Origin of the sequence: Bradyrhizobium barranii subsp. barranii, assembly GCF_017565645.3 — a bacterium.
GTDB lineage: Bacteria > Pseudomonadota > Alphaproteobacteria > Rhizobiales > Xanthobacteraceae > Bradyrhizobium > Bradyrhizobium barranii.
In genome coordinates, this window is record NZ_CP086136.1 from 8,869,549 (window position 1) to 9,792,294 (window position 922,746).

The following is a 922,746-nucleotide window of genomic DNA, read 5'->3' on the forward strand; positions in this document are numbered from 1 at the left end:
CGGCACCATGTAGTCCGGCAGTCGCGCACTTAAGTGCGCGCGCAAGGCGCCCGCAAGCCCGCCTCCACCGCCCTCATCCGAGCCGGCTTCGGGCGCGCAGACCACATAGGCGATCAGATGCTTGTCACCGGCGTCGTTCTCGCGCGCCAGCACCACCGCCTCGCGCACCCAGGCGTGCTCGCAGAGCCGCGCGACGATCTCACCCGGCTCGATGCGGTAGCCGCGAATCTTCACCTGATCGTCGTTACGGCCCAGGAACTCAAGATTGCCGTCCGGCAGATAACGGGCAAGGTCGCCGGTCCGGTACAGCCGATCGCCCTCGACAAAGGGACTGGCGATGAACCGCTCCGCGGTCAGCTCAGGGCGGTTCAGGTAGCCCCGTGCCACCCCCGCCCCGCCAATGTAAAGCTCGCCGACCGCACCGAACGGCACGGGCGCGCCATGGCCATCCAGCAGGTACACCCGCGTGTTGACGATTGGACGCCCGACGTGAGGCATCTGGGGCCAACATGACGGATCAGCTGCAAGGTGGTGCTCGGAAATGACGCTGATTTCCGTGGACCCATATTGATTGATCAATCTCGCGTTCGGATGTGCTTCGAAGAACGTCCTAAGCAGTGGAGTGGCCTGCAATCGCTCGCCGGCTGTATAAAGCTCTCTTAAAGAGGGCAGCTGCACGCGCTGCGCGCTCCAGACTTCCGCAAAATGATTCAATGCCACGAACGGGAGGAAAAGCCGCTCTATCGCCTCCCGCTCTATAAATTCCAGCAGGTCGGAGAAGTGCCTCCGGGTCTCTTCCCGCACGAGCACAAGCACTCCGCCGTCCTTCCAACAGATGAACAATTCCTGACAGGACACATCGAAGTTCAGGGTCGCGAATTGAAGTGTGCGCAGTTTTGACGTGCCAATCCCCGCAAGCGAATTCACAAGCGCGCCATGGGACATTTCCACGCCCTTGGGGATTCCGGTTGAGCCGGAGGTATAGATGACATAGGCGAGATGGCGCGATGAAAGGCCAAGCGCGCCCGGGTCCGGGTTCGAAGGCGGCCGCTCGCCCCAAGTCGGGGTCGCCGTCTCCAGATCGACCACCGTCACATCGGCCACGGCTTCGGCGCCCAATGCGGTTCGACCGGCGACATCGCAAAGCAGCAGTTTCGGTTCTGCATCGCCAACAATCTGCCGCAGCCGCGCCGACGGATAAGCCGGATCTAGCGGCAGATACGCGCCGCCCGCTTTCAGGATCGCCAAGAGACCAACTACCATCGCCAGGCTGCGTTCGAGGCAGATCGCCACCGGCTGGTCCGGCTTGACCCCGAGCTCGATCAAATGATGCGTCAGCCGGTTGGCCCGCGCATTGAGCTCGCCATAGCTCAGTCTCTCCTTCTCATAGACCACCGCCACCGCTTCCGGTGCCTTTTGCACCTGCGCCTCGAACAGCTCATGGATACATAGCTCAAACGGATAAGGCGCCGCCGTCCGATTCAAATCCTCAAGTAGATACGTGCGTTCGTCGGCGGCCAGAATGTCTATTCGGCCGACAGGCTGCCCAGCATCGGCCATCACGCCGCGTAACAAAGTTTGCAAATGCTGCGTCATGCGGTCGATCTGCTTCGGTGCTAATCGAGCGGCATCAAAATGCCAGCGGAAGCTCCCATCCAGAGCGCAAACCTCAAAGGTCAGCAAATCGCCGCACAAGGCATGCCCAGCTTTGTGGTTCGTCGTCAGAGCATCAGCGGCGTGACAGCTCTCTGTCGTGATTGCAATGCCAATCGGCCAAGGCTGGCGCGCCCGTAGCGCCACCACTCCTCGCAATGTCGGGCAGCGCGCTATAAGATCTCGGGCAAAGCTAGCGTGCGCCCTCAGCTGAGCGACTTCGGCCGCTACGGTTTTGCGTACTTCTTCAAAATCATGAGCAAGCTCAATGCGAACATCCATCGGCACGACGGAGGCCATCACGAGTTTGGAGCCGGTTTGCAATCGGTCCCATGCAGGCTTCCATCCCAGTTGAAACTCTTGTTGCCCCGTGATCCGAGCGAGATAGATCAGCCAAGCTGCTACCAAATATTCCGAGCGATCTTGTGGGGAAATAGCCAAACCGCTTGGGCTAAACCATGAACTCGACTGCCATCGGGACGGCGCCGCAGCCACGGACGATGACACGAAAGGAGGATGCAATCTGCTAAACTGCTCGAGCCGCCGTCGCCAAAACTCCTCCCCACGCGCCCGCAGTTCATCCGCGGCAGATATGCTCTGCACCTGATCATCGCTCAAGATCGGAAGGCGTCTTCCTTGATTCACGCAAATCGCTCACATCGGTTCGGATCTGTTTTCGGGCTTTGGCTGGCCTGCATTGATGTGACGAAACCCTTCGCCAAAGCGGATCACTCAATCTTCCGCCAACGTTCCGCACCACCAAATATGGTGGCGGCGGTATCGCAGCTGCTACTCAAGCGCGTCAGCGTTTCTGGTAAGCGTTCTCATCGAACGACTTCTCCTCTATGGCGCCCTTTAGACGATTACGCATGTATCGTGCCAAAGGTGAAATCGAGTGCAATCAATGCGATAGCCACAGCGGTGCTGTGTCAGCTGTCCAACAGCGTCGCCAGACATCGTACAACTGAGCGCGCTATCAATCGCACAAGACCCCGCCCGCCGGGTATTCCGGACAAGAAAAAAAGGGACCTGGAATGCCAAAGTAAATTTGTCAGCTCAACCTAACCGCATCGCGTGGGCATTTCGTAAAAAGTCCGCGCGTGCGGTACGAGCCAGTGCTGGATCGCTCGAGTAAATGTTTCTCGCAATTAGCGGCAGTTCATATTGGATTGGCGTTTCTTCGCATCGCTCAATATGTGGAGCCTGCCGGGTCGTCCAGCTTGTGGCGCTCGGTTCCGGTGAGGGGCGGGTTGAAGATGCTAACGAGGATCATGTCCTTGTCCGGTCCCCCGCGCAGGAGATGCTTGTCATGCTTGTCAAGCACATACATGTCGCCCCGGCGAATAGGAAAGACATTGCCGTCCATGTCCTCGACCTCGCCCTCTCCACCGATGCAGAAGCAGGCTTCGAGATGATTCCGGTATTGCAGAAGAGAAACGGTGTTAGCGCGCACGATGGTGTGGCAGATGCTAAAACCCATGCCGTCCTTATCCGTCAGAAGGCGGTGGCTCGTACCATTGCCCCAATCGACGAAGTGATCGGTTGCTTCAATGTCGTGCAGACTACGCACAATCATGGTGTTGCCCGATTCTGATTGATCCAAAAGCTGGAGGCCGTTGTTCTGCTCCGGAACGGCGCCTTCCCTGTCGCGCGGCCGACTGCGGTCTCCGTCGAAACAACCGACCGTCGGCCGCGGAGAACCTGGGCAGTAGTCCTACGGGATCGGCTACACGCAAAAGGCCTGCCATTTGCCCGACGGCGACTAGTAAAAATATCGGTACGAGGGTATTTCGCAGCCGATCGGCGCGTACCAACTTGATGTACCACGTCTCGGGCGGTACCGCCGCTTGCCTGTGTATTCACCAGAATGCTGCTGGAGATACTGCCGCCGACATAAACTGTCTCCACTCGCAGATTTGGCAAGTCGTTTCCTTCCTTGCTGTGCCTCTCGCCGCGAATACGGTTCCGCAGCGTTTCAGCCAGCAGAGCAAATCTCATGCCGTGGTCGCAGACCGATGAACGATGAAGTTGTGGCTGTCTCAGCTGGCTAGTGAGAACGATTTGGCTAGGCGTGTAGCCAATCTAACAAACTGCCGAGATATGGCCGAGTACAAACAAGTCCTGAGCGAGAACCGGTCGAACAGTGGTGCTTTTTAATCCGCTGGTGAAGAGGTCCCGGATTGAAGTCAGTGATGCTGCTCGAAAGTGTTTGGCGATCGGACTCGACAAAGCCCGCCGCGATCAGAACCCGCAAATTAGGTACAGCCCGCGGTACAGAGCGGTTTTTGAGGATGCGCAGCTGGGAGGGTCAGCCGTGGGGTCCCACCGCGCCTCGGATCAGGCCGCCCGGAACGCGCGCGTCGTTCGCGGCTCCGCGACTAGTTTGCCGGCATGTCCGCCCCTTCCGGCGGCTAAACGCGAGCGGGAAGGTCTCGGCTGAAAGGAACTCCAGCGCGGTCTGCTCTTCGGTGAGGCGTTTTTCGATGAACTGACGTTCGACATCCGACAGGTTCGACTTCAGCAGGCGACGATAGCGGTGGATGTTTTTGCGGTGAGCACGAATGCGGGCCAAATATTCATCGAGCATCCTGGACGCTCCTGAGGTCGTCGCAATCTCTACGAAGAGATATTCAGGCGAGCATGTCGTCGATCAACGCGCCACCCGCCATCGCATCTCGGAAGCCGTTCGGCGGGCAGATAAGGACAATGGCAGTTCGTGACAACACTCCTTCCGCTAGCGTAGCATTTCCATCGCCACGACCCGCAGCGTTCTTGGCTCACCATACGCCGTCTTTCTGCTCGGCTAGTCGCTCAAACAGAGCTGGGCGCTTGGAAGGCGCAAGGAATAGTCGGTCACGCTCCCGGCGCCGGACGCTTGTCGCTAACAAGCTCGCCCGTCAGTATTCTCTTCCGAGGAGCTGAACATCGTTTGCCGATGTGCTATACGCATCTTCGTTGAGAACAGCTTTGTTTGAGAGTTTCGATGTCTCTTTCGATTGGACTGATTGTCGACGGCTATGTGAAACTAAACAACCGCAGCGCGCTGGAAAACCTTCTGGCGCATCGGCGGGAGTTGCTGCAGCAGTTGAACTGCGTTACCGGCATTGATCCGAAGCCAGCGATCGCTCAGGTCAGTCAAGACATCACAGTGATCGAAAGGGCACTTGCGGCGCTCACACAGGAGTAAACAGCAACGGCGCACCGGCTCGCGTGAGTTGACGGCGCTCCGGCGCCGAACACTGACTTCGCCCCCGTTTCCGGACGAAGGTTATTGGAGCGTCGCCTCACCGGCATCGTGGCGCGCAAGGGTGCGTGCGCCAAGGCTTGGATGCGGTGTCTGCTGTGCGAGCTGCTCTCTCGTTTCAAGGATCGGCCGGGCACCGAGCAGCGCGCCAACCGATTCACATCAGATAACGCCGCGTCTTGGGTGACGTTAGGCCACCATCGATTTGCGACCACGATACACTCTGCGAGCTGGATCTTCAGCACTGTGACTTGGAAATTCACCTCAATGACAAGCCATGTCCTAGATCTATCGCCACATCGTTGGTGCTCTGGAAAGAGCTTCCTGACCGATCTGTTTAAGCAGATCGGGGCGCGTCTCACCTCTGGTGGCGGCCTCCAGGATTCTGGAGGCAACGTAGGCGCGGACGCCGGCGTCATACGGTGGGACGCTCACGCAAACCTCATCCAGGATCGTGCGCAGAAGCGTGATCGTGCCAACGTCCAGCATTGAGAGATCTCCCTCATACCATCGGGGAAGATAATGGGCATTTGCTGGACCGCAACTCAAGTACATCGGATCGCATGAGCCTCCGCGACTGCCGGTCGGCCGATTTCCAGCGCGGTGCAATGTCCAGCACCTCTGCGATCGCTGATCCATTGCGGCAGCTCGCTTGATCGGCCTGCGTTTGTCTTCTCGTCGGCCGTCTGGGCCTAGCAGACAAGCTTGCTAGAGCTCAGAGGCCAATGTGAGCTCCCTGCGATCATGCTCTGCGATGATGTACAGCATGCTCGGCCATCTATTGCGCGCCGGACTGACTGGGCGGCTGCCGCAGGCCAATGCTCGCACGGTGCTAGGGTCTGTACCTAAATAGCGCCACGTGATTCTCTTGCCTACGTGTTGATTCGGGGGCGAGAGAATGCGCGCTGGTTTGTTTTGGCTGAACGACAGGCAATGGGCGCGTATCGAACCGCATCTGCCGAGGGGACTGACGGGGCCGGATCGGGACGACGACCGACGCATCGTCAGCGGCATCATTCACATGCTGCAATCGGGTGCACGATGGCGTGATTGTCCACGTGAATACGGCCCTTACACGACGATCTACAATCGCTTCAATCGCTGGGCCAAGCGAGGACGATGGTGCGCAATCTTCGAAGCGCTGGCCAAGCCTGGCGAAGACGGCGTCGTACTGTCGCTCGACTCGACCTCGATTAAAGCTCACCGGTGTGCCTCCGGCGGAAAAGGGGGGAGCACAATCAAGCAATCGGCCGCTCGCGCGGAGGCCGCACGACAAAAATCCATGCGCTGAGCGATCCGCTCTGCCGGCCGGTCGTCCTGCATCTGACTCCAGGCCAGGATGCCGATATCGCTGCGGCTCCCGATGTCCTGGCGCTCGCGCCACCCATGAGCGTGCTCCTCGCCGACAAAGGGTATGATGGCGACAAGCTTCGCGGCGAAATCATTCGTCGTGGCGCCAAGCCCGTAATCCCCAATAAATCTAACCGTGTCGTCATCCATCGCTTCAACAAACGCGCCTACAAAGGACGAAATGTCATCGAACGCTGCTTTTGCAGGCTCAAGGACTTCCGGCGCATCGCCACGCGATATGACAAGCTCGCCCGTAATTTTTTGGCCGCTGTTCATCTCGCCGCTCTCGTCGCATATTGGCTCAATTGAGTCTGGACCCTAGCTCGTTGCCGAGCCTCATCAGGTTCAATTGCGGCCAGAGGATTTGCCGTTTATCGCGCCTGCTGCGCTTCGGCATACCTGCCCCGATGGAGTTGGTAGAAATAGCTTGCCACTGCTCCGATGTCGTTTCACAAGACGGCACCTATCGGCTCCAAACCCGAGCGCCTGGCATCCTACACTGTAGAGGGACATCGCGACCAATTCTTGCGGTGAAGCATATCTTTGCGTCAAAAACCAGCGCCCGCCCGACGTCTGGCGACGAAATCGGGCCAGGATCCGGCGCCCGCGCTTCACTGCCCCCTTGACTCGCCCCTGGCCGCTCTTAGGGAGCTTCGGCTTTTTGCAGCTTGACGAGGTCGTCTGCGCCATCGTGAAGTAATTTCATGGTCATGGGCGCGTGGTTGTTGATCCATAATCGCACGTATTGGCAGCACACGATTTTGAGCGAATCTCCTTTGGCGATGCCCGCTTGCAGGCCGATGATCTCGGCAGCGTGGAGCGGCCCCGCCTCGCTCCACCCCGTCAGCGGCAGAGCCAATCTCCAACCGACATCATGAGCTCGAGCGTGGGGGAGTTGTTCAGCACGCAAAGGGCAGTTCCGGATCGTCTTCGAGAGTTCTTCCAGGATGTTGAGGATTTCAGGGCCAGCCCATCCGGTTCGACTGCTCCTGAGCGCAATCACTTGCGGATCTCGCTACGATGGCGACCAGGACAGGACTACATTGTCGATCAACCGCGTGGAGCCGACGTACGCTGCGACACAGAGCACCGCCGGATAGCGCAGAGGGCTGTCAGCAATCCTTAGAGTCCCAGGGTCGACAAGCTCAAGGTACTGTAGTCGATCGACCCTTTCCAAATGCCTTCTTGCAAGCGCAATCAGCGTTGCGGCGTCGCGTTCCCCTGAGGCAAACTCATGCGCTGCGGCGAACAAACCACGGCTGATCGCCAAGCTCCGATCACGTTCTTCCGGGCAGAGATAACGGTTGCGACTGCTCATTGCCAGCCCATCTGGCTCCCGCACGGTTGGCACAGTGACAATCTCGATCGGAAGCTTCAGATCAACCGTCATGCGGCGTATTACCGCGCATTGCTGAAAATCCTTCTGTCCAAAGTACGCGACGTCCGGCTGCACCATGTTGAATAGCTTGCAGACGACGGTCGCTACACCACGAAAATGTCCAGGCCTGAAAGCTCCGCAGAGCGGCTTTGCGAGTTCGCCCGGCTCGACAAAGCTCTCAAATTGAGCCGGATAGATCTCCTCTGCACTTGGCGCGAAGATGATGGAGACCCCGGCACTGCCGCATAACGCTTCATCGCGCGCGAAGTCGCGGGGGTACCTGCTGAGATCCTCATTTGGGCCGAACTGAGTGGGGTTGACGAAGATGCTAACGACAGTGACGTCGCAGTGTTCCCGGCTGGCCGAGATCAAGGCCAGGTGGCCGTCGTGCAAGTATCCCATCGTCGGAACGAATCCGATGCGCTTTTCGGCATTGCGAACGTCTGCAAGGGCGCGACGCAGCTCAGCCACCTTCGTAATTACTTTCATTTCTTACCTTGAGGTTGAACTGGAGGGCACCCAGTTGGCGACGGCATGCCGAAGCTGATCAGGAAGCCGATAGCACTCCTCTGAGCCCGGGAACGCCCCTTTGCGGATATCGGCAGCCCAGCGCGACAGCGCCTCCTGGAACAACTGGAATCCATTTGTATAGGCACGAACGAATTTGGGGCGATGGCCTTCGGTTAGCCCCAAGACATCATGAAACACGAGCACTTGGCCCGAGCAATCGGGTCCTGCTCCGATCCCGATGGTGGGTATCGTGAGAGATTCGGTCGCTCGCGCCGCGAGCTCGGCAGGAATGCCCTCCAGGACAAGCGCGAAGCAACCGGCTTCCTGCAGACGGTGCGCGTCATCGAGCAACCGCAAGGCGGTATCTGTTGTCCTTCCCTGCACTTTGAATCCACCCATGACGTTGACGCTCTGCGGGGTCAGACCGAGATGTCCCATCACAGGAATGTCGCAATCGACCAAGGCGCGTACCATCTCGATGCGTTTGGCACCACCCTCGAGTTTCACAGCATCGGCGCCACGCTGTAAAAAACCTCCTGCATTGCGAATCGTATCCTCAGAACCGACATGAAAGCTGAGAAAGGGCATGTCGGCCACAAGCAAGGCATGAGGCCTCGTGCGCGCAACAGCCTCCAGGTGATGATTCATCATGGCCACGCTGACGGGCAGCGTGTTGTCGAATCCCAGGCAGACGTTTCCAACGCTATCGCCGACCAGGATGATATCGACAATGGGATCCGCGATGCGCGCCGCAACCGCATCGTAGGCGGTGGTCATCACGACACGCCGTCCTTTATCCTTCCACTGCTGCAGTGCCGGAATCGTGACACGCTCTAGAGGCTGCTCTGAACTGTGGCTCATATTGAATCCGCTCCGCACACACCGTCGGCGCTTCCTAGAGAACGCGGGAGAAACCTGTCAATGGCATGGAGGATGGAGATCCCAGTTGTCTAGAACTGGGGAACAGCGCAAAAACAGTCCAATGGTCGCGCAACCATGAGACAAGACCTTCCTCATCCATTTCACCACCCGATGGCTCGTCTTCACGTGCAGTTTCAGCGGCTATGCCAGCCGCGCCCTCAATCGAGGAGCGGCGCTCGCGACGAGTCACCATCTGCACGCGTTTCTGGGCTGATTGCAGTCTCTCCAAACGGTGACGGCGACCGGACCGAGCGCAGATGCGCGCAGTGGGGACTTCGTCTTTAGGGCACATCTCCGTGTCTGCCCGCTAGGGGGACTCGTGAGACTCCTGCTTCGGCGCCTGCGCACCGAGCAAAGCAAACGGATGGCAGGCCAGGAACGTCCAAAGGTGACAGGCCGCCGTAAGCGCAGCGAGAGTCGCGGTCGAGTAGATGTCGTCGCGAACGCGCTCAGACCGCGCCAGCCTGCTGGCCCTGTAGGCCGTGAAGTCGATTATTTTTGCCGATGTTTCTGTCACTTGATTTCCACGTGCTCTAGAGGGCCACTCGAATTCTCTGACCAGGGCCGTACCGGCACAACTCAGTCCATTCCTAAGCCGCTCGAAGCCAACGAAGCCATTTCTGATCGGCCTCCCGCCGCGCCTTGAAGCGGTTGACGCATCTCTTCGAGCAAAGAGCCGTTCGCCAGCAGTAATGGCGGATCAGCCCAAACTTTCCGCCGCATATCGCGCAGCAAGTGGCTGAATGGTCGAGGAAATTACGGAAGCCAATGTGCATTCTCGCCTCCTGTCAGACATTTACCTGGGAAGCCCCGCTGCCCTCTGACCACAGCACCACGCGCGCACCGAAGGTGCGGCCCGCCCGGCGGTCCGTCTTCCTGGTTGTTGCAGCCATCAAGAGCCTTGACTCTGATGTGCGGCTGCCTCGCGAAGCAGTACTTTCCGCAGATAGCCTCGCCGAGAATTTGGTCAAGATAATTGATTTCTCTATCGTGATTTACGCAATTCGCTCGACATTTCGGTCAAATGCTGCGCCTTGCATGACTAGCCCGCAGAATTACTGCGGCAGTTGGATCGGGAGCGCTTAAGTTGGGGGCTGCATCCTCGTTGCACTATCAAAAGCAGCAATACGGGCACTTTCCCTTCCAAGATCCTGTCACTGCAGACGATCGCACAGTCTCGTGCATCTCACATCAGCAAGTCAGCAGCGTCGCGGATGGCAGTATAGATTTCATCAAGATCGGCCGCCGTAACGCAGTAAGGAGCTATGGCGGAATCTGGGTGATGACGGTGTGAGGAAGGCGGCGTATCGAGGCGGGTGACGAGCCTGCCAGAACCTCTCGAGGAGAGCGATACGCCATGACCGAGACTACCAATGTTCTTGCTTTCCGTCAGCCGTCCGCGGTTGATGATCCACTGACCGATATCGTTCGTGCCGGCGCGCGGGACCTGCTTGCCAGGGCGATCGAGATCGAGGTTGGCGCGTTTCTGGCCAGCACGGCCAATCTGACGCTGCCCGACGGTCGAGCGCGCCTGGTCCGACATGGGCACGGTCCGGTGCGCGAGATTGCGACCGGCATCGGTCCGGTGGAGGTCGCTCGTCCCAAGGTCCGCGACCGCGGAGCGAGCGGGCCAGGCGACCGCCTCCGCTTCAGTTCGGCAATCCTGCCGCTATGGGCGCGGCGGACGAAGAGCCTGGATGCCTTGATCCCGGTCCTCTATTTGCGCGGCATCTCGACCGGCGACTTCCAGGAGGCGCTCTCGGCGCTGCTCGGCAAGGATGCGCCGAACCTGTCGCCTTCGGTGATCGCCGGCCTGAAGGCCGATTGGCAGGTCGAGTACGAACGCTGGCAGAGACGCGATCTGTCGGCGCGTCGCTATGTCTACATCTGGGCCGATGGCGTGTACCTGCAGGCCCGCATGGAAGATCACAGCGAATGCATGCTGGTGCTGATTGGCACCACGCCGGAAGGCAAGAAGGAGCTGATCGGCTTCCAGGTCGGCGTGCGCGAGAGCGCGCAGAGCTGGCGCGAACTCCTGATCGACCTGCGGCAACGCGGGTTACGGATTGCCCCGCAACTCGCCATCGGCGACGGCGCCCTCGGCTTCTGGAAGGCACTGGACGAGGCCTTTCCCGGCACGCGGCACCAACGATGCTGGTGCCATAAAGTGAGCAACGTACTCGACAAGGTCGCCAAATCCGTGCAGGGCCCCATGAAGAACGACCTGCGGAACATCTATCTGGCCCCACACCGGGCCGAAGCTGAAACCGCGATCGACGTCTTCGTCGAGAAATACCACGTCAAATACGGACGTGCGGTGGAGTGCCTGATCAAGGATCGCCATGCGCTGCTCGCCTTCTTCGACTTCCCTGCTGAGCACTGGATCCACCTACGCAGCTCGAACCCGATCGAGAGCGTCTTCGCCACGGTGCGCCACCGAACGGTGCGGACCAAGGGATCGCTGTCGCAACAAACTGCGAAGCTGATGGTGTTCAAGCTCATCGACGCCGCATCGAAGACCTGGCGGCGATTGAAGAGCACGAACCAGTTGCCGAAAGTCATCGCCGGTGTAAAGTTCATCGACGGAATCGAAGTCATTCCGAACACTGAAAGCCACGCCGCCTGATCAGGCCGCGTCACCCAAAATCAGCCATAGCTCCGCAGTAAGGCGGCATCACGTAGATCGTGTTACCGAGTGGGCGTAACAGCAGATCCCGCGCTTGGAAGAAAGCCAAAAGCCTCGGACCGATGTCCGCCAGATAGCCGGCATCGCGCGTGTTGAGTTCAACCGCTGTGACTGTTCCTGTGCGCCGCACGTTTGCGAACCGTGAATCGAGGCGGAACGGCGCGAGTGCCTGTTCTTGCATCCTCGCCAAGGATGCCAGCCGCCAGCGATACTCCTGATCCTGCCATAGGTCCAGATTAGCCTTGGCGGCGGCACAGGCCACTGGATTGGCCGTATATGAGCTCGAATGAAAAAACGTACGCGTGCGATCTTCAGAATAATGCGCATCGAAAATATCGGCACGACACAGTGTGACGGCGAGCGGCAGCGCCCCAGCCGTGAGGCCTTTCGAATAGCAAGCAATATCGGGCGTGACATCGGCCTGCTCACACGCAAACAAGGTACCCGTCCGGCCCCAGCCTGTCATGACCTCGTCCGCAATGAACAGGACGTCAAAGGCTTCGCAAATCCGCTTCATCTCTCTTAGCACCGAGGGCGAATACATCAGCATTCCACCGGCACCCAATATCAGGGGCTCCACGATAAAGGCTGCGGGATGTTCGTTTCGACACGCGTTTTCAAGCGCATCGAGAGCTCTTTGCTCACAATCTCTTGCCGGGAACGGAATCGAGGTCACCTCGAACATCAGCGCCCCGTAGGCCGCATTGAAGATGCCTCGGCTACCTACCGACATCGCCCCGATCGTGTCGCCATGGTACGAGTGCTGCATCACCACAATTTTGGTTCGCTCTCTTCCGGTATTGCGCCAGTAGCCGAGCGCCATTTTCAGCGCGACTTCGACGCTGGTGGACCCGCTATCGGAGAAGAACACATGTTCGAGCGCTGGGGAGGTGACCTTCAATAGTTCCGTCGCAACCTGCTCAGCCGGGTCGTGAGTGTATCCGGCGAAGATGACCTGGTTGAGCTTGCCTGCCTGTTCTCGGATCGCGTTCACGATGCATGGATGGCAATGGCCGTGGGTCACGACCCACCAGGAGGAGATTGCATCGATAAGGCGTCGGCCATCTTCGGTGTAGAGATAGGCCCCTTCTCCCCGGACCACCTTCGTCATGTCCCGCTGTAGAGCATGCTGCGTGAACGGATGCCAGATCGGCGACCTCTTAGCTGTCTTCATAGGTTCAGGAAATCGCTGCTAACAAAGGAGTCTTTGAAAGCGGCCTGCAGCCTATCGTTTGTGAGGGGAACAAGCCACGGGAGCCGTCCCAACCAACGCACTCTCCCGATCTCGCAAACCGCGCTTTCAGTTTCGGCGTTTCTTTCGCCAATGAACGCAATCCCAAGGATTCGAATCTGACGCTTCCGCAGAGCCTCTATGGAGAGCAGGGAGTGATTGATTGTGCCCAGTCCCGTCCTTGCGCAAAGCACGACGGGAAGCTGCCAGCGCTCGAAGATGTCGATGTAAAGCGTGCGCGCTGTCAGCGGCACCATGAGTCCGCCGGCGCCTTCGATCACGAGTCGCCGCTCGCCGCTGTCCGGCAGTCCAAGCGTCTCTGTATCTATGCGAACGCCGTCGATCTCCGCTGAGTGATGGGGCGACGCGGGCGTCCGAAGTCGATAGAGCTCCGGGACAATCCGATCGGACGAGAGGCCACCGAGGCGGCGGATGCACTCGGAGTCGATCTCTTGTTCGAGTCCAGCCTGGACCGGCTTCCAGTAATTCGCGCCGAGAAGCCCGGCGAGCCCTGCGGAGAATACCGTTTTGCCGACCCCGGTGTCCGTACCAGTCACGACGATCCGTTTATTCATCGAAACGAGCCCCTCGTCACCTCAACCAGCGCATCGAGCATCGCGCGCACGTCCGCTTCGCCAACATTGAGTGTCAACGAAATTCGCAAGCGGGCGGTGCCTGCAGGGACGGTTGGCGGCCGAATTCCGCGGATATCGAAGCCGCGCGCCTGCAGAGCAGAGGCAAGTCGCATTGCATGAGCATTGTCACCTACGATGTAGGGCACGATCTGAGAGGTCGATGGTGTGCGCAAACCAAGCGAGGTGATCTGCCGATGCGCGAACGCAACGAGTTTGGCCAGCCGTTGCTGCGGCTCCGGCTCTTTCTGCAGGGTGAGGAGTGCCTCTCGACGGCAACGGCCATCAATGGTGATGGGGCGGTGGCAAAAATAAACGGACGGCAGCGGTTGACCATGAAATCGCGCAAGATGCCGGAGGCCGTAACAAGTGCACCCGCCGCACCGAGCGCTTTGCCGCAGGTATGAACGACGATGAGATTTTCGCGCTTGTCATAAGGGGCCGTGAGCCCTCGTCCTTGATGCCCGTAAGCGCCTGTGGCATGTGCCTCGTCCACGATCAGAAACGCGTCTTGGCGATCGGCGATTGCCACTAGCTCTTCGAGTGGAGCGAAGTCGCCATCCATACTGTAGAGACTTTCGGCCACAATCCACACGCGGCCCGCTCCACCTTTGTTTCGCCAGGCGCGAATTGCGTCTTCGACTGACTGGGGATCATTGTGCGCGTGAATTCGACACTCTGCGCGACCGGCCCGCGCCCCCTCGTGAATACTGGCGTGCACGAGCGAATCGAGAACGAGCAGATCGCCGCGCTGCGGGAGCGTTGTCAGGAGGGCAAAATTTGCGATGTAGCCGCCTCCAAAGAAAAGCGCTGCCTCCGCGCCAAAGAACTGAGCCGCTTCTGTTTCGAGCCGTTCATGCTCCTCGCAATTGCCGCGCAGAAGCCGCGACCCGCCGGCTCCAACCGGAGTGCCCGCCTCGAGCGCGGCGACCATCGCCTTTTTGATGCGCGAGGCGTTCCCGAGCGCCAGATAGTCGTTCGATGCGAAATCGATCCCCACGCGCGGCTTGAGGCAGCGCAGCCGTTTATCTTCGTTCAAGGCATTCAACGCTGCGACGTAGGGACTAAGTCTAGCTGTCTGGATCGACCGCATTCATCACTCCGAGGATCGCATCAAATCACGCAAAAGATGCGTTGGCCGTTTAAGAAGGAAGGATGGCCCGTTAGGTTCAACTTGCCAGGATGCGATTATCTCGGTCCACACGCACAACGCGTGGCTTGAACTTCTTTGCTTCGGCCTCATCGAATGAGGCATATGCAACGATAATGATCTTGTCTCCGGGCATCACCAGTCGGGCAGCCGCACCGTTCAGGCTTATCGTACCAGACATCGGCGGCGCCTCGATCACGTAGGTGGCAAAGCGCGTCCCTGTTTCTACATTGTAGATTTCGACGCGCTCGTTGATCACCATTCCTGCTGCCTCCAGGAGCGTACGATCTATCGAGATCGAGCCTTCATAGTGCAGATCAGCTTCGGTCACTGAGGCGCGATGGATTTTGCCCTTCATCAAAGTTATCTGCATTTCTCACCTAGGCTGGTGTAGGGGCAACATATTGGGCGCGCTGCTTCCGTCAGGCGAGCCCGGACGTGATGCCGAGCCGGGCCAGCAGATCCGCGTCGCGATCAACTTTCGGGTTATTGGTGGTCAAGAGCACGTCGCCGACGAAGATTGAATTTGCGCGGCCAAGAAGCAAAGCGCCTGCAATTCATCGGTCATGTATTGCCGCCCGGCGGACAAGCGAACCACACTCCTCGGCATCATGACCCGCGCGGTCGCCAGCAGCCGGACCAGCGCGATCGGATCGGGAGGCTCCGCGATGTCTTCCACCGGTACGCCCTCAATCTTGTTCCACAGGTTGATCGGCACGCTTTCGGGATAGTTGGGAAGATTGGCGAGCAACACGAGCATACCTAGGCGGTCCTCGACGCGCTCGCCCATGCCGATAATCCCGCCGCAACAGATCTTGATGCCGGCATCGCGCACATGCGCCAGCGTATCGATGCGGTCCTGGAGGCTGCGGGTGGTGATGATCTTGCTGTAAAACTCGGGCGATGTGTCGACGTTGTGATTGTAGAAGTCAAGGCCGGCCTCGGCGAGGCGCGCGGCATGCTTCGGTGTCAGCGTGCCGAGCGTGACACACGTTTCCATGCCGAGACCTTTGACCGCGTTGACCATGTCGCAGACGGAATCAAGATCGCGATCTTTTGGCGTGCGCCAGGCCGCGGCCATGCAGAAGCGCGTAGCGCCGGCATCCTTCGCGCGCTGTGCGGTCGCAACCACATCGGCGCAACGCATCAGACGGGTCGCTTTCAGGCCGGTCGCGTAATGCGCGCTTTGCGAGCAGTAGCCGCAGTCCTCCGGACAGCCGCCGGTCTTGATGCTGAGCAGGCTCGCAGTTTCGACGTGGTTTGGATCGAAGTTCTTGCGATGAGCGCGCTGCGCCTGAAGCATCAGGTCGGCAAAAGGAAGGTCGTAGAGCGCCTTAGCCTCTTCGACGTTCCAATGATTACGAACCTGCGCCCCGTTGCTAGCTTTCTTTCGTTGGACTTGCACAGCAGCATCCATAACCCAATCTCGCTCAATTGTAGATAATCGCGTGAATTATCTATAGTCATCGCCCTCGAAGAGATGCTAATCGAGCTGCCTCGCAAATGCACCGATTATTGCGGTAGATAATCTATGATCACTGCTGACAACATGACGATGGTCGCGCGCATCGCGGGCTCAATCGCTGAGCGCATTATCAGCGGCGCCTTAGCGCCAGGCGCACCACTCCGTCAGGATCACGTTGCACGAGAATTCAATTCCAGCCACGTCCCCGTGCGCGAGGCCTTTCGGCACCTGCAGGCACAACATCTTGTTGTCGCTGTGCCGCGTCGCGGTGTTCGGGTTGCCCCGCTCGATACCCATTCAGTGAAGGAGATCGCCGAAATGCGCGCCGCGCTCGAGGTGGTGGCATTGCGCCATTCGGGGCCAAGACTGACAACAGCTCATTTGGCTCAAATCGAGCTCGCCCTAATCGAAGGAGACAATGCAAAGACGATCGAGGAGTTTGAGATGGCCAACCGCGCCTTTCACCAAGCCTTGGTCGCGCCGTGCGGAATGCCGCGTCTGCTCGCGAGCCTCGATGGATTGCAGCTTGCCAATTCTCGATTGGTGTTCGCGATGGCGCGATCGGTGGGCTGGCGACCGCGCTCCAATCAAGATCACCGCCTGATTCTGCAAGCCCTGCGAACGCGCAACGTCGATCACGCCTGTAACCTGCTCACGCGGCACATTCAAACCATTGAGCGACTTGCCCTTCCGGCGTCCTGAGCAAATCTGGCAAGCTCCATTGCAGATCGCCGACGGTTGCAAGCGACGATCATGCGGCAAGCGACTAGCCTCATTGCAACCGAATCTATTCCCAGATAGTTATGGCACCCGCTAGCGACATCTCCACGGACGGCCATGATTCGTCACATCGTTTTCTTCAGCGCCAAGGACGAGGCGCATATCCACCAGATCATCGAAGGTCTTTCGCTTCTCAGCACGATACCGCATGCGCGCCGGCTTGAGGTTGCCCGTAACCGCAAGACCGATCAGCTCGGCAACGATATCGACATCGTGGTCTATGGTGAGTTCGACAGCGAGACAGAGCTCGCAGCGTACAAAGCGCACGATCTCTACCAGGAATCGATTAAACGGGTCCGACCGCTCCGCGAGCTGCGGTTCGCGGCCGACTACGATGTATCAACAGATACCCCTTTCGCCTCCACGGCAGGATGATCCTGGTGCTGTCGCAGCAAAAAGTCCGCCGCCGGCGTAACTTGGCAATGGGCCTCATGTTTCGGCCCAGCACAGATAAGAGTCATTCTCATCGGTGGGGCAACAGATGGAACGGCACTTTCACGACGTCAGCCGCCTGTGACCGATAACCCGATGTACGTTCGCGAGTTGCAGTGGGTTGAACCTGTCACAGCGATGCGACGTCTTGGGCATCGATCGCATCTCACGTTTCTCGATAGCGCAGCAAGGCACGAGCTGCTTGGGCGCTACTCATATCTAACGTGCGACCCCTTCAGCACCTACAGGGTCGCGAACGGCCAAGCCAGTTGGAACGGACTGACTCTCGAGGCCGATCCATGGAAGGTCCTTCGCACGCTACTCGCGAAGTACCCGCAAGAGCATCGTCCCGATCTCCCGCCATTCCAGGGAGGAGCGGCAGGCTACCTTGCCTACGACATGAACAGGACATTGGAGCGATTGTCTGCCCCGCCAATTGCCGGTCTGGGTTTGCCCCAATCCATCCTGCATTTCTATGACGTGGTCATCAGCTTCGACCACCGGGATAACAAATGCTGGATCGTCTCGACCGGATGGCCGGAGCAGGATCGCGTGCGACGGAGCGAACGAGCGCTTCGTCGAGCCGACGAGTTTGCAGCATTGCTTGCCGGTCCAAAGGCGCCACAGAAGGGTTGTCCCAGCAAAGCGGGCGCGTGGCGCTCGAACTTCAGCCGCGACGGCTACATTGCGGCGGTACAACGCGTGATCGACTTGATTCTCGCGGGTGACGTGTTCGAGACGAATATTGCGCAGCGTTTCAGCACCCGCCTGTCGACCTCGTTTGATCCGCTCGCCTTCTATTGCCAGCTACGATCATTGAATCCGGCGCCTTTTGCGGCCCTGCTGCGATGGGGAAAGCTGACCATCGCATCAAGTTCGCCGGAACGATTCCTGAAACTTGAGGGGCGACAAGTCGAGACACGCCCCATCAAGGGCACGATAGCGCGTTCGCCTGATCCCAATGAAGACCACCGCCGTGCGGCTGCTCTCCTCGCTTCCGAAAAGGATCAGGCCGAGAACACGATGATTGTCGACCTTTTGCGTAACGATCTGTCACGCGTTTGCACTGCGCATTCGGTCGGGGTTCCGGCCCTATGCAATCTCGAGTCCTATGCCTCGGTGCACCATCTCGTGTCGATCGTTACGGGGAAACTTGCCGGAGACGAAGACGCCGTTAGCCTGCTCCGCGCTTGCTTTCCCGGCGGCTCCATTACGGGAGCGCCAAAGCCGCGGTCGATGGAAATTATTACAGAAATCGAGCGCATAGCGCGAGAGGTCTATTGTGGGGCGATCGGCTTCATCGGCTTCAACGGGCACATGGACACCAGTATTGCGATCCGCACTGTCACGATCGACGGCGACCTGGCTGTGTTTCATGCGGGCAGCGGTATAACGGCCCTGTCGAAGCCCGAGGCCGAATACGAGGAAACGCTCACCAAGGCAGAGCGAATCTTTGATGCATTTGGTTCTGAACCAGCTGGTGCATTTTGATTGTCATCGTCGATAATTACGATTCCTTCGTGTTCAATATTGCCCGCTATTTCCACAAGCTCAGTGAAGCAACGGAAGTGATCCGAAACGACGCTATCAGCATCAGCGAGCTCGTTGGTCTCAACCCGCGCGCGGTGGTCATATCGCCCGGCCCCTGCACCCCAACTGAGGCAGGAATATCGACAGCAGTGGTTCGCGAACTTTCAGGACGCGTACCAATTCTCGGCATCTGCCTTGGACATCAGTGTATTGCAAGCGTTTTCGGAGGACGGGTGGCGCGTGCGCGTCGGCCCATGCACGGTCGGCGCTCATACGTTGCGCATGACGGCCGAGGGTTATTCAAGGGACTGCCAACCCCGCTTGACGTCGGACGCTACCATTCTCTTATCGTCGCGCTTGATCAGTCATGTGCGCAGAACCTCGTAGTGACAGCGCGTTCGGAGGAAGGCGAGATCATGGCCCTCACGCACGGCTATTATCCCACCTATGGGGTCCAGTTCCATCCCGAGTCGATACTTACCTCACAGGGGCACGTCCTGCTTAAGAACTTCTTGCGACTCGCAGAGGATTTCCGAAACCGCGCGGAGCAATGAGAGGCTCGGCCTGCCAATCAAGATGGTGGACCGTCGGTTTTCGACGTGGTTGGAAGGCGAAGCCTCATATGGCAGGCATTTTGTGGTAATCCGCGCTGTTCCGTGCTTGGCTCTGCAGTCAGCGGCCCGCCTCCGACGGAAACCAGCCCCTGCGGTTTCGAGGGCCGGACGTCTCTCTTGGCCGGCTTGGATGTGGTGCGCGCGGGGGGCAAAGAAGCAGCAGGAGCAGGAGAAGCAACAGGCGCCGGATTCTGCAGCCCCTCGATTCTTTGGGTCAGGGTTGCGATCTGATCCGAGATCCGCCTTAGCTCGGCTTGCTGCGCATCGACGTTGCGATTGAGCTCGGCAATTTCATCGGCTGTCTTCTGCTGCCCTGATTGGATCCATAAAAGGACGTCCCTATGCTCAGGTGACAAGCAAAGCGCGCGAGGCACGACTTCGTGCGCCGGCGGCGCCTCGCAAACGTTTCGATATTCGTCAAAAATAGGCTCCTCCGGCGCCCGGTTCGCCGCGCTTGTTAGAATCTCTTGTATTTTCTCGGCAACATTTGTTCTTTCTGGAAAGGGAATCAAGTCCTTCACTCATTCACTAAACACATTACTTTGGTCCGCTATTTGACTACGCGTTCTTGTCATTTCGCGATAAACCTTCCTTCTCTTTTTGTATCTTTCAACAATATTGCTCTGCTCCGCCGTCTTTAGCCCTCACTGAAGTACGCGCGGTAGTGCTCGATGCGCGGCGAATTCGCATGGTCCTGAGCGCAGAAGGGACAGATCTCAGTCTCTTCGCCCTCGATGCGATGCATACCATCGCCCACCCAGCGTTCGTCTGCCTCGCCGATCGCAGCGAAATGTCGTTGCACTTGTGCAACGGCGAGAGCTTCCAGGTCCGGAAGATTTCGGCCCAAGAGAGTGTTGATTTCGACGACATCGAAATGTCGGCAGGCCCATCTCGTGAAAGTCGTGGTGACGTCGCAAAGCATCAGACGATTGCGCGGCAGAGAGCGCGCGCTGCCTCCGCAACCGCATCGGCAATATTTGGTGATTTCCTTGAGGGCACAGAAGTCGTCGACGCTCAGCCTGCCTCGCGCTGGTGCCGGAATGGCGCCCTCGCGAGCGCGGAGCTCACGATTAATGTTCCTCATGTCCCAAGCTGGCCTACATCCAGTCCTTCCGACGCACTACAAATCACAAAATTTACTTGCTGACCCAACCAGTCGCCTTGACCGGCAAAATGTAACAACGACTGGTGTTGCGCTGCTCTCCGTTCAGGAGCCGTGATGGCGGCCATCGGCTCGACACTCTTGCGATCGCAAGGCATCATCAGACCGGCGGAGTAATCGCGAAGCGGTTTGGCTCGGCCTCCGTCCCCGATCACGCTCGTAAAACCCTCAACATACGCCGAAAACCTCGACGCGACGTCCCCCATTTTACCCGACCCATCTCAGCCTCTCCGCACGCCGAAGAGATGAGTCTTCTCAAAAATAGGAATCTTCTCGGTAAAAGCCGCGACACTCTGATTAAGTAAGACTACGCAGTAGTGAGCAGGCAGTGGAAGCCGCGCAATGTCGAGGGGCGGCGCTCGGCCGAATGCCTCAGGCGCGCCGTGAACTTTGTCATCGACCGGGTCTTTGCCATTGGCAACTAGGCCCAAGAGCAGCTTGGCCTCCTTGCGAGCAAGCTCTGGTGTCCAAGGGCACCGTGAGGACCGATGGTGACGAAGCGGTGGCAACCGAACGCTGGGTACTTGAGAACGTATGTCGCTTTGTCGCGTTGACGTTTACGGCGGGAAACGGCACGCCTTGATCATCCGTATGGAGCGATACCGGATACGGTTGATGACGAAGTCTAAAGCCATGTCTAAAGCCTGGACGTATACGCGTCGTACGATGCTGTTGGGCAGTAGCTTCTTGGGTAGCGCGTTTTTCGGGGGCGTTACGCTGCCTACACCCAATCGGCCGCAGCGCAAGGTTGCCATGGTGTTGAAGGCGGTCGACTCTCCCTTCGTCGTTGGGTGCACACAAGTTACCTCCTTGCGTTATCGTAACGATGCGTATGACACGGATTATGTTCTGCCTGGAGCCGTGCTGGGGACGGCTCACGCTAGAGTTCGGCGTGCCGGATCCGAGTGGCATACGCTTCGAACCGGCGTTGATGCAACGAAGCCGATGCATAGCGCGGCCCTTGAACTAGCAGCCCGCGATGCCGGCGTCCTTCTCACGACCCGCCTCGCAGTCGACGAGGCTGGATTGACGTGGGAGATCATGCTGCGGAACGACGGCATGGCGAGCGTGGAGGTTGGCGACCTCTATTTTCCCATGCCGATGAACACCGAATTTCCGGCAGGGCAACCGGCATCGGTGGCTGTTTTGAAGCACAGCTTCGTCTCGGGGCATGGATCGCACATCTTCTGGATTCGCGGCAACAGCACCGGCCCCTTCCTCATGCTCTTACCGGAAGCGGACACGTCACTGGAATATTGGGATGTCCACAAGGATTCGGCCGAAGCCAGTGGGACGTGGTGCGCCTACATCTTGGGCGGAGCGGCCGCCGGCGAGGCAGTGGCGGCGGGGACTCGCTGGCGACAGCCGACGCATTCCCTGTCCCTGTCGCCGGCCGAGCAACGGCGTTACCGTCTCCGCTTCCAATGGGTTGCCAATTACGAGGCGGCGCGCAGGGCTATCGCGGACGCCGGTCTGGTGGACGTGGAAGTGATGCCGGGCATGACGGTTCCCAATGACCTGCATGTCGACATCGCGCTCGCGTCCTCCATTCCGGTGGAGCGAATCGAAGCGGAATTTACCGGCGACACGGTGGTGCAACGGTTGCCGGATCGGGCTGGCAGGCGCCTGTGGCGGGTTCGCTTTTCGCGATTGGGCGAGAACCGGCTGACCCTGCACCAGCCGGGTGCGCGCCAGACATTTCTTGAATTCTTCGCTACCGAGCCCGTCGAGACGATGATGAAGAAGCGCGCAACCTTCATCGTGAAGCGGCAGCATCGTGACCCGTCCAAATGGTACGACGGTTTGTTTGGCGAGTGGAATATGGAGACGCAGGTCCTGCTTGGCCCGGACAATTACGACCGGATCAAGGGTTGGCGCATCTACGAGGTGACGTGTGATGATCCCGGGCTGAGCAAGCCCGCTTACCTCGCGACCAAGAATGCCGAGCATCCTGATGTGGCGGAAGTGGCGGCGCTGGATCGGTATATAGACACGTTCGTCTGGGGCGGGCTGCAACGTACCACACAGGAGGCATACGCCTACGGCCTCTACGGCATACCCGATTGGAAGCAGAACAGGGAAAGCAGCGATCCCGGCCCGAAGGGTCGCCTGCATATCTGGCGGCCTTATGACTATCCGCACATCTTCGCGATGTATTTGGCCATGCACCGCATCGCGCGTGACCATCCCGCGATACCCACCCGCCAGAGCGCACGAGATTATTTGGTACGCGCCTACGGTACGGCGCTGGCCATGTTCACGGTGCCGATGCGCGTGGTGATGTGGTCTGCCTACCGCACCGGCTTCTACAACGAATGTGTGATCCCCGAACTGGTTTCGGCGCTCACGACGGCGGGCTTGACGCGCGAGGCGGCGACGTTGGAGGCGCACTGGGCGCGTAAGGTGCGCGCCTTCGTCGATCCGAAGGCGGACCTGTTCAAGTCTGAATATCCGTTCGATTCCACAGCCTTCGAATCAACGCAGGCACTGGCGCGCTCGGCCCTTGACGACCCTGTCGCCATGGGGGTTTCGAAGGCGGCGGCGCGTGCCTTCTCGGAGCGTCAGATCGCTGCAAATCTGTTCTGCCGTGGCTGGCTGGAACCTGCTTATTACTATCTGGGCAGCGATTATCGCCACACTGCGGGCGACGCCTATACGCTGACTTACATGGCGCAGATGGGTGGCTGGGCGCTGCTTGATCATGCGCTGAACGATGCAGACGACCCGCATCCGCTCCTTCGTCTCGGCTATGCCTCACAACTCAGCGCGTGGGCTTTGCTGAACAGCGGCCCTGCGTCGGCGGGTCATGGCTATTGGTATCCGGGCGAGGAGAATGACGGCGCGGCCGGTGGCGGCTTCGAGCCGGCGCCGAGCGGCACCACATGGCTCGGTCAGCCGCATCACCGTGGAACGTGGTATTACTCGTGCGAGATCGACCTGGGATTTTGTGGGGCGGTCCGCGCTGCTGCGACGATCGTTGCCGACGATCCCATCTTTGGGCAGGTTTGTCACGGTGGCATCATGGAGACGTTCGCTCACACCCTGCGTATCTGGCCACGTGATGGCGTGCGGCGACGGCTCAACGTGCGGCTCCAGTCTCTTCGATTGGACTTGGTGCTGCTCGACGCGCGATTCCGGGCGGATCGACCGATCATTCTGAATTTGGGGGCGGGGTGGATCAGCCTTACGCCTGAGCCCTTTGCCCCATCTGGATCGGGAGTGTCGTTCGAATTGCGGTACGATGACGGGAGAAAGCGCAAGGAAGTCATCGACATCACGGACAGCCAGCTCGTCGTCCGCTTGCCTGCGGCGCGCTTACCGCGGGTTCAGGTTCGCTAGACTCTAGTGTTGCCGATTATGGGGTGCGATCGGCACTTATGGCCTGCTGTTCCACGCGGCTTCCGAGCCGATGACGATCATCCCGGCAAATCCCGAGCATCTCGGCGCACGTATCCGCATCACCGCCGTGCTGCATACCTCGGGTTCAGCGCCCGTGGACGCTTTTCTCGCCGGAGGAGGCGCCGGATCTCCACGACCTGACCGGCGCTGCGTTAGCCCAACTATACGCGCTCTACGAGACGACGGCCGCGCAAGGCGATCTCCGCGTCAGCAAACAGGTCCGCGCGGTTCACCAGGAATCACAGAACTTAAACTGTAAGCGGAGCTTTTCTCCCATTTGATTGACTGGTTTCGCTTCGGCTTTCGCTCTGCGATCCTTGGCTTGTCAGAGAGCCGAGAGGAGACTGAAGGCGATGGAACAATCGGGGGAGGAAGCCGAAGCTGATGGCTTTGTGGGGAAGCTTACGCGCCGGACGCGTTCTGGAGGCCGGTTATGGTCTGCGGAGATCAAGGGGCGCGCTGTTTTCGAGAGCATGAAGCCCGACGCCCGGGTATGTGATGTCGCACGGCGTTATGGTGTGAAGGCCCAGCAGTTGACGACGTGGCGCAGATTGGCGCGTGCTGGCCGGCTCGCATTGGTCACGGACGACGCGGCGGATTTCGTGTCGATCGAGCTGAGCGATCCAGTGGCGTCAGGCAAGAGCGAGGGGCCCGTCGAGATTACGATTGGCAAGGTTTCGGTCCGCCTGGATGCGGACGTGTCGGCGGTGCGGATCGCGGAGATCGTGACTGCGATCGAGCGCGGCGCATGATCATTCCGGCGCAGGGACTGCGGATTGTGCTTGCTGTGCGTCCTGTTGACTTCCGGTGCGGGCACGACGCGCTGGCCGGTCTTGTGCAAAACACGCTTGGGCTCGATCCGCATTCGGGCCTGATCGTGGTTTTTCGTTCGAAGCGCGCCGACCGGCTGAAGATTTTGCTATGGGACGGCACGGGCCTCGTTTTGGTCTACAAGCGCCTTGGCCGCGATGGTCGTTTCGAGTGGCCGCAGATCAGCGACGGCGTCATGCATCTGACGCGCGTGCAGTTCGAAGCGCTGTTCGATCACCCATGTTGATGCCCCTCCTTGTTAGGCTGACAGATTCTTAGATCAAGTTGCGCGATGACGTGGTTTCGAAGGTCTCCGATGGCGTGAAGAACGGATGGTGTATTCGGGAAGAGATAGGCGCCGCTGGGCTGGCGATCAATTAGCAAACGCTTGGTTCGGATCTGAACATAGAGCCAGTTTACTGGAATCTCGAGCCTTCGGGCCAGTTCGGGCGGGCTGAGGTATGAGTCGTCATGCTCCCATCGGCTGCGCTGGGCAGTTACCTTGATGGCGGCGGCACGACGGAGCCGCCCAACGGTGATAGGCAGCACCTTATCGGCGCAACGGGGAGAGCGGTGACCTTCCCGAGTAAGGATTGTGGCGATCTTGTCGTCTGGGACGCCGTCGCGAGCGAGCGTCAGAAGGCGTTCCCGCATCTCTGTGCCTCGCGTCAATCTGGTGACGGAGTTGACGCTCATCTTCACTTCGAGCTCCGTCACGGCGCCTCCCCGCCAGACGATCCTAGCCAGGGCCAAGTCGCGCTCACCGCGGTCGAGAACGACCTTTTCGATGAGACATCGCAACAACGCCTTGCGATGCGCATCCGAGATAGTCTCGTCACCCCATATCTGCGGGAGGCGGCCGGTGAGGCTGATGACCTTGTCGTTGAGCTCCTTGCTTATGGCCACTTGTGTGATGGCTTTGGGCGGCGTCTGTCGGGCAAGCGCCTCTTCGGCGGCGCGCACGTCGTTTAGCGCCGCTTCCCATCGACGCTCGAGTTCCGAGGCGACCAACCGATTATCTGGATCAGCTCGGTTGAACTGCCGTTCGGCGAGCGCCGCCGTGTATCGCTTGCGCTCGAGCTCTCGTTCTGCACTGGAGCGTAGCGCATTGTTCGTCTGCTGCTGCACCCGGCGGGAGCGCGACAAGGCATCGAGTTCGGCCGGCGCTAGTGCGGTTAGGAATGCGTCGCCAACGGCTGCATCGATATGGGCGGCGCGGATGTGTTGGCAGGTTGGCTGACCTTCCTGGGTACGCAGGTGATTGCATACATATTCGCCGCCGCCCTTGTAGCGGACGTACATCTTATGGCCACATCGTGCGCACCAGGCAATGCCGTGGAGCAGGAGCTCGCCATTGCGAGGCGCGCCGCGGGTTTTGATGCGCATGTATTCGGCTCGGTTATCTCTGATGACGGATCGGATTTTTTCATAAATTGGCCAGTCGATATAGGCTGGATATCGATCTTTAACGACGATCCGCCACTCCTCCATCGGCCGCGGAGCCTTTTGTGGCAGGGCCCCCTCCCGCTTCGGCGGCCGGAAGCGGGTTCGTCCATAGACAAAGGCGCCCGCGTATGCGGGGTTCTTCAAGATCGCCGCGACGGCAGCCAGCGTCGCGCGCGTCCAGCACAAATCGCCATATCGATCACGACGCGGCAGTTCCAGGTCACGCTCGTTCAACGCTCGCATGACCTTGGCAACGCTGCGCAGCTGCAGGAATAACTGGAAGACGAGACCGAGCCGCCCTTGCACGGCCATGTCGGGATCCTTAACGACCACACCGCTCGGGTCCCGCATCAGCCCGATTGGCAGCATAACCGCAAGTTCGCCGCGTTCGGCTTTGGCCAGCAGGCCGGCGGTCAGCCGGCTGCGGATCGTATGTAGCTCAAGCTCGGAGATCGAACCCTTCAGCCCGAGAAGCAACCGTCCGTTGGGAGTGCCCGGATCATAGACACCATCGCGGTCGGCGATCAGGCAGCCACGTAGACCACAGATATCCAGGAGCGGATACCAGTCGGTACAATTACGCGCCAAGCGGGTCACGTCGATCGACAGGATGAGTCCCACTTCACTCAGGCCAACACGGCCAACGAGTTCCTTGAAGCCGTTACGCTGTGCTATAGACGCGCCGCTCAACCCGAGATCGGCATCAATCACGTCGATGTCCGCCTCACGCCATCCGAGTTCGCGGGCGCGCTGGCGAAGCGCGTATTGAAGGCGCAGGCTCTCCTGATTGCTTACGACCTGATGGGGCGTCGACTGCCGGATGTAGACTACGGCTTTGCGCGCCAAGTGGCTTGGTGTGACCAGCTCGGACTTCATGAGGGATCTCCGCCAAAATTGCGGCGACGTCTTCGACGATCTGGCGTCGGAGCGCGGGCGTCAGCGTCGACCAAAGATCGGCTGGATCCATGCTCATGTGCGTCGGGACAATCCGCTGTCGATAAAAGCTCGAGTAGAGCCTCCATACTCAGCTTAATCTGATTTGCCTCTTGCTCATAATATTCGATTGCGGTTGCTTGAATCAGAAGACTGCTTCCTGCGCGATACTCAACTTCATACGAAGCGGGAATGCCTCGGCCTCGCTGACCGATCTTCCTAATCACTCGATATGAGCGCCCCCACAAAGGATGGTGGGGGTCCCCAACCTCGACCACCTCCGGAAATGATTCGTCAGACTCACTATCAGGGACATTCCTCAATCCCCTCGTTTGAAGGGCTGAACTGGAAGCGAGTGGGCGAACGGATTGTCGCGACGCCAGCTGCGGCGAACTGACTCAGACCCGACAACCTGTTTCGCGCGGGGCTTTGGGATGATAGCTTGCGGATGTGCCGCCGTCCCCCATTGATCCCGCCCGTCTTGCAGCGCTGCCCGCCGATTTGCGCGCGCTCTTCCGCGCGCAGGAAGCGATGATTGAAGCCGAGCGTCGTCGCGCAGACGATGAATGCTCGGCGCGCCTTCATGTCGAGAGTGAACTGGCTGCGTCCAAAGAGAGCGTCGAACGCCTCGAACTGCTCGTGAAGGAGTACGAGCGCGCACGTTTCGGTAAACGCTCGGAGAAGTTCAATCCCGATCAGATGCAACTGGTTCTCGAGGACATCGAGATTGCCATCGCCGAAGTCCAGGAACGCCAGGACGATCGTGCGCGCCGCGCCGGCACGGCGCCGTCCAGCCGCCGGACCAGGCGCGCTGCCCGTGCCTTTCCCGCGCACCTGCCGCGCATCGAGCAGGTGATCGAACCCGAGAACCTCGAGTGTCCCTGCGGCTGCGGCCGGATGGTCCAGATCGGCGAGGATCGCTCCCGCCGTCTCGATGTCATGGCCGCCCAGTATCGTGTGATCGAGACGGTGCGACCGCGCTACGCCTGCGCAAAGGGCTGCACCGGTGTTGCTCAGGCGCCGGCGCCCGCCCATCTCGTGGAGGGTGGCATCCCCACCGAGGCGCTGCTGGCGCAGGTGGCGGTCGCCAAGTTCAGCGAGCACATGCCACTCTATCGTCAGTCGCAGGTTCTGGCTCGGCATGGCATCTTCATCGATCGCGCCGTTCTGGCAGACTGGATGGGAACGGTCGCCTTCCACCTCGCGCCGCTGGTCGAGCGCATGAGCGTCGTGATGAAGCAATCGGGCCGCTTGTTCATAGACGAGACCAGGGCGCCTGTGCTCGATCCGGGCCGGGGCCGAACGAAGACCGGCTATCTGTGGGCTGTCCTGCGCGACGATCGCGGCCACGGCGGCGCTGATCCACCAATCGTGGTCAGAGCTGGCCCCGGTTGTTTGGACAGCGCCCCGCTGGATTTAAGTGGATTCCTGCCGGGTTATGCTGAACGCGGGGCTTTACGGTTTTGTCGTTGCGTCGGGAGGGCGTAGCCCGACCAGAGCGACGACAAAACCGTCGGCGACGGTCATGCGGCCATCACCATAGCTTGCGTGCCGAAGTAAGCCTCGTCGGGCGTGCGCCCGTCAAGGCTCGAGTGAGGGCGTCCCTGATTGTAGAAGGCCAGATACTTGGCAATTGACGCTCGCGCCTCGGACACGCTGTCGTAGGCGCGGAGATATACTTCTTCGTATTTGACCGTGCGCCAGAGCCGCTCGACAAACACGTTGTCGCGCCAGGCGCCCTTGCCGTCCATGCTGATGGCGATCTTCGCGTCCAGCAGCACATCGGTGAACTCGAGGCTGGTGAACTGGCTGCCCTGATCCGTGTTGAAAATCTCGGGCCTGCCGTGCTTCGCCAACGCCTCCTGGACCGCTTCGACGCAGAAGGCCGCCTCCATTGTGATCGAGACGCGATGGGCCAGGACCCGTCGGCTGAACACATCGACGACCGCCGCGAGATAGACGAAGCCACGCCGCATCGGAATGTAGGTGATGTCCATTGCCCACGCATGGTCGGGCCGCTCGATCTTCAATCCGCGCAACAGGTACGGGTAGATCTTGTGACCCGGAGCCGGCTTGCTCGTGTTCGGGCGACGATAGACCGCCTCGATCCCCATGCGCTTCATCAGCGTCGCGATGTGGCGGCGACCGGCGTATACGCCCTCCCGCCGCAGCAACGATCGCAGCATACGCGCTCCCGCGAAGGGATAATCGAGATGCAGCTCATCGAGCCGACGCATCAAGGCAAGGTCCTCGGCCGAAACTGGCCGAGGTTCATAGTAGACCGTGCTGCGAGCCAGCTTCAGGACCTTCGCCTGGCGCACGATAGAAAGATCATGATCGCGGTCGATCATCGCTTTGCGCTCAGCAGGCCCGCCTTGGTGAGCGCGCCGGACAAAAAATCGTTTTCCAACGCCAGCTCGCCGATCTTGGCATGTAACGCCTTCAAATCGACCGGCGTCTCGGCCGATGTCTTGTCATGCCCAAACACGCCGGCGGCGCCTTCCAGGAGCTGGTTTTTCCAGATCGTGATCTGGTTCGGATGAACATCAAACGCGCCAGCTCCGCCAGTGTCTTGTCGCCTTTGACCGCAGCCAAAGCAACCTTCGCCTTGAATGCCGGAGAATGCGTCCGGCGGCTCTTCTTCGTCATCTTCGCTCCTGATTCGCAGCAAGAATCCTCGCCGCTGTCAGGCAGAAAATCCACTCAAGCTACTGTCCGAATTTGCGGGGCCAGCTCTGAGTACGTCGAGCCAGGTCCAATTAAGTTGCGCGCATTTATCTTGGAAGCGATTCCTGGGCTTTCAGCATCTCAGTTACTTAACGCCGCTTCGCCGCGGGACGTCTCACCGAGCGATCGTGGCGGCGGTGAGCGTGCGGCTTTACGGCGGTTCCAACGCGTGGGCGGCGAGCAGGATTTGCCGGCATCCCAGCGCTCGGTGCGCACAACTACCTCGCCGATGAGGCACTCTGGTTGGACGACAGTCGCACTTCGTACTTGTTCTGCTCTCTCCTCTGCAGGCCGGCTCGTTGATGCGAGCTCGCGTCCGACATGGTCTACGGGCGCGGTCGAGCACGCCAGCGGTTGACCAGAGCGGATCATCAAGTGATCACTCTTTGTCGCTTGCTAAGTATGAGCTCCGCTTCCTTTTCGGCTACGCCCATGGCTGCCTTCATGGCGATCAACCAGGAAAGGCGGAACGAAGCATGACCCGAACACGCGGCGGGGCTTCGTAGCTCAGGATGGCGCATGTTCGTGACAGAGTTGCCTCGCGATGCGAAGGTGCGGGCGTACGCCGAAGGTGTTCGCCGACGAGCGGGGGCCAAAAGGAAGCAAGTTTGCCAGACGGCACCATCGCCACAAGCATTCAGCATCTTAGGAGATGCTGAGGATCTGCTCAAGCCGCGCGACCTCCCCTCGCAACATCTCGATAGCCACGTCTCGGTTCTCCGAAATGTTCAAAGCAGTGTGGACCGGCTCTCCAGCGTGAGATGAGCCGGGCAATCCTCCCGCATTGGTACTTCGCATATCCCACCAGGTGCGGAATATACGGCGATAGAGTTCAGTTACCTCCCGTCCCCTGTCTAGAACTCCGGCTTTCTGGGCATGCAGCAGTTCCTGTTCATATCCGAGTTCCAGCAAAAGCTCGGCACCGACCAGATCGGTCACGGTTTGCATCTCCTCGAACGTTCATGTGGAAGATCCTTGGTAGGGCTACGAGCAAAACAATGTGTTCAATGCCGATTATGAATCACGACCGGACATAACCTTTGAGACCAACACTTTCTAACAAAGCCCATCAATGAGGATGCTGGAGGCCCACCGCCACATTGAAACGCCATCCAAAAAACCCCCTCAGCGCGGATCGGCAAAGCCAATTTGCTACAGAACCTTCTATGGCACTGAGGGCGGCCTGCGAGCCGCCCTACCGTGCAAGTACAAGCGCGGCCCAAGCTATCGCTGATGTCCGAGTCCGATTCCAAGATTCAAGGCCTTCTGGCGAAGCGCACCGACACTGCGTTTGGTCATCTTTGCTATTTTTATCACGGGGGTCCTGGCCTTCGAGTGGACTTTGAGCTCCTTGATATCTGCCTTCGTCCATTCGCGCCGCTTAACGCGTTTCTTGGTTGCTTTCTTCACGATGAATGCTCCTTCTTAGGGGAGCGGCTTGTAACATAGTTTTTTCGGCGCGACGACCGTAAAAAATTAGACAAATATTATACGGAATCGCGCCAGGTATAATCTTGGGCATGTCTTCCGAAGCGAGGTGTCTGCACTGTTGCAGCTGCGCAATTGTAAACTTCATACGCACGTCGCGTTCTGATAGCATTCCAATCGACGCCTTTATATGCGGAGCTAAACAACCAACACGCTCTCGAATAAGCGAGCCAAATCGCAATAGAGATGAACGGATCCCACTAAGGAGGTGCGGACAGAGAACGGAAGGATGTTGTGTTTCAGCCTCCGCGATATTGCTAAGAGAGAGGTGGCTGACGAGAATGATCACAAGGCCCGCTCAGCTTTGATCACGCGCTCTTTGTCAAGTTCGCTTCTTGACGTATTCAACTCGCGCAAAGAGCGCCGCCGCTTGATGGCCTCGACTGAAGTGGTAGGTTATTGGTGAAGTTCACGCGCGCCGACCTCACATCCAAAATGCTGATATGTCGAGCTCGTTCTCCGCGTGCAGCCCACTGCCAGTGATGCCCTCAATTCCAGTGCAAGATCATCATGCCAACTTTTCGGGATAAGAAATTTGCTGAAAATCCAGCACGACTGGCGTCCACCGCCGATCAGGACACCACAGGCGGTAGAACGCTTAAAGACGGGCAGAGACCCTCGTCGGCTACCTTCGCCAACCAACACATGGGTTCTTGGCCCTGTTCCCGCATCTGACCCGGATGCCTTCCGGGAAATCAGTTTAGCCGACCGTCTCGACGACACTGATGTGCACGAAGAGGCCAAATCCTTTGTCCCTCAGGTCAATATCTTCGGTCGCGTTTAACGACTCCACAACACTGATTACAACATTACAACGACACTGTTTCTAGATTGAACTTCGCGATCCAGTCGAACTACATCACCACCAGCAAGGGTTTAAGCGGCTGTCCTCCACGTCGAAATCGGTTTACGTGGGCTCAACCGCATGCCGTGGGACGCTTTCTGCCCGCGTTCGCTTCCAGCCGAGAAAACAAAGGGAGCGGCACCTCAGCTTTCGGCTCTTGCGCGAACTCTCGCTCAACCTGCGCCTGCATAGTACCCCGATCTAAGTTTTCGAGCGCCTCAAGCTATTCTCTTCCCTCCTCGGTGATAATCCAGCACCCGGCCTTCCGCTCGATCAGCTTTTGGCCGAAAACATCGAGTTGGGGCGCGCGGCTCGCAGTCCGCTTCATACGACCCGTCCACTCCGGGCCGCTGCTACAATAGATAGCCAAATGCTGCTTAACGACTTCGATACTCGCCAGACCGTGCGGCTGGCCGGCAAGTCTCTTCAGTATCGACAACTGAAAACTCGCGCACGCCATCGACTTAAGGAAGCCCATATTACATATTTTGAGGTAAGCTCCAGAGCTGCGAGCCGCTTTTCAAAAGAGAGCTTCCTCCTAAATCCGATTGCACGACACCCGCCTGCCGTCGCCGCGGTAAGCAACGCTTTCGACTGCATCCCGCCAAGAATCTTCCGAAGAACGGTTCAGCATTAGATAGCTGCGTTGACTAGGAGCGTGAGGTGGTCTTGACTGCCGACTTCGACCGACTTGAGATCAAACGACGTCGGTAGTAGCCACGCCGTTGTACATCCTGATGAATGACATCGCTCACCGAACGAACCGCCCGCTTCTTTCGTTTCCAATTCCCGCCCAATTCCGCGGGGATCGCAAAGCCTCTCGGCACGACCAAAAGATCGTTTCTTTGGTTCAAATAGATATCGAACATGTGGTGGCTCTTTTTTGCACAAGCGTAGATCGGCTGTCATCGAAGCAACAGTTGCCTTTAAGTCACTGGACGATCAAATGACATTCAAAAGCTCCCGTCCTGATACGGGAAGACGGTCACGTGCACAATGGTGCCGCCAGATGTGAGCGTGTGCACGTCCCGACTTACGGCGCACGGAGAGGGCACCCGACAATGTCCACTTCAAACGAGGCGGAGAGTCTATCTAGGTGGCCACTCCGAGCGGATCTTAAGATTGCCATAAAAGAATAGATCGAAAGAGAGTTCGCGATCGTGAGCCGCATAATTGGTGGCCGTACCCGCTACGACTTCCTTCAATTTCGACCACTCATCGTACGAATTCAAGGTCACGCTTACCTCCTAGCAGCGAGATCGTCTGTTCTCTACCCACTGGGATGATCCCGCTTTGGCCGGCTGGTCAGATGCGCTCTACACCATTGCCGGATAGGTGCTCTACACCACGAATTCAACCTATCTGCCCTGAGGTTCGCCACGGCGGATAACGTATTTGCCGTCCCTTCGGGATTCCATATACGGCTGCCGGCGGCGTAGCGCAAATTGTACAATTGGAACGTTTGCCACAGTAAGGCTACCGCACGGAGTGGCAGCGGGCGGAAGTAAGGCTGATCCGGAGCACCGCTGCCAAGGTTCGAAGTGGACGCCGGTCACTGTAAAAGGGCAAAGTCTCGTCCGATCGAAACGCGGACGCCGGACACAATGTCGTAGGCATGCTCGACGAACACGTCGTCGCGCCCGACGCCATAGCCGCCCATGCAGATGAATGCCATGACTGGCGAGGACGCCGGTGAATGTCACGGGCGTGAACTGAGAGCATTGGCCGGTGTTGAAGACCTTAAACTTCCGTGGGGGAAAGTGCGACGCCCTTGCTAACTCAGGAGAGCTCGTCCTCACGGAATGCTCGAAAGGCGATGTGGACGGATTGGCTCATGCAGGCGGTGTTCGAAGCTCCAAAACATCGGCGAAGATTGTCCAATCGCGGACTCGCCTTTGCCGGCAGAAATCGGTCTCCGCCTGCTGAGCTGCAGCACTCAGCGAGGCGGCATCGACCTTAAATGCTGCCTGGCACGCACGATGCTCGCCGCCGGCATCGTCGCAAACGATCTTCATAAACCGGACGCTAAATGAAGGCATGCCCCTCTCTTCGTGTGGTTTGCTTATCCACTATTCTGCCATTCGCGCGGGGAGTATTTGATTTGCCTCAAGGAGCATCCCAAGAGGTCTGTCCGATCCTCCGAAGATAGGCCGAAAGTCCGCCGTGAACTTTACGAGCTGTCCGCGATAGTCTTGTGAACGACTGCCGCAAGTGCAGGCTTATCGCGGGCTGATTTCTGCCATGCGCCGGCGGGCTACGCGCGCAAGCGATCGCTGGGCAATGACGCCGAGAACCCCGAACTTGCATCGGCGGTCCACCTGAAGACGCGATTGCAGAAGCCGATCATTACACTTGTCCTAGCCCGTCTTATTCGCGAGAGGGCGCCTGAGAGGCTGGCGAGCGCGGTGTAAAGCGCTGATGCGGCGTAGGATTCGGTTGCGAAGCCACCCCATCACCTTCAACCGCGAACGCCACGCCCGCCATGACCGATGATACGATTTCAGACCACTATCGAGAAGCAAGAATTCAACACAAATAAAACCTCTGCCTCGCGCTCGATCTCTTCATGCTTGATAGTCTCGTTTCGGAGGCTGATCACCTACCGCGTCTAATAGGCCGCTCGCGCCGGTTTCTTTGGACGCGGCACGACCGCGACTCCACGTTTCGGCACAGAAATGATCGGGAGTCACTCAATCTTTCTTCAACTTAACCCGTCTTATTCGTAAGAGTGCGCCTGAGGGGTAAAGCGCTGATGCGGCGTAGGATTCGGTTGCGAAGCCAACCCCATCACCTCCAACCGCGAACGCCACGCCCGCCATGACCGACGATACGATTCCGCCCTTCTCGTTTCCAGCCGTTCACGCCAAGAAAGTCACAGCTGCCTTCGATGGTGGGCGCCTAACCTCGAACGGGGGCGTGATGCTTCTGGCGATGGCCGAGCGGCGTCTCGGTTTGGCCAACAATCTGGCCCGGGTGTTCCCGGATCGGCGCGATCCGACGCGGGTCGTGCACAGCCTGGTCGATATGCTCCGCGCTCGCATGTTCGCGATCTGCTGCGGCTACGAGGACGCCGACGACCTCGATCATCTGAGGTCCGATCCGGCATTCAAACTGGCCTGCGGACGGCTGCCGGACACGGGCCGGGATTTGTGTTCCCAGCCGACGCTGTCGCGGCTGGAGAATGCTCCGCGCCTGCGCGACGTGATCCGGCTGACCTACATTTTGGTCGACGCATGGATGGATAGCTACCCCCACGAGCCGGCATCCGTCACGCTCGACATCGATGATACCTGCGACGTCGTCCACGGCCATCAGCAGCTCTCGCTGTTCAACGCTCATTATGACGAACGCTGCTTCCTGCCGATCCACGTCTACGACACGGAGAAGAGCCGGCCCGTGGCCGTCGTGCTGCGGCCCGGCAAGACGCCGGGCGGCGTCGAGGTGCGTGCCCATCTGCGCCGCCTGGTACGGCATATCCGGACGCGATGGCACAACACGCAAATTACGTTCCGTGGCGACGGGCACTATGCCCGGCCGGAGGCCATGGCGTGGTGCGAGACCAACGGCATCGACTACATCTTCGGTCTGTCCGGCACCAAGCCTCTCGCCAGAAAAGTCGACGAGGTCGCCGACGACATCCGCACGCGACGCGCCATCGAGAACCTGCCGGTTCTGCGTGGCTATACCGAGACGCGCCACAAGGCAAAGTCCTGGGATCGCGAACGGCGCACTGTCGCCCGTATTGAGGCGACGATGCTCGGCCTCGACATCCGCTTCGTCGTCACCAGCCTCGATGTCGGCTCGGCCGAGTGGATCTACGACAGCCTGTATTGCGCGCGCGGCCAAGCCGAGAATCTGATCAAGCTGCATAAGACGCAGCTCGCCTCCGATCGCACCAGCTGCCGTTCGGCGCTCGCCAACCAGGTCCGTCTCGTGCTCCATACGGCCGCTTATTGGCTGATGCTGACCGTGCGCGACGCCATTCCCAAAGCCCGGGAATTGGCCGCTGCCGAGTTCGCGACGCTGCGTCTTCGGCTCTTGAAAATCGCCGCCCGTGTCGTCGAGACCACGAGCCGCATTCGCCTTGCGTTTGCCGCGGCATGTCCCGAAGCCGACCTGATCTGCGGCTTGCCCGGCGCGCTGCTGCCGCTCGGTCCTTGACCGGCGGGGCGTCCGCCCCCGTTCGCCCAACCCATCCCTCAAGCGCGTTGCAAAGTACCGGTCGTCAGGCGGCGAAAAGCCGAAGGCAATCCTGTGCGCCTCGTCAGACAAGATGTGCGGCCGCATCAATCGGGCCCAAAAGCCGCACTCTCACGAATAGGACGGGCTAGCCCACGTTTCGATAAGCCCGGTCCAGGACTTCAGCGCCAGAGCTTAAGGTCAGGATCAGCGCCGGCAAGGCTACCGAATGAAAGGCGAAGCATCAATGACCATCGGCGTGCACGGAGCAATGGCGAAAATGTTGTCTTAGCCATGGGCGTGAGTTGCGCCTCAAATCAAGGCGCTGGTCTGTTGCAGAGAACGCGAGGCGCTCGCTGAAGCGCGAGTTCGGAGCATGTCGACAGGCGTCTGCGGCTGGTAGCGGTCACGAGCCACCGATCCCGGACGCGCACAACTTTTTGACAAGCATCAATGCTGCAGCGGCTGCCTCTGATAGAAGTGGTCTTCTAGCCCGTCCTATTCGTGAGAGTGCGGCTTTTTGGCCCGATTGATGCGGCCGCACATCTTGTCTGACGAGGCGCACAGGATTGCCTTCGGCTTTTCACCGCCTGACGACCCGTACTTTGCAACGCGCTTGAGGTATAGGTTGGGCGAACGGGGGGCGGACGCCCCGCCGGTCAAGGACCGAGCGGCAGCAACGCGCCTGGCAAGCCGCGGATCAGGTCGGCTTCGGGACATGCCGCGGCAAACGCAAGGCGAATGCGGCTCGTGGTCTCGACCACACGGGCAGCGATTTTCAAGAGACGAAGACGCAGCGTCGCGAACTCGGCAGCGGCCAATTCCCGGGCTTTGGGAATGGCGTCGCGCACGGTCAGCATCAGCCAATAAGCGGCCGTATGGAGCACGAGACGGACCTGGTTGGCGAGCGCCGAACGGCAGCTGGTGCGGTCGGAGGCGAGCTGTGTCTTATGCAGCTTGATCAGATTCTCTGCTTGGCCGCGCGCGCAATACAGGCTGTCGTAGATCCACTCGGCCGAGCCGACATCGAGGCTGGTGACGACGAAGCGGATGTCGAGGCCGAGCATCGTCGCCTCAATACGGGCGACAGTGCGCCGTTCGCGATCCCAGGACTTTGCCTTGTGGCGCGTCTCGGTATAGCCACGCAGAACCGGCAGGTTCTCGATGGCGCGTCGCGTGCGGATGTCGTCGGCGACCTCGTCGACTTTTCTGGCGAGAGGCTTGGTGCCGGACAGACCGAAGATGTAGTCGATGCCGTTGGTCTCGCACCACGCCATGGCCTCCGGCCGGGCATAGTGCCCGTCGCCACGGAACGTAATTTGCGTGTTGTGCCATCGCGTCCGGATATGCCGTACCAGGCGGCGCAGATGGGCACGCACCTCGACGCCGCCCGGCGTCTTGCCGGGCCGCAGCACGACGGCCACGGGCCGGCTCTTCTCCGTGTCGTAGACGTGGATCGGCAGGAAGCAGCGTTCGTCATAATGAGCGTTGAACAGCGAGAGCTGCTGATGGCCGTGGACGACGTCGCAGGTATCATCGATGTCGAGCGTGACGGATGCCGGCTCGCGCGGGTAGCTATCCATCCATGCGTCGACCAAAATGTAGGTCAGCCGGATCACGTCGCGCAGGCGCGGAGCATTCTCCAGCCGCGACAGCGTCGGCTGGGAACACAAATCCCGGCCCGTGTCCGGCAGCCGTCCGCAGGCCAGTTTGAATGCCGGATCGGACCTCAGATGATCGAGGTCGTCGGCGTCCTCGTAGCCGCAGCAGATCGCGAACATGCGAGCGCGGAGCATATCGACCAGGCTGTGCACGACCCGCGTCGGATCGCGCCGATCCGGGAACACCCGGGCCAGATTGTTGGCCAAACCGAGACGCCGCTCGGCCATCGCCAGAAGCATCACGCCCCCGTTCGAGGTTAGGCGCCCACCATCGAAGGCAGCTGTGACTTTCTTGGCGTGAACGGCTGGAAACGAGAAGGGCGGAATCGTATCGTCGGTCATGGCGGGCGTGGCGTTCGCGGTTGGAGGTGATGGGGTTGGCTTCGCAACCGAATCCTACGCCGCATCAGCGCTTTACCCCTCAGGCGCACTCTTACGAATAAGACGGGTTAAGTTGAAGAAAGATTGAGTGACTCCCGATCATTTCTGTGCCGAAACGTGGAGTCGCGGTCGTGCCGCGTCCAAAGAAACCGGCGCGAGCGGCCTATTAGACGCGGTAGGGTGATCAGCCTCCGAAACGAGACTATCAAGCATGAAGAGATCGAGCGCGAGGCAGAGGTTTTATTTGTGTTGAATTCTTGCTTCTCGATAGTGGTCTGAAATCGTATCATCGGTCATGGCGGGCGTGGCGTTCGCGGTTGAAGGTGATGGGGTGGCTTCGCAACCGAATCCTACGCCGCATCAGCGCTTTACACCACGCTCGCCAGCCTCTCAGGCGCCCTCTCGCGAATAAGACGGGCTAGTAAGGTCAGACGCACGGCAGACAGAAATGCTTGACGCCCATGATGCTTTCATGCCCGGGTACCCGCGGCCGTTCCTAGGACTGCTGCCAGACGCAGCCGCAGCCGCGCGGCGAGCCAATGACCGGCCACATGATAAATTGCGCCGACTTGCGATGGCATCTACTTTATCGGCCTGCGGGACGGCCCTGCTATGCGCTCAGAGCGAAGCTACGCCCATCTAAATGCGCGCGTGAGGAAGGCCACCCACACACAACCAACACGATGACGCCGGAGGACAAGGAGATGTGTCTCACCAACAAAGGACGTGACATGACAGACGGCCGGACCATTTACCCTGCCCGGGCCGGATTACTGGAGCTGCAGTCCAGTAAAACTGGTGCAGCACATCTACAAATATCAATGGCCGAGGCCTTGAGCTGATCCAAATCAATTCGACAAAAGCTCAGATGTCGTTTCCTGGCGCAGATCCAAATATTTCAGTTCGCGAGCGGATCATGTTCCGTCACAACAGCGCAAAGCCGATATCCCTCCGCCGCGGCTGACGCGATCGAGACGCGGGTCGTCCGAACGATATCGGCGTCGGCCTGTCCGCGCAGAACCCAAGCGATGTGCGCAGTGTTAACAAGGTATCTGAATTTGTCACCCCGCAGCTATGAACACCGGCCAGGATCTAATGATCTGACATGGGAGCAGCTTGGAAAGGCGCCGCCCTTCGATCAGGATCTGGAGATTGCCGTGATCGAGGGTAATTCAATTCACCGGGTGGTCTTTCCTTGCCGCCGGATCTTCGGCGGATGGATCAACGCGAATACCGGAGAGCAAATCGCGGTGCGGCCGACGCATTGGCGTATGTGGCCCGGATAGCGCCGTTATCCCAAATGGATTGGTGTGAGTTGGGGTACGGACTGCCTTCGCCGTCCTCTCTTCTGAAACTATCTCGTGGATCGAATGAGGGAGCCTGACGGCATCTCCGAGCGGACCGAATCCGCGCCGAGTGCCTTGCGGTGTCCGTCAAGCATTAGTTTTCTCATTGCTGTCGCGGCCGTTGCCAACGTGCCCATGAGCGACAAATCTCGGCGTAAATTTCCAAATCTCAACCTATACGGCCGCGTACCACGGCATGATTAGCTGCAATACACTTCTGCTTATATGGGTTGCAGATTTTCGGCGAATGTTGTCGCCGTGATCGAGCAGCCGGCAATTCTACCCCGGCCAACGAAACTAGCGCAACGCGTCACCGTCTTTTCTCCGAGACCGTACCTTCCCCGGTCCACGAAGTGGACCGGGCATCATGTCGGCGGCAATGGTAGCCTCGATATTGTGGAAAGCGCAAATCACCACAACCGAATTAGCTTTGTTGAGAACAGACCGGAGCTCGGGATCAACCGATTTGCGGATCGGATGCAGCGCGCAGTTCGCGCGCGGCAGCGACCATGTTGGTGAGCGCCGGCCGAACCTCCTCCCATTTGCGCGTTTTTAGGCCGCAGTCCGGATTGACCCAAAGCTGCGAATCCTGCAAACGCGTCCGAGCTAGCACCATCAGCTCCTTCATTTCGCCCGTCTCGGGGACGCGTGGAGAGTGAATGTCGTACACGCCCGGTCCGATTTGATTTGGATATTCGTACTTCCTGAACGCATCCAGTAGCTCCATTTTCGATCGCGACGTCTCGATTGAAATGACATCCGCATCCATTGCAGCGATCGCACCGATGATGTCGTTAAACTCTGAGTAGCACATATGTGTATGGATTTGCGTTTGATCGGTAACGCCCGATGAGCAGAGGCGGAAGCAATCTCCGGCCCAATCGAGATATGCCTTCCAGTCCGACCGGCACAATGGCAATCCTTCGCGGAGTGCAGCTTCGTCGATCTGTATTATGGCTGCACCGGCATTCTCGAGATCGCGGACTTCATCGCGCATCGCGAGCGCAAGCTGACGGCAGACCTCGCTTCTAGGAATATCATCGCGAACAAACGACCAGTTCAGGATCGTCACCGGTCCGGTCAACATCGCCTTCATCGGCTTACCAGTTAGTGATTGCGCGTAGCGCCACCATTCCACGGTGATCGGCTTCGGCCGCACTACATCGCCAAACAGGATCGGGGGCCTAACGCAGCGCGAACCATAGGACTGAACCCATCCGTTCCTTGTAAATGCGAAGCCGGCGAGTTGCTCGCTGAAGTACTGCACCATGTCATTACGCTCGAATTCGCCATGCACGAGGACGTCAAGACCGATGTCCTCCTGCCAACGTACGGCGCGGGCTATCTCCTCTTTGAGGAACCTGTCGTATTGCTCCTCGCTCATCGCACCTCGCGCATGCGCCGCGCGAGCATTTCGCACCGCTGCGGTCTGCGGAAACGATCCTATCGTCGTGGTAGGAAAAGCCGGCAGTCCAAAGCGTTCCCTTTGGATCTCGGAACGACGGGCAAACGGGGTGGCGCGCTGGCGCATCGTCTGATCGATCGCCCTCATTCGGACAGCGACGTTGGCATTATGGATCTTCGGCGAGGTCCGGCGGGCAGTCGCGGCGCATTCCGACTCGGCAAGAGCTAGCCCAACATTCTGGTCGCCTGCGAGTACCCGCGCCAGGATCGCAAGCTCACGCATCTTCTGAACCGAGAAAGCAAGCCAGCTCTTGACGTCGGACGCGAGCCCGGTCTCGAGTTCAACATCGACCGGCACGTGAAGCAGCGAGCAGGACGGAGCGAGCTGTACACGGTGCCTGCCAAGCTTCGCAATCGAGGGCTTCAGCCGCTGACGGAGCGACGGCAAGTTCGACCGCCACACATTGCGGCCGTCGATGACACCGAGCGACATGACGAGATCACTTCGGCCGTCAGCAATGATCTGATCCAATAGTTCTGGCGCTCGAACCAAATCGACGTGCAGACCGGAAATTGGCAGGCTCAAGGCAGTATCCAGATTGTCGCCTAGGGCGCCGAAATAGCTCGCAAGCATGATCTTGATAGCGGGTCCCTCCTTTGCGAACCGGTTATAGGCGTGCAGCAACGATTGTCGCGCCGCCTCATCCAGATCAAGGACCAGGCAGGGCTCATCAAACTGAACCCAACTTGCCCCTCGTTTGGCTAATTCATGCAGAAGGTCGATATAGACAGGTATCAGATCATCGAGGAGAGAGAGGGGCTGGAACGCGCTATCGGTACTCTTGCCGAGCTTTAAAAATGTGACCGGCCCGATCAGGACAGGGCGGGTCTGAAAGCCAAGAGCCCTGGCTTCCTCATACTCTTCGACGGGTTTGCGAGAGCACAGTCTGAACGCCTGTCCCCGGTAAAACTCGGGAACCATGTAGTGGTAGTTGGTATCGAACCACTTGGTCATTTCCTGCGCGGGCACGCCAGATCCCCGCGTACTCTGGTCGCAACTCGCATCCTGATCGCCGCATTGCGATCCGCGGGCCATGGCGAAGTACGTCTGGAGCGAAACGGATTCTCCGCTCGAGGCGTAGATCTCCGGGATGGCGCCAACCATGACACTTGTATCAAGCACCTGATCATACAGCGAGAAGTCGTTTGACGGAATGATCGTGACGCCGAGCGATTTTTGACGAGCCCAGTTCGCTGCGCGTAGGCCGGATGCGTCTTCGTACAACTGCTGTTCACTAATCTTTCCAGACCAGTAGCTTTCTAGAGCGAGCTTGAGCTCACGCCTTGGGCCGATGCGTGGCGTTCCGAGCGTAGCAACTGGAAGAGAGAGAGGAGACATCGCGTTAACCCCTGTTGGGGACAAAGGCCATGGCGGACGCAGGCAGGAGAAGTCGCGCGTGCGACGGCTGCTTGGCGTACCACCGAGACACCCCGCCCGTGGACCAATATATTGTCGGGGCCGGTCTCCTGGCTTGCTGGTCATCGCTGCTGTCCGGCCTTCCCGAAGCCGTGCAGGCTTCAGTGACATCGTTGGACAGCGGCTCGCCACTTACAGTTGCGGGGGCAGCGCCGGCATTTGCACCGGCTTCCCTCTTAGCTCCGGATCAATGGGAACCGGAGAACCTCGACGACTTGGATTATCGGCACGAGAACTCTTCCGTCAACCTCTCAGATTATGTGCAAGCTAATCTGCGACATCTGCTAGCCGAATGACCGTGCATCTCTGTGACTTACCACCATCCAGAAACATTCTCTAATCAGAGATGTCATAATCAGACATATCCTTCTCAGATACCGGAATAGCATCCGGAGCTGGAGCCGCACGCTAGATCGATGAAAGGGACAGAAGCAGCCTTCCGGCGGGAGTACCGACGTTTCTATCAGAATGCTTTCGATGCGGCCTTGCGATTTCCAGAGTTTCGCCCAGCACCTCGGCTAGCCAGCTATTCTCTCAACTAAAGGATCTGCAGCGAATAGGCCAAGGCACGTGGCGGAATTTAGCAACATACGAGGCGAGGGGTTGATTTGCGTGCCACCCAGACTTCAAAGCCGGGATCAAGCCGGCTTGGTGCCGCTGGCAATCATGCAGCTCGAACGCCGGCGGCACGATAGCGAACCACACAGCTCAATAGCGGCAAACGCACTTCCGTCCATCAGGCATCCGGCATCGAGGCGTTCAACTCTTCTGCTAAATATCCGGTGCGGGACAAGGATGCACAAGCTGCGGCGGATACACTGAATAGGAACACCGAAAACGTGCAAAGGTCAGAAAGTCGACAAGAGCGACACAAACTCTGTGAAAATTTCCGCCTATTGCCTGGCACGAAGAATGCAGACCCTCGGCATGCCCAGTCTCCTCCTGCTGGGCAGGTCCAGCTCAGCCAATTGACGCAGTCGCTGTCGGGGAAGTTAGCTGCGCATGACATACAGGGAGCGCCTGATCGCGCGGGACAGCCAGCGGGTGCCACGTCGCATCCCCGTAAACTTCTTGCGATGGCTCATAGCAGGTTCGAGGTTGCCTGCTTTACAAGATGTTTGGATGAAACGCGATAGGCCGAGGGTTATGAAGAGAATGTCTGGAAGACCCGCGCTATGGCTTTGCTTGGTCGGATTTTTAATCTGCCTCGCCTGGCCGGCTGCCATGAGCAACAATATTCGGGCCAGCGACAGCCCCCTTGTCGAACGATTGAAGTCAACTTGGCGAGCGCAAGATGGTGAGACGATAGAACAAATTATCTCCAATGTCTCGAAGGTGGCACAGTTCGTGCCTCAAATGTGGGGCGTTATTGAACTTGGCCAAAACGACTTTATTTTCGTTTCGTGGACCAGACACCGGGACAACAAATCGGACGAACAGTACGTTATCACCTGGAAGATCGCCCTCGACGGCACGTTTGAACTTGCGTCGACTTATGCGAAGCCGATGGAATTGGGCTGGCGCGCCCTGGCGCTCTCCCTGATCGCCAGTGAAGTCGCAGATGGCGAAAGGGACGCAAATCTTCGCTTTCTGCATGATCCGGCCAACTTCAACTTCGTGGCCACCCCGCAAGGCCGGCTCGGCGATCTTCTGCGGCAGGGCCGCTGTACTATCATTGAACCAGTTGGAGTGGACTACTTACCGAAGCGGAATGGCAAACCGGCCGAGACGGGTGACGTGTGGCGCGTTCTGCTCTTGGTGAATTGTAGTATCCAAGGACCACGTTATTTTGCACACAACGGGGTCATCACTTTCGAAAAGAGAGAAGGACAGGATTGGGAGCCACAATCCTCCTTTGCCAAGCGCATCGCGAAATTTGCCCCTGGCTCCTGGTTCCAACGCACCGAGCCAAATGAAGAGGAAGACTTAGGAGAGCGAAGGCCCGAGTAAACTGCCGCAGAGCAACATCGCGCCGCAGTTCCTCCATGGCCCAGTGCCTCGGACCGACTGCAAGACATACGCGCTCGGCACTTGCTTTGTTTTAGCTTCCGCAACGGTCCGGGTGCCTTTCTCGCAGCAGTCCGGCCCGTCGCAAGAAGGTCGGCCGCGCGATTGCGTTTGTTCCGCCTAGTGTCAGCGGCGCGCACGAGCTTGCGAGATGTGGTTTTCCCGCCTTCACTCCAGCCGGTGTGAGGACACCACTGTGCGTGAGTATAGCAACGTCGAAGGCACCAGGAACTGGGTGTGAGACGAAACCGGCGAGGAAGTTACCGGGAGACGTTCACCGGTAGCGACCCGGCATACCGCTGAGCGCTTGCGCATTTCCGAGCGCGCAGGCCGGGAAGCTCAGGGGCCGTACGCAAGAAAACGTCGAGGACCAGACTGGCTCGACCCTAGCTTAGCTGGCACCCATTCGTCTGCATGTCATCGATCCAGATTTCGAAGCATGGAAAACGCCTGTTTAACTCTGCTCCACCTGCCCAGGTCGACATCAACGATCAATCTTGCCGGGCGTAAGAAGGTTAAGTTATGCGCGGGCGTCTACCCTGAACTCCATTGCGTCTTCTTCTAAATCGGTCAGAGAAAGCCAGACCGATCTTTTTCACATCTTTTCGTGTGAAGTGCGAAATTTCATTGCAGAACCGTTGGCAGCGGCCATTTTGCCGATGGAAACCGTCGCCAACCAGAAAGGTTGATGCTCCACGCCTGACTCCAGCGCGAGCCAGCGCTTCATCGTCGGCCACTTTTTTTTGCAAAGACAACGTTCCGGGGTTCGGGTTTGTTCAGCATCGCCAGTTCGGCGCCGCCCGCGAGGATCTCCCCTCAGGTGGAGAGAGTAAAGCGCGGTCCTAGTGAGAGAGCCGCTGATGCTCGAAGAATAGCGCCGCACGCCCCAAAGAAATCACTTGATCCTTACGCAGCGTCAGGCCGTAGGTTCGCGTTCCGGCGAAGCCCTCATAAAGCGCGTCGGAAATGCCGGCGGAATAACGGACGTAACGCTGTCAAGCAGTCGAATGTATCGGCACCGTGTCGTGCGTGAAACGTGGATCAGGAGCGAAAGGTTGTTGTCGGGATGAAGAACCGCGGAATTATGTTCGCATTGCTCGCTCTCGTCACATCTCCGGTCTGCGCCGCGACGTTCAGCGGTGCTCCGCGCATCCTCGACGGCAATACGATCGAGATCGACAAAACCAACGTTCGGCTCTCAGGCATCGAAGCTCCTGAGACGGACCAGATTTGTCTCGACGCCAAGGGCCGGAAATGGGCCTGCGGCGTAGCTGCTCGCGACGAGCTTATCAAGCATTCAAATGGGCGAACCTGGGATTGTCATACCCAGAGAGTCGATGAGTACAGACGAGCCCTCGGTAACTGCTTCATCGAAGGCGAGAATGTGAACGTCTGGATGGTACGCTCGGGCTGGGCACTATCGGCTGCTCCATCTCACGCTGTCTATGAGTTGGCGGCAAGCACAGCCCATACGGGACTGTGGTCGGGAGCGTTCATCGCTCCCTGGGACTGGCCTCGCCGCAATAAGGGCACGATTATCGTCGGCGCGTGGTCGGTTCCGATCGACGCGCAGGAAGTACTGCTCGGATCCGTCCTGCTGTCGGAACCGCCGTCCCCCGAGTGCCTGATAAAAGGCACTGTCGAGCGCAGCGGCGAGCGGATCTATCACCTGCCAGGGCAAGCCAGCTACGAACTAATCGACATGACGAAGAAGCGTAGCGAACGCTGGTTTTGTAGCGAAGCGGAAGCCGAAGCCACCGGGTGGCGTAAGGCCGTGCGTTGAGGCGACACATGCATGCAGCCAATTCTCCAAATATGTACCATTTAACCAGGACCGCGCGTTCGCGCCGTTCGCTGTTGTTGTTTGCTGCGTCGACAGTTTTCCTGCGATTCGGCAATAAGATCGCCGATGCGAAGGAAGCAAAAAGCACGCCCAAGCCAGATAACCTGCTGTCGCCAGATGCTGCCCTGAAGCGGCTGCTGATGGGAAACGAACGTTATGTCCAGGGTGCATCACGAGCCGACGATCTTAGGCGCGAGCGTTCGGCTTTGGTCGAAGGCCAAAATCCATATGCGGCGGTTCTGAGCTGCGCCGACTCTCGCGTGGCGCCCGAATTTGTGTTCGACAGCGGGCTAGGTGATTTGTTTGTCTGCCGCGTCGCCGGCAACTTCGCTAATGATGATACACTCGCCAGTATGGAATATGCGGTCGCAGTACTGAACACGCCGCTAATCCTCGTACTAGGCCACGATCATTGCGGCGCGATAGACGCTACGATCAAGTCGCTCCATCAAGATAAGCCGCCGCCAGGGCACATTTCAGCCCTGGTGACCGCACTTGCTCCCGCCGTGAACGCATCTCTAGGGCAGGCCGGCGATACATCCGCCCGCGCAACCCGAAACAATGTGATCGACAATGTCAACAAACTCAGATCGACGGGCCCTATTCTGAAGGCTGCAGTCGAGCAGAACCGGCTGAAAGTCGTCGGGGCCCTGTATCGGATCGACAACGGTAAGGTCGATATTGTCAGCTGACACTAGCACATTCACACCCGAGGCAAATCATCTGCCGTGCGATACGGCCCTTCCGCTCCGCTGTTTGGTCCATCGTCTGCGACAAATGCCCCGGATACCATCCGCTCCACAATAAATGATCAACTCGGGAAGTGCTTCGGTATGCGTGGCGTCTTGATTCTGCTCATGTTCTACGTACTCATGCTAGCAACACGCGGCGAGCATCAAAAAACGCACCTAACGCGTCCGACAGCGTTCATGCCTCCATATTGAGTTGCAAACCCAATAGCGTGGTTCCGGCAGCAGATCGCGATAAAGCGCATTGCCTGGCTGTGAACTCCAGAGCCGGCGACGATCCTGAGATCTTCTGGCTCCGATCGAGCACGCCATGAATGGTGTTGCTTTATCACCAAGCTCAGCCAGGGCTGCAGATCACATAGAACAACCAGCAGGACTGGCCGCCCGGTCTGTAAACGAACATGCCACCCGCGCCAGTAGGCCAGCCGCATCCATCATTCGTTAGATAGTCTCGTTCGCCGCCAAGGGACCCGGCCCGCAATGATGATGCCGTTGAAAGCATGGTTGTTTTCACCACGATCTCGCATGCACTGCCTGATATTGCGCACAATCGCACGACCCGCCCACTTGCACAATTTACTATCCGTCCTCCATAACGAGGTCGATACGAGACGAAACTGGCAGCTTGCAGATTGCATAGTGTGTACGCGAAGCCCATCAGGTTGTTAGTTGCTGCGGACACAGTAAATTGTGCCAGATTTGTCAGCCCAGGCGAATACCAGAACAATGATTCAAGTGTTGCGCACCGTCTGCCAGCCAGAAATCATCTGGCAACCGATCGACTTGGCAAGCAAGCTCTTCAACCACGGCGTCGCTCAGTAGGAAACAGAAGACTAGCTTCAGAACGTGGATCCCTCATCAGTCGCAACGCTCGTAGTGCGGGCATGCTGCGCGAATTTGGCAAGCTCGGCCAAAATCGGAAGCATTGGAAAACCGCCGAAGATGGAGGCGCCGGCGGCTGCAAAAGGGGTCGACAGGTCAGAATTCTGCCCGAATTTCTTGCGTCCTGTAGGACAGAAGGTAGACAGCTCGTGTGCTGCAACGAGCCTCCTAAGCTCCCCGGGGCCTCTTCGAAGCGCCTTGTCTTTGCTTGCATGAGCCGGGTACTCTTGCAGTCACCTCGAACAGATTTGATCGCGTAATTCAGCGTCTTGAGCTCCGTGCGTTTGCTGAACACCAGCTGTCTGGAGGTCCGCTTCTAACCAGGCGCTCACCCGCAGTCGCACGAACGGCTATTGGGCTGTTGGTGGCATCGGGAGATCGGAGCGGGTGCTAATTTTGGCATTAACGTTGAATCTGGCCGGTCGGCGAACGAGGTCCGCTTCTGTCGTTTTGCTTGCGGTTTGTTGAGTCAATGACATTGGCGGAAAGTATACACGAAATTCACGAGCATGTGCTGGCACCGCGCGGCGGAATGATCTCGCGAGATTCGGACAAGGCCGGCAGACATGCTTAATGGCACGCCGATTGCTGGAACGATGAAAACTAAGTCGCAGGCTTGAGCGCTCTCCCGAGCATAACTCAGGAACTCCACACTTGGTTCGACCCGGCTTGTCCGACGTGTGAGCACACGTCCATGGAGAGGACATGACATCGCATGCCCCGATCAACCGCCGGAGACCCAGTCCGGCAACGACGGCCGATATCGCGCCGCCGCCTACCGGCTGTTTTGCCGGCCAGCCTCCATGCAACGGCAACAGCTCCATCTCAGTCTAGCTTCCCGGCCCGTAAATTGGGAAGCTACCGTGCGCAATCACATGCAAGCGATATCAACTGCGACAACTCTGAGAATGTCCTCCCGCCGGTATGGTATCACCCAGTTTCGCCCCGTGCGCAGTCCATGAATGACGCGCGACCATGATCGGCACAAGACGCGGAGGACGATTTATGAACGCTTCACCCGAAAAGCAATGTCCCGAATCCCACACCGCGGCTGCGACCTGGGATAATCTGTCGCCGCTACTTGTCGAGATCCGTGCGCGTCGCAACGAGTTTGGCCCCGCGCAGGAAATTCCAAAAGAGATCATCGACGGCTTCAGGCGCATCGGCATCTATCGGGCTATGGTCGCGAAGCGATTCGGCGGCGAGGAGCGAACACCAGCCGAATTTTGCCGCCAGATCGAGCGCATCTCCGAGGCCGACGGATCCGCCGGTTGGGTCGCCAGCTTCGGGGATGGAGCTCGCTACCTCGCTGCTCTTCCGGACGACACGCTTCGAAAAGTGTACGCCAATGGACCTGACGTCGTATTGGCGGGTGCGCTCTTCCCGCTCCAGCCCGCCAGGCGATGCGCCGACGGATTTGTCGTGAACGGCGTGTGGCCATTCGCTAGCGGCTCGCCCGGGGCGGATTTGATAGGAGTTGGTATAACACTGGAAGACGATCCGGCCGGAGACCTCCCGCGTGTAGCGGTGATTCCGGCAGAGAAGGTTACAATCCGGCCCAATTGGGACGTCATCGGACTGCGAGGCACCGGAAGCCACGACGTTGTCGTCAGCGACGTCATTGTGCCAGAGCAATGGACCTTGATCCGCGGCGGTCCGGTGACACTTGATGGGCCGATCTATCGTTATCCGTCCGTCGCTTTCGCTGCGCAAGCGCATGCGATGCGTCGGCATCGGGATTGCGCGAGCCGCAATAGACGAGGTGATCGCCATGGCCGGAAGCCGCGCCTCGATCACTGGAGCGCCCGTGATGGCTCAGCGCGGCTATGTCCAACTTGAAATCGCCAAAGCCGAATCCATGCTACGTTCCGCTCGTTCCTTCTTTTACGAGGCCACGGAAGAGCTGTGGAAGCAAGCGCTCACGGGCGAGGTAAATCTGAGCACCACGATGCAAGTGCGGCTCGCCGCGACGAACGCCGCGCGGCAGGGCGCTGAGGTCTGCAGGATCTCGAGCGGTCTTGCTGGAACTGAGGCGCTCTATACCAGCAGCAATCTAGCACGCGCCATGTGCGACAGCTTCGTGGTTGCCCAGCACGCAGCTTTAAACGAGGGAACGCTTCAGAGTGCTGGCCTCGCCCTGCTCGGAACTGCAATACAGCCCGGCTTTCCATGAAGTAAAGGGATCAGGCGCGGGCAACAGGCCACGCGAATGGATTACCGGACCGGCGTCATGATGTGGTCTGCTGCTGAGGACGTGGCGACCTTGTTTCAATGTGAACAAAGACACTACTGGGCTCTCCCTCCTTCAAAACGAAACCTCGTATCCTGGACCATTCGTTCGTCATCCAAACACGGCGATGTTTTTTGAGCCTCTACGCCCCTGCCCGATCATTGACGTGCCGAGCGGGATCTACCTGAATTTCTGCGCAACGGCTCGCGGTTCAACCGACGAACTTTCCAAATCACCGAGCGACGGGGCTCGACTCTCGCGGGCTGTGCCGCCTGGGCGCACGGTGCAGCACTGCACGGCGCAATATCCTGGCACTCAACCTTGCCGCTTATCGATGCGGCACGCCGACACTGGCAAGGGCAGTACGACATTGATGTGAAGCGTACCGTGCACCTCCATCGGAATGATGGATCAATCTGGCTCTTGGCCGCTGCTGGCGGATCGGCATCGACGGCGCGGAAGAGACGCTGCGGCCGCATGAGATCGCGCATCGCCTAACCCCCGTGGGTCGGTCAAAATCCCCCGGGTATGGTCACTTGAAACTCCCCCACCTGATGATCGCCGTCAGCGCCGCTGAACAGCAGTAGCCGGTCAGGCAGGACGTTTATGTTCGACCCCTTTAGCCAGCAAGGGGCCGGGGAGTTGAACGTCTTGAAGCGACATCTGCAAAGCACCGTACTTACATTACTTGATCGCAACACCAGCCAGCGCGAGATTCACCGGCTGACGGGTGTCGATCGCAAGACGATCCGGCGTTATCAGGCGCTGCGGGCCGGTGCGGAGGCAAATTCCCCCGGGGAAGTGACCACCGGCTCGGTGAGCGCGGACGGCCAAATTCCTCCACCCCGACCACCGGCTTTTGGGACATCGGAAGCGACGGTCACCAGCAGCCTGGCCCGTTCGGCTTGCGAAGCGCATCGGACGTGGATCGAAGAACAGGTCCGGCTGAAGCGGAACGCGCAGGCGATTTACCAGGACCTGGTTGATCAATTTGGCTTTCCGTCCAGCTACCAGAGTGTCAAGCGGTTTGTGCGCCGGTTGCGGCACGCTGATCCTGAGCAGTTTGATCGTCTTGAGTTCCTCCCCGGCGAGGAAGCTCAGGTCGACTATGGCGAGGGCGCGCCGACGGTTGATCCGAAGAGCGGGCGGTACCGTCGTCCCCGCCTGTTCGTGATGACGCTACGCTACTCGCGGCGCAGCTTCCGGCGGGTAGTCTGGAAGTCCAGCCAACAAGTCTGGGCGCAGCTCCACGAAGAGGCGTTCCGGTATTTTGGCGGGGTCCCCAGCTATGTCGTGCTCGACAACCTGAAGGAAGGCGTCCTCAAGCCGGATTTGTACGAGCCCCAGCTCAACCCGATTTACAGCGCGATGCTGGCTCATTACGCCGTGGTCGCCGATCCCGCGCGCGTGGCCGATCCAAATCGGAAAGGATGCGTCGAGAATGCGATTCAACATACCCAGGGCACTGCGCTGGCCGGACGGCGCTTCGAGACGCTGGAGGCGCAAAACGAGTTCTTGAGGCACTGGGAGGAGAACTGGGCTTCCAAACGCATCCACGGCAGCACGCGCCGTCAGGTCGAGGCGATGTTCCAGGAAGAGAAGCCGCACCTGCGGCCGCTGCCTGTCGCTCCCTTCCGCATCTTCACCGAAGTCGTCCGGACTGTCTGCGACGACACCACCGTACGCGTCGACAACAGCTATTACGCCGCGCGGCCCGCGCCGATCGGCAGCCAGGTCGTCGTGCGCATCTACACCACCACGATCGAGATCCGTGATCGCCACACCCGTGCGCTGCTGCGTGTTCATTCCCGGATGGCGCACCCCGGTTCTGTCGTCCTGCCGACCAGCGAACGGCCGTTCAACCCGTCGCGGCAAACCGCCGTGCTGCTGGCGAGCGCCGAGCGCATCGGACCGCAGACCAGGGCCTTGTGCCAGCAGGTGTTCGACACCGAAGGGCGCCCCGGACAGCGCGCGATGTGGGGCATTGTCGGGCTGGGCCGGAAGTATCCGGCGCGGCTGGTCGAGCAGGCCTGCGCGCACGCCATCGACAACCGCATCTACCGCTACAAGCACGTGCGTGCGACCGTCGAGCGGTTGTTCGAACAGGCGATCGAGCAGGTTGGAGTGACGCCACAGCCGGCATCGCCGCTCACCCAGGATCATCCGCTGATCCGTACCCCCGCGGAATACGGCGACCTCTTCAGCCGCGCTGTGCGGCGCGACGCCGACGACAATGGTCGGCAGGCCGAGGCTCACGACGATCACGCCACGGCAATCCGCGCTCGTGTCGCCTGCGCAACCCCGGCCAACTCCGGCGCCACGAGCGCTCCCGCTGCACCTTCTCACCTTAAACTGGAGACCTAGCCACATGATGACCATGCCGGAAATTGAGCGTTGCCTACGACAGCTGCGCCTGTCGGGTGTCCGCGACACGCTGCAGACGCGCGTGCTCCAGGCGCAGGGCGCCAACCAGCCCTTCCTCGAGACCTTCTCCCTTATCCTGCAGGATGAACTGGACCGTCGTCAGTCCCGTCTTATCGAGCGGCGATACCAGCAATCCGGGCTCGACGAAAAGCTGACGCTCGCCGAGTTCGACTGGTCCTTCAATCCCAAACTGCCACGTCAGACCTGCTTCCAGCTCCACACCCTGGCGTTCATTGCCGCTGGCGAGAACGCTCTGCTTGTTGGCAAACCTGGCACCGGGAAGTCGCACATCGCCAAGGCGATTGCCTATCAGGCGATCCTGCAAAGCCACAAGGTCCAGTATCTTGAGACCGACGACTTCTTCCACCGCTACGCCCTGAACTCTCCGGCACAACGCGAGGTCCGGCTGCGAACCATCATCGACTGCGATCTCCTCGTGCTGGACGATCTATTCCTCGCACGCGCCATCCCCGACGACGCCGGCACTTTGCTGCAGACCCTGATCCATCAGCGTTACAAACTGCGCCGCAGCGTCATCGTCACCTCCAATCGCGTCGTGCAGGATTGGGGGGCATACCTTGGGGACAACACTATGAGCACGACGATCCTCGATCGCCTTATGCATCATTGCCATCTGCTTGAGTTCGACGGACGCAGCTATCGGCTCAAAGAAGCCGCTGAAGCTCTTGCCCGGGAAACAAACTCAAACTAACAGTCCCTTGTCCTGCCTCGCGGGTGGAGGAATTTGACTGACCACACCCGGAGGAATTTGAAGTGACCCGCGGGGGCCTAACCGGCCATCTTCCGGCTGAAGAGACCCATGTCAGCCCTCCAATACAGCCAGCCCTCTGCCGTTGGGATGGAGTGACATTAGCAAGCTAGCCCGTCCTATTCGTGAGAGTGCGGCTTTTGGGCCCGATTGATGCGGCCGCACATCTTGTCTGACGAGGCGCACAGGATTGCCTTCGGCTTTTCGCCGCCTGACGACCGGTACTTTGCAACGCGCTTGAGGGATGGGTTGGGCGAACGGGGGCGGACGCCCCGCCGGTCAAGGACCGAGCGGCAGCAGCGCGCCGGGCAAGCCGCAGATCAGGTCGGCTTCGGGACATGCCGCGGCAAACGCAAGGCGAATGCGGCTCGTGGTCTCGACGACACGGGCGGCGATTTTCAAGAGCCGAAGACGCAGCGTCGCGAACTCGGCAGCGGCCAATTCCCGGGCTTTGGGAATGGCGTCGCGCACGGTCAGCATCAGCCAATAAGCGGCCGTATGGAGCACGAGACGGACCTGGTTGGCGAGCGCCGAACGGCAGCTGGTGCGATCGGAGGCGAGCTGCGTCTTATGCAGCTTGATCAGATTCTCGGCTTGGCCGCGCGCGCAATACAGGCTGTCGTAGATCCACTCGGCCGAGCCGACATCGAGGCTGGTGACGACGAAGCGGATGTCGAGGCCGAGCATCGTCGCCTCAATACGGGCGACAGTGCGCCGTTCGCGATCCCAGGACTTTGCCTTGTGGCGCGTCTCGGTATAGCCACGCAGAACCGGCAGGTTCTCGATGGCGCGTCGCGTGCGGATGTCGTCGGCGACCTCGTCGACTTTTCTGGCGAGAGGCTTGGTGCCGGACAGACCGAAGATGTAGTCGATGCCGTTGGTCTCGCACCACGCCATGGCCTCCGGCCGGGCATAGTGCCCGTCGCCACGGAACGTAATTTGCGTGTTGTGCCATCGCGTCCGGATATGCCGTACCAGGCGGCGCAGATGGGCACGCACCTCGACGCCGCCCGGCGTCTTGCCGGGCCGCAGCACGACGGCCACGGGCCGGCTCTTCTCCGTGTCGTAGACGTGGATCGGCAGGAAGCAGCGTTCGTCATAATGAGCGTTGAACAGCGAGAGCTGCTGATGGCCGTGGACGACGTCGCAGGTATCATCGATGTCGAGCGTGACGGATGCCGGCTCGCGCGGGTAGCTATCCATCCATGCGTCGACCAAAATGTAGGTCAGCCGGATCACGTCGCGCAGGCGCGGAGCATTCTCCAGCCGCGACAGCGTCGGCTGGGAACACAAATCCCGGCCCGTGTCCGGCAGCCGTCCGCAGGCCAGTTTGAATGCCGGATCGGACCTCAGATGATCGAGGTCGTCGGCGTCCTCGTAGCCGCAGCAGATCGCGAACATGCGAGCGCGGAGCATATCGACCAGGCTGTGCACGACCCGCGTCGGATCGCGCCGATCCGGGAACACCCGGGCCAGATTGTTGGCCAAACCGAGACGCCGCTCGGCCATCGCCAGAAGCATCACGCCCCCGTTCGAGGTTAGGCGCCCACCATCGAAGGCAGCTGTGACTTTCTTGGCGTGAACGGCTGGAAACGAGAAGGGCGGAATCGTATCGTCGGTCATGGCGGGCGTGGCGTTCGCGGTTGGAGGTGATGGGGTTGGCTTCGCAACCGAATCCTACGCCGCATCAGCGCTTTACCCCTCAGGCGCACTCTTACGAATAAGACGGGTTAAGTTGAAGAAAGATTGAGTGACTCCCGATCATTTCTGTGCCGAAACGTGGAGTCGCGGTCGTGCCGCGTCCAAAGAAACCGGCGCGAGCGGCCTATTAGACGCGGTAGGTGATCAGCCTCCGAAACGAGACTATCAAGCATGAAGAGATCGAGCGCGAGGCAGAGGTTTTATTTGTGTTGAATTCTTGCTTCTCGATAGTGGTCTGAAATCGTATCATCGGTCATGGCGGGCGTGGCGTTCGCGGTTGAAGGTGATGGGGTGGCTTCGCAACCGAATCCTACGCCGCATCAGCGCTTTACACCACGCTCGCCAGCCTCTCAGGCGCCCTCTCGCGAATAAGACGGGCTAGACCCGGTTTGGGGCGCGCCGACGAGGCCGCGCGATGGATTGGCGTGATCGGCAGTAGATCCTGGCGACTGCCGGTAGAGCGGAACCGACGAAGCGGCGTCATGAATGTGCGAACGCCTTGCTGCTACATCGGCTGTCCGATCGCCACGGCAGCGCCACGGCGCCACGGCCTTAGCTCCTCAGGATCGGATGGACCCGCTGACTGCCATGGCGCTGGCCGCACCCTACGGACCGGCTGGCGCTCACGCCGGCCCGAAACCGCACACCAATCGGGCTAACGATAGCCGCCCGCCTTGACGATCACCGTTGTGCGGGTGCGGCCATCACAGAGTCCGTTGATCAGGCGCGGCATGAATGAGACGCTAGATATGAGTAGCTGCTAGACACGCGTATTCCTGAGCAATACATCACCTTCCACTGCGCGCGGATAGTGAGCCGCCACTTCAAATGATGGCAATAAGCTAAGAATGGCTTGCAGGCTCAACTGCCCTTCGTAGAGCTCGCGATCACTATATTCGGTGTAGATAAAGCGCGTGTTGCTCAAGGTCCGCATACCGCCGGCGATAACGTCGGCTTCGGCTCCCTGAACGTCCATCCAGATGAAATCGACTCCGTCCAATTTGGCTTCGCTGCACCAGTCGTCAAGCCGCCGTGTTTCAACCGAGACAGGCCGATCAAACCGGACCCAATCATACTCGGTAAGATGATTCTTTGGGCGGCGTATTGAACCGGACAGGTCCCAATCTTTCGCATCCCCATCTGCATTACTCGGATGGAAGTCGATCGTCCCGTTTCGGTCACTGATGGCAATTTCTAGCAGCTTCACCTTATTGAGGGATGGACCGAGCTTCTTCTTGAAGCGCGCGATCGCTCGGGGGTCCGGCTCAAAGCAGTAAAGCTCGGGTTGCGGGCACAGCTCGAGGAACTTTTGCGTATCAGTCCCATCATTGCAGCCAATATCCAGGATGACCGGATTCGGCTTCTGCAGAAGTGAGACGATGTGCTGATGTACTTCTACGGACGACACAGATGCTCTTCCATGGTGCGCGGAGATCGGATGAATTTTGACTTGGAAGTCGATCACACGCCGGAAGCAGCTGCACAACGTATATCAAGGTATATTGCTCTTAAATCCGCCAATCCCTTCGATCCTCGACAGCTGTTTGGATGCCATCGACATCAAAAGGAGGGAGTCTATCGAGCACCTCGCGATGCAATTCTCGACCCTATCGCCGGAAAATGCGGCCTCAGTGAGTCAGATCGCCGTCTTGGCTTTTTGCCAGCCGAAAGAACGCCTTGGTTCAAGCGCCACCTGCCGGATATGATTTATGGCACGTGCCGAGCAGAGTGGCCCCTCGTGCATAGCAACAGCCCCTCATCTCGATGACAATTGCGCAAAAATGCGCGCTCTCGGCTCATGGCCGCCATCTCAGATAGTAGCTCCCGGCACTCTCTTCCTCGGAAACGCAGGCGAGGAACGCAACCGTGAAAGCACAGCGGTACGCGATGTCCGGCGCAATCAAGCTTTCGCGGCGCGTGCAAATTTCTTCAAGTGCTGCCGGCACGATGACCAGGGTGAATTCAATAGGGTTTGAGCGCCGCCGCTGGACACCGCTTGTGGACCGCACGCTTTGTCCGCCACAGCTGCTAGATGGTGCCGTCAGGCGATCACGTGCAATGCCGGCACCGCCGCCAACACGCGCAGTCTTTCGAACTGTCCAACGGCCCCCGGAGCAGCGTTGAAGTGTTCCCGGGATCAAAGCAGTATTCGAAGAAACGCAATGTCATTTTCACGACAGCGGGCGGGCTGGTGCACCTCTACGCGTTTGCTTCTGGACAACACACGCGCAGCCGCTGAATGCTTCAGCGGAACTGGAAGGGCAGATCGCTTAGCGCATTTCTGGCCTGACTCTTGCTACGGGCTGCTTGTCACATTGTGCTTAACTCCAACTTGTTCAGACGCTCAGGAGACCTCTATGAAATTCCGTCCGCTTCACGACCGCGTCGTGGTCAAGCGTATCGACGCAGAAGAGAAGACCGCCGGCGGCATCATCATCCCCGACACAGCCAAAGAAAAGCCATCGCAGGGCGAAGTCATTGCAGTTGGCCCGGGCGGCCACGATGATAGCGGCAAGCTAATTCCGATCGACATCGAAGTCGGTGATCGCGTGCTGTTTGGCAAGTGGTCCGGCACCGAGGTCAAGATCGATGGGCAAGACCTGTTGATTATGAAGGAGAGCGACGTGATGGGTGTTCTCACCGATGTCTTCTCCAAGAAGAAAGCCGCCTAATTCACAGCAAAGCTCACCCCTCCTGAGGAGAGCCCATCGGGCGCGCCAAAGGATGACTTAATAGGGACTGAAGGAATTTTCTATGTCAGCCAAAGAAGTGAAGTTCGGAGTAAACGCGCGGGACCGTATGCTGCGCGGTGTCGACATTCTCGCCAACGCCGTGCAGGTCACGCTCGGTCCGAAAGGCCGCAACGTCGTGCTCGACAAGTCGTTCGGCGCACCTCGAATTACCAAGGACGGCGTTGCCGTCGCCAAGGAGATCGAGCTCGACGACAAGTTCGAGAACATGGGTGCCCAGATGGTGCGTGAGGTCGCTTCGAAGGCTGCGGATGCTGCTGGCGACGGTACCACCACCGCGACCGTCCTGGCCGCTGCGATTGTGCGAGAAGGCGCCAAGTCGGTTGCCGCCGGCATGAACCCGATGGACCTCAAGCGCGGTATCGACCTTGCGGTCGAGGCTGTGGTTGCGGACCTTCAGAAGAACTCCAAGAAGGTCACCTCGAACGACGAGATCGCCCAGGTCGGCGCAATTTCGGCAAACGGCGACCAGGAGATCGGCAAGTTCCTCGCCGACGCGGTGAAGAAGGTCGGCAACGAGGGTGTCATCACCGTCGAGGAAGCCAAGTCGCTCGAGACCGAGCTTGACGTCGTCGAGGGCATGCAGTTCGACCGCGGCTACATCTCGCCCTACTTCGTCACCAACGCCGACAAGATGCGCGTTGAGATGGACGACGCCTACATCCTCATCAACGAGAAGAAGCTCTCCTCGCTGAACGAGCTGCTGCCGCTGCTCGAGGCCGTGGTGCAGACCGGCAAGCCGCTGGTCATCGTCGCCGAGGACGTCGAAGGCGAAGCGCTTGCGACCCTGGTCGTGAACCGTCTGCGCGGTGGTCTGAAGGTCGCGGCCGTCAAGGCTCCGGGCTTCGGCGATCGCCGCAAGGCCATGCTGCAGGACATCGCGATCCTGACCGGCGGCCAGGCGATCTCGGAAGATCTCGGCATCAAGCTCGAGAACGTCACGCTCAACATGCTCGGCCGCGCCAAGAAGGTGATGATCGACAAGGAGAACACCACGATCGTCAACGGCGCCGGCAAGAAGGCCGACATCGAGGCGCGCGTGGCCCAGATCAAGGCGCAGATCGAGAAGACCACCTCGGACTACGACCGTGAGAAGCTCCAGGAGCGTCTCGCCAAGCTCGCTGGCGGCGTCGCGGTGATCCGCGTCGGCGGCGCGACCGAGGTCGAGGTGAAGGAGCGCAAGGATCGCGTTGATGACGCGATGCATGCGACCCGCGCGGCGGTCGAGGAAGGCATCGTCCCGGGCGGCGGCGTCGCCCTGCTCCGTGCTTCCGAGCAGCTCAAGGGTCTGCGCACCGAGAACGACGACCAGAAGACCGGCGTCGAGATTGTGCGTAAGGCGCTGTCCTGGCCGGCCCGCCAGATCGCGATCAACGCCGGCGAGGACGGTTCGATCGTGGTCGGCAAGGTCCTCAACAACGAGCAGTACTCTTTTGGTTTCGACGCCCAGACAGGCGAGTACAGCAACCTCGTTTCCAAGGGTATCATTGACCCGGCCAAGGTCGTGCGCATCGCGGTCCAGAACGCCTCTTCGGTGGCCGGGCTGCTGATCACGACGGAAGCGATGGTTGCCGAGCTGCCGAAGAAGGCTACGGCTGGTCCAGCAATGCCTGCGGCCCCCGGCATGGGCGGTATGGACTTCTGATCGGCCTCCTTAAATTCTCGATGGCATGCAAAACCCTGGCGATAATGTCAGGTTTTTTTTGCAGCGAGCGGTCTGTAGCCTGCCAGTCGACGAAGAATACAGCCCATGGGCCTATCGGCCTATCCATGTGCGCGGCGGCAGGCCCCGGCTCAACTTGCTTGTGACCGTTCCTTGGCGGCGACAGGACCGCGTCCGGCACGACGCGCTGAGGGGATGGAATGTGTCTATGCTGACGATATTTTACGTTGGTCGTCCACTAGGCAGATGGCTGGGTGCTAGGCAGCAGGGCATGAACCCGCGCAGGCGCTTTCGCCGGATGCATGCCGTCGGGTTCGTCAGCTTTTGGACAGCTATTCGGTGTACAATGACTCTTGAAGTTAGCGGCGCGTGGTAGGGACAGCGCTCGCCCCGAGTATGCGTGGGGATTTCGGCGCCGAGTCACGCTCCTGCTAACTTCAACCAGTCGCGCATGCGCGGCAGAGACAGCGTCTGATCCATCCACCCGACCAGCGCCCCCGCTGCTTCCCGCGTAATCGGATCCACGCTACCGGGCGCCGGTCATCCGAATTAGCTAAATACCCCCCATGCGAGCGCTCCGCGCAGGAACTCCTCGTCCAAACTTCGCGATGTCACTCGCACTATTCGGCACTTTAATCCGTGAAAGAGTGCTCCAGCTCGGCGCACAATTCCATTGAGAAGCTTGGAACAACACAGCGCTGCAATATCACTGAGTCAGATCGCGGATGAGGTCCTCACCGAAGCCGTCAATCAAGTCCAGCGACGAGAGAAGGCGGATTGTCGCGGAGCTCGTGGCGAGCGATGACTGGCTTTGAGGCGCCGGTGCGACGGCAAGCCGATGCCCCCGGCAGCAGCTATTTGGTTGGTGAGCTCACTATAAAAGCGGCTGGCGGTGATTCCGAAGCAGATCGGCTCCAGCTAGTGCCGACTCTGTGGATGCTTGGTTGCCGACCGGCCCCCTGAGCGCGATTGGGCGTCGGGTAACGCAACCCTACGAGGAGGTTAGCCTAACGGGCCGCCGGTCCGGCCTGAGAGGAAGCGCAGGCGATTGCTCTGACACGCGATGGCGCGGGGCTCACAAACCTCAGTGACCGGCGAACCTATGTCGCTAAACATTCCCCTCTCTGCACTACTTCCAGAGAACTTCCATCGAGAGCATCGATTGAACATCCACAGAAACCGCGGCGGGTGAAACAAGGCGGGCGATGCGGCTGCCTCGTGTCTACCGATGAGGTTCCGCGCGCGGGAATAGGGCAAGGTCCGTTGCATTGGGATGCCCATACCTGATCCTTTGTGTGACGACCGCCGAAATATCACGTTTGTTCAGGGTGCTATAGCGCTCGGCAAGACTCTTAAACAACCCTCCGACCCGATCTGACGGAACAGTAAATTCGCCATAGTTAGGATCAGAGAGGATCGTCGTTCCATTCGACGTTGCCGTTGCAATCGTGTGGGTGCCGGCGCCAGGTTGGACGAATTTCAAGCTGACCAAATGGACGGATGGATCCTGCGCAAGCTCGTTTACGATCTTGTCGATGCACGAAGATGTACCAAACCTATATCGCGTCTCTTCAGCAGATGGTTCTAGGCCGGCGTCACGCAAGATTGTGCTTTTTGCCTGGAAATTGTGAGACCCTTCCGCCTTATCCTCTTTCAATTGAGTCTTAAGCTTTTCAGACTGTTCCTGCCGTCTTGCCGCCGAGCGGTGATTTTCCGTGCCCGGGAGCAGAACCCCCATTCGGGAGGAAGCGCTGCTTGGGAGATCAAGGAGCCACTCCGCGGCCAATCCAACACAGATTCCACTGACATTGGCTTGGGGCAATTCCGCCGTCCTGTAATCGAACAGAGGACGGACAGGGCTAGTGGCAACGGATAACTCGGAGCTGGAGGACAGAGAGGATGTGCTGAGGCCCGAGGTGTTTGAACTATCATCGATTGCATCTGAGGTATGCGGCTTGCTGAAGCAGAGCCCCATTCTATCGAACAATTCGCCGGGCGCCAGGCTCTCCAGCCGCGCGATTTCGGTGAGTGTTTGGGCACATTCGCTACCGTCTGCGGGCCAACTCGATTCCTCAGCTTGCTCAGTATGTGCGTATTCGCCATCGACTCGATTATACATGCTGGTTCACCGGCTTCTTCCGCGTGCGTCTCCTCAGAGGGCGCGCTGCTCACATCTTGCCTGCGACCGATATCGCGGCAAACTGACGAGGAGCTGGCCACCACACAAGCTTAGGGAAGCTATCGCCGTCATGGCAAATTGGCTGTGCGACAGTCCCTGCTTCCGGGCGCTGCTGCAGGTGTGAGGCAGTGGCCGACCAGCTAGTGACTCTTGCACAGTGAAAGAGGTCGCGCTCGTGTAATTTCAGCTTCAGTCAGGATGATGGCTGCGTTAGACGATGCCTTCACCAAACCAGGCTCGGTCGTGGGCTTGAGATCGATCTCACCCTCATCGTGCCGCGCCGCCCGGCGCCCAAAACTTCGCCTCCAAAGAGCGCGCAATTCGCGTCCCCAGTTCGCCCCGTGATCGGCTATCAGCGAGCGAGATGCTGTTGTTCGCTCTGAGGCTGCTCCTGTTTGACAGCGGCATTTCATCTCAGCCCGCCTTGCACGCCGCAACGGCCGAGCGAGCCTGACATACACCCGCTTGTGACATCTCATCGGGACGCCGAACCGGTGCTTGTGCACCCGCTCGGCCTCACCTTGTGCTCGGATATTGTAAACTCAGTCCGTCATGCTGTCGCGCTCATCCGCGCGAACAACGTTGCCGCATCTGAGGGACTCAATCCAACGACGCCTACGAAGCTCGGAGACGGCATCGGAATGTCTCGATAAATGGGTCTCCACAAATGAAGGCAATATCGGCTGTTATTCACATAACGCGAATGTGGCGGATGCAGTTGCATGACGCACTCTTCTTCATCCCAGAACATGTCTTTGACAAAGCACATCTCCTCCCAGTTTGGACAACGCCGCGGTGTCGAAACAGCGACATGCTCCCACCCAGGACGGACAAATGCACTTATCTTTAGTTCACACCCGCAAGGCCCCTGCACAAAGAAGAGACCGCAAGGGCCTGATCCCGGAGCAGTCGCGAACCGGCCATGCTGCACCCGGCCCGCCTCCAGCTTGTCTACCACCTGCGCTCGCACGCCCGCTCCTTTGCCTCTCGGATAGCCCTGAACTCTACGTAGATGACGTTGTCGCGCAACAAGTCAACCTCCGCGATTCTCGGCCCAGCTTTCCTGAACCACTCTACAACGCACCATCCGCAAAAGCGGTAGACGTCTATCATCACTCACGCTCCTCTAGTTATGCCTCTGGTGCTCGAATTGCGCTCGGTGCCGCCGGTTGCCTGAGGACGGGCGGTGGCACGATCTGTACGTTGAGTTAGGCGACCCGCCGATCGAATCTTCCCGCTACTTATGTAAGTCCGCCATTGAGCCTCTCCGCGGCGAAGCAGTCTTGATCGGTGCCAGGCATTCACTGCTCATCGCCGGCAGAGCGCACATCACGCTTGAGCATGCGAAGTCGGCGGCTCTTGAGGCCTCATCTCGTCTTCAATGAATTGTCCCTCATCATGCCATGCTCTCCTATTGGCGGCGGAATCCAGACTTCATGATGCTCGCAGTTGCCGCACCAGATAGCTCCGGGCGACATTGCTGCTTCTGCGGGAGTGTACTTGATCCCTTGCGGCCTTCTCGCAAAGGCTGAACAGTCCTAATGCGTCAATTATGTGAAAACCATTCAGTTTTATGGCGTCCAAATCGGCTCGTACATAGCCGCAGACGTCTGGAATGCACTTCTTAGCTGGCACATCCAGCGGACCGCTGCGACCTCGATCGTCAGCTAACGGTCAGGAACAATGATTAACCGATCTCATTGGCTGCCACTGCAAATATCGCTCGATTTATAGGCCTCACTAAGATGCGGCCCTTAACGCGTTCGCTACGTGACCTTGCCCCCATATGTGGAACGGCCCGCGAGGCAAGAGCTTTTTCAGTCGATTTCACACATTGGAACGGTGCGGTCATATGTCCGGCCTTTGCGCGCGGCACAATATGGCCGCTGGCCTCGATGAGATCCGCGGAACGAGGAGCTAAATCAAGTTTACGCGCTTGAGCGCATTGGGGGCAGTAGCTTCACTCGTTTCGGGATTTCGTCCCATGGGTTCATCGCCTGTTGTTGCACCTCGCCCTCTGCCGGCCTGCGCCGGTCAGATCGTTTTGGCGGTCACTGCGTCACCGCGGCAATCGCCAATGGGTCGGGACGCCGATAAATTTCGCCCTTGTTCAGGAGCGCCCAGATGATCCGCGCCGTCTTATTGGCCTGCGCGACGGCGGCAACCTTGAAGGGGCGTCTGGCGAGAAGCGCCTTCAGCCACGGCCGCGCCCGAACGTCGTTTCGGACAAGCCGCAAGACGGCCGTTGCCCCGACAACGAGGAGAGAGCGGAGTTCTGGATTTCCCATCTTCGATATTCGTCCCAACCGCTCTTTGCCTCCGCTTGAATGAGGCCGCGGCGTCAATCCCAGCCAGGCGGCAAAGTGGCGAGCCGACTTGAACCCGCCGGGATCCGGCACAAGCGCTTTGATGGTCGCCGCCGTAATGGCGCCGACGCCAGGGATCGTGGTCAACCGACGCATGTCCTCGTCGTGCTTGGCCTCCGCGACGATTGCGCGCTCGAGCCTCTCGATCTGGTCGGCTGAAGCTTCAATCTCGTCGGCAATAGCCATCAGTGCGGATTTCACGGATCGTGAGCATCGATTTCGCGCGATCGTGAGCACTGAATTCAGACGATCGTGAGCAGCCCGCTACGGCCGATGGGAGATAGAGTCAGTGTTCTGGTTGGCCGTCAAGGGTGATGGTTTTGGCGCTGCGTTTTCGCATGCTTTCTCCGGTGAGCTGGAGGCGGTGGGCGTTGTGGACGAGGCGATCGAGAATGGCGTCGGCGACCGTGGGGTCCCCAATGGCTCCATGCCAGGTGTCCACGGGGAGCTGACTTGTGACGATGGTGGATGCGCGGCCATGGCGGTCCTCGAGGATTTCGAGCAGATCGCGGCGTTCCGCGGCGGTGAGCACCGATAGTCCCCAATCATCCAAAATCAGAAGCTGAGCGCGGCCGAGGCTTTTGAGGAGCCGAGCGTAACGTCCGTCTCCGCGCGCGAGCGCGAGCGCCTCGAACAGCCTTGGAACGCGATGATAGAGGACTGATCGGTTGTCGCGGCAGGCCTTGTGGCCGAGCGCGCAGGCTAACCAACTTTTGCCCAGGCCGGTTGCCCCGGTGACGAGCAAATTCTCGTGGCGATCGATCCAGCGACCTTCGACGAGTTTGGCGAAAACGGCGCGGTCGATGCCCCGCGGGGTGCGCAGATCGACGTCCTCGACGCAAGCAGTCTGGCGCAGTGCGGCGATCTTGAGGCGCGTGGTGAGCCGCCTGGTGTCGCGTTCGGCGGCTTCGCGGTCGACCAACAGGCCGATGCGATCTTCGAACGGCAGGGCTTCGAGATCGGGCGATCGGCGCTGCTCCTCGAAGGCCTTGGCCATTCCGGTCAGGCCAAGCTCGATCAGCCGTTCGTGGGTTGGGTGGTTAAGCATGCCGGGTCTCTCCTTGCTTCAGTGGAAGTAGTCGCGTCCGCGGATGTTGCCGGGGCGCAGGGGCTGGTGCTCGAAAGATTCGTCGAAGAACGTGCGATCGAGGCCGTTCTGGAGGATCGATCTAATCGAGGCGACGGAGCGCGCCTTGATGAGGATGCCCTCCGGCAGGCTGCGTCGAGGCGTTCGGCGCCGTAGCTTTTGACGAGCGCCAGAATGCCAAGGCAGGTTCGAAAGCCTTGTTCTGGATGGGGCCGGGCGTCGATCACGGCCTGGAAAAACGCTGCTGTCGAAGGACCGATCCGCTCGCCGGCGGCGATCACCGCGGCGGGGGTCCATTTGCCGTAGCGGCGATGGGCGCTCGGCATGTGGTCGGCGATGGTGGTGTGTCCGCGTCGGTTGGGCGCGCGGGCATGGCTGGCGATCCGCTGGCCCTTGTGGAAGATCTCGACCGTCCGATCGTCGATACGGGCATCGACCAGCTCGCCAATCAGACGATACGGCGCGGAGTACCAATGGCCGTCGACCTCGACATGATAATCGGGAGCGAGGCGGCAGCGCTTCCAGCGTGCGAAGGCATAAGGCTGATCTGGCAGCGGGGTTAGCTTGGGTTTGTCGAGTTCGGCAAACAGTTCGGCGCGGCTTGAGCCGAAGCCACGCATTTGACGAGCATTGAGTTCGTCGACGAGTGTCTTGATGGCGGCGTTGAGCTCGGCCCGGGAAAAGAAGCGCTGATTGCGCAGCCGGGCCAGAATCCAGCGCTGGGCGATTTGCACCGCGACCTCGACCTTCGCCTTGTCTTTTGGGCGCCGCGGCCGTGCGGCGAGAATGGCCGTGCCGTAATGGCTCGCCATCTCGGCATAAGTGCGATTGAGGCCGGGATCGTAGCGGTCGGGGTTGCTGACGGCGGCTTTGAGGTTGTCGCAGACCACGAACGTCGGCGTTCCGCTCAAAAACGTGAACAAGTTGACGTGGGCCCGGATCCAGTCGGCCAAGCTCTCGCTGGGGCAGGCCTCGGCGTAGGTGTAGTTCGAAGCGCCCATCGCCGCGACGAACAGCTTCATCGGCTGCACTTCCCCGGTCAGGGGATCGACGATGTCGATGGTGTCGCCGGCGAAATCCACGAACACCTTCTCGCCGCCCAGATGAATCTGCCGCATCGAAGGTCGGACCCGCCCCTTCCAGGCCTCGTAGGTAGTGCAGAACCACGTGTACCCGAAACCGTCGGGATTAACGGCGCGATACTCCTCCCAGAGCAGGCGACGGGTTACGTTGCGCCGGCGGAGCTCTTTATCGATGTAGCTCCAGTCGGGCACCGGCCGCTGCGGGCTCTGAGACGCTGGTCGTGGGGCCGGGAAAAGCAAAAGCTCCAGGTCTTCATCGGTCATTCCCTCCGGAAGCGGCCAGCTCAACCCAGCAGAGCGGGCGCGGCTCAGGTAGCTGTGCACAACGCCGTTGCTGACGCCCACGCTCCGCGCGATGGCCCGCTCTGGCAGGCCTTGAAAATGTTTTAACCGAAGGACTTCCTTGATCCGGCGCATCGACAATCTCTGGGTAGGCATTGGACTTCCTCGTTAACCACGAGGTCATCCCTAAGCCGGTTGAGTTGTCGGCCGAAGCGCTGCAAGGCTCCGAAAGCCTTGCTCACGATCCCGCGAAATCGTTGCTCACGATCGTCTGAAATCTCTGCTCACGATCCCCTGAAATCCGCGCTCACGATCCCGCGAAACGCGCAGCCATCAGCGCGAAGCGCGCTGCTGCGGGCAGGCGTGCATCTGTCTCATCCCGTATGATTGCGACCAGCGCCTCAACCTTTGCCAGGCCGGCGGTGGCGATGATCCCCAATTCTGCCAGATGCGCGCGCAACGCGTTGACTGATTGCGTTCGCTGCCGCACTAGAAGAGCGCGGGGTCTTCAGCACCATCGCGGCAGCCTGTTGCTCAGCCGTCTTAATCGGCACGAAGCGCATGGTCTTTCGGGTCACCGCTTCGCTGATGGCCTCAGCGTCCGCCGCATCCGTCTTGCCACGCTTGACGAAGGGTTTGACATAAGCCGGCGGAATGAGCCGGACCTCATGACCGAGAGCTGCGATCTCGCGCGCCCAATAGTGGGCGCTACCGCATGCTTCCATCCCCACCAGGCATGCTGGCAGCTTCTCAAAGAAACGCAGAACTTCGCTGCGCCGTAGCTTCCGGTTGAACACGGGTGAGCCCTCGGCATCCGCCCCGTGAACCTGGAAAACGTGCTTGGCCAGATCCAGCCCGATGGTGATAACCTGTTTCACGGAACGGTCCCTCCTTTGTGGCGTTCGAACAACGACCACGTTCTAGCACTTTGATGCTGTTGGAGCGGGCCGTTCCACCACATCAAGTTTTATCCGGTCCTGAGTTCGCCCCGGCTGTTGGATTTGCTCGGTTGGGCGGTGGCAGCGGCGGGAGCTGGCGCGGAGCCATCGGCATAGCGCAGCGCCAGATCCCGTCGCGGGTTGCAGGTGAAGGCAAACTCCGATGGTGTTTTCCATCCGAGTTGCGAGTGAGGTCGCGTATCGTTGTAGTCGGCCCGCCAATGTCCGAGTTCGACGCGGGCCTGGGCCAGCGACGTTAACAGCGTCTCGTTCAACAATTCGTCTCGGAGACGGCCATTGATGGGGAAGACGGCCCCGCTCCCTCGGCGCCGGCGATATACTGGCGATGGACGAACCCGCTAACAGGAGCAATTCACCATGGAAATCGCGACAATTGGGTTGGATATTTCGAAGCACGTATTTCACATCCATGCAGTTGATGGCCAAGGCCAAGTGGCCGGTCGCCAACGCCTCCGGCGAGGCGAGATCGTGTCGTTCTTCTCCTCGCTCGCACCTTGCCTAGTCGGCATTGAGGCCTGTGCGACTGCTCACCACTGGGCGCGGGAGATTCGGCAGTTTGGACACGATGTGAGATTGATCCCGCCAGCCTATGTTAAACCCTACCTACGAAGAGGAGCCAAGAATGACGCCGCTGACGCGGCCGCGATCTGCGAAGCGGTCACCCGTCCCAATATGCGGTTCGTTCCAATCAAGAGCGTTGAGAACCAGGGCTTCTTGATGCTTCATCGTGCAAGAGGCTTGTTGGTCCGCCAACGAACCATGACAGCCTGCGCGATTCGGGCTCACTTTGCTGAGTTCGGAATCATTGTCGGGCAAGGCCGGCAACGGGTGGATGGTCTGGTGGACTTGTTGGATGACGAGGAACTGACGCTACCGGCCCACGCCCGCATCGCACTAGCCGTCCTTGTGAACCAACTGAAGGAATTGGACCGGCAGGTCGAGGCCATCGAGCGCGAGATAGCTCAGATCCAGCGAGTAAATCCGATGGCGAAGTTGCTGTCCACAATTCCGGGGATCGGTCCCATAACGGCCACGGCTCTCGCCGCGACCGTACCGGACGCAACAATGTTCCGCTCCGGGCGGGAGTTCGCGGCCTGGCTTGGCCTGACGCCTAAGCAGAATTCCACCGGCGGGAAGGATCGGCTCGGCCGGATTACGAAACAGGGCGATTCCTATCTCAGGCACTTGCTTGTCATCGGGGCACGTAACGTCGTTCGGTACCCAAAGGCTCGCTCCCGGGTTGGAGGCGGCTGGATCGAAGCCCTGCTTGAACGGCGTCGGCCGATGGTCGTCGCCATCGCCGTTGCCAACAAGTTGGCCCGGATCGTCTGGGCGATGATGACGACCGGGGAATTCTATCGGCCTAAGCTCGCGGCCTGACTTTCCGCGTATGTTGGCCACCTTATGGTGTGAGGGCAAATGACAGCATGATGGACACCGGCGGAGCTGGGGATCGAGCAAGCCCGAAGAGCTTTAAGCGCAACAAGCGCGACCCGTTGATGAGGCCTCGATCCGCGATCTCCATCAGGGCCAGCGGCCATGGCATCGGTCGCACTAACAGGCCGGATACATGAACGCACCGGACCGGAATCCAAAGTGCTGCTGAAATCCCTTGCATCCGCGGGGCCGTCTATACATGAAGCTTTCGATGAAGGCATTCTGCGTCGGCTTGCGGGGCGCGATGTAATGCCAGTCGACACGGCTCTGGTCGGCCCATGTCAGGATGGCGTTGCTGGTCAATTCGATGCCGTTGTCGCTGACCACCATTTTGGGCTTGCCGCGCTCAATCATCAGCCGGTCCAGCTCCCGCGCCACCCGGGAGCCCGACAGCGAGGTGTCGGCCACCAACGCCAGGCATTCGCGCGTGCAGTCGTCGACCACGGTGAGGATACGGAAGCGGCGACCATCGGTGAGCTGGTCCGAGACGAAGTCGAGCGACCAGCGGTCATTCGGCGCTATCGGCACCACCATCGGCGCCCTGGTCCCGAGCGCCCGCTTGCGGCCACCACGGCGACGGACCGCGAGCCTCTCTTCCCGGTAGAGCCGGAACAGTTTCTTGTGGTTGACCAGATAGCCCTCCCGCCTGAGCAGAACATGCAGGCGCCGATAGCCGAAGCGACGGCGCACCTCGGCAATCGCTCTCATGCGTTGGCGTAGGGCCGCGTCGTCCGCCCGGGTCGTCCGATATCTGATGGTCATGCGGCAACAGCCGATGGCTTTACACGCCCGCCGTTCGCTCATCCCGTGGGCGTCCACGATCGGCCAAAAGCCGCTTCAGCCGCGTGTTCTCATCCTCCAGCGTCCTCAGCCGCTTGGCCTCCGAGACCTCCATCCCGCCAAACTTGGCTTTCCATTTGTAGATGCTGGCATCGCTGACGCCGTGCTTCCGGCACAGATCGGCAACCGACACGCCAGCTTCGTGCTCCTTCAAAATCCCGATGATCTGCTTCTGTATTCGGTCTGCTTCTGTCAATCCCTTAAGAGCGCGTGCCGCGGGTACCTTGCTTCTGTTCGTGGTCGGCAAAGCCGCCACACGATGGGATTCGGTTGAATGGTCGGTTCAAGCTCTTCGGCGTAGTCAGCCGCCTGGAGGGCGGACGCCACGACAGATCATACGAACTCGACCATCCCCACGCCCCGCGACGGGCGTCTCTTGGGATGGCGATGGCGTCCTTACGCCACCGCCGTCCATCGGAATTCGGTTCCATCAACCCACATTCGGTGAAGGACGACCGCCATCTTTCTGGCCAGCGCGACCTTCGCACGCTTGCTTCCTTGCCGGTGGGCAACACGCACCGCCCAAGCCTTCATCGGAGACCATCGGGTTGATGGCCTGAGAACAACGTTGGCAGCTTCGAACAGGGCTGTGCGCGTCTCTCCATCTCCGACTTTTGTGATCCGTCCCACCCGATCAACCTCGCCAGATTGGTATCGCCGGGGCGTTAACCCGAGATAGGCCCCGACGGATTGGGAATGCAGGAATCGCCTAGGATCGTCCACAGTGGAGCGGAAGGTCAACGCAGAGACCGGGCCGATCCCCGGCATCGTCATCAAGAGCCGACAAGCCGGGTCACTGCGCACGACCTTCAGAACCAGACGATGCAGTCGGGCGTACTCCCGCATCAGCGCTTCGCGTCCGGCAAGCAGCGGATTCATGATCGCCTCCAGCAAGGCGTCATCGCCCACCAACTCACGAACTCGCGTCGCGAACAGAGTCCGCGAGACGACTCCGACTTTGAGACCGAGCGGACGCAGAAGTCCGCGGATGACCTGCTCTGCGGCAGCGATGGAGCGGATGATATGCTTGCGAGCCGCGGCCAGCGTCCGCGCCCTTTGGCTGCCGATGCTCTTGACGTGAACAGGCTTGAACCATCCCGTTCTCACCACCTGCGCGATCCCACGGGCGTCATTCCGATCGGTCTTCACCGGCATGGCCGAAAGTGCCGCCTTAACCTGGCGGGCTTCCAAACTGACGGCCGGCAGCCCCAGTTCGATTAGATTTGCGGTCAGCCATTCTGACGTCGGTCCTGCCTCAAGGCCCACCCGTTCAACTTGACCAGCCCATGGTTCGAGGTACTGCACAATCGATGGCGCGTCCGCCAAGGTGGTTCCCTCCCGGATAAGCTTTCCGGTCTCGTCCACCGCACATACCGCAACGGAATTCAGCGAAACATCGAGGCCGACGTAGATCATGACTTTTCTCCTTCGGATGGAGTAGGTCCGTGATCATCAGCCAAAACGTGCCGCGCGGCAAATAGGTCAGGCGATCGGGACCGAATACCCCATCTCTTCCGTAAAGCGGCTGCGCTTCATGCTCTGGTCCTCATATCGGCCAGAGCGAACTTCAATCTGGATTAAGTCCACGGGGCAAGGTCATACGGCATGACGCTCGCGAGGCGCTCACCTTTTGCTGTCGAGTAGGCCGAGGGAGTTTCACCCTCGGCCGCTCACAGATCCGGACGTGATACTCTCGCATCATCCGGCTCCTGTTATCCAACCGTAGCCCGTCCAAGCTTTTGCCAATGGACAAAGAGCTTTGGATTTTGCTTCGCCATCTCGTTGAGTTTCCGCAACGACCGTCCCCGATGGCCCTTCAGTTGCTTGTACTTGCACCGAAGCCACGCGCCGAGGCGCTCATCGAAGTACTCATAGAGCCTACGCAGTTCCGTCGGGTAGAATCGCCCGTAGTATTGATCCCAGCCCCGAAGGACGGGGCTGAGACTACGCGCGATGTCTTCAAGCGGAAGCGGCGAGTGCTGAGGCAAGCGCCATCCTCGAATGCGAGCCCTCATCTCCTTGAGAGAGTTCGGACTCACGCCCGGAAGGAAGCAGGTGAAGATCCTGCCCCACCGGCTCTTCGCCATACGGGGGCGGAAGCTAAAGCCCAGGAAGTCAAAATGGATCTGCGGGTAGGACCGCCGTCGATTGCTGTCAGCGCAGTAGACCACTTTAGTCTTCTCCGGATGCAGCAATAAATGGCAGTCAGCAAACCGTCGTTCCAGCGCCGATTTAAGTTCCTCCGCTTCCTGCCGCGTGCGGCAATGGCAGATGATGTCGTCGGCGTAGCGTTCGAACGGAATGTGGGGATAAGACCCCTTCATCCAAACATCGAACACGTAGTGCAGGAACAAGTTTGCCAGGATTGGACTGACCACACCCCCTTGGGTGTGCCTGTCGTCCTCGCCCGAACCGATCCATCGGGCATCTCGACCGGAGCCTTAACCCGTCCTATTCGTGAGAGTGCGGCTTTTGGGCCCGATTGATGCGGCCGCACATCTTGTCTGACGAGGCGCACAGGATTGCCTTCGGCTTTTCGCCGCCTGACGACCGGTACTTTGCAACGCGCTTGAGGGATGGGTTGGGCGAACGGGGGCGGACGCCCCGCCGGTCAAGGACCGAGCGGCAGCAGCGCGCCGGGCAAGCCGCAGATCAGGTCGGCTTCGGGACATGCCGCGGCAAACGCAAGGCGAATGCGGCTCGTGGTCTCGACGACACGGGCGGCGATTTTCAAGAGCCGAAGACGCAGCGTCGCGAACTCGGCAGCGGCCAATTCCCGGGCTTTGGGAATGGCGTCGCGCACGGTCAGCATCAGCCAATAAGCGGCCGTATGGAGCACGAGACGGACCTGGTTGGCGAGCGCCGAACGGCAGCTGGTGCGATCGGAGGCGAGCTGCGTCTTATGCAGCTTGATCAGATTCTCGGCTTGGCCGCGCGCGCAATACAGGCTGTCGTAGATCCACTCGGCCGAGCCGACATCGAGGCTGGTGACGACGAAGCGGATGTCGAGGCCGAGCATCGTCGCCTCAATACGGGCGACAGTGCGCCGTTCGCGATCCCAGGACTTTGCCTTGTGGCGCGTCTCGGTATAGCCACGCAGAACCGGCAGGTTCTCGATGGCGCGTCGCGTGCGGATGTCGTCGGCGACCTCGTCGACTTTTCTGGCGAGAGGCTTGGTGCCGGACAGACCGAAGATGTAGTCGATGCCGTTGGTCTCGCACCACGCCATTGCCTCCGGCCGGGCATAGTGCCCGTCGCCACGGAACGTAATTTGCGTGTTGTGCCATCGCGTCCGGATATGCCGTACCAGGCGGCGCAGATGGGCACGCACCTCGACGCCGCCCGGCGTCTTGCCGGGCCGCAGCACGACGGCCACGGGCCGGCTCTTCTCCGTGTCGTAGACGTGGATCGGCAGGAAGCAGCGTTCGTCATAATGAGCGTTGAACAGCGAGAGCTGCTGATGGCCGTGGACGACGTCGCAGGTATCATCGATGTCGAGCGTGACGGATGCCGGCTCGCGCGGGTAGCTATCCATCCATGCGTCGACCAAAATGTAGGTCAGCCGGATCACGTCGCGCAGGCGCGGCGCATTCTCCAGCCGCGACAGCGTCGGCTGGGAACACAAATCCCGGCCCGTGTCCGGCAGCCGTCCGCAGGCCAGTTTGAATGCCGGATCGGACCTCAGATGATCGAGGTCGTCGGCGTCCTCGTAGCCGCAGCAGATCGCGAACATGCGAGCGCGGAGCATATCGACCAGGCTGTGCACGACCCGCGTCGGATCGCGCCGATCCGGGAACACCCGGGCCAGATTGTTGGCCAAACCGAGACGCCGCTCGGCCATCGCCAGAAGCATCACGCCCCCATTCGAGGTTAGGCGTCCACCATCGAAGGCAGCTGTGACTTTCTTGGCGTGAATGGCTGGAAACGAGAAGGGCGGAATCGTATCGTCGGTCATGGCGGGCGTGGCGTTCGCGGTTGGAGGTGATGGGGTTGGCTTCGCAACCGAATCCTACGCCGCATCAGCGCTTTACCCCTCAGGCGCACTCTTACGAATAAGACGGGTTAAGTTGAAGAAAGATTGAGTGACTCCCGATCATTTCTGTGCCGAAACGTGGAGTCGCGGTCGTGCCGCGTCCAAAGAAACCGGCGCGAGCGGCCTATTAGACGCGGTAGGTGATCAGCCTCCGAAACGAGACTATCAAGCATGAAGAGATCGAGCGCGAGGCAGAGGTTTTATTTGTGTTGAATTCTTGCTTCTCGATAGTGGTCTGAAATCGTATCATCGGTCATGGCGGGCGTGGCGTTCGCGGTTGAAGGTGATGGGGTGGCTTCGCAACCGAATCCTACGCCGCATCAGCGCTTTACACCACGCTCGCCAGCCTCTCAGGCGCCCTCTCGCGAATAAGACGGGTTAAGCCACCGCTCAATGTAGAGCCGGATCCAGTCAGCTTTCGTGTGTCGATAGACCGCGCGCATCAAGAGTTCATGATCGATCGTGTCGAAAAAGCTCTTGATGTCGAGATCTACGACCCAGTCGTGCTGCCAGCACCGCTTACGCGCCTGCTCTATGGCCTGATGGGCCGATTTTCCGGGCCTGTAGCCGTAGGAGTCCGGATCAAATTCTCCATCCAACACCGGCTCCAGACACCGTTTGACCACCATCTGGGCGATACGGTCCGCGACCGTCGGTATGCCAAGAGGACGAATCCCACCGCCGGCCTTAGGAATCTCGACCCGCCGCACTGGTGGCGGGAAGTAACTTCCTGACACCAACCGATTCCACAGCCGGTAGAGGTGGTTCTCAAGATCGCCGGCAAAGTCTTCGAGACTCTGGCCATCGACGCCCGCCGCCTTTCCCTTCTTCACAAGCTTATAGGCTTCCCACACCATCCGCTTGGTGATGGGCAACGGTTTGCCGGAGTTCACCGTGCTCCTCCCGGTCTTCCCGGTTGGCGCAGTGACGCCGGCAGGATAACGCAACCCCTTTGCTCCACGGCCATTACAGCCGCTTCCTCACTATTACGGGTTGCTCCGCCCCTGACGCATTGCGTCAGGTTCCGACGTTCCGTGTTGAAGCCTGTGACGAGATCATGCCGCCTATGCACCGGCTGCCGCGTGGGCCGTAAACAGGCTCCGCCCACACTCCTCCGAGCGCTACTACCCCACGCCCGTCTTGACAGCATCTTGAACCCATTTCGATACGTCATCGGCGGTTCGCTTGCACTCATCTTCTTGTCACTTACCTGACGGTTTCATTCACCGCCTTTTTCCTCATCGCTCACCACCGCGCCTTTTGAACGCGGCAGCATGAGGTGGTTTGAAGCCTGCCCCTGAAGGCCGGCTCCGGGAGGCCAAACTCCCATCTTCAACACAGCATCACCGGCGTCGCCGCCGGTGTTCGTTGCACACGGTAATGCGGGTTTTGTTTCCGACAGGAATGTCGCGACTCCGACGTCGCGCAGCGGCTCCGTTTGACCAACCCATCAAATGAAAGGCGCTGCCGACAGTTCTACCTTCTGGCATGTAGCTTGCTGCGTGGGCCGAACGCGACCTTGCCGTTCCGAAGATACACGAGCAATCAATCGGCCGAGTGGTCGCGACGCAACGAACATCGTTTCTCCTACCGCCCTATGAAGAGAGGACTGCTAGCTTATGAGTGATAGGAGGCATGCAAAGCTTGGCATATTTCTGTTGGCCGGCGCTCAGCGCAATGAGACGTACATTCGCGCGCAACAAAGCCCCCAATGATCAAGCATTTCGGCGCCGATCGTCCCTCCTTGCAACCGCAGAGAAGGTGGAACTGGGAGCTCCTCGTCGCACTTCTCATAAATGCGGTGCTTTGGGCTGGAATCTACTTGGTCATCACAGCCTTCTTCTGACAGCCTCCCGTGCATGGCGACCGCGCGAGGCTTCTAGGGCCTATCGCATGCTGCAGCCGCCACGGCTGCGAATAACCTGATGCCGGCGCGCAATTCGCGCTGCGACCTGGATTTAGAGTGCGCTGTTCCGGCGACCGCAATAGGAATTCCGACGCATAACCCAGATGTCTGAAATGAAAGACACTGATATGCCGTTGCGGCCGCGGCTAAGTGCCAAAAATGACCAGTAGCAGCTCGACGTACCGCGCAGGTGGCATCCGGGCTTCCTCGTTAGGCGCAACGGATTGACTGCAAGTGAGAACTGGTACTCCGCATTACCGTTATGTGAAAGCTAGCTTTCGAGAAGCTGACGAAGCAAAGAGACCTGAAGGAACGTTGGGCAAGCGGCCGGCTCCGCCCTCACGTCCTATGGCATAGGACGGCCCGGCCGCCTCGCTCCTCGCTCCCGCAACGCTCGGAGCAGGCGGGATTGACTTGCTTGTTGAGCGATATCAGCCTCGCCCTTGGGTTGGGTATAGTTCAAAAGGCTGAAGCCTTGATTGGCCGTAGCAGCGCTTACAGCTCTTGCTCAGGCCACGTATCGTCCTCATTTTTGCGCATCCGCCACACGAGGGCGCGCTGCGCTAACTTGTCGTATTCGAATGCAATCTTAAGCAACCTGTCTTTTGCTTTCCCGTCAACGAGCGCTGCCGCCTTCTTTCGCGTTGCTTGCGCGCGGCCTCGCCAGTGATCGGGTTGGTAGAGTTTGCTTTTCGGATTCATGCCGAGAGCATGCAATTCGTAGATCAAACAATTGCGACACCTACGCTCCGTATCATCACGTAGGAGCGACGCTCGTGGCTCGGCTGCCGAAGCGGTCGATCCCTAGTCCACAGCCCCCGACAGCTTTAGACCATCGGTCTTATGAAGAGACTTTGAATCGCATGCATCGTTAGATTGTACGAGTTGGGACAAGTGGGGATCACCACTGAGAGCCAGGGGATTCCTGACATCACGACATTTGCGAATGCTTCAAATATGTACGCTAGCCCAGGACGACCAAATAGAGAGCCTAACACCATCGATAGCGGTACGACGACCCCACCTCGTTTAGGTGGACGGGATGAGCGAGACTCGCGCGTGGATTTGACAACGCGAGGGACGCTCGTTCCATGCATCAAGACAGACATCAAGACGGGCATGATGCCGCCTCCTATCAGCGGATCGAGGTGATCACAGGGGAGAGGCGACGGCGCAGTTGGAGCGATGCGGAGAAGGCGCGGATCGTGGCCGAGAGTGCCGATCCGGAGACGAGCATTTCCGAGGTGGCTCGACGCAACGGGGTGAACCGGGGACTGCTCAGTGTGTGGCGGCGCCAGGCGCGGCTCGCGTCGAGCGAAGCGCCGCAGTTCGTGCAAGTCAGGCTCGAGGCCGCCGTCGAGGCGCAGCCGAACGCGATCGATAAGGCGCATGTTCTGACGGATCCGGCCGAGCGGATCGAGGTGATGATCGCGGGCGCGACGGTGCGCGTGCCCGTCGGCGTCGACGCCGCGACGCTGGAGCGCGTGCTGGCGGCGGTGAGATCGACGCGATGATCTCTTTCGGTCCAATGGTCCGTGTGTTCGTCGCGACGCAGCCGATTGACTTTCGTAAAGGCGTTCATGGCCTTGTCGCGCTGGTAGCGGAGGGATTAGGCGGCAAGCCCTACAGCGGTGACGTTTATGTCTTCCGATCGAAGCGATCGGATCGTTTGAAGCTACTGGTTTTTGACGGCTCGGGAATGGTTCTAGCGACGAAGTGGCTGGAGAATGGGGGCTTTGCCTGGCCACCTGTTCGCGAGGGTACGATGCCGGTGACGGGGGCGCAACTGGCGATGCTGATTGAAGGTCTTGCGGAGTGGTCGCGTGTGGTCCCGAAGGTGACGAAGCGGCCGACGAAGGTTGCCTGAAGCGTCTTGTTTTGCTGGCGATTGCGAGTGCGTTCGTGTAGCTCTGCGATATGGCGCTTCGCCCCGAAGATCTCCCCTCTGACCCTGCGGCTCTTGCCGAGATGGTGCTGGCTTTCGAAGGCGAGAACGATGATCTGCGCGCAGAGATCGCCACGTTGAAGAGCCTGATCTTCGGCGCACGATCGGAGCGCGCGGCGATCGTCTGCGCCGAACAGATCGCGTTTGATCTGGAACGGACCGCCGGCTCACAGCTCCCGGCCAATGACGACAAACCGGACGCGCCGCGGCCGGAGCGGCGCAAAGCGAAGCGCAACATCGGCGCGCTGCCGGCGCATCTGCCTCGGGTCGAGCGGGTGATCGAGCCGGCGTCCACGCTGTGCCCGTGCTGCACGGGTCAGATGCATCGGATCGGCGAGGAGAGCAGCGAAGCGCTCGATCGGGTTCCCGCGTGGCTGCGTGTGCTCCGCACGATCCGTCCAAAATACGCCTGCCGCTCCTGTGAGGGCCCGATTGTCCAGGCCCCGGCACCGGCGCGGCTCGTCGAGGGCGGCATGGCAACGACGGCGCTGATCGCGCATATCGCCGCGGCCAAATATGCCTGGCAATCGACGCTCTATCGCCAGACGCAGATCCTGGCGGGTCAGGGTGTCGTCGTCGACCGTCAGACGCTGGCGCGCTGGATGGGGAGCGCGGCGTGGCTGGTCAGGGGCCTCTACGATCTGCAACTGAAGACTATGCACGGCTTCGAGCGGCTGTTCTGCGACGAGACGCCGATGCCAGTGCTCGATCCGGGACGCGGCCGCACGAGGATCTGCCAGTTCTGGGCGCACGCGACGGACGATCGGGCGTGGAAGGGGCCGGCGCCGCCGGCGGTCGCCTACGTGTTCGCAGGTGGTCGCGGCAAAAAGGAGATCGTGGCGCAGTTAGCCGGCTTCGAAGGCGTGCTGCAAGTCGACGGCTATGCCGCCTACGCCTCGCTGGCGGGCGATGCGATGATGTCGGGCCAGATCCAGCTGGCGTATTGTCTCGTTCACGCGCGCCGCAACTTCGTGAGGGTGCACAAGACGACGAACTCACCCTTCGCCGCGGAGGTCATCGAGCGCATTGCGGCCGTCTACGCGATCGAGGAGAGGATCCGCGGTCTCGATGCTGGGGAACGCCGCGCGACGCGACAGGCCGAGACGAAGCCGCTGATGGAGGCGTTGAGGGCCCGTCTGATCGCGGTGAAGGACGGGATCTCCCGCCGCTCGACGCTCATCAAGGCGATCGACTACATGCTCGAACGCTGGCAGGGCCTGACGACGTTCCTGGATGACGGGCGGCTCGAGCCGGACACCAACACGGTCGAACGATCGATCAGGCCAATTGCGATCGGAAAAAAGAACTCGTTGTTCAGTGGTGACGAAGGCGGGGGCGAGACCTGGGCGATACTCGCTTCGCTTCTTAACACAGCGAAATTGAATGGCCTCGACCCCGAGGCGTATCTCGTCGACGTTCTCGATCGCATGGTGAGCGGCGCCACGAAGACCAACCAGCTTCACGAACTTCTGGCCTGGAACTGGAAGGCCGCACGCGAAGCCGAAAAGCGGGCCGTGGCATGACGAAGCCGAAGCAAGGGCGGGGAACGCGAAAAGCACGCAAGACGACGATGGCGGACTATGCCATGTCGTTCGAACGGCTCGGGCAATGGATCAGCAAGCGCGCCAGGTCGCCGACGCTTCGGCATCCGCGGGCGACGTCGCTCTCCATGCTCGATGGCGCGGTGGCCGCGGTCGTCGCCGGGCCGGTCTCGATGGCGTCCGAGGAATGGGTGTGCCCGCTCCTCGGCGTAGATCCCGACGCCTTCAATCACGACACCGAGGAGTTCTCGGCAATCGCCGCCACGCTGATGCGCCACAACGCTATCAGCGAGACGCTGTCGACGAGACCGGAGAGCTTCGAGCCGCTGTTCGTGCGATCACCGGACGGCGAAGTCGACCCGCAGCCCTGGTGCATGGGCTTCTACGCCGTCATGAAGCTTCGGCTTCTCGTCTGGTCGCGGCTTCTCCCCCCGAATGGAACCGAACACCTTATGCTGCGGCCGATCTTGGTCCATTGCATCGACGACGCCGGTCGACCCTTGCTACCCCCGGCCCGGCGCACGCTGGGAACGCAGCCCATCATCCAAAACGCCTGGCGCAACATTCCAGCAACCGTCGAGGCCCTCCGGCAGTTCTGGATGCCTATACGCTTCAAGCGCGGTGCGTAGGCCGTCCGCACCAAGTCCGTGGCTCCGTGGGCCTCTCGTACCGTTTACGATAGGACGCCGGCGGCTGGTCAGAGGACTGCAGTCGCTTGATACCAGAACAATAGCGTCGTCTCGAGCCTGCTTGCCGGCGATATTAGGAGGGTCACAAGGCTTTTGGCTTCCGGCGCCGCCGTGGCGGGGGCCGCCGGTTAACCTTCGTGCGATGTGCTGCACGTGAGCTGGGACGACTTCTGGTAAGGAGCCGGGCGGACAAGTCGTAGCACCTTCACTTCGATCTGCTGCTCTGATTGCCGATGTCCCGCCCGGAGATCACGTATCGGCATTGCTGACTGAGGCGATCTTGCTTGGATCTGAGGCAGACAGTGATAGCAAAGCGATCTGGTATGTGACTACTACAAAGGCGTAACACGTCTTCCATACAGGCCTCTTTCTCCTCTGCGGTCGGCGCTTGATCAAGCGCGTTGGCTGGCGCGAGCATGACCGTTGTCATTGCCAGGCCAAGAGCGATGGCGCCGTAGCGAAGTCCGAGGTCCGAAGCCAACTTAGTTCGTTGTTTCTGAATCATAACATTCCTTCAATTCGGGTGGGGTGACGTTTTGTTCTTGCTGTGTGCGGAGCGCATCATCTGCCAACCGGAAAGCTGCGGATCTGCTTAGCTGGCTGTCGGCAAGCTCGTTATTCTACTTTGCGGTTCTCATTGTACGGAGCCCGTCATCCGCCGGGAATGGCATTCGATGAATCGGGGGTAGGCCTGCACCGGATGGTGTGTAAACGGTACGAGAGGCCCACGGAGCCACGGACTTGGTGCGGACGGCCTACGCACCGCGCTTGAAGCGTATAGGCATCCAGAACTGCCGGAGGGCCTCGACGGTTGCTGGAATGTTGCGCCAGGCGTTTTGGATGATGGGCTGCGTTCCCAGCGTGCGCCGGGCCGGGGGTAGCAAGGGTCGACCGGCGTCGTCGATGCAATGGACCAAGATCGGCCGCAGCATAAGGTGTTCGGTTCCATTCGGGGGGAGAAGCCGCGACCAGACGAGAAGCCGAAGCTTCATGACGGCGTAGAAGCCCATGCACCAGGGCTGCGGGTCGACTTCGCCGTCCGGTGATCGCACGAACAGCGGCTCGAAGCTCTCCGGTCTCGTCGACAGCGTCTCGCTGATAGCGTTGTGGCGCATCAGCGTGGCGGCGATTGCCGAGAACTCCTCGGTGTCGTGATTGAAGGCGTCGGGATCTACGCCGAGGAGCGGGCACACCCATTCCTCGGACGCCATCGAGACCGGCCCGGCGACGACCGCGGCCACCGCGCCATCGAGCATGGAGAGCGACGTCGCCCGCGGATGCCGAAGCGTCGGCGACCTGGCGCGCTTGCTGATCCATTGCCCGAGCCGTTCGAACGACATGGCATAGTCCGCCATCGTCGTCTTGCGTGCTTTTCGCGTTCCCCGCCCTTGCTTCGGCTTCGTCATGCCACGGCCCGCTTTTCGGCTTCGCGTGCGGCCTTCCAGTTCCAGGCCAGAAGTTCGTGAAGCTGGTTGGTCTTCGTGGCGCCGCTCACCATGCGATCGAGAACGTCGACGAGATACGCCTCGGGGTCGAGGCCATTCAATTTCGCTGTGTTAAGAAGCGAAGCGAGTATCGCCCAGGTCTCGCCCCCGCCTTCGTCACCACTGAACAACGAGTTCTTTTTTCCGATCGCAATTGGCCTGATCGATCGTTCGACCGTGTTGGTGTCCGGCTCGAGCCGCCCGTCATCCAGGAACGTCGTCAGGCCCTGCCAGCGTTCGAGCATGTAGTCGATCGCCTTGATGAGCGTCGAGCGGCGGGAGATCCCGTCCTTCACCGCGATCAGACGGGCCCTCAACGCCTCCATCAGCGGCTTCGTCTCGGCCTGTCGCGTCGCGCGGCGTTCCCCAGCATCGAGACCGCGGATCCTCTCCTCGATCGCGTAGACGGCCGCAATGCGCTCGATGACCTCCGCGGCGAAGGGTGAGTTCGTCGTCTTGTGCACCCTCACGAAGTTGCGGCGCGCGTGAACGAGACAATACGCCAGCTGGATCTGGCCCGACATCATCGCATCGCCCGCCAGCGAGGCGTAGGCGGCATAGCCGTCGACTTGCAGCACGCCTTCGAAGCCGGCTAACTGCGCCACGATCTCCTTTTTGCCGCGACCACCTGCGAACACGTAGGCGACCGCCGGCGGCGCCGGCCCCTTCCACGCCCGATCGTCCGTCGCGTGCGCCCAGAACTGGCAGATCCTCGTGCGGCCGCGTCCCGGATCGAGCACTGGCATCGGCGTCTCGTCGCAGAACAGCCGCTCGAAGCCGTGCATAGTCTTCAGTTGCAGATCGTAGAGGCCCCTGACCAGCCACGCCGCGCTCCCCATCCAGCGCGCCAGCGTCTGACGGTCGACGACGACACCCTGACCCGCCAGGATCTGCGTCTGGCGATAGAGCGTCGATTGCCAGGCATATTTGGCCGCGGCGATATGCGCGATCAGCGCCGTCGTTGCCATGCCGCCCTCGACGAGCCGCGCCGGTGCCGGGGCCTGGACAATCGGGCCCTCACAGGAGCGGCAGGCGTATTTTGGACGGATCGTGCGGAGCACACGCAGCCACGCGGGAACCCGATCGAGCGCTTCGCTGCTCTCCTCGCCGATCCGATGCATCTGACCCGTGCAGCACGGGCACAGCGTGGACGCCGGCTCGATCACCCGCTCGACCCGAGGCAGATGCGCCGGCAGCGCGCCGATGTTGCGCTTCGCTTTGCGCCGCTCCGGCCGCGGCGCGTCCGGTTTGTCGTCATTGGCCGGGAGCTGTGAGCCGGCGGTCCGTTCCAGATCAAACGCGATCTGTTCGGCGCAGACGATCGCCGCGCGCTCCGATCGTGCGCCGAAGATCAGGCTCTTCAACGTGGCGATCTCTGCGCGCAGATCATCGTTCTCGCCTTCGAAAGCCAGCACCATCTCGGCAAGAGCCGCAGGGTCAGAGGGGAGATCTTCGGGGCGAAGCGCCATATCGCAGAGCTACACGAACGCACTCGCAATCGCCAGCAAAACAAGACGCTTCAGGCAACCTTCGTCGGCCGCTTCGTCACCTTCGGGACCACACGCGACCACTCCGCAAGACCTTCAATCAGCATCGCCAGTTGCGCCCCCGTCACCGGCATCGTACCCTCGCGAACAGGTGGCCAGGCAAAGCCCCCATTCTCCAGCCACTTCGTCGCTAGAACCATTCCCGAGCCGTCAAAAACCAGTAGCTTCAAACGATCCGATCGCTTCGATCGGAAGACATAAACGTCACCGCTGTAGGGCTTGCCGCCTAATCCCTCCGCTACCAGCGCGACAAGGCCATGAACGCCTTTACGAAAGTCAATCGGCTGCGTCGCGACGAACACACGGACCATTGGACCGAAAGAGATCATCGCGTCGATCTCACCGCCGCCAGCACGCGCTCCAGCGTCGCGGCGTCGACGCCGACGGGCACGCGCACCGTCGCGCCCGCGATCATCACCTCGATCCGCTCGGCCGGATCCGTCAGAACATGCGCCTTATCGATCGCGTTCGGCTGCGCCTCGACGGCGGCCTCGAGCCTGACTTGCACGAACTGCGGCGCTTCGCTCGACGCGAGCCGCGCCTGGCGCCGCCACACACTGAGCAGTCCCCGGTTCACCCCGTTGCGTCGAGCCACCTCGGAAATGCTCGTCTCCGGATCGGCACTCTCGGCCACGATCCGCGCCTTCTCCGCATCGCTCCAACTGCGCCGTCGCCTCTCCCCTGTGATCACCTCGATCCGCTGATAGGAGGCGGCATCATGCCCGTCTTGATGTCTGTCTTGATGCATGGAACGAGCGTCCCTCGCGTTGTCAAATCCACGCGCGAGTCTCGCTCATCCCGTCCACCTAAACGAGGTGGGGTCGTCGTACCGCTATCGTCCTATCTAGCCCGTCCTATTCGTGAGAGTGCGGCTTTTTGGCCCGATTGATGCGGCCGCACATCTTGTCTGACGAGGCGCACAGGATTGCCTTCGGCTTTTCACCGCCTGACGACCCGTACTTTGCAACGCGCTTGAGGTATAGGTTGGGCGAACGGGGGGCGGACGCCCCGCCGGTCAAGGACCGAGCGGCAGCAACGCGCCTGGCAAGCCGCGGATCAGGTCGGCTTCGGGACATGCCGCGGCAAACGCAAGGCGAATGCGGCTCGTGGTCTCGACCACACGGGCAGCGATTTTCAAGAGACGAAGACGCAGCGTCGCGAACTCGGCAGCGGCCAATTCCCGGGCTTTGGGAATGGCGTCGCGCACGGTCAGCATCAGCCAATAAGCGGCCGTATGGAGCACGAGACGGACCTGGTTGGCGAGCGCCGAACGGCAGCTGGTGCGGTCGGAGGCGAGCTGTGTCTTATGCAGCTTGATCAGATTCTCGGCTTGGCCGCGCGCGCAATACAGGCTGTCGTAGATCCACTCGGCCGAGCCGACATCGAGGCTGGTGACGACGAAGCGGATGTCGAGGCCGAGCATCGTCGCCTCAATACGGGCGACAGTGCGCCGTTCGCGATCCCAGGACTTTGCCTTGTGGCGCGTCTCGGTATAGCCACGCAGAACCGGCAGGTTCTCGATGGCGCGTCGCGTGCGGATGTCGTCGGCGACCTCGTCGACTTTTCTGGCGAGAGGCTTGGTGCCGGACAGACCGAAGATGTAGTCGATGCCGTTGGTCTCGCACCACGCCATGGCCTCCGGCCGGGCATAGTGCCCGTCGCCACGGAACGTAATTTGCGTGTTGTGCCATCGCGTGCGGATATGCCGTACCAGGCGGCGCAGATGGGCACGCACCTCGACGCCGCCCGGCGTCTTGCCGGGCCGCAGCACGACGGCCACGGGCCGGCTCTTCTCCGTGTCGTAGACGTGGATCGGCAGAAAGCAGCGTTCATCATAATGAGCGTTGAACAGCGAGAGCTGCTGATGGCCGTGGACGACATCGCAGGTATCATCGATGTCGAGCGTGACGGATGCCGGCTCGCGCGGGTAGCTATCCATCCATGCGTCGACCAAAATGTAGGTCAGCCGGATCACGTCGCGCAGGCGCGGCGCATTCTCCAGGCGTGACAGCGTCGGTTGGGAACACAAATCCCGGCCCGTGTCCGGTAGGCGACCGCAGGCCAGCTTGAATGCGGGATCGGACCGCAGATGATCGAGGTCGTCGGCGTCCTCGTAGCCGCAGCAGATCGCGAACATGCGCGCGCGGAACATATCGACCAGGCTGTGCACGACCCGCGTCGGATCGCGCCGATCCGGGAACACCCGGGCCAGATTGTCGGCCAAACCGAGACGCCGCTCGGCCATCGCCAGAAGCATCACGCCCCCATTCGAGGTTAGGCGTCCACCATCGAAGGCAGCTGTGACTTTCTTGGCGTGAACGGCTGGAAACGAGAAGGGCGGAATCGTATCGTCGGTCATGGCGGGCGTGGCGTTCGCGGTTGGAGGTGATGGGGTTGGCTTCGCAACCGAATCCTACGCCGCATCAGCGCTTTACCCCTCAGGCGCACTCTTACGAATAAGACGGGTTAAGTTGAAGAAAGATTGAGTGACTCCCGATCATTTCTGTGCCGAAACGTGGAGTCGCGGTCGTGCCGCGTCCAAAGAAACCGGCGCGAGCGGCCTATTAGACGCGGTAGGTGATCAGCCTCCGAAACGAGACTATCAAGCATGAAGAGATCGAGCGCGAGGCAGAGGTTTTATTTGTGTTGAATTCTTGCTTCTCGATAGTGGTCTGAAATCGTATCATCGGTCATGGCGGGCGTGGCGTTCGCGGTTGAAGGTGATGGGGTGGCTTCGCAACCGAATCCTACGCCGCATCAGCGCTTTACACCACGCTCGCCAGCCTCTCAGGCGCCCTCTCGCGAATAAGACGGGCTAGGGCACCATCGAATGGAGAGGGCTTGACCCTCACGTAGCGTCAGGTTGTAGCGTCGCCACAGATGCTCACGTTTCATCTGTCGGCCGCCTGTTGGACAAGTGCGGCATAGCGAGTGCGAATAGACAGGCAGCTGCAACAAGGCACTCGGCTGCAAAGACGTCTGGCTGAACGGTCGGAGCTCAGATTGGACAAGGGACGTGCACAGTTCGATGGAACCGCTCAAGTCGATCATCGCGAAAGTTGCCACGGGCGCCATACTGACGCGCGAGGAGGCTGCGTCAGCGTTCGACAGCATGATGTCGGGTGACGCAACTCCCTCGCAGATCGGTGGCTTGTTGATTGGGATGAGAGTCCGCGGCGAAACAGTCGAAGAAGTCACCGGCGCCGCGTCCGCAATGCGGAATTTAATGCCCAAGGTGGAAATGCAATGCGACCCCATCGATATCACTGGTGCGAGCGACGGGGCGATGCGTCCGCTCAACGTATCGACGTGCGCTTCCTTCATCGTCGCCGGGGCCGGCGTTCCTGTCGCCAAGTATGTTAACCGCGCTGCGACTTTGCGTTCAAGCACCGCAGACGTGTTGGCGAGTCTAGGCGTAAAGGTCGATCTCAAGCCTGATGCGATCGCACGTTGTGTGCACGAAGCCGGCATTGGCTTCATGTTTGCGTCAGCCGGCTATCCTGCGATGCAGCGCATCAGCCAGATCCGAAGCGTGCTTGGAACCCACACAATGTTCAATCTGATCGAGGCTTTGTCTAATCCGGCCGGCGTCAAGCGGCAGATCCTTGGAGTTTTCGCTCGCAAATGGGTGCAGCCATTGGCGTACGTCTTGAAGAACCTGGGTGCCGATTCGGTATGGGTTGTTCATGGCTCGGACGGGCTCGATGAAATATCCCTCGCCGGGACAAGCTTTGTTGCTGCGGTCGAGGCCGGTACAGTCCGCACGTTCGAAGTGACGCCGGAAGAAGCCGGGCTCCCCCGCTACCGCGCCGATGCGCTGGAGAGCTGTGATTGCGAGTCTCATGCCATTGCGTTAGAGAAAGTGCTCGACGGCCTCCCAGGCCCTTTTCGTGATGCCGCACTTTTGAACGCGGCGGCGGCACTGGTGGTGGCCGGTCGTGCCTCGAACCTACAGCAAGGCGTGGCACTTGGCCAAGAATCACTTGATCACGGCGCTGCAGCCGCCCGGCTGACTCGCTTGATTGCGGTTTCAAACGCCTAAAGCTGAGCTGGCTGAGGCTCGACTAATGCGATCAAGAGTGCAGCTTACGTGCGCAAGAATATTGCAGCTGCAAATGCGCGCCACTTCTGCGGAATTTGAGTGAGCGCCGCTGACGAAACAACTCGCGCTGAGCAGGTGTCCGACAGCCACCCCTTTGCCGACTAGAGGCTGTTCTCGGCCCGGTTGCTGAGGTGAGGACCCGCGGCGCAACGTGCGTTACGCGCCAAAGGAGACAATGGATGATGCCCTGGCAGAGGATGGAAACACTGGGAACGATCGCAACAATAGAACACATCATCCGGAAGTTTCGGGAATTGATCGATACAGATAGCTCCATCCCGCCAGAGCTGCGGCGTGCGCTGCACGATACCCTGGATGAGCATCTTTTCGAGGCAAAACGACGTGTTCTGCTGAGAGCGCATTAGGTGCGCCGTTGCCGCCTACATGCCGAGAGACTGGCAGGCCAGCGTGGCGCTTTACGCAAACGCCAAAAACACTTGCCAAGCTTGGCTTCGATATCTCGCCTTCTCAGACTGACCGCCGATGGTGATTCCCGCATACGCCCCCTGAGCAACTCCAAATTTCGCCGGAAGCGAGCGGCGACGTGCGTTGGGTACGCCGCCGACGCGTTCGCTGGATCTCTCCTCAATGGCCCTCATTAACTGGGGCTCGCCCCCCTCACGGCGGCGCTACATGTTCGCGATAGCCCCTTGGGGGACTGCTTGGGCCAGCATTACCTTGGTCACGTTTTCATAGGCCGCAAAAAAGGGGCTTGAATCTGACGTAACGTTAAATCGTACGCTCTCGGGCGTGGCACCTATCGTGTGAGGGACTGCGAATGCCTCAGCTGGTCATATCCGCTGACCGATGGCCGGTCATGCTCCTCATTGTCTATAGTCCCTCGCTCGGGAGGGCTGTGCAGCGAGTTCCGATCGCGGCGCCAGAGCTCGCACGTAGCTCTAAATGGTTCGGCATTTCTGATCCTGACAATATGGCCGCCGGCGGCCACTTCGCCACGGGAGCCGATAAGGTCAGAATTGATCGACGTGGAAGTCTATCGGAAGCGCTTAGGTGGCGCCCGCTTCCTGAAGCTGCTCGTCTCGCGCAGCAACGCACAAAACTCAGTTCGCCGAACCCGCCACCTTCAAGCTCCTTTCCGCACCTGGCAAGGCGTTTCGACCGTGCAAGGTTTGGCAGATGGTGAGCCCGCGCGGGTTTCGACGAGTGGCCCGCGCGGGCGACTCCGCGTGACCAGCGCGGCATCGGAAGAAATTGTTTGGCAGGCTGGAGCAGCAAGTTGAAAGACCGCGATGGCCTTAAGAAGGTCCTGTTAGTTCATCATGTTGAAGGCCAGTGCCGTTGCATCATCGGTTTCAAAGATGGAGATATGAGAGCGGCCTATATGTGCGGCGAGCCTGTATATCAAAAACGCGGCAAGAAGACCTCTTCGTGGTGTGCCGATCATTACCGGAAGATGCACACCGCAGCTGAGCAGAGCGGAGTGATCGATCGATCGGCAGATTTCCCTCGAGCGATATCCATCGTTCGCACCCCATGACAGCCATTAAAAGCAGGCTTCCGCCAAGACCGTGTGAGCACAGCCTGTACAAGCGCCAGCCGAAGCATATGACCGGGGCCTCGTCAGGATTTGGGGGGCCGTTGCGGGTGGCGCAAACAGAATGCGCGGACCTGACACGCATGAATAGCAAGCTGAATTTTTCCACCCCGGCCGAGGGAAGCGCTACCTATACCTTTGACAAGACCGCGATTCATTTCGAACGGAAGCCGTCCAGCTATGTCATCCTCAATCGATACATTGAGCGGATCGCTCGCGCCTTGGAGAGCCAGTTTGGTGCCCTGAGAGGAGCCCGACTCGAGATCCCCAGCCTCGCCGGCGACAATGGACACTGCGAGGCCGATGGATCTATTCCGCTTCACCGCGGCAAAACAACTCTCGATTATTTCAAGCGAGAATATCTTTCCAGCAAGAATAGAGCGAGTGCTTACGGAACATCCAAATGTAGCCGAATGCTGGTCGGTCGAGCCGTTGCTCGATGGGAAGACGCACCCGCCGCTTATGTGACCAAGCGGCGGCGACTGCCGGATCGAGGCGCAAGCGCTGATCGCCCATGTTTGGTCAGAGCCCGTTTATCGGGCTCTGCGAGATCATTTCATACGCGGCCGAGCCATAAATTGAGATCGGCAGATTCGAGGCGGGCCGTTCTCTCCCGCTGCATCGCAGGTGACATCGAGATGGCGCAAATTCTCCCCTCTCCCAGAGCCTTGCCACGGCATGGCAACGACTTCGTGGTTGCCATGACGATCCCATCCTGATCACGACCAGATGTCCGGAGGTCGAGAATGCCGCGAATCCTGATTATGAATGCCGGTACGCCTCAGATGTCGGGCGCCCACCTAACAAAAGCTCAACTTTCGCTGGCCGCCAACTCGGCATTTCGTTCAGCGTGGTTTGCTCAGGAGGGCGACCTGATAGTCTCTCCGGTAGTGATCCCGGCCGATCTGTTATCCTTCATTGGCGGAACGCTCAATTTCCATTCATCGGCTCTTCGCCTGCTTGTACCTGCGAGCCGCCAATCGACAATCCTCGATGATTGTACGTTACTGTCCAAAACTGTTGTCGAGCGGCTCAAAAGACATATTCGCCAGAAATCAGACTGGCAATTGTATCCCTGCTACTCTACTGAAGGCGTCGCACGCTTGGCGGCCATTCTAGGCATACCGAAGACCGGTGACGACTTCGCTTTGCAGCGCGGGCCTGATCTGTTGAATCGCAAGAGCCACTTCCGTCAATTGGCAACAAGCGTTGCACTTCCGCTCCCCCATGGATCAGTCGCGACAGACCCAAATGGACTGTTCAAAGCCGTCACCTCCCTCAAATCCGAGACCGGCAGGGTCATTGTAAAGTTGGATAATGGAGCTGGTGGAGTTGGAAACGTCATCCTGACCAGCAATAAGAGCGATCCGCTACCTGGAGCCAGAGATACTCGGTGGGTTTCGTGGCCGTCGTTTGATCCCGAAGCATTGTGGTCTGAGATGACAACAGCCTCGTGTAAGACGCTGGTCGTGGAATCGTACCACTTGGCCCGATCTTTATTCTATCTCGAGTATACAATCCAGGATGATGCATCAATCGCTTTTGTCAATAGTGGAAGCATACGTCTGCGTAAAAGCGCAGACCGATCCGAAAGAGCTCTGATCTGGACGGGACTTGAGCTTCCAAGCGACTTGGAGGACGAGCAATTGTTAGCTGCCCAGGCCCATGCCTACCGTTTTGTGGCACTCGCGCGAGACCTGGGGTATCGCGGAATGATCAACATCGACGCCATTTTCGCACAAGACGGGCGGTTGCTGTTCAATGAAGCGAACGGCCGCTGGGGTGGCGGCTCGGTGTTACACAACATTGCCGTCCGGCTGCTAGGCGTCGACTATTTCGGCTGTAACGTTATTTTATCTGTGAGAAATGTGCGATCAGCATCCTTCCGGGCGGCGCATGATCGTCTCGTCAAGGATGGACTTATATTCGACCACACACGTAAGGAGGGCGTGATCCCGCTTGCTGCCGATGAAAAGGCTGGCACTGTGGAGTGCGTTGTGATTGCGCCGAACAGGCCCGCGGCCCACGATCAGCAACACCGACTATTGAAGTCGTAGCAAACATCGTCAGCCGCTCAATTCATCGCTTCGAAGCCTGGGATACACCATCGCGCACCGGGAACGAGCTATGGCGGAATCTGGGTGATGACGGTGTGAGGAAGGCGGCGTATCGAGGCGGGTGACGAGCCTGCCAGAACCTCTCGAGGAGAGCGATACGCCATGACCGAGACTACCAATGTTCTTGCTTTCCGTCAGCCGTCCGCGGTTGATGATCCACTGACCGATATCGTTCGAGCCGGCGCGCGGGACCTGCTTGCCAGGGCGATCGAGATCGAGGTTGGCGCGTTTCTGGCCAGCAAGGCCAATCTGACGCTGCCCGACGGTCGAGCGCGCCTGGTCCGACATGGGCACGGTCCGGTGCGCGAGATTGCGACCGGCATCGGTCCGGTGGAGGTCGCTCGTCCCAAGGTCCGCGACCGCGGAGCGAGCGGGCCAGGCGACCGCCTCCGCTTCAGTTCGGCAATCCTGCCGCTATGGGCGCGGCGGACGAAGAGCCTGGATGCCTTGATCCCGGTCCTCTATTTGCGCGGCATCTCGACCGGCGACTTCCAGGAGGCGCTCTCGGCGCTGCTCGGCAAGGATGCGCCGAACCTGTCGCCTTCGGTGATCGCCGGCCTGAAGGCCGATTGGCAGGTCGAGTACGAACGCTGGCAGAGACGCGATCTGTCGGCGCGTCGCTATGTCTACATCTGGGCCGATGGCGTGTACCTGCAGGCCCGCATGGAAGATCACAGCGAATGCATGCTGGTGCTGATTGGCACCACGCCGGAAGGCAAGAAGGAGCTGATCGGCTTCCAGGTCGGCGTGCGCGAGAGCGCGCAGAGCTGGCGCGAACTCCTGATCGACCTGCGGCAACGCGGGTTACGGATTGCCCCGCAACTCGCCATCGGCGACGGCGCCCTCGGCTTCTGGAAGGCACTGGACGAGGCCTTTCCCGGCACGCGGCACCAACGATGCTGGTGCCATAAAGTGAGCAACGTACTCGACAAGGTCGCCAAATCCGTGCAGGGCCCCATGAAGAACGACCTGCGGAACATCTATCTGGCCCCACACCGGGCCGAAGCTGAAACCGCGATCGACGTCTTCGTCGAGAAATACCACGTCAAATACGGACGTGCGGTGGAGTGCCTGATCAAGGATCGCCATGCGCTGCTCGCCTTCTTCGACTTCCCTGCTGAGCACTGGATCCACCTACGCAGCTCGAACCCGATCGAGAGCGTCTTCGCCACGGTGCGCCACCGAACGGTGCGGACCAAGGGATCGCTGTCGCAACAAACTGCGAAGCTGATGGTGTTCAAGCTCATCGACGCCGCATCGAAGACCTGGCGGCGATTGAAGAGCACGAACCAGTTGCCGAAAGTCATCGCCGGTGTAAAGTTCATCGACGGAATCGAAGTCATTCCGAACACTGAAAGCCACGCCGCCTGATCAGGCCGCGTCACCCAAAATCAGCCATAGCTCCCGGGAACGCGCGCCTCCCTTCCTTCACGTGGCGACGAAGGTGCCCCAATCACCGAGCAAGCTTTGGTCGGACGATGAATGGTGGCCCTATGAGAGTGCTCTTGTTCGGCCCGGACGAGACCAGCGGTGCGCCGAAGCTTGTACAGCGACGAGCGTCATGGCGTAAGGCTGCCAGCGCAGTTGCCGACCCCAAAAGCTAATCGCATTGCACGTCCTGCTTGGCCGATTTGCGACGCCTACGTTGAAACTCGACAATACGATGGGCGATTGCACTCGCTGGCTTGGGTTTATGCGAGTTTCACTATGAAATAAGCGGCCCCAAAAGACCGCACTTTGCCGGCACGTAAATTGCTGCATAGGAGCAGGAGTTGCCGCAAAGAACGCGGCCGCAGCAGCTATCTTCGGAGCCCCAATGAGGCTGATCCGATTGATCTTGTTCGACTTGGCTTTGATTCTGCTTGCATCTGGAGTTGCAAAAGCCATGAATGTGGCCGCTGGCGCAAGTTCCGCATTTGTCAGGCAGACTGCTCTGCGCGAGGTGGCACCGAGCTCCAAGCATGGTGGTCCCTACTACAGCCAAACGCCGCTCGTTCCCGGGCAGCCGCCGGACAACCCCGGTCGGGACCAGCTGGCTGACAATTCCGCGGGGATGCAACCCAGCTTTGGATGTGTGGTCCGTGAGTCCCGACGCCCGACTAGCTATATCTTCGATAGCACTGAGAGTTTCAATCTCCCGCCCCGTGTGATGCCGTCGATCTGCAATCCTATCGCCTCGCCTCTCAGCCTCCTACCTGCGGGCAGCGGAATGGTCATCATGGCCTTTGCGACCACTCTCCTCGTGATTGTGGTGATTGTGGTGGAAATATTCGGCCCATTGTAACGGCGTGAGGCCCCAACCGCTCCCCTTTCGGCGCCCGCGATACAGCTCGGCATGAGCGGATCCGTGGAGGAGGAACGATGGCAAATACCATGCTCGAGCCAGTAGCAAGGTGATCGTCGCGTCGAGGTGATCACTGGGATCGTCGCCGACGATGGACGGGCGAGGAAAAGGCCCGGATCGGGGCGCAGAGCTTGGAGTAACAATGACACGACCAAAGCGATCACTTCATCGCCACAGCCAAGCCCTAGATCCACAGGCTTGTGCTGGCCTGCCTGCTGGATCATCTCGCCAAGCGCGTCCACGAACTCACGCCCGGAATTGGTAACCTCAGAACGTCGCTCATGCCCCATGAGCGAGGTCGGCCATCCGCTCAAGACGCCCAACTAGGGGCCGTCACCGGACGCGTACGATCAATGTAAGCCATCGCTTGCGACCAGACTCGTGTCGGACCTCACGAAGGACCCGCAAGATGGGAAAGCCATCAATTCCCCGGATAGCTCGCTCAGCCCACGATTTGCAGAGACCCATACCAGGCGCGGCACGCTAGGGCCGAGCGTTAGAACCCTCGATGATCCGGCGGATCACGCCGCTGCGTTTTGAACAGAAGTATACGAGGGATCGGCGCTCCCCGCTTGATACCGGCTTTACCTCATGCCGGACCTTACAGGTTGTGACAAGCACAGCGCCAAATGGCGGCCGGAATACGTGTTGTTCGTACCCGGTTGGATATACCACGAATTCACCGCCGTCGAAGTCTCTCGCTAGCTGCACAATCACCGAGTACTCGAAATCCGGATCACTCGCCGCATCCAAATGAATGCCGATAAAGGACCCCGGCGGCATACGATGCATCTGGCATCGGCGAACCACGTAATCTGCGGATGCTCCGAAGATCTTTCTTAGCGCGAAGCTGCGATCTCTACTTTCGAGCAGCTCCATGATCTGACCCGAAGCAGTACCACTCACGTTGCTAGGCGCGTGGCCGGGCGGGTCTACCCTCACGCGCTGGACAAAGACGCTGTGCAAGTCGCCCGCATCTCCCTCCCGCACTTCTTCTTCCGGAATCTCAGCCTGCAGCTGATCGATCCTGGCTATGTCGTCTTGAGTGAATAACATTTGCGGGGCGATTACGACGGACCCCTTTACTAGCAGCTCAATCCGGTACTTTGTCAGGACTTCTTCTGAAAGAAGACAGGATTTATCTTTCATTGCGCGCGCCATTCGAGCTCACTCCTTTGATCTTCGAAGCATGACTCCGGGTCCTGCTGCATTGACAGGAATGCTTGCTCCCAATGCGCGCCATCGAACTCAGATATTCTTAAGTGCTCGATGGTCTTTCTATCCAGACATCGGATATTTACGCTGTACCCGGAGGGATTCGACCTCGGCCTATAGAATGGCTTTACGCCACAAAGCCGGCAAAACGTGTGCCGCGCAATATTCTTGTTGAACTGGTATGTCGTGAGGAACTCTTCGCCGCACTCGATGCGCAGCTTATCGCCAGGTACGAGCAAGTGGACAAATCCAGACATTTGACAAATTGAGCAATTGCATCGAACTGCAGAGAGCTCTCGAGGTGCATTGACGTAGAATTTGATAGCGCCGCAATGACAACGGCCATGATGTTGCATCTCGGAGTGATCATCTCCCGTACGCGCCGCCGTTCCGAGCAGATCGCGACACCACTGGACGCTGAGCCGATAGGCTCGGCCGAATTCATTCAAAAAGCGATCATTAAGGCCAGGCTGCACAAGTTCACCAATCAGCCGGCCTGTCATTTCTCCGTGGTACTTCTCCGCGGGATCTTCTCCGCCGACATGGCCGCGAAAATACTCAAGATCGTCCGGCCGCGCCTTGAAGGTTTTGACCAGAGTGGTCCACAGCGACTGGATCATGTCTGCAGCATGGAGCTCAAAGGCGACCATGTAGGCGCAACGAACCAGGGGGTCTTTCGATGACAATCCGGCATAGAGAGAATGCAGGTACTGCTTCGTCCTGTCGCTATAGTTGGGCCTTATCGCTCTGCCGAGTAGTCATGCAGCATCCTTTCTCAAGAGGTTGGAGTGAAAGTTTTCTGTCAAAAGAATATCGGGCAACGCCGCCTTGCCGCCCCGGAGAATCCCGCCATGGCCACCGGTCTCATCCCAGCAGATAAAATTCGCGACCACGCTGGTCAGTTCAATGTCCCTCCCAATGTCCCGATTTTGATGCATTGCATCGAATATGAGGTCCCTTTGCGACCCTGCCTGCAGGTACGGGAACGCCTGTGACATCGCTAGGTATTCAGGCAGCAGGCTGGCGACCTGGTCTCCGGACATCTGGGAGGCGAACGGATGCGGGCCGAACAAGGCTCGCACTCGCTCAGTCAAGTACTCGCAGGATAACTTCGGAGGCTGATCCGGTGCAAATCGAGACGCTTGAGATATCATTTGACTCCCTGCAGATGAGAAGCGAAACGGTCCTTGACGAAGCTACCTTCATGTCCGGGCCGACTATTGACCGCGCTGAGTTCATTGGCTTCAAAGGGCCTAATGTTGCGTTCACCTTTCACGCAAACTTTCGTCGTTCTCCTGGCCACGGCAGATTGCGGTCTTCTCTGTCCTGGTCATGCGCATCGAAGGGACTTCGTTCATTGAGGGAGCGGCGAGGATCCGGTTGGCTTCCAGTCCAGCAGCAATCCGATGCCGCAATGGCAGCCACGGCGAGCATGCGCGCGGAGAATCGTCTTGGATACTTCGCCGCGCATGCCATTCTGATGCTAATGCCGCATGCGCGAATGACACGCCTAGTCGCGCGGTGCAGCTTTGGCTTCCTGAGCAAATGAATGAAGCCCTCGCGGTTGCTGCTGCCGCCATTTCATCGAACCGCTGTCAACTTGGTACAGCATTGTAAAATCCAATTCGTGCCTACCGACCTCACAGGGCCTCAGGTCGTTCGTGGCATGCCGCTCGCCTGTTCTTCGCATTCGCGGTTACCCCCTCTTAATTTTTACTGGCTAACAGCAACCATCATGCCAACTCTTGAATTTGCTCCGTCAGATTCCGAAGAAGCTGGTATAACACTTGTGACCTATCCTCATAGCAAGTGCATAGCACTTGAGAGGCTGCGCACCGCCGTCAGGAACGAAACAGCGGCTGTTCACATACACACGGCTGCTGAATTGGCGGATTGCTTCAAAGGCGCCGCATAGGTTGGCTTTGCTCCTTAAAGCCAGCGACAGGGCTTTGGACGTGCAGACGGCAGCGCTAGCATGGTGACCCGGGTTGCTGACGTATTCCGTCTTTGCTCGCGACCGGTACGGAGGAAGCAATGGTCTTCCACGGTCGAACACGACAAAACGGAAGATCTGAAATATGCGCAGGCCTGTTTGGCCGTGCCCCGGCAATCCTGGGCGGCTCCGGACTCGATCGTAGCGATAACGTGCTCTACGGAACATGCGGCCTCAGCCGATGGCGAGATCGACGGTAAACGGTACGAGAGGCCCACGGAGCCACGGACTTGGTGCGGACGGCCTACGCACCGCGCTTGAAGCGTATAGGCATCCAGAACTGCCGGAGGGCCTCGACGGTTGCTGGAATGTTGCGCCAGGCGTTTTGGATGATGGGCTGCGTTCCCAGCGTGCGCCGGGCCGGGGGTAGCAAGGGTCGACCGGCGTCGTCGATGCAATGGACCAAGATCGGCCGCAGCATAAGGTGTTCGGTTCCATTCGGGGGGAGAAGCCGCGACCAGACGAGAAGCCGAAGCTTCATGACGGCGTAGAAGCCCATGCACCAGGGCTGCGGGTCGACTTCGCCGTCCGGTGATCGCACGAACAGCGGCTCGAAGCTCTCCGGTCTCGTCGACAGCGTCTCGCTGATAGCGTTGTGGCGCATCAGCGTGGCGGCGATTGCCGAGAACTCCTCGGTGTCGTGATTGAAGGCGTCGGGATCTACGCCGAGGAGCGGGCACACCCATTCCTCGGACGCCATCGAGACCGGCCCGGCGACGACCGCGGCCACCGCGCCATCGAGCATGGAGAGCGACGTCGCCCGCGGATGCCGAAGCGTCGGCGACCTGGCGCGCTTGCTGATCCATTGCCCGAGCCGTTCGAACGACATGGCATAGTCCGCCATCGTCGTCTTGCGTGCTTTTCGCGTTCCCCGCCCTTGCTTCGGCTTCGTCATGCCACGGCCCGCTTTTCGGCTTCGCGTGCGGCCTTCCAGTTCCAGGCCAGAAGTTCGTGAAGCTGGTTGGTCTTCGTGGCGCCGCTCACCATGCGATCGAGAACGTCGACGAGATACGCCTCGGGGTCGAGGCCATTCAATTTCGCTGTGTTAAGAAGCGAAGCGAGTATCGCCCAGGTCTCGCCCCCGCCTTCGTCACCACTGAACAACGAGTTCTTTTTTCCGATCGCAATTGGCCTGATCGATCGTTCGACCGTGTTGGTGTCCGGCTCGAGCCGCCCGTCATCCAGGAACGTCGTCAGGCCCTGCCAGCGTTCGAGCATGTAGTCGATCGCCTTGATGAGCGTCGAGCGGCGGGAGATCCCGTCCTTCACCGCGATCAGACGGGCCCTCAACGCCTCCATCAGCGGCTTCGTCTCGGCCTGTCGCGTCGCGCGGCGTTCCCCAGCATCGAGACCGCGGATCCTCTCCTCGATCGCGTAGACGGCCGCAATGCGCTCGATGACCTCCGCGGCGAAGGGTGAGTTCGTCGTCTTGTGCACCCTCACGAAGTTGCGGCGCGCGTGAACGAGACAATACGCCAGCTGGATCTGGCCCGACATCATCGCATCGCCCGCCAGCGAGGCGTAGGCGGCATAGCCGTCGACTTGCAGCACGCCTTCGAAGCCGGCTAACTGCGCCACGATCTCCTTTTTGCCGCGACCACCTGCGAACACGTAGGCGACCGCCGGCGGCGCCGGCCCCTTCCACGCCCGATCGTCCGTCGCGTGCGCCCAGAACTGGCAGATCCTCGTGCGGCCGCGTCCCGGATCGAGCACTGGCATCGGCGTCTCGTCGCAGAACAGCCGCTCGAAGCCGTGCATAGTCTTCAGTTGCAGATCGTAGAGGCCCCTGACCAGCCACGCCGCGCTCCCCATCCAGCGCGCCAGCGTCTGACGGTCGACGACGACACCCTGACCCGCCAGGATCTGCGTCTGGCGATAGAGCGTCGATTGCCAGGCATATTTGGCCGCGGCGATATGCGCGATCAGCGCCGTCGTTGCCATGCCGCCCTCGACGAGCCGCGCCGGTGCCGGGGCCTGGACAATCGGGCCCTCACAGGAGCGGCAGGCGTATTTTGGACGGATCGTGCGGAGCACACGCAGCCACGCGGGAACCCGATCGAGCGCTTCGCTGCTCTCCTCGCCGATCCGATGCATCTGACCCGTGCAGCACGGGCACAGCGTGGACGCCGGCTCGATCACCCGCTCGACCCGAGGCAGATGCGCCGGCAGCGCGCCGATGTTGCGCTTCGCTTTGCGCCGCTCCGGCCGCGGCGCGTCCGGTTTGTCGTCATTGGCCGGGAGCTGTGAGCCGGCGGTCCGTTCCAGATCAAACGCGATCTGTTCGGCGCAGACGATCGCCGCGCGCTCCGATCGTGCGCCGAAGATCAGGCTCTTCAACGTGGCGATCTCTGCGCGCAGATCATCGTTCTCGCCTTCGAAAGCCAGCACCATCTCGGCAAGAGCCGCAGGGTCAGAGGGGAGATCTTCGGGGCGAAGCGCCATATCGCAGAGCTACACGAACGCACTCGCAATCGCCAGCAAAACAAGACGCTTCAGGCAACCTTCGTCGGCCGCTTCGTCACCTTCGGGACCACACGCGACCACTCCGCAAGACCTTCAATCAGCATCGCCAGTTGCGCCCCCGTCACCGGCATCGTACCCTCGCGAACAGGTGGCCAGGCAAAGCCCCCATTCTCCAGCCACTTCGTCGCTAGAACCATTCCCGAGCCGTCAAAAACCAGTAGCTTCAAACGATCCGATCGCTTCGATCGGAAGACATAAACGTCACCGCTGTAGGGCTTGCCGCCTAATCCCTCCGCTACCAGCGCGACAAGGCCATGAACGCCTTTACGAAAGTCAATCGGCTGCGTCGCGACGAACACACGGACCATTGGACCGAAAGAGATCATCGCGTCGATCTCACCGCCGCCAGCACGCGCTCCAGCGTCGCGGCGTCGACGCCGACGGGCACGCGCACCGTCGCGCCCGCGATCATCACCTCGATCCGCTCGGCCGGATCCGTCAGAACATGCGCCTTATCGATCGCGTTCGGCTGCGCCTCGACGGCGGCCTCGAGCCTGACTTGCACGAACTGCGGCGCTTCGCTCGACGCGAGCCGCGCCTGGCGCCGCCACACACTGAGCAGTCCCCGGTTCACCCCGTTGCGTCGAGCCACCTCGGAAATGCTCGTCTCCGGATCGGCACTCTCGGCCACGATCCGCGCCTTCTCCGCATCGCTCCAACTGCGCCGTCGCCTCTCCCCTGTGATCACCTCGATCCGCTGATAGGAGGCGGCATCATGCCCGTCTTGATGTCTGTCTTGATGCATGGAACGAGCGTCCCTCGCGTTGTCAAATCCACGCGCGAGTCTCGCTCATCCCGTCCACCTAAACGAGGTGGGGTCGTCGTACCGCTATCGATCGACGGATGGCATAGCAAACTCTTATGGTAGCTTACCGCATTGCACAACGACATGTTGCGCTCTCATCGACTCGGGTGCGAGCGTTGATACATTTCTTGGAGCGCGTTGCTAACATTGCCCGGACAGTCCAGATCGGGCGTCACGAGCAAGTGTCGCCAGATCGGTTTCGAGCTTCGGTTGATTCAAGAAGATTGCGTCTATTAGCGCCTGCGCCGGCTGCTCGGCGGACTCAACCAGCGCCGCCCTCTCGGCCCGCGCAGGGGGAGCGAACACACGTTTGACGACAGTCGGCGAGCCCTTGAGCCCACATTTGGAGATGTCTTCGACACCTGCATCTTGCGCGCTCCATTTCACGATTTTGGCTCGCGCGGCACGCAAGGCATCCGCCATCGCGCCTCGCCGAATCTGATTCGTCGCCTCAAGCATGGTGATGAGGCAGGGCAACCTAGTGTGCAGAACCTGCACACCGCCTTCCGAGCGCCGCTCCGCTTCAATTGTTTCATTGGCGACGTCCACGGATCTGACCTTCGCAACGTAAGTTAGCTGCCCTACGCCCAGTCGCTTCGCGATGCCAGGACCAACCTGCGCTGTATCGCCGTCGATGGTCTGCTTTCCGGTGAAGATGAGGTTTGCCGGACCATATGCCTTGCCAATTTTCCGGATCGCTGTTGCAAGCGCATACGTAGTGGCCAGCGTATCCGAGCCCGCAAAGCAGCGATCAGTAAGTAGGACGGCGCGATCAGCACCATAAGTCAGCGCCTTTCGCAACGACTCCTCTGCCGATGGCGGCCCCATGGTAAGCACGGTAATTTCGCCACCGAACCGATCGCGCAGCCCCAGCGCGGCCTCGAGCGCGAATAGGTCATACGGGTTGATGATGGTCGGCACTCCCTGACGCATGATTGTATTGGTCACGGGGTGCACGCGGATCTGCGCCGAGTCCGGAACTTGCTTGATGCAGACAATATTATGCAAGGTGTTGCTCCTAAAGTTACGTCAGCTGGGAAGAGAACAGCAAGTGTTGTACCATCCCCGCCGCTTGGGACCGCTCGCTGTCACAAGGCTTAAGACCGGGTAGTGCGCCCTCTCTACCCCGCGCTTCCTGAAAGGGATGCCGGCACAAAGCAGGCTCGGACAGCGCTGTTTCGCAGCACCACGCTGGCAAGTGGCGGCGGGACTGCTTGCGGATTGACTGCCGCTAATCCCCTGCAGGCCCGGACCGGTCGAGGGTCATTAAGCATTGCGTTCGCCAATCCGGCTTGATTGAGATAAGGATGATAGCTCTTTGCATTTCGAGCAACCGGCGGTTCGCGATTGTGCGACTCGCAAGTGAGGCTCTCCGCCCCATCTGTCGCTGAATAGTTGAGCCCTTCTCGGGGTCGCGGCAAGCCGACGCCCCCGGCGGTCCATTCCCCTCAGATTGCTAGATTAACTACGCGGACCGTCTTCACTTATCGATTTGGCGGAATCAGTCCAGGCCGATGCGGGGCGCTCAGAACCGCTTTATCTCGATTCCGTATTTCCTCAGCGCGTAGCCGACTTGGCGCGGGGTTAGCCCGAGTAGGCGCGCTGCCTTGGCCTGCACCCAGCCAGACTTTTCCATAGCCGCAACGACCCGCTCGCGATCAGCCATTCTCGCACCACTAACGAGAACTGTGCCGGAAGGTGCCAATGAGCCCGGTTCGCAGACAGCCTGCGGCGGAGGGGCCGTTTCAGCCAGCGGGATGATGGACTTTGCAGGCACCGGTTGCATCGGTGCCGCCGGGTCTGTCTTGCCATACGATGTGCTTTTCCAAAGCGTCGTGGAAAGGCATTGGCCTTGGCTGCATGCAAAGTCACTTCTTACAATCGATGATCCGGCACTGAGTGTCGCGGTCCGCTCGATGCAGTTCTCGAGTTCGCGGACATTTCCCGGAAATTTACAGCTCATCAGTACATCGATCGCACTCGCCTCCAGAGTAAGAGAGCGGCCGTTCTCGCTGTTAAACTTTCTGAGGAACTCTCTTGCGAGCAGCGGAATATCACTGCGTCTTTCGCGAAGCGGCGGCAACAACAAGGGAACTACGCTAATACGATAGTAGAGGTCCGCGCGGAATTCGCTCCTTGCCACAGCCTCTTCAAGGTTCCTGTTGGTCGCAGCTATCACCCGAACATCGACTTTAATCGTGTGATTGCTGCCGACGCGCTCGAACTCCTGCTCTTGCAGAACTCGCAGCAACTTCGCCTGGAACGGAGGTGAGATCTCTCCGATCTCGTCAAGAAATAGCGTCCCTTTGTCAGCAAGCTCGAAGCGCCCCTTGCGGGCGCTGACAGCACCGGTAAAGGCACCTTTCTCATGGCCAAACAATTCCGATTCCAGGACCGTCTCGGGGAGCGCCGCGCAATTCAGCTTAACGAACGGCCGCTTAGCACGAACGGACGACTCGTGAATGGCCTTGGCTACCAGCTCCTTCCCGGTACCGGATTCGCCACGCAGCAGAACCGTGCTGTTTGATCTGGCTACAACGACAATCTTCTCAAGCAGTGCGCTCAGCGCCGGGCTGTCGCCAATGATCCCGTGTGCCTGAAGCTGCTTGCGCTCGCGAGCGGGCGGCCCACGATCAACTGCCTGTTTCTCTAGCCGGTCCTTGTCCACCAACGATTGTTCGCGATCGCCGGCGAACAAGCGATGTAACTTGATCGTTTGTCCTATCACGTTCGCGACCATGGCGAGCAGCCGCGCGTCGTACTCGAGAAGACTTGAACTGCCTTCCGGGATACGGTCGATCGTCAGCGTACCAACGACCGTCGAATCAACGCGAATCGGGACCCCGATGAACGCTACCGGTATACTATCAGAGGCGCCGAGAACCTCCCGGTCGGCAGCGCTGAAGGCCGTCTCGGCGGCTACATTCTCGACCATAAGAGACCTGCCTGTCGCTACGATCTCGTGGATTGCTTTCTGCGGCACGCACGTCCGGTAACGTTCGTCAGTGCCTTCGCTCCAGCCGGCGCCAACTGTAAGTTCTGGAACGCCGTCATCGTTGAACAGCGAGACGAGGCCGTGTCGCATCTGCACAAACGATTGCAGAAGACCGAGAACGTTGGCCAAGGTGACTTCGAGCCGGCCGGGAGCATTTAGTATTTTCGATATTTCGTAGATGCCGGCCAGCGCGCTCTCATGCGACGGCTCCCCCGGGGGGGCACGCTCCGGTTCCGGCTGCGAGGCAGGTCTTTCGCTCGAGGAGGGGATATGCAGCATAAGCCTGTCTCCGTTTCCTTGATCATCCTCCCTGGACCCATGTCCGGATTGGCGAGGTTCGTTTTGCATGTCACTCTCGATCTAGCGCCAAGTGTTGACGAGATGACATCGAACCGTGACACTTTTTCATGGCACGACAGTAAACTTGCCGTGTGCCTTCGATTCATTTTCTGTTGATTGTATGCGCGTGGTCAGCGGAGAACGTGAGTCCGTTGGGAAGCTCAAGTCAGCTTCGCCGCCGGGCCGGCCGCTTCACAGATGCTGGCCACCGTTGATCGGCACCTCGGCACCCGTAACATAGCTCGCCGCATCCGAGCATAGGAAGAAGATGACCTTGGCCACTTCGTCCGGAGTACCCACTCTGCGCAGCGGGATACTTGCCACGACGCGCGCTTCCGCGTCGGGCGACAGCATGTCGGTCCTGATTTCGCCGGGCGCGATCGCATTGACGCGAATGCCATGCGGCGCATAGTCGCGGGCCAATTCGCGTGTGAGGCTCGCAAGCGCAGCTTTCGAGGTCGCATAGGCGCTACCGGCGAATGGGTGCACCCGCAAGCCCGCGATTGAAGTCACATTCACGATCGATCCTGACGCGGCTCTTAGCTCATCAAACAAACCCTGCGCCAGCAGGATCGGAGCCACCAGATTAAGATGAAAGACCCTCATCCAGGTATCGGTTGAGGTGGTCAACGATGTCATCCGATCGCCTGTGGGCGTTTTCGGCGACACACCCGCATTATTCACCAGCGCGTGCAAGGGCGCACCGGCCAAGCGTTTCTTAACCTCGGTGATTGCGCGCGGCAGCATTCGATGATCGCCGAGGTCGACCTGGAAATGATCGTCATTCCCAGCCTCCCAGGGGCATCGCTCGCCGTCGAACGGTTGGCGTGCGCAAGAAATGATGCGCCAGCCTGCCTCCGAGAATAGCTTGGCAGTGGCATGGCCAATTCCGCGCGATGCCCCGGTGAGTAACATCACCTTCGGTTCTCCACGATCAACGCGCGCATTAACGGCGTCAACGAGGCGATCCAAATGTGCTTCGGGCAGCGGACCTCGGATCAGATTGTCATTTGGCAGATCGAGACCCACGGCCGCCTCCTCTACTTTTGCGCCCGCGCACGCGTAGCAGGATTTGCGCCACTGCGATGTACGTAAATGCGCTTCCGTTTTGCGTCCTAATGTCGCGCACGCGGAATGCTTGGCGCATTCAAGACAGCGGAGGTGAGCTTTCTGACAGCGATGGTGACTCTGCTACGTAAGTTCGCGAGCACTCGCCCGCTTCATGAAAGGGCTACCCAGCCCGCGTTCGCTTTCACGATCGCACAACCGTACGAGCCTGCGGCTGGCCGGCGCCTCTCGTCGAAGTCGAAAAATGCCCGGGGATAACGGCCACGGCCATTAGCCGCCCCAACATAAAACTGATGTACCAAGCTTGCACGTTAGATTCGTCGGCGGCCACTTTTGATCTATCGCGCCATGCTCTGAGCGGCACTGGATTTCGCGGCGCTAGTTCCAAGCATGAGCTGGCGAGCTGAAATGTTCATCCGTGATTGAGCGTTGTTTAGCTTCCGTCTGCGGCCCGCCCGAAGCGAAGACGAAGGCGTGCTCCTTCTGTAAAACGCAGCGGCACTTTAGGGCCGTTGTTGTCGAAGCCGCGCCTTAGCCGAACGCATTCGGCCGCGGCTTCGTTCTCTTCGCCCCTGGAACGATAGCGGTACGACGACCCCACCTCGTTTAGGTGGACGGGATGAGCGAGACTCGCGCGTGGATTTGACAACGCGAGGGACGCTCGTTCCATGCATCAAGACAGACATCAAGACGGGCATGATGCCGCCTCCTATCAGCGGATCGAGGTGATCACAGGGGAGAGGCGACGGCGCAGTTGGAGCGATGCGGAGAAGGCGCGGATCGTGGCCGAGAGTGCCGATCCGGAGACGAGCATTTCCGAGGTGGCTCGACGCAACGGGGTGAACCGGGGACTGCTCAGTGTGTGGCGGCGCCAGGCGCGGCTCGCGTCGAGCGAAGCGCCGCAGTTCGTGCAAGTCAGGCTCGAGGCCGCCGTCGAGGCGCAGCCGAACGCGATCGATAAGGCGCATGTTCTGACGGATCCGGCCGAGCGGATCGAGGTGATGATCGCGGGCGCGACGGTGCGCGTGCCCGTCGGCGTCGACGCCGCGACGCTGGAGCGCGTGCTGGCGGCGGTGAGATCGACGCGATGATCTCTTTCGGTCCAATGGTCCGTGTGTTCGTCGCGACGCAGCCGATTGACTTTCGTAAAGGCGTTCATGGCCTTGTCGCGCTGGTAGCGGAGGGATTAGGCGGCAAGCCCTACAGCGGTGACGTTTATGTCTTCCGATCGAAGCGATCGGATCGTTTGAAGCTACTGGTTTTTGACGGCTCGGGAATGGTTCTAGCGACGAAGTGGCTGGAGAATGGGGGCTTTGCCTGGCCACCTGTTCGCGAGGGTACGATGCCGGTGACGGGGGCGCAACTGGCGATGCTGATTGAAGGTCTTGCGGAGTGGTCGCGTGTGGTCCCGAAGGTGACGAAGCGGCCGACGAAGGTTGCCTGAAGCGTCTTGTTTTGCTGGCGATTGCGAGTGCGTTCGTGTAGCTCTGCGATATGGCGCTTCGCCCCGAAGATCTCCCCTCTGACCCTGCGGCTCTTGCCGAGATGGTGCTGGCTTTCGAAGGCGAGAACGATGATCTGCGCGCAGAGATCGCCACGTTGAAGAGCCTGATCTTCGGCGCACGATCGGAGCGCGCGGCGATCGTCTGCGCCGAACAGATCGCGTTTGATCTGGAACGGACCGCCGGCTCACAGCTCCCGGCCAATGACGACAAACCGGACGCGCCGCGGCCGGAGCGGCGCAAAGCGAAGCGCAACATCGGCGCGCTGCCGGCGCATCTGCCTCGGGTCGAGCGGGTGATCGAGCCGGCGTCCACGCTGTGCCCGTGCTGCACGGGTCAGATGCATCGGATCGGCGAGGAGAGCAGCGAAGCGCTCGATCGGGTTCCCGCGTGGCTGCGTGTGCTCCGCACGATCCGTCCAAAATACGCCTGCCGCTCCTGTGAGGGCCCGATTGTCCAGGCCCCGGCACCGGCGCGGCTCGTCGAGGGCGGCATGGCAACGACGGCGCTGATCGCGCATATCGCCGCGGCCAAATATGCCTGGCAATCGACGCTCTATCGCCAGACGCAGATCCTGGCGGGTCAGGGTGTCGTCGTCGACCGTCAGACGCTGGCGCGCTGGATGGGGAGCGCGGCGTGGCTGGTCAGGGGCCTCTACGATCTGCAACTGAAGACTATGCACGGCTTCGAGCGGCTGTTCTGCGACGAGACGCCGATGCCAGTGCTCGATCCGGGACGCGGCCGCACGAGGATCTGCCAGTTCTGGGCGCACGCGACGGACGATCGGGCGTGGAAGGGGCCGGCGCCGCCGGCGGTCGCCTACGTGTTCGCAGGTGGTCGCGGCAAAAAGGAGATCGTGGCGCAGTTAGCCGGCTTCGAAGGCGTGCTGCAAGTCGACGGCTATGCCGCCTACGCCTCGCTGGCGGGCGATGCGATGATGTCGGGCCAGATCCAGCTGGCGTATTGTCTCGTTCACGCGCGCCGCAACTTCGTGAGGGTGCACAAGACGACGAACTCACCCTTCGCCGCGGAGGTCATCGAGCGCATTGCGGCCGTCTACGCGATCGAGGAGAGGATCCGCGGTCTCGATGCTGGGGAACGCCGCGCGACGCGACAGGCCGAGACGAAGCCGCTGATGGAGGCGTTGAGGGCCCGTCTGATCGCGGTGAAGGACGGGATCTCCCGCCGCTCGACGCTCATCAAGGCGATCGACTACATGCTCGAACGCTGGCAGGGCCTGACGACGTTCCTGGATGACGGGCGGCTCGAGCCGGACACCAACACGGTCGAACGATCGATCAGGCCAATTGCGATCGGAAAAAAGAACTCGTTGTTCAGTGGTGACGAAGGCGGGGGCGAGACCTGGGCGATACTCGCTTCGCTTCTTAACACAGCGAAATTGAATGGCCTCGACCCCGAGGCGTATCTCGTCGACGTTCTCGATCGCATGGTGAGCGGCGCCACGAAGACCAACCAGCTTCACGAACTTCTGGCCTGGAACTGGAAGGCCGCACGCGAAGCCGAAAAGCGGGCCGTGGCATGACGAAGCCGAAGCAAGGGCGGGGAACGCGAAAAGCACGCAAGACGACGATGGCGGACTATGCCATGTCGTTCGAACGGCTCGGGCAATGGATCAGCAAGCGCGCCAGGTCGCCGACGCTTCGGCATCCGCGGGCGACGTCGCTCTCCATGCTCGATGGCGCGGTGGCCGCGGTCGTCGCCGGGCCGGTCTCGATGGCGTCCGAGGAATGGGTGTGCCCGCTCCTCGGCGTAGATCCCGACGCCTTCAATCACGACACCGAGGAGTTCTCGGCAATCGCCGCCACGCTGATGCGCCACAACGCTATCAGCGAGACGCTGTCGACGAGACCGGAGAGCTTCGAGCCGCTGTTCGTGCGATCACCGGACGGCGAAGTCGACCCGCAGCCCTGGTGCATGGGCTTCTACGCCGTCATGAAGCTTCGGCTTCTCGTCTGGTCGCGGCTTCTCCCCCCGAATGGAACCGAACACCTTATGCTGCGGCCGATCTTGGTCCATTGCATCGACGACGCCGGTCGACCCTTGCTACCCCCGGCCCGGCGCACGCTGGGAACGCAGCCCATCATCCAAAACGCCTGGCGCAACATTCCAGCAACCGTCGAGGCCCTCCGGCAGTTCTGGATGCCTATACGCTTCAAGCGCGGTGCGTAGGCCGTCCGCACCAAGTCCGTGGCTCCGTGGGCCTCTCGTACCGTTTACCCTGGAACGTTGCGGCAATGACAGCCCGCGGGCCAGAAAATCGTCGCCCGGAGAAGAACTTCCACGGCTATCGGACGTAAAGAGCGGCGGTGAGATCGATCACGCGGGTTTGCGACTTTCACGAAGCCATAAGCGCTTGCGAGTTGTCTTCAATCAGGATCAACCGGCCCGGATCGTTCAAATCGAATTCTATAACGCGTGGGGCGAAAAGACGCGCATAGCGCGTAAAAGCGCTCGTTGGCGGAAAACGGATCACCGTGTCGCAGCGGGCAAGGAGATACATCTCGGTGAGGGCAGAAAAGCCGCCTTCAGCTCCGAGGGCGGGATGGTGCAATGGGCCCGCTTGAGGCGCCTGGAACTGCTTTGGAATCGCGAAGACATCGGGAAATTTAACCGAAACCTGCTCGAGGACGAGCGCACTGTCCGTGCACAGGAACGCCCTCACAGGTTTTGCGTGGGATAAACTCCTGGCCTCATCAATGGCATTGTAGATCTGCCGCAAGGCGCGCTCCGTGTCCGCCCAGTAAGGGGCATGCCCCATAATATCTTCGCCATTGCCATGCCGGACATGAATGCCGATTACGCTGTACGGCTCAAAGTGCTCGCGGTAGATAGCATCAATCCGGGCCTGAATTTCAGGCCGCGGCTTAATACTCCGGAAGATTTCTCGTTCCGCTTCCTGATCGCAGCGCCACATCAGGCAGGCATCACACACAACCGTGTTAGCGTCACTATCTCTCTGACTTTGGAACAGTTGATCGAGTTGATCGCGTTCCCTGAAAATCTGCTCGTCCGGTCGATAGATGCAATCGAAAGATGGCTTGTTCCACCATGTTGGAAAGAATGGTCCTGGAAACGAACGCGTATTGATGTCGTCATCGCAAATTACTCGCACTCCGCCAATGTCTTCAACCGGTTCGAAGAAGACTGGAAAGGCATTGGTGAATGGTTCATCAAGATAACAAGATCCCCGCCAATCAATGGCTAGCGTCCGTCCTGTCTGCTTTGCAAATCGCCAGGCTGCCGCGAGTGACCACAGACAGTCGCCAAACCCCGTACGTCGCCGGGACACTACGAACCGATCATTGCTCGAACCGCTAACCATCTGCCTTGCCTTTTCGCGCGCTCCTGGTTGGACAAGAGACGTCAGTACAGACGTCTCGCGTATCTTCTCGCCCGGCGTCACGGCCTGAAATCGCGGTGCCGGCGAGCTGCATCGGCAGAACCTCATAGCAGGGCTATCCGTGACGGGCCGCGTTCTCTCAATACGATCGTCCTTTCTTCAACGGTGTTGCATCGACCTGCCCGAAGCCCGATGCCCGATGCCCCGCTCTGCATCGGATGGCCTGGTCCCCTCACATGCACGCATGGGCGTGGCCATGCGCATGAGTCATGGCTATGTTCCGCTTTGTACATTATCGTGACCGCAAGCCGCGTGCAGCGGATGCAGGCGAACGCCCCGAAGCTCCCATACGAGCCGCAATTCCTTCACAAGATCTTCACGCTTGGCCTGGTCCAGCAGGGCTGTGTCGAAAAGCGACCCGAGCGACGCCTCGCCCTCGATTCGCATCAAGATCTCGAAAAGCTCAGGTGAGATACGCATACTAGAGTGGGCGGAATGTCCCATGCGGATCTCGCAGACCGTTTCCTGCCGATCTGGCGCTATGTGGGAGCGAACACGATGAAGGGATGCGTACGGCGGCAATGACGCAGCCAGCGCACTCCAATCCTGCAGTGATGCTGGCCGCTTCCTGACGAGGAACGGCCCAACAACAAGTCCGTCCAGATCAGTCGTCAAAAACGTGGTGATCGCATCTGACACGGACTGCACGATCGGCTCGGCATTGTTGTTAAATGAGGTATTTAGAAGAATCGGAAGGCTCGTTCGCTGCTTGAACGCATTAATGACGTCCCAGTAGGCGGGGTTTGTCTTGCGCGATACGGTCTGCAGCCGAGCCGTCCCATCAACGTGCGTGATCGCACCGAGCACGTTACCCTTGGCTTCACGCACGCGAACTACGAAGTTCATGAAGGGGAGCTGCCGCGTGCCGTCGGGGAGCTCAAAGAACTCGCTCGCATCCTCCTCTAATGCAGATGGCGCAAAGGGGCGATAGCTCTCGCGCTTCTTGACCACCGCGTTGATGCGATCCTTGTTTTCCGCAGGCCGCGGGTCCGCTAGAATGCTGCGGTTACCAAGCGCACGTGGGCCGAACTCAGAGCGCCCCTGAACCCAGCCGATTACAGCGCCATTTGCCATCCAGTCCGCCGCACTGGATGCTATGTCATCACTTCGTTGAATGTCGAGGTGGCCTGACCATGCGTTGAGCTCAAGCTCTGTGGCTTGCTCGTTCCCAAGATCGGGCCCCCAATAAACGTCCGGCAGTCGCTCGCGCGGCGCTGGCCTGCCTAGCTCGCTTGATACCATTAATGCAGCGCCGAGTGCGCAACCGGCGTCGTGCGCCGCGGGTTGAACAAAGATGTCGTCAAATAGCCCGGAATAAAGCAGCTTACCGTTCAGCGTGCAATTATGGGCCACCCCGCCAGCTAGGCACAGGCGTGTCATGCCCGTCGCTTTACGATGGTGCCGCAGGGTGTGAAACACGATCCGCTCCAGCGCTTCCTGCAGCGACGCGCTGACATCTCGATGCTGTTGGGTGAATGGCATTCCCTTTCGCCGAACCTGGATGTTGCGCAAAAGGGCTGGTCCGATTCGATCCAGGTGAACGCGATAGCCACCGCTGTCCAACAACTCGTAGAACTGCGCGAAGAGCTCGCGATAGCGATCGGGATCACCATACGGTGCAAGCCCCATCACTTTGTATTCGTCGAACATCCCGCAGCCGAGATATCGGATCGTCTCGAGATAGAACAGCCCAAGAGAGTTGTGTTCCGGGAAACTTACAAGCTGCGCAATTACGGTCCCGGACCCTACCGCCATTAAGCCTGAGAGAAAATCGCCCCCGCCGTCGATCGCAAACACCAGACTTTGCTCGAACCCGGACATGGCAAACGCGCTCACGGCATGTACTTCGTGGTGATTCACGAAGGAACCCCGGACGGATCGATCTCGGCCCCGAATTCCCGTGCCAACAGCTGCCGCAGCAACAGTTTGGGGTCCAACGGAACGGGCTGAGAAACAGAAAGGCGCTCGAGCATGGCTTTGCAGTAAGCTTCAGTCGCGTAGAACGCGATACGGTCGATGTCGCCGAGCTCGACTCCTGCGGTAGAAAGGCAGTATCGGATCGAATTGCTGGGGAACTTGTTGGAGTGCTTGACGCGGTTGAGGCGCTCCTCTTCGACAGCAGCAATTACGCGGCCGTCCTGCACAAGTACCGCAGCGCCATCGTGAAGAAATGTATTCGGCAGCTCCGGAGAGCTTTCATAGATTCTGTCAAGGCCGCCACTCAGTCCTATGCTCAACATCCCGTTCTCCATGGAAGGCCATGCCGTCCCACCGATCTAATCTGTACAGTCACGCGCAGCCGGTGCGCGTGCCAGGCAGCACAACACGACTTTGCAAGGTCCGATCGGCCGAACAGGCGGCCGTAGAGCTGGCTCGATCGCGGCTTCTCAAGGCCGTTTCACAAGCTGCTGTGACAGACCAGGTCACTCGCGAGCTACCGCGGAACGCATCATGACACTGCATCGCTTTGACTTTCTCCGTTTCGCTGAACTCACGTCAACGCAGCAGGCGGCGCCGAAATAACGCGATCGACGCGAAAAAGGGCAAGACCGCGTAAACGCAGAGCGCGCCTACGTGTAGGGCGGCATTGTCGGCGCCGCGCTCAAGCATCACTGGGCGAATAAGGTCGACCGAATGTGCCAGCGGCAACAAGCCGGCAAAGTGCTGAAATGAGTCGGGCATTTGGCTCGTCGGAAAGACCGCGCCACACAAGAACACCATGGGCGTAAGGACGAGCGACTGGTAAAACACGAAGTAATCGTAAGTTGGCGCAAGAGATATGACGACCATTGCCAGGCTGGCGAAGACAAGGCCCGTAAGGGCGATTGTCGGTATCGCACAAAGAACCGACGTCCAGGATGCATAACCCAGGGTGGCAGCGACAATCCCGATTGCTGTCCCGGCTAGAACGGACTTACTGGCCGCCCACACCAACTCACCTAGAACGATATCGCCAAGCGTGAGCTGTGTGAACAAAATTCCCTCCCAGGTGCGCTTGACATCCATCCGAGCAAAGGCTGCGTACAGAGTTTCAAAGGTCGCGGATGTCATAGCGCTAATCGCGACCATACCCGCCGCCAAAAACGCAATGTACGAAGTCCCCTCAACCCGTCCCACAATGAGTCCGAGCCCAAAGCCAAGGCCAAACAGATTGGTTATGGGATCTGCGAGGTTGCCGAGAAGCGATGCAAGCGCGACTTTCCTCCATGCCAAGTAATTTCGACGCCATACCGCGGTCCAATTGTACGCATTAGCCGGCATGACCGACGCATAACCATCATCCATCGCTCATTTCTCCATCTCGCGCCCGGTCAACCGCAAAAACACGTCTTCGAGATTCGGGGGGCGCTGCAGAACGCGAAGGTCCGTTCGCCCGCGCAGGTGCACGCTGATTTCGTCCGGACATCGCGCGTAACAAAAAAGCGTCTCTCCACTCACTTCGATATGCCGCGCATACGGCCTGATCAGCTCCCGGAGTTGATCTAGATCACCGCCATAGATCTCGATCACGTTGCAGCCGATATGCTCGTCGATCAAGGCGTCTGGCTTGCCTTCGGCGATTTTGCATCCACTCTCAAGCACGCATAGCCGATCGCAAAGGCGTTCGGCCTCTTCCATGAAGTGAGTGGTCAAGAGGATCGTCTTGCCGCGCGCAAGAAGAGCCCGCAGGCGTTCCCAGATCAGGTGGCGAGCATGCGGATCGAGCCCCGTCGTCGGCTCGTCCATCACGAGTAGATGTGGATCATTGATCAGAGCGCGCGCCAGCGTCAGCCGCCGCTTCATACCACCGGACAAAAGGGAGACGCGCACGTCCGCCTTGCTTTCAAGCCGCGCAAACTCAAGCAACGAGGGCACAACCGCTTCGATCGTGCGAGCGCTCATGCCGAAATAGCGGCCAAACACAAGCAGGTTCTCCCGCACGGTGAACTCGGGCTCAAGGTTATCGAACTGCGGCACCACGCCTACGCGCACGCGCGCCGCACGAGCGCGGGAAGGCACAGGCTCATCGAGGACCGTAATCTTGCCTCGATCGGGGGAAATCATGCCGAGGAGCATGCGTGCAATCGTACTTTTGCCAGCTCCATTTGGCCCAAGCAGCCCGAAGCACTCTCCGCGCGCAACCGAGAACGACAGGTCATTGACGATAACCTTGTCCCCGAATGACTTTCTCACGCCGACAAGGTCGATCGCCATATTGGACATGTTCATCTTAGGCTGACAGAAGTCGTTCCGTAGGCGATGACTTCTTGATGACCGTTTTGCTCCAGAGCATGCCCTCGCACCACACATGCTCGACGCGCCCCCATTGGCATGCCGCCGCAGCATCGGGAAAGAATCCCCGTCCATGGAGGTTGGCGCTCGTGGTGCAGAGCAGCGGAATGCCGGTGAGTTGCTCAAATTCGATGAGAAGCGCAGCAATTTTGTGAGGAGAGTTGCGGGAAATTGTCTGCAGCCGCGCCGAGCCGTCGAGATGTACCACTGCCGGGATCTTGTCGCGCCAATTCGCCCGGGTTTGGTGATCGAATAGCATGTAAGGATCTGGCGTACCCGGGCTGAAGATCTCCGGCGCACGATCTTCCAGACAGATCGGCACCACCGGCCGGAAGTGTTCGCGCCGTTTGATGTCGTTGAGATGATCCTTCATCTCCGGGGACGTTGGGGCCGCAAGAATGCTTCTACCGCCCAACGCCCGCGGCCCGAGCCCGGCACACCCGGAAAGAAAGATGACGGGCTTGTTGTCAGCAAGAATCGTGGCAAGTTCAGGCAGACTGCACGGCGCCGCCTCCCAGTCCGGCGGAACCTCGCTCTCCTGCAGGGCGGGGCCACTGTAAACTGACCATTCCAACGGCTCGAAGCCATCTTGCGCTGCCATAGCGCCGCACGCCGCGCCGATTGCCGAGCCACTGTCATTTGGAAACGGCGGCACCCAGACATCATCGAATAATCCGGTCGCGCGAAGCGCGCTGTTCCATTTGATGTTGAGACCGCAACCTCCGGCGATGCATAGATTTCGCGCTCCCGGAAGCGACGAGTGCCGTAGCAGAACCATCGCGATCTCCTTAACGAGAAGACGTTCCAGAAACACATGAAACGACGCGAGGACGTCCTCCGCGCGCTTGGCCTTCAGGCGCAATGCGCTTGACTCGAAGAAGTCGTGAATAACTGCGAGAGACGCTTCCGCATTTTTGATGTTTTCGCGGTAGCGACGAGCCTGCTCCGTGTCAGCCGCTAAGCGCGTTTCATAAAGCTCCTGGAACACTTCCACGATGCTTTCGTCCACGGAACCAAGCTCGATGTAGGCCATCAGCTTGCCAGCAATGCCCAAATCCCAACTGGAGCGGTTCGGCTGCCGGTATGGGCCGAAGTGAAGGCCCGCGGCGGCATAGGCATGGCCAATCATCGGAAACAGCGATCCGATGAGCCGCGCGCCCTGGGGCTCGACATAGTAAAGGCGTGGAAAGATACAGCCGTCCCATACCAGACACAACGCGGGTTTCCCCGCGCTGGCGAAAGGACTGGTGCTATATGCTGAGGCGACATGGCCCGTGACATGCGGGTAGCTCTTATATGGAAACTCCTCGCCTCCGAGGAGGAGGCCATAGCCGTCGACGGAATCAAGGAGGCCCTCAGCATGACGCTCGACATATGGCGCGCCTTTTAGCGCGACCGGCACCGCTCCGCTTAGGAGCTGGAACTGCGATTCATTCTCCCCGTCCCAGCCATCAATCACGAACTGATCGATGTCGCGCGGATTCAGGCCATGCTCCGCCAAGGCGAAGACGACTGCATCGAGATTGTCGACGGACTGATAGCGAGGACCATTGCCGCGCTTCTCTTGCTCGACGCAAAAAAGACGCCGACCGTCCTCGACGACAGCAATTGCTCCGTCATGTGTCAACTTTATTCCGCAGATGCGCATACGTCCTCCTGGCCTAATGACCGGCGTTTGATTGTGCCGACGCGCCGCCCGGCTTCAGAAACCGGACGATCAAGCAGTCTTCGCTCGCCGACCCGGTGCAGCAGTGCCGGCGCTCGATCTCTGATAGGCTCTCATTGAAGAGAGCGATCACCGTCTCAGCACCGGCAGCATGCCCCCAGCGTTGACATATTTCATCACGCGCAGACCCGAAAATGAGAGTCTCATCTGGCGCAAGCATACTCACCAGGTTGCGGATAGCCTCATGCATCTCGACGACGTCCCTGAGGTAGTAAAGAACCTCAGCCACGACAATCAAATCGAATTGCTCAGTGGTCGAGAACCGCTGAATGTCGCAGGTCACCCAACTAATATGTGACCATTTCCCGGTCCGCAGTCGCGTTCGCTCGATTGCCTGCGGCATGACATCCACGACCGTAAGTCGCTCGCATAGCGGCGCCAGCATCTCCGTGAATGCACCGGCTGCACATCCTACTTCGAGCGCAGACGCCGCGTCTCCGTCGCGGCGCGACATCCGGAGCATTTGCGCGTATCGCTGCTGCTCGAACGCACTAGTGTCGAGGCGCCACGGGTCGTCGACAGCCAACTCTCGCTCTAATAACTGATGGTTTTCGTCCTGAGTCATCAGCCGACCACTTATTTGTAGACAGTCGAACGATCGCGACCGGAAACACTCTCCGTCGCCGCCAGGCTCGATGGAGGCTGCGATAACGCCGCCTTACGAATAGGAGCAGGCGCCCCCCTACACCAGCAGGACTTCGTCCGGCATTCGGGTGCAGGATGACAGGCTGTTTCCCCTCTTCCGTCGGCATATCGGTGACTTTCCGAGATAGCCAATCGCTATTGCTCAATGTACAAAGCGCATAGGCCTTCAAAGGCAGTAAGAGACAGATATTGATCGGCGTGTGGAGCGAGAAGCCGATAAACCGCAGCTCGCGGGCACGAAGCGCTGCCACACAGCACCGGACCGTAGTCATTGCAGCAATCGTCAATCCCGTCCACCAGGGTATAGAGCCATCGATCAGGAGCTGTGCGAGCGCAGCAAGTGATGAAATGGCGAGGAGCAATGGGCCGAGATTTTGCCCGATAACGTCTAGCGTCAAATAACCATCGAGCTCTGGCAGCAGGCGCCAAGCAAGAAACGTATCTCGAAAGGTACTTCGCGCCCAGCGGAGTTGCTGTCGTAGATATGGCCGAAGACTGTGCGGGACGACTGTGGCTGCTATGGCGTCCGGAACGTATTCGGTTCGAAACCCCGCCTTGAGCATGAGTATCGTTAGGTGGCGGTCCTCGCCGAAATCGCTCGGCTTCCCACGAAAGAATTGGGCTTCATATTGATCAAGAAGCAAGGCGAGCGCGGAACGCCGATACATGGCACATGGGCCGCAGCAACACATGACGGCACCGAAGCGCGCCTGTGCCGCGCGCTCTTCGTTGCACGCGAGCCAATATTCCATGTCGATCAGCCTGGTCAGCCAGGTCTGGTTGCGATTGCTCGCGATCAGCTGACCCATGGCCGCACCGATTCCCGGGTCATGCATCTTCAATACAAGCTTCGTGACGACGTCGGCAGCAAGTATCGTATCGGAATCGACGTTGAGAACCAGATCACCGGATGAGCTGCGTATCGCTGCGATCTGCGCCTTGCGCTTTCCCACATTGTTCGCCAACAAGATAAAACTGAATCTCGGATCGCTCGCATATATCCGGTGTACAGGCGCGACAACGTCGCGGTTTGCCGATCCGTCATCGACCACATATACCTGCATCTTTCCGGCGTAGTCTTGACTGGCAATCGACTCCAGACATTCGGCGAGTGTGTTCGGATTCTCGTTGAAGCACGGCACGATCACGTCCACAGCAGGAACGACCACCTCGGCTTGTCCAAGGTTGTCCAGCGATGAGTTGATCGCCGGCTGAGCATAAAGCGCTTGCACGCTCTTATAGATCGTCGATAGGAGCGCATAAGATGAAACGGCGGCAGCACTGGTCGTCGCGAGCAGGTCCATGGGGTGTCGTTTTTTCAGTGGAGTTGAGGGAGTGGACGGATTACAAACCCGCGCCGTTGTAGTGCTGGAATGAGATATGCCAGCGCCGTCCTGGTCTGATCGCGCAGCGTAGAGCCACTGGGCAATCCCTCCTCATCGGGAGGATATCCGTCGTGCAGGAGCACAATTGCACCCGGGCGTACGTTCGCCAGTACGGAATTCACAATTGCATCACCCCCGGGGCGGGACCAATCTCTAGGGTCGACCGACCAGTGCAGAGCCGTGAGACCAGCGCTCGCCGCCACTGCGAGCACATCTCGCGTCCATATGCCGTAAGGCGCTCGCATATGCCTGGGCGAGGCCAGCGGGCACGCCAGACGGATGGCTTCGCTCGCCGTCAGCACCTCGTCGTGTAGCTCCGTAGGTCCGCATCTGGATAGATCAGGATGGGTCATCGTATGGTTCGCAACCTCATGCCCTTCCGCAATCATTCGTCGGATGAGTTCAGGATGCTCCGTCGCGTACGTCCCGATGACGAAGAATGTCGCGGGGACCCGATGTTGCGCCAGGACATCGAGCACCTCTGGCGTACAAAATGGATTTGGCCCATCGTCAAAAGTCAAATGGACAGCTCGACTTCCGCCCGCGTCAGCGTAGTCGCAGCGGACAGTAGATAGGGTGGAACGCTCTGTCACAACTCAGGCCCGTTACGATCGATGACAGTCCCGGCCGGCCATTCGCTTATCGAGCGTCCGACCGGAAACACCACGACGATCACGTCTTCGATGCGCGTCGGCGATAAATTTGGATAGACATCCGGCAAGGTGGAGCGGACGCGAATGCCACGCATCAGGGTGGCGAGCCCCTGCCTTTCGACCAGTCGGGTCAAATGTTTTTCGAGGGCCGAGCGAACCGCGCCAAATCCGAATGGAACGCCGAGCTCCTGGAGTGCGGGATACATCACGCGCATTGCGTGGCCTATCCCGTGCCCCTCGAGATCGGGGCGCACCGCATACAACCCCAGTTCGGCCACAGGGAGATCGACTTCACCAACTTTGATGAAGCGGCGCAGTAGCCCGATGTGAGCCGCTACCCCGCGCGCGTCGTAACCAATTACGCGGAGCTCGGGTCTTGCTCCAGCCCAACTTCGGCTCCGCTCAAACGGCTGCGCATTGAACGCACCCGTCGGTCCGTAACTCTTGCGGAAGAACTCCGCGAGCTCGGCATGATCGGCGAGCTGCAGTTCACTTTCCCAACGAAGGCTCCACTGCACTTGAGCGCGCCCAGAAGATCCTTCCGCAGTCGGGGAGACGGCAATGTTCATGGCGAGCTTCCTTGCGCCGGTGGAATGAAGAGCGGGGATGGTCACGTCAATTCGCTATTCGCCGAACCGCCGATGAATGCTGAGATGCGCCGCCATGCTCTGTCGGAGCTCGGCACTGCTCGCCTACTCCGCGCCGCTGGCCTTTGCGCGACGGAGCGATCGCTTGATTGCACCCTCGTGCGGTTGATGCCGCGCTCACGATAAATCGGAAGCTGCCAACGAGGCGGTTGGGCTAGCCAGAACCTGTCTGCACCAGCGAGCTTTTGTGCCTGCAGTCGCATCGCCCTCCGGCACTTTGACGTCTGAGGGCCGGCCATCGGCGCGCAAGCCTCATCGATGGCGCATCGGAGCGGCATCAGATCACACTGGCTTTTATACATCTTCGACACGCCCCACATGCACTGGACAGGCGAGCCATTTGGAACGGCGCCTGGAATTCTTGGCATCCGCAACCTGCGTCTGCCTCTATTCTTCGACACTAGAATGAGGCTGAACGCGCCCTCAATTGTACGCGGGTAAACCTGAAATATGGAAACGGATGATATCCGCATACCAACGTTTATCGGGACGCACTTGGCGTTCGAACGGCCACGCTTAAGGAGAAACAACAACGCGCCCCCATGGTGCGCTCCCACGTCTGGGAGCTCTTCTCTTAGCTCACGTGAACGACCGGAAACCATCGTGGCGCGTCTAATTGCTTTTTCCAAACTTCAGTTTGCTATCCAACCTCCCCCAGTTTGGTAAAATCGATTGTTTCGATCGAACACATCCACACGATGGATAGACTCATCACATGCGGTTCAAGGGACTTGATCTAAATCTTCTCGTTGCGCTCGACGCCGTGATGACGGCGCGCAACCTCACAGCGGCGGCTCGCAAAATCAATCTGAGCCAGCCTGCTATGAGCGCTGCGATCGCACGGCTGCGCACCTATTTCCGCGATGAACTCTTTACTATGAGAGGTCGCGAACTCGTCCCGACACCTGGCGCGGAAGCGCTTGCAGGTCCGGTTCGCGAGGCCCTGCTGCACATCCAACTCTCAATCATATCGCGGGACGCGCTCGACCCTGCTCAATCGAGCCGACGCTTCAGGGTCATTCTCTCAGATTTCATGACGATCGTTTTTTTCCGCAGAATTGTGGACCGCATGGCGCAAGAAGCCCCCGCGGTGCGCTTCGAACTGCTGCCATTTTCTGATGAACCGGATGAGCTGCTGCGGCGGGGCGAGGTCGACTTTCTCATTCTGCCGGAACTTTTCATGTCGAGCGCGCACCCTAAGGCGACGCTGTTCGACGAGAGCCTCGTATGCGTCGGATGCCGCGCGAACAAGCAGCTATCCCGGCAGCTTACGTTCGAACAATACATCTCGATGGGGCACGTTACTGCCAAGTTCGGACGCGCACTGAGACCGAACCTCGAAGAATGGTTTTTGCTTGAGCACGGCCTGAGGAGACGAATTGAGGTCGTCGTGCAGGGCTTTAGCCTGATTCCGCCCCTGTTGCTAGACACGAGCCGTATCGGCACGATGCCCTTACGACTGGCCAGGCACTTCGAAAAGCGGATGCCGTTGCGGATCATCCAACCGCCCCTCCCCCTGCCCACATTCACAGAGGCCCTGCAGTGGCCCTCATTCCACAATACCGACCCCGCGAGCATCTGGATGCGTCGGATATTGCTCGAGGAAGCATCCAACATGGCATCTGGGGACCAGGAGCCTCCAACTCGCAGGCGCTGTTAGGCTTACCTTAAGCTGCGCTCTGAACATCCCCGGCACACTGTAGAACCTTCGACGTGCCCCGTTTTCTTTCGTCTCTCCAGGGTATGGAGGTGAGAAGGAGCCAGAGACGCGCAATGCGACGATCGGTCGCGAAGCCTTTTCCAGTTGTGCGCGTGGTGACCTCGAAGGTGCGGTTTGATGCGCTCACGACGCATTCAGGCTACGTCCGGCAACCATCGCAGAAGAATATGCCTCCCGTGCAAATGTTTGGCTCTATCACTAAAATGTCTTGAACCGCACATTGCGTCAGGTTGTAGGTTGCTCTCGTGACAAGCGCTGCACGACACAGCTGTCGACACCGCGCTTTGGCACGCTGACGAACACTGGGCTGATCTGCCATCAGCGGACTGAACGACCCTGCTGCGTGGCCGGCCGGAACCGGCAAGACCAATTAGCTTGGAGCTCCCGACGCTTTCCCGCCGCTGCCGATCGGCTTTCCGCTTGCTCTCCATTGTTGCGGTCATCTCGCAAGCTTCCTTTCCCGGGCGCAGGAATGAGCCGATGTCCATTGGGGCGGGCCAAGACGATTGCTCCAGGCGCTGGCGCCACCGCACGCTATTGCGCAGCAACGACGTTTGTGCCGGATAGGAAGAGATGCGTTTCAAAGGTCTGGATCTAAATCTTCTGGTCGCGCTGGATGCTCTAATAACTGAGCGCAACCTCTCGTCAGCCGCACGCAAGATCAATCTTAGTCAGCCGGCAATGAGCGCAGCCGTTGCCCGGCTGCGCAAGCATTTCCGTGATGAACTGTTTGGAATGAGGGGGCGCGAACTTGTCTTGAGCTCACGCGCGGAAGGGCTCGCGGCTCCTGTGCGCGAGGCTCTGATGCACATTGAACTCTCGATTATGGCCCGACATCCGTTCGACCCAGCTCGATTGAACCGCCGATTCAGGATCGTCCTTTCTGACTTCGTAACAGTTGTGCTCTTCCGAAATGTCGTAGCACGCGTCACGCGAGAAGCCCCCGCCGTCAGCTTCGAATTGGCTGCGCCGACCGATGAACACGAGCTGCTCCTCCGCCGCGGTGAAGTCGATTTTGTTATCCGGCCAGATTTTTTCATGTCCAGCACGCACCCCAGAGCGGCCCTATTCGAGGAGCGACTCGTCTGCGTAGGCTGCTGCACCAATAGGGAATTACAACCCCGGCTTACATTCGATCGATATATGTCGATGGGTCACGTTGCAGTTAAGCACGGAGGTGCGCCCCGGACGCCAGTTGAGCATTCCTTTTTGACTGATCTCGGGCCCACGCGGCGCATCGACATCCTCGTGCAGAGCTTCAGCATGATCCCGCCTCTCATAGTTGGGACGAACCGCATAGGCACGATGCCATTAGGGCTCGTGAGGCATTTCCAAAGAACGATGCCCCTTCGGATCGTTGAGCTTCCGCATCCATTCCCCGCCTTCACCGAGGCGGTCCAATGGCCCTCACTTCACAACAGCGACCCGGGAAGTCTGTGGATGAGGGACATTTTGTTGCAGGAGGCCACCCGCATGGCAACTACACAAGAGCTCCGTGTGACCAGCAGCCCGGAAGACGCGGAGCCCCCGGGACATTTCGTGCGATCCGTCTCACCGTTGCCGTAAGCACATTCGCGAAGTCTACGAACCTCACATTCCAACACTTGTCTCAACACACAATTCCTGCTCGCCTGGCTTGCTCTTATTGCCGGGGGAAAGGATCCTTGCGGCAGGCAAGAGGCGCTTTCGCTCTTCGCACCTCCGCCTCGGGGGCGAGAAACGGCAGACTGCCGACTTGATGCTTTTAGGGACGGGAACGGAACGGGGCCGGCGAGCGACGGAGCAATGCCTTCGCACTGAAGCTAGGCGTTTACGTTGCAACGGCCGCGGCAGGGCGCAGCTCTCTCAAGAAGGTAGGCCAGGCACGGAGCTCTTGCCGTCAACTCCCTGGGTCGGTAGTTGCTCCCGATGAACGGAGATGATCAGCTTATTCGGATTCCTACCACCGTTCCCACCGTTCATTGTGAGCATAGAGATCGTCGGACTTGCCGTGCCGTCGAAGCTAGCATCGCGAACGCGTGTGGCCTGAACGCATCACACAGCAGCACATCACATCCTCATCGCTTTGCGCCGCAGGTATGACTTCTTTTGGCCCTACCGCAGCCAAACGTCTTGACGACGTGCGCTGCGCTTGACTCAATTTCAAACAAGGAGCTGAACGTTGAAGCTTTGCAGCGGGGTGTTCGATCCAGAAGAGTTATCTGCCCTCGGACGGCTTTATGACGGCGCCGTCGACGCGCTACCTCCGTCGATGCGGAGTCCAGAAAACTGCGCAGCAATCGCCAAACTTATCCTGGAGCGTACGGCGGCTGGCGAGGCTGAACTGGCACGCCTGGCGAACTTGTTGATCACCCTTTCTCCTGAGGGTTGATCAGCCGCCATTCTAAGGATAGTCACCACTCGCGCGCATGAATTAAAGGCGATTCAACTGGAGCTTAGAAATCCGCTTGAATCATACGTGACGTCAGGTTGTAGGCTTTGAAATTGAACAACATGAACAGAGCTACACCAAGACGGCGTCGATGGCGCATTGGCGAACTTGCAGAGGCGACCGGAGTAACGGTGCGCACGCTGCACCATTATGAGCACACTGGACTGCTAGCAGCGACAGAGCGCACTGAGGGCGGTCACCGGATGTATGACCGCGAAAGCGGGCAACGGGTTCATCAGATTCGCGCGCTGCGTGAGCTTGGCTTCTCGCTCGTGGAGATCCGTAAAGCTATGGAGGGGACGACCTCACTCACGGACTTGCTGCGCAAACATCTAGAGCGCATAGAAGTCCAAGTCGCGCGCACAACTCTGTTGCGCGACCGTTTGCGCAACATGACCATCGACAGCGAGGCGCAGGTAAGTGTGGATGAGCTGCCTGCCACCCTGAACGCCATGTCGCGCGCCGAGACGCGGAGTCAGACGTCCCGGTGCACCTGCAATTTAGCTGCGGAGCGAGAGGACCGCTGGCGGCGAATCCGTGATGATCTTCGCGACTGCATGGATGGGGGCGAGCACCCTTGCGGAGAGCGCGCAAAGGCTGTCGCGGTTGCAGCACGCTTGCTGATCAGCGAAATCGCCGGCGACGATTCACGTGTTTCGATGATCCTGAAGGTACTTGCACGATTAAGCGCGCCCCGCAGTCTGGCTGGTTGGGATCCCTGTCTAATGCAATATCTCGATCTTGCCCTTGGCGGATTGGAGGATCAGCCTTACTGACGCATTCATGGCGGGTTCCACACGCCGGTTAGGGCAAGCTAAGAAACGCTAGGTGAACCGGCCGCTCTCCGACGCGGCTTGGAGTTTTACGGAATCAAACGGAAGGATTGTCACCGCCGGTCGATCCGCGTCCCTGACGCCTCCATCGCTCTTCCCAAAAGGGCTTGATCCGCACGTAACGTCAAGTTGTAGATCTTACCGTAGTTGGCGGCTCGCCCGGCCAACGCAGGTTTGCCCAGCAAGCAACGCCTGTCTACAGGCGTGGTTGACTACAACCAGTTGCGGTTCACTTCAGGTGAGCATTGGAAGCTCTACAATGGTAAATAAGCGGCATGCCTCTCTTGCGCCTGCGGCGCTTCTCTTCTGCGCTCTCGTCGCTCCGTCTGCGCGCGGCTCTGAAATAAAGATCGCCGTGGCTGGCCCAATGACCGGAAGCAGCGCTGCATTCGGCGCGCAAATGCGCGATGGTGCGGCTGCGGCGGTCGAGGTCCTGAACGCCTCAGGCCAGCTTCCCGATAATGCCAAAACTATATTGAGCGTCGCTGACGACGCCTGCGACCCGAGGCAAGCTGTCGCAGTCGCGAATAAGCTCACGACAGAGCGGATCCTGTTGGTGGTTGGCCATTTTTGTTCCTCTTCGTCGATCCCGGCCTCCGACATCTACGCGAAGCTGGCATCGTCCAGGTGTTACCAGGCTCGTCAACTCCTCAACTAACAGAGCACGGCCTTGAGACTGTCTTTCGGATCTGCGGCCCGACGACCAACAGGGAGCCGTTGCCGCCGAGTACATTCACACGAATTATCGCCTCGAGAAAATCGCGGTGCTGGACGACAAGAGGACTGCCGGCAGGGGGATTGTCGACGTGGTTGAAGCCCGGCTTCATCGATTGGGACGGCAGGTGAGCCGGCAAAGCTATGTTGCCGGTGAAAGGGGCTTCAGAGCCTTGCTCTCAAGAATGGAGAAGGACCGGCTGCGCGTCGCCTATATCGGCGGCTACCACACCGAAGTCGGATTGTTGGTACGCCAGGCAGCAGAAGCAAAAGCAGACCTCACGGTCATGGCGAACGATCCGCTGATGACCTCCGAATTCTGGGCCATTACCGGCAGCGCTGGGAATGGCACATTGTTTACCTTCATGCCCAACCCCGCTGGGAACGCCAATGCTGCCAGTGCGGTCGCCGGACTCAAAGCTTCCGGGCTGCCCGGTGAAGGCTACACACTATACGCTTGTGCCGCTGTGCAAGCCTGGGCAGAGGCGGTGAACCGGAGCGGCTCCTTCAATGCTGACCGGGTCGCCAGCGCGCTTCGTTCCCGACCGATCGACCGGTTCGACAAAAGGAGGGACAACTCGGCTTCTGGATTTTTGGTTTATCGCTGGCGCGACGGTCATGTCGAGCGTGTCAAGAAGTACTGATTTTCATGCAACGCAGCATTCCCCACGCGAAGTATCTCGAATGATGAGACGCCCTCAGAACGTTGTCGCAGCAATGCTCGCTAGCGCTTTTATATTCGCTGCTTTTGCAGCGTTTTTCGCGCTCGCTGCGGCGCTCGCAGAGCTACCGAGCGCCGCCCTGCCGAAGGTGCTACGCCCGATGATAGACAAATAGCAGCCCCCTTGTCTGATCCCGTCTGCAGCACTGGCCTCGGAGGCGGCCATTTACCGTTCTGCTAGGTTTGAAGGCATGCCCCTTATGCAGCCAGTGATCGAAGGTTGAGGACTAGTACCCACTTTTCTTGGAACGTGAGTCGTGATTCAAGGTCGGGATGATACCCGAAGCAAGAGAAGTCCACCTTTCGAGGAAAGATCGCAAGGTGCTTGAGGCGTGCTGTCGCTCACCGGTGACGTTGCAGCGCGATTTGAAGCGGGCGCGGATAGTTCTGTTGGCGGCGGATGGGCGCAGCACCCGGTCGATCGCCAAGGAAGTTGGGGTCCAGCCGCGGATTGTCAGCCTTTGGCGGCATCGCTATGCCGACCATGGCCTTGAAGGGCTGCAAGACAAGCCGCGGCCTGGCAAGCAGCCGATCTATACGAAGACGACCGACAAGCGGATTCTGAAGCTGCTGGATAAGCCGCCACCGCAAGGGTTTGCGCGCTGGACCGGCCCCCTGCTGGCCGAGGCGCTGGGCGATGTCGATGTCCAATATGTCTGGCGGTTCCTGCGCAGCCACAAGATTGACCTGGTGGCTCGCAAGTCCTGGTGCGAGAGCAACGACCCGAACTTTACGGCCAAAGCCGCCGATGTTGTCGGCCTCTATGTCGCGCCGCCGGCGAAGGCCATTGTGCTGTGCGTGGACGAGAAGCCCTCGATCCAGGCTTTGGAGCGAGCGCAGGGTTATCTGAAGTTGCCCAATGGCCGCGCCTTAACCGGCCAAAGCCACGATTACAAGCGGCATGGCACCACAACATTGTTTGCGGCGCTCGAAGTCGCCACCGGAAAGATCATCGCGACCCATTCAAAACGCCGGCGCCGCGTCGAGTTTCTCGATTTCATGAACAGCGTCACCGCGGCTTTTCCGAACCGCAAGCTTCACGTCATCCTCGACAACCTCAACACCCATAAAAAGAACGAGGACTGGCTCAAGGCCCACCCCAACGTGCAATTTCATTTCACGCCGACAAGTGCGTCATGGCTCAATCAGGTCGAAGTATGGTTTTCCATCTTGCAGGGGCAGTCGCTCAGCGGCACCTCCTTCACGAGCCTCAAGCAGCTTCAGGAACACATCGATGCCTACGTCAACGCATACAACGACAGAGCCGAGCCCTTCGTCTGGACCAAGAAAAAGGTCCGTCAACGCCGTTTCAAAGGCCGCCGTATCACTCAGCTCTGATTCCGGGTACTAGGAAAGCGAAGCTAACGATTCTTTATGGACAAGCACGGATTTTGTTGGAGGCGTTCGCCTTCTGTCAGATTCGTGCCCGACCAGCATTTACGCATTCTCTAGCCTGGATTATATCGCGCAATCTCAGATCCACGAATGGAAGAGACAGCGGGACGGCACGAAGCAATCAGGCCCACTACCTAGACTATAGCCGAGTATACGGGTAGCGAGAGCTGGTGGATAGCCGGCGCCGGGATGCATGTCTCTCTTGGCCGCGGGGGCACCAAGGTTTTGGCGTCCAAGTCAACGCTACTCGTTCCGCTACTTCGTGCGCTCTCAAGCATGGCGGGTCATCAGCGGCTCAGCCGCCTGCCCGGGCATTCCCTATGCTTCCTAGCCCGGATAGCAGGAGAACCAATCAACCGGCTCCGATGAAGGCGGTGAGATTGCTCGCCTGCGCTATCAACGAACTGGATGCATCCCATCAACACTTTCTATTTTACTAATTGAAGCCAAACACCGCATAAGTCGATCGCCGGCTTAGGAAGGCAGTGTTCACGAATGTCGCGTGATAATGGATCACTTGGTCGCAGAGCAAATCACGTGCTTCTTGGCTGCTTCGAGCAATGTTTGACGGCAAGACACGTGGGGGCACGAATGCAGTGCGGTGACCAGTCGCAGTTGGCGCGCAATCTACACGACGTTGCCTGCCCCTTTGGGCATGATACTTGATTGCTCTAAGAAGACAGCTATCACGCACACTCGGCGATGGTAAATGCCTCCGCAGCGTAGAACTCGGGCAGGTGAGTTGGCCTTCGCAGGGGTGCGGGCTGGACCTTTCGCTCTGACCAGGCGGGTCGCCTCAACAGTCCGGCGCTGTTGCCGCGGCTCCAAGCAGAGCAGTACAATCAGCTGTGTGGCCCCGAACAGAGTCACCGCTGTTGCCGAACGCACTGGGCGGCTCGAGAATCCATTCAAATCCCGCGCCATCGGCAACGCTTTTCGTTTTTCCCTAGACGCTCATTGCACTTTTGCAATCCTTTCGCGGCACATATGTGCCCCCTCTTCCAGGGGACCGGAAGCGCCTCCTGTGCAGCAGTCATTTGTCCAGCGAAGCGTCCGCCGTTTGGCGAACGGGAAACGATACCTCTACTCCGCCTGTCTTGCATTTCACCACTTTGGAGAAATACCGTGGAACTTGACCCTTCCAATTCACGCATACAAAACCTCGAGGATCGCGTCGACCTGCAACTCGACATCGTGGCTGGGCTCATGCGCGAAGAAGGCAACGAGCTGGAAGCGATCCGATTACTTAATGCCCTCATAGGCCAAATGATCACCGCGGAACTGGAGCTCGGCCAGCTTGGCGATACAAGAACCGGCCACGGACGAATGCGATTGTCGCAAGACCGTGGCGTTTACCACCCCGAGGACCTTCAGATTCTGGGACGCCTTTTTGATCAGACTGTGGCGGCATTACCGGCCGCGCTGCGGACTTCCGCCAATCGATTGACGATCGCCAAGCTCATTCTTTCACGTGCGGCAGCGGACTGAGATTTCATTTGCGCTTTTTGGAGATTGATGGCGTTGAGCGGACGTTTATGGCTGGGCTGACAGTTACACTTAGGCCGCACACACCAGGGATCGACATTTGCTGTTTATGGGCTCACCGTCCGTAAGCGCGCCGCTTCCGCTGGCCTTTCATATGGCAACAGTTCGCCACCACTTTCGAAATCAGGCTTGCTCTATCTCACGCCGCCGGCGACGCATTCGATCTAGCTGGGCCTTGCTGTCCCTCGACGCCTTTCACGAGCTGCAAGTATCCAAAGCTCGGAAGCGCGCCGCCGATCCCACGCTGCGCCGGCTTTCCTACGCAACTCCGTATTGAACCCACACCGACGGCGCCCGGCCCTTCTTTGCCAAACGACTAAGAATCCGCCGTGGGGAAAGTGCAATTGCCCTTGCATCTCGTTCCCTCTCTTAGGCGCCTGACCGGTAACAAACACCACGGCCGGAGCAGAAAGCCACGCGCAGGTGAATATCACACGGCAATAGGCGTCGAGACTTGTCGCAAAGCAGACAAGTCTCATCCGGAACAGGCTACATCACCCCAAATCCGACGTCACAAGCGCCATTGCGGTTTGAACGCTTCTTGAGAGTGGGAAAAGAGTAGGCGGCCTTTTTCATCATGCTGTGCGCGGCGGCGATCAGGGTGAGACTCCAGCGACAATCAAGGTGAGACTGCGCCGATGGGGGCGGACCGAAGGGAGGGCGTAGCCCGACCGGAGGACCGTCCCCATCGGCGTCGCGCGTTTGCGGACCCGTCTGGCGGCCGGGTGCGGCTGGTGCAAGCTGTTGATTCGTCTCGACAAGAGGGAATCGATGCCTTGCCTGGCTTCCACATCACCGACCACCAGATGAGGCTGTACATGACCTACCGACAGACACTGTCCCCCGAAGCCGCCGCGGCCAAGGCGGGGTTCTCGAAGGCAAGCGCGTATCGAATCGAGGGCGATTGTCGCCCGCCATCGCAGAAGAAGACGCCGAGGGGCCGGCGCCGGTCCGATCCGCTCGCGCAGTATTGGGAGGCCGAGATCGTTCCGATCCTGAAGGCTGCGCCCGGCATCCGCGTGATCGGCGTGCTGGACGAGTTGCGCCGACGGCATCATGACCTGAACCCGAACATCCGCCGCACGCTGGAGCGGCGCATCAACGCCTGGCGGGCGCTCAACGGCCCCGAACAGGACGTGATCTTCCGCCAGCAGCACGAGCCCGGCCGCCTGGGTCTGTCCGACTTCACCGACGTGAGCGCGCTCGGTATTACCATCGCGGGTGAGCCGCTCGATCACCGGCTCTATCACTTCCGGTTGGCGTTCTCCGGCTTCGAGCATGCCCATGTCGTGCTCGGCGGCGAAAGCTTCGTCGCCCTGGCAGAGGGCTTGCAGAACGCGCTGTGGGCGCTTGGCGGCGTGCCGCGGGAGCATCGCAGCGACAGCCTGTCGGCAGCGTTCCGCAATCTGGCCGCCGACGCACGGGAGGATCTGACGCAGCGCTACGCCGGGCTGATGGGCCACTATGGCATGGCGCCAACGCGCAACAATGCGGGCATCGCACATGAGAACGGCTCGATCGAGAGCGCGCACGGCCATCTCAAGCGGGCACTGGAAGATGCGCTGTTGCTGCGGGGGACGCGCGACTTCGCCAGTCTCGATGCGTACCGGGCTTTTGTCGACGAGATTGTCGGCCGGCGCAACGCCAACCTCGCCAAGCCGATCGCGCTCGAGAAGGAGGCATTGGCGCCGCTGCCAAAAGGCCGCACGACCGACTTCGAGGAGAAAGTGATCCCGGTGACGTCGTCAGGCGGCTTCATCCTGCGGCGCGTGTTCTACACCGTGCCTTCAAGATTGATCGGCCATCGCCTGCGTGTGCGCATCTTCGACGACCGGCTCGAATGCTTCCTTGGCGTCACACCGGTCGTAACGCTGCGGCGCGGTCGGCCTGTGTCCGAGAGCCACGGCGGTCATGTCGTGGATTACCGGCACGTCATCCATGCCCTGCGGCGCAAGCCGATGGCGCTCCTCAATCTCGTTTATCGCGACCAACTCTTCCCGCGTGCAGCTTACAAACGTCTGTTCGAGACCTTGCGGGAGCATGGTGATGACCGGCGCGCCTGCAAGGTGACGGTCGAGCTTCTGGCGCTGGCTCACGAGCGCGCCTGCGAAGCAGAACTCGCCGAGGCGATCGCGATGAATCTGGACGCCGGGCAGTTACCCGATCTTGCCGCGCTGCGCGACCGCTTCCGGCCCGAGGCGGCCTCGATCCCGCGTGTCGCCGTCAAGCTGGCGCCGCTCGACGTCTACGATGAACTCGCCTCCGTCAGCGTCATGTCGGGCCGCTCGAACCTGGGAGAGGCAGCATGACCGGTATCGCTACCTCCGTCGATGCTGCCCGTGTCGAGCTGCTTCTCAATGAGCTCCGCCTGCCGGGCGTCAAGGCGATCTGGCCGAAGCTCGCCGCACAGTCGGACAAGGAAGGGTGGCCTGCCGCCCGCTTCCTCGCCGCCCTTGCCGAGCACGAGGCCGCCGATCGCACCCGCCGTCGGATCGAGCGACACATGGTGGAAGCGCGTTTGCCCGCCGGCAAGACGCTCGCAACCTTCGACTTCGAAAGCGTGCCGATGCTATCAAAGGCACAAGCGATGGCGCTCGCCGCCGGCGACGCCTGGTTGAAGGCCGGCGCCAATTTGCTGTTGTTCGGTCCACCGGGCGGCGGCAAGACCCATCTCGGCGCGGCGATCGGCTTGGCTCTCGTCGAGAACGGTTGGCGCGTTCTCTTCGCGCGCACCACTGATCTGGTGCAACGGCTGCAGGTCGCGCGGCGCGAGTTGGCGCTGGAGTCCGCGATCACCAAACTCGATCGCTATGACCTCCTGATCCTCGACGACATCACATATGTAAGCAAGGATCAGGCGGAAACCAGTGTGTTGTTCGAGTTGATCGCCGCCCGCTACGAACGACGCTCGCTGCTGATCACGGCCAATCAGCCATTTGGCGAATGGGGGCGTATCTTCCCGGACCAAGCAATGACGTTGGCTGCCATCGATCGTTTGGTCCACCACGCCACGATCCTCGAGATGAACGTCGAAAGTTACCGTCGAAAAGTTGCCCTCGATCGCAAGCGCGGTCCAGGCCGGCCGCCTGTTCACACTACCCCAAACGAACTCGACAAGACTTTGATTGACGCTGGCAGCGCCGCTTGATTGTCGCGCAGCGTCAATCAACGCTTGCCAAGTCGACGGCCAGCGTCAATTATCTCCTGACTCGGCCGCCTCGTCTCATCTTGATTGACGCGCCGCTCTCATCCTGATTGTCGCGCTATAATGCTGGGCTTTAACCGCAACCCGTGGGGGCCGATCTTCCGAATGAAGGAAGAAAAGCCACAATTTGGTGACCGACCAAGAGGCCCACGACGGCAATGAAGGGCACGACAACTCGTACTCGCTTCACTCTTTTCAGAATTTCTTCGAATTGCGCGGGCATTACGGCGTTCGGTCATCGCAACTTCAACAAGCATCTATATCCTCTCCTGAAGTCCCGGGAGTAGCGTGGAAGAGGTTGAAGAGCAGATGTCTTTCGTGCTGAGACACGCAACACAATCCGGTTGCTTTTGAGAAGGTACTTCCTTGTATCAGGATGTCGAGGAGCGTTAGAGATGGATCAGATCTTTTCCGAGCAGGTGCAGGTGCCAGATGCCGTTGTGAGCGTCGCATTTGACAAGGCTTGGAGCTTTGTCGAGAAGGATCCGCTGCTGGCACATAATCTGACGGCCGTCCTTCATAGCCGATTGCGCACTTACCTCGAGTGCTCGATAAGAAACGGCGAACGGAATGCTTTGAATCTGGCCAACGAGGCGATACGCAACTTGCGGGCTGAACTGGCACCGTCGACCGGGCAATGACTCGCTTGTGCCTATTGCGGCGAGAGCATCCGGCGCCGTTAAGGCATTTAGGGCGCCTCATACGGTGGAAAATTCGGGCCAGTGCGTGGTCGAGCAGACTTTTCTCTAATCATGTGCGGCCCCGCTGAAACGAGAGCGCTCGAGAAAGCTGTTGCCTCTGCAGCTCCTCTGGCGGCCGAGACCAGGAAGCTGAACACCAGGCCCAGACGGCGGCGAGACGGGGCGGCCGCGCTGGTATTCGCTCGCGCCAGGAAACCGACCACGGTGACCTTGAGCTCGGCACGATCTTGCGCAACTTCAAGCAAGAGCACTGTCTAGCACGCAGTGGGCTTCCCGACCCATCAATCAAGGTCGAAGTTGACGGACCATCGAGCTAGACTTGTGGTCGTTCCAGAGCCAAAGCGATCGAGCCTGCAATCGATCGGCATCGCGTTGCTCGCGATTGCAAGCGATAGCACGTCCGTGTTGCCGGAAGAATGACCTTAAGCGCCTGAGGCGTGCCATCGATCCAGTACTGTAAGTGCGGCTGGGCGTTGCCGCAGCTTAGCGACGGAAGGAGCCGAACACCTTTTGGCTTTGCTCCGCGTCGCAGGTGATCATGAACGATCATTTTCAAAGAGGATGATCCGCGCGAGGCGACCACTGCCGAGCCACAGCGTCTCGGTAGAAGCAAAGCAGCGGAAACCGCGAGCTCCGCAATCTGACGCCGCGGGCGATTGGGCACGTTTCTTTCCAAGACATGTTGTGCGCCAGTTACAGCAATTCGCGTTCATGTTGTTAAACGGCACGGTGCCTGGGGCACCTAAAGGAAACAACACGCGAATGAAAAAGATTCTTATTCTGACTGCATGCATCGGCGCACTCTGTGCGGCCGCCCCCTCATTCGGCACGGATCTGGCCGGGCAGCCCGTCAAGGTCAAGGCGGCACCGCTGCCGGTCGCGGCCCCGATTATCGATTGGTCCGGCTACTATATGGGCGCAAACGGTGGCTGGGGAACGAGCCACAATTGCTGGGATTTCAATGGCATCACTTCCGAGGGCTGCCATAATTCGACTGGCGGTACCGTTGGCGGCCAGATCGGCTATCGTTGGCAAATCTTCAACATGGTGTACGGCCTCGAAGGCCAGGGCAACTGGGCCGACTTCCGCGGCTCCAATGTCAGCACCGCCTTCCCGACAGACACCGTTGGCACCACGACAGATGCATTCGGCCTACTCACGGGCCATATCGGATACGCGTTCAATGCTGTGCTCCTTTATGGCAAGGGCGGTGCTGCGGTGACCAGCAACACCTATTACGTCAACTCGGTGGCAACCGGCACCGAGCTTGGCAAAAACAATGATGTGCGTTGGGGTGGCGTGCTGGGCGCCGGTGCCGAAGTCAGCCTCACGCCGAACTGGTCAGCGGGCGTCGAGTATAACCACTTGTTCATGCAGCGCAGCAACATAAGCTTCCCAGCGGCCCTTGGCGCGGATCGCGCGCACCAGGACGTCGATCTCATCACGGCACGGCTCAACTACAAGTTTGGCTGGCCGTTCGCCAGATAAAGATCTCCACGCGTTTGGATGAATCGGGACCCCGGCCCGCGGTCGGGGTTCTTTCCTCAGCTGTTCCTCTCCCTAAACCCCTGTCCGACGTCCCGAGCAAGCGGTGCGGGCTCATCTGAGCAAAGAATCACCCGCTGGTGGAGAAAGCCATGCTCCGACCAGTGAGCATTAGATCGGCCGATTCCACATCTTACCGACCTTACGAAGCCCCAGAACCTCACCCAGCGCGAGATGCAGACTTGCCCAAAGGAGGGTTATATCTGCGAGTTCACCGAAAGCACCGTGCTCAACTTGCCAGAAGCTGGAAGCCAAAGATGTGACAGTTGGCGGTCGTTCCTCAATTGAATTCAAAGAACATCGAGGCGAATAGCTATCGCGACTGCTTGAATCCGGCTGGTCGCACCCAGCTTTCCCATCGTATTCTTGACATGAAAATTGACTGCATTCTCGCTGATTTCCAGGATCATCCCAATTTCCCATAACGATTTTCCTTCTCTGACGCCATTGGCCGCATTCGTTGCTCTGCCGGCGACTGCGCCAGGATGATCGCATCGTCAAACAACCGAATAGCGTCATCATCCTTGCTCCGAGGCGATCGACAAAGTGCTCGCTGATGGCGAGCTGGCGAACTCGGAGATCATCGCCTGTCGTCCGTGCGGATCGACTCCATGCGAACACAAGGATGCTCCATCTTACTCATGCCGGCAGTGATAGAAGGGCCGAGGGCCCCGGGACTGTGCTGGCGACAAGAACCGAGCGCACGCACGGCTAGATGCTTGGGTCGGTTTAGCTTGCATGGCGAGAAAACGCAGTCGCGTCCGAACGGTGCTTCGCTTTGTCTCTCGGGCGAGCACGAGGAGATCTTGGGCTCTGAACTACACGTAAGGTAGAGCACGCACCTTTCAGTGCGAGACTCGATCTGCGTCTTGTCAGTACCAATTCCCTGCTTTGAGATGAAGACAACAGAAGTGTCATCTTTTTTCCCAATCTTGCGAATCATCCATCGCTAACCTGTCGCTGATTCTCGGCGTGTGACAGCGTCGGTGACGCGATCGATGAGCTGCACGGAAGATCCGATGCAGACGCCATACTCCCCGCATCGTTGTCCGGCATTTCATCGGGCCCGTCCGGCAGGCCCGGTACAAACGAACCGAACGGACAGAAATGGGCCACGTCAAAAACGCAACAAGCGATAGGCGCAGTCGCGAAACCTGTTTGATGCGGAAGACACTTTGCATGCGCATTCCAGAAGGAGAGGCCCCCGAATCGGACTAGCAAGTGCCATACCAACTGTTGATTTCGCCAAAATCAATCGTCGCAAAAGGACTTCGAATGCGGACGGTTGGTTGCGAGGTAGGTGCCTCGAAGCATTCATGACATGGGGAGGGAAGGCGACAGTACCATTGCGAGCTGCGGCACGAGGTAAGCTACAGCAACAAATGCAGCTCACCTCGGCAGCTCACCTCGGCCGCCCCCTCGAGTGCCGTCCTCTCAGGGCCTCAAACGCCCCCTATTGGGGCCCAGTCAACTACCAACCTCGGCAATTGATGGGAGGGTCCACACATGGCACTCGCTAAGGAACTTGAACTGACTACACCTCCGGCCGCACGATTCCGGCGAACCGCTTAGATCCGCCCCGAGCGGAAATACAATTAGGCCGCACCAGATGCACGAATCATGATGGGCTTGCTAATAAAACGGGCGAAGATCGTCGCCAAGATATGTGAAGCATGACTTCCCTGCTCTTCGCGATCATCTCCCTGCTATATGCGAGCGTTGGCCAGGCTGGCGGGACTGCATTCCTCTCGCTAATGGCTTTTTTTGGTATGTCATCGACAGAGATGCGCCCCACGGCGCTTGGTCTCAACATTGTCGTCGCGGCTTATTCTACTTGGCTGTTCAACCGCAACAAGGTCGTTGACTGGACAATCCTGCGCCCTCTTCTCTTTTCGTCAATGCCAGCGTCGCTTGCCGGTGGCTTGATTGTGCTCGAGGAGCACATGTACAAAACACTAACCGGACTCGTTCTTCTTCTGGCGAGCGCAGTGATGATCATGCAGCGGGGACGAGCTGTCGATCGCGTCGGCGAAATTCCGCTCCGGGAAAGCGTGAGCATTGGCGCGGTCCTTGGCCTCGTTTCTGGCCTGACTGGGGTGGGCGGCGGTGTGTTCCTCGCCCCGACGCTCATCGCACTGAATTGGGCATCACCGAGGCAGACCGTCGCGCTATCACCCCCTTTTATCCTGGCCAATTCCACAGTCGGCTTCGTCGGAGCTCTTTTCACCGGGCAATTTCCCTCTCCGGATTTGGCTCTATACGCTATCTTCACGCTGGCGGGGGCGGTCGCTGGAGCAGTAATCGGCCTGAAATGGTTGAGCCAGACAGCCATCAGATTCATACTGGCGGCCGTTCTGCTCGTTGCCGGCATTCAATTGGTTCGTGCTTAAAGTGGAAACGCGCATCTTTCATGCGGGCGATCCCAGCGCGGTCAGATCGAAGTACAAGGTTTCTGCGAGCCGCGGCTCAAGCCTGGTCCGAGCGCCTTGCCCAACACTGAAAGCCGCCAACACGATCGCGAAAAGCCGTAGGGTCGAGCGAGGGTGAGGCGGATCCGAGCGCGCTCCGCATCGTCCTGAGGCGGACGGTCAGTACTAGATCGCATCCGATTCGCGCTTCCAATCGACCTGCAGGATCAACGTCGGGCAGGCCGGGCGAGCAAACGAGGCGTACGCCGATCTCGGCTATGGCCTGGCGCGACGCTTCAATCAAGCGTGCCGGACGAAGAGCACCTGATCGATGGCGATCCGGCAAGCTCTCACTACCCTGAGGACCGCGCCAGAGTGCGCATTCGACTTGGTTAGGAGCGATAGGGCGATGAACTCTCAATATAGTATTTCTGCAAGGCCGCGCAATCTCCTTTCTCGCGCGCGTGTGGGCTGCGTCCTCATGGAGAATATTACGAAGATGATGTCCACGCTCGATTGGTTTTCGAAACAGACACTTTATCGATCCAGTGTGAATGGACTGGAACGCCAGGATGCGAATCCCATTTTCTGTAATCATGAGGCACAACCTTACACCCCGGCTCCTGCATACATGGCCTCCAGCTCGCAGCGTAGGAATGTTTTGTGACGGGATGATCGACGCCTCACCAGGCGACTTATGTGGAACCGAATCTGGAGGTCCATCGCATTGATGCGACGCCAATGAAGACTCGCTGCATAGATATGCGATCTGGCCGATCAACAGCTGCAACGGCGTTATCAGAAACAAAACGCCTCAACCGATGAAGCAGAATAGAAAGTACAGCAAATCGTTCCGAGCTCGCGTTTGCCATCAGCACGACGTCCAACTCGTTGTGAGTTAGTGACATGTATTTGGATCTGAACGAGACGCCGGCGAACCAAGGCGTCCCGACGCACTTTGCCGGGGGCGTGAAGTGCGCCGAGGCCACCCCAACATCATCAGTACATCCGTGATGATGCTTGCGGCAATGAGACAAGCAGCGTGGCGGAATTGAGGCTCATTGATTTTATGCTGGAAACCAAAAAAGTTTTTCGTGAGCTGCTACAAAAGACTTGAATCGCACGCAGCGTCACGTGCTGCAATCGCACATCGCGCTCTGCTCTAGCAAGTCACTTATCTCCGTGACGCTCCGGCCTTGAACGGGAGGCATCCGTCGATTGCGGAGCAACCACGTCGGCCTTTCCTCGGAAGTCCAGCAACAAGCTCAGCTGCCCTGCTGAGGTTTTAAGATCCCTGTTTCCGTCGCAAAAAGGCAGCACGCCAGGGGGAATGCGGAAACGACGCTGCCCGATGAGCGATTGATACTGCGCACGGCTAGTCGCGGTACACCGCGCTAATTCGAGCGTCCTCGTAGAAATTCATATGCCACCATAAACGTCCGAATAATTGCGGACGAGCGGCGCTCACTTCCAGGCATGAACCCCAACGCTGCGTTTGGCCGTGACGTCGAGAGCAGGCCAGATCTCAGGAACCGTTAGACGTGTTTGACATAACGCAAAGACATAACAGTGGGCATCGGTCAGCTTTATGCCGCTCGACCATGAGAAAGTTAGGCTTTGCAGACGTCTCTCCTGAACAAGTATTGCGACGCTCGCCTGCCTTGGTACACCATATACCCGACCGTGCCGGATTTCTCCGCGACCGTCGGTGCCAAGACTTGTGAGACATGGTTGAGGCGGCTGCCGCCCGACGATCCCGTGTCGCTATACATCCACGTTCCGTTCTGTCGTGCTATCTGTTGGTATTGCGGCTTCCCTACAAGCCTCACTCGCAGCGAGCGACCGATCCGCAAGTACTTGGCGACGCTGCATGCCGAGATACGTTTGGTCGCAGAGCAAGCGCCTCGCGCGCTGCCGGTAAGCGACGTGCATCTCGGCGGCGGGACGCCGACTACTATTGCACCGGCCGATTTTCTCGCCTTGATGGCACTCCTGCGACGCTGCTTCGCGTTCAGCAAATCAGCTACCATCGCCATAGAAATCGACCCACGTGCGTTCACGGCCGAGATGGTTGAAACATTACAAGTGGCCGGCGTCAATCGCGCGAGCATCGGCGTGCAAAGCTTCGACGGGGTGGTTCAGAGGTCGGTCAACCGCGTCCAGAGCGAGGTGCAGACGGCGTCTGTCGTCGAAAGCCTTCGCCAGCATGGGATAAGCCGCATCAATTTCGACCTTCTCTTCGGACTGCCGCATCAGACGGTGCGATCTTGCGTGGACTCTACACGGACGGCTCTGGCCATGCGGCCAGACCGGCTTGCAGTTTTCGGCTATGCTCACGTCCCCTCCTATATGAAACGTCAGCGCCAGATCGATGAGACGGCGCTGCCGGATAATCTCGCCCGCGCCGAGCAAGCCGCGGCTATCGCAGATACGCTGGTCTCGGCTGGCTACCGCCAGATCGGGCTCGACCATTTCGCCCTGCCCAACGACGAGCTCGCGCTGGCGCAGAAAGCCGGTCAGCTTCGCCGCAACTCCCTGGGCTATTCGGCTGATACCTGCAAAACCGTGATCGGCTTAGGTCCGTCAGCCATCGGCCGTCTGCGTGAGGGTTACGTTCAGAACGAGAGCGCAACCGCTTCCTATCACCAACACATTCAGGCTGGTCGTCCGGCAACCTCAAAAGGCTACTGCCTCTCCCCCGAAGATCGCCTCCGCGCCGCAATTATCGAGCGTCTGATGTGCGATTTGCAGGCCGACGTACCAGCGATCTGTGCTGCTCACGGATTTGATCCAATTCCTCTTCTCAATTCGGCCGACCGGCTGGGAATGCTCGCCGAAGACGGGATAGTGGACATTGAAGAGGGATTCATTCGGGTCAAGCAGGAACACCGGTTTCTCGTTCGTGCTGTTGCTGCCGCATTCGACACCTATCTCGACCGTATCCCTATTAACTAAGCCGCGCATGTGAGCAGATCTCAAACATTTAAGCTCTTCGCGACGGAATGATCTGAAGAGGCACCTCCGGCAGACGGGCCAGATTTCGAGGATGCAGCGGCGGTGTCATGACAACGATCTTTCAGATATGGCCTCAAACCGGGAGGGCTGACTAAAGGGAAGCTGATTTGAAGGAGAAGCGCAGCGGATTCCGCCGTTCAGGGCCACGGCTCGATCATGCCGAAAGGGCTCTGCCCCACCTCCCCTTGACTGCTCTTGATGATGGTGACGGCCTCAGCGACGTGCCGCTGGAGACGCCGGCGCCCGCACCAGCTTCGGGAAATTTACGGCTGGAGGCAGCTTTGCGAAGCTACGGTCCACCTCCTCGAGCACAGTTGGACACTCGACGACGCCTGCAGCGTCCCAGACTCAAGGCTCGGCTGTCTTCGGTCCGGCGATCACTGGCGCGCCTCCGACGGAAACAGGTCCCTGTGGTTTGGACCGCCCGAAGCGTTTCCTGGCGGCGCTCGAAACAGCCCGGGCTGGCGACAAAGGAGGCTCGGAAGCAGCAGAAGGGACAGGTGTTGAACTCTGCAGCGCATCGATCCGCGAAGTCAGTATGGTGATCTGATCCAGGACCCCTTTGAGGACATCCCGCTGGGCATCGATCCGGCGGTTGAGTTCTGCGATCTCATCACCATTTTTCTGCTGTGCCCACTTTATCTCGGACAAGGATGCCCTGTCCTCCGGTGGCAGGCTCATCGTTGAAGCGACTTCGCTGCTTTCCGGCGTCTCGACAGGCTCTTCAAGGTTAGCCCAAAGCCAGGCGCTAGCAGCACACGAGCCGACGAGGATAAGCGGGAGCACCAAAACCGGGAGAATCCGTCTTGACGGCCCGTGCAAGAGCGGCCGCAAGTCTGAAGCGGCCGCTTGATCAATCAAGTCCATTGTCCCTCGCTCAAGATCTCGTTCCAGCAGGCTTATTTTGTCGACGCGATAGCTCGCGATGCTCCCGCGTTCCAGGAGCTGCCAGCGTCGACAATAATCAATCTTGGTGAGCTTCCCGATCGGCTGCGCCTACTCCTATGAAACGCTCCTTCTTGAGCAACGCGACAATTTGCGCGCGTGCTCAATGATAGCGCCACCAGCGAGCAATGGTTCTCGTCGTAGTCGGCGATGGCGCAGCATTCTCTCATCATTCAGAAGAACCTTGCAGATTTTTTACCGTGCCCCGGCACGAATGCAAACCGTCCACTGATTCCTGCAAGTGTTCGATGGAGCCCCGCCTCACGCATTGCCCAGACCAGCAACCTCGTCTGGGACGCGCCACGTAAGCGCCACGGCTGATCGGCCGAGCCGCAATGGCGCGATTGGACCGGCAAACATTGCACCTGATCAACTACCAGTTCCGGCAGGTTGTTCGAGATGACGGGCACGTGGCAAGCGTAACCAACGAACGCCGCGCACATCAAGGTTTTGGATGCAAGACAGTTTTTGCCGCGCCGACGGCAGAAAGCAACTGCTCGCCGATATCCGCCAAAGCTGCTCGATGGCTGATTCCTCCGGTCCCCTGGGCTATCACGTTGGATGTTGTGGTGTGGTTGCCGCGCGCGCAAATCCAAAAGCTCTTCGGCCTTCAAGCCCGCCGATCGTCTCGTGTTTCGCTGACAACGATACCAATGAAACGCTTCGTGAAGCCAAGCCTCTTGCACGGCTAGCCTTGCTTTCGGGTGGCTGCCGTTTGGTCCAGAAAGCCGCCTTCGATGCAGATGCGCACCACCGCCAGACTCGCCTGACGCACAGTGAGCAAGGTGGACATTCGCAACGCTTTGGCGGCCAGGACAGAACGCTCCGCGCGCTCGTGAGCATTTGCCGAGCCAGCGCTCTCCGCTGGCTCTGGGCGCACCGGCGTCACGCACAACCAAAGTCTCGGACCAGATCATCCTCGCGCCGCGAGCTGAGAGGTTCAGGAAGCCTGAGTGGCTCTGTTCGGATAGATCGAGTTCTGGCTCGTCCCCCTCCCCCACGGACGCGAAACGACAGCCGCGATGCCGCTTGCTCGTCATTGCGAGGAGCGCTGGCGACGAAGCGATCCAGACTGCCACTGCGGGGGGGTCTGGATTGCTTGGCTGCGCTTGCAATGACGATGTGGAAGCAGGCGCGTGCCACACGCCGCCGCGAGCTCACTTCGGGCCAATCAGGCCGCATATTCATGGCCGGCAGACATGGACCCGAACTACGCCATGCGTGATTGCCTTCTTGCGACGACCTCGCCCCGGACATACTCGGCTACGGCAGCACTTTCTTTCAATTTAAGACCAAGGGGAAAGCAATCTGGGCTTGCTATCGCACTTTCGCTAGCGGCTTGTCTGGTCGGCAATCCCGTACTGGCACAAACCGCGAGCGGACTTGATCCTAGTAACCACCCTGTGGATCAGGCCAGCAAAAGAGGAAAGACTTCCGACCGGGCCGCAAAGCTCCCGATCGACCTGATCTGTCAGGCAATCCGCCCTCCTGCCCCGGCGCGAGCAGCAGGTCCCGGAGTGCCTTTGGAGAAGCGCGGCAATGCGGACAGGGCTGCTCAGACGAGACCGCAAAAAACGATCGATCCCTTCCAAAGGTACGACAATCTGCGTGAAAAAGGGTTGTGGTTCCCCATCCCTGGTCCTGCAGATACGATTGATCAGGACAAGGGGGGCGTTAGATCTGCGCTGGCGGACGTCGGCATCGGCTATATCGGGTGGACACATAACTCCTTTGCAAGCAACCAGCTACCGCATGCAGCCAGAAGCACTATCGCAAACCAGCTCTATATGGGCCAGAATCCGACTTTCGCGTCGGCGAACTTCATGATCGTCACCTACGATCTGAGCCGGTTTGGCATTGCCGACGGACAGATTGTCGTAGGGGCCGAGCAGCAATACTGGACGTGGGATCGCCCAGGGCCAGATCGGGTGGGACTCAATACGCTCGCCTACTACCAGACTTTCTTCAATAGGACACTAGAACTCAAACTTGGCTACCTCAGAAACCAGAATGAATTCACCGGCACATTGTTCGGAGGAATCACAGGATCGAACATGTCTGCCTTGTTCCAGGCTGGGATGAGCACCAATGCCGCGCCCACGCCAGCGGCCAACTTGAAGTACAATTTTGACGCTCGCTTGTACAACAAGGTCTCCGTCCAGCGCTCAATCAGTCCAGATGGTGCCTATGCCCATATAACCGAGAATCCCACCGGCTTGAAATGGAGCACGGCCAATGCAGGCATCCTTCTTGTCGAAGAAGCCGGCTACAAGAGCAAGGCTGCTCCCGGCGTACCCGACACGTGGCTGCGGGCGGGCGTTGGTTTGAACAGGAGCCGCTACACGAATTTGGCGGATCCCAAGCAACAAAGGGAGAGCGGAAATAATTTTCACTACATCGCTGCGGACAGGCAGCTCTGGCAGAGTGACGCCCTTGGGTCGCCGTCTCGCGGCATCTACGGCGGCTTCTCCGTCATGGGAGCTCCACCTGAGCGCAACAGGATCAGCCGGTATTACGAGCTTCGTCTTTATGCAAAGGGACCTTTTGATAGCCGGCCCAGTGATCTGATTGCTCTCGTGGCGACCAACACGGCCTGGAGTAAGCTTGCAGTGGATGCTGCTCTGGCAAAAGGCCAGCTTGCGCACCGCGATAGCACAGCAGTCACGGGAACATACATCGCGCATCTCGCTCCGGGGATATATGCAAGCGTCGGACTGTCATACATTCATTACCCGACAATCATCACACACGCGCCCCAAACGGAACACGCGCTCAATCTGTTGATATCTACGTTGATATTCTTCTGATCATCGCAAGCGCCGTTCTGCTCCGACGTTATCGTGACGCATGGGACCGAACCCTACCACGGCAAGTCGGCTAAGCGTGACAGAAACGAGAGCGCGACCTTCGACCGAGCAACGAGCACCACTTTATCGGCATGGGGAAGGACCTGGACGATCGTAAGCTCGGGGGAAACCAGCGAGCGGAAGGCATGGAGCAAGGGCGAATCGCGGGCATCGATTGCGATTCTGATCTTATGACCTTATTCGCGCCCGTGAATTCCGCAACCTTCACCAAAGAACCCAATTGCATGAGACGAGGCGGTCTCGCGGGCGCCGGCATCACCGCGTTGATGAGCCGCGAGGCCGTTTGCTACGACAATGCCCCGATGGAGAGCTTCCTCCATACACTGGTTCGTCATCGCAACCATAACCGCGCCGACGCCCAGCGCATTATCTTTGCTTTCATCGAGGGCTTCTACGAGCCGAACCCGGCTCCATTCCGCAATCGATATATCGCCCGATCGAGATGGAGCTAAAAGCCGCTTAAACCCCTCCACTCTTTCGGGGAAGATCAGACTGCCCTAAATTTAGAGCCGAGTCATCTGGATCGACGGATACTGGCGACGGTATGGATTGATCATCGAGCAATCGCCAAAGCTCCCCTGGAGAGAATTGCTCTAGATCGAAACTAAGCCCTTCTGGACCGGCGGAGAACGACGGGGCAGGGTGTTTGCGCGTTTCGCGGGATCGTGAGCGCGGATTTCAGGGGATCGTGAGCAGAGATTTCAGACGATCGTGAGCAACGATTTCGCGGGATCGTGAGCAAGGCTTTCGGAGCCTTGCAGCGCTTCGGCCGACAACTCAACCGGCTTAGGGATGACCTCGTGGTTAACGAGGAAGTCCAATGCCTACCCAGAGATTGTCGATGCGCCGGATCAAGGAAGTCCTTCGGTTAAAACATTTTCAAGGCCTGCCAGAGCGGGCCATCGCGCGGAGCGTGGGCGTCAGCAACGGCGTTGTGCACAGCTACCTGAGCCGCGCCCGCTCTGCTGGGTTGAGCTGGCCGCTTCCGGAGGGAATGACCGATGAAGACCTGGAGCTTTTGCTTTTCCCGGCCCCACGACCAGCGTCTCAGAGCCCGCAGCGGCCGGTGCCCGACTGGAGCTACATCGATAAAGAGCTCCGCCGGCGCAACGTAACCCGTCGCCTGCTCTGGGAGGAGTATCGCGCCGTTAATCCCGACGGTTTCGGGTACACGTGGTTCTGCACTACCTACGAGGCCTGGAAGGGGCGGGTCCGACCTTCGATGCGGCAGATTCATCTGGGCGCCCCGTGGGTCGGTCAAAATCCCCCGGGTATGGTCACTTGAAACTCCCCCACCTGATGATCGCCGTCAGCGCCGCTGAACAGCAGTAGCCGGTCAGGCAGGACGTTTATGTTCGACCCCTTTAGCCAGCAAGGGGCCGGGGAGTTGAACGTCTTGAAGCGACATCTGCAAAGCACCGTACTTACATTACTTGATCGCAACACCAGCCAGCGCGAGATTCACCGGCTGACGGGTGTCGATCGCAAGACGATCCGGCGTTATCAGGCGCTGCGGGCCGGTGCGGAGGCAAATTCCCCCGGGGAAGTGACCACCGGCTCGGTGAGCGCGGACGGCCAAATTCCTCCACCCCGACCACCGGCTTTTGGGACATCGGAAGCGACGGTCACCAGCAGCCTGGCCCGTTCGGCTTGCGAAGCGCATCGGACGTGGATCGAAGAACAGGTCCGGCTGAAGCGGAACGCGCAGGCGATTTACCAGGACCTGGTTGATCAATTTGGCTTTCCGTCCAGCTACCAGAGTGTCAAGCGGTTTGTGCGCCGGTTGCGGCACGCTGATCCTGAGCAGTTTGATCGTCTTGAGTTCCTCCCCGGCGAGGAAGCTCAGGTCGACTATGGCGAGGGCGCGCCGACGGTTGATCCGAAGAGCGGGCGGTACCGTCGTCCCCGCCTGTTCGTGATGACGCTACGCTACTCGCGGCGCAGCTTCCGGCGGGTAGTCTGGAAGTCCAGCCAACAAGTCTGGGCGCAGCTCCACGAAGAGGCGTTCCGGTATTTTGGCGGGGTCCCCAGCTATGTCGTGCTCGACAACCTGAAGGAAGGCGTCCTCAAGCCGGATTTGTACGAGCCCCAGCTCAACCCGATTTACAGCGCGATGCTGGCTCATTACGCCGTGGTCGCCGATCCCGCGCGCGTGGCCGATCCAAATCGGAAAGGATGCGTCGAGAATGCGATTCAACATACCCAGGGCACTGCGCTGGCCGGACGGCGCTTCGAGACGCTGGAGGCGCAAAACGAGTTCTTGAGGCACTGGGAGGAGAACTGGGCTTCCAAACGCATCCACGGCAGCACGCGCCGTCAGGTCGAGGCGATGTTCCAGGAAGAGAAGCCGCACCTGCGGCCGCTGCCTGTCGCTCCCTTCCGCATCTTCACCGAAGTCGTCCGGACTGTCTGCGACGACACCACCGTACGCGTCGACAACAGCTATTACGCCGCGCGGCCCGCGCCGATCGGCAGCCAGGTCGTCGTGCGCATCTACACCACCACGATCGAGATCCGTGATCGCCACACCCGTGCGCTGCTGCGTGTTCATTCCCGGATGGCGCACCCCGGTTCTGTCGTCCTGCCGACCAGCGAACGGCCGTTCAACCCGTCGCGGCAAACCGCCGTGCTGCTGGCGAGCGCCGAGCGCATCGGACCGCAGACCAGGGCCTTGTGCCAGCAGGTGTTCGACACCGAAGGGCGCCCCGGACAGCGCGCGATGTGGGGCATTGTCGGGCTGGGCCGGAAGTATCCGGCGCGGCTGGTCGAGCAGGCCTGCGCGCACGCCATCGACAACCGCATCTACCGCTACAAGCACGTGCGTGCGACCGTCGAGCGGTTGTTCGAACAGGCGATCGAGCAGGTTGGAGTGACGCCACAGCCGGCATCGCCGCTCACCCAGGATCATCCGCTGATCCGTACCCCCGCGGAATACGGCGACCTCTTCAGCCGCGCTGTGCGGCGCGACGCCGACGACAATGGTCGGCAGGCCGAGGCTCACGACGATCACGCCACGGCAATCCGCGCTCGTGTCGCCTGCGCAACCCCGGCCAACTCCGGCGCCACGAGCGCTCCCGCTGCACCTTCTCACCTTAAACTGGAGACCTAGCCACATGATGACCATGCCGGAAATTGAGCGTTGCCTACGACAGCTGCGCCTGTCGGGTGTCCGCGACACGCTGCAGACGCGCGTGCTCCAGGCGCAGGGCGCCAACCAGCCCTTCCTCGAGACCTTCTCCCTTATCCTGCAGGATGAACTGGACCGTCGTCAGTCCCGTCTTATCGAGCGGCGATACCAGCAATCCGGGCTCGACGAAAAGCTGACGCTCGCCGAGTTCGACTGGTCCTTCAATCCCAAACTGCCACGTCAGACCTGCTTCCAGCTCCACACCCTGGCGTTCATTGCCGCTGGCGAGAACGCTCTGCTTGTTGGCAAACCTGGCACCGGGAAGTCGCACATCGCCAAGGCGATTGCCTATCAGGCGATCCTGCAAAGCCACAAGGTCCAGTATCTTGAGACCGACGACTTCTTCCACCGCTACGCCCTGAACTCTCCGGCACAACGCGAGGTCCGGCTGCGAACCATCATCGACTGCGATCTCCTCGTGCTGGACGATCTATTCCTCGCACGCGCCATCCCCGACGACGCCGGCACTTTGCTGCAGACCCTGATCCATCAGCGTTACAAACTGCGCCGCAGCGTCATCGTCACCTCCAATCGCGTCGTGCAGGATTGGGGGGCATACCTTGGGGACAACACTATGAGCACGACGATCCTCGATCGCCTTATGCATCATTGCCATCTGCTTGAGTTCGACGGACGCAGCTATCGGCTCAAAGAAGCCGCTGAAGCTCTTGCCCGGGAAACAAACTCAAACTAACAGTCCCTTGTCCTGCCTCGCGGGTGGAGGAATTTGACTGACCACACCCGGAGGAATTTGAAGTGACCCGCGGGGGGCGGCGAGAAGGTGTTCGTGGATTTCGCCGGCGACACCATCGACATCGTCGATCCGCTGACCGGGGAAGTGCAGCCGATGAAGCTGTTCGTCGCGGCGATGGGCGCTTCGAACTACACCTACGCCGAGGCCTGCCCCAGCGAGAGCTTGGCCGACTGGATCCGGGCCCACGTCAACTTGTTCACGTTTTTGAGCGGAACGCCGACGTTCGTGGTCTGCGACAACCTCAAAGCCGCCGTCAGCAACCCCGACCGCTACGATCCCGGCCTCAATCGCACTTATGCCGAGATGGCGAGCCATTACGGCACGGCCATTCTCGCCGCACGGCCGCGGCGCCCAAAAGACAAGGCGAAGGTCGAGGTCGCGGTGCAAATCGCCCAGCGCTGGATTCTGGCCCGGCTGCGCAATCAGCGCTTCTTTTCCCGGGCCGAGCTCAACGCCGCCATCAAGACACTCGTCGACGAACTCAATGCTCGTCAAATGCGTGGCTTCGGCTCAAGCCGCGCCGAACTGTTTGCCGAACTCGACAAACCCAAGCTAACCCCGCTGCCAGATCAGCCTTATGCCTTCGCACGCTGGAAGCGCTGCCGCCTCGCTCCCGATTATCATGTCGAGGTCGACGGCCATTGGTACTCCGCGCCGTATCGTCTGATTGGCGAGCTGGTCGATGCCCGTATCGACGATCGGACGGTCGAGATCTTCCACAAGGGCCAGCGGATCGCCAGCCATGCCCGCGCGCCCAACCGACGCGGACACACCACCATCGCCGACCACATGCCCAGCGCCCATCGCCGCTACGGCAAATGGACCCCCGCCGCGGTGATCGCCGCCGGCGAGCGGATCGGTCCTTCGACAGCAGCGTTTTTCCAGGCCGTGATCGACGCCCGGCCCCATCCAGAACAAGGCTTTCGAACCTGCCTTGGCATTCTGGCGCTCGTCAAAAGCTACGGCGCCGAACGCCTCGACGCAGCCTGCCGGAGGGGCATCCTCATCAAGGCGCGCTCCGTCGCCTCGATTAGATCGATCCTCCAGAACGGCCTCGATCGCACGTTCTTCGACGAATCTTTCGAGCACCAGCCCCTGCGCCACGGCAATATCCGCGGACGCGACTACTTCCACTGAAGCAAGGAGAGACCCGGCATGCTTAACCACCCAACCCACGAACGGCTGATCGAGCTTGGCCTGACCGGAATGGCCAAGGCCTTCGAGGAGCAGCGCCGATCGCCCGATCTCGAAGCCCTGCCGTTCGAAGATCGCATCGGCCTGTTGGTCGACCGCGAAGCCGCCGAACGCGACACCAGGCGGCTCACCACGCGCCTCAAGATCGCCGCACTGCGCCAGACTGCTTGCGTCGAGGACGTCGATCTGCGCACCCCGCGGGGCATCGACCGCGCCGTTTTCGCCAAACTCGTCGAAGGTCGCTGGATCGATCGCCACGAGAATTTGCTCGTCACCGGGGCAACCGGCCTGGGCAAAAGTTGGTTAGCCTGCGCGCTCGGCCACAAGGCCTGCCGCGACAACCGATCAGTCCTCTATCATCGCGTTCCAAGGCTGTTCGAGGCGCTCGCGCTCGCGCGCGGAGACGGACGTTACGCTCGGCTCCTCAAAAGCCTCGGCCGCGCTCAGCTTCTGATTTTGGATGATTGGGGACTATCGGTGCTCACCGCCGCGGAACGCCGCGATCTGCTCGAAATCCTCGAGGACCGCCATGGCCGCGCATCCACCATCGTCACAAGTCAGCTCCCCGTGGACACCTGGCATGGAGCCATTGGGGACCCCACGGTCGCCGACGCCATTCTCGATCGCCTCGTCCACAACGCCCACCGCCTCCAGCTCACCGGAGAAAGCATGCGAAAACGCAGCGCCAAAACCATCACCCTTGACGGCCAACCAGAACACTGACTCTATCTCCCATCGGCCGTAGCGGGCTGCTCACGATCGTCTGAATTCAGTGCTCACGATCGCGCGAAATCGATGCTCACGATCCGTGAAATCCGCATCTGGATCCACCCCACACCCCACGACTTGCGTGACGATGCGCGCTCTGCGCCAGCATCTGAATTTGCAGCCGCCTCGTCGTTCGCAGGACCGCCGGGGGCGGCTCCGGAGCTGCGGGATATAGGAGCGATCGTTGGCGCCGGCTGGCGCCACGGCTCCCAGGCGGCTTCAGTCGTGTTGATCGATGTATTGGGAAATATGCATCTGCTGCCAAACCAGTTGTAAGCGGAGCTTTTCTCCCATTTGATTGACTGGTTTCGCTTCGGCTTTCGCTCTGCGATCCTTGGCTTGTCAGAGAGCCGAGAGGAGACTGAAGGCGATGGAACAATCGGGGGAGGAAGCCGAAGCTGATGGCTTTGTAGGGAAGCTTACGCGCCGGACGCGTTCTGGAGGCCGGTTATGGTCTGCGGAGATCAAGGGGCGCGCTGTTTTCGAGAGCATGAAGCCCGACGCCCGGGTATGTGATGTCGCACGGCGTTACGGTGTGAAGGCCCAGCAGTTGACGACGTGGCGCAGATTGGCGCGTGCTGGCCGGCTCGCATTGGTCACGGACGACGCGGCGGATTTCGTGTCGATCGAGCTGAGCGATCCAGTGGCGTCAGGCAAGAGCGAGGGGCCCGTCGAGATTACGATTGGCAAGGTTTCGGTTCGCCTGGATGCGGACGTGTCGGCGGTGCGGATCGCGGAGATCGTGACTGCGATCGAGCGCGGCGCATGATCATTCCGGCGCAGGGACTGCGGATTGTGCTTGCTGTGCGTCCTGTTGACTTCCGGTGCGGGCACGACGCGCTGGCCGGTCTTGTGCAAAACACGCTTGGGCTCGATCCGCATTCGGGCCTGATCGTGGTTTTTCGTTCGAAGCGCGCCGACCGGCTGAAGATTTTGCTATGGGACGGCACGGGCCTCGTTTTGGTCTACAAGCGCCTTGGCCGCGATGGTCGTTTCGAGTGGCCGCAGATCAGCGACGGCGTCATGCATCTGACGCGCGTGCAGTTCGAAGCGCTGTTCGATCACCCATGTTGATGCCCCTCCTTGTTAGGCTGACAGATTCTTAGATCAAGTTGCGCGATGACGTGGTTTCGAAGGTCTCCGATGGCGTGAAGAACGGATGGTGTATTCGGGAAGAGATAGGCGCCGCTGGGCTGGCGATCAATTAGCAAACGCTTGGTTCGGATCTGAACATAGAGCCAGTTTACTGGAATCTCGAGCCTTCGGGCCAGTTCGGGCGGGCTGAGGTATGAGTCGTCATGCTCCCATCGGCTGCGCTGGGCAGTTACCTTGATGGCGGCGGCACGACGGAGCCGCCCAACGGTGATAGGCAGCACCTTATCGGCGCAACGGGGAGAGCGGTGACCTTCCCGAGTAAGGATTGTGGCGATCTTGTCGTCTGGGACGCCGTCGCGAGCGAGCGTCAGAAGGCGTTCCCGCATCTCTGTGCCTCGCGTCAATCTGGTGACGGAGTTGACGCTCATCTTCACTTCGAGCTCCGTCACGGCGCCTCCCCGCCAGACGATCCTAGCCAGGGCCAAGTCGCGCTCACCGCGGTCGAGAACGACCTTTTCGATGAGACATCGCAACAACGCCTTGCGATGCGCATCCGAGATAGTCTCGTCACCCCATATCTGCGGGAGGCGGCCGGTGAGGCTGATGACCTTGTCGTTGAGCTCCTTGCTTATGGCCACTTGTGTGATGGCTTTGGGCGGCGTCTGTCGGGCAAGCGCCTCTTCGGCGGCGCGCACGTCGTTTAGCGCCGCTTCCCATCGACGCTCGAGTTCCGAGGCGACCAACCGATTATCTGGATCAGCTCGGTTGAACTGCCGTTCGGCGAGCGCCGCCGTGTATCGCTTGCGCTCGAGCTCTCGTTCTGCACTGGAGCGTAGCGCATTGTTCGTCTGCTGCTGCACCCGGCGGGAGCGCGACAAGGCATCGAGTTCGGCCGGCGCTAGTGCGGTTAGGAATGCGTCGCCAACGGCTGCATCGATATGGGCGGCGCGGATGTGTTGGCAGGTTGGCTGACCTTCCTGGGTACGCAGGTGATTGCATACATATTCGCCGCCGCCCTTGTAGCGGACGTACATCTTATGGCCACATCGTGCGCACCAGGCAATGCCGTGGAGCAGGAGCTCGCCATTGCGAGGCGCGCCGCGGGTTTTGATGCGCATGTATTCGGCTCGGTTATCTCTGATGACGGATCGGATTTTTTCATAAATTGGCCAGTCGATATAGGCTGGATATCGATCTTTAACGACGATCCGCCACTCCTCCATCGGCCGCGGAGCCTTTTGTGGCAGGGCCCCCTCCCGCTTCGGCGGCCGGAAGCGGGTTCGTCCATAGACAAAGGCGCCCGCGTATGCGGGGTTCTTCAAGATCGCCGCGACGGCAGCCAGCGTCGCGCGCGTCCAGCACAAATCGCCATATCGATCACGACGCGGCAGTTCCAGGTCACGCTCGTTCAACGCTCGCATGACCTTGGCAACGCTGCGCAGCTGCAGGAATAACTGGAAGACGAGACCGAGCCGCCCTTGCACGGCCATGTCGGGATCCTTAACGACCACACCGCTCGGGTCCCGCATCAGCCCGATTGGCAGCATAACCGCAAGTTCGCCGCGTTCGGCTTTGGCCAGCAGGCCGGCGGTCAGCCGGCTGCGGATCGTATGTAGCTCAAGCTCGGAGATCGAACCCTTCAGCCCGAGAAGCAACCGTCCGTTGGGAGTGCCCGGATCATAGACACCATCGCGGTCGGCGATCAGGCAGCCACGTAGACCACAGATATCCAGGAGCGGATACCAGTCGGTACAATTACGCGCCAAGCGGGTCACGTCGATCGACAGGATGAGTCCCACTTCACTCAGGCCAACACGGCCAACGAGTTCCTTGAAGCCGTTACGCTGTGCTATAGACGCGCCGCTCAACCCGAGATCGGCATCAATCACGTCGATGGCCGCCTCACGCCATCCGAGTTCGCGGGCGCGCTGGCGAAGCGCGTATTGAAGGCGCAGGCTCTCCTGATTGCTTACGACCTGATGGGGCGTCGACTGCCGGATGTAGACTACGGCTTTGCGCGCCAAGTGGCTTGGTGTGACCAGCTCGGACTTCATGAGGGATCTCCGCCAAAATTGCGGCGACGTCTTCGACGATCTGGCGTCGGAGCGCGGGCGTCAGCGTCGACCAAAGATCGGCTGGATCCATGCTCATGTGCGTCGGGACAATCCGCTGTCGATAAAAGCTCGAGTAGAGCCTCCATACTCAGCTTAATCTGATTTGCCTCTTGCTCATAATATTCGATTGCGGTTGCTTGAATCAGAAGACTGCTTCCTGCGCGATACTCAACTTCATACGAAGCGGGAATGCCTCGGCCTCGCTGACCGATCTTCCTAATCACTCGATATGAGCGCCCCCACAAAGGATGGTGGGGGTCCCCAACCTCGACCACCTCCGGAAATGATTCGTCAGACTCACTATCAGGGACATTCCTCAATCCCCTCGTTTGAAGGGCTGAACTGGAAGCGAGTGGGCGAACGGATTGTCGCGACGCCAGCTGCGGCGAACTGACTCAGACCCGACAACCTGTTTCGCGCGGGGCTTTGGGATGATAGCTTGCGGATGTGCCGCCGTCCCCCATTGATCCCGCCCGTCTTGCAGCGCTGCCCGCCGATGTGCGCGCGCTCTTCCGCGCGCAGGAAGCGATGATTGAAGCCGAGCGTCGTCGCGCAGACGATGAATGCTCGGCGCGCCTTCATGTCGAGAGTGAACTGGCTGCGTCCAAAGAGAGCGTCGAACGCCTCGAACTGCTCGTGAAGGAGTACGAGCGCGCACGTTTCGGTAAACGCTCGGAGAAGTTCAATCCCGATCAGATGCAACTGGTTCTCGAGGACATCGAGATTGCCATCGCCGAAGTCCAGGAACGCCAGGACGATCGTGCGCGCCGCGCCGGCACGGCGCCGTCCAGCCGCCGGACCAGGCGCGCTGCCCGTGCCTTTCCCGCGCACCTGCCGCGCATCGAGCAGGTGATCGAACCCGAGAACCTCGAGTGTCCCTGCGGCTGCGGCCGGATGGTCCAGATCGGCGAGGATCGCTCCCGCCGTCTCGATGTCATGGCCGCCCAGTATCGTGTGATCGAGACGGTGCGACCGCGCTACGCCTGCGCAAAGGGCTGCACCGGTGTTGCTCAGGCGCCGGCGCCCGCCCATCTCGTGGAGGGTGGCATCCCCACCGAGGCGCTGCTGGCGCAGGTGGCGGTCGCCAAGTTCAGCGAGCACATGCCACTCTATCGTCAGTCGCAGGTTCTGGCTCGGCATGGCATCTTCATCGATCGCGCCGTTCTGGCAGACTGGATGGGAACGGTCGCCTTCCACCTCGCGCCGCTGGTCGAGCGCATGAGCGTCGTGATGAAGCAATCGGGCCGCTTGTTCATAGACGAGACCAGGGCGCCTGTGCTCGATCCGGGCCGGGGCCGAACGAAGACCGGCTATCTGTGGGCTGTCCTGCGCGACGATCGCGGCCACGGCGGCGCTGATCCACCAATCGTGGTCTACCACTACGCGCCAGGACGCGGTGGTGACCATGCTGAGCGCATCCTCGAGGGCTTCGACGGCATCCTTCAGGTCGACGGATACCAGGGCTATCATCGGCTCGCACGGCCCAAGCGCAAAGGCGGCGTGCCGCTGCGGCTGGCCGCATGTTGGTCCCACTCAAGGCGCAAGATCATCGCAGCGACTCCGAAAGCCGGCTCACCCATCGCCGAAGCCGTTCTCGCGCGCATCGCCGCACTCTATGCGATCGAGAAGGAGATCCGTGGCGCCGACGCCCCGGCTCGGCAAACGACCCGTAACGAGCGATCACGGCCGCTCGTCGCTGAACTCGAGAGGTTTCTGCGCGAGCAAGCCGCTCGCCTGTCGCCGGGCAGCGAGATGGGCAAGGCGATCGCCTATCTCCTGAACCATTGGGATGGCCTCACCTTGTTTCTCGACGATGGTTGCGTTGAGATGGACACCAATCCCGTCGAAAATCAAATCAGGCCGCTGACTCTGACGCGTAAAAATAGTTTATTTGCTGGTCACGACGAAGGTGGTCGTTCATGGGCGCGCATAGCTTCGCTCATCGCCACCTGCAAAATCAACAGCGTGGAGCCCTACGTCTGGATGAAAGCGACGCTCAAAGCGATCGCAACCGGTCACCCGCAGTCCCGGATCGACGAGCTCCTGCCCTGGTCGTTCGGCCGCACCTCGTAATTCTCCGTCGTTGCCGCCTCCATACCCCCCGCCAACGATTTGCAAACACGTTGATCAACAGACTGCAATCCCCACGCCAAACCTTTGCGAATGGGACGCGAACGTCGCTTACAACCAGTTCGGGCCAAGTCAGTTTGTGATCAATGGGGAGCGCTATTTTCGGCTACGTTTGGACCAGGAGGCCGCAGGGATGTTCGCCTGATCCATCATCCCCGCGTGAGCCAGCCGGATGAACCAGGCCCGTCTCAGTCGCTCTATCGTCCCCGGCCGATCGTGCCAGCCGTGCAATCCGGTGAGGGGCCCGTTGATCTTGGGTATCTGATCCGCGGGGATGGGAGCACCGAGATCGATTCCTTCCGCCCTACCTCGTCCGCGCCCTGGAAGGCCAAGGCATCCTGCCGCGGGCGGGCCAACCAACCTATTTCGAGATCCGCGGAGTGCCTTACAGGGGTGAATTGGTGGAGAGCGAAGGCCGCCAGCGCGTACGCATTTATCCTGAACGTGGCTGAAGAGGCAGCAGGGCCTGCAATCGAGCTTTCGGCGGGGCAGCTCGCGTAAGGCGTTCTATAGCGAGGCTGTTGGCAGGCGATGGATCCGTTGCAGGGGCACGGCCTGAACCGTCCAGCCTCCTCTTTGTAGAATCTGCCAAGCGATTCTACCAATTTGGTGCGTGCCCGGACATGCTTTCTGCATCCCTGATCCTTTCACATAGTCCGCCAATTCTTGTCTTGAAAACCGCAGCTACCACAGATCGAACGCATTCCTGATCGAGGGAGCACCGGCGCCGAGCGCAGGCGATAGCCAAGCGCCAAGAACTTGGCCACCAAACGAAAGTTTGCTGACAAAGGCTTTTCCTGATGGCCGCCCAAATTCCTCGGCGGGCGCGGTATTTCGCAACCTGCATAGCTTAAGGCCTCATGCCCAGTTCAGTTATTGCGCTATGCAAAGTCCCCTCGCGCTGCGTTGCAAACACCTGGTCCGCTCGGGAGCAGAGTGCAAGTGCCCACTGGACCTGGGAAGCCGATGAAAGCGAGCTTGGTGCGATAAAAATCGCTAAGGTCAGCTTCCTCCCAGCGCTTTTCCCAAATAATCTCGAAAAGGACCAATGAGGACAGAGTGTGCGGGCGGCCGCCGGCGCTCAGGCTCACCGCCCGCAGCAAGCCAGCGTTCGATAGTCCTCACGCTCATGGCGATCTGCGGCGCGATCCCGCGCGGCGACAGACCGGTGGCGCGCAAGTCGAGGATTTCGGCATGAAGTTGCGCGACGATTGAGAGCCGCGGGCGACGGCTCGTCAGATTCTCGAAAGTTTGTTCATAGTAGGACTAGCTCAATTGATTTCATGACGAGAGGCTAATGTGGAACCGCACAATTTTGACGTAACTGCCGGGCCGCGGTACAGGTCTCGCAAGAGCATCAACCCGACCGATCCGGGCAAGACGACTTTGAGCAGCAATTAAACGAGGTGCGCGAAGCCGATAACGCGATCCCTGACGGTGGGCCACGCGGTAGGCCCTCTACCAATGTGTCTAGCTACACCAGCAGTCCCCGGCCGAGCCGATGAGTGCACTTGCCAGGAGCAACCTCTTGCCAAGCGAGGTCCTCATCAACGATGAGCGTAACACAGCTGAGTTGAGAGCAGCGAAGAGGCCAAGGGCCCTAAAAAGTCCGCAAGGCGTTGCCATTGAGCAGCAGCTGAGCGAGTTCGCCAATTCAGGCGGTGGTGGAGCAATGTCAGCAGCCTCCGCGATGCAGCCGGCTCAATCAACTGGGATTGTGGTACGGGGGCATCAGTTGGACAAGCGGCCTGTTTATCCGAGGATGCTCCCGAAATCTTGAGGCTTGAGGAGGCTCTCATCAAAGGCGGGATGGTCGCCGGTGGGGCGAAGCAACATGCAGGCGCTCTTCTTAGCTTTAGCCGTTGGCTCTTCGCAAAACGCAGACCGAGCATTGTTGCTCGGCAGGACAATAAGTCGCTGAGCAATGGCGGTGACGTACGAGTTCGTCGGAAAGGGAAATCCCAAAATCCTCCTTGTAGCATTAGACCATCTCCGCACCTTTCGGTCGACGGGCGAAGTCATCGTACGCCAACGGAGCGGTCGCGCCCGCCCCCCGAACGTGGCCCCCATCCATCCCGAAAGCGCGGCACTGATGGAACCGACGCTCATCGGCGACGCCGCTGCACAGCACAGGGCCTCGTACGAAGCTAGCAGTCGGCGAGAGGAGCTTCGGGACGGGCAGGAGGATCAACCCGCCCCGTCGGCTTTCGTCCCAGGGCACGTCGCGATCAATCCCGAGCAGCTTCATCAGTGGGAGCTTTTGCAAGTGCTGGATCATCTTGGTCATCAACCCATTCCGTCACCAGCCTCCGTCCCTTCGGAGGAGCTTCAGCGACTGGAAAAGGACTTACAGGGCGAGTTGCACCGACACCCTGCCGCGTCGTTCTCCGCCGATCCAGAAGAGTTTAGTTTCGATCTAAAGCAATTCTCTCCAGGGGAGCTTCGGCGATTGCTTGATAATCAATCCATGCCGTCCCCCGTCTCCTCAGAGGAGCTTCAGCGACTAGAAAAGGACTTGCAGGATGACTTGCGCCAACACCTGCGGATTTCACGGATCGTGAGCATCGATTTCGCGCGATCGTGAGCACTGAATTCAGACGATCGTGAGCAGCCCGCTACGGCCGATGGGAGATAGAGTCAGTGTTCTGGTTGGCCGTCAAGGGTGATGGTTTTGGCGCTGCGTTTTCGCATGCTTTCTCCGGTGAGCTGGAGGCGGTGGGCGTTGTGGACGAGGCGATCGAGAATGGCGTCGGCGACCGTGGGGTCCCCAATGGCTCCATGCCAGGTGTCCACGGGGAGCTGACTTGTGACGATGGTGGATGCGCGGCCATGGCGGTCCTCGAGGATTTCGAGCAGATCGCGGCGTTCCGCGGCGGTGAGCACCGATAGTCCCCAATCATCCAAAATCAGAAGCTGAGCGCGGCCGAGGCTTTTGAGGAGCCGAGCGTAACGTCCGTCTCCGCGCGCGAGCGCGAGCGCCTCGAACAGCCTTGGAACGCGATGATAGAGGACTGATCGGTTGTCGCGGCAGGCCTTGTGGCCGAGCGCGCAGGCTAACCAACTTTTGCCCAGGCCGGTTGCCCCGGTGACGAGCAAATTCTCGTGGCGATCGATCCAGCGACCTTCGACGAGTTTGGCGAAAACGGCGCGGTCGATGCCCCGCGGGGTGCGCAGATCGACGTCCTCGACGCAAGCAGTCTGGCGCAGTGCGGCGATCTTGAGGCGCGTGGTGAGCCGCCTGGTGTCGCGTTCGGCGGCTTCGCGGTCGACCAACAGGCCGATGCGATCTTCGAACGGCAGGGCTTCGAGATCGGGCGATCGGCGCTGCTCCTCGAAGGCCTTGGCCATTCCGGTCAGGCCAAGCTCGATCAGCCGTTCGTGGGTTGGGTGGTTAAGCATGCCGGGTCTCTCCTTGCTTCAGTGGAAGTAGTCGCGTCCGCGGATATTGCCGTGGCGCAGGGGCTGGTGCTCGAAAGATTCGTCGAAGAACGTGCGATCGAGGCCGTTCTGGAGGATCGATCTAATCGAGGCGACGGAGCGCGCCTTGATGAGGATGCCCCTCCGGCAGGCTGCGTCGAGGCGTTCGGCGCCGTAGCTTTTGACGAGCGCCAGAATGCCAAGGCAGGTTCGAAAGCCTTGTTCTGGATGGGGCCGGGCGTCGATCACGGCCTGGAAAAACGCTGCTGTCGAAGGACCGATCCGCTCGCCGGCGGCGATCACCGCGGCGGGGGTCCATTTGCCGTAGCGGCGATGGGCGCTGGGCATGTGGTCGGCGATGGTGGTGTGTCCGCGTCGGTTGGGCGCGCGGGCATGGCTGGCGATCCGCTGGCCCTTGTGGAAGATCTCGACCGTCCGATCGTCGATACGGGCATCGACCAGCTCGCCAATCAGACGATACGGCGCGGAGTACCAATGGCCGTCGACCTCGACATGATAATCGGGAGCGAGGCGGCAGCGCTTCCAGCGTGCGAAGGCATAAGGCTGATCTGGCAGCGGGGTTAGCTTGGGTTTGTCGAGTTCGGCAAACAGTTCGGCGCGGCTTGAGCCGAAGCCACGCATTTGACGAGCATTGAGTTCGTCGACGAGTGTCTTGATGGCGGCGTTGAGCTCGGCCCGGGAAAAGAAGCGCTGATTGCGCAGCCGGGCCAGAATCCAGCGCTGGGCGATTTGCACCGCGACCTCGACCTTCGCCTTGTCTTTTGGGCGCCGCGGCCGTGCGGCGAGAATGGCCGTGCCGTAATGGCTCGCCATCTCGGCATAAGTGCGATTGAGGCCGGGATCGTAGCGGTCGGGGTTGCTGACGGCGGCTTTGAGGTTGTCGCAGACCACGAACGTCGGCGTTCCGCTCAAAAACGTGAACAAGTTGACGTGGGCCCGGATCCAGTCGGCCAAGCTCTCGCTGGGGCAGGCCTCGGCGTAGGTGTAGTTCGAAGCGCCCATCGCCGCGACGAACAGCTTCATCGGCTGCACTTCCCCGGTCAGCGGATCGACGATGTCGATGGTGTCGCCGGCGAAATCCACGAACACCTTCTCGCCGCCCAGATGAATCTGCCGCATCGAAGGTCGGACCCGCCCCTTCCAGGCCTCGTAGGTAGTGCAGAACCACGTGTACCCGAAACCGTCGGGATTAACGGCGCGATACTCCTCCCAGAGCAGGCGACGGGTTACGTTGCGCCGGCGGAGCTCTTTATCGATGTAGCTCCAGTCGGGCACCGGCCGCTGCGGGCTCTGAGACGCTGGTCGTGGGGCCGGGAAAAGCAAAAGCTCCAGGTCTTCATCGGTCATTCCCTCCGGAAGCGGCCAGCTCAACCCAGCAGAGCGGGCGCGGCTCAGGTAGCTGTGCACAACGCCGTTGCTGACGCCCACGCTCCGCGCGATGGCCCGCTCTGGCAGGCCTTGAAAATGTTTTAACCGAAGGACTTCCTTGATCCGGCGCATCGACAATCTCTGGGTAGGCATTGGACTTCCTCGTTAACCACGAGGTCATCCCTAAGCCGGTTGAGTTGTCGGCCGAAGCGCTGCAAGGCTCCGAAAGCCTTGCTCACGATCCCGCGAAATCGTTGCTCACGATCGTCTGAAATCTCTGCTCACGATCCCCTGAAATCCGCGCTCACGATCCCGCGAAACGCGCAATCCAGATCAACGAAGGAGTCGAGACCGCCGTAGATGTTTGACGATCGAGGCCTCACGCACGACGGCGATGCGGAGTCTTGCATCTGTTGCCCGAGCCAGGCCCAGGCTCCCTGGCTGGGGGTGGCCGGTGTAGCAGGAAGCTCGAGCGGCGGATGAGCTTGCGCGCCCCAGTGCGGCGCTGGCTCTGGTGAGGCGGGTCCTTGGATCTGCTCGCCAAGCCAGTTCCAGGCTCCGGCGCTCGGCGTCGCCGGGGTTGCGGGAAGCTGCTGCGACGAACCGGCCTGCCAATGGCTGGGCGCGCTGGCATCGATATGTTGGGCCCGTGGATCTGCTCGCCAAGCCAATCCCAGGCGCCCGCGCTCGGGCTAGCTGGCGTTGCGGGAGGACCCTGCAGTGCATGCGGCTGTCGAGCAGCTTCCCAAGAAGGCTGGCCCGGATCCTCAGGAGGCCTCAATCCAAGCGCCCTGTTCGCCTCCAGGATTTGCTCGTATCCGCCAAGTTTGACCAGATCAGCATTGATCTTCTTGTCGTTGGTTTCGCGCCTGTACTCCTCGAGATCCCGGACAAACGCGGGGGTGGAAAGTCGGCCGGCCATCGGTGGCCTATCATGGGTCCGCAGCCACTCACTCAGCTTAGACATGCGGCGAGCTTGCCTGTCGATCGTCTTCGGCTCGATCCTGTGTGTTGCCTTTTCCGCCGCCGCCCACATGTGGATGAGGGTTGCGTCCGCGCCGTGAGGAGCCAGTCGGCGGAGATCAGGCGCCAGGGCGTTTCCGGCACCGACCTCACGGAGCTTCTTCAAGGCCGCCTTGATGCGCGTGCCGCGGCGGCCTGCGTACCTGTCGACCTCCTCATCGAGCTCAGCTTCCAGCTGGTGGTTTTCCACCTCCGGATTGTCCTGCTGCGCGTTTTCCAATTCCCGGCTATTCGATCCGCAATTGAGGGCCTGCCGTGCTCGCTCAGGAGCACGCTCAAATGGCGCAAATCGGTTGCCGCATTCTTGATCGTGCCGTCGGTGAGGTTACCCGCCGCCTTGTTTCGGAAATCTTTAATGAGCTCCTCATCGGCCGCAGGGACCCCGCGCGTCCGGCCCGGCTGCCTCGCATAATCAATTCGTAAGTTCGTCGAAAAGACGTCAGATTGCCCAGCGTCGCGCGACGAATTTTCACTGCTGCTCCGGCCAAGCGCCTTGCCGATTCCCGACTTGAAGCGTGACCATAATCTGCGGCTTTTTCCGCTTTTGGCCGACGCGGCAGACTCTGCGTCCGGAAAGCTTTAGCGCGCGCTGCTGAACAGATCATCTCGCAAACTAGACTGCGGCACTTGCGTCGCAGCGGTAAGCTGAAAGCTGGGAATGTCTACGCTCCGGCGCGTGTCGCCTAGCGCACTCTCCCTAAAAGTGGAGTGCGGCGGCGCCCGCATCGAACCGCCGAAATCGTCCCGCCGGACTGCTCGACCACCTCCTGCGGGAGGCCGATCAGGTGAAGTTGACTTGCTTTGATCAGACGGATCGAGATGCAAATCCTCCATACGCTTCTCAAAGTCGCCTTGCTCGCTTGAGTCGCCCCGTCGCTGACCCGCCCGCCCCGGCAGCGTGGCGTACTCCCGCATCCAGGCTCCTGAATCGAAGAATGGGTCAACCGGATCCATCCTGCTCTCCTCATGTTTGTAGAGACCCTGCAGCAATCCGTACGGCCTGGATTACGGCGAGATTGCAGCTCTTCAGATTCTCGATTGTTGTAGCCGCAACCTTTCAAGAAGCTGACGAGATCAGGATATTGCTGCGCGCGAGACCGGCGTCGCATCGGCACCCGCCTGACGACGGACGGAGTTGCTCCAATTTTATCGCACCTCTTCGCCGGTTTCGTGTTCGAGCTGACGAAATTGGTCGACCGATCTAACCCGTCCTATTCGTGAGAGTGCGGCTTTTGGGCCCGATTGATGCGGCCGCACATCTTGTCTGACGAGGCGCACAGGATTGCCTTCGGCTTTTCGCCGCCTGACGACCGGTACTTTGCAACGCGCTTGAGGGATGGGTTGGGCGAACGGGGGCGGACGCCCCGCCGGTCAAGGACCGAGCGGCAGCAGCGCGCCGGGCAAGCCGCAGATCAGGTCGGCTTCGGGACATGCCGCGGCAAACGCAAGGCGAATGCGGCTCGTGGTCTCGACGACACGGGCGGCGATTTTCAAGAGCCGAAGACGCAGCGTCGCGAACTCGGCAGCGGCCAATTCCCGGGCTTTGGGAATGGCGTCGCGCACGGTCAGCATCAGCCAATAAGCGGCCGTATGGAGCACGAGACGGACCTGGTTGGCGAGCGCCGAACGGCAGCTGGTGCGATCGGAGGCGAGCTGCGTCTTATGCAGCTTGATCAGATTCTCGGCTTGGCCGCGCGCGCAATACAGGCTGTCGTAGATCCACTCGGCCGAGCCGACATCGAGGCTGGTGACGACGAAGCGGATGTCGAGGCCGAGCATCGTCGCCTCAATACGGGCGACAGTGCGCCGTTCGCGATCCCAGGACTTTGCCTTGTGGCGCGTCTCGGTATAGCCACGCAGAACCGGCAGGTTCTCGATGGCGCGTCGCGTGCGGATGTCGTCGGCGACCTCGTCGACTTTTCTGGCGAGAGGCTTGGTGCCGGACAGACCGAAGATGTAGTCGATGCCGTTGGTCTCGCACCACGCCATTGCCTCCGGCCGGGCATAGTGCCCGTCGCCACGGAACGTAATTTGCGTGTTGTGCCATCGCGTCCGGATATGCCGTACCAGGCGGCGCAGATGGGCACGCACCTCGACGCCGCCCGGCGTCTTGCCGGGCCGCAGCACGACGGCCACGGGCCGGCTCTTCTCCGTGTCGTAGACGTGGATCGGCAGGAAGCAGCGTTCGTCATAATGAGCGTTGAACAGCGAGAGCTGCTGATGGCCGTGGACGACGTCGCAGGTATCATCGATGTCGAGCGTGACGGATGCCGGCTCGCGCGGGTAGCTATCCATCCATGCGTCGACCAAAATGTAGGTCAGCCGGATCACGTCGCGCAGGCGCGGCGCATTCTCCAGCCGCGACAGCGTCGGCTGGGAACACAAATCCCGGCCCGTGTCCGGCAGCCGTCCGCAGGCCAGTTTGAATGCCGGATCGGACCTCAGATGATCGAGGTCGTCGGCGTCCTCGTAGCCGCAGCAGATCGCGAACATGCGAGCGCGGAGCATATCGACCAGGCTGTGCACGACCCGCGTCGGATCGCGCCGATCCGGGAACACCCGGGCCAGATTGTTGGCCAAACCGAGACGCCGCTCGGCCATCGCCAGAAGCATCACGCCCCCATTCGAGGTTAGGCGTCCACCATCGAAGGCAGCTGTGACTTTCTTGGCGTGAATGGCTGGAAACGAGAAGGGCGGAATCGTATCGTCGGTCATGGCGGGCGTGGCGTTCGCGGTTGGAGGTGATGGGGTTGGCTTCGCAACCGAATCCTACGCCGCATCAGCGCTTTACCCCTCAGGCGCACTCTTACGAATAAGACGGGTTAAGTTGAAGAAAGATTGAGTGACTCCCGATCATTTCTGTGCCGAAACGTGGAGTCGCGGTCGTGCCGCGTCCAAAGAAACCGGCGCGAGCGGCCTATTAGACGCGGTAGGTGATCAGCCTCCGAAACGAGACTATCAAGCATGAAGAGATCGAGCGCGAGGCAGAGGTTTTATTTGTGTTGAATTCTTGCTTCTCGATAGTGGTCTGAAATCGTATCATCGGTCATGGCGGGCGTGGCGTTCGCGGTTGAAGGTGATGGGGTGGCTTCGCAACCGAATCCTACGCCGCATCAGCGCTTTACACCACGCTCGCCAGCCTCTCAGGCGCCCTCTCGCGAATAAGACGGGCTAACAATGGATCGCCGGTCGATCGTGCGCCGAATTCAAGCATCACGGCGGGACTTACATAGCCGCTACCGTCTCCAATGGATCATACGTGACGTGCATCTTGTCGTCCTTGGCATCAATTTTGGTAGTGAGCTTGTCCTATTGCAGGCGTTCATTGATGACGCACAACGTCTTTTCCTTGACGCAGACCGGAGGCGTTCTCGCGCGTTGGCACTTTTGCTTTGACTGCGGTTCTGAGGGACCAAATTGTCCACGGGTCCGGAGCTGTTGCTCGAATGCCGTATGTGAGATCCACGTCGTACGAGAAACGGCGAATTGCGCCGTAAGCCTTCGAAAGGGACGTTCCGCTCGGAGACGAGATTCTCGCCCAGTGGCGACGAGCGCGTTCAGGCATCAAAACGACCCCAAACATTCTTTTTCGAGAAGATGTGCAGGGCGTCCTGAGTTCGCAGCAGTAACGGTGCCTGGCAAGCCAAGTTGGAAATGAAGATCCGGCAGACTTCGATTCGCTCACTTCAATCGGGCTCAGTCTTTGACTGAGGGACCGCAAGGCTTCTCTTGCAGTCTCGGGACCGCCCCGCTCGAGCGCGCACGACCTCACCTGCACGACGGCTTGGCCATCGTAAGCTGCCAACGCGGTGCATGCTTGAACTCCACAACTTGCTTGCCAAGATGGAGCTCGCGGAACGCCCCCGAAGTCAAATAAACCTGCCGAACAGTCTGCGGCCTCATCAACCGAGTTGGTTGGCTGAGGCAGCGCCTCCGTAACCGATGATTTCGCCGCGGCGCGCCTTGGTCTCCTCAACAACTTTTCGACCGACTGAGCTCTCGTTCCGAAGCAACTTTCGACGGGGCGCAGATAGGCGCCCTCGCCTCGCGCACGGGAATTTTCGTCGCTCACCGACCGAACGAATATAGCCGCGAAGCATCAGCCCACTTCGCTCTCCGGAGATCTGCGCAAGGCGCTGAACAGGCAAATCAGCCGTTCCCGAGCGATGACGACGTGCTGACGTGACGGTCCGTAGAGCTTGCCGACACTGATCCGCCAAAACGGACAAGATGTTCTGCGAGCTGAAGCGGGCGCATGTGGGTGGACGGCGAACAGATGAGATCGTCGCGCCGGCCCCCCTTTCCGTCGGTTTGGCTCCGGCGGCGGTTGGGTTGCTGTACAAGACTCTCCATCACAATCAGGCTCGCTCCCCTCATTCATCCGAGGATCGCCGTGGAACCCCTTCACCGTGAACATTGCTCTTTGTTCGAACCTGATGGTTCGTGGGCAGCCAATCTGTGACACCCGCGAAGAACACTCTCAGCGACCATCTCGCAGCTTCGCCATCTTTCAGTTGATGGGAATGAGGCTCGCGGCCTGATGGGTTAGCACCGATGCCGAAGGATCTATATTCGGCATAATAGCTCGTGCTCAACTTGTTGGTCTCGCCGGGAGCCCATTCGCGCCAGCCTTCCGCAATCACTCGTGCATCTATCTTTGTCGACAGGAAGACCACTGTGGCGTAGGAGCGCCAGGGGCGGCCAAGCGCGATATAGCGCGCAGCAGGGTCGGCACTTAGCCTGCAATGATCAAAAACATAGCCACTGTCCTCATCCGGCGTTGCCTTGCTCTGAGCGGTATAGATGACCGCTTGATTGGCGATGCCGTGCAATTCACATTGCCGGAACCAGGCCTTGGCGTTGCCAAATATGAAATCGACATGCCCTTCGATGAAGCAGTTCGAGAAGTATTGTCGTGACATTCTACCGTTTGGTCCCTTGCCGGCAAACAGCGTGTCCTGGGCGCCGAGCAGGCGGACGCGCGTAATGACGTCCCTATCTCCGGTAACGGACAGCGCTACCGCCTGCGAAGGTGGATTGGCCGGATTGAGGGCATAGTCGTTCTGAATGGTCAGATTCTCGAGCCGGAAGTCATCGCTAGGGGCATCCAGCGTCGCCGAACGGGCCGTTCCTCCTACATTGACCGCGCCGTCGCCATACACAATGACCGTATCCTCCGGCTTGTTGCCAGTCCCTGCGAGATGAACACCGGATTTCGTGATTTTAACCTTCTCGCGATAGATGCCCGGCGCGATCCGGACGTTTCCGCCTTCCGCCGGCAATGCGTCGATGGCTTGCTGCACGGAGTGATAGTCTGCATTTCCGGCATGCGACACCAACAGTGGATGAGCGTACGCCGCGGCGATGCAGAAACATCCCGCCAGAAGTGCAGCGGAGGAAACGAAAATTCGCATGTGATCTTACACTTCGTTTCTCAGCGGGATAGCCGTCGCGCATCGACACAAGATTTTCATCGCCAAATCAGAACCTGCGTCACCTTGACATTTCCGGCCCTGCAAAACTGTCGGCCAATAGCAACCAACTCGGGACATGAGCCCGACCTTCGTCAACACCAGTAATCTTGGCCCCAGATGCGGAACTCACCACCTGAGTTCGGCGCCGCGTGTAGTGCTTACCGATTGCCGTCGCGGAATGCCTTGGAACATACCTCCGATCCGCGCAGCGGCGGTTGTGTAGCTCGTCCGGGCAGCGGGGGCCATACGTCAGAGTGATTTGCGCTGACGTTCGCATGTTCAAGTTGCCAAGTCGCGGAATTGGCAAATCGAACATCTTCGAGTGTCACGTCCAGGGCATGCCGCTCGTCTATGCCGCGCATCAGCAGCACACCAGTGTCGCCATGCACATGACGGAGAATGATTTGCCGATAGACCGGAATCCTCGTGCCTTGAGCGCGCGGATCATATTTTGCATCGAAAGCCAGCGGCCACCGGTTGCCCCTCAGGCACACGTACTCATAAGTCACGTTCTCGACCAGACCGCCTCGACCAACATCGCTCTTGATGCGCAGGCCCGACGTCGTACCATCCAGTGTCAGATTACGCACCAATATGTCTCTGGCCCCGGAATTCACCTCGCTGCCGATCGACATGCCATGCCCCCAGCCGAAATAATTATCAATGATCGAGATATGGCTGCTTGAACCATTGTCGCCGGCCTTGATTGCGACGTTGTCGTCACCCGTACGGATCCAGCTGTGGGTGATGGTCACATCCTGACTGGCGCCAAGATCGATGCCATCGGTGTTGCGGGCATCCGCCGGCGAATCGATCGTGAGGGCCCAAAACGTGGCACCTTCAACCCGGTTCATCGCGACATGAAAATTGGCAGCGTTGCGCAAGGTGACACCAGAGAACGTGATATCCTGCGCATGATCGACCTGGATCAAGCGTGGGGCGTTCTGATTGCCGCCCTGGGCTTGGGCGCGGCGGGCTAGCTGCCACCAGGTTTCCGCGCCGCCGCCGATCAGCGCGCCGCCCTGACCATCGATGATGCCCTCTCCGTAGATACCGCCGCCGCGCGTTTTAGAAAAGCTGATGAATGGCCGGCAACCGTCGCCCTTTTCCGCAATGCGACCACATTGTCCGAGGCCCTTGTCGTAAGCGGCAGGTTCGGGGATGGCGATCAGTGTCGCACCGCGTCCGACCCATAAGGTCACGCCCGATTTCATCTCGAGTGGACCTGAGTGAAACTCGCCGCGCCCGAGATAAACTGCAGCGCCATCGGGGCAATGTTCAATGGCCTCCTGTAGGCTAACTGTATCGTTCTTGCCGGAAGGCACAGGGCGATCACAGACCGTATCAGGTGCAACAGGTTCGGCGATAGTCCGGCGGTCTTGCGCTTTTGCGGCGGGGCCGACAACCATGGAGGCGAGTATGGACAATAGGGCCCAGTTGCGAAAACGCTTTGTCATTGACCTGCTCGTGCTTTTGTCACGCGCATCATTGTCGCGTGCCTTTTCTGGTATTGAGCGCTGGCTTGATCGAGTCGCCGCGTGCGTCACTGGCGCGCACAAGATGACATTTATCCGACGCAGTAGACGCCTGGACTTGAGATCGCGCAGCAGCACCTTGCCTATGCGCGAAAAAGATGAAGCGTTTTGCGATAGTACGAAAATCCAACAACTTCGTAACGTCAGCCTGCTCACACTGATTGAGCTCCCAACCGGTCCCCGATTTCATTTGTGCAACTCCAATTGCGCGTGAGTCCACGCAGCCTCTCGTCCAGGATCGGTGGGCAGTGAGTATTCGGGAAAGCTTTCGAGAAGCTGACGAGGCTACGGGCGGCACCGGATCGCATTCGCACCGGATCCCCTCTTCCTGGTGTCTCACGAATTTTTAGATGACTGCCGTTACCCGCCCTGTTCCGGAGTGATCGCTTGCGGGACATAGTCAGTGAGTTCCGTCATCATCCATGCGATGCCGGAGGCATGGTCGGCTTCCGCGGTCAGCACCGCTCGGCACGTCGCCTGCCCAACGGCCATAGCGGACCGTCGTGGTCATTGAACGCGCCCGCTCGCGCCCCCTCCATGGACGCCTAATCGGAAATTTCAACGACTTAAAGACGGACAAGACGACCGAACTGGCTGGAAGTGGAGAGCTCTTGACACTCGATTCAGGACATCTACGTGAGCAGCCCCGAAACAGGAGGCTCTAGCCAAAGACGCGGCGATACGTCCCCTATCTGGTGCTGCTCTGCGCGCATCCCTGGCGGACGCACCGCGATCAGCCAAAAAGCCGAGCCTATCGGCAAGGCCGCACCTAATTGTCCAGTTCGCCCGCCGGGTTCGCAACACCATGCGTCTCGAGATCTTCGCCAGGTCCGTCCCAAAACCTGTCGCCGTTAACGTGCGCGGCGGCAGCTTTCAGCGGTCCCATCGAGGCGAAAACGCCACGGCAGCATCCGGGTTAACAGGAGTATCGAGGCTTCGCGATTTAGGCGGCCGTGCGTTGCGTATTGAATTGTTTGCCGCAGAGTTGCGCTGGCGTTCATCGATCGAGACCGCTCGACACTCAAGCCTCCGCTCCAGATCCGCCAATCCTGCCTTACATTCGGAGACAACCGATTGGGCGCGAAGCAGCTTGACCTTGAGCTCGTCCTGTTGCCTGAGTATGTTCTCAAGATCCCAATCGTTCTGCATTAGCTCATTGACCATCTGCAAGCCCCGATGCAAGGCCGACACCTAGCTTCAAGAGCGCAGGCTCTGCATGTCGCAGATGCCCCACCCCGAACCATGGGCTAATCCGATGCCAAACGATCGTCCTGAGGACGCCTTTACGCTGGCGTTCTTGCTGAGAACCACCATTCGTTGCGAGCCCCCAAGACAATCGGCTTCTGCCCGGCAAACCGGAGCGCGATCCCAAGATGGCAGAGTTCGCGAGGCAGGCGCCCGGTTTGGAAAGCGCATCGGGGGACCTCTGCCATCGATCAAGCGGGCATATTTCATCTCAATACTTCAACCGGATGCTGAACGAGCATCATAGTCACAGGTGGTTTCGTCCCATCTTCAAGCAACTGGCATGCCAATGCTGGTTGAGCGTTTTTATGAAGAAACGATGTCGGTTTGCCCGCAGCACGTAGTTGCGGGCGGTGCTGTTGTCGCGCTTGAAACAAATGACGTCCTGAGCGAGACAGCCAAAGCCGCAACCACGAGCGTCCGCGCGCATTTTCTAATGAAACTCTGGCAGGACTGGATCGAGTTCTTCCTGCTCGAGCGTCTTGGCTCCATCTTTCGCCAGGTACGCTGCCAGAGCTGCGATACCGGAGTCCGGTGGACATCGAGCGGGTGCGGATTTTTTGAACGGCACTTGTCCCAAACGCTCGGCAACTTCGACACTCATGAGGTGGGCACGGATCGGCCGGTCGACGGCGCGCTCGATGGTGTGGAAGATCCAGGTGCCGTCCGGATCGATGTCCGACCAATGAAAGATCGGCGTCTGTTCGGATACCAATCCTGCGATCGTCCGCAGCGCCTGCTGGGTGGCAAGCGAGGGGTACCCTCCGACATACATGGTCGTTCCTAATCGGCCGGGGTCCGCCTCGGCGATGTGCCGGTTGAAGCTTGCGAAATTTTCGATCGTTAGCACGTAGGCCGGCGGCTCCCGGAAGCGGACGCGATCTGCTTCCTTGGGAGTGATTCCGAGATACAGCGGAGAGATTCCGGAGAGGTCGGCTCCATCGAGGTCGATCTTGCCCGCGATCAGCAGCGGTGGCGCGAAGCGCTCAAGGCCGATTGCCCGGAGCGCCTCGCGTGGCCGCGCGCCGGGGGGAAACTCCAGGATGCCGCTCAGGAGCCGCACGACCGCGCCTTCGATCCGTTCGAGCGTTTTGCTGTGCCCCACCGTTCGTCTCGAGAAGGTCTTGTAGTCGACGCCAAGATGTTTGTTAGCCAGGATGGCCTGGGCGAGAACGAACGCGTCGCGCAGTGTCTCGACATCGGACGAAGCGAACCCGTGCCACGTTTTCCCCCGCCCCCATACCTCGGCGACTTGGGAAGCGCTGTTCTTCAGAGAGTCGTGCATCGCCGCCCCGGCGACAAGCCGCACAGCGGCATCCTCCGCGATGCGCGACGCGGGGGTACGGCGGAGATATCGGTATAGGATCTCCGCCGAGGCCAGCCGCACATGTGCCACTTGGTCGCGCATGGGGCCCCGCCCCCAACCAAGGGAGACCGCGCCGGCGCTTTCGGCTTCCCTGATCTGTTTCAGGAAGGCGTCCGCCGCGACTACTGATGGGAAAGCGGGGTAGTCCGGGTGGGCGATCGGGCTTGCGGCCCCCGCCTCGAAGCGGTTGAGCAGGTCGTTCAGCAGGCCGATCGCATCCGTGAAACGCCGAGCCATGGCTACTCGGCGGCCAGACGGGTGGCGAGCTCATCTTCGGACATCAGGTCCGGATCGATGGCCATCAGCTCGCGCTTGGCCTTCTCTTTCAGTTCCACCACAGTGGCCCTGGACTGCTCGCCGATGCGGTCCACCTCCACGATGGTGTCCATGTGCTCGAGCACGGCGACGCGCTTCTCGAACGGCGCCGCGATCACGAACTGCAGGCCGAGGTTTTTGTAAAAGCTCATCATCTGCCGCTGGTTCTTGCCGTCCATCTTGGAGAAGGCCTCATCGAACATGGCGAGCGCGAAACCGGCGGGCTTGCCGGCACGACGCTCCGCGCTGCCGTAGACGGCGGCCAGCGAAGCGCCGATGGCAACGTAGATAGGCACCTGTTGTTCGGCGCCAGACCCGGTGCCGCGCCGCTGCTCCCAGCGGGTCGAGCGGCCGGTGGCAACATCCTCCATGTGGATCTCGAAGGTGTAGAAGTTGCGGTAGTCCTCGAACTGGGTGAAATCCTTGTCGGGGTCCTCGAGCAGCGCCTCGAGTGCGACGATCGTATCCTTGTGCGGGAAGTCATCGGGCACGTCGCCCCGGAACAGCATATCGAGCGCCTCCGGAGAGGTTTTGGCGATCTCGATGATCTTCAGGATGGGCTGGAATTCCACCATCTGGGTGCGATGGAATGAATATCGCTCGTTATGGAACGGATGTGCGTAGAGGCTACGGTTCAACGATTGCAGCTCCCGCTCCATCTTTCCGATCCGGGCCGTGAGCGCGTTGATGAACTCGCCGCGCAGCAGGGTAGAGGCCTTTTCCGCCGCATCCCGCGCCTGCCTTTCGTACTGGCGCAGCTCATTGGATTCGATATCCGAGATCAGCTGCTCCATCCATGGCTTCACCTCCCGCAGCGGCTCGCTTTCCGCACCGACCTGCGAACTCATCCCGAACTGGTCGAAGTAATCGTAAAGAAGCTCGCGGACCCGTCGCTCGATCCGGGCGCGCTCGTTGTCGGACACATTCGCATCCTTCAAGGCCTTCTCGGCGATGGCCCGGTGTTTCTCAGCGAAGCCCTTTTGGGCTGCGGCATCGAGGCGGTCGCGGTAGACGGCCCTGCCTTTCGCGGTGGAGTAGAGTGGGAAGAACTTGCGGTATATCGACCGGGCGACCCTGAGGTTGAGTTCGGAGCCGGGCACGTTCTCGCCCTCTCCGAGCCTCCTCTCCGCCGACCTGACCTCGCCGTCATGCTCGCCGAACGCCTTCTGCTGTGTCTTTCTCTCCTCCAGCCTCTTCTCCTTCAGCTTTTGCTGCGCCCTCTTTTTGTCGCGAAGCCCGCCGTCCCCCGCGCCGTCGAGGGCATCGAGCCTGGCCTGAGCTTCAGCGACCTCAGTCTGCGCGGCCGCGAAGGCGGCCGCGCAAGCCCCCAGATCATTACGTCCCTCGCAGATGTTCTTCAGAGCGGCAAAAGCCTGCTCCGCGGCATGGGCCTCCTTCCCCTTGTCGATCAGGATCCGACCCAGCTCCTCGGCCTGATCCTGCAGGGATCGCAGGGCGTTCGCCTGGGCTGCCTTTCCGATCTTATACTGCGAGGATTCGATCCAGCGATGGCTCCGGACGAGTCCGTCGTCGTAGAGGCCGTCCTTCATAATCGCCCGGCCGGGCCTGTTGAACTGGTCGAGCGTGTCGGCGAGACGGACGTTGCCGTAGCGGCGCATGATGAAGGCCATCGCGTCCGGATCCTGGCTCCGGAAGATCGAGGGGAAAGTGCCGCGCTCCGGCTTGGCCCTGAACTGCTCGAGCTTGTTTAGGCTCACGAGCGATGCATGGCGAAACTCGCGGCGACCTTCCTTGAAGATTGACGTGGCGGCGCTGATATCCGCTCTGTCCACGAACACGGCTTCCCGGTCGCGACCGAGGAGCGCCTCGGCGGCTCCTACCCACTCGGGTTCGGCGACTTCGATGATGTCGCAGAGTACGCGCGGGACCATTCCACCCTGCCGCAGCCTGCGGCAGAGGAGTTCAGTGTCGTCGCCGAGATAGGCGCGCGCCCCTCCGGCGGCGTGCTGTCGGATCCGTTCGAGCACCTCGTCGCGCCTGCCGCGGAGGCCGGAAAGCTCCGCGATGATCCTTTGACGCGCTTCGTCGATCTTCGGCAGCCATTTGGCGCCGCTTGCCGCGAAGGACTTCTCGGCCGCGGTGACCTCGTCGGAGACGCCCCCGATGTCGGCCCCGGCGGTGGCGGTCAGAAGACGCTCAAGCGCAGGAACGAAGTCCTCGAAACCGTCCGCGCACATCGCGCGTAGCGGCTCCAGGCGACGGATGTTCTCCATGCGAGCCTTGAAGTCCGCCGAGGCGCGGTGCGCCGCCTGCCCGGCCACATCGGCGGTCTGCTGCAGGGACTTTCTGCCGGTCTTGGCATCGTGCTCGGCGATCGCGGCCGTGAGGCGTTCGATCTCCTTATCGATGGCCTTGACGTCGTCGTCGATGAATTCGAGTTCTTTTGCTGCGGCGTCCCGGCGCGCCATCTCGGTACGCCGCTTGGTCTTGAAGTCCAGGTTTGTCGCGCGCGCCGCGAGCCAAGTCGCGCGTTTTGCGACCCATTCCTCCCTGAACTTGGTCTCGAGCGCCTCTTCAAGCGCGGCGAGGACGCCCCGAAGCGCCCTTAGGGCTTCGAGCCTGAGGCGCATTTTCCGGATGGTCTCGCTGATGTTGCGGTATGTCTGGATCGACTCGCGCAGCTCCTTGGTGCCGATCGGACTGTCCTCGAGGATGTAGTTCCGCACGAACTGCGTCGCCGTCTGGTTGTGATCGAGCGTCATCGCGTTGACGATTGATTTCTGCAGGGCGCTGGCGTTCTGTTCGCCAAAGGACGAATGCGGCAGAAGATGGCGCATGTACTCGCGGACATAGTCGCTCGCCCGGTCGCGATGATTGACGAAGTTGCCTTCGCCGACCGCTGCGACGATCCGGGCGCGCACGTCCTCCCACTGCGCCGGGAATTGCGACTTTCCTCGCTGCTCGATGAAGTCCTTGGAGCTCAGAACGGTCCCGACGGCGACGAAGAGTGCCAGCACGGTCTCCCTGCTGTCGGACTTGCGCGCCTCGAGCGCCATGCCGATCGTGACCGGTGACCGGGCGCCTTCCGTGTCTTCGAAACCGAGCGCGATGTAGGTGCGCGCCTCGTCGCGCCGGCGCTGATCTTCGCCGAGCGTCCCAAGGCAGTAATCGACGACGCTGCGCTTCGAGCCGCTGCGCGATTTTCCGCTATCGCCGGCGACCGCGTTCAGGCGCAAGAACCGCCGGCTCCCGCCGGTGAGAACGACCTGTGCCATGTCGAGGATTGTGGATTTGCCGGACCGGTTCTCGCCCAGGACCCCGACGTGTCCCCTCACGTCGATGTCGGCGACGTCGAATAGGTGCCAGTTCACCATCGTCAGGTGGCGTAGCTCCATCATGCCTCGTCTCCTGCGGGCTGCGGAAACCGCGCCTCCTCGCTACGGACGTAGCGCTCGAGCCGTTGGAGGGCATCGCCGCCGTGTTGCGCCATCTCGCGGTAGCGATCGAACAGGTCGTTCAAAGTGGCCACTACGACGGCCCGGTCCTCGACTGCTCCGACGTTCACCTCCTGCTGCCAGTATGCCGCCAGCACCAGCATGACGATGGTTTCGTCGAGCTTCATCCGGGGCAGCGGCACGTCCTCGTCCATGGCGACGATGCCGGCCCACTGCGCCTCCGGATCGCGGTGGACGCGGTATCCGCAACTATCGAAGAAGCCGTCGACCACGTCGCGGAAGCGGCCGTCCATGATCGTGTTGTAGACTGTCCCGGTCCGGGGGTCTCCCGCGAACACGAACTGCCGCCGTAGCAGGAAGTGCTGCGCTTTGCGGAGGTCGGCTGCCTTTTCCGCGCCGAAGGAGCGCTCGACGTTTTCGAACTCACTGAGCATGAGCCGCCCTCGCCTTCCGGAGTGCGCCCGATCGCTTGACCAGGAAGTTGGCGCGCCGGAACCTCGCCTGTCAGCGCATATCGGCGGGCGCAATCGAAGGCGAGAAAGTCGTCCACGGTATCGATTTCCATGAAGCGGGCTTCCCTGGTCGCGAATGGCGGCACCTGGCCCTCGAGGAATCGTCTGACATCCTCGGGGCGGGGCGCGATGCGAGCGATGTACTCGAGGCGGAGCTTCTTGCGCAGTTCATACAACGGATCCGACGGCGGCTCGGCGAGCTCCCTTGCTTCGACGGGACGGCGCGGCTGCCTGGCCGGCGCCTGATGGTGCTCCGACCAGGGCGACCGCAGCGGCTCGATGCTCCATTCGATTGTCGCCTTGTGGTGCCTGCCGTCGCGCAGTAAGGCATCCAGGCGCCGCACCAGGTCGCCGGCCCGGCCGACGAGTCCCTGCCCGCCCCGCTCGGCGTACTTAATGGTGTTGCGGACCCGGGCTTCGAGCTGCCTGCGGAAGGCCTCGATCCTGTCGAACATCTCCCCGATCTGATCGAAGATGCTTTCGATAGCCAGCAGGTCGTCGGCCGCGGCCATTCGACCGTCCTCGATGTCGGCTGCCATGCTGGAAGCTATGTACTCCTCGGCGAGGACCTGCATGGTTTCCGGGCTGTAGGAGATCCTCCGCGCGAGATCGACGATGGCGTCGCGGAAGCGGTATGGATGGTTGACGGTGAGGATGGACTCGAAATCCTTCAGCAGGAGCTGTTCGATGAACTCCTCGAAAAAGGCTTCGAGCCGGGTAGCGACTGTTTTCGACTCCATGACGGTCCGTCGGACGCGCTTCAGGTCGGCCAGAATGGCCCGCAGACTCTTAGTGAACTGGTCGGCCTGATTGCGCGCCTCGCGGACGGCGAGCGCGGCTTCGCGCTGCTTGCGGTCGGTGATCTCAGGCCTCAGTTTTTCGACGGCCTCCAGGTTGAGGCGGATTTGCACGATCAAGCCGCCGAATCGCTGCGAGAGATCCTTGTTGAGGCTCGCGAGCCGTTGCAGCACGAGCAGCGGTCCCATAGCCATGTCCACAGTGACGCGAAGCCCGTATTCCTCCTCTTCAAGCCATCCCCAGACGAGCAGCCGGGCGTATAGTTGTCGGGCAAGACCGAGCGCCTTGTCGCCCTTCTCGGAAGCGAGCGCGACGTCGGCCTTCCGGATCCGGCGGCGTCTCGCGGAGATCATTTCCGGCAGGCTGCCGAAATCATCGCCCTCGTTCCAGAGGACGGGGTTGGCGCGCATGACGTCGTAGATGGCGTGGACCACCTGCTGCGGCGTCGGGAACGACGGCGCGCCTGAAAAGAAGCGTTCGTGCAGATCCAGCAGACACGCTGCGTACAGGTGCTTGTGATCGCGCGAAAAAGCTAAAAAGGCGTCGTCATGCAAATGGCGGAACAAGGTCAATGACGCGGCTCCTGGGCCCGACCTCATCCTGAGTTGGCGGCACTAAATGCACGGCCTGCCGGGCAAAATGTTAGTGAGAGTGGGTCTTGAAAACACAACCGGAAGATCAGTTCTTAGTATGTTCTAATATAGCTTGTCGAGACTCCAAAGGTCCGATCGGAGCTAGCGTCCGGTCTCAGATCGGGAACAATCCGGCCTCAAGTCATTGAATTTGTTGTTGTTACTATTGCGGCAAAATGGATACAAGGAGTTGCTTGGCACGATAGTGATACGAACGTTCGACATGTCGAGGAGGCTCTCTCGCCCACCGGCAGATTCGAGCCCAGCTCTACATCGATCATCAGCTTTAGCTTTTTAGTAATTTCAATAAGAGCGGCAGTGGGATCGCGGGGTTTCATACGCAATTGCGTATTATGCCTAGTATACGCGAAAGCGTATGATCTGTAGATATTCGCGGTCGCGTATATTGACAAATTATACGCGTTTGCGTATCATGCTTTTATGGATACGATTGCCCGCACCCCCCAGCAAATCGGCGCCGGGATCAGGCGCTACCGGCGGCAGAAGAAGCTCACCCAGGGGGACCTCGGTGAGAAGATGCATGCGCGTCAAGCGACGGTCTCGAAGCTGGAGGCCGGTGAACCTGCAACGCAGCTGCGCATCTTGATGGATGCGCTGGCCGCGCTCGACCTCGAGCTGGTCATCCGGCCGCGCACCAAATTGACGGCTGAAGCGATTGAGGATCTGTTCTGATGGCGCGTCGCCCTGCCCGTGCGCCGCTCAACGTCTACCTCAACGCACGGCTGGTCGGGCGGCTGCGGCGCGAGAGCAGTGGCGCAATCGATTTCCAGTATGACAAGCAGTGGCTCGCGTGGGAAAATGCCATCCCCGTTTCCGTGTCGCTGCCATTGCGGGAGGATCGTTATATCGGCGATCCCGTCGTCGCTGTTTTTGACAATCTTCTGCCCGATAATGACGACATCCGCCGACGCGTCGCCGAACGCGCGCATGCTGATGGCGCCGATGCTTACAGCCTGCTCTCCGCCATCGGCCGCGATTGCATCGGGGCGCTGCAATTCCTTCCCGACAGTGCCGCACCCGGGGGCGCCGGCGCCATTGATGGCCGCGCCGCTAGTGATCAGGAGATCGCCGCCATTCTCGGCAACCTTGCCAGCAATCCGCTCGGCATCGGCCCCGACCAGGACTTCCGCATTTCTCTCGCGGGCGCGCAGGAAAAGACAGCGCTGCTTTACTGGAAAGACAAGTGGCACGTGCCTCATGGCACGACCGCAACTACGCACATTATCAAGCCGCAGATCGGGAAGTTGCCGAACGGAATCGACCTGACCGGCAGCGTTGAAAACGAGCATCTGTGCCTTGAGCTGGTTGCGGCACTCGGCTTGCCTGTCGCCAAATCAAGCATCATCGATTTCGCCGGGCGCCGCGTGCTCGCAGTTGAGCGGTTCGATCGCATCTGGACGCGCGACGGCCGCCTGTTGCGGCTGCCGCAGGAAGACTGCTGCCAGGCGCTGTCCGTTCCACCCGCGCGAAAGTATGAATCCGATGGCGGACCCGGCATCCGCAAAATCTCGGATTTCCTCAAGGGCAGCGATACGCCTGAGGACGACCAGGCCATTTTCTTCAAGGCGCAGATCGTGTTCTGGCTGCTTGCCGCCACCGATGGCCACGCGAAGAATTTTAGCATTCATTTGGCGCCGGGCGGTCGTTTTCATCTTGCACCGCTTTACGACATCATTTCGACCCAACCGAGCTTGGACGCTGGACAGATCAGCCAAAACCAAATGAAGCTGGCCATGGCGATCGGCAGCAACCGGCATTACATCGTCCACACGGTTCTCGGCCGACATTTCGTGCAGACTGCGAAAAGCTGCGGTCTACCCGACAAAACAGTCAAGGTTGTCATCCAGCAGCTCGGCGATACAGCCGCAAAGGCCATAGATCAGGTGCTGAATGCGCTTCCAAAAGGATTTCCGGAGAAGATGGCCATATCGATTGCTGATGGCGCAAAGCGCCGTGTGAATTCGCTGGCTGTGCTCAAGAGTAGTGAATGATCGCCGGTTTGCGCAAGCGTACGATGACCTCCGTGAACGGTGGCAGGAAGACCGGATCTACCAAACCAAACCTGGAAGCTGCCTACCAGAGGAGCAGCAGCGCGATCAGCAACAGGGAGCGTTGCCCGAAAGCAGCCAACCAGCGGCTCAAGAAACGGGCCCGGTTCAAGAACGGCGATTGCCGCTCTCCTTCGACGGCGAGCGGCCCGCGCCGTCCGTATGCAAGCTCCAACAGCGACTGCGTTTCCAAACTAGGTGTTTAGTCCCGGCATTTGCTGGAGCGGATTAAGTTTGAATCGTTCTGGCTGGGAAGTCCAGCATTTGCAGATGTATTCGTAGGGCGTGAGGCCCTTCAGGGTCTTCAGCCGGCGAGCGAAGTTGTAGGCGCGGACGAAGTCGGCGAGGTGGCTGCGCAACTCGTCATGCGTGTCGTAGTGGAAGCGCTTGACTGTGGCCTCCTTGATGGTGCGGTTCATCCGCTCGACCTGGCCGTTGGTCCAGGGATGCTTAGGCTTGGTCAGGCAACGATCGATATCATTGCGGGCGCAGGCCACCTCGAAGGCATGAGCCCAAAATGGTTGCTTTCGTTCGATCATGGCTTTGATATCGGCCACAGTCCAACTCCCACCGCTTGGGTCGGTGAGTGGGTGCCGTTGTCCGTCAGAACGGTGTGGATCTTGTAAGGGACTGCCTTGATCAAGTTCCGCAAGAAGTCGGCTGTGACACTCGTGGCTTTTCGTGCAACTCGGTGAAGGCGCACTTCGAGGTTCGATCGATTGCGACGAAGAGATAAAGCCCTCCCATCGCGGTGCGAACCTCGGCGATGTCGATGTGGAAGTATCCGAGATAGCTTTTGAACTTGCGCCTTACGCCCTTGCCATCCTCCACGTCGGAAGCCGTGAGATGCCATGGCGCTGAAGACAGCGATAAAGCGATGAGCGTGTCAGATGCGGGATTGTCGCCTGGAGAGCATAAAGGCAGTCATAGTCATCCAGCGGCAGCAGCGCATGCTTGCAAAAGGCGACGATGATGGCCTCCTTCTCAAGCGACAAACTGGTGGATTTTGGCTCTCTCGGGCCGGTCGGAAGATCGGCCACCGAACCGCGCTTCTTCCATTTTGCGACGGTCTTCGGATTGATCCATAACGCTTGGACAGCGCCCCCAGGCTCTCTTGACTATTTTGTATTGTTCGACGGATTGCCTCCGTCGTTGTGGCGCAGCCGTGAAGAACCTGCTCCGTTTGGATACTGTCAACGAAAACCTCGTCCCGCGTAGCGGGCCGATTGTCAGTTCGGCAACAAAGTGTCACCAAGTGGACGATACGCAGGGTCAGAAAAACGAAAAATCAGCAATCTTCAATTCGGCACGCCTCTTGCCCTGTTAACGGCGTCGGCACCAATCGCTTGTGAGCCCGAGATGGATGATTTGGCGACTTTGAGCAAAGGCACGGAGACTGGCTGTGTCGCGAACTGACGTAGAGCGATTCGTCAACGATCTGGGGAACGACGGTGGTCTGCTTGAACGCGTAAAACCAATTGCTACCGGCCTTGCATCGATTGTCGCGATCGGAAAGAGCCTCGGCTACAGCTTCACACCTGATGAAGCTAAAAGTTGCATTCGAGCTCGACAGAAGTTGACGACTAAACCGCTCGCCGGTGGCACTTTTAATTCGAGTGATACGATCTCGACCGGCGCTGTTCAGGCCCTTGCAGAGGTGGCCACGAGCGGCGCGCAAGCCGCGGAAGCGGCCTCTGACCACGCCACAGCAGTTGAGCCCGTTGCAGTTGTTGTGGTTGTTATTGTAGCGGTCGTGGCCGAGGTCTGACATGCCTTCGCTCTGACCGCATCGGGTGGTTGCTCGAGGAGGCGATGAAGTGCGATGAAAACATGAAGTAAGCTTCGTCAATGACACACGCTGCCGCCGAGCACTACCGACAGATTTTTGACCGGCGTACCCCGGAGCAACTGCGCACGCTATCGCATCTCAAACGCTTCATGGAGCGGTTAGTCGGTGACGAGGAGTTCCGCAGGGCGCTTGCGGAGGCAATCGCCACCCCTCGAGCGGTAACAGAGCGGTACGGCATCAATGTGGATCCAATGGAGGTGCTGCCGCTCTGGCGCGGTGGCTACCAACAATACCGCTTCAAGCCGGAGTCTGCGCCGTGGCCGCTGGCTGTGATGTGGGATGAGTATCTCCGCGAGATGATGCGTCATCGCGACCTCTTGCGCGACGAAGGCGAGATGTCGACGATCAATCCTCGCTTTCATGCTTGGCGCGAGCGGCAAATCCGGCGCTGCAATGACCAATTGGGCGTGTCGGCGGCGTCGCTCACGCACCCCATAATCGCTTTCGAGCTAAGCGAAGGCTGCAGCGTCGGTTGTTGGTTCTGTGGCCTCTCGGCCGATCGCTTTACAGGCTATTACGACTATAGCAAAGAGCATGCAGCGCTTTGGCGGGGCGTGGTTGGTGTCGCGAGCGAAATGTTTGGTTCTGCAGTCCGCACGGGCTTCTGCTACTGGGCCACAGATCCTATGGACAACCCACACTACGATCGCTTTCTGTTCGACTACTATCAGATTACGGGCGCGTTACCGCAAACAACAACCGCAGCCCCACTCAAGGATCCGGCACTCACCAGGCACGTGCTCGGGCTCTTCAATCTATATCGCACGACGACGAATCGTTTCTCCGTGCTGAGCAGGGCCCATCTTAATCAGATTCACACGGCCTTTTCGCCTGAGGAGTTGCTAGGAGTCGAACTCATCCTGCAGGGCAAGGAGGCGCAGACAGCAAAGGCCATGGTCGGGCGCGCGCGCGAGCGGAAGGAGAAGCGCAGGGGCGCTAACAAGGACGGTGCAATCGCCTTTCTGGAACGCAATCACACGACGATCGCCTGCGTTTCCGGCTTCCTCGTAAATATGCGGCAGGGGCGTTTACGACTGGTGACGCCGGTGCCGGGTAGCGATCGCTGGCCTCTCGGGTACCCGCATTCTGGGTGAACGCTTCTTCAGCACGCCTGACGGTTTCCGGGGCGGGCTGCAGAGCATGATCGAAATGCTCGAGAGCCCAGCCCATGACCTGCCGATCCGCTTCCGCAGGGACCTGCAATATAAGGCAGGGAACCGGTGCTTTCATCTTCGCTCACGCAACATGGAACACCGCGTGCTCGACGACATCGCCCCGATTTCCGTTGGCCCTTTGATCGCGGACGGCAACTGCACAATGTCGGAGCTGGTTATTCGGGTCGCAGCTGACGGAACAACCCTCCTTGGGGTCGCCGACTTGCTCGATCAGTTGTACATGACCGGGCTGATCGAAGAAGACCTCGACGACTGCTTCATCTGGCAGACCGGTGACTGGACGACGAGGCGCATCGAAGGAGTCAAACACGCGTCCTCCCATACGGGTGCAGATTGTGCCGATTCGCATTGAGGCACTACTTAGCCTCAAGCGACAGCAGCATCCCACCATCCAGCAGTGCTGAGCGCGATGACATGCCGCTCCGCATCCACGGTCCCTGGCTTCGTGGCGTGCACAACCGGCGTGACAAAAGAAGACCAGCGGGGTTCCGCGCTTGCGGCTTCGAGCCAAGCCCTCATTTCGGGCATCAGCGGTGCACGACTGGCACGCACGCGGTTAAGTCGAGAATGGCTTGCCCCGCCCAGTGGTCAATCAAATGGTTCTGCCAGACGACGGTGCCGCTGGTTCCGGAGAGGTCGTGGCTTTTCGTGGCGCGCCACTGCAACTTGCACTGGCGGTGATCCCTGCTAGGACGACGACGCGCCTGAAACTTTGATAGGTCCATGTGAATGACGACGTCAGTCCGTTCATCAATGATGAAAAACAGCGAGTCGCACTCGAGGGTGGCGCCGCTAAATACCAGAGCGGAGCCGCGTGCAGGCAATTATTCCCCGTTCGGCTCCAGCACTCTCTGCTTGCTCATGCCGTCCAGTCGCCGGGCAACGAACGTGACGCGGAAATCGTGGCTCGAAGCGGGCTGCCCACTAGCCGAATTAGCGACTTCATGTTCACGGCTCCAGTCAGGAGTCGCGCAGAATTCACTTTGCCGTCCGGCGCATGAGACTATGGCATGGCGAACGCACCTGTGCGCACATCATGAATAACGTGGAATGATTATGAGTATCGCTGTGCCAATCGTCCTAGTCAACATGCCTGTGTCGGCAGTCGAAAGGCCGTCACTGGCGCTTGGTCTGCTGAAATCAGCGCTGACCCAGGCTGGACTGCAATCCACCATAGCATATGCCAACATCTGGTTTCTAGAATACATAGGCATCGCCGACTATGGACCTCTTGAGAATTGCCCGCCAGAGGAGGCACTGGTTGATTGGCTGTTCGCGGGCATTGCTTTTCCCGACTTCGAACCCGAACAAAACGCCTTCCTCGACCTCTATTTCGAGCGCAACCCGATACACGCAGGCAAAGGTATGGCCGAGCGTCGCGCGAATTTCCTTAGGCTGCGCTCGCTCATCGGCGGGTTTATCGACTGGACGGCTGACAAGATATTGGCGAAGCGGCCGGCTATGGTCGGGTGCAGCTCGACCTTCACCCAGCATGTCCCCTCGCTCGCGTTGCTGCGCCGGCTGAGCGAGCGCTCACTTGATCTTGTCACCCTCATGGGTGGAGCGAACTGCGAGTCGGTAATGGGGCGCAGCACTCACGCGCGTTTCCCATGGGTCGACTATGTCGTGTCGGGCGAGGCCGACGCACTGATCGGCCCGCTGTGTTGGGACATCCTAAATCGCGGCAGAGACATCCCGCCTGCTGACCTGCCATTTGGCGTTTTCGGCCCGACGCATCGCGAGGCCGGCTATCCCGCGGCGTCGACGCGCGACTTAGCACTACTTTGGCAGATTGTTGATTTTGCCGCGTTTTATAGGATTGAACGAAGCCGCTGCCGCGGCGTGAGAGGCAAGGTGGCGTAGATCGCCTCCTGGCTGAGAGGATGTGGGTGTTGGAGCCCATCCCCCCCTCAGACAGGAGTATCGAGATGGCCGATTTGAGCCCTCTTCGCCGCCGCATGATCGAAGACATGACCGTCCGCAACCTGTCGCCGGCGACGCAACGATCCTACATCAGCGCGGTTTCGAAGTTCAGCCGCTATTTTGGCCGATCGCCTGACCGGTTAGAGCTGGAAGACGTCCGCGCCTTCCAGGTGCATCTGGTCTCGACCGGCATCTCATGGCCGGCGCTGAACCAGATCGTCTGTGCGCTACGGTTTTTCTACGGCGTCACGCTCGGCGAGGCACTCATCCCGGAGCGCATTCCCTATGCGCGAGAACCGCGCAAGCTGCCGGTCGTTCTCAGCGCCGACGAAGTGGTTCAGTTCCTCGAGGCCGTGTCCAGCCTGAAGAGCCGCGCCGCGCTCACCACGGCCTATGCGGCCGGACTCAGGGCCTCCGAAGTCGCGGGACTGCGGATCGAAGACATCGACAGCGCCCGCGGCGTCATCCAGGTGCGCCACGGCAAGGGCGCGAAGGATCGCAACGTGATGCTGTCGCCCCAGCTGCTGGGCATCCTGCGCACCTACTGGCGGCTCGCCCGGCCGCGGCTTTATCTGTTCCCTGGTCGTGACGAAGATCATCCGATCGATCAGACCGTGTTGCACGCCGCCTGTCGGTCGGCGGTGAAGGCTGCGGGCCTGACCAAGCGCGTCACGCTCCACACGCTGCGCCACAGCTTCGCGACGCATCTTCTCGAGAACGGAACCGATATCCGGATCATCCAGGTCTTGCTCGGGCACAATAATTTGTCGTCGACAGCGCGCTACACGCAGGTCGCCACCGATACGATCCGGGCGACGCAGAGCCCGCTCGATCGCCTGTCGCTGGAGGTGACGCCACCTAGATGATCCGCGGCGGGATGCGGGTGATGATCCGCCCCGACAGCCGCGGCAACAGGCCCGCCATCGAGATTGCCGATATTCTGCGCCGGCATGGCGACGCCTATCGCCGTGTACATGCCGGTCATCTGGGGCGGGTCGAGCGGCGCGTGATGAGCGCGATCGTTGCGTGCCGGACCGAGGCGCTCGGCGGCCACATGGAGGCTTGCGACGACTGCGGCACGACACGCGTTGCCTATAATTCCTGCCTTATGGGCAAAGCCAGTAATGGGGAGCTGGCGGCAATTTGATCGCGCTCCTGCACCAATCACCGCCAACCCCGCTCTCCATTACGAGGTACGCCTGAGGAGTTCGATCAGCTGGTCGGTGGGCTGGAAGACGCCGCGCCGCAGGTGGGGCGGCACGATCGCCTCCATCGCATCGAGCTTCTCGGTTGGATCGCCGCGCGTGTAGACCTCGGTGGTCGTCAGCGTAGCGTGGCCCAGCCACAGCGACACCTTCCGGATGTCCCGGGTCGCTTGCAGAACGACCATCGCGCAGGTGTGCCTGAGCACGTGGGGCGAGACGCGTTTCTTGGCGAGACCGGGCTGCTTGCGAGCCGCAGTCGCGGCGTGCTGCCTGAGCAGATAGGCAAAGCCCCATCGGCTCAGCGGCTCACCACGGGCGTTGACGAACACCTCGGGTGTCGCGACCTGCCCGCGGATGGCCAGCCAGGCACGCAGTGCAGCAGCCGCCGGCTTCCACAACGGCAGCGTCCGCTCCCGGCGTCCCTTGCCGAGCACGCAGATGCTCATCGAAGGCAGGTCGATGTCATCGACCTTGAGGCCCGTCAGTTCGGAGACGCGCAGCCCTGCGCAGACGGCCACGTGCAGCATTGCGCGATCGCGGATGCCATCGCGTGTCGCCGGATCGGGAGCGTCGAGCACGGCTTTGAGCTCTTCGCGCAGAAGGTAGGGTACCAGGCGCGTGTCAGTTTTCTTGAACGGGATCGCCAGTACACGGCGGATCTGCTCGAGCGCCGCCGGCTGCCGGTACTCGAGGAAGCGGAAGAACGACTTGATCGCCGCCAGGCGAACGTTGCGCGTCACGGCCGCGTTTTTGCGCTCGTCCTCAAGATGCTCAAGGAAGGCGCTGACGAGCCCGGCATCGATCTGTTCGAGCGTCAGCGCCGAAGGTTTGACCTTGAGCCGGTCGGCGGCGAACACGAACAGCAGCTGGAAGCTCGAGGCATAGGAGTCCCTCGTGTGCTGGCTGGCGCCCCGCTGGCAAGCGAGTGTGTCGCGCAGGAACGTCTCGATGAGGGGAGCGATCGGCGTCATGCTGACCTCCCTTCGGAGATGAACGCTTCGCCGGCCATGGCGACATCGCGCAAGAGGTCGGGCGTGGCCTCGAGATACCAGTAGGTCGCATAGATGTTGACGTGACCCATGTAGGTCGCGAGTGCCGCCATGTGCGCCCCGCACCGGCCCCGGCCGGTAGGGCTGCCTTGCAGCGCGCGCACCGCAAACGTGTGCCGTAGATCGTGCAGGCGAGGACGGCGAGCCGACGTCGATCTGATGCCAACCTTGTCGACCAGCCTGTCGAAGGTCTCCTTGACGGCAATGTAGCGTAGCGGCCGACCGGGCTTGTCGATGAAGACCGGATCATCGTCTGAGCCGAGCCCGCGACGTGCCAGGTATCGCTGCAAGCCGGCAACCGCCGTGTCGTGCAGCGGCACCAGTCGGGTCTTGCGGAACTTGGTCTCGCGGATCAGCAGACCGTCGCGGGTCACGTCCGCGATCGTCAGCTTCAGGGCTTCGGAGATCCTGAGCCCGGTGGATGAGAGCAGCGCGATCAAGGTCGCTTGCGTGTGCGGGCGCAAGCCGCGCGTTGGCCGAAGCCGCAGCGCAGCTTCGACCAGCCGACTAATCTCGTCTGTCGTGTAGATGTGCGGCGTGCGACGCTTCTTGCGGGCGCCGAAGTGATTTGCCGGCGGCAGCTCGTGCCCGACTTCCTCCACCCGGACATGGCGTACGAAGCGACAGACGGCTCTGAGCCGTGCATCGCGTTGCGCGACGGATGGTCCGAGCGCGGCCCAGTCGATCGCTGTTTTTGTCTCGACGTACGTTTGTCCGCGCTCGGCCGCGAAGGCGGCAAAGCTCTTCAGCAGGTGCTCCGCGGTCGACATCGCGAAGCCCGTGGTGCGGCGGAGCGCGAGATAGGTCTCGATGGCGTCGAGCATCAGAGCGCCTCCGGCCAAGGCTGAGCAACCTGCTTCAGCAGCGCGACGTCGGCCTTTGCGTAATAGGCCGTCGTGTCGATGCCGCGATGCCGAAGGACGAGGCCGATCTTGTCGAGCGGCACGCCATGGCGCAGCATCTCGGTCGCCGCGGTGTGCCGCAGAGTGTGGGCCCCTTTGACCGGCGCCACAATGTCGGCCCGCTTCATGATACGCTTGACCACCGACGAGATGCCGTCGCCTCGTCGGAATGGCCGGCTCGGCGCGATCGTGCGCAGGAACAAGACATCGTTCCGGCCGGTAGACGGCCGGCATTCGAGGTAGGCGGCGATCGCATCCCCGACGTCTTGCGGTAGCGGCAGCCGGACCTCGTAGCGCGACTTGCCGCAGACCCGTAGCGATCCCGTTTGCCACTCAATATCCGCGAGACGCAGTTGCGCCACGTCACCGGCCCGCAGGCCGAGGCGCACCAACAAAAGTACGATCGCACGATCACGCCGGCGCCCACCGACGTCGCCGTCACAGACAGCGATCAGCCGGTCGACCTGCTCGGTCGACAGATACCGGGGCATGTCGGCAAGCTGCCAATGAGCGTAGGCTGGAACGGCGCCGTCGAGACCTGCCTGACAACGGCCTGCGACTGCGAGATACCGCAGGAAGGCCCGCAGGCTCGTTGTCATCTTCTCGATCGTGCCACTCCCGCTATTGCTCGCCCGCTCCAGGAAGTAACTGCGGACATCGTTCGGCCTCCAGCCGTCCGGGTCAGATCGAAGATGCATCATCAGGCCCGCGGCGTCGCGGGCGTAGAGCCTGATGGTGGCATCGGATGCGCCGCGATGCTTGCGCAGCCACGTTTTGAAGTCGGCGACCAGCTGCGGCTCGGCGGGTGCTGCCGCCACCGCGGACCGGCAAAGGCCGAGCTCGACGAGGTGCCGACGAAAGAGCCTGGCACCGTAGATGGTGTGGTGGTTGCGCCGGCCGCCTTTGGCGCGTGGACACCGGCAAGTGCGCAGGTGCTCGCCGAACGCGGCGAGATCAACGTCCGTCAGGCCCGCGCCTTGCTCGGCCATAACATGACCGATGTGAGCCGCCGCTCGCAAATAGCGTACCGCTGTCTCGGGGCCATAGCCCTGCCGCTCCAGCGCCGCTGCAAACCCGTCAAGGTAAGGCCCGCTCGGCCCACTGCGCAGATGCCCCAGCATCTTCGCTGCCGAGAAGTACGTCTCCAACATGTCCGTCTCCGTATGTGACCGGCCATCAGTGGCCGACCCAACGGGGCCGCACGAGCGACTTGTAATGGAGAGCTCGAGAGCGGCAATCCACAAGAAAATACGGTGATCGCGATTGGCAGCTCCCCATTACTGGCTTTGCCCATACGGCAGGTAATGGGTGATGCCCATTACCTGCCGCAACCGGCACTGTCCGAAGTGTCAGGGGAGAGCCCGAGCCGCGTGGCTCGCCGCGCGTCAAGCTGACCTGCTTCCGGTTCCCTATTTCCACGTCGTCTTTACACTTCCCGCTCCGATCGCCGCGATCGCCTTTCAGAACAAGGCCATCGTTTATGCGATCCTGTTCAATGCCGCCGCCGAGGCAATGTCGACGCTCGCCGCCAATCCACGCCGGCTCGGCGCCGGGATCGGCGTCGTCGCCGTCCTCCACACCTGGGGGCAGGCGCTGACGCACCATCCCCACGTCCACTGCGTCGTGCCGGGCGGCGGCCTCTCGCCCGATAGCGCGCACTGGATCGCCAGCCGACCAAACTTCTTCCTGGCCGTCAAACCGCTCGCCCGGCTGTTCAGACGCCTGTTCCTCGAACGTCTGACCGCCGCCTTCGACGCCGGCACCCTGAACTTCTTCGGCGATCTCGCATCCCTGGCCGAGCCTGCTGCCTTCGCAGCTCACCTCGTCGCTATGCGGCGCATTAGCTGGGTCGTCTACGCCAAACGGCCGTTCGGCGGCCCCGCGCAGGTGCTGGCCTATCTCGGCCGCTATACCCATCGCGTTGCAATCGCCAACAGCCGGCTCGTAGCCCTCGACGAGGATCACGTCGCCTTTACCTGGAAGGACTACCGCCAGAACGGCGCGACAAAGATCATGAAGCTCGAGGCCGACGAGTTCATCCGCCGCTTCCTTCTTCACACGCTGCCCGATGGCTTCCATCGCATCCGCCACTTCGGCTTCATGGCCAACGGCCATCGCGCTGCCAAACTCGCCCTTTGCCGCAAACTTCTCGATCGTGAGCGGACACCGCCAAACGATGGCAAGCCGTCGCCTGTGGATTCGGACGCTCTGACGTGGGCCAAGGTTCCCGCCTGTCCTGATTGTGGTGGCGTCATGCGCATCATCGAGCGCTTTCGACACAGCTTCAGTCGTTCCGGCGCTCCAACCCAATCGTTCCGGTGCGACACATCGTGAGCCAATTCATGCCGTGCACGAAGATCGTCATTCGTCATTATGATCCCATCGTCTCGATCATCGCAGACGCTGCCGAATCCGTGCGGCCAAACAGCGCGCCGGAAACTATTCGATGCAGCGGGCCATCGATCGCTACAGCCGGTAAAATGCTCTCTGTCTCAAGTTGCCGCCATTGCGCAACCAAAACGTCGCCGCGTCAGCTCCGCAGTCTGCCGATAGCAACCCGCGATCTCAAACTATCCCCATAGCCGCACCACCGTGCATATTCTCCCGCGCCTTCGTTCAATCCGGCTTCAATGAGGTCGCGTTATAAGCGCTTGCCGCGCCCTCGCGTGAGCGCGACCTCACAGAACCCTCCAGATTCCCGAATCAATTTTTCAATGATTCATGGGTGGTCGGCTCTTGGAGGGCTGACCATGCCGGGATGGGAAGACGAACTCGAACGCTGGCTGATGCCGTTCTTGGACCGGCTGGGTCATAAGACCCGGCAGCGGATGTGTCCTCTGTATGTTGCGGGATTGATCGGTCCTGGCGATCGCAAGAGCGTTCAGCCGATGGCGGAACGCCTTGTCACGAGCAACTACGACCAGTTGCACCATTTCATTGCCGACGGTGTCTGGGACGCGACGCCGCTGGAGACAGAGCTGCTCAACCAGGCGGACCGACTCGTCGGCGGCAGGGATGCGGTGCTGGTTATTGATGACACCTCACTGCCGAAGAAGGGTGAGCGATCGGTCGGTGTTGCGGCGCAATACGCATCGGCTCTCGGTAAAACTGCAAATTGCCAAACGCTGGTGTCTTTAACGCTTGCGCGCGGCGAAGTGCCAGTGATGGTCGCGTTACGTCTCTTTCTGCCTGACAGCTGGACAAGCGACATGCCCCGTTTGAAGCGCGCTCGCGTGCCAATCGAACACCGAACGCCACGGTCCAAGCCGGAGATCGCTTTGGCCGAGATTGACCGCGCGATGGCAGCCAACATGCGCTTTGGATGTGTGCTGGCGGATGCAGGATACGGCCTCAGCGCACCGTTTCGACAAGGGCTAACAGAGCGCGGGCTGGCCTGGGCGGTCGGTATCCCTCGGCACCAGAAAGTGTATCCCGTCGATGTGAAGCTCATTTGGCCGATCACCAAAGTCCGTGGCAAACCACGAAAGCACCACGTGCCCGATATCTTATCGATTGCGGCAGAACAAATGCTGGCCAGCGCCAAATGGAAAACCGTGAGTTGGCGTAGCGGGACGAAAGGTCGGCTCAAAGCCCGATTTGCTGCCCTCCGTGTCCGCACCGCCGACGGCCCTCCGCAGCGGATATGGGATAAAGGTCAGCAGCATCTCCCAGGCGACGAAGTCTGGCTCATTGGCGAGCAACGTGCCTCCGGGGAGAGCAGAGCTGGCCCCGCAAATTCGGACAGTAGCTTGAGTGGATTTTCTGCCTGACAGCGGCGAGGATTCTTGCTGCGAATCAGGAGCGAAGATGACGAAGAAGAGCCGCCGGACGCATTCTCCGGCATTCAAGGCGAAGGTTGCTTTGGCTGCGGTCAAAGGCGACAAGACACTGGCGGAGCTGGCGCAACTGTTTGATGTTCATCCGAACCAGATCACGATCTGGAAAAACCAGCTCCTGGAAGGCGCCGCCGGCGTGTTTGGGCATGACAAGACATCGGCCGAGACGCCGGTCGATTTGAAGGCGTTACATGCCAAGATCGGCGAGCTGGCGTTGGAAAACGATTTTTTGTCCGGCGCGCTCACCAAGGCGGGCCTGCTGAGCGCAAAGCGATGATCGACCGCGATCATGATCTTTCTATCGTGCGCCAGGCGAAGGTCCTGAAGCTGGCTCGCAGCACGGTCTACTATGAACCTCGGCCAGTTTCGGCCGAGGACCTTGCCTTGATGCGTCGGCTCGATGAGCTGCATCTCGATTATCCCTTCGCGGGAGCGCGTATGCTGCGATCGTTGCTGCGGCGGGAGGGCGTATACGCCGGTCGCCGCCACATCGCGACGCTGATGAAGCGCATGGGGATCGAGGCGGTCTATCGTCGCCCGAACACGAGCAAGCCGGCTCCGGGTCACAAGATCTACCCGTACCTGTTGCGCGGATTGAAGATCGAGCGGCCCGACCATGCGTGGGCAATGGACATCACCTACATTCCGATGCGGCGTGGCTTCGTCTATCTCGCGGCGGTCGTCGATGTGTTCAGCCGACGGGTCCTGGCCCATCGCGTCTCGATCACAATGGAGGCGGCCTTCTGCGTCGAAGCGGTCCAGGAGGCGTTGGCGAAGCACGGCAGGCCCGAGATTTTCAACACGGATCAGGGCAGCCAGTTCACCAGCCTCGAGTTCACCGATGTGCTGCTGGACGCGAAGATCGCCATCAGCATGGACGGCAAGGGCGCCTGGCGCGACAACGTGTTTGTCGAGCGGCTCTGGCGCACGGTCAAATACGAAGAAGTTTATCTCCGCGCCTACGACAGCGTGTCCGAGGCGCGAGCGTCAATTGCCAAGTATCTGGCCTTCTACAATCAGGGACGCCCTCACTCGAGCCTTGACGGGCGCACGCCCGACGAGGCTTACTTCGGCACGCAAGCTATGGTGATGGCCGCATGACCGTCGCCGACGGTTTTGTCGTCGCTCTGGTCGGGCTACGCCCTCCCGACGCAACGACAAAACCGTAAAGCCCCGCGTTCAGCATAACCCGGCAGGAATCCACTTAAATCCAGCGGGGCGCTGTCCAAACAACCGGGGCCAGCTCTATAACGACCTCGTCCAGATGCCATTTGTGCGGATTTCACGGATCGTGAGCATCGATTTCGCGCGATCGTGAGCACTGAATTCAGACGATCGTGAGCAGCCCGCTACGGCCGATGGGAGATAGAGTCAGTGTTCTGGTTGGCCGTCAAGGGTGATGGTTTTGGCGCTGCGTTTTCGCATGCTTTCTCCGGTGAGCTGGAGGCGGTGGGCGTTGTGGACGAGGCGATCGAGAATGGCGTCGGCGACCGTGGGGTCCCCAATGGCTCCATGCCAGGTGTCCACGGGGAGCTGACTTGTGACGATGGTGGATGCGCGGCCATGGCGGTCCTCGAGGATTTCGAGCAGATCGCGGCGTTCCGCGGCGGTGAGCACCGATAGTCCCCAATCATCCAAAATCAGAAGCTGAGCGCGGCCGAGGCTTTTGAGGAGCCGAGCGTAACGTCCGTCTCCGCGCGCGAGCGCGAGCGCCTCGAACAGCCTTGGAACGCGATGATAGAGGACTGATCGGTTGTCGCGGCAGGCCTTGTGGCCGAGCGCGCAGGCTAACCAACTTTTGCCCAGGCCGGTTGCCCCGGTGACGAGCAAATTCTCGTGGCGATCGATCCAGCGACCTTCGACGAGTTTGGCGAAAACGGCGCGGTCGATGCCCCGCGGGGTGCGCAGATCGACGTCCTCGACGCAAGCAGTCTGGCGCAGTGCGGCGATCTTGAGGCGCGTGGTGAGCCGCCTGGTGTCGCGTTCGGCGGCTTCGCGGTCGACCAACAGGCCGATGCGATCTTCGAACGGCAGGGCTTCGAGATCGGGCGATCGGCGCTGCTCCTCGAAGGCCTTGGCCATTCCGGTCAGGCCAAGCTCGATCAGCCGTTCGTGGGTTGGGTGGTTAAGCATGCCGGGTCTCTCCTTGCTTCAGTGGAAGTAGTCGCGTCCGCGGATATTGCCGTGGCGCAGGGGCTGGTGCTCGAAAGATTCGTCGAAGAACGTGCGATCGAGGCCGTTCTGGAGGATCGATCTAATCGAGGCGACGGAGCGCGCCTTGATGAGGATGCCCCTCCGGCAGGCTGCGTCGAGGCGTTCGGCGCCGTAGCTTTTGACGAGCGCCAGAATGCCAAGGCAGGTTCGAAAGCCTTGTTCTGGATGGGGCCGGGCGTCGATCACGGCCTGGAAAAACGCTGCTGTCGAAGGACCGATCCGCTCGCCGGCGGCGATCACCGCGGCGGGGGTCCATTTGCCGTAGCGGCGATGGGCGCTCGGCATGTGGTCGGCGATGGTGGTGTGTCCGCGTCGGTTGGGCGCGCGGGCATGGCTGGCGATCCGCTGGCCCTTGTGGAAGATCTCGACCGTCCGATCGTCGATACGGGCATCGACCAGCTCGCCAATCAGACGATACGGCGCGGAGTACCAATGGCCGTCGACCTCGACATGATAATCGGGAGCGAGGCGGCAGCGCTTCCAGCGTGCGAAGGCATAAGGCTGATCTGGCAGCGGGGTTAGCTTGGGTTTGTCGAGTTCGGCAAACAGTTCGGCGCGGCTTGAGCCGAAGCCACGCATTTGACGAGCATTGAGTTCGTCGACGAGTGTCTTGATGGCGGCGTTGAGCTCGGCCCGGGAAAAGAAGCGCTGATTGCGCAGCCGGGCCAGAATCCAGCGCTGGGCGATTTGCACCGCGACCTCGACCTTCGCCTTGTCTTTTGGGCGCCGCGGCCGTGCGGCGAGAATGGCCGTGCCGTAATGGCTCGCCATCTCGGCATAAGTGCGATTGAGGCCGGGATCGTAGCGGTCGGGGTTGCTGACGGCGGCTTTGAGGTTGTCGCAGACCACGAACGTCGGCGTTCCGCTCAAAAACGTGAACAAGTTGACGTGGGCCCGGATCCAGTCGGCCAAGCTCTCGCTGGGGCAGGCCTCGGCGTAGGTGTAGTTCGAAGCGCCCATCGCCGCGACGAACAGCTTCATCGGCTGCACTTCCCCGGTCAGCGGATCGACGATGTCGATGGTGTCGCCGGCGAAATCCACGAACACCTTCTCGCCGCCCAGATGAATCTGCCGCATCGAAGGTCGGACCCGCCCCTTCCAGGCCTCGTAGGTAGTGCAGAACCACGTGTACCCGAAACCGTCGGGATTAACGGCGCGATACTCCTCCCAGAGCAGGCGACGGGTTACGTTGCGCCGGCGGAGCTCTTTATCGATGTAGCTCCAGTCGGGCACCGGCCGCTGCGGGCTCTGAGACGCTGGTCGTGGGGCCGGGAAAAGCAAAAGCTCCAGGTCTTCATCGGTCATTCCCTCCGGAAGCGGCCAGCTCAACCCAGCAGAGCGGGCGCGGCTCAGGTAGCTGTGCACAACGCCGTTGCTGACGCCCACGCTCCGCGCGATGGCCCGCTCTGGCAGGCCTTGAAAATGTTTTAACCGAAGGACTTCCTTGATCCGGCGCATCGACAATCTCTGGGTAGGCATTGGACTTCCTCGTTAACCACGAGGTCATCCCTAAGCCGGTTGAGTTGTCGGCCGAAGCGCTGCAAGGCTCCGAAAGCCTTGCTCACGATCCCGCGAAATCGTTGCTCACGATCGTCTGAAATCTCTGCTCACGATCCCCTGAAATCCGCGCTCACGATCCCGCGAAACGCGCAGCCATTTGTAACCGCGAGCGGAAGCGCGCTGGCGGATGCGATCGGAGAACGCCTTTGCCATGGTCGGTGTTGTAAATCTCCGGCGTGCCGTACGTCGCCGCGCCTCGTCCAGAGCCGCCACGCAGAATGAGACGTCCATCGTATTCGACAGCCGCCACGCCAGAACCGCACGGCTCGCTCAGTCGATGATGGCGACGAGATAGAGAAAGCCGCGGCCGATGGGCAGATACGTGATGTCGGCCGCCCACACCTGGTTCGGCCGGTCGATCGTTCATGTTGCGCAGCAGATCGGGACAGAGATCTTGTGGCCCGGCGCCGGCTTTGTCGTGTTCGGCTTCGGTCCCAGCGCGGCGATGCCCATCTTGCGCATCAACTGTTGCACGCGCTTGCGATTGACCGCAAGCCCCTCAGCCTCAGCATCGCGGTCATTCGCCGCGAGCCCAGGAATGGCCAGGCGGTGATCAGCTCGTCGATCCGCTGCATCAGGGCAAGGTCGTTGAATTGGCCGGCTGTAGCGGCCGGTAGACGCTAGAACGGGCGATGCCGAGCAACATGCATTGCCGACGGATCGACAGCGCCTGGTCGACGCGCTCGAGCATTCCTCGACGGTCCGGCGTGCTCATCTTCCGGACCTCCGCGCTAAAAACTCGCGCTCGACCGTCAGTTTGTCCGATCTTGGCGTGCAGCTTCTCGATCTCGCGTTCGCGCGTTTCCTTCGCTCTCGCGCCCGACACCCACGTCAAAAGCCGGGCCGCCTGGTCCAGCAGCTGCTTCTTCCAAGCATAGATCTGGTTCGGTGAACCTCATAGCGCTGGGCCAGATCGGCAGCCGTCGCCTGCTCCCGCACCGCTTCCAGTGCGATCTTTGCCTTCAACACCGCGTCGATCTTCCGTCGCGTCTTCTTCGTCATCATGCCCTCCGTCGATCAAACGGAGCGGCCCTTTTCCAACCTGGCCTCTCGTCCCAAAACCGGTGTCCATTTCAGGGCACCATTCGCCGGGTCACGCGCAACGTCAAACGCCGGCGGGATGCCGGTATGACCTTGCGATGGGTCGCGGCCGGCATGATCGAGGCCAACAAGGGTTTCCGATGATTGAAGGCGCATAAGAAATCGTCGGTTCTGCGTGCGGCCCTTCAAGCTCACCACGATCGCATGACGATCAAGCCCGTTGCCCACGTCACGAGCGCGGCGCTCAACAGCGATCGGGACATCTCCCGCTACCTTCGCTCACGAAAGGCCGCGCAGCGGGCATTGATCGTTCTCACCCAACTCGGCGAGGTGCGGAATGGCCCGTTTCAAGAACAGTGCCGAAAGTTCGGTGGTGATGCGAAAATCCAAAATTGCGTATTTCGCTCGCTATTTCTTTGAGCTTGTGAAAAACGGGCGCACTGCAAGGTAGGAGCAGCGGCACAGCTTTCGTCCGTTAGAATTGCTGGTCGTCCCACGACATGTTTCTCTCCTCGGGGGATTGCGAACGAAGATCGAGGGCGACTAGGCGAAGAGTCCACTTCTCGACGTCGCCCCCGCAACAAACCACCCAGCCCCCGACGGGCTGCCCACGCAGCGTGAGCATTGTGCGAATCGATTTTCGTCCGGTGCGATCAGCTCCACATGTTTGCTAGGGAGCTGTCGCATTGCCTGGCCGAAAATGTTCCTGAACTGAGTTGTTGCCTCACGTAATTTTCTCTCCACCGCTGGTAGCGCCAGATCCGTCACCTTTGATTGTTCTCGCAGCGGCTCCAAGGCTATCTTTGCCTTCAGCGCTGCTTCGATTTTCCGTCTCGTTCTTCTTCATGGTCTCCGTTTATCAAAACAAAACGGCATCCGCACCATCTGAGCCGCCGGTCCAAAATCCGAGGCCACTTCACCTCACCGACCGTGGGTACTCACCTCGATGTCAGGGTCCAATTATTGAAGTTGAAGTTCATCCCACCTGGAGAGGAGGTGATCTCAACGCCGTATTGGACGTTGCCGACGTTTATCTCCCCAAAGTACCCTTTAGACTTGATCCACTGCAGGACACTCTTGATATCCACCGTCCCACTGTTGGTCTTCGAAGTGCGCAGGAATGAGATGACCTTATGGTGATTTTCTCCTTGAAACACGTTCCAAGTCGCTCCGCCTACATCGACATTTGTGTAGATCGGTATCGCCGCCCCGGAAGAAGCGTACTTGTAAGAAATGGGCTTGACGTTGCCGCCACCATCGGGATTGCCGGTGTAATTCGTCCAGAGCATTATCTCATACTGATTTGAGCTATCCCAGATATCGTAGGCGACGTCCCAGGCGCCGCTAGTCGGAACTTCCTGATTGAAGTTCGAGATCAGAGTGTTGATCGAACTGAGCGGTTTGCCGACATTGAAACCCTCGTGGGGATAGCTCTTGATGCCACCAGTATCAGGCTGGTTCGACCACACCCCCCACTGGTTGACAGCACTCACCGAGATAGTCTGGGGTCCTGCGCCCCTGCCCCATACGTCGTTGTTCCAACTGTAGCCATCGATTGAAAAGCTCCCGTATTGAGCGCTCGAACTCCATATCGGAGCTTTTGCCGATATTGGCACAAGCGCAACACTGGCCGCACTCAGGGCCGCAAACACCTTTAGCTTTGACACGCTCGCCATTCTCAATCTCCAACCTGACCTTTGCCCGCTCGCCCCTCGCAAGAGTTGGGCCATTATGCGCAGAGCCAGACGTGCTATTTTTCTCGCGCTCCGGGTTGCGTTCCCGACAGGCTGGCGGATTTCAGACAGGGTCCCGCCGCAGGATTGGTTGGAATTGAAAGCGGCGTAGTCTCTGAGGTGATCAACCTCGAATCATCCGCCGTTTGGAGCGCCGGATCGGAGACCATGCCATGACCAGCAATGTCACAAAGATGCATTTCCCCGCCGTGTGAAAGAGAGACGGCTCCGCAGCTTTTCGAAATTGGTTCGATCCGGTTGAAACGGCGGTGCGGAAACCAACGCGGGAACTCATTAGAGGAATTGCTCCGCAGCGAGCTCGATGCGGCCCTTGCGCGGCCGCGCTACGGACGCGGCATGAAGGCCGGCCATGAGGGAACGCCCCGTTACGGGCATCGACACGGCAGCCAGCCGCGGTCGCTGACCGGTAGCTTCGGGTCGATTAAAATCGCGGTCCCGCGTGCGCGGCTTGACACCCGCGATGGGGGACGACCGAATGGAAGAGCCAATTGCTGCGGGCTTGCAAGGATCGCCTCAGCCCTGCCGAAGTAGACATCGACAGGAGTGAGGTTGTCGATGCTCTCATGATAGCGGACGTGATTGCAGTGTTCGACGAACCGGGACGAAGCGCATGGTATTGCGCGCGACAGCTTCGCTGATCGCCTCTGCGTCGGCAGCATCAGTCTTCCCGCGCTTGACGAATGGCTTCACATATTGAGGTAGCAGCAGTTTGACGTCATGACCCAAAGCCGCGATCTCGCGCGCCCAAAACCGACATGGCTGAAGTGGAACAGTTCTGCGCGTTCGTCGAACTCGAGCTTTCCCAGCACAGCCGTGACCGCCTGCCCGCTATTGCGCGCCTCGGTCGTGGTGGTGACGTCCCCCGACGTGACCCGCATGCGCCGCTATCCGTGCCTCAGAAGCCGATTGCGATCGTCCCGAATGTTCGTAGACCTATACTTAGCATGTAGGTCTCATTCAAGACGGGGGGCACGCCGCCTACCGTATAATTGTAGGATTTCAGATAGTTCAATCCCAGCACCAAGCAATCGTCGACATAGCCGGCACCGACCACATACTGGTTGATCTCGTTGGCCTCGAGGTCCCAGCGCGCCGAGCCCGTGACCACCCAGTTGGTCGCGACCTTCAGCGAGCCGGTGGTGAGGATGCCTTCGCGGCGGGTCAGATAGCCGAGCTCCGGCTGTGCCGCGTAGTTGCCGTACATCACGCTGATCGACCAGCGATCGAAGTTGGCGCGGCCTTCGGCCTCGAAACGCTGGACGTTCCAGGTCTGCTCGTCCATGCGGGAGCGGACGCTGAAGGTGTAGGTGCGGTTGGGCGAGTAGTCGATACTCGCCACGTAGTCGGAGCGGGGCTTGTCGAGACCGGAATCGAGGCCCGTGTTGATGGAGTCCCGGACCGCGTAGGAGTTCATGCCGAACAGCTGGTAGGACTGGCCGAACAGCACCTTGGCCGCGCCGCCCTTGTCGAACTGCGTGGTCGCCTGCACGCCGACATTGGCGCGGCCGCCGCCCTCGACGCGGTCGTAACCGGAGAACTTGTCGACGCTGAACAGGTTCGACGTTTCGAATACAAAACTCTGCGCATCCTCGTTGGGAAACTTGCCGGCATAAGTCTCGTTCGGGCGGATGATGATCTGCGCGATCGGCTCGACGGTGGTCGAGCCCCAGGGCTGAACGTTGATGAAGGGGTAGCGGTATTCGAGGCCGACCGTCGGCATCAGGCGGAATGCCTGGGTGTCGCCGACCGGTAGGTAGTTCGACACGCCCGGCTGGTTCGAGACCGAGGAGTTGATTGCATCGGCGCGCAGGCCGGCGAACGGCGTCCAGATCTGGCCGAGCGGGTCGGTGAAGGATTTGCGCCACTGCGCTTCCGCCGACAGGCGGGTATAGGTGCCGGGGAAGCCGCGCAGCAGGCACTGCGATGGCGTGCGCGCGAGCGGATCGGCCGACGCCGTCGTGCACAGGCTGTTGGTGTTGGCGAGCGTGGTGATCGGATCGAACACGGCGCTGTCACGCGACAGGTTGACGGAGTTGGTCTTGTAGCTGAACTCGCCGCCGAACACCGGATAGTTGAGCACGTTCGAGTAGTCGATCACGGGGTAGACGATCGGGACCTTGTCCTGGTTGCCCGAGAAGCTCCGCCAGTACATCGTGCGTGCGTCGAAGAAGCTGCGATTGCCGGCGCCGGTCAGATAGAGCTGCGAGACCGCGTCGGTCGGCAGGTTCAGGAACGAACCGAGCGGGTCACGGTACTGCGACAGGCGGTAGTCCGAGAAGAAATAGTAGTCGGACATCACGACGCCGTCCCAACCCCAGACCCATTTGTCGTTCAGCGCGAACTGACCCTTGGTCTCGACGGCGCCGCGCCACTGGCGGTCGCCGGGCTGCCCGGCGAAGGCGCCGCGATCGAGCTGGTCGATGCCGTAAGCACGGATCTGGTAGGCGCCGCCCATCAGGCGCTGGCGGAACTCCGCCTGTAACAGCACGCCCTGCCTGGAGGTGATGCGCGGGTTGAAGGTCACGTCCATATCGGGCGCGATCGCCCAGTAGAACGGGACCTCAAGCCGTAGCCGTAGCCCGTGTTCGAGGTGAACGACGTCCGGGTATAAACCCCTTGCTGAGCAGATCGACAATCTCGATGTCCTAAGAACAAATGGCCGTCGGCATCACGTCTGATAAGTCCGACCGCTGAGGGCGGAGACGCCAAGCCAACGCGACCTTATCTTGAAGCCTAGTTTCATGTTGCCTCAGAGTAAGCTGACGACCACGGCGCTCGTGGCGACACGCGAGAAGGCAACCTTCAGCACCCCCCCTGTAAAAGCGATCCGAGATATTCGTCCGCGAGCCAAGCAAGGGACGTGTCGATGAAAATCGCAGCTGCTCTGCGTCTTCTACGAATGTTTGTAGCGTCGGAAGTCAGACATTGTTTCAGAGCTGACAATCGACTCTGTTAAAGTTCTGACAACACGCTGCGCAAGAAGGGGTGGCATCCCGGTCCATAGTCCATATATTGTCATCAGAACTTTAGCGATGATCAGAGCTACAGCTGTGATGCAACGGGCAGCGTGACCGTTTCCGTATATGGTAAGAACGACCGGAGCGCAGGGGACTGCGCTCCCATTTTCATGGGGCATCTTTTTCCAAGGCACCACGTCAGGAGTGTATTGTCGCTCTGTCAGTGGCGAGAACACTTCCGCTGGTTCTGGCGACAGCGACGTTCGTCGCCGGTGCGCTCGTATCCATAACCGACGCTACATTGAACGCGCGCCGAACCAGACGGCTGCAGACCGCAGCATTTCTCACCTGAGCGTAGGCACGGATCGCACAGCTGTCCCTGTGCTGCGTTCTATGGTGGCAAAGAAAGAAGGAGCAGACTGCAATCAATCCTACGACGAATACGGGACGCGACATTTCCCCTCCTCATTTAAGGACAGCGGCAGTCCATCTACCATCTGTGAAATCAATCGTCCGCTCGACCGCGAGCCCCCCCGGCTCCCTTGTGCGGAGAGCTCGCTCTATTTTTCGACATCGGGTATTCGACAATACCTGACACTACCGGAGCGCCGTCGCTTCCGTCGCGCGGCACAAGGGCTCGATCCTGCACGCCGACTTTCCTATACGGTGCTATTGCAAAGTGGCGGCCGTGTCTCAGAGGTTCTGGCGCTCACAGCTGCTGCTGTTGAACTGAAAAGCGGAAGCGTAGCGCTTCTGACCCTCAAGCGTCGAAAGAGTGACGTGGTACGACAAATTTCCCTACCGCTGAAACCCGGCCGAGGCGCGAATGGAGTTTCCGGAGTTGGCTGAGGTGTGGGCCACGATCTTTCCTGCCGTAGAGAAGGCGACGGAGGAAGCGGAGCGAAAGTTGCGCGATTTCGTCGCTCAAGTCGGGTAGTAGAAATTTGCGGCGCTCACGCGCCGCCGAATTTTCAGACCGGGATGCCGAGCTTCTTCGCCTTGTCGCCCAGATTGTCCTGAATTCCCGCGCCCGGGACATGCATCACGCCAATCGGCAGCTCGTTGAGCATCGATTTCCGTTGTCAGGGTTGCAACGGCGTCAGTCGATGCCTCCGCGTCAGCCCTTCCAGCGATCTCTCCAGGTCGTCCCGACGCATCAGGACGGCGGCGTCCGTATCATTTACGGTTCGGTCGAGCTCTTGAGTTCGTGTTCGTAGCGCTCTGGACACAGCCGGGTCGGTGGCAATCAGCGGGAACACCTGACCCTGCGACCGGGCGATATCCTGACAGGCCATATTGAAGGCCCCTTCGGCTGATGCGCGGCGATTCTTCGCGGCCTCCATTCCCGCGGCAGCTTCCTCGCAGCGAGCGCTCGCCGACTGGAACGCGCCAGCAGCAGCGGATTTCGCCTCCCACGCCTTGGCGAGGGTCTCGTGGGCCGTTCGACGACCTTCGTTAATCCGGGTCCGGTGACTCGCGGTCGCCCCACCGTCAAGAAGTTCAGCTCAGGCGAACGCTTCTCTACCAGTCGACGTTGTTTGGGTTGGGCCGCGCTCTGCGTCGATTTGCGACCGTGAATGCTCAAACGAGATGGCCGCGACCGCGCCGTCCGGCTCCGTTGCAGCGTCATTTCGAGCTCACCAGCCCGCTCACGCAGTGCACCGTACTTTTGCGCAACCGCTGAAAGTCTGTCGGCGCAGCCCACCGGGGCGGCGTCAATATGCCGTTTGGTTGTAGTTCCCGTTTCCCTTAAGCTTGCGCATAGTCGAGGAAATGCTGGAGGCGCGTGGCACCGTTGACCTATGAAGCCGTGCGCCAGTGGGGACCGAAATTCGGCAAGGCGTTCTCCGATCGGTCCGCGAGCGCGCTCCCGCTCGCGGTGACAAATGGCATCTGGACGAGATCGTTATCTCGATCGCGGGCGAACAACATTAGCTCTGGCGCGCTGTCGACCAGAATGGCTTCGTTCTCGACGTCTTGATCCAGCGCGGAAGAGACTCGCGCGCTGCGCAGCGGCTCAGGAAGAAGCTCTTGAAATCCGCCGGCACGCCGCCGCGCGTGATGATCACGGACAAGCTTCGTTCGTACGGCGCTGCGAGGGCAAAGACGGGCCTTTGGGGCGAACATCGCCAGCACAAAGTTCTCAACAATCGGGCCGAGAATTCTCATCAGCCGACGCGACGACGCGAGCGGATCATGATGCGTTTCAACTCCTCCAGGCCCACCGATTTCTGTCAGTTCACGATCAGGTCTCGAACCTTTTCCACATCCCCTATCCCGGAGCCCTGACTGCCGACTTCCGTCGTGCTTGGCACGAGCGAGCCTTTGCGACTTGGCGCGAGATCTCCATGACAAGCGCTATCGCCGAATCTCGAACCTTTGAGAAGCGCCTCCTTCAGCTCAGCGGTCGGTTAAGTTGACGATGCCGTCGCTCGACATTCGGTATGGCACAGGGATTGCAGTGATGAAAACAAAAGCGCTCCGGAAGCTGAGCACGGCGAGCCGGTGCCGGGCTATGGATCTATTCTGAGTCGTTACGGAACATGACCATCAGCGGGCAGAACCCAGGTGCAGCCGGTCGATATCAGGAATCTGTTGATCGGCCACGTCTTCTTTATGTCGTGCCACGTAACTCTGACAGGTAGACAGAAAATTTGGAACCCACATTATGCCGGCGGAGTCGGATATCAAATGTGCGAATGCAAACATTCGAACAAGCACCGTCTGGACAATTGTGCTCGGCTTTGCCGCCGATCCATTGATGCGGTGGAGTTGGCCTGACGCAAGGCAATATCTTCGGAGCATGCCTCGGTTCGTTAACGCCTCTGGTGGACCAGCATTCGAGCATGGCACAGCATACGTCACGGAAGGGATCCGCGCCGCAGCCCTGTGGCTGCCGCCTGGCGTGCAGCAAGACGAGTCCGCGTTAGACGAAATAATGGCGCTGTCCCTGAACCCGGCGATCACCGAAGATATGGCGCTCCTGCGGCAGGAAATGGCCGAACATCATCCGTCCGAGCCGCATTGGTACCTGCCTCTCATCGCGGCCGATCCGAACTGGGTCGGACAAGGACTTGGCACATTGTTGATGAAATACGCTCTTCAACGATGCGATGAGCAGGGCATTACCGCCCATCTGGAAAGCTCGAATCCCGATCACATCCCCTTTTATCAAAGCCACGGCTTCGAGGTCATTGGCAAAATACAACATGGTTCTTCGCCGCCGCTCACGCCAATGTTGCGAGCAGCCAAATAAAGCGAAATTCAAAGCCTGTGTTCGCATTGGCTCACGAGGGCCACCTTTCAGCACTGCTTACGTGTTGTCTGCGGCGGCGCTGATTATTTCGCCAGCAAGTATTGGGGCGACTCGGGCTCGCGGCGATGCTCCATGATGTCGGGAAGCTACCATTCCGCTGACGCTGTTCGACAAGCCGGGCCGTCTAAATGAGGAAGACAGCAGACTGATCGAGACACATCTGGTCGACGGCTTCGGAAGACTCTGGATGGCGTTAAGTTAACGAATTGGAGCCGCCGAGGGGGTGGTGACGACCAGCACGCCGACCGCCCGGACCCCTCTTTATCGCCGCCATCGCTTCCCACCGGAAGTAATCAGCTATGCCGCTTGGTTGTATTTCCGGCTTCCTCTCAAGCTTGCGCATGGTCGAGGACGTGCTGAAGTGCTTGCGGCGCGTGGCATTGGCGTGACCTATGAAATCGTGCGCCAGTAGGACGAAAACTTCGGCAATGCGTTCTCCGATGGATCCGCTCGCGCGCTCCCGCTCGTTCAAACGACTGAGAGCATGCACTTGACCGACCGCGACAATCGCGATGATCAAAGCCGGTTGTTGACGCGTCGATTTCGCTCGCCCGAGGACGAGTACGAAGCAAAGGCGGCGCGCGGTCACGACAGAATTCCGGCGGAGCATTCCGCAGCCCGGTAGAAGGCCCGGGCATCCCGTCTTACAAGGAATCGGCAATGAGGCTGCGCGCCGACCATTTCATGCTGCCGCACACCGTGCGATCTTCACGGCGGTAGATGCGTGCTGCCTCAACGGGCCGCGCCTCAGCCTCCTCGCTCGAGCGCCAATCGGCAATCGTCAGCTCAAAGATGATGTCGATTGCAGGATCCATCTTGAGGCAGCGCCACAGAGCAACGAAGAATATCCCCGCGGGACTGTTGGGAAGTCTTATTGTTCTAGGCCGCGCTCTGCGAGCAGCCGGTGCATGACCTCGCCTTTGATCTCGCCTGCGATTTGGTTTCGGACTTGGGCTCCGAGCACCCGCTCGGCATCGACGTCGCCCACCAGACCATGTTCGGCCAGTCGCTGATCCAGACGGCTTTGGAACTCTTCGCCCATGGCTTCGACGAGCCGGTCTTGCATCGCTGCATGTTCGTCTGGAGCGATGCGCCTCAGCACCGTCTCCCAGGGTTGCCAGCGGCTTGCCATGAAGTCGGTGAACTGGCTTGCTTCCCGCTCCCGGACCAGGTCGAGCGCCTCCGTCGCATCATCCTCGCTTACGTGAGAGACCGCCAGGAAGCGCATGTCAGGGGCGACGTGACTGAGCTCCAGCGGCTCGCGCAGCCGATGTTGATAGGCCAGGTAGACTTCGATGTCGTCTACGTTCGGGTTGCCGCTGGCGAGCGAGTTGATCCTGTCGCGCGCGATCTCGTCCAACGCCTCCAAGCGGAAGGCGACACGGCCGCGCTGGATCAGATCGCCAAGCCGATCGTCATATACCCCGTCCTCGACGTCAGCGTTGAGGCGCGCGGTCTGCATACCATTCCAGTGCAAGGTGACACGATCCTCGCAGCTCGCGTTGGCCTCGGACGCCTGCGCAAAGAACTGCTCGCGCAATGTCGGATTGGCGGCCGCCTGCTGCAGATCATCAGCCACTGCCTGCCGAAACTCGTCATTGCCGTAGTTCACGGTCTCTCGTAGCCTCTCCAGGAACTGCGCGTAGTCCTGGGCGCCTGGCTCATCCGCAAAGTGCTGCCATTTGGCCAGCGTCGCCGGGTCGTCTGCGAGCCATTGCGCGGCAGCCTCATATAGAGATTGCTGCGCAAGCTGCGGTGGCGCTTCAGCCGTCGCCAGATTAGCGAGGACGTCGTCCGGCAGCGGGTTATCCCCGAACTCGAGGTTCTCCAAATGCGGGTAGCTGAGACTAAGATTCGGTACACGCCCCTCAAGAAGATCCTCAGGCAGGCTGGTCAGCCGGTTACCGCTGAGATTGAGCGATTGGAGGGTGCTCGGAAGGGGGGCGGGGAGGTCGGCCAATTGATTGCTGCTGACATCGAGTTCAATGAGCCCCGATGGGAGGTAGTCGGGGAGGTCGGTCAGCTGATTGCCACTAACCGCGAGCGAGGTGAGCCTGCTCGGGAGAGCGTCCGGCAGGCTAGTTAGTCGGTTGTCGCTTGCGTTCAGGATCTCGAGCCCAGCCGGAAGGTTGGCCGGCAGACTGGTCAAGCTGTTATCGGCCACCTCCAGCCGAGAGAGGGTCGCCGGAAGAGCGTCCGGCAAACTGATCAACCGGTTATGGCTAATGAGAAGATGCTGAAGACCGGGTGGGAAGCTAGCGGGCAGGCTGCTTAGCTCGTTGTGCCTGGCGCGCAGTTCCAGCAATCTTGGCGGCAGGGCGGCGGGCAAAGCGGTCAGGGAGAGGGAGGACAAATCCAGCGAGTGCGAGCCAGTGTTGTCCGCCCCCCTAATTCGTGCGCGTCCCTGTCGCCGATTCTCGGCTTCGCCCTGCCCCTCTTCGGCCGCCCAGTTGTCCAGCAACTGCGCGCGCGCGGAGGCCGGGGTCCGATATCCTGTCATGGCTTCGAGCAAATCCGCCACGGCTCGGCTGAAGCCGCTGAGGTAACTTTCCTGCTCCCCCTCTTCAGAAGCGGCCGAGGAAGAACCTGCACTCCACTGAGCCTGTCCTGTGTTCATCAATATCTCCATCGCCAAAACAAGAATACCCCCGCTCCTCAAGGTCGCGAAGCAGGCCGGGTGTCATGATCATTGTTCACACGAGCCCAAACGCGCAAATGGATCGATACTGCTGCGAGGCTTCCTGCCATTTCGTTGACCAGATAAGTCCCGGAGGGCCGTCAACGTGGCAGCGTTCTGCCCTTAGCAGGCCTACCTGTCGATAAGCTGACGAATGTCGCTGCAAAACCCCGGGTCGCCGGTTGCCAGCGGTGACCGAAGCAAGCCCGGTTTGAGGTTGAACCGGTCAAGCTTCGCAAAGACCAGCTTGGCCCCCATTGCCTTGGCATGGGCACCGCCAGCGCTTACGCGTTCGGAGCGCCTGCCACTCTTCGTTGCCACGTACTCGGTCGAAGGGTAAGCGGCAAGCTGCGGCCGTCAGGCGGCGTGGTTCCATGGCATAAGCGCGTCGATTTCGCCGCTCGGCCAGCCGTTGGCGATACGCTGAGGCGTTAGGCTGAGCCAGGCGCACGGATCGACGTTATTCATCTTTGCTGTCTGCAGCAGTGTTGCGATGGTTCGCCCAGGTTCGTCCGCCGCCGTCGCTACCGGCAAAGAGGCTATTCTTTCTCGTAATTGTTTGTGGTCAGATGGCGCGTTCAACGATGTTGGAGTCGAGCTCGATGCGAACCATCAGTCTGGAAGCGTTCGAAGATGGCACGGCGCGAGACGGCATAGCGGATTGCCTCAGCCAGTTTTGATTTTCCGGTAATCCGCCGCAATGTCTGCTGCCAGAGATCGAAGAGATCTGCGACGACCGCTGTGGAGGCTTGCTGGCGCGCGGCAACGCCTACGTCGGGGCTTTGACCGCGTATGGTCTTCTCGACCTGCCAGAGCTTCGCCATCCGCTCGACCGTCGCCGTTGCCACTTTCAAGCTTCCTGCAACATGCAGCTCATAGAACTTGCGCCGGCTGTGTGACCAGCAGCCAGCCAAGGTGACGCCATCTCTCTTGCGTGAACAACGGACGTATCCATTTCTTGATCTCTGGAAGCGACGCCGCCCACAACGCAAGCGTCTCCTCGATCGACGCTGCTGGCGTCCACGACCTCCGAATCATGGTGTCCATAGATTCAGACATCTCCTAAAAAGGCAACTGTAATGCTAGGATTACCCCTAGGACCTGCAGCGCTCGCGTCCGTCAAACAAGGCGGCCTCAATGGAGGGATACCTTCCATCAGCTGGATGGCTGGATCATCCGAAGGCTCTGGTCGCGCCGCGGAAGCGGTGGCGGAACGCAGCCTGGAAGGAATATCCGACCGCTCGCAAAGCGCATGGGGTCCTGCTGAACGCGCTGCGAGGCGCCTTCGATGGCGCGCAGCCGCGGCCAGCTTGCAACATAGATATCGTTCATCGCCGTCCGCCAGCGGAAGATGTAGTGACTGACGAAGAAACGCGTCATCACACCGACACGACCGCAACAAGAGCAATGCCGGCAAAAGTCGACAACTCGCTGTAGAACTGCTGGACCATCACTTGCGCCGATTTCGAAAGCGCGGCCTGGACAAGGTCATAGAATGGCCCATACCAGCTGTTGATGGCGACGCTGACCTGGACCTGAAAGTAGGAGGTGAACAGTATTAGGGTCCAGACTCAATTGAGCCAATATGCGACGAGAGCGGCGAGATGAACAGCGGCCAAAAAATTACGGGCGAGCTTGTCATATCGCGTGGCGATGCGCCGGAAGTCCTTGAGCCTGCAAAAGCAGCGTTCGATGACATTTCGTCCTTTGTAGGCGCGTTTGTTGAAGCGATGGATGACGACACGGTTAGATTTATTGGGGATTACGGGCTTGGCGCCACGACGAATGATTTCGCCGCGAAGCTTGTCGCCATCATACCCTTTGTCGGCGAGGAGCACGCTCATGGGTGGCGCGAGCGCCAGGACATCGGGAGCCGCAGCGATATCGGCATCCTGGCCTGGAGTCAGATGCAGGACGACCGGCCGGCAGAGCGGATCGCTCAGCGCATGGATTTTTGTCGTGCGGCCTCCGCGCGAGCGGCCGATTGCTTGATTGTGCTCCCCCCTTTTCCGCCGGAGGCACACCGGTGAGCTTTAATCGAGGTCGAGTCGAGCGACAGTACGACGCCGTCTTCGCCAGGCTTGGCCAGCGCTTCGAAGATTGCGCACCATCGTCCTCGCTTGGCCCAGCGATTGAAGCGATTGTAGATCGTCGTGTAAGGGCCGTATTCACGTGGACAATCACGCCATCGTGCACCCGATTGCAGCATGTGAATGATGCCGCTGACGATGCGTCGGTCGTCGTCCCGATCCGGCCCCGTCAGTCCCCTCGGCAGATGCGGTTCGATACGCGCCCATTGCCTGTCGTTCAGCCAAAACAAACCAGCGCGCATTCTCTCGCCCCCGAATCAACACGTAGGCAAGAGAATCACGTGGCGCTATTTAGGTACAGACCCTAGCGCGGAGCCAAGAATCGACCACGTCGCCCAGGGGTGCGGCGCAACCAACATCCAGCCAGCCGCAAATATCGCGGCGCACGCGGCGAAATAGAGGTCGAACCAGAGAGCCGGCGCCGACGAGAACGTCGCCAACCCGACCTGCCTTTTGCGGCGCTTCGAACAGATTGCTCGCGAAGCCATACCAGACCAGCATCGTCAGTGCGGTCCAAACGATCGCCGAGAGAAAGAACAGCTTGGGTCGGGGGAAAAACGAGAGGTCCGAGCATCTGTGGCCTCTTGGATTACAGGAGACCAGAGCTGGCCCCGCAAATTCGGACAGTAGCTTGAGTGGATTTTCTGCCTGACAGCGGCGAGGATTCTTGCTGCGAATCAGGAGCGAAGATGACGAAGAAGAGCCGCCGGACGCATTCTCCGGCATTCAAGGCGAAGGTTGCTTTGGCTGCGGTCAAAGGCGACAAGACACTGGCGGAGCTGGCGCAGCTGTTTGATGTTCATCCGAACCAGATCACGATCTGGAAAAACCAGCTCCTGGAAGGCGCCGCCGGCGTGTTTGGGCATGACAAGACATCGGCCGAGACGCCGGTCGATTTGAAGGCGTTACATGCCAAGATCGGCGAGCTGGCGTTGGAAAACGATTTTTTGTCCGGCGCGCTCACCAAGGCGGGCCTGCTGAGCGCAAAGCGATGATCGACCGCGATCATGATCTTTCTATCGTGCGCCAGGCGAAGGTCCTGAAGCTGGCTCGCAGCACGGTCTACTATGAACCTCGGCCAGTTTCGGCCGAGGACCTTGCCTTGATGCGTCGGCTCGATGAGCTGCATCTCGATTATCCCTTCGCGGGAGCGCGTATGCTGCGATCGTTGCTGCGGCGGGAGGGCGTATACGCCGGTCGCCGCCACATCGCGACGCTGATGAAGCGCATGGGGATCGAGGCGGTCTATCGTCGCCCGAACACGAGCAAGCCGGCTCCGGGTCACAAGATCTACCCGTACCTGTTGCGCGGATTGAAGATCGAGCGGCCCGACCATGCGTGGGCAATGGACATCACCTACATTCCGATGCGGCGTGGCTTCGTCTATCTCGCGGCGGTCGTCGATGTGTTCAGCCGACGGGTCCTGGCCCATCGCGTCTCGATCACAATGGAGGCGGCCTTCTGCGTCGAAGCGGTCCAGGAGGCGTTGGCGAAGCACGGCAGGCCCGAGATTTTCAACACGGATCAGGGCAGCCAGTTCACCAGCCTCGAGTTCACCGATGTGCTGCTGGACGCGAAGATCGCCATCAGCATGGACGGCAAGGGCGCCTGGCGCGACAACGTGTTTGTCGAGCGATAGCGGTACGACGACCCCACCTCGTTTAGGTGGACGGGATGAGCGAGACTCGCGCGTGGATTTGACAACGCGAGGGACGCTCGTTCCATGCATCAAGACAGACATCAAGACGGGCATGATGCCGCCTCCTATCAGCGGATCGAGGTGATCACAGGGGAGAGGCGACGGCGCAGTTGGAGCGATGCGGAGAAGGCGCGGATCGTGGCCGAGAGTGCCGATCCGGAGACGAGCATTTCCGAGGTGGCTCGACGCAACGGGGTGAACCGGGGACTGCTCAGTGTGTGGCGGCGCCAGGCGCGGCTCGCGTCGAGCGAAGCGCCGCAGTTCGTGCAAGTCAGGCTCGAGGCCGCCGTCGAGGCGCAGCCGAACGCGATCGATAAGGCGCATGTTCTGACGGATCCGGCCGAGCGGATCGAGGTGATGATCGCGGGCGCGACGGTGCGCGTGCCCGTCGGCGTCGACGCCGCGACGCTGGAGCGCGTGCTGGCGGCGGTGAGATCGACGCGATGATCTCTTTCGGTCCAATGGTCCGTGTGTTCGTCGCGACGCAGCCGATTGACTTTCGTAAAGGCGTTCATGGCCTTGTCGCGCTGGTAGCGGAGGGATTAGGCGGCAAGCCCTACAGCGGTGACGTTTATGTCTTCCGATCGAAGCGATCGGATCGTTTGAAGCTACTGGTTTTTGACGGCTCGGGAATGGTTCTAGCGACGAAGTGGCTGGAGAATGGGGGCTTTGCCTGGCCACCTGTTCGCGAGGGTACGATGCCGGTGACGGGGGCGCAACTGGCGATGCTGATTGAAGGTCTTGCGGAGTGGTCGCGTGTGGTCCCGAAGGTGACGAAGCGGCCGACGAAGGTTGCCTGAAGCGTCTTGTTTTGCTGGCGATTGCGAGTGCGTTCGTGTAGCTCTGCGATATGGCGCTTCGCCCCGAAGATCTCCCCTCTGACCCTGCGGCTCTTGCCGAGATGGTGCTGGCTTTCGAAGGCGAGAACGATGATCTGCGCGCAGAGATCGCCACGTTGAAGAGCCTGATCTTCGGCGCACGATCGGAGCGCGCGGCGATCGTCTGCGCCGAACAGATCGCGTTTGATCTGGAACGGACCGCCGGCTCACAGCTCCCGGCCAATGACGACAAACCGGACGCGCCGCGGCCGGAGCGGCGCAAAGCGAAGCGCAACATCGGCGCGCTGCCGGCGCATCTGCCTCGGGTCGAGCGGGTGATCGAGCCGGCGTCCACGCTGTGCCCGTGCTGCACGGGTCAGATGCATCGGATCGGCGAGGAGAGCAGCGAAGCGCTCGATCGGGTTCCCGCGTGGCTGCGTGTGCTCCGCACGATCCGTCCAAAATACGCCTGCCGCTCCTGTGAGGGCCCGATTGTCCAGGCCCCGGCACCGGCGCGGCTCGTCGAGGGCGGCATGGCAACGACGGCGCTGATCGCGCATATCGCCGCGGCCAAATATGCCTGGCAATCGACGCTCTATCGCCAGACGCAGATCCTGGCGGGTCAGGGTGTCGTCGTCGACCGTCAGACGCTGGCGCGCTGGATGGGGAGCGCGGCGTGGCTGGTCAGGGGCCTCTACGATCTGCAACTGAAGACTATGCACGGCTTCGAGCGGCTGTTCTGCGACGAGACGCCGATGCCAGTGCTCGATCCGGGACGCGGCCGCACGAGGATCTGCCAGTTCTGGGCGCACGCGACGGACGATCGGGCGTGGAAGGGGCCGGCGCCGCCGGCGGTCGCCTACGTGTTCGCAGGTGGTCGCGGCAAAAAGGAGATCGTGGCGCAGTTAGCCGGCTTCGAAGGCGTGCTGCAAGTCGACGGCTATGCCGCCTACGCCTCGCTGGCGGGCGATGCGATGATGTCGGGCCAGATCCAGCTGGCGTATTGTCTCGTTCACGCGCGCCGCAACTTCGTGAGGGTGCACAAGACGACGAACTCACCCTTCGCCGCGGAGGTCATCGAGCGCATTGCGGCCGTCTACGCGATCGAGGAGAGGATCCGCGGTCTCGATGCTGGGGAACGCCGCGCGACGCGACAGGCCGAGACGAAGCCGCTGATGGAGGCGTTGAGGGCCCGTCTGATCGCGGTGAAGGACGGGATCTCCCGCCGCTCGACGCTCATCAAGGCGATCGACTACATGCTCGAACGCTGGCAGGGCCTGACGACGTTCCTGGATGACGGGCGGCTCGAGCCGGACACCAACACGGTCGAACGATCGATCAGGCCAATTGCGATCGGAAAAAAGAACTCGTTGTTCAGTGGTGACGAAGGCGGGGGCGAGACCTGGGCGATACTCGCTTCGCTTCTTAACACAGCGAAATTGAATGGCCTCGACCCCGAGGCGTATCTCGTCGACGTTCTCGATCGCATGGTGAGCGGCGCCACGAAGACCAACCAGCTTCACGAACTTCTGGCCTGGAACTGGAAGGCCGCACGCGAAGCCGAAAAGCGGGCCGTGGCATGACGAAGCCGAAGCAAGGGCGGGGAACGCGAAAAGCACGCAAGACGACGATGGCGGACTATGCCATGTCGTTCGAACGGCTCGGGCGATGGATCAGCAAGCGCGCCAGGTCGCCGACGCTTCGGCATCCGCGGGCGACGTCGCTCTCCATGCTCGATGGCGCGGTGGCCGCGGTCGTCGCCGGGCCGGTCTCGATGGCGTCCGAGGAATGGGTGTGCCCGCTCCTCGGCGTAGATCCCGACGCCTTCAATCACGACACCGAGGAGTTCTCGGCAATCGCCGCCACGCTGATGCGCCACAACGCTATCAGCGAGACGCTGTCGACGAGACCGGAGAGCTTCGAGCCGCTGTTCGTGCGATCACCGGACGGCGAAGTCGACCCGCAGCCCTGGTGCATGGGCTTCTACGCCGTCATGAAGCTTCGGCTTCTCGTCTGGTCGCGGCTTCTCCCCCCGAATGGAACCGAACACCTTATGCTGCGGCCGATCTTGGTCCATTGCATCGACGACGCCGGTCGACCCTTGCTACCCCCGGCCCGGCGCACGCTGGGAACGCAGCCCATCATCCAAAACGCCTGGCGCAACATTCCAGCAACCGTCGAGGCCCTCCGGCAGTTCTGGATGCCTATACGCTTCAAGCGCGGTGCGTAGGCCGTCCGCACCAAGTCCGTGGCTCCGTGGGCCTCTCGTACCGTTTACTGTCGAGCGGCTCTGGCGCACGGTCAAATACGAAGAAGTTTATCTCCGCGCCTACGACAGCGTGTCCGAGGCGCGAGCGTCAATTGCCAAGTATCTGGCCTTCTACAATCAGGGACGCCCTCACTCGAGCCTTGACGGGCGCACGCCCGACGAGGCTTACTTCGGCACGCAAGCTATGGTGATGGCCGCATGACCGTCGCCGACGGTTTTGTCGTCGCTCTGGTCGGGCTACGCCCTCCCGACGCAACGACAAAACCGTAAAGCCCCGCGTTCAGCATAACCCGGCAGGAATCCACTTAAATCCAGCGGGGCGCTGTCCAAACAACCGGGGCCAGCTCTGCGTGACCATCCGCTGCGAGCGATCCGGACGATCGTGAACGAGGCGCTGTCGACGCTGGAGCGCGAGTTTGCCGCGCTCTATTCGCCGATTGGGCGGCCGTCGATCCCGCCGGAGAAGCTGCTGCGGGCGTGCTGTTGCCTCAGCGCAGCCGGCCAGTATGGTCCATAACGGACGAACCCGGTTGTGCGAGCACCTTCATGAGCTGCATGCATTACGCCTGGACAGGGGAGCACCAGCCCGGCGGCGTGCACTTCCCGGCGCGTTGGTCACGAGCGTACGGTTCGGGGCGCAGGAATATCTTGCCACGCCCACACTGCGATCCGCTCGCAACTCTTGTAACTCTGACGGCAGTGATCGGTGGACGGCCTCGGGAGATCAACGCTGTCATGCGGTTTGCGAGACAGCCTCATGGCTGGAAGAGACCGTCGAAAAGCCAAACGCACGGCGCGCCCCGACAAGGCATCGCCGGACAGGTGCGAGAACACGCTTTGCAGAGAGCAGTTTCCGGAGGCGAGTCGGATCAGCCAACCCGAAGATCCTCAGCTGACATCTTGCCCGAACGCCCGGCCTTGAGCTGATAACTTACCCGAGCCCCCTCTTCGAGAGTGGTGTAACCGGCCCTTTCGACGGCACCGATGTGCACGAAGACATCGGGACCTCCGTCCTCAGGCCTGATGAACCCATAACCTTTGGTCGAGTTGAACCACTTCACAATACCCATTGCCACGGCGGCATCTCCATAGTGAACCGTTGTGATCTAGCGAAGAGTCTGCCGGCCATCAAGATGGTCGGCAAGACGCCAGCGTCGCTGCGCTGGTCACGTGCTCGTTTTTTTTATCGCATGGTCTATCTGCGGCCGCATTGTGCAAACGACAGAAAGCGCCGTGACGTCGACCACACTTCGATTCAAGGCTTCAGGATCCGGATGACGTTTTGACCTTCGCTTCACTCGTCGCGCGCTAGCGGCCTACAGAAGAGTTGCAGAGCCTCGAACACGCCGCGCTCATCCGGAGCCGAGCTAAAGCGAATGGGATTGATCGTCGTTGAACAACAGGGCGGCCGTGAACTCCTTCGCGCAGCCTGGATCAGGATAATCAATCCGCGCCATGCCTGCATTGAGCTACGTGACATGCTTTCTCAAGCACGAAGACAGTCCCAGAGCTGCGCTTTAGCTGTTCGCGTTTAGATATTAGCCGCACGCCGGCCATGTCGGACGAACAGGGGTCTGCGAGACAATCCTCAAGGAAGCGCATCTGGCAACTTACCGCCCGCTCGTCATGTTGTGGTTGGACGCCAGGAAACCCGCTCGCCAGCGGTGGAGGCTGTTCAAACCGGTAATTTTCGCATCTGACGACCTTCATCGCGTCTGCCGGCGGCTCATCAGCTCTCTCGCCTTGGGTTCGATGAATTCAGCTGAGCACCGTGAAGACGTTGAGATAACCAATGGTCTCAGCCCGCTGACCGAATTTTACTCAGAACAAAGCCGCCTCGATGCATAGGTGTATTCAAGGGCCAGTTGACGCGCATATTCCCTGAGGTTGGCGGCGGCGCTGTGCCCCCCGTCGATGTTCTCGTAATAGAAGTAAGGCTGGCCCAGCGCGGCGAGCTTCGCGGCAGCTTTGCGGCCGTGCGCTGGATGCACGCGGTCGTCTTTGGTGGAGGTAAGAATTAGGGGAGCGGGATAAGTCTTGCCCGCCATCAGCTTCTGGTAGGGCGAGTAGCCTTCGATCCACGCACGCTGCTCGGCAATGGCAGGGTCACCGTACTCGCCGATCCAGGAGGCGCCTGCGCCCAGTCTGGTGTATCGAAGCATGTCAAACAGCGGCACCTTGATGATGGCCGCGTTGAAGAGTTCGGGACGTTGGGTGATTGCGGCGCCAACGAGCAGGCCGCCCTGGCTGCCGCCAATGATTCCGAGCCGGCTCGGACTTGTGATCTTCCGGCGGATCAGGTCCTCGGCAACGGCAATGAAATCATCCCATGTCGTCTGCTTCGTTGCCGTCTGGGCCGCTTGATGCCATTGTGGGCCAAACTCGCCGCCCCCACGCAGGTTCGCCACGACATAGGCATTGCCCTGTTCGAGCCAGAGCCGTCCCACCGGTCCCAGATAAGAGGGCAGAAGCGAAGCCTGGAAACCGCCATAGCCATAAAGAAGTGTCGGGATCGTCCCGTCAAACCTTGCGTTCTTCGGCCGCACCAGAAAATAGGGAATTGACGTGCCATCACGCGAAGTGGCTTCGAGCTGCTCCACGATATGATTGGACGCATCGAAGGCAGCCGGTGTCGTCTTCAACTCCTCAAGGCTTTTGCTTTCGGCATCAAAATACCAGACTGAGGTTGGTCTGAGATAGCTCGAGACCGCGAACATGGCTCGGTCCGTTTCATCGGAGGTGGCTAACAGGCTGACATTTGCATGTTCTGGCAGCGGGATCGGCGTCGCGGACCAAGCTCCGTGATCGTACTTATAAGCGAACGCTCTGCTCTGAACGTTCTCAAGGATCGTCAGGATCAACAAATTCTTTGTGGCGCCTAACCCGCTCAGGGCCTGGCGGGGCCCAGGTTGGAAGACGAGCGAGGCTTTGGCACGCATCGGATCCTGTTTCCATTCGGCCAGATCATACGAAATCAGCGATCCGGCGGCGAAGCTGATATCGCCTGGCGGCCTCCAATCTTCATCAAGCCTTACAAGCAGGTGACCACCCACTAGACCGATCATCGCGGCCTTCTTCGGCAGATTGAGCTTGACGGGCCCACCGGGGCGGAAGACCACATACTCGGACTCGAAAGAGCTGATTGCGCGGATCGCGCCGGTCTCATGAATGTTGCCCTCGCTGTCACGAAGCACGAAGGGGGACATCGAAACGTCGGTGGGCTCGCCACGAAAGATCTCGCGAGCCTCACTGAGCGGCTGAGCGCGTTTGAGCTCCTTCACCACAAAGGGGTAGCCGGCTTGCGTCAAAGTCCCCTCGCCCCGGTCACGTGCAACAAGGAGTGTGTCACGATCGACCCAGCTGACGTGCTGCTTGCCCTCTGGGAGATAAAAGCCATCCGCAACGAAGGTCTTGGCGTCGCAGTCGAACTCTCGTATGGACGCGGCATCCTTGCCGCCATCGGAAAGACTAATCAGGCAGAGGCGCTCTTCGGGCGGAAGGCAGCTGCTACCTTGAAAGATCCAATTCCTGTTCTCGGCGACCGCCAAGGCGTCCACGTCGAGAATGGTTTCCCACTGTGGGTCTTTGCTACGATAGCTCTCGAGCGTGGCGCGTCGCCAGACGCCGCGCACCTGGTTCTCATCTTGCCAGAAATTCTCCAAGCCGCGCCGTTTCAATGAAACATATGCGATCCGATCCTTGGCCTGCAGGATGGAGAGCGCCTGTCCGTAGAAGTGCCCATAGCGAGGATCTGACTGGAGCACCCCGAGCGTCTTCTCGTTCTCGGCGCGAGCCCAAGCCACTGCGCTTGGCCCTTCGATCTCCTCGAGCCAAAGGAATGGGTCATCAGTCACCGCCGCATCCGTTCGCTCCTGTGAAAGTGCCGTGGAGGTGATGCAGGCAATCGAAAGCAGCGTGGCGGAGAAGAGTAATGTATTCATGGATTTGCTCCGGCTGAGGTCGAGCGGTCAGGCTCGCGGGCCCTGCGGGTCAAGCAGAAGCGGCGGAAAGCACGCAAGCGCATGACATAGCGCGGCTTGCGCTATGTCGCGGGCCGTTCATTGCAAGTTGCGTGCCGGCTAAAGGGCCGCAAGTTTCAGCCGCTCCGGCAGCAGCACCATGTCCGCTTCCCGACACCGCTTGCCAAGCAGACCCGACAGCGTGTCGGCCGGACAGCTCGTCAGACGGCACCGGTTTTTCGGTTTCAGCGGCCAAGAACGGAACACGCCCCAGCTCCAATGGCAACGCGCACCTCCAATGAGGTAGATTCCTCCGAGCGAGTTCATTTGGAAGACTTGTCGACGGGGCTCATCATGGCAAAGAACAGCGCGTTGCTTAGAGGATTGCACTCAAGACGATGAGGGCAGAAGCAACGACTACGGCTCTAAAAAGCAACGCGTCTTGAGGTCGAGCCTCGAGCCAAACGGGTTCAAGCGCCGGGTCAGGTTCTATCTTTCGATAAGATGCCGAAACGAAGCTGGCATCAGCAGTTCTTATGGTCGCAAGGGTCAGGCTCAATGATCCTGAATCTACCGGCGGCAACAGGCGCACGAGCCCGTCGCCCTTCATCGAAGGTGTACCACGCGAAGGACGAAGGGCGAGATGTCGATCGAGAATGCCCGCTGCTGGCGGAGCAGCTTGGCAGGCGCGAAGAGAATGCGAGCCATGCTGCTCTGTTCTAACGATGCTGTTGCGGCCCTCTATTGCAACAGGCAGCCGCCACTTTCCTGCGAACGACCAAAAGCTCGCTGATGCCGACGCCACTTGCAGAAGCGTCGTTTACAGGTACGGAACAACGTGTTGGCTGCACACCTCCCGTTCCATTATGGATCACTATGACACCTTGATGCAGCTCGTTCAACTTTCCCGGTCATCATCCAGGCTTGCGCAACCTGCAAAGACCGCGTCCTCCCCGGCACCGGGCTCTTGTTCGGGACGGCCTCTGAGCGAAGCTGTGGGTATCGGCAGATCCCAGAGTCTGCCCTGTGTGTGCACCAGTCGGGCCTCTAGCGCGTCATAGGCCTTCTTCTCGTCTGCATAGGCAACCTCCTTTGGGGCGACATCCGCGGGCTCGATCTCGTTATAGGTGGCCAACGCCTCGGCACGGTTCCGGTACAGCGGCATCGAAGCCACGTTGGTCCAGCCGCGACCGAGAATAAGGCACTCATTCAATCTTATCCATCATCGACCGCCAGCGTTTGACGCGCTCCTCAAGCGGCATGTTTGCCGCTTTCGAAATAGCGTCTGCTATTTCTTTGGGATGGTTTGGATCCACCAGCAGCGCCTCATCCTCGTTGAAGCCTCTTGGGAACGGGCGCTCGGCCCTCTGATTGCGCAGCTAGGCGAGGCCGTGCCTGGACAGTGATAGGCGCAGTGCCCATCGACCCCTTAGACTGAACAATCTTTCGAGGATCCGGCGCACTCGACGTGAACTCTATGCCTAATCATCCCATTGATCTAGCCAACTTCGTTCTCGCCTCCGAGGGCAACGACTTCGGCAATCAGCTCGGAACGGATGACGGCTAGCTGCCCGCGAGGAATGCATCAATTGTCCGGATGATGCCTAATCAAGTCAAGGAGCCCTCTCGATTCCTGGCTGAATGTGTCGGTCCACCTCGCCTGAGCTCGGCGAACTGGCGCAAGATGACGGACAGCGCGATCATTCCAGCGCCCAGCTCAGCGATGGCTTGGCTGGCCAAAACTCCACTGAAGCCTGAGATGAGAGGGAATAGAAGTACCGCCGGTATGAAGAGATACCCCTCTCTAGCGAACGACACCACCGCGCTAAGGCCGGCTCTCCCCTGCGACTGAAGCATTGTCGTCACGACACTCTGAATACCGTAGAGCCCAAAAAACAGGTGAAAGACGATGCAGCTCGAGACGGCAATTTCGGTGACCTTGTAGCTATCGCTGAACAACCTGACCAAAAGGCCAGACAAAAAGCATGACGGCTACGGAATACGCAAAGGAAAGCGCAACGGTGATAAAGAGCATAAACTTCGCAACCTTCATTACACGAGCAAAGTCGCGCGCGCCCCAACCGAACCCCAGGACGGCTTGAGAGCCGATACAGAATCCGGTGATAGGCAGCGCGCCGATTGTCAAGATTCTTACAGCTATTCCCACCGCCGCGATGAAATCGTCACCGAACCGCGCAGCAGCTCCGTACAAGAACATACCGGCAAGAGAGGCTAAGATACTTGTCGTCGTCGCCGGCGCCCCAATGAGCGCGAGCTGCCTAATGCGATCTACTCGTAACGAGACCTGAGATATGCTGACGAGCACAGTGCCGAGCCGCTTGGTAAAATACGCGATGTAGAGGCTTATAGCGGCGATCTGTGATATCAGCGTCGCTAGGGCTGCGCCTCGCACCCCCAAGCCTAGCAAGAAAATGAAAATAGGATCAAGCAGGGCGTTCAATATGAAAGCGGTCAGCATCGTCCACATACTGAATCGTGTGTTGCCTTCAGCTCTTGCGATGAAGCCGCTGACGATGTTTAGGAGCATCAAAGTAGACCCCGGCAAGAGGATCGTGGCGTAGTCGAGCGCGATGGGCAGGATGGTTGGACTTGCCCCAAGCGCGACGAAGATGCCTCGTAGGGTTACAAGCATGGCGATGGTCATAATGACGCCGATGGGAGCGGCGAGCGCGAGCGCCGTACTAGCACCTCGGCTCGCCTCTAACTCATTACCAGCACCAAGATGACGAGATATGAAGGAGGCAGTACCCACACCGATCCCCTCTCCCACCGCCCCGAGCAGGATAATGATCGGCATAGTCATGCTGACGGCCGCGATCGCCTGTGCACCAAGTGAGCCCACAAAGATAGCGTTGAGGGCCTGCTGCAACGCGTTAATCGACAACCCGATAACAGATGGAATGGCAAGCCGCAGAAGAAGCCTCGGGAGCTCTTGGGCCGAGAGATCCACATAGCGGCTTTTCTTTCGCGTCCCATTGCGCTCATTCATGGTTCACACGCGTGAGCGCCGAGAATTCATTGATCGTCTGCATCAGCTCCTGTTGCAAGACCGTGCAAAGATGGCGAGTCACCTCATAATCGACCATGCTCGGATCATACGTGGTGTCAATCTGTAGCTGGCCCGATTGATATCCGACGTCGAACCAGAACAGGTGGATCGCCGCCGCTTGATCCATGTGTTCGCCGATCCAAAGTGGATAAGGGTCTGTGCCTAGAAAACGGCGTGGGAAATGGCGCTGCAAACCGGCGCGATAATTCACTCCAATTCTGGCAGTGGCAGGCGATCGAGCCGACACCGCACGGCCGGATCTCGGTTTAGGTATTTGAGGGCCCGAAAACCTATTCCCCCACGCGGCAGCGCATTGCGCTGCCGGTATATTAAACGAGCACGGTCGGAACGCGACTCCGTTCCTGTGACATTCAATGAAAGCGGAACGAGCTCGCTGATAAGCCCAATGATCTGAGATGGATCGAAATCGTCAAACAGCCGACCTCGTGTCGAGGTCAGGCTATCAATCCAGAGCGAATAGTTGCCGAACAGAGCGCCAAACGCACCGGACAGGGCAGCAAGAAACACATCAAAGTCCTGACAATGCGCTGATCTGGCTCCAATACTGAGGAGACCCGCTGTCGCTTCGCCGTGGATCTCAAGATGGTACCTGGCCTGATCTACCCGAAGCGATCGGCCGTTCGCATTCTCCCGACGACCTCCGAGACTTGCATCGTGAAGCTCTCTCGCGCTTCCTTCGGCAACATTCGTGCCGAGCGATGACGCGTTGCTGACACGCAGGTTGAATTCATCGTAGTCAATATCCTCCCAGTGCTTGAGTTCGTCTAGTGCTTCGCTGTTCGCGTACTGCTCGAGGCGCTTCAACCAGGGAGAGAGCCTTTGTACCGTCTCGGGGCCATTCACATCATGGCCTGCCGCAAGAGCGTTGTATGCGCCCTCCAATGCTTCCAGGAATAGCCGATAGCCCATCCCATCCACTACGAAATGATGCATCAGCACCAGCAGGTAGTAGTCGCCGCTTTCCGAAGTACGGAAGGCCGCGAGGTGAACAAGAGGCGTCTGACCGTCAAACCGAAAAAGGTGTTGACGTCTTGCCGAGACGATCTCGATTGTCCTGCGCTGGTCTGGGCCGGTCATCCGGACGAGATCGATCTCCTCCACGACGCGCTCAGTCGGACAAGGCCCAATCCCCAGCCGTAGACCATCTTGGGTTCGGGCAACGCGCAGGCTGAGGCCTTCGTGCCTCTCGATGACATGGGCGAGAGCGCGGTCCAGGATCTTGATGTTCAGGATACCGCTGCGCAAGAAGAACAGATCTCCGATGTTAAAATGCTCGTCAAAGCCGATAAGAGAATTCCAAAACGATATTACCGGGGGCACAGGCAGTAGGCCGTCCACGGAAGCGACGTTGTGGAGTGCCGCCTCCGCTTCCCCGGCCGCCAATTCCCTGATGGTCGGTGTTCGATAAAGTTGGTTGACGGTGAGATTCAGCCCGGCTTTGCGCGCCAGCGTGACGCAACGTACGCTCAGAAGAGAATCGCCGCCGATATCAAAGAAACTGCTGTCGATTCCCACCCCCTTGGCGCGTAATAGATCCTCCCAGATCCGAGCAAGAACTCGCTCGTTCCTGGTGCGGGGCTCAGCAGATGGACTGGTTTCTATTTCGTGGTAAGGAACGGATGATAGGCGAGCACGGTCTATCTTTCCGCTTGTCGTCAGGGGAACACTGTCAACCAACCTGAAGGCCGTGGGAACCATGGGAGAGGGCAATGTGTTGCGCAGGTGGGCGCGAATCTCTCCAGAGCTTAGCTCCTCGCGAGCGGGCACCACGCTCGCCGTCAAGCGGCGATCGTCATCAATGCATTCTGCGAAGACCGCGGCCTTTGCGATTGCCGGATGAGACTCAAGAGCAAGTTCGACCTCCTCCGGCTCGATACGAAAGCCCCTTACCTTGATCTGGTTGTCCGATCGGCCGCAAATCTCGAGTAGGCCGCTGGTTGAGATGCGTGCGATGTCCCCACTTCGATAAAGCACGTCGTACTGTCCGCCATCATACGGATTCGGCACGAAACAGCGGTCAGTCCGATCTTGATCCTGCCAATACCCAGCGCTCAGACAGCGGCCCGCGATGCACAGTTCGCCGGAGGCCCCAACAGGCACTCTCTTCAATCGTGCATCGAGCACGTAGAGTTTGACGTTGTCGATTGGCCGCCCCACTGGGACAAGCGCCGAGTTGTCATCCGCATCCGACGTTTCGTGCACGGCTGCATTGGACGCACATTCCGTCGCACCATAGAAGTTCCACAACGGCACGCCCGGAAAAGACTCACGCCAGCGAGCGGGCAGCGAGGAAGGCATCGGTTCGGCGCTGCTTGTGACCAATCTCAAGGCGGTCCTTTGCGGTTGCCGTTGCTGGGACCCGATGAGACCGGACAGAAGTGGCGGAGAGGCAAAAAAGCGTGTCACGCGATGTTTTGCGGATTTCACGGATCGTGAGCATCGATTTCGCGCGATCGTGAGCACTGAATTCAGACGATCGTGAGCAGCCCGCTACGGCCGATGGGAGATAGAGTCAGTGTTCTGGTTGGCCGTCAAGGGTGATGGTTTTGGCGCTGCGTTTTCGCATGCTTTCTCCGGTGAGCTGGAGGCGGTGGGCGTTGTGGACGAGGCGATCGAGAATGGCGTCGGCGACCGTGGGGTCCCCAATGGCTCCATGCCAGGTGTCCACGGGGAGCTGACTTGTGACGATGGTGGATGCGCGGCCATGGCGGTCCTCGAGGATTTCGAGCAGATCGCGGCGTTCCGCGGCGGTGAGCACCGATAGTCCCCAATCATCCAAAATCAGAAGCTGAGCGCGGCCGAGGCTTTTGAGGAGCCGAGCGTAACGTCCGTCTCCGCGCGCGAGCGCGAGCGCCTCGAACAGCCTTGGAACGCGATGATAGAGGACTGATCGGTTGTCGCGGCAGGCCTTGTGGCCGAGCGCGCAGGCTAACCAACTTTTGCCCAGGCCGGTTGCCCCGGTGACGAGCAAATTCTCGTGGCGATCGATCCAGCGACCTTCGACGAGTTTGGCGAAAACGGCGCGGTCGATGCCCCGCGGGGTGCGCAGATCGACGTCCTCGACGCAAGCAGTCTGGCGCAGTGCGGCGATCTTGAGGCGCGTGGTGAGCCGCCTGGTGTCGCGTTCGGCGGCTTCGCGGTCGACCAACAGGCCGATGCGATCTTCGAACGGCAGGGCTTCGAGATCGGGCGATCGGCGCTGCTCCTCGAAGGCCTTGGCCATTCCGGTCAGGCCAAGCTCGATCAGCCGTTCGTGGGTTGGGTGGTTAAGCATGCCGGGTCTCTCCTTGCTTCAGTGGAAGTAGTCGCGTCCGCGGATATTGCCGTGGCGCAGGGGCTGGTGCTCGAAAGATTCGTCGAAGAACGTGCGATCGAGGCCGTTCTGGAGGATCGATCTAATCGAGGCGACGGAGCGCGCCTTGATGAGGATGCCCCTCCGGCAGGCTGCGTCGAGGCGTTCGGCGCCGTAGCTTTTGACGAGCGCCAGAATGCCAAGGCAGGTTCGAAAGCCTTGTTCTGGATGGGGCCGGGCGTCGATCACGGCCTGGAAAAACGCTGCTGTCGAAGGACCGATCCGCTCGCCGGCGGCGATCACCGCGGCGGGGGTCCATTTGCCGTAGCGGCGATGGGCGCTGGGCATGTGGTCGGCGATGGTGGTGTGTCCGCGTCGGTTGGGCGCGCGGGCATGGCTGGCGATCCGCTGGCCCTTGTGGAAGATCTCGACCGTCCGATCGTCGATACGGGCATCGACCAGCTCGCCAATCAGACGATACGGCGCGGAGTACCAATGGCCGTCGACCTCGACATGATAATCGGGAGCGAGGCGGCAGCGCTTCCAGCGTGCGAAGGCATAAGGCTGATCTGGCAGCGGGGTTAGCTTGGGTTTGTCGAGTTCGGCAAACAGTTCGGCGCGGCTTGAGCCGAAGCCACGCATTTGACGAGCATTGAGTTCGTCGACGAGTGTCTTGATGGCGGCGTTGAGCTCGGCCCGGGAAAAGAAGCGCTGATTGCGCAGCCGGGCCAGAATCCAGCGCTGGGCGATTTGCACCGCGACCTCGACCTTCGCCTTGTCTTTTGGGCGCCGCGGCCGTGCGGCGAGAATGGCCGTGCCGTAATGGCTCGCCATCTCGGCATAAGTGCGATTGAGGCCGGGATCGTAGCGGTCGGGGTTGCTGACGGCGGCTTTGAGGTTGTCGCAGACCACGAACGTCGGCGTTCCGCTCAAAAACGTGAACAAGTTGACGTGGGCCCGGATCCAGTCGGCCAAGCTCTCGCTGGGGCAGGCCTCGGCGTAGGTGTAGTTCGAAGCGCCCATCGCCGCGACGAACAGCTTCATCGGCTGCACTTCCCCGGTCAGCGGATCGACGATGTCGATGGTGTCGCCGGCGAAATCCACGAACACCTTCTCGCCGCCCAGATGAATCTGCCGCATCGAAGGTCGGACCCGCCCCTTCCAGGCCTCGTAGGTAGTGCAGAACCACGTGTACCCGAAACCGTCGGGATTAACGGCGCGATACTCCTCCCAGAGCAGGCGACGGGTTACGTTGCGCCGGCGGAGCTCTTTATCGATGTAGCTCCAGTCGGGCACCGGCCGCTGCGGGCTCTGAGACGCTGGTCGTGGGGCCGGGAAAAGCAAAAGCTCCAGGTCTTCATCGGTCATTCCCTCCGGAAGCGGCCAGCTCAACCCAGCAGAGCGGGCGCGGCTCAGGTAGCTGTGCACAACGCCGTTGCTGACGCCCACGCTCCGCGCGATGGCCCGCTCTGGCAGGCCTTGAAAATGTTTTAACCGAAGGACTTCCTTGATCCGGCGCATCGACAATCTCTGGGTAGGCATTGGACTTCCTCGTTAACCACGAGGTCATCCCTAAGCCGGTTGAGTTGTCGGCCGAAGCGCTGCAAGGCTCCGAAAGCCTTGCTCACGATCCCGCGAAATCGTTGCTCACGATCGTCTGAAATCTCTGCTCACGATCCCCTGAAATCCGCGCTCACGATCCCGCGAAACGCGCAATGTTTTGCCAAACTGGACAACAACAGATCCGGATCTAGCACCTGCCCTTGGGTGAGGATCAGCGTGGGCACACCTCTCAGAAGCCCACCAAAATACTCCCAAGCGGACGCAACAAGGCAAGCGGACTTCTGGACAACCATGACGTCGGTGGTATCGAAGGGAAAGCACCGCCACATCCAGTTCAGCCGGTTGAGAATGGCCGCTTCCGGTATAAGAACCCCCTTCGCCCGGCCTGTGGAGGAGGACGTGTATATGAGGTTCGCAATTCGCTGATCTAACGGTCTGTCGCTAGGCGCGACACGATTCGCGGTCCTGCTGCGACTTTCTAAGGTGCATAAACAAATCGACGGTATGTCAAGATCAGGCTCCGTCCCCGCCATCGCGCGAACCAAGAGCTTTGCCTGACTATCTCGCAGGACGTGTTGGATGCTATCACGCGGATAATCCGGCGCTATCGGCACAACAACAGCATCCAAGCCTCGCGCCGCAAGCATGACAGCGGCAACATCCGGCGACCGGTCAACAAGCATGGCGACCAGATCGCCGGCCCCCACCTTCATATCCCGCAGTAACGAGTGGATAGCCGCTACGCGCTTACGCAGCTGGCCAAACGTGACCTCCCCGAACTCGCCAACATATGCTACTTTGCCGTGATTGGAGACGCTGATCTGCTCGAAGGCTTCAACAAGCAGACACTCGGATTCGTATCGCTGGATCCGCCCATCCAGCGACTCCAGTATAGTCAGGTCTGCGGCGCTAAGGCAGCTCAGTTCCTCAATGGGCGCAAGCGCTTTATCAACGCAGGCGGCAATCAGACACCGCAGATTGTTGGCCATGCGAACAGCCAGATCACTCGAGATGATGTCTTCCGCATACGCCAGCTGGAGCGCAATTTCATCGCCGTGATCTTGCGCGTACAGTGTTAAATCGAATTTGACATAGCCGGTGTCATACTCGCGGAATGTCAGAGCCAACTCGTCCCGACCCACTGGTTCGGCGGCTTCGGAGTACATGTTGAACATGACCTGGAAGATCGGTGATCGACCCGGATCGCGACATAACCTTGTATCCCTGACCATCCATCCGAATGGATAGGCCGAATTTGCGATGGCATCGCTGACCAAGCCCTGGATGCGCCTCGCATGAGCAGCAAAGGATTGACCGGCATCGATCGCGGCACGGATCGGCAGCATATTCAGGAAAAAGCCGATGATGTCTGCGCTGCCAGGTTGATCCCGTACCGCGTGTGGCATGCCGACGACAATATCGTCCTGACCGCTATACATTCGTAGCAGCAGCTGGAAGCACGCCAGTAGTGTTGTCGACGTGGTGCAGCTATTTTGGCGCGCGAATTCCCTTACCCGACTGGAGAGATCGCTGCCAAGCAGCACTGGATGCGAGGCACCGCGGTATGAATCCGTTTGCGGGCGCGCCCTTCCAAGCGAAAGCACCGGCGGATCATCACCAATCTGGCGACGCCAATAGTGACGTTGGTTCTCCAGCGCCTCTGGAGAAATGTGTTGTTTTTCCCACGCCGCGTGGCCCGAGAGTGACGCACGGTTCTCTGGCCAAGGCGCCGCGGCATCGAAGACGAGCTCCTGCCCTGGTCGTTCGGCCGCACCTCGTAATTCTCCGTCGTTGCCGCCTCCATACCCCCCGCCAACGATTTGCAAACACGTTGATCAACAGACTGCAATCCCCACGCCAAACCTTTGCGAGTGGGACGCGAACGTCGCTTACGATGTACGGCAAGCCGGCAGCGATGGATCGAGCGGTAGGTACGTTGATCCAGCCTTCAACATTGCGATGACCGCCGTCGCCCAGTCGAGGTCCCGCTCCCCCCAATAGCCGACAACCGCACCGCGAGCACCCTGCTCTCGTAAGGTACTTGCAAGGGCATCCGATCTTGATCGTAGCGCCTCATATGTGAGTTCGTCCACGCCGTGCCTCAGCGCGACTTTCTCCGGATCCGAACCGGCAAGCCGATTGATCGTCGTGATCGCATCAACCGGTTGACTTTCCATAGACTGCTTCTTGGCTGATTGATTTTCCGTAGTCAGGCGCCCCGCCATTCGTCGCGTTCTTTCGGCGCCCAAATCGGAAAGCCGGAGCTCGTCATCGAGGTGTGCATGCGCAGCCACCCTGACGCCGTTCGTCGTAAGGTTTTGTCCGTACGACCTTCTCGGTGTTCGCTTCTGGCACGATGATCGGCATAGGAACAGGAGGACGCTAGGACCCCGCGTCCAGTTTGACACCTACCTACTCTTGTAGAGGACCTGCCATCGTCTGCATGGCACCCGCAACCAACGCGCCCACAGGCTCGTTACGGCTTGTGATTAGCGTAATTGTCCAATTTCCCGGCACTTGAACCGGCACCACCAATGCCGTCGAGAGCGTGTTCGCCACCCGGTATACAGTTTGTTCGGGCGAAAGGCTCCTTATCGCAACCACCGCCAGCCCGATGGTGTTCAAGCCCGTGATCGTCGCATCAAGGACCCGGCGGCGCTCAACATTAGAACGAGTTATCGAAGCTCGCAGCAGCAGTCTCAAGCATGGCATTGAGGTCCTCCAGGTGCCTGCACCGGCAACAAAGCGCCCCATCACCTCGTAACCTACACCCGCATAGCTCAGCTTATTTGGCCGTTACTCAATTGGGATTTATTATGACAAAGGATATCGCGAGCTGGGAGACATCCTGTCATCGTGAAGCGCACGGAGGTGAACACAAACCGCCGTGGCCAGGCGCGGAGGACATATTTCCAAGGCGAACGGCTGGCCGTCTGCAGGGACGAATGGCTCACCGAGACTCCGATCGACAGAGACGCAGCCTGCCCAGGGCCCTCTGCGTGAGGATTAATCCCTCCAATACGCTCGCCAGACTTGCTTGATGAGCTACTCGACCACTTCCCACGGCCTTTGCGGTCTGGGGCGCGGCATATTTCGTTCCGCTTAAGATTGTCTGGTGAAATGCGAGCGTCGCGTCTCCTTGCTTCCGATCAGCAGACTCTACACATCAAACGTTCCGATTTTGGCGCTCTCCGCTCAGCTGTTCGGGCCCGTCAATTCAACGATGCTGGACTGCATGAGCGGCATCATCCACGCCACAAACCTCAGCCTGCTGATGCTGCGAACGGCGAGCATTAGTTCGGCTTGTGCGGCCTGCTCACGTATTTCCGGGCGCCATTGTGTGCCCGCCGGGCAGTCCGCCGGTACTAGAAGTGGTTGCGACCTTAATGGGCTGCCGAAGACTTGAGACGTCTGGCGTTAAGCTGAAATTTTTTGTCCAGCCAGCCAACGCGCAACCTGGTGGGGGGTTTAATGCGGCAGTGCCAGCTCTCGCATGAAAGGTGGCCGATGTCGCGAGGCCTAGATGCCGGAGCGGGATCCCTCCTAGGCGATCGTGACCGCGGCAAGAGCCAACATCACGTCGCGGTTGATGCCGAAATGGAGGCGATAGAGCCACCAGATTGCGCAGCACCGGTCGAAATCGGAGAGTGCCCGAGCACGCTTTGTTGCTGCTGCGACCTGCGCTATTGGCTTCATGACACGTCTCATCTGGAAACCTGAACGTCTCGGGACTAGTACCCACTTTTCTTGGAACGTGAGTCGTGATTCAAGGTCGGGATGATACCCGAAGCAAGAGAAGTCCACCTTTCGAGGAAAGATCGCAAGGTGCTTGAGGCGTGCTGTCGCTCACCGGTGACGTTGCAGCGCGATTTGAAGCGGGCGCGGATAGTTCTGTTGGCGGCGGATGGGCGCAGCACCCGGTCGATCGCCAAGGAAGTTGGGGTCCAGCCGCGGATTGTCAGCCTTTGGCGGCATCGCTATGCCGACCATGGCCTTGAAGGGCTGCAAGACAAGCCGCGGCCTGGCAAGCAGCCGATCTATACGAAGACGACCGACAAGCGGATTCTGAAGCTGCTGGATAAGCCGCCACCGCAAGGGTTTGCGCGCTGGACCGGCCCCCTGCTGGCCGAGGCGCTGGGCGATGTCGATGTCCAATATGTCTGGCGGTTCCTGCGCAGCCACAAGATTGACCTGGTGGCTCGCAAGTCCTGGTGCGAGAGCAACGACCCGAACTTTACGGCCAAAGCCGCCGATGTTGTCGGCCTCTATGTCGCGCCGCCGGCGAAGGCCATTGTGCTGTGCGTGGACGAGAAGCCCTCGATCCAGGCTTTGGAGCGAGCGCAGGGTTATCTGAAGTTGCCCAATGGCCGCGCCTTAACCGGCCAAAGCCACGATTACAAGCGGCATGGCACCACAACATTGTTTGCGGCGCTCGAAGTCGCCACCGGAAAGATCATCGCGACCCATTCAAAACGCCGGCGCCGCGTCGAGTTTCTCGATTTCATGAACAGCGTCACCGCGACTTTTCCGAACCGCAAGCTTCACGTCATCCTCGACAACCTCAACACCCATAAAAAGAACGAGGACTGGCTCAAGGCCCACCCCAACGTGCAATTTCATTTCACGCCGACAAGTGCGTCATGGCTCAATCAGGTCGAAGTATGGTTTTCCATCTTGCAGGGGCAGTCGCTCAGCGGCACCTCCTTCACGAGCCTCAAGCAGCTTCAGGAACACATCGATGCCTACGTCAACGCATACAACGACAGAGCCGAGCCCTTCGTCTGGACCAAGAAAAAGGTCCGTCAACGCCGTTTCAAAGGCCGCCGTATCACTCAGCTCTGATTCCGGGTACTAGAGCAAGCCCGAAAGAGAACGGTAAGGCTGTGGGCCGAGCAGTCGCCGTTCGATCTGAAGGATGTCCTGAAACGTCGCGGCTACAGATGGAGCGACGGCAGCCCAGATCCTGGTACATCGACGTCGGCGAGGCGGCTGTCAACGACGAGATCGCTTTCCTCAAGGCGGAGATCTACCTGCGCGAGATCGCCCTCGCCTGCAGACGTTGACCGCCTTTATCCGTTTTTCACCGTGGGCATAGAAACGTGCCCCCGGGTACTCACCGGGGCCGCGGCACGGTGGTCATGCGGCGGACCCGCAACCAAGGCGGCGAAGTCGTTCAGGCTGATCGCGGGCGAGCGAGCGAGCGCCGATCGCACCCATATGAGTTTTATGGCCATATTCTAAAATATTATGTAAAACTAATATCCTTTTGATATTGCGTAAAAATCATATTCGGCTATATGTCTTAAATCTCATACGGGATGACGGCATGATTTTGAAGACAATCAGTGACTTAGGACTGGCCGTCCGGGAAGCCCGCCGTCGGCGGAAGCTGACCCAGAAGCAACTCGCCCAGACGCTGGGGACCACCCAAGAGTGGATCTCGCAGTTCGAGACCGGCCGCCTGGAGAATCCGAGCCTCGGAACGGTGCTAAAGGCCTTCGCCGCGCTGGGGATCGACCTGAACATCGACAGTGTGCCGGGATCTCTACGGAACAACGACTTGGATACCGGTGATCTGGCGCTCGACGAGCCGAGCTTTCTCAAGGGACGGCGGCGATGAGCAAATTCATGAACGTCCTGATGGGCGGCGTCCCGATCGGCCGTCTCGAGCAGATGGATACCGGCGTCCTGGCCATCGAGTACGCCGATGGTTGGCTCGCGGCCGACAGGGTTCAAATTCCGCTTTCGATGTCCCTGCCTCTCGCCGCCAAGAAGCACTCCGGCGCAAAGGTGGCCAACTATCTCTGGAATCTGCTTCCGGACAGCGACCAGACCCTGCAGAAATGGGGACAGATCTACGGCGTGTCGCCGAACAGCGCGTTCGCTCTGCTGTCGAAGGTCGGAGAGGATTGCGCCGGCGCGATCCAGATCGTCACCGACGAGTGGATGGCCGCCAATGCGGATTCGCCTGGGGAGGTTCAGTGGATCGACGAGGCGGAGGTCGCGAACCGCCTCAAGCGCCTGCGCGAGGAGAGGACCTGGACGGGACGTCGCGACGGCGACCGGGGGCATTTCAGTCTCGCCGGCGCGCAGCCGAAGATGGCCTTACTGTTCGACGGAAAGCGATGGGGCGTACCGAGCGGCCGCCGGGCGACCACGCACATCCTCAAGCCGCCGATGCCTCACCTGCGAGGCACGACCGAGAACGAGTACGCGTGCCTGCGCCTCGCGAACCACCTCGGGATCACGGCGGCCGAAGCTAAGGTCGGGAAGTTTGGCGAAGAGGTCGCGATCGTCGTCACCCGGTACGACCGCGAGATCGACAAGGACGGCGTCGTCAGACGATTCCACCAGGAAGACATGTGCCAGGCGCTCGGCGTGCATCCCGCCGTCAAGTACCAGAGCGAGGGCGGACCCTCGATCGAGCAGATCACCAACGACGTGCTGCGCTATGCTACCGATCCGGAGGCGGACAAGGCGGCGTTCGCTGACATGATCGCCTTCAGCTTCCTGGTGCTCGGTACCGACGCGCACGCGAAGAACTTCTCAGTCATCCACCTCCCGGGCCGGCGGATGTTTCTTGCGCCACTCTACGACGTCCTGAGCTTCGTGCCTTACGACAACGACGAACATGAGCGGCGACGCCTGCGCATGGCGATGAAGATCGGCGGCTATTACAAGTTCTCAGAAGTCCTGCCGCGGCATTGGAGACGCCAGGCGGAACTGATGAAAATGGATCCCGACGAGATGATCGCGCGATTGGTGGTGCTCGGCGAGAAGATTCCCGACGCGCTCAGCGACGTCGTGAAGGAGGCGAGGGTCGAGGGCCTGAAAGAACCGGTGCTTGACACGATGCTGGACGGAATCTCGGCGCGCGGCAAAGCGATCGTGCAGCAATACTCGGCGTGAACGCGCCGCGCTCGGGATCGTCGATGAGGTAGGCGTGACGCCGACGGACGCCGTCGGCGCCCGTCCGACGCTCAAATCCGATGACCAAAGTTTGTGTGAAGATTTGGGAAGGCATCGAAGACACCGCCGAAAAAGGACGAGCTAATAAAATCGTTCGACCGCGAGGCAGACAATCAACTAAGAAAACAATTATCAAAAGGCATAATATCGAAGGTGTACGATTGGCTCTCGCGACCGAGATAGGATAGCCAGCGCCAATTGCCATCCCGACCGCTCAAGTTCTTCGATGTGGACACCGAAGAAGCTGAGGGTTGGCCGGCTTGAGCTTGATATTACACGCGCCATGTTGTCGCAGGGTGCTACTTTGCAGAGGGATTCGCGAGCGATCAGCCCGAGCTAACGAGCGGAAACCCCTGTAAGTGGATCACTAGATTCGGCGCCGGCAGTTATTTGCAACTGAAATCTCCGCGCCGTCCCGGTACATGTCGTGGTTTCCCGAAAACGTATAGACCTGCGCCCGTTTTCCAAGCTTTCCAAAGACGTCGTCCAAGATGGAGGAGAAGTTCGATTTGCACCCATCCGGGGGGCCAGGCTAATGGACAACCTAGATCGAAGACGGCCGACCTGTTATTGGCTGAGGGAGCACGGCAATTTCGATCTGCTCGATGTTGGCAGCAATGGGCAGTTGGACATGGCGGCTTGAGTCGCTCTCATTCATCCACCATTGCGAGATAGTCCGAGAGTCGCATCCGACGATAGCCGGGCCGCTGCGGCGCCTCGTCTCCCGGTGTAACCATCAGCACGCTCTCCTCGCCGCGCGGCCGTGGGACGAACTTTTTGGGCGGGACCGGGTCGGCGCGATCCCAGTCGATCTCAAACGCGTCCGCAAAGTACTTTGCAATTCCGGCGTGATCGAAGATCAGTGAAGCATCGCGGTTGGTCGATACCCCCATGCCACTCCAATTGTGACTCCCGATCAGGACGCGCTTGCCGTCGACGACCATACCCTTGGTATGATGGTTGGGGATTTGCTTGAGACGCGAGTCGATGTCGACCCCCTTCGACTTAAAATACCAGGCAGAGTGGGTGGGATCCGAGAACTTCTTGCTGCTGTCCGCGCGCAGGATCACGCGGGCATCGTCCAGCGAAACCAGCTTGTCGGTCAGTTCGCCGATCAGATCGTCGATGTAGCCGCGATGCTGCCGCGGGTTGCTCGGCATTCCGATATAGGGGATCTGGAACACGAGGCTGCGCCTTGCGGAGCGGATCAGCTTCAAAACGGCCTCGCTGTACACTCCGCCTTCGCGGTCGGGCGTGAGCAGAGGGGCCGCGACAATGCTTTCGGTGATCTCCAGGGGCTTCTTCAGCCGCGCTGGCGGCCGGCGTTCGCGCGGCCGCTCGATGGCTTCGAAGACGGACTCCGGCACATCGACCAGCGGCTCGCGATCATCCGCTTTCACCGGCACTTCCTTGCCGCCAAGGTCATGCGACCGCCGCACATCCTGAAGGATGTGCTCGCGAAATCGCTCGGCCAGAGTTGGGCTTTGAACAATCACGTGCCACTCGCGATTGCCGGGCAGGTCCTCCTCCGTAGCCCTGTCGCGCTCGGATTGATCGATGATCGGCTGGCTCGACGAACTCTTCCAGTTGCCAGAGGACAGCCAGAACTTGTCATCGTTCCGGACGGTGACCTTGATGTGATAGGACTGCTGAACCAGGCCGGTTGTTCCGAGCGGAACGGCGATGCGCTTGAACTTGCCATCGCCGAACCGATCGGCCCACTTCTGAAAGATCGCCTCTGCATCGAATTCGGTAGTCTCGTCGTCAACGTCAGCGAACGTCTTGAAGTCGGCTGCCAGGATGATCTTCGTTCCGGCAGCGAGACGTTTTGCCATCAGGTCGCTAATGGCTGATGCACGAAATTCGTATATCGCCGAAACCCAGGAGCCGGCATCCTCGCTCATAAAGGCCTTCAGCTCATCGAAGCCGTATTCCGGGCTGACGTGCGCGCGCACCGTCATCAGTTCTTCGACCGGACTCAACTGGTATTTTGGATCGCGGCGGGCATCGTCGTCGTAAGCGTTCGGAGCCGCGGCGGCCTCGAGAGACATCAGGCCCTCGAGCTGCTCTTCGACCGTGGCCGGGGCGTATTGGACCTGATAGCCCTGGAACGAATGCGGTCCGTCCGCGCGCAGCCCCTCCAGCGCGCCTGGTTGCGCTGACACGGCGATGCAGGGCGTATCGCCGATGCGGCCGTCATCCTCAAGATAGCCGACGCGCGCTGCGAGCACGCCTTCCGGCTTCTGCTTCCAGAACGCCTCGGCGGCATGCTCGACCGACATCCCGACACGGGCCGCACCGGCCACAGTCGATATCGTGCCGAGGTCGACCGTGATGGTGACCGGCACCGTGACGCTCACCGTGCCCCGCCCGCCGGGGGCGGGCTGCGGCGCCTGTGCGATCGCCGGCCGGGACTCGATCACCAGAGGCAGGGTCCAGCGCTTTTTCGCTACGTAAAAGTTGAGCTGGCTGGCCGGGACCGCCAGGTTCGTCTCCTTATAGATGCCGGCGAAGTGCAGGCCGACGACTTCGCGGGTCTTGAAATCGACGACCACCGATCCGGAGTTGCCGCCCAGCGTCGTGCAATCATGCGTCGTGGCACCGGCACGCGGCGCCGTGATGTAGCCGGGGGCAAACCGCTTCACGTCATATATGCCACGATAGAGCCGCTGCATCAGCGCCTGATCGGAGATGCGCGATGGCGGTGCCTTGGCGGGGTAGCCGAGCGTGAAAACGGCGGTGTTTTCCAGAGCGTCGGATCCTGCGATCTTGAACGGCGGCAGTTCATCCCCGTGGCCAAGGGACGCAAGCCTCATGAAGGCGATGTCGTTCGGCCCATCATCCGGCTCGATGTAGAGCACTTCGGCAATCTGGCGGCGCAGCCCACCAGATGCCGCATCGCGAAAATGACCGGTATCCCAAACCGTGCTCATCGTCCCGCCGCCGGCGCCTTGACGGAACACAAAGCCCTGCCCTTGTCGCCGCGCGAAGACATTCGCCACGTGGCGGTTGGTCACGATAATTCCGGCATCGATCAACCAGCCTGTCCCCGCGAATGGCGCACCGCCCGGAAAGTCCACGAGGTCGATGCGGCCGACCCGGTCGACCAAGCCTTCCGGAACCGCGCGACTTTGCTTCGACAATTCGAACAGCGTCTGTGCCTCGACACCGATAAGCGACACATCCTCAAAATTGAGACCGGCTTCTCCATTTCGCTCGACGAAGAAAACCGGTCTCTCCTCAGACACGATCGTCTCCAGATCGGCGATCGGACTGCGTGTCAAAAGGTCAATCACATCACGCGGGCTTGGCGGCGCTTCCTCGAGGTTTGCCGTCTCGAGACCGGCCTTGTCCCTTATCCGTTTGGCGACGCTCTGCGCCGCGTCGGGATTGCGCGCGAGCAACCGTTTGACGAACTCGATCAGATCGCTTCGTTGGGATTTGTCGGCCATCGTTCGCGCTCCGCGGTTGCTGGAAAATGATTACGGCGTCGCCGGCGAACTTGTCGCCGGTCAAGCGACGCGCGCCGGAAAAAGTTGTTTGATCTTCTGATGAAACAAGTCGGCGAATTGCTCAAACCCCGCCTTCGCAGGATGGAGTTCGTTGTGCCAGGAGGACACCTGCGGCGCCAGCACACCTTGCGTCCTGACGACCGTCACCCGAGGACCGCTCAGCGACTCCAGCATCGCCTCAAACTGCCCGAGCATCTCGCTGACGACGGCTTGGCCCGACGCAATCGTCGGAAAGTTGCGCAGACCGAAGGTCGGCTTGAGCCACGGTCCGAATTTGCAGATGCCGCGGCCGTCGGGTATGGCGAAATCATAACCATGAAAGATGAGATGCGTGTCGGGGCTGCATTTGTCGCGGATTGCAATCAGATCCTCATATCCGGCGCGCACCAGCGCCAAGGCCGCAGCAAAGCGCGGCTGATTGACGTGCGCCGCTGGTGGCTGAGTCGGATTCCAGTCCTTGACCCAGAGCGCCATCGGATTGTCGACGATGTCGTTTCCACCTCCGGAAAACAGCAGCAGGTCCCAATCGCCGCCCGCGGGACTGCCGTTCGTCAATCGTTCGGTCAGGGTCGTGCGCTCCTCGACACCCAGCATGAAACGAACCTCATCGCCCGTCTTCGCCAGGTTGAGGATGGGCACGCCCAGCCGTCGCTCCAGTCGCGGAACGATGCCGCCGCCGAACAGCGGCACGGGATATTCGAACCACGAATCGCCTTCGGCGAGGATCTGCAGAGGCGCGAACGCCTCGCCGCGCTCGCCTGCCGCCTCGGCGCCGCCTTCCCCGCGTCCCGCTCGCGGCGGCAACGTGCCGCGGGCCTTCATGATTTTCATGACTGCCTGGTATTCGCGGGTCCGGCGAACGCGCTCGCTGCGCTGTTCGCGTCGCAGCTTTTCGCGCTCCTGGCCAATTGTCCTTAGCGAGGGCGACTGCGCTACCGCTGCCCGTGCGGTCTCGAGACCAGCCGCGCGTGGCCGCGCCGGCGCTGATACGCCGGCAAGCACGCGCGCTTCGTCCAGGGTCACGGGCCCGGCCGCGACCGCCGCCTCCCTTGCGCCAGATTGCGAGCCGGCCTTGCCCTTGCCGGACCGCGGCTTGACGGTGACCTTCCTGGTCCGCTTCTGCTTTGCCATACGCACAGCATGCTATCGTGATTGCAATACACATTCCGCACCCAGGGTCCCGCCATTCGCGCGGGCCCAGGCAGACAAAATAGGATCAACATACTACTTCAAGATGCATGAACGACCACCGCTCGTCAATGCGGCACTTGACTCAATCCAGGCAAGCGTACGCCTTGGCTCATATGGCTGCTTGAAATTCGAAATTCGGTCGACGCGGCGATCGAACTACAGCTTGTATTTGCCGTCCGAGTTTACCAGGACTCCGGCGCGCAAGACCCTGCACCTGCCGGTATCGACGCAGTCCTGCACCTTTTTCAAGACCTCATCGACCTTCATGCCGTCGCCCGCCTTGCGGCCGACCCCGTTGTTGAACAAGTCCATTTGCGTCGCGAGCGGCTTGCCGGGATTTCCGTCCTCATGCGTAGTCGCCCATTTCTCGGCCCAGACAACGCCCACGCCGCTGTCGGCCGCCATACGGGCGTTCCACAACGCATGACGAAAGGCATCGCCATTGTCGTCTTCGAGCGCCGTCGACTTGTAGCGGGCGAGAGCCTCGTTCACGGCAGTTTTCGCGTGTAACAGAACCAGAGCGCCGACGACGGGATTTTGCCTGAACAAATCCCATTCTGGGGCACTGAGAACACCTGAGGTGATCGGCAGCCCGCCGGATTCCTGACCAGACTTTTCATGTGCGAGCCTCTCCGCGGCCCGCTCGCGGCCCTCGGTCCAAAATCTTTCCGTCGGCTTCGGGGCCGCGGCCTCACCATTGATCTTGGCCTTCGGGACCGCTGCATTTCCGACCTGAGCCACCGCGCTCACGCCGAGCAAAGCCAACAGTTCGGCGGGAAGACCCGGAAGATGTCCGATAGGCTCGTTGCTGGCAGTTGCCACGACAAGCCGACCTACCGCGACCACATAGGCAACGAGAACCGCGGCTTGAAGCAGCAGTTGCTGCACGGCCGTCATATCGACGGTGTTCTGAACGCCAAACTGGCTATTGGTTGTAATGTCGGCAGGCTTCGCGTCATCGATCTCGATATTGCGGTACATCGACCCCTGGCGCCGGGGGTCCGGGGAGAGAGCGCTCTCGTGGGCACCTGCATCCTTTGGCGGGGTCGCGGCATGGATCGAATTAACCACGCCGTTTCCGACGAGGCCCCCGAGCACGACACCAGCGAGCGCCCAGATGCTTGCATCAATCTCAACGAAGGACTGCACCACGCCGCTTCCGCCCGCCTTCCACAAGGCAACGTTCCAGAACGAAATTGCGAGGAAGGCCGAAGAGAGGACGACAAACCACCCGAACGTAATGACGCGCTGCAGTGAGTAGCAATTGAACTCGTCGACCAGCGCGGTCTTCACGCCGGTGATGCCGCTTGCAAACATAAATACGCCGAGCAGACAGACACCCCCGACAACCAATCGCAGGTAGCTTGGCGTCGCCGCCTCCGCATATCCGAGCGAAACCGCGGAAGCCACGATGAATGCCAACATTGCCGCGGAAATACGCCACCACTTCGTTTGCAGATTCATTTCGTTAAACCCTTACCGTCAACCAGAAATCAACTTTGCGGGAAGGACGCAGCGCCGGATCCGGATGATCGGCCGGTTCGACGCAGCTTCGAATACACGAAGGTCAAAGACATAATTGCCGCCGGCTGCGGGTCGATAAGACCGGCGCCACGCCGCTACCGATTCGACAAACGGGCCGACCCAGCCCGCCCAGTCCCCGGTCCGAAGTCCGGAGCGCGCAAGGCCCGACACGTGCAGGCCGTCTCCCTTGATATCGACCTCTTCAGCAAGAAGCGGCTCGAAGGTGAGGAGCGCATCCAATGAAAGTTCTTCCAGAATCGCGTCGTGGTCGGAAGCGCTGCCACCGCGCGGCCCAAGCAGATCCTTCAGCATTGCGGCGAAGTGTTCGCCGAACGAGCGAGCTTGCGACGCCATCTCCACCTCGGCCACGGTGAGTATGGGCACCAGCGGAGCACCCGACGCAACGGTCGGAACCCGATAGACGAATTCCTTGGCGACAGGTTTCCCCCGGATTTCGGCATTACGTGTCAGATCCAGCTCCGTCTGCACGGAGCGATAGGCGAGAATGTCGAGATCCAACGCATCGAGCCGTCTCAGTCGCTTCGCCAGATCCCCCTCATCGAAGATCAGCGGACCGACATCGTCGGTCTTCGGATGGGCGGCGTCGGCCGGACAATAAAGCTCAAAGCCCCCGGTCCCGGGCAGACCGGCGCGGCTCTTATCACGCTTGATGACAAGACGGCGCCGGCCGTCAGCCATGACCTCCTCTGCAACATCGTAAACATCGAGACGCTCGACCAGCGCGGCCTCGGATTCGATAATCTGTTGCGACAATGCGCTTGCGAGGTCTTGCGCGCGTGCCGCGAGGAATTTGGCAGCAGCCTCGCCGGTCGCCTCCCTGCCGAGCTGTCGCAGAACGGGCTCGACCGCCTCGGCAAAGATCGCAAACGCCCTTGCTCGCAGCGCGTCCCGGGTAAGGCCGAGTAATGCTTCCGTGGGCAATGGGCCGGTTCCCGGATTGTAGCGGACGGTCAATTTGAGTCGATCGCTTCCGCTGCCTTCGTAGCTCCACGTTCGCGAATGCCTCCAAAGCCGCGCATCGCCGATCGTGTTCGCCACCGTGTTTCTAATTGATTCAACCTCGATCGCGGGCGTCCGCGGATACCGCTTTCGCACGATCGGGATGTCCGCATCGGGCAGCTCATAGACCCGTGGTGTCGCGAGCTTGAGCCATGCGGTCGGCCGATAACGCCCCGGATCTCCCGGCACCACGGCCTCGAGTGCGGGTCGCGGCAATCGCTGCACGTGCGTCAGCCGATACCCGGCCGGCGAAGGAACGGTGTTCTTGTCGTAGTTCGGCGTCACGTCGGTCGTGACAAACAAGTGCCGTCTCCCGCTCGCCGGAGCTCCGATCTGCATCGCGGACGGCCGCATCGTGTACGGCACGACGCCGGTGTCACGCGACACGATGCTTCCATATGCCTGCGGTCGCTTCTCCTCGTCATGCGGGACGGCAGCCTGATCCTCGTAATACGAGATCGTGTCGATTGCATCTGCAGCGGAGAGCCGCATCAGAACCCTGTCCTTCAGAATCGCGTTTGGAACGTTTCCGATGGCGGGCCGGCCATCGAGAACGGGGCGAAGATCTGCGACAAGTGACGCGGCAATCGACGCCTTGGCGATCAGGATCTGCTGCAGAGCGTCGCGACCTCCTTGCGTGTCGGAAAGTCTTTGCACGGCCGGAACATCGAGCACTTCGTCGTACAGCGTAAGCGCACGGGCAGCGGTTGCATCTGCATCGATCCGGTCGAAGCCAACCGACCGCACGGGCTTTTCGTCCCCGAACGTCGGCACGTCGGCAACGAAGCTGTGCAGGCTGGTTGAAATGGGTGGCAGTGCGAGGTCGTGGCGCACGGCGGTGGTGAAATGATTGGCCGGCGGAAGCACGTCTTGCCGCACCAGCCAGATCGCCCGCTCGACCAGCCCCGGGACGCTGCCATACCCCGTTGCGAGCAGGAACTGCGGCGCAAAGTGTGCCATGGAAGCCTCCAGTTCTTCCAGGGTGCGCCCAAAACCGGCGGGGAACGCCACGGTGTTTGCAGGCTTGGCAGAGCCGTCATGGCGCAGCGGCAGCGGCAACGGCACAACCACGCTCTTCACATCGGAAGGCTCAGTGCCATCCAGCCCATCCAGGCTGGTGCGCTCGACCCGAAGCGCCAATGCAAGCTCAGCGAACTCTCCATCCGAAACTTCGACATCAAATCCGAACACGACAGGATCGCGTGACAACAGCCGTTCGGCTTCCGTCCTGACCGTCGTCGCCGGAATTGTCCGCAAGTCTCTCACGCTCGTCATCGCACCGAACGCTGCGCTGGCAGCCTCCATGAACTTCCAGAGCTTCTCGACGTCGGGCCTCGCAAACGCGACCGACCGCTTCAGGGCACGAGTCTGCTCGCTCCCGCCATCCGTCAACGACACGCCGATGTGTTCGTCACGAAGCTGCAATGCCGCCTGGGCGTAGATGACCCTGGCGCGATCTGACATTTCAATCAGCGCCCGGTACTGGTCGTCGGTCAGGGGGCCTTCACCTTCCGGCACGATTGACGACGCAGAGCGGGGATCAAGCACCATGGCTACGTTGAGCCGGCCGGCAGTGCTGCCAGGCCACCATGCGAGCAGCAGCCCGGGCAAATCGTTCAGCGGGATCAGGCGATCGGAGTATCGGATTTTGATCGGGACGCTCGCGAGCGGCGGCCCCGACCAATCGTTGCCGTAGACGTCGCGCCATTGACCGGCGAGCTGCAGCGTCGTGCCTACGGCAGCATAGGGCGAGCTCGCATTCATCAGCTTGGCGAACGGCAGGGCCAGCCGGTAGGTGAGCATCTCCGTCACGCCCTCGTCGTCGGTGTGCCCCACAGCGAGGCTCTCGGATATCGAGACCAGCTCGGCATTGTCGTCCCTGACCGAATAGGCGAACATGGAGAAGCGCGCGGCGAACTGGTCCCAAAGCTCCTCGTTGAGACCGGTCGGAACGGCGGGACGCTCCGGCCGCGTCACGATGATGGGCAAGACCCCGGCCGGAGCGATTGGTTCGCTGAGCTCCGCCCGCGCCAACGGGTTTTCGCTGTCGATCTGGAACGTGAACGAGTGACCATCCAGATAAGCCGCAGGATCGGCTTGGTCGGCAGGAACATCGAATACGACTGCGTTCGCGTATCCCGCTCTCTCCTCGGTCAGGTACAGGATCATCATTAGCTCGATCGGCGGCGTGCTTCCATCTCCCTCCGGGCGAGGCGGGAACTGCTGGATCGAACTGCCAGCCGTCGGCCAGCCGATACTCGTGCCGGCGCGGTTCGTGACGCCCGCGCGCCGCACGATTTCGACAAAAGCCTGAAGCTCGTCGATCGAAGCCACATAGGTCTCCGAGATAGCCGTTTCCGCGGCCAGCTCTGTCGCTCCGAAAGGCCTTGCTTCGGCCGACAGGTCACTCTGCACGACCACGGCCGAAGTCGCTGCACCAACCAGCGGCTCAAGACCATCCGGCTTGACGTTGTAGAACTCGGCGCGTGCGATCCGTTGCGCGCCGCCGGCCTCCAGGTTGAGGGCATCCAGCCAAACGCGATCGCCTTCGGGCATACCGGCGATCTCGAAGCGATCGAGGACGGCAGCACCCGGGGCCGGTTTCACCAGTTGCAGCCGCAGCGTCACCGCGATGACGGCGTGCGAGCCGATTTTTGCCGCGGCTTCCGGACGCGTCCGCTCGCCGATTCTGAAGGCACGGAGGCCTGGACGACTGACAAGGCCCTCGCTACGCGTCCTCGCCTGGTGACGAATGACCTCGGCCGGGAACGGGACCAGATGGGCACGGTTGCCACCGAGAACGCGGGGGCGCCCCACGGCGAAGTCGCGCGGCACCGTTCGAAACCTGTCGGCGGCGCTGATGCGCCCGCCAAGGTCGGTAAACAGGTGCGCACTGGCCGCGAACTGGACCAAGGCATCGCTCTCGACGCCGTCGATAGCAAAGGTGAGCGCCCCGCCACGCAGGAACGAATCTCCCGTCTCAATGACGAAGGCCGGCCGCTCAGCCGGGACGGCGGGGCGCCCGAGCGGATGTTGCAGCCAGGCGAGCTGGTAGAGACCATGATGCATTCCGGGCGCAAGGTTCGGAGGCATGACGCCGGCCGGCGGCGAATCCGGGTCGGGGAGCCGCGGTCCATGCAAGAACAGGCGCGTCGCCATTGCGAGAACGCCTGAGCGAACCTCGTCCCGTTCCAGTTCGTCGAGCAGATCGCCCAGCCTGAAGGCATGAGGCGATCCATCCGCACGCGGCGCTGCGGTCCTGATCTTCTCCGCGGCGATGGCACAAAGGCGCGAGATCGAGCCGCGTATGATCAACCCGACATAGTCTTCGAACAGGACCTGCGCGATCGGGAGCCGCTGCGGCTCCGCCTCGGCGCCGAGCGACTCGGCAACTCGGGAAGGCGCAAGAGCGGCCATCTGACGCTGGAGTTCGGCGTCGATCTTTTCGCGGTAGGCATCGTTGACGACCTGCTTGTCGGCAAGGCGCGTCGTCGCCGGCCATTCCGACTCGGCGAAGCCGCTCCGTGTGATCGTCGCGGTGGGCGGAAGCGGGAAGAACACGCCGCCGATCTGCGCGGCACCATCGACCGCGTCCGGCGCACGCGAGATCGTCGCATCGACATTGGTCCGAAACAGCGCATCGATAAACAGGAAAGACGGTTGGCGCTTCCGACGCTCGGATGCGTGGGCGGTTCCGTCGAAGATCGTGTCGCCCGCAGCAACCCAAAGCGAAATTCTGTCGAGCGTGTCGAACGTGATCTCGTGATCGCGCAAGGCGACACCGGGGCTCCGGTTCGTGGTGTTTGCGATCGTCCAGGCCGCCATCAAGACAGCCAGGCTCGATCCGCCGACGGGATGCCCATCGGCCGTATTATCCGGAATGACGCCGAGAAAAACGGCGTTGGCGCGAACGGACGCGTCGGCTGCCGCTGCGAGCGTCATGTCCGGCATCAGATACACGGGCATCCGCCATGGCCCAAGATCAGGTGCGAGCCGCCAGTCTGCCGGATTGATGTTTTCGGTCCAGGCCGTCGGCTCCTTGAACACCAGAAGCGGCCTGCCGGCTTCGGTCACGACAATCGACTCGGTGCTGGCACGCGGCTGGAACAGGTAGTACTGCGTGTTGCGGTCCGACCCGACGTAGACGGAATAGTCTACGGTCGTCGAGAAGCTGAAATGCAGACTGATCTCGATGGTCTTGCCGAACACCCTGAAGCGGGCGATCACGACCGAAATCCGCACGCTGACACCCGCCTCGATATAGAGGCGAATGCGGTGGTCCGTTTTCATATCGAAGCCGTAGGCAACCCATACGCGAATGGAGACTCCGGCCTTCACGATGCCGAAGTCGACATAGCCGTATATCTCGCCGAGTATGCCGACCTGCCCGCGGATCGCGACGAAGGTGGATGCTGCCTGCGTCCACTGGCGCACCTCCGGGCGAGCCGGATCGTGCCAGAGCACGCCATAGCCTCCCTCGATCTCGGCGAACACCGTGACCGACAGCCCGGCACGAAAGATACCCTTGTTGATCTCCTTGCCGAGGCCGACACGAAACGCCATGCCGACCTCGGTGATTCGCTTCATCCCGCTCCATCTGTGCATGAGAGGGGCAGAAAATAGCGCCGATGGCCCGCATACAGGGCTTGAGAAGGTAGCGCTCGTGATGGTTTAACCCTTTTGAGGGGAGACCCTCTCCTTCTCCTGGTTGACCAACGCAAATGGACAAGAAACCTGTAATCGCGCCCAAAGGCCGGCAGCAGCCGCGCGTGAAGATCGAGGACGTTGCCCGGAAGGCGAATGTGTCGCCGGCGACGGTGTCGCGGGTTCTCAATCACCCCGATATCGTACGGCCGGAGCTTCGCGACAGGGTCATGCGGCATATCAATGACCTCGCCTACACGCGCGATAGCGCAGCCAGAGCATTGAAATCGGGACGCATGCGGACCGTCGGCGTCATCGTTCCGACACTGGCGCTCGGTATCTTTGCAAAAGGCGTGGAAGCCCTCCAGAACCGCCTCAGCGAAAGCGGCTACACGCTGTTCATTGCGAATTCGCAATATGACCAGCGGCGTGAATTTCAGGAACTGCAAAGTCTCATTGAACGCGGCATCGATGGAATCGTGCTGGTCGGAGCTTCCCACGGACGGGAGCTGAGGAGCCTGATCGAACAGGCAGGCGTACCCGTCATCACCACCTATGTTGCCAAGGCCGGCGGCGGCATCCCCGCGATCGGAATCGACAACGAAAGCGCCACCCGCGAGATGACGGAGTATCTGCTAAGGCTTGGACACGTCCGTTTTGGCGCGATTGCCAACGTTGTCGCCGCGTCCAACGACAGATCCCGCGCCAGGCTCGAGGGAATTCAGCGCGCGCTGTCGGACGCCGGTCTCCCGCTCAAGCCGAGCCAGGTCGTCAAGGCCGATTATTCGCTTGCCCAGGGCCGTAGTGCCCTTCGTCAGCTCCTCACCGATCATCCGGACACGACAGCAGTCATCTGCACCACCGACACGCTTGCCATCGGTGCAATGGCAGAGGCTCGCAAGATGGGGCTGGCCGTACCGGCTACGCTTTCCATCACAGGATTTGACGATGTGGAGCTGGCGGCGCAAATGGACCCGCCGCTCACAACAGTCAGCGTTCCGGCAGCAGAAATCGGCCGGGGAGCCGCCGATTATCTCATCAATGCCATTGCCGGAAGTCCTGTCCCGAGAAGTGTCGTGTTGCCGTACCGGCTGGTCATGCGCTCATCGAGCGCCCCGCCGCGGTCCAGCGTCCGTCCCGCCCGTCGCGGGCGCAGTCGAGATCATTGACCGGGCCACGGTCCTGATAACTATTTCAGAACCGGGGGCTGGCGTCCGCATCCCAGGACCCGGTGACGCAAGCTGCTCGCCCCTTATCATTATTCGCCCGTAAGTAGAGGTGGCTGAGCATGCGATGCGCCGCCTGCGCGATCGTCAATGGCACAAGAGACTTCTCAATGCTCGCGTTCAACGTGAACGGAGTGAACGGGCGCATGGTGGTGGCTGGCGCCCAGTTCGTGCAATCTATGATGCAGGCGATGATGCGCAAGTTCCAGGGCAGCTCGCAGCCGCGAGTGTCGCGCTTCGTCGGACTTGGGAGCGAGCGTGTCCATATAGGCGATCGATCCCTCGATTTGAGCAAGGACCGACACTGCATCCGCGCTGGCAAAGATGGGCATTCCGCCTACTTTGACATATACCGCACTGGTGTGCGCCGCAATGTCGGCCTCGCGTCCGGCGACACTGCCCCGAACGCGCAGCGCGATCCAACATGACTCGTTGATGGGCAGGGAGAGCTGCCCCTTGCACGACAAGCCTCCGCATCGAACCTCCTCGAGGACCGTGCCGTTACATATGAGCTCCACCCGCGCCGGCGGGACGCTGACCGATTCGATCCGCCAGTCGATCGTGAGGGTGCCGCCTGAACGGGGAAGGGACACCGTGCCTCCAGGGCGACGTCCTTCAACGGTCATCTCAACCAGAGGCCCGACAGTGATGAACGTGTCCCCGCTGCGTACGGCATCCATCCAGTTGCGATACGTGAAGTCGCGTTCGCCCAACCGCACATAGGTCCGTGAGCCCCCGAGGAGCGCGGCCGCGTCCATCTTGTCGGAGCCCGCCACCAGCGGCAGATGGTAGCCGATGTTGAGGTAGCGATACCAATCGGCGAGACCAAATGCGCTGATCTGCGCGGTCCGCGGGTTGAACGACATCATTTCGATGGCGTCGACAAGGCCGAGCACAATGTCGGCCGCACGCTCCGCCTGCGGGTTCGGCGCATGCGGCATTACCACCAGCCCCCCTTGCTGACGGCAGCGCTCCGCCCAGTCGGCCATGGTCGCTTCCAGAACATGGCCGATTGCAGCTTCGTTGGACCCGCCGCAAGAGAGCGGATTGATCATCTCACCTTCATAGCCGAGCAGCGATATGTGCCCCAGAACCTGCATCCGGTTCTCCGTGCCGACCCGAACCAGGAATTCTCCGTCGCCGCCGAAATCCTTTGCCCCGAACGTCGTGCGTCCGTCGAAATCGGCGACGTTGGTGAATAGCTCGCCCCACTGTGCGGCGAGCAAGTTGACCACGTTGACACCCTCCGCCTTGCCCTCAAGCAGCGCTGTCTGCGGGCTTAGGAAATGGACGTGCGTATCAGAGCTAACCCATCCCTGTTCGCGCCAGCGCAGCACACGATCGAGCTCAAAGGTGAGAGTGTCCGTGCTTGCAGTGATGTCGACGATGGTGCGCAACGGGCGCACCTCAAAACCCCTGCAGATCTCTACGAACACGGGCCCGAGCGGCAGGTCCGCCTCGCAACTGCCGTCCACGTAGACGTACTGGTTCAGCCCATTGGCAAATTCGCCAGAGAAGTCCTCGAACCTGCCGGTGTTGACCTTGCGGTGATGTCCCTTGGGTGGCAGATACTCCCCATGCGCACCATGGACATGCAACCGCGCGGCAACGCGCGCGCCACTGTCCTTTTCCATGATGCGGATCTTGACCGGCCTTGTGGCCGGTTCGACTGTCGCCACATTGAGCGAGGCGCCTGCGTTACCGCCACCTTCCAACGATCGAAGCTCGAACATGTGCAAGCGGCCATCGTCGGAGCGCAGATAGAGTCTTGCGTCCGGATGCGCCGAGTACTCAACGATGACTTCGCTCGCGCAGCGCACGGGCTGCACATCAACTTTGGCGCCCAGCCAATCCGCTCTGGAGTACTCGAGCACTGCGCGTGCCGAGATGACCGTGCCGAGGTCCATGCCGATCTGCTGGCCCCGATCGTCGACATCGAGCTCGCCAAGCTTGTTCAGATGGAACCCCGGCGGCAGCCTCACCTTCAGCTTGCGACGGCCCTGGAGGCGCAGCGGGTGCTGGGTGAGCGCTGTCGTGGTCACCGCAAACACAAGCGAGATTTCCTGTTCCGCGCGCAAGCTCAACGCCGAAAGCTCCTTGTCCGGATAAGGATTGGGGAGCGCGTAAAGCCACACGTTCTCACCTTGTCGATCCATGCGTCCCGATTGGGTGCGAGCCTCGCCCTGGAAGAAGTTCGCCCCCGGCGCTCTGCCGAGTACAAAGTCCTCGCCGGTGCTTGCATGTACGATGGGCGCGCGTAGCGGCAAGGCGGCGAACGCACTCGCACTCCAGGAGATGTGGTTCTGCTGGATCGCGAAGCGGCGCAGCACCGGCACGTCGGTCTCGCTGCCGTCGGCATAGCGGAGCCCGTATGTCGCCACCCGGTCGCCGAGTGGATTGCCTTCTACAGGCAGCGTAGCCGGGCCGATCTCTCCGAAACCCTCGGGGCTTGCACTGGGGCGGTCTGCCGCCACTTGCACGAACAGCACATAGCTCGCCATCGTCGGCGGCAACGCGATTACGGCAGGAGGGGCCCCGGGGCGCAGCTCCAGCACATCCGGCCCTATTTCGCTGCCGAAGAGAAAGGGCATGCCGCGATGGGTCTGGAGCCCGCGAAGTGAAGCGATCCAGCCGGTGTCACCCGGGCGGGCGGCGAACCCTTCACCGGCATTTGCGCGCTTGGCGTTGAAATATCGCTTCAAGTCCACAGGCGTGAAGTGCGGCGATGAAGGTGTTTTCATGCTTCGGACTCCAGTTTCAGCAACTCAGTGCCTCGCAAGCATTCTTTGTTTGTTGTGAATGACTGCTCGCGCAAGGACGCTTGCGCCGACCCCATGCTCATGCCGAGCATGAAGAGATACGCGCGAGCCCTTATGTTTTGCAGCTAACGTGGACGCCTTGCGTCCGTCGCGGGCACGGCGAAGCGCAGGGGCAGAGCGTGTTCATTCACCTATGTAGAGGCAGCCGCGCTTCTTTGCGATCTGGTAGACCAGCACGCTCAGGAGCGCGATCAACGATCCGTAGACGGGAAACATCCAGGCGATGTGCTCGCGTTGCAACCAAACCAGCAGATAGGGTGACGTCCCGCCAAACAAGGAGACGCCGAGCGCATAGCCGAGAGCCACTCCGGTGGTCCGCACGGCGCGCGGCATCAGCGTGGTGGCGATGAAGTTATAGAGGGCCATGTTGAAGCCCACGATCGCGCCGCCGAACACCGTAACAAAGAAGAACGTGACGATGCCTTTTTCCGAATAGAGCAGTGTCAGGAAGAAGCATGGGATGAGCAACAGGCGCAGCAGCGCGAACGCGCGCGAGGGTCGCACCTTGTCCGCGAAAGCGCCGACAAACGGCGCCGTTGACATCCAGATCAGGACCATCAGGGTCATGATCCCGTACACATACGTGCTGTCCTCCTTGAAGACCGTATTGGCCATGTTGGGAAGACCGGTGTTCCAGGCATAGTTGGCGATCTGCACCGACCCGATCACCAGGATGACGGCGAGCAGCGAAAGGCGGACGCTCCATAGCGTTTTCCACACACCGCCAGTCGATTCCTGAATGCGCGAAGACTCGTCTTGCCGATGCATGGCTCGATTGATCAAGGTTTCCGGCACCGTCGTGCGCAGATAGATGATCAAAAGGCCCAGCACGCCGCCGACCGCAAAGGGTATACGCCAAGCCCACTCGCGCATGGCTTCAGGTGCGACCGAGGCGCTCACCAGGAAGGCAACTAGGCTGGATCCAAGGTTTCCCAATTGGATGAATGTGCCGCCAATCAGACCGAGATAGCGTCCCTCCTTTCCAGGTGGCGCCAGTTCAATTGCAATGGCGTTGGCGACACCAGCTTCAGCGCCTGTGGCAAACCCCTGAATCAGCCGCATGATCAGCAGCGCTATGGCCGCCGTGACGCCGAGGTCCTTGTAGGTGGGCAACAAGGATATCAAAAGCGAGCAAACCGCCATGGCCGTGACAGAGATCAGCATGACGCGCTTGTGGCTGATGCGATCTGCGACCGGCCCCAGCAAAACAGCGCCCAGCGGTCGAGCGCAAAAGCCCGCCCCGTACACGGCAAGTCCCGCCAGCAGCGAGGTGGTGGGATCATCGGAAGGGAAGAAGTGCGGCGAGAGAAACGCCGCCATTACGCCGTAGACATTCCAGTCGTACCACTCTAGCGCCACCCCTCCTCCAAGGCCGGCGGTCATTCGCTTGTTGGCAGTTTGCTTGTCAAGCTGGACGGGTACAGCGCTGGGCTGAGCAATGATGTTCATGGGTCCTCGGGCTCTATTGATGACTTAATGATTTTGCGGGTCGCGCGAGAACGAGCAGCCGCTCGCCGGCTCAACTGCGCCCGCCGCGAGCGGGGGTCTACGAGAGCGGCGGCCTTGAGCAGGCCGGACCGCGGAAGCGCAGGCGCAACAGCTGCCCGGGATGCCGGCGGAAAGCCCGCCTGGCTTCACGTAATTGCGGGCCTCGCCTCACGAGCGGCCATTGCACGATCCTAACCCGTCTTATTCGCGAGAGGGCGCCTGAGAGGCTGGCGAGCGTGGTGTAAAGCGCTGATGCGGCGTAGGATTCGGTTGCGAAGCCACCCCATCACCTTCAACCGCGAACGCCACGCCCGCCATGACCGATGATACGATTTCAGACCACTATCGAGAAGCAAGAATTCAACACAAATAAAACCTCTGCCTCGCGCTCGATCTCTTCATGCTTGATAGTCTCGTTTCGGAGGCTGATCACCTACCGCGTCTAATAGGCCGCTCGCGCCGGTTTCTTTGGACGCGGCACGACCGCGACTCCACGTTTCGGCACAGAAATGATCGGGAGTCACTCAATCTTTCTTCAACTTAACCCGTCTTATTCGTAAGAGTGCGCCTGAGGGGTAAAGCGCTGATGCGGCGTAGGATTCGGTTGCGAAGCCAACCCCATCACCTCCAACCGCGAACGCCACGCCCGCCATGACCGACGATACGATTCCGCCCTTCTCGTTTCCAGCCGTTCACGCCAAGAAAGTCACAGCTGCCTTCGATGGTGGGCGCCTAACCTCGAACGGGGGCGTGATGCTTCTGGCGATGGCCGAGCGGCGTCTCGGTTTGGCCAACAATCTGGCCCGGGTGTTCCCGGATCGGCGCGATCCGACGCGGGTCGTGCACAGCCTGGTCGATATGCTCCGCGCTCGCATGTTCGCGATCTGCTGCGGCTACGAGGACGCCGACGACCTCGATCATCTGAGGTCCGATCCGGCATTCAAACTGGCCTGCGGACGGCTGCCGGACACGGGCCGGGATTTGTGTTCCCAGCCGACGCTGTCGCGGCTGGAGAATGCTCCGCGCCTGCGCGACGTGATCCGGCTGACCTACATTTTGGTCGACGCATGGATGGATAGCTACCCCCACGAGCCGGCATCCGTCACGCTCGACATCGATGATACCTGCGACGTCGTCCACGGCCATCAGCAGCTCTCGCTGTTCAACGCTCATTATGACGAACGCTGCTTCCTGCCGATCCACGTCTACGACACGGAGAAGAGCCGGCCCGTGGCCGTCGTGCTGCGGCCCGGCAAGACGCCGGGCGGCGTCGAGGTGCGTGCCCATCTGCGCCGCCTGGTACGGCATATCCGGACGCGATGGCACAACACGCAAATTACGTTCCGTGGCGACGGGCACTATGCCCGGCCGGAGGCCATGGCGTGGTGCGAGACCAACGGCATCGACTACATCTTCGGTCTGTCCGGCACCAAGCCTCTCGCCAGAAAAGTCGACGAGGTCGCCGACGACATCCGCACGCGACGCGCCATCGAGAACCTGCCGGTTCTGCGTGGCTATACCGAGACGCGCCACAAGGCAAAGTCCTGGGATCGCGAACGGCGCACTGTCGCCCGTATTGAGGCGACGATGCTCGGCCTCGACATCCGCTTCGTCGTCACCAGCCTCGATGTCGGCTCGGCCGAGTGGATCTACGACAGCCTGTATTGCGCGCGCGGCCAAGCAGAGAATCTGATCAAGCTGCATAAGACACAGCTCGCCTCCGACCGCACCAGCTGCCGTTCGGCGCTCGCCAACCAGGTCCGTCTCGTGCTCCATACGGCCGCTTATTGGCTGATGCTGACCGTGCGCGACGCCATTCCCAAAGCCCGGGAATTGGCCGCTGCCGAGTTCGCGACGCTGCGTCTTCGTCTCTTGAAAATCGCTGCCCGTGTGGTCGAGACCACGAGCCGCATTCGCCTTGCGTTTGCCGCGGCATGTCCCGAAGCCGACCTGATCCGCGGCTTGCCAGGCGCGTTGCTGCCGCTCGGTCCTTGACCGGCGGGGCGTCCGCCCCCCGTTCGCCCAACCTATACCTCAAGCGCGTTGCAAAGTACGGGTCGTCAGGCGGTGAAAAGCCGAAGGCAATCCTGTGCGCCTCGTCAGACAAGATGTGCGGCCGCATCAATCGGGCCAAAAAGCCGCACTCTCACGAATAGGACGGGCTAATGGCCCAGGACGCCTTCATCGTTGCTTCCGACTTGCGCGGCGGCTCGCATAAAGCGCGCGCGAGATTCCGTGCCATTCCCATGGCCAGCCTTCCTCCTGTTGCTCTAAGCGCGCTTCTGAAGAAGCTGATGTTCTTGTTGGACAGCGCGGCGTCACAAGACCCGTCGCATCGTCAATGAGATCCTTCAGATGTGCCCCACTCTCGCCGGCCGCATCCTTCTGGTTTCCCGCAGTACCGGGCATTTCGACAGCGAGTTCTGAAATCGATTTCAAAATTAGTAGGAATTCGGAACTGCGGAGTCAAGCCGTTTTTTACGGGTGAAGCCCGCCTCATGGTCTCCGTCGGCTCCTCGTTGAGCAAGGGGGCTCAGCGCCGCGGAGGCTGATTCTTCCAAGAAGAGGCTTCTGGATGCCTCGTTGCCAAGAAATCGATTTCAGTCTAAGGCGTGGTTCTCATATTCCTTCAGGAGAACCGCTCCATGTCCGAGACGCCCGATCTCATCCTCTCGACATCTGTCGCGCCCCACGTGCGCCTATTGACGCTGAACAGGGAGCTATGCGGGATTTTGGGTGACGAGGCGATCAGGCGGCGTGGTTTTCCGGCACTTGGATGACCTCGATGCCGTTTTCGAATCTGACACCTGCGATGACCTTCGGCAACTGATTTGTGCCTTTCAGCCGCCGCCAGGTCTTTGATGCGGCGCAGAGCAGCTTGAACACCATCAACTTGGCAGTCGTTGACGATAACGAACCTTTCGTGCGCACCGTTCTGTGCCGGACCGTCGCGAACACGCTTTCGATGGGATTCGTCGTCCGCAAGTGGTCCCAATGCTCGGCGGGGAATTCGTAGAACGCAAGCATTGCGTCGCGATCTTTCGTCAGGCACTCGACCGCCTTGTCGTACTTCGCTCCGTATTTCTCGGCAAAGACATCGATCGCCACTTCGGCCGAAGCTCGGTTGGACGCCAAATAGACCTCGCGCAGATCCTTCTTCATGCTGGCCTGTACCGACACTGCGACTTTGTTCAAGATATTCGCGGTTTTGTGCACCCAGCACCGCTGATGTCGCGTGGCGGGAAAGACCTCGTCGAGCGCCTTCCAGAAGCCGAGCGCGCCGTCACCGACGGCGATTTCCGGGGCGATCTTCAGCCCACGGGTTTTCGCCTCGACGAGCAGTTCGTGCCAGCTCTGCGTGCTCTCGCGCACGCCGACCTGGAAGCCGATGAGTTCCTTCTTGCCTTCCGGCGTCGCGCCGATCAGCACCAGCATGCATTCGCTGTGGTCTTCCATGCGAGCCTGCAGGAAGACGCCGTCCGCCCACACGTATACGTACCGGCGCGCCGACAGATCGCGCTTCTGCCAACGCTCGTACTCGAGCTGCCACTCCGTCGTCAGTCTGGAAACCACCGCCGGAGAAAGATTCGGCGCATCCTTGCCCAAGAGCGCCGCCAGCGCCTCCTGGAAGTCGCCCGTCGAGATGCCTCGCAGGTACAGAACCGGCAAAAGTGCATCCAAGCTCTTCGTGCGCCGTGCCCACAACGGCAGGATCGCCGAGGTGAAGCGGATCCGCTCGCCATCGCTGGTCACCGCGCGATCGCGAATCTTTACCCGGGCGACTTCGACGGCGCCGATCCCCGTCTGGATCGTCCGCACTGGACCATGGCCGTGCCGCACGAGGCGGTCGCGGCCATCGGGAAGCTTCAAGCCCTTCATCGCGGCGAGAAACGCCTCGGCTTCCATCTCGACAGCCTGCGCAAGCAGCTGCCGAGCACCAGATCGCAAAATATTCGTCAGTGGATCGTCGATCTCATCGGGCTGACGCAGTGGGACAATGTTGCTATGCTCGTTCATGGCGTATCGCTCTCCTTGAGGTTCTGGCAGGCTCGACACCCGCCTCGATACGCCGCCTATCTCATTCCGTCATCACCCAGTTTCCCGCATAGCTCCTGAACAGGACATCAAAACGAAACGCCTTGAGCAACCAGTTGATCGTGGAGCTTGGCGCCATCTTGCGCCGTGCCGCAATCGATGAGGATGTCCGCTGTGTCGTGCTTTGTGGCAGCGATGCGTTCTTCTCTGCCGGAGCCGACATCAAGGAGATGCGGGAGCGCGGCTTTGAGGCAATCGACAATTCCGCCCGACGTTCTGCCTGGCGGGATGTCGCCAATTTCCCCAAGCCTCTCATTGCCGCGGTCGAGGGCATTTGCTTCGGCGGCGGCCACGAATTGGCGCTGCTCGCGGATATCGTGATAGCAGGTGAAGGGGCGGTATTTGGGCAGCCTGAGATCAACATCGGGATATTGCCCGGCGACGGCGCAACGCAGAGGCTGACACGCGTGGCTGGCAAATCACTGGCCATGCTGATGATCCTGAGCGGCCAATCCATCACGGCGCGGTTTGCGATGCAGGCCGGTCTCGTGGCGGAAGTTGTCGAAAGCGGCAGGGCGCAGACGCGAGCGCTCGAAATAGCCGATCTGATAGCGCAAAAGCCTCCCCGCTCGACTGAACTTGCCAAAGCTGCCGTTCTCGCCGCCTTTCAGACCACGTTGGACGCCGGGCTCGAGTTCGAGCGGCAAGCGATACGTCACGCTTTCAGCACAGCTGACCAGAAGGAGGGAATGAACGCCTTCTTTGATAAGAGGCCGCCAAATTATCTCGGGAAGTAGCCCCCGCGATTGGCTCGCACGCGGCGCCAGCGAAGCTCGCCCGCGCAACATGCGACATTCAACACTCCTTCGGCTCGACCGGGCCGGCGCTACGGGCGACGATCTCGTATTGGCCGGCCTTTGCCACGCCAATGTACATGTTCATCCTGCAGTGGCGCTTGCCCGGCACCATCTCCGCCGGCCCGCCAGGCCCTTCCGCAATCTTGGCGTGGTCAAGCGCGGCAGCGACAGCCTCGCGGTCAATTGTACCGGCTTCCCTCACTGCGGCTTCCCACAGCTTCAGTCCTCATACGTGCCGGTCGCGGCGCTTCCTGCTGAGAACCGGAACTTGCCCGGAAACTGCTTTTCGTAGGCCGACTGAATTTCGGCGCTCACCGGATCTTCCACCGCGAGCGCCTTGTAATAGTCGAGGCTGCTGGCGAGGCCTTCGATCTCGTGAGCCTGGTTCATTTCGAGCGTGTTCTCGTCATAGTAGACGCAGCCCGGCTGTTCCCTATTCCTAGAAAAGCCCGCTTCATATAGCTGTTTGAAGAACGAGCCGACGCCCGGGCGGGATAACACTGTTGAAGACCACGTCTACCTTGTTGGACGTGATGCGGCTCACGGTCGATGAAAAATCGATTTGGTCAAGCGGGTAGTACTCCTCGAACACCACCTCCCCGCCGCTGCTCTCGATCACCTTGCGCGCATAGGCATTGATTGTTTGCGGCCAGACGTAGTTTGATCCAGGCAGCGCGAAGCGTCTGCCACCGTTCTTGATCAACCACGGAATGAACCGGTCGCAATTCTGCGCCGGTACCGGCCCGGTGCAAAACAGATAGGGCGTGCACTCCCTGCCTTCGTAGGCCTGTGGATAGATGTAGAGCGTGCCACGAGAGATGATGATGTCCTTGATGGCGTTGCGCATCGAGCTCGCAATGCCGCCGAGTACCAGGTCGACCTTGTCTCGTTGAATCAGCTTGCGGACATTGCCAACAGCGACGGACTCGTTGGACGCGGTGTCTTCGATCAGGAGCTCGATCGGGCGCGCCCCAAGAGACCACCGTTCTCGTTGATCTCGCTCGCGACCATGCGCGCGACATTGGCGTTGGTATTCCCGGCAAAGCCGAGTGCCCCCGTAAGGTCGGTGGCAATGCCAATCCTGATCGGGCCTTCAGCGGCGTTGGCCCAGTCAGGACGGATCACCCAGCTGCCCGGGCCGGCCGCAATGGCTCCAGACACAAAGGCGAAATTGCCGAGAAAGCGGCGGCGGCTGAGTTGCCGGTGATCATTCAACATGGAACTGACCTCCCCTTGGCTCATGGCCTTAATCCACGCGCCCTGCTCTTTCCTGGGGGGCGCGGTAACCGGAACGCTATCCGTCATTTTTCGGTTTCAAGTCGGCTCTTCGGATCAACTTTTTAAAATCGCGAACGAAGTGCAGCAATCAGGACAGTCTGAAAAGCTCCCTCGCGTTCTCGCCAAGGATCCTGACCGCCAAGCGCTCTGCGTCTCGGGGGCGAAAGTAGCCGCTCGCAACTTTTTCTTTCAGAACCTCGCCGATGAGCCGGCGTGCGCCCTGTATCGCGGCAAATGTCTCCTCAACGTGAAGACAATCTCCTCCGATCATCATTCGCGATTCATCCGGCAAGACTTCAATAGCCTCGTGCAGGGCCAGCTTGAAATGGGACGGGCTCAACAGGAAGGACCAGCACAAATCGAGCCAAACATTGCGGTACACAAAAGCCATTCCCAACAAGTCCCGGCTCCAGGGATAGGCCAAATGCATCAGCAGAAAACGGGTCCGAGGATGACGCTCAATCAACCCGGTCATGCGTAGCGGGTGGGAGCCGCTTATGATTGCCGTTCCAAGGTGAGTTTGGACTGGCAGGCCGGCTTCGCCTGCGAGCTGACAAAACAAATCGACGACAAAGTCACAGAAAGCCTTGCGCGCCGCAGGGGATGGAGACCTTTGTCCCCAGGCCTGCCGAGCGAGGTCCTCGTTCGGTTCGTCAAAGCTTAGATCCCGGTCATAGGCGAGCGCGTTTTTGAGCGCAACGTGATTGCGCCGGGCGCAGCCGGCTACGAGCTCCCGGATTGCGTCGCAATAATCGTCGAAGGTTTTCACCTCCATGCCGAGGCGCCGCAGCAACGTATGGCCGCAATTTCCATTGTGATCGCGAGATTCCGGGTGCCAGCCGAGGGCGAATGCATTGATCCGCAGGACCGCATCGTAACTTTGCCCTAGGACCGGCCGCGGATCCATCAACGGATCGAGAAAAGGGTCCGTTACGATCCTTCCGATGGCGGCGCGCCCAATGACTTCACTTGGCCATGTCGCCTCCCTGTGGCGCAAGCGCACCAAAGCGTCTACTGCCTCCCAGTTGTCGCGCGTGATTCCGGTTTCGGCGACGCCGTAAAGCTCGGCGACACCGCCGGCGAGGTTACGAACGAATGCATTTGAGCCGCTCCTCTCCAGGAACGGAGCAAGGGCCTCCCAGGTGGTTGGCTCGGTAGCGGTAGATAACATATCGCCAGTCGCCTTGGGCTCGGATGGCAGGACGTGGCTTGTCCAAGCCGCATAGCTCTGCTGGAACAGTTTCAAAAGATTCACGTCCCGGCTATGTGCGACCTCGGACATGTGATGTTCATGGACATCGACGACCTGGCACGCATTCACAAAATCGCTCATGGTTTTGGACATCGTCCCTCTCTGTTCAGTCATCGCAAGGAACTTCAACGCGCCATCTTTCGGGCGTGGGATGGCAGCCGGGACGCCTCTACGGCGCCAGATACGTCAAGAGCCGCGGGTCGTCGCGCAGCTGTTGCGACGGGCCCGACAGCGCGACACGGCCGCGATCGACCACATAGGCCTGCTCCGCGACGCGCATTGCGAGATCGAGATGTTGCTCGACGATGATGATCGCGATCTCTCTGGCTAGTTCGATCAAGCGCTCGGTGATCTCCTCGATGACGCCGATCCAGACACCCTCGGTCGGCTCATCCAGCAGGAGGAGTTTGGGGTTTCCGAGCATCGCGCGGGCGATTGCGAGCATCTTGCGCTCGCCACCGGACAACGTTCCGGCCGGCTGATCCAGACGCTGGCCGAGTTTTGGAAACATCATCATGACCCGGTCCACTGCCGATCTATCGCGGTGCAAAAGCGATCCGACGGCGAGATTGTCGCGCACCGACAGGCGCCCGAACACTGAATGCTCTTGCGGCACATATCCAATGCCGGCCCGCACCCGCTCTTCGGTTCGGCGGCGATCGATATCTTGGCCGTTGAATTGCACGCCGCCCCTCCATGCCGGCAGTTCGCCCACGATCGCCTTCATGAGCGTGCTCTTTCCGGCGCCGTTACGGCCGAGGACGGCCACACCGCCCCGCGGTGGGACGGTCATATTGACACCGAACAGCACCTGGCTGCGTCCGTAGCCGGCGTCGAGATGCTTGAGATTGAGGAATTCAGGCACGGCGCAAATAGATCTCCTGGACGCTTCTGTTGGCCTGGATCTCGGCAACCGTCCCCGACGCCAGAACCTTGCCCTGATCGAGCACGGTTAGCCGGTCGCAGATGTCTCGGATGAAATCCAGGTCGTGCTCCACGATGACAAGCGAGCAATGCTGCTTGATCGGCTGCAGCAACTCGCCCGTGACGCGGCGCTCCTCAAGGCTCATGCCACCGGTCGGCTCGTCCAAGAGCAGAAGGCGCGGCCGGCATGCGAGCGCCATCGCGATCTCCAGCCATTGCTGCTGACCGTGAGAAAGGGTCGCCGCAGCATCAAACGCGCGATCGGCGAGCCGGAACTGGAGGAGCAACGTCATGACCTCCTCGTGCAGTCGTCCCCGACTGCGCGAGAACGCCAGATCCAGCAGTGAGGACCGGGCCTGCAGCGCGAGCAGGATGTTGTCGTATAGCGTGAGGGTCGGTAGCACGGCGGTGATCTGGAATTTCAGGCTCATGCCCGCTCGCGCACGCTCTGGCGGCGTCAACGAGGTGACGTCAGTATTGATGAATGTCACCTTGCCTCGCGTCGGCACTAGCGCACCTGCAAGACACTTCATCAGCGTGCTCTTGCCCGAGCCGTTCGGCCCGATCAGGCCATGAAACTCTCTCTCGCCGACGCTGAGCGCCGCTCCGTCCAGCGCGGTGAGTTTGCCAAAGACCTTGGAGATGCCGGCGGCTTCAAGGAGCGGCATTGCGCTTCTCCTTCAGGCTCGGGCCGAAATGACCTACACGTTCCCGCTCGCCCAGCACGAGGCTGATCAAGCCGAGGGGGCGGAACAGAATGACGAGCAACAGCAAAACGCCGAGAATGATCGGCCAGATATCGCGATAATTGTCGGAGAGCCAGAAGCTGAGGCCCTCAACAATCGCGGTGCCGATGACCGCACCGATCAATGTCCCGGAGCCGCCGAACAAGACGTAGAGCACGACCTGGGTAGACATGACCACGCCCAGCATGTTCGTCCAGACGAAGCCCTCGTGAAACGCATAGAGGCTGCCGGAAGCACCTCCGATCGCGCCGCTGATTGCGAATATGATGGCCTTCAAATGCTGCACATTGTAGCCGAAGAAGGCGATGCGCTGTTCATTCTCTCGCAATCCCGCCAGTGCCAGACCGAACTGCGACCGCAGCAAAAAGCGCGACAGAAGGTAGATCAGAACCAGAATGGCGAGAACCAGATAGTAAAATCCTGGTCCCTCGCTCAATTCGTGCGAGCCGATTGTCATCGGCGGGATCGAAGGGATACCGTTCTGGCCGCCAAGATAATGAGAACCCCGAGCGAGCCGATCGGCTGCATAAGCTCCGGTCATAGTACCAAGCGAAACGAAGACCACACTGGAGGGGTGACGGCCAAGCAGCAGGAAACCTGCCAGCAACAATGCCGCTACAAAACCGATCAAGGTTCCGGCCGGAAGAACGGCAAAAATCGATGCGACCCCGAAATCGCGTGAAAGCAGCGCCACACCGTAGCCGGCCGTGCCGAAGAACAACGACTGACCCAAGCTCAAGATCCCGGCATAGCCCCACACCAGGTCGAACGACAACGCGAAGAGGCACAGGATGAGCACTCGCGTTGCATAGACAGTGATGTAATCCCGCAGGACGAGCGGTGCGATCGAAGCGGCAATCAGCAATGCCAGTTCGAGAATTGGAAGCACCTTCGTTCGCCCTGCGATGGCAGATGCCATGACGGGCGAACGAGCAGCTTCAATCACGTGTGGCGGGGGCTGTGTGCCAGTGCCGGTCGATGACATCAGCACTCCTTCGGATCGACCAGGCCGGCGCTACGCGCGACAATCTCGTACTGGCCGCCCTTCGCCACTCCAATGTACATGTTCATCCTGCAGTGGCGCTTGCCGGGCGCCATTTCGGCAGGCCCGCCCGGCCCTTCCGCAATCTTCGCGTGGTCGAGGGCGGCGGCTACCGCGTCGCGGTCAATTGTGCCGGCCTCCTTCACTGCAGCCTCCCACAGCTTTAATCCTCGATAGGTGCCGGTCGCGGCGCTGCCTGCCGAGAACCGGAACTTGGCTGGAAATTGTTTGTCGTAGGCCGATTGAATCCTGGCGCTTACCGGATCCTCCGCCGCAAGCACCTTGTAGTAGTCGAGGCTGCTCGCGAGCCCTTCAATCTCTTGGGCCTGGTTCATTTCCAGGAAATTTTCGTCGTAATAGACGCACCCCAGCCGCCCGCCGTTTTTGGAGAAGCCGGCTTGATAGAGCTGTTTAAAGAACGGGCTGACGCCGGGCGGGACAATGGCGTTGAAAACCACGTCGACTTTGTTGGATATGATCCGGCTAACTGTGGAGGAAAAGTCAATCTGGTCGAGCGGGTAGTATTCTTCAAAGACGACTTCGCCACCGCTGCTCTCGATCACCTTGCGTGCATAGGCGTTGATTGTTTGCGGCCAAACATAATTGGAGCCAGGCAGGGCAAAACGCTTACCACCATTTTTGATCAACCAGGGAATGAACTGGTCACAATTCTGTGCCGGTACCGGTCCCGTGCAGAACAGATAGGGCGTGCACTCTTTACCTTCGTAACCTTCCGGATAGATATAGAGCGTCTTGCCGCGAGAGATAATGACGTCCTTGATCGCATTGCGCATCGAGCTCGAGATACCGCCAATCACCAAGTCGACCTTGTCTCGCTGGATCAGCTTTCGCACATTTCCCACGGCGACGGATTCGTCGGAGGCAGTATCCTCAATCAGGAGTTCGATCGGGCGTCCCAACAAGCCGCCGGAGTCGTTGATCTCCTTGACCAGCATGCGAGCGACATTGGCGTCGGTGTTGCCGGCAAAGCCAAGTGACCCGGTAAGATCGGTCGCAATGCCAAGCCTGATCGGGCCTTCCGCAGCATTTGCCCAATCCGGGCGAATTATCCAGCTGCCCGGACCCGCCGCGATGGCGGCGGAGGCGAAGGCGAAATTGCCGAGAAAGCGGCGGCGGCTCAGTTGACGGCTGGCGTTGATCATCGGTTGACCCCTCTTCCCGAAACAAGGCCTTGCGGCCGGAACTTGATGAAAATGATGGCAAGCACGAACACCAGAACGTCGGCGATAACCGGTGACATCAGCCAAGGCAGCCAGGCACTGAACGTGCCGATGACGCCGGCGCCAGCGACTGGGCCGGCGAAGGACCCGACGCCACCGACCATCACAGCAACGAAACCCTGGATAAGAAAGCGGATGCCGAGATCGGCGAACAATGAAAAGACCGGCACGATCAGCGCGCCGGCGAGACCCGCGAGTGCCGCACCAAATGCAAAGGTGACGCTGTAGATCATGCCCGTGGAGATGCCCGAGGCACGCGCCAGCTGTGGGTTCTCCAGCGAGGCGCGGACTCGCAGGCCGAACGAGGTGTAGGCGAGCAGAGCATGGCTCGCGACCATGACCAGCAAAGTGATGATGACGATGACGCCGCGCCAGGCGGCGAAATGCAGACTGCCGATCGTGATAGAGCCACTGATTGGCTCCGGCACCGAGAGATACAGTCCCCCGGTCAGGCCGCGCACGGCTTCGCGAATGATCAGCCCCAGCGCATAGGTGCCAAGCATGGCGACGATTGGAGCGGCATAGAATCGGCGCACCACGAGTTTTTCCAGGACGAAACCAAGCGTGCCGACCGCGACGGGCGCGGCAAGCATGCCGAGCGGGACCGGCAAACCGACGCTGTGCATGAGATAAGTGACGTAAGCGCCGAGCAGGACGAACTCGCCTTGGGCGAAGTTGAAGATGCCCATCATGCTGGCAATGATCCCGAGACCGAGCACGACCAGCACAACAATGGCACCGAAGCTCAAAATCTCGAAGGTCGCGATAAGTAGCGTATCCATGCTGCTGCGTCACATTCCTTGGGCTTGCGAGCAAATCATCTTCACGCCGACCGCGCGAAGGCGTGAGCTGCACGTTGGAATGCGAAGGGCTGCTGGCACGAGAGCGCTCCTGGAAGGTCATCCCGGCAATGGGAGTTGCAGGCGATGGTGGGCTTCTAGGGCGGCCCGCCTGTCGGCGCTTCATTCACGACATGCGGCTCGAGATTGCCTAGATCAACGTAGGGAGATTTGGGTAATGTTGGGTAATGTTGGCCAGGCTACCGACATTGCGGACACGTTAAAGAGGTCCTACGGCGGTCGCCGGCCGTTCTCGCCAGCCCAATTTCGATGCAGCCAAAAGCGATAGAGAGCTATCCGCATGCCCTCACCGCAGGCTCTCGCAAACGCGCGCGTCGTTAGCGCTTATCGAACTATCGGAGGAAACCAGAAGAGCTGACGCACCATTTGCGATGGCCGCAGGCCGTGAGTTCAGCACCGAGAAGGCATCAAGTCATTGTGGCCGAACACCTGGCTTGCCGACCAGCGGAAATGTGAATTCAATTCCCGCACCCGCAAACGTGATCCACAGAGTCTGCAGCAGATCGTCGGATGCGGGAGGCGTGTCATTGTACTCTTCGAGCCGCCTGATGACGGCGCACGATAACCCGCTTCGCTCGGCCAACTGCTTCACCGACCAGTTCAGCATCCCCCGTGCGGCTCGCAATTGCCTCGATGCGGCTCTCCGCTCCCTTGCGAGTATATCGTAATGCGCGTCGATCCACACGCCGAGCCACTCCCTTACACCGCCATAGCTGTTGCCGAGCGGTACAGCGTGCATCGATGGCAACGATAAGGTCGCTGTCGGCGCAGTGACCATCGAGTCCAGCATCTGGGTTGCGACGATGACGGGCTTGGCAACAAGCCGGCAGGCCCTGACGAACTCCTTTTGCCGGCCCGGCACCTCCTCAGGGGGATTTCAACCCCGAGGTCGCCTCGCGCGACCATGATGGCGTCTGACAAGTGGATCATATCCCAATACGATCAAGCGCCATCGGGGTCTCGATCTTGGCAACGCCACCGGCGGCCTCACCGATCAAAGCTCGTGCCTCGACCAGGTCAGATGGTTTCTGAACAAAGGACAGCAACCCAGTCGACGCCAAGCTCGAGGCCGAACGCAAGATCGGCTCGATCCTTCTTGGTTAGAGGCGAGATCTTCAGCAGCGCGCCTGGAAGGCTGGCGCCCTTGTGATCACGGATGACGCCGCCGATCACAACGCACGCCATTCTCCGTTCAGAACCGAGCTTTTCGACGACTAGCTAGACGAACGCCCATCGTCAATGAGCAGGGCCTGGCCGGGATAAGCGGCTGCGAATATTTCTGGATGAGGCCGCGGGATTGACTGCTTCCCGCCTGTCTCTTAGCGCGAAGCAGACCGTCTCCCCGGCATCCAGCGCGAGCTTGCCTTCATCGAGCCGGCCAATGCGGATCTTCGGGCCTTGCGGATCCTGCAGCACGCCGATCGGCCGATTGAATTCCAGCTCCAGCGCACGGCTCGAGACGAGCACACGGGCGTGATCGTCATGGGTCCCGCGGCTGAAGTTCAGCGTGAAAGTATCAGCCCCCGAAAGATAGAGCGCACAAAGCTTTTCAGGTGATGCGGTTGCCGGCCCAACGGTTGCGACAATCTTGGCATGGCGTGAGCGGCGCATCGTGCCCCTCTAGTTCAGAAGATAAGTTCAGCATCAAACGAGATAGGGCCGCTCACAAGGTATTCAAAGCGAGCTGGCCGACGTTGCGCACTTTCGCTCTCTCCACCGTCCGTCGTTGCTGGACCAAGAGGTGAAAACACTGCACTTATGCATCGGATGCCGCCGCCGTCTGTCCCTGATGGGTGGATTGTACGATGCTGTTCACCGCGCGGTAGGCGAACACGATGGCTGGTCCGATCGTAATGCCTGCCCCAGGGTAGATCCCACGCATCGGTGAAGTCATGTCGTTGCCGCAGGCATAAAGACCTGCGATCGGCACGCCGTTTCCATTTAGGACCCTTCCGCCAGGATCCGTTGACAGGCCGGTCGCAGTTCCAAGGGTCGCCGGGACAATCGGGAGCGCAATGAATGGCCCGTTCTTGATAGCTCCAAGGTTCGGGTTTTTCTTTCCGACCGCGGGATCTCCCAGGGTTCGGTTGAAAGCCGATTCACCGCGTTTGAAAAGCGGATCGCGCCCTTCAGCTGCGTGGGCATTATGTTCTTCAACGGTCTTTTGGAGCTCTTGCGGGTCGAGGCCCAATTCCGCCGCAAGCTCCGCAATCGTCCGGCCAATCTCGATGTAACCCAAGCGGGCATACTTCTTGATACTCAAAGTCCAGGGCCAGGGGAGCAGGTGTCCCATGCCTCTGAGGCGGACGAATTCCTTGTCGCAGATGAAATAGAACCGCTTGTCCGCCGGATAGCCGCTATTGAACATGGCAAGACAGATGTCATGGTACGAATTGGATTCATTGACGAAGCGCTTAGCATTTGGCCCCACCGCGATGACACCTGGACGGCCACGATCGAGCCAGCCGTACGGGACCACTTGCGAGGAGCGGCCGTTCCTGAGGATCGACACGGGCGTCCAGAATCCACTCGATGCAACGTCATTATCGATCGCAGCTCCGAGCCTGCCTGCGAGCGCAATGCCGTCTCCTGTGACATCGCTGTGGGCCAGCGTATCATTGTGCTGGTGGGCTCGGCTGAGCTGGGCTCGCAATTTACCGTTCCGCGCAAAGCCACCGGTTGCCAGGATTACTCCGTGCGAGGCTCGGACGCGGAGATCCGTGCGATCCCGCTTGAGGAGTGCGCCAGTAACTCTCCCTCCCTCCCTCATCAGATCAACCGCTGGGCAGCTTGGCCAGATTTCAGTGTCGTATCTGCGAAGGCTTGCCAATAACCGCGCGATCAGAGCATTGCCGCCACTGAGTTCAGTGCCCCTCCTGTAGCGCAGCCGGTCGCCTGCGTAGCGGCTGACCCGGCGAAGGACGTGCTTGAGCGAGGCAGCCGACTGGAAGGGATTGAGAAAGCTTCTGACCTCGCCGGACGAAATCATCATGCCGCCGAGCACGACGCGAATCGGATCACCTATCAGGTCGAAATCCTTGCCGAGAAGCCGTCCGTCGTAAGGTGCGGGGCTCAGCGTCCGGCCCATGTCGATCCCGCCGATCTGGCTCGAATGATAATCCGGAGCGGAGGCCAGTGTGAACTTGACTTCACCCCCATTCTCCAAGCTGGCGAGCGCCGTTGGGCCGTCTTCAAGATAGGCATCCACGAAGTCGGGACGATAGTAATCGCCAAGTTCGTGTTGCAGATAGATCTTCGCATTCGCAATCGAATCATCGATTTTCGCCGCTCGAGCCTGCATTGAGCATGGAACCCAGATCATGCCGTTCGAGAGGGCGGTCGTGCCACCGAGCCGGCCAGACTTCTCGCATACCGTCACGCGAAGTCCGGCTTTTGCCGCATAGAGCGCCGCGGACAGCCCGGCAGCGCCGCTGCCGATCACGAGCACGTCCGTCTCCCAATCGTGCGTCGGCTTGTTCGCTTTGGAGGAGGAAGCGGTACTAGGTTTCAATTTGGTGATCGGGTTGTTCATTCGTGCCTCGGTGCAGATTTCTGCATTGATTGCTGACGCTTTCGCGGGAGCGGAGCGGCTTTGAATTCTTCGGCTGCAGCTTTCACCGCCCGCTCGATCGGAATCCGTTCGATGGAGGAGGCGCCAACGAAACCGACACATCCGGTAGACCGGTAGACTTCCGAGGTATCCTGGGGCTCGGCGATTGCCCCGCCATGGCAGAGAAGGATGACTTCCGGCCGAACGGCTTGAGCGGCAGCATTGATCTCGTTGATGCGCCTGATGGCCTCTTCGATCGACTGTCCCGCCTCATGACCCACAAGCCCGCCGCGCGTTGCGCCGACATGTGGGACAATGCAGTCGGCTCCCGCGGCTGCCATCGCCTTGGCATCGTGCGGGCTTGCGACATAGGCGAGGGAGAAGATGGTCTTCTTGCGGGCCGCCGCGATCAGCTCGACCTCACGCTCGAAGCCGAGCCCGACGCGGCCACGACGCTCGCGCCATTTCTCACCCATCGTTGAAATGGTCGGGTAATTGATCACGCCGGAGAATCCGGCAGCCCAGAACTTGTCCAAGAGATCATCGAGCTCGAGCCGGAGGGGATCCCAGGCCTCGACACCGCCTATAACAGGAACCGAGGAGACGACGTTGCGGATCTCCGCCGCGAGCTCGAGCGTGCGCGCATTGGAATCGCCGATCCGGCTCGTCGGCAGCCCCATCAACCGCGACAGCCCGGTGCTGTAGACCACGAGCATGTCGGCGCCGCCGAGAGCTGCGCATTTTGCGACGAGGCCGCAACTGCTCGCCGCGGCAAGCACTGCCTTTCCAGCCTCAACTTGAGCTGTGATCTTTGCGAGTATTTCGGCCCGATCAAACATCCGCAACTGATGAACCTCCTGGTGTCAATTGTTCGACGATCCACGATGCGGCCGCCTCCGCAAATTCCGGATCATTGATGTGACAATCCAGCTCGCGGGCGATGATCGATCGCGGCAGATGTCGCCTGACCGCGTCGAACCAGGCCCTATCGGCTTCAGGGTTTCGAAAGATGCCGCCGTCCCGGTCATAGTCAGAGACCCCCTTGACCGGCCACAGAACGAGGGCGGGCGCCTTTGCTTGCGAAAGGCGCTCGGCTGTGAGCCTGCCTATGCGCTCATTCTCCGAGACGGTCGTACGCATGAGCGTCGTGAAGGGGGTATGCGAATAGAATTGGCGCTCCTTGAACTCGGCAGGCACGCTCGAGGGAGGGCCAAAATTTACCATATCGACGGCCCCCGGGGCGATGAGCTGCGGAATCATGCGGCGAGATGCTGCTTTGAGCCGACCCGGACCCGCACTAGCGGTGCCGCCGACAAGCTCGTCAGCGAGCTCGGTTGTGGTCAGATCGAGCACCGCATCGAACTCGCCGGCGGACACGAGCTGCTCCATCTTGCGGCCCCCGGCGCCATTGGCCGGAAAGACAATCGCGTCGATGCCTGCCTCTGCCAGCCGCGCGACACAGCGATTTGCCGCCGGCGTCGTGACCCCAAAGGCCGTGATCGCAACCGTCTTCTTCTTCCGCCGATCCTGAGCGGGCACATAGCGCATCGCCGCAATGGCCCGCCCCGCATTGTCCAGAACGCGTTCGGTGAACGCGTTGATCCCGAAAAGATCGACCAGGGTCGGATAGAGGATGATGTCGTTGTGGAGGGCCAATTCGGCCAGGAGGGCTGGCCTCGCGCTGCTCACCAGTAGCTTCGGGAATCCATACGGCAAATCCGATACAACTTCACCGAAGACCGCGCTGCCTTTGCCGCCCGCCACGCCGACGATGGCGTCGATCGCACCTGATCGGAGGAGCTCCTTGACCTCTTCACGCGCGCTTGCAGCTATTTCCCGCAAGACCTCGGCGGGTGAAACCACGCGTGCATCGCTGCTGTTCCTCCGGTTTGATGTGCCTACATCAATCGTAAGAGTCTTGCGGCCCCACTGTTCGATGACGCGCGCGAGATAAGCGGTTTCGCGGCCCTTTGTGTCCAGGGTTGCGACGATCGCGGCCATGCCCGCAGGATCGCACCGCTGACCATCCCGGATCGACCTTTCGTCGTCCGCGTAATGGTGAGACACGATCTTCCTCCTGGACGCTTCTGGACACCTGGAGGTCTAGATCGGAGTGAAATGGCCCATAAGCCCGGATACGAGCGCGATTGGGTAAAGTTGGGTAGCTGCCAAGCGGCCATAGCAGCAGCCGCTTCATCCTGAGCGCCACCGTGACGAGGGAAGCCGCCTCTCCCCTTTGCAAGGAGGCGAGCGTCAGCTGGCGGAGCTTTGTGGTTTGGGCCGCCCGCATCGTCGGCGCGCTCCGAGACAAAAAGATGCCGCTGCCGGAGTTTTCCAGCAGCGGCGCGAGTCAGGGAGGAAGCAGACGAGCCGGTCTGCTAGCGGATCCGTAGGACGCAGCGATAGCTCGCCCGGAATTTTCTACCCGAGACGCTTCACGGGCCCTTTTTCAGAACGAGCCGAACTCGGGCAGCATCGGCAAATCGTATCCGGCTCACAGCAAGGCGCGGAGAGGCTACTCAAGCAAGAACGGCTATGACGGCGTTAGCGTTCATCGCATCCAGCCGAGCCCGGCTCCCCCGCCGAAGAAAGACATGACATTGCTCCCCCAAAGATCGACGAGTGGTGGTCTAGACCTCGATGGAATGGCGTGTAAGATCGGCGAAAGGTTCAAATGGGTAGGATTGGGTAGAACCGTGAGAGCCAATGTCTTTGGTCGCCTTGCCGCAAGTCTCCCCTCGCCTCGCGGTGATCAGATAACGATCTATGCGCCGTCACTGCGGACTCTTCCGCAGAATGCCATGCTCGTCATGGCTACACTTCCTGTCATCGACTGGAACGACTGCCTCGTGCTAGACTTGCACGCGAGCCCCAAGGCGCCCCCTTGCTGCTATGCGGCCGTCGTCATGATCGATCCCTTTGCCTGCTGGGAAGATCTCGGAGATCTGTTACAGGATGCAAAGATGACCGGAGTGACGAATTTTCCGCCAGCCTGCATGATTGAACGGACATCGGCAGGAGTGCCGCTCGATCGCGGTCAGGAGCTCGAGCTTCGCCGTATGGAGTGGTTTGCAAGGCGCGGGTTCAAAGTCCTGTTTATCGCGGCGGACGAGGCAAAGATGACAGCAGCGGAGCAACGGCTTGGTTCGCAGCTGGATGGGGCCGTCTATCTGCGACCCGAGGCGCTTGCGCTGCCGATTGGATCGGATATCGGGCTCGTAAGCCTTGGCTCTCATGGATCGTCGTCGGTACCGAGGTTCTCCCTGGAGCAGGCCGCCACGGCCAAGCAGCCGCTACGACGGGCATGAGGCCTTATTCGAGGATCCGCAGTTTCTTGATTTTATTGTAGAGGGTTTTGCGCGAAAGCCCGAGAGAGCGAGCAGTCTTGCCGCGGTGAAGCCGGTTTCTCTTCAAGCCCTCGATGATCCAGTCTCGCTCGGACAGCGAGGCCGCGGGCCGTGCGCCAAAAGGTGGCTCCAACAACGGCTTTAGCACCTCACCGGTGATGTGACTTGATGGCAAGGTCACGAGCTGGTTCACGACCTGCCGCAACTCGCGCAAATTGCCTGGCCAATCGTGCCCGGCGAGCGCAAGGAATGCAGAGTTTTCTATCGTGAGCGTCTGGGCGCTGGAATCTCCTTTGGCTTCGACGGTGAAGTGTTGAACGAGTTGCGGCAGATCTTCAAGCCTGTCGGGTAGCGAAGGCAATTGGACATCCAGCCCGGTAAAAAGGTCGAGAAGCCGCGCGCACAGAACCGTTTCAAGACCAGCGCCTCGGGCCACGGTCGCGGTGGCAATGATCCGGGCATTGGAACGCATGACAGTTACCCCGTTCAGAGGGGTAAATCCGCCTGTCTCGAGGTAATCGGCAAGGCGCTCCTGTCCATCGCGCGAAAGTTGGTCGACATGCAATAGCACGACGGCACCGTCACTCGACGCCTCCAGGAGTGACAATTGGCGTCTGCCGCTCTCAAGACGCTCGGTGCCGAACAACGGGCCAAGTATATCCATCGCCGGACCGGGGCGGCAATGAAACAACGCCGTTTTGGCGTGCCTGCGGTCGCTAAACGCGTGAACCAGGGTTGCTATTCTACGCTTGCCAGAGCCAGCCTCCCCCCAGATGAGGACCGGGCGGGGGGTCGCCGCAACGCGTCTGGTGATCTCAAGGATGCGCTTCATTGCCGAGGACTGCGCGATCACGCCGTGCCTGAAACCACTCAACTGCAGCTGCCGTTCGAGTAGATCCACCTTCTCGCGCAACAGGTGGATGTGTGTGGACGCCCCACTAAATGCAAGCAAAATTTAACTTCGGAACAGGCATGTGGTCGGGTGCTGACGTGTGTCCGGCCTCGTGATGCGACCTCGACACGTCGCGGGCCCTTATGGAATGCGTGGATTGGATCCAATTCGGCTATGCGTGCTCTCTGGCACTCATCCACCTGTTGATTCTTCCAATCCCAGTCCCTGACCGATTGCCCATAATCCTCCGTTAGACCTTACCACATTCCCGACGTCTCTCGGCTTCTGGCCCTGCGTTACGCAGCGCCAGACGCTGGAGCTTGATAAGCGCCACCGCGGACCATCAAGGCCCAAGCGATACGCGCCAATTTGTTCGCTAGAGCGACCGCGATCAGCTTTGGTGGCTTCTTCAAGAGCATTCTCGCGAGCCAGGATCCTGCTGGCGGTCCATATCGTCTTGCCCATCGCACCACGGCGGTGGCACCAAGCACGAGGAGCCGTCGGAGATCTCGCCGGCCCATCCTGGAGATTTTGCCAAGCCTGTCCTTGCCTCCGGAAGAATTCTGTTTGGGCGTGAGACCAATCCAGGCCGCAAAATCACGCCCCTTGGAAAAGGTCTCCGCCGAGGGCGCCAAGGCCTCTATCGCTGTGGCGCAGATTGCCCCGATCCCCGGAATGGTCATTAAGCGAGAGGCCACCTCGTCCTGTCTCGCGCGCACTCGCAGTCCCTTCTCAAGCTCTGCAATCTGCTCCGACAGGGATTCCACGTGCTTCAAGAGAGTCTGGCAAAGGCCACGAGCGAGATCGGGCAGGTCCGGATATATTGTCAGGAGCTCATGCAATCGGGGGATATGTCTGACGCCCTGAGCCACGATCAAGCCGTATTCCGCAAGATGTCCGCGCAAAGCGTTGATCGCCTGTGTACGCTGTCGAACCAAGAGATCACGAACCTTGAATGCCATGGAAGAGGCTTGCTTCTCGGCGCTCTTGACGCCGACAAAGCGCATCGTTGGTCGAGACGCGGCTTCGGCGATCGCTTCCGCATCCGCGGCATCGTTCTTCTGACGCTTAACGAAGGGCTTCACGTAGGAGGGATGGATCAGCCGGACCTCGTGCCCAAATTTACCAATCTCCCGTCCCCAATAGTGGGCGCTGGCGCAGGCCTCCATTGCGACCACACACCTTGGCAACTTGGCGAAAAACTCGAGCAATCTGCTGCGGTTGAGCTTTTTACGCAGGATCATCCTTCCGTCCTGCCCCGCGCCGTGGACCTGAAACACGTTCTTGGCCAAATCTAAACCGATGATGCTAACCTCGTCGTCCATGGACGTCCTCCTTACCGGGTTTCAACACCCGCACTTTGGCACAATCGATGCCGTCGGGGGGCGTCCACTCCATCGGTCTTGAAGCCCGACGTCACCTCGAGGACCGACATCTCCAGAGGCACGCGGTCCAGCGAAGAGCCTCCGATGAAACCCTGGATTCCGGTCTCGCGGCAGATGTCGAGGAGTTCGTCCGGCTTCGTAATGGGGCCGCCCCCAAGCAGGCAGATGGTGCTCTTGTTGACGGATTGAGCAACGCGCGCAACGGCGCTCGTACGCGCTGCAAGTTCAGACAGGCTGACCGACGGATCGGCTCCGCTTTCAATCGCGCGGTTTAGATTGAAGTTGATGCAAATGGCCTCGGCGCCCGCTTCGACCATTCGACGCGCCTCGGATTGACTGCGCGTATAGGCAATTGTCATCAGGCCGCGTTTTGCAGCTTTCACGAGGAGCTCGATTTCCCGGGAGTAACCAAGACCACACTTCTCGAGCAATGACCTGCGCTCATCGTCGATGTGTATGACCGATGGGAAGTTGGTCACACCGGCAAATCCCCATTTGATGATCCGATCGAGCCAACGATCAACATCGAGCTCGGGGTCGAATGTACAGGTGCCGAAGAAGACCGGCAGTTTCGTGCTGGGCAGAATTTCGGTCCGTCCGAAGCTTGCCACGAATTCGTTACTATTGCGGATTGGGAGGATCGAGGCAGGCGAGGCCCCACCCATGGCACGAAAACGGCCCGCATTGAGCGCGAGCACGAAATCGGCCCCCGCCCGCTCGGCGGCTCTGGCGGTCATGCCCGACCCGATCCCCGCACCAAGGACAAACGAACGGGAATTGCGGAAGAACTGCCTGATACCGGCTCCCTTCACCTCAGCCGTCCGCCTGTCGATCCTGAGCCGCGTATCATCGCACGGCTCTACGTGAAGACTAGCTCCAACTCGCAGGTGCGTGCAACCGCCATACCGCCTTTCCATTGCCCATGAACAAGTGGCAATCGGCTGGAGCGGCGGTGAGGGTGAACTTGGAGGCGCCTTTGGGCCAACCGGAGTGTGGCGCCCTGGCGACGAGAGCTTCGTTTCCGGCATTACCGTAGATGTACGTGACGCTGCCGAGATGCTCGACGAAATCGACCCCAAGTTCAATCGAGATCTCCTGCTGCCCGGGCATTGACGAGGAGAAGTCGTCCGGGCGAATTCCAACAGTGACCGGCTTGCCAACCAGCATCTGGTCCGGCTGGACCGGAACGGAGATCGTGGGCCCGGCGTCCAACCGGACATCCATGCCATGTTCATGAGCTGCTTCGACCTTGCCGCCCAGGAAGTTCATCTTGGGCGAGCCGATGAATCCTGCAACAAAGCGCGAAGCGGGATTGTGATACAGATCGTGCGGGCTGCCGACCTGTTCGATGTTGCCGTCCTTGAGTACCACGATCTTGTCAGCCATGGTCATCGCCTCCACCTGGTCATGCGTCACGTAGATCATGGTATTTCCGAGCTGCTTGTGGAGCTTGGCGATCTGAACCCGCATCTGCACGCGCAAATCGGTGTCCAGGTTGGAGAGCGGCTCATCGAACAGGAAAACTTTTGGTTCTCGCATGATGGCGCGCCCGATTGCGACGCGCTGGCGTTGCCCTCCTGAAAGTTGTCGAGGCTTGCGCTCCAATAGATGGTCGATCTGCAATAGCGATGCTGTTTTGGCTATCTTGGCGGCGATCGCGGCTTTCCCGGCTTTGGCCATGCGCAGGGGAAAGGCCAGGTTCTCTTTCACCGTCATATGCGGATAGAGAGCGTAGCTTTGAAAGACCATGCCGAGGTTGCGATCGGCCGCTAGCTCATTGTCGATGAGGAGCCGCCCACCGCTGATGGGCTCGAGCCCGCCAATCATGCGCAGAAGCGTGGATTTGCCCGACCCGGACGGACCAACAAGACGACAAATTCGCCGTGATCGATAGTCAGGTCGATATTACGCAGGATCTCGATTGCCCCAAAAGTCTTCTTGAGGCCCTCCAGGCGAACGTCGGCCATTATGCCCTCCTCTGTCGCGGTTGAGCCGCGCGAGCAGCACTCACCTCAATCTCGCGCAAGCTCGATACGATGAAGTCGGGAGCCATCAAGGACGGATCCTGACGCGTTGGCACGCCGGTTGTAACAAGCACCGTGGCAAGACCCGCCCTCTTTCCGGCTTGAATATCAGTAGGAACTTGATCTCCGATCATGATGGTCGACCCGCGCTTCGGACCAAGGCGTGAGAGCGCTGTCTCGATCATCGGCACTTGCGGCTTTCCAACGATCGAAGGCTGCACTTGCGTAGCAGCGGCCACAGCTGCAATGGTCGCACCAGCGCCAGGTTCGAACCCGCTGGCCGTCGGCAGCAGAAGATCGGGATTAGTTCCTATGAACACAGCTCCATTGAGGATCGACTCAACCGCAATTCGCAGCTTCTCATGCGTGATGTCCCGGTCAAGCCCCATCACGACGGCTTCGGGCGCTCGGTCCGTGACCTCCAGCCCAACATCTCGCATGGCCGTCACAAGCGAGGAAGCTCCGATGACATAGATTCGCGTTAGGTACGGATAATTGGTTCGAACGAGTTCTGCGGCGGTGATAGCGCTTGTAACGACCTGAGACGGTGCGATCGAAAGACCAGATCCTCTCAGCCTGCCGACGACGTCCTCCGGGGTATGCGTTGAATTGTTCGTCGCAAAGCAGAATGGCACGCCTGCTTTCTGCCATCTCGTAAACGCCTCTATGGCATCCGCTATTGCGGTGCCGCCACGATAAACGACGCCATCCAGATCGGAGATAATCCCTTCTATCGGCGGCCAGTTGATCTTAGAGCTGAGGCTAACCATTCATCAGCATCCCACCATTCACATGGACAATCTGCCCGGTCATGTAGGAAGCTGCGGGGCTGGCCAGGAACACCGCAAGCCCTGCGATATCTTCCGGCAGTCCGACCCGGCCCAGCGGAATTCGGCCACTATGGCGCGCTTCGGTTTCCTCCCGCGGACGCCCGTGCAAGGGTGTATCGATAATCCCGGGAGCAATCGCGTTGACGTTGATCTTGAACGGAGCACATTCATAAGCGAGCAGCTTTGTCACATCGTGCACGATGGCTTTTGACAAGCAATAGTCGGCGCCGCCAGCCTGGTAGTTGAAAACAGCACCTTGAGATGACAACGAGGACCCGACATTGACGATGCGGCCGCCTTTGCTCTTCATGAAGCGCTCGATCGCCAGCTTCGCGCAACGAAGCACTGCGACGGAATTGATCTGGATGGTTTTTTCGATTCGATCGGCATTTCCGGTCAGAAGCGCCTGAGCCGATTTTATTCCGGCGTTGTTGATCAGGACATCGAGCCTGCCGAAGCGCTTGGCGATCTCATCAAGCACCCTGCCGACATCATCTTCTCGTGACACATCCATGCTCATCGGCAGGATGCCATTGCCGTGCGGCAAACGAGTCAGAATGACTCGCAGGCTTTCCAAATTCGCGTCGGTTGCCAGGACGTTCGCACCGCCTTGACGGAAAGCATTAGCTATGGCTGAGCCAATGCCTCCACCTGCACCGGTCACAAGCACGGTCCTGTCTGCAACTGAGAACTGTTCGGTCATTCCAACTCCAAGATCGATTGAGAATTCAGAAATTCGTCGACGGCCCAACTGCTAGGCATCGATCTTTGGGCGCCGCGTCGCGTCACACATAAGGCGGCAACCGCGAGCGCCTTTTTGATCGCTTCTCGTATCGGCAACCGATGAGCAAGAGAGGCTGCGAAAGCTCCATTAAAGGCATCCCCCGCCGCGGTCGTATCAACGACCTTCACAGGAAATGCGCGGAGCGCGAAAGTCGCGCTGGCATCGGCGTAGTAGGCTCCCTGCGCACCTAGCGTGATCAGCGCTGCCTTCGGCCCGAGATCGAGAAGCTTTCCAGCCGCATGAGCGGCGCCGTCGAAGTCATGCACCTCGACACCGGTGAGCTCGAAAGCTTCCGTCTGGTTTGGTGTGACGAAATCGACACTCCTCCACGCCGCGGGCGACAGGCCCGCCCTCACGGGGGCCGGATTGAAAAAAAGATCGAATTCCTTGACGCTCTTCAATGCAAAAAGGTGATTGAGCGCGGGGACCGGCATGCCCATTTCGGCAACGACGATTGCGTCCCGCTCAATGAATTCGGCCGCCTTCTCGACCATGCTCGGAGTGACATTTGCATTGGCTCCCGGGTCTATGACAATCATGTTGGAGCCGTCGTCGCCGACGAGGACAAGAGCAGAACCGGATATCTCCCCCGGGCATACCTCAATGGCATCAAGGCGGACACCTGCCTCACGCAGCGCTTGCAGCAACGATCGGCCAGCGTCATCATCGCCAAGCCGGGTGTAGAAGCTCGGCCGAAGCCCCAATCGAGCGGCGGCGACCGCCTGATTTGCGCCCTTGCCTCCCGCATTCTGCTTTAAGCTTCCCATCAGGCTTTCACCCGACGTTGGAAGCCGCTCGACGTTGAAGCAGAGGTCAAGATTGGTCGTTCCGAAGAACATCAATGGTCTGGGGCTCATTTCACGGCCCCGAAGGTAAGGCCACGTTCGAGATGACGCTGGCCAAGGATAATCAGGACGATCGGCACAATCATGGTCACCACCAAACCCGCAGCCATGACCGGATAGAACTGAACGCCTGGATTAAGCAGCTTGAGCAGGGCCACGGTGACCGGTGCTTTCGTCGAACTGAGGATCAGGCCGAGAGCGAAATTGTGCCAGGCAAGCAAGAAAATGAGCAATGAAGCGCCGATTAGGCCGGGCTTTAGAAGCGGAAGAACGATGTGCCAGACTACACGGAACGGCTTTGCACCATCCATGGCCGCCGCCTCCTCAATGTCCTTTGGGATGTCCTCGATATATGATCGGCTTAGCCAGATGATCATTGGCAGCGTGACGACCTGATAAACCCAGATCATGCCGAGATAAGTGTCATAAAGGCCAACTGTTTGGAACACGCTGAACAGCGGTAGAACGACAAGGAGTGCCGGCGCGAAGCGGAAGCCCAGAATGAAGAACGCGATGTCCTCCTTCCTAGGGATATCACGTCTTGCCAAGACGTAACCTGCGGGTACGCCGGCGATCAGCGATACGAGCACCGCGCCAAGCGATATCACGACGCTATTGGCGACCGGCGTCAGGAAATCAACCTTGATGGTGCCGTAGCTTGTCGCCCCGGCCTGGGCGGCATCGAACAAAACGCGGAAGTTTTCAAATGTTGGAGTGAAGACAAAGCGCGGCGGCAAGGTCATGACCTCGGCCTGCTGCTTCAGCGACATCATCACGATCCAGACCAGGGGAAATGTCAGGATGAGCGTACAGACAACAACCAGTCCATTAAGGAACAAGCTTGCGGGCGTTAAGCGTTTGAAGCGCATTGCCAGCCTCCTCTAGCTTACGCGCTGCCGAACCAACCGCCACAATTTTACCATGGCCAAGGTCCCGAGAAGCACGATCAACCAGTTGACAACCATGAGCGCGGCACCACGCCCGAAGGCGAGGTTTTGAAAGGCTGTGATGTAGGCGCGAACCGAGAGCACGGAGGTACTGTCACCTGGACCGCCCTGGGTTGTTCCGAAGATGATATCGAACTGATTGAGCGACTCGATCAGCCGAAAGACTGCGGCGATCAGGATATACGGTGCAATGAGTGGAAGCTCAATATGGAGGAACGTCGCCCAACCCTTAGCGCCATTGATCCGCGCGGCTTCTCTGATCTCCTCGTTAATGCCCTGCAAACCGGCGAAGATGATGAGCGCAAAAAATGGTGTGTAAGTCCATATGTCGATGAGAACTAGCGAGAACATCGCCGTACCGGCGTCCGAAATCCAGGCGAAGCGGCCGATCCCGACGAGCGAAAGCAAATAGTTCAGAATCCCGTTTTGTGGATCCATCATTGTGGTCCACATCAGGGCGACGCTCATGGGCGGCAATACCAACGGAAGGAGAATGACAGGCCGCATCAATTGTGCAAGAAACACGCGGCTTGCGAACAATTTGGCGAGCGCAAGCCCAGAGAACGCTTCCGCGAGGACCGCGGAGCAGGCATACACCGTGGTCGCCCGCATGCTGTTCCAGAAATCTTGAGTCTTGATTGCCACTTCATAGTTGGTGACCCCAATGAAACGAACCAGGGGACGGCCAAACTTGAGATCGGTCAGCGATTGGAAGACGCCATAGAAAAACAGAAAAAGAAATCCGAGCAGTATGATGATCGCGGGAGCAATCGCAGCAAGGCTCCACCAGTCAAGAGCATGCTGCCCGGCGCTTTGCACCTGCTCTTTTTTGGGCGGTGCCAGTTGGCCTACCGATGATTGTAGCATCACGGTTGCGTCGATGCCTCGAAGGTTCATCGCTCACTTCTCGAAAGATACGCGGGGGTAGTGGAGGCGGCAATCCGGTGATGCCGCTCCCCGGTTGCCTTACATGGAGGAGCGAATCTCGGAGGCGAGGTCGGCCAATGTCGCCTTCACGTCCGCAGCATTAACCATCTTCTGCATGGCAACTGCCCAGGCGTTCATGGCCTCGGCAAACCCTACGCGCGGCGTAAAGGCGAGCGCAGCCCGGTCCTGAACACTCTTGAAGGTATCCACGAAATTTGTGAATTCCGGTTTAGCCGCATAGTCGAGCCAAACCTTGTCGCTCCAGGTCGAAGCGCGCGGCGAGTTGACGAGCTTGCCGGCGATGGCACCGTTCAGCTCGACCTGCTTTGACGTCGCCCACTGAATGAAGAGCCAGGCCGCTCCCTTTTTCTGGGAAGCAGCATTCATGGCCAGGGACCAGATCCAGATGTTCGATTCGAAAGTCTTGCCGTTCGGAGCTCGCAGTGGCGGAGCGAAAGCAATCTTCGCCCGAAGCGGGCTTGCCGGCAACATCGTTCCAGAACCCGAACATGTTAGAATCGATCGCCATCGCTGTCCGACCCGAATTGATGCCATCGACCACTTGGTACCAGTTGTCGTTGGCAAAGGATGGGGCAGCACACCTCTTGATCATCTCCACGTAGTCTTTGTGGAAGGCGATCGACTCGGGAGAATTGAGACCGGTTTCCAACTTGCCGTCCTTGACGACGAAGTCGTGTACACCATAGGACTTGGCGATTGAGATCGCGGCCGTGTGGATGCTGCTCCAAAAGCGCACTCCTCGCACACCCAGGGGCGTGATCGCGGGATCGGCAGATTTTAGCTTTTCGCATGCCGCCGACATTTCCGGCGGGGTTGTCGGAACCTTGATACCGTGTTTGTCAAGAATGTCCTTACGGTAGAACAATTGGATGTTTTCGAACCCGTGCGGGATGGCCCACACCTGACCCTGGCCCGGTTCGATCTGCCCGCCATTGACTTGCCAAGTCAGCGCGTCACGCAATGCGGGGAAGAAGTCCTTGTAGTCATAGCTTGCCGATGTGAGCTTAGGGTCGTTCAGATAGCGGTCGAGCGGCTCAAGCAGTTGACCGGGCGCAAGATCCCAAGCCGGTTGAATTCCTGTGACGACATCCCACGAGGGCGATTTTGTGCTCAGCTGGATGGTCAGCTTATTCCAATAGGCATCGTCCGGATAAAGCTCGGGCGTCACCTTGATGCCCGTCAACTTCTCGAACTCAGGAAGCTGTGCTGCAACCGCGTCAGCATATGGATGGATGTCGTAAGCCCAAACGATCGAAGCGCCCTCGAACTGGCGCCAGTTGATATCCTCCGCTTTGGCCTGGCCGAAAGATGCGGCCGCACCGGACAAGAGAGTTGAGCAAATCAGAGCGGCTTTGACGAAATGGTAAGAATGGCCGCGCGGTGCGGCTAGCGTCCTTGGCATTGGTCCCTCCTCTGGGCTCTTCGGCCCTCAAGTTCACGTGCCTGTCGTCTTCCAGGGCCGCGAGTGTTGGTAACGCTAGCCGTGATTTTCCGCCCTTATGCACCCATTCAGATCGAAGTTGGGTATTTTTGGGTAAGTCAAGAAAACAGCGTTACAGCAGCCGTTGCAAAAGCCATGGGGAGATGATCAATGCAGGCCCATGTTCAGACCCCGCGCAGCCAGCCTACAAACGAGGGCCGAGCCGGGCCAACCGCCCGAGCTGATGCATAGTAGCTCGTTCGAATCCCTCTGTTAATCTCACCTTGCGGCACGGACGCCTCGATCTTGTTCTTGATTGTGCTGCTTTTAAGAGGGACGAGTGCTTGATGCATTGCCGCAACCTTTCTCGATCCGCAAACAATCTGGTCTCTCAACCCGCCATATTGCAGGACGAAGCTCGAGCGCGACCGCGAGCATCAGCAACAAGGCGTTGCGGATTAGGCCCAACGAAAGCCTCAGCCAGGCTGAGGGTGAGGCGGAGATTGTGGTCGACGGCGGTGAAGGCGATGTTGGCGGCGTCCCCCTCCCGGCCCTTTGAGATGGCAGCGACCGAGATGCCCGTCGCTCTTCATGTGGCCATTCACGGCTCGATGACTGAGCGGCGCCTGAGCCGATGCGCAGATAAGATTGCCGCAACTTAAGGCCGCACTCGCGGGCCAGCCGATTGGTTAATCGCCGCATATTCCAGCTTGGCATCGGTCGGGAGGTGATTGTCTTGGGCTGAACGGTGGTCTCCACCGTCGCTGCTTGAGATCGCGCGTCCGCAACGCGCCGGTCTCATGCGCCCCCTCAAGCTCTCGGCCAGCAAGAGCTCCAGCTTGTCGCCGAGCCGCTTACGTCAATGGCCAAGCGTGCCCGTTACGCAAGCTGGCGCCCTCGTCAGTCCGAACGCCTACGTGGGCGTAGGAAGAATCGGATCAAGCTCCTCCTGCTCGAGGATCTTGGATCCATCTTTGGCCAAGTATGCCGCCAGTGAAGCGATGCCGGAGTTTGGTGGGCAACGAGCGGGTGCGGACTTTTTGGTCGGCGCCCGCCCCGAGATGCGGCAGGATCGGTCGTCCGACGGCGCGCTCCATCGTGTGGAATATCCAGGTGCCGTCCGGATCGATATCCGACCAGTGAAAGATCGGGGTTTGTTCGGACACCATTGCCGAGATCGTGCGCAGGGCCTGTTGGCTGGCAAGCGAGGGATACCCGCCAACATACAGCGTAGCACCCAGTCGAGCGGCGTCGGCCTCGGCGACGTGCCTGTTGAAGCTTGCCAAGTTTTCGAGCGTCAAAACATACGCCGGCGGCTCCCGGAAGCGGACATGATCTGCCTCCTTAGGCGCGATCCCGAGATGAGCGGAGTGGCTCCGGAGAGATCGGCCCCAAGAAGATCGATCTTACCCGCGATCAGCAGCGGCGGGGCAAAGCGTTCCAGCCCGATCGCCCGCAGTGCCTCGCGGGGCCGCGCGCCCGGAGGAAACTCGAGGACGCCACTCAGGAGCCGAACCACGACGCCTTCAACGCGTTCCAGCGTCTTGCTGTGCTTCACCGTCCGTCGCGAGAAGGTCTTATAGTCCACGTCGAGATGCTTGTTGTCCAGGATGGCCTGGGCGAGATCGAAGGCGTGGCGCAACGTATCGACATCGGACGAAGCGACCCGCGGGCTACCGCTCCCGGTCGATCAACGACGGATCGACTGGTGCGCGCATCCGCACCTGAAGCGGTGGTTCGATCTGGTCAAGGCAGGCCGGGCGTGATCCGCGCGCAGCGGCGTTCATCGAACCATGATCGCCGCCCGGCGCGACCCTAACGATCAGCTGGCCGGCGTATGGTAGCCTTTCGGTTGCCATGCGCGACCCTTGAGGCGATCCATGGCCATGATCGAGTCCGCCGCCCCATCCGCGCCGCAAGTCCAGCGACATGGCTCGATCTTTGACTGTAGGAGGCGCTTCATCCAGAATAAGAGTTTAGGACTTTGGTTCTTTGAATGCCTTCTTCTTCAAGGCGGATAAATAATTTCCTCGAACTCTTGGACGAGATTTACCGGCCAAGCGCATTTCTAGCGTCACAACAAGTTCCTCAAATTTTTTGCGTGTTGCGCCCGCCAGAGGTCGTTGCCGATAATAGCTGTACAGGCGCTCGGTTATGACAGCTGTCACCCACCGTGGCGTATCTTCCGATTCGTAAAACTCACTTATCCTGGTTATAGCTAGGGAACGAGTCGATCTCGAGCAACATGAAAGAGCAGAGCAGCGTGCGAATTGCAGATGTCTTCTCGCTGCGTATCTGCTCATCGATAAAATCAACCAGCTTTTCGCTTCCAAGGCTTTGATAGGCGATCTCGGCAACGATGGTCGGCATGACATGCTTGATCGTACCCTCGATGAACCTAAATAGCTGGGACAGCTTTTCAGGGGAGAGCGTGCTTCCTTTCTGTTCACTTTGGCGGCGACTTCGCCTCCATTATGTATCGTGAACTAGATCATCGATTGGCTCTTTGAGGCCGGAAAGAAAGCCTCGAAGAATTGTTTCCCAGCACGTCAAGCAATGTTCCAGATGAGCTGTCTTTACTTCCTTATCGACAAACTCAAGATTTAGGATGGCTGGCAGGAATTTTCGACGTTGATCTGAAAATTCGTATAGACGAACGATTGCAGTGTCGCCGCTGTCGGTCTCCACAATGCTGTAGCCGTTGAACCATTCACGGCTTCCATACAGGCAGCCGGCCTGTGAAAGTATCGCATCGCCCATCGTGGTTTTACGTAACTCGGGTCCTGGACGACGAATGTGACCGCGAGCGAGTAAGTCAAACGCATGCTTGGAGCCGCCCTTCGACAGCTACTTGGTCAGATTCATTCATTGCAGCCTTTAGGACAATTTCCTCGTCGTGCTGGTGTTTCGCCGAAAGATGAAGGTCAGAAAGGTGCAAAACTTTCATAGCAGTGCGGGTTCCGTCGATCACGAGTGGGTGGAGCGAGCTATGCGCGGAACGCCGGAGGAAAGTTACAGCCTTTCGATAGCGTGAGCCATCTCTCTGCGGCCTTACGAGTCGCAGCAGGCACTCCTCAATCCTGGGTCGGCATCGCCCCTGGTATCGCTGATAGCGTCGGCAGGGTGCGCAGCAGCACCCACACTCCGGGATTTCGTAGCCTCACAAACTACAGCAGCGGCGTTGCCGCTTTTTTGCGTTTCCGCCCAGGAGTCATGCTGAACAAGAGCGCGAGGCCTCTCTTTCAAGCAGCAAAACGTCGCCATCGCAGGCCAATCCACCGCAGCTTCGTCGCGGGCCATCTGGCACCCTGTGCCTGGCAGCGCGGAATCTTCCTACAGGCAACGGTGCGGTTTGTGCTCAGCGTTTGCGATCAGGCTGCGCCAACCCTCTCAAGAGGAGTCAAAGGAAAGCGATTTGCTCGACGATGAAGCGGTTCGGCCAGTCGGAGGAAAACTCTCAGCCCGCTGCGCATAACATATCGACAAGCCCAGAACACTGCTGTAGGGAAGTGCACAATATTACGCGCGCTACCTAAGGGCGCGCCCAGTCGTTCATGTTTCAAGTTCGCCCGTACGCCACGGGCTCAATACTGTTCAATGTGAGCTGGCGCGAATGCCTAGCATCCGAGCCTGTTTCAGTGGCTTGCCAGCGATCTCCAGAAATAGCGTGAGGGAGACGACGCGATGACTGTGCGCGAGCGGCTATTTACTTTGCTGCGCAACCTTCGTGGATCACCGTCCTATCGGTAGCCCTCTCAGTATTGCTCTACCTGCCAGATCAGATTCAGGAGCTCTACCGGATAGCCGCCGACGACCTTGGTTGGGTGACGTTCAGGGAGTTCGCTGCTCTGGGCCTGATTGCCATAACAATTTGGGCAAGCGCGTTTCAGCTCACAACTGCATCCCTGGCGCAAATCCCTAAGCCTTCGGGGCGGCTCGCCTTCTATATAAGACTTGCTCCCGTCCTGCTTGGAGCACTGCCGATCATCGCCGCCGCAGCAGGCCAACTCGCCTCGCGACCGGCGCGAAAGATTGGGGAGGTCGAGGAAGTCGGCAGCATCTTCCGCATCCAGGACCAGGCGCTCGCGTTTGAGCGGAACATGCTGTTCATCCTCGCGATCGCCATGCTGATCATGCTCGCCTGTTTCGTGGCATTTACTCGGCGAATAGGGTCAAGAGATCGCTCGATTGATATCGCGAGTCGTGCCAACAACGCTTACTTCGTCCGCTACAGATTTCTCGCGCTCTCGATCGGCGGCATCGTGCTGTTGACAACAGCATTCGTCCTGCTGCCGGATAGGCTTGCACAATTTCTCGGATCGTTCGGCGTGATCGCTCTCTTTGCGGTCTGCGTCGTTGGTCTCACGGTCCATTTTTCTCTCTTGACCATCAGATTTGCGTTTCCGTTTATTCCGGTTGTCTTTGGCGGCTTGTTTCTGCTTGCCTCCTTATTGGGAGGTGACGACCACGAACTGCGTACCGTCTCCGAAGCAAACAGCTCGCCGGAAAAAGCGCGCATGTCCGCAGCGGCCGGATTTCGCGAGTGGCTTTTACAGAAGCCGCGGGTGGAGGAAGCCAAGAGACTCGGCGAATATCCCGTCTTCATTGTGGCGGCTCAAGGCGGAGGGATCTATGCCGCCAATAATGCGGCGCGGTTTCTCGCGCGGCTGCAGGATCTCTGTCCGGCATTTCGCCAACATCTGTTTGCGATCAGCGGTGTCTCTGGGGGCAGCGTCGGTTCGGCAATCTTCGCCGCCGCACTCCGCGCTCAAACTGCGCCCCTTGATTCGAACGCCGTCGACGGAAAGACATGCCCCAAAATCGCAGATTTCCTGGCAGGGGTTGGACGGGTGCAGGATATTGATGCTCCCGGACCGGTCGAGCAGCGCGTTGCAAGCGTCTTGGCAACTGATTTTCTGTCGCCTTTGGTTGCCGGATCTCTGTTTACTGATTTCACCCAAATGTTTTCACCGTTCCCGATCCCGGCCTTCGATCGCGCGCGCTTTCTCGAATACACTTTGGAGAACGCCGGTGACAGAATTCTCGGCAGCCAAAAGGGCAACGGCGATCAATCCAATCTGCTAAGGGCCGACTATCAATCCCATTGGGCGCCGGGCAACAACATGCCGGCCTTGTTGTTCAACACGACCGATGCCGGCAGCGGCAAGCGAGCCGTTATCTCTCCCTTCGATTTCGATCCATTGCACCCGAAAGACACGGACCTGTGTGTTCTTGCGGCGGTCGAACGCACGGGGGCTGGGACTGACCAAACGGTTAAGAGCCACTCGCTTCATATTCCGCTCAGCACGGCCGCTTTCACGAGCGCACGTTTTCCGTGGGTGACGCCGGCGGCGACCGTTTCCGTCAGAAACGACTGCATAACCTCTCATCCGCAGGCGCGCCTGGTGGACGGCGGATATGTGGAGAACTCTGGGATTGAGACCGCGCTCGACCTAGTTGAGAAGCTCAATGCCATCAAAGGTACCTCCGACGCGCCGAGATTCCGCATTTACCTGCTGTCCCTCGTCAGCGGGCAATTCGGTGATCATGGCTCATTCATGTTCGGCGATCTCATGGAGCCGGTACGTGCACTCCTGAGCACGCGAACCTCCCGAACCTATATCGCGCTCAATCATGCAACCAGCATCGATCGTCGCCCGGACCCCGAAGTCACTCAAAGCGTGCAGCGCTTTCCAACCTTCGGCCGGACGGACATAACGGGCTTGTTCTATAGCCTGCCACTCGGATGGACATTGTCCTAGAAGACCGAGGATATCATCTCATTAAGCAGCGGCCGCTTTTGGGACTGCGTGCCGAAGGATGACCTCGATCAGGCCCGCGAAAGGCAGAGCAATGCCGATTGCCTGCAGGTGAAGTTGTTCCATCTTCTGAATGGATCGGTCGCCACCGCATTTGAAACGCTTAAAGATGCCAAACTTGCACGGGCTGCCTACGCGGACGAGCTAGCGAAGGAATATCGACCAACGCCAAAGATCAAGCCGCAGCCATTGCTTGCTTGCTACGAGAGCAATTGGCTGCAAAAGCGCGGTTATGAGGAATATCAGCAGAAGGTTGCCGCCTACGAGCACCAGTTGAGTAAATCGAACAAAGACCATTCGCCGGCCCCTCCTCCTATTCCGCCCTATCGCAAGAGCTATATGGCCTACTATCAGGCCGAGCAGGTCAAAGCCTTGTTGCAGGAATGGGATCGCGTCGAGGAAACGGATCCCCGTATCCTGGCCTACATTCTGGGATCCATCTCTTACGACAGCGCCGATTTTACGCGCAGCAGCGAGAACTTTTCTTACAGCGCGGTTTCTCAACTCCCGCAGAAATGGCGCGATCGCATCGACGAGAATAACGCAAGGCTTGTGGCCGCCAACCAGTCCCCAGTCGACGTGAACTCTTTGCTCAATCATCCCAAGGAACTAGCCAATTTCATGCTCGCTTACGAGGGCAATGACTTCGGCAACCAGCCCGGAACGGATGACGGCTGGCTGTTTCGCCCGCGAGGAATGTATCAGTTGGTCGGCCGCGAGCAGTATCAGGAAGCGCAGGACCAAATGCAGCGGCTGGGCGAGCTGCAAGGACTCGATCTGCTAACGCTTCCCGACGCGCTATGGGATGCGAAGATCTCGGCCATGGTTACTTTTGCCCACTTCCGATTGCACCGGTATAAGGACGGCCGGTTACCTCCACCCGACAACCGCCGAACGCTGTTCGAGTTGCTCAAGGATCGCGCGAACGACTGGACAGCCGTGCGCGCGCTGCAAACGGATATGGCGCATCCAGGCGACGCCGCGTGGGTCTATGCACGTAGTGAGATGTTCCTCGCGTGTATCGAGGAAGCGTTGCATCCGACCAAACTGAAGACCTTGCAAAGCCAATTCTATGGTGAGGAATGAGCGGTTTGGTCCGGTTGCCCACATTGCTGTGGTGAGGCGCGTAGCGGCGAGATCGCCGCTCTCGAGGGCTGTGTTTCAAGTATTGGTCTTACAGGGGGGTTTTCTATGATCGCGAGGTGTCAAATGCACGGATCGCTGTTTCGTCGACGGATTGCAAGCTTGTTAGCGGCGGGGGTGATGTTGGCTGCTGCTTTAGAGGTAGGAACGGCTCCGGCGCAGGCAGCATCCAGGCCGCTTGCACCCAATGATGTGTCTATTCTCTTTCCTCCGCCGAAATCGGCGGCCGACCTCGCCAATCTGATCGCCGTGTCCGATCTCGCCGGCCCTACGGGATCGCCGCAGCGGCTGTTTTCCGACGCGGACTTCACGCGCTTTATCGCCAATGCCGAAAGTCCGGAGCATCCGAGCGTGCCGGATTCAGGTGCACGGCACATTCAGTTTCCAGATGAAGTGAAAAAGATCGAGGCCTGGTTTGTGGCCGGCATCCGTATCGATCCGGGCGCGCCGGGATTGTCGCCGGAGATCATCGCGAAATTTGGCCGGCAACCGCAAATCCGCCTCATCATTCAGCCGGTGACCAACGGCCCGGACGGCTTCAAGGTTCACGACACCGCAGGCCACCTTATCTTCAGCTTCAGTCTCGACGCGGATCCGCCTTTGGGCGGTTGCGCGCCGTTCCCGCGATTCAAACCGGACGATGAAGCCTTCAAGGCGATCGTTCGTGACGTCGCGACCTTACGCGATCAGCTCGCAGCCGGAGATTTTGGTAAGGTCAAGGTCTCGACTGCCGGTGATTTGAACGTGCATCCGGGTCTTGTAGGGGCATCGGCGAAGGCGTTTCGCGATGCGCTGAAGACCTTGCTTGAGAAGCATCTCTCGCCGCAGCGACTCAACACCATGGCAGTGATGGGCATCGCACCGCCCGAACCGTGGATTTTCGTATCGATGTTGAGGGTCCCGCAAGCGGGCTTGATAGCAGTGCCCGGTCCGACGCTTGATGGCATGCACGCGGCACAGATGTTCAGCGCGATCGGCGAAAGGCACGTGGTCCCGCAACCGGTCACGAACAATCAAAATCCGATCAGCTGTCGACACGCGGCATTGCAAAATCCGCCCTTACCCCAAGCTGATCGTAAGGGTGTTTCGACCTCCGAGTTCATCGATGGGAACCTGCCCAACAACCGCATCATCGAGATCGTCAATACCATTGCCGATCCGAAGAAGAGCCATTTCTTCAATACCGATTGCGTGAGCTGTCACACCGAGACAGCACAGCCACTCGCCCAGGAAAATACCAAATTTCGCACCGCTTGGCGTGAACCGCGCGGTCTGGCCGAAAGAAAACTGGAATGTCCGCAACTTCGGCTGGTTCCCATCCTTTTTGCACGGCGGCCCGGCCGCGGCGACGATAACCAGGCGCGCGGCAGCCGAGACGATCGAAGTAGTCACCTTCATCAACAGCCAATTGCTGAACAAATAACAAACGGTCGTAGTTTCCGGCAGCGTGCCGGACCGACTGGACGCATGAAAGAGAAGATGGAGTACTGCTATTGGGAGACCTTCTTTTGGCTCTCGTCTTTATTCCCGGGCGCTGCGCTGGCCTCATATCACCAGCCTGCTGTTGGCAATCGTCGTTGTTGTGGTCGTGGCGGCCGGCCTGGTGTATTTCGCGCCGGAGAGGGTTCGCGATGCAGCTCTTGAAATCAAGAACGACGCCAATCTGGTCGCTCAATTGCTGCCTGCGACCCTGCCGGAGCCATCAAAAATCGAAAGCGCTTATTGGCTGCCGCAAAATTGGACCTCCCGCCAGCGTTACTGGTTTCACCACACATCGCAGGGGACGGCGACCATTCCTGTCCCTTATCAGTGGTTTTTGGCCCTGGAACGCCCGGAGCTGTCCTTCTCTTACACGAAGTTGACCGACGAGAACTACCTGCGGCGCCTCGGCTTCATTCCGAGCCCAGGCTCAAAGGACTTCGCCGGTCATGCGCCCGCATACGGTTATCACGAGGATGCGCAGAATGGGGACACAGCGAACCCCGGTTGGAGTCCAAGCCCGCCCGAGAATCCGAATGCTTTGCCGGTCGGCTTTGCCATCCTCAAGGGCGGTATCGATCCGACGACCGGCGCTCCGTATGATGATCAGATCGGACTAACCTGCGCCGCTTGTCATACAGGGCATCTCGAATACAAGAATGTCAGCATCCGGTTCGACGGCGGGCCAGCGATGGTCAATCTTGGCGAGGTTGAAAGAGCCATCGGGCTGTCGATCGGTTACACGCTGATCTTGCCATGGCGTTTTGAGCGTTTTTGCCAGCAAGCTGGAGCAAATCAAAGGGCAGAGCGTCGATCGAAAGCAGCTGCGAAGCGATCTTGAGCTAGCACTTCAAAAGATCAAGAACCAAAAGGCAGAGACGGACAGACTTTTGACGGGCCAGGGAGTGGCGGATCTCGATGAAGGATTCGGTCGACTTGATGCGCTGAACCGGATCGGGAACCAGGTTTTCTATACCAACCTACTCGATCCCGTGACCGGTAAACTCAGGGACCCACTCCTTAAGGGCAACTTCGCGCGCCACGATGCGCCCGTGAGTTTTCCACCGATCTGGGACACGCCGTATTTCCTTTGGGCGCAGTATGACGCCTCTGTTCTGAACGAACTTGTTCGCAATTCAGGCGAGGCGCTTGGTGTCAGCGCGAAAATCAATATGACAGCGGCCGCACCTGGACGGCCGCTTTTTGGCTCGTCGATACATCTGTCCGAAATCGCGCGGTTCGAAGAGCTTCTTCGCGGCACCGATCCCTTTTCGACGGGAGATGCAGCCGGCAGAAAATTCACCGGGCTGATAGCGCCCCGATGGAAGGACGCAGCGGAGAAGTTCCGCGGTGACCAGGCCTGGGCGATTGATGAAAGGCTCGTCGAACAAGGTCGCGATCTTTATCGCGCTCACTGCTTTGAATGCCACCGAGGCCCGGTCAACGATGCTGCCTTCGACAAAAAGTGGCCGGAAGATTCGTTCTGGAGCCCAGAGAACCCCGATCGTTCAGCCAAGAACGAGAAGAACTGGGTGGAGATCGGCGGACGCCATTATTTCAACTTGGTCCAGATGCCGGTCTCGGCGATCGGCACCGACCCCCAACAATCGAACGTCCTGACGACACGGCGCGTTCACCTACCCGTGTCACTCGCATTAAATCCTGCCGATGACCTCAACAAAGCAGGCGGTTGCGGCCTTCTGGCAGATGAAGGGGCAGATCCTCTTTTTGTACTCGCGCTCATGGACGTGGTTGGCAAGACGATCGACCAATGGACCATTGCAAACAGAACTCCTGAAAAGCAAGGCGACAGATGTGGGGGCCGGGAAAGAACTGCCAAAACCAGCGCGTCTATGTCGAAGCGCGTGCGAGCCGCAACGGCAAGGACGAAGTTGTTCTCGCCCTTCAGCCTCAGTACCGGGCGCGACCATTGGACGGTGTTTGGGCAACAGCTCCTTATCTGCACAACGGGTCTGTTCCGACCCTGAGAGACATGCTGGTGCCGCACGCCAAGCGGCCGATGTCGTTTTGCGTAGGCAGCCGTGCGTTCGACCCGGTCAACGTCGGGCTCGCGACGAAAGCACAGTCGTCCGAAAGCTGTGCGGCCGGTCTGACGAACTTCGATGTGTCGCTGCTTGGGAACAGCAATCGCGGACATTCTTTCGAGGGTAAGGAAACCGACTTAAGGAAACTGCCGCCCGGCATCATCGGACCAGAGTTGACCGACGCCGAACGGCGAGCGCTTGTCGAATATCTCAAGACTCTATGAGCGATGGCGTTCGACGCCGACTTGTGTGCCGGCGTCGCTAGCTTCCGCCGAGTTCGAATGCGCCTCGTCAGAACACGTGCCATTCGGCAGATTGTCCCTGCTCAGCCAGGTCATGTGTCCCTCCTGCCGGGACGTCGTCGATTGTCTTGAAGCCGCCATGAGCTCGCCGGTCCTAAGCAGCCCCGACTTGGCGCAATCCTGACGATCCCGCCCAACCGCACTTGGCGATGCTGGGCGCGGCTACAGTTGCGCACTCGAAAACCTGTTCATTTTCCAAAATCTGGGCGCTCCATGTGTAGTTTTTACAACATTTAGCGCCGAGCTATTATGGTTAAGCCAATAATTCGCCCTACAACCTTGTTGTGCAGCGTAGCAACGAACCGGAAAGTTATCGCGGAAGAGGTGGTGGCGATCATTGGCGTGCGAGATCAGCCGGCTGCTACCGATCGGGGCCGTATATCGGCCGACAATAAGCCAAGGCGAGGACTTGGGAGGAATAAGAGCTTGGCGCCGACGGAGCCTCTGAAAACGCTCGCCCCTCTTAGACGGCAGTCGGCCTATACTACCTCTCCTCAAATGCCGCGCCAGAAGCTTCCTTCCATCACCATCAACAATCTCGCTCCAAAGGCCCGCTTTCAGAGACCTCCAAAGCTACGCTTCCGGATTAAATCGACAGCTGGGGGTTTATTTATCGAGGCCAGTTCCGCCCGATGCTCTACTGTTCATCGTTGACCACATATTGTCGCGGCGGCGCTGCACCGAGGACCGAATGCGCATGGCTTCGCGGTACTTCGCGACCGTGCGGCGGGCAATATCAATGCCCGAGACTCGCAGGCGCTCAACGATCGCGTCATCGGACAGAACCGCTGACGGCTCTTCGGATTCGATCAGCTGCTTGATGCGGTGACGCACCGCTTCAGCGGAATGCGCCTCACCGCCATCCGCCGAAGGGATCGATGCCGTGAAGAAATATTTCAACTCGAATGTGCCGCGATTTGTTGCCATGTATTTGTTGGCGGTGACGCGCGACACCGTGGATTCATGCATCTGGATGGCCTCGGCAACGGCCTTTAGATTCAGCGGCCGCAAATGCGCAACACCAAGGGTAAAGAAGCCGTCCTGCTGACGCACGATCTCGGTCGCAACTTTCAGGATGGTGCGGGCGCGCTGGTCGAGCGCGCGCACCAGCCAGGTCGCGTTCTGCAGCGCGTCGTTGAAGTAGGACTTATCGACGTCCTTGCCGATCTTCTTCGACAGCTTGGAATAATAGGTCTGGTTGACCAGCACGCGCGGCAAGGTGTCGCTGTTGAGCTCGACATGCCAGCCGCCATCAGGAGCCGGACGGACATAGACGTCGGGTACCATCGTCTGCAGCCGCGCCGACCCGAACTTCATGCCCGGCTTGGGACTGAGCCGGCGGAGCTCGTCGATCATGTCGGCGATGTCCTCGTCGTCGACGCCGCAGAGCTTGCGCAAGCTCGCGATGTCGCGCTTGGCGAGGAGATCGAGATGCTCGACGAGGGCCTGCATCGCCGGATCGTATCTATCGAGCTCGCGGAGCTGGATCGCCAGGCACTCGCGCAAGTTACGCGCACAGACGCCGGGCGGATCGAACTCCTGCAGGACGGCAAGAACGTGCTCGACATCCTCCTGCGTTGCGCCGAGCCGCTCGGCGGCCTGGCCGAGATCCGGCGGCAGATAGCCGGCTTCGTCGACGATATCGATCAGATACTGCCCGATCATGCGCTGCGCCGGCGCGGTGAATGCGACCGACAGTTGTTCGGCCAGGTGGTCGGACAATGTTGTCTCGGACGCGACAAACGCTTCGAGATTGTAGTCTTCGTCACCCGAGCCGCCGCCACCCCATTCGGTATAGGTGGTCATGGCGCCATCCCGGGCGTCGCGCACTTGGGCCTCGGCCAGCTGATCGCCGCTGACCTGATCGACCTCAGTCGGGGCTTCGGCCCCAGCTGCATCGTCACTGGCACGCTCGAGCAGCGGATTACACTCCAGCTCTTCCTCCACGAAGGTCATGAGGTCGAGATTAGATAATTGCAGCAGCTTTATCGCCTGCATCAGCTGCGGCGACATGACCAGCGACTGGGATTGCCGGAACTCTAATCTTTGCGTGAGCGCCATGAAGCAAGAACCGTTACTGAAGTTGGTCTGCGTTTTGCTCATCTAGTCAGGAGCTGATCTAAGCGCTTTGATGTCGCGCAAAAGCGGATGCGAGGTGAGATGAAGGCAGCGAACAACGGAATCCGACACTCAGTCGGAGCTCCCTCGTCAATCCCCATTGTGCGCGAGATGAGAGGACTAGGAATTCGGATGCGGCACTGTGACGCGAGGGCATCAACAAACGGGACAGCTTCCCGTGGCGATACTCCTATCAAGGACTTGCAGTCCCCGGCAGTTTCGGTGAGTTCTGCGCGTAGCCGCGATCCTCCACCCTCCCGCAGGAGCGCCGGCAACAGCTGCGCGGGGCTCAGGATCAGTGCCTGCCGCCACTCAGACAGTCCCTCGCTGTCGAGCCTTGCTGCACGCTCGAATTAGCGCGAACTTCGAAGCCGATCGTGGAAGGAAGTTGCCCAAACGAATTGGCACTAGGGCTGGCAGTCGAAAATAATTGAGGTAGCGGGTTGAACCGGCCGCAAGATCGCTATTGCGTCAAACGCGATTGCGAGGCGATCACCATTCAGCTGCCCAACGCCTGCCGCTTGTTGGCCGCTAGCGTCTGCCCCATGTGCGTCGAGAAGAGTCTCTTGTCCGGGTTGCTGACGCAAATCGGCAGAAGTTCGAATAGCGGGCATATATTGGCCTGCTCTTCGGCTTATCCTGCCGAAAGTTCCAACGTATTCGGGATGACGAATCTGGGGCCTCTGACGCATCAAATCTGGGACAGTTAGTTTCCTCCGCTTGGCCGCTGAGCGGGACGATCTTGTCGGTTTGGTCGAGAGCCCTGCGCCAGTCGCCTTGCTTGCAGCGGCCGGCCGACATACTCGCTCCGCGAGAGGCGTCCGCACGCGCGAGACCGCCATGATGTTCCTACGACCTCGAGCAACATTTCATCGCTGGCCAGCGGGGTCTTGCCAGCGCGTTGGCCCACTCCTCGCCATATCGGTGCTGCCGGTGAAGCCTGCCGCCTCCCCAAACAACACCTCTCCGAAGCTTCGGTGGGATGCCGACCCCAATCACTCGCCTCAGTGGCATCTGAGCTGCGGCGAAACGACAAGAAGAATTCGCGCTCTTGGTACAACTCACCGGGTCGCAGAGGCAAGCTCCCGAGCCGAACCCCGGCTCATCGCCCGCGTCGTCGTACCTGCCATTCGCGCTCCCGCTGCCTCTGCGCCGATGGTAGCACCATACACCGCGCTGTAGAACACCGCAGCGGAAGTTGGCGCCGCGACATCTTATTCCGGCTACCGACGCAATTGAGCGGCCGCGTGAGGAGTTCGAGCGACGGATCAAGATCAAGACCGTTTGCCATCAGCGGCCGCCGCGGCAATGCCGTCCTGGCCTGCTCACCCCCGGCCAGATCAACATGCGCAAGGTCGACGGCTGGAGACCCCTCACCACAAATCCTTCGATAGGTAACTTGGGACGCGCCTAGTTGTGGGGCGCGCACCATAGCCACAATGCAATGCGCATCGCGATTGAACTCGCTGCGCACGGGCAGGTAGCTTCATGTTAGTGGAAATCGCGCCGACATTGCCGCAGCTGGCAAGCCTCGATTGCACAACGCGAAGCATCAACTTCTCGATAAGGGCCGCGCTGCCGCTCAGGTGAAGGGCCTGGCTTCAGCGATCACGGCTTCGTCCAGCGGCAAGCCCCTGCCATAGGGACGAACCAGCTTTCGCGGGCGGTCGCATCGAGCAGCGGCACCTCAGTTGCCTGATTGATATGGCCGGGACGGCCGGCTGGCGCAGCCTCGAGAGCCTCGAGACGGTTGGTGGCGAGAATGAAGATGCTGTCATTGTTGCTTCAACCCGTTCATTGCGTTGAGCAGCCTGTTTAGCAACACTTACTTGCAAAAACCTATAACAGCGCGATTCCTGGCAAACAGATCGACATCCTCGATCTGAAACGGATGGAACTTCATATCAATAGCGCCGGGATCGCGTGGTCGGTATGACAAAGCATGCGATTTACCGCCTAGGACCTGCATTGTCCGAACTAGGAAATCCAGCCTCAGGCGAGTCTGACGCAGCGAGACTTGCATGAAGCGCCGACGCCCCTAGGTCCACGCCAGCCACTGATAAACACCGGACACGCGCGCCGGATGCGCTTGCCCCGTCATCTGGTTTGAGCCAATTCCGTTGAAGTACATCGTTGAATCCACTAGAGATCGGCTATCCCGACCGCAGCAGATGAATCGCAAAGGAAGAGCCCGCCGACGCAGGGTCCTTGATCGTTCCTTTGAAGGCGTACGGAGCTAAATGATGCCGCGCCGAGTTGCTTTGGCTACAGCATTTGTCCGGTTTGCCGCCCCTAGCTTTCTGATGACGTTCTTCATGTGGAAATTGACGGTATTATCAGTGACGTTAACAAGTTGCCCGATTACCCAGGCTGACTTCCCCTCTGCGACCCAGTATAGGCACTCTGTTTCTCGCGGTGTTAGCGGAATGTCTGTCTCGCAACTCTCATCAAGCGGCGGTGTAATCTGCGCGACAGCGTTGTGAAACGCCGACGCCAATGTCGTGAGATGAGCCATGCGATCCTGTGGATCGGCATCATCGAAAGGAGATGCAAACGATACGAAAGCCGATCGGCCTTGCGATCCAAACAATGGCACGCTCATGCCATGCTTAAGGCCTGCTTCTTTGGCCTCGCGTAAGACGCGCAGCTCACGGGGCTGCAGTTCATATCGACTGGTTAGTTCATCCCAAAGAAAGGGCCTTGGCAGCATTGCTGTCCGCCGGACCACCGGGTCGATCGCTTGATATTCTTGTTCAGCATAGCGTTGGCACCAATCAGACGGGAAGTTTATAGTTGGCGGGGGCGGTAGATACTCTGGCAAACGACGCTCATTGGAGCAGGAGAGTGCTCCGTAGGCGACTTTATCAAAGCCTTCATTGCTCGCGAAATTCACAAGAAGATCGAACAGCGCTGCGATTGATCTTGTCTGTATAGCGCACTCGATGAAGCTGAATAGGTCGGGCCCGCGGCTTTCCCGTCTGCTTGAAGCGAGTGGCATTTTGCCGTGCGACTGGTCATCCATTTTCTATTTCCGTTTGCTTACACAGATGTTGGCTTTGCTTCTTGCAGCTGAAAGCTCGCGCGCGAAAGGAAAGCGCCGGCCCAGAACTGTTTCACACGGTCCCAGCACGCTCCGAGAAGATAATCGGAGCGACTTGACGCACGCTGGCAGGTCGAGCCAAAGCGAAGCTGACTTTGTTCGCTGCTGACCGGTCGGGCTGCTCTCCGAGGTGCCAGTGCCCCAGTCTCTCGAAAGAACGGCTGGCAAATCATGCAACGATTGCGGCGGACACGGTCAGCACTTCTCGTAAGAACATGCCGGCATCTCGAGCGCCACCGCAAAGGAGCGAGGTCGGCATGGAACTGTTCGCAGCTCGGCACACCACACCCGGACGGGTCCAGCGCCCTCAGGTGCTTGCGCATTTTGGGCCACCACCCGCGGACATCAACAAATGGCTGCTTGACGAGGACGACAGCGTGCATGCGATCCTCAGGACTTTCCCAGAACCACCGATGCGCACAGCAATTCTCGCACCACTCGCCGATCGGAGAACTTGCCCCCATAATAGGGGCACTCGCAGAAAGATGGTCTCCTCTGGTTGAGCGGATGTGACATACGTCGAACATGCGACAACGTCTCATGCGCGACACAGAATTTGATATAGATCAAGAGCGTGATTAAAGGCCTGCCGTCTCACCTGCATTGACGGGGCGCGAATGGCACTCCCTGAGTGCCATCTAAACGCGCGAGGCAAGTCCAGTACCAACCTTCCTGCGGGCAGCGGAGCAGCAGTTTAGTGTGGCTCTGCTTTTCGAGCAGTCGAGGACGGCACTTTCGAACTTTCGCTGTGGCTCGCCTTTGCGAACTGCCCATCGGCGTCGTGAAGACTTGCCCCCTCCTTGCAAACCCGAGGAGAGAGCGAATGAACGAGGAAAGAAACAAAGGCTCGTTGTTGATCGGTCCGGGAGCAGGTTGATAGAACTCCTTGTGGCGTGGCGGAAATGTTGCGCCTCTCGGGCCTAGGGTCTGAAGCGGGTTACACGCCAGCTCGGGTGCAGCCTTCACACGATGAAGGGCTATGGAATGGCGGGTGAGGTGAAGCCGTTCAAGTCGTGTCCGGGTTAGCTCTCCCGCACCACGGTCTTCAGGTAATGGTAGGCCTTGATGATCTCGCCCAGGCGCTGCTCCGTAGAGCGGTCGCCGCCATTGGCATCGGGGTGGTGCCTCTTGACCATCGCCCTGTACCTCGCCTTGATATCTCCGAGCGTCGCATCGACATTCAGGCCCATCACCTGCAACGCTTTCCGCTTGGCATTGAAAAGCTTGCGCGTCTCAGGCCTGGCCTCCGCGCGGGCGCGTCCCTTCAGCTCAGCGAGCATGCAAAAAGCATCGCAGTCGTCCTCGGAATGGGCCGGGCTGCCGGTCATCTTGCGGGCGCTGATGGGCTCGCCGATTTTCCAAGTTGGACGATGGCCCGTCAGCGCGTCATTCTGGTAGCGCGCGATCGCTTCGGCGTCCATCCCGGAGAAGAAATTGTAGGACTGATTGTATTCGCGAGCATGCTCGATGCAGAAGTGCCAATATTCGCGCGCATTGTGGCGGCCCTTTGGCGCGGGATGGGTTGCCTTGTTCTGGCAATCAGGCCATTCGCATCGCACCGCGGTCCGGCGCTCCTCCTGCGCTTCCTGCTTGTTGATGCGAATGGAGGCGAAGAATTTGGATGTGTCGCTCAGCATGACTTGGCTCCGTTGGGCGGAGCGGCAGTTAGCAGCGCCGCTTCTAAGCTAGAGAATTGGTTTCGACGGCAAGTTGGATCTGACTCGGCCTTTGCGTCTAGTTCAGTGCATGGTGTAGCAAGCACTTCCCAGCAATCGACATGCCAGGACTCGCGCGCTTGGTTCAGACAATCATCTCTTTGCGATCTCAGATCGATTCAATTGCAATGTGCTGTCGGGCTCTGCACATCGAGGTCTTGAACGGGACCGGGTGAATACGAACAAAGCGGGAGCTATGCAGGAATCTGGCTGATGACGCGCTTAGGGAAGCAGCGGAGCAACGCGGATGGTGAATTTGCGAGAACTTCTCGACGAGGCGATATGGCCAGAATGAGACTATCAACATCCTGCCCTTCGCTCAGCCGCCTGCGGTTGATCATGCGTGCTACAGATTCTGCGCAACAGAGCGCGTGTTCTGCTCGCCCGGTGCCGCGACGGAATCGTTCCAGAGACGCCGGCGAGATGAAGCGGCCAAGGATGGCCGCGCAACACCGCAAAAGCTATCGGCGCAATCGAGGCGGCCGGGCCCAAGGTGAGGACCGGGCGCGCGACTCTCGCCGGTTGGATCCGCTTCACGTACTTGATTTTGCCAGCCGAGCGCGGCGACCAGGAGCTTTGATCCCCTGCTTAGCCGGGCCGTATGTTGACTCGCGATTTCAGGAGGCACGATCGGCCCTGCTGGAAAGGATGCGGCGAATCTTTTGCTATTGGCGATTTTTGGGGCCTGAACAATCGATCGCGGGGCAAATACGTGCGCCGCAGCACAAGTCCGCCGGCGATCAAAGAGAGCCCGAGCTGGTTCTGAGCGGCAAGAAGAAGGCCATGGAGGGTCTCAACGGCGCCCAGCCGGCGCGGTCGCGGAGCATGCACTCGACATCTTTACTGCGAGCGCACCAAATATGTGCGTGGCCGCGATTACCGGACAAGGATCGCCGATATAAAGCCTATTGGCTTTCTGTGTCTTGCCGGCCGAGCACCAGCAGAGAACCACAATCCGAGCGAGAGCATCCGCCGCGGTACGGCACACGAACATGCGAGCCAGGAACCGTTGTCGGCCACCAACCGTATTAGATTGTGCAAGCTGAGCAAGGCGTGAGACGTTGGGATGACCGAAGAGCCACAATCAGTTGCCGAGATCATCGCGGCGTCAGAGTGCCGACAGTATTTGAGCCCGTCCCAAACAGGCAAAAACGATGCCGCCTGCTCGGCTTCGTCACCAGTCGCGGTTGCGGCGAAATGACTGAGCTGAGATCGCACTCCGGTTAGTCTCTAAGCACGTCAGCTTGTCGACAGCTGATCCTAATAGAGTGAGACAGTGACACGATTGGATCGGCATTGCGAGCCGACTCAAACCACCGGAGAGTCGACATGGACCCTTTTAACCGCATCAACCCACTCGACCGTGACCACGCCGCGGCACCGCAACAGCAGCAAGCGGAGTTTGAGCCTTACTTGGATGAAGTGCCCCAGCTTGATACCTCGACAATCGCAGAGAATCCCGTTTTTCATGATCCCTACTACCCTCATCTGTCTGAAGAAGGCCTTAGACTGGCCCAGGCATTGGGACTTGAGCACCAGAGCACGGACCGTCCTCATCCCGAACACGCAGTCACCAGACGCGAGGACGCCGCTGCGCAGCATCGCGCGCCGCAGGACGCTTTAAGTGGGCCGGAGGAACTGACTGCGCAAGGTCACGATCAGGATCCGTGGCAAGAGCCGATACGCGAAGCGATCCTAGCATCGTCTCTCAACCGGCCAGCCCCGGGTGGTCTGGCACCGGATCCCGAAGAAGCCGTTCGTTACTTCAGCTGGAGCGGCGCCTACCGGCCGGCTGCAAACGAGCTAGCCTCGGTCGCTTCCAGCTCAGGTCACGAAGTCGTTGTGGATGAGGATTACACCGGCCAACCTACGAAGAGGCAGAGGACACTAAGCCTGGCGGAAGAAAATGCCACTGCGCGCCAGCGCACCGAGCCCGGCAATTCAACCGGTCGCGAGTTAATTGAAGACGCCGGCGCACCGCTTCTGGCCAGCAGCCGGTTCGTCCTTCCTGAGGAAGTCTACGATCAGGATCTGCTGTGGGCCATGGTGGATAACGCTCGCCCATCGTCATCTCTCGAACCAAACGAGGGTCATCACCAAGCCCTGGACTCAGAAGCGGCCGTTGGTCCGTTCAACGCGCAGCACGGCGACCAGCACGCGTCCGCTGCGCACGAGCGCAGCAACGTCCCGCCGAGCCAGGACAGCCGACCTACCAGTTTTATCGTTCACAATGACCGTTACACGGCGCTGTTCGTGCCTGCGGCGGAGATGAGGCGAAGCACCCCACTCAATCCGCCAGGCTCAACCATTCAATTCGGATCTCGACCGGAAAACGTTCTGCCGCCCAGCCTGCAGCCAACGGATCGAACCGCCCGATCGCTTTTTGGACGGTCGATTGAGCAAGCCGCTCCGGCGTCCTCCAGGGCTCAGAGGACGTACCCCGCGGCCCGCGAGATTTACGCTGCATCATTCTCCGTTCCCGAGACTTTTTTGCACGGCACCCAACCCGCGCCGGACACGATGCGGGCGAAACTCGGCCAGTGGGGCCTTCTGCCGGACGAAGCGCATCCGACAAAACAATACGACATTCATGGTGAGCGCTACACCGCCCTTTTCGGACCGGGAGGCTCCGATGACCTTCGGCTCATCCATCACCCACGAATGTAGACGCCGAGGGACATCTCAAACGCATGGAGCCCGTCCAGATAGTTCCGGAATTGGACTTGCTATTGGACCATAGCTTGCTCCGGCTGCTCGTGCGAGCTTGGCGCGGTTCTGGGCAGCACAGATGTCCGCTGCTCGCGTCGATGACTTGCCAGCATCATCGCTTAGCAACTCCTCGTTGGGCCGAACTTCTACCTCCGTTTTCTTGCTAACTACGGCGTGATCACGTTGATTGCCTCGAGGCGGTTGTGCAGCGAAATCGGCAGTCGAGTGCCGGCCTCCCGCGCACTTTGCCTGCAATATCTGCTCCACATCCACAGTTGCCTGGGCACGCACTGACGCATTCACCCGCGGGCGGCTCTTGAAGCTGCGATGAAGGGCTTGTCGGCGGCTTGCCGGGCCGCGAGAGCATCGAGCGCGCCGTCGCGCTGGTAACAGGTCATGATCGTGCGACACGAGCTCGCCGCTATAATCGACACGGATCTTTGCTCGGAATGCGACTGACTTGCAGCCCTCCCAGCTCACGGCCTTGTCGCTGGAGGCGATCCGCAGCAGGCGGCCCAATACGCCTGGAGAAGACATAAATTGTGATGGAGGCGCGGATAAACGAGCCTACCAATTCGTGCAGCAGATTTCGCAGCTCACGTCAGTTAGTTTGCTGGGTAGTGACTCCGGGAGACTTCTTCAATGCTGATCGTCGACACAATTTTGAAGCCAGACAGGTTTGGCGGTATTGGACTTTTCTCCGCGACTCGTTTGCCCAAAGGTTCGTTGATCTGGATTCACAACCCAATCGTTGACATCACGGTGACGCCTGAACAATACGAAGCCGTAGCTCCAACATTCCAAGCGCTACTTGATAAGCATGCCTATCCAAGAGACTACAAGGCTTACGATGGTGTTATCGAGTACAATGCTGACAATGCCCGCTTCATGAACCACAGCAGCCGCCCAAACACATACCAAGACGACCGCCGAGTTTTCACAGCCCGTGACGTACAACCCGGTGAAGAACTGACCTGCAATTACTTATTTTTCGATCCACGGTGTGACGTATCGTGGAATGAAGAACCATCCATGAATGTTGATGCCCCAACGGGCTAGGCGACGGTGGATTCAAGTTCGCGGTCTGACGACTTGATCCGTTGGCGAATTACGCCGGCAAGACTTTCGGCAACTCGTTGTGGCCATCGACCGACTCGGCCAATTTTCTAGCTGCCTTACCGAGCAAGAAGATTTTGCGAGCGGAGCCTTGTTCGACAGACATCCCTTGGCGCGCAGAGCTCCTTGGCGCACCGTCGCGGGAGCGCTTTCGATGAGGTATCTCCTCGAGGCGGACTTCATTGCATCTCTAGAGCTTACCCAACGCCGGATCTCCGCGGATGTGCCCGTTCTCGCACTGACTTTTGAGTCTTGATCCTCGATATTTCCTGAGATGGCCCGGGCACCGATCCTGATATTACCTTTAGGATAGGCCGATTGTGCCGCTTGATGTCAGAGTAGCAGATGTGCTGTTACAAACGCACTTGATGAGGGCTTATCGCGGCTCGATCTTTGCGCCTCCGATTTAGCTTCGCGCAATGCAGAGAGCATCCGTCCCATCTGGTCACGATCCTACATACTGCCATATCAGGACCTGTTTAGATAAGAGATCAGCGACTATCGTGTGATCGATTTCGTCGGCCGAGGTCCATCCGATCTTGCCGATCAACTATCATTACGCGCTCAAGGATGCCGCGAGGGACGAAAGCCGCAAGACAATGGGCGCGTCGATCCTAAAGCGGTCCGAGCACGACTCCTAGCTTCCTGGCGTACTCACGCTCCCAAAAACTAGTACGCCCCGCGGGTCACTTCAAATTCCTCCGGGTGTGGTCAGTCAAATTCCTCCACCCGCGAGGCAGGACAAGGGACTGTTAGTTTGAGTTTGTTTCCCGGGCAAGAGCTTCAGCGGCTTCTTTGAGCCGATAGCTGCGTCCGTCGAACTCAAGCAGATGGCAATGATGCATAAGGCGATCGAGGATCGTCGTGCTCATAGTGTTGTCCCCAAGGTATGCCCCCCAATCCTGCACGACGCGATTGGAGGTGACGATGACGCTGCGGCGCAGTTTGTAACGCTGATGGATCAGGGTCTGCAGCAAAGTGCCGGCGTCGTCGGGGATGGCGCGTGCGAGGAATAGATCGTCCAGCACGAGGAGATCGCAGTCGATGATGGTTCGCAGCCGGACCTCGCGTTGTGCCGGAGAGTTCAGGGCGTAGCGGTGGAAGAAGTCGTCGGTCTCAAGATACTGGACCTTGTGGCTTTGCAGGATCGCCTGATAGGCAATCGCCTTGGCGATGTGCGACTTCCCGGTGCCAGGTTTGCCAACAAGCAGAGCGTTCTCGCCAGCGGCAATGAACGCCAGGGTGTGGAGCTGGAAGCAGGTCTGACGTGGCAGTTTGGGATTGAAGGACCAGTCGAACTCGGCGAGCGTCAGCTTTTCGTCGAGCCCGGATTGCTGGTATCGCCGCTCGATAAGACGGGACTGACGACGGTCCAGTTCATCCTGCAGGATAAGGGAGAAGGTCTCGAGGAAGGGCTGGTTGGCGCCCTGCGCCTGGAGCACGCGCGTCTGCAGCGTGTCGCGGACACCCGACAGGCGCAGCTGTCGTAGGCAACGCTCAATTTCCGGCATGGTCATCATGTGGCTAGGTCTCCAGTTTAAGGTGAGAAGGTGCAGCGGGAGCGCTCGTGGCGCCGGAGTTGGCCGGGGTTGCGCAGGCGACACGAGCGCGGATTGCCGTGGCGTGATCGTCGTGAGCCTCGGCCTGCCGACCATTGTCGTCGGCGTCGCGCCGCACAGCGCGGCTGAAGAGGTCGCCGTATTCCGCGGGGGTACGGATCAGCGGATGATCCTGGGTGAGCGGCGATGCCGGCTGTGGCGTCACTCCAACCTGCTCGATCGCCTGTTCGAACAACCGCTCGACGGTCGCACGCACGTGCTTGTAGCGGTAGATGCGGTTGTCGATGGCGTGCGCGCAGGCCTGCTCGACCAGCCGCGCCGGATACTTCCGGCCCAGCCCGACAATGCCCCACATCGCGCGCTGTCCGGGGCGCCCTTCGGTGTCGAACACCTGCTGGCACAAGGCCCTGGTCTGCGGTCCGATGCGCTCGGCGCTCGCCAGCAGCACGGCGGTTTGCCGCGACGGGTTGAACGGCCGTTCGCTGGTCGGCAGGACGACAGAACCGGGGTGCGCCATCCGGGAATGAACACGCAGCAGCGCACGGGTGTGGCGATCACGGATCTCGATCGTGGTGGTGTAGATGCGCACGACGACCTGGCTGCCGATCGGCGCGGGCCGCGCGGCGTAATAGCTGTTGTCGACGCGTACGGTGGTGTCGTCGCAGACAGTCCGGACGACTTCGGTGAAGATGCGGAAGGGAGCGACAGGCAGCGGCCGCAGGTGCGGCTTCTCTTCCTGGAACATCGCCTCGACCTGACGGCGCGTGCTGCCGTGGATGCGTTTGGAAGCCCAGTTCTCCTCCCAGTGCCTCAAGAACTCGTTTTGCGCCTCCAGCGTCTCGAAGCGCCGTCCGGCCAGCGCAGTGCCCTGGGTATGTTGAATCGCATTCTCGACGCATCCTTTCCGATTTGGATCGGCCACGCGCGCGGGATCGGCGACCACGGCGTAATGAGCCAGCATCGCGCTGTAAATCGGGTTGAGCTGGGGCTCGTACAAATCCGGCTTGAGGACGCCTTCCTTCAGGTTGTCGAGCACGACATAGCTGGGGACCCCGCCAAAATACCGGAACGCCTCTTCGTGGAGCTGCGCCCAGACTTGTTGGCTGGACTTCCAGACTACCCGCCGGAAGCTGCGCCGCGAGTAGCGTAGCGTCATCACGAACAGGCGGGGACGACGGTACCGCCCGCTCTTCGGATCAACCGTCGGCGCGCCCTCGCCATAGTCGACCTGAGCTTCCTCGCCGGGGAGGAACTCAAGACGATCAAACTGCTCAGGATCAGCGTGCCGCAACCGGCGCACAAACCGCTTGACACTCTGGTAGCTGGACGGAAAGCCAAATTGATCAACCAGGTCCTGGTAAATCGCCTGCGCGTTCCGCTTCAGCCGGACCTGTTCTTCGATCCACGTCCGATGCGCTTCGCAAGCCGAACGGGCCAGGCTGCTGGTGACCGTCGCTTCCGATGTCCCAAAAGCCGGTGGTCGGGGTGGAGGAATTTGGCCGTCCGCGCTCACCGAGCCGGTGGTCACTTCCCCGGGGGAATTTGCCTCCGCACCGGCCCGCAGCGCCTGATAACGCCGGATCGTCTTGCGATCGACACCCGTCAGCCGGTGAATCTCGCGCTGGCTGGTGTTGCGATCAAGTAATGTAAGTACGGTGCTTTGCAGATGTCGCTTCAAGACGTTCAACTCCCCGGCCCCTTGCTGGCTAAAGGGGTCGAACATAAACGTCCTGCCTGACCGGCTACTGCTGTTCAGCGGCGCTGACGGCGATCATCAGGTGGGGGAGTTTCAAGTGACCATACCCGGGGGATTTTGACCGACCCACGGGGTACGAGCTGAACTTGCAACGGCCGGCTGGTTGCCATCAGGCAGCTCGCGGAGTGAAAAGAACACTAGGCTTGAAATCTCACGGCTCATCCAAGCTGAACCAGCTTGTGCTCACCGGGCAGACCACAAAGTTCCGGCACATGCACGTGCCTTGGACGCTAGCTCCGCAATGCAGCGAACCTCGACACTCGTTCGTCCGCCTTCCACCCGAAGTTGACGCGGCACGCTCTTAGTAAGCTCCTGCAGAACAAAGGAATTGCTCCGGCACGCGGCTTGCTACGTTGAGGACGTCATCACCAATCGTCGTGCGGTGATCTTCGGAGCGGCCCCGGCTCGTTATTGGGGGCCTGGTGCTCCGACGATTTGCCGTGCGGCGATACTTAGCGAGCGCGACTACAACTCGGGAAAGTTCAGGGCAATCTTTATGCGATCAAGAGTTCTCTTTTTGGGGGCTGCGACCATGGCGATCGCCACAACGGGTACAGCTATGGCGAACCTCGGGCGAGAAGCCCTGCCACCGTCGGTGTGGAACTGGTCCGGAGGCTACATTGGCGGGCATGTAGGCGGCGGGTACGGTCGAACCTCTTTCACCAATCCGTTCGGCCCACCGATCTACGGCGACGTCGTCGATATTCCCTCCTTCGTCGCAGGTGGCCAAATCGGCTACAATTGGCAGAACAATAGTTGGGTGTACGGCCTCGAACTGGATGCCAGCGCAGCTGTCGCGAGCGGCTCAAACACCTGCCTCGCAGCCTCAGACTTGATTGTAAGCGCAAACTGCAACGCAGCTCCGAACCTCTTTGCGACCGGGACCGGTCGCATCGGTTACGCCTTCGGCTCGCTCGGGCAAACGCTTGCCTATCTCAAGGCAGGTGCAGCCTGGCAAAATAATCGAGGCGACATCGTCAACAACTTTGAAGGGGGCGACCTGCCACAGGAGAAAACCCATTTCGACTATGGCCAAGTTGGTGGCGTCATCGGGCTCGGTGTGGAGCAAGCCCTTACGCCTTCATGGTCGGTGAACGTCGAGTATGACTATCTGCATTTTGGCGGGCCGAGCGTCGCGACCGCTTCGACCGCGAAGTTATCTCCGTCTACGATTTTGCCGGCGAGCACGACCAGCCTGTCCAGCAACTATCACATTGGGAAAATTGGTCTGAACTACCACTTTGGTGCGGACCCAGAAGCCGCACCAAAGTCCGATTCGCCGCTGCATGCGAGATCAGCCGGCAGCGTACCACCCATTCCCTACACGTCCGGTTGGTCGTTCGAAGGGGGCTCGCGGCTCTGGCTGAGCCGGGGAAGATTCCAGTGGGATCAAAGCGCAGTCCCGTATGGCTGGCCTGAAGACCCCAGCATACTGATTTCCAGGCTCACTTATCATGCACTGGACGGACTTTCGGGGGAGGTATTCGGCCGTGTCGACAGTCCCTGGGGAGTGTTCTTGAAGAGTAGCCTTGGTATCGGGTTCTTCAACAAAGGGAAATCGAACGATGAAGATTGGCTGCCCCACGAGGGATACCCCTACCTAAATACTCGTTCAGGCGAGTCAAACGGGCGATTTGCATATTACACGGCCGACGCCGGTTACGATGTCCTGCGCAGTACGAACTACAAGATCGGCGGATTTATAGGCTGGGCCTATTACAGCCAGAGCTCAGACTCGAGGGGTTGCGTTCCGCTCACAAATCCGCAGGACTTTTGTCGTATCAAGCCGAGCGACGATAGGATCGTTGGCAGCCAAGATACTCAATGGAATGCGCCTCGAATCGGCTTGAGCGCCGAAACTATGCTGACCGAGCGCTGGCGCCTGAATGCGGACATCGCTTACCTGCCCTGGACCGACTTCAAGGGCCGCGATAATCATCTCTTGCGCAAAAAGACCACCTTTAGTGAGCAACACGGCAATGGTGGCGGCGGCGTCCAGGTTGAAGGCCTTCTGTCCTACTTTGTCACCAACAATATCAGCCTAGGCGTTGGAGGCCGCTATTGGGCCATGTGGACGAAAAAGGAAGCGGACTCCGCGGACTGCGGAAACGGCTGCGGCTCGCTAGGATTTGCGAACTACAGCATGGAACGGTGGGGTACGTTCTTCCAGGCGTCTTACAAGCTCAACTAAGGGCTTCACTGTTACGAGGCTCCAAACTGCAGATGCTTAGGGGCCGTTCTGAAGTTCGCTGATGGCCCCAGTCCTCGGCGCCCATTCGCCGCCGAGGACTATGTCGCGATCACGCCTGTACACCGGCTTACTTCGATTGCAAACCGCCCGCATGGACAAGGCGAGCGCAACTCCGCTCGCGAACCGGAGCTCGTTTCTGGTGATAAGAGCTCGATCCGTTGACCCGGAATTCGCTCCAAAGCCGATTCCGCGCACCATTGCGAAGGCGCCGACCGACCGGGAAGCCGCGGCCGTTGTCTCATCGCGCGGCGGCCGGAGGCGGGCGCAAAGTGCCTGGCGAAAGATCAACGGCTTATTCACCGAGGGGAGAGTTGAACGGCTGGCGGTCTGCAACGGACGAGCCGCTCACAGAGGAATTCAAGCCGTGGGTACACAGCGTCGATGAGGTTCTGCGCGAGGATCCATCCAGCGCAACGACTCGGGCAGTATTGCTTGGCGAGCTACCCGCCCTTGCATCGCCACGCGAACTCACGCGGGTCATTTCCTTTCATGTAACAGCAGAAGATCACCAGATGGAATGCGAGCCGCGCGTCCTTGCCCCCGATCACCAGACGTGACCAAGGATTCCAGACCGTCCTGATTCCTACACTCCCCGCTATGGCCCGGTCGTCTGCCCCTGCTGGGACCTTCATGAGCAGCATCATCCGACATCAAATTCAGCTTACTGATCGTGTGAAGGGCGAGCGCAAGTTCAGTTTTTGCAATCTGCTCATCGTATTTGCCTGCACTTTGGTGCCCCCCCCCACGGGCAGATCCTCGGCGCTAGAAGTGAATGCGGCCCAATTGGCTGGGGGAGACTAAAGGCAATCGGCATTCGGCCACTTTTCCTCGCCAGCCAAACACGTAACCGGCGGCAGGGCGCCGAGCCCGTATGGAAGGCGCGCCCCCACGATTCCTAAATTCCGCAGCGGGATCTCTCCTGGGCAATCCTGACCGCGGCGAGCCCCAACATCACGTCGCCGGTGAACCCGAAATGGAGACGATAGAGCCACCAGATTGCGCAGCACCGGTCAAGATCGGACAAGGCTAGCCCGCGCCTAATTGCTGCGAGCATCCGCGCCATGGGCTTCATTCCGTGGATCATGTGGAAGCCTCGGCGTCTCGGGGCCGGCGCTCGCCATTCAATGACTTTCCGGGCGGTGGCGGCTCGCTGTCCGGCGCGTGCACCTGCAATAGATTGGGAGCTGAGATTGATGTTCGCCATGACGTTCTTTTCCGGTTTTTGAGGCTGGTTGCACACGCCTATGTGCATGCGATCTTGCGTGACTCTACGGTGGAGCTACTGCTTGCAGAACGCCCAGATTTGGTAGTGTTAAATTGACACGATTTCCTCGACAAATACGCTCACGCAATCCCACTGCTACGCAATCCCACTGCTACGCAAAGCGACTGCGCCACTTGCGACGGTCCTTGCGGCTAGGCGATCTTTGCTGCCACCTCCTTGAGAATACCTTCGCGTCCGCCAAGACAATCCAGCCTCGCACTTGCAGGGCCTCCGCCGTTTCCAAGCAAGTGCTCAACGGGCACCGGTTTCTGCCCAATTTGCCGAACCCAGCCGACATCGAGCGCTGGCTTGCGGCCGAGCCCCGTTTGCCCTGGTAATTCTCGGTCACCTCGCGAAGCACCGCCCCGAGCAGTTCGGCCGCGGCACACCGTCGTGCAGCGCTCACGGGGATCCCTCAGACGCAAAGCAGCCGAGAAGACGATCATCCCGCGCACGGCTAACAGTGCGGCGCTGGCCGGTGATCCCGGGACCGGGGCGCGGCGGCGTGCCTTGGGCACTCCGCGACGCACCCCGGTTCTTCCGATCCCGCGCGCAATGGTGCAACCTCGGACTGGCCCACAGCCGGAGCTGTATCGGTCAAGCGCCAGCAACATCCTCGAGTGAGGCAACACGGCGACAATATTGCCGGCCGGATGACAGGTCGGCACCACGCAGACGAATGGCCAGGATGACCGTGCATCTCGTGCGCTGCCAGCGGGCCCGATGATGCGTACCCGCTGGCGGCTCGAACAATCCACTGCTAAGCGATGAACCGTCTATCCAGGTAAGGACAACCAAAGTGACCGCACGACTCAGACCCAGCGCGATCGGCTCACCGTCAAGTTGGTCTCATACCCGCGTAAGCTTAACGAATCCTCCTTCGGCTAGTTCGGCTTTGTAGGCCCGTCCGTTAAGATGGATGGTCGTGGGGCTATTGGCGGTCGGCATGAAACCTTCTTCGCGCAGCTTGTCTATGAGGGCAGGTGTGGCCCATTGCTGTGGTAGCGGCCTTCCATAGCGTCGGTTCTCCGCGAAGAAGGCTCCGAAGTCCGGTACCCCCGCCCGGCCGGCCCCAAGCACTTGGTCTTCCGCAGGGTTATGAACAAGAAGAACGCGATTACACTCATCCAAACCGGCCGTGTAGCGGTGACCCTGGATTTCATAGGTCATTGTCGGCTGGTCCGAGTCCGGCAAGAGACCCCGGTGGAACAGCCTATCGACCATCGAGTCAGGGGCGATTTGCGAACCGTGTGAAAATCTCTGGGGAGCGGCGAAGGAGACATCTACCGCTTCCTCAGGTGCGGCAGACGATGATGGTCCAGCTTCATTCATGATCTCGCTGAACAAATCATGATCTTCCTGTGTCCAGACGTGCGCTGTCGGTGATTCTGGTGAACGGGCATTATCGATCGGGCTTGGAGCCATAAAGCCCTCCTTTTTGTTAAGAGACCAAAGGCCTCTAGAAGATCTCCCAGAGGGAATGAGCTGAAGTTCGTCACGAATTCCGGCATGGGCAGCTTCGTCATCAAGAGGCCAAGTTCGAGTGTTAGAGAGGCTGGCTTTCGAGAAGCTGACAAAGGTCGAAGAAGAAAGACAAACTCGCGGCTGCATCTACCACGTCTGATGCGATCATCTCCGATCCTGAACTCATTCCACCTCAACTCGCGGTCGGCGCGCAGCTCTGCGTCCTGCATCGTTTCATCTGACGGAAAGCTCGTTAGGAGGTCAGGCGACGCTGACCGCAGCCAGCCCCAGTCCCATACCGAACATGTGCATTTCGATCTCTGTCCGCGACCAGTTGTTCTGGCCTGCACTTGAGCCTATGCTTGGTCCGATAAGCAGAATGACCGCGATAGCCGGGCCAACGCGAGAACAGACGAGAGCGCGATCTGAGAGTCCGGCAAGAGCGGAGCGATCTGTTCACCTGATTAAATGAAGAAAGAAATCGCTCAGACGCAAAGCAGCCCAGACGATCATCCCGCGCACGGCTAAAGGTGCGGCGCTGGCCGATGATCTCGGGACTGCGGCTGCCGCTGCGTTTAATGCGCACTCCGCGATGTCCCCAGTGCGTCCGATCCTGCGCGCCATGATGCAACGTCGGACAGGCCGTCAGCCGGAGCTACATCGGCCAAGCTGAGATTTTCATCGTCAGATGAGGCAATACGATCCGCCAACTTTATCCGGCTGCTATTGATGCTACGCGTCATGCAGATGGCGCTCGCGCCTTGTTGTTGGAAAAGAGGATTCACTCGTGTCCTGATTAAGACAAATCGTTGTAATTGTTGGCGAAGCCGCCGCTGAAATGGCCGTCTTCCTCTAAGCGTCCGCTGGCGAAGAAGCGTAGCCGTTTCTTGCTTGCCCGCCCGGGCACACAAACGCTAGCTTCTGCGTGTGGCGCTATCGATTAGCCTTAGCAGCTCTCCACATGGTTGACCAAGATGGGCGACTCTGAAGCTCGCGCTCACCTAACGACTTGAGATCGGCATTCGTCGGTGTTGCGGCCGAACAGCTGGGCCTTCTCACGTCCTGGACGACGCGCTCGCTCGGGCGATAGCCAAGATGCAAGCGAGCGGCGCGGAACGCATGACGGCCTCGGTCCTGATGGTCGCCAGACGCAAGCGGCTCGGGGGAAAGCGGTTTGCCCGTCCGCTGGCGATCCGGCCGCGACGGAAAGTGGAGCACTGGTGAATGGTGATCTTGCTCGCGCGCAAGAGACCGCCTCGGGCGCGTTGATTGGCAGCATCGTCTAGGCGATGACGCAGCCCCGACTGGCTGTTTAAGGAGCGGACGCAACGCGTGACGCTGAGGTGGCTCGCGTCCTCGTCGATCATGTTCGGCGCCAGCCAGTCTTGTCGCAAACCCGCCACAGCAACGTAATGTCTGCGGCGCCCGACAACTGCACCAGGTTCTCATATTTCTCTTACCGTAAGCGACGTTCGCGTCCCATTCGCAAAGGTTTGGCGTGGGGATTGCAGTCTGTTGATCAACGTGTTTGCAAATCGTTGGCGGGGGGTATGGAGGCGGCAACGACGGAGAATTACGAGGTGCGGCCGAACGACCAGGGCAGGAGCTCGTCGATCCGGGACTGCGGGTGACCGGTTGCGATCGCTTTGAGCGTCGCTTTCATCCAGACGTAGGGCTCCACGCTGTTGATTTTGCAGGTGGCGATGAGCGAAGCTATGCGCGCCCATGAACGACCACCTTCGTCGTGACCAGCAAATAAACTATTTTTACGCGTCAGAGTCAGCGGCCTGATTTGATTTTCGACGGGATTGGTGTCCATCTCAACGCAACCATCGTCGAGAAACAAGGTGAGGCCATCCCAATGGTTCAGGAGATAGGCGATCGCCTTGCCCATCTCGCTGCCCGGCGACAGGCGAGCGGCTTGCTCGCGCAGAAACCTCTCGAGTTCAGCGACGAGCGGCCGTGATCGCTCGTTACGGGTCGTTTGCCGAGCCGGGGCGTCGGCGCCACGGATCTCCTTCTCGATCGCATAGAGTGCGGCGATGCGCGCGAGAACGGCTTCGGCGATGGGTGAGCCGGCTTTCGGAGTCGCTGCGATGATCTTGCGCCTTGAGTGGGACCAACATGCGGCCAGCCGCAGCGGCACGCCGCCTTTGCGCTTGGGCCGTGCGAGCCGATGATAGCCCTGGTATCCGTCGACCTGAAGGATGCCGTCGAAGCCCTCGAGGATGCGCTCAGCATGGTCACCACCGCGTCCTGGCGCGTAGTGGTAGACCACGATTGGTGGATCAGCGCCGCCGTGGCCGCGATCGTCGCGCAGGACAGCCCACAGATAGCCGGTCTTCGTTCGGCCCCGGCCCGGATCGAGCACAGGCGCCCTGGTCTCGTCTATGAACAAGCGGCCCGATTGCTTCATCACGACGCTCATGCGCTCGACCAGCGGCGCGAGGTGGAAGGCGACCGTTCCCATCCAGTCTGCCAGAACGGCGCGATCGATGAAGATGCCATGCCGAGCCAGAACCTGCGACTGACGATAGAGTGGCATGTGCTCGCTGAACTTGGCGACCGCCACCTGCGCCAGCAGCGCCTCGGTGGGGATGCCACCCTCCACGAGATGGGCGGGCGCCGGCGCCTGAGCAACACCGGTGCAGCCCTTTGCGCAGGCGTAGCGCGGTCGCACCGTCTCGATCACACGATACTGGGCGGCCATGACATCGAGACGGCGGGAGCGATCCTCGCCGATCTGGACCATCCGGCCGCAGCCGCAGGGACACTCGAGGTTCTCGGGTTCGATCACCTGCTCGATGCGCGGCAGGTGCGCGGGAAAGGCACGGGCAGCGCGCCTGGTCCGGCGGCTGGACGGCGCCGTGCCGGCGCGGCGCGCACGATCGTCCTGGCGTTCCTGGACTTCGGCGATGGCAATCTCGATGTCCTCGAGAACCAGTTGCATCTGATCGGGATTGAACTTCTCCGAGCGTTTACCGAAACGTGCGCGCTCGTACTCCTTCACGAGCAGTTCGAGGCGTTCGACGCTCTCTTTGGACGCAGCCAGTTCACTCTCGACATGAAGGCGCGCCGAGCATTCATCGTCTGCGCGACGACGCTCGGCTTCAATCATCGCTTCCTGCGCGCGGAAGAGCGCGCGCAAATCGGCGGGCAGCGCTGCAAGACGGGCGGGATCAATGGGGGACGGCGGCACATCCGCAAGCTATCATCCCAAAGCCCCGCGCGAAACAGGTTGTCGGGTCTGAGTCAGTTCGCCGCAGCTGGCGTCGCGACAATCCGTTCGCCCACTCGCTTCCAGTTCAGCCCTTCAAACGAGGGGATTGAGGAATGTCCCTGATAGTGAGTCTGACGAATCATTTCCGGAGGTGGTCGAGGTTGGGGACCCCCACCATCCTTTGTGGGGGCGCTCATATCGAGTGATTAGGAAGATCGGTCAGCGAGGCCGAGGCATTCCCGCTTCGTATGAAGTTGAGTATCGCGCAGGAAGCAGTCTTCTGATTCAAGCAACCGCAATCGAATATTATGAGCAAGAGGCAAATCAGATTAAGCTGAGTATGGAGGCTCTACTCGAGCTTTTATCGACAGCGGATTGTCCCGACGCACATGAGCATGGATCCAGCCGATCTTTGGTCGACGCTGACGCCCGCGCTCCGACGCCAGATCGTCGAAGACGTCGCCGCAATTTTGGCGGAGATCCCTCATGAAGTCCGAGCTGGTCACACCAAGCCACTTGGCGCGCAAAGCCGTAGTCTACATCCGGCAGTCGACGCCCCATCAGGTCGTAAGCAATCAGGAGAGCCTGCGCCTTCAATACGCGCTTCGCCAGCGCGCCCGCGAACTCGGATGGCGTGAGGCGGCCATCGACGTGATTGATGCCGATCTCGGGTTGAGCGGCGCGTCTATAGCACAGCGTAACGGCTTCAAGGAACTCGTTGGCCGTGTTGGCCTGAGTGAAGTGGGACTCATCCTGTCGATCGACGTGACCCGCTTGGCGCGTAATTGTACCGACTGGTATCCGCTCCTGGATATCTGTGGTCTACGTGGCTGCCTGATCGCCGACCGCGATGGTGTCTATGATCCGGGCACTCCCAACGGACGGTTGCTTCTCGGGCTGAAGGGTTCGATCTCCGAGCTTGAGCTACATACGATCCGCAGCCGGCTGACCGCCGGCCTGCTGGCCAAAGCCGAACGCGGCGAACTTGCGGTTATGCTGCCAATCGGGCTGATGCGGGACCCGAGCGGTGTGGTCGTTAAGGATCCCGACATGGCCGTGCAAGGGCGGCTCGGTCTCGTCTTCCAGTTATTCCTGCAGCTGCGCAGCGTTGCCAAGGTCATGCGAGCGTTGAACGAGCGTGACCTGGAACTGCCGCGTCGTGATCGATATGGCGATTTGTGCTGGACGCGCGCGACGCTGGCTGCCGTCGCGGCGATCTTGAAGAACCCCGCATACGCGGGCGCCTTTGTCTATGGACGAACCCGCTTCCGGCCGCCGAAGCGGGAGGGGGCCCTGCCACAAAAGGCTCCGCGGCCGATGGAGGAGTGGCGGATCGTCGTTAAAGATCGATATCCAGCCTATATCGACTGGCCAATTTATGAAAAAATCCGATCCGTCATCAGAGATAACCGAGCCGAATACATGCGCATCAAAACCCGCGGCGCGCCTCGCAATGGCGAGCTCCTGCTCCACGGCATTGCCTGGTGCGCACGATGTGGCCATAAGATGTACGTCCGCTACAAGGGCGGCGGCGAATATGTATGCAATCACCTGCGTACCCAGGAAGGTCAGCCAACCTGCCAACACATCCGCGCCGCCCATATCGATGCAGCCGTTGGCGACGCATTCCTAACCGCACTAGCGCCGGCCGAACTCGATGCCTTGTCGCGCTCCCGCCGGGTGCAGCAGCAGACGAACAATGCGCTACGCTCCAGTGCAGAACGAGAGCTCGAGCGCAAGCGATACACGGCGGCGCTCGCCGAACGGCAGTTCAACCGAGCTGATCCAGATAATCGGTTGGTCGCCTCGGAACTCGAGCGTCGATGGGAAGCGGCGCTAAACGACGTGCGCGCCGCCGAAGAGGCGCTTGCCCGACAGACGCCGCCCAAAGCCATCACACAAGTGGCCATAAGCAAGGAGCTCAACGACAAGGTCATCAGCCTCACCGGCCGCCTCCCGCAGATATGGGGTGACGAGACTATCTCGGATGCGCATCGCAAGGCGTTGTTGCGATGTCTCATCGAAAAGGTCGTTCTCGACCGCGGTGAGCGCGACTTGGCCCTGGCTAGGATCGTCTGGCGGGGAGGCGCCGTGACGGAGCTCGAAGTGAAGATGAGCGTCAACTCCGTCACCAGATTGACGCGAGGCACAGAGATGCGGGAACGCCTTCTGACGCTCGCTCGCGACGGCGTCCCAGACGACAAGATCGCCACAATCCTTACTCGGGAAGGTCACCGCTCTCCCCGTTGCGCCGATAAGGTGCTGCCTATCACCGTTGGGCGGCTCCGTCGTGCCGCCGCCATCAAGGTAACTGCCCAGCGCAGCCGATGGGAGCATGACGACTCATACCTCAGCCCGCCCGAACTGGCCCGAAGGCTCGAGATTCCAGTAAACTGGCTCTATGTTCAGATCCGAACCAAGCGTTTGCTAATTGATCGCCAGCCCAGCGGCGCCTATCTCTTCCCGAATACACCATCCGTTCTTCACGCCATCGGAGACCTTCGAAACCACGTCATCGCGCAACTTGATCTAAGAATCTGTCAGCCTAACAAGGAGGGGCATCAACATGGGTGATCGAACAGCGCTTCGAACTGCACGCGCGTCAGATGCATGACGCCGTCGCTGATCTGCGGCCACTCGAAACGACCATCGCGGCCAAGGCGCTTGTAGACCAAAACGAGGCCCGTGCCGTCCCATAGCAAAATCTTCAGCCGGTCGGCGCGCTTCGAACGAAAAACCACGATCAGGCCCGAATGCGGATCGAGCCCAAGCGTGTTTTGCACAAGACCGGCCAGCGCGTCGTGCCCGCACCGGAAGTCAACAGGACGCACAGCAAGCACAATCCGCAGTCCCTGCGCCGGAATGATCATGCGCCGCGCTCGATCGCAGTCACGATCTCCGCGATCCGCACCGCCGACACGTCCGCATCCAGGCGGACCGAAACCTTGCCAATCGTAATCTCGACGGGCCCCTCGCTCTTGCCTGACGCCACTGGATCGCTCAGCTCGATCGACACGAAATCCGCCGCGTCGTCCGTGACCAATGCGAGCCGGCCAGCACGCGCCAATCTGCGCCACGTCGTCAACTGCTGGGCCTTCACACCATAACGCCGTGCGACATCACATACCCGGGCGTCGGGCTTCATGCTCTCGAAAACAGCGCGCCCCTTGATCTCCGCAGACCATAACCGGCCTCCAGAACGCGTCCGGCGCGTAAGCTTCCCCACAAAGCCATCAGCTTCGGCTTCCTCCCCCGATTGTTCCATCGCCTTCAGTCTCCTCTCGGCTCTCTGACAAGCCAAGGATCGCAGAGCGAAAGCCGAAGCGAAACCAGTCAATCAAATGGGAGAAAAGCTCCGCTTACCTCTTACCGGCCAGGCCCGGGATCAGACCAGAAGTCAAATCGGCCCAGAAAGGCAGGCATTCTTATTGCAGACGTTACCGTGAGGTTTGTAGCGACGCGCTTCAGGCTACATGTGGACAGGCGCAATGGCCGTGAAGGACGAGTTCGGGCAAGCGGACTGCAACTTTGCGCGACCGGTGTCTGGTGGAAATGTTCGGGCCAGGGTTCGCGCTCCAGATCAGGTTGAGGATGGCGAGGCAATTAACTCGAGAGAGGCTGGAGCCGGTCCCCAGTCCGGCAGACGAAGGCTTAACGCGCCGGGCGGTGTTGGGCGCCACCATCGGCAATATGCTCGAATTCTACGACTTCGGCACCTATAGCTTTTTCGCAATACAGATCGGTCAGGCGTTCTTCCCGGCAACCGACCAGTTCGCCAGCCTCATGCTGTCACTCGGAACCTTCGGCGCGGGTTTTGTGACCAGGCCAATCGGGTCCATCGTGCTCGGCTCCTATTCGGATCGGGTTGGCCGCCGGCCTGCCATGACCGCCAGCTTTGCTATAATGAGCGTCGCGGTCCTATTATTGGCCATTACGCCATCGTACGAGACAATAGGATTTGCCGCTCCGTTGCTAGCCATCTTCGCACGCTTGCTGCAGGGCTTTGCTCTCGGAGGCGAAGTCGGTCCAACGACAGCCTACTTGATGGAAGCGGCACCAGCCAAAGCCCGCGGTCTTGCTGTCTCCTTTCAGCCCGCGAGCCAACAGGTCGCTGCGACGGCTGGAGCGTTGGTTGGAGAAATACTCTCGCTCACCATGACAAGTGAGGCGCTCAATGCATACGGATGGCGGATCGCGCTGTTGCTCGGCGCCGTTACTTTGCCGTTCGGACTTTGGCTGCGGAGCGTCCTACCCGAAACGTTTCTCCGCCCGGAGGCGCCGGTTCTGGTCACCCGGCCTGTAAGGCGATCGCCCGCCGCTCGCCGCATCATGAGCTTGGGATTCGTCATCTTGGCCAGCTGCACGATCACTACTTACGTTACGGGATATATGACCACCTACGCCTTGAACACCCTCCACGTATCCGCGCCTCTCGCCTTCGGCGCCACGCTCATCAGCAATATGGCAGGCATTGCTGCGGCGCTGTTGGGCGGCCTGCTCGCCGACCGCGCAGGCCGCCGGCGCATCATGATATGGCCGCAGGCAGCTGCGTTGCTGATGATCTATCCGGTATTCTTGTGGATTGCAGAGAGCCGCAGCGCCTTCGCACTTTTAGGAGGCCTCGGCACGCTCACCCTTATCGGAACGGTTCCGTATAGCGCCTTCTACGTAAGCATGGCCGAGAGTTTGCCCAGGAACATTCGTGGTGGCGCCTTCGGGACGACTTACGCTTTTGCCATAGGCATTTTCGGAGGCACAGCTCAACTGGTCGTCACATGGCTGATCTACTTGACCGGGAGCGCACTCGCGCCCGCCTGGTACATGCTTTTCGCGAGCGCGGCCGGGCTCTTTGCCATGGTGATGATGCCGGAGACGGCGCCACTCAATTTCGAGCGAAACCATAGACGAACATCTGTAACGGCACGATCGCCGCCCTAGTAGCTTAGCCGAACAGGTAAGGATGACATCTGTGACGTCCGAAATGCGAACATCGAGCAGGAGCACGGTATGGGGCTAGCCCGAACAGCAATCTATCCTGAAAACTGGCGCAGCTTGACATCGTGAAGGAGTTCCGGCCGTAACGGCAGCGTCGCGGTCTGAAACGGCTTTCTCCGCTTACCCAACGTTCGCCGATGCTGCAGTTGAACGATCGGGCTGCCGTCACCCGCCGGCTGGAGTGAGCAATGACTCTGATCATCTTTAGAGAACAAGAAGGCGCGGCTCGCACCATCCGCCAGCGTAAACGAACGGCATAAGGATGCGGCCGCTGACGGAGCAGCGGCCGCACGAGGCTCGATCCTCATTCTCTGCTTGATTGTTTTCCGTCGTCAGTGCAGCACGCAGAGCTATGGCTGATTTTGGGTGACGCGGCCTGATCAGGCGGCGTGGCTTTCAGTGTTCGGAATGACTTCGATTCCGTCGATGAACTTTACACCGGCGATGACTTTCGGCAACTGGTTCGTGCTCTTCAATCGCCGCCAGGTCTTCGATGCGGCGTCGATGAGCTTGAACACCATCAGCTTCGCAGTTTGTTGCGACAGCGATCCCTTGGTCCGCACCGTTCGGTGGCGCACCGTGGCGAAGACGCTCTCGATCGGGTTCGAGCTGCGTAGGTGGATCCAGTGCTCAGCAGGGAAGTCGAAGAAGGCGAGCAGCGCATGGCGATCCTTGATCAGGCACTCCACCGCACGTCCGTATTTGACGTGGTATTTCTCGACGAAGACGTCGATCGCGGTTTCAGCTTCGGCCCGGTGTGGGGCCAGATAGATGTTCCGCAGGTCGTTCTTCATGGGGCCCTGCACGGATTTGGCGACCTTGTCGAGTACGTTGCTCACTTTATGGCACCAGCATCGTTGGTGCCGCGTGCCGGGAAAGGCCTCGTCCAGTGCCTTCCAGAAGCCGAGGGCGCCGTCGCCGATGGCGAGTTGCGGGGCAATCCGTAACCCGCGTTGCCGCAGGTCGATCAGGAGTTCGCGCCAGCTCTGCGCGCTCTCGCGCACGCCGACCTGGAAGCCGATCAGCTCCTTCTTGCCTTCCGGCGTGGTGCCAATCAGCACCAGCATGCATTCGCTGTGATCTTCCATGCGGGCCTGCAGGTACACGCCATCGGCCCAGATGTAGACATAGCGACGCGCCGACAGATCGCGTCTCTGCCAGCGTTCGTACTCGACCTGCCAATCGGCCTTCAGGCCGGCGATCACCGAAGGCGACAGGTTCGGCGCATCCTTGCCGAGCAGCGCCGAGAGCGCCTCCTGGAAGTCGCCGGTCGAGATGCCGCGCAAATAGAGGACCGGGATCAAGGCATCCAGGCTCTTCGTCCGCCGCGCCCATAGCGGCAGGATTGCCGAACTGAAGCGGAGGCGGTCGCCTGGCCCGCTCGCTCCGCGGTCGCGGACCTTGGGACGAGCGACCTCCACCGGACCGATGCCGGTCGCAATCTCGCGCACCGGACCGTGCCCATGTCGGACCAGGCGCGCTCGACCGTCGGGCAGCGTCAGATTGGCCGTGCTGGCCAGAAACGCGCCAACCTCGATCTCGATCGCCCTGGCAAGCAGGTCCCGCGCGCCGGCACGAACGATATCGGTCAGTGGATCATCAACCGCGGACGGCTGACGGAAAGCAAGAACATTGGTAGTCTCGGTCATGGCGTATCGCTCTCCTCGAGAGGTTCTGGCAGGCTCGTCACCCGCCTCGATACGCCGCCTTCCTCACACCGTCATCACCCAGATTCCGCCATAGCTCCAGCACGCACGCGGGATCGGTCAAGCAAAAAAACAGATCGCAGATACCATTCAATGGGTCATCGGCGCACTGAGGATACGATGTATCGGCTACCTGCACGCTGGAGGTGAGCGGTTGCGCGGCAACTTCTGCAGCAAATGGAGGTACCGCCGCGGTCGCAAGTGCGAGGGCGCTCGCCGTCACCAAAACTGACTTCTTCATTGGGAGATCGCTTCCCTAGGTTAGCCCCAGCCGTGGTGACGGTCTATATGACGACGCTACAATCGGTAAAATTGATTTTCTTGATCAGATCTATCGACCGAATGGATAAGTTCGGCCATCACCGCATCGCTCCGTCTACCCGCTCGGAACCTGTAGACCTACTTATGATCGGATGCTCGTCGCACCTCCGTCGATGCATTTCTCGGAGCACCCGACTAGGGTCTGTTTGGATTCAGGATTGAACTTCCCAGCCGGAACGATTCAAACTCAATCCGCTGCAGAAATGCCGGGGCCAAACACCTAGTTTTCCGTTAATTTCTCGGCGTCAGCTTACGGACAGCTAAGCTGCTTATCTGCGGAGTCAGGTCTAACGACCTGAAACACAATGCAACCGGCATAGGAGTGTGGTCGTCATGGACGATCGAGTTAACAATATGTCGCATGTTCCATCCTACGATGAGTATCATTACGCTAGTCCGTCTTATTCGTAAAGGACCGGCTCATGCGTCGGCTTTGTCAGCTTTCTGTCAGCTCGTCCAAATAGTAGCTCGTTGTGATGAGAACCAATTACAACAACTGGCCCTCCGACGGGCAAAGTGTGGACCAGCAGCGCGATGCGCTGGCCGGCACTTCTGGCGCAGATGGTGCTGCTTTTACGGCCGCTTTAGCTGCTGGACCAGCGTCTTCCGCTTTTGACAAGAGGACAGGTGTGTCAGTCCGCCTACACAGAGTAAGTAGCAATATTGGCAACGCCCAAAGTGTTTCTTTGTTTACTGATGCCAATGAACGCAATAAGGTGGGAGCGATGACCGTGGCGCCGGGGCGCAACAGTTTGCGAATTCTCAGCATAGAAAATCTCGGCCGGTCGAGGTACAAAGGGGTCGGGACGGCTATGATTGAAGTCGCCGATCATACTAGGCAGTCCGCGGGCCTTTCCAAGCTATCCCTTCTCTCTCAAGATGAAGGAGCTTCAGCATTTTTCTACAAGAAGGGATTCCGGTTTGCGGACGAGGGCAAGAATGCGGAAATGCGGACTGTCATTTCCAATCCACGATACGTCTCAGATGAAATTCTTATGGGCGAGATGGAGCGCTAGCCCGTCTTATTCGTAAGAGTGCGCCTGAGGGCTGGCGAGCGTGGTGTAAAGCGCTGATGCGGCGTAGGATTCGGTTGCGAAGCCACCCCATCACCTTAAACCACGCCCGCCATGACCGATGATACGATTCTGCCATCCTCGTTTCCAGCCGTTCACGCCAAGAAAGTCACAGCTGCCTTCGATGGCGGTCGATCCACGTCTACGACACGGATAAGAGCCGGCCCGTGGCCGTCGTGCTGCGGCCCGGCAAGACGCCGGGCGGCGTCGAGGTGCGTGCCCATCTGCGCCGCCTGGTACGGCATATCCGCACGCGATGGCACAACACGCAAATTACGTTCCGTGGCGACGGGCACTATGCCCGGCCGGAGGCCATGGCGTGGTGCGAGACCAACGGCATCGACTACATCTTCGGTCTGTCCGGCACCAAGCCTCTCGCCAGAAAAGTCGACGAGGTCGCCGACGACATCCGCACGCGACGCGCCATCGAGAACCTGCCGGTTCTGCGTGGCTATACCGAGACGCGCCACAAGGCAAAGTCCTGGGATCGCGAACGGCGCACTGTCGCCCGTATTGAGGCGACCATGCTCGGCCTCGACATCCGTTTCGTCGTCACCAGCCTCGATGTCGGCTCGGCCGAGTGGATCTACGACAGCCTGTATTGCGCGCGCGGCCAAGCCGAGAATCTGATCAAGCTGCATAAGACGCAGCTCGCCTCCGACCGCACCAGCTGCCGTTCGGCGCTCGCCAACCAGGTCCGTCTCGTGCTCCATACGGCCGCTTATTGGCTGATGCTGACCGTGCGCGACGCCATTCCCAAAGCCCGGGAATTGGCCGCTGCCGAGTTCGCGACGCTGCGTCTTCGGCTCTTGAAAATCGCTGCCCGTGTGGTCGAGACCACGAGCCGCATTCGCCTTGCGTTCGCCGCGGCATGTCCCGAAGCCGACCTGATCCGCTGCTTGCCCGGCGCGCTGCTGCCGCTCAGTCCTTGACCGGCGGGGCGTCCGCCCCCCGTTCGCCCAACCTATACCTCAAGCGCGTTGCAAAGTACGGGTCGTCAGGCGGTGAAAAGCCGAAGGCAATCCTGTGCGCCTCGTCAGACAAGATGTTCGGCCGCATCAATCGGGCCCCAAAGTCGCACTCTCACGAATAGGACGGGCTAGCATTGTTAGGAGGTTTGTGCATGTGCACATGATGCGCGCCGACTCGAACGACGGCCAGGCGCGGAGACGTGACCATAGGAGACGTCCGTGAAATCTTGGACGGACTTCGCTGCAGGCTCTCCGATTGATCGATATCGTACAGATTCGTCGCACTCTCAGGATTGCTGGCTTCTTCAAGAATGCAGGTGCTTTGAATGAAGGATGGGGAATGCCATGGGTGTGCTGGTTTCCGCTCGATCTCGCCCACCGTTCCGATTTGGTGTCGCCCGCCATGCCCAATCGCTTTTCTTAGCTGCGGCTGAAGTTCGTGCATGGTTTCCTCGGCGCGCCCGGTTCTGCTGCTTCTTCCTCGCACGTGCGTCAGGCATTTCCTGGCATTGGACGGGGTCTTCTCGGCATAACGCATTGCAAGCTCGTCAGGCTCCAAGCTCTTCTCAGGCAATTGCAGACGCGACAACCACAAGCAGTTCTGCCCGCAGCAGCCCATTACCCTTGCCGTCCCACCAAGCCTGGTAGGTGCGATCACGGGTCGTTTCGGGGATGATCCGACGCGAGTAAAGGTGCAACAACGGCTACAGCTATCAACTAGGAAATACGAGCGTCGGCCTCCAAAGAACGGAAGCCGGATTTCCTATGGCGACTGGTTTCACCAGCCAGCGGTGGCGAGAACTGTTTCCCGGACGGACTGATGTCACATCAATCGTGGATTTTCAGGTTGCACATCCGCTCGTCGGTAACGCCGGCGATATTCTGCTCGAGCACCAACTAGGGCGAGACGGCGAACGGCCGCTAGTGAACTGGCGTCCTGCCAATGACGAAGCGAGAGCCCGTGCAGAACAACTGGGCTTCGTTCATGTGGATCCCGATGATATGGTACTTGATCCCACCCAGTCCAAACAGTGGAGATATAGGGATGGTGAATGGCAGCGCGCAACCAATTCTTCGATGTATCTCTCCAAAGCGTCGAGCGATGATGAACCTTCATCAGAGCCCGACTCGGATGGAGACTTCATGTGACGTGAGATCTCTACCAATCCATTTGAGGTGGAGCAGAGCGCAGACCAACCGACACCTGCGGCTTACGATCGAGCCTTGGACGGAGCGAAGCCCAAGCCAATTCGGCTCAAGCCGTGAGGTGCACTGTACTGGCGGCGGTTTACGAGAGCTGGTGCCTATAATAGCACAAAAGAAAACCCCGGCTTCCAGCCGGAGTTTTCGACTCCCGCCCGGGCGGGAGGAGCGGATTGCCTATGGCAGGCGCCAGCGTCATTGTGTCCTGGCCATCAGAATGGCTCGGGATCTTTCCGGGTTGCCTGGGTGAGGAGGGTTTCGTTGGCCGTTTTCTTCGTAGGCGTCTCGAGAAGTGTCGGGCCAACTCATCGAGCAACGAGACCATCCACCCGGGCTCGCCGGCATTGGATGCGAAGATCAAAAAATGGAGCAGATGTCAGGACAACTACCTTGCCTTCGTTCAACTCGCGTCAGTCAGGCTATGGCTGCGCCTTAATGAATCCGCGCCCTAACACTACTTTGGCAGATTGTTAGAATTGGGCTTTTTATTAGGATTCTCATCCTGGCTTGGTTGTGATTCAAGCTTGGGATGGACCGATTCGTTTTGACTGACGCCCAATGGGCGAAGATGGAGCCGCTGTGTCTTGGCAAGCCGGGCGATCCCGGCCGGAGCGGCAAGCTGTTTGTCGAAGCCGCGCTGTGGATTGCCCGCACGGGCAGTCCGTGGCGCGATCTTCCGCGCGCCTTCGGCAACTGGATAACTGCGTACACGCGCTTTCGCGACTGGGCGAAGGCGGGCGTCTGGAAGCGCATGTTTGATGCGGTCTCAGACGAGCCGGACATGGAATATGTCATGGTCTGTAGAAGTTTCGACTTAATCTGACGGCAAGGTTTGAACTGGCAGGGAATGGAGCTGCGGGCGAGCAGGAGCGCTCACCCAAAGGGCGCTCCCGCGCAGCCCGCGGCGTCTCACAGGGAGACGTTACCATGACCCAGGAACAGAAGTCATTCGCGCGAAAGTCGGCATGCTGGAATTGGCCAAGCAGCTCGGCAACGTCAGCCAGGCTTGCCGGATGATGGGCTATAGCCGCGACAGCTTCTACCGGTTCAAGGAACTGTACAACAAGGGCGGCGAGCTGGCGCTGATTGAGATCAGCCGCAAGAAACCGGTCCTGAAGAACCGTGTCGCGCCGGAGGTCGAGGCAGCCGTCGTTGAGCTGGCGATCGACCAGCCGGCCTGGGGTCAGGTGCGGGTCAGCAATGAGCTCAGGAGCCGCGGCCTGTCGATCTCCCCGTTCGGCGTGCGGGCGGTGTGGCTGCGTCACGACCTCGCCAACGTCAAGAAGCGGCTGACGGCGCTGGAGGCCAAGATGGCCCAGGACGGCCTGGTGCTGACCGAGGCCCAGCTCGTTGCGTTGGAAAGGGCCAAGTCCGAGAAGGAGGCGCACGGCGAGTTCGAGAGCGAGTGCCCCGGCTATTGCGGTGCGCAGGACACCTTCTATGTCAGCAACATGAAGGGGGTCGGGCGGATCTATCAGCAGACCTTCATTGACACCTACAGTAAGGTGGCGTTCGCCAAGCTGTATGATCGCAAGACGCCGATCACGGCGGCCGAACTGTTGAATGATCGCGTGGTGCCGTTTTTCGATGCGCGGGGCATCCCGCTAAACCGGATCCTGACCGACCGCGGCACCGAGTATTGCGGCAATCCGGAGCATCACGAATATGAGCTCTACCTCGCCGTCGAAGACATCGATCACACCCGCACCAAGACGAGGAGCCCACAGACCAACGGCATTGTCGAGCGCTTCCACCGCACCGTGCTCGAGGAGTTCTATCGCGTCGTGTTCCGCAAGAAGATCTATCCGAGCATCACTGCCTTGCAGAGCGATCTCGATGAGTGGATCGCTGCCTACAATGAGGTGCGCCCACATCAGGGGCGCTGGTGCTACGGCAAGACGCCGATGCAAACTTTGCGTGACGCAAGTGCTCTGTCGAGAGAAAAATTGTTGCCGGCTGCGTGGGGTCGCACATGAAACCTTTGTCGGACACCTGCCGCGACAAAGCACTCGCTGTCAGCTCAAGTCCCTTCTTTTACAAAGTTTTCCGTCTTGCAACACTCAGCGGCCTACATTCTCATCCGAGCGCCGATGTTCGCCACACCCCGCAATGGCAAGCTTGCTTGCGCGCCGATTGGCGATCCTCCGGACTGCGGGCTGATAACCCTCCCGAAAGGAGTGTTCTCTCCAGGCTCCATGCTTTTGTAAGATAGAGCTTGATGGGGCTCGGCGCTGCTCAGGCAGTCCGCCAAGCCGATGGAGGCATGAGCGCTGTCACCGGATGGCTCACCGCCGCAAGACGATACCTCACCGGATCCCCAGTCGAGCCATCTGCGCTGAAGCGTGCTCCGGATCGGGGAGGGGCTGCCACGGCTGGCCAGCGGCGGTGCTTAACAAGGACTTGCAGAACACAGGAGTGAGCCTGCCGCGATGGATCACGACATTGTCGTGCCCCTCGGCGGCTCGAGCGCTCTGCCAGTGCCGATTGTAGCCGCGCTGTTCGTCGGACTTGACGTGGCAAGCGGCGAATTCGCGATCGCCCAGCGTTGCCAATTGCCAGGCATTTACCGGGCGCTTGGTATGGATGTGCACCCACATCGGCCTTGGCATCGCACCGCTGCGCAGCGCCCTGGGCTGCAGCTTGATTTCGAATAGCGTCCCCGGCTCTCCCTTCAAGGCGTGCGGTGGATCCACTGACGCCAGTTCTCCCGCTTCCCGCAACTGTTCTAGGTATTCTTGCGATGGAAACGCATAGGTCTTCGTGCAATCGCTTGTGATTGCTGCCTTTCGCGCGTTCAATGAGCTTGCCTGTCCCTGAACCTCGGACCACATCCTTGTCAGCCGGACTATTTTTTCGTGCACTTCAGGCACTTGCGCAGGCGTGAGCAGGCCCCGCCGGCGAGGCTCCTCCAGCGCGGCTACACAGGCCTCAATCTCGGAGGACTGCGTCTGCATGCGCTTGATGACGACATCCAACACGTGTTCGGCGTCCTCGGGCTTCATGTGGCGAGCTTGCGAGGCGGCGCTTTGCTGAGCCGGCAGATCGAACTGCAGCAGCTGGTCCAATCGCTCAAGTAATCCCGGCAGTGCTTTCCTGGATGGCGGAGCCATCCACATCTGGAGGTTATCGGCCGCAGCGGATGACGCGCGTGCCTGCTCCGGAGTGGCGAGTTTCTTTGTACCGAGATCCGAGAGCACGATGACCTTGCCCGCCGGGGCCGTCGCCGCATCGGGCCTAGCGAGTTGCGGCGTGGCGGGGCTGGCCGTCGAACTCCCCTCTCCTGCGGCTGCTGCGGGCCTTGCTTTGCCCGTTCTGCGCGCCGGACTGCCTCCGCCCGCTGGGCCAATATTATCCGGAAGCGCAGCCCAAGCCGGCGGTTCAATCGTGGCTTGCGTCTTTGGCTGCAATGCCAGCAGCCGCATGACTTCGTTCGCCGTCACCCACGCAGCTTCCACGATCTGGTCCAGCAACGGCAACGGAAGGTCAGTTTCCGTTGCAGTCCCCCTCAGGCTGTCAAGCATGCCGCTCAGCCCCGATGCAAATTCCGAAAGTCGTTCCATGACTCCTTCCAGAACGGCGCGATGCTCCGCTTCGAGCGCCGCTCCATCGCTGTACAGAACGGCTTGGGCCGTCGAGACGAACGCCGGAAAAACATCTCCGATGAAGGCCCCGAGCAGGCGCACCCTCCCGCTCTCATCCATGAGGGCGTCGCGCACGTCTGGTTCCAACGTGCTCGCTTGCGAGTTGACTAAAAGCTCCACGAGAGCGATCCGCGATTGCAGATACATGCACTTCGTAAAGAGCGCCCAGCCCGTATGATGCCTTAGTGCGGCATCTTCGGCCGTGCGCATGGCGGGCGTGCTGCCTGGAAGGTGGGCGGTAGCGGCACAGACTGACTGCATCCGCTCACAGCGCAGCACCTTCTTTCCCCACAACTCCATGCACGCTGCATAGTGGTTCGCAACGCTTGTAAACAGGCGGCTCAGCTGTGCAGGCGAGGCGATGTCTTTGAGGCTGTCGAGCACGCCTTGTGCTTTCTTTCTGCTCTCCTCCAGCTCGTAGATAATCTGGGTCGCCACTTCATTACATTCGTCAGCCTCCCTCACAGTGTCATCGCGGAGCCGGCGAGCCCGATCGTTTGGCAGAATTCGGCGCGCCAAATCGGGTGGCAGACTGGCGTAGTACGCCAGAACTGTTGCGCCTGCTTTGACGACCTGATCCATCAGATCTTGTCTCTCCGGCAAGTTCCGGGCATGCCCGGCCGCTCGGCGGCAAGCTTCAAGTTCCTCAAGCAGGCTGCTCAATTCTCGCTTTGCTGCCTTTATCTCCTCCCTCGTTGGCGCCGCTACGTCCGAAGTTGGCGGCGGGTTCGCAAGCGTCGCCGCTCTCACATCAGGCTCAGACCGTATCCGCCCTACGACGGCATCGAAGGACTGATCGCGTTCCCCAGGGAAGAGACCAGACTCCGGGCTCGAACGGCTCAATTCCCTAATGCTTTCGGCTCCCGCGGCCTCAAGCTCTGATGGACCAGCTCGGCCAATGCCTTTCATGCTTCATCTCCGGATAATTGAGGGTGCGCAGCCTGTCGGGATAGGCCGACTGGCTGACGACTAGCTGACCAAGAGCATTCATCCGGATGCGCAAGGAAGAAGATGCGGCCTTGTGTTCGACTTCTATCGCAGCTTCCGTGCTGCTGAAGTAACCGCGTCAGTTCCGGTGTCATCAGCTGAGACGCGAACAGGCCAGACGCCCCCTTATAGAAAACTGACAGCTATAGAAAAATGACAGTCGCGTGCACCAAGCATTCGCCTCACGTATCGTTCTTCACGGGCGATTCAACGTCTGCCCGGTTATAAATAGCTGCCGACAGAACCTTCGCTTCCATCCATTCATCTGCGCAGTTTGAAGAAGCCAAGATAGTTCACATCAATCCACACCCACCGCACACCGGCGGTCGAGACTGTCCCGATCATGGCCTAAGCTTCAATCCGCACGGGGAGAGCGGAATAGCCGTGCACGAAGTTAGATGCAATTCGCTCGGGTTCGCCGACGACCTTGATCTTCAATCCCCCATCCAAAATCTCTTCCCAGAGGACTCTCAACTGCAGTTCCGCAAGGTGTCGGCCAAGACAGCGATGGATTCCGAATCCGAACGAGAGGTGTTGCCGCACATTCTTGCGGTCGATCACGAAACTGTTGGCGTTCTCAATGACCTCTTCGTCTCTATTGCCGGAGATGTACCACATGACGACCTTGTCGCCTGTCCTGATCGGTTTTCCCCCAACGATGCTGTCTATAGCAGCAGTGCGGCGCATATGTGCGATCGGCGTCTGGTATCGAATGATCTCAGACACGGCGCTCGAGATCAACTTGGGATTGTCAGTTAGTTTCCGCAGTTCGGAGGGGTACTGGCTCATGAACAGGAGGCCGCCGGTAATCGAGTTGCGCGTGGTATCATTGCCGCCTACGATCAGTAGAATGAGGTTCCCAAGAAACTCAGTTGGCTCCATATGGCGTGTGACGGGTGAATGCGCCATCAAGGAAATCAGGTCGAGGCGTGGCTCGGCATTGATGCGCTCGTTCCAAAGCCGCGTGAAATAGTCCAGGCACTCCGACAAGATGGTGCTTCGCTTGTCCCAGCTGTCGATGGCATAGCCTGCTTTAGGAGTTGTAACAGCTGCGTCCGACCAATAGGTCAGGAGTCGCCGATCCTCAAATGGGAAGTCGAACAGCGTGGCGAGCGTTTGCGTCGTCAACTCTATGGAGACCTTGGTTACCCAATTGAAGACTTCATTACGCGGCAAGCCATCGAGAATCATCCGGACCCGAGAGCGGATCAAGGTTTCGAGCCTCGTCAGGCTTTCCGGCCCGACGATCGGACTCACCGTGTTGCGCTGCTCGGCGTGCTGGGGAGGCCCCATCTTGATGAAACTTGGGGTCCAGTGCTTATCAGGCACCTCGACAATGGTGACACCTTGCTGTGACGAAAACGCGTGGTGGTTTGTGTCGACCGCTACGATATCCCGGTATTTCGTTATTGACCAATATGGACCATGAGCGCTATTTTGACAGTAGTGAACGGGATCTTCTCTTCGCAACCGCTCGAAGCAACCCCATATGCTGTCGTCTTGAAAGCGCTTGCCCTCGCTTACATCCAGCTCGCTGAGCGGGATAATATATCCATCATCCGCTCTATGGATTTCCAATCGCCTGTTCATAACATCTCCGCAGATTTTGTTCGCGAGAGCTTACGGATCCAAACTTACGATTCACCGGTTTGAGCTGTCGTGGCGTTTGGCTGTGACAAGCTACCCGAACAGACTATCTCAAAGTGCGGCTAGCCAGCCCTACCATGTCGGGCAGTAAGGATCGCATTGACTTTCCGGCTCCATCTACTCAATGGATCGCTGAGAGCTGTCACCACCGCTGGCCTCGCCGTTTCCGGGAACGGCATCGGCGTCAACATAGTGGCTGTCGTTGCCCTGACGGCGAAGGAGCTGGTCCGGCTGCCGCGGCTAGGTCCTGTTCTTCCCAGTGACACCGTTCTGCGCCGCCCTAACAGAGGCCGCCGACGAACGTCATCGCGCTGCCCGATCGCTATCTGAGCGCTACCGCGCGAGCCCAGCGCGAAACTTCGCCTTCATTGAGGGCTCCTACAACCGAACTTGGCTTCATTCCGCTCGCATATATCGCCCCAATCGACATGGAGCTAAGAGCCACCTAACCCCGTCTACTTTTTCGGGCGAAGATCTATGAGTAATCGACTCGCTACGACTGCTTAGGCAAATCGATCCAGATATCCTGAGCACCATTTAGGAGCGTATCCTGATCTGGAACATAGATGCTATCGGAAACCGTGAGGCCATGAGCCATTGCAGCCCCAATAATTAAGAATGGGAGCTTGTGAAACTCTATCCGAGATGTCGCCGACGCGACCAGATCCTTCACGCTTGACGCTCCTCGGGCGATCTCTTCTCTTGAACGGTTGAGTGCCGTGAAGAGACAGGACAGCTCATCAAGCTCGGAACGGTTAAATCGCCTCAAGCGCGACGAAATGGGCACTCCGTTCTTGTATCTCACGGTCGGCACAAACCTTATCTCGCAATCGAGAAGCAGGTCTGCGACGGCGCGCTTTACCAGGATCGCCTGACCTATATCTTTCAGGCCGAAGTAACGTAAACGGTACGAGAGGCCCACGGAGCCACGGACTTGGTGCGGACGGCCTACGCACCGCGCTTGAAGCGTATAGGCATCCAGAACTGCCGGAGGGCCTCGACGGTTGCTGGAATGTTGCGCCAGGCGTTTTGGATGATGGGCTGCGTTCCCAGCGTGCGCCGGGCCGGGGGTAGCAAGGGTCGACCGGCGTCGTCGATGCAATGGACCAAGATCGGCCGCAGCATAAGGTGTTCGGTTCCATTCGGGGGGAGAAGCCGCGACCAGACGAGAAGCCGAAGCTTCATGACGGCGTAGAAGCCCATGCACCAGGGCTGCGGGTCGACTTCGCCGTCCGGTGATCGCACGAACAGCGGCTCGAAGCTCTCCGGTCTCGTCGACAGCGTCTCGCTGATAGCGTTGTGGCGCATCAGCGTGGCGGCGATTGCCGAGAACTCCTCGGTGTCGTGATTGAAGGCGTCGGGATCTACGCCGAGGAGCGGGCACACCCATTCCTCGGACGCCATCGAGACCGGCCCGGCGACGACCGCGGCCACCGCGCCATCGAGCATGGAGAGCGACGTCGCCCGCGGATGCCGAAGCGTCGGCGACCTGGCGCGCTTGCTGATCCATTGCCCGAGCCGTTCGAACGACATGGCATAGTCCGCCATCGTCGTCTTGCGTGCTTTTCGCGTTCCCCGCCCTTGCTTCGGCTTCGTCATGCCACGGCCCGCTTTTCGGCTTCGCGTGCGGCCTTCCAGTTCCAGGCCAGAAGTTCGTGAAGCTGGTTGGTCTTCGTGGCGCCGCTCACCATGCGATCGAGAACGTCGACGAGATACGCCTCGGGGTCGAGGCCATTCAATTTCGCTGTGTTAAGAAGCGAAGCGAGTATCGCCCAGGTCTCGCCCCCGCCTTCGTCACCACTGAACAACGAGTTCTTTTTTCCGATCGCAATTGGCCTGATCGATCGTTCGACCGTGTTGGTGTCCGGCTCGAGCCGCCCGTCATCCAGGAACGTCGTCAGGCCCTGCCAGCGTTCGAGCATGTAGTCGATCGCCTTGATGAGCGTCGAGCGGCGGGAGATCCCGTCCTTCACCGCGATCAGACGGGCCCTCAACGCCTCCATCAGCGGCTTCGTCTCGGCCTGTCGCGTCGCGCGGCGTTCCCCAGCATCGAGACCGCGGATCCTCTCCTCGATCGCGTAGACGGCCGCAATGCGCTCGATGACCTCCGCGGCGAAGGGTGAGTTCGTCGTCTTGTGCACCCTCACGAAGTTGCGGCGCGCGTGAACGAGACAATACGCCAGCTGGATCTGGCCCGACATCATCGCATCGCCCGCCAGCGAGGCGTAGGCGGCATAGCCGTCGACTTGCAGCACGCCTTCGAAGCCGGCTAACTGCGCCACGATCTCCTTTTTGCCGCGACCACCTGCGAACACGTAGGCGACCGCCGGCGGCGCCGGCCCCTTCCACGCCCGATCGTCCGTCGCGTGCGCCCAGAACTGGCAGATCCTCGTGCGGCCGCGTCCCGGATCGAGCACTGGCATCGGCGTCTCGTCGCAGAACAGCCGCTCGAAGCCGTGCATAGTCTTCAGTTGCAGATCGTAGAGGCCCCTGACCAGCCACGCCGCGCTCCCCATCCAGCGCGCCAGCGTCTGACGGTCGACGACGACACCCTGACCCGCCAGGATCTGCGTCTGGCGATAGAGCGTCGATTGCCAGGCATATTTGGCCGCGGCGATATGCGCGATCAGCGCCGTCGTTGCCATGCCGCCCTCGACGAGCCGCGCCGGTGCCGGGGCCTGGACAATCGGGCCCTCACAGGAGCGGCAGGCGTATTTTGGACGGATCGTGCGGAGCACACGCAGCCACGCGGGAACCCGATCGAGCGCTTCGCTGCTCTCCTCGCCGATCCGATGCATCTGACCCGTGCAGCACGGGCACAGCGTGGACGCCGGCTCGATCACCCGCTCGACCCGAGGCAGATGCGCCGGCAGCGCGCCGATGTTGCGCTTCGCTTTGCGCCGCTCCGGCCGCGGCGCGTCCGGTTTGTCGTCATTGGCCGGGAGCTGTGAGCCGGCGGTCCGTTCCAGATCAAACGCGATCTGTTCGGCGCAGACGATCGCCGCGCGCTCCGATCGTGCGCCGAAGATCAGGCTCTTCAACGTGGCGATCTCTGCGCGCAGATCATCGTTCTCGCCTTCGAAAGCCAGCACCATCTCGGCAAGAGCCGCAGGGTCAGAGGGGAGATCTTCGGGGCGAAGCGCCATATCGCAGAGCTACACGAACGCACTCGCAATCGCCAGCAAAACAAGACGCTTCAGGCAACCTTCGTCGGCCGCTTCGTCACCTTCGGGACCACACGCGACCACTCCGCAAGACCTTCAATCAGCATCGCCAGTTGCGCCCCCGTCACCGGCATCGTACCCTCGCGAACAGGTGGCCAGGCAAAGCCCCCATTCTCCAGCCACTTCGTCGCTAGAACCATTCCCGAGCCGTCAAAAACCAGTAGCTTCAAACGATCCGATCGCTTCGATCGGAAGACATAAACGTCACCGCTGTAGGGCTTGCCGCCTAATCCCTCCGCTACCAGCGCGACAAGGCCATGAACGCCTTTACGAAAGTCAATCGGCTGCGTCGCGACGAACACACGGACCATTGGACCGAAAGAGATCATCGCGTCGATCTCACCGCCGCCAGCACGCGCTCCAGCGTCGCGGCGTCGACGCCGACGGGCACGCGCACCGTCGCGCCCGCGATCATCACCTCGATCCGCTCGGCCGGATCCGTCAGAACATGCGCCTTATCGATCGCGTTCGGCTGCGCCTCGACGGCGGCCTCGAGCCTGACTTGCACGAACTGCGGCGCTTCGCTCGACGCGAGCCGCGCCTGGCGCCGCCACACACTGAGCAGTCCCCGGTTCACCCCGTTGCGTCGAGCCACCTCGGAAATGCTCGTCTCCGGATCGGCACTCTCGGCCACGATCCGCGCCTTCTCCGCATCGCTCCAACTGCGCCGTCGCCTCTCCCCTGTGATCACCTCGATCCGCTGATAGGAGGCGGCATCATGCCCGTCTTGATGTCTGTCTTGATGCATGGAACGAGCGTCCCTCGCGTTGTCAAATCCACGCGCGAGTCTCGCTCATCCCGTCCACCTAAACGAGGTGGGGTCGTCGTACCGCTATCGAAGTAACTGCGAGTTGGCCTCGAATAGCAGATCCAGCGGATTGCTCCAGTAACGGCTTCCTTCAAATAAGTTTCAGGCCCCCCTAAACGCAAATCACAGTCACATTGCGATACATACGTTCGATAGCCGACCGGGAACATTTCGGTGTCGCTCGACGAAATCACGGCAGTTGCTCCTGAACGTAGGGCAAGTCCAATATCATCGTCCAAATTGAAATCGTAGCTCCCACCTGGTCTAAGCTGGATCTTGTTCGGGTACACTGTGACGATCGCGACATCATTCTCCAATGCCGCTCTTCTAATCAGCTCTGCATGCCCAAGATGCAGGGCGCCGAGAGTGTGGACCGTTCCAATCGTCTGACCTGTTCTCGCGACCTCCCGGATGAACGCCTTGCCTGCGGAAAGACCTGTCAGATGCATCTTCTTACTCCGCTTTTTGAACGCCAAAATAGTGGCGCGTTCGGATCTCGGAAGGCGCGCCGCCCAGCGTCTCGTGGGCCGCGCACGCCAACGAGCACCAAAGAGGTTTTACGCCCTCTCACACCTCGACCACCGCACGAACTGTCCAAAGCTCGCGCGCACTGTTCTTGCAGCTCCGAAGCAGTCAGGTTGACCGTAACCGGCATGAGGCCCCCACCTAGCCACCCCTCGGCTTGCGCGCGATACAGCCTGGCATGAGCTGATCGGTGGAGGTGGAACGATGGCAAATGCCATGCTTGATGCCAGGCAGGAAGATGACTCCTATCGTCGCGTCGAAGTGATCACTGGGGAGCGCCGACGGCGTCGGTGGACGGGCGAGGAGAAGGCCCGGATCGTGGCGGAGAGCTTTGGGGAGGGTGCGAACATCTCCGAGGTTGCGCGGCGCAACGGCGTTTCGCGGGGGCTGCTTACGGTGTGGCGACGCCAAGTTGCGGCGGCGGTGGTGGGCAAGGCGCCGAACTTCGTGCCAATCCAAATTGGTGCCGAGAGCGGTAGCGGGACAGCCGGCGAGCCCGAGCGTATTTCGCGGCTACAGACGAAGCCTTTGGAGATCGCCGCGCCGCCGGCCAAGGTTTGCGGAGTTGTCGAGATCGAGGTGAACGGGGCGCGCATCCGGGTCGAGCCGGGCGTGGAGCTGGCGACGCTGTCGACCGTGCTGGCGGCGCTTCGGGGCATCCGGTGATTGCGCTACGCTCTGACCTCAAGGTGGTGCTGGCGACACAGCCGGTCGATTTCCGCAAGTCGGTGCATACGCTGTCGGCATTGGTGAGCGAAGCGCTGCGTGTGAACCCGTATTGTGGCGACGTCTTCGTGTTCCGCAGCAAACGCATGGACAGGGTGAAGCTTCTGGCGTGGGACGGCAGCGGCATGGTGCTGGTGACGAAGTGGTTGCACCAGGGGCACTTCACTTGGCCGCCGATCCGCGACGGCGTGGTGCATCTCAGTGCGACGCAGCTCGCGATGCTGCTCGACGGACTCGAGTGGACGCGCGTCTCACCCAAGCCTGTGAAGCAGCCGGCCGTTGTCGGCTGAGAGGAGAGGATTTCGCTGGAGCCTGTGGCGCGCGGATGTATGGTCCGTTCATGGCGATTCGCCCGGACGTTCTCCCGACTGATCCAGCCGCTCTAACCGAGATGGTGCTCGCGCTTGACGCCGAGAACGAGAAGCTGCGTGTTGCGATGCAGACGCTCAAGGAGATGATCTTCGGGAAGCGCTCGGAACGGCTTGCCACGCTCGTGGCCGAGCAACTTGCGCTTGAGCTTGACGATCTTGAGACCAGTGTCACGCCGCCTGCAGCTGCCAACGACGATGTGCCTGCGGCGAAGCCGGCCGATAAGCCGCGCAAGAAGGCGCGCCGCAACATCGGCGCGTTGCCCAAGCATCTGCCGCGCTGTGAGCAGGTCCTGGAGCCGGAGGTGACGGCCTGCCCGTGCTGCCAAGGCCAGCTTCACAAGATCGGCGAGGACGTCAGCGAGGTGTTGGACGTGATCCCGGCGATCCTGCGCGTGCTGCGCACGATCCGTCCCAAATACGGCTGCCGCGGCTGCACTGATGGCGTAGTCCAGGCGAAAGTGCTGCCGCGCCTGATTGAAGGCGGCATGGCGTCGACGGCCCTCGTGACCCACGTGGTGGTCTCGAAGTTCGCCTGGTATTTGCCGCTGTACCGGCAGGTTCAGATCCTGGCCGGCCAGGGCATCCATCTTGACCGCGCGACGCTCGCCGGTTGGGTCAAACGTGCCGCCTGGTGGCTCAGGAGCCTTTATGAGCTGCAGCTGCGGATGATTCAGGCCGCGCCGCGCGTGTTCTGCGATGAGACGCCGATGCCGGTGCTCGATCCCGGACGACATCGCCCCCGCATCTGCCAGTTCTGGGCGCATGCTATGGATGACCAGCCATGGGGTGGCCCCTCGCCGCCGGCGGTTGCCTACGTATTCGCCGACGGCCGTGGCACCAAGGAGATCGCCGGACAGTTGACGGGCTTTTCCGGCATTCTGCAGGTGGACGTGTGTGGACGCCCCACTAAATGCAAGCAAAATTTAACTTCGGAACAGGCATGTGGTCGGGTGCTGACGTGTGTCCGGCCTCGTGATGCGACCTCGACACGTCGCGGGCCCTTATGGAATGCGTGGATTGGATCCAATTCGGCTATGCGTGCTCTCTGGCACTCATCCACCTGTTGATTCTTCCAATCCCAGTCCCTGACCGATTGCCCATAATCCTCCGTTAGACCTTACCACATTCCCGACGTCTCTCGGCTTCTGGCCCTGCGTTACGCAGCGCCAGACGCTGGAGCTTGATAAGCGCCACCGCGGACCATCAAGGCCCAAGCGATACGCGCCAATTTGTTCGCTAGAGCGACCGCGATCAGCTTTGGTGGCTTCTTCAAGAGCATTCTCGCGAGCCAGGATCCTGCTGGCGGTCCATATCGTCTTGCCCATCGCACCACGGCGGTGGCACCAAGCACGAGGAGCCGTCGGAGATCTCGCCGGCCCATCCTGGAGATTTTGCCAAGCCTGTCCTTGCCTCCGGAAGAATTCTGTTTGGGCGTGAGACCAATCCAGGCCGCAAAATCACGCCCCTTGGAAAAGGTCTCCGCCGAGGGCGCCAAGGCCTCTATCGCTGTGGCGCAGATTGCCCCGATCCCCGGAATGGTCATTAAGCGAGAGGCCACCTCGTCCTGTCTCGCGCGCACTCGCAGTCCCTTCTCAAGCTCTGCAATCTGCTCCGACAGGGATTCCACGTGCTTCAAGAGAGTCTGGCAAAGGCCACGAGCGAGATCGGGCAGGTCCGGATATATTGTCAGGAGCTCATGCAATCGGGGGATATGTCTGACGCCCTGAGCCACGATCAAGCCGTATTCCGCAAGATGTCCGCGCAAAGCGTTGATCGCCTGTGTACGCTGTCGAACCAAGAGATCACGAACCTTGAATGCCATGGAAGAGGCTTGCTTCTCGGCGCTCTTGACGCCGACAAAGCGCATCGTTGGTCGAGACGCGGCTTCGGCGATCGCTTCCGCATCCGCGGCATCGTTCTTCTGACGCTTAACGAAGGGCTTCACGTAGGAGGGATGGATCAGCCGGACCTCGTGCCCAAATTTACCAATCTCCCGTCCCCAATAGTGGGCGCTGGCGCAGGCCTCCATTGCGACCACACACCTTGGCAACTTGGCGAAAAACTCGAGCAATCTGCTGCGGTTGAGCTTTTTACGCAGGATCATCCTTCCGTCCTGCCCCGCGCCGTGGACCTGAAACACGTTCTTGGCCAAATCTAAACCGATGATGCTAACCTCGTCGTCCATGGACGTCCTCCTTACCGGGTTTCAACACCCGCACTTTGGCACAATCGATGCCGTCGGGGGGCGTCCACTCCATCGGTTATGCCGCCTACAAGGCGCTGGCACGCGGTCATGGCGGCGCGATCCAGCTCGCCTTTTGTCTCGCCCATGCCCGACGCAAATTCGTCGAGGTGTACAAGACCACCCAGTCGCCATTCGCGCGCGAGGTGATTGAACGGCTGCAGGCGGTCTATGCGATCGAGGCAGTGATCCGCGGCAGTAGTGCCGAGCAGCGGCTGGCCGCCCGCCGCACCAGGAGCGCACCCTTGATGGCGGCGCTCAATGCGCGACTGACCGAGATCGTCGGCCAGCTGTTCTCCCAATCGAAGCTGACAGAGGCGATCAACTATGCGCTCAATCACTGGGACGGACTGACGCTGTTTCTCCGCGACGGCCGCGTCGAGGTCGACTCCAACACAGTCGAGCGTTCCATGCGCCCGATTGCCATGGGAAGACGCAACTCCTTGTTCAGCGGCAGCGAAGGCGGCGCCGAGAGCTGGGCCATCCTGGCGTCGATCGTGAACACCGCAAAGCTCCATGAGCTCGATCCGCAGGCCTATCTGACCGACGTGCTGGAGCGCATCGTCTCCGGGCGAACCAAGAGCCATCAACTGCACGAGTTGCTTGCCTGGCACTGGAAGGCGGCGCGCCAGCGCACCGCACAGGCCGCTGCGTGAGCCCACGTCGCCATAAAGCATCGTCATCGATGGCCGTCGCCGCGATGCCACTTGCGGAACTCCAGCGATGGCTGCAGGCTCGCGTCGATCAGCATCCTGCCGCCACCAATCTCTCCATGCTCGACGGCTACGTCGCCGCAATCGTGGCCGGACCGGTGTCGATGAGCCCACTCGACTGGATCTGCCCGCTGCTCGCCATCGATGCCGATGCCTTCAACCACGGCGGCACCCCGGAGTTTGCAGCCATATCGGCCGTCGCGCTGCGCCACAATGACATCAGCAACACCCTCTCGACCGCACCCGACAGCTTCGCGCCGATGCACCGGCGCAAACCCAGTGGAGACGTCGATCCGCGACCATGGTGCCAAGGCTTCTATGCCGCGATGCGGCTCAAGCTATCGGCGTGGGCGCCGTTGCTGGACGCCAGCAACGTCAATCGCGGCCTACTTCTGCCCATCCTGCTGCACTGTCGCGACGATCAGGGCCGTCCGCTGCTTGGACCACCACGAAGCGGTCGCGAGACCAAGAACTTTCTGCGTAACGCCCACGCCGACATTCCGGCGGCGGTCGAGGCCTTGCGGCAATACTGGATGCCGATCCGCTACGCCCGCGCTCGCTGATCACCGCGCACGTGGGAGCTCATACCGGTTACGGTTGACCCTTCTCGACCCCGTCTGATCACCGATGAGAATTCAGCCAGATAGCTTGATGGTTCGCGCGGCTGCCGCCCCTCCAGAGCGACCTGCAGTCCCCGACAATGGTCGGCGAAAAATGGTGGCTCGAAAGTGGTTATCTTAGCGCCCGAAAGTCCACCTTTACGAAACTGGCCTGGAACGGCGATATCCCACTCAGGTTCGCATCGCGCAGGGACGATTGGTTCATGCGAACGTATGCGGCTCGCGTTGCCTCCAGGTTACTTTCGGTCATATCCGCGGCGAGATATGCCTGAACGAGATTTGATCCCTCGAAATTTGCGTGATTCAATGCCATTGATTGCGGCGGATCACCGGTGATCATCGACCTGTAGAGGTAAGCTTGGGATAGGTCCGCATGCTCCAGATCGCAGTCGCGCACAAAGGCGCAGCGGCCGCGAAAACCGGTGAATTTGGCCGCTCGCATTGTGCTCTCTGTTATCGAAATGCTTTCACCTGATGCGCTAGATAGATCCGCCCCATTCAGCTGACAGGAGTGAATAGATGCACCGGTAAGCACGGCACCCACGAGGTTCGCGTCGGACAGGCCTACGGACAGAAGCCGCGCCTCGGTCAAGTCTGCCTGTTCCAGCTCCGCTCCCGCAAGATTTGATAGGTGAAGATCAGCGAATGGGGCGCTCAGGGCTCTCGCCCGAATCCGCCCGCTCACCTTTGAGAGTCTCAGATACGGAAGATGAGCGCCCTCTAAGACGAGACCATCGATCGAGATGGGACGCACGATCGATAAACAGTCTCCCTTCGACTGAAAGAACGAGCAATCCGCCAGATGCGCCTTCGTGATCGTGACCTGGCTCAGCTTTGCGAAGCGGAAGGACGCTGAAGGGAGGAAGCATTCATTGATGGTTGAGCCCTGTAATTCCGCGCCGTCGAATACAGCATCACTCGCGTCGCACTGGTAAACGAGGAGCCCGCTGAGCATCGCGTTGTCAAAGCGTGTTCTTTTCATGCTGCAACCGTGAAAAAGGCTGCCGGTTGCATCGATTACATTGCGCAGACTGGCATCATCGAAGTTGCAGACCTGCGCTGCCATCGCATGCATATAGGCAAAATCGAGCTTGGCCCCCATGAAACTTGCCCGCTCTAGCCCCGGACAGATAAGGTTCGCCTCAGAAAGATCTGCTCGATCCAACTTTGTTCCGTAGAGCTGCGCGCGATTGAGGGTACAGCGTCGCAGCGGGAAATCTGATAGGTCATGACCGCTAAGGTTCTCGGAGGATAGCTGCAAGCCAATCCCGGTCCTTCTGATTGCCTCCTCGGTTCGCCTCCTAACAGCAGCAACCGCCAGCAGCCGGTCGGCAGCCCGGCTCCAGTACCGAACGAACTCGCCATCTGATGAAAGCTTGTCTTTCGGATCTGAGTAGTGCTCTGCCCCTTCATTCACGGTGCACTCGCTATCAGCGCCGATCCTTTGCGACATGTCGAGAGTTCCGTACTGCCAGGATTACGAGGACCTCTTTGTGCTTGGCATGGACGCAGGCTGCGGGCTTTGTGGCGAACTCGCCGGGGATTTGGTGACACGACGTGTCGACGAGACTCTTATCATGTCGCTGTCCGCGGCGGCCGACGCTTGACCACGTCAGCCGAATTCTTGTCATGCGTGTCCACTGCCAATCGGTGCAATTGTCTACCACACCCACCAACCCTGATCCGTTGTTTGGCAGCGCTGATATGTCCGAAAGTGTGTTTCTTTTCGCCAGCTCTTCGACACTCCACATCACTCTCCATTAACCCGAATGCGCAACATTCTAGGTCTTTCTTCTTGTTCGGAATGGACCCGCGGCTTGCGGGCGGAACAGTGATCGTTCACCTAGCTCTGCACTCAGCCTGGCCTTACCTCATCGGCAGCAACAACCGTGCCAGCCGCATCAGTCGGAATTGTCGAGCTAAATCGGCAGCGTAATTTCCACATGGGCGCAGAATGTTCTGATTCTGACAAACACGGTCCCGCTGACAGAAACCGCATTATGGTCGCCACGCCACCTTGAAAGCAAAAATTCCGACTTCGGTTGCAGGAGGGCAAGAGCCGCAGTCCTTACGGGCACGCAATCGATCAATTGCAATTCGACACTTGCGGATCGCCGGCCTCCTGGTTAGCCAAAGCTCGCGATCGGCTAGGCCTGCTCCGCGAGCCGACGGGTCCATCTATGGGAGAACGAGTTGGGCCGATCGAAGTCGCACCCCCGTGGCTTGTTTTGCGACTAACGCTCGGCGCGCCGACGCGATCCATCGCATCAGTATTCCCAACAATGGATCTTCATGCCACGCGGCCCGGTCAGAGCCCGATGGCCGCGGCATGATCCGGCGTTAGTATCCCCAGCAGCTTCTTGAAGAGCTTTTCAAAGTCCTTCACGGGGAGCCGATGCAAGCTAGTCCAGGCAGGCTGCCCCATGCGGCTCAAGCTTACGGTAAGCGGGCCCTCCCCCGGGCTGCTTCCCCATAACCTTTCATACGGTACTGCCATGAAGCGGAGAGCGACAATGGCCCATCTCGCCAAAACTCTGCTCCGCAATAAACAACAGGCTCGCCGGCACAGACGCAATGGCCACGGGCTTTCTTCAAGCAATTGGGTCTGGTCAGCTGTTCGACAGCTAGGCTTTATAGCATAACAGCATCTTTATCCGGACTGGAGCCCGACTCGAACACAAATATCTGGACGAGAAGCATGAGCTGGATTGCCGGTCAGGGGCCTGCCGCACGCCTCAACACCGGACGTTCGAGAACCAGACCGGTGCATCTTATACAAACTGCGCCCGTCTCAGTTCCTGCTCCTGATCTGATCAACTTTTGCATGACGATATTGAAGGCCGACAAAAGGAGACCGGAATGGCCCCATTTGACAACGTCAACCCATCCGAGGCTCGGATGCATAACCTCGATCCACAACAGGAAGAGACGGCGCAAGCAGACTTTGAGCATCGGCTTGGAGAGGCTCAGCCAATCCTCGCATCATTAGCTTCACCCGCGGCTGGATCGAACCCGACGGTAACGGACGGCAACAAGAAAGCGCAAGCTATCCCTGAGAACGAACGGTGCGCGGCTGCATCGTTCGTGAGAACGCGCGGTCAGCTTGCCGCAACGTTGACTTGCGCTAACCTTGCGGAACTCAGAAGAGACATCGAACTCGCTGCGCAAAGATCAGCACAATGGCCAAGAGCGACTGGATCGTCAGCCTATCGCGTCGACAGTGACCGCGTTTACGACGACGTGTTGGCATCGTCATACACGGAGCTGCAGCGCTTTCAAAACCACGCCAGCCACTGCAGGCCACATGTGTTGGACCGTCAAAGCGCGATGGCCCATTTGCGTTCCATGGCGGCTTTGCGTTACGAGCAAGCTCCCTGGAATATCTGGGGAGGCCAACGACTAGATCTGGGCCGCGCAGCGGCAGAGCACATGAGGGGCGATACCAATTCTTCGCCTTTTGTGTCACTGTCCGAGGACGCCTCACTACTGCTCGTTTCGCCGGACGACGACAAGGAGTTTGGCGCCAAAGTCATCGCGGAAAACGCGAATGAGTTGCACACCTACACGGTGCCGAGGGTCACAACTTGGACGGCGGAAGACATCGTCAGTATTCTCGAGGATGGAACCGAAAATGATGAACCCGATCTGGCATGGGTGAGTGCTACCCCAACCGAAGAGCGTGAGGTACTATTTCTGGGTGGGAATCTGGACGACTTTCGGACGGCCAGCGCATCGAATCCGTACAAAAAGTCAGGAGCAAAAGGCTGATGACGCAGGCTCCGGAAAGGGTGATTTGCCTTTTCCGATGCTTGGAAAAGTCGAAAACAGCGTTCATGCTATAATCCTCCGGTCCGTCTGCCCGGCGAGGGGGAGCGTCAACAACGCCGGCCCTGGCTGGATCCGCTTAAATATGATGTTCTCACGAGGGCCGCGGGCAGCGCGCGGACGTAGCGAGATCATCTGGACGTTCAACCGAGAGGTATTGGCTCAGCCCCATACGACGACTGCATGAGCCGCCGATCTTCCACCTCAAAGATCGAATGGAGATCGGCGACATTCATGAGTTAGCTGAGCAACAAGTTCAGGCAACTTGATCCTTCCCTGACGAAAAGACGGCTAGAAAGAGTCTGGCAGTCCTGACGATCGAAAAGATCCGTATCATGCCCGGCGAAGCTGTCCACACGATGGAGGATCAAGTCTACGAAGCGCCCGTCTGCTCTGTGCTCTTCGTTACCAGATGAACTTTGCGCCATCCGGCACTTCGCAGATGAATTCGCCTTGATTCGCGAGTTCGGTGGTCCCGACGACAAGTTTGGAGGCTCGCACCGTCAGCTTGCCTTCGCGGCTAAGGCTATGGCGGATGTACTCGGTCACGGCATGTCCGGAGCTGTCGACCGTTTGATGAGCATTGGCGAAGCTGATGCCGCTCTGGCTGGTCACCCTGAAGGCATTGATGACCAGACCGGCCTGCGTCGCCGACGCAGGTTTGCCACCATCCGCGTTGGTACAGTGGGTCATATCGAGGATGAGCTTCACATTCTTCCCCGCTTGGAGGGCTCTGAGTACTTCAGTGTATTTCGGCGAGGGGTCGTCGGCTCTTGCCGGCGCGCTCGCGGCCGAAAGCAAGGACAACAGGATCGTTAGTCCTCGGCCAGTAACCTTCATATGCTCTTCTCCCTCGATAAGTACCGCCGATTGCGGCCTCCAAGTCGTGATGCTCGCGATGCGTTTGGCTGATTCCAGACAACAAGCGCGCTCGTACAAAGCAGCCTGTCGCAACGACGCGCAAGACGTTGTAATGGCTATTCCGACATCACAACCTCGTATGTTAGGTTTGCGGAAGTGGCTTAGCTTCCCGCGCGTCGACTAGACCGGCTTGATCCAGCGTCGTCCGCTTGGAAACAGCAAACCAAACCGGTTGCGCTGGTCCGCCACAGGCCTCTCGAGCGAGAGAATGTAGTTCTCGCCTCTGCATAAGTAGACGATCTACGAACGCGCCTTTCGCCACCTCAAGCACCGGCTCGTCCATCTTGCTGTGCACGGGCTGTCTGCCTTAGATCACGCGTCCACAATGAAGTGGTGGGCGCGTCCTGGCGTGCCGATCCGAACAATCTCAGGCATCCAATAGCAGCCCAATCGAACACCAATGCCAGGAGGCAAACGGCAGCACCGATTTTGATCCGACGCTTCACGCGACTTCCTTCCGGCTGGCTGTTCGCCATGCTGACTGACTCAATTCGACTCCGTCAAGAGCTGAAACTAAATGGCGCCCTCTCTGGTCTGTCAGCTTCTCGAAAGCTGCGCCTGCAACAATCTAGGCTGGCATCCGGCACTTCGAAGGGAGAGAGATATGAACGTTGATCCACGAAATGCTGTGGACACTCCCTTTGAGGTTCACAACGTGGTACAGCAGGCGCGCCGCGTCCATGGACAACAGGATGAGCTTGGCGCCGAGAGCAGCGCAACGGCACACAATTCCGAAGATCAAGCAAGCTTCGAGCAGCAGCTGAATGACTTGGATCTAGACGACCTCGATTCGGCCTACCCGACGCCGCCTTCACTCTGCTTAGCGGCAAATTCCGCGACTGCCACGTCCTCGTCTGCGCCAGGCGAGGCCGCCTCGGAACCCGGTAGCTGCCCAGCCCCATCATTTGTCAGTGCCCGCGCTCAGCTTGCAGCAACACTGACAGGTGCCAATCTTGAAGTGCTTCGCAATGAGATCGACCTTGCCGTGCAGCAGGCGGCGCGCTGGTCACCGGCGAGCGCACCTAGCATTGACCGAGACGGCGTATTTGACGACGTCGTGAGGTCGTCTTATGTCACACTGCGGCGTTTTCAGAATCAGAATAGTGACTGCAAGCCGCATACGGACGAAAACACAAGCGCCATATTGCATGTTCGCAACACGGCTCGGGATCATTCTTCCATTGGAGATCATCCAGAGCGGTATCCTATTGACCGGGCGCGCCAAGCTGGCTGGCATATGCGCGGCAAGACAACAACATCACCCTTCGTATCGTTGGTCGAAGATCCGGCGAAACTCGCCGTTTCTCGCGATCATTGGGCGAGGGCGATCGCCAACAATGCGAACGCACTGCACACCTACACTGTTCCGAAGCACAGTGTCTGGACGCCAGACGACGTGATGAGCAGCATTGCGCTCAGAATGAATGCTGAAGACTACGACAACATCGATGCGGACGTCGATTTGATGTGCTCACTTGGCAGAACGCCAACGAAAGAGACCGAGCGCCTGTTCTTGGGCGGAAACTTGGAAAGCTACCGCACCGGCAGAGAAGAAAATCCCTATAAGCGCGAGAGCAATGAGTAGATGGTCTCTCGGCCAAACCGTTGGGCTGGTTCGTTGGTTTTCAAGCACCCAAACTCCCAAAAGAAAGACCTTGAAGCGGCGTACCAACTCCGCACACGCAGAACAGCTTAAGCTTATGCGGCGACCGGCGGCCCGATCAACTCGCCGGTCGAGCGGCAGAGCGGTTCGGTCTCCGACAAGATGCACTTCCGGCGACGCGAGGATGTCGGACAATCCTCCTCCTGTGCGCGCTCGTTGGAGCATCCCGGCGCCTTGGACATTGTGAGTTCGAACGACATACGAGCTCACGGCTGGCTGGCGGCTTTGGTGGAGTTACGCCGCTGAACGCGCTGCGTCCCTCTCTGTACTCGGTCTGAAATTGGCCGCGCGGTCAAGCAACAGGTGTTTCGGCCGCGATCGCATCGGGCATTCGCTCCCCGCGATAAGCCGCGCTGTTACAAGACAGCCGATCCGTCACCTGGATGCGTTCCATCAAAACAATCGATTTTGCGGAGCGCGCCTAAGAGGCTCATAGTCGATCGCAATATAAGGAGGCCGCATTCAAGATGACGTCTGGCAATCGATTCTCTCCTCAATCCCTTGCCGAACAACTTGGCTCGAGCGATCGACAGTCTTCACCTCGAACGTTGCTACCTGTTCATCAAGTGGACGTCCACCTCTCGCCACGGTCTCCCCGCTAAATTGACACGCATGAGGCGGATCGGATCGCCCCGCTCCTGGTGTCATGGCTTACCCCGCTTGCCAAGAGCACCTGCCTCTTCTGCACTCAATAGCGCTTCTGCGAGACGTTTAATTGGACGGACGAATGCTCACGGCTTTGTACACAGCGAGACGGACCGCCGCGCGCAGTTCGACGGCATGGTCGAACTGTGTCGCCGTTGCCTCACAACGATTCCAAACTGAAGGCACCCCGACAAAGAGCATTCAATTGCACTTGAATCTCACCTCGCGTCAGATTGTAGGATTTCCGACAGTCTCGCGACACAGTCCGCTCGTGTGAACTCTTCCTGACGGGTACCAACAATTGCGAACGTCTCAAAAACTCAATGCTCGGCCGATTCGGTTGATCACACTACCCAACTCCTCCTTTTTAGAGCTTGCATCGTTCATCTGCTCTGTGAGGGCTGGGCGAAGCGCCGTCTTCGCAGGCAGACCTGGATCCAGCGCGCGAGAACAACGCGGGCAGTCGTTGTTTCGCCTATGCCGACGAAAGGCAGAGTTCCTGAGCCGTGCACCCGATCCGACGACATGGAGCCGGCGTCGCCGCCTCAGACAAGGCACGACAGCAATGCCGCACGTAATTTGTCCTTCATTGGCAGCACTAGCTCAGTTGGGACGGAGAACGCCTCGGAAGCGACCGAGCATTGGAACGGTTGACATCTTACTTGGATAACGCCGGCAAACGAGAGGACGTCTGTCCCGAAGGACGCGTTGATCGTTTCGTCGCATCTCGGCCTTTTACGCCCCATTGGCCGGCACATAGCGCGCGAAGTGTCTTTAGCGCGGAACACTTGCAATGCCGCGACTTGACGGCACTACGGCCAACAGCCTCGCAAGACTGACCGCGGATCAAGACGAACTGGGAAGTATTCAATGTCGGTTTCGCAAGCCTGTTCGACGACAAATACAGCTGATCTCGCCCGTGCCTTGCTTTCGCTGGGGCAGTCTCGCGCGATCACTACCGCTAGCATTCGCGCAGCGCATGCAGGCATTGCTATGTGCCGCCCACAGATGCATCAGTGCGCCGCCAGGGCTCTCAACCCCGTAAGTCATCGCAGAGCTCTTGCCAACATAACGGATATGTTGAGCTGCGCCGCCCGCCCAGGCGACCCGCCGCGAGCCGTCACATATCCGATGTCAATGGATGCGCATGCATCGGTCGCCTGCCAACAAGCTCTTGCGGGTCGTCTACGGCTTTTCGAATTCATGCCAGACCGGCAGCATCCAGTCGCCGGATCTCTTGGTCAACCCTAACACGCTCAAGTCTTGCCGAGGACGGACGAGAGGCGATGGATGCGAATTCTCCTGGTTGATCATCATGCGGACTTTGGCCGCGCTGTGAAGGCAACGCTCGTGAATTGCGGGTTCGCGGTGGACGTGACGCCCACGCTGGATGAGGCGTCAGCCGCGCTGGATTGCGCAAACTACCACCTCGTACTGCTGGAGTCCGTCTTGCCGGATGGGGATAGTTTGGACTGGTTGAAGCAGTTGCGGCGCGAAGGACGATCAATGCCGGCAATGATGATGAGCAGTCTCAATGATCTCAGCCGCCGGATCGCGACCTTCAATGCGGGAGCGGATGATTTCCTGCCCAAGCCTGTGTCGATCGACGAACTCATCGCTCGCATGCGGGCCATTTTGCGAAGGTCAACGCAAATGACGGCGCCGGTCGTGACATTCGGGAATCTGCATTTCGATCCGATCGCCAGACAAGTCTCGGTGGGTGGCCGGATCCTGAGGATTGCTCGGCGTGAGGTGTGCATTCTCGAGCATCTGCTCAATCGCGCCGGCCGCACTGTGCCGCGCGCTTCGCTGGAAGATAGCTTGTACGCGTTCGATGACGAGGTTTCGACCAATGCGCTGGAAGTCGGGATTTATCGCTTACGCGCGCATTTGAACCAGGCGGGTGCGACGCTCAGAATCAAGACCGCGCGCGGCGTCGGTTACACTCTTGAACTCGTTGGCACAGCATCGGCTGCCTAGCAGCGTCACTTAAAGGCAACAATCGCTTGAAGGTCCTTAATAATGCCGCCGGCGCTACCCAGCCGCCTGCGATCACCAACCCACAACGCTCTGCCGCTCTCAATCGTCTCTGCTACCTCCTATGCGGATTTGCTTTGCTGTTTCCGCTTGCGGCCTCAGCCGAGACCAAGCGGGACGGCAAAGGAGAGATGCCACGTGCGGCACCCGGCAGCACCACGGGCACGCTCAATATTACCTCGTCACAGGGAAAGACGGTGCATTTGAGCGCACCGGCGGCGACCATTTTTGTCGCCGACCCTGCAATTGCCGATTATCAAGCTCCGTCGAGCAGTACAATTTTCGTGTTCGGCAAAAAGTCCGGGCGGACGAGCCTGTTCGCCCTCAACGAAAACGGCGAGGCTCTTGCCGAGCTGCGTATTGTCGTAACCCAACCACTCGAGGATCTACGGGCCGCGCTCAAGGCCGAGGTCGGCGACTATCCAATTCAGGTCAGCTATACCCCGCGCGGGGCGATCCTTAGCGGTATAGCGCCCAATGCCGATGTCGTTGAGGCTGCGAGGAAGGTCACTGAGCAATTTGTTGGCGCGGGCGCCCCGGTCGTCAACAAGATCCAGGTCGCCGGCTCACTGCAGGTAAATCTCAGCGTGCGCGTAGCAGAAGTCTCCCGCACCGCCGTCAAGGATCTCAACATCAACTTCACCGCCTCGGGCCCAAACGGCGCTTTCCTTGCCACCGGCAAACCGGGAGGGTCCGGCAGGGCTGGCGGCGGCGGCACGATTGGGATCGGGTTTAGCACCGGCAATATCAACCTCAGCGCTGTTCTCGACGCTCTCGCCAGTGAGCACCTCGCCTCAATCCTGGCTGAGCCGAACCTGACGGCAATGTCCGGCGAAGCCGCAAGCTTCCTCGCCGGCGGCGAGTTTCCGATCCCAGTCATGCAGGACAACAGGCAGGTTTCGGTCCAATTCCGGCAGTTCGGCGTGAGCTTGGAATTCGTCCCGACAGTGCTCAGCAACAACCAGATCATTGTCCGTGTGAAGCCCGAAGTCAGCGAACTATCGACCGAAGGCGAAGTCAAGATCAATGGTATGGCGGTTCCTGCCCTCTCGACGCGGCGGGCGAGCACCGTGGTCGAGCTCGCCAGCGGCCAGAGCTTTGCAATCGGCGGCCTCATCAGGCGCAACTTCAACACTGATATCGGCGAGTTTCCCTGGCTCGGCGACGTACCGATCCTTGGTGCGCTTTTTCGCTCTTCATCGTTTCAAAAACGCGAAACCGAGCTAGTTATCGTTGTTACACCTTACATCGTACGGCCGGGATCAAATCCAAGCCAGATAAGTATTCCGACCAACCGCATCGCACCGCCATCAGATGCAGGCCGCATCTTGACGAACACGGTGGCACGGCCGCCTCAAGGCCGCGATGCGCCGCGCGCGAGCGCACCGGGACTGACGGGCAACGCCGGCTTTATCATCGAATGAGGATCGACATATGAACATGCGATATTTGTCCCATTCGATTGTCCTTGCCGCAATATTGGGGGGCTGCGCAAATACTGCGTCGATCCATCCCAATCCTGCCGAACAAGGAGTCCAGGTCGAACAGAAAAAGCGTGTCTTGCTTCTGCAGAGCCTCCATGCCCTCGAAAAGCTTCAGCTGCGTAATTTTATCGCCGACGCAAGTGGTGGCCGGCGGGATGCGCTCCATGTGGATGTCAGCGGCTCCCATAAGCTCATTGCGCAGGTGGCGCACGAAGCACGCGCCATGGGGGTTGTTCCCTCTAACATCCGGCTGTCCGCTTCTCCCCTCAATTTATCGGGCCGTTCCGCCGTCAGGATCGAGGCGATTACGTTTGAAGCGCATCTTCCGAACTGTCCGTCGCTTTTGATCGCAGGACCAGCAGTGGACGACAATTCGTTCGAACCGACTCTTGGTTGCTCGACCAAAAACAACCTGGGAGTGATGGTGAACGATCCGCTCGACCTGGTTGATAATCGGTCTGTCAGCACGGTAAATGGCGATCGCGCCGCCGCTCCTCTTGCTAGTCACTCTACTCTCGCAGCGCGCAACAAGGGCAACGGAGAAGATGGAGCAAGCACGACAGCGCCGGACGCAGCGGGACCAACAACACAGAATGTGCAGCCGCTCCGATAGGCGCTTTAAGCGCTTGTCGGAACCTACTGTGCAGCACCTGGCGCTCAGGCGCACGAGCGATGCTGCAAGGCGCAGAGAAGGCAATTGCGAGCCATCATTTATCCTTTCATTCTACCTTTCCGCTTGGCGATGTCAGGTTTTGGAAAGCAAACGTGAGTAGCGAAATAGCGAGAGAGCGAGCCCTGCGGACTGAACATGGACCGATTCAACACGATCAACCCAGCCGATAAGGCGTCCGCTGCGTCGGACGCCGCCGTGGAACAGCCGGATCAAAAGCATGTGGCGTTTGAGCAGCACCTGGCAGGCGTGCGAGAGGCGGGCCCTGTATATCCGCACGCGGCGCTTCATGATGTCACTGAGGAAGACGATCACCTCATCCAGGCGGCATCGGCCGCTGCTCTCAATGGAGGGCCGCCGCCGAGTGAGACCACCGTCAAAATTTATGATCGTCGGCTTCGCAAATTCGCCGAGGGGCTGAAGAAGTCCGGCAAATCAATTGCTGGGCTCGATGACGATGCCTTACTCGCTAACGCTAGGAAGCTGCTGCCAAACGACAGGGTCATCGCGCCAGCATTGTTAATGATCAGTCGGTACCGCGAGCCCGACGCCAACGCTCGCCCCCTCTCAACACATTATCGTCCTTCCAGGGAAGATGAGGGTCTTATCAGGGATGCCGCCGAGGCAGGTTTTGGTCGACAGATCGGCAGGAAAACGGCCGAGAGCTATGCGAGCGGACTGCGGAAGTTGGCGGTAGCGCTCCGACCCTTGTCCATTGCCGACCTCAGTGATGATAAACTGCTCGGACACGCGGATAGGTTGTTCCCGAAGGACAAGATGCTCATCTCCGCCTTGAATGGCCTTCGGGACTATCGCGCCATTACCCTGCAGACCAATTTAGGCGGAGAAGGAGGCAGTTCGCGCCAGGTCATCCAGCCGTCCACCCCCTCAGCTATGCCGGCCGATGAGCAGCCGATTGGGGACGATGCAGATGAGCGCAGCTCACGGCCGCCGGGGTTCAATGCTCCGCAGGTCTGGCATGGAGTGGGGTTGGCCGTCCATTCGCCTACGGAAAGTGTCGCCCAGGACGTGCTTTTCGATGCTGCAGAAGCCGAGAGCTTCTTGCCGGCGACCATGCTTGGGCCAACGGTCAGTTCAATGGTTCACTCGCCGGTGCAAAGTGTCGATCAGGAGGCGCTTTTCGATGCCGCGGATCGTGCGAACCTTTTGTCGGCGGCGACCTCCAATGCGCCGGTACCTTGGCCAACGATGAGTCCAACCATTCCCTCGCCGGTGCAACGTGTCCCTCGGGACGCGCTTTTCCATGCCGAGGGTCGCGAGAACCTCTTTCGCGCGCTGACCTTCGATGCACTGGTGCCTGGTCCAATGATGAGTTCAATCATCCACTCGCCGGTGCAAAGTGTCCCTCAGGACGCGCTTTTCGATGCAGCGGACCGCGAGAACCTTTTGCCAACGCCGACCTTCGATGCGCTGATGCCTTGGCCAACGATGAGTCCAACCGTTCCCTCGCCAGCGCAGAGTGTTGCTCAAGAAGCGCCTTTCGATGCCCCTGCTTGGCATCCGAGCTTGCGGCAGCCCGATTTCGCCTCTGAAGACCACTCTGGACAGATGATGAACGAAGGCGCTGCGGCGCAGACCACCCTTGAGCAGACGATCGCAGCAGCCGGCGAAGCCTTTGATGCGTCTTTGAGCGTTCCCGAACATTTCTCCCACGGGACTCAGGCCGCGCCGAATATGATGCACAGGCTTCGCCGCTGGGGCCTCTTGCCGGATGCAGCACAGCGGGTAAAGGCCTACGACATTCGAGGTGAGCGCTATATGGCCGTCTTGGGACCGGGAGGGCTCAACGATGTTCAGCTCGTCCATCTGCTGTCGCCCGCTGTCGGCGATACGTTTGATGTTTCTTTCGCCGTTCCCAAGAATTTTTCCCATCGCACCCAGCCGGCCCCCGACGAGATGCTGTCCAAGTTAGGCGAGTGGGACTTCTTGCCTGTTGTGGAACATCCAATCATGAACTTTGAGATCGGCGGCGAACGCTACACGGCCATCTTGGGACCGGAAGGGCCCAAGGACGTTCAGCTCATTCATCACCCTCGGCCCGCTTTGCCGGGCGAAGCTAGGCCTGCGGCACTGAGGACTTCCTCAGATATCTACGGCGGTCTTGCGACAGGGCTTGATTCGGCGGCTCCGTTCGAATGGAGTAGGGACGCTCCCTCGGCGCTGGCGCCGAACCTTCCTCTGCCGTCTGCCGCACCTGCATCAGGCCATCAGCCAGTCCCGCAAGTGCCTGAACTGGGAGAGTTCTTGGGCGACGGCTGGACGCACGCCTCCCAAGAGGCTTCGCCCGCCGTGATCGACATATTGCAGAATCTAGGCCTTCTGCCGAGCCGGGACGTCCCAATGACCGCTTTTTTTATCCACGGTCAGCTCTACACGGCAGAGAGCCTACCGGGAAGCCGCGTTCTTCTCTTCCATCAGCCACAATTTGGCTGAATGAGGGGCTCGTCGGCACCTCGGACAGCTGCTCAGGCGGACCTAAAACCACGTCTGATCCTCCTTCCGGAGATCTTAGAAGCACGCTTCAACGATGCCGGGCGGTGAGCAAATCCGACCTTTCCAGTGCCACCATGATCTCAAGCAGCTATCGATCAAGTAAGCATTCGGCAGCACCGCACTCTGCAGAGCAAGAGAGGCGCGGTCGAGTAGCTCAGCCATTTGGCTTTCGCCCTCACAGATCCGGGCGGGCGGATTTCCCGCACCCGGCTCTTCCCGAGGGTAACCCGCGTCATATCCGCGCCTGCGCCCAAGTGCGAGTGATGCGTGGAACGGGCAGAGGGAAGCGTGCCGTCAGGGTGTCGAACTCCGACCAGCCCATGCGCCGACTTTTCTGGCTGCGTCGTCTCAGACAACGTAGCCAGATCCGACGCACTTCGCGGTAGAAGCCGTTGAGCGCTGGATAATTGTGCGGCCTGCCATAGTAGCCGTAGTGCCCGCGCAGTGCGGCGGCGAACCGCTCGTGCTGCGTGGCCAGTGGCGCGTGCATGAGCCGCCAGGCGTCCTGGCGCAACGCCGTCAGCTTGCGCGTCAGGCGTTTCCCTTCCGTCTTGTGCTTCACGATGAACCGGCCATCTCGGGTCCGCCCGCAGTAGTGGGTGAAGCCGAGGAAGGCGAAGGTCTCTGGTCGCCGCTCGCCGCGCCGCTGACGCGAGACGGCCGCGAACCGGCCAAACTCGATCAGCCGCGTCTTGCCCTCATGAAGCATCAGGCCAAAGCTGGCCAGCCGCACCTTGAGGGCCAAGAGCATTTCCTGCGCATCTGCCTTGCTCTCGAAGCCCATGACGAAGTCGTCCGCATAGCGCACGGTCACGACGCGACCGCGGGCATGACGACGACGCCATTGGTGGGCCCAGAGATCGAGGATGTAGTGCAGGAAGATGTTGGCAAGGAGCGGGCTGATGCCTGCCCCTTGCGGCGTGCCCCTGTCCGTCTCTCGCTTCTCGCCGCTCTCAAGAACACCGGCCCGCAGCCACAGCTCGAGGAGCCGTAGGATGCGAGGATCGGCGATCCTGTGCGCCACCATCCGCAACAGCCACTCGTGGTCGACCGCGTCGAAGAAGCTGCGTATGTCGGCATCGAGCACCCAGTTCACACGCTGGCTCATGATCGCCGTATGCAAGGCATCAAGCGCCATATGAGGATTCCGCCCCGGCCGGAAGCCGTAGGAGAACCCAAGGAAGTCGGCCTCATAGACGGCGCTCAACACCTCGGCCACCGCGCTTTGGACGATCTTGTCCTCGAGCGCCGGCACACCGAGAGGCCGCTTACCGCCATCGGCTTTGGGGATGTAGACTCGCCGCACCGGCTGTGGCCGGTAGCGACCAGTGTGGACCCGTCCGCAGAGGTCGCGGATGTTATCCGTGAGCCCCTCTTCGTACTTCGCCATCGTTACCCCATCGACCCCCGCGCTGGCCTGCCGCTTTTGTCGTCGAAACGCCCGAAGCAGAGCGTCCTCGTCGATGTGGTGCAGCAAGGCCGTGAACCGGGTTTGGGCAGCCCGCTTGGCCGCCGCGTTCACCCGATCGAGGTTCGGCGGCAAGGCAACCCGGCTCTGTGTCCGGACCCTGGCCTTCTCGCGCGGGCTCCCCTCGGGCTGGCCCCTTCCCTCCATACGTCTCGTTTCCTTCGACGACTTCACAGGTACTATGGACCAGTCCGACTCCCGACCTCAGCTCGGACCGCGGCTCTGGCAGTGCCTCGCCGCTGTCCCCCACTGGAGACCAATCCAGTGGACCCGATCGGGCCTCTCATGTTCCGATGATTGCCTTCCATGCGTGATGCGGCCATCGACCCCGACGGAGCGGCATCGTCTCGCATAACGACGATGCTCATGCTGCCTTCGTGACTAGTACCCACTTTTCTTGGAACGTGAGTCGTGATTCAAGGTCGGGATGATACCCGAAGCAAGAGAAGTCCACCTTTCGAGGAAAGATCGCAAGGTGCTTGAGGCGTGCTGTCGCTCACCGGTGACGTTGCAGCGCGATTTGAAGCGGGCGCGGATAGTTCTGTTGGCGGCGGATGGGCGCAGCACCCGGTCGATCGCCAAGGAAGTTGGGGTCCAGCCGCGGATTGTCAGCCTTTGGCGGCATCGCTATGCCGACCATGGCCTTGAAGGGCTGCAAGACAAGCCGCGGCCTGGCAAGCAGCCGATCTATACGAAGACGACCGACAAGCGGATTCTGAAGCTGCTGGATAAGCCGCCACCGCAAGGGTTTGCGCGCTGGACCGGCCCCCTGCTGGCCGAGGCGCTGGGCGATGTCGATGTCCAATATGTCTGGCGGTTCCTGCGCAGCCACAAGATTGACCTGGTGGCTCGCAAGTCCTGGTGCGAGAGCAACGACCCGAACTTTACGGCCAAAGCCGCCGATGTTGTCGGCCTCTATGTCGCGCCGCCGGCGAAGGCCATTGTGCTGTGCGTGGACGAGAAGCCCTCGATCCAGGCTTTGGAGCGAGCGCAGGGTTATCTGAAGTTGCCCAATGGCCGCGCCTTAACCGGCCAAAGCCACGATTACAAGCGGCATGGCACCACAACATTGTTTGCGGCGCTCGAAGTCGCCACCGGAAAGATCATCGCGACCCATTCAAAACGCCGGCGCCGCGTCGAGTTTCTCGATTTCATGAACAGCGTCACCGCGGCTTTTCCGAACCGCAAGCTTCACGTCATCCTCGACAACCTCAACACCCATAAAAAGAACGAGGACTGGCTCAAGGCCCACCCCAACGTGCAATTTCATTTCACGCCGACAAGTGCGTCATGGCTCAATCAGGTCGAAGTATGGTTTTCCATCTTGCAGGGGCAGTCGCTCAGCGGCACCTCCTTCACGAGCCTCAAGCAGCTTCAGGAACACATCGATGCCTACGTCAACGCATACAACGACAGAGCCGAGCCCTTCGTCTGGACCAAGAAAAAGGTCCGTCAACGCCGTTTCAAAGGCCGCCGTATCACTCAGCTCTGATTCCGGGTACTAGGGAACACACTCGGCCTCCGGCTGATGGCGCTGGTGGTCGAAGGCATGACCGGCGCGGCATGTGCAGTGAGATCGGCGACAACGTGACCCCGTGGGTCGGTCAAAATCCCCCGGGTATGGTCACTTGAAACTCCCCCACCTGATGATCGCCGTCAGCGCCGCTGAACAGCAGTAGCCGGTCAGGCAGGACGTTTATGTTCGACCCCTTTAGCCAGCAAGGGGCCGGGGAGTTGAACGTCTTGAAGCGACATCTGCAAAGCACCGTACTTACATTACTTGATCGCAACACCAGCCAGCGCGAGATTCACCGGCTGACGGGTGTCGATCGCAAGACGATCCGGCGTTATCAGGCGCTGCGGGCCGGTGCGGAGGCAAATTCCCCCGGGGAAGTGACCACCGGCTCGGTGAGCGCGGACGGCCAAATTCCTCCACCCCGACCACCGGCTTTTGGGACATCGGAAGCGACGGTCACCAGCAGCCTGGCCCGTTCGGCTTGCGAAGCGCATCGGACGTGGATCGAAGAACAGGTCCGGCTGAAGCGGAACGCGCAGGCGATTTACCAGGACCTGGTTGATCAATTTGGCTTTCCGTCCAGCTACCAGAGTGTCAAGCGGTTTGTGCGCCGGTTGCGGCACGCTGATCCTGAGCAGTTTGATCGTCTTGAGTTCCTCCCCGGCGAGGAAGCTCAGGTCGACTATGGCGAGGGCGCGCCGACGGTTGATCCGAAGAGCGGGCGGTACCGTCGTCCCCGCCTGTTCGTGATGACGCTACGCTACTCGCGGCGCAGCTTCCGGCGGGTAGTCTGGAAGTCCAGCCAACAAGTCTGGGCGCAGCTCCACGAAGAGGCGTTCCGGTATTTTGGCGGGGTCCCCAGCTATGTCGTGCTCGACAACCTGAAGGAAGGCGTCCTCAAGCCGGATTTGTACGAGCCCCAGCTCAACCCGATTTACAGCGCGATGCTGGCTCATTACGCCGTGGTCGCCGATCCCGCGCGCGTGGCCGATCCAAATCGGAAAGGATGCGTCGAGAATGCGATTCAACATACCCAGGGCACTGCGCTGGCCGGACGGCGCTTCGAGACGCTGGAGGCGCAAAACGAGTTCTTGAGGCACTGGGAGGAGAACTGGGCTTCCAAACGCATCCACGGCAGCACGCGCCGTCAGGTCGAGGCGATGTTCCAGGAAGAGAAGCCGCACCTGCGGCCGCTGCCTGTCGCTCCCTTCCGCATCTTCACCGAAGTCGTCCGGACTGTCTGCGACGACACCACCGTACGCGTCGACAACAGCTATTACGCCGCGCGGCCCGCGCCGATCGGCAGCCAGGTCGTCGTGCGCATCTACACCACCACGATCGAGATCCGTGATCGCCACACCCGTGCGCTGCTGCGTGTTCATTCCCGGATGGCGCACCCCGGTTCTGTCGTCCTGCCGACCAGCGAACGGCCGTTCAACCCGTCGCGGCAAACCGCCGTGCTGCTGGCGAGCGCCGAGCGCATCGGACCGCAGACCAGGGCCTTGTGCCAGCAGGTGTTCGACACCGAAGGGCGCCCCGGACAGCGCGCGATGTGGGGCATTGTCGGGCTGGGCCGGAAGTATCCGGCGCGGCTGGTCGAGCAGGCCTGCGCGCACGCCATCGACAACCGCATCTACCGCTACAAGCACGTGCGTGCGACCGTCGAGCGGTTGTTCGAACAGGCGATCGAGCAGGTTGGAGTGACGCCACAGCCGGCATCGCCGCTCACCCAGGATCATCCGCTGATCCGTACCCCCGCGGAATACGGCGACCTCTTCAGCCGCGCTGTGCGGCGCGACGCCGACGACAATGGTCGGCAGGCCGAGGCTCACGACGATCACGCCACGGCAATCCGCGCTCGTGTCGCCTGCGCAACCCCGGCCAACTCCGGCGCCACGAGCGCTCCCGCTGCACCTTCTCACCTTAAACTGGAGACCTAGCCACATGATGACCATGCCGGAAATTGAGCGTTGCCTACGACAGCTGCGCCTGTCGGGTGTCCGCGACACGCTGCAGACGCGCGTGCTCCAGGCGCAGGGCGCCAACCAGCCCTTCCTCGAGACCTTCTCCCTTATCCTGCAGGATGAACTGGACCGTCGTCAGTCCCGTCTTATCGAGCGGCGATACCAGCAATCCGGGCTCGACGAAAAGCTGACGCTCGCCGAGTTCGACTGGTCCTTCAATCCCAAACTGCCACGTCAGACCTGCTTCCAGCTCCACACCCTGGCGTTCATTGCCGCTGGCGAGAACGCTCTGCTTGTTGGCAAACCTGGCACCGGGAAGTCGCACATCGCCAAGGCGATTGCCTATCAGGCGATCCTGCAAAGCCACAAGGTCCAGTATCTTGAGACCGACGACTTCTTCCACCGCTACGCCCTGAACTCTCCGGCACAACGCGAGGTCCGGCTGCGAACCATCATCGACTGCGATCTCCTCGTGCTGGACGATCTATTCCTCGCACGCGCCATCCCCGACGACGCCGGCACTTTGCTGCAGACCCTGATCCATCAGCGTTACAAACTGCGCCGCAGCGTCATCGTCACCTCCAATCGCGTCGTGCAGGATTGGGGGGCATACCTTGGGGACAACACTATGAGCACGACGATCCTCGATCGCCTTATGCATCATTGCCATCTGCTTGAGTTCGACGGACGCAGCTATCGGCTCAAAGAAGCCGCTGAAGCTCTTGCCCGGGAAACAAACTCAAACTAACAGTCCCTTGTCCTGCCTCGCGGGTGGAGGAATTTGACTGACCACACCCGGAGGAATTTGAAGTGACCCGCGGGGACGTGAAGGCCTTCCTCAACCGCCCGCTCTAGGGCGATCGGCCCTATCTGTGGATCGGCCACGTACGTGAAGCTGCGTCAGCAGGGGCGCATCGTCTCGGTCGCGGTGACCATCGCGTCGAGTTAACAGCGACGGCCGGCGTGAGGCGCTCGGCATTGACGTCGGCCCATCCGAAGCCGAGACGTTCTGGGCCGCGCTCCTGCGCAAGCTCGTCCGCCGCGGCCTGCGGGGCTACGGGCTCGTCGTCTCCGATACTCATGAGGGATCACGGCCACGGTCGGCGAAGTTCTCAACGCCACTAGCGCTGCCGCGTCCACTTCATGCGCAATGCGCTGGCACGTGCCGGCAAGAGCGCACGGCGCCTCGTCTCCGCCTTCATCGCCACGGTGTGCGCCCAGGACGATGCCGAGGACGCGCGGGCGTAATGGCGCTGCGTCGCCGACCAGCTCCGCTCCCCTGCCAAAGCGCGGCGCCTTCCTTGCAGCGCCGGATCCGCTACTGACGGGCAATGCACGGCGGCGGGCAGGAACTCATCTTCCGTCAGACCTCCGGCTCTTGCGATTGATTTGATACGCAAGCGGCTGACCGCTGGCGTTGTCACGTGACGATCTCCTTCATCCCGCTAATCCCGAATCTTTTTCGATTCGCCTGTGCGATGTAGTGCGCGGGCTTCTTCGCCATGTTTCTGAACTTGGCCACTCTAGAATCAGAAATGCCGTCAGTTGCGAGTTCCTTGCGTGCAATGAAAATTCAGATCGAAGCCCGTAGCACGAGTAAGTACGCGGCAACGGGCGGTGCTCCCGCCGCTCTTCGTAAATATGAATGTGCATCACGTCTTCGACCTCTGGACCCACGAGTGGAGAAGCAGCGGCAGCTATGCCGGCGGCAGTCTTATGGGCTTCGAAATAAAACCGAGGTCCTACGCCTTCTCGACGCCCTGCGTGAGCGAATAGCGGAGTTCGGTCTTTCGCTAAATGAGGAGAAGACCCGGATTCTGAAATTTGGACGGTACGCGGCCGAGCGCCTCTCGCGCCGGGGCAACGCCGCCCGAAGACGTTCGACTTCCTCGGGTTCACGCACATCTGCGCGGTGCACCCAACGAAATCCGCACTTCACAATGCGGATTTCACGGATCGTGAGCATCGATTTCGCGCGATCGTGAGCACTGAATTCAGACGATCGTGAGCAGCCCGCTACGGCCGATGGGAGATAGAGTCAGTGTTCTGGTTGGCCGTCAAGGGTGATGGTTTTGGCGCTGCGTTTTCGCATGCTTTCTCCGGTGAGCTGGAGGCGGTGGGCGTTGTGGACGAGGCGATCGAGAATGGCGTCGGCGACCGTGGGGTCCCCAATGGCTCCATGCCAGGTGTCCACGGGGAGCTGACTTGTGACGATGGTGGATGCGCGGCCATGTCGGTCCTCGAGGATTTCGAGCAGATCGCGGCGTTCCGCGGCGGTGAGCACCGATAGTCCCCAATCATCCAAAATCAGAAGCTGAGCGCGGCCGAGGCTTTTGAGGAGCCGGGCGTAGCGTCCGTCTCCGCGCGCGAGCGCGAGCGCCTCGAACAGCCTTGGAACGCGATGATAGAGGACTGATCGGTTGTCGCGGCAGGCCTTGTGGCCGAGCGCGCAGGCTAACCAACTTTTGCCCAGGCCGGTTGCCCCGGTGACGAGCAAATTCTCGTGGCGATCGATCCAGCGACCTTCGACGAGTTTGGCGAAAACGGCGCGGTCGATGCCCCGCGGGGTGCGCAGATCGACGTCCTCGACGCAAGCAGTCTGGCGCAGTGCGGCGATCTTGAGGCGCGTGGTGAGCCGCCTGGTGTCGCGTTCGGCGGCTTCGCGGTCGACCAACAGGCCGATGCGATCTTCGAACGGCAGGGCTTCGAGATCGGGCGATCGGCGCTGCTCCTCGAAGGCCTTGGCCATTCCGGTCAGTCGGCGCCGTAGCTTTTGACGAGCGCCAGAATGCCAAGGCAGGTTCGAAAGCCTTGTTCTGGATGGGGCCGGGCGTCGATCACGACCTGGAAAAACGCTGCTGTCGAAGGACCGATCCGCTCGCCGGCGGCGATCACCGCGGCGGGGGTCCATTTGCCGTAGCGGCGATGGGCGCTGGGCATGTGGTCGGCGATGGTGGTGTGTCCGCGTCGGTTGGGCGCGCGGGCATGGCTGGCGATCCGCTGGCCCTTGTGGAAGATCTCGACCGTCCGATCGTCGATACGGGCATCGACCAGCTCGCCAATCAGACGATACGGCGCGGAGTACCAATGGCCGTCGACCTCGACATGATAATCGGGAGCGAGGCGGCAGCGCTTCCAGCGTGCGAAGGCATAAGGCTGATCTGGCAGCGGGGTTAGCTTGGGTTTGTCGAGTTCGGCAAACAGTTCGGCGCGGCTTGAGCCGAAGCCACGCATTTGACGAGCATTGAGTTCGTCGACGAGTGTCTTGATGGCGGCGTTGAGCTCGGCCCGGGAAAAGAAGCGCTGATTGCGCAGCCGGGCCAGAATCCAGCGCTGGGCGATTTGCACCGCGACCTCGACCTTCGCCTTGTCTTTTGGGCGCCGCGGCCGTGCGGCGAGAATGGCCGTGCCGTAATGGCTCGCCATCTCGGCATAAGTGCGATTGAGGCCGGGATCGTAGCGGTCGGGGTTGCTGACGGCGGCTTTGAGGTTGTCGCAGACCACGAACGTCGGCGTTCCGCTCAAAAACGTGAACAAGTTGACGTGGGCCCGGATCCAGTCGGCCAAGCTCTCGCTGGGGCAGGCCTCGGCGTAGGTGTAGTTCGAAGCGCCCATCGCCGCGACGAACAGCTTCATCGGCTGCACTTCCCCGGTCAGCGGATCGACGATGTCGATGGTGTCGCCGGCGAAATCCACGAACACCTTCTCGCCGCCCAGATGAATCTGCCGCATCGAAGGTCGGACCCGCCCCTTCCAGGCCTCGTAGGTAGTGCAGAACCACGTGTACCCGAAACCGTCGGGATTAACGGCGCGATACTCCTCCCAGAGCAGGCGACGGGTTACGTTGCGCCGGCGGAGCTCTTTATCGATGTAGCTCCAGTCGGGCACCGGCCGCTGCGGGCTCTGAGACGCTGGTCGTGGGGCCGGGAAAAGCAAAAGCTCCAGGTCTTCATCGGTCATTCCCTCCGGAAGCGGCCAGCTCAACCCAGCAGAGCGGGCGCGGCTCAGGTAGCTGTGCACAACGCCGTTGCTGACGCCCACGCCCCGCGCGATGGCCCGCTCTGGCAGGCCTTGAAAATGTTTTAACCGAAGGACTTCCTTGATCCGGCGCATCGACAATCTCTGGGTAGGCATTGGACTTCCTCGTTAACCACGAGGTCATCCCTAAGCCGGTTGAGTTGTCGGCCGAAGCGCTGCAAGGCTCCGAAAGCCTTGCTCACGATCCTGCGAAATCGTTGCTCACGATCCCCTGAAATCCGCGCTCACGATCCCGCGAAACGCGCATCACAATCCGACGGGTGACAATCGACTCCCGCAATGCCAGGATGGCACGATACGACACGGCGTAACGAACCGCCGCCAGGCGTTCATCGTTGATACCGGCGCGTGGCTCCGCCGCGTGTTGCAGGGATACCTGAACTACGACACCATTCACGGGACTCTGATACGGGCTCGGGCCTTGGCCCGGTGCGATGCTTACGCGCTGGCCCGCCGAGCGACCACAGCGCGTTCTGCAGACCCTCGGCCAGGGCGACGAAGCTCTCGCCCCAGGACTGGTAGTCGCCTCACGTGTCTCGGCGATCAGCTTCGGATGTTGTCCGTGAACAAGCCTCCAAGCACTTGATTGAGAGTCTGTTTTCCGGTTGCGGCGGCATTTGAGATTGCAGGGGATTGGGGCTTCACAGCAAAAACCTGCAATTTCGATTTTGGATTTCCCTGCCGCTGCGAACCGTGATTCTGTGCTGCATCGGAGGGACCGATGCGACCAAAGAAGCACAGGACGACAGGCTCGAACGATCTGTTCCGGTCCCGGCTGGACCAGATCATCAACATGCGACACGAGCTGGTTCTGCTCGCCGGCAGGGTCGATTGGGACTGGATCGACGGCGAGATCGCGCCGCTCTACAGCGACAACGGCAGGCCGGGTATCGCGACCCGCTTCATGATCGGATTGCTGCTGCTCAAGCACATCTACGGCCTGTCCGATGAGGGGGTGTGCGAGCGCTGGGTCCACGATCCGTACTTCCAGTTCTTCACCGGCGAAGAGTTTTTCCAGCACGTTTTCCCGCATGAGCGCTCAGACCTGAGCCACTGGCGCAAGCGGCTCGGCGACAAGCTGGAGCGGTTGTTGGCCGAGAGCCTTCGCGTGGCGCACGCGAGCGGTGCGTTGCGCAGCCAGGACCTCAAGCGGGTCACGGTCGACACGACCGTCCAACCGAAGGCCATCAGCTTCCCGACCGACGCCAAGCTGCTGCATGCAGCGATCCGCGGGTTGAACCGCCTGGCGAGGAAGCACGGGGTCAGGCTCCGGCAATCCTATGTTCGCGTGGCCAAAAGCGCGGCGATGATGGCGGGCCGCTACGCTCATGCCAAACAATTCAACCGGCATCAGCGACAGCTGCGCATCCTGCGCAGCCGGCTGGGCCGGATCATCCGCGACATTCGCCGCAAGACCGAGGGCCAGGCCGCATTGGAGGGGGCATTCGCCCTGCCGCTGAGCCGAGCCACCCAGATCGGCTCGCAGCAGCAGCGCCAGCGCGGCTGGAAGTTGTATTCCTTCCATGCTCCGGAGGTCGAGTGCATCGGCAAGGGCAAGGCCGCCGCGCCCTATGAGTTCTGCGTGAAGGCCTCCATCGTCACCAACAACCAAAGAGCTCCGGGCGGCTTGTTCGTGCTCCACGCCTGCTCGCTGCCGGACAACCCCTACGACGGTCACACCCTTCGCAACGTCATCGAGCGCACCGAGAGCCTCACCGGCTGCCCGATCGAACGGGCCTATGTCGACAAGGGATATCGCGGCCACGACACACAAAATCCCCGCCGCGTCTTCATCTCGGGCCAGAAGCGCGGCGTCTTCGGCGTCATCAAGCGCGAGCTACGCCGCCGTTCCGCCATCGAGCCCATCATCGGACACATGAAGAACGAAGGTCACCTTGGCCGCTGCTATCTCAAAGGCCGCGCCGGAGATGCCGCTAACGTTCTCCTCTCGGCCGTTGGCCACAACCTCCGCCGTGTCCTGGCTTGGCTCAGAGACCTTTTGTCCCTCTTCCTGCTCTCACTCTGGCCAACGCTCAACTGTCCAGTTCAGCCCAATTCGGCTTATTAACGATCGACTCGGATCGCAGGCAGCGCGGGCGACTCGCCGCCTTGGCTGACTTCAATCGGGAGCTAGTTCAGTTTCTGCGGAGAAAAATCTCGTGTTCCGAGCCTGGCGGCCCGATACCGGCTGTTTAGTTCACGTCCCCGAGAGTAAGACTTTTATTTGGCTCAGATCCGGATGGGGCAGAAGCTTGTGCAAACCCATTCGCAACTTGAGGTCTTCCGGCGCCCACGGATCTCCCTGCTGCCAGCTCGGGGGCACATAAAGAGACAAACTTGGCAGCGGCTGGTTGCGCCGCACTTGCGGCGCATAAGGCGAGGATGTTGAGTTGAAGCCGTCCATGTTCCACCCCCTGAACGCTTAAAGCCGACTACAGAAGGTCAGCGACAGGAAACAGCGCGGGCGCGGCCTGGCGCCTACCGACCTGGGGGGGCTGGATAAAGGCACTATCCCTGCCGCTCCGCGCTGCCGTTGAGTTTAGCGGAAAGCGTGACTCGGCGCTGACCGTTCTGGATAGATAGCGCTGTCCCTGCCACGTCCCGTTAACCACAACGGCTCTGTATCCGGGCTGGCTTACTGAAAGCTGACGAGACCCGGCAATTCCCAAAACGAAAGCGGCCCGTGTGGGCAAGTTGCAGTCAAGCGTGAGAACGACGTTCCGGCGGCACGCTTGGTACCACGTCAGCCTGAGCATTCGCCAGCTAGCAGCTCCGGTGTCCAGCGCCCGGCCTGCCGGAGGGCCGCAGGCGGTGGCCACCAGAAGGGCCTCTTCCTTGTCGTTGAGTTCGCGCTCTGCCCGGTAGGCGGCTCTTCGCTCTGGTTCTCCGCCAGGTTGCCTTCGACAAAAACGTCGAAGGGTGGGAGACCGCCAAGTGGCCGACGCCCAGGCTTGTGGCGATCACGTCATCACTCATCCCGGCATCGGCCGCCAACCGGATCTGCGCCCCCTTGAGCGGACAGCGGTTGCCTGCCTCCGCCTAAGAAAAGCTCTATTCGACAAAAAGAGAGGTATCTATGGCAAACGAATCTTAGATAACTCGCGGCATCTTGAGTTCAGAGCAATCGTGGGATTTGGCGGGTGAGCTGAAGCCACTAAAGCGACCCACACCCTCGTCAGTGGGCGACATATGCCCTCGGCTCTGGAGGAAGTAGCTGCGATCGGGCTCTTATCGCAAGCTCAGTGAAGCGCCTGCCTTCCCGCGGGTGATGGCTGTGGCTTGAGATGATCCAATATCTTCGAGCCGGCGCTGAACGACCTCGACCAGAATTTCTCCAGAAAATCCAGGTGACACCGCAACAGCTCCGAGGAAGTTTTGGAGTCCGCGATATCCTTCAGAAAGGTGGCCTGATCGTGCAGGGAGGAAGCCGCCAAACCTAGTCCGTCCTTCAGGGCCGCAGCGAACAGGTTGCTTGTCGCTCAATCGAGCTCTGCCATTCCCGAAAAGTAAATGGAATAGGCGATGCGGCTGTCGTAGATTTCCCAGCGCCATCGGCGGAAGCGCCAGATATCAGAGCCGGGTCGTGCCCGACATGTGGCCGCCGCTCGCGTTTCTCGTCTTCGCTTGCATTCGGTGCCATTCGAGATCTCCTAGCTTGAAGGGCTTATAACGTACTAAGTTGTTCGCCGCTCATTTCGATCATCCCCTACAAGGTACCACAATTGCCAACACGCGATACCTACCTCATTTGGTAACGTGGCAGCAAAGGAGGCAGTGAACGCGATACGGCCAGAGCCCATAGGCTGTAAAGCGCGCGTCCGTGTGCTGTCGCTTTGCCCACCGGTGCCGGCCCAGAGGCTGAGAACTGGGGCGATCGGATGGAGGATGGTGCCGGCTGCGCGTAGATGGCTGGCGGCGGCAAAGTCGGTGAGCGCACGTACATGGAGCAGCAATCAACATTCAATAATTGTTTAAGATTCTCCAAGCCGCTGGAACGGGCGATCGCTTCTACCCTGCTTCGAAGGCTTCACTGGCAGCCTGCTCGGCCTGTTGACGGCCCTGCCCTCTGAGCCAACGAGCACTTCTGGACGGGCCACATGAAAGCGACTTTGAATCGCGGTGGATGCCCTCGACGGCTGGAAGCCGATTCGGCCGGCTGGCGTATATGATCCATTAGAACCATCTCGGCGGCTCGCGCAACCAGGCGACCGCCAGGCACTTAACCGCCGCGGCACCGCTATACGGGATCATCCAGAGGTTCTTGCCGACCGAATGCGAAATCCATGCTTCGATACGACGAGCTAACTGCCGGCGCAAACTTGCGATGTTCGGCGAAGCTTGTCCGGTGTCAGCTAGCGGGTTGGGTTAGGTGAAGCAATAGACGTTGCAAGCACCCCGCGCGGGAAAACGGCGTTGATGGACAATGGCGGCAATACCCTTGCGTCTCGAGTTTAGCTGGAGGCTTGCTTTTTCTCTCGCACGCAGGCTTACGTCCTGTGGCTCTCGAACGTGTGCGGCGCAATGTGGCACTCGGGCCGATCTTGAGACGTATAAACGCTGTGATCGTATGAACTTGTAGCAGCGCGGCTCGAGATAGACGACCAGAGACATGCTCCAGATGGCAGCCGTCCCTAGTTGACGATCAGCACTACCGGCTTGTCAACCGAGTGGCAGGGTCCCCTAGCCAAGGTGGTACAAGTCGACGTCCTCGAGGGTGTAGGCGCTGAAGCTCCCGAAATGGGCGAACAAGTTGTTGCGCTTGGCGCCGCAGCTGATCCGGTGATCCGGTCGGCGAGGCCGCGGCCCAGAGGCTATCGGGCGAGCGCATCGGCGCCTCGCGGAAGATGCGAGCATCGATTGAGCGCCAGCCTGCAGATCGCAGCGTCAGGACAGGACGACCTAGTCACGTGAATCTAATGTTCGCCACATAAAGTCTGCTGGGTTTTGTGGCAGAAGCGTTTGACGGAAGCCAAAATCTGGTCTGCGGACTTGGTCCATTTGAAGGGCTTCGGGTTTTGGTTGTGCAGGTGGATGAAGGTGCAGATGTCGGCCTCGAGTTGCCCGACGGAGGTGTCGTCTAATCGCTGCTGGGACGTCAAGCATTTAGTTTCGTCAAGAGACGCTGCCGGGTGCGTGGTTGTCTTCGCGGTCGACATTGGTCGCCGCATGATGGAGCTTCGCGGACGAGCCTTCAATGTGGACGACGCACTTTGCTGAGTCAGCAGTGCAACCCCATCAGCGGAATGGCTCGGCTCACGTCCCGGCAGGGATACCTTAGGCGTTCAGGTTCTGAACGCTATCCGAGCTTATGCGGCAGCTCCGGCATTCGGATTGAACAGCTCGCCGGTCTTAAGCATCGTATGCTTATCACCGCCAGTTTCCGTGCCACAGCCACGGCGGCTCTTTTGAAGCCGATCCTCTCCCGGAGATGCCGTCCCCACGTCCGCAGAGCGCTGTCGGTTGAGCTGCGCGTCAGAATGACCGCTGCCGCTTCATAGAGAAGCCCACGCAAATGGCGGTCGCCACGTCGGGATATATGGCCATCATAATCGACTTCTCCGGATTGGTAGCGGCGCGTTGTCAGGCCGATCCACGCGCCAACAGATCGGGATTTCCTAAAGTTGTCAGGCTCCTCAATAGCTGTGGCAAAAGAGGTTGCGGTGATCGCACCGATGCCCGGAATCGACATGAGGATGCGGCAGGCCTGACTCTCGCGCGCATCCCGAACCAACTGGCGACCGAGTTCGGCGGCGCGGATGCGAATGCCACGCCAGGCTTCCAGCATCGGAAGCACGATGGATGCAAGTCCGTCCTGATCAGCCAGAAGGTTCCGGACGTTCTCGAAGGTGCTTCCCTTTCCGGCGGGAACAAGCAGACCGAAGGTCTTCATGACGCCGCGGATCTGGTTCGAAAGCTCGGTGGTGATCCGGACCAGCCGCGTGCGCGCCGCGACAAGCGTGCGGGTCAGCATGCTGTTGAATCCCTTCACGCGCACCTCACGAAAGAACCCGACTTCCGCGAGCTGCGCCAGACCATCGGCGTCGTTCGCGTCCGTCTTGTTCGCCGCCATATCGAGCGCCGCTTTATCATGGCGCGCATCGACGCAGATCGCCGGCAATCCTTCGGTGCGCAAAGAATGATAGAACCATACCGACAGCGGTCCCGTCTCGAACACCACGCGTTTCACGGCCGGCGCCCGCTTGCGGATGAGCGCGGCGATGACACTGGGATCAGATGCACACTTGCCGCGCCAGATCCGTTCATCTGCTCGACGGATCGAGACCGCCGTCTCTTTCATCGACACATCGAGACCGATATACTCTTCCATGGCTGTTCTCCATTCGATGCTTGGGCCCGGCGTCCAGTCGTGAGCCCGTATTTCCATCCTATCGGGGAACAGCCACCCTCCAAGACTATTGATTGTCTTCAGGGCAACACGCTCCTGCGATTACCCCATGTGGACGCCCCCTCACGGCATCGCTGTGCCAAAGTGGTGTCGTTGACCATCACTTGAACGGAGGCGTCCATGTCGGAATTTAGCATAATCGCGTTGGATCTGGCGAAGAATGTGTTCCAGATGCACGGCGCGGATGCATCAGGAACCGTGCTTTTCCGCAAGAAGCTGCGCCGGGATCAGATCCTTAAATGTCTTGCCGCGCAGCCGACGTGCACGGTCGCAACGCGACTTTGCGGCATGGCTGGGGCTTACCCCGCTGCAGCGCTCCACCGGAGGCAAGCAGAAGCTCGGCAAGACGTCACGTATGGGCGAACGAACCCTGCGACGACTACTGATCATCGGCGCGAGCGCGGCCGTGCGCTGGGCAATGCGCAAAGGCTCGACAGCGGATTCTTGGCTTGCGCGCATGCTTGCCCTCAAGCCGCCCATGCTGGTGATCGTCGCCCTCGCTAACAAGATGGCGCGCATCGTCTGGGCATTGATGGCGAGAGGCGGAACCTATCGGGCTCCGGCTGCGGCGAAGTAGTTCCGCGGCAGGGACCGTGAGTGTGAGAAGGTCAACCGGAGAGTATGGCGCACGGTCACGAGACAGGAATGGGAAAACCAGATCATGGATACGCGCCTCGAGCACGCGAAGTTGAATTGGACCCGTTCCGCGAACTCCCATACGGGCCAGCGGCATGTGGCAGCCGCAACAAAAGGCCGAACACATGTCAGCGCCCGACCACGCTCCGCACTCTTCGAAAGATTCTTCTTGCACCAACGGGGGCGTCTACACATGTCCATGACGATATGGACATCGAGGCCTTCAGGAACTTGAGCATCGATCTCTTTTAAAAACTTCAAGACTCGACTGCCCGGTGGCGCTTGTAGCATTTGCCGATGACGAACCCCGAGGCGACATCGAGCGCGGCAAACAGCGTGGTCGCACCATGCCGCACATAGCTGTGCGTACGACGCTCCGGTATGCCGGGCATCATTGGCAAGACCGGCTGCTCGCGATCGAGTGCCTGAATCTGGCTTTTCTCATCGATGCTGAGGACAAGGGCTCGGTTCGGCGGGGACAGGTAAAGCCGACGATGTCGCGTGCCTTGTCGACGAGCCGCGGATCGCTCGACAACTTGAATGTCTGGCTACGGTGCGGTTGCAAGCCGAACGCCGACCACATTCGGCGGATCGTGGTGCGGGAAAAGCCAGTTTCCGCAGCCATCGAGCGGATCAACCATTGCGTCGCCTCGGCCGGCGTCGTACGCAGCGTGCGATCGATCACGGCGGCAACCTGATCGTCGTTGATGGTGCGAGGGCGGCCAGGGCGTGCCTCGTCAAGCAAGCCATCACAGCGATCCTTCAAAAATCGGCGGCGCGACTTGCCAACGGTGTGTTCGTGGAGGCCGAGTTCGGCAGCCACAGACTTGCTTGGCAAGCCATCCGCCCACCGCAGGATCGCGCGGCATCGCTCAGGAAAGCAACCGCGCAGCACGATGACGACGAACTTGCCTCTCCAAGTACGCCCGCTCCTGCGGACTCAGCACCAACGGCGCGATCGGCCGGCCTTTCCCACCTGCATTCGCCACAAGCGCTCTCCTCTCTCGAGATTCGAGCTATCAACCAATGCGACGAACTTGCGTTCCGGATGACTAGGGTCTGTACCTAAATAGCGCCACGTGATTCTCTTGCCTACGTGTTGATTCGGGGGCGAGAGAATGCGCGCTGGTTTGTTTTGGCTGAACGACAGGCAATGGGCGCGTATCGAACCGCATCTGCCGAGGGGACTGACGGGGCCGGATCGGGACGACGACCGACGCATCGTCAGCGGCATCATTCACATGCTGCAATCGGGTGCACGATGGCGTGATTGTCCACGTGAATACGGCCCTTACACGACGATCTACAATCGCTTCAATCGCTGGGCCAAGCGAGGACGATGGTGCGCAATCTTCGAAGCGCTGGCCAAGCCTGGCGAAGACGGCGTCGTACTGTCGCTCGACTCGACCTCGATTAAAGCTCACCGGTGTGCCTCCGGCGGAAAAGGGGGGAGCACAATCAAGCAATCGGCCGCTCGCGCGGAGGCCGCACGACAAAAATCCATGCGCTGAGCGATCCGCTCTGCCGGCCGGTCGTCCTGCATCTGACTCCAGGCCAGGATGCCGATATCGCTGCGGCTCCCGATGTCCTGGCGCTCGCGCCACCCATGAGCGTGCTCCTCGCCGACAAAGGGTATGATGGCGACAAGCTTCGCGGCGAAATCATTCGTCGTGGCGCCAAGCCCGTAATCCCCAATAAATCTAACCGTGTCGTCATCCATCGCTTCAACAAACGCGCCTACAAAGGACGAAATGTCATCGAACGCTGCTTTTGCAGGCTCAAGGACTTCCGGCGCATCGCCACGCGATATGACAAGCTCGCCCGTAATTTTTTGGCCGCTGTTCATCTCGCCGCTCTCGTCGCATATTGGCTCAATTGAGTCTGGACCCTAGACTAGCCCCGCCGCATAGAGCGCTTTTGCGACTGACTCGAAATACTGCGAAGGCACCGGGTTGCCGAGCCTTGCCTTGCCGAGCAGCTGACGCGCCAGAACATTGTCCTCCACAATGTTGAGGCGAAGCGCGCGCGCCTCACCAAGCAGCTGTGAAGCAGCTTCACCCTCGCCACGGCAGACCAACACCGGCACACCGGTCTCGCCGCGAACATAGCGCAGACCAATCAACGTTGCCGGTCCCCGCAATATCAACGTGGCCCGGCTGATGCCGAGTGGAGCCTCGTTTGCCGACTCTTGCCGCAGCCGCCGGTGCTCGCGCTTCACCTGCGGATTGCCTTGCTGTTCCTTGTTCTCCCGCTTGGCCTCCGTTTCCGTCATGCGCATGTCCTGCATAAACAACCAACGCTGGATTAGAAGGTCAGCCAATCCGCCGACCAGAAAAGCTCCAGCGGCAATGCCAATCAGCAGTTTAACCTCGGTGAAGACGAAACCAAAACAGCCCATGCCGCAGACTGGCAGGTACACCAGCGCTTTCCAGCTCGCGGTCACGGTTAAAAAGAAGATCGCACCAAGCAAAACCACTTTAGCCAGGGTCTTGCCAAGCTCGATGGCCGAACGTTTCGAGACGATACGCTTCAAGCCTTTGATGGGATCGAGTTTCTCGAGCTTCGGCTTGAGCGGCTCCGAAGCAAACATAAAGCCGCCATTGGCCAGGACATTGGCCAGAAGAGCTGCTGTCACGGCAGCGGCGAGCAACGGAGCGACAGTGGCAATCGAAAGTTCTAGCAAGCCGCTGAGCGCTTGTGGCACCGCGCTTGTGAACGGCTGCTCCTGCAGTTTATCGACCAGCCGGACCGTCTCCTGCCACTTGTCCTCAATGGCACCCGCTCGCCACCACAGACAGCCGAAACCGGCACAGGCGCTGACGCCGCTCACTAGATCGGAGCTGCGCGCGCTCTGCCCCTTCTTGCGCGCATCGCGCAGCTTCTTGGGCGTCGGAGGAAGCTTTTTCTCCTCACTCGTAGAGCTCATTTCAACAGCTTCCTCAGATGATCGAGCATGTCGTTCGAGGTCAGGATTTCAGAACCGGCATATTCGAGCAGATAGACGGTGTAGCTGACCATAATGACCCCGAATGCAACATTCTTGATCATCGGGGAGAGATCGTTCATCTTGAGCTGAGATGCAAAACGGCCGAGCATCATGACCGAGATATCCACCAGCAACAGCAGGGCCAGAACCGGCCCGGCGACCAACAAGGTCGTCATCATGATACGATCGAGAAGGGCAAGACACTCCATTGCCCCTTGCACTGTCAAGGCAGGCAAAAACTGATAGACAGGCCACACTAGGTAGCTGCCATAAAGGCCGCTCACCATGGTCTGCAGCCCGCCGACCAGAACGAAGATCGTAACCGCCGTAACACCGAGAAAGAGCCCGGTTCCAGTCGCTTGGCTGTGCGTCGCGGGATCCTCCCCCGCAACTTGGCTTGAAATTCCTCGTTGGGTATCGATGATGTCGCCGACTGCCTGTATGCTCCATAGTGGAATACTGAGCAGGATGCCGAGCATCAGACCGACGAACACCTCCTTCACGCCAAGCATGGTAACGCTAACCAAGCGCGTGTTCGGGTCCAAGGCCTGCAGACCGAGCTTGATCTGAGCAAGGCAAGGCAGGCCAATCGCAATCGTCAGGCTTCCCCGAATGAGGCCGCTGATACGCGGCCGGGTGAAGACAGGAAGCACCAGCATGATGCCTAGGGCGCGGGCCGCACTCAGGCCGGTTGCGGCGACGAATTCGATCGAGCCCTGAACGAGAACTTGCGCCTCTGCGGGTGACAGGCCAGCCATCCAAGCTCTGCTAGTATCTTGCGGTGAGTGCCGGAAACTCGCTGAAGATGCGCTCGGCCTGGTCGATCAGCGGGGCGCTGAGAACCGGGGAAAAACCGGCGAGCACGGCGACGACAACCAGAAGCTTGACCGTCAGTGGCAGGGTTTGGTCCTGGAGCTGAGTTGCCGCCTGGATAAGGCCAATGATCAGTCCGGAGATCAGAGCTGCGAGCAACGGCGGCAGAACCCAGATCATGAAGAGCACGAGCGATTGACTGAGGTGCGTAAGGATGCTGGCTTCGTTCATGGTCAACCTCCTGGCGTGGTGTAGCTTAGTACTAGCCCGTGCATGAGACGTGACCAGCCGTCGATAGTGACGAACAGAAAGAGCTTGAAGGGGACAGATATCACTGTGGGGGATACCATCGACATACCCATGGCCATCAAAATCGTGGTGACAATCAGATCGATCGTGATGAAGGGAAGATAGAGAAGAAAACCGATTTCGAAGCCCCGCTTGAGTTCGGAAATCAAGAACGACGGCACAAGAATTGAGAAATCATCTGCCGTTACGCTGCCGCGCATCTCCTCCGACCAGACATGTTCGGTGGATGACAGGAAGAAGCGGCGCTGCTCTTCATTGGTGAATTTCTTCAGATGAACACGCAGCGGCTCCTGTCCCTCCTTGGCGGCCATCACCCAGTCATCGAAACTCTGGTAGCGAAGTTGCGGATCGGTAAGGCGGTTATAGGTCTGCTCGAAGACTGGAGCGCTGATGAAGACGGTCAGGATGAGTGCCGCTCCGTAAAGGACGATGTTCGGCGGTATCGATTGAGTTCCTAGCGCATTGCGCACGAGGAAGAGAACAACCGAGACCTTGATAAAGGCTGTAGTTGTGACGACAGCAAAGGCCAGGAGGCCAAGGCCGACCGTTATCGCAAGAAGCGCCAGGATGCTGGGTTGAATTTCAGTCATTAAGCGCCAACCTGCCGCGTAACCTGACGGCGAGCTCCTCGCCGATCCGCACGATGTCGCCTCGGCCGATACGTTGGCCGTTCGCAACGATATCGACCGGCCCGTCAAGATGCCGGCCAAGTTCGAACACGTGGCCTTCGTTGATGGTTCGCAAGGTTCCCAACGGCATCGGCCAGCGGCCACATTCGAATACGAGTGTGATCTCGATGCTGTCGATATCCGCCTCTGACGGGGGCTGCTGTTGCATCTGGTTTTGGGGCATCACATCTTCACTTTTTAGAGGGTGGGATCGCAAGCGGAATGGTCCTCGCAGCACCAGCCTGTCGCCGCCAATCTCTGCAGGGGCCCACAATCGGTCTGCAACGAGAACAATTTGGCCTCGCGCGAGTGGAATTGTGTCCGGGAGCAGCGCATCGCCTTGCTCTGCTTGGCGAAGAACGCCGATCGCGACGCGGAGCGAGCCGATATGGCCTGCAACGATGACCGGGAGTTCGGAAAGCAGCCTGGCCGCCTGTCGCGGTAATCGGCCGAGCAGCTCGCCGAGGACGGTGAAAGCCGGAGGCACCGGACCGTCGAACGGAGAGAATAGAAGCAGCCGAGCCTTGCTGGCGAGCTCACCATAGGCGACGTCAAATTCAAGATAAGGCTGCGTACTCCGCGCTTCCTCGGTGCGAACAAGCTGCAGATTCCGCTGCGTCATTCTTTCCAGCGCAGCAAGCAAGGGTTCAAGCGCAAGTTCCAGGACCAGCGAACGCGCCGGCTCAGAAGGTAAGGTAAGCCCATTCTGCACGGTCCGAACCAGCGCTTCCGCAAGCTTACCCGGCAAGGACAGGATCAAGGTTTCACCTTCTACTTCGAAGACGCAGTCGAGCATCGGTGCCGCAGCCGGCTCCGCCTGCCAGACGGTCCGGCTCACGCGCACAGATAGCGGCTTCTCGCCGAGGAGGCCTTGTAGAGGCGCACGCAACGCTGTGATCTCGTTAAGCCACGAGGCCACTGCGTGCGACAGGATCAGCGACGGCATGAAGGCTGCGCGCTCAGCCGGCCGGTCCGAGGCCGGTGCGGCTTCCGCGCCGCAGGCCCCGAGCTCGCGCGTGAGAGGATCTGCAATCATGCTGGCTCACCTCCCGTCTGCCCTGACGGGCCGCGCCGGTAGCGGAGCAAGACTTCATCATCAGCATCGATTTCGGCGGCGGCTTCGAAATGAGCACTCGTGGTGCGCCGAACGTCTTGATCAATCTCACGCCATTTCTGGCTCGCCGCTGAACGCCTGGCCCAAACGGCCCTCGCCTCAAGAACCGCAGTCTCAGCTTGCGCCTGAGCAGCACGGGCATTTTCAAGAACCTGCTGCGCCGCTGCAATCTCGTCTGTGAGCCGGCCGATGATGAGATGATAGCGCCGCTGCAGCTCGCAAACAGACATCGCATCGGCTGCTAGCATCTCCCGATAGAGCTCTGCCTCGAGCTTTGCCCGGCGCTCTTCGGCATGTGTAAGATGCTCGAAAGCTCGTTGGACAGCTTGGATCGCAAGGTGGCGCTTGGCTTCCATGTTAGACAATTCACGAATGGCGCTTCGCTCCCGCATGTCCTTTACGAGCCGCAGCTTCGAGGCGTGAACGGGACTTAGGCGGTCAGACGCGATATCCATGCGATCGTCTCCTCAAAGCTGCACGCCTCACCCTGCCCCTGGCGCAGAAAGGCCCGCAGTTGCTCGATCGAGGCGATCGCCCGATCGGTCAGCGGATCAGAGCCTTGTTTGTATTCACCGACCTTGATCAGGAACTCGGCCTCAGCGTACCGTGACAGCAGATCACGGAAAAAGGATGCCGCCTTGCGATGCGGCACGGACACGATCGCATCCATGACGCGGCTGCGGCTCGACAACACGTCGATCGCCGGAAAATGCTCCCGGGAGGCCAACGCGCGGGAGAGAATAATGTGGCCATCGAGGATGCCGCGTGATTCTTCCGCTATCGGATCACCCGTGCCGTCACCTTCGACAAGCACAGTATAGAAGGCCGTAATGGAGCCATGCTCGCCCATGCCGGCGCGCTCCAACAAGCCCGGCAACAGTGCAAAAACGGATGGCGGAAATCCGCGCCGGGTCGGCGGTTCTCCTGCGGCAAGTCCGATTTCACGCATGGCGCGGCTAAAGCGCGTCAAAGAATCCATCATCAGAACGACGCGAAGGCCCTGATCACGAAAATATTCGGCTAGCGCTGTCGCCATGTGGGCGCATTGGGCCCGCTCCATCGCCGAACGGTCGGAAGTCTCCACCACAACGACGGAACGGTGAAGGGCTTCGCCAAGATGACGTTCGATGAATTCACGCACCTCTCGACCGCGCTCGCCGATCAGCGCAACGATAGTGACGTCGGCCGCTGCGCCTCTTACGATTTGCGACATCAGCGTCGACTTGCCGCAACCGGCATCACCATAAATTCCGATCCGCTGACCTTCTCCGCATGTGAGAAGACCATCCAGGACACGGACGCCGAGCGGGAACGGCTGTTCAATCGCGCGCCGTTTCATCGGATTAGGCGCCCTGCCGCGCAGCGGTCTGGCTTCGCCGGCTTTTATAGGGCCCTTGCCGTCGAGCGGCCGGCCAAAACTGTCGATCACGCGGCCGAGCAAATCGGGGCCGGCAGCCACTTCCTGCATTCGCCCGGTCGTCACCACCTCTGCGCGATTGGACAGCCCCACCATGTCCCCGATGGGCGTGAGTAACACCCCATCCGGCAACAGACCGATTACCTCGGCCTCGAGCGACCATCCGCTGCGAGGATCCTGCAATAAGCACAGTTCTCCGACCCTGGCCTCCGGCAAGACGGCGTGCAGCAGCGTGCCCACGGCCCGCGTGATCCGGCCGCGGACAGCGCGTGTATCGATGTGCTTGGCGGAAGATCTTAAGGATGAGAGTGCGGCCTTTACGGTTCCTTCTGCGGCCGCGGCATGATGGGTCGGTCGTTGCACGGTCACGATTCAGCTTCCTCCGTCAAGCCAAAGCCGAGGCGCAGCGCGCGCAGCTGCGCGGCAAGCCCAAGATCGACGTTGCCGAACTCGCTCCATAAAACACATTGGTCCGCGCTCAGCGCCGGATCCGCCTCAATCCTGACCTTCGGCCGGCCCTCAAGTCCGTCATAATCCTTGAACTCACTGGCTAGCAGGTCGGCTTTCAGTGGGGATACGTGAAGGCAGACCTCCGTGTTTTTATATCTTTGCTCGATGGCATGACGAACGCACTGGACCAGCATCTTGCCCGAATCAAATGCGCCAAGCAGATCGCGAACGATCTCAAAGACCAGTTGCGGCAATTCCCGCTCCAGAACCGCCTTGCGTTGGGCCAGTTCACAAGTCGCCTGCGCAATCAGCCGGGCCATTTCCTCTGCGCCAGCCTTTGCACCCTCGGCGCGGCCCTGCGCACGTTCCCGCTCATAAGCCAGGCGTGCCCACCCTCGAACCCGCTGCAGATGCCGCTCGGCAGCGGCCAGCGCCTGTATGGCATCGTGCCAGATCTCAAGCTGCGCAGCTGGGATCAGCGGTCCAAGAGCCCGAATCTTCGGGGCCGCGGGTGGTGCGAGGGCATCGGCCGTCATGCCCCAGCATCCTCAGTGCGCAAATGAGCCATGACGAGGGAAAGCAGCGGGCCTGCTGCGCTACGGTGCTCGGCAGTTGAGCTCTCGGCGGCCGTCCCAGCGGGCAAGCGTAGAAGCACGCGGATACGAGCAAGCGATGAAGTCTCTTCGAGCCAAGCGCCGAGACAAGCATGCCCGTCATATTCGATCTGTCGGGACAATTGCTCTGGATCGGCGATCGGGGCCGTTGCGACGGCGCAGGATAAATGCCGGACTGCGAAAGCATGCGCCTCGGCACCGATCAACTCCACCAACACAGGCAGATCGTGCCTGGAGAACAGCTTGAGGATGGAGCGTGCATGCCAAATGCCGCCCGCGAGCAGCGCAGCCCGCCGCGGATCATGCCCCAGGAGAGCATCTTCGCTCCAGTCGCCGCAGCTCACCTCCCCCTTGCTGCCCAAAAGCAGTTCGGCGAGCCTTGGCTGTAGCCTGGCACTCTGCTGTAGCCGAGCCAAAGTGGAAGGTGAAAGCAGCGGGTCAAGAAGCCCGGCGAAACGACCGGGATCGGCCGAGGCAGCAAGCTCGCGCAGCCGATCGGCTGCGAGCGTGAACGAGCGATTGGTTTTTGTGGCTGTGGTTGACATTGATGGCGGCATGAGCGTCCAGACTATGACGCATCAGCAATCATCTTGCCCGCCGCTTGGTCAGCAGACAGGCGCGAGCCCCTACCGAACACGCTCAGCTTACGCGATGATTTTCCAAACTGACGCATGCGCGGGCCCAGCAATACGCAAGCGACGATGCCGAATACCGCTCCGGCGCTTCCTACAGCAAGCGCAAGTAACGGCGATGAGCCGGCTCTTGCTGACTGAGCCACAGGGACTCCCGGACCGGCAGACTGCTCGACTGGAGCGCGCTCGACCGGCACGAAGACAACGGCGACCTTGTCATAGGACAGCCCTTCAATGCTGTTTGCGACGAGCATCTTGATCTGCGGCAATAGTGCCGAAAGCCTCGCGCTGGAGCCATGTCGAATGAAGACCGATGCCGAGGACGGGGTCGCACCTTGCCGCAACAAGTCGTTCTTCGGCAGAACGACGTGAACGCGCGCTGAAAGGACGCCATCTATATCGCTGATCGTGCGCGACAATTCTTCGCTTAGAGCATAAACGTATCGTGCCCGCTCCTCGATCGGCGAGGCAACGAGGCCCGATCCCTTGAACACCTCGCCGAGATTCTTGAAGGATTGGCGCGGCAGCCCCTCAACATTGAGCAGGTCAATCGAATAAGCGAGCTGCTTTTCCTCGACCTGGATTGTGCTGGTTCCGTCCTTGGCGACAACACGGACAGCATCAACGCCCTTGCCAAGGAGAAGCGCGAGCATCTCATTAGCCTCACGCTCCTGAATTTTGGTGTAGAGATCGGTCTTACAGCCGATCAGCGAGAGGAGAAGGGGCATAGCAAGAAACACGCGAAGCCGTCGCCACGATTGACGGCCGCCGGAGCTCCCCCTCTTCATATCGCCAGTCATCAACTTACTCAGCCGGCCGATAGCAGCTTGTTTAGCGACGAGCTGACGGCGCTGGTGCCCTTGGAGACGAGGGAAACCTGAACAACGTCTTTGTAGACGTCTCGCAGATTCGTCATCATCGATTCGAAATCAGCTCCAACCGGCTTAACAGCCGCATTGGCTCCGGCGTTATCCACCGGCAAAAGTGGCTGCGCAGCCGGCCCAGGCTGCACCCCATTTACGACAGCCGGCGCAATCGCCGGAGAAACGGCTCGACCCTGGTAGATGCCGGAAAGGGTTTGGAGGATTCGGTCGCCCGGCGGACTTGCCAGCACATTCGTGCGCTGGACCTCCAATATCGGAGGAGTCGCTGCGGGTGGATTCGCGGACGGGAAAGCAGACCCCTGATTGGGAGCTACTTGCGCCAGGGACTGCTCGAAACGCGCCTGCTCGCCAGCAGCTGCCGGAGAGCAGGCACCGGAAAGACAACCGGCTGAACTGGGAGGGATCGGCGTTGCGCCTAACAACATGGAGTGTGTCATTGTGCTGGTTTGATGACCTAAGCTTTAGCCGATGAACCGATCAAGTTCATAGGCTGCCGAGCTGACGAAAACCTGACGGAGATCAGGTTGACTTGGTCATCTAATGATCACGTTTGGCTTCCAAGCTGCGGCGAAACTCTAACTTCATAATGAGCGGAAGGCGTCAAGGAATGCTCGCGCGGTCCACGGTGGTACATATCTTAAAAAGAATTTTTTGTGCCGGTGTTCTCATCTGTGTCGGAATTTTGCGCACGTCTGCTGCATCCCTTTCGCTGCCGCCCGCCCCTTATAGCTACACCGTTCTCGATCAGGATCTTGCTGCGGCGCTGCAGGAGTTCGGAAACAATCTCAATATCAGGGTCAATGTCAGCGCCGACGTCAGGGGCCGGATTCGTGGACGAATGCCGGACCTGCCGCCACGAGAATTCCTTGACCGTTTGACTGCTTTGTACAATCTCCAGTGGTACTATGACGGACTTGTCCTTTACATCTCCGCCGCCCAAGAGGCGCAAAGCCGGCTCATTGTATTGAACCCAATCAGCTTCGATGCGCTCAAGGCCGCGCTCGACGCGCTCAACATCTCGGATGAGCGCTATATCGTGAAACCTGCCCCGGGAGAGGGCCTCATCCTTGCTTCTGGCCCACCCAGATTTGTTGCGCTGGTGGACCAGACCCTCAAGGGCCTTGTGGCGGAAGCGCAGGCCCGGCGCAGTCCCGCCGCCGAGAGGTCACAACACGAGTCGGTTTTGATGTTGTTTCGCGGCTCCTCGAGCACGGTCTTCCGGGACGGGCGGCCGGAAGCTTCTCCCGAAACGCCGCTTCATGGGGGCGCTGTGCGCGAAGCCGGTCCAGGCCAGAAGTGATGGTCGAAGATGCAAGACCGCTCCGACTGAAGTCGCATCCGATCGTCAGCTTTTCGAAAGCTAAAGCCCCCAGCATGAGCCTGCGAGGTCTTGACGGCTGCCCTGCTTGAGGCAGCCCGATAGATGGATAAGAGACCGGATGCTCGAGGGAAATTGGGTAGCGCTGCCTTCACGCAGTGCGAGGCATTAAAGATCAATGTGGGCCTCCGCACGCGCGCTTCCGAGCTAGCTGAGGCTTCGCATAGCTCAATGCGCGTCATCAGTTGGAAGGAGAAACAGGGTGGATTTCAATGCAGTCGCCCCGGCGAATACGAGCCCGGAGCCCGACACAGCACGGACGGCTACAGATGCAACCGAGTTCGAGCGGCAGCTCAGCGGTTCAGAGGCTCCCGCTTCGGCGCAGGGAGTCGCCCATCCAGTGCTGCAGGGCGAGGCTTATTCACCCTATCTCGACGCGGGCCATCCCTACTCTCCATACTTGGAGACAGGACACCTCTATCCGCCTTACCCAGATTTAGCGCATCCCCTTGGGCCAGGCCAGACTCGGGTTGGCAGGATAATCTATATGCCGCGCCTGCGGCCGTCGCTGCGCCAGAGCCGAACAACGGCCAGCAGCCATAGCTCAGGCGATCGAGGAACATCCCGGCTTCGATCAAGATGTGATATGGCAGACTCTGGATGTCGGCCCCTCGGAAGCCGAGCCACGGCACGGTGAGCCTCAAGCGGGGACATCGCATGCAGGACCATCGCGCACCGCCCCTTTTTCAGGATGAGCCGCCGCACGCCGGCCCCTCGCATGCCCGGCCATTGCAGGCGGGACCGCCCCAACCTGGGTCTTCTGAAGCTCCGCCAGAAAGGACCGCGAGGCGATCCATGTCGTCGAGATGAAGGTAAGCGCGTTGCGGATCAGGATAGTCTGGGTATGACCGGCCCCCCTAAATACCTTCAACATACCGGTTGTTAGAACCAGCACAGTTCTTCGCACAAACCTCCAAACACCGGACCACCTGAGATCACTCGGGGCACGAATCGCGGCATCAATCCGGCCTCACTCTTCGTCAGCTTCTTGCAAGCTGCCCCTGCTAGCACGAAAGGAATAGGTCATCTCGCGGCACCGCCGCTATCTGAGTTTTATGACATGGACACAGGCGCAGCCGATATCGCAGCAACGGCGCCAGACGCTGGCACAAACACCGATAACGCCGCGAACGGCGGCGACAACTCGCACGCAGCATTGTTGCAGCGGGCCTTCGAAAAAGCTCTGGTTGCCGTCGCTACCCAGGTCATAAGCGATACCCAGTCAGACATGGATGACGCTATGAGCGAGCTAGATGATGGCTGAAGGCCGGATTATCAGACGCGCACAGGGAGGACCTGACGGACGGCAAGCCGAACCGAAAACGATCGGGTGAAGCAGGCGGACTTGGCAACAGCAGCCGCTAGACCGTCTTAGGTGATCCTCCAGGCAGGCGGTGCGGCCGTTCTGCAGGACCTCGCAACTTTCGGAAGACGCCGCAGCGACTTGCTCATGCCGCCGTGTCACATATTCTTCGATGAGGGTTCATCAGGAGCGCTCTTTAGCCAGGGCACCAGACGTTCTAAGCGAGCCCGAGCGCTCCCCGCCGATGAACTTCGTCAGCTATTATCCTCGATTGGTTCTGCAGCCGCCCGCGAGATCGTGCGCTAGAGAGATCCTCCGAGATTTTCCGGAACATAGGCAGACTTGGCGCTCGCTGCGCCCATATCTGCAGAACTCCGGGGACCGCTACCCCTCAGCATCGAGGCATGTTGCTGCTGCCTGATCCTGAGTTATGGCGTATTTGTCGCTACGAATTGGCGCCAAAGCTCAGACTGCCCCTATCACGCTAAGAGCTAAGATCCTCATCGAGGCCGCCGCACCTAGTACCCGGAATCAGAGCTGAGTGATACGGCGGCCTTTGAAACGGCGTTGACGGACCTTTTTCTTGGTCCAGACGAAGGGCTCGGCTCTGTCGTTGTATGCGTTGACGTAGGCATCGATGTGTTCCTGAAGCTGCTTGAGGCTCGTGAAGGAGGTGCCGCTGAGCGACTGCCCCTGCAAGATGGAAAACCATACTTCGACCTGATTGAGCCATGGCGCACTTGTCGGCGTGAAATGAAATTGCACGTTGGGGTGGGCCTTGAGCCAGTCCTCGTTCTTTTTATGGGTGTTGAGGTTGTCGAGGATGACGTGAAGCTTGCGGTTCGGAAAAGCCGCGGTGACGCTGTTCATGAAATCGAGAAACTCGACGCGGCGCCGGCGTTTTGAATGGGTCGCGATGATCTTTCCGGTGGCGACTTCGAGCGCCGCAAACAATGTTGTGGTGCCATGCCGCTTGTAATCGTGGCTTTGGCCGGTCAAGGCGCGGCCATTGGGCAACTTCAGATAACCCTGCGCTCGCTCCAAAGCCTGGATCGAGGGCTTCTCGTCCACGCACAGCACAATGGCCTTCGCCGGCGGCGCGACATAGAGGCCGACAACATCGGCGGCTTTGGCCGTAAAGTTCGGGTCGTTGCTCTCGCACCAGGACTTGCGAGCCACCAGGTCAATCTTGTGGCTGCGCAGGAACCGCCAGACATATTGGACATCGACATCGCCCAGCGCCTCGGCCAGCAGGGGGCCGGTCCAGCGCGCAAACCCTTGCGGTGGCGGCTTATCCAGCAGCTTCAGAATCCGCTTGTCGGTCGTCTTCGTATAGATCGGCTGCTTGCCAGGCCGCGGCTTGTCTTGCAGCCCTTCAAGGCCATGGTCGGCATAGCGATGCCGCCAAAGGCTGACAATCCGCGGCTGGACCCCAACTTCCTTGGCGATCGACCGGGTGCTGCGCCCATCCGCCGCCAACAGAACTATCCGCGCCCGCTTCAAATCGCGCTGCAACGTCACCGGTGAGCGACAGCACGCCTCAAGCACCTTGCGATCTTTCCTCGAAAGGTGGACTTCTCTTGCTTCGGGTATCATCCCGACCTTGAATCACGACTCACGTTCCAAGAAAAGTGGGTACTAGTATCTTCATCTCCTCACTGAACACGAAAAGCGGGCGCTAGCGCCCACTTCAGTGACTTATCCCATAAGCTGGAACCGCTTCGCAGTACCAGCCAGACCTCAGGCCAACTCAAGCATCGGACGTTGTGCCTGGATTCTCATTGCTGTCGATGATTTCCTGGTTCACCTGGCGTCCAGACCGGTCAACCCAGCCCGAGCCTGGTTGTTCATAAATCGTCTGGGCTCCATCCGAAGTCAATTGATCAAGCGTACGGCCCGCATTCGACTGCGTCACCTTGAGATTGTTCTTACCGTCAAAGCGGTCTCCAAGCCCTTCGACGACCATGGCATTGTCGCCGTTAGTAATGGTCAGCTTCGAGGCCATCGTTTTGCCCTTGCCGATATCAACGGTGTCGACAGTAATCTTCGTGCCGTCGTCGAGCTGGAAAGTCATGTTCTTCTTGAAGTCAAAGTCGACCTTGCCGTCACCGTCGGCATCGACGTGGGGATCGCCTTTAATCGAGGTGATCTTGCCTGTTTGACTGTTACGAATGAGCACTGTTCCGTCATTTTCGTCGACCAAGATCGAATACTTATCACCAAGCTTGATCTCAGCCTTGCCGTCCCTGACCTCATGTGACCACACTGGCGCCGGCTGAGAAGACTGCGTGGGCACCTGGGCAGCCGCAACAGGCACCATCGCAAGAGGCGGCGGCGGAGGAGGAACGAAGAAGACGGGCGCCGTAGAGGTGGGCGCTCCGCTTGCATACTGGTAGTTGCCCGGCCCACGCCCTTGCTCGCCGTCGTCGATACTCGCCTGATTCACGGCGCGTCCGGCGCCATCGACCCATCCCTGTCCACTCTCATGGATCGTTTGGGCACCATCAGACGTCAACTCGTCAAGGGTCATCCCAGCGTTGGACTGCGTCACCCTCAGATTGTTTTTGCCATCCTTGTCGTCGCCGAGCCCCTCGACAACGATCGCGTTGTGGCCGTTCGTAATCGTAAGCTTTGAAGAGATGGCCTGACCATTGCCGTAGTCGACATTATTCACAGTAATCTTCGTGCCGTCGTCGAGCTGAAACGTCATATCCTTCTTGAAATCGAAGTCATCCTTGCCGTCTCCGTCGGCATCAACGTGCGGGTCGCCATGAATGACCGTGACATGGCCGGTCTGGTTGTTGCGGACTGTCCACGTGCCATCCTTCTCATTGGCCGTAATCGTATACTTGTCCCCAAGGTTGATCGTGGCCTTGCCATCCTTGACCTCATGCGTCCACACCGGATCCACAGCAGGCTCGGCATTCTGATTCAGCTGGCTCATCAGCATGGTGGAAGGAGGAGGCGCCATCATGTACGCCTGCGTCGTAACGACGGCTGGCGCCACGACGACCGGAACGACACTCCCAACGGCCGTACCGACGAGGGCTGGTGAGGCTACCGGCAAGTACTGGTAGCTCGCCGGGGCATATTGCCCCAACATGGCGTTGAAGGTGGGAGTGACAACAGCGCCCTCCGGCGCCACTCCGTTCATCGAGTCGGGCGCACCCACCACTGGCAGGCCAGCCACGGGAAGATACTGCATTTAGTTCACTCCTGTTGCATAGACGACATCTGTAAAACTGTGAGCGTTACGCGCATAGTCACCCAAGATCCGCCGCTTCAGATCTGCATGAGAGCGCCTGATCAGCTCATCCGAACGAACGACTAATTCCCTTGCCAGAACCGGCAGCCTATGGAGATCCTCTCTCGCCCCATCACCGTAACCGCACGAGCACATCACGCGCATTCAACTCACAGATACGGTAGCCCGAACACCTGTCGAAAAGCTGACGCGATCAGCGAGCCAAGCCGCACGCACTTTGGCATCGATCGGATGTCCGAAACGCATCCTTCGCTGAACGTATCGCAAGATTTAATATTCCCTCCTGGCAAGATTCGTCTGGTACCAGCGGTGCTCCCATGCCTTCAGGCAAATGACACGACGTTGCCGGTTATCAGCCAATCATCTCATCCTCACCGCAATCAGCGCTCCCGCCGGAACTGCACATCATCTGCGAGGAGCGATCAACAGCTTGAACTCTCGCTGCATTTTCCCAGGCATCAAGACTTCGCGAAAGGTGAGCTTTCGCAAGCCGCCATCTTAGCCAAACGGGACAAGCGAGGGCTGAGATCCGCACGGCTCGATGACCTTATCCCGCTTCCGTGCTCCACCCTGCAAGCCACGCGCCTGCGAAGGTTCCGCCAAGTCAAATCATTCCTGAACGCGCAGCTAAGCACGGCTCAACTCGCCTTCATCCAAGCCGGCTATAGGGCGCCGCTGGGAGCGACAGGGCGATCCGATGATTGCGAGCAGATGCAAGCCTGCCGCAAAATATCACTCGCCTCAACGTGAGGCTCGTCAGCTTTTCGAAAGCTAGCGCCCCTAGCATGAGGCCGCTGAAGCTAGGCGAACAGTCGTCTGCGCAACAAGACGAACATAGGAGAACGCAATGATCGGAGAAATGATTGGAAGCGCCGCCGGCGGTTACCTAGGCGGCCCGGCCGGAGCGGCAATTGGTTCGGCACTGGGCGGGACCGTGGACAAGGTCTTTGACAAGGTGGTCTACACCTTGGTGCCCGACGAGGGTCACCATGATAAGGCCGAAGACCACAAAGACGCCGGCGAAAAGACCGAGGTGCAATCCAAGCACGACACTGCCTGCAAGAGCCCGGAGCTGAACCTCGGGCTCAGCACGCTCGGCGGTACGCCCATGTTCCTTTCCATTCCTGCGATCGTCTCGCCGGCCCGCACCTCGTAACAAATCAGAACCAGCGTTATCCCAAAAGAAAGGCAAATAGACATGGCGGTTAACAATGTTGGCGGAAATGGCGGCGCTGCTGGTGCCCAGCAGACCGGCGATAGCGGCTTCCAGAACCAGATGGCTGAATTCGAGCGTGTGAGCCAGAAGGTTCAGGCCCAGGCCGTGGCAATGCGCAGAATTACGACCGAACTCTCGTCCGAGAAGAAGGTCGCCGACGAGCGCGTCCAGTAATTCTGCAAGACGGGTGGCTCACCGCAGTTGCTACCGTCGCCGCGCTGTGAATGACGAAGTCTGGATGAGCCGTACGGCACCGCCGTACGGCTTCTCTCGTTATTCGGGGGATTATCGTGAACGACTCTGTTTCGCTTGAGTTCGAGGTGCTTTCGGGGGTCTATACCGGGCTCAAAGGAAAGACGGCGGGCGGCGAGAGCATTGTGGGCAGCGGCCTCGATGCGGACATGATCTTCGTTGAACAAGGGCTCGAACCGCATCATCTTCGCGTCATCCCGCAGCGCGATTCGATCGAGCTCGAAGCGCTCGCTGCCAGAATCAGCATTGACCGTCACGCTAGCATTGCAACAGGTGAGCGCGTCAGAGTGCCGCTTCCCGCGATCATTCATGCCGGCGCGATGTCCATCCGCTGGTCGGCAGAGGATTTCCAACCAATTGCTTCGAGCAAGCGATCTCGCCGCTCGATCGTGGCACTCAGCCTGATCTTGCTCAGCTCTGTCGCGATCGGCACCGTCTCAATCATCTTTGCCCCCGGCGATAGGGCGGTGGCGCCAAGCACCGGATCATCGCACGCGGTCGAAATTGCCGCTAAACCAACCGTCGATCATTTTGACGCGAGAGCTGCTGATGAAATGGCCGCATCACTGCGCCAACAGATCGAACGAGAGGGCCTTCCTGACGTCAAGATCGGGCACGGGCCCGGCGTCGTGACCGCGGAAGGGACGATTGCGCCGGACCTCGTCGCAAAATGGAAAGAAATCCAGCAATGGTTCGATCGTCAAAGCAATGGTACCCCGACCCTTGTGAACGCTGTCGCGGTGAAAGAGGAAAAGATGCCGTCTTCGATTGCTGTCCAAGCCGTCTGGCGCGGAAGCGAACCTTATCTGCTTATTGCCGGGCAGAAGTATTTCGTCGGCGCGCTCTTAAGTAATGGATGGACCGTTGATCGAATCGAGGATGGACGAGTTCTGCTCAGCCGCAACGGCCGATCTGCCGCTTTGCCCTATTAAGGTCTCTACCCTGCAAAAGAGAAGGAGAAGGCTATGGCTAGGCTGCCTCAGAACTCCGTAGGGCCCGGCAACTCATCGCAGGGGTTAGATGCGGGCCAGCACGCACCAGTCATCGGCTCGCCTCCTTCGCGAGGTGATAAGCTCGAAGTCGGAGGCGCCCATGCGGATAGCGGCACGAAGCGGGCGTCGTGGCAGGATGCGGCTTCGTATGATCTGCCAATTGATGGCGCGAGCGAAGCGGCGCTCGGGGTCGATTCCGTCGGCGCCATCTCACGCGTCACTTTATTCGAAAGCGAAGCAGGAGCGAATGAGGTAGATGCACGCGCGAGATTGGCTTCGCTTTATGGTCCCAATCTGTCCCGCGGACTACTCTCCTTCGTAGTTCCGCGCCTTCGTCATCCCGACGTACTGCGCGCTGACAAGCATGGTGTTCTTCTGGAACGCTTGACGCGAACATTGGAGGCGACGCCGGAAGACAAGACGGCGCGAGAGTGCTTGGCAATCCTGCAGCAGGAGCTGCAGCGGTTACTAATGCTCCGACAAAACCAAAACAGCTTAATCAAGGGTTAGCCATGGCCGATCCTGATGGATTGCATCGCGTCGCCGTTCCCCTGGCTCCAGGAGTCTCAAAATCCGGCGATATTCCGTCGATCTCCGGGCCAGAGCGCGACCTGCTTTGCGCACTCTCATATGTCCATCTCGCGTGCGGGCAGAGCGCACACAGCCTGGCTCTGTTGCGAATTGCAGCTCGCGAGCATTCCAACGACGTCGGTCTACTCCGCATTCTAGCCTACACGCTCATCGCCGAGGGCCTCGGCGAGGAAGCACTCCATGTGCTGGACCGGCTGGACGCACTTGATACGCAACCCTCTTCTCGCATACCGATGACGCTGTTGCGCAGTCACGCGCTACGGCACGCTGGCCGCATGGCCGAGGCTCGCGAGGTCTTCCAGACCTATGTGTCATTGCGCGCGAGTACAGCCCTCATCCGAAAGCAATAGGGATCTATCATGGCCAACACCTTGCGCGGCTTTGTCGTGCGCGCTCCGGCCCACCCGGATTTCATGGTTGCCTTGATGCTGCTTCTAGCGATCGGCATGATGATCATGCCAATCCCAATCATCGTGATCGACATGCTGATCGGCTTCAATCTTGGCTTTGCCATATTGCTGCTGATGGTTGCCCTCTATCTCAGCACACCGCTTGATTTCTCGTCCTTGCCGGGCGTCATCCTGATCTCCACCGTATTTCGGCTGGCGCTGACGATTGCAACAACACGGCTGATCCTCGCCGAAGGCGACGCGGGCAGCATCATTCACACCTTCGGCGACTTCGTCATTTCAGGGAATATTGCGGTCGGAATTGTCATATTCTTGATCGTGACCATGGTCCAATTCATGGTTCTTGCCAAGGGTGCCGAACGCGTCGCAGAGGTGTCTGCGCGCTTCACGCTTGACGCGCTACCAGGCAAGCAGATGGCGATCGATGCGGAGCTACGCAACAGCCACATCGATCAACACGAAGCACGCCGCCGACGTGCCGCCTTGGAACAAGAGAGTCAGCTTCATGGCGCTATGGATGGTGCCATGAAGTTCGTTAAGGGAGACGCGATCGCCGGGCTGATCGTGATCTGCATCAATATGCTTGGCGGAATAAGCATCGGCCTGCTCTCCAAGGGCATGTCGCTCGATGAAGCGCTGCATCAATATACTCTTTTGACGATTGGTGATGCGCTCATTTCGCAGATTCCGGCGCTGCTGCTGTCAATTACCGCCGCGACCATTGTCACGCGCGTCAACGGACCCTCCAAACTCAGACTCGGCGCCGATATCGTTCACCAACTTACCGCAAGTACGGAGGCACTTAGGCTAGCCGCTTGCGTCTTGGTATTCATGGGGCTCGTTCCTGGCTTTCCTTTGCCCCCGTTTGCCGTGCTGGCCGTCCTGTTCGCTGCCGCAAGCTACGTCAAGGTCGGCCCCAAAGACGACAAGCCTGCCGCCAAAATAGGAGCTAGCGCCGCGGCATCGGCGCCGGTTCCTGCAGCGGTCCAAAAGCAGGCCGCACATGCGGAAGCGCTTCCGATCGCGCTGTTCCTTGCACCAAACCTGACGGATTCGATCGACAAAGACGAGCTGGAAGAGAGCATTTCGCGTGTTTCAAGGCTCGTGTCGGCGGACCTTGGCATCACCATTCCGCGGATCCCTGCGCAGATTGGCGACAGCTTGTCCTCGTCGCAGTTCAGGGTCGATGTCGATAGTGTGCCAGTTGAGCGTGATGTGATCAATCCCGGGCACTTGGCACTCAACGACGATGTCGCGAACATCGAATTGAGCGGCATCCCCTTTCAACAAGACCCTGAAACGAATCGGGTCTGGATCGAAGAACGGCATGCAGCGGCTCTCAAGGCCGCCGGAATCGGATATCATCGGCTAAGCGAAGTTCTTGCCTTACGTCTCCATTCCACATTGACGCGCTTTGCACAGCGCCTGGTCGGTATTCAGGAAACCCGCCAATTGCTCGCTCGGATGGAGCAGGAATACCCTGATCTGGTGAAGGAGGTACTGCGTACGGCCACCGTCCCTCGGATCGCCGAGGTCCTGCGCCGCTTGCTCGATGAAGGCATTCCAATCCGCAATACCCGCTTGCTTCTGGAGGCATTGGCAGAATGGAGCGAGCGCGAGCAAAACGCCGTCCTGCTCACCGAGTATGTTCGTGCTACCTTAAAACGCCAAATCTGCTTCCGGTATGCTAATGCCCATCGCGTCGTGGTCGCCTTTATCATCGAGCGTGAGAGCGAGGAAATCATCCGCGGCGCAGTACGGGAAACGGCCGTAGGCCCATATCTCGTCTTGGATGAATGGCAGAGCGAAAAGCTGCTTGCACAATTTCGTCAGATTCATGCGACCATCGCGCAAAGTGAGAGCCAGCCTGTCGTCCTCGGTTCGATGGATATCCGGCGTTTCGTGCGCGGTTTTCTCACGCGCAACGGAATCGACTTGCCTGTTCTGTCCTATCAAGATCTCGCCGCGGACTTCACGGTCCGGCCGATCGGATCCGTCAAGCTTCCAAAGGCGCCTTCCTCAGGAGGGCTCCTAACAGCTGCAAGCTAAGAGTGCGCAGCACTACCTTGTGAGTAGCCGATGAAATCTAATGACACCAGCTTCCGCCGATATCTGTGCTCCGCCAGTCCAAGGCTGCGGCCGGCTCTGCTTGCGATGCTGACTGTTGTGCTGCTCGCTGGTTGCGCTACCGCAGACAAACATGGCCTTTCACCGCAGCAGAGGTCCGCATCAGACCTCGCAGACAGCGAAGAGATCGACCCCGCCGCGCGCGAGCGCATTTCGCACGCGCTTGGCCGAGATGCTGATGAAGGGGCTCTGCGCGACGCATTGAAGCAACAGCCGAACAACATTGATGCGGCTATTCCTCTTGCGCGAGCCCTGCTGGCACGCAACTGTCCGAATGATGCGCTTGAGGTGCTCGACGGCGTGTTATTGGCAACCCCTGGCGACCTGCGCGCATTAAATGCCAAAGCAGTTGTTCTCGATCACGAGGGCCGTCATCAGGAAGCCCAAGAGCTATACCGCCAAGCTCTCGCGGCGGAACCTGCAAACCCGATGCTGCGCAACAATTTCGGACTGTCCCTCGCCCTTCAAGGCAAGATGGACGCCGGCGATGCCAGCGCAGCACCTCAGGCGGGCAGCCGGAAAGCATTGGCTCGTTCAAGATAAGGCGATCAAGAGCGGGCAGGAATAGCGAAGCGTGATGCTTAGCTGTCAGCTTGCCGACAGCTAGGCTTACTATGAGCGCGGAACCCCACTCCGGCGCGGCCTCGCCGACATAACAGGACGTGTTATGTTTCAAAACACTAAAGCTCTATCTAACAGCGAACGTGCGTCCGAGCTCGATGAAATGGGAACGAGCTCGGACGATGGCTCCCACACGGATAGCCAAAGATTCTTGGATGTATTCTCTGCTCTGAGTTTGGCGCCATCGAGCTGCTCCGTTGATGCATCTTTGGCAGCAGTCCCGCCATACGCGCTGGTTGACGAGCGGCCGGTGGTTGAGATCTCAAAATCTTCGTTTGAGAATAAGCTGGCAGATTTTTATGGAGGAGACATAGAGGATATTGCTGCCAATCCGCAGCGATACTCGCGCTGGGTTTCCGAAAAGGCTCACGCACAGCGGACACTGCATTTCGCTTCGGCACGAAGTCTATTTCGGAGAAATCGTGCTTTTTCAGCTATCAGCTTGGGAACAAGAGCGTCGGGCTTCTGAGAACGGAACCCGGAGGCCGCATGAGTGAGCTGTTCAAGGGCAACAATGATTGGCGCCATCAATTTCCTGGACGAGATGAAATCACCTCAACAATAGCTTTCCGGGTTACTCATCCGCTCGTCGAGAACGCGGGCGATATCTTGCTTGAACATCAGCTCCAGATCGACGGAAACAAACCGCTCGTTCTCTCCCACTCTTCCAATCCGGAAGCGAAAGCCCGCGCGGCAGCGTTGGGCTTTCTTGAGGTTAGTGACTCGATGATGGTGCTAGATCCCACCAAGCACGATGACAAATGGAAGAACGAAGGCGGCAATTGGCAGCGGGCGGGTAAGCCGCCTTTGTATCTTGCCGCGACTGAAGACAACAGCGGCAATGCCAAGTATACCGAGAGTGTAGCGAAGCCCGCGAACGATCCGTATGATGAGGAATATGACTTTATGTAGAGCCTACAGGCATCACACGAAGAGCAATTGGCCGGATCGGCGGGGCAAGATCAGGCCTCCATCTCATTTCCTGCTGCATGTACTCTTGAGCACCGACATCTTTTCCGTATCCGCAGGCGGAGTTGGACTGCGCTGTGGGTCCTTTCGTCTGGCGGAATCAAGCCGGACGAGCAGCAGATCGATTATCTCTCGGACTCCGCAGCCTCGTGTTCCTCCTGATCTGCAGCTTGCGCCAGCAAAGAGCCTCCTTGTATCAGCCGAAATGACGCGGTCTATCGGCACTGCGAAGCTACAGCGCGCGATGGCGGCGCACGATCTCCATGACACCCGGTCCTGCCATGTGAGGATCTCCTCCTCTGCCTTCCCGGGAAAAAACTTGCTCGCAAACCGTTTTCAGCCCTTTAGCCGCCGGCAGCGGACGGCATGATTGGTTGGCAGAATCTTGCCGGCATGAACGTCCTCCGGGAGGATCACATCCTCATCAAACCCGCTCGGCACTGCTACATCCACGCCCTTCTGGCATCTTGTCGTTCAGATAAGAGAGAGGAGAAATAGCGAAGTAGTTAACATGCGCCAACCAGGCTCCGGCTTGCAACCGCAAATCACATGACCGCGATCTGCGGTGCCCTTGGTATCCTTAATCTGAGTGACTTGTTGGCAGGTGATTTAAGGACGGTGAGCGGTGCGCTCGGCTTCCCTTTGCCTTACGTAAACCGCGACGGCCGGCAAGTGACTTCCACTGTCTCATCGAAGCTATCGCTGAGCATTTGTTTACCTCGCGCGTCAACAACCGATGGGCTTTTGCGGCAAATCTTCTCAATCGCGCTCCCCCGCGGCACCTGATGCGCGCGGCCGATAACCTACGCTGTTGTCGCACGTTCATCCTGGACTACTTCGGCGCAGTGTACTCAGAGGAGCTGCTCGCTGGCAGACAAATCGTCAAGCCGCTCATCGTGTAGAGCGAGATGTGTGACGGCAAGCTGCTGAGTGTTGTGCCAGCGTATATCGCGCTTGATCTACCCCCAAATCTCCAGAGACGCCAAGTTCTCCTGAGACGTTGTGCGCAAGGTTGTGTTCATGACATGTCGACGGTTACATTTGGCCACCTGAAGCCTTGGACTCGACGACGCGCACCACTCCGGCGGTTAGCGTCTAGAGCTATGGCTGATTTTGGGTGACGCGGCCTGATCAGGCGGCGTGGCTTTCAGTGTTCGGAATGACTTCGATTCCGCCGATGAACTTTACACCGGCGATGACTTTCGGCAACTGGTTCGTGCTCTTCAATCGCCGCCAGGTCTTCGATGCGGCGTCGATGAGCTTGAACACCATCAGCTTCGCAGTTTGTTGCGACAGCGATCCCTTGGTCCGCACCGTTCGGTGGCGCACCGTGGCGAAGACGCTCTCGATCGGGTTCGAGCTGCGTAGGTGGATCCAGTGCTCAGCAGGGAAGTCGAAGAAGGCGAGCAGCGCATGGCGATCCTTGATCAGGCACTCCACCGCACGTCCGTATTTGACGTGGTATTTCTCGACGAAGACGTCGATCGCGGTTTCAGCTTCGGCCCGGTGTGGGGCCAGATAGATGTTCCGCAGGTCGTTCTTCATGGGGCCCTGCACGGATTTGGCGACCTTGTCGAGTACGTTGCTCACTTTATGGCACCAGCATCGTTGGTGCCGCGTGCCGGGAAAGGCCTCGTCCAGTGCCTTCCAGAAGCCGAGGGCGCCGTCGCCGATGGCGAGTTGCGGGGCAATCCGTAACCCGCGTTGCCGCAGGTCGATCAGGAGTTCGCGCCAGCTCTGCGCGCTCTCGCGCACGCCGACCTGGAAGCCGATCAGCTCCTTCTTGCCTTCCGGCGTGGTGCCAATCAGCACCAGCATGCATTCGCTGTGATCTTCCATGCGGGCCTGCAGGTACACGCCATCGGCCCAGATGTAGACATAGCGACGCGCCGACAGATCGCGTCTCTGCCAGCGTTCGTACTCGACCTGCCAATCGGCCTTCAGGCCGGCGATCACCGAAGGCGACAGGTTCGGCGCATCCTTGCCGAGCAGCGCCGAGAGCGCCTCCTGGAAGTCGCCGGTCGAGATGCCGCGCAAATAGAGGACCGGGATCAAGGCATCCAGGCTCTTCGTCCGCCGCGCCCATAGCGGCAGGATTGCCGAACTGAAGCGGAGGCGGTCGCCTGGCCCGCTCGCTCCGCGGTCGCGGACCTTGGGACGAGCGACCTCCACCGGACCGATGCCGGTCGCAATCTCGCGCACCGGACCGTGCCCATGTCGGACCAGGCGCGCTCGACCGTCGGGCAGCGTCAGATTGGCCGTGCTGGCCAGAAACGCGCCAACCTCGATCTCGATCGCCCTGGCAAGCAGGTCCCGCGCGCCGGCACGAACGATATCGGTCAGTGGATCATCAACCGCGGACGGCTGACGGAAAGCAAGAACATTGGTAGTCTCGGTCATGGCGTATCGCTCTCCTCGAGAGGTTCTGGCAGGCTCGTCACCCGCCTCGATACGCCGCCTTCCTCACACCGTCATCACCCAGATTCCGCCATAGCTCTAGCGTCTATGCCGGCACGGTCAGATCAGATCGAGCAGCATGCTTCACGCTTCAGAACGACCTGCAGGTGGTTGTGATCCAGGATCATCGCACACCAGTCGTCACTCAGATGATCTGGTATAAGGTCGGTTCCGCGGATGAACCGCCCGGCAAATCGGGGCTTGCGCATTTCCTCGAACACCTGATGTTCAAGGGTACCTCCAAACATCCGGCGGATGAATTCTCCAAGGCCGTGCTGCGCGCCAGCGGCTACCAGAACGCCTTTACCGGGTTCGACTTCACCAGCTACTTCCAGCACGTGCCTCGAGAGCACCTCGGCAAGATGATGGAATTTGAAGCCGACCGCATGACCGGTCTCGTTCTCAAGGACGAGAACGTGCTCTCCGAGCGAGACGTCGTGCTGGAGGAATTCAATATGAGGGTCGCCAACCATCCAGGTAACCGGCTTGCTGAGCAGATGATGGCGGCGCTTTACCTCAACCACCCCTACGGCCACCCTATTATCGCGTGGCGCCAGGAAATCGAAAAGCTTACCCGAGAGGACGCGCTTGCCTTCTACCGGCGCTTCTATGCACCTAACAACGCGATCCTGATTGTCGCTGGCGACGTAGCCACCAAGGAAATGCGCTCCATGGTGAAGGAGACGTTTGGCGGCATCCCCGCGCAACCTTCGATTCCCAAGGAACGCCTGCGGCCGCAGGAACCGCCGCCGGCCGCGCAGCGCAGAGTGACACTGGCCGATGCCCGCGTCGAGCAGCCGGCCCTGCGCCGCTATTATCTCGTACCCTCGACTCGCAGCGCGGCCGCGGGCGAGGGTCCAGCGCTTGAGGTGCTCGAGCAGTTGATGGGCGGCGGCATTAACTCATATCTCTATCTCTCGCTGGTTGTCGAAAAGCAGCTCGCGGTCACCGCCAGGGCGAGCTACCACTCTGCCGCGCTCGATCCATCGCTATTCGAGATTTCCGTCATACCAAAGCCTGGCGCCAACCTCAGCCTGATCGAGCGCTGCATCGACGAGGTAATCGCCGGTATTGCCCGTAATCCCGCGAGTGCCGAAGATCTCCAGCGGGCGAAGACGCGGCTAACCGCGCAAGTCGCCTACGCCCAAGACAGTCAGGAACTGCTCGCTCACTGGTATGGCCGCGCCCTGACGACGGGACTATGCATCGAGGATGTACAACGCTGGCCGGACGACATCCGAGCGGTCGGCGCACCGCAGGTGCATGAGGCCGCGCGGATATGGCTCGACAAGAAACGAGCGGTAACCGGCTATCTCGTCAAAGAGTCTACCCCGCAACACTGGGAGACGCTCTAGTGATCCATCCTTGCACTCGACGCGGGATCCTCCTTGGAGGAGCCTCCCTCTCCATGGCGGTGCTCGCTTCGTCAAATTCGCATGCCGCACCACGATCACTGGACCGGACCAGGATCAAGCGTTTGATTTCGTCTTGCGGCATAGAAGCCTGGTTCGTGCAGGACTCCACTGTCCCATTGATCTCGATGGAATATGCCTTCACCGGCGGCGCGGCTCAGGATCCCGCTCAAAGACCTGGCGTAGCCCACATGGTTTCTGGGCTGCTCAAGGAAGGTTCCGGCAAATTTGACTTCAAGACCTTTCATCAGCGGCTGGACCGCCATGCCATTGAGCTGCGTTTTCACGTGACCCATGATCACTTCCGCGGTGCCTTGCGCACGATCAATGACAGCGCGGAGGAGGCCTTCGAGCTTTTACGGATCGCGCTAACCTCGCCGCGTTTTGAGGCCGCCGACGTCGAACGGAACCGTGCCGCTGTGCTTGCGCGCCTTCGGCACGACTCAACCGATCCTTCGTCGCTGGCTCGCCGCAAGTTCCTCGAAGTCGCTTTTGGGGATCATCCCTATGCTCGCCCAGTCGATGGCTACTTGGAAAGCGTGCCGAAGATAGAGGCCGAGGATCTCAAGGGTTATGTCCGGCGCGTCATTGCAAAAAGACACGCTCAAAATCGCGGTGGTCGGCGGGGTCGATCCAGGGGCCGTCTGCAAGCTGCTCGATAAGACCTTTGGCAGCCTGCCGAGCAACGCGGAAGCGATGCCGGTCGCCGACGTCATCGCAGCAAAGCCGCCGCAGCGGGTCTTTATTCAGCTCGATGTGCCGCAGACAGTTGTGACTTTTGGCGGTCCAGCCGTCCGTCGCAGCGAGCCGGGTTTCATGCCCGCCTGTATCGTCAACCACATTCTCGGCGGCGGCGGCCTGACGTCACGCCTGTTCCGCGAAGTCCGCGAGAAGCGCGGACTGGCTTATTCAGTCCGTGAGCAGCTTGTCTGGCTGGATCATTCAGCCATGTTTCTCGGTACCAGCGGCACCTGCGCCGATCGGGCCGGCGAAACGGTTGAAGAAATCGAGAAGCAGGTCCGACAGATCGCCGCGGAAGGACCGACTCAGCAGGAGCTCGATGACGCAAAGTCCTACCTGAAGGGCTCGCAACTGGTAGCTCTCAACACATCATCAAAACTGGCGCGAACGCTACTGCAGCATCAGCTTGACAAGTTGCCTATCGACTATCTCGAAAACCAGAATGCCGTCGTCGATGCGGTGACGCTGGAAGACGCCAAAGAGAGCAGCGCAGCGGCTGTGGGGCGGGGGTCTGCTCACAATTATCGTCGGCCGCGCCCCAAAGGACGCAGCGCAGGCGGCCATTGTGCCGTCCAGGACTACACCCCGCCGGGCGCCGATCAGCTAGACACCGGCCCGACGACGCCGCCCAATTTATTTTCTAGCAGCCCATGTGCTTAGCTCTCGCGCGCAGAGAGGCCTTTAGCCACTCACCTTTAGCTCGTGGAGATATTCCTCGGCATGCCGAAAAGACGGCGATCTGATCCAGTAGACCTTTGATGGTCTGCGAAGCCATAGTCGGACCGCCTAGCATCCCCCCGATTTGCGCTTTCATCGAGCTCGCAATCTGACGCTACGTAAGACTCGGTCTCCCATTAAAATTTGATAGCGGCAGCGACAGCATCCATAGCGAACCTACGGCAATCCAACGATCACCATGGGCAGACTTTGATTCTTGCCCCGCATATTCCAGCCGCACACAAACCTCACGTAAATCACCAGTACAAGTGATTACTCCCATTGCCGGAGCTGCATCATCACGCGACGTTACTCGCTAGATGTTGAAAACGCTTATCAGTTGCAGAGCTCTCGCATCGGCGGTTCATTGCCCCTTCTTTCCGCCATGTTCGCACCCAAAGCAGTGACGCGCCGATAGCGCACTTTGCGCGCGGCAATAGCAAGAGCTCAGGAGATGTTTCTATGGTGAAGCCAGTGGTAATTGTAGTCGGTGCGGACAAGGGAGGAGTCGGCAAGACGACCGTATCACGAACGCTACTGGACTACTTTAGCGTCAATAACGTGCAAATACGCGCGTTCGACACGGAGTCGCCCCGGGGAACGCTGAAGCGCTTTTACCCCGGGATCACTGAGATCGTCGACATGACTGCGACGGCGGACCAGATGAAGATCTTCGATACCTTGAACTCAGGGCTGTCCGTCACTGTCATCGATGCTCGCGCAGGCCTACTGTCCTCTGCGCTGGCTTCCTTGCGCAACATCGGCTTTCTGGACTCGGCACGGTCTGGCCAGATCACATTTGCCGTGTTCCACATCCTGGGATCATCTATCGCGTCGCTAGACGAGATCGAGGAAACCGCGACTTTCATGACCGGTGCAAAGTACTACCTGGTCAAGAACTTCATCAACGACACTCAATTCTTCCAGTGGGATCAAGCCACTTATAATTCCTATTTTCATCGCATCAAACATGCGACTGAGTTGACCATCCCGAAGCTTAACGAGATGGCGTATGAGCAGGTGGAAGTCGCGTCCGTCCCGTTCATAGACTTCGTCGCGAACAAGGGACGCAATGATGAACCTGCGAACAACTCCTTCGTGCTGCGCGGCTATGTCCGGCACTGGCTGGCAAATGTCTGGAGCGAATTTGATCGCATCAACTTGACGGAATTGGCCGGGGCCAAGTCCGCCACCCGGGCCGGCGAGAAGTAGCCGTATATCCAGCAAGCTCGAGCCCACGCACGGAACGAAATTGATCTGCTGGCTATGTTAGCGACCCCCATCTACATCATCTGCTCACCTAGCCCGCAGGTCGGTAAAACCCTCATCGCTCGGGCCATGAGCGAGTTCTTGCTGCTGAAAGACGGTACAACGCTGTCGTTTGACGTCAACTTGAAAGAGCCATCATTGCTCGACTACCTGCCCAACATCACGGAGACCGCGGATGTGATCGACACATACGGCAAGATGCAGCTGATGGACCCTCTCATCGTTCACGATCGTGTACCCAAAGTAATCGATCTCGGCTTTCACGCCTTCGACGAATTCTTCAAGATGTGCGAGGAGATTGGCTTCGTCAAGGAGACGGCGCGGTGCTGTGTCACCCCTGTCGTACTCTTCGTCGCGGGCGCAGATCGCATCTCCTTTCGTGGTTACGAGATGCTGCGGCGGCGAATTCCCCCGGCCTCGCTGGTCATCATCCACAATGAATTCGCACTGCGCGGCGGATTACCTGAAGCGATGGACGGCGATCGGGTGATTCGAATTTCCGCACTACCGCTGTTCCTTAAGAGATATATAGATCGGCTTGGCTTTTCCTTCACTGGGTATCTGCGCAACGAGAAGGACTGGTCCACCGAGCTGCATCAATGGATCCGGCGGAATTACGGCATGTTTCGCGATCTGGATTCGAGTGTGACGCTGCGAAGGTGGGATCGGCCGCGGGGGACGGACATCGGTAGCCTACGTTGCACGAGGGCGACTTGAAGAGATCGGTCTGATCCCCCATCTATTTGTCTGGCCTATGAGAGGCCGTTGAGCGCTGAGTTCAACGGCGCTCGCAACGTGAACGCATTGCGTTTTGCTAATCTTCTCTTGGATGTCCATCCTATACCATGATCGTCCGCACGGGCGCAATTAACAGAGCTCATTCGGCAATGGCTCATGCAGACAGTCCGTCATGCAGGCAGTCCGTCCCGGAAGGCGTCGATTAAATTTTGACTTTTGTGACCGGCGAGGCGGATCGACGGACCCTCCTTCGGAGGTGCGCTCATAGCTGAAGGCCGAGCTTCCCGAGGACCTGATGCAGGAGCGCGCTTTTGATCGCGCGGGCAATCTCGTTTCGTATCTGGCGCCGAGGACCGGCTCGGCATCGGCATCGCCCGTCAGACCATGCTCAGCCAGTCGCTCATCCAAGCGGGTTTCAAATTGTACACCCATCACGCCGACGAGCCGCTCCTGCATTTCAGCATAATCTTGGGGTACCATACGCCTCACCACGCTTTCCATGGTTGCCATCGCGTCGCTAAATAGTCCCGAAATTCCGCCGCTTCCCGTCCCGCGCCGACGCCTCGGCCCTGGCCACATCGGCCTCGGTCACTTGAGACACATTCATGAAGCGCATGTCGGGAGCGTTGTGCCGCAGCTCCAGGGCGTCCCGCAGCTGGGCTTGGTAGGCAAGATAAACAGAGCTGGCCCCGGTTGTTTGGACAGCGCCCCGCTGGATTTAAGTGGATTCCTGCCGGGTTATGCTGAACGCGGGGCTTTACGGTTTTGTCGTTGCGTCGGGAGGGCGTAGCCCGACCAGAGCGACGACAAAACCGTCGGCGACGGTCATGCGGCCATCACCATAGCTTGCGTGCCGAAGTAAGCCTCGTCGGGCGTGCGCCCGTCAAGGCTCGAGTGAGGGCGTCCCTGATTGTAGAAGGCCAGATACTTGGCAATTGACGCTCGCGCCTCGGACACGCTGTCGTAGGCGCGGAGATATACTTCTTCGTATTTGACCGTGCGCCAGAGCCGCTCGACAAACACGTTGTCGCGCCAGGCGCCCTTGCCGTCCATGCTGATGGCGATCTTCGCGTCCAGCAGCACATCGGTGAACTCGAGGCTGGTGAACTGGCTGCCCTGATCCGTGTTGAAAATCTCGGGCCTGCCGTGCTTCGCCAACGCCTCCTGGACCGCTTCGACGCAGAAGGCCGCCTCCATTGTGATCGAGACGCGATGGGCCAGGACCCGTCGGCTGAACACATCGACGACCGCCGCGAGATAGACGAAGCCACGCCGCATCGGAATGTAGGTGATGTCCATTGCCCACGCATGGTCGGGCCGCTCGATCTTCAATCCGCGCAACAGGTACGGGTAGATCTTGTGACCCGGAGCCGGCTTGCTCGTGTTCGGGCGACGATAGACCGCCTCGATCCCCATGCGCTTCATCAGCGTCGCGATGTGGCGGCGACCGGCGTATACGCCCTCCCGCCGCAGCAACGATCGCAGCATACGCGCTCCCGCGAAGGGATAATCGAGATGCAGCTCATCGAGCCGACGCATCAAGGCAAGGTCCTCGGCCGAAACTGGCCGAGGTTCATAGTAGACCGTGCTGCGAGCCAGCTTCAGGACCTTCGCCTGGCGCACGATAGAAAGATCATGATCGCGGTCGATCATCGCTTTGCGCTCAGCAGGCCCGCCTTGGTGAGCGCGCCGGACAAAAAATCGTTTTCCAACGCCAGCTCGCCGATCTTGGCATGTAACGCCTTCAAATCGACCGGCGTCTCGGCCGATGTCTTGTCATGCCCAAACACGCCGGCGGCGCCTTCCAGGAGCTGGTTTTTCCAGATCGTGATCTGGTTCGGATGAACATCAAACGCGCCAGCTCCGCCAGTGTCTTGTCGCCTTTGACCGCAGCCAAAGCAACCTTCGCCTTGAATGCCGGAGAATGCGTCCGGCGGCTCTTCTTCGTCATCTTCGCTCCTGATTCGCAGCAAGAATCCTCGCCGCTGTCAGGCAGAAAATCCACTCAAGCTACTGTCCGAATTTGCGGGGCCAGCTCTAAACCTCGATCTCGTCGACATCCGCGTCGGGATCGGCACGGCGAAGTGAGTTGACCCTCTCGCGCGCGATCCCGTCAAGCGCTTCCAAGCGAAACAAGACGCGGTCGTTCTGGAGCAGTTCGCCGAGGCGCCCGTCATAGAGTCCGTCCTCGACATCAGCGTTCAGGCGTGCGGTCTGCATGCCGTTCCAGACCAAAGTAACGCGATCTTCGCAGCTCCCGTTCGCTCCCGAAGCCAACTCGAAATACTGCTCGCGTAAACGGGGCCTGACGGCTGCCTGCCGCAGATCTTCGGCGACCGCCAGGCGGAACGCCTAGTGATGGTAGTTCACGGTCTCTGCAGGCAGGCGCGTCAGCCCATTGCTGATGGCCTAGAGCCGCTGGAGGCCGGTCGAAAGTGTCTCGGGCAGGCTGTCGAGCTGATTGTGATCCACATTCAGGCGGCGCACCTCGGCCAAAATGGGCGCAGGCAAGGCGGTAAGGGACCGAGACGACAGATCTAGCGGCTCATTGAGATCACCCGTCCCCCGCCAAGCCGACGTTCGGCTTACCGCTTGTTGCCGATCCCCATGTTGCCCCTGCCCGTCTTCGGCAGCCCAGTTGGCCAGCACCTCCTCCGGCGAGGCAACCGCTCCGGCAGCGGACGTGTGCACGCCGGCCAAGGTCTCTCCCCACAGCGGTGCGGCCGGAGAGCCTGGTTCGGAGCTTTCCAAATCGGAAGTTGCGGAAGGAATACGAGTGACGAGCTGTTCTGTGTTCATCGATATCGTTTCTTCGGTAGCAAAATGAAGCGAATGCGCCGGGGCGGCGCATCTTAGAACCGCCAATCCTCCACTATGGCTGACGCGCCACCGGCCCACAAGGAGTGAGGTGCGATCCCACAAGCGTGCCGACAGGCACGAATGGCCCGGATACGCTTCTGCAACTAGCACCCACTGCAGACAGTGTAGCGAATCCAGACGGCGTTTCGCTCGCGGATCAATTGATATTGCAGTCCACCGGTCTCGCCTGCGAGCTCTGCGCCCATTGAGCCAAGCCTGCAAGGGAGTAGCGGCGCTCATGATACGAGCGCCACCTGTCGATAACCTGACGCAGTCCGGAGCGACGAAATGACGGATGGCGTTTGTAATTCCGTAACCTTCGGCTCAGCTCTCCGCAGACGAATCACTTTGTGCTGGACCGGCTGGTGGCGGGTGCCGGTCCGCCGGCAGCAGCGCGTTTAGGCCGGCAACTTTGCTGTGACGTGAGGCGAGGCGGCCATACTTCTCCCCGGGGTCAAACGCTTGGGCGATAGCTGAGCTCAAAAGCTTGCAGCCTATCGCGCTAACGCGCTTGGCTACGAGACGCAGCGCGCCCCGATGTCAACACCGCGGGCTCGCTAGGGTCCAGACTCAATTGAGCCAATATGCGACGAGAGCGGCGAGATGAACAGCGGCCAAAAAATTACGGGCGAGCTTGTCATATCGCGTGGCGATGCGCCGGAAGTCCTTGAGCCTGCAAAAGCAGCGTTCGATGACATTTCGTCCTTTGTAGGCGCGTTTGTTGAAGCGATGGATGACGACACGGTTAGATTTATTGGGGATTACGGGCTTGGCGCCACGACGAATGATTTCGCCGCGAAGCTTGTCGCCATCATACCCTTTGTCGGCGAGGAGCACGCTCATGGGTGGCGCGAGCGCCAGGACATCGGGAGCCGCAGCGATATCGGCATCCTGGCCTGGAGTCAGATGCAGGACGACCGGCCGGCAGAGCGGATCGCTCAGCGCATGGATTTTTGTCGTGCGGCCTCCGCGCGAGCGGCCGATTGCTTGATTGTGCTCCCCCCTTTTCCGCCGGAGGCACACCGGTGAGCTTTAATCGAGGTCGAGTCGAGCGACAGTACGACGCCGTCTTCGCCAGGCTTGGCCAGCGCTTCGAAGATTGCGCACCATCGTCCTCGCTTGGCCCAGCGATTGAAGCGATTGTAGATCGTCGTGTAAGGGCCGTATTCACGTGGACAATCACGCCATCGTGCACCCGATTGCAGCATGTGAATGATGCCGCTGACGATGCGTCGGTCGTCGTCCCGATCCGGCCCCGTCAGTCCCCTCGGCAGATGCGGTTCGATACGCGCCCATTGCCTGTCGTTCAGCCAAAACAAACCAGCGCGCATTCTCTCGCCCCCGAATCAACACGTAGGCAAGAGAATCACGTGGCGCTATTTAGGTACAGACCCTAATTCTCTTCGACGCGGAGTTCCCAGCCATTTTAACATTGGTCACGTGAACCGGCAAACGGCGATCGGGCGGCTCTTCACGGTATCCTTCCGACTGGATAATCGGACAGGTGCATCTGTCACTGGTACGACAGATTTTCTGTGTCGAGCTCAGTGTAGCCTAGCTGCGCCGCGACCAAATAACTCGAGCAGCTAGCCCGTCTTATTCGCGAGAGGGCGCCTGAGAGGCTGGCGAGCGTGGTGTAAAGCGCTGATGCGGCGTAGGATTCGGTTGCGAAGCCACCCCATCACCTTCAACCGCGAACGCCACGCCCGCCATGACCGATGATACGATTTCAGACCACTATCGAGAAGCAAGAATTCAACACAAATAAAACCTCTGCCTCGCGCTCGATCTCTTCATGCTTGATAGTCTCGTTTCGGAGGCTGATCACCTACCGCGTCTAATAGGCCGCTCGCGCCGGTTTCTTTGGACGCGGCACGACCGCGACTCCACGTTTCGGCACAGAAATGATCGGGAGTCACTCAATCTTTCTTCAACTTAACCCGTCTTATTCGTAAGAGTGCGCCTGAGGGGTAAAGCGCTGATGCGGCGTAGGATTCGGTTGCGAAGCCAACCCCATCACCTCCAACCGCGAACGCCACGCCCGCCATGACCGACGATACGATTCCGCCCTTCTCGTTTCCAGCCGTTCACGCCAAGAAAGTCACAGCTGCCTTCGATGGTGGGCGCCTAACCTCGAACGGGGGCGTGATGCTTCTGGCGATGGCCGAGCGGCGTCTCGGTTTGGCCAACAATCTGGCCCGGGTGTTCCCGGATCGGCGCGATCCGACGCGGGTCGTGCACAGCCTGGTCGATATGCTCCGCGCTCGCATGTTCGCGATCTGCTGCGGCTACGAGGACGCCGACGACCTCGATCATCTGAGGTCCGATCCGGCATTCAAACTGGCCTGCGGACGGCTGCCGGACACGGGCCGGGATTTGTGTTCCCAGCCGACGCTGTCGCGGCTGGAGAATGCTCCGCGCCTGCGCGACGTGATCCGGCTGACCTACATTTTGGTCGACGCATGGATGGATAGCTACCCCCACGAGCCGGCATCCGTCACGCTCGACATCGATGATACCTGCGACGTCGTCCACGGCCATCAGCAGCTCTCGCTGTTCAACGCTCATTATGACGAACGCTGCTTCCTGCCGATCCACGTCTACGACACGGAGAAGAGCCGGCCCGTGGCCGTCGTGCTGCGGCCCGGCAAGACGCCGGGCGGCGTCGAGGTGCGTGCCCATCTGCGCCGCCTGGTACGGCATATCCGGACGCGATGGCACAACACGCAAATTACGTTCCGTGGCGACGGGCACTATGCCCGGCCGGAGGCCATGGCGTGGTGCGAGACCAACGGCATCGACTACATCTTCGGTCTGTCCGGCACCAAGCCTCTCGCCAGAAAAGTCGACGAGGTCGCCGACGACATCCGCACGCGACGCGCCATCGAGAACCTGCCGGTTCTGCGTGGCTATACCGAGACGCGCCACAAGGCAAAGTCCTGGGATCGCGAACGGCGCACTGTCGCCCGTATTGAGGCGACGATGCTCGGCCTCGACATCCGCTTCGTCGTCACCAGCCTCGATGTCGGCTCGGCCGAGTGGATCTACGACAGCCTGTATTGCGCGCGCGGCCAAGCCGAGAATCTGATCAAGCTGCATAAGACGCAGCTCGCCTCCGATCGCACCAGCTGCCGTTCGGCGCTCGCCAACCAGGTCCGTCTCGTGCTCCATACGGCCGCTTATTGGCTGATGCTGACCGTGCGCGACGCCATTCCCAAAGCCCGGGAATTGGCCGCTGCCGAGTTCGCGACGCTGCGTCTTCGTCTCTTGAAAATCGCCGCCCGTGTCGTCGAGACCACGAGCCGCATTCGCCTTGCGTTTGCCGCGGCATGTCCCGAAGCCGACCTGATCTGCGGCTTGCCCGGCGCGCTGCTGCCGCTCGGTCCTTGACCGGCGGGGCGTCCGCCCCCGTTCGCCCAACCCATCCCTCAAGCGCGTTGCAAAGTACCGGTCGTCAGGCGGCGAAAAGCCGAAGGCAATCCTGTGCGCCTCGTCAGACAAGATGTGCGGCCGCATCAATCGGGCCCAAAAGCCGCACTCTCACGAATAGGACGGGCTAGTGCGCCTTGTTGATCTCGCGTTAAACACGCTTAACCCTATGAGCGCTGGAATTGTGCAGGACACACGTTCGCGGCGCATTGAAACCGCGAGGATCTGCCGCGATTTCTCGCCAAACGCGCGGCGTAGGATGATATTGACTTATAAGCGTCGCATACATCGGACTTCTCGCCTCCTCCGGACACGAGCGGGCGATACGCCGTTGTCGGCTCAACTATCCGGCAGGAATGCGGAGCCAGGGAACGACCGCTCGACGAGCATCGCCATGTTTTACACTTAAGGATCAACATCCGTGATGACTTCGATTGATGATACGCTAAGTGAGATCAGATGGCTGCGAAACGGAATCTGGCGCTGCCGCCGGCTACTTAACACCGACCTGCCTGGCACCGAACGCAAGGCCCTTGAGAAGCGTCTGCATGAACAGCTCTCTGCCTTTGAACGGCTCTCGTCGACGGCGTTTCCTTTCGCCTTGAGCTCTAAAGTGTATTCGGTCAGGAGCACCACAATCGGGCGAAGCGACTCCCCTGAAGCGCCCATAGAGAACGCCGCAATGGTATCAAGCGGTTGCATGGGGAAATCGATCAGCGGCTAACAAAAGAGGTTTCCTAGCCCAATCTGTTACAGCTCAGTCTAGCCGAAGGTAATCCTGAGAAATCTAAGGCAACCGCGATGAAACAAACGCGCTGATATTCTGGCAATCATTGGCTGTCGCAGCCGACTTAGCCACTTCCGCAAAAATACGTAGTCGCGGGCCACAATGCCATAAATTGATGACAGTACGGTCCACTGCCTCCACAGCTGACGCTGATTGCCCTTGGGACCAGCCACAGAGAGACGAAAGCAACTTCACAAAACCTCGAAGCCGCGAATGGCTACAGCGCTGAACAAAGCGCAACTGCTGCAGCACGAAACTCGAAATTCAAGGCCGCACCACGCCTGGGCAACTGTATCGCTAATCGAGCCAATCCAATCACGGATCGGTCCCACCCAGCCGACTGCGCCTCGGCAGGCTGATGCTCCAGCCCGGTCGACCTTCAGCCACCAAGCTGGCCAACCCCGCCGCCCGTCAGTCTGAATACTTCACTATCGTTCGAGTTCGCAACTGCCGCGTCTCTCGATGAGGGCCTACCGGGCGCTTGTTGAGCGATTGTCTCGGTGCATCGTTTTCGTTTGCCGCGGTTGGCATCATGCGCCGGCATTCGCGGTGCAAGTTTTTGAAATTGTCCCTAAGACAAAACATGGCCACGTCAACATCGCTACGGCCTGTAAAGCGGTCACAGAAGCGGATCACGTCTGATTTGCACGACGCCAAGACTTCCTCGGCTCGCCGATCTCGCGCGCGAGCGTGTCCTGTGCACCATGTCGCAGCGATCGCGATCGCAGCGAGGACGGCTGCAAAGCGATGCGCATTGCAAGTCCAGCCCATTCGTCGCTCTTGATTGACCAAACCCCTCATAAGACGCCTGTGCTTCTCTGTTTTTCTTTGCCCCGAGAGGTGATCTGTTTACCGGATTGGAATGCCTCGGCAGCCATGAGTCTCGCTTCTCGCGGGCCGGCTGCAATGATTGCCGCGCTCCGAATCATTATCCCGCCACTCGCAACACGCATTGCGAAGACCGCGACAAACAGAGATCGGCCGTTTAGCACTTATGTGCCCATGTTGGCTCCCAATATGGTGTTCTGCTTCGCCATGCCTACAACCTGACGTTACGGTCGATTCAAGCACTTTGAGCGCGCGGGCACCGCATATCATCTCGGTCAGCGCGTTCGCCAAGCGACCGTCTACAGGCCTTCTCCGCCGAGTAGATCGGATGGCGCGTCAGTCGGATGGCATGGAGTTGTGCATCATTGACGAGCTCTACGGCCGCATATTCGCCAAAGCACGATCTCGAACGCGAGAGGCTTGGCATGATCCTTGGGTGCCGCCTCACGGCCCTGCATGTGCGGTTGGAGACGCGAGCGTCAAAGTCCTACAATAGGATGCGGCGATTTAAGACGCGGAGTGGAGACAGATAAAACGCCTCCCTTGCCGCTAACCGCCCAGTTATCACTTCGAACGGCACGCGGATTGCTGGGTAAGTATCAGCCAGTTGCCGGGAAGGAAGCGGCTCAGGCGGAGCCGGAGTTCCAATGAGACTTATTCGATTCATGTTAATCGACCTGGCGCTGATGCTGGTCGCACCTGAGAGTGCAGAGGCTACGATCAGCTACTGGGCAGACTTCAAATCGGCTCGCGAAGCTGTGGGATCATTGATGCCGATTTCCGGCCGCGGGCCAGTATTCAGCTTTGGCGTGAGCCGGCATCTTTGCCCCCCAACCTCTCAAGCCGCGCCATTCAACATTCACCAGAAGGCCTCGGCCCGGCCAAGCAGACCAAAGACCTCGCGTTGTTGGAAAGGCGGCGCTTAACTCTTAAGGTAAGCGCGCCGGCCACCGTACCGATTGCCACGATCCACCGGCGTGGAGCTGCTCAACAAGGCTCCGGACTTGAAACCGCTCTGCACGCCTCCCTCCCACTTTATACCCTCTTGCGAGCAGCAGCGCCGTGCTGGAGCGGAATAGACTGGATGGCCAGCAGCATAACGATCACCTCCAGTGCAGCCGCTAGGCTCCTCACTTAGATGGAAGATACAGCACATGGGCGGGTTCACCAAAGAAGCCAAGAAGGGCTATATTGAGGTTGCCTTCAACGGCTCGCTCGCGAGCATTCTGCTTGATACGCAGTTCAGCGTACCGGCCAAAGGCGTCACAGCGATTTTTGGTCCGCCTGGGTGCGGCAAAACTACACTCGCGCGCTGCATCGCTGGCGTGCAGTGCGGATTTCACGGATCGTGAGCATCGATTTCGCGCGATCGTGAGCACTGAATTCAGACGATCGTGAGCAGCCCGCTACGGCCGATGGGAGATAGAGTCAGTGTTCTGGTTGGCCGTCAAGGGTGATGGTTTTGGCGCTGCGTTTTCGCATGCTTTCTCCGGTGAGCTGGAGGCGGTGGGCGTTGTGGACGAGGCGATCGAGAATGGCGTCGGCGACCGTGGCGTCCCCAATGGCTCCATGCCAGGTGTCCACGGGGAGCTGACTTGTGACGATGGTGGATGCGCGGCCATGGCGGTCCTCGAGGATTTCGAGCAGATCGCGGCGTTCCGCGGCGGTGAGCACCGATAGTCCCCAATCATCCAAAATCAGAAGCTGAGCGCGGCCGAGGCTTTTGAGGAGCCGGGCGTAACGTCCGTCTCCGCGCGCGAGCGCGAGCGCCTCGAACAGCCTTGGAACGCGATGATAGAGGACTGATCGGTTGTCGCGGCAGGCCTTGTGGCCGAGCGCGCAGGCTAACCAACTTTTGCCCAGGCCGGTTGCCCCGGTGACGAGCAAATTCTCGTGGCGATCGATCCAGCGACCTTCGACGAGTTTGGCGAAAACGGCGCGGTCGATGCCCCGCGGGGTGCGCAGATCGACGTCCTCGACGCAAGCAGTCTGGCGCAGTGCGGCGATCTTGAGGCGCGTGGTGAGCCGCCTGGTGTCGCGTTCGGCGGCTTCGCGGTCGACCAACAGGCCGATGCGATCTTCGAACGGCAGGGCTTCGAGATCGGGCGATCGGCGCTGCTCCTCGAAGGCCTTGGCCATTCCGGTCAGGCCAAGCTCGATCAGCCGTTCGTGGGTTGGGTGGTTAAGCATGCCGGGTCTCTCCTTGCTTCAGTGGAAGTAGTCGCGTCCGCGGATATTGCCGGGGCGCAGGGGCTGGTGCTCGAAAGATTCGTCGAAGAACGTGCGATCGAGGCCGTTCTGGAGGATCGATCTAATCGAGGCGACGGAGCGCGCCTTGATGAGGATGCCCCTCCGGCAGGCTGCGTCGAGGCGTTCGGCGCCGTAGCTTTTGACGAGCGCCAGAATGCCAAGGCAGGTTCGAAAGCCTTGTTCTGGATGGGGCCGGGCGTCGATCACGGCCTGGAAAAACGCTGCTGTCGAAGGACCGATCCGCTCGCCGGCGGCGATCACCGCGGCGGGGGTCCATTTGCCGTAGCGGCGATGGGCGCTCGGCATGTGGTCGGCGATGGTGGTGTGTCCGCGTCGGTTGGGCGCGCGGGCATGGCTGGCGATCCGCTGGCCCTTGTGGAAGATCTCGACCGTCCGATCGTCGATACGGGCATCGACCAGCTCGCCAATCAGACGATACGGCGCGGAGTACCAATGGCCGTCGACCTCGACATGATAATCGGGAGCGAGGCGGCAGCGCTTCCAGCGTGCGAAGGCATAAGGCTGATCTGGCAGCGGGGTTAGCTTGGGTTTGTCGAGTTCGGCAAACAGTTCGGCGCGGCTTGAGCCGAAGCCACGCATTTGACGAGCATTGAGTTCGTCGACGAGTGTCTTGATGGCGGCGTTGAGCTCGGCCCGGGAAAAGAAGCGCTGATTGCGCAGCCGGGCCAGAATCCAGCGCTGGGCGATTTGCACCGCGACCTCGACCTTCGCCTTGTCTTTTGGGCGCCGCGGCCGTGCGGCGAGAATGGCCGTGCCGTAATGGCTCGCCATCTCGGCATAAGTGCGATTGAGGCCGGGATCGTAGCGGTCGGGGTTGCTGACGGCGGCTTTGAGGTTGTCGCAGACCACGAACGTCGGCGTTCCGCTCAAAAACGTGAACAAGTTGACGTGGGCCCGGATCCAGTCGGCCAAGCTCTCGCTGGGGCAGGCCTCGGCGTAGGTGTAGTTCGAAGCGCCCATCGCCGCGACGAACAGCTTCATCGGCTGCACTTCCCCGGTCAGCGGATCGACGATGTCGATGGTGTCGCCGGCGAAATCCACGAACACCTTCTCGCCGCCCAGATGAATCTGCCGCATCGAAGGTCGGACCCGCCCCTTCCAGGCCTCGTAGGTAGTGCAGAACCACGTGTACCCGAAACCGTCGGGATTAACGGCGCGATACTCCTCCCAGAGCAGGCGACGGGTTACGTTGCGCCGGCGGAGCTCTTTATCGATGTAGCTCCAGTCGGGCACCGGCCGCTGCGGGCTCTGAGACGCTGGTCGTGGGGCCGGGAAAAGCAAAAGCTCCAGGTCTTCATCGGTCATTCCCTCCGGAAGCGGCCAGCTCAACCCAGCAGAGCGGGCGCGGCTCAGGTAGCTGTGCACAACGCCGTTGCTGACGCCCACGCTCCGCGCGATGGCCCGCTCTGGCAGGCCTTGAAAATGTTTTAACCGAAGGACTTCCTTGATCCGGCGCATCGACAATCTCTGGGTAGGCATTGGACTTCCTCGTTAACCACGAGGTCATCCCTAAGCCGGTTGAGTTGTCGGCCGAAGCGCTGCAAGGCTCCGAAAGCCTTGCTCACGATCCCGCGAAATCGTTGCTCACGATCGTCTGAAATCTCTGCTCACGATCCCCTGAAATCCGCGCTCACGATCCCCCGAAACGCGCAGTGCAGCGTCTGCCGAATGGCTTCTGTGCGATTGATGGGGAGATTTGGCAAGATGAGACGACGTTTCGACCGCCTCATCTGCGTCGCGTCGCATATGTATTTCAGCTACCGATCCTCTCTTCTCATTTGTCGGTACGACGCACCCTTTTATACAACGCGTCAAACTCGGAACCGACACTGATCGATTTTGATGGTGTGGTCGAATTGCTCGGCTTGGCGCCACTGCTCGAGCGTACGCCATCACATCTTTCCAAGACCGAGCGGCAGCGACTTGCCCTTGGCAGTGCGCTGCTAGGCCAGCCTCGGCTACTCCTGCTGGACGATCCACTCATTGTGCGCGACCGCTCCGCCAAATGCGAGATCCTGCCATTTCTCGAACGCATCCTGCAATCGCTTGCGTTGCCGATGATCTACATCAGCCATGACATCACCGATATCGAACGTCTCGCCGATCATCTCGTCATGATGAAAGATGGCACCGTGACTGCGGCCGGTCCGCTCAATGTCACCCAGAGCGACCCGGCGCTCGCCAGCCGCAGTGAAGCGGCAATCTGTCTGGATACTATGGTCGGCGGTTATGACGGGCGCTACGGGCTGGTCAAGCTCCGCCTCAAATCCGCGCGCTTTCTGATACCAGCAGTACCGCTAAGGCCGGGCGCAAGGCTGCGGCTGCGCATCGCTGCCGGCGACGTCAGCATTGCGTGCGAACCTCCGCGCGCAAGCTCTATCCTCAATGTATTTCGAGCACGCATAACGGCCTCTCTGCCGCACGGCGATGCTGAGGTCACCTTGGTTCTGACCCTTGAAACTGGCCACTCTGGCGTGCCGCTTTTGGCGCGCATCACGCGCCGCTCCTTTGATGCCCTACGGCTCAGTATTGGAGCGGAAGTATTCGCGGAAGTCGCGCGCGCCGTTCCGCTCGGGCTGCCGAGCGGTGGCTTGCAAGGCCTGCCACATCCCCATGAGCACCTTGGACGGCTATGTCTGGACGCGAGAAACACACCAGCAAGATCGCGGCCATCATCGATAGTCTAGATGAGATAGATTCGAATAGCGCTCCGGGCAGTTCTTTACCTGCCAAAGACGATCTTGAGGCTACCTGCCGATTCCGCTTTGGATGTCGCGCAGCGAGGCGTAGGCATCACCTTACAGGTGCAGCGGCACTCGAGGGGGGCACACACATTATGCTCGCAAGCGAACGTTGCGAGGGGAGAACAGATCTCGATTTCCCAACCGTTCGGCAGCAGAACAATCCGGTCTTGACAAAAACGGTTGCCGAGGCTGCGCCCGCCGTCTCCCGGGCGCTTCGCAGCAGGACCCCATCTCCTTGCGATCAGCAAATTCGCCAAACAACGGGAATGAGCTGACCGGACCTGCGCGCCGAATCGTTACGATAGCCAGGCGTACCGGACTTAACAGACGTTCCGAAAAACATGCCTTGCGGCCGGCGCCGTTCAACCCCAGCTGCGGCTATTGGTCGGAACGATACCGGGCGGCGCACGCCCATCGAAACCCTTCGCTATTTGCGGAAGCCGCCTTAGCTCCCGCGTCCGCTGCTGCGCCGCCTCGATGCCTTGCGAACGCGCCGATTGTGGACCTTGAACGGCACGACGTCGCAGTTACCAGCGGCGAGCGCCAAACTGCCATAGCCCGGCCAGGCCGGCTGTGCAGTGCCTACCGGTCGGGGACGAGATTGCTTCGGTTTAGGTCTGGCTGCCGTCTTCCCGCCAACCGCCTAGCCAGCGCCCGTGTACTTTCGTGCTCAAAGGCGCCTGTATCCAAGCCGCTGGGCTGGTCTTGTTGCGCCAATTCTAGGTCTAAGAATGCGTGGCATATGGTTTGCTCCACCAGTGAGGTCACGATCTACAAAAGCAAGTTTGTGAGGACACCATGCTCGGAATTGGAAGTCAGTTGCCGCCATTCGACATCACAGGCGTGAAGCCCGGTTTTCAAGCGCAGGAAGAGGAAGGGCAGAGTGCGTTTGAGACGCTGACCGAAATGAGCTTTCCGGAGAAATGGAAGATCATCTTCTTTTACCCAAAGGACTTTACCTTCGTCTGCCCGACAGAGATCGCAGAATTTGCTCGGCTTTCCAAGGAATTCGCTGACCGAGATGCGGTTGTACTGGGTGGCTCGACTGACAACGAGTTCTGCAAGCTTGCTTGGCGGCGCTCACATGTCGACCTGCACAATCTACCAATCTGGCAATTTGCCGACACAAAGGGAACGCTCGTCGATGGCCTCGGGGTGCGTTCACCCGAAGGGGTTGCCTATCGTTATACCTTCATTGTTGACCCCCAAAACACGATTCAGCACGTCTATGCGACCAATCTGAGTGTGGGCCGCAGTCCTAAGGACACACTCCGCGTTCTAGACGCGCTGCAAACCGACGAGCTCTGTCCCTGCAACCGCGAAATCGGCGGGGAAACACTGAAGGTTGCGTGACGCAGCATGTCGCCGATCGAACAAATCTACGACAAGATTCCCGATTTCGCGAAGGATGTCAGGATTAACTTGACCTCCTTGATGACCGATGAGACGCTTTCGCCGCGGCGAAAATACGGGGTGCTGGTAGCGAGTGCAGTTGCCACCCGCAATTCAGCCCTGATTGCCGCGTTGGAATCGGCAGCCTCGGGCGTGATGACATCTGTGGCGATCGCCGCAGCGAAAGCTGCGGCCTCCGTAGTGGTAATGAACAATGTCTACTACCGCTTCGTTCACCTCGCTTCCAACCCAGAATACAAGACGATGCCGCCGCGGCTGCGCATGGACGTGATTGGCAATCCCGGCGTGGACAAGTCCGATTTCGAGCTGTGGTCGCTTGCTGTCTCCTCCATAAACGGCTGCGGTATCTGCATTGATGCCCATGAGAGGACATTGAGAGCCGCGGGCGTCAATTCGGAGACGATCCAGACCGCCGTGCGCTTTGCTGCGATCACACAGTCAGTGGCGATCGCACTCGAGGCCGCTGGGCCTGCCTCCCCTCAGGCAGGAGACTGATCTTTTCTCTGCCATCAGATCGACGGCATCGTGGCGCTACTCAGTGGCGCCACAACGAGCCTTTTGCTGCTTATCTGCATGTCACGTCTTGCGTCGCGTTGCGATGACGGGTGTCTTCTCAAACAACCCGGCGCTATGCAGGTGACAGTGAGCGCGCCACAGATACAGTGAGATTGCGTCGGCTAACGCCGCACCACCCTTCGCTCTGTCATCACCCAAACTTGAACAGAACACCATATCCGCCGCGCGGGTGGCTCCATTCGATGTCGCCGGTCGGCTCGGCGATCACGCGGCAGGTACCGCATTCAATGCAGCCATCAACTGTAACTTCGACCTGGCCGTTGTCGTTGAGCTCGTAGCATCGCGCCGGGCAGGCCTTCAAAAGTGTGAGGAGCTGCGGCGATGGCGTCTTGTGCGCACGTACCCTGACGTGAGGGTGCCCGGCGTCGACAAGATAACGGTTGTAGTACAGCTTGTCTTCGACGCGCACGGAGGGTTCGACATTCATGCTTTTGCCTTCCACTGTTGGACTTCACACTGTCGCGATCACCGCCAGGCCCTGGCAAAACGGTAAGCATCGCCGACCAGACCTGACCATGACCGCGTCTTGACAAAGGATTTGAGGCTCGCCTTCTCCTTCTCAACCTTGGGCGTACCATCGACGCGCACAAAGTTCTGCATCGCCTTGGAGATAAGCTGCGGATAAGTGAGAAAGAAATTTTCGGAGTGGGTATGCATGAGGGGTGGCAAATCCTTGTACTTCTTGAGATCTTTGATGACGAAAGAATCGTCCAACATCTTTTTGTAGATTGAGAGATTTGTTGCACTCATCGGTTCGCCGCGCGATTTGACCAGACCTATCGCTTCGGCCGCGATACGGCCCGATGTCATCGCGAGATTGGAGCCCTCACGATGAACGGCATTGTTGAGTTGGGCGGCATCGCCCACGACGACCCAGCCCTCCCCATAAAGCTGTGGGATCGATTTGTAACCGCCTTCGGGAATGAGATGCGCCGAATATTCCTTTACTTCGGACCCTGCTATCAGTGGCGCCACAGAGGGATGCCTTTTGAATTCATCGAGCAGGCCATACGGCGTTTGGCCCGTGCGTTGGAAGTCGGCGACGAGACAACCGATGCCAAGCGAAATGCACTCTTTGTTGGCGTAGATGAAACCCATCCCGGTCATGCCGCGGGAAATGGTACCGGCAGCCTCTATCACGACGCCTTCATCCCCCTTAAGATTGAAGCGTGCTTCGATGGTTTCACGGGGCAAGAAGTGCATTTCCTTCACCGCGAGCGCAACGTTATCGGGTGCCGGACGGGCGCGCAGGCCCGCACGCGTGCCGAGCAAGCCATTGACCCCTTCGGCCAGAACGACGACGTCAGCATGTATCTCGCCGTCACGGCGATCTGTACGAACACCGACGACCCTGTTACGATCGTCCTGCGCGAGCTCTGTGACGGTGGTCTCGCAAAGCACGATCGCGCCAGCTTCCCGCACCTTTGAAGAAAACCATTTGTCAAACTGGGCACGTATAATCGTATAGCGGTTCGGCCTCTGCTCGTTGAAGTCCTCCGAACGGTAGTGCATGCCGACATGCGAGCGATCGTCCATCATCCAGAACCGCTGTTCGATCAGGTGGCGTTCGAGTGGCGCCTCCTCTCGAAACTCGGGGATCAGCTTTTCCATCATGTCGGCATAGAGGATGGCCCCCTGCACATTTTTCGATCCGGGATATTCGCCCCGCTCGAGCTGCAGCACCTTCATGCCCTGTTTGGCCATCGTCAATGCCGCCGCGTTGCCGGCCATACCGGCTCCGACCACGATCGCATCGAATCTCTCTTCAATCATCAATATCTCCTCTAGACCGCGATCCTGGCGCGCGAATCTGGCAGAAGCCGCGCGCGAAATGCAGCCGTCAGGGCTGGCAACAATTGCATAGCATCACTGACGATCGCGAGATGGGCGAAGTCGAAGATCGGAGCGTTTTTGTCCGTGTTAACGGCGACGATCAGATCCGCGCCCTCGACGCCGACCCGGTGCTGGATCGCACCGGAAATGCCCGCGGCAATATAGAGCTTCGGCCGGATGGTTTTGCCTGTCTGACCGATTTGCCGGTCAGACGTAACCCAGCCCTTTTGCACGAGAGGACGCGAGCAGCCATATTCAGCCCCAAGCAGAGCTGCGAGCTCGCGTACCAACCGGAAGTTCTCAGGCGATCCCAGTCCAAGGCCGCCCGCAACCACAACATCGGCATAGGCCAGAGTGGAAGTTTCTGCATCGCGGTCGGGTAGGAAGGACAATACTTTCGTGACTATATCGTCTTCTACAAGGCCGAGCGGATGAACGACGATACGAGCGGCATCGCGCATAACGCGTGCAGGCATCGGCATCACTCGCGGGCGGACCGTGGCCATCTGCGGGCGGTAATTCAAGGTATAGATTGTGCAGAGCAACGAGCCGCCAAAAGTTGGCCGCGTCGCCGCAAGTGAACCGTCGGCGTCCACGTCCAGCGTGGTGCAGTCGGCAGTAAGCCCCGTCGATAGATTCGTCGCCACGGAACCTGCGAGATCGCGACCAAGCGTCGTGGCACCCAACAGTAATATCTCGGGCTTGTAGGTGTTGACGAGTTCGGTGAGCGCTTTCGTATAAGATTCGTTGCGGTAATCCGACAACACATTGTCGCTCACGAGATAGGCCAGATCGGCGCCGTAGCAAAAGGCTTCAAGTGCGGCGTTGCGTGTGTGCTGCCCCTCCGGACCGACAACGACAGCGGCAAGATTCACCTTTAGCCTGTCGGCAAGACCACGCCCCGCACCCATGAGCTCCCAGGAAACGGGATGCACTTGGCCCCGCTCCAGCTCGACGAAGACCCAGACGTGCTTGTACGACTTGAAGTGCTCCGGCAGTTCTTTTTTGGCTGCTCCGCGGCCGGCCCCTGCTGGCATCGCCGTTTTGCTGACCTTGCTCATAGTCTAAATTCCTCTCGACGATAGGCGCGCCCGCGCCACGGGTTGCTTTTTCGCTTTCGTTAACCGAAGTTCACTTTTGGCCGGCAAGTGGCTGGCTGCTCTGCCCGCCTGCGCGCTCGGACCAGTCGCACCACAATACGCGTCGTCGCAATTGGCGCACCCATTCGGCCGGCTTTGGAGGGATCCTGCAAACTGAATCCTTGGGTGCCGGGCTCGACGAGCGCCACCGTGGCCGGCCAGGACGAGGTGATCCTGACCGGCCACTTCCATGCCTTAGTTGACTAGTCCGTTCGCGGCGCCTCGCCGGTACCATCGATGGAGGTCCTGGCAAGGCTTCTGTCACGCGACCGTGCCGAGCCTCCAGCGCTGGCACTCCGTGTGGGAGGAGGGCACCACTTTTCGTAGCGCAGTTTCTATCTGCGATGAGATGCAGACACATTTGAGCGGGATCGGGGGCCGATTTGATGCGGACGCTACTGTGCATAGCCGCCGCAAGAGCCGCGCGAAGGGGACACCTATTATTGACTACCATCTCACCGTCACTACGAAACTGCGACCGCGTCAAAGACCGTTGCGAACAGACCTGACGGCATCGTAGGCCTCGATATGATGCCGCAGGGGGGCTCGGCAGGCAATGTAAGCAGCATCATGGGTCCTCCTTCAAACTCACCGCGGGCGCCACCATCTGTCGGCATCGATGATCAGATCAGCAGGACAACAGCAAGTGTCGTACCAGTTGCAAAGACGATTGAAGTCAGTGGGACGTATTGGCTTGCGCCACACATCAAACAGCTGCTGATACCTGGTCACGAATAATCCGGACATGGGTCGGGAATACGACAGCCGTTGGCCGGGCCATGACTAAGAGACTTGCCGCGATAAATAGAAAGCCGCATTAACGGAGCGCCTCGGCGTCCGCCGGACAGACTTCGCTTACAGTGGAACGCTAGGTCACTTCAACTCGCTCAAAGGAACGAAGGCCGCAGCCTTCTTGGAGTCTGAGACGGCATCCTTCAAAACCTTGAACACTCGCTCGTCGATCGGTGACGATGCCACGAAATCTCCATATGCCCGTTCCAGCATCGCCTTGCATCGAGTTCTGATTTCCGGCTCTGCGGCACCAGCAAATTTCTCCTGTGCGAGGTATTGTCCCATGCGCTTCAAAATGTGAAGGCGCGCGACATTCACGATCTTAGGGTCGTACTCGACGCCAAGCAGCGAAAAAAACTCCTCTGCCGATGAGGCCTTGCCGAGTCGATCTAGAATACCGGTTGCTGGGGATGAGCTGATCATCGAATATTCTCCTTCGGTTTAGCTCTGGTGAGCGCCCACATTGAGCGGATCCGAAACAGTAACGACAACGCGCCCGCGGGTTTTGCGGTTGCGCTCAATCTGATGAGAACTCGGTGACGGCGCGGAAAGACTTCTCATGACTGACACCTGAAGTTCGCGGGCCCGGTATATCCTAACACTTGGTTGACCTTTTCCATCGTTAGCTCCTGATGACTACACAGCCCGAAGACGGCATGGATATTGTGGCAAGGGACCACATATTTCATCGACACCCTTGCGTCGACCCTCGCGTCGGCGCCTCTTTCCCGGGTCCGTGCGGCACTCCATCATGGTAAGCGGAAGATCTGCTTCGATAATTGCGCGGACGCGATGTTTTTGTTGACCGCGCCCGCCGTTACCGCCGCAGTCTTTGTGATCCTAACGGCCGACCTAGTGCAAGAAGTCACGCTTCTCTTTATGACCTTGTTCAGCAAATGCATCGTGGCAAATGCGACAGCGCTATGAGGCCGAACGCGTTGCCCTTTGGTGCGACAGGTCCGTTGCGGCGCACCAACACGGGTGAACTGTAGCCTAGCACTCGATCTTGCCGCCTTAACCACACGGCCGTCCGCTCGCATCCAAGTTGGTGATCCGCGCCCTCCTCCGACCTGCGGCCTACAAATGCGGTGAAGCCTTTTCGGATAACGATGCGACTGCGGTCTCTCCTGGCGTTTCAGATGCCCGGCCGCTGGACACAGCCGGCCATGCTGCGGCCTGCAACAGCAAATCGCGCCGACGCTCGGCCATCCGGCTCTCACCGCTTTCTTCACCGAAACAGATGTTGAATTCGTTACATTGATTGCACACGGGTGTCGTGCACATCGCAAGGCCTTCGTCCTCGCAAAGCATGCGGTAGAAGAAGCGCTTCCAACGCATATTGTTGACATTGCTCGCGGCGAGCGGCGCGAAATGCCGGCTCATCACGAGCGAGAGTTCGCCACGATCACGCAAGCCGAGAGCTTCCCAAAGATGGTCCGGCTCCATGGCGCGGCGCGCGATCATCGCAGCCAGCCACCGGCCGATATCCCCTTCCGTCGAGCGATGCTTGAGCAACAGATCGCGAAGCATTGCGATCTCCTCATCCTCTTCCCGCTTGAAGGGCGCGGCCTGCTCCGGGGCCCTGATCCCGGTTGGGAGAAAGTGCTGCTCCAGTAAGACCGCCAATTCAACGCCGGACAGGCCAACTTTCTCAGACAGACAGCCACCATCCATCGTGGCAGCCGCCAGGATAGACGCCAGGGCATGGCGATCGAGATTGCTGTCGATGGCGATATCGGCATTTGCAGGATGTTCACCGGTGAGCAGCCGGTAGGTTGAAATTCCCTTGTGCAACTGGCTATTGGCGTCAGCAGCACAGGCAGTCGTGAACGGAAGGACGTGCGACTCGGACATAACTCTGCGGTTTTTCACAATGCGTGGTTCGTCACGGCGCACTCTGGTTTTCGCGGCCGATCGTCAGTATGCCCCCCCCCCGGGAAGGGGGGTGAGGGAGACCGGCATCTGTCGCTCGCCTTCGCAAGGCGGCGACTCGCGGCCTTTACGAGGCTGCGAGTTCGGCGGCGGTTTTGCCGATGATTGATTCATCCACGGCCTTTATAATGCCATGCTCCATCAGCATGTCCTCGAGCTCATCCATTGAGATCGGGGTCGGGATGATGCCCTTGCCGCCATTATTGTGAACCTTGGCCGCTAGTTTCCGATAGTGATCAGCCTGCTTGGAATCGGGTGCATATTCAAGCACCGTCATGCGACGCAGCTCTGCATGCTGCACCACATTGTCACGCGGCACGAAGTAGATCAGTTGAGTGCCAAGCTTCTTGGCCAACGCTTCCGCCAGTTCCAATTCCTTGTCGGTCTGCCGCTCGTTGCAGATCAGGCCGCCCAACCGCACCCCACCTGAGTTCGCGTATTTCAGGATCCCCTTGGAAATATTGTTTGCGGCATACATTGCCATCATTTCACCAGACATCACGATGTAGATCTCCTGCGCCTTGTTTTCGCGGATTGGCATCGCAAAGCCACCGCAAACAACGTCGCCAAGCACATCGTAAGAAACATAGTCAATGTTCTCGTAGGCTCCGTTCTCTTCAAGAAAATTGATCGAGGTGATGACACCGCGGCCGGCGCAGCCGACACCTGGCTCAGGGCCACCGGACTCAACGCAGCGAATGTCCTGGTAGCCAACCTTCATTACGTCCTCGAGCTCTAGATCCTCCACGCTGCCGGCGCTCGCGGCAAGACTCAAAATCGTGTCTTGAGCCTTGGCGTGCAGAATAAGGCGAGTCGAGTCCGCTTTCGGATCGCACCCTACAATCAGGATCTTCTGACCCATCTCTGCCAGCGCCGCTAGCGTGTTCTGCGAAGTGGTGGACTTGCCGATTCCGCCCTTCCCGTAGAAGGCGATTTGTCTTAGTGAAGCCATGCTGCTCTCCATCAACCGATTTGCCAAACGTTGCGCGCTTCTTTTGCGAGCTTTGCTTCCCTCGCAGAAGCGGGGGCACACGGGTTCAAGGGAAGGAGCGCATCGCTCGCCTTACACGTCGGCGTGCACTCAGCCCTCACTCAGTGTTGCTGCCGCTTATCAGCAACAGCCGTGCCAAGGTCTAACCCGGCACCTTAAGCTTCTGATTACGTTTCCAAAAGCAACCAGCCGGCGCGTGATCGTAGGCTGTTTTGGATCTGACAAGATCTGCCCGGCTGTCAGACAACGAACAAACAATCGCAAACATGAACGCCAACAGCCAAATAGGCTGACTTAGCCGATGCCGCCATTGTGGAACAGAACTTGCTCCCGCTCGCGCAAGCTCAGCCATGTGAGGAGTAAAGATGCCGGACGGAGTCAAAATGAGACGGGCCAGCGGCTTTGCAAATTCGCTGAGGGCGCACCATGCGCTGATATTGACGTTGACTGTCAAGAACTTCGAATGGCTCCCGGGAAGCAGCAGCCCTGTGCTATTCGCCCAGCATAGCACGCCTACATAGGTACGCCGTGGCTACAATCATCTTTTATCAGAAGCCCGGCTGCGCCACGAACGCGCGTCAGATTCAAGCGCTAAAGTCCGCCGGTCATGACGTGGTCGTCCAGGACATCTTGAAGGAGCCATGGCATGCGGACGAATTGCGCAGCTTCTTTCGCAATATGCCCGTCGGCTCCTGGTTCAACCGAGCCGCGCCTCGTGTCAAGTCGGGCGAAGTCAATCTCGATTCTATCGACGCGGCGAGCGCACTCGCATTGATGGTGAGTGATCCACTCCTGATACGACGACCGTTGATCGACTTAGACGGAATACGATGTGCCGGGCTCGATCGCGAGCCCGCGCTGTCGCTGCTTGGCCACCAGACGCAGGAGCATCTCCAGGGATGCCTGCACCAAGCAACTCGCACGCGCTGCCCGAAGATGGGATCAAGCGAATGAGCCTGTTCCGGACGATCACACCAGAAGAATGACGTTCTCGACTTGCGGCTTGCTTGGCGCGAGTATTTCCTTTAGCAAAACGTGTTTCGCAGCTGTGATCCTGATGCAACTGAGCGGCACGATCGCTCCCATATTTGATTGGTATCAAATCTTTCGCCGTTCCTTATGTGTGAGAGACCTTGCGCGGCTTCTCGCGCGACTTTTGGAATGGAGAATTCGATGAGAGCAAGAACAGTCCTGGCAACTGTATCGGTCTTCGCGCTAGCGACCTCGTTGGCCAGCAACTCGGTACGTGGTGCTGATCTGGGTCCGGCGCCGGTCTACTATAAAGCTCCCCCTATTGAACCCCGCAACCCGTGGATGATCCGCCTGCGCGTGCTTGGCGTTTTGCCGGATACCGCAGGCAGTTCTGTCAACGTTCCAGGGACGCCGTTGCTGTCATCACCCAACTCTGGGCTTTCGATCAGCGATCAAGCTATACCAGAGCTCGACATCACCTATTTCTTCACAGCTAACTTAGCCGCCGAACTCATTCTCGGCGTGACCAGCCATCACGTCAGCGGCAATGGCGCGCTCACAGGGCTCGATATCGGCAAAGCCTGGCTCTTGCCTCCTACACTGACCCTGCAATATCACTTCACCGATTTTGGGCCGCTTAAGCCCTATGTCGGCGCGGGCATCAACTACACTGTATTCTTCAACCAATCGGCAGCCAATACTTCGCTCGCCGGGCTTTCCGTCACGGATCTAAACATCAAAAACCAATTCGGCGCGGCAGTCCAATTCGGTTTCGATTACATGCTCGATCGCCACTGGGGCCTCAACTTTGACGTTAAAAAGCTGTGGCTGCGGCCGGAGTACTCGGCCACCTTAAACAATGCGATTGCCGTTACGGGCCGCGCCCATATTGATCCATGGCTCGTCAGCGGCGGCGTCGCTTACAAGTTCTGACGTTAGAGCAGAGCCAGAGTGGAGAGGCCGTTTGATAAACTCGGATCCCAGCAGGATCATCGAGCTCGTCTCCTACTCTCGCCGGACTGACACGGAAAGCCGGCTGACGCGCCATCGACGCGTCAGCTCGCAAGAGAGGGAACCGCTGGCGTTGCTCGCGCTGCAAGTTACGAATCGCGCAGCACGTGAGTAACATTACACAAACGTCGACTCAGAATATGATCATACGTCTGTTTCGCCACGCTTAAGACCGAAGCCATTTTCCCATTTGCCTGATAAGAAGGCGATACGCCGCTGACAGCCTAATCTTGGCCGCGAAGTGCCCGGTTAATCTCAGACGATCCGCCCCCCCAACGTCGAGCCGACCATGCTAGCTAACCCGGCAAGCGGCCGCCAAGCGACGCCTCTAGCTTCGCTTGAGCACTATCACAAGCCGGTCGACACGTTTGCCGTGCTTGAGGTGGGATATGACGATCTCGTCGACATCCTCAGGCGTGGTCGCGCGATACCAGACTCCGTCGGGATAGACAACCAGCAAAGGACCAGAGTTACAAAAGCCAAGGCAGCCCGCAGTCGCGAAGCCAATATCGTCGAGGCCTTGCGCTTCGATCGCCTTGCCCATTCGATCCCACAGAGCTTGCGCGCCGGAGGCGCCACAACTGCCGTGGGGATGGTTTGGCGGACGCTGCGTGTTGCACGCAAAGACATGGTGCCTATAGAGTTGAGGGAGATGAAATTCTTTTTCTGAGTTCACGCGCCTATCCTCTGATAGTGAATTTTAGCTGTCGGGATGAGATGTGAGCGCATAGCCGCCCGCAATGTCCAACGATGACCGTCCATTGGCGCATGGACACCTGCTGACACCAACTCCCGCTTGCGAAGGCAGTCGGAATGGTCGGGCGCCTTACTCGCTGTCGTCGCTGAGATGAGCGATAGGCACCTTCACGTCCGAAGGTCGCCTGCTGATCAATGACAACCTCTTCTCCCGGCATCGAGACCTCTCATTCATGCAACAATCCCCCCGATCAAATTTCTCGAAGAGCAAGTTGCACACCAAATGCGTCATAGCGCGCCTCACAATTGAGGGAAGTTGCGGCAATGCCGACGTTCTCGCCGCTATCAGCGATTGAATGCCCATGGCCTCGCTCAGAACAATAATGTCGGCCGGAGAGACGGCGTCGCCCTCGATCTGTTCACTCATCAAATCGCGGTTACCGGTTCGCTCAACCCGGCCCCGCCGTTTCCTGCTTTAAGGTATCGACAGCAGTTCGGCTCAACCGGAATACCCCGCGGCCACGAGCGAGCGGCTGATAAGCCGAGCTGGCACGGGTGTTGAGGACATCGAACCACCCGTTCGGAGTGAGCTTCCCTGGACGCTGGTCGATTTGTATCACCCGCCCATTCGGGGCGAAGCGGACGTGGATGATGATTTGTTGCAAGCTCATACCGATTCCTTATTTTGGCCGCTTACGATCACGAGCTGACACCCGACAAGCTCGACTGTAATGTGGTCGATTTCGAATATCTTAGCGGGACTCCTTCACGTGATTGCAGATGCGCGTCGTAGCACTGCTCGACCATGCGACACCACTCCAAGACATCATCGGTAGGCTTGCACAGCACTGCGCCGTATTCGGCCGGCTCATTGCTCACGGCCCAACATTCCTTTGGCCAATGCGATCCCGGTCGCCCGCGTTGAGTGTCGAACTCACGCATCACGCCCCGCCCGCGGCGCAGCTGGACAAAGGGACCCATGCCGTCGCTATCGGCAGCAAGCAGCCGTTCGATCTCGATCAATTCCTCGGTCGTGATCGCCATCGTCGTTCTTCTATCCTCGGGGACGGTGGTCCTTCATTGCCAGAACAGGCGCTCAGGATCCGCATTCAATTCGTCGATTGCAGGGATCAAGCGATGATAGAGGCTGTAAAATTCCCAGACTCCCCCCGCATGATTTTTGCGAAACAGCTTCCAGATCCCGGTCACGCCATCATAAAGGATCAGCGCGACATCGACGAGCGCGCCATCCTTGTCGATATTGCGCGAGCAGCAGGGACTCTCGATGCAGTAGCCGCCCCACACGGGCGTCACGTTTGGCGAGACGTAGAGATAGCGCTTCCGCGCGCTCAAGCCGCGTTCGATCCGTTTGCGATCAAGCTCGTTGGGATGACGCGCCAACCCCGGTTTTACTTTCCTCATCAGTGCGGAATTCATGATGAAAGCCTCCCTTCAATGCCTTTTGATGTTCTCTTGAACTCCAGCAGATGAGCAGCTCCTCACCAAAATCAACGATAAAGATAGGCTCATGCGCTTTGTTGTTGAGAGTATCGATGACGGTCTGGCGGCTCGGCCTGGCGGCGAGCGAAGCTCCGTCCGTCTCCGTATCGACCGATGAGCGGTGCTTGATCAGGTCGGCTGTCGGCTTACCCCGCTGGCCCCACCAATATTTTGGAAAACCTCGCTGAGTCATGACTCCTCCGGTAGTGGCAAATCATCGACCTCCTCGCCTGCATCCACTGGCTCAAGTTCCTTGCGTTTCATGCCAACGCGGTAGCCGCTTTCCAAAAATTCCACGCCGTAGATGTAGAATTGCTGCAAGAACGTGCCGATCGAGACGACGTAGCCCACCTCCCCCTTCTTGACCAAGACGTCTCCGATCTCCTTGCCGGGATAGGTGCCATCATTCCGGATGACGCGATTGGCGCGAAGCTTTTGGCCAAAGCTGAAGGCGGGTGGGTCGCTTAGCTCGACGGCGTCGCTATCCCGGAGAATTCTGTTCATATTTCGCTCCTCATGCACCGACGGCGCGGGGGCACGCCGAGGGGACACTCTGCTCCGCATCACGAGGCGCCCTCGAGCGCCGAAATGTCGCCAGGCTGTGCTGCCCGCCAGCAACAGCCCCATCGCAGGAATCCAGAGCGGCCACCGTCCGTAAGAGCAGACGCCGGCGCCTGCGGAGCCGCCAGTTCGCAGCGCGACGTTTGGGACGTGTTCAGCACCAGCGATTGCATTGCCGGTCAGGCTCCACACTTCAGACGGGCGCCTGGTAGCGAGGCAAGGCCCTGTCAACCACGCAGGTGTTGTCGACCGGACAGGCAGCGGCACATTGCGGTTCGTCAAAATGCCCCACGCATTCGCTGCATTTCGCCGCTTCAATGACAAAGTTTCCCCCCTTCTCCGAAATAGCAACGTTCGGGCATAAAGGCTCGCAAGCTGAGCAGCTCGTGCACTGCGAGGCGATGATTTTGAATGGCACATATTCCTCCTTACGCCGCAGAGATCCGATCTCCAGGCCAACGCGGGGGCACGCCGCGCTGCACATGCTGGATCTCCCCGCGCTTTACTTTGCCGACATAGGCCCTGAACCAAGCGATCGTCGACTTCTCAATGTACTCATAGGCGAATTGATCGACCGGCTCGATCCCAGCCTTGATCAGGCCGCTCTTGGGGCAGCCGCCGATCTTAGCCACGAAGACCGCGTGGCAGTCACGGATGTCGCGCATGATCACGGATAGCCTATCTTCCTCGCCATAGCCGGCCTGGCAGTAACCCTCCACACGACGTAGCCCGACGAACTTGGCGCCGGATGTGGAGAGCTCGTACAGTTGGAATTCATTTGCATGTCCAAAGTGCTCGTTGATCAATCCCGAGCCCTTAGTTGCGACGGCTACTAGAACAGTGATCGCGCTCATCTCTCCGGAGACTCCCGCCAACTCCTTTTGACCGGCCGCGACTTTGGAGACGCGCTCATTCTCTACCCTTTTTTGATAAGCCTTGCGCATCTCCAGGTCATAATGGACGTCCATTTTCATCACCTGATCACTGGTGAACTCCGCGCTGCGATCCTCGCCGAGTAGACCGACCGCATCAGCGCGGCACTGCCGGCAATGCCGCATCATGTTTATCTTCCCTTCGCAAGCATCTTGCAGCGTCTTCAATTCTTGAGCCGTCGGACCGCGCTGACCGTTGAGGCCAAATGCTGTTCCGTGCTCGGGTACGGAGATCAGCGGCATGATATTGTGAAGGAAGGCACCGCGCGACGTGACCGCCTTGTTGACCTCGACCAGGTGGTCATCATTGATATTGGGGATCATCACCGAGTTGATCTTGCACAAAATGCCCCGTTCGCTAAGCATCTCGAGCCCTTGAAGCTGGCGATTGGTGAGTATCCTTGCCGCCTCGATGCCGGTGTATCGCTTGTGGTTGAAGAAGATCCATGGATAAATCTTGGCTCCGATTTCAGGATCGACCATGTTGATGGTGATGGTGACGTGGTCAACTTTGGCCCTCACGATGGTATCGACATAGTCTGGCAGCGCTAGTCCGTTGGTTGACAGACACAGCTTGATGTCAGGAGCAGCCTCGGTGACCAACGCGAGCGTTTTGAACGTCTTTGCTGGATTGGCCAGGGCATCGCCGGGACCAGCGATGCCAAGTACCGTCATCTGCGGAATGGTCGTCGCGACCGCGATCACTTTTCTCACTGCCTGCTCAGGGGTGAGCTTCTCGCTCACCACACCCGGACGCGATTCATTGGCGCAGTCGTATTTTCGGTTGCAGTAATTGCACTGGATATTGCAGGCAGGTGCGACCGCGACATGCATGCGAGCGTAATGATGGTGCGCATCCTCGCTGTAACAGGGATGGTTTTTCACCCTTTCCCAGATTTCGACCGGCAGATCGCCTCGGCCGGCCTGCGAGCCGCAGCTCGCCCGCCCGGTCTTCGCCGAAGCGCGGCAGCCCTTATGCTCGGTTATGGACTGCATGATCTTCCCGCTATTGACCGCTGCTTTGATATATTTTCCGCGCTCCACGACCGAGATCACTCCCCTGCAAGCATCGACGCCCACAGATCATCCTAGAGCGCGCTTCAGGAAGATTAGCAACTTGCATGCCGTGGCGAGGATGATGCGAATGCAACCACAGTACACCGAGTAGGCGCAGCGATAGCGTTGGCACTTGCAAGACAGCAATGATGAGCTTGTTGGCAAAGCGACAGATGCGTCGCCATTCTCACTCGGGGCTCCATCTCGTGTGCTTTTCACTCTCGCGGGGCTCGCCCCGATCCAGCTCATCTGAACGGGCTTTCGCGCGCTGCCGCTCTCAATTGGCCCGATCCGAACTGGGGAAGCCGGACATCATAAGGCCAATACTAGGGCAACACGCGTCCGAATATGACAGGCAGCAATGAGGGCCAAAGATGATGGTGCAATCGCCTTGTCCCGACTGGCTGAGTAAACCCCGCCTCATCAATGCCGTCGCGGCGGGCCGACGTTTGCTGATCTTGATATGCTGCGCCGCAGCCAGTCGACCCCCAAAGCCCCGAGACAGCGCCGACTTACCGGCGAATAAGCCGACCGATGCATCTGCTGTGCTCAGCACATCGCATTTTCAATTCCCTGATGCCAGGACGAGAGAGACGACAATGATCTCGGTCCCCAGGGCGGGCGCCAAGGTCCGCGAGAGTAACCTTTGCATCCGCCGCATCGACAGCGCTCATCTCCGTGAGCGCTTCATGGATCGTCGCCGCTCTCATCCCGCTTCTTCGCGTCGATTGTGATCGGTAACCGTGTGTCGCTCGCCATCTCGGGCAAATCGAGCACCCAACCGTTAGCGACTTTGATCCAGCCGCCCCATAGGGTCTCGTACTCGGAGGCCACGATTGACTCTTCGATATCCTTTTTTGGCACGTAGATTGACAAGCCCGTGTCCGGAGAGCGGCGGATCATGATTTTCACGAGGTCTGCTCCCTGACCGTGGCGCGGGAGCTGGCGCGCATGCGAGTCACGATATCTGACACAGCGCACACGGCCTCATCGACTTCGGCGAGGGAGGTTTCGCGCGAAAGAGAAAAGCGCACGGCGCCGTGCATCCGCCACGCAGGCACCTGCATGGCACGCAGAACATGCGATGGCTGCATTGAGCCCGACCTGCAGGCTGACCCGAGCGATACGGCGATGCCCGCCCGGTTAAGACGGTGGGCAATCGCTTCACCTTCGAGATGGTCGAAGGCAATATTAGTCGTATTCGCCAAACGATTGCGAATGTCGCCAAGCACAACGCACTCGCCATTGCGCAAAATTCCCTGCTCAAGGCGGTCACGTAACGCGCCAATGCGGATGCGCTCGGGTTCAAGCCGCTCCGCCGCAAGTTCGGCAGCTTTTCCTAGTCCGACGATTCCGGGAATATTCTCGGTCCCAGCGCGCCGCCCTCGTTCCTGTGATCCGCCGCAGATCAGCGGCTGGAATTTTGTCCCTTTACGCAAATATAACGCACCTACCCCCTTCGGGCCGTGCAGTTTGTGCGCGGATAGTGAAAGCATGTCGATCGTGCTGTCCTTTAGGTTTAAGCGTACTTTACCAATGGCCTGCACCGCATCTGTGTGAAATAGCGCTCCCGCCTCACGGGTCCACCCGGCCAGACACTTCACGGGAAATATCGTTCCGGTCTCGTTATTGGCCCACATAACCGAGGCAATCGCTGTGCGTGGCCCAAGCGCGCAGCGAAACGCCTCGATGTCGAGCCGGCCGCAAGCATCTACGGCAATAATGCGCGTCTTGACTCCCCTTGCCGCCAATTGCTCCGTTAGCGCAAGTACGGCGGAGTGCTCAACCGAAGTGGTGACAACCTCGTCTCGACCTTCCTGGGTTGCAAGTGCCGAGAGGATTGCGGCATTATTGGCTTCGGTCCCTCCCGAGGTGAAGACGATTTCGTGATCGTATGCACTACCTAGCAGGCCGCTCAAGCTTCTCCGTGCCTGCCTCACCGCAATTGCGACCTCGTTGCCAAAGGCATGCGCGGACGAGGCATTGCCGAATTGCTCAGTGAAGAAAGGCAACATGGTTTGCACGACGGATGGATCAGTTCGCGTCGTTGCATTGTTATCGAGGTAAATCGGCGCTCGATTCTCGCTCACTGCACCACCCCGCCTGCAGCAACAACGAGGACCAGGCGATCCAAACCTCCGATCTTACCTACCAGGTGCCCCTGAATCCCTTCTAGACTCACGCTCGGAAGCTTGTACGGCTTGCCAGCATTGTCGAGCCGCGCCAAGAGCATGCTGCTATCGTGCCGATCAGCTAACAGGCGCCAGCTTCGGCTTGGCGATTGGGTCCGATCTCTTCGTTCGCGCAGCGAACGGGACCCTCTCGCATCGTGGGGATCGACGAGTTCTTCAGTCGGTCTGGTTCGGCCGGTGTGGTTCATTGCCCTTTCCTTATCGCCTGATCAATGTTTCCATCAGCCGAATGATTTTCCACAGGAGCAGTTGGTGGCCGCGTTCGGGTTATGAAAGGTAAAGCCAGAGCTCTCCGGTGCCAGCACGAAATCGATGGTTGTGCCGGCCAGATGCTCTCGGCTCTTGCTATCGACAAACACCTTGAGCCCATCGCAGTCGATCACGGTGTCGTCAGGCTTTGGCTCATCGGCGATGCCCATCTTGTATTTGAATCCATTGCAGCCGCCTGCTTCGATCATGACGCGCAGACCACCCGCCCGCCGCTCCGAAGATGAAATCGCGCTCTTGATTGCATTGACTGCGCTATCGGTCAGGTTGATCACGTCTTTGCCTCGTCAGCTTAGGCCCAGCTAAGAGCAAGTCACGTGCCAGCGCGCAGACGCCTGATGATGCTCATTTCCGCGCCCCTTGGCTGGCAACGGATGTCGGGTTCCTGACAAGGCACGTAAGGCGGTGCCAGCCACCGGCGCGTTTTCTTTCCGAGCTTCACTGAACGCCGCCACGCAGGCGACGGCAGGCAATTTGCATCGCATCTGGCTCCGACAACGCGTCGGTGAAGAGCATAGATCAAGGACAGATTTAATGACCGCTATCGAGAACACTGCACTCGGCAGACTTGAGAAGGAGAGCCGCCTTCTCAACGCCGTATTCAAAGGCGCGACCACCAAGCCGGGCCGGTTCGGCTTTCGCGGCGACGTCGCACTAAAGTTCCAGACTCAGGTCGCGGACGAGAAACGACCGCCAGACTATTCCATTGAGCAGGTTCTGACGATCGCCCAAAACGGAGAACGCACTATCCCCGTGCTGGCCGGCTACCTACATTCCTTCGCGTATCTTGTTGACGTCGCGACCGTCCTCGACGGTGCCTTGAGCCCAATCGGCAGCTATTTCATTTTCTGCAACAACATCGATTTGCTGGCGAAGTATCGAGTTAAGCTCGGCGATATTAACTTCCACGTCTTACCCTGCGATGAATCCACGGTTTGGAAGGAGATGATGGACTTGGTCGGGCTGAACAAGGACGACATCAAGAAGCTCGATCCGGCCGGCAAGCTTGATTACCTCCTCGATGCCACAAGGGATCTCGATCTATCCTATGAGGAAATCTCGTATGACGACGGACTAAAGAGGATGGAGGCTGTGAAAAACCGCAACGAGAACCGCCCGGTCTGAGGGCGGTCTTCAGTTGTTGGCTCATGCATCGTCCTCCGCGAGATGCACACCGACGGCGCAGATGTCGCCATCCACAACTACCAACGCGATCGGCGTAAGCGCTCTACCTTGACATGGACCTTCGACGCACCGCCCGGTGCCGAGTTCGAAGGTCGAACCGTGCTTGCCGCACATCAGCCGGATACCGTTTGGATCGAGGAATTCGTTCTGCTCCCAGTCCAAATTGACGCTGTGGTGCGGGCATTTATTGACATAGCCAAGCACCTTCTTGCCCCATCGCACCACAATGATGGGCCACGGCCGGTGATTGCCGTCATCTTCGAGGACCATAAGATGAAATCCGATGGCCTGGCGGCTCGGAATGTCGTTAAAGCTGCAAATCGCATAGACGAGAGTTGGCTGCATAGGCTGCTCTTGCAAGACTTATGTCGCTGTGCAATTGCCCCTGCAATAACCGTACGAGCGCCGAAACGAATCGTGTCTGGTCATCCGACGCGCAAACTTGGCTATTTCAGCAGATCTCGTTGCACAGCGGCGTATATTTCAGACAAAGGAACATTGAGCCTTCTCGTTCCCTCCGTGCTAGCCGCAGAACTGCTGCTCCGCGCTCCGGGCTTGCCGGACGGCCAAACGCGGCGGATGTCGCTGCTGCTCGTTAATGGCCACGCCGCATAGCGGGGCCACGGTGCCCTCCGATGGCGTATGTCTCACGGCGTCGCGGCCTTCGCAGAAGAGCCATGTGCTCGCTTCCAGCCGGCGCAGGGCGCGCGCAGCGAGCGCGCGCCCCCTTTGAACTAAGACTGTTGCGCCCGCGCTTTGAACGGTCAAACGCCCATCACTTCAGGTTCGGTGTTGCTATTGCAGCCACCTTACTCCATGCGCGTTCGGCAACATGCACTTCAAGCAAGGTGACGGCTCATCGTGCAACAATTCGCTTTCGAAACTGAGTGTCGATATCACTGCTCTCAGCTTTCGAAAAATGGCTCAGGGTCGCCGTTGCGTTACTCCATGCTTAGCCCCGTGAGGACGCGCTCCAAATAGACTGACGGATCATCTTCGTCAGAATAGTCCGCCTGGACCGTCGATTCAGCGGCGGCATCATCATCCTCCACCTTACTAAGGTACTTCGTAGGCTTGCCTACTCGCTGCCACTGGTCGTTCTCATTCTTCGTCCACACCTCGGGATGCTGGTGAGGATCAAGCACCCAGTGATTTCGACCCACATGAACAAAACCCATTTCTGCTAGGCGGGGTTCCATGCCGGGCAAGCCTGGTTTTGACAAGATCAAGGGATCATCACCATCCTCTCTCAGCTGGTGCTCAAGCAAAATATCGCCCGCGTTCTCAACCAGGGGATGAGTGACCCGAAGGTCCACCACGGACGTGAGATCGTTGCGCCCAAACTTTTCCCGGAAGGTCTCCCCCTTGATCCGAACCGGACCTCCTGCTCTCAACAGGCCAACTGTTTCGTCACCCAATTGATAGCTGAAGAAGCGCACGGGCCTGGCTGGATCATAGTGAGTGGCGCTATAGCTGCCAGCAACCGTTGCTGCCCGCTCAGCTTTCTTTGATACGAAGTCTGAGTACTCTTGCGGATTAATGGCGATGTTCATGATGTCGCGGCCCAAAAATCTCCGCAGCCCTCGATCGAAGGAACGCTGGTCGATCTCAACAATGGGCGGACCGGAATTCAGATAGTACGCCCTTGTTTCAGATGACGACCCGCCTGGCTCCATACCTGCAAGTGTTTCCGCAAAGCGGGGGCTATCTCCCGGTTCATCAACTTGATTAGCGCTTGTGGATTGGCTGGATGAGCCAACGACTCTGCCATACATCAGATCGCTCTCCTATCGGCAACATTGCACGCGATTGAGCTCATGCCGCGCAAGCTCGCGTTCATAATATACAACCTAACTGACCACAACCTGACCTAAGCATCTGCCGGCGCTCGGAGGCTGCGGCTGCGCAATCCGCAAGCGAGTCACGCACCCGCTGGCCAGCAATCGTAGGCTGATGGCGTGCGATATTGTCCGCGCTTGATCATCAAAAATGTGACGTTCAACGGCGCAGATCTGCAGCACCGCCCTTTACTTTCGGTCGTCGCTGCCATTGACCAATGCAGCCGTCTATCGAGGATCGGCGGCGTGCGCGCAGAATTGCTGCCCGGTGCTTTTGTCGCGGCGTCCGCGACTGGCACGTGCTATTGCACTGTCATCCAATTCGGAGCAGCACCATCCGGTCCCAGGATAGAATCGCGAAGACACAGGTGCCACCATCACATGCGCTTCAACGCGATCGGCGGCTATGATCGGCCGGACAATTGTAAAACCCGTGGACCGCGGCAGACTTTCGCACCTGCCGATCCCGCAACCGAAGGCCACAGGATAGGATGAGCACGACTGGCTCCGAAGGAAGTGCCTATTCGGAAAACCGACTAGACGACCACGACGGTAATATGATCGCCCGCCCAAGGCCAAGTCGCTTTTCGACAAAACGCGGATCCTGCGATACGAGCGAGACTTGCAAGCAGGCGCCAGACAGCCGGTATGGCTTGCCTCGGGGCTGAGCAGCATTCGGCCATGCGCATCTCCGCTCGTTCCGTCTTGCCATTCAGGGAAAAAATCGGGCCATTCGGGCCGGCTGGCACGAGTCTCCGTTGCGGATTGACCTGATCCAGCGGGGCCTCCCTCCACGCGCTGCGGCGAACGGGAGATAGATCCCCTTCGCTCATGCAGCTGCGGCTGGGACGTGGGTCTGGCAGCTGGCCGGGCAAACCCTATCGCACGCACCGCAGCCGATGCAGGCGCCCTGATCGTTCAGAACCATAATCTTTTTTTCGACTTCATCGTCCGCGTCATTGTCAAGGTTGACGAGTTCGCCCTCCTCGTTGATGCCTTTCAAAGTCATGACATCTTGACCGCACACCTTGAAACAGCGGCCACAGCCGATGCACTTCTTGGCATCGATCGAGGCTAGGTATTGTGGCATCCAGTCGCGGCCGTCTCGCGTTGCAAATGACATGCATTGCCCTTCAAGTATTTTCCAGCTCTTTTAGCTCGCGACTCTTGCGCTCCAGTTCGACATAGACATCGTACGCCTTCTGCGCCACCGCCATAATCGACGTCCAGTTGATGGGCAATTCTTCCGAAAGGTCGTGCAGATCCATCTTGGCCTGTATCGCCTTGGCGGACACTTTCTTTAGTTCGGCCTTCAGTATTTCACTGATCGCCCATGAGTGAGTATCCTCAATAGTTAGCCACGTCTGGAAATTTCCGAATCAGGCCAATTCCCTCGCTGACATATCTATCCCCCTCTTGAGCCAGCTTGACGCAATTATCGAATCCGAAGCGATGCACGTCGCGCAGCTGCTTGTTTACGGCGACCAACCGCCCTGCGATGAGCACTATGCGCCCGAAGCCTTCATGATGCAGCTTCAGGATCGGCTGAACCATAATGCCGGTCTCCCTCTCTACTGACAGGCCGACCGCATTGAAGAACAACTCAAGCCGCCATAGTGTATTGGGATCGGGATCACCGATGATCGGCAATGCGCGTCGTCTCTCCCTGTTCAGGATATAGGGTTCGAGCAGATCAAGGTCGCTCTTCCCTTCCCAGGCTTCATTGGTATCCTGGGCGCGCCAAAGCTTGACTAACTCGATTAGAAATGGTGCGTCGACGACGCTGCCCTGCTGCGCTATTTTTGCGGTCATATCATCTCATTCGTCGAACTCAAACGATCGCGGTTGGTCCTTTGCAAGGACCTTGCGCAGCCAGGGAGGTGGCGTGCCCTTCAGCACCGACTCGAGCTTTTCCAGCAACACGTGAATGCTTTCCGGTTTGCTCACCTTGATAGGATGAATTTTGCTGGCCACCACTCGCGCAGCCGCGGCACCACCAATGGCCGCGACGTATAGGATGGCGCAATCCTTGATCGCCTGGATCTTTGGCGCCAACTTGTCACCACTGCCGTCCTCCTCAAGATCGCCCTCAAACTCGATAGCTTTAAGAAAGACATGCCCGCTGGGCGCGACATCGTAGATTGCAATATTCTTTGCCCAGCCAAAATGAGCATCGACGCGTCTCAGATCCTGAGTGGCAAAAGCGACCTTCATGCAATTGACCTTTCAGGCGCGCCAGTGGAGCGGCGATGCCCCACGTGTTGTGGCAGTCCGGGCGTGGTCCGCCACCTATCGGGTGTAGGTCGGTCGTTCTCGTCGCGATGCGCGATCACGAGATTGGCGATTTGGAAGATCACATTGCGGGTACCACGATAGCCGACGGATACTTGGTGGCCCGCGCCAAGCCGATCGAATATCGGAAAACCTACGCGATAGAACGGCACTTTCAGCCGCCCCGCCGCTTGCCTTCCATGCGAATGCGTGATCAGCAGATCGCAATGCTTTTCTTTTGCAAATCCTTCCAGATCTTCGAGGTCACCAATGAGAACCTCCTTGGTCCTGATTCGCTCGATCACCTCAGACTGAGTGGTCGTCACGGCGACGGTCACCTGCGCGCCCATATCGTGCAGCATGCCGGATAAATCGAACAGAAGGTCTGGCTCGGCACCGATCGCGACTTTGCGGCCGCCAATATGGAAGTGCGCGTCCAACATAGCATCGGCGAGCTGACTGCGCTGGCGTCGATATTTCGAGGGTATCGGGCGCCCGCTAATCTCGCTCAAAAACATCATGAAATCGTCGTTTGGATGAAGACCACACAGTCGCTCGAACACACGAAAAGGCACCCCGGTTTTAGTCTGCATGACCTCAGCCGCGCGCTGCATCTGCGCACCGATTGCAATGGTCCACCCTGCGCGCCCCATGCTCGCGATCTCGTCGACGTCAATGCCGCCGATGGTCGTTGACGTAAACTCATCGGGGATATGCCCGTCGAGCGATCCCGCCAAGTCAGGGAGAAAGGAGGGGTACAATCCGAAATCCTCCAGCAAGGCACGGAGTTCATCAAGGTCGCCGGGCGTCAGGTGACACCCCGGTAGAACATTTACCTTCGAGGGATCCCGCAGGCCATTGGCACTTGGCCGGTCCACCAGCACCTCCACCATGCGTGCAACTGCCTTCTCCCACCCATCCTGGAACGCGCCCTTGAAATCAGGCGTTGATACATATACGAGCGGCAACTTTGTGAGTTGCGGATACGCACTCCGGATTAGTTTGAGGTACGCTTCCACATCGTCGCCGTTGGTCTCGGTGACACCGGTCGAGCAGATTCCGATGATCTTCGGCTTAGCGCGCTTGGAGATGTTAAGTATCGCCTGCTCCAAATTTTCATATCCGCCGAGTACGGTCGCGACCTCGCTCATCGCGGTGGTCTGCAGCGGTATTGCTTCTTTGAAGTGCCGGACAAAGAGCGTGAGACCGAAGGATGTGCACCCCTGTGAGCCGTGCAGAAGCGGCATCGCACCGCGCAGCCCCATGAAGGCGTATGCGCCGCCGATCGGCTGGCTCATCTTCAGCGGGTTGACAACGCAGGCTTTTGTCGGCGCCGTGACCAGGGCCATGGCGACTCCCTACTCTGCGGCCTGTCGCATATCAGATGGCTCGGACATCAACATATCTTCGATGCGTCCTTGACAGCAGCCACCGGTCGCATTGGTATGCTCTCGGACCGCTGCGACGCTCCTCAAGCCGTGCACGGAGATTGCGTCCTCAATCGTGCCCAGATCAACCCTGTTACACACGCAGATATTCCTCGCGCGGCGCGCTGTTTCGGCGAGGACCGGATCGCCGGCGATCGCGGCCATGGACGATTGCATCTGCTCCCGCGCTTTGGCCAAAGCCTCCCATGGCGCTGGCCGACGTAGCTGCTCCCACATCGGGCTTGAGAGCGAATTATCGATCTCCTCCACCAGCTTGACTATTCCGGCATAGCCCATATAGGCGTGGCAACGCTCCTGGTTGATATCGACCCATGGCACCGCCGCCTTCAGCGCGACAAATTGCGACTTGCCGCCCGATAGCATGATGTCCGCTTCTGCGTCCTTCAACATCTTGTACATTTCGCGCGCAGTCATGTCGTCGATCATGTGGGCATCCTGCCCCATGAGCTCCTTGATGCGCTCCTTGTCTTCCATGGTCGATTTCTTCACACTGGTTCCGACTAATTCCAGCCCGGCTTCCTGGAGCGCCGAGACGACCGACCATGACTTGACACCGCCGGTCATTAACAAGGCCCTTTTGCCTTCGAGTCGCGGCTTGTACGGCTGGATGGCAGCCCACGCCCGCGCTTCCTCGCGCGCGATCACCGCTTCGGTGCGCCCGAGCAGATCTGCCGGGGCGCCGCGCTCAACCAATAAGCGGGCGATCTGGCGTAGCGATTCGCTTGAATCCTGAATACCGTAGAACGACCCCTCGAAGAATGGGATCCCGTAACGTTGCTCCATCTTGCGTGCCACGTTGATCATGGATTTTGAGCACACCAACATTGCCGCCCGCGCGCGATGAGATGAAGCGACTTCGCGGTATTTGCCATCGCCCGAAATGCAGCAGAGAATTCGCACTCCAAGCTCGTCTAACAATGGCTTCACCTGCCAGAGCTCTCCTGAAAGGTTGTATTCTCCGATCAGATTGATGTCGTACGGCGTGGTGTAGTCCGGTTCTCGCGTGCCGATCACGTAGTCGAGCAAGGCTTCGCCCGCGAGCTTGTTACCGAGGTTTTTCGAACCGGCGAAGCCCGGAGAATTGATCGGGATCACCGGTTTTGAGAATCTTCGCGACGCTGCCTTGCAGACTGCATTGATGTCATCGCCGATCATCGCCGGGATGCAGGTTTGATAGACGAAGATTGCGGGCGGATCGCACTTGTCGATGATCTCCTTGATCGCTTTGCACAGCCGCTTCTCGCCTCCGAATACAATATCGGTTTCGCTCAAATCGGTTGTGAAAGCGGTGCGCCACAAATCCGAGCCGGACGACGCCGCGCCGCGATTGTCCCAGGAATTACCTTCGCACGCGATCGGGCCATGTACCAAGTGAGCGACATCGGTGAACGGCTGCAGCGCAACCTTCGCGCCGTCGAAAGCACAGCCACCCGCAGCGCTACCCGGCTGCAACTGTCTGGTACAGCCGTTCCTGCGTTCCGCCTCAGACTTACTGCCATTCTTGGCGCAGCCCGGCTCGTCGAAGATATCCTGGACCGTGGCCGCCAGTGAACTCATCCTGCTTCCTCTCAGGGCAACAAATTGTAAACTCAACCATTATGTGCTCGTGCCATCGTCCAGTCCTGGACGATGGCACGTGTAGTTGCTCATCAACGAATGATGTCGAAGCTGTAGTCGGTTTTGCCAAGAATGTTGGTCTTGTTGTCGATCTCGTCGAAGATCTTGTCCAGGATCTTGACCAGCACATTCAGACCGCCCTGATAGCCCCATATGGGGGAGCGGTGATGGTGATGCCGGTCGAAAATCGGAAAGCCGATGCGGATCAGTGGCGTTGCGGTATCACGCTCCAGATACTTCCCATAGGTGTTGCCAATCAGAAAATCGACCGGCTCGGTGAACAAGAGTGAACGCATGTGCCAGAGATCCCGCCCCGGATAGACTTGGCAGCCCTGTCCAAATGGCGAGCTTGCAAGCAGCGCCTGCATTTTCTCCTGCCACGCTTTGTTGCCATTGGTGGACAGCACATGGGTCGGTTCGGCGCCGAGTTCGAGCAGAAACGCAGCCAATCCATAGCAAAGATCCGGATCGCCATAGATCGCGAACTTTTTGCCATGAACATGAGCGCTTGAGTCGGCAATGGCATCAACCAAGCGGCCACGTTCTCGCGCGAGTTGCTCCGGAATCTCCTTGCCGCTGATGCGTGACAGCGCGACGATAAAGTCATCCGTTGCTGATAAGCCTACCGGGTAGTTGAAGGATAGAACGTCCTGGCCATGCTCTGCCGCAAATGACAGCGTTTTTTCCGTGCACCATTGCTGCATGGAGATGGTCGCCTTGGCGTGAATCGCGTTCGCCGCATCCTTCAGCGTCGTACCACCGTCATACATCCGGAATTCGCCGTCTGTCGGAGTGTCGAACACTTCAGAATTGTCGGCGAGAACTGTGTGCTGGATGCCCATCAATTCCAAGATGCGCTTAATCTCGCGAAGGTTCCCGACGGTATATCCATCGAACCCGCCAATGATGTTGATCGCTCCATTCGGTTTGCGCTCCAGCTTCGGCGCTGTTCCGGCCTTGCCGTCCCAAAAATGCTCCAGAATGCCTTTGAGGGCATTGTCGTAGCCGGTGACGTGACTGCCAACGAATGCGGGCGTGTGGGCGAACGGCACGTCGAAGTCTGCCGGAACCGAGCCCTTTTCTTTCGACGTCTTGATGAAGGCGTTCAGGTCATCGCCGATCACTTCGGCCATGCAGGTTGTGGAAACCGCAATCATCTTGGGCTTGTACATCTTGTAGCTGTTCGCGAGCCCGTCGGTCATGTTGTTCAGACCGCCGAATACGGCAGCATCTTCCGTCATTGATGAAGAGACACAGGAGCTAGGCTCCTTGAAGTGCCGCGACAAATGACTGCGGTAATAGGCCACACAGCCTTGGCTGCCGTGGACGAAGGGCAGCGTGCGCTCAAAGCCGACAGAGGCGAATACGGCGCCAAGCGGCTGACACGCCTTCGCCGGATTTACCGCCAGCGCCTCCCGCGCGAAGTTTTTTTCGCGATATTCGGCCGTTTTGGTCCATTCCTTGATACGTTCGACCTCGGCAGGATCGCGCGGATTCTCGAATATCTTCTTCTTCGCCAGCATTTGCTGGTATTCTGGACCGCGGAACAGTTCGACATGATCGAGCACGTGTTCGGCACTCTGCGGCATCGGTGAAATCCTTCACTATCAGATTGGAATCGCCCGGGCTTTCCCGGAGAGCGAGACGAGTTGCGTTATTCTGCAGCCTGGAGCTTGGCGCTCGGCGCTTCCTTCCAGGGAGCTTTCGTTCTTTTCCAAATTGGCGAGTTGACGGCCATGTCCATGTCGCGCGCGAAGATCGCAAAGCCGTCATAACCGTGATATGGACCCGAATAGTCCCACGAATGCATCTGCCGGAACGGCACACTCATCTTTTGGAAAACGTACTTTTCCTTGATGCCTGAGCCGACAAGATCAGGCTGGAGTTTTTCGACGAAGCGCTCGAACTCATAGCCATTGACGTCATCATAGATGAGGGTGCTGTCTTTCACGTAGTGCTGAGCTGTGCGCTGATAGTCGTCGTTGTGACCGAACTCGTAGCCAGTGCCAATGACGTCCATCCCGAGGTCCTCGTACGCGCCAATCACATGACGCGGACGAAGGCCGCCGACGTACAGCATCACCGTCTTGCCCTCGAGGCGCGGGCGATATTTTGCAATCACGGCGTCCACCAGCGGCTGATACTTCTCGATCACTCGCTCGGCGCCTTCCTTGATCTTGTCGTCAAAATAACCCGCAATCCTGCGCAGTGAGTCCGCGATCTTTGAAGGTCCGAAGAAGTTGTACTCGCACCAAGGGATGCCGAACTTCTCTTCCATGTGGCGTGAGATATAGTTCATGGAACGGTAGCAATGCAGAATGTTGAGCTTTGCCTTCGGCGTTGCTTCGAGCTCGGCCAGTGAACCGTCGCCGGACCACTGCGCGATTACCCGTAGTCCCATCTCTTCAAGCAGAATTCGCGATGACCAAGCATCGCCGCCGATATTGTAGTCTCCGATGATCGCAACATCGTATGGTGTCGGCTCGAACTTTGGTTTGCCCTCGGCCTCGATATGCCCGAAAATCCAATCGCGTACCGCATCGTTTGCAATGTGATGGCCTAGTGACTGCGACACACCCCGAAAGCCCTCACAACGGACCGGCACGATGGTCTTGCCTCCATATTCTTTGGATTTCGCCCTTGACACCGCCTCGATATCGTCACCGATCAACCCTACCGGGCACTCTGATTGTATCGTAATGCCGTTGTTGAGTGGAAACAGCTCTTGGATTTCATCAAGGATTTTGTCCAGTTTCTTGTCGCCGCCAAATACGATATCCTTTTCCTGGAAGTCGGAGGTGAACTGCAGAGTCACGAAGCTATCGATGCCCGTGGTGCCAACGTAATAGTTGCGCCGCGAGCCCCATGAATATTGGCCGCAGCCAACCGGGCCATGGCTGATATGAACCATGTCCTTGATTGGTCCCCAGACCACCCCCTTCGACCCTGCATAGGCGCACCCTCTTATCGTCATCACGCCGGGTATGGATTTGATGTTGGACTTCACCCCGCAGTCCGACTTACCTGCTTGGTGCACGTTGAGGTGCTTGGCACGCCTTTTCGCGGTTTTCTCCGGATAGACCTTCAGCACCTCCTCGATCAGCTCTTTGTTGCGAGCCCTGATTTCTGCGACGCTGTTGGTCGTGGCGAGACTCATCTGGTGTCCTTTAAAAGGTTAGCTGTTGGGAGGGCGGCTTCTTGATCCAAGACTTTGCAACCGGCATGCCAGGGTCTCATGAGCACTAAAACTAGAACAACAACAGTTTCTTAGCGCGACTTGTACGGTGACGGGCTGTTGTTGCGAATCCGACATCTCGCCTTTGCGAGGGACTCTTGGTTTGGCGGTGTTCGAAATGGAACAAGGCGGCCGCGCGTGAAATTCACGGCGGAGTTTTTGAGTTTATGCGCGACAGCAACGCTCTGCGGTGTAAGGCGGAAGCAGGCCGCAAGTCTGGCTTCCAATCCTTCATACTTATTGAAACCTACAGGTGCTCACCTGCGATGTAATGACGTGCGCGATCTCGCGCTCTAGATCTCAAGGCGAGCTACCTCGACGCCACGTGAACTTCTTAGGCTCGTTAGATCACACGAGCATCGTCGCGCCTTGATAAGGGGCACGCACGATCACATCGATGTCTTCGCGTGCGTTGTACATGCCGAGGGACACAGAGCTGGCCCCGCAAATTCGGACAGTAGCTTGAGTGGATTTTCTGCCTGACAGCGGCGAGGATTCTTGCTGCGAATCAGGAGCGAAGATGACGAAGAAGAGCCGCCGGACGCATTCTCCGGCATTCAAGGCGAAGGTTGCTTTGGCTGCGGTCAAAGGCGACAAGACACTGGCGGAGCTGGCGCAACTGTTTGATGTTCATCCGAACCAGATCACGATCTGGAAAAACCAGCTCCTGGAAGGCGCCGCCGGCGTGTTTGGGCATGACAAGACATCGGCCGAGACGCCGGTCGATTTGAAGGCGTTACATGCCAAGATCGGCGAGCTGGCGTTGGAAAACGATTTTTTGTCCGGCGCGCTCACCAAGGCGGGCCTGCTGAGCGCAAAGCGATGATCGACCGCGATCATGATCTTTCTATCGTGCGCCAGGCGAAGGTCCTGAAGCTGGCTCGCAGCACGGTCTACTATGAACCTCGGCCAGTTTCGGCCGAGGACCTTGCCTTGATGCGTCGGCTCGATGAGCTGCATCTCGATTATCCCTTCGCGGGAGCGCGTATGCTGCGATCGTTGCTGCGGCGGGAGGGCGTATACGCCGGTCGCCGCCACATCGCGACGCTGATGAAGCGCATGGGGATCGAGGCGGTCTATCGTCGCCCGAACACGAGCAAGCCGGCTCCGGGTCACAAGATCTACCCGTACCTGTTGCGCGGATTGAAGATCGAGCGGCCCGACCATGCGTGGGCAATGGACATCACCTACATTCCGATGCGGCGTGGCTTCGTCTATCTCGCGGCGGTCGTCGATGTGTTCAGCCGACGGGTCCTGGCCCATCGCGTCTCGATCACAATGGAGGCGGCCTTCTGCGTCGAAGCGGTCCAGGAGGCGTTGGCGAAGCACGGCAGGCCCGAGATTTTCAACACGGATCAGGGCAGCCAGTTCACCAGCCTCGAGTTCACCGATGTGCTGCTGGACGCGAAGATCGCCATCAGCATGGACGGCAAGGGCGCCTGGCGCGACAACGTGTTTGTCGAGCGGCTCTGGCGCACGGTCAAATACGAAGAAGTATATCTCCGCGCCTACGACAGCGTGTCCGAGGCGCGAGCGTCAATTGCCAAGTATCTGGCCTTCTACAATCAGGGACGCCCTCACTCGAGCCTTGACGGGCGCACGCCCGACGAGGCTTACTTCGGCACGCAAGCTATGGTGATGGCCGCATGACCGTCGCCGACGGTTTTGTCGTCGCTCTGGTCGGGCTACGCCCTCCCGACGCAACGACAAAACCGTAAAGCCCCGCGTTCAGCATAACCCGGCAGGAATCCACTTAAATCCAGCGGGGCGCTGTCCAAACAACCGGGGCCAGCTCTAGTATTGATTAGGAGTGCGGAACGAAGCAGAGGATCACCGGACGAACGCCTGCCTCAACCGCCGCCAGGATAGGGAGACGATGTACCTTCCGGTCCCATTGAGTGGAGCCGACAAGATGCGCCGCGGGCGACCTGATACTTGCCCGGACAGCTCCATGATGTCGCGACACATCGATCATAGCCGCGGCAGGCGGCCTTAAGGATCTCGGATCGTTCCCTAATGCTGGAGAAGGTGGTTTACCTGATCGCTGACGGCCGTGACACCGATCATGCGCAAACCACAGGATCGAGATCAGATTGTCATGTTCGTTGTAGGATTTGCGACACCGTATCGGGTCGGCGACCTGCGTTATCGAAATTTCTTCAGATGAATCAAGCTCAAGATGTCTGGCACAAGACTTGATAGCAAGAAACTGTTCCGCACCTTTTGCTTATGGAATAGCGCTGATGGCCTACAAGATAATCGCATCCCAATGCACGGTCTGCGGTGCGTGCGAGTTCGAGTGTCCCAATGCCGCGATTAGCCTGAAGAACGACATCTATGTGATCAATCCGTCCCAGTGTACCCAATGTGAGGGGCATTCTGACGCGCCAAAGTGCGCCGTGGTTTGCCCCGTGCCAGATACTTGCGTGCCCGCATAGGAGCGGCAGCCGATGAGAGGGGCTCCTGCACGAAGCATGATGAAGATAATATCCAAAACAGCCGCCTTTGCGACCCGTCTCCCGTTTTCCTCGCTCGCTAGCCCCGTGTTCGAAGAGAGCTGGCCCCGGTTGTTTGGACAGCGCCCCGCTGGATTTAAGTGGATTCCTGCCGGGTTATGCTGAACGCGGGGCTTTACGGTTTTGTCGTTGCGTCGGGAGGGCGTAGCCCGACCAGAGCGACGACAAAACCGTCGGCGACGGTCATGCGGCCATCACCATAGCTTGCGTGCCGAAGTAAGCCTCGTCGGGCGTGCGCCCGTCAAGGCTCGAGTGAGGGCGTCCCTGATTGTAGAAGGCCAGATACTTGGCAATTGACGCTCGCGCCTCGGACACGCTGTCGTAGGCGCGGAGATATACTTCTTCGTATTTGACCGTGCGCCAGAGCCGCTCGACAAACACGTTGTCGCGCCAGGCGCCCTTGCCGTCCATGCTGATGGCGATCTTCGCGTCCAGCAGCACATCGGTGAACTCGAGGCTGGTGAACTGGCTGCCCTGATCCGTGTTGAAAATCTCGGGCCTGCCGTGCTTCGCCAACGCCTCCTGGACCGCTTCGACGCAGAAGGCCGCCTCCATTGTGATCGAGACGCGATGGGCCAGGACCCGTCGGCTGAACACATCGACGACCGCCGCGAGATAGACGAAGCCACGCCGCATCGGAATGTAGGTGATGTCCATTGCCCACGCATGGTCGGGCCGCTCGATCTTCAATCCGCGCAACAGGTACGGGTAGATCTTGTGACCCGGAGCCGGCTTGCTCGTGTTCGGGCGACGATAGACCGCCTCGATCCCCATGCGCTTCATCAGCGTCGCGATGTGGCGGCGACCGGCGTATACGCCCTCCCGCCGCAGCAACGATCGCAGCATACGCGCTCCCGCGAAGGGATAATCGAGATGCAGCTCATCGAGCCGACGCATCAAGGCAAGGTCCTCGGCCGAAACTGGCCGAGGTTCATAGTAGACCGTGCTGCGAGCCAGCTTCAGGACCTTCGCCTGGCGCACGATAGAAAGATCATGATCGCGGTCGATCATCGCTTTGCGCTCAGCAGGCCCGCCTTGGTGAGCGCGCCGGACAAAAAATCGTTTTCCAACGCCAGCTCGCCGATCTTGGCATGTAACGCCTTCAAATCGACCGGCGTCTCGGCCGATGTCTTGTCATGCCCAAACACGCCGGCGGCGCCTTCCAGGAGCTGGTTTTTCCAGATCGTGATCTGGTTCGGATGAACATCAAACAGTTGCGCCAGCTCCGCCAGTGTCTTGTCGCCTTTGACCGCAGCCAAAGCAACCTTCGCCTTGAATGCCGGAGAATGCGTCCGGCGGCTCTTCTTCGTCATCTTCGCTCCTGATTCGCAGCAAGAATCCTCGCCGCTGTCAGGCAGAAAATCCACTCAAGCTACTGTCCGAATTTGCGGGGCCAGCTCTGACAGCACGCCGCCCTCGATCGTCCAGCCGGCTTCCAGAATCGTAGTACCCCGCACCAGCGCTTCGAGCTTCAACGCTGCTTCGCCGTCATAGCTCTGCAGATTCGCAATACCTAGCAGCGCCGCTGCCGCGTCGAACAACCGTCCCGCACTGGTCGTGGTGGTCCCGCCCGGCTGATCGAGCAAGTCCGACAGACAGCCGGCTTGCCGCTGCGCGGCAAAGCGCTGCCCGATTTCGTTACCCCGGCCGAGCCCGTGTAATACTGCGCTGGCCATGCGCCACGGCTCGCGGGCTGCACGATCTCCACCCGGTATCTGCAGGGGCGCTAAGTGCCCGATGCGCTGGGACGACGTCTCTTCGCACAACAATAATTCGCCACCCCAGTTACCGCCGTCGGAGCCAAAGCCATGGCCATCGAGCACCAGGGCAAGCGCAGGTCCCGCATGGCCGTGCTCAGCGATTACTGCGGCAGCGTGTGCATGGTGATGCTGAACCGCGACTAGCGCGCGAGCATTTGCTTCCGCAAACCGGGTAGAAGCCATATCGGGATGCAAATCATGGGCGACGGCGACAGGCTCCACGCCGAGGCTCGATGTGAGGTGCCGGATCGTCTTCTCGAACGCACGGATGCTTTCGGCCGTATTTAGATCGCCAATATGCTGAGAGACGAACGCTTGGTCGTCCCGCGTGATGGTGACGGTCGACTTCAGTATCCCGCCGACGGCGAGCACGGGCGGGACAGACCTTGCAAGCCGAATTGGCTCGGGAACATAGCCGCGAGCACGACGGATGAATTGGTCCCGGCCAGCGGCCACCGAAACCACGGAATCATCAGCGCACGCCAAGATATCGCGATCATGGGTCACGACCAGGTCGGCGACCCCCTTGAGCTGTCTCAACGCCTCCACGTTATCGATCAGCAGGGGTTCGCCGTAGAGATTTGCACTGGTGACAACGATGACCGGGCCAGCCTCTCCACGCGCCTCCGTCGAGCGAAACGCATGGAAGATGAGGTGATGCAGCGGTGCTACGGGTAGCATGACACCCACTCGCGCTAATCCAGGAGCTATGGCGGGCGCCAAATTATTTCGCGATGACAGGAGGACGATAGGACGTGCTGTGGATTCGAGCAGCGCAAGCTCGGCCGGGTCCATCTCCGCGACCTCGCTAACGCGCTCGATGGAATCGACCATAACTGCGCACGGCTTCTGAATGCGGTGCTTTCTCCTGCGCAAACGCTGCACGGCGTCCTGATTACGTGCATCGCAAAGAAGTTGGTATCCGCCCACCCCCTTTACCGCCACGATCTGCCCCCCGCGATTGCCGCGGCGATGGCGCTGATCCCGTGGCTAAGCCGAGGGCCGCATGCCGGCCAAGCGATCGCTTCGGCGTGAAACCTGCGGCTTGCCGGATCAGCGTAGTCGGCCGCGCACGTGGCGCACAACCTAAAAGCCCTCATCACAGTGTTGCGACGGTCGTACGGAAGCCGCTCAGCGATGGTGTAACGCGGGCCGCAATGGCAGCAACTTATGAAGGGATATAGGTAGTGCCGATTTTCTGGATCGAATAACTCGCTGAGGCATTGCTGGCAGACGGCGGCATCAGCGACGATCTGCGTTGACAGCTTGCCGGCCTCACTCGTACCGATCGAAAAGTCCTTCGCCGCGAGCGCTGCAGTCTCCCCAACGCAAATATGGTCTATGCGTGCCAATGGAGGCGCCTCAAGCGGCAACGCGGCAATAAACTCAGACGTACGGTGCCCCTCGACCTCGATGAGAACGCCCTCGGGACCATTGATGACAAATCCCGCCAATCCGTACCGCATGGCTAGTCCATAGACGTAGGGACGAAAGCCAACCCCTTGCACTGCTCCACTCACGCGCACGCGCAGTCGCTTTCGATCGCAGGTGGCTGCGGCGCTCATCGCCTTGCGTCCTCTAAGGCGCGCCTCTGACGGCGCGCCTGCCTGTTGATCCAGGCGTAGAGCGCGCCAAAGCCCTCGCCAGTACGAGCCGAAACGACAAGCACGTCAATCTTTGGGTTGACCCGTCTGGCATACTCGATGGTCTTTTCCAAATCGAATTCAAGCAGCGGCGCCAGATCGATCTTGTTAATCACCACGAGGGATGAAGCAGCAAACATATCAGGACATTTGAGGGGCTTGTCTTCACCTTCCGTAATCGAGAACACCACGATCTTGCAGGCCTCGCCAAGATCGAAGGCAGCGGGACAGATCAGATTACCGACGTTCTCGATGAAGAGAATGCCGCCTGAAAGCAGGGGCAAGCGGCGATAAGCTCCGCCGATCATTGCAGCATCGAGATGACAATTCTTGCCGGTATTGATTTGAACGGCTGGCACGCCGACAGCCTGAATACGTTCAGCGTCGTTCGAGGTCTGCTGGTCGCCTTCGATGACACCGACCGGGCGGCTGCGCTTGAGCTCGGACGCGGCACGGACCAGCAGCGTCGTTTTACCTGCACCGGGACTGGATAAAAGATTAAACACGAGAACGTCATCGGCAAGGAAGAGGGCCCGGTTGACCGCCGCAATCCCATTATTCTTGCCCAGGATATCGCGCTCGATCTCGATGACCTGCTTTCCGCTCATGCCCCCGACCCTTGAATCAGCCGAGCCGGCGCCGCCGCTCGGAAGCGGCTGTATGCCATGTGCCTGATGGTGGGCCGGCCGGCGAAGAGGAGAATGGCCATCGCAAGAGTCCCGCACATGGTCATTGTATCGCTCGTGGCTCTTCGCATCATTTGTCCTCGAGTGTTTGGTCGTCGGTGTACCTTCCGTGCAGCCGCAAACGGTACACATCAATCGATCTCCAGCGCTTTCACGCGCATCTGTTCGCCCGCGGTTACCTGCAACTGATAACTGCCGCAGCAAGGACAGCAATCACCCCGGCGTGCAATTTCAACGCTCTTCGAACAGCTCATGCACCAGGCAACGCCCGGTAGTTCAACGATATTAAGCGCGGCGCCTTCGGCAACGGTCCGCATTGCAGCGACAGCAAAGCAGAACCTGATCGCTTCAGGCGCGGCATGACTCAGCGTTCCCAATTCCAAACAGACGCTCCGCACCCGCGAAGAGGATCGCTCCCGTACCTTCTCCTCGACGATCTGAATGATCCCCATGCAAATGGCCATTTCATGCATCGTGAAATTCACGAAAATTGAGAGTGAACCCGACGCACGGATCCAGCGACGCAATCACCGCGTGGACTGCATCACAGCGCCGCGGAGCTGTCAGCACGGCGCCCTGCAGGTTCCGTACAAGCGGTCCGCGCTTATGGAAATTCCACTCCGTCGGCGCCAGGAATTCGAAGCGAGATATCCGGCCGTGAGCGTCAAGCTCAACAGCGTGGTAGAGACGTCCCCTGGCGCATTCGACCGCGGCCGCTGCACGACCGGGCCCAAGCTTATATCTTTCGATAATCCCATGCTCTGCGGTATCCGGCTGAGCGCCGGCCTCAAGCCAGGCACATAGCCCGGACGATTTCAACTATTCTGGCCATCAGCCGCTCGGCCGCACCGAAGGGTCTCAGCAAGAACCGATCCCGGGTCATTTGGCGCGCCCAAGGACCCGTCTCGGGCACATGTCCTTCCAGATCCGGACAATCGCAAAACGTCGAATCATCCCCGAGCAATCGCTTCGCGATGTTGAAGTCGTCAGCAGCGGACAGGAACGAGTATGCTGCCGGAGCCGACTTCAAGCCGGCCTCATGAAGCGCCGCGACGCGAAGCGACAGTGGGCTGCCGGACCTGAGCGCGCGTCCCTCATTCGGTACGCCCAGCGCGGCCAGCGCCGCCGCGATCCGCGCTGTTGCTTCCCGTTGAGGGGGGGGCACGAGGCTCGCTGGGCGGAGCGAACAAGCGCTGACAATTCCGACATCAGGGAGCGGATTGCTGCCGCACTGGCGACCTCTAGCGTGAGATGTCCGGCAAATAGGCCCCGTGCCAAATCCATGATGCGCTCGGTAACGATCAGCGCAATACGATGCTGTTTTTTTTGCGAGGGTGATCACTTCGTCGCGCGCCGTTTCGATCGCGGTCAACAGTGCGGTTTGCTGCGCAGCGGCACATAACGCGAAGAGCCGCGGCACTGCGTTGAGCAGTGACGAGGCCTGCTTTCCGGCGAATATCCGACCCAGCGGCGGCCGGACTCGCGGCTGGATCTCGACCGAGGCGACTACGTCGGCAGCTAGCAATACGCGGACATGGATTTTGTTGCTTGCAGTGAGGTTCATGCGCAATGCTGCCCCCTCCCCCCGCGCAAGCTATGATCCATCCGAAGGCGCCGTCTGTGGGATCGCAACTGATGTCGAGTGCCCGAGCGCATCATGTGAAGTACGCCTCGAGAATTTCCTGCACGCGTCCGGCAGAGTCCTGGAAATCCTCGTCGGCAGCCAACGCAACAATCGGCACGCCCCCGACCTCCACCGTATCAAGGATGATGTTGTCCGTAGAATTGAAGAACTGCACGGACCAAACATTCCTAGTCCCGGTCGCCTGCACTCTGCAGGCACCGTAGCCCCGCAACATGAGTTGGACGGGTCCGTTGCCCAAGCTTTGCTGCAGGAATGTCAAGTCGACAACGCTCATTGGCAGTAACGTCAGATTGATGACATGCGCATTCATGCAAAATTGCCAGACGCTGGCCCGCTCGCGTATTTCGGCCAGCACCGGTTGAACGTTCATCGCGCCATCCGGCGGCGTGTCAATCAGAAGTTCGGTTGATGTCAGGTCAGTTGCGGCACGCCGGACAATCTGCGGAATCGCTCCAACCTCGACATATTCGTGCGCCGGTTCGGTTCCGATGCGCACGCGCCAGATTCCGGCATGCACGGACTCCCGGATTTGTGCCAAACTGCCGTCCGGCAACGCAACCACCCGGTCACCTCGCCTTCCCCGAGCAATTCGTCAATCAGCTTGCGCTCGGCATCGCTGAAATTTGCGAGTCCGTACAATTGTGTCGGATCACCGCTTCTCTGACCCCCAACAGCAGCAGCGACATTTGACATTAGCAGGGCAGCGTTCGGATACTTCCTTGCACGTTCGTCGCAAACCCGCCAAACGCGATTGACAAGCGCACTTGTCGCGCCGCGATAGAATACATCGAGAGTTCCAGAACCTGTGGTAAAGCCGCTCGCCGCGCAGCCGGCGCCGCCAGATACAACGGGGATCGCTGCTTTCACGATGCGATGTTCCATTGTCTGTGTCGAGGGGTATTGCACTTGCCGGCGCCGGTGCTGCCGGCGAGTGCCCAAAGGATCGGTGAGGAGATGCGGTTGATCGTGAGCAAACGATCCGGTCTCTTGCCGATCAGGCAGAGTATATTGTTCCTCGGGGATAGGCGCGGCGTCGACAGTCTACGCTGGCCGGGCCGGCCGGTCAGTGTGCCACCAGGGCCGCGCGAGGGTGCTTCACTGATCCGCAGAATATGTAGGGGATCAGCCGCCGGCAGCGGCATCAAGGTCGCCTTCCTGGGAACGTGCGCGACCAGGCGCGCATCGGCGCTAACGCCCTCCACGTCGTCGGACGGAGCGGGCCGTGTCAGAGCATGCTGAGCCGGCTGCAACTTCATCACACTCCTCTCTGATCATGATCGGTTCTGCCAGCATGGCGGTTAGCAAGGCGCATGCCAATCATCTCTAGGTGCGCGAGTCGCGTTCGACCCAACGGCGTAGCGCCTGACGTTGTCCAAGCCGATGGTCCTGCGACTGGAATCCGGTCTATGAAGAACCCCAGCCGGTGCAAGGGAGCGGAAGCGCTAGCGTAGGTGCTCCGGCAATTGCGGCTCGTGACCGATCAAGTCCGCAAAGAAGCGATCGCAGCTCTGACCGTTGAGGCTGGCCTCAAGCCCGTCAAGTGCTTTGCAGATCAGCCTTGCTTCGTTTTCGTCCAGGAGCCGCACTGCGCTGTCGATATGAACGAGCACCTTGGCGCCGGCCCGTACATCAGCGAGCAGCACGACGGAGATGCGCCGCTGCTCATTGCCATACTCGCATAACGCGGTGACACCGTCGGTCTCGACAATCGTCATTGGCAAGCCAAGGCACATGATCAGCCGCAGGCCGCTAGATCGGCTCTGCCTTTCATTTCATAATTCGCATGGTCAATATTGTTCGCCAACAGCCGTTCTGATGCAGGCAGCGGCGCACTCCGCGGTTTTGCCGGCGAGTCCCACTGCTCTAGGAGCTTACAGGCCAGTCTAATCGCGGGGGCAATCTGAAAGCGCACCGGCGCGGTCAGCGGACCGCCCCAATTCTCCAGATCCATCGGCTGGCAGCCGATAAGAGCGAGCTCTCGCGGGCGGCGGCCAAGCAAATCGGCCGCGCTCAAGACCTCCTGGAAGCCCATCTGATGCAGGCTCACCTTCTTGGCCCCCGTGAATTTTGGCACTTCGTCATCTCGTACAAGCTCCAACTGCCCGGGCAGCAATCCATAGTCGATGGCGTCGAACACGATCAGGCAGTCGGCCCCCTCAAGAAAACTAACGAGGTAGAGCCCCTGGGTGCCGCCATCGAGAACGGTGACGTATCATCGACCGCGTAGCTACGATGAAACTCCTCGACCGCACGCACACCGAATCCCTCATCGGCCCACAGAATATTGCCAATGCCGAGCACCAAAATCCGCTTTTTCTCTGTTCAATTGAGCATCCGCTTCCCAGTCAATCGCCAAACCAATGCTCACCTACTTGATAGAAGGGAAGCTGCGGCGCGACACGACGTCGTCCCAGAGCACCGCGTAGATGTGGACCAGCGCGAACATCACGATCACCCACAGGCCGAGATGATGCCAGGTGTGAAAGTCCTGGCTGTTCGGCCAGAGTGAAAACACCCAGCCGAACACCTTGTACTGCCAGCTGTCAGTACCGGCACCTTGCCCGTAAAGTGCAAAGCCGGTGACGACCATGAACGTGATCGTCTGCGTAAACATGAAGAACATTGCTAGCTGAGCAAGGCGGTTGTGCCCGAGGCCCCTTTCAGGCTCAACCGCAAGGAACGAATACCGGCGAATCTCGTGGTGCAACTCCCGCCAAAAGCACCGGCGCCAAAGCGGCACGCAAAAGATCTGCATGGCGTGCGCGTTTCCCATCAAGGCCCAGTAGATACGCAGAAGAAAGCCGGCGCTGAGTACATATCCCGCCGAGAAATGAGCAAAGCGGATATAGCCGAATAGAAAACCGCCGCTTGCCATTCCCCATATCGCCGGTGTCCCGGTTCCAATAAGATAGCCCGTTAAACTCAGTACCAGAATCGCGGCTGCATTAGCCCAATGCCAGAGTCGCACCAGCGCATAAATGTGGGCGGTGCCCCCACGGATGCTGCGACCAGCCAGTGCCGCATCGGCGGCGGCAAGAAACTTCTGAGCCCTGTTCCGCATGGGCCTAACGAACTCTAATTGAGGCCATTTCTTGACCCTCATGACTCATCACGTGCGTCGAGCAAGCCAAGCACGGATCAAAGGAGTGGATGGTGCGCAAAATCTCCAACGGGCGCTGCGGATCGGCCATCGGAGTGCCGATCAGCGAAGCTTCAAAAGCGCCAATATTGCCGCTTGAATCACGAGGAGATCCGTTCCATGTCGTCGGCACGACACATTGATAGTTGTCAATCTTAGCGTCCTTGATCGTAATCCAGTGCCCGAGCGCACCGCGAGGCGCCTCAGTGAACCCGTAGCCTTTGGCTTCCTTGCGCCAGGTTTCCGGCCTCCACCTGCTGATATCGGCAGTTGCCGTGTTGCCCGCCTTGATGTTGATTACCAGCTTATCCTGGAAATGGCGCATCTGATGCGCCGCCCATTGGCATTCGAGCGCCCGCGCCGCAGTACGGCCAAGGGTCGAGAACAGCGCAGTCACGGGAAGATTGAGCCCCTTGAGCAGTCTCTCGGCGGGCTCCTTGAACTCGGCTTTGCCTTGCGCATAACCGATAATGTATCGGGCCAACGGCCCAACCTCCACGGCGCGGCCGCGCCATCGCGGCGCTTTGATCCAGGAATATTTGCCGCCTTCGTCGAGTTCTTTAATATCTGTCTTGCTGCCTTTGAGTTTTGGCCCAAGTTCAAAACTCGGCTCGGTGATACCATCCCAGGGATGCAGTCCGCAGCAATGGCCGGGGTATTTATACCATGAATGCGCGACGAATTCCTGGATCTGTTCGGGATCACCATGATCGATCGGCAATATCTCCTTGAGATTGCCATCAAGAATGACCCCGCGCGGCAGCTTGAAACTCTCGCCGGAACAGTCATTGGCCTTTTCGGGGATATCGCCATAGGACATCACGCTTTTGCTCGAAAGACCGCCGCCGTGGAGCCAGTCCTTATAGTACGAAAAGATCGCGGCAATGTCGGGCAGATAGACCTGCTCGACAAACTCGATCGAACGGTCGATGATGGAGGATATAATGTTCAGTCGCTCCATGCCGATTGCGCCCACCGCTCCGATTCCGTCGATGTTGATCGCGCACGGCACGCCGCCCACCAGCCAATTTGGATGCGGGTTCTTGCCGCCATAAATCGCTTGGGTTTTGACGATCTCCTTCTGGAAGTCGAGTGCTTCAAGATAATGAGCTACCGCTATCAGGTTCGCTTCCGGTGGCAGTTTGTAGGCCGGATGCCCCCAATAGCCATTCTTGAACGGACCGAGTTGCCCTGATCCGAAGAATTTGCCGAGCCGGATCTGTAGATCCTTGAAATAGCCAGGGGATGACAGCGGCCAGGGCGAGATAGATTGCGCCAGTGTAGAGGTCGACTTGGGATCGGCCTTGAGGGCGGAGACCACGTCGACCCAATCCAACGAATGGAGGTGATAGAAATGTACGAGGTGATCATGCACGAGCAGGCACAGCTGCATGATGTTGCGGATCGCAATTTGCATTCTCCGGAATCGTAATTCCTAGTGCATTTTCAACCGCGCGCACGGAGGTGAGCGCATGGGTACCGGTGCAGACCCCGCAAATCCGCTCGGTGAACGCCCATGCGTCGCGCGGATCGCGCCCACGCAGGATGACTTCGATGCCACGCCAAATCGTCCCGCTTGAGACTGCATTGCGGATCACATTGTCGGAATCGAGATTAGCTTCGATGCGCAGGTGGCCTTCGATGCGAGTCAGCGGATCGATAACGATTCGCTTGCCGGAACGATCGAGATTGAACCCATTCGGCGTCTGGACGGCCACCGTCGTTACCTCCTCAACTCGGCTTGCCTTTGTGGGCAGGGCGATCCGGCCGGTGCCTCAACCGCTTCGCGGCGGTGACCGCCGCGTGGGCAGCGACCGCTAGCCCCACCACGCCGGCAGCGGCCATGCCGATCTCGTCGGCGTTCTGCTCGATGCCGAACTGCTTGATGGTCGTGAGTCGGTCGTAAAATGACCCTTTATCCCAGAAGCCATCTTCGGAGCAGCCGAGACAGCCGTGGCCGGATTGAATGGGAAATGAAACGCCGCCGTTCCACCGAAGGGCCGAACAGGCGTTGTAGGTGGTTGGCCCCTTGCAGCCCAACTTGTACAAGCAATAGCCCTTGCGTGCGTTGGTGTCGTCCCACTCTTCGACGAATTGACCAGCGTCGAAATGGGACCGCCGGTAGCACTTATCGTGAATGCGCTCGGAATAAAACATACTTGGACGCCCTTGGTGATCAAGCTTTGGAAGCTTTCCGAACGTGGTAATGAAAGTCACGAGGCCGCTCATGACCTCTGCGATCGGCGGGCCCCCGGGCACCTTGATGATGGGCCTGTTGGTGATCACCTTATCGATCGGCACCGCGCGAGTCGGATTTGGCTTGGCCGCCTGCACGCATCCCCAGGACGCACACGTGCCCCAAGCGACGATCGCCATGGACTCTTCCGCCATCGACGTGAGCTTTTCAACGAACGGCTTGCCGCCGTCAATGCAGAACATGCCACCCTCGTTCAAGGGCGGGTTACCTTCAACGGCAAGCACATATCCGCCTTTGTACCTGGCACGGGTTTCCTCCAGGATGGCCTCAGCCTGGTGTCCTGCCGCCGCCATGATCATATGGTCATAGTCGAGCGAAATCATCGACAGCAGCGCGTCCTTGATCAAGGGATGAGCCGAGCGGATAAAGCTTTCCGAGCAGCAGGTACACTCAAGCCCGTGCAGCCAGATGACGGGCACTCGCGGTTTGGTTTCCAGGGCGTGCGCAATACTGCTTGCACCAAGCCCCAAGCTCGCGGCCGTGAAACTGCAGAATTTAAGGAAACTGCGACGCGTGATACCCTGTCGTCTGATCACGCCGTAGAAGGTTTCCGTTGCATCACCCATGAAACCTTCCAAGCGAGTTGTCGCCAGCGTTACGATTGGTGATGTTCGGCAAGAAACAAGCCAGCAGAGCGAAACACCTGAAAGATAACAAGCCACCGCTTTAAGATTTTCGGCTTGTCGAATCCGGCCAGCGTCCCAGAAGCTAGGCCATTGATCTGCTACGCTATTGGTGTCCAGTTTTCGACGTCGATGTGAGCACTTTAACAAATCAAGCCGATCGTTCACCGCTGAAGGGAACTACGCTCCTGCAGGCGGCACTCATGATGCCGATTGTTGAATAGAATTGGTTCAGTCGACGGGCACCACATTGCCCGGCCTCAATCAGACTTGCCGATCGCTGACCAACGGTGCGTTAAAGCGCTCATAATCGAACCTAATGCAGGCAGCACGTACCAACGCGGTTGCCGAGCAAGGAACAGAGCCCGCAAGGGACTGAGAATGTGGTGCGCACGTTGGCTTGACTTTAGGTCTGATTTGATCCGATCTGCCCCTGGTTCCAAGGGGCTCGTCGCCTACGGGGCTGTGCGCGGCGACAGGCTGGACGTTTAGAGCGATCGCCCTGGCAAACCTAAGATGATTCGTTGCCTCGCCCGGTACAATGTCTGTCGATGATGGCTAAGGTGAAGATTGTCGCAAATGCGAACATCACCATACCAGCGGCAACCACACTTCCTCGTGCCAGCGCGGCTCTTGGACGTAGTCCACGACATAGGCCGACAACACCTTGGTGCGTCCAGGAATATTTCCGCCGATCATCATCACGACGCCGAATGTGCCTATCGTGTGAGAAAATCCAAGCACGGCCGCTTTAACGAGCTCCAGTCGCGCCAGCGGTGCGATGATAGCAACGAAGCCATACAATGGCGAAACACGCCCTGTCATTTCCAACGGGTGATCGCCAACCGCAAGAAAGGCGTTACGTATCGGCTGCACGACCAATGGCAGCGCCGAGAGCACCGATCCGACCACGATCCCGACGAAGGTAAGAGCGAGCGTGCGCTCGCCCCAGAAAGAGGCGAGAACGCCGCCGGGTCCGTCGGGGCCGAGCAGAACGAGTACGCAAAAGCCGAGAGCCGCTGGGGGTAGTACCAGCGGAAGGGCAATTAGCGCAGCGACAGCCTCGCTCAGAAAAGTCTTTGAACGCGCCAGCCACCAGGCGAGGGGCACACCAATCACGAGGAGGATCACGGTCGTCACGCTAGCGAGCTCTATCGTGAGCGCAATGGATTGCGAGATCTCTGACGAATCAAAATCCATGTGCGTCAGCCCGCCAACGAGCGCAGGTCGCCGTATCGCGATAGTGATTGCCTGCACGTCGGGCTGCCCAGCGATGTGGTGCGAATAGCCATTTGTTCGTGCGGCAGCTCGCTCTGTCCCCCAAATTTACGCGCACCGTTTCTGCGAGCAAGAGCAGCATCGCAAGGCTCATCGGCAACTCCTGTGACAAGTCCGCTTCGTCCCACCCGACGGCGGCAGCTTCTCATTTGTCATCAGCAATTCGAGTGCCACGTGCGAACAGCGGCGGCGCTATGCTTATGTGAAAGCACTTTGCGTAGACGCCGACGTCACCGTGGAGTGGACCTAACGCTTTGTCAGGTTTCTGGCATCTTTGTTTCCAAGCGGACAGCAACAGCCGCCCAACGAAAACGGCAGACTCGACTCGAGAAATGCCTGTTTGGTTTGTCGGCGGCTCAAATCCCGTGCTCGCAGGGCCGGTAGCTGAACCGATCGCAAGAAGCCTGCCGGTCGGCAGCTACGCAAACGAAGTAGCTGAAAACTCGTCGTAAGGCTGGTTCGGCGACGCGGCAAAGGCGCGAGGGGCCGCGAGCGACGGCCGCTCCCCTGACCGGCTTAGCTTGCACATCGTCAGCACAGGCGTGGAGACAAACGCCGCGTCATCGACGAGATTGGCCGCTTGCGGAAAAACGCAGTCATCCATCAGAGGTCCTACCCGGGCAACGCAGCTCCTAGCCAGACTTCCATTCGGTAAATGCGTTCAATCCAAAATAGCAATTTTACCAACTGCACGTACTGCTGCACGATCTCAACACTCCAGCATTCCGCTAATGCGCGCTACGCTGCAGCCTAATGTTCGACCTTGCGAACACGGCTAAGAGCACTCAAGCCGATGCCACCGAAGGGAGGCCATTGTCCGCGACTTTTTAGTCCGCCGCAGTTTGGGATTTGGTGCATATCTTGCTTAGCGAGAAAGGACAACGCAACTAAACGCCTGCCTTTGGAAAGACGCGCCGGCTCTCGGACGCGTCTTCAATCGCGCAAGGCTATAATGATTAGTCTCGTATGACACTGTCGCCTCTCACCGAGCCGCGGCACACATTCGAGTATATTCGGGAAGGAAGCGTCATGACCACCATGGCAACCGCGGCGCCTGTGCGCGCGTCGCAAGCTTGGTATAAGATACTCTACGTCCAGGTGCTGATCGCAATCCTAATTGGCGCCATGGTTGGCTGCCTATGGCCGTCTGTCGCCACAAACGACTGGGTCAAGGCGCTCGGTGATGGGTTCATCAAGCTCATCAAGATGGTGATCGCGCCCATTATTTTCTGCACCGTCACGTCTGGCATTGCGCATATTCAAGATGCCAAGAAAGTCGGGTGCGTCGGCGTCAAGGCGCTGTTCTATTTCGAGATCGTCTCCAGCTTTGCCTTGCTGTTGGGCCTTGCCATGGGCAATCTGGTCCGGATTGGCCATGGCCTTGCGGTCAAACCGGATGCTGCGGCGGTCGCCAATTACGTCAAGCAGGCGGAAGCCTCGAAAACCGTCGACTTTATTCTCAACATCATTCCCGATAGCGTGGTCGGCGCCTTCGCTCGCGGCGATGTTCTGCAGGTTCTCCTGTTCGCGATCCTTTTTGGCTTCTCGCTGATGGCGTTGGGAAAGCGTGGCGAGCGTCTGCGCGGCATGATTGACGACGTCGCGCACGCGGTGTTCGGGGTAATAGCTATTGTAATGAAAGCGGCCCCGATCGGCGCCTTCGGCGCCATGGCTTTCACAGTCGGCAAGTTCGGGCCCGCAGCACTCGGCAATCTGATCGGTCTGATCGCGCTGTTTTACGTGACTGCTGCCCTATTCGTAGTAGTCGTGCTTGGTCTGATCGCCCGCCTCGTCGGCTTTTCAATCTTCAAGTTCCTTATCTATATTAAAGACGAGCTTCTGATCGTGCTCGGTACTTCATCCTCCGAAAGCGCGCTCCCTCAATTGATGGAGAAGCTCGAGCGGCTGGGCTGCTCCAAGCCGGTGGTCGGGCTGGTGGTGCCGACTGGCTACTCCTTCAACCTTGACGGCACCAATATCTATATGACACTTGCAACATTGTTCATTGCCCAGGCACTCGGTGTCGATCTCAGCTTTGGCCAGCAGCTCACGATCCTGCTAGTAGCAATGCTAACTTCGAAGGGAGCAAGCGGCGTCACCGGCGCAGGCTTTATCACGCTCGCTGCGACATTATCGGTAGTAAACCCAGCTCTGGTGCCGGGCATGGCAATCGTGTTTTCTATCGACAAGTTCATGAGCGAGGTGCGCGCCCTCACCAACATCATCGGCAATGGCATCGCGGCTGTGTTCGTATCCTGGTGGGAAAGCGAGCTCGATCACGTGACGCTGCAGACTCGGCTCAACAAGTCCACCGCTTCCACTACTATCGACACTACAAGCACATGAGGTAGGTCCCGGATCTGAACAGCCGCCATTCGGACACGAATACTCCCCCTGCGCTCTCCGGCGCACAGCATTATTCCGCGCCGCAGCCAGGGCAGCTGCCCCTGAGAGGCTAGTACCCGGAATCAGAGCTGAGTGATACGGCGGCCTTTGAAACGGCGTTGACGGACCTTTTTCTTGGTCCAGACGAAGGGCTCGGCTCTGTCGTTGTATGCGTTGACGTAGGCATCGATGTGTTCCTGAAGCTGCTTGAGGCTCGTGAAGGAGGTGCCGCTGAGCGACTGCCCCTGCAAGATGGAAAACCATACTTCGACCTGATTGAGCCATGACGCACTTGTCGGCGTGAAATGAAATTGCACGTTGGGGTGGGCCTTGAGCCAGTCCTCGTTCTTTTTATGGGTGTTGAGGTTGTCGAGGATGACGTGAAGCTTGCGGTTCGGAAAAGTCGCGGTGACGCTGTTCATGAAATCGAGAAACTCGACGCGGCGCCGGCGTTTTGAATGGGTCGCGATGATCTTTCCGGTGGCGACTTCGAGCGCCGCAAACAATGTTGTGGTGCCATGCCGCTTGTAATCGTGGCTTTGGCCGGTCAAGGCGCGGCCATTGGGCAACTTCAGATAACCCTGCGCTCGCTCCAAAGCCTGGATCGAGGGCTTCTCGTCCACGCACAGCACAATGGCCTTCGCCGGCGGCGCGACATAGAGGCCGACAACATCGGCGGCTTTGGCCGTAAAGTTCGGGTCGTTGCTCTCGCACCAGGACTTGCGAGCCACCAGGTCAATCTTGTGGCTGCGCAGGAACCGCCAGACATATTGGACATCGACATCGCCCAGCGCCTCGGCCAGCAGGGGGCCGGTCCAGCGCGCAAACCCTTGCGGTGGCGGCTTATCCAGCAGCTTCAGAATCCGCTTGTCGGTCGTCTTCGTATAGATCGGCTGCTTGCCAGGCCGCGGCTTGTCTTGCAGCCCTTCAAGGCCATGGTCGGCATAGCGATGCCGCCAAAGGCTGACAATCCGCGGCTGGACCCCAACTTCCTTGGCGATCGACCGGGTGCTGCGCCCATCCGCCGCCAACAGAACTATCCGCGCCCGCTTCAAATCGCGCTGCAACGTCACCGGTGAGCGACAGCACGCCTCAAGCACCTTGCGATCTTTCCTCGAAAGGTGGACTTCTCTTGCTTCGGGTATCATCCCGACCTTGAATCACGACTCACGTTCCAAGAAAAGTGGGTACTAGCGAGAAAAGAGGCAGGAGCTTTTTCAGGGTTTCGCTTTCGCACTCAAGGGCTACCGGCCATCTGAACGCTTGTGCAACATTTTTGCCAAGCCGATGACGGGACTGACGGACTAGGTATTGGTCCGCCTACGAAGATCCATATGCACGTCGCTCCACTTGCCTCACGCGATTAAGGACGACGTAGGGATCCTGCGGACGCAGCTTGTCGTTCTCGTTACGATGCGCGCTGCGTTAGCAGAGCATGGTGGGTGTGATCAGCGTGAATGGCACTCGACAAAGCCGTGGCGAGTCATACGAGGCTGCCCTGCGTTCTGCGACGCCGCTCGCTTCCAGCGGAACCAGTTTTTCGCAGCTAAAGCGCGATAAGATTGGAACGATGCGTAGGACTCGCGCGACTCCGGCTTCTGTGTCGGCAGGCGAACTTGCGCTTTCTTCGCGGGAGCGGCTGTGTCGGGGAGACGAGTCATTGGGCAGCTTTTTTCTGATCCTTGCCGGTCCGGAGGCGCGCCTTCGAACCTATCGGCTGAACTGAAACCACTGTCCTCATTCCGCGGCCTAATGGGGCGCATTGGCCGTAGGCTCGAGCGATGCGCAAAAGCGGACGTTTCAGCTTCGACTAAAGTCGCGTCAGCGACACCTACTGAAAGGTTTAGGACAAATATACGTATGTTTATAATGCGTTTTTTCCCCGCGCGTGCTGAGTTCGGCAGCCGATGATCGATCTTGCACACGCTAGCATGCGGACCCAAGTGTTCAAGATTGCCTCATTTTTGCCTAAAATGCTATAGCTCTCCCGCCGGATAACAGGCCGGACGGTCTCAAAATGTATAGGATCAGCAGTTTCAAACGTTCAGCCCCTCAGTTGACCTTGGGCAGCATAGCGCTAGCCGCGGTTACACTGACTTGCGTGTACTTTCAGGCGCATTTCGCCGCCGCGGCGTTCGCCTATTTGTTAGTAGTCTTACTATTTTCGTTGATGGGCAGCTTCATTGCTTCATCAGCGCTTTGCATCGTCGCAATCGCTGCTCTCGCATACTACTTTGCGCCGCCGGCGTTTAGTTTACGAATCGATGATCCCCGCGATGTTCCTGTGGTTGTTGCATTTCTTATTGTCTCTGTTGTCGGAACGTACCTGATTGGAAAACTCCGCCAGGAAAGAGAGGCTGCACGTGTGGCTGCGGCCAAGCTTCAGCGGAGTGCCTCGGATTTGGAGGATCGTGAAAAACGGTGGCGCGCAATTTTCGAGCACAATCCAGCCATGTACTTCATGGTCGATGAGGCCGGCATTGTCCTCAACGTCAATACGTTGGGCGCGACACAACTGGGATTTGCTTGTGCAGAACTATTGGGCCAATCCGTGCTCGACGTATTTCTGGAGGAGGATCGCGCATTCGTCCGCAAATGCATTCAGACGTGTCTTGAGGATGTTGGACAATCGCGCACTTGGGACGTCCGGAAAGTCAGGAAGGACGGTTCTGTATTGTGGGTGCGTGAAAACGCCAAGGCCATGCTTTGGGCCGGCGACCGCCCCGTCATCCTCATGGCGTGCGAAGATATTACGGAGCGCAAGCAGACCGAGCTTGCGCTGCAGCGGAGCGAAGCGCATTTGGCTCACGCGCAGGAGTTGAGTCATACAGGCAGCTTCAGCTGGAACGCCTCTACCGGCGAGGCCTTCTGGTCTAAGGAGACATTTCGGATTTTCCAAATCGATCTTCAGACGACACCGGCGCCACAACTCGTCATTGAGCGCACGCACCCAGATGATAGGGCTTCTGTCAAAGAGATTATCGATGAAGCGATGCGAGACCTGAGGGATTTCGAGCACGAGTACCGGCTGCTGCTACCTGACGGCTCCGTGAAGCACATCCATGCGCAGGCACGAGTCACGCGAACCGCCTCTGGTGAAATTGAGTTTGTTGGGGCAGCCACCGATATTACGGCAGCTAGGCGAGCAGAACAGCAGTTGCGCCGAAGCGAGGCCTATCTGGCCGAGGCTCAGCATCTCACTCACACAGGCAGCTGGTCCTGGGACGTCCACACACGAGATTTCGTTTATCGCTCCGCTGAGGTCGACCGCCTGTTTGGCTTTAACCCACAAGAGCCGGTTTCGCTAGAGACTATTCGATCGCGCATCCATCCGGAAGACTTGCCAGGGTTGCAGGAGGTGCAGCGTCAGGCGATTGACCAGGAGCACGAACGGTTCGAATATGATTTCCGTGTTATTCTGCCAGATGGCGGGATAAGGCGCATACACTCCGTTGCACACGTTGTCGTCGGCAGCGATGGTAATGTCAGCGAGCTGATCGGAACACATATGGATGTTACCGAGCAACACGCAGCTAGGGAACGCTTGGAAAACACGCTTGTAGCGCTGCGCGAGAGCGAACAGCGCTTTCGCGACTATGCCGAGACTGCTTCCGACTGGCTCTGGGAAACCGGGCCAGATCATCGGGTCACTCACTTGTCCGAGCACACCAGCGCTGCGGGAATTTTGGCGACAGGGTTAACGGGCCTGCTTCGCTGGGACATCGCGTGCGACATGGAAGAAGAACCGGAGAAGTGGCGTCAGCATCGGGCGACGTTGCAGGCACACCTGCCGTTCCGGGATCTCATCTACCGTACCGTAAATAGGATGGGATCTCCGATCTACGTCCGCACTAGTGGCAAGCCCTTCTTCGACGGAAACGGAAATTTTTTGGGCTATCGCGGCGTCAGCACTGACATCACCGCTACCATTCGCGCTGATCAGGCCGAACAAGAGCTGCGAAAGGCACAGGCGGAGCTTGCACATGTGACGCGTGTAACGACCTTGGGAGAAATGACAACTTCTATCGCCCACGAGATAACCCAACCACTCGCCGCTATCCTCAGCAACGCCGATGCGTGCCTCGGCTGGATGGCTCGCGATGTTCCCAATCTTGCAGCCGCGCGCTCTTCAGTCGAATGGATCATAGAAGATGCAATCCGGGCAAGCGAGGTGATCCGTAGTATTCGCGCACTCGCGAAAAAGGGCGAGATCGAGATGGTGCCGCTCGACATTAATCAGGTGGTTAGGGACGTCAGCGCGCTGGTAACACGAGAGCTGGTGAGCCACCAAGTGACGTTGCGAAGCGAGTTGGCGTCTGCGCTGCCTAGGGTCCTCGGTGATCGAATTCAGCTACAACAAGTGATCATCAATCTGGTGATGAACGGAATCGAGGCCATGGACGCAGTTACAGACCGGCCGCGTGAACTTCTGATTCAATCATCTACGGACGATCTGGGGTACGTGCAGCTTTCCGTGACCGATTGCGGCGTCGGGATCGCCGAGAATGACGCGGACCGCGTCTTGGACCCCTTCTTCACCACCAAATCGAGCGGCCTAGGAATGGGCCTTTCGATCTGCCGGTCGATCGTGGAAGTTCACGGAGGACGAATTTCAGTGGTTCAGAAAAATGGACCGGGCGCGACGTTCCAGTTTGCCCTTCCGCTGCATAAGGAGGCCATCTCGTGACAGGACGATTTGACTGGAGAGGCCAAGGCGGACATACCGAGGCTTCGACGAAGGCAATCGTCTTTGTCGTCGAGGATGACATCTCTATGCGTCGCTCGCTTACGAACCTTTTTCGATCGGTAGGCTTGGAGGTCGTGGCGTTCGGATCGGCCCGTGAAATGCTGCAGAGCACAATGCCGGACGTCACAAGCTGTCTAGTTCTTGATGTCCGGCTGCCGGGCCTGAGCGGCCTTGACTACCAGACCGAGCTCGCCAGGTTGAACATACACATCCCAATCATCTTCATTACCGGCCATGGCGACATTCCCATGACCGTCAGGGCCATGAAGGGAGGCGCGGTCGATTTCCTCAGCAAGCCCTTCCGCGATCAGGAACTGCTTGATGCCGTCGTTGCGGCGACCGAACGCGATCGCAAAAGACGAGAAGCTCAGCGAACCGTGGCGAACCTGAAATCTCTATTTGAGACCCTAAGCCCGCGAGAACAGGCAGTGATGAAACTGGTCGCGACGGGGCTGATGAACAAGCAGGTAGCCGCCGAACTTGGGCTCGCCGAGATCACCGTCAAGATCTACCGGGGACACGTAATGAAAAAGATGCGTGCCCGCTCGCTGGCTGACTTGATCAGAATGAGCGAGACGCTCGGAATTAGCGCCAATCACACTGAACAAACCCAAGTATGATTTTACAATTCCATCACTTAAGCCCACTTTCGCGAAAGTGGCTGACGGTTTGGCAGCCGCTGTACTGCGTCGGGAGGGCTCATCTTGTCCACGCCTTTGATTTCCGTCGTTGACGACGACCCCTCGGTCCGTGCGGCGACAGAAAACCTTTTGAAATCGCGTGGCTACGTCGTGCAGATATTTGCCTCGGCCGAGGCGCTCCTGCGGTCGCCGCGGTTGAACGAGATATCCTGCGTCATAACTGATGTGCAGATGGCAGCGATGAGCGGGCTGGAGCTGCTGGCAGAGATGCGGACGCGTGGTTACCAAGCACCCTTCATTTTCATTACAGCTTTCCCCAACGAGCGCGTACGCGCGTCAGCCTTGGACGCCGGAGCGATCGGCTTCCTCGCCAAACCATTCGGCGTACAAGAGTTACTCAAGTGTCTCGACAGCGCACTGCAGGCATATGGCGACCGAGGCCGCATCTGATTCGATCAACTGCGCGTTCTTGTCCGATCTAACGACGATCACGCACCGGGCAACCTCTTTGCGGCCGGAACCGCGACCTGCCCTAACGTTATTAGGAGCTAATTCTTGCCCGCCAAAGCATTACCGGCTACTGTCGGCTGCAAAACAACCTTTGACCTTGCGAGAGACGGAGGGTACGCCGGCTCGATTCATTCCAGGTCGTGATCAAAGTAATGCCGGCCCAGAGCGATCAGCGCCCCTAGCATTTAACTCCACCTGGAGCGAAGCTATATGCTCCATTGCAGAGCGGTTCCCGAGAGCGCTCGGCAAGCACGAGATTGGTTGTGCTCAGCCCAGCCGCGGTGACGACGAAATGGAGCTTCGCCAGGACGCCCCTCATGTCTTGGTCACCGCTTTTCCGGTGAAAGCGCTTTGAACGATGCCCAGCCCAAGGAATTGTTACGTCCGCTGACGCGTGCGGGTTGGACTTGTCTATAGGGCCGCCGCTTCGTTATCGATTCCCAGCGCGCCGGCTATCGTCAAGCTCCCACATCATGTGTGGCAGACCTCTGGTCCAACCCGTCAAACGTGCTCGGCGCAACACGTCCCCACCACGGCCGGGCTATCACACAGGTGTCCTCGCCGCAGCGAGCATCGGCAGCAACTGGTTTGTACTGTAGCCCCCAATTTCTTAAGGCAAACAAATCAGTCAGCAACTGCTAAGCTAAGGAGGACCGAGGAGACAGCATTGATGTCTCCTGTGTCAGAACGTAACCTAAGTTCGTCTGAGCTATGCGGGATTTTGGGTGACGAGGCGATCAGGCGGCGTGGTTTTCCGGCACTTGGATGACCTCGATGCCGTTTTCGAATCTGACACCTGCGCTGACCTTCGGCAACTGATTTGTGCCTTTCAGCCGCCGCCAGGTCTTTGATGCGGCGCAGAGCAGCTTGAACACCATCAACTTGGCAGTCGTTGACGATAACGAACCTTTCGTGCGCACCGTTCTGTGCCGGACCGTCGCGAACACGCTTTCGATGGGATTCGTCGTCCGCAAGTGGTCCCAATGCTCGGCGGGGAATTCGTAGAACGCAAGCATTGCGTCGCGATCTTTCGTCAGGCACTCGACCGCCTTGTCGTACTTCGCTCCGTATTTCTCGGCAAAGACATCGATCGCCACTTCGGCCGAAGCTCGGTTGGACGCCAAATAGACCTCGCGCAGATCCTTCTTCATGCTGGCCTGTACCGACACTGCGACTTTGTTCAAGATATTCGCGGTTTTGTGCACCCAGCACCGCTGATGTCGCGTGGCGGGAAAGACCTCGTCGAGCGCCTTCCAGAAGCCGAGCGCGCCGTCACCGACGGCGATTTCCGGGGCGATCTTCAGCCCACGGGTTTTCGCCTCGACGAGCAGTTCGTGCCAGCTCTGCGTGCTCTCGCGCACGCCGACCTGGAAGCCGATGAGTTCCTTCTTGCCTTCCGGCGTCGCGCCGATCAGCACCAGCATGCATTCGCTGTGGTCTTCCATGCGAGCCTGCAGGAAGACGCCGTCCGCCCACACGTATACGTACCGGCGCGCCGACAGATCGCGCTTCTGCCAACGCTCGTACTCGAGCTGCCACTCCGTCGTCAGTCTGGAAACCACCCCCGGAGAAAGATTCGGCGCATCCTTGCCCAAGAGCGCCGCCAGCGCCTCCTGGAAGTCGCCCGTCGAGATGCCTCGCAGGTACAGAACCGGCAAAAGTGCATCCAAGCTCTTCGTGCGCCGTGCCCACAACGGCAGGATCGCCGAGGTGAAGCGGATCCGCTCGCCATCGCTGGTCACCGCGCGATCGCGAATCTTTACCCGGGCGACTTCGACGGCGCCGATCCCCGTCTGGATCGTCCGCACTGGACCATGGCCGTGCCGCACGAGGCGGTCGCGGCCATCGGGACGCTTCAAGCCCTTCATCGCGGCGAGAAACGCCTCGGCTTCCATCTCGACAGCCTGCGCAAGCAGCTGCCGAGCACCAGATCGCAAAATATTCGTCAGTGGATCGTCGATCTCATCGGGCTGACGCAGTGGGACAATGTTGCTATGCTCGTTCATGGCGTATCGCTCTCCTTGAGGTTCTGGCAGGCTCGACACCCGCCTCGATACGCCGCCTATCTCATTCCGTCATCACCCAGTTTCCCGCATAGCTCCGTCTGCTGGGTTGAGCTGGCCGCTTCCGGAGGGAATGACCGATGAAGACCTGGAGCTTTTGCTTTTCCCGGCCCCACGACCAGCGTCTCAGAGCCCGCAGCGGCCGGTGCCCGACTGGAGCTACATCGATAAAGAGCTCCGCCGGCGCAACGTAACCCGTCGCCTGCTCTGGGAGGAGTATCGCGCCGTTAATCCCGACGGTTTCGGGTACACGTGGTTCTGCACTACCTACGAGGCCTGGAAGGGGCGGGTCCGACCTTCGATGCGGCAGATTCATCTGGGCGGCGAGAAGGTGTTCGTGGATTTCGCCGGCGACACCATCGACATCGTCGATCCGCTGACCGGGGAAGTGCAGCCGATGAAGCTGTTCGTCGCGGCGATGGGCGCTTCGAACTACACCTACGCCGAGGCCTGCCCCAGCGAGAGCTTGGCCGACTGGATCCGGGCCCACGTCAACTTGTTCACGTTTTTGAGCGGAACGCCGACGTTCGTGGTCTGCGACAACCTCAAAGCCGCCGTCAGCAACCCCGACCGCTACGATCCCGGCCTCAATCGCACTTATGCCGAGATGGCGAGCCATTACGGCACGGCCATTCTCGCCGCACGGCCGCGGCGCCCAAAAGACAAGGCGAAGGTCGAGGTCGCGGTGCAAATCGCCCAGCGCTGGATTCTGGCCCGGCTGCGCAATCAGCGCTTCTTTTCCCGGGCCGAGCTCAACGCCGCCATCAAGACACTCGTCGACGAACTCAATGCTCGTCAAATGCGTGGCTTCGGCTCAAGCCGCGCCGAACTGTTTGCCGAACTCGACAAACCCAAGCTAACCCCGCTGCCAGATCAGCCTTATGCCTTCGCACGCTGGAAGCGCTGCCGCCTCGCTCCCGATTATCATGTCGAGGTCGACGGCCATTGGTACTCCGCGCCGTATCGTCTGATTGGCGAGCTGGTCGATGCCCGTATCGACGATCGGACGGTCGAGATCTTCCACAAGGGCCAGCGGATCGCCAGCCATGCCCGCGCGCCCAACCGACGCGGACACACCACCATCGCCGACCACATGCCGAGCGCCCATCGCCGCTACGGCAAATGGACCCCCGCCGCGGTGATCGCCGCCGGCGAGCGGATCGGTCCTTCGACAGCAGCGTTTTTCCAGGCCGTGATCGACGCCCGGCCCCATCCAGAACAAGGCTTTCGAACCTGCCTTGGCATTCTGGCGCTCGTCAAAAGCTACGGCGCCGAACGCCTCGACGCAGCCTGCCGGAGGGGCATCCTCATCAAGGCGCGCTCCGTCGCCTCGATTAGATCGATCCTCCAGAACGGCCTCGATCGCACGTTCTTCGACGAATCTTTCGAGCACCAGCCCCTGCGCCACGGCAATATCCGCGGACGCGACTACTTCCACTGAAGCAAGGAGAGACCCGGCATGCTTAACCACCCAACCCACGAACGGCTGATCGAGCTTGGCCTGACCGGAATGGCCAAGGCCTTCGAGGAGCAGCGCCGATCGCCCGATCTCGAAGCCCTGCCGTTCGAAGATCGCATCGGCCTGTTGGTCGACCGCGAAGCCGCCGAACGCGACACCAGGCGGCTCACCACGCGCCTCAAGATCGCCGCACTGCGCCAGACTGCTTGCGTCGAGGACGTCGATCTGCGCACCCCGCGGGGCATCGACCGCGCCGTTTTCGCCAAACTCGTCGAAGGTCGCTGGATCGATCGCCACGAGAATTTGCTCGTCACCGGGGCAACCGGCCTGGGCAAAAGTTGGTTAGCCTGCGCGCTCGGCCACAAGGCCTGCCGCGACAACCGATCAGTCCTCTATCATCGCGTTCCAAGGCTGTTCGAGGCGCTCGCGCTCGCGCGCGGAGACGGACGTTACGCTCGGCTCCTCAAAAGCCTCGGCCGCGCTCAGCTTCTGATTTTGGATGATTGGGGACTATCGGTGCTCACCGCCGCGGAACGCCGCGATCTGCTCGAAATCCTCGAGGACCGCCATGGCCGCGCATCCACCATCGTCACAAGTCAGCTCCCCGTGGACACCTGGCATGGAGCCATTGGGGACCCCACGGTCGCCGACGCCATTCTCGATCGCCTCGTCCACAACGCCCACCGCCTCCAGCTCACCGGAGAAAGCATGCGAAAACGCAGCGCCAAAACCATCACCCTTGACGGCCAACCAGAACACTGACTCTATCTCCCATCGGCCGTAGCGGGCTGCTCACGATCGTCTGAATTCAGTGCTCACGATCGCGCGAAATCGATGCTCACGATCCGTGAAATCCGCAGTCTGCTGGGCGATCGCCTGCTCGCGCGTCAGGCGGGCCATTTCGACCGTCGAGACGCTGCCCGATTTGATCAGTGACGAGGCCCGCTCGACGGCGGCCACTGCCTTCTCCCGTCGCGCGGCCGCGGCCTCGATCGCCGACTGGATTTCGGCAATGCGCGCCTGGAGCTGGAGGATGCGACCGTCGCGGAACTGGGCCGCCTGGCGGGCGAGGTCCTGTTGCGCCGTCTCGGCGGCCGCAAGCTTGGCGGCGAAACTCGGGCGCTCATTTTCCATCCGGGACATCTGCCGCCGAAGATCGTCGAGCCGCACGCGATCGCCACGCGCGTTGACGACATGAAGGATCGCGTCGCCCTCATGGACCACGCTGAGTTGCGTCGAGCCTTGCGGCGGCTTCGCGCTCACGGTGCCGTCAATCGGCGAGCGCAACGTCACGATCCTGGCATTGACCACGGCCGCAACGCTCGAGGTCTGCAGCACGGCCTTCAGCGGCAACCATCCGAAGACGGCCACAATCGCATGGCCAATGCCGACCTTGAGCAGGCGGCGAACCGGCGCGAGCCTGCAGGTACTTCGGGATGGGAAGCACTATCGCTGACGGGCTCGCTCACCGGCTCGTCGTGCGCCGGCTGCAACCGATCCTGCAAATCGCGCTGCAACCCTCGTGCGCCCGATTCCTCGTCCTTGCTGCTCCGATTCGTGTGATTGCGTGCAGGCTTGAAGATAGCGGACCTTTCGTCCCGCGGGCGCCGACCGCAATTATGTCATCGTGTGGGGTCCGGACGCCGATCGGCGTCCCAAGTACTTGATTGACTTCGCGCGTACGGGGGTCAATGTTCAGCGTCGATTCACAGCCAACTCTATCTCGCCCACGGCGACATCAGCCCCTGAGTCGGTTTTGCAGTGCCTGCCGATCGACGACGAGCTGGTCCAGGTGGACTGTCTGCCCTCCTTGCTCCAATTGCCTAACCAGCGCCCGCGTCCCGTCCACGACAAAGACGCCGCAATCATAACTATTCCGCTGCTGGGCCATGCCGGCTGGCTCCAGGCGGAGGTCCAGCCTACCTGCGAGATGTTCTGCATCCTTGTTGTTGAGTCCGTAGGAATCGTAGTGATAGGCGACCGGCCGCCCCCGGTCGCTGCGATCAACGAACAGCAGCGACCAATGGTTGCCGAGGCTATTAGGATCTTCAGGATCGGCATTAATCACGGGCAGGAACAGGAAGTCGGCTGTATCATTACCATTATCATCATGGACGATGCGCTGGAATTCGGTTAGCACGACGCCATCGTCGTTAGAGCGCAGATAATTTAGGACGATGAGGGGATTCACGAACCGCGTCCGGGCGGCGAGATTTGGATAGTACCTCTGCAAATCCTGCTCCTGGAGCCGGTAATCCCTGTCAATATGCTCGTCGCCCAGCCATTCCGTGTCCTCGAGCACCAGCCCATGGCCGTGAGACGAGACTGTCGGATCTAAAGCCCCGATCTGAGCATTAGCGGAGGTGCTCTGAAACGGCCGTACAGAATTAGCATCGTCGCGTGATTCGGACGACGTGGGCGCAGTCAGATCAACCAATGGAAAACCGCGGTAGGTGCCTGAGCGAGCCCCGGCAGCGGGCGCCGGCGCAAAGTGAGCATCGTCGCGCAATTCGGACGGCGTGGGCGCATCCAGATGCACCAATGACTCAAGACCGCCGTAGATGTCTGACGGAGCCCTGCCGGTTGATGGTGAGGCCGGTTCTTGCATCTGCCGTCGCGCCAGCTCCTCGCGCAACCACGCCAAAGCTTCATCATCCGAGAAGGCTGGCGCCGGAGAAAGCCCCTGCGGCGAGCCGGGCTGTCGAGCGCCCTGGTGATGCCCCGGTACTGGCCCGGCAAACAGCGGCCGAAAGTCAGGCGCCGGGGCCCAAGCATTGTCACGCAACTCGAATGGTGTGCGCGGATTCGGATTAACCGCTGCCTCAAGACCGGCGTAGGTGTCTGAGCGAGCCCTGGCAGGATGCGCTGGCGCAAAATGAGCATCGTCGCGCAACTCGGACGGCGTCGGCGCATTCAGATCAACAAATGGCTCAAGACCAGCGTAGGTGTCTGAACGGGCCCTGGCAGGATGCGCTGGCGCAAAATGAGCATCGTCGCGCAACTCGGACGGCGTCGGCGCATTCAGATCAACAAATGGCTCAAGACCAGCGTAGGTGTCTGAACGAGCCCTGGCAGGATGCGCTGGCGCAAAATGAGCATCGTCGCGCAACTCGGACGGCGTCGGCGCATTCAGATCAACAAATGGCTCAAGACCAGCGTAGGTGTCTGAACGAGCCCTGGCAGGATGCGCCGGCGCAAAGTGAGCATCGTCGCGCAACTCGGACGGCGTCGGCGCATTCAGATCAACAAATGGCTCAAGACCAGCGTAGGTGTCTGAACGAGCCCTGGCAGGATGCGCCGGCGCAAAGTGAGCATCGTCGCGCAACTCGGACGGCGTCGGCGCATTCAGATCAACAAATGGCTCAAGACCAGCGTAGGTGTCTGAACGAGCCCTGGCAGGATGCGCCGGCGCAAAGTGAGCATCGTCGCGCAACTCGGACGGCGTCGGCGCATTCAGATCAACAAATGGCTCAAGACCAGCGTAGGTGTCTGAACGAGCCCCGGCAGGATGCGCCGGCGCAAAGTGAGCATCGTCGCGCAACTCGGACGGCGTCGGCGCATTCAAATCAACAAATGGCTCAAGACCAGCGTAGGTGTCTGAACGAGCCCTGGCAGGATGCGCCGGCGCAAAGTGAGCATCGTCGCGCAACTCGGACGGCGTCGGCGCATTCAGATCAACAAATGGCTCAAGACCAGCGTAGGTGTCTGAACGGGCCCTGGCAGGATGCGCTGGCGCAAAATGAGCATCGTCGCGCAACTCGGACGGCGTCGGCGCATTCAGATCAACAGATGGCTCAAGCCTGCCCTTAGCATGTGACGGGGGCCTGGATGGTGATGCTGGTTCGTGCAGCTGTTCACCCAACCAAACCCAAGCTCCCGCGCTTGGGCTTGCCGGCGTTGAGGGAAGATCCTGCGCCGAGCCGGGATGCCGATCGCCCCACGCGGCCGGCGAGCTCGGCTGCTCAGGGCCTGGCAGCCCCAGCTCTCGGTTCGCCTCGATGAGTTTTAAGTAGCTGCGAAGATGCGACAAATCGGGACGGTATCTTGCGCCTCCGGTCCGTTGGAACGCCAGCACATCGTTGTCCAGCGTTAACTGCTCCTTGCTAGAGCCGTTAAGTCGCCCGATGATGCTCTCTTTGCGATTCCCTTTAAGCCACGCACTCAGCGCGCGAAGACGTGTCGCCCGCTTTTGCGCAGACCCCTTATCCTTCGCAGTTTTAACATGTTTCAGAGCTTGGCTCAGCGCGCCCTCGATGAGGGGCGCATCTTCTGGATGAGGAACCAGGCGACGTGGGGCACCGAGGACGCGGGGTTCGGGAGCTTCGGCTTCTTCACCCCCACGCAAGAGCCGCCGGAGAACATCCAGGGCCGATGTAATGCGGTGCTGGGGGTCACGGCCCAATCTCCGGTACGCCGCAATTTCCTCATCCAGCGGTGTACCTTTTCGTAGCCGAGAAGCTACGGACCCCCCATGCTCTGCGTTGACCCAGCGAACAAATCTCCCAAGCCCGGAAACACTGTTATTGATGGCGCCTGGGGTGAGCTTGCGCCGCTTGGCGTCTACACGAAACCTCGCCAAGAGCTCCGCGTCTTCCCCCGGGAGCGGCTCGCCGATCAGCTCGTTTTGCGACAGCATCGGAGCCTGCATCTGCGATGGGGACGCCGCCAGTTGATGGGATGGCGTCTGCATCAGCTGCCGCTCAACGGCGACGCCCTGCGGATTGCTTAGCGTCTTCTGCCTCTTCGCTGATCTCAACTCCCCTATATCATGCTCATTGATGACGAGAACCTGCTCGCCTGGCCCGAGCGGGTTCCTGTGACGTTTATCCGTCAGTTCGTCGTCATGGTGGCGCCAGTTCAGGGACCCTGCAGCATCCAATGCCAGGCCATGCGGCGGTGAAACCCCATGGTCGGCGCGGGGCAAGTTCAAGTCACGAAAAGACCCTCCTGCATCCGCTGCTTGTTGATGGTGCGCAATTGTCTCGATAGGCGGCGAGGAGCTGGGTCCGTCCATCGTCTCCAAAAGCAGATCCTGCTGGTTCGCAGGCAGAGTCTCCGGCCAGCTGATAGCTCCGCTCGAGCTGTGCTGTGCAGTCGCGGCCCGGGTCCGGCTCGGCTCAGCGCGAACCGCGCCTTCGAAATCAGGAACGGGGCGAATATGAGGCCGGAGCTCGATCGCTCTAGCACCCGCCGGCGACCTCAGGAGATGAGCCAGTGCGGCCCCGGCTTTTCTGCGGCCACGGGGGTCCGCCTCCTTATACTGGCTGACATCATTATCCAGCGAGCCGTCGCCAAGTCGAGCAGCAATGCCGGGCTTATCGTTCTCACGGAGGTAATCACTGAAATCGATAAGAAGAGTTGCATACTTCCTGACGGTGTTGGCGGTGCCTGACGCTGCATCTTCCTTGTACCCTTTGATGAGATCCGCATCTTGGGAATAGGGATTCAGCTCAACCCGGCTTGCAATCGGCGCGATGCCGCCCGGCGATTGGGAGGCTCGAAGATGAACCAGTGGCGTAGCGATGGCCTGCCCCTCCTGCTTGCCGAACTCCAGGGCATCCTCGACCAGCGACTCTTCGGAAAGCCGGGCAGCAATGCCCGGCTTTCCGTTCTTTACGAGCCAATGCCCCAATCCGAGAAGACAACGTACATTGCGCCTGACGGTGCGCTCGGAGGCCCCAGCCTTGAAGAGTGCCGGCCCGAGCCCCTCAATAAGAGACGCATCGTCGGAATAAACAGGATCCATGCCGCTTCCTGCGAAAACCAAATTTGCATGGCCGAGCGGCAGCGCCGACGCATTCAGCGTCGTTCCACCGCCTTCACCGTGCGGAGCCGGCGTATATGGTTGCCCGCTCGCCCGCACGATGGGTCGCGCCTCAGATCGCGATGCATCCGCTTGATAGGCGCGGACCTGCATGAGCACGGGAGCGGACAGGACAGCGACCTCGCTCAGCTGCCGCTGAAAGGCCGCCGCCTCTGCCGACGAGTCGGCTGGAGAGGCATCTTGCGCGTCCACGCTATCCGTTTGTTGCCCCCCCCGATTCATTGAGACGAATTTCATGTGTACTCACTTTCGAAGATGAAGAGCCTGGAGCGCTGATCGCATGCGCCTGGACTTGAGACGACACATCGCCGGCATTTGACGGTTCAGCTGCCAAGCGAAAGGAAGTTGGGGTCACGACGCTCCCGATCGAATTTCAATCGGACCCTGTTGTCGATCTGTTCGAGGAAGCCCGCGCCGGCTTCGAGCTCATCGAGGATTTCCTCTCGGTGAGAAACGGTCCACTTGATCGTGTCACCACAGCGACGCTCTGGCGCGGGACACCCAGGTAACTACATCCCGAGGCGCGCGAACTGCATCGACGCGTGCTCCGCCTCGGGAAGGGGATGCCACGGCTGGCCGCCAGCTGCGGTGCGCAACAAGGACCTACAGAACGCCGGCGTGAGCTTGCCGCGGTGGATCACGACGTTCTCGCGCCCCGTCGCAGCTCGAGCGCTCTGCCAGTCCTGATTGTAGCCGCGCTGGTCATTGGACTTCACGTGGCAAGCGGCGAACCCGGCATCGCTCAGCGTTGCCAACTGCCTGGCATGTACCGGCCGCTTGGTATGGATGTGCACCCACATCGGGCTTGGCGTCGCGCCATTGCGCAGGGCCTTGGGCTGCAGCTTGATCTCGAACAGTGTCCCCGGATCATCCTTCAAGGCGCGCGGTGAATTCACAGCCGCCAACTCCCCGGCCGCTCGCAACTGTTCAAGATACTTCTGGGACGGAAACGCGTAGGTCTTCATGCAATCGATCGTGATCACCGCCTTTCGCGCCGTGAAAGAGCTTGCCTGTCCCTGCACCTCGGACAACATCGCCTTGAGCCGGGCTATTTTGTCGTGCACTTCCGGCACTTGCGCAGGCGTGAGTAGGACACGTCGGCGAGGCTCCTCCAGCGCGGCTACACTGGCCTCAATCTCGGAGGCCTGTGTCTGCAGGCGCTTAACGACGAGATCCACGGCGTGATCGGCGTCCTCGGGCTTCCCGTGGCGCGCTTGCGAGACCGCGCTTTGCTGAGCCGGCAGATCGAACTGCAAAAGTTCGTCCAATCGCTTGAGTAATCCGGTCAGTGCGTTCCTGGAGGGCGGAGCCTGCAATATCTCCAGGTGCCCGGTCGCCGACGATGACGCCCTCGCGAGTGCCGCCTCCTCCGCGCTCGCGAGTTTCTTCGTACCCAGATCCGAGAGTACGATCACCTTGACTGTCGGGGCCGTGGCAGCGTCGGGCGTGGCGAGCTGCGGCTCGCGCGGCCCGGCCGCCGAACTTCGCTCGCCTGCGGCCGGTGCGCGCTTGCCCTTCCCCTCCCTGCGGGCCGCGCCCCCCTCAACCACTACGGCAGTCCGGGCCGTCGGCTCAATCACGGCGGGCGTCTTTGGCTGCACGTCCAAAAGACGCGTGACGTCGTCCGCGGTGACCCATGCACCATCCGCGATCTGGCCCAACAGTTTTAATGGAAGGTCGGCATCCGTTCCGGCGTCCCTTAGCCTGGTAACGATTCCGTGCACCCCTGAGGCAAATTCCGAAAGCCGCTCCATGACTCCTTCCAGAACGGTGCAGTGGTCTGCGTCGAGTGCCGCTCCGTTGCTGCTCAGAACGGCTTCGGACGCCGAGTTAAATGCCGGAAAAACATCCTCGATAAAGGTCCCGAGCAGACGCACCCGCCCATCCTCACCCATGAGGGCGTCGCTTACAGCTGGTTCGAACGTGCTCGCCCGCGACTCAATTAGAAGCTGAGCAAGAGCAACCTGAGATTGCAGATACACGCACTTCGTATAAAGTGCCCAGCCGGTCTGCAGGCGTAGTGCGGCCTCTTCGGCCTGCCGCATCTCGGGCGTGGTGCTCGGCAAGTTGGCGGTGGCCGCGCAGACGGACTGCATCCGTTCCATGCGCAATGCCTTCTTTCCCCACCCCTCCATGCAGGCCTCGTAGTGCTTCGCCACGCTGGATACCGCTCGGCTCAGCTGGTCAGGCTGAGCGTTGGCAACTCGCATATTCTTGAGCAAGGCTGTTGCTTTCTTCCTGCTCTTCTCCAGGTCGCCGATAATCCAGGTGGCCACGATGTCGCATTCGTTTCCCGCAGCGATAGTTTCCTCGCGGAGTCGGCGAGCCCGACCGTCGGAAAGAAGCCCGCGCGCCATGTCCGGGGGGAGGCTCGCGTAATAGCCCAGAACTTCCGAGCCTGCCTTGACGACTTGATCGATCAGCTCTTGCGCCTCCGACGGGTTCGGGTTCCGGGCTCGTGTGGCTGCATTTTTAGAAGCATCAAGCCCCGCAAGCAGGCTGCGCATTTTTTGCTTCGCTGCCTTGATTCCGTCGCCACTTGAGGAAATCTGGACTGCCACCGCCGAAGCTGGTGGCAGGCTCACGAGCGGAGCCGTTCCATCTCGAGGCCCGGAGCGCATCCGCTCCACGACAGAGTCGAAAGATTGCCCGCCCTCCCCGGGGGCGGGACCGAGCTCCGGGCTCGAACTACTCGATCCCCATGCGCTGTCGGCTCCTGCGGGCCCAACGTGCGATTTACCAGCTCGGCCAATGCCTGTCATATTCCACCTCCGATAAAGTCGAGAGTGCGCAGCCAGTCTGCATAGACTGGCTGGCTGACGAGTAGCTGACGTAGGGCGCTTCTCCCCGATTCACAGGAAAACCCGGATCACCGTGGGGTGCAATTCCATCGCGCCTGGCGTGCTGCTGGAGGCAGCGGGGCATCGTCAACTTAATCGACCGCGAGCCGAAGGAGGCGCTTCTCAAAGGTTCGAGATTCGGCGATAGCGCTTGTCGCGGAGATCTCGCGCCAAGTCGCAAAGGCTCGCCCGCGCGAAGCACGACGGAAGTCGGCAGTGACGGCTCCAGAATAGGGGATGTGGAAAAGGTTCGCGACCTGATCGTGAACTGACAGAAACCGTTGAGCCTGACGGGACGATTTGAAACGCTCCATGATCCGCTCGCGCCGCCGCGTCGGCTGATGAGAATTCTCGGCCCAATTGTTGAGAGCTTTGTGCTGGCGATGTTCGACGTGAAAGCCCATCTTCGCCCTCGCAGCGCCGTACGAACGGAGCTTGTCCGTGATTGTCCGTCGTCAGATGGTCGTTCAGCCGCCGGCGGCATACAACGCGCCGGATTCGAGCGAATGGTGGCGGAGGTTTGCCTCGGCAGGGTTGGTGCGGTTTGCGCCCGCGAGGTCTCGCGCTTCGCCCGCAACAGCCGGGATTGGCAGCAACTCATCGAGATGTGCCGCGTGGTCGATACCGTTCTGGTCGATCAAGAGACCATCTATGCGCCAAGGCACGGCAACGACCGCCTGCTGCTCGGGCTCAAGGGCAGCCTCAACGAGTACGAGCTGGATCTGTTGCGCCAGCGCTCGCTCTCGGCCCGCTACGAGAAGGCGCGCCGGGGCGAGTTGGTTGTGACAGCGCCCGTCGGCTTCGTGAAGGCCGGCGACCGTTATGAGAAAGACCCGGATCGGCGTGTCCAGGAGGCGATCAAGCTGGTGTTCGACAAGGTCGAGGAACTGGGCAGCGCGCGACAGGCGCTCTGCTGGCTCCATGAGTACAATCTCGATCTGCCGGTGAAGCAGACCAACGGCGACACGGCCTGGCGGCGACCAAACTACTCTGCCATCCACCGGATCATTGAGAACCCGGTCTACGGCGGCGCCTATGCCTATGGTAAGACAGCTGTGGCGGCGGGATACAGCACCGCTGGCGTGAGCCTGAAGATCCGCCGCAAGGCGCGGAACGAATGGCTGACGCTGAAGCCCAACACTCACGAAGGGTATGTGAGCTGGGAGAAGTTCGAGGCGATTCGCACCATGGTCAGCAGCAATGTTCCCACCAGTCGGCATCACGGCGCGCCCAACCATGGTGACGCGTTGCTGGCCGGTCTGATCCGCTGCAAGCGCTGCGGTCGCAAGCTCACACTCCGGTACTCCGGCATGGAGAACCATATCCCGCGCTACAGCTGCAACCGTGCCTGGATGGATAATGGCTGGGCCCACTGCATCGCCTTCGGCGGACTGCGCGTCGATGACGCCATCGAAGAATCGCTGCTTGGAGTCGTCGGTCCGGGCGCTGTCGCCGCCGCAACCGCTGCCGCCAAGGGAGCCAGGGAACGGCGCGATCAGGTACGCGATGCTCTCAGTCGCGACCTCGAAGCGGCGCGCTATGCCGCCGACAGGGCTTTCCGGCAATACGATGCCGCTGATCCCGCGAACCGGCTGGTGGCCAGTGAGCTGGAAGCGCGCTGGAACAGGGCGCTCGCTCACGCGGCGGAGGTTGAGGCCAAGATCGCCATGCATGATGCGGCCACGCCCGCACCCCTTGCCGATCCAGTCTCGCTCGGCGTTCTGGCCTCGAACCTCAAAACGGTCTGGGATGCGCCGACGACGGATGCTCGCCTCAAGAAGCGCATTGTGCGCACCCTCATCCATGAGGTCGTGGCCGATATCGACGACGCGGCCTCGGAGATCGTTCTCATCGTCCATTGGGTGGGGGGCGCCCACAGCGAGTTGCGCTTGCCGAAGCGCCGGCGCGGACAGCGCAACAGCACCTCTGCCGATATCGTCCAGGCCGTGCGTCAACTGGTGCTGATCGCCAGCGACGATCTGATTGCCGGCCTCCTCAATCGCAACGGCCTCAAGACCGGCAACGGCAATCGCTGGACCCGCGAGCGCGTCACATCAATGCGCTCGAACTACCACATCCCGGTGTTCAAGCCCGCCGAGGACGCGATCGAGCCATGGCTCGGGGCTTGGCAACCTTGACCATCACGCTACTCAACAAAACAGGTTATCGAACCTAGCTTAAGCATCTCGCGCCCAGGGGCGTTCCCGCTTGAAATTCCACGACACTGATCGCCGCGCTCCCGGGAAAAGATAGCAGCTCTGGCAAACGGCGGCGCTTGACTCCAAAGGAACAAAATGAGAACCTTTTGCAGTCTCATTTATTGCGGAAACGGCTGATGTCTCAAAGTCCTATGCCTATTCCGCAAGGCGACGAGGACCCGCTTGAGGAGTCTGTCATCAAGCCCTTGCCGCGTGCGGTGGGGACGTTCGCGCTACGATCAAGGCTTTGATAGTTGCAAACCGGTATCTGGAATCCGAGGTCGCCGAACTGATGAAGTCAGTCTCTCACGCCTACGCGCGCGGAAGATTTCATCCCTACAACGGCTAGGAGCGGAGGAAATGTCAGAAGTAACCTATTACGTCGCATTGCCCTTCGTCGCCGCCGATGACGGCATGGCGCCTGGAGAGCCGACGGAGTGCTTCAATCCTAATGCGGCGGTCATGCGCGCCGAGGCTCTGTCGCGAAAGCCCGGGCATATCGGCGCTGTCGCGTTTTCGCGAACGGGCGATCCAGCCCCCGGCGATTTCAGCGACGCCAAGCTGATCAGGAAGTTCGGTGAGGTCCCAACCGACCTGAGTGCGCTTTAGCGCGACGGAAGGCCACTCTCCACGCTGGCGCGAGCGGGTCAAAGCCGCGTAGCGCCCATCGGGCTTGGCCTTGACGCGATCAGGACAGAATGGACCTTTTTTTGCCGCGAAGCAAAGCGGAGCCGAGCGAAATGCAGCCGCAAGAGCATCAGCATAGCGACCGCGAAGCGGGATGCGGGACCGACTGCGGCGACGAGACCGGTTAAGAAGGCACCCGGCGCACGCAGCAGTGATAGCGGTGCCGTAGGCAGCTGCTTGACCGAGTGCCTCCGGCGAGGAGTGCATTATGCCTTGCGTGAGGGATTGTTACCCGCATGGCGGAGACGGCGCAGCGGCTCCGGGCTAAGCCTAAAGCCCGGCCCGCGGGGGCACGCCGTATTTAAAAGGCCCTCCCGCAGGAGAGCCTTAGCATTTCGCAAACACGATGAAGGCCGCGGCAAAGCGCTCCCGGAATCCAGCATCGCCCGGCAACGCAATCGCCGCTTCAGTGACAAGCTGGGCTTCAGCCAGGGCCTCAACGGCCCGAACGAATTCATCCTTGCGCCAGTGTGGCCAAGAAGTCTTGTCGATAAGGTCGCGAAACGCGTCCACGAGCCTAGCCGCTTCGGCTACCGACCGGGCATCTAGTCAGGCTCCTGGTCGGCCTGGGGCTTCGGTTCGCGCAGCACGATTTTACCCAAAACGGCCAAGCCGGGCGCGATCACGATATTGAAACCCTTGCCGTCATCGTTCGGCCAAGCGGCGCCGATCCGCGTCCATGTAGAATTTCGGCCGTCACCGGCCACAGCGAAGGCATCGTGCGTGGGCTTTCGACTTTCAGACATGAGGTTTCCTTTTCAAAACGAGGGATGTTCATCGTGACCGACAATCCGCGCCAGGGCTCGGCGCGGGATGACTTCTTTCGGGCCTCGGCGCTGCAACTGCTGACGGCGTTGATCGCCGATGTCTGTTTGTCCGGTCATACGGAAAAGAAGGATCAGCACCTCCGCCAGGTCCGCGCCAACCTGTCGGAGCCGGAGCCGAAGTTGCGCCAGCGGCTTCAGACGATTTACGACAACTCCGAGTCCGGATTCGTGAAGGAGAATGTCGCGCCCTTCATCGCCATGACGCCAGAGACCTTCAGCGGCGTCTACGCCAATGCGGTGAAGGAAACCCACTGGCTCTCCTATGGCAACTATGCCGCCCTGGTGTCCGGATCGAGCTTCACGACGGCCGAGCTCGCGGAGGGCCGGACGGACGTCTTCATCAATCTCGACCTGAAGACCCTGGAGAACCATGCCGGCCTCGCCCGCGTCATCATCGGCTCGCTGCTCAACGCCATCTACAATCGCAATGGCGAAGTGACCGGCCGGACCCTGTTCCTACTCGATGAGGTCGCGCGTCTCGGCTACTTACGCATTCTCGAAACCGCGCGTGATGCGGGGCGCAAATACGGCATCACCCTCTTGATGCTCTACCAGTCAATCGGCCAGATGCGCGAGGCCTATGGCGGCCGCGATGCCACCAGCAAGTGGTTCGAAAGCGCATCCTGGATCTCCTTCTCGGCGATCAACGACCCCGAGACGGCGGACTACATCTCCAAGCGCTGCGGCGACACGACGGTCGAGGTCGATCAGCTGAGCCGGTCCTCGCAGACGTCGGGTTCCTCCCGGACGCGGTCCAAGCAGCTCGCGCGCCGGCCGCTGATGCTGCCGCATGAGGTCTTGCGCATGCGAACCGACGAGCAGGTCATCTTTATTGCGGGCAATCCACCGCTGCGATGCGGACGCGCCATCTGGTTCCGGCGCACCGACATGCGCGCCTGCGTCGGCGAAAACAGGTTCTATCGGAGAGACGCTGGTCGGCGTCGCTGATTATCGCGAACGCGGCGATGAGAAAGACGTGGGCGGCATACAAACGACCGGCTGGTTCCCAGGCAGAGAAAGAAAGGGCGTACGTGGAAGGGCAGTATTGTCTGGGAACGGAAAGCCGAGACGGAGCGCATCCAGCAACGACGGCATACCGGGCTCGATGCTCGGCTCGTCGTACGAGCCGGCGCATCATCTCGCCCGCCACCTGTAAGCCGCCTAATTTTTGGTAAGCGACGTTCGCGTCCCATTCGCAAAGGTTTGGCGTGGGGATTGCAGTCTGTTGATCAACGTGTTTGCAAATCGTTGGCGGTGGGTATGGAGGCGGCAACGACGGAGTATTACGAGGTGCCGCCGAACGACCAGGGCAGGAGTTCGTCGATCCGGGACTGCGGGTGACCGGTTGCGATCGCTTTGAGCGTCGCTTTCATCCAGACGTAGGGCTCCACGCTGTTGATTTTGCAGGTGGCGATGAGCGAAGCTATGCGCGCCCATGAACGACCACCTTCGTCGTGACCAGCAAATAAACTATTTTTACGCGTCAGAGTCAGCGGCCTGATTTGATTTTCGACGGGATTGGTGTCCATCTCAACGCAACCATCGTCGAGAAACAAGGTGAGGCCATCCCAATGGTTCAGGAGATAGGCGATCGCCTTGCCCATCTCGCTGCCCGGCGACAGGCGAGCGGCTTGCTCGCGCAGAAACCTCTCGAGTTCAGCGACGAGCGGCCGTGATCGCTCGTTACGGGTCGTTTGCCGAGCCGGGGCGTCGGCGCCACGGATCTCCTTCTCGATCGCATAGAGTGCGGCGATGCGCGCGAGAACGGCTTCGGCGATGGGTGAGCCGGCTTTCGGAGTCGCTGCGATGATCTTGCGCCTTGAGTGGGACCAACATGCGGCCAGCCGCAGCGGCACGCCGCCTTTGCGCTTGGGCCGTGCGAGCCGATGATAGCCCTGGTATCCGTCGACCTGAAGGATGCCGTCGAAGCCCTCGAGGATGCGCTCAGCATGGTCACCACCGCGTCCTGGCGCGTAGTGGTAGACCACGATTGGTGGATCAGCGCCGCCGTGGCCGCGATCGTCGCGCAGGACAGCCCACAGATAGCCGGTCTTCGTTCGGCCCCGGCCCGGATCGAGCACAGGCGCCCTGGTCTCGTCTATGAACAAGCGGCCCGATTGCTTCATCACGACGCTCATGCGCTCGACCAGCGGCGCGAGGTGGAAGGCGACCGTTCCCATCCAGTCTGCCAGAACGGCGCGATCGATGAAGATGCCATGCCGAGCCAGAACCTGCGACTGACGATAGAGTGGCATGTGCTCGCTGAACTTGGCGACCGCCACCTGCGCCAGCAGCGCCTCGGTGGGGATGCCACCCTCCACGAGATGGGCGGGCGCCGGCGCCTGAGCAACACCGGTGCAGCCCTTTGCGCAGGCGTAGCGCGGTCGCACCGTCTCGATCACACGATACTGGGCGGCCATGACATCGAGACGGCGGGAGCGATCCTCGCCGATCTGGACCATCCGGCCGCAGCCGCAGGGACACTCGAGGTTCTCGGGTTCGATCACCTGCTCGATGCGCGGCAGGTGCGCGGGAAAGGCACGGGCAGCGCGCCTGGTCCGGCGGCTGGACGGCGCCGTGCCGGCGCGGCGCGCACGATCGTCCTGGCGTTCCTGGACTTCGGCGATGGCAATCTCGATGTCCTCGAGAACCAGTTGCATCTGATCGGGATTGAACTTCTCCGAGCGTTTACCGAAACGTGCGCGCTCGTACTCCTTCACGAGCAGTTCGAGGCGTTCGACGCTCTCTTTGGACGCAGCCAGTTCACTCTCGACATGAAGGCGCGCCGAGCATTCATCGTCTGCGCGACGACGCTCGGCTTCAATCATCGCTTCCTGCGCGCGGAAGAGCGCGCGCACATCGGCGGGCAGCGCTGCAAGACGGGCGGGATCAATGGGGGACGGCGGCACATCCGCAAGCTATCATCCCAAAGCCCCGCGCGAAACAGGTTGTCGGGTCTGAGTCAGTTCGCCGCAGCTGGCGTCGCGACAATCCGTTCGCCCACTCGCTTCCAGTTCAGCCCTTCAAACGAGGGGATTGAGGAATGTCCCTGATAGTGAGTCTGACGAATCATTTCCGGAGGTGGTCGAGGTTGGGGACCCCCACCATCCTTTGTGGGGGCGCTCATATCGAGTGATTAGGAAGATCGGTCAGCGAGGCCGAGGCATTCCCGCTTCGTATGAAGTTGAGTATCGCGCAGGAAGCAGTCTTCTGATTCAAGCAACCGCAATCGAATATTATGAGCAAGAGGCAAATCAGATTAAGCTGAGTATGGAGGCTCTACTCGAGCTTTTATCGACAGCGGATTGTCCCGACGCACATGAGCATGGATCCAGCCGATCTTTGGTCGACGCTGACGCCCGCGCTCCGACGCCAGATCGTCGAAGACGTCGCCGCAATTTTGGCGGAGATCCCTCATGAAGTCCGAGCTGGTCACACCAAGCCACTTGGCGCGCAAAGCCGTAGTCTACATCCGGCAGTCGACGCCCCATCAGGTCGTAAGCAATCAGGAGAGCCTGCGCCTTCAATACGCGCTTCGCCAGCGCGCCCGCGAACTCGGATGGCGTGAGGCGGCCATCGACGTGATTGATGCCGATCTCGGGTTGAGCGGCGCGTCTATAGCACAGCGTAACGGCTTCAAGGAACTCGTTGGCCGTGTTGGCCTGAGTGAAGTGGGACTCATCCTGTCGATCGACGTGACCCGCTTGGCGCGTAATTGTACCGACTGGTATCCGCTCCTGGATATCTGTGGTCTACGTGGCTGCCTGATCGCCGACCGCGATGGTGTCTATGATCCGGGCACTCCCAACGGACGGTTGCTTCTCGGGCTGAAGGGTTCGATCTCCGAGCTTGAGCTACATACGATCCGCAGCCGGCTGACCGCCGGCCTGCTGGCCAAAGCCGAACGCGGCGAACTTGCGGTTATGCTGCCAATCGGGCTGATGCGGGACCCGAGCGGTGTGGTCGTTAAGGATCCCGACATGGCCGTGCAAGGGCGGCTCGGTCTCGTCTTCCAGTTATTCCTGCAGCTGCGCAGCGTTGCCAAGGTCATGCGAGCGTTGAACGAGCGTGACCTGGAACTGCCGCGTCGTGATCGATATGGCGATTTGTGCTGGACGCGCGCGACGCTGGCTGCCGTCGCGGCGATCTTGAAGAACCCCGCATACGCGGGCGCCTTTGTCTATGGACGAACCCGCTTCCGGCCGCCGAAGCGGGAGGGGGCCCTGCCACAAAAGGCTCCGCGGCCGATGGAGGAGTGGCGGATCGTCGTTAAAGATCGATATCCAGCCTATATCGACTGGCCAATTTATGAAAAAATCCGATCCGTCATCAGAGATAACCGAGCCGAATACATGCGCATCAAAACCCGCGGCGCGCCTCGCAATGGCGAGCTCCTGCTCCACGGCATTGCCTGGTGCGCACGATGTGGCCATAAGATGTACGTCCGCTACAAGGGCGGCGGCGAATATGTATGCAATCACCTGCGTACCCAGGAAGGTCAGCCAACCTGCCAACACATCCGCGCCGCCCATATCGATGCAGCCGTTGGCGACGCATTCCTAACCGCACTAGCGCCGGCCGAACTCGATGCCTTGTCGCGCTCCCGCCGGGTGCAGCAGCAGACGAACAATGCGCTACGCTCCAGTGCAGAACGAGAGCTCGAGCGCAAGCGATACACGGCGGCGCTCGCCGAACGGCAGTTCAACCGAGCTGATCCAGATAATCGGTTGGTCGCCTCGGAACTCGAGCGTCGATGGGAAGCGGCGCTAAACGACGTGCGCGCCGCCGAAGAGGCGCTTGCCCGACAGACGCCGCCCAAAGCCATCACACAAGTGGCCATAAGCAAGGAGCTCAACGACAAGGTCATCAGCCTCACCGGCCGCCTCCCGCAGATATGGGGTGACGAGACTATCTCGGATGCGCATCGCAAGGCGTTGTTGCGATGTCTCATCGAAAAGGTCGTTCTCGACCGCGGTGAGCGCGACTTGGCCCTGGCTAGGATCGTCTGGCGGGGAGGCGCCGTGACGGAGCTCGAAGTGAAGATGAGCGTCAACTCCGTCACCAGATTGACGCGAGGCACAGAGATGCGGGAACGCCTTCTGACGCTCGCTCGCGACGGCGTCCCAGACGACAAGATCGCCACAATCCTTACTCGGGAAGGTCACCGCTCTCCCCGTTGCGCCGATAAGGTGCTGCCTATCACCGTTGGGCGGCTCCGTCGTGCCGCCGCCATCAAGGTAACTGCCCAGCGCAGCCGATGGGAGCATGACGACTCATACCTCAGCCCGCCCGAACTGGCCCGAAGGCTCGAGATTCCAGTAAACTGGCTCTATGTTCAGATCCGAACCAAGCGTTTGCTAATTGATCGCCAGCCCAGCGGCGCCTATCTCTTCCCGAATACACCATCCGTTCTTCACGCCATCGGAGACCTTCGAAACCACGTCATCGCGCAACTTGATCTAAGAATCTGTCAGCCTAACAAGGAGGGGCATCAACATGGGTGATCGAACAGCGCTTCGAACTGCACGCGCGTCAGATGCATGACGCCGTCGCTGATCTGCGGCCACTCGAAACGACCATCGCGGCCAAGGCGCTTGTAGACCAAAACGAGGCCCGTGCCGTCCCATAGCAAAATCTTCAGCCGGTCGGCGCGCTTCGAACGAAAAACCACGATCAGGCCCGAATGCGGATCGAGCCCAAGCGTGTTTTGCACAAGACCGGCCAGCGCGTCGTGCCCGCACCGGAAGTCAACAGGACGCACAGCAAGCACAATCCGCAGTCCCTGCGCCGGAATGATCATGCGCCGCGCTCGATCGCAGTCACGATCTCCGCGATCCGCACCGCCGACACGTCCGCATCCAGGCGGACCGAAACCTTGCCAATCGTAATCTCGACGGGCCCTCGCTCTTGCCTGACGCCACTGGATCGCTCAGCTCGATCGACACGAAATCCGCCGCGTCGTCCGTGACCAATGCGAGCCGGCCAGCACGCGCCAATCTGCGCCACGTCGTCAACTGCTGGGCCTTCACACCATAACGCCGTGCGACATCACATACCCGGGCGTCGGGCTTCATGCTCTCGAAAACAGCGCGCCCCTTGATCTCCGCAGACCATAACCGGCCTCCAGAACGCGTCCGGCGCGTAAGCTTCCCCACAAAGCCATCAGCTTCGGCTTCCTCCCCCGATTGTTCCATCGCCTTCAGTCTCCTCTCGGCTCTCTGACAAGCCAAGGATCGCAGAGCGAAAGCCGAAGCGAAACCAGTCAATCAAATGGGAGAAAAGCTCCGCTTACAATTTTTGCTCGTTCAGACCGACACAAATTGCTCAAAGATTCGTGGAGAGAAAAGCAGATGAGCGATGAGCCCGACCTCGAGAGCAGAGTCGTTGCAGCGATACGACACTATCGTGCGGCGCTCGACGTGGCGGAAAACCTGGAACGAGAGGACGCGTGCGCGCATCGAGCGCTGACGAGCACCCTGCTCGATTTGGAGCGTGCCCTGCGAGGCGAAGCGGCCCCGCATCTCAACAACAACCTGTTTGAGACCGGCTCCACGGCGGTTGCACGGTCGGATAAAACATGGGCCGACCTGGTCGAGGCGACTGCGAGATTGGATTCGGCCCGTCGAACCTTAGCTGCTCTGGAACGGCAGTTGGGATATCTTCCAAAAGTCTCGAGGGGAGCGGATCACAAGTGAGGTTAGATAAGAGTCTCGCACGATCGGAAGGTTTCCCGACCATTTCAGAGCGGCGGCGGCAACGCTCTGACGGGCTCGTGTCCCAGCCAAAATCCCGCGCCCAAAACAGACCTCTCTGCGTCCTCGTGTTTGGGACCGCCGAGGTACAGCGCGCGAATCGGGACCTTGCTGGATCCCAACCTTCCAACTTTCCCGCCGCCTCGCCGCGTCCTCCTATGCAGGAATAGACCTCGACGCACTGGCTCGATCGTCCTGTCGAGCGTGCACAGTTTCTGATGACGCTGACCAGCGCGAGTCCTGGTTGAGTTTCTTCTGCTTGTGACTCGGCGTGGAAACGGCATTGCAGCCTCTTCGATCTTCGGCGCGGCTGCGATCATGTGATCAAGCTCTAAAAAGTGGTTCGACGACAGGCAGGCGCTTGAGGCCAGCGTCAACGTTGTCGGAAAAGTGGAAGCCGTGCCGGCTCACACCGTAATCAAAACAGACGTCAAGCGCCAATCCAAGGGCCAGAGCTGCGCTTACGATCAACGTCGAACCGATGCGTTCGAACCACCAATCTCATTGGTGGCGCCTGCTCCGGTGCGATCGATGACCCAGGCCACCATGTAGCCCTTGGCCTGCTCGGTCTGCACCTGCCGGAGGGCCTCAGAGTAGGTTAGTAAGGGCTCTTGCGCCGGGTAGACGGCGCGGTCGGTCGGGGTGACAAAGTGATGGCAGCACACGCGATAGTCTTTAGCCTCGAACATCGGAATCCTCCTCTCGCCTCAGGTTGCGCGGCCATACGCGCTTTCAGTACTGCCCTACCACAGAGAATGCGGCCTTTAAGAGGCCGCGCGCTTCTTCAACACCCCATAAGGTTGGTCGGGCTGCCAGACGCAGGTCGGCGATGTCCGACCACATCGCGCGCTTGATTCTCTGCAGCAGCACCGGCAAAGAAGTGCCCGGGTGTCATTCCATAATTCACCCGTGTCCGGACTTCGATTTCCCGTTCGTCCGCAATTGCTCCGTCGATCGCTCAACGGCTGCACCGATGTCACCTAGTCAGCTTTCAAACCTTGCTGAGGCTGCTGGATCGACAATGCTTGGACCGAGCTCCGGCGCGATTCAGTGAGCTTCTCGATCAGTTCAGACTGCGGTCTCGGTTTTGCCGCGAGACGGTGGGGTTCAAATCGGGCCGTGGAGCCTCCACATCATCGCCACAGTCCGAAGACACCCGCCTGGTGCAATTGATGTAGCGAGAGAATGAATCGTTTGGCCCTGATCGATTCATAGAAAGCATTGGACCTCGCTTCCACAGGAAGCGAGAATCCATGCATGCCGAACCTTAAGCTAGGGCCGCTTCACCTTCGCCGCATCGACACCACCCGCAACATGCGGCGGTTTTACTTGCTTTCGATCCAACCGACCTTGTTCGGCGGGGTCTCGCTGATCCGCGACTGGGGCCGGATCGGCACGACCGGCCAGACGATGGTGCAGACTTTCGATGCCAGCGCTGAAGCGGGCGAAGCATTCGGACGGCTGGAGCGCGCCAAGCGCAGGCGCGGATACACCTCTGCTGAGGAGAGAGTCTGAGGTTTCGTCAATTTCCCGGGGATTACGGATCCACTTACGATGCCTGGAACGTGAAGTGACAGAAACCGTTGAGCCTGACGGGACGATTTGAAACGCTTCATGATCCGCCGCGTTGCCGCGTCGGCTGATGAGAATTCTCAGCCCGATTGTTGAGAGCTCTGTGCTGGCGATGTTCGACGAAAAAGCCCATCTTCGCCCTCGCAGCGCCGTGCGAACGCTTGTCCGTGATCATCACGCGCGGCGGCGTGCCGGCGGATTTCAAGAGCTTCTTCATGAGCCGCTGGGAAACCGGAAATACAACCAAACGGCATAGCTGATCACTTCCGGTGGGAAGCGATGGCGGCGATAAAGAGGGTCCCGGGCGGTCGGCATGCCGGTCGTCTACCCCTCGGCCGCTCCAATTCGTTAACTTGACGGTACCCGCTGCTCGTCGACAGCGATGGCACGATCATCGCGGGCGAAGGCCGATACCTGGCCGCGCGAAAGCTCGGTCTCCTCGAGGCGCCGGTCATCGAGCTGACCGGTCTTTCCGAAGCGCAGTGTCGCGCGCTCGCCCTTGCCGACAACCGCATCGCGCTGCCGGTGGTCCGGCGGCTCGTCGGATACGGGCGCTTCGACGGGGGCGAGACGGCCCGCGTGATGGCACGTCTCTACGCCGCGGCGCGCCTGCTGGTGAACTTCTTCCAGCCGTCATTCAAGCTCAAAGCGAAGCGCCGCGAGGTCCGCCCACGGCGACATCAACCCCTGAGTCGCGCTTGCAGTGCCTGCCGATTGGCAACGACGTTGCTGAGGTTCAGCTGGTCTGGCTCCCGTCCTTGCGCCAATTGCCTAACCAGCTCCCGCGTGCCGTCCACGACAAAGACGCCGCAATCATAAGTGTTCTGCTGCTGGGCCATGCCGGCGGGCTGCAGGGCGATGTTCAGCCTTTCTGCGAGTTGTCTTGCATGCGTCTCGTTGTATCTCCCGTAGGAATCGTAGTGATAGGCGACAGGCCATTGCCGGTTGCTGCGATCAACGAACAGCAGCGACCAATGCCTGCCGCGGTCCGTAGCACTGGCATCGTTCACTGGCAGCAACAGGAAGTCGGCTGTATCGTTATCACGCCGATCATGGACGATGCGATGGAATACGCGTAGCACGTCGCTCTCCGCGCCCAGGCGCAGCCGCAGCGCTTCGAGGGGATCTACGAACCGCGTCCGGGCGGCGAGATCCGAATCGCTCCTCTGCAAATCCAGCTCCTGAAGCTGGTAATCCCTGAGGATATGCTCGTCGCCCAGCCATTCCGTGTCCTCGAGCACCAGCCCGCGGTTGTGGGACAAGGCTATCGGATTCAACGCCCCGATCTGAGCATCGGAGGAGGTGATCGGAAACCGCCGCACGATATCGTCGCGCAATGGGGACGGTGCGGGCGCGGTCAGATCAACCAATGGAAGACCGTCGTAGGTGTCTGAACGAGCCCTGGCAGAAGGCGCTGGCGCAAAGTGAGCACTGTCATCCAACTCGGCCGCATCCGGATCAAGCAGTGCCCCAAACCCACGATAGAGATCCTGAGCCCCGGCAGTTGATGGTGATGCCGGTTCTTGCATCTGCCGCGCAAGCTCCTCGCTCAACCACGCCAAAGCGTCATCGTCCGAGTGGGCGGACACCGGAGAAAGCCCCTGCGGCGAGCCGAGCTGTCGAGCGCCCTGGTGATGCCCCGGTACCGGCCCGGCAGACGGCGGCGGAAAGCCAGGCGCCCGGCTCCAAGCATTGTCGCGCAACTCAAATGATGCGGGCGAATTCGGATTAAACGATACCTCAAGACCGCCGTAGGTGTCTGAGCGAGCCCTGGCAGAAGGCGCTGGCGCAAAGTGAGCACTGTCATCCAACTCGGCCGCATCCGGATCAAGCAGTGCCTCAAACCCACGATAGAGATCCTGAGCCCTGGCAGTTGATGGTGATGCCGGTTCTTGCATCTGCCGCGCAAGCTCCTCGCTCAACCACGCCAAAGCGTCATCGTCCGAGTGGGCGGACACCGGAGAAAGCCCCTGCGGCGAGCCGAGCTGTTGAGCGCCCTGGTGATGCCCCGGTACCGGCCCGGCAAACGGCGGCGGAAAGCCAGGCGCCGGGCTCCAAGCATTGTCACGCAACTCAAATGATGCGGGCGAATTCGGATTAAACGACACCTCAATACCGCCGTAGGTGTTTGAGCGAGCCCTGGCAGAGTGCGTTGGCGCTGCTTCCACGGTCGGCCAGGCAGGTTCCTGCCCAGCTTGGACTATGTCCTGCGCCTGCTCAGGAGGAACCTCGGGCCACGATGGGCCGTCTTCCACCATTAAGCGCAGATCCTGATCGTAACCTTCCGGGAGGACCAATGGCCGACTGACAGCTCGCTGCCGCGCGCTGTGCTGCGCAGCGGCGTCCCCGACGTACGTCGCGACCGCATGCGGCGCCGTGACATCTTCGTAGCCGCTTCGCAGCAGCATCGGCTGCGTCTCCCATGACGACGTACCCTGTTGATGGGTAGGCGCCGGTGTCGGCTGGCCGCCTGAATTGGCGATCTCGCTCAGCTGCCGCTCGCCGGCAACGCCTTGCGGATTGTTTAGGGTCCTCTGCCTCTTCGCTGGCCTCAACTCAGCTGTGTCATGCTCATCGTTGATGAGGACCTCCTCGCTTGGCAGGCGGTTGCTCCTGGCAAGCGCAGCCATCGGCTCGTCCGGGGACTGCTGGCGGTCGGGCTCTCCGGGATCCGGTGCCTGGTCATGGCGCGCGGCTGGCTCGAGAGATGACGACGAGCGGGGTTCGTCCATCAGCCCCAAAAGCAAATCCTGATCGCGGCCTTCCGCGGGAAGCTCCTCTGGCCGACGGCCAGTTTCCTGCGACGCGCTGTGCTGCGCAGCGGCGGCGTCGACGCGCCTCGGCTCCATCAGTACCGTGTCTTCGGGATTGATAAAGGCCACGTTCTGGGGGTGAGGATTCAGCTTAGCGCGTCGTGAGATCGGCACTTCGCCCGTCGACCGCAAGGTCCGGAGATAGTCGATTGCCTGAACGAGTCTCTTTGGATTACCCTCTCCGATGAACTCGAGCACCTCACCGCCATCGGTCAGCGACTTATTGTCGAGCCGATCACGAATGCTCGGTTTTTCTTTTGCGAAAAGCCAACGGCTAAAGCTACGAAGAGAACCTCCGTGCTGCTCGGCAGCGGATTTGCTGAACCCGCCCTTGATGAGGGCCCTCTCAAGCCCCGAAATAAGGGGAGCATCCACGGAATAAAGAGGCTGCTTCCTCTTCCCTATCACAATCCAAGTTGACTGAGCCGACTGCGGCGCCGAGGACGACGGGCCGGGTTCATCCATCAGCCCCAAAAGCAAATCCTGATCATGGCCTTCCGCAGGAAGCAATTCCTCTGGCCAACTGCCACCCTTCTGCGACGCAATGTGCTGCGCAGCGGCGTCGCCGACCCGCCTCGACTCCCTCAGGGCCGCCTCTTCGGGATCAATATGGCGCTCGTGCTCCATCGCCTCAGCGCCGGCCTGCGATTTTCGGAGACGAGCCAGTGCGGCGCCAATCCTGGAATCAGCACCGGCGACCTTCCTATAGCTCTCGACATCTCCGTCAAACGACGTGCCGAGCCCAGCAGCAATGCCCGGCCTGTTGTTGTCACGCAGGTAGTCGCTGAAATTGCGAAGAGCAGTTGCATCCCTCTTGCCGGCATCTGTCGCTACTTCGTTTTTGTACTCTTTGATGAGTGCCGCGTCCTGGGGATAAGGATGCAACTCAGTGCGGCCTGCGATCGGCACGATTCCGCCCGTCGACCGCGAGGTCCTGAGATGGTCTATTGCCCTATGGAGTGTCGCGGGACGCTTTTCGAACAACTCGCGCGCATCAGCGGTCAGTGACTTTTCGTCGTCGAGCCGAGCAGCAATGGGATCTTTGTTATTTGCGTAGAGCCTCTGGCCAAAGCTGAGAAGAGTACGTACATGGTCCTTGGCGGTGCCTTCGGCGGCCCCGCCCTTGATGAGGGCCTTCTCAAGCCCCGAAATAAGGGCAGCATCCTCGGGATAAAGAGGCCGTCTCCTCCTCCCTCTCAAAATCCCAGTTGACTGAGTCGGCTGCGGCGCCGAGGACGACGCGCCGGGTTCGTCCATCGGCCCCAAAAGCAAATTCTGATCATGGCCTTCCGCAGGAAGCAATTCCTCTGGCCAACTGCCAGCTTTCTGCGACGAACTGTGCTGCGCAGCGGCGTCGCCGACCTGCCTCGACTCCTTCAGGGCCGCGTCTTCGGGATCAATATTGCGCTCGAGATCCATCGCCTTAGCGCCGGCCGACGATTTTCGGAGACGATCCAGCGCGACACCGATTTTCGAACGAAAAGCGGAGACTTTCTTATAGCTCTTAACATCTTCATTTAACAACTCGCCGCGAAGCCGACCAACAATACCCTTCTTGTTGTTGTCACGCAGGTAGTCGCTGAAATTGCGAAGAGCGGTTGCATCCCTCTTGCCCATCTCTGACGCTACTTCGTTTTGGTACTCTTTGATGAGTTCCGCGTCCTGCTGATAAGGATTTACCTCAACGTGGCGTGTGATCGGCACGACTTCGCCGGTCGACTGCGAATTTCGGAGATGACCTATTGCTGTAAGAAGTTTCCAGGGCTCACCCTCTCCGCTGAACTCGCGCGCATCTTGAGACAGCGATTTTTTGTCGTCGAGCCGAGCAGAGATGCCCTTTTTGTTATTTGCGGAGAGCCAATGGCCAAAGCCGCGAAGAACACGTAAATAGTTATTGGTGGTGCCTTTGGCGGCCCCGCCCTTCGTAAGGGCCTTCTCAAGCCCCGAGATAAGGCGAGCATCCTCGGAGTAAAGGATCTGATTGCACTGCCTCCCTATCAAAACCTCCGTTGATTGAGCCGGCTGCAGCGCAGCGGCGGCCGGCATTGCTCCACCACCCACACCTGACCTGCTGATCTCTCTCAATTGCCGCTCAAAGGTCGCCGCGGCTGCAGACGGAGCCGCGGGTGAGCTCTCTTGCGGACCCGTGCTGCCCGATTGTTCATGCACCGACTTGGTCGAGGGGAAATCCATCCGTCCTCCTCAAATATGAACCTGGGCTATCGATCTGACATGCCGGCAATCAGCAACAAACCGCCCTTTACAGCGCCGGCAGGCACGCACCGTGAGCATCGGCAGCGGATGTTCTTCCAAGGGGATCAGCCCTGTATGTTTGTTAAACTTAAATGGGGAAGCTGTCGAGAACCTGATGACGACAATTGCCGCGCCAAGACAGCATGGCGCATGTGCCTGCGCGCTTCGCCGTCAACAGCCGATAGACCGAAGATTCAGAGACAAAATACTGCTCCTCATCGGTGAGGCGTACGGCCAGCTTTCGCGGCGAGGACTATCTCCAGCCAACATCTTTGTGAATCGACGCTGAACATTGACCCATCAAGCACTTGGGACGCCGATCGGCGTCCGGACCCCATATGGACCCCGCCCGATTGCAACGACCGACTTGATCAGGATCGACGGCCACAACTACTGACGTATATCCGGCTTCTTGATGCGGCTGGACAACGTCTCCGCCGCGAGCCTCGATGGTTTTCGCATGCTTCTGTGAATCGGCGCGGGGGTCCGACGCCGATCGGCGCCGGGGTCACTTTTCCGGCACTTGAAGAATCAAGACGTTAGCCCACGAGATGGACTGATTGAGGGGTCAAATTTCGATCCGCATTCACATTGCACCGCAACTTCGACCTTTGCCTTATCTTTTGGGCGCCGCGGCCGGGCTGCGAGATGGCCGTGCCGTAATGGCTTGCCATCTCGGCATAGGTTCGGTTGAGGCCGGGATCGTGGCGGTCGGGATGTGAGCGGCAAGCCAAGGCCGTCAGTCAGCGTGGCTCATTGGCATAGCGCAGCTCACCTTACCGCCCGCGCGGACTTCACTTCGAAGTCACGGACCAGTTGTTGAAATTGAAGTTCTTTCCCCCCGGGGACGAGGTAATCTCGACGCCGTATTGGACGCTACCGACGTTTATGTCGCCAAAGTACCCCTTCGACTTGATCCACTGCAGGATACTCTTGATGTCCACTGTCCCGCTGTTGGTCTTCGAAGTGCGCAGCAATGAGATGACCTTGTGACCATCGGAGCCTTCGCCTTCAAACACGTTCCAAGTCGCCCCGCCTACATTGACATTGCTGTAGACCGGAATCGCCGCACCGGAAGGGGCATAATGATATGAAATGGGCTTAACGTTGCCGCTCCCGTCCGAGTTTCCGGTGTAGTTTGTCCAGAGCATTATCTCATGTCGGTCTGAGCTGTCCCAGATATCGTAGGCGACATCCCAGGCGCCGCCAGTGGGAACTTCCTGATTGAAGCTCGAGCTCAGAGTGTTGATTGAGCTGAGCGGTTTCCCGATATTGAAAGCCACGTGCGGATAGCTCTTGATGCCAGGAGTATTGGGCTGGTTCGACCACACGCTCCACCGGTTGGCTGCACTCACCGAAATCGTCTGAGGCCCAGGGTGCGGGCCCCATACGTCGTTGTTCCAAGAGTAGCCATCGCGTGAAAAGCTTCCGTATGGAGCGCTCGAACGCCAAATCGGCGTCTGTGCCGACACAGGCCCGGCAGATGATAATGACCGGGCTTCATTCGCGGCCTGCCTAAATAGATCATGATCCTCCTGTGTCCGGACGTAACCCGTTGGAGACCCTTGCGCGCCGGCACCGCTTATCCGATTGGAATCCATAAAGCTCTCCTTTCTGATAACAAAATCTCCTGCAGATCCACTAGCGGGCCCCCTAGTTCAGCATGGGCGGCATCGGCATCTAGAGACCGGGCTTGAATGCTAGGAAGGTTGGCTTTCGAGAAGCTGACGAGCTCGGGAAGAAGGGTGGACCCGCGCCCGGATTTGCCGTCTTTCGGATGACAGCAGCCTGGCTGAGACAGTGGCAACGATTGTCCGTCGTCAGACAATTTGAGACTGATCAGGCTTTTCGAGAAGGGAGGCTCTGGCTCATCAGGGGGCATCGTCAACTTAATCGACCGCCGAGCCGAAGGAGGCGATTCTCAGAGGTCGAGAGTCGGCGATAGCGCTTGTCATGGAGATCTCGCGCCAAGTCGCAAAGGCTCGCTCGCGCGAAGCACGACGGAAGTCGGCGGTGGCGGCGCCGGGATAGGGGATGTGGAAAAGGTTCGCGACCTGATCGTGAACGGACAGAAACCGTTGAGCCTGACGGGACGATTTGAAGCGCGTCATGATCCGCTCGCGTCGCCGCGTCGGCTGATGAGAATTCTCGGCCCGATTGTTGAGAGCTTTGTGCTGGCGATGTTCGACGTGTAAGCCCATCTTCGCCCTCGCAGCGCCGTACGAACGCAGCTTATCCGTGATCATAACGCGCGGCGGCGTGCCGGCGGATTTCAAGAGCTTCTTCATGAGCCGCTGCGCAACGCGCGAGTTTCTTCGGCGCTGGATCAAGACGTCAGGAACGAAGCCATTCTGGTCGACAGCGCGCCAGAGCCAATGTTGTTCGCCCGCGATCGAGATAACGACTTCGTCCAGATGCCATTTGTCACCGCGAGGGGGAGTGCGCTGGCGGATCCGATCGGAGAACGGCTTGCCGAATTTCCGTCCCCACTGGCGCACGGTTTCATAGGTCACGCCAATGCCACGCGCCGCCAGCATTTCCTCGACCATCCGCAAGCTTAAGGGAAGCCGGAAATATAACCAAACGGGATAACTGATCACTTCCGGTGCGATGGCGGCGATAAAGAGGGTCCCGGGCGGTCTGCCGGTCGTCTACCCCTCCGCCGCTCCAATTCGTTAATTTGACGGTACCGTTCAATGGACTGTCCCTGTCGAAGGTTGCGGCCGATCTTGCGGCGCACGCCGTCAACGGCTGGCCGCCGGAGGTCATCAACGATTTCGGCAATCTCGGCTTTGTCCGACCTGCTGGCATCGTGTTTCTCAGCAACTTATTCGCATGGATGAGCGCTCATCAAACCAAAATCACGCTCACCAACCTCAGGGGCAAACGCCGTCAGGTTTCTGGACGACTCCCTGTTCTTCGAGCAGCATTGCGGCGCAAAGTTTCGCCCGGATGCCTCACCACGGTCGACAACGCGACCACTGATGAGGATCGCTCATCAGCGATTGCCATGGCTGGCTGGAACACAACCTTGCTCCTTGGCTGGCTGCGCGCCTGTCGATCTCTCCCGCGAGCGGCGTGTACAACCGGCCGGTAGCCGCCATGCCCATCTGATCGCGGGCATCTGGACCGGGTTCAAGGGCGACCGGGGCACCAAGTCCAAGCCGGCCCCCGGCCCTCACCTCGTTTATGGCTTCCTGACGACCGATGAGGAGCGCGACGTATGGATGCGCGCGCCGCGGGATGAAGCAAAGGCATTGCAGCGGCCGTTGCCGGATGATGCGCTGAAGATCGTGATGCGCGGCGCGGATATACGCCGGTCGCCGCCACATCGCGACGCTGATGAAGCGCATGGGGATCGAGGCGGTCTATCGTCGCCCGAACACGAGCAAGCCGGCTCCGGGTCACAAGATCTACCCGTACCTGTTGCGCGGATTGAAGATCGAGCGGCCCGACCATGCGTGGGCAATGGACATCACCTACATTCCGATGCGGCGTGGCTTCGTCTATCTCGCGGCGGTCGTCGATGTGTTCAGCCGACGGGTCCTGGCCCATCGCGTCTCGATCACAATGGAGGCGGCCTTCTGCGTCGAAGCGGTCCAGGAGGCGTTGGCGAAGCACGGCAGGCCCGAGATTTTCAACACGGATCAGGGCAGCCAGTTCACCAGCCTCGAGTTCACCGATGTGCTGCTGGACGCGAAGATCGCCATCAGCATGGACGGCAAGGGCGCCTGGCGCGACAACGTGTTTGTCGAGCGGCTCTGGCGCACGGTCAAATACGAAGAAGTATATCTCCGCGCCTACGACAGCGTGTCCGAGGCGCGAGCGTCAATTGCCAAGTATCTGGCCTTCTACAATCAGGGACGCCCTCACTCGAGCCTTGACGGGCGCACGCCCGACGAGGCTTACTTCGGCACGCAAGCTATGGTGATGGCCGCATGACCGTCGCCGACGGTTTTGTCGTCGCTCTGGTCGGGCTACGCCCTCCCGACGCAACGACAAAACCGTAAAGCCCCGCGTTCAGCATAACCCGGCAGGAATCCACTTAAATCCAGCGGGGCGCTGTCCAAACAACCGGGGCCAGCTCTTGGTGATTGAATCGAAGACGTGCCAAGTGAGACTTGGCACACGCCAGCAGTTAGATGCGCATTCTATGATCTTTCAGGTCCGCTGCGAACTGCTCCGCGAATCCGAATGCACCTGGATCTTTTTGGCAGCGGGCTGCTGCGACGTCCCTTTGGCGTCCCCAACAGCAGACTTTGACGGAAATGGTGATGCTCAAAGCCATGGCGCCTCCGGCTTCGTGAGAGGATGATGGATGTTCTGGGGGCGCAAGGGTTCACGCCCGGCTTCGTAGGCTAAAGACAGGCAGGGCTCAACGCGAAACAGGGCTTATGCTTTTGAGCCGAGGGTAGATCGCGCCGCAGAGGCCGTCCCCAATCCAATCTACGATCTTGGCCGGGATTTTCGCTGCGACGCCTGCATCTGCAGGACGTTGACTTGCAGACAGACCTGAGAGCACCGTTCCCGTGCAGCGCCTCCATCGCCGGCAACGCGCCGCAGCAATTCTAGCCGGGTAGCCGGGTCTGGAGGCCCTCCGCCCGTTTGTCGGCGCCAAGGCTGCGATTGCCAAGACAATCTGGCTGTTACCGTCGATCCTAAATCGATAGATCGCCAAGCTGCCCTTCTCGCGGCCGTTTGGCGAAAATGAAAGGCGGGCGCTAGCGCCCGCTTCCACGAGTTTCCGACCTCCCCGGGATCAGGCCTCATGCCGGCTGTGCATCGCGACCGAAAATGCGCCGGAACATGGCCTCGCGCATCATCGTCTTGAAATCCGGCGGCGCATCCGGGTTCTCATTGTGGTTGATCACCGACTGCGTCACCTTGCGTCCGGAGTTGTCAACCCACCCCTGATTTGTCTCATGGATTGTCTGAGCTCCATCGGACGTCAGCTGATCAAGCGTCCGCCCAGCATTAGACTGCGTGACCTTCAGATTGTTTTTCCCATCCTTGTCGTCGCCGAGTCCCTCCACAACCATGGCATTGTCGCCGTTGGTGATGGTGAGCTTCGAGGAGATGGTTTTTCCCTTGCCATAATCGACCGTGTCCACCGTAATCTTCGTGCCGTCGTCGAGCTGGAAGGTCATACCTTTCTTGAAGTCGAAATCGTCCTTGCCGTCGCCATTAGCATCGACGTGAGGATCGCCGTGGATCCTCGAGACATGGCCGGTCTGGTTGTTCCTAACGGTCCAGGTGCCGTCCTTCTCATCGGCTGTGATCGTATACTTATCACCAAGGTTGATCGTCGCCTTGCCGTCCTTGACCTCGTGCGACCACACTGGCGCTGGCTGAGATGACGGCGCTGGCGTCTGAGCGACGGCAAGCGGAACCATCGCAAGAGGCGGCGGTGGAGGAGGAACGAAGAACACGGGTGTTGCAGTGGCAGGCGTTGCGATTGCAGACTGGTAGTTGCCCGGCGCGCGACCCTGTTCGCCGGCATCGATACTCGCCTGATTCACCACGCCGCCGGCGCCATCGACCCAGCCTTGGCCGCTCTCATGGATCGTCTGGGCACCATCGGGTGTCAGCTCATCAAGAGTCATGCCAGCGTTGGACTGAGTCACCCTCAGATTGTTTTTGCCATCCTTGTCGTCGCCGAGCCCCTCCACAACCATCGCGTTGTGGCCGTTCGTAATGGTCAGCTTTGAGGAGATGGTCTCACCATTACCGTAGTCGACATTATTGACGGTAATCTTGGTCCCATCGTCGAGCTGGAAGGTCATATCTTTCTTGAAGTCGAAGTCATCCTTGCCGTCCCCGTTAGCGTCAACATGGGGATCGCCATGGATCTTCGTGACATGGCCGGTCTGGTTGTTGCGAACGGTCCAGGTGCCATCCTTCTCATTGGCTGTGATCGTATATTTGTCGCCGAGGTTGATCGTGGCCTTGCCATCCTTGACCTCATGCGTCCATACCGGATCGACGGAAGGCTCCGAACCCGAACTTTGCTGGCTCAACAGCATGGAAGGAGGAGGCGGAGCCATCATGTACACGGGAGCAGCCACGACTGGAGTGACGACCGCCGGAGCCACGACAGCGGTTGTGACGCCACCTGCAGGAACGACAACGACGGCAGCGCCTGCCGGCAGGTACTGGTAGGCACCCGGCGTGGCATACTGTCCCAACAGTGTGCTGAAAGCTGGGCTGGCAACCACCCCCTCTGACCCCACCCCATTCACCGTCGAATCGAGTGCGCCGACCACGGGGAGACCGGCCACGGGAAGATACGCCATTTAGTTCACTCCTGATTGCATCGAAGAAAGCGGTAAAACTGCGAGCGTTATGGTGAGCGAATGAATGCCTCTCGCCACCAGCCCCGGCAGCCTCGATGAGCCCCCCTCTCTCATCACCTTCGCAGCGGCTCGGCGCGAGCATATCGCGCCCATCGAACTCGCAGGGACTCTACCTGCAGCACCTGTCGAAAAGCTGACGACAATGAACCACCGACTGAGCATCGCAACCCTCGTAGCATCCGAGGGGTGCGGATCGCATGGTTGCTCGCGGCGGCCGGCCGTCACGACGGACCATCTCAGGCAACTATCGACGCCCGCCGATCACATGTGATACGTCGCTTCGTTAACATCGATCGATTGTCCGATGTCGGCTGCGCCGATCGGTCCTGTTGCATGCGAGATTCACGCCGCTTGCTCTTGATGCAACAATCATCGGGACCGAGAGGCATATCATTCTGTCGATAAGTGACGCGGTCGCCGCAATTCCGCCAGTCACTCCAGCGGATCTGGGAAGCAGCATTCCAACCGCTCCGGCCACGCCGCTATTGCCGCCAGCGGCGATCCGAAGATTCCGGACGCGATCTGTGGGGATACCGGCGATCACACCAACAGCCTCTACAGCATCAGCGCGCGGCCCTAACCAGGCTACCGCCCCACGCCATGAGTCTCCAAAGACTTCAGATTGGATGACTCAGCGCTGATCGACAAACGCCACAGCCAACCTGTTGGCCGATCGATCCAAGTGCGCGCCTGACCGCGCACGTAGGTCAGAATTTCGCTGCTAGCCTCACTAGCACTACTTTGGCAGATTGTTGATTTTGCCGCGTTTTATAGGATTCCCGAATCAATTTTTCAATGATTCATGGGTGGTCGGCTCTTGGAGGGCTGACCATGCCGGGATGGGAAGACGAACTCGAACGCTGGCTGATGCCGTTCTTGGACCGGCTGGGTCATAAGACCCGGCAGCGGATGTGTCCTCTGTATGTTGCGGGATTGATCGGTCCTGGCGATCGCAAGAGCGTTCAGCCGATGGCGGAACGCCTTGTCACGAGCAACTACGACCAGTTGCACCATTTCATTGCCGACGGTGTCTGGGACGCGACGCCGCTGGAGACAGAGCTGCTCAACCAGGCGGACCGACTCGTCGGCGGCAGGGATGCGGTGCTGGTTATTGATGACACCTCACTGCCGAAGAAGGGTGAGCGATCGGTCGGTGTTGCGGCGCAATACGCATCGGCTCTCGGTAAAACTGCAAATTGCCAAACGCTGGTGTCTTTAACGCTTGCGCGCGGCGAAGTGCCAGTGATGGTCGCGTTACGTCTCTTTCTGCCTGACAGCTGGACAAGCGACATGCCCCGTTTGAAGCGCGCTCGCGTGCCAATCGAACACCGAACGCCACGGTCCAAGCCGGAGATCGCTTTGGCCGAGATTGACCGTGCGATGGCAGCCAACATGCGCTTTGGATGTGTGCTGGCGGATGCAGGATACGGCCTCAGCGCACCGTTTCGACAAGGGCTAACAGAGCGCGGGCTGGCCTGGGGCGGTCGGTATCCCTCGGCACCAGAAAGTGTATCCCGTCGATGTGAAGCTCATTTGGCCGATCACCAAAGTCCGTGGCAAACCACGAAAGCACCACGTGCCCGATATCTTATCGATTGCGGCAGAACAAATGCTGGCCAGCGCCAAATGGAAAACCGTGAGTTGGCGTAGCGGGACGAAAGGTCGGCTCAAAGCCCGATTTGCTGCCCTCCGTGTCCGCACCGCCGACGGCCCTCCGCAGCGGATATGGGATAAAGGTCAGCAGCATCTCCCAGGCGACGAAGTCTGGCTCATTGGCGAGCAACGCGCCTCCGGGGAGAGCAAATACTATCTCGCCAATCTTCCGGCGACGACGGATCTGCGCACGCTGGCCGCCACCATCAAGGCACGGTGGATTTGTGAGCAGGCGCATCAACAGTTGAAGGAGGAGCTTGGACTTGATCACTTCGAAGGGCGATCATGGCAAGGTCTTCATCGCCACGCCCTTATGACAATGATTGCCTACGCCTTCCTGCAACATCGTCGCCTCGCATACGCGGGGCGGAAAAAAAAGAATCAACGGGCCTCCGCCTCAACCAACCATGCCCGCCGTACGCCATGCCATCGTCGATCTCATCCTTCGGCCGCCGCCTCAGCAATGCCCATATTGCCGAAAGCAAATCCTTGAAAAACAGCGGCCAAAACACATTCTGTTCGCGGTAGGGACACCCATCACTGGGCGCCCCCCGCGCAGATCCCGGCGAGCCCAATTAAGGCACCGGGCTCCTACCTCGGGTGTTTGACGGCGAAGCGCAGCTTCGGCCATGGATGAAGGATGCGAGCCTTGGGGAGCCAGTCATCGGTGATCTGCGTTATGCGATCCCAGGTCAGACAGGTCCGCTGACTGCGCCGCCGAAGCGTCCGCCTCCAGAGATCGGTCAGATAGAACCGAAACGCATTGAGCGCTCGGCCATTCGTCGGGACAGCAAAGTACGCAAAGTGGCCGGTCAAGACCTGCCTCAGCCATTTCCCTTGTGCAGGGATCGGCCAGTGCATTCGGCGCCTTAGCTCCTCCTTGATTTCGCGGAGTTTGGTTCGCAAGCGGTCGCTACGGGTCTTCCGTTGAAGCTGGAAGCGCCCTTGGCGTGATTTGCCGCAGATAAACGTGAACCCCATGAACGCAAAGGTTTCCGGCTTTCCGAGTCCGCGCTGCTTGCGTTGAGCCGCCGCATGGCGACCAAACTCAATCAGGCGGGTCTTGGCCGGGTGGAGCGTCAGCTCGAACTCCTCCAGTCTCGCGCGCATCGCGTCAAGGAAACGACGTGCGTCATCCTCGCGCTCAAAGCCGACTACTACATCGTCCGCGTAACGCACGATGATCATGCCGCCGGAGACCTCGCGCTGTCGCCAGCGTTTGGCCCACAGGTCGAGAGCGTAGTGCAGGTAGATGTTGCCGAGAAGCGGTGAAATCACCGAACCTTGACCCGTTCCCCTGTCATCAGCGGCTACGACGCCGTCTTCGAGAACACCCGCCTTCAGCCATTTCTGAATGAGGCGGATGATGCGCTTGTCGCCGATCCTATGTTCCAAGAAGCGAACCAGCCAAGGTTGACTGACTGCGCCAAAGAAGTTTTGGATGTCGGCGTCAATGATCCAGTTCACGTTCCGCGTCTCGATCGCTGTGCAGAGCGCGTCCAACGCATCATGTGGTCCTCTGCCGGGCCGAAACCCGTAGGAAAAGCCACAGAAGTCTCCTTCGTAGATGGCGTTGAGCACGATGACGGTGGCGCCCTGGACGATTTTGTCTTCGAGAGCCGCGATCGCTAACGGGCGCTGCTTGCCGTCTGCCTTTGGTATGTACGTCCGGCGAGACGGTTGCGGGCGATACGCTCCTCGTTGGACCCGTTTGTGCAGATCGGCGAGCCGGGGCTCGAGATCTTCCTCGTAGTCCTCCCACGTCATGCCATCCACTCCGGGAGCAGCCTTACGCCTGAGCGCAAAGAACGCCGCCCGCAGTGTATCGACATTGATGTGGTGAAAGAGCGCGGTGAACCGGTCCTTCTTCCTCAGCCTTGCGGCTGTCCGTACGCGGTCCAGCGACTGGGTCATGCGAGCCCGGCCCTGTGTCCGGTGCATGCGCTGCTGTTCCGCGTTTCCCTTGGTCCCCGGCCTTGGCTCCGCCCACTCCGCCGCCAGTAATCCGGCTTTGTTCGTTGGCTTCTCAGCTACTATGCCAGAGTCAGACTTCTCCGTGTCGTGCATCAGCGGCTACAGCTCCTCGCCTTCCCGCTGCGGACCATCTCCTCCGAGAAGGAAGATGGCCGACCCGGAGATATCCCGGTTCCCGTACAAGGAGCTTCCATACATGCCAGGGTCTACGACCACGCCGGGTTGGACGGGTGCTCGCGTTTGCGCACTCGCCCATATTGCCTTCCGCTCTTTGGACAGCGTCGGCTCCCGAGATAACACTGTTTCGCGGCTCAATGGCTGGCCTGCATGCTCCCCTACCGACGCTTCGCCGACACCCTCGCGGACGCCTGCGCACGGCTCGGGGCCGATGTGGTTCGCTACACCTTCATCGCAATGGACTTCCACCATCTATTCCTTGCCGGTCTCCCGGCGCACCCAAAGTAGTGCTAGGGTCCAGACTCAATTGAGCCAATATGCGACGAGAGCGGCGAGATGAACAGCGGCCAAAAAATTACGGGCGAGCTTGTCATATCGCGTGGCGATGCGCCGGAAGTCCTTGAGCCTGCAAAAGCAGCGTTCGATGACATTTCGTCCTTTGTAGGCGCGTTTGTTGAAGCGATGGATGACGACACGGTTAGATTTATTGGGGATTACGGGCTTGGCGCCACGACGAATGATTGCGCCGCGAAGCTTGTCGCCATCATACCCTTTGTCGGCGAGGAGCACGCTCATGGGTGGCGCGAGCGCCAGGACATCGGGAGCCGCAGCGATATCGGCATCCTGGCCTGGAGTCAGATGCAGGACGACCGGCCGGCAGAGCGGATCGCTCAGCGCATGGATTTTTGTCGTGCGGCCTCCGCGCGAGCGGCCGATTGCTTGATTGTGCTCCCCCCTTTTCCGCCGGAGGCACACCGGTGAGCTTTAATCGAGGTCGAGTCGAGCGACAGTACGACGCCGTCTTCGCCAGGCTTGGCCAGCGCTTCGAAGATTGCGCACCATCGTCCTCGCTTGGCCCAGCGATTGAAACGATTGTAGATCGTCGTGTAAGGGCCGTATTCACGTGGACAATCACGCCATCGTGCACCCGATTGCAGCATGTGAATGATGCCGCTGACGATGCGTCGGTCGTCGTCCCGATCCGGCCCCGTCAGTCCCCTCGGCAGATGCGGTTCGATACGCGCCCATTGCCTGCCGTTCAGCCAAAACAAACCAGCGCGCATTCTCTCGCCCCCGAATCAACACGTAGGCAAGAGAATCACGTGGCGCTATTTAGGTACAGACCCTAGGTGAGGTTGCAGCTGCCGGCAGGTGATGGGCTGCTGCAAAGGATCGACCTAATCACCCCGACCGAGACTCGTCAGCTTCTCGAAAGGTAGCGCGCCTAGCGTGAGGCTGCTGAACTCTAGGCGAGCACGTCTATTGAGACGTAACAAGACGAGCATAGGAGAAAGCGATGGCCGCCGAAAACAAGAACGCCGGCAAAACGGACAACGTACAGCCCAAGACCGTTGGTCTCGGCAAGAGCGCCGAACTGAGCCTGAGAAGTCTGGGGGGCGAGCACCGTCTTTCTTTCTATTCCTGCCCCTCGTATCGTCGGCCCGCCCGACGTAGCAGGCCACAACTAACGACTATCATAAAGAAAGGTGAATAGACATGGCGGTTAATAGTGTTGGCGGTAACGGCGCCGCTCCTGCTACCCAGCAGACCCAGGATGCCGGTTTCCAGAACCAGATGGCTGAGTTCGAGCGTGTTAGCCAAAAAGTTCAGGCCCAGGCCGTGGCAATGCGCAGAATTACGACCGAGCTCTCTTCTGAGAAGAAGGTCGCCGACGAGCGCGTCCAATAAGTCTGCCAAGACGGCGGCTCAGCGCGTCGCTACCGGATCCGCGCAGTGAATGACGAACTCCGGAAGAGCCGTGCGGCAACTGCCGTACGGCTTATCTCGTTATTCAGGACATTATCCTGAACGAATCGATCTCTCGAGTTTGAAGTGCATAGCAAAGCCGAGGGGAAGACGACCGCCGTCAGCATGTGAGTTGGCGCGGGGCCCGGCGCCGATCGGCACGTTAAGCCGTTGACATCATTAATCTGGGCAGGGTCATTCCATCCGCCGATTCACACAAAGCGCCTGATCGCCCGCGGCGAAGCGCTGCGCGCGATCGATGGCGACACTCGCGCCTGACTAGGCGCCATGCCTCAGGACGATCGGCTCTTTCTCCGAGAAGTGCGTGCGCGAGCGGGCGAACTTCTTGACGCCCATCGGCTTGCCGAACAGGTAACCCTGGACCTGATCGAAATCCATCTCATGTGCGGCAAGAAAGTCCGCGCGCGTCTCGCCCCCCTGCGCAATAACCTGCGCGCCGGAGTCGTGTGCGAGCTCGACGATACGCCGGCACACCGTCTGCTTGAGGCGCTGATCCGCGCAACCGGTGACGTATTGATGGTCGACCTTCAGCTGGACGAACGGAAAGTTCGGCAATCCCAGCAAGGATGGCCACTTCGCGCCGACATTGTCGATCGAGATGCCGATATTGTGCAGGCGAACGCGCCGGGCGACATCGATCGCCAGGTCGAGATTGTCGATCACCTCGGCGCTGTCGATCTCGATCAGCAGGCCGGCGAACGCCGCATGATCCGGAATCCGGTAGCAAAGCTCGCGCACCGCAGCATCGTCGGCCAGAAACGAGATCGGCAGGTTGATCGAGAGATCGACCGGTCCGATCTGCCCGAGCAGATAGCGCCAGTCCGCGATCGCGCGCGCGATCACGAACTCGGACAGCGCATGAAAATGCGGATCGCTTTCGTCGGGGATGAAGTAGGCAGGCGGCACGACGCCCCATGCGGGATGGCGCATCCGGATCAGCGCCTCGGCGCCGCTCGGAACCAATGTCCGGAGATGAAGTTTCTGCTGATACCACAGCTCGAGCGAGCTGGCTTTCAGCGCTTCGGGCACATCCACTGCCGGGCTCGGTGCGGGCTCGAGCGGCATCAATGACGCAAGAATCGTCGACAATTTGTGGAAGGGCTCGCAACCGGAGACGGTTGAGATGTATTTGGCGAGCGACTTTGAACACGGCGCCTTGCCGTCTCCTCAATCCCAGCGATGCCGCCCTTCACCTTCTCGAAGGCGGCCGTGAAACAATCACCCCACTGGTGACGAGCGCCTTCATCGCGGTCGATACTGCGGTGAGCGCGGTCCCCAGGAAGCCGCGGCTGCATCGACGGACAAGGCATCGAAGACTCAGAAGGATTTCAACTTTTCGGTGATGGGCGGAAAAAACGTGGTCGATCAGTTCATTGCATCGCAAAGCAAGTCGCCGGAGGGAATGAAGGCCGAGGTGGCAACCTATGGACTGCTTCCCGGCGCAATGGAGGCGATGAAGCTGCAATTGCAAACGGAGTCGATCGCGCGGGCGAACAACACCGCGATCACCGCCGCGCAGCAGGTGCAGCTCGACCTGCTGAAGCAGAAGACTTCGGAATACGCCATGACGCTGGCCGGGCTCCAGACGATCCAAGCGAACTTGACTCCCTCTGAGAGTTACCTACAGGAGCCTAAGATCCAAGCGCAATTCAACGCCAATACGATCAGTGCGCAGCAATTCCTGGATGCGCAACAAAGGCTAGCGGAGAACGCCCAATCGACGTGGAACACCGCCGGCGCCTCCATGGCGGGCGAATTTGCACAACTCTCGCAGGAATTCGGCAAGCACAGCATGGCTATGGCGAGGGCGGCTAAAGCGTTCGGCATTGTCGAGGCAAGGATCAACACTTACACCGCCTTCACGAAGGCGTTGGCATCGGCCGTGCCGCCATTCAATGATGCGTTGGCTGCGGGCGTGCTCGCTGCCGGTATGGCCAAGGTCGCCGCGATCAGCTCTATGTCGATACCTAGCTTTAGCACCGGCGGCTTCGTCTCCGGCGCTGGGACAAGCGTCTCGGACAGCATTCCCGCAATGCTTTCCAATGGCGAATTCGTTGTGAATGCCGAAGCTACGCAACGCAACAGGCGGGAAATCGCCCAGCAAAGCGGTTCTCGTCAGTTTCATGCGCGTTTCGCGGGATCGTGAGCGCGGATTTCAGGGGATCGTGAGCAACGATTTCGCGGGATCGTGAGCAAGGCTTTCGGAGCCTTGCAGCGCTTCGGCCGACAACTCAACCGGCTTAGGGATGACCTCGTGGTTAACGAGGAAGTCCAATGCCTACCCAGAGATTGTCGATGCGCCGGATCAAGGAAGTCCTTCGGTTAAAACATTTTCAAGGCCTGCCAGAGCGGGCCATCGCGCGGAGCGTGGGCGTCAGCAACGGCGTTGTGCACAGCTACCTGAGCCGCGCCCGCTCTGCTGGGTTGAGCTGGCCGCTTCCGGAGGGAATGACCGATGAAGACCTGGAGCTTTTGCTTTTCCCGGCCCCACGACCAGCGTCTCAGAGCCCGCAGCGGCCGGTGCCCGACTGGAGCTACATCGATAAAGAGCTCCGCCGGCGCAACGTAACCCGTCGCCTGCTCTGGGAGGAGTATCGCGCCGTTAATCCCGACGGTTTCGGGTACACGTGGTTCTGCACTACCTACGAGGCCTGGAAGGGGCGGGTCCGACCTTCGATGCGGCAGATTCATCTGGGCGGCGAGAAGGTGTTCGTGGATTTCGCCGGCGACACCATCGACATCGTCGATCCGCTGACCGGGGAAGTGCAGCCGATGAAGCTGTTCGTCGCGGCGATGGGCGCTTCGAACTACACCTACGCCGAGGCCTGCCCCAGCGAGAGCTTGGCCGACTGGATCCGGGCCCACGTCAACTTGTTCACGTTTTTGAGCGGAACGCCGACGTTCGTGGTCTGCGACAACCTCAAAGCCGCCGTCAGCAACCCCGACCGCTACGATCCCGGCCTCAATCGCACTTATGCCGAGATGGCGAGCCATTACGGCACGGCCATTCTCGCCGCACGGCCGCGGCGCCCAAAAGACAAGGCGAAGGTCGAGGTCGCGGTGCAAATCGCCCAGCGCTGGATTCTGGCCCGGCTGCGCAATCAGCGCTTCTTTTCCCGGGCCGAGCTCAACGCCGCCATCAAGACACTCGTCGACGAACTCAATGCTCGTCAAATGCGTGGCTTCGGCTCAAGCCGCGCCGAACTGTTTGCCGAACTCGACAAACCCAAGCTAACCCCGCTGCCAGATCAGCCTTATGCCTTCGCACGCTGGAAGCGCTGCCGCCTCGCTCCCGATTATCATGTCGAGGTCGACGGCCATTGGTACTCCGCGCCGTATCGTCTGATTGGCGAGCTGGTCGATGCCCGTATCGACGATCGGACGGTCGAGATCTTCCACAAGGGCCAGCGGATCGCCAGCCATGCCCGCGCGCCCAACCGACGCGGACACACCACCATCGCCGACCACATGCCCAGCGCCCATCGCCGCTACGGCAAATGGACCCCCGCCGCGGTGATCGCCGCCGGCGAGCGGATCGGTCCTTCGACAGCAGCGTTTTTCCAGGCCGTGATCGACGCCCGGCCCCATCCAGAACAAGGCTTTCGAACCTGCCTTGGCATTCTGGCGCTCGTCAAAAGCTACGGCGCCGACTGACCGGAATGGCCAAGGCCTTCGAGGAGCAGCGCCGATCGCCCGATCTCGAAGCCCTGCCGTTCGAAGATCGCATCGGCCTGTTGGTCGACCGCGAAGCCGCCGAACGCGACACCAGGCGGCTCACCACGCGCCTCAAGATCGCCGCACTGCGCCAGACTGCTTGCGTCGAGGACGTCGATCTGCGCACCCCGCGGGGCATCGACCGCGCCGTTTTCGCCAAACTCGTCGAAGGTCGCTGGATCGATCGCCACGAGAATTTGCTCGTCACCGGGGCAACCGGCCTGGGCAAAAGTTGGTTAGCCTGCGCGCTCGGCCACAAGGCCTGCCGCGACAACCGATCAGTCCTCTATCATCGCGTTCCAAGGCTGTTCGAGGCGCTCGCGCTCGCGCTCGCGCGCGGAGACGGACGTTACGCTCGGCTCCTCAAAAGCCTCGGCCGCGCTCAGCTTCTGATTTTGGATGATTGGGGACTATCGGTGCTCACCGCCGCGGAACGCCGCGATCTGCTCGAAATCCTCGAGGACCGCCATGGCCGCGCATCCACCATCGTCACAAGTCAGCTCCCCGTGGACACCTGGCATGGAGCCATTGGGGACCCCACGGTCGCCGACGCCATTCTCGATCGCCTCGTCCACAACGCCCACCGCCTCCAGCTCACCGGAGAAAGCATGCGAAAACGCAGCGCCAAAACCATCACCCTTGACGGCCAACCAGAACACTGACTCTATCTCCCATCGGCCGTAGCGGGCTGCTCACGATCGTCTGAATTCAGTGCTCACGATCGCGCGAAATCGATGCTCACGATCCGTGAAATCCGCAGTCTGCAGCAGTGTTGCGATGGTCGCCCAGGTTCGTCCGCCGCCGTCGCTGCCCGCGAACAGGCTATTCTTTCTTGTAATTGTCTGCGGTCTGATGGCGCGCTCGACGATGTTGGAGTCGAGCTCGATGCGGCCGTCGAGCAGGAAGCGTTCGAAGATGGCACGGCGCGAGACAGCATAGCGGATCGCCTCGGCCAGTTTGATTTGCCGGAGATCCGCCGCAAGGTCTGCTGCCAGAGATCGAAGAGATCTGCGACGACAGCCGCGGAGGCTTGCTGGCGCGCGGCAACGCGGGCGTCGGGGCTTTGACCGCGCACGGTCTTCTCGACCTGCCAGAGCTTCGCCATCCGCTCGAGCGTCGCCGTTGCCACTTCCGAGCTCCCTGCAACATGCAGCTCATAGAACTTGCGCCGGCTGTGTGACCAGCAGCCGGCCGACGTGATGCCATCATCGCCGCGATCGGATCGCGCGAGCTTGTTATAGGCGGCGTAGCCATCCACTTGGAGGATGCCGCGATAGCCATTGAGATGCCGGACGGCGCATTCGCCGGCGCGGCTAGGTGAACTCGCCTTGCTGGTCCTAGGCGCTACAGCGAAATCTGGCCATCTTAGCGCTCCTGCTGCGGCGAGGGCGGCGGCACCTCGGTCAAAGTGTCGGCGTCGCGGTCGTAAGCGCGTAGTAAACGCTGGCCTGGCCTCGCCGGCGGCGCAGCCGGCGGACGTTGTCGAAGCCCTGCCCCAAGTGGGGCGGCACTGGATCGCCGGCCGCGTGCTCTGCGCAGCGGGTTTCGAGCCACCCTTTGTTGGCATGCAGCCGGCCTTCCGCGCCGCAAATCTCGCAGGTGCAGGCGGAGCGGGCGACGGCCAGGTCAACTGCATGGCCGATCGCGGACTCGGTGGACTTCGAGGCTTCGGTGTCCCAGTCGACGAGCAGGATGCCCATCTTCTGCTTGATGCGGACGAATTCGAAGGTCTCGCCGTCGCGGAGCGCGACTTCGATCCTGCGACAGAGCCGGACCAGGATATCCTGCCACCCTCGCTCGCAGTGCGGGTAGCCGAACGAGCGACTAGGCTCCTCGGCCGTCGTGAGGAACAGACGCGGGTGCCACAGCATGAGGTCGCGGCGCCAATCCATGTCATTACTTCCCCATCTCATTACTCCCGACCTCCAGGCTGGAGGGGCGATATCGACAAGAACATCGTTCGCGCGATCGTACCGCCTGCAGGTGACCTTATGACCGACGACGCGCTGCAGAATGCAGATGTTCTCCAGCCCCGGACACCTCTCGACGGCCGTGCCCTGGGCATGAGTCTCGCAGCGGATGCCATCCCCCTCCGAGCTCGATCTCGATGGTGAGGTCCGCAGCAGGTGAGCGCGCGCGGAGAATCGCGATGCACATGGCGCAGATGGGCGCGGGCCGCGCCGATACGCCGGTGGAGGGGGCGCCGCTCGATCGAGTTCGACCCGCGTGACCTCGGGATACTCGAGCCCATCACGGAGGCGGCCGCCAGCTACTAACTCGAGCTCTCGGCTCTGGAATAACATCGGCCTGCCCGCACTTCGTGCTCCCGGTGCCGCTGTCCCGATGGTCGCACCATACTCCACGATGTAGAACACCGCAGCGGGAACGTTGGCACCGAGACATCTCACCAATTTGCTCGATCGCCTCAACGAGGAGATCAGGCGGCGAACCTATGTCGTGCGAATCCTCCCCAATGCCGAGAGCTGTTTAAGGCTGGTACGGGCGCTGACCGTCGAGCGCCATGAGGCCTGGCTCGAGGACCATCGCCATCTAAACATGGATCTGCCGAAGGAGCACAAGGAGGCGCTACGCCGGCGGCCTGACGATGCTCAGGCCCACCAAGGGGATGCACGCCCCCCTCTCCGCCGCCGTCGCTCGCCAGGGCTACGCTTTTGCGCAAGCGAGCGACGGCGGCTCCGAGGGGATGGCTCGGCCGGATCCCATAATCGATTTTGCTGAACTTGACGCACAGAACTGCCGATCCGGGCCGTCGTCGTGGTGCGGCTGCCGCTGATCGTAAGCGAGCCGAACGCCTTTCGTCTGCGGCCTGAACGTCTTTATTGTCTCCACGGCAAGCGGCCCCGTGGGCCGCTTTTCGTTTTGTGAATGGGCGCGCAGTCTCGTCAGCTTTCAGTAAGCTAGTCCCAATAATTGGTTGTTGGGTTTAGCGGGGGTGGCACGGACATTGCTGTGGTTTCCAGAGCAGTGGGGTGGAGTGTCACCTTCCGCTAAACTCACCAGCAGTGCGGATGCGGCAGGTGCTTCAACTCAGCCCCCCTGGTCGGTCGGCACCGTGTCGCGCCCACTGCTTCTAAATCACGGGCCATTCCCGGTTCTGTAAGTTACGCTCGTTCTGCGAGCGATGACCTCCCGGTCAGCTTCTTCCGCTGCTTTGAGGCTGGCCGTGTGGGGGTTAGCGGCGCGTGGCAGGGACAGCGCTTCCCCTGTTCATGCGTGGGGGTTACTTGAGCGCCGAGTCACGTGACCGCTAACTATCGGCAGTGCGGGCGGGGCAGGGACAGCGTCCGCTCCGGCGCAACCGAACGGCGCCGAGTCTCACCCGCACTGCCTGCGATCTGAGGCTGATCCCCGAGCCCCGCGAGGCTGCAACCCCGGTTCTGGTAGTTGTGCCACGGCTTTTTGCGATGAATGTATCCCACCGTCAGCTTCTTCCGCTGTTTGAGGCTGGCGCGTGGTAGGGAGAGCGCTTTTTCTCCAAGCGGGCGCCGAGCCACGTGGCCGCTAACGTTCCCGCTGTTTAGGTCGCGGCTACCACCTTGAGCGGCCTGTCGACCCGGGACCGGTATGATCCTTTAGGCCATCGATCACCTTGAGCGCCACTTCGAGTTCATCTCGAAGATGCTTCGTAATCCGCAGTCCGCTCGCAAGCTCCTCGCGGCTGATTTCCGCGCCGTGGGCGACTTTCTGTTCTAGGTCGCGTATAGCGTGGTCGATCTTGTGCAGCGAGAACGTGCCAAGCATCATTTGGCTCCGTGCACGATTAAGGGTCGGTCATCCGGCCGCGCGGGTAGGACCCACAACGTAAAAATGCGTCCACTACATGGTTGAGTAAAGCGGGTGGCGTTGGGGGAAAATCTTTTCCCATCTCGCGTCTGAGCGCCTCGAATTCGGCTAAGGTCGAAAGAGGGCACTCCGCCACCGCGTCCATTTTTGAGCAGATAACTTCAACCCGGAATCGCCGAGCGGCCAGCTGCTCTTCAGTTCGCTGTGGCCCGTAGGTGTCTTTCTGCCGGGGTATGGCTTGGCCTACGGGCGTAGTCCGTGAATGCTTGGATTGCCGCCCCCACATCGGTCCTAGGCACGGCGGTTACTCCTATGAGCGGAGCCAGCTCGAACAGTTGCGGGCCGAGCGCTTCAATATGACATGCACGCGGGGCGCGGCACCCCACCGGTACTGGTAGGTGCTCTCCAGTTCTTCTCCACCATACAATGGTAGCACCTTGGGGAATTTGAACCTCTCGGGCGTAAAGGTGGCCAGCCCCTGTCTTCGAGGACGGGCTGGCTACCATCGCTTGCGACACCGTTTGGGCGACCCCGCACCCGGACTCGTCGCCCTAAGCCGGTTCCAGCATCTTGATCTCGCTGACATCAACTTCGCGTCGGCGTGCCACGCATCGGGGGCTGCCTGCAAACGAAGCTAGATGGCCGGGCCGTTGCCGACCGGCTTTCCAATCCGGGCGGCCACGTTCGGACTGACCGGCTTCTTCTCCGCGAGGATGTCGTGCAGATGCTGCCTGGAATCCCAGCGCTTCTGCAATCTCGGTCTTAGACTTCCTGATGTACTGTAGAATTTCATCAAGGACGGCGCCCGGATGAGACGGGCAGCGGTTAGGATCGCGCTTAGCCTTCTGCTCTGCCATTGATGCTCTCCAGCATGTCGGAGCCCTCATGGCTTATTCGGTATTCTGCGTTCAGTGGTACTGTTCAAAGTCAACCTTGAATGCATCGCCTCCTTCAAACTCGAATGTGATGCACCACGGGCCATTGATGTGAATCGTGTAGCGCACGGACTTTCCGGCCAGCTTGTGGAAATCGTTGCCTGTCAGCTTCAGTTCGGAACTGTTGACGGCTTCGTTGAGCGTATCGAGACGAACTCCTATAGCGCGACAATCAGGATGAGAGCGCGATGCGCTTGTGCATTCTCTTGTCGACGCAAAGCCGGTTCGCCGCTAGTGGCGCGGCCATACTGCCTAAGATCACAACTGATCGCCAAGCGCTGGCTACGACCAATCCTGGTAGTTGTGATAGGGGCGTTCGCCGAATATGCATCCCGGTTAGCTTCTTCCGCTGCTTGGGCTGACCATGGTGAAGTTAGCGGTGAGTGGTAGGGACAGCGCTTCCTCGGTTCACGTCAAAGCGCCGAGTCACGTGCAGCTATCTACTGTGGGTCCGAATGGGCGGTGACAATCAACACTCGAAATCTTCGGCAGATCACAGCCCTGCGGTCGCAAGCGCTTGAGGTGCTTGCAGCCAATCAGGCCCGGGCCGCCGATCAGTCTTTGAGCCCGGCAGATCGCCAAGTCGCGACGTTTGATGCCGAGGAGGCTCAGGCAGTGTTGGGCATACTCGATAGCGTGAAACTCAACCTGGGCCGAAGGAGGCAGGCAAGATCGCTGCACGCATACGCGCTCTTCTAGAGGGCGTCTCGTGGGCGCTGGCGTGTTTGGTGCCTGATCATGATTCGGTTCCCCGTCAAACCAAAACTCAGATACTACAGTGGCGTGAACCGAAAGTTGCAGCGCAAAAAAAGCGGGTTTATAACGCGGTTGCGCATCGCGCCGCCAATCACCTTAATACCCAGATCGCGAACAATGAGAGCGACACCCAGCAATATATGTTCGCTAACATCGCTTACGATATCGGCGCTTCGACGGATGACGTGCGATCTGCCCTTTCAAACGGCGGGTACAACGGCGTAACATTCATGGGCATTAGCGCAGAGGAGCGGACAGCACTGGCTCGATACAGACGAGAGGGGAGCTGAAGTGTCGCAGAAGTTTGCTAACCGGTGATTGTGATTAAATGCTTTTCAATCCGCTGGAATCGCTTCTCGCTTCTCTTCGAACATATGCCATCGCGCATAGACGCATGAACGATGGTCGCGGCTGTACGCCTGAGGTCATGGGGCGTAAAGGCTACCAGCTCTTTGTCTTCCAACAAGCGCCGCACAGCCTGGCTCATACAGTGGCTCGCAAGCACCCCAACGCTTTCGAAGCGACTGGCAACGACGGGTCTGTTGCCTTGGTCCTCTCCCTTCTCTGGCTTGCCGATCTCCAAGGCCGCCTCGATCAACTTGACGGCAGTCGGGAAGAGCGGGACTGTGTGCTCCGCTTTCTTGTTCTTCGTCCGTACAGCGGGAATGATCCAGTGGGGCTTTTCCCCGTGTAGGCCGTGAAGCTCGGAACGCATCATGCTCGCGACTTCGCCCCGGCGCTGGGCTGTCAGCAATACGGACTTTCAGCGCCAAGCGCGTTCCATCCGTGATGCCCGCTTCCTCATCGTTGAGGATCGCAAAGAAGGCTTCAGTTCGTCGAGTGTTAGAACGCGGTCCTTCTCGACTTCCTTGCCACCAACTTTCTTCATGCCGTGCAGGAAATTCTCAGTCAAATCTCGCGGTCGTTCGCATACCCCGCAAATGGTGCGGATATCCGCTTAAGCAATCCCGATGAGCAAGTGCTACCAAATGAGATAGGTTCGACATGTTGCCGGTTGTGGTACTTTCCGAAGCTCTTGGTCGGATCTAGACCACGCAGCGAGCTGCGATCCTGTTTAGACGGAGAGACGTTGAATGACCGCGAGAAGTCCCGAATACGAGAAACGCGAACGGAAGACCCATCCAGAGCCCGAACGGGCCGCCCAGGCTTCAGCCTCTGAAGCGGGAGGCACCACGCACGATGTTGGAGAATCAGCGAGGGCTGCATCAAGCCATTCATTTGCGTCTCCGGAATGGAAAAAATCCCTCGAAGAGACAACAGACCTGTTCGCTGCGGCGTTGAAGGACGGGTCAAAGCTGGCTGCTTCCTCTCTGCACGCTCAGGTCAATCTTCTGAAGAATCTTGCCAATTCCAAAACTCCCTCGGACGTGATGAAGTGCCATCTGGATTTCGCGGAGCAGTTCTGGTCGAAATCGTTCAGCAAAGGCTGAGAGATAAGATCATTTAGAGCGGGCCGTCATCTGCGGCTAGCTGAGCAATTCGCCAAGCGTGAAATAGGGTCGATGGCGCTCTATTACCTCCGAGGTGAACGCACCTTTGGCAAGCCTGACAATCACCCCAGTCCAGCTTCGCTACTTGCTCGACTACCCATGCGAATGCTCCTCCTCGTGAGGCTCAGTGATTCTGAGATGGAGATGGTCGAGCTCGTGATTGCGTAGTTTTCGAGCCTCAATCGCGCACGGCGTGTTGGAGAACGGGTGCGCGTCCGAAGGGAGACGATCGATTAAAAGGCCCGCTTGCCTGCTGTTCAATACGCCAGCGAAATTTCTGTGTGCTTAGCAGGTCGGATGAATGCCGCCATCGCGTACAGGCCGGGCGTGCAAGAGAATGCGCTGGGCCGTGATGGGCAGCACGTTGTCGGGGCAATTTGGCGGCGCGAGCGTGAGCCTGCAGTCCGAAGTTCGGCGGGACCAACTGGGACGGACAGTGCCCCCGTCGGCCATCAGTTTTCAGACCAAAGCGAACACCTTGACCCTGTAGCCCGCCACGAAGCGCCTGCAGAATCTCCGATTCTCGATTCGGCACGACCCTTGCTTGGTCCTGGGCAGCATCACCGAGTCTCCAGATGCGGTAATGTTAGGGGCGGGCTCGTCGCTTCTAGCGCCTGGTCCGCCCCGCCGGTTTGCTGTGAGGCGAGGTGAGTCAGGATGTTCAAGTGGTGGCGCTCATCTTCGCTCGCGCTCGTCGCCGCCGAGTTAGGAACGGAAAGTGCACCCGCAGCTCCGGAGTAGTAGGCGGCGATATCGAGCCGCAAGACCGTGGAACAAACATGCGCACCGGAACAGTAGTGTCGTACAGCGTTGAAAAGGGCTGGGGGTTCATTCGGCCTGACTATGGCGACGGCAAGGATTTGTTCGTGCACATATCGGACCTTCGCGGCTGCGCAGGGGCTGATCTGGTGTCCGGCACGCGCGTGACTTTCGGTATTCGTTTCAATAAACAGCGCTCGAAGTACAGAGCCGTCGAAGTCAGGCTGCGCGCTCCGGGGCATGGCGACCAGTGAATCCGATTGATGGCGACCACCATTTCCGATCGATGACGACCACCTGTTCCGGTCGATGGCGACCAGGGCAACAGGGCTGTGGACGGGCGTGATGAACGCCGTCCCAGTCGTGCAACATCCCGGATCGCCCCTAGGCTAGTCGATTCTGCTATACGAGGCTGATGGCAGCATCAGCTAAGTTCACCAAAACCGCACGACAGCTACGAGCGACCCGGATTGGGAACTTGTCGGATTCCGTCCCCGCAGAACCTAGGCCACCAAACCCGCGCCGAATGGCTCGAGGCCGAGACCTCAATGCTTTGATACTAACACTCCAGCCTCATTCCACCGTGACCGATTTTGCAAGATTACGCGGCTGATCCACGTCCGCCCCCCTTGCGACCGCGGTATGGTAAGCCAAGAGCTGGACCGGAATGGCATAGACCAGCGGCGTAAAGCTTGCGACCATTGCCGGCAGCACGATGGTCAGGAGCGTGTCTACCATCGCTTCAGACGCCCCCTTCGCATCGGTGATCAGGATGATCTTGCCGCCCCGAGCGGCCACCTCTTGCATGTTAGAGACGGTCTTCTCGAAGACCTCGTCGTAAGGCGCGATCACCACCACAGGCACAGCCTCATCGATCAGTGCGATCGGGCCGTGCTTGAGCTCGCCGGCGGCGTAGCCCTCTGAGTGGATATAGGAAATTTCCTTCAACTTGAGCGCGCCCTCCAAGGCCAAGGGGGCCGATGTGCCACGACCGAGATAGAGTACTGTCCTCGCGCCGGCGATATAACGCGCGAGCTTCTCAATCTGGGGCTCGACCAACAGGGCCGCAGCAATCAATCGCGGCACCTCAATGAGCTCGCGCACGAGCTGCGATTCATCGATTTCAGACAGCTTACCCCGCTCCTTAGCTGCTCTGACGGCAAGCACCCCCAATACCATCAGCTGGCAGATAAATGCCTTGGTGGAAGCGACGCCGATTTCTGGCCCTGCCAGGGTAGGCAAAACGGATTCGCTCTCGCGCGCAATCGTCGACGTCGGTACATTAACCACAGATATCGTATGCAAGCCCTTGCCCTTGGCGTATCGCAAGGCAGCTAATGTGTCAGCGGTTTCGCCCGATTGCGAGATGACTATTGCGAGATCGCCTCGGCGCAAAGGCGCCTCCCTGTAGCGGAATTCAGAGGCTACATCGACGTCGCAAGGCAAACGCGCGAGCCTCTCGAACCAGTATTTGGCGATGTGCCCAGCGTAGCTAGCCGTGCCGCACGCAGTAATTGAAATGCGCTGAATGCAATTAAAGTCGAAGGGCAACGCGAGCGGCAGGGCGACGCGTTTGGCCGCAACATCGAGATAATGCGCCAATGTCTTGCCGGCCACTGTCGGCTGCTCGTGAATTTCTTTGGCCATGAAGTGGCGGTAATTCGCTTTGTCCACAAGGAGCGCTGATACGCCAGATTTTGATGTTTCCCGCTGGACGATAGAGCCGTCTGCACCATAAATCACGCACGTTGCGCGCGTAAGCACGGCCCAGTCGCCGTCTTCAAGGTAGGTGACGGTGTCGGTCAAAGGTGCGAGCGCAATTGCGTCCGAGCCTAGATACACTTCGCCGCGACCATGTCCGATCGCGAGCGGCGAGCCCTTGCAAGCACCGATCAAAAGATCGTCGTTCGCTTTGAAAAGGAATGCCAACGCGAAGGCACCACGCAGTCGCGGCAGTGACGCCTGTACCGCATCCTGCGGCGAGTAGCCATTCTTGAGATAGGAATCGACGAGATGCGCCACTACCTCGGTGTCCGTCTCCGAGTTAAAGCCGGCTCCATTCCGCTCCAACTCGGCTCGCAGCTCGCGGAAATTCTCAATGATCCCGTTATGAACGACCGCGACATTCTCCGTCGCATGCGGATGAGCATTGCTTTCGGTCGGCTTTCCATGAGTCGCCCAGCGGGTGTGACCGATGCCAGCATGCCCCGACGGCGGACAATAGCGCAGCTGCTCCTCAAGGTTCCTCAGCTTACCTTCGGCGCGGCGGCGCTCGATCCGGACTCCTTCGAGAGTTGCGAGGCCCGCGGAATCGTAGCCACGATATTCCAATCGCCTGAGCGACGCGACCAACTTATCAACGACCGGACCACGGCCCAAAATGCCAACAATTCCACACATATCAATCCATGCAGCCCAGCTTCAAGAAGTCTGACGTTCCTCCAACAGGAGCACCGTCGCAAACTTCGTTTGCCCAAAGGTAACAGGTTTAGGTTCGGGATTTTCAGCGGGCGCCTTTATCACCGCCGCATTCTCTGGCCTCATTTAGATCTCCCGGCCATCATCGCTTCGCCCAGCTAGATTCCGCTTTTGGCTGGCCGATCGAAGAAACACTGCGATGCCATCGCCATTGGCGTGACTGCCTGAAGCAGAATCAGATGCGCTAGTGCGCCTGCACGGCGCATCCAAGTCCGCCCAAACAGGCTCGCTCGACGGCCTCACTAACTGTCGCCGGCGCAACAAGCCGCTGCCAAGATGTATCAAATAGTCTCGCTCCATAGATTGAGGGCATTCGAACAGAACGGAAAGCCAATTATCCTACGGTGAAGCAGGTTATCTTGCTTGGCTCACTCTCACCGAGGAGCCATTTCAGGACGCAGTTTGTGTTCTCAGAAGAAGCGAGAAGCGATGCCAGCTTGCCGGGCACGGTCAATATGGCAACAACTGAGTCCTCGCGTCTCACTAATCATTCTCCCGGGCGAGTGACGCTTCGTCTGGGCTTCGCTCCATTTCAGACAGAAAGATGAGATCTGCCCACGTTCCGCATAGTCCCTGCTCATCTCTTTGCGCAGCTGCTCCCGACTTGCTGGAAACACACTTGCGATGAGGGTTTAAGAGACTTTTCATGATTGGACAGAGGCAACTTATGCCCGGTCAAGTTAGAGGACTGGCATCAAAGCTCCATTGTACGAACGTAAGATTTCGATATCGAAACGTTACAAAGTCTATACCAACGTTTGCCTTTCTTTCTCATTCTGTTTTGCATCAGGCCGTCCATTGCCTACCCGCAATTAGCAAAGCGGCGCTGATTATGAGCCGCGAAGGCTGCGTCTTCTAGTCGGAAGTCTCACCACGTCACTCTTCCGCGCCATGAGGGACCAAACGGAAAACATACCTGCGCGCGTGGAAAGATAAGGACCCCAGAAATATCGCGAGGAGGCAAAGCGCCCCCGAGCGCGTCTAACAGGGCCTACCATCCATCCCGCCTGCTTGGGATCGTCGCCGTTGCGAGGGTTCGCTCGACTTTCATCTTTGAAGCTCATGCGCCGGCATCATTCAGTCCACCTAAATCAATGTATATGGTGTGTTTTCCTGAGTCCGGTGTATGACTTGGCTTGCCGAGCGTATCCTTTAATTGCGATGGAGCGCGCATCCGCATATCGATCTTTTCGAGAAGCGGCTTCGCAATGATTTCTCAGAGTGCAGCTCTTTCCGGTGCAACTAAGGAAGACCATGACGGTTCGCAACTCAAAGGGGCGTGTCGCTCTCATCACCGGCGTGACCGGTCAGGACGGCGCCTATCTCGCCGAATATTTGCTGTCGCTCGGCTATGTCGTGCACGGCATCAAGCGGCGCTCGTCCTCGTTCAACACCGCGCGCGTCGATCACCTCTATCAGGACCCGCATGTCGGCAACGTTCCGTTCCTGATGCACTATGGCGACATGACGGATTCGACCAATCTGATCCGCCTGGTGCAGCAGATCCGGCCGACCGAGATCTACAATCTCGCAGCTCAAAGCCACGTCGCCGTCAGCTTCGAGAGCCCGGAATACACCGCCAATGCCGACGCCATCGGCGTGCTGCGCCTGTTGGAAGCGATCCGCATCCTCGGCATGGAGAAGGAGACGCGGTTCTACCAGGCCTCGACCTCCGAGCTCTACGGCCTGGTGCAGGAGATCCCGCAGAAGGAGACGACGCCGTTCTATCCGCGCTCGCCCTACGGCGTTGCCAAGCTCTACGGCTACTGGATCACGGTGAACTACCGCGAAGCCTACGGCATGTTCGCGTCGAACGGCATCCTGTTCAACCATGAGAGCCCGATCCGCGGCGAGACCTTTGTGACCCGCAAGATCACCCGCGGCGTCGCGCGTATCGAGGTCGGGCTGGAACAGACGCTCTATCTCGGCAATCTCGAAGCCAAGCGCGACTGGGGCCATGCCAGGGACTATGTCGAGGGCATGCACAAGATCCTGCAGGCCGACAAACCCGACGACTTCGTGCTCGCCACCGGCGAGATGCGCTCGGTGCGCGAGATGGTCGAGCTGTCCTTTGCCCATGTCGGCCGCCGCATCGCCTGGCGCGGCAAGGGCGTCGAGGAGACCGGCGTCGATGAGACGAGCGGCAAGACCGTGGTGAAGATCGATCCGACCTATTTCCGTCCGACCGAGGTCGATCTCCTCGTCGGTGACGCCAGCAAGGCGCGCGAGGTGCTCGGCTGGACGCCGAAGCGCAGCTTTGCCCAGCTCGTCGAGGAGATGATGACGAGCGATCTGGCGGAGACAAAACGGGATGCGGCCAGTGGCAAACGCACCGTTTGAGCTGAGGGGCAAGAGCGTCTACGTCGCCGGCCATCGCGGCATGGTCGGAGCCGCGCTGGTGCGCCGGCTGGCACGGGAGGAGGTGCGGCTCGTCACGGTCGACCGGCGCGAGGTCGATCTCTGCAACCAGGCCGCCGTGTTCGACTGGTTCGCCAGGACGCGGCCGCAAGTGATCTTCCTCGCCGCGGCCAAGGTCGGCGGCATCGTCGCCAACAACACGCTGCGCGCCGAGTTCATCTACGACAACATCGCGATTGCGGCGAACGTGATCCAGGCCGCGCATCAGAACGGCGCCGAGAAGCTAATGTTTCTGGGCTCGTCCTGCATCTATCCGAAGCTGGCGCCGCAGCCGCTGCGCGAGGATTCCGTGCTCACCGGTCCGCTGGAGCCGACCAACGAGCCCTATGCGATCGCCAAGATCGCCGGCATCAAGATGGCGGAGGCCTATCGCAGCCAGTATGGCAGCGACTTCATCAGCGTGATGCCGACCAATCTGTACGGCCCCGGCGACAATTATCACCCCGAGCTGAGCCACGTCGTCGCCGCGCTGATCCGCCGCTTCCACGAGGCGAAGGTTTCGGGAGCGAAGCGCGTCATCGTGTGGGGCACCGGCACGCCCCGGCGCGAGTTCCTCTATGTCGACGACATGGCGGATGCCTGCGTGCACCTGATGAAGACCTATTCGTCGCCGGAACCGGTCAATATCGGCACCGGCGAGGACATCACCATCGCCGATTTAGCACTGATGGTCGCGGCCGCCGTCGGCTTTCGCGGTGAAATCAGCTTGGATACGTCGCGCCCGGACGGAACGCCGCGCAAGCTGCTGGATGTTAGTCGGCTGTCCAGACTCGGCTGGCGAGCCACCACCTCGCTCACGGAAGGCATTCAGCTGGCATACCGGGTGTTTTGCGCTGAGAGAGACGGACGGCTCCAGAGTGATCTGCTCGTTCTCGACAAGGCAGCCTGCATCACCGGCTAGGGTCCAGACTCAATTGAGCCAATATGCGACGAGAGCGGCGAGATGAACAGCGGCCAAAAAATTACGGGCGAGCTTGTCATATCGCGTGGCGATGCGCCGGAAGTCCTTGAGCCTGCAAAAGCAGCGTTCGATGACATTTCGTCCTTTGTAGGCGCGTTTGTTGAAGCGATGGATGACGACACGGTTAGATTTATTGGGGATTACGGGCTTGGCGCCACGACGAATGATTTCGCCGCGAAGCTTGTCGCCATCATACCCTTTGTCGGCGAGGAGCACGCTCATGGGTGGCGCGAGCGCCAGGACATCGGGAGCCGCAGCGATATCGGCATCCTGGCCTGGAGTCAGATGCAGGACGACCGGCCGGCAGAGCGGATCGCTCAGCGCATGGATTTTTGTCGTGCGGCCTCCGCGCGAGCGGCCGATTGCTTGATTGTGCTCCCCCCTTTTCCGCCGGAGGCACACCGGTGAGCTTTAATCGAGGTCGAGTCGAGCGACAGTACGACGCCGTCTTCGCCAGGCTTGGCCAGCGCTTCGAAGATTGCGCACCATCGTCCTCGCTTGGCCCAGCGATTGAAGCGATTGTAGATCGTCGTGTAAGGGCCGTATTCACGTGGACAATCACGCCATCGTGCACCCGATTGCAGCATGTGAATGATGCCGCTGACGATGCGTCGGTCGTCGTCCCGATCCGGCCCCGTCAGTCCCCTCGGCAGATGCGGTTCGATACGCGCCCATTGCCTGTCGTTCAGCCAAAACAAACCAGCGCGCATTCTCTCGCCCCCGAATCAACACGTAGGCAAGAGAATCACGTGGCGCTATTTAGGTACAGACCCTAGATCATATCGAGCAATGTTCCGAAGGGGCTGAGCCTTGCGATGATCTGTCAGCCCTCCTTTTTGATCAAGAGAGCACCGATTCTCCTTTGGTCGAGCTTGGGCGTCAGGTCTCCGTGAATACCCGGCGCCGCTTTAACCTGGGGCGGCAGCAGCGGATCTCCGACTGTTAACCGCCGAAAAGATGCGCCCAGTTTGGCACCAAGCACGCGAAGTTCTCGATGTGTAAAGAACCGTGAAGTGGTCCTAAGCTCCTTCGCGCGTCACACTAGCAAACCTAGATGATTTGATGGTCATGCTTTGTTACCTCGGCATCAGCAGCGCTGGTGAAGTCGCGCTCGGCGAGGTTCGCGCGGACGACACCCCCATTACCACGGTGATCGGACGCGATCGCGACATAGACCGCCGGGAGCACGAATAGCGTGATCAGCGTGCCCGCAGACATGCCAGCGGCGAGAACGAGTCCGATCGAGAACCGGCTCGCGGCGCCAGCTCCCGTTGCCGTCAACAAGGGTATGAAGCCCGTGACCATTGCCGCCGTGGTCATCAAGATTGGGCGCAGTCGGACACGCGCCGCCATCTCTATAGCCGAGCGACGGTCAAATCTCTCCTTGAACTGCAGCTCATTGGCGAACTCAACCATTAGGATGCCGTGCTTTGAAATCAACCCGACCAGTGTCAACAGTCCAACCTGGGTGTAGATGTTCATGGTCGCCCAGCCGAGGAACGGCGGAATCAAGGCGCCGACCATTGCCATCGGCACGCTGATCATGATGATGAGCGGATCGCGCAGACTTTCGAACTGCGCCGAAAGCACTAAGAATATGATGATGAGGGCAAATGCAAAGGTAATCGCCAATTGATTACCCTCGTGCACGTACTGGCGGGCGTCGGCCAGGAAGTCGTAACTGAAGCCTGGGGGCAGTTTCTTCGCCTCGGCTTCTAGGAAATCCACGGCCTGTTCGATCGTGACGCCGGGCATCGGCACGGCCTGAAAGGTCGCGCAGTTGAGCTGGTTGTAGTGGGTGAGCGCATTCGGATCGGTCGCAGTCTCGGTGGAGACTACGGTAGACAGCGGAAGCATCGATCCCGTCGCAGTCTTCACATAATAGCTTCCGATTGATTGCGGCACTAGCCGTTCCTCTCGCGGCACCTGCGGGATCACCTCGTAGGAGCGGCCCTGCAGATTGAAGCGGTTGACGTAATTTCCCCCAAGTAAGGTGGCGAGCGCGTTACCGACGATCTGCATGGTGATGCCAAGCTCGTTAGCCTTCGATCGATCAACCTTGATTCGTACCACCGGCTGGTTGAACTCGAGGTCGGAGTCGCTCACCATGAAGAGGCCGCTCTTCTGCGCGGCATCCTTCAACTTTGACATCTGCTCGTGGATGGATTGAAAGCCAAGAGTCGAATTGATCACCATCTGGACTGGTAGGCCACCAGAACCGCCCGGCAGCGGAGGCAAGCTAAAGGCAAACGCGTTGATGCCTTCGATTTTGGATAGCTCGGCCTGAACAAGCGACTTTAGTACAATCGATGATCGCTTGCGTTCGTCCCAAGGCTTGAGCAACATGCCGGCCATGCCACTCTGCTGGCCGCCAATGCCATTGAACACGAAGCTCAAGTCAGTCTCTGGAACTTTTTTCAACGCGCTTTCAAGCTTGGTGCCATAATAGTCGAGGTAGTCGATATTGGCGTATTTCGGCGCCTTAGTTAGCGCGAATATGATACCTTGATCCTCCTCCGGCGCTAGTTCCTTGGAAATATGCATATAGAGAAAGCCGACAAGTCCCAACATGGTCAGCGCAAATAGGCCGGTAATTGGGCGATAGTCGAGCGAACGGTCGAGCTTGCGGCCGTACCATCGTGTTACGGCACTGAACCCGCGGTTCACAAGCCTTGCAAATCGTCCCCCCTTGGCGCGCCTCAGGAAGAGAGAGCACATCATGGGCGACAGCGTCAAAGCGACCACACCGGACACGATCACCGCTCCTGCCAGCGTGAACGCGAATTCGCGGAACAGGCCACCGGTGAGGCCGCCAAGGAATCCGATCGGGGCATATACCGCAGCCAAGGTAATCGTCATGGAGATAACCGGACCGACGATCTCGCGCGCGCCCCTTGTAGCAGCCTGTAGCGGAGCCGCTCCTTCTTCTAAATGGCGATGAATATTCTCCACCACCACGATTGCGTCGTCGACCACGAGGCCGATCGCGAGAACCATCGCAAGGAGCGTCAGGAGGTTGAATGAGAACCCCAGCGCCAGCATCATGCTGCAGACACCAACGAGAGACAACGGAATAGTAACCACAGGAATGATGACGGACCGCAGCGAGGCCAGGAAAAGAAAGATCACGACGACCACAACCACGACGGCCTCAATGAGCGTCTTCTTCACTTCGTCGATCGATGATTGAATAAACTTGGATGAGTCGTAGGCCACTTTCATCTTCAGCGGCGGCGGCAGGTTACGCTCCATTTCAGGAAACAGCGCCCGAACGCCTCGCACTATGTTTAGCGGATTGCCTTCCGGGCTCGCTTGCACGCCGACAAAGACCGCGTGGTCGCCGTTCATCGTGACGGTAGTGTCCGTCATCTGCGCGGCAAGTTCGACTACCGCAATGTCTTCCATGCGCACAAAGCCACCGTCATTCGCCTTGACAATCATACGCTTGAAATCGTCAACACTCCGCAAATCCGTATTTGCTGTGACATCGGAGATAGTGAAATAGCCCTTGGTCTGGCCTGCCGCAGCCTGGAAGTTGTTAGCTGCGATTGCAGCCGAAACTTCAGCCGGCGATATGCCATGCCCAGCCATTTTCGCAGGGTCTAGCCATAGCCGCATCGCAAAACTCTGGCCGCCTAGGATGTCAGCCGCTGAAACGCCGTCGACGGTTGAGATAACCGGTTGCACGACGCGCGTGAGGTAGTCGGTGATCGCACTGGCCGCTAGCTCATCGCTGGAGAAAGCGATATACATGACAGCATTCGTCTGACCGCTCGACTTCGTGACGACTGGATCGTTTGATTCCTTCGGGATCAGGTATTTGACTGAGTTGACCTTGGAGAGCACCTCCGTGAGCGCTTCGTTTGGATTGAAGTTCAGCTTGATGTAAACTTGAATAGTCGAGACACCAAGCATAGACGAGGAACTGATGTAGTCGACGCCTTCGGCGGACGCGACTGCTTGCTCCAGGGGAGTGGTGATGAACCCCTGGATCATGTCGGCCGAGGCGCCAGGATAGGCAGTCGTGATATTGATGACCGTATTGGTTAGCTTCGGATATTGCCGGATCGGCAGTAGGACCGCGGCGCGCAAGCCGATCAGCAAGATCAGGAAACTCACGACGATTGACAATACCGGACGTTTGATGAAAAGCGCGGTAAATGTCATGTCAACTCGTATTCGGGATTGGGATGTAAATCTGCCACCAACTTTAAGGCAATGGTCAGCAATGCGGCGACTGTGCTAGAGCCCCCGCTGTAGAGCTCGTGCCCTTTTTGCGTTTATCGGCGAAAGGCCCGACAAGAATAGTTGATTAGAACGCAACGACTTCTAGCCGGGCATTAGTTCAGGCTTCGCACTTCGACATCGGAATTACAAACGACCTGACCGGTACTCAACTCTACAAAGGTAAGTGAGTGATATAGCATCGGCTGCAAAGCACTATACCAAGGTTTATCGAGTTCGCCGCTGATCACCGTCGCAAGACTTGCGGAGTTGCTAAACACAAATTCTTAGCCCCGCATATTCAGAGCTATGGCGGAATCTGGGTGATGACGGTGTGAGGAAGGCGGCGTATCGAGGCGGGTGACGAGCCTGCCAGAACCTCTCGAGGAGAGCGATACGCCATGACCGAGACTACCAATGTTCTTGCTTTCCGTCAGCCGTCCGCGGTTGATGATCCACTGACCGATATCGTTCGTGCCGGCGCGCGGGACCTGCTTGCCAGGGCGATCGAGATCGAGGTTGGCGCGTTTCTGGCCAGCACGGCCAATCTGACGCTGCCCGACGGTCGAGCGCGCCTGGTCCGACATGGGCACGGTCCGGTGCGCGAGATTGCGACCGGCATCGGTCCGGTGGAGGTCGCTCGTCCCAAGGTCCGCGACCGCGGAGCGAGCGGGCCAGGCGACCGCCTCCGCTTCAGTTCGGCAATCCTGCCGCTATGGGCGCGGCGGACGAAGAGCCTGGATGCCTTGATCCCGGTCCTCTATTTGCGCGGCATCTCGACCGGCGACTTCCAGGAGGCGCTCTCGGCGCTGCTCGGCAAGGATGCGCCGAACCTGTCGCCTTCGGTGATCGCCGGCCTGAAGGCCGATTGGCAGGTCGAGTACGAACGCTGGCAGAGACGCGATCTGTCGGCGCGTCGCTATGTCTACATCTGGGCCGATGGCGTGTACCTGCAGGCCCGCATGGAAGATCACAGCGAATGCATGCTGGTGCTGATTGGCACCACGCCGGAAGGCAAGAAGGAGCTGATCGGCTTCCAGGTCGGCGTGCGCGAGAGCGCGCAGAGCTGGCGCGAACTCCTGATCGACCTGCGGCAACGCGGGTTACGGATTGCCCCGCAACTCGCCATCGGCGACGGCGCCCTCGGCTTCTGGAAGGCACTGGACGAGGCCTTTCCCGGCACGCGGCACCAACGATGCTGGTGCCATAAAGTGAGCAACGTACTCGACAAGGTCGCCAAATCCGTGCAGGGCCCCATGAAGAACGACCTGCGGAACATCTATCTGGCCCCACACCGGGCCGAAGCTGAAACCGCGATCGACGTCTTCGTCGAGAAATACCACGTCAAATACGGACGTGCGGTGGAGTGCCTGATCAAGGATCGCCATGCGCTGCTCGCCTTCTTCGACTTCCCTGCTGAGCACTGGATCCACCTACGCAGCTCGAACCCGATCGAGAGCGTCTTCGCCACGGTGCGCCACCGAACGGTGCGGACCAAGGGATCGCTGTCGCAACAAACTGCGAAGCTGATGGTGTTCAAGCTCATCGACGCCGCATCGAAGACCTGGCGGCGATTGAAGAGCACGAACCAGTTGCCGAAAGTCATCGCCGGTGTAAAGTTCATCGACGGAATCGAAGTCATTCCGAACACTGAAAGCCACGCCGCCTGATCAGGCCGCGTCACCCAAAATCAGCCATAGCTCGCATATTCAGTGCGCGCCCGCTATCGCTTCGCTAACTCGCCGAACAAAGCCGTCTCGGGGCTTGCCCTCTGCTGCCAGTTCGATATGCCTCTCGGAACAGTGCTTTGAGCGTTTCTGTCAGCTCAATAAGCTGCGCTCTGGCTTGTCCACGCCTTGCGCTACCGAGTTGGCAACGCCAATACCACTTTGTCGATCCGACGCGTTGAGCCAACGTAGGCGGCCGTACATAGCGCCGCGGGGAGTCGCAGTGGACTATCGGCGGTTTTGGGCGTGTCACCGTCGATAAGTCAAGATACTGCAATGTGTCAACCGCCTCCAAATGCCTTGGCAGCCGCAATCAGCTTTTGTACGTTGCACTCTCCAGACCGAAAATCATCGAGCGCCGCGGGCAGCCCCTGGTTGATTGCAAGGGCCTGCTGCGCGCTTCCTAGCTGAGATAGCGATTGCGACTACTCATGGCGGGCCCATCCTTTTCACGAACCGTCGGTACGGTGACGATCTCGATCGGGACATTGAGATCAACCACCATGCGACGCACGACTACGCATTGCTGAACATCCTTCTGGCCAAAAAAGCGACGTGGGGCTGCACCATGTTGAACAACTTGCAGACGACAGTCGCCACACCGCGAAAATGTCCGGGCCTGAAAGCGCCGCATAGAGGTTTCGCGAGGTCGCCAGGTCCAACAAAGGTTTCGAAATTGCTCGGATAGACTTCCTGTGCATCGGGCGCGAAGAGGATCGCAACACCAGATCCCGGCACAGTTCTTCATCGCGCAAGAAGTCGCGCAGATAGGTGCTGAGATCTTCATTTGCTCCGAACTGAGTGGGGTTAACGAAGATGCTGACGACGGTCACATCGCATTTTGCTTGGCTCGCTGCGATCAGCGCCAGGTGGCCATCGTGGAGATAGCCCACCGTCGGCACAATCCGGCCCTTTGATTGGCACTGCGGGATTTTGCGAGAGTGCGGCGAAGTTCAGCGACGCTCGTGATAATTTGAGGTGGATGGCGCCCAGTTGGCAATTGCCTCCCCAACGCCTTCGGGAAGCCGATAGGACTCTTGCGGGCCGGGGAACGCGCCACGGCGGACATCCGCTGCCCCGCGCGAAAGCGCATCATGGAACTGCTGAAAGCCTTCCGTATAGGCGGGAACGAATTTGGGGCGATGACCTTCGGTTTGGCCCAGCACGTCATGAAACAGAGCACCTGCTCTGAACAGTCTGGGCCCGAGCCGATTCCGATCGTCGGTATTGTCAAGGAATCGCTTACTCGAGCAGTAAGCTCAGCCGGAGTGCCCTCCAATACCAAAGCGAAACAGCTGGCCTCCTGCAGACGATGAGCATCATCGAGCAAACGCAGCGCTTCATCCACTTTGCGGCCCTGCACTTTGAAGCCGCCCATGACATTAACGCTCTGCGGAATAAGACCGAGATGACCCATCACGGGAATCTCGCAATCGACAATGGCACGCACCATCTCGATTCTTTTGCCACCGCCCTCTCGGTCTATAGTTCTCGAGCGGCAGCCTGGCGCTGACACCGCTGGCTATGCAGGCCTAGAAGACCAGGTGGACAATCACTGGGGCGAACTCTTCAAGGCTGCGGCACTATCGACGTTTCTGGCCGTCGGAACGGAACTGGGTGCCGGCTCGGACACTAACAGCAACGACAGCGCAATTATCCAGGCGTTGCGTCACGGCGCCTCGGACTCTCTAAACCAAACTGGACAGCAGGTAGTTCGGCGCGGTCTCAATATCCAGCCCACGCTGACGGTACGTTGACCGACGGACCGTCGCGCCGGGTCGTGCTCGGCAAGCGGACCGTCGACATCCGCCACGCCTCGCCCAAGCATCTGATCGCGCCGGGCAGCATGGCCGGCAACGTCGTCCAGGCGCTGCGCCATCTCGGGCCCGACTCGACTGCGGCCGTGGTTGCCGCCGCAGCCGCGCGCATGAAGGATTCCGACCGGCGCGCGCTGGCGAGCGGGATCAAGCAGGCTCCCGCCTGGATGCGGCCCGCGCTTGACCAGATCGTGCAGCGGACGGCCGCCTGAACCGTGGACACGATCGCCAAGACGCCGGCTGCGGACCGCGCCGCCCTTTTCAACGAAGCGGGCGCGGCCCGCGGCCTAGCGAACGCGATCATCGAAAAGGACTTCTGGGTCTGCTGGACGCTGAAGCGTCTCTTCGGCATCCAGGGCGAAGACTCGCCCGGTCTCGTCTTCAAAGGCGGAACGTCGCTGTCAAAAGCGTACGGCGCGATCCGCCGGTTCTCGGAGGATATCGACCTGTCGTTCGATCGCGCCGATCTCGGTTATGAGGGCGCACGAAATCCGGAAGAGGCTCCTTCAAGAAAGAAGGCCGACCGGCTGATCGAAGATCTGGTTGCAGACGTCGAGAAGCACCTTGCAGAGGTAGTGTTGCCAAGCTTGACCGCGGCCATCGCCGGCGAGCTGGATCCGGCCGATCAGGCCGGATGGAGCCTGACGATCGAGCCCGGCCATCCTCAGAACCTGATCTTCGAGTACCCGTCGAGCCTGTCCGCCGGTGACTACGCCGGCTTCGCGTACATGAACCGCAGGGTGAAGCTAGAGTTCGGAGCGCGTGGCGATCCCTGGCCCACCGAAAAGCGGCAAATCGAATCCTACGCCGCGCAGGAGTTTCCCGACCTCTTCGCCGACCCCGCATGCATGGTGGACGTCCTGGCGCTGCGGCGCACCTTCTGGGAGAAGGCGACGGCACTTCATGCCGAGCACCATCGCGAACCGCAGTCGACGACGCCGCCGTACTTCTCGCGCCACTACTACGACCTTGCGACGCTCGCGGACACGGACGAGGGCAATGGAGCAATGAAGGACGGCGATCTGCTGAAGCAGGTCGCCGACCACAAGTCGGTCTTCTTCCGCGCGGCCTGGGCGAGCTATGATACCGCCCGCGTCGGCACTCTCCGGCTTTCGCCCCACCCCGATCGCGTCGCGGATCTGCGTGCCGACTATCGCAAGATGGCGCCGATGATGTTCGACGATCCGCCGCCAACCTTCGACGAAATCCTGGACCGGATCGCCCAGCTGGAGAAGCGGATCAACGGCAGCTAGGGCGCCGGCATCCGCTGCCGCCCGTCAGGCAGGTGGCGCGATGCCGCGTTCGACATAGAGCCACCTCGGCATCGCCACTGGCCACCTTGAGCATCGGCATCGCGGCGACCGTGCAGTAGCTGCAGGAATTCACTCGGCGGCCTGCGCGCGCAAGGGCTACTGTCGCGGTGTTGGACAACCGAAAGCGATCTCGAAACAGCCTTTGCGTTTGCGACCAACGCGCGCAGCCCTCCGCTCCTTGGCAGAACGCCTAGGATCAGCGTCCGCTACTGTGAACCGGTTCCACGGCTGAGCCGCCCTCAGCACGAGGCTTCGACCTATTATGAGCCGTTTCCCGGAATTGTATGCCTGAGCGGTTAGCTGAATGCTAGCCGGCTCAAATCGAGCGCGGATCAAGTAGTGACAACGAACGGGAATTGCCACCGTTGGAGAAGCGAGCTGCGGACGCTCTTGATATGACAAACCGCCGCCTAATATGGATTGGTTTCGCAATCCTGAACTCTGCGCAAGAGCACAACGGACCGCGCGAATTCGATCCCACTGTTGTTGTCACCGCCATCGAGCGAAAAAACACCTTCGTAACGTGGCCACGACGGTTCGGGTCGAGTGGCTGACGCAGCAGCTGCGGCTGAAGCGTCATTTGCGCACAAAACATGCGAGTCACGCGCGAAAATCGCCGACAACCAGCGCGAAGAAACGCGTATTCGAGCCGTTGGCTTGCGTGATTAGGCGGCGTTGCGCAAGTTTGGAGTTCTCGGTGAGTGAACGATCTACTCATCCCGATGCTCCATTCGGTCGCCCTGTGGGGCGTTCCTCCCTGACTTGGCCGTGCGGGAACGTCCGCACGGCCCATTCTCGAATCAAAGAATGGTGGAGCGGGCCGACTAACAGACAACTGCGTTAAGCGCACGAAGCCAGGCCCCGCGTTGAAGCTTGCGGCATGAGCTGCGGCTTGTGCCAGGCGACCTAAGCCTTCTCGCTCTCGCAGATCTGGGCGATCCGACGCAATCGCAATTCAATGATGTCAACGATGAGGTTGCGTAGAGATATGGGAAAGGTAGTAAGTTTCCCCGGGCATTATTTCAGCCGGGATTTCAGCTTCAAGGTTTGCGAGCGATGCGACGGAATCTCCGATGGTTTGACAACTCACTGTCCCGGCGTGAGCTTGCCGCCGCTCGTCGGCTGCAATGTCGCCGCCGGCCTGCTCAACTATGACGAACGCTGCGGCGGTTGGCACTGGCGCGTGCCACGGCTTTCGCACAAGCCAGTGTAACGATAGCTTCCGCACTGATCTGCGAGTAGAGAGCACGCGTCCGCAAAGCGAGTACCGGTGCGCGTGCAACGGAGGGCAGAAGATTAAGCGCGCTCCACTGAACCGTCGTGGGGATAGTGGAAGCTATTGCGCATTCTCGCCTCCTGTCGGCGTAACGTGGATTATTCCCTTGCATTACCGCACTTGAACGCCGCACGCCCGCCGCCCATGGGTGCGGCGACGCTGGCGTGGACAACCAGGTCACGTGGCCCAAGGAGGAAGCGCTTATCACCGTTGAACAATACCGCCTGGTCCTCATGCCCAAGACCAAGGACCACTTGCAGTCGGTCCACATCGACCTGACGGCCAACTGTCTCGACGAACGCGGCGCCTTGACGGTCGTCTCTCCTTCTCAGCTGCACCGGCTCGATGCCGGAGGCAATCTCGATCACCGGCTGTTAGCGCTTGGCGGAAGCGCTGAAACATATCACGCCCGAACGCCGCCGCTGAAACAACTGGACGTCGCTCGAGCCCCGCGGCGTCGAGATGTTGAATTTGTGCTCGATGTGCTCGCGGTTGATGAAGCCGAACACGGGCAAGGCTTCCGAATCAACTCCTGGCGCTGCTGCACAAACCAGCTGTAGCCAAGCGCGGCCCCTTGGTCATTGCGTACCTCGATTACGTCGGGGTCAGCTTGTGGCGGTCGCCGTTCCAGATCGTTATCGCTTCCTCGGGCGTGCCGACCGCCTTGGTCGAGACCTCCATGCCGTAGGGTTCGCTCGCAACGAAGGCGCCTGCTCGCATCCTCCTGGATCAGGACCGGGTAGCGCTTGGCAATCAAGCACCTCCGGATCGGACGCCTCCGATTTCGTGTTGCTCTCACTGGTATTCGGATCAACTGCCATTCTGTAGTCTGCCTCGAGCAGCTCCACCAGGCGCTCGATGCGAGCAATCCGGAATGGATGGGCCGGCTTGGTCATCAGGGCAGCCCCCTCGGATCGAATGCGAAGAATCGAAAGATGAAGATGACGAGCGTGCGAGGAGTGGCGTTCATGCGCCGGGCTGTCGGTCGTCTGCCGAATGCCAGTCCGCACCATGGAGGCGGATCATCTCGCGACGGGACCGCTCGATGAAGACCCGCTCAACGCAAAAGCCAGCGGTGACTGAAGCCGCTAGCGCAAGGCCGCAGGCGATATAATCATTCATGAAATTCCAAAACATGTTGCTGCCGGCGACGCCGACGAAAGTAAGTGCCATTACGGTATTACGAATTGCCTTGACCACGTTGTTCCCCCAGCCGGTCGGCGAGGCACTCTAACATTGCAACCAAGACGCTTAGCAGCGTTTGATGGTTGTGATCCGCCGTCTTTCTGCTCAATCAGCTTGGGCCCGGCTGTGTTGTCGCGCCCCGTGGCATCCGATCGATACCGTATCTCGCTCTGTGCCATGAAACGTGGTGACGATTTGGCAGACAGCCTTCGCCAGCCGATAGGACGCAGCATCCCTTTGCAGCGGTTTCTGCGGCCAGCGCAGCCGGGCAGCGCAGCCGACCAGAACAAATAGCACTGTATCTCTGGACCATAGAACGAGGCGTTCTCGGCGTCGGCAGCAATTCGTGCGGGCTCAATCCGTTCCAAAGCCCACGCACGATGCGCTCCGCATTTCGCCAATCATTCGCAGAATTCCGGCATCATGAGGCCCTACATCAGAGAACTTCTGCTTAATTGCCCAATACTATCATTACTCCCGTGGGGCAACGAAGCGAGCGAACGAATGGCCCGTTTCTACTTTAATCTGGCAGGCAAGCAGAATGTCGACGACCCCGGCGGGTTAGCATTCGAAGACGAGCTGCAAGCCTTCCGTGCGGCGGAACGCCTAGCAAAAGATCTGGCGAGTGCTCAACCTCTGCTGCGGGGTACAACCTGCGTGGTCGTTACACGCAGGGACCGAGGTGACGCCTATTACGTAAGCGTGTGACAGCGCTTCCAAATCAAAGGTCTCCACTGACGTATCATCTGCCGGGAGCAGCCGCCCCGAGTTGTGGGACCACCGAGCCGATTGAGGGAGGGCTCGTTTTCCCTGGTTAGACTTGCCTGCAACGCCACCGTCAGGCACGATTTCGAAGAACCCGATTGCACCATGTCCATCAAGACCTATATCGGCGCGGTCGAAGCAGCGCACGATGATGGCTGATTGGGCCGCGTTCTGCGATGGCAAGCGCGCTGCGGACGGCGTGGTCGTGCCGATGTCTCGCGCGATTGCGCGACGAACAACTTTCTGACTTTCGTATCGTGGAGAACCTGTTTCCCACCAAGTAGAACTAGGCCGTGAACCCATCTGTGGACCCCCGCGAGATGCAAGCGGTTTTTGAAACAGACCACGAAAAGCACCAGAGAGTTGCAGCTACTGGGTCCACCATTGTGCCTCCGAAATCCCGCGCGCGCCGCCCTATCGCCTGAAGGGATTTCGTTGGGACCCGGCGCAACTGGAAAAACTGCAAGGACCGCCAGATGAGGGGTGAGCGCCACCCGGGTTTATTAACCCTCCGCCGATCATGCAGAAAGACGGCAAAAGGTGGCCCATCGGCGCCGATTATGGAACCGGTTGTGGTGTTAAATGCCCCGAAACGATGGCAGAAACGAAGGGGATGCTCCGGCTCCGCATACTCGGCTCACACACCGACGATTGGCGCAGGATCGCCCGCGATGACAAAGCAGAGCGAGCATAGATCAGCATGGCGTATCTGCAGAAGCAGCTCGCTAGGCAGCGAAAAGCGTACAAATGAACGCCGAGCTTTTCTGCAAGCTGCAGGAACTATCCCGCCATAACGCGGTCGCCCGCGCGCTTGTCTTCTTGTGGGAAACCGGAACCCTGACCTACGAGGGCTGGGCGACGAAGGCGATCTCTCTTCTCATTGATCAGAACGAAACGCTTTCGGCGATCGCCGTGGATGCGGAGAACCGCGCCTGCCGCCTGCCCAAAACTCCGCCCGTAGCCTCACCCACACGTTGAGAGAGATCGTCCCGTGTCCGACACCCCCAAGACGGGAACACCGCACCCCGGGCCCGCGCTGCGGCTTGTCAGCGGCGCGAAACAGGAGCCGCTCCGCTGCCCCGCCGCCGGCCGCGATGCCGAAAGCGAGAAGACGCTTTGCTTCTACTTCAACCGGCGCATGACCGATGACGAGATGCGGCACCTTCACGCGGTCATACGGCAGGCGGCAGCCTACTCGCCGATCATCGACGGCCAGCCCAGCAAACGAGCGGAGTCTCAGAGCAGGAGGCGGCGGCAGTGCTGCGGCGCTACCTGCTCATGCGCGAGATTGACGGTCACTGAGAAAGTTCCTCTTTTTCATCCGCGCCCCCGACAAAGTCTCGCTAAATTTCAACTGAGACACTACCCGTTAGTCGGTTCAACTCGCAGCGTCAGGACGCCCGTGATTGCGGAGGCGATGAAGACAGTGACTCGTACCACTTCCGGGAACAGCACACCAATCAATGGTGTCAGAGTCCGGGGAGATCCCAGTAGAACACGCCGACCAGGCCGGCAATAAGGCTTGTATAGAGGACGTGGGGGACAATGGAGAGCAGGCACTGCTTACTCGCTCACCGCTGTGAGTGCCCTGCCGTCGGCCAATCGGCTCCTTCGTTCGGGCGACGATCAGAAGGCGGCGAACGATTATCTGCTGACCTGCGCTTCCTCGGAGACGACAAGGATTGAAGCCAATCCACCGGGAGCAACAAGCCGCCGCATCGGCCCATCAGACGCGTTTCCACGGTGAAGATCAGCGCTTGCGAGGCCGGTTCGTGGAAAATTTTCGCGATTGGATGGGCTCCTGCAAAAAGATTGTCTTTTCAGACTCCACCGCTTTTGCGGCACCGGCCGAAGAAGGCCTCCCTTGTGGTCTTCCATATCTCCCCAAGCGGCGAAGGTAGTGGCTAAAACAGGCGGCGTCTCAGCAATTCCTCCGTGCGTATACTCAGATCAGGACAACCGCATCTAGCGTCGTGCGCCACGATTTGTCGGCCGACCGCCGGATTTCACTGATCAATGAAGCCGTCTCGTCTGCGGCAACCGCTGGCATCAGACGGAGCGGATAACTGCACCGCTAAATATGGACACGGGCATCGGACTTTCGTCGCCGTCAGGCGCAAGTTTTTTTACTCCGCCTTGTTTGGCAAGAATTCTCTCGCCTACGCCCCCTATCGCAGGAATGCGCTAACGCCCGATGTGGAGCACCGCGACACCAGAAAACTCTCATTTTCATTGACCGCTGCAGCGGTCAACATGATTGGACCCACAATTACTCAGATCGAGACTTCCGTGAGCACTCCAGAGGCAAACGTCAAGTGTGGACCTTCTGTGATTTCTATCGGCGCACGGCCAAGGCTGACGAAAGCTGTGGCTGAAGGACGATCTGAACCTGAACACCACGCCGACGAAAATTGTGAAATCAGCGAGGGGTCTCTGCCGGCGCGATCGACGCTCCGAATAACAGAAGCAGGCACCGCAAGTGATCACAGCCCAGCTATCGCGCTGGGCGACAATTTACGTTAACGTTTGCCGGTCGGTCCATATGCGTACTCGAATCCGATCGCCTCGGAGGCAGAAGGCGATCATCCAACCGCTTGATCCTTCCCACCCTCAGGGTTGGGATAATCCTGACAATGAGGAAGTTTGGCTTGAGCTGGCGCGCGCCATCGGACGGCAGATTGCACGAGACGAAAACGACGGTTTGGAGCAGCCGAAAGGAGGAAGGGCATGATGACGGGGCCAACAAAAAAGAGGGCCGTGTTATACGCCCGCTATTCGAGCGACATGCAAAAGGCGACCTCGATTGACGGTCAGCTATTGCTCTGCCGGAAGATCGCGGCACGCAACGACCTAGATGTCATCGGTGCATTTGTTGATGCCGCGAAGTCTGGCCTAACCGAAAATGCGAGGGACGGCTATCAGCAATTGCTCAATGGCGTGCGAAACCATGATTTTGATGTTGTGATCGTTGAGCATTTCGATCGCCTGTCGCGCGATCCCGCAACCATCCAGCGTCTCAAGCAAGTTTTCGAGTTCAATGGCGTTGAGCTGATGGATCAGAAAGGCGTTTACGCGACTGCCACCGACATCAGCATCGCAAGTCTCTACAACACGATTTATAAGCCGCAGCTCGCCGACAAGGTTCGGCGTGGCCATGATAATGCTGTCGCTAGTGGAAGAATTCCTGGCTCATACGCTTACGGTTACCGGCCAAGGCCGGGCGCGCCCGGTGAGCGCGTGATCGATGAGAACGAAGCGAAGATCGTGGTCCGCATCTTCACCGAATATGTATCGGGGCGTTCAACCCGAGATATTGCGGCCGATCTCACGCGCCAAGGCTTGCCCTCGCCTGGCGCCACCCGTCACAAGAACAAGGCTGGTCGCACGACCTGGAATCATCAGTGCATAACTAGCGGTCGCCACGGTCGCGGCATTATCGGCAACGAGCTGTATATCGGCGAAATACATTGGAACGTTCGATCAACAATTCTGAACCCGGAAACGCAGAAGAAACAGAAACGCCGCAATCCGGAAGACCGGCACATCATTGTCAAGAAGCCCGAGCTGCGGATTGTTCCGCAAGTGCTTTGGGACAGGGCGCAGAAGGTTCGCAGCGGCCGCGCCATCCATATGTTCGGACCGGCGGGCAAGCCGCGGCGCCGTCCTGTGATCCCGCGCAATAATGAGCATCCACTTGCTGGGGTCCTCCGGTGTGGTGTCTGCAACGGGAATATGCGAATCGCTCAATCCTCCAGGAATGGCGCTCCGCGCGCCGCATGCGCCAATGCGCATCAACGAGGCACGTGTGAGCACACCCGGAGTTTTGACATGGACGTGCTACTTGAGGATGTCTCAAGCAAAATGGAATTAAAATTGCTTTCGCCCAAAGCGATTGAAGAGGCGATGCGTGCTTGGAAGGAGGAGCGTAAGAACGATCGGACAAAGAACAGCGAACACGCAAATTTAGAGCGTAGACTCCGTACGTTGACCACTGAGATCGAACGCTTGTCATATGCCATCGCAAACAGCCGTCGCAAGCCGGATGAGTTGCTCAAGCGGATCGATGAGTGCGATGTGGAACGGGAAACCGTTAACGAGCGCTTGCGGCTGCTGGGTAGTGGCAGCGAAAACGTGATCCCGTTCGACCATCCAAAGTTCGGTGACCGATATCATTCGGAGGCCAAGAGACTGGTCACCGCGCTGAAGATTAATCCGAAGGCCATCGAAACCCGCGTCGCCTTTCGCAACTTGATCGACAGCATCGTAGTGCATCCGGTTCGCAAGCGGATGCCCTACGAATATACTCCGTACCTGAACAGCGCTTCCCTTTCTAGCATGAATCTTTTCCCCGAAAATCGACGCAAGACGAGAAAGATCAGTGCGTTCGTCTACTATGATAGCGTCAAGTCAGAGAAGTCCGTATCCTCGTAGTAGACGCGGACCTGCATGTGATGGCGGCCGTCGCGGATCTCGCCGTCGAGATGGGCTGTCACGTCGCGAGCCTCTTCGCTTTTTGCAACCGGCCCGTTTTGCGCAAAAACAGCCGGCCGCGCAAGCGCAGGTTATGCCACGGCCGGCGTCCTTCCCAGCGTCACTTCGACGATTTCCGGCGGCACGCCGACGCGGACCGGCATGATGCTGCAACCGAGGCCGCCGGAGACGATGACGTCGCATTTCAGCCGGAAGTGACCATAGGCGAGACGCACGCCGTGCTGAGGCGAAACAGCCGGCGACCAGCGGAACAGGCGGACCTGGCCGCCATGGGTATGGCCGGACAGTTGCAGCGCGACGCGCGCGGGTACGAGCGGCGCGATATTGGGCTCGTGCGCGAGCAAGATGACCGGCGCATCGTCGGTGACCTTCGCCAGCGTACCCGCAAGATCGTCGGCGCCAAGCCGACGCGCCCGGCCATAGCGCTTCGCGGGATAGTAGGCGAGCTGATCGCCGAGGCCCGCGAGCCAGAAGGAGCGTCCGTCCTTGGTGAGACGCACGACGTCGTTCTCGTAAACGGGAATGCCGGCCGCCTCCAGCGCGCGATGGGCGGCTGTCGGCCCGTGCCCGGCCTGCTGCACGGCCCGGTCCACCCAATAGTCATGATTGCCCATGACGGCATGGACGCCGAGCGGTGCCTTGAGGCCCGCGAGCACCTTCGCCCATTCGCTCGACGGAATGATGCGCGTGACCTGGTGAACACCCGCGACATAGTCGCCGAGCAACACGATGACATCGGCGTTGAGCGCATTGGTGCGATCGACGATGCCCTCGATCCGCTCCAGCGACATCCAGGGATCGCAGGCATGAATGTCGGTGACGATGGCGATCTTGAGCGGAAAATCCGCCGGCCATTGCCGCGGGGTCGGGTGATAGCGGGTGACGCGGAGCCGCAGCGGCTCGATGCCGACGCCATAGGCCGCGGTCGAGACGCCGAGCGCGGACAGGCCGCCGATGGAACGAATGAGATGACGACGCGTGATCATGGAAGTCCGATGGTGATGCAGCTTTGTGATGCGGTCCGATTGGAGCGGAATTGGGGTCCGCTCGTGCAGACGGCCTGCATTTGCGTGCAGACCGTTTGCACAAAGGTTACCGGAAGTTCATGACAACCGACGCACCTTGCATCAACGCAATCAGTCGTCGCTCTCGTCCGTGCCGAACAGGCCGAACTGTGCCGCGGCATCGCGCGAGGGCTCGGCGATGCCGAGATGGCGGAAGGCGTGCGAGGTGAGCAGGCGGCCGCGCGGAGTGCGCTGGAGATAGCCGCACTGAATGAGATAAGGCTCGATGATGTCCTCGATCGCATCGCGCGGCTCGGACAAGGCGGCGGCCATCGTCTCCACGCCGACCGGGCCGCCGCCATAGTTCTGCGCGATGGTCGTGAGGTAGCGGCGGTCCATGGCGTCGAGGCCGGCGGCGTCGACCTCGAGCGCGCTCAGCGCGTGGTCGGCGATCTTGCGGTCGATCGAGGCGGCATCGGCGGCGGAGGCGAAATCGCGCACGCGCCGCAGCAGGCGGCCGGCGATGCGCGGCGTACCGCGGGCGCGGCGCGCGATCTCGTTGGCACCGTCGGCGCTCATGCCGACATTGAGCACGCGCGCGCCGCGGGTGACGATGCTTTCCAGCTCTTCAATGGTGTAAAAATTGAGCCGGACCGGGATGCCGAAGCGGTCGCGCAAGGGATTGGTGAGGAGGCCGGCGCGCGTGGTAGCGCCGACGAGCGTGAATTTCGACAGCTCGATCTTCACCGAGCGTGCCGCCGGGCCCTCGCCGATGATCAGGTCGAGTTGAAAGTCCTCCATCGCGGGATAGAGCACTTCTTCCACCGCCGGGCTCAGGCGATGGATCTCGTCGATGAAGAGCACGTCGCGCTCTTCGAGATTGGTGAGGAGCGCGGCGAGATCGCCGGCCTTGGCGATCACGGGCCCCGAGGTGGCGCGAAAGCCGACGCCGAGCTCCTTGGCGACGATCTGCGCCAGCGTGGTCTTGCCGAGGCCGGGGGGGCCTACGAACAGCACGTGATCGAGCGCCTCGCCGCGCTTGCGCGCCGCCTCGATGAAGATCGAGAGGTTCTTGCGCGCCTGCTGCTGGCCGACGAAGTCGGACAGCGATTGCGGACGTAGCGCGGTGTCGCCGACGTCATCGGAGCGGCGCTCGGGCGTGACGATGCGTGGGGGAGTGGTCATGCGGGCAGGATAACACGATGCAGCGGTTTCGCGAGCCACCAGCACAGGCTGGCCGGAATGACGGCGACGACGGCGAGCATCGCCGAAAGCTTCAGCGCCTCGGGCGCGGAACGGACACTCGGCACGATCACCGCCGAGGTTTCGGAGGGCACGACGAACATGCCAACCATGACGAAGCCGGCCGCACCCACCGCCGCGGCGAGCCACGCCATCCAGATCATGTTGAGATCGGCGTAGACCGCCGCCAACGCAAATATCAGGCCGGCGACGACTGCAGGAAGGAACGAGGCGAGAATCGTGACGATGGCCAACAGCACGACCGCGATCGAAACCAGAGCACGCAGTGCTTCCAGTTCGAGGAACACGAGAAACATCTGCAGCACCGCGGCGCCGAGCGCCGTTACCGTCACAGCAACCAACGCGGCGGTCGTCAGCGGCCCGACAATGGAGAAAATCACGACGATACCGGCCACGCGCGAAAGGCGACGAAACAGGGCGGCGACGGGATTGGCGTGGGCCGCGCTCACTTCGACAGCTCCTTCAGGCCTAGCCGGATGAGTTGCGCGGTCTCGGCGCTCTCGCCCGCGCTGCGCGATGCGGATGCAATAGCGGCAGCCGCCTGCGGCTGGCCGTAACCGAGATTGACCAGCGCCGAAATCGCATCTGCCACCGGGCGCGGCGCGCGCTGGTCGTCAACGGCACCGGCGAGATGGACGACGGCCGGATCGACATTGGCGAAGGCCGGCGCCTTGTCCTTCAATTCGGTGACGATGCGCTCGGCGACCTTGGGGCCGACGCCGGGCGTGCGCGCCACCGCGGCCTTGTCGCGTAGCGCGATGGCGTTGGCGAGATCGGAAGGCGCCAGCGTGCCGAGCACGGCAAGCGCGACCTTGGCGCCGACGCCCTGCACGGTCTGGAGCAGGCGAAACCATTCGCGCTCCTGGTCGGTGCGGAAGCCGAACAGCTTTATCTGGTCCTCGCGGACGTAGGTCTCGATCGACAACACGGCGGCCTCGCCCGGCGACGGCAGATGCTGCAACGTCCGCGTCGAGCAGTGCACCTGATAGCCGACGCCGCCGACGTCGAGGAGCACATAATCCTCGCCGTAGGAATCGATCAGGCCCTTGAGCTTGCCGATCATAAGCCCGCCACCTTCAGCCTGAGCGCCGTGCTTTGGCGATGATGGGCGTGGGTAATGGCGATGGCGAGCGCGTCGGCGGCGTCCGCTGACGGCGGCTCGGCTTTCGGCAGCAGAATCTTCAGCATCATCGCGATCTGGTGCTTGTCGGCGTGGCCGGCGCCGACCACCGTCTTCTTGACCTGGTTCGGCGCGTATTCGGCGACAGTAATGCCGAACATCGCAGGCGCCAGCATGGCGACGCCGCGGGCCTGGCCGAGCTTCAGCGTCGCGACGCCGTCCTTGTTCACAAAGGTCTGCTCGACCGCGGCTTCCATCGGCTTGTGACCGGACAGGACGGCGGCAAGCCCCTCATGGATCGCGAGCAGCCGGCTCGCCAGCGGCAAATCGTCCGGCGGTTCCACCGAGCCGCAGGCGACGTAGATCAAACGATTGCCCTCGGCCTCGATCACGCCCCAGCCGGTGCGGCGCAGGCCGGGGTCGATGCCGATGATGCGAACGGGGCCACGAATCGGGAGCGCAGTCATGGGCCAGTGATAGCGGCTGGCTGCGGTGGGGGAAACAGAAACAGAACGGAAGTAACAGGGGAAGTGGGGTGTCGCGATTGGGTGCCCGCGATGACGACCACAAGACACGCGGTCATACCCCGCGAAAGCGGGGTATCCAGTACGCCGCGGCTTCTCCGTTTCCCTCTGACGTCTCTGGAATACTGGGTCGCCCGGTCAAGCCGGGCGACGACAGCAGAATCTGGGACAGGAGAGCGACCTCAGCCGCCCATCTTCGCGACCAGCGCGTCCGACACCTCGAAATTGGCGTAGACGTGCTGGACGTCGTCGTGCTCGTTGAGCAGGTCCATCAGCTTCAAGAGCTTCTCGCCGGTCTCGTCGTCGACCGCGACCGTATTCTGCGGCTTCCAGATCAGCGCGGCCTTGCGCGGCTCGCCGAACTTGGCTTCCAGCGCCTTGGCGACGTCGCGATAGCTTTCGGTCGAGGCGTAGATCTCGTGTCCGCCTTCGCCCGAGACCACGTCATCGGCGCCGGCCTCGATCGCGGCATCCAGCACCGCGTCGTCGGAGGCGACGCTGCGGTCGTATTCGATGATGCCGGTGCGGTCGAACATGAAGGAGACCGAGCCGGTTTCGCCGAGATTGCCGCCCGACTTGGTGAAGAAGGAGCGGATGTCGGAGGCGGCGCGGTTGCGGTTGTCGGTCAGCGCCTCGACGATGACGGCGACGCCGCCGGGGCCGTAACCCTCGTAGCGGATCTCGTCATAGTTCTCGCCCTCATTGCCGAGCGCCTTCTTGACGGCGCGCTCGATATTGTCCTTCGGCATGTTCTCCTGGCGCGCCGCGATGATGGCGGCACGCAGGCGCGGGTTCATGTTGGGATCGGGGGTGCCCAGCTTGGCCGCGACGGTGATTTCCCGCGCCAGCTTGCCGAACAGCTTCGACTTCTGGGCATCCTGCCGCCCCTTGCGGTGCATGATGTTCTTGAATTGGGAATGTCCGGCCATGCGTGTCTCGTCAGGAATCGTGCGCCAAAGGTGAGCGTGGGAAGCGCGGCCTTATAGGCCGCCAACCCACCGGAATGAAAGAGGCTCTACGACTTTAAGGTAATATCGTAGTGGCCCGTGCCTAGGAGTCAGGCACCGTTAACCCTGATTTCATTCCGGCCTGCGAAAATAGCAACCGCCCGTTCCCCGACAAGAGTGACCTGATGGCGTTCGCATTGTTTCGGAAGCGTCTGCCCGACTTGTCCGCGCCCGTGGCAACCCCACAGGCCGCGCCGTCGCCGGTCGATCCCGCGCCTGCCCCGTCGGCCGAGGCCGATTCCGCCCGGGAAATCCTGGAACTGCTGGAACTCGAGCTCGGCGCCATGATCCGCCAGCTCGAACGGGCCGCCAACTCGGTCGCCGGCGGCGCGGAGGCGACCGCGGCAACGCTCGCGGATATTCGCGAGCGCACCGACGCCCTCACCGGTCGGACCAATGCCGCGCAGTCGAACGCCTCGACCTTCGCCCATGCCGCCGACAAGTTTACCCAGTCCGCGCAGGGCATCGGCGCGCAGGTGCGCGAGGCCGGCAAGCTCGCCGACGAAGCGAGCGCCGCGGCGCAGGAAGCCCGCGCCAATGTCGACCGCCTGCGCGAATCCTCCGCCGCCATCGGCAATGTCGTCAATCTGATTGCACAGATCGCGCGGCAGACGACGCTGCTCGCGCTCAACTCCACCATCGAGGCCGCGCGTGCGGGTGCGGCCGGCAAGGGCTTTGCGGTCGTCGCGACCGAAGTGAAGGCGCTCGCGGTGCAGACCCAGGGCGCGACGGAGGAGATCACCAGGAAGATCGACGCGCTCCAGCGCGACGCCGCCGGCTCGGCCGACGCCGTGCATCGCATCGCGCAGGCGATCGAGGCGATCCGCCCGGTGTTCGACACCGTCAACGGCGCGGTGGCCGAGCAGAATGCCACCACCAGCGAGGTCTCCGGCAACGCGGCCAGCGCGTCGCAGTTCATCATCTCGGTCGGCGAGAGCGCGGCCGAGATCGATGCCGCGACCAAGGCGGCCGAGACCCACGGCGAGAACGTCGCCAGCGCCGGCAAGGCCGTCACCACCTTCGCACGGAAGCTGAAATCGCGCTGTGCGGTGCTGCTGCGCCAAAGCGAGCACGACGACCGCCGCAAGACCGAGCGGCTGCCCTGCCATCTCAAGTTCGAAACCGCGCGCGGCATGTTGCAGGTCTACGAGATCGCGATGGACGGCGTGCTGATCGGCGGCGCGGAGGCGGCGAAGCTTGCCACGCAGGCCATCGTCGACGGCACCCTCGAAGGCGTCGGCGCCTGCCGCCTGCGCGTGATCGAGCAGTCCAAGGCCGGCGCCCGCGCGCAGTTCGTCAGCCCCAACGCCGATCTCAGCGAGAAGATCGAAGACAGGCTCTGGTCGATCCACGAGGAGAACACCGAGTTCGTCACTCGCGCCATGGAAGCCGGCACGGCGCTGACCCGGATTTTCGAGCAGGCGGTTGCACGCGGCGAGGTCGGGATCGACGACCTCTTCGACACCGATTATGCGGAGATCGCCGGCACCAATCCGCAGCAATACCGCACGAAATATCTGGACTGGGCCGACCGCGCGCTGCCGCCGTTCCAGGAAGCCTTTCTCGCCAAGGAACCGCGCATGGCATTCTGCGCCATGGTCGACCGCAACGGTTTCCTGCCGGTGCACAACAAGATCTATTCGCATCCGCAGCGGCCGGGCGACACCGCCTGGAACACGGCCAACAGCCGCAACCGGCGGATCTTCAACGATCCGGCAGGGCTCGCCGCCGCCCACAACCTGCGCTCGTACCTGGTCCAGAGCTATGCGCGCGATATGGGCAACGGCAACACCGTGATGATGCGCGAGATCGACGTTCCGATCCGCGTCCAGGGCCGGCACTGGGGCGGATTCCGCACGGCTTACAAGCTGTAGTGCACGCTCAGGCAAGACGCCGGCCGCGAATCATCCTTTAAGGCTGGAATTGGAATGGGAATGCCGCGGGGAGCCGGCGAACGGCTCTGACTGGAGGACTCTCAAAACATGTCCGTCGCACAACTGGCAGTCCTGGACACCGGCTCCGACCGGACACTTGCCGAACGTCTGATCGACCAGCTCGCTGACCGCATCGGCGGCCTCGGCGTCGAGCTCGCCGACATCGCCGGTAACGTCCAGGAAGTCGCAAACCGCGTCGCGAACCAATCCGAACGGTTCCATCACCTCCAGGAGACGGCCGAGACGATGGTCTCGGCCAATCACGATATCGCCAATGCCTCACAAGCGGTGCAATCGACCGCATCAGCGGCGGTCGGCGAGATCGCGCAGTCGCGCGGCGCGGTCGACACCGCGGTCAGCCACATCTCCGAGCTCGTCGCAGCCGTGGAGCGAATCGAGGCGCGCCTGAGCGCGGTCGGCTCGGCGCTGGCGCAGGTGGCAAAAGTGTCCGGCTCGATCGAGGCGATCGCCAAGCAGACCAATTTGCTCGCGCTCAATGCCACCATCGAAGCGGCCCGCGCCGGCAATGCCGGCCGCGGTTTTGCAGTGGTGGCGAGCGAGGTCAAGAATCTCGCTGAGGCCACCCGTGCGGCCACGCATCAGATCTCCGACACCGTGCGCGATCTCGACGGCCAGATCGAAGGCCTGATCGGCGAGAGCAGCGACGCCTCGCAACGCGCCAAGACTGCCGGCGAAGGCGCCCAGCAGATCTCCGGCATCATCTCGCGGGTCCAGCAGGGTTTTGCCTCGGTGGAAGCGGAGATCGACAGCGTCACGCGCGCCGCGACCTCCAATCTCGGCCATTGCGACACGGTCATCAGCGAGCTCAACGAGCTCGCCAAGGGCGTCGACCTGTCCTCGCGCGATCTCAAGAACGCCGATCAGCGCGTGACAAAACTGCTCGACACGTCCGAAGCGCTGATCGCAATGATCGCCGACAGCGGCGTGGAGACATCGGATGCGCCGCTGATCCGCGTCGTCGTCGAGACCGCAAAGCGGATCTCGGACGAGTTCGAGGCCGCAATCGACCGCGGCGAGATCACGCTCGACCAGCTCATGGACGAGAACTACCGGCAAATCCCCGGCACCGATCCCAAGCAATACAAGACCAACTACGTCGACTTCACCGACCGCGCCCTGCCCGCCATCCAGGACCCGATCCAGAAGTCAGACCCCCGCATCGTGTTCTGCGTCGCGTGGGCCAAGGGCGGCTATCTGCCGACCCACAACCCGAACTACCGCCTGCCGCAGGGCAAGGACCCCGTCTGGAACAACGCCAATTGCCGCAACCGCCGCCTGTTCAGCGACCGCGCGGTGAAGAAGGTCGCGGCCAACACAAAACCGTTCCTGCTCCAGACCTATCGCCGCGACATGGGCGGCGGACAGTTCGTGCTGATGAAGGACCTGTCCTCGCCGATCGTGATCCGCGGCAAGCACTGGGGCGCCTTCCGGATGGGTTTTCGGCAGAGCTGACGCCCGCCGCGACGGCCGCGCCTACGACCCTGAATCAAAAATCTGGAAAACAACCCCATGCACAGTAACCGGGGCGTGGGGAATCAATGGCTTGGATGCCTATGAAGAGACACACCTAGCGCGCCGACGGAGGTGCGTTCCCTCCCCCCTTGCGGGGGAGGGCTAGGGAGAGGGGCAGCTCAGGAAAAGGTACCGGCTGTTGACGCGGCATCGAGCCTGCGTGTCAGCGACTCGAAAGAGTCCCCGTGTGGCACCCCTCTCCCTGCCCCTCCCCCGCAAGGGGGGAGGGAACGGAGAGAGCTGTGCCTTGCCGTCCGCCGAGCCTGATCGGACTTCAACTCATCACGCTGCACCCATTGCTCCGTCGGGCAAAACAGGAGCATGATGCTATTACTCCGAAATTCCCATCTCCTCCCCTTCCCTTCTCCCCTTGTGGGAAAGGGACGAAATGGCCGAAGGCATTGAGAAGAAAGGTTCTTCCCGCTTTCGGCCGCCGGGCGATACTGTAAACCGATACTGTATTTTCCCGGAGCCGCCTATCCCCATTAAAAAAGCCCGGATCGGGGCCCGGGCCCTTTCATGGGGCCCGGATCGGAGGGCGGCCATGCGGCTCAATATCGTCGGGCGGCGAACGGCGCCGTCGTAGTCTCCGGACGTGTACTTACAAAAGAGACGTAGCGGATCAGGCGCGGTGGATGATCAACAGCGGTTCGAAGGGCGGACATCGCCCGAGGTCCGAGTCGGGCCAACGGACTTTGAGCTTAGTCGCTAGCAGTCGATCATGCGAGGGGGCCGACCGGTTCGGCATCACTCTCAGCAGACACCAAGAACTCATTTAGCAGGTGCCGCTTGATCCTAATCGGTTCACGCTCCCCTTGCGAAGCGAGCCAGAGAACACGCTCGGCCACTTCCACGGCAGATCGCTGCTGCTGACGAGTGAACGACGGGCTGGAAAGAACGTCGTCTAGAACGTTGCGGAGCATATGTACTGTTGCCGTGTCGTATGCCATGCGCCAAATATCCCGGCCGTCGAAACAAAATGCGCCGTAGCGATGGCGCAAGGGGAAAGGAAGTGAAGCGTCGCCGGGCTCGAAATAAGCGTCCCGGCAGCGCCTATTCTCTAACTGAGCGCTGAAATCCCAGTTGCCCTGAATTATGCAATGGTCATGCCACAGGTTTGTGACGCGGTTCTCGCTGGCGTGCCGCCATGCTACCGTCGAACGGCGACCGGAAGCCCCGATCGCAATCTACAGTCCAAACTCCCGCCGGCTCGCAAAGGTCGGCGGTTTTTCTTTGTCGATTTACTCCGCCCCCGTTCCTCGCTAAAGCCTATCCGTATTGCAGATCCGAAATTTGATTGTGAGGTAAGATTATGTCGACTGCGATTGAGTTGATTGTGGACGGCTATACAAGACTTAAGGACCGCCAGTCGCTGGAGAATCTGAGGACGCATCGTCGGCGCTTGGCAGTCGACCTGAAGGCCAGGACGGGCTTCGATTGTCGGTCGTCTATTGCGCAGCTGGAGCAGGATATCGCGACCATTGAGGCCGAGTTGCAGACGCTTTCAGGGCCGATCGGAGGCTAGGCGCCGGCTCGCAGGGGGGCCTGGGTAACGCCGGGCCGGCTGACCCATCTCGGTCGTTGGCGCGGACGCGCGTCGGAGCGTTCAGCGGTCGGCGTCAGGAATGCGGAGCCGGCTAAGTAGCCAGGCGATGATTCGCTGCTCATCGCCAGGCTTCTTGATCGCCTGTCGGATCTCGCCGAGCAGCTTTTCCCTTTCGGATAGTTCGTGCCGCGTTACGCCGCGCTCTGACCTCAAAGCGCTAATCTGCCTTTGCATGCCTGCGCCATCACTGCGGGTGCGATTGCATTTCATTAGTGAAATATTCACGTGCCTAACAATGCAGCCATTCTTGTCGACCGGGAGAAAATGGGCAACCGAACTGGAGTTGGATTCCCTGATTTTTCTGCTCTTGGATATCGATCCCGTGGTTTCCCTTGGCAGAACTGGCAGAAACTGCATAGTCAGCCGAAATTGGCCCATGCTAATTTTGAACAATGAACGACAGCGTATTTTTCACACTAGTCATTTTGGCCGCAGTCTTCACCGTCGCAGCCACGTCGGTGCTCGTCTTCGGCAGTTGATCTACCTCAAGCCGCGCCGGCTCCTAGCCGTACGTAGGTCCCGCTCTCGTGCAGTTCGAGCCAGCGATCGCAGCCCAAAAGATCGTCAGGCTGGTTTCTTTTCGTGACGCATGAACGTTGGCGGTACTATGCTCCTTATTTCTTAATGAAAATCAACACTTTGCGCGATGTTTTCCGAGGCAAGTGTTGTAGCCGAGCTACAGCAACCAAGAGTCGAACCGGCTAATATTGATTCCGAAAGTGGGGCGTCACGCCGTTTCTCGTATTTGTTTCTGGGGAGATCACTTACATGAAGAAGCTTCTGGTTGCCGCGGCCGGGATGATGGCCGTGGGTCTATCTGCTCCTGCGTCCGCGGCTGATCTGGCGGCGCGTCCGTACACCAAGGCGCCGCCCCCGATTGTCTCTCCGATCTATGACTGGACTGGCTTCTACATCGGCGCTAACGGCGGATGGGGCCAAAGCCGCGGTTGCGTGGATTTCGTAACTGACCTTGGAACAGTCGCAGGTGGTTGCGCTTCTCGCTCCGGAGGCCTAGTCGGCGGACAGATCGGGTATCGCTGGCAAACCAATCAGTTCGTGTTCGGATTGGAAGCGCAGGGCGATTGGGCCGACATTAAGAACACGCGCGTCAGCCTGATCGATCCGCTGCTTTCGACCACAGGAAAAACCGACGGTATTGGTCTCTTCACGGCCCAACTCGGTTGGGCGTGGAACGCCTCGCTGCTCTATGTGAAGGGTGGTGCCGCCGTGACCCACAATCGTCTTGATGTCTTCAACAACCTCACCGGAGTCGGCCTGGACTCGGCAAGTCACACGCGCTGGGGCGGCGCCTTGGGCGTCGGCTGGGAGTATGGCTTCGCGCCGAACTGGTCGGTCGGTGTTGAATACGACCACCTCTGGATGGGGAATGACACCCGCACCTTCGTGGGTGCAGGCGTGGTCACGCCCGGTGGCGTCACCCTCCTTGGCGAGCGGTTCAGCCAGGATGTGGACATGGTCACCGTCCGGTTGAACTATCGCTTCGGCGGCTACGGCGCTCCGGTCGCGGCCAGATACTAATCGCTTCAGTCTGCGCAAACCAAAGCCCCGGCTCGTCGGGGCTTTTTTGGTTATGATGCTGGCGATTGCTGCATTTGCGGTGTCTGAGTTGGGTCAAAATCGGCAATGCTCTGATTGAGCAGAAAATTTCAGCTTAGCCCTCAAAGCCGACATCGGCGCCTTTATGAGTGCCCGTCCTGTCGTGGCGATGATGATGGCGCATTTCTTTGAATCGCCTGGGCCCCTTAAGACTTAGCGCCCGGATTGGGCACCAGATCGGGCAGCGCCGCATACATGACGTCGATGCTATCGAGGTCGATCAGAGTCCGGGCGTCGAATTTCTTCGCCTTGATCCGCCCGGCATTGATCAGTTCGTAGCATTTGGTGTGCGAGAATTTCCCGTAGCGGCACGCCTCCTTTACGGTCGCGAGCCGGTGGCCGCTCGCGGTATCGATCGCGCTCACCTTTACGTCCTCGGTCATCGTCAATTGCCTCGTTTCCCTCGCCCGACGGCGCCGCTCCTGCGTGCTCTGCGCGGTGCGCGCCCGATGGCAGACTTTGCAGACTGTCATCCGCCGGGGCGCATAGCCGTCGCGGGCCTGCATGTAGAAATCGGCCTCGGGCTTCTCCTGCTCGCATTTCCTGCAAATCATCGTCGCCAGGACGGCCGGCCCCTCGGTCACTTGAGCACCTTGGCAATCTCGGCCAGCGACTTCTCGATTTTGTCGGCGACCGCGATCAGCCGCTGCGCCTCGCTGATGCCCGGCTCGATCGCCTTGATCTGCGAGAGCAGTTCGCGCGCGTCCTTGATCTGCTCGCGGATGCTTTCGTTGCCGACCTCGTCGCCGAAATTCTCGTCGCGGATCAGCTTGACCCATGCGCGCGGGATGCCGAGGTCGTTCGCGACCTTCTCGTCGGTCCACCCATCGCCATAGCCGATCTTGTCGTTGACGTAGACCTCGTTCAGCTTCTCGAAAATGATGCGGCGATCCTCGCGGCTCATCACCCGCATGTTGTCCTTCACGACCTTGAGTTTGTCGGTCATCGCGTTTCCGTTCTGCATGGCTTCCGCCTTCCTGATCGATGAGAATTTCGCGGCCTTGAAGCAGCGCGGGCAGCGATGGGCATCGTGGCTGCGGCCGACACGCCAGCCTTTCGCCTCCAATTTGCGCGCGATGAAGCGCCATTCGATCTCGGTGTCGTCGCCGCGAGAATTCTGCAAGGTGTTGACCGGCAGCGGGATCGCGGCCTCGCAGCCCGGCGCACCGCATCGGGCGATGATCCCGCGCACCAGCTTGCCGTCATCGCCATACGGCACAGTCGTGTGAACGAACGCCTTGTCCGTGCTCATGACTGCGCCCTCCGCTTCTGGAACGAGCTCTTCGGCCAGCGGTTCGGCGGGCGCGGTTCGCCTCGATGCTTCGCGAGCAGCCGGGCGCGAAACTCGGCCTCGCGCTGTTCGATCCGCCGGGTCTTCGCGATCTGCGGGATATCGCGCTTGCGGGTCTTCTCGCGGTGCTCGGGGATCAGCGTGGGCGTCAAATTCCAGAACGCATCCGCCCCGCCCCGCGCGTGGTAAATTGCGTGGTCGAAATGAAAGAGCGACAGCACTTGATCCTCGGTCATCTTTACCGCGTCCTCGTGCGGGATGACCTTCACAAGCTTCCCAGTGCCGTCGTCGGTCAGTATCTCACAGAGAGTCGCCGCGAGCCGGGTTTTGAGCGGTATGTAGTCCCGTCGCCTCATTTCCAGGCTCCACGAACGACGCGATGAATAGTCGATGCGGTCACGCCAAAATCGTCACCCAGCTCTGCCATCGTTCCGCGTTTACCGGCATAGGCGGCCCTGATTTCGTCTGCTTTTTCGAGCGTCATCTTCGCATTCCAATGCGCAACGCCTTTCGGTGTGCGACCATTCCGCATTGCATCGGCGATGTTACCGGCGCGGATGTCATCGCGAAGATTGTCGAGATCGTTAATCCGATCATCGTTGCGATGGCAAATGTCCAGCCCTGGCGGGCGCGCACCGATGAAGGCAGCAGCCATAAGCGAATGAACGGTGCGCAGCGTGCGCCTGCCGTGATTGTGCAATTGCACTACGTCATAACCGCCGCGCGTTGCCTTGGCTGGCTTCAAGATGCGCTCCGGTACCAGCATAGCACCACCGCGCGCACCCCGTTCAAGCGACTTCACGTGGCCTAGGTCGGATACCGCATACAGACCCTCGAACCCGGGCACGTCTTTCCAGATTTCTTTCCTCATTGCAGCCGCTCCTTGATCTGCTCGGCGATCATCTGGCGCGTGTACGCCGCCTAATGATCGAACTCCTCCAAGGCGGCGCCGGGTTCGAGGAACGGCCCGCTGTAAAGACCGACACGGTGATGTTGCCGATGATGTTGTAGGCGATGCTGACGGGCGCACCCTGCATCAGATCGAGGATAATGTTGGCCGCGTCGCGCGCGATCTCGGCGTCACGTTCGGCCCGTTCCTCGGCCCTCTGTTCTTCATTCATTGGTCGCCCCCTCGCGCGAGCCGATCGATCACCGCGCCGATCACCGATGACGGGCCGCCCCGATCATCGCGGGTGATGGCGCTGGCGATATTGTCGAGCGACGCGCCGTATTGCAGGGCGGGCGAAAGCAGAACCGCGCCATCGCGGGCGATCGCCTCGACCGTCTGACCGGACTTGCCGCCGCTGATGAAAACCTCCCCCAGAGCGCCGTCATCGTAGAAGCCGAGCGTCACCGCATAGCGGCGTTCGAGGCCCCCGAATTCGATCTCGAAGGTCTCGGCTTGCCGCCTTTGCGGTAAGGCCCGACGCTCGCCCATGTCAGGCGGCCTCGGCGGTCGTGACGGCCTTCTTGCGCGGACCGCGCTTCTCAGCTTCCAGCGCCCCGGCAATCTGCCGGATCGCCGCGATCAGTTCGGCCGCAGCCGTGCGCGTAGTCACCGCGGCGTTGATGTGCAATTCAACCTGGCCGCCCTCGGTCTTGAGTTGGATGTCGGCGCCTTTCGGGATTTTCATTGTCCGTCCTCCTTGTAAATCGCGGCGCGCACCGCACAGTCCTTCGCCTCGATAAGTTTGCGAAGGCAGGCGGTGCGCTCGGGATTGCGCGGCAGCAGCGAGACCACCCATTCGGCGACCTCGGCAAACTTGGCGCTGGTTGGTTGAAGTTCGGGCTTCAAATGCGAGTAGGCGAAGAATTGCAGCATCGGTTCGGTGCTCACGTCAGTCTCCCGTTGTCATGGTCAGTGGTCGGTTTGCGGGCCATCCGTATGAATGGCCCCGCCGTTGCGGCGGGCGACGATCGCGGCCATGCCGCTCTCGATCTCGCCGCTCGCCTCCTCGCGGCGCTCGACCTCGCGCTCGGCGGCGTATTGCTTCAAGCCGTGCATCAAGGTGGCTCCGCATTGATCGAGCAGGCTCTTGATCGCCTCCGAGCGCCGGATCAGCGCGTCGCGATCGGCGTTTGCCTTGGCAAGTTGCTGCTTCAAGCTGTCATTCTCAAATTCAAGGACGGCGTTCCTCTTGCCGAGCGCTTCGGCCTCAACGCGGCTGCTTTGCAACTCGGTCTCCAAATTGGTGATTTCGCTCGCGAGGGTCATAGTGCTCTCCTTGGAAAATCGCTGTCCTTGCCCATGACGAAAATCGCCATGATGATTGCGCCGAGACTGCCGACGCAGACGAGGCCAGCGATCAGACCGACCGTGAATGCCGCGCTCATCCTCGGTGACACTCCGGGTTACACGCTCGTGGCGCGATCTTCCGACGGAGTTGGGAGCGGATCATCGCGGCGTAGCGGGTGGTGACCGTCGCGCCGCGATGGATCAGGAGATGGGATTTCCGACCGTTCGGGCCGGTGAAGTGGACGCGCGTGTGTTTGCCGCCCTCGGAGACCCACACGTCCGATCCCCCGGCCTGCCGCACCAAGGTGACAATCTCACGCATCAGTTTCCGCATCAGGCTCGCTCGTTGGTTGGGCCGACGAGATGGTGGCGCGAACAGCGGCGGCGAACCGGGCGCAGGCCGATCCGACCGAGGAGTGATCGCGCTTGAAGACCAGCCCGACCTGACGGTGCGTGGCCCCGGTCGCAACCGCGACGAACGCCATCATCTTCTGGCGCAACTCGATCAGCTCGGGGTCGCGATCGGGCCGAGTGACGACGCTGGGCTGGGCGCCATAACCTTTGACGATGCAGGCGAACGCCTGATCGCACTGCTTCATGTAGCCGCGCGCGGCGCGCTGGCGCCGAAACTCCCGCTCGGCGAACAGCATGACGCGGATGTCCTGCGAGGGGAGCAACGGGCGGGACGCGCCGCCATGGCGCGGGGCCGCCTCGATGCGGAGAACGTCGCCGAGCCGGGTTGCGGTGATAGGCGCAGCACAGGACGAGCCGTCGCGGTCGCAGAAGTCAGGCATTTCCCACTCCTTCCAGCTTCTTAAGCGTCGCCCGAGGGGCCCTCGGTAGGCGCCTTCGCTTTTGATTTCGGGGCGTGTTCTGCGGCTTGCGCATCGATCGCGGCAATAGCCGCCTGACCGATCGACGGCGCGGTGCCGCGCAGGCGTTCCGTCAGACGCGGGGAGACATCGCGCGCGGCCTCAGATGCGACGGTGAAGCCCGCGTCCTCCATCTCGTCGCGGCCGTACATGCCCGAGATGACATCGGGGCAGTACATGCGCGCCCAATCGCGGCTCATGTTGTAGAACAGTTGCAGGTCTGGCTTGGTGTCCCAAAGCGGCGAGCCCTTGATCCGGCCACTGTCGTTCCGCTTCGGGCGCAGCTTGCCGAGTGTGAACTGATCCGGCGCAGCATCGAGCGGCGGGAAATGGCGCGGCTCTTTCTCGCCCTTGAAGGTCGCCCACACCCGGCACCGCCGCATGTCGCCTTCGCCCTCATAGGCGACTTGTAGGCGCGTGGTGATCGGGGCGCGCGCCTCGACCACCGCGTGAAACATCTGGCTCTCGTAGGCGACCTGCTCGACCTTCTGGCCGCCGACAAACTGCTCGACGACATAGGTCCACTTCGCCAGGGCGAGCGGCGAGACGCCAAGCTCCTGCGCCCGCATGCAATTGGCGAAACAGGCGCCGACGTTGCCCTGCATGAAGGGCGGCAGATAAGGCCCGGACGCCGCCAGAAGCTTCGCGGCATCGACCAGATCGCGCAGGTTCGCGTAGTCGACGCCCCCGCCCTTGAACAGCGTCACGGCCTCGGTGCGCTCGGTGACCACCTTCTCCGCGTTCCCCTCCACAAGGTCGCGGCGGGTCACACGATCGGGCTGCGCCTGCTGTTGCGAGGGCGGCGGCGTCTGCGGGGCCTCGGTGGTGACGGTTTGATCGGTCATCACGCAGCCTCCCGCAATTCGAACTTGATCCGGTCATCAACAGACTGGCGATACCAGTCGGGCAAATCGACATACTCGGCGTCGGCGCGATCATCGCCCGGGCCGGGCCAGACGCCACTCTGGAAGCACTGCCAGAACGTCTTGGCGGCGAGTTCATTGAGGGCGGCGCCGCGCGCCAAGTCCTCGTCCTTGAGCGTCTGCGCGCGGACGCAATGCGGACGCTTGCTCTCGACCCACAGCAGCGTGAATGAGGACGCCGGGATGCCGAGCGCCCGCGCGCCTTCCATCACCATCGCGCCCTGCTGGTGGTAACCGTAGTCGATGATGGACCGCTGCGTGTCGCGATAGAGGACCGAGCTCGTCGACTTCAGATCGACGAAGTCGCCGCTGTCGTTCGGGATTTCATCTGGCCGCGCTTTCTTCCAGAAGCCGCGCGAGTCCTTCCAGATCAGCGAGCGCTCCGGCGATCCGCCCAGCATGCCGTGCTGCACGAGCGGAAACTGACCGAGCGCGATGATCATGCCCTTGGCGCGCTCCGCCAGGGCGGGCGAGATCACATACTTTCCGGCGCCGCGCTGCTCCTTGAGCCAATCCCGCCATTCCTTCCTGTTCGCGTTGTACGCGAACCCGCCAACGGTGGCCGGGCGCATGACTGTATCGTCATCGAACGGCTCGCCAGCGACCGCCTTGTGCACGAAACGGCCGAGCACGATCGCCTCGGTCTCGGTCTCGCCGTCTTCGCGATCGGGATTGAGCGACGATTTATCGAAGGCGTGCTTTGGTGACTTGTTAACGATGTGCCGAAACATCGACGATGAGACGCTGATCGCATCGCAAAGGTCGGCGCGGTGATAGTCGTGCAGCGGGATATCCCGATAAACGCCGGGCACCGTGATCGTTTTCCCGTCCCACCGGAGCGACTGCATGCCGACCTCCCTAAGCCTTGCAGCGTTGCAAGGAACGCACAGAAACCAATCCCACCGGTCCCAAGGTGCACTTGGAGCGCGGCATCGATGATGCTTTTGTCGGGTGTGAGGGCCGCCCGCTGGTAGTCCGCAGGCGGTGCGCCGTGGTGATCAGGTCAGTGCGTTATTGTTTGCTTCAATCTGCCTGTCATCGCGATTGTCCGCCCGCTTCGATCAAGCTGTCAACATGCGCGATCAAAAAAAGCGGGTACGGATCAACTTCAACGTGCTGTCGAAATTGCTGCCACCAACCAATGAACTCGCGGCGAGTTGTCAGCGTTCGTTCGCATTTGTCCGCCGGTCCTGAGTTACGCAATTGGTGGGTACGGGCCGCAGAAAACAGATGACGATGACGCGAAGCAGTGACTATTAAAACGACCGTCGTGCTTCGCGACAAACGGGGCGGCCCGATGGTCTATCAATCGACATGGGATGATGCGGCTGAACAAACCCTGCGGCGCTGGGTCGCCGAGGGCGCGTCGTCGTCGGTGATCGCCGATGCGATGCATCGCACGCGCAGTGCGGTCTCCGGGAAAATCTCACGCCTCAAGCTTAAACGTCCCGAGGGCCAGTCGCCGATGACTAAAGCCATCACCAAGCAGCCGCCGAAAGCCGAGGCGTCGGTCGCCCTGGCGCGCAAGCTCGCGCCGATCGAGGCCGTCAACAGCAAGCCCGTGCCCTTCCTGCAAGCCAAACGCTTCCACTGCCGCGCCGTGCTGAACGAGCGCGGCGAGGACGGTCTCGCCATGTTCTGCGGCGCCAAGAAGCGGCCCGGCTCGTCATGGTGCCCGAAGCACCATCGCCTGTTCGTCAACTACGGGAGGGCCTGATGCCCGGGGCTCCGATGCGACCACGCGCGGCCCGGCGATGATCCCAATTCGCCGAGGCCCCGCAACGCAAAGGGACCTTTCATATGGCGAAGCCAGCAGCAACGCAGACGAACGATTTCGACCCCGAGATCGTGCAGGAAATCCTCGGCAAGATCGACGGCTATCATGCCGATCTCGCGTCCGAGCGCGGGTCATCGATGGCCCGGTGCCGCAACATCCGCGAGAGCATCAACGCCTGCTTCAAGGAAGGGAAGGCGCGCGGCATCCCGACCAAGGAGCTTCGGTCGCTCGTCAAGATCAGGATCAACGAGGCCAAGAACCGCGAGATTTACGAGGAGCTTGAACAGGATCAGCAGCACATCCTCTCGATGCTCGCGACCGCCGAGGGTGTGAAGGATTTGCCGCTCTGGCGGGCGGCGGCGATGTCCGCCGTTAATGGTGCCGATAGCGCCACCGCTCATTAGCGGAGGCGCGGCATGGACCCGCGCATTCTGGCGCTCGATCTCGCATCCCGCACCGGCTGGGCCTGCGGCAATCCCTCTGAGGATCGCCCACGTTCGGGCTCAGTGCGTTTTGCGCGCCAGGGCGCCAGTCTTGGCACGGTCTATTCGGCATGCCGACAGTGGCTCGCCGATTTCCTTACCGCCAATCCCGACGTGCGGCTGATCGTATTCGAGGCGCCGATGGCGCCCCAGCACATGGCGGGCTTCACCACCGCGCACATCATCCGCGTGCTGATCGGGCTTTGCGCCGTGGTGGAGGAATTCGGCCACTCAGGCGGCTATGACGTGCGCGAGGCGAAAGTCTCGGAAGTTCGCGAGCATTTCCTCGGCACCAACCGGATCAAGCGGAAGGAAGCGAAGTCGGCGACGATCGATGCATGCAATCGGCTCGGCTGGGCGCCGTGCGATGACAACGCCGCCGACGCACTCGCCCTCTGGCACTATCAAGCCTCGGTCTTCGACCCGAAGCTCGCGCTGCAAACCTCACCACTGTTCCGGCGGAGGATTGCATGAACGCGGGCGGGATTGTCCTGTCGCTCTGCGATCGAACCGGCACCATGGTGCTGCCGTGGATCGAGGCGGGCTATTCGGCGATCACCGTCGATCTCCAACCGGCGCCGCGCGAGCACCATCGCCGCCATCACATCGTCGCCGACATCACGCAATGGCGCTATCCCGCGCATCTGCCGCGCCCCGTCATCGTCTTCGCATTTCCGCCGTGCTCGCATCTCGCGGTCTCGGGCGCCCGCTGGTTCAAGGGTAAGGGCCTCGGCGCCCTGATCCATGCGCTGCAAGTGGTCGATGCCTGTCGGCGCGTCTGCGAGGACAGCGGCGCGCCCTACATGATCGAGAACCCGGTCTCGACCCTTTCGACCTACTGGCGCGATCCCGACTACACGTTCGATCCCTGCGGCTACAGCGACCCCTATACGAAGCAAACGTGCCTGTGGGTCGGCGGCGGGTTCGTCATGCCCGAGAAGGTCCAGATCGGTGATCTGTTCGCCGAGCCGACGTGCGTCGAGCCGGTGCTGGGCTCCGCAATCCTCAATTTCTCACCGACTGCCGATCGCGCCGACACCCGCAGCATCACGCCGCCAGGTTTCGCGACCGCCGTCTATCGAGCCAATGCCGGGAGGGTCTGATGGCGCGCATCAGGACGATCAAGCCCGAGTTTCCGCAATCTGAGACCATCGGCAAGCTGTCCCGGGATGCGCGCCTGCTGTTCATCCAATTGTGGACCCTCGCCGATGACGAAGGGAGGGCTCGCGCGGCCTCGCGAATGCTCGCGAGCCTTCTCTACCCATACGATGACGATGCGCCGGGGCTCATGGACGGCTGGCTCGCCGAACTTGAGCGTCATGGTTGCATCACCCGTTACGTGGTTGAGGGCTCCACCTATCTGCAAATCGATAACTGGCTGAAACACCAGAAGATTGATCGCCCGACGCCCTCGCGTTTGCCGGTTGTCAGCGAGGCTACGCGATTGCTCGCGAGCCCTCGCGAGGCTTCATCGACGGACCTTGGACCTAGGACCGTGGACCATGGACCTAGGACCGAGGACCATGCCGCGCCGATTGGGGCGCGCTCGGGCTCTGGCGAATTGGACTTCGGCGAGACGGTCCCGCCGCCGCGACCGGCCAAGGTGCCACCGCCGTCTGACGCGGAGACCGAACTGTTCCGGCGCGGCAAGGAAGTCCTCGGCAGTGCTGCGGGAGGCCTCGTCTCGCGATTGCTCAAAGCGAAGGGCGGCAAGGTCCCGCTGGCGCGGGCGGCGATCGAACAGGCGTCCACCAAGCACGATCCCCGCGAATACATCGGCGCCATCATCCGGGCCCCGCCCGAGCATGAGCCGCCAAGGGTGGTGCAGCCATGACGCGCCGCCTGTCGCTGGATGAGGTGCTGCGGATGTTCGCCCGGATCGGCTTCGACCCGCGCTCGCATAGCGGCACCCACGAACTCCGCTGCCCGGCCTGCTCACATCTGCGGCGCAAGAAGACCCACAAGTGCCTGTCCATCCGCTGCGATGCGGACGGCTTTTTCTTCCGCTGTTTCCACTGCGACGAATTCCATGGGAGCTATCGCTATGACGACGCTCGCGACGCGACACGTCGAGTTCTTCGAGGCCCGGGGGATATCGCCCGAGCTGGCCGCCAAGTTCGAGATTTATACGGGTACTCTCGTCGGTGAGAAGCCGAACCGGCATGTCGTCGCCAACCCGAGCGGCAACATCCTCGTCTATCCGTTCATCGAGCACGGCGTCGTCGTGAACGAGAAATATCGCACCGAGCGCGATGGCGAGAAGTTCTTCTGGCATCGCAAGGGCGGCAAGCGGACGTTCTGGAACGCCGACGTGCTCGATGACCCGCTTCTGGAAGCGGGCACGCAAGCGCTCGTGATCACCGAGGGCATCGAGGACGGCATGGTCGCGATCGATTGCGGCTGGCCGCTCACGGTCTCGGTGCCCGATGGCGCGCCGCCGGTCCCGAAGGATGGACGCCTGCCGCCGCTCGATCCGCAGACCGAGGCGAGCGGCAAGTTCGAGTTCCTGTGGCTCAACCGCGATCGGTTGAAGCGGATCAAGCGGTTCATTCTCGCAGTCGATGACGACGGGCCAGGACAACGGCTCGCTGCCGAAATCGTCCGTCGGCTCGGCGCCGTGCGCTGTCTGTTCGTGACGTTCCCGCCGGGCTGCAAGGACTTGAACGAGGTGCTGCGCCAGTGCGGGCGCGATGCGGTCAGCGCCGTGCTGCGGGAGGCCAAACAGTATCCGGTTCGCGGGCTCTATCGGCTCTCGGAGTATCCGGCGCTCCCGGCGCTGCACCCGATCTCGATCGGCTGGCCGCTGTTCGACGGCGACAGCGTCGCGTCCGCCAACAATGCTTGGCTGAAGCTGTTCCCGGGCGAGTTCATGGTCGTCACCGGCATCCCGAGCCACGGCAAATCGACTTGGGTGCTGAACGTGCTGGTCAACATCGCCCGCGCCTACGGATGGCGTTCGGCCGTCTTCTCCGCCGAGATGCCAACGGTGCCGCATCTCCGCGACAAGCTGCGCCGGATCATCGCGGGCACCGCGGCTGCATCGGCCGAGGCCGACGAGTTCATCGAGGGTAGCTTCACGTTCATCGACCACGATCCGAATGACGCCGACGAGGAAGACATCACGCTGGAATGGATCATCGAGAAAGCCCGCGATGCGGTGCTGCGCGATGGCATCCGCGTGCTGGTCATCGACCCATGGAACGAGATCGAGCACGCCCGGCGCCGCGATGAGAGTTCGACGGAATACATCGGCCGGGCCATCCGCATGCTGAAGCGCTTCGGGCGGCAATACGAGGTCGCCGTGATCGTCCTGGCGCACCCGACCAAGGACGTGTGGGAGCACGGCCGGGCCCGAACCGCCACGCTCTACGATATCGAGGGGTCGGCCCACTGGTTCAACAAATGCGACCACGGCGTCGTCATCGAACGCGCGCCGGAAGCCAACAGATCCACCGTGCACATCGCCAAGGTTCGGTTCGAGGAAACCGGCTTCAAGGGCGCGATCAACATGGGGTTCGACGTGCAGACGCAACGGTTCGAGGAACTGGCCGAAAAGCAGAAGGAGATGGCCCTTGAGTGACGTGCCCGTGATCCGCCGGGATGACCCGCTGAAATTCAACCCGCTCGAAGACGCCGTAATGGAGGACATCGCCCCCTCGGTCTGGAGCGGCCCGCATGTCGGCAAGCGTCTCGCCGAGGCGATGCGAACCCTGCGCCTGATCCCGATGCGCGCGGTCGCGGGCTATGGCGCGCCGTGGCCTGCCTACAGTTACGAGTTCGAGGACTTGCTCGCTCAACAGGCGCAAGGCGAACTCGAGAAAACGATGCGGATGCAGAACCGCACGCGCCTGCTGCCGTCCTTCAGCGATGTCACCCGCATGGAGGCGGCGATCTGCTGGCCCGCCCGCTACCTGCTCGGCCAAATGCATCTGCTCCGGGCGGTCAACTGTGTCGCCCTGGCGCACTCTCTCGAACGCGACGCGGGATGGGTCGCGGTCAAGCGCGGCGGCTATGCCGACACATGGCGGGCCAACCACGATCGCGGCTGCGATGTCATCGCCGAGGGTCTGCGCGGCGAGCTCGTGCCGGTCTTCTAAGGGAGGGCACCATGCGGATCACCGAGGCGATGATTGAGACCGCCGCCATCGCGATCAGGGACGCGGTCGCGAACAGGGTTGTCGGCGAGGAAGCCCGGCGTCGGGGAAAGCCATGGGCGGCTTTGCCCGCGAAACTGCGCGACGCCTGCCGCGCGGAAGCGGCGGCGGCGCTGCACGCCGCATTGCAAGGTGATCAATGAGCGACGGCAAGCGCGGGTGGAGATACGATGGACCTTGAAATCCCCCATGGCGCGGACAGGGAGTACCTGATCGTTTTCGGCGTGGCGGCGATCTATATCGCCACGATCCCGCGCGGCGAGCCGTGCATCGTCGGCGTCTCCCGCGACCTCGGCCGGACCTTCGATGGCATCCGGGACAATTGGCCGTGGTCGGAGATCGGCTGCGCGTATTGGGTCAAGGACCGCGACACCGCCGAGGCGATCGTGGCCGAGGCGACCGAGGTGCTGCCGCGCGATCCCGAGGGGAGGCTTGCGGTCCGCGCCGAGTTCGCCCGGCGCCAAGTCGAGGCGGTCGCCGCGCGCTGGAAGATCACGCTGACGAACCACGACGCGGCGATGTCGCGGGTGCATGCGGCGGTTCGCCATGTGCAAGAGACAATCAACCACGCTAACGCGACCGGTGATCTCGCTTGGTTCAACGCCGCCTATCGTGCCTGGCGGATCGAAGCAGAAAAAATTGGGCGCGTCATGAGCTACGCCGAGGCGCTCGCGCGGCTGCGCAAAGCGGTGACTAAACGGCTGATTACTCTCGACGTAATCAATTTGGACGCCGATCTCTTGCCCGGCATCTTCCCCGAACTGCCGAAAGAGCGCGCAGAAAATTACGTTGACGACTTGAAAAAACCGGTGCCTTCTTCGCGCACGCGCCCGAGGCCAAAGCCACGCGCTGATGGATCGGGCCGCCGTGGTATTTCCCACTAACGCAAGACTGTTCGACCGATCCCGGCGGCGGGGTCGGTTTTTTGGGGTCACGTACTCAAGAACCACGTGCCGCAGATCCGGGCGCATATGACAGTGGCCCGCTGCCCCCCTGTTAGCGGGCGCGAGAGCGGATCTCGAGGTCGGGGTTGGGCCAAGAGCGGTCATTCAATCACGTCATCTGCACGCAGTAACAACTCTCGGCTAATCGGCAATCCAATGCTGCGCGCTGTTTTCAGATTAATCACAAGCTCGAACTTCACTGGTTGCTCAATCGGCAGGTCGGCCGGTTTTGTACCGTTCAGCACCTTCTGCACGTAACCTGCGATGCGCTTGGCCTCAAAAATCCTATCTGGTCCATACGACAACAAGGCCCCGCTGGCGGCGAATTCGCGCCACGCTGCGATGACCGGAAGCCGCTGCTCCAATCCATATTGGGCAATTCTTGGGGCGACAAAATTAGTTAGGCGCGAGGCGACCACAAACAAACCGTTCGCGCCATTGGTACTTGCTGCACGAAGCGCGGGCTCAAGTTCTCCGGGGCTACCAATCGGATGCGCTGTTATATCGATGCCCCCGCGGGTCACTTCAAATTCCTCCGGGTGTGGTCAGTCAAATTCCTCCACCCGCGAGGCAGGACAAGGGACTGTTAGTTTGAGTTTGTTTCCCGGGCAAGAGCTTCAGCGGCTTCTTTGAGCCGATAGCTGCGTCCGTCGAACTCAAGCAGATGGCAATGATGCATAAGGCGATCGAGGATCGTCGTGCTCATAGTGTTGTCCCCAAGGTATGCCCCCCAATCCTGCACGACGCGATTGGAGGTGACGATGACGCTGCGGCGCAGTTTGTAACGCTGATGGATCAGGGTCTGCAGCAAAGTGCCGGCGTCGTCGGGGATGGCGCGTGCGAGGAATAGATCGTCCAGCACGAGGAGATCGCAGTCGATGATGGTTCGCAGCCGGACCTCGCGTTGTGCCGGAGAGTTCAGGGCGTAGCGGTGGAAGAAGTCGTCGGTCTCAAGATACTGGACCTTGTGGCTTTGCAGGATCGCCTGATAGGCAATCGCCTTGGCTATGTGCGACTTCCCGGTGCCAGGTTTGCCAACAAGCAGAGCGTTCTCGCCAGCGGCAATGAACGCCAGGGTGTGGAGCTGGAAGCAGGTCTGACGTGGCAGTTTGGGATTGAAGGACCAGTCGAACTCGGCGAGCGTCAGCTTTTCGTCGAGCCCGGATTGCTGGTATCGCCGCTCGATAAGACGGGACTGACGACGGTCCAGTTCATCCTGCAGGATAAGGGAGAAGGTCTCGAGGAAGGGCTGGTTGGCGCCCTGCGCCTGGAGCACGCGCGTCTGCAGCGTGTCGCGGACACCCGACAGGCGCAGCTGTCGTAGGCAACGCTCAATTTCCGGCATGGTCATCATGTGGCTAGGTCTCCAGTTTAAGGTGAGAAGGTGCAGCGGGAGCGCTCGTGGCGCCGGAGTTGGCCGGGGTTGCGCAGGCGACACGAGCGCGGATTGCCGTGGCGTGATCGTCGTGAGCCTCGGCCTGCCGACCATTGTCGTCGGCGTCGCGCCGCACAGCGCGGCTGAAGAGGTCGCCGTATTCCGCGGGGGTACGGATCAGCGGATGATCCTGGGTGAGCGGCGATGCCGGCTGTGGCGTCACTCCAACCTGCTCGATCGCCTGTTCGAACAACCGCTCGACGGTCGCACGCACGTGCTTGTAGCGGTAGATGCGGTTGTCGATGGCGTGCGCGCAGGCCTGCTCGACCAGCCGCGCCGGATACTTCCGGCCCAGCCCGACAATGCCCCACATCGCGCGCTGTCCGGGGCGCCCTTCGGTGTCGAACACCTGCTGGCACAAGGCCCTGGTCTGCGGTCCGATGCGCTCGGCGCTCGCCAGCAGCACGGCGGTTTGCCGCGACGGGTTGAACGGCCGTTCGCTGGTCGGCAGGACGACAGAACCGGGGTGCGCCATCCGGGAATGAACACGCAGCAGCGCACGGGTGTGGCGATCACGGATCTCGATCGTGGTGGTGTAGATGCGCACGACGACCTGGCTGCCGATCGGCGCGGGCCGCGCGGCGTAATAGCTGTTGTCGACGCGTACGGTGGTGTCGTCGCAGACAGTCCGGACGACTTCGGTGAAGATGCGGAAGGGAGCGACAGGCAGCGGCCGCAGGTGCGGCTTCTCTTCCTGGAACATCGCCTCGACCTGACGGCGCGTGCTGCCGTGGATGCGTTTGGAAGCCCAGTTCTCCTCCCAGTGCCTCAAGAACTCGTTTTGCGCCTCCAGCGTCTCGAAGCGCCGTCCGGCCAGCGCAGTGCCCTGGGTATGTTGAATCGCATTCTCGACGCATCCTTTCCGATTTGGATCGGCCACGCGCGCGGGATCGGCGACCACGGCGTAATGAGCCAGCATCGCGCTGTAAATCGGGTTGAGCTGGGGCTCGTACAAATCCGGCTTGAGGACGCCTTCCTTCAGGTTGTCGAGCACGACATAGCTGGGGACCCCGCCAAAATACCGGAACGCCTCTTCGTGGAGCTGCGCCCAGACTTGTTGGCTGGACTTCCAGACTACCCGCCGGAAGCTGCGCCGCGAGTAGCGTAGCGTCATCACGAACAGGCGGGGACGACGGTACCGCCCGCTCTTCGGATCAACCGTCGGCGCGCCCTCGCCATAGTCGACCTGAGCTTCCTCGCCGGGGAGGAACTCAAGACGATCAAACTGCTCAGGATCAGCGTGCCGCAACCGGCGCACAAACCGCTTGACACTCTGGTAGCTGGACGGAAAGCCAAATTGATCAACCAGGTCCTGGTAAATCGCCTGCGCGTTCCGCTTCAGCCGGACCTGTTCTTCGATCCACGTCCGATGCGCTTCGCAAGCCGAACGGGCCAGGCTGCTGGTGACCGTCGCTTCCGATGTCCCAAAAGCCGGTGGTCGGGGTGGAGGAATTTGGCCGTCCGCGCTCACCGAGCCGGTGGTCACTTCCCCGGGGGAATTTGCCTCCGCACCGGCCCGCAGCGCCTGATAACGCCGGATCGTCTTGCGATCGACACCCGTCAGCCGGTGAATCTCGCGCTGGCTGGTGTTGCGATCAAGTAATGTAAGTACGGTGCTTTGCAGATGTCGCTTCAAGACGTTCAACTCCCCGGCCCCTTGCTGGCTAAAGGGGTCGAACATAAACGTCCTGCCTGACCGGCTACTGCTGTTCAGCGGCGCTGACGGCGATCATCAGGTGGGGGAGTTTCAAGTGACCATACCCGGGGGATTTTGACCGACCCACGGGGATCGATGCCAAGCGATTGTGCCGCTTTCCGTGCAAACGTTAGCTCATCATCGAGATGTTGCGGATTGAAAATGACTGACACCCGCTTTGCCTTAGGAGCTACCTCGCTTAGCAATTCCACCCGTTTGACCGCCATTTCATCGGTAAGAAAGGTTACACCGGTAAAATTCTTGCCAGGGTTGGCGAGAGACGTGGCCAGACCTGCTCGTATCGGACTGTCGCTGACGCCACCCACGACAGGTATGACGCCCCCGCTTGCATCGAACAGCGCTTTGATGAGGTCGCCACCAATCGCAAGCAGTAGGTCGGGCTTCTGCACAACGAGTTCCTCCGCCAACTCTCGGAGTCGCGTCGAGTTGCCTTCGGCGTAACGGTAAATGATCTGGAGATTGCTGCCGCTCGCGAAGGCGCCCTGCGCGAGCGCATCCTTCAGCGATTGATCGATCCGCCCCAGCGATGCATCGTCGAACACGAGCCAACCGATCCGAAGGGGCTTTTTTTGCGCAAGCGCCCGTCGTGGAAGCGACAACGCCGCAAACGTGATCAAGGCAACGAAATCGCGCCGCCTCATGGTCGTTCACCAGAATTCGAGCCGCCCGGCAGCCAGAATATAGCAGTCCGGAGAGCAGCAGCGTTCGCTTTTTTGAGAGCACATGTTCCGTTGAGGGGCAAAAGCAGTAAGGCTCTGGCTAAGCGTAAGAATTCCGCCTGGCCGTCAGAAGCTTGACCTCTACGCCTTATGAGCACACCCACCACCCATGCCAACGCTCGGGGTTGATTTCGATTTCTCGCAGATCGCGCAGCGTGCCATGGACCTCGGCGCGACGGTCGATCAAATCCCCTACATCATGGCGACCACACTCAACATGGCCGCCGAGAATACCCGGTCGTACCTGATCGAGACGACATGGCCGTCGTCAGTGACCGTCCGGAATCGTTCGTTCATGAATGCCGCGCTGACCACGAAGGGCTCGCGCGCCACGAAGGGCGATCTGACGGTCGAGATTTACGACAAGATCGGTCGGGCGAACCTGTTTCTGCATGCCAAGGGCGGCACGCGCCGGGCGAAGGGCGGCAACCTCTCGATCCCGTCGTCGGTCAACGTGCAGCGGACGAGCGGCGGCGCCGTGCGGACGCAGCAGCAGCCGAAGAATTTACGGAACAGCTTCAAGCGCGGGCGCTTCATCTTCCAACGTCAGGGCCGATCGACACGCAAGGCGAAGGGCCGCATCAAGCTGATGTATTCGCTGCGGCCGTCGGTCCCGATCCGGCAAGACGTGCCGTTCTACAAGGACTTCGCCGAGGTGATGCGGGCAGGAGATGACGCTAAACCTCGCAATCGCGGTCATCCGGGCGATGTCGACCCGGCGCCGCTAACACTGAGGGTGCCATGGCAGGCAAGCCGAAAGAGGACGAGCACGAGGACCGGCGCCATGCGGACAAGCCGCCGGCGGACAAGGCCGAACAGGAGCAGCCGAACGCGGATAAGCCGGAAGATCCCCCGCCCGGCGTGCCGCCCTACAAGGACTAGGCCGTGCTGATCCAGCGCGTTGCGCGAGATCGTGCTGTCAACCGGCTCGATCCCGAATACCTCGCGCAATGGCGCGCCTACCATCGCAACATCGTCGAGCGATACATCGCTCGCGCGATGTCATGGGCCGACGCCCACAATGCGCTGGTCTCCCTCGGCTACCGGGACCAAGCGCTCAAGATCGAACTGCTCAGTTGGATAAGGCCCGCGCCCGGCAAGGACATGGCTAATGATCCTTACTCGATTCGCGCCATTTCTTAGCGTCGAAGAGGCCTGGAGCTTGGCTATAGGTGTGATCTTTTCAATCGAACCTATAGGACGCCTGAAAGAACGTGCCCCAGCGCTTCATGCTGTGCTTTGCAAATATGGGTGCACCAACGCAGCCGCTGTCGCTGCACGGCAACGTATCGCTCCGCCTGTTGGTCCACATCGCCCAATAGCGGCCACCGACGCCGACGCTGAAGTTCCTGGTGATGAAGTAGGACAAGACGCCTTCAACCTGAACGCCGCCGCCACGATTGCCCCGTTGCTCATCGAAGGTGGTCATAGGGCGCAAGAGATGGTTGTCACGCCCCTTGAAATCGGTCCAGGGCAGGTAAGCGACGTCAGCGTTCAAACGCCAACGCTCGGTGAGCATGGTTTCGGCGCTCAGGCCGATCCGAGCTGCATTCCACTGAGTATTCTGGCTTCCAACGACCCTGTCGTCACCCGGCGGCAAGCAGGGTTCCGGGTGAGCTATCTGTACACAGCCCCTCGTGTCGGAGCTCTGTTCGTAGTAGGTCCAGCCGATAAATCCGCCGACCTTGTAGTTGGCGGCGCGCAGGAAATCGTAACCTACATCGGCCGTGTAGTACGTGAACCTCCCGTTTGCCTGGCCTGAGATCGTGTTGACATAGGAGAAGTTCGGGGGGAGCCCCCAATCTTCATCGTTCATGTGTCCTTTGTCGAAGCGCCCGAGGCCAATGTTGCCCTTCAGGAACACTCCCCACGGGCTGTCAACACGGCCAAATAGCTCTCCGGAAAGTCCGTCAAGTCCGTGATAGGTGAGCCTCGATTGAAGAATGCTGGGGTCATCAAGGCCGCCGGCGCCCACTGCGCTGTGGTCCCATTGGAAGCGTCCCCGGCTGAGCCAGAGCCGCGATCCGCCTTCGAACGACCAACCGGCCGTGTAAGCAATCGGCGGCGCGCTGGCGGGGGCTTTTGCGTATAGCGGCGCGTCGGGCCATTGCACTGCCCACGGGTCGGCGCCAAAATGGTAGTTCAACCCTATCTTTCCGATGTGATAGCTGCTGGAGAGGCTGGTTATGTTCGCCGGAAGAATTGCGAACGGCGGATCCTGCACCGTCGGAGGCGTTGCGACACTCGGCCCGCCGAAATGGAGATAGTCATACTCGACGTTGACCGACCATGCAGGCGTAAGTGCTTGCTCGACGCCCAGCCCGATGATGCTACCGACTCGACCATAGTCGAAATGGGTTTTCTCCTGGGTGTAAGAGCCGTAATATTCGTTGTTGTTGATGACGTCGCCCCGATTGTTTTGCCAAGCTACGCCTCCCTTGAGATAGGCCAGTGTGTGGCCGAGTGCGCCAAAAGCGTAACCAACGCGGGCTGTCCCGGTAGCAAAGAGGTTGGGACCTGCCTTGCAGTTTGCGCTCACGACGAAGCCGGAGGCGGCGAGGCAGGTGTTTGTGCCTTCGGAGACAACACCGCTGGCGTCGAGTTCGAGACCAAACACCCAACTGCTGTTCTGCCAATTGTAGCCGACCTGGCCACCCGCGAGAAACACTGGGGTATCGACGACACCGCCATAGATTGACTGACCGTAGGGATTGCTGAAGGAGGTTCGGCCGTACCCGCCGCCGACGTGTCCGCCAATATAGCCGCCTGACCAGTTCCACACCGCGGGTGGCAGTTTCACTTCTGGCTCAAGGTCTGCCGCATTCGCTGCACCGTTTGCGACGAACGCAATTGTCGTGGCTCCTAAAAGAAGAACTCCAGATCGCATCCAACACTTCCCTGCATTTTCTCGGTCCACGACCGAGCGTCCTTAAGCTATCGCGCAGCAAACCGTCGGGGCGGACCAGACGCTTCAGCGACGCGCGCCGAGTCCGCCCCGAAGATCACCGCATGCGATTGGTGATGATGCCGTGAACAAAGCAAACCGCGTGCCGAAGTGAATTCGCAGGCTGCGAAGGCACTTCGTCGCGGCATGTAGCGTCAAGTTGCTGACATTGGTCTCGATACCGACAGTCGGCGCAGCCAGTGCCCGACAGTGGCCCGCGCGCGCGCTGAATGTGCGGGGCAGGCCTTGCGCAGCATTTCATTCTTACGCGCGGTGCGCACGCTGACGCGTGCAGACTCCGGCGGTGCGATTTCAACAGGGTCTTCTGTGCGCGTCCTCGACGACCGCGCTGTGTCGTCGTTGATTTGAACTTTCACGGGGTCCTACCGATGGGACGAGCTTGCGCGGGTACGCGGGACCGCCCGCCTTATGGATATTTCGCGGCGCCGATTTACGGCTTTGGTTCCTCGCAAAACGGGCTTTCCCGGGCGGGTAAACGGCCCTGCAGGCGGCAAATCATGGATGCACTGGCGAGCAAGCCGGCCGTGGAAACATGGCCGATTGAGCGGCTACGGCCCTATGAGCGCAATTCGCGCCGGCATTCGGCCGAGCAAATCGAGCAGATCGCGGCGTCAATCCGGCAATGGGGATGGACCATGCCGATTTTGGCGGCCGATGACGGCATGGTTCTCGCCGGTCACGGCCGCCTAGCCGCCGGCAAACTGCTCGGATTTACGCAAGTCCCGGTCATCGTGGCGCGCGGATGGACCGATCAGCAAAAGCGCGCCTATGTCATCGCCGATAATCGGCTGACCGACGCCAGCGATTGGGATGACGAGATGCTGCGGCTCGAATTGGCCGACCTCGTGGAGGGCGGTTTCGAGATCGCGCTGACCGGCATAACCGAGGACGAGCTATCGCGACTGTCCGTAGGGGTCGGCGAATTGGAGCAGATGCCCGAATTGCCGGACGGCGATCGGTCGCCTTTTCGGGACATGACGTTCATACTGTACGGCGAGCAATTCGGGATCGTTGAGCGCGCGATAGCGAAGGCGACCAAGCCGCGCGACCCGGACAATCCTAATCGATCGCCGCAAGGCAATGCGCTCGCCGCGATTTGCGCCGAATATCTAGGGCGCGTCTCATAAATCGACTTTGATTGGTGCGGCTTACTCGATCTCTGTTATGCCGCGATAGAATACCGCAGCGACATGTGCGATGGGCCAAGCGCACTTGGGCAGGCAGCTCTAGCGCATGCTCCGCGGCACAGACTACCTTTGGACCTTCTGCCACGAATTACCTTTTGGCCTATCTTCCGAAATCGTGACGCCTCCGTTACTCAAGTCGAAGCTTATCGGTTGACCCCACCAGTAGCCATGACCGTGAGCTATGGCGGAATCTGGGTGATGACGGTGTGAGGAAGGCGGCGTATCGAGGCGGGTGACGAGCCTGCCAGAACCTCTCGAGGAGAGCGATACGCCATGACCGAGACTACCAATGTTCTTGCTTTCCGTCAGCCGTCCGCGGTTGATGATCCACTGACCGATATCGTTCGTGCCGGCGCGCGGGACCTGCTTGCCAGGGCGATCGAGATCGAGGTTGGCGCGTTTCTGGCCAGCACGGCCAATCTGACGCTGCCCGACGGTCGAGCGCGCCTGGTCCGACATGGGCACGGTCCGGTGCGCGAGATTGCGACCGGCATCGGTCCGGTGGAGGTCGCTCGTCCCAAGGTCCGCGACCGCGGAGCGAGCGGGCCAGGCGACCGCCTCCGCTTCAGTTCGGCAATCCTGCCGCTATGGGCGCGGCGGACGAAGAGCCTGGATGCCTTGATCCCGGTCCTCTATTTGCGCGGCATCTCGACCGGCGACTTCCAGGAGGCGCTCTCGGCGCTGCTCGGCAAGGATGCGCCGAACCTGTCGCCTTCGGTGATCGCCGGCCTGAAGGCCGATTGGCAGGTCGAGTACGAACGCTGGCAGAGACGCGATCTGTCGGCGCGTCGCTATGTCTACATCTGGGCCGATGGCGTGTACCTGCAGGCCCGCATGGAAGATCACAGCGAATGCATGCTGGTGCTGATTGGCACCACGCCGGAAGGCAAGAAGGAGCTGATCGGCTTCCAGGTCGGCGTGCGCGAGAGCGCGCAGAGCTGGCGCGAACTCCTGATCGACCTGCGGCAACGCGGGTTACGGATTGCCCCGCAACTCGCCATCGGCGACGGCGCCCTCGGCTTCTGGAAGGCACTGGACGAGGCCTTTCCCGGCACGCGGCACCAACGATGCTGGTGCCATAAAGTGAGCAACGTACTCGACAAGGTCGCCAAATCCGTGCAGGGCCCCATGAAGAACGACCTGCGGAACATCTATCTGGCCCCACACCGGGCCGAAGCTGAAACCGCGATCGACGTCTTCGTCGAGAAATACCACGTCAAATACGGACGTGCGGTGGAGTGCCTGATCAAGGATCGCCATGCGCTGCTCGCCTTCTTCGACTTCCCTGCTGAGCACTGGATCCACCTACGCAGCTCGAACCCGATCGAGAGCGTCTTCGCCACGGTGCGCCACCGAACGGTGCGGACCAAGGGATCGCTGTCGCAACAAACTGCAAAGCTGATGGTGTTCAAGCTCATCGACGCCGCATCGAAGACCTGGCGGCGATTGAAGAGCACGAACCAGTTGCCGAAAGTCATCGCCGGTGTAAAGTTCATCGACGGAATCGAAGTCATTCCGAACACTGAAAGCCACGCCGCCTGATCAGGCCGCGTCACCCAAAATCAGCCATAGCTCCATGACCGTTATCCACGACGCTTAGTCGTGACGTATCGTTACACTCATTGGTCGCGAAGACGGCCCCCGCATTGTCTATAGTGATTTTCGCAAGATTTCGGGGGAAGGAGTTAGCCGGACCTCCGTTACAACCTCCACCCGGGCCGAGCCGCACTTGGTAATTGCCTACAAGCACTTGGGGAACTTCCGGCGGTGGTGGTGCTGGTGGCGGCACGGCGGGTATGAAGAACCTTGCACCGCCCATTGTTGAATTCGCGATCACGGTCACTGGTCCGGTCCCCGATCGCTGACAACTCTGATATTTCGGAGCGTTGGTTAAAACAGTCCGGGCCTTCACTCCCGGTCTTGGACAGCTAGCTCCCGTAATACGTGGGTCTTCGATTAGCGTCGTTCTCGAAATAGGGCCCATTGGACGAAATCTAAACTCAAGTGCCAGTGTGTCTCCATTCAAATCTCCATTGATGAAGAAGCCACCTTTACGGCAATCCGTCCATGCAGCCACTATCTCCGGGGCAACAACTTTCTGAAGGATATTTTCATAGGTCGCATCACTAAAGGACGAGGCCGAACTGCCACACGATCCTTGCTGGTGCAGGCTCGATTTCGTTTGATTGAAATCACCACCAAACTTCACTGGGACACCTTTGATGGGGACTTCGACGCTTAAGCCCGCGCCAGTAGAACCTCCCTTTTGATCAACGTTTGATGCGCAGAACGACTGCTGAACACCTGCTCTCAGGTCTCTTGTCCGCAGGCCTTGATATGTATTGAAGACTCCCTGCTCCAAGATAGCGGAGCATTCATCGGCGACACATACGCCCGAAATTCCAACCAACAACAATGCGGAAATGAAGACAGATTTAGCGTGCGCAACCACGGAAACCTCCCCTCTGTACATAAAACTATAGGCTGATACTAAATCTTGCTTCAATTTCGCAAAAGGGGACATTCGCAGCGCCAAGTCGGTTTTTTAGTCGCAGGCCGCGGTGCCAAGGTTCTCTCGTCCGACATCGATGTTTTTGGACTAAGTATCACTAGCGCCAAGCGAAATCGTCGAAAAGCAGGTCCGGCAATATCCGCCATATCCCAAAAGCTGAAGTGAATTGAGATCATTGACGCCTCCGCGACGGGCCGTTGTGAGTTGATGGTACCGTGACTCCCGAACCGAAGCCTCGCAGTGACTAACCATGGGACAGGCTAAAGAAATCCGCGTCGCGCCGATCGCGAAGAAGGACGCCGACGCGGCTGATCACGCGGCTGCATTACAGCCACAAGACGGTCAACAACTCGTTCCTGTCGCTGGGCGTCTTTTGGAACGGCCGGCTCGAAGGCGCGATGACGTTCGGCCCGTCGATGGACAAGAGCAACATTCAAGGGCTGGTGCGCGAGACGCCGTGGAACGGTTTCCTCGAGTTAAACCGGCTCGCCTTTTCGGAGGCGCTGCCGCGCAATAGCGAAAGCCGGGCGCTGGCAATCGCGATGCGGACGATCAAAAGGAACTATCCGCACATCGGCTGGGTGATCTCGTTCGCCGATGGATGCCAGTGCGGCGACGGCACGATCTATCGCGCGGCGGGCTTCGTCCTGACCGGGATCAAGGTGAACAAGAGCCTCCTGCGACTGCCCGACGGTTCGGTCACGCACAAGATGACGCAAGTGACCGGCAAGAATCGTGCGGCTCACTTCGCCAGGACTGGCGGATCATGGTCGGGTCAGGGCACGCCGCTCGACGGCTACCAGATGCGGTACATCTATTTCCTCGATCCGGCGGCGCGGGCGCGGCTCGTGCCGAAGGAGATCGCCTATGCCGAGATCGAGCGGCGCGGCGCCGGGATGTATCGTGGAATTGCGCGTGGGAAGCAGGCGATGGCCGAGGCCCCCTCGGAACAGCGGCGGCGCAGCACCGACCCCCACGCTCCATCATAGGCGGATCGACAAAAAGGCCCCGGGGATCGCCCGGGGCCGTTTCGTCAGATCGCACCGTTAAGCGGGGCTCTTGATCTTCATGCCTCGATCCTTCCGGCGCGCCGCGCGCGCTCGGCATGGACCGATAGCGGCTCGGTGATTGACCAATACAGGTCGCGTTCGAGCGGCAGACCATGGCGGCCGATCTTGACCCGCACGCCCTCCATCTCCGATCGGGCGACATAGCCAAGCTCGGGCTCGCCCATGCCGAGGTCGCAGAGGCCGTACAGGCGATCTGGTTCGTCGGGGTCGCTCTCGGTCAGCAGCCAAGTGGCGCCGCTGTAGGGATTGAAGACCTTGACGACCGGGATGTGATCCGGCTCGCGCTGACCGGCTCGCTGCGCGGCGCGCGTGGCCGCGCCATTGGCGGCGAGTTGGTCGAGAATTCCTTTCGTAAAGATGGCTTCCATTTTCGTCCTCTGATCGGTCAGCGCGCACCATGCGAGCCGTTCCGACCCCTCACGCCCGGGAGCCGAGGCGCCGGGCGATCGGGCGATGATCAGAAAGGGCGGCTAAGTTTCGGCTTTCGTGATGATCAGTTCGGCGTCGATGCCGTCGCGCAGCGCCCTGCGCAGCGTGGTCATGGCGCGATCGATCATGTCGGCGCTGTCAGCGTCGATGTCATCGATCCCCCAAAGCAAGTCGCGGCCCTCGGTCGCACGATCCCGCACGGCGTAGTGCAGGCGGATGCGCTCGGTCTTGGCGATCTCTTTCCGCGCGGTGACCTCGGCGCGGCTGTTATCGATGAAAGCGAGCACCGCTGACCAATCATCGCTGCTGAAGCCATCGCCCGCGATCTCGACGCCATCGCGCTGCGGTTCGAGTTGGAAGCGATGACCGGCGCCATGCTCTCGCATGCTGACATCGGAATAGTCGATCCAGACGGTCAGCTCGGCCTCGTCGCTGGTGAAGCTCGGGCAAGCGTTGTTATGCCAAGACGTATCGACGAAGTCCGCCGGGATGGCGGGCAGGTCGGCCTCGGGGAAATCGGGAAACTCGGTTTTCCACGTGGTCATCAGATTTTCTCCGCTGTATCCGGCGGCACCACCATCGAGAGCGTGCGGCCGTTGTCCCATTGCACCGGGACATCCCAACTCTGGTCGAAAAATGTCGGCTCCCCGCTAACCGTGCCCTCGGTGCCGGGCGCGACCGGCGCCGGGTCATCGACCATTGCGATCAGGCGGATGCGGTCGCCATTGGCGAAAGGCGGCTTTCTCATAGGCGGCCTCCGTCGTGCGGCGGTCGCACGCTGATGTGGGGCGCCGGTCCCTTCTGCTCTTGATACGGCATCTTGACGATGACGCCCGATCCCCAAAGGGCGAGCAGGCCAGCGAGAGCGGCGGGCGCTAACAGTCTTTTCTTCGTCACCGGTCAGCCCTCCACGATCGCGATGGCATCGGCCCGGAAGTCGAGCGCGATGGTTTTCGCGCCGCGATCGAGCAGCGCCTTCAATTCATTCGCCCATGGCAGGCACTCGCCGAAATCATCGCCGCCCACGAGCGCGCGGGCGGTCTCGTACCAATCGGCGTCGCGATCCGGGTGGCATCCCTGGGCATAGGCGCAGAATGACGTTTGGCCCTTGACGATGTCGCGCGGCTGACCGTTCGACATCAGATAGACGCCTTGATCATGGACGAGCAGCACCGATGGCGCGGGCACCGGCTTTGTTATCGCGCGATATGGCGGCTTGTCCTCGTAGTCTACGAGCATCTCGGATTGCGTCGGCGCGGTGATCGAATGTTCGACCACCCGGCGCACGTCGGCGGCATTGAAGATTAAGCGGGACATCTGGTTATCCATTCGATTTGAGGGAAAGCAGTTTCTCGATCAGCGCGGCGGTCAGCAGCGTGGCGTGACCGTCGGGCGCAATGGCGTAAATGAGCGCGCGCCGGGTAAAGGCGGCGGGATCGGTCTCGATCTCGCGCGCGGCTTGCATCGCGGCGAGCACCGTGGGTCGCTTCTCGACGCGGTACTGACCGCGCCCGAGGAAAAGCGAAGCGGTGAAGTAATCCGCTTTGCGGATCGCCTCGACCGCGCGGGCCTCGATCTCGGTCAGCGTCATCGGCCAACCCCGAGCGATAGCGCCGCGATTGCGAGCGAGATGTATTTCGGGATCGGTTGGTCGCCGTGCTCGTAACCGGCCCATGCGCCGCGCGAGCAGCCGATCGCCTCGGCGGCTTGCCGCTGCGAATAGCCGAAGCGCTCGCGCCATTCGGTCAGCGATTGAGCGCTGCTGAAAAGGTGCGTGGCGTCTTCGATCTGCGCGGCGGCGGCGCCGATGTCTGCGGGAGTGCGTGCCATCATGGCCGTTACTCCGTGCCGTATTCGCAGACGCGGTTGCCGTTGGCGTCCTGTACCGATCCGCAGGTGCGGTGCCCGGCCTCAAGGCGATCGGCGATCTGGCGCAGCATGCGCGCGATCTCGCGCTCGAATTGATCGCCCGCGAAAGCGTCATTCTCGGTTTTGATGCTTACGAAAAAGCGTTGCATCGGTGGGTCTCCATTTGGCGCTCGCGGAATTGCGAGGGCCTCGCCCCCCGAGGCCGGGTGGCTGGCTCGGCAGCGCCCGGCGGGAGACCGGCGGCGGCCCGGTATTGGGCCAATTCCCCGGCGGAGTGGCCCAGATTTAGGCCACTGGTCGGTGGTTGGAAGATCCTCCGGGTCGATTTTCGAGGCTAAAAATGGCGGAAGATCAAAGGGTTACGACGCCTCCGGAAAGGCCCGTAGGGGCCTCACAGGGCGGCTCCGATCCCGGCGGGGCTTCCGGCGCCCCGGGCGGCCATGGCGCACCAGCGGGCGCGGACGGCGGCGGGCGCGGTCAACTACTGACGAGCAATCTTGCCGGGCGCCTTCTCATGGTCTCGGCAGAGCGCGTGCGCCAACTGGCAAAAGAGGGATGGATCGAGAAGCAGGGCAAGGACCAGTTCTACTTGGTCGATGTCGTGCAAGGTTACATCCGCTTTCGCAACGACGCCGATCGGCGCGCGCAGAAATCCGCCGCTGACAGTCGGGTCCGCGACGCCAGGGCGCGCGAAATCGAGTTGCGCAACGCGGTGCGCGAAGGCCGCCTGATCGAGATCGACGAAGCGATGGCGATCGTCGAGCAGATGACCGGGCTTTTCAGAGCAGAGACCGCCGGGCTCCCGGCGCGCGTGACGCGCGATCTGCAATTCCGCAAGACAATTGAAACGGCGTTGAATGACATCCTCGAACGGGTCGCAGATATTGCCGCCGAAAGGGGACGTGCTGTGGCAGCGGCTCGCCTTGCTAGCGAGACCGTCGCGGCCGACGCCGCCCGACGTGTGGGCGGCGACGAACCGCATCTATCCGCAAACGGCGGCGATCCCCGGGCCGCGTGATCCGCATCTGACGCCTTACGTCGTCGGGCCCGAGCGCATGATCGCGAGCGGACAGTTTCGCCGCGTGGTCATGGTCTTCGGAGCGCAGACCGGCAAGTCGGAGGCGATGCTCGATGTCGCGGGCCAGCGCCTCGATCAGAGGCCCGGGCCGATCCTGTACGTCGGGCCGAACCGGCAGTTCCTCACCGAGCAGTTCGAGCCGCGCGTCATGTCGCTGCTCGAACAGGCGCCGACGCTGACCGAGAAGCTCGCGCGCGGCAAACGGATGACGAAGACCCGCAAGATGGTCGCGGGCGTCCCGTTCCGTCTCGCACATTCGGGATCATCGGCCGCGCTCAAGTCCGATCCGGCAGTCCTGGCGTTGGTGGACGAATACGACGAGATGCGCGCCAACGTGAACGAGCAAGGCGGCCCGCTCGGTCTGGTCGAGCGGCGCGGCGACACCTATGCGGATTTTGTTTGCGTGGTCACATCGACACCAAAGCGCGGGCGCGTCGAGGCCGTCGAGGACAAGCGATCGAAGCTGTTCTTTTGGGACGTTGCCGTGGCTGACGATATCGAAAGCCCGATTTGGCAACTCTGGCAGCAAGGCACCCGGCATCATTGGTGCTGGCCGTGCCCGCATTGCAGCGAATACTTCGTCCCGCGCTTCAACCTGATGCGCTACCCGGCGAAGGTTTCGCCGATGAAGGCCGCGCGCGAGACCTATCTCGAATGCCCGCACTGCGGCGGCGTCATCGAGGACGGCCACAAGGCGGCCATGAACGAGCGCGGCCAGTACGTTGCGCCCGGGCAGACGATCGATCGCAACGGCCAGGTTTCCGGCGATCCGCCGGATACGATGTCGGTGAGCTATTGGGTCTCGGGCCTCGCATCGCCCTTCGTCTCGTTCGGTGATCGCATCCGGGTCTATCTGGAAGCCATCGCGCTCGGCGACGACGCGATGGTGCAACAGGCGATCAATGCGGGCTTCGGCGAGTTGTACTCGCCCGGCGGCGGCGAGGTGCCGGAATGGGCCGAGATCAAGGAGAAGGCCCGCCACGCCGACTACCGGCGCGGTGAGGTCCCCGACGGCGTGCTGCGGCTCTCAATCGCGGCCGACGTGCAAAAGCAGTCCATCCCCTACGTCATTCGCGGCTGGGGTTCGCGCGCCACGTCATGGCTGATCGATTGGGGATACCTGCGCGGCGACACAGCCGAGGCGGACGTGTGGAACCAGCTCGCCGAGTTGATCTCGACGCCGATCGATGGCCTGCCGATCCATCTGACGTTCGTTGATAGCGGTTTCCGCCCGGGCAAGGCGGACACATTGCCGCTCAATCGCGTTTACGAGTTCTGCCGCCGGTTCCCGAAACGGGTTCGCCCGACCAAGGGATCGAGCGCCCCGATGCGCGTGCCGCTGCTGATGTCCAAGATCGAGGTCAATCGATCCGGCAAGGCGGCGAAGTTCGGGCTCGATCTTGTGCGGCTCGATACCGATCACTGGAAATGCTGGGTGCACGAGCGGCTGCGCTGGCCGTCCGAGATGCCGGGCGCGTGGAATGTCCCGGTCGGCATCGATGACGATTACTGCCACCAGATCGTTTCCGAGGCGCGGGTCAAGTCACCGACCGGGCGACCGGAGTGGATCAGGCGGTCGAAGAACAACCATTTCCTCGACTGCGAGGCGATGCTCGCCGCGACCAGCTACCTCATGAACATGCAGCGGGTCGGCTTGCCGCGAGAGCGAGAGGCGCCCGCCAGGACAAACGAAAATCCCCCGCCGCCGAATGACGTGCCGCCGACGCACCGGACCTTGCCGCGTGCGCCGCGCCGGATTGTGCGGTCGGGCTATTTGGGAGTGTGAGCCATGGCGAAGAAACCGGGCACGCTGACGTTCACGCAACAACAGCAGCAGGATTTGCTGACTGCGATTGCGTCGGGCGCCGAGCGGGTGAGCTATTCGGACAAGTCGGTCGAATATCGATCGCTGTCCGAGTTGCGGGAAATCCTCGCGGGGATCGATGCCGATCTGAGCGGCGTGAAGGCGCGCCGCACGTTCCGCATGGTCTCGCCGTGGGACAGGGGCCTCTGATCGATGCCCGTCCCCGCCGCCGTCGAGAAGCCGCGCTATCGCGTCAAGGCGCCGTCGATCCGCAATCAAGCCGATCCGACGGCGCCCGCGACCATAGGCGGAACGCCGCGCCAGACCGGCTTTGATGCGGCGCGCTATGCCCGGCGGCTTGCGCCGTGGCGCCCGGCGACGGTTACGTCCAACGTCATCATGTCTTGGCAGGGCGACATGCTGCGCGCCCGCGCCCGGGACGTGCTGCGCAACAATCCGCATGCGACCGCCGCGTCCGAGAATTTTGTCGGCAACCTGATCGGCGCCGGGATCAAGCCGTCGTCGCTAATCACCACCGAGGGCCAGCGCGATGCGGTGATGACCGCATGGCTCGACTGGACCGACGAGTGCGACGCCGACGTCCTCGCCGACTTCTACGGCCTGCAATCGATGGCCGCGCGATCCCTGTTCGAGGCGGGCGAGTGCTTCATCCGCTTCCGCGCCCGGCGCGTTGAGGACGGACTTTCGGTGCCGCTGCAAATCCAGATGCTTGAAAGCGAGATGCTGCCCTATTGGGACAACCGCATCGCGCCGAACGGCAACTACGTGATGAACGGCGTCGAGTTCGATTTCATCGGGCGGCGCGTCGCTTACTGGTTCTTCGTCAACCATCCTGGCGACGGGCCGATCGAGATGGGCGGCATCAATACCGATCAGGTAAGAGTGCCCGCCGATCAAGTCCTCCACATCTTTCGAGCAACGCGCCCCGGCCAAGTCCGGGGCGTTCCGTTAGTGACGCCTGCGCTGGTCAAGCTGTATTTCCTCGACCAGTACGACGACGCCGAACTCGATCGCAAAAAGCTCGCGGCCATGTATGCGGGCTTCATCACGTCGCCCGCGCCCGAGGACATCCTCCCCGATGTCGAGCCCTCGGACACCAGCGATCAAGTCGGTATCGCGCCGCTCGAACCGGGCACGATGCAAGCGTTGCTGCCCGGCGAGGACATCAAGTTCTCCGAGCCCGCCGATGTCGGCGGCACCTATGAGGCATTCCAGTATCGCAACCAACTCGCCTGCTTCTCGGCAATGGGCGTGCCCTACATGCTCGGGACCGGCGACACGCGGCGCGCGTCCTACTCGTCGCTGCGCGGCGTCATCGTCGAATATCGGCGCCGGTTGGAGCAGTTGCAGCACAACGTCATGGTTTTCCAGATGTGCCGCCCGGTCTGGCAGCGCTGGATGAATGATGCGGTGCTCGCGGGCACGATCGCGCTGCCCGGCTATGCCGACAATCCGATCGCCTATCAGCGGGTGAAGTGGATCGCACCGCGCTTTGAGTGGGTCGATCGGCTCAAGGACCGCCAGGCTGAGAAGCTCGCGGTCGATAGCGGCTTCAAGTCGCGCAGCGATGTCATCGAGGCCGAAGGCTACGACCCCGAGGAGACCGACGAGCGGATCGCGGCCGACAAGGAGCGCGAGAAGAAGCTCGCGCTCGACTTCCCGATCCATGGCGCCTCGGCGACGCAGCCGACCGATCCGAACGACGAACCCGACGCGCCGGATGCGCAAGAGGTCGCCGACGAGGCCGATCTGGCCGACGACAATCAGGCCGCAGCATAGGAGACGACCATGCGCCGATGGTTCTCGATGAAGAAGACCGACGATACGACCGGCGAGATCATGATCTATGACGAGATCCGCCGCTCCTATTGGGGTGAGGACACGATCTCGGCCAAGGATTTCGACACCGAGTTGAAGGCGCTCGGCGACATCACCCAGCTCGATCTGCGCATCAACTCGCCCGGCGGCGACGTGTTCGATGGCGTCACCATCCACAACACCATTCGGCATCATCCTGCGAACGTCACGGCCTATGTCGATGGTATCGCAGCCTCGGCGGCGTCCTACATCGCCATGGCTGCCGACAAGATCGTCATGCCCGCGAACTCGTTCCTGCTCGTGCACGGCGCCAGCGGCTTCTCGTTCGGCAACGCCGACGACATGCGCGCGATGGCCGACGATCTCGATCGGATCGATCAATCACTGACTGCGACCTATGCGAACCGGAGCGGCAAGCCGGTCGAGGAAGTGACCGCGCTGATGAAAGAGGACCGCCTGATGTCGGCGGAGGAGGCGAAGGAATTCGGTCTCGCCGACGAGGTCAGCGCGGAGGTCAAGATGGCGGCCAACTTCTCGCTGCGGCTCCTGCCTCCCGCCGTAGCGGTCAAGTTCAAGGCGACCATCAAGACAACCGCCGAGCAGGAGCCGCCTCCCGCACCGGCAGCTGAGGAACCGGGTCCGAAGCCGGAGACGGCGGCGGACCCGGGTCCTGTCAATCGCGGTGGCAGCGCCGAGGTCATCAACCTCGATGCGGCGCGCAAGGAGGGCAGCGAGAGCACGATCGCCTACGTCAACGAGGTGAATACGCTATGCGCGCTCGCGGGCCTTCCCGCCCTGGCGCGCGATTTCATCAGGGCGAGCGAGACCATCGAGAACGTGCGCGCCAAGCTGATCGATGCGCGGGCCGCCGCCGACGAAAAGCTCCAAACCCAACACCATCGCGCGATGCCGACACAGGCGTCGCGCGAAAAGAATACTGCTGCGTGGTCGCGGGTCGCGGAGCAGTTGAACGCGCGCATCCGCAAGTAACCCAGCCGCTACAGGAGAACCACCCATGCCCACGTTCAATGAAGGTCGGCATCCCGCCGAGTTTTTGCTGTCCGAGGCGAACGGCCAGCGCTCGCGCGGCAACATCACCATCGGTCAGAACCAAACCATCGTGCCCGGCTCGGTGCTCGGCCAGATCACCGCGAGCGGTCAGTACATCGCGCATGATCCCGCCGCCGCCGACGGCTCGCAAACCGCTGCGGCGGTTGCGCTCTACGGTGCAGTGACCGGCGCGGGCGCGACGGCGGCGATCTCCGCGATCGTGCGCGAGGCGGAATTGAACGGCAAAACGCTCACGACGAAAACCGGCCTGACCGCTCCGCAGCTCGCGCAGATCAGCACCGATCTCGCAGGCAAGCAGATCATCGTCCGCTAGCGGCGAACCCTCCCAACGCATCCCAGCAATCTATCCGACCTCAACAACCACGGCGGCGTGCTGTCGGGGGTGCGGGTGGCTTTTGTCTTTTTGAAAGGACACGGCAATGCCCATGCTCGACATCTTCAACAGCGATGCATTCAGCGTCACGTCGCTGACCGATGCGATCAACAAACTCAAGTTCGTTCCCGGCTATCTTGGCTCGCGAGGCTTGTTCGCCGAGAGCGGCGTGGTCACCACCTCCATCGCGATCGAGCAGAAGAACAACGTGCTCGTGCTTGTCCCGCCGACGCCGCGCGGCGGCCCCGGCGTGACGTTGGACAAGGGCAAGCGCTCGCTACTCTCGATCAACGTCCCGCATTTCGAGATCAACGATGCGGTCTTCGCCGAGGAGGTGCAGAACATCCGCCCGTTCGGCCAGGAGAGCGGCGAAGAGAGCGTGATGAACCTGCTCGGTCAGCGCATGCAGGCCGATGGGCAGTCGCAGGAGGCGACTATCGAGTACTCGCGGATCGGCGCCGTCAAGGGTATCGTCACCTATGCCGACGGAAGCACGCTCAACCTGTTCAATGTGTTCGGCGTGGCGCAGCCTGCGGAGATCGGTTTCGATCTGTCGAACGCGGCCCCGGTGCCGGGCGTGCTGCGGAAGCTCTGCCAGCAGACCATCCGGCAGATCGCGGTCGCTCTCGATGGCACGCCCTTCACTGGCGTCGAAGCGCTCTGCGGCGATCAGTTCTTCGACAACCTGATCGCGCATCCCGAGGTGCGCGCGTCCTACCTCAACTGGAATGCGGCGCAGGAATTGCGCCAGAGCTACGTGTCGGGCGGCGACACCTATGGCTCGTTCCCTTGGGGCGGCATCCTCTGGACCAACTATCGCGGGCAAGTCGGCACGCAGGCGTTCATCGATCCGACCAAGGCGAACATCTTCCCGACCGGTGTGCCGGGACTGTTCCGCACCTACTTCGCGCCAGCCGACTACATGGACACGGTCAACACCCTCGGCCAGCCGCGCTACGTGCGGCAGTACCCGATGCAGAACCAGAAGGGCGTCCATCTCGACGTGCAGACGAACAATCTGAACATCTGCACACGGCCCACGGCCCTGTTCCAAGGTCGCATGGGCGCCTAACCACAGACGGGGCGAGCCATGGGAATGGACTTTTCCACGCTCGTCCTTCTGCCGGGCATGACCACGTTCGCGATCTCGGTGACGGTGCGCCCCGAGGTCTCGCAGCCCGGCGCTGCCGACTATGCAGCGCGCGGCGTCTTCTCGTCGGCGCCGACCGACGTGCAGATGCAGGACGGCACGGTGTTCTCCGATCAGCAGACGACCCTCGGCATCCGCATGGTCGAGTGGGCGGTGCTGCCCGTCAACGGCGATCGGATCACCATCAACGAAGGCGTTGCCGCTGGCACCACCTTTTGGGTCGCCGATAGCAGCGGCGACGGCCAGGGCGGAATGACACTCACGCTCCGCAAGACGGACCCGCCCGAATGAGCACCTACGCGATCGAGATCGCCGACAAGGTGCTCGAATTGCTCCAAGCCCCGACCGCTGACGCGCCGACGCCGTTCTTCAAATCCTATTGGCGCACGCCGATGCGGCAAGTCGCGGCCTCCGATCTCCCGTTGCTCGGCGTCTACATCCTGCGCGAGACGCGCGGGCCCGACGGCGACGAGAACGCGGGCGAAATCCGTTTCATCCATCGGCTGCATCTCGGCATCGCTGGCGCGATCTCGAACGCCGATCCCGGCGAGCAGTTGCGGATTTTGGAAGAACGGATGGCCGACATCGACGATCGGCTGCTCACCAATCCTGACTTCGTTCGCATGATCGAGGGCGTGATCGCGATGGATCGGCGGTCGCAATACGCGCAAGTCGCCGAGACGCCAGTCGCCGAAATCCAGATCGAGATGGTCGTCACCTTCCGCACCTATTGGGAGCCGGTGGTGCCCGACGACTTCAAGACCATGCACGTCGAGACCCGGTATCCGAACGCGAATGTCGATCCGGCCGAGGTGCAGCAGATCACGCAGGAATACGACATCCCGCAAAACGCGAAAGGCACGCACGATGGTCCGGAAAATCCGCGTCAAGGCCGTGGGCGATCTGAAATTGAAGCACCCGAGCGCCGGGATGATCCGGCCCGAAGGGTCGATGTGGCCCGCCGATCAATTCACGCTCCGCCGCCTGCGCGAGGGCGTCATCATCGCTGACAAGACCGAGCCCGCCAAGCCGAAGCCCGAGGCGAAGAAGCCCGCGACCACTCCGGGCAGTTAGCCGCCTCGCTCCACCCGACATCGCTGATCCGAGCCGCGTCCGACCGCGCAAGGTCGGCGATGGGCGTCGCCATGCCGTAACCCGAAGGAGAAATCCCGATGCCCATCTCGTTCAATGACATCCCGGCCAACTGGAGAATGCCGCTCTATTGGGTCGAGGTCGATCCGTCGAAGGCAGGTTCGCTGACCCAGCGTCAACCGGCGCTGCTGGTCGGGTACATGCTCCCGGCCGGTGTCGCGACCGTCGATGTGCCGGTGCCGATCGGCTCTATCGCCGAGGCGCAGCAAGGCGCCGGGCTTGGCTCGATGCTCGATGCCATGGCGCAAGTCTTCTTCAAGAACAGCGCCTCGCAGGAAGTGTGGATGCTGCCGATCGCCGAACCGACGACGGGCGTCGCGGCAACGGGCAAGATCAGCGTGACGGGTGCGCCGACGCAGGCGGGCACGATCTATGTCTACGTCGCGGGGCGCCGCGTGCCGGTACATATGGACGCCGAAGATACGATGGCGATCGTGGCGCAATCGATCAACGATGCCATCGGCGCCGATATCTCGATGCCGGTGACCGCTGCCACTGTCGCCGCCGATGTCACACTGACCGCCAGACACAAGGGCATCGAGGGCAACGACATCACCATCGCGATCAACTACGGCGGCTCGCTCGCAGGCGAGACCATGCCCGCCGGGCTCGTCATCGACATCGGCACCGGTCAACTCGCGGGCGGCACCGGGGTGCCCGATCTGACCGCCGCGATCTCGGCGCTGGGCGACGAAATCTACGACTATGTCGCGTTCCCGTTCACCGACAGCACGTCGCTCGATGCGATCGACATGGAATACGGGTTCTCGGACAATGGCCGCTGGGGCTGGATGCGCGAACTCTATGGTCACGTTTTCGGCGCGCGGCGCGGCACCTATGCCGATCTGCTGCAATGGGGCCCGAACAATAATTCGGGGGTGATCTCGGTGATGAGCATGGAGCCCACCATGCCGTCGCCGCCATGGGATGTCGCGAGCGCCTATGCGGCGAAGGCGGGCCGCGCCCTGATCAATGACCCGGCGCGCCCGCTGCAAACGCTGGAATTGACCGGCATCCTTTCGCCGCCGAAGCATCAGCGCTTCCTGCTCGCGGAATGCAACGCGCTCGCGGGCGTCGGGCTCGCGACGCAGGGCGTCGGCGCCAACAATGTCCCGGCGATCCGCCGAGAGACCACGACATATCAGAAGAACCTCTATGATCAGCCCGACGACGCCTATGAACTGGTGACGACGCTCGCCACGCTCTCGGCGCTGCTGCGGCGGCAGAAACAGGCGATCACCAGCAAGTATCCGCGCCACAAGCTGGCCGATGACGGCACGCGGTTCGGCCCGGGTCAGGCGATCGTCACGCCGAAGATCGTCAAGGCCGAACTGGTCGCGCAGTATCGCCAGGACGAATTCGAGGGGCTCGTCGAGAACGCGAAAGCCTTCAAGGACAATCTGATCGTCGAGCGCGACACGACCAACCCGAACCGGCTCAACGTCCTGTACCCACCCGATCTGATCAACCAGCTCCGCATCTTTGCGGTGCTGGCGCAATTCCGGCTGCAATACGACCGGGGCTACGACGCATCGGTCCTTTAGGCCCGCGTCGCTCGATCCGCTGTGCCCGCCCGCGCGTGAAGCGCGCGGCGGGCTTTTTCATTCCTAACAGGGAGCAAGGCAATGGGCGTCGCAATCGCAGGCACCGCCTATCTCAAGGTGGACGGCAATCAATACCCGCTCAAGGGCTCGTTCGTGGTCAGCCCGAGCGCGGTCGAACGCGCTGGCATCGCGGGGCAAGACTACGTGCACGGCTACTCGGAATTGCCGCGCGTCCCATACATCGAGGGCGACATCTCCTCGCGGCCCGAGATTTCGCTGGAAGACATGGAGTTGATCACCGACGCGACGGTCACCGCCGAGCTGATCAACGGCAAGGTCTACGTCCTGCGAAATGCGTGGTGCAAATCCGCACTCGAATTGAACACGTACGACGGCCAGTTCCGCGCCCGGTTCGAGGGCCAAGCCTGTGACGAGATCAGCTAATGGCCGACGCCAAACCGAAACTCGAGGCCGTGGCCGACGAGGCGCCGCCGCAGCAGATCAAGCCGCTCACCTTCAAGCTCCGCAAGCCGGTGGAGGCCCACGGCGAGAAGATCAGCGAGATCACATTCCGCGAGCCAACCGGCGCCGACATCGAGGCGGCGGGCTTGCCGGTCAACATCGATTTCGCATTTGACCCGCCGCGCATCGAATTCGACGCCCGCAAGATGTCAGCGATGATGTCGGTGCTGGCGGCGGTGCCGCCATCCACCATCCGCGCGCTCGCGCCGAAGGATTGGTCAACTTGCGCGTGGGGCCTCGCAAGTTTTTTCATACCGGACCTCGTGTAGTCCTCGACTGCTATCGCCTCGCGAAGTTCTACGCGCAGGACCCGGATGTCTTTCTCGCCAAGCCGGTCTCGGCGATCCAGCAGCACATGCACTGGACCGATCGGCTGCTTGAGGTGGTGACGCCGCCCGGGGATTGATCGCATGGCCGACGACGAACTCAGGATGCGGGCCAAACTGATCGACGAGGTCTCCGGGCCTCTCGGTCAGATCGCGAAGAACCTCGGGCTGATCGGCAAGAACGTCGATACCCGGCACGCGCACTCGCAGTTGTCGGCGATCCAGAACGCCGCCGCTGGCGTCGGCAAGGAGATCAAGACCGTCACCGTGCCCGCCCTGGCGGCGCTCGGTTTCACGACCGGCGGCGTCGTGCTCTCGCTGATGGGCGTCTCGCGCGCGCTGCGCGACTTCTCCAACCAGATGGCGCAGATGCGCTTCGGCGCTCGCGAGTTGGGGCTGACGGTCCAGCAGTTGGAGGCGTTCAAGTCCGCCGCCGATAAGGTGGCGATGTCGCCCGGCGTGATCGAGCAAGCGCTCAAGTCGGCGAACCAGCACATCTATGAGTTCCGCAACAACTTCGGATCGCTGCGCGACGAGTTGCGGAATTTGGGCGCCGGGTCGGTGGTCGATGCGGTCAAGCGAGCGCGGACCGATCTCGACGCTTACCGGGCATTGTTCAAGGGCATGGAGGAAATCCAGCGCCTGCATGGCCCGGCGGCGGCGCGGTACTATGCCGAGCAGGTTTTCGGCAGCGCCGAGGCCGCGCGGCTCGCGTGGGAGAAGTTCAACGACGAACTCAAGGCGACGCCCGAGTACACGAAAAAGCAACTCGACGACATCGAGGCGTTCCGCAAGGCCACGCTCGATCTGAGCACGTCGCTCGATCACTTGAAGGGCTCGCTGCTGGCCGCGATGGCGCCCGGCGCCACCAAGGCGGTCGAGAACCTGCAAAAGCTGATCGATAGCAATCCCGAGGGGATCAAGGCGCTCGCCAAGGGGATGGAAGACCTCGGCGACGCACTGGCGAACATCGACCCGAAACTGATCGATGACATCGCGGGCGGCATTGGCAAGTTCATGAGCGCGATGGGTGAAACCCTGTCGCAGGACGCCAAGGACCTCAAGGCGATCATTGATGGCCTGCAATGGATTTGGAACCATCTGCCCGGCGCTGGTCCGCCCGCCGTCACGCCGCCGCAGGCCAAGGAAAATCTGGCGAAGCCGTTCGACAAGTTCTTCGGTCGCGACCCGCAGACCGAGGAGCAGAAGAAGACCACCGACGAGCTAAAGAAGCTCAACGAGAACCTGCAAAAGATGCTGCCCGGCGGCGGCTGGTCTCCGGTGAATTTCGAGGGCGGCGGCGGGTTCGGCGGAGCAGTGATCCCCGCAGCTTATCGTCCTGGCGGCGGTGGTCAGTTCGGCGGCGGTGGCGGCGGCGGCTTCCGCAGCGGTGGGGGATATAAGCTCCTCGATCAGGATGGCAGCGGCACCGGCACGGTCCCGCGCTCATTCCCCAACCCGCTCGGCGGCGGCACGCCCAGCAATCCGCTCGGCGGCTCTAGCGGCTCCAACCCGCTGACCGGCCCGCAATCGGATGCGATCGGCGGGCGCCGCCCGATGGAGAGCGGCGGCGGTGTCGCGGGGATCACGGCGCCTGCGGGCACGCCGATCCAGCGCGGCGGCATGGCCACGGTGACGACAGCGGCCGGGCGCAAGTTTCAGGTCGATGCGCGGTTCGCTCAGAATTTTCGGGGCTTCATCAACGACTACGAGAAAGCCGGTGGCGTCATCGGCCCGGAGAGCGGCACGCTCGGCGAGCGCCCGCACAATGCGAGCGGCCATCCGATCGGCGCCGCGATCGACATCAACCAAGTCGGCTACGGCATTCGCGGGCGCGGCGGCAGGACGCTCGACTACGACACCGAGGACGCCCTGGCCGCGAAGTGGGGCCTCGTCTCGGGGCACAAATGGCACCGGAAGGATACCGGACATTTCGGCGTCGAGAGCGTGAAGGCGGCGCGCGAGGCGCTCGTGCGCAACGGCGTCGCGCCCGAGACCGCCGAGAAGCTCGCGCCAGCGGTCGCGGCCGAGGGCAAGACCGTCAAGGGATCGTGGTTCGGAAGTTCGCCACGATGGAGCGATCCGTCCGAACCGGCGGGCCGCAAGACGGCGTCCGGTCAATCGAACACCGTCCCCGGGATCGCGCTGCCGACGCGCGAGGGCCTCGGCAAGATGTACGAGGTGACGACGCCCGACGGCCGCAAGTTCACGCTGCCGCAAACCGATATCGGCCCGGCGGCACGCACCGGGCGCGGCATCGACATCACGTCGGCTGCGGCGACGCAGATGGGATACACGGCGAAGAATTTCCCGACCGACGCGAAGTTCACTTACCGGCGGATCGACGAGAACCTCGCGGGCAAGACCGAGCCAAAGGGCAGCGTCAACATCAAGCTTTGGACGCAGGGATCGGGCGTCAAATACGACGCCGCAGCGGACGGCTTTTTCCAGCAGACCAGCGTGCAGCGCTACAAGCAGATGGACCGCGCGGCCATCGATAGCGGTGGCAAGAGCGGCGACAACTGATGCAAATCCGAGACATCCACAATCCGTGGCGCGATCGGTATCAGACCGCATCGTTCCGCGGTGCCTTCTTCCATGTCGAGAGTGATGCGCGCGCGTCCGGGCGCCGCGTGGTGCTGCACGAGTATCCGAAGCGGGACGATCCCTATGCCGAGGACATGGGCCGGGCGGCGCGCCGGTTTCAGGTGCAAGGCTATCTGATCGGGCCGAACTACTTGCAGCAGAAGGACGCGCTGATCTCCGCGCTAGAGGCCGACGGCCCGGGCACGCTGCGCCTGCCGATGCCCTACATGGGCGAAGACCTCGACGTGATGGCGGGGCCCTACACGGTCACCGAGACCCGCGAGAAAGGCGGCATGTGCGCCGTCGAAGCATCGGCGAATAGCCCCGGTAATAGTCGCCAGCCAGCACGTCGGCTATGACGCGAAGAACCACGGCGTTCGCATCATCGGCGTCGGCCCCGATCTGCGCATAGGAGGAATTTGATGCAGCGGTTCAATCCTGCCGAAGCAATGATGCGGACCTATCACACGCTCGCGCGGATCACGTTCCTGCTGTCCCTCGACAGCAAGGACGAAAAGGGCAACGACGTGGAGCGCATGGCGTCGCTGCGCCATGTCGAGAAGCAAAAGCAGCCGCGCCCGAAGTCTCATGCGCAGGTCAATCAGCAGCGGGCGCGCGATCGTTTGCCGCCATTGACGCTGGAGCAGTTCGACGCGCAGCAGGCGCAAGAGGCCGAGAACTTCAAGCACGAGGGCGAGAGCGTCAACACCGAAATTCGCTGCACGAAAGGCCGCATCGAGTTTCGCGTCGGCGGCGATGTCGTCGGCTACTACGACAAGCAGAACAAGCGCTGGTCGTTCACGGGCGAGATGCGGCTGGGCTCCGACGATGCCAGCCATCCGGTCTACGGCGTCAACGGCGGCAAGGGCATGACGACCGAAAGCAGTGGCTCCGGTGCGGTGCTGGTCAATGCGCCGAAGCCGGGACCGCCGACCTCCGAAGACGTGAACCCGTAGCATGCCCGACATTGCCTACGTCCAGCGGATCGACTTCCCGCGCGAGGTAGTCGAGATGGACTGGCTCATGTCGCCCGCGAACCTGATCGAGGAAGACGCGGGCCTCGCGTCGGCCGCGATCGTCGCGCTCGCGTCGGATCGGCTCGCGAACAAGAGCGACGTTCTGCCCGGGCTCGATGATGACGACCGGCGCGGCTGGTGGGGCGATCTCGATGCTGCCGAGATTTGGGGCGGATGGCCGGTCGGCTCGCGGCTCTGGCTGCTGCGGCGCGCCAAGATCACGTCATCGCTCGCCGCCGATGGAGGCACCGTCGCCAGGGCGGAAGCCTACGCGCGCGAAGCGATGCGCCCGTTCATCGACAACAAGATCGCGTCGCAAGTGACGGTTATCGCCGAGCGCACGGCCATGAACCGCATCGACGTTCTGATCCGGCTCTATCGCGGCCCCGAGCCCGCGATCGAGCTTCGCTATGCCGAGTTGTGGGACGATATCAAGGTCGCATAGATGCCGTGGACAACGCCGACGCTCAGAGACGTGCGCCGCCTGACGCGCGACTACGTCGCGTCGCAGCTTGGCGCGCAAAGCCTGATCCCGAACTCCGTGCTGCGGATCATGAGCGACGCCAAGGCGGGCCTCGCCCATCTGGTGCTGCTCTATATCGATTGGCTGTCCAAGCAATTGCTGCCAGACACCGCCGAGACCGAATGGCTCGATCGGCACGGCCAGATTTGGCTGACCAACGCCGACGGCTCGAAAGGGCCGCAAGGCGGCGTCCTATGCGCAGGGCACCGTCACGCTGACCGGCACGCAAGGCATCATCGTGCCGACCGCAACCGGGCTCACGAGCGCGGCGGGCATCGCCTACGAGACCACCGAGGAAATCACGATCGGGACCGGCCCGACGCCCGTTGGCGCCATGGCGCTGACCGCTGGCGCGGTCGGCAACATCGACGAGGGCGAGACCGTCTCGGTCGCGGACGCGATCCTGGGCGTCGATGGCATCGCCACGGTCGTCTCGATGACCGGCGGCGTTGACGAGGAAACCGACGATCAGTTGCGCGCCCGCATCCTGTTCCGCATCCAGCGCCCGCCGATGGGCGGCGATGCGGACGATTATGTCCTATGGGCGCTCGCTGTCCCTGGCGTGACCAGAGCATGGTGCGCGGCCGAGATGGGCCCCGGCACCGTCACCGTGCGGTTCATGATGGACGATCTGCGCGCCGACAATCGCGGCCTCCCGACGCCCGATGATGTCCTCGTGGTGCGCAACTATCTCGACACAAAGCGGCCCGTCGCAGTCAAGGATATGTTCGTCGAGGCCCCGGTCCCGCTGTACTACGACCTGACCATTTCCGCGCTCGATGACGATGACGAGGCGACCCGCGCCGCGATCGAGGCGTCGATCGAGGACATGGAGATGCGCCGGTCGAAGCCCGGGCAGACCATGTATCGGTCGTGGGTCGATGAGGCGATCAGCACCGCCGTCGGCGAGGATCATCACGAGCTAGACTTCGTCACCACGCCGATGCCGGAGCCCGGCTACATGCCGTTCGTCGGGACCATCCTGTACTCTTAGATGGCGAGCAAAGAATATCACAGGGTCTGGCGCGAGAAGAACCGGGGAAAGACGCGGGCCGCCGACAAGAAAAGCTATGCCAAACATGCAGAAAAGCGCCGCGCGAAATCGGCGAACTGGCGATCCGATAACCCGGAGAAGTTGACAGAATATCTAAAGCGTCAAGCGACAAGAGCGAAGCAGCGCGCGGCGATGCGGCGCTATGAAGCCAAGCGACTTGGCTATGCTGAATGCACCGAATATCCGCCGCCGCCATCCGACAATAAGTGCGCGATCTGCCATCTCGAGGCGGGGCGGCTATGCCTCGACCACGATCATGAGACCGGAAAGTTTCGTGGGTATCTCTGCCACAACTGCAATATGGGGTTAGGGAAGTTGGGCGATTGCATCGGGACAATCCGGCGCGTTCTGGCCTATCTGGAAAAGGCCGATGCCTGACCGCCATGTGACCCGCAGCGGCGACGACTACGCCGAAGCGCTCTCGCAATTGCTGCCGCAAGGGCAAGCGTGGCCCCGGGACGAAGGCAGCACCTTGATGAAAGTGGTGCGCGGCCTCTCGCAGATTTGGGGCGTGGTCGAGGCGAGCGCGTCGAAGCTTCTGGAAGTCGAGAGCGATCCGCGCATCACCCTCGATCTGCTGCCCGATTGGGAGCGCAATTGGGGCCTGCCTGATCCCTGCTACAAAGAACTGCTCACCATCGGCGACCGGCAAAAGGCGCTGGTGCAGCGGATGACGATCGAGGGCGCGCAATCGCGCGAGTTCTTCATTTCGGTCGCGTCGTACATCGGCTATACGATCACGATCCACGAATATCGCCCGTTCATGGTCGGCGTCGATCGATGCGGCGACAATCGCGTGTACGGCGACGGCAGCTTGCCGATGTACAGCGAGACATTCGTTCTCGGCGAAATCCCGGTCGATAATCCGCGCGGCGTGCCGGTCGCACTCGGCGAATTGTCCGAGTGGCCGAACTTCGGGCTCGGGCCCGATGCCAACCGCCACTATTGGACCGTGCACGTCGATCAAGCGCGCTTGACGTGGTTTCGCTGCGGTGGCGGCGGCGGGCAAACCGGCGTCGATCCGCATTTGCGCATCGGTCTCGCGACCGATCTCGAATGCCTGCTCAATCGCTGGAAGCCAGCGCATACGCAAATCATCTTCGACTACTCCGGGCTGACGAACGGCGGCTCGATGGCGGGCACTCCGTAGCGCCTGCGCTCACCGAAATTTCGATCTGGTTGATCGGCGTCCGCCAGGGCGCCGCGAGAGGGACCGTGCGCGATGAAATATCATCAGCCCTATGGCATCACCGACCCGAACGGCTCGTATGTCAACGGCGATCCGTCTGTCGGTCGAGCGGGTAGCATCCCGCCTGCTGAGAGCATCGAATATCCGCAACGCGAGATCGTGTACCTGATCTCCGACGCTGGGCTCGCCGTGCCCGACGACGGCGACTTGCACCAGCTTGCGAAAGCGGTCCAGAGCCAATTGCTGATCTCGGACGACGATGCGGGCACATCGAACGCCTATCAGGTGACGATGACGCCCGCGCCGACCGCCTACTTCAAATACATGACGGTGGTTTGCAAGATCGGCAACACCAACACGGGCGCGTCGGTCCTCAACGTAAACGCGATGGGACCGAAGCCGATCCGGCATCCCGCCGACAACAGCGAGCTGTCGGCGGGCGAGCTGAAGCAGGGTGCCATCGCGTGCTTCATCTATGACGGCGTCTACTTCCATCTGGTCTGGTCGTCTGGCGGCGCGGCGAGTGTGAGCGGCGGCACCATCTACCTGACGAAGCCGGTGGACTTCTACGTTGACGCCAACATCGGCAACGACACCTACGACGGTCTCTCGGCGGCGTTCACCACCGGTATCCATGGGCCGTTCAGGACGTTGCAGAAGGCGTCGAACACCATCAACCCGTACAATCTGAATGGCTTCGATGTGCGCGTGCATGTCGCCGATGGCAACTACGGTGCGTTCAGACTGCCGTCGCCAAGCGGCACGGGTACGGTGTCGTGGTTGGGGAACAATCCAAGTCCCGCGAACTGTCTGGTCTATACCGACAACTACACGGCGGTGTCTGGCTCGCAGATCGGCAACCAGATCATGCAGGGCTTCAAGCTGAAGTCGTCGGGCGTGTGGACGGTCAACAACGATCCGCTGTGCTGCCTCTATCTGTCTGGCAATATGTCAACGCTGTCGTTCGGCAACATGGAGTTTGGCGGCTCGCCGGGCGCAATGGTGTCGGTCGGTCGTTCGGCGGCGCTCTACTTCGGCGCTCCCGCGCAATACATCGTCTCGGGGAGTTCGCCGGGCAATCCAGAATGGATTGGCGCTTTCGTTTACGCCTTCCAAGGCGGGCAGATCGGCAACAACACGCTCAACCCGCCGACGATCACGGTCACCGCCGCAATTAGCTTGCAGCAGGGCTGGATCGTGTCTTGGGGCAGCTCGATGGCGCAGCAGTATGCGACCTTCGCTAATCCCGGCAACGTCACCGGCAGGAAGTTCTACTCATCGCTGAACGGTGTCATCAGCTCATCGGGCAGCGGCATCAACTACTATCCCGGCAGTGTCGCCGGACTGACGGACACAGGAGGTCAATATGCCTAACGAAGTAAGCACTCCGGTCGATTTGCCGCCGTTCGATTTTCAGCTTCGTGGCCCGGTCTACAATCCGCTCGATTGGTATTGGGTCATGGATGATGGCCGCATCTACAGCAGCGCGCTGCGAAGCCATGATTTCTGCCGACGATCAACAGTATCTGATCTGGAGGGAAGGCCGCGCTCCAACCAACTGGCCGCGCGACGCTGACGGCAAGCAGACCGTCGAGGCGCTGCGGGAGGTCGTGGCTGCATTCGTGAAACAGGTGCCGGAATGACCGTCGTCAACATCACCGTCGATAATGACGCGGACTTCTACCGCGTGTTCAAGTATCAGACCATCAGCGGTCAGCCCATCGACATGACGGGATGCTCGATGTGGATGATGCTGCGTCGTCACGCGAAGGACGAAGCGGCGGTGATGCGCTTGTCAACAGACACTGGCGAGATTGTGCTGGTCGATGCCGTCAATGGGCTGTTCTCGGTGCGCATCGCGCAAGCCGATCTGGAGCGGCTGGGGCTTGGCGACTTCGATCAGTCGATGATAGCCAGCATCCAGAACTACAAGCGCAGCATCTGGAGCGGCCTGTTCACCAACAATCCCGGCCCATCACGCGGCACGTTCGTCGCGCCTCCTCCAAGCAACGGTGCAACGCGATGAGCGTGAAAGTCGAGGTCATTACCGCGACCGACACCGCCTTCGCCGATGGGCAGACGCCGATCGTCGTGCTGGCTGACGATGATGTTGAAACCATTTCGGTTGGCGAGGTCGGTCCTCCCGGTCCTCCCGGCCAGCCCGGCCCTCCCGGCATCCCCGGAAAGACCATCCTCTATGCCGCGCGCGATCCAACACCTGCGGACGGCAACAACGGCGACAGTTGGATCAACACGGCGACGAATTTTATGTTCGGGCCGAAGTTTGAACATTCATGGCCTGCTGGCATTTCGCTGGTTGGCCCGCAGGGCATCCCCGGCAATACCGTCCTGTACGGCGCGGCTGATCCGGTCGCTGCGACCGGCGTGGACGGCAACTTCTACATCAACACGACGACGCATTTCATATTCGGGCCGAAGGCGGCTGGCGCGTGGCCCGCAGGCACGTCGATGATCGGGCCGCAGGGTCCGCAAGGCATCCAAGGCATCCAAGGCCCTCCGGGTGCGGTGCCGGAAGCTCCGTCCGATGGCAAAATCTACGGCAGGCAAAACGCTGCGTGGGCCGATACAGGCGGCATCGGCTTCCCTTCCGGCACAACGATGGTGTTCTATCAAGCCGCAGCACCGACAGGCTGGACGAAGCTCACAACTCAAAACGACAAGGCGCTGCGTGTCGTCTCTGGCAACGGCGGCGTCGCGGGCGGTACCAATCCGTTCTCGACCGTGATGGCGCAGACGGCGGTCGGCAATCACACGCTGACGCTGGCAGAGACACCCGCTGGCATCACCTCAAATGGATCGGCCAACATGACGGTCTATCCCGGCGGCAGCAGCAACTTCAATATGGCCGTCCTCAGCGGCAACACTTGGTATCAACTGGGCATCTTGTCGTCTGCGACCGCTACTGTACCGCCCGGCTACAATATTGCCTACACGCCAGCAACCACCGCGCCTACCGGCCTCAACTATTCGCAGGGCAGCAATAGCGTCCCCTCGACCAGCACGAACACGGGCGGCGGCGCGCACAATCACCCGATCACGATGGCGATCCAGTACATCGATGTCATTCTCGCAAGTAAAAACTGATGATCAAAATTCCGCACGCCGACGAAGGCGGCATCTGCCCGCTGCATCGAGAAGACATGAGCAAGGTCTGCCACAGGTGTCCGTGGTGGACGCTGGTGCGCGGCAAGAACCCGCAGAGCGAGGAGATGATTGACGACTGGCGTTGCGCGGTCGCATTGCTGCCGATGCTGCTGGTCGAGAACGCGCAGATGCAGCGACAGACCGGCGCGGCGATCGAGACGTTCCGCAACGACGTGGTGTCCGGCGTGGTACAGGCCGTGAGCCATGCCGCCGACAACGCAGGGAGATTGATCGATGCGCGCAACAATCGTCGTCAGTGACAACATCGTCGTCGTGGACGGCGAGCCGATGAAGAGCGACCTTTCGGAGCTGGCGGCGCAGCAGGTCAGCGCCGTTCAATGGTACGACACCGAAGGCGAGGTCGAGTACGCACGCCACGTCAAGCCGAACGAGGCGATCACCGACTTCGCACCATTCCAAATCTATATCGACAACGCCGATCCGCTGGCGCCGCCGGAGCCGACCATCGTCCCGGCACTCGACGGCTTCAATCCAAAGACCATCGCCACCATTCTCGGAGTTTGACCATGTCCGCACTCGATCTGATTTCAACCGCATCCGATGAGACGTTCGCCGGTCGCGTCATGATGCTGATGTTCAAGGTTGGCCAGATGGTCGCCAGTGAAGCGCCAGATGCGCCAAACCATGCGGAGCGCGTTGCCTATGCGCAGCGCGTGATGCGCGGGCAGGAGCAGCCGCAGCTCGTGGCCGCACACGTCATCTCAAGCAACCCGACGATTGCGCAGACCATCGAAAGCGATCCGGCGGCGCTGGGCGCGAATGCGCCGGATGCCGACATCGAGTTCGCGTTGTCCTCGATCTGGACGGCGCGGTCGCTGGCGTTTGCGGAATGAGAAAGGTCGCCGCCGATATCATCGAGGCGCTCCGGTCTCAACCGATGGCGCTCGCCGTCGTCGTGATCAATCTGCTGTTTCTGACCGGCTTCGCGTTCATGCTGCGCGAGATCGTGCAAGCCGTCGCAAGGAAGGACGCACTGCTCGCCGAGATCGCGAGCCATTGCATGAGATAACCGCGCGCGCGATAGACCGAACCTCCCGGCCTCAGCCCCGCTTCGGCCGGGCTTTTTGCCTATTTCGTTATTTGTTCACTCCTCGACCGACTCCACACTAATGGTTAGTTAGAAACCGGCGGCGTCTTGTCCGCGCCCCACCGATGCGAGATGCGCTTGCGGATGGAATCGGCTACAAAAGGTTGATTGGCAGTCGAGCGCAACCTTGGGGAGATCTCCCTTGTCCCGCCAGCTCCGAGCAACGAAATTCCGCGCACTCTCATTAAGCGATCCATTCTTTGACAGCCTGAAGGCCGGATAGCCTAAACCACGACTCGATCTCGGGATAGTCGCGAGAGAGCGGCAGAAGAAATGCTATGGCCGCACTTTCGGTTGCACTCAACGCTAGCGCATTCGTGGTTAGTGAGCACCAGGGCTGATGGGCCTGTCGAGCCGCCAACGCCGTGTTCATTTTCGATTTTCCTTGTCGGAGACGACGTTGTTGATTGGGGATCCAAGCCATGAGTCTATTCGAGAAGCAGCGAGATTACCGAATACACCAAACACGAATGCTAGCAGCAAGTAAGTTAGCACAATTTTGAGGCTGGAACGACGAATTCGAAGCTTTACAAAGGCAGAAAAGTCTCCAACTGGATTCGTATGATTCCGCCAATGATAGACCATCATGCTAATTGGTAGTTTATCACCAATGTACTTTTCCCAAATTTGTCGTTCGAGTACTCGATTCTTGTGAGTCGCAATACTTGTTCCGGTGAGTTCGGCCGCAACGGGTATAGCCGTTAGAAAGGCAATTCGAGTGAGAGGTACGGGGTGCTCGGGGACCGGCGTTCTCATGAGACTCTCGATTCGGTGAGGCAACGTTCTTGCTTCATTCAGTCGAAAGTCAACACACTCGATCTCATCGAAACCGCTCTGAAAGAATCTGTCATGCGGAGATGTGACTTCCACAAAGGGACTTGGCTGCTTCTCAGGCAAAAATGCTCTGAGGCGGATATACGCAGGGCACCTTTCGGGGAGTTGGTGGCAGATTTCATCGATTGCTTGCCGGGTGACGGTAATCAGGGCGCCCCCGCCTTGGGGCTTTAGAGATATCTGACTTGCGTCGATCCTGTTGTCTTGTGTGGGAAAAAGATAAACACGGCAGAAGGGTTCACCGTCCTTCAATAGCTCAACGCGAGCAGGACCAGGCGGTCCCGCCGAGTTGCACGTCAGTGCTTCGTTAAAGATTCCTTGCGCGATCTCGACGCTTTTGAAGTGGGGACCGCAATCTAGGAGGTCTCTATCGCTGAGCTCAAAGGGCAAAAAAATTCGAATGCTCTCGATTTTCTGCGGATTCGCAACGAGTGCGCCGACCTCAGCAAAGTCGCGAGAAGGGGTCGCAGAGCGGAAGAAGCCTCCTCTCTGAGCAACACGCCAGTAATTGAAGTGAATCTCCGCAGATGCGCCATCCTGCCCGGTTCGGTGAGTACACCAAGCCGCCATGCTACCTAGAGCCGCCATCGGTAATGTCGCCCTAAATGTCCCGAATCGCTGCTATTCGAGATCGTATCAGCTTTTTCTGCAACGGAAACTCCTATCGACCTCAACGGTGACTTGGTTCACGCGTGAAAACCGGTAAAAACTGATCGCTTGGTGCCCGCAGGACAGCTTCGCGGAGTACGCACCGGAGTTCAACCTCCCAGAATCAATGGGGAAGTGGTCCGGTTTGCGTTGCATGAGCGGCCCACTCTGCCCCGCGAAGGACCACGCTGAGTCGGGCGCCGCCGTTGCAGGCGCGGCATACGGCTGGCCAGCAGCCAACCGATTTGTTTGTCGGATCACTCCTCAGGAAGGCGGCATGCGTCGTGCCCGCCACCTCCGGGCTTTGCCTGGCGAGGATCGGCCTGCTCTGATCGACCAGCGCATCGCGCTCGCGCAAAGACGCTTGGAAATCGCAATCCTCAGTCATCGGGCGTCCTCCCATGGCGGGCGAGCAATTCGGCGCGCCGCTGGATTCCCGGTCCCAGTTCGTTTTGGAAATTGCTGCTCAAGGTCGACGAGATTGCGAGCATGTCGGCAATCTGCTTGTGCGCAAGCGCAAGTTCGCCGACCAGTTCTTCGATCACCGCGCGCTGCACGCCGATGATGTCGGTGGCCTTGCGCGTCGCAATCTGCTGGCGGCGGAGCATCGCCTCGTTTGGATTTTTGCCAAAGGCGTATTGGTCGATGATCCGCGCCGCATCGGCAATGTGCCGCTCGTGGTCGTCCTCCGTCATTTTCTCGCTTCCGCTTCTTCGGATCGCGCCGATCGGGCCACGTGCCGCACGAGCGCGACGGTGAGCCGATCGAAGCGTTCGAGCAGATCGGCGGCCTGCTGGCGGACCCGGCTTGCTTCCAGCGCGGTCTCGACGGTCGCCAGGCCGCCATGGATTTGCCAGCGCTGGCCCCTCCGCAGATCGCCAACGAGTGCCGCGACCGCATCCGAAGGGGGCATGTCGAGCATAGCATTCCGCTCGCGCAACATGCCCGCGATCTCGATCCGCTCTCGCTCGGTCGGGTGCCAAACGAGGGAAAGATCGCCAATCCGTTTCGGCAGGTCCGCCTGATCGATCATGCTGCTTTGCAGAGTTCGCCGAGCGCGCGGGCAATATCGATCACGAGCCGCCGCACCCTCTCCTCGTCGATTGTCATCATGGCCTCGATGATGGCGACGCCCTCGCGTGTCGCCATGAACTCACCGAACTCGCTCTCGTGGCCACGCCCCTTTTCCAGTTCCCCGATGAAATAACCGGTGTTGGTGTCGAGCGCCTCGGCGAGTTGCACCAGCCGCGCGGCGCCGACCCGATTGACCCCTTTCTCGTACTTCTGGATTTGCTGGAAGCTGACGCCGAGCACCTGACCAAGCTCCTGCTGGCTGATCTTCAGTTCCATCCGGCGCGTGCGAAGACGCTGACCGATCCGCACATCGCGCTCGTCGGCAGAACGCTTGTTGGTGGTGCCGATCTTCCGATACGTCGTTGCCTTACGTCCCATGATTTCACTTTCTCCTTCATTTTTTTGCGTGGCCGTTGGCCTTCCGCTTCTTTTTGGCGCCGCGGTTCTGTTTGCGAGCCAGCCGGCCTTGCGCTCGCGTTCGACATCAGCCGAAAACTGCGCGAGCGGCACGAGCGGGGCGGATCGACCCAGCCGCACGAACTGCGGCCTTCGCGGTCTTCCCGTTCTTCCCTGCTGGCGGCTTCGCGGCCTCGGCCGCCTCCCTCGCCATCTTCTGCGCGGTCTTCCAGTGAACCTTCTTCTTCGCTGCCTTGCCGTCCTTCGGCGGCTTCAGCTTGACCTGTCCCCGGAATATCTCGATCTCGTCGTGGTTCTTCAGATACTGAAGCTTCAGCTTGATCTGCTCTGCTGTGAGCCCGGTGTCTCGCGGCAGCGTGTCGATGGTCACCCATCGGTCGCGCGAGAGGTATTCGACCAATTTGACGCTGCGCGACGAGGTCGGTTTCGGAGCGGCTTCCACGGGCTTCGGCACATAGGCCGCGACGGTGTCGCGAACGCCGGTCACGATCTTGATGAGGCGCACCACCAGTTCGCTGAGATCAGCCATCTCGCTGCGCATCGCGGCGACTTGGTCCGGTATGGGCAGCACGTCGGGCTGCGGCAACGACATTGCCTTTTGGACCAGCAACTGCGCCGGCTTCTTCGGCTTCTCCTGCGACATCTTCGGCGAGACGTTGTCGGCACGGAGCAGCCTGCGCACGTCGGCGCGGGTATTCATGCGTGAGCGCCAGTCGCTGGTGGACTTGGCGACGACGATCTTGCGAACCTCCTTCTCGGGAACGACCTGCCACGCGATCTCGATATGGCCGCCATTGGTGTCGCGGAGATGCGCCTTGATCCCGTGCGCCTTCAGCTCGTTAACCGCTATCTCGGTCAGCTCATTGGAGTAGGCCATGGTTGTTAGCTCCTTCTTCCTTCTCTATGGCTAGACGATCGCCGCCGCGCGACCGCCGAGCGCCGCATCGATCTCTGCGAATGAATGCGTGGCGCCGGTCCTGGCGCCGCTGATCTCGTGCCATTCGCCTTTGTCGTCGAAGGGCGGCGCGAACACGGTCAGGGCGTCGCAGGCGTTGAAGCGAATGAGCGCGGCGATGCCGTCCTCGGCGCGGCGATAGAGCCAACGGCGCTGGGCCGGGTCGCGGTGCGCGTCCGGGTATTTGGGATCAACCCAAATCTGGACGACTTGGATGTTCTGCTTGGAGCCGTCACCATTCGTGATGGTGATGAAATCCGGCATCAGGTCGATGACGTAGTGCGAGCGATCGGGCCGGGAGAGTTCGGCGGCGTCGTCGTTGATCAGCCAGCGGCAGTTCCAGAGGCCGCATTCGGGCGGCATCTGGTGCGTGTGATAGACAATGCAGCCCTTGTGGAATTTCTGGAAGCGGCACGCGACGCCAGCGCCTTTCCTCAAGGGCGGCACCGGCAATAGCTTACAGCACAGCTGACAGTCTCCACACCTTCGCATGGCCCGTCAAACTCCCACACACGCTTCTTTTGTTCGCGCGGTTTGCCCGCTGCGATGGCGACGCGAGCCGTTGTGCCCGCGTCTCCTTACATCATCATTGGAATACCAAATACGGCGAGAGTTAGCCCGATACCCGCGAACATCATTGCTCCGAGATCCTGACGACCTCGGAGCGAATGAGCGCAAGAGTGCATTCGCCTCGCGCGAGATGACCAAGTTGGTCAGGGAAAAAGAAGCATTATCAATCGAGTCAAATCACAAGAAACGTCGCGCGCACTCCATCTCGATCTATTCCAGGGCGCGTAGTAGTGAGGTTCATGGCACGAGATACAAAACAAGATGTGATCAAACGGCAACGGCAGCAGGCGATTGTCGCCGATATGGTTCTCACGATTGTCGCGGCGATGCAGCGCGTTTATCGCCGCAAGCATGTTGGGGCGAGCTGGGAAGAACTGCTCGTGTCGATGGTGGTGAGGCGGAACGATGAGGCGGGAAAGCCGCCATTATCGATTGCCGACATCGAGAAAATTCTGAGAGTTCCTCGTTCCAATGTTCAGCGTGCCGTCCGCGCACTGATCCGCGAGGGCGTCACCAGCAGGGTCGGTCGCGACTATCGCGCCAATCCCGACTTCTTCGCGGCCCGAGTTGACGCCGCATACATGACGAAAGTCCGCGAGGCGATCATCACCGCTGCCCGAGAGTTGGAAACCCTCGACGCAGCGCGCCCCGCGATTTTCTGATAACCGCCATGCATTTTGACGGTGACCAAAGCGGTCATCCGACGTATTGAGGTTGTGGCGGGAATTCACACACGCGCCGACCTGATCGTGGTCAGGCGGCCACCCGCCTACTTGCCCGCCCTCGCACCATCCGCGGGGGCGGGTCTTTCATGAATTCCTCCACACCTTCTTCTTACACCACAATGGGCTTGGCCGACGGGTTGCGGCAGCTCGACGTGGCGCTCCGATCCATGCAATCTCCTGATCCGCGACGAATAGGGCCGCGCGAAGCGGCCCTATTTTTATGCAGTTTGTGCCAGCGGTCAGGCGGCCACCCGCAGTTTCGGGGCGCCGGTTGCGCGCAACGTATCGACCATATCCGCCCAAAACTGCATTAGCTCGATGCGCTCGGGCAAGCGATCGTCGCGATCGTAGATCGCCCGGGTCGATGCATCGAGGCGGTCCTGCTGCATCTCGACCAGTGCTTGCTCGAACCGGCGGCGCCCATTGATACGCTCGCGATTGAGCATGGTCGAGGCGCTCGATCGGACGCCGTGGGCGCAATGCTTGCCCTTGTACCCGAGCAAGTGCAGCGCGTCGTTGAGACTGCCCTCGGCGATCATGCCACTGCTGGCCGCCTTCTTCGCGGTCGCCTTGCGATCGGCGCCGGGGAATAGGTAGCGGCTCGATCCGGTGATCGTGCGCAATTCCCGCAAGAGCGCGACCGCCTGGCGGGAGAGCGGCACCAAGAAATCGTTCCGGTTGCCTTTCTTGGCGCGCTCGGTCCGCATCTTGAGCTTCGCGAACGGCACGATCCAGAAGCTGTGGTCCTTGCCGAAATGGAAGTGATCCCACTCCGCCGTCTCGATAGTGCCCGGGCGCACGAAGGTGAGCGCCAGCAACTGCAAGGCGTAGCGGATCAACTTCCGGCGCCGCGCTGACATCGAGGGAATGATGGTCCCGAAATCATCGATCTGGCGAATGAGGTCGCCGAAGTCATCGGGCTGGATGATCGCGGGCCGGTTCTTCGTCTGGTGCGGCGCGAAGCCGTCGCCCAGCTTGATCTCGGCAAATGGCGATTGCCGATCCTGCGGAAAGTGGTTGTGGACCCGGGCGAAGGAGATGACGTTGCGGGCGGTCGAGAGAAGGCGCCGCCGGGTTTCGTGATTGAAATGGTTGAGCAGCGGCAGGATGTGGCTCAATGCGACCTGATTGGTATTGACCGCGCCAAAGCCCGGGATGCTGTCGGCGCCTTCCTTGAGATAACGGACCATCAATTCGTCGCGCAGGTAGGTTTTCTTTGCGCTGCCCTCGCGGGTCTTGAGCCATCCGTCGGCGTCAGCGCCGAAAGGGCTTTCGGCAGCCTTCCTCTCGGCCTCGGCCCGGCGCTCCTGATCGCGATGGTCCTTCGGATCAATGCCGCGCTTGACCAGACGGGCGGCGTTGTCGCGTGCGGTCATCGCATCGGAGAGCGAGACCTCCGGGTAAGCGCCGATCGCGAGCGTCTTCCGCGTGCCGACCTTGTAGTCGTAGCGCCAGAGCTTCGATCCATTGGCCTTGATCAGCAGATAGAGATTACCGCCGACCGTGCGGCGATAATCCTCGGCGGCGGGTTTGAGATTGCGGACCTGTACGTCGGTGGTGATGGTTTTCATGATGCTTCCCGGTTTGGCTTTCGATTGCCAGCGCGGGTGCCGATACTGTAATCGGTACTGTAAAGGGCCCCGGCTAGCGGCTTATGGCGGCGAACGGCCGTTGACGGGAACGTATCGAGAAAGGTTCGTGGTTCAATAGGTTACGGGGGCTTCCGAATAACAAAGGATGGCCGCGAATAGCCGCGAACAGCTAACCTTTTCCCCTTGTGGGAGAAGGTGGCGCGAAGCGCCGGATGAGGGGTCTCTATCGGCGGGCAAAGCTGCTTCGGAATGAGAGGATCATACGCGGAGACAGACCCCTCACCCGAGTGAGTCTGCGTCTACCGGTGTCGCTGCCCTCTCCCACAAGGGGAGAGGGCACAACAATGAGCCGTTGCAATTGATCCCGTGGCCGCGCTCGCCACGGCCCGACTTTCCCAATCGCACGAATTTCGTCATCGCATGAATTTCCGCATTCGCACGATCATCTGCGGCGATCAACGATGCGTACGACGAAAATGCGTCACAACATGACGATTATCATATCAACTAGCCCAATTCCGCTGCAGCGATCGCCGCACAAATTCGTGAACGTCATGGCCTGACGCGTCGGCAGCGCAAATATGCATCGCCAGAAATTCTGGCGCTTCATCGTTTCGCATCAGTATGATTATTGTCGCGCACGAATTCGCCGACTAGATCGCCGCAAGCGATCAAGCGAGCAAGGGGATGCTTATGGCAACAACTCTCACCATCAACGGCGAAACCAAATCCTTCGACGCGCCGCCGGAAATGCCGCTGCTGTGGGTGCTGCGCGACATCCTCGGAATGACCGGCACCAAATTCGGCTGCGGCATCGCGCAATGCGGCGCCTGCACGGTGCATGTCGACGGCAAGGCGGTGCGGTCCTGCGTGCTGTCGGTCAGCGCGGTCGCGAACCGTGCCATCACCACCATCGAACATGTCGGCAATACGCCCGCAGGCGCGAAGGTGCAAAAAGCCTGGCTCGATCTCGAGGTGGTCCAGTGCGGCTATTGCCAATCCGGCCAGATCATGGCGGCCGCCGCTCTACTGGCAACCACCTCTCATCCGGATGATTCCGACATCGACGCCGCGATGGCCGGCAACATCTGCCGCTGCGGCACCTATGTGCGCATCCGCGAGGCCATCAAGCAGGCCGCCTCCGGCCGGCAGTCGTGAGGTCCGCCATGAATGCACACAACAGCCTCTCCCGCCGCACGCTTCTGACCGGCGGTGTGGCGACCGGTTTCCTGCTCGCCTTTCACTTGCCCCTGCGGGCCGCCGTCAATGAGCCGGAGCAGCCGAAGGATACGACCGACGGCAAGTTCGCGCCCAACGCCTTCATCCGTATCGACGAGACCGGCCAGACCACGCTGATCATGCCGCAGGTGGAGATGGGTCAGGGCATCTACACCTCGATCTCGATGGTTCTGGCCGAAGAGCTCGACGCCGATTGGGCAAAGGTCGCGGCGTTGCACGCGCCGCCGAACGACAAGTTCTACGCCAATCCCGCCTTCGGACTGCAGGCGACGGGTGGTTCGACGTCGATCCGCGCCTGGTGGAAGCCGCTACGCGAAGCGGGTGCCAGCGCGCGCGCGATGCTGGTGCAGGCCGCCGCCGCGCAATGGCAGGTCGAGCCCGCGAGTTGCACGACGTCCAAGGGCGAAGTCATCCATGCGGCAAGCGGCCGCAAGCTCGGCTATGGTGAGCTCGCGCTGGCGGCACAGAGCCAGACACCGCCGAAGGATGTCCCGGTCAAGGACCCCAAGGACTTCGTCCTCATAGGCCAACCGCTGAAGCGGCTGGATACACCGGACAAGGTCAACGGCAAAGTCGTCTACGGCATCGACGCGATCCTGCCCAACATGAAGATTGCCGCGATCGCCAATTGCCCGGTGTTCGGCGGCAAGGTCGGCAAGGTCGATGACAGCGCAGCGATGAAAGTCGCCGGCGTGCGCAAGGTCGTCGTGCTCGACGACGCCGTCGCCGTGATCGGCGATCACATGTGGGCGGCCAAGAAGGGTCTCGAAGCGCTCAAGATCGAGTGGAACGAAGGACCGAACGCCAAGATCTCCACCAAGGACATCTGGGACGATTTACGCAAGGCCAGCGAGAAGGATGGCGCGATCGCGAAATCCGTCGGCGACATCGCCAAGGGGCTTGCCAGCGGAGACAAGTTCGAGGCGAGCTTCGAACTGCCGTTCCTCGCGCATGCCTCGATGGAGCCGATCAACGCCACCGTTCACGTCAGGCCGGATGCCTGCGAGATCTGGACCGGCACACAAATCATGACGCGCGTGCAGTCGGAGGCGGCGAAGGCCGCCGGCCTTCCCGTCGAGAAGGTGATCGTCAACCAGCACCTGCTCGGCGGCGGTTTCGGCCGCAAGCTCGAGCCCGACATGGTGGTTGCGGCGGTCAAGATCGCCAAGCAGGTCGACTATCCCGTCAAGGTGATATGGACCCGCGAGGAGGACATCCAGCACGACGTCTACCGCCCGGTCTATCGCGACCAGGTCAATGCGACCCTGGTCGACGGCAAGGTGGCGGCCTGGAAGTACAAGATCGCAGGTTCTGCGGTGATTGCCCGCTGGCTGCCGCCAGCGTTCCAGAAGGGCGTCGATATCGACGCGGTCGACGCCGCCGTGGAGACGCCCTACGACTTTCCCAACTTCCACGTCGAATATGTCCGTGCCGAGCCACCGGCTGTGCCGACCGGCTTCTGGCGCGGTGTCGGCCCGAACAACAATGTGTTCGCGTTCGAATGCGCGCTGGACGAACTTGCGCGCAAGGCCGGCAAGGATCCGGTCGAATTCCGAAGGTCGATGCTGACCAAGACTCCGCGTGCGCTCGCGGTGCTCAACCTTGCCGCGGAGAAATCCGGCTGGGGCCAACCGCTGCCGGCCCGCGTTGGCCGTGGCGTCTGCCTGCAGCCATCGTTTGCGAGCTTCCTCGCAACTGTTGTGGAAGCCGAGATCGACGACATCGGCGAGATCACGCTGCGCCGCATCACCTCGGTGGTCGACACCGGCATTGCGGTCAACCCCGATACGATCAAGGCGCAGATCGAGGGCGGGCTGATCTTCGGCCTCACCGCCGCGCTCTATGGCGAGATCACCATCGACAAGGGCCGCGTGCAGCAGTCGAACTTCCACGACTACCGCATGATGCGCATCAACGAGACGCCGAAGATCGAGGTCATCGTGGTCAAGAGCGGCGAAGCGCCCGGCGCCATCGGCGAAGCCGGCGTCAATGCCGGACCACCGGCGCTGCGCAACGCGATCTACGCCGCAACCGGCGTGGCGCTGCGGCGCCTGCCGATCGATCGGAAACTTCTGGCTGCGGGGAAGAAGGCATGAGCGGCAAGATGCGTATCCTCACAAGCCTGGTCGTGATCGCCATCGTGGTGGCGGCGCTCGGCGTCTGGATCATCCGCGGGCCCGGCCCGCTCGACTTCGCCGGCGGCACCAAAGTGGCGCTGGCGGATTATGGCGCCGGCAAGCCGACCGGCGTACCGGCCAAGCTGGAGAAAGCGAGTGCGGTCGAGCGCGGCGAGTATCTCGCGAAGGCGGCCGACTGCATGGTCTGCCACACCAAGCCCGGCGAGAAGGAATATTCCGGCGGGCTCGGCTTCAAGCTGCCGTTCGGCACGCTCTATTCGACCAACATCACGCCAGACAAGGACACCGGCATCGGCAATTACAGCGACCAGGATTTCCTCAACGCGGTCCAGCGCGGCACGCGTCATGACGGCGCGCGGCTCTATCCGGCCATGCCCTACACGTCCTACACCTACATGACGGACGAGGACGTGCTGGCGGTGAAGGCGTATCTGTTCAGCCTGCCGGCCGTGCGCGCGAAAGCGCCCGACAACACGCTGTCGTTCCCGTTCAACCAGCGCTGGGCGATGATCTTCTGGTCGGCCGTGTTCAATCCGGACACGCGCTTTACGCCGGATACCTCGAAGAGCCCGGAGTGGAACAGAGGTGCGTATCTCGCCGAAGCGCTGGCGCATTGCGGCGAGTGCCACACGCCGCGCAATCTCGGCTTTGCGCTCGACAACCGCAAGAAGTTCGGCGGCGCGATCACGGCGGGCTGGCGCGCCTTCAACATCTCCTCCGACAAGGCCACCGGCCTCGGCAATTGGCGCGACGAGGACCTGATCTCGTATCTCTCGCTCGGCCACGCACCGGGCCACGGCTCGGCCTCGGGTCCGATGGGCGAAGCGGTCGATCACAGCTTCAGCAAGTTTGCTCCCGAAGACATCCGCGCGGTCGTCGCCTATCTGCGCAGCGTGCCGCCGGTGGCCTCGCCCGACCTGCCTGCCACCACGGCGCCGGCCGCGCCCGCCTCGCACAAGGACGGCGTCACGGCAGACGCACGCGGCAATATTGTGTTCGCCAGCGCCTGCGCCAGCTGCCACGGCTGGAGCGGCGAGAGCCCGGTCTCGCCGATGGCGACGCTGACCGGCACCTGGGCCGTCAACGACCCCGCCGCCACCAACGTCGCGCAGATCGTGCTGTCGGGCACCAAGCGGCATACGCCCGACGGCGCGCTCTCGATGCCGGCGTTCGGCGATGCGTATAGCGACGACGAGATCGCGGCGGTGGCGAACTACGTCACGGCACGGTTCGGCACCAAGGGCTCGAAGCTGACGGCGAAGGATGTGGCGGAGCTAAGGGAGCAGACGGCGGAGTAGCGTACGACGAGATTGACGCGTGATCGCGCGCCAATCTCCACCGTCGTCCCGGACAAGCGAAGCGCAGATCCGGGACCCATACCCACAGGGCGGGGTTTGGCGAAGATTCGGTGTGGGAGCTGTGCTTTACACTAGTCCCTGGGGTTATGGGTCCCCGCCCCCGTGCGCAATTGCGCACTAGGCGGGGACGACGGCGAGTGTGTGTGGCAACGCTTTCAGCCCAACCAAAACTTCGGCGTGGGCTTCCCTCACCCACGCCGATGCGTATCGTCACGTAATCGCAATCGGGCAGCCGTTGCTGCCCGTTGCGCCCTTGATGGGGGCCGGGGTGAAGGAATAGACGAACTGGTATTTCTTGTCGGCGATCAGATCGTCGAAGATCAGGTTCTCGTGGTTGTGGATGCCGTGCTTGGTCTGCAGCTCGGAGTGGACCACGAAAGCGAGCGACTTGTCGGGATTGGGCACCACCTCGACCGCCCATGTGTCGGCGCCGGTCAGCGCAAGATCCTTTTCGACCACCCACTTCGCAGCATCGAGGCCGATGCCCGGCTCGCCGCTGTTGAAGCGATCGTTGTTCTTCATCCACAGCGAGCCCCAGCCGGTGTGGAACATGATCGCGTCGCCAGGCTTGATGTCGCTCTCGGGAATGTTCTGCTTCGCTAGCGCCGCCTTGATGTCAGCCGAGGTGATCTCCTGCCCCGCATCCATCATGCCGCCCTTGAGCGCGACCATGTCGAGCAGATGCGCGCGGGTGAAGATCGGCTTAAGCTTCTCGACGCCAAGCTTCTTGAGCCCGTATGCGTCGCTAATTTCTGCGGCTGTGAAGCCATTGTAGAATCGCATCTCGCTCTTGTCGCCGTCCTTGCCGAGCTGGATTCCAATATGGCCGAGGCCGTCGAACTGCGTACCGGTCTGGCCGATCTCGGTGGCCAGGAATTCGTCGTGATAGACCATCTTATTGTCACCGAACGGGCCGCCGGTCGGGCTGCCGGGAATGCGCAGTGCGAATATACGCGCACCAAACAACGGCATGGCGGCTTCGTAGACGCGGCCGATCTTGTAGATCTTGCCGTCCTTGATCCATTTCGCCGCGTCGAGGACCTTCGCCGGGGTCATGTGGTTGGATGCGCCGGACTCGTCATCCTTACCCCATTTCGATGGCCACCAGGGCTTGTCGGTGCCCTTGGGCATGGAGGTTGCAGTCTGCGCCTGGGCCTCACTGATCGGTGCAAGCGCGAACTTGCCGTGCATCGAGCCGGCGAGCGCGGCTCCAGCAACGCCGGCGATGCCTGCGGTGCGGAGCAGGGTCCGGCGATCCGTCGTGGAGCCGCCGCCGTCTTGATCTACGTTATTGATCTCGTTAGACATTCCACCCTCCCAGGTTGTGGTCAGAACAATGTCTGACTCTAAAATTGTTTCCGCTAGCCTCCTCCTCCGCTACGCTGTTGTCCAGCGACAAAAATAAGACGGCCGACGCGAGAGCTTCCCATGGGCCTGTTCGAAAGCGATAAATCCGCGCAGCGACTTCCGGTATCGCTGATCACCGGCTTTCTCGGCAGCGGCAAGACCACGCTGCTCAATCGCTTGCTGCGGCACGACGGCATGAAGGACAGCGCCGTCATCATCAACGAGTACGGCGAAGTCGGCCTCGACCATCTCCTGGTCGAACGCGTCGACGGCGAAGTCGCCGTGCTTGCGAGCGGATGCATCTGCTGCACCATCCGCAGCGACCTGGAGCAGACGCTGCGAGACCTTCTGGTGAAGCGGGACCGCGGCGAGATTCCGCCGTTCCGCCGTATCCTGGTCGAGACCACCGGGCTCGCCGACCCCGCGCCGATCGTGCAGCTCCTGCTCAACAATCCGCTCGTCTCGCACTTCCTGCGGCTCGACACGGTCGTGACCACGGTCGATGCGGTCAACGCGCCGCATCAGCTCGATCGGCAGTATGAGGCGGTGAAACAGGTAGCGTTGGCCGACCGGCTGTTGATCACCAAGAGCGACCTGGTCGAGGACATCGCGGCGCTTGAGCTGCGTCTGCGGCGGCTCAATCCCGGCGCCAGAATCGAAAGCGTCAGTCACGGCGAGATCGATCCCGCGCAGCTATTCGGCGCCGGCCTGATCGATCCCGAGCTGAAAAGGATAGACGTCGAGCGCTGGCTCAACGAGCGGGCCTTCGCGGAACCAGATGCGCACGCGCCGGCCATGCGCATCACGATCATCACGCGCACCATGATCATGGCCATCATGATCACGATGCGTCGATCGCGAGCTTCATGCTGGCGTTCGACGAGCCGCTCGACTGGATGGCCGTGACGCACTGGCTTGCGCATTTACGCAACGCGCGCGGCCAGGACCTGCTGCGGGTGAAGGGGATCCTCAATCTCCGTGACGAACCGGCGCCGATCGTGATCCATGGCGTGCATCACGTCTTCCATCCGCCGGTGGCACTCAGCGGCTGGCCCGACAGCGATCGCCGCTCGCGCATCGTCTTCATCACGCGTGGGATCTTGCGCGCGGAAGTGCTTGAGCTCTGGCAGGCGGTTCGCGCCGCAGCGTGAGGCGCGTCGAAATGAGCGACGCTGCTCTTACCTCCCCTGGAGGGGGAGGGTCGATCGCGCGAAGCGCGAGCGGGGTGGGGTGATCTCTCCACGCGGGCACTGTTCGTCGCGGAGGGACCGTCACCCCACCCCGCTACGCATTCCGCTTCGCTTCATGCGTAGCGACCCTCCCCCTCCAGGGGAGGGTGGCCAATACCGCGAGACTTCAGCTCAACCAGAATTTCGGCGTCGCTGGCTCCAGCCGGCCGCCGACGCGCACCGGCGCAATCTTTAGCGCAAGGCCCGTGGCATCGTCCGTCTCGACCGCAACGCCGCTGAGCGTCGCCACGCCCGCGGCCGGCTCGAACCGGCCGGAGGGAATCCCCGACGTGAAGCGCCGCAGCGGTTCTTCCTTCTGCATGCCGATGATGGAATCGTAATCGCCGGTCATGCCGGCGTCGGTCATGTAGGCGGTGCCGCCCGACAGGATCTGGTGGTCGGCGGTCGGCACATGGGTGTGGGTGCCGACGACGAGGCTGGCGCGGCCGTCGCAGAAGAAGCCGATGCCCTGCTTCTCGCTGGTCGCCTCGCAATGGAAGTCGACGACGATGGCGTCGGCGGCAACGCCGAGCGGACAGGCACCAAGCTCACGCTCGAGCGCGGCAAAGGGATCGTCGAACGGAGTCATGAAGACGCGGCCGAGCGCGTTGACGACGAGCGCGTGCTTGCCATTCTTGGTCTCCACCAGCGCGGCGCCGCGGCCGGGCGTGCCGCGCGGGTAGTTCGTCGGCCGCACCAGGCGTTCGGCGCGCTCGATGAACACCAGGGCTTCACGCTGGTCCCAGGAGTGATTGCCGAGCGTCACCGCGTCGGCCCCGGCATCGAGAAACTCCTGATAGATCGCTTCCGTGATGCCGAAGCCACCGGCGGAATTCTCGCCGTTGACGACGACGAAATCGAGCGACCAGTCCTTGACCATGCCGGGCAGATATTCCGCGATGGCGTTGCGGCCGCTACGGCCGACGACATCACCCACGAAGAGAATGCGCAACTTCAGAACTCCGGAAATCGAACACGTCCGATTCCGTTAGCACATAATCCAGCGCGACGTCGTGCGATAGTGCCGGAACCGCCTTGATCTCCTGCGCTGCAAAAGCAAGCCCGATGCCGACGATCTGCTTGGTCTTGCGCAGATGCGCGAAGGTGTGGTCGTAGTGCCCGGCGCCATAGCCGATGCGATGGCCGAGACGGTCGAAGGCCGCGAGCGGCGTCAGCATGATGTCGGGGATGACTTCGGCCGCGGCCGGCGACGGCTCGGGAATGCCGAGCGGGCCGAGCATCAGGCGGTCGTTCGGATGGAAGATACGGAAGACCAGCGACTGGCCGCGGGCGGTGACGCAGGGCAGCGCGAGCTTTGCGCCCGCCTCGGCGAGTGCCTTCATCAGCGGCAGCGGATCGATCTCGCTGCGGATCGGGGAATAGCCGGAGACGATGCTGCCGGGCAGCAGTTCGAACGGCAGCCCGCGCTTGGCGAGCTTTGCGGCGGCGGCGGTGCGCTTCTTCTCGCTCAGCGCGTCGCGCGCCGCGAGGGCTTTGGCACGGAGTTCGGCTTTCGAATTGGACATGCGCGTTTTCCCCCGAAGGCAGAGCCTTGCTCCACTGTCATCAGCCGCCTTGTGCGCCCTTGCGCACTGGAGCGGGTGATCCAGTATTCCAGAGACGCCAGTGCTAGACCTCGACGCCGCGGCGTACTGGATGCCCCGCCCCCGTGCGCAATTGCGCACTAGGCGGGGCATGACACCGAGATTGAACCGCAAGCGTGTCGGGGACGCAATTCGACGGGCACGAACCAGAAGGAAGAAAAACAGTGCGAAGCCGCGAACGCCGTTGAAGCACTCGATCCCGGAGTTCCCTACGAAAGTAGGTGGGCACCATATGTCCGAGCCCACGGGCCCGGCCAGGGACAGTTCCCTAAAGGATCGATAAGGCCCCGGGGATATATGGCTCCTGACGCACGTCGCAGCCTCGCCCGCGCAATGTAACAACGATACTGACGAACCGCCAGCCCAACGGGCGGTCCGCCCAAAATCAGCCGATCGCGATCCCGTTGCCCACCGTCCGGTTCAGAACCTGGGTCGACTTCTCGATGCGCTCGGCGGCGGCGTTGAGCGCATTCACCACGGCGGTCTGGGTCATCCGGGCGCGCTCGACGGCGGCATTGCGGAAATCCCTGAGCTCAGTCAGCTCCTGCTCCATGGTGCGGACGCGGTTGCCGACGTCGACCAGTTCGTCGCAGACGGTCAGCGCCGCCATCACGGTGAGCCTGGCATCACCGATCTCGCCGAATTTTCCGCGCAGCGACTGAATTCGCGTCTCCAGGCTTTCGGCGAGCTTGAGCAGCCGCACCTCCTGGCCCTCCTCGCAGGCCATGCGGTATTGCCGGCCGTTGATGGTGACGTTGATGTGGCTCATCCGTCCTCTCCGGTATCGAGCACCGAGCGTATCGTGACGATTGCGGAATCCAGCCGATCGGAGATTTCGCGATTGGTGCGCTCGAGCTTGCGCGCCTTCACCAGCGCGCCGTCGAGCTCATCGGCAAGCCGCGAGCGATCCGCGCCCAGTGCCTGGATTCGCGCCGCGAGCTCGTTCTCGTCGCGATCGGCATCGCGCCGCCGCTCCACCGCGCTTTCAAGCGCGTCGAGCGCCGCCATGAGTCTGCGGGTCGCGATCTCGATCTCGACGGCCGAGGACTCCGTCATCGCAGAGCTGTTGGAAACGCGATCGTTCATGCAGTCAGCGGCGGAACCTGTGGCCTTGCCCGTGGGGCTTGCCGTCCGGCAAAAGACTCGGTTCGGCAAACGGTTAGAAGCAGAAATTTACGTGGCAAGCTAGCGGAGCGCAACGCCGCCGCGAAACTATGCACTGCTAAGCAACTTTTACGGCCAAACCGACGTTTGATTGCCTTGGACTCCCGGAACCGAGGTGCTATCCCAGCCCAACCTTCCGTGGCCGCCAGGCTCCCCCCACGCGGCCCGCACCACCGCCAAGCGCCTCATTTCAGACGGATTTCAGACATGACGCAAGTCGACCACAACCGCATGGCCAACGCGATCCGTGGCCTCTCGATGGACGCTGTCGAGAAGGCGAAATCGGGCCATCCCGGCCTGCCGATGGGCGCCGCCGACGTCGCCACGGTGCTGTTCACGCAATTCCTGAAATTCGACGCCACTGCCACCGACTGGCCCGACCGCGACCGCTTCGTGCTCTCGGCCGGCCACGGTTCGATGCTGCTCTATTCGCTGCTGTATCTGACCGGCAATGCCGACATGACGCTGGATCAGCTCAAGCAGTTCCGCCAGCTCGGCGGCTTGACCCCGGGCCATCCCGAGAACTTCCACACCAAGGGCATCGAGACCACCACCGGTCCGCTCGGCCAGGGGATCTCGACCGCGGTCGGCATGGCGCTCGCCGAGAAGATGCTGGCCGCCGAATTCGGCAAGAAGATCGTCGACCACCACACCTACGTGCTCGCCTCCGACGGCGACCTAATGGAAGGCGTGTCGCAGGAAGCGATCGCGATGGCCGGACACTGGAAGCTCAACAAGCTGATCGTGCTCTACGACGACAACGGCATCTCGATCGACGGGCCGACCTCGATCTCCGATTCCGTCGACCAGGTGAAGCGCTTCAAGTCCGCGGGCTGGGCCGCCGAAAAGATCGACGGCCATGACCAGGCCGCCATCACTGCTGCGATCACCCGCGCGCAAAAATCCAACAAGCCGACGCTGATCGCCTGCCGCACCACCATCGGCTTCGGCGCGCCGCATAAGGCCGGCACCGCGAAGGCGCATGGCGAAGCGCTCGGCGCCGACGAGCTCAAGGCCGCCAAGGAAAATCTCGGCATCTCGCTCGAGCCGTTCTCGGTGCCGGATGACGTGCTGAAGGCCTGGCGCGCAGCCGGCAGCCGCGGCGCGGCGGCACGACAGGAATGGGAGGGACGGCTCGGTGAGCTCGGCAGCCGCAAGCGCGCCGAGTTCGAGCGCCGTCTGCGTCACGAGCGTCCGGCCTCGCTCGCGAAGGCCGTGCGCGCGTACAAGAAAGAGCTGCTGGAAAAGCCGATGACTGCGGCGACCCGCAAATCCTCGGAAGCGGTGATCGAAGTCATCGCCGGCGCGATGCCGATGGAATTCCTCGCCGGCTCCGCCGACCTCACCGGCTCCAACAACAACAAGGCGAAGTCGGCGACGGCCTTCTCCGCCAAGACACCCAAGGGCCGCTTCATTCATTACGGCATCCGCGAGCACGGCATGGCGGCTGCGATGAATGGCATCTTCCTGCATGGCGGCTTCGCGCCGAACGGCGCGACCTTCCTGGTGTTCACCGACTATGCGCGTCCCGCGATGCGCCTTGCCGCGTTGATGGGCGCCGGCGTCGTCTACGTGATGACGCACGACTCCATCGGCCTCGGCGAAGACGGCCCGACCCACCAGCCGGTCGAGCATCTCGCCGCACTTCGCGCCATTCCGAACATGCGCGTGTTCCGCCCCGCTGACTCCATCGAGGTCGCCGAGTGCTGGGAGCTTGCGCTCAATCGTATCGACGGTCCGACCGTGCTGGCGCTGACGCGGCAGAACCTGCCGCAGCTCCGCACCAATGCGCCGAACGACATTCCCTGCGCGGCCGGCGCCTACGAGCTGGTCGCCGCCCAGGGCGAAGCCAAGGCAACGCTGTTCGCTTCCGGCTCCGAGGTCGAGATCGCGGTCGCCGCCCAGAAGCAGCTCGCCGAGCGCGGCATCGCGTCACGGGTGGTCTCGGTGCCCTCGCTCGAGCTTTTGTTAGCGCAACCAGAAGCCAAGCGTGCCGAGATCATCGGCAACGCGCCGGTGAAGGTCGCGATCGAGGCCGCAGTGCGCTGGGGCTGGGATGCCGTGATCGGCCAGGATGGCGAATTTATCGGCATGCATTCGTTCGGCGCGAGCGCGCCGGCAAAGGATCTTTACAAGCATTTCGGCATTACCGCCGAGGCTGCGGTTAACGCTGTGCTGAAGCGCGTTAGCTGAGAGTTGAGCTTGCCAAAAAAAAGGACTACGTAGTCTCTCATATGATCAAGCATCGCCCGGCCGAACCGGGCGTCCGCCCTAAAAAACCCTCGCAGGCGCGCTAAGCGCGTTGTGCGGGATGATTGGGGTTATCGAACACGTCATTGAACGGTCATAAGGAGATGAAACATGGCAGTCCGCGTCGGAATTAACGGTTTTGGCCGCATCGGCCGCAACATCCTGCGGGCTATTGCCGAGTCTGGCCGCAAGGACATCGAGGTCGTCGGCATCAACGACCTCGGCCCGGTCGAGACCAACGCGCACCTCCTTCGCTTCGACAGCGTCCATGGCCGCTTCCCCGGCACCGTGACCGTCGATGGCGACTCCATCAACCTCGGCGGCGGCAAGATCAAGGTGACCGCCGAGCGCGATCCCTCGAAGCTGCCCTGGAAGGATCTCGGCGTCGACATCGCGATGGAATGCACCGGCATCTTCACCGCGAAGGACAAGGCGTCCGCGCATCTCACCGCCGGCGCCAAGCGCGTTCTCGTTTCCGCGCCCGCCGACGGCGCCGACGCCACCATCGTCTACGGCGTCAACCACGACACGCTGACCAAGGATCACCTGGTCGTCTCCAACGGCTCCTGCACCACCAACTGCCTCGCGCCGGTCGCCAAGGTGCTGAACGACCTGGTCGGCATCGAGACCGGCTTCATGACCACGATCCACGCCTACACCGGCGACCAGCCGACGCTGGACACGCTACACAAGGATCTCTACCGCGGCCGTGCGGCGGCGATGTCGATGATCCCGACCTCGACCGGCGCGGCGAAGGCAATCGGCCTCGTGCTCCCGGAACTCAAGGGCAAGCTCGACGGCGTCTCGATCCGCGTGCCGTCCCCGAACGTCTCGGTCATCGACCTCAAGATCGTCGCCAAGCGCGCCACCGACGCCAAGGAAATCAACGCGGCGATGAAGCGGGCCTCCGAGCAGCAGCTCAAGGGCATTCTCGGCTATACCAATCAGCCGAACGTCTCGATCGACTTCAACCACGATCCGCACTCCTCGACCTTCCACGAGGACCAGACCAAGGTGCAGAACGGCACGCTGGTGCGCGTGATGTCCTGGTACGACAACGAGTGGGGCTTCTCGAACCGCATGGCGGACACCGCCGTCGCGTTCGCGAAGGTGATCTAACTCCGCTCTCGTGTCCCGGACGCGATGCAGCGTGAAACGCTGCGTCGCAGATCCGGGACCCATGTCCCTCCAGCGTAGGTCCCGGTTCTGCGCGGCGGCACTCCGCGCCGCTTTGCGCCCGGGACAAGAGAGTGTCCGATGACCAACAAATTCCGCACCCTCGACGACGTCGATGTGAAGGGCAAGCGCGTGCTGCTGCGCGTCGATCTCAACGTGCCCATGGACAACGGGCGCGTCAGCGACGCAACCCGGCTCGAGCGCGTTGCGCCGACCATCACCGAAATTTCGGACAAGGGCGGCAAGGTCATCCTGCTCGCGCATTTCGGCCGGCCGAAGGGACGCGACCCCAAGGAGTCGCTCAAGCCGGTTGCTGAAGCGCTGTCGAAGGTCGTGAACAGGCCCGTCGCCTTCGCCGACGACTGTGTCGGCGAGCCCGCGGCCACGGCCGTGGCGGCGCTGAAGGATGGCGACATCCTGTGCCTGGAAAATACCCGCTTCCACAAGGAAGAGGAAAAGAACGATCCCGCCTTCGTCGCGGAGTTGGCGAAACTCGGCGACATCTGGGTCAATGACGCCTTCTCGGCCGCGCACCGCGCCCATGCCACGACCGAAGGCCTCGGCCACAAGCTGCCGGCCTATGCCGGCCGCACCATGCAGGCCGAGCTCGTCGCGCTGGAGAAGGCGCTGGGTTCGCCGACCAAGCCCGTCATCGCGATCATCGGCGGCGCCAAGGTCTCGACCAAGATCGATCTGCTCGAAAACCTCGTGACCAAGGTCGACGCGCTCGTGATCGGCGGCGGCATGGCCAACACCTTCCTGCACGCCCAGGGCGTTGGGATCGGCAAGTCGCTGGCCGAGAAGGATCTCGCCGCGACGGCGATCCGCATCATGGAGAAGGCGGAAGCCGCCAATTGCGCGATCATCCTGCCGGTCGACGCCACCGTCGCCTATCATTTCGCGGCGAACGCGCCCTCGCATGCCTACGGGCTCGATGCGATCCCGGCCGACGGCATGATCCTCGACGTCGGCCCGCAATCGATCGCGCGTGTCCACGCCGCCATCGACGACGCTGCCACGCTGGTCTGGAACGGACCGCTCGGCGCCTTCGAGATGCAGCCCTTCGACCGCGGAACCGTGTCGGCGGCCAAGCATGCCGCCGAGCGCACCAAGGCCAAGAAGCTGATCTCGATCGCGGGCGGCGGCGACACGGTCGCGGCGCTCAACCAGGCCCATGTGGCCGGTCAATTCACTTATGTCTCGACCGCCGGTGGCGCATTTCTTGAATGGATGGAAGGCAAGCCCCTTCCCGGCGTCGAAGTTCTGCGCACCAAGTAATCAGTCGGCCTTTTAAGTCGGCCTTGCAGGCCCAAACCGGAGAAAAAGACAGATGGCTCGGATCACGTTACGTCAATTGCTCGACCATGCAGCGGAGAACGATTACGGCGTACCGGCCTTCAACATCAACAACATGGAGCAGGCGCTGGCGATCATGGACGCGGCCAACACGGTCGACGCGCCCGTCATCATCCAGGCCTCGCGCGGCGCGCGCTCCTACGCCAACGACATCATGCTCAAGCACATGATGGACGCGGTGACCGAGATCTATCCGCACATTCCGGTCTGCGTGCATCTCGACCACGGCAACGAGGCCGCGACCTGCATGACCGCGATCCAGGCCGGCTTCACCTCCGTCATGATGGACGGCTCGCTCAAGGCCGACGGCAAGAGCCCGGCCGACTGGACCTACAATGTCGGCGTCACCAAGACCGTGACCGACATGGCCCATCTCGGCGGCATCTCGGTCGAGGGCGAACTCGGCGTGCTCGGCTCGCTCGAGACAGGCATGGGTGACAAGGAAGACGGCCACGGCGCCGAAGGCAAGCTGAGCCACGACCAGCTCCTGACCAATCCGGACGAGGCCGTGAAGTTCGTCCAGGAGACCAAGGTGGACGCGCTCGCGATCGCGATGGGCACCTCGCATGGCGCCTACAAATTCACCCGCAAGCCCGACGGCGACATCCTCGCCATGAAGGTGATCGAGGAGATCCACCGCAAGTTGCCGAACACGCATCTGGTGATGCACGGCTCCTCGTCGGTGCCGCAGGACCTCCAGGACATCATCAACGAGTTCGGCGGCAAGATGAAGCCGACCTGGGGCGTGCCGGTCGCCGAGATCCAGCGCGGCATCAAGAACGGCGTGCGCAAGATCAACATCGACACCGACAACCGCATGGCCATGACCGGCCAGATCCGCAAGGTGTTCAAGGAGCACCCGGAAGAGTTCGATCCGCGCAAGTACCTGAAGCCCGCCATGGAAGCCATGACCAAGCTGTGCAAGCAGCGGCTCCAGGAGTTCAATACCGCAGGCCAGGCCTCCAAGTTCAAGAAGGTCCTGACCCCCGCCGAGATGGCCAAGCGCTACGCCAAGGGCGAGCTGGATCCGAAGGTGGCGTAAGGCCTTCAGCCACATCCTCCCGTCATTCCGGGACACGCGAAGCGTGGGCTATGATGCGCAATTGCGCATCTGAGAATCCATAACCACAGCCTGGGGTTATGGATTCCGGGCCTGCGCCTTTCGGCGCATCCCGGAATGACAGAGGGCCCCCTTTTACCCTGCGACGAACGTTAACTCGGCAATTGCCCGAGAACGGTCTATTTTCACAGGCAAGGGCAGAATCGTTTTGGGAGGACCTCTCGATGAATCTGACTGAGCTCAACAGGATCGCGACCGCCATGGTCGCGCCCGGCAAGGGCATCCTTGCCGCCGACGAATCCTCCGGCACCATCAAGAAGCGCTTTGACGCGATCGGGGTGGAATCGACGGAAGGCAATCGCCGCGACTATCGCGAGATGCTGTTCCGCTCCAGGGAGGCCATGAGCCAGTGCATCTCCGGCGTGATCCTCTATGACGAGACGATCTGGCAGGATGCGAAGGACGGCACGCCGCTGGTCAAGCTGATCGAGCAGAGCGGCGCCATTCCGGGCATCAAGGTCGACGAGGGCACGCAAGCCCTGCCGATGTGCCCGGGCGAGCTCGTCACCGTCGGGCTCGACAAGCTCGCCGAGCGCCTGAAGAAATACTACGAGCGCGGCGCGCGCTTCGCCAAATGGCGCGCCGTGATCGATATCGGCAGCGGCATTCCCTCGATGACCGCGATCGGCGTCAACGCCCATGCGCTGGCCCGCTACGCAGCACTGTGCCAGGCCGCGCAGATCGTGCCGATCGTCGAGCCTGAGGTGCTGATGGACGGCGATCACGACATCGACCGCTGCTATGAAGTGACGACCCGCGTGCTCAACAAGACCTTCCAGGAATTACGCGTGCAGCGCGTTGCGCTCGAAGGCATGGTGCTGAAGCCGAACATGGCGATCTCTGGCAAGAAGTGCGCGAAGCAGGCTCCCGTCGAGGAAGTCGCGGAGAAGACAATTCGGCTGCTGAAGGCCTGCGTGCCCGCGGCCGTGCCCGGCATCGCCTTCCTCTCCGGCGGCCAGTCGGACGAAGAGGCGACGGCGCATCTCAACGCCATGCACAAGCTCGGCCCGCTGCCCTGGGGCCTGACCTTCTCCTACGGCCGCGCGCTGCAGGCCGCGCCGCAGAAGGCCTGGTCCGGCAAGGCCGAGAATGTCGCAGCCGGCCAAAATGCATTCAGCCACCGCGCCCGGATGAATGGTCTGGCGTCCAAGGGCGAATGGCAAAGCAGCCTGGAAAAGAAAGCAGCCTAGATCTTGTCGAACAAATCGCCTCCGCCGCGCCCGGCGCCGCGTCTCTATCTCGCGACGCCTGCCATCGATGATCCCGCTGCGTTCGTCGCCGAGCTGCCGGGCCTGCTCGCTGCCGCCGACGTCGCGGCCGTGCTGCTGCGGCTGAAGGAGACCGACCAGCGCACCATGATCACGCGCATCAAGGCGCTGGCCCCGCCGGTCCAGAAGGCGGGCGCCGCGCTGCTCGTTGAAGGTCATGCCGAACTGGTCGCACGTGGCGGCGCCGACGGCGCGCACCTGCCCGGCATCGCGGCGCTGAAAGAAGCGCTGCCATCGCTCAAGCCCGATCGCATCGCCGGCGTCGGCGGGCTGACGACGCGGCACCATTCCATGGATGCGGGCGAGATAGGCGCGGACTACGTGCTGTTCGGCGAACCTGACGCAAAGGGCCAACGCCCGTCGTCCCAGGCGATCGCCGAGCGGCTGGACTGGTGGGCCGAGCTGTTCGAGCCGCCCTGCGTCGGCTTTGCCACCTCGCTCGAAGAGGCGCACGACTTCGCCGCCAGCGGCGCCGATTTCGTGCTGGTCGGCGATTTCGTCTGGTCCGATCCGCGCGGTCCCAAGGCCGCGCTGATCGAGGTCGACGCTGAGATCAAGAAGGCCCATGCGGCTGCGCTTGCGGGTCAGGAGCACGGCTAGCGCCCGACATGAAGCTCCCGCGCATCACCATCCTGGCCACGCTGCTGCTGACGGCGCCCGCGGCCGCGCAGCTCCAGATCACGCCGCCGGTGGCCACGCCGAGCGCTGTGCCTGAGAAACAGAAGCCCAAGCCGCCTCCGGCCGCCAAGAAGAAGGAGGCCGCGCCGGCGCCAAAACCTTCGGCCTCGCCCAAGCCGGCCGCCTCGCCCAAGCCGGCGCTGCCCGCAACCGTGATCCCCGCACCGGCAACCGACAATCCCAATGTCGACCTGGTGTTCGGCGCCTATCAGCGCGGCCAGTACAAGACGGCGTTCGATCTCGCCACCGCCCGCGCACAAGCGGGCGATCCCAAGGCGATGACCATGCTCGGCGAGCTCTATTCCAACGCCATGGGCATCCGCCGCGACTACGCCAAGGCGCTGGAATGGTACAAGCGCGCCTCCGATGCCGGCGACCGCGAGGCGATGTTCGCGCTCGCCATGCTACGAATTTCCGGCCGCGGCGGCTCGGTCGACAAAGGCGAGGCAGTGAAGCTGATGGCTTCCGCCGCCAAGCTCGGCGAGCCCAAGGCGGCCTATAACCTCGCGCTGCTCTATCTCGACGGCCAGACCCTGCCGCAGGACGTCAAGCGCTCCGCCGAGCTGCTGCGTCAGGCCGCCGACGCCGGCCTGCCCGAGGCGCAATACGCGCTGGCGACCTTCTACAAGGAAGGCACCGGCGTGCCGAAGGACCCGGAACGCGCGGTGCGGCTGCTCCAGGCGGCTTCACTGGCGGACAATGTCGATGCCGAGGTCGAATATGCCATCGCCATGTTCAACGGCACCGGCACGGTGAAGAACCAGCCGGCCGCCGTCGCGTTGCTCCGCAAGGCCTCCCGCCAGGGCAGCGCGATCGCGCAGAACCGCCTGGCCTGGGTGCTGATCAACGGCATGGGCACGTCCGTGGACAAGGTCGAGGGCTTTAAATGGCACCTGGTGGCGAAAACCTCCGGCAAGGGCGATCCGGAGCTCGACAAGCAATTGTCCGACCTGCCGGCCGAGGACCGGGGCAAGGCCGAGGCCGCCGCCAGAAAATGGCTCGGGACCAAATGACTTGACGCAAAGGCCCTCGCAGGGCACCCCATCGTTCAAACAGGCGTGATTTCGCGCCATTTCCCCCGATCAAGACCAGGGCACATGCTGTATTCCGCCACTATCAACGTCATGGTCAAGGCCGCGCGCCGCGCCGGCCGCAGCCTCAAGCGCGATCTCGGCGAGATCGAGCATCTCCAGGTCTCGCTGAAGGGGCCGGCCAATTTCGTCTCGCTGGCCGACAAGCGCGCTGAGGAGATCCTCTACCAGGACCTCGCCAAGGCCCGTCCCGGCTACGGCTTCATCGGCGAGGAAGGCGGCACCCGCGAAGGCAGCGACAAGAGCCACACCTGGATCGTCGACCCGCTCGACGGCACCACCAACTTCCTGCACGGCATCCCGCAATTCGCGATCTCGATCGGCCTCGTGCGCGAGGGCACGATCATTGCGGGCGTGATCTACAACCCCGCCAATGACGAGCTCTACATCGCCGAGCGCGGCAAGGGCGCCTTCCTCAACGACCAGCGCCTGCGCGTGGCCGGCCGCCGCCAGCTCAACGAATGCGTGGTGGCCTGCGGCCTGCCCCATATCGGCCGCGGCGACCACGAGGAATTCCGCCGCGAGATGACCGCGATCCAGGACCGCGTCGCAGGCCTGCGCCGCTTCGGCGCCGCCTCCCTCGACCTCGCCTTCGTCGCCGCCGGCCGCCTCGACGGCTACTGGGAGCGCAACCTGCAATCCTGGGACATCGCCGCCGGCATGATCATGGTGCGCGAGGCAGGCGGCACGGTGAGCGACATCGCAACGCCGGGTGACGCGCTGGTGACCGGGCATGTCGTGTGCGGCAACGAGTTCGTGCACGGGGAGCTGGTGAAGATTTTGCGGAAGTAGGCTGAGGGCGAACCCTACGCTTCACACTCCGCCGTCATCACCCGCCTTGTGCGCACTTGCGCACTGGAGCGGGTGATCCAGTATTCCAGAGACGTTTGTTGGATACGGAAGGGCCGCGGCGTACTGGATGCCCCGCCTGCGCCGGGCATGACAGCTCGCCTTATGGCTTCACCGGCGCGGGCGGCCCATACGTCTCGCCGTCCTTCGCGGCCTTCGGCTCCCTGTCCCCAGCCAGCACGCGCTGCACCGAGACGAAGAACACCGGCACCATCAGCAGCGCCAGGATCACCACCGCGATCATGCCACCCATCACGATGCTGCCGAGCGCCTGCTGGCTGGCGCCGCCGGCACCGTGCGCAATCGCCATCGGCAGCACGCCGCAGATGAAGGCAAGGCCGGTCATCAGGATCGGACGGAAGCGCAGGCGGCAGGCCTCGATGGTGGCGTCCACCAGCGGCTTGCCTTCTTTCCGCAGATCCTTGGCGAACTCGATGATCAGGATCGCGTCCTTTGCCGCGAGGCCGATGATGGTGATCAGGCCGACGGTGAAATAGACGTCGTTGGGCAGGCCGCGCAGCATCGCTGCGGCCACCGCGCCGACGATGCCGAGCGGCACCGTGAGCAGCACCGCGAGCGGAATGGTCCAGCTCTCGTAGAGCGCGGCAAGACACAGGAACACCACGAACACCGACAGCGCCAGCAGGAACGGCGCCTGCGACCCCGACAGCTTTTCCTGGAGCGACTGTCCGGTCCATTCATAGCCGAAGCCGCGCGGCAATTTGCCGGCAAGCCGCTCCATCTCGGCGATCGCGTCGCCCGAGGTGAAGCCGGGTTTCGCCTCGCCGGAGATGCGCACAGCGGGATAATAATTGAAGCCCGCGATCTGCGTCGGGCCGCGCGCCCATTCGACGGTGGCGAAGGAGGAGAACGGCACGAGCTGGCCACGGCTGTTCTTGACGTTGTAGTTGAGGATGTCCTCGGTCCGCATGCGGTCGCGCGCATCCGCCTGCACCACGACGCGCTGCATACGGCCGCGGTTCGGAAAGTCGTTGATGTAGTTCGAGCCGAGATTGGTCGAGATCGTGTTGTTGATGTCCTCGAAGGTGACGCCGAAGGCGCCGGCCTTCTCGCGGTCGATCACGAGATTGACCACGCCGGCCTCAGGCAGGCCCTCGATATAGACCTTCTGCAGCACCGGGCTCGCATTGGCCTCCGCGATCAGCTGGTCGGCGGCGCGCATCAATGCCGGATAGCCTTTCTGGCCGCGGTCCTGGAGGCGGAACGAGAAGCCCGAGGAGTTGCCGAGATTATCGATCGGCGGCGGCTGGAGCGCAGAGATCTTTGCATCGCGGATCGACGCCCCCAGATCGCGGTTGATGTCGTTGACGATCGCGGCGGCGGAGTCCTTCGGCCCGCGCTCCGACCAGTCCTTCAGCGTGATGAAGGCCTGTGCGGTGTTCATGCCCTGACCGGAGAAGCTGAAGCCGGTGAGGAAGGTGACATCCTTCACACCCGGCCGCTCGGCGAGATATTTCTCGACCTTCTCGATGACGGCCTCGGTGCGGGGATACGACGAATCCGACGGCGTCTGCACGTCGGTGGTGACGAAGCCCTGGTCGTCGATCGGCAGGAAGCCGCCGGGCAGGCTGACGAAGGCCCAGGAGAGACCAACCAGCAGCGCGACATAGACCAGCATCAGGCGGCCGGTCCGCTTGAGCGAGAAGCCGACGGTGCGGGAATAGCCCTCCTTGCCGCCTTCGAGCATGCGGTTGAACCAGCCGAACACGCCCCGCTTCGCATGGCCGTGGCCGGCCGCGACGGGCTTCAGAATCGTCGCGCACAGCGCCGGCGTCAGCGACAGCGCGAGGAAGGCGGAGAAGCCGATCGCAGCGACCATGGTCACCGAGAACTGGCGGTAGATGATGCCGACCGAGCCGGGGAAGAACGCCATCGGCACGAACACCGCCATCAGCACCAGCGTGATGCCGATGATGGCGCCCGATATCTGCGCCATCGCCTTCCGCGTCGCTTCCTTCGGCGGCAGGCCTTCCTCGGACATGATGCGCTCGACGTTCTCGACCACGACGATGGCGTCGTCGACGAGGATGCCGACCGCGAGCACCATGCCGAACATCGAGAGCATGTTGATGGAATAGCCGGCGAGCAGCAGCGTGGTGCACGCGCCGAGCAGCGCCACGGGCACCACGATGGTCGGGATGATGGTGTAGCGGATGTTCTGCAGGAACAGGAACATCACCACGAACACCAGCACCACGGCTTCGACCAGCGTCGTCAGCACCTTCTTGATCGAGGCCTCGACCACGGGCGTGATGTTGTAGGGGATCTCGTAGGAGATGTTGGCCGGGAAGAAGCGCGACAGCTCCTTCATCTTCTCCTCGACCGCGCTCGCGGTCGCCAGCGCGTTGCCGGTCGGCGACATCAGCACGGAGAGGCCCGCAGTCGGCTTGCCGTTCAGGCGCGTGTTGAACTGGTAGCTGAGGCCGCCGACCTCGATGCGTGCGACGTCGCGCAGCCGCACGGTCGAACCGTCGGCATTGGCGCGCAGGATGATGGAACCGAATTCGTCCGGGGACGAGAGCTGGCCCTTGACCAGCACCAGCGAGGAGGTGCGCTGGCTCGAGGTCGACGGCTCGGCGCCGATGCTGCCCGAAGCGACCTGTGCGTTCTGCGCGGCGATCGCCTTGTTGACGTCGTCGGCGGTCAGCCCGTAGCCGACCAGCTTGGCCGGATCGACCCAGACGCGCAAGCTGCGTTCGGTCGAATAGAGCGTGGCGCGGCCGACGCCGGGGATGCGGCGGATCTCGCCGAGCACGTTGCGGATCATGAAGTCGCCGAGGCCGACTTCGTCGAGGCTGCCGTCGGTCGAATTCAGCGTGATGATCTGGAGCACGGCGCTCGAGGCTTCCTCGATCAGGATGCCCTGCTGGATCACCGCGCGAGGCAGCCGCGCCTCGACGCGCTTGATGCGGTTCTGCACCTCGACGGAGGCGGCGCTGGTATCGGTGCCCGGCTGGAAATTGGCGATGATCTCGACCTGGCCGAGCGAGTCGCTGGTCGATTCGAAATTGAGGATGCCGGAGGCGCCGTTGAGCTCCTCCTCGATCAGCCGCGTGACGCTGTTGTAGAGGTTTTCGGGCGAGGCGCCGGGATAGCTGGTCGAGATCGAGATCGAGGGCGGCGCGATGATCGGATATTGCGCGATCGGCAGCAGCGGGACCGCGATCGCGCCGATCAAGCAGATGAACAGCGCGACCACCCAGGCGAAGATCGGCCTGTCGATGAAGAAACTCGCCATGGCGCGTTACCGCGTCAGCTTCTGGGCGTGCCGATTGTCCGCGGTGGCGTCCGCTTCCGACCAGGATTGCGGCTTCACCTTGTCGCCGGCGGCGAACTTCTGGAAGCCTTCGACCACGACCTTGTCGCCGGCCTTCAGGCCCTCGGTCACGAACCAGAGTCCGTCCTGCACCGACCCCGTGCGCACCGGCTGCACGGCGATGTGGTTGTCGTCCTTGACGACGAACACCTCGCTGCCGCCGCCGCCATTGCGCTGGATCGCCTGCTGCGGCACCGCGATCGCGTCGCTGTCGAGTCCCTGGTCGATGCGAACGCGGACATACATGCCCGGCAGCAGCTCGCGCTTGGGATTGCGGAATTCGCCGCGCAGGGTCACCTGGCCGGTATGGGCATCGACCTTGGCGTCCGAGAACAACAGCTTGCCGTCGAGCGAATAAAGGGTGTTGTCGTCGAGCACGAGGCGCACCTTGGCGGCATCGGCGGCGATGCGCTCGAGGTCGCCGCTCTCGAAGGCGCGGCGGAGCTGGTTGAGCTCGGTCACCGACTGGGTGAAGTCGGCATAGATCGGATCGAGCTGCTGGATGCTGGCGAGGTTGGTCTCGTTCTGCACCGCGAGCGCACCCTCGCTGACCAGCGCCGCACCGACGACGCCGTCGATCGGCGCGCGGACGGTGGCATAATCGAGATTAAGTTTGGCGCGCGCGAGTTCGGCCTTGCGGCCTTCGACCTCGGCATGGGCCTGACGCTCGGCCGCGATCGCCTTCTCGTTCTCGGCTTCCGGGGCAGCGCGATCCTTGGTGAGGGTAGCGATGCGGTGCGCCTGCTGCCTGGCCTGCATCAACCCGGCCTCGGCCTTGGCGACGGCGGCCTCGGTGGCCATCACCTCGACCTCGAACGGACGCGGATCGATGCGATAGAGCGCATCGCCGGCCTTCACCTCGCTGCCCTGCCGGAACAGGCGCTCGACCACGATGCCGGAGATGCGCGGCCGCACGTCGGAGACGCGCGTCGGCGCGATGCGGCCCGGCAGCTCGCGCACCACGGCGCGCGGCTGCGGCTTGACGATGACGATGCTGACGTCAGGATCGGCGGGCTGGGCAGCGGACACCGCAGAGACGGATTCGTCGCAGCCCGCGAGCAGCGGCGTAAGGGCCGCGAGCATGATTGCAACGCATGCCGATCGCGCGCGAAGTCCTGACATGAAGTTAAACGCCCCGATGTTGTTGAAACTGAAATCACGCTCCGCGCGAGCCCGTTCTGGGCGATTCCATGCGGCTGATGCCGTCAAGATAGAAGGTACTTGCTGCGACGCAACGCATTGCGCAGGCGGCTCAATGCCACATGACCTATCATGCTGAGTTCAGGGCGCTTTTCGGGACTCACCGGATTGTGAGTCGGGTTCCATCGCGGCGGGCTGCGACAGAAGATCGCAACGAACGTTACGAACCTGAAAGACGACCGTCTTTCGGCCCGGCACAGCGCCGGTACAAAGCGCAGGATTCACCGCATGAGGCGGAAGCCGCCGGTGCCCTTGTAGTTGCGGTTGTCCGAGCTGTTGTCGAGGCTCGCATTGTAGGAGACCTCGCCGAAGAGGGCGTAGCGGCCATTGGCCCAGCTGTAGGTGCCGCCGCCGCCGATGCTGCCCCACAGCCGATCCTGCGCACTGGCAAAACCGATGCCTGCGACATCGACATTGGTGCCGTTGAGGAACTCGTAACGCAGATTGGCAATGCCGTAGACATCGGATCGCACGATGCCCGTGGCATCGTTCCAGGTCCTCTGATGGTTGAGGGCAAGGCCGGCGCGGCCGAGCAGGCTGTCACCATCGCGCAACGCTACCTGCGCGCCGAACCGATCGGCAAAGCTGTCGAAGGCGGCCTTCGAATAGGAGAGCTGCGCCTGCGGCGTCAGCGACCAGCCGTTGCCGATGCCGATCCGCTTGCCGGTTTCGGCGCTGAAGGCATAGCCGAACCCTTCATTGCCGTGGGTCAGGGTATCAGCCAGCACGGACGACAGATCGCTGCGGTAGAACATCGACTGCGCCTGACCGTCGACATAGAAGCCGTTGTCGCCATACCAGGTCAGCGTGCTGCCGACGCCCGTCCCCTCAACACGGATACGGCCATTGCCGAAGAACGACGCGACATTGGCGGTCGTCAGGCCATATTGCGCGGTGAGGCCGACGATCAGCCGGCCCCGCTCGTTCTCCAGCACGAGACCATCGAGCCCCGTCTGCACTTTCAAATGATCGGCCTTGTAGGTCGAGCCGGTGGTGTTGGAGGGCTGCAAGTCGGAATGGCCACCTTCGATGCGGCCCCAGAACGCCGTGGGCGCCGGCGAAGCCGCGGCTGTCGCCGGCGCGGCACCGGCGCGGGCCATGGCGTCGCTGCCGCCCCAATAGCGGTTGCCGACGCGCTGCTGCAGCGTCGGCAGATCGTTCATGCCGAGCAGCACCTGCGCATAGTTCTCGTACAGCGGAACGCCCGGCTGATAGAGCGGACCGGGAGGTACCGAGACCGGCGGATTGATCAGGCTCGAGCGCAGATACCAATCGCCGTCGCTGGGAGTGGCGATGCCGTTCTTCTGCAACGTATAGGCATAGGCGCCGCCGACCACCGCCTGCTCGCCGTGAAGGACATAGCTGCCCAGAAGCGAAAAACTGCCGTTGGACGCACCGGCCACGTCGATCACCTTGATGCCTTCGGTGGTCTGCGCGCCGGCGCCGCCGACATTGGTGATGCGCAGCGACGACGAGCCCGACGTGCTGCCCTGCACCCGCAACAGATCCGTCGGCGAGCCGTCGCCGCCGAGCCGGGTGTTGAGTTGCACGGTGCCGCCATTGCCCACGTAATTGCCGACCACGGTCAGCGTGGTTCCCGGCGCACCGCCAAGGGTGACCGTTCCGGCATTGCCGAGCGAGGTGAGCGTTTGATTGAAGCCGGCGAGGTCGAGTGTGCCGCCGGCGGCCACGTTGACGGCCGACGCTGCGCTGAACGTGTTCGCCGCTCCCGCGCGCAACGTACCGCCGCTCACGTTTGTCGCCCCGTTGTAGCTATTGGCGCCGGTCAGTGTCTGCGCGCCGCCGCTCACTGTCAGGCCGCCCGTGCCACCGATCACGCCGGCGAACGTGTCGTTCGCGTTGGTGATCGTCAGGTTCTTCGCGCCGAGGCTGACGCCGCCGCTGCCGGCGAGGCTCTGAATGCTGGTGCCGCCGGCGGTGATGCCAGAAATATCGAACGTCCCGTTGGTGACGACGCGGCTCGAATTGCTGATGGCGCCCGCACCGGTGAGCGCAAGGATACCGGCCTGGATCACGGTCTGGCCGGCATAGAGGCTGCTGGCGGCGAGGTTCAGAGTGCCGCTGCCGATCTTGGTCAGTCCGCCGACGCCCGTGAAGGCGGAGGTGGCATCGGTGCCGACCGTGAACGCGCCGGTGTCGATCGTCAGCCCGCCCGCGAGGATGTTGAGCTTGGTGCCTGAAAATCCGTTGATGAAGGTCGCGTTGCTGGCCGTCGCCCGCAGGATACCATTGTCGAAATTGGCCTGGCTCGCCCCGGCCACGCCCCGCAGGGATTGAGTTTCCAATATGCCGCCGCCACTGATGTTGAGCGTGCCGGAAGATGAGGCGCCGTTGGCCAGCACCGTGCCGGCTCCTGTAACGACGCGCCCGCCGTTTTGGATGTTGAGCGTGCCCGCGCCTAGAAAACCGACAAAGAAATTTCCACCTGGAATGCTCCATTGCGAGCCTGTTCCGGTGACGGTCACCACTCCGGTGCTTCCGGCCGCGCCTCCGAGCCGCGATGAGCCGGTACTCGTCAGCGTGCTGCCGTTCTGGATCGTCAGATTGCCGACCGGTGCACCGCTGTTGCCAATGCTGATGGTCCCCACCGAAACGCTGAACGGACCGCCGACGCCGAGGATCGTCTCCCGTTGCGGCGGCGCACCCAGGATCCCGATGTTGACGGTTTGACCTGGGACGGGAGGGGCTGCGGTCGTCCAGTTGCTCCCGGTCATCCAATCGTTGCTGGTCAAGCCGGTCCAATTGGCCTGGGCCGAGGCTGATCGTGTGAACAGCGCCGACAGCGCCACGACCAACAGGCTCGCCAGCAGCCAGCGAAGCATGCGAGTCCAGTGGGCGCCGGGGGAACAATGCCGAGTCCGATTCGGACTCCTGCGAAGCATGTCATCTGATTGTCGTCGGATCGTCGCAGCAGCCCCGATGCATTCGCGCATGCACTATTCCAATTGCGTCCACACCGTTCGAGGATGCGGATTTTCTTGTGGTGTGGTCCACGAAGTACAACCACAACGCTAGGCGAACAGAAACGATCAGACAACAATCGAAACGTGCTTCTCCGAAGAAGCACGCGGCGTGTGCCGTTTGCGCAACGAAAGACGCTTAACAAGTTCTTTCGGGAGTACGCGCCCTAACCCGCCTTCATCCGGTAGTGGCTAACGCCCCATTCGGTCCCATCGGCGTAGCCGAACAGTCCTGATGTCGCGAGGAAGAACCAGCGCCAGCGCCGCATCCACAAAGCGGTCTCCTCGCCGTGGACGCTGCGCAGGGACGCTTCGATCGTGTCGCGATGCGCATCGAAATTGGCGAGCCAGTCGTTCGCGGTGCGCTGATAATGCGTTCCGCTCCAGCACCATTCCTTCTCGATCCTGAAGACGTCGCCGAATTGCCTGACGAGGTGGTGGCTCGGCATCAATCCATCCATGAAGACATGCTGCGCGATCCAGTCCTCACGATTGGCGCGGTCGAACAGATGAGAGCCGGAGCGATGGGTGACGATGTGCATGAAGAAGCGGCCGTCGGGCGCGAGCCAGGACCGCACGCGCGTCATCAGCTTGCGCCAGTTCATCATCTGCTCGAACATCTCGACCGAGACGATGCGGTCGAACTGCCCATCGGGCGCGAACACGTTCATGTCCGCGGGCCACGCGCAGGTTCAACAGCCCGCGCAGCCGCGCCTGCTCCTCGACATAGGCGCGCTGGGCCTGCGAGTTCGACACCGCCGTCACCTTCGCGTGCGGGAACCGCCGCGCCATCCACAGCGACAGCGAGCCCCAGCCGCAGCCGAGCTCGAGGATGGTCTGGCCGTCGGCGAGACCGGCGTGCTCGACGGTCTGGCGCAGCGCCTCCTCCTCCGCCTCCTGCAGGGTGCTCGCATCGGACTTGTAGAAGCAGGACGAATAATTGCGGTTGGGGCCGAGCACCTCCGCAAAGAACGCCGCGGGCACCTCGTCATGCCCGGCATTGACGGCATCCGCGTCCCCGGCGATCGGCCGCAGGATCATCCGCCCGGCGAAGGCGGCATCGTCGGCCGCGCCCAACGCGGACATGCGCGTCGCCGTGCGCGAGCACAGGCGCTGGATCGCGGCGCGGATCACGACGTCCGGCAGCGGCACGCGTTCGGCAGTCCCGAAGATCGCGGAAACGACGCTCATGCGAGCACTCCGTTGATCAGGTCTCGTTGTGGCGGCGGCGGAAGGAACGGGCAGGTTCGGGCGTTGCCACCCGCCCGGCGGGCTCTGAGGTCCAGACGGGATCGACCGCGCCGCAGATGCCGCCGCGCCACCCAGGCGAGCGCCATCCGGACCGCGAGCAAGAGCGCGATGACGGCCATTCCCCAGGATTCGTCACCATGCAAAAAGTCCGACCTAAGCCTGCGGAATGCCGAAGTTTTGCAAATTGCGCCTCTATCAAAGCGCGGTTTCAGCTTTGGGTTCCGAGAGCTCTCCACGAAATCGGCACATCCGGCGCTTTTTTTGGGCTGCCGCTGTGCCATAGTGCGCCCCGCAAGCAAGTTCGTAACGGATGATACCGGCCATGCCGCCAGGCGCCTCGCCCCGCTCCCCCATCGATATCGAATATACCAAGCTATCCTCACCCAGCGTTTTCCTGGTGCGGATGCTGGTCTTTCTGGTGCTCTGCACCCTGGTCGGCGTGGTGCTCTACAAGCAGATCATCCTGGCCTTCTTCGCCAATCCCGGCCTCAATGCCCTGATCGGCGGCGTGCTGTTCATCGGCATCATCCTGGCCTTCCGCCAGGTGATCCGGCTCTACCCCGAAGTCTCCTGGGTCAACAATTTCCGCATCGCCGATCCCGGCCTGGCGCCGTCCCGGCACCCGAAACTGCTGGCGCCGATGGCCATGATCCTCGGCGGCGAGCGCACCGGGCGGATGACGATCACCCAGACCACCATGCGGCACCTGCTCGATTCGATCGCGACCCGCCTGGACGAGGCCCGGGACATCTCCCGCTACATGACCGGCTTGCTGGTCTTCCTCGGCCTGCTCGGCACCTTCTGGGGCCTGATCGAGACGGTCGGCTCGGTCGGCAAGGTGATCGACGGGCTCAAGGTCGGGGGCGATGCCGGCGCCCTGTTCGACACGCTGAAGGAGGGCCTCGCCGCCCCGCTCGGCGGCATGGGCATCTCGTTCTCGAGCTCGCTGTTCGGCCTCGCCGGCTCGCTGATCCTCGGCTTCCTCGATCTGCAATCGAGCCAGGCCCAGAACCGCTTCTACACCGACCTCGAAGACTGGCTCGCCACCACCGTGCGCGAATATGGCCACGGCGAGGTTGCGGTCGCAGCCGCCGGTGGCGGCGGCGGCGTTGCCAGCGGCGAGCTCCAGGCCGCCGTCGAGCGCTTACGCTCCGTGCTCGAGGAAGGCAGCGCCAGCCGCGGCACCACGGCGGCAATGGCGAGCCTTGCCGAAGCCATCCAGGCGCTGGTCTCGCACATGCGGACCGAGCAGCAGATGATCCGCGAATGGGCCGACGGCCAGGGCGAGCAGAACCGCGAGATCCGCCGCCTGCTGGAGCGCATTGCGCGCCAGCCGGAGAAGGGCTGAGGACACGACGAAGGTTTCGTGCCCCGGACGCAGCGCAGCACGCAGTGATGCGCTGCTGAGCCGGGGCCCAGAGAAACAAGGAATGGGTCCCGGCTCTGCGCAGCAGCGTTGCACGCTGCAGCGCGTCCGGGACACGAGAGAACGGAGACAACAATGGCTCTAGCGCGCCGCCGCCGCAGCGAAGCCGGCTTCAACTACTGGCCCGGATTCGTCGACGCGCTGTCGACGCTGGTGCTGTCGATCGTGTTCCTGCTGTCGGTGTTCCTGGTCGTGCAGTTCTTCCTGTCGCAGGAGGTCACCGGCAAGGACAAGGCACTGGAGCAGCTCAACGCCAAGATCGCCCAGCTCAACGAGCTCCTGTCGCTGGAGAAGCTCGGCAAGCTCTCGCTCGACGACCAGGTCTCACAACTGAAGGCCGGCCTTGCCTCGGCCGAGACCGAGCGCGATCGCATCAAGGGGCTCTATGACGGCCTCGCCGCCGCCGGCAGCGACGCCCAGGGCAAGACCACCGAGCTCGGCAAGGCACTGGACTCGGAGAAGGCGGTCTCGGCGCGGGCGCTGGCGCAGATCGAGGTGCTGAACCAGCAGATCAGCGCGCTGCGCCGGCAGCTGGCCGCGTTGGAGGAGGCGCTCGACGCCAGCGAGAAGCGCGACAAGGAATCGCAGAACCGCATCGCCGATCTCGGGTCTCGCCTGAATGTTGCCTTGGCGCAGCGCGTGCAGGAATTGTCGCGTTATCGCTCGGAGTTCTTCGGCCGCCTGCGCACCATTCTGGGCAATCGCCCTGACATCCGCATCGTCGGCGACCGCTTCGTGTTCCAGTCCGAAGTGTTCTTCGACACCGGCCAGGCGACCTTGCTGCCGGAGGGCCGCGCCGAGCTCGACACATTGGCGACCGCGCTGATTGATCTCGACAAGAAGATCCCGAACGAAATCCCCTGGGTGCTGCGCGTCGACGGCCACACCGACGTGCGCCCGGTCAGCGGCGCGAATTTCAAGTCGAACTGGGACCTGTCGGCCGCGCGCTCGATCTCGGTGGTGCAATATCTGATCTCGCTCGGCGTGCCCGCCCAGCGCCTGGTCGCCGCCGGCTTCGGCGAATTCCAGCCGCTCGACACCGCCAACACGGAAGAGGCCTACAAGCGCAACCGCCGCATCGAGCTGAAGCTGACGGAGCGGTAGTGAGCGCCCTCCACCTCCGCCCCTACCGCACTGAGGACGAAGCCGCCGCGATCGACCTCTGGCATCGCACCTGGCAGCAGGCCTATCCGCAGATCGATTTCGCCGCGCGGCTGGAGTGGTGGCGCGAGCGCTGGCGCAACGATCTGGTGCCGAAAGCCTCGATCGTGGTCTCGGAAGCGGACGGCGTGCTGACCGGCTTCGTCACCATCGACGGCGAAGGCTATCTCGACCAGCTCGTGGTCGATCCCGCGCACTGGGGCTCAGATGCGGCGCGGCTGCTGGTGGACGAAGCCAAGCGCCTGTCACCGTCGCGCGTCACGCTGCTCGTCAACAAGGACAATGCCCGCGCCATCCGCTTCTACGAGCGCAACGGCTTTGCCCATGCCGGCGACGATTTGAACCCGACCTCGGGACGGCCGGTGCTGAAGATGACATGGCGGGCGTGACGAGGTTTGCTGCCGCCCCCCCTCCGCTGTCATGCCCCGGCTTGCCGCCTTCGCTGAAGCTTCGGCGTGCCGAGCGCTCGTGTGGGCCTCGGCGTAACCTTGGCGGAGCCGGGACCGGGGCATCCAGTACGCCGCGACTTCTCCGAATCCCACTACTGTCTCTGGAATACTGGATCACCCGCTTTCGCGGGTGATGACACCGTCAGTGAGGCGACAGTCAGGAGCCTCTCACGCGCCCTCGAACTGCAGCCTCGCCAGCCTCGCATAGAGTCCGTTCTTGGCGACGAGCTCCGCGTGCGTGCCCTGCTCGACAATCTTGCCATGGTCCATCACCAGGATGCGGTCGCAGGACAGCACGGTGGCGAGACGATGTGCGATCACCAGCGTGGTGCGGTGGCGCATCAGCTCTTCCAGCGCGGTCTGCACCAGCGTCTCGCTTTCGGCATCGAGCGCGGAGGTGGCCTCATCGAGCAGCAGCAGCGGCGCATCGCGCAGGATGGCGCGGGCGATGGCGATGCGCTGGCGCTGGCCGCCGGACAGCGTGACGCCGCGCTCGCCGAGCGGAGCGTCAAAACCTTCGGGCAGGCGGCGGATGAATTCGGCGGCGTGCGCGAGCTCGGCGGCCCGCTCGACCTCGGCATCGGTCGCATCGGGCCGGCCGAAACGGATGTTCTCGCGGGCGCTGGCGGCGAACACGTTGGATTCCTGCGGCACCAGCGCGATGCGCAAGCGGAAATCGCGCGGATCGGCGGATTTGACCGGCACGCCGTCGAGGGAGATCGCGCCGCCCCGCGGGTCGTAGAAGCGCAGCAGGAGATGAAAGATGGTGCTCTTGCCGGCGCCTGAGGGGCCGACGATCGCGACCTTCTCGCCGGGGCGCACGGTGAACGACACGGCATCGAGCACATTGACGTGAGGCCGCGCCGGATAAGCGAAGCTGACCTGGTCGAAGCCGACCTCGCCGCGCGCCGGCACCGGCAGCGCGCGCGGTGACGCCGGCGCGGTGATCTCGGGCTGCACATGCAGGATCTCAAACAGGCGCTCGGCGGCGCCGGAGGCAGCCGAGACTTCGCCCCAGACCTCGCTGAGCTGGCCGAGGCCGGCCGCGGCGAAGGCCGCGTAGAGCACGAACTGGCCGAGCCGGCCCGGCGAGATCGTGCCGATCAGGACGTCATGCGAGCCGATCCAGAGGATCGCGACCACGCTTGCGAACACGATGAAGATGATGATCGCGGTGAGCACGGCACGGGCCTGCGTCGAGGTGCGCGCGGCCTCATAGGCCTGCTCGACCTCGCCGCCAAAACGCTTCTCGGCGAGCCCTTCGCTGGTATAGGCCTGCACGGTGCGGATGGCGCCGACCAGCTCGCCCGCATAGGCGGAGGCTTCGGCGAGCGTGTCCTGCGCATTGCGCGACAGACGTCGCACCCAGCGCCCGAACGCGACCAGCGGCAGCACGATCAGGGGAATGGCGAGCAGCACGAAGCCGGAGAGGCGCGGGCTGGTGATCACCATCATCGCCGCCGCGCCGAAGAACATCATGAGATTGCGCAGCGCGATCGAGACGGAGGCGCCGACCGCGGACTTGATCTGGGTGGTGTCGGCCGTGAGCCGCGACACCAGCTCACCACTGCGCGCGGAATCGAAGAAGGCCGGCGAGAGCGAGAGCAGATGGGCGAAGACGTCGCGCCGGAGGTCGGCGACGATGCGCTCGCCGATGGTCATCACGAGGTAGTATCGCGAGGCGCTGGCAAGCGCGAGCACGGCAACGACCGCGATCATCACCGAGAAGTAGCTGTTGATCAGCGCGATGCCTTCCGGCGTCAGGCCGAAATCGATCATCCGCCTCACAGCGATGGGCACCAGCAGCGTGGTCAGCGCCGCGACCGTGAGCGCGACGAAGGCGAGCGCTGCGCGGCCGCGATAGCGGGCCACATAGGGCGCGAGCGCCAGCAGCGGCCGCAGCTTGGCGCGGCCCTTCGCCGGCGTCTCGATCAACTCGGCTTCGATCGACGGGGCCTCAGGCCCGGCGCGCTCGTCGCGGTACTGGTCGTCAAGCCGTTCCACAGCGCTCATGAGATCGGACCCAAGGAGACATGTTAGCTCCACATAGGCCGCTGCGGGGGGAGTGGCAAATCCGGGATGTCCCTTAGGGGCTGGCCCGGTTCTCCTTTGCCCACAATGGCTTGTTTTAAAGGGGCCTGTGGGGTATAGACCCCGCCAAATCCGTCATTCGATAGCCACTCAAGACAGGCGCCGGGCGCCGAGGAATTGCCATGAAAGCCGAAATTCATCCGAATTATCATACGATTAAGGTCGTGATGACCGACGGAACCGAGTACCTGACCCGCTCCACCTGGGGCAAGGAAGGCGACACGCTGAACCTCGACATCGACCCGAAGTCGCACCCGGCCTGGACCGGCGGCAACGCCCAGCTGATGGATCGCGGCGGCCGCGTCTCGCGCTTCCAGAAGAAGTTTTCGGGCTTTCTCAAAAAGGATTGATCCCGCGCGCAAGGCTGGACACGAAAAACGCCCCCGGTCAGACCGGGGGCGTTTTTGTTTGTGGCGAGACCGGTAGGGTGGGCAAAGCGAAGCGTGCCCACCATTCATTCTTCGATCCGGAAAGCAAAATGGTGGGCACGGCGCTTTGCGCCTTTGCCCACCCTACGAGACCTGTGACTACGGCACCTGGGTGCTTACCGCTCGAACGCGGCCTTCAGCGCGTTGAGCTGCGGCACCAGCGGGTTGCCGATCGCGACGTATTCGACCGGCGGGGTGTGGATGGTGGTGTCGAGGCGGCGCACGCGGGTCTGAAGGCTCATCGAGCGGTGGATCAGGTCCTGGAGCTGCGAGGGCAGCTTCTCGACGGTATCGGACGGGCCGGGATCGGCGGCGCTGAGCTTGACCTTGGTCTTCTCCCGATTGGCCTGGCTCAGCGTCATCTCGCCTTCCTTCACCGCGCGGTGCAGCAGCAGCCACGAGGCCAGCTGCATCAGGCGGGTGGTCAGACGCATGCTCTCGGTCGCATAGGTGAGGCTGACGGCGCGATCGAGCGCCTTGGCCTCGGTGCGGCCGGCGCCATCGAGATAGGCGGCCGTCTCTTCCACCAGGTCCATGCCCTCACGGAACAGGACGCCGAACGCCGCAGAATTGGTGAACCGCTCGCTGAGTTGAACGAGAGCACCTTCGGCTTGCAAACGTTCCATGGTTAACGCCCCTTACGCAACTGTCTGACTGTCCGGCTTTGGCGCCGGCTTATGATGAACAAATCATTGCGCGAGCCGGACGCGGAGTCCAGCGACAAGCGCGGATATGGTTTCCGCGCGTCTTTCCTCGGAATTCAACCGGAACGGGACCCAAAAAGGCAAAAAAAGAGCCGCCGGAGACCGGCGGCTTTGAAAGTTGATAACAGGGAGGCGTCAAACAGAGTGGACAGGAGCCACTCGGTGTCCAAACGAGGACAGCTCCAGTCATAAACCCGAAAGCTTAATTGGAAGTAAACGAGCTAATTTTTTGAGAGTTCGTTAGCCATGTCGGTCACTGGCCGAGGGGGCGGCGGAACAAACTCGGCACTCGTCATTCCGGGGCGCCACGAAGTCGCGAGCTTTGATGCGCAATTGCGCATCTGAGAATCCATAGCCACAGGCGGATGCGGTGGCCCGGCTCAGCCTGCCCCCTTCAACTGCCCGTGATTATGGATTCCGGGCTCGGCGCTGCACGCCGCCCCGGAATGACGACGCGAGATAGTTTTGCGCGAAGCATGGGTCCCGTCTCTGCGGAGCAGCGCTACGCGCTGCACCGCGTCCGGGACACGAGAGGTGAGCGCTGGGCCCTACTTCTTGAAAAAACTATCCGCCGCATTGCGCGAGGCACGCTTCTTGGTGGCGGCTTCCTCGAGCCTTGCGATCTCGGTGTTGAGCAGCGCCACGCGCTCGGTCAGTTCTTCCACTGACAGGAGTGAGAGATCCTGTCCGATTTCATGGCTGACCTTCTTGCGCGGCTTGTCGTCGTCCTCGATGGCCATGTGTCCTCCCGGGCAGTCCTGTCCTGAACGACGCCGATCTGGCGCTTTCCGAGCCGAAATGGTATCGCTTCTGCACAAGGAGAATTTGCAGTGACTTTCGCGAGCGCGCAACACCTGACGCGAATGCCCCGGCCCGACCGCAAGGAGGTTGACCGGACGGGATAAGCGCGCGTCCACGCGCGTGAGGCATGAGCCGACCCCAAGCCCTTCCGATCATGCGGGAGGGCTTTTGATTTTTAGTCGGTCGGCATCACCAAACGCGAAAGACCGCAGTCATGACCAAGATTCTCATCACCAGCGCCCTTCCCTACGTGAACGGCGTCAAGCATCTCGGCAATCTCATAGGCTCGCTCCTCCCTGCCGATGTCCATGCCCGCTTCAGGCGGCAGATCGGCGACGACGTGCTCTTCATCTGCGCCACCGACGAGCACGGCACGCCGGCCGAGCTCGGCGCCGTTCGCGCCGGACAGGATGTCCGCACTTTCTGCGACGCGCAGCACGCAATCCAGGCCGACATCTACCGCCGGTTCGGCCTTTCCTTCGACCATTTCGGGCGAACCAGCTCGCCACAGAACAGCGCTCTGACGCAGCACTTCTATCGCAGGCTCGACGATGCCGGATTGATCGAGGAACGTAAGTTGCCGCAGGTCTGGTCGCCCACGGACGGCCGCTTCCTGCCGGACCGCTACGTGCTCGGCACCTGCCCGCATTGTGGCGACCCGTCCGCGCGCGGTGATCAATGTGACCAGTGTGGCGCGCTGCTCGATCCGCCCGAACTGATCGACCCGCGATCTGCGCTGTCGGGCGACCGGGCGCTGGAGGTCCGCGAAAGCCGCCATCTGTTCCTGCGCCAGTCGCAGCTTGTGTCCGCGTTGAGTGCCTGGATCGACAGCCGCTCAGGCTGGCCCTCCTTCGTGGTATCGACCGCGAAAGGCTGGCTGACAGCCGATCTGCGCGATCGCTGTATCACGCGCGATCTGGCCTGGGGCATCCCGGTTCCGCGACAGGGATTCGCCGACAAGGTCTTCTATGTCTGGTTCGACGCGCCGATCGGCTACATCGCCGCCACCCAGGAATGGGCCGCCGCCGCACCTAGCCGCGACTGGCGAAAATGGTGGTGGCAGGCCGATGACGTCCGCTACGTCCAGTTCCTCGGCAAGGACAACATCCCATTCCACACCGTGAGCTTCCCGGCGACGCTGATCGGCTCGAACGAGCCCTGGAAGAGCGTGGACGTGATCAAGGGATTCCACTGGCTCAATTACGAGGGCGGCAAGTTCTCGACCAGCCGCAATCGGGGCATCTTTACCGACCAGGCTCTGGAGGAATTGCCCGCCGATCTCTGGCGCTGGTGGCTGATCGCCAACGCGCCCGAAAGCGCCGACACCGATTTCAACGTTGCCAGGTTCGTCGCCGACGTGAACAAGGATCTCGCCGACATCTTCGGCAACCTCGTCAATCGCATTGTCAGCTTCGCCCATCGGGCCTTCGACGGCCGGATTCCGGAAGGCGGCGCTCCTGACGAGGCCGAGCACCTGCTCGCACGGGAACTGGAGCAGCGTATCGCGACGCTGCGACACCATCACGAGGCGCTCGAGTTTCGTTCCGCGGCCGCCGCAACGCGTGCGATCTGGGATGTGGCGAACGCTTACCTGCAGCATGCCGCGCCGTGGACGGCCATCAAGTCCGATCGGCTTCGCGCGGCGATCGTGACGCGAACAGCCCTCAATCTGGTCCGCACCTGCGCCGTGCTGGCATGGAGTATCGTACCCAGCCTGTCGGAAACTGTGCTGCACGCCTTCGCTGGCGAAGATGCCGCGCCACGCTGGCCCCGTGGCCCAATCGCGGACCTCCTCGACGGCGGCGCCGGCACAGCGATCGCGCCGATCGGTCCACTGGTCGAAAAAATCTCTCCCGAGAGAGCAGGCGATCTGGCGGCGCGGTTCGGGCCTTAATGTCGTTTCACTTCGGCGGAAAAAGGCGATATGCCATCCGCCGAATTCATTCATCCAAGGACACATCATGGACAAGCTGCCCGCGCAAATGACCGTGGTCGCCATCTCCAAGCCCGGTGGACCGGAAGTGCTGGTGCCGGAACAACGTGCCGTTCCGCAGCCCGGTCCCGACGAGATCCTGGTCAAGGTGCAGGCCGCGGGCGTCAACCGGCCCGACGTGGCGCAGCGCTCCGGCGCCTATCCGCCGCCGCCCGGCGCCAGCGACCTGCCGGGGCTCGAGATCGCCGGCGAAGTGGTGGCGGTCGGCAGCAACGCCAAACGGCACAAGATCGGCGACAAGGTGATGTCGCTGGTCGCCGGCGGCGGCTATGCGCAGTACTGCATCGCGCAGGACGCCCAGGCGATGAGCGTGCCGCCGGCACTGTCGATCAAGGAAGCCGGCGCGCTGCCGGAAACCCTGATGACGGTCTGGCACAACGTGTTCGAGCGCGGCGGCCTGAAGGCCGGCGAGACGCTGCTGATCCATGGCGGCTCCTCCGGCATCGGCACCATGGCGATCCAGCTTGCGAAAGCTTTCGGCGCGAAAGTGTTCGTCACCGTGGGATCGCAGGACAAGATCGATGCCTGCCTCAAGCTCGGGGCCGACCGCGCCATCAACTACAAGACCGAGGACTTCGTCCCCGTGGTCAAGGAAGAGACCGACAAAGCGGGCGTCAATCTGATCCTCGACATGGTCGCCGGCGAGTATGTCGACCGCAACTATGATGCCGCAGCGGTCGACGGCCGCATCGTGCAGATCGCAACCCTCAACGGCCCCAAGGTCAGCGTCAACATCGCCAAGGTGATGGTGAAGCGCCTGACCCATACCGGCTCGACCCTGCGCCCCCGTAGTAATGCGGACAAGGCGGCCATGGTGGCCGCAATCGAGGCGAAAGTGATGCCGCTGTTGCGCGAAGGCCGCGTCAAGCCGCTGATGGACAGCAGTTTCCCGCTGGAAAAGGCATCCGATGCGCACCGGCGCATGGAGACATCGGCACATATTGGCAAAATTGTGTTGGAGGTCTAGGCCAACGGCCCATCAGGCAAGGCGGAAACCCTTTGATTTTCCTCGCTTTCGTGGCATCTATCGCGACGCGCCGAACCATCTTGTTCCGTTCGGAAAACGCCTTGCACTGACCATCTTGCACTGAAGAGTTTGCGTCGAACGCGGAGAACCGACCTTGCGTCTGATCAGGTGCCTCGCGCCCATAGCGCTGGGCCTCATGATTCTCGTCGCCGCGTCCCAGGCGCGCGCGCTGGATGCCGTTAGCGTCCGCGGCGACGCGCCCGCGATCGACCTCACCGGCGTGCTCGAGCATCAGCGCAGTGACGCCGATCGAATCCAGGTCTCGACCGCGCCCGGCACCGACGGCATCGTCCGCCGCATCGAGGTGCGCGCCCGCGAGGGCGGCCAGAACTGGGTGGTGTTCGCGCTCGCCAACAACACCGACGACCAGCTCGACCGCCTGATCGTCGCCCCACATTACCGCATCGTCTCGTCGGGCCTGCTCTGGCCCGACCTCGGGCTGTCGCGCATCGCGACCATCACGCCCTCGATCGGCGACCGCCCCGAGCGTCAGGAGAGCGCGACCGCCGACGTGTTCCGCATCACGCTCGATCCCGGCGCCGTCGTCACCTTTGTCGCGGAACTGCGCACCGACAAGCTGCCGCAGCTCTATCTGTGGGAGCCCGAGTCCTACAAGGACAAGGTCAATTCCTTCACGCTCTACCAGGGCATCGTGATCGGCATCTCCGGGCTTTTGGCGCTCGTGCTCACCATTCTGTTCGTGGTGAAGGGCAGCATCATGTTCCCGGCCGCCGCGGCGCTGGCCTGGGCGGTGCTGGTCTATATCGGCGTCGATTTCGGCTTCTGGGGCAAGGTGCTCGATATGTCGAACAACGCCGAGCGCATCTGGCGCGCGGCGGGTGAAGCGATATTGGCGGCGACGCTGCTGGTGTTCCTGTTCGCCTATCTCAACCTCAGTCGATGGCACGTGCGCTATTCGCACATTACGGTGCTCTGGCTCGCCTTCCTGGGTTCGCTGGTGGCGCTCGCCTTGTTCGACCCGGCGGTGGCTTCCGGCATCGCCCGCATGTCGCTGGTGCTGATCGCCTTCGCGGGCTTCGCGCTGATCGTCTACCTCTCCACCCACGGCTTCGACCGCGCGGTGCTGCTGATCCCGACCTGGTTCCTGCTGGTGGTCTGGGTGGTCGCGGCCGGCATGACGGTCGCAGGCTCCGTCACCAACGACATCGTCGGCCCGGCTCTGCTCGGCGGCCTCGTGCTGATCGTGATGCTGATCGGCTTTACGGTGATGCAGCACGCGTTTGCCGGCGGCAGCGCCACCACCGGCGTCGTCTCCGACATCGAGCGGCGCGCGCTGGCACTGGCCGGTTCCGGCGATCTGATCTGGGACTGGGACGTCTCCGCCGACAAGGTGTTCACCAGCCCCGAGACCGAAGCCCTGCTCGGCCTCAAGCGCGGCACGCTGGAAGGCCCGGCGGCCTCATGGCTTGAGGTGCTGCATCCGCTCGACCAGGACCGGTTCCGCGCCGCGCTCGACAGCGTGCTCGACCAGCGCCGCGGCCGCCTGGTGCAGGATTTCCGGCTGCGCACGCCGGACGGTCATTTCATGTGGTTCGCGCTGAAGGCGCGCCCGGTGGTCGGCTCGGACGGCGAGGTCTCGCGCGTGGTCGGCACGCTGACCGACGTCACCGAGCTGCGCAACGCCGAGGAGCGCCTGCTGCACGATTCCGTGCATGACAACCTCACCGGCCTGCCCAACCGGAAACTGTTCATGGACCGGCTCGGTGCGGTCGCGCATTTCGCCAAGACCATGCCGACGCTGCGGCCGACGCTGATGGTGATCGACCTCGACCGCTTCAAGCAGGTCAACGATTCCGTCGGCATCGCGGTCGGCGACTCGATCCTGCTGACGCTGGCCCGCCGCCTCACCCGCATCCTGAAGCCGCAGGACACGCTGGCGCGGCTTGCCGGCGACCAGTTCGGCCTGATCCTGCTCTCGGAGCAAGACCCGGCCCGCATCACCGCCTTCGCCGAGACCATCCGCAAGACCATCCGCGCCCCGATCGCCTTCAACGACCGCGAGATTTTTCTCACCGCCTCGATCGGGCTCGCGCTCTCCGATCCGCAGACCCAATTGACGGACGAGATCATCAAGGACGCCGAGCTTGCGATGTATCATTCCAAGCGGATCGGCGGCGACCGCATCGACGTCTACAAGCCGGCGATGCGCGCGCGAAAGACCGACCGCCTGACGCTGGAGAGCGAGCTGCGCCGCGCCATCGAGCGGCAGGAGCTCACGATCCTGTACCAGCCGATCGTACGGCTGGAGGATCGTTCGATCGCCGGCTTCGAGGCGCTGGTGCGCTGGGATCATCCGAAGCTCGGACGCATGGCGCCGTCGGAATTCATCAGCATCGCGGAAGAGACCGGCCTGATCGTCGACCTCGGCATGTTCGTGCTCGACCAGACCGCAAAGCAGCTTTCGGTGTGGCAGCGCGCGATGCGCTCGCGCGAGCCGATCTTCGCCTCCGTCAACGTCTCCTCGCGGCAATTGCTGCGCCACGATCTGATCCACGACATCCGCACCGTGCTGTCGCGCTCCTCGGTGGCGCGAGGCACGCTGAAGCTGGAATTGACGGAATCGCTGGTGATGGAGAACCCGGAGCACGCAGCCCAGATGCTGACGCGCATCCGCGAGCTCGGCACCGGGCTGTCGCTCGACGATTTCGGCACCGGCCATTCCTCGCTGGCCTATCTCCAGCGCTTCCCGTTCGACACCATCAAGATCGACCAGTCCTTCGTGCGCACCACCAACCGCGGCACCCGTCCGGTGATCCTGAAGTCGATCATCGCGCTCGCGCATGACCTCGGCATGGACGTGGTCGCGGAAGGCGCCGAGACAGACTCCGACGCGGTCGAACTCTACCAGATGGGCTGCGAATACGCGCAGGGCTTCGCCTTCGGCGAGCCCATGGACGCGGACGCGGCGATGCGTCTGCTCACGGAAGTGCGGCTGGAAGCGGCGAGCTAGCGCTTATCTTCTTCCGCTCTCCTCCCGGAAAGGGTCGCTCGCAAAGCGAGCGGGGTGCCGCACTGGCGCGCTTATGCCGGGCTTGATCCAGATCAATGGGCCCTGCTCGACCACCATGAAAGATGGCACGCAGCATTCGATCCAGAACGGCTTCCTCATCGAGGTCACTGGGCTCGCAGCTGTCGTTCTCAGAATGAGCAGACCACGCGTCTTTCTCAGGAGTCACGGATGACTCGGCACCTTTTCTACGCGATGACCCTCATCGGCACCGGAGTGTTCCTCGCCTCATCGGCCGAAGCAGTGACAGCCGCACGATGCGAGGATCGAGGCGCAAATTGCCTCGGCACATGTGCCGACTACACCGGCGGGGCCGGTGACGTTCGAGGGCGCCAGAACACATGCGTGCGCGTCTGCGACCGGCAGACGACCAGATGCCTGATACGAGCCCATGACGAACGCTGGCCCCATAATCGCCAATGAAGGCCGTGGTTCTACACTTGGGCTAACGCCCCCCGTCTCGCGCTTGCGGCGCACCGCGTCCAGCTGACCTACCCTGGCTTGCGTCGTAGCCCCGCGACCAAACACCCCCCCCACCAGCGAGATCGCGGCAAGACCGCCGCAGACCATTCCCGCCTGTTCGAGATAAACATCCTGCGTTACCGGGTCGTAACAGCGGCCGAGCTCGTTGAAGCAGTCGCGCCAGCGCCAGTAGCGAGCCTCGAAGGCGAGCGCGAACAGCACGCCTGTTGCAATCAGGGCTGCGCCAAAAATCCCCCTTAGCCAGCGCAAAATCATGTAGCGTCAGCTCACCTGCGCTGCTTCTTCTTGGTGAAGCGCACGCTCTGGCCGTCCGGCATCCGCGTCGCGACGAACCCCGCGGCGAGGCAGGCTTCGCGCTGGGGCATCTGGATGTCGGGGCTGCGGAGGCTGTCCCACCATGAGGCGCGATTCGCCGCCCGCGGCAGGGCCGAGCCGATGATCTCCTCGATCTGCTCGAAACTCAGCACGAATTCCGTTTGCTTCTGCCGCATCAGGTAATCCCGCAGCGCGTCGTAATCGTTCACAATCGTCCTCTCGTCCCAGCTCCGCTGCCCAAAAGCGATGCCCGCGGAAACCAATTCTTAACTCATTGTGGCAGCGCCGTCCCGGCTTAAACACTACGCAAGATTTCGGGCGCATCCACTAGTGTCGGGAGCAATCGATGCAGTCTGGATGGCGCGACGTCACGACCCGCCGGCCGTGGCGGATTTCGGCGAAGCTGCAGATCATATCGTCCGTCGTGACGGTGATCGGCTTTTCCGCCATTTGCGTCAACGTCATGCTGGACATGCGCCGCGGCGAGGAGGCCCTCGCTCGGCAGACGCTGGACAATCTGGCCACCTCCATCGAAGCAGATATCAGCCGCAACATCGAGATCTACGATCTCTCCCTGAAGGCGGTCGCCAGCAACATGCTGCTGCCGGAGATCAACGCGGTCTCGAAGCCGATCCGTCACCTGATCCTGTTCGATCACGCCACCACGGCGCGGCACTTCGGCGCCATCCAGGTGTTCGATGCCGAGGGCAGGCTGACCATCGACGCCTCCACGCTCGATCCCCTGCCGGAGAACCGGAGCGAGGAGGACTACTTCAGGGTTCATCGCGACGATCCCGACGCCGGCCTCTTCATCAGCCGTCCGATGCTTTTCCGCGGCGCCTATTCCATCGTGCTGAGCCGGCGCATCAGCGATACCGACGGCGGCTTCTTGGGGGTCGTCACCGGCTCGATCCGTTTCAGCTATTTCCACGAATTGTTCGAGCGCCTGAACCTCGATCCCGACGATACCATCACCGTGCTCAGGCGCGATCGCACCATCATGATGCGGCGGCCGTTCGATCTCGACGTCATCGGCAAGAATCTCGGGACGCAGCAGAGCTGGAAGGCCGACAATCTCAAGGCCGGCGGGTCCTATGCGGGCCAGGGTCCGGTGGACGCGACGCCGCGCCTCTACGTCCGCAGCACCGGCCCGGGTCCGCTGTTCGTGGTGGCAGGCAAGCCGCTCGCCGCCGTGTTCGAGCTCTGGCAGAAGGAAGCCTACCGCATCGGCGCCGTGGTCCTGGCGCTCATCCTGTTCATGCTGGCCTCGACGCTGGTGCTCGCCCGCGAGATCGGCCGGCGCGCCGATGCCGAGCGCAAGCTCGAGGAGATGGCGACGACGGATGCGCTCACCGGCTTGAAGAACCGCCGCAAGTTCGATCAGGTCATCGACGTCGAATGGCGCCGCGCGATGCGCCAGAAGACGCCGGTCGCGCTGCTGATGATCGATGCCGATCACTTCAAGGCCTACAATGACACGTTCGGCCATCAGGCCGGCGACCAGGTGCTGGTCGGCATCGCGATCTGCATTTCCGATTCGGTGCGGCGGTCCGGCGACTGCGCCGCGCGCTATGGCGGCGAGGAATTCGCAGTGCTGCTGCCGAACACCTCGGCCGCCGAGGCCTTCAATGTCGCCGAGACGATCCGCGGCAAGGTGCAGGGCTGGTCCGACGACCAGGCGATGTCGACGGTCTCCTGCGGGATTGCAGGCTTGGTTCCTACCACCGGCCTGGACTGGCCGGTCCTGGTCGCCGCCGCCGACAAGGCGCTCTATGCGGCGAAAGCCGGCGGCCGCAACCAGTCCGTGGTCGCGAGCCTTCCGAAGCTATCGCTGGTGGCGTGAGGGGCCCCCTCCGTCATTGCGAGCGAAGCGAAGCAATCCAGACTGTCTCCGCGGAGGCAGCCTGGATTGCTTCGTCGCTTCGCTCCTCGCAATGACGAGTGGAGCGCTACTGCCCCAGATACTTCTTCATCTCCGCAATCAGCCCATCGCGCAGTTCCGGCCGCTTCAGGCCGTAGGCGATGTTGGCACGGAGGAAGCCGGGCTTGGAGCCGCAATCATGGCGCTCGCCCTCGAACTCGACGCCGTAGAATTTCTGCGACTTGGCGAGGCCGATCATGGCGTCGGTGAGCTGGATCTCGCCGCCGGCGCCGCGCTCCTGGGTCTCAAGGATCTTGAAGATCTCCGGCTGGAGGATGTAGCGGCCGGTGATGGAGAGGTTGGAGGGCGCGGTGCCCTTGGCCGGCTTCTCGACCATGCCGTCGACCTCGAACATCTTGCCGGTGCGCTTGCCGACGCCGCAGATGCCGTATTGATGGGTAAGATGGTCGGGCACCGCCTCGACCGCGATGACGTTGGATTTTTCGCCGAGCGTTGAAGCCGTCTCGATCATCTGCTTCAGGCAGCCGGTCGTGTTGAGCACGAGCTCATCGGGCAGCACCACCGCGAACGGCTCGTTGCCGACGATGTCGCGCGCGCACCAGACCGCGTGGCCGAGACCGAGCGGCGCCTGCTGGCGGGTGAAGCTGACGGCGCCGGCCTCCGGCTGGTTCTGCGCCAGGATGTCCTGCTCGGCCTTCTTGCCGCGCGCGGCGAGCGTCGCGTCGAGCTCGAACATCTTGTCGAAATGATCTTCGATGACGTTTTTGTTGCGGCCGGTGACGAAGATGAAGTGCTCGATGCCGGCTTCCCTCGCCTCGTCATAGACGTACTGGATCAGCGGCTTGTCGACGATGGTCAGCATTTCCTTCGGCATCGCCTTGGTGGCGGGCAGGACGCGGGTGCCGAGGCCGGCGACGGGGAATACGGCTTTGCGAATTTTCATGGGACAGATCGAATACCTGAGGACGTGAAGGGAGCAATGGTATCTTGCTAGCTTGTTTGCAGCCGCTAACAAAGGCGGATGTGGGGCCTCGCGCTCACAGAGTTGAGAAAAAGGCCGACACCAAAATTTCACCTTTGTTAAGCTATTGGCAACCGGTACCGGGCCTCCTGAAGGCGGATTTTCGGCCGGACAGGTAGGGTATGATGCAATCAGTGGCAGCGCTGGCGAAACGTGCTGGATTTGTGACCGGCGCAATGATGCTTGCGGCCGCTGTGCTGCTGCCTGTCAGCGCGCACGCCCAGGCGCAGAACGGCTTGTCGAACCTGTTCGGCGGTATTTTCTCCGGCCCGAATCCGGCGCCTGCGCAAGCCCCGCCCGGCCCCGGCGGCGCCTTGCCATGGACCGGCGAGGACGGCGCCTCCGGCCACCCGCTGATGACGGCCGCTGCGATCCGCGAGGCCGCCTCCAACTTCAACAATTGCGTCGCGGGGATGTGGCCCGATGCCGCACGGCGCAACATCACGCAGGAGAATTTCCAGCGTTTCACGGCGGGGCTCTCACCCGATCTGCGCATCATGGACCTGATGGACTCGCAGCCGGAGTTCACCAAGTCGATCTGGGACTATCTCGACATCCTCGTGAACGACAACCGCCTCGCCAAGGGCCGCGAGGTCCTCGCCAAATACAAGGCGCAGTTCGATGCCACCGAAAAGGCCACCGGCGTCGACCGCTACATCATCGCCTCGATCTGGGGCATCGAGTCCAATTACTCGACGCAGATGGGCGACCGCAGCGTGCTGCAATCGACCGCGACGCTCGCCTGCATCGGCCGCCGCCAAGCCTATTTCAGGGACGAGTTTCTCTCCGCGCTGGAGATCCTCAACCGCGGCGATCTCAGGCCTGAGCAGATGCGCGGCTCCTGGGCCGGCGCCTTCGGCCCGACCCAGTTCATGCCGACCGCGTTCAAGCGCTTTGCCGTGGATGGCGATGGCGACGGACGGCGCGACGTCGTCGACAATCCCACCGACCTGATCGCCTCGACCGCCAACAATCTGAAGAAGGACGGCTGGCAGGCCGGCCAGACCTGGGGCTACGAGGTCGTGGTGCCGCAGGGCTTCAACTACATGCTGGCCGATCGCGCCAAGGCGATGACGATGGCGCAGTGGGAGAAGCTCGGGCTCAAGCGCCCGACCAACCAGCCCTTCCCGCATCCGGCCGAGAAAGCCTATCTGCTGGCGCCCGCCGGGGCGCAGGGCCCGGGCTTCCTGATGCTGCAGAATTACCGCGTCATCATGAAGTACAACCCGGCCGAGGCCTATGCGCTGGCGATCGGCCATTTCGCCGACCGCCTGCGCGGCGGCCAGCCCTTCGTGCAGCCCTGGCCGCGGCAGGAGCGCGAGCTGTCCCGCACCGAGCGGCTGGAACTCCAGCAGCTCTTGGCCCAGCGCGGCTTCTACAAGGGCACCCCGGACGGCCAATTCGGCGGCCAGACCCGGGAGGCGCTGCGCAATTTCCAGGCCTCGATCGGGGTCCCCGCCGATGGATTCGCCTCCTCGGACGTGCTGGATCGCCTCCGCGGGCGGTAAAACCGGCCCGAAAGTAACCCTGAACAGCGATTTTGCCCAATCGCCTTGACCGGGACGGCTGCTCCCCGGTGTATGACAGAAGAATCCGCAAAGAGAATCTGCCCGTTTGACGCCTGATTCCGCTATTATATCGAGCCTGTCCCAATCCCCATTGCGCGTGCCTGAGATCGCATGTCGAAGAAGTCCCTGTTCAAGGCGCTGACCGAAACCGGCCCGCTGATCGCGCTGGGGACGGCGCTTGCGATTCTGGTCTCCGTCGCGGGACCCGCCTCGGCGCAGTTCTTCAACTTCCCCGGCTTCGGCGGCCCGCCGCAGCGGCAGGCCCCGCCACCGCGAAACGGTGGAGGCGGCGGCTGGTTCGGCGGCGACTTCTTCGCGCCATTCCAGCAGCAGCAGCAGGCGCCGCGCCAGGATTTTTCGCGCGCGCCGGCACCAGCCAAGCGCGACACCACGCCCGACAAGAACGTGCTGGTGATCGGCGACGCCATGGCCGACTGGCTCGCCTACGGCCTCGAAGACGCCTACACCGAGCAGCCCGACATGGGCGTGATCCGCAAGCACAAGACCACGTCCGGCCTGATCAAGTACCAGCCGAAGGGTGAGCCCGCGGACTGGGCGGCGGCAGCGAAGGGGATTCTCGAGACCGAGAAGCCTGATGTGATCGTCGTCATGCTCGGCCTCAACGACCGCATCTCGATCCGCGAGGCCGCACCCGACAAATCCGACAAGGCGACGGACAAGAAGAACGACAAGGGCGCGCGCGCCAAGTCACCGGCCAAGCCGGGCGATGCTAAACCCGACACCGCCGCCAAGCCGGACGACAAGCCCGCCGACACCGACCTGCCGCAGGACGATGCCGACAACGCCGACACGCCGGCGGTCGCAACACCGGAGAAGACCGCGCGCAACCCGAACGGCCTCTACGATTTCCGCGACGAGCGCTGGGTCGAGCTCTACGGCAAGAAGATCGAGGAGCTGGCCAACGTCCTCAAGTCCAAGGGCGTGCCGGTGCTCTGGGTCGGCCTGCCCGCAATCCGCGGCCCCAAGGGCACGGCGGACATGCTGTTCCTGGATTCGCTCTATCGCGAAGGCGCGGCCAAGGCTGGCATCACCTATGTCGATGTCTGGGACGGCTTTGTCGACGAAGCCGGCCGCTTCCTCCAGAAGGGCCCGGACTTCGAGGGCCAGATCCGCCAGCTTCGCAGCTATGACGGCGTCTATTTCACGAAACCCGGCGCACGCAAGCTCGCCCACTATGTCGAGCGCGAGATCACGCGCCTGCTCGCCGGACGCTCCGGCCCGATTGCGCTGCCGAGCGAGCCTGCGACCCCCGACACCAGCGCCGAGCCCGGCAAGCCCGCGCCGCGGCCGCTGGCGGGACCGATCGTGCCGCTGGTTGCGGCCTCGATCTCGGCCGATCAATTGCTGGGCGGACCGGGTTCGCGTCCCGCCGCCGTCGATGCGCTCGCCGCGAAGACGATGGTGAAGGGTGAGCCGCTGGCCGCGCCCGCCGGCCGTGCCGATGATTATGCCTGGCCGCGCCGCGAAGTCGGACGCGAGCAGGCCAAGGGCGATACGCCGATGGCTGCTACGACGCCGGATGGTGCTGCTGCTGCTCCCGGTACGCCAAGCGCTGCCGCCGCGATCGCGCCGCCCAGACTCGCGCCGAAGAAGCCGCCGGTGCAGCAGCCGCAGCAGCCGGCCCAGGCAACGCCGGCATTCCGCGATTTCTTCGGCTTCGGCTCTCCGCAGCCACCGCCGCGTCAATTCGCACCAGCGCCGCGTAATCCCAATCCCGCGATCCCGCGCCCGCCTGGTAACGTCGGGCGATCGGCGGAGATGTTCCGGTAGTTTTTCTGAATTGAGATCTCGTGTCCCGGACGCGCTGCAGCGTGTAACGCTGCTGCGCAGAGCCGGGACCCAGCACTGCGACATTCACCAAAGAATGGGCCCCGGCTCAGCAAAACGGCGTTACCGGGCGATGCTACGCATCGCCTAGGCCGCATTGCGTCCGGGGCACGAAAAATTCGGGCGGTGGCTCAACCGTAATAGCGCCAGCGCGGCGGCGGGCGACGGGCGGGACGCGACATCATAAGCGCGAGTGCGAAGCCGATCCCGCCGGCGATCAGCAGCGCACCGAGCGGATTGTCCTGCACCTTCTTGGCAATCGCCTGCGAACCGTCGCGCAAGGTCTCGGCCGGCTTGTCGTAGGCGTCCTTGGCGTAGCCGGCCGCAGTCTCGCCGGCGTCGCGCACGGCATCCTTGGCCTGGCCGTAGAGATTCTGCACGGTGCCGGCGGCTTCCCGCGCCTTGCCTGACGCCTGTGTCTGCGCATCGCCAGCGAGATCACCGACGGCGCCTTCTGCGCGCCCAGCGAATTCCTTGGCCGATCCGACGATCCGATCCTTGTCCATGTTGCTCCTCCTCGGGGGTCAACCCAAGTAACCGATCAGGAGCAGCGCAGTTCCAAGCTTCTGCGAAAGTGTGTAGTCCGGACTACGCTTCCGCCTGCGCTCTTCGGGTTACGGCGGGCCAGTCGCTCCATCCGGGCTACAGGATGAGCCCGCCATCGACCACCAGCGTCTGGCCAATGATGTAGGACGACAGCGGCGAGGCGAGGAACAGCGCCGCGCCCGCCATGTCAGCCGGCGTGCCCAATCGCCGCAGCGGAATGCGTGACAGCGCGCCTTCGAGCCGCTTGGGATTGTCGGTGGTCACCTTCGTCATCTTGGTGTCGACGAGGCCGGGCGCGATACCGTTGACGCGGATGCCATCCTCGGCCCAGGCCTCGCCCAGCGTCCGCGTCAGTCCGACTGCGCCGGTCTTCGAGGCGTTGTAGGCGGGATTGCCCATGGTGGAATGATAGGCTGCGGTCGAGGACACCATGATCAGCGCGCCCTTGCTATCGCGCAGCATGGAGTGAAACCGCGTCGCGCAGGCCATCAGGCTCATCAGATTGACCTCGACGACCTTGCGGAAGCCGGCCATCTCGAACTCGCCGCGGCGATAGAGCACCGCGCCCTGCGCGAGCACGAGCACATCGAGACGATCGAAAGACGGCTTGAACGCTTCCACCGCGCCGGCGTTGCCGACGTCGAGCTGCGCATAGGAAAGACCCGTGAGATCGGAGCCTTCTTGCGCCGAATATTCCGCGGGATGAGCACGCGTGCCGCAGACTGCAACTTGCGCGCCCTTGGCGCGAAAGGCTTGCGCGATGCCGTTGCCGATACCGCTGGAACCGCCGACCACCAGCACCTGCTTGCCTGAGAAATCGAGCTCGTTCGCCATCGCGGCCTCCCCTTTTGTCTTGCTTGTTTGACCTGTCTGCGGATCGATGCCAGCCTTGTCCATCTCAAAACAAGAAACAAGAGACGCGAGGAAACGGCATGTCCGAATTCAAGGAGCTCAGCCGGTCGGTGAAGGGCCTGACCGTTCTCGTCACGGGTGCGGCGAGCGGCATGGGGCGCGCCACCGCGCGCGTGTTCGCCGCTGAAGGCGCGAACGTTGCCGTCACCGACTTTGACGAGCAGGGCGCGCTGTCCGTTGCCAAGGAGATTGCCGCGAACGCCGGATCCGCGAAGGCGTGGAAGCTCGATGTCGCCGATGGCGGCGAGATCAAGCGCGTCGTTGGCGATGTCGCGGCGCATTTCGGCGGGCTCGACATCATCGTCAACAATGCCGGCATCTCCGTGCGCGTCGCGATCGACGACGAGGCTTACGAAGACGCCTGGGCCAAGGGCATCGTGGTGATGCTGACGGCGCATCCGCGCATCGTCCGCGCCGCGCTGCCGCACCTGCGCAAGTCGAAGAGCCCGCGCATCGTCAACATCGCCTCGACCGAGGCGCTCGGCGCCACCGCATTGCACAGCCCCTATTCGGCGGCGAAGGGCGGCGTGGCGAGCCTCACGCGCTCGCTCGCCGTCGAGCTCGGCCGCGAAGGCATCACCGTCAACTGCATCTGCCCGGGCCCGATCCGCACCGCCATCACCGACCGCATCTCCGAAGAGCACAAGACCATCTACGCCAAGCGCCGCACTGCACTGGGCCGTTACGGCGACCCCGAGGAGGTCGCGCATATGACACTGAGCCTGTGCCTGCCGGCTGCGTCTTTCCTCACCGGCGCGGTGATCCCTGTCGACGGTGGCCTGATGGCGCGCAACGCGTGAGAGCCATGACGCTTAAGAGATATGCGCGCCGAGCGTTGACAAGTCCGGTCGCGGGAGTAGCTTTTTCACCGGCAGAGCGGGACCAACCGCTCGCGGTTCGCGGGAGAAACACCATGACGATCGCCATCCGGCAGCTTCAGAAACATTTTGCCGGCGAGGTTTCCGGCCTCGATCTGCGAAAGCCTCTCACCGAGGCCGAGGCGCGCGAGGTCGAGGCAGCCATGGACAAATATGCGGTGCTGGTCTTCCACGACCAGGACATCACCGACGAGCAGCAGATGGCCTTCGCGCTGAATTTCGGCCAGCGCGACGACGCGCGCGGCGGCACCGTGACCAAGGAAAAGGACTACCGGCTCCAATCGGGCCTCAACGACGTCTCCAATCTCGGCAAGGATGGCAAGCCGCTGGCGAAGGACAGTCGCGCGCATCTGTTCAACCTCGGCAACTGCCTGTGGCATTCCGACAGCTCGTTTCGCCCGATCCCCGCAAAACTCTCGCTGCTGTCGGCGCGGGTGGTGAACCCGAAGGGCGGCAATACCGAGTTCGCCGACATGCGCGCAGCCTATGACGCGCTCGCTGACGACACCAAGGCCGAGATCGAGGATCTCGTCTGCGAGCACTCGCTGATGTATTCGCGCGGATCGCTCGGCTTCACCGAGTACACCGACGACGAAAAGCAGATGTTCAAGCCGGTGCTGCAACGCCTGGTGCGCACCCATCCGGTGCATCGCCGCAAGTCGCTGTACCTCTCATCGCATGCCGGCAAGATCGTCAGCATGAGCGTCCCCGAGGGCCGGCTGCTGCTGCGCGATCTGAACGAGCATGCGACGCAAGGCGAGTTCATCTACGTCCACAAATGGAAGCTGCATGATCTCGTGATGTGGGACAACCGCCAGACCATGCATCGCGTCCGCCGCTACGACCAGTCCCAGCCCCGCGACATGCGCCGCGCGACGGTGGCGGGGACAGAGCCGACGGTACAGCAGCAGGCGGCGGAGTAGGCGGCATTGGAGTAGCCACAAATTCCGCCGTCGTCCCGGACAAGCGTAGCAAAGCGAAGCGCAGATCCGGGACCTATAACCACAGCCGTGGTTTGGCGAAGACTAGTGGTGACCAGCCCGCTTCAACAACGACTTCCTGGGATTATGGGTCCCGGATCTGCGCTCCGTTCTGGACAACGCTACGCGTTGCCAGAAGCTCCGCTTGTCCGGGACGACAGCGGAGGTTGGCGCAACAGCTACGCGTGTCCCGCATCGTTCGAGAGCATGCCGGGATCGATGCCGATCTTGCGCAGCGCGCGTCCGTACTTCTCGTCGACATCGTCGCCGAAGATCAAATCCGAATCCGCATCGCAATGCAGCCAGCCATTGCTCTGGATTTCGGTCTCGAGCTGGCCCGGCGCCCAGCCGGCATAACCAAGCGCGAGGATGGCGTGCTTCGGGCCGGAGCCGTTGGCGATCGCCCGCAGGATGTCGACGGTCGCCGTGAGGCAGACGCCGTCGTCGATCCGGAGCGTCGCGTTCTCGATGTAGAAATCGCTGGAATGCAGCACGAAGCCGCGGCCGGTATCGACCGGCCCGCCACGCAGCACCTTCATGCTTTCGGCGTTCTCCGGCAGCTTGATGTGCTCGCCCTTCTTGATGATGCCGAGCTGCTGCAACAGCTCGGGGAAGTCGATGCTGCCGGCGGGATGATTGACGATGATGCCCATCGCGCCCTCGGCGGAATGCGCACAGAGATAGATCACCGAGCGCTCGAAGCGCTCATCGCCCATCACGGGCATCGCGATCAGGAGCTGGCCGTCGAGATAGCCGGCCGAGCTGGGAAGCGCGGGGGCCGCGCTGCGGGTGCTTTCGCCCGTCCTTTTGCCTGTGGGAGCCATCGGTGAAGCACTCCGGTTTCGATTACTATCCTGATGTCGGGCCGGGCTGCTGTCAAATCAAGGCTTGCATAGACTTGATTCAGGTGCATCCATCACAAGCAATTCAATGGTTTGCCCAGGGGCGACCCTGTAAAGACGTGCCATGCTGACAAGAGTTCCCCTGCATGCGGCGTTTGGCGTCGCAACAACCCTGCTTGCGTCGTCGGTGACGCTCGCAGCCCGCGCCGACGACGCTTCGCCCTGGCAGCGCGACGGCCATTCCGCAGTGCGATTGCTGGCGGGATCGCGCAGCGGCGCTGTCCTGCTCGGCGGTATCGCCTTCCAGCTCCAGCAGGGATGGAAGACCTACTGGCGCATCCCCGGCGATTCCGGCGTTCCGCCGCGGTTCGATTTCTCCAAGTCGGACAATGTCGAAGCGGTGACGGTGATGTGGCCGGCGCCGCTGAAATTCGATGACGGCGCGGGCGGGCATTCGATCGGCTATCACGGCCAGATCGTGCTACCTCTGCGCATCGTGCCCAAGGCGCCCGACAAGCCGGTGACGCTGCGCGCCGAGATCAACTACGCCGTGTGCGAGAAGCTCTGCGTTCCCGTCGAGGCCAATGTCGAGCTCGGCTTCAACAACGTCGCCTCGACCGAGGACGCCAATCTGCGTGCCGCGCTCGACACCGTGCCGAAGCCTGCCACGATCGGTGATCCCAATCCGCTGACCATCCGCGACGTCAAACGTGACGGTCCCAAGAATGTCGTGGTCGACGTGGTCGTGCCTGATAGCCGCGGCGTCAATTTGTTCGTGGAAGGGCCGACGCTCGATTGGGCGTTGCCGATTCCGGCGCCGGTCGAGCGCAGCCCGCCCGGTGTGCAGCGATTTTCCTTCGAGCTCGATGGACTGCCGCCGGGCGCCAAGCCCGACGGAGCGGCGCTGAAGTTCACGCTCGTCGCGCCCGAGAAATCGTACGAGTTCAATACGAATTTGGAGTGAGCGGGAGCTGAGTTGCGCTGCCAGCGCCACATATTCAGCTGTCGTCCCGGGGCGCGCGCAGCGCGAGCCCGGGACCCATAGCCACAGGGAGCGGTTTGGCGAGGACTCGGAGTTACCAGCCAGCGCAACATTTCTCCCTGGGGTTATGGGTCCCCGCCCCCCGTGCGCAATTGCGCACTAGGCGGGGACGACGCCGGTGGCTGGAGCGGCAGCATGCCTCACCCAACCCAATCTTAACGAATGGTTGCTAATCCCCAAGGGCTACCGCATCAGGCCTGCCGCAGCATGCGGGACGCCTGATACGGACGCCCTGGGGATCTCGAATTGGCCGTGATGGATGCAGAACCCGCAACGACCGGACCTGCCGGCCTCATCGCGCGGCTGCGCGCGAAGCTGACGGGCGGATCGAACGAAGCGTCGCTGACGCGGCGCTTGGCCGGCACCATCTTCATCATCCGGGTGATCAGCGCGGGCCTCGCCTATTTCTCGCAAGTTCTGCTCGCGCGCTGGATGGGGACGTCCGACTACGGCATCTATGTCTATGTCTGGACCTGGGTGCTGCTGCTCGGCAGCATGATGGATTTCGGCACCTCCGCTTCAGCGCAAAAGATCATTCCGGAGTATCGCACCAGCGGCGAGCATGCGCTGCTGCGCGGCTTTCTCTCCGGCAGCCGCTGGCTGACCTTTGCCGTGTCCACGCTGGTGTCGCTGGCGCTCGCCGGTATCGTCAAGCTGCTCTCGCCCTGGATCGATCCAGCCAAGGTGCTGCCGCTCTATATCGGCTGCATGACGCTGCCCGCCTTCGTCGTCGCCAACACCCAGGACGGCATCGCGCGCTCGCATGACTGGATGCAGCTCGGCCTGATGCCGCAATTCATCATCCGCCAGGCGCTGATCATCGGCATCACGGCCGCTGCCTTCCTGCTCGGCTATCACCTCGGCGCGGTCGCCGCGATGGTCGCGAGCGCCGGCGCGGTGTGGATCGCGATGACCGGGCAGATGGTGGTGCTGAACCGCAAGCTCGCCGATCACATCGAGCCGGGCCCCAAGACCTACGACATCGGTGGCTGGCTCGCCGTCTCGCTGCCGATCCTGCTGGTCGAGAGCTTTTACCTGCTGCTGTCCTATACCGACGTGCTGGTGCTTCAGCAGTTCCGCCCATCGGACGAGGTCGGTGTCTATTTCGCGGTGGTGAAGACGCTCGCCCTGGTCTCGTTCATCCACTACGCGATGTCGGCGACCACAGCGCATCGCTTCGCCGAGTACAACGCGCTCGGCGACAAGGCGCGCCTGTCGGCCTATGTCGCGCATGCCATCAACTGGACGTTCTGGCCGTCGCTGGCAGCGACCATCGTGCTGCTTGCGCTTGGCAAGCCGCTGCTCTGGCTGTTCGGCCCGCAATTCACGGTCGGCTACGACATCATGTTCGTCGCCGCGATCGGCCTCGTGGTGCGCGCCGCGATCGGACCGGTCGAGCGCCTGCTCAACATGCTCGGCCAGCAGAAGATCTGTGCGCTGGCCTACGCGCTGGCCTTCGTCATGAACCTCGTGCTCTGCATCGCGCTGGTGCCACGCTTCGGCGGTCACGGCGCCGCGGCCGCGACCTCGATCTCGCTGACATTCGAGACAGTGCTGCTGTTCTGGATCGTGCGCCAGCGGCTCGGCCTGCACGTGCTGGCGTTTGGCAAATAGGCGCTGCCACCCGGTTGCCGGCCTGGAGAATGGCTGTTTCGCGCCTTGCGCGGCGGCGACTAAAACCCCCTCCCCGCCCGCCGCCTGTAGCAAGATTTTTCTTATTCAACCCAAGCGGTTGCGCTTCAGGGAAATTTTATTCTACGTCATATTGCCCAACCGACGAGATAAACCTAAGATTCCCCAGACATGATTGATCCGCTCTATGTCGCCTCCGGATTTGGCGTCGGCCTGCTTGTCGGGATGACCGGCGTGGGTGGCGGCTCGCTGATGACGCCGCTGCTGATCCTGCTGTTCGGCATCCACCCCTCCACCGCCGTCGGCACCGACCTGCTCTATGCCGCCGCCACCAAGACCGGCGGCAGCGTGGTGCATGGCTGGTCGCGGAGCGTGCACTGGCCCGCCGTGCTGCGGCTCGCCTGCGGCAGCATCCCGGCGAGTGCGCTGACGCTGCTCGTGCTGTGGAAGCTCGACCTCAGGAGCGATTCCGAGCGCAGCCTGGTCAATCTGGTGCTGTGCTTTGCACTGCTGCTGACCGCGACCTCGCTGATCTTCCGCAAGGCCCTCATGGAGCGCTATCGGAAGCGCCTCGAGCAGGTCAATGAGCGCACCACGGCGATCGCGACGGTGGTCACCGGCATCGTGCTCGGCGTGCTGGTGTCGATCTCGTCCGTCGGTGCCGGCGCGGTCGGCGTGACCGTGCTGCTGCTGCTTTATCCGCGCCTGCCGATGGCGACCATCGTCGGCTCGGACATCGCGCATGCGGTGCCGCTGACGCTGGTTGCCGGAATTGGGCACTGGGCGCTTGGCGATGTGGATTGGGCACTGATGGGCGTGCTGCTGCTGGGCTCGCTGCCCGGCATCATCGTCGGCAGTCTCAGTGCGACGCGCGTCCCCGAGACGGTGCTGCGCCTGACGCTTGCCTGCGTGCTGTTCGTAGTCGCCGGCAAGATCATGTTCGCGGAGCTGAACCTGTCGTCCGCGATCGTGACGGCCCTGGCCTGGACGCATTAGGCCAAGGGTTGCACCCCACTCTCACTGTCGTCGCCCGGCTTGACCGGGCGATCCAGTATTGCAGAGACAGCGGTGATTAGCCGAGAAGCCGCGGCGTACTGGATGCCCCGCTTTCGCGGGGCATGACCGAGCGTTATAGGTTGAAGCGAACTACTCCGCCGTCCAGCCGCCGTCGATCGACAGGTTGGTGCCGGTGATCTGCGCGGCATCGTCGCCGCACAGGAACAGCGCGAGCGCTGCGACCTGCTCGGAGGTGACGAACTCCTTGGTCGGCTGCGCGTCGAGCAGCACGTCGTTGATGACCTGCTCGCGCGTGAGGTTGCGCGCCTTCATCGTGTCGGGGATCTGCTTCTCCACCAGCGGCGTCCAGACATAGCCGGGGCTGATGCAGTTGCAGGTGATCTTGTGGGTCGCGACCTCGAGCGCCACGGTCTTGGTCAGTCCGGCGATGCCGTGCTTGGCCGACACATAGGCGGACTTGAAGGGCGAGGCGACCAGCGAGTGCGCCGACGCCGTGTTGATGATACGGCCCCAGCCCTTCTTCTTCATGCCGGGCACCGCGGCGCGGATGGCATGGAAAGCCGAGGACAGGTTGATCGCGATGATCTGGTCCCATTTCTCGACCGGGAATTCCTCGATCGGCGAGACGAACTGGATGCCGGCATTGTTGACGAGGATGTCGACCGAGCCGAACGACTTCTCGCCGAGCGCGATCATCCCGGCGATCTCGGCGGGCTTGGTCATGTCGGCCGGCGAATACACCGCCTTCACGCCGAAGTCGGACTCGATCTTGGCGCGCTCCTTCTCGATGTCTTCCGGCGAGCCGAAGCCGTTGATGACGACATTGGCGCCGGCGGCGGCGAAGGCGCGCGCATAGGCGAGCCCGATGCCGCTGGTCGAACCGGTCACGACGGCGTTCTTGCCTGACAGACTACCCATGTTATTCGCTCCTTTTTGGCGGGGGCGCGGTGACGTCCCCCGTGAGATCGTAGGTCACCATGGTCTCGCCGGACTGCGGCCGCTCGAGCCAGTCCTTATGGCGCATCGACAAATGCACATCGCGCACGCCGGCTTCCCAATGCTCGACCATGGCGACATGCGAGAAGTCGTAATCCTTCGACGAGGATTCGTAGTTCTTGCTGCGATAGATCAGGTGCACCACGGTGACGGTGCTTTCGCGCGAGACCTTCGCGAGGAATTCGACGGACGGGTCGTTCTTCAGATAGTCCGGCAATTTTCCGATCAAGTCGCGCACGGCCCTGCGAGCGTTGTGCAGCTGCTTGTTCTTGTCGGTGTTCATCCGCGTGCGGCTGGAGAAGCGGATGTCCTTCTCGCGCTCGGTCGCCTCGAGCAGCGAATTCGGCAGATCGCCGCGGGCGCTGAACAGATCGACCTGGAAGATCAGCATATCGCGATTGACCTCGGCATCGAGCACGTAGTCGAGCGGCGTGTTGGAGGCGATGCCGCCGTCCCAGTAATGCTCGCCTTCGATCACGACGGACGGAAAGCCCGGCGGCAGCGCGCCGGAGGCCATGATGTGCTCGGGGCCGATGGTCTTGCCGAGCTTCTTGAACTCGTAATTGTCGAAATATTTGAAGTTGCCCGAGGTGACGCCGACGGCGCCGACCGACAGGCGCGTCTTCAGATCGTTGATGCGATCGAAATCGACCAGGCGCTCCAGCGTCTTCTTCAGCGGCGCGGTGTCGTAATAACTCTCGGCCTGCTTGGTGCCGGGCGGCCAGAGCGGCGCGGGCGGAATGCGCGGCGTGAAGAAACCGGGCACGCCGAAGGTCGCGATCAATGCGGCACTGGTCGAATTGAACAGCTCGCGGCTGTGATCGCTCTTGCCGATCGGCTTCCACGGCACCGGCGCCGACACCATCTCCCAGAATTCCTTGAGCCGCTTGACGCGGGTCTGTCCCTCGTTGCCGGCGATGATGGCGGCGTTGACCGCGCCGATCGAGATGCCGGCGACCCATTCCGGCTCGAAGTCGAAATGGCACAGCGACTGGTAGGCGCCGGCCTGATAGGAGCCGAGCGCCCCACCGCCCTGGAGGACCAGGACGCGCTGCGCCTTCGCGGGGACTGTTGCGACTTCCGGGCTATGATCTGTCATCTGGGAACAATAGCAAAAGGCGAGCCACCGTGGCGACAGTCCGCCGCGGCGTCAATGCATCCCGGGATCAAGTCTGGCTTATCGGGGGTCGGTCGCGGCCAGGATCATGGTCCAGAACACCTTGTATTTGGTGCCAGGAGCATAGCCCGCCGCGATGCCCAGTTTTGTGACACCGCCCTTGAGCATGTTGGCGCGGTGCGGGGGCGAGTCGCGCCAGCCGGAAAACGCTTCCGCCAGCGTATGATAGCCCGCCGAGACGTTCTCGACCGCCACCGTCGCCGGATAGCCGCCCGCGCTGAGGCGCTTGGCCAGCGGTGCGCGGACGTCATGGTCCATCTTGTTGGCCGCCGCCATGGCCTGGGACTGGGATTCGGCGAGCCGCATCAGTTCGGGGTCGACCACGACGGTGCCGAGGGCGTTGTTCTGGCGGTATTGCGAGATCATGATCGCTGCCGCCTGCGCATCGAGCTTGGTGCCCGGGACCGACATGTCGGCATACATCGACGGCTGCTGGACCGGTGCTTCGTTGCCGGCGCAGCCGGCGAGAAGCAAAGTGATGAGTATTGCGGCCGCAGCGCGCATGTTCAGGGGCCCCCAAATGAGGGGCCGTTGTTGCATACCAACCGTGGCTGAAAGGTGAATATTGAGGAAGATTTGAGCTTTCGGCCGAGGCGCTTAGCCCGCAAATATCCGGTAGCGGCGCGGTTCGAGGCCGATCGTGTCGCCGGCGCGCAGTTCCCTGTCGCGGGGAGCGTCGATCTCGATGGTCTCGCCGCCGGATAGCGCCACCTCGGCCCGCTGCACCGGGCCGAAATTCCGGACGTGCTGCACGGCGCCCTCGAAGGCACCGCTCCCGGGCGGGCCGACCAGCATGTCATGTCGCCGCACGAACAGTTTTGACGCGCCAGGCGCAAGACCGTCAGCTGCAAGATTGAGTGGGCGGTCGCCGAGCCTGATGACGCCGCCTTCGACCTGGACCGGCAGCTCGATGGATTCGCCGATGAAGCCGTGGACGAAGGCGGTCGCCGGGCTTTCATAGACGTCGTCGGGCGAGCCGATCTGCTCGATCCTACCCTTGTCCATCACCACGACGCGGTTGGCGACTTCGAGCGCCTCCTCCTGGTCGTGGGTGACGAAGATCGAGGTGACGTTGATCTCCTGGTGCAGCGAGCGCAGCCATCGGCGCAGCTCCTTGCGCACCTTGGCATCGAGCGCGCCGAAGGGCTCGTCGAGCAGGAGGATGCGCGGCTCGATCGCGAGCGCGCGGGCGAGTGCGATGCGCTGGCGCTGGCCGCCGGAGAGCTGGCTCGGATAGCGGTCGGCGAGCCAGTCGAGCTGCACGAGATCGAGCAGCTCCTTGACGCGCGCACGAATGGTGGACTCGTCCTTACGGCCGGCGCGCGGCTGCACGCGCAGGCCGAAGGCGACGTTCTCGAACACCGTCATGTGGCGGAACAGCGCGTAGTGCTGGAACACGAAGCCGACGTTCCGTTCGCGCGCGCCCCGCGCCAGCGCATCCTCGCCATTGAAGGAAACCTCGCCGGAATCGGGCCAGTCGAGGCCGGCGATGATGCGCAGCAGCGTGGTCTTGCCGGAGCCGGACGGACCGAGCAGCGCCAGCAGCTCGCCATTGTCGACCTTGAGATCGACGCCATCGAGGGCTTTGAAGCTACCGAACTGCTTGACGAGATTCCTGACTTCAATGGTCACTTGCGTCGTGTCCTTCGTCGAGGTGACGTTCGAGAACGGTCTTGGCGATCAACGTGATCAGGGCCAGCATCGCCAGCAGCGAGGCGATCGCAAACGCCGCGACGAACTGGTACTCGTTGTAGAGAATCTCGACCAGCAGCGGCATGGTGTTGGTCTCGCCGCGGATGTGTCCGGATACCACCGACACGGCGCCGAATTCGCCCATCGCGCGCGCGTTGCAGAGCAGGACGCCGTAGAGCACGCCCCATTTGATGTTGGGCAGGGTGACGCGGAAGAAGGTTTGCAGGCCGGAGGCGCCGAGCGAGATCGCGGCCTCCTCCTCCTGCGTGCCCTGCTCCTGCATCAGGGGGATCAGCGCGCGCGCCACGAACGGGAAGGTCACGAAGGTGGTGGCGAGCGCGATGCCGGGCACCGCGAACAGGATCTGGATATCGTGATCCCTAAGCCAGCTGCCGAAATAGCCCTGCGCGCCGAACAGCAGCACGAAGACGAGGCCCGAGATCACCGGGCTCACCGAGAACGGCAGGTCGATCAGCGTGATCAGGAAGGTCTTGCCGCGAAACTCGAACTTGGCGATGGCCCATGCCGCGACGAGGCCGAATACGAGGTTGAGGCCGACCGAGATCGCCGCCACGATCAACGTCAGCTTGATTGCAGCCAGCGCTTCCGGTTCGGCAAGCGCAGAGAAATAGGCGAGAACGCCTCTCGAAAAGGCCTGCGCGAACACCAGAACCAGCGGCAGCACGACGAAGACGCTGAGGAAGATCACCGCCAGCGCGATGATGGCGATACGTATTGCGGGCGGCTCGGTGCGGAGGCTGTCGCGTGCCGCAGCGGCGTGCGCACGTACGCGCGCATCGGTCGAAGGCAGCGAGACGGAATCTGCGATCTGCATCGTCATGATCTGCCCTCAGCGCGCCGGGATCCGGCTCTGCGCCCAGCGCTGGAGCCGGTTGACGGCGAAGATGATGACGAAGGAGACGACGAGCATGACCACGGCGATGGCGGTCGCGTCGGCATAGCGGAATTCGGACAGCCGGATCACGATCAGGAGCGGCGCGATCTCGGAGACATTAGGCAGATTGCCGGCGATGAAGATCACCGAGCCGTATTCGCCGACCGCGCGGGCGAAGGCGAGCGCGAGGCCAGTGAGCAGCGCCGGTCCGAGCGAGGGCAGGATCACGCGGATGATGGTCTGCCAGCGGCTGGCGCCGAGGCTGCCCGCGGCTTCCTCGATCTCGGGGTCGAGGTCCTGGAGCACCGGCTGCACGGTGCGCACCACGAAGGGGATGCCGATGAAGATCATGGCGACGAAGATGCCGATCGGCGTGAATGCCACCTTGATACCGAGCGCGGCGAGCGGCGCGCCCAGCCAGCCCGTCTCGGCAAACAGCGCGGTCAGCGCGACGCCGGCGACCGCCGTCGGCAGCGCGAACGGCACGTCGACGATAGCGTCGAACAACCGGCGCCCGGGGAAGCGGTAACGCACCAGCGCCCAGACGATGATGCTGCCCATGACGAGATTGACGCAGGCCGCCGCAAAGGCGAGGCCGAAGGAGACGCGCAAGGCGTTGAGGGTGCGGCGGCTGGACAGGATGTTCCAGAATTGCTCGGGGCTAAGCTCCAGCGATTTCAGGAACAGCCCGGCGAGCGGAATCAGGATGATGATGGAGAGCCAGGAAAGCGTCAGTCCCATCGTGAGACCGAAGCCCGGCAATGTCCGTCGTCGTGCTGCAACTGCGCTCACCAGGCCCCCTGCTACTCCTAAGACGGCGCCCGATCAGTTCTTGTAGATCTGATCAAAGACGCCGCCGTCGGCAAAATGTTCCTTCTGCGCCTTGGTCCAGCCGCCGAAAACGTCGTCGATCGTGAACAGTTCGACCTTGGCGAAGGAGTTTTCGTACTTCTTGGCAATCTCGGCGTCGCGCGGACGGTAGAAATTGCGCGCGGCGATTTCTTGACCTTCCTTGGTATACCAATACTGGAGGTAGGCATCGGCCGCGTTACGGGTGCCTTTTTTATCGGCAACCTTGTCGACGATCGCGACCGGCGGCTCGGCGAGGATCGATTGCGGCGGCGCCACGATCTCGAACTTCTGCGCACCAAACTCCTTCAGGGCGAGATAGGCCTCGTTCTCCCAGGCCAGCAGCACGTCGCCGACGCCGCGCTCGACGAAGGTCACGGTGGCGCCGCGCGCACCGGTATCGAGCACCGGCACCTGCTGGTAGAGCTTTCCGATGAAGTCCTTGGCCTTGTCGGCCGAGCCGTATTTCTTTTGGGCAAAGCCCCAGGCGGCGAGATAATTCCAGCGCGCCCCGCCGGAGGTCTTCGGGTTCGGCGTGATCACCGAGACACCGGTCTTGAGCAGATCGTCCCAGTCCTTGATGCCCTTCGGATTGCCCTTGCGCACCAGAAACACGATGGTCGAGGTATAGGGCGATGAATTCTGCGGCAGACGCTTCTGCCAGTCAGTCGCGGTGAGGCCCTTGTTCGCGACGGCGTCGATGTCATAGGCGAGCGCGAGCGTCACCACATCGGCCTGCAATCCGTCGATCACGGCACGCGCCTGCGAGCCGCTGCCGCCATGCGACTGCTTGATCTCAACGCTCTTGCCGGTTTCCTTCTGATAGGCATTCGCGAACGCCTTGTTGAACTCGGCATAGAGCTCACGCGTCGGATCGTACGACACGTTCAAGAGATTGATGTCAGCGGCGAGAGCCGAGCTTGCCAACAATCCAGTCAAGAGCAGCCCTGCCGCGAGCGGAACGATACGGCGCATCATGTCCATCTCCATTTACCTCGACGACGTCATCGTCATCGATGGCACGCGGGCATAACTCGGGGCGAAACGCTCTCAAGTCAACGGAACCGGATTTTCTTGTTCGTAGCCGGACAGCTCGACTGTGCTACGAAGTCTTCATCGTGTGGATGCCGCATTCTGTCTTGGCTCGGCCGCGCCAGCGACCGGCGCGTGCATCCTCGCCCTCGGCCGTTCTGCTGGTGCAAGGCATACACCCAACCGACAGGAAACCGGACTCCACCAGCGGATGACGCGGCAATTTGGCGCGGACGAAAATGGCTTCGAGTTCCTCGCGCGAGACATTGGCGAAGGGGTTGAACTTCAACCGCGCGCCATCGTCCTCGACCACCGGAATGTCGGTGCGCGCATTACCCTGAAAGCGCTTGCGGCCATTGAGCCACGCATCGAACGGCTTCAGCGCACGCGCCAGCGGCTCGACCTTGCGGATGCGGCAGCAGGCGTCTGGATCGGAGAACCAGAGGTCGCGGTCGGGATCTTCGCGCGACAGCGTCTCCTCGGCAGGCCTGATCGAGCGGACGTCCTTCAAGCCGAGTTCCGCGATCAGCGTGTCGCGATAGGCCAGCGTCTCCTCGAACAGCCAGCCGGTGTCGAGGAAGATCACGGGGATCGCCGGATCGACGTCGGCCATGACCTTCAGCAGCGTCGCCGATTCCGTGCCGAAGGACGACACCAGCGCAAGCTTCTCGCGCCCGACCGCCTGCAACGCCGCGGCGATGACCTCCGCGGGCGAAGCATCGCGCAGCGCGCGATCGAGTTCCTCCGCCGAGGGCAGCGCGGACGCGGACACCGAAGCGACCTGGGGCGCGATTGCGTTCACGTGCCGACACCTTCGGAGTGACGCAGCTGCATCCGCCGGTGCAGCGCGGTGATGCGGCCGTCGCCGGTCGGCTGATAGAACACCGAATAGCGCTTCGCCGTCTGCATGAAGGCTTCCGCGTCGGCCTGCTTCTTGACCTCGAAGGAATCGAAGCCGGCACGCAGCATGAACACGAACTGATCGCGCAGCACCTGGCCGGTGGCACGCAAATCGCCGCGATAATTATAGCGCTCGCGCAGCAGGCGCGCCTGGCTGTAGGCGCGGCCATCGCGGAAGCTCGGGAACACCAATGCGACGACGGCGATCTTGCCGAGATAGGGCACGAGCTCGGCGATATCGCGATTGTTCGGCCAGATCACGCCGACCTTGCCGCCGCGCTTGAGCAGCGCGTCCGCATCACTGAGGAAGCGCTCGGCCGGCACCAGGATGTCGCCGCCCTCGGGCAGCGGCGTGTCGACGGCAAGCTTGACGAAGCTGTCGTCGGCGATTTTTCCGCCGTTAACGAGTGGCATAGACGCGCTCCTTGAAGGGTTCGACGCCGAGGCGCTTCACGGTGTCGACGAACAGCTCCTCCGGCCGCTCGCGCAGCGCCAGATAGGCTTCCACGATGTCCTCGACGACGTCAGCGACCTCGTCAAACTTGACGCCGGGGCCGATCAGATTGCCAAGCGCGGCGCTCTCGTCGGCACGGCCGCCGATGGTGATCTGGTAGACCTCCTCGCCGTTCTTCTCGACACCGAGAATGCCGATATGGCCAACATGATGATGGCCGCAGGCATTGATGCAGCCGGAGATGTTGATATGCAGCCGCCCGATCAGATTGGCGAGCTCATGGTTGGCAAAGCGCCGCGTCAGCTCCTGCGCGATCGGGATCGAGCGCGCATTGGCCAACGAGCAATAGTCGAGCCCCGGGCAGGCGATGATGTCGGTGATCAGGTTGACATTCGGCGTCGCCAGCCCAAGCTTGTCGAGCGCCTTCCACAGCGCCGGCAGGTCGCGCCTGGCAACATGCGGCAGCGCCAAATTCTGCTCATGACCGACGCGGATCTCGCCGAAGGAATATTTGTCGGCGAGATCGGCCAGCGCATCCATCTGCTCGGCTGTGGCATCGCCCGGAGGCGCGCCGATCGGCTTCAGCGAGATCGTGACGATGGAGTAGCCCGGGTTCTTGTGCGCGGCGACCGAGTTCTTGCGCCACGCCTCGAAATCGGGATCGGCCGCGGCCTGGCGCAGCTCGTCCGGCATGTGCGGCAGCTTCTCATAAGCCGGATAGATGAAGCGCGAGCGGATGTCCTCGATCACCTCGTCGTCGATCTGAAGCGAGGAGTTGCGGATATGCTGCCACTCCTCCTCGACCTCGCGGGAGAACTTTTCGATGCCGAGCTCGTGCACCAGGATCTTGATGCGCGCCTTGTAGATATTGTCGCGGCGTCCGTACTGGTTGTAGACGCGCAGGATCGCCTCGATATAGCTCAGGAGATCGCGGCCGTGGACGAAGTGCTTGATGGTCTTGCCGATGAACGGCGTGCGGCCGAGACCGCCGCCGACCAGCACCTCGAAGCCGGTTTCGCCCTTCTCGTTCTTGATCAGCCGCAGGCCGATGTCGTGGACCTTGATCGCAGCGCGGTCGTGATCCGACGCGGTGATCGCGATCTTGAACTTGCGCGGCAGGAACGAGAATTCCGGATGCAGCGTAGTGTGCTGGCGGATCAGCTCCGACCAGATGCGGGGATCCTCGATCTCGCCCGGCGCGACGCCGGCCCACTGATCCGAGGTGACGTTGCGCATGTTGTTGCCGGAGGTCTGCATCGCGTGGATGCCGACCTCGGCAAGATCGGCCAGCGCATCCGGCAGGTCCGAAAGCTTGATCCAGTTGAACTGGATGTTCTGGCGCGTGGTGAAATGGCCGTAGCCGCGGTCATATTTGCGCGCGACATGGGCAAGCTGCCGCAACTGGTTCGACGCCAGCGTTCCGTAGGGAATCGCGACGCGGAACATGTAGGCGTGCAGTTGCAGATAGACGCCGTTCTGCAAGCGCAGCATCTTGAATTCGTCCTCGGTCAACTCGCCCGAGAGACGGCGTTGCACCTGGTCGCGGAATTCCGAGACGCGCTCGTTGACCAGCGTGCGATCGATTTCGTCGTAAGCGTACATGATTAAAGTGCCTTACAGCCCGACCTGCGATTAAACCGGCAAGTCGATGGTCACGCCATCGCGGCGGATCTGCTCGCGCAGATTTCCGGGGACGATCTTGCCGTCCTCGCCGATCTGGACCGGAGCGATATAGGGACCAATCGCGCCGACGTCATCGGCCACGGCCTCGGCGAGCAACGCTTTCGCCTCATCGGAGTTTCGCACGATCGCGGCGTCTGCGAGGTCAGCCGACCAGCCCTTGGCAGCGGTGCGGTAGACGACGACGCCATCCCAGGTACGGTTAGCGGTCACGACGGAGGAATCGCTGATTTTAAGTTTCTTTTGCAAGGGAGAGGTCATTCGGCAGCATCCAGGAGGTCAGAGATGATTTGTTTGGGTGTTTCGCGGCGAAGTGAACCGGCATGCCGGACCACGTCGCCGATGATGAGGATGGCGGGACCGCCATGGGTCCGCCGCACGAGCTCGGGCAGGTCGCGCAGCGTGCCGATCGCGCCTTGTGCGTCCGGCCGCGTGACGCGGGAGAACACGCCGACCGGCGTCTCCGGCGAACGGCCGGCCGCGAACAGGCCTTCGCGGATTGCGGGGGCAGCGGTCATGCCCATGTAGACCACGACGGTCATCTTGGTGTCGGTCAGCGTAGACCAGTCCACGTTCTCGGCATCGCGCGCCTTGTGCGCGGTGAGGAAAGTGATGCGGGTCGCTTCACGGCGATAGGTCAGCGGCACCTCGAAATCGGCGGCGCCGCCGAGCCCTGCAGTGATGCCGGGAATGATCGAATAGGCGACGCCGGCCGCGCGCAGCGCTTCGACCTCTTCGCCGCCGCGGCCGAACACGAAGGGGTCGCCGCCCTTCAGCCGCACCACGCGCTGGCCGGATTGCGCGGCCTCGATCATGCGCTTGTTGATGGCGTCCTGGCCGATGCCGGGTTTGCCGACGCGGCGGCCGACCGGAACGCGCGTGGTGTCGCGGCGGATGCGGTCGAGAATTTCACCCGAGACCAGTTCGTCATGGAAGACGATGTCGGCATCCTGGAGCGCGCGCAGCGCCTTGATGGTGAGAAGATCAGGGTCGCCGGGCCCGGCGCCGACCAGCGCGACCGAGCCTTCCGGCTTGTCGGCACGCGCGAACGCGGACGGATCGGAGATCGCCTTGATCGCGGCGTCGGCCTCGCCCTTGCGGCCCGCGAGCACAGACGCGCCAATCGGACCGTCGATGACGCGCTCCCAGAAGCGGCGGCGCAGCGGAAACTCGGCGATGCGCTCGTTGATGGATTTGCGGAAGCCGCCGATGAACTCGGCAAGCTCGCCGATGCGGGCCGGCAGCAGCGCCTCGATCTTCTCGCGCACGCGCCGCGCCACCACCGGCGAGGTTCCGCCGGTGCCGACCGCGACCACGACATCGCCGCGATCGACGATCGCCGGGAAGATGAAGCTGGAATGTTCGAGATCGTCCATGACGTTGACGGGCAGGCCGAGCGCCTTGGCGCGCGCCGACATGGCAACGCCGACATCGCCCGCGCCGGCGCAAACGATGGCAATGACGCCCGAGAGATCGGCGGTGAGCGGATCGCCAGTGGCGATTTCAACCCGCGCAGCGTCTTCGGAACTGAGGCTCAGGTCCTGATTGCCGTCGATCGCATGCACGCGGATGCGCGCACCGGCAGCAGCGAGCACGCGCAGTTTGGCGCGCAAAAGCTCACCCGCGCCGATGAGTACCACCGGACCGGCCTTGAGATCGAGGAACACCGGCAAGAACCGCATGCGATACTCGCTCCCCCCACATCCGGGGTTGACTGGAATTATTTTCTATATATGTGTCGTTTCGAGCGCGCAAAGAGAAAATTTTTTCTTCTCTTCTGCACCGCAACTATAGAAAATTCGCCTCCAAACGCAAAGTGGCAGAGATGCATCTTCTCAGGACCGATTCCGGTGCAGATGGACGGGACTTCCGGGCTCCCGTTTCCGAGCAAATTCCCGTCGGGCTGACCGCCCCCAGCATGGACCATTTGGACCAGCTTGAGGCGCAGAGCATCTACATTTTCCGCGAGGCCTTCGGCCGCCTGAAGAAGATCGCCCTGCTGTGGTCGCTCGGCAAGGACTCCAACGTCATGATCTGGCTGGCGCGCAAGGCGTTCTTCGGCCGGCTGCCGTTCCCGGCCCTCCACGTCGATACCGGCAAGAAGTTTCCGGAGATGTATCGCTTCCGCGATCACTACGGGAAAGAGTGGGAGCTCGACCTGCGCGTCGAACCCTGCCCGCCGATCGATGCCGTCGACCCAACGCTGCCGCCGGCGGCCCGTTCCGCTGCGCGCAAGACCGAAGGTCTGAAGATGGCGCTCGGCAAATTCGGCTTTGACGGCCTGATCGCCGGCATCCGCCGCGACGAAGAGGCGACGCGCGCCAAGGAGCGCGTGTTCTCGCCGCGCGGGCTCGAAGGCAATTGGGACGTGCGCGATCAGCCGCCGGAGTTCTGGGATCATTTCAATGCGTCGCCGCCGCAAGGCGCGCATTTGCGCATCCATCCGATCCTGCATTGGACCGAGGCCGACATCTGGGCCTACACCAAGCGCGAGAACATTCCGATCATCCCGCTGTATCTCGCCAAGGACGGCAAGCGTTACCGCTCGCTGGGCGATCAGGACATCACCAATCCGGTCGCGTCTACCGCGTCGACCATCGATGAGATCCTGGTCGAGCTCGAGCAGACCAAGGTGCCGGAGCGCGCCGGCCGCGCGCTCGACCACGAGACCGAAGACGCCTTCGAGCGTCTGCGCGTCGCCGGCTATCTCTGATTCAAGGACGCAACGCGGCTATGAACATGATCGTCACCCCCGCTTCGCCCGCCACTCCGAACGGCACCACGCGTCCGCAAGTCCGCATCGTCATCGTCGGTCATGTCGACCACGGCAAGTCGACGCTGGTCGGCCGCCTCCTGCACGAGACCGGCAGCCTGCCCGACGGCAAGCTCGAGATGCTGAAAGCCGTCAGCGCGCGACGCGGCATGCCGTTCGAATGGTCGTTCCTGCTCGACGCGCTCCAGACCGAGCGCGATCAGGGCATCACCATCGACACCACGCAGATCCGCTTCCGCACCAATTCGCGCGACATCGTGCTGATCGACGCGCCCGGCCATGCCGAATTCCTGCGCAACATGATCACCGGCGCCTCGCAGGCCGACGGCGCGGTGCTGATCATCGACGCGCTCGAAGGCGTGCGTGACCAGACCCGGCGGCACGGCTATCTGCTGCACCTGCTTGGCGTGAAGCAGGTCGCGATCGTCGTCAACAAGATGGACCGCGTCGATTTCAGCGCGGATCGCTTCAAGGAAATCAGCGACGAGATCTCGGCGCATTTGCAGGGCCTCGGCGTGACGCCGACGGCGGTGATCCCGATCTCGGCCCGCGATGGCGACGGCGTCGCGGAGCGCACCGACCGCGTCGGCTGGTACAAGGGTCCGACCGTGGTCGAGGCGCTGGATCGGCTCGAGCCGGCGCGTCCGCTGGAAGCCCTCGCCCTGCGCCTGCCGGTGCAGGCGATCTACAAGTTCGACGACCGCCGCATCGTGGCCGGCCGCATCGAATCCGGCAGCCTCATTGCCGGCGACGAGATCGTGATCATGCCGGCCGGCAAGATCGCCAGGATCAAGACGGTTGAAAGCTGGCCGGTAACGCCGGTCGCGGGACGGCAGGGCGCGGGGCGCTCGGTCGGCATCACGCTCGACCGCGAATTGTTCATCGAGCGCGGCGACATCGTCGCGCATGTCGGCTCCGCGCCGAGCGAGACGCGCCGTCTGCGAGCGCGGATCTTCTGGCTGCACGACAAGCCGCTCGCCAAGGGCGACCAGCTGCTGGTCCGCTGCGGCCCGAAGGAAAGCCGCGCCACCGTCGTCGCCATCGAGAAGGCGGTCGATCCCGGCGAGCTGTCGAGCGTCGAGAACAAGGCGATCAGCCGCAACCATGTCGGCGAGATCGACATTTCCCTTTCGAGCCCGATTGCCGCTGATCCCTACACCGAGAATCCGCGCACCGGCCGTCTCGTGATCGAGGTCTCGGGGCGCATCGCCGGCGGTGGTCTCGTGCTGTCGGTCGATGCCGGCCAGCGCGCCGTGCCGGTCGACATCGTGCCGGTGGAATCGGCGCTGCGGCCCGACGAACGCTCTGCGCGCTACCGCCACAACGGCGCCGTGGTCTGGCTCACCGGCCTGCCGGCGTCCGGCAAGTCGACGCTGGCGAAGGCGCTGGAACGGCGGCTGTTCACCAATGGCGGCTCGCCGATCCTGCTCGACGGCGACACGCTGCGCGCCGGGCTCAACAACGATCTCGGATTCTCCGCCGCCGACCGCAGCGAGAACATCCGCCGCCTCGCCGAGGTCGCGACCCATCTCGCCCGCAACGGCCACATTGCGATCGTCGCCGCCGTCTCGCCGGCCCGCGAGGACCGCGCGACCGCGCGACGCATCGCCGACACCGCGTTCCGCGAGATCCACGTCGCGACGCCGGCAGAGGTCTGCGAGGATCGCGATCCCAAGGGCCATTACAAGAAGGCCCGCGCCGGCGCGCTGGCGTCGTTCACCGGCATCGGCAACGACTACGAGCGACCCGAGGCTGCCGAGCTCGTGATCGACACGTCGGCCCGCACGGTTGCGGACGCTGCTGACGAGATCGAACGAATGCTGAAGACCACCGGCGTGCTGTTCGACGAGCTCGTGGACCTCGCCGCGAATATTTGAGGCCGTCCGATTTTCCCCGGCTGTCGTCGCCCGGCTTGACCGGGCGACCCAGTATTCCAGAGACAGCATTGGGTCACGGGGAAGCCGCGGCGTACTGGATTCCCCGCCTTCGCGGGGAATGACACCGGTGCGTCGGGCTGCCCACCACGCCTTGACATTTTGACAACTTTTGGAGGCCTTCTCACGGCCCCGATTTTGGGGCTAATAGGCCCTGAAAGCCGCCCCCTATGAGCGCATTTTGCTGCTGTCGGGTCAAAAGCAGCCAAAAAACAGCCATTTCCAACAAGAAAGCCCATCATGAAACGCGTCGACGCCCACGGATTGAAGATCGCTCCCGTCCTGTTTGACTTCATCGCCAAGGAAGCGGCCCCGAAAACGGGGATCGCGCCGGACGCGTTCTGGGCCGGGGTCGCCGCCATCATCAAGGAGCTGGGGCCGAAGAACCGCGCGCTGCTGGCGGTGCGCGACACGCTGCAGGCCAAGATCGACGACTGGCACCGCGCCAGCAAGGGCAAGGCGTTCGACCTCGATGCCTATACCGCCTTCCTGAAGGAGATCGGCTATCTCGTTCCGGAGCCGGCGACGCAGAAGGTCGAGACCGCCAATGTGGACGAAGAGATTGGCAAGATCTGTGGCCCGCAGCTCGTCGTGCCCCTCACCAACGCGCGCTATGCGCTGAACGCGGCGAACGCGCGCTGGGGCTCGCTCTATGACGCCTTCTACGGCACCGACGCGATCCCGCACGACGCTGCCGAGAGCGGCAAGGGTTACAACAAGGCGCGCGGCGACAAGGTGATCGCCAAGGCCAAGGCATTCCTCGATGCCGCCGTGCCGCTGGCGACCGGCAGCCACACCGACGTCACCGCCTACAGCGTCGTGGCGGGCCAGCTCGCGGTGAAGCTGAAGAGCGGTAATGCGACCGCACTGAAGAACGCTGCGCAATTTGCCGGCTTCCAGGGTGATGCGGCCGCGCCGAGCGCCGTGCTGCTCGCCAACAACGGCTTGCACGTCGAGGTCAAGATCGACCGCAGCAGCGTGATCGGCAAGGACGATCCCGCCGGCGTCGCCGATATGATCATGGAGTCCGCGGTCTCGACCATCCTCGACATGGAAGACTCGGTCGCCGCGGTCGATGCCGAGGACAAGGTGCTGGTCTATCGCAACACGCTTGGCCTGATGAACGGCACGCTCTCGGCCGATTTCGAGAAGGGCGGCAAGACGCTGACCCGTTCGCTCAATGCCGACCGCAGCTACAAGACGCCGGACGGCAAGGGCGAAGTGAAGCTGCATGGCCGCAGCCTGCTGCTGATGCGCAATTGCGGTCACCACATGTTCACCGACGCGGTGCTGGACGAGAAGGGCGAGGAAATTCCGGAAGGCCTGCTCGACGCGGCCGTCTCCGGCCTGCTAGCGATCCACGACCTCAAGGGCAACTCCAAGGTCAAGAACAGCCGCACCGGATCTGTCTATATCGTCAAGCCGAAGATGCACGGCCCGGACGAGGTGTCGCTGACCTGCGAGATCTTTGACCGCGTCGAGAAGATGCTGTCGCTGCCCGAGAACACGCTCAAGGTCGGCATCATGGACGAGGAGCGGCGCACCACCGTCAACCTCAAGGCCTGCATCCAGCGCGCCTCCAAGCGCATCATGTTCATCAACACCGGCTTCCTCGACCGTACCGGCGACGAGATCCACACCTCGATGGAAGCGGGCCCGATGATCCGCAAAAACGAGATGAAGGCGCAAGCCTGGATCAAGGCCTATGAGGACTGGAACGTCGACATGGGCCTGATCGACGGCCTGCCCGGCCACGCCCAGATCGGCAAGGGCATGTGGGCCGCGCCCGACAAGATGGCGGACATGCTGCAACAGAAGCTCGCGCATCCGCAGGCCGGCGCCACCACCGCCTGGGTGCCCTCGCCGACCGCGGCGACGCTGCACGCCCTGCACTATCACCAGGTCAACGTCACCGCGCGCCAGCAGGAGCTCACCAAGGGCGGCCCGCGCGCAAAGCTCTCCGACATCCTCACCATCCCGGTGTCGAAGTCGAACTGGGCGCCCGACGACGTCAAGCAGGAGATCGACAACAACTGCCAGGGCATTCTCGGTTACGTCGTGCGCTGGATCGACCAGGGCGTCGGCTGCTCCAAGGTGCCTGATATCCACGATGTCGGCCTGATGGAAGACCGCGCGACCTTGCGCATCTCGAGCCAGCATCTCGCCAACTGGCTGCACCAGGGTGTCATCACTGAGGCGCAGGTGATGGAATCGCTCAAGCGCATGGCCGTCGTGGTCGACAAGCAGAACGCCGGCGACGCCATCTACAAGCCGATGGCGCCCGCCTTCGACGGTGTCGCGTTCAAGGCGGCCTGCGACCTGATCTTCAAGGGGCGCGAGCAGCCGAACGGCTACACCGAGTACATCCTCACCGCCCGCCGCCGCGAGGCCAAGGCTGCGGGCTAAAGCCCGATCATTCAAACACCAAAGCCCCGGCTCGCGCCGGGGCTTTTTTGTTGCGGGCCGTAGCCCGGATGGAGCGAAGCGCAATCCGGGACCGGCGTTGCTTGGGGCAGGCCCCCGGATTTCGCTGCGCTCCATCCGGGTTACACGTCCCGCCCCGCTAAAACACCGTCAGATATTTCAGCAGCGATACCACGCCGATGATGATGACGACCACGCGCGCGATCTGCTTGGCGCGACCGTCCGTGGGCAGCATGTTGATGAGATAGAGCACGAGAATGACGACGAGAAAGGTGACGAGTACGCCGACCAGCATCGCAAGGACCCCCCTTCAGGCAAATTGCTACGGTGTTCTAACGCCTATCTCCCGCGCAGGTTCCATCACGGCAACCCACTGCAACTTCTAGTAAATACGTACTTCTACGATCAGCCGGCCTGCCTAAAACTTTACCCTTTTCGTTTCAGATGCAGAAACCGTTTGGGTGATGCGCCGCAAACGGCATGCGATTGCCGATCTGCCTGCCCCTCCGTTTTTGATGTTGCCGGGGCGTCTCGACGAACTTTGCAATGGGAATTTAGGGGGGCTTCGATGCTGAATCGTCTGACCGTGTCCGCGCTGCTGAAGGCGGTGATCGCCATCACGTCGGTCTGTGTGGTGATTGCACTCTCGCTCACCGCCTACGCCTCCTGGGACCGCCTCAAGACCGCCAACCGCATCTCGCAGATCGCCGACGCCTCCGCCGATCTGTTCAAGGCGATGCACAATCTGCGCACCGACCGCTCGACCACGTCCCGGCTGCTGAACGCGACCGAGCCGATGGACTCCGAGATCGAGAGATATCTGCGCGCGCTGCGCGATGCCCAGATGCCGGCGATGGCCCGCGCGCTCGAGCTGCTGCCGAGCATCGACTTCCCGCAATCGGGCGCGCTGGTGCCTGAGCTCGCGCGGCTCTACAAGCTGCTGGGCGAAGAGCAGAAGCAGTTCTGGGAGGATGTTGCCAAACCGAAGGACCAGCGCCGCGCCGGCCTGACCAAGGAATACATGGAGACGACGCAGGGGCTGCTCGACGTGCTCGACAAGCTCTCGGGCGTCCTCGCCGCCACCGTCAACCACCAGGATGCCGTGATCGACCAGTTGCTGTCGATCAAGCAGAGCGCCTGGCTGCTCCGCAACACCGCGGGCGAGGCCTCACTGATCGTCTCGACCGGACTTGCGGCCGGCAAGATCTCGCCGGAGGGCCGCAACAACTATACCCAATTTGTCGGCGGTACGGCCGCGATGTGGAAAGCGCTGGAATTGTCGACCTCGGGCATGCAATTGCCGCCCGCGCTCGCCTCGGCCATGACCACGGCCAAGACCGCTTATTTCGAGCCGCAATATCTCACCCTGCGCGACCGTCTCGCGGACACCCTGGTCAAGGGTGAGAAGGCCGAGCTGACGGCCAACCAGTGGAGCCCGCTCACGGTCGGCCGTATGGCCAGTGCGGTCGCGGTGGCCGAAGCCGCGCTCGACGCCGCCCGGAGCTACACGCAGGAGCAGCGCAGTACCGCACAGCGCGCGCTGATCGTGCAGCTTGCACTCCTGGCGCTCGCCATCGGCCTCGCCGTCGGCGCGGTCATGCTGGTCAGCCGCCGCGTCATCCATCCCCTCAACACCATCCGCGACGCCATGCTCAAGGTCGCCGGCGGCGACCTTGCCGTCGACAGCGGCTATCTCGACCGCCAGGACGAGATCGGCGCGCTTGCCGGCGCGCTGGAAACCTTCAAGCAGCAGGCGACCGAGAAGCTCAAGATCGAAGAGCATGAGCGCGAGCGCAATGTCGGCGCGGCCGCGCGCCAGCGCGCCGTCGAGACTTATGTCGGCGAGTTCGAGGGCGCGGTGCGCAAGACGCTCGGCGAACTGAGCGAAGCGTCCGGCGAGATGCGCAAGACCTCGGGCGACCTCTCCGCGGTGTCGCGCCAGACCAACGACCGCGTCCAGGTCGCCGGCAAGGCCTCCAACGACGCCTCCATGAGCGTCGACAGCGTCGCCGCCGCGGCCGAGGAGCTGTCTGCCTCGATCAACGACATCAGCCAGCAGGCGGCGCACGCCGCGGGCATTGCCAGCCGCGCCGTCAACCAGGCCCGCGAGACCGACGGCACGGTGCAAGGGCTGGCGCAGTCCGCAGGACGCATCGGCGAGGTGGTCGGCCTGATCAACACCATCGCGGCGCAGACCAATCTGCTCGCGCTCAACGCGACGATCGAAGCCGCACGTGCGGGCGAAGCCGGGCGCGGTTTCGCGGTCGTCGCCTCCGAGGTGAAATCGCTGGCCAGCCAGACCGCAAAAGCCACCGAGGAAATCTCCGGGCAGATCGCCGACATCCAGCGGGTGGCGAGCGACGCCATCAACGCGATCCAGACCATCGGTGGCATCATCGGCGAAGTGAACGAGGTCGCCACCGCGATTGCCGCCGCCGTGCAGGAGCAGGGTGCGGCGACCCAGGAGATCACGCGCAGCACGCAATTTGCGGCACACGGCACCAGGAACGTGTCCGACAACATCACCGGCGTGAAGGCCGACGCGGATGCTGCCGCCGGTGCGGCGGACAACGTCAAGCAGGCCTCGGAAACGCTGGAGACGCAGAGCCGCCAGCTCGGCCAGCAGGTCAGCGACTTCCTGGGGAAGATCCGCGCGGCGTAGGACTTGCGGATTGGATAGAAAGCTGCCGCTACACCTTCAGTGTCGTCCCGGCGAACGCCGGGACCCATAACCACAGGGAGAAGTTGTCGCGCGAGCTGCTAACCACGTGCCTTCGTCAAACCGCTTCCTGTGGTTATGGATCCCGGATCTGCGCTCCGCTTGTCCGGGACGACAGTGGAGATCGAGGCGCTAGTACCCGGAATCAGAGCTGAGTGATACGGCGGCCTTTGAAACGGCGTTGACGGACCTTTTTCTTGGTCCAGACGAAGGGCTCGGCTCTGTCGTTGTATGCGTTGACGTAGGCATCGATGTGTTCCTGAAGCTGCTTGAGGCTCGTGAAGGAGGTGCCGCTGAGCGACTGCCCCTGCAAGATGGAAAACCATACTTCGACCTGATTGAGCCATGACGCACTTGTCGGCGTGAAATGAAATTGCACGTTGGGGTGGGCCTTGAGCCAGTCCTCGTTCTTTTTATGGGTGTTGAGGTTGTCGAGGATGACGTGAAGCTTGCGGTTCGGAAAAGTCGCGGTGACGCTGTTCATGAAATCGAGAAACTCGACGCGGCGCCGGCGTTTTGAATGGGTCGCGATGATCTTTCCGGTGGCGACTTCGAGCGCCGCAAACAATGTTGTGGTGCCATGCCGCTTGTAATCGTGGCTTTGGCCGGTCAAGGCGCGGCCATTGGGCAACTTCAGATAACCCTGCGCTCGCTCCAAAGCCTGGATCGAGGGCTTCTCGTCCACGCACAGCACAATGGCCTTCGCCGGCGGCGCGACATAGAGGCCGACAACATCGGCGGCTTTGGCCGTAAAGTTCGGGTCGTTGCTCTCGCACCAGGACTTGCGAGCCACCAGGTCAATCTTGTGGCTGCGCAGGAACCGCCAGACATATTGGACATCGACATCGCCCAGCGCCTCGGCCAGCAGGGGCCGGTCCAGCGCGCAAACCCTTGCGGTGGCGGCTTATCCAGCAGCTTCAGAATCCGCTTGTCGGTCGTCTTCGTATAGATCGGCTGCTTGCCAGGCCGCGGCTTGTCTTGCAGCCCTTCAAGGCCATGGTCGGCATAGCGATGCCGCCAAAGGCTGACAATCCGCGGCTGGACCCCAACTTCCTTGGCGATCGACCGGGTGCTGCGCCCATCCGCCGCCAACAGAACTATCCGCGCCCGCTTCAAATCGCGCTGCAACGTCACCGGTGAGCGACAGCACGCCTCAAGCACCTTGCGATCTTTCCTCGAAAGGTGGACTTCTCTTGCTTCGGGTATCATCCCGACCTTGAATCACGACTCACGTTCCAAGAAAAGTGGGTACTAGCGCCGCAACCTACTTGAGGCCGCACCGCCCCTACTCCTTCGCGACCACCGGCACCTGGCGGAACCTGGCGCGCACCGACTCCGGCAGCGGCGAAAAATTCATCGCGACGCCGCGGCGGTCGTTGGCGTTGCGGTTGGCGACCACCAGGCCATCGCTGCCCGCGACGATGTCGCCCTTGCGCAAAGTCGGATCGTCCTCGACCTTAACCTGGGCGAGGCCGACCGGATCCTTGCCGTTGCAGGTGCAGCCCGCGACGATCTCGTTGCGGAAGCGGAACGCATTCGGCAGGTCGGAATAGGATTTTCCCTTGTCCGTCGTGGCGTCGTCGATGTTGCTGCCATAGACCAGCGAGGTTTCGGACGTCGGGCAGAAGCTCTTGCAGGATTTCGCCTTGCTTTCGGCGTCGTTTCCTTGCGCCGGGAAGTAGCGGCCATCGCAACCGCGCACGCAATAGGCGATGCCGCCGCCATAAGAGGCCCGCTGGCGCGGCGTGTCGTAGCGCGGCATGTCATCGGTCGGGAACGGCATGCGGATCTCCGGCGCTGAGCGCGCGCGGAAGCCGCCGAACAGCGCCGAGAAGAAGTCTTCCGCATGCGCCGACGGCGTCAACGCGAGGCCGAACGAGGCGACGGCGAAGCACGCCGCCGCGCCACCGGCCAGTTTGCCGATCGAACGTCTCTTCATATGACCTCGCCCAACTCTCAATTCACTGCCGACGTCGTGATGTTCAGCGCCTGCCGTCCCGAAGGCAGCGTCGTCACCGGCGGACGCTTGCGTATGGGGTCGCCGCCCCTGTCGTATCCCTTGGCCATCAGCGGGGCGTTCTTCGGCAGCACCACCACCTTGGCGCCGACATTGACGCGGCTGAACAGGTCCGTGACGTCCTCGTTGGTCATGCGAATGCAACCGGAGGACACGAACTTGCCGATCGTGGTGGGATCGTTGGTGCCGTGGATGCGGTATTCGCTCGAGCCGAGATACATCGCGCGTGCACCGAGCGGATTGCCGGGACCGCCGGCGACGAAGCGCGGCAGATAAGGCTGACGCGCGATCATCTCAGCCGGCGGATGCCAGTCCGGCCACTCGGCCTTGCGGCTGACGCTCTGCACGCCGGCCCAGGTGAAACCTTGTCGGCCGACGCCGACGCCGTAACGGATCGCGCGGCCATTGCCGAGCACGTAATAGAGGTAAGTGTTGCCGGTATCGATGACGATGGTCCCGGCCGGCTCGTTCCGGTCGAAGCTGACGATCTGCTTGCGCAGCCGGTCGGGCAGCGCGGCATCCTCGTCGGCGGCCTGCGGCGCCGCGTTGACATAACCCCGCGAATAGCTCGGGTCCTGCGGATATCCCTGCGGCTGCATCGGTGCATAACCGAGCGTCTGGGCCTGTGCCGCGAAGGGCACGGTCAGCAATGCTGTCGCGAAGGCAATGGCGGTGGTGGCGCGCAGCGAGAAGCGGCGACGGACTGGAGAGAACCTTGTCATGTGCTGCCCCGTTGGAAGTGCATCAGGGTGATGCGGCTTCCCAACAACGCAGCTGGACCGACTCAAGTTCCCCCGCTCGCTGCGGCGGCGACGTCACAGTCAAGCGAGCAAAACTTCACGAAACCGCGATGGAACCGGAACGTCCGCCCGGACGTTCTACTGCCAACAATGGGCGCGCGGAGGCTTCCGTGCGGGAGGAGATATTGTGCGCGTCCTTCCCACTGAACGTCTGATTTCCGGCAATAACGAGGGCGCCCCGCTTCCCGACAGTCATGTCGAGTTGCCGCCGCTGATCCGCCGCACCGAGTTTGTCGCCTTTGCGCTCGCCGGTCTGTTCCTGATTGCCGTGGTCGCCGTGCTCTACGTCGCCAGGGCATTCTTCCTCCCGGTCGTGATGGCGGTCGTCGCCGGCACCATGTTGTCGCCGGCCGCCAGCTTTCTCGAGCGGCGGCATGTGCCGCGCGCCCTCGGCGCCGTGCTGATCGTGATCGCGGTGACGACGGTGGTCGCCTTCGTCGTCGCGCTGATCGCCGTGCCTGCGATGGAGTGGAGCTCGCGCCTGCCGGAATTGGGCGCGCAGTTGAAGGAGAAGATGCACGTCTTCGACCGGCCGCTGGCGCTGTGGAAGGAATTGCAGACGATGGTGGGCGGCTCCGAGGGGCTGCCAAGCCTTCCGCTGCCGAAAGCCGAATGGGTGCAACCGACGCTGGAATTCCTGTCGCCGACCTTCGCCGAATTCCTGCTGTTCTTCGCCACGCTGATCCTGTTCATCGCGAGTTGGCGCGACCTGCGGCGGGCGCTGATCATGAATTTCGGCGATCGCGATGCGCGGCTGCGCACGCTGCGGATCCTCAACGAGATCGAGGTCCATCTCGGCAACTATCTTTTGACGGTGACGCTGATCAATGTCGGCGTGGGCATCGCAACCGGCATCATCTGCGCCGTCACCGGCATGCCCAATCCGGCCGGGCTCGGCGCGCTTGCGGCGGCGCTCAACTTCATCCCGATCATCGGACCGATCGCGATGTTCGTCATCCTGGTCGTGGTGGGGCTCGTCGCCTTCCCGACCATCGGCGGCGGACTGATGGCGGGGCTCGCCTTCGGCGGCATCACCTTCCTGGAAGGGCACTTCGTCACGCCGACCATCATCGGGCGCAGGCTTTCCCTGAACGCGCTTGCCGTCTTCATCGCGCTGGCCTTCTGGACCTGGCTGTGGGGACCGATGGGCGCATTCCTGTCGTCGCCGCTCCTGATCGTCGGGCTGATCCTCAAGGAGCATCTGCTGCCGGAGAATTCGCCGCAGCTGCCGCAGGCATGACCGGTTTCCCCGAACGGAACTTACCCGGGCACGAAACGTTTTCCGGCTATCTCAGCCGCCAACAGCTTTGGAGCTCCTGATGTCAACCAACGGCGAAACCGGGATGAGAGACTGGACCGACAAAGCCACCAGAGAACGCCTCGAGAAGGATGTAGCAGCCGTGAAAAGCGATATCGCCGCCCTCACCGATCAGATCACCGAAGCGCTCAACACCTTTGCCAATTCCACCAGCAAGCAGGCCCGCCGTGGCTATCGCCAGGCCCGCGAGAGTGTGGATTCCGCGGTCGACGACATGTCGGATCGCGGCAGCGCCATGATGGAAGCTGCGCAAGACGCCTACGGCTCGATCGAGGAAACGCTGGAAGACGCCATCACGCAGCGGCCGCTCGCGACCGTCGGACTCGCGCTCGGCATCGGCTTCCTGATCGGTGTCGCCTGGCGCCGGTAGCGTGGGCGCAGGACCTTGACGTTGTTAGGGCGGCGCTGTCGCGCCGTCGCTGCCGGCTTGCGGGGATCTGAGGAGCAAGGCCATGTTACAGCGCATCATCGACGGCATCAGCGCATCGACGGGCGCGACCGTCCGCCTGACATCGCTCGCCGCGGGCGCGGCACTCGCGCTCTTCATCACCACGGGCTTTCTCTGCGCGGCCGCCTTCATCTCGGTCCTTCAGACCTACGGACCGGTGCAAGCCTGTCTCGCCGGCGCCGGCATCTTCTTCCTGCTGACGCTTGCCGCGGCGGGGAGCTATTGGGGCTACAAGCGGGAGATGCGGAAGCGCGCCCGGATCGCCGCCGAGCGCGCCGCGAAGTCGGCCGCTTCGAGCATGCTCGCCGACCCCATGCTGCTCGCGACGGGCCTCCAGATCGTTCGCGCCATCGGAATCAAGCGGCTGCTGCCGATCCTGGCGATCGGCGGCGTCGCCCTTGGAATTATGGCGAGTCGCGCCGGCGCATCCGACGAAGCCTCGGCTGAACCGGCCGAATAGCGGTCGAAGCGCTAAGATAATTTCGTCGTCGGCGGAACGAGCGAGCTTGCGGGAATTCCATCCGGCGATCATGCGCAATTTTGCGCCAGATTGGACAATTCCAGCCCCCCTCACGCAAACGCTACTCGGATAGGCGGGCGGTTGCCGCTAAAAGCAGCGCCCGAGATTCCAAAAGTCATTTTCCGCCATGAAACCGTCCGTCAAGGCGAACCTCGCCGCATTCCATCACGATGCCAGATTGTATTTGACGCTCGGCATTGCCAACTGGTCGGTGTTCGTCGACCACATCCCGAACAACGTCGTTAATCTCCTGACGCTGCGGAATTTCGGCTTCAGCGGCGCCGCGGACCTGTTCGTGTTCGTGGTGGGTTATGGCGTCGCCATCATTCACGGCAGGATGGCGCTGGAGCGCGGCTACGTCGTCGCGGCGACGCGCATCTTTCGTCGCGTCTGGCGGCTCTACGCCGCCTATGTCGTGCTCTTCGTGATCTACATCGACACCATCGCCTATGTCGCCTCGCAATCGATGGCGCCGGAGATCATCCACGAATACAACATCTCGGGCATTCTCGATCATCCGCTGCGCATCCTGGTCCGCGGCCTCGTGCTCCAGGAAGAGCCGCTGAACCTCGACCTCCTGCAACTGATGATCCCGCTGATGGCGTTCTTTCCGTTTGCGCTATGGGGATTGTTGCGGCGGCCGAACCTGACGCTGGCGGCATCGGTCGCGCTATACGTTGCGGCGCGCTGGTTCGACTGGAATTTCCGGGTCTATCCGGACCAGGACTGGACCTTCAATCCGCTGTGCTGGCAGATGCTGATGGTCCTGGGCGGCTGGTTCGCCGTAACAGGCGCCTCCGGACGCGCGTTGCACAGCATGTCCTGGCTGCGGATCCTCGCGGGTGCCTATCTCATCTTCGCGATGGCCGTCACCTTGATGCGGCATTCGCCCGCGCTGGCCGTCTATTTGCCGGACTTCGTCGTCAACAGCATCGCGCCGACAGACAAGGAAAACCTCGCGCCCTATCGCGTGATCCATTTCCTCGCGCTCGCCTTCCTCGCGACCCATCTCATTCCGGCCGACCACCCCGGCCTGAAGTTGCGGCCGCTTCAGGCGGTGATCACATGCGGCGAGGAATGGCTCGCGGTGTTCTGCGTTGCCGTGTTCCTGTCCTTCGCCGGCCATCTCATCCTGATCACCGGACCGAACCTCGTGGTGATGCAGATCGCGGTAAGCCTAGTTGGCTTCGCGGCGATGACGGCCGTGGCCTATTACATCTCGTGGTCGAGGCGGCAGGACCTTCCGGCCGCCCTGCGGCAGCAGGCCTAGAGCTCCGTTCCGATCTAATCGGAACGGGGCTCTAGATTCCTGTCTTGACGTGTTTTCTTCACGCGGACCGGTATCCACTTCGCTCGAAAACGCTCTAGCCAAATAATCGTGCGATTCTGCTAGGCCGAGACCTGTGGCTGCGCTATGCGGGGAGCCTCTGCGTGAGGGGACCGGGCGAGGCGATGGCAAAGGGCGGGGGTGATGAGGCTGACAGCGCGCCCCGGCGCGGCCGGCCGCGATCGATCGAGACCACCAACGCCATTCTCGAAAGCGCCTATGCGCTGATGGCCGCCACCGGCCTTGCCGCCACCTCCATCGACGCCGTCGCACGCCACTCCAGCGTCTCCAAGATGACGATCTACAAATGGTGGCCGTCGCGGGAAGCGCTGCTGATCGACGCCTTCCTTCATCATGCCGCGCAGATGCTGCCGCTGCCGCCTGCGAGCTCCGGCAGCCCCGCGGCGCGCGCACGCCGCCATGCCGCGGCCTATGCCGAGGCGCTCCAGGGCGAGTTCGGCAAGGTGCAGCTCGCCGTCGTCTCCGAATGCATTTCCAAGACCGGCTCGGCGGAGCTGTTCTATGCCCGCTACCTGCAATTCCGCCGCGACGCACTGGTCGAGATGATCGCCGCTGGCCAGACGGATGGCAGCATCCTGGCGGAGGGAGCGCCCGAGGATCTCTACGACGCCATCTATGGCAGCCTGTTCTACCGCTACGTCTTCGGCATCGCACCGATCACACCGGCCTACGCGCGCAATCTGGTCGACCTGGTGCTGCGGCCGAAGGGTTAGAGCATGATCCGGAAAAGTGCGAAGCGATTTGCCGAAAAGATCATGCTCAAAACAACAATCTGAAGCGCGATCTCTATCGCACCGGCCTGACCGGCGCCGAGATCTTGTCCGTGCGGTCGCGCTCGGACATGTCGACCACCGTCTCCATCGGCGCCGTCAATTCATAGACGTAGGAGGCGTCGGTGAAGTAGCGCTTGGCGGTGCCGCCGAGCGCTTCGGGCGCGACACGGTCGAGCAGGATCAGACCGAAATCGGAATCCGGACGGCGCGTCGCCTCGCTGGTGTTGAACTCCTCCCAGCGGAAATGGAAGACCTCATCGGTCCCCTCGCCCGTCACCGTCCAATTCGCGGTGATGTGCGGATGCTTTCCGACCAGCGACAGACCTTCGTCGGAGTGCGAGGCGAGCTCGAAGAACAGGAGCGACAGGCTCTGCGCGGCGCGCGCGCTGACCGCGATGTCGGGGCCGGTGACGGCGATGCGGTCGGCATGCGGGATGGCGCGCGCCTCGAACAGGCCCTTCAGCTTGACGCCCTGCCACTGGCTCTCGCTGAGCAGCGAGACCACGTTGGACATGGCGTGGATACGGCCGATCAGCAGTTCACGCGCAACGTCGATGTCCGAGCCGTGGCGCAGCGTGCGCGTCACGATCGACTGGATCACCGCCAGGATGTTCTTGACCCGGTGGTTGAGCTCGTCGATGACGGCGGTCAGCCGGCGCTCGAAGCCGATCCGCACCTGGATTTCCCGGCTGAGCCGCAGATTGTTGTAGGCGACATAGCCGAACAGGCCGCACACCATCGCGGTGATGGCAAAACCGATCGCCGCCACGATGATCGCCGTCTGCTCGGCGCGCCGCGCCGAATTGGTCTTGGCGTAGTAGCCGAGATGCCAGTCGCGCCCGCCAAAGCTCACCGTGCGCGTCGCCGACGGCGCCGGCCCGTCCGCGGCCGTCATGCGTGACGAGACCACGCCCTGGTCGTTGGCAACGAGCTCGCCACCTTCCCTGCGCGGATCCTTCAGCGCGACCGAGAACAACGACATGTCGTCATTGGTCAGCATCAGGGAGGCGAGCTCGTAGGAAAATGTGACGAAGCCGGCCGGCTCGGTCGCGCCCTCGGGAATGACGGGCGCGGCCACGATGATGCCGATGGGCCCGCCGCCCCGCAGCAACTGAACCGGGTCCGAGGCGACCGACCTCTTCTCGACACGCGCACGCGTCAGCATGGCGCTGCGCACCTGATCCTGCTCGTAGCTGCGGCCGGGCAGCGCCTTGGTCTCGTTGCTGCGCGGCTCGAGGTCCATCAGCACGTCGATCGGCTGGGTGACCTTCGCAAGATCGATCGGCTTGTCGTCATACGAGCGGATCTGCGGATTGGGGAAGCCGGCGCTCGCGATCGCGTCCTCCGCCGGCAGAAGCTCGTTCGGCTTCAGCCGGGCGACCCACCCGGCGACCACGAAATCGGTCTTGAAGGCGTAGATGGCCGAGCGCAACGGCTCCAGCATGTTCGGCTTGATGACCGACGGCGCACGGAACAAGCCTGAGGCGACACGCGCAAGCAGCTCGCGCTCGGTCAGCCGGTCCTGGACCAGGCTCGCGTGGACGTCGATCGCGCGCGCCAGCGCGATCCGGTCCAGTGCCAGCTCCTGGTCGTGGACGCGATAGGCCGCGAGCCCGGAGAGCAGGGCTCCGAGCAGGGCGATGAAACCGATGATAAAACCCAGCCGGACCACTTCGACTACTCAGGCGAAAACAGCAGGTCGGCAATAAACACGGAGCATATCAACGCCGCTCGAACGGCCATGTGCCGAAACAGAGTGGACCCCAGTAACGGAGATAATGAAGGAGGAGGCATCAGTACGCAACTTCGGTCGCCTGAAAAGCTTAATTCGCCCGGCCGATGGTCTGGCCATGACGGCTTTGCTCCGGGCACCGGAGGTAGTTAATCGCCGTGTCCGAAATTTGTTCCGCGGATGCGGCTTTTGCCCCAGACGTTAACGGCGGAAAACGCCTGCGCCACGACGTCGCGCCGTCAGCCTGCCCGTTTCAGGCCGCCTTTGGCCTCGATAAAGCCGACGATCTGGTCGAGCCCCTCGCTCTTTTTCAGGTTGGTCATGACGAAGGGGCGCGCGCCGCGCATGCGCCTGGCGTCCGTCTCCATCTTCTCCAGGGAGGCGCCGACATGGGGCGCGAGGTCGATCTTGTTGATGACCAGGAGGTCGGAGCGGGTAATGCCGGGGCCGCCCTTGGACGGGATCTTGTCGCCGGCCGCCACGTCGATGACGTAGATGGTGAGGTCGGCGAGCTCCGGGGAAAAAGTGGCAGCCAGATTGTCGCCGCCGGACTCGATCAGCACGAGGTCGAGCCCAGGGAATTTTGCGCGCATGTCGGCGACCGCGGCCAGGTTCATCGAAGCGTCCTCGCGGATCGCGGTGTGCGGGCAGCCGCCGGTCTCGACGCCGGCGATACGGTCCGGCGTCAGCGAGCCCGAGCGCACCAGGAATTCCGCATCCCATTTGGTGTAGATGTCGTTGGTGATCGCCGCGATGTCATAGCGCTCGCGCATGGTCTTGCAGAGCAGGTCCATCAGCGCGGTCTTGCCCGATCCGACCGGGCCGCCTATTCCGACGCGCAAGGGGCCGTGAGATTTCGACATGTCACTCGCTCTCTCTCGATGGGTTAAAGGCCGCACCGCTCACGAGCGAAACAGCCGCGTATATTGCGTCTCGTGCCGCAGACTGGCGAGATCGGCGCGGAAGGTCGCGCTGCCGAGGTCGTCCAATGTCGCATTCAACGCACGATTGGCGGTCGCGGCAACGGCGGCTTCCAGCTTCACCAGCACCCGCTGGCAGTCGGTCTGACCGAGCGGAATGAGGCGGCTCGCCGCCGAAATCCAGTTCGAGACCAGCGCGTGCAGGAAGGCGTGCAGCGTCGGCGCCAGCGGCACGCCGTGCACCGCGGCGACCACCCCGACGGCGACAGGATAGACCAGTGCCGCGCGACATGCCGCAACCATGGCATCCAGCCCGTCGGCATCCCATGCGGCGCGGGAGATGTCGATGAAGGCGCGGCCCTGCGAGGTCGTCTCGAGCTGCCGCTCGCGCGACGGCACGAAGGCGGCGGCGAGCTCCGCGATATCGTTCAAGGTGGTGTCCTCGCCCAATTCAGTGGCGCGATAGGCGTGGACCAGGAACGTCGCATCGCAAAAGCCGGAGCCGTCACCCAGCATAGCGTCGAGCCAGTCGGCCAGGGTCGAGGTGTCGGTGATGTCGCCCGCCTCGACCGCCCATTCGATGCCGCTGGAATAGGAGAAGCCGCCGACCGGAAAGGCTGGCGACAGCCACGTCATCAGCCGGTACAGCGCCGCCGCCTCGCGCTCGGCGAGGTCACCGGCACTCACCGGCTCATTTGTGGTCATGAGCATGCTTGTGGCCGTGGTGGTGGTCGGGGTGGTCGCAATGCTCGTCGTGGTGATGGTCGTGGCCATGGTCATGCGCGGCATGATCATGGTGGTCGTGGTGATCGTGACCATGATCGTGGTGGTGATGGCCGTGATCGTGATGCACATGGTCGTCGTGGCCATGTGCATGGCCGGCATCGGCGTAAGCGCCGCCCTCGGGATCGAACGGCGCCTCGATCTCGATCACGCGCGCACCGAGGCCTTTCACCATGGCCTCGATGACATGGTCGCGGCGGATGCGCAGGCTCTTGGCCATGATCTGCGTCGGCAAATGGCGATTGCCGAGATGCCAGCCGACGCGAATGAGGTGGTGCGGATCGCGGCCGCGGATCTCCAGCAGCGGCTCGGGCGCCGCGACCACTTCGACCAGCCGGCCGTCCTCCAGCACCAACGCATCACCGCCGCGCAGTGCGACGGCATTCTCCAGGTCGAGCAGGAATTCGAGGCCCCGCGTCCCCGTCATCGCCATGCGGCGGCGGTGCCGGTCGTCGAAATCGAGCACCACCGTATCCGCCGGCGTCTCCGTGAAGCCGTGCTGTCCCTTAACCTGCGTCGCCCGGATCATGCTTTTACCCCGTTACCGTGTCTCGACCTTCTCGGGCGTGATCACTTCAATCTTCGGCGGCGCCGTAAAACACTTCACCGCGACGCGGCCGAACGTCTTCATGTGCTCCATGGCGCGATGCGGCACCAGCGCCTCGGCATTCTCCCACTGCTCGACGAACACCATCTTGGCGGGATCGGTGACGCTCTCGTGCAAATCATAAGCGATGTTGCCGGGCTCCTTCCGCGTCTCCTTGATGCAGGCGGTGGCGGCCGCAATGAATTCGGCGCGCGTCTCGGGCTTGATGGTCAAGGTGGCAACGACGTAAATCACGAGAAATCCTCCCGGCTTTTCTTCTAAGGTAAGATACCGGGCGGGACCTTAGACCAGGCGGGGTCGAACGCAAAACCGGAAAAGCCGCCCCAGGACATGCAACAAGACATGCAACAGGACATGCAATCGGGACATGCGCCGGGGACATGCGTCCAGACGCTATTTCAGTACATGAAATATCGCTGCGCCATCGGCAGCACCTCGGCGGGCGCGCAGGTCAGCAGTTCGCCGTCGGCGCGCACCTCGTAGGTCTCGGGATCGACCTCGATATTGGGCGTGGCGTCGTTGTGGATCATGCTCTTCTTCGAGATTTTTCCGCGGGTGTTCTGCACCGCATAGAGCTTCTTGTCGATGCCGAGCTTTCGCGCGAGGCCGCCGGTGACCGCCGCCTTCGAGGTGAACACCACGGACGACGCGGTGCGCGCCTTGCCGAAGGCACCGAACATCGGCTGATGGTGCACCGGCTGGGGCGTCGGGATCGAGGCGTTGGGATCGCCCATGGGGGCCGCGACGATCGAGCCGCCCTTGATGATACAGTCCGGCTTGACCCCGAAGAAGGCCGGCGACCACAGCACGAGATCGGCGAGCTTGCCCTTCTCGACCGATCCGATCAGTTTCGACACGCCGTGCGCGATCGCAGGATTGATCGTGTACTTGGCGATGTAGCGCTTGACGCGGAAATTGTCGTTGTCCTTGCCTTTGTCCTGGTCGAGCGACCCGCGCTGCTTCTTCATCTTGTCCGCGGTCTGCCATGTCCGGATGATGACCTCGCCGAGGCGGCCCATGGCCTGCGAGTCCGAGGACATCATCGAGAGCGCGCCGAGATCGTGCAGAATGTCTTCGGCGGCGATGGTTTCCTTGCGGATACGGCTCTCCGCAAACGCGAGGTCTTCCGCGATCGAGGGATCGAGATGGTGGCACACCATCAGCATGTCCAGATGCTCGTCGATGGTGTTGCGGGTGAAGGGCCGCGTCGGATTGGTCGAGGACGGCAGCACGTTCTTCAGCCCCGCGACCTTGATGATATCAGGCGCATGCCCGCCGCCAGCGCCCTCGGTGTGGAAGGCGTGGATGGTACGGCCCTTGAAGGCCTTGACCGTATCCTCGACGAAGCCGGATTCGTTCAGCGTGTCGGAATGCAGCATGACCTGGACGTCGTAATCGTCGGCCACCGACAGGCAGTTGTCGATCGCAGCCGGCGTGGTGCCCCAGTCCTCGTGCAGCTTCAGCGCGCAGGCGCCGCCCTTGATCATCTCGACCAGGGCGGCGGGCCGCGACGCGTTACCCTTGCCGGAGATGCCGAGATTGACCGGGAAGGCGTCGAACGACTGGATCATCCGCCCCATGTGCCACGGCCCCGGCGTGCAGGTGGTGGCGAACGTGCCGTGCGAAGGGCCGGTGCCGCCGCCGAGCATCGAGGTGACGCCAGACATCAGCGCGTGCTCGATCTGCTGCGGACAGATGAAATGGATGTGGCTGTCGAAGCCGCCGGCGGTCAGGATTTTTCCTTCGCCCGCGATCACGTCGGTGCCGGGGCCGACGATGATGGTGACACCCGGCTGGATGTCGGGATTGCCGGCCTTGCCGATCGCCGAAATCATGCCGTCCTTGATCGCAACGTCGGCCTTCACGATGCCCCAGTGGTCGACGATCAGCGCATTAGTGATGACGGTGTCGGCCGCGCCCTGCTTGTTGGTGACCTGCGACTGCCCCATGCCGTCGCGGATCACCTTGCCGCCGCCGAACTTCACCTCCTCGCCGTAGGTGGTGAAATCCTTCTCGACCTCGATGATGAGATCGGTGTCGGCCAACCGTACCTTGTCGCCGGTGGTCGGGCCGAACATGTCGGCATAGACGGAACGCTTTATTTTGACGGACATCACAAGCCCCGTTTGCGTTTGAATTCTTGGTTGTTCACAGCGAAGCCCTCGCTGCGCTTACGGCATCGTCGAATTTTGCATCGAGCCACGAATTGCCGCCACGGCATCCGGCGACGACCTCCTCAGCCCAGCCCGTGTAGTCGGCGAGATCGTCGCGCTCTTCGGCGGACGGGTCGGAATGAATGCGCGCGCCGATATTGCTGATCTTGTCGGCGATCTTGATCAGCTTGGCGCCGGCCGTCTTCTTCGGTGCATCGACGATCTGCTGGCGTCGCCGCTCTGGTTTGGGCAGGCTCATGTCGTCGGTACATTCAACGACGAGGGAGGCGACGCGGTCCGAGAATTTCCGCGCAAGTTCTTCGCGCGTCGTTTCGGTGTCCTCGATCGCATCATGCAACCACCCGGCCGCGACCAGCTCGGCATCGGCGCCATCTGTCGCTATCGCAAGCAGGTTCGCGACCTCCGCGAGATGATTGATGTAAGGCTCGTTCCCCCGCCCCTTGCGGGCCATGCCGTTGTGCCGGCGCGCAGCCAGCTCAGCGGCTTCGGAGATGAGGCGCACGGCGGAGAGCATGACTCACAGCTTCCCCATCACGTCGCCGCGAAAACCGTAGATGGTCTTCTTGCCGGCCACGGCGACGAGCTGGACGTCGCGGGTCTGGCCGGGCTCGAAGCGGACGGCGGTGCCGGCGGCGATGTCGAGGCGCATGCCGCGGGCTTTCTTGCGGTCGAACTTCAGCGCCGGGTTGGTCTCGAAGAAATGGTAGTGCGAGCCGACCTGGATCGGGCGGTCGCCGGTGTTGGCGACCGTCAGCGTCACGGTCTTGCGGCCGGCATTGAGCTCGATCTCGCCGTCCTGGATGAAGAGTTCGCCGGGGATCATGCTCTCGCTCCTACCTGATCGGCTCATGCACGGTGACGAGCTTGGTGCCGTCCGGAAAGGTCGCCTCGACCTGGATGTCGTGGATCATTTCAGGAATGCCCGACATCACCTGGTCGCGGGTGAGGACCTGCGCACCGGACTGCATCAGCTCGGCGACGGTGCGGCCGTCGCGCGCGCCTTCGAGGATGAAGTCGGAGATGATCGCGATCGCCTCGGGATGGTTGAGCTTGACGCCGCGATCCAGCCGGCGGCGGGCGACGATCGCCGCCATCGAGATCAGGAGCTTGTCCTTTTCGCGGGGAGACAGGTTCATGCAGCATCTCTTCCGTTCAATGCATCAATTCAGCAGCCATCAACTCAGCCACAGCCGCGGCAGCGCCGCGCCGGTCCGCGCCAGCACCGCCATCATGTCGGCGCGCAAGCGCGCCGCATCTTGGGCACAGAACCGAGCCATTGCAAAGCCATTCCAGGCGGAGATTCCGACCTCGCCGGCGAATGACTCCGAGGCCTCGCGGATACGCTCGATCAGCGGCTCGTCGCCCGGAACGATCAGCGCCGTACCGATCGCGGCACCGCCCTTGGCCACTGCCGATCGCCCAAGTTTTGCACCGATATTGCCGTCGAGCCTGACGGTTTCGGCGAACACCAGCTTGCCACCACGACGCAGCCGCCAGCGATCAATGAACTCGCCCTGCTCCATCCGCTCGCCCATGGCGGTGCGGCCGAACACGACGATCTCGCAAAGCAGAAGCGAGGCGGCCTCGTCGAGCTCAATGTCGAAGCGACGATGGACCCGGGCACGATCGAACAGGATCGTCTCCTGGGGCAACCAGCCGAGGTGCGCGCCGGCGGCGACCTTCAAGGCGATATTGAGCTGCGCCGCCGCCCCCGGCGCGCGATAGACCTTCTCGGCCGCGGCCGTGGTCAATGTCAGGCGTGCCCCCTGGCCTGCCGCGATCTCGATGTCAAAACTGTCTCCGCCGGCAACGCCACCAGCCGTGTTGACGAACACGCCGGAGAGCCCCTCGCCCTCCGGCGAGGGAAAGCGCACGCGCAGGGAGCCGGACTCATGCAAGACGCCACGCCGCGTCACGCCATCGCGGGCATGGACGTCGAAGCGCACCGCGCCGCGGGCGCGGTTCGCCTCGAAAACCGAAGATGTCGTTAAAGCGTCGCTGCGCATCCGTCTCCCCAGCCGGCCGCGGCAGAAATATTCGGATTACAGCGCCATTTGGCGGCTGATTTCGGCCGGATCGAGATTGGATCGGTCGCAGGAGAACTTCACCGCGCCGCGATCCATCACGGCGAAACTGTCGCCGAGTTCGCAGGCAAAGTCGAGATATTGTTCGACCAGCACGATGGCGATGTTGCCGAGGTTACGCAGGTAGGAGATGGCACGGCCGATGTCCTTGATGATCGACGGCTGGATGCCCTCGGTCGGCTCGTCGAGCAGGAGCAGCTTTGGCCGCATCACCAGCGCACGCCCGATCGCGAGCTGCTGCTGCTGGCCGCCGGAGAGGTCGCCGCCGCGCCGGCCGAGCATCGATTGCAGCACCGGGAACAGCGAGAACACGTCGTCCGGGATGTGCCTGTCCTCGCGCTTGAGCGGACCGAAGCCGGTCTTGAGGTTCTCCTCGACCGTCAGCAAAGGAAATATCTCGCGGCCCTGCGGCACGAAGCCGATGCCCTTGCGCGCTCGCTCGTAGGGCTTGAGCCCGGTGATGTCGCTGCCGTCGAGCACGATCGCGCCCGAGGAGATCGGATACTGGCCGACCATGGCGCGCAACAGCGAGGTCTTGCCGACGCCGTTGCGTCCGAGCACGCAGGTGACCTTGCCGGGCTCTGCGGCGATGGAGACGCCGCGCAGCGCCTGCGCCGCGCCGTAGAACAGGTTGATGTCCTTGACCTCAAGCATTGCTCAGCGCCCCAGATAGACTTCGATGACCCGCTCGTTGGACGAGACCTGGTCGATGGTTCCTTCCGCGAGCACGGTGCCTTCATGCAGGCAGGTGACCTTGACGCCGAGCTCGCGCACGAACGTCATGTCGTGCTCGACGACCATCACGGTGTGGGTCTTGTTGATCTCTTTCAGCAGCTCGGCGGTAAGATGCGTCTCGACGTCGGTCATGCCCGCGACGGGCTCGTCGACGAGCAGCAGCTTCGGATCCTGCGCCAGCAGCATGCCGATCTCGAGCCACTGCTTCTGACCGTGGCTCAGGCTGCCGGCGAGCCGGTTGCGGGCGTCGGTGAGGCGGATCGTCTCGAGCACCTTGTCGATGCGCTCGGACTCCGCCCTGCTGCCGCGCCAGAACAGCGTGCCCTTGACGCTGTGGTCGACATTGAGCGCGAGCAGGAGGTTGTCCTGCACGGTCTGGCTCTCGAACACGGTCGGCTTCTGGAATTTGCGGCCGATGCCGAGCTCGGCGATGCGGGTCTCGTCCAGACGCGTCAAATCAGTGACGCCGTCGAACAGCACCGTGCCCTCGTCGGGCTTGGTCTTGCCGGTGATGATGTCCATCATCGTGGTCTTGCCCGCGCCGTTCGGGCCGATGATGGCGCGCATCTCGCCGGGCGCGAGCGTCAGCGACAAATTGTTGATGGCGTGGAAGCCGTCGAATGAGACGTGCACGCCGTCGAGATAGAGCATCGCGGAGGTCGCGCGTGTATCCATGACGTTCATTGCGCCTACTCCGCCATCTTGGGTTCGGTGACGCCATCTTCGGCCGCGGCGCTCGCGCTGGTCGCCGCGGTGCGTTTTTCTTTGGACGACTCCCACCAGGCATTGAAGGTGCCGACGATGCCCTTCGGCAGCAGCAGCGTCACCAGGATGAACAGCGCGCCCAGCATGAACAGCCAGTAGGGCGCGAGCATGCCCGAGGTGAAGAACGTTTTTGCGTAGTTGACGACGACGGCGCCGAGTGCAGGGCCGATCAGCGTACCGCGACCACCGACCGCGACCCAGATCACCGCCTCGATCGAATTGCCGGGTGCGAACTCGCTCGGGTTGATGATGCCGACCTGGGGCACGTAGAGCGCACCGGCAACGCCGGCCATGCAGGCCGACAACGCGAACACGAACAGCTTGTAGGATTCGACGCGGTACCCGAGGAACCGGCTGCGCGATTCCGCGTCGCGGATTGCGATCAGAACCTTGCCGAGCTTGGAGGACACGACGGAGCGGCAGATCAGGAAGCTCAGGATCAGCGCCAGGCAGCTCAGCGCAAACAGCGCGGCACGGGTGCCCTCGGCCTGCACGTTGAAGCCGAGGATGTCCTTGAAGTCGGTCAGGCCGTTGTTGCCGCCGAAGCCGAAATCATTGCGGAAGAAGGCGAGCAGCAGCGCGTAGGTCATCGCCTGCGTGATGATCGACAAATACACGCCGGTGACGCGGGAGCGGAAGGCGAGCCAGCCGAAGCAGAACGCAAGCAGGCCGGGCACGACCAGCACCATCAGCGCCGCGAACCAGAACATATCGAATCCGTACCAGTACCAGGGCAGCTTCGAATAGTTCAGGAAGACCATGAAGTCGGGCAGGATCGGGTTGCCGTAGACGCCGCGGGTGCCGATCTGCCGCATCAGGTACATGCCCATCGCGTAGCCGCCGAGCGCGAAGAAGGCGCCGTGGCCGAGCGAGAGGATGCCGCAATAGCCCCAGATCAGGTCGATCGAGAGCGCGAGGATCGCGTAGCAGACATATTTGCCCCAGAGCGCGACCAGATAGGTCGGCACCTGCAGGACCGAGCCCGCGGGCAGCAGCAGGTTGGAGAGCGGGATGAGGATGCCGCAGGCCGCGACGATGGCGAGAAAGATCGTCGCGCCGCGGTCCAGCGACCTGGTCAGCATGTGGGGGGTCATGCTTCCACCGCACGGCCCTTGAGCGCGAACAGGCCGCGCGGCCGCTTTTGAATGAACAGGATGATGAGAACGAGGATGGCGATCTTGCCGAGCACGGCGCCGGCGACCGGCTCCAGGAACTTGTTGGCGATGCCGAGCGTGAAGGCGCCGACCAGCGTGCCCCAGAGATTGCCGACGCCGCCGAACACCACGACCATGAAGCTGTCGATGATGTAGCTCTGGCCGAGATTGGGGCTGACATTGTCGATCTGCGACAACGCCACGCCGGCGATGCCGGCAATGCCCGAGCCGAGCCCGAAGGTCAGTGCGTCGACGCGCGAGGTGGCTATGCCCATCGAGGCCGCCATGCGCCGGTTCTGCGTGACCGCGCGCATCTCGAGGCCAAGCGCGGTGTAGCGCAGCATGGCAAGCAGGATCGCGAACACCGCGAGCGTGAAGACGAGGATCCAGAGCCGGTTATAGGTGATGGTGATCTGGCCGAGCTCGAACGCGCCGCTCATCCAGGAGGGATTGCCGACCTCGCGGTTGGTCGGGCCGAACATGGTGCGCACCGCCTGCTGCAGCACCAGCGACAGGCCCCAGGTCGCAAGCAGCGTCTCCAGCGGCCGGCCGTAGAGGAAGCGGATGATGCTGCGCTCGATCACGACACCGAGCGCGCCGGCGACGAGGAAAGCGAGCGGCACGGCGATCAGCAGCGAATAGTCGAACAAAGCGGGATAACGGGTGCGGATCACCTCCTGCACCACGAAGGTGGTGTAGGCGCCGATCATCACCATCTCACCATGCGCCATGTTGATGACGCCCATCACGCCGAAGGTGATGGCAAGGCCAATCGCCGCGAGCAATAGCACCGAGCCGAGCGAGAGACCGTACCAGGCATTCTGCACCGTGGACCAGACCGCGAGCGAAGACTGGATCGAGCTGATTGCGCTGGCCGCGGCCTTGGTCACCGAGGCCGGCTGGTCGCCCATCCCGGTCAGCAGCGCCAAGGCCTCCTGGTCGCCACGCGCCTTGAGGGTGCCGACCGCCTCGAGTTTCTCGACCTCGGTGGCATCCGACTTGAACAGCAAGATCGCCGCGCGGGCGTCGCCGAGCGTGGCCTTGATCGATTTGTTGGTTTCCTTGGCGAGCGCGGCATCGACCGGCTCGAGCGCGGTTTCCTCATGCGACTTGAAGACGGATTGCGCAGCCTGCAGGCGCGTTCCGACATCCGGAGACTGGAGCGTCAGATTGCCGATCGCGGCATCGACGCTGCGGCGCAGGCGGTTGTTGAGGCGCACCGCGCTGGCGCTGTCGGGAACGCTGGCGACGGGCTCGCCGGTCGCAGCATCGATCGACTTGCCGTCGGCACCGGTGACGTAAACCTTCTTGCTATCAGGGTCGGCCATGAGGCGACCGTCCTGGAGCGCGCTGATGATGGGGAAAGCCAGCTTGTTGCCGCTGCTCGCGACGACGCCGATCGCCTCATCGGTGTCGGAGAAATCGTCATTGGCGAATTTGGCGACCGCATCCTCGAACGGACCGGCAAAGGCCGGCAGTGCGAACGCGATCAGGAATAACGAGAGGACAAAGGTACAGAGACGAGCGGACAAATTGGTTGGCACTTTGAATCACCCCGGCAGAAGTGGGGAGAAGGCGGCGGAATAGCCGCCTCCTCCCGTCGTGCAATGAACCGACAGATCGGGATCAGGAGCCCGAGCCGAGGCACTTGTTGGTCTTGGTGTTGAAGTTGCCGCACTTCTTGCCGACCCAGTCGCCGACCAGGTCCTTGGAGCCATCGAGCTCCTTCGACCAGGCGTCGCCTGCGACAAGACCCGGAGTCTTCCACACCACGTCGAACTGGCCGTTGGCTTTGATTTCGCCAATGAACACCGGCTTGGTGATGTGATGGTTCGGAAGCATCTTGGAGGTGCCGCCGGTCAGGTTCTTGGCTTCGATGCCGGGCAGCGCGTCGATCACCTTGTCCGGATCGGTCGACTTCACCTTCTCGACCGCCTTGACCCACATGTCGAAACCGATGACGTGCGCTTCCATCGGATCGTTGGTCACGCGCTTCGGGTTCTTGGTGTAGGTCTGCCAGGCCTTGATGAACTTCTCGTTCTCGGGCGACTTGATCGACTGGAAGTAGTTCCAGGCGGCAAGATGACCGAGCAGCGGCTTGGTGTCGATGCCGGCGAGCTCTTCCTCACCCACCGAGAACGCGACCACCGGGATGTCCTTGGCCTTGATGCCCTGGTTGCCGAGCTCCTTGTAGAAGGGAACGTTGGCGTCGCCGTTGATGGTCGAAACCACCGCGGTCTTCTTGCCGGCCGAGCCGAACTTCTTGATGTCGGCCACGATCGTCTGCCAGTCGGAATGACCGAACGGCGTGTAGTTGATCATGATGTCTTCCTGGGCGACACCCTTCGACTTCAGGTAGGCCTCCAGGATCTTGTTGGTGGTGCGCGGATAGACGTAGTCGGTGCCCGCGAGCACCCAGCGCTTCACCTTCTCGTCCTTCATCAGATAGTCGACGGCGGGGATCGCCTGCTGGTTCGGCGCAGCACCCGTGTAGAACACGTTGCGCTCGCTCTCCTCGCCCTCGTACTGCACGGGGTAGAACAGGATGCTGTTCAGCTCCTTGAAGACCGGGAGCACGGACTTGCGCGACACCGAGGTCCAGCAGCCGAACACGACCGCGACCTTGTCCTTGGTGATCAGCTCGCGCGCCTTTTCGGCGAACAGCGGCCAGTTCGAGGCAGGATCGACCACGACGGCTTCGAGCTTCTTGCCGTTGACGCCGCCCTTCTTGTTCTGCTCGTCGATGAGGAAGAGGATGGTGTCCTTCAGCGTGGTTTCGCTGATGGCCATGGTGCCGGAGAGAGAATGAAGGACGCCGACCTTGATGGTGTCGTCCGCGGCCTTTGCGCCGGTCAATGAAGCCAGACCCATCATCAGTCCGGCGGTCGCGGCGAGAACGCCACGGCGGCTAAATGACGCCGCTATATCGTGAGTGGATTTGTTAAGCATGGATGTATCATCTCCCTGACGCAGACGTGAAAAAGACGCTGCGAAACGGCCCCACGGCCGCCTGCGATTAACGGAATCGCAAGAACCATGCCATGGGCTGGGCACATGCCAACCTATTGGTCAGATTATATAATTTCGCTGCAATCCAACTTTCGCCGCAGTCCAATTGCCCAAATCTTAGGCGAGTAAAATGTATGCCAATGCGGCAGACAGGTTATTTTTTAAGCAAAACAGCAACCCTGTCTAAATTTCCGGCATAACTATTTCTGCACTGCAATCGCGGTTTGAGGCCGCGTTGCCTTGAAACCGCCCCCTGAATGTTCCATATGGAGGTTCAAGACCTCTTGCGAATCAAGGGGTCGTAGCGAGCCGCGTGTTCTTAAGCCCTTTCCGGGCCTCTGGCTTGCCCATCCCATCAAGCCATCCGACACCCCAAACACGCAGGTGTCCATTCGACACCCTTATTGCGCGTGCCCCGCTGATTGCGCCGGGCGCTCGCTTTCGACATGGAAAGAACCCATCTTTTGACTTCCTTTCAGGACTTCGGCCTTGCCGAACCCATCGCGCGTGCTCTCGCCGAAGAGAATTACGTCACTCCCACCCCCATCCAGGCCCAGACGATTCCGACGGCACTGACCGGCCGCGACGTCGTCGGCATCGCCCAGACCGGCACCGGCAAGACCGCGTCCTTCGCGCTGCCGATCCTGCACCGCCTGCTCGAGAACCGGATCAAGCCGCAGCCGAAGACCTGCCGCGTGCTGGTGCTCTCGCCCACCCGCGAGCTGTCCGGCCAGATCCTCGATAGCTTCAACGCCTACGGCCGCCACATCCGCCTGTCTTCGACACTCGCCATCGGCGGCGTGCCGATGGGCCGCCAGGTTCGCGCGCTGATGCCCGGCCTCGAGGTTTTGGTGGCGACCCCCGGCCGGCTGCTCGACCTCGTGCAGAGCAACGGACTGAAGCTTGGAAGCGTCGAATTCCTCGTGCTCGACGAGGCCGATCGCATGCTCGACATGGGGTTCATCAACGACATCCGTAAAATCGTCGCCAAGCTGCCGATCAAGCGGCAGACGCTGTTCTTCTCGGCCACCATGCCGAAGGACATCGCCGAGCTCGCCGACGCGATGCTGCGGGATCCCGCCCGCGTTGCGGTCACCCCGGTGTCCTCGACCGCCGAGCGGATCAACCAGCGCATCATCCAGGTCGATTTCTCGGCCAAGCCCGCCTTCCTGACCAAGCTCCTGAAGGACGAGCCGGTCAATCGCGCGCTGGTCTTCACCCGCACCAAGCATGGTGCCGACAAGGTCGTGAAGACACTTGAGAAGGCTGGCATCGCCGCCAGCGCCATTCATGGCAACAAGTCGCAGAACCATCGCGAGCGGACGCTCGCCCAGTTCCGTTCCGGCGAAATCCGCACCCTGGTCGCCACCGACATCGCTGCCCGCGGTATCGATGTCGACGGCATCAGCCACGTCATCAATTTCGACCTGCCCAACGTGCCCGAGACCTATGTGCACCGCATCGGGCGCACCGCGCGCGCCGGCGCCGAGGGCACCGCGATCTCGCTGGTCGCCGGCGGCGAGGAACTCAGCTATCTCCGCGACATCGAGCGGCTGATCAAGGTAACGCTATCGCGTGAGGATCACCGCACCGATGCCGGGCGCCGCGATGCGGGCCCGCCCCCGCCGCAGCAACGACAGGGCCGGCCGGGCCGCCCGGGCCAGCGCCCGCAAGGCGCAAGGCATGGTGAGGGACGTCACACTGACGGACTACGCAGCGACGAAAGGCATGCCGACGGACGCCACCATAGCGCCGGCAAGCATGGCGACGGAAGGCCCGGCGAAGGTCGGCACGGTGACGGAAGGCATGTTGACGGACGTCCCGGTGGTAGCCAGAAGGTCTCGAAGGGGTCTCGCCGCCAACGGTCCGGTGGTAAGACGCATTCTTCCCCAACCGAGCGCCCGGAACAGCGTTCCGCGCATAGCGCCGGCAAGCCCGATGGGATACAAGGCGTGGCCTTTTTACGCCGCGAGAGTCGGCCGATGGGCCAACCGACCCGCAAACCCTATTCGCACTAGCCGTCCACGACCTGGAGAAATTCATGGCTAAGGAAGAGCTGATCCAGTTCGAAGGACTGGTCACCGAAATCCTCCCCGACGCGCGCTACCGCGTGCAGCTCGACGCCGGGCACGAGATCGTCGCCTACACCGCCGGCAAGATGAAGAAGAACCGCATCAAGACGCTGGCGGGTGACCGCGTGACCGTGGAAATGTCGCCCTACGACCTCGAGAAGGGCCGGCTGATTTTCCGCCACAAGGACGAACGTCCGAGTGGCGTGGGCGGGCCTCCCCGTCCCGGACAGCGCGGTGGCCAGTTCCGCCGCCGCTGATCCGCTTCCGGCATCTCGGCTGCGAAAGTAAAATTCTGACCTGTATGCTGATCCGCCGTGTCGATCGCGGCGGATCAAAAAATCGTGCACGTCAGGATTGTTTTGGTGCCTTAATTCCAATAAAATCACTCATCGATTTTCGGCCGGACGACATTGGCATCCACCGGTACAGCCGGTTCAGACACGCTGACGACCCTTCCAGAAACTCGATCTAACCCGCCTGCGAAAGTAGGCTTCGACACTGCACATCTGAGAAGGAACTACCCCGTGAGCATGGGAACCGTGAAGTGGTTTAACGCGACCAAGGGCTTTGGCTTCATCCAGCCCGACGATGGCGGCCAGGACGTCTTCGTACACATCAGCGCCGTCGAGCGCGCCGGTCTCGGCACGCTGCGTGAAGGTCAGAAGGTCTCTTACGAGATCGTGGCCGACCGCCGTTCCGGCAAGTCGGCGGCGGACAACCTCCGCGCCGCCGGTTGAGCCCACGGGCCTTTGGCCCGGACGGCTCTAGCGAGCAAGCAAAAGGAAAAGGCCGTGCGCAACGCACGGCCTTTTTTCATGTCCGAAAGAGCGGATGGACTCAGCAGGTCGTACCGGCCGCATCCGCGCTGTCGTAGACGCAACTGGACAACGCGTCGCTCTTGCCAGTTCGTCTTGCGAGCTCGTCTTGCTAGTTCGTTTTGGCGGCCGCGCCGGCGTTGCCGCTGGCGTTGTTGCTCAACGAACCGGCCTGGCTCATCGTGTTGTTGAAGTAGTTGTCGCTGTCGCCGAGCGTCACGCGGCGCTGGCACAGCGGCATGCAGCTGTAGGACTCGCGCTCGACCCCGCGATAGACGGTGACGAGCCGGTCGCTCGGACCTTCGACCTGGATCTGACGGTCGACCAGGATCTCACCGCCCCGGTCGAGCGCGATGAAATTGGTGGCGCCGTAGCCCTTCCCGGTCACGACGATCATGCCGCCGGGCTGGAGCGTGACGTCGGCGATCAGGGGATTGCCGACCACGATGGTCGCCACCTTGCCGGGCAGCCTGACCAGCTTGGCCTGGTCGACATTGACGGCGATGGTGTCGGCGGTCGCCTCGGCAAGGCTGGCGGCCGGCGATGCCAGCACCGCAGCCGCAACCAGAAGACAAACGCGCGCATGACGGCGCAGCAACTCTTTACGCATACTCTTACCCCCGGGACGTCACAAACCGGCAGAAGCGATTCGATACACAGCGGAGCCGGTGCCCGACCCGGCTAACCTGCCCTTAATTCGTGAACGTTCCGCAAACTCGCCGACTATTGTTTGAACGGACTGGGCGTTTTGCTGCCTCGGAAGATCCCTCACTGGCGGAACGGATAGGCGAGCTGGCCCCCGATCTCCTTCGGCATGGTCGCTTCGTCCTTGCCGTAGTCCTGCGGCAGTTTCCCCTCCGGCATGCGGAAGGTGCCGAACAGCACGTCCCAGATCGGAAACGTCCCGGCAAAATTGGTGTCACCGCCCTCTTCGAGCGCGGTGTGGTGCCAGCGGTGGAACACCGGCGTCGCCAGCACATATTTGAACGGCCCGAAGGTCCAGTTCAGGTTGGCGTGCACGAAGGCCGAATGGAAGGTGGTGAACGGACCGAGCCAGATCATGACGTTCGGGGAGATGCCGGCCATCAGCAGAACGACGTCGACGCCGATCGTCCCGAGCATGAGATTGACGGGATGGAAGCGGGCCGCGGAAATCCACCCGATCTCCTCCGACGAATGATGGATGGCGTGGTACTTCCAGAATCCGCCGTCGTGAAACAGCCGGTGCAGCCAGTACAGCATGAAGTCAGACAGCACCAGGAACAGTATGGCCTGTACCCACAGCGGCAACGCCGCCAGCGGGCCGTGGCCATTGTCGTAGAAGGCGATCAGGTCGTCGGCGTCGTGGATGTTGAAGACGGCACCGGCACCGACGATCAGGAGTCCGATCCGCATGGTGCGGGCGAACACCGGAACGAAGAACCAGTAGCAGATGTCGGTGAGGATCTCGCGCTTGCGCCACCACGGCGCGCCGGGATTGCAGGCCCAGAAATGCTCGAGCACGGTGAAGACCGCCGCGAGCGCGAAGGTGACGGGGACCATCTTCTGGATGGTCTCGCCGAGCATCAAGGCAACTTGCATGGGCAGGCTCGACATCGTCGCCTCTCTTCCAAACTTCTGATCCCGCTTAGGCCTACTCCCCGAAATTTAAGGGAGGGTGAAGTACACGGCGCGCTTGGGGCGCATTTGGAACAGGAAGAATTTCGATTGCGTCCTTAAGGCCAAATTCACTCTGGGCAAAAGCATCGGGCTGGAAGCGGGTTTGCCCGATCGAATTAACTCTACCGAAAGAGCTCGGATCTCATGTTTATCGCGTCAAGCACAGCGCCGAACGAGGCGATCACACCCCAGACGGAGTTTAGTTCATGAAGAACCTGATTGCGCGTTTCGCGAAGGATGAATCCGGCGCCACCGCCATCGAATACGGCCTGATTGCCGCCGGCATCGCACTGGCCATCATCACCGTCGTCAACAACCTCGGCAGCTCGCTGAACACCAAGTTCGGCTCGATCAGCTCCTCGCTGAAGTAAGCGACCGACCAACGACGGCAAAAGCCCCGGACCTCCGGGGCCTTTGTTTTTCCGAATGCGGCGAGTTCCAGTGGCGTTACGCGAGTACAGAACCGAAGCCGCGGTTGCGGCGAGCGAGGCGGAGGCGGCCGAGACCTCTTCGCCGGCGTACTGGGTTTGCCTTGCGCTGCTGCTCGCGACGGCCGTCCTCGCCGCGCGCATTGCCAGCATCTGGTGAGTGCGTCTCCGGCAGGTCCCTGCTCGCAGCGCCGCTGCCGCCGTTGTCGGTTTGTTTAGCACTGCCGGCTAGCATGCGGCGACACCCCGATCCCGCGATGAACCCAAGCTCAAGACGCCGCCCATGATCCTCGACCTTGCGCGCCTTCTGCTCTTCCCGGCCCTGATGGCCTTCGCCGCCGCGAGCGATCTCTTCACGATGACCATCTCGAACCGCGTGTCGCTGGCGCTGATCGCGGGCTTCTTCGCGCTCGCGTTCGCCGGTGGCATGGCACCTTACGAGATGCTGAGCCATGTCGGCGCCGGCGCACTGCTCCTCGTCGTGGCCTTCGGCTGCTTTGCGATGGGCTGGATGGGCGGCGGCGATGCCAAGGTCGCGGCTTCGGTCGCGCTCTGGTTCGGCTTCGCGCAATTGATGGATTTCCTGCTCTACGCCTCGCTGTTCGGCGGAGCCCTGACGCTGCTCCTGCTCCAGTTCCGGCAATGGCCATTGCCTTACGGGCTGGCGGGCCAGGCCTGGCTGGCGCGGCTGCACGACAAGGAGAGCGGCATTCCTTACGGCATCGCGCTCACGCTCGGCGCGCTGATGGTCTATCCGGAGACCGAATGGGTGAAGGCGATCGACCTCGCTCACCTCGCACTGCGCTGAACGCACCGGGTAAGCCGGCGTTAAGCCGATTTAGATACGCCTCATTAACCATGCTTTGACGAATAGCTGGTCAACTGCCGATTACGGCGGCGGCTGCGTCGCTGCGTTTTGTGGAAAGTGAAGCGTATGAATAGGGCACGCATTGTCGTCCTGACGGTCGCCATCTGCGCCGGCGGTGTCGCCGCGTACCTGGCGAGCGGCTCGGACTCTGCGCCGCCACCGGCGGCTCCGGTCGCACAGCTTCCGACCGTCGACGTCCTGGTCGCCAAGAACGACATCGGCCTCGGCCAGACCGTGAAGCCGGAAGACGTGCAATGGCAGACCTGGCCGGCTGCGACCGCCAGCTCCACCTTCATCCGCCGCAACGAGCGCCCCGAGGGCGCAACCCAGGTCATCGGCTCGATCGCCCGCGCGCCCTTCATCCAGGGTGAGCCGATCCGCGACCAGAAGCTGGTCAGGGCCGAGGGCTCCGGCTTCATGGCGGCGATCCTGCCGACCGGCATGCGCGCGATCTCGACCGAGATCTCGCCGGAGACCGGCGCGGGCGGCTTCATCCTGCCCAACGACCGCGTCGACGTGCTTCTGACGCGCCGCCTCAAGAACGCCGACCAGGGCGCCGGCGCCCAGGACATCGTCACGTCCGAGATCATCCTGGCCAACGTCCGCGTGCTGGCCATCGACCAGGCGCCGAAGGAAAAGGACGGCCAGAACGCCGTGGTGGGCAAGACCGTCACGCTCGAGCTCAATCCCGCGCAGACGGCGACGCTCTCCGCGGCCCGGCAGAGCGGCACGCTGTCGCTCGCGCTGCGCAGCATCGCCGACGTCAAGATGAGCGAGATCACGCTCGATGATTCCGCGAAGCGCGATGGCGTTTCGATCATTCGCTACGGCATCCCAAGCGCGACGGCGAAGGCACGATGAGGACTGTCGATATGAAATGCAGGGCAGAACTGGCGACGATGCGAGCCTCAATGGTCCGCGCCCTGTCGTTTTCGGCCGCCTTCGCGCTGACGCTCAACCCGGTGCTCACCCCGGCGATCGCCGCCGACTACCGCCCCGTGGCGCAGGTCGCGGCCGACGGCCAGATGAACGCACGCTTCCTCTCGCTCGGCGTCGGCAAGTCGATCGTGATCGACCTGCCGCGCGACATCAAGGACGTGCTCGTCGCCGATCCCAAGATCGCCAATGCGGTGGTCCGCTCGTCGCAGCGCGCCTACATCATCGGCGCCTCGGTCGGCCAGACCAACATCGTGTTCTTCGACTCCGCCGGCCAGCAGATCGCGGCCTATGACATCGCGGTCAAGCGCGACCTCAACGGCCTGCGCGCAGCGCTCAAGCAGGTCCTGCCCAATTCCGACATCCAGATCGACGGCCTCGGCGACGGTGTCGTCCTGACCGGCTCGGCGGCGAACCCGCTGGAAGCGCAGCAGGCCAATGATCTCGCCGCGCGCCTCGCCGGCGGCGCCGAAAAGGTGGTGAACTCGATCGTGGTCCGCGGCCGCGACCAGGTCATGCTGAAGGTGACCGTCGCCGAAGTCGCGCGCACCATCATCAAGCAGCTTGGCATCGATCTCACCGCGAACCTGAACTACGGCACCTCGGTGGTGAGCTTCACCAACTCCAACCCCTTCACGGCTCTCGGCAAGAATCTGGTGGACGGCAACGCCCTGACCACGAAGTTCGGCGCGACGCCGTCGGTGCAGGCGACCCTGCGCGCGATGGAGAGCGCCGGCGTGATCCGGACGCTGGCCGAGCCGAACCTGACCGCGATCTCCGGTGAGTCCGCGACCTTCATCGCCGGCGGCGAATTCCCGGTACCGGCGGGCTATGCATGCGATCCCACCACGCATGTCTGTACCACCCAGATCAGCTTCAAGAAGTTCGGTATCTCGCTCAACTTCACCCCCATCGTGCTGAGCGAGGGCAAGATCAGCCTGCGCGTGATGACCGAGGTCTCGGAACTGTCGAACGAAAATTCGATCACGCTGTCGCAAGCCGTGACCTCGAACTCGGTGAACTCGCTGACGGTGCCCTCGATCAAGACCCGCCGCGCCGAAACCTCGCTCGAAATTCCCTCCGGCGGCGCGATGGCCATGGCCGGCCTGATCCAGCAGCAGACCAAACAGGCGGTCAGCGGGTTGCCGGGACTGATGCAGCTCCCGATCCTCGGCACGCTGTTCCGCAGCCGTGACTTCGTCAACAACGCGACCGAGCTGGTGGTGATCGTCACACCTTATGTCGTTCGCGCCGCGTCGCCAAAGGACCTGTCGCGGCCGGATGACGGCTTCGCCGCGCCTGCAGACCCGCAGGCCGAGCTGCTCGGCAATATCAACCGCATCTACGGCGTGCCCGGCCGGACCGAACCGGCCAAGAACTACCGCGGCACCTACGGCTTCATTACCGACTGAGGCGGAACGGGGATTTCACGATGATCACAGCACCACCCCAGATTCGCAAACGCGCCATCCGTTTCGGTGGCGCGCTCGTCGGCATGGCGCTCGCCCTCGGCGGCTGCCAGCACAACGAAGCGGTCACGGCCTCCATCCCCGACGATTACAAGCAGCGCCATCCGATCGCGATCGAGGAGCAGAACCGCTCGATCGTCGTCTTCGTCGGCCACGCCCGCGGCGGATTGACCGCCGCCCAGCGCGCCGACGTGATGGGCGTCGCCTCGGCCTGGCTGCACGAAGGCACCGGCGCCATCCGCATCGACGTGCCGTCCGGCACGCCCAATGCGCGTCCGGTCGCGGACACGATGCGAGAGATCCAGGCGATGCTGGCGGGCGCGGGCGTTCCGCCGCGCGGCGTCAACATTCGCCCCTACCAGCCGGAAGACAGGCGCTTCCTGCCGCCGATCCGGCTCACCTATTCCAAGATCGCCGCGGTCGCGGGTCCCTGTGGCCTGTGGCCGGACGACATCGGCCCCTCGATGAAGAACAAGAGCTGGTTCGAGAACAAGGACTATTACAATTACGGCTGCGCCTATCAGCGCAACATGGCGGCGATGATCGACAATCCGTCGGACCTCGAGCAGCCGCGGCCTGAAACGCCGTCCTATACGGCGCGTCGCACCACGGCCTTCGAGAAGTATCGCAAGGGAACGACGACGGCGACCACCTATCCTGAGGCCGAAAAGGCCAAACTCAGCGACACCGGCAAATGATCAGCTACGCTCGCCAGACTCAACAAGAGCAGTCCGAGGCGCCGACGCCGGTCGAGGAGCATATTGCTCCCTCACCGCGCGTGTCGGTCCAGGCTTTCTGCGAGACCGTCGAGACCGCTGCCGCGGTGCAGTCGGCCGGCGAAGACCGTCGTCTCGGCAAGGCCCATCTGAAGATCCAGATGGGCGGCATGGCGGCCGCGATCGAAGCCTACCGCTCGGCGCCGACGCCGAACGTGATCGTGCTCGAGAGCGACGGCCGCAACGATCTTCTGACCGGCCTCGACCATCTCGCCACGGTCTGCGACGCCGGCACCCGCGTGGTCGTGATCGGCCGCATCAACGACGTCACGCTCTACCGCGAGCTGGTGCGCCGCGGCGTCAGCGACTACGTGCTCGCGCCGGTCGGCGCGATCGACGTCGTGCGCTCGATCTGCAACCTGTTCTCGGCGCCCGAAGCCAAGGCGGTCGGCCGCATCATTGCCGTGGTCGGCGCCAAGGGCGGCGTCGGCGCGTCCACCATCTCCCACAACGTCGCCTGGGCGATCGCGCGCGACCTCGCAATGGACTCGGTCGTCGCCGATCTCGACCTCGCCTTCGGCACCGCCGGGCTCGACTACAACCAGGACCCGCCGCAAGGTATTGCGGATGCCGTGTTCTCGCCGGATCGCGTCGACACCGCCTTCATCGACCGCCTGCTGTCGAAATGCACCGACCATCTCAGCCTGCTGGCGGCGCCGGCGACGCTCGACCGGGTCTATGATTTCGGCACCGACGCCTTCGATGCCGTGTTCGACACGCTGCGCTCCACCATGCCGTGCATCGTGCTCGACGTTCCGCATCAATGGTCGGGCTGGACCAAGCGCGCCCTGATCGGGGCGGACGACATCCTGATTGTGGCAGCGCCTGATCTCGCCAATCTGCGCAACACCAAGAACCTGTTCGATCTGCTGAAGGCCTCGCGGCCCAACGATCGGCCTCCGCTCTACTGCCTGAACCAGGTCGGCGTCCCGAAACGGCCCGAAATTGCCGCCGCCGAGTTCGCCAAGGCGATCGAGAGCCAGCCGGTCGTCTCGATCCCGTTCGAACCGCAGATCTTCGGCTCGGCCGCCAACAACGGCCAGATGATCGCGGAGATCTCCGCCAACCACAAGTCGATCGAAATGTTCCTTCAAATCGCCCAGCGCCTGACCGGCCGCAGCGAGACGAAGAAGCAAAAGTCTTCCTTGCTTTCACCCCTGATTGACAAGTTGCGGGGAAAATAAGCCGCCGCATGGAGTTGTTAAGTGTTCGGTAAGCGTAGCGGAACAGACACCGATACTCGGGCTCCCAAGCCCGGCGCCGTGTCGCCAGAGCCTGCCCAGGCTCCGGCGTCCGCGGTGTCGCGCGCGCCGCCCCCACCGGCCGTCGCCTCGCCGCCGCTTGCCCCCGCCCGGCCGGCGCCGGCCATGGAATCCCGCCGCTCGGACAATTACTACGAGGTCAAGGCGACGATCTTCGGTGCGCTGATCGAGGCCATCGACCTCGCCCAGCTCGCCAAGCTCGACTCCGAGTCCGCGCGCGAGGAAATCCGCGACATCGTCAACGAGATCATCGCGATCAAGAATATCGTGATGTCGATCGCCGAGCAGGAAGAGCTGCTCGACGATATCTGCAACGACGTTCTCGGCTACGGCCCGCTGGAGCCTCTGCTGTCGCGCGACGACATCGCCGACATCATGGTCAACGGCGCCGACACCGTCTACATCGAAGTCGCCGGCAAGATCCAGCGCACCGGCATCCGCTTCCGCGACAACCAGCAGCTCCTCAACATCTGCCAGCGCATCGTCAGCCAGGTCGGCCGGCGCATCGACGAATCCTCGCCGATCTGCGACGCGCGCCTCGCCGACGGCTCCCGCGTCAACGCCATCGTGCCGCCGCTGTCGATCGACGGGCCCACGCTCACCATTCGAAAATTCAGGAAGGACAAGCTGACGCTGGATCAGCTGGTCAGGTTCGGCGCGATCTCGCCGGAGGGCGCGGAAATCCTCCAGATCATCGGCCGCGTCCGCTGCAACGTGCTGATCTCCGGCGGCACCGGCTCCGGCAAGACCACGCTGCTCAACTGCCTGACCAACTACATCGAGCACGACGAGCGCATCATCACCTGCGAAGACGCGGCCGAGCTCCAGCTCCAGCAGCCGCACGTGGTACGACTGGAAACCCGTCCGCCCAACATCGAGGGCGAAGGCCAGGTCACCATGCGCGAATTGGTGCGCAACTGCCTGCGTATGCGCCCCGAACGCATCATCGTCGGCGAAGTCCGCGGACCCGAGGCGTTCGACCTGCTCCAGGCCATGAACACCGGCCATGACGGCTCGATGGGCACGCTCCACGCCAACAATCCGCGCGAAGCACTGTCGCGCTGCGAATCCATGATCACGATGGGCGGCTTCTCACTGCCCTCGCGCACCATCCGCGAGATGATCTGCGCTTCGATCGACGTCATCGTCCAGGCCGCGCGCCTGCGCGACGGCTCGCGCCGCATCACGCACATCACCGAGGTGATGGGCATGGAAGGCGACACCATCATCACCCAGGACATCTTCCTCTACGACATGGTCGGCGAGGACGCCAACGGCAAGATCATCGGCCGGCACCGCTCGACCGGCATCGGCCGCCCGAAATTCTGGGAGCGTGCGCGGTATTACGGCGACGAGAAGCGCCTTGCCGCTGCGCTCGATGCGGCGGAAGTCGCGCCGAAGACATGAGCAGATCGGCGCAGCCATGAACATGCAGGTCCTTGCCCTCGCCTTCCTCGCCACTGCCGCCGTCGGCGGCATCGCCTGGGTGTTCCTTTATCCGCTCCTGTCCGGAGAACGGAAGGCGGAAAACCGCCGTGCCTCGATCGCGCGCGCCGATGCGCCCGCGGCCAAGCAGACCGAAAAGAGCCAGCGGTCGCGCCGCGAGCAGGTCGAGACGTCGCTCAAGGATCTCGAGGCGCGGCGCCAGCAGGAGAAGAGCGTTCCGCTCGGTGTTCGCCTGTCGCAGGCGGGGCTCGACTGGACGCCACAGAAATTCTGGATCGTGTCCGCCGTCGTGGCGGGAGTGCTGTTCGCGGCCGCCATGTTCGTTGGCGGCGGCCTGCTTGGCGCCGCCGGCCTTGCCTTTGCCGGCGGCTTCGGCCTGCCGCGCTGGGCGCTGGGCTTCCTGAAGAAGCGACGCGAAAACAAATTCCTGGCGGCGCTGCCCGATGCGGTCGACGTGATCGTTCGCGGCATCAAGGCGGGCCTGCCGCTGTTCGAATCGATCAAGGTCGTCGCCGCCGACTCGCCTGAGCCGCTGCGCAGCGAGTTCCTGGCCATCATCGAGACCCAGGCGATCGGCATGCCGCTCGGCGAGGCCTGCTCGCGTCTGTACGAGCGCATGCCGCTGCCGGAAGCCAACTTCTTCGGCATCGTCATCTCGATCCAGCAAAAATCCGGCGGCAACCTCTCCGAAGCGCTCGGCAACCTCTCCAAGGTGCTGCGCGACCGCAAGAAGATGAAGGAAAAGATCCAGGCGATGTCGATGGAGGCCAAGGCCTCGGCCGGCATCATCGGTTCGCTGCCGCCGATCGTGATGTTCCTCGTCTATCTCACGACTCCGCACTACATCTCGCTGCTTTGGACCCATCCGACCGGCCAGCTCATGCTGGTCGGCTGCGTCGTCTGGATGTCGATCGGCATCATGGTGATGAAGAAGATGATCAATTTCGATTTCTGACGGTGCCGTATGGTCGAATTCCTCGTTTCGAAACTGCATGATGTCCGCTTCATGACCATGCTGCTGGCGGCCATCGCCGCCAGCGCCACCGTCTATACGCTGGTGATGCCGCTTTTCGCCGGCGAAGGCCTCGCCAAGCGCATGAAGGCGGTGGCGAGCGAGCGCGAGCGCATCCGCCAGCGCGAGCGCGAGCGCCTCAACAAGAGCGAGAAGGTCTCGCTGCGCCAAACGCCGAAGCAGGTCGTCTCCCGGGTCGTCGAGGACTTCAACCTCACCAAATGGCTCGCGCAGGAAGCCGCGCGCGACAAGCTCATCATGGCGGGCTATCGCGGCCAGGCGCCCTATATCACCTTCCTCTTCGCCCGCATGGTGGCTCCGCTCGTGCTGTTCGTCGGCTCGATCATCTACGTGTTCCTGATCGCGCATATGCAGCAGTCGATGCCGATCAAGATCGGCATCTGCATCGGCGCGGCCTATCTCGGCCTTCAGGCGCCCATGCTGTTCCTCAAGAATGCGATTTCCAAGCGCCAGCTATCGATCAAGCGCGCCTTCCCCGATGCGCTCGACCTGCTCCTGATCTGTATCGAATCCGGCATGTCGGTCGAAATGGCGTTCCGGAAGGTCGCTACCGAAATCGTTGGCCAGTCGATCGCGCTGTCCGAGGAGTTCACCCTGACCACGGCCGAGCTGTCCTATTTGCAGGATCGCAAGGTCGCCTATGAGAACCTGGCGCGGCGCACCGGGCTCGAGGGCGTCAAGTCGGTGTGTCTCGCGCTTCAGCAGGCGGAGCGCTATGGCACCCCGCTCGGGCATTCCTTGCGTGTCATGGCGCAGGAAAACCGCGACATGCGCATGAACGAGGCCGAGAAGAAGGCCGCCGCGCTGCCGCCGAAGTTGACGGTGCCGATGATCCTGTTCTTCCTGCCGGTGCTGTTCGTCGTCATTCTCGGACCGACCGGCATCAAGATCAGCGAGCTGCACTGACGTCGAGACGCGGACCGCGCGCGGTCCGCCGGCAGCTTCAGGATTGCAAGATCAGGCTCTGATCAGTCGGGCTGGCTGAGCGAGGCGACCGGCGTCCGCTTCGGTGCGCCGCGCGGAGCGTCGCTTCGGCTCAGCATTTCCTTGAGGTAAGCGACATTGGCCGCGGCCTGGTCCGGCGGCAGGTCGGCCTTCACGATCGTCTCGGCTTCGGCGAAGCGGCCCTGGAGACCGATGACGAGGCCGAGATTCTGCCGCACCCGGGTACTGGCGCGCGGCGAGGCGTAGGCCTGCCGCAACGCCTCTTCGGCCTTCGGCAGGTCCTTCGACAACATGTAGGACAGGCCGAGATTGGAGAGCACGCCGGGATCGCCTGGTGCGATCCTCAGCGCGCTCGCATAATAGGAACGCGCCTCGTCGTGGCGGCCCATCTGATCGAGCGCCGTGCCCTGCACCGAGAGCAGGCGCCAGTCCGGATTGTCGGGCGAGTGCGCCTTCGACAGCACGTCGAAGGCTTGCTGAAAATTGCCGTTGTCGGCGAGCGCGCGGCCATACTGCGCGAGCAGCGCCTTGTTGCCGGGATTGGCGATGGTCGCCTGCTCGAGCACGGCGGCGGCCTGGGCGCGCTGGCCGTTGGCGCGCAAGGCCAGGCCGTAGCCGAGCGCCGCGTCGGCGTCCTTGGGATTGGCACGGTAGCGCTCGCCATAGACCTCGACGGCGCGCGCGGGATCGGCGGGGGCGGCTTCCGTCCGCGGCCCGACAGAGCCCGTGACGTCGGAGAGTTTCGACATGGCCGTGCAGCCGCCGAGGCCCATGGCCACTGCCGCCACCAGCGAAGTGGACGCGAGAAGCCGGGCAAGACTGAACCGTTGACGCATGACGCTTTTGACTCAAGAGCCGATTGATCGAGCCGAACGCGCCAGCAATAGACTGTTAACCCTAACGGCGGGTTAACGTCAGCCTGGCTGCCCCTCACGGCGGTGTCTGCGGCGGCGGCTCGCCACCGAGGGCCAGATCGAGACCGAGCACCCTCACCGGCTCGTTCAGGTCGTGCAGCAGCAATTGCAGCCGCCGCCGCGACTGAGAAACATCGACGCCCGCGCTCGGCATCCCGGGCCATTCGCGCCGGAAGTCGTCGCGGTTGACCAGCCGCTTCGCAAGCAGCTCGTCGACCTGAACATCGTCAATGCCGAGCACGTCGGCGCAGTGCTCGATCAAGCGGCGCAGCAACAACTTCACCGCGGCCAGCGCCTCGGCGTCATCTCTACGCTCCGATCTCGCGAACTTGCCCCCGATATCGGCCCAGACCCATGAGGTGACGAGATAGGCGTGGAGCGCGCTCGACCAATCCACCTCGCCGTCGGCATAGAACGCGCGGCGCATCAGGAGCCGGCGGGCCTGTGCGGCAACTTGATCACGCTTCAGCATCGCACATGAGGCGATCTCGATGGCCGACTGGACGGCAGGATCACGGGAAAAATCCCGTCCTGCCGGCAACCTGATGACGCCGTCCGGCAGGTTCGGGTCGAGCGGCCCGAAGGTGCCGTCGTTGCGTGGCCGCGAATAGCGCGTGATCGCGAACTGATGCTCCGTGCGACCGGCCTGGGACGATGCGCCAAAATGAATGATGTTGAAGCCGGCATCATCACCGGCCTGCCCGGTCGAGGACGGACAGGAGAGCACGTAGATCGTACGCCAGAAGGCTTCGCCGCTCGCGCTCCGCGTGGCACGCGGATCCGGGATCGAATAGCGGGTGAGCCCCTCGACATGCCGGTGTCCATGCAGGACCAGATTGACGTTGAGCGACGTCGCCGCTTCGAGGAACGTTGCGGGCGCCGCGAGATACATCAGCGGTTCGTCGGGCACGCCGAGAAACCGCTTTCCTTCGCCGGTCGCCTGCGGCAGCGGATGATGATGCAACGCCAGCACGCGCACCAGGTTTTCCGCCGGCTCCGCATAGTCGGCGCGCCCCACGGATCCCATGCTGCCCGCGAGCTCGACGCTCAGCCGGGCGGAATCCGCAACAAGCGCGCTGTAGGCGCTCTCGTCGATATGGCCGCTCGCGAGCGTCGAGAGGCTCGCGCGGTTGGAGTCCAGCAGCACCAGATCGAGGCCAGCCTGGCGGTAATAGACGCTCTTCGAACTCCGCGGCAGGTGCAAATAATCATAGACGTCGTGGCGGCCCGCGCGCTGGCTCGGGCGCTTGACGTCGTGATTGCCCGCGACCGCCTGGATATCGGTGAACAGTCCGGTCCGCCGGAAGGACGCGATGACGGCGAGCGCTTCGTCCAGCGCGCGCGGCGTCGGGTCGTCCACGAGATCACCCGTGATCAGCAGAATGCGATCGGGAACGTCCGCGAAGTCCGCCATCCTCGTGCGGATTGCGGCACTGAGCGCCTCGGTCGTCGCCAGCAACCGGCCTGACCCGTCCAGATGCAGGTCGGAAATCTGCGCAATAACGAACGCTCTATCCATTTTGCGCCGCTCATTTGCGAATGCTGCGCCGCCCAAACGATGAGAACAATGCTTTCGACGAACAGGTTTGGCCGGATATCAAGCCGGCCCGCCGCGTTGCTGCGCAAGATGCCAGCAGAACCGCACGGCACAATCTAAAATATCCGTCAATAATGCCACAACCGCGGCGCTAGTAAAGCCCCGCGGCCGCGCGCTCGTGAACGGCAGTTCTCAGCATGGATACGAGATCCGCCCGGCGATGGTTTCGCTCACCCGATCAATATTCGATGGCCAGCCGCTTGCGGATTTCGTCGATGCGCTTGTCGAGCGCATCGAACCGCGCGTGGACGGAGCGGTCGTGGAGATAGAAGACGTAGCCGCCGGCAAGGAATGCGAAGATCCAGTGATGATGCTCGCCTGGCCGATGAATGTGACCACGCTCCACACAAATTCCATTGCAGTTTCCTCCCGGCAGGCCTCGTCTTCGGCCGCCGGTCATCTCCTGCACACTTTTCCCAGTCGATCCGGCGGCCGTTGCCGGAACCTAGCATGGGCCCCTTGCGGCGAGTAGCGGGTCGCTGAACGGTGACAGCAAAGCCGATTGCAGCCGCGGCGAAACTCTGCGAAGTCTCGTCCGTTCGCATGACCAGCTTGATCTGACGATCCGGACCCGCCAATGCCTTCTGTCTTCGAGACATCGCCCACCGCCATCCCGATCACCTTCGTCACCAAGTCGAGCTGGGATCAGGTCGCAGAGACGCTGCCGCCGGTGCAGCGCCAGTTCGCCACCGCGAGCGCCTTTGCCGCCAAGCCGGGCGGCTATCTCGCGCTGCCCGCCCCGGACGGCGCGATCGCGCAGGTGCTGTTCGGACTCGAGGACGAGGGCGCGAGATCACGCGACCTGTTCCGGCCGGGCGCCCTGCCCGGCCTGCTGCCGCCGGGCATCTATCGCTTTGCCAATGCGCCGCACGATGCGCGGCTGGCGTCGCTCGCCTTTGCGCTCGGCAGCTACCGCTTCGCCCGCTACCGCAAGGCTGACCGCCCCGCCGTCCGGCTGGTACCGCCCGATGGCGTCGACGCGGCCGAGATCAATCGCGTGGCGGATGCCGCGATGCTGGCGCGCGACCTCATCAACACGCCGTCCAACGACATGGGCCCGGAAGAGCTTGCTGCGGCCGCGCACGCGCTCGCCACGGAATTCGGTGCGAGCTTTGCCTGCACCATCGGCGAGGACCTGAAGACGAATTTTCCACTGATCCACGCCGTCGGCATGGCCTCGGACCGCGCGCCGCGGCTGATCGACATCGGCTGGGGCGATCCTGATCATCCCAAGGTGACGCTGGTCGGCAAGGGCGTCTGCTTCGACACCGGCGGGCTCGACCTCAAGCCGTCGAGCGGCATGCTGATCATGAAGAAGGACATGGGCGGCGCCGCCAACGTGCTGGCGCTCGCGCGCATGGTGATGGATGCGAAGCTCAAGGTCCGCCTGCGCGTGCTAATTCCGGCGGTCGAAAATGCCGTCTCCAGCAATGCTTTCCGGCCGCTCGACATCTTCACCTCGCGTAAGGGCATCACGGTCGAGATCGGCAACACCGACGCGGAGGGCCGGCTCGTGCTCGCCGACGCGCTGGCGCTGGCCGACGAGGAAAAGCCGGACCTTCTGATCGATTTGGGCACACTGACCGGCGCGGCGCGCGTCGCGCTGGGGCCGGATTTACCGCCCTTTTACACCAATGATGAGACGCTGGCCGCCGACGTCGCGCGGTGCGCGACGAAGGAGAACGATCCGTTGTGGCGCATGCCGCTGTGGCCGCCTTACGATGCGTGGCTGGACTCCAAGACCGCCACCATCACCAACGCACCCTCAGGCGGCTTTGCCGGCTCGATCACCTGCGCGCTGTTCCTGCAACGGTTCGTCGAGCAGGCGAAAAGCTGGCTTCATGTGGATATTTACGGCTGGACCCCGTCGGCGAAGCCGGCGCGGCCCGAAGGCGGCGAATGCCAGGCCGCGCGCGCCATCTACGCATTGTTGAGCGAGCGCTATGCATGATCCAGGACACGACCCAAGGCTGACACCGGCGCGCGGTGACCTCGCCGCGAAATATCTCGAAGGCAAGGTGCAAGCCGACCGCTTCGTCACCGGCGAGGAATTCGAGGTCTTCGATCCGATCGCACCGGTGCGCGAGCAGCCGTCGTCGAACGCGATGCTGATGACGGAGGCGCTGCGCGGCGAGCGCGTCACGGTCTACGACCGCAATGGCGAGGGCTGGGCCTGGGGCCAGCTTGGCGGCGATGGTTATGTCGGCTGGCTGCCTGATGCAGCGCTGATGAAGCCGTCGGCCGCCCCGACCCACAAGGTGAGCGCGCTCCGGACATTCCCCTTCCCCGGTCCCTCGATCAAGCTGCCGCCGGCCGGCACGCTCGCGCTGGGCTCGAAGATCGCGGTGGTGCGCGAGGACGGCAGCTTCGCCGTGACGCGCGACGGACAATATCTGCCGAAGGCCCATCTCGCCCCGCTCGATCACCGCGAGCCGGACTTCGTCGCGGTCGCCGAACGCTTCGTCGGCACGCCCTATCTCTGGGGCGGCAAGAGCAGCCTCGGCATCGACTGCTCCGGCCTCGTGCAGGTTTCACTGACAGCAGCGGGCATCGGCTGCCCGCGCGACAGCGACATGCAGCAGGCAGGGCTCGGCCGCGCGCTGGAGCCGCATGAGCGGAGCAGCTTGCTGCGCGGCGATCTCATTTTCTGGAAGGGCCATGTCGCCATCGTCCGCGATGGCGGCACCATGGTTCACGCCAATGCGCATCACATGGCAACCGTGATCGAGGCGACCGAGCCGGCGATCGCGCGGATCAAGGCGGCTGGCAGCGAAATCGTCGCGATCAAGCGGCTCTGACCCGAGCTACGTCGCCACCGACCCGTTCCCCGCCGTCTCCAGTCGGAACGCCGCCGCGAACAGCGCGCGCGTGTAATCCGTCTTCGGGCTCTTGAACAGTTCGGCGGCCTGTCCCTCCTCGACCACCTTCCCCCCGCGCATCACGATGAGATGGCTGGCGAGCGAGGCGACGACGCGCAAATCGTGCGAGATGAACATATAGGTGAGATCGCGCCTGCGCTGGAGATCCCGCAAGAGGTCGACCATCTGCGCTTGAATCAGCATATCGAGTGCGCTGGTCGGCTCGTCCAGCACGACGAAATCCGGCTCCAGCACCACCGCGCGCGCGATGCTGATGCGCTGGCGCTGGCCGCCGGAAAATTCATGCGGATAGCGATAGCGGGTGTCCGCCTTCAACCCGACGTCCTCGAGCGCCTTGACGACGCGCTCCTCACGCTCCTCGCGCGACAGCTTTGGCTGGTGCACGGTGAGGCCCTCGGCGATGATGTCGGCAACCGACATGCGCGGGCTGAGCGAGCCGAACGGATCCTGGAACACGATCTGCATGTCGCGCCGGAAGGGGCGCATCTCCTTGAAACGCAGGCCCTGGATGTCCTTGCCCAGGAACACGATGCGGCCGTTCGAGGAGATCAGCCGCAGCAGCGCCAGCCCGAGCGTGGTCTTGCCCGAGCCGGATTCACCGACGACGCCGAGCGTCTCGCCCTTGCGCACGGCAATGCTGACGCCGTCGACCGCCTTGATGTGGCCGACCGTCTTGCGCATCAGGCCGCGCTTGATCGGAAACCAGACCTTCAAATCATCGGCGGACATTACCACCGGTGCATTCGGCTGCGGCGGCGCCGGATCGGGCTTCGGCTCCGCCGCGAGCAGGTCGCGCGTATAGGGATGGTTCGGGGTCCTGAAGACCTGCTCGACCGGCCCCTGCTCGACGATCTCGCCGCCCTTCATGACACAGACATGGTCGGCGATGCGGCGCACAATGCCGAGATCGTGGGTGATGAAGAGCAGGCTCATGCCGAGCCGGGAGCGGATCTCGGCGAGCAGCGTCAGGATCTGCGCCTGCACGGTGACGTCGAGCGCCGTGGTCGGCTCGTCCGCGATCAAGAGGTCCGGCTCGTTGGCGAGCGCCATCGCGATCATGACGCGCTGACGCTGGCCGCCGGAGAGCTGGTGCGGATAGCTGTTGAGCCGCGTTTCGGGCTCGGGGATGCCGACTTGCGTCAGCAGTTCCAGCGTCCGCTTGCGCGCCTCGGCATTGCTGGTCGGATTGTGGAGCTGGATGATCTCGCCGATCTGCGCCTCGATCGTGTGCAGCGGATTGAGCGAGGTCATCGGCTCCTGGAAGATGATGGAGATATCGCTGCCGCGAATCTCTCGCATCTGCTGCTCAGACTGGTCGATCAGCTCGCGCCCCTTGAAGCGGATGCTGCCCGAGGGATGCGAGGCATTCGGATAAGGCAGGAGCTTCAGGATCGAGAGCGCGCTGACAGACTTGCCGGAACCGGACTCGCCGACCAGCGCGACGCATTCGCCGCGCTTGATCTGGAACGAGACCTTGTCGACCGCGAGCGTCGTGGCGCCGCCCTGGTGGAAGGCCACCGAGAGGTCGCGGACGGCAAGGAGGGGCTGGTTGATCGCGTCCATCACGCCCTCACTTGAACGTCTTGCGCGGATCGAAGGCGTCGCGCACGGCTTCGCCGATGAAGATCAGGAGCGACAGCATGATCGCGACCGAGAAGAAGCCGGAGAAACCGAGCCAGGGCGCCTGCACGTTGGACTTGCCCTGCGACAGCAGTTCGCCGAGCGACGGCGAGCCGGGCGGCAGCCCGAAGCCAAGGAAATCGAGGGCCGTGAGCGTCATGACCGACGAGGAGACGATGAACGGAAGGAACGTCATCGTCGCGACCATCGCGTTCGGCAGCAAATGCTTGAACATGATCACGGCGTTCGACACCCCGAGGGCACGCGCGGCCTGGATGTACTCGAAATTGCGCCCGCGCAGGAATTCCGCGCGCACGAGCCCGACCAGCGACACCCAGGAAAACAGGAGCAGGATGCCGAGCAACACGAAGAAGCCGGGCACGAGCACCGACGAGAGGATCAGCAAGAGGTAGAGCGAAGGGATCGCAGTCCATATCTCGATGAAACGCTGGAACAACAGATCGACCCAGCCGCCGAAATAGCCCTGCACCGCGCCGGCGGCGATGCCGACGACGGAGGAGACAATGGTCAGGCACAGACCGAACAGCACCGAGATGCGGAACCCGTAGATTAGGCGCGCAACCACGTCGCGGCCCTGATCGTCGGTGCCGAGCCAGTTGTATTCAAGGTCGCGGCAGCTCTTGAGGCCCTTCTTCTCGACGACAGGCTTGCACTGCGCCTCGGTCAACATCCAGGTCGGCGGCGACGGCGCCGGCGTCGGCAGGTCGAGATTGTGGGTGTCGTAGGAATAGCGGATCAGCGGCCAGACGATGCTGCCGCCCTTGTCCTTGATCAGCTTCTGCAAATAGGGATCGCGGTAGTCGGCCGCCGTCTCGAAGTCGCCGCCGAAGGTCGTCTCGGAATAGGTGACGAAGGCCGGCCAGTAGAGATGGCCGTCGTACTTGATCAGGAATGGCCGGTCATTGGCGATCAGCTCGGCAAACAGCGACACCACGAACAGGATCATGAAGATCCAGAACGACCAGTAACCGCGCCGGTTCGCTCTAAAATTCTGCCAGCGCCGCCGGTTGAGCGGCGATGGCACGAATGGCTTGCGCGTGATCGGCACGGCATCGCCGAGCGGCGACTTTGCGGTGGTTTCGATCGGGGTCGGGGCGGTCAGTGTCATCAGACCTCCCGTGCCTCGAAATCGATCCGCGGATCGATCCACATGTAGGTCAGGTCAGAGATGAGGTTGATCACGAGGCCGACGAGCGAAAAGATGAAGAGCGTGCCGAACACCACGGGATAGTCGCGGTTGAGAACGCTCTCGAAACTGAGCAATCCGAGCCCATCCAGTGAGAAGATGGTCTCGATCAGAAGCGAGCCCGAGAAGAAAGCGTGAATGAAGGTGCTGGGAAAGCCCGCGATCACGATGAGCATCGCGTTGCGGAAGACGTGGCCATAGAGCACCCGATTCTCGCTGCAGCCCTTTGCGCGCGCGGTCATCACGTATTGCTTGCGGATCTCATCCAGAAACGAGTTCTTGGTCAGGAACGTCATGGTGGTGAACGCGCCGAGCCCCATGGCGATCAGCGGCAGCGTCAAATGCCAAAAGTAATCGATGATCTTCCAGTACCAGGGAAATTGCGACCAGCCGTCTGACGTCAGTCCGCGCAATGGGAACCAGTTGAAGAACGAGCCCCCGGCGAACAGGATGATCAGGAGGATCGCGAACAGGAAGCCGGGAATCGCGTAGCCGAGCACGAGCACGCTCGACGTCCAGGTATCGAAGCGCGTTCCGTCCTTGACCGCCTTGCGGATGCCGAGCGGAATCGAGATCAGGTAGGTCAAGAGCGTCAGCCAGATGCCAAGCGAGATCGAGACCGGCAGCTTTTCCTTGATCAGCTGGAGCACGCTGACGTCGCGGAAATAGCTGTTGCCGAAATCGAAGCGGGCGAAATTCCACACCATCAGTGCGAAACGTTCGGGGGCCGGCTTGTCAAAGCCGAATTGCTTCTCCAGCTTCTTGATGAAGTCAGGGTCCAGGCCCTGCGCGCCGCGATATTTCGAATTGATGGCGTCGCCACCAGCGCCCAGCTGACCGGGCGCGCGCTGAGCGAAATCACCGCCGCCCGAGATGCGCGAGCTGCCGCCGGTGTCGGCGCCCGAGAGCTGCGCGATGACGCGCTCGACCGGGCCGCCCGGCGCGAATTGCACGACGACGAAGGAGACGAAGAGGATCCCGAGCAGGGTCGGGATCATCAGGAGGATGCGGCGGGCGATATAGGCGCTCATGATTATTTCGCCTGCTCGAGCTTGGCCGCCTTGGCATTATCGTGCCACCAGATTTCGGGAGCGCCGACGCCGTTGGCGTAACGCGGCAGCTTCTGCGGATGAGCGAATTGGTCCCAATAAGCGAGCCGGTGCGTCTTGTTATACCATTGCGGCACCCAGTAACGGCCGGCGCGGAACAGGCGGTCGAAGGCGCGGCAGGCGACGGTCAAATCCTCGCGGTTGTCGGCCGCCATGATCTTCTCGATCATGGCATCGATCGCCGGGCTGGCGACGCCCGCAAGATTGTACGAGCCCTTGGTTGTCGCGACCTGCGAGGAGAAGAACGATCGCATGGCGTCGCCCGGCGTCGCCGACATGCTGAAGCGCTGGATCGTCATGTCAAAGTCGAAATCTTCCTGGCGCGCCTTGTGTTGCACGGCATCGACGAGACGCACGCTCGCTTCGATACCGAGCGTGCCCAGGTTCTTGATGTAGGGCGCGTGGTGCGGCTGGAACGAAGGCTCGTCCAGCAGGAACTCGATCCTGAATACCTCACCATTCGGCAGCACCCGCTTGCCATCCTTGATCGGCATGCCAGCCTCGGTCAGCAGTTGCTGGGCCCTGCGCAACAAGCTGCGATCTTGGCCGGAGCCGTCCGAGATCGGAGGCGTGAACGGTGCGGCGAACACTTCGTCGGGCACTTGGCCGCGAAACGGCTCCAGCAGCTTCAGCTCTTCCGGCGACGGAGGCCCATTGCTTGCCATGAGGTCCGAGTTCTGGAACGGCGACACGGTGCGGGCATAGGCGCCGTACATGATGGTCTTGTTGGTCCATTCGAAGTCGAAGGCATTGATCAAGGCCTCGCGCACGCGCGGGTCTTTGAACTTGTCGCGTCGCGTGTTGATGAACCAGCCCTGCGCACCGGACGGCGTGTCGTCGGGGACCACCTCCATCTTGACGCGCCCGTCCTTCACCGCCGGAAAGTCGTAGCGCGTCGCCCAGATGCGTGAGGTGAATTCCTCCCGATAGAGATAGTTCTTGCCGGTGAACCCCTCGAACGCGACATCGCGATCCCGATAGAATTCATAGCGCACGACGTCGAAATTGTAGCTGCCGCGGCAAACCGGCAGGTCGGCGGCCCACCAGTCCTTGACGCGCTCATACTCGATATAGCGGTTGACCTCGAACTTGCCGACCTTGTACGGGCCAGAGCCGAGCGGGATATCGAGTGACGTTTCGTCGAAGGCGCGCGACGCATAATACGTTTTCGAGAAGATCGGCAGGCTCGCGACATAAAGCGGCACGTCGCGGGCGCGCCCCTTGGCGAAGGTCACAACGAGCGTCGCGTCGTCGATCGCTTCCGCACTAACCATGTCGCGCATCTGCACGATGATCAGCGGATGTCCCTTGGTCTTCAGCGATGTCAGCGAAAACGCCGCGTCGTGGGCGGTGAGCTTGCTGCCGTCGTGGAATTTCGCCTCGGGCCGCATGGTGAAGCGATAGACCAGCCTATCAGGCGATATCCGCACGGATTTGGCGGCAAGGCCGTACATTCCATCAGGCTCGTCATTTGCACGCGCCATCAGCGGCACAAACGTCATGTCCATGCCTTGCGCGCCGTCACCCTTCAGGATGAAGGCGTTGAGCGAGTTGAAGGTCTGGTAGGACTGGTTGTAGGCCCGCACCGAGGGAATGAGCGAGAACGTGCCGCCCTTCGGCGCATCGAGATTGACATAGTCGAAATGGTGGAAGTCGGCGGAATATTTGAGATCGCCGAACGCTGAGATGCCGTGCGCCTCGGTCCCCGCTTCCGATGCGCGTGCGCCGGGCAACATCAGCGCGCCGAGGGACGCACCGAGAGTGCCGCCGACACCCAAGACCAGCACATGGCGGCGTGACATCTGCGTCATGCGGGGGATGTCCTTCACGACTTCTTTGCGATCCGTGCCGCCTTGTCTGCGTCGTACCACCAGATGAACGGGAAGCCGGACTGACCGTATTTGGGCAATTCCGCCGGCCGGCCGAAGCGATCCCAGCGCGCGGTGCGTATCTTCGAATAGGTCCATTGCGGAACGACGTAGTTATTCCACAGCAGCACGCGGTCGAGCGCTTTGGTTGCCGCGACGAGATCGTCGCGACCCGTGGCGTAGATCAGCCGCTCGATCAGCTTGTCGACCGCCGGATTCTTGATGCCGGCAATATTGCGCGACCCCGCGATGTCGGCCGTCTTGGACGACCAGAACTCGCGCTGCTCGTTGCCGGGCGACTGCGACTCGCCCCATGAGTTGGTGACGACGTCGAAATCCCAGTCCCGAGTCCTGTTCTCGTATTGAGTCGGGTCGACCGTGCGCACGCTGACCGCGATGCCGAGCCGTTCCAGAGACGGCTTGTAGAATAGCGTGACCCGCTCGAAGCTCGGATCCTGATTCAGCAGCTCCAGGGTGAACTGCGCACCGGTCTTGACGTCGACCAGCTTGCGGTCGCGCACCTCGTAACCGGCCTCCTTGAACAGGCGCAGCGCCTCGCGAAGATTGTCGCGCACGGCTTCCGGACTGCCGCCGACCGGATTGGTGTAGGGCGTCGTGAACACTTCCGGCGGGACCTCGGCGCGGACGGTCTCGAGGATCTCGAGCTCCTTGCCTTGCGGCAACCCGGTCGCCATGAGCTCGTCGATACCGTCGAAATAGCTGCTGACGCGCTTGTACTGACCGTAGAAGATCTGCTTGTTCATCTCCTCGAAGTCGAACGCATAGTTGAGCGCGCGACGGACGCGAGGATCTTTGAATTTGGCGCGGCGCAGGTTCGGCACGAAAGCCTGCATCACACCCGAGCTGCGATTGGCGAACTCCTCGAGGATCACCCGCTTTTCGGTCACGGCCGGGAAGTCGTAGGCTGTCGCCCAGTTCTTCGCACTGTTCTCGGTGCGCCAGTCCACCTGATCGGCCTTGAAAGCCTCGATCGCCACGGTGGCATCGCGGAAATACTCGTAGCGCATCTCGTCGAAATTGTTGCGGCCCACATTGGTGGCGAAATCGCGCCCCCAATAATCCTTGACGCGCTCCAGCGCGATCGACCGTCCCGCCACGAATTCCTTGACCTTGTAGGGGCCGGAACCGAGCGGTGTTTCGAGCGTGGTCGCGGAGACATCGCGCTTACGGCCCTGCGCGTCGGTCCCCTCCCACCAATGCTTCGGCAAAACCGTGAGCTGCCCGACGATCTGCGGCAGCTCGCGGTTGCCGGGTGCGTCGAACACGAACTTCACCTCGCGCTCACCGACCTTCTCGGCCTTCACCACATGGCTGTAATAGGCCGAGTACATCGGGTGATGCTTCTTGAAGGCATCCAGCGAGAAGATCACGTCGTCCGCAGTGACCGGCTTGCCGTCATGCCATTTGGCCTGCGGCCGCAAACGATAAGTGACGAAGGAAAAGTCGGCCGGGTGGCTGACGGCCTCGGCCAGCGCGCCGTATTCGGTCGAGACTTCGTCGAGCGAGGGCGTCGTGAGGGATTCGTAGATGAACGCGACGGCACCGGCGACCTGCCCCTTCACCCCCGCCACCACGATATTGAAATTATCGAAGGTGCCGACGGCGATCTGGCGCGCGACACCGCCTTTGGGCGCTTCCGGATTGACGTAATCGAAGCGCTTGAAGTCGGCGGGATATTTGACCTGTCCGAACAGCGACAGCGCGTGGCGCCAGGGCGCCTCACTGGCGGATTGCGCCGCGGCCGTGCCGATGACGGGAAGGCCCCCTACGGAACCGAGGGCGGGGAGCGCTACGGCGGCAGTGCCGGTGAGCAGGAGATCGCGTCGGGTAATGGCCAAATCAACATTCCTGGTCTTGAAGGAGGTTACCCCTTTAAGTGCTCAATATAGGCGAGGTTTCGACGGAATATGTTGCTTTTTCCTCATGTTGGAAGCCCGGGCAGCCTGTCGGATGCGGCCAAACGCCCCGATAAACTCACCGCGAGGCCCGGATAAGCGAACGGCCAGGCTTTTCAGCCTGGCCGCACATTCAAGATCGGTTTTTGACGGCCTTACTTCGACGCCGTCGGGATCGGCTGAGGATGCTCTGACAGCGAATTCAGATAGGCGATGACGTCGGCGCGCTCGGAGTCCTTCGGGATGCCGGCGAAGCCCATCGCGGTGCCCGGGATGAAGCCCTTCGGGTTGGCAATGAACTTGTTGAGGTCGTCGAACGACCAGGTACCGCCCTTGGCCTTCATGGCGGCCGAGAAGTTGAAGCCGTTGCGGCCCTCGCCCCTGGCTTCGCCGACGACGCCATAGAGGTTCGGACCGACGCGATTCGGGCCGCCCTTCTCGAAGGTGTGGCAGGCGCCGCACTTCTTGGCGGCCGCCGCGCCCTTCTCGACGGAGGCGGTCTGGAGCAGCTTTTCGATCGGCTCGGAGGCCGCGGCAGCAGCGCCGCCTTCCTTGCCGTGGGCGGCGTCTTCCTTCACGGCAATCTCGAAACCCGGCTTCGCCAGCGGCTTCGGCGTGAACAGCGCCTGGGCGGCGAAGCTCGTCACCAGCAGGATGAGACAGGTGCCCAGCACGGCACCGAGAATCTTATTGAGTTCGAAAGAGTCCATTTCCGGCCAGGCCCCACACCACAGTAAGGAAATAGCGGCCGAGCGGCCGCCAGGACGAGCCTCGGGAGAATCAAACGTTCCTTGTTGTTTCCCCGAGTTTTGCCATTGAGATATCGGTTTGCCCGGGGTCTGGCAACCCGTATAAGCGACCCGGCTTTCAGCCCGTCCCCACCCCATTTCTCGACGCGGAAAACCTCTCGTTTCCAGGCCCTTGACCCGATGATCGATCCCCGCATCCTGGTGCTGATCCCGGCCCGCATGGCCGCCACCCGCCTGCCCGGCAAGCCGCTCGCAGACATCGCGGGCCTGCCGATGATTGTGCACGTGATGCGGCGGGCAGAGGCCGCCGGCATCGGCCGGGTCGCGGTCGCGACCGATACGGACGAGATCGCCTCCGTGGTCACCGCCCATGGCGGCGAAGCCGTGATGACCCGCCCGGAGCACCCCTCTGGCTCGGACCGCATCCACGAGGCGATGCAGAAGCTCGATCCCTCAGGCAAGGCCGAGATCGTGGTCAATCTCCAGGGCGATTTCCCGACCATCACGATCGACAACATCCGCGAGGTGCTGTCGCCGCTGCAAGATCCGGCCGTGGACATCGCGACACTGGCCTCGCAGATCCATACCGAGGAGGAGGACCTCGCGCCGAGCGTGGTAAAGGCGATCGGAACCTCGCTCGGCGGGAAACGCATGCGCGCACTTTATTTCACCCGCGCGACCGCTCCGACCGGCGACGGACCGCGCTACCACCATATCGGCCTCTACGCCTATCGCCGCGCCGCGCTGGAACGCTACGTCTCGCTGCCGCCATCCCCGCTGGAATTGCAGGAGAAGCTCGAGCAGCTCCGGGCGCTGGAGGCCGGGATGCGGATCGACTTCACCATCGTCGACACCGTGCCCCGCGGGGTCGATACGCCGGCGGACCTCGAGACCGCCCGCAGCATCCTTTCCAAATCCTGAGCCGCTGTTACAAGGCCGATCATGAGCAAGCTGAAAATCGCATTCCAGGGCGAACCTGGGGCAAATTCCCACATCGCCATCGTCGAGGCCTATCCCGACGCCGAGCCGATGCCCTGCGCCACCTTCGAGGACGCGCTGTCGGCGATCTCGTCGGGCGAGGCCGATCTCGGCATGATCCCGATCGAGAATTCGGTCGCGGGGCGCGTCGCCGACATCCATCATCTGCTGCCGGCCTCCGGCCTCTTCATCATCGGCGAATGGTTTCTACCGGTCCGCCATCAGCTGATGGCGGTGAAGGGGACCAAGCTCGAGGACATCAAGACCGTCGAGAGCCACGTGCATGCGCTCGGCCAGTGCCGGCGCATCATCCGCAAGCTCGGCATCAAGCCGATCGTGCACGCCGACACCGCCGGCAGCGCCCGCGACATTTCCGAGCGCAACGACAAGGCCGTTGCCGCGATCGCCTCGCGGCTTGCGGCAAAGATCTACGGCCTCGACATCCTGGCCGAGGACATCGAGGACGAGGCGCACAACACCACGCGCTTCGTGGTGCTGGCGCGCGAGCCGAAATGGGCGACGCAGGGCTCGGGGCCGCTGGTCACGACTTTTGTATTTCGCGTGCGCAACTTGCCGGCCGCGCTCTACAAGGCGCTCGGCGGCTTTGCCACCAACGGCGTCAACATGACCAAGCTCGAAAGCTACATGGTCGACGGCAATTTCTTCGCCACGCAGTTTTATGCGGACGTCGACGGCCACCCTGAAGACAAGGGACTGGCGTTCGCGATCGAGGAGCTGAAATTCTTCTCGCGCGAATTCCGCATCGTCGGCGTGTATCCGGGACACCCCTTCCGCGCGACGTTCAGCGAAACGCAACAGGATTGATTGCGTGTCCTGGACGCGCGAAGCGCGAGCCGGCGACCCAGGGGCCACGATACCCGGAGCGCGATGGGCCCCGGCTCTGCAGCGCACCGCTTCGCGCTGCGCCGCGTCCGGGGCACGAGAGCTTTACGCGGCCGCTTTCAGCCCGAACGCCTCCGCCAGCAGCGAATACGACTTCTTACGCGCGTCGTGGTCGTACACGGCCGTAATCACCATCAACTCGTCCGGCTTGCTCGCATCGATCAACGGCTGCAGTTTCTTCTGCACCGTCGCCGGATTGCCGACGAAGAGGCGCGAACGGTTGCGCGAGATCGAAATGCGCTCGGCGTCCGTATAGGGATAGGCCAGCGCCTCCTCGACACTCGGCAGCGGCAGATATTGCCCGCGGTCGCGGCGCAGGCGGTTGAGATCGAACGAGGTGGCGAGCTTTTCGGCCTCCTCATCCGTGTCGGCCGTGATGACGGCGACGGCGAGGATCGCGCGCGGGCTCGCGCTCCAGGCCGAGGGCTGGAAACGGTTGCGGTAATGCACCATCGCATCGATCGCGTCATGGGATGCGAAATGATGGGCGAAGGCGAAACCCATGCCGACCTGCGCGGCGAGCTCCGAGGAATAATCGCTGGAGCCGAGCAGCCAGATCGGCGGCAGCTTGGTGTCGTCGGGCATCGCGACCACGTTGTTGTAGGGGTGCCCTGCGGGAAATTCGCGGGTCTCCCACAGAATCAGTTCGTGCAGCCGCTCCAGGAAGTCGTCGCCCTCGCGGCGGTCGAGCCGGCTGCGCAGTGCGTAGGCGGTCGCGCCGTCGGTGCCGGGGGCGCGGCCGAGACCGAGATCGATGCGGCCGGGAAACAGCGCCTCCAGCATCTTGAAGCGCTCGGCCACCACGAGCGGGGCGTGGTTGGGCAGCATCACCCCGCCGGAGCCGACGCGGATGTGCTTCGTCACCGCCGCGATCTGCCCGATCATCAGGTCGGGCGCCGGGCTCGCCACCGAGGCGAGGTTGTGATGCTCGGCGAGCCAGTAGCGGACATAGCCAAGCCCATCGACATGGCGCGCCAGATCGATGCTGTTGCGCAGCGCCGCGGCGGGTTTTGTACCTGTGGTGACGACGGAGAGGTCGAGGACTGAGAGCGGGATCATGGCGCGCTAAGGTAGTGAAGGCCGGCGCGGCGGCAATGGGCAGACTGCGCAGGTCTGGCGTGTGCAGGCAGCGAGCCCGCACGGCAAGGCTGGTTGAGGTGATGGGACAAGATTTGGTGCAGCAACACCATCTTCACACTGCCCACACCCCTTATTTGCTCCTGCTCGCCGCCAAAACAGCTACAATTTATTGATTTATATAATATTTTGTCAAATCTACGCACTTCCCACTCACACCCTCATCCGTTCAATATTTCCACCGTTACCGGTGAAAGTGGGCCACTTCCCATCACCGATGGGCTGTCGAGTGCGACCGCTTTGGCTTATCTTGCCCACATCCAATCGAGACCTGACTGCCGGCCGCCGAAAGCCGGACGAGCCCCTGGAGTGAGTGGTGCGATGACTGATCTGACGACGCCTGCCCGAGCCGAAGGGCAAGACGGGCACCTCCAAACCGGGCACCTCTCCTCGAAGCGGCCTGCGATCTCCTTCGAGTTCTTTCCGCCCAAGACGGAAGAGATGGAGCGCAATCTCTGGGAGACCATCAACCGGCTCGCCCCGCTCGACCCGAAATTCGTCTCCGTGACCTATGGGGCCGGCGGCTCGACCCGCGAGCGCACCCATTCGACCATCACCCGCATCCTCAAGGAAACCGCGCTGCTGCCGGCCGCGCATTTGACCTGCGTCGGCGCCTCGCGCGGGGAGATCGACGAGATCGTCGACCGCTATCACGAGGTCGGCGTCCGCCACATCGTCGGCCTGCGCGGCGATCCCGCCGGCGGCATCGGCACGCCCTATTCCAGCCATCCCGACGGCTACCAGAGTTCTGCCGACCTCGTTGCGGGCATCAAGAAGCGGCACGGCGACATCGAAGTGTCCGTGTCCGCCTATCCCGAGAAGCACCCTGAAGCGCGCGACTTCGACGCCGACATCGACACGCTGAAGGCCAAGGTCGATGCGGGTGCGACGCGCGCGATCACGCAGGTGTTCTTCGATAACGACCTCTACTTCCGCTACCTCGACCGCGTCCGTGCCCGGGGCATCGACATCCCGATCGTGCCCGGCATCATGCCCATGCACAACTTCAAGCAGGCCCGCAATTTCGTCACCCGCGCCGGCACCTCCGTGCCGAATTGGCTGGCGGAGAAATTCGACGGCCTCGACGACGACGCCGAGACCCGCAAGCTGGTGGCAGCGACCGTTGCAGCCGGCCAGGTGCAGAAGCTGGCCAAGCGCGGCGTCGACACCTTCCATTTCTACACCATGAACCGCGCCGATCTCGTGTTCGCGATCAGCCATTTGCTCGGCATCCGCGCCAAGAGCGCGCAGAAGGCGGCGTAAGAAGACAATGACCGTAACTCCCTCTCCGAAGCGAACTGCCCTGCTCAATGCCGCGCGCGAGCGCATCCTCGTGCTTGACGGCGCCATGGGCACGATGATCCAGAACCTGCAGTTCGACGAGGCCGCCTTCCGCGGCGAGCGCTTCAAGGATTTCCACCGCGACCTGCGCGGCAACAACGACCTGTTGATCCTGACCCAGCCGCAGGCGATCGAGGACATCCACGCCGCCTATTTGCGCGCCGGCGCCGACATCGTCGCGACCAACACCTTCTCGACGACCTCGATCGCGCAGGCTGATTACGACCTCACCGACATCGTCTACGAGATGGCGCGCGAAGGCGCCCGCCTGGCCGGCAACGCCGCAAGGCGCGTCGAGGCCGAGGACGGCAAGCCGCGCTTCGTCGCCGGTGCCATCGGCCCGACCAACCGCACCGCCTCGATCTCGCCCGACGTTTCCAATCCCGGCTACCGGGCCGTCACGTTCGACGATTTGCGCAAATCCTATGGCGAGCAGATCAACGGCATGCTCGACGGCGGTGTCGATCTGCTGCTGGTCGAGACCATCTTCGACACGCTGAACGCCAAGGCGGCGCTCTATGCGATCGCCGAAATCACCGAAGAGCGCGGCATCGACGTGCCCGTGATGGTGTCGGGCACCATCACCGACAAATCCGGCCGCCTCCTCTCGGGCCAGATGCCGGAAGCGTTCTGGAATTCGGTGCGGCACGCAAAACCCGTCACCATCGGCTTCAACTGCGCGCTCGGCGCGGAAGATCTGCGCGCGCATATCGCCGATATCGGCCGCGTCGCCGACACGCTGGTGTGTGCCTATCCGAACGCCGGCCTGCCCAACGAATTCGGCCAGTACGACGAGACCCCGGAATACATGGCGCGCCTGGTCGGCGAGTTCGCGCGCGATGGCCTCGTCAACATCGTCGGCGGCTGCTGCGGCACCACGCCGGACCATATCGCGGCGATCGCGGCGGCCGTCGCCCCGCACAAGCCGCGCATTGTGCCGGAAATCGAACCGCGCCTGCGCCTCTCCGGCCTCGAGCCGTTCATCCTGACGGACGCCATCCCGTTCGTGAACGTCGGCGAGCGCACCAACGTCACCGGCTCCGCTCGCTTCCGCAAGCTGATCACCGCCGGCGACTACACCGCCGCGCTGCAGGTCGCCCGCGACCAGGTCGAGAACGGTGCGCAGATCATCGACGTCAACATGGACGAAGGACTTCTGGATTCGGAAGCCGCGATGGTGACCTTCCTCAACCTCGTCGCGGCCGAACCCGACATCGCCCGCGTCCCCGTGATGGTCGATTCCTCGAAATTCTTGGTGATCGAGGCCGGCCTGAAATGCGTGCAGGGCAAGCCGGTCGTCAACTCGATCTCGATGAAGGAGGGCGAGGAGAAGTTCATTCACGAGGCGAAGATCGCCCGGCGCCATGGTGCGGCCGTCGTGGTGATGGCGTTCGACGAAGTCGGCCAGGCTGATACGTTCGCGCGCAAGACCGAGATCTGCAAGCGCGCCTACGACATCCTGGTGGACCGCGTCGGCTTCCCACCGGAAGACATCATCTTCGATCCGAACATCTTCGCGATCGCGACCGGCATCGAAGAGCACAACAATTACGGCGTCGACTTCATCGAGGCGACGCGCTGGATCCGCCAGAACCTGCCGCACGCGCATATTTCCGGCGGCGTCTCCAATCTGTCGTTCTCGTTCCGCGGCAACGAGCCGGTGCGCGAAGCCATGCACTCGGTGTTCCTGTATCACGCCATCAAGGCGGGCATGGACATGGGCATCGTCAATGCCGGGCAGATGATCGTCTATGACGACATCGATGCCGAGCTGCGCCAGGTGTGCGAGGACGTCATCCTCAACCGCGACCCCGGCGCGTCCGAGCGCCTGCTGGCACTTGCGGAGAAATTCCGCGGCAACAAGACCCAGACCAAGGAAGCCGACCTCGCCTGGCGCGAATGGCCGGTGGCGAAGCGGCTGTCGCATTCGCTGGTGCACGGCATCACCGAATTCATCGAAGTGGACACCGAGGAGGCCCGCAAGGCATCCAAGCGTCCGCTCGACGTGATCGAGGGCCCGCTGATGGCCGGCATGAACGTGGTCGGCGACCTCTTCGGCGACGGCAAGATGTTCCTGCCGCAGGTGGTGAAGTCCGCCCGCGTGATGAAGCAGGCGGTGGCGTGGCTGATGCCGTTCATGGAGGAAGAGAAGGCGCGCAACCTCGCCAACGGCATCGGCGCCGAAGGTTCATCTTCCGCCGGCAAGATCGTGCTCGCGACCGTCAAGGGCGACGTCCACGACATCGGCAAGAACATCGTCGGCATCGTGCTCCAGTGCAACAATTTCGAGGTCATCGACCTCGGCGTGATGGTGCCGGCGGCCAAGATCGTCGAGACCGTGAAGGCGGAGAAGGCTGACATCGTCGGGCTATCAGGCCTGATCACGCCCTCACTCGACGAGATGGCGTTCTTCGCCGGTGAATTGCAGCGCGAAGGTTTGAAGCTGCCGCTCTTGATCGGCGGCGCCACCACGAGCCGCGTGCACACGGCGGTCAAGATCGACCCGAGCTATCGCGCCGGTCCCGTCGTGCATGTGAATGACGCCAGCCGCGCCGTCGGCGTTGCCTCCTCCTTGCTCTCGCCGGAGAAGCGCGAGGCTTATGCTGCCGAGGTGCGCGCCGAATACGCAAAAATCTCGGCCGCGCATCTGCGCGCGCAGGCCGACAAGAAGCGCCTGAAGCTCGCGGCCGCGCGCGCCAACCGCGTGCCGGTCGACTTCGCCGCGAACAAGCCGGTGAAGCCGACCTTCTTGGGCATCCGCAGCTTTGACGAATACGATCTCGCCGAGCTCGTGCCCTATATCGACTGGACGCCGTTCTTCCAGACCTGGGAGCTCGCCGGCCGCTTCCCCGCCATCCTCGATGACTCCAAGGTCGGCGAGGTCGCGCGCTCGCTCTATGACGATGCGCGCAAAATGCTCGACCTGATCGTCAAAGAAAAGTGGTTCAGGGCGCGCGCCACCGTCGGCTTCTGGCCGGCGAATGCGCAGGGCGACGACATCGTGCTCTATGCCGACGAAAGCCGGACCAAGCAGATCGCGACGCTGCACACGCTGCGCCAGCAGCTCGAGAAGCGCGAGGGCCGGTTCAACGCCGCGCTCGCCGACTTCGTCGCGCCCGCCGGCGTCCCCGATTATGTCGGCGGCTTCGTCGTCACAGCCGGCATCGGCGAGGACGTGGTCGCCGACCGCTTCAAGATGGCCAATGACGACTACTCCTCGATCCTGTGCAAGGCCTTGGCCGATCGTCTCGCCGAAGCCTTCGCTGAACGCATGCATGCCCGCGCGCGCCGCGAGTTCTGGGCCTACGCGCCGGACGAAGCACTCTCCTGCGACGATCTGATCCTCGAGAAGTACCAGGGCATCCGCCCCGCGCCCGGCTATCCCGCGCAACCCGATCACACCGAGAAGGCGACGCTGTTCGAGCTGCTCGACGCGGAAGCGACTGCCGGCGTGAAGCTGACCGAGAGCTTTGCGATGTGGCCGGGCTCTTCCGTGTCCGGGCTCTATTTCGCGAACCCCGAGAGCTATTATTTCGGCGTCGGCAAGATCGAGCGTGACCAGGTCGAGGACTATGCCGCACGCAAGGGCATGACGGTGGCGGAAACCGAGCGCTGGCTCGCGCCGGTGCTGAACTACATCCCGTCGCAGCAGACCGACAAGGCCTTCGTGGCAACGCCCGCGAACGACGAGACGTCGAAGGACCTCGCCTCGCATCCGCCCGGCTGCACCTGCGCGGTGCATCTCGTCTGGCAGAAGAAGCGCGCGGGGGCGGGGTAAGCCCGCCTTCGCTTCCCAAGACTAAAAAGTGAAAAACAACCCCATGTACAGTAGAGGTGGGGTTGAAAGGGTTGAGAAATTTCGGTCTTGCCGAAACGGCTTGCTCCGTCGGGCAAAACACCGGTAATATTCCATCATCGCCTGCCGTGCCGATCGATGCCACACGCGCGTCCCCATCCTCCCCTGGAGGGGGATTTCGCATGCAGCGAACCGGGAATGCGGACCGAGGTGGGTGACGGTCTCTCCGCGCGAACACTACCCGTGTTGAGAGGTCACCCCACCCCGCTCGCGCTTCGCGCGAACGACCCTCCCCCTCCAGGGGAGGGTAGAGACCTCACTCATTCGGCAGCGCCGGCTGCACGATCTCCCTGGACGGCGCCTGCGCCTCGCAACAACCGGCAGTGCGCGACGCAAAGAGCGGCCTGCTCCTTTCTGACACACCACCAGGACGAGTCGCGGTCCGGAATTCGGGTCACCGGCAATTTCGCGCAGGAACCGGGCGGTGTGAACTCGTTCACTTGTCCGCTCAACCTTGATTCGATACTCTATCGGTCTACTACCTTCAAACCGATGGTTTGCTTGGGATCGAGCATATGAACCAGTTCATTGCACTGTTCGTCGCCGCGATCGCCCTTGTCGTGCTGCCTACGATTGCCGCGGCTGACTGTCCGAAAGGCTACGTGCCATGCGGCGAACGAAACCAGTTGTGCTGCCCGCGAAAGTAGCAAGTCGCAAATGGCTTTGGCTTGGTAGCCTCGTCTTTGTCGCGATCGGCCTGGTGATGGTTGCAGCCTGGGTCGGGTTCCCGCGAAAGAAACAGACGATCACGGCCATCCTCTCCGAGACCGGATATTTCGAGGTGGTCCCGCCGAGCACGTTCGGCGGTCCCGGCACCATCAACACGATCGAATACCTGAGCAATGGCCGGCTGGAGCTGCATCCGACCTGCGATATCGACCCCGCGCTGCTGGCCGACAAGATCCGGAAATCACCGACCGTGGACCGGGACCTGAAGCAGTCGCTCGAGAAGAATCTCGACGTGTCCGCGCAGGTCAGGGACAAGCTGTCGGCGGTCGCCGGAATGCAGCAAGTTGATTCAATTCACCTCAAGCTCGAGAACGCCAACATTCTCCTGATTTCCGACGAGTCGCTGATATCGACCCGCAATGCGTTGCTGAAGGCCGAATGCGAGGACGCGATCGCCCTGAACCTTTCGAGCGGCGGAGTGGTCTGCCAGACGCGGTCCGTGCTGGAAGCCGACGTCGTCTACGAGATCAAATATCACAACACGATTTCGATGGAGGAGCGGGCCAAGCTGACATCCGAGATCGCGGCGAAGCTCGAGCTGGACGCCCACCAGGGATCGGACGACAAGGTGTCCGGCTCTCAATTGTTCTTCGGCATAAGGCTGTCGCCAAATCCGATCGTCCTGAAGTCCGCAGCGGGTGAGATCAGGCCCTGCAACAGGAGATAGGACGGCGCGCTTTCACACCCCTTCGGCGGGGCCAGCGGCTGCACGATCTCCCCGAACGGCGCCAGCGCCTCGCAGCGCTCGGCGTGAGCCGACAGCGCCGGATAGCGCGACGGCTCGAACAGCTGCGGATGTGCCTCGCGGGTGAAGCGGACGACGCAGGCAACCGCAATGTCGGCGTGGCCGATCCGGCCGCCCAGCCAATACGGCGTCGTCACCCCGGCGCGTTCGGCTTCGAGCACTTTCAGCACGTCGGTGATCTGCGCCTGGCAGCGCTCGACCCACAGCGCAAGCTGCTCCTTCCGCAGCACGCGCTCATAGAGCAGGCTCACCGCCTTGTCGCCGAGGCCGGTGGCGAGTGCGCAGATCCGCAAATGCTTTCGCCGCTCGGCGCCGCCGCGCGGCAGCATCGCCTTCTCTGCACCTACGAGTTCGTCGAGATAATCGAGGATGATAGTGCTCTCGATCAGCGCCTCGCCATCGTCGAGCACCAGCGTCGGCACGCGGCGCAGCGGATTATACGGCGCGATCTTGTCGGCGTCGCCGAAGGTGGACCATGGCCGGTGCTCAAAGGCGAGGCCGTAGAGCCGCAGCGCGATCGCGACACGGCGGACGAAGGGAGAATCGTATTGGCCAATCAGGAACATGGTTCTCGCTCACTAGTCAGTGCCGGGGCTCGAAGCCGGCCATTCACCTTCTTCACAAGGCTATTATCGAACGACACAGCCAGCGAGCGGTGCCCAACGGCAACAGCTACACATTTTCGTCTCGGCACCGCCTCAACTCCAGCTTGCCGAACAAATTGTCGCATGGTTCATTCCGCGGACCCAGAGGGAAGCCAAATGAATCGGCGGGCATTGAGAGCGGCAGCGGTCGGCCTGGCTCTTACGGCGATCGTGCCCGACGTCACGTCAGCAGCCGATCTGCCGATGAAGGCGCCGCCCAAACCTGCCGACTTCAATCCGTTCTGGGCCGAGGCCGACTACCTTGCCTGGAGCGTGACGGGCGACAAGCTGCCGGCGCTGGTGACCACGAGCCCGGTCGGCACGCCGCTGGGAGTTGTCGGCGTGCTCGGCCAGCCCACGACGACCGTGCTGTTCGGCAATTCCAGTGTGAACAACGACTGGCGTTCGGGCGGGCGCATCACCGCCGGCTACTGGTTCGATCCGCAGCGCAGCCGCGGCATCGAAGCCTCGTTCTTCGGGCTGGAGAATCTCTCGACCGGATTTGCGACCGACACCAATGCCAATCCGATCCTGGCACGGCCATTCACCAATGCGCTGACGGGATTTCCCGACGCGCTGATCGCGGGATTTCCGGGGCTGGCCACCGGCAGCGCCAGCGCGAGCGAAACCTCGCGCCTGCTCGGCGCCGGCGCGCTCTATCGCTGGGATCTCGGCGCGTGGAGCGGACAGCGCGTCAGCGCGCTGGTTGGCTATCGCTATCTGCGGTCGACCGACACGCTGACGATCTCCAATACCGCGACCATTCTTGCCTTCGGCACCTTCAGCCCCACCGACAATTTCAAGGCGTCGAGCAATTTCCACGGCCTCGATCTCGGCCTTACCGGCGACTGGCGCAATGGCCCGTGGTCGCTGGAGTGGCGCGGCAAGGTGGCGCTCGGCGCCAATCTCAACAGTGCCGACATTTCGGGCTCGACCGCCTCGACCGTGGCCGGCGTCACCACGACGGCCCCCGGCGGCTTCCTCGCGCTGTCGAGCAATATAGGCCATTACGACCAAACCCGCTTCGCCGTGGTGCCGGAGCTGTCGTTGAAGGCGGGATATCAGGTTGCGCCCGGCTGGCGGCTGATCGCCGGCTACGACGTGATGTACTGGACCGGCGTACAGCGCGCCGGCGGGCTGATCGACACCACCGTCAATCCGAACCTCACACCACCGCCGGCCGGCGGCGGGCCGAACCGGCCCAGGCCGGTGCTCAACACGACGAACCTGCTTGCGCAGGGGTTCAGCTTTGGCGTGCGGTATAATTATTGAGGGCGCGTAGCCCGGCATTACTCAATGATCGGCACATGCCTCGCCGCCGTCGGCGATGCCGTTCCATCGAGGCGCGGATCATCGGCCACCTCGATCTGGCGACGGAACGCACGAAATCCCGAGCGCTGGTAGAACGCAACGGCGGACGGGTGATCGAAGGTGCAGGTGTGCACCCAGACGCGGCGAACGTCACGTGACCACGCAATCTCAAGCGCGCGGTTCATCAGGAAGCGCGCGGCGCCCGTGCCGATCAAGCTACCGGTGACGCCGAAATAGACCAGCTCGCACTGGCCGGCCTCGCGGAAATCCAGCTTTAGCAGGCCTTCGTCGCGGCCGTCCACGACCAAGGCATAGACCTCGATGCCCGCTGCGTGGATGATCGCGGCGAGCTCCGCATCATTCAGGCGCGCACGCGAGAACCACAGCCACTCCTCGCCGACGCGGCGATGGAGATCGCGATACCAATGAAGCGCGGGCGCGTCGACCTTGCGCAAGGACCACGCGCCTGGAGGATCGTCGCGGCGCGCGGGAGGTGCGGTCATCTCCAGATGGGTGACGACCGCAGCGATCTTGCCGGCGGGGATGTCGGAATAGCCGTCGGGGATGATCATGGGGCCTCTCGGAAAGACATGGCGAACAGCTCGCTTGCGGCCCACCCTTCGAGACGCCCGCCTACGGCGGGCCCTCAGGATGATGTCGCGTTTCGCGGCGAGATATTAGAGCCTCATGGGTGGGGAGCCCGCCTAAGCGGGCGTCCCGAACCATGCAGGCCGCGCTCTTCCGGCACTCTCCAGCCAACAAGTCGCTCATCGCGGCGTCAGCGTGATTGCTTCCGCGGTCGCGGCTTCGACGGCCGGGCGGCTGTAGAGCAGCGGGACATATTGGCCCGTTGCCCAGAGCGGCGCGAGGTCGCGATAATGGGCGCTGAAGGGATCGCCGGATTGACCAGGCGTGTTGATGGTGCGGCTCGCATCCCAATTGCCGACGTCGAGCACCATGCGGAACGATGCGCCGGCGAACAGCTGGTAATCGGCGCGGCGGTAGGTGGCCGCGCGCGGCACATTGGCGGCACCGCCATAGGCGAGCGGGCCGACCGAGAGCTGCGCGGCGGTCGCCTTGTCGGCGAGCGGCATCAGCGCATGGTCGAATTTCGCGACATGCAGCCGGCCCCAGCGCCAGGTCGAGGCATCCGGCCCGAGCTTGCCCGTGACGTCAGCCACCGCGGCGCCGAGGCTGTCGCGCAGGATCTGGTCGCGCGCGGCAGCGGGATCGGCGCCGAACGACGCATCGGGAGATTCCAGATAGGCGACCAGCGCCGAAATGCTCGACGCCTCCGGCGCGATCAGATCGGCGGCCTTGGGCGCCGTGGTCTTCAGCAGCACCGGCCCAAGATGATTGGCGATCCAGACCTCGAACACGGCGGCTGCCGCGCTGTCGGCGGCATCGCGCGCGTCCCATGGCTTGAGCAGATCGAGACCCTTCTTCACATTGGGATCGTCGGAGGTGAGCGGCTGCAACAGCTTGACGAGGCGCCGCCCCAGCATCGCGGTGTCGTCGTTCTGCAAATCCATGGCGTCGGCGAGCGTCACCTTGCTGTTGGCCGCGAGCACCTCGGTGATGCGTTGCCAGCGCGCGCTGTCGGACCATTCGAATCCGACCCTGCGTTCGGCTATCGGGTAATCGGCCGGCAGGTTCATCTGGTTGGCGGTGGCGAGAAAGCCCTGCTTGGGCTGATAGGCTTTCGGCAATTCGTCGAGCGAGAGAAAGCCCTGCTACTCATAGCGGCCGTCGCCAGGCACCGGCATCAGGCCGTCGAAGTTGGCGCGACGCGGCGTCTTGCCGGCGGCAACCCAACCGATATTGCCGCGGGTGTCGGCATAGACCTGGTTCTCCGACGGCGCGCCCCAGCGCCGCATGGCGGCGAGGAAGCCATTCCAGTCCTTCGCGGTCATGTAGTCGGAGGAACCGAAATAGGCGGACGTGCCGGGCTCGAACCAGATCGAGCGGACCGCGAAGGCGCGTTTGTTCGCGTCGTCGACGAAGATGACGGGGCCGTGGCGGGTGAATTTCAGCTCGAGGTCGCGATCGGCCTCGCCTTTGACCTGTTCGGTCTCGTGGACGATGCGCATATCTTCCCAGCCATTGCCGTAGCGGTACTGGTTGGGGTTTTGCGGATTGAGCTCGTAGACGTAGAGGTCTTCCTGGTCGACGTTGAAGATGGTGAGGCCGAACGCGATGGTGCCGTTGTGGCCGATCGAGATGCCGGGCAGCGCCGGCTCGCCGGCACCGATCACCGAGAGGCCGGGCGCATTGAGGCCGACGATGTAGCGCAGCGAGGGCACGCTGTGCTCGCGATGCGGATCGTTGGCGAGGATCGGGCGGCCCGTCGCGGTGCGCGAGGCCGCGATCACCCAATTGTTGGAGCCGATGGTGTCGCGCTGCTGGTCGGCCTCGGTGAGGTATTTGTCGGGATCGTGCGTGACTGCGGCCTGCTTGTCCTTCGGTGCCGCGAAGGCCACGGGGCGCGTCGCGAGATCGTAGGCCGCGAGCACGGCCTTCGGCACGCTGCAGGGATCGAGACCATCAGGCACTTTCGTCGTCCATGCTGGCTCGAGCTTGACGCGGAAACGATCGGCATCGAGGCCGGCCGTGCAGGCGACCAGCGAGCGCTTGACCTCGGAGGCGACATTGCGCGTCAGGCCGTGGCTGCGAATGCGGACGACGTCATCCGCCGTCCACGCATCAGGCATCGTGCCGGCGATCCTGAACTCGATCGGCAGCGGACGTTTTCCCGCGCGCACATCGGCGACATAGGCATTGACGCCTGCGACAAACGCGTCCGCATAGGTCTTCGCCTTGGGGCCGTAGGCCGCCCACTCCGCGTTCATGTCGCCGCGATAGAGGAACAGCCGCAGCGCCTTGTCCTGCTCGGCATAGGCCGGGCCGAAATCCTTTGCGAGCAGGCCCAGCCCGCGCTTGCGCCAGAGATCGATCTGCCAGAGCCGGTCGCGCGCGGCGTTGAAGCCTTGCAGGAAGAACAGGTCGTGCTCGTTGCCGGCATAGATATGCGGAATGCCCCAGACGTCGACCAGGATCTGGGCGGGGGCGTCGAGGCCGGCGACATCGGTCTTGAGCTGCCGCGCGCTTCCGAGCGGATTCGGCTTGTCGCGCGCGATGGCCGTCGAGGTCAGCAGCGCGGCGCAGATCGCTGCGCCGCAGAGCTTTTGGATGACCCGGTTGAGATCCGTGTTCATTGTCTTCTCCCGTTGTTGTTATTTTAGTCCGTAGCCCGGATGGAGCGAAGCGTAATCCGGGAATCTTACTCGTGGAGAAAACCCCGGATTGCGCTACGCTCCATCCGGGCTACAAGAATCCGCCTATCCTTCTCCCTCGTCGCTCGCGAGCACGCCTTTCACCGCGCGCGCCCAGCCCGCAAGCTTCCGCTCGCGCGTCGCCTGGCTCATGTTCGGCTTGAAGCGATGCTCGAGGCGCCAATTGTCGGCGAACTTCGTCGGCTCGGGATAGACGCCCGCCTGGAGGCCGGCGAGATAGGCCGCGCCCAACGCGGTGGTCTCCTGGATCACGGGACGGTCGACCGGTGCGTCCAAGAGATCGGCGAGGCGCTGCATGGTCCAGTCGGAGGCGGTCATGCCGCCGTCGACGCGCAGCACGACGCTCGCGACTTCCGAGCTCGGCCAGTCCGCGCGCATCGCGGCCCAGAGGTCGAAGGTCTGGTAACACACGCTCTCCAGCGCGGCGTGCGCGAGCTCGGCCGGGCCGGTGTTGCGGGTGAGGCCGAACAGCGCGCCGCGCACGCGCGGATTCCAGTAGGGCGCGCCCATGCCGACGAAGGCCGGGACCAGATAGACGCTCTGCATGGAATCGGACTGATCGGCGAGAGGTCCGGTCTCGGCGGCGTGCTTGATGATGCCGAGGCCGTCGCGCAGCCACTGCACCGCCGAGCCTGCGACGAAGATCGAGCCTTCGAGCGCGTAGGTGCGTTTGCCGTCGAGCTGATAGGCAATGGTGGTGAGCAACTTGTTCTTGGAGACGACCGGCGTGGTGCCGGTGTTGAGCAGGGCGAAGCAGCCGGTGCCGTAGGTCGACTTCATCATGCCCGGCCGGAAGCAGGCCTGACCGATGGTCGCGGCCTGCTGGTCGCCGGCGATGCCGGAGATCGCGATCGCGCCGCCGAACAAGTCTGGCGTGCTCTCGCCGAAATGGGCAGAGGAGTCCTTGACCTCGGGGAGCATCGAGCGCGGCACGCCGATGATCTCCAAGAGCTCGTCGTCCCATTGGCCGGTGTGGATGTTGAACAGCAGCGTGCGCGAGGCGTTGGTGGCGTCGGTGGCGTGCACCTTGCCGCCGGTGAGACGCCAGAGCAGATAGCAATCGACGGTGCCGAACATCAGCTCGCCACGCGCGGCACGCGCCCGCGCGCCGGGGACGTGGTCCAGGATCCAGGCGACCTTGGTGCCGGAGAAATAGGGATCGATGATCAGGCCGGTCTTCTGCGAGATCACGGGCTCGCGGCCGTCTGCCTTGAGTTTCGCGCAGATGTCAGCGGTGCGGCGGTCCTGCCAGACGATGGCGCGGTGCACGGCCTGGCCCGTGGCGCGGTCCCACACCACGGTGGTCTCGCGCTGGTTGGTGATGCCGATCGCCGCAATGTCCTTTGCGGTGATGCCGGCCTGCTCGATCGCGTCTCGGCAGACCATCACGGTCGAGGTCCAGATGTCCTCCGGCTCGTGCTCGACCCAGCCCGAGGCCGGAAAATGCTGCGGAAACTCCTGCTGCGCGCGGGCGGCAATCGAGATGTCACTGCGAAAAACGATGGCACGCGAAGAGGTGGTGCCCTGGTCGATGGCGAGGACGAAAGACATGGAAGCTTACCTTGGCGTTATCCCATGGGGGATCATTGTGTCGCGCCAAAGGGAGCGGATTAGGGCGGCAAGGTCAAGATTGGATGCGGGGCACGATCCTTACCCTCCCCTGGAGGGGGAGGGTCGACCGCGCAAAGCGCGGGCGGGGTGGGGTGAAGCCACAGAGACGGCCTCACTTGCGTCGACGGAACGAACGTCGCCGCACATTTGGAAGCATCGCATTCGCGGATGGTCTGTCACCCCACCCCGCTGCGCATTACATGCGCAGCGACCCTCCCCCTCCAGGGGAGGGTAAGAGAGGCATCGTCCAAACGTTAGGTTCGGCGGTGCTTCAACGGGGTGGCTTCTGCTTCGCGCGATCCGTACAGCTCAACATAGATGCGTTCGAGCACCGCAGTCAGATCGCTCGTGATCTCCGAATTCCAGAATCGGATGACGCGATAGCCTTCGTTCTCCAGCCAGCTCTGCCGCGCGTGATCTCGCGCGGCCGTCTCGTCTTCGTTGTGGTGTCCGCCATCGAGCTCGATGATCAGCCGCTTGGCCGGGCAGAAGAAGTCGACGACGTAGGGCCCGATCGGCGTTTGCCGGCGAAAGTGTGAGCCGTCCATCGGGAGGTCCTTGAGGGCGCGCCACAACATTCGTTCGTGCGGCGTGGTGTTCGCCCGAAGCTTCTTCGCGGCAGAACGTCGGATCGATGTTGAGACCATTTGCGTGGCTTCACCCCACCCCGCTCGCGCTTTGCGCGAGCGACCCTCCCCCTCCAGGGGAGGGTAAGCGAAGCGCCGCCACGATGCAATTGCAAGTGGTGTGACGGCTACACCGCGGCCGTCGTCACGCCGCCGTCGATGACGATGATCTGGCCAGTCATGAAGCTCGACGCGTCGGAGGCGAGATAGGCGACGGCGCCGGCGATTTCGTCGGGTTCGCCGATGCGGCGAAGGGGCGTGGTGGCGGTGCGGCGCTTGAGGTTGGCTTCGTCTTCCCACAGCGCGCGGGCGAAATCGGTCTTGACCAGGCCGGGCGCGATGCAGTTGACGCGGACGCCTTTCGGGCCCCATTCGCCGGCGAGCGAGCGGCACAGCGCGAAGTCGGCGGCCTTGGAGATGCCGTAGGCGCCGATCACGGTCGAGCCGCGCAGCCCCCCGATCGAGGAGATGATGACGACGGAGCCGTAGCCGCGCTCGGCCATTTGCGGGATCGCCAGCGCGGAGAGCCAGATGTTGCTCTTGACGTTGCTGCCCATGATCTTGTCGAAGGCCTCGTCGGTGATGTCGAGCAGCGGGCCGTAATACGGATTCACCGCGGCGTTGCAGACGAGGATGTCGATCTTGCCGTAGTGCTTGATCGTGCCCGAGATCAGCGCCTCGACCTCGGCCTTGCGCGCGATGTTGCAGGGAATGACGATGGCATCACCACCAGCCGCGATGATGCCGTCGGCGACTTCCTTGCAGGCCTCCGCTTTCCGCGATGACACCACGACCTTGGCGCCGAGCTTTGCCAGCAGTTCCGCCGAGGAGCGGCCGATGCCGCGGCTGGAGCCGGTGACGATTGCGACCTTGCCGGTGAGATCGAACGGGGTGTTTTTCATTGTTGTTGGGCTCCGCTACGTCCGCTTGTTCGGTGTCATCGCCCGGCTTGACCGGGCGATCCAGTACTCCGCGGCTGAAGTTGCGTGAACGAACTGCCGCCGCGGAGTACTGGATGCCCCGGTCAAGCCGGGGCATGACAGTCTTCGCGTGGCCTCGATCAACTCAGATCAACCCGCTCCCATCCGCGACGCGGCGCTGGTGGTAGTCGGTGTCGCCAAAGCTGTTCTCGATCATGGTGAGGCGCTTGAAGTAGTGGCCGATCTTCGCCTCCATGGTCATGCCGATGCCGCCGTGGAGCTGGATCGCCTGCTGTCCGACGAACTTCAGCGACTTGCCGATCTGCACCTTGGCCGCGGCGATGGCGTTGGAACGCTCCTTGGCGTCCTCGAAATCGCCGGCCATGGTCGCGAACATCGACATCGATCGCGCCTGCTCGGCGGCGACGAACATGTCGGAGGCGCGGTGCTGGAGCGACTGGAACGATCCGATCGCGACGCCAAACTGCTTGCGCGTCTTGATGTACTCGACCGTGGTCTTGAGCGATTCGTCCATCAGGCCGACGGCCTCGGCGCAGAGCGCGATGCGGGCTTCGTCGACGACACGTTCGATGAGCGCGAGCGAGTCGTCGGAATTGCCGAGCACCGCATCGGCACCGACCTCGACGCCGGTGAAGGTGATGTCGGCGGCGTGCAGGCCGTCCTGCGTCGGATACGACTTCTTGGTCACGCCCCTGGCGCTCGCCGGCACCAGGAACACGCCGATCCCGGACTTGTCGCGGCGGTCGCCCTTGGTGCGGGCGGTGACGATCAGGGTCTCCGCATTCTCGCCGTTGAGCACGACGAACTTTTCGCCGTCGATCACCCAGCCGTCGCCCTTCTTCTTTGCCGTCGTCGAGACGTCGAAGAGATCGTAGCGCGAGTTCTTCTCGAGCTGGGCGAACGCCAGCGTCTTGCTGCCGTCGATGATCCCGGGCACATGCGCGGCCTTCTGCGCATCGGAGCCGGCGTGGCGCAGGAAGCCGCCGCCGATCACGACCGTTGCCAGATACGGCTCGAGCACCAGCGCCTTGCCGAGCGCTTCCATCACGATCATGGTCTCGACACCGCCGCCGCCGAAGCCGCCATCGGCCTCCGTGAACGGCAGACCGAGCAGGCCCTGCTCGGCGAGCTTGCCCCAGACGGCCTGGCTCCAGCCGCCCTTCTCCTTCATGTACTTCTTGCGGCTCTCGAAATCGTAGGAATCGGTCAGCAGGCCGTCGATGCTTTCCTTGAGAAGCCGTTGCTCCTCGTTCAGATCAAAATCCATTTCTTTGGTTCCTCGTACCCGAAATTATCTGGCTTCGTCATCCCGGGGCGCGCATCGCGCGAGCCCGGGATCCATACTCCCGATCGTGGCTATGGATTCCGGGCTCGCGCTGCGCGCGCCCCGGAATGACGCCTAGAGCCCCAGCACCGCCTTGGCGATGATGTTGCGCTGGATCTCGTTGGAGCCGCCGTAGATCGAGACCTTGCGGTTGTTGAAGTAGCTCGGCGCGATCTGGGCGGTCCACTCCATGGCTTCGTTCGAGCCGTCGTCGCCGTGCACGTCGTAGGGTGCTGCGAACGGACCGATCACTTCCATCAAGAGCTCGGTGGTGGTCTGCTGGATCTCGGAGCCCTTGATCTTCAGCACCGAGGACGCCGGATTGGGCTTGCCCTTGCCGTGCTTGCCTTCGTCGGCGACGACACGGAGCTGCGTCAGCTCGAGCGCCTTCAGCTCGATCTCGCAGGCGGCGAGCTTCTCGCGGAACGCGGCGTCCTGGATGATCGGCTTGCCGCCGGATTCGACCTTGCCGGCCAAATCGCGGATGCGGCGCAGCCGCTCCTTGGAGACGCCGACCCGGGCAATGCCGGTGCGCTCATTGCCGAGCAGGAATTTGGCGTAGTCCCAGCCCTTGTTCTCTTCGCCGATCAGGTTCTCGATGGGCACCTCGACGTCGTCGAAGAACACCTCGTTGACCTCGACGCCGCCGTCGATGGTCTGGATCGGACGCACGGTGACGCCCTTCGACTTCATGCTGAAGACGATGAAGGAGATGCCCATCTGCTTCTTGGCGGAGGGGTCGGTGCGGCAGAGGCAGAAGATCATGTCGGCGTGCTGGGCCAGCGTGGTCCAGGTCTTCTGGCCGTTGATGATCCACTTGTCGCCCTTGCGCTCGGCCTTGGTCTTGAGCGAAGCGAGGTCGGAGCCGGAGCCGGGCTCGGAGAAGCCCTGGCACCACCAGTCGTCGACATTGGCGATGCGCGGCAAATACTGCTTCTTCTGCTCTTCGTTGCCGAAGGTGTAGATCACAGGACCGACCATGCTGACGCCGAAGGCGAGCGGCTGCGGCGCCGGATAGGACTGCAGCTCCTCGTTGAAGATGTAGTGCTGCACGGAGGTCCAGCCGGTGCCGCCATACTGCTTGGGCCAATGGCTGACGCCCCAGCCCTTCTTGTTGAGGATGCGCCACCACGTCACCATCTCGTCCTTCGAGAGGTGACGGCCCTCGACCAGCTTGCGCCGCGTATCCGGCGGCACGTTGTCGCGGAAGAATGAACGCACTTCCTCGCGAAACGCCTGCTCTTCCCTAGTGAATGCGAGATCCATCGGATCCTCCTGTGAGTTTCTTTGTTTCGTCGCCGTCAGGACGACGGTGAAATTACTGCAACACCTCAAACAGACCGGCAGCGCCCATGCCGCCGCCGACGCACATGGTGACGACCGCATACTTCGCCTTGCGGCGGCGGCCTTCGATCAGGGCGTGGCCGGTGAGGCGCGCGCCCGACATGCCGTAGGGATGGCCGACCGAGATCGCGCCGCCGTCGACGTTGATCTTCTCGGGGTCGATGCCGAGCTTGTCGCGGCAATACAGCACCTGCACCGCGAAGGCTTCGTTCAGCTCCCAGAGGCCGATGTCGTCGACGGTGAGGCCGTGGCGCTTGAGCAGGCGCGGCACGGCGAAGACCGGGCCGATGCCCATCTCGTCCGGCTCGCAGCCGGCGGAGACGAAGCCGCGGAAGATGCCGAGCGGCTTGAGGCCGCGCTTTGAGGCTTCCTTGTCGCTCATGATGACGGAGGCGCTGGCGCCGTCGGAGAGCTGGCTGGCATTGCCGGCGGTGATCGAAAAGCCTTCGCCGCGCACGGGCTTGAGGCCGGCAAGGCCTTCAGCCGTGGTCTCGGGGCGCGGGCCTTCGTCCTGCGACAAGGTCACCTCCTTGAACGAGACGGCTCCGGTCGCCTTGTCGGTGACCGCCATCTGCGTCGTGATCGGCGCCAGCTCGTCCTTGAACTTGCCGCCCTGCTGAGCCGCGGCGGTGCGGCGCTGGCTCTCCAGCGAATATTCATCCTGCTTCTCGCGCGAGATGCCGTAGCGCTTGGCGACGACTTCGGCGGTGTCGATCATGGGCATGTAGACCTCGCCCTTGATCTTGAGCAGCGCCGGATCTTGCGCGTGGAAGCCGTTCATCTTGTCGTTCTGCACGAGGCTGATCGACTCGCCGCCGCCGCCGACCGCGATCTCGACGCCGTCGAAGATCACCGAGCGCGCGGCGAGCGCGATCGCCTGCAGGCCCGAGGCGCATTGCCGGTCGATGGTGGTGCCCGCGACGGTCACGGGCAAACCAGCCCGGAGCAGCGCCTTGCGCGCGATGTTGCCGCCGGTCGCGCCCTGCTGCAGCGCCGCGCCCATCACGACGTCCTCGACCTCCTTCGGATCGACCTTGGCGCGGGCGACGGCCTCGCCGATGGCGTGGCCGAGCAGCGTTGCGCCCTCGGTGGCGTTGAGCATGCCGCGATAGGCCTTGCCGATCGGGGTGCGGGCGGTGGAAACGATGACGGCGTCGGTCAAGTGCGACCTCCTGGTTGCGTGGATTGTGCTGGTTTCTGCTGCTGGCGCAATTCGTGGCGCGACAATTTTCCGACCGGCGTGCGCGGCAGATCGTCGACGAACTCGACTGGTGCCGGCAGCTCGTGCTTGCCGACCTTGCCGGCAAGCTGCGCGCGCAGCTCGTCAAGCGAGAACGGCTTGGCGTCCGGCTTGAGCTTGATGAAAGCCTTGGCGGCCTCGCCGCGATACTGGTCGGGAATCCCGAGCACGATCACCTCGTGCACGCCTGGAATGGTGTAGATCGCCTGCTCGATCATCTGCGGATAGACGTTGAAGCCGCCGGAGATGATCATGTCCGTCTTGCGATCGACCAGGAAGAAATAACCGTCGGTGTCGACATAGCCGATGTCGCCGGTGAGGAAACGGCCGTCCGAAAAGGACTCCGCGGACTCCTTCGGCTTGTTCCAGTAGCCCTTGGTGACGTTCGGGCCCTTGATGCGGACCTCGCCGACTTCGCCCGGCGGCAGGACTTTTGTCGGATCATCCAGCGAGACCACGTCCATCTCGATGCCGGGCAGCATCAGGCCGATCGACCCCGGCTTGTCCGGTCCCGTCGGCGGGTGGCCGGTGCCGGGCGAGCAGGTCTCGGTCATGCCCCAGCCGCTCCGCAGCTTCTTGCCGACCTTGCGCTCGAAGAAGTTCGCGATCTCCACCGGCAGCGGCGCGCCGCCGGAGCCGATGACGGCAAGCGAGGAGAAGTCGCGCTTGTCGAGATCGGGCAGCGCCGCGATCGCGATCCACATCGTCGGCACGCCCGGGAAGTACGTCGCGCGCTTGGTTTCGATGTCGCGCATCACCGCCTCGACATCGAAGCGCTGGTGGAGCGAGATCAGATTGCCGCGGCTGAGCGAGGACAGCAGTACGACGGTGAGCGCATAGATGTGGAACAGCGGCAGCACGCAGATCACGCGCTCGATTGCGTCGCCGCGCGCCGCACGCGACGGCTTGCCCCAGACATCGTAGATCGACACCGCGGAGGTGAGATTGCCGTGGGTGAGCATCGCACCCTTGGGCAGGCCGGTGGTGCCGCCGGTATATTGCAGCAGCGCGACGTCGTCCGCCGTCACCGACGGCCACTCAGCCGGCGCGGTGGCGCCCTCGACGAAGCTCTTGAAGGTGACGATGCGGGGATCGTCGGGGATCGGTGCCTGCGGCGTGCCGAGCTTGCCCCAATCGTCGTCCTCGCAGACGACGAGGCGATCGATCAAGCCCTTCTCCAGGAACTTCAGCGCGGTCGGCAGCAGCGCCGCGAGGTTGGAGGTGACGAGCAGGCGCGAGCCGGAATCCGAGACCTTGTGCGTCAGCGCGATCTCGCCGTCGAGCGGGGAGAGATGCGCGACGCGGGCACCAGCCTTCAGCGCGCCGAAGAAATTGACCGGATGGTCCGGCGTGTTGCCAAGGAACAGCGCCACGGAACTGTTCTTGCCGCAGCCGGCGCGCAGGAAGGCAGCCGCCGCACGCTCGGCCATGGCGGCAAGTTCGGTATAGCTGATCGGGCGATCGCGGAATTCCAGCGCGGTCCGCGGGCCGTAATCGGCGGCGGCGTTCGACAAGAGGTCAGGCAGCGAGCCCTGGACGATGGTGTCGTCCCAACGCACGCCCTCGGGATAAAACTGTTCGCCGGGATGGGTCATTATTCTTGATTGGTTGAGCGAGCAACTAACAGAGACCGTCATACCGGGGCGCGACAAAGTCGCGAGCCCGGAATGACGAGGGTTGAGATGAAGCGGCCATCACGCCGCCTTCGACGCCGCGGCCAGCGACGCGAACGTCTTGCCTTCGGCCGCGAGCTTCTTCAGCAGCGGCGCGGGCTCGAGGCTCGGATCGTTGGTCTCCTTGGCGTAGAAGGAGAGACGATCGGCGATGTGCTTGAGGCCGACGGTGTCGGCCCAGAACATCGGGCCGCCGCGGTAGATCGGCCAGCCGTAGCCGTAGAGCCAGACCACGTCGATGTCGGAAGGACGCGCCGCGATGCCCTCTTCGAGGATCTTCGCGCCCTCGTTGATCATCGGGTACATCATGCGCTCGAGGATCTCCTCGTCGCTGACGACGCGCTTCTTGCGGCCGAGACGGAGCAGCGTCTCGTCGATCAGCTTCTCGACCTCCGGATCGGGCAGTGCCGAGCGACTTCCTGCTTCATACTTGTAGTAGCCCTTGCCGGTCTTCTGGCCGAAGCGGCCGGCTTCGCAGAGTGCGTCCGCGATCTCCGACTTGATGCCGCGGTCCTTGCGCGAGCGCCAGCCGATGTCGAGGCCGGCGAGATCGCCCATCGCGAACGGTCCCATCGGCATGCCGAATTTTGTAACCACGGCATCGACCTGCTGCGGCAGGGCACCTTCGAACAGCAGCTTCTCGGACTGCTTGCCACGCTGCGCCAGCATGCGGTTGCCGACGAAGCCGTCGCAGACGCCGACCACGGCCGGCACCTTCGCGATCTTTCGCGCGATGGTCACGGCGGTGACCAGCGCATCCGGCGCGGTCTTGTCGGCGCGTACGATCTCGCACAGCTTCATGACGTTGGCGGGCGAGAAGAAGTGCATGCCGAGCACGTCCTGCGGCCGCTTGGTCGACTTCGCGATCTCGTCGATGTTGAGGTAGGAGGTGTTGGAGGCGAGCACGGCGCCGGGCTTGACGTATTGGTCGAGCTTGCCGAACACTTCCTTCTTCACCGCCATGGTCTCGAACACGGCCTCGATCACCAGGTCAGCATCACCGACGTTCTCGATGCCGACGACGCCGTTGATCAGCGCCATGCGCTTGGCGGGCGCGTCGGCCGGGATGCCGCCGCGCGCGGCGGTCGCTTCCCAGTTCTTCTGCATGATGCCCATGCCGCGCTTGAGCTGCTCCTCGCCGGTCTCGATCAGGGTGACGGGCACGCCGGCATTGGCAAAGGACATCGCAATGCCGCCGCCCATGGTGCCGGCACCGAGGATGGCGACGCGGTTCACCGGCCGCGACTTGGTGCCTTCAGGGACGCCGGCGATCTTGCTGGCCTCGCGCTCGGCGAAGAAGGCATAACGCTGCGCCTTGGACTGGTCGCTGGAGACGAGCTTGAGGAAGCCCTCGCGCTCCTTCTTCAGCCCCTCGTCGAACGGCAGGTCTATGGCGTAGCCGACGGCGTCGGCGGCGGCGAACGGCGCTTCCAGGCCGCGCGCCTTCTTGGTCATGGCCGCGACCGCATTGGTGAAGATCGAGCGGTCGGCCTTGGCCGCCGCGAGCTTGGAATCGTCGTCGCGCAGGCGCCGCAGCGGGCGCTTCTCGGCGAGCAGCTTGCGCACGAAGGCTTCGCCGCCGGAGGCCGGACCTTCGACGATTTCCTCGATCAGGCCATTCTTGAGCGCTTCGGCAGCACCGATCGGATCACCGCCGACGATCATCTTGACCGCGAGTTCCGGCCCGACCGCGCGCGGCAGGCGCTGGGTGCCGCCGGCGCCTGGCAGCAGGCCGAGCTTCACCTCGGGCAGACCGAGCTTGGCTTCCTTCACGGCCACGCGGAAATGACAGGCCAGCGCGACCTCGAGGCCGCCGCCGAGCGCGGTGCCATGGATCGCGGCAACGACCGGCTTGGGCGAGTTCTCGATCTCGGCGAGGACGTCGTTGAGGGCGGGCGGCTTCGGCGGCTTACCGAACTCGGTGATGTCGGCACCGGCGATAAAGGTGCGGCCGGCGCAGGTCAGGACGATGCCCTTGATCGCGGGATCGGCGATCGCGGCCTTGATGCATTCGAGAATACCGCCGCGCACTGCGGCACTCAGCGCATTGACCGGAGGACTGTTGACCGTGACGATCCCGACTTCGTCATGACGCTCAAGCTTGACCACTTCGCTCACGGCTTCCCTCCTTGGTGGGGATTTACTTTTGTTCGATTTCGCGGTGCGGAATTTAATTCCGCATCTTGACGGCAGGGTTATTTTGAAGCACGGACGTTGTCAACGACTCCGCGCAAGAAGCAGATCAGGGATGAAGCGTACAGGCAAGAAGACTGCGACCGATCGGAATTTCGTCGTCGCGCTTTCCCGCGGACTAGATGTTTTGCGCGCATTCCAACCCAGCGACGGACTTCTCGGCAACCAGGAGATCGCCGCGCGGACGAACCTGCCCAAGCCGACCGTTTCGCGCCTGACCTACACGTTGACGAAGCTCGGTTATCTGACACCGGTTCCCCGTTTCGAGAAGTATCAGCTCGCGCCCGCCGCGATGGCGCTCGGTTATGCGGCGTTATCCAATCTCGGCGTTCGGCATTTGTCCGAGCCATTTCGCGAGGAATTGATGCGCGCGACCGGCGGCGCCGTCGCGATCGGCGGCCGCGACCGTCACAGCATGATCTATTTCGGGCAAAGTCGCGGCAGCGAGACGGTCGGCGTTCAACTGGACGTCGGCTCCCGCGTGCCGATTGCAACCAGCGCGATGGGCCGTGCCTATTTCTGGGCGCTCGATGACGAGGGGCGCGCCGAGGTGTCCCGCATCCTGCGCGAACATTACGGCAGCCGCTGGCCGAAGATGCGCGACGGACTGGAACGTTCCGGCGAGACCGTCGCGAAATACGGTTTCGCGATGTCCGTCGGCGACTGGCACGACGACATCGGCGCCGCCGGCGTCGCGCTCAAGCTCAACGACGGAACCGGACCTTACGCATTCAATTGCGGCGCGCCCGCATTCCGCTTCACGGAAGAGCGTTTGATCAACGACATTGGACCGCGTCTGCTGGCGATGGTAAGGAACATTGAAGCGGCACTCGGAGGACTGATGCCGCAATCCAAAAAAGAAGTCAGCAAAAAGCTGAAATCAGGAGGAAAAGTTGCGCGTGTGGCCGAGGGGTTCAGATAGCCTTTGTCATCACCGGGAGCGGTTCATATCGCCCCTTCGCCCACTGACGTGTGTAGGCGAGACGAGATGACGCAGGCACAGCTCGCGCGGGGGACATCGCCCCTGCTCGCGGTTCGCGACGTCAGCGTCGTGTTCGGCGGCATCATCGCGCTCAACGGCGTGTCCTTTGACATGCACAAGGGCCAGATCCTCGGATTGATCGGCCCCAACGGCGCCGGCAAGACCACGCTCTTCAATTGCCTCTCGCGGCTCTATCAGCCGTCGTCGGGCGACATCCTGATGGAAGGCGTGAGCATCCTGTCGCGGCCTCCGCACCGGATCGCCGAGATCGGCATCGGCCGCACCTTCCAGAACGTGGCGCTGTTTCCGAACCTCTCGGTGATGGACAACGTCCGCGTCGGCGCCCATTCGAAGACCTCCAGCGACATCATCAGCGACTCGCTTCGGCTCGCCTGGGTCCGGCGCAGCGAGACCGAGGTCAACAAGAAGGTGCAGGAGATCCTCGCCTATCTCAAGCTCGAGGACGTCGCCCACACCATCGTGTCCGGCCTGCCCTTCGGCACGCAGAAACGCGTCGAGCTGGCGCGCGCGCTCGCGGCAGACCCGAAGATCCTGCTGCTCGACGAGCCGGCCGGCGGCCTCAACCACGAGGAAGTCTATCTGCTCGGCGACCTCATCCGCCGCATCCGCGACGACCGCCACATGACCGTGCTGCTGGTCGAGCACCACATGGGCCTCGTGATGTCGATCGCCGACCACGTCGTCGCGCTGAATTTCGGCAAGAAGCTCGCGGAAGGCACGCCGGCCCAGGTGCAGGCGGACCCCGACGTCATCAAGGCCTATCTCGGGAGCAAGGACCAATGACGACGCTGCTCAACGTCAAGGACCTGCGCGCCTATTACGGCCAGGTCCAGGCGCTCCATGGCCTGTCCTTCTCGCTCAACGAAGGATCGTTGACGACGCTGCTCGGCGCCAATGGCGCCGGCAAGACCACCACCCTGCGCGCGATCTGCAACATGGTGCGTTCCACCGGCGCGATCGAGTTCGAAGGCAAGCCGCTCAGCAATCGCTCCACCGAGAGCATCGTGCGGTTCGGCATCGCCCACGTGCCGCAGGGCCGCGGCACCTTCACGACCATGACGGTCGAGGAGAACCTCCAGCTCGGGGCCATCACCCGCAAGGACAGCGCCGGCATCGTCTCCGACATCGAGCGCATGTACGCGCATTTCCCGGTGCTCAAGCAGCGCCACACCCAGCAGGCCGGCACGCTCTCCGGCGGCGAGCAGCAGATGCTCGCGGTCGCCCGCGCGCTGATGCTGCGGCCGCGCCTGATGCTGCTCGACGAGCCGTCCTTCGGCCTGGCACCGCTGGTCGTGCGCGACCTGTTCGGCATCCTCGGCAAGATCAACCGCGAGGACAAGGTGTCGATCCTGGTGGTCGAGCAGAACGCCCAGCTCGCGCTCGAGCTCGCCGACCAGGCCTATGTGATCGAGACCGGACGCATCGTGATGTCGGGCAATGCCAAGGACATCGCGAACAACGAAGAAATCCGCAAATCCTATCTGGGTTACTGAGGAGCCGGCACGATGGAGCTGTTCACCAACCAAGTGCTGGCCGGCATCGCCACGGGCGCGATCTACGCCTGCATGGCGCTCGCCGTGGTCATGATCTACCAGGCGATCGACCATCTCAACTTCGCGCAGGGCGAGATGGCGATGTTCTCGACCTTCATCTCCTGGCAGCTGATGCAATGGGGCGTGCCTTACTGGGCCGCCTTCATCCTCACGCTGGCGCTCTCCTTCGTCGCCGGCATCGCGATCGAGCGCATCCTGTTCAAGCCGCTGGCGAAAGCGCCGGTGCTGACCAACGTCGCCGGCTTCATCGCGCTGTTTGCGATCATCAACTCCTCGGCCGGCCTGATCTGGGACTTCACCATCAAGCAGTACCCGACCCCGTTCGGCTCCGCGCCGTTCCTGGGCAGCCAGCTGATCTCGACCCACCAGGCCGGCATGATCGGCGTCACGGTGCTGCTGCTGCTCGGCCTCTACTTCTTCTTCCAGTACACGCGCATCGGCCTGGCCATGCGCGCGGCCGCCTCGGTGCCTGAATCGGCCCGCCTCGTCGGCATCAACACGTCCTGGATGATCGCGCTCGGCTGGGGCATGGCGACCGCGATCGGCGCGATCGCCGGCATGCTGATCGCCCCTGTCGTGTTCCTCGAGCCCAACATGATGGGCGGCGTGCTGATCTACGGGTTTGCCGCCGCCGTGCTCGGCGGTCTCACCAGCCCGTTCGGCGCCGTGGTCGGCGGCTTCCTGGTCGGCATCTTCGAGAACCTCGCCGGCACCTATATCCCCGGCGTCGGCAATGAGCTGAAGCTCCCGATCGCGCTCGCGCTGATCATCTCCGTCCTGGTTGTCAAACCCGCTGGCCTGTTCGGCCGGCACATCGTCAAGCGAGTTTGATCATGAGCGCTGCAGAAGAAGTCGTTGCAGAAGGCCACGAGGCGGTCGAGGCTGTTCCGAAGCGGGCCATGACGCTGGGCACCGGCACCTCGCTGGTGGTGCTCGCGGCACTGCTGATCGCACCCGTTTTCGTCAAGAACTTCATCATCTTCCAGATGACGATGCTCCTGATCTACGGGCTCGCGGTGCTGGCGCTGAACATCCTGACCGGCGGAAGCGGCCAGTTCTCGCTCGGCCAGAGCGCGTTCTACGCGGTCGGTGCCTATACGACAGCGGTGCTGATGGAGCACTTCAACGTCAATTACGCGCTGACGCTGCCGATCGCCGGCGTCGTCTGTTTCGGCTTCGGCTTCCTGTTCGGGCAGCCGGCGCTGCGGCTCTCCGGCGTCTACCTCGCGCTTGCGACCTTCGCGCTCGCCACCGCCATGCCGCAGCTCCTCAAGCTGAACTTCCTCGAGCACTGGACCGGCGGCGTGCAGGGCCTCGTCGTCACCAAGCCGGATGCGCCGTTCGGCCTGCCGATGTCGCAGGACATGTGGCTGTACTACTTCACGCTCGTGGTCGTGATTGCGATCTACATCTTCTCGGTGAACCTGCTGCGTTCCCGCTCGGGCCGCGCCTTCATGGCGATCCGCGACAACGAGATCGCGGCCTCCGCGATGGGCGTCGACGTCGCGCTGTACAAGACGCTGGCCTTCGGCGTCTCCGCCGCCATCACCGGCATCGCCGGCTCGCTTGGCGCCATTGCGGTGCAGTTCGTCGCGCCCGACAGCTACACCATCACGCTCGCAATCTCGCTGTTCCTCGGCATGGTGGTCGGCGGCGTCGGCTGGCTGCCCGGCTCGATCGTCGGCGCTGCCTTCATCATCTTCGTGCCGAACATCGCGGAGGGCATCTCCAAGGGCCTCTCCGGCGCGGTGTTCGGCGTGCTCCTGTTCCTCGTCATCTACCTCGTGCCGCATGGCGCAAGGCAAGTCGCGATCCTGGGCCAGCAACTCGCCGGTCGGCTCAGGAAGAACTAAAACTTCCATCCAGACTGTTGTTTTAACCAAGGAGACCCAATTGCTTTTCGGAAGAATACTGCGAACCACCGCACTCGTAACGGCGGTCGCGACCCTCACCTCCGGCGCAGCACTTGCCCAGAAGAAATACGACACCGGCGCGTCCGATACCGAGATCAAGATCGGCAACATCATGCCGTACAGCGGTCCGGCGTCGGCCTATGGCATCATCGGCAAGACCGAAGAAGCCTATTTCAAGATGATCAACGACAAGGGCGGCATCAACGGCCGCAAGATCAACTTCGTCACCTATGATGACGCCTATTCGCCGCCGAAGGCCGTCGAGCAGGTCCGCAAGCTGGTCGAGAGCGACGAAGTGCTGGCCGTGTACAATCCGCTCGGCACGCCCTCGAACACCGCGATCCAGAAGTACCTGAACGCCAAGAAGATCCCGCAGCTCTTCGTCGCCACCGGCGCCACCAAGTGGAACGACGCGAAGAACTTCCCCTGGACCATCGGCTGGCAGCCCTCCTACCAGAGCGAAGCGCAGATCTACGCGAAATGGCTGATGAAGGAAAAGCCGAACGCCAAGGTCGCGATCCTCTACCAGAACGACGATTTCGGCAAAGACTACCTCAAGGGCACCAAGGACGGTCTCGGCGCCAAGGGCGCGTCCATGATCATCATGGAGGAGAGCTACGAGATCTCCGAGCCGTCGATCGACGGCCACATCGTCAAGATCAAGGCCGCCAATCCCGACGTGCTGCTGATCTACGCGACGCCGAAGTTCGCGGCCCAGACCATCAAGAAGACCGCCGAGCTCAGCTGGAAGCCGCTCCAGATCCTCACCAACGTGTCGATCTCGGTCGGCAGCGTGATGAAGCCGGCCGGCTTCGAGGCCTCGCAGGACGTGCTGTCGGCGGCCTATGCCAAGGATTCCACCGACCCGCAGTGGAATAACGATCCCGGCATGAAGAAGTGGAACGAGTTCGTCGACAAGTACATGCCCGGCGCCGACAAGACCGACACCGGCATGGTCTACGGCTACGGCGCGGCGTCGACCCTGGTCAAGACGCTGGAGATGTGCGGTGACGACCTCACCCGCGCCAACCTGATGAAGCAGGCCGCTTCCTTGAAGGATTTTGCACCGGACACGCTGCTGCCCGGCGTCAAGATCAACACCAGCGCCACCGACTTCGCCCCGATTTCGCAGCTCCAGATGCAGCGCTTCAAGGGCGAGAAGTGGGAACTGTTCGGCGAGATCATCAGCGGCGACGTCGCTTCCGAGTGACGCTGACGCAATAGTCCAAGTCTGGTCAGTTCAAGTCTAGTCAAATCTGACAAAGCCCCCGCGGGCGACCGCGGGGGCTTTTTGTTGACGTCAGGCGTCAATCTTGTTCAATGCGGCGCCGATCCATTCCGGGTGGAGAAAGATGACTGTCGTTCGATTTCAGGTTGCGGCCGTTTCGGCCGCGCTCGCGTTGTGCACTGCGGTGAGCAGCCCGGCACTGGCGCAAAAGAAATACGACAGCGGCGCTTCCGATACCGAGATCAAGATCGGCAACATCATGCCTTATAGCGGGCCGGCCTCCGCCTATGCCGCGATCGGCAAGACCGAGGAAGCCTATTTCAACAAGATCAATGCCGAGGGTGGCATCAACGGCCGCAAGATCAAGTTCATCTCCTACGACGACGGCTATTCGCCGCCGAAGACGGTGGAGCAGGCGCGCAAGCTGGTCGAGAGCGACGGTGTGCTGCTGATCTTCGGCTCGCTCGGCACCTCCACCAACGGCGCCATCCGCAAATACATGAACGAGAAGAAGGTGCCGCAGCTGTTCGTGGCGAGCGGCGCCTCCAAATGGAACGATCCGAAGCAATATCCGTGGACCATGGGCTGGCAGCCGAGCTACGCCAGCGAGGCGCGCATCTACGCCAAATACATCATGAAGGAGAAGCCGGACGCGAAGATCGCCGTGCTCTACCAGAACGACGATTTCGGCAAGGACTATCTGAAGGGGCTGAAGGACGGCCTCGGCGCCAAGGCGTCGATGATCGTGCTCGAAGACGGCTACGACACGTCGGAGCCCGCGATCGACGAGCACGTCGTGAAGCTGAAGGCCTCGGGCGCCGACGTCTTTCTCAGCATCACCACGCCGAAATTCGCCGCGCAGGCGATCAAGAAGGCGGCCGAGATCAACTGGCATCCGGTCCACATCATCTCCAACGTCTCGGCGTCGGTCGGCGGCGTGCTCGAGCCCGCGGGCCTGGAGATCTCGCAAGGCATCCTGTCGGCGAGCTACACCAAGGACGGCTCCGACCCGCAATGGAATGCCGATGACGGCATGAAGAAGTTCTATAACTTCCTCGCGCAGTACGACCCCAAGGCCAACAAGCTCGATGCCGGCGTGGTGTTCGGCTATGCCGCGGCCCAGACCATGGTGAAGGTGCTGCAGATGTGCGGCGACGACCTTACCCATGAGAACGTCATGAAGCAGGCCGCTTCCTTGAAGGATTTCGAGCCCGACACGCTGCTGCCCGGCATCAAGATCAACACCTCCGCCGATAATTTCGCCCCGATCGAGCAGCTCCAGATGATGCGGTTCAAGGGCAGGAAATGGGAGCTGTTCGGCGACATCATCTCGAGCGAGCTCGGCCACTGAAGCCGCGCAACTCAAAATCGCCTCCGACTAATTAATCAACTCAAGACAGCGGCGCCGTCTCGCAGTCGCACACGAGCGCGCGCCGGTCCTTGACTACTAAAGGAGCAGCCCCTGCGACACAGCCGCGGGGGCTTTCTGTTGAAGGCTCCCGGTAAATCGTATTGAATTGCCTCCGCGCCGCCAAAAATCATCAAGCCAAGAAAAGGGACGCACACACACCAAGAAAATAGGGAGATAGGAATGCCCGCTGTCACCGGCAAACTTGCGGCCGCGTCACTGGCGCTTGCGCTCATTGCGGCCTCGGCCTCCACTGCATCGGCCCAGAAGAAATACGATACCGGCGCGACCGACACCGAAATCAAGATCGGCAACATCATGCCCTACAGCGGACCGGCTTCCGCCTACGGCATCATCGGGCGGACCGAAGCCGCCTATTTCAAGAAGATCAACGACGAGGGCGGCATCAACGGCCGCAAGATCAATTATATCTCCTATGACGACGCCTACTCGCCGCCGAAGACGGTGGAGCAGGCCCGCAAGCTGGTCGAGAGCGACGAGGTGCTGTTCATCTTCAACTCGCTCGGCACGCCGCCGAACTCGGCGATCCACAAATACATGAACTCGAAGAAGGTGCCGCAGCTGTTCGTCGCGACCGGCGCCACCAAGTGGAACGATCCGCAGAACTTCCCCTGGACGATGGGCTGGCAACCCAATTACCAGAGCGAGACGCAGATCTATGCGAAGTGGCTCCTGAAGAACAAGCCGGACGCCAAGATCGCGGTGCTTTACCAGAACGACGATTACGGCAAGGACTACCTCAAGGGCCTCAAGGACGGCTTAGGGTCCAAGGCCGCCTCGATGATCGTCATCGAAGAGAGCTACGAGACCTCCGAGCCGACCATCGACAATCACATCGTCAAGCTGAAGTCGACCGGCGCCGACGTCTTCATGAACATCACGACGCCGAAATTCGCGGCGCAGGCGATCAAGAAGAATTCCGAGATCGGCTGGAAGCCGCTGCACTTCCTCAACAACGTCTCGGCCTCGGTCGGCAGCGTGATGAAGCCGGCCGGCTTCGAGAACGGCCAGGACATCATCTCGGCCGACTATCTCAAGGACGTGTCGGATCCCGCGTGGAACAACGATCCCGGCATGAAGGAGTTTCTGGCGTTCATGACCAAATACTTCCCCGAGGGCGACAAGCTCGATAAGGGCACGATCGTCGGCTATGCCGTGGCGCAGACACTGGTCCAGGTCTTGAAGCAGTGCGGTGACAATCTCACGCGCGAGAACATCATGAAGCAGGCGGCGAACCTGAAGGACTTCCGCACCGAGGCGCTGCTGCCGGGCGTGAAGGTCAACACCTCGCCGACCGATTTCGCGCCGATCAGCCAGCTTCAACTCGAGAAGTTCAAGGGCGAGAAGTGGGAGCTGTTCGGAGACGTGATCAGCGCCGACGTCGGCGGCTAACCCCAAACGACAGAGAGCCCCCTGCGCGGCCATCGCAGGGGGCTTTTGCTTGCGCGCGGATTATGATCACGCGATTGCACAATCGAATGATGGTAAAGCCTGCTTACGCTTTGGCGCCTGATGCGGTAGGCAGGGAGCCGGCGATTTTGTCGCCATCATTTCAGTTCGCTGAAGGCCTTCGCCATGACCGACCGACGTCCCCTGCTCCGCGCGCTCTACGACGCCGCCGTTGCCGCCGCCCATCCCAGCACGATTCTGGCGCCGCATCTGCGGCCCGCGCCGAAAGGGCGTGTGATCTGCCTCGCCGCCGGCAAGGGCGCGGGTGCGATGGCCGCGGCCGCCGAGCGGCATTATCTCGACACGCTCAAGCTCGCGCCGGAGCGCCTCGTCGGCATCGCCACCACGCGCCACGGCTACGGCGTGCCGACGCGCCGCATCCGCGTGGTCGAGGCCGGTCATCCCGTTCCCGATGAAGCCGGCCTGAAGGGCGCCGCCGATACGCTCGCGCTCGCTGGCGAGGCTGGCCCTGACGATCTGCTGCTGGTGCTGCTCACCGGCGGCGGCTCGGCGAACTGGATCGCGCCGGTGGACGGCATCAGCTTCGCGCAGAAGCAGGCGGTCAACAAGGCGCTGCTCCGCTCGGGCGCGCCGATCGGCGAGATGAACACGGTCAGGAAGCATTTGTCGCGGATCAAGGGCGGCCGGCTGGCGCGCGCCGGCAAGAATGCCGCCGAGATCGTGACGCTGGCGATTTCCGACGTGCCGCACGACGATCCGTCCGCCATTGCTTCCGGCCCCACCGTGCCCGATCCGACCACGCTGGCGGATGCGCGCGCGATCGTCGCGAAGTACAAGCTCGCCATCGACGACGCCGTCCGCCGCGCGCTCGACGATCCCGCCAACGAAAGCTGCAAGCCGGGTGACGCCGCCTTCGGGCGCGCGCATTTCGAGCTGATCGCGCGGCCCAAGCAATCGCTCGACGCCGCGGTGAAGCTCGCCAAGGAAGCCGGCTACGAGACCATCGATCTCGGCGCCGACCTCGAAGGCGAGGCCCGCGAGGTCGCCGCCGATCACGCCAGGCTCGCGCTTGAAGCACGCGCGCAAGGCAAGCGCCTCGCGATCCTCTCCGGCGGCGAACTCACCGTTACCGTGCGCGGCAATGGGCGCGGCGGCCCCAACCAGGAATACGCGCTGGCGCTCGCCGGCCTGCTGAAGGACACGCCCGATGTTTCCGCTCTCGCCGGCGACACCGACGGCGCCGATGGCGGCGCCGGCCATCCCACCGATCCCGCCGGCGCGCTGATTGATGCTGCGACGTTCGCGAAGATGAAGGCCCTGGCGCTTCAGCCGCAGGCGTACCTGGACAACAACGACGCGACGACGTTCTTCGAGGCGACCGGCGATCTGCTGATGCCGGGACCGACACTGACGAACGTGAACGATATAAGGGTGATTTTGGTGGATTGAGGCGCCTGCCCAGGTCTCGCTGTCATTCCCCGCGAAGGCGGGGAATCCAGTACGCCGCGGCCTATCGGCTCGATCACAAACGTCTCGGAGTACTGGATCGCCCGGTCAAGTGTTTAGCCCGGACAGATCACTGACGGGTGTTCGGAGACATAGCTGACACATCAACATTGGCTGGATTGGTCCGATTCGGGAGGCCGTCCATGCCTTGGAGCGAGGTGTCAGTGATGGATCAGCGTCACGAGTTTGTGCGGCTGGCTTTGCAGGAGGGCGCCAACCGGCGCGAACTGTGCCGTCGGTTCAACATCAGTCCTGACGTCGGCTACAAGTGGCTGGCGCGCTGGCAGGCCGGCGATCGGGAGCTGGCCGACCGCTCCCGGCGCCCGCATGCGATGCCCAAGCGGAGTGAGGCTGCGGTCGAAGTAGAAGTCCTGGCTGTACGCGACAAGCATCCGGCTTGGGGAGCACGGAAGATTGCCCATTGCCTGAAGCGGGGCGGGCAGACGGTGCCTGTGCCATCAACGGTGCACCAGATCCTGTGTCGGAACGGCCGGGTCAAACCGAGTGAGAATGCGCCGCCCAATCCGGGCCACCGGTTCGAGAAGGAAGCTCCCAATCTGCTGTGGCAGATGGACTTCAAGGGCCACCTGCCGCTGGCCGACGGGACACGATGCCATCCGCTGACCATCGTCGACGATCACTCGCGCTACGTGCTGTGCCTGAAGGCATGTGCCGACGAGCAGCGTCTCACCGTGCAGAATCACCTGTCGACGACGTTCCGCTGCTATGGCCTGCCAGAGGCCTTCTACACCGACAATGGCTCACCCTGGGGCGATACGTCCGGCATTCGTTGGACCGGACTGAAGGTGTGGCTGCTCAAGCTTGGCGTCAGGGTGGTGCACGCCAGGCCATGCCACCCACAGGCCCGCGGCAAGAACGAGCGCTTCCATCGCACCCTGAAGGCCGAGGTGTTTGCAATGCGCCGCTTCCGAACTCTCCCGGAAGTCCAGCGCGCCTTCGACGCCTGGCGGCCGGTCTACAATCTGGAGCGGCCTCACCAAGGCCTCGATATGCAGGTCCCTGCCGATCGCTTCCGGCCAAGTGCTCGCCCCATGCCGGCCCGCGTTCCGAACGTCGAATACGACAGCGGCGAGATCGTGCGCAGGGTCTCATCGACAAGACCCTACATCTCCTTCAAGAGACGCTTCTGGAAAGTTCCCCAGGCCTTCGCCCGCGAACGCCTTGCCATCCGGCCACTGGTTCGTGACGGCCACTACGGAATCTTCTTCGCCAGCTGGCAGGTCGCATCGATCGACTTGACCAATGGCCAACCTGTCAGTGATGTGTCCGAACAGGTGTCAGCCATGTCTCCGGACTAAACATCAAGCCGGGCGATGACAGCCGGGCCTCAAAACTCGTTCGCGATCTTCGAGAGCATCCCGATCAGGGCTTCGCGGTTGGCCTGCCCGAGCAGCTCGTTCAGCCGGGACTCGTGCTTGGTGGCGACCAGCTTTTTCGCCCGGGTCAGCACGGCCTTGCCCTTGTCGGTCAGCACCAGGATGTGCGAGCGGCGGTCGTTGGTGGAGCGGATCCGCGCGCAAAGGTCGCGGCTCTCCAGATTGTCGAGCATCGCCACGAAGTTCGGGCGCAGGATGCCGAGGGTCGAGGCAATCTCGGTCTGGTTACGGCCCGGATTCTTCTCGACCAGCAACAGCACGGAGAACTGCGCCGGCGTGAGCTGGAGCGAGGCCATGCAGCGCAAAAAGTTCTCGAACACCTTGAGCTGCGCCCGCTTCAGCACGTAGCCGAGCTGCTCGGAGAGCTCGCCAAGCTGGAGGGCTTCAGGCTGGGCCTCGGCCGCGTCCTTGCGGCCCTTGGCCGCGTCGCCGGGCTTTTCAGAAGACTTTTCAGCGGTTTTGGAAACGGTCATCGCCTCGTGCTCGTGATCCCGCTAAATTCGGGGCGGGTCGTCCGCCCCACCCTTGAAGTTATATTTGATAATTGTTATGGACCATATCAAATATCGTCAGCGTTTCAATGGCTGTGAGCGGACCGTCCACCGCAATTGCGGAGCCCGGTCCCGATCTTTGAGGGGGAGCGTCCGGTCTTGAATACCACCATCATGCTGTTCCTGGTACAGGACGGCATCACCAATGGCGCGATCTACGCGCTGCTCGGCCTGGCGCTGGTGCTGGTGTTCGCCGTCACGCGCGTCATCCTCATTCCCCAGGGCGAATTCGTCACCTACGGCGCGCTGACCTATGCCTCGCTGGCCGCGGGCCAGATGCCGGGCACAGCAAAGCTCGCGCTGGCGCTGGGCATCGGCGCCTTCGTGTTCGACCTGTTCGTGGCGCGCAAGGCGCTGCACGGCCGCCTGATCGTACGCAGCCTCGTCACCAACGTCGTGCTGCCGGCCATCGTGCTGGCGCTGACCATCTACTTCGCTGCCCAGAAGCCGCCGGTGGCGGTCTGCATCGCGCTGTCGCTGGTGATCGTGGCGATGATCGGCCTCTACCTCTACCGCATCGCGTTCCAGCCGCTGGCGCACACCTCCGTGCTGGTGCTGCTGATCGCATCGGTGGGCGTCCACCTGGCGCTTCAGGGCCTCGGCCTGCTGTTCTTCGGCGCCGAAGGCCAGCGCGGACCTGCCGTGCTGTCCGGCTCCTTCACCGCCGGTGCACTGCGCTTCACCGGCCAGAGCATCACCGTCTACGGCATCACCGTCGCCTTCATCATCGGGCTCTGGCTGTTCTTTGGGCTGACGCTCTACGGCAAGGCGCTGCGCGCGACCGCCGTGAACCGGCTCGGCGCCCGCCTTGCCGGCATCCGCACCACGCTGTCCGGCCAGATCGCCTTCCTGCTGGCGTCCGTCATCGGCGCCCTGTCGGGCATCATGATCGTGCCGATCACGACGCTCTATTACGACTCCGGGTTCCTGATCGGCCTCAAGGGCTTCGTTGCCGCGATCATCGGCGGCCTCGTCAGCTATCCGCTCACCGCCGTCGCGGCACTGGTCGTCGGCATCGTCGAGGCGTTCTCGTCCTTCTACGCCTCCAACTACAAGGAAGTGATCGTCTTCATGCTGCTGATCCCCGTGCTGCTGCTGCGCTCGCTCGCCGCGCCCGCGGTCGAGGAAGAGAAGGACTGACGCGCATGCAGAGCCGGCTTCCCATCCTCATCTTCGCGCTTCTCATGGCGGCGATTCCGTTCGTCCCGGGCATGCCGCCGTTCTGGATCGTGCTGCTCGACAATATCGGCCTTGCCGCCCTCGTCGCGATGGGCCTCGTGCTGCTCACCGGCGTCGGCGGCCTGACCTCGTTTGGCCAGGCGGCTTTCGTCGGCTTCGGCGCCTACACCACCGCGGTGCTGTCGACGGCCTATGGCCTGTCGCCATGGCTGACCTTGCCGCTGTCGCTGGTGGTCAGCGGATCGTTGGCGGTGCTGCTCGGGCTGGTGACCGTCCGTCTCTCCGGGCACTATCTGCCACTCGGCACGCTCGCCTGGGGGCTGGGCCTGTTCTATCTCTTCAGCAAGCTGGAATTTTTGGGAAGAAACGACGGCATCTCGGCGATCCCGCCGCTGTCGATCGGCTCGTTCAAGATGCTCTCGCCCGGCTCGATCTATTACGCGATCTGGGTTGCCGTGATCCTCTCGGCCCTGCTCACGATGAACCTGCTGGATTCCCGCACCGGCCGCGCCATCCGCGCGCTGCGCCGCGGACACGTCGCGGCCGAAGCGTTCGGCGTGCACACGCCGCGCGCAAAGCTGCTGGTGTTCATCCATGCCGCCGTGCTCGCCGGCCTCTCCGGCTGGCTCTACGCGCATCTCCAGCGCGCGGTGAACCCGACGCCGTTCGGCGCGCAGGCCGGCATCGAATATCTCTTCATCGCGGTGGTCGGCGGCGCCGGCTATGTCTGGGGCGGCGTGCTGGGCGCGGCGATCGTCGTGGTCCTGAAGGAGGTGCTGCAAAGCTATTTGCCGCTGCTCCTGCCCGGCTCCGGACAGGTCGAGACCATCGTGTTCGGCATCATGCTGGTGGCGCTGCTCCAGCTTGCGCCCGGCGGCGTCTGGCCCTGGCTGATGTCGTTCCTGCCCGAGCCTACCCGCGGCAAAAAGCCGGACACCTCGCTGAAACTGGAGCAGCGCACCCGCGCGGCCGGCCAGTCCGGCGTCCTGCTCCAGGTCGAGAAGGCTCGAAAGCAGTTCGGTGGCGTGATCGCGGTCAACAACGTCTCCTTCGACGTGCAGGCCCGCGAGATCGTCGCGTTGATCGGACCGAACGGCGCCGGCAAGAGCACGACGTTCAACCTGATCACCGGCGTGCTGTCGGCGTCCTCAGGCTCGATCTCGGTGCTCGGCAAGAAGGTCGACAGGGCGCCACCGCAGGAGATCGTCAAGCTCGGCATCTCCCGCACCTTCCAGCATGTGAAGCTCGTCCCTGATATGACCGTGCTGGAGAACGTCGCGATCGGCGCGCATCTGCGCGGCCATTCGGGACCGATCTCCTCGATGCTGCGGCTCGACCGCGCCGATGAAGCGAAGCTGCTCGCGGAGGCCGCCCGCCAGATCGAGCGCGTGGGCCTCGCCGAGCAGATGCATCAGCTCGCAGGCTCGCTCTCGCTCGGCCAGCAGCGCATCGTCGAGATCGCGCGTGCGCTGTGCGTCGATCCGATGCTGCTGCTGCTCGACGAGCCGGCCGCCGGCCTGCGCCACATGGAGAAGCAGCGCCTTGCCGCGCTGCTCCGCGAGCTGCGCGACGGCGGCATGAGCGTGCTCTTGGTCGAGCACGACATGGGCTTCGTGATGAATCTCGCCGACCGCATCGTGGTGCTCGATTTCGGCACCAAGATCGCGGAAGGCACGCCCGCCACGATCAAGACCAATCCCGAAGTGATCAAGGCCTATCTCGGAGTGGCGGCATGAGCGCGCTGTTGTCCGTCGCCGACGCACATGTCGCCTATGGCAAGGTCGAGGCCGTGCGTTCGGTCTCGCTCGAGGTCGGCGCCAACCAGATCGTCACCATCGTCGGGGCCAATGGCGCCGGCAAGACCACGCTACTCTCCGCCATCATGGGCATCTTGCCGCTGAAGGGCCGCGTCGCCTTCGCCGGGCAGGATCTGTCACGGCTGGACATCGAGGACCGCGTCGCGATGGGGCTCGGCCTGGTCCCTGAGCACCGCGAGCTGTTCGTGACCATGAATGTCGAGGACAATCTCGAGCTCGGGGCCTTCCGCATCGAGCGGAGCAAGGCGAAAACCTCGATGGAGCGCGTCTACACGCTGTTTCCTCGGCTGAAGGAGCGGCGCAAGCAGCTCGCCGGCACCCTCTCCGGCGGCGAGCAGCAGATGCTCGCGATGGGCCGCGCACTGATGGGCGAGCCGAAGCTCCTGATGCTGGACGAGCCGAGCCTCGGCCTCGCCCCGATCATCGTCGCCGACATCTTCCGCATCGTCACCGAGCTGCGCGCCAGCGGCGTCTCCGTGCTGCTGGTCGAACAGAACGCGCAGGCCGCGCTGAAGATCGCGGACCAGGCCTATGTGATGGAGCTCGGCGAGTTCGTGCTCAGCGGCAAGGCGAGCGATGTCGCGGCGAACGAGCGCGTGGCGGCCAGCTACCTCGGCTTCCAGCACGAAGGCGCGAGTGTGATCTGATTTCTTGGCTGGCTCCTCTTCCCTTCTCTCCTTGCGGGAGGAGGCGGCTTAGGCGGTCTTCGGCCGCCGTTCTTAAGAACGCCGATGCTTCGCATCGGCTATGGCGCTGGATGAGAGGTTCTCTCCGCCAATTGCGACGTGGGACCATCGCAGGCGGAGAGAAACCCCTCACCCGTCTCGTCGCTCCGAGCCACCCTCTCCCGCAAGGGGAGATGGTAACCGTGCGAGCCGGACTAGCTTTCGCTTGAAGGCAGACTCGCTTTTCCCTTCAATGCCGCCACTTCCGCTTCCAGCTCCGCGATCCGCTGGTCCCTCGCCGCCAGCGCTGCCGCGACATCCGGCGCATCGAACTTCTGCGGAATGTGCTGCGGGCAGTTGGTGTCCCACGCTGCGATCTTGAACAGGATCACCTGCTCCGGGCGCGCGCGGTACCCCTTGGGCATCAGCGACGTCGTCAGCGCCTCATCGTCCTCGACGACGCGCGCCTCGCCCCAGATCTTGACGCGGCGGCGATGGGCGTAGTCCATCACGAAAATATAGGCCTTGGGATTCTCGGACAGGTTTCCCTGCGTGATGTATTGCCGGTTGCCGGCGTAGTCCGTGAAGGCCAGCGTCTGCTTGTCCAGCACCTTCAGAAACCCCTTCGGGCCGCCGCGGTGCTGGATGTAGGGATAGCGGTACGACGACCCCACCTCGTTTAGGTGGACGGGATGAGCGAGACTCGCGCGTGGATTTGACAACGCGAGGGACGCTCGTTCCATGCATCAAGACAGACATCAAGACGGGCATGATGCCGCCTCCTATCAGCGGATCGAGGTGATCACAGGGGAGAGGCGACGGCGCAGTTGGAGCGATGCGGAGAAGGCGCGGATCGTGGCCGAGAGTGCCGATCCGGAGACGAGCATTTCCGAGGTGGCTCGACGCAACGGGGTGAACCGGGGACTGCTCAGTGTGTGGCGGCGCCAGGCGCGGCTCGCGTCGAGCGAAGCGCCGCAGTTCGTGCAAGTCAGGCTCGAGGCCGCCGTCGAGGCGCAGCCGAACGCGATCGATAAGGCGCATGTTCTGACGGATCCGGCCGAGCGGATCGAGGTGATGATCGCGGGCGCGACGGTGCGCGTGCCCGTCGGCGTCGACGCCGCGACGCTGGAGCGCGTGCTGGCGGCGGTGAGATCGACGCGATGATCTCTTTCGGTCCAATGGTCCGTGTGTTCGTCGCGACGCAGCCGATTGACTTTCGTAAAGGCGTTCATGGCCTTGTCGCGCTGGTAGCGGAGGGATTAGGCGGCAAGCCCTACAGCGGTGACGTTTATGTCTTCCGATCGAAGCGATCGGATCGTTTGAAGCTACTGGTTTTTGACGGCTCGGGAATGGTTCTAGCGACGAAGTGGCTGGAGAATGGGGGCTTTGCCTGGCCACCTGTTCGCGAGGGTACGATGCCGGTGACGGGGGCGCAACTGGCGATGCTGATTGAAGGTCTTGCGGAGTGGTCGCGTGTGGTCCCGAAGGTGACGAAGCGGCCGACGAAGGTTGCCTGAAGCGTCTTGTTTTGCTGGCGATTGCGAGTGCGTTCGTGTAGCTCTGCGATATGGCGCTTCGCCCCGAAGATCTCCCCTCTGACCCTGCGGCTCTTGCCGAGATGGTGCTGGCTTTCGAAGGCGAGAACGATGATCTGCGCGCAGAGATCGCCACGTTGAAGAGCCTGATCTTCGGCGCACGATCGGAGCGCGCGGCGATCGTCTGCGCCGAACAGATCGCGTTTGATCTGGAACGGACCGCCGGCTCACAGCTCCCGGCCAATGACGACAAACCGGACGCGCCGCGGCCGGAGCGGCGCAAAGCGAAGCGCAACATCGGCGCGCTGCCGGCGCATCTGCCTCGGGTCGAGCGGGTGATCGAGCCGGCGTCCACGCTGTGCCCGTGCTGCACGGGTCAGATGCATCGGATCGGCGAGGAGAGCAGCGAAGCGCTCGATCGGGTTCCCGCGTGGCTGCGTGTGCTCCGCACGATCCGTCCAAAATACGCCTGCCGCTCCTGTGAGGGCCCGATTGTCCAGGCCCCGGCACCGGCGCGGCTCGTCGAGGGCGGCATGGCAACGACGGCGCTGATCGCGCATATCGCCGCGGCCAAATATGCCTGGCAATCGACGCTCTATCGCCAGACGCAGATCCTGGCGGGTCAGGGTGTCGTCGTCGACCGTCAGACGCTGGCGCGCTGGATGGGGAGCGCGGCGTGGCTGGTCAGGGGCCTCTACGATCTGCAACTGAAGACTATGCACGGCTTCGAGCGGCTGTTCTGCGACGAGACGCCGATGCCAGTGCTCGATCCGGGACGCGGCCGCACGAGGATCTGCCAGTTCTGGGCGCACGCGACGGACGATCGGGCGTGGAAGGGGCCGGCGCCGCCGGCGGTCGCCTACGTGTTCGCAGGTGGTCGCGGCAAAAAGGAGATCGTGGCGCAGTTAGCCGGCTTCGAAGGCGTGCTGCAAGTCGACGGCTATGCCGCCTACGCCTCGCTGGCGGGCGATGCGATGATGTCGGGCCAGATCCAGCTGGCGTATTGTCTCGTTCACGCGCGCCGCAACTTCGTGAGGGTGCACAAGACGACGAACTCACCCTTCGCCGCGGAGGTCATCGAGCGCATTGCGGCCGTCTACGCGATCGAGGAGAGGATCCGCGGTCTCGATGCTGGGGAACGCCGCGCGACGCGACAGGCCGAGACGAAGCCGCTGATGGAGGCGTTGAGGGCCCGTCTGATCGCGGTGAAGGACGGGATCTCCCGCCGCTCGACGCTCATCAAGGCGATCGACTACATGCTCGAACGCTGGCAGGGCCTGACGACGTTCCTGGATGACGGGCGGCTCGAGCCGGACACCAACACGGTCGAACGATCGATCAGGCCAATTGCGATCGGAAAAAAGAACTCGTTGTTCAGTGGTGACGAAGGCGGGGGCGAGACCTGGGCGATACTCGCTTCGCTTCTTAACACAGCGAAATTGAATGGCCTCGACCCCGAGGCGTATCTCGTCGACGTTCTCGATCGCATGGTGAGCGGCGCCACGAAGACCAACCAGCTTCACGAACTTCTGGCCTGGAACTGGAAGGCCGCACGCGAAGCCGAAAAGCGGGCCGTGGCATGACGAAGCCGAAGCAAGGGCGGGGAACGCGAAAAGCACGCAAGACGACGATGGCGGACTATGCCATGTCGTTCGAACGGCTCGGGCAATGGATCAGCAAGCGCGCCAGGTCGCCGACGCTTCGGCATCCGCGGGCGACGTCGCTCTCCATGCTCGATGGCGCGGTGGCCGCGGTCGTCGCCGGGCCGGTCTCGATGGCGTCCGAGGAATGGGTGTGCCCGCTCCTCGGCGTAGATCCCGACGCCTTCAATCACGACACCGAGGAGTTCTCGGCAATCGCCGCCACGCTGATGCGCCACAACGCTATCAGCGAGACGCTGTCGACGAGACCGGAGAGCTTCGAGCCGCTGTTCGTGCGATCACCGGACGGCGAAGTCGACCCGCAGCCCTGGTGCATGGGCTTCTACGCCGTCATGAAGCTTCGGCTTCTCGTCTGGTCGCGGCTTCTCCCCCCGAATGGAACCGAACACCTTATGCTGCGGCCGATCTTGGTCCATTGCATCGACGACGCCGGTCGACCCTTGCTACCCCCGGCCCGGCGCACGCTGGGAACGCAGCCCATCATCCAAAACGCCTGGCGCAACATTCCAGCAACCGTCGAGGCCCTCCGGCAGTTCTGGATGCCTATACGCTTCAAGCGCGGTGCGTAGGCCGTCCGCACCAAGTCCGTGGCTCCGTGGGCCTCTCGTACCGTTTACGATGTAGGGCTGGCCATCGCCGGAGGCGGTGGCGAAATAAAAGCTGTTGGCGTCAGCCAGGAACGCCGCAAGGTTCTCGTCGACCTCGGTGCGCCATCCGCGCTGCTCGGCATGAGCATAGCCTTCGCGTGATCCCTTTCGGGTCTGGATCGATTTCACCGCCGGCGTGAACGCCACGTCGCTGGCGTAGGTGTGAGTTGCCGTCATCGGAACATCTCCTGAAATCCCGGCGCATCCCTGCGTCTTTCGCTGTCTAAGGTGGACCTTCCGGCGGGTAAAACAATCTGGCCACTTGACACTTTATCATTGCGATATATGCAATAATACCATGGACCGCCTCGAAGCCATGCACGTCTTCGTCACCGTCGCCGATCTGCGCGGCTTTGCGCCGGCAGCGCGCAAGCTGCAGCTGTCGCCATCGGCCGTGACGCGGCTGATCGCGGCGTTGGAGGAGCATCTCGGCGCGCGGCTGCTGCAGCGCACCACCCGGCAGGTGAGATTGACCGATGTCGGCACGCGCTATCTGGAGCGCGCGCGGCGCATCCTCGCCGATGTCGAGGAGGCCGACGGCTCCGCGCGCGAGGAGCGGAACCGGCCGAGCGGCCGTCTGGTGGTGTCGGCGCCCCTCGGCTTCGGGCGGCTGCATGTCTCGCCGGTCATGACCGATTATCTCAAGCGCTATCCGGAGGTCACGGCCGAGCTCAGGCTCTCGGACAACCTCGTCAATCTCGTCGAGGACGCGGTCGATGCCGCGGTGCGGATCGGCCATCTCGCCGATTCTTCGCTGGTCGCACGCCAGGTCGGCGAGATGCGGCGGATCACGGTGGCGACGCCGGGCTACCTGAAGCGCCACGGCGAGCCGAAGACGCCACAGGAATTGCTCGCGCACCAGACCATCGCGTTCGGCCCCTACGCCAATTGGCACTTCGTCCAAGACGGCCGCGATATCGAGTGGACGCCGACGCCACGTTTTACCAGCAACAGCGCCGACGCCGCCCTGCAATATGCAGAAGCCGGCGGGGGCATCACGCGGGTGCTGGCCTATCAGGCCGCGGAGGGCCTGAAGCGCGGGCGGCTCAAAATCGTGCTGGCGAAATACGAGCAGCCGGCGCTGCCGATCCATATCGTCTATCCGACCTCGCGTTTGCTGTCGGCCAAGGTGCGGGCCTTCATTGATTTGGTGGTGGAGACGGCAGAGTGGAAGTTTGGGTGATGGTCTCGTGTCCCGGACGCGCTGCAACGCGTAGCGTTGCTGCGCAGAGCCGGGACCCAGAAGGCCAGCGCATGGGCTGCGGATGGATGGGTCCCGGCTCTGCGGAGCGGCACTTCGCGCCGCACCGCGTCCGGGACACGAGATCTCTACCCCTTCTTCGGCACCACCCTGAACGTCCCGCTGGCCCGCGCGATCACGGCTTCGTCGGCCTTCACCAGGCATTGCGCGAAACAGATCGTCTTGCCGGTCCTGATCACGTCGCTCTCGATCGCGAGCCACTTGCCGATCTCGGCGGAGCCGACGAAATCGACCGTGAGCGAGATCGTGACGAACGAGGTGGTCCAGTTCGTCATCTGCGCGCAGCTACAGCCCATGGCATTGTCCGCGAGTGCGGCGATGAGGCCGCCATGGATCAGGCCGCGGCCGTTGGTGTGCGGCCTGGCGAGGCGCAGACCGATGATCACGGCCTTGTCGGTTTTCTTCGCGTAGAGCGGCTCCCACGGCTCGGTGAGCGGACTCTTGCGGGAAAGCGGCTCGAAGCCGTCGGGGATGTCGGTGTCGGTCATAGCGTGTCTCGCGTTGCTGGTTGGCGCCATTGAACGCGATGTGGATGACAGTTTCACCGCCTACAAAGTTTTAAACGGAATTTGCGCGGGTGTTTGAAATGACCTCCGGCGTTGCCTCACGAAGATTGTCATCGCCCGGCTTGATGTTTAGCCCGGACAGATCACTGACGGGTGTTCGGAGACATAGCTGACACATCAACATTGGCTGGATTGGTCCGATTCGGGAGGCCGTCCATGCCTTGGAGCGAGGTGTCAGTGATGGATCAGCGTCACGAGTTTGTGCGGCTGGCTTTGCAGGAGGGCGCCAACCGGCGCGAACTGTGCCGTCGGTTCAACATCAGTCCTGACGTCGGCTACAAGTGGCTGGCGCGCTGGCAGGCCGGCGATCGGGAGCTGGCCGACCGCTCCCGGCGCCCGCATGCGATGCCCAAGCGGAGTGAGGCTGCGGTCGAAGTAGAAGTCCTGGCTGTACGCGACAAGCATCCGGCTTGGGGAGCACGGAAGATTGCCCATTGCCTGAAGCGGGGCGGGCAGACGGTGCCTGTGCCATCAACGGTGCACCAGATCCTGTGTCGGAACGGCCGGGTCAAACCGAGTGAGAATGCGCCGCCCAATCCGGGCCACCGGTTCGAGAAGGAAGCTCCCAATCTGCTGTGGCAGATGGACTTCAAGGGCCACCTGCCGCTGGCCGACGGGACACGATGCCATCCGCTGACCATCGTCGACGATCACTCGCGCTACGTGCTGTGCCTGAAGGCATGTGCCGACGAGCAGCGTCTCACCGTGCAGAATCACCTGTCGACGACGTTCCGCTGCTATGGCCTGCCAGAGGCCTTCTACACCGACAATGGCTCACCCTGGGGCGATACGTCCGGCATTCGTTGGACCGGACTGAAGGTGTGGCTGCTCAAGCTTGGCGTCAGGGTGGTGCACGCCAGGCCATGCCACCCACAGGCCCGCGGCAAGAACGAGCGCTTCCATCGCACCCTGAAGGCCGAGGTGTTTGCAATGCGCCGCTTCCGAACTCTCCCGGAAGTCCAGCGCGCCTTCGACGCCTGGCGGCCAGGTCTACAATCTGGAGCGGCCTCACCAAGGCCTCGATATGCAGGTCCCTGCCGATCGCTTCCGGCCAAGTGCTCGCCCCATGCCGGCCCGCGTTCCGAACGTCGAATACGACAGCGGCGAGATCGTGCGCAGGGTCTCATCGACAAGACCCTACATCTCCTTCAAGGGACGCTTCTGGAAAGTTCCCCAGGCCTTCGCCCGCGAACGCCTTGCCATCCGGCCACTGGTTCGTGACGGCCACTACGGAATCTTCTTCGCCAGCTGGCAGGTCGCATCGATCGACTTGACCAATGGCCAACCTGTCAGTGATGTGTCCGAACAGGTGTCAGCCATGTCTCCGGACTAAACAGAAAGCGGGTGATCCAGTATCCCAGAGACGGTGACGTGATACGGAGAAGCCGCGGCGTACTGGATGCCCCGCCTCCGCGGGGCATGACAGCTGTTGTCAAAACGGCAGCCCCACATAGTTCTCCGACAGCGACGTCATCGCGGCCTGCGACTGCGTGACGTAGTCGAGCTCGGCGAGCTGGATGCGCCCGCCGATGGTGCCGGTGTCGGGGAATTTGTGCAGCATCGAGGTCATCCACCAGGAGAAGCGCACCGCTTTCCAGACCCGCGCCAGCGCCGTGGCGGAATAGGCATCGATGCCGGCGTTGGATTTCTCGTCGTAGAATTCGCGAAGTGCGTTCGACAGATAATGCGCATCGCTGGCAGCTAAGTTCGCCCCTTCGCGCCGGTCGGCGGCACGATGTGGGCGGCGTCGCCGCACAGGAACATCTTGCCGAACCGCATCGGCTCGGCGACGAAGCTGCGCAGCGGCGCAATGCTCTTCTCGATCGAGGGCCCCGTGACCAGACTGTCGGCGGCCTCCTGATCAAGCCGGCGCTTCAGTTCGTCCCAGAATCGGTCGTCCGGCCACTGGTCGACGTGGTCGTCGAGCGCGCACTGCACATAGTAGCGGCTACGGTGTGTCGAGCGCATGGTGCAGAGCGCGAAGCCGCGGGCGTGATTGGAATAGATCAGCTCGTGGCTGACAGGGGGCGTCTCGGACAGAATGCCGAGCCAGCCGAACGGATAGACCCGCTCGAACTCCTCGATCGCCGTGGCCGGGACGCTGGCGCGGCTGACGCCGTGAAAGCCATCGCAGCCGGCGACGAAGTCGCAATCGATCGTGTGGGTGACCCCGTCCTTGACATAGGTGACGCGCGGCCGACTGCCGTCGAAATCATGCGGCTGCACGTCTTTGGCCTCGTAGACCGAGGTGAGACCCGCGGCCTTGCGCGCATTCATCAGGTCGAGCGTGACCTCGGTCTGGCCATAGATCATGACCGTCTTGCCGGTCGCGGCCTTCATGTCGATGCGGTGACGGCGCCCGGAAAAGGCGAGCTCGATGCCTTCATGCACCAGGCCCTCGGCATGCGCCCGCGCGCTGGCGCCGATCTGGTCGAGCAGCGCGACGGTTCCCTCCTCGAGGAGGCCGGCACGGATGCGGCCGAGCACGTAGTCCGGGCTCTGCCGCTCCAGAATCACATTGTCGATGCCGTATTGGTGCAGCAGTTGCCCAAGCAACAATCCGGCCGGCCCGGCCCCGATGATTGCGACTTTTGTCCGCAATACTTGCTCCTCCCGATCCTGTAGGTTTTCGCCGCGGCTCGCTTGTCGCGTCGGTCCGCGCAAGATAATTATATCATATAATCGTTGGGCAAAAGGGGAGTGCGCCCGAGCAGCGACAAATCCATGCAACATGGCTGACGTAGATGACGCGGCGGCACGCCGCGCCAGTTCCGGCTTGAACGCGCCGGCAAATTAGATAACATGTTAATTAATGAGACCGGGCCATCGAAGCCCGCCGTCGAAACAGGGAGAGACGACCGATGAGGAAAGCCTGTCTGGCGTTGCTGCTGGCAGCAAGCGTGAGCCCCGCGTTCGCGCAGGACAAGACCTTCGATTTGAAGATCTCGCACTGGGTGCCGGCCTCGCATCCGCTGCAGAAGTCCCTGGAAGACTGGGTGGCCGCGGTGAATAAGGATTCCGGCGGCACTATCACGGGCAAGGTGTTTCCCGCCCAGCAACTCGGCAAGGCATTCGACCATTACGACATGGCGCGCGACGGCATCGCCGACGTCACCTACGTCAATCCCGGCTATCAGCCCGGCCGCTTCCCGATCGTCGGCGCCGGCGAACTGCCGTTCCTGATTTCGGACGCCAAAGGCGGCTCGATGGGCCTGGACGCCTGGTACCGCAAATATGCCGAGAAGGAGATGAAGGACGTCAAATACTGCCTCGCCTTCGTCCACTCGCCTTCGTCGTTCCATTCCAAGACGAAGAAGATCGTGATGCCGGAGGATGTGAAGGGCCTGAAGATCCGTCCCGCGCACGCCACCATGGCGAATTTCGTCACCTCGCTCGGCGGCACCAATGTGCAGTCCTCCGCGCCCGAAGTGCGCGACATCATCGAGCGCGGCGTCGCCGACGGCGTCACCTTCCCCTGGGGCTCGCTGGTGCTGTTCGGCATCGACAAGGTGACTAAGTACGACATGGAGGCGCCGCTCTACACCACGACCTTCGTGTTCGTGATCAACAAGGACAAGTACAACGCGATGTCCGACAAGCAGAAGGCCGCGATCGACAAGAACTGCTCGACCGAGATGGCCGGCGTGGTCGGCGAGCACTGGGGCAAGTTCGAGGACGCCGGCATCGACAAGGTCAAGGCGGAAGCCGGCCACGAGGTCTACAAGCTGACGCCGGAACAGACCGCCGCCTGGAAGAAGGCCGCCGATCCCTTGGTCAAGACCTGGGGCGAAGGCGCCAAGAAGGCCGGCGCCGATCCGGACGCGGCGCTTAGCGAGCTGAAGGCGTCGCTGAAGAAGTACAACGCGCTGGCGGAGTAGCGCCAAGCTGCGGCCGCGGCCGGCTCTCTTCTTCCCCCTCTCCCCGTCCTTACGGGGAGAGGGTTGGGGTGAGGGGCCGCTTCCGCAGAAATGGTGGCAGCTCGATTCGCGGAGAGTCCCCCTCACCCGAATTCGAGCGACGCTCGAATTCGACCTCTCCCCGCAAGCGGGGCGAGGTGAAGTGCGCGGCGAGACCGAGATCAAACAATGACAGCACACGACGTGACACCTCCCATGAAGCGCTCCTGGATGGACCGCATCATCGACACGATCGAATGGATCGCGGCCGGCTTCGTCGGCATCGTCGCGCTCGACATCTTCCTGTCGGTGCTGCTGCGCAACACGCTGAACTACTCGATCCCCGACTCGTTCGATATCGGCCGCATGCTGCTCGGCATTCTCATCTTCTGGGGCATCGCGGCGACGTCCTATCGCGGCACCCACATCACGGTCGACCTTGTCTGGGGCAATGTTGGGCCGCGCTATCAGCGCTGGATCGACGTGTTCGCAACGCTGGTGCTGCTGTTCGTCGTCACCGTGCAGACCTGGACGCTGTTCGACAAGGTGCGCGGCACCTACAACGACAATGTCCAGACCTTCGACATGCACATGCCGACCTGGCCGTTCTTCGCGGTCGCGTGGATCGGTGATGCCGCGGCCGTGCTGCTGATCGCGATCCGCACCTACCGCCTGATCTTCCATCCCGAAGACATGCACGATCCCAAATTGAAGGCGACGGAGTAATCATGAGCACCGATGCCGTCGCCTTAATCGGCTTCGTTTCCCTGTTCGTCCTGATGCTGCTGCGCGTGCCCGTCGGCATGGCCATGGGCCTCGTCGGCGTGACCGGCTTCGCCTATCTCGTCAACGGCACTGCGGCGCTGAAACTGGTCGGCCAGACCTCGATGCGTACGGTCACCGACTACACGTTCGGCGTCATCCCGATGTTCCTGCTGATGGGCTCCTTCGTCAGCAATTCCGGCATGAGCCGCGAGCTGTTCCGCGCCGCCAACGGTTTCGTCGGGCATCTGCGCGGCGGGCTCGGCATCGCCACCGTCGGCGCCTGCGGCGGCTTTGCCGCGATCTGCGGCTCCTCCGTCGCGACCGCCGCGACCTTCTCCGCGGTCGCCTATCCCGAGATGCGCCGCTTCGGCTATCCGCAGTCGTTCGCCACCGGCGTGATCGCCGCCGGCGGCACGCTGGGCGCGATGCTGCCGCCATCCACCGTGCTCGCGGTCTACGGCATCATCACCGAGCAGGACATCGGAAAGCTTTTCATCGCCGGCATCATTCCGGGCCTGCTGGCAATGACCATGTACATGATCACGATCTTCCTGATCGGTCATTTTCGCCCGGACTTCCTACCCAAGGGCAAGGTGCTGCCGTGGCGCGAGCGCTTTGCGGGCCTGAAGGACATCTGGGCGCCGGTCTTGCTGTTCGTCTTCGTCATCGGCGGCCTCTACGGCCTGCCGTTCCTGCCGCGCTTCACGCCGACGGAAGCCGGCGGCGTCGGCGCCGCGGGCGCCTTCATCATCGGCGTCGTCACCGGCCGGCTCGACCGCGAGAAGATCTTGGCCTCGCTGCTGCAGGCGACGCGCACCGCGGCCGCCGTGTTCACCGTGCTGATCGGCGCGCTGATCTTCGGCTATTTCCTCACGGTGACGCAGACGCCGCAGAAGGTCACCGAATTCCTCACCGGCCTCGGCCTCGGCCCCTACGGCGTGCTGGCGCTGATCATGGTGATGTATCTCGTGCTCGGCTGCCTCATGGACGCCATGGCGATGATCATCCTCACCGTGCCGATCATTTTCCCCGTCATCACGCATCTCGGGTTTGATCCGATCTGGTTCGGCGTCATCATCGTGATGACCGTCGAGCTCGGCCTGATCCATCCGCCGGTCGGGATGAACGTCTTTGTCATCAAGAGCGTGGTGAAGGACGTTTCCTTCTCCACGATCTTCAAGGGCGTGATCCCGTTCGTGGCGACGGATCTGGTGCGGCTGGTGATTTTGATCGCGTTCCCGCTGCTGGCAACCTGGCTGCCGACACGGATGATGGCGCACTAGTGAACGCCTACGGCGCGACGCGCTGTTGTCCCCTCTCCCCTTGTGGGAGAATTTTGCATTTCCTTGCAGCGTCTTGCGTAAACCGGAGGACTTCTAACCCCCTGATATCCATAGTAAATTCTGCACAGTCCTGAAGCGGGGCGCAAGAGGTTGCACCCCGCACTTCCCGACACCGGGCCGGACACTAAAACAAACAGGAATGTGCAAGATCATGGCGAAGCCCCGTAACTATTCCCTTGAAACTCCCACTGCTCGATTGAAGCTCGATATCCGGAAGAAGCCGCACTGGCAACGGCTCGGCCCTGGCCTCTCGCTCGGCTACCGACGCAACGAAGGCGCAGGCACTTGGTCGATCCGCGCTGCCGATGGCCAGGGAGGCGAATGGCTGAAGAAGTTCGGCATCGCCGACGACTTCGCCAAGGCCGATGGCAAGGCCGTCTTCAATTATGGCCAAGCGGTCACCGAAGCGCGCAAGCTGGTGCGCGGCGGCGACGAGGACGAGGTCGAAGAGGAGCAAGGCAACAAGCCGGTCACGCTCGGGATCGCCATGGACCGCTACAAGGACGATCTGGTCTCGCGCGGCGCTGGCGCGAGCAACGCGACCACCCCGAAGGGCCATCTGCCCGCCGCGCTCTTGAGCAAGCCGGTCCCGCTGCTCGACTCCCAGGAGCTGCGCAAGTGGCGCGATGGCATGCTGGCGAAGATGGCCCCGGCCAGCGTCAACCGGTACTGCAAGGTGATCAAGGCCGCGCTCAATCTCGCCGCCAAGGCCGACCGGCGCATCAAGAACGAGCACGCCTGGACGACCGGCCTCCAGCTGCTGCCCGATGCCAACGAGGTCAACAACGTCATCCTGACCAATCCGCAGGTCATCCGCTTCGTCGGGGCTGCCTATGCCCACGACGCGAAGCTCGGCGAGCTCACCGACGTGCTGGCGCAAAGCGGGGCGCGGCCCTCCCAGGCCGCTCGCCTCTATGTGCGGGACCTGATCGCGCACAAGACCGAGCCCCGGCTGATGATGCCGAAGTCGGCCAAGGGCGGCGGCCTCAATCGGACCAGCAAAAAGGTCGAGCGCTATTCGGTCCACATCACCCCGGCCCTGGCGGAAAGGCTGGCGAAGGCGGCGAAGGGTCGGCCCGCGAGCGCGCCGCTCCTGGTGCGGAGCAACGGCAAGACCTGGGGCGTCGATGGCAAGGGGGTCTCGGACGACTATCGCGAGGACGTTGCCGAGGTCGTTAAGGCCATCGGCCTCGATCCGGACGAGGTCACGCTATACGCGCTGCGCCATAGCTCGATTGTCCGCAACCTGCTGCTCAACATTCCCATCCGGGTCGTCGCGGCAAGCCACAACACGAGCGTCGCGGAGATCGAGCGGACCTATTCGAAGTTCATCACCGAGCATTCCGGCAACCTCTCGCGCCGCGCCTTGCTTGATCACGAGGCCCCACAGCCCGCCGATAACGTGGTTCCGATGGCAGCTTGATTGCCTCGCAATCCAGGCGACCCGTCCGGGAAGCACCTGGCGGTTTTTCATGCGGAACCAAACAAAGGTTGGTTGGCGGAACTGGCTCGCTTCGCAGCGAAGGGATCAATGCGCTCTTCCGCCAGCGTAATTTTTGACAATCCTACCTGCCTCGCTCTGGTTTAATCCGTTTGCTACCAGAGCGTCACCAATTTGCGCGGCATAGTCGCTGGAGCTCCAGGGTTCTCTTTTCGTAGGACAAAAACTGCGATCTGCGACCGATCCGTTGTCAGTTAGCGCAATGATAACGCAATCACTGAGATGAGGGGCGAGATAGGAAATACCATCTCCCGCCTTAATAAATAAGCGAAGAGGAACTGCCCCGTTAAGCTCGCCCTTGTCCTTTTTCTCGCGAAGCTCCTTCGGTGAGTAGCCAAGGAATGCGATCTTCTGTTCGTCAACCGGCGTTTTCTCCCTGCAGGGATCATCGGATTTTCTTTTTGATTTCTTGTCCAGCAAATCAACCAAGCCGCAAAGCGAGTCTAAACGTCCATATTTCGGCGCTATGATCTCTTTCGCCGTTCGGTCAAATCCGACAAAGGACATAACGTAGGCGACTTTCGACTGCTTCGAGACCAGCAATGATTGCGCGTATGAGACGAGCAAATAGCCATCGCAATAGCTTTGTACGAGCGTGCCAGTAACCGGCAAGCCGTCCTGCTCGCCAGGAGCAGAGATACGTCCAACTACATTGCCACGGTCAGCGCGTAACTGAACGTCATACTTGAAAGTTACGATAGGATTTGGATTGCATCCGCTATTGCTGCTTCCAATCAAGAGCAAAATGAATTTCGACACGTAAACGTCGGCGGAACTGTTATTTGAAATAATGATGTCAAATTTCACGCTACCAGGATCGTCTGAACTGAGTTCTGTGATGCGGTCTATCGAAAAAAGCGGACTGCGGGTAAGCCTCGCCTCGGCACTGCTTCCGATTGCAATAGTTGCACGGTAAATCTCAAAGTTATCAGCAGAGATGACCAAGCTCACGTCGCTTGATGACATATGCTCCATTTTGTTTAAGAACAACCGCAATAGACCGTTGTCATCGTATCTCGCTCCAACGATGGTCCATGCTATGAAACCGGTTAGGTCAATCAACAGCGTGCTTGGAACGGTGGGCGTTGCGATGACTTTGAGATCAACAAACGCATCAGAGCTTTGCTGTCCTTGCTGCCCCTTGACGATGCTGGCTTGGCCATCCTTGCTCGCCAGTTTTGCCGGAGCGTCATTGCTGGAGAGCGGCCTGCGAAATTCTTGTAAGGCCTTGAGCTTTTCTTGAGTGTTTAGATCCTTATCTTTCATAATGATCGTGCAGAATACATACGCCAAATAAGCGTCGTTTTGCGCCGCGAAGAATTTATCATTCGTTTGGTACAATTCTCTTCGAGCGGCCTCCACCTTTCCCCCTAGCTCCGCGTTCCCAACCAAGCTCGAGAGGAATTTTGCTTTGCCTTCAAGGTCCCCTTTAATGCTGGAGGAGCTTTCAGTTGTGACCGGCAGTTGCGGCGGATTTCCGCAGGCGCTCTGGTCTTGGCCATAGCCAGGCGACCCACCGAGTACAAAAAAAAGAAAGACTGTAAGTAACCTTGTCCTTGCTAGCATATGGCGCCTCGGGCGAAGGTGTAATATAACGCAACCTAAGAGCAGTGGGTATTCACTGTCAATCACCGTCGACGCTGGGTGGCGCTGCTCCGACGACTCTAGCTCATTCTCTCGCTCCTATTGCGACGGCAGTAGACAACGAAGCGGCCGGGGCGCCCTTCCCACCGCTAGGGCTCGGCACGCTGCCTAGGCGGGACCTTTTTGCGTTCTGCGGTGGCGCGCTTGACGCGCTCGCGGTGGCACTCCTTGCAGACCGTCATCGTCGCGTCCCGGAGGCCTGGGCGCACCTGCAGATAGAAATCGCGGAGCGGCTTCTCCTGGCGGCACGCCTTGCAGACCTTGGTCGCGATAACCCCTGTGTTCATCGTCGGCTAATCTCCGTCATCTTTCCGCAGTGGAAGCACCTCGTTCGCTTGCGGTCGCGGAGCCGCTGCATTTCCTCGATGTAGTTAGCGCGCGAGCGGGACCACTGCGTTTCCTCGCTCGCCATGATCCGCAGGACAAACATCGGGTCGAGCCGAGTATGGCAGCGCCCGCATTCGACTTCGGTCTCGCCCTCGCGCAGATAGTAGGTCACGGGGACGAAGCCGCGCCCCTCGACGTAGTAGGACCGATGATCGCAGCCGTCGCGGTCGCTCCAGCGGTCCACCACCTTGAGAAACGGCGGCTCGCCTTCTGGCGGCTCCTTGAACCTGACCGGGATGCGGGAAACGTTGTCGTCGCTCATCGCGTCCTCATCTTGCGCTTCGGCCAGCGGCTCGGCGGCCTCGGCTCGCCGCGATCCTTCGCCAGCAGGCGCGTCCGGAATTCCTCCTCGGCCTTTTCGATCCTGTGCGTCTTTGCGATCTGCGGGATATCCCGCTGGCGCGTCTTGACGTTGTGCGCCTCGATCAGCATGGGCGTCAGGTTCCAGAACTCGTCCGAGCCGCCTTGCGCGTGATAGAGCCCGTGGTCGAACCGAAACAGCGAAAGCACCTGGTCCTCGGTCATCTTCACCGCATCCTCGTGCGGGATGATCTTCACCAGCTTGCCGGTGCCGTCGTCGGTCAGCATCTCGCAAAGCGTCGCAGCGAGCTTCGTCTTGAACGAGATATGGGCGCGCCGCCGCATCAATCCTCTTCGACGGGCTCTTCGGTTTCGTAATCCGGGTCGGACAGCACCTCGGGCCGGTACCGGCCGAGCTTCTCCTTCCGGCATTTGTCGCAGACGCGGCACAGCGGGATGCCGCGCGCATCGTTCTCCCACCGGGACTCCTTGCCCGAGCCGCAATAGCAGAGCGTCATGGCGTCTTCCCCCTGATCGGCGTTTCGTAAACCGTCACCAGTTGGACCACGGCGAACTGCGCCTCGTAGCGCTGCTCGGCCGCAAGCGTATCGGCAAGCTGCACGGCGTGGTCGGCCCTGTGCAGCTCGGCCAAAATCTCGCCCGTGGTCAGGTTGACGACACGGAATGTCATTGCAGCCTCTCTTTGATCTCGCTGGCGATCATCTGCCGCGTGTATGCTGCCCACTGGTCGAACTCGTCCAAGGCATCGAGCGGGTTGACGAAAGGGACCGTCGTGAACACCGTGACCGTCATGCAACCGATGATGTTGTAGGCGACCCCTGGGCTCACACCGTTGATGAGGGCGAGCAGCACGTTGGCGGCGTCGCGCCCGATATCCGCGTCCCGCTCTGCCTGTTCCTCGTCAGAACTCATGACGTGCCGGTCCCATGATCTCGCGGAAGTGCTCGTCGCAGACGTAGCTCGTCAGCGGATGCCGGATCGGCTGCGAGTCGTCGGCGAAGATGACCTCCTCGACCTTGCGCGCGGCGGGCTTCCCGCAGAAGCAGCGCTCGCCTTCGAGGCTGCCGGGATGGGCCGCCGACCGTTCGACCAGGCCGAGCAACCAGACCACCAGGTTGGCGCGGTCGGGCAGGACCAGCTCGTTGCCGGGGTTCGCCTCGCGCCAGCGGCGCACCCCCCGCATGTCGGCCTCCCACTGCAGATCAAAGATATCCTGCAGCTCGGCTGTCTCTTCCTTCGCTGCGGCCAGCGCCAACCGCAGCATCTCGAGTTCGCTCTGCTCGCTCACTTCAGCACCTTCTGGATTTCGCCGAGCGACTTCTCGATCTTGTCGGCGAGTGCCAGCAGCCGCCGCAGTTCGGGCTCCAGCTTGCGTATCTCGACAAGAGCGGCCTGCGCCTCGGCGGCCTGTTCGCGGATTTCCTCATTGCCGACCTCGTCGCCGAAATTCTCTTCGCGGAGCAGCTTCACCCAGGCGCGCGGCACGCCGAGATCGGTCGCGACCTTCTCGTCGGTCCAGCCGCGCCCGTAGCCGACCTTGCCGTCGATGTAGACATCGTTCAGCTTCTCGAAAATGATACGCCGGTCCTCGCGCGTCATTGCCTTGCCGTGATCCCTTACGATCTGCAGCGCAACCTGCGGCGGCGGTACTTCGACCTTCGGCATCGGCTTCTCCTCTGATTTACGGATTGCTGCGAACTTCGCCGCGTTGAAGCATTTGGGGCAGCGGTGCGCGCTCGCGCTCTTGCCGATACGCCAGCCCTTCTGCTCCAGCTTGCGCGCGATGAACTGCCACTCGATGTTGTCGTCCATGCCGCGCCCATTCGCCATCAGGTTCACCGGCAGCGGGACGGCGGCCTCGCAATTGGGCGCTCCGCATCGTGCGATGATGCCCCGCACCAGCTTGCCGTCCTCGCCGTAAGGCACTCTGGTATGCTCGAATGCGGTCGAGACGGCGTTAGTCATTCGTTGCCCTCGCTGCCGGAAGGAGTCGGTCGATCACCGCGCCGATGATCGTGGACGGCTGGCCCTGGCCGTCGCGAGTGATCGCGCTCGCCATGTTCTCGATCTGCGCGCCGTATTGCAGCGCGAGCGAAAGCAGGACCGCGCCGTCACGCGCGATAGCCTCGACGGCTTCGCCGCTCTTGCCGCCCGAGATGAAGACCTCGCCGCGCGCGCCGTCCTCGTAGAAGCCCAGGCTGACGGCATAGCAACGGTTGACGCCGCCGAAACTCATCTCGAACGTCTCGGCCTGGCGGCGCAGCGGCAAAGTCCGACGCTCGGTCATCGCATGTATTCCCGGTGCTGCTCGTTCGTTTGCAGATCGACGACATCGACCCAGCCGATGTCCGCGCGCTGGCGAAAGGCCGCCAGCTCGACCATCATGCTGGGCTCGGTGGCGTGTACCGTCGTAATCGCGCACATGCCGCGCCGCTTCCCGTTGTCGGGGTCCTCGACGCCATAGAACGCCGATACACGCCACCGCCAGGCCATCACGCCGCCTCGGCGATCTTCGGCTTGCGGCGGCTGCGGCGCTCGCTCTCCAGCGCACCGGAAACCTGGCGGATGCAGGAGATCAGGTCGTTCGCCTGCGCCTTGGTGGTGATCGCTGCGGTGACGTGCAATTCGAGCGCGTCGTTCTCCGTCTTCAACTGGATGTCGGCCCCCTTGGGAATGCGCATAGACTTCTCTCCTTGTTTGCCAGGACGCCCTGGCGTTGCTTCAAGACGCTTCGTTGAGGATGATGTGCATGACTTCGGTCAGCCGCGCCTGGTACGCGATGCCGATCACGCCAAGGCTGTCCGCGAACTGCTTGTCGTTCTTCAGCTCCATCAGGAACGCCGTGATGGCGACGCGAACCGACATGCTCTGGCCTTCGGTCAGCTTGTGCCCGTCGATGGTGATCGTCGGCTCCATCACGACCGCTCCTTTTCGGTGAACAGCGTGCCCTGCGGCTCTTCGGCGACTATCATCGCGCGGTAGTCGAGGGCAATCGCCTCCATCAGCTCGACTTCGCGCTTCGCCTGGGCCTCGGTCATGAAGCCGTCGGCGACGCGCCGCCGATAGACGTGCTTGCGGTAGCCGATTTCGCGGAGCACGCAGCGCAGCTTGTCGATGGTGGTGATCATCAGGTCCGCTCCAGCTCGCGCGCCCTGACCCAGGCCTGCGCGCTCTCCACGGAGATCAGCACCCGGCGACCGACCCGCATTTCCCTCGGGGCCTTACCCTCGTCGCGCAGGTTGAAGTAGTGCCGCTCCGAGATGCGGAAGGCGCGGCAGAATTCCGGGACCGTGTAGGCAAGCTGCGTCATGGGGACCTCCGGCTTCTTCCGTGATTTGGCCTTCGTCTTTGCAGCGGACATCATCAGTGCGCCCCTTTCCGACGATGCAGGTATGCGTTGATCTGCTTGATTTCGTCAGCGACGCACCGGTCGAACAGCCCGTGCATCTCCTGCTGATGCGCGGGCGCGAAGCAGGCGACGTATTCGGCGACCAGATAGGCCAGGGCCGCGCCCTCGCTGTCGCAATCCATGTGGGCGCTGGCCGTATGGAATACGTCGATCAGCTTCGTGACGTTGTCGGCGATCTTGTCTTCATCAACCGGCACGGCGGCACCTCCAGGACAAACGACGACCGATGTGGAAATAGCGGCGACCGCGCTTGCCGCAGACCGGATCACGGGCGACATGGCGATTGGTGCCGGGGGATGGGTTCGAACCACCGCCGCGCGGATTTTCGATCCGCCGCTCTACCGACTGAGCTACCCCGGCGCGCGGCCCGTCCTGGTCGAAAGGGTCGCGCCCGATGCGGCGCGTCCACATTGCATCGAAGTCGTCGTCGGCGGCGAGGACCGGCGACGCCAGGGCAACCGCGAGGCACTGCAGGACGGCGCGTCGCGCGATCATGCCCGAGCCCTCCGCTTGCGCTTGGTCTGGGGCGCGGGTCGTTGGCTCATATCCTCACCGCGCGACGGCGTTGTGCGAGACGCCGCCTCCGTAGCTCCACCGGACCCAAGGGCGTGGCGATCCAGCAACTTGCGAACGCGATAGGCCTCGGCGAAGTGATCGCCCGCATGGCAATGCGAGGTCTCGCTGCGGCAGTGCTCGCCGCAACAGATCGCCTGCGCAATTTCGAGGTCGCTGGGTCGCGTCATGATCAGTGCTCGGTCTTGTCTGCCTCGGCGTGGCCGTTGCCACGCGACTGCGCCACGAACATCGGCATCTCTCCGGTCTCGGCAGTCAGCCTCGCGGCTTCGATGTCGCGCTCGTTATCGTGGAATTTGCGAAGGCCGAGCATCAGGCTGCCGCCGATCTGATCGAGCAGGCTCTTGATCGCCTCGCCGCGCCGCATCAGGTTGTCGCGCTCGGCGTTGACCTTGGAGACCTGGCGGTGCAAGCTTTCGTTCTCGAACTCGATGATTGCCTTGTTGCTCTTGAGCACCTCGTTTTCGGTGCGAAGTGACTGCAGCTCGCTCTCAAGCGCGGAAATTTCATTGGCGAGGTTCATGGTCTCTCCCTTTCAGTTTTTCAGTGTGTCCAGGCCAGCGCGGCGACGTAGATCAGCACTACCCAGAAGGCGAGTTTTGCGAACAGGATCAGCAGGCGAAGACGGCCAATGCTCATTTCGAGAGCTTCCTTCGGATTTGAGATCGGACCTGCGTCGGAAACCAACGGCTGACGACGCTGCCGCGATGGAGCAGCACGAGAGATCGTTTCCCATCCGGCCCGGTGAAGTGGATGCGCGTGTGCTTGCCGCCTTCCGAGACCCGGACGTTCGAGCCGCCAGCGTCGTGGACGGCGGCAATCGCATCGCGCACCACCTTGCGCATCAGACGGCCTTCTCGGCGAGGAACAGGCGGACCGTGACTTCGTACCGCTCGCAGGCGCGGATCACCGCGCTGTGGTCGATACCGAAGGTGCGCGCGATCTGATGATAGCTCGCGCCGGTCACGACCTTGGTGAAGGCCATGATCTTCTGGCGCGTAGCGAGTGCGTCGCGGTTAGGTTTTGTCCGGAGGTCCTGGATCGAGGTGCCGAACGCCTGCGCGCCGACCGAGCACGCGATGGTGCAATGGTTCAGGTACGGGCGCGCCGCGCTGATCGCCTTGAAGTCGTCGCGCATCTTGCGATAGCGATGGCCCTCAGTCGCTGCGAGCGACGCAACCGATGAGGTGCCCTGGCGCTCGGGGAGAGGCGGCCAGGGCATCTGCAGGTCCACGTCGTAGATGATCAACGGGAAACAACGGTCCATCTCACTTCCCCCCTTTCGCATCACTCGATTGACGATCACCCGCAGCGTCGCTCGCGGGCGCAGTCGAAGGTGCTTCGGCTTCGGATTTCGGTTTGGTCTTCGGCACATGCGCAGCGGCGTGCGCGTCGATGGCAGCGATGGCCGCTTGGCCAATGGCGGGAGCGTTGCCGGTCAGGCGTTGTGCCAGGCGCGGCGACACGTCCTTGGCGGCGTCGGATGCGACGGTGAAGCCCGCATCCTCCATCTCATCGCGACCGTACATGCCAGCAATGATGTCGGGGCAGTACATGCGAGCCCAATCGCGGCTCATGTTGTAGAAAAGCTGCAGATCGGGCTTCTTGTCCCAGAGCGGCGAGCCCTTCACCTTGCCCTTGTCGTTGTGGCCAGGGTGCAGCTTGCCGAGCGTGAACTGATCGGGATCAGCGTCGAGCGGCGGGAAATAGCGCGGCTCCTTCTCGCCCTTGAAGGTGGCCCACACGCGGCAGCGGCGTTTGTCGCCTTCGCCTTCATAGTCAACCTGCAAGCGGGTCGTGATCGGGGCGCGCTGCTCGATGATGGCGTGGAAGAACTGGGACTCGTAGGCGACCCGCTCGACCTTCTGGCCGTTGACGTACTGCTCGACGGTGTACGTCCAGCTCGCGAGCGACAGCGGCGAGATGTCCAGCTCCTGCGCCTTCATGCAGATGCCGAACATGCCGCCGACATTGCCCTGCAGCCACGGCGGAATCATCGGGCCTGCGGTCGACAGCAGCTTGGCCGCATCGACCATATCGCGCAGGTTCGCGTAATCGACGCCGCCGCCCTTGAACAGCGTCACGGCTTCCGTGCGTTCACTGACCACCTTTTCGGCATTGCCTTCCGCGAGATTGCGGCGGGTCACGCGCTCGGGCTGCGCCTGCTGCTGGGGCGGCAGGCGGTCGGCTTTCATCGGGCGGTCGCCAGGAAATGAAGTGTCGGTCATTAGGCTGCCTCGCGCAGGTTCAACGGGATTCGACGTTGCGATCCTTGATGATGATGCCCTTTCGAGCGTCACCGCGTTCGTGGTCGGCGATCCAGGCCATCCAGCCCAGCAACCGCCGCTCGTTCGGGGCATATTCGCGCCAGTGACCGGCGACCGTGTGCCAGCGCACGCCAGGGCCACGCGTGTAATGCGTTGCGGAGCTGTGATGCGGGCTGGCGGGCAATTTCAGCGTAACCAAATTGTAGCTGTCGATTGCGCCCATAGCGCGCGGGTTGCCGCGCTTCCGTGCGATGCGGCCCTCCCGCGTGATCCGCTTCGACGTAGAGACCGTCGAGCCGCCGAGCGACAGGAAGGTCGAAAGGGCCGCAACCAGATTGATCGTTGCGTCCATTGCTTCCGGCCACAGCAGTTTGCTCGTGTTTTCAAGTCCGGGCACCGGGTACGAGTAGAACACCCGGTCCACGACAGGGTCGTCGCGCTCGACAAGGAGATCGAAATCGACGTGCCGCAAGGTCATTGTGAGCAGCGGCTCATCCGGCATGCCATTGAGCGTATCGATGCGGCTGATCAGGCAGTCGTTCCGGTCTCCCTCGACGAAGATGCCGGTGCGCGTGGGCGGGGTCTCATACTCGAAGAACGTTCGCCGGAACGGCAGCCGAACTCCTTGCAGGACGTTGCGGATGCGGCGGCGCGTATTCATCATGGCCCAAGCGATGTCGGTCGTATGCTTGTCGAAGCAATAGACCTCTGCGCGCTCGCGCGCCTCGCTGGCGACGATATTTGCGATTACCGGATGGCGCGGCGCATGGTTAGGGTCGATGGGGTTGACCAGCGCACGCGCGATATAGTCGTAGTCGGCCAGCACGCTACGCGAATGACCTTCAAGGATCAGATTGGGGAGCAAGCTGCGCATGGTTAGGCCGCCTCACGCAGCTCGAACTTCACCCGGTCATCGACCGACTTGCGCCACCAATCCGGCAAATCGACAAATTCGGCATCCTCGCGATCATCGCCGGGACCGGGCCAGTGCTTGGTCTGGTAGCACTCCCAGAAAATCTTGCAGGCAAGCTCGTTGAGCGCGTGGCCGCGCGCCAGGTCTTCGTCCTTCAGCGTCTGAGCGCGCACACAATAGGGCGCGGTGCTCTCAACCCAGAGCAGCGTGAACGACGATGCAGAGAGGCCCAGCGCTCGCGCGCCCTCCAGCACCATCGCACCCTGCTGGCAGAGGCCGTAATTGATGATCGCGCTCTGCGTCTCGCGGTAGGTCACGCCCCTGGCCGTCTTCAGGTCGATATAGTCGCCGCTGTCGTTGGGGATTTGATCCGGCCGCGCCTTCTTCCAGAAGCCGCGCGGATCGCGCCAGATCAGCGAGCGTTCCGGCGCGCCATTCAAAATGCCCTGGCGAACCAGCGGAAACTCGCCGAGCGCGAGGATCATGCCCTTCGCGCGCTCGACCATTTCGGGCGTCAGGATGTACTTGCCCGCCGCGATCTGCGCCGCCTTCCAGTCGCGCCACTCCTTGCGGTTGCCCTGATAGGCCACGCCGCCGACAGTTGCGGGTCGCAGCACGCAGTCATGCTCAAAGGGCTCGCCAGCGACGGCGCTGTGGAGGAAGCGACCCAGCGCCATCGCCTCGCTCTGCTCGGCATCAGCGGCATAAGCCGGATTGAACCGAGAACGCTGGAAGGCGTGCTTGGCCGACTTCAGGATGATGTCGCGGAGGAAGGACGACGAGATCGAGGGCTCGACGCAAAGGTTCGGATGATCGTGATAGTCCCACGACGGGATGTCGGCATAACAATTCGGCGTCGATACCTGCTTGTGGTCCCAGGGAATAGACTGCATGACGACACGAACCTCCGGCGCAAAGCAGAGACGGCTTCGACCAGAGGTCGAAGGCGCTGAGTGCGATGATTTGGGACCGGGTCGCCTGCTACCAGGGCAGTCGATGACACCGTGGTTTCGAGATCATGAGGGGCGATGTTGATTTGGTGCTGTTGGTGCCCGCCTGATGTTTTCGATTGTCAATCTCGCACTTCGGACTGTCAATAATGCAACGAGCTGCAGACCCGGAAAATTTGCTGCACGCTGTCTCAGCTCGTAACAGCGCACCACTGAGTCATCATCGCTCATCGCCGCGTCTCGCAAGTTGAGCCAGACCCGCTAATTTACGATGCGCGCGAATTTCCTCGTGACAACGGGTCGGCTCAGTGATCATGAATTGCCGATGCGCGTGTCTGTCTGGGACGACCCCAACTCTGAGCAGGTTCTTCGGACGATGTGGACGCAAGGTGCTTCAGCAGCGCTGATCGCAGACGCCCTGCAGACATCGCGCAATTCTGTCATCGGCAAGGTGCATCGGCTCGGGCTGTCGCGCACGCAGCGCAAGCCGAAGCTCGCGAAGCAGCCGACCAGGTCCAACGTTGTGCCGATGCGGCGCAAGACGGCCAGGCCGATCAAGCGTCCCGGCGAGCCGGTGCCGTTCCTCAAGGCGAAGTGGTTTCACTGTCGCGCCGTGCTCGATCAGCGCGGCAAGGACGGACTCGTGCTGTTCTGCGGCGAGACCAAAGTCTTCGGCTCGCCCTGGTGCGCCAAGCATCGGCGCGCATACACCGCTTCGAGGGTGCCCTCATGACAATGAGCGCGGCCCGGTGATCCTCCCGCTTCACCGTGGCCCCGCAAAAATCAAAGGGACACCAATGGCGAAAGCAGCGAACACGATCAACGATTTCGAACCCGAAGTCGTGCAGGAACTCCTGGGGAAGATCGACGGCTACCACGCCGACCTGGCGAGCGAGCGCGGTACGTTCATGAAGACGTGCCGCAGCATCCGCGAGAGCATCAGCAACGTCTACACCGAGGCCAAGGCGCGCGGCATCCCGGAGAAGGAGCTGCGCTCGCTGGTCAAGATCAGGCTCAACGAGGCAAAGAACCGCAAGATTTACGAGGAGCTTGAGGCCGACCAGCAGCTGACGTTGTCGATGCTGGCGACGGCCGAAGGCGTCAAGGACCTGCCGCTCTGGCGGGCTGCCGCCATGATGGGTGATGCCAGCGCCACCGCTCACTAGCGGAGGCGCGCATGACCGCTGCGGTTCTCGCCAAGTACGACGCGATGTGCCACGCCATCGATGCAGCCTTTCGCGTCGATGAAGCGAAGGATATTCGCGACAAGGCCGTCGCACTCGAAACCTATGCGCGACAGGCTCACAACGTCGAGGCCGAGCGCCAGGCCTGCGAGATCAGGCTGCGCGCGGAGCGCAAGGCGGGCGAGTTGTCTCGCGACCTCGAAAAGTCGAAGGGCGGGCGACCGCCGGAAACTCGGGCCACGATGGACCGAGTTTCGACCAAGGCCGAACAGTTGCTCGCCGCTGGCGTCACGCCTCGCCAAGCGAAGCAGTGGGAAAAGCTCGCCGCCGTGCCCGACGAGCAATTCGAGACCGCGCTCGCCGACAGGACCCAGATGCCGACGACGGCGGGCATCATTCGCGCCGCCGAAGAACCGAAGGTGCAGCCTGTCGCATCGGAGGCGCTGTGGCTTTGGGGTCGCTTGCGCGATTTTGAACGCGATCTGCTCGGCAAGGCCCCCAGCGACGTTCTCGAAACTCTCACCCCGGAAATGAAGGACGACGTTCACGCGCTCGCGCCCCGTGTCGCGGCGTGGCTCAAGCGCATTGGAGAACACTGATGACCAACGAAGCAGGCGACCTGGTCGCCATTGTCAGCCGCATCATCGATACCCGCCGTTCGCAATCGCGCATCTCGCCGTCTTGGGTTGCCAACGAGGCGATGATCGAGCTTGATGGCGGTCACATTGCGCCGCCGCTTGTCTATCTCGGATGCCATCTCGAATTGCGCCAGATCGCGCGGAGCGTCTTGCGCACCCGTTTCGATGATCGGGCCGAAAGCGACGATGGCGAACCTCGGCAGCACGAGCTTTTCCCCGACTTGCAGTGGCGTTACCCGACAGCGCGATCTGCGAGAAGCGCCGAGCCCGAGTACGTTCTGCTCGACGATATGAGCGACGAGGACGCTGCGTACAACGTTGCCCGCCTGCGCCGCGAGGGACGCGCGAAGCTGGCTCACGCAGACGCCTTGGAAGCGTGGAAGCGGCGGCGGCGGCGGGTGGCATGATGCTGCGCCCTCGCATCCTGGCACTTGATCTGGCCTCGCGAACCGGCTGGGCCTGCGGCGATTGCAGCGATGCAGTGCCGCGATCCGGCTCCGTGCGCTTCGCCCGCGAGGGCGCGAGCATGGGCGCGCTGTTCGCGGGCTGCAGGCAATGGCTGTCCGATTTCCTCGCCACCGACCCCAACATCAAGCTGGTCGTCTTCGAAGCCCCGATGACGCCGCAGCAGATGGCTGGCCGTACCACTGCCGACATCATGCGGCGGCTCAGCGGCCTCTGCGCGGTGGTCGAGGAGCTGACCTCGACGCTCGGCGGCTATGACGTGCGGGAGGCGCGCGTTGCCGACGTGCGCGTCCACTTCATCGGTTCGAACCGCCACAAGCGCGACCAGGCCAAGGCGCTGACGATCAGCGCCTGCCACCGGCTCGGTTGGGCTCCATCCGATGACAACGCCGCCGACGCGCTCGCGCTTTGGCACTACCAGGCCTCGATCCTCGTCCCGCAGCTCGCAGTGCAGACCTCGCCGCTGTTTCGGCGACGGGTCGCCTCGCCACCGATGGGAGCATGACATGCCGCGCATCCGCACCATCAAACCGGAATTCCCGCAGTCCGAAACCATCGGGAAGCTGTCGCGGGATGCGCGCCTGCTGTTCGTCCAGCTCTGGACCCTTTGCGATGACGAAGGGAGGACTCGCGCAGCCTCGCGAATGCTCGCGAGCCTTCTCTACCCCTACGACGAAGACGCTCCGAGCCTGATCGACGGCTGGCTGGACGAGCTTGAGCGCGAGGGTTGCGTCGTCCGGTACGTGGTTGAGGGCTCGACTTATCTGCAGGTGAATAACTGGTTGAAGCATCAGAAGATTGACCGGCCAACGAAGTCTCGTTTGCCGGTTGTCAGCGAGGGCTCGCGACTGCTCGCGAATACTCGCGAGGATGCATCGACGGACCTAGGACCTAGGACCATGGACCAGGACCTAGGACCTAGGACCAATGCCGCGCCTGTCGGCGCGCCGCGCGATGCGCGCCCTGGCGAGCTTGATCTCGGTCATGCGGAAGCAGCGAAGCCGCAGCGACCCGATCCCGAAACCGAGCTATTCCGCCGAGGCCGGGAGGTCCTCGGCAAGAGCGCAGGCGGTGTCATCTCGCAGCTGCTCAAGGCGAAAGGCAAACCCGAGCTGGCACGGGCGGCGGTGGAGGTCGCCGCGACCAAGGAAAATCCCCGCGAGTACATCGGCGCAATCATTCGCGGCAACGTTGAAGAGGACAGACCGAGAGGAGCGATCCTGTGAACCAGCACCTGCGTCTCGAAGAGGTTCTTCGCATGCTGGCGAGCGTCGGCTGCGATCCGCGATCCTTCACGGGGTCGAAGGCATTCCGCTGCCCTGCGTGCTCGCACCAGCGCCGCAAGAAGTTCTACCGCTGCCTGTCCATCCGCTCCGAGCCGGATGGTTTTTTCTTCCGCTGTTTCCACTGCGACGACTTCAAGGGGAGCTACCGCTATGAACACGCTCGCGCCAGCGACCGCCGCGTTCTTCGAAGCAAGGGGGATATCGCCCGAAACAGCTACGCGGTTCGAAGTTTATACGGGAGCCCTCGTCGGTGAGAAGCCCGACCGGCGCGTCGTCCCGAACCCGCGCGGCAACATCGTCGTCTACCCGTTCCTTGAGCACGGCGTAGTCGTGAACGAGAAATACCGCGCCGAGCGCAACGGCGAGAAGGTCTTCTGGCACCGCAAGGGTGGCAAGCGGACGTTCTGGAATGCCGATGTCCTCGACGATCCGGCGCTCGACAACGGCACGCAACCGCTCGTCATCACCGAGGGCATCGAGGACGGCATGGTCGCCATCGAGAGCGGCTGGCCGCTCACAGTGTCGGTGCCCGATGGCGCGCCGCCTGTTCCGAAGGATGCTCGGCTGCCGCCGCTCGATCCGCAGACCGAGCCGAACGGCAAGTTCGAATTCCTGTGGCTCAATCGCGACCGCCTCGGTCGCGTGAAGCGCATCATCCTGGCGGTTGATAACGACGGGCCGGGGCAGCGCCTCGCCGCCGAGCTGGTGCGGCGCGTCGGCGCTGGGCGCTGTCTGTTCGTCAGCTATCCGCCTGGCTGCAAGGACCTGAACGAGGTGCGGCAAAAGCTGGGGCCGGATGCCGTGAGCACTTTGCTGCGGGAAGCCAAGCCGTACCCGGTGCGGGGCCTCTACCGCCTGTCCGAATACCCCAACCTGCCGACGCTGGTGCCGGTCTCGTGCGGCTGGCCGATCTTCGACGGCTTACCTGGCAATGGCTGGATGAAGCTTTTCCCTGGCGAGTTCATGGTCGTGACCGGCATCCCGAGCCACGGCAAGTCGACCTGGATCATGAACCTGCTGGTCAAGCTGGCGCTGCTCCACGGCTGGCGTGCCGCGATCTTCTCGCCCGAAATGCCGACCGTGCCGTACCTGCGCGACAAGCTCCGCAAGATCGTTTCAGGCAGCGACGCAGCTGATCCGGTGACCGACGCCTTCATCGAGCACAATTTCGTGTTCCTCGACAACGACCCCAACGACGAGGACGAGGACGACATCACGCTGGAGTGGATCGTCGAAAAGGCGCGCGACGCGGTCCTGCGCGACGGCATCCGGGTGCTGGTTATCGATCCCTGGAACGAGATCGAGCACGCGCGGAAGCGCGAGGAGTCGACGCACGAGTACATCGGCCGCGCCATCCGCATGCTGAAGCGGTTCGGTCGTCGGTACGAGGTCGCGGTGATCGTGCTCGCCCACCCGACGAAGGATGTCTACGAGCGCGGCAAGCTGCGGACGGCGACGCTGTATGACATCGACGGCTCGGCGCACTGGTTCAATAAGCCCGACCACGGGCTGGTGATCGAGCGTGATCCCGTCAAGGCTGAAACCACCGTGCACATCTCGAAGGTCCGCTTCGAGCAGACCGGCTATCGGGGTGCGATCCGCATGCGGTTCGACCCCAAGACACAGCAGTTTGACCAACTTCAGGAAATTCAGGGGGAGCTGACCTATGAGTGACATGCTGCTGATCCGGCGCGAGCCGATGAACTTCAATCCCCTGGAAGACGTGGTGATGGATGACGAGGCTCCCTCGATCTGGGGCGGGCCCCACGTTGGCAAGCGGCTGTCCGAGGCGATGCAGACCCTGCGCCTGCTGCCGATGCCTGGCGTCTGCGGCTACCGGCCTGGCTGGCCTCCCTACGTCTACGAGTTCGACGACCTGGTCGAGCAGCACAAGCAGGGTGAGTTGGAGCGGACCCAGCAGATGCAGAACCGCACCAGGCTGCTGCCGTCCCTTCGTGATGTGACGCGCATGGAAGCGGCGATCTGCTGGCCTGCCCACTACCTGGGGCGGCTCGCGCATCTCGTCCTCGCCGTGAATGCCGTGGCGCTGGCGCACGCCCTGGAGCGCGATGCCGGATGGGTGGCGGCGAAGCGCGGCGGCTATGCCGACACCTGGCGGCAGCGCCACGACCAGGGTTGCGAGATCATCGCTCGCGGCCTGCGCAACGAGCTGGTGCCGGTGTTCTGAGGGTGTTGAATGGAATTTGAAATCCCTCACGGTGCGGAGCGCGAGTATCTGATCATCTTCGGCGTGGCTGCGGTCTATATCGGCAGCAGCCCGATTGGAGAGCCGTGCATCGTCGGCGCAACGCGCGATCTCAATCTGACCTTGCACGCAATGCAGCGGAAATGGCTACGGTCGGAAATCGCGTGCGCCTACTGGGTCAAGGACCGCGCCGCCGCCGAGGCAATCGCGGCCGAGGTTGACAGCGTGCTGCCGCACGACCAGGACGGTCGGCTCGCTGTGCGTGCCGAAGTCGCAGCGCAGCAGATCGAGGCAGTCGCTAGCTCCTGGCATATACCGCTGACCAATCACGACGCAGCGATGGCTCGCGTCAAATCAGCGGTCAGGCACGTCCAGGAGGTGATCGATGCGGCGAACGCGACCGGCGAGCTTGCCTGGTTCAACACTGCCTATCGGGCGTGGCGTCTCGATGCGAAAAAATTCGGGGCTAGAATGAGTTACGCTGAAGCGCGAGCACGGCTGCGCAAGGTGGTCACCAAACAACTGATTACGTTAGACCTTCTCGATTGCAGCGAACGCCTGTTGCCGGACATCTTCCCGCTGCTTGGAAGCGTCGGGCAAGAACCAGCCGAAAAATCTCCGACGCGCTGATGAAGATTTACGTTGACGCCGCAAAAAATCCCGCCCATCTATCGCGCGACGGCGAGCGGGCCTATCGGTTGCCCGAATGACAATCACCCAGCAACAGAAGCGCAAAGAGCTGGAGAAGCAGGCGACTGTGCTCCTGCAGGGAGAGCGGCTTGCACCCGCTGGGCCGATTGGATTGATCGGAAAGCTGAAGCGTCGCGAGGCGGATAGCAATCTCGTCAAGCGTAACCGCCGCGAGACCGTCGTCGAGCTTCGCTTCCTCTATCAGCAGCTCTCGAAAGCAGCGCGCCAGGCGCTGGCCAGCCGCTTCAAGCAGCAGCGCATCGATGATCCGACGCTCGACTGGAATGATTGGCTCGCCGAAAATTTACGTTGACGGCTGAGTCCGGGCCTGCGCTTGATTGCGGCACAGCTCGATGCCGGAGCCGAGCGCTCTCGGGTCGAGTCCGTGGTTTCATCATGCACAGAGACTTGGATCAACCGGCTCCGGTTAAGGACGCCGGTTGTTTTTTCGTACCGAGGTTTTGACTCCCCCTTGTACTAGATGCCGTAATGGGCCCTGCTCCGAGCGAGGGGCGATGATGGTGGTTGTCCCCGGATAGATGATGAAACAGGGTCACGGCGTTGAGTCGGCGCGTACTCGTAATCCTTCGTCCGCTTCGCTCCGATACCGACCGTTTTTGTGACCAGCAGCAAATTACGCGAAGGGCCAGAAGGCGACATTTAGGGTTGAGGGTGAAAGGGTGGCGAAGCGCTCCGGCTTTATTCAAAAAGCATGAGTTCTTTTTTCTGACCTGGACCTACCTCAACATCAGCTTTTCGGCATTGTTCATCGCCGGTTTTGCATCGTAGCACGGCGACCTTGATTCCACCTTTTTGACGATAGAGCGCGCCTTCTAGACCGGGTATCCCCACAACAACATCATTGAGATAGAGATACAGTTCATACCTGCGAGCTGAAAAGGTAATCATAGGATCATCCCTCCCGATCCCAACCGGGATGGGCACAGCATATCTTTCCTGACCGGTCTGGGCTAAGACGGAAAAAAAACTCTGCGACCACACTCGTTTAAACGGAAGCGCGATCATCATTGCTATTAAGTTGTACTTTGGAAGGATCGAATTTTTATCCAATTTCGATACGTTCGATTGCCACGCTTTTTCTGCGTCACTGAGGATATCGGTGGGTTCGTCAGCGAATGGATCGTCATCCACTAGGAAAATCGAATAGCGCTCTCCTGGCTTCAGTACGAACACAGCCGGCTGGCAGACAGAAGAGAACTCCAGAAAGACTATTCTGACTTCGCCCTTCTGGAGGGAATGATGGCCGCTATCCGAGTGCGGATAAGTGCATACTTGACCAATATCGTTCATGAAGTTGAATGAGACTCGATTGAGCAGGCCGACTGAAATAAACACGACGAGCGCGGCGAACCCAGCCGGAATTAGCTTACCCGTCATCCACAAGTAACACTTCACCAGCCATGTTGAACGTCTCAGTTTATTTGAAAAGCTAAGCGCTAGCCCGCGAAGCTCCTTACTCGGCCTTTCAGAAGCTACGTTTTTCGAGACTGGCTTTTCAGTGATTGGCCCTATCAAGTGTTCGGATTTCTCAGGCGACAGTTGTTCAGAATTCGTCCTTTTAGATCCGCGCCGTTTTATCAGTCGGAACACCGTGGTGATCGATAATGCTGAAAATCCAAGAAACCCTACGAGCATCGCCGCAACTACGGCAGCTGCGGTCGTTTTGAGTTCACATAAGGACGCATCCTTTTGGCAGAACGTCTCCAAATAGCGATTCAAGAACGCAGTCTGATCGGCATCCGAAACCGAGGTCCCAAAGACGTTGTATAGAACGATCAAAAGTAAGGTGGTAGACGCGGCCGCAGACCACGGGCGCCTCTTCGCCGCAACCTGAGACTGGTCTCAAACCACGGCCCGCGACCCTCACGCCAGTGGGTGTTGTAATATGCGAACGAACGGTCAGCGATGCGACGATCGATCAGCTTGCCCCACAAAATGCATGCAACAAGCAATGCCGACAATATAAGAAAATTACTCGGGTCCTCTCTCAACGCTTTTAACCAAGGAGACAACCCGCTTGGAAGAGCGGAACTTAGAGCGTCCGACAGCAAGCTGACGAATGGTCGCAAAAACCATTGAGCCACGAGCGTGGCAACGATAAAGAAAAACCCGAAAGCCGCAACAAGCATCTCAAAAACATGCCAACTCGTCAGCACCGAGTACACTGGGGAGACAACAAGCGCGATAGAGATAACCAATGTCGCAAAATAGGAAACGCGACGCCACCAAACGGTATCCCAAGTCAATTCTTGAAAGTGAAGATCCGGGCATCTGATGTTTTCTATTACATCAGCTCCTTCCGATACCGTACCGATCTTTAGATATGCCTTTCCGAAATCGTTCAATCCCGCGTAGGCATCCAATGAAAAGATGTTCTGTTCAACTCCCGAATATGCTCGAACATCTTCCCAATGCTCTTCGACAACGATGCGGGCCGGGTCGCAACCTGCCGGAAGCGTAACAGGCGCATAAGCATCTGTACCCGTCGCTATTCGAACGAGCACGCTTTCGTGAATTTTCGGAAATGGGATGTACGCTGACTGCTTGTCACGTGGTGGCGCGAAATGACGTGGCTCGTACCTGTAGTAGCTGGCAAACCCGGCTCTAGAGTCGTAGAGCCGCCCACACGGTTGCGCTTTCTGTTGTATCTCCTGTATTGCGGATTGGCTGAATGCTAGGCCAGCCTTTGTTGCCTCTTTCAACATCCAGTTCAAAGGAACTAAACTCATCGCATCATCGGGATAACCACCACCAACGTTGGCGTGCACCCCTGCAAAGAACACCTGCGTTAGCTTTTCGTCGTCAGTGCTCGTAGGGAGTTGTTCAAGGCTATTCCAACTTTGTTCACTCTCGTCCCATAGCAAGGGATGGAAAGTCGTTCGCTTATCATCGATTCCAATAGCGTGACACGCTTTATCTATGCGGTCGGCTTGGAACTGCGAGTCCTCAAGTGCCAAGGGCCATATGTAGCGGTCGATGCCCTGTTTGAGTTCGTCGATTGGTATTCCGTATGCATCGACCGTATCCCATACACCCACGAACTTAATTTTGATGTTTGGATGTACATCAAAGCTTTTTCTTCTAATGAAGAAGTCACGGAACGCGCGTCCTAACGTTGCCAAGCCAAAGCGAGTTCTACGCTCTCTCCTGAAGTCTCGATAAAGTTGCCTGGCCTTCCGCCTAAGATCATCGCTTGAGTCGAAGTCCTTCACTAGGCCCTGCGACAAAATGAATTTAAGCAAAATTCGGACAGTGAATGCTCCGCGACTGAAACCGAATGCATAGATTTCGTCGGCGGGTCTTTTTTTGTTGGCCGGTTGATAGTTGCGGCAAATGAACACGTAGAGGTCCAGAACGTTGCGCTTCAATCCCCATCCAACGGCGCCGCCTAGCATTGCGAGGAGCTTGTAGTTCGATGATCCTACACCATCATCGTATCGAGCAACTTGTCTGCTTTCTCCAGAAAGATCTAAAGCTTGGTAAAGTCGCCAGACGTTCGTCTTGAATATCTTGGCGGCGCTGTTGCCTGTCCCGTCTGACAGGACAATGATTTTCCTGACCTTCAAGGCGCGCCTCCCTTCCCATGGTAAAGCCACTACAGCCCGGGCAAGATCGTCATACGAGCCCACCTGAGCACGACTCGAATAGCGGTCACCGATGAGGTTTTGTTCCTCGACAAAGCCGCCAGCTCAACTCGCCTGGAATGCTCGAAAGTAACGGTGCGTCTTGAGCGTCTCAACCGGACGAGCGGGTGAGACTATCACTACGCTTCTTCGCTTGTTGCGCTCGTGCGGCGACTGCCCATGCCGTCGCAGCACTGACCCCGCCATTAACATCGCGCCGTCGCATGCGGCCTCTCCCTGCAAGGACCACGCCTGTAGGCGGACGAGAGCTTAGCACTTTCCTACTACGGCCGCTCCGGGTCATTCGCGACGGGGGCGCGCCGCCAGCAAGCCCGGCCATGTCCGCTATGCCCGGATGGCGACCAACTTTCGCAGCGCAGCGAGATGACGCGAATGGGATGGACCGGCCGCGCTCCCGCCCGGCTCGACCGTGCAATGGAAGCGGGCATCGAGGCGCTTTAATAGCGCGGTGCTCATGTGATCAGTCATCATTCCATATGCATACCGTAATGCTGTCACCATCAGCGACCTCGTACTGGCCGAATTCTTCTTTGTCGGCAAATACTTCAATAAAGATCGTTTCGGTTGTCGTAAGAGTCCGAAAGTTGAAGTGAGCCTCACCCTCGTCGTCGGTATAGCCAGTGCCGCTGTCACCGAAAATACCAGAAGACACGTAGACCTTGATACCGGACACGGTATTATCATTGCCATCCACGACTCTAATGGTGAAGTGATGGTCCGTCAGCCCTGTATCTTCTGACTCCTCTTCTTCCTCTTCTTCTGACTCCTCTTCTTCTGCCTCTTCTTCTGATTCTGACTCTTCTGCCTCGTCTGACTTTATCTCAGTCATTCCTTATCTCCGAGTAGGTGCCGTCCGGGATGTGGTTGGAATCTGGAGTGGCGCAATCTTCGACATCGTGAGGCTATCTGGTTACGCGGCGAGGTCAATTGGCTGATCGATGGGCTTTGTGGCGAGGGTTTTCCAGCCATCGACCTTGCGCATGTTGATCTGGCCGGAAGCGAGCAAGGCCCAGAACAACATTACTGCAGTGTCGGCTGATGGCAGCACCGTTCTTCGGGCGGGATGTCGGGCAGTTTGGTCACAGCAGCTCCTGCGCCCGCTTGAATGCAGCTTCCTTGCTCAGCCGTCCGTTGATGGCGCGTCGCCCGACGTTCTTGCAGCGATGTGTTCGTCGGTCATGGGCCGACCGCCAAGATAGGCTTCGACTGCTGATCGTAGCGCGCCGCTGGTCTCGTGCATCCAATAGCCGGGGATCATCGCCTGCATCTCCATGATCTGCCGCCGCGCGTGACCACCTTGTGCATGCCGTGGCGTGTGCAGATGTTACGTTCCGCGTGGCGGCGGGCACTTACAATCGCCCCGACAGTTTGATGCACGTCAGTTCGTGCAGCCGCCACTTGCACCGGAGCCTCGACCGGCTCTGGAATGGTCACCGCCGCCGCAGCGAGCGGCAGCCGGTCGGCTTTCGGTGCCGCTGCCGCTTCCGGTAGCCAGCGCTCCGCAACCACATCAGGGGCCGGCGCTGCCGGGTGGGGCGGGTCGCGCTGCGAGGCCGGCGCATCGATGGCCTTGTCGCGACCGCGCTCGAACAAAAAAAACCGGCACTGCTGCCGGGGTTTATCAGGCGATTAGAACTTGTGAACGCTGCCTCAGCGCACGATCATCTTGTAGGCGAGCAAGTTCGGATAGATGATCAGCACCTTGAAGCTGTCCGGGCCGACATAGCCGTCGCTTGATTTGTAGAAGAGCGAAGTGCCGGACATCTGCTTGTCGTTGCACTTGGCGAATTTGCTGTCCGGCTTGTAGGTCGGGAAGCCCCCACAAGTTCCGGTTTCAAATGCCCCGTGCTCCGGTGCTTCCACGGTTCGCACAATGGCGTTGCCCAAGGATGTGCAATCCGGGTTGGACGCATATGCGAAGAACACCTTCAGCTTGGTGCCGGATGCAACGTCGGCTCTGCTCTTCCTTCTTCAGGCTCCAGCAACGAGTTCTTCCTTGGTCCAGTCGCCCGCATAGGCAGATGTCGTAAGCAGCGCGAGCGCTGCCGCAGTCAGTAGTCGTTTCATTTGCTTGGTCAACTTTCAGGTTTACCGGGCGACACCATTGCCGCCCGTACTGGCTCAAGCCCGGTAGGCAAAGCCGCCGGGCAAGAGCGCGCCGTTGATGGAGATCGTCAGGGGATTTTCACCGCACGATCTGGTGGCACCACCATCGACAGCGTGCGGCCATTGTCCCATCGCACCGGGACATTCCAGCTGTCTTCGAAGAAGGTCGGCTCTCCATTGACCGTGCCCTCGGTCCCAGGCGGGATCGGAGCCGGATCGTCGATCATGGCGATCAGGCGAATGCGGTCGCCTGATCGAAATGGACCAGACTTCATCGCAGCTCTCACTTTGTTGCCCGCAACGCCGCAACCTTCTGAGTGAAGTTTGCGGCCATGGAGACGGCGGTGCCGTAAGACACCGGCTCGCCTGGGTGGCCCTCCGCAAGCGGTCCCATGTCGCACATGATCCCGTCGAGCACAGTTGCCATCTCAGTGGTCGAGCTTTTGTTCACGTAGGGATCGAGCTTGTGCAGCACTTCGGCGATGGCTGGCAGCACTTCCTTCTCGTCGTCGGAGAGCGAGAGGCTGTCGACCGTCCACCCCTTCACGCTGTCTTTGTGACCCCGGCAAGGGACGCGCATCGCGTCCAATCGCGCGAGGGACAGATCGGGCCGATGATTGGCCTTCGGCGCGGCGCTCTCTTTCGCTGCGGTCTGAGTAGGCTTGTTGTCGTGGCTCGTCGCAAAACCGGCCAGCAGCACGACACCGGCAAAGGCGATCAATCTTCCAACTTTCATAATTTGGACCTTTGGTCGCTGCGACCATCGGGCCTGAGCAGGTCAGGATTTGCGTGCCGTCTGTCACGGCACCGTCTGCGTGCGCTGCCAGCGTCGAAACGGCCAGCGCCGCCGCTGCGAGTAGAGTTTTCAGTTTCATTTGCGTGCTCCATGTTGATTGACAGCGAATGCCGCCCTCACTGGCTCAGGCCCGGTAAGCTTTCGCTGCCGGGCAAGAGCGTGCCGTTGATGGAGATCAAGGCTGGGTGGGCGGCCGATCAGGCCAGCTTGTAGGAAGTGACGCCGTCCTCGCGGGTGCGCTCGGCTTTCGCGCCGTTCGGCAGCCGGGTGAGCGCGGCGCGCAGCGTGTGCGCCTGCCAGCCCAGGGCTTCGCACATCTTCTCGACCGTCGAGCCCTTGCCGCCAAGCAGATCGAGCAGCATCGCCGTCTTCGATCCAGCGCGCGGGCCCTTCGCCTGGTCGGCGTTGGCCGCAGTCTTGGAGCCGGCCTTCCTCTTGGCGACCGCCGTCTTGGCGACGCGCTTCTTCGCGGGAGCCTTCTTCGCGGCGGGTTTCTTCTTGGTAGCCATGTCAATTCTCCTGTTTACGCGGCGACCGGAAGGTCCCGCTGTACTGCCCCGAGCCCAGAAACCCTTTCGGGTGCTGGGCAACGGGCAGCCAGGAGGCTGCGGTTAGGCGATGATGTTATTGGCGACGTGCCACTCGCCGTTTTCGCGCTTCTTGAGCACCGCCACTCGAAAGGTGGTGACGCGCTGGCCGGTGATGACCGAGTCCATCATGTGGACGTATTGGGCGATGACCGCTTCGCCATGCAGGTTGGTGGACCACACTTCGGTCTCGCCTGCCGTATGGCTCGCCTTGATCAGCGCCGCGATGGCGGCTTTGGTCGGGGACATTCGATAGCTCCTACTTGTTGATCTTCTCACTGCCCCGAGCCCAGAACCCTTTCGGGGCTGGGCGTTTCGGGCAGCCAGGAGGCTGCGTTAGTCCTTGCGTCTTTCCTTCGCGGCCCGCTCGTTGAGGGCCTGGCGCGCCTTCGCCTTGCGGGCGAACGCGCGGGCTGCGTAGTCCATGTCGACCCAGAGGCCGCCGCGCTCGGTAAAGAAGAACCCCTGCTCATCGAGCGTGGGAGTGTTCGGACCGAAGACCTCGTAGGCTTCCACGTTGCTGTAGGCATGCGTCTCGGTGTAGTTGCCGCTGCCGAAAAACATGAAGTGGCGGGTCGTCATTCGTTAGCTCCTGCTGTTGTTTCGTACTGCCCTAAGCCCGGAAGCCGAAGCGCCGGGCGGTTAGGGTTGCAGGAGTTGGCTATCGCGCGAGCTTCACGCCCTTGGCCCAATCGTTCAGCGCCTTGATCCAGGCGTCGTATTGGACCTGCGTAGCCTTGCCGGAAAGCAGCGCGTTGTCGGCGCGATCCATCAGGCGTTCGATGATGCGCTCCAGCCGGTCTTCGGTCGGCTTGTCGATATCGCAAGCCGGAAAGATCGGAAGTTGCATGCCGTAAGGCGAGTCGAGCATTCGGTTTTCCTTTTCGTGGTTTCGCGCCTGCCGTTGTTCGCCGCGCCGTTTCGTTGCCCCGTACATCGCTCTGGTGCGCCCCAGCATCCAGTCCAATCGCAGCCATGCCATTGCGAAGGTGCTGCAGAAGCAGCAATGGAAGTGCTGCCAGCGTTTTCCGTATTCCCGAAGGGATTGCCTGCCTGGCGCGGATGCCCTTGGACAAAGGGCCCGACCGGTTAGCCTTGCCCTGGGCCACAGGCGGCCCGTGTGGCGCTTGGCGATAAGGACGCCCCAATCCCCGGCAAGGCGGAAAGAACGCGCGTGTGGCCAAGCGTGCGGCTCGGCCGAGTCGTTGGAACCAGGAGCCTCCCTGGTTCCGGATCGATAGACGAACATTCCCCATTCGGAAGGTCCGGTTCCGAACAGCTCGCGCTGCGCGTGACGCGGCACGGATCGCGAACGCCCTGGTTCGGAAAACGAGTACCGATAGAGCAGCGCAGTTCGCGCCAACCCATTGAAGTCTGCGGGGAATATCTTTCTCCGGGCCGGGGGGCGGTACCGGAAATCCTAAAGGAACCCATTTCCGAGCGCGGCGGCGCTTCGATTTTAGCGCCCGCTCTTCCTGAATTCGGGAAAGAAAGACATTTTATTCGGCCAAAAAACTTCGATTTCTCAATGGCATATCCGCAGTTCAGCAAATCCGCGGAACCCACTTAACGGGTTCCCATCCCGGCTAAGTGGGTTCCAAAAAATCAGGTCTTGCAGCGGTATTTTGCTGCCTTTTTCAGAACTGGAATGGCATTCCCCCTGGCAGCCCCAAATACCGGCGCTGGGGAATGTTCGTCTAGGCCCAGGCGGAACGCTGGTCAGGCGTATTGTTTCGCCTCGCCGGGCCGCAAACCGAAGTCTTTAATCTCGCGATCTTCAAGCACGCGATGCGCTGTAACCGTGGCCTCGGCGAGAGCCTTGGGGTGGTCCTTTACGGCGGCCACTGCACTAGCCTCGTCGGGAAATCCGGCCATGAACCATTGTTCTCTGGGTTCACCCGCAACGCGGGCGAAGACCCTGACCATCCAACCGTACTTCGCGAGTTCTTCTGTCATCTCCCCTCTATGCCCGCGAAAGCGAAGCATTCCTAGGGGGACAATAAAACTGATCCACACCGAGGTGTTGATGCTGCTGGAAGGCGCGAATTGGGCTGCCTGGACGACCGAAAGGCGTCCGCTGGCTGCCCTGGTCCCCTATGCCCGCAACGCCAGAACGCATTCCGATGCGCAGGTACGCCAGATTGCGGCTTCGATCCGGGAATGGGGTTGGACCAGTCCGGTCCTCGTCGATGAAGCCGGGATGGTGATCGCTGGCCACGGGAGGCTGCTGGCTGCCGAGAGTTTAGGGATCGGTGAGGTCCCGGTCATCGTCGCTCGCGGCTGGTCGGAAGCGCAAAAGCGCGCTTACGTCATCGCCGATAACAAGCTCGCCGAGAACGCGGGCTGGGATGACGCGCTGCTCAAGATTGAGGTCGCCGATCTTACGGCGATGGGCTTCGACCTTCCGCTGATCGGCTTCTCCGACCGCGAGATCGCGCGGCTGACGAATTCCAACCCTGGGCTCACCGATCCCGATGCCGTGCCAGATCTACCGGCCGAGCCGGTGGCGCGGCGCGGCGATGTTTGGCGGCTTGGCCGTCACCGCCTGGTCTGCGGCGATGCGACGGACAAAGCCGACGTTGGTCGCGCGCTCGCGGGCGTGACGCCACATCTGATGGTGACCGATCCACCCTATGGCGCGAATTACGATCCGAACTGGCGCGAGCGCGTCTATCGCAGCGACGGCACCAAGGTCGGCGCAGGCGCTCGCGGGCTCGTGCTCAACGACGACCGCGATGACTGGACCGAGGCCTGGCAGCTCTTTCCTGGCGACGTTGCCTACGTTTGGCACGGTGCGCTGCATGTTGGCGTGGTCGAGGCGAGCCTGATCGCGAGCGGCTTCCAGATGCGAGCTCAGATCATCTGGGCCAAGAGCAACTTCGCCATCGGGCGCGGCGACTATCACTGGCAGCACGAGCCGTGCTGGTACGCGGTGCGCAAGCACAAGACCGGACACTTCAACGGGGCCCGCGATCAATCGACGATCTGGGAAATTCCCAAGCAGCAGTCGTCCGAGACCGGCCACAGCACGCAGAAGCCGGTCGAGTGCATGAAGCGGCCCATCGAAAACAATTCGTCCGAAGGCCAGGCGGTCTACGACCCATTTTCTGGCTCGGGCACCACGATCATTGCCGCCGAGATGTCGGCGCGGGCCTGCCACGGCATCGAGATCAATCCGGCATACGTCGATGTCGCGGTGCTGCGTTGGCAGGCATTTACCGGCGAGCAGGCGCATCGCGAAAGCGACGACCGCCGCTTCAACGACCTGAAGGAGTCTACCGACGATGCCTGCGCACACGATCCCGACGCAGCTGAAACTGCTGCGCGGCAATCCCGGCAAGCGACCGCTGCGCACTGACGAGCCGAAGCCCGAGATCGCGGCCAACCTGCCTGACCCGCCTCCGTTCATCACCGGTTATGCAGCCGACGAATGGTGGACGGTCGGCGCAGAGCTGCACCGGCTCGGCCTCCTGACCATCGTCGATGTCGCGCCGCTTGCCGCTTATTGCCACGCCTATGGCCAATGGCGGATGGCCGCCGAGGCGCTGGCGCGGATGCAGAACAACGATCCGTTGATGAACGGCATGATCATCAAGACCAAGTACGGCGATGCCGCGCAGAACCCGCTGGTCTATGTCGTGCGCAAGGCAGCAGCGGACATGGTGCGCTACGCCGCCGAATTCGGCCTGACCCCGGCCGCCCGCACCCGCATCAACGCAGGCGTCCAGGGCGAGCAGTCGCAGAGCAAGTTTGCCGGACTCCTCGCCGGTTAAGCGCACGCCGCAGGGCAAGGCCCGCGCTAAGGCGGTTATCGACTTTATCGAGCGATTGACGGTGCCCAGCGGCACCGGCCAGGGGAGACCGTTCAAGCTCGACGCGTTCCAGAAGCTTTTCATCCGCGCGATTTACGAACCGCACATCGGTGCCAATCGCGCGGTGCGGCGAGCGATCCTGTCGATTGCGCGCAAGAACGGCAAGACGGCGCTCATCGCTGCAATCGTGCTCGCGCACCTGGTCGGGCCCGAGGCTATCGTCCACGGCGAGATTTACTCGGCCGCGAATGATCGCGACCAGGCGGGCATCGTCTTCAAGTTCGCGCGCCAGATCGTGGACCTGGAGCCCGAGCTGGCAGCCGAGATCGAGGTCATTCCCTCGACGAAGACGATGATCGGCAGGCGCACCGGCTCAGTCTATCGCGCGGTCAGCGCCGAGGCTGGCACCAAGCATGGCTATCTGCCGAGCCTGGTGATTTATGACGAGCTGGCCCAGGCCAAGAACCGCGAGCTTTACGACGTGCTGGACACCTCGTTCGGCGCTCGGCAAGAGCCGCTGTTCATCATCATCAGCACGCAGAGCAACGATCCCGAGCACGTCCTATCGAAATTGATCGACGACGGTTTGAGCGGCGTCGATCCGTCCATCGTCTGCCATCTCTACGCAGCCGACGAGGATTGCGACCTGGACGACGAGAGCCAATGGGAAAAAGCCAACCCGGCGCTCGGCAAATTTCGCGACCGCGAGGACCTGGCGACCGCGATCCGCAAGGCGCAGCGTATGCCCGCCGAGGAGCCGAAGGTCCGCAACCTGTTCCTGAACCAGCGCGTCGCGCCAGTCGCCTCGCTGATCAGCCGCGCCGAGTGGATGGCGTGCAACGACGATGCGGCCCTGCAGGACGGCGAAGAGGTTTACCTGGCGCTCGACCTTTCCAGCGTCGTGGACTTGACCGCGCTGCTGGTCGGATCGGTCAGCGATCCCTGCCGCATCGCGCCGTACTTCTGGAAGCCGCGCGAGCACCTGAACGAGCATTCTAACCGAGACTTCGGCGCATCGAGCCGTCGCTACCAGGAATGGGCCGAGGCCGGACACCTGCTGATCAGCCCAGGCAGGACCATCGATCCCGAGGCGATTGCGCTGTTCATTGCCGGGTTGACGCAGCGCTATCGCGTGAAGGGCCTGGCGTATGACCGCTGGCGCATCAACGACCTGCTGCGCGAGTTCGACCGCATCGGCCTGCAAGCCTACCAGGACGGCGACAAAGGCGACGGGCTGCGGCTCGTCCCCTGGGGCCAAGGCTTCAAGGACATGGGGCCAGCCATCGACGCTGTCGAGCTGGCGATCATCGAGCGCAAGCTGCTGCACCCGAACAATCCGATCCTGAACTGGAACATGGCGAATGCCGTGGCCACGATGGACCCGGCTGGCAATCGCAAGCTCGACAAGGATAAGGCCCGGTTTCGCATCGACGGCGCGGTGGCGCTCGCCATGCTGCTCGGCCTGCGCTCGCGCGACCGCACCACGACCAAGCCGGTCGATATTGAAGCGTTGATAGGCTAGGTGTTCATGCCAGCGACGATCGATCTCACAGGCCAGCGGTTTGGGCGACTGGTGGTTCGGCTCGAGGTCGGTAGAACACGCGGAGGCATCTGTTGGCGCTGCGAGTGCGATTGCGGGGAGCAGATCGAAGCGATCAGCGGTCATCTCCGACACGGCACGCGCTCATGCGGTTGCTTGAAACGGGATCAAGCCGCGCAGGTCGGACGCCGGAAACGTCCCCGTCATGGACATGCTGGCCGCGGTCAAAAGACGCGGGTCTATCATAGCTGGGAGGCGATGATCCAACGGTGCACGAACCCGCACACGAAGGCCTTCAAAAACTACGGCGGGCGCGGCATCACAATCTGTGACCGCTGGCGTCGGAGCTTCGAAGCCTTCCTGGCCGACATGGGCGAGCCGCCCGATGGCCATACGCTCGACAGGAAGAACAATGACGGCTGCTACGAGCCTGACAATTGCCGTTGGGCAACGCGAGCCGAGCAGAAGTTAAATCAGCGGCCGCGAGGGCGCTGATCGGATGAGCACGCCCAGCAGCGAGTGGAAGAACTTCTACGACACCGGCTTCTGGCAGCGCCGTCGCAAGCTGCAGCTTACGGCGCATCCGCTCTGCAAGTTCTGCCTGGATCGCGGCGTCGTCGCCATCGCGACCGTTGCCGACCACGTCGAGCCTCACAAGGGCGACTGGAACAAGTTTGCGCTCGGTCTGCTGCAGTCGCTTTGTGCCCAGTGTCATAACCAATTCAAGCGCGTCATCGAGTTGCGCGGTTACAACCTTGAGATCGATGACGATGGTCTCCCGACGGACCCAAATCACCCTTTCAATCGACCCCGATGACGACTTGCGAAGTTGATGGATGCGAGTTGACGGCTAGGAGCCGCATTAGCGGCATCTGTGCCTGCAACAAGCATTATCTGCGCTTGTATAATCACGGGTCAGTTGACCTGTTGCCACCGCGTCCGAAACCTCCCCTCCCGAAGTGCTCAATAGTTGGGTGTGAAAATCCCTCTCGCGGCAGGAAGGGGGGATGTCCCGGGTTCTGTTGAATTTCTGAAGAGGTCGGCGTTGCCCACCTTGAGCCGGTAGGCTCGGGGTGCTGATTCCACAAAGGAGAGCAACGCCATGACGAGAGATATCACACCGGCTGGTTCGCCGGCGACCGGGGCTGTGGACGAAGCGTTTGCAGAAGTGCGGGCGAGCTTTGATCGGTTCTGCCTTGCGGCGGGGATCGAAGCGCTCGGCACGATGATGGAGGCGGATGTCACGGCGGCCTGCGGGCCACGCCACGGTCGCGACGCGGCACGGCGGGCGCACCGTTGGGGCCGAACGCGGGGACGGATCGGCTTCCACGGCGGCAAGATCGAGGTCGAGCGCCCGCGGGTCCGGGGCGTGGACGGCCGCGAGGTCACGATCCCGAGCTGGGAAACGGCGGCGGCGGAGGATTGGCTCGGTCGCTGGGCGATGAACCTGATGCTGATCAATGTGTCGACGCGCCGGTTCGGCCGCGCTGTCCGGCTGCCCGAAGGTGACGTGCCGGCACCGCCCGGATCGGGGATTTCGAAGTCGGCGGCCTCGCGGAGGTTCGTAGCGCTGTCGGCGGCGCGGCTGGCCGACTTCATGGCTGCCGATCTGTCCGCGCTCGACCTTCTGGTGGTCCAAATCGACGGGCTGCATCTCGGCGACGATCTCGTGCTGGTCGCCGCGATCGGGGTTGACGGCGAAGGCAACAAGCATCCGCTGGCTCTGGTGGAAGGGGCGACCGAGAATGCCACAACGGTTCAGGCCCTGCTGGATAACCTGGTCTCGCGCGGGCTCGACCCGACGGTGCCAAGACTGTTCATTGCCGACGGCGCGAAGGCGTTGTCGAAGGCGATCCGCCGCACCTTCGGTTCGGCCGCTGCGATCCAGCGCTGCCAGATCCACAAGGCGCGCAACATCATGGAACGCCTGCCGAAAGAGCATCATGCGGCCACCCGTCGGGTGCTGCGCCAGGCCTGGGAGCTCGATGACGCCGACAAGGCCGAAAAATTGATCCGCAATCTCGCGCGTCGACTCGACCAGCAATGGCCCGGCGTAGCGGCAAGCATCCTCGAAGGCCTCGACGAAATCCTGACTGTCGTCCGATTGAAGTTGCCGAAGGAGCTTCGTCGATCACTCGCCTGTACCAACATCGCCGAGAACATGATGGGCACCATTCGCCGCGTCACGCGCAACGTCAAACGCTGGCGGGATGCCAGTATGGCCTTGCGATGGGTCGCGGCCGGCATGATCGAGGCCAACAAGGGCTTCCGACGATTGAAGGCGTATAAGCAATTGTCGGTTCTGCGTGCGGCCCTTCAAGCTCACCACGATCGCATGACGATCAACCCCGTTGCCAACGTCACGAGGGCCGCGTAACATTCATTCCGGCAACGTAGGCCCGACCTAGTTCAACAACGATCGGGACATCCCCCAGGAAGGCGCGCCTTTGTGAAAAGCATTACACGAGGCGTCGCCGTGGCAGGCCGATGGATGATCCTGTCTACGGCAAGTTGTGGATTACTACACAGGGGTATGCGGCCCTTGCTCAAATCTCACATCCTACAGCCGGCTCAAATGGCCATACCTACCTGCATCGCAAGGTTCTCTATGATGCGATTGGTCCGGGAGATCAGCCCTGTAATTGGTGCGGGACCATCGTTGAATGGTTCGCGAAAGGTGAACGTAAGCTAGTCGTCGACCATCTCGATAACGACAAGCTCAACAACGAGCGATCCAACCTCGTGGCTTCATGCCATAGGTGCAACGCCACGCGCGGCCTGTTTATGAGCTGGGTTCTGAAGCATCGGGATGATCCTTTCTTGCTGACCCTGCTTAAGGCCAACGTAAACAGGAAATGACATGCCGCTTCTGCGATGGCGTGCGGAGCACGGTGAGGCTCCAATTGTCACGCTGGCTTGCGCGCGGACCGTCGAACTCTCGCCAGCCGACGGCAGCGTCGGGTCGAACACCGTCTACATCAAAGGCGAAGGCACCATCGAGTCCTTCGGCAATGCCCCTCCTGGCGACATCGACCCGCAGGGAAGAAAGTGGGGCCTCGCCATCACCAAGACGGTGTTCTTCGACGCCGGGATCATCCTGAAACGGTCGGACCGCATCGCGACCTTAAGCGAGCGAGATCGCGTGATGCTGACGCCTTCGGTCGGCATCTATCGCTGCAACGGCGGCAGCAACTGGGGCGAGGTCTTTTTCGCCGCCTCCGGTGCTGCGGAAGTCTCGCGTCGCCTCGACGCAATCGATGAGCGGCTCGCCGAGATCGAACGGCAGCTCAAGAAATAAACCCCGGGATGGGCGGCGATTGACTGCTCTGGCGCGACCGCGCGCCGGACGCCGCCCGCGCGGGCTTTCAGCACCTTCTCCGAAAAGGGAGAGACCCGATGAAGCACGAGAGCCAGAGCGCGTTTCGCCGCGAACCGCGCGAGCCGGTCGTGGGCGGCAATCTGTTCACGCGCTCGCTCACGGCGAGGACGCTTGCGAGCCTGCGGCGCAGCAAGGCCGCCGATGTTGCAGCCGAGCTGTGGCCGAACGACCGCTCCCTGGAGCATTTGCTGACGCGCGCTGCATCCAACCCGGCGATGACGAGCGTCGCGGGCTGGGCCGCCGAACTGGCGCGGCGTTACGTCAGCGACGTGATCGAGGCGCTGGGGCCTGCTTCGGCTGCGGCGCAAATTCTCCGAAGGTGCCTGGTTCTCACCTTCGACGGCTACGGCAGCATCAGCGCGCCGGGATTTGTCGCCGAATACGGCAACGGCGGCTTTGTCGCGGAGGGCCAGCCGATCCCTGTGCGTCAGCTCGCGGCGACCCCCGCCGTGATGAACCCGGACAAGCTCGCCGCCATTGCCGTGCTTACCCGCGAGATGATGGAGTCATCGAACGCCGAAGCCTGCATTTCCGACGCGCTCGTGAAAGCGGCGGGCCGCATGATGGACGAGGTGCTGTTCGACGCCAATCCCGCCGACAATACGCGGCCAGCCGGTTTGCGCCATGGCGTCGCCGCGCTTCCCGCCAGTGTCTCCGGCGACGGGTACGAAGCCTCATTTGAAGACGTTGCAGCGCTCATCAATTCGCTGGCCCCGGTCGGCGGCAACGGTCCGTACATCCTCGTCGGGGCTCCCGGTCGCGCCGTGATGTTGGGCGCGCGTTTCATCGAGCGAAGCGACGTGGATCTTTCCATTTTCGGTTCGAGCGCGGTGATCAACGACCTGCTGGCGATTGCGCCTGCGGCGCTCGTTGCCGCGATCAGCGCAGAACCCGAGATCGAGACCGTCAACGCGGCAACATTGGTGATGGATACCGTGCCTGGAGCTGCTGGCACGATGGGGCCCGAGCGCGGGCTGTTCCAGACCGACAGCGTCGCCATCAAGGTGCGATGGCCGGTGTCGTGGGCTTTGCGCGATCCGCGCGGCTTCGCGTGGATGACGCCCACGTGGAAGTGAGCTGAGCGCGGCAGCCGAACCACTTTCCAGAAAACCAGCAAATGCAGGGTCAACCGAACATCGCATGCGATGGGACGGAGGGATTGTTTATGCGCGCTAAGCAGGACGATGACCTTCAGCCTGACGATGACGAGTCCTACGACGATTTCATGGATCGTTGCATGGACGAACTCGGCGACGAGGACGCCTGTCAGCTGATCTGGGACAACGACGGCGACGAGGACCGCGCCGCGACCGGCATCAAGCACAAGACGCATGCGGGCCAGTTTACCGGCCTCGAGTTCGTGCTGTCGGACGAGACGCCCGACCGCATGGACGATGTCATTCTCAGCGACGGCTGGGACTTGAAGAACTTCAAGCGCAACCCGATTGCGCTGTTCAATCACAAGAGCGACTTCCCGATTGGCAAGTGGAGCGACCTGCGCGTCGAGAACAGGCAGCTCCGTGGCCAGCTGGAGTTGGCTCCGTTCGGCACGTCCGAGCGCATCGATGAAATCAGGAAGCTGATCGACGCGGGCATCCTGCGCGCCGTCAGCGTCGGCTTCAAACCGCTCGAAACCAAGCAGCGCGAAGGCAGCGATTGGGGCGTGACCTTCGTTCGCAGCGAGCTGGTCGAGACTTCGCTGGTCTCAGTGCCAGCCAATCCAAACGCCTTGGCGGTCGCCAAGTCGCTGAACATCTCCCCGCAGACGATGGACCTCCTGTTCGCCAAGCACGGCAGCATGGACGCGAGGACCAGGCGTCGCGGGATCACTGGCGAGCAAGCCAATACATCTCGCAATCGAAAGGGCAGCGCCATGTCTGGCCTGGCTCAACGTATTACCGACTTGGAGGCGCAGATCGTCGCCAAGCGGGACCTCCTCGAAGCCCATCTCGCCGAGATGGACGACAGCAACGTCAGCGACGCCGATCTGGAAACGACCGGCAAGTTCAACTTCGAAATCGCCCAGCTCGAAAAGACCCGGTCCGCCCTGGTCGACTCCGAGAAGCTGCTGGCGAAGTCCTCGGCCGATGGCAACGGCGCAGGCCGCAGCCGCGCGCTTTCGACGACCGTCATCACGGGCGCGGATCGCGAGCGCGTCGCCGCTCCCGCGATCAGCGTCAATCGCAAGAAGGACCTCGACCTGCTCGACTACGTCGTTCGCGCAGCGACCGTGACCTACATCGCCAGGGCGTCCGGCAAGTCGATCGATGAGACGCGGCAGCGGATTTATGGCGAAGACGACGGCACCAAGGCGTTCTGCGAGATCGTCACGCGCGCAGCCTCTGCTCCTGCCATGACCACGGTCACCGGCTGGGCGCAGGAACTGGCGCAGACGACCTATGCCGATCTGATGCCGCTCCTGATGCCGAAGGCGATCCTGACCCGGCTTGCGCCGAAAGGCCTGACGCTGAGCTTCGGGACCTCCGGGCGCATCGTCATCCCGACGCGCTCGCGCACGCCTACCCTTGCTGGCTCGTTCGTCGGCGAAGGCATGCCCATCCCCGTTCGGCAGGGAGCGTTCACCTCGCAGACGCTCACTCCGAAGAAGATGGCTGTCATCAGCACCTGGACGCGGGAAATGGGCGACCATTCCGTCCCCGCGATTGAGGGGCTGATCCGGCAGGCCATCCAGGATGACACCACCGTGGCCATCGACAGCGTGTTGATCGATGCCAACCCGGCGACCACGATCCGGCCGCCTGGTCTGCTCAACGGCGTGGCGGCGACCGCTGCGACCGCTGGCGGCGGCATCGCGGCGCTGGTCGGCGACATCACTGCGCTGATCAACACCATCTCGGTGCAGACCATGGGCAACACGCGCAACCTCGTCTGGCTTGCCAACCAGACCGACATGCTGCGCGCGTCGATGCTGACGGCGGCTAACACCGGCATCTTCCCGTTCCGCGACGAGATCAGGGCCGGGATGCTCAACAACATCCCGATCATCGACTCGGCGACTGTGCCTGCCAGGGCGCTGATCCTGGTCGACGCAGCCGACTTCGTCGTGGTCGGCGGCGAGGCCCCGCGCATGGAGATGAGCGATCAGGCCACGCTGCACATGGAGGACACTGCTCCTGCAGAGCTGGTCGATGGTGCGGGAGCAGCGGCTGCGCCGCAGCGCTCGCTGTTCCAGACCGACTCGCTCGCGCTGCGGATGATCATGCCGCTCAACTGGGTCCAGCGTCGTGCTGGCACGGTTGCCTGGACGCAGAACGTGACTTGGTAAGGAGGGGATCATGGCGGGCGTTCAACCCACGCCGACGCAGAGCGAGAATGATCGCGCTGCAGAAGGCGAGCATGTCGTCATCAAGGAGTGGGATGGCTCGCCAGTCGATCCGAACTCGCCCGACCCGACCCAGCCTCCCGGCGGGCCGGGCGTGCCGGAGCCGGAAATCGGCACCTTTGCGCCGAACTCCGGGCCATTGCCTGACGTCGATCTGGTCGTCAACGGCGGCAACTTCACCGACAAATCGGTGATCGTTTTCGACGGCGTGCCGCAAGCGACCACGATGACGATTGCGGGCAGCGAGCTGCGCGCCTCGATTGTCGGGTTCGCGGGACCGGCAGGCGACTACGAGCTGTTCGTCCGTGACCCCGCAGGCGACAGCCGCGTCGTGACGTTCACCTTCGTCAACTTCGCGACGACCGAGGAGCCCCCGAAACCAAGGAGCCGCAAATGACCAAACTGGCTGACGATCCGGCGACCGAGGCTGCCAAGAAGGCGGTCGCCGAGGACAAGAAGGCCGCTGATAAGTCGCGTGCCGAATATGCTGCGCGGACGAAGGGCAAGCCGACGCCGACGCAGGAGGAGAACGACATCGCGCTGAGCGGTGGCCATATCCTCCAGCACGAGGACGACGGCAGCGCGCCCGATCCGCACAACAAGGCGCTCGACGCCGACAAGCCGCACGCCAGGCCGCAGACCTATTCGACCCGCGCGCAGCGTGCTGAATAGGCGTTGGCAGGTCGATGGCGAACTGGCTTGCCCGTCTCAACCGCCTGATTTCGAGGTCGGTCGAGGGCGGGTACCGTCCTGGTCCGTATCACCTGCCGATCACGGGCGGCTGGCTTCCTGCTGGCGTGGGCGAATATCTGAACTGGTGGCAGATGGGTTACGACCCTATCGGGCCGTCAGCGCAGTCGCCGATGGTGGAGGCCTGCGTCTCGGCCTATGCGCAAACCGTCGCCATGTGTCCTGGCGATCACTGGCGGCTGAACAGCAAGGGCGGGCGTGACCGGGTCAAGAACTCGGCGCTCGCCCGTTTGCTGCGTCATCCTAACGACTATCAGTCGATCAGCGACTTCCTGCTGAACGCGACCCGGTCACTGTATCTCGACGGCAACTGCTATGCGTTGGCGTTGAGGAACGACCGCTACGAGATCGACGAGCTGCACCTGATGAAACCGGAGCAGTCGTTTCCTCGCATCGCCATCGGCGGCGAAATCTTCTACCAGCTGCACGGCAACGACGTGATCTCGGCGAGGCTCGGCGAGTCCACCGTGCTGGTGCCGATGCGGGACGTGCTGCATATCCGGCTGCACACGCAGAGGCAGCGTTACCCGGTCCCGTTGATCGGCGAGAGCCCCATCGTTGCTGCCTATGGCGACATCGGGATCGGCAACGCTATCGCTCGCCAGCAGGCAGCGTTCTACATGAACGAGGCGCGGCCCTCGGCGGTGCTGTCTACCGACCTGGTCCTCGACAAGGATCAGGTCCAGGCGCTGCGCGACCGCTGGAACGACCAAGCCAAGGCTTTGCACCAGGGCGGCACGCCGATCCTGACGGCGGGGCTGAAGGTGCAGCCCTGGTCGGTCGGCGGCAGGGACGCGGCGACGGCCGATATGCTCAAGCTGTCGAACGAGCACATCGCGCTTGCCTTTCGCATTCCGCTGCAAATCCTCGGCCTCGGCGGTGCAGCCTACGGTTCGACCGAGCTGCTGATGCAAAGCTGGATCGCTTCGGGTCTGGGCTTCTGCCTCAACCACATCGAGGAAGCCTTCGGCGTGTTGTTCGCGCTGAAAGGCCAGCCCGACGAATATGTCGAGTTCGACACGGCGGCACTGCTTCGGTCGGCGATGAAGGACCGTATCGAAGCGCTGGCGCGCGGCGTCCAGGGCGGCATCTTCGCGCCCAACGAGGCTCGTCAGCAAGAGGGCCTCGACGCCGTCGCGTTCGGCGACGAGCCGCGCGTGCAGCAGCAAGTCGTTCCGTTGAGCGCAGCGGGAAAAATCCCGCCCACGCCTGCGCCGCCATCGGCACCACCGGCACCGCTCCCGCCCGAAAAAGGCAACCGCGATGACATTCAACGGGAAGTCAGAAACCTATTTAGGCTCACCGAACACATCGGACGGCGGCGACTTACTCCTTGACGCCTGGCGCGAGGCCCTGGCCGAAGTACTGGCCACCCAGCAGCGGCATTGGCAGCGCGAGCGCGCTCTGATCGAGGCCCAGGCCGCAGCGACCGTTTCAGATCTCAGGGTCCACGTCACCGAGCTGAAAACTCAGATCGCAACGCTGCACGGTGAGTTCGCCGAGCAGATCAACGCGCGCCTGGCCGAGCTGCGGAACGGCGCGGATGGCGCACCTGGCGAGCCGGGTCCTCCGGGTCCGCAAGGCCAGCCTGGGGAGCGCGGCGATCCCGGCGAGCGCGGGCCCCAGGGCGAACGCGGACTTGACGGTGCGCCTGGCGAGCGGGGCGCGAGCGGCGAGCCTGGGCCGCGCGGGGAGCCCGGTGAAAAGGGCGAGCGCGGGGCCCAGGGCGAACGCGGGCTTGACGGTGCGCCCGGCGAGCGGGGCGCGAGCGGCGAGCCTGGGCCGCGCGGCGAGCCCGGAGAAAAGGGCGAGCGCGGGGCCCAGGGCGAACGCGGACTTGATGGTGCGCCTGGCGAGCGGGGCGCGAGCGGCGAGCCGGGCCCGCGCGGCGAGCCCGGTGAAAAGGGCGAGCGCGGGGCCCAGGGCGAACGCGGACTTGATGCTGCGCCTGGCGAACGCGGCGTGCCTGGCGAGCCGGGCCCGCGCGGCGAGCCCGGAGAAAAGGGCGAACGCGGCGAGCGCGGCGAAAGTGGCGCGCAAGGCGAGAAAGGCGATCCGGGCGAAAAGGGCCAGCCTGGCGGCGAAGGGCCGCAGGGCCAACCCGGTTCGCGCGGCGAGCAAGGCGAGCGCGGTCCGCAGGGCGAGCCCGGTCAAGACGGCAAGGACGGCGCGCCGGGGCAGTTGAAGGCCGCGAGCCCATTCGCCGAGGGCTCCGTCAACTACGAGGGCGATATCGTCACGCACCACGGCTCGACCTATCAGGCCCGGTGCGACACGGCGCGCCCGCCGCCGCATGGCGACTGGGCCTGCGTCGCGGCTGCTGGGCGCAACGCCAGCATGCCGTTGGTCTGCGGCACCTATCGCGAAGGCGAAGCGTACAAGTTCTTGAACATCGTCGCGCTCAACGGCTCCGCGTTCGCCGCGCGCTGCGACGATCCGGGGCCCTGCCCAGGCGACGGCTGGCAGTTGATCGCGTCGGCGGGGCGCGCGGGCAAGCCGGGGCCGAAAGGCGAGCGCGGCGAGCCGGGACCGCGCGGACTGCCCGGAGCGAATGCTGCGGCCATCGTCCGTTGGGAAGTCAACCGCGCGGCCTACACCATCACGCCGATCATGGCGGACGGCAGCCAGGCCCCGTCGATCAACGTCCGCGAGCTGTTCGAGCAGTATCACGAGGAAAGCGATGGCTGACATCAGCATTAAGGTGCTTCAGCCAGCGGACAGCTACGACCTGGCGTCGCTCGATGAGATCAAGGCGCTGATCGGCATCTCCCCGACCGATACCAGCGAGGACGAGCTGTTGCAGATGTGGATCACGACCTATTCCGACATCATCGCAACGACCTGCCGCCGCGTCTTCGCCAAGGAAACCGTCCTCGAAACCTGGCGCGGCGACACCGAGCCGTTTGATACCGACAATGGGCGGGTTTTTCTCACGCATTATCCGGTCGCTGATGGCGACATCCAGTCAGTCACCGGACCCGATGGCGCGGACCTTAGCGGCACCTACGAGCTGGAGAACGCGAGCGGCAAGCTGCAGTTCTTCAACACGTCCTGGAGCGAACCGATCCGCATCACGTACACGGGCGGCTATGAGCTGCCCGACGAAGCGCCGCCAGCCCTCAAGCAGGCACTGGCATTGCTGGTTCAGAGCGCGCGGGTGTGGCAATCGCGCTCGATGACGGCTGGCGTGCGGTCGATTTCGCATCGCGAGTCGCGCGTGCAGTTTTTCGATGTGAACCAGGCGCTGCAGAAGATGGGCGGCCCTGGACCGCTCGGCATGGCGGCTGGAATGGTCGAGCCGCTGCTGTCGGCGTACACGCGCTACTATGTTTGAGATCAAGGTCGAAGGCGCGGACGAACTCCTGAAGAAGTTCGGCACCTTCGGCAAGCAGCTCGACGAACTCCACAAGCAGATGCCCGAGGAGCTGGTCGAGTGGCAGCGCGCCGACATGCGCCGCAAGTATCCGAACATCAAGGTCAGCGAAGAGAAGGACGAGACGACGGCCGAGACCGACATCTGGCCGCGCTCGCGCAATGAGCAGGCCGGAAGCGGCTTCACCAGGCCGAAGCGGCCCGTTGTCGCTGCGCCGAAACGCTATCGCGCGAAAGGCGCGGGCCGCCCGCCGCCCTCGACGCGACCGATCCTGCGCACCGAGCTGTTCACTAAGCTGGTTGACCGGATGACCAAGCTTCTCGCCGAGGCGATGAAATGGCCATAAACCTGGACGTGCTGCTGCAATCGCCGATCTTCGATTTCTGGGCGGTCGATTGCACGTTCGTTCCGCTGAAGTCGCAGCCGTCTGCGAGCAGCTATCCGGGGCGCGGCATCCTCAACACCTATTCGACCGACGTGACCGCGCTCGACGGCTCGCTCTATTCCGACCAGCGCACCATCCTCGATATCCGCGAGAGCGAGTTCGCCGTGCTGCCGATGCAGAACGATCACGTCATCATCCCGGTCGACTGCAACAACGTGCCGAAAGGTGAATACCAGATCGTCGATGCGGTCAGCGACGGCGGCGGCCAGACCATGCTGACCATCCGCAAGTACGAAACGGTCATATGATGGGCGTTACCGACACGCAGAGCTACTCGCATGTGATCCGGAACGTGTTTTTCGATGCGGTGTCAGCCGACCCTTTCTTTGCGAGCTATACCTGCCGCAAGAACAAGATGCTGGTCGCCAGGCCCGAGTACCTGCCTTATCTCGGCGTCTACATCATCGACGAGACGATGTTGCCCGATGGCGACGGCAATGCGGGCGAAGTGCGCTTCATTCACTCCACGCGCATCGGCTTTTCCGCCCTGGCGGCGAACAACGACCAGAACGCGCTGGAGGCGCAGCTCGACGCTGCTTACTGGCGGATCATGAACCGGTTGTGGCCAGACGAGTACATCATGAACCTGCTCGACACCACCGATCCGAGCACCGGCCTCCAGAACCCCGACAACACCAGGATTGAAAGCATCGAGCGCGGCGTGCGCCGCTACGTCTGGGGCAACGCCGCGTTCAACAACGAAACGCCAGTCGGCGAGGTGCAGTACGACATCACCTGCCGCCATCGCACCTATTGGTCGCCCGTCATCCCCGACGACCTGCTGACCATCGATCTCAAGACCGGCATCAAACCTGGCGACACGCAGGCCGAGATGGACCAGCGCCAGCAGCTGCACGCCACCTATCAGTTCGACCCGTCGAGCTTCCAAGCGAAGCGGGACTTCAAGCAAAGGAGCAAGGGCAATGGCCGTTAGCAACGCATCGCTGCGCGGGCTGCGCATGAACGAGCGGATGGAAAAGATGCGGGAGGCCAACAGGGCTGCGCAGAAAACCGTGCGCGTCACTCCTGCGAACGACACCATGCGAAGGCTGCTGAAGCATCCTCACGCTGGCGGCTTCCCGAAGAGCGGCAGCGCGGAATGGCCGGATGACCGGTTCACGAAGCGCCGGATCGCGGATGGCGACATCACGCGGGAGGAGGACGGACACCGCGACAAGGGTCGATCCCACCGGAAGCAAGAAGACACCGCCGCCTAACCAGGGCGGCGTTTTCATTTTGAGGAGAGCCAGTCATGCCGATCAGCTTTGCCAACATACCTGCCAACATCAAGGTGCCGCTCTACTGGGTCGAGGTCGATCCCAGCATGGCAGGGCTGCCGACGATCAATCTGCGCGCTCTGCTGACTGGGGTCATGGTCGGCGGCACCGCCGAGCCTGACATCGCCGTGCCCATCGGCAGCCAGGCGCAAGCCGACGCGCAATTCGGCGAAGGGAGCGAGCTGTCGCGGATGTTCCGGGCCTTCTTCGCGAACAACTTCGCCAACGAGGTCTGGGGCCTTCCCCTGGCCGAGCCGACCGGCGCAGCGGCGGCCTCGGCCGATATCACCATCACGAACGCACCGACCGAAGCTGGCACCATCCATCTTTACGTCTCGGGCGACTATGTGCCGGTCAACGTGCTCACCACCGACACGCCGACCAGCATTGCCGCTGCCATCGCCGATGCCGTCAACGGCAACACCACGTTGCCGGTCATGGCAACGGCCGCAGCCGCGACGGTGACGCTGACCTCGACCTTCAAGAGCGTCAACGCCAACGAGATCAACGTCTCGCTGAACTATTACGGCTCGACGGGCGGCCAGCAGACGCCGGTCGGACTCGGCATCACCTTGCCCGCGACCGGCTTCCTGACCGGAGGCACCGGCACGCCCTCGTTCACCACCGCGATCACCAACCTGGGTGACGAGCCGTTCGAATATGTCGCAATGCCCTATACCGACAGCAATTCGCTGTTCGAGTGGGACCAGGAATACGGCTTCACTGACCAGGGCCGCTGGGGCTGGCAGCGTGAGCTCTTCGGTCATGTGATCTCGGCCAAGCGCGGCACCTATAGCGCGCTGCTCGTCTTCGGCGACACGTTGAACAGCGGCGTGGAGTCCATCATGGGGTTTGAGGTTGCGAGCCCGTCTCCGTCCTTCGAATGGGCGTCGGCCTATACGGCCAAGACGCAGCGCGCCTTCATCAACGACCCGGCACGGCCGCTCCAGGCGCTGTCGCTGAACCAGATCAAGGCGGCTCCGATCCATCAGCGCTTCGACTTCGTCGAGTTGAACTCGCTGGCGTCGAACGGCATCGCCATCCAGAAGATCGGATCGGACGGCCAGCCGATGATCGCCCGAGAGCAGACGACCTACCAGATGAACCTCTACGGTCAGCCGGACGATGCCTATGAGCTGATGACGACGCTGGCGACGCTGGCCAAGCTTCTGCGCAATCAGAAGCACGCGATTACCTCGAAATTCCCAAGGCACAAGCTGGCCAACGACGGGACCAAGTTCGGTCCCGGCCAGGCCATCGTCACTCCCGGCATTATCAAGGCCGAGCTGATCAACCAGTACCAGCAGGATATGTACGACGGCCTGGTCGAGGACCTGGTCAACTTCAAGCGCAACCTGCAAGTCGAGCGCGATCCGAACGACCCGAACCGGGTCAACGTGCTGTACCCGCCCGACCTCATCAACCAGCTCCGCATCTTCGCGGTGCTCGCGCAGTTCAGGCTGCAGTACGACCGGGGCATCGACACCCAGATCATTGGCAACAGCACGGGCCCGTACAACGCGGCTTCGGGCGCGGCCTAACCGTCCCATCACATTTCAGGCCTGCACAACCGCGCCATTCCTGTCGCGGCGTTCGGTGCTGGCCGACCGAAAGGAGACTGATCAATGGCCCAGAGAATTGCAGGCATTGCCTTTCTGACGGTGGATGGCACGCAGCTTGCGCTGCGCGGCAACTTCACCGTCAGCCCGTCGCCGGTCGAGCGCACGATGATCGCAGGCCAGGACGGCGTGCACGGTTATCAGGAGCTGCCGCGCGTGCCGTACATCGAGGGCGATCTCTCGACGCTTCCGGGCTTTTATCTGGAGGACCTGCTCGCCGAGACCGACGTGACCGTCGTCGCACAGCTCGCCAACAACATGCAGTACATCCTCACGGGCGGGACCTGCAAAGGCGGCTTCGAGAACAACACGCGCGATGGTCAGGTGCGCGTGCGCTGGGAGGGCGTGACCTGCCAGGAGGTTAGCCTCGCATGAACGTCGCGCCGAAACGAGAAGGCTTCATCGACGACAAGCCGACGCCGAAGATCATCGACGCCGAGGCGCTGCCCCAGGCGGACGCAAAGCCGTCGCGTTCCATGCCGCCGCCCGAGGTCGAAGCGTCGCCAGCCGAGCTGCCGCCGATGTGGCAGGACGAATGGCCGCTCGTGGTGAAGCTGATCAACAAGCCGATTCACAACAATAAGGGCAAGAAGATTACGGAGATCAGCCTGCGCGAGCCCCGCGCGGGCGACATCAACCGCTACGGCAATCCGGTCCGCATCAACCAGGACGGCGACGTGGTCTGGGACGAGCGCAAGATGACCTACATGATTGCGGCGCTCTCCGACATCCTCGCGCCGTTCATCGAGGACATGCATCCACGCGACTGGAATACCGTGGCGATGAAGCTCCGAAATTTTTTTCTGCCCGATCCACGGGCCTGGTAGGCGACGAGGACGAGATCATCCTCGACTGCTACCGCCTGGCGCGCTGGTACCACGTCAGCCCGGAAACGTTCTTGTCGATGCCGTTCAGCGAGGTGCGCATTCACCTTGAGCGCACCGCGACGCTGGACCGCAGACAGCAGCCCCCGAAAGACGACGACTGATGCCCAACGAGCAGGAGGAGCTAAAGCTTGTCGTCTCGCTGGTCGACAATGCGTCGGCTGGCCTCGACAAGATCGTCGAGAAAACGAAGGAGATGGGCGGCCCGCAGGTCAAGGAAGCCCACGAGAAGATGCGGCGTGGGACCGAGGAGCTGAACAAGGTCTTCAAGGAGGCCTCCGGCGGCTTCGGGGACGCGTTCAAGGCCCTCGGCACTTTCCGCGGCGGTCTGGTCGCGGGCGCAGGCGGCTTGGCGCTGTTCGGCGTCGAGATGACGCGGCAAATCGGCGAATTGAAAAAGTGGGCCGAGGAGCTGCGCGGCATCAGCCAGGCGGCGCGTCAGATCGGCGTCGATCCAGCGGCGATGAAAAACATCATCAGCCAGTTCGAGGCCGTTGGCGTCAGCGCGGACCAGACGAAAGCCAATCTCGGCAAGATGTCGGAGGCGGTTGCCGACCTCAACCGCCAGGGCAGCGCGCTGCGCCGCGAGCTGCTCCACATGGCGGGACCGACGCCGCAGGCGCAGGCGAGCATGCGCGAATTCCTCGACAAGATCGTCCACGCGAGGTCCGAGGAAGAGCGATATAACGCTGTTGCCGAGGCCCGCAACAACGTCCTGAAGAACGCGCTCGCCAACGGCTACACGCTGCAAGAAGCGACCAACCGTGCGAACGCCTTTACCTCGCACTTTTGGGACAAGACGATGGAGGCGAAGGAACGCCTCAACCAGCTGTCGGCGGAAGATCAGCGCATCCAGAATGAGCGGATCGCCAAGGCGCGCGAGTTCGCCAACCTCACTGGCGAGATCAGTGGCGAATGGTCCGACATCATCGAGGAGCTGAAGGCCCCGTTCCTCGACCCCGCGATCAAGGCGGCGAAGACCTTCCTGGAAATCAGCAAGGAAATCCACGAGTGGCTGAAGAAGAATTACGAACTGGCCAAGCCTGACGAGGCGAAAAAGTCGATCCAGGACACGTTCGGCAAATTCCGGGGGCCGCTCCAGCTCGGCACGCCGCAGGCCGAAGACCAGAAGAAAGCGACCGAAGAGAACACCGACGCCGCGAAGCGCCTGAAAGACTCGTTCGATCTGTTCAGACAAGATGCTGCGCGCGGCGGCTATTCGCCGATGAGCTTCACGGGCGGCGGCAGTGGTCGCAGTCCACTGCTGCAGAATGCCTCGTTCACCACGGGCGGCCCGCAGGGCTTCAGCTACGGCGGCAGCGGCGGCGGTGGCATGGGTCCGTTCGGCGGCGGGCACGGCTTCGGCGGCGGCGGTGGTTCGCCCTATGGCAGCGACACGGGCGGCTCGACAGGCGGCCCGCAGAGCGGCCCCGCAGGCGATCCCAGCGTGCCGTCCGACATCCTGGCCAAGGCGCGCTCGGTCGCGTTGCACGGCGGCCCTGGAGCCGTCGACAGCTTCATGCGCTCGCAGGGCTACCCCAAGGCGGGCAGCTGGTGCGGTGAGTTCGCAGCATCTGTCGTGAAGTCGGTCGGCGGTACGCCCCCGAAAGGCGCGGCCGTTGCATCGAATTGGCGCAACTGGGGCACGCCGGTCGCACCGGGAGACGTGCAGCCTGGCGACATCGCGGTCGCCGACCGAGGCGTGCGCACCGGACAAACCGGAAGCCATGTCACCATCGTTGAAGACATCAACCGGAAAGCGGGGACGTTCACCGGGCTTGGCGGCAACCAGGGACGCGGGTTCGAGTCGCAGTTTGCGCTGAAGGGCTACTCATTCCGTCGCGGCGGCTCGCCGAACGGACAAGTCGCTGGCCCCGGCACAGGCGCGGGAGCTGGCGACACGCCAGCGGCGGCAGACGGCGCGCATGGAGGCGGTGGCAGCAACGAACGCGCCGCGATGATGGCGGAAGTCAACAAGGACCCCGCCAGCAAAGAGCTGCTCTACAGGATGATGAAATCGGAGGGCGGTGGCACTCCGACAGTCGAAGCATTGATGAACCGCGTCCAGATGGTGCGGCAGAAGGTGCCGGGCTATTCGATTGGCCGGGAATTGCGCAGCGGCTTCTACGGCCCAATCAATAAAGGGATCACGCGCCCCGTCAGCGAAAACGAGCGGGCGCAATTCGACAAGAACCTGGCCGAAGCGGTCGGCGGCAGCGACTACATCCAGGGCCGCACCAATCAGGGCATGGCGTCCGATCCAGGCGCGAGGCTGCCGGGTCGCGTTCCGGGCTACAAAGAGGTTTACAATTATTGGGAAGGTCGACGTGGCGGCGTCTATTGGGAAGGTCGACGTGGCGGCGTCGACTTCTCAGTCGCCGACAGCGCGCGGTTTGCGCGCGAACAGCTCGACCGGAAGATGGCCGCTGGCAACAAGGTCGAGGGCTCCGGCAAGATCAGCGTCGATGTGAACGCGCCCAAGGGCACCAAGGTCGGTGCCCAAGGCGGCGGCATCTTCAAGGATGTTGAGATCAATCGTCAGACCCAGATGGAGCCCGCACGTAAGGGACCGGAGACGCTGTCGATATGACCACGATCTTCGAAATCACGCCGAACAAGCCGAGCTGGCGCGATGACTGGGTGCGGGCGACCTACAATAACGCGCCGTTCCATTGCGAGGCCAACACCCGCGAAGGCGGGCGTCGCATCGTCGAGCATCAGTTTCCGAAGAAAGAATATCCCTACGCGGAAGATATGGGCCGTGCAGCGCGCGAGTTCTCGATCCGCGCCTATTGCATCGTCTACTCCCGCGACGACGACGACCTGTACCGCACTGACTATCGCAAGGTGCGCGACCGGCTGATCGATGCGCTGGAGACCGAAGGTCCTGGCATCCTGCAGCTTTCGACGCAGCCGCCGCAAACCGTGGTGGTGACGAAATACCGGATGACGGAAGAGGAGCGCTTCGGCGGCTTCTGCACCTTCGACATCACCTTCGTGGAATACGGCATCGACCCGCTGTTCGATCCCGGCCAAGAGGACACCCAGGCGACGCTGGCGAAGGCATCGCAGAACGTTCGCGACCAGGTGCAGCGCTCGCTTGCGCCGCCGTCGCCCTCCATCGGCACAGCAACGGTTGACGCATGAAGCGCACAGATGCGAACGAGGCCGCTCCGCTCGTTGACCGGATGCTGGCGCTCTTGCTGTCGTTCGTCCCGGCGAAAGGCCATGCAGGCCTCGACGCCAGGACGGCCATCGGCGACACGCGGGTCAATGCGTACAAGCTGCTGATCGAGGACGCGATAGGGCCGCCCCTCGACAACTGCTTCGACCAGGCGCGCCAAGCGGGCATCACCTGGCAACAGCTCGTAACGGTGCGCGGCCATATCGAGCGGGAGAAACCCGTCTCGCTCGGCGCGGTGCTGCTCCAGAACGCGGGCATCCGGCTTTGCCTGGCGACCGAGGGCTACATTCTGGCGGGAATGACGTTCGTCAGCCGCCAGCAGGTCGATGCGATCAAGGCCGCGCTGTTCCAGCCGTTCCAGGACGCCGAGGAGATCGCCGCCGACGATATGGATCAGATGACGTTTCAGTCGCTGATCACGCTGCATGGGGCAATCACCAATCACCTGGTGCAGACCGCGCTGCCGCTACCGCGCATGCTGAAATATCAATTCTTCAAACCGCTGCCGAGCCTAGTCATGGCGTACAAGCTCTACGATGACGCCTCCCGCGCCGAGGAGCTGCGCGACGAGAACAAGGTCGTGCATCCCGCTTTCTGCCCGATGCTCGGCGAAGCACTGTCGGCGTGACCGATGCCGAAACCGCAGGAAGTCGCCGTCCTGGTCGTCAATGGCCGGAAGTTCGAGGACTGGGAATTCGTCATGGTCCGTCGCAACTGGGGCGACTCCTACGCCTATTTCCAGTTCAGCGCGGCAGAGCGCGACCCGGTCTTTAAACAGGGCGGCCCGTTTCCCGATTGGCAGAAGCTGCAGTTCAAGCCGGGTGACCTTTGCAGCGTCTATCTGGCTGGCTTTCTCGCCATCACCGGTTTCATCGAGGTGCGCCAGGTTGCCTATGACGCCTTCAGCCACGGCGTGATGCTCATCGGCAAGAGCTATACCGCGCTGGGTGCCAAATCGAGCGTCGATACCAAGACCGGCAGCTTCGATAACAAAAACATCGTCCAGATCGCGCAGGAGGTCTGGGCCCCCTACGGCGCGGGCGTCAAGGTGGTCGGCCAGGTCGATATGACCCCGTTCGACAAGCTGCAGAACAATACTGGCGAGCCGGTCTGGGATTTCATGGAGCGCATCGCGCGGGACCGCTGCGCTAGGCTGGCCTGCGATGCCTTTGGCAACTTCCTGCTGATCGGCGAGCACAGCTTCGCGCCCGTCGCTGGATTGATCGAGGGCAAGAACATTCTGTCCTGCCAGTGCATCATCGACTCGACGATGGTGTTCGAGACCTACGATGTTCGCGGCAGCTCGCAGGGCAGCGACGATCACAACATGACCGACGCCAGCGAGCAGCAGGCTGTCCAGAACACCAGCCTCGCGAACGTCCTCCATAGCAAGCTGATCACGCCGATTGAGGAGTCGGTGAAGTCGCAGGGCGAGATGAAGCTCCGGGCGGACTTCGAACAGCGCATCCACGACGGCCAGCAAATCCAGGCCACCATCACCGTGCAGGGCTGGCTGCGCGAAGGCGTCGCGCTCTGGAGCGAGGGCGAGCACGTTCACGTCTATTCGCCAATGGCGATGCTCGATGAAGAACTCGCGATCCAGCAGGTCATCTTCACCCAGGACGACAAGCGCGGGAGCATAACCGTGCTCACGTGCGTCAATCCAGAGTTTCTGAACGCGCATCCAACCTACAACGTGGGAAAATAGGCAATGCACCGGGCCACGCCGCTCAACAGCTCCCTGCGGAGCTACTCCGCTGGCGGCGCACGCGGCGTCGTCGATCAGGTCGATGACAGCAAGTTTCTGCAGGAGATGGCTGGAAACTTCATGCACAACGAGACGCGCAAGGGATGCGAGGCTCCCCAGAACTACGGCTTCACGTCGGTGGTTTTCGACGCCGAGAAGGACGCCCAGGGCAAAATCAAGTCCGCCGCCGAGCATTTCACCAGCTTCATGGGCGGCAGCCGCTCGTTCCCCATCGCAATGATGGATGATCGCCGCCACCGGCTCTTTAAGCTGGATAAAGGCGACACCGCGATGTTTCGCGGGCGCGGCGACAAGCAGCAATTCCACCTGACGAAGGACGGAGGCTTCTGGACCGCGCCGCAGGACAAGACCGTGCGCATGCATCTGGTCCAGCAGGACAGCGAGAGCAACTCGACGATGGACCAGGGCGGCGGCTCGTCGGGCGGCGGCTCGGCGGGCGGCCAGGCGGCGACGCGCGATGCGGGCGGCAGTTCGAGCGGTGGCTCTGCCCAGCAAGGTGGCCAGCAGCAGCAGAAGCGCGGCCAGCAATCGCTCTACAAGGACGGCCAGAAGTCGCCGCTGTTTGTCGAGGTCACCAAAGACAAGACGCGAATGGGCGGCAACCAGTGCCATCTCGCGCTGGCCGATGGCAACACGTACCTGCACTGCCACACCGACAAGAAAGTTTATGTCGGCGCGGAGGCTGGCAAAGCATCATTCGATTACCTGGTGACGCTGTCAGGCCCGTGCGTGAACTCGCTCGGCAAAATCGGGTGAACCGATGCCAGCGGGATACAACGTCCCCGACATCCGGCTGGTCCAGAACAACGTCTTTCCGCAGTATTCCGTCACGGTCGACTGGTCGTTGCTGCCGGATGGCACGCTGGACGACACCCAGGCGCTCGCCACCGCGATCATCGTCGCGCTCGGCACCAACGCGCTCGCAGGCCCGAACGATATCCTGCCCGACCCGGACTCCAATGATCGGATGGGCTGGTGGGGCGATATGGATGCCCAGGCCATCTGGGGCGGCTGGGACATCGGCTCCAAGCTGTGGCTGCTGCGCCGCTCCAAGATCACACCGGCCCAGGCGCGCCAGGGTTCGACGCTGGTGATGGTCGAGAACTACATCGCGGCAGCGATCCAGCCGTTCGTCGACCGCAAGATTTGCTCGGGCTTCGATGTGTGGGTCACTCGAGTTGACCCACAGCGGGTCGATGCCCTGCTGCGCATCTATCGCGGGCCCCTTCCCGAAATCGAGCTTCGCTACGCCGTCCTCTGGGACGCAATGCAGAACGCATGAACCGAGAAAAGCGCGGGCGAGATGGCGACGTTTCCGCCGAAGGCATCCCGAAAAGCGCCGCGAGTATGAGACGCAACGGCGACGAACTGAGACGCCACATCGCCTCGCAATTCCTACCCGGAATGTCGTGGGCCAATTACGGTGAATGGCACCTAGACCATATAAAGCCGAGAAGCACGTTTCGCCTGCCTGATGAAGTGTTGGAATGCTTTGCGCTCTCCAACCTGCGCCCGCTCTGGGCAATCGATAACATAAGCCAACGCCAGAGGAAGTAGGATGCCGTGGAGCACGCCGACATTGCGCGCGGTGCGCGAGCTCGTGCGCGATGCGGTCAACGCTTCTTTGCCTGGAGCGGATGCCAACGTCCCGAACAGCGTGCTGCGGGTCCTTTCGGATAACCAGGGCGCGCTCTGCCATCTGACGCTGCAATATGTCGATTGGCTGTCGCTGCAGCTCTTGCCCGACACGGCCGAGACCGAGTGGCTCGATAGGCACGGGCAAATCTGGCTGGTCAACGCGGACGGCTCGACCGGCCGCAAGATGGCCACGCTTTCGACTGGCACGGCGCAATTCCAGGGCATCGTCGATGGCACGGTGATCCCGACCGGGACGCAGCTGCCGAGCGCGGTTGGCCTGCCGCTCGATTACAGCTCGCCGAACACCGTGGTGACCTTCGAGACGCTGGAGGACATCACGACCTCGGCCGGTGCGCCAGTGACCGGCAACATCCGCGCGGTCGATGCAGGATCATTCGGCAATCTGCCGGACGGCTCGGCGCTGACGATCACGCCCACGATCCCTGGCGTCAGCTCGGTAGCGTACGGCCACGGCATCACGGGCGGCACCGACACCGAGACCGACGACGAGCTGCGGGCCCGCATCCTGCAGCGCATCCGCAACCCGCCGATGGGTGGCGCGCAAGCCGACTATGTTTCGTGGGCCTTGGCGGTCCCTGGCGTTACGCGGGCCTGGGCCAATGTCGAGCAAGGCATTGGCACCATGACCGTCCGCTTCATGATGGACGACCTGCGTGCCGATAACGATGGTTTCCCGCTGCCGCTCGACGTTGCGGCAGTCGGTGCCTATATCGACAAGATGAGGCCCGTCACGGTGAAGGACTGCTTCGTCGCCGCGCCGATCAAGAACTTCCTCGACCTGACGATAGCCGACCTCAACCCGAACACCACCGAGTGCCAGGCCGAGATCGAGGCGCAGCTCAAGGACATGCTGTTCCGGATGGCCGCGCCTGGTCAGACGATCTATTCGGCCTGGATCAGCGCCGCGATCATGCAGGCCCCGAGCGTGATCTCGTTCGATCTCGTCACCAATAACGACTTTGTCATGCCCAACATCGGCAGCATGGCTGTCTTGGGAACGGTGCTGTACGAATGAGTGACCGGCACATCCGCAGGGCGGGCAGCGACTATCGCGACGCCTTCCTGGAGCTGCTGCCGCAGGGCCAGGCGTGGCCGAAGCATTCCATCGACAGCACGCTGTGGCAGGCCTGCGATGGCCTGAACAACTATTGGGGCTACGTCGACGGACGCGCCGCCGATCTGCTGGAGACCGAGAGCGATCCGCGCAAGACGGTCGAGCTGCTGCCCGACTGGGAGCGCAACTGGGGTCTGCCCGATCCCTGCTATACCGCCCCGCAGACCATCGCCCAGCGCCAAGCTGCCCTGGTCGCGCGCATGACGCTGTACGGCTCGCAATCGCGCGAGTTCTACATCAACTTCGCTGCCTTCCTCGGGTACACCATCACCATCACCGAATATCGGCCGTTCATGGTCGGCATCGATTGCTGCGGTGATGGTCGCGTCTATGGCGATGGCACCTTCATGCAGGATGCCTGGGGCCGCCCGATCATGGACCCGAACGGCGAGCCCGTCGCGAACGGCGAATTGAGCGAGTGGCCGAACTACGGCCTTGGGCCTCCAGAGAACCGCTATTACTGGACCGTGCACGTCCATCAAGCGGACCTGCAGTGGTTTCGCTGCGCATCGGGACAGTGCGGCGTTGATCCGCATCTGCGCATCGGACACGCGCAAGACCTCGAATGCATCCTCGCGCGCTGGAAGCCCGCGCATACCCAGATTGTCTACGACTATTCCGGCCTGACGCCAGGCGACCCGATGGCGGGCACGCCGTAGCAGCGGCTCAACCACCTTTCAATCTCAGCCAGCGCAGCAACCTCGCGGATGCTGCGAACGAGGACGCGCGCATGAAATACAATCAGCCCTACGGTGTGAGCGACACCAACGCGCCCTACATCAATGGCGATCCATCCACGGGGCAGATGGGCTCGATCCCGCCCGCTGCATCCATCGAGTATCCCCAGCGCGAGATCGTCAACTTCATCAGCGACAACGGGCTGGCGACGCCGGACAACGGCGATCTGCATCAGCTATCGAAGGGCATCCAGTCGGGGTTGACGCAATTCGGAGTCGACGGCGGCGTCGTCAACCAGATGTCGCTGAACCCGACGCCCGCCCTCACGGCCTACTACAGAGGCCTGCGCGTCTACATCTTAGCGGCAACGTCGAACACTGGCGCGACCGTGCTGTCGATCAATGGCCTGACCTTCAAGCCGGTCAAGCGGCGCGACGGCACCGACCTGAAGGCCAACGACGTCACAGCGGGTTCGATCCAGCTTTACGTTTACGACGGCACCAATTTCCAGCTGTCCGGTGCTGGTATGTCAGGCGGCGCCGGCCTGCTCACCCAGAACCTCGATATTTATGTCAACTACGCCATCGGCAACGATGCCAATGACGGCACCGCCAACGATGCGTCGCACGCGCTCAAGAACATCCAGCGGGCGATTAGCCTCGCCTATATCTATCCGCCGTCGCAGTACACCATCACGATCCACCTCGCAGACAGCGCGAGCTACACCGGTTTCTCCACGCCATACTGGTCGGGGCCGAACATCAAAGTGACGGGCAACGTCGCCAACCCGCAGAACGTGGTCGTCACCGGGCAGAACACCCACGCATGCATCGTCTCGGGCGTCAACACGCTGACTTGCGAGGGCATCACGGTCGCGACGACGAACAATGCCGCTGGTCCCGGCGGCGGCTTTATCGCCACGAACGGCGCGACGCTCTTCACCAACAACACTCGCAGCGGTTACTGCACGGGCGCGGTGTTCGAAGCCTATCAGGCCAACGTCAACATCGGCGTCCACACCTTCACCGGCAACTGCGGCGAGATGTACTGGTCGTTCCTCAACGGCCTGATCTCTTGGAACGATGGCACCACGCAGACCATCGCGAACCCGATCACGGTCGGCAGCGCTTGCGCCTATGCCACGCAGGGCGGCGCGATCAGCGTGCCGCCGAGCCGGTTCACCATCAACAATCCCGGCAACGTCACTGGAGCGAAGTATTACGCTGGAATGAACGGCACCATCGGCACGTCGGGCGGCGGCGTGAACTTCTTCCCCGGCACCGTTGCCGGAACGACGCAGACCGGAGGGCAGTACGTATGAGGCAGTTCGACATCAGGGACTGGTATTGGTTCATCGGCACGGACCAAAGCAATGTGTGGTCGAGCTTGAAAGCGGCGAGCGTGCCGATCAGCGATGAAGGCTACCAGGCATTTGTCGCGGGCGGCAACAACGCCGCGCCCATCGAGTTCGCCGACCTGCGTTCGATGTTCGCTGAGCATTATCCTGGCGGGATGCTGGACACCTACACCGCGTCGAAGCGCTGGCTAAAGGAGCAAGCCGGGATCACGCTGGAGTCGGACATGCCGATCAAGACCGATGACCGGGCGCAGGCCAAGATTTCGGGCGCGTATTTCGCAGCTCAGGCGAGCAGCGCGGTGATTACGCCTTGGCATGCTGCCGATGGTGCTGTGTATCAGCTCAGCGCCACGGACATCGAGCAGATGAACGTCGAGCTGCTCACCCACATCAATGCCTGCTTCTCGGTCTCGGCAGACGTGCTCAGCGGGATCGAGGCGGGCACCATCACGACCCGCGAGCAGATCGATGCGGCATTTTCCGCGCCGATGACGCAGGCCCAAAAGGACTGGCTGAAGAAGGCGGGCTAACGATGGCCATCGTCGACATCACCTGCGAGAACGATGCCGACTTCATTCGCGGCTTCGTCTATCAGACGACCGACACGCCGCCCGTGCCGGTGGACCTGACCGGCAACACGATGCGAATGGGCATCCGCCACCGCGCCGCCGACGCGACGGAGGAGATGCTGCTGACCACCGAGAACGGCGGGATTGCAATCACCGATGCGCCGAATGGCAAGTTCACCGTGTGGATCACGCAGGCGCAACTGCTCGATCTCACGGTCGGGGACTACGAACATTCGCTGATCCGCATCACGGGCGGCCTGCACTTGCGCGTGTGGTCGGGCACGCTGGTGAACAATCCAGGCGCGAGCCGGGGCACGAACACATGAGCTACGATGTCGTCGTCTCCACCGACTCCGATGTCATCATCCAGACCGAACCGGGTGCCGATGTCACGGTCGCCGCCGATTTCGAGGTGGTGGAGATTGATATTCCCGAACAGGGTCCGCCAGGCCCGCCTGGGCCGCGCGGCAACTCGGTGCTCTACGGGGTCGGGCCACCGCCAGCTGGCATCGGGATCAACGGCGACTTCTACATCGACACCGCGACGCATTTCATCTACGGGCCGAAGAGCGGCGGCGTGTGGCCAGCGGGGGTCTCACTGACCGGGCCGCAAGGCCCGCGCGGCAACTCGGTGCTGTATGGCTCGACCGACCCGACCGGCGCAAATGGCGTAGACGGTGACTTCTGGATCAACACCACCACTCATTTCATCTTCGGCCCGAAGGCTTCCGGCGCGTGGCCAGCTGGTACGTCGCTGATCGGGCCCCAGGGGCCGCAAGGTGCGCAAGGTGTGCGTGGCAGTCTCTGGTACGAGGGCGCTGGCGCACCCGGCACCATCAGCGGCGCGCTCGCGGAGGACAATTACCTCAACACCACGAATGGCGATGTCTACACCTACAGCGGCACTTCGTGGGGCTCGCCGGTTGGCAACATCAGGGGGCCGCAGGGCGTCCCAGGCCCGCAGGGTAATCAGGGCGTCCCCGGTGCCACGGGTCAGCGCGGAAGCTTGTGGTACGAGGGCGCTGGCGCACCTGGCACGATCAGCGGGGCGCTCGCGAACGACAACTATCTGAACGTCACGACCGGTGACGTGTACAACTATTCTGGCAGCGCGTGGGGTTCGCCGGTCGGAAACATTCGCGGCCCTCAAGGTCCGCAAGGTCCAGTAGGCCAGGTGCCGGAAGCCCCGACTGACGGCGGCTACTATGCGCGGCGCAACAGCGCGTGGGTCGCTGCCGTCGATGTCGGCGCGGTGCGCTTCGATGCCGCGCAGGCCCTGACCGACGCGCAGGCTGAGCAGGCTCGCAAGAACGTCTATGCCGCGCCGTTCGACGCGCTCGCCTACAACGGCATGCAGATCAACGGCGCGTGCGAGGTGTCGCAGGAGCGTCCCCTCGGACAGGCGACCACAACCGGGTACTTCTGCGACGGCTGGGCGACCGTGCGCGCTGGCACCAGCGCAGGCTATGGCTTCCTCGGCGGCGGCGCAGCCCCATTGTTCTCGTGGGCCTCGTCGTACCAGACGACCGCGCAAGCCGTGATGGGCGCTGGCGACTACGTCGTGCTCTATCAGCCAATCGAAGGCTGGCGCGTGGCGCGGCTCGGATGGGGCGCCGCTGCCGCGCAGCCGATGACAATCGGCTTCTGGTCATGCCATGCGCGACCTGGTCTCTACAGCGTTGCAATCAAGAACGGTGGCGCAACCCGGAGCTATGCCGCGACGTACAATCATGCTGCCGCGAACGTGGCGCAGTGGAACGTCATCACCATTCCGGGCGACACGACCGGCACTTGGGCGAAAGACAACACGTCAGGCGTAATCGTCGTCTTCACGCTCGCATGCGGCTCGACCTACACCGCACCAGCCGCGAATACTTGGTATGGCGGCAACTACAATGCCGTGCCGGGTCAGGTCAACGGCGTGCAGGCGACCAGCGAAAGTTTCCGCATCGGCAACTTTATCGTGCTTCCGGGCGTCGAAGCACCGCCAGCGAGCCGCTCCCAATACATCATGCGGCCCTTCGATCAGGAGCTGACAACGTGTCAGCGATACCTGCGGCGAACCTACGACTACGGCGTGGCTGCCGGAGCGGTGACGAACACCGGCATGATGAACTTCTACGTGGACAATCTCCCCTCCGCCTCTGGTCGGGCGATGTATTTCCCGATTGTTCTTTACCCGCCGATGCGCGTTGCCCCAACAGTTCAGACTTATTCTCCGGGCACGGGCGCAGCCGGAAAGGCAAGATCGGGAAACAGCGGTGGCGACATGAGCTGCGCCGCAAACTATGGCAGCTCCACAGGCTTCAGCTTGAGCATCAATGATCCGAACACCGCCGCCGCAGTGAACGCGCAGTTTCATTGGGAAGCGAACGCGAGGCTGTGATGGCGGAATATCAACTGACGACACCCGACACGAACGGCCCCGTGCTCCGCATCGCTGACAGTGCCTTCATCCCTGCCGATCCCGCCAACCGCGATTGGATCGAGTATCAGGACTGGCTCGCAGCAGGCGGCGTGCCCGATCCATACGTGCCGCCGCCTGTGCCTGAGCCCCCGCCGCCGACGATGGTTGCATGGTCGGATCAGTACGAGGCCGTCAGCGGTGCCGTGAGCGGCATCTCCAGTCGCGGGCAATTGGGCTGGGACGATGCCGACCACGCCGCCGCGACTACGGTCTACATGGCGAAGAAAAACGCTGCCGATAGCGACATCGGCACCGCCTTTGCCGTGGCGCTGCAACCAGGTCGCGTGCTGCGCATCGAGGCACGCAACGACTCAACGAGCTTCGTCAGCCACAACATCGTCGCGACCGAGAAGCGCGGCAGCGACTTCGCCATCACGGTCACGCCTCGCGACAACAGCGCGCGGGCTGCACCAGTCACGCAGACCGTGAGCATCGCCGTGTTCGACGTGCCACCGGGCGCGACGAAAAGCATCGTGTAGCAAAGGAATCGAATCCTCCCGGCCTGGGCCCCGCTTCGGCGGGGCCTTTTTTATTTGACCACCCGCAGATGCCCACGGCGAACCTGATCGACCGCCTCGGCGTGCATCGCCTCGGCCTCGTCCCAGGTTGAGCAACGGTTCTGGAAGTGATCGAGCGAGCCGCCGAAGATCATCGTCTCGAACAGCAGGGGCGGCCCGTTGCCGAAGTGCCGATGATCGATCCCAAGAAAGACGGTGCTGATGCGGACGGTCCCGACGAACGTTTCGGCGACGCGCCAGGGATCGAGCTCCGTCAGCTTGATGGTCGCGTGTCGCGAAGCCGACGCGTTTGCCCAGTCGTTGAGCGGCACCAATGCCGTCTCACGGTTGACCAGCACATAGCAGCGGAAGACGCTCTTGATTACAGGCGACTCCTCGCCCTCGATACGGACGAAGGTCGGGAAGCGGATGATGTTGTCGTCGTCATCCGGGTTCATTCGGCGCCTCGCAGCTTTTGGTGGCCGCCTTGCACAGCATGGCGAGGATATCGGCAGCCTTGCGCCTGGCGATCTTCTGCCGCTTAATCATGTTCTGGTGGGTCTGAAAGCGGGTGAAGGCGTTCACATCGATGATGCGCGCGGCCTGCTCAATGATCTGGTCCTTGCTGGTCATGACGGCTCCAGCTCGACGAAATTGATGGCGACGCGACCGGGCTCGTAGTGCTCGACCCACACGCGATAGGGGCGGCTCGGAGGATACCCGGAGAAGCCGAACGCCTCCAGCACCATCCGGACGGCGTGCTCGTTCGGGGCCTTGCCGGGATTGGCCGACGAGATCGAAATGTGCCGGAACAGACCGGACGGCTGCTCCTCGAACGAGATCGCGGCAACGTAGGACCCGAGCTTCACGGGATAGGTCGGATATTCCCTGCGGAGCGCGTCGATGCGGCCGGAGTCCGGCCGCTCGTCCAGCGTCAGCGTGTTGCTGGGATTGTCCCTGTCGTCGACAATCAGCTGCCGCATCTTTTCCCAGGGCATCGGCTTGGCCAGAGCCGACCGGATCGCTTCAGCGATGGCGGCCCTCTCGTTGTCGCCGATGATAAGCACGCCACTCATTGCATCGACCCTCCATCGGGGCTGATCTCCATGATGTCTTCGCGGTGGGACAGCTTGACCAGCTTAATAGCCTTGCCGCTCGCCTGCGCGATCCCGCGCGCCCAGGGCAGCAACAGCTTGAGTCGCACCTCGTCGGCAGCGATCAATGGGACCAACGTTCCGGCAACTGTTATGTCGGCTTGACGTTCAGGTAGGGCTTCCTGTCGCGCATCATGGCGTTGAGGACCGTCAGCAGCTTCCTGGCGACGGCAATGAGGGCGAGTTTGGCTGGTTTGCCGGCCTGTCGCAATCGTACGTAAAAGACCTTGAACGGATCGGCCCGGCGGACCGCGTTGAGAGCAGCCATGTAAAGGGCATCACGGACGCGCTTTCGGCCCCCGGCGATCTTACGTTTGCCACGGTAAGCCCCGCTGTCGACGTTGAAGGGAGCCAGGCCGGCTAGCGCTGCCACCTGCTTCGGTCCCACTTTTCCGAGTTCCGGCATCTGCGCGATCAGTTGCATGCAGGTTACGGGACCCACGCCAGGAAGTGAACGTATCAACTGCGCATCGCCCGAGATCTCCGGCTCGGTCTTGATCAGCGTGCTGATGTCGGCCTCGATCTCGGCGATCTCGCCGTCGAGGACCTCGATGAGACGGCCGATACGATCGGCCATGGCACGGTCGTCGGCCTCGCTGCGCCGGTTCTTCTCCTGCGCACGCATGAGGACCAGCTGATCCCGCCGTTTTGCGAGCCTCGCCAAGGCATTGCGGGCGGGATTGGCAATTTGCTCGGTGGCTGGCTTCAGGGCCCGCGCAAAGGCCGCCAGCATCCTCGCATCGATCGGGTCGGTCTTGGCGAGCTGGCCGCTGGCGCGCGCAAAGTCGCGAGCCCGGGCCGGGTTGATCCGCGCGAAGCGGATACCGGCCTGACCCAGCGCCTCGCGAAGTTCGAGATCATAGACACCCGTTGCCTCGAAGACGACCAGCACGTCGCATCGCCAACGCGCCACGATCTGTGTGATGGCCTGCGGCGCGTTGGCGATGCGCTCCGGCACACCCAAGCCCTCATCGAAGATATCGAGATGTTGTTTGGAGACGTCGATTCCGACGTAACGAAGGGGTATGATCACGGTGCCTGTCCCTGTGATGCGAGGTCTGTTGCCGCAGCCTCGTGCAACTGTTCAGGTTGATAGATGGAACGGGCGGGAGACCGGGCCGGATCACGGCGTCAAGCGCCAAGGACCCAACGGCTTCCCGCCCACTCCATCATGACAGGCTTCCAAGACACAGGGCCCCATCAGGGGCCCGGCGCAGAGGCCTTCGCCGCCTTCGTCCGTAGAGATGAAGGCCCACACTGCATCGATGCGCCTTTCGTTTGGCGGGGAATGCACTTCGGGATCGTCAGACATTGAACCCTCCTCCTAGCGCCCTTCGGCCGCCAGCGAGCGCGTCAAGGAGATGATGCTGCGCCGCACCTGTTGGCTTTCCAACCTCGACCAGGCCTCGATCAGATCGATGCCGTCCTTGCTCGACACAAACTCACTAACCAAACTGTTCTTCAGCTCGTCCCCTGACAGGTCCCCGCCCATCAGCGCCGCCATCGTGGTCTTGAGGAACGCGGCGATCTCGACGAGCCGTGCCGCTGCGACACGGTTCGCGCCCCTCTCGTATTTCTGGATTTGTTGAAAGGTGATGCCCAACGCGGCTCCCAGCTCGGACTGGCTGATGTGCAGCTCCAGCCTCCGCGAGCGGATGCGCATGCCGGTTTCCCGATCCTGATCGTTCACCGCTCGCGGCGATGTCTTTTGTCTACGGCGCATTTGTTGCGCTCCTTCCCATGCCAGTTTTGGCTGCGCGCGGCCTTACGGGCTTTGCGCTTGCTTATTGTGATGTCCCAAGTCCGGTTTGTTTCCTGGAATTCTCCTCTCGTAGTTTTGCCTGTCTGTTAGCGATGATCGCCTCAAGCGGCGGGTGCCACCTCATGCAGCCCGATCCGTTGAGCGCGCTTCTTCCTCGCGGGCTGTTTCGCCTTCGCGACCTTCTTCGCCGCCTTCTTCGCGGAAGGCTTCGGCACCGCTGGCTTCAGTCTGACCTCGCCACGGTAGATCTCGATCTGGTCGTGTTGCTTGAGGTAGTGCAGCTTCAGTTTGATCTGCGTGGGCGTCAGGCCAGTGTCGCGCACCAGGGCCGAGATCGTGATCCACCTGTCGAGCGACAGATATTCGACCAGCTTTATGCTGCGCGACGAAGGCTTCACGGCCGGGGCGGCCGGTTGCGGCTTCGGAACGTGAGTTGTGAGCACCTCCCGCATGCCGGTCGCGATCTTGGTGAGGCGCAGCACCAGCTCGGTCAGATCAGCGAGTTCTCCGCGCAGTGCCTTCATCTGGTCCGGGATCGGCACGACCGCATCCGGTTGCGGCAGCTCCAGCGCCTTCGTCAACGGTTTCGGCTTCTCCGGCTTTTCGTTCTGGGCCTTCAGCGTCACGTTGTCGGCGCGCAGCAGCTTGCGGACCTCGGCGCGGGTGTTCATGCGGGCCCGCCAATCGCTGGCCGTCTTGGCGACGAAGACGCGGCGGACTTCCTTTTCCGGCACCACTTGCCAGGCGATCTCGATGTGCCCGCCATTGGTGTCTCGGGTCTGCCCCTTGACGCCATGCAGCTTCAACTCGTTAAGCGCGATCTCGGTCAGTTCATTGCTGTACGCCATTCCCTAAACCTGTCCGTTGCCGTCCGGCTCGATAGTCGCCGACGCTCGACCACCGAGCGCCTTCGCGATTTCCGTGAATAAGTGAGTGCGGCCCGCAGAGACGCCGCTGGCGATCTCGCGCCATTGGCCTGCCGAGTCGAACGGCGGCGCGAAGACGGCGAGAGCTTCTTTGGAATTGAAGCGGACGAGCGCTGCGATGCCCTTCTCGGCGCGGCGCATCAGCCAACGGCGCAGGGCGGGATCGCGATGAGCGTCGCGGTAATTGGGATCGACCCATATCTGGACGACCTGGATGTTCTGGGCTTCGCCGGTCACAGCATCACGAATCGTGACGAAGTCCGGCATCAAATCGAGCACGTAGTGCGATCTATCAGGTCGCGAAAGATCGTCGGCATCGTCGTTGACCAACCACCGGCAATTCCAAAGGCCACACTCAGGCGGCATCTTCACCGTGCGATATACGGCGCAGCCCTTGTGGAATTTCTGAAAGCGACAACGTTCGCCTGCTGCCTTCTGTAAAGGCGGCACAGGCAAAAGCTTGCAGCACAACGAGCAGTCACCGCAGCGTCTCATCGGTGGCCGTATCCATCTTGCACATTTTAACCGCGCGGCTTTTGCCGCTGCTGTTTCACATCGTGTTTCGATGTTGTGCCGAATTAGTATGAGGATTGTGGCGAAATAAATTTAGCCGCGAATGTTTCGAGGAAATTTTGGTAACGCGCGCACTGCTGAAGTTGAAATGCGGGTTGAGTAAATTTCAGCTGCCGCCCGAGTTGACTCTAGCCAACTCGAACGACAACCTTTAGGGCATATGGACCGGCGAGGAAGACTTGCACATGCCCGATTGGGAAATCGGGTCCACCTTGCCGACACTAGCTCGCCCTTCGTCATCCGAAGGGCGGGCTTTTTTCATCGGCAAGCGAGCGCGGTCAAGATGGCCAATTTGGCCACCCGACGAAAGTAGGCGCGCGTATAAAAATCTCGTAAGTGCCGCGTTACTGGATCGTAACTTGCGCGCCGAGGCCGTCGCGCTAAATGCTCGGTGCAACACCAGGAAAACGCGGCACAATGCACAGCGGCATCGAATTCGGCCTGTGGCACCACCAGGCCGCTATTGTCTACAACATGGTGCTCACGATCTGCGCGGCTCTGCACGCCGAGTGGGGGCGCGGAAAGCACCCCGCTGCGGTAGCCGACAGAATACTCTTGATGATGGCGATCAGGGTCAACGACGGCGCGGGCCTTCCGCCGATCTCGATCAGCGCCATTGCGAAGCGGCTCGGCATGTCGCGGACAAGCGTGCGCCGCGCGATCAATGAGATCATCGAGCACAAAAGCGCGGTCTGCAAATGCGGTGAAGGCTACATCGGCGATCCGAACTATGTGGCGATGCGCCCCGACGCTGAGGACTACCTTCCGGAAATCCAGGAAGCAATCATCACGGCTGCCACCCAGCTCACGACATTGCGGGAGCGGGCGAAGCGCGGCGACGAGAAGCGGAAACCCAAGTCGGTGCGGAAGCCCAAACCGCCCAAAAAACCCTCATAAGCTGAGTTGCGTTCTAACCTATGTTAGAGCTGGCCCCGGTTGTTTGGACAGCGCCCCGCTGGATTTAAGTGGATTCCTGCCGGGTTATGCTGAACGCGGGGCTTTACGATTTTGTCGTTGCGTCGGGAGGGCGTAGCCCGACCAGAGCGACGACAAAATCGTCGGCGACGGTCATGCGGCCATCACCATAGCTTGCGTGCCGAAGTAAGCCTCGTCGGGCGTGCGCCCGTCAAGGCTCGAGTGAGGGCGTCCCTGATTGTAGAAGGCCAGATACTTGGCAATTGTCGCTCGCGCCTCGGACACGCTGTCGTAGGCGCGGAGATAAACTTCTTCGTATTTGACCGTGCGCCAGAGCCGCTCGACAAACACGTTGTCGCGCCAGGCGCCCTTGCCGTCCATGCTGATGGCGATCTTCGCGTCCAGCAGCACATCGGTGAACTCGAGGCTGGTGAACTGGCTGCCCTGGTCCGTGTTGAAAATCTCGGGCCTGCCGTGCTTCGCCAACGCCTCCTGGACCGCTTCGACGCAGAAGGCCGCCTCCATTGTGATCGAGACGCGATGGGCCAGGACCCGTCGGCTGAACACATCGACGACCGCCGCGAGATAGACGAAGCCACGCCGCATCGGAATGTAGGTGATGTCCATTGCCCACGCATGGTCGGGCCGCTCGATCTTCAATCCGCGCAACAGGTACGGGTAGATCTTGTGCCCCGGAGCCGGCTTGCTCGTGTTCGGGCGACGATAGACCGCCTCGATCCCCATGCGCTTCATCAGCGTCGCGATGTGGCGGCGACCGGCGTATACGCCCTCCCGCCGCAGCAACGATCGCAGCATACGCGTTCCCGCGAAGGGATAATCGAGATGCAGCTCATCGAGCCGACGCATCAAGGCAAGGTCCTCGGCCGAAACTGGCCGAGGTTCATAGTAGACCGTGCTGCGAGCCAGCTTCAGGACCTTCGCCTGGCGCACGATAGAAAGATCATGACCGCGGTCGATCATCGCTTTGCGCTCAGCAGGCCCGCCTTGGTGAGCGCGCCGGACAAAAAATCGTTTTCCAACGCCAGCTCGCCGATCTTCGCATGTAACGCCTTCAAATCGACCGGCGTCTCGGCCGATGTCTTGTCATGCCCAAACACGCCGGCGGCGCCTTCCAGGAGCTGGTTTTTCCAGATCGTGATCTGGTTCGGATGAACATCAAACAGTTGCGCCAGCTCCGCCAGTGTCTTGTCGCCTTTGACCGCAGCCAAAGCAACCTTCGCCTTGAATGCCGGAGAATGCGTCCGGCGGCTCTTCTTCGTCATCTTCGCTCCTGATTCGCAGCAAGAATCCTCGCCGCTGTCAGGCAGAAAATCCACTCAAGCTACTGTCCGAATTTGCGGGGCCAGCTCTGTTAGTGCGAGCCAGTTCGCTGGTCCGTTGGATGACGAAACCAGGATCGGTCAATGGAACATTCACGGAAAGAGGAGTTCGGACAAGAGCTGCGGGCGTTGCGTCACCGATGGATCAGCGGACGAAGAGCGACGACTCGGCCAGCAGGCCGCGAAGTTCTCCGATCAAGAAGTCAACGGCTTCTAAAGCTGTGACCGCCCGACACCGGACGTTATAAGCAAGGGGCCATGATCACCGAAATCCTCGCACAAATCCGCGCGCACGGCCGGTGTCGTGCTGTTCGAGGACGTGGTCGTCGAGGCAGCTCCCATCGTTCGCTACATGCAACGATGGTCGCGAGACAAGGTGCGCGCAGAATGTAAATTGGGGTGCGGTGGGGCTAACGCGCGGACCGTCCTGGACGGGGCGCGCATCAGGCCCCCACTGAGCTGACTACTTTGCAACCTTCAGGTCTTCATCCGGGGCAACAACCCTAAGGCTCATCAGAGGCACAAAATTCCACTGTTCAGCTACTGATCCGTTGAATTGGTATAACCAAGCGGGATTTCCGTCTTTCGCGACCCGGTTTTTGTTGTCAATGCACAAGTTATTGTCTGCGCCGCTGAGAATGAAGCCGGGGCTCTTGAGCAGTTCCCATTGCTGCTTCGGGTCGGCAGGGTTGTAGACTGCGAGCGACAGTAGGGTTTCCGGAGCGATGCGATCGCCTTGCGGTGCGATTGCGAGCTTACCAGCGCTGGAGTTCAACGTTATGGCTCCTGTGTCATAGCTGAGGTCCCACAGTGTGAAGCGATTTTGCGTACCCTTTGCGCGGAGCACTACCGCAGCGCCGGCCATTTGATCGGACGCGCCAAGTACGTAGTTTGTATCCGCTTTGTACTCGATTAGGTAGATACCCATTTTGACCTCCACGATTTCGATGCACAACTCACAGTTCTTGCACAGCAAGCGTCGTGCCACATAAGTTGGGGCCAAACGGCCAGAGTTTCCTTTGGTTGCACCTTGTGGCGCGCACACCGATCTGCGCCTGCCATGTTGCGAGCATTTTCGTACTAAAGCGGACGACTCCACCCTGCATTCCTAAAACAGGCGTTGGCGCACGGCTGGCAAGCTTGGGTGCTCGGCAGCAATAACTTGTGTGGTACCGCCTTCCAGCTACGACGGAGCAAGGCACGTTTGCGGATATAACAGCTGCTGAGGACGCACTGGAGGCCAGCCGACACTGATGAACACGACAACAGCGACGTCACGTTCTGCGCGAGGTCTGAAAGACAATCCGGCGACATGCGAACTATCGGGTCGAGCACCTTTCAATTGCTGCACACGGCGCTCGCATCGCATTAAGGCGCTCCAGAACCTACCGACTCCGCCGTGTGCTGCCTCCGAGTAACACCATCGATCGAGCCAGCCTGAGAATGTTGGCAATCGGGCGCAATTGTCAGCTTTGCCTCCATTGCCGTCGATTCGAAGCCCACCATCTCTGTAGGATGAGCATTTTCGATCCGGCACGCCGGTTGCTCTGTTCTCGGCTCCATCACCCACCAGCGCATGGACTGAGCGCGGCGGCAAAGGAAGTGATCGTATGGCAACAGGTACTGTGAAGTGGTTTAATGGTCAAAAGGGGTACGGATTTATCGCTCCAGATGACGGTGAAAACGACATTTTTGTTCACATTAGCGCCGTAGAACGGGCTGGTCTCTCGGGTTTGGCAGAAGGCCAAAAGATTTCATATGAAGTCAAAGTCGACCCCAAGCGTGGCAAGAGCAGCGCAGAAAACCTGCGGGCCTGATCACGTCCGCTGTTAATAGATCTCCGCCAAAAATTGCTAAGACGAACAGGCTGCGTTCTTTCAGAGATGACGCAGCGAATTAGGAGTTTGGCACGTCTTTGGACTGGCCATATTCGCCGTCTTTTGCGCCTATATCCGTATTGGGCTTTCGGTCGTAAGTGCAGTAAAGCCACGGCAGCACGGTTTGCAGGTTCGTAGTCCGCGCGTTCGGGAGGAGTTCTGAGCAATTCGGGTTTGATAAGGCGGAGCGTAACCGTGGACACGAAGACTCAGGGGATCAGGGGCCATTCCTTATCGACCAACGTGTCTTCCGTCGGCGTCAAGCTTTGCAAGCGTCTTACGAGCGCGCGCGGATGTTTCGTGTAGGAGACCTCGCAAAAATTATGGGATTGCAATTTTCTTGATGACAGCAATGGCGTCGCGCGGCTTGAGTGGAAAACAACTGTTGCAAACGTCTAGGTTGTATGCAATCATAGGTCTGCGCCTCAGAAACCTAAGTAAGAACGCATCAGCGCCGATCAATGGGCCATCGCGCTAACACCCGATGGCGGGGGCGGTGCGCCCATGTCCAAGGGACACCCGAAGGCACATTGGCCGTTCACGATTGCGGTTTCTGAGCCTCGGCAGCTCGGTCCGCTACCGGCATCAGAGCTAGAGCAAGATCCATGAACCATCGGCGAATCTCGCGCCGCGCCTTGGCGATCGCTCGCGTCTGCAGCCTCGAAGTGTTGCACGATAACGAATCATCTCAGCAGAGGGCCGACCGGTTGCTAACGCCGTACAAGCGGCGCAACCGTTGTCCGTCACCAAATGATCTGAGGTTGATTAGGCGACTCTAGGGTCTGGCTCCTCAGCGGCTAGAGTTTAAGCGGCCTGCACTCGATGCTGCGAGCGACGACTTGCGTCTCATCGGCGCCATCCCGCTCGAGGCTTCCACGCTGGCGAATCTAGACGCCTGGGCGGAGTCACATGAGGTTTCTCGCTCGGAAGCTATCCGTGAACTGGTCGAGATCGGGCTGCGGGCAAAGAAGGGCTGATTACGTCAAGGCGCCGTCGGAGTCGTTTTGGCTAATCATCGTTCACCGCATCCAGAGCAGCGATGAAGCGCTGTGCTTCCTTCTCATATTTTCGCCAGGCGCTTTCAGTGGCCTCTCTGAGCACGTGTGCACTGCCTTCCCGCACAGTCTCCATTCGTCCGGTCGGCTCCTGCCTCTCCGGGTCCTTACCGTCTGCCTTGCACATTGCCCGCGCGACACGTTCGACCCGATAGTCGCTCATGGTCACCACCTACGTACGAAAATCGCGGCTACTATCGCCAATAGTGTCGAGTCACACACCCTACCTAAGTCAGCAGCTAGCCCCGGCAGAGAAGCTGGTTAGGGTACCGTCATCAAGCGCGAGTTCTCCGGAGGTGTATGATGATGGTCCGCAGTGTACTTGTTGCGACCTGAGTTTGGGTGTGAGGACAGCGATGAAAGTTGATTTTACCGGAGTGGTTACGAGCTTTGACGGCATACCGCCCGGGGACTTCTTCATGTCCGATCTGCGGTCTGGTGGAGCATTTGGGCTTTGTGTCGCGATCGCCGATAACAAGAAGGCGGCGCTTTCTCTGCCGTCCGCGAACTCGAAAGACCGTGCTTGGATCCAAGTCGGCGGCTTGACGCATCAAACATTCATCCACTTTCCTGATGCCGTTCTGCGGCTAAAGCTGTCGAGCTTCACGGCCGTGGTCACTGGCGCAGGGCTAATCTGCGTGGGCACTCAGCGATTCATTCGGGGCTATGAGCAACAAGGCTTCCAGTACAGCACGTTCAATGTTGAGAGCGGCGCGATGGATCAAATAGCTGAACACGAAGGTGTGCAGTTCTCTCAATGGTCCGCTGGGATCATCATCGATGGCAAGTTCGAGGAGCTTTATTCCTTCCCATCTATCAGAAGCGGGCCGTAGGCCGCCCTCGCGCTCGCCCTCCGGTTGCGGGAGCGCCCAGAATGCATTCGACCTACTGGGTTGTGCAATCCAGCGGCTAAGCTACGGAGCCCTTACGCCCACGCCCGCTCCTCTGCGGTTGCGCTGCGGGGCGCCAGCTTATGCTGCCTTCGATGCGGCCGCGCGCGGGGCGAAAGCCGCCGCCCTTACGAACTGACACGCTAAGGCTTCATCAGGTTTGCCGGTTGTCCCGGTGCCGCATTAATGCGGCAATGCGCGCTCGTCGGTCGGGCAACTAGACGCGCCGCTTTGAGTTGGACAAATGCGGAGTGCTCGAAAGCACAGATTGAAAATAATCTTCATCCAGAAAACGGAGGAGTTTTTTGAGCTCGGCTTTTTTTTCGGGCAGTACTAGGGCGACTTTCTCGCCGTTAGCCTGCGTTTCGAGGTTGATCCCGAAGACAAGTGCAGAGGCCTTTGCTGCCTCGAAATCAATTCTATCCAGGATGCCGTTCTGCATAACAAGCGCGACCTTTCCCCTTATCCAATGGTCTGACATCTCGACGAACGCGGCGAGGTTTTCAACTTTTAGCGCTTCGTTAGCTGCAAAGTCATTCAGATCCTCTGAAATGGACCCGCGGAGCGGGACCGGTTGAACCGGTTTGTTAGTTGGAAACGGATCGCTCCTGATCCCTTTCTATCACGCAGCCAGAGACTCTGTCTGCTGGAGTTGCTGTGATGGGGTGGACGCCCCTCGACGGCATCGATGTGCCAAAGTGAAGGGTGTTGAACCGTCAGAAAGAGGAAGCGTCCGTGAACGAAGTTAGCACGATTGGACTAGACTTGGCGAAACATGTTTTTCAGGCACATGGCGCAGACGCTGGCGGCGTTGTTGTTTTCCGCAAACAGCTGCGTCGTGATAATGTGCTGGCTTTCTTTGCTCAGCAGCCTGCGTGCCTGGTAGCGATGGAAGCCTGCGCCAGCGCCCATCACTGGGCTCGTGAGATTGGCAAGCTGGGTCACGCAGTGCGTCTGATTCCACCGTCCTATGTAAAGCCCTTTGTGAAACGCCAGAAAAACGATATGGCCGATGCAGAAGCGATTTGCGAAGCAGCCCAACGCCCCACCATGCGCTTTGCCGCCGTGAAGAGTGAGGACCAGCAGGCGAGCGCGGTCGTGTTTCGCGCTCGCGATCTTTTGGTCCGGCAACGTACTCAGATCATAAACGCGTTGCGAGGTCACCTCGCCGAATACGGCCTGGTCGTTGCAAAGGGGGCGTCCAATGTCGCCGCGCTGGTTGAGCACGCGCAAGCTTCCGGGAGCAGCGTGCCAACGGCGGCGCAACCGGCGCTCGATATCCTAGTCAAGATGCTGGCGGTGCTGGAAGAGCAAATCAAGCAACTCGATATTGAGATCGCGCGACGAGCCCGAGAAGAGGAAGTTGCTCGACGGCTTATGACAGTTCCTGGCATCGGCCCAATCACTGCGACAGCTCTGATGGCGCTAGCGCCTGAGCCCGAAAACTTCAAACGTGGCCGGGATTTCGCCGCGTGGTTGGGGTTGACGCCGCTGCAACGTTCCACTGGTGGAAGACAGAAGCTCGGCCAAATATCGAAAATGGGTGAGCGAACGCTGCGGCGTCTCCTCATCATCGGGGCGAGTGCGGTGGTGAAGCTGGCTCGCCGACGCGGTCAATCGCAAGGGGCATGGCTGGAGCGCATGCTCGCTCGTAAGCCGCCCATGCTTGTCGCCGTCGCTCTCGCCAACAAGATGGCTCGCACCGTGTGGGCTTTGATGGTCAACGGTGGGGTCTACAAAGCTCCGGTCGCAGCGGCTTAATCGCTTAGTCCGCCCGACCAGAGGTCGTCGAGGAGGTAGGAAGGTCAAACGGAAGGTACGGCGCAACAGTCGATGAGACGGGGTCGGGAAAACCAGTACATGCCCAAGTGCTTCCAAGTACGCCGCTGTGATTTGGACCTGATCCGCGAACTCCCATACGGGCCCGCGACATATGACGGTCGCAATCAAGGCCGGACAGATGTCAGCACCCGACTACGCGCAACACCTAATCGAAAGATTCTTCTTGCATCCACCGGGGCGTCCACAGATGGGCATGTGGTCAACGCGTCAGCGTTGTCCACCATGTCCACAGCCTGCGCGGCCTGCATCCGTTCGCGCCAGACCGCCATCGGCGTGCGATAGCCGAGGGACTGATGAAGGCGACGATCGTTGTAGAAGGCGATCCAGCTAGCGATCCCTGCCTTGGCCTCGCGGCCGTCGGCATAGCCCTTGAGATAGATGTCCTCATGCTTGAGCGACCGCCACAGCCGCTCGATGAAGACATTGTCCATCCAACGACCGCGGCCATCCATGGAGATCTTGATCCCTGCGCCCACCAACGCGCCGGTGAAGGCCACGCTGGTGAACTGGCTGCCCTGGTCGGTGTTGAAAATCTCCGGCGTGCCGTAGGTCGCCAGCGCCTCTTCCAGAGCCGCCACGCAGAACGAGACGTCCATCGTATTCGACAACCGCCACGCCAGAACCGCACGGCTCGCCCAGTCGATGATGGCGACGAGATAGAGAAAGCCGCGGCCGATGGGCAGATACGTGATGTCGGCCGCCCACACCTGGTTCGGCCGGTCGATCGTCATGTTGCGCAGCAGATAGGGATAGATCTTGTGGCCCGGCGCCGGCTTTGTCGTGTTCGGCTTCGGTCCCAGCGCCGCGATGCCCATCTTGCGCATCAACCGCTGCACGCGCTTGCGATTGACCTGAAGCCCCTCAGCCTTCAGCATCGCGGTCATTCGCCGCGAGCCCAGGAATGGCCAGGCGGTGAACAGCTCGTCGATCCGCTGCATCAGGGCAAGGTCGTTGTCGTTGGCCGGCTGTGGCGGCCGGTAGACCCCAGAACGGGCGATGCCAAGCAACATGCATTGCCGGCGGATCGACAGCGCCTGGTCGGCGCGATCGAGCATTCTTCGACGGTCCGGCGTGCTCATCTTCCGGACCTCCGCGCTAAAAAATCGCGCTCGACTGTCAGTTGTCCAATCTTGGCGTGCAGCTTCTCGATCTCGCGTTCGCGCGTTTCCTCGCTCTCGCGCCCGACACCCGCGTCAAAAGCCCGGGCCGCCTGGTCCAGCAGCTGCTTCTTCCAGGCATAGATCTGGTTCGGGTGAACCTCATAGCGCTGGGCCAGATCGGCCACCGTCGCCTGCTCCCGCACCGCTTCCAGCGCGATCTTTGCCTTCAACGCCGCGTCGATCTTCCGTCGTGTCTTCTTCGTCATCATGCCCTCCGTCTATCAAACGGAGCGGCCCTTTTCCAACTTAGCCTCTGGTCCCAAAACCGGGGTCCATTTCACCTCGTCGGTTGCCTCCCTGAAATATTGGGTAAGATCAAAAGTTTGGCGCGCGGAGTGAAAGCTGAAAAATGAAAGCCTGTTGTCTTCCAAGATTGCGGAGAGACTAGCGCCGATCGTTAGGCCTACGCCTTCGACCTTTCTAAAGACGTCAGCTGAATGAAAAATCGCGAACCCCTTATTGGAAAGGATTCTCCTTTTATCAAAATTTTGGACTAGCGCGATCCTTCTCCCCTCATGGGTTTTTCCCATGAAAAGGGCCTTTATCATCTCAAACTCATCTGCATCGGGTGCGATCTGAGGGACACCTACCCAAAGAGCTTGACCTCAAATCTCCACGGCGATTCCGTCCGTATCGAATTGGCTGATCGCGGAAGGCACCATTCGTACCCATCGATCGAATTTACCCATTTTCACGGTATCTCACATCGAAGATACCGCGAGCTGTTCGAGCGTGGCCGCCGGAAAGATGAGCATGGCAATTTCTTGGAATGGACCAACCCGCGCGTAGAAGAGGAAAAGAGAATGCCCCGCCCCATTATCGACCTGAAGTTTCCATTCTACCTTCAGCTGGAAACGACGATCATAAAGGCCTGCTCGGCCTACTTTGAAGAGGCGACTTTGAATAGAATACGAGAACTGCCTCTCTAGAGAGCATGCGCACGGCCATCATGCGCCGGCGCTTCTCCTGGATGTCTCCACGGCGGAACCCACCAACTCCGGTAGTTGAGGCGACCGCGTCAGGTTGTAAAGATCGCCCGCTTCAACTCCGGCCACAGGAGCGAGGCGGGAGGAACCCTTTATGGTTCGTGTTCGATACTTCGTCATGCTCCATAAAGGCGAATGGAAGGTCGCGTTCAATGGCGAGCAGTTCGGTCCGTACGCGACTCGGGAAGAAGCAATGCGCACCGCTGTCGACGCAGCCCACAAGATGGGGAAAGCAGGACACGACGCGCATGTTCTAGTTCAAGGCCGGGACCAAAAATTCAGAACCGAGTGGACATCTGGCCACGACCCATACCCACCGGCCGGCTAATCGCGGACCACACGAGATCGGCGCCGACCAATCCTGGTAGGTTGCCTTTGAAGTCCTTCTTAACGATCCTCCTTGGGGCACCCTTGGGAATTGCAGCCTCTCGGGGCGGCAAGGTGGTCAGTCTCGCCTAATCCAAAGGCGACGGCTGGCCACCGCCGTTTGCGGCGCGTGGTAGGGACAGCGCTTCCCGAGGCGTGAGCGCCGAGTCATCGCCGCTGACTTCGCCTGGCAGCGCGGGCGCAGTAGGGACAGCGTCGGGTTCTCACTCGCCACGGCGCAGAGTTACGTCCGCGCTGCCGCCAGGTCCGCGTGTGGGCCACAGAGCGGAGCAACCATGATGCCCAGATTTATTGCCTCGTACGATCTGAAAGAGACCAGACCAGACCCGCACGAACACTTTCTTATAAATGCGATCGAGTGCGGCTGGTCTCCCTGGATTGCGGATGACGACACTCTATTTACTCTTCCGAACACCACCTTGCAGGGTTCGTTTGTCGATCAGACGCAAGCGGTCGCAGCGCTCAACGCAGCAAGGGCGGAGACGGAAAAAGAGCTTGGGATCACGGTCATAATGGAAAAATGGATCGTCGCCCAATCCGTGATCAATCCAGCCTTTGACTCCAACGAGAAAGAGAAGACTGGCTAGCAGCTAGGCGCGGCATCTCGCTCTCGATACTCGATCTCGCCGATTGAAGCCGCTACGTTCCAGCGCTCAGGAATAAAGGAAGCGGCCAAGGCGCGGCAGTTGGTCTCCGCGGTCATAGCAACAGTCGAGCCCGATCACCACAGTAGTCATCAAGCACGAGGTATGTGTCCTGCTCGGACCCAGGCACAATCGACGGGGAGATACGCATAACGAGAGGCTCCACGATGGGCTGCGGGACCAATCCAACCCGCCGCTCGGGCCGCCGTCAAGGACTCCACAATCCGCCGCCGCGTCCTATATATCAGGCCAATGCCCAGCACATTCGAGCCTGCCCTGCCGGTCAAGGCGGCCGAGGTTCCTTCTGGCCCCGACTCGCTCCATGAAATCAAACACGACGGCTACCGGATGATGTTGATCCGGGAGGCCAAGGTCGTGCGCCTCCGGAGCAAGACCGGGCTCGATTGGACGCAGCGTTTTCCCTGGATCGTCGAGAGCGCGCTGAAGCTGCGCCAGGATCGGTTCGTGATCGATGGCGAGGCGGTGGTCCTGGGCGTGGACGGGATATCCGACTTCGATGCCCTGCAGTCCGGCAAATACAATAACGAGGTTCAGCTCTACGCCTTCGATATGCTCGCGGGCGAAGGAGACGACTATCGCAAGCTGCCGCTGTTCCTCCGCAAGCAGAACCTGGCGCGCCTCCTGGTTCGCCGCCCCGAGGCTATCCAAGCCGCGCCGTTCGAGCAGGGCGAGATCGGGCCCGACCTGTTCCGCGCCGCTTGCAGGATGGGCCTCGAGGGCCTGGTGTCGAAGCATCGCGAGCGCGCCTATCGCGCGGGCCGGTGCGATCATTGGGTGAAGGTAAAAAACCGCGATCATCCGGGGTACGGCCGCGTCAAAGACGTTGCGCGAGCGAAGCGCCGATGACTGTGGTATTTCTTCATCGTCAATGATGGAAATTGCAATGGCCCTTCCAAGCCGCGCTCAGACCTTCGCGTTCGAAACCTGCCGGGATTTACTGGATAAACTTGAGAGGGAAATCGACCGATATCAAAAGGTCGACGGCCGCGACGAGGATGAGCCGGAAGCTCTCTTAGAGCTGGTGGATCAGCTAAGGGACAGCGCATTCAACGCAGCCGTGACGGCTTGGCAATTGTGCGATTGGGTGTTCAACGACATGACGCCCGAGCAGCGTCAGAAGTTGAAGATCAGCAGCCTTGGTGATCTGCAGACATACGCGAGGGACAATTGTCGGGCGCTTTACCTTTGTCGGCACGCCGCGACGGCGTCCAAGCACTGGGAAGTCGGCCATAAACCTGATCCCGACGTTCAGGTCGAGGTTTGGCACGACGAAACGGGCTGGACCATCCACTTCGTTGACGGGGCGGCCAGTCAGGCCGCCTACGTTGTTTTCGAGTCCGCGCGCGCGTTTTGGAATGAATTTATTCGCGGCCATGGCATAGGCAAAGGACAAGACGAGCTATGACAGAATTTCTGAAGCAAAAAATCGAACAGACGCAGCGCGACATTCAAACCATCCGAGAGAGTCTGGCCGCCTCTCGCGAGGAAATGGCGAGCAACCCGAGCAGAGCGCGCGAGATCGTTAAGGAGAATGTGGACGCCATCAGAGAGGGATGGCGTCTGAAGGACGAGTTGAAGCTGCTGCAAGAGGAGCTGGAGCGCCACCAAGCAGCAGGCCCCGGTCCCTCTTAGTTCCGGTTTCCACAGCGACGTTATCTTGAGCGCTGGCCGGGTAGACCATGGCGCTTGTATGCTCCCAGGAGTTGCGAGGGCTGGGAGAGCAGGGATGGGGCATATTGAGGCAACTGGCTGGATCGCGATCTATGCTGCCGTGGTGTCGACGTGCGCGTTTGCGCTCAACTTCAGAACGTGGATCGAGAACAGGCCCCTGGTACACTTGAGCCTTATGGTCGACGGCATGATCGTGAGCCCAGGAAGCGGCGTCGAGGAAAAGGACCTAACGATCCTAACCGTGACCAATCGCGGTCGCGCGCCGACGATGATCACGAACATGGTCATCTTCGAAATGAACTCGTGGTGGCAGCGGCTAAGGATCAGGCCCGAGAAGAGCTTCGTCGTCGCCAACCCTCAAATGGCCGGTTATCCGCCGAACGTTCCGGGCGATTTGGAGCCCAACAAGAAATGGACGGGGTTCGCACGCCCTCGGCGCGACCTGCTGCCGGACTGGCCTCACCATCGATATTGGGTCGGCGTCTATGTTAGCCATCGCGACCGCCCGTACTTGATCAGGCTGCCCAAGACCAAGCCCGGACCACCCGAGAACTCCAAAAGCGTTTGAGGATTGGCGCGGCGGGGTTTTGGGGCGCGCGGCAAAAAAATACTTGAAAAGGCTTGAAATCCGCTATTCCCGACACCTGACGGACACTCGCGGGGTTAGCTATTGAGAGTGTTGTGTTTTTCGCGGAAATAGGCTTCCCCTTGTGGGAGAGGGTGGCTCGCCGCGGAGCGGCGAGACGGGTCAGGGTATCTCTCCGCCCGCACACTGGCGTTTGCGGTGACAACCCCTCATCCGGCGCTTCGCGCCACCTTCTCCCACAAGGGGAGAAGGAGCACTGCGCTTAGCGCAATAGATTGGAGAGAAGCGATGACCACACCGGCGCTCGAGACCAAATACGTCTTCACCGTCACCGCAAAAATCGGCGACGTCATCACGGCCGGCGAGACCGGCATCGGCGTTCGCCGCATCATCCCGATTATCGGCGGCGAGGTGACGGGCGCGATCACCGGCAAGGTGCTGCCGTTCGGCGCCGACTTCCAGACCATCCGTCCCAACGAGCTGATCGATCTCGAAGCGAAATACGCCTTCGAGACGGATGACGGCGCTATCGTCTACGTCGAGAACAAGGGCATGCGGTTCGGCCCGGTCGAGCTGCTGCAAAAGCTGAAGCGCGGCGAGCCGGTCGATCCGAAGCTGATTTACTTTCGCACGGTCCCGAAATTCGAGACGGGGCACGAAAAATATCGCTGGCTGATGCAGCACATCTTTGTCGGCTCAGCCGCGCGGCATGCGGATCGCGTGGTGATCGACGTGCATCAGGTGGTGTGACCACACGCTCCGCCGTCGTCCCTGCGCACGCAGGGACCCATACCGCGTGATCTACCAATGACGGCGAGTCTTCGCCAAACAACTCCCTGGGGTTATGGGTCCCTGCCTGCGCAGGGACGACACCGGGTTTGGGGTAGGGATCTTACCCACCTGACTTGCTACATCCTCAGGGACCGTACCGTCCCTCCTTGACTCCCCCAGAATTCGTTATACAACATAACTATTCTGACAAGGACGCAAATGACACAGGGAAACGCCGAGACCGCTGACGCGGGCGCCTCCGGGCTTTTGAGGATCGAGCGGGCGGACCGGGTTCTGACCGTGGGCCTGAACCGGCCGGCCAAGCGCAATGCGCTCAATGACGGCATTATCCTCGAAATCGGCGAGTGCTTTGCCTCCCTGCCCGAGGATATCGGCGCGGTCGTCATCCACGGCATCGGCGATCATTTCTCCTCCGGCCTCGACCTCTCCGAGCTTCAGGACCACGACGCGACCGGCGGCCTCCTGCATTCCCAGATGTGGCACCGGGTGTTCGACCGCATCCAGTACAGCCGCGTGCCCGTGATCGCTGCGCTCCGGGGCGCGGTGATCGGCGGCGGGCTGGAGCTGGCCTGCGCCGCCCATATCCGCGTCGCCGAGCCCTCGACCTATTTCGCCCTGCCGGAAGGGCAGCGCGGCATCTTCGTCGGCGGCGGCGGCTCGGTGCGGCTGCCGCGGCTGATCGGCGTTGCCAGGATGATGGACATGATGCTGACCGGCCGCGTCTACAGCGCGACCGAAGGCGCCTCCTACGGCTTTACGCAATACGTGACGGAGGCCGGCAACGGGCTCGGCAAGGCGCTGGAGCTTGCGACCAAGGTCGCCTCCAACGCGCCGCTGACGAACTTCGCCGTGCTCCAGGCGCTGCCGATGATCGCGGAGGCCAATCCGCAGGCCGGCCTGCTGATGGAATCGCTGATGGCAACCGTTGCGCAGAGCGACAAAGAGGCAAAACGCAGGATCCGCGAATTCCTCGAACACAAGACCGCAAAGGTGAAGCCGAAGTCATGAGCGGACAGCCGTCCTCTTCCAGCATGGAGCGCGGCGCGAGCACTTCCCCGCTGCGGCCCATTTCGTTCGGCGATCCCGTCGTCAACATCGAGCGGCGCGACGACGGCACGATTTACCTGCGGCCAAAGCAGCCGCTCGGCGACTATCCGGTCCGCCTCACCGACCGCTTGCATCATTGGGCGACGACGACGCCGGACCGCGTCTTCATGGCCGAGCGCGAAGGCGGCCGCGGCTGGCGCAAGATCACTTACGCCGAGCTGCTCGCCGCCAGCCGGCACATTGCCTCCGGCCTGATTGCGCGCGGCCTGTCGGCGGAGCGGCCGGTCGTCATCCTCTCAGGCAATTCGATCGACCACGCGCTCCTCGCGTTCGGCGCGTTCTATGCCGGAATTCCGTTCTGCCCGGTGTCGCCGGCCTATTCGCTGGTGTCGAAGGATTACGGCAAGCTCTCTTACCTGATGAAGCTGCTGACGCCCGGCCTCGTCTTTGCCGAGGACGCCGGCAAGTTCGCGGATGCGCTCGCCGCCAATGTCACGCTCGGCACCGAGATCGCCGCGTCCTGGGGCAGCGTGCCGGGCCGCGACGTCACCCTGCTCGCCGACCTCATGGCGACGCCGCTCCACGGCGATCTCGACGCGATACACGACAAAATCGGCCCCGACACGATCGCAAAGTTCTTGCTGACGTCGGGCTCGACCGGCAATCCCAAGGCCGTCATCAACACCCAGCGCATGATCTGCGCCAACCAGGTGATGCTGCGCGAGACGCTCGCCTTCCTCAAGGACGAGCCCCCGGTCATCATCGACTGGCTGCCCTGGAATCATACCTTTGGCGGCAACCACAATATCGGGCTGACGCTCTACAATGGCGGCTCGATGTATCTCGACGCCGGCAAGCCGGTGCCGGGCGGCATCGAGGAGACCGTGCGCAATCTCCAGGAGATTTCGCCGACGGTCTATTTCAACGTGCCCAAGGGCTATGAATCGCTGCTGCCGTATTTGCGCGACGACCAGGGCCTGCGCGCAAAGTTCTTCGACCGGCTGCACGCGATGTTCTTCTCCGGCGCCGCGCTGTCGCCGTTCGTCTGGAACAGCCTCGACGAGCTCGCGGTGAAGGAGAAGGGTTACCGCGTGCCGATGCTGACCGGCCTTGGCGCCACCGAGACCGCGCCGTTCTTCATGTCGGTCAATCCGCGCACCAGCCGCTCCGGCCATGTCGGGCTGCCTGTGTCGGGCAATGACGCCAAGCTGGTGCCGAACAACGGCAAGATGGAAGTGCGTGCCAAGGGGCCGAACGTGATGCCCGGCTATTGGCGCCAGCCCGACATCACCGCAAAATCCTTCGACGAGGAAGGATTCTACAAGATGGGCGACGCGCTCAAGCCCGTCGATCCCGACGATATCAACGCCGGCTTCGATTTCGACGGCCGCGTCAGCGAAGACTTCAAGCTCGGCAGCGGCACCTGGGTCAGTGTCGGCCCGCTGCGTGCGCGCTTCGTCGCGGCCTGCGCGCCGCTGGTGCGCGACGTCGTCATCGCCGGCATCAACCGCGACGAAATCTCCGCGCTGGTGCTGCTCGATCTCGACGGCTGCCGGCTGATCAATCCGACGCTGCCGGCCGACGATCTCACCGTCACCGCCCGCGACCGGCTGGTGCGCGAGGCCTTCCGCGAGCGCCTGACGCGCTTTCTGGCTTCGGCCACCGGTTCCTCGACGCGGATCACGCGCGCGATCCTGCTGGATACGCCGCTTTCGATCGACAAGGGTGAAGTCACCGACAAGGGCTCGATCAACCAGCGCGCGGTGCTGGAACATCGCGACGCGCTGATCGAGGAGCTCTACGCTGCCAATCCATCGGACCGTGTGATATCGGTCGGCTAAGAAACCATCGCCAAAGGAGAACGCCATGTTGTTGAAGGATCAGGCAGTCATCGTTACCGGCGGTGCATCGGGACTGGGCGCTGCGACCGCGCGAAAGCTGGCGGCGCAGGGCGCCAAGGTCGCGGTGTTCGACCTCAATGCCAAGCTTGCGGAGACCGTCGCCGCCGAGCTCAAGGGCGTTGCCGTGACCTGCGACGTCTCCGATGCCGCCTCGGCTGAGGCTGCGATCACGCAGGCGACCAAGGCGCATGGACCCGCGCGCGTGCTGGTGAACTGCGCCGGCATCGGCGTCGCCAAGCGCGTGGTCGGCCGCGACGGGCCGATGGCGCTTGCCGATTTCGACAAAGTGATCAAGGTCAACCTCATCGGCACCTTCAACATGCTGCGCCTCGCCGCGACCGAGATGTCCAAGCTCGAGCCGCAGGCGACCGGCGAGCGCGGCGTCATCATCAATACGGCGTCCGTTGCCGCCTATGACGGCCAGATCGGCCAGTCGGCCTATTCGGCCTCCAAGGGCGGCATCGTCGGCATGACGCTGCCGATCGCGCGCGAGCTCGCGCAGTTCGGCGTCCGCGTGCTGACCATCGCGCCCGGCCTGTTCCTGACGCCGCTGCTGGCCAACCTGCCGCAGGAAGCCCAGGACTCGCTCGCCGCCGCGATCCCGTTCCCGCGCCGGCTCGGCCACGCCGACGAGTTCGCCGCGCTCGCGCTGCACATGGTCGAGAACTCGTACCTGAACGGCGAAGTGGTGCGCCTCGACGGCTCGCTGCGCATGGCGCCAAAGTAGGGCGCAACGAAAGCAGGGCCATCGCATGTTCGTGAACCGGCGCGACGTCCAGATCCAGTGGGGCGACTGCGACCCCGCCAACATCGTCTATTACCCGCGCTATTTCGCGATGTTCGACGATTCGACATCGACCCTGTTCGAGGTCGCCGGATTCTCAAAGCAGGATTTGGTCCGCAAATACGGCCTGGTGGGCATCCCCATGGTCGACACGCGGTCCAAGTTCTACATCCCCTCGACCTATGGCGACTGGATTACCATCGAAACGAAGATCGAGAGCATCAAGCGCTCGAGCTTCGAGGTGAAGCACAACGTCTACAAGGGCGAGGCGCTGGCGATCGAGGGTTTTGAGACCCGCGTCCTGGTCCGCCGCGATCCCGTTAACCCCGACAAGCTGAAATCGGCACCGTTTCCGGCGGAAATGGTAGCCAAATTCACGGGGAGCTAGGTCTGGAGCTAAATCGCCGCATCACCAAAAGAGGGGGCTGAATTACCCCCCGATTTCTGCTTTCAAAGAAACACGTCAAGGGAAGAATAGATGAAACGCTTTTACCTGACCGCCGCCATCACTGCTGCGACGCTTGCCCTGCCGGCTCTGCCCGCGCTGGCCCAGACCAGCGAAATCACCATCGGCATCACCACCACCACGACCGGCCCGGGCGCGGCGCTCGGCATTCCCGAGCGCAACGCGCTGGAATTCGTGCCGAAGGAGATCGGTGGCGTGCCGCTGAAGGTGATCGTGCTCGACGACGGCGGCGATCCCACCACGGCGACCACCAACGCCCGCCGCTTCGTGACCGAATCCAAGGCCGACATCATCATGGGCTCGGCGCTGACGCCGCCGACCATCGCGGTCTCCAACGTCGCCAACGAGGCCGGCATTCCGCATTTCGGCCTGGCGCCGTTCCCGATCACGCCTGAGCGCATGAAGTGGTCGGTGGCGATGCCGCAGCCGATCCCGATCGTGGGCAAGGTGCTGTACGACCACATGAAGTCGAAGGGCGTGAAGACCGTCGGCTATATCGGCTATTCCGACTCCTATGGCGACCTCTGGTTCAACGACCTGAAGGCCCAGGCCGTGCCGATGGGCATCACCATCGCCGATGAGGAGCGCTTCGCCCGCCCTGATACGTCAGTGACCGGACAGGTGCTGAAGCTCGTCGCCGCCAACCCCGACGCGATCCTGGTCGGCGCTTCCGGTACCGCGGCCGCGCTGCCGCAGACCGAGCTGCGCGAGCGCGGCTATCAGGGCCTGATCTACCAGACTCATGGCGCCGCCAGCATGGACTTCATCCGCATCGCCGGCAAAGCAGCGGAAGGCGTGCTGATGGCCTCCGGTCCCGTCATGGACCCCGAGGACCAGCCCGACGAAGCCGCCACCAAGAAGCCGGGCCTCGCGCTCAACACCGCCTATGAGGCCAAGTACGGCCCGAACAGCCGCAGCCAGTTCGCCGGTCATTCCTATGATGCGTTCGAGATCCTCAAGCGCATCATTCCGACGGCGCTGAAGACGGCCAAGCCGGGCACGCCGGAATTCCGCGAAGCGATCCGTCAGGCGCTGCTGTCGGAGAAGGAGCTGGCAGCGAGCCAGGGCGTCTACAATTTCACCGAAAAGGACCGCTACGGCCTCGACGAGCGCTCGCGCATCCTGCTCACGGTGAAGAACGGCAAGTACACGCTCGTGAGGTAAGGCGCGGCGAAAGTTCTGAGACGACGAGAGCCGGCCTGATGGCCGGCTCTTTTGTTTTTCTTCTGGGGCGAATTGCCTACCGAGGTCGTCATGCCCGGGCTTGTCCCGGGCATCCACGTTCTTTGCACCGTACCGCAAGGCGTGGATGGCCGGGACAAGCCCGGCCATGACGGTGTGGAGAGTTCAGCGCCTCGAGAACTACGGTCTTGTGAGCGCTAAGCCGCCTGCCGCAGCGGGGTCCAGGCGAACTCCGGATAATAATCGTCCATCATGCGATCGACATAGGCGGTGAGGTTCGCAAATCCCTCGGCGCGCTGACGCAGGCCGGATTCGAAGAAGGGCGTCAGGATTCCGGCGAGCGCGCCGAAGGCGGTGGCATCGACGCCGCAGGGCTTGTTGCCCATCAGGTAGGCCTTGTCGCCGAGCTGGACCGAGAGCGCGAACAGCGAACGCACCGCGAGATCGACGTCGTCATCGGGCGCGTGGCGGCCGAGGCCCGAAAGCAGATAGTTCTCGGCGACACGGAATTGCGCATCCTCGCGCAACTTTTCGCGATTGTGCTCCGGCGCGCCGTCGAAGAAATGCGCGGGCCCCTTGGCGAAGTTGACCGGATCGACCCAGCGCGCCCCGACCAGCGCCCAGTAGACGTGATGCTCGATCATGCGCTCGAACGCCCAGGCCTGCGCCCGCTCGGCCAGCGACAGCCCGGCGTCGAAATCGAAACCATAGCGGCGCTCGATGTGGGCGCGAATGAAGGTGGAATCGGCCACCGCCTCGCCGCCATCGTCGATGAACGGCAGCTGCCCCTTGGGCGAGGCAGGCGGCATCGCCCGCTCCTTCCGGTAGGGCAGTCCCGCCATCTTGAGCTGCACCTCGGTCTTGGTGACGAAGGGGCTGATTTCCGGCAGGCCGAAGCCGGCGCCAAAGCCATAAAGCGTGATCATGCGAACTCTCTCCTGGACCTGCGAAATTTGGGCTTGCGAAATTTGGACTTGCGAAACTTTGAGGGAACCTAGTGACCGGCTGCTGCCACCATGGTGGCAGCAGCCGTGATATCTTCTGCGAAACGGGCCCCCCGCCAGGCGCGGGCCATGACATGGCGGGCCAGCGCGTCCGCAGCCTGGTCAGCAAGCGTGCCATCACGCTTGCGAGAGCAAATCGGAGGTCGACGGCCATGAGATCGAGCGAAACGAGGCGGCCGAGCGCCCAGGCGGACCAGACCTGTGCCCGCAACATCGGAATCGCCGGGCCAAAATGGGTTGGAATGATCATGGACAAATCCTCTTCAGTCGATGTGTTGTCCCGGTATAGACACCCCCTGCTGCCAACATCCTGTCAGCAGCAGCGCGCCATTTTCTGATCCGTCCCCCGATAAGAGAATTGCCATGAGACGCGCCGACCGGCTGTTTCAGATCATCCAGGTGCTGAGGCGCACACGTAAGCCGCTGACCGCGGACGCGATCGCGGCCGAGCTCGAGACCTCGAAGCGCACCATCTATCGCGACATCGCAACCTTGATCGGCCAGCGCGTGCCGATCCGCGGCGAAGCCGGCATGGGCTACATCCTGGAGAAGGGTTTCGACCTGCCGCCCTTGATGCTGACACCCGACGAGATCGAGGCGGCGGTGCTGGGCGCGCAATGGGTCGCGGGCCATGCCGATTCCGCACTGGCACGCGCGGCCGAAGATTTGATGGCCAAGATCGCCGACACCGTGCCTGAGCGCTTGCGTCCCTTCGTGCTGGAGCCGGCAAGCCGCGCGCGGCCGAGCTGGAACAGGGAGCCGGACCGCCTCGACATGGCGCGCACGCGCACCCAGATCCACGAAGGCAAGAAGATCATGCTGCGCTATCGCGACGAGCAGGGCCGCCCCAGCGAGCGCATGATCTGGCCGATCTCGGTCGGCTATCTCGAAGCCGTGCGCCTGCTTGCGGCCTGGTGCGAGCTGCGCGGCGACTTCCGCAGCTTCCGCACCGACCGCGTCGTGGATGCGAACTATCTCGACGATAAATATCCGGAGCGGCGCGACGTGCTGCGCGCAAGATGGCGGCAGAGCCTAGTCTGGGGCCCGCCAAAGGACACGTGAGCGCGATGGAAGAGAATTCCCCCGTCGATCTGTCGAGCTGGTGCCAGAGCTGCGGCGCCTGCTGTGGCTATTCGGAGAACTGGCCGCGCTTCTCGATCGAGAGCGACGAGGAGCTTGCCGCAATCCCCGAGACGCTCGTCAACGCGCGCCAATCCGGCATGCGCTGCGAGGGCGATCGCTGTTCGGCCTTGCGGGGGGAGATCGGAAAGCAGACGGCCTGCGGCATTTACGAGGTCCGGCCGGAGGTGTGCCGCACCTGCATGCCGGGAGACGCCGAATGCGCGATGGCGCGGCGGAAATTCGGACTGCCGGTAATCGAGGTCGCTTAGGCTGGAACGGCTACAGCTGGAACGGCCTCGCTGACCTCGTCGTCGAACCCGTCCTCAAGCGGTGCAAGCACCGAGAGCGGCTTGGTCGACAGCGTGATCGGCTTGCGGCCCCCCGACAGCGACGGCGACGATTTGACCGTGCTTTCGCGCGACAGCGCGTAGAGCGTCGAGCCGACGCGGCCGCCATTGTCGATCAGGTCACGCTCGTTGCAGCTGGCTGCGATCGCGACCGCAAGCGAGTGCAGATGGCTGCGGCGATAGCAGAACAGCGCCAGCCTGGCGCGCGCGTCAGGGGAGACACTCTCAACCAGCCTCGGCAGGCCACTCTCGCTGGCGCGATACATCTCGCCAAGGAGCTCGTCGCGGACCGGGCAGAAATCGCTTTCATATGCGTCGCGGCTTGAAAACATTGCGGTTCTCCTCGTTGCCGAAGATGCAGCGCAATTCTCTAATGAAAGGTTAACCACGCCGCCCGGTAGTCACCCGGGGTCCTTGCGCCCTGGTCGCGAATCGGAGGCGCCCTGGTGGGTTGAAAACGGGGTTGGCGACCGCCTGCGGCCATCCTTCGAGACGCCCGCCATTGGCGGGCTCCTCAGGATGAGGTCTGTTTCTGCTGAAAGATCCTAACCCCTCATGGTGAGGAGGCGCGAAGCGCCGTCTCGAACTATGCAGGCTCGGCAGCCACTCCGGCGAGCCGCCGGCCTCAGTTCGCCGCCATGAAGATGGAAAGGCCAAAGCCGGTCAAATGATGCAGGGCCTGGTCGACGCCGATCAGGGTCCAGAACCAGGGATGCTGGAGGTCGACACCGAAATTGGCGGAGACAAACCCCTTGGCGCGGTCGATGGTGATGTGGATCGCGAAGTCGATGAACGCGACGAACCAGAATCGCGGCGCCACTATCAGGATCAGCGGCAGCGCAACCGCGAGGTGAATCAGGCAATGCACCAGAAGCGGCAAAGCCCAGCCGTGCTTCTGGTCCTTGCCGTGCGCCATCCAGGCGGTCTGGAGCACGAAATCGGCGATGATGTGCTTGAAGGTGAGCAGCAACATCCAGCCAATGAGCGCTTCGACCGGAACCGCCGATGACATGGGTGGAAACGACAAGCTGACGCCCTCATTGACGTGACAAGAAAGATCGGAGCGTTAGCGCAACTTCTTTTTGGACCGGTCAAATCGCCGGGACGTGTGATTTATGACATCTCCCGCGACGGAATGCAGCCGGGGGGAACTGGAAAATCGCCAACTGTGGCTAACTGGTGATAGGATGACCAATCGCCGCGGCCAGATCGAGTAAGGTTACCTCCGGCTCGAATTTTGCATTCCGGCATCGGCGCGCTATCATTGTCGGCAGAGAATATCGTTCTTTTTTCAGACGTTTAGGAATTGCAGGGCGCCCGCCGCGATCGCATCCGCGAGCCGTCCGCCACTCAGGAATAGGGCCGGAGTGCTGCCATGAGTACTGAAGGCCCAACCTCGTCACCGACCGAACCGCCGCCGCGGCGCCCCAAGGTGATCAAGACCAATCAGCAGCAGGTCTTTCTCTACGTCGTGCTGACCCTGCTGCTGTCGCTCGCCACCGTCTGGGGCGGCCGCGCCATGCTGCACAATTCGGAGACGCTGACCTTTGCCGTCGGCACCCCCAACAGCGACGAGGCGCTGTTCGCCGCCAAGCTCGCCACTTTGCTGAAGAACAACGCCTCGCGCTTTCGGATCAAGATCGTCAACAACGCAGACAATGCCAAGGCGCTCGCACAGTTCGACCGCAAGCAGGCCGACCTCGCCGTCCTTCGCACCGACGCCAAGGTGCCGCTGCGGGCGCGCACGCTCGCGATCCTCGAGCACGATCTGGTGCTGCTGCTCGGTCCCGGCGGCAAGAAGATCAAGTCGCTCGCCGAGTTGAAGAAGAAGAAGGTTGCCGTCGTCGCCGAGAACGAATCCTCGCTTGCCTTCGTCCGTAGCATCCTCGACATCCCCGATGGCCCGGACGCCGCCAGGATCCAGATGGCGCCGCAGGGTGCAACGCTCGACAAGCTGTTTGCACCGGCGAGCGGCTTTGGCGCGGTGATCGCCATCGTCCATGCCTCCAGGGCAGTGCGGGATAAGGCCTATGAGCAGGTCGCCAAGCGCGGCGGCTTCACGCTGAACGCGATCGACGAGGCCAAGGCGCTCGCGCGCAAGATTCCCGGCATTTCCAGCGAAACGCTGACTGCGGGCACGCTGTCTGCGTCGCCGGAAATTCCCGACGACGACCTCGACACGATCGGGCTCGAATGGCTGCTGGTCGCGCAATCAAGGATGTCGGCGAGCACGGCGGGCGAGCTCGCGCGCGTCGTCTATGAGAACAAATCCGCGCTCGGGCTCGACAACGGCTTCGCCAGCCGAATCGAGCCGGCCTCCGTCGAGAAGGATGCCTACGTGATGGCGCATCAGGGGGCGGCCGACTACATCAACGACGACACCAAGTCGTTCATGGATAAGTACAGCGACCTGATGTATCTGGGCGCCGCCGCGCTCAGCGTGATCGGCTCGATCTTCGCCGCGATCTACGCCAAGATTACCCGCATCGCGCCGGAGAAGGCTGGCGAGCTTTCCACCGCCGTCCTCGACGTCGGCGAACGCATCGAGCACGCCCATTCGCTGGACCAGCTCGAATGTCTCCAGGACGAGCTGGAGGGCATTCTGCGCGGCGCGGTCATAGGTCTCAGGGACGGCACGATCAGTACCGACGGGCTCGACACCTTCAAGCTCGGCTACGAGTTCGTCCGCGACGAGATCGGCATGCGCCGCGACTATCTCAAACGCCACTGCGGCGAGGCCGACAAGGTCGCCCAGGATACGGCCCCTCCCCAGCAGGACGAGAGCAAGATCGTCGTGGTGAAGACAGCTCAGAGTGCCTGACCTATCGATTTGACGGGTCTCGCAGCGGCGCCTTGCCGCGAATCCTCCGGCCGAATCCGGGAACCGCCCCCCATCCACAACCGTTTGCTCCCGGATACAACCGGAGCACGCGCCATGCGTACACTCCTCGTCATCATCCTTCTGGGCATGCAGGTGGCGGCTGGATATTTCGCCTGTTCCGCAATGACGATCGAGGGCGAGCCGATCCCGACGGAAGGCTATGTGGCGTTGGCGCTGGGAGCGGGTTTCGCCATCGTCGTCGGCATCGGCCTGATGATGCTGCTTTTTTTCAGCAGCCGCCGCGGCTACGACGAGCCGCCACATTTCAGGTAGCGCCCCGGATCCCCACGGCACCGGGCTTGCCGCATGCCTGTCGGACGATGCTGCGGGCAGCCCCCTGCCCGTCGTTGACGGCTCCTGCCCGGGCGGGCACTTTGGCGGCGGCGTCCCAGCCGGGACCGCAAGAGACACGATCGAGCCCGCCTTCCCGCATGTCCAAGCCGCTGATCCCCGCACTGGCCCAGTTCGTGGCCGCCACGGCCGGCCGCAACATGACCAAGGCGGCCTATGTGGCGGTCGGGCTCGGCGTGCTCAGCATGGTGCTGCTGACGGTCAACCCGGCCTATGAGACGGCTCACCGCTGGGTCGACGCCCTGCTATGGGCCTGCCTCGTCTATTTCGTGTTCGAATGGGTGGTCCGGCTGCGCCACATGGCGCAAACGGGGCGCCTGTCGCTCTACATGACCTCCTCTGCCGGAGTGGTCGATGCTCTGGGCGCGCTGGCGGTGCCGGCCGCGCTCCTGATCGGCATCGAGCCGAAGACGGCGTGGCTGCTCAGCGTGCTCTGGGTGTTGAAGGTGGTGCCGGGCATTCCGGGCCTGCGGCAGCTGCGCCGGGTGCTGGTGCTGGAATCGGGCCCGCTGGTCAGCGTGCTCGTGATCTTCCTGATGGTGGTGTTCCTCGCTTCCGTCGCCGAATATTTCCTGGAGCGGGACGTGCAGCCGCAGACTTTCGGCAGCGTCCCCGCCGCGCTGTGGTGGGCTGTCGTCACGCTGACGACGACGGGCTATGGCGACGTCGTGCCGGTGACGCCGCTCGGGCGCATCGTGGCGGCCATGGTGATGATCTCCGGCCTCGGCGTGTTCGGGCTGTGGACTGGTATTCTGGCGACCGGCTTTGCCGCCGAGACCCGGCGCGACAATTTCCTCAAGACCTGGGAATCCGTCAGCAAGGTGCCGTTCTTCGCAGCGCTCGGCCCTGCTGCCATCGCCGACGTCACCCACATGCTGCGCACCATGGAGCTGCCGGCGCGCACCATGATCATCCGCAAGGGCACGCAGGGCGACTGCATGTATTTCATCGCCGCCGGCGAGGTCGAGGTCGACCTGCCCGGCAAGAAGGTCCAGCTCGGCGAGGGCGCGTTCTTCGGCGAGATGGCGCTGCTCGGCAACAACAAGCGCGGCGCCAATGTCTCGACCACGAAGGTGTCGCGGCTGCTGGTGCTCGACCTCGTCGACTTCCGCGTGCTGATGGCGCGGCACCCCGATCTCGCCGAGACCATCGATGCGGAAGCCAAGCGCCGCACACTCGAGAACAAATAAATGGAGACAAGAATGTCGGACACAGCCGACGCAGCCTCAGGCCCCGTGCTCGAACGTGACGGCGCACGCGCCACCATCCGCCTCAACCGGCCCAAACATCTCAACCGGCTCCAGGCCGAGGATCTCGGCGAGCTGGTCAGACTTTTCGACCGGATCGAGGCCGATCCTGATATCCGCGTGCTGGTGCTGACCGGCACGGGGCGGGCCTTCTCGGCGGGCTATGACCTCAACTCGGTTGCCGAGCGCGCGGTCAGCGCCAACGAGCAGCAGAGCGCGGGCTCGGCGTTCGAGGTCGTCGTCAACCGGCTGGAGGATCTCGGCGTGCCGACGATCTGCCGGCTCAATGGCGGCGTCTATGGCGGCTCGACCGACCTCGCGCTCGCCTGCGATTTCCGCATCGGCGTCGACACCGCCGAGATGTTCATGCCGGCGGCACGGCTCGGGCTGCATTACTACAGAAACGGCATCAAGCGTTACGTGACGCGGCTCGGCGTCGACAATGCGAAAAAGCTGTTCCTCACCGCGCAGAAGATCAGCGCGCCGGAGATGCTACGCATCGGGTATCTCACCGCCATGGTGCCGGTGGAATTCCTGGACGAGGAGGTCGACAAGCCCGCCACGGTTCTCGCCGGCAACGCGCCGCAGGCGATGGCCGGCATGAAGCGCGCCATCAACGAATTCGCCCGTGGCGAATTGGACGAAGCGGCCGCCGATCAGCGCCACCGCGACAGCATGCGCGGCGACGAGATCAAGGAGGGTATCAAGGCGTTCGCGGAAAAACGGCCGCCAAAATTTTGATCACGCCCGCTGCGACCGCATCGCGCGCACCTGAGTGAGCTTGGGATCGCGGACGAGCGCCTGGTAGCGTTTGCTGTCGGCGGCGTAAATCGCGATCCGGCCCTCACTGTCGGCATGAACGCCCCAGCCGAAGCGCTTGCCCAGGCTCGACGCCCTCATGCACGCCTGCCCCCGGGAGAAGAACGCTTCACGGGCCGCGCGCTTCTCCGTCTTCGTCGCCGTCACATCCAGCTCGCGTCCCGGCGCAGACGTCGCGAAGATCACGTCGTCGGACGTGTGCTTGTAGGGTGCCTTGGCGATCATCTCGTACTGCAGGCACGCCACCGTCGGCTTTCCCGCGCGCAGCGGCGGCTCCTCGCCAGTATGCGCGGGACAGTCTTCAGCCACCCGGATGAAGGTGTTGAAGCAGTTGGTCGTGTGCATCGACTTTGTCATCTCCAACCCTGGATCATTCAACCACCTGCAGCCGCGGCATGCTGCGCCGCCATCTCATCATCGGCGGCATTGATCCGCTGGAACGCAGGCCGGGACGTCATCCGTTCGGCATAACGAACGAATACATCTTTTTTCGGCACGATGCCGAACATCATCGTCCAGCTGAATGCGACACCCCACAACACATCCGCCGCCGTCATGCGCTCGCCGAGCAGATACGGGCCCTTCGACAGTTGCGCCTCGAGCGCGCCCAGCATAGTGTCGTAATCGGCATAGGGTGACTGCATGATCGGTGCCGGCTCGCGCTGCATGAACTTGTCGATCAGGGCCGGCTCGAACGATGCGCCGTAATAGGCGATCCAGCGCAGGCAGGGACCGCGCAGCGGATCGTTCAACGCGGGCGTCAGCCCCGCCTGCGGAAACAGATCGGCGAGATAGATGGTGATTGCGACCTGCTCGGTCACCAGCGCCTCGCCGTGGCGGACCGCCGGCACCTTGCCGAGCGGATTGATGGCGAGATAGGCGCCCTGGCGCTGCTCGCCAGCCTTCATGTTGAGGACATGGAGATCGTAGGGCGCGCCCAGCTCCTCCAGCAGCACCCGCGTGCCCGTGGCGCGGCTTTGCGGTGAATAATACAGGGTGATGCGGTTTTGATCGGTCATAACAGGTCTCCATCTGGCCGGCTGGCGATGGCGCTTGTAGCGGACCATACCTGACATCCTGTGTCAGGTATGGTTTAAGGGATCATGCGCGCGAGCAGAATGCTGTCGATCCTCACCACCCTCCAGGCCAGGGGGCAGGTCACTGCGCCCGAGCTTGCGGAAGCCTGCGAGGTCTCGGTGCGCACGATCTATCGCGACATCGACGCGCTCGCGGCGTCCGGCGTCCCTGTTTACGCCGACCGTGGCGCGGAGGGCGGCTATCGCCTGCTCGACGGTTATCGCGTGCGTTTGAACGGCCTGTCGCAGAACGAGGCGGAGGCCCTCTTCCTTGCGGGACTGCCGGGACCGGCCGCGGCGCTCGGGCTGGACGCGGCGATGATCGCCGCGCAGAACAAGCTGATGGCGGCACTCCCTGCCAACCTTCGCGAAGATGCCGGGCGGATGCAGGAGCGTTTTCACCTGGACGCACCCGGCTGGTTCGGCGAGACGGAAGAGCCCAAACATCTGCGCACCATTGCCGGCGCGGCTCTGCGCGGGACGCTGATCAAGATCCGCTACCAGAGCTGGCGCGCGGAGAAGCAGCGCCGCGTCGCACCGCTCGGGCTCGTGCTGAAAGGCGGCAGCTGGTATCTCGCCGGTCACGTCGACGGCAGCACGCGCACCTATCGCATCGCGCGCGTGCTGGACTGTACCGCGCTCGACGATCGCTTCGATCGTCCCGCCGCGTTCGATCTCGCCGCCTATTGGCAGGCCGCGACGCTTCGCCTCGAAGCCGAGATGCATCCCAATGTCGCGATCGTGCGACTGTCGCCGTTCGGCGTCAAATTGCTCGACGCGCTGAGCCAGCCTTACGTCAAGGCGCGCACGCAACTTGAAGAGACCATCGATGCGGACGGCTGGCGCATCGCGCGCGTGCCAACCGGCAAGACCTCATGGCACGCGGCATCCGAATTGCTGCGGCTTGGGTCCGAAGCCGAAGTGCTGGAGCCCGCCGATCTCCGCGAGAAGATGGCGGAGATGACGCAGGCGATGGCTGCGCGCTATCGCGCAGCGGCGCGAAAAGCCTGACGGCGGCGCATTTCGCCGAAGCCCACGAAACATTCCTGAAACACGATTCCTGCCTCGCGCCCTGAACGCGTTCGCGTCTCGGCTCGACGGAGAAGCAGGGACACAACAACGGCCTTAGCGCCACACTGGAGAATGAAAATGTTTCGTAAGCTTGCTCTTGGTCTGATCGCCGCTGGTTCGCTTGGTGTTGCCGCTCTCGCGCCCACCGCGGCTTCGGCCCACGGCTTCCATCATCACTGGGGTCCCGGCTGGGGCTTTGGCGGCGTCTACGTCAACACCGGCGTCAGCAACTGCTACCAGGAGCGCGTCGTCCGGACTCGCCATGGCCTGCGCGTCCGCGTCGTGAATGTCTGCGCCTACGGGATCTACTGATATCTGACGTCCTCGACAAAGCTCCGGTCGCGCTGCGGCCGGAGTTTTGCATTGGGTTAACCAATCTGCCGATGCCGGCGAAACCAGGCCCAGGTCTCGCGCGTCGTCCTGATATAGCCGCGGCCGCGATAGACGATCTCGTCGTCGACGATCTCGTTCAGCTTCGGCAGCGCGTGAAACGGGATCGAGGGATAGGCGTGGTGCTCGACGTGGTAGGGCATATTCCACGCGAACCATTTGACGATCGCGCTGGTGTAGGTGGTGCGGGTGTTCTGGAAGGCGCTGCGGGTGCGGTCGCAGCCGGTGTGCTCGGCATAGAGATAGGGCCGCAGGAAGGACTGCCCGATGATCAGCGGGACAATCCAGACCCAGAGCAGCAACGCCGAGGAAAACCACAGCGAGAGCGCAAGCAACAGCGCATAGAGCCCGGCATAGGCGCGCGCCTCGCGCACGATCGTGGCGCGCTTGTTTTCGGGAATCCAGGGCACCGTGACCTTGCCGGTGACGGCGTGGCCGAGCATCAACCGGAGGCGGCCGGCGACCTGAAGCAGGCCGCTATAGGCGAGCGCGAGTTGCGTGTCGGATGTCGGCTTCACGCCGACGATCAGCTCCGGGTCCTTGTCCGGATCCTGGGTGTAGCGGTGATGGTCCCAGTGAAACAGGCAGTAATATTCGTAAGGTTGTCCGATGATGAAGGCCGAGGGATAGCCGACCGCAAGGTTGAGGCCACGGCTCCTGAACGCGGTCTTGTGCGCGGTCTCGTGCAGCGCCATGAACAGGAAGGCGACGAAATAGCCCTGCACCGCCATCAGCGGCAGCGCCCATAACACGCCCCAGGCTGAAGAGACCTTCCAGACCAGCGCGCCGACCAGCACGACCAGGCCGTAATGGCTGAGACTTTTCGCGGCCCCCCTGAGGTCCGAGCGCACCGACAATTCGCGCAGCATGGCCGGGCTCAGCGGCTTCAGACGATGGCCGGGCTCTGAAACGGTCGCGTCAGTCATGATGGAAGGCTCGCCCTATTTGCTGAGAAGCTCTGCGACCTCGGCCTTGAGGAAGGCCTGGTCGCGCGGATTGTTGACGGGGTTGCCGGCGCGATGGCCGTGCAGCGACGGGATCGGATGCAGCACCGCCGATTTTGCGTTGACCAGCTTGCCGAGCTCGTCCTCGTTGTCGCGGACATCGAAATAGCGGTCGGTCGCACCCGGCATCAGCAGCATATGCGCCTTGATCGCGGCCAGCGCCCGGTCGAGATCCCCGCCGAATGACGCGCAACGACTGATGTCACCGCGCTGCCAGATCCCGGCTTGCGCGAGGAGATCGTTGGCGTCACGCCGGGCAAAGGTCGCGTCCCAATTGCGGGCCAGATAGTCCTCGAGCGAGGTGAAACCCGCCTCGCGCCAGAGCTCGTCGCGGTAAAAGCCGTGCGACATCGCCCAGCCGGCATAGACGCGCCCCATGGCGCGATAGCCGGCGACGGGCTTCTCGACGAAGCGGCCGTCACGGAAGGCGGGATCACCGGTCAGCGCAGCCTTCACGCTTTCGAGGAAGACGTAATTATAGGGTGCACATCGCGCACTGCCGCAGACCACCGCGGCCCGCGCGACCATGTCGGGGTGCCGCGCCGCCCAGTGATAGGTCTGCATGCCGCCCATCGACCAGCCATAGACCAGCGCGAGTTTTGTGATGCCGAAGCGCTCGGTCAGCAGCCGGTGCTGGATCGCGATGGCGTCGTGATAGGTGATTTGCGGGAATGGTGCCTCGCCGGAATTCGACGGCGAGGACGACAGGCCGTTGCCGAACAGGTTCGGGATGATGATGAAGTAGCGCGTAGGGTCGAGCACGCCATCGGGCCCGATCAGCCATTCCGTGTCGTAGTGTTGGGCGCTGAACGAGGTCGGGTAGAGGATGACGTTGTCCCTGGCGGGGCTGAGGGTGCCGTAGGTCTTGTAGGCGAGCTTCATCGCGGGGAAGACGGCGCCGGACTGAACGTGACGTCGCCGGCCTCAAAGATCTCGTAGTCGCGCTGCCCGGTCATGCGTCCAACTCCCGCTCACGCGGCCGCAGCATGCGCCCGCCGAGACAACGATGCATTGTTCGTGCCGGACCGGCAAACGCATCATTGCGTCGCGCTTAATATCTGTACCTGTAGTACAGCTATTAGAGCGGAGCAAGGGGGTTTGGTCGTCACGCGTCAGGCGATGGCCGCGATGTATCGCTGCACGGATGCTGCGAATGCGGCCTTGGCGCCGGAGGCGATGTTGCGGCCCCACCAGGCGCCGTAGATGCGGTCAAAGGCGAGCGGCTCCACAGCAGTCGCGATCCGCCGCACCGCGGCGGCGTTGAGCGGCATGTAGTTGGGATAGGAGTACATGAAGCTGACGAAGCGGCGGTCCATCGCCACCTGCGCGATGTCGCCCGTGAGCAGCGCGCCCTTGCCATCCGCACCGCGCACATGGTGCAGCATGGTGGCGCCCGCGAAATGACCGCCGGTGCGCAGCAGCAGCACATCGTCGGAGATGCGCTGCTGATCGCCGGTCCAGTGCACGATCGAGGGATGCGGCCGCATCACCCATTGGCGATCATCGGCATGCAGATAGACCGGCACACCGCCGAACGCCTCGCTCCAGTCGGCAAGCGCGCCATAGAAGTGTGGGTGCGAGATCGCGATCGCCTTCAGCCCGCCGAGCGAACGCACATGCGCGATAGCTTCCGACGTCGCTAGCGGGACGCAGTCCCACATCAGACAGCCGTCGCCGAGCGGCACTAACAGCGCGCGCTGGCCGATGGCGAAGCTCGGCTCGGACCCGATGCCGGTGAGGCCGAGATCATCCCGCCAGGCAAGGCGGTGCCGTTCCGCCAACGCTTCGCGTGTGAGGAAGAGTTGGCCCTTCCAGTTCACGAACTGCCGCTCGTCCTCGCAGATCGGACAGGATGCGGGCGGTCTTTCGCTTTCAGGAAATTGCGCGCCGCAGGTTTCGCAGGTCCAGAGAGGCATGGCCATGATCCAGAAGAAGGAGGGGACACCCACGAGATGACGCCGTAGCCCTCCCATCGCAAGGGCGGAGGAACCAACCCGGCCAGCACATGTTACTTTCCGGTCCGCCCCGGCGCCAGTTGGCCGGTCATGTCAGCCCGTCTCGTCAGCCCTGCTTGTGCAAGACCATTTCCGCCGGCAGTCGCTCAACGTCCCGATGGCATCGCGCTCCCCTCCCCGCCGCTGTCGGGCTATCTCGGCTACAAGTTCGGCTATGTCGCCGTGTTCGTGCTGGTGGCCGTGTTCGGCGCCATCGCGATCGCCTGCGTGCTGATGATCCCCGCAAAGGCGATCGACGATCGCGCCTCGCGCGGCTGCAAGGAGAATGCCCCCGACAGCGCGCCGGATCTCGGCACACCGGGCTGCGGCACCAGGTCGCGGTCACAGCGCGTCATCGCGAGTGGCTTATCACGCAATCCGGCGCTTTTGCGGTTGCGGAGCACCGGCCTGACGATACAACCTGCCGTAAATCGCCAACTAACCTGCCCTTCCCGATCGATGATCCAGCAACTCTCATTCGATGGCGACCCGAATGGCCAGGCCTATGAAAGATGGCGCGAGCAGTTCTGCCGCCAGGTCGCCGACGTCGATTTCGTTCCGATCGGGGAAGGACGTGTTCACCGGACCATTTCGCCGGCCATTCTTCCGCGCCTCCGACTCTCGGCCTCGTTCGGCACGCCGATGTCCTTCGTATCGCTGGGGACGAACGACGAACTGGTGATCACGATGTCGCCGAATTCGGCGCTGAGCGGGGCCATGGGACGACGTCCGCTGGAGGTCGCCGCCGGCGACGTCACGATCGGCGACCCCTCGATCAAGGGCGCCCATATCACCCAGACGACGCACGGCAACTTCCAGACCGCGCTGCTGCCGCGCAAGGCGCTGCTGCGCGCGTGCCCCAATGCCGAGGACCTGATCGCGCAGTCGATCCCCGGCGCCAATCCGATCACGTCGATGTTCCTGCGATATTATGACCTCGCGCACACTTATGCCGACAAGCTCGCGCCCGCGGAGCTCGATGCGGTCTCGCAGCATTTGTTCGACCTCTCCGCGCTGATGATCGGAGCGCGCGGCGATGTCGCCGAGCAAGCTCGGATGCGCGGCCTTGCGGCGGCGCGTCTCGAAGCCCTCAAGTCCGACATCCTGGCGCAGCTCGACAACCCCGCGCTGTCGCTCAGCGTCCTTTCAGCCGCGCACCGGATCAGCCCGCGCACGATCCAGTTGATGTTCGAGCAGGCCGGCATCACCTATAGCGGTTTCGTGCTGGAGCAGCGGCTGCTGCGCGCCGAGCGGCTGCTTCGAAATCCAAACCTGCGCGCGCGCAAGATCATCGAGATCGCGCACCTCGCCGGCTTTCACGACGTTTCCTACTTCCACCGCGCATTCCGCCGCCGCTTCGGACGGACGCCCGACGACGTCAGGAAGCTCTCCGGCGAGATGGGCTAAGGAAACTCAACCACGATCTTGCCGAAGTGACCGCCCTGCTGCATCAGCCGCAACGCGTCCGGCACGGCATCGAAGCCGAACGCACGGTCGATCACCGGCTTCATGCCATTGCGGCCGATCGCGGCCGTCATCCCCTCGAACATCCGACGGCTGCCGACTGACAGGCCGATGACGTGCAGGTTCTTGGAGAACAGGCTCGGTATCGCGATCTGCTGCGAGAAGCCGGTGAGCACGCCGATCACCAGAATGTTGCCACCGACCCTGATAGCCTCGAGCGACTGTGCAAAGGTATCCTTGCCGCCGACCTCGACGACGTGATCGACGCCGCCGCCGGTCCAATCGGCCGCGGCCTTGCCCCATTCCGGCACCGAACGATAATTGATGGTGTGGTCGGCGCCGAGCGCCCTGGCACGTTCGAGCTTCTCGTCGCTCGACGACGTCACGATCACGCTCGCGCCGGCGAGTTTTGCGAATTGCAGCGCGAAGATCGAGACACCGCCGGTGCCCTGCACCAGCACGGTGTCACCGGGTTTCACCCTGGCCTCCTCGAACAGCGCGCGCCACGCCGTGAGCCCGGCGCAGGGCAGCGTCGCCGCTTCCAGGAATGAAAGGTGCGATGGAATGCGGCTGACGCCCTCGGCATCGAGCAGCATCACCTCCTGCAACACGCCCGGGCGTGTGCCGCCGAGCGCATAACGGCGGCTGGTCGCCGACACCTTCCCGTCGATCCAGGACTGGAAAAACATCAGACAGACACGATCGCCAACCGCGACGCGGGTAACGCCGTCGCCGACCGCGATGACTTCGCCGGCACCGTCCGAGAACGGGATCAGCGGCAATCGTGAGACGCCGCCCTTGCCCTGCACCGTGAGCAGATCACGATAGTTGAGCGATGCCGCCTTCATCCGCACCGCGACCTGGCCGGGGCCAGGCGTGGGCTCGGGTAGATCGGACAGCTCCAACCCCTCGATCGACCAGTCGCGCCCGACCTGCCAGACCTTCATGGCGACCGCTCCGTGCTTACGTCCCAAAATTCTTCTGGATCGCCTTGTCGAGCGTCTCGCCGCCGACGAAGCGCTGGCGCAGCTCGCGCTTGAGCAGCTTGCCGCTCGGGTTCTTCGGCAGGCTGTCGACGAAGATCACGCGCTTGGGCACCTTGAAATGCGCCATCTGGCCGGCGCAGTGCTTGATGACGGCGTCCTCATCCAGCGTCTCGCCGGTCTTGACCACGACGATCGCGGTCACCGCCTCGATCCAGCGCGGATCGGGCAGGCCAACCACGGCAACCTCGGAGACCGGAGGGATGCGGTAGACCATCTCCTCGACCTCGCGGCTCGCGACATTCTCGCCGCCGGTCTTGATCATGTCCTTGACGCGGTCGACCACGGTGATGTGGCCGTCCTCATCAACGGTGGCGAGATCGCCGGAGTGAAACCAGCCGCCGGCGAAGGCCGCCGCGGTCTTCACGGGGTCATTGTAATAGCCGGAGAGCAGATGCGGCGAGCGGTGCACGATCTCCCCGACCTCGCCGACTTTCACATCTTCCATCGCCGTATTGACCACGCGCGTCTCGACATTGAGCACGGGCTTGCCGGCCGAGCCGGCCTTGCGCAGCTGGTCCTCGGGCCGCAGTACGGTCGCGAGTGGCGCGATCTCGGTCTGGCCGTAGAAATTCCAAAATTTGACGTTGGGCAGGCGGCGCTGCAGCTCGAGCAGCACCTCCACCGGCATGATCGAGGCGCCGTAATAGCCCTTCTGCAAGGTCGACAGATCGGTCTTGTCGAAATTCGGCGAGCGCAGCATCGCGATCCAGATCGTCGGCGGCGCGAAGAACGAGGTGATCTTGTGCGTCTGGATCAGCGCCAGGATGTTGTCGGCGGTCGGCTTGCCCGTGATCACGCCGGAGGCGCCGAGATAGATCTGCGGCCCCAGGAAGACGTCGAGCTGGGCGCAGTGATAGAGCGGCAGCGCGTGCAGGAACTTGTCGTCCACGCTCATGCCGCCGTCGATGATGCAGCTGACGTACTGCCACATCACGGCTTCATGGGTCAGCATCGCGCCCTTTGGCAGCGATTCCGTGCCGCTGGTGTAGACGATCTGTGCGAGATCGCGGCTGTCGACCGAGGCCTCCAGGAACGACCCGTCGGGGCTGAGGAGATCGTCGAAAGTGGTGATGTCCGCGGGCGCCGTGGCCGGATCCTCGCCCGGCAGCCAGATCATCTTTTCGACCGTGCAATCCCCGGCGCTTGCGGCCTTTGCCGGCTCGACGAAATCGGGGCCGGTCGCGAGCAGCTTCGCGCCGGAGCTTTTCAGGATGAAATTGATCTCATCCGGGTTGAGCATGAAATTGATCGGCACCAGCACCGCACCGATCCGCGCCAGCGCGAAGCGCAACGCTGCAAACGCATGCGAATTGCGCGAGAGCACGGCAACGCGATCGCCCTTGCTGACGCCGAGACCGAGCAGGCCGCGTCCGAGCCGGTTGCAGATCGCGTCCATCTCGGCAAACGTCCAGCTCACATCGCCGCAGCTCACTGCAAGCTTGTTCGGCTCGCGCCCCGCCGAACGGCGCAAGAGGTCGCCGATGGAGTGCTCGCGCGCTTTCGAGATGGTAGCCGCGATGTCGCCGGTCATGTGTTCCTCCGTGTGATGTCTTTATTTGTTGGATTTCTTGGCTGAAATCTTGCGTCTTCCTCAGGCGCCTATCTGCGCCGGGCCGCCTGGGCGTGCTCCATGTACATGTGCTCGACCGACCGATCGAGCGAGGCGATTTTCTCGAAACCGCGCCGCCAGTCCTGCAAGTGCCGGCGCGTCCAGAGCACGCCCGCCTCGCGGTCGCGGCGGCGGATCGCGTCGATCAGATGGCGATGCGCGGCGACGAGGCGTGGGCCGCCTTCGGCAACGCCGGTCACGATCATCTCTGTGGTCGGATAGAACAGCTGCGCCGCCGGCTCGCGTGCGAGCTGGAGCACGCGGTTCTGCGAGGCCTTGGCGACCAGCACGTGGAATTCGGCATCGCATTCGGCAAGCGTGGCCGGATCGCCGACCACGGCCTCGCTGCGCACGAGGTTGTTGGTGAGCTCGGCGAGGTTCTCTTCGGTCGCCCGCTCCACCGCGCCTTCGATGCTCGCCACCTCCAGCGTCATCGAGGCCTCGTAAAGCTCGCGGAACGTCACCTCGTGCAGCACCAGTGCGCGGCTCAGGCGGCTTGCGAGCTTGGTGTAGCGCGGCAGGCAGGCGTGCAGACGGCGCGAGGAATCGCGGCTGATCAAGCCGCCCTCCTCCAGCACGCGGATGCCTTCGCGAATGGTCGAGCGGTTGACACCGAACTGGCGCACCAGATCATGCTCGGTGCCGATGGGATCGCCGGGCTTGATGCGCCCATTGACGATCTCGCGCTCGATGGCGTCGGCGACTTTCTGATAGGCCGGCGCGACATCGATCGGACGGAAGAGCGGCGAAATCGGCACGGTAGCCCCCAATGGCGATTGTCCGACAAACTATAGGATCGCCCCGAGGACGCGTCAAACTGCGTCATTCATGCCGCAGATGCAGCAAATTGACTCCTGGGGAACCTCCCTCTAACTTTGTCGGACAAAGGGACAGAATAGTCCCGTACAAGAGGAAACGTATCCATGAGACCTATCGCAGCACTCGTGTCTGCGGCCGGCTTGCTGTCGGCTGCCCTGATCGTCCCCGCCTCCGCCCAGCAGACCCCGCTCAAGATCGGCGTGCTCTCCGACTTCTCCTCGGTCTATTCCGACATCGGCGGCCAGGGGAATGTCGAAGCCACCAAGATGGCGATCGAGGATTTTGGCGGGCAGATGTTCGGCAAGCCGATCGAGATGGTCGCTGCCGACGTGCTCAACAAGGCCGACGTCGCCTCCACCATCGCGCGAAAGTGGTGGGAGACCGAGGGCGTCGACATGATCATCGACCTGCCGACCTCGGCCACCGCGCTCGCGGTGATGGAGCTGTCCAAGCAGTACGAGAAGGTGATGATCGTGACCGATGCGGCAAGCTCCGACATCACCGGAAAATCCTGCTCGCCCTACACCGCGCACTGGACCTATGACACCTATTCCAACGCCCACACCGTCGGCAGCGCCATCGTCAAGAACGGCGGCGACAGCTGGTTCTTCCTCACCGCGGACTACGTGTTCGGTCATTCGATCGAGCGCGACACCGGCGATGTGGTAAAGGCAGCCGGCGGCAAGGTGCTCGGCAGCGTCAAGCATCCGCTCAACACGGCCGATTTCTCGTCCTTCCTGCTGCAGGCCCAGGCCTCCAAAGCCAAGATCATCGGTCTCGCCAACGGCGGCGGCGACACCATCAACGCGATCAAGCAGGCCGGCGAGTTCGGCATCGTCGCCGGCGGCCAGAACCTGGCTGCGATCGTGATGTTCATCTCCGACGTGCACAGCCTGGGGCTCAAGCTCGCGCAGGGCCTGATCATCACCGAGGCCTATTACTGGGACCTCAACGACAAGACCCGCGCCTTCGGCAAGCGTTTCCAGGAGCGCATCAAGCGCATGCCGACGATGAACCAGGCCGCGACTTACAGCGCCACGCTGCACTACCTCAAGGCCGTGCAGGCCGCCGGCACCAAGGACACCAAGACCGTGATGGCCAAGATGCGCGAGCTGCCGGTGAAGGATGCCTTCACCGACAACGGCATCCTGCGCGAGGACGGCCGCATGGTGCACAGCATGTTCCTGTTCCAGGTGAAGAAGCCCGAGGAATCCAGGGGCCCGTGGGACTATTACAAGCTGCTCGCCGAAGTGCCGGCCGACCAGGCCTTCCGGCCGCTGAAGGACGGCGGCTGCCCGCTGGTGAAGTAACGCTGACGACCGACCTGCATCGCCTCGCGCGGTGCAGGTCCTCTAGCGGCGCCGCAAATCCGATGGGCTGTGGCCGACTTCCTGCGGAACGCCGTGCTGAAATAGGACGAGCTGCTGAAGCCCAGCTGATAGGCAACTTCGGTAATCGACAGCGACCGCAGTTCCGGCCGCGTCAGCACGTCGTAGCAGCGCTGCAGCCGGCGATCCAAAATCCATTCGGACACCGAGACATCGGTCAGCCGAAAGAGATAATGCAGATGCCTGAGCGAGACGCCATTGCTCTTCGCAATCTTCTCCAGCGACAGATCCGCATCGGTGAGGTGCGCCTCGATCCAGGCCTTGACCGAGCGCAGGCGGGCCTGCGCAGCGCTCGCATCCTCGGAGAATTCGTCCCGCTCGCCCATGTCGAGCGCGAGCGCCAGCACGTCCATCAGCTCACCGCCCAATCGCGTGCGCGCGGTCTCGTCCAGCGGCGCGCCCTCCGCGGCGAGCGTCGCACAGAACTCGGCGGCAATCCGGCCAAGGCCGCGGCTCGTCGCCATCGTAGTGACGACCGGCAGCCGCCCCTCGCTGAAGCGCGCCGAGAATTCCGCGCGCGGAATCTCGAGATAGAGCGATCGCACCTTGCCGACGCATTCGAGATCATAGGCCTCGGAGGCCGAGAAGATCGCGCTCACGCCGGGATTCGACAGCAGGGTCTGGCCGGCCTGGAGCACGTTGACCCGGCCCTGCTGAACGAATTCGACGTAGTAGCAATCCTTGTCGAGCTTCGCGATGTGCCGCTCGCGGCGCGAGATGCGCTGCTCCGACAGCAGGACGTCGGTCATCGTCACGGCGCCGAACCGCGCCTCGCGGATGAAGCCGTGATAGTCGGATCGCTCCTGGCGTTCACGTCGACATGGACGTAGACATCGCAAATCGCACCTTGCCACGCGGCGTAGCGTTTGGACGGCTCCAGATCGTCTGTCGAAAACACCAGGTTCATCGTCCGCCCATCCGTTGCGCCGCCATGATGAACGTCGTTTGTGCATCGCACAAGCTGGCCACGCATCGAGATTCTAGAGGGCCGCCGCCTACACGCAAGACCGTTTGCGCGGAGAAGCAAAAGCTTTGCGCTCCGGAGCAAGCCGCGCTCCGGCATGTGGCCTATGAAGAACAAAAAGCAGTCCACAAAATAGGCGGGAAACGTTCGCTTGCGTCAGGTCCAGTCAACTGCTGCACAGCTTGCCGTGCCGCCCGAATGGCGATGCCCGTGAGCAGGGCCTTGTCATCGCAAATCACAACGCGGTTCACGCAGCCGGTCAAAACCATCGCCGATATCGAGGCGTTGGAGCAGCGGCCTTACGATTCGCTGGTCCCTTCCCGCAATCTGCTCGATCTCTTCGAAGCCACGGCGCACCTGCATCCCGATCGGCCTGCACTGACGGTGCTGACCAAAGGCTCGCGCGAGCCGGGCGACGCGACGCTGACGCACCGGCAATTGCTTGCGGAGATCATCCGCGCGGCCAATCTGTTCCGGTCGCACGGGATCGGCGAGAGCGGTGGGACCGCCGCGTTCCTCTGTCCGATCCTGCCGCCACTGTTCCCCGCATTGCTCGGCGCCCAGGTCGCGGGCGTCGCCAGCTCGATCAACTATCTCCTGAACGAAGACGCAATCGTCGACCTGCTCGAGGCGCAGAACGCGACGGTGCTGGTGATCCCGGCCGAAGCGGCCGATCGCGCGATCTGGGCCAAGGCCGCCAATGTCGCGAAACGCGTCCCGTCGCTGAAGACCATTTTTGTGATGGGCGCGAACGGTCCGCTGCCTGGAGGATTTCTAAACTTCAATGAGACGGCCGCGAGCGCGCGCGGCACACTGGACTTCGCACCTTCGACCGATCGCAATGCGATCTGCGCCCTCTTCCACACCGGCGGGACCACCGGACGACCTAAGCTGGTTCGGCTGACACATGGCAACCAGATCCATGCGGCCTGGGGCTTTGCTCAGGTCCACGGACTGGATGAGCTGGATGCCGCCGTGAACGGTTTTCCGCTGTTTCACGTCGGCGGCACCATAACGCTCGGCCTGTCGATCCTCGCAGCCGGCGGCCACGTGATCATTCCCTCGCCGTACAGCCTCAGAAGTCCCGATGCGATTCGCGACTATTGGCACACGGTGGAGCGGTTTCGCGCGACCATCGTGAGCGGAGTGCCGACGTCGATTGCCGCTCTTGCCGAGGTGCCGATCGGGTCCTCCGATGTCAGCACCGTTCGCATGGCGCTCACCGGCGGGGCCGTGGCTCCCAAGGCTGTCAGCGACAGGTTTCAGGCGCGGACCGGGATTACCTTGTTCGAGACCTACGGGATGACAGAAACCGCGGCCGCGATCGCTTTCAATCCCGGCCGTGGTACTCCCGTGCAAGGCAGCGTCGGCTTCAGGGCGCCGTTCGCAAAGACCAAAATCGTCGCTCTGACTGATGCCGAACTAAAGACAGAGTGTCCGCCTCTCACCAGCGGTCTTGTCCTCGTGAGGGGACCGCAGGTGTTTCCCGGATACGTCGATCCCCAGCACAACAACGGCGTGCTCACCGACGACCACTGGATCGTCACCGGCGACGTCGGCTATCTCACCCCGGATCAACGCCTCGTGCTGACGGGGCGCGAGAAGGACCTCATTGTACGAAGCGGTCACAACATCGACCCTGCCGCAATCGAGGACGTCGCGAACGCCTTCCCCGGTGTCCAGATGAGCTCGGCCGTCGGCATGCCCGACGCCTACGCGGGAGAGGTTCCAGTTCTCTTCGTGGTGCCCTCCCCCGGACAGACAATCGATCTGACGCAATTGCGCGAGCATCTCGAACACAACGTCAATGAGCCTCCTGCGAGGCCAAAGCGCGTCGTCCTGCTCGAAGCTCTTCCGGTTACCGCCGTCGGGAAGATCTTCAAGCCCACGCTTCGCGATCTCGCCATCCGGGAAAAGGTCAGGACCGAGATCGATCGCATCTTCGGCCCCGACACCGCGGCAGATATCCTCGTCGAGAAAGACGAGAAGCTCAACACAGTCGTCAGCATCTCGGTCCATTCTGGTGATCTGGATCGAACAAAGATGCTCGTCGAAAGCCTTGCAACGCTTCCACAAACCTATCGCATCGAGAACCGATCGTCCTGACGGTCGCGCAACAGCCGGGTCGAAGAAAGGCAAGACGGGGATGAAGCGCTTTCGTTTCAATCAGCAAGAGATCGTCTTCGCAGTCTTTGCGCTGCTGTTCCTTGTGTTTTCGATCTTCCTGCGCGGCTTTCTGACGGCGGACAACATGCTGACGCTGCTCCAGAACGTGGCAGTGCTCGGCATCCTCGGCCTTGCCATGGCAATCGTCGTGATCGGACGCGGCATCGACATCTCGCTGATCGCAGCCCTTGCGGTGCCGCCGGGACTGGTGCTCCAGATGGTGCAGAACGGTCATTCGCTACCGGCCGCGCTGCTGACCGCCGTCCTGCTCACGATTGCCTTTGGCCTCGTCAACGGCTGGCTGAGCCTATGCCGAAGTCCCTTCGCTGTTTGCGACGCTGGCAACGGGCCTGTTGCTGGCCGGGCTCGGGCAGACCGCGCTGTTCCAGCTCGACGTCGTGCAATGGAGCCCGGGCATGGACGGCTTCGAGCGGCTCGGACAAGGCACCATTCTCGGCATTCCGACGTCGATCTGGATGTTCGCAATCGCCTGCATCGTGGTCGCGTTCCTGCTGCGCCAGACGCGCTGGGGCGCCTATATCTATGCGATCGGTGACAACCCCTATGCCGCGCGTGTCACCGGCATTCCCTCTCGCCCGATCATCGTCCTGCAATATGTGATCACCGCCCTGATCGGCTGCTTTGCCGGCCTCGTGATGGCGGCATCCGTCAACTCGATGCCGACCCGCATCTTCAACTCGACGCTGATCTATGACGTCATCCTGGTCGTCGTGCTCGGCGGCATCGGGTTGTCAGGCGGCCGCGGCGGCGTGCTCAACGTCGTCATCGGCACACTCGTGATCGGCACGATGCTCAACGGCATGACCATCATGGACATCTCCTACGCCGGGCAGAATCTCATCAAGGGCGTGGTGCTGCTGCTCGCCGTCATCACGGATTCCTTCCTGAATCCGCGCAACGAGGAAACGGCACAACAGGGCGACATCTAAGCGATCCAACAATAACGACAACCACAACCAAGGAGGAAGCAATGAAGCATTTCGGCAACCCGACAAAGGCAATTGTTGCCGCACTGGGTCTTGCGGCAATGACCGCACCGGCCCTCGCCCAGCAGGGTCTGGATGAGCCGTTCCAGAAGCCGTTCAAGGAGGCACTGGCCGGCAAGACCGTGGCCTATGTGCCGGTCGCCATGAACTTCGACCTCACGGAGGGCTGGTATGCCGGACTGAAGAAGGAGCTCGAGCCGTTCGGCGTCAAGTTCGTGATCCGCGACGCCAACTGGAATACCAACGCCGGCGCGCAGGCCGTCACCTCGCTGATCTCGGAGAAGCCGGCGGTGATGGTGGTTCATAATCCGGACGTGCAGACCTACGCCAAGCTGCTGCAGCGCGCCGAGAACGAAGGCATCTACGTCATCCAGATCAACATGGGCTCTGCCTATCGTAGCTCCGCCTTCGTCGGCGCGAACTGGGTCGAGATCGGCGAACGCCAGACTGAAGGCGTGGTCAAGGCCTGCGAGGGCAAGTCCAACAAGATCGCGATCATCCAGGGCGCGCTGTCTGCGGCCGCGAGCGCCTATACGCTGAAGGGCGTCGAGAACGTGCTCGCCAAGCATCCTGAGATCAAGGTGGTGTCGAGCCAGGCCGCCGATTGGGATGCTGCCAAGGCCAAGGCGATCACCCAAACGGTGCTGAAGCAGAATCCCGATCTCTGCGGCATCGTCGGCTTCTGGGATGGCATGGACATCGGCACGGCAGCGGCCGTCAAGGAGGCCGGCCTCACCGGCAAGGTGTTCGTGGCAACTTCCGGCGGTGGCGAGCGCAAGGGCGCGTGCGAACTGGTCAAGTCCGGCGCGTTCGATCTCAACATGAGCTACGACGTGCCGACCCAGGCCGCGCAGATGGCCGGCACCATCAAATGGCTGCTGTCGTCGGGCATCAAGCCCGGCTCCGTCAAGGGCTCGGAATACACCACGCTGATTCCGATCACCAAGGAGAACGCCGATAGCCAGATGGCGTGCTGGAATCTCAGCGACCTCAAGAAATAATTGTCGCGACGCAAGACCCTGGCGTCCCGGACGATCTCACGTCCGGGACGCGGTCTCGAAACTTGCAAGGTCCCGGAATTCCGATGCGCGACACTCTGACAAGCCTGCGTTACCGCTACTGGCCCGATCATCTCCTCGGTGAAATCCTGTCCAAGCGATGGACCGAGACAGCTATCCCAGTGATCCTCCTCCTGATCGTCGGCCTCGCGCTCAGCCGGTCCATCGACAATTTCCTGTCGCCAGCGAGCCTTGCCGATACTGCGCGCCAGGCCGGAGAGATCGGCTTCATCGCGCTCGGGCTGGCGCTGGTCGTCATCGTCGGCGGCATCGACCTCTCCGTCGGTTCGATCTTCGCACTGACCGATTTCTGTGCCCTCTATCTTCTCGACGTGCTGGGCTGGCCGGTCCCCGCGGTGGTGGCGGCCACCCTGCTTTGCGGCGCGCTGCTCGGCGCCGTCAACGGCATCCTGATCGGATATTTGCGACTGCGGGCCTTCATCACCACGCTGATCACCCTGATCATCTACCGCTCGGCCTACGATCTCCTGATCCAGCGCTACTCCAACGCGATCGCGTCGGCCTTCCCCGACATTCCGTCCTGGGATTTCATCGGCGGCGGCAGCGTCTTCGGCATTCCGACCGTGGCGCTCGTCTATATCGTCATCGCCATCTTCGGCCATATCTTCATGACCCGGCTGCGCCCGGGCTGGCACATCACCGCGATCGGCGGCTCGCGTCGTTCAGCTTACAATTCCGGCATTCCCGTCCGCCGCACCATCGCGCTCTGCTACGTCGCAAGCGGCGTGCTGACCAGCATTGGCGCGCTGTTCTTCGCGTCGCGGCTTGGCACCGTCGGCGGCGACATCGGCGTTGGCCTGGAGGTGATCGTGCTGACGGCGACAGTGCTCGGCGGCATCACGCTCGGCGGCGGCAAGGGCTCGGTCGCCAAATCGGCGGTCGGGGTGCTGATCGTGCTCCTGATCACCAATGGTCTGACAACCATGAACGCGCGCGGCGGCGTCAACCGGATGGCGCTTGCCGGCATCCTGCTGGTCGCCGCGATGGTCGATATCCGCTGGCAGAAGAACCGAACCCGCATCATCAGCAAGGTCTACGTTGCGCCAACCTATCACGCGCTACCGCCACCGCCGCCGACCGAGATCGGGCAAGGCGGCCCGTTCGAGCAGAACGACAAGCTGCGCAATGTCGAGTCGATCGGCCTCGGCCGCATCGAGGCGCCGGAGGACGTCATCCTCGATCGCCACGACAATCTCTATGCGGGATCGCGCCATGGTGACATCATGCGCTTCTTCGCACCCGACTATCAGAAGATGGAAGTGTTCGCCCATATCGGCGGCCAGCCGCTCGGCATGGCCTTCGACCGTGAGGACAATCTCTACGTCTGCATCGGCGGCATGGGGCTCTATCGCATCAAGCCTGACGGCACGGTGGAAAAGGCGACCGACGAGACCAATCGCAGCATGCGTTCGGTCAACGACGACAGCCGCCTGCGGCTCGCCGACGACCTCGACATCACCGACGACGGGCTGATCTTCTTCTCCGAGGCCACCGTGCGTTACGAGATGGACGAGTGGCCGATCGACGGTCTCGAAGCGCGCGGCAACGGCCGCATCATCTCTTATGACACCAAGACCGGCGTGACGCGCACGGAGCTGCGCGGCCTCAAATTCCCCAACGGCATCTGCGTCGCCAGCGACGGCCAGTCGATCCTGTTCGCCGAAACCTTCGGCTGCTCGATCAAGCGCTATTGGTTCGCAGGGTCAAAGAAGGGCAAGGTCGAGGTCGTCATGGACAATCTGCCGGGCTACCCCGATAACATCAACCTCGCCTCCGACGGCAATTACTGGCTGGCGCTGGTCGGCATGCGCAGCCCCTCGCTCGACCTCGCCTGGAAGATGCCCGGCTTCCGCCGCCGCATGGGCAAGCGCGTGCCGGTGGACGAATGGCTGTTCCCCAACATCAACACCGGCTGCGTGGTCAAGTTCAACGAGCAGGGCAAGATCGTCGAATCGTTCTGGGACCTGCGCGGCGAAAACCATCCGATGATCACCTCGATGCGCGAGCATCGCGGCTATCTCTATCTCGGCGGCATCCTCAACAACCGGATCGGCCGCTACAAGCTCGACAATGCCGATCCGAACTTCGTCCAGTACGACAAGCGATGGGGGAAGCAATCGTGATCGCGGTCGTCAGGGAGTTCGCCAACCGCTTTCTCGGGCGCGGCGACGCCACCATCACCGTACCGTCCTTCGACGGCGCATTGAAGCCCAACCAGAAGCTGGAATCCGCCGAAACCTTGCTGACATGCGAGGCGCCGGAGGATCTCGCCACCGACGGAAGCAACCTCTTCATCGCGGCGGGCCCGCAGCTGATGTCTTTGAATGACGGCACGGCATCGGAGGTGCGCAACTTCGAGCGGCCGATCTCGGCATTGTGTGCCCTCCCCGGCGGTGGCCTCGCGGTCGCGCTCGGGGGGCGCGAGGTGCGTCTCTACGTAAGTCCCTCGGCCGAGCAGCCAAGCGTGACGTTTGCAGATAGCGCGTTCAATGCCGTCAACGCACTGACGCTCGCGAGCGACAACACGCTGATCGCGACGGACGGCTCGGCGACCTGCGGCGTCGATGACTGGGCACGCGACCTGATGGAGCTCAACCGGAGCGGCCGCGTGTTCAGGCTCGATCCCGCCAGCAAGACCGTGACACCGCTGGCCCAGGGACTGGGTCATGCCTTCGGTGCCTGCGCGCATGGCAATGGCACGCTGGTCAGCGAGAGCTGGCGCCACCGGCTCGTCCTTGTTGCGCCGGGCGCACCGCCGCGGACCGTGCTCGCTCACTTGCCCGTCTACCCCTCGCGGCTGTCGAAGGCGGCGGGCGGCGGCTACTGGCTCACCGCCTTCACCGCGCGCACGCAGCTGATCGAGTTCGTGCTGCGCGAACCAGCCTACCGCAAGCGAATGATGGCCGAGATCGATCCGGCTTACTGGGTTGCGCCGCGCCTACGCTCGGGCTTCTCGTTCAAGGAGCCGATGCAGGGTGCACACATCAAGACCATGGGCGTGATCAAGCCGTGGGCGCCGCCGCGCTCCTATGGCCTCGTCATCCGACTCGATGCAGATGGCCAGCCGCTCTATTCGCTGCACAGCCGGGTCGACGGCGCCAATCACGGTATCGTTGCGGCGATCGAGATGGGCGGCGATCTCGTCCTGATCGCCAAGGGACCGGGCCGCGTGCTGCGACTGCCGCTGTCCGGTCTTGCCGAGGAGTTCCGCTCATGAGCGACATCGCACTCTCGCTGCGCAAGGCCACAAAACTTTACGCCGGCGTGCCCGCCATCGACGGGGTCGACTTCGACCTCCGCCGCGGCGAGATCCACGCGCTGGTCGGCGAGAACGGCGCCGGCAAATCGACGCTGACCAAGGTGATGGCCGGCGTGGTGACGCTGACGTCGGGCACCATGACGGTCGACGGCGCCGACGTCGCGCCGCGGACGCCGCTGGAGGCGCGCAATCTCGGCATCGCCATGGTGTTCCAGGAGAACAGCCTGGTGCCGACCATGACTGTCGCGCAGAATCTGTTTCTCGGGCAGGAGAAATTCTATAACCGCCTGCGCGGCATCTACATCGCTGCGCAGCAGTTCCTGCAATCGCTCAATTTCGACGTCACGCCGACCGCCACCGTCGGCGGCCTCGGCGCCGCCAAGAAGCAGATGGTGGAGATCGCGCGCGCGGTTTTGCACCGCGCCAAAGTCATTATCTTCGACGAGCCGACGGCGTCGCTGACGCCGGAAGAGAAGAAATACTTCTTTGACCTCGTCCGCGATCTCAAGAAGCGCGGGGTCTCGATCGTCTTCATCTCGCACGCCCTGGAAGAAGCTTTGCTGCTCGCCGACCGCATCACGGTTCTGCGCGACGGCAAGCACGTCGTCACCGACGATGCTACCAAATTCGACCGCGCGGCGATCGTGCAGGCCATGGTCGGGCGCGACCTCTCCAACACGCTCTACGGTGCGCGAAAGAGCAGCGTGCGGCCGCCAGGCGCGCGCGTGCTCACCGTGCAGAACCTGAAGATGGCGCCGATGGTGAAGAATAATTCCCTGTCGGTGTTCGCGGGACAGATCACCGGCGTATTCGGCCTCGTCGGGGCCGGCCGCACCGAAACGTTCAAGATCGTCTCCGGCGTGCTGAAGCGCGACTTCTTCCATGGCGGCGAGATCCTGCTGCACGACAAGCCGGTGCGCTACCGGGTGCCGGCGCCGGCGGTGAAGGCCGGCATCGCCTATGTGACTGAAGACCGCAAGGTCGAAGGCTTCTTCGAGACGTCCTCGATCGCACGCAACATCTATCTCGGCCTTCTGTCGAAATTTCCCAAGGGCCGCATGATGCTGTCGCGGCGAGAGAACGAGGCGATCGGCAGGACCTGGATCGAACGGCTCAAGGTTCGCGCGATCGGCAACGACGGCAAGGTGGTCGAGCTTTCCGGCGGCAATCAGCAGAAGGTCGTGATCGCCAAATCGCTGGTCCAGGAACCCGATCTGATCATCTTCGACGAACCCACGCGCGGCGTCGACGTCGGCGCCATCGTCGAGATCCACGAGTTGATCAACCAGCTCGCCGACGAGGGCAAGGCGGTCGTGGTCATCTCATCCTACCTGCCCGAGATCATGGCGCTCTCCGACCGCATCCTGGTCTCGCGCCAGGGCAAGGTCGTGGAGGAATTCTCCGCATTGGAGGCGACGGAGGAGAGGATCATGTACGCCGCGATTCACTGAACATGACGGTCTACGGCTTGTGCGCTTTCTGGCGCAGCGCCTCGATGAGGCGTAGCTTTAGTTCATCTGCGGCCTTCTGGCTGACGTCCTGGCCGATCTGCGCGCTCGCCTGCGCCAGCGCATCGGACTTTTCCATAAACTTCCGGCCAGCAGGCTGGGCATAGAACGCCTCGATCTGGCGCAGCTCGTCGACGGTGAAGTTTTGGGCATAGAGAGCGGCGATCTGGTCGATCATCGAGGCAAAGAACGGCGCGTAGATGTCGGAGCCCGGCGCCGTCATTGCATCATAATCGCGCTCGATCTCAGGCCGGTCCTGCGCGACCACGGGTCTCAGCTTGAGCAGGAGCTGCGGGAGCGCCGCGCGATACTGATCTGCGATCTTCAGCGTGGCGACGAGTTTTCGTGCAGCATCCATCGCCTCGGGCGACGGCCCTTGCGCCGACGCGTTGCAGACGAGGAGCAGGAGGGCGCCGGCAATCGTCAACAAAAATCTCGACATGCATCTCTCCCGAAAAATAGTCCCGGCGACGCGATGTGTTCTCAGCGGCGAGCCGGAGCCGCGCCGATGATCGTTACCGGCGCGCCTTCGGCGGCGGCCTCCCGCTCGTCGTCGACATCCGTCACCTTGACGAAGAGGCTGGGCACCCGCTCGGCGCGGTCGAGCAGCCACGCCGCCCCGAACATGATGACGAAGCCGGCGAACGAGACGGCGAGTTGCTCCCAGACGCCCCTGGTGAATTGCATCAGGATCCAATGCGCCGAGAACGACAGGAACACGCTGAGGCAAAAGATCGGCAGCGAATGCTGGCCGCAGAGGATGACCGGGTGCAGCCATTTCGAATGCAACGCCTTCCAGTGGCGCGGGATGAAATAGGTCATCCAGATCGCCACCGCCAGAAAGTGCGTGAAGCGCAGCATGTCGAGGTCGGTCTTGTCGATCGGGTAGATCGCCTTGATCATCCATTTCGGGATCAGCGCCTCGAGCGCAGGGATGTGCCAGGTCATCACGATCAGCAGCGCGAAGGCAAGCCAGGCCGCGGCCAGCGTCATCGCCGCCTTCGACCACACCCATGTTGCGATCTTGTCGATCTGGCCGACGCCACACCAGGCGGCGAACACGAACATCAGCTGCCAGCAGAACGGATTGAAGTACCAGGTCGTGCCCGGCGGATAGGAGGCGATGTTCCAGTCGAACCGGCGCGCCAACACATACAACACCACGGAGGCCGCCAGCGTCAGGTTCGGCCGGCGCACCAGGCCCCACACGATGAAGGGCGCGGCGAGCACCAGCGTGATGTAGAGCGGCAGCACGTCGAGATTGACCGGCTTGTAGCGCAGCGAGAGCGCCTGACCTATCAGGATGTCTGGATGGTCGAGAAAATTGTGAACGTTGAACTCGTCCGCATACATCGGGTTGTCGAACCTCCTGACCGTGCGCGCGATCTGCGCAGTGAACAGCAGGAACAGCATGATGTGGGCAACGTACATCTCGCCCGCGCGCCGCCACAGCCGCTTCAGCGCGGCGAGAAACCAGCCGCCGGCGACGATCGGCCCGTAGATCCAGCCGACCAGATAGCCGGAGATGAAGACGAAGAACTCGGCGGCGTCGCTGAAGCCGTAGTTGCGCAAGGTCAGCCAGGCCACGACGTCGTGCGGGATGTGATCGAGGAAGATCATCCACAACCCGATGCCGCGGAAGAGATCGAGCCGCAAATCGCGCTCGACCGGCGCCAACAAAGCTGACTGGTCCCGTGTGATCATGGCCCCGCCTCGTCCGGTGGGCGTCGCGCCGTCGCGGCGCCGATAGATCGGATGCTAGAAAATGTAAATCAAAAGTCACCTGGCCCTGCGGCTAGTGCCGACGGTAGCCGACCTTGGCGCCCGTGCAAGTGGCTTCGTCACCAGGGCGCGCAGACCGCGTCCGGCAAGTCATGAGACCTTGAACGGCGCCGGCAGGAGGTGATGGTCGTCCCTGCAAAATGTCGAAAACAACCCCATGCACAGTAGAGGCGGCCTCTTAAGTCCTTGCTTTACCTGCGAAACTCAAACGACCCGTCGGGCAAAAAAAGCAGCCCACGGTACGATCGCACGCCAGGGAGGGAGCAGGGTCAGGTCAGCTCGCCGCCCCGAGCGAGCATCTCGGTCAGCATCGCCTCGGCCTTGTGCTGGAGCGGCAGCGCGCCGCTCTCGGAGGCGATCGCGATGGCCGCGCGCAGGGCGACTATGATCGCGGCCTTGTTCGCCGCATCCGTCGGCGGCGTCACCACGGCCTCGCCGAACAGGGCCTCGGCCTCGAGGCCGGAAAACCCCTGCTGGCGAGCGGTGTTGCGCGCCTCGCGCAGCATGTTCTGCGCGGCCTGGACGTCGCCGAGGCGGAAGGTTGCGAGCGCAAGGTAGATCGAGCTGCGCAGCACCGCCGAGGTATAGCCGACCGCCTTCGCCTCCTCGCGCGCCTCGGCCAGCATGCCGCGCGCCCGGTCGAACAGCCCCTGCTCCAGATAGGCGATGCCGAGGTGACAGGCGAGCACCGGCACGAACAGCCGGATGCCGTGCTTCTGCGCCAGCACAAAACCGTCTTCGAGAATGGCAGCGGCCGCGGCCGGCTCGTTGCGCCCGAGCATCAGCCAGCCGCCGCTATAGGCGGCGGCGACGCGGTCGTAGGGGCGGTTGGTCTCTTCCGCGATCGCCGAAGCTTGTTGCTGGAACTGCTCGGCGGCGTCGAGTTCGCCCATGACGGTGTGGGTGAAGCTCTTCATCATGCAGCAGAGGAGCAGTGTGTATTTTGGGGGAGTGGCAAACGGCGCGCTCGCTTCGGGTCCCATGAGATTAGCGCGGCCTTGCGCCAACATCTGCTCCGCTTCGCGATATCGACCGGCGAGAAAATAGGCCTGTCCCAGATTGTATTGTGCAAGGTTGCGCCAACCCGGGTTGCCTGACTTCTCGGCGAGGCCAACGACCTCCTGGCCGAGCGCAACCGCTTCAGTTGGCGTTCCGTAGAAATTCTGTCCACCCGCCATGACGGTCATGGCGGCGACCTTTCTTCCGATGTCGTCAATTCCACTAGCCCGGCGTTCAGAGCTGGCCCCGGTTGTTTGGACAGCGCCCCGCTGGATTTAAGTGGATTCCTGCCGGGTTATGCTGAACGCGGGGCTTTACGGTTTTGTCGTTGCGTCGGGAGGGCGTAGCCCGACCAGAGCGACGACAAAACCGTCGGCGACGGTCATGCGGCCATCACCATAGCTTGCGTGCCGAAGTAAGCCTCGTCGGGCGTGCGCCCGTCAAGGCTCGAGTGAGGGCGTCCCTGATTGTAGAAGGCCAGATACTTGGCAATTGACGCTCGCGCCTCGGACACGCTGTCGTAGGCGCGGAGATATACTTCTTCGTATTTGACCGTGCGCCAGAGCCGCTCGACAAACACGTTGTCGCGCCAGGCGCCCTTGCCGTCCATGCTGATGGCGATCTTCGCGTCCAGCAGCACATCGGTGAACTCGAGGCTGGTGAACTGGCTGCCCTGATCCGTGTTGAAAATCTCGGGCCTGCCGTGCTTCGCCAACGCCTCCTGGACCGCTTCGACGCAGAAGGCCGCCTCCATTGTGATCGAGACGCGATGGGCCAGGACCCGTCGGCTGAACACATCGACGACCGCCGCGAGATAGACGAAGCCACGTCGCATCGGAATGTAGGTGATGTCCATTGCCCACGCATGGTCGGGCCGCTCGATCTTCAATCCGCGCAACAGGTACGGGTAGATCTTGTGACCCGGAGCCGGCTTGCTCGTGTTCGGGCGACGATAGACCGCCTCGATCCCCATGCGCTTCATCAGCGTCGCGATGTGGCGGCGACCGGCGTATACGCCCTCCCGCCGCAGCAACGATCGCAGCATACGCGCTCCCGCGAAGGGATAATCGAGATGCAGCTCATCGAGCCGACGCATCAAGGCAAGGTCCTCGGCCGAAACTGGCCGAGGTTCATAGTAGACCGTGCTGCGAGCCAGCTTCAGGACCTTCGCCTGGCGCACGATAGAAAGATCATGATCGCGGTCGATCATCGCTTTGCGCTCAGCAGGCCCGCCTTGGTGAGCGCGCCGGACAAAAAATCGTTTTCCAACGCCAGCTCGCCGATCTTGGCATGTAACGCCTTCAAATCGACCGGCGTCTCGGCCGATGTCTTGTCATGCCCAAACACGCCGGCGGCGCCTTCCAGGAGCTGGTTTTTCCAGATCGTGATCTGGTTCGGATGAACATCAAACAGTTGCGCCAGCTCCGCCAGTGTCTTGTCGCCTTTGACCGCAGCCAAAGCAACCTTCGCCTTGAATGCCGGAGAATGCGTCCGGCGGCTCTTCTTCGTCATCTTCGCTCCTGATTCGCAGCAAGAATCCTCGCCGCTGTCAGGCAGAAAATCCACTCAAGCTACTGTCCGAATTTGCGGGGCCAGCTCTGTCGGCCTCTTTTCCGAGATCGATCCACTCGGCAACCTGACCGGACCAGATGAATGCCATTCGCGCCTCCATCCGGAGGTCAATTGCATCTGCCTCCCGCGAGAGAGTCATTGGCATCTTGTCGAGCGAACTCATCGCGACCCCGAAATAGTCGACCGCATCGGCATACGCCGAGCGCACAAGACATTTCTGCGCGGCACCTCTCCCGTACCCGAACGCTTTCAGCCAATCCTTCGCGCGCATCGCGTGGTAGCAAAGCGTGTCAGGACCGTCGCTCCATGTCTCGTCGCTTTCGAAGGCCGCAAGTATTCGCCCATGTATGTTCTCGCGCACCTTTTCGACCATCGACTCGTAGGTCACTTGGCGGACCATCTCGTGCTGGAACTCGATCGAGTCCTCAAGTTCACTATCGATCCTGACGAGGATCTCGGCTCGGTCGAGCGCTCCGAGGCAATCCTGGAGAATGTCTTCGGGCAGCGCGGCGACGTTCCGCAGCATCATCACGCTTGAGCGCGGCCCCAGCGCCGCCGCTATTTGGAGAACCGAGCGCTCCTGCCTTGAGACACGATCGAGCCGCGCCGCAATCACCCCCTGAATGCTGGTAGGGATGCCGAGCTCGTCAATAGGTCGAACGAGCGCAAGGTCACCCCACTGACCGCGAAGCGTGCCACTATCTTTCAGTCCACGGCAGACTTCCTCGAGAAATAGAGGAACGTTGGCAGTATGAGAGATGATCCGGTTCTTCAAATCGGTGTTCATCGCCGACGGTCCGAGCATATCGGCCAACATGGCCAATCCCGAATCGTCATCCAGGGGGCGCATTGCAATCACTTCCGCATGGCAGCGTGCGATCCACTCGGGCATGCCGTTCGGCCTGCTCGTGAGAAAAACTATCAGGTTGGGACTCTGTAACGACGCGATTGCAGCAACAACCGCATCGCTGGCTCGGTCGATCCAGTGCAGGTCCTCGATGAGAAGAACCGTACGCTGTTGAAAGGCCAGGCTTTGCACGATGGCGCAACTTGCATCGGAAATGGCACGCGCGCGCGCGTAAGGCTCCAGCTCACTCCAGCGATGATCCGCGACCGGAATATCCAATATGGAATCGATCGCGAGCTGATGGATTGCCGGCAACTCCTTTCGGATGTCGACCAGACTATCCGAATCTCTGGCGGCAACTTCGAAGATCGAAAGTATGGTGCGCTTGAGCGCGCTGAACGGCACGCCCTGAAGGTTCGGACTACACTCGGCGTCAATCAGCCGCCAGCCATCGGCCTTGAGCTCCTGGGCGAACTCATGCGCGAGCCGCGATTTTCCGATGCCTGCATCGCCGATCAGCAGGACCGTCTGCCGGCTTGCACTGGACCTCTCCGCGGCACGTGCCAAAAGGGCCCGCTCAGTCGTGCGATCGACAAACCGCGAAACGCTCCGCGCTCGTCGCACCCGCCAGCTTGAAAGGTCGCTCGCTCCGACGACACGGTAGACCGGCAGCGGCTCGTTGAAACCGCGCAGCACCTTGCGACCCAAGGCTTCGAATCGGACATGTCCATCCGCGAGTTTCTGGCAGGCCTCCGACACGTAGATCCGATTGGCCTCGGCCGCGGCCTCCAGCCTCGCGGCAAGATGCTGAGCGGCTCCTCCGATCTCGTAGACCTTGGAAAATTCGCTGGCGACCATATAGGCGACGACGTGCCCCGAATGGAGGCCGACCCGAACCTGAAGTCCGGGATCGCCAAGACTGCCGACCCGCCGGACAAGCTCGATGGCCGCATGGCAGGCCAGCGGAGCATGGTTGTCGTCGGCGATCGGGGCACCAAAGACAGCGGCCAAGCCGTCCCCCAACTCCTTGCTGACGATGCCGCCAAACTGGCGTACCGCGCCCGTCATGGCCGCCAGCGCTGGCTCCAGGCGTGAGACGGCCTCCTCCGGCTCCAATTCGGCAACAAGCCCTGTGGAGTCGATGACGTCGGCTCGGAGAATTGTCACAAACCGCCGCTCGCTGTCGGGATCAGCACGCCGACGTACCGCCGCCCCACACTTGGAGCACCAGCTATCGTCCGAATCAATCGCCGACTGGCACGCGAAGCAATGCATTCCTGCGCCTTCAAGGATCGCGGCGTCGCTGTCGTCCAGCGCCCGCGAGCAACTCGTGGTAAGAATACCTATCGAGAACCGCTTAGCAATCGGACTTGCCCATCGCCGTTAGCGGAGCACGGTGCGGTTGGCGATCTGGACGAAACACAGTCCTGAGTGGTAGCCTATGCAAATCCCAGCAAAGATGGGGCATATATTCGGCGAAGCCGGGTTGGCAAAACTAACCGGCGTCGCGGAGCTGTATGTATTTTCACAAAGCCAAGGACATATTGAGGGAAAAGACGATGGGGTCGAGAACTTACACCGGGGCTTCATTCAAAGATTTGATGAACGACAATTATTTCCCTCTGGAAAACATGCAGAGGAGCGTGGACATCCTCAAGGCGTCGCCGGACATCCACGTGCCGACCCTGGAGTACGGCCAGTACCATCTGATCCTGACGCCGGCGGACAAATGGCCGGACGGGAGCGCGGCGTACTGGCACAAGGAGAAGGGACGAGCTCGCGTCGACCTCACCACGCAGTTGAATACGGTCCCGCTGTCCAAGGACGAGCCCGGCGTGATCCCGCTGACGCGATGCGCGCTGCTCGATGCCTGCGTGCGGAAGTGCTTCAATTCCGAGCCGCCGATCCCGATGAAGACCAATATCATCACTCACGCGGCGAGCGACGCCTATGCCGACCGGCACGAGATCCGGCTGGAGTGGGAGTACGACAACGGTGAGGACCAGGCGCCGACGCTGCTCCACCTGACGATGGTCTGTCCGTACCGCCCCTGATTCCGAGCGGGAGCAGCAGCGCGGAGGCTTCCGCACCAATCGAAGATGGTCCGTCGTCGCCACAGCATGCGTTGCACGACGGACCAATCATGCCCCGCCCGCTCCGCTCGAAGGCCGCGTTGCACTGTCTCGCGGCCGCGCCCCGTCACGGGCCTGTCGCACGAAGATGATCCGCTACCTGCCAGTGCGCGCGCGACTCGCCTCGATGAGGCGGTCGCCGCGTTCGTTTGACAGGAGCGCCCGATGCCCGTTGGACTGCTGGAGGTCGTAGGCACCATCGATGTCAGCCAGTTCTGGCCGGAGGGCCGGTCGGACGCCGACACCACCAAGGTCGTGGTGAATGTCGCCCCAGACGCGATCCGCTTCCGCAAGAACGACCAGGTGCCGTTCCAGCCGACCCACGTCTTCGAGGGCGCCAAGGTCAAGGGCCGGACCGCGTCGGCGCCGATCAAGAACGGCAAGCTCACCATTCGCCTTCAGGGCATCGACGCGCCCGAGCTGCATTATCAGCCCTCGCCGCTCTCGGCCGCCGAGAAGAAGGGCCTGAGCGACGCCAAGCGGCAGGCCTATCATGAGGTCACACACCCCTACCGGCAGTTTCTGGGCGCGACGACGAGCAAGGCGCTGCATGACTTCCTCAGCAGCGCCGGCGGGCCGACGCTCGCCTGCCGCGTGTTCACCCATGTCGATGCGCCGAACGAGGTGTTCGACACCTATGGCCGGCTGGTCGGCGACATCGAGGTGACGGTCGCCGGCAATAAAATCGACATCAACCACTGGCTAGTGGTGCAGGGCTTTGCCTATCCGACCTTCTATTCTTCGATGAACGACGACGAGATCAAGGCCTTCCTCGCGCTCGCGAAGCCCGCACGCGCGCAGAAGCTGCCGGTCTGGAAGCATCTCGCCAAGACGATTCCCGCTTTCGACTTCGACCTGCGCGAACCCAGGAAGAACGAGACCGACGTCCTCGCGACCGACAAGGGCCCCGTGATCCTGCCGAAGCTCTATCGCCGCTACACCAACTGGTCGGCGCGCAAGAAGGCCAAGGTGACGAGCCAGACCTTCCAGAAGTTTCTGGGCGAAGGCTCCGGCGGCAGGCCCGACACCTGCTACGAGATCGACGACTTCCTGACCAACGGCGTGCACTCGGCCACGCCGCGCAATTTCGCCGACTTCGTCGAGGGCGGCAAGACGATCAAGTTTCAGCCGGAGGGGCTGGTGTTCGGCGAGGCGCCGTCGAGTCTCGTGGGGGCGGACGGCAAGCCGATCACGACGTTCTGAGGACGCGCGCGGCCGACCGGGATCAACGGCGTTTTGTCGCAGATTGTTGCCGGCCGTGAGCTCGCACGTTCATGCGCCGCTATTCTCCTGTCGTTGCAGGCATTTCCGACGGCCGAGCCTGGCCGATCAAAGACCGCTCGCGCTAACGGTTAGAATTCGCTACTACACAACCATAGATTTTTCGTCTATTTTCCTGGCCGCGGCGATTGCGGAGCGTCCTCGGCAGAAGTCCGAGTGACCCAAGATGCCGGCTCTCAGAGCGAGCCGGTGGATGAGAGCAAGATCAATCCGGCGGAGCCGCCTGCCCGTTCTCTCGGCCGGCCGGCGCCGCAGTCAAGCGACAAGGAGAGCGGCATGCTGGTTCGACAGAACGTGTGGGAGCTTGGCGGCGACTGGGCGGATCCGATTCTCTGGTACGCGCGCGCCGTTGGCGCATTGAGGCCGAAGCCGCTCAACGATCGAACCAGCTGGCGCTTCTGGGCCGGCATGCACGGCTATCATCAGGGCCTGTGGGAGTTCTACGGCTACAAGGCGCCTGCCGAGCAAGTTCCTGCCCAGGCCGACTTCGACGAGTTCTGGCAGCAATGTCAGCACGGCAGCTGGTATTTTCTGCCGTGGCACCGCGGCTATCTGATCGGGTTTGAGAAGCTCATTCGTTCGACCGTCGTGACGCTCGGCGGGCCGCCTGACTGGACCTTGCCTTACTGGAACTACTTCAAACCCGGTCAGGATGGCTTGCCGCCGGCATTCGGCAGCCCGGACTGGCCGGACGGCACAGGCAACAATCCTCTCTTCATTGAACAGCGGTGGGGACCCGGCGATCCCTCGCAGCCCGGCAAGGTCTTCGTCCCGCTCGATGCCGTGAACCTGGATGCGATGGACGTTCACGAATTCACCGGCGTAGCAAGTGGCGGCGATCGCGGCTTCGGTGGCATCGACACCGGCTTCGAGCACGGCGGCACCAAGCATGGCGACATCGAAAGTCAACCGCACGACCAGGTTCACGGCCTTGTCGGCGGCGAGAAGATGTTCCCGGAGGCGAGCACGAGGCCATTGCCGGGACTGATGTCGTCACCGGTGACGGCCGGTCTGGATCCCATCTTCTGGCTGCACCACGCGAATATCGATCGGCTGTGGCAAAGCTGGAGGCAGGGCGATTCCCAAAACACGGATCCGGAAGAAGCCAGTTGGAAGAAGGGACCTGCCAGCCTCGGCCAGCACAAATTTGTCGTTCCTCTCCCCGACGGCTCGCCGTGGGAGTACACGCCGGAACAGATGTCGGACTTTGCCGGGGTGGGCTATACTTACAGCGATTTCTCGCCGGCAGGCGCGCCATTGGCGGCCGTCGCCGGCAGGACAGCGACATCATCCGGAGCGGTCGCGATGGCGAGATCGACTGGAGCAACAGTTGAGGTGCTTGGCGCCAATGCCCAATCGCTTCCCGTCGCAGGGAAAGGTGCCGAGACCTCCGTGCAACTCGATGCGCGTACGCATACGAAAGTTGCCGCCAGGCTGGCTGCCGGCCCTGCGCCCGGGGCACGCGCTGAGCAGGTCTTCCTCAATCTGGAGAATGTGCGCGGATATTCCGACGCCACCGTGCTGCAGGTGTATCTGCAGTTTGCGGGGAAGGACGGCGCGCCGTCCTTCGAGCGGCAGGTCGGGAGCATCGGGCTCTTCGGCATCACCAAGGCGACGGAGAGCGATACCGGGCACGCGGGAGACGGCTTGTCGTACGCGCTGAACATTACCAAGCCCTATTCGGAGTTTGCCGGTTCGGGCAATGCCGATCCCGCAAAGGTCGGCGTTCGCCTCCAGGCCGTCGCGCCGGTGCAGCAGTCGGCCGACGTGAGTGTCGGCCGCATCAGCATCGTCCGACAGGGCGATTGACGGCCGCTCATGACGCCCGCGGCCTACGAGCGTCTGCAAATCCGTATTCCGCTCACCGTCGCGGCTGCCGCCGCGTGGGCGGCCGTCGTGGCGTTGTCGGACCAGCGCAGGCTCGTCGCCTTCTGCAACAGCGATGTGTGGCCGGCACTGTCGCTCGATCAGCTCGCCCTTGCCATGACGTTCTATTCGCCGGCAAGACTCGCCGGCGAATGGATGCTGATGGTCGCGGCGATGATGATGCCGATGCTCGCGGGCGCTCTTGGGCACGTGCGTGCGCGAAGCCTGCCGCGCCGACGCATGCGGTCGATGGCGCTCTTCATGATCGGATATTGCGCCATCTGGGCTGCCTGTGGCGTTCCCATCGTGCTGGCCGTGCTGGCGCTGCAACTGGTGCAATCATCATCGATCGTCACGATCGCATTGGCGGGATCGCTCGTCCTGGTCTGGCAATTCTCCCCCGGGAAACAGATTTGCCTGAACCACTGCCACGACCAGCCGCCGCTGGCGGCGTATGGGATCAGGGCCGACCTGGCTGCTCTCGGATATGGCGTCACCCAGGGTATCTGGTGTTGCGGAGCCTGCTGGGCGCTGATGCTCGTTCCGTTGGCGACGCAAGGCGGGCATTTGCCGGCGATGGCCGCGACCAGTGCATTCCTGATTGCCGAGCGCCTGGACAAACCGCGGCGCCCGGCGTGGGAGGTGCGATGGCCATCGACCGCTGCCAGGCTGCTATGGTTCAGGCTTGGCCTTTGGCGACGCTCGGAGAGCGCCGGAGTGAAGGCAACCTGATCGATGCCAACTGCCCGCGCGGCGACGCGATTCGCGCAGGCGACCGGGCAAACTTTGCCCGCGACACCGCCGCACCGGCAATTTTTTCAAGCTGCCGATGAGCGCGAGCCCGGAAACATCGGGAAATCGAACGAAAGGATTTGGCACGCACGTTGCTTGCCCTTCGCGATCGTCTTGAGGGGCCGAACATGCAAGTCACGGCAGGAGCTTCAATCTTCGGCTACCAGCCTGCGAAAGCCGGCTCATCGACCGGTGCATCGAAGCCGTCGGTGACCGACAATGGTGGGCCCTCGCAAACAAGCGAAGATGGCGCATCGGGCGACAGCAGCGTCGTGCAGGAATTCCTGAAATACGCGAAGATGAATCCCTTCGACCGTATGCGGGCTGCCATTCTGAAGAGCATGAATCTCAGCGAGGCCGACCTCGCCAACATGACCCCGGACCAGAAAGCGGCGGTGGAGCAGAAGATCCGGGACGCCATCGAAAAGCAGCTGGAGAAGAAGGGCCAGCAGCCCGGCAGCCTGGTCGACCAGTCCGCGTAACGACCGCGCATCACCAGTGGAATGTCGCGCCTTGTCCGGTCTCACCGTGAAATGGGTCGTTGTAAAAGCGATCGTTCCTAGCCGGCTCCCGACTCGAACTTCACCGCCTCATGATTGGTGATGACTTCTCGAACGACCAGGGCATGCAGCTTCCGGGTAAAATCCGGATCGAGCCCGCTCTGTGCGGCGAGGATGCGAAGCCGCTTCAATTGCGCCGCTTCGCGTCTGGGATCCCGGGATTCCAGTCCATGCCTGGCCTTGAGCTCTCCGATCGCATCCGTGCAGCGAAAGCGTTCTGCGAGCAGGTGCACCATCGCCGCATCCAGATTGTCGATGCTGCGGCGCAGCCTGGCCAGATCGCCGGCAAACTCCTGGTCATCATCCGTCATCGATCGGCACCTCCAGACAGCGCCGCGGCGGACAACCCGCCCTTCTGCAGAATGAAGCCCGCGATCTCGTCGACACCTTGGCCACTCTTCAGATTGGAGAAGATGAACGGTCGCGCGCCTCGCATCCGCCGCGCGTCCGCTTCCATGATCTCCAGATTCGCGCCCACCATGGGAGCCAGATCGATCTTGTTGATCACCAGCAGATCGGATCGCATGATCCCCGGCCCTCCCTTGCGCGGGATCTTCTCTCCTGCGGCGACGTCGATGACGTAGACGGTCAGGTCCGCAAGCTCCGGGCTGAAGGTGGCGGCGAGATTGTCGCCACCCGACTCGACGAAGCAAAGCTCCGCGTCCGGAAACTTCAGGTTCATGTCGTGGATCGCCGCCAGGTTCATCGAGGCGTCCTCCCGTATGGCCGTATGCGGACAGCCACCCGTCTCCACCCCCATGATGCGCTCTGCCGCCAATGCCTGCGCACGGGTCAGAATGAGCTGGTCCTCCTTGGTGTAGATGTCGTTGGTGATGACGTAGATCTCGTAGAAATCGCGCAGGTGCTTGCACAGCGCCTCGACCAGCGCCGTCTTTCCGGAACCGACAGGGCCGCCGATGCCGACGCGCAGCGGCCCGTTGGTTGCCGCAATGCCGGGTGTGCGCAGAGACCTGCTCTCGCGTTCAATCGTCTTCATGAGCGAAACAACCTCGTATACTGGAGCTCGTGTGCGGCGGACGCGAGCTCAACCATCAGGCCCGCCGAACCGAGATCGTCGACCGTCTCGCGGCGTGCGATTTCACTGCGCGACAGGATCGGCAGCTCGAGCGCCGCGATGGCGAGCTGACCATCGGTCTGACCGAGAGGCACCAATCGCACCCCCGCGCTCACCAGATTGGCGACATAGCTGTGCAGGAACGCCGGCAGCGCGATTTCGACGGCGATCCGCTCGCGCTCCGAGCAGGACAGCCAGCACCGGCGGGCATTTCGGGTCGGAGAACATGTCCAGAATTCGATCCGGCCAGACACTGCGAAGGGTCGTAAGGCACGCCGACGATTGCTGTGCGGATTCGAGCACGAATTCGGATGTGCCGCGGGAAGCGGCGGCGAGTTCGGCCAGCTCCGGCAGCTGGTCCTCGGCGCCCTCGGCCACGCATCGGTAGGCTTCGCTGAAGAAGATGGCTTCGTTTCGGCCGGAGCCGTAGCAAAGGTCGGCCTCGAGCCAATCGACCAGGCTGCGCCGATCGGAGACATAGCCGGCCTCCACGGCCCATTCCAGTCCGTGCGAGTAGCTGTAGGCTCCGTTCGGGAACGACGGCGAGAGCCAGCTCTGCAGCCTCAGGAACGCCAGCGCCTTCCGTCCATAACTCTGGTCTGTCATCGCACCACCATGCCGGCAACGCGTCAGTACATGAAATAGCGCTGCGCCATCGGGACCACATTCACCGGCGGACACGTGAGCAGCCGTCCGTCGGCTCGCACCTCGTAGGTCTCGGGATCGACCTCCATGAGAGGCAGCGCGTCGTTGAGGATCATGGAATGCTTGCCGATCGACCGCGTGTTCGAGACCGGCAGGAGTTGCTTTGCCAGGCCCAATTGTCTCGTCGCTTCGAGCGAGGCCTGACTGACGAAGGTCACGGAATTTCTGCCGGGAGAACGGCCGAAGGCGCCGAACATCGGCCGGTAATATTCCGGCTGAGGCGTCGGTATCGATGCATTGGGGTCACCCATGATCGCGGCGACGATCATGCCGGATTTCAAGACCATGTCGGGCTTGATCCCGAAGAACGCCGGATCCCAGACGACGATGTCCGCGAGCTTTCCGACCTCGACCGAACCGACGTAGCGTGACATTCCCTGCACGATGGCCGGATTGATCGTGTATTTCGCGACGTAGCGCCGAGCCCTGAAATTGTCGTTCTGCCCGGTCTCCTCCGGCAACCGCCCGAACTGCTTCTTCATCTTGTCGGCGGTCTGCCACGTCCGCGTGATCACCTCGCCGACGCGCCCCATCGCCTGGCTATCCGACGACACGATCGAGAACGCGCCGAGATCGTGCAGGATGTCCTCCGCGGCGATCGTCTCCTTTCGTATGCGGCTTTCCGCGAAGGCGACATCCTCCGGAATGCGGCGGTCCAGATGGTGGGTCACCATCAGCATGTCGAGTGCTTCGTCGAGCGTGTTCGCGGTGTAGGGACGCGTGGGATTTGTCGAGGCCGGAATGACGTTGCTCTCGCCGCAGACCTTGATGATATCAGGCGCGTGCCCGCCGCCGGCCCCTTCCGTATGGGCCGCATGGATCGTCCTGCCCTTGAACGCGGCGATCGTGCGCTCGACGAACCCGCCTTCGTTCAGGGAATCGGTGTGGATCATGACCTGCACGTCCATGTCGTCCGCGACGGAGAGACAGCAGTCGATCGATGCGGGCGTTGCGCCCCAGTCTTCGTGCAGCTTCAGGCCACACGCGCCGGCTTCGATCTGCTCGACCAGGCCAGCGGGTAGGCTCGCATTGCCCTTGCCGAAAATGCCGAAGTTCATCGGGAACCCATCCAGCGCCTCGAGCATCCGATGGATGTGCCATGGCCCCGGCGTACAGGTCGTCGCCGTCGTCCCTGCGGCCGGTCCGGTGCCGCCACCCATCATGGTCGTGACGCCCGAGAAAAGCGCCTCGTCGATCTGCTGCGGGCAGATGAAATGAATGTGCGTATCCATTCCGCCGGCGGTGATGATCTTGCCCTCGCCCGCGATGATTTCCGTCCCCGGCCCAATGATGATGGAGACACCCGGCTGAATGTCGGGGTTGCCCGCCTTGCCGATGGCGGCAATGAGCCCGTCCCTGATCGCGATGTCGGCCTTGACGATTCCCCAGTGATCGAGGATCAGCGCGTTGGTAATGACCGTATCGACCGCCCCCTGCGCGCGCGTGAGCTGCGATTGTCCCATGCCGTCGCGAATGACCTTGCCGCCGCCGAACTTGACCTCCTCGCCATAGATCGTGAGGTCCCTCTCGGGCTCGATGAACAGATCGGTGTCCGCCAGGCGCACCCTGTCGCCGACCGTGGGGCCGAACATCTGCGCATAGGCCGCGCGGCTCATCGTGTGGGACATGTCTTCCTCACCTTATTCGTTGGCGCCGGACGCATCGGTCGCCGATTCCAGAGGTCCCATCACGCCGCCGCTGAAGCCGTAGATGCGCCGCGCCCCGGCAAACGGGATCAACGAGACCTCGCGCGACTGGCCCGGCTCGAACCGCACGGCCGTCCCGGCCGGGATATCGAGGCGGCATCCACGAGCGGTTGATCGATCGAACGCGAGTGCGGCGTTCACTTCGGCGAAGTGATAATGGCTGCCCACCTGGACCGGCCGGTCGCCGGTGTTGGCTACGGTAATCGACAGTGCCGTCCTGTCCCCGTTCTGGACGATGTCGCCGTCAGCCGGAATGACCTCCCCGGGAATCATGCCACGCCTCCAAGCAGCAGCAGCCCGACAAGGCCAGCGCATACGCCCGCCGCGCGAAGCAAGCTTCGTCTGGTCGCGTTTCCTCCCCAGAGCCCGATGACCATGCCGGTCAGGAGAAGAGCGGCGGTCGCCGTCGTGAAGCCGATCACGTAGGGAACAAGCATCGCGGCGGCTTCAGTTCCGTGGGCGTGACCATGGAAGAACGCGAACAGGCCGACGGCCGCCGCGCCCAGCATGACGGGCATCCTGAATTCGAACGCAACGAACGCTCCCAGCGCCACCACCGAGAGGCTGATCGCCGCCTCCACAAAGCCCATCTGCAGTCCCGCGCTTGCCGCGGCGAAGCCGCCCAGCATCGCGATCAGAAAGGTCAGCGGCCACACCGCTCTCGCGGATCCGCCCACGAGCCCGCTCCACGTTCCCACCAAGGTGATCGCAATCAGATGATCGGCGCCGCTGAACGGATGGACGAGACCGGCGTCGAACGAACTGCCCGCGCCCGGAATGGGATGAGCGAAGGCCGGCGCCGCAAGCAGGCTCAACGCGGCGACGCAAATCGGGATGATGCGCATCATCAGCTCCTATCGGATCGGGTTGTGCACCGGGACAAGCTTGGTCCCGTCCGGAAACGTTGCCTCCACCTGGATCTCGCGGATCATTTCCGGGATGCCCTCCATGACCTGCTCGCGGCGCAGCAGCCGGCCGCCTTCGGACATCAGATCCGCGACCGATCGTCCGTCGCGGGCGCCTTCCATGATGGCATCCGAAATCAATGCGATGCTTTCGGGATAATTCAGCTTGACGCCGCGCGCGAGCCGGCCGCGCGCAACGATCGCGGCGAGGGCGATCATCAGCTTGTCTCGTTCCCGTGGCGTCAGATTCAAGATGCTCCTCCCACTTGGCCGCGCTGCTAACAGGACCACATCTTCGGCGCTCCGAAGGGACCGGATCCGAGCTCATGGTCGAGTTGATCGAGGAAGCGGCGCAGACCTCGCCTGAGGTCCACGCTTGCAATCGCGGCGACCCGGACCACGATGATCGCGCCCACGATCGTGACGCCGCACGCGCATTCCAGCGAAGCGCCGATCTCGCGCAATCTCTCGAGCCGGGCCTCGAGACCCGGACCGAAATAGATCATGGTTGCGATCGCCTTCCAGTTCGAGAGCAGCGCCGTCTTCCGAAGCTGCAGCAGCGTCTGGTCGGAGGCGAGGAAGCCATCCGCCCATACCAAACGGCCGTCGACCCTGACGCGCCAACTGTCCAGGATATGTCCGGCAAGAACCTCCTCGCCGCTCTCGATGCGGCCAAGAACCAGCCATTCGAGGGCAATCAATTCGGTGCCCGAGCTCACATCGATCTCGGTGTGCCGCGCGATGCGCGCCTGGTTGAAGACGATCGTCTCTTGTGGAAGCCACGCAAGCCGGGCATTTCCCTCAGCCCTTAACCGCGTCCGGACTCGGGCAGGCCGATCCAGCGCCCGATAGACCTTCTCCGCGGCCTGCGTGGTCACCGCGACCGACGCATCGCCTCGAGCGACCACCTCGATCCTGATCTCGTCGCCGCCTGCGACACCGCCCGAGGTATTGATGAGGACCGCCTCCTTGCGCCGACGATCGTCGACATTCGGGAAGGCAACGGCCATCGGAAACTTCTGATAGACGTCGATGATCTCCGTGCCGTTTGCGGCGCCGGAGAACACCACGCGAGCTTCCCCGACAGCGCGCTGCAGATCGAATTTTTCCGTGGCGCTCTGCCCTTCGCCCGGAGGGCCGGGATGAGCCGCGGATGTCCCGCGAGAGCGCTCATGAATTGCTTCAAACATCCGTCTCGGGGCTCATGATTGACCGTCTGTGTCTCGCATATCGGCGAGGGAGAGGCCGGGCGTGGAACGGCAATGCCGACCACGCCCGGACCTCATGTCGCGAAACCGGGATCAGAAACCCGCAAGACCCTGGGAGCCGTTGTACGGGATCTTGACGCTGCCGATCTCCTTCAGCGAACCGTCCGGCTGGGTGCTGTAGCTGACCAGCTTCGAGGCGTTGCCGTAGATCTGATAGAGATAGGCGCCGTCGGGCGAGATCCAGCTATCGCTGGGACCGCTCGTCACGGTTCCGTTCAATCCCCTCGCGGTGCCGTCGCCGGGGACCTTCGGACACGCCGGATCGCACGCAATCTCCAGGCCGCTACCGTTGATGCGGTAGCTGCTGATGTTGCTGTAGCCGAAGTTCGTCGCGTAGATCGTGCGATCATCGGGCGCGACGGCCAGCCAGCACAGCTCGGACGGCAGGCCCGCGCTGGTGTCGATCTTGACGAGCGGGCCGACCTCGATCGAGCCGTTCTTCTCGATGGTGCAGATGGAGCATCCGTCACCGACGGCATAGCCGATCACGAACGTATTTGGACGCTGATTCAGGAACGCGATGTAGAACGGAGAACCGCCCTTCGCATCGTAGAACCTGGCCGTGCCGAGCGAGCCGTCCTTTTGCAGGGCGAACACGGCAAGGCCGTCCGGATCCGGTGCATTCGACGCGATCGAGTGCAACGCGCCGCCGGCGCGCTGGACCCAGAGAATCGGCGAGCCGTCGGGATACAAGCCGGTGAGCGCGATCGGCTCATCGAAAGTGGTGCCGACAAGCACAAGCTCCTCGTTGGGCGAGACCACGACCATGGTGGAGACACGGTTCCGCTTGCTGTACGTATTCACCGTGTATCGCTCGGGCCGCGTCTTGAGCATGCCTTCGGCGTCGACCGACATCAGCCGAAGGTGATCCGGTCCGAACGCGTGCAGCACGAAGAGGGTGCGCGTCGACGGAGCGAAAGCCAGCGATTTGGCCGTGCCACTCCTGCCCTCGACCGGGTTGCCGGTCGACTTCACGTCGAGCAGCGTGAGACGACCGTCGCTCTCCAGGCGGAAGCTCGAAACGGAATTGTCTCCGCCATTGGTCGCAAACAAAAAGCGCCGATCGGATGTAATGATGACGCTTCCCGCACCCTCGTAAGAGTTGGGCGCGCTGTCCTGGCCGCTGATCGGCTTGAATTCACCGGAGCCGGCGCCGCCCGTCTTGATACGCGCGACCTCGGCCAGCTTGCCGTCCGCCTGCCGCGTGTAGTGGATAATGGCGTTGTCGATCTCATTGGTCTGGATATAGAGATGGCCAGTCTGCCCCTTCGACATTCCCATCTCGCTCGTCGTCGCCTCTTTAGCCATCTCTCGCTCCTTTGATGATTGGCTTTGGTAAATCGAATGACTTTCGGTGACCTGCACCATCGCTATGGCTTCAACGGAGGGTATCCATCGATGTAAACCCAGTCGGACGTCCGCACGGGCACATGGCACGCCTGGCATTGCGCCCTGTAATTCGTCGTCGTCGTTTTTGAGCGATCGCCCGCGTCGAACCAGGACCATCCCCAGCCGTCGCCCCACAACGCGCTCTCCGGGTGACGGTTCGCGGAGTCCTTCACCATGACGAACCATCCCTTCAAAGCATCGGCGCGGCTGACGGTGCCGGTCGTCATTTCAGAGGTTGCCGCCTTGAACACTTCCTTGACCAGCACCGCACCGTCCGGGAAGCGCTTGTCCTTCCGATAGGCGTCGATCACTCCAGGCGAGGCGTACACGACGTGAAGCTCCTTCGAGCCGTGATTGTCGTCTGCCGCGATCGCCCAGCTTCCGAGGATCTGATAGGTCGTACGATAGTCATCGGGCACGTGCAGACGCCCGTCACGGTCGGCGACGCTCGCACCGGTCGAAACGCCATCCGCCGCGTTCGCCCGCAGCTGTGACTGCCTGACCGCGGCCGCGACCCCAAGGATCACGACGACGGCGACACAGGCGGCTTTGAAGATTTTCATGCCGATCTTCCGCCGATTACGTGGTCACCGCGCGTCCTTGTTGTCCAGCAGCGGATAGAACTGGGTCCAGACCTCGTCCTTCTTGGCGTTGGCGATATGGCAGTAGGCGCACTCGTCCTTCGACTTCACCTTGGCCGTCGGCGCCTTCGGTTCGTGGTGATTGAAGTTGAAATAGCCCCACCCGTTGGTGTCGGCGAAGCGCTTCGAGTCCTTGACGGTCACGTCGGCGCCGTTCCACTTGCCCGGGAAGTAGCCACGTCCAGACGCTTCCGTTCGCGAGCCGTCGGCGTTCTCCTGCGGCAACGTCAGCTGCAGCTCCTTGAACAGGATCGTCCCCTCGGGGAATTCGCCGGTCTTCTTGTAGATCGCGTACGAGCCCGGCTCGATATATACGTTGTGGAATTCCGGGAAGTTCGCCTGTCCGCCGTTGAGGGCATTTGGCGTCAGCGGCGAGCCGACATAAACCCACTCGTGGAAATTCTTCGGCAAGAGCAACTGCCCGTCCGCGGTGTATTCCGGCAGATAGCGCGTATTGCTCTGGGCATTGCTATCCTTGAGCGATCCGAAGAACAGGATCGTTGCGACCGCACTGCCTACGATGACCGCCGCTGCTGCCTGGACTCTCACGCGCATTGTCTTCTCCCGCGACTGCGGCCGAACGCGCGAGGCGCCGGCACGATTGACCTGTCGAAAGATGACTTAGCCGGTCGCGGAAGATCCTGCGCGCTGGGGATTGCTTCCGCTTTGGCCATCTTGATGCATTCCGTGCCGAACCTGCGATCCGTGAAGAGGTTCACGCTTCGAAAGCAGGACGCGCGGCCGCGATCGCGGCGCGCGACGGCCATGGAAACGACCGAGAGGGTGCAAGGTCAGCGGGTGAGGTCTGAAAGCGGGGCTGCTCTCAGGGGGCGCTCGCGGCAGATCCGGTAATTGTCCTGCCAGGGACGAAGCCGCTCGAAAGCCGCGCTCGCGGCCAGCACGTCGAAGTCGGCGTTTCGCCGACCTATGATTTGCATCCCGACCGGAAGACCGTCGGACAGACCTGCCGGAATCGAGGCTGCCGGGTGACCGGTGAAGTTGACGAAGTAGGTCAGGGCCCATCCGATCAGAGGATCTATCTCGACACCATTGATCGACTTCGGTCCAATCGTGTTGCCGTCGCTGGCGTTGTCGACCGGCGGGCACGCGACGGTCGGCGTGACCAACAGATCGAACCTTTCAAGGACGTTCTGAAAGGCATCGTAGACCTCCGACCGGACGGCCTGGTCGCGGAAGAAATCGAGCCCCGACATGCGATTGGTCTTCTCGACCCAATCCATGTATTCAGGCGGAAAGTCGTCGCGATGCTCGCCGAACAAATCGATGCCGTCGCGCTTCATGTTCTCGATCGCCTGCAGGTTCAGAAGCATGTAGAGACGCGACCAGACGTCGCTCAGCTCCCGTTGCGAGCGAACGATGCCGAGCTTCACCTCCTCGACGTGAGCACCGGCTTCCTCGAACGCCTGTACCGCGCGGCGGACCGTCGCCGCGACTTTTCCGTCGACCGGAAAGACGTCCAGATCCGGACTATAGGCAATCTTGAGGCCCCGGATCGAACGACGGGTCGCCGCGGTGAAATCGACGGGCGGCTCGATCAGGCTGAAGGGATCTCGCGGATCAGGACCGGCAAGTACGTTCAGCGCGATGGCGGCATCTTCGACCGTCCGCGTGATGGGCCCTTCGAACAGGAACGGAGAGTCGGCCACGCCGAACGCGTTGGGACGCACGAGGAACGGCACGCGTCCGAACGACGCCTTGTAGCCATACACTCCACACCAGGCGGAGGGGATTCGTATCGAGCCGCCGGCGTCCGTACCTTCTGCAATGGGTAGCAGTCCGTCGGCGACCGCCGCGGCGCTTCCTCCGGATGAGCCACCCGTGTTCTTGGCAAGATTGAACGGGTTGCGCGTGGGACCAAAGAGGTAGTTGTCGCAGGTGCCCCGGAATCCCATGAGAGGGCTGTTGGTCTTGCCGAGGAACACGGCACCCCCACGCTTCTCCATGCGCTCGCAGAACACGCAGTAACCGTTCACGACGTGGTGCTTGAGCGCGCGGATGCCGCCCAGGCTCGCAGGCCAGCCCGGCTTGAAGTCGAACAAATCCTTGAGCGCCGACGGAATGCCGTGCAGTGGGCCCCACGACTCGCCGGCGACCAATGCGCGCTCGGCCTCTTTCGCTCTCGTGCGGGCGCCGTCGAAATCGAGATAGACCAGCGCATTCAGGCTCGGGTTGCGCGCTTCGATGCGCCGGATGAACGCATCGACCACGTCAACCGGCGACAGATCACGCCGCCGGATGCGAGCTGCCATCTCGTGCGCGGTGAGGTAAGCGAGTTCGTCGGAATGCAAGGGGCGGCTCACGCTCGACATCGTCTCCTCCTTCTGAACCACTTCAGGACGAAGCCGCATTTGACATTGAAACAGTTCTTGCCTGCGCAGCCGTGATTGCTTCGTCTTTCGCAATCTTGATGCATTCACCGCGACGGCCATCGACAAGGCATCGATCAGGGTTCATGTGCGCTGACGTGGGCTGCAGGTTAAGCCGACGCGCGTTGGGACATCCTGCGCGTCACTGCACAAGGGCACGCTTCCATGGACCGACCTCCCGTTTCTCGCGGCTTCAAATCCAAGCGACAGACACCCGAAGGCGCCCGGCTGCCACCGGGTCAGTATCTGACGACCGACTTCCCGGTGCTGTCCGCCGGACCCACGCCGGAGATCCGTGTCGTCGACTGGAAGATTGCGCTTCAACTCGGCGGATCGTTGCTGGGGAAATGGACCTGGGACGAATTCGAGGCACTGCCCCAGACCACGATCACGGTCGACATTCACTGCGTCACCAAATGGACGAAGCTCGGCACGGTCTGGCAGGGCGTCAGCTTCGACGATCTTCTCAAGGTGGTCGGGGTGAGCGAGCCGCCGGACGCCTATGTCATGGCGCATTGCGACGGCGGATACACCACGAACCTTCCGGTGTCCGACCTGGTCGCGGGAAAGGCGATGATCGCGACCCGCTATGAGGGTCTGCCGCTTGCCCCGGCGCACGGCGGCCCCGCGCGACTTCTGGTGCCGCATCTTTACTTCTGGAAGAGCGCAAAGTGGCTGCGAAGGCTCCGCTTCATGCCCAAGGACGAGCCCGGGTTCTGGGAATCGCGTGGTTATCACAACTATGGCGATCCCTGGCGGGAGCAACGTTATGACGGCGACTGATGCGCCCCTGCAGCAGCCCAGCATCGCGTGGCAGACCGGTCGGGTACAGGCCATCGTGGCTGAGACAAGCCGGGTGAAGAGCATCATCCTGCAGCCGGCCAACTGGTCCGGGCACTGGCCCGGCCAGCACGTCGACATCCGTCTCACGGCCGATGACGGCTATCAGGCCGAACGAAGTTACTCGATCGCATCGCCTCCGGAAGAAAAACTGCTCGCTCTCACCGTGGAACGGGTCGAGGACGGAGAGGTGTCGTCCTATCTCCTCGACGAATTGCGGGTTGGCGACACTCTCGAATTTCGGGGACCCATTGGGTGGCATTTCATCTGGAGCCAAACGCGCGGTGGACCGATTTGCCTGGTTGCGGGCGGGACCGGGATTACGCCGCTGATGGCCATGTTGCGCCACCGCACGAGGTCGCTCGCACCCATACCGGCATCATTGATCTATTCGGCACGCAGCCTTGCCGAAATCGTGTACCGGGATGAACTCGATACGATGGCGCGTGACGATCGCGACCTGCGCCTGGTCTATGCGCTCACCCGCGAGCATCCGGGCGACTGGAACGGACATCGGGGACGGGTCAACGCGGCGCTGCTCGCAGAGAACAGCTTTACGCGCGAGCAGAATCCCACGTTCTTCATTTGCGGTCCCACCGGGTTTGTCGAAGGCATCTCGAGCATGCTCGTGAAGCTCGGCTTCGACCCCCTCGCCATAAGAACCGAGCGTTTCGGGCCAACAGGAGCATGATCGCCATGGCAGACAACATCGCCGACCTCATTCTTGGCGGTGATCCCGGCACACACTTGCTTCAAGAAGCCTTTGCCTTTGACATTACCCTGACGAAGATCCGGTGTGCGGCATGCAACACCGTGTCCTGCCTTGGCGCTCTCGCTGTCGACGGCGGGCCCGTGGAGGCGCTCGTCAAGTGCGCCGATTGCGGAAGCGATCTGATGAGGGCGACGCGCACTCAGAGGGGATGTGTCCTTGAAATGCACGGTGCCCGTCACCTGTACTTCTGAAGACCGCGCCCGATCGCCCGCCAAACTCCGAAATCAAAGACCCGCCATGCACGGTGAAGACGTCCACCTCGCTGAAATCGAGCGCCAGATTGCCGCCACGGCGGCGAAGCTTCGCGAGCTGATTGAACAGTCCGCCTCACATGTCGCCGCGATGAGCGAAGAGCTCGTCGGCCAGCGAATTGACGATCAGGCCGCACGGCTCGAGATTCTGATCAGGCGCCGCGAAGAGCTCCTCAGAGCCAGATCCGGCGAAGACTGAAAAGGACGGCCGGGGCAGATCGGGAAGCGTCAGCCGTGAAATTTCAACCCGTCGACGATCTTGTCGATCACCTTGCGCTCGGCGCGCATGGAAATCCCAACCAGATTCAGGTCTGTGCGGGAAACCGCCTTCACGACCTCGCGGTTGGCAGCGTCGTGAGCGGTCCTGAACATGTCCTCGGTATAGAGCCCCGGCGTCACGCCGCGCGTCAGTGCGCGATCGAGCGCGCGTGATAGCGCCGCGCGGTCGGCGCCATAGATCAGGATGGGCTGGCCGATCAGCGGCAGATATTTCGTCCCGGAGCCGTCTTCGTAGGGGTCGCCGATGCAGGCCGGAAAAGCCGCCGCGATCCCGCTGGCGAGGAAAGAGGCCACGTTCAGCTTCTGCCACGGTTCAAGGTCGGTGCGGACCACGACCGCGATCTTGGTGTCAAACTGCATGACGGTTTTGTCGCCATTCCTCAGCGCTCGCGAAGAGCGAAAGAGCCCTTACTCCATGCTTGCGCGCATCGAACGCTTTTGCAAGTGGCCCACTTCCGCGGACGCCCTTCGGGTGAAAACCGATTATATCGATTTCACCTCGCCGCCGTCCATCCGCAATGCCGAGCCGGTCATCCAGCGCGCGCCGGGCGATACGAGGAACGCCATCAACTCGGCAATCTCCTCCGGCTCGCCGTAACGCGCGATCCCGGCGTCCTTGGGAAACTTCGCCGTGGCTTCCTCGACGGTCATGTTGTACAGGGGCGCCCAGTGCTCGAGGTAGGAGCGGCGGCGGCCCGTCATCACCGGCCCCGGCAGGACGCTGTTGACCTGGACGCCATCGCTGATTCCCTTGTCGGAGAACGCCTTTGCCAAGGCGACGATTGCAGCGTTGATGGTGCCGACCGCGGCATAGGACGCCTTGGGGAAGGAGGCCGAGTTTCCCGACATCAACACCACCGCCCCCTTCGCGGCCATGAGCGACGGCCAGGCGGCGATCGTGAGCCGCCGGGCGCCATGCAGCTTCAACGCCAGTCCGGCGTCCCACTGTGCCTCCGTCGTCTCGAACAGATCGACCTGAGGTACCGCGCCTGCGATATTGAGCAGGGCATCGATCCGGCCGAACGCCGCCAAGGTCTGGTCGACGACAGATTGAGCGGCACGAGGTTCGGCCAGATCGGCATCGATCACCAGCACCCCGGCGCCGGCGGCCCGGACCGCCCTTGCGGTGTCCTCGAGATTGGCGCGGTTTCGCGCCACCAGGACAAGCGCCGAGAAATCGCGCGCCAGGCGCACCGCGGTCGCCCGGCCGATCCCCTGGCTCGCACCCGTCACGATCGCGACTGATTTCGACATATGAACCCTCCCCAATACCAAGCTTGTAAATATCAGTCGCGAACGACGACCATCTTTCCGACGGCCTCGTTCGCCTCCATGACGCGGTGCGCCTCGCGAATCTCGTCGAAGCGAAAGATCCGCGCCGGCTTGACGTCCAGCCGGCCGGCCGCCGCGTCGGCGGCGATTTCCCGCAACGGCACGTCGGAGAGCGGGAACCCGGGCGTGCCGAACACGAAGCTGCCGAAGAAGGTCAGATAGACGCCGCTCGGCATCTGCAGCAGCGGGTTGAAATCCGGAATCGGATCAAGCCCGCCGAGCCAGCCGGCGAGACAGGAGCGGCCGCCGCGGCGAAGCATGGCGAGGGAGTCGAGCACGACGCTGTTGCCGACGAGGTCCAGGACCGCGTCGACCTGCTTCGCCTCGGGCAGATGCTTTGAGACATCGCGCCGTTCAATTTCGCACCGCGCGGCTCCGAGCTTCTCCAGCATGGCAAAGCGCTCCCGGCTGCGCGTCGTCGCGATGACCCGCGCGCCGGCATTGACCGCGAGCTTGAGTGCCGCCTGACCGAACGAGGACGTCGCTCCGCGGATGACGAGAAGCTGACCCTTCTCGAGATCGAGATTTCGAAAGAGACAGGTCCATGCCGTCGCGAAGGTTTCGGGGATCGCTGCGAGCTCGGCCCATGGCAAATCCGCATCGATCGATGCGACATTCGAGACCGGCGCACGCGTGTATTCGGCGTAGCTACCGTTGATGGTCCGGCCGAGACCGCCCATCAATGCGGCCACCTTGGCGCCTACCGGAAATTCGCCGCCCGGGCACGACTTCACGAGACCGACGCATTCGATACCGCTGATCGGCGCCGCTTCGGCCCATTCGCCCCGGCGCATGTGCATTTCCGCATGATTGATGCCGAATCCCTTGACCTCGATGACGGCATGACCAGGCTGCGGCTCCGGCTCCGGAACATCCCGATAGACGAGGCTGTCCAAACCACCGAATTTTTCAAGAACGATAGCGCGCATGATGGCTCTCCTGACGTTTCTCGCGGCGAGGGAAGCGGCGGTTACCCATTCGAATTCAGCTGGCCAAGAAAATCACCGATCGCCGCTGCGATCTCCCGCGCATGAGTCTCGAGCGCAAAGTGCCCCGTGTCGAAGAAGCGCACTTCGGCGCCCGGCATGTCGCGCTGAAACGCCTTCGCGCCCGCCGGCAGGAAAAAGGGATCGCTCTTGCCCCACACCGCCAGGAAGGGCGGCTTGTGCTTGCGGAAGTAGGCCTGGAATTCCGGATACATGGCGACGTTGGTCCTGTAGTCGCCGAAAAGATCGAGCTGGACCTCGTCCGCGCCAGGGCGCTCGAGATAATGGTTGTCGAGCGTGTATCCGTCGGGGGAGATCAGGGAGGCGTCAGGCACCCCGTGGGTGTATTGCCAGACCGTCGTCTCCGGCGAAAGGAATGATCGCAGCACCGCCCGATTCGCTTGCGATGCATCTTGCCAGTAAGCCCGGATCGGGCTCCAGCCTTCGCTCAATCCCTCCTCATAGGCATTGCCATTCTGCGAGATGATGGAAACGATGCGTTCGGGATGTCGAAGAGCCATCCGAAAGCCAGTCGGCGCGCCATAGTCGAAGACGTAGAGCGAGAAGCGAGGAAGTCCGATGACTTCTGTGAACCGTTCGATCACCTGCGCCAACGCGGCGAACGTATAGGCAAAGCTTTCGCGAGCCGGCATGTCGGACTGGCCGAACCCGGGCAAATCCGGCGCCACCAGTCGGAAGCGATCCGAGAGCGCCGGGATCAGCTCGCGGAACATGTGGCCGGCCGTCGGAAATCCGTGCAGCAGCAGCAAGGCGGGCGCGTCAGCCCGGCCAGCCTCCCGGTAAAATACGTTCAGTCCGTCCACATCCGCCTTGCGGTATCGAATGCTCGTCATCTGTGGTCCCTCCCTCGACACCTGTTGCGCCCGGTGAAATCGATGATCCGATGGCAGCCGATCCGAGGCGGTCTCACCTGGACATTTCGTGGCTCGGGGCGATCCGGTTACAGACTCCCCGGGGATTTCTGCCCGTACGAGACCGCCTGTCGCCTCCTCTGCCCGATCTATCGCCCCTCGGATCTATTCATTCGAACTCCCTGCGATAGTCCGTAGGAGTCCAACCCGTCGCTTTGCGAAAGGCGGAGCTGAAGGAGCTCGTTTGCGCATAGCCCAGGCTGAGTGCGATGTCCGTAATCGATACCGCGCGATCCGCCAGCCGCAGCTTGGCGAACTCCATACGTCGCTGCACCTGATACTGGTAGGCCGGGATTCCGAACGACTTCTTGAAAGCGCGGCAGAAGTGGTGAACGCTGAGCCTGACGAGCTCGGCGAGCTTGAGGAGGCAGACCTGTTCTCCCAGATGCCCCTCGACGTACTCGACCACGACACGCTTCTGCCAGCCCGCGAGACCTCCACGACTGACCGCTGCCGGCTCGCGAACAAGATCGTGATCGGACCTGGACAGC

At 61.4% G+C, this 922,746-nt stretch carries 798 protein-coding genes, 1 tRNA gene, 1 other RNA gene, 80 pseudogenes and 1 riboswitch (2 of these 881 cut by a window edge); of the genes and pseudogenes, 410 read left to right on the top strand and 470 right to left on the bottom strand.

All coding sequences use genetic code 11. The features are described from left to right. A protein-coding gene (locus J4G43_RS43305; protein WP_208088584.1) for a non-ribosomal peptide synthetase crosses the window boundary here: on the bottom strand, positions 1-1,953 show its start. The gene continues 10,809 nt to the left of window position 1, outside the view; the window shows 1,953 of its 12,762 coding nt (coding positions 1-1,953); it begins with the start codon at positions 1,951-1,953; the stop codon falls past the left edge of the window. Positions 1,954-2,169: 216 nt separating this feature from the next. On the opposite strand from J4G43_RS43305, the gene J4G43_RS43310 reads away from it, so the two are divergent. Next, the gene (locus tag J4G43_RS43310; RefSeq protein WP_208088585.1) at positions 2,170-2,718 is read left to right on the top strand and encodes a hypothetical protein; all 549 of its coding nucleotides are present in this window, start codon (positions 2,170-2,172) and stop codon (positions 2,716-2,718) included. Positions 2,719-2,842: 124 nt separating this feature from the next. Here J4G43_RS43310 and J4G43_RS43315 read toward each other — a convergent pair whose 3' ends face one another. Beyond that, on the bottom strand, positions 2,843-3,229 hold the full coding sequence (locus J4G43_RS43315; protein WP_028154427.1) for an ectoine synthase: 387 nt from the start codon (positions 3,227-3,229) through the stop codon (positions 2,843-2,845). A gap of 732 nt (positions 3,230-3,961) precedes the next feature. Then, the gene (locus tag J4G43_RS43320) at positions 3,962-4,240 is read right to left on the bottom strand and encodes a hypothetical protein (RefSeq protein ID WP_208088586.1); all 279 of its coding nucleotides are present in this window, start codon (positions 4,238-4,240) and stop codon (positions 3,962-3,964) included. Between the two features lie 396 nt (positions 4,241-4,636). On the opposite strand from J4G43_RS43320, the gene J4G43_RS43325 reads away from it, so the two are divergent. Next, a complete protein-coding gene (locus J4G43_RS43325; RefSeq protein ID WP_014497760.1) occupies positions 4,637-4,840 on the top strand; it encodes a hypothetical protein in 204 nt (67 codons plus the stop codon). Between the two features lie 345 nt (positions 4,841-5,185). Here the strand turns inward: J4G43_RS43325 and J4G43_RS43330 are convergent, their stop codons facing one another. Then, complete coding sequence (locus tag J4G43_RS43330; RefSeq protein WP_014497761.1) at positions 5,186-5,386, bottom strand: hypothetical protein; 201 nt, start codon at positions 5,384-5,386, stop codon at positions 5,186-5,188. Between the two features lie 409 nt (positions 5,387-5,795). On the opposite strand from J4G43_RS43330, the gene J4G43_RS43335 reads away from it, so the two are divergent. Further along, a protein-coding gene (locus tag J4G43_RS43335; protein WP_110115998.1) for an IS5 family transposase occupies positions 5,796-6,556 on the top strand; the annotation gives its coding sequence in 2 pieces (ribosomal slippage) (positions 5,796-6,135 and positions 6,135-6,556; 762 coding nt in all). A 334-nt stretch (positions 6,557-6,890) separates the two neighbouring features. Here J4G43_RS43335 and J4G43_RS43340 read toward each other — a convergent pair. The 3 genes from J4G43_RS43340 to panB are packed head-to-tail and all read right to left on the bottom strand — an operon-like array spanning position 6,891 to position 8,996. Beyond that, complete coding sequence (locus J4G43_RS43340; protein WP_208088587.1) at positions 6,891-7,250, bottom strand: hypothetical protein; 360 nt, start codon at positions 7,248-7,250, stop codon at positions 6,891-6,893. 12 nt (positions 7,251-7,262) lie between these two features. Then, entirely contained in the window at positions 7,263-8,114 is an 852-nt protein-coding gene (panC, locus tag J4G43_RS43345; RefSeq protein WP_208088588.1) for a pantoate--beta-alanine ligase, read from the bottom strand. Positions 8,115-8,117: 3 nt separating this feature from the next. Further along, the gene (gene panB, locus J4G43_RS43350; RefSeq protein ID WP_026312929.1) at positions 8,118-8,996 is read right to left on the bottom strand and encodes a 3-methyl-2-oxobutanoate hydroxymethyltransferase; all 879 of its coding nucleotides are present in this window, start codon (positions 8,994-8,996) and stop codon (positions 8,118-8,120) included. 1,417 nt (positions 8,997-10,413) lie between these two features. On the opposite strand from panB, the gene J4G43_RS43355 reads away from it, so the two are divergent. Then, positions 10,414-11,682: an IS256 family transposase gene (locus J4G43_RS43355; protein ID WP_038952271.1), complete on the top strand. Its 1,269-nt coding sequence runs from the start codon at positions 10,414-10,416 to the stop codon at positions 11,680-11,682. A gap of 10 nt (positions 11,683-11,692) precedes the next feature. Here J4G43_RS43355 and J4G43_RS43360 read toward each other — a convergent pair whose 3' ends face one another. The 5 genes and pseudogenes from J4G43_RS43360 to bioB all read right to left on the bottom strand — a co-directional run bounded on the left by J4G43_RS43360 (position 11,693) and on the right by bioB (position 16,172). Further along, positions 11,693-12,916: an adenosylmethionine--8-amino-7-oxononanoate transaminase gene (locus J4G43_RS43360; protein WP_208088589.1), complete on the bottom strand. Its 1,224-nt coding sequence runs from the start codon at positions 12,914-12,916 to the stop codon at positions 11,693-11,695. Continuing rightward, positions 12,913-13,548 (bottom strand): dethiobiotin synthase, encoded by a 636-nt coding sequence (bioD, locus tag J4G43_RS43365; RefSeq protein ID WP_011084893.1) that lies wholly within the window; start codon positions 13,546-13,548, stop codon positions 12,913-12,915. Before bioD ends, J4G43_RS43360 begins: the two co-directional genes overlap by 4 nt. Further along, positions 13,545-14,698: pseudogene (locus tag J4G43_RS43370) on the bottom strand (8-amino-7-oxononanoate synthase). The gene bioD and the pseudogene J4G43_RS43370 overlap by 4 nt, the downstream one beginning before the upstream one ends. A 76-nt stretch (positions 14,699-14,774) precedes the next feature. Further along, positions 14,775-15,128 (bottom strand): aspartate 1-decarboxylase, encoded by a 354-nt coding sequence (gene panD, locus J4G43_RS43375; RefSeq protein ID WP_028153343.1) that lies wholly within the window; start codon positions 15,126-15,128, stop codon positions 14,775-14,777. 49 nt (positions 15,129-15,177) lie between these two features. After that, positions 15,178-16,172: pseudogene (gene bioB / locus J4G43_RS43380) on the bottom strand (biotin synthase BioB). 114 nt (positions 16,173-16,286) lie between these two features. On the opposite strand from bioB, the gene J4G43_RS43385 reads away from it, so the two are divergent. From J4G43_RS43385 to J4G43_RS43400, 4 genes are all read left to right on the top strand, one after another. Further along, the gene (locus J4G43_RS43385; RefSeq protein ID WP_208088590.1) at positions 16,287-16,922 is read left to right on the top strand and encodes a GntR family transcriptional regulator; all 636 of its coding nucleotides are present in this window, start codon (positions 16,287-16,289) and stop codon (positions 16,920-16,922) included. 135 nt (positions 16,923-17,057) lie between these two features. After that, entirely contained in the window at positions 17,058-17,375 is a 318-nt protein-coding gene (locus J4G43_RS43390; RefSeq protein WP_011084888.1) for a Dabb family protein, read from the top strand. A 153-nt stretch (positions 17,376-17,528) separates the two neighbouring features. Continuing rightward, the gene (gene pabB / locus J4G43_RS43395) at positions 17,529-18,923 is read left to right on the top strand and encodes an aminodeoxychorismate synthase component I (protein ID WP_208088591.1); all 1,395 of its coding nucleotides are present in this window, start codon (positions 17,529-17,531) and stop codon (positions 18,921-18,923) included. Further along, complete coding sequence (locus tag J4G43_RS43400) at positions 18,920-19,516, top strand: anthranilate synthase component II (RefSeq protein ID WP_208088592.1); 597 nt, start codon at positions 18,920-18,922, stop codon at positions 19,514-19,516. Before pabB ends, J4G43_RS43400 begins: the two co-directional genes overlap by 4 nt. A 17-nt stretch (positions 19,517-19,533) precedes the next feature. On the opposite strand, the gene J4G43_RS43405 is transcribed toward J4G43_RS43400, so the two are convergent. After that, positions 19,534-20,097 (bottom strand): hypothetical protein, encoded by a 564-nt coding sequence (locus J4G43_RS43405; RefSeq protein WP_208088593.1) that lies wholly within the window; start codon positions 20,095-20,097, stop codon positions 19,534-19,536. Positions 20,098-20,144: 47 nt separating this feature from the next. Here J4G43_RS43405 and J4G43_RS43410 point away from each other — a divergent pair, with 47 nt between their 5' ends. Next, on the top strand, positions 20,145-20,723 hold the full coding sequence (locus J4G43_RS43410; RefSeq protein WP_208089632.1) for a hypothetical protein: 579 nt from the start codon (positions 20,145-20,147) through the stop codon (positions 20,721-20,723). Here the strand turns inward: J4G43_RS43410 and J4G43_RS55770 are convergent. Continuing rightward, positions 20,714-20,944 (bottom strand): annotated as a pseudogene (locus J4G43_RS55770) (transposase); the annotation flags it as partial. The gene J4G43_RS43410 and the pseudogene J4G43_RS55770 sit on opposite strands and share 10 nt — an antisense overlap. Before the next feature lie 460 nt (positions 20,945-21,404). On the opposite strand from J4G43_RS55770, the gene J4G43_RS43420 reads away from it, so the two are divergent. From J4G43_RS43420 to tnpB (J4G43_RS43430), 4 genes and pseudogenes are all read left to right on the top strand, one after another. Beyond that, on the top strand, positions 21,405-24,077 hold the full coding sequence (locus J4G43_RS43420) for a DUF5695 domain-containing protein (protein WP_225005829.1): 2,673 nt from the start codon (positions 21,405-21,407) through the stop codon (positions 24,075-24,077). Positions 24,078-24,114: 37 nt separating this feature from the next. Beyond that, a pseudogene (locus tag J4G43_RS56520) lies at positions 24,115-24,258 on the top strand (IS91 family transposase); the annotation flags it as partial. A gap of 232 nt (positions 24,259-24,490) precedes the next feature. After that, positions 24,491-24,889 (top strand): transposase, encoded by a 399-nt coding sequence (locus tag J4G43_RS43425; RefSeq protein ID WP_026192391.1) that lies wholly within the window; start codon positions 24,491-24,493, stop codon positions 24,887-24,889. Then, entirely contained in the window at positions 24,886-25,194 is a 309-nt protein-coding gene (gene tnpB / locus J4G43_RS43430) for an IS66 family insertion sequence element accessory protein TnpB (protein ID WP_060907863.1), read from the top strand. The genes J4G43_RS43425 and tnpB (J4G43_RS43430) overlap by 4 nt, the downstream gene beginning before the upstream one ends. On the opposite strand, the gene J4G43_RS43435 is transcribed toward tnpB (J4G43_RS43430), so the two are convergent. After that, positions 25,182-27,269 (bottom strand): recombinase family protein, encoded by a 2,088-nt coding sequence (locus tag J4G43_RS43435; RefSeq protein WP_208088595.1) that lies wholly within the window; start codon positions 27,267-27,269, stop codon positions 25,182-25,184. The genes tnpB (J4G43_RS43430) and J4G43_RS43435 overlap by 13 nt on opposite strands. A 507-nt stretch (positions 27,270-27,776) precedes the next feature. Here J4G43_RS43435 and tnpC (J4G43_RS43440) point away from each other — a divergent pair. After that, positions 27,777-28,814 carry an IS66 family transposase gene (gene tnpC / locus J4G43_RS43440; protein WP_225005452.1) on the top strand — a complete coding sequence of 346 codons (1,038 nt, stop codon included), beginning with the start codon at positions 27,777-27,779 and terminating at the stop codon, positions 28,812-28,814. Between the two features lie 35 nt (positions 28,815-28,849). Here the strand turns inward: tnpC (J4G43_RS43440) and J4G43_RS43445 are convergent. The 5 genes and pseudogenes from J4G43_RS43445 to J4G43_RS43460 all read right to left on the bottom strand — a co-directional run bounded on the left by J4G43_RS43445 (position 28,850) and on the right by J4G43_RS43460 (position 34,424). Continuing rightward, positions 28,850-29,975: pseudogene (locus J4G43_RS43445) on the bottom strand (IS3-like element ISRj2 family transposase). 723 nt (positions 29,976-30,698) lie between these two features. Then, on the bottom strand, positions 30,699-30,992 hold the full coding sequence (locus J4G43_RS43450) for a hypothetical protein (RefSeq protein WP_321576300.1): 294 nt from the start codon (positions 30,990-30,992) through the stop codon (positions 30,699-30,701). Between the two features lie 285 nt (positions 30,993-31,277). Continuing rightward, on the bottom strand, positions 31,278-31,463 hold the full coding sequence (locus J4G43_RS43455; protein ID WP_076829490.1) for a hypothetical protein: 186 nt from the start codon (positions 31,461-31,463) through the stop codon (positions 31,278-31,280). A gap of 2,474 nt (positions 31,464-33,937) precedes the next feature. Beyond that, a complete protein-coding gene (locus J4G43_RS55490; protein ID WP_256379475.1) occupies positions 33,938-34,060 on the bottom strand; it encodes a hypothetical protein in 123 nt (40 codons plus the stop codon). Between the two features lie 157 nt (positions 34,061-34,217). Continuing rightward, positions 34,218-34,424 (bottom strand): hypothetical protein, encoded by a 207-nt coding sequence (locus J4G43_RS43460; RefSeq protein ID WP_026312600.1) that lies wholly within the window; start codon positions 34,422-34,424, stop codon positions 34,218-34,220. Between the two features lie 778 nt (positions 34,425-35,202). On the opposite strand from J4G43_RS43460, the gene J4G43_RS43465 reads away from it, so the two are divergent. Next, a complete protein-coding gene (locus J4G43_RS43465) occupies positions 35,203-36,546 on the top strand; it encodes an IS1380-like element ISBdi2 family transposase (RefSeq protein ID WP_208084195.1) in 1,344 nt (447 codons plus the stop codon). A 677-nt stretch (positions 36,547-37,223) separates the two neighbouring features. Here J4G43_RS43465 and J4G43_RS43470 read toward each other — a convergent pair. Both J4G43_RS43470 and metE read right to left on the bottom strand, forming a co-directional pair. Continuing rightward, positions 37,224-38,567: an IS1380-like element ISBdi2 family transposase gene (locus J4G43_RS43470; protein ID WP_208084705.1), complete on the bottom strand. Its 1,344-nt coding sequence runs from the start codon at positions 38,565-38,567 to the stop codon at positions 37,224-37,226. 1,842 nt (positions 38,568-40,409) lie between these two features. Beyond that, on the bottom strand, positions 40,410-42,755 hold the full coding sequence (gene metE / locus J4G43_RS43475; protein ID WP_208088596.1) for a 5-methyltetrahydropteroyltriglutamate--homocysteine S-methyltransferase: 2,346 nt from the start codon (positions 42,753-42,755) through the stop codon (positions 40,410-40,412). 101 nt (positions 42,756-42,856) lie between these two features. Then, a riboswitch (cobalamin riboswitch) is annotated at positions 42,857-43,058 on the bottom strand. A gap of 999 nt (positions 43,059-44,057) precedes the next feature. Between metE and J4G43_RS43480 the strand changes: the two genes are divergently transcribed. After that, positions 44,058-44,783: a nodulate formation efficiency C protein gene (locus tag J4G43_RS43480; RefSeq protein WP_224516888.1), complete on the top strand. Its 726-nt coding sequence runs from the start codon at positions 44,058-44,060 to the stop codon at positions 44,781-44,783. A 652-nt stretch (positions 44,784-45,435) separates the two neighbouring features. Here the strand turns inward: J4G43_RS43480 and J4G43_RS55495 are convergent. Then, the gene (locus tag J4G43_RS55495) at positions 45,436-45,567 is read right to left on the bottom strand and encodes a hypothetical protein (RefSeq protein WP_256461374.1); all 132 of its coding nucleotides are present in this window, start codon (positions 45,565-45,567) and stop codon (positions 45,436-45,438) included. A gap of 339 nt (positions 45,568-45,906) precedes the next feature. Between J4G43_RS55495 and J4G43_RS43485 the strand changes: the two genes are divergently transcribed. The 6 genes from J4G43_RS43485 (at position 45,907) to istB (J4G43_RS43510) (ending at position 53,680) form a co-directional block, all read left to right on the top strand. Beyond that, positions 45,907-46,623 carry a thermonuclease family protein gene (locus J4G43_RS43485; RefSeq protein ID WP_028182266.1) on the top strand — a complete coding sequence of 239 codons (717 nt, stop codon included), beginning with the start codon at positions 45,907-45,909 and terminating at the stop codon, positions 46,621-46,623. A gap of 8 nt (positions 46,624-46,631) precedes the next feature. Then, a complete protein-coding gene (locus J4G43_RS43490) occupies positions 46,632-47,375 on the top strand; it encodes a carbonic anhydrase (protein WP_028144320.1) in 744 nt (247 codons plus the stop codon). A 1,944-nt stretch (positions 47,376-49,319) separates the two neighbouring features. After that, positions 49,320-50,153 carry an acyl-CoA dehydrogenase family protein gene (locus tag J4G43_RS43495; protein WP_228411362.1) on the top strand — a complete coding sequence of 278 codons (834 nt, stop codon included), beginning with the start codon at positions 49,320-49,322 and terminating at the stop codon, positions 50,151-50,153. Further along, on the top strand, positions 50,086-50,487 hold the full coding sequence (locus J4G43_RS43500; RefSeq protein ID WP_249814705.1) for an acyl-CoA dehydrogenase family protein: 402 nt from the start codon (positions 50,086-50,088) through the stop codon (positions 50,485-50,487). Before J4G43_RS43495 ends, J4G43_RS43500 begins: the two co-directional genes overlap by 68 nt. Positions 50,488-51,150: 663 nt before the next feature. Further along, positions 51,151-52,908 (top strand): IS21-like element IS1631 family transposase, encoded by a 1,758-nt coding sequence (gene istA, locus J4G43_RS43505; protein WP_100214066.1) that lies wholly within the window; start codon positions 51,151-51,153, stop codon positions 52,906-52,908. A gap of 4 nt (positions 52,909-52,912) precedes the next feature. Further along, positions 52,913-53,680, top strand: coding sequence for an IS21-like element IS1631 family helper ATPase IstB (gene istB, locus J4G43_RS43510; RefSeq protein WP_038952109.1), 768 nt, complete (start codon positions 52,913-52,915; stop codon positions 53,678-53,680). Between the two features lie 336 nt (positions 53,681-54,016). Here the strand turns inward: istB (J4G43_RS43510) and J4G43_RS43515 are convergent, their stop codons facing one another. Further along, a complete protein-coding gene (locus J4G43_RS43515) occupies positions 54,017-55,360 on the bottom strand; it encodes an IS1380-like element ISBdi2 family transposase (RefSeq protein WP_208084232.1) in 1,344 nt (447 codons plus the stop codon). Between the two features lie 838 nt (positions 55,361-56,198). Then, entirely contained in the window at positions 56,199-56,846 is a 648-nt protein-coding gene (locus tag J4G43_RS43520; protein ID WP_028144322.1) for an FkbM family methyltransferase, read from the bottom strand. A gap of 949 nt (positions 56,847-57,795) precedes the next feature. Between J4G43_RS43520 and J4G43_RS43525 the strand changes: the two genes are divergently transcribed. Both J4G43_RS43525 and groL read left to right on the top strand, forming a co-directional pair. After that, positions 57,796-58,110, top strand: a complete 315-nt coding sequence (locus J4G43_RS43525; protein WP_011084856.1) for a co-chaperone GroES — start codon at positions 57,796-57,798, stop codon at positions 58,108-58,110. An 82-nt stretch (positions 58,111-58,192) separates the two neighbouring features. Beyond that, entirely contained in the window at positions 58,193-59,833 is a 1,641-nt protein-coding gene (gene groL / locus J4G43_RS43530; protein ID WP_208088597.1) for a chaperonin GroEL, read from the top strand. Positions 59,834-61,073: 1,240 nt separating this feature from the next. On the opposite strand, the gene J4G43_RS43535 is transcribed toward groL, so the two are convergent. The 8 genes and pseudogenes from J4G43_RS43535 to J4G43_RS43565 form a co-directional block, all read right to left on the bottom strand. Beyond that, positions 61,074-61,970, bottom strand: coding sequence for a YopT-type cysteine protease domain-containing protein (locus tag J4G43_RS43535; RefSeq protein WP_011084854.1), 897 nt, complete (start codon positions 61,968-61,970; stop codon positions 61,074-61,076). A 610-nt stretch (positions 61,971-62,580) separates the two neighbouring features. Next, positions 62,581-62,799, bottom strand: a complete 219-nt coding sequence (locus J4G43_RS56525; RefSeq protein ID WP_071916442.1) for a DUF7694 domain-containing protein — start codon at positions 62,797-62,799, stop codon at positions 62,581-62,583. Between the two features lie 182 nt (positions 62,800-62,981). Continuing rightward, positions 62,982-63,143 carry a hypothetical protein gene (locus tag J4G43_RS43540; protein WP_208088598.1) on the bottom strand — a complete coding sequence of 54 codons (162 nt, stop codon included), beginning with the start codon at positions 63,141-63,143 and terminating at the stop codon, positions 62,982-62,984. A 938-nt stretch (positions 63,144-64,081) separates the two neighbouring features. Continuing rightward, positions 64,082-64,591 (bottom strand): annotated as a pseudogene (locus J4G43_RS43545) (IS110 family RNA-guided transposase); the annotation flags it as partial. A gap of 91 nt (positions 64,592-64,682) precedes the next feature. Beyond that, a complete protein-coding gene (istB, locus tag J4G43_RS43550; RefSeq protein WP_011090937.1) occupies positions 64,683-65,444 on the bottom strand; it encodes an IS21-like element ISFK1 family helper ATPase IstB in 762 nt (253 codons plus the stop codon). An 18-nt stretch (positions 65,445-65,462) separates the two neighbouring features. Beyond that, positions 65,463-67,003: pseudogene (gene istA, locus J4G43_RS43555) on the bottom strand (IS21-like element ISFK1 family transposase). 187 nt (positions 67,004-67,190) lie between these two features. Further along, positions 67,191-67,725, bottom strand: a pseudogene (locus tag J4G43_RS43560) (IS110 family RNA-guided transposase); the annotation flags it as partial. An 89-nt stretch (positions 67,726-67,814) separates the two neighbouring features. Then, positions 67,815-68,084: pseudogene (locus J4G43_RS43565) on the bottom strand (integrase core domain-containing protein); the annotation flags it as partial. 79 nt (positions 68,085-68,163) lie between these two features. Here J4G43_RS43565 and J4G43_RS43570 point away from each other — a divergent pair. Then, positions 68,164-69,186 carry an IS110 family RNA-guided transposase gene (locus J4G43_RS43570; protein ID WP_038945046.1) on the top strand — a complete coding sequence of 341 codons (1,023 nt, stop codon included), beginning with the start codon at positions 68,164-68,166 and terminating at the stop codon, positions 69,184-69,186. 258 nt (positions 69,187-69,444) lie between these two features. Here J4G43_RS43570 and J4G43_RS43575 read toward each other — a convergent pair. The 6 genes and pseudogenes from J4G43_RS43575 to J4G43_RS43600 all read right to left on the bottom strand — a co-directional run. After that, positions 69,445-70,279, bottom strand: a pseudogene (locus J4G43_RS43575) (IS3 family transposase); the annotation flags it as partial. Between the two features lie 200 nt (positions 70,280-70,479). After that, the gene (locus J4G43_RS43580) at positions 70,480-71,499 is read right to left on the bottom strand and encodes an IS110 family RNA-guided transposase (protein ID WP_208085219.1); all 1,020 of its coding nucleotides are present in this window, start codon (positions 71,497-71,499) and stop codon (positions 70,480-70,482) included. Between the two features lie 296 nt (positions 71,500-71,795). Further along, a complete protein-coding gene (locus J4G43_RS43585) occupies positions 71,796-72,437 on the bottom strand; it encodes a group II intron maturase-specific domain-containing protein (RefSeq protein ID WP_249814707.1) in 642 nt (213 codons plus the stop codon). 257 nt (positions 72,438-72,694) lie between these two features. Continuing rightward, positions 72,695-74,038 (bottom strand): IS1380-like element ISBdi2 family transposase, encoded by a 1,344-nt coding sequence (locus J4G43_RS43590; RefSeq protein WP_208088599.1) that lies wholly within the window; start codon positions 74,036-74,038, stop codon positions 72,695-72,697. Between the two features lie 428 nt (positions 74,039-74,466). Continuing rightward, positions 74,467-75,009, bottom strand: coding sequence for a reverse transcriptase domain-containing protein (locus J4G43_RS43595; RefSeq protein WP_456298912.1), 543 nt, complete (start codon positions 75,007-75,009; stop codon positions 74,467-74,469). Between the two features lie 1,508 nt (positions 75,010-76,517). Continuing rightward, positions 76,518-76,751 (bottom strand): hypothetical protein, encoded by a 234-nt coding sequence (locus J4G43_RS43600; RefSeq protein ID WP_014497799.1) that lies wholly within the window; start codon positions 76,749-76,751, stop codon positions 76,518-76,520. 362 nt (positions 76,752-77,113) lie between these two features. Between J4G43_RS43600 and tnpA (J4G43_RS56230) the strand changes: the two genes are divergently transcribed. Genes tnpA (J4G43_RS56230) through J4G43_RS43620 form a run of 4 tightly spaced genes read left to right on the top strand, consistent with a single transcriptional unit; the run spans position 77,114 to position 80,137 of the window. Beyond that, positions 77,114-77,536, top strand: a complete 423-nt coding sequence (tnpA, locus tag J4G43_RS56230) for an IS66-like element accessory protein TnpA (protein WP_018273743.1) — start codon at positions 77,114-77,116, stop codon at positions 77,534-77,536. Then, entirely contained in the window at positions 77,533-77,889 is a 357-nt protein-coding gene (tnpB, locus tag J4G43_RS43610) for an IS66 family insertion sequence element accessory protein TnpB (RefSeq protein WP_018273742.1), read from the top strand. Before tnpA (J4G43_RS56230) ends, tnpB (J4G43_RS43610) begins: the two co-directional genes overlap by 4 nt. A gap of 50 nt (positions 77,890-77,939) precedes the next feature. Further along, positions 77,940-79,490: an IS66 family transposase gene (gene tnpC / locus J4G43_RS43615; protein WP_035681142.1), complete on the top strand. Its 1,551-nt coding sequence runs from the start codon at positions 77,940-77,942 to the stop codon at positions 79,488-79,490. Next, complete coding sequence (locus J4G43_RS43620) at positions 79,487-80,137, top strand: UPF0149 family protein (protein WP_063712394.1); 651 nt, start codon at positions 79,487-79,489, stop codon at positions 80,135-80,137. The genes tnpC (J4G43_RS43615) and J4G43_RS43620 overlap by 4 nt, the downstream gene beginning before the upstream one ends. A gap of 815 nt (positions 80,138-80,952) precedes the next feature. Here the strand turns inward: J4G43_RS43620 and J4G43_RS43625 are convergent. The 5 genes from J4G43_RS43625 to J4G43_RS43645 form a co-directional block, all read right to left on the bottom strand. Then, positions 80,953-81,603: a UPF0149 family protein gene (locus J4G43_RS43625; RefSeq protein WP_063712394.1), complete on the bottom strand. Its 651-nt coding sequence runs from the start codon at positions 81,601-81,603 to the stop codon at positions 80,953-80,955. Continuing rightward, the gene (tnpC, locus tag J4G43_RS43630) at positions 81,600-83,150 is read right to left on the bottom strand and encodes an IS66 family transposase (protein WP_035681142.1); all 1,551 of its coding nucleotides are present in this window, start codon (positions 83,148-83,150) and stop codon (positions 81,600-81,602) included. The genes J4G43_RS43625 and tnpC (J4G43_RS43630) overlap by 4 nt, the downstream gene beginning before the upstream one ends. Before the next feature lie 50 nt (positions 83,151-83,200). After that, entirely contained in the window at positions 83,201-83,557 is a 357-nt protein-coding gene (gene tnpB / locus J4G43_RS43635; protein ID WP_018273742.1) for an IS66 family insertion sequence element accessory protein TnpB, read from the bottom strand. Then, on the bottom strand, positions 83,554-83,976 hold the full coding sequence (gene tnpA, locus J4G43_RS56235) for an IS66-like element accessory protein TnpA (protein WP_018273743.1): 423 nt from the start codon (positions 83,974-83,976) through the stop codon (positions 83,554-83,556). Before tnpA (J4G43_RS56235) ends, tnpB (J4G43_RS43635) begins: the two co-directional genes overlap by 4 nt. Positions 83,977-84,243: 267 nt before the next feature. Continuing rightward, a complete protein-coding gene (locus tag J4G43_RS43645) occupies positions 84,244-85,587 on the bottom strand; it encodes an IS1380-like element ISBdi2 family transposase (protein WP_208084214.1) in 1,344 nt (447 codons plus the stop codon). Positions 85,588-86,256: 669 nt separating this feature from the next. Here J4G43_RS43645 and trpD point away from each other — a divergent pair. The 7 genes from trpD to J4G43_RS43680 all read left to right on the top strand — a co-directional run bounded on the left by trpD (position 86,257) and on the right by J4G43_RS43680 (position 93,286). Then, complete coding sequence (gene trpD / locus J4G43_RS43650) at positions 86,257-87,270, top strand: anthranilate phosphoribosyltransferase (RefSeq protein WP_014497800.1); 1,014 nt, start codon at positions 86,257-86,259, stop codon at positions 87,268-87,270. Between the two features lie 239 nt (positions 87,271-87,509). Next, complete coding sequence (locus tag J4G43_RS43655) at positions 87,510-87,695, top strand: hypothetical protein (protein ID WP_014497801.1); 186 nt, start codon at positions 87,510-87,512, stop codon at positions 87,693-87,695. Between the two features lie 872 nt (positions 87,696-88,567). Next, on the top strand, positions 88,568-88,828 hold the full coding sequence (locus J4G43_RS43660; RefSeq protein ID WP_133415003.1) for a hypothetical protein: 261 nt from the start codon (positions 88,568-88,570) through the stop codon (positions 88,826-88,828). A 140-nt stretch (positions 88,829-88,968) separates the two neighbouring features. Next, complete coding sequence (locus tag J4G43_RS43665; protein ID WP_223153701.1) at positions 88,969-89,604, top strand: hypothetical protein; 636 nt, start codon at positions 88,969-88,971, stop codon at positions 89,602-89,604. A 27-nt stretch (positions 89,605-89,631) separates the two neighbouring features. Continuing rightward, positions 89,632-90,942 carry a preATP grasp domain-containing protein gene (locus tag J4G43_RS43670; protein ID WP_028152567.1) on the top strand — a complete coding sequence of 437 codons (1,311 nt, stop codon included), beginning with the start codon at positions 89,632-89,634 and terminating at the stop codon, positions 90,940-90,942. A gap of 162 nt (positions 90,943-91,104) precedes the next feature. After that, positions 91,105-92,373 (top strand): IS256 family transposase, encoded by a 1,269-nt coding sequence (locus tag J4G43_RS43675; protein WP_208083632.1) that lies wholly within the window; start codon positions 91,105-91,107, stop codon positions 92,371-92,373. A 445-nt stretch (positions 92,374-92,818) separates the two neighbouring features. Further along, entirely contained in the window at positions 92,819-93,286 is a 468-nt protein-coding gene (locus J4G43_RS43680; RefSeq protein WP_208088600.1) for a hypothetical protein, read from the top strand. 543 nt (positions 93,287-93,829) lie between these two features. Here the strand turns inward: J4G43_RS43680 and J4G43_RS43685 are convergent. Continuing rightward, complete coding sequence (locus J4G43_RS43685; RefSeq protein WP_208088601.1) at positions 93,830-94,507, bottom strand: 2OG-Fe(II) oxygenase; 678 nt, start codon at positions 94,505-94,507, stop codon at positions 93,830-93,832. Further along, positions 94,492-94,917, bottom strand: coding sequence for a GFA family protein (locus J4G43_RS43690; protein ID WP_225005833.1), 426 nt, complete (start codon positions 94,915-94,917; stop codon positions 94,492-94,494). Before J4G43_RS43690 ends, J4G43_RS43685 begins: the two co-directional genes overlap by 16 nt. On the opposite strand from J4G43_RS43690, the gene J4G43_RS43695 reads away from it, so the two are divergent. Further along, positions 94,894-95,244, top strand: a complete 351-nt coding sequence (locus tag J4G43_RS43695; RefSeq protein WP_228411363.1) for a hypothetical protein — start codon at positions 94,894-94,896, stop codon at positions 95,242-95,244. The two genes, J4G43_RS43690 and J4G43_RS43695, sit on opposite strands and share 24 nt — an antisense overlap. 75 nt (positions 95,245-95,319) lie before the next feature. Here J4G43_RS43695 and J4G43_RS43700 read toward each other — a convergent pair whose 3' ends face one another. The 8 genes from J4G43_RS43700 to J4G43_RS43735 form a co-directional block, all read right to left on the bottom strand. Further along, positions 95,320-95,634 carry a hypothetical protein gene (locus tag J4G43_RS43700; protein ID WP_225005456.1) on the bottom strand — a complete coding sequence of 105 codons (315 nt, stop codon included), beginning with the start codon at positions 95,632-95,634 and terminating at the stop codon, positions 95,320-95,322. Positions 95,635-96,798: 1,164 nt separating this feature from the next. Further along, positions 96,799-97,449, bottom strand: coding sequence for a UPF0149 family protein (locus tag J4G43_RS43705; protein WP_063712394.1), 651 nt, complete (start codon positions 97,447-97,449; stop codon positions 96,799-96,801). Continuing rightward, positions 97,446-98,996 carry an IS66 family transposase gene (gene tnpC / locus J4G43_RS43710; RefSeq protein WP_035681142.1) on the bottom strand — a complete coding sequence of 517 codons (1,551 nt, stop codon included), beginning with the start codon at positions 98,994-98,996 and terminating at the stop codon, positions 97,446-97,448. Before tnpC (J4G43_RS43710) ends, J4G43_RS43705 begins: the two co-directional genes overlap by 4 nt. A 50-nt stretch (positions 98,997-99,046) precedes the next feature. Continuing rightward, complete coding sequence (gene tnpB, locus J4G43_RS43715; RefSeq protein WP_018273742.1) at positions 99,047-99,403, bottom strand: IS66 family insertion sequence element accessory protein TnpB; 357 nt, start codon at positions 99,401-99,403, stop codon at positions 99,047-99,049. Then, complete coding sequence (gene tnpA / locus J4G43_RS56240; protein ID WP_018273743.1) at positions 99,400-99,822, bottom strand: IS66-like element accessory protein TnpA; 423 nt, start codon at positions 99,820-99,822, stop codon at positions 99,400-99,402. The genes tnpB (J4G43_RS43715) and tnpA (J4G43_RS56240) overlap by 4 nt, the downstream gene beginning before the upstream one ends. Before the next feature lie 201 nt (positions 99,823-100,023). Then, the gene (locus tag J4G43_RS43725; RefSeq protein WP_028181712.1) at positions 100,024-100,890 is read right to left on the bottom strand and encodes an electron transfer flavoprotein subunit beta/FixA family protein; all 867 of its coding nucleotides are present in this window, start codon (positions 100,888-100,890) and stop codon (positions 100,024-100,026) included. A 517-nt stretch (positions 100,891-101,407) separates the two neighbouring features. Next, a complete protein-coding gene (gene nifA / locus J4G43_RS43730; protein ID WP_408581394.1) occupies positions 101,408-103,156 on the bottom strand; it encodes a nif-specific transcriptional activator NifA in 1,749 nt (582 codons plus the stop codon). A 252-nt stretch (positions 103,157-103,408) separates the two neighbouring features. Continuing rightward, on the bottom strand, positions 103,409-104,245 hold the full coding sequence (locus tag J4G43_RS43735; protein ID WP_208088603.1) for an SDR family NAD(P)-dependent oxidoreductase: 837 nt from the start codon (positions 104,243-104,245) through the stop codon (positions 103,409-103,411). A gap of 707 nt (positions 104,246-104,952) precedes the next feature. Between J4G43_RS43735 and tnpA (J4G43_RS56245) the strand changes: the two genes are divergently transcribed. The 4 genes from tnpA (J4G43_RS56245) to J4G43_RS43755 are packed head-to-tail and all read left to right on the top strand — an operon-like array spanning position 104,953 to position 107,976. After that, a complete protein-coding gene (gene tnpA / locus J4G43_RS56245) occupies positions 104,953-105,375 on the top strand; it encodes an IS66-like element accessory protein TnpA (RefSeq protein WP_018273743.1) in 423 nt (140 codons plus the stop codon). Next, positions 105,372-105,728 (top strand): IS66 family insertion sequence element accessory protein TnpB, encoded by a 357-nt coding sequence (gene tnpB, locus J4G43_RS43745; RefSeq protein ID WP_018273742.1) that lies wholly within the window; start codon positions 105,372-105,374, stop codon positions 105,726-105,728. The genes tnpA (J4G43_RS56245) and tnpB (J4G43_RS43745) overlap by 4 nt, the downstream gene beginning before the upstream one ends. 50 nt (positions 105,729-105,778) lie before the next feature. Beyond that, positions 105,779-107,329 carry an IS66 family transposase gene (gene tnpC / locus J4G43_RS43750; protein ID WP_035681142.1) on the top strand — a complete coding sequence of 517 codons (1,551 nt, stop codon included), beginning with the start codon at positions 105,779-105,781 and terminating at the stop codon, positions 107,327-107,329. After that, positions 107,326-107,976 carry a UPF0149 family protein gene (locus J4G43_RS43755; protein WP_063712394.1) on the top strand — a complete coding sequence of 217 codons (651 nt, stop codon included), beginning with the start codon at positions 107,326-107,328 and terminating at the stop codon, positions 107,974-107,976. The genes tnpC (J4G43_RS43750) and J4G43_RS43755 overlap by 4 nt, the downstream gene beginning before the upstream one ends. A gap of 166 nt (positions 107,977-108,142) precedes the next feature. On the opposite strand, the gene J4G43_RS43760 is transcribed toward J4G43_RS43755, so the two are convergent. From J4G43_RS43760 to J4G43_RS43800, 9 genes and pseudogenes are all read right to left on the bottom strand, one after another. Further along, positions 108,143-109,255: a nodulation protein NodZ gene (locus J4G43_RS43760; RefSeq protein WP_321576301.1), complete on the bottom strand. Its 1,113-nt coding sequence runs from the start codon at positions 109,253-109,255 to the stop codon at positions 108,143-108,145. Between the two features lie 165 nt (positions 109,256-109,420). After that, positions 109,421-111,447, bottom strand: a pseudogene (locus tag J4G43_RS43765) (carbamoyltransferase family protein). Between the two features lie 256 nt (positions 111,448-111,703). Then, on the bottom strand, positions 111,704-112,492 hold the full coding sequence (locus tag J4G43_RS43770; protein WP_011084828.1) for an ABC transporter permease: 789 nt from the start codon (positions 112,490-112,492) through the stop codon (positions 111,704-111,706). Between the two features lie 3 nt (positions 112,493-112,495). Further along, a complete protein-coding gene (gene nodI, locus J4G43_RS43775) occupies positions 112,496-113,416 on the bottom strand; it encodes a nodulation factor ABC transporter ATP-binding protein NodI (protein ID WP_011084827.1) in 921 nt (306 codons plus the stop codon). A gap of 1 nt (position 113,417) precedes the next feature. After that, the gene (gene nodU / locus J4G43_RS43780) at positions 113,418-115,127 is read right to left on the bottom strand and encodes a nodulation protein NodU (protein ID WP_208088606.1); all 1,710 of its coding nucleotides are present in this window, start codon (positions 115,125-115,127) and stop codon (positions 113,418-113,420) included. Between the two features lie 13 nt (positions 115,128-115,140). Next, a complete protein-coding gene (nodS, locus tag J4G43_RS43785; RefSeq protein WP_208088607.1) occupies positions 115,141-115,770 on the bottom strand; it encodes a nodulation methyltransferase NodS in 630 nt (209 codons plus the stop codon). After that, complete coding sequence (nodC, locus tag J4G43_RS43790) at positions 115,697-117,154, bottom strand: chitooligosaccharide synthase NodC (protein WP_011084824.1); 1,458 nt, start codon at positions 117,152-117,154, stop codon at positions 115,697-115,699. Before nodC ends, nodS begins: the two co-directional genes overlap by 74 nt. 14 nt (positions 117,155-117,168) lie before the next feature. Further along, positions 117,169-117,828: a chitooligosaccharide deacetylase NodB gene (nodB, locus tag J4G43_RS43795; RefSeq protein WP_208088608.1), complete on the bottom strand. Its 660-nt coding sequence runs from the start codon at positions 117,826-117,828 to the stop codon at positions 117,169-117,171. Then, positions 117,825-118,457 (bottom strand): NodA family N-acyltransferase, encoded by a 633-nt coding sequence (locus tag J4G43_RS43800; RefSeq protein ID WP_011084822.1) that lies wholly within the window; start codon positions 118,455-118,457, stop codon positions 117,825-117,827. Before J4G43_RS43800 ends, nodB begins: the two co-directional genes overlap by 4 nt. Before the next feature lie 793 nt (positions 118,458-119,250). On the opposite strand from J4G43_RS43800, the gene nodD1 reads away from it, so the two are divergent. From nodD1 to J4G43_RS43855, 12 genes are all read left to right on the top strand, one after another. Next, the gene (gene nodD1, locus J4G43_RS43805) at positions 119,251-120,195 is read left to right on the top strand and encodes a transcriptional regulator NodD1 (protein WP_018646994.1); all 945 of its coding nucleotides are present in this window, start codon (positions 119,251-119,253) and stop codon (positions 120,193-120,195) included. 633 nt (positions 120,196-120,828) lie between these two features. Further along, positions 120,829-121,821 carry a transcriptional regulator NodD2 gene (gene nodD2 / locus J4G43_RS43810; RefSeq protein WP_035696200.1) on the top strand — a complete coding sequence of 331 codons (993 nt, stop codon included), beginning with the start codon at positions 120,829-120,831 and terminating at the stop codon, positions 121,819-121,821. 595 nt (positions 121,822-122,416) lie between these two features. After that, positions 122,417-122,626, top strand: a complete 210-nt coding sequence (locus tag J4G43_RS43815; protein ID WP_014497819.1) for a hypothetical protein — start codon at positions 122,417-122,419, stop codon at positions 122,624-122,626. 122 nt (positions 122,627-122,748) lie between these two features. After that, complete coding sequence (locus tag J4G43_RS43820) at positions 122,749-123,462, top strand: MerR family transcriptional regulator (RefSeq protein WP_026312621.1); 714 nt, start codon at positions 122,749-122,751, stop codon at positions 123,460-123,462. 424 nt (positions 123,463-123,886) lie between these two features. Further along, a complete protein-coding gene (locus J4G43_RS55500) occupies positions 123,887-124,177 on the top strand; it encodes an ABC transporter substrate-binding protein (protein WP_028154217.1) in 291 nt (96 codons plus the stop codon). 100 nt (positions 124,178-124,277) lie between these two features. Further along, on the top strand, positions 124,278-124,877 hold the full coding sequence (locus J4G43_RS55505) for an ABC transporter substrate-binding protein (protein ID WP_245283467.1): 600 nt from the start codon (positions 124,278-124,280) through the stop codon (positions 124,875-124,877). A gap of 350 nt (positions 124,878-125,227) precedes the next feature. After that, the gene (locus tag J4G43_RS43830; RefSeq protein WP_026192128.1) at positions 125,228-126,292 is read left to right on the top strand and encodes an IS630-like element ISRj1 family transposase; all 1,065 of its coding nucleotides are present in this window, start codon (positions 125,228-125,230) and stop codon (positions 126,290-126,292) included. A 1,182-nt stretch (positions 126,293-127,474) separates the two neighbouring features. Next, entirely contained in the window at positions 127,475-127,837 is a 363-nt protein-coding gene (locus J4G43_RS43835) for a hypothetical protein (RefSeq protein ID WP_014497821.1), read from the top strand. Positions 127,838-128,670: 833 nt separating this feature from the next. Next, positions 128,671-130,203 (top strand): IS21 family transposase, encoded by a 1,533-nt coding sequence (gene istA, locus J4G43_RS43840; protein ID WP_429798384.1) that lies wholly within the window; start codon positions 128,671-128,673, stop codon positions 130,201-130,203. Then, complete coding sequence (gene istB, locus J4G43_RS43845; protein WP_208085241.1) at positions 130,200-131,042, top strand: IS21-like element helper ATPase IstB; 843 nt, start codon at positions 130,200-130,202, stop codon at positions 131,040-131,042. Before istA (J4G43_RS43840) ends, istB (J4G43_RS43845) begins: the two co-directional genes overlap by 4 nt. A 452-nt stretch (positions 131,043-131,494) precedes the next feature. After that, positions 131,495-131,740 (top strand): hypothetical protein, encoded by a 246-nt coding sequence (locus tag J4G43_RS43850; protein ID WP_208088609.1) that lies wholly within the window; start codon positions 131,495-131,497, stop codon positions 131,738-131,740. A gap of 822 nt (positions 131,741-132,562) precedes the next feature. Next, complete coding sequence (locus J4G43_RS43855; RefSeq protein WP_014497822.1) at positions 132,563-133,288, top strand: outer membrane protein; 726 nt, start codon at positions 132,563-132,565, stop codon at positions 133,286-133,288. A gap of 347 nt (positions 133,289-133,635) precedes the next feature. Here the strand turns inward: J4G43_RS43855 and J4G43_RS43860 are convergent, their stop codons facing one another. Next, positions 133,636-133,755 carry a LuxR C-terminal-related transcriptional regulator gene (locus J4G43_RS43860; RefSeq protein WP_018646991.1) on the bottom strand — a complete coding sequence of 40 codons (120 nt, stop codon included), beginning with the start codon at positions 133,753-133,755 and terminating at the stop codon, positions 133,636-133,638. A gap of 1,263 nt (positions 133,756-135,018) precedes the next feature. On the opposite strand from J4G43_RS43860, the gene J4G43_RS43865 reads away from it, so the two are divergent. Next, positions 135,019-135,735: a sulfite exporter TauE/SafE family protein gene (locus J4G43_RS43865; protein WP_208088610.1), complete on the top strand. Its 717-nt coding sequence runs from the start codon at positions 135,019-135,021 to the stop codon at positions 135,733-135,735. A 1,635-nt stretch (positions 135,736-137,370) separates the two neighbouring features. Beyond that, positions 137,371-138,708 (top strand): oxygen-independent coproporphyrinogen III oxidase, encoded by a 1,338-nt coding sequence (hemN, locus tag J4G43_RS43870; RefSeq protein WP_208088611.1) that lies wholly within the window; start codon positions 137,371-137,373, stop codon positions 138,706-138,708. 408 nt (positions 138,709-139,116) lie between these two features. Here the strand turns inward: hemN and J4G43_RS43875 are convergent, their stop codons facing one another. Further along, complete coding sequence (locus J4G43_RS43875) at positions 139,117-139,635, bottom strand: hypothetical protein (RefSeq protein ID WP_011084803.1); 519 nt, start codon at positions 139,633-139,635, stop codon at positions 139,117-139,119. Positions 139,636-140,048: 413 nt separating this feature from the next. Between J4G43_RS43875 and J4G43_RS43880 the strand changes: the two genes are divergently transcribed. The 11 genes and pseudogenes from J4G43_RS43880 to tnpB (J4G43_RS43930) all read left to right on the top strand — a co-directional run bounded on the left by J4G43_RS43880 (position 140,049) and on the right by tnpB (J4G43_RS43930) (position 149,557). Beyond that, positions 140,049-140,405, top strand: a complete 357-nt coding sequence (locus J4G43_RS43880; protein ID WP_208088612.1) for a hypothetical protein — start codon at positions 140,049-140,051, stop codon at positions 140,403-140,405. A gap of 825 nt (positions 140,406-141,230) precedes the next feature. After that, positions 141,231-142,520, top strand: coding sequence for a carbohydrate porin (locus tag J4G43_RS43885; RefSeq protein WP_224517703.1), 1,290 nt, complete (start codon positions 141,231-141,233; stop codon positions 142,518-142,520). A 131-nt stretch (positions 142,521-142,651) separates the two neighbouring features. Then, positions 142,652-143,032 (top strand): transposase, encoded by a 381-nt coding sequence (locus J4G43_RS43890; RefSeq protein ID WP_011084799.1) that lies wholly within the window; start codon positions 142,652-142,654, stop codon positions 143,030-143,032. 368 nt (positions 143,033-143,400) lie between these two features. Then, positions 143,401-143,823 (top strand): annotated as a pseudogene (locus tag J4G43_RS43895) (sigma factor-like helix-turn-helix DNA-binding protein); the annotation flags it as partial. A gap of 108 nt (positions 143,824-143,931) precedes the next feature. Then, entirely contained in the window at positions 143,932-145,689 is a 1,758-nt protein-coding gene (gene istA, locus J4G43_RS43900; protein ID WP_100214066.1) for an IS21-like element IS1631 family transposase, read from the top strand. 4 nt (positions 145,690-145,693) lie between these two features. Continuing rightward, the gene (istB, locus tag J4G43_RS43905; protein WP_038952109.1) at positions 145,694-146,461 is read left to right on the top strand and encodes an IS21-like element IS1631 family helper ATPase IstB; all 768 of its coding nucleotides are present in this window, start codon (positions 145,694-145,696) and stop codon (positions 146,459-146,461) included. Positions 146,462-146,536: 75 nt separating this feature from the next. Further along, positions 146,537-147,658: pseudogene (gene istA / locus J4G43_RS43910) on the top strand (IS21-like element ISFK1 family transposase); the annotation flags it as partial. Positions 147,659-147,676: 18 nt separating this feature from the next. Continuing rightward, the gene (istB, locus tag J4G43_RS43915) at positions 147,677-148,438 is read left to right on the top strand and encodes an IS21-like element ISFK1 family helper ATPase IstB (RefSeq protein ID WP_011090937.1); all 762 of its coding nucleotides are present in this window, start codon (positions 147,677-147,679) and stop codon (positions 148,436-148,438) included. Positions 148,439-148,510: 72 nt separating this feature from the next. Continuing rightward, positions 148,511-148,759: a hypothetical protein gene (locus J4G43_RS43920; protein WP_208088613.1), complete on the top strand. Its 249-nt coding sequence runs from the start codon at positions 148,511-148,513 to the stop codon at positions 148,757-148,759. Positions 148,760-148,853: 94 nt separating this feature from the next. Beyond that, positions 148,854-149,252: a transposase gene (locus J4G43_RS43925; protein WP_026192391.1), complete on the top strand. Its 399-nt coding sequence runs from the start codon at positions 148,854-148,856 to the stop codon at positions 149,250-149,252. Then, complete coding sequence (gene tnpB / locus J4G43_RS43930; RefSeq protein ID WP_060907863.1) at positions 149,249-149,557, top strand: IS66 family insertion sequence element accessory protein TnpB; 309 nt, start codon at positions 149,249-149,251, stop codon at positions 149,555-149,557. Before J4G43_RS43925 ends, tnpB (J4G43_RS43930) begins: the two co-directional genes overlap by 4 nt. On the opposite strand, the gene J4G43_RS43935 is transcribed toward tnpB (J4G43_RS43930), so the two are convergent. After that, positions 149,545-151,632 carry a recombinase family protein gene (locus J4G43_RS43935; RefSeq protein WP_049810452.1) on the bottom strand — a complete coding sequence of 696 codons (2,088 nt, stop codon included), beginning with the start codon at positions 151,630-151,632 and terminating at the stop codon, positions 149,545-149,547. The genes tnpB (J4G43_RS43930) and J4G43_RS43935 overlap by 13 nt on opposite strands. A gap of 588 nt (positions 151,633-152,220) precedes the next feature. Between J4G43_RS43935 and tnpC (J4G43_RS43940) the strand changes: the two genes are divergently transcribed. Then, positions 152,221-153,765, top strand: coding sequence for an IS66 family transposase (gene tnpC, locus J4G43_RS43940; RefSeq protein ID WP_224517700.1), 1,545 nt, complete (start codon positions 152,221-152,223; stop codon positions 153,763-153,765). Positions 153,766-155,914: 2,149 nt separating this feature from the next. Next, on the top strand, positions 155,915-156,406 hold the full coding sequence (locus J4G43_RS43945) for a hypothetical protein (protein ID WP_225005458.1): 492 nt from the start codon (positions 155,915-155,917) through the stop codon (positions 156,404-156,406). A gap of 53 nt (positions 156,407-156,459) precedes the next feature. Here the strand turns inward: J4G43_RS43945 and istB (J4G43_RS43950) are convergent, their stop codons facing one another. From istB (J4G43_RS43950) to J4G43_RS43995, 9 genes and pseudogenes are all read right to left on the bottom strand, one after another. Continuing rightward, positions 156,460-157,221: an IS21-like element ISFK1 family helper ATPase IstB gene (gene istB / locus J4G43_RS43950; protein WP_011090937.1), complete on the bottom strand. Its 762-nt coding sequence runs from the start codon at positions 157,219-157,221 to the stop codon at positions 156,460-156,462. Positions 157,222-157,239: 18 nt separating this feature from the next. Next, positions 157,240-158,781 (bottom strand): IS21-like element ISFK1 family transposase, encoded by a 1,542-nt coding sequence (gene istA, locus J4G43_RS43955; RefSeq protein WP_060907903.1) that lies wholly within the window; start codon positions 158,779-158,781, stop codon positions 157,240-157,242. Positions 158,782-161,022: 2,241 nt separating this feature from the next. Next, positions 161,023-162,366, bottom strand: coding sequence for an IS1380-like element ISBdi2 family transposase (locus tag J4G43_RS43960; RefSeq protein ID WP_208088599.1), 1,344 nt, complete (start codon positions 162,364-162,366; stop codon positions 161,023-161,025). A 1,658-nt stretch (positions 162,367-164,024) separates the two neighbouring features. Then, positions 164,025-165,065, bottom strand: coding sequence for a pectinesterase family protein (locus tag J4G43_RS43970; protein WP_166349223.1), 1,041 nt, complete (start codon positions 165,063-165,065; stop codon positions 164,025-164,027). 218 nt (positions 165,066-165,283) lie between these two features. Beyond that, on the bottom strand, positions 165,284-166,582 hold the full coding sequence (locus tag J4G43_RS43975) for a glycoside hydrolase family 28 protein (RefSeq protein ID WP_210387408.1): 1,299 nt from the start codon (positions 166,580-166,582) through the stop codon (positions 165,284-165,286). A gap of 1,756 nt (positions 166,583-168,338) precedes the next feature. Then, a complete protein-coding gene (locus tag J4G43_RS43980; RefSeq protein ID WP_028143996.1) occupies positions 168,339-169,508 on the bottom strand; it encodes a Wadjet anti-phage system protein JetD domain-containing protein in 1,170 nt (389 codons plus the stop codon). Between the two features lie 2 nt (positions 169,509-169,510). After that, positions 169,511-172,945 carry an SbcC/MukB-like Walker B domain-containing protein gene (locus tag J4G43_RS43985; protein WP_208088615.1) on the bottom strand — a complete coding sequence of 1,145 codons (3,435 nt, stop codon included), beginning with the start codon at positions 172,943-172,945 and terminating at the stop codon, positions 169,511-169,513. Beyond that, complete coding sequence (locus J4G43_RS43990; RefSeq protein ID WP_208088617.1) at positions 172,942-173,436, bottom strand: DUF4194 domain-containing protein; 495 nt, start codon at positions 173,434-173,436, stop codon at positions 172,942-172,944. Before J4G43_RS43990 ends, J4G43_RS43985 begins: the two co-directional genes overlap by 4 nt. A 131-nt stretch (positions 173,437-173,567) precedes the next feature. Next, positions 173,568-174,911: pseudogene (locus J4G43_RS43995) on the bottom strand (Wadjet anti-phage system protein JetA family protein); the annotation flags it as partial. A gap of 474 nt (positions 174,912-175,385) precedes the next feature. Between J4G43_RS43995 and J4G43_RS44000 the strand changes: the two are divergent. Together J4G43_RS44000 and J4G43_RS44005 are read left to right on the top strand one after the other, a co-directional pair. Continuing rightward, positions 175,386-175,637, top strand: coding sequence for a helix-turn-helix domain-containing protein (locus J4G43_RS44000; RefSeq protein ID WP_011084786.1), 252 nt, complete (start codon positions 175,386-175,388; stop codon positions 175,635-175,637). Beyond that, positions 175,637-176,956, top strand: a complete 1,320-nt coding sequence (locus J4G43_RS44005; protein WP_011084785.1) for a type II toxin-antitoxin system HipA family toxin — start codon at positions 175,637-175,639, stop codon at positions 176,954-176,956. Before J4G43_RS44000 ends, J4G43_RS44005 begins: the two co-directional genes overlap by 1 nt. 251 nt (positions 176,957-177,207) lie before the next feature. Here J4G43_RS44005 and J4G43_RS44010 read toward each other — a convergent pair. Beyond that, a pseudogene (locus J4G43_RS44010) lies at positions 177,208-178,202 on the bottom strand (IS481 family transposase). 213 nt (positions 178,203-178,415) lie between these two features. Here J4G43_RS44010 and J4G43_RS44015 point away from each other — a divergent pair. From J4G43_RS44015 to J4G43_RS44025, 3 genes are all read left to right on the top strand, one after another. After that, positions 178,416-178,781 (top strand): Nif11-like leader peptide family natural product precursor, encoded by a 366-nt coding sequence (locus J4G43_RS44015; protein WP_011084781.1) that lies wholly within the window; start codon positions 178,416-178,418, stop codon positions 178,779-178,781. Positions 178,782-178,861: 80 nt separating this feature from the next. Beyond that, positions 178,862-179,956, top strand: a complete 1,095-nt coding sequence (locus J4G43_RS44020) for a radical SAM family RiPP maturation amino acid epimerase (protein WP_224516873.1) — start codon at positions 178,862-178,864, stop codon at positions 179,954-179,956. A 46-nt stretch (positions 179,957-180,002) separates the two neighbouring features. Continuing rightward, on the top strand, positions 180,003-180,389 hold the full coding sequence (locus J4G43_RS44025; protein WP_225005460.1) for a hypothetical protein: 387 nt from the start codon (positions 180,003-180,005) through the stop codon (positions 180,387-180,389). Positions 180,390-180,564: 175 nt separating this feature from the next. On the opposite strand, the gene J4G43_RS44030 is transcribed toward J4G43_RS44025, so the two are convergent. Further along, positions 180,565-180,861 (bottom strand): hypothetical protein, encoded by a 297-nt coding sequence (locus J4G43_RS44030; protein WP_208088618.1) that lies wholly within the window; start codon positions 180,859-180,861, stop codon positions 180,565-180,567. 232 nt (positions 180,862-181,093) lie between these two features. On the opposite strand from J4G43_RS44030, the gene J4G43_RS44035 reads away from it, so the two are divergent. The 3 genes and pseudogenes from J4G43_RS44035 to J4G43_RS44045 form a co-directional block, all read left to right on the top strand. Further along, on the top strand, positions 181,094-181,900 hold the full coding sequence (locus tag J4G43_RS44035) for a RiPP maturation radical SAM C-methyltransferase (RefSeq protein WP_225005462.1): 807 nt from the start codon (positions 181,094-181,096) through the stop codon (positions 181,898-181,900). A 65-nt stretch (positions 181,901-181,965) separates the two neighbouring features. Then, the gene (locus tag J4G43_RS44040; RefSeq protein ID WP_028153988.1) at positions 181,966-182,826 is read left to right on the top strand and encodes a tyrosine-type recombinase/integrase; all 861 of its coding nucleotides are present in this window, start codon (positions 181,966-181,968) and stop codon (positions 182,824-182,826) included. Positions 182,827-182,846: 20 nt separating this feature from the next. Next, positions 182,847-183,065: pseudogene (locus tag J4G43_RS44045) on the top strand (transposase zinc-binding domain-containing protein); the annotation flags it as partial. An 81-nt stretch (positions 183,066-183,146) separates the two neighbouring features. On the opposite strand, the gene J4G43_RS44050 reads toward J4G43_RS44045, so the two are convergent. The 3 genes from J4G43_RS44050 to J4G43_RS44060 are packed head-to-tail and all read right to left on the bottom strand — an operon-like array spanning position 183,147 to position 186,267. Beyond that, positions 183,147-184,136, bottom strand: coding sequence for a tyrosine-type recombinase/integrase (locus J4G43_RS44050; RefSeq protein ID WP_028153990.1), 990 nt, complete (start codon positions 184,134-184,136; stop codon positions 183,147-183,149). Continuing rightward, entirely contained in the window at positions 184,133-185,038 is a 906-nt protein-coding gene (locus J4G43_RS44055; RefSeq protein ID WP_028153991.1) for a tyrosine-type recombinase/integrase, read from the bottom strand. Before J4G43_RS44055 ends, J4G43_RS44050 begins: the two co-directional genes overlap by 4 nt. Next, positions 185,038-186,267 (bottom strand): tyrosine-type recombinase/integrase, encoded by a 1,230-nt coding sequence (locus J4G43_RS44060; RefSeq protein ID WP_225004627.1) that lies wholly within the window; start codon positions 186,265-186,267, stop codon positions 185,038-185,040. Before J4G43_RS44060 ends, J4G43_RS44055 begins: the two co-directional genes overlap by 1 nt. 169 nt (positions 186,268-186,436) lie before the next feature. Here J4G43_RS44060 and J4G43_RS44065 point away from each other — a divergent pair. The 3 genes and pseudogenes from J4G43_RS44065 to J4G43_RS44075 all read left to right on the top strand — a co-directional run. Beyond that, positions 186,437-187,450, top strand: a pseudogene (locus J4G43_RS44065) (IS91 family transposase); the annotation flags it as partial. 380 nt (positions 187,451-187,830) lie between these two features. Beyond that, positions 187,831-188,853 (top strand): annotated as a pseudogene (locus tag J4G43_RS44070) (IS701-like element ISBj6 family transposase); the annotation flags it as partial. 70 nt (positions 188,854-188,923) lie between these two features. After that, positions 188,924-190,053 (top strand): IS3-like element ISRj2 family transposase gene (locus J4G43_RS44075; RefSeq protein WP_129557670.1). Its coding sequence is split into 2 segments (ribosomal slippage): positions 188,924-189,176 and positions 189,176-190,053, totalling 1,131 coding nucleotides; the frame shifts between segments, so codons are not numbered across the junction. Positions 190,054-190,323: 270 nt separating this feature from the next. Here J4G43_RS44075 and istB (J4G43_RS44080) read toward each other — a convergent pair. The 4 genes from istB (J4G43_RS44080) to J4G43_RS44095 all read right to left on the bottom strand — a co-directional run bounded on the left by istB (J4G43_RS44080) (position 190,324) and on the right by J4G43_RS44095 (position 193,728). Next, entirely contained in the window at positions 190,324-191,085 is a 762-nt protein-coding gene (gene istB, locus J4G43_RS44080; protein WP_011090937.1) for an IS21-like element ISFK1 family helper ATPase IstB, read from the bottom strand. Between the two features lie 18 nt (positions 191,086-191,103). After that, positions 191,104-192,645, bottom strand: a complete 1,542-nt coding sequence (istA, locus tag J4G43_RS44085; protein WP_060907903.1) for an IS21-like element ISFK1 family transposase — start codon at positions 192,643-192,645, stop codon at positions 191,104-191,106. A 655-nt stretch (positions 192,646-193,300) separates the two neighbouring features. Then, complete coding sequence (locus J4G43_RS44090; RefSeq protein ID WP_154694111.1) at positions 193,301-193,441, bottom strand: hypothetical protein; 141 nt, start codon at positions 193,439-193,441, stop codon at positions 193,301-193,303. A 116-nt stretch (positions 193,442-193,557) separates the two neighbouring features. Continuing rightward, positions 193,558-193,728 (bottom strand): hypothetical protein, encoded by a 171-nt coding sequence (locus J4G43_RS44095; protein WP_162130978.1) that lies wholly within the window; start codon positions 193,726-193,728, stop codon positions 193,558-193,560. Positions 193,729-193,803: 75 nt separating this feature from the next. On the opposite strand from J4G43_RS44095, the pseudogene J4G43_RS44100 reads away from it, so the two are divergent. Then, a pseudogene (locus J4G43_RS44100) lies at positions 193,804-194,010 on the top strand (IS256 family transposase); the annotation flags it as partial. Positions 194,011-194,491: 481 nt separating this feature from the next. Here the strand turns inward: J4G43_RS44100 and J4G43_RS55510 are convergent. Further along, positions 194,492-194,614 carry a hypothetical protein gene (locus J4G43_RS55510; protein ID WP_256461375.1) on the bottom strand — a complete coding sequence of 41 codons (123 nt, stop codon included), beginning with the start codon at positions 194,612-194,614 and terminating at the stop codon, positions 194,492-194,494. A 91-nt stretch (positions 194,615-194,705) separates the two neighbouring features. After that, on the bottom strand, positions 194,706-195,443 hold the full coding sequence (locus tag J4G43_RS44105; RefSeq protein WP_014497847.1) for a glycoside hydrolase family 12 protein: 738 nt from the start codon (positions 195,441-195,443) through the stop codon (positions 194,706-194,708). Positions 195,444-195,736: 293 nt separating this feature from the next. Here J4G43_RS44105 and J4G43_RS44110 point away from each other — a divergent pair. Next, a pseudogene (locus J4G43_RS44110) lies at positions 195,737-196,066 on the top strand (IS256 family transposase); the annotation flags it as partial. Positions 196,067-196,100: 34 nt separating this feature from the next. Here J4G43_RS44110 and J4G43_RS44115 read toward each other — a convergent pair. From J4G43_RS44115 to J4G43_RS44130, 4 genes and pseudogenes are all read right to left on the bottom strand, one after another. After that, a pseudogene (locus tag J4G43_RS44115) lies at positions 196,101-196,268 on the bottom strand (IS110 family transposase); the annotation flags it as partial. Beyond that, positions 196,208-196,399 (bottom strand): hypothetical protein, encoded by a 192-nt coding sequence (locus tag J4G43_RS44120; protein ID WP_014497849.1) that lies wholly within the window; start codon positions 196,397-196,399, stop codon positions 196,208-196,210. The pseudogene J4G43_RS44115 and the gene J4G43_RS44120, both read right to left, overlap by 61 nt. Positions 196,400-196,416: 17 nt before the next feature. Next, positions 196,417-198,116, bottom strand: a pseudogene (locus J4G43_RS44125) (LPS-assembly protein LptD); the annotation flags it as partial. 1,444 nt (positions 198,117-199,560) lie between these two features. Next, complete coding sequence (locus J4G43_RS44130) at positions 199,561-199,821, bottom strand: hypothetical protein (RefSeq protein ID WP_011084713.1); 261 nt, start codon at positions 199,819-199,821, stop codon at positions 199,561-199,563. Positions 199,822-200,068: 247 nt separating this feature from the next. Here J4G43_RS44130 and J4G43_RS44135 point away from each other — a divergent pair. The 4 genes and pseudogenes from J4G43_RS44135 to J4G43_RS55515 all read left to right on the top strand — a co-directional run bounded on the left by J4G43_RS44135 (position 200,069) and on the right by J4G43_RS55515 (position 202,419). Next, positions 200,069-200,893: pseudogene (locus J4G43_RS44135) on the top strand (IS6 family transposase). 253 nt (positions 200,894-201,146) lie between these two features. After that, positions 201,147-201,734 (top strand): GNAT family N-acetyltransferase, encoded by a 588-nt coding sequence (locus tag J4G43_RS44140; RefSeq protein ID WP_208088621.1) that lies wholly within the window; start codon positions 201,147-201,149, stop codon positions 201,732-201,734. Positions 201,735-202,020: 286 nt separating this feature from the next. Next, positions 202,021-202,268, top strand: a pseudogene (locus tag J4G43_RS44145) (IS6 family transposase); the annotation flags it as partial. Positions 202,269-202,284: 16 nt separating this feature from the next. Beyond that, positions 202,285-202,419 carry a hypothetical protein gene (locus J4G43_RS55515; protein WP_256461376.1) on the top strand — a complete coding sequence of 45 codons (135 nt, stop codon included), beginning with the start codon at positions 202,285-202,287 and terminating at the stop codon, positions 202,417-202,419. Between the two features lie 19 nt (positions 202,420-202,438). Here J4G43_RS55515 and J4G43_RS44150 read toward each other — a convergent pair whose 3' ends face one another. The 5 genes and pseudogenes from J4G43_RS44150 to J4G43_RS44170 all read right to left on the bottom strand — a co-directional run bounded on the left by J4G43_RS44150 (position 202,439) and on the right by J4G43_RS44170 (position 206,803). Continuing rightward, the gene (locus J4G43_RS44150; protein WP_018648285.1) at positions 202,439-202,609 is read right to left on the bottom strand and encodes a hypothetical protein; all 171 of its coding nucleotides are present in this window, start codon (positions 202,607-202,609) and stop codon (positions 202,439-202,441) included. Between the two features lie 56 nt (positions 202,610-202,665). Continuing rightward, on the bottom strand, positions 202,666-204,411 hold the full coding sequence (nopM, locus tag J4G43_RS44155; protein WP_026312873.1) for a T3SS effector NEL-type E3 ubiquitin ligase NopM: 1,746 nt from the start codon (positions 204,409-204,411) through the stop codon (positions 202,666-202,668). Positions 204,412-204,828: 417 nt separating this feature from the next. After that, positions 204,829-205,400 (bottom strand): annotated as a pseudogene (locus J4G43_RS44160) (IS66 family transposase); the annotation flags it as partial. A 310-nt stretch (positions 205,401-205,710) separates the two neighbouring features. Further along, positions 205,711-206,033: pseudogene (locus J4G43_RS44165) on the bottom strand (SbmA/BacA-like family transporter); the annotation flags it as partial. Between the two features lie 9 nt (positions 206,034-206,042). After that, positions 206,043-206,803 (bottom strand): IS5 family transposase gene (locus J4G43_RS44170; protein WP_110115998.1). Its coding sequence is split into 2 segments (ribosomal slippage): positions 206,043-206,464 and positions 206,464-206,803, totalling 762 coding nucleotides; the frame shifts between segments, so codons are not numbered across the junction. Positions 206,804-207,250: 447 nt separating this feature from the next. Between J4G43_RS44170 and J4G43_RS44175 the strand changes: the two are divergent. The 7 genes and pseudogenes from J4G43_RS44175 to J4G43_RS55520 all read left to right on the top strand — a co-directional run. Beyond that, positions 207,251-208,197: pseudogene (locus tag J4G43_RS44175) on the top strand (IS3-like element ISRj2 family transposase); the annotation flags it as partial. An 87-nt stretch (positions 208,198-208,284) separates the two neighbouring features. After that, a complete protein-coding gene (gene tnpA, locus J4G43_RS56250; protein WP_018273743.1) occupies positions 208,285-208,707 on the top strand; it encodes an IS66-like element accessory protein TnpA in 423 nt (140 codons plus the stop codon). Beyond that, the gene (tnpB, locus tag J4G43_RS44185; RefSeq protein ID WP_018273742.1) at positions 208,704-209,060 is read left to right on the top strand and encodes an IS66 family insertion sequence element accessory protein TnpB; all 357 of its coding nucleotides are present in this window, start codon (positions 208,704-208,706) and stop codon (positions 209,058-209,060) included. Before tnpA (J4G43_RS56250) ends, tnpB (J4G43_RS44185) begins: the two co-directional genes overlap by 4 nt. Before the next feature lie 50 nt (positions 209,061-209,110). Beyond that, positions 209,111-210,661, top strand: coding sequence for an IS66 family transposase (gene tnpC, locus J4G43_RS44190; RefSeq protein WP_035681142.1), 1,551 nt, complete (start codon positions 209,111-209,113; stop codon positions 210,659-210,661). After that, positions 210,658-211,308, top strand: coding sequence for a UPF0149 family protein (locus J4G43_RS44195; RefSeq protein ID WP_225005465.1), 651 nt, complete (start codon positions 210,658-210,660; stop codon positions 211,306-211,308). Before tnpC (J4G43_RS44190) ends, J4G43_RS44195 begins: the two co-directional genes overlap by 4 nt. Positions 211,309-211,357: 49 nt before the next feature. Then, a pseudogene (locus J4G43_RS44200) lies at positions 211,358-211,549 on the top strand (integrase core domain-containing protein); the annotation flags it as partial. Positions 211,550-211,696: 147 nt separating this feature from the next. After that, a pseudogene (locus tag J4G43_RS55520) lies at positions 211,697-211,825 on the top strand (IS5/IS1182 family transposase); the annotation flags it as partial. Between the two features lie 391 nt (positions 211,826-212,216). Here the strand turns inward: J4G43_RS55520 and J4G43_RS44205 are convergent. The 11 genes from J4G43_RS44205 to J4G43_RS44255 form a co-directional block, all read right to left on the bottom strand. Further along, complete coding sequence (locus J4G43_RS44205; protein WP_018645234.1) at positions 212,217-212,423, bottom strand: cold-shock protein; 207 nt, start codon at positions 212,421-212,423, stop codon at positions 212,217-212,219. Positions 212,424-213,164: 741 nt separating this feature from the next. After that, a complete protein-coding gene (locus tag J4G43_RS44210) occupies positions 213,165-215,288 on the bottom strand; it encodes a prolyl oligopeptidase family serine peptidase (protein WP_208088622.1) in 2,124 nt (707 codons plus the stop codon). A gap of 916 nt (positions 215,289-216,204) precedes the next feature. Beyond that, entirely contained in the window at positions 216,205-216,471 is a 267-nt protein-coding gene (locus J4G43_RS44215) for a hypothetical protein (protein ID WP_208088623.1), read from the bottom strand. A 780-nt stretch (positions 216,472-217,251) separates the two neighbouring features. Further along, complete coding sequence (locus tag J4G43_RS44220) at positions 217,252-218,316, bottom strand: MATE family efflux transporter (RefSeq protein ID WP_225005469.1); 1,065 nt, start codon at positions 218,314-218,316, stop codon at positions 217,252-217,254. Further along, the gene (locus tag J4G43_RS44225) at positions 218,309-218,587 is read right to left on the bottom strand and encodes a hypothetical protein (RefSeq protein WP_225005472.1); all 279 of its coding nucleotides are present in this window, start codon (positions 218,585-218,587) and stop codon (positions 218,309-218,311) included. Before J4G43_RS44225 ends, J4G43_RS44220 begins: the two co-directional genes overlap by 8 nt. Next, entirely contained in the window at positions 218,584-220,860 is a 2,277-nt protein-coding gene (locus tag J4G43_RS44230) for an AMP-binding protein (RefSeq protein ID WP_321576302.1), read from the bottom strand. The genes J4G43_RS44225 and J4G43_RS44230 overlap by 4 nt, the downstream gene beginning before the upstream one ends. Positions 220,861-220,909: 49 nt before the next feature. Next, positions 220,910-221,671: an IS21-like element ISFK1 family helper ATPase IstB gene (istB, locus tag J4G43_RS44235; RefSeq protein WP_011090937.1), complete on the bottom strand. Its 762-nt coding sequence runs from the start codon at positions 221,669-221,671 to the stop codon at positions 220,910-220,912. A gap of 18 nt (positions 221,672-221,689) precedes the next feature. Next, entirely contained in the window at positions 221,690-223,231 is a 1,542-nt protein-coding gene (gene istA, locus J4G43_RS44240; RefSeq protein ID WP_060907903.1) for an IS21-like element ISFK1 family transposase, read from the bottom strand. A 128-nt stretch (positions 223,232-223,359) separates the two neighbouring features. Continuing rightward, positions 223,360-225,078, bottom strand: a complete 1,719-nt coding sequence (locus J4G43_RS44245; protein WP_208088624.1) for a condensation domain-containing protein — start codon at positions 225,076-225,078, stop codon at positions 223,360-223,362. Between the two features lie 63 nt (positions 225,079-225,141). Next, the gene (locus J4G43_RS44250) at positions 225,142-225,477 is read right to left on the bottom strand and encodes an AMP-binding protein (RefSeq protein ID WP_208088625.1); all 336 of its coding nucleotides are present in this window, start codon (positions 225,475-225,477) and stop codon (positions 225,142-225,144) included. A 1,318-nt stretch (positions 225,478-226,795) separates the two neighbouring features. Next, on the bottom strand, positions 226,796-226,948 hold the full coding sequence (locus tag J4G43_RS44255; RefSeq protein ID WP_162130976.1) for a hypothetical protein: 153 nt from the start codon (positions 226,946-226,948) through the stop codon (positions 226,796-226,798). A gap of 81 nt (positions 226,949-227,029) precedes the next feature. Between J4G43_RS44255 and J4G43_RS44260 the strand changes: the two genes are divergently transcribed. From J4G43_RS44260 to J4G43_RS44275, 4 genes and pseudogenes are all read left to right on the top strand, one after another. Continuing rightward, positions 227,030-228,094, top strand: a complete 1,065-nt coding sequence (locus J4G43_RS44260; RefSeq protein WP_011084514.1) for an IS630-like element ISRj1 family transposase — start codon at positions 227,030-227,032, stop codon at positions 228,092-228,094. Between the two features lie 6 nt (positions 228,095-228,100). After that, positions 228,101-228,347 (top strand): annotated as a pseudogene (locus tag J4G43_RS44265) (3'-5' exonuclease); the annotation flags it as partial. A 231-nt stretch (positions 228,348-228,578) separates the two neighbouring features. Next, positions 228,579-228,872, top strand: coding sequence for a helix-turn-helix domain-containing protein (locus J4G43_RS44270; protein ID WP_035711448.1), 294 nt, complete (start codon positions 228,579-228,581; stop codon positions 228,870-228,872). Beyond that, positions 228,869-230,161, top strand: coding sequence for a type II toxin-antitoxin system HipA family toxin (locus J4G43_RS44275; RefSeq protein WP_208088626.1), 1,293 nt, complete (start codon positions 228,869-228,871; stop codon positions 230,159-230,161). Before J4G43_RS44270 ends, J4G43_RS44275 begins: the two co-directional genes overlap by 4 nt. A gap of 710 nt (positions 230,162-230,871) precedes the next feature. Here J4G43_RS44275 and J4G43_RS44280 read toward each other — a convergent pair. The 4 genes from J4G43_RS44280 to J4G43_RS44295 all read right to left on the bottom strand — a co-directional run bounded on the left by J4G43_RS44280 (position 230,872) and on the right by J4G43_RS44295 (position 241,962). Beyond that, positions 230,872-233,625, bottom strand: coding sequence for a trypsin-like peptidase domain-containing protein (locus tag J4G43_RS44280; RefSeq protein ID WP_208088627.1), 2,754 nt, complete (start codon positions 233,623-233,625; stop codon positions 230,872-230,874). Between the two features lie 108 nt (positions 233,626-233,733). Beyond that, positions 233,734-234,864 (bottom strand): SGNH/GDSL hydrolase family protein, encoded by a 1,131-nt coding sequence (locus tag J4G43_RS44285; protein ID WP_028143543.1) that lies wholly within the window; start codon positions 234,862-234,864, stop codon positions 233,734-233,736. A gap of 216 nt (positions 234,865-235,080) precedes the next feature. Next, positions 235,081-236,388, bottom strand: coding sequence for a DUF6973 domain-containing protein (locus J4G43_RS44290; protein ID WP_028143544.1), 1,308 nt, complete (start codon positions 236,386-236,388; stop codon positions 235,081-235,083). 18 nt (positions 236,389-236,406) lie between these two features. After that, the gene (locus tag J4G43_RS44295; protein ID WP_228411337.1) at positions 236,407-241,962 is read right to left on the bottom strand and encodes a hypothetical protein; all 5,556 of its coding nucleotides are present in this window, start codon (positions 241,960-241,962) and stop codon (positions 236,407-236,409) included. Positions 241,963-242,189: 227 nt separating this feature from the next. Here J4G43_RS44295 and J4G43_RS44300 point away from each other — a divergent pair, with 227 nt between their 5' ends. Then, on the top strand, positions 242,190-243,281 hold the full coding sequence (locus J4G43_RS44300) for a LacI family DNA-binding transcriptional regulator (protein ID WP_208088631.1): 1,092 nt from the start codon (positions 242,190-242,192) through the stop codon (positions 243,279-243,281). A gap of 164 nt (positions 243,282-243,445) precedes the next feature. On the opposite strand, the gene J4G43_RS44305 is transcribed toward J4G43_RS44300, so the two are convergent. Together J4G43_RS44305 and J4G43_RS44310 are read right to left on the bottom strand one after the other, a co-directional pair. Continuing rightward, the gene (locus J4G43_RS44305) at positions 243,446-246,079 is read right to left on the bottom strand and encodes a CehA/McbA family metallohydrolase (protein WP_210387409.1); all 2,634 of its coding nucleotides are present in this window, start codon (positions 246,077-246,079) and stop codon (positions 243,446-243,448) included. Positions 246,080-246,280: 201 nt separating this feature from the next. Further along, positions 246,281-247,606, bottom strand: coding sequence for an MFS transporter (locus tag J4G43_RS44310; RefSeq protein WP_208088633.1), 1,326 nt, complete (start codon positions 247,604-247,606; stop codon positions 246,281-246,283). A 690-nt stretch (positions 247,607-248,296) separates the two neighbouring features. On the opposite strand from J4G43_RS44310, the gene J4G43_RS44315 reads away from it, so the two are divergent. Further along, positions 248,297-249,640: an IS1380-like element ISBdi2 family transposase gene (locus tag J4G43_RS44315; RefSeq protein WP_208084167.1), complete on the top strand. Its 1,344-nt coding sequence runs from the start codon at positions 248,297-248,299 to the stop codon at positions 249,638-249,640. A 170-nt stretch (positions 249,641-249,810) separates the two neighbouring features. Then, the gene (locus tag J4G43_RS44320) at positions 249,811-249,990 is read left to right on the top strand and encodes a hypothetical protein (protein ID WP_041956579.1); all 180 of its coding nucleotides are present in this window, start codon (positions 249,811-249,813) and stop codon (positions 249,988-249,990) included. 403 nt (positions 249,991-250,393) lie between these two features. Here the strand turns inward: J4G43_RS44320 and J4G43_RS44325 are convergent, their stop codons facing one another. Further along, the gene (locus tag J4G43_RS44325; RefSeq protein WP_035716818.1) at positions 250,394-251,662 is read right to left on the bottom strand and encodes an IS256 family transposase; all 1,269 of its coding nucleotides are present in this window, start codon (positions 251,660-251,662) and stop codon (positions 250,394-250,396) included. 122 nt (positions 251,663-251,784) lie between these two features. Between J4G43_RS44325 and J4G43_RS44330 the strand changes: the two genes are divergently transcribed. Beyond that, positions 251,785-252,477: an enoyl-CoA hydratase-related protein gene (locus J4G43_RS44330; protein WP_249814710.1), complete on the top strand. Its 693-nt coding sequence runs from the start codon at positions 251,785-251,787 to the stop codon at positions 252,475-252,477. A 58-nt stretch (positions 252,478-252,535) separates the two neighbouring features. Here the strand turns inward: J4G43_RS44330 and J4G43_RS44335 are convergent. The 13 genes and pseudogenes from J4G43_RS44335 to J4G43_RS44390 all read right to left on the bottom strand — a co-directional run bounded on the left by J4G43_RS44335 (position 252,536) and on the right by J4G43_RS44390 (position 265,431). Next, positions 252,536-253,755 (bottom strand): annotated as a pseudogene (locus tag J4G43_RS44335) (substrate-binding protein). Between the two features lie 148 nt (positions 253,756-253,903). Further along, positions 253,904-255,160, bottom strand: coding sequence for an amidohydrolase family protein (locus J4G43_RS44340; RefSeq protein WP_157158159.1), 1,257 nt, complete (start codon positions 255,158-255,160; stop codon positions 253,904-253,906). Positions 255,161-255,236: 76 nt separating this feature from the next. Continuing rightward, on the bottom strand, positions 255,237-255,932 hold the full coding sequence (locus J4G43_RS44345) for an ABC transporter ATP-binding protein (RefSeq protein ID WP_018645256.1): 696 nt from the start codon (positions 255,930-255,932) through the stop codon (positions 255,237-255,239). Further along, positions 255,925-256,659 (bottom strand): ABC transporter ATP-binding protein, encoded by a 735-nt coding sequence (locus J4G43_RS44350; RefSeq protein ID WP_018645257.1) that lies wholly within the window; start codon positions 256,657-256,659, stop codon positions 255,925-255,927. The genes J4G43_RS44345 and J4G43_RS44350 overlap by 8 nt, the downstream gene beginning before the upstream one ends. Beyond that, the gene (locus J4G43_RS44355) at positions 256,646-257,656 is read right to left on the bottom strand and encodes a branched-chain amino acid ABC transporter permease (RefSeq protein WP_208089571.1); all 1,011 of its coding nucleotides are present in this window, start codon (positions 257,654-257,656) and stop codon (positions 256,646-256,648) included. Before J4G43_RS44355 ends, J4G43_RS44350 begins: the two co-directional genes overlap by 14 nt. Before the next feature lie 65 nt (positions 257,657-257,721). Continuing rightward, positions 257,722-258,942, bottom strand: a complete 1,221-nt coding sequence (locus J4G43_RS44360) for a substrate-binding protein (protein WP_018645259.1) — start codon at positions 258,940-258,942, stop codon at positions 257,722-257,724. Next, positions 258,939-259,802: a branched-chain amino acid ABC transporter permease gene (locus J4G43_RS44365; RefSeq protein WP_208088635.1), complete on the bottom strand. Its 864-nt coding sequence runs from the start codon at positions 259,800-259,802 to the stop codon at positions 258,939-258,941. Before J4G43_RS44365 ends, J4G43_RS44360 begins: the two co-directional genes overlap by 4 nt. 490 nt (positions 259,803-260,292) lie before the next feature. Then, positions 260,293-260,670 (bottom strand): helix-turn-helix domain-containing protein, encoded by a 378-nt coding sequence (locus tag J4G43_RS44370; RefSeq protein ID WP_225005896.1) that lies wholly within the window; start codon positions 260,668-260,670, stop codon positions 260,293-260,295. A 21-nt stretch (positions 260,671-260,691) separates the two neighbouring features. Beyond that, positions 260,692-260,742, bottom strand: a pseudogene (locus tag J4G43_RS56255) (hypothetical protein); the annotation flags it as partial. A gap of 155 nt (positions 260,743-260,897) precedes the next feature. Continuing rightward, positions 260,898-261,491 (bottom strand): annotated as a pseudogene (locus tag J4G43_RS44375) (pyruvate kinase). A gap of 145 nt (positions 261,492-261,636) precedes the next feature. After that, positions 261,637-263,412: an FAD-dependent oxidoreductase gene (locus J4G43_RS44380; protein WP_208088637.1), complete on the bottom strand. Its 1,776-nt coding sequence runs from the start codon at positions 263,410-263,412 to the stop codon at positions 261,637-261,639. Then, the gene (locus J4G43_RS44385; RefSeq protein ID WP_208088638.1) at positions 263,409-264,269 is read right to left on the bottom strand and encodes a phosphoenolpyruvate hydrolase family protein; all 861 of its coding nucleotides are present in this window, start codon (positions 264,267-264,269) and stop codon (positions 263,409-263,411) included. Before J4G43_RS44385 ends, J4G43_RS44380 begins: the two co-directional genes overlap by 4 nt. Next, positions 264,262-265,431 (bottom strand): Tm-1-like ATP-binding domain-containing protein, encoded by a 1,170-nt coding sequence (locus J4G43_RS44390; RefSeq protein WP_018645263.1) that lies wholly within the window; start codon positions 265,429-265,431, stop codon positions 264,262-264,264. Before J4G43_RS44390 ends, J4G43_RS44385 begins: the two co-directional genes overlap by 8 nt. A gap of 800 nt (positions 265,432-266,231) precedes the next feature. Between J4G43_RS44390 and J4G43_RS44395 the strand changes: the two genes are divergently transcribed. After that, positions 266,232-266,738 carry a hypothetical protein gene (locus J4G43_RS44395; protein ID WP_225005477.1) on the top strand — a complete coding sequence of 169 codons (507 nt, stop codon included), beginning with the start codon at positions 266,232-266,234 and terminating at the stop codon, positions 266,736-266,738. Between the two features lie 4 nt (positions 266,739-266,742). Here the strand turns inward: J4G43_RS44395 and J4G43_RS44400 are convergent, their stop codons facing one another. The 11 genes and pseudogenes from J4G43_RS44400 to J4G43_RS44450 form a co-directional block, all read right to left on the bottom strand. Beyond that, entirely contained in the window at positions 266,743-267,678 is a 936-nt protein-coding gene (locus J4G43_RS44400) for a sigma-54-dependent transcriptional regulator (RefSeq protein WP_225005479.1), read from the bottom strand. A gap of 287 nt (positions 267,679-267,965) precedes the next feature. Next, positions 267,966-268,994 (bottom strand): IS110 family RNA-guided transposase, encoded by a 1,029-nt coding sequence (locus J4G43_RS44405; protein WP_208088552.1) that lies wholly within the window; start codon positions 268,992-268,994, stop codon positions 267,966-267,968. An 11-nt stretch (positions 268,995-269,005) separates the two neighbouring features. Continuing rightward, positions 269,006-269,791 (bottom strand): phosphoenolpyruvate hydrolase family protein, encoded by a 786-nt coding sequence (locus tag J4G43_RS44410; protein WP_249814712.1) that lies wholly within the window; start codon positions 269,789-269,791, stop codon positions 269,006-269,008. Between the two features lie 133 nt (positions 269,792-269,924). After that, a pseudogene (locus J4G43_RS44415) lies at positions 269,925-271,021 on the bottom strand (ABC transporter ATP-binding protein). Beyond that, positions 271,021-271,848 (bottom strand): HAD-IIA family hydrolase, encoded by an 828-nt coding sequence (locus J4G43_RS44420; RefSeq protein WP_208088639.1) that lies wholly within the window; start codon positions 271,846-271,848, stop codon positions 271,021-271,023. Before J4G43_RS44420 ends, J4G43_RS44415 begins: the two are co-directional and overlap by 1 nt. Beyond that, the gene (locus tag J4G43_RS44425; protein WP_208088641.1) at positions 271,841-272,611 is read right to left on the bottom strand and encodes an SDR family NAD(P)-dependent oxidoreductase; all 771 of its coding nucleotides are present in this window, start codon (positions 272,609-272,611) and stop codon (positions 271,841-271,843) included. The genes J4G43_RS44420 and J4G43_RS44425 overlap by 8 nt, the downstream gene beginning before the upstream one ends. Continuing rightward, positions 272,608-273,531 carry a ribokinase gene (locus tag J4G43_RS44430; protein ID WP_249814714.1) on the bottom strand — a complete coding sequence of 308 codons (924 nt, stop codon included), beginning with the start codon at positions 273,529-273,531 and terminating at the stop codon, positions 272,608-272,610. Before J4G43_RS44430 ends, J4G43_RS44425 begins: the two co-directional genes overlap by 4 nt. Before the next feature lie 14 nt (positions 273,532-273,545). After that, a complete protein-coding gene (locus J4G43_RS44435; protein WP_166344887.1) occupies positions 273,546-274,406 on the bottom strand; it encodes a carbohydrate ABC transporter permease in 861 nt (286 codons plus the stop codon). 12 nt (positions 274,407-274,418) lie between these two features. Further along, entirely contained in the window at positions 274,419-275,381 is a 963-nt protein-coding gene (locus J4G43_RS44440) for a carbohydrate ABC transporter permease (protein WP_011084695.1), read from the bottom strand. A gap of 69 nt (positions 275,382-275,450) precedes the next feature. Then, entirely contained in the window at positions 275,451-275,621 is a 171-nt protein-coding gene (locus J4G43_RS44445) for a hypothetical protein (protein ID WP_225005481.1), read from the bottom strand. A 19-nt stretch (positions 275,622-275,640) separates the two neighbouring features. Next, positions 275,641-276,834 (bottom strand): ABC transporter substrate-binding protein, encoded by a 1,194-nt coding sequence (locus J4G43_RS44450; protein WP_225005482.1) that lies wholly within the window; start codon positions 276,832-276,834, stop codon positions 275,641-275,643. Positions 276,835-277,192: 358 nt separating this feature from the next. Here J4G43_RS44450 and J4G43_RS44455 point away from each other — a divergent pair, with 358 nt between their 5' ends. Then, the gene (locus J4G43_RS44455) at positions 277,193-277,411 is read left to right on the top strand and encodes a hypothetical protein (RefSeq protein WP_161966258.1); all 219 of its coding nucleotides are present in this window, start codon (positions 277,193-277,195) and stop codon (positions 277,409-277,411) included. A gap of 44 nt (positions 277,412-277,455) precedes the next feature. Here the strand turns inward: J4G43_RS44455 and J4G43_RS44460 are convergent. The 5 genes and pseudogenes from J4G43_RS44460 to J4G43_RS44480 form a co-directional block, all read right to left on the bottom strand. Beyond that, positions 277,456-277,711: pseudogene (locus tag J4G43_RS44460) on the bottom strand (IS5/IS1182 family transposase); the annotation flags it as partial. 79 nt (positions 277,712-277,790) lie between these two features. Continuing rightward, entirely contained in the window at positions 277,791-278,153 is a 363-nt protein-coding gene (locus J4G43_RS44465) for a Wadjet anti-phage system protein JetD domain-containing protein (RefSeq protein ID WP_249814716.1), read from the bottom strand. Further along, entirely contained in the window at positions 278,150-278,494 is a 345-nt protein-coding gene (locus J4G43_RS44470; RefSeq protein WP_225005483.1) for a hypothetical protein, read from the bottom strand. Before J4G43_RS44470 ends, J4G43_RS44465 begins: the two co-directional genes overlap by 4 nt. 557 nt (positions 278,495-279,051) lie before the next feature. Continuing rightward, on the bottom strand, positions 279,052-279,222 hold the full coding sequence (locus J4G43_RS44475) for a hypothetical protein (RefSeq protein ID WP_014497906.1): 171 nt from the start codon (positions 279,220-279,222) through the stop codon (positions 279,052-279,054). A 102-nt stretch (positions 279,223-279,324) separates the two neighbouring features. Next, positions 279,325-279,612 carry a hypothetical protein gene (locus J4G43_RS44480; RefSeq protein WP_208088645.1) on the bottom strand — a complete coding sequence of 96 codons (288 nt, stop codon included), beginning with the start codon at positions 279,610-279,612 and terminating at the stop codon, positions 279,325-279,327. Between the two features lie 1,001 nt (positions 279,613-280,613). Here J4G43_RS44480 and J4G43_RS44485 point away from each other — a divergent pair. The 6 genes from J4G43_RS44485 to J4G43_RS44510 all read left to right on the top strand — a co-directional run bounded on the left by J4G43_RS44485 (position 280,614) and on the right by J4G43_RS44510 (position 287,562). Next, entirely contained in the window at positions 280,614-282,614 is a 2,001-nt protein-coding gene (locus J4G43_RS44485; RefSeq protein ID WP_225005484.1) for a hypothetical protein, read from the top strand. Positions 282,615-282,662: 48 nt separating this feature from the next. Continuing rightward, entirely contained in the window at positions 282,663-283,757 is a 1,095-nt protein-coding gene (locus tag J4G43_RS44490) for a hypothetical protein (RefSeq protein WP_225005485.1), read from the top strand. Positions 283,758-283,880: 123 nt separating this feature from the next. After that, complete coding sequence (locus J4G43_RS44495; protein WP_225005487.1) at positions 283,881-285,458, top strand: hypothetical protein; 1,578 nt, start codon at positions 283,881-283,883, stop codon at positions 285,456-285,458. Continuing rightward, positions 285,379-286,134: a hypothetical protein gene (locus tag J4G43_RS44500; protein WP_157790378.1), complete on the top strand. Its 756-nt coding sequence runs from the start codon at positions 285,379-285,381 to the stop codon at positions 286,132-286,134. The genes J4G43_RS44495 and J4G43_RS44500 overlap by 80 nt, the downstream gene beginning before the upstream one ends. After that, the gene (locus tag J4G43_RS44505; RefSeq protein WP_166344905.1) at positions 286,058-287,281 is read left to right on the top strand and encodes a hypothetical protein; all 1,224 of its coding nucleotides are present in this window, start codon (positions 286,058-286,060) and stop codon (positions 287,279-287,281) included. The genes J4G43_RS44500 and J4G43_RS44505 overlap by 77 nt, the downstream gene beginning before the upstream one ends. Next, the gene (locus J4G43_RS44510; RefSeq protein ID WP_275937772.1) at positions 287,224-287,562 is read left to right on the top strand and encodes a c-type cytochrome; all 339 of its coding nucleotides are present in this window, start codon (positions 287,224-287,226) and stop codon (positions 287,560-287,562) included. The genes J4G43_RS44505 and J4G43_RS44510 overlap by 58 nt, the downstream gene beginning before the upstream one ends. A 684-nt stretch (positions 287,563-288,246) precedes the next feature. Here J4G43_RS44510 and rpoN read toward each other — a convergent pair. The 3 genes from rpoN to J4G43_RS44530 all read right to left on the bottom strand — a co-directional run bounded on the left by rpoN (position 288,247) and on the right by J4G43_RS44530 (position 294,495). Then, positions 288,247-289,701 carry an RNA polymerase factor sigma-54 gene (rpoN, locus tag J4G43_RS44515; protein WP_028182138.1) on the bottom strand — a complete coding sequence of 485 codons (1,455 nt, stop codon included), beginning with the start codon at positions 289,699-289,701 and terminating at the stop codon, positions 288,247-288,249. Positions 289,702-291,994: 2,293 nt separating this feature from the next. After that, complete coding sequence (locus tag J4G43_RS44525; RefSeq protein WP_018645272.1) at positions 291,995-292,780, bottom strand: helix-turn-helix transcriptional regulator; 786 nt, start codon at positions 292,778-292,780, stop codon at positions 291,995-291,997. A 1,100-nt stretch (positions 292,781-293,880) separates the two neighbouring features. After that, positions 293,881-294,495 carry a J domain-containing protein gene (locus tag J4G43_RS44530; protein WP_028182306.1) on the bottom strand — a complete coding sequence of 205 codons (615 nt, stop codon included), beginning with the start codon at positions 294,493-294,495 and terminating at the stop codon, positions 293,881-293,883. Positions 294,496-295,902: 1,407 nt separating this feature from the next. Here J4G43_RS44530 and J4G43_RS44535 point away from each other — a divergent pair. Both J4G43_RS44535 and J4G43_RS44540 read left to right on the top strand, forming a co-directional pair. Beyond that, complete coding sequence (locus tag J4G43_RS44535) at positions 295,903-297,240, top strand: hypothetical protein (protein WP_208088647.1); 1,338 nt, start codon at positions 295,903-295,905, stop codon at positions 297,238-297,240. Positions 297,241-297,924: 684 nt separating this feature from the next. Next, positions 297,925-298,341 carry an SET domain-containing protein gene (locus tag J4G43_RS44540; RefSeq protein WP_208088649.1) on the top strand — a complete coding sequence of 139 codons (417 nt, stop codon included), beginning with the start codon at positions 297,925-297,927 and terminating at the stop codon, positions 298,339-298,341. Between the two features lie 809 nt (positions 298,342-299,150). On the opposite strand, the gene istB (J4G43_RS44545) is transcribed toward J4G43_RS44540, so the two are convergent. Together istB (J4G43_RS44545) and istA (J4G43_RS44550) are read right to left on the bottom strand one after the other, a co-directional pair. Further along, positions 299,151-299,918 (bottom strand): IS21-like element IS1631 family helper ATPase IstB, encoded by a 768-nt coding sequence (gene istB, locus J4G43_RS44545; RefSeq protein ID WP_038952109.1) that lies wholly within the window; start codon positions 299,916-299,918, stop codon positions 299,151-299,153. Between the two features lie 4 nt (positions 299,919-299,922). Then, positions 299,923-301,680 (bottom strand): IS21-like element IS1631 family transposase, encoded by a 1,758-nt coding sequence (gene istA / locus J4G43_RS44550; protein ID WP_100214066.1) that lies wholly within the window; start codon positions 301,678-301,680, stop codon positions 299,923-299,925. 565 nt (positions 301,681-302,245) lie between these two features. Between istA (J4G43_RS44550) and J4G43_RS44555 the strand changes: the two genes are divergently transcribed. Beyond that, a complete protein-coding gene (locus tag J4G43_RS44555) occupies positions 302,246-303,904 on the top strand; it encodes an outer membrane beta-barrel protein (protein WP_225005490.1) in 1,659 nt (552 codons plus the stop codon). Positions 303,905-306,077: 2,173 nt separating this feature from the next. Here the strand turns inward: J4G43_RS44555 and J4G43_RS44560 are convergent. Then, entirely contained in the window at positions 306,078-306,839 is a 762-nt protein-coding gene (locus J4G43_RS44560) for a hypothetical protein (protein WP_225005492.1), read from the bottom strand. A gap of 1,426 nt (positions 306,840-308,265) precedes the next feature. After that, on the bottom strand, positions 308,266-309,810 hold the full coding sequence (tnpC, locus tag J4G43_RS44565; RefSeq protein WP_224517700.1) for an IS66 family transposase: 1,545 nt from the start codon (positions 309,808-309,810) through the stop codon (positions 308,266-308,268). A 588-nt stretch (positions 309,811-310,398) separates the two neighbouring features. On the opposite strand from tnpC (J4G43_RS44565), the gene J4G43_RS44570 reads away from it, so the two are divergent. Beyond that, positions 310,399-312,486: a recombinase family protein gene (locus tag J4G43_RS44570; RefSeq protein ID WP_049810452.1), complete on the top strand. Its 2,088-nt coding sequence runs from the start codon at positions 310,399-310,401 to the stop codon at positions 312,484-312,486. On the opposite strand, the gene tnpB (J4G43_RS44575) is transcribed toward J4G43_RS44570, so the two are convergent. Together tnpB (J4G43_RS44575) and J4G43_RS44580 are read right to left on the bottom strand one after the other, a co-directional pair. Then, positions 312,474-312,782, bottom strand: coding sequence for an IS66 family insertion sequence element accessory protein TnpB (gene tnpB / locus J4G43_RS44575; protein WP_060907863.1), 309 nt, complete (start codon positions 312,780-312,782; stop codon positions 312,474-312,476). The genes J4G43_RS44570 and tnpB (J4G43_RS44575) overlap by 13 nt on opposite strands. Further along, the gene (locus J4G43_RS44580; RefSeq protein ID WP_026192391.1) at positions 312,779-313,177 is read right to left on the bottom strand and encodes a transposase; all 399 of its coding nucleotides are present in this window, start codon (positions 313,175-313,177) and stop codon (positions 312,779-312,781) included. The genes tnpB (J4G43_RS44575) and J4G43_RS44580 overlap by 4 nt, the downstream gene beginning before the upstream one ends. 326 nt (positions 313,178-313,503) lie before the next feature. Here J4G43_RS44580 and J4G43_RS44585 point away from each other — a divergent pair, with 326 nt between their 5' ends. After that, positions 313,504-314,850: a citrate-proton symporter gene (locus tag J4G43_RS44585; RefSeq protein ID WP_208088651.1), complete on the top strand. Its 1,347-nt coding sequence runs from the start codon at positions 313,504-313,506 to the stop codon at positions 314,848-314,850. A 437-nt stretch (positions 314,851-315,287) separates the two neighbouring features. On the opposite strand, the gene J4G43_RS44590 is transcribed toward J4G43_RS44585, so the two are convergent. Beyond that, on the bottom strand, positions 315,288-316,556 hold the full coding sequence (locus J4G43_RS44590; protein WP_038952271.1) for an IS256 family transposase: 1,269 nt from the start codon (positions 316,554-316,556) through the stop codon (positions 315,288-315,290). An 854-nt stretch (positions 316,557-317,410) separates the two neighbouring features. Between J4G43_RS44590 and J4G43_RS44595 the strand changes: the two genes are divergently transcribed. Continuing rightward, positions 317,411-317,950, top strand: coding sequence for a GNAT family N-acetyltransferase (locus J4G43_RS44595; protein WP_014498653.1), 540 nt, complete (start codon positions 317,411-317,413; stop codon positions 317,948-317,950). 191 nt (positions 317,951-318,141) lie between these two features. Beyond that, a pseudogene (locus J4G43_RS44600) lies at positions 318,142-318,939 on the top strand (IS1380 family transposase); the annotation flags it as partial. A gap of 151 nt (positions 318,940-319,090) precedes the next feature. On the opposite strand, the gene J4G43_RS44605 reads toward J4G43_RS44600, so the two are convergent. Then, complete coding sequence (locus J4G43_RS44605) at positions 319,091-319,636, bottom strand: hypothetical protein (RefSeq protein ID WP_208088652.1); 546 nt, start codon at positions 319,634-319,636, stop codon at positions 319,091-319,093. Between the two features lie 107 nt (positions 319,637-319,743). Between J4G43_RS44605 and J4G43_RS44610 the strand changes: the two genes are divergently transcribed. From J4G43_RS44610 to J4G43_RS44620, 3 genes are all read left to right on the top strand, one after another. Further along, complete coding sequence (locus J4G43_RS44610; RefSeq protein ID WP_011084664.1) at positions 319,744-320,127, top strand: hypothetical protein; 384 nt, start codon at positions 319,744-319,746, stop codon at positions 320,125-320,127. 583 nt (positions 320,128-320,710) lie between these two features. Then, positions 320,711-321,004 (top strand): IS5 family transposase, encoded by a 294-nt coding sequence (locus J4G43_RS44615; protein WP_011084662.1) that lies wholly within the window; start codon positions 320,711-320,713, stop codon positions 321,002-321,004. A 142-nt stretch (positions 321,005-321,146) separates the two neighbouring features. Beyond that, positions 321,147-322,157 carry an IS481 family transposase gene (locus tag J4G43_RS44620; protein WP_208088654.1) on the top strand — a complete coding sequence of 337 codons (1,011 nt, stop codon included), beginning with the start codon at positions 321,147-321,149 and terminating at the stop codon, positions 322,155-322,157. 330 nt (positions 322,158-322,487) lie between these two features. Here the strand turns inward: J4G43_RS44620 and J4G43_RS44625 are convergent, their stop codons facing one another. From J4G43_RS44625 to J4G43_RS44660, 8 genes are all read right to left on the bottom strand, one after another. Continuing rightward, a complete protein-coding gene (locus J4G43_RS44625) occupies positions 322,488-324,731 on the bottom strand; it encodes a T3SS effector XopP-like protein (protein WP_035680466.1) in 2,244 nt (747 codons plus the stop codon). 426 nt (positions 324,732-325,157) lie between these two features. Further along, positions 325,158-326,399 (bottom strand): cytochrome P450, encoded by a 1,242-nt coding sequence (locus tag J4G43_RS44630; RefSeq protein WP_011084659.1) that lies wholly within the window; start codon positions 326,397-326,399, stop codon positions 325,158-325,160. A 550-nt stretch (positions 326,400-326,949) separates the two neighbouring features. After that, a complete protein-coding gene (locus J4G43_RS44635; protein ID WP_225005494.1) occupies positions 326,950-327,378 on the bottom strand; it encodes a pantoate--beta-alanine ligase in 429 nt (142 codons plus the stop codon). A 26-nt stretch (positions 327,379-327,404) separates the two neighbouring features. Next, positions 327,405-328,055, bottom strand: a complete 651-nt coding sequence (locus tag J4G43_RS44640; RefSeq protein ID WP_063712394.1) for a UPF0149 family protein — start codon at positions 328,053-328,055, stop codon at positions 327,405-327,407. Continuing rightward, on the bottom strand, positions 328,052-329,602 hold the full coding sequence (tnpC, locus tag J4G43_RS44645; RefSeq protein WP_035681142.1) for an IS66 family transposase: 1,551 nt from the start codon (positions 329,600-329,602) through the stop codon (positions 328,052-328,054). Before tnpC (J4G43_RS44645) ends, J4G43_RS44640 begins: the two co-directional genes overlap by 4 nt. A gap of 50 nt (positions 329,603-329,652) precedes the next feature. Continuing rightward, positions 329,653-330,009, bottom strand: coding sequence for an IS66 family insertion sequence element accessory protein TnpB (tnpB, locus tag J4G43_RS44650; protein WP_018273742.1), 357 nt, complete (start codon positions 330,007-330,009; stop codon positions 329,653-329,655). Further along, positions 330,006-330,428, bottom strand: a complete 423-nt coding sequence (gene tnpA, locus J4G43_RS56260; RefSeq protein ID WP_018273743.1) for an IS66-like element accessory protein TnpA — start codon at positions 330,426-330,428, stop codon at positions 330,006-330,008. The genes tnpB (J4G43_RS44650) and tnpA (J4G43_RS56260) overlap by 4 nt, the downstream gene beginning before the upstream one ends. Further along, a complete protein-coding gene (locus J4G43_RS44660; protein ID WP_225005496.1) occupies positions 330,368-330,937 on the bottom strand; it encodes a pantoate--beta-alanine ligase in 570 nt (189 codons plus the stop codon). Before J4G43_RS44660 ends, tnpA (J4G43_RS56260) begins: the two co-directional genes overlap by 61 nt. A 280-nt stretch (positions 330,938-331,217) precedes the next feature. Between J4G43_RS44660 and tnpA (J4G43_RS44665) the strand changes: the two genes are divergently transcribed. The 3 genes from tnpA (J4G43_RS44665) (at position 331,218) to tnpC (J4G43_RS44675) (ending at position 333,177) form a co-directional block, all read left to right on the top strand. Further along, positions 331,218-331,679 (top strand): IS66-like element accessory protein TnpA, encoded by a 462-nt coding sequence (tnpA, locus tag J4G43_RS44665; protein ID WP_208088656.1) that lies wholly within the window; start codon positions 331,218-331,220, stop codon positions 331,677-331,679. Beyond that, a complete protein-coding gene (gene tnpB, locus J4G43_RS44670) occupies positions 331,676-332,029 on the top strand; it encodes an IS66 family insertion sequence element accessory protein TnpB (protein ID WP_208088553.1) in 354 nt (117 codons plus the stop codon). Before tnpA (J4G43_RS44665) ends, tnpB (J4G43_RS44670) begins: the two co-directional genes overlap by 4 nt. Positions 332,030-332,175: 146 nt before the next feature. Then, positions 332,176-333,177 (top strand): IS66 family transposase, encoded by a 1,002-nt coding sequence (gene tnpC, locus J4G43_RS44675; protein ID WP_225005498.1) that lies wholly within the window; start codon positions 332,176-332,178, stop codon positions 333,175-333,177. An 89-nt stretch (positions 333,178-333,266) separates the two neighbouring features. Here the strand turns inward: tnpC (J4G43_RS44675) and J4G43_RS44680 are convergent, their stop codons facing one another. Continuing rightward, positions 333,267-334,295, bottom strand: coding sequence for an IS110 family RNA-guided transposase (locus tag J4G43_RS44680; protein WP_208088552.1), 1,029 nt, complete (start codon positions 334,293-334,295; stop codon positions 333,267-333,269). 47 nt (positions 334,296-334,342) lie between these two features. On the opposite strand from J4G43_RS44680, the gene tnpC (J4G43_RS44685) reads away from it, so the two are divergent. Beyond that, positions 334,343-335,008, top strand: a complete 666-nt coding sequence (gene tnpC, locus J4G43_RS44685) for an IS66 family transposase (protein WP_225005434.1) — start codon at positions 334,343-334,345, stop codon at positions 335,006-335,008. Positions 335,009-335,037: 29 nt separating this feature from the next. Continuing rightward, positions 335,038-335,628 carry a YecA/YgfB family protein gene (locus J4G43_RS44690; RefSeq protein ID WP_208088551.1) on the top strand — a complete coding sequence of 197 codons (591 nt, stop codon included), beginning with the start codon at positions 335,038-335,040 and terminating at the stop codon, positions 335,626-335,628. A gap of 169 nt (positions 335,629-335,797) precedes the next feature. Here J4G43_RS44690 and J4G43_RS44695 read toward each other — a convergent pair whose 3' ends face one another. Then, positions 335,798-337,138, bottom strand: coding sequence for a pentapeptide repeat-containing protein (locus tag J4G43_RS44695; RefSeq protein ID WP_225005499.1), 1,341 nt, complete (start codon positions 337,136-337,138; stop codon positions 335,798-335,800). A gap of 1,406 nt (positions 337,139-338,544) precedes the next feature. On the opposite strand from J4G43_RS44695, the gene J4G43_RS44700 reads away from it, so the two are divergent. Next, positions 338,545-339,453, top strand: a complete 909-nt coding sequence (locus J4G43_RS44700; protein WP_014497924.1) for a hypothetical protein — start codon at positions 338,545-338,547, stop codon at positions 339,451-339,453. Positions 339,454-339,915: 462 nt separating this feature from the next. Here J4G43_RS44700 and J4G43_RS44705 read toward each other — a convergent pair whose 3' ends face one another. Next, positions 339,916-340,350: a VirK family protein gene (locus J4G43_RS44705; RefSeq protein WP_011084653.1), complete on the bottom strand. Its 435-nt coding sequence runs from the start codon at positions 340,348-340,350 to the stop codon at positions 339,916-339,918. Between the two features lie 685 nt (positions 340,351-341,035). On the opposite strand from J4G43_RS44705, the gene J4G43_RS44710 reads away from it, so the two are divergent. The 5 genes from J4G43_RS44710 to J4G43_RS44730 all read left to right on the top strand — a co-directional run bounded on the left by J4G43_RS44710 (position 341,036) and on the right by J4G43_RS44730 (position 349,384). Further along, on the top strand, positions 341,036-342,016 hold the full coding sequence (locus tag J4G43_RS44710) for a hypothetical protein (protein WP_028153525.1): 981 nt from the start codon (positions 341,036-341,038) through the stop codon (positions 342,014-342,016). A gap of 2,013 nt (positions 342,017-344,029) precedes the next feature. After that, positions 344,030-344,719: a response regulator gene (locus J4G43_RS44715; RefSeq protein ID WP_011084649.1), complete on the top strand. Its 690-nt coding sequence runs from the start codon at positions 344,030-344,032 to the stop codon at positions 344,717-344,719. A 26-nt stretch (positions 344,720-344,745) separates the two neighbouring features. Continuing rightward, positions 344,746-346,200 carry a type II and III secretion system protein family protein gene (locus J4G43_RS44720; RefSeq protein ID WP_018647881.1) on the top strand — a complete coding sequence of 485 codons (1,455 nt, stop codon included), beginning with the start codon at positions 344,746-344,748 and terminating at the stop codon, positions 346,198-346,200. Positions 346,201-346,210: 10 nt separating this feature from the next. Then, a complete protein-coding gene (locus tag J4G43_RS44725) occupies positions 346,211-346,873 on the top strand; it encodes a CpaD family pilus assembly lipoprotein (RefSeq protein WP_011084647.1) in 663 nt (220 codons plus the stop codon). Between the two features lie 195 nt (positions 346,874-347,068). After that, positions 347,069-349,384, top strand: coding sequence for a hypothetical protein (locus J4G43_RS44730; RefSeq protein WP_208088658.1), 2,316 nt, complete (start codon positions 347,069-347,071; stop codon positions 349,382-349,384). A gap of 292 nt (positions 349,385-349,676) precedes the next feature. Here J4G43_RS44730 and ltrA (J4G43_RS44735) read toward each other — a convergent pair whose 3' ends face one another. Further along, a complete protein-coding gene (gene ltrA / locus J4G43_RS44735; protein ID WP_208088660.1) occupies positions 349,677-351,086 on the bottom strand; it encodes a group II intron reverse transcriptase/maturase in 1,410 nt (469 codons plus the stop codon). A 253-nt stretch (positions 351,087-351,339) separates the two neighbouring features. On the opposite strand from ltrA (J4G43_RS44735), the gene J4G43_RS44740 reads away from it, so the two are divergent. The 4 genes and pseudogenes from J4G43_RS44740 to J4G43_RS44755 all read left to right on the top strand — a co-directional run. Next, positions 351,340-352,404 (top strand): IS630-like element ISRj1 family transposase, encoded by a 1,065-nt coding sequence (locus tag J4G43_RS44740; RefSeq protein ID WP_026192128.1) that lies wholly within the window; start codon positions 351,340-351,342, stop codon positions 352,402-352,404. 206 nt (positions 352,405-352,610) lie between these two features. Next, positions 352,611-354,368: an IS21-like element IS1631 family transposase gene (istA, locus tag J4G43_RS44745; RefSeq protein ID WP_100214066.1), complete on the top strand. Its 1,758-nt coding sequence runs from the start codon at positions 352,611-352,613 to the stop codon at positions 354,366-354,368. Between the two features lie 4 nt (positions 354,369-354,372). After that, the gene (gene istB / locus J4G43_RS44750) at positions 354,373-355,140 is read left to right on the top strand and encodes an IS21-like element IS1631 family helper ATPase IstB (protein WP_038952109.1); all 768 of its coding nucleotides are present in this window, start codon (positions 354,373-354,375) and stop codon (positions 355,138-355,140) included. Positions 355,141-355,217: 77 nt separating this feature from the next. Next, a pseudogene (locus J4G43_RS44755) lies at positions 355,218-355,637 on the top strand (transposase); the annotation flags it as partial. Positions 355,638-356,430: 793 nt separating this feature from the next. Here J4G43_RS44755 and istB (J4G43_RS44760) read toward each other — a convergent pair. Beyond that, positions 356,431-357,141 (bottom strand): IS21-like element ISFK1 family helper ATPase IstB, encoded by a 711-nt coding sequence (gene istB / locus J4G43_RS44760; protein WP_014497929.1) that lies wholly within the window; start codon positions 357,139-357,141, stop codon positions 356,431-356,433. Positions 357,142-357,149: 8 nt separating this feature from the next. After that, positions 357,150-358,526, bottom strand: a pseudogene (istA, locus tag J4G43_RS44765) (IS21-like element ISFK1 family transposase); the annotation flags it as partial. A gap of 625 nt (positions 358,527-359,151) precedes the next feature. On the opposite strand from istA (J4G43_RS44765), the gene J4G43_RS44770 reads away from it, so the two are divergent. Beyond that, positions 359,152-360,498 (top strand): IS5-like element ISBj2_B family transposase, encoded by a 1,347-nt coding sequence (locus J4G43_RS44770; protein ID WP_208088662.1) that lies wholly within the window; start codon positions 359,152-359,154, stop codon positions 360,496-360,498. A gap of 129 nt (positions 360,499-360,627) precedes the next feature. Here the strand turns inward: J4G43_RS44770 and J4G43_RS44775 are convergent, their stop codons facing one another. The 3 genes and pseudogenes from J4G43_RS44775 to J4G43_RS44785 form a co-directional block, all read right to left on the bottom strand. Then, positions 360,628-360,834 carry a hypothetical protein gene (locus J4G43_RS44775; RefSeq protein ID WP_011084638.1) on the bottom strand — a complete coding sequence of 69 codons (207 nt, stop codon included), beginning with the start codon at positions 360,832-360,834 and terminating at the stop codon, positions 360,628-360,630. Positions 360,835-363,343: 2,509 nt separating this feature from the next. Continuing rightward, a pseudogene (locus tag J4G43_RS44780) lies at positions 363,344-363,502 on the bottom strand (IS630 family transposase); the annotation flags it as partial. Positions 363,503-363,736: 234 nt separating this feature from the next. Then, positions 363,737-364,758: pseudogene (locus J4G43_RS44785) on the bottom strand (IS110 family RNA-guided transposase). Between the two features lie 349 nt (positions 364,759-365,107). Between J4G43_RS44785 and J4G43_RS44790 the strand changes: the two are divergent. Continuing rightward, positions 365,108-365,413, top strand: a pseudogene (locus J4G43_RS44790) (transposase); the annotation flags it as partial. A gap of 254 nt (positions 365,414-365,667) precedes the next feature. Here J4G43_RS44790 and J4G43_RS44795 read toward each other — a convergent pair. Then, positions 365,668-366,461: pseudogene (locus tag J4G43_RS44795) on the bottom strand (IS630 family transposase); the annotation flags it as partial. A 129-nt stretch (positions 366,462-366,590) separates the two neighbouring features. Here J4G43_RS44795 and J4G43_RS44800 point away from each other — a divergent pair. Further along, a protein-coding gene (locus J4G43_RS44800; protein ID WP_110115998.1) for an IS5 family transposase occupies positions 366,591-367,351 on the top strand; the annotation gives its coding sequence in 2 pieces (ribosomal slippage) (positions 366,591-366,930 and positions 366,930-367,351; 762 coding nt in all). Between the two features lie 9 nt (positions 367,352-367,360). Here the strand turns inward: J4G43_RS44800 and J4G43_RS44805 are convergent. From J4G43_RS44805 to J4G43_RS44855, 11 genes are read right to left on the bottom strand one after another with little or no spacing between them, the layout of a single operon-like run. After that, the gene (locus J4G43_RS44805) at positions 367,361-368,398 is read right to left on the bottom strand and encodes an EscU/YscU/HrcU family type III secretion system export apparatus switch protein (RefSeq protein WP_011084630.1); all 1,038 of its coding nucleotides are present in this window, start codon (positions 368,396-368,398) and stop codon (positions 367,361-367,363) included. After that, positions 368,395-369,216: a type III secretion system export apparatus subunit SctT gene (gene sctT / locus J4G43_RS44810; protein WP_011084629.1), complete on the bottom strand. Its 822-nt coding sequence runs from the start codon at positions 369,214-369,216 to the stop codon at positions 368,395-368,397. The genes J4G43_RS44805 and sctT overlap by 4 nt, the downstream gene beginning before the upstream one ends. A gap of 10 nt (positions 369,217-369,226) precedes the next feature. After that, positions 369,227-369,502, bottom strand: a complete 276-nt coding sequence (locus J4G43_RS44815; protein ID WP_011084628.1) for an EscS/YscS/HrcS family type III secretion system export apparatus protein — start codon at positions 369,500-369,502, stop codon at positions 369,227-369,229. 2 nt (positions 369,503-369,504) lie between these two features. After that, positions 369,505-370,170: a type III secretion system export apparatus subunit SctR gene (gene sctR / locus J4G43_RS44820; RefSeq protein ID WP_011084627.1), complete on the bottom strand. Its 666-nt coding sequence runs from the start codon at positions 370,168-370,170 to the stop codon at positions 369,505-369,507. Continuing rightward, a complete protein-coding gene (gene sctQ / locus J4G43_RS44825; protein ID WP_011084626.1) occupies positions 370,163-371,284 on the bottom strand; it encodes a type III secretion system cytoplasmic ring protein SctQ in 1,122 nt (373 codons plus the stop codon). The genes sctR and sctQ overlap by 8 nt, the downstream gene beginning before the upstream one ends. Beyond that, positions 371,281-371,817, bottom strand: coding sequence for a hypothetical protein (locus J4G43_RS44830; protein ID WP_208088665.1), 537 nt, complete (start codon positions 371,815-371,817; stop codon positions 371,281-371,283). Before J4G43_RS44830 ends, sctQ begins: the two co-directional genes overlap by 4 nt. After that, entirely contained in the window at positions 371,793-373,148 is a 1,356-nt protein-coding gene (sctN, locus tag J4G43_RS44835; RefSeq protein WP_011084624.1) for a type III secretion system ATPase SctN, read from the bottom strand. Before sctN ends, J4G43_RS44830 begins: the two co-directional genes overlap by 25 nt. Further along, on the bottom strand, positions 373,145-373,765 hold the full coding sequence (gene sctL, locus J4G43_RS44840) for a type III secretion system stator protein SctL (RefSeq protein WP_028181536.1): 621 nt from the start codon (positions 373,763-373,765) through the stop codon (positions 373,145-373,147). Before sctL ends, sctN begins: the two co-directional genes overlap by 4 nt. After that, a complete protein-coding gene (locus J4G43_RS44845; RefSeq protein ID WP_011084622.1) occupies positions 373,762-374,400 on the bottom strand; it encodes a nodulation protein in 639 nt (212 codons plus the stop codon). The genes sctL and J4G43_RS44845 overlap by 4 nt, the downstream gene beginning before the upstream one ends. An 11-nt stretch (positions 374,401-374,411) precedes the next feature. Then, positions 374,412-375,275 carry a type III secretion system inner membrane ring lipoprotein SctJ gene (gene sctJ, locus J4G43_RS44850; RefSeq protein ID WP_011084621.1) on the bottom strand — a complete coding sequence of 288 codons (864 nt, stop codon included), beginning with the start codon at positions 375,273-375,275 and terminating at the stop codon, positions 374,412-374,414. An 8-nt stretch (positions 375,276-375,283) separates the two neighbouring features. After that, the gene (locus J4G43_RS44855) at positions 375,284-375,784 is read right to left on the bottom strand and encodes a nodulation protein NolB (protein ID WP_225005501.1); all 501 of its coding nucleotides are present in this window, start codon (positions 375,782-375,784) and stop codon (positions 375,284-375,286) included. Positions 375,785-375,966: 182 nt separating this feature from the next. On the opposite strand from J4G43_RS44855, the gene J4G43_RS44860 reads away from it, so the two are divergent. Both J4G43_RS44860 and J4G43_RS44865 read left to right on the top strand, forming a co-directional pair. Then, positions 375,967-376,659: a secretin N-terminal domain-containing protein gene (locus J4G43_RS44860; protein WP_020608155.1), complete on the top strand. Its 693-nt coding sequence runs from the start codon at positions 375,967-375,969 to the stop codon at positions 376,657-376,659. Between the two features lie 1,138 nt (positions 376,660-377,797). Continuing rightward, positions 377,798-378,001 carry a hypothetical protein gene (locus tag J4G43_RS44865; RefSeq protein WP_011084616.1) on the top strand — a complete coding sequence of 68 codons (204 nt, stop codon included), beginning with the start codon at positions 377,798-377,800 and terminating at the stop codon, positions 377,999-378,001. Between the two features lie 570 nt (positions 378,002-378,571). Here J4G43_RS44865 and J4G43_RS44870 read toward each other — a convergent pair. Both J4G43_RS44870 and J4G43_RS44875 read right to left on the bottom strand, forming a co-directional pair. Then, positions 378,572-379,636 carry an IS630-like element ISRj1 family transposase gene (locus J4G43_RS44870; protein WP_039228620.1) on the bottom strand — a complete coding sequence of 355 codons (1,065 nt, stop codon included), beginning with the start codon at positions 379,634-379,636 and terminating at the stop codon, positions 378,572-378,574. Positions 379,637-379,790: 154 nt separating this feature from the next. Continuing rightward, positions 379,791-381,245 (bottom strand): DUF1521 domain-containing protein, encoded by a 1,455-nt coding sequence (locus J4G43_RS44875; protein WP_014497946.1) that lies wholly within the window; start codon positions 381,243-381,245, stop codon positions 379,791-379,793. Positions 381,246-382,152: 907 nt separating this feature from the next. Between J4G43_RS44875 and J4G43_RS44880 the strand changes: the two genes are divergently transcribed. The 8 genes from J4G43_RS44880 to J4G43_RS44915 all read left to right on the top strand — a co-directional run bounded on the left by J4G43_RS44880 (position 382,153) and on the right by J4G43_RS44915 (position 388,426). Beyond that, positions 382,153-382,461 (top strand): hypothetical protein, encoded by a 309-nt coding sequence (locus J4G43_RS44880; RefSeq protein WP_166344932.1) that lies wholly within the window; start codon positions 382,153-382,155, stop codon positions 382,459-382,461. A 42-nt stretch (positions 382,462-382,503) separates the two neighbouring features. Beyond that, a complete protein-coding gene (locus J4G43_RS44885) occupies positions 382,504-382,695 on the top strand; it encodes a hypothetical protein (RefSeq protein WP_208088667.1) in 192 nt (63 codons plus the stop codon). Between the two features lie 116 nt (positions 382,696-382,811). Next, the gene (locus tag J4G43_RS44890; RefSeq protein WP_011084612.1) at positions 382,812-383,705 is read left to right on the top strand and encodes a SctD/MshK family protein; all 894 of its coding nucleotides are present in this window, start codon (positions 382,812-382,814) and stop codon (positions 383,703-383,705) included. A 33-nt stretch (positions 383,706-383,738) separates the two neighbouring features. Continuing rightward, a complete protein-coding gene (locus J4G43_RS44895; protein WP_011084611.1) occupies positions 383,739-384,275 on the top strand; it encodes a hypothetical protein in 537 nt (178 codons plus the stop codon). A gap of 2 nt (positions 384,276-384,277) precedes the next feature. Beyond that, positions 384,278-384,706, top strand: a complete 429-nt coding sequence (locus tag J4G43_RS44900; protein ID WP_011084610.1) for a tetratricopeptide repeat protein — start codon at positions 384,278-384,280, stop codon at positions 384,704-384,706. Between the two features lie 9 nt (positions 384,707-384,715). Continuing rightward, entirely contained in the window at positions 384,716-386,815 is a 2,100-nt protein-coding gene (gene sctV, locus J4G43_RS44905; protein WP_208088677.1) for a type III secretion system export apparatus subunit SctV, read from the top strand. Between the two features lie 30 nt (positions 386,816-386,845). After that, positions 386,846-387,436: a tetratricopeptide repeat protein gene (locus J4G43_RS44910; RefSeq protein ID WP_011084608.1), complete on the top strand. Its 591-nt coding sequence runs from the start codon at positions 386,846-386,848 to the stop codon at positions 387,434-387,436. 567 nt (positions 387,437-388,003) lie between these two features. Continuing rightward, positions 388,004-388,426, top strand: a complete 423-nt coding sequence (locus J4G43_RS44915; RefSeq protein WP_011084606.1) for a hypothetical protein — start codon at positions 388,004-388,006, stop codon at positions 388,424-388,426. Positions 388,427-389,614: 1,188 nt separating this feature from the next. Here J4G43_RS44915 and J4G43_RS44920 read toward each other — a convergent pair. Next, positions 389,615-390,883: an IS256 family transposase gene (locus J4G43_RS44920; protein ID WP_208088679.1), complete on the bottom strand. Its 1,269-nt coding sequence runs from the start codon at positions 390,881-390,883 to the stop codon at positions 389,615-389,617. 5 nt (positions 390,884-390,888) lie between these two features. On the opposite strand from J4G43_RS44920, the gene J4G43_RS44925 reads away from it, so the two are divergent. The 4 genes and pseudogenes from J4G43_RS44925 (at position 390,889) to J4G43_RS44940 (ending at position 395,796) form a co-directional block, all read left to right on the top strand. Next, positions 390,889-392,295, top strand: coding sequence for a M16 family metallopeptidase (locus J4G43_RS44925; protein WP_408581451.1), 1,407 nt, complete (start codon positions 390,889-390,891; stop codon positions 392,293-392,295). Further along, positions 392,295-393,700 (top strand): annotated as a pseudogene (locus J4G43_RS44930) (M16 family metallopeptidase). The gene J4G43_RS44925 and the pseudogene J4G43_RS44930 overlap by 1 nt, the downstream one beginning before the upstream one ends. A 572-nt stretch (positions 393,701-394,272) precedes the next feature. After that, complete coding sequence (locus J4G43_RS44935) at positions 394,273-395,022, top strand: P-loop NTPase family protein (RefSeq protein WP_011084600.1); 750 nt, start codon at positions 394,273-394,275, stop codon at positions 395,020-395,022. A gap of 54 nt (positions 395,023-395,076) precedes the next feature. Beyond that, positions 395,077-395,796 carry a hypothetical protein gene (locus tag J4G43_RS44940; protein WP_011084599.1) on the top strand — a complete coding sequence of 240 codons (720 nt, stop codon included), beginning with the start codon at positions 395,077-395,079 and terminating at the stop codon, positions 395,794-395,796. 538 nt (positions 395,797-396,334) lie between these two features. Here J4G43_RS44940 and J4G43_RS55775 read toward each other — a convergent pair. From J4G43_RS55775 to J4G43_RS44965, 5 genes and pseudogenes are all read right to left on the bottom strand, one after another. Next, positions 396,335-396,535 carry an NEL domain-containing protein gene (locus tag J4G43_RS55775; protein ID WP_225005837.1) on the bottom strand — a complete coding sequence of 67 codons (201 nt, stop codon included), beginning with the start codon at positions 396,533-396,535 and terminating at the stop codon, positions 396,335-396,337. Between the two features lie 107 nt (positions 396,536-396,642). Beyond that, positions 396,643-397,768 (bottom strand): annotated as a pseudogene (locus tag J4G43_RS44950) (IS3-like element ISRj2 family transposase). A gap of 86 nt (positions 397,769-397,854) precedes the next feature. Next, the gene (locus J4G43_RS44955; protein WP_208089574.1) at positions 397,855-398,160 is read right to left on the bottom strand and encodes an NEL-type E3 ubiquitin ligase domain-containing protein; all 306 of its coding nucleotides are present in this window, start codon (positions 398,158-398,160) and stop codon (positions 397,855-397,857) included. A gap of 66 nt (positions 398,161-398,226) precedes the next feature. After that, on the bottom strand, positions 398,227-398,616 hold the full coding sequence (locus tag J4G43_RS44960; RefSeq protein WP_208088681.1) for a hypothetical protein: 390 nt from the start codon (positions 398,614-398,616) through the stop codon (positions 398,227-398,229). Positions 398,617-399,246: 630 nt separating this feature from the next. After that, positions 399,247-400,007 (bottom strand): IS5 family transposase gene (locus J4G43_RS44965; protein WP_110115998.1). Its coding sequence is split into 2 segments (ribosomal slippage): positions 399,247-399,668 and positions 399,668-400,007, totalling 762 coding nucleotides; the frame shifts between segments, so codons are not numbered across the junction. A 715-nt stretch (positions 400,008-400,722) separates the two neighbouring features. On the opposite strand from J4G43_RS44965, the gene J4G43_RS44970 reads away from it, so the two are divergent. Next, entirely contained in the window at positions 400,723-402,066 is a 1,344-nt protein-coding gene (locus tag J4G43_RS44970) for an IS1380-like element ISBdi2 family transposase (RefSeq protein ID WP_208084195.1), read from the top strand. Positions 402,067-402,510: 444 nt separating this feature from the next. On the opposite strand, the gene J4G43_RS44975 is transcribed toward J4G43_RS44970, so the two are convergent. Then, complete coding sequence (locus J4G43_RS44975; RefSeq protein ID WP_161170740.1) at positions 402,511-402,807, bottom strand: hypothetical protein; 297 nt, start codon at positions 402,805-402,807, stop codon at positions 402,511-402,513. Between the two features lie 2,067 nt (positions 402,808-404,874). Between J4G43_RS44975 and J4G43_RS44980 the strand changes: the two are divergent. Then, positions 404,875-405,051 (top strand): annotated as a pseudogene (locus tag J4G43_RS44980) (ATP-binding cassette domain-containing protein); the annotation flags it as partial. A gap of 97 nt (positions 405,052-405,148) precedes the next feature. Here J4G43_RS44980 and istB (J4G43_RS44985) read toward each other — a convergent pair. Both istB (J4G43_RS44985) and istA (J4G43_RS44990) read right to left on the bottom strand, forming a co-directional pair. Beyond that, entirely contained in the window at positions 405,149-405,910 is a 762-nt protein-coding gene (gene istB, locus J4G43_RS44985) for an IS21-like element helper ATPase IstB (protein ID WP_208088683.1), read from the bottom strand. 18 nt (positions 405,911-405,928) lie between these two features. Beyond that, positions 405,929-407,470: an IS21-like element ISFK1 family transposase gene (istA, locus tag J4G43_RS44990; RefSeq protein WP_208088691.1), complete on the bottom strand. Its 1,542-nt coding sequence runs from the start codon at positions 407,468-407,470 to the stop codon at positions 405,929-405,931. Positions 407,471-407,643: 173 nt separating this feature from the next. Here istA (J4G43_RS44990) and J4G43_RS44995 point away from each other — a divergent pair, with 173 nt between their 5' ends. From J4G43_RS44995 to J4G43_RS45005, 3 genes are all read left to right on the top strand, one after another. Then, positions 407,644-408,678 carry a molybdenum ABC transporter ATP-binding protein gene (locus tag J4G43_RS44995; RefSeq protein WP_225005507.1) on the top strand — a complete coding sequence of 345 codons (1,035 nt, stop codon included), beginning with the start codon at positions 407,644-407,646 and terminating at the stop codon, positions 408,676-408,678. Between the two features lie 855 nt (positions 408,679-409,533). Next, positions 409,534-410,088, top strand: a complete 555-nt coding sequence (locus tag J4G43_RS45000) for a peroxiredoxin (protein ID WP_011084586.1) — start codon at positions 409,534-409,536, stop codon at positions 410,086-410,088. 6 nt (positions 410,089-410,094) lie between these two features. Next, positions 410,095-410,643: an alkylhydroperoxidase, AhpD family gene (locus J4G43_RS45005; protein ID WP_208088699.1), complete on the top strand. Its 549-nt coding sequence runs from the start codon at positions 410,095-410,097 to the stop codon at positions 410,641-410,643. Between the two features lie 211 nt (positions 410,644-410,854). On the opposite strand, the gene J4G43_RS45010 is transcribed toward J4G43_RS45005, so the two are convergent. The 6 genes from J4G43_RS45010 to nifH all read right to left on the bottom strand — a co-directional run bounded on the left by J4G43_RS45010 (position 410,855) and on the right by nifH (position 417,372). Next, positions 410,855-411,151 (bottom strand): ferredoxin family protein, encoded by a 297-nt coding sequence (locus J4G43_RS45010; protein ID WP_011084584.1) that lies wholly within the window; start codon positions 411,149-411,151, stop codon positions 410,855-410,857. A 38-nt stretch (positions 411,152-411,189) separates the two neighbouring features. Then, a complete protein-coding gene (locus tag J4G43_RS45015) occupies positions 411,190-412,497 on the bottom strand; it encodes an FAD-dependent monooxygenase (protein WP_011084583.1) in 1,308 nt (435 codons plus the stop codon). Between the two features lie 11 nt (positions 412,498-412,508). Then, a complete protein-coding gene (locus J4G43_RS45020) occupies positions 412,509-413,618 on the bottom strand; it encodes an electron transfer flavoprotein subunit alpha/FixB family protein (protein WP_014497958.1) in 1,110 nt (369 codons plus the stop codon). Positions 413,619-414,569: 951 nt separating this feature from the next. Further along, a complete protein-coding gene (gene nifW, locus J4G43_RS45025) occupies positions 414,570-414,911 on the bottom strand; it encodes a nitrogenase stabilizing/protective protein NifW (protein WP_011084580.1) in 342 nt (113 codons plus the stop codon). Positions 414,912-415,565: 654 nt separating this feature from the next. Further along, positions 415,566-416,384 carry a nitrogen fixation protein NifQ gene (locus J4G43_RS45030; RefSeq protein WP_225005509.1) on the bottom strand — a complete coding sequence of 273 codons (819 nt, stop codon included), beginning with the start codon at positions 416,382-416,384 and terminating at the stop codon, positions 415,566-415,568. A 103-nt stretch (positions 416,385-416,487) separates the two neighbouring features. After that, positions 416,488-417,372, bottom strand: a complete 885-nt coding sequence (nifH, locus tag J4G43_RS45035; protein WP_011084578.1) for a nitrogenase iron protein — start codon at positions 417,370-417,372, stop codon at positions 416,488-416,490. A gap of 567 nt (positions 417,373-417,939) precedes the next feature. Between nifH and J4G43_RS45040 the strand changes: the two genes are divergently transcribed. Together J4G43_RS45040 and J4G43_RS45045 are read left to right on the top strand one after the other, a co-directional pair. Then, complete coding sequence (locus tag J4G43_RS45040) at positions 417,940-418,365, top strand: ArsC/Spx/MgsR family protein (protein ID WP_011084576.1); 426 nt, start codon at positions 417,940-417,942, stop codon at positions 418,363-418,365. A gap of 207 nt (positions 418,366-418,572) precedes the next feature. Further along, complete coding sequence (locus J4G43_RS45045) at positions 418,573-419,316, top strand: OmpW/AlkL family protein (protein WP_018647470.1); 744 nt, start codon at positions 418,573-418,575, stop codon at positions 419,314-419,316. A 406-nt stretch (positions 419,317-419,722) separates the two neighbouring features. Here the strand turns inward: J4G43_RS45045 and J4G43_RS45050 are convergent, their stop codons facing one another. The 10 genes from J4G43_RS45050 to J4G43_RS45100 all read right to left on the bottom strand — a co-directional run bounded on the left by J4G43_RS45050 (position 419,723) and on the right by J4G43_RS45100 (position 426,873). Continuing rightward, a complete protein-coding gene (locus tag J4G43_RS45050) occupies positions 419,723-420,070 on the bottom strand; it encodes a (2Fe-2S) ferredoxin domain-containing protein (protein ID WP_035679057.1) in 348 nt (115 codons plus the stop codon). Positions 420,071-420,789: 719 nt separating this feature from the next. Beyond that, on the bottom strand, positions 420,790-421,134 hold the full coding sequence (locus J4G43_RS45060) for a hypothetical protein (RefSeq protein ID WP_011084572.1): 345 nt from the start codon (positions 421,132-421,134) through the stop codon (positions 420,790-420,792). Positions 421,135-421,167: 33 nt separating this feature from the next. After that, positions 421,168-421,527, bottom strand: coding sequence for a DUF3024 domain-containing protein (locus J4G43_RS45065; RefSeq protein ID WP_018647468.1), 360 nt, complete (start codon positions 421,525-421,527; stop codon positions 421,168-421,170). Then, positions 421,466-421,783, bottom strand: coding sequence for a hypothetical protein (locus tag J4G43_RS45070; RefSeq protein WP_014497965.1), 318 nt, complete (start codon positions 421,781-421,783; stop codon positions 421,466-421,468). The genes J4G43_RS45065 and J4G43_RS45070 overlap by 62 nt, the downstream gene beginning before the upstream one ends. Beyond that, on the bottom strand, positions 421,780-422,094 hold the full coding sequence (locus J4G43_RS45075; protein ID WP_028153326.1) for a nitrogen fixation protein NifZ: 315 nt from the start codon (positions 422,092-422,094) through the stop codon (positions 421,780-421,782). The genes J4G43_RS45070 and J4G43_RS45075 overlap by 4 nt, the downstream gene beginning before the upstream one ends. Before the next feature lie 250 nt (positions 422,095-422,344). Further along, positions 422,345-422,569 (bottom strand): 4Fe-4S binding protein, encoded by a 225-nt coding sequence (locus J4G43_RS45080; RefSeq protein WP_011084569.1) that lies wholly within the window; start codon positions 422,567-422,569, stop codon positions 422,345-422,347. A 10-nt stretch (positions 422,570-422,579) separates the two neighbouring features. Next, positions 422,580-424,079 (bottom strand): nitrogenase cofactor biosynthesis protein NifB, encoded by a 1,500-nt coding sequence (gene nifB / locus J4G43_RS45085; RefSeq protein ID WP_210387757.1) that lies wholly within the window; start codon positions 424,077-424,079, stop codon positions 422,580-422,582. A gap of 747 nt (positions 424,080-424,826) precedes the next feature. Next, on the bottom strand, positions 424,827-425,051 hold the full coding sequence (gene nifT / locus J4G43_RS45090; RefSeq protein WP_011084566.1) for a putative nitrogen fixation protein NifT: 225 nt from the start codon (positions 425,049-425,051) through the stop codon (positions 424,827-424,829). Beyond that, a complete protein-coding gene (gene nifS / locus J4G43_RS45095; protein WP_208088702.1) occupies positions 425,048-426,229 on the bottom strand; it encodes a cysteine desulfurase NifS in 1,182 nt (393 codons plus the stop codon). Before nifS ends, nifT begins: the two co-directional genes overlap by 4 nt. Positions 426,230-426,552: 323 nt before the next feature. After that, positions 426,553-426,873: an iron-sulfur cluster assembly accessory protein gene (locus tag J4G43_RS45100; RefSeq protein WP_011084564.1), complete on the bottom strand. Its 321-nt coding sequence runs from the start codon at positions 426,871-426,873 to the stop codon at positions 426,553-426,555. A gap of 259 nt (positions 426,874-427,132) precedes the next feature. Here J4G43_RS45100 and J4G43_RS45105 point away from each other — a divergent pair, with 259 nt between their 5' ends. Next, entirely contained in the window at positions 427,133-427,723 is a 591-nt protein-coding gene (locus J4G43_RS45105; RefSeq protein WP_014497969.1) for a hypothetical protein, read from the top strand. A gap of 21 nt (positions 427,724-427,744) precedes the next feature. On the opposite strand, the gene J4G43_RS45110 is transcribed toward J4G43_RS45105, so the two are convergent. From J4G43_RS45110 to nifD, 10 genes are all read right to left on the bottom strand, one after another. Then, the gene (locus J4G43_RS45110; protein WP_011084562.1) at positions 427,745-428,128 is read right to left on the bottom strand and encodes a Rieske (2Fe-2S) protein; all 384 of its coding nucleotides are present in this window, start codon (positions 428,126-428,128) and stop codon (positions 427,745-427,747) included. A gap of 596 nt (positions 428,129-428,724) precedes the next feature. After that, complete coding sequence (locus J4G43_RS45115) at positions 428,725-429,558, bottom strand: host specificity protein (protein WP_225005515.1); 834 nt, start codon at positions 429,556-429,558, stop codon at positions 428,725-428,727. 892 nt (positions 429,559-430,450) lie between these two features. Beyond that, entirely contained in the window at positions 430,451-430,744 is a 294-nt protein-coding gene (gene fdxB / locus J4G43_RS45120) for a ferredoxin III, nif-specific (protein ID WP_011084559.1), read from the bottom strand. Positions 430,745-430,754: 10 nt separating this feature from the next. Continuing rightward, a complete protein-coding gene (locus J4G43_RS45125; protein WP_011084558.1) occupies positions 430,755-430,916 on the bottom strand; it encodes a CCE_0567 family metalloprotein in 162 nt (53 codons plus the stop codon). Positions 430,917-430,968: 52 nt separating this feature from the next. Continuing rightward, on the bottom strand, positions 430,969-431,433 hold the full coding sequence (locus J4G43_RS45130) for a NifX-associated nitrogen fixation protein (protein ID WP_050995284.1): 465 nt from the start codon (positions 431,431-431,433) through the stop codon (positions 430,969-430,971). Between the two features lie 6 nt (positions 431,434-431,439). Continuing rightward, positions 431,440-431,835 (bottom strand): nitrogen fixation protein NifX, encoded by a 396-nt coding sequence (nifX, locus tag J4G43_RS45135; RefSeq protein WP_011084556.1) that lies wholly within the window; start codon positions 431,833-431,835, stop codon positions 431,440-431,442. Then, complete coding sequence (gene nifN, locus J4G43_RS45140; RefSeq protein WP_011084555.1) at positions 431,832-433,241, bottom strand: nitrogenase iron-molybdenum cofactor biosynthesis protein NifN; 1,410 nt, start codon at positions 433,239-433,241, stop codon at positions 431,832-431,834. The genes nifX and nifN overlap by 4 nt, the downstream gene beginning before the upstream one ends. Positions 433,242-433,250: 9 nt before the next feature. Further along, entirely contained in the window at positions 433,251-434,897 is a 1,647-nt protein-coding gene (gene nifE / locus J4G43_RS45145; protein WP_208088703.1) for a nitrogenase iron-molybdenum cofactor biosynthesis protein NifE, read from the bottom strand. A gap of 92 nt (positions 434,898-434,989) precedes the next feature. Next, complete coding sequence (gene nifK, locus J4G43_RS45150; protein WP_011084553.1) at positions 434,990-436,546, bottom strand: nitrogenase molybdenum-iron protein subunit beta; 1,557 nt, start codon at positions 436,544-436,546, stop codon at positions 434,990-434,992. A gap of 65 nt (positions 436,547-436,611) precedes the next feature. Next, positions 436,612-438,114 (bottom strand): nitrogenase molybdenum-iron protein alpha chain, encoded by a 1,503-nt coding sequence (gene nifD, locus J4G43_RS45155; RefSeq protein WP_011084552.1) that lies wholly within the window; start codon positions 438,112-438,114, stop codon positions 436,612-436,614. A gap of 598 nt (positions 438,115-438,712) precedes the next feature. Between nifD and J4G43_RS45160 the strand changes: the two genes are divergently transcribed. Together J4G43_RS45160 and J4G43_RS45165 are read left to right on the top strand one after the other, a co-directional pair. After that, positions 438,713-439,842 (top strand): IS3-like element ISRj2 family transposase gene (locus J4G43_RS45160; protein WP_129557670.1). Its coding sequence is split into 2 segments (ribosomal slippage): positions 438,713-438,965 and positions 438,965-439,842, totalling 1,131 coding nucleotides; the frame shifts between segments, so codons are not numbered across the junction. 593 nt (positions 439,843-440,435) lie between these two features. Continuing rightward, on the top strand, positions 440,436-440,630 hold the full coding sequence (locus tag J4G43_RS45165; RefSeq protein WP_011084548.1) for a 4Fe-4S binding protein: 195 nt from the start codon (positions 440,436-440,438) through the stop codon (positions 440,628-440,630). 261 nt (positions 440,631-440,891) lie between these two features. On the opposite strand, the gene J4G43_RS45170 is transcribed toward J4G43_RS45165, so the two are convergent. The 13 genes and pseudogenes from J4G43_RS45170 to J4G43_RS45230 form a co-directional block, all read right to left on the bottom strand. Then, a protein-coding gene (locus J4G43_RS45170) for an IS3-like element ISRj2 family transposase (RefSeq protein WP_129557670.1) occupies positions 440,892-442,021 on the bottom strand; the annotation gives its coding sequence in 2 pieces (ribosomal slippage) (positions 440,892-441,769 and positions 441,769-442,021; 1,131 coding nt in all). Between the two features lie 87 nt (positions 442,022-442,108). After that, positions 442,109-444,033 (bottom strand): annotated as a pseudogene (hypF, locus tag J4G43_RS45175) (carbamoyltransferase HypF); the annotation flags it as partial. Then, a complete protein-coding gene (hypB, locus tag J4G43_RS45180; RefSeq protein ID WP_208088706.1) occupies positions 444,030-444,929 on the bottom strand; it encodes a hydrogenase nickel incorporation protein HypB in 900 nt (299 codons plus the stop codon). The gene hypB and the pseudogene hypF, both read right to left, overlap by 4 nt. Further along, positions 444,929-445,270: a hydrogenase maturation nickel metallochaperone HypA gene (hypA, locus tag J4G43_RS45185; protein WP_011084541.1), complete on the bottom strand. Its 342-nt coding sequence runs from the start codon at positions 445,268-445,270 to the stop codon at positions 444,929-444,931. Before hypA ends, hypB begins: the two co-directional genes overlap by 1 nt. After that, entirely contained in the window at positions 445,263-445,616 is a 354-nt protein-coding gene (locus J4G43_RS45190) for a nickel-dependent hydrogenase large subunit (RefSeq protein ID WP_014497978.1), read from the bottom strand. The genes hypA and J4G43_RS45190 overlap by 8 nt, the downstream gene beginning before the upstream one ends. After that, positions 445,585-446,361, bottom strand: a complete 777-nt coding sequence (locus J4G43_RS45195) for a hypothetical protein (protein WP_225005516.1) — start codon at positions 446,359-446,361, stop codon at positions 445,585-445,587. The genes J4G43_RS45190 and J4G43_RS45195 overlap by 32 nt, the downstream gene beginning before the upstream one ends. 91 nt (positions 446,362-446,452) lie before the next feature. Beyond that, a complete protein-coding gene (locus J4G43_RS45200) occupies positions 446,453-447,004 on the bottom strand; it encodes a hydrogenase expression/formation protein (RefSeq protein WP_011084538.1) in 552 nt (183 codons plus the stop codon). Between the two features lie 880 nt (positions 447,005-447,884). Continuing rightward, positions 447,885-448,175: a HypC/HybG/HupF family hydrogenase formation chaperone gene (locus J4G43_RS45205; protein WP_011084536.1), complete on the bottom strand. Its 291-nt coding sequence runs from the start codon at positions 448,173-448,175 to the stop codon at positions 447,885-447,887. 2 nt (positions 448,176-448,177) lie between these two features. After that, positions 448,178-448,749 (bottom strand): annotated as a pseudogene (locus tag J4G43_RS45210) (HyaD/HybD family hydrogenase maturation endopeptidase). 61 nt (positions 448,750-448,810) lie between these two features. Beyond that, positions 448,811-449,545 (bottom strand): Ni/Fe-hydrogenase, b-type cytochrome subunit, encoded by a 735-nt coding sequence (gene cybH, locus J4G43_RS45215; RefSeq protein ID WP_011084533.1) that lies wholly within the window; start codon positions 449,543-449,545, stop codon positions 448,811-448,813. After that, positions 449,508-451,299, bottom strand: a pseudogene (locus tag J4G43_RS45220) (nickel-dependent hydrogenase large subunit). The gene cybH and the pseudogene J4G43_RS45220 overlap by 38 nt, the downstream one beginning before the upstream one ends. A 13-nt stretch (positions 451,300-451,312) precedes the next feature. Further along, positions 451,313-452,404, bottom strand: coding sequence for a hydrogenase small subunit (locus J4G43_RS45225; protein WP_208088708.1), 1,092 nt, complete (start codon positions 452,402-452,404; stop codon positions 451,313-451,315). Positions 452,405-453,049: 645 nt separating this feature from the next. Then, positions 453,050-453,661: a molybdate ABC transporter permease subunit gene (locus tag J4G43_RS45230; RefSeq protein WP_011084530.1), complete on the bottom strand. Its 612-nt coding sequence runs from the start codon at positions 453,659-453,661 to the stop codon at positions 453,050-453,052. Positions 453,662-454,768: 1,107 nt separating this feature from the next. Here J4G43_RS45230 and dctA point away from each other — a divergent pair. Then, a complete protein-coding gene (gene dctA / locus J4G43_RS45235) occupies positions 454,769-456,085 on the top strand; it encodes a C4-dicarboxylate transporter DctA (protein ID WP_011084529.1) in 1,317 nt (438 codons plus the stop codon). A 122-nt stretch (positions 456,086-456,207) separates the two neighbouring features. On the opposite strand, the gene J4G43_RS45240 is transcribed toward dctA, so the two are convergent. Then, complete coding sequence (locus J4G43_RS45240; protein WP_011084514.1) at positions 456,208-457,272, bottom strand: IS630-like element ISRj1 family transposase; 1,065 nt, start codon at positions 457,270-457,272, stop codon at positions 456,208-456,210. 869 nt (positions 457,273-458,141) lie between these two features. On the opposite strand from J4G43_RS45240, the gene J4G43_RS45245 reads away from it, so the two are divergent. From J4G43_RS45245 to J4G43_RS45255, 3 genes are all read left to right on the top strand, one after another. Beyond that, positions 458,142-460,811, top strand: a complete 2,670-nt coding sequence (locus tag J4G43_RS45245; RefSeq protein WP_011084527.1) for a PAS domain-containing protein — start codon at positions 458,142-458,144, stop codon at positions 460,809-460,811. Next, on the top strand, positions 460,808-461,491 hold the full coding sequence (locus J4G43_RS45250) for a response regulator transcription factor (RefSeq protein ID WP_011084526.1): 684 nt from the start codon (positions 460,808-460,810) through the stop codon (positions 461,489-461,491). Before J4G43_RS45245 ends, J4G43_RS45250 begins: the two co-directional genes overlap by 4 nt. 84 nt (positions 461,492-461,575) lie before the next feature. Further along, positions 461,576-461,962, top strand: coding sequence for a response regulator transcription factor (locus J4G43_RS45255; protein WP_014497989.1), 387 nt, complete (start codon positions 461,576-461,578; stop codon positions 461,960-461,962). Between the two features lie 797 nt (positions 461,963-462,759). Here the strand turns inward: J4G43_RS45255 and J4G43_RS45260 are convergent. Next, positions 462,760-464,028, bottom strand: coding sequence for an IS256 family transposase (locus J4G43_RS45260; protein WP_038968105.1), 1,269 nt, complete (start codon positions 464,026-464,028; stop codon positions 462,760-462,762). 70 nt (positions 464,029-464,098) lie between these two features. Between J4G43_RS45260 and istA (J4G43_RS45265) the strand changes: the two are divergent. Continuing rightward, positions 464,099-465,526: pseudogene (gene istA / locus J4G43_RS45265) on the top strand (IS21-like element ISFK1 family transposase); the annotation flags it as partial. Between the two features lie 18 nt (positions 465,527-465,544). Beyond that, positions 465,545-466,306 carry an IS21-like element ISFK1 family helper ATPase IstB gene (istB, locus tag J4G43_RS45270; RefSeq protein ID WP_011090937.1) on the top strand — a complete coding sequence of 254 codons (762 nt, stop codon included), beginning with the start codon at positions 465,545-465,547 and terminating at the stop codon, positions 466,304-466,306. A 30-nt stretch (positions 466,307-466,336) separates the two neighbouring features. Here istB (J4G43_RS45270) and J4G43_RS45275 read toward each other — a convergent pair whose 3' ends face one another. The 4 genes and pseudogenes from J4G43_RS45275 to J4G43_RS45290 form a co-directional block, all read right to left on the bottom strand. After that, positions 466,337-466,915 carry a hypothetical protein gene (locus tag J4G43_RS45275; RefSeq protein ID WP_011084521.1) on the bottom strand — a complete coding sequence of 193 codons (579 nt, stop codon included), beginning with the start codon at positions 466,913-466,915 and terminating at the stop codon, positions 466,337-466,339. A 367-nt stretch (positions 466,916-467,282) separates the two neighbouring features. Continuing rightward, positions 467,283-471,605 carry a Ulp1 family isopeptidase gene (locus J4G43_RS45280; protein WP_208088710.1) on the bottom strand — a complete coding sequence of 1,441 codons (4,323 nt, stop codon included), beginning with the start codon at positions 471,603-471,605 and terminating at the stop codon, positions 467,283-467,285. A 272-nt stretch (positions 471,606-471,877) separates the two neighbouring features. Further along, complete coding sequence (locus J4G43_RS45285; RefSeq protein WP_208088712.1) at positions 471,878-474,130, bottom strand: T3SS effector XopP-like protein; 2,253 nt, start codon at positions 474,128-474,130, stop codon at positions 471,878-471,880. Between the two features lie 181 nt (positions 474,131-474,311). Beyond that, positions 474,312-474,663, bottom strand: a pseudogene (locus J4G43_RS45290) (DDE-type integrase/transposase/recombinase); the annotation flags it as partial. Between J4G43_RS45290 and J4G43_RS45295 the strand changes: the two are divergent. The 3 genes and pseudogenes from J4G43_RS45295 (at position 474,550) to J4G43_RS45305 (ending at position 477,015) form a co-directional block, all read left to right on the top strand. Next, positions 474,550-476,346, top strand: a complete 1,797-nt coding sequence (locus tag J4G43_RS45295; RefSeq protein WP_011084515.1) for a recombinase family protein — start codon at positions 474,550-474,552, stop codon at positions 476,344-476,346. The pseudogene J4G43_RS45290 and the gene J4G43_RS45295 sit on opposite strands and share 114 nt — an antisense overlap. Positions 476,347-476,558: 212 nt before the next feature. Further along, positions 476,559-476,755: pseudogene (locus J4G43_RS45300) on the top strand (hypothetical protein). An 11-nt stretch (positions 476,756-476,766) separates the two neighbouring features. Then, positions 476,767-477,015 (top strand): hypothetical protein, encoded by a 249-nt coding sequence (locus tag J4G43_RS45305; RefSeq protein ID WP_208088713.1) that lies wholly within the window; start codon positions 476,767-476,769, stop codon positions 477,013-477,015. 405 nt (positions 477,016-477,420) lie between these two features. On the opposite strand, the gene J4G43_RS45310 is transcribed toward J4G43_RS45305, so the two are convergent. Beyond that, a complete protein-coding gene (locus J4G43_RS45310; protein WP_028181468.1) occupies positions 477,421-477,606 on the bottom strand; it encodes a hypothetical protein in 186 nt (61 codons plus the stop codon). Positions 477,607-477,866: 260 nt separating this feature from the next. Between J4G43_RS45310 and J4G43_RS45315 the strand changes: the two are divergent. Next, positions 477,867-478,868, top strand: a pseudogene (locus J4G43_RS45315) (type IV secretory system conjugative DNA transfer family protein); the annotation flags it as partial. A 335-nt stretch (positions 478,869-479,203) separates the two neighbouring features. Here J4G43_RS45315 and tnpC (J4G43_RS45320) read toward each other — a convergent pair. Next, the gene (gene tnpC / locus J4G43_RS45320; RefSeq protein ID WP_225005839.1) at positions 479,204-480,748 is read right to left on the bottom strand and encodes an IS66 family transposase; all 1,545 of its coding nucleotides are present in this window, start codon (positions 480,746-480,748) and stop codon (positions 479,204-479,206) included. Positions 480,749-481,336: 588 nt separating this feature from the next. On the opposite strand from tnpC (J4G43_RS45320), the gene J4G43_RS45325 reads away from it, so the two are divergent. Next, complete coding sequence (locus tag J4G43_RS45325; RefSeq protein WP_049810452.1) at positions 481,337-483,424, top strand: recombinase family protein; 2,088 nt, start codon at positions 481,337-481,339, stop codon at positions 483,422-483,424. Here the strand turns inward: J4G43_RS45325 and tnpB (J4G43_RS45330) are convergent. Together tnpB (J4G43_RS45330) and J4G43_RS45335 are read right to left on the bottom strand one after the other, a co-directional pair. Continuing rightward, complete coding sequence (gene tnpB, locus J4G43_RS45330) at positions 483,412-483,720, bottom strand: IS66 family insertion sequence element accessory protein TnpB (RefSeq protein ID WP_060907863.1); 309 nt, start codon at positions 483,718-483,720, stop codon at positions 483,412-483,414. The two genes, J4G43_RS45325 and tnpB (J4G43_RS45330), sit on opposite strands and share 13 nt — an antisense overlap. Before the next feature lie 19 nt (positions 483,721-483,739). Then, the gene (locus J4G43_RS45335) at positions 483,740-484,114 is read right to left on the bottom strand and encodes a transposase (RefSeq protein ID WP_225005518.1); all 375 of its coding nucleotides are present in this window, start codon (positions 484,112-484,114) and stop codon (positions 483,740-483,742) included. 156 nt (positions 484,115-484,270) lie between these two features. On the opposite strand from J4G43_RS45335, the gene J4G43_RS45340 reads away from it, so the two are divergent. Next, positions 484,271-484,615 (top strand): hypothetical protein, encoded by a 345-nt coding sequence (locus tag J4G43_RS45340; RefSeq protein WP_011084509.1) that lies wholly within the window; start codon positions 484,271-484,273, stop codon positions 484,613-484,615. A 524-nt stretch (positions 484,616-485,139) separates the two neighbouring features. On the opposite strand, the gene J4G43_RS45345 is transcribed toward J4G43_RS45340, so the two are convergent. Next, positions 485,140-485,361, bottom strand: a complete 222-nt coding sequence (locus tag J4G43_RS45345; RefSeq protein WP_014497999.1) for a hypothetical protein — start codon at positions 485,359-485,361, stop codon at positions 485,140-485,142. Positions 485,362-485,929: 568 nt separating this feature from the next. Here J4G43_RS45345 and J4G43_RS45350 point away from each other — a divergent pair. Continuing rightward, positions 485,930-486,187: a WGR domain-containing protein gene (locus J4G43_RS45350; protein ID WP_011084508.1), complete on the top strand. Its 258-nt coding sequence runs from the start codon at positions 485,930-485,932 to the stop codon at positions 486,185-486,187. Between the two features lie 50 nt (positions 486,188-486,237). Here the strand turns inward: J4G43_RS45350 and J4G43_RS45355 are convergent. The 4 genes and pseudogenes from J4G43_RS45355 to J4G43_RS45375 form a co-directional block, all read right to left on the bottom strand. Next, positions 486,238-486,559 (bottom strand): annotated as a pseudogene (locus tag J4G43_RS45355) (DDE-type integrase/transposase/recombinase); the annotation flags it as partial. A gap of 365 nt (positions 486,560-486,924) precedes the next feature. Next, positions 486,925-491,250, bottom strand: coding sequence for a Ulp1 family isopeptidase (locus tag J4G43_RS45365; protein WP_208088723.1), 4,326 nt, complete (start codon positions 491,248-491,250; stop codon positions 486,925-486,927). A gap of 854 nt (positions 491,251-492,104) precedes the next feature. Then, on the bottom strand, positions 492,105-492,911 hold the full coding sequence (locus tag J4G43_RS45370) for a glycoside hydrolase family 12 protein (protein ID WP_011084471.1): 807 nt from the start codon (positions 492,909-492,911) through the stop codon (positions 492,105-492,107). A 288-nt stretch (positions 492,912-493,199) separates the two neighbouring features. Next, positions 493,200-494,007 (bottom strand): annotated as a pseudogene (locus J4G43_RS45375) (IS6 family transposase). Here J4G43_RS45375 and J4G43_RS45380 point away from each other — a divergent pair. The 3 genes and pseudogenes from J4G43_RS45380 to J4G43_RS45390 all read left to right on the top strand — a co-directional run. Continuing rightward, the gene (locus J4G43_RS45380) at positions 493,991-494,407 is read left to right on the top strand and encodes a hypothetical protein (RefSeq protein WP_162473611.1); all 417 of its coding nucleotides are present in this window, start codon (positions 493,991-493,993) and stop codon (positions 494,405-494,407) included. The pseudogene J4G43_RS45375 and the gene J4G43_RS45380 overlap by 17 nt on opposite strands. Then, positions 494,406-494,621 (top strand): annotated as a pseudogene (locus J4G43_RS45385) (hypothetical protein); the annotation flags it as partial. The gene J4G43_RS45380 and the pseudogene J4G43_RS45385, both read left to right, overlap by 2 nt. A 7-nt stretch (positions 494,622-494,628) precedes the next feature. Continuing rightward, positions 494,629-495,252: pseudogene (locus J4G43_RS45390) on the top strand (IS3-like element ISRj2 family transposase); the annotation flags it as partial. Positions 495,253-496,076: 824 nt separating this feature from the next. Here J4G43_RS45390 and J4G43_RS45395 read toward each other — a convergent pair. After that, the gene (locus J4G43_RS45395; protein ID WP_208088726.1) at positions 496,077-497,603 is read right to left on the bottom strand and encodes a DUF1521 domain-containing protein; all 1,527 of its coding nucleotides are present in this window, start codon (positions 497,601-497,603) and stop codon (positions 496,077-496,079) included. Positions 497,604-498,458: 855 nt separating this feature from the next. Between J4G43_RS45395 and J4G43_RS45400 the strand changes: the two are divergent. Then, positions 498,459-499,809, top strand: a pseudogene (locus J4G43_RS45400) (IS701-like element ISBj6 family transposase). A 98-nt stretch (positions 499,810-499,907) separates the two neighbouring features. Here the strand turns inward: J4G43_RS45400 and ltrA (J4G43_RS45405) are convergent. After that, positions 499,908-501,230, bottom strand: a complete 1,323-nt coding sequence (gene ltrA / locus J4G43_RS45405; RefSeq protein ID WP_456298913.1) for a group II intron reverse transcriptase/maturase — start codon at positions 501,228-501,230, stop codon at positions 499,908-499,910. 387 nt (positions 501,231-501,617) lie between these two features. On the opposite strand from ltrA (J4G43_RS45405), the gene J4G43_RS45410 reads away from it, so the two are divergent. Further along, the gene (locus tag J4G43_RS45410; protein ID WP_171901125.1) at positions 501,618-501,755 is read left to right on the top strand and encodes a hypothetical protein; all 138 of its coding nucleotides are present in this window, start codon (positions 501,618-501,620) and stop codon (positions 501,753-501,755) included. Positions 501,756-501,770: 15 nt separating this feature from the next. Here the strand turns inward: J4G43_RS45410 and J4G43_RS45415 are convergent. Next, positions 501,771-502,553 (bottom strand): annotated as a pseudogene (locus J4G43_RS45415) (IS5-like element ISBj2 family transposase). A 411-nt stretch (positions 502,554-502,964) separates the two neighbouring features. Between J4G43_RS45415 and J4G43_RS45420 the strand changes: the two are divergent. Further along, positions 502,965-503,156 (top strand): hypothetical protein, encoded by a 192-nt coding sequence (locus tag J4G43_RS45420; protein WP_014498042.1) that lies wholly within the window; start codon positions 502,965-502,967, stop codon positions 503,154-503,156. A gap of 336 nt (positions 503,157-503,492) precedes the next feature. Here the strand turns inward: J4G43_RS45420 and J4G43_RS45425 are convergent, their stop codons facing one another. Continuing rightward, positions 503,493-504,269: an EAL domain-containing protein gene (locus J4G43_RS45425; RefSeq protein WP_225005519.1), complete on the bottom strand. Its 777-nt coding sequence runs from the start codon at positions 504,267-504,269 to the stop codon at positions 503,493-503,495. Between the two features lie 322 nt (positions 504,270-504,591). On the opposite strand from J4G43_RS45425, the gene J4G43_RS45430 reads away from it, so the two are divergent. The 3 genes and pseudogenes from J4G43_RS45430 to istB (J4G43_RS45440) all read left to right on the top strand — a co-directional run bounded on the left by J4G43_RS45430 (position 504,592) and on the right by istB (J4G43_RS45440) (position 507,610). Beyond that, a complete protein-coding gene (locus tag J4G43_RS45430; protein ID WP_225005520.1) occupies positions 504,592-505,380 on the top strand; it encodes a hypothetical protein in 789 nt (262 codons plus the stop codon). A gap of 128 nt (positions 505,381-505,508) precedes the next feature. Continuing rightward, positions 505,509-506,885: pseudogene (istA, locus tag J4G43_RS45435) on the top strand (IS21-like element ISFK1 family transposase); the annotation flags it as partial. A gap of 8 nt (positions 506,886-506,893) precedes the next feature. Next, on the top strand, positions 506,894-507,610 hold the full coding sequence (istB, locus tag J4G43_RS45440) for an IS21-like element helper ATPase IstB (protein WP_208088731.1): 717 nt from the start codon (positions 506,894-506,896) through the stop codon (positions 507,608-507,610). A gap of 93 nt (positions 507,611-507,703) precedes the next feature. Here istB (J4G43_RS45440) and tnpC (J4G43_RS45445) read toward each other — a convergent pair. Beyond that, positions 507,704-508,266, bottom strand: a pseudogene (gene tnpC / locus J4G43_RS45445) (IS66 family transposase); the annotation flags it as partial. Positions 508,267-508,351: 85 nt separating this feature from the next. Further along, on the bottom strand, positions 508,352-508,840 hold the full coding sequence (locus J4G43_RS45450) for a hypothetical protein (RefSeq protein WP_026312792.1): 489 nt from the start codon (positions 508,838-508,840) through the stop codon (positions 508,352-508,354). Positions 508,841-509,345: 505 nt separating this feature from the next. On the opposite strand from J4G43_RS45450, the pseudogene J4G43_RS45455 reads away from it, so the two are divergent. Next, a pseudogene (locus tag J4G43_RS45455) lies at positions 509,346-509,543 on the top strand (transposase); the annotation flags it as partial. Between the two features lie 954 nt (positions 509,544-510,497). Here the strand turns inward: J4G43_RS45455 and J4G43_RS45460 are convergent. The 3 genes and pseudogenes from J4G43_RS45460 to J4G43_RS45470 all read right to left on the bottom strand — a co-directional run bounded on the left by J4G43_RS45460 (position 510,498) and on the right by J4G43_RS45470 (position 511,849). Next, positions 510,498-510,710 carry a hypothetical protein gene (locus J4G43_RS45460; RefSeq protein ID WP_225005521.1) on the bottom strand — a complete coding sequence of 71 codons (213 nt, stop codon included), beginning with the start codon at positions 510,708-510,710 and terminating at the stop codon, positions 510,498-510,500. Positions 510,711-511,303: 593 nt separating this feature from the next. Continuing rightward, positions 511,304-511,609: pseudogene (locus J4G43_RS45465) on the bottom strand (HigA family addiction module antitoxin). Positions 511,610-511,660: 51 nt separating this feature from the next. Next, a complete protein-coding gene (locus J4G43_RS45470; protein WP_080584307.1) occupies positions 511,661-511,849 on the bottom strand; it encodes a type II toxin-antitoxin system RelE/ParE family toxin in 189 nt (62 codons plus the stop codon). A gap of 566 nt (positions 511,850-512,415) precedes the next feature. Here J4G43_RS45470 and J4G43_RS45475 point away from each other — a divergent pair. Continuing rightward, positions 512,416-512,733 (top strand): hypothetical protein, encoded by a 318-nt coding sequence (locus J4G43_RS45475; RefSeq protein WP_011084451.1) that lies wholly within the window; start codon positions 512,416-512,418, stop codon positions 512,731-512,733. A gap of 17 nt (positions 512,734-512,750) precedes the next feature. On the opposite strand, the gene J4G43_RS45480 is transcribed toward J4G43_RS45475, so the two are convergent. Continuing rightward, positions 512,751-513,161 (bottom strand): tyrosine-type recombinase/integrase, encoded by a 411-nt coding sequence (locus tag J4G43_RS45480; protein WP_028182255.1) that lies wholly within the window; start codon positions 513,159-513,161, stop codon positions 512,751-512,753. Between the two features lie 376 nt (positions 513,162-513,537). Between J4G43_RS45480 and J4G43_RS45485 the strand changes: the two genes are divergently transcribed. Both J4G43_RS45485 and J4G43_RS45490 read left to right on the top strand, forming a co-directional pair. Beyond that, positions 513,538-513,894, top strand: coding sequence for a hypothetical protein (locus J4G43_RS45485; RefSeq protein ID WP_028182256.1), 357 nt, complete (start codon positions 513,538-513,540; stop codon positions 513,892-513,894). A gap of 839 nt (positions 513,895-514,733) precedes the next feature. Continuing rightward, positions 514,734-514,967 carry a cold-shock protein gene (locus J4G43_RS45490; RefSeq protein WP_018647867.1) on the top strand — a complete coding sequence of 78 codons (234 nt, stop codon included), beginning with the start codon at positions 514,734-514,736 and terminating at the stop codon, positions 514,965-514,967. A gap of 319 nt (positions 514,968-515,286) precedes the next feature. On the opposite strand, the gene glmS is transcribed toward J4G43_RS45490, so the two are convergent. Next, positions 515,287-517,113 carry a glutamine--fructose-6-phosphate transaminase (isomerizing) gene (gene glmS, locus J4G43_RS45495; RefSeq protein ID WP_011084447.1) on the bottom strand — a complete coding sequence of 609 codons (1,827 nt, stop codon included), beginning with the start codon at positions 517,111-517,113 and terminating at the stop codon, positions 515,287-515,289. A gap of 1,332 nt (positions 517,114-518,445) precedes the next feature. On the opposite strand from glmS, the gene gmd reads away from it, so the two are divergent. Beyond that, positions 518,446-519,531, top strand: a complete 1,086-nt coding sequence (gmd, locus tag J4G43_RS45500; RefSeq protein ID WP_208088733.1) for a GDP-mannose 4,6-dehydratase — start codon at positions 518,446-518,448, stop codon at positions 519,529-519,531. After that, complete coding sequence (gene fcl / locus J4G43_RS45505; protein WP_011084445.1) at positions 519,503-520,510, top strand: GDP-L-fucose synthase; 1,008 nt, start codon at positions 519,503-519,505, stop codon at positions 520,508-520,510. The genes gmd and fcl overlap by 29 nt, the downstream gene beginning before the upstream one ends. 9 nt (positions 520,511-520,519) lie before the next feature. On the opposite strand, the gene J4G43_RS45510 is transcribed toward fcl, so the two are convergent. Then, positions 520,520-521,280 (bottom strand): IS5 family transposase gene (locus J4G43_RS45510; RefSeq protein ID WP_110115998.1). Its coding sequence is split into 2 segments (ribosomal slippage): positions 520,520-520,941 and positions 520,941-521,280, totalling 762 coding nucleotides; the frame shifts between segments, so codons are not numbered across the junction. A gap of 340 nt (positions 521,281-521,620) precedes the next feature. Beyond that, positions 521,621-524,737: an efflux RND transporter permease subunit gene (locus J4G43_RS45515; RefSeq protein ID WP_028153850.1), complete on the bottom strand. Its 3,117-nt coding sequence runs from the start codon at positions 524,735-524,737 to the stop codon at positions 521,621-521,623. 458 nt (positions 524,738-525,195) lie between these two features. Between J4G43_RS45515 and J4G43_RS45520 the strand changes: the two genes are divergently transcribed. Continuing rightward, positions 525,196-526,464: an IS256 family transposase gene (locus J4G43_RS45520; protein ID WP_038952271.1), complete on the top strand. Its 1,269-nt coding sequence runs from the start codon at positions 525,196-525,198 to the stop codon at positions 526,462-526,464. 191 nt (positions 526,465-526,655) lie between these two features. Here the strand turns inward: J4G43_RS45520 and panC (J4G43_RS55780) are convergent. Further along, positions 526,656-527,521 (bottom strand): annotated as a pseudogene (panC, locus tag J4G43_RS55780) (pantoate--beta-alanine ligase). Further along, positions 527,475-527,998: pseudogene (locus J4G43_RS45530) on the bottom strand (3-methyl-2-oxobutanoate hydroxymethyltransferase); the annotation flags it as partial. The pseudogenes panC (J4G43_RS55780) and J4G43_RS45530, both read right to left, overlap by 47 nt. Here J4G43_RS45530 and J4G43_RS45535 point away from each other — a divergent pair. From J4G43_RS45535 to J4G43_RS45550, 4 genes and pseudogenes are all read left to right on the top strand, one after another. Beyond that, a pseudogene (locus J4G43_RS45535) lies at positions 527,991-528,278 on the top strand (TrbI/VirB10 family protein); the annotation flags it as partial. The pseudogenes J4G43_RS45530 and J4G43_RS45535 overlap by 8 nt on opposite strands. Beyond that, positions 528,275-528,550 carry a DUF6088 family protein gene (locus J4G43_RS45540; protein WP_208088734.1) on the top strand — a complete coding sequence of 92 codons (276 nt, stop codon included), beginning with the start codon at positions 528,275-528,277 and terminating at the stop codon, positions 528,548-528,550. The pseudogene J4G43_RS45535 and the gene J4G43_RS45540, both read left to right, overlap by 4 nt. Before the next feature lie 3 nt (positions 528,551-528,553). Next, entirely contained in the window at positions 528,554-529,591 is a 1,038-nt protein-coding gene (locus J4G43_RS45545; protein ID WP_208088737.1) for a nucleotidyl transferase AbiEii/AbiGii toxin family protein, read from the top strand. Positions 529,592-531,091: 1,500 nt separating this feature from the next. Then, positions 531,092-531,487 (top strand): hypothetical protein, encoded by a 396-nt coding sequence (locus J4G43_RS45550; protein WP_208088739.1) that lies wholly within the window; start codon positions 531,092-531,094, stop codon positions 531,485-531,487. 34 nt (positions 531,488-531,521) lie between these two features. Here the strand turns inward: J4G43_RS45550 and J4G43_RS55530 are convergent, their stop codons facing one another. Both J4G43_RS55530 and J4G43_RS45555 read right to left on the bottom strand, forming a co-directional pair. Next, a complete protein-coding gene (locus J4G43_RS55530; protein WP_018646717.1) occupies positions 531,522-531,647 on the bottom strand; it encodes a hypothetical protein in 126 nt (41 codons plus the stop codon). A gap of 246 nt (positions 531,648-531,893) precedes the next feature. Then, complete coding sequence (locus J4G43_RS45555) at positions 531,894-532,127, bottom strand: hypothetical protein (RefSeq protein WP_208088740.1); 234 nt, start codon at positions 532,125-532,127, stop codon at positions 531,894-531,896. A 489-nt stretch (positions 532,128-532,616) separates the two neighbouring features. Here J4G43_RS45555 and J4G43_RS45560 point away from each other — a divergent pair, with 489 nt between their 5' ends. The 4 genes from J4G43_RS45560 (at position 532,617) to J4G43_RS45575 (ending at position 537,308) form a co-directional block, all read left to right on the top strand. Next, positions 532,617-532,820, top strand: a complete 204-nt coding sequence (locus tag J4G43_RS45560; RefSeq protein WP_039156329.1) for a DUF6894 family protein — start codon at positions 532,617-532,619, stop codon at positions 532,818-532,820. Between the two features lie 804 nt (positions 532,821-533,624). Beyond that, positions 533,625-533,855, top strand: coding sequence for a hypothetical protein (locus J4G43_RS45565; RefSeq protein WP_225005524.1), 231 nt, complete (start codon positions 533,625-533,627; stop codon positions 533,853-533,855). Positions 533,856-534,893: 1,038 nt separating this feature from the next. Further along, positions 534,894-535,400, top strand: coding sequence for a hypothetical protein (locus tag J4G43_RS45570; RefSeq protein WP_225005526.1), 507 nt, complete (start codon positions 534,894-534,896; stop codon positions 535,398-535,400). A 204-nt stretch (positions 535,401-535,604) separates the two neighbouring features. After that, complete coding sequence (locus J4G43_RS45575) at positions 535,605-537,308, top strand: recombinase family protein (RefSeq protein WP_028182466.1); 1,704 nt, start codon at positions 535,605-535,607, stop codon at positions 537,306-537,308. Here the strand turns inward: J4G43_RS45575 and J4G43_RS45580 are convergent. The 7 genes and pseudogenes from J4G43_RS45580 to J4G43_RS45610 all read right to left on the bottom strand — a co-directional run. Then, positions 537,281-537,370: pseudogene (locus tag J4G43_RS45580) on the bottom strand (acyl-CoA thioester hydrolase); the annotation flags it as partial. The gene J4G43_RS45575 and the pseudogene J4G43_RS45580 sit on opposite strands and share 28 nt — an antisense overlap. A 69-nt stretch (positions 537,371-537,439) precedes the next feature. Continuing rightward, positions 537,440-538,354, bottom strand: a complete 915-nt coding sequence (locus J4G43_RS45585) for a metallophosphoesterase (protein WP_208088741.1) — start codon at positions 538,352-538,354, stop codon at positions 537,440-537,442. Positions 538,355-538,504: 150 nt separating this feature from the next. Continuing rightward, entirely contained in the window at positions 538,505-539,557 is a 1,053-nt protein-coding gene (gene ruvB / locus J4G43_RS45590; protein WP_085401794.1) for a Holliday junction branch migration DNA helicase RuvB, read from the bottom strand. Next, on the bottom strand, positions 539,554-540,084 hold the full coding sequence (locus J4G43_RS45595) for a hypothetical protein (RefSeq protein WP_071916641.1): 531 nt from the start codon (positions 540,082-540,084) through the stop codon (positions 539,554-539,556). Before J4G43_RS45595 ends, ruvB begins: the two co-directional genes overlap by 4 nt. Next, positions 540,081-540,698 (bottom strand): Holliday junction branch migration protein RuvA, encoded by a 618-nt coding sequence (ruvA, locus tag J4G43_RS45600; protein ID WP_208088742.1) that lies wholly within the window; start codon positions 540,696-540,698, stop codon positions 540,081-540,083. The genes J4G43_RS45595 and ruvA overlap by 4 nt, the downstream gene beginning before the upstream one ends. Next, on the bottom strand, positions 540,695-541,222 hold the full coding sequence (gene ruvC / locus J4G43_RS45605; protein ID WP_039156321.1) for a crossover junction endodeoxyribonuclease RuvC: 528 nt from the start codon (positions 541,220-541,222) through the stop codon (positions 540,695-540,697). The genes ruvA and ruvC overlap by 4 nt, the downstream gene beginning before the upstream one ends. Before the next feature lie 239 nt (positions 541,223-541,461). Next, complete coding sequence (locus J4G43_RS45610) at positions 541,462-542,208, bottom strand: YebC/PmpR family DNA-binding transcriptional regulator (protein ID WP_208088743.1); 747 nt, start codon at positions 542,206-542,208, stop codon at positions 541,462-541,464. Positions 542,209-542,411: 203 nt separating this feature from the next. Between J4G43_RS45610 and J4G43_RS45615 the strand changes: the two genes are divergently transcribed. After that, positions 542,412-544,160, top strand: coding sequence for a methyl-accepting chemotaxis protein (locus J4G43_RS45615; RefSeq protein ID WP_208088744.1), 1,749 nt, complete (start codon positions 542,412-542,414; stop codon positions 544,158-544,160). 108 nt (positions 544,161-544,268) lie between these two features. Continuing rightward, positions 544,269-545,693, top strand: a complete 1,425-nt coding sequence (locus J4G43_RS45620; RefSeq protein ID WP_208088745.1) for a methyl-accepting chemotaxis protein — start codon at positions 544,269-544,271, stop codon at positions 545,691-545,693. Between the two features lie 779 nt (positions 545,694-546,472). Here the strand turns inward: J4G43_RS45620 and J4G43_RS45625 are convergent. After that, the gene (locus tag J4G43_RS45625) at positions 546,473-546,703 is read right to left on the bottom strand and encodes a hypothetical protein (RefSeq protein ID WP_028154370.1); all 231 of its coding nucleotides are present in this window, start codon (positions 546,701-546,703) and stop codon (positions 546,473-546,475) included. A gap of 362 nt (positions 546,704-547,065) precedes the next feature. Between J4G43_RS45625 and J4G43_RS45630 the strand changes: the two genes are divergently transcribed. Further along, positions 547,066-547,278 (top strand): hypothetical protein, encoded by a 213-nt coding sequence (locus J4G43_RS45630; RefSeq protein ID WP_035669564.1) that lies wholly within the window; start codon positions 547,066-547,068, stop codon positions 547,276-547,278. An 849-nt stretch (positions 547,279-548,127) separates the two neighbouring features. Next, complete coding sequence (locus J4G43_RS45635) at positions 548,128-548,898, top strand: outer membrane protein (RefSeq protein ID WP_028153552.1); 771 nt, start codon at positions 548,128-548,130, stop codon at positions 548,896-548,898. A 224-nt stretch (positions 548,899-549,122) separates the two neighbouring features. On the opposite strand, the gene J4G43_RS45640 is transcribed toward J4G43_RS45635, so the two are convergent. The 13 genes from J4G43_RS45640 to J4G43_RS45695 all read right to left on the bottom strand — a co-directional run bounded on the left by J4G43_RS45640 (position 549,123) and on the right by J4G43_RS45695 (position 555,146). Next, positions 549,123-549,560 carry a helix-turn-helix domain-containing protein gene (locus tag J4G43_RS45640; RefSeq protein ID WP_207794713.1) on the bottom strand — a complete coding sequence of 146 codons (438 nt, stop codon included), beginning with the start codon at positions 549,558-549,560 and terminating at the stop codon, positions 549,123-549,125. Then, positions 549,557-550,228 (bottom strand): hypothetical protein, encoded by a 672-nt coding sequence (locus J4G43_RS45645; protein WP_028153554.1) that lies wholly within the window; start codon positions 550,226-550,228, stop codon positions 549,557-549,559. Before J4G43_RS45645 ends, J4G43_RS45640 begins: the two co-directional genes overlap by 4 nt. Continuing rightward, on the bottom strand, positions 550,225-550,536 hold the full coding sequence (locus J4G43_RS45650) for an HNH endonuclease family protein (RefSeq protein WP_225005528.1): 312 nt from the start codon (positions 550,534-550,536) through the stop codon (positions 550,225-550,227). Before J4G43_RS45650 ends, J4G43_RS45645 begins: the two co-directional genes overlap by 4 nt. Positions 550,537-550,619: 83 nt before the next feature. Beyond that, entirely contained in the window at positions 550,620-551,138 is a 519-nt protein-coding gene (locus tag J4G43_RS45655) for an NUMOD4 domain-containing protein (RefSeq protein WP_208088747.1), read from the bottom strand. A 28-nt stretch (positions 551,139-551,166) separates the two neighbouring features. Further along, on the bottom strand, positions 551,167-551,388 hold the full coding sequence (locus J4G43_RS45660; RefSeq protein ID WP_028153556.1) for a hypothetical protein: 222 nt from the start codon (positions 551,386-551,388) through the stop codon (positions 551,167-551,169). Next, positions 551,385-551,705, bottom strand: a complete 321-nt coding sequence (locus tag J4G43_RS45665) for a TSCPD domain-containing protein (protein ID WP_028153557.1) — start codon at positions 551,703-551,705, stop codon at positions 551,385-551,387. The genes J4G43_RS45660 and J4G43_RS45665 overlap by 4 nt, the downstream gene beginning before the upstream one ends. 1 nt (position 551,706) lies before the next feature. Continuing rightward, the gene (locus J4G43_RS45670; protein WP_035677664.1) at positions 551,707-551,901 is read right to left on the bottom strand and encodes a hypothetical protein; all 195 of its coding nucleotides are present in this window, start codon (positions 551,899-551,901) and stop codon (positions 551,707-551,709) included. Next, positions 551,898-552,104, bottom strand: a complete 207-nt coding sequence (locus J4G43_RS45675; protein ID WP_028153559.1) for a hypothetical protein — start codon at positions 552,102-552,104, stop codon at positions 551,898-551,900. The genes J4G43_RS45670 and J4G43_RS45675 overlap by 4 nt, the downstream gene beginning before the upstream one ends. Before the next feature lie 21 nt (positions 552,105-552,125). Further along, positions 552,126-552,482, bottom strand: a complete 357-nt coding sequence (locus J4G43_RS45680; protein ID WP_028153560.1) for a hypothetical protein — start codon at positions 552,480-552,482, stop codon at positions 552,126-552,128. Next, positions 552,479-552,601, bottom strand: coding sequence for a hypothetical protein (locus J4G43_RS55535; protein WP_256461382.1), 123 nt, complete (start codon positions 552,599-552,601; stop codon positions 552,479-552,481). The genes J4G43_RS45680 and J4G43_RS55535 overlap by 4 nt, the downstream gene beginning before the upstream one ends. 216 nt (positions 552,602-552,817) lie before the next feature. Then, complete coding sequence (locus J4G43_RS45685; protein WP_028153562.1) at positions 552,818-553,297, bottom strand: hypothetical protein; 480 nt, start codon at positions 553,295-553,297, stop codon at positions 552,818-552,820. A gap of 20 nt (positions 553,298-553,317) precedes the next feature. Continuing rightward, entirely contained in the window at positions 553,318-554,220 is a 903-nt protein-coding gene (locus J4G43_RS45690; protein ID WP_208088749.1) for a recombinase RecT, read from the bottom strand. Next, positions 554,220-555,146 (bottom strand): PD-(D/E)XK nuclease-like domain-containing protein, encoded by a 927-nt coding sequence (locus J4G43_RS45695; RefSeq protein ID WP_208088751.1) that lies wholly within the window; start codon positions 555,144-555,146, stop codon positions 554,220-554,222. The genes J4G43_RS45690 and J4G43_RS45695 overlap by 1 nt, the downstream gene beginning before the upstream one ends. Positions 555,147-555,547: 401 nt before the next feature. Between J4G43_RS45695 and J4G43_RS45700 the strand changes: the two genes are divergently transcribed. The 9 genes from J4G43_RS45700 (at position 555,548) to J4G43_RS45740 (ending at position 561,595) form a co-directional block, all read left to right on the top strand. After that, positions 555,548-556,015 (top strand): GcrA family cell cycle regulator, encoded by a 468-nt coding sequence (locus J4G43_RS45700; RefSeq protein ID WP_208088752.1) that lies wholly within the window; start codon positions 555,548-555,550, stop codon positions 556,013-556,015. Positions 556,016-556,098: 83 nt separating this feature from the next. Next, positions 556,099-556,479, top strand: coding sequence for a GapR family DNA-binding domain-containing protein (locus tag J4G43_RS45705; RefSeq protein ID WP_208088753.1), 381 nt, complete (start codon positions 556,099-556,101; stop codon positions 556,477-556,479). A 12-nt stretch (positions 556,480-556,491) separates the two neighbouring features. Next, entirely contained in the window at positions 556,492-557,031 is a 540-nt protein-coding gene (locus J4G43_RS45710; RefSeq protein WP_208088754.1) for a hypothetical protein, read from the top strand. Continuing rightward, positions 557,028-557,660 carry a hypothetical protein gene (locus J4G43_RS45715; RefSeq protein WP_208088755.1) on the top strand — a complete coding sequence of 211 codons (633 nt, stop codon included), beginning with the start codon at positions 557,028-557,030 and terminating at the stop codon, positions 557,658-557,660. The genes J4G43_RS45710 and J4G43_RS45715 overlap by 4 nt, the downstream gene beginning before the upstream one ends. Then, positions 557,660-558,391, top strand: coding sequence for a hypothetical protein (locus J4G43_RS45720; protein ID WP_208088756.1), 732 nt, complete (start codon positions 557,660-557,662; stop codon positions 558,389-558,391). The genes J4G43_RS45715 and J4G43_RS45720 overlap by 1 nt, the downstream gene beginning before the upstream one ends. A 210-nt stretch (positions 558,392-558,601) precedes the next feature. Next, positions 558,602-560,137: a DnaB-like helicase C-terminal domain-containing protein gene (locus J4G43_RS45725; protein ID WP_035677672.1), complete on the top strand. Its 1,536-nt coding sequence runs from the start codon at positions 558,602-558,604 to the stop codon at positions 560,135-560,137. Beyond that, positions 560,130-560,654 carry a hypothetical protein gene (locus J4G43_RS45730; RefSeq protein ID WP_155258121.1) on the top strand — a complete coding sequence of 175 codons (525 nt, stop codon included), beginning with the start codon at positions 560,130-560,132 and terminating at the stop codon, positions 560,652-560,654. Before J4G43_RS45725 ends, J4G43_RS45730 begins: the two co-directional genes overlap by 8 nt. A gap of 11 nt (positions 560,655-560,665) precedes the next feature. Continuing rightward, a complete protein-coding gene (locus tag J4G43_RS45735) occupies positions 560,666-560,854 on the top strand; it encodes a hypothetical protein (protein ID WP_028153569.1) in 189 nt (62 codons plus the stop codon). 27 nt (positions 560,855-560,881) lie between these two features. Next, positions 560,882-561,595 (top strand): hypothetical protein, encoded by a 714-nt coding sequence (locus J4G43_RS45740; RefSeq protein WP_208088757.1) that lies wholly within the window; start codon positions 560,882-560,884, stop codon positions 561,593-561,595. Positions 561,596-561,756: 161 nt separating this feature from the next. On the opposite strand, the gene J4G43_RS45745 is transcribed toward J4G43_RS45740, so the two are convergent. From J4G43_RS45745 to J4G43_RS45760, 4 genes are all read right to left on the bottom strand, one after another. Further along, complete coding sequence (locus tag J4G43_RS45745) at positions 561,757-562,179, bottom strand: ABC transporter substrate binding protein (RefSeq protein ID WP_208088758.1); 423 nt, start codon at positions 562,177-562,179, stop codon at positions 561,757-561,759. A gap of 62 nt (positions 562,180-562,241) precedes the next feature. Next, the gene (gene istB, locus J4G43_RS45750; protein WP_038952109.1) at positions 562,242-563,009 is read right to left on the bottom strand and encodes an IS21-like element IS1631 family helper ATPase IstB; all 768 of its coding nucleotides are present in this window, start codon (positions 563,007-563,009) and stop codon (positions 562,242-562,244) included. A gap of 4 nt (positions 563,010-563,013) precedes the next feature. Next, complete coding sequence (gene istA, locus J4G43_RS45755; protein ID WP_100214066.1) at positions 563,014-564,771, bottom strand: IS21-like element IS1631 family transposase; 1,758 nt, start codon at positions 564,769-564,771, stop codon at positions 563,014-563,016. A gap of 29 nt (positions 564,772-564,800) precedes the next feature. Beyond that, a complete protein-coding gene (locus J4G43_RS45760) occupies positions 564,801-565,448 on the bottom strand; it encodes an ABC transporter substrate binding protein (RefSeq protein WP_208088759.1) in 648 nt (215 codons plus the stop codon). Between the two features lie 187 nt (positions 565,449-565,635). Between J4G43_RS45760 and J4G43_RS45765 the strand changes: the two genes are divergently transcribed. Together J4G43_RS45765 and J4G43_RS45770 are read left to right on the top strand one after the other, a co-directional pair. Continuing rightward, complete coding sequence (locus J4G43_RS45765; protein WP_208088761.1) at positions 565,636-566,418, top strand: hypothetical protein; 783 nt, start codon at positions 565,636-565,638, stop codon at positions 566,416-566,418. Beyond that, positions 566,412-566,669: a hypothetical protein gene (locus tag J4G43_RS45770; RefSeq protein ID WP_028154636.1), complete on the top strand. Its 258-nt coding sequence runs from the start codon at positions 566,412-566,414 to the stop codon at positions 566,667-566,669. Before J4G43_RS45765 ends, J4G43_RS45770 begins: the two co-directional genes overlap by 7 nt. Before the next feature lie 40 nt (positions 566,670-566,709). On the opposite strand, the gene J4G43_RS45775 is transcribed toward J4G43_RS45770, so the two are convergent. After that, positions 566,710-568,326: an outer membrane beta-barrel protein gene (locus J4G43_RS45775; protein ID WP_249814719.1), complete on the bottom strand. Its 1,617-nt coding sequence runs from the start codon at positions 568,324-568,326 to the stop codon at positions 566,710-566,712. Positions 568,327-569,135: 809 nt separating this feature from the next. Between J4G43_RS45775 and J4G43_RS45780 the strand changes: the two genes are divergently transcribed. Both J4G43_RS45780 and J4G43_RS45785 read left to right on the top strand, forming a co-directional pair. Continuing rightward, positions 569,136-569,618: a ParB N-terminal domain-containing protein gene (locus tag J4G43_RS45780; protein ID WP_456298914.1), complete on the top strand. Its 483-nt coding sequence runs from the start codon at positions 569,136-569,138 to the stop codon at positions 569,616-569,618. A 333-nt stretch (positions 569,619-569,951) separates the two neighbouring features. Next, on the top strand, positions 569,952-571,220 hold the full coding sequence (locus J4G43_RS45785) for an IS256 family transposase (protein WP_038952271.1): 1,269 nt from the start codon (positions 569,952-569,954) through the stop codon (positions 571,218-571,220). 10 nt (positions 571,221-571,230) lie between these two features. Here J4G43_RS45785 and J4G43_RS45790 read toward each other — a convergent pair whose 3' ends face one another. Then, positions 571,231-572,202, bottom strand: coding sequence for a hypothetical protein (locus J4G43_RS45790; RefSeq protein ID WP_208088767.1), 972 nt, complete (start codon positions 572,200-572,202; stop codon positions 571,231-571,233). Between the two features lie 344 nt (positions 572,203-572,546). Here J4G43_RS45790 and J4G43_RS45795 point away from each other — a divergent pair, with 344 nt between their 5' ends. Beyond that, positions 572,547-573,179 (top strand): Mom family adenine methylcarbamoylation protein, encoded by a 633-nt coding sequence (locus tag J4G43_RS45795; protein WP_456298923.1) that lies wholly within the window; start codon positions 572,547-572,549, stop codon positions 573,177-573,179. A gap of 77 nt (positions 573,180-573,256) precedes the next feature. Here the strand turns inward: J4G43_RS45795 and J4G43_RS45800 are convergent, their stop codons facing one another. The 7 genes from J4G43_RS45800 to J4G43_RS45830 all read right to left on the bottom strand — a co-directional run bounded on the left by J4G43_RS45800 (position 573,257) and on the right by J4G43_RS45830 (position 575,707). Beyond that, a complete protein-coding gene (locus J4G43_RS45800) occupies positions 573,257-573,628 on the bottom strand; it encodes a DUF2958 domain-containing protein (RefSeq protein ID WP_049831879.1) in 372 nt (123 codons plus the stop codon). Positions 573,629-573,730: 102 nt separating this feature from the next. Continuing rightward, complete coding sequence (locus tag J4G43_RS45805; protein WP_049831878.1) at positions 573,731-574,234, bottom strand: hypothetical protein; 504 nt, start codon at positions 574,232-574,234, stop codon at positions 573,731-573,733. After that, entirely contained in the window at positions 574,234-574,437 is a 204-nt protein-coding gene (locus J4G43_RS45810; protein ID WP_028152445.1) for a DUF4314 domain-containing protein, read from the bottom strand. Before J4G43_RS45810 ends, J4G43_RS45805 begins: the two co-directional genes overlap by 1 nt. 152 nt (positions 574,438-574,589) lie before the next feature. Further along, positions 574,590-575,006 (bottom strand): DUF3085 domain-containing protein, encoded by a 417-nt coding sequence (locus tag J4G43_RS45815; protein WP_225005530.1) that lies wholly within the window; start codon positions 575,004-575,006, stop codon positions 574,590-574,592. A gap of 4 nt (positions 575,007-575,010) precedes the next feature. Then, positions 575,011-575,280, bottom strand: a complete 270-nt coding sequence (locus J4G43_RS45820; RefSeq protein ID WP_028152444.1) for a hypothetical protein — start codon at positions 575,278-575,280, stop codon at positions 575,011-575,013. Continuing rightward, on the bottom strand, positions 575,277-575,522 hold the full coding sequence (locus J4G43_RS45825) for a helix-turn-helix domain-containing protein (protein WP_208088770.1): 246 nt from the start codon (positions 575,520-575,522) through the stop codon (positions 575,277-575,279). The genes J4G43_RS45820 and J4G43_RS45825 overlap by 4 nt, the downstream gene beginning before the upstream one ends. A 5-nt stretch (positions 575,523-575,527) precedes the next feature. After that, on the bottom strand, positions 575,528-575,707 hold the full coding sequence (locus J4G43_RS45830) for a hypothetical protein (protein WP_028152442.1): 180 nt from the start codon (positions 575,705-575,707) through the stop codon (positions 575,528-575,530). 365 nt (positions 575,708-576,072) lie between these two features. Here J4G43_RS45830 and J4G43_RS45835 point away from each other — a divergent pair, with 365 nt between their 5' ends. The 27 genes from J4G43_RS45835 to J4G43_RS45965 all read left to right on the top strand — a co-directional run bounded on the left by J4G43_RS45835 (position 576,073) and on the right by J4G43_RS45965 (position 596,980). Next, the gene (locus tag J4G43_RS45835) at positions 576,073-576,576 is read left to right on the top strand and encodes a hypothetical protein (protein ID WP_049831876.1); all 504 of its coding nucleotides are present in this window, start codon (positions 576,073-576,075) and stop codon (positions 576,574-576,576) included. Continuing rightward, a complete protein-coding gene (locus tag J4G43_RS45840; RefSeq protein WP_225005532.1) occupies positions 576,518-578,422 on the top strand; it encodes a terminase gpA endonuclease subunit in 1,905 nt (634 codons plus the stop codon). Before J4G43_RS45835 ends, J4G43_RS45840 begins: the two co-directional genes overlap by 59 nt. A gap of 3 nt (positions 578,423-578,425) precedes the next feature. Continuing rightward, on the top strand, positions 578,426-578,650 hold the full coding sequence (locus J4G43_RS45845) for a phage head-tail joining protein (protein WP_166352194.1): 225 nt from the start codon (positions 578,426-578,428) through the stop codon (positions 578,648-578,650). Positions 578,651-578,653: 3 nt separating this feature from the next. Beyond that, on the top strand, positions 578,654-580,240 hold the full coding sequence (locus J4G43_RS45850; RefSeq protein WP_208088772.1) for a phage portal protein: 1,587 nt from the start codon (positions 578,654-578,656) through the stop codon (positions 580,238-580,240). A 9-nt stretch (positions 580,241-580,249) separates the two neighbouring features. Further along, entirely contained in the window at positions 580,250-581,269 is a 1,020-nt protein-coding gene (locus J4G43_RS45855) for a head maturation protease, ClpP-related (protein ID WP_208088773.1), read from the top strand. A 25-nt stretch (positions 581,270-581,294) separates the two neighbouring features. Beyond that, positions 581,295-581,663 (top strand): head decoration protein, encoded by a 369-nt coding sequence (locus tag J4G43_RS45860; RefSeq protein ID WP_208088774.1) that lies wholly within the window; start codon positions 581,295-581,297, stop codon positions 581,661-581,663. A 106-nt stretch (positions 581,664-581,769) separates the two neighbouring features. Beyond that, positions 581,770-582,795, top strand: a complete 1,026-nt coding sequence (locus tag J4G43_RS45865; RefSeq protein ID WP_225005534.1) for a major capsid protein — start codon at positions 581,770-581,772, stop codon at positions 582,793-582,795. A 24-nt stretch (positions 582,796-582,819) separates the two neighbouring features. After that, positions 582,820-583,164, top strand: a complete 345-nt coding sequence (locus tag J4G43_RS45870; protein ID WP_028152437.1) for a head-tail joining protein — start codon at positions 582,820-582,822, stop codon at positions 583,162-583,164. Then, positions 583,161-583,883, top strand: a complete 723-nt coding sequence (locus J4G43_RS45875; protein WP_208088775.1) for a hypothetical protein — start codon at positions 583,161-583,163, stop codon at positions 583,881-583,883. Before J4G43_RS45870 ends, J4G43_RS45875 begins: the two co-directional genes overlap by 4 nt. Before the next feature lie 162 nt (positions 583,884-584,045). Next, complete coding sequence (locus J4G43_RS45880) at positions 584,046-585,569, top strand: phage tail sheath C-terminal domain-containing protein (protein ID WP_208088776.1); 1,524 nt, start codon at positions 584,046-584,048, stop codon at positions 585,567-585,569. 81 nt (positions 585,570-585,650) lie between these two features. Further along, complete coding sequence (locus J4G43_RS45885; RefSeq protein ID WP_208088777.1) at positions 585,651-586,013, top strand: phage tail tube protein; 363 nt, start codon at positions 585,651-585,653, stop codon at positions 586,011-586,013. 29 nt (positions 586,014-586,042) lie between these two features. Continuing rightward, a complete protein-coding gene (locus tag J4G43_RS45890) occupies positions 586,043-586,360 on the top strand; it encodes a phage tail assembly protein (protein ID WP_196238318.1) in 318 nt (105 codons plus the stop codon). 141 nt (positions 586,361-586,501) lie between these two features. Further along, positions 586,502-588,943 (top strand): hypothetical protein, encoded by a 2,442-nt coding sequence (locus tag J4G43_RS45895; protein ID WP_208088778.1) that lies wholly within the window; start codon positions 586,502-586,504, stop codon positions 588,941-588,943. Continuing rightward, entirely contained in the window at positions 588,943-589,362 is a 420-nt protein-coding gene (locus tag J4G43_RS45900; RefSeq protein WP_208088779.1) for a DNA circularization N-terminal domain-containing protein, read from the top strand. Before J4G43_RS45895 ends, J4G43_RS45900 begins: the two co-directional genes overlap by 1 nt. A gap of 63 nt (positions 589,363-589,425) precedes the next feature. Beyond that, positions 589,426-589,959: a hypothetical protein gene (locus tag J4G43_RS45905; RefSeq protein ID WP_208088780.1), complete on the top strand. Its 534-nt coding sequence runs from the start codon at positions 589,426-589,428 to the stop codon at positions 589,957-589,959. Position 589,960: 1 nt separating this feature from the next. Next, complete coding sequence (locus tag J4G43_RS45910) at positions 589,961-590,464, top strand: phage GP46 family protein (protein WP_049831870.1); 504 nt, start codon at positions 589,961-589,963, stop codon at positions 590,462-590,464. Positions 590,465-590,780: 316 nt separating this feature from the next. Then, entirely contained in the window at positions 590,781-591,536 is a 756-nt protein-coding gene (locus J4G43_RS45915; RefSeq protein WP_249814721.1) for a baseplate J/gp47 family protein, read from the top strand. Further along, entirely contained in the window at positions 591,537-591,974 is a 438-nt protein-coding gene (locus J4G43_RS45920) for an endonuclease domain-containing protein (protein ID WP_049831868.1), read from the top strand. Then, complete coding sequence (locus tag J4G43_RS45925) at positions 591,967-592,746, top strand: YmfQ family protein (protein WP_208088781.1); 780 nt, start codon at positions 591,967-591,969, stop codon at positions 592,744-592,746. The genes J4G43_RS45920 and J4G43_RS45925 overlap by 8 nt, the downstream gene beginning before the upstream one ends. 228 nt (positions 592,747-592,974) lie before the next feature. After that, positions 592,975-594,159, top strand: a complete 1,185-nt coding sequence (locus J4G43_RS45930; protein ID WP_208088782.1) for a hypothetical protein — start codon at positions 592,975-592,977, stop codon at positions 594,157-594,159. A gap of 92 nt (positions 594,160-594,251) precedes the next feature. After that, positions 594,252-594,428, top strand: coding sequence for a hypothetical protein (locus J4G43_RS45935; protein WP_208088783.1), 177 nt, complete (start codon positions 594,252-594,254; stop codon positions 594,426-594,428). Beyond that, a complete protein-coding gene (locus J4G43_RS45940) occupies positions 594,425-594,811 on the top strand; it encodes a hypothetical protein (RefSeq protein WP_028152426.1) in 387 nt (128 codons plus the stop codon). Before J4G43_RS45935 ends, J4G43_RS45940 begins: the two co-directional genes overlap by 4 nt. After that, positions 594,808-595,890 (top strand): hypothetical protein, encoded by a 1,083-nt coding sequence (locus J4G43_RS45945; protein ID WP_208088784.1) that lies wholly within the window; start codon positions 594,808-594,810, stop codon positions 595,888-595,890. The genes J4G43_RS45940 and J4G43_RS45945 overlap by 4 nt, the downstream gene beginning before the upstream one ends. Then, a complete protein-coding gene (locus J4G43_RS45950) occupies positions 595,890-596,210 on the top strand; it encodes a hypothetical protein (RefSeq protein ID WP_208088785.1) in 321 nt (106 codons plus the stop codon). Before J4G43_RS45945 ends, J4G43_RS45950 begins: the two co-directional genes overlap by 1 nt. Then, entirely contained in the window at positions 596,185-596,475 is a 291-nt protein-coding gene (locus tag J4G43_RS45955) for a hypothetical protein (protein ID WP_208088786.1), read from the top strand. Before J4G43_RS45950 ends, J4G43_RS45955 begins: the two co-directional genes overlap by 26 nt. A 2-nt stretch (positions 596,476-596,477) precedes the next feature. Further along, entirely contained in the window at positions 596,478-596,804 is a 327-nt protein-coding gene (locus J4G43_RS45960) for a hypothetical protein (RefSeq protein ID WP_028152423.1), read from the top strand. Further along, complete coding sequence (locus J4G43_RS45965; protein WP_028152422.1) at positions 596,801-596,980, top strand: hypothetical protein; 180 nt, start codon at positions 596,801-596,803, stop codon at positions 596,978-596,980. The genes J4G43_RS45960 and J4G43_RS45965 overlap by 4 nt, the downstream gene beginning before the upstream one ends. 447 nt (positions 596,981-597,427) lie before the next feature. Here J4G43_RS45965 and J4G43_RS45970 read toward each other — a convergent pair whose 3' ends face one another. From J4G43_RS45970 to J4G43_RS45995, 6 genes are all read right to left on the bottom strand, one after another. Next, positions 597,428-598,480, bottom strand: a complete 1,053-nt coding sequence (locus J4G43_RS45970; RefSeq protein ID WP_208088787.1) for a hypothetical protein — start codon at positions 598,478-598,480, stop codon at positions 597,428-597,430. Positions 598,481-598,920: 440 nt separating this feature from the next. After that, positions 598,921-599,235, bottom strand: coding sequence for a hypothetical protein (locus J4G43_RS45975; RefSeq protein WP_208088788.1), 315 nt, complete (start codon positions 599,233-599,235; stop codon positions 598,921-598,923). Next, the gene (locus J4G43_RS45980; RefSeq protein WP_208088789.1) at positions 599,232-599,573 is read right to left on the bottom strand and encodes a hypothetical protein; all 342 of its coding nucleotides are present in this window, start codon (positions 599,571-599,573) and stop codon (positions 599,232-599,234) included. Before J4G43_RS45980 ends, J4G43_RS45975 begins: the two co-directional genes overlap by 4 nt. After that, a complete protein-coding gene (locus J4G43_RS45985) occupies positions 599,570-600,124 on the bottom strand; it encodes a helix-turn-helix domain-containing protein (protein WP_157783718.1) in 555 nt (184 codons plus the stop codon). Before J4G43_RS45985 ends, J4G43_RS45980 begins: the two co-directional genes overlap by 4 nt. Then, positions 600,099-600,908: a hypothetical protein gene (locus J4G43_RS45990; protein WP_035679972.1), complete on the bottom strand. Its 810-nt coding sequence runs from the start codon at positions 600,906-600,908 to the stop codon at positions 600,099-600,101. Before J4G43_RS45990 ends, J4G43_RS45985 begins: the two co-directional genes overlap by 26 nt. 30 nt (positions 600,909-600,938) lie before the next feature. After that, the gene (locus tag J4G43_RS45995; RefSeq protein WP_375338056.1) at positions 600,939-601,433 is read right to left on the bottom strand and encodes a hypothetical protein; all 495 of its coding nucleotides are present in this window, start codon (positions 601,431-601,433) and stop codon (positions 600,939-600,941) included. A 362-nt stretch (positions 601,434-601,795) separates the two neighbouring features. On the opposite strand from J4G43_RS45995, the gene J4G43_RS46000 reads away from it, so the two are divergent. Then, positions 601,796-602,218, top strand: a complete 423-nt coding sequence (locus J4G43_RS46000) for a hypothetical protein (protein ID WP_035679974.1) — start codon at positions 601,796-601,798, stop codon at positions 602,216-602,218. Positions 602,219-602,520: 302 nt separating this feature from the next. Here the strand turns inward: J4G43_RS46000 and J4G43_RS46005 are convergent, their stop codons facing one another. Continuing rightward, positions 602,521-603,852: a tyrosine-type recombinase/integrase gene (locus J4G43_RS46005; RefSeq protein WP_166352141.1), complete on the bottom strand. Its 1,332-nt coding sequence runs from the start codon at positions 603,850-603,852 to the stop codon at positions 602,521-602,523. 714 nt (positions 603,853-604,566) lie between these two features. Between J4G43_RS46005 and J4G43_RS46010 the strand changes: the two genes are divergently transcribed. Genes J4G43_RS46010 through J4G43_RS46020 form a run of 3 tightly spaced genes read left to right on the top strand, consistent with a single transcriptional unit; the run spans position 604,567 to position 608,548 of the window. Continuing rightward, the gene (locus tag J4G43_RS46010; protein WP_208088790.1) at positions 604,567-605,031 is read left to right on the top strand and encodes a (2Fe-2S)-binding protein; all 465 of its coding nucleotides are present in this window, start codon (positions 604,567-604,569) and stop codon (positions 605,029-605,031) included. Between the two features lie 8 nt (positions 605,032-605,039). After that, positions 605,040-607,208: a xanthine dehydrogenase family protein molybdopterin-binding subunit gene (locus J4G43_RS46015; protein WP_208088791.1), complete on the top strand. Its 2,169-nt coding sequence runs from the start codon at positions 605,040-605,042 to the stop codon at positions 607,206-607,208. Beyond that, positions 607,205-608,548: a c-type cytochrome gene (locus tag J4G43_RS46020; RefSeq protein WP_208088792.1), complete on the top strand. Its 1,344-nt coding sequence runs from the start codon at positions 607,205-607,207 to the stop codon at positions 608,546-608,548. Before J4G43_RS46015 ends, J4G43_RS46020 begins: the two co-directional genes overlap by 4 nt. 270 nt (positions 608,549-608,818) lie before the next feature. On the opposite strand, the gene J4G43_RS46025 is transcribed toward J4G43_RS46020, so the two are convergent. Beyond that, complete coding sequence (locus J4G43_RS46025; RefSeq protein WP_208088793.1) at positions 608,819-609,916, bottom strand: cyclase family protein; 1,098 nt, start codon at positions 609,914-609,916, stop codon at positions 608,819-608,821. A 120-nt stretch (positions 609,917-610,036) separates the two neighbouring features. On the opposite strand from J4G43_RS46025, the gene J4G43_RS46030 reads away from it, so the two are divergent. Together J4G43_RS46030 and J4G43_RS46035 are read left to right on the top strand one after the other, a co-directional pair. Then, positions 610,037-610,861, top strand: a complete 825-nt coding sequence (locus J4G43_RS46030) for a CobW family GTP-binding protein (protein ID WP_225005537.1) — start codon at positions 610,037-610,039, stop codon at positions 610,859-610,861. After that, positions 610,822-611,106, top strand: a complete 285-nt coding sequence (locus tag J4G43_RS46035; RefSeq protein ID WP_225005539.1) for a CobW C-terminal domain-containing protein — start codon at positions 610,822-610,824, stop codon at positions 611,104-611,106. Before J4G43_RS46030 ends, J4G43_RS46035 begins: the two co-directional genes overlap by 40 nt. A gap of 205 nt (positions 611,107-611,311) precedes the next feature. Here the strand turns inward: J4G43_RS46035 and J4G43_RS46040 are convergent, their stop codons facing one another. The 5 genes from J4G43_RS46040 to J4G43_RS46060 all read right to left on the bottom strand — a co-directional run bounded on the left by J4G43_RS46040 (position 611,312) and on the right by J4G43_RS46060 (position 613,874). Further along, positions 611,312-612,136, bottom strand: a complete 825-nt coding sequence (locus tag J4G43_RS46040) for a TIGR00282 family metallophosphoesterase (RefSeq protein WP_028150900.1) — start codon at positions 612,134-612,136, stop codon at positions 611,312-611,314. Then, on the bottom strand, positions 612,114-612,710 hold the full coding sequence (locus J4G43_RS46045) for a 5-formyltetrahydrofolate cyclo-ligase (protein WP_208088794.1): 597 nt from the start codon (positions 612,708-612,710) through the stop codon (positions 612,114-612,116). The genes J4G43_RS46040 and J4G43_RS46045 overlap by 23 nt, the downstream gene beginning before the upstream one ends. 243 nt (positions 612,711-612,953) lie before the next feature. After that, a non-coding RNA gene (gene ssrS / locus J4G43_RS46050) (6S RNA) lies at positions 612,954-613,114 on the bottom strand. 59 nt (positions 613,115-613,173) lie between these two features. Then, positions 613,174-613,557, bottom strand: coding sequence for a cell division protein ZapA (locus J4G43_RS46055; RefSeq protein ID WP_028150902.1), 384 nt, complete (start codon positions 613,555-613,557; stop codon positions 613,174-613,176). Then, positions 613,554-613,874, bottom strand: coding sequence for a DUF4164 domain-containing protein (locus J4G43_RS46060; protein ID WP_020608063.1), 321 nt, complete (start codon positions 613,872-613,874; stop codon positions 613,554-613,556). Before J4G43_RS46060 ends, J4G43_RS46055 begins: the two co-directional genes overlap by 4 nt. Here J4G43_RS46060 and J4G43_RS46065 point away from each other — a divergent pair. The 9 genes from J4G43_RS46065 (at position 613,795) to J4G43_RS46105 (ending at position 623,683) form a co-directional block, all read left to right on the top strand. After that, positions 613,795-613,977 carry a hypothetical protein gene (locus J4G43_RS46065; RefSeq protein ID WP_208089633.1) on the top strand — a complete coding sequence of 61 codons (183 nt, stop codon included), beginning with the start codon at positions 613,795-613,797 and terminating at the stop codon, positions 613,975-613,977. The genes J4G43_RS46060 and J4G43_RS46065 overlap by 80 nt on opposite strands. Before the next feature lie 182 nt (positions 613,978-614,159). Beyond that, a complete protein-coding gene (tkt, locus tag J4G43_RS46070) occupies positions 614,160-616,145 on the top strand; it encodes a transketolase (RefSeq protein WP_208088795.1) in 1,986 nt (661 codons plus the stop codon). Positions 616,146-616,313: 168 nt separating this feature from the next. After that, the gene (gene gap / locus J4G43_RS46075; protein ID WP_085401784.1) at positions 616,314-617,321 is read left to right on the top strand and encodes a type I glyceraldehyde-3-phosphate dehydrogenase; all 1,008 of its coding nucleotides are present in this window, start codon (positions 616,314-616,316) and stop codon (positions 617,319-617,321) included. Between the two features lie 138 nt (positions 617,322-617,459). After that, positions 617,460-618,656: a phosphoglycerate kinase gene (locus J4G43_RS46080; RefSeq protein WP_063981025.1), complete on the top strand. Its 1,197-nt coding sequence runs from the start codon at positions 617,460-617,462 to the stop codon at positions 618,654-618,656. 52 nt (positions 618,657-618,708) lie between these two features. Next, entirely contained in the window at positions 618,709-619,776 is a 1,068-nt protein-coding gene (gene fba / locus J4G43_RS46085; RefSeq protein ID WP_071916654.1) for a class II fructose-bisphosphate aldolase, read from the top strand. A gap of 242 nt (positions 619,777-620,018) precedes the next feature. After that, positions 620,019-621,044 (top strand): class I fructose-bisphosphate aldolase, encoded by a 1,026-nt coding sequence (locus J4G43_RS46090; protein WP_208088796.1) that lies wholly within the window; start codon positions 620,019-620,021, stop codon positions 621,042-621,044. A gap of 3 nt (positions 621,045-621,047) precedes the next feature. Next, positions 621,048-621,722: a thiamine phosphate synthase gene (locus tag J4G43_RS46095; RefSeq protein ID WP_135214706.1), complete on the top strand. Its 675-nt coding sequence runs from the start codon at positions 621,048-621,050 to the stop codon at positions 621,720-621,722. A gap of 8 nt (positions 621,723-621,730) precedes the next feature. Continuing rightward, positions 621,731-622,813, top strand: coding sequence for a tetratricopeptide repeat protein (locus J4G43_RS46100; protein WP_208088797.1), 1,083 nt, complete (start codon positions 621,731-621,733; stop codon positions 622,811-622,813). A gap of 84 nt (positions 622,814-622,897) precedes the next feature. Beyond that, on the top strand, positions 622,898-623,683 hold the full coding sequence (locus tag J4G43_RS46105) for an inositol monophosphatase family protein (protein WP_028150910.1): 786 nt from the start codon (positions 622,898-622,900) through the stop codon (positions 623,681-623,683). A gap of 160 nt (positions 623,684-623,843) precedes the next feature. Here J4G43_RS46105 and J4G43_RS46110 read toward each other — a convergent pair whose 3' ends face one another. The 4 genes and pseudogenes from J4G43_RS46110 to J4G43_RS46125 all read right to left on the bottom strand — a co-directional run bounded on the left by J4G43_RS46110 (position 623,844) and on the right by J4G43_RS46125 (position 632,449). After that, the gene (locus tag J4G43_RS46110) at positions 623,844-626,999 is read right to left on the bottom strand and encodes a multidrug efflux RND transporter permease subunit (protein ID WP_208088798.1); all 3,156 of its coding nucleotides are present in this window, start codon (positions 626,997-626,999) and stop codon (positions 623,844-623,846) included. A 6-nt stretch (positions 627,000-627,005) separates the two neighbouring features. After that, complete coding sequence (locus J4G43_RS46115) at positions 627,006-628,199, bottom strand: efflux RND transporter periplasmic adaptor subunit (protein WP_187387919.1); 1,194 nt, start codon at positions 628,197-628,199, stop codon at positions 627,006-627,008. Positions 628,200-628,498: 299 nt separating this feature from the next. Continuing rightward, positions 628,499-631,120 carry an autotransporter family protein gene (locus J4G43_RS46120; RefSeq protein WP_208088799.1) on the bottom strand — a complete coding sequence of 874 codons (2,622 nt, stop codon included), beginning with the start codon at positions 631,118-631,120 and terminating at the stop codon, positions 628,499-628,501. A gap of 305 nt (positions 631,121-631,425) precedes the next feature. Continuing rightward, a pseudogene (locus tag J4G43_RS46125) lies at positions 631,426-632,449 on the bottom strand (SAM-dependent methyltransferase). Between the two features lie 382 nt (positions 632,450-632,831). Between J4G43_RS46125 and J4G43_RS46130 the strand changes: the two are divergent. From J4G43_RS46130 to J4G43_RS46140, 3 genes are all read left to right on the top strand, one after another. Then, complete coding sequence (locus J4G43_RS46130) at positions 632,832-633,857, top strand: flagellar motor protein MotA (protein ID WP_208088800.1); 1,026 nt, start codon at positions 632,832-632,834, stop codon at positions 633,855-633,857. Between the two features lie 153 nt (positions 633,858-634,010). Continuing rightward, entirely contained in the window at positions 634,011-635,039 is a 1,029-nt protein-coding gene (locus J4G43_RS46135) for a peptidoglycan -binding protein (RefSeq protein ID WP_208088801.1), read from the top strand. After that, the gene (locus J4G43_RS46140) at positions 635,039-635,485 is read left to right on the top strand and encodes a GNAT family N-acetyltransferase (protein WP_208088802.1); all 447 of its coding nucleotides are present in this window, start codon (positions 635,039-635,041) and stop codon (positions 635,483-635,485) included. Before J4G43_RS46135 ends, J4G43_RS46140 begins: the two co-directional genes overlap by 1 nt. A gap of 228 nt (positions 635,486-635,713) precedes the next feature. Here J4G43_RS46140 and J4G43_RS46145 read toward each other — a convergent pair whose 3' ends face one another. Next, entirely contained in the window at positions 635,714-637,558 is a 1,845-nt protein-coding gene (locus J4G43_RS46145) for an ABC transporter ATP-binding protein/permease (RefSeq protein ID WP_208088803.1), read from the bottom strand. A gap of 200 nt (positions 637,559-637,758) precedes the next feature. On the opposite strand from J4G43_RS46145, the gene rpmE reads away from it, so the two are divergent. Further along, on the top strand, positions 637,759-637,986 hold the full coding sequence (gene rpmE / locus J4G43_RS46150) for a 50S ribosomal protein L31 (RefSeq protein WP_007599895.1): 228 nt from the start codon (positions 637,759-637,761) through the stop codon (positions 637,984-637,986). A 194-nt stretch (positions 637,987-638,180) separates the two neighbouring features. Here rpmE and rcdA read toward each other — a convergent pair whose 3' ends face one another. Then, positions 638,181-638,690: a protease adaptor protein RcdA gene (gene rcdA / locus J4G43_RS46155; protein WP_028148425.1), complete on the bottom strand. Its 510-nt coding sequence runs from the start codon at positions 638,688-638,690 to the stop codon at positions 638,181-638,183. A gap of 626 nt (positions 638,691-639,316) precedes the next feature. Beyond that, complete coding sequence (locus J4G43_RS46160; RefSeq protein WP_085401848.1) at positions 639,317-639,508, bottom strand: DUF1192 domain-containing protein; 192 nt, start codon at positions 639,506-639,508, stop codon at positions 639,317-639,319. Between the two features lie 275 nt (positions 639,509-639,783). Between J4G43_RS46160 and metG the strand changes: the two genes are divergently transcribed. The 3 genes from metG (at position 639,784) to J4G43_RS46175 (ending at position 645,560) form a co-directional block, all read left to right on the top strand. Then, entirely contained in the window at positions 639,784-641,463 is a 1,680-nt protein-coding gene (gene metG / locus J4G43_RS46165) for a methionine--tRNA ligase (RefSeq protein WP_208088804.1), read from the top strand. Between the two features lie 67 nt (positions 641,464-641,530). Continuing rightward, positions 641,531-642,529, top strand: coding sequence for an NAD(P)H-quinone oxidoreductase (locus J4G43_RS46170; RefSeq protein WP_208088805.1), 999 nt, complete (start codon positions 641,531-641,533; stop codon positions 642,527-642,529). A 154-nt stretch (positions 642,530-642,683) separates the two neighbouring features. After that, positions 642,684-645,560, top strand: coding sequence for an EAL domain-containing protein (locus J4G43_RS46175; protein WP_071916666.1), 2,877 nt, complete (start codon positions 642,684-642,686; stop codon positions 645,558-645,560). A 285-nt stretch (positions 645,561-645,845) separates the two neighbouring features. On the opposite strand, the gene J4G43_RS46180 is transcribed toward J4G43_RS46175, so the two are convergent. Then, on the bottom strand, positions 645,846-646,355 hold the full coding sequence (locus J4G43_RS46180; RefSeq protein WP_208088806.1) for a hypothetical protein: 510 nt from the start codon (positions 646,353-646,355) through the stop codon (positions 645,846-645,848). Between the two features lie 11 nt (positions 646,356-646,366). Further along, positions 646,367-646,624, bottom strand: a complete 258-nt coding sequence (locus J4G43_RS46185; protein ID WP_028148420.1) for a DUF7662 domain-containing protein — start codon at positions 646,622-646,624, stop codon at positions 646,367-646,369. A 137-nt stretch (positions 646,625-646,761) separates the two neighbouring features. On the opposite strand from J4G43_RS46185, the gene J4G43_RS46190 reads away from it, so the two are divergent. Beyond that, positions 646,762-648,258, top strand: coding sequence for a sensor domain-containing diguanylate cyclase (locus J4G43_RS46190; protein ID WP_208088807.1), 1,497 nt, complete (start codon positions 646,762-646,764; stop codon positions 648,256-648,258). Between the two features lie 106 nt (positions 648,259-648,364). On the opposite strand, the gene galU is transcribed toward J4G43_RS46190, so the two are convergent. Then, a complete protein-coding gene (gene galU / locus J4G43_RS46195) occupies positions 648,365-649,240 on the bottom strand; it encodes a UTP--glucose-1-phosphate uridylyltransferase GalU (protein WP_014498169.1) in 876 nt (291 codons plus the stop codon). 200 nt (positions 649,241-649,440) lie between these two features. On the opposite strand from galU, the gene J4G43_RS46200 reads away from it, so the two are divergent. Both J4G43_RS46200 and J4G43_RS46205 read left to right on the top strand, forming a co-directional pair. Further along, positions 649,441-650,826: a lytic murein transglycosylase gene (locus J4G43_RS46200; RefSeq protein ID WP_208088808.1), complete on the top strand. Its 1,386-nt coding sequence runs from the start codon at positions 649,441-649,443 to the stop codon at positions 650,824-650,826. Positions 650,827-650,997: 171 nt separating this feature from the next. Then, positions 650,998-652,677: an SGNH/GDSL hydrolase family protein gene (locus tag J4G43_RS46205; RefSeq protein ID WP_208088809.1), complete on the top strand. Its 1,680-nt coding sequence runs from the start codon at positions 650,998-651,000 to the stop codon at positions 652,675-652,677. 188 nt (positions 652,678-652,865) lie between these two features. Here J4G43_RS46205 and J4G43_RS46210 read toward each other — a convergent pair whose 3' ends face one another. Beyond that, positions 652,866-653,240, bottom strand: coding sequence for a CsbD family protein (locus tag J4G43_RS46210; RefSeq protein ID WP_208088810.1), 375 nt, complete (start codon positions 653,238-653,240; stop codon positions 652,866-652,868). Between the two features lie 136 nt (positions 653,241-653,376). Next, positions 653,377-654,114 (bottom strand): SDR family NAD(P)-dependent oxidoreductase, encoded by a 738-nt coding sequence (locus tag J4G43_RS46215; protein ID WP_208088811.1) that lies wholly within the window; start codon positions 654,112-654,114, stop codon positions 653,377-653,379. Between the two features lie 98 nt (positions 654,115-654,212). On the opposite strand from J4G43_RS46215, the gene J4G43_RS46220 reads away from it, so the two are divergent. Both J4G43_RS46220 and J4G43_RS46225 read left to right on the top strand, forming a co-directional pair. After that, positions 654,213-654,992 (top strand): SDR family NAD(P)-dependent oxidoreductase, encoded by a 780-nt coding sequence (locus tag J4G43_RS46220; protein ID WP_208088812.1) that lies wholly within the window; start codon positions 654,213-654,215, stop codon positions 654,990-654,992. A gap of 113 nt (positions 654,993-655,105) precedes the next feature. Continuing rightward, on the top strand, positions 655,106-655,993 hold the full coding sequence (locus J4G43_RS46225) for a TauD/TfdA dioxygenase family protein (RefSeq protein ID WP_208088813.1): 888 nt from the start codon (positions 655,106-655,108) through the stop codon (positions 655,991-655,993). A 236-nt stretch (positions 655,994-656,229) separates the two neighbouring features. On the opposite strand, the gene J4G43_RS46230 is transcribed toward J4G43_RS46225, so the two are convergent. After that, positions 656,230-656,874, bottom strand: coding sequence for a YqgE/AlgH family protein (locus J4G43_RS46230; RefSeq protein WP_063981003.1), 645 nt, complete (start codon positions 656,872-656,874; stop codon positions 656,230-656,232). 142 nt (positions 656,875-657,016) lie between these two features. Between J4G43_RS46230 and J4G43_RS46235 the strand changes: the two genes are divergently transcribed. The 3 genes from J4G43_RS46235 (at position 657,017) to J4G43_RS46245 (ending at position 660,562) form a co-directional block, all read left to right on the top strand. Further along, positions 657,017-657,856 (top strand): protein-disulfide reductase DsbD domain-containing protein, encoded by an 840-nt coding sequence (locus tag J4G43_RS46235; RefSeq protein WP_208088814.1) that lies wholly within the window; start codon positions 657,017-657,019, stop codon positions 657,854-657,856. A 324-nt stretch (positions 657,857-658,180) separates the two neighbouring features. After that, complete coding sequence (locus J4G43_RS46240; protein ID WP_408581395.1) at positions 658,181-659,548, top strand: flippase; 1,368 nt, start codon at positions 658,181-658,183, stop codon at positions 659,546-659,548. A 189-nt stretch (positions 659,549-659,737) separates the two neighbouring features. Continuing rightward, positions 659,738-660,562, top strand: a complete 825-nt coding sequence (locus tag J4G43_RS46245) for a sulfite exporter TauE/SafE family protein (protein ID WP_071916674.1) — start codon at positions 659,738-659,740, stop codon at positions 660,560-660,562. Between the two features lie 150 nt (positions 660,563-660,712). Here J4G43_RS46245 and J4G43_RS46250 read toward each other — a convergent pair whose 3' ends face one another. The 12 genes from J4G43_RS46250 to cysG all read right to left on the bottom strand — a co-directional run bounded on the left by J4G43_RS46250 (position 660,713) and on the right by cysG (position 671,940). Beyond that, on the bottom strand, positions 660,713-661,501 hold the full coding sequence (locus J4G43_RS46250; RefSeq protein WP_028157423.1) for a 3-hydroxybutyrate dehydrogenase: 789 nt from the start codon (positions 661,499-661,501) through the stop codon (positions 660,713-660,715). Position 661,502: 1 nt separating this feature from the next. Then, positions 661,503-662,678 carry a DUF3734 domain-containing protein gene (locus tag J4G43_RS46255; protein ID WP_208088816.1) on the bottom strand — a complete coding sequence of 392 codons (1,176 nt, stop codon included), beginning with the start codon at positions 662,676-662,678 and terminating at the stop codon, positions 661,503-661,505. 78 nt (positions 662,679-662,756) lie between these two features. Further along, on the bottom strand, positions 662,757-663,260 hold the full coding sequence (locus J4G43_RS46260) for a CAP domain-containing protein (protein ID WP_208088817.1): 504 nt from the start codon (positions 663,258-663,260) through the stop codon (positions 662,757-662,759). A 93-nt stretch (positions 663,261-663,353) separates the two neighbouring features. Further along, entirely contained in the window at positions 663,354-664,388 is a 1,035-nt protein-coding gene (locus tag J4G43_RS46265; RefSeq protein WP_208088818.1) for a sulfate/molybdate ABC transporter ATP-binding protein, read from the bottom strand. Next, positions 664,378-665,289, bottom strand: coding sequence for a sulfate ABC transporter permease subunit CysW (gene cysW, locus J4G43_RS46270; RefSeq protein WP_208088819.1), 912 nt, complete (start codon positions 665,287-665,289; stop codon positions 664,378-664,380). Before cysW ends, J4G43_RS46265 begins: the two co-directional genes overlap by 11 nt. Positions 665,290-665,298: 9 nt before the next feature. Continuing rightward, positions 665,299-666,084: a sulfate ABC transporter permease subunit CysT gene (gene cysT / locus J4G43_RS46275; RefSeq protein WP_231145486.1), complete on the bottom strand. Its 786-nt coding sequence runs from the start codon at positions 666,082-666,084 to the stop codon at positions 665,299-665,301. An 84-nt stretch (positions 666,085-666,168) separates the two neighbouring features. Next, positions 666,169-667,170: a sulfate ABC transporter substrate-binding protein gene (locus J4G43_RS46280; protein ID WP_028148402.1), complete on the bottom strand. Its 1,002-nt coding sequence runs from the start codon at positions 667,168-667,170 to the stop codon at positions 666,169-666,171. 124 nt (positions 667,171-667,294) lie between these two features. Then, entirely contained in the window at positions 667,295-668,026 is a 732-nt protein-coding gene (locus tag J4G43_RS46285) for a phosphoadenylyl-sulfate reductase (protein WP_208088820.1), read from the bottom strand. Then, positions 668,023-668,538 (bottom strand): DUF934 domain-containing protein, encoded by a 516-nt coding sequence (locus J4G43_RS46290; RefSeq protein WP_063980994.1) that lies wholly within the window; start codon positions 668,536-668,538, stop codon positions 668,023-668,025. Before J4G43_RS46290 ends, J4G43_RS46285 begins: the two co-directional genes overlap by 4 nt. Next, positions 668,525-670,180 (bottom strand): nitrite/sulfite reductase, encoded by a 1,656-nt coding sequence (locus tag J4G43_RS46295; protein WP_208088821.1) that lies wholly within the window; start codon positions 670,178-670,180, stop codon positions 668,525-668,527. The genes J4G43_RS46290 and J4G43_RS46295 overlap by 14 nt, the downstream gene beginning before the upstream one ends. 30 nt (positions 670,181-670,210) lie before the next feature. Continuing rightward, positions 670,211-670,519, bottom strand: coding sequence for a DUF2849 domain-containing protein (locus J4G43_RS46300; RefSeq protein WP_071916679.1), 309 nt, complete (start codon positions 670,517-670,519; stop codon positions 670,211-670,213). Further along, a complete protein-coding gene (cysG, locus tag J4G43_RS46305) occupies positions 670,516-671,940 on the bottom strand; it encodes a siroheme synthase CysG (RefSeq protein WP_208088822.1) in 1,425 nt (474 codons plus the stop codon). The genes J4G43_RS46300 and cysG overlap by 4 nt, the downstream gene beginning before the upstream one ends. 236 nt (positions 671,941-672,176) lie before the next feature. Here cysG and cysD point away from each other — a divergent pair, with 236 nt between their 5' ends. The 3 genes from cysD (at position 672,177) to J4G43_RS46320 (ending at position 677,371) form a co-directional block, all read left to right on the top strand. Next, positions 672,177-672,971 (top strand): sulfate adenylyltransferase subunit CysD, encoded by a 795-nt coding sequence (gene cysD, locus J4G43_RS46310; protein ID WP_208088823.1) that lies wholly within the window; start codon positions 672,177-672,179, stop codon positions 672,969-672,971. A gap of 20 nt (positions 672,972-672,991) precedes the next feature. Then, on the top strand, positions 672,992-674,908 hold the full coding sequence (gene cysC / locus J4G43_RS46315; RefSeq protein WP_208088824.1) for an adenylyl-sulfate kinase: 1,917 nt from the start codon (positions 672,992-672,994) through the stop codon (positions 674,906-674,908). Positions 674,909-675,205: 297 nt separating this feature from the next. After that, positions 675,206-677,371, top strand: a complete 2,166-nt coding sequence (locus tag J4G43_RS46320; protein WP_208088825.1) for a malate synthase G — start codon at positions 675,206-675,208, stop codon at positions 677,369-677,371. A 157-nt stretch (positions 677,372-677,528) separates the two neighbouring features. On the opposite strand, the gene J4G43_RS46325 is transcribed toward J4G43_RS46320, so the two are convergent. After that, positions 677,529-677,684 carry a Thivi_2564 family membrane protein gene (locus J4G43_RS46325; protein ID WP_208088826.1) on the bottom strand — a complete coding sequence of 52 codons (156 nt, stop codon included), beginning with the start codon at positions 677,682-677,684 and terminating at the stop codon, positions 677,529-677,531. Positions 677,685-677,957: 273 nt separating this feature from the next. Here J4G43_RS46325 and J4G43_RS46330 point away from each other — a divergent pair, with 273 nt between their 5' ends. Then, the gene (locus J4G43_RS46330; protein WP_208088827.1) at positions 677,958-680,051 is read left to right on the top strand and encodes a methyl-accepting chemotaxis protein; all 2,094 of its coding nucleotides are present in this window, start codon (positions 677,958-677,960) and stop codon (positions 680,049-680,051) included. A 202-nt stretch (positions 680,052-680,253) separates the two neighbouring features. Here J4G43_RS46330 and J4G43_RS46335 read toward each other — a convergent pair. The 3 genes and pseudogenes from J4G43_RS46335 to J4G43_RS46345 all read right to left on the bottom strand — a co-directional run bounded on the left by J4G43_RS46335 (position 680,254) and on the right by J4G43_RS46345 (position 682,847). Continuing rightward, positions 680,254-681,317 (bottom strand): annotated as a pseudogene (locus tag J4G43_RS46335) (IS630-like element ISRj1 family transposase). A gap of 76 nt (positions 681,318-681,393) precedes the next feature. Beyond that, positions 681,394-682,047, bottom strand: coding sequence for a DUF2865 domain-containing protein (locus J4G43_RS46340; RefSeq protein ID WP_208088828.1), 654 nt, complete (start codon positions 682,045-682,047; stop codon positions 681,394-681,396). 17 nt (positions 682,048-682,064) lie between these two features. Beyond that, positions 682,065-682,847: a L,D-transpeptidase gene (locus tag J4G43_RS46345; RefSeq protein WP_208073125.1), complete on the bottom strand. Its 783-nt coding sequence runs from the start codon at positions 682,845-682,847 to the stop codon at positions 682,065-682,067. Positions 682,848-683,052: 205 nt separating this feature from the next. Here J4G43_RS46345 and J4G43_RS46350 point away from each other — a divergent pair, with 205 nt between their 5' ends. The 5 genes from J4G43_RS46350 to J4G43_RS46370 all read left to right on the top strand — a co-directional run bounded on the left by J4G43_RS46350 (position 683,053) and on the right by J4G43_RS46370 (position 687,272). Beyond that, a complete protein-coding gene (locus tag J4G43_RS46350) occupies positions 683,053-684,165 on the top strand; it encodes an AI-2E family transporter (RefSeq protein ID WP_208088829.1) in 1,113 nt (370 codons plus the stop codon). A 76-nt stretch (positions 684,166-684,241) separates the two neighbouring features. After that, positions 684,242-684,613, top strand: coding sequence for an ElaB/YgaM/YqjD family protein (locus tag J4G43_RS46355; protein WP_071917752.1), 372 nt, complete (start codon positions 684,242-684,244; stop codon positions 684,611-684,613). Positions 684,614-684,695: 82 nt separating this feature from the next. After that, positions 684,696-685,151, top strand: coding sequence for a hypothetical protein (locus J4G43_RS46360; protein ID WP_028148388.1), 456 nt, complete (start codon positions 684,696-684,698; stop codon positions 685,149-685,151). Positions 685,152-685,338: 187 nt separating this feature from the next. After that, on the top strand, positions 685,339-686,481 hold the full coding sequence (locus J4G43_RS46365; protein ID WP_208088830.1) for an OpgC domain-containing protein: 1,143 nt from the start codon (positions 685,339-685,341) through the stop codon (positions 686,479-686,481). A 182-nt stretch (positions 686,482-686,663) separates the two neighbouring features. Then, positions 686,664-687,272 carry a TetR/AcrR family transcriptional regulator gene (locus J4G43_RS46370; protein ID WP_038959396.1) on the top strand — a complete coding sequence of 203 codons (609 nt, stop codon included), beginning with the start codon at positions 686,664-686,666 and terminating at the stop codon, positions 687,270-687,272. 73 nt (positions 687,273-687,345) lie between these two features. On the opposite strand, the gene J4G43_RS46375 is transcribed toward J4G43_RS46370, so the two are convergent. The 15 genes from J4G43_RS46375 to urtA form a co-directional block, all read right to left on the bottom strand. Beyond that, positions 687,346-689,004 (bottom strand): CHASE domain-containing protein, encoded by a 1,659-nt coding sequence (locus tag J4G43_RS46375; protein WP_014498206.1) that lies wholly within the window; start codon positions 689,002-689,004, stop codon positions 687,346-687,348. Positions 689,005-689,303: 299 nt separating this feature from the next. Next, positions 689,304-689,927, bottom strand: coding sequence for an urease accessory protein UreG (gene ureG, locus J4G43_RS46380; RefSeq protein WP_063980981.1), 624 nt, complete (start codon positions 689,925-689,927; stop codon positions 689,304-689,306). A 39-nt stretch (positions 689,928-689,966) separates the two neighbouring features. Continuing rightward, a complete protein-coding gene (locus J4G43_RS46385; RefSeq protein WP_208089580.1) occupies positions 689,967-690,695 on the bottom strand; it encodes an urease accessory protein UreF in 729 nt (242 codons plus the stop codon). Further along, a complete protein-coding gene (gene ureE / locus J4G43_RS46390; RefSeq protein ID WP_208088831.1) occupies positions 690,676-691,296 on the bottom strand; it encodes an urease accessory protein UreE in 621 nt (206 codons plus the stop codon). The genes J4G43_RS46385 and ureE overlap by 20 nt, the downstream gene beginning before the upstream one ends. A 12-nt stretch (positions 691,297-691,308) precedes the next feature. Beyond that, positions 691,309-691,608: a putative quinol monooxygenase gene (locus tag J4G43_RS46395; RefSeq protein ID WP_007599815.1), complete on the bottom strand. Its 300-nt coding sequence runs from the start codon at positions 691,606-691,608 to the stop codon at positions 691,309-691,311. A 164-nt stretch (positions 691,609-691,772) separates the two neighbouring features. After that, the gene (gene ureC, locus J4G43_RS46400; protein ID WP_208088832.1) at positions 691,773-693,488 is read right to left on the bottom strand and encodes an urease subunit alpha; all 1,716 of its coding nucleotides are present in this window, start codon (positions 693,486-693,488) and stop codon (positions 691,773-691,775) included. Between the two features lie 34 nt (positions 693,489-693,522). Then, the gene (locus J4G43_RS46405; protein WP_208088833.1) at positions 693,523-694,062 is read right to left on the bottom strand and encodes an HD domain-containing protein; all 540 of its coding nucleotides are present in this window, start codon (positions 694,060-694,062) and stop codon (positions 693,523-693,525) included. A 3-nt stretch (positions 694,063-694,065) separates the two neighbouring features. Next, on the bottom strand, positions 694,066-694,371 hold the full coding sequence (locus J4G43_RS46410) for an urease subunit beta (protein WP_007599812.1): 306 nt from the start codon (positions 694,369-694,371) through the stop codon (positions 694,066-694,068). Positions 694,372-694,381: 10 nt separating this feature from the next. After that, positions 694,382-694,684: an urease subunit gamma gene (locus tag J4G43_RS46415; protein WP_027530203.1), complete on the bottom strand. Its 303-nt coding sequence runs from the start codon at positions 694,682-694,684 to the stop codon at positions 694,382-694,384. Positions 694,685-694,723: 39 nt separating this feature from the next. Continuing rightward, the gene (locus J4G43_RS46420) at positions 694,724-695,554 is read right to left on the bottom strand and encodes an urease accessory protein UreD (RefSeq protein ID WP_071916693.1); all 831 of its coding nucleotides are present in this window, start codon (positions 695,552-695,554) and stop codon (positions 694,724-694,726) included. A gap of 36 nt (positions 695,555-695,590) precedes the next feature. Continuing rightward, positions 695,591-696,286 (bottom strand): urea ABC transporter ATP-binding subunit UrtE, encoded by a 696-nt coding sequence (urtE, locus tag J4G43_RS46425; RefSeq protein WP_014498215.1) that lies wholly within the window; start codon positions 696,284-696,286, stop codon positions 695,591-695,593. Between the two features lie 3 nt (positions 696,287-696,289). Further along, positions 696,290-697,051: an urea ABC transporter ATP-binding protein UrtD gene (gene urtD / locus J4G43_RS46430; RefSeq protein WP_014498216.1), complete on the bottom strand. Its 762-nt coding sequence runs from the start codon at positions 697,049-697,051 to the stop codon at positions 696,290-696,292. 5 nt (positions 697,052-697,056) lie between these two features. Then, complete coding sequence (gene urtC, locus J4G43_RS46435; protein WP_208088834.1) at positions 697,057-698,226, bottom strand: urea ABC transporter permease subunit UrtC; 1,170 nt, start codon at positions 698,224-698,226, stop codon at positions 697,057-697,059. Further along, positions 698,223-699,830, bottom strand: coding sequence for an urea ABC transporter permease subunit UrtB (gene urtB / locus J4G43_RS46440; RefSeq protein WP_208088835.1), 1,608 nt, complete (start codon positions 699,828-699,830; stop codon positions 698,223-698,225). The genes urtC and urtB overlap by 4 nt, the downstream gene beginning before the upstream one ends. 82 nt (positions 699,831-699,912) lie before the next feature. Continuing rightward, a complete protein-coding gene (urtA, locus tag J4G43_RS46445) occupies positions 699,913-701,235 on the bottom strand; it encodes an urea ABC transporter substrate-binding protein (protein WP_063980975.1) in 1,323 nt (440 codons plus the stop codon). Positions 701,236-701,741: 506 nt separating this feature from the next. Here urtA and J4G43_RS46450 point away from each other — a divergent pair. The 3 genes from J4G43_RS46450 (at position 701,742) to J4G43_RS46460 (ending at position 704,104) form a co-directional block, all read left to right on the top strand. Continuing rightward, complete coding sequence (locus J4G43_RS46450) at positions 701,742-703,313, top strand: DEAD/DEAH box helicase (protein ID WP_208088836.1); 1,572 nt, start codon at positions 701,742-701,744, stop codon at positions 703,311-703,313. Positions 703,314-703,336: 23 nt separating this feature from the next. Then, positions 703,337-703,624 carry a translation initiation factor IF-1 gene (gene infA / locus J4G43_RS46455; protein ID WP_008131890.1) on the top strand — a complete coding sequence of 96 codons (288 nt, stop codon included), beginning with the start codon at positions 703,337-703,339 and terminating at the stop codon, positions 703,622-703,624. Between the two features lie 267 nt (positions 703,625-703,891). Next, positions 703,892-704,104, top strand: a complete 213-nt coding sequence (locus J4G43_RS46460; protein WP_028148374.1) for a cold-shock protein — start codon at positions 703,892-703,894, stop codon at positions 704,102-704,104. 190 nt (positions 704,105-704,294) lie between these two features. Here the strand turns inward: J4G43_RS46460 and J4G43_RS46465 are convergent, their stop codons facing one another. Further along, positions 704,295-704,792: a pilus assembly protein N-terminal domain-containing protein gene (locus tag J4G43_RS46465; protein ID WP_063980973.1), complete on the bottom strand. Its 498-nt coding sequence runs from the start codon at positions 704,790-704,792 to the stop codon at positions 704,295-704,297. A 158-nt stretch (positions 704,793-704,950) separates the two neighbouring features. Continuing rightward, positions 704,951-705,778 (bottom strand): sterol desaturase family protein, encoded by an 828-nt coding sequence (locus J4G43_RS46470; protein ID WP_208088837.1) that lies wholly within the window; start codon positions 705,776-705,778, stop codon positions 704,951-704,953. A 269-nt stretch (positions 705,779-706,047) separates the two neighbouring features. Between J4G43_RS46470 and J4G43_RS46475 the strand changes: the two genes are divergently transcribed. The 10 genes from J4G43_RS46475 to J4G43_RS46520 all read left to right on the top strand — a co-directional run bounded on the left by J4G43_RS46475 (position 706,048) and on the right by J4G43_RS46520 (position 714,965). Next, the gene (locus J4G43_RS46475) at positions 706,048-706,212 is read left to right on the top strand and encodes a Flp family type IVb pilin (protein WP_014498224.1); all 165 of its coding nucleotides are present in this window, start codon (positions 706,048-706,050) and stop codon (positions 706,210-706,212) included. A gap of 70 nt (positions 706,213-706,282) precedes the next feature. Beyond that, positions 706,283-706,429: a hypothetical protein gene (locus J4G43_RS46480; RefSeq protein WP_167768029.1), complete on the top strand. Its 147-nt coding sequence runs from the start codon at positions 706,283-706,285 to the stop codon at positions 706,427-706,429. A gap of 123 nt (positions 706,430-706,552) precedes the next feature. Next, the gene (locus J4G43_RS46485) at positions 706,553-707,077 is read left to right on the top strand and encodes an A24 family peptidase (protein WP_208088838.1); all 525 of its coding nucleotides are present in this window, start codon (positions 706,553-706,555) and stop codon (positions 707,075-707,077) included. 126 nt (positions 707,078-707,203) lie between these two features. Further along, complete coding sequence (gene cpaB / locus J4G43_RS46490) at positions 707,204-707,998, top strand: Flp pilus assembly protein CpaB (protein ID WP_063980971.1); 795 nt, start codon at positions 707,204-707,206, stop codon at positions 707,996-707,998. Positions 707,999-708,009: 11 nt separating this feature from the next. After that, positions 708,010-709,485, top strand: coding sequence for a type II and III secretion system protein family protein (locus J4G43_RS46495; RefSeq protein WP_208088839.1), 1,476 nt, complete (start codon positions 708,010-708,012; stop codon positions 709,483-709,485). A gap of 20 nt (positions 709,486-709,505) precedes the next feature. Next, positions 709,506-710,240 (top strand): CpaD family pilus assembly protein, encoded by a 735-nt coding sequence (locus J4G43_RS46500; RefSeq protein ID WP_085401884.1) that lies wholly within the window; start codon positions 709,506-709,508, stop codon positions 710,238-710,240. Next, positions 710,237-711,502: a CpaE/TadZ family protein gene (locus tag J4G43_RS46505; protein WP_063980969.1), complete on the top strand. Its 1,266-nt coding sequence runs from the start codon at positions 710,237-710,239 to the stop codon at positions 711,500-711,502. Before J4G43_RS46500 ends, J4G43_RS46505 begins: the two co-directional genes overlap by 4 nt. Before the next feature lie 21 nt (positions 711,503-711,523). After that, the gene (locus tag J4G43_RS46510; protein WP_208088840.1) at positions 711,524-712,987 is read left to right on the top strand and encodes a TadA family conjugal transfer-associated ATPase; all 1,464 of its coding nucleotides are present in this window, start codon (positions 711,524-711,526) and stop codon (positions 712,985-712,987) included. A gap of 16 nt (positions 712,988-713,003) precedes the next feature. Continuing rightward, the gene (locus J4G43_RS46515; RefSeq protein WP_063980967.1) at positions 713,004-713,981 is read left to right on the top strand and encodes a type II secretion system F family protein; all 978 of its coding nucleotides are present in this window, start codon (positions 713,004-713,006) and stop codon (positions 713,979-713,981) included. Between the two features lie 9 nt (positions 713,982-713,990). Beyond that, the gene (locus J4G43_RS46520; RefSeq protein WP_063980966.1) at positions 713,991-714,965 is read left to right on the top strand and encodes a type II secretion system F family protein; all 975 of its coding nucleotides are present in this window, start codon (positions 713,991-713,993) and stop codon (positions 714,963-714,965) included. 62 nt (positions 714,966-715,027) lie between these two features. Here J4G43_RS46520 and J4G43_RS46525 read toward each other — a convergent pair whose 3' ends face one another. The 3 genes from J4G43_RS46525 to J4G43_RS46535 form a co-directional block, all read right to left on the bottom strand. Continuing rightward, entirely contained in the window at positions 715,028-715,840 is an 813-nt protein-coding gene (locus J4G43_RS46525) for a tetratricopeptide repeat protein (protein ID WP_208088841.1), read from the bottom strand. A 94-nt stretch (positions 715,841-715,934) separates the two neighbouring features. Beyond that, the gene (locus J4G43_RS46530; RefSeq protein ID WP_208088842.1) at positions 715,935-717,437 is read right to left on the bottom strand and encodes a metallophosphoesterase family protein; all 1,503 of its coding nucleotides are present in this window, start codon (positions 717,435-717,437) and stop codon (positions 715,935-715,937) included. A 256-nt stretch (positions 717,438-717,693) separates the two neighbouring features. Continuing rightward, a complete protein-coding gene (locus J4G43_RS46535; protein WP_208089634.1) occupies positions 717,694-717,861 on the bottom strand; it encodes a hypothetical protein in 168 nt (55 codons plus the stop codon). Positions 717,862-718,092: 231 nt separating this feature from the next. Between J4G43_RS46535 and J4G43_RS46540 the strand changes: the two genes are divergently transcribed. Then, positions 718,093-719,466: a leucyl aminopeptidase family protein gene (locus J4G43_RS46540; RefSeq protein WP_208088843.1), complete on the top strand. Its 1,374-nt coding sequence runs from the start codon at positions 718,093-718,095 to the stop codon at positions 719,464-719,466. Beyond that, the gene (locus tag J4G43_RS46545; protein ID WP_208088844.1) at positions 719,459-720,313 is read left to right on the top strand and encodes a C40 family peptidase; all 855 of its coding nucleotides are present in this window, start codon (positions 719,459-719,461) and stop codon (positions 720,311-720,313) included. The genes J4G43_RS46540 and J4G43_RS46545 overlap by 8 nt, the downstream gene beginning before the upstream one ends. A 6-nt stretch (positions 720,314-720,319) precedes the next feature. On the opposite strand, the gene J4G43_RS46550 is transcribed toward J4G43_RS46545, so the two are convergent. The 6 genes from J4G43_RS46550 to J4G43_RS46575 all read right to left on the bottom strand — a co-directional run bounded on the left by J4G43_RS46550 (position 720,320) and on the right by J4G43_RS46575 (position 728,824). Beyond that, positions 720,320-721,957: an ABC transporter ATP-binding protein gene (locus J4G43_RS46550; protein ID WP_208088845.1), complete on the bottom strand. Its 1,638-nt coding sequence runs from the start codon at positions 721,955-721,957 to the stop codon at positions 720,320-720,322. Between the two features lie 7 nt (positions 721,958-721,964). Then, positions 721,965-723,143, bottom strand: a complete 1,179-nt coding sequence (locus J4G43_RS46555) for an ABC transporter permease (protein WP_063980960.1) — start codon at positions 723,141-723,143, stop codon at positions 721,965-721,967. Continuing rightward, entirely contained in the window at positions 723,143-724,252 is a 1,110-nt protein-coding gene (locus J4G43_RS46560) for a microcin C ABC transporter permease YejB (protein ID WP_028148358.1), read from the bottom strand. The genes J4G43_RS46555 and J4G43_RS46560 overlap by 1 nt, the downstream gene beginning before the upstream one ends. 2 nt (positions 724,253-724,254) lie before the next feature. Further along, complete coding sequence (locus J4G43_RS46565) at positions 724,255-726,141, bottom strand: extracellular solute-binding protein (RefSeq protein WP_208088846.1); 1,887 nt, start codon at positions 726,139-726,141, stop codon at positions 724,255-724,257. A 14-nt stretch (positions 726,142-726,155) separates the two neighbouring features. Continuing rightward, positions 726,156-728,057: an extracellular solute-binding protein gene (locus J4G43_RS46570; RefSeq protein WP_208088847.1), complete on the bottom strand. Its 1,902-nt coding sequence runs from the start codon at positions 728,055-728,057 to the stop codon at positions 726,156-726,158. Positions 728,058-728,269: 212 nt separating this feature from the next. Continuing rightward, entirely contained in the window at positions 728,270-728,824 is a 555-nt protein-coding gene (locus tag J4G43_RS46575; protein ID WP_208088848.1) for a c-type cytochrome, read from the bottom strand. Positions 728,825-729,043: 219 nt separating this feature from the next. Here J4G43_RS46575 and J4G43_RS46580 point away from each other — a divergent pair, with 219 nt between their 5' ends. Together J4G43_RS46580 and J4G43_RS46585 are read left to right on the top strand one after the other, a co-directional pair. Further along, positions 729,044-729,784, top strand: a complete 741-nt coding sequence (locus tag J4G43_RS46580; RefSeq protein WP_208088849.1) for a 3-deoxy-manno-octulosonate cytidylyltransferase — start codon at positions 729,044-729,046, stop codon at positions 729,782-729,784. 21 nt (positions 729,785-729,805) lie between these two features. Further along, entirely contained in the window at positions 729,806-730,666 is an 861-nt protein-coding gene (locus J4G43_RS46585) for a prephenate dehydratase (RefSeq protein WP_208088850.1), read from the top strand. 123 nt (positions 730,667-730,789) lie between these two features. Here the strand turns inward: J4G43_RS46585 and J4G43_RS46590 are convergent, their stop codons facing one another. Continuing rightward, positions 730,790-731,803, bottom strand: a complete 1,014-nt coding sequence (locus J4G43_RS46590) for an LLM class flavin-dependent oxidoreductase (protein ID WP_208088851.1) — start codon at positions 731,801-731,803, stop codon at positions 730,790-730,792. A 399-nt stretch (positions 731,804-732,202) separates the two neighbouring features. On the opposite strand from J4G43_RS46590, the gene metF reads away from it, so the two are divergent. The 3 genes from metF to J4G43_RS46605 all read left to right on the top strand — a co-directional run bounded on the left by metF (position 732,203) and on the right by J4G43_RS46605 (position 738,474). Beyond that, positions 732,203-733,144, top strand: coding sequence for a methylenetetrahydrofolate reductase [NAD(P)H] (gene metF, locus J4G43_RS46595; protein ID WP_208088852.1), 942 nt, complete (start codon positions 732,203-732,205; stop codon positions 733,142-733,144). A gap of 7 nt (positions 733,145-733,151) precedes the next feature. Next, positions 733,152-737,000 (top strand): methionine synthase, encoded by a 3,849-nt coding sequence (gene metH / locus J4G43_RS46600; RefSeq protein WP_208088853.1) that lies wholly within the window; start codon positions 733,152-733,154, stop codon positions 736,998-737,000. A 685-nt stretch (positions 737,001-737,685) separates the two neighbouring features. Further along, the gene (locus J4G43_RS46605; protein ID WP_208088854.1) at positions 737,686-738,474 is read left to right on the top strand and encodes a hypothetical protein; all 789 of its coding nucleotides are present in this window, start codon (positions 737,686-737,688) and stop codon (positions 738,472-738,474) included. 17 nt (positions 738,475-738,491) lie between these two features. On the opposite strand, the pseudogene J4G43_RS46610 reads toward J4G43_RS46605, so the two are convergent. Further along, positions 738,492-739,118 (bottom strand): annotated as a pseudogene (locus J4G43_RS46610) (glutathione S-transferase family protein); the annotation flags it as partial. A 195-nt stretch (positions 739,119-739,313) separates the two neighbouring features. Here J4G43_RS46610 and J4G43_RS46615 point away from each other — a divergent pair. Continuing rightward, positions 739,314-740,468 (top strand): BBP7 family outer membrane beta-barrel protein, encoded by a 1,155-nt coding sequence (locus tag J4G43_RS46615; protein ID WP_208088855.1) that lies wholly within the window; start codon positions 739,314-739,316, stop codon positions 740,466-740,468. 17 nt (positions 740,469-740,485) lie between these two features. On the opposite strand, the gene J4G43_RS46620 is transcribed toward J4G43_RS46615, so the two are convergent. The 10 genes and pseudogenes from J4G43_RS46620 to J4G43_RS46665 form a co-directional block, all read right to left on the bottom strand. Next, complete coding sequence (locus J4G43_RS46620; protein ID WP_208088856.1) at positions 740,486-741,079, bottom strand: GNAT family N-acetyltransferase; 594 nt, start codon at positions 741,077-741,079, stop codon at positions 740,486-740,488. Between the two features lie 195 nt (positions 741,080-741,274). Next, positions 741,275-743,722 (bottom strand): annotated as a pseudogene (locus tag J4G43_RS46625) (penicillin acylase family protein). A gap of 123 nt (positions 743,723-743,845) precedes the next feature. Further along, positions 743,846-745,351 carry a glycerol kinase GlpK gene (glpK, locus tag J4G43_RS46630; protein WP_208088857.1) on the bottom strand — a complete coding sequence of 502 codons (1,506 nt, stop codon included), beginning with the start codon at positions 745,349-745,351 and terminating at the stop codon, positions 743,846-743,848. Between the two features lie 314 nt (positions 745,352-745,665). Next, a complete protein-coding gene (locus J4G43_RS46635; RefSeq protein ID WP_249814902.1) occupies positions 745,666-745,989 on the bottom strand; it encodes an endonuclease domain-containing protein in 324 nt (107 codons plus the stop codon). A gap of 176 nt (positions 745,990-746,165) precedes the next feature. Then, on the bottom strand, positions 746,166-746,939 hold the full coding sequence (locus tag J4G43_RS46640; RefSeq protein WP_208088859.1) for an SDR family NAD(P)-dependent oxidoreductase: 774 nt from the start codon (positions 746,937-746,939) through the stop codon (positions 746,166-746,168). 163 nt (positions 746,940-747,102) lie between these two features. Next, the gene (gene pimD / locus J4G43_RS46645; RefSeq protein ID WP_208088860.1) at positions 747,103-748,245 is read right to left on the bottom strand and encodes a pimeloyl-CoA dehydrogenase small subunit; all 1,143 of its coding nucleotides are present in this window, start codon (positions 748,243-748,245) and stop codon (positions 747,103-747,105) included. A 132-nt stretch (positions 748,246-748,377) separates the two neighbouring features. Beyond that, positions 748,378-749,568 carry a pimeloyl-CoA dehydrogenase large subunit gene (gene pimC, locus J4G43_RS46650; protein WP_208088861.1) on the bottom strand — a complete coding sequence of 397 codons (1,191 nt, stop codon included), beginning with the start codon at positions 749,566-749,568 and terminating at the stop codon, positions 748,378-748,380. Between the two features lie 52 nt (positions 749,569-749,620). After that, a complete protein-coding gene (locus tag J4G43_RS46655) occupies positions 749,621-750,808 on the bottom strand; it encodes an acetyl-CoA C-acyltransferase (RefSeq protein WP_014498261.1) in 1,188 nt (395 codons plus the stop codon). Then, a complete protein-coding gene (pimA, locus tag J4G43_RS46660; protein WP_208088862.1) occupies positions 750,805-752,481 on the bottom strand; it encodes a dicarboxylate--CoA ligase PimA in 1,677 nt (558 codons plus the stop codon). The genes J4G43_RS46655 and pimA overlap by 4 nt, the downstream gene beginning before the upstream one ends. A 99-nt stretch (positions 752,482-752,580) precedes the next feature. Then, positions 752,581-754,677, bottom strand: coding sequence for a 3-hydroxyacyl-CoA dehydrogenase NAD-binding domain-containing protein (locus J4G43_RS46665; protein ID WP_208088863.1), 2,097 nt, complete (start codon positions 754,675-754,677; stop codon positions 752,581-752,583). 130 nt (positions 754,678-754,807) lie between these two features. Between J4G43_RS46665 and J4G43_RS46670 the strand changes: the two genes are divergently transcribed. From J4G43_RS46670 to J4G43_RS46715, 10 genes are all read left to right on the top strand, one after another. Next, positions 754,808-755,674 carry an IclR family transcriptional regulator gene (locus J4G43_RS46670; RefSeq protein WP_063980942.1) on the top strand — a complete coding sequence of 289 codons (867 nt, stop codon included), beginning with the start codon at positions 754,808-754,810 and terminating at the stop codon, positions 755,672-755,674. A 66-nt stretch (positions 755,675-755,740) separates the two neighbouring features. Beyond that, entirely contained in the window at positions 755,741-756,538 is a 798-nt protein-coding gene (locus J4G43_RS46675; RefSeq protein ID WP_166345288.1) for an ABC transporter ATP-binding protein, read from the top strand. Beyond that, the gene (locus J4G43_RS46680; protein ID WP_014498266.1) at positions 756,535-757,248 is read left to right on the top strand and encodes an ABC transporter ATP-binding protein; all 714 of its coding nucleotides are present in this window, start codon (positions 756,535-756,537) and stop codon (positions 757,246-757,248) included. The genes J4G43_RS46675 and J4G43_RS46680 overlap by 4 nt, the downstream gene beginning before the upstream one ends. Positions 757,249-757,260: 12 nt before the next feature. Further along, positions 757,261-758,139: a branched-chain amino acid ABC transporter permease gene (locus tag J4G43_RS46685; protein ID WP_063980940.1), complete on the top strand. Its 879-nt coding sequence runs from the start codon at positions 757,261-757,263 to the stop codon at positions 758,137-758,139. Positions 758,140-758,141: 2 nt separating this feature from the next. Continuing rightward, complete coding sequence (locus J4G43_RS46690; protein ID WP_028151939.1) at positions 758,142-759,161, top strand: branched-chain amino acid ABC transporter permease; 1,020 nt, start codon at positions 758,142-758,144, stop codon at positions 759,159-759,161. Between the two features lie 40 nt (positions 759,162-759,201). Beyond that, entirely contained in the window at positions 759,202-760,431 is a 1,230-nt protein-coding gene (locus tag J4G43_RS46695) for an ABC transporter substrate-binding protein (RefSeq protein ID WP_071916729.1), read from the top strand. A 142-nt stretch (positions 760,432-760,573) separates the two neighbouring features. After that, positions 760,574-761,800, top strand: a complete 1,227-nt coding sequence (locus J4G43_RS46700; RefSeq protein ID WP_208088864.1) for an ABC transporter substrate-binding protein — start codon at positions 760,574-760,576, stop codon at positions 761,798-761,800. A 240-nt stretch (positions 761,801-762,040) separates the two neighbouring features. Next, positions 762,041-763,270, top strand: coding sequence for an ABC transporter substrate-binding protein (locus J4G43_RS46705; protein ID WP_071916731.1), 1,230 nt, complete (start codon positions 762,041-762,043; stop codon positions 763,268-763,270). 183 nt (positions 763,271-763,453) lie between these two features. Next, complete coding sequence (locus J4G43_RS46710; protein WP_208088865.1) at positions 763,454-764,737, top strand: glycerate kinase type-2 family protein; 1,284 nt, start codon at positions 763,454-763,456, stop codon at positions 764,735-764,737. 200 nt (positions 764,738-764,937) lie between these two features. Next, complete coding sequence (locus J4G43_RS46715; RefSeq protein WP_208088866.1) at positions 764,938-766,113, top strand: IS481 family transposase; 1,176 nt, start codon at positions 764,938-764,940, stop codon at positions 766,111-766,113. A 29-nt stretch (positions 766,114-766,142) separates the two neighbouring features. Here the strand turns inward: J4G43_RS46715 and J4G43_RS46720 are convergent, their stop codons facing one another. Then, the gene (locus J4G43_RS46720) at positions 766,143-766,664 is read right to left on the bottom strand and encodes a MarR family winged helix-turn-helix transcriptional regulator (RefSeq protein WP_071916733.1); all 522 of its coding nucleotides are present in this window, start codon (positions 766,662-766,664) and stop codon (positions 766,143-766,145) included. Between the two features lie 177 nt (positions 766,665-766,841). Here J4G43_RS46720 and J4G43_RS46725 point away from each other — a divergent pair, with 177 nt between their 5' ends. The 3 genes from J4G43_RS46725 to J4G43_RS46735 are packed head-to-tail and all read left to right on the top strand — an operon-like array spanning position 766,842 to position 770,385. Beyond that, the gene (locus tag J4G43_RS46725) at positions 766,842-767,882 is read left to right on the top strand and encodes a branched-chain amino acid ABC transporter permease (RefSeq protein ID WP_063980936.1); all 1,041 of its coding nucleotides are present in this window, start codon (positions 766,842-766,844) and stop codon (positions 767,880-767,882) included. A gap of 5 nt (positions 767,883-767,887) precedes the next feature. Next, positions 767,888-769,657: a branched-chain amino acid ABC transporter ATP-binding protein/permease gene (locus tag J4G43_RS46730; protein ID WP_208088867.1), complete on the top strand. Its 1,770-nt coding sequence runs from the start codon at positions 767,888-767,890 to the stop codon at positions 769,655-769,657. Continuing rightward, on the top strand, positions 769,654-770,385 hold the full coding sequence (locus J4G43_RS46735) for an ABC transporter ATP-binding protein (protein WP_063980934.1): 732 nt from the start codon (positions 769,654-769,656) through the stop codon (positions 770,383-770,385). The genes J4G43_RS46730 and J4G43_RS46735 overlap by 4 nt, the downstream gene beginning before the upstream one ends. Positions 770,386-770,618: 233 nt before the next feature. On the opposite strand, the gene J4G43_RS46740 is transcribed toward J4G43_RS46735, so the two are convergent. Further along, positions 770,619-771,077, bottom strand: a complete 459-nt coding sequence (locus J4G43_RS46740; protein WP_225005843.1) for a pyridoxamine 5'-phosphate oxidase family protein — start codon at positions 771,075-771,077, stop codon at positions 770,619-770,621. 67 nt (positions 771,078-771,144) lie between these two features. Between J4G43_RS46740 and tnpA (J4G43_RS56265) the strand changes: the two genes are divergently transcribed. The 4 genes from tnpA (J4G43_RS56265) to J4G43_RS46760 are packed head-to-tail and all read left to right on the top strand — an operon-like array spanning position 771,145 to position 774,168. Then, on the top strand, positions 771,145-771,567 hold the full coding sequence (tnpA, locus tag J4G43_RS56265; protein ID WP_018273743.1) for an IS66-like element accessory protein TnpA: 423 nt from the start codon (positions 771,145-771,147) through the stop codon (positions 771,565-771,567). Continuing rightward, a complete protein-coding gene (gene tnpB / locus J4G43_RS46750) occupies positions 771,564-771,920 on the top strand; it encodes an IS66 family insertion sequence element accessory protein TnpB (RefSeq protein WP_018273742.1) in 357 nt (118 codons plus the stop codon). Before tnpA (J4G43_RS56265) ends, tnpB (J4G43_RS46750) begins: the two co-directional genes overlap by 4 nt. A 50-nt stretch (positions 771,921-771,970) precedes the next feature. Then, positions 771,971-773,521, top strand: coding sequence for an IS66 family transposase (tnpC, locus tag J4G43_RS46755; RefSeq protein ID WP_035681142.1), 1,551 nt, complete (start codon positions 771,971-771,973; stop codon positions 773,519-773,521). Further along, on the top strand, positions 773,518-774,168 hold the full coding sequence (locus tag J4G43_RS46760; protein ID WP_063712394.1) for a UPF0149 family protein: 651 nt from the start codon (positions 773,518-773,520) through the stop codon (positions 774,166-774,168). The genes tnpC (J4G43_RS46755) and J4G43_RS46760 overlap by 4 nt, the downstream gene beginning before the upstream one ends. 48 nt (positions 774,169-774,216) lie before the next feature. Here J4G43_RS46760 and J4G43_RS46765 read toward each other — a convergent pair. Beyond that, positions 774,217-774,423: pseudogene (locus J4G43_RS46765) on the bottom strand (pyridoxamine 5'-phosphate oxidase family protein); the annotation flags it as partial. A 121-nt stretch (positions 774,424-774,544) separates the two neighbouring features. Here J4G43_RS46765 and J4G43_RS46770 point away from each other — a divergent pair. Beyond that, positions 774,545-775,429 carry a LysR family transcriptional regulator gene (locus J4G43_RS46770; RefSeq protein WP_208068779.1) on the top strand — a complete coding sequence of 295 codons (885 nt, stop codon included), beginning with the start codon at positions 774,545-774,547 and terminating at the stop codon, positions 775,427-775,429. Positions 775,430-775,575: 146 nt separating this feature from the next. On the opposite strand, the gene J4G43_RS46775 is transcribed toward J4G43_RS46770, so the two are convergent. Further along, a complete protein-coding gene (locus J4G43_RS46775; protein ID WP_208088868.1) occupies positions 775,576-775,995 on the bottom strand; it encodes a PaaI family thioesterase in 420 nt (139 codons plus the stop codon). Between the two features lie 234 nt (positions 775,996-776,229). On the opposite strand from J4G43_RS46775, the pseudogene J4G43_RS46780 reads away from it, so the two are divergent. Continuing rightward, positions 776,230-777,406 (top strand): annotated as a pseudogene (locus tag J4G43_RS46780) (IS481 family transposase). A gap of 99 nt (positions 777,407-777,505) precedes the next feature. On the opposite strand, the pseudogene pobA reads toward J4G43_RS46780, so the two are convergent. Then, a pseudogene (pobA, locus tag J4G43_RS46785) lies at positions 777,506-778,674 on the bottom strand (4-hydroxybenzoate 3-monooxygenase). A gap of 260 nt (positions 778,675-778,934) precedes the next feature. Between pobA and J4G43_RS46790 the strand changes: the two are divergent. The 4 genes from J4G43_RS46790 (at position 778,935) to J4G43_RS46805 (ending at position 783,500) form a co-directional block, all read left to right on the top strand. Beyond that, positions 778,935-779,951: a TRAP transporter substrate-binding protein gene (locus tag J4G43_RS46790; RefSeq protein WP_208088869.1), complete on the top strand. Its 1,017-nt coding sequence runs from the start codon at positions 778,935-778,937 to the stop codon at positions 779,949-779,951. Positions 779,952-780,185: 234 nt separating this feature from the next. Then, positions 780,186-780,695 carry a TRAP transporter small permease gene (locus tag J4G43_RS46795; RefSeq protein ID WP_014498282.1) on the top strand — a complete coding sequence of 170 codons (510 nt, stop codon included), beginning with the start codon at positions 780,186-780,188 and terminating at the stop codon, positions 780,693-780,695. A gap of 2 nt (positions 780,696-780,697) precedes the next feature. Further along, positions 780,698-782,017, top strand: a complete 1,320-nt coding sequence (locus J4G43_RS46800) for a TRAP transporter large permease (RefSeq protein WP_071916741.1) — start codon at positions 780,698-780,700, stop codon at positions 782,015-782,017. A gap of 211 nt (positions 782,018-782,228) precedes the next feature. Further along, positions 782,229-783,500 (top strand): site-specific integrase, encoded by a 1,272-nt coding sequence (locus J4G43_RS46805; RefSeq protein ID WP_210387414.1) that lies wholly within the window; start codon positions 782,229-782,231, stop codon positions 783,498-783,500. Positions 783,501-783,605: 105 nt separating this feature from the next. Here J4G43_RS46805 and J4G43_RS46810 read toward each other — a convergent pair whose 3' ends face one another. From J4G43_RS46810 to J4G43_RS46920, 23 genes are all read right to left on the bottom strand, one after another. Further along, positions 783,606-785,144 (bottom strand): hypothetical protein, encoded by a 1,539-nt coding sequence (locus J4G43_RS46810; protein WP_208088870.1) that lies wholly within the window; start codon positions 785,142-785,144, stop codon positions 783,606-783,608. A gap of 167 nt (positions 785,145-785,311) precedes the next feature. Further along, positions 785,312-785,509: a YonG family phage-derived protein gene (locus tag J4G43_RS46815; RefSeq protein WP_208088871.1), complete on the bottom strand. Its 198-nt coding sequence runs from the start codon at positions 785,507-785,509 to the stop codon at positions 785,312-785,314. Further along, the gene (locus J4G43_RS46820) at positions 785,506-785,871 is read right to left on the bottom strand and encodes a hypothetical protein (RefSeq protein ID WP_208088872.1); all 366 of its coding nucleotides are present in this window, start codon (positions 785,869-785,871) and stop codon (positions 785,506-785,508) included. Before J4G43_RS46820 ends, J4G43_RS46815 begins: the two co-directional genes overlap by 4 nt. After that, the gene (locus J4G43_RS46825) at positions 785,868-786,254 is read right to left on the bottom strand and encodes a hypothetical protein (protein WP_208088873.1); all 387 of its coding nucleotides are present in this window, start codon (positions 786,252-786,254) and stop codon (positions 785,868-785,870) included. Before J4G43_RS46825 ends, J4G43_RS46820 begins: the two co-directional genes overlap by 4 nt. After that, positions 786,254-786,427 carry a hypothetical protein gene (locus J4G43_RS46830; RefSeq protein ID WP_208088874.1) on the bottom strand — a complete coding sequence of 58 codons (174 nt, stop codon included), beginning with the start codon at positions 786,425-786,427 and terminating at the stop codon, positions 786,254-786,256. The genes J4G43_RS46825 and J4G43_RS46830 overlap by 1 nt, the downstream gene beginning before the upstream one ends. Then, on the bottom strand, positions 786,424-786,600 hold the full coding sequence (locus tag J4G43_RS46835; RefSeq protein ID WP_208088875.1) for a hypothetical protein: 177 nt from the start codon (positions 786,598-786,600) through the stop codon (positions 786,424-786,426). Before J4G43_RS46835 ends, J4G43_RS46830 begins: the two co-directional genes overlap by 4 nt. After that, positions 786,597-786,842 carry a hypothetical protein gene (locus tag J4G43_RS46840; protein WP_208088876.1) on the bottom strand — a complete coding sequence of 82 codons (246 nt, stop codon included), beginning with the start codon at positions 786,840-786,842 and terminating at the stop codon, positions 786,597-786,599. The genes J4G43_RS46835 and J4G43_RS46840 overlap by 4 nt, the downstream gene beginning before the upstream one ends. Beyond that, entirely contained in the window at positions 786,832-787,218 is a 387-nt protein-coding gene (locus tag J4G43_RS46845; RefSeq protein WP_208088877.1) for a hypothetical protein, read from the bottom strand. The genes J4G43_RS46840 and J4G43_RS46845 overlap by 11 nt, the downstream gene beginning before the upstream one ends. Continuing rightward, positions 787,215-787,895 (bottom strand): ATP-binding protein, encoded by a 681-nt coding sequence (locus J4G43_RS46850; RefSeq protein ID WP_208088878.1) that lies wholly within the window; start codon positions 787,893-787,895, stop codon positions 787,215-787,217. The genes J4G43_RS46845 and J4G43_RS46850 overlap by 4 nt, the downstream gene beginning before the upstream one ends. Continuing rightward, the gene (locus J4G43_RS46855; RefSeq protein WP_208088879.1) at positions 787,888-788,217 is read right to left on the bottom strand and encodes a TSCPD domain-containing protein; all 330 of its coding nucleotides are present in this window, start codon (positions 788,215-788,217) and stop codon (positions 787,888-787,890) included. Before J4G43_RS46855 ends, J4G43_RS46850 begins: the two co-directional genes overlap by 8 nt. Then, positions 788,214-788,423 carry a hypothetical protein gene (locus tag J4G43_RS46860; RefSeq protein ID WP_208088880.1) on the bottom strand — a complete coding sequence of 70 codons (210 nt, stop codon included), beginning with the start codon at positions 788,421-788,423 and terminating at the stop codon, positions 788,214-788,216. Before J4G43_RS46860 ends, J4G43_RS46855 begins: the two co-directional genes overlap by 4 nt. Then, complete coding sequence (locus J4G43_RS46865) at positions 788,423-788,611, bottom strand: hypothetical protein (protein WP_063685610.1); 189 nt, start codon at positions 788,609-788,611, stop codon at positions 788,423-788,425. Before J4G43_RS46865 ends, J4G43_RS46860 begins: the two co-directional genes overlap by 1 nt. Before the next feature lie 40 nt (positions 788,612-788,651). Next, positions 788,652-788,846 (bottom strand): hypothetical protein, encoded by a 195-nt coding sequence (locus tag J4G43_RS46870; RefSeq protein WP_208088881.1) that lies wholly within the window; start codon positions 788,844-788,846, stop codon positions 788,652-788,654. Further along, positions 788,846-789,058: a hypothetical protein gene (locus J4G43_RS46875; RefSeq protein ID WP_208088882.1), complete on the bottom strand. Its 213-nt coding sequence runs from the start codon at positions 789,056-789,058 to the stop codon at positions 788,846-788,848. The genes J4G43_RS46870 and J4G43_RS46875 overlap by 1 nt, the downstream gene beginning before the upstream one ends. Next, positions 789,058-789,294 carry a helix-turn-helix domain-containing protein gene (locus J4G43_RS46880; RefSeq protein WP_225005541.1) on the bottom strand — a complete coding sequence of 79 codons (237 nt, stop codon included), beginning with the start codon at positions 789,292-789,294 and terminating at the stop codon, positions 789,058-789,060. Before J4G43_RS46880 ends, J4G43_RS46875 begins: the two co-directional genes overlap by 1 nt. Then, a complete protein-coding gene (locus J4G43_RS46885; protein ID WP_208088883.1) occupies positions 789,294-789,617 on the bottom strand; it encodes a hypothetical protein in 324 nt (107 codons plus the stop codon). Before J4G43_RS46885 ends, J4G43_RS46880 begins: the two co-directional genes overlap by 1 nt. Positions 789,618-789,623: 6 nt before the next feature. Beyond that, a tRNA-Phe gene (locus J4G43_RS46890) sits at positions 789,624-789,699 on the bottom strand. A gap of 385 nt (positions 789,700-790,084) precedes the next feature. After that, entirely contained in the window at positions 790,085-790,435 is a 351-nt protein-coding gene (locus tag J4G43_RS46895; protein WP_208088884.1) for a hypothetical protein, read from the bottom strand. Positions 790,436-790,547: 112 nt separating this feature from the next. Next, on the bottom strand, positions 790,548-790,757 hold the full coding sequence (locus J4G43_RS46900; RefSeq protein WP_208088885.1) for a hypothetical protein: 210 nt from the start codon (positions 790,755-790,757) through the stop codon (positions 790,548-790,550). Next, positions 790,757-791,179 (bottom strand): helix-turn-helix domain-containing protein, encoded by a 423-nt coding sequence (locus J4G43_RS46905; RefSeq protein WP_208088886.1) that lies wholly within the window; start codon positions 791,177-791,179, stop codon positions 790,757-790,759. The genes J4G43_RS46900 and J4G43_RS46905 overlap by 1 nt, the downstream gene beginning before the upstream one ends. A gap of 1 nt (position 791,180) precedes the next feature. Next, the gene (locus tag J4G43_RS46910; RefSeq protein ID WP_208088887.1) at positions 791,181-792,140 is read right to left on the bottom strand and encodes a recombinase RecT; all 960 of its coding nucleotides are present in this window, start codon (positions 792,138-792,140) and stop codon (positions 791,181-791,183) included. A 19-nt stretch (positions 792,141-792,159) separates the two neighbouring features. After that, a complete protein-coding gene (locus tag J4G43_RS46915; protein ID WP_208088888.1) occupies positions 792,160-793,005 on the bottom strand; it encodes a hypothetical protein in 846 nt (281 codons plus the stop codon). 50 nt (positions 793,006-793,055) lie between these two features. Further along, positions 793,056-793,985, bottom strand: a complete 930-nt coding sequence (locus J4G43_RS46920) for a PD-(D/E)XK nuclease-like domain-containing protein (protein WP_208088889.1) — start codon at positions 793,983-793,985, stop codon at positions 793,056-793,058. A gap of 382 nt (positions 793,986-794,367) precedes the next feature. On the opposite strand from J4G43_RS46920, the gene J4G43_RS46925 reads away from it, so the two are divergent. The 10 genes from J4G43_RS46925 (at position 794,368) to J4G43_RS46970 (ending at position 800,824) form a co-directional block, all read left to right on the top strand. Further along, positions 794,368-794,775 carry a GcrA family cell cycle regulator gene (locus J4G43_RS46925; RefSeq protein ID WP_208088890.1) on the top strand — a complete coding sequence of 136 codons (408 nt, stop codon included), beginning with the start codon at positions 794,368-794,370 and terminating at the stop codon, positions 794,773-794,775. Between the two features lie 64 nt (positions 794,776-794,839). Continuing rightward, positions 794,840-795,208: a GapR family DNA-binding domain-containing protein gene (locus J4G43_RS46930; RefSeq protein ID WP_208088891.1), complete on the top strand. Its 369-nt coding sequence runs from the start codon at positions 794,840-794,842 to the stop codon at positions 795,206-795,208. An 11-nt stretch (positions 795,209-795,219) separates the two neighbouring features. Continuing rightward, a complete protein-coding gene (locus J4G43_RS46935) occupies positions 795,220-795,825 on the top strand; it encodes a hypothetical protein (RefSeq protein WP_208088892.1) in 606 nt (201 codons plus the stop codon). Next, positions 795,825-796,271 (top strand): hypothetical protein, encoded by a 447-nt coding sequence (locus J4G43_RS46940; RefSeq protein WP_225005543.1) that lies wholly within the window; start codon positions 795,825-795,827, stop codon positions 796,269-796,271. Before J4G43_RS46935 ends, J4G43_RS46940 begins: the two co-directional genes overlap by 1 nt. Further along, a complete protein-coding gene (locus J4G43_RS46945) occupies positions 796,268-796,834 on the top strand; it encodes a hypothetical protein (protein WP_208088893.1) in 567 nt (188 codons plus the stop codon). Before J4G43_RS46940 ends, J4G43_RS46945 begins: the two co-directional genes overlap by 4 nt. A 1-nt stretch (position 796,835) precedes the next feature. Continuing rightward, positions 796,836-797,555: a hypothetical protein gene (locus J4G43_RS46950; protein ID WP_208088894.1), complete on the top strand. Its 720-nt coding sequence runs from the start codon at positions 796,836-796,838 to the stop codon at positions 797,553-797,555. Positions 797,556-797,765: 210 nt separating this feature from the next. After that, positions 797,766-799,289, top strand: coding sequence for a DnaB-like helicase C-terminal domain-containing protein (locus tag J4G43_RS46955; RefSeq protein WP_208088895.1), 1,524 nt, complete (start codon positions 797,766-797,768; stop codon positions 799,287-799,289). Then, a complete protein-coding gene (locus J4G43_RS46960) occupies positions 799,282-799,803 on the top strand; it encodes a hypothetical protein (RefSeq protein ID WP_208088896.1) in 522 nt (173 codons plus the stop codon). The genes J4G43_RS46955 and J4G43_RS46960 overlap by 8 nt, the downstream gene beginning before the upstream one ends. Before the next feature lie 9 nt (positions 799,804-799,812). Further along, on the top strand, positions 799,813-800,451 hold the full coding sequence (locus J4G43_RS46965; protein ID WP_208088897.1) for a hypothetical protein: 639 nt from the start codon (positions 799,813-799,815) through the stop codon (positions 800,449-800,451). 76 nt (positions 800,452-800,527) lie between these two features. Beyond that, positions 800,528-800,824, top strand: coding sequence for a hypothetical protein (locus J4G43_RS46970; RefSeq protein WP_208088898.1), 297 nt, complete (start codon positions 800,528-800,530; stop codon positions 800,822-800,824). A gap of 386 nt (positions 800,825-801,210) precedes the next feature. Here the strand turns inward: J4G43_RS46970 and J4G43_RS46975 are convergent, their stop codons facing one another. From J4G43_RS46975 to J4G43_RS47035, 13 genes and pseudogenes are all read right to left on the bottom strand, one after another. Continuing rightward, positions 801,211-802,251, bottom strand: a complete 1,041-nt coding sequence (locus tag J4G43_RS46975; protein WP_208088899.1) for a hypothetical protein — start codon at positions 802,249-802,251, stop codon at positions 801,211-801,213. Positions 802,252-802,307: 56 nt separating this feature from the next. Next, on the bottom strand, positions 802,308-804,098 hold the full coding sequence (locus tag J4G43_RS46980) for a T6SS phospholipase effector Tle1-like catalytic domain-containing protein (RefSeq protein ID WP_208088900.1): 1,791 nt from the start codon (positions 804,096-804,098) through the stop codon (positions 802,308-802,310). 538 nt (positions 804,099-804,636) lie between these two features. Next, the gene (locus tag J4G43_RS46985; protein WP_208088901.1) at positions 804,637-805,005 is read right to left on the bottom strand and encodes a hypothetical protein; all 369 of its coding nucleotides are present in this window, start codon (positions 805,003-805,005) and stop codon (positions 804,637-804,639) included. Between the two features lie 81 nt (positions 805,006-805,086). After that, positions 805,087-805,230, bottom strand: a pseudogene (locus J4G43_RS46990) (IS256 family transposase); the annotation flags it as partial. A gap of 66 nt (positions 805,231-805,296) precedes the next feature. Continuing rightward, positions 805,297-805,449, bottom strand: coding sequence for a hypothetical protein (locus J4G43_RS46995; RefSeq protein ID WP_208088902.1), 153 nt, complete (start codon positions 805,447-805,449; stop codon positions 805,297-805,299). A 377-nt stretch (positions 805,450-805,826) separates the two neighbouring features. Then, positions 805,827-806,063 carry a hypothetical protein gene (locus J4G43_RS47000; protein ID WP_208088903.1) on the bottom strand — a complete coding sequence of 79 codons (237 nt, stop codon included), beginning with the start codon at positions 806,061-806,063 and terminating at the stop codon, positions 805,827-805,829. A 287-nt stretch (positions 806,064-806,350) separates the two neighbouring features. After that, positions 806,351-806,557 (bottom strand): DUF4314 domain-containing protein, encoded by a 207-nt coding sequence (locus J4G43_RS47005; protein ID WP_208088904.1) that lies wholly within the window; start codon positions 806,555-806,557, stop codon positions 806,351-806,353. Between the two features lie 8 nt (positions 806,558-806,565). Further along, positions 806,566-807,003, bottom strand: a complete 438-nt coding sequence (locus J4G43_RS47010) for a hypothetical protein (protein ID WP_208088905.1) — start codon at positions 807,001-807,003, stop codon at positions 806,566-806,568. A gap of 272 nt (positions 807,004-807,275) precedes the next feature. Further along, positions 807,276-807,587, bottom strand: coding sequence for a DUF3489 domain-containing protein (locus J4G43_RS47015; protein WP_208088906.1), 312 nt, complete (start codon positions 807,585-807,587; stop codon positions 807,276-807,278). A gap of 102 nt (positions 807,588-807,689) precedes the next feature. Continuing rightward, a complete protein-coding gene (locus tag J4G43_RS47020; protein WP_208088907.1) occupies positions 807,690-807,914 on the bottom strand; it encodes a hypothetical protein in 225 nt (74 codons plus the stop codon). 87 nt (positions 807,915-808,001) lie between these two features. Next, a complete protein-coding gene (locus J4G43_RS47025) occupies positions 808,002-808,247 on the bottom strand; it encodes a hypothetical protein (RefSeq protein ID WP_208088908.1) in 246 nt (81 codons plus the stop codon). Between the two features lie 79 nt (positions 808,248-808,326). Continuing rightward, positions 808,327-808,536: a hypothetical protein gene (locus J4G43_RS47030; protein WP_208088909.1), complete on the bottom strand. Its 210-nt coding sequence runs from the start codon at positions 808,534-808,536 to the stop codon at positions 808,327-808,329. An 848-nt stretch (positions 808,537-809,384) separates the two neighbouring features. Continuing rightward, on the bottom strand, positions 809,385-809,621 hold the full coding sequence (locus J4G43_RS47035; protein ID WP_208088910.1) for a hypothetical protein: 237 nt from the start codon (positions 809,619-809,621) through the stop codon (positions 809,385-809,387). 70 nt (positions 809,622-809,691) lie between these two features. Between J4G43_RS47035 and J4G43_RS47040 the strand changes: the two genes are divergently transcribed. The 12 genes from J4G43_RS47040 to J4G43_RS47095 all read left to right on the top strand — a co-directional run bounded on the left by J4G43_RS47040 (position 809,692) and on the right by J4G43_RS47095 (position 821,826). Beyond that, positions 809,692-811,023, top strand: a complete 1,332-nt coding sequence (locus J4G43_RS47040; RefSeq protein WP_208088911.1) for a site-specific DNA-methyltransferase — start codon at positions 809,692-809,694, stop codon at positions 811,021-811,023. Next, positions 810,950-811,438: a phage terminase small subunit P27 family gene (locus J4G43_RS47045; protein WP_208088912.1), complete on the top strand. Its 489-nt coding sequence runs from the start codon at positions 810,950-810,952 to the stop codon at positions 811,436-811,438. The genes J4G43_RS47040 and J4G43_RS47045 overlap by 74 nt, the downstream gene beginning before the upstream one ends. Continuing rightward, the gene (locus J4G43_RS47050; RefSeq protein WP_208088913.1) at positions 811,416-812,999 is read left to right on the top strand and encodes a terminase large subunit; all 1,584 of its coding nucleotides are present in this window, start codon (positions 811,416-811,418) and stop codon (positions 812,997-812,999) included. Before J4G43_RS47045 ends, J4G43_RS47050 begins: the two co-directional genes overlap by 23 nt. A 517-nt stretch (positions 813,000-813,516) precedes the next feature. Next, positions 813,517-813,834, top strand: coding sequence for an HNH endonuclease (locus J4G43_RS47055; protein WP_208088914.1), 318 nt, complete (start codon positions 813,517-813,519; stop codon positions 813,832-813,834). A gap of 285 nt (positions 813,835-814,119) precedes the next feature. Continuing rightward, the gene (locus J4G43_RS47060; protein ID WP_161532324.1) at positions 814,120-815,394 is read left to right on the top strand and encodes an IS256 family transposase; all 1,275 of its coding nucleotides are present in this window, start codon (positions 814,120-814,122) and stop codon (positions 815,392-815,394) included. Positions 815,395-815,504: 110 nt separating this feature from the next. Continuing rightward, positions 815,505-815,876, top strand: a complete 372-nt coding sequence (locus J4G43_RS47065) for an HNH endonuclease signature motif containing protein (protein WP_208088915.1) — start codon at positions 815,505-815,507, stop codon at positions 815,874-815,876. A 1-nt stretch (position 815,877) separates the two neighbouring features. Continuing rightward, positions 815,878-816,315 carry a prefoldin domain-containing protein gene (locus J4G43_RS47070; protein ID WP_208088916.1) on the top strand — a complete coding sequence of 146 codons (438 nt, stop codon included), beginning with the start codon at positions 815,878-815,880 and terminating at the stop codon, positions 816,313-816,315. 98 nt (positions 816,316-816,413) lie between these two features. Beyond that, positions 816,414-817,472 (top strand): phage major capsid protein, encoded by a 1,059-nt coding sequence (locus J4G43_RS47075; protein WP_208088917.1) that lies wholly within the window; start codon positions 816,414-816,416, stop codon positions 817,470-817,472. An 89-nt stretch (positions 817,473-817,561) separates the two neighbouring features. After that, entirely contained in the window at positions 817,562-819,682 is a 2,121-nt protein-coding gene (locus J4G43_RS47080; protein ID WP_208088918.1) for a phage major capsid protein, read from the top strand. A 10-nt stretch (positions 819,683-819,692) separates the two neighbouring features. After that, positions 819,693-820,136: a choice-of-anchor Z repeating domain-containing protein gene (locus J4G43_RS47085; protein ID WP_208088919.1), complete on the top strand. Its 444-nt coding sequence runs from the start codon at positions 819,693-819,695 to the stop codon at positions 820,134-820,136. Then, entirely contained in the window at positions 820,133-820,411 is a 279-nt protein-coding gene (locus tag J4G43_RS47090) for a hypothetical protein (protein WP_208088920.1), read from the top strand. Before J4G43_RS47085 ends, J4G43_RS47090 begins: the two co-directional genes overlap by 4 nt. Before the next feature lie 125 nt (positions 820,412-820,536). After that, positions 820,537-821,826, top strand: a complete 1,290-nt coding sequence (locus tag J4G43_RS47095; protein WP_208088921.1) for a phage portal protein — start codon at positions 820,537-820,539, stop codon at positions 821,824-821,826. A 97-nt stretch (positions 821,827-821,923) separates the two neighbouring features. Here J4G43_RS47095 and J4G43_RS47100 read toward each other — a convergent pair whose 3' ends face one another. After that, a complete protein-coding gene (locus J4G43_RS47100; protein ID WP_225005546.1) occupies positions 821,924-822,643 on the bottom strand; it encodes a hypothetical protein in 720 nt (239 codons plus the stop codon). A gap of 27 nt (positions 822,644-822,670) precedes the next feature. Here J4G43_RS47100 and J4G43_RS47105 point away from each other — a divergent pair, with 27 nt between their 5' ends. From J4G43_RS47105 to J4G43_RS47210, 22 genes are all read left to right on the top strand, one after another. Then, positions 822,671-823,177, top strand: coding sequence for a hypothetical protein (locus J4G43_RS47105; protein WP_225005548.1), 507 nt, complete (start codon positions 822,671-822,673; stop codon positions 823,175-823,177). Continuing rightward, the gene (locus J4G43_RS47110) at positions 823,170-823,823 is read left to right on the top strand and encodes a head-tail connector protein (RefSeq protein WP_208088923.1); all 654 of its coding nucleotides are present in this window, start codon (positions 823,170-823,172) and stop codon (positions 823,821-823,823) included. The genes J4G43_RS47105 and J4G43_RS47110 overlap by 8 nt, the downstream gene beginning before the upstream one ends. Next, positions 823,816-824,208: a hypothetical protein gene (locus tag J4G43_RS47115; RefSeq protein WP_208088924.1), complete on the top strand. Its 393-nt coding sequence runs from the start codon at positions 823,816-823,818 to the stop codon at positions 824,206-824,208. The genes J4G43_RS47110 and J4G43_RS47115 overlap by 8 nt, the downstream gene beginning before the upstream one ends. Further along, positions 824,199-824,555: a head-tail joining protein gene (locus J4G43_RS47120; protein ID WP_208088925.1), complete on the top strand. Its 357-nt coding sequence runs from the start codon at positions 824,199-824,201 to the stop codon at positions 824,553-824,555. The genes J4G43_RS47115 and J4G43_RS47120 overlap by 10 nt, the downstream gene beginning before the upstream one ends. Continuing rightward, positions 824,552-825,241 carry a hypothetical protein gene (locus J4G43_RS47125; RefSeq protein WP_208088926.1) on the top strand — a complete coding sequence of 230 codons (690 nt, stop codon included), beginning with the start codon at positions 824,552-824,554 and terminating at the stop codon, positions 825,239-825,241. The genes J4G43_RS47120 and J4G43_RS47125 overlap by 4 nt, the downstream gene beginning before the upstream one ends. Beyond that, positions 825,231-825,524, top strand: a complete 294-nt coding sequence (locus J4G43_RS47130) for a hypothetical protein (RefSeq protein WP_208088927.1) — start codon at positions 825,231-825,233, stop codon at positions 825,522-825,524. The genes J4G43_RS47125 and J4G43_RS47130 overlap by 11 nt, the downstream gene beginning before the upstream one ends. A 35-nt stretch (positions 825,525-825,559) precedes the next feature. Further along, positions 825,560-827,125 (top strand): phage tail sheath C-terminal domain-containing protein, encoded by a 1,566-nt coding sequence (locus tag J4G43_RS47135; RefSeq protein WP_208088928.1) that lies wholly within the window; start codon positions 825,560-825,562, stop codon positions 827,123-827,125. A gap of 84 nt (positions 827,126-827,209) precedes the next feature. Beyond that, the gene (locus J4G43_RS47140; RefSeq protein WP_063685533.1) at positions 827,210-827,578 is read left to right on the top strand and encodes a phage tail tube protein; all 369 of its coding nucleotides are present in this window, start codon (positions 827,210-827,212) and stop codon (positions 827,576-827,578) included. Beyond that, entirely contained in the window at positions 827,575-828,030 is a 456-nt protein-coding gene (locus J4G43_RS47145) for a phage tail assembly protein (protein ID WP_208088929.1), read from the top strand. The genes J4G43_RS47140 and J4G43_RS47145 overlap by 4 nt, the downstream gene beginning before the upstream one ends. Positions 828,031-828,190: 160 nt before the next feature. After that, entirely contained in the window at positions 828,191-830,677 is a 2,487-nt protein-coding gene (locus tag J4G43_RS47150; protein WP_208088930.1) for a CHAP domain-containing protein, read from the top strand. After that, entirely contained in the window at positions 830,674-831,234 is a 561-nt protein-coding gene (locus J4G43_RS47155; protein WP_208088931.1) for a DNA circularization N-terminal domain-containing protein, read from the top strand. The genes J4G43_RS47150 and J4G43_RS47155 overlap by 4 nt, the downstream gene beginning before the upstream one ends. Beyond that, positions 831,231-831,899: a hypothetical protein gene (locus tag J4G43_RS47160; RefSeq protein ID WP_208088932.1), complete on the top strand. Its 669-nt coding sequence runs from the start codon at positions 831,231-831,233 to the stop codon at positions 831,897-831,899. The genes J4G43_RS47155 and J4G43_RS47160 overlap by 4 nt, the downstream gene beginning before the upstream one ends. A 3-nt stretch (positions 831,900-831,902) precedes the next feature. Beyond that, positions 831,903-832,979 (top strand): phage baseplate assembly protein, encoded by a 1,077-nt coding sequence (locus J4G43_RS47165; RefSeq protein ID WP_208088933.1) that lies wholly within the window; start codon positions 831,903-831,905, stop codon positions 832,977-832,979. 3 nt (positions 832,980-832,982) lie between these two features. Beyond that, entirely contained in the window at positions 832,983-833,795 is an 813-nt protein-coding gene (locus tag J4G43_RS47170) for a phage baseplate assembly protein domain-containing protein (RefSeq protein WP_208088934.1), read from the top strand. A gap of 4 nt (positions 833,796-833,799) precedes the next feature. Continuing rightward, positions 833,800-834,321: a phage GP46 family protein gene (locus J4G43_RS47175; protein ID WP_208088935.1), complete on the top strand. Its 522-nt coding sequence runs from the start codon at positions 833,800-833,802 to the stop codon at positions 834,319-834,321. 276 nt (positions 834,322-834,597) lie between these two features. Continuing rightward, complete coding sequence (locus J4G43_RS47180) at positions 834,598-835,713, top strand: baseplate J/gp47 family protein (RefSeq protein ID WP_208088936.1); 1,116 nt, start codon at positions 834,598-834,600, stop codon at positions 835,711-835,713. Then, a complete protein-coding gene (locus J4G43_RS47185; RefSeq protein WP_208088937.1) occupies positions 835,710-836,471 on the top strand; it encodes a YmfQ family protein in 762 nt (253 codons plus the stop codon). The genes J4G43_RS47180 and J4G43_RS47185 overlap by 4 nt, the downstream gene beginning before the upstream one ends. Before the next feature lie 71 nt (positions 836,472-836,542). Continuing rightward, positions 836,543-837,811, top strand: coding sequence for a hypothetical protein (locus J4G43_RS47190; protein WP_208088938.1), 1,269 nt, complete (start codon positions 836,543-836,545; stop codon positions 837,809-837,811). After that, a complete protein-coding gene (locus J4G43_RS47195; protein WP_208088939.1) occupies positions 837,808-838,377 on the top strand; it encodes a DUF4376 domain-containing protein in 570 nt (189 codons plus the stop codon). Before J4G43_RS47190 ends, J4G43_RS47195 begins: the two co-directional genes overlap by 4 nt. Positions 838,378-838,379: 2 nt before the next feature. Further along, positions 838,380-838,742 carry a hypothetical protein gene (locus tag J4G43_RS47200; RefSeq protein WP_208088940.1) on the top strand — a complete coding sequence of 121 codons (363 nt, stop codon included), beginning with the start codon at positions 838,380-838,382 and terminating at the stop codon, positions 838,740-838,742. Then, positions 838,739-840,802 (top strand): collagen-like domain-containing protein, encoded by a 2,064-nt coding sequence (locus J4G43_RS47205; RefSeq protein ID WP_208088941.1) that lies wholly within the window; start codon positions 838,739-838,741, stop codon positions 840,800-840,802. The genes J4G43_RS47200 and J4G43_RS47205 overlap by 4 nt, the downstream gene beginning before the upstream one ends. Next, positions 840,802-841,362, top strand: a complete 561-nt coding sequence (locus J4G43_RS47210; RefSeq protein ID WP_208088942.1) for a hypothetical protein — start codon at positions 840,802-840,804, stop codon at positions 841,360-841,362. Before J4G43_RS47205 ends, J4G43_RS47210 begins: the two co-directional genes overlap by 1 nt. 50 nt (positions 841,363-841,412) lie before the next feature. On the opposite strand, the gene J4G43_RS47215 is transcribed toward J4G43_RS47210, so the two are convergent. The 8 genes from J4G43_RS47215 to J4G43_RS47250 form a co-directional block, all read right to left on the bottom strand. Next, positions 841,413-841,838 (bottom strand): hypothetical protein, encoded by a 426-nt coding sequence (locus tag J4G43_RS47215; RefSeq protein ID WP_208089635.1) that lies wholly within the window; start codon positions 841,836-841,838, stop codon positions 841,413-841,415. After that, positions 841,825-842,013: a hypothetical protein gene (locus J4G43_RS47220; RefSeq protein ID WP_208088943.1), complete on the bottom strand. Its 189-nt coding sequence runs from the start codon at positions 842,011-842,013 to the stop codon at positions 841,825-841,827. The genes J4G43_RS47215 and J4G43_RS47220 overlap by 14 nt, the downstream gene beginning before the upstream one ends. Beyond that, positions 842,010-842,456, bottom strand: a complete 447-nt coding sequence (locus tag J4G43_RS47225) for a hypothetical protein (RefSeq protein WP_208088944.1) — start codon at positions 842,454-842,456, stop codon at positions 842,010-842,012. The genes J4G43_RS47220 and J4G43_RS47225 overlap by 4 nt, the downstream gene beginning before the upstream one ends. Further along, positions 842,453-842,602 (bottom strand): hypothetical protein, encoded by a 150-nt coding sequence (locus J4G43_RS47230; protein WP_208088945.1) that lies wholly within the window; start codon positions 842,600-842,602, stop codon positions 842,453-842,455. Before J4G43_RS47230 ends, J4G43_RS47225 begins: the two co-directional genes overlap by 4 nt. A 23-nt stretch (positions 842,603-842,625) precedes the next feature. Continuing rightward, positions 842,626-843,567: a transposase gene (locus J4G43_RS47235; RefSeq protein WP_208067597.1), complete on the bottom strand. Its 942-nt coding sequence runs from the start codon at positions 843,565-843,567 to the stop codon at positions 842,626-842,628. Between the two features lie 291 nt (positions 843,568-843,858). Further along, positions 843,859-844,197 carry a helix-turn-helix domain-containing protein gene (locus J4G43_RS47240; RefSeq protein WP_208088946.1) on the bottom strand — a complete coding sequence of 113 codons (339 nt, stop codon included), beginning with the start codon at positions 844,195-844,197 and terminating at the stop codon, positions 843,859-843,861. A 200-nt stretch (positions 844,198-844,397) separates the two neighbouring features. Next, a complete protein-coding gene (locus tag J4G43_RS47245; protein ID WP_208088947.1) occupies positions 844,398-845,144 on the bottom strand; it encodes a hypothetical protein in 747 nt (248 codons plus the stop codon). A 3-nt stretch (positions 845,145-845,147) separates the two neighbouring features. Then, positions 845,148-845,552: a hypothetical protein gene (locus J4G43_RS47250; RefSeq protein ID WP_208088948.1), complete on the bottom strand. Its 405-nt coding sequence runs from the start codon at positions 845,550-845,552 to the stop codon at positions 845,148-845,150. A gap of 660 nt (positions 845,553-846,212) precedes the next feature. On the opposite strand from J4G43_RS47250, the gene J4G43_RS47255 reads away from it, so the two are divergent. Beyond that, a complete protein-coding gene (locus tag J4G43_RS47255) occupies positions 846,213-846,692 on the top strand; it encodes a helix-turn-helix domain-containing protein (protein WP_208088949.1) in 480 nt (159 codons plus the stop codon). 171 nt (positions 846,693-846,863) lie between these two features. Here J4G43_RS47255 and J4G43_RS47260 read toward each other — a convergent pair. Both J4G43_RS47260 and J4G43_RS47265 read right to left on the bottom strand, forming a co-directional pair. Then, positions 846,864-847,993, bottom strand: a protein-coding gene (locus J4G43_RS47260) for an IS3-like element ISRj2 family transposase (RefSeq protein WP_208089584.1) whose coding sequence is annotated in 2 segments (ribosomal slippage) — positions 846,864-847,741 and positions 847,741-847,993 — 1,131 coding nt in all. Because the reading frame shifts where the segments join, the coding sequence is not laid out codon by codon here. Between the two features lie 520 nt (positions 847,994-848,513). Beyond that, positions 848,514-848,978 (bottom strand): RICIN domain-containing protein, encoded by a 465-nt coding sequence (locus J4G43_RS47265; protein ID WP_208088950.1) that lies wholly within the window; start codon positions 848,976-848,978, stop codon positions 848,514-848,516. A gap of 682 nt (positions 848,979-849,660) precedes the next feature. Between J4G43_RS47265 and J4G43_RS47270 the strand changes: the two genes are divergently transcribed. Next, positions 849,661-849,867, top strand: coding sequence for a cold-shock protein (locus J4G43_RS47270; protein ID WP_082756641.1), 207 nt, complete (start codon positions 849,661-849,663; stop codon positions 849,865-849,867). A 1,068-nt stretch (positions 849,868-850,935) separates the two neighbouring features. Here J4G43_RS47270 and J4G43_RS47275 read toward each other — a convergent pair. Next, positions 850,936-851,145: a hypothetical protein gene (locus J4G43_RS47275; RefSeq protein WP_208088951.1), complete on the bottom strand. Its 210-nt coding sequence runs from the start codon at positions 851,143-851,145 to the stop codon at positions 850,936-850,938. 193 nt (positions 851,146-851,338) lie between these two features. Between J4G43_RS47275 and J4G43_RS47280 the strand changes: the two genes are divergently transcribed. Further along, positions 851,339-851,815, top strand: coding sequence for a hypothetical protein (locus tag J4G43_RS47280; protein ID WP_208088952.1), 477 nt, complete (start codon positions 851,339-851,341; stop codon positions 851,813-851,815). Positions 851,816-852,089: 274 nt separating this feature from the next. Here J4G43_RS47280 and J4G43_RS47285 read toward each other — a convergent pair whose 3' ends face one another. Next, a complete protein-coding gene (locus tag J4G43_RS47285; protein ID WP_208088953.1) occupies positions 852,090-852,314 on the bottom strand; it encodes a hypothetical protein in 225 nt (74 codons plus the stop codon). 293 nt (positions 852,315-852,607) lie between these two features. Between J4G43_RS47285 and J4G43_RS47290 the strand changes: the two genes are divergently transcribed. Continuing rightward, positions 852,608-853,633: an IS110 family RNA-guided transposase gene (locus tag J4G43_RS47290; protein ID WP_166353271.1), complete on the top strand. Its 1,026-nt coding sequence runs from the start codon at positions 852,608-852,610 to the stop codon at positions 853,631-853,633. 350 nt (positions 853,634-853,983) lie between these two features. Here the strand turns inward: J4G43_RS47290 and J4G43_RS47295 are convergent. Further along, a pseudogene (locus J4G43_RS47295) lies at positions 853,984-855,080 on the bottom strand (IS3 family transposase); the annotation flags it as partial. Positions 855,081-855,095: 15 nt separating this feature from the next. Beyond that, positions 855,096-855,422, bottom strand: coding sequence for a hypothetical protein (locus J4G43_RS47300; protein ID WP_208088954.1), 327 nt, complete (start codon positions 855,420-855,422; stop codon positions 855,096-855,098). A 556-nt stretch (positions 855,423-855,978) separates the two neighbouring features. On the opposite strand from J4G43_RS47300, the gene J4G43_RS47305 reads away from it, so the two are divergent. From J4G43_RS47305 to J4G43_RS47360, 12 genes are all read left to right on the top strand, one after another. Further along, the gene (locus tag J4G43_RS47305; RefSeq protein ID WP_225005845.1) at positions 855,979-856,188 is read left to right on the top strand and encodes a DUF2188 domain-containing protein; all 210 of its coding nucleotides are present in this window, start codon (positions 855,979-855,981) and stop codon (positions 856,186-856,188) included. Between the two features lie 334 nt (positions 856,189-856,522). Further along, positions 856,523-856,834 carry a hypothetical protein gene (locus J4G43_RS47310; protein WP_208089636.1) on the top strand — a complete coding sequence of 104 codons (312 nt, stop codon included), beginning with the start codon at positions 856,523-856,525 and terminating at the stop codon, positions 856,832-856,834. Positions 856,835-857,143: 309 nt separating this feature from the next. Next, positions 857,144-857,758, top strand: a complete 615-nt coding sequence (locus J4G43_RS47315) for an ATP-dependent DNA ligase (protein WP_208088956.1) — start codon at positions 857,144-857,146, stop codon at positions 857,756-857,758. A 37-nt stretch (positions 857,759-857,795) separates the two neighbouring features. Continuing rightward, positions 857,796-858,317 carry a hypothetical protein gene (locus J4G43_RS47320; protein ID WP_208088957.1) on the top strand — a complete coding sequence of 174 codons (522 nt, stop codon included), beginning with the start codon at positions 857,796-857,798 and terminating at the stop codon, positions 858,315-858,317. Then, the gene (locus tag J4G43_RS47325) at positions 858,314-858,544 is read left to right on the top strand and encodes a hypothetical protein (protein WP_208088958.1); all 231 of its coding nucleotides are present in this window, start codon (positions 858,314-858,316) and stop codon (positions 858,542-858,544) included. Before J4G43_RS47320 ends, J4G43_RS47325 begins: the two co-directional genes overlap by 4 nt. 94 nt (positions 858,545-858,638) lie before the next feature. Beyond that, entirely contained in the window at positions 858,639-859,151 is a 513-nt protein-coding gene (locus J4G43_RS47330; RefSeq protein ID WP_208088959.1) for a hypothetical protein, read from the top strand. A 306-nt stretch (positions 859,152-859,457) separates the two neighbouring features. Continuing rightward, positions 859,458-859,919 (top strand): DUF3237 domain-containing protein, encoded by a 462-nt coding sequence (locus J4G43_RS47335; RefSeq protein WP_208088960.1) that lies wholly within the window; start codon positions 859,458-859,460, stop codon positions 859,917-859,919. Between the two features lie 240 nt (positions 859,920-860,159). Next, the gene (locus tag J4G43_RS47340; RefSeq protein ID WP_063980927.1) at positions 860,160-860,969 is read left to right on the top strand and encodes a crotonase/enoyl-CoA hydratase family protein; all 810 of its coding nucleotides are present in this window, start codon (positions 860,160-860,162) and stop codon (positions 860,967-860,969) included. After that, on the top strand, positions 860,966-862,849 hold the full coding sequence (locus J4G43_RS47345; RefSeq protein WP_208088961.1) for a feruloyl-CoA synthase: 1,884 nt from the start codon (positions 860,966-860,968) through the stop codon (positions 862,847-862,849). Before J4G43_RS47340 ends, J4G43_RS47345 begins: the two co-directional genes overlap by 4 nt. 25 nt (positions 862,850-862,874) lie before the next feature. Further along, positions 862,875-863,636 carry a 3-hydroxyacyl-CoA dehydrogenase gene (locus tag J4G43_RS47350; RefSeq protein WP_038933541.1) on the top strand — a complete coding sequence of 254 codons (762 nt, stop codon included), beginning with the start codon at positions 862,875-862,877 and terminating at the stop codon, positions 863,634-863,636. 25 nt (positions 863,637-863,661) lie between these two features. After that, complete coding sequence (locus J4G43_RS47355) at positions 863,662-864,081, top strand: acyl-CoA thioesterase (RefSeq protein WP_085403547.1); 420 nt, start codon at positions 863,662-863,664, stop codon at positions 864,079-864,081. A 90-nt stretch (positions 864,082-864,171) separates the two neighbouring features. After that, the gene (locus J4G43_RS47360; protein WP_208088962.1) at positions 864,172-865,323 is read left to right on the top strand and encodes an ABC transporter substrate-binding protein; all 1,152 of its coding nucleotides are present in this window, start codon (positions 864,172-864,174) and stop codon (positions 865,321-865,323) included. A 215-nt stretch (positions 865,324-865,538) separates the two neighbouring features. Here the strand turns inward: J4G43_RS47360 and J4G43_RS47365 are convergent, their stop codons facing one another. After that, positions 865,539-866,267, bottom strand: coding sequence for a glutathione S-transferase family protein (locus J4G43_RS47365; protein WP_028157342.1), 729 nt, complete (start codon positions 866,265-866,267; stop codon positions 865,539-865,541). Positions 866,268-866,335: 68 nt separating this feature from the next. After that, positions 866,336-866,595, bottom strand: a pseudogene (locus J4G43_RS55785) (hypothetical protein). Between the two features lie 113 nt (positions 866,596-866,708). Here J4G43_RS55785 and J4G43_RS47370 point away from each other — a divergent pair. Continuing rightward, positions 866,709-867,407, top strand: a complete 699-nt coding sequence (locus tag J4G43_RS47370; RefSeq protein WP_135214676.1) for a helix-turn-helix transcriptional regulator — start codon at positions 866,709-866,711, stop codon at positions 867,405-867,407. Between the two features lie 5 nt (positions 867,408-867,412). Beyond that, on the top strand, positions 867,413-867,736 hold the full coding sequence (locus J4G43_RS47375) for a YkgJ family cysteine cluster protein (RefSeq protein ID WP_063986074.1): 324 nt from the start codon (positions 867,413-867,415) through the stop codon (positions 867,734-867,736). Here the strand turns inward: J4G43_RS47375 and J4G43_RS47380 are convergent. Both J4G43_RS47380 and J4G43_RS47385 read right to left on the bottom strand, forming a co-directional pair. Next, positions 867,733-868,146, bottom strand: a complete 414-nt coding sequence (locus J4G43_RS47380) for a hypothetical protein (protein ID WP_028148857.1) — start codon at positions 868,144-868,146, stop codon at positions 867,733-867,735. The genes J4G43_RS47375 and J4G43_RS47380 overlap by 4 nt on opposite strands. A 293-nt stretch (positions 868,147-868,439) precedes the next feature. Next, complete coding sequence (locus J4G43_RS47385) at positions 868,440-868,787, bottom strand: DUF3307 domain-containing protein (protein WP_175618257.1); 348 nt, start codon at positions 868,785-868,787, stop codon at positions 868,440-868,442. Between the two features lie 402 nt (positions 868,788-869,189). Here J4G43_RS47385 and J4G43_RS47390 point away from each other — a divergent pair, with 402 nt between their 5' ends. The 4 genes from J4G43_RS47390 (at position 869,190) to J4G43_RS47405 (ending at position 873,034) form a co-directional block, all read left to right on the top strand. Beyond that, positions 869,190-870,635, top strand: a complete 1,446-nt coding sequence (locus J4G43_RS47390) for a TAXI family TRAP transporter solute-binding subunit (RefSeq protein ID WP_208088963.1) — start codon at positions 869,190-869,192, stop codon at positions 870,633-870,635. 114 nt (positions 870,636-870,749) lie between these two features. Continuing rightward, positions 870,750-870,968, top strand: coding sequence for a hypothetical protein (locus J4G43_RS47395; protein WP_208088964.1), 219 nt, complete (start codon positions 870,750-870,752; stop codon positions 870,966-870,968). 158 nt (positions 870,969-871,126) lie between these two features. Further along, complete coding sequence (locus J4G43_RS47400; RefSeq protein ID WP_208088965.1) at positions 871,127-872,236, top strand: cyclic nucleotide-gated ion channel; 1,110 nt, start codon at positions 871,127-871,129, stop codon at positions 872,234-872,236. 12 nt (positions 872,237-872,248) lie between these two features. Next, complete coding sequence (locus J4G43_RS47405) at positions 872,249-873,034, top strand: enoyl-CoA hydratase/isomerase family protein (RefSeq protein ID WP_208088966.1); 786 nt, start codon at positions 872,249-872,251, stop codon at positions 873,032-873,034. On the opposite strand, the gene J4G43_RS47410 is transcribed toward J4G43_RS47405, so the two are convergent. Further along, on the bottom strand, positions 873,035-873,457 hold the full coding sequence (locus J4G43_RS47410) for a DUF6157 family protein (RefSeq protein WP_225005552.1): 423 nt from the start codon (positions 873,455-873,457) through the stop codon (positions 873,035-873,037). Between the two features lie 29 nt (positions 873,458-873,486). Further along, a complete protein-coding gene (locus J4G43_RS47415) occupies positions 873,487-874,131 on the bottom strand; it encodes a glutathione S-transferase family protein (RefSeq protein ID WP_208088968.1) in 645 nt (214 codons plus the stop codon). Positions 874,132-874,215: 84 nt separating this feature from the next. Here J4G43_RS47415 and J4G43_RS47420 point away from each other — a divergent pair, with 84 nt between their 5' ends. Together J4G43_RS47420 and J4G43_RS47425 are read left to right on the top strand one after the other, a co-directional pair. Further along, positions 874,216-875,199 carry a helix-turn-helix transcriptional regulator gene (locus J4G43_RS47420; RefSeq protein WP_208088969.1) on the top strand — a complete coding sequence of 328 codons (984 nt, stop codon included), beginning with the start codon at positions 874,216-874,218 and terminating at the stop codon, positions 875,197-875,199. 138 nt (positions 875,200-875,337) lie between these two features. Continuing rightward, entirely contained in the window at positions 875,338-875,571 is a 234-nt protein-coding gene (locus tag J4G43_RS47425; RefSeq protein ID WP_166078260.1) for a hypothetical protein, read from the top strand. Positions 875,572-875,627: 56 nt separating this feature from the next. Here the strand turns inward: J4G43_RS47425 and J4G43_RS47430 are convergent, their stop codons facing one another. From J4G43_RS47430 to J4G43_RS47440, 3 genes and pseudogenes are all read right to left on the bottom strand, one after another. Then, a complete protein-coding gene (locus J4G43_RS47430; RefSeq protein WP_208088970.1) occupies positions 875,628-876,575 on the bottom strand; it encodes a fatty acid desaturase in 948 nt (315 codons plus the stop codon). A 15-nt stretch (positions 876,576-876,590) separates the two neighbouring features. Beyond that, a pseudogene (locus J4G43_RS47435) lies at positions 876,591-877,609 on the bottom strand (alpha/beta fold hydrolase). Positions 877,610-877,765: 156 nt separating this feature from the next. After that, the gene (locus J4G43_RS47440) at positions 877,766-878,569 is read right to left on the bottom strand and encodes an MBL fold metallo-hydrolase (protein WP_208088971.1); all 804 of its coding nucleotides are present in this window, start codon (positions 878,567-878,569) and stop codon (positions 877,766-877,768) included. Between the two features lie 129 nt (positions 878,570-878,698). Between J4G43_RS47440 and J4G43_RS47445 the strand changes: the two genes are divergently transcribed. Next, entirely contained in the window at positions 878,699-880,054 is a 1,356-nt protein-coding gene (locus tag J4G43_RS47445) for a helix-turn-helix transcriptional regulator (RefSeq protein WP_225005554.1), read from the top strand. Here the strand turns inward: J4G43_RS47445 and J4G43_RS47450 are convergent. From J4G43_RS47450 to J4G43_RS47460, 3 genes are all read right to left on the bottom strand, one after another. After that, positions 880,051-881,058 (bottom strand): zinc-dependent alcohol dehydrogenase family protein, encoded by a 1,008-nt coding sequence (locus tag J4G43_RS47450; RefSeq protein WP_208088972.1) that lies wholly within the window; start codon positions 881,056-881,058, stop codon positions 880,051-880,053. The two genes, J4G43_RS47445 and J4G43_RS47450, sit on opposite strands and share 4 nt — an antisense overlap. Positions 881,059-881,074: 16 nt before the next feature. Further along, the gene (locus J4G43_RS47455; protein WP_208088973.1) at positions 881,075-882,688 is read right to left on the bottom strand and encodes an acyl-CoA synthetase; all 1,614 of its coding nucleotides are present in this window, start codon (positions 882,686-882,688) and stop codon (positions 881,075-881,077) included. Positions 882,689-882,756: 68 nt separating this feature from the next. After that, a complete protein-coding gene (locus J4G43_RS47460; protein ID WP_071916762.1) occupies positions 882,757-883,524 on the bottom strand; it encodes a FadR/GntR family transcriptional regulator in 768 nt (255 codons plus the stop codon). Positions 883,525-883,689: 165 nt separating this feature from the next. Here J4G43_RS47460 and J4G43_RS47465 point away from each other — a divergent pair, with 165 nt between their 5' ends. Beyond that, complete coding sequence (locus tag J4G43_RS47465) at positions 883,690-884,895, top strand: ABC transporter substrate-binding protein (RefSeq protein ID WP_208088974.1); 1,206 nt, start codon at positions 883,690-883,692, stop codon at positions 884,893-884,895. On the opposite strand, the gene J4G43_RS47470 is transcribed toward J4G43_RS47465, so the two are convergent. Beyond that, positions 884,817-885,722 (bottom strand): helix-turn-helix domain-containing protein, encoded by a 906-nt coding sequence (locus J4G43_RS47470; RefSeq protein WP_408581396.1) that lies wholly within the window; start codon positions 885,720-885,722, stop codon positions 884,817-884,819. The genes J4G43_RS47465 and J4G43_RS47470 overlap by 79 nt on opposite strands. Positions 885,723-886,159: 437 nt before the next feature. Between J4G43_RS47470 and J4G43_RS47475 the strand changes: the two genes are divergently transcribed. The 6 genes and pseudogenes from J4G43_RS47475 to J4G43_RS47500 all read left to right on the top strand — a co-directional run bounded on the left by J4G43_RS47475 (position 886,160) and on the right by J4G43_RS47500 (position 894,899). Beyond that, complete coding sequence (locus J4G43_RS47475) at positions 886,160-888,043, top strand: AMP-binding protein (RefSeq protein ID WP_225005557.1); 1,884 nt, start codon at positions 886,160-886,162, stop codon at positions 888,041-888,043. A 40-nt stretch (positions 888,044-888,083) separates the two neighbouring features. Continuing rightward, positions 888,084-889,053 (top strand): annotated as a pseudogene (locus J4G43_RS47480) (ABC transporter permease). Positions 889,054-889,094: 41 nt separating this feature from the next. After that, positions 889,095-890,111 (top strand): sugar ABC transporter substrate-binding protein, encoded by a 1,017-nt coding sequence (locus tag J4G43_RS47485; RefSeq protein ID WP_028157321.1) that lies wholly within the window; start codon positions 889,095-889,097, stop codon positions 890,109-890,111. An 83-nt stretch (positions 890,112-890,194) separates the two neighbouring features. Next, positions 890,195-892,312, top strand: a complete 2,118-nt coding sequence (locus tag J4G43_RS47490; RefSeq protein WP_208088976.1) for an ABC transporter permease subunit — start codon at positions 890,195-890,197, stop codon at positions 892,310-892,312. Continuing rightward, positions 892,294-893,406 carry a hypothetical protein gene (locus J4G43_RS47495; protein ID WP_210387415.1) on the top strand — a complete coding sequence of 371 codons (1,113 nt, stop codon included), beginning with the start codon at positions 892,294-892,296 and terminating at the stop codon, positions 893,404-893,406. The genes J4G43_RS47490 and J4G43_RS47495 overlap by 19 nt, the downstream gene beginning before the upstream one ends. Further along, positions 893,403-894,899 (top strand): sugar ABC transporter ATP-binding protein, encoded by a 1,497-nt coding sequence (locus J4G43_RS47500; RefSeq protein ID WP_208088977.1) that lies wholly within the window; start codon positions 893,403-893,405, stop codon positions 894,897-894,899. Before J4G43_RS47495 ends, J4G43_RS47500 begins: the two co-directional genes overlap by 4 nt. A gap of 10 nt (positions 894,900-894,909) precedes the next feature. On the opposite strand, the gene J4G43_RS47505 is transcribed toward J4G43_RS47500, so the two are convergent. From J4G43_RS47505 to J4G43_RS47525, 5 genes and pseudogenes are all read right to left on the bottom strand, one after another. Next, positions 894,910-895,398: a DUF2059 domain-containing protein gene (locus J4G43_RS47505; RefSeq protein ID WP_208088978.1), complete on the bottom strand. Its 489-nt coding sequence runs from the start codon at positions 895,396-895,398 to the stop codon at positions 894,910-894,912. Between the two features lie 41 nt (positions 895,399-895,439). Then, complete coding sequence (locus J4G43_RS47510; RefSeq protein ID WP_208088979.1) at positions 895,440-896,660, bottom strand: OpgC domain-containing protein; 1,221 nt, start codon at positions 896,658-896,660, stop codon at positions 895,440-895,442. A 347-nt stretch (positions 896,661-897,007) separates the two neighbouring features. Then, positions 897,008-897,985 (bottom strand): annotated as a pseudogene (locus tag J4G43_RS47515) (tetratricopeptide repeat protein); the annotation flags it as partial. A 134-nt stretch (positions 897,986-898,119) separates the two neighbouring features. Next, a protein-coding gene (locus J4G43_RS47520) for an IS3-like element ISRj2 family transposase (RefSeq protein ID WP_129557670.1) occupies positions 898,120-899,249 on the bottom strand; the annotation gives its coding sequence in 2 pieces (ribosomal slippage) (positions 898,120-898,997 and positions 898,997-899,249; 1,131 coding nt in all). 64 nt (positions 899,250-899,313) lie between these two features. Further along, positions 899,314-901,431 (bottom strand): annotated as a pseudogene (locus J4G43_RS47525) (ATP-binding protein); the annotation flags it as partial. Between the two features lie 284 nt (positions 901,432-901,715). On the opposite strand from J4G43_RS47525, the gene J4G43_RS47530 reads away from it, so the two are divergent. From J4G43_RS47530 to J4G43_RS47550, 5 genes are all read left to right on the top strand, one after another. Continuing rightward, entirely contained in the window at positions 901,716-902,210 is a 495-nt protein-coding gene (locus tag J4G43_RS47530; protein ID WP_028148879.1) for a hypothetical protein, read from the top strand. A 243-nt stretch (positions 902,211-902,453) separates the two neighbouring features. Beyond that, positions 902,454-903,491: a thermonuclease family protein gene (locus J4G43_RS47535; protein ID WP_208088980.1), complete on the top strand. Its 1,038-nt coding sequence runs from the start codon at positions 902,454-902,456 to the stop codon at positions 903,489-903,491. A 354-nt stretch (positions 903,492-903,845) separates the two neighbouring features. Further along, the gene (locus J4G43_RS47540; protein WP_208088981.1) at positions 903,846-905,378 is read left to right on the top strand and encodes a tyrosinase family protein; all 1,533 of its coding nucleotides are present in this window, start codon (positions 903,846-903,848) and stop codon (positions 905,376-905,378) included. 9 nt (positions 905,379-905,387) lie between these two features. Beyond that, positions 905,388-906,167: a DUF2182 domain-containing protein gene (locus J4G43_RS47545; protein ID WP_208088982.1), complete on the top strand. Its 780-nt coding sequence runs from the start codon at positions 905,388-905,390 to the stop codon at positions 906,165-906,167. A 188-nt stretch (positions 906,168-906,355) separates the two neighbouring features. After that, positions 906,356-906,709, top strand: a complete 354-nt coding sequence (locus J4G43_RS47550; RefSeq protein ID WP_208088983.1) for a hypothetical protein — start codon at positions 906,356-906,358, stop codon at positions 906,707-906,709. Between the two features lie 77 nt (positions 906,710-906,786). On the opposite strand, the gene J4G43_RS47555 is transcribed toward J4G43_RS47550, so the two are convergent. From J4G43_RS47555 to J4G43_RS47610, 13 genes are all read right to left on the bottom strand, one after another. After that, positions 906,787-907,098, bottom strand: coding sequence for a chorismate mutase (locus tag J4G43_RS47555; protein WP_063980899.1), 312 nt, complete (start codon positions 907,096-907,098; stop codon positions 906,787-906,789). Beyond that, the gene (gene ureG / locus J4G43_RS47560) at positions 907,095-907,784 is read right to left on the bottom strand and encodes an urease accessory protein UreG (protein ID WP_208088984.1); all 690 of its coding nucleotides are present in this window, start codon (positions 907,782-907,784) and stop codon (positions 907,095-907,097) included. The genes J4G43_RS47555 and ureG (J4G43_RS47560) overlap by 4 nt, the downstream gene beginning before the upstream one ends. Continuing rightward, positions 907,781-907,978 (bottom strand): urease accessory UreF family protein, encoded by a 198-nt coding sequence (locus J4G43_RS56270; RefSeq protein WP_408581397.1) that lies wholly within the window; start codon positions 907,976-907,978, stop codon positions 907,781-907,783. The genes ureG (J4G43_RS47560) and J4G43_RS56270 overlap by 4 nt, the downstream gene beginning before the upstream one ends. Next, entirely contained in the window at positions 907,887-908,468 is a 582-nt protein-coding gene (locus tag J4G43_RS47565) for an urease accessory protein UreF (RefSeq protein WP_256461388.1), read from the bottom strand. Before J4G43_RS47565 ends, J4G43_RS56270 begins: the two co-directional genes overlap by 92 nt. Positions 908,469-908,491: 23 nt before the next feature. Next, a complete protein-coding gene (gene ureC, locus J4G43_RS47570; RefSeq protein ID WP_208088986.1) occupies positions 908,492-910,195 on the bottom strand; it encodes an urease subunit alpha in 1,704 nt (567 codons plus the stop codon). Between the two features lie 12 nt (positions 910,196-910,207). Further along, positions 910,208-910,546: an urease subunit beta gene (locus J4G43_RS47575; RefSeq protein WP_208088987.1), complete on the bottom strand. Its 339-nt coding sequence runs from the start codon at positions 910,544-910,546 to the stop codon at positions 910,208-910,210. Beyond that, positions 910,543-911,121 carry a HupE/UreJ family protein gene (locus J4G43_RS47580; RefSeq protein WP_208088988.1) on the bottom strand — a complete coding sequence of 193 codons (579 nt, stop codon included), beginning with the start codon at positions 911,119-911,121 and terminating at the stop codon, positions 910,543-910,545. Before J4G43_RS47580 ends, J4G43_RS47575 begins: the two co-directional genes overlap by 4 nt. 6 nt (positions 911,122-911,127) lie before the next feature. Further along, the gene (locus J4G43_RS47585; RefSeq protein ID WP_166078237.1) at positions 911,128-911,430 is read right to left on the bottom strand and encodes an urease subunit gamma; all 303 of its coding nucleotides are present in this window, start codon (positions 911,428-911,430) and stop codon (positions 911,128-911,130) included. Between the two features lie 26 nt (positions 911,431-911,456). Then, a complete protein-coding gene (locus J4G43_RS47590) occupies positions 911,457-912,368 on the bottom strand; it encodes an urease accessory protein UreD (protein WP_225005560.1) in 912 nt (303 codons plus the stop codon). 111 nt (positions 912,369-912,479) lie between these two features. Further along, positions 912,480-913,754, bottom strand: a complete 1,275-nt coding sequence (locus J4G43_RS47595) for a beta-propeller fold lactonase family protein (RefSeq protein ID WP_208088989.1) — start codon at positions 913,752-913,754, stop codon at positions 912,480-912,482. 62 nt (positions 913,755-913,816) lie between these two features. Continuing rightward, positions 913,817-914,398 carry a cytochrome P460 family protein gene (locus tag J4G43_RS47600; RefSeq protein WP_208088990.1) on the bottom strand — a complete coding sequence of 194 codons (582 nt, stop codon included), beginning with the start codon at positions 914,396-914,398 and terminating at the stop codon, positions 913,817-913,819. A gap of 24 nt (positions 914,399-914,422) precedes the next feature. Beyond that, a complete protein-coding gene (locus J4G43_RS47605) occupies positions 914,423-915,031 on the bottom strand; it encodes a cytochrome P460 family protein (RefSeq protein ID WP_208088991.1) in 609 nt (202 codons plus the stop codon). A gap of 236 nt (positions 915,032-915,267) precedes the next feature. Continuing rightward, positions 915,268-916,806: an amidase gene (locus J4G43_RS47610; RefSeq protein ID WP_208088992.1), complete on the bottom strand. Its 1,539-nt coding sequence runs from the start codon at positions 916,804-916,806 to the stop codon at positions 915,268-915,270. A gap of 222 nt (positions 916,807-917,028) precedes the next feature. Here J4G43_RS47610 and J4G43_RS47615 point away from each other — a divergent pair, with 222 nt between their 5' ends. Genes J4G43_RS47615 through J4G43_RS47630 form a run of 4 tightly spaced genes read left to right on the top strand, consistent with a single transcriptional unit; the run spans position 917,029 to position 918,925 of the window. Beyond that, positions 917,029-917,646 (top strand): sulfite oxidase-like oxidoreductase, encoded by a 618-nt coding sequence (locus J4G43_RS47615; RefSeq protein ID WP_208088993.1) that lies wholly within the window; start codon positions 917,029-917,031, stop codon positions 917,644-917,646. Next, positions 917,606-918,394, top strand: a complete 789-nt coding sequence (locus J4G43_RS47620; RefSeq protein ID WP_225005562.1) for a ferredoxin reductase — start codon at positions 917,606-917,608, stop codon at positions 918,392-918,394. The genes J4G43_RS47615 and J4G43_RS47620 overlap by 41 nt, the downstream gene beginning before the upstream one ends. A 5-nt stretch (positions 918,395-918,399) precedes the next feature. Beyond that, on the top strand, positions 918,400-918,666 hold the full coding sequence (locus tag J4G43_RS47625; RefSeq protein WP_224580600.1) for a DUF6510 family protein: 267 nt from the start codon (positions 918,400-918,402) through the stop codon (positions 918,664-918,666). Continuing rightward, complete coding sequence (locus J4G43_RS47630; RefSeq protein ID WP_208088994.1) at positions 918,632-918,925, top strand: hypothetical protein; 294 nt, start codon at positions 918,632-918,634, stop codon at positions 918,923-918,925. The genes J4G43_RS47625 and J4G43_RS47630 overlap by 35 nt, the downstream gene beginning before the upstream one ends. A 29-nt stretch (positions 918,926-918,954) precedes the next feature. On the opposite strand, the gene J4G43_RS47635 is transcribed toward J4G43_RS47630, so the two are convergent. The 5 genes from J4G43_RS47635 to J4G43_RS47655 form a co-directional block, all read right to left on the bottom strand. Then, a complete protein-coding gene (locus J4G43_RS47635) occupies positions 918,955-919,365 on the bottom strand; it encodes a DUF2000 family protein (protein WP_063980886.1) in 411 nt (136 codons plus the stop codon). 123 nt (positions 919,366-919,488) lie between these two features. Further along, entirely contained in the window at positions 919,489-920,259 is a 771-nt protein-coding gene (locus J4G43_RS47640; RefSeq protein ID WP_208088995.1) for an SDR family oxidoreductase, read from the bottom strand. A 32-nt stretch (positions 920,260-920,291) separates the two neighbouring features. Further along, positions 920,292-921,266, bottom strand: a complete 975-nt coding sequence (locus J4G43_RS47645) for a zinc-binding alcohol dehydrogenase family protein (protein ID WP_208088996.1) — start codon at positions 921,264-921,266, stop codon at positions 920,292-920,294. Between the two features lie 41 nt (positions 921,267-921,307). Beyond that, positions 921,308-922,177: an alpha/beta fold hydrolase gene (locus J4G43_RS47650; protein WP_208088997.1), complete on the bottom strand. Its 870-nt coding sequence runs from the start codon at positions 922,175-922,177 to the stop codon at positions 921,308-921,310. A 187-nt stretch (positions 922,178-922,364) separates the two neighbouring features. Then, positions 922,365-922,746 carry the end of a helix-turn-helix transcriptional regulator gene (locus J4G43_RS47655; protein ID WP_208088998.1) on the bottom strand. 551 nt of this gene lie beyond the right edge of the window, so 382 of the gene's 933 nt are visible here — the last part of the coding sequence; its start codon lies off the right edge, out of view; its stop codon occupies positions 922,365-922,367.

What these genes read in the sequence shown, in the direction of transcription:
- J4G43_RS45880 (WP_208088776.1), top strand. Translation starts at nt 584,046, where the DNA reads ATGCCCATCTCGTTCAATGACATCCCGGCCAACTGGAGAATGCCGCTC.
- J4G43_RS43705 (WP_063712394.1), bottom strand. Translation starts at nt 97,449, where the DNA reads ATGACGAAGCCGAAGCAAGGGCGGGGAACGCGAAAAGCACGCAAGACG.
- J4G43_RS46100 (WP_208088797.1), top strand. Translation starts at nt 621,731, where the DNA reads ATGAAGCTCCCGCGCATCACCATCCTGGCCACGCTGCTGCTGACGGCG.
- istA (WP_060907903.1), bottom strand. Translation starts at nt 192,645, where the DNA reads ATGCCTACCCAGAGATTGTCGATGCGCCGGATCAAGGAAGTCCTTCGG.
- J4G43_RS44615 (WP_011084662.1), top strand. Translation starts at nt 320,711, where the DNA reads ATGGACCGATTCGTTTTGACTGACGCCCAATGGGCGAAGATGGAGCCG.
- pimC (WP_208088861.1), bottom strand. Translation starts at nt 749,568, where the DNA reads ATGGATCTCGCATTCACTAGGGAAGAGCAGGCGTTTCGCGAGGAAGTG.
- J4G43_RS44710 (WP_028153525.1), top strand. Translation starts at nt 341,036, where the DNA reads ATGAACGTTGATCCACGAAATGCTGTGGACACTCCCTTTGAGGTTCAC.
- J4G43_RS47380 (WP_028148857.1), bottom strand. Translation starts at nt 868,146, where the DNA reads ATGTTTTCAAGCCGCGACGCATATGAAAGCGATTTCTGCCCGGTCCGC.
- J4G43_RS46905 (WP_208088886.1), bottom strand. Translation starts at nt 791,179, where the DNA reads ATGGACCGTTGTTTCCCGTTGATCATCTACGACGTGGACCTGCAGATG.
- tnpA (WP_018273743.1), bottom strand. Translation starts at nt 330,428, where the DNA reads ATGCATCAAGACAGACATCAAGACGGGCATGATGCCGCCTCCTATCAG.
- J4G43_RS45615 (WP_208088744.1), top strand. Translation starts at nt 542,412, where the DNA reads ATGGCGTTCGCATTGTTTCGGAAGCGTCTGCCCGACTTGTCCGCGCCC.
- trpD (WP_014497800.1), top strand. Translation starts at nt 86,257, where the DNA reads ATGGAACCGCTCAAGTCGATCATCGCGAAAGTTGCCACGGGCGCCATA.
- urtD (WP_014498216.1), bottom strand. Translation starts at nt 697,051, where the DNA reads ATGAACGTCATGGATACACGCGCGACCTCCGCGATGCTCTATCTCGAC.
- J4G43_RS45565 (WP_225005524.1), top strand. Translation starts at nt 533,625, where the DNA reads ATGAACGCCGAGCTTTTCTGCAAGCTGCAGGAACTATCCCGCCATAAC.
- J4G43_RS44625 (WP_035680466.1), bottom strand. Translation starts at nt 324,731, where the DNA reads ATGAAAGGCATTGGCCGAGCTGGTCCATCAGAGCTTGAGGCCGCGGGA.
- J4G43_RS45680 (WP_028153560.1), bottom strand. Translation starts at nt 552,482, where the DNA reads ATGACCCTCGCGAGCGAAATCACCAATTTGGAGACCGAGTTGCAAAGC.
- J4G43_RS47165 (WP_208088933.1), top strand. Translation starts at nt 831,903, where the DNA reads ATGCCGAAACCGCAGGAAGTCGCCGTCCTGGTCGTCAATGGCCGGAAG.
- J4G43_RS43480 (WP_224516888.1), top strand. Translation starts at nt 44,058, where the DNA reads ATGAGCAACAATATTCGGGCCAGCGACAGCCCCCTTGTCGAACGATTG.
- J4G43_RS46730 (WP_208088867.1), top strand. Translation starts at nt 767,888, where the DNA reads ATGCAGAGCCGGCTTCCCATCCTCATCTTCGCGCTTCTCATGGCGGCG.
- panC (WP_208088588.1), bottom strand. Translation starts at nt 8,114, where the DNA reads ATGAAAGTAATTACGAAGGTGGCTGAGCTGCGTCGCGCCCTTGCAGAC.
- J4G43_RS46950 (WP_208088894.1), top strand. Translation starts at nt 796,836, where the DNA reads ATGCCGCGCATCCGCACCATCAAACCGGAATTCCCGCAGTCCGAAACC.
- J4G43_RS44700 (WP_014497924.1), top strand. Translation starts at nt 338,545, where the DNA reads ATGGCCCCATTTGACAACGTCAACCCATCCGAGGCTCGGATGCATAAC.
- istB (WP_208085241.1), top strand. Translation starts at nt 130,200, where the DNA reads ATGACCGGTATCGCTACCTCCGTCGATGCTGCCCGTGTCGAGCTGCTT.
- J4G43_RS46945 (WP_208088893.1), top strand. Translation starts at nt 796,268, where the DNA reads ATGATGCTGCGCCCTCGCATCCTGGCACTTGATCTGGCCTCGCGAACC.
- J4G43_RS45670 (WP_035677664.1), bottom strand. Translation starts at nt 551,901, where the DNA reads ATGAAAATCCCGAAAGGCGCCGACATCCAACTCAAGACCGAGGGCGGC.
- J4G43_RS46605 (WP_208088854.1), top strand. Translation starts at nt 737,686, where the DNA reads ATGCGGCGAACGAAACCAGTTGTGCTGCCCGCGAAAGTAGCAAGTCGC.
- J4G43_RS45490 (WP_018647867.1), top strand. Translation starts at nt 514,734, where the DNA reads ATGCGCACCGGAACAGTAGTGTCGTACAGCGTTGAAAAGGGCTGGGGG.
- J4G43_RS45395 (WP_208088726.1), bottom strand. Translation starts at nt 497,603, where the DNA reads ATGGCGTATCTTCCCGTGGCCGGTCTCCCCGTGGTCGGCGCACTCGAT.
- J4G43_RS46020 (WP_208088792.1), top strand. Translation starts at nt 607,205, where the DNA reads ATGAGCGGCAAGATGCGTATCCTCACAAGCCTGGTCGTGATCGCCATC.
- J4G43_RS45010 (WP_011084584.1), bottom strand. Translation starts at nt 411,151, where the DNA reads ATGAATGTCGAACCCTCCGTGCGCGTCGAAGACAAGCTGTACTACAAC.
- J4G43_RS43570 (WP_038945046.1), top strand. Translation starts at nt 68,164, where the DNA reads ATGGAAATCGCGACAATTGGGTTGGATATTTCGAAGCACGTATTTCAC.
- J4G43_RS44740 (WP_026192128.1), top strand. Translation starts at nt 351,340, where the DNA reads ATGATACCCGAAGCAAGAGAAGTCCACCTTTCGAGGAAAGATCGCAAG.
- J4G43_RS44055 (WP_028153991.1), bottom strand. Translation starts at nt 185,038, where the DNA reads ATGCTCGACGCCATCGAGACCTATCTCGCGCTCCGCCGCACCACGGGC.
- J4G43_RS46055 (WP_028150902.1), bottom strand. Translation starts at nt 613,557, where the DNA reads ATGAGCCACATCAACGTCACCATCAACGGCCGGCAATACCGCATGGCC.
- J4G43_RS47490 (WP_208088976.1), top strand. Translation starts at nt 890,195, where the DNA reads ATGCGCGACACTCTGACAAGCCTGCGTTACCGCTACTGGCCCGATCAT.
- J4G43_RS47140 (WP_063685533.1), top strand. Translation starts at nt 827,210, where the DNA reads ATGGCCCAGAGAATTGCAGGCATTGCCTTTCTGACGGTGGATGGCACG.
- J4G43_RS55490 (WP_256379475.1), bottom strand. Translation starts at nt 34,060, where the DNA reads ATGGCATTCATCTGCATGGGCGGCTATGGCGTCGGGCGCGACGACGTG.
- J4G43_RS44270 (WP_035711448.1), top strand. Translation starts at nt 228,579, where the DNA reads ATGATTTTGAAGACAATCAGTGACTTAGGACTGGCCGTCCGGGAAGCC.
- istB (WP_011090937.1), bottom strand. Translation starts at nt 65,444, where the DNA reads ATGCTTAACCACCCAACCCACGAACGGCTGATCGAGCTTGGCCTGACC.
- ureC (WP_208088832.1), bottom strand. Translation starts at nt 693,488, where the DNA reads ATGTCCGTCAAAATAAAGCGTTCCGTCTATGCCGACATGTTCGGCCCG.
- J4G43_RS44220 (WP_225005469.1), bottom strand. Translation starts at nt 218,316, where the DNA reads ATGAATGAGCGCAATGGGACGCGAAAGAAAAGCCGCTATGTGGATCTC.
- J4G43_RS47635 (WP_063980886.1), bottom strand. Translation starts at nt 919,365, where the DNA reads ATGCAGTTTGACACCAAGATCGCGGTCGTGGTCCGCACCGACCTTGAA.
- J4G43_RS43690 (WP_225005833.1), bottom strand. Translation starts at nt 94,917, where the DNA reads ATGCAACATCATGGCCGTTGTCATTGCGGCGCTATCAAATTCTACGTC.
- J4G43_RS45115 (WP_225005515.1), bottom strand. Translation starts at nt 429,558, where the DNA reads ATGTATGGCAGAGTCGTTGGCTCATCCAGCCAATCCACAAGCGCTAAT.
- J4G43_RS47070 (WP_208088916.1), top strand. Translation starts at nt 815,878, where the DNA reads ATGCCGCTTCTGCGATGGCGTGCGGAGCACGGTGAGGCTCCAATTGTC.
- J4G43_RS47565 (WP_256461388.1), bottom strand. Translation starts at nt 908,468, where the DNA reads ATGACAGACCAGAGTTATGGACGGAAGGCGCTGGCGTTCCTGAGGCTG.
- J4G43_RS45805 (WP_049831878.1), bottom strand. Translation starts at nt 574,234, where the DNA reads ATGACCACGTGGAAAACCGAGTTTCCCGATTTCCCCGAGGCCGACCTG.
- J4G43_RS45130 (WP_050995284.1), bottom strand. Translation starts at nt 431,433, where the DNA reads ATGACCGCAAAAATAGCGCAGCAGGGCAGCGTCGTCGACGCACCATTT.
- J4G43_RS44770 (WP_208088662.1), top strand. Translation starts at nt 359,152, where the DNA reads ATGCGACCAAAGAAGCACAGGACGACAGGCTCGAACGATCTGTTCCGG.
- J4G43_RS46365 (WP_208088830.1), top strand. Translation starts at nt 685,339, where the DNA reads ATGAAACCGTCCGTCAAGGCGAACCTCGCCGCATTCCATCACGATGCC.
- nodD1 (WP_018646994.1), top strand. Translation starts at nt 119,251, where the DNA reads ATGCGGTTCAAGGGACTTGATCTAAATCTTCTCGTTGCGCTCGACGCC.
- J4G43_RS44395 (WP_225005477.1), top strand. Translation starts at nt 266,232, where the DNA reads ATGCTCGTCATGGCTACACTTCCTGTCATCGACTGGAACGACTGCCTC.
- J4G43_RS47430 (WP_208088970.1), bottom strand. Translation starts at nt 876,575, where the DNA reads ATGACTGACGCGACCGTTTCAGAGCCCGGCCATCGTCTGAAGCCGCTG.
- J4G43_RS44475 (WP_014497906.1), bottom strand. Translation starts at nt 279,222, where the DNA reads ATGCCGACCATCGTTGCCGAGATCGCCTATCAAAGCCTTGGAAGCGAA.
- J4G43_RS47385 (WP_175618257.1), bottom strand. Translation starts at nt 868,787, where the DNA reads ATGTTGCTGCTCACCTTCAAGCACATCATCGCCGATTTCGTGCTCCAG.
- J4G43_RS44025 (WP_225005460.1), top strand. Translation starts at nt 180,003, where the DNA reads ATGATCGAAATGCTCGAGAGCCCAGCCCATGACCTGCCGATCCGCTTC.
- J4G43_RS43435 (WP_208088595.1), bottom strand. Translation starts at nt 27,269, where the DNA reads ATGAAGTCCGAGCTGGTCACACCAAGCCACTTGGCGCGCAAAGCCGTA.
- J4G43_RS44355 (WP_208089571.1), bottom strand. Translation starts at nt 257,656, where the DNA reads ATGGCATCTGCCATCGCAGGGCGAACGAAGGTGCTTCCAATTCTCGAA.
- J4G43_RS47160 (WP_208088932.1), top strand. Translation starts at nt 831,231, where the DNA reads ATGAAGCGCACAGATGCGAACGAGGCCGCTCCGCTCGTTGACCGGATG.
- J4G43_RS47595 (WP_208088989.1), bottom strand. Translation starts at nt 913,754, where the DNA reads ATGGCTAAAGAGGCGACGACGAGCGAGATGGGAATGTCGAAGGGGCAG.
- tnpC (WP_035681142.1), bottom strand. Translation starts at nt 83,150, where the DNA reads ATGGCGCTTCGCCCCGAAGATCTCCCCTCTGACCCTGCGGCTCTTGCC.
- istA (WP_208088691.1), bottom strand. Translation starts at nt 407,470, where the DNA reads ATGCCTACCCAGAGATTGTCGATGCGCCGGATCAAGGAAGTCCTTCGG.
- istB (WP_011090937.1), top strand. Translation starts at nt 465,545, where the DNA reads ATGCTTAACCACCCAACCCACGAACGGCTGATCGAGCTTGGCCTGACC.
- J4G43_RS46520 (WP_063980966.1), top strand. Translation starts at nt 713,991, where the DNA reads ATGGTCGAATTCCTCGTTTCGAAACTGCATGATGTCCGCTTCATGACC.
- istB (WP_011090937.1), top strand. Translation starts at nt 147,677, where the DNA reads ATGCTTAACCACCCAACCCACGAACGGCTGATCGAGCTTGGCCTGACC.
- cysD (WP_208088823.1), top strand. Translation starts at nt 672,177, where the DNA reads ATGGACCATTTGGACCAGCTTGAGGCGCAGAGCATCTACATTTTCCGC.
- J4G43_RS56525 (WP_071916442.1), bottom strand. Translation starts at nt 62,799, where the DNA reads ATGTGCTTTGTCAAAGACATGTTCTGGGATGAAGAAGAGTGCGTCATG.
- J4G43_RS43860 (WP_018646991.1), bottom strand. Translation starts at nt 133,755, where the DNA reads ATGATCCTGGAAATCAGCGAGAATGCAGTCAATTTTCATGTCAAGAAT.
- J4G43_RS46800 (WP_071916741.1), top strand. Translation starts at nt 780,698, where the DNA reads ATGAGCACCGATGCCGTCGCCTTAATCGGCTTCGTTTCCCTGTTCGTC.
- J4G43_RS46555 (WP_063980960.1), bottom strand. Translation starts at nt 723,143, where the DNA reads ATGACACTGACCGCCCCGACCCCGATCGAAACCACCGCAAAGTCGCCG.
- J4G43_RS46880 (WP_225005541.1), bottom strand. Translation starts at nt 789,294, where the DNA reads ATGATGTCCGCTGCAAAGACGAAGGCCAAATCACGGAAGAAGCCGGAG.
- J4G43_RS44020 (WP_224516873.1), top strand. Translation starts at nt 178,862, where the DNA reads ATGACACACGCTGCCGCCGAGCACTACCGACAGATTTTTGACCGGCGT.
- J4G43_RS47350 (WP_038933541.1), top strand. Translation starts at nt 862,875, where the DNA reads ATGTTGTTGAAGGATCAGGCAGTCATCGTTACCGGCGGTGCATCGGGA.
- J4G43_RS43755 (WP_063712394.1), top strand. Translation starts at nt 107,326, where the DNA reads ATGACGAAGCCGAAGCAAGGGCGGGGAACGCGAAAAGCACGCAAGACG.
- J4G43_RS46205 (WP_208088809.1), top strand. Translation starts at nt 650,998, where the DNA reads ATGTCGAAGAAGTCCCTGTTCAAGGCGCTGACCGAAACCGGCCCGCTG.
- nifK (WP_011084553.1), bottom strand. Translation starts at nt 436,546, where the DNA reads ATGCCGCAGAGTGCCGAACACGTGCTCGATCATGTCGAACTGTTCCGC.
- tnpB (WP_018273742.1), bottom strand. Translation starts at nt 330,009, where the DNA reads ATGATCTCTTTCGGTCCAATGGTCCGTGTGTTCGTCGCGACGCAGCCG.
- J4G43_RS47215 (WP_208089635.1), bottom strand. Translation starts at nt 841,838, where the DNA reads ATGAACCCGGATGACGACGACAACATCATCCGCTTCCCGACCTTCGTC.
- J4G43_RS44860 (WP_020608155.1), top strand. Translation starts at nt 375,967, where the DNA reads ATGCTCGCGCGGTCCACGGTGGTACATATCTTAAAAAGAATTTTTTGT.
- J4G43_RS55530 (WP_018646717.1), bottom strand. Translation starts at nt 531,647, where the DNA reads ATGCGAGCAGGCGCCTTCGTTGCGAGCGAACCCTACGGCATGGAGGTC.
- J4G43_RS45900 (WP_208088779.1), top strand. Translation starts at nt 588,943, where the DNA reads ATGCAAATCCGAGACATCCACAATCCGTGGCGCGATCGGTATCAGACC.
- tnpC (WP_035681142.1), top strand. Translation starts at nt 77,940, where the DNA reads ATGGCGCTTCGCCCCGAAGATCTCCCCTCTGACCCTGCGGCTCTTGCC.
- J4G43_RS43360 (WP_208088589.1), bottom strand. Translation starts at nt 12,916, where the DNA reads ATGAAGACAGCTAAGAGGTCGCCGATCTGGCATCCGTTCACGCAGCAT.
- tnpC (WP_035681142.1), bottom strand. Translation starts at nt 329,602, where the DNA reads ATGGCGCTTCGCCCCGAAGATCTCCCCTCTGACCCTGCGGCTCTTGCC.
- J4G43_RS43470 (WP_208084705.1), bottom strand. Translation starts at nt 38,567, where the DNA reads ATGACCGACGATACGATTCCGCCCTTCTCGTTTCCAGCCGTTCACGCC.
- J4G43_RS47545 (WP_208088982.1), top strand. Translation starts at nt 905,388, where the DNA reads ATGACGCCCGCGGCCTACGAGCGTCTGCAAATCCGTATTCCGCTCACC.
- J4G43_RS47355 (WP_085403547.1), top strand. Translation starts at nt 863,662, where the DNA reads ATGTTCGTGAACCGGCGCGACGTCCAGATCCAGTGGGGCGACTGCGAC.
- J4G43_RS45800 (WP_049831879.1), bottom strand. Translation starts at nt 573,628, where the DNA reads ATGGAAGCCATCTTTACGAAAGGAATTCTCGACCAACTCGCCGCCAAT.
- J4G43_RS47075 (WP_208088917.1), top strand. Translation starts at nt 816,414, where the DNA reads ATGAAGCACGAGAGCCAGAGCGCGTTTCGCCGCGAACCGCGCGAGCCG.
- J4G43_RS43525 (WP_011084856.1), top strand. Translation starts at nt 57,796, where the DNA reads ATGAAATTCCGTCCGCTTCACGACCGCGTCGTGGTCAAGCGTATCGAC.
- J4G43_RS45630 (WP_035669564.1), top strand. Translation starts at nt 547,066, where the DNA reads ATGTCGACTGCGATTGAGTTGATTGTGGACGGCTATACAAGACTTAAG.
- J4G43_RS47330 (WP_208088959.1), top strand. Translation starts at nt 858,639, where the DNA reads ATGGGGCATATTGAGGCAACTGGCTGGATCGCGATCTATGCTGCCGTG.
- urtE (WP_014498215.1), bottom strand. Translation starts at nt 696,286, where the DNA reads ATGCTTGAGGTCAAGGACATCAACCTGTTCTACGGCGCGGCGCAGGCG.
- J4G43_RS45280 (WP_208088710.1), bottom strand. Translation starts at nt 471,605, where the DNA reads ATGAAATTCGTCTCAATGAATCGGGGGGGGCAACAAACGGATAGCGTG.
- J4G43_RS45980 (WP_208088789.1), bottom strand. Translation starts at nt 599,573, where the DNA reads ATGATCGATCAGGCGGACCTGCCGAAACGGATTGGCGATCTTTCCCTC.
- tnpB (WP_060907863.1), bottom strand. Translation starts at nt 483,720, where the DNA reads ATGATCATTCCGGCGCAGGGACTGCGGATTGTGCTTGCTGTGCGTCCT.
- tnpB (WP_018273742.1), bottom strand. Translation starts at nt 83,557, where the DNA reads ATGATCTCTTTCGGTCCAATGGTCCGTGTGTTCGTCGCGACGCAGCCG.
- J4G43_RS43820 (WP_026312621.1), top strand. Translation starts at nt 122,749, where the DNA reads ATGAACAGAGCTACACCAAGACGGCGTCGATGGCGCATTGGCGAACTT.
- J4G43_RS47405 (WP_208088966.1), top strand. Translation starts at nt 872,249, where the DNA reads ATGTCGGACACAGCCGACGCAGCCTCAGGCCCCGTGCTCGAACGTGAC.
- J4G43_RS44385 (WP_208088638.1), bottom strand. Translation starts at nt 264,269, where the DNA reads ATGTTTGATCGGGCCGAAATACTCGCAAAGATCACAGCTCAAGTTGAG.
- J4G43_RS45460 (WP_225005521.1), bottom strand. Translation starts at nt 510,710, where the DNA reads ATGCTTGGCACGTTCTCGCTGCACAAGATCGACCACGCTATACGCGAC.
- J4G43_RS45665 (WP_028153557.1), bottom strand. Translation starts at nt 551,705, where the DNA reads ATGGGCGAGCGTCGGGCCTTACCGCAAAGGCGGCAAGCCGAGACCTTC.
- tkt (WP_208088795.1), top strand. Translation starts at nt 614,160, where the DNA reads ATGACGCAAGTCGACCACAACCGCATGGCCAACGCGATCCGTGGCCTC.
- J4G43_RS47080 (WP_208088918.1), top strand. Translation starts at nt 817,562, where the DNA reads ATGCGCGCTAAGCAGGACGATGACCTTCAGCCTGACGATGACGAGTCC.
- J4G43_RS43620 (WP_063712394.1), top strand. Translation starts at nt 79,487, where the DNA reads ATGACGAAGCCGAAGCAAGGGCGGGGAACGCGAAAAGCACGCAAGACG.
- hypB (WP_208088706.1), bottom strand. Translation starts at nt 444,929, where the DNA reads ATGTGTACCGTTTGCGGCTGCACGGAAGGTACACCGACGACCAAACAC.
- J4G43_RS43945 (WP_225005458.1), top strand. Translation starts at nt 155,915, where the DNA reads ATGGAACCGACGCTCATCGGCGACGCCGCTGCACAGCACAGGGCCTCG.
- J4G43_RS45610 (WP_208088743.1), bottom strand. Translation starts at nt 542,208, where the DNA reads ATGGCCGGACATTCCCAATTCAAGAACATCATGCACCGCAAGGGGCGG.
- tnpA (WP_018273743.1), top strand. Translation starts at nt 208,285, where the DNA reads ATGCATCAAGACAGACATCAAGACGGGCATGATGCCGCCTCCTATCAG.
- J4G43_RS43970 (WP_166349223.1), bottom strand. Translation starts at nt 165,065, where the DNA reads ATGCGAATTTTCGTTTCCTCCGCTGCACTTCTGGCGGGATGTTTCTGC.
- J4G43_RS46970 (WP_208088898.1), top strand. Translation starts at nt 800,528, where the DNA reads ATGACAATCACCCAGCAACAGAAGCGCAAAGAGCTGGAGAAGCAGGCG.
- J4G43_RS47265 (WP_208088950.1), bottom strand. Translation starts at nt 848,978, where the DNA reads ATGGGTATCTACCTAATCGAGTACAAAGCGGATACAAACTACGTACTT.
- nifN (WP_011084555.1), bottom strand. Translation starts at nt 433,241, where the DNA reads ATGGCCCTGGTCACGGCGCCGACAAAAGCCTGCGTTGTCAACCCGCTG.
- galU (WP_014498169.1), bottom strand. Translation starts at nt 649,240, where the DNA reads ATGAAAATTCGCAAAGCCGTATTCCCCGTCGCCGGCCTCGGCACCCGC.
- J4G43_RS43800 (WP_011084822.1), bottom strand. Translation starts at nt 118,457, where the DNA reads ATGAACATTGCCGTCTCCCCGACTGCGGAAGGATCTTCTGGGCGCGCT.
- J4G43_RS44325 (WP_035716818.1), bottom strand. Translation starts at nt 251,662, where the DNA reads ATGAACGAGCATAGCAACATTGTCCCACTGCGTCAGCCCGATGAGATC.
- urtA (WP_063980975.1), bottom strand. Translation starts at nt 701,235, where the DNA reads ATGCTTAACAAATCCACTCACGATATAGCGGCGTCATTTAGCCGCCGT.
- glmS (WP_011084447.1), bottom strand. Translation starts at nt 517,113, where the DNA reads ATGTGTGGAATTGTTGGCATTTTGGGCCGTGGTCCGGTCGTTGATAAG.
- J4G43_RS45110 (WP_011084562.1), bottom strand. Translation starts at nt 428,128, where the DNA reads ATGCAGCCAACTCTCGTCTATGCGATTTGCAGCTTTAACGACATTCCG.
- J4G43_RS47415 (WP_208088968.1), bottom strand. Translation starts at nt 874,131, where the DNA reads ATGACCGATCAAAACCGCATCACCCTGTATTATTCACCGCAAAGCCGC.
- J4G43_RS44570 (WP_049810452.1), top strand. Translation starts at nt 310,399, where the DNA reads ATGAAGTCCGAGCTGGTCACACCAAGCCACTTGGCGCGCAAAGCCGTA.
- J4G43_RS45480 (WP_028182255.1), bottom strand. Translation starts at nt 513,161, where the DNA reads ATGATGCGTTCCGAGCTTCACGGCCTACACGGGGAAAAGCCCCACTGG.
- J4G43_RS43875 (WP_011084803.1), bottom strand. Translation starts at nt 139,635, where the DNA reads ATGGACTTGATTGATCAAGCGGCCGCTTCAGACTTGCGGCCGCTCTTG.
- nifH (WP_011084578.1), bottom strand. Translation starts at nt 417,372, where the DNA reads ATGGCTTCACTAAGACAAATCGCCTTCTACGGGAAGGGCGGAATCGGC.
- J4G43_RS43580 (WP_208085219.1), bottom strand. Translation starts at nt 71,499, where the DNA reads ATGATCTACGTCGGCCTCGATGTTTCGCTGAATTCCGTTGCGGTATGT.
- J4G43_RS47180 (WP_208088936.1), top strand. Translation starts at nt 834,598, where the DNA reads ATGCCGTGGAGCACGCCGACATTGCGCGCGGTGCGCGAGCTCGTGCGC.
- ruvB (WP_085401794.1), bottom strand. Translation starts at nt 539,557, where the DNA reads ATGACCACTCCCCCACGCATCGTCACGCCCGAGCGCCGCTCCGATGAC.
- tnpC (WP_224517700.1), bottom strand. Translation starts at nt 309,810, where the DNA reads ATGATTGAAGCCGAGCGTCGTCGCGCAGACGATGAATGCTCGGCGCGC.
- J4G43_RS44290 (WP_028143544.1), bottom strand. Translation starts at nt 236,388, where the DNA reads ATGAATCTGCAAACGAAGTGGTGGCGTATTTCCGCGGCAATGTTGGCA.
- J4G43_RS46045 (WP_208088794.1), bottom strand. Translation starts at nt 612,710, where the DNA reads ATGTCCAATTCGAAAGCCGAACTCCGTGCCAAAGCCCTCGCGGCGCGC.
- nifW (WP_011084580.1), bottom strand. Translation starts at nt 414,911, where the DNA reads ATGATCAGCTCATCCCCAGCAACCGGTATTCTAGATCGACTCGGCAAG.
- J4G43_RS45870 (WP_028152437.1), top strand. Translation starts at nt 582,820, where the DNA reads ATGGACTTTTCCACGCTCGTCCTTCTGCCGGGCATGACCACGTTCGCG.
- J4G43_RS43830 (WP_026192128.1), top strand. Translation starts at nt 125,228, where the DNA reads ATGATACCCGAAGCAAGAGAAGTCCACCTTTCGAGGAAAGATCGCAAG.
- J4G43_RS46000 (WP_035679974.1), top strand. Translation starts at nt 601,796, where the DNA reads ATGGCACGAGATACAAAACAAGATGTGATCAAACGGCAACGGCAGCAG.
- J4G43_RS45285 (WP_208088712.1), bottom strand. Translation starts at nt 474,130, where the DNA reads ATGACAGGCATTGGCCGAGCTGGTAAATCGCACGTTGGGCCCGCAGGA.
- sctL (WP_028181536.1), bottom strand. Translation starts at nt 373,765, where the DNA reads ATGACGGCCGATGCCCTCGCACCACCCGCGGCCCCGAAGATTCGGGCT.
- J4G43_RS46935 (WP_208088892.1), top strand. Translation starts at nt 795,220, where the DNA reads ATGACCGCTGCGGTTCTCGCCAAGTACGACGCGATGTGCCACGCCATC.
- J4G43_RS44935 (WP_011084600.1), top strand. Translation starts at nt 394,273, where the DNA reads ATGGTGAAGCCAGTGGTAATTGTAGTCGGTGCGGACAAGGGAGGAGTC.
- J4G43_RS43865 (WP_208088610.1), top strand. Translation starts at nt 135,019, where the DNA reads ATGACTTCCCTGCTCTTCGCGATCATCTCCCTGCTATATGCGAGCGTT.
- J4G43_RS46865 (WP_063685610.1), bottom strand. Translation starts at nt 788,611, where the DNA reads ATGCGCATTCCCAAGGGGGCCGACATCCAGTTGAAGACGGAGAACGAC.
- J4G43_RS46545 (WP_208088844.1), top strand. Translation starts at nt 719,459, where the DNA reads ATGCATGATCCAGGACACGACCCAAGGCTGACACCGGCGCGCGGTGAC.
- J4G43_RS47375 (WP_063986074.1), top strand. Translation starts at nt 867,413, where the DNA reads ATGGAAGAGAATTCCCCCGTCGATCTGTCGAGCTGGTGCCAGAGCTGC.
- rpoN (WP_028182138.1), bottom strand. Translation starts at nt 289,701, where the DNA reads ATGGCGCTCACGCAAAGATTAGAGTTCCGGCAATCCCAGTCGCTGGTC.
- tnpB (WP_018273742.1), top strand. Translation starts at nt 105,372, where the DNA reads ATGATCTCTTTCGGTCCAATGGTCCGTGTGTTCGTCGCGACGCAGCCG.
- J4G43_RS46760 (WP_063712394.1), top strand. Translation starts at nt 773,518, where the DNA reads ATGACGAAGCCGAAGCAAGGGCGGGGAACGCGAAAAGCACGCAAGACG.
- J4G43_RS46965 (WP_208088897.1), top strand. Translation starts at nt 799,813, where the DNA reads ATGGAATTTGAAATCCCTCACGGTGCGGAGCGCGAGTATCTGATCATC.
- J4G43_RS43315 (WP_028154427.1), bottom strand. Translation starts at nt 3,229, where the DNA reads ATGATTGTGCGTAGTCTGCACGACATTGAAGCAACCGATCACTTCGTC.
- J4G43_RS47410 (WP_225005552.1), bottom strand. Translation starts at nt 873,457, where the DNA reads ATGCACACGACCAACTGCTTCAACACCTTCATCCGGGTGGCTGAAGAC.
- J4G43_RS43625 (WP_063712394.1), bottom strand. Translation starts at nt 81,603, where the DNA reads ATGACGAAGCCGAAGCAAGGGCGGGGAACGCGAAAAGCACGCAAGACG.
- J4G43_RS46320 (WP_208088825.1), top strand. Translation starts at nt 675,206, where the DNA reads ATGAAACGCGTCGACGCCCACGGATTGAAGATCGCTCCCGTCCTGTTT.
- J4G43_RS46875 (WP_208088882.1), bottom strand. Translation starts at nt 789,058, where the DNA reads ATGATCACCACCATCGACAAGCTGCGCTGCGTGCTCCGCGAAATCGGC.
- J4G43_RS45245 (WP_011084527.1), top strand. Translation starts at nt 458,142, where the DNA reads ATGTATAGGATCAGCAGTTTCAAACGTTCAGCCCCTCAGTTGACCTTG.
- J4G43_RS44430 (WP_249814714.1), bottom strand. Translation starts at nt 273,531, where the DNA reads ATGTTCTTCGGAACGACCAATCTTGACCTCTGCTTCAACGTCGAGCGG.
- J4G43_RS47270 (WP_082756641.1), top strand. Translation starts at nt 849,661, where the DNA reads ATGGCAACAGGTACTGTGAAGTGGTTTAATGGTCAAAAGGGGTACGGA.
- J4G43_RS46790 (WP_208088869.1), top strand. Translation starts at nt 778,935, where the DNA reads ATGAGGAAAGCCTGTCTGGCGTTGCTGCTGGCAGCAAGCGTGAGCCCC.
- J4G43_RS46720 (WP_071916733.1), bottom strand. Translation starts at nt 766,664, where the DNA reads ATGACCGTTTCCAAAACCGCTGAAAAGTCTTCTGAAAAGCCCGGCGAC.
- J4G43_RS45205 (WP_011084536.1), bottom strand. Translation starts at nt 448,175, where the DNA reads ATGTGCCTTGGCTTGCCAATGACGATTGTCGAGACCGACGGTGTCACC.
- J4G43_RS46135 (WP_208088801.1), top strand. Translation starts at nt 634,011, where the DNA reads ATGGCTCTAGCGCGCCGCCGCCGCAGCGAAGCCGGCTTCAACTACTGG.
- istB (WP_014497929.1), bottom strand. Translation starts at nt 357,141, where the DNA reads ATGGCCAAGGCCTTCGAGGAGCAGCGCCGATCGCCCGATCTCGAAGCC.
- J4G43_RS46690 (WP_028151939.1), top strand. Translation starts at nt 758,142, where the DNA reads ATGAGCGCTGCAGAAGAAGTCGTTGCAGAAGGCCACGAGGCGGTCGAG.
- istB (WP_011090937.1), bottom strand. Translation starts at nt 221,671, where the DNA reads ATGCTTAACCACCCAACCCACGAACGGCTGATCGAGCTTGGCCTGACC.
- J4G43_RS47425 (WP_166078260.1), top strand. Translation starts at nt 875,338, where the DNA reads ATGTTTCGTAAGCTTGCTCTTGGTCTGATCGCCGCTGGTTCGCTTGGT.
- J4G43_RS44865 (WP_011084616.1), top strand. Translation starts at nt 377,798, where the DNA reads ATGGACACAGGCGCAGCCGATATCGCAGCAACGGCGCCAGACGCTGGC.
- J4G43_RS46530 (WP_208088842.1), bottom strand. Translation starts at nt 717,437, where the DNA reads ATGGATAGAGCGTTCGTTATTGCGCAGATTTCCGACCTGCATCTGGAC.
- gmd (WP_208088733.1), top strand. Translation starts at nt 518,446, where the DNA reads ATGACGGTTCGCAACTCAAAGGGGCGTGTCGCTCTCATCACCGGCGTG.
- J4G43_RS45365 (WP_208088723.1), bottom strand. Translation starts at nt 491,250, where the DNA reads ATGGATTTCCCCTCGACCAAGTCGGTGCATGAACAATCGGGCAGCACG.
- J4G43_RS46035 (WP_225005539.1), top strand. Translation starts at nt 610,822, where the DNA reads ATGCTGGCGTTCGACGAGCCGCTCGACTGGATGGCCGTGACGCACTGG.
- nodU (WP_208088606.1), bottom strand. Translation starts at nt 115,127, where the DNA reads ATGCGCATCTGCGGAATAAAGTTGACACATGACGGAGCAATTGCTGTC.
- J4G43_RS47445 (WP_225005554.1), top strand. Translation starts at nt 878,699, where the DNA reads ATGTCAGCCCGTCTCGTCAGCCCTGCTTGTGCAAGACCATTTCCGCCG.
- J4G43_RS47320 (WP_208088957.1), top strand. Translation starts at nt 857,796, where the DNA reads ATGGCCCTTCCAAGCCGCGCTCAGACCTTCGCGTTCGAAACCTGCCGG.
- J4G43_RS45370 (WP_011084471.1), bottom strand. Translation starts at nt 492,911, where the DNA reads ATGGATTCCAATCGGATAAGCGGTGCCGGCGCGCAAGGGTCTCCAACG.
- J4G43_RS44875 (WP_014497946.1), bottom strand. Translation starts at nt 381,245, where the DNA reads ATGCAGTATCTTCCCGTGGCTGGCCTGCCAGTGGTGGGTGCGCCCGAC.
- J4G43_RS47020 (WP_208088907.1), bottom strand. Translation starts at nt 807,914, where the DNA reads ATGTCCCCGACCAAAGCCGCCATCGCGGCGCTGATCAAGGCGAGCCAT.
- J4G43_RS44900 (WP_011084610.1), top strand. Translation starts at nt 384,278, where the DNA reads ATGGCCGATCCTGATGGATTGCATCGCGTCGCCGTTCCCCTGGCTCCA.
- istB (WP_011090937.1), bottom strand. Translation starts at nt 191,085, where the DNA reads ATGCTTAACCACCCAACCCACGAACGGCTGATCGAGCTTGGCCTGACC.
- J4G43_RS45825 (WP_208088770.1), bottom strand. Translation starts at nt 575,522, where the DNA reads ATGATGGCACGCACTCCCGCAGACATCGGCGCCGCCGCCGCGCAGATC.
- J4G43_RS47550 (WP_208088983.1), top strand. Translation starts at nt 906,356, where the DNA reads ATGCAAGTCACGGCAGGAGCTTCAATCTTCGGCTACCAGCCTGCGAAA.
- J4G43_RS47225 (WP_208088944.1), bottom strand. Translation starts at nt 842,456, where the DNA reads ATGAGTGGCGTGCTTATCATCGGCGACAACGAGAGGGCCGCCATCGCT.
- J4G43_RS46470 (WP_208088837.1), bottom strand. Translation starts at nt 705,778, where the DNA reads ATGTCGAGCCTGCCCATGCAAGTTGCCTTGATGCTCGGCGAGACCATC.
- fcl (WP_011084445.1), top strand. Translation starts at nt 519,503, where the DNA reads ATGCGGCCAGTGGCAAACGCACCGTTTGAGCTGAGGGGCAAGAGCGTC.
- J4G43_RS45240 (WP_011084514.1), bottom strand. Translation starts at nt 457,272, where the DNA reads ATGATACCCGAAGCAAGAGAAGTCCACCTTTCGAGGAAAGATCGCAAG.
- J4G43_RS44535 (WP_208088647.1), top strand. Translation starts at nt 295,903, where the DNA reads ATGGACCCTTTTAACCGCATCAACCCACTCGACCGTGACCACGCCGCG.
- J4G43_RS45165 (WP_011084548.1), top strand. Translation starts at nt 440,436, where the DNA reads ATGGCCTACAAGATAATCGCATCCCAATGCACGGTCTGCGGTGCGTGC.
- J4G43_RS43935 (WP_049810452.1), bottom strand. Translation starts at nt 151,632, where the DNA reads ATGAAGTCCGAGCTGGTCACACCAAGCCACTTGGCGCGCAAAGCCGTA.
- J4G43_RS46775 (WP_208088868.1), bottom strand. Translation starts at nt 775,995, where the DNA reads ATGACCGACACCGACATCCCCGACGGCTTCGAGCCGCTTTCCCGCAAG.
- J4G43_RS46925 (WP_208088890.1), top strand. Translation starts at nt 794,368, where the DNA reads ATGCGCGTGTCTGTCTGGGACGACCCCAACTCTGAGCAGGTTCTTCGG.
- J4G43_RS45935 (WP_208088783.1), top strand. Translation starts at nt 594,252, where the DNA reads ATGGCCGCATCTACAGCAGCGCGCTGCGAAGCCATGATTTCTGCCGAC.
- J4G43_RS45065 (WP_018647468.1), bottom strand. Translation starts at nt 421,527, where the DNA reads ATGAATTCCGCACTGATGAGGAAAGTAAAACCGGGGTTGGCGCGTCAT.
- J4G43_RS45230 (WP_011084530.1), bottom strand. Translation starts at nt 453,661, where the DNA reads ATGGATTTTGATTCGTCAGAGATCTCGCAATCCATTGCGCTCACGATA.
- J4G43_RS44310 (WP_208088633.1), bottom strand. Translation starts at nt 247,606, where the DNA reads ATGAACATCATTGCTCAGCCCAGCGCTGTACCCGTCCAGCTTGACAAG.
- J4G43_RS44910 (WP_011084608.1), top strand. Translation starts at nt 386,846, where the DNA reads ATGAAATCTAATGACACCAGCTTCCGCCGATATCTGTGCTCCGCCAGT.
- J4G43_RS47090 (WP_208088920.1), top strand. Translation starts at nt 820,133, where the DNA reads ATGACCAAACTGGCTGACGATCCGGCGACCGAGGCTGCCAAGAAGGCG.
- J4G43_RS46255 (WP_208088816.1), bottom strand. Translation starts at nt 662,678, where the DNA reads ATGACAGATCATAGCCCGGAAGTCGCAACAGTCCCCGCGAAGGCGCAG.
- J4G43_RS47455 (WP_208088973.1), bottom strand. Translation starts at nt 882,688, where the DNA reads ATGACCGGCGACATCGCGGCTACCATCTCGAAAGCGCGCGAGCACTCC.
- nifA (WP_408581394.1), bottom strand. Translation starts at nt 103,156, where the DNA reads ATGCTGCATATCCCCTCCTCGAGCGAAAGACCTGCCTCGCAGCCGGAA.
- J4G43_RS46955 (WP_208088895.1), top strand. Translation starts at nt 797,766, where the DNA reads ATGAACACGCTCGCGCCAGCGACCGCCGCGTTCTTCGAAGCAAGGGGG.
- J4G43_RS47625 (WP_224580600.1), top strand. Translation starts at nt 918,400, where the DNA reads ATGGCAGACAACATCGCCGACCTCATTCTTGGCGGTGATCCCGGCACA.
- J4G43_RS44390 (WP_018645263.1), bottom strand. Translation starts at nt 265,431, where the DNA reads ATGGCCGCGATCGTCGCAACCCTGGACACAAAGGGCCGCGAAACCGCT.
- J4G43_RS46170 (WP_208088805.1), top strand. Translation starts at nt 641,531, where the DNA reads ATGGACAAGCTGCCCGCGCAAATGACCGTGGTCGCCATCTCCAAGCCC.
- tnpB (WP_018273742.1), top strand. Translation starts at nt 208,704, where the DNA reads ATGATCTCTTTCGGTCCAATGGTCCGTGTGTTCGTCGCGACGCAGCCG.
- J4G43_RS46295 (WP_208088821.1), bottom strand. Translation starts at nt 670,180, where the DNA reads ATGTACGCTTACGACGAAATCGATCGCACGCTGGTCAACGAGCGCGTC.
- istB (WP_038952109.1), top strand. Translation starts at nt 354,373, where the DNA reads ATGATGACCATGCCGGAAATTGAGCGTTGCCTACGACAGCTGCGCCTG.
- J4G43_RS45950 (WP_208088785.1), top strand. Translation starts at nt 595,890, where the DNA reads ATGATCAAAATTCCGCACGCCGACGAAGGCGGCATCTGCCCGCTGCAT.
- J4G43_RS46635 (WP_249814902.1), bottom strand. Translation starts at nt 745,989, where the DNA reads ATGTTGTGGCGCGCCCTCAAGGACCTCCCGATGGACGGCTCACACTTT.
- sctQ (WP_011084626.1), bottom strand. Translation starts at nt 371,284, where the DNA reads ATGATTGCAGATCCTCTCACGCGCGAGCTCGGGGCCTGCGGCGCGGAA.
- J4G43_RS46580 (WP_208088849.1), top strand. Translation starts at nt 729,044, where the DNA reads ATGATCGATCCCCGCATCCTGGTGCTGATCCCGGCCCGCATGGCCGCC.
- tnpB (WP_060907863.1), top strand. Translation starts at nt 24,886, where the DNA reads ATGATCATTCCGGCGCAGGGACTGCGGATTGTGCTTGCTGTGCGTCCT.
- tnpA (WP_018273743.1), top strand. Translation starts at nt 104,953, where the DNA reads ATGCATCAAGACAGACATCAAGACGGGCATGATGCCGCCTCCTATCAG.
- J4G43_RS43310 (WP_208088585.1), top strand. Translation starts at nt 2,170, where the DNA reads ATGCAATCTGCTAAACTGCTCGAGCCGCCGTCGCCAAAACTCCTCCCC.
- J4G43_RS47340 (WP_063980927.1), top strand. Translation starts at nt 860,160, where the DNA reads ATGACACAGGGAAACGCCGAGACCGCTGACGCGGGCGCCTCCGGGCTT.
- J4G43_RS45910 (WP_049831870.1), top strand. Translation starts at nt 589,961, where the DNA reads ATGCCCGACATTGCCTACGTCCAGCGGATCGACTTCCCGCGCGAGGTA.
- sctV (WP_208088677.1), top strand. Translation starts at nt 384,716, where the DNA reads ATGGCCAACACCTTGCGCGGCTTTGTCGTGCGCGCTCCGGCCCACCCG.
- J4G43_RS43645 (WP_208084214.1), bottom strand. Translation starts at nt 85,587, where the DNA reads ATGACCGACGATACGATTCCGCCCTTCTCGTTTCCAGCCGTTCACGCC.
- J4G43_RS43975 (WP_210387408.1), bottom strand. Translation starts at nt 166,582, where the DNA reads ATGACAAAGCGTTTTCGCAACTGGGCCCTATTGTCCATACTCGCCTCC.
- J4G43_RS44870 (WP_039228620.1), bottom strand. Translation starts at nt 379,636, where the DNA reads ATGATACCCGAAGCAAGAGAAGTCCACCTTTCGAGGAAAGATCGCAAG.
- J4G43_RS45765 (WP_208088761.1), top strand. Translation starts at nt 565,636, where the DNA reads ATGCCAACGCTCGGGGTTGATTTCGATTTCTCGCAGATCGCGCAGCGT.
- J4G43_RS43500 (WP_249814705.1), top strand. Translation starts at nt 50,086, where the DNA reads ATGGCCGGAAGCCGCGCCTCGATCACTGGAGCGCCCGTGATGGCTCAG.
- J4G43_RS44425 (WP_208088641.1), bottom strand. Translation starts at nt 272,611, where the DNA reads ATGACCGAACAGTTCTCAGTTGCAGACAGGACCGTGCTTGTGACCGGT.
- J4G43_RS45645 (WP_028153554.1), bottom strand. Translation starts at nt 550,228, where the DNA reads ATGAGCACGGACAAGGCGTTCGTTCACACGACTGTGCCGTATGGCGAT.
- J4G43_RS44255 (WP_162130976.1), bottom strand. Translation starts at nt 226,948, where the DNA reads ATGAAGCCAATAGCGCAGGTCGCAGCAGCAACAAAGCGTGCTCGGGCA.
- J4G43_RS45335 (WP_225005518.1), bottom strand. Translation starts at nt 484,114, where the DNA reads ATGGAACAATCGGGGGAGGAAGCCGAAGCTGATGGCTTTGTGGGGAAG.
- J4G43_RS43460 (WP_026312600.1), bottom strand. Translation starts at nt 34,424, where the DNA reads ATGCCTTCATTTAGCGTCCGGTTTATGAAGATCGTTTGCGACGATGCC.
- J4G43_RS46640 (WP_208088859.1), bottom strand. Translation starts at nt 746,939, where the DNA reads ATGAAAAACACCCCGTTCGATCTCACCGGCAAGGTCGCAATCGTCACC.
- J4G43_RS46415 (WP_027530203.1), bottom strand. Translation starts at nt 694,684, where the DNA reads ATGAACCTGTCTCCCCGCGAAAAGGACAAGCTCCTGATCTCGATGGCG.
- J4G43_RS46795 (WP_014498282.1), top strand. Translation starts at nt 780,186, where the DNA reads ATGAAGCGCTCCTGGATGGACCGCATCATCGACACGATCGAATGGATC.
- J4G43_RS43390 (WP_011084888.1), top strand. Translation starts at nt 17,058, where the DNA reads ATGATTCGTCACATCGTTTTCTTCAGCGCCAAGGACGAGGCGCATATC.
- J4G43_RS46110 (WP_208088798.1), bottom strand. Translation starts at nt 626,999, where the DNA reads ATGGCGAGTTTCTTCATCGACAGGCCGATCTTCGCCTGGGTGGTCGCG.
- J4G43_RS46590 (WP_208088851.1), bottom strand. Translation starts at nt 731,803, where the DNA reads ATGATCCCGCTCTCAGTCCTCGACCTCTCCGTCGTCACCACAGGTACA.
- J4G43_RS47440 (WP_208088971.1), bottom strand. Translation starts at nt 878,569, where the DNA reads ATGCCTCTCTGGACCTGCGAAACCTGCGGCGCGCAATTTCCTGAAAGC.
- J4G43_RS46405 (WP_208088833.1), bottom strand. Translation starts at nt 694,062, where the DNA reads ATGCTCTCCGCCGTGCGCCTCATCTCCGAAGCCGCTGAGCTGGCTGCG.
- J4G43_RS47145 (WP_208088929.1), top strand. Translation starts at nt 827,575, where the DNA reads ATGAACGTCGCGCCGAAACGAGAAGGCTTCATCGACGACAAGCCGACG.
- J4G43_RS45740 (WP_208088757.1), top strand. Translation starts at nt 560,882, where the DNA reads ATGGACCTTGAAATCCCCCATGGCGCGGACAGGGAGTACCTGATCGTT.
- J4G43_RS43925 (WP_026192391.1), top strand. Translation starts at nt 148,854, where the DNA reads ATGGAACAATCGGGGGAGGAAGCCGAAGCTGATGGCTTTGTAGGGAAG.
- cysW (WP_208088819.1), bottom strand. Translation starts at nt 665,289, where the DNA reads ATGACGATGCAGATCGCAGATTCCGTCTCGCTGCCTTCGACCGATGCG.
- J4G43_RS46820 (WP_208088872.1), bottom strand. Translation starts at nt 785,871, where the DNA reads ATGAGCGACGACAACGTTTCCCGCATCCCGGTCAGGTTCAAGGAGCCG.
- nodI (WP_011084827.1), bottom strand. Translation starts at nt 113,416, where the DNA reads ATGAACATGTCCAATATGGCGATCGACCTTGTCGGCGTGAGAAAGTCA.
- rcdA (WP_028148425.1), bottom strand. Translation starts at nt 638,690, where the DNA reads ATGGAACGTTTGCAAGCCGAAGGTGCTCTCGTTCAACTCAGCGAGCGG.
- J4G43_RS46670 (WP_063980942.1), top strand. Translation starts at nt 754,808, where the DNA reads ATGAAGCGTACAGGCAAGAAGACTGCGACCGATCGGAATTTCGTCGTC.
- J4G43_RS46410 (WP_007599812.1), bottom strand. Translation starts at nt 694,371, where the DNA reads ATGATCCCCGGCGAACTCTTCATCCAGGACGGCGAGATCGAGCTCAAT.
- metF (WP_208088852.1), top strand. Translation starts at nt 732,203, where the DNA reads ATGACTGATCTGACGACGCCTGCCCGAGCCGAAGGGCAAGACGGGCAC.
- J4G43_RS46385 (WP_208089580.1), bottom strand. Translation starts at nt 690,695, where the DNA reads ATGCTCATGACCACAAATGAGCCGGTGAGTGCCGGTGACCTCGCCGAG.
- J4G43_RS46160 (WP_085401848.1), bottom strand. Translation starts at nt 639,508, where the DNA reads ATGGCCATCGAGGACGACGACAAGCCGCGCAAGAAGGTCAGCCATGAA.
- J4G43_RS44595 (WP_014498653.1), top strand. Translation starts at nt 317,411, where the DNA reads ATGAGAACCAATTACAACAACTGGCCCTCCGACGGGCAAAGTGTGGAC.
- metG (WP_208088804.1), top strand. Translation starts at nt 639,784, where the DNA reads ATGACCAAGATTCTCATCACCAGCGCCCTTCCCTACGTGAACGGCGTC.
- J4G43_RS44250 (WP_208088625.1), bottom strand. Translation starts at nt 225,477, where the DNA reads ATGGCGGGGCGCCTGACTACGGAAAATCAATCAGCCAAGAAGCAGTCT.
- J4G43_RS43355 (WP_038952271.1), top strand. Translation starts at nt 10,414, where the DNA reads ATGACCGAGACTACCAATGTTCTTGCTTTCCGTCAGCCGTCCGCGGTT.
- J4G43_RS45685 (WP_028153562.1), bottom strand. Translation starts at nt 553,297, where the DNA reads ATGCCTGACTTCTGCGACCGCGACGGCTCGTCCTGTGCTGCGCCTATC.
- J4G43_RS45005 (WP_208088699.1), top strand. Translation starts at nt 410,095, where the DNA reads ATGTCGCCGATCGAACAAATCTACGACAAGATTCCCGATTTCGCGAAG.
- J4G43_RS47540 (WP_208088981.1), top strand. Translation starts at nt 903,846, where the DNA reads ATGCTGGTTCGACAGAACGTGTGGGAGCTTGGCGGCGACTGGGCGGAT.
- J4G43_RS44005 (WP_011084785.1), top strand. Translation starts at nt 175,637, where the DNA reads ATGGCGCGTCGCCCTGCCCGTGCGCCGCTCAACGTCTACCTCAACGCA.
- J4G43_RS47025 (WP_208088908.1), bottom strand. Translation starts at nt 808,247, where the DNA reads ATGACGACCCGCCACTTCATGTTTTTCGGCAGCGGCAACTACACCGAG.
- J4G43_RS47040 (WP_208088911.1), top strand. Translation starts at nt 809,692, where the DNA reads ATGCTGCTGGAAGGCGCGAATTGGGCTGCCTGGACGACCGAAAGGCGT.
- J4G43_RS46540 (WP_208088843.1), top strand. Translation starts at nt 718,093, where the DNA reads ATGCCTTCTGTCTTCGAGACATCGCCCACCGCCATCCCGATCACCTTC.
- nodD2 (WP_035696200.1), top strand. Translation starts at nt 120,829, where the DNA reads ATGCGTTTCAAAGGTCTGGATCTAAATCTTCTGGTCGCGCTGGATGCT.
- pimA (WP_208088862.1), bottom strand. Translation starts at nt 752,481, where the DNA reads ATGACCCATCCCGGCGAACAGTTTTATCCCGAGGGCGTGCGTTGGGAC.
- J4G43_RS45710 (WP_208088754.1), top strand. Translation starts at nt 556,492, where the DNA reads ATGGACCCGCGCATTCTGGCGCTCGATCTCGCATCCCGCACCGGCTGG.
- J4G43_RS46710 (WP_208088865.1), top strand. Translation starts at nt 763,454, where the DNA reads ATGACCGACCGACGTCCCCTGCTCCGCGCGCTCTACGACGCCGCCGTT.
- J4G43_RS47400 (WP_208088965.1), top strand. Translation starts at nt 871,127, where the DNA reads ATGTCCAAGCCGCTGATCCCCGCACTGGCCCAGTTCGTGGCCGCCACG.
- J4G43_RS43760 (WP_321576301.1), bottom strand. Translation starts at nt 109,255, where the DNA reads ATGAGGTTCTGCCGATGCAGCTCGCCGGCACCGCGATTTCAGGCCGTG.
- J4G43_RS46930 (WP_208088891.1), top strand. Translation starts at nt 794,840, where the DNA reads ATGGCGAAAGCAGCGAACACGATCAACGATTTCGAACCCGAAGTCGTG.
- J4G43_RS46225 (WP_208088813.1), top strand. Translation starts at nt 655,106, where the DNA reads ATGACGATCGCCATCCGGCAGCTTCAGAAACATTTTGCCGGCGAGGTT.
- J4G43_RS47310 (WP_208089636.1), top strand. Translation starts at nt 856,523, where the DNA reads ATGATGCCCAGATTTATTGCCTCGTACGATCTGAAAGAGACCAGACCA.
- J4G43_RS46120 (WP_208088799.1), bottom strand. Translation starts at nt 631,120, where the DNA reads ATGCTTCGCTGGCTGCTGGCGAGCCTGTTGGTCGTGGCGCTGTCGGCG.
- J4G43_RS46065 (WP_208089633.1), top strand. Translation starts at nt 613,795, where the DNA reads ATGAGTCTGCGGGTCGCGATCTCGATCTCGACGGCCGAGGACTCCGTC.
- tnpC (WP_225005434.1), top strand. Translation starts at nt 334,343, where the DNA reads ATGCCGTCGGGGGGCGTCCACTCCATCGGTTATGCCGCCTACAAGGCG.
- J4G43_RS55535 (WP_256461382.1), bottom strand. Translation starts at nt 552,601, where the DNA reads ATGAGCGCGGCATTCACGGTCGGTCTGATCGCTGGCCTCGTCTGCGTC.
- J4G43_RS46960 (WP_208088896.1), top strand. Translation starts at nt 799,282, where the DNA reads ATGAGTGACATGCTGCTGATCCGGCGCGAGCCGATGAACTTCAATCCC.
- J4G43_RS44480 (WP_208088645.1), bottom strand. Translation starts at nt 279,612, where the DNA reads ATGGGCGATGCGATACTTTCACAGGCCGGCTGCCTGTATGGAAGCCGT.
- J4G43_RS46995 (WP_208088902.1), bottom strand. Translation starts at nt 805,449, where the DNA reads ATGGAGATGCAGGCGATGATCCCCGGCTATTGGATGCACGAGACCAGC.
- J4G43_RS43330 (WP_014497761.1), bottom strand. Translation starts at nt 5,386, where the DNA reads ATGCTGGACGTTGGCACGATCACGCTTCTGCGCACGATCCTGGATGAG.
- J4G43_RS47285 (WP_208088953.1), bottom strand. Translation starts at nt 852,314, where the DNA reads ATGCAGAACGGCATCCTGGATAGAATTGATTTCGAGGCAGCAAAGGCC.
- J4G43_RS47535 (WP_208088980.1), top strand. Translation starts at nt 902,454, where the DNA reads ATGCCCGTTGGACTGCTGGAGGTCGTAGGCACCATCGATGTCAGCCAG.
- J4G43_RS44620 (WP_208088654.1), top strand. Translation starts at nt 321,147, where the DNA reads ATGCTGGAATTGGCCAAGCAGCTCGGCAACGTCAGCCAGGCTTGCCGG.
- ureC (WP_208088986.1), bottom strand. Translation starts at nt 910,195, where the DNA reads ATGTCCCACACGATGAGCCGCGCGGCCTATGCGCAGATGTTCGGCCCC.
- J4G43_RS44815 (WP_011084628.1), bottom strand. Translation starts at nt 369,502, where the DNA reads ATGAACGAAGCCAGCATCCTTACGCACCTCAGTCAATCGCTCGTGCTC.
- J4G43_RS45450 (WP_026312792.1), bottom strand. Translation starts at nt 508,840, where the DNA reads ATGGATTGGCGCCGCGACCTCATGCTGTGGCACCCGCGTCTGTTCCTC.
- J4G43_RS44585 (WP_208088651.1), top strand. Translation starts at nt 313,504, where the DNA reads ATGGCGAGGCAATTAACTCGAGAGAGGCTGGAGCCGGTCCCCAGTCCG.
- J4G43_RS46495 (WP_208088839.1), top strand. Translation starts at nt 708,010, where the DNA reads ATGAAATGCAGGGCAGAACTGGCGACGATGCGAGCCTCAATGGTCCGC.
- J4G43_RS47155 (WP_208088931.1), top strand. Translation starts at nt 830,674, where the DNA reads ATGACCACGATCTTCGAAATCACGCCGAACAAGCCGAGCTGGCGCGAT.
- infA (WP_008131890.1), top strand. Translation starts at nt 703,337, where the DNA reads ATGGCTAAGGAAGAGCTGATCCAGTTCGAAGGACTGGTCACCGAAATC.
- J4G43_RS45260 (WP_038968105.1), bottom strand. Translation starts at nt 464,028, where the DNA reads ATGAACGAGCATAGCAACATTGTCCCACTGCGTCAGCCCGATGAGATC.
- J4G43_RS44315 (WP_208084167.1), top strand. Translation starts at nt 248,297, where the DNA reads ATGACCGACGATACGATTCCGCCCTTCTCGTTTCCAGCCGTTCACGCC.
- J4G43_RS44215 (WP_208088623.1), bottom strand. Translation starts at nt 216,471, where the DNA reads ATGCCGCTGTACCGGAACCGTGCCGAGGCGTTGGCCACCTATAACGAG.
- J4G43_RS46250 (WP_028157423.1), bottom strand. Translation starts at nt 661,501, where the DNA reads ATGGGTAGTCTGTCAGGCAAGAACGCCGTCGTGACCGGTTCGACCAGC.
- J4G43_RS43880 (WP_208088612.1), top strand. Translation starts at nt 140,049, where the DNA reads ATGGCGCGATTGGACCGGCAAACATTGCACCTGATCAACTACCAGTTC.
- istA (WP_100214066.1), top strand. Translation starts at nt 352,611, where the DNA reads ATGTTCGACCCCTTTAGCCAGCAAGGGGCCGGGGAGTTGAACGTCTTG.
- J4G43_RS47575 (WP_208088987.1), bottom strand. Translation starts at nt 910,546, where the DNA reads ATGATTCCCGGGGAGGTCATTCCGGCTGACGGCGACATCGTCCAGAAC.
- J4G43_RS43770 (WP_011084828.1), bottom strand. Translation starts at nt 112,492, where the DNA reads ATGGATGATGGTTATGCGTCGGTCATGCCGGCTAATGCGTACAATTGG.
- J4G43_RS44450 (WP_225005482.1), bottom strand. Translation starts at nt 276,834, where the DNA reads ATGCCAAGGACGCTAGCCGCACCGCGCGGCCATTCTTACCATTTCGTC.
- J4G43_RS43990 (WP_208088617.1), bottom strand. Translation starts at nt 173,436, where the DNA reads ATGCTCAGTGAGTTCGAAAACGTCGAGCGCTCCTTCGGCGCGGAAAAG.
- J4G43_RS46940 (WP_225005543.1), top strand. Translation starts at nt 795,825, where the DNA reads ATGACCAACGAAGCAGGCGACCTGGTCGCCATTGTCAGCCGCATCATC.
- J4G43_RS45070 (WP_014497965.1), bottom strand. Translation starts at nt 421,783, where the DNA reads ATGACTCAGCGAGGTTTTCCAAAATATTGGTGGGGCCAGCGGGGTAAG.
- J4G43_RS45305 (WP_208088713.1), top strand. Translation starts at nt 476,767, where the DNA reads ATGTCAGAAGTAACCTATTACGTCGCATTGCCCTTCGTCGCCGCCGAT.
- hypA (WP_011084541.1), bottom strand. Translation starts at nt 445,270, where the DNA reads ATGCATGAAATGGCCATTTGCATGGGGATCATTCAGATCGTCGAGGAG.
- J4G43_RS46675 (WP_166345288.1), top strand. Translation starts at nt 755,741, where the DNA reads ATGACGCAGGCACAGCTCGCGCGGGGGACATCGCCCCTGCTCGCGGTT.
- J4G43_RS45045 (WP_018647470.1), top strand. Translation starts at nt 418,573, where the DNA reads ATGGAGAATTCGATGAGAGCAAGAACAGTCCTGGCAACTGTATCGGTC.
- J4G43_RS46420 (WP_071916693.1), bottom strand. Translation starts at nt 695,554, where the DNA reads ATGCGCAGCGACGCTTTAACGACATCTTCGGTTTTCGAGGCGAACCGC.
- J4G43_RS47135 (WP_208088928.1), top strand. Translation starts at nt 825,560, where the DNA reads ATGCCGATCAGCTTTGCCAACATACCTGCCAACATCAAGGTGCCGCTC.
- tnpC (WP_225005839.1), bottom strand. Translation starts at nt 480,748, where the DNA reads ATGATTGAAGCCGAGCGTCGTCGCGCAGACGATGAATGCTCGGCGCGC.
- J4G43_RS47015 (WP_208088906.1), bottom strand. Translation starts at nt 807,587, where the DNA reads ATGGCTACCAAGAAGAAACCCGCCGCGAAGAAGGCTCCCGCGAAGAAG.
- J4G43_RS46805 (WP_210387414.1), top strand. Translation starts at nt 782,229, where the DNA reads ATGGCGAAGCCCCGTAACTATTCCCTTGAAACTCCCACTGCTCGATTG.
- J4G43_RS46615 (WP_208088855.1), top strand. Translation starts at nt 739,314, where the DNA reads ATGAATCGGCGGGCATTGAGAGCGGCAGCGGTCGGCCTGGCTCTTACG.
- J4G43_RS44920 (WP_208088679.1), bottom strand. Translation starts at nt 390,883, where the DNA reads ATGACCGAGACTACCAATGTTCTTGCTTTCCGTCAGCCGTCCGCGGTT.
- J4G43_RS46190 (WP_208088807.1), top strand. Translation starts at nt 646,762, where the DNA reads ATGCAGTCTGGATGGCGCGACGTCACGACCCGCCGGCCGTGGCGGATT.
- J4G43_RS47055 (WP_208088914.1), top strand. Translation starts at nt 813,517, where the DNA reads ATGAGCACGCCCAGCAGCGAGTGGAAGAACTTCTACGACACCGGCTTC.
- J4G43_RS47110 (WP_208088923.1), top strand. Translation starts at nt 823,170, where the DNA reads ATGGCTGACATCAGCATTAAGGTGCTTCAGCCAGCGGACAGCTACGAC.
- J4G43_RS46585 (WP_208088850.1), top strand. Translation starts at nt 729,806, where the DNA reads ATGAGCAAGCTGAAAATCGCATTCCAGGGCGAACCTGGGGCAAATTCC.
- J4G43_RS46005 (WP_166352141.1), bottom strand. Translation starts at nt 603,852, where the DNA reads ATGAAAACCATCACCACCGACGTACAGGTCCGCAATCTCAAACCCGCC.
- J4G43_RS45975 (WP_208088788.1), bottom strand. Translation starts at nt 599,235, where the DNA reads ATGACGGAGGACGACCACGAGCGGCACATTGCCGATGCGGCGCGGATC.
- J4G43_RS47615 (WP_208088993.1), top strand. Translation starts at nt 917,029, where the DNA reads ATGGACCGACCTCCCGTTTCTCGCGGCTTCAAATCCAAGCGACAGACA.
- J4G43_RS44715 (WP_011084649.1), top strand. Translation starts at nt 344,030, where the DNA reads ATGCGAATTCTCCTGGTTGATCATCATGCGGACTTTGGCCGCGCTGTG.
- J4G43_RS46060 (WP_020608063.1), bottom strand. Translation starts at nt 613,874, where the DNA reads ATGAACGATCGCGTTTCCAACAGCTCTGCGATGACGGAGTCCTCGGCC.
- J4G43_RS45585 (WP_208088741.1), bottom strand. Translation starts at nt 538,354, where the DNA reads ATGATCACGCGTCGTCATCTCATTCGTTCCATCGGCGGCCTGTCCGCG.
- J4G43_RS47205 (WP_208088941.1), top strand. Translation starts at nt 838,739, where the DNA reads ATGAGCTACGATGTCGTCGTCTCCACCGACTCCGATGTCATCATCCAG.
- J4G43_RS44140 (WP_208088621.1), top strand. Translation starts at nt 201,147, where the DNA reads ATGCCGGCGGAGTCGGATATCAAATGTGCGAATGCAAACATTCGAACA.
- J4G43_RS47450 (WP_208088972.1), bottom strand. Translation starts at nt 881,058, where the DNA reads ATGAAGGTCTGGCAGGTCGGGCGCGACTGGTCGATCGAGGGGTTGGAG.
- J4G43_RS45760 (WP_208088759.1), bottom strand. Translation starts at nt 565,448, where the DNA reads ATGAGGCGGCGCGATTTCGTTGCCTTGATCACGTTTGCGGCGTTGTCG.
- J4G43_RS47170 (WP_208088934.1), top strand. Translation starts at nt 832,983, where the DNA reads ATGCACCGGGCCACGCCGCTCAACAGCTCCCTGCGGAGCTACTCCGCT.
- J4G43_RS47390 (WP_208088963.1), top strand. Translation starts at nt 869,190, where the DNA reads ATGAGTACTGAAGGCCCAACCTCGTCACCGACCGAACCGCCGCCGCGG.
- istB (WP_208088731.1), top strand. Translation starts at nt 506,894, where the DNA reads ATGGCCAAGGCCTTCGAGGAGCAGCGCCGATCGCCCGATCTCGAAGCC.
- tnpA (WP_018273743.1), bottom strand. Translation starts at nt 83,976, where the DNA reads ATGCATCAAGACAGACATCAAGACGGGCATGATGCCGCCTCCTATCAG.
- J4G43_RS45815 (WP_225005530.1), bottom strand. Translation starts at nt 575,006, where the DNA reads ATGTCCCGCTTAATCTTCAATGCCGCCGACGTGCGCCGGGTGGTCGAA.
- J4G43_RS46450 (WP_208088836.1), top strand. Translation starts at nt 701,742, where the DNA reads ATGGAAAGAACCCATCTTTTGACTTCCTTTCAGGACTTCGGCCTTGCC.
- J4G43_RS47365 (WP_028157342.1), bottom strand. Translation starts at nt 866,267, where the DNA reads ATGATCACGCTTTATGGCTTTGGCGCCGGCTTCGGCCTGCCGGAAATC.
- J4G43_RS44370 (WP_225005896.1), bottom strand. Translation starts at nt 260,670, where the DNA reads ATGCTGGACTCGATGGTCACTGCGCCGACAGCGACCTTATCGTTGCCA.
- pabB (WP_208088591.1), top strand. Translation starts at nt 17,529, where the DNA reads ATGTACGTTCGCGAGTTGCAGTGGGTTGAACCTGTCACAGCGATGCGA.
- J4G43_RS43540 (WP_208088598.1), bottom strand. Translation starts at nt 63,143, where the DNA reads ATGATAGACGTCTACCGCTTTTGCGGATGGTGCGTTGTAGAGTGGTTC.
- sctR (WP_011084627.1), bottom strand. Translation starts at nt 370,170, where the DNA reads ATGACTGAAATTCAACCCAGCATCCTGGCGCTTCTTGCGATAACGGTC.
- J4G43_RS45225 (WP_208088708.1), bottom strand. Translation starts at nt 452,404, where the DNA reads ATGGGTGATGCAACGGAAACCTTCTACGGCGTGATCAGACGACAGGGT.
- J4G43_RS45015 (WP_011084583.1), bottom strand. Translation starts at nt 412,497, where the DNA reads ATGATTGAAGAGAGATTCGATGCGATCGTGGTCGGAGCCGGTATGGCC.
- J4G43_RS46465 (WP_063980973.1), bottom strand. Translation starts at nt 704,792, where the DNA reads ATGCGTAAAGAGTTGCTGCGCCGTCATGCGCGCGTTTGTCTTCTGGTT.
- J4G43_RS44915 (WP_011084606.1), top strand. Translation starts at nt 388,004, where the DNA reads ATGAGTGAGCTGTTCAAGGGCAACAATGATTGGCGCCATCAATTTCCT.
- J4G43_RS46345 (WP_208073125.1), bottom strand. Translation starts at nt 682,847, where the DNA reads ATGACAAGGTTCTCTCCAGTCCGTCGCCGCTTCTCGCTGCGCGCCACC.
- J4G43_RS47240 (WP_208088946.1), bottom strand. Translation starts at nt 844,197, where the DNA reads ATGCGCATCCGCTCGCGGAGGCTGGAGCTGCACATCAGCCAGTCCGAG.
- J4G43_RS43535 (WP_011084854.1), bottom strand. Translation starts at nt 61,970, where the DNA reads ATGTATAATCGAGTCGATGGCGAATACGCACATACTGAGCAAGCTGAG.
- J4G43_RS45345 (WP_014497999.1), bottom strand. Translation starts at nt 485,361, where the DNA reads ATGTTCGAGGCTAAAGACTATCGCGTGTGCTGCCATCACTTTGTCACC.
- J4G43_RS46340 (WP_208088828.1), bottom strand. Translation starts at nt 682,047, where the DNA reads ATGAAGAGACGTTCGATCGGCAAACTGGCCGGTGGCGCGGCGGCGTGC.
- J4G43_RS45420 (WP_014498042.1), top strand. Translation starts at nt 502,965, where the DNA reads ATGGCGGTTAATAGTGTTGGCGGTAACGGCGCCGCTCCTGCTACCCAG.
- nodC (WP_011084824.1), bottom strand. Translation starts at nt 117,154, where the DNA reads ATGGACCTGCTCGCGACGACCAGTGCTGCCGCCGTTTCATCTTATGCG.
- J4G43_RS43420 (WP_225005829.1), top strand. Translation starts at nt 21,405, where the DNA reads ATGCTGTTGGGCAGTAGCTTCTTGGGTAGCGCGTTTTTCGGGGGCGTT.
- tnpA (WP_018273743.1), bottom strand. Translation starts at nt 99,822, where the DNA reads ATGCATCAAGACAGACATCAAGACGGGCATGATGCCGCCTCCTATCAG.
- J4G43_RS44275 (WP_208088626.1), top strand. Translation starts at nt 228,869, where the DNA reads ATGAGCAAATTCATGAACGTCCTGATGGGCGGCGTCCCGATCGGCCGT.
- J4G43_RS44525 (WP_018645272.1), bottom strand. Translation starts at nt 292,780, where the DNA reads ATGGATGACCAGTCGCACGGCAAAATGCCACTCGCTTCAAGCAGACGG.
- J4G43_RS46130 (WP_208088800.1), top strand. Translation starts at nt 632,832, where the DNA reads ATGCCGCCAGGCGCCTCGCCCCGCTCCCCCATCGATATCGAATATACC.
- J4G43_RS45075 (WP_028153326.1), bottom strand. Translation starts at nt 422,094, where the DNA reads ATGAACAGAATTCTCCGGGATAGCGACGCCGTCGAGCTAAGCGACCCA.
- J4G43_RS45970 (WP_208088787.1), bottom strand. Translation starts at nt 598,480, where the DNA reads ATGGCGGCTCTAGGTAGCATGGCGGCTTGGTGTACTCACCGAACCGGG.
- J4G43_RS43665 (WP_223153701.1), top strand. Translation starts at nt 88,969, where the DNA reads ATGAATAGCAAGCTGAATTTTTCCACCCCGGCCGAGGGAAGCGCTACC.
- J4G43_RS43980 (WP_028143996.1), bottom strand. Translation starts at nt 169,508, where the DNA reads ATGGCTCGGCGTTTCACGGATGCGATCGGCCTGCTGAACGACCTGCTC.
- J4G43_RS46715 (WP_208088866.1), top strand. Translation starts at nt 764,938, where the DNA reads ATGCCTTGGAGCGAGGTGTCAGTGATGGATCAGCGTCACGAGTTTGTG.
- J4G43_RS46030 (WP_225005537.1), top strand. Translation starts at nt 610,037, where the DNA reads ATGGGCCTGTTCGAAAGCGATAAATCCGCGCAGCGACTTCCGGTATCG.
- J4G43_RS47150 (WP_208088930.1), top strand. Translation starts at nt 828,191, where the DNA reads ATGCCCAACGAGCAGGAGGAGCTAAAGCTTGTCGTCTCGCTGGTCGAC.
- ureG (WP_063980981.1), bottom strand. Translation starts at nt 689,927, where the DNA reads ATGTCGAAATCTCACGGCCCCTTGCGCGTCGGAATAGGCGGCCCGGTC.
- J4G43_RS43320 (WP_208088586.1), bottom strand. Translation starts at nt 4,240, where the DNA reads ATGCTCGATGAATATTTGGCCCGCATTCGTGCTCACCGCAAAAACATC.
- J4G43_RS43855 (WP_014497822.1), top strand. Translation starts at nt 132,563, where the DNA reads ATGAAAAAGATTCTTATTCTGACTGCATGCATCGGCGCACTCTGTGCG.
- J4G43_RS47245 (WP_208088947.1), bottom strand. Translation starts at nt 845,144, where the DNA reads ATGGCGTACAGCAATGAACTGACCGAGATCGCGCTTAACGAGTTGAAG.
- J4G43_RS45785 (WP_038952271.1), top strand. Translation starts at nt 569,952, where the DNA reads ATGACCGAGACTACCAATGTTCTTGCTTTCCGTCAGCCGTCCGCGGTT.
- J4G43_RS47185 (WP_208088937.1), top strand. Translation starts at nt 835,710, where the DNA reads ATGAGTGACCGGCACATCCGCAGGGCGGGCAGCGACTATCGCGACGCC.
- J4G43_RS44660 (WP_225005496.1), bottom strand. Translation starts at nt 330,937, where the DNA reads ATGCATCTGACAGGTCTTTCCGCAGGCAAGGCGTTCATCCGGGAGGTC.
- J4G43_RS44360 (WP_018645259.1), bottom strand. Translation starts at nt 258,942, where the DNA reads ATGATCAACGCCAGCCGTCAACTGAGCCGCCGCCGCTTTCTCGGCAAT.
- J4G43_RS45940 (WP_028152426.1), top strand. Translation starts at nt 594,425, where the DNA reads ATGACCGTCGTCAACATCACCGTCGATAATGACGCGGACTTCTACCGC.
- ruvA (WP_208088742.1), bottom strand. Translation starts at nt 540,698, where the DNA reads ATGATCGGCAAGCTCAAGGGCCTGATCGATTCCTACGGCGAGGATTAT.
- J4G43_RS45735 (WP_028153569.1), top strand. Translation starts at nt 560,666, where the DNA reads ATGCGGATCACCGAGGCGATGATTGAGACCGCCGCCATCGCGATCAGG.
- J4G43_RS45965 (WP_028152422.1), top strand. Translation starts at nt 596,801, where the DNA reads ATGAGAAAGGTCGCCGCCGATATCATCGAGGCGCTCCGGTCTCAACCG.
- J4G43_RS46290 (WP_063980994.1), bottom strand. Translation starts at nt 668,538, where the DNA reads ATGCCACTCGTTAACGGCGGAAAAATCGCCGACGACAGCTTCGTCAAG.
- J4G43_RS44680 (WP_208088552.1), bottom strand. Translation starts at nt 334,295, where the DNA reads ATGGACGACGAGGTTAGCATCATCGGTTTAGATTTGGCCAAGAACGTG.
- J4G43_RS46525 (WP_208088841.1), bottom strand. Translation starts at nt 715,840, where the DNA reads ATGCGTCAACGGTTCAGTCTTGCCCGGCTTCTCGCGTCCACTTCGCTG.
- J4G43_RS43495 (WP_228411362.1), top strand. Translation starts at nt 49,320, where the DNA reads ATGAACGCTTCACCCGAAAAGCAATGTCCCGAATCCCACACCGCGGCT.
- J4G43_RS46485 (WP_208088838.1), top strand. Translation starts at nt 706,553, where the DNA reads ATGATCCTCGACCTTGCGCGCCTTCTGCTCTTCCCGGCCCTGATGGCC.
- J4G43_RS44150 (WP_018648285.1), bottom strand. Translation starts at nt 202,609, where the DNA reads ATGGATCCTGCAATCGACATCATCTTTGAGCTGACGATTGCCGATTGG.
- tnpA (WP_208088656.1), top strand. Translation starts at nt 331,218, where the DNA reads ATGGCAAATGCCATGCTTGATGCCAGGCAGGAAGATGACTCCTATCGT.
- bioD (WP_011084893.1), bottom strand. Translation starts at nt 13,548, where the DNA reads ATGAATAAACGGATCGTCGTGACTGGTACGGACACCGGGGTCGGCAAA.
- J4G43_RS43385 (WP_208088590.1), top strand. Translation starts at nt 16,287, where the DNA reads ATGATCACTGCTGACAACATGACGATGGTCGCGCGCATCGCGGGCTCA.
- J4G43_RS47510 (WP_208088979.1), bottom strand. Translation starts at nt 896,660, where the DNA reads ATGATCACACGGGACCAGTCAGCTTTGTTGGCGCCGGTCGAGCGCGAT.
- tnpA (WP_018273743.1), top strand. Translation starts at nt 77,114, where the DNA reads ATGCATCAAGACAGACATCAAGACGGGCATGATGCCGCCTCCTATCAG.
- J4G43_RS46895 (WP_208088884.1), bottom strand. Translation starts at nt 790,435, where the DNA reads ATGAACCTCGCCAATGAAATTTCCGCGCTTGAGAGCGAGCTGCAGTCA.
- cybH (WP_011084533.1), bottom strand. Translation starts at nt 449,545, where the DNA reads ATGAGGGTCAAGAAATGGCCTCAATTAGAGTTCGTTAGGCCCATGCGG.
- tnpB (WP_060907863.1), top strand. Translation starts at nt 149,249, where the DNA reads ATGATCATTCCGGCGCAGGGACTGCGGATTGTGCTTGCTGTGCGTCCT.
- cpaB (WP_063980971.1), top strand. Translation starts at nt 707,204, where the DNA reads ATGAATAGGGCACGCATTGTCGTCCTGACGGTCGCCATCTGCGCCGGC.
- J4G43_RS47610 (WP_208088992.1), bottom strand. Translation starts at nt 916,806, where the DNA reads ATGTCGAGCGTGAGCCGCCCCTTGCATTCCGACGAACTCGCTTACCTC.
- J4G43_RS46700 (WP_208088864.1), top strand. Translation starts at nt 760,574, where the DNA reads ATGACTGTCGTTCGATTTCAGGTTGCGGCCGTTTCGGCCGCGCTCGCG.
- J4G43_RS44420 (WP_208088639.1), bottom strand. Translation starts at nt 271,848, where the DNA reads ATGGTTAGCCTCAGCTCTAAGATCAACTGGCCGCCGATAGAAGGGATT.
- J4G43_RS44210 (WP_208088622.1), bottom strand. Translation starts at nt 215,288, where the DNA reads ATGAATACATTACTCTTCTCCGCCACGCTGCTTTCGATTGCCTGCATC.
- dctA (WP_011084529.1), top strand. Translation starts at nt 454,769, where the DNA reads ATGACCACCATGGCAACCGCGGCGCCTGTGCGCGCGTCGCAAGCTTGG.
- J4G43_RS47530 (WP_028148879.1), top strand. Translation starts at nt 901,716, where the DNA reads ATGGGGTCGAGAACTTACACCGGGGCTTCATTCAAAGATTTGATGAAC.
- metE (WP_208088596.1), bottom strand. Translation starts at nt 42,755, where the DNA reads ATGTCTCCTCTCTCTCTTCCAGTTGCTACGCTCGGAACGCCACGCATC.
- J4G43_RS47210 (WP_208088942.1), top strand. Translation starts at nt 840,802, where the DNA reads ATGGCGGAATATCAACTGACGACACCCGACACGAACGGCCCCGTGCTC.
- J4G43_RS44580 (WP_026192391.1), bottom strand. Translation starts at nt 313,177, where the DNA reads ATGGAACAATCGGGGGAGGAAGCCGAAGCTGATGGCTTTGTGGGGAAG.
- J4G43_RS47255 (WP_208088949.1), top strand. Translation starts at nt 846,213, where the DNA reads ATGCACAGCGGCATCGAATTCGGCCTGTGGCACCACCAGGCCGCTATT.
- istA (WP_100214066.1), top strand. Translation starts at nt 51,151, where the DNA reads ATGTTCGACCCCTTTAGCCAGCAAGGGGCCGGGGAGTTGAACGTCTTG.
- J4G43_RS46370 (WP_038959396.1), top strand. Translation starts at nt 686,664, where the DNA reads ATGGCAAAGGGCGGGGGTGATGAGGCTGACAGCGCGCCCCGGCGCGGC.
- rpmE (WP_007599895.1), top strand. Translation starts at nt 637,759, where the DNA reads ATGAAAGCCGAAATTCATCCGAATTATCATACGATTAAGGTCGTGATG.
- J4G43_RS55495 (WP_256461374.1), bottom strand. Translation starts at nt 45,567, where the DNA reads ATGAAGCGCTGGCTCGCGCTGGAGTCAGGCGTGGAGCATCAACCTTTC.
- J4G43_RS45520 (WP_038952271.1), top strand. Translation starts at nt 525,196, where the DNA reads ATGACCGAGACTACCAATGTTCTTGCTTTCCGTCAGCCGTCCGCGGTT.
- J4G43_RS46840 (WP_208088876.1), bottom strand. Translation starts at nt 786,842, where the DNA reads ATGAGTTCTGACGAGGAACAGGCAGAGCGGGACGCGGATATCGGGCGC.
- J4G43_RS46260 (WP_208088817.1), bottom strand. Translation starts at nt 663,260, where the DNA reads ATGCGCGCTGCGGCCGCAATACTCATCACTTTGCTTCTCGCCGGCTGC.
- J4G43_RS44095 (WP_162130978.1), bottom strand. Translation starts at nt 193,728, where the DNA reads ATGACGAAGAAGACGCGACGGAAGATCGACGCGGTGTTGAAGGCAAAG.
- J4G43_RS47130 (WP_208088927.1), top strand. Translation starts at nt 825,231, where the DNA reads ATGGCCGTTAGCAACGCATCGCTGCGCGGGCTGCGCATGAACGAGCGG.
- J4G43_RS44960 (WP_208088681.1), bottom strand. Translation starts at nt 398,616, where the DNA reads ATGAACACAGAACAGCTCGTCACTCGTATTCCTTCCGCAACTTCCGAT.
- glpK (WP_208088857.1), bottom strand. Translation starts at nt 745,351, where the DNA reads ATGTCTTTCGTCCTCGCCATCGACCAGGGCACCACCTCTTCGCGTGCC.
- J4G43_RS44105 (WP_014497847.1), bottom strand. Translation starts at nt 195,443, where the DNA reads ATGGCGAGCGTGTCAAAGCTAAAGGTGTTTGCGGCCCTGAGTGCGGCC.
- J4G43_RS55510 (WP_256461375.1), bottom strand. Translation starts at nt 194,614, where the DNA reads ATGAAGAAGAACGAGACGGAAAATCGAAGCAGCGCTGAAGGCAAAGAT.
- J4G43_RS43920 (WP_208088613.1), top strand. Translation starts at nt 148,511, where the DNA reads ATGCTCACGATCCGTGAAATCCGCATCTGGATCCACCCCACACCCCAC.
- J4G43_RS47115 (WP_208088924.1), top strand. Translation starts at nt 823,816, where the DNA reads ATGTTTGAGATCAAGGTCGAAGGCGCGGACGAACTCCTGAAGAAGTTC.
- J4G43_RS46900 (WP_208088885.1), bottom strand. Translation starts at nt 790,757, where the DNA reads ATGCGCAAGGTGGTGCGCGATGCGATTGCCGCCGTCCACGACGCTGGC.
- J4G43_RS47420 (WP_208088969.1), top strand. Translation starts at nt 874,216, where the DNA reads ATGCGCGCGAGCAGAATGCTGTCGATCCTCACCACCCTCCAGGCCAGG.
- J4G43_RS47360 (WP_208088962.1), top strand. Translation starts at nt 864,172, where the DNA reads ATGAAACGCTTTTACCTGACCGCCGCCATCACTGCTGCGACGCTTGCC.
- panD (WP_028153343.1), bottom strand. Translation starts at nt 15,128, where the DNA reads ATGCAGATAACTTTGATGAAGGGCAAAATCCATCGCGCCTCAGTGACC.
- J4G43_RS44630 (WP_011084659.1), bottom strand. Translation starts at nt 326,399, where the DNA reads ATGAACAGGCGATTGGAAATCCATAGAGCGGATGATGGATATATTATC.
- J4G43_RS45620 (WP_208088745.1), top strand. Translation starts at nt 544,269, where the DNA reads ATGTCCGTCGCACAACTGGCAGTCCTGGACACCGGCTCCGACCGGACA.
- fdxB (WP_011084559.1), bottom strand. Translation starts at nt 430,744, where the DNA reads ATGTCATTTGCAACGCGAGACGGCCGCGACTGGATGCCACAATACCTA.
- J4G43_RS45655 (WP_208088747.1), bottom strand. Translation starts at nt 551,138, where the DNA reads ATGAGGAAAGAAATCTGGAAAGACGTGCCCGGGTTCGAGGGTCTGTAT.
- J4G43_RS46825 (WP_208088873.1), bottom strand. Translation starts at nt 786,254, where the DNA reads ATGCGGCGGCGCGCCCATATCTCGTTCAAGACGAAGCTCGCTGCGACG.
- J4G43_RS46560 (WP_028148358.1), bottom strand. Translation starts at nt 724,252, where the DNA reads ATGAGCGCCTATATCGCCCGCCGCATCCTCCTGATGATCCCGACCCTG.
- J4G43_RS46010 (WP_208088790.1), top strand. Translation starts at nt 604,567, where the DNA reads ATGGCAACAACTCTCACCATCAACGGCGAAACCAAATCCTTCGACGCG.
- J4G43_RS45410 (WP_171901125.1), top strand. Translation starts at nt 501,618, where the DNA reads ATGCTCCCCTACCGACGCTTCGCCGACACCCTCGCGGACGCCTGCGCA.
- J4G43_RS43590 (WP_208088599.1), bottom strand. Translation starts at nt 74,038, where the DNA reads ATGACCGACGATACGATTCCGCCCTTCTCGTTTCCAGCCATTCACGCC.
- tnpA (WP_018273743.1), top strand. Translation starts at nt 771,145, where the DNA reads ATGCATCAAGACAGACATCAAGACGGGCATGATGCCGCCTCCTATCAG.
- J4G43_RS46550 (WP_208088845.1), bottom strand. Translation starts at nt 721,957, where the DNA reads ATGGACGCGATCAACCAGCCCCTCCTTGCCGTCCGCGACCTCTCGGTG.
- J4G43_RS44285 (WP_028143543.1), bottom strand. Translation starts at nt 234,864, where the DNA reads ATGGCAAAGCAGAAGCGGACCAGGAAGGTCACCGTCAAGCCGCGGTCC.
- J4G43_RS43960 (WP_208088599.1), bottom strand. Translation starts at nt 162,366, where the DNA reads ATGACCGACGATACGATTCCGCCCTTCTCGTTTCCAGCCATTCACGCC.
- J4G43_RS47335 (WP_208088960.1), top strand. Translation starts at nt 859,458, where the DNA reads ATGACCACACCGGCGCTCGAGACCAAATACGTCTTCACCGTCACCGCA.
- J4G43_RS46885 (WP_208088883.1), bottom strand. Translation starts at nt 789,617, where the DNA reads ATGTCGCCCGTGATCCGGTCTGCGGCAAGCGCGGTCGCCGCTATTTCC.
- J4G43_RS45705 (WP_208088753.1), top strand. Translation starts at nt 556,099, where the DNA reads ATGGCGAAGCCAGCAGCAACGCAGACGAACGATTTCGACCCCGAGATC.
- J4G43_RS45835 (WP_049831876.1), top strand. Translation starts at nt 576,073, where the DNA reads ATGGTCTCGGCAGAGCGCGTGCGCCAACTGGCAAAAGAGGGATGGATC.
- J4G43_RS46505 (WP_063980969.1), top strand. Translation starts at nt 710,237, where the DNA reads ATGATCAGCTACGCTCGCCAGACTCAACAAGAGCAGTCCGAGGCGCCG.
- J4G43_RS46770 (WP_208068779.1), top strand. Translation starts at nt 774,545, where the DNA reads ATGGACCGCCTCGAAGCCATGCACGTCTTCGTCACCGTCGCCGATCTG.
- J4G43_RS44050 (WP_028153990.1), bottom strand. Translation starts at nt 184,136, where the DNA reads ATGACGCCGATCGCTCCCCTCATCGAGACGTTCCTGCGCGACACACTC.
- J4G43_RS47175 (WP_208088935.1), top strand. Translation starts at nt 833,800, where the DNA reads ATGCCAGCGGGATACAACGTCCCCGACATCCGGCTGGTCCAGAACAAC.
- fba (WP_071916654.1), top strand. Translation starts at nt 618,709, where the DNA reads ATGGCTCGGATCACGTTACGTCAATTGCTCGACCATGCAGCGGAGAAC.
- J4G43_RS44885 (WP_208088667.1), top strand. Translation starts at nt 382,504, where the DNA reads ATGGCGGTTAACAATGTTGGCGGAAATGGCGGCGCTGCTGGTGCCCAG.
- tnpC (WP_035681142.1), bottom strand. Translation starts at nt 98,996, where the DNA reads ATGGCGCTTCGCCCCGAAGATCTCCCCTCTGACCCTGCGGCTCTTGCC.
- J4G43_RS46680 (WP_014498266.1), top strand. Translation starts at nt 756,535, where the DNA reads ATGACGACGCTGCTCAACGTCAAGGACCTGCGCGCCTATTACGGCCAG.
- J4G43_RS46090 (WP_208088796.1), top strand. Translation starts at nt 620,019, where the DNA reads ATGAATCTGACTGAGCTCAACAGGATCGCGACCGCCATGGTCGCGCCC.
- istB (WP_208088683.1), bottom strand. Translation starts at nt 405,910, where the DNA reads ATGCTTAACCACCCAACCCACGAACGGCTGATCGAGCTTGGCCTGACC.
- J4G43_RS44000 (WP_011084786.1), top strand. Translation starts at nt 175,386, where the DNA reads ATGGATACGATTGCCCGCACCCCCCAGCAAATCGGCGCCGGGATCAGG.
- J4G43_RS46220 (WP_208088812.1), top strand. Translation starts at nt 654,213, where the DNA reads ATGTCCGAATTCAAGGAGCTCAGCCGGTCGGTGAAGGGCCTGACCGTT.
- J4G43_RS47325 (WP_208088958.1), top strand. Translation starts at nt 858,314, where the DNA reads ATGACAGAATTTCTGAAGCAAAAAATCGAACAGACGCAGCGCGACATT.
- J4G43_RS44130 (WP_011084713.1), bottom strand. Translation starts at nt 199,821, where the DNA reads ATGGAGGCCGCGAAGAATCGCCGCGCATCAGCCGAAGGGGCCTTCAAT.
- J4G43_RS43670 (WP_028152567.1), top strand. Translation starts at nt 89,632, where the DNA reads ATGCCGCGAATCCTGATTATGAATGCCGGTACGCCTCAGATGTCGGGC.
- J4G43_RS46575 (WP_208088848.1), bottom strand. Translation starts at nt 728,824, where the DNA reads ATGGACTCTTTCGAACTCAATAAGATTCTCGGTGCCGTGCTGGGCACC.
- J4G43_RS46080 (WP_063981025.1), top strand. Translation starts at nt 617,460, where the DNA reads ATGACCAACAAATTCCGCACCCTCGACGACGTCGATGTGAAGGGCAAG.
- istB (WP_038952109.1), top strand. Translation starts at nt 145,694, where the DNA reads ATGATGACCATGCCGGAAATTGAGCGTTGCCTACGACAGCTGCGCCTG.
- tnpC (WP_035681142.1), top strand. Translation starts at nt 105,779, where the DNA reads ATGGCGCTTCGCCCCGAAGATCTCCCCTCTGACCCTGCGGCTCTTGCC.
- J4G43_RS45570 (WP_225005526.1), top strand. Translation starts at nt 534,894, where the DNA reads ATGAAGCCGTCTCGTCTGCGGCAACCGCTGGCATCAGACGGAGCGGAT.
- J4G43_RS44555 (WP_225005490.1), top strand. Translation starts at nt 302,246, where the DNA reads ATGGCGATCGCCACAACGGGTACAGCTATGGCGAACCTCGGGCGAGAA.
- J4G43_RS44040 (WP_028153988.1), top strand. Translation starts at nt 181,966, where the DNA reads ATGGCCGATTTGAGCCCTCTTCGCCGCCGCATGATCGAAGACATGACC.
- J4G43_RS46475 (WP_014498224.1), top strand. Translation starts at nt 706,048, where the DNA reads ATGAAGAACCTGATTGCGCGTTTCGCGAAGGATGAATCCGGCGCCACC.
- J4G43_RS44440 (WP_011084695.1), bottom strand. Translation starts at nt 275,381, where the DNA reads ATGAACCTTCGAGGCATCGACGCAACCGTGATGCTACAATCATCGGTA.
- ltrA (WP_456298913.1), bottom strand. Translation starts at nt 501,230, where the DNA reads ATGACCCAGTCGCTGGACCGCGTACGGACAGCCGCAAGGCTGAGGAAG.
- J4G43_RS47650 (WP_208088997.1), bottom strand. Translation starts at nt 922,177, where the DNA reads ATGACGAGCATTCGATACCGCAAGGCGGATGTGGACGGACTGAACGTA.
- J4G43_RS46835 (WP_208088875.1), bottom strand. Translation starts at nt 786,600, where the DNA reads ATGACATTCCGTGTCGTCAACCTGACCACGGGCGAGATTTTGGCCGAG.
- J4G43_RS46850 (WP_208088878.1), bottom strand. Translation starts at nt 787,895, where the DNA reads ATGACTAACGCCGTCTCGACCGCATTCGAGCATACCAGAGTGCCTTAC.
- pimD (WP_208088860.1), bottom strand. Translation starts at nt 748,245, where the DNA reads ATGGATTTTGATCTGAACGAGGAGCAACGGCTTCTCAAGGAAAGCATC.
- J4G43_RS44530 (WP_028182306.1), bottom strand. Translation starts at nt 294,495, where the DNA reads ATGCTGAGCGACACATCCAAATTCTTCGCCTCCATTCGCATCAACAAG.
- J4G43_RS45105 (WP_014497969.1), top strand. Translation starts at nt 427,133, where the DNA reads ATGACCGCTATCGAGAACACTGCACTCGGCAGACTTGAGAAGGAGAGC.
- J4G43_RS45860 (WP_208088774.1), top strand. Translation starts at nt 581,295, where the DNA reads ATGCCCACGTTCAATGAAGGTCGGCATCCCGCCGAGTTTTTGCTGTCC.
- istA (WP_100214066.1), bottom strand. Translation starts at nt 301,680, where the DNA reads ATGTTCGACCCCTTTAGCCAGCAAGGGGCCGGGGAGTTGAACGTCTTG.
- J4G43_RS45695 (WP_208088751.1), bottom strand. Translation starts at nt 555,146, where the DNA reads ATGCAGTCGCTCCGGTGGGACGGGAAAACGATCACGGTGCCCGGCGTT.
- J4G43_RS47465 (WP_208088974.1), top strand. Translation starts at nt 883,690, where the DNA reads ATGAGACCTATCGCAGCACTCGTGTCTGCGGCCGGCTTGCTGTCGGCT.
- J4G43_RS47555 (WP_063980899.1), bottom strand. Translation starts at nt 907,098, where the DNA reads ATGACGGATGATGACCAGGAGTTTGCCGGCGATCTGGCCAGGCTGCGC.
- J4G43_RS44695 (WP_225005499.1), bottom strand. Translation starts at nt 337,138, where the DNA reads ATGTCGCAAAGGATCGGCGCTGATAGCGAGTGCACCGTGAATGAAGGG.
- J4G43_RS46105 (WP_028150910.1), top strand. Translation starts at nt 622,898, where the DNA reads ATGCTGTATTCCGCCACTATCAACGTCATGGTCAAGGCCGCGCGCCGC.
- J4G43_RS44365 (WP_208088635.1), bottom strand. Translation starts at nt 259,802, where the DNA reads ATGGATACGCTACTTATCGCGACCTTCGAGATTTTGAGCTTCGGTGCC.
- J4G43_RS45850 (WP_208088772.1), top strand. Translation starts at nt 578,654, where the DNA reads ATGCCCGTCCCCGCCGCCGTCGAGAAGCCGCGCTATCGCGTCAAGGCG.
- J4G43_RS44805 (WP_011084630.1), bottom strand. Translation starts at nt 368,398, where the DNA reads ATGAGCTCTACGAGTGAGGAGAAAAAGCTTCCTCCGACGCCCAAGAAG.
- ruvC (WP_039156321.1), bottom strand. Translation starts at nt 541,222, where the DNA reads ATGACTGCGCTCCCGATTCGTGGCCCCGTTCGCATCATCGGCATCGAC.
- istB (WP_038952109.1), top strand. Translation starts at nt 52,913, where the DNA reads ATGATGACCATGCCGGAAATTGAGCGTTGCCTACGACAGCTGCGCCTG.
- J4G43_RS45350 (WP_011084508.1), top strand. Translation starts at nt 485,930, where the DNA reads ATGCCGAACCTTAAGCTAGGGCCGCTTCACCTTCGCCGCATCGACACC.
- J4G43_RS43695 (WP_228411363.1), top strand. Translation starts at nt 94,894, where the DNA reads ATGACAACGGCCATGATGTTGCATCTCGGAGTGATCATCTCCCGTACG.
- J4G43_RS44855 (WP_225005501.1), bottom strand. Translation starts at nt 375,784, where the DNA reads ATGTTGTTAGGCGCAACGCCGATCCCTCCCAGTTCAGCCGGTTGTCTT.
- J4G43_RS47005 (WP_208088904.1), bottom strand. Translation starts at nt 806,557, where the DNA reads ATGAAGTCTGGTCCATTTCGATCAGGCGACCGCATTCGCCTGATCGCC.
- groL (WP_208088597.1), top strand. Translation starts at nt 58,193, where the DNA reads ATGTCAGCCAAAGAAGTGAAGTTCGGAGTAAACGCGCGGGACCGTATG.
- J4G43_RS43675 (WP_208083632.1), top strand. Translation starts at nt 91,105, where the DNA reads ATGACCGAGACTACCAATGTTCTTGCTTTCCGTCAGCCGTCCGCGGTT.
- J4G43_RS45560 (WP_039156329.1), top strand. Translation starts at nt 532,617, where the DNA reads ATGGCCCGTTTCTACTTTAATCTGGCAGGCAAGCAGAATGTCGACGAC.
- J4G43_RS44320 (WP_041956579.1), top strand. Translation starts at nt 249,811, where the DNA reads ATGGCCCAGGACGCCTTCATCGTTGCTTCCGACTTGCGCGGCGGCTCG.
- J4G43_RS46810 (WP_208088870.1), bottom strand. Translation starts at nt 785,144, where the DNA reads ATGCTAGCAAGGACAAGGTTACTTACAGTCTTTCTTTTTTTTGTACTC.
- istB (WP_038952109.1), bottom strand. Translation starts at nt 563,009, where the DNA reads ATGATGACCATGCCGGAAATTGAGCGTTGCCTACGACAGCTGCGCCTG.
- J4G43_RS45875 (WP_208088775.1), top strand. Translation starts at nt 583,161, where the DNA reads ATGAGCACCTACGCGATCGAGATCGCCGACAAGGTGCTCGAATTGCTC.
- J4G43_RS46500 (WP_085401884.1), top strand. Translation starts at nt 709,506, where the DNA reads ATGATCACAGCACCACCCCAGATTCGCAAACGCGCCATCCGTTTCGGT.
- J4G43_RS46620 (WP_208088856.1), bottom strand. Translation starts at nt 741,079, where the DNA reads ATGATCATCCCCGACGGCTATTCCGACATCCCCGCCGGCAAGATCGCT.
- J4G43_RS45990 (WP_035679972.1), bottom strand. Translation starts at nt 600,908, where the DNA reads ATGGCCTACTCCAATGAGCTGACCGAGATAGCGGTTAACGAGCTGAAG.
- J4G43_RS44260 (WP_011084514.1), top strand. Translation starts at nt 227,030, where the DNA reads ATGATACCCGAAGCAAGAGAAGTCCACCTTTCGAGGAAAGATCGCAAG.
- istA (WP_100214066.1), top strand. Translation starts at nt 143,932, where the DNA reads ATGTTCGACCCCTTTAGCCAGCAAGGGGCCGGGGAGTTGAACGTCTTG.
- J4G43_RS47345 (WP_208088961.1), top strand. Translation starts at nt 860,966, where the DNA reads ATGAGCGGACAGCCGTCCTCTTCCAGCATGGAGCGCGGCGCGAGCACT.
- J4G43_RS46985 (WP_208088901.1), bottom strand. Translation starts at nt 805,005, where the DNA reads ATGACTGAGATAAAGTCAGACGAGGCAGAAGAGTCAGAATCAGAAGAA.
- J4G43_RS46870 (WP_208088881.1), bottom strand. Translation starts at nt 788,846, where the DNA reads ATGGAGCCGACGATCACCATCGACGGGCACAAGCTGACCGAAGGCCAG.
- J4G43_RS47190 (WP_208088938.1), top strand. Translation starts at nt 836,543, where the DNA reads ATGAAATACAATCAGCCCTACGGTGTGAGCGACACCAACGCGCCCTAC.
- tnpC (WP_035681142.1), top strand. Translation starts at nt 209,111, where the DNA reads ATGGCGCTTCGCCCCGAAGATCTCCCCTCTGACCCTGCGGCTCTTGCC.
- J4G43_RS44725 (WP_011084647.1), top strand. Translation starts at nt 346,211, where the DNA reads ATGAACATGCGATATTTGTCCCATTCGATTGTCCTTGCCGCAATATTG.
- J4G43_RS44195 (WP_225005465.1), top strand. Translation starts at nt 210,658, where the DNA reads ATGACGAAGCCGAAGCAAGGGCGGGGAACGCGAAAAGCACGCAAGACG.
- nopM (WP_026312873.1), bottom strand. Translation starts at nt 204,411, where the DNA reads ATGAACACAGGACAGGCTCAGTGGAGTGCAGGTTCTTCCTCGGCCGCT.
- J4G43_RS47300 (WP_208088954.1), bottom strand. Translation starts at nt 855,422, where the DNA reads ATGATAAAGGCCCTTTTCATGGGAAAAACCCATGAGGGGAGAAGGATC.
- ureE (WP_208088831.1), bottom strand. Translation starts at nt 691,296, where the DNA reads ATGATCCGGGCGACGCAGGTTAAGGGACAGCACGGCTTCACGGAGACG.
- istA (WP_100214066.1), bottom strand. Translation starts at nt 564,771, where the DNA reads ATGTTCGACCCCTTTAGCCAGCAAGGGGCCGGGGAGTTGAACGTCTTG.
- J4G43_RS45830 (WP_028152442.1), bottom strand. Translation starts at nt 575,707, where the DNA reads ATGCAACGCTTTTTCGTAAGCATCAAAACCGAGAATGACGCTTTCGCG.
- J4G43_RS47505 (WP_208088978.1), bottom strand. Translation starts at nt 895,398, where the DNA reads ATGTCGAGATTTTTGTTGACGATTGCCGGCGCCCTCCTGCTCCTCGTC.
- J4G43_RS47275 (WP_208088951.1), bottom strand. Translation starts at nt 851,145, where the DNA reads ATGAGCGACTATCGGGTCGAACGTGTCGCGCGGGCAATGTGCAAGGCA.
- J4G43_RS45925 (WP_208088781.1), top strand. Translation starts at nt 591,967, where the DNA reads ATGCCTGACCGCCATGTGACCCGCAGCGGCGACGACTACGCCGAAGCG.
- metH (WP_208088853.1), top strand. Translation starts at nt 733,152, where the DNA reads ATGACCGTAACTCCCTCTCCGAAGCGAACTGCCCTGCTCAATGCCGCG.
- J4G43_RS45340 (WP_011084509.1), top strand. Translation starts at nt 484,271, where the DNA reads ATGAGCGATGAGCCCGACCTCGAGAGCAGAGTCGTTGCAGCGATACGA.
- sctT (WP_011084629.1), bottom strand. Translation starts at nt 369,216, where the DNA reads ATGGCTGGCCTGTCACCCGCAGAGGCGCAAGTTCTCGTTCAGGGCTCG.
- J4G43_RS46360 (WP_028148388.1), top strand. Translation starts at nt 684,696, where the DNA reads ATGTTACAGCGCATCATCGACGGCATCAGCGCATCGACGGGCGCGACC.
- J4G43_RS45790 (WP_208088767.1), bottom strand. Translation starts at nt 572,202, where the DNA reads ATGTCCCCTTTTGCGAAATTGAAGCAAGATTTAGTATCAGCCTATAGT.
- J4G43_RS43465 (WP_208084195.1), top strand. Translation starts at nt 35,203, where the DNA reads ATGACCGACGATACGATTCCGCCCTTCTCGTTTCCAGCCGTTCACGCC.
- J4G43_RS44830 (WP_208088665.1), bottom strand. Translation starts at nt 371,817, where the DNA reads ATGGATATCGCGTCTGACCGCCTAAGTCCCGTTCACGCCTCGAAGCTG.
- J4G43_RS44435 (WP_166344887.1), bottom strand. Translation starts at nt 274,406, where the DNA reads ATGCGCTTCAAACGCTTAACGCCCGCAAGCTTGTTCCTTAATGGACTG.
- J4G43_RS45885 (WP_208088777.1), top strand. Translation starts at nt 585,651, where the DNA reads ATGGGCGTCGCAATCGCAGGCACCGCCTATCTCAAGGTGGACGGCAAT.
- J4G43_RS46325 (WP_208088826.1), bottom strand. Translation starts at nt 677,684, where the DNA reads ATGCTGGTCGGCGTACTCGTCACCTTTCTCGTCGTCATTCTCGTGCTC.
- J4G43_RS44610 (WP_011084664.1), top strand. Translation starts at nt 319,744, where the DNA reads ATGGCGACTGGTTTCACCAGCCAGCGGTGGCGAGAACTGTTTCCCGGA.
- nifD (WP_011084552.1), bottom strand. Translation starts at nt 438,114, where the DNA reads ATGAGTCTCGCCACGACCAACAGCGTCGCAGAAATCAGGGCTCGCAAC.
- J4G43_RS45720 (WP_208088756.1), top strand. Translation starts at nt 557,660, where the DNA reads ATGGCGCGCATCAGGACGATCAAGCCCGAGTTTCCGCAATCTGAGACC.
- J4G43_RS45865 (WP_225005534.1), top strand. Translation starts at nt 581,770, where the DNA reads ATGCCCATGCTCGACATCTTCAACAGCGATGCATTCAGCGTCACGTCG.
- J4G43_RS46920 (WP_208088889.1), bottom strand. Translation starts at nt 793,985, where the DNA reads ATGCAGTCTATTCCCTGGGACCACAAGCAGGTATCGACGCCGAATTGT.
- J4G43_RS43680 (WP_208088600.1), top strand. Translation starts at nt 92,819, where the DNA reads ATGAGGCTGATCCGATTGATCTTGTTCGACTTGGCTTTGATTCTGCTT.
- J4G43_RS46515 (WP_063980967.1), top strand. Translation starts at nt 713,004, where the DNA reads ATGAACATGCAGGTCCTTGCCCTCGCCTTCCTCGCCACTGCCGCCGTC.
- J4G43_RS46210 (WP_208088810.1), bottom strand. Translation starts at nt 653,240, where the DNA reads ATGGACAAGGATCGGATCGTCGGATCGGCCAAGGAATTCGCTGGGCGC.
- J4G43_RS45895 (WP_208088778.1), top strand. Translation starts at nt 586,502, where the DNA reads ATGGCCGACGACGAACTCAGGATGCGGGCCAAACTGATCGACGAGGTC.
- J4G43_RS43485 (WP_028182266.1), top strand. Translation starts at nt 45,907, where the DNA reads ATGAAGAACCGCGGAATTATGTTCGCATTGCTCGCTCTCGTCACATCT.
- istB (WP_038952109.1), bottom strand. Translation starts at nt 299,918, where the DNA reads ATGATGACCATGCCGGAAATTGAGCGTTGCCTACGACAGCTGCGCCTG.
- cysC (WP_208088824.1), top strand. Translation starts at nt 672,992, where the DNA reads ATGAACATGATCGTCACCCCCGCTTCGCCCGCCACTCCGAACGGCACC.
- J4G43_RS45515 (WP_028153850.1), bottom strand. Translation starts at nt 524,737, where the DNA reads ATGACATTTACCGCGCTTTTCATCAAACGTCCGGTATTGTCAATCGTC.
- J4G43_RS44705 (WP_011084653.1), bottom strand. Translation starts at nt 340,350, where the DNA reads ATGAAGGTTACTGGCCGAGGACTAACGATCCTGTTGTCCTTGCTTTCG.
- J4G43_RS45845 (WP_166352194.1), top strand. Translation starts at nt 578,426, where the DNA reads ATGGCGAAGAAACCGGGCACGCTGACGTTCACGCAACAACAGCAGCAG.
- J4G43_RS44495 (WP_225005487.1), top strand. Translation starts at nt 283,881, where the DNA reads ATGCACGGATCGCTGTTTCGTCGACGGATTGCAAGCTTGTTAGCGGCG.
- istB (WP_011090937.1), bottom strand. Translation starts at nt 157,221, where the DNA reads ATGCTTAACCACCCAACCCACGAACGGCTGATCGAGCTTGGCCTGACC.
- J4G43_RS47120 (WP_208088925.1), top strand. Translation starts at nt 824,199, where the DNA reads ATGGCCATAAACCTGGACGTGCTGCTGCAATCGCCGATCTTCGATTTC.
- J4G43_RS47470 (WP_408581396.1), bottom strand. Translation starts at nt 885,722, where the DNA reads ATGACCGACGTCCTGCTGTCGGAGCAGCGCATCTCGCGCCGCGAGCGG.
- J4G43_RS46230 (WP_063981003.1), bottom strand. Translation starts at nt 656,874, where the DNA reads ATGGCTCCCACAGGCAAAAGGACGGGCGAAAGCACCCGCAGCGCGGCC.
- cysT (WP_231145486.1), bottom strand. Translation starts at nt 666,084, where the DNA reads ATGGGACTGACGCTTTCCTGGCTCTCCATCATCATCCTGATTCCGCTC.
- J4G43_RS47645 (WP_208088996.1), bottom strand. Translation starts at nt 921,266, where the DNA reads ATGCGCGCTATCGTTCTTGAAAAATTCGGTGGTTTGGACAGCCTCGTC.
- J4G43_RS47220 (WP_208088943.1), bottom strand. Translation starts at nt 842,013, where the DNA reads ATGACCAGCAAGGACCAGATCATTGAGCAGGCCGCGCGCATCATCGAT.
- J4G43_RS47620 (WP_225005562.1), top strand. Translation starts at nt 917,606, where the DNA reads ATGGCGATCCCTGGCGGGAGCAACGTTATGACGGCGACTGATGCGCCC.
- J4G43_RS45905 (WP_208088780.1), top strand. Translation starts at nt 589,426, where the DNA reads ATGCAGCGGTTCAATCCTGCCGAAGCAATGATGCGGACCTATCACACG.
- panB (WP_026312929.1), bottom strand. Translation starts at nt 8,996, where the DNA reads ATGAGCCACAGTTCAGAGCAGCCTCTAGAGCGTGTCACGATTCCGGCA.
- J4G43_RS44120 (WP_014497849.1), bottom strand. Translation starts at nt 196,399, where the DNA reads ATGCGGGTCACGTCGGGGGACGTCACCACCACGACCGAGGCGCGCAAT.
- J4G43_RS47580 (WP_208088988.1), bottom strand. Translation starts at nt 911,121, where the DNA reads ATGATGCGCATCATCCCGATTTGCGTCGCCGCGTTGAGCCTGCTTGCG.
- J4G43_RS44305 (WP_210387409.1), bottom strand. Translation starts at nt 246,079, where the DNA reads ATGAAAACACCTTCATCGCCGCACTTCACGCCTGTGGACTTGAAGCGA.
- J4G43_RS46115 (WP_187387919.1), bottom strand. Translation starts at nt 628,199, where the DNA reads ATGTCAGGACTTCGCGCGCGATCGGCATGCGTTGCAATCATGCTCGCG.
- nodS (WP_208088607.1), bottom strand. Translation starts at nt 115,770, where the DNA reads ATGACTCAGGACGAAAACCATCAGTTATTAGAGCGAGAGTTGGCTGTC.
- J4G43_RS47085 (WP_208088919.1), top strand. Translation starts at nt 819,693, where the DNA reads ATGGCGGGCGTTCAACCCACGCCGACGCAGAGCGAGAATGATCGCGCT.
- J4G43_RS46180 (WP_208088806.1), bottom strand. Translation starts at nt 646,355, where the DNA reads ATGATTTTGCGCTGGCTAAGGGGGATTTTTGGCGCAGCCCTGATTGCA.
- J4G43_RS45820 (WP_028152444.1), bottom strand. Translation starts at nt 575,280, where the DNA reads ATGACGCTGACCGAGATCGAGGCCCGCGCGGTCGAGGCGATCCGCAAA.
- J4G43_RS44560 (WP_225005492.1), bottom strand. Translation starts at nt 306,839, where the DNA reads ATGCAGCCGCGAGTTTGTCTTTCTTCTTCGACCTTTGTCAGCTTCTCG.
- J4G43_RS46705 (WP_071916731.1), top strand. Translation starts at nt 762,041, where the DNA reads ATGCCCGCTGTCACCGGCAAACTTGCGGCCGCGTCACTGGCGCTTGCG.
- J4G43_RS43325 (WP_014497760.1), top strand. Translation starts at nt 4,637, where the DNA reads ATGTCTCTTTCGATTGGACTGATTGTCGACGGCTATGTGAAACTAAAC.
- J4G43_RS47600 (WP_208088990.1), bottom strand. Translation starts at nt 914,398, where the DNA reads ATGAAAATCTTCAAAGCCGCCTGTGTCGCCGTCGTCGTGATCCTTGGG.
- J4G43_RS46830 (WP_208088874.1), bottom strand. Translation starts at nt 786,427, where the DNA reads ATGACGCTCTGCTATTGCGGCTCGGGCAAGGAGTCCCGGTGGGAGAAC.
- J4G43_RS43515 (WP_208084232.1), bottom strand. Translation starts at nt 55,360, where the DNA reads ATGACCGACGATACGATTCCGCCCTTCTCGTTTCCAGCCGTTCACGCC.
- J4G43_RS45810 (WP_028152445.1), bottom strand. Translation starts at nt 574,437, where the DNA reads ATGAGAAAGCCGCCTTTCGCCAATGGCGACCGCATCCGCCTGATCGCA.
- J4G43_RS44410 (WP_249814712.1), bottom strand. Translation starts at nt 269,791, where the DNA reads ATGACCGCCAGAGCCGCCGAGCGGGCGGGGGCCGATTTCGTGCTCGCG.
- J4G43_RS46860 (WP_208088880.1), bottom strand. Translation starts at nt 788,423, where the DNA reads ATGGCCTGGCGGTGGCGTGTATCGGCGTTCTATGGCGTCGAGGACCCC.
- J4G43_RS46685 (WP_063980940.1), top strand. Translation starts at nt 757,261, where the DNA reads ATGGAGCTGTTCACCAACCAAGTGCTGGCCGGCATCGCCACGGGCGCG.
- J4G43_RS47200 (WP_208088940.1), top strand. Translation starts at nt 838,380, where the DNA reads ATGGCCATCGTCGACATCACCTGCGAGAACGATGCCGACTTCATTCGC.
- J4G43_RS45325 (WP_049810452.1), top strand. Translation starts at nt 481,337, where the DNA reads ATGAAGTCCGAGCTGGTCACACCAAGCCACTTGGCGCGCAAAGCCGTA.
- nifX (WP_011084556.1), bottom strand. Translation starts at nt 431,835, where the DNA reads ATGAAGGTCGCTTTTGCCACTCAGGATCTGAGACGCGTCGATGCTCAT.
- J4G43_RS43655 (WP_014497801.1), top strand. Translation starts at nt 87,510, where the DNA reads ATGATGCCCTGGCAGAGGATGGAAACACTGGGAACGATCGCAACAATA.
- J4G43_RS47065 (WP_208088915.1), top strand. Translation starts at nt 815,505, where the DNA reads ATGGATGATCCTGTCTACGGCAAGTTGTGGATTACTACACAGGGGTAT.
- J4G43_RS45575 (WP_028182466.1), top strand. Translation starts at nt 535,605, where the DNA reads ATGATGACGGGGCCAACAAAAAAGAGGGCCGTGTTATACGCCCGCTAT.
- J4G43_RS45690 (WP_208088749.1), bottom strand. Translation starts at nt 554,220, where the DNA reads ATGACCGATCAAACCGTCACCACCGAGGCCCCGCAGACGCCGCCGCCC.
- J4G43_RS45920 (WP_049831868.1), top strand. Translation starts at nt 591,537, where the DNA reads ATGGCGAGCAAAGAATATCACAGGGTCTGGCGCGAGAAGAACCGGGGA.
- J4G43_RS43890 (WP_011084799.1), top strand. Translation starts at nt 142,652, where the DNA reads ATGGGGAAGGACCTGGACGATCGTAAGCTCGGGGGAAACCAGCGAGCG.
- J4G43_RS44300 (WP_208088631.1), top strand. Translation starts at nt 242,190, where the DNA reads ATGGACAAGAAACCTGTAATCGCGCCCAAAGGCCGGCAGCAGCCGCGC.
- J4G43_RS44590 (WP_038952271.1), bottom strand. Translation starts at nt 316,556, where the DNA reads ATGACCGAGACTACCAATGTTCTTGCTTTCCGTCAGCCGTCCGCGGTT.
- J4G43_RS44405 (WP_208088552.1), bottom strand. Translation starts at nt 268,994, where the DNA reads ATGGACGACGAGGTTAGCATCATCGGTTTAGATTTGGCCAAGAACGTG.
- J4G43_RS47605 (WP_208088991.1), bottom strand. Translation starts at nt 915,031, where the DNA reads ATGCGCGTGAGAGTCCAGGCAGCAGCGGCGGTCATCGTAGGCAGTGCG.
- tnpC (WP_035681142.1), top strand. Translation starts at nt 771,971, where the DNA reads ATGGCGCTTCGCCCCGAAGATCTCCCCTCTGACCCTGCGGCTCTTGCC.
- J4G43_RS45945 (WP_208088784.1), top strand. Translation starts at nt 594,808, where the DNA reads ATGAGCGTGAAAGTCGAGGTCATTACCGCGACCGACACCGCCTTCGCC.
- J4G43_RS46015 (WP_208088791.1), top strand. Translation starts at nt 605,040, where the DNA reads ATGAATGCACACAACAGCCTCTCCCGCCGCACGCTTCTGACCGGCGGT.
- tnpC (WP_224517700.1), top strand. Translation starts at nt 152,221, where the DNA reads ATGATTGAAGCCGAGCGTCGTCGCGCAGACGATGAATGCTCGGCGCGC.
- J4G43_RS45725 (WP_035677672.1), top strand. Translation starts at nt 558,602, where the DNA reads ATGACGACGCTCGCGACGCGACACGTCGAGTTCTTCGAGGCCCGGGGG.
- J4G43_RS45855 (WP_208088773.1), top strand. Translation starts at nt 580,250, where the DNA reads ATGCGCCGATGGTTCTCGATGAAGAAGACCGACGATACGACCGGCGAG.
- J4G43_RS47590 (WP_225005560.1), bottom strand. Translation starts at nt 912,368, where the DNA reads ATGTTTGAAGCAATTCATGAGCGCTCTCGCGGGACATCCGCGGCTCAT.
- J4G43_RS45635 (WP_028153552.1), top strand. Translation starts at nt 548,128, where the DNA reads ATGAAGAAGCTTCTGGTTGCCGCGGCCGGGATGATGGCCGTGGGTCTA.
- J4G43_RS45955 (WP_208088786.1), top strand. Translation starts at nt 596,185, where the DNA reads ATGCGCGCAACAATCGTCGTCAGTGACAACATCGTCGTCGTGGACGGC.
- J4G43_RS44940 (WP_011084599.1), top strand. Translation starts at nt 395,077, where the DNA reads ATGTTAGCGACCCCCATCTACATCATCTGCTCACCTAGCCCGCAGGTC.
- J4G43_RS47500 (WP_208088977.1), top strand. Translation starts at nt 893,403, where the DNA reads ATGAGCGACATCGCACTCTCGCTGCGCAAGGCCACAAAACTTTACGCC.
- J4G43_RS44975 (WP_161170740.1), bottom strand. Translation starts at nt 402,807, where the DNA reads ATGCAACCGCTTGATACCATTGCGGCGTTCTCTATGGGCGCTTCAGGG.
- J4G43_RS47125 (WP_208088926.1), top strand. Translation starts at nt 824,552, where the DNA reads ATGATGGGCGTTACCGACACGCAGAGCTACTCGCATGTGATCCGGAAC.
- J4G43_RS44380 (WP_208088637.1), bottom strand. Translation starts at nt 263,412, where the DNA reads ATGAACAACCCGATCACCAAATTGAAACCTAGTACCGCTTCCTCCTCC.
- sctJ (WP_011084621.1), bottom strand. Translation starts at nt 375,275, where the DNA reads ATGACTGGCGATATGAAGAGGGGGAGCTCCGGCGGCCGTCAATCGTGG.
- nifE (WP_208088703.1), bottom strand. Translation starts at nt 434,897, where the DNA reads ATGAGTTCACTGGCGGCCACGGTCCAGGATATCTTCGACGAGCCGGGC.
- J4G43_RS44035 (WP_225005462.1), top strand. Translation starts at nt 181,094, where the DNA reads ATGAGTATCGCTGTGCCAATCGTCCTAGTCAACATGCCTGTGTCGGCA.
- J4G43_RS47395 (WP_208088964.1), top strand. Translation starts at nt 870,750, where the DNA reads ATGCGTACACTCCTCGTCATCATCCTTCTGGGCATGCAGGTGGCGGCT.
- ureG (WP_208088984.1), bottom strand. Translation starts at nt 907,784, where the DNA reads ATGAAGACGATTGAACGCGAGAGCAGGTCTCTGCGCACACCCGGCATT.
- J4G43_RS55500 (WP_028154217.1), top strand. Translation starts at nt 123,887, where the DNA reads ATGACCGGAAGCAGCGCTGCATTCGGCGCGCAAATGCGCGATGGTGCG.
- J4G43_RS45660 (WP_028153556.1), bottom strand. Translation starts at nt 551,388, where the DNA reads ATGAATGAAGAACAGAGGGCCGAGGAACGGGCCGAACGTGACGCCGAG.
- J4G43_RS45060 (WP_011084572.1), bottom strand. Translation starts at nt 421,134, where the DNA reads ATGGCGATCACGACCGAGGAATTGATCGAGATCGAACGGCTGCTTGCT.
- J4G43_RS46235 (WP_208088814.1), top strand. Translation starts at nt 657,017, where the DNA reads ATGCTGACAAGAGTTCCCCTGCATGCGGCGTTTGGCGTCGCAACAACC.
- J4G43_RS47280 (WP_208088952.1), top strand. Translation starts at nt 851,339, where the DNA reads ATGAAAGTTGATTTTACCGGAGTGGTTACGAGCTTTGACGGCATACCG.
- J4G43_RS45195 (WP_225005516.1), bottom strand. Translation starts at nt 446,361, where the DNA reads ATGAACCTCACTGCAAGCAACAAAATCCATGTCCGCGTATTGCTAGCT.
- J4G43_RS44895 (WP_011084611.1), top strand. Translation starts at nt 383,739, where the DNA reads ATGGCTAGGCTGCCTCAGAACTCCGTAGGGCCCGGCAACTCATCGCAG.
- J4G43_RS47495 (WP_210387415.1), top strand. Translation starts at nt 892,294, where the DNA reads ATGGGGGAAGCAATCGTGATCGCGGTCGTCAGGGAGTTCGCCAACCGC.
- J4G43_RS44540 (WP_208088649.1), top strand. Translation starts at nt 297,925, where the DNA reads ATGCTGATCGTCGACACAATTTTGAAGCCAGACAGGTTTGGCGGTATT.
- J4G43_RS47195 (WP_208088939.1), top strand. Translation starts at nt 837,808, where the DNA reads ATGAGGCAGTTCGACATCAGGGACTGGTATTGGTTCATCGGCACGGAC.
- J4G43_RS44880 (WP_166344932.1), top strand. Translation starts at nt 382,153, where the DNA reads ATGATCGGAGAAATGATTGGAAGCGCCGCCGGCGGTTACCTAGGCGGC.
- J4G43_RS44730 (WP_208088658.1), top strand. Translation starts at nt 347,069, where the DNA reads ATGGACCGATTCAACACGATCAACCCAGCCGATAAGGCGTCCGCTGCG.
- nifB (WP_210387757.1), bottom strand. Translation starts at nt 424,079, where the DNA reads ATGCAGTCCATAACCGAGCATAAGGGCTGCCGCGCTTCGGCGAAGACC.
- J4G43_RS44690 (WP_208088551.1), top strand. Translation starts at nt 335,038, where the DNA reads ATGGCCGTCGCCGCGATGCCACTTGCGGAACTCCAGCGATGGCTGCAG.
- J4G43_RS47060 (WP_161532324.1), top strand. Translation starts at nt 814,120, where the DNA reads ATGACGAGAGATATCACACCGGCTGGTTCGCCGGCGACCGGGGCTGTG.
- J4G43_RS45625 (WP_028154370.1), bottom strand. Translation starts at nt 546,703, where the DNA reads ATGGCATACGACACGGCAACAGTACATATGCTCCGCAACGTTCTAGAC.
- tnpB (WP_060907863.1), bottom strand. Translation starts at nt 312,782, where the DNA reads ATGATCATTCCGGCGCAGGGACTGCGGATTGTGCTTGCTGTGCGTCCT.
- tnpB (WP_018273742.1), bottom strand. Translation starts at nt 99,403, where the DNA reads ATGATCTCTTTCGGTCCAATGGTCCGTGTGTTCGTCGCGACGCAGCCG.
- J4G43_RS45485 (WP_028182256.1), top strand. Translation starts at nt 513,538, where the DNA reads ATGACCGCGAGAAGTCCCGAATACGAGAAACGCGAACGGAAGACCCAT.
- istA (WP_060907903.1), bottom strand. Translation starts at nt 223,231, where the DNA reads ATGCCTACCCAGAGATTGTCGATGCGCCGGATCAAGGAAGTCCTTCGG.
- J4G43_RS45715 (WP_208088755.1), top strand. Translation starts at nt 557,028, where the DNA reads ATGAACGCGGGCGGGATTGTCCTGTCGCTCTGCGATCGAACCGGCACC.
- J4G43_RS45000 (WP_011084586.1), top strand. Translation starts at nt 409,534, where the DNA reads ATGCTCGGAATTGGAAGTCAGTTGCCGCCATTCGACATCACAGGCGTG.
- J4G43_RS45020 (WP_014497958.1), bottom strand. Translation starts at nt 413,618, where the DNA reads ATGAGCAAGGTCAGCAAAACGGCGATGCCAGCAGGGGCCGGCCGCGGA.
- J4G43_RS44060 (WP_225004627.1), bottom strand. Translation starts at nt 186,267, where the DNA reads ATGTTGGAGACGTACTTCTCGGCAGCGAAGATGCTGGGGCATCTGCGC.
- J4G43_RS46245 (WP_071916674.1), top strand. Translation starts at nt 659,738, where the DNA reads ATGATTGATCCGCTCTATGTCGCCTCCGGATTTGGCGTCGGCCTGCTT.
- J4G43_RS43985 (WP_208088615.1), bottom strand. Translation starts at nt 172,945, where the DNA reads ATGATGGAGCTACGCCACCTGACGATGGTGAACTGGCACCTATTCGAC.
- J4G43_RS46215 (WP_208088811.1), bottom strand. Translation starts at nt 654,114, where the DNA reads ATGGCGAACGAGCTCGATTTCTCAGGCAAGCAGGTGCTGGTGGTCGGC.
- urtC (WP_208088834.1), bottom strand. Translation starts at nt 698,226, where the DNA reads ATGACCCCCCACATGCTGACCAGGTCGCTGGACCGCGGCGCGACGATC.
- J4G43_RS44775 (WP_011084638.1), bottom strand. Translation starts at nt 360,834, where the DNA reads ATGGACGGCTTCAACTCAACATCCTCGCCTTATGCGCCGCAAGTGCGG.
- J4G43_RS46855 (WP_208088879.1), bottom strand. Translation starts at nt 788,217, where the DNA reads ATGACCGAGCGTCGGACTTTGCCGCTGCGCCGCCAGGCCGAGACGTTC.
- J4G43_RS46280 (WP_028148402.1), bottom strand. Translation starts at nt 667,170, where the DNA reads ATGATGCGCCGTATCGTTCCGCTCGCGGCAGGGCTGCTCTTGACTGGA.
- J4G43_RS46330 (WP_208088827.1), top strand. Translation starts at nt 677,958, where the DNA reads ATGCTGAATCGTCTGACCGTGTCCGCGCTGCTGAAGGCGGTGATCGCC.
- J4G43_RS43850 (WP_208088609.1), top strand. Translation starts at nt 131,495, where the DNA reads ATGGATCAGATCTTTTCCGAGCAGGTGCAGGTGCCAGATGCCGTTGTG.
- J4G43_RS47640 (WP_208088995.1), bottom strand. Translation starts at nt 920,259, where the DNA reads ATGTCGAAATCAGTCGCGATCGTGACGGGTGCGAGCCAGGGGATCGGC.
- J4G43_RS44340 (WP_157158159.1), bottom strand. Translation starts at nt 255,160, where the DNA reads ATGTCCAAAACCATGAGCGATTTTGTGAATGCGTGCCAGGTCGTCGAT.
- J4G43_RS43490 (WP_028144320.1), top strand. Translation starts at nt 46,632, where the DNA reads ATGCATGCAGCCAATTCTCCAAATATGTACCATTTAACCAGGACCGCG.
- istA (WP_060907903.1), bottom strand. Translation starts at nt 158,781, where the DNA reads ATGCCTACCCAGAGATTGTCGATGCGCCGGATCAAGGAAGTCCTTCGG.
- J4G43_RS47045 (WP_208088912.1), top strand. Translation starts at nt 810,950, where the DNA reads ATGCCTGCGCACACGATCCCGACGCAGCTGAAACTGCTGCGCGGCAAT.
- cysG (WP_208088822.1), bottom strand. Translation starts at nt 671,940, where the DNA reads ATGCGGTTCTTGCCGGTGTTCCTCGATCTCAAGGCCGGTCCGGTGGTA.
- J4G43_RS46200 (WP_208088808.1), top strand. Translation starts at nt 649,441, where the DNA reads ATGATGCAATCAGTGGCAGCGCTGGCGAAACGTGCTGGATTTGTGACC.
- gap (WP_085401784.1), top strand. Translation starts at nt 616,314, where the DNA reads ATGGCAGTCCGCGTCGGAATTAACGGTTTTGGCCGCATCGGCCGCAAC.
- J4G43_RS47485 (WP_028157321.1), top strand. Translation starts at nt 889,095, where the DNA reads ATGAAGCATTTCGGCAACCCGACAAAGGCAATTGTTGCCGCACTGGGT.
- J4G43_RS44090 (WP_154694111.1), bottom strand. Translation starts at nt 193,441, where the DNA reads ATGAGCACGCCGGACCGTCGAGGAATGCTCGAGCGCGTCGACCAGGCG.
- J4G43_RS46910 (WP_208088887.1), bottom strand. Translation starts at nt 792,140, where the DNA reads ATGACCGACACTTCATTTCCTGGCGACCGCCCGATGAAAGCCGACCGC.
- J4G43_RS44350 (WP_018645257.1), bottom strand. Translation starts at nt 256,659, where the DNA reads ATGCCGCTCCTTGAAGCCGCCGGCATCTCCAAGGTCTTTGGCAAACTC.
- J4G43_RS44845 (WP_011084622.1), bottom strand. Translation starts at nt 374,400, where the DNA reads ATGCCGCCATCAATGTCAACCACAGCCACAAAAACCAATCGCTCGTTC.
- J4G43_RS47035 (WP_208088910.1), bottom strand. Translation starts at nt 809,621, where the DNA reads ATGACAGAAGAACTCGCGAAGTACGGTTGGATGGTCAGGGTCTTCGCC.
- J4G43_RS46145 (WP_208088803.1), bottom strand. Translation starts at nt 637,558, where the DNA reads ATGAGCGCTGTGGAACGGCTTGACGACCAGTACCGCGACGAGCGCGCC.
- J4G43_RS44640 (WP_063712394.1), bottom strand. Translation starts at nt 328,055, where the DNA reads ATGACGAAGCCGAAGCAAGGGCGGGGAACGCGAAAAGCACGCAAGACG.
- J4G43_RS47030 (WP_208088909.1), bottom strand. Translation starts at nt 808,536, where the DNA reads ATGCTCGACTCGCCTTACGGCATGCAACTTCCGATCTTTCCGGCTTGC.
- tnpB (WP_018273742.1), top strand. Translation starts at nt 771,564, where the DNA reads ATGATCTCTTTCGGTCCAATGGTCCGTGTGTTCGTCGCGACGCAGCCG.
- J4G43_RS47305 (WP_225005845.1), top strand. Translation starts at nt 855,979, where the DNA reads ATGCTCCATAAAGGCGAATGGAAGGTCGCGTTCAATGGCGAGCAGTTC.
- tnpC (WP_225005498.1), top strand. Translation starts at nt 332,176, where the DNA reads ATGCAGACGCTCAAGGAGATGATCTTCGGGAAGCGCTCGGAACGGCTT.
- J4G43_RS43425 (WP_026192391.1), top strand. Translation starts at nt 24,491, where the DNA reads ATGGAACAATCGGGGGAGGAAGCCGAAGCTGATGGCTTTGTGGGGAAG.
- J4G43_RS46735 (WP_063980934.1), top strand. Translation starts at nt 769,654, where the DNA reads ATGAGCGCGCTGTTGTCCGTCGCCGACGCACATGTCGCCTATGGCAAG.
- J4G43_RS45295 (WP_011084515.1), top strand. Translation starts at nt 474,550, where the DNA reads ATGAGAATTCTCGGCCCAATTGTTGAGAGCTTTGTGCTGGCGATGTTC.
- J4G43_RS47315 (WP_208088956.1), top strand. Translation starts at nt 857,144, where the DNA reads ATGCCCAGCACATTCGAGCCTGCCCTGCCGGTCAAGGCGGCCGAGGTT.
- tnpB (WP_018273742.1), top strand. Translation starts at nt 77,533, where the DNA reads ATGATCTCTTTCGGTCCAATGGTCCGTGTGTTCGTCGCGACGCAGCCG.
- J4G43_RS43685 (WP_208088601.1), bottom strand. Translation starts at nt 94,507, where the DNA reads ATGGCGCGCGCAATGAAAGATAAATCCTGTCTTCTTTCAGAAGAAGTC.
- J4G43_RS46300 (WP_071916679.1), bottom strand. Translation starts at nt 670,519, where the DNA reads ATGACCTCTCCCTTGCAAAAGAAACTTAAAATCAGCGATTCCTCCGTC.
- J4G43_RS46815 (WP_208088871.1), bottom strand. Translation starts at nt 785,509, where the DNA reads ATGAACACAGGGGTTATCGCGACCAAGGTCTGCAAGGCGTGCCGCCAG.
- J4G43_RS47370 (WP_135214676.1), top strand. Translation starts at nt 866,709, where the DNA reads ATGAGACGCGCCGACCGGCTGTTTCAGATCATCCAGGTGCTGAGGCGC.
- J4G43_RS44970 (WP_208084195.1), top strand. Translation starts at nt 400,723, where the DNA reads ATGACCGACGATACGATTCCGCCCTTCTCGTTTCCAGCCGTTCACGCC.
- J4G43_RS46025 (WP_208088793.1), bottom strand. Translation starts at nt 609,916, where the DNA reads ATGTCTAACGAGATCAATAACGTAGATCAAGACGGCGGCGGCTCCACG.
- J4G43_RS46565 (WP_208088846.1), bottom strand. Translation starts at nt 726,141, where the DNA reads ATGACGCAGATGTCACGCCGCCATGTGCTGGTCTTGGGTGTCGGCGGC.
- J4G43_RS45960 (WP_028152423.1), top strand. Translation starts at nt 596,478, where the DNA reads ATGTCCGCACTCGATCTGATTTCAACCGCATCCGATGAGACGTTCGCC.